General features: G+C 66.9%; 867 protein-coding genes, 10 tRNA genes, 4 pseudogenes and 1 riboswitch (1 of these 882 only partly in view). Of the genes and pseudogenes, 379 read left to right on the top strand and 502 right to left on the bottom strand.

The genetic code is table 11. The annotated features are described in order from the left end of the window. Positions 1–633: the beginning of an AfsR/SARP family transcriptional regulator gene (locus tag ACWZHB_RS25210; RefSeq protein ID WP_427904276.1), read on the bottom strand. The gene continues 2931 nt to the left of window position 1, outside the view; the window shows 633 of its 3564 coding nt (coding positions 1–633); the start codon lies at positions 631–633; the stop codon falls past the left edge of the window. Positions 634–746: 113 nt separating this feature from the next. Between ACWZHB_RS25210 and ACWZHB_RS25215 the strand changes: the two genes are divergently transcribed. Both ACWZHB_RS25215 and ACWZHB_RS25220 read left to right on the top strand, forming a co-directional pair. Next, positions 747–1211, top strand: coding sequence for an SRPBCC family protein (locus ACWZHB_RS25215; protein WP_427904277.1), 465 nt, complete (start codon positions 747–749; stop codon positions 1209–1211). A gap of 70 nt (positions 1212–1281) precedes the next feature. Beyond that, positions 1282–2151 (top strand): 1,4-dihydroxy-2-naphthoate polyprenyltransferase, encoded by an 870-nt coding sequence (locus tag ACWZHB_RS25220; RefSeq protein ID WP_427904278.1) that lies wholly within the window; start codon positions 1282–1284, stop codon positions 2149–2151. A gap of 47 nt (positions 2152–2198) precedes the next feature. On the opposite strand, the gene ACWZHB_RS25225 is transcribed toward ACWZHB_RS25220, so the two are convergent. From ACWZHB_RS25225 to ACWZHB_RS25245, 5 genes are all read right to left on the bottom strand, one after another. Beyond that, positions 2199–2594, bottom strand: a complete 396-nt coding sequence (locus tag ACWZHB_RS25225) for a phage holin family protein (RefSeq protein ID WP_427904279.1) — start codon at positions 2592–2594, stop codon at positions 2199–2201. 55 nt (positions 2595–2649) lie between these two features. Continuing rightward, positions 2650–3231: a Clp protease N-terminal domain-containing protein gene (locus ACWZHB_RS25230; RefSeq protein WP_427904280.1), complete on the bottom strand. Its 582-nt coding sequence runs from the start codon at positions 3229–3231 to the stop codon at positions 2650–2652. Continuing rightward, a complete protein-coding gene (locus tag ACWZHB_RS25235; protein WP_019049431.1) occupies positions 3231–3452 on the bottom strand; it encodes a hypothetical protein in 222 nt (73 codons plus the stop codon). Before ACWZHB_RS25235 ends, ACWZHB_RS25230 begins: the two co-directional genes overlap by 1 nt. Before the next feature lie 93 nt (positions 3453–3545). Beyond that, the gene (cds1, locus tag ACWZHB_RS25240) at positions 3546–4631 is read right to left on the bottom strand and encodes an L-cysteine desulfhydrase Cds1 (RefSeq protein ID WP_427904281.1); all 1086 of its coding nucleotides are present in this window, start codon (positions 4629–4631) and stop codon (positions 3546–3548) included. Continuing rightward, complete coding sequence (locus ACWZHB_RS25245) at positions 4628–4954, bottom strand: DUF4229 domain-containing protein (protein WP_410870875.1); 327 nt, start codon at positions 4952–4954, stop codon at positions 4628–4630. The genes cds1 and ACWZHB_RS25245 overlap by 4 nt, the downstream gene beginning before the upstream one ends. 163 nt (positions 4955–5117) lie before the next feature. Between ACWZHB_RS25245 and ACWZHB_RS25250 the strand changes: the two genes are divergently transcribed. The 3 genes from ACWZHB_RS25250 to ACWZHB_RS25260 all read left to right on the top strand — a co-directional run bounded on the left by ACWZHB_RS25250 (position 5118) and on the right by ACWZHB_RS25260 (position 6363). Next, entirely contained in the window at positions 5118–5327 is a 210-nt protein-coding gene (locus ACWZHB_RS25250; protein WP_056814442.1) for a BldC family transcriptional regulator, read from the top strand. 114 nt (positions 5328–5441) lie between these two features. After that, positions 5442–5633 carry a hypothetical protein gene (locus tag ACWZHB_RS25255; protein ID WP_266293729.1) on the top strand — a complete coding sequence of 64 codons (192 nt, stop codon included), beginning with the start codon at positions 5442–5444 and terminating at the stop codon, positions 5631–5633. A 79-nt stretch (positions 5634–5712) separates the two neighbouring features. Next, positions 5713–6363, top strand: coding sequence for a hypothetical protein (locus tag ACWZHB_RS25260; protein ID WP_427904282.1), 651 nt, complete (start codon positions 5713–5715; stop codon positions 6361–6363). A 346-nt stretch (positions 6364–6709) separates the two neighbouring features. Here the strand turns inward: ACWZHB_RS25260 and ACWZHB_RS25265 are convergent, their stop codons facing one another. From ACWZHB_RS25265 to hemL, 9 genes are all read right to left on the bottom strand, one after another. Beyond that, a complete protein-coding gene (locus ACWZHB_RS25265; RefSeq protein WP_427904283.1) occupies positions 6710–6982 on the bottom strand; it encodes a hypothetical protein in 273 nt (90 codons plus the stop codon). A 35-nt stretch (positions 6983–7017) separates the two neighbouring features. Then, on the bottom strand, positions 7018–7290 hold the full coding sequence (locus ACWZHB_RS25270; RefSeq protein ID WP_427904284.1) for a hypothetical protein: 273 nt from the start codon (positions 7288–7290) through the stop codon (positions 7018–7020). Positions 7291–7396: 106 nt separating this feature from the next. After that, positions 7397–8353, bottom strand: a complete 957-nt coding sequence (ccsB, locus tag ACWZHB_RS25275) for a c-type cytochrome biogenesis protein CcsB (protein WP_427904285.1) — start codon at positions 8351–8353, stop codon at positions 7397–7399. 31 nt (positions 8354–8384) lie between these two features. Then, on the bottom strand, positions 8385–10013 hold the full coding sequence (gene resB / locus ACWZHB_RS25280; protein WP_427904286.1) for a cytochrome c biogenesis protein ResB: 1629 nt from the start codon (positions 10011–10013) through the stop codon (positions 8385–8387). Next, positions 10013–10825: a cytochrome c biogenesis CcdA family protein gene (locus ACWZHB_RS25285; RefSeq protein ID WP_427904287.1), complete on the bottom strand. Its 813-nt coding sequence runs from the start codon at positions 10823–10825 to the stop codon at positions 10013–10015. The genes resB and ACWZHB_RS25285 overlap by 1 nt, the downstream gene beginning before the upstream one ends. Then, the gene (locus ACWZHB_RS25290) at positions 10822–11058 is read right to left on the bottom strand and encodes a hypothetical protein (protein ID WP_427904288.1); all 237 of its coding nucleotides are present in this window, start codon (positions 11056–11058) and stop codon (positions 10822–10824) included. Before ACWZHB_RS25290 ends, ACWZHB_RS25285 begins: the two co-directional genes overlap by 4 nt. Continuing rightward, positions 11055–11696 (bottom strand): TlpA disulfide reductase family protein, encoded by a 642-nt coding sequence (locus ACWZHB_RS25295; RefSeq protein WP_427904289.1) that lies wholly within the window; start codon positions 11694–11696, stop codon positions 11055–11057. Before ACWZHB_RS25295 ends, ACWZHB_RS25290 begins: the two co-directional genes overlap by 4 nt. Next, entirely contained in the window at positions 11693–12310 is a 618-nt protein-coding gene (locus ACWZHB_RS25300; protein WP_427909290.1) for a histidine phosphatase family protein, read from the bottom strand. The genes ACWZHB_RS25295 and ACWZHB_RS25300 overlap by 4 nt, the downstream gene beginning before the upstream one ends. A 119-nt stretch (positions 12311–12429) precedes the next feature. Then, on the bottom strand, positions 12430–13758 hold the full coding sequence (gene hemL / locus ACWZHB_RS25305) for a glutamate-1-semialdehyde 2,1-aminomutase (protein ID WP_427909291.1): 1329 nt from the start codon (positions 13756–13758) through the stop codon (positions 12430–12432). 198 nt (positions 13759–13956) lie between these two features. Here hemL and ACWZHB_RS25310 point away from each other — a divergent pair, with 198 nt between their 5' ends. Then, on the top strand, positions 13957–14343 hold the full coding sequence (locus ACWZHB_RS25310) for a hypothetical protein (protein ID WP_427904290.1): 387 nt from the start codon (positions 13957–13959) through the stop codon (positions 14341–14343). 14 nt (positions 14344–14357) lie between these two features. Here ACWZHB_RS25310 and ACWZHB_RS25315 read toward each other — a convergent pair whose 3' ends face one another. The 5 genes from ACWZHB_RS25315 to ACWZHB_RS25335 form a co-directional block, all read right to left on the bottom strand. After that, the gene (locus ACWZHB_RS25315; RefSeq protein WP_427904291.1) at positions 14358–14585 is read right to left on the bottom strand and encodes a hypothetical protein; all 228 of its coding nucleotides are present in this window, start codon (positions 14583–14585) and stop codon (positions 14358–14360) included. A gap of 76 nt (positions 14586–14661) precedes the next feature. Then, positions 14662–14925: a hypothetical protein gene (locus ACWZHB_RS25320; protein ID WP_427904292.1), complete on the bottom strand. Its 264-nt coding sequence runs from the start codon at positions 14923–14925 to the stop codon at positions 14662–14664. 201 nt (positions 14926–15126) lie between these two features. After that, positions 15127–15639 (bottom strand): hypothetical protein, encoded by a 513-nt coding sequence (locus ACWZHB_RS25325; protein WP_427904293.1) that lies wholly within the window; start codon positions 15637–15639, stop codon positions 15127–15129. After that, a complete protein-coding gene (gene hemB, locus ACWZHB_RS25330; protein ID WP_427904294.1) occupies positions 15636–16613 on the bottom strand; it encodes a porphobilinogen synthase in 978 nt (325 codons plus the stop codon). Before hemB ends, ACWZHB_RS25325 begins: the two co-directional genes overlap by 4 nt. A gap of 42 nt (positions 16614–16655) precedes the next feature. Further along, positions 16656–17834, bottom strand: a complete 1179-nt coding sequence (locus ACWZHB_RS25335) for a serine hydrolase domain-containing protein (RefSeq protein ID WP_427904295.1) — start codon at positions 17832–17834, stop codon at positions 16656–16658. A gap of 255 nt (positions 17835–18089) precedes the next feature. Here ACWZHB_RS25335 and ACWZHB_RS25340 point away from each other — a divergent pair, with 255 nt between their 5' ends. Further along, positions 18090–18368, top strand: a complete 279-nt coding sequence (locus ACWZHB_RS25340; RefSeq protein ID WP_427904296.1) for a hypothetical protein — start codon at positions 18090–18092, stop codon at positions 18366–18368. 56 nt (positions 18369–18424) lie between these two features. Here ACWZHB_RS25340 and ACWZHB_RS25345 read toward each other — a convergent pair whose 3' ends face one another. The 5 genes from ACWZHB_RS25345 to ACWZHB_RS25365 form a co-directional block, all read right to left on the bottom strand. Continuing rightward, the gene (locus ACWZHB_RS25345) at positions 18425–19999 is read right to left on the bottom strand and encodes a bifunctional uroporphyrinogen-III C-methyltransferase/uroporphyrinogen-III synthase (RefSeq protein ID WP_301903744.1); all 1575 of its coding nucleotides are present in this window, start codon (positions 19997–19999) and stop codon (positions 18425–18427) included. Next, the gene (gene hemC / locus ACWZHB_RS25350) at positions 19996–21027 is read right to left on the bottom strand and encodes a hydroxymethylbilane synthase (protein WP_427904297.1); all 1032 of its coding nucleotides are present in this window, start codon (positions 21025–21027) and stop codon (positions 19996–19998) included. The genes ACWZHB_RS25345 and hemC overlap by 4 nt, the downstream gene beginning before the upstream one ends. Next, a complete protein-coding gene (locus tag ACWZHB_RS25355; RefSeq protein WP_427904298.1) occupies positions 21024–22496 on the bottom strand; it encodes a glutamyl-tRNA reductase in 1473 nt (490 codons plus the stop codon). The genes hemC and ACWZHB_RS25355 overlap by 4 nt, the downstream gene beginning before the upstream one ends. Before the next feature lie 76 nt (positions 22497–22572). After that, the gene (locus ACWZHB_RS25360) at positions 22573–23436 is read right to left on the bottom strand and encodes a redox-sensing transcriptional repressor Rex (RefSeq protein WP_427904299.1); all 864 of its coding nucleotides are present in this window, start codon (positions 23434–23436) and stop codon (positions 22573–22575) included. Positions 23437–23641: 205 nt separating this feature from the next. Beyond that, positions 23642–23923 carry a glutaredoxin family protein gene (locus ACWZHB_RS25365; protein ID WP_427904300.1) on the bottom strand — a complete coding sequence of 94 codons (282 nt, stop codon included), beginning with the start codon at positions 23921–23923 and terminating at the stop codon, positions 23642–23644. Positions 23924–24011: 88 nt separating this feature from the next. Between ACWZHB_RS25365 and ACWZHB_RS25370 the strand changes: the two genes are divergently transcribed. Next, positions 24012–25037 carry an HAD family hydrolase gene (locus ACWZHB_RS25370; RefSeq protein ID WP_427904301.1) on the top strand — a complete coding sequence of 342 codons (1026 nt, stop codon included), beginning with the start codon at positions 24012–24014 and terminating at the stop codon, positions 25035–25037. Here ACWZHB_RS25370 and ACWZHB_RS25375 read toward each other — a convergent pair whose 3' ends face one another. From ACWZHB_RS25375 to ACWZHB_RS25415, 9 genes and pseudogenes are all read right to left on the bottom strand, one after another. Next, complete coding sequence (locus ACWZHB_RS25375) at positions 25038–26054, bottom strand: lysophospholipid acyltransferase family protein (protein ID WP_427904302.1); 1017 nt, start codon at positions 26052–26054, stop codon at positions 25038–25040. Further along, positions 26051–27085 carry an NAD-dependent epimerase/dehydratase family protein gene (locus tag ACWZHB_RS25380; protein ID WP_427904303.1) on the bottom strand — a complete coding sequence of 345 codons (1035 nt, stop codon included), beginning with the start codon at positions 27083–27085 and terminating at the stop codon, positions 26051–26053. The genes ACWZHB_RS25375 and ACWZHB_RS25380 overlap by 4 nt, the downstream gene beginning before the upstream one ends. 238 nt (positions 27086–27323) lie before the next feature. Continuing rightward, positions 27324–27425, bottom strand: a complete 102-nt coding sequence (locus ACWZHB_RS25385) for a 30S ribosomal protein bS22 (protein ID WP_003402602.1) — start codon at positions 27423–27425, stop codon at positions 27324–27326. A 188-nt stretch (positions 27426–27613) separates the two neighbouring features. Next, positions 27614–27895 carry a helix-turn-helix domain-containing protein gene (locus ACWZHB_RS25390; RefSeq protein WP_378902047.1) on the bottom strand — a complete coding sequence of 94 codons (282 nt, stop codon included), beginning with the start codon at positions 27893–27895 and terminating at the stop codon, positions 27614–27616. 144 nt (positions 27896–28039) lie between these two features. Then, positions 28040–28858: a pyrroline-5-carboxylate reductase gene (gene proC / locus ACWZHB_RS25395; protein ID WP_427904304.1), complete on the bottom strand. Its 819-nt coding sequence runs from the start codon at positions 28856–28858 to the stop codon at positions 28040–28042. Positions 28859–28886: 28 nt separating this feature from the next. Next, on the bottom strand, positions 28887–29753 hold the full coding sequence (locus ACWZHB_RS25400; protein WP_427904305.1) for a thioesterase family protein: 867 nt from the start codon (positions 29751–29753) through the stop codon (positions 28887–28889). 160 nt (positions 29754–29913) lie between these two features. Continuing rightward, positions 29914–30798 carry a sugar phosphate isomerase/epimerase family protein gene (locus ACWZHB_RS25405; RefSeq protein WP_427904306.1) on the bottom strand — a complete coding sequence of 295 codons (885 nt, stop codon included), beginning with the start codon at positions 30796–30798 and terminating at the stop codon, positions 29914–29916. A 16-nt stretch (positions 30799–30814) separates the two neighbouring features. After that, a pseudogene (locus tag ACWZHB_RS25410) lies at positions 30815–31033 on the bottom strand (hypothetical protein); the annotation flags it as partial. Between the two features lie 2002 nt (positions 31034–33035). Then, positions 33036–34022, bottom strand: a complete 987-nt coding sequence (locus ACWZHB_RS25415; protein ID WP_427904307.1) for a Ppx/GppA phosphatase family protein — start codon at positions 34020–34022, stop codon at positions 33036–33038. A gap of 119 nt (positions 34023–34141) precedes the next feature. Between ACWZHB_RS25415 and ACWZHB_RS25420 the strand changes: the two genes are divergently transcribed. Then, on the top strand, positions 34142–34966 hold the full coding sequence (locus ACWZHB_RS25420; protein WP_427909292.1) for a hypothetical protein: 825 nt from the start codon (positions 34142–34144) through the stop codon (positions 34964–34966). A gap of 70 nt (positions 34967–35036) precedes the next feature. Next, entirely contained in the window at positions 35037–35366 is a 330-nt protein-coding gene (locus ACWZHB_RS25425) for a hypothetical protein (RefSeq protein WP_427904308.1), read from the top strand. Between the two features lie 201 nt (positions 35367–35567). On the opposite strand, the gene ACWZHB_RS25430 is transcribed toward ACWZHB_RS25425, so the two are convergent. From ACWZHB_RS25430 to ACWZHB_RS25440, 3 genes are all read right to left on the bottom strand, one after another. Continuing rightward, positions 35568–36257: a response regulator transcription factor gene (locus ACWZHB_RS25430; RefSeq protein ID WP_056814516.1), complete on the bottom strand. Its 690-nt coding sequence runs from the start codon at positions 36255–36257 to the stop codon at positions 35568–35570. Continuing rightward, positions 36254–37492, bottom strand: a complete 1239-nt coding sequence (locus ACWZHB_RS25435) for a sensor histidine kinase (protein ID WP_427904309.1) — start codon at positions 37490–37492, stop codon at positions 36254–36256. Before ACWZHB_RS25435 ends, ACWZHB_RS25430 begins: the two co-directional genes overlap by 4 nt. A 130-nt stretch (positions 37493–37622) precedes the next feature. Then, positions 37623–38003 carry a winged helix-turn-helix transcriptional regulator gene (locus ACWZHB_RS25440; RefSeq protein ID WP_427904310.1) on the bottom strand — a complete coding sequence of 127 codons (381 nt, stop codon included), beginning with the start codon at positions 38001–38003 and terminating at the stop codon, positions 37623–37625. Positions 38004–38112: 109 nt separating this feature from the next. On the opposite strand from ACWZHB_RS25440, the gene ACWZHB_RS25445 reads away from it, so the two are divergent. Further along, positions 38113–38823: an NADPH-dependent F420 reductase gene (locus tag ACWZHB_RS25445; RefSeq protein WP_427904311.1), complete on the top strand. Its 711-nt coding sequence runs from the start codon at positions 38113–38115 to the stop codon at positions 38821–38823. 103 nt (positions 38824–38926) lie between these two features. Here the strand turns inward: ACWZHB_RS25445 and ACWZHB_RS25450 are convergent, their stop codons facing one another. From ACWZHB_RS25450 to ACWZHB_RS25505, 12 genes and pseudogenes are all read right to left on the bottom strand, one after another. Continuing rightward, positions 38927–39631, bottom strand: a complete 705-nt coding sequence (locus ACWZHB_RS25450; RefSeq protein WP_427904312.1) for a hypothetical protein — start codon at positions 39629–39631, stop codon at positions 38927–38929. Further along, a complete protein-coding gene (locus ACWZHB_RS25455) occupies positions 39628–40983 on the bottom strand; it encodes a hypothetical protein (RefSeq protein WP_427904313.1) in 1356 nt (451 codons plus the stop codon). The genes ACWZHB_RS25450 and ACWZHB_RS25455 overlap by 4 nt, the downstream gene beginning before the upstream one ends. A 2-nt stretch (positions 40984–40985) precedes the next feature. Continuing rightward, positions 40986–41615 carry a DUF3558 domain-containing protein gene (locus tag ACWZHB_RS25460; protein WP_427904314.1) on the bottom strand — a complete coding sequence of 210 codons (630 nt, stop codon included), beginning with the start codon at positions 41613–41615 and terminating at the stop codon, positions 40986–40988. 1 nt (position 41616) lies between these two features. Then, on the bottom strand, positions 41617–41979 hold the full coding sequence (locus tag ACWZHB_RS25465; protein ID WP_427904315.1) for a hypothetical protein: 363 nt from the start codon (positions 41977–41979) through the stop codon (positions 41617–41619). A gap of 936 nt (positions 41980–42915) precedes the next feature. Further along, a complete protein-coding gene (locus ACWZHB_RS25470; RefSeq protein ID WP_427904316.1) occupies positions 42916–43443 on the bottom strand; it encodes a hypothetical protein in 528 nt (175 codons plus the stop codon). Between the two features lie 165 nt (positions 43444–43608). Next, positions 43609–46182, bottom strand: a complete 2574-nt coding sequence (locus tag ACWZHB_RS25475; protein ID WP_427904317.1) for a TPR repeat region-containing protein — start codon at positions 46180–46182, stop codon at positions 43609–43611. Next, complete coding sequence (locus tag ACWZHB_RS25480; RefSeq protein WP_427904318.1) at positions 46182–46502, bottom strand: hypothetical protein; 321 nt, start codon at positions 46500–46502, stop codon at positions 46182–46184. The genes ACWZHB_RS25475 and ACWZHB_RS25480 overlap by 1 nt, the downstream gene beginning before the upstream one ends. A gap of 283 nt (positions 46503–46785) precedes the next feature. Beyond that, positions 46786–46919: pseudogene (locus tag ACWZHB_RS25485) on the bottom strand (IS3-like element ISAar24 family transposase); the annotation flags it as partial. A gap of 101 nt (positions 46920–47020) precedes the next feature. After that, positions 47021–47377, bottom strand: a complete 357-nt coding sequence (locus ACWZHB_RS25490) for a DoxX family protein (RefSeq protein WP_427904319.1) — start codon at positions 47375–47377, stop codon at positions 47021–47023. 135 nt (positions 47378–47512) lie between these two features. Then, positions 47513–48250 carry a phosphoglyceromutase gene (locus ACWZHB_RS25495; RefSeq protein ID WP_427904320.1) on the bottom strand — a complete coding sequence of 246 codons (738 nt, stop codon included), beginning with the start codon at positions 48248–48250 and terminating at the stop codon, positions 47513–47515. A 27-nt stretch (positions 48251–48277) separates the two neighbouring features. Beyond that, a complete protein-coding gene (locus ACWZHB_RS25500) occupies positions 48278–48454 on the bottom strand; it encodes a KOW domain-containing RNA-binding protein (RefSeq protein WP_170112119.1) in 177 nt (58 codons plus the stop codon). A 103-nt stretch (positions 48455–48557) separates the two neighbouring features. Beyond that, positions 48558–49451: an ROK family protein gene (locus ACWZHB_RS25505; RefSeq protein ID WP_427904321.1), complete on the bottom strand. Its 894-nt coding sequence runs from the start codon at positions 49449–49451 to the stop codon at positions 48558–48560. 187 nt (positions 49452–49638) lie between these two features. Between ACWZHB_RS25505 and ACWZHB_RS25510 the strand changes: the two genes are divergently transcribed. After that, positions 49639–50814 (top strand): lipase family protein, encoded by a 1176-nt coding sequence (locus tag ACWZHB_RS25510; protein WP_427904322.1) that lies wholly within the window; start codon positions 49639–49641, stop codon positions 50812–50814. A gap of 50 nt (positions 50815–50864) precedes the next feature. On the opposite strand, the gene ACWZHB_RS25515 is transcribed toward ACWZHB_RS25510, so the two are convergent. The 4 genes from ACWZHB_RS25515 to ACWZHB_RS25530 all read right to left on the bottom strand — a co-directional run bounded on the left by ACWZHB_RS25515 (position 50865) and on the right by ACWZHB_RS25530 (position 55053). Beyond that, a complete protein-coding gene (locus ACWZHB_RS25515; protein WP_427904323.1) occupies positions 50865–51359 on the bottom strand; it encodes a type III secretion system chaperone family protein in 495 nt (164 codons plus the stop codon). Further along, positions 51356–52714 (bottom strand): D-inositol-3-phosphate glycosyltransferase, encoded by a 1359-nt coding sequence (gene mshA, locus ACWZHB_RS25520; RefSeq protein WP_427909293.1) that lies wholly within the window; start codon positions 52712–52714, stop codon positions 51356–51358. The genes ACWZHB_RS25515 and mshA overlap by 4 nt, the downstream gene beginning before the upstream one ends. A gap of 139 nt (positions 52715–52853) precedes the next feature. Further along, positions 52854–53846, bottom strand: a complete 993-nt coding sequence (locus ACWZHB_RS25525; RefSeq protein WP_427909294.1) for an alpha/beta hydrolase — start codon at positions 53844–53846, stop codon at positions 52854–52856. Positions 53847–54234: 388 nt separating this feature from the next. After that, positions 54235–55053 carry an alpha/beta fold hydrolase gene (locus ACWZHB_RS25530; RefSeq protein WP_427904324.1) on the bottom strand — a complete coding sequence of 273 codons (819 nt, stop codon included), beginning with the start codon at positions 55051–55053 and terminating at the stop codon, positions 54235–54237. A gap of 125 nt (positions 55054–55178) precedes the next feature. Between ACWZHB_RS25530 and ACWZHB_RS25535 the strand changes: the two genes are divergently transcribed. Continuing rightward, positions 55179–55913: an SDR family NAD(P)-dependent oxidoreductase gene (locus ACWZHB_RS25535; RefSeq protein ID WP_427904325.1), complete on the top strand. Its 735-nt coding sequence runs from the start codon at positions 55179–55181 to the stop codon at positions 55911–55913. Positions 55914–56258: 345 nt separating this feature from the next. Beyond that, entirely contained in the window at positions 56259–56675 is a 417-nt protein-coding gene (locus ACWZHB_RS25540; protein ID WP_427904326.1) for an MscL family protein, read from the top strand. Between the two features lie 48 nt (positions 56676–56723). Here the strand turns inward: ACWZHB_RS25540 and ACWZHB_RS25545 are convergent, their stop codons facing one another. Both ACWZHB_RS25545 and ACWZHB_RS25550 read right to left on the bottom strand, forming a co-directional pair. After that, positions 56724–58172, bottom strand: a complete 1449-nt coding sequence (locus ACWZHB_RS25545) for a DHA2 family efflux MFS transporter permease subunit (RefSeq protein WP_427904327.1) — start codon at positions 58170–58172, stop codon at positions 56724–56726. Between the two features lie 5 nt (positions 58173–58177). After that, positions 58178–58780 (bottom strand): NADPH-dependent FMN reductase, encoded by a 603-nt coding sequence (locus ACWZHB_RS25550; protein ID WP_427904328.1) that lies wholly within the window; start codon positions 58778–58780, stop codon positions 58178–58180. A 172-nt stretch (positions 58781–58952) separates the two neighbouring features. On the opposite strand from ACWZHB_RS25550, the gene ACWZHB_RS25555 reads away from it, so the two are divergent. Further along, on the top strand, positions 58953–60314 hold the full coding sequence (locus tag ACWZHB_RS25555) for an MFS transporter (protein ID WP_427904329.1): 1362 nt from the start codon (positions 58953–58955) through the stop codon (positions 60312–60314). 84 nt (positions 60315–60398) lie between these two features. Here ACWZHB_RS25555 and ACWZHB_RS25560 read toward each other — a convergent pair whose 3' ends face one another. Next, positions 60399–61589: a L,D-transpeptidase gene (locus tag ACWZHB_RS25560; RefSeq protein WP_427909295.1), complete on the bottom strand. Its 1191-nt coding sequence runs from the start codon at positions 61587–61589 to the stop codon at positions 60399–60401. A gap of 147 nt (positions 61590–61736) precedes the next feature. After that, complete coding sequence (locus ACWZHB_RS25565; RefSeq protein ID WP_427904330.1) at positions 61737–62225, bottom strand: DUF2505 domain-containing protein; 489 nt, start codon at positions 62223–62225, stop codon at positions 61737–61739. Between ACWZHB_RS25565 and ACWZHB_RS25570 the strand changes: the two genes are divergently transcribed. The 3 genes from ACWZHB_RS25570 (at position 62224) to ACWZHB_RS25580 (ending at position 64836) form a co-directional block, all read left to right on the top strand. Continuing rightward, entirely contained in the window at positions 62224–63360 is a 1137-nt protein-coding gene (locus ACWZHB_RS25570) for a UDP-N-acetylmuramate dehydrogenase (protein ID WP_427904331.1), read from the top strand. The genes ACWZHB_RS25565 and ACWZHB_RS25570 overlap by 2 nt on opposite strands. Before the next feature lie 130 nt (positions 63361–63490). Next, positions 63491–64018, top strand: a complete 528-nt coding sequence (locus ACWZHB_RS25575) for a DUF2505 domain-containing protein (RefSeq protein WP_427904332.1) — start codon at positions 63491–63493, stop codon at positions 64016–64018. Between the two features lie 20 nt (positions 64019–64038). Further along, positions 64039–64836: a class I SAM-dependent methyltransferase gene (locus ACWZHB_RS25580; protein ID WP_427904333.1), complete on the top strand. Its 798-nt coding sequence runs from the start codon at positions 64039–64041 to the stop codon at positions 64834–64836. Here the strand turns inward: ACWZHB_RS25580 and ACWZHB_RS25585 are convergent. Beyond that, positions 64822–65430 carry a hypothetical protein gene (locus ACWZHB_RS25585; protein ID WP_427904334.1) on the bottom strand — a complete coding sequence of 203 codons (609 nt, stop codon included), beginning with the start codon at positions 65428–65430 and terminating at the stop codon, positions 64822–64824. The genes ACWZHB_RS25580 and ACWZHB_RS25585 overlap by 15 nt on opposite strands. 106 nt (positions 65431–65536) lie before the next feature. On the opposite strand from ACWZHB_RS25585, the gene ACWZHB_RS25590 reads away from it, so the two are divergent. Further along, on the top strand, positions 65537–66277 hold the full coding sequence (locus ACWZHB_RS25590; protein ID WP_427904335.1) for an LmeA family phospholipid-binding protein: 741 nt from the start codon (positions 65537–65539) through the stop codon (positions 66275–66277). A 26-nt stretch (positions 66278–66303) separates the two neighbouring features. On the opposite strand, the gene deoC is transcribed toward ACWZHB_RS25590, so the two are convergent. Then, positions 66304–66969, bottom strand: a complete 666-nt coding sequence (gene deoC / locus ACWZHB_RS25595; RefSeq protein WP_427904336.1) for a deoxyribose-phosphate aldolase — start codon at positions 66967–66969, stop codon at positions 66304–66306. Positions 66970–67086: 117 nt separating this feature from the next. On the opposite strand from deoC, the gene ACWZHB_RS25600 reads away from it, so the two are divergent. Continuing rightward, on the top strand, positions 67087–67614 hold the full coding sequence (locus ACWZHB_RS25600; protein WP_427909296.1) for a GNAT family N-acetyltransferase: 528 nt from the start codon (positions 67087–67089) through the stop codon (positions 67612–67614). 1 nt (position 67615) lies between these two features. On the opposite strand, the gene purU is transcribed toward ACWZHB_RS25600, so the two are convergent. The 6 genes from purU to ACWZHB_RS25630 form a co-directional block, all read right to left on the bottom strand. Beyond that, positions 67616–68506 carry a formyltetrahydrofolate deformylase gene (gene purU / locus ACWZHB_RS25605; protein WP_427904337.1) on the bottom strand — a complete coding sequence of 297 codons (891 nt, stop codon included), beginning with the start codon at positions 68504–68506 and terminating at the stop codon, positions 67616–67618. Positions 68507–68526: 20 nt separating this feature from the next. Further along, positions 68527–69579 carry an alpha/beta fold hydrolase gene (locus tag ACWZHB_RS25610; RefSeq protein WP_427904338.1) on the bottom strand — a complete coding sequence of 351 codons (1053 nt, stop codon included), beginning with the start codon at positions 69577–69579 and terminating at the stop codon, positions 68527–68529. Positions 69580–69655: 76 nt separating this feature from the next. Further along, entirely contained in the window at positions 69656–69961 is a 306-nt protein-coding gene (locus ACWZHB_RS25615) for a DUF2516 family protein (RefSeq protein WP_427904339.1), read from the bottom strand. A 68-nt stretch (positions 69962–70029) separates the two neighbouring features. Continuing rightward, the gene (locus ACWZHB_RS25620; RefSeq protein WP_427904340.1) at positions 70030–70677 is read right to left on the bottom strand and encodes a heparin-binding hemagglutinin; all 648 of its coding nucleotides are present in this window, start codon (positions 70675–70677) and stop codon (positions 70030–70032) included. Next, positions 70677–71123 carry a helix-turn-helix domain-containing protein gene (locus ACWZHB_RS25625; protein WP_427904341.1) on the bottom strand — a complete coding sequence of 149 codons (447 nt, stop codon included), beginning with the start codon at positions 71121–71123 and terminating at the stop codon, positions 70677–70679. The genes ACWZHB_RS25620 and ACWZHB_RS25625 overlap by 1 nt, the downstream gene beginning before the upstream one ends. A gap of 134 nt (positions 71124–71257) precedes the next feature. After that, entirely contained in the window at positions 71258–72514 is a 1257-nt protein-coding gene (locus ACWZHB_RS25630; protein ID WP_427909297.1) for a DUF445 domain-containing protein, read from the bottom strand. A gap of 310 nt (positions 72515–72824) precedes the next feature. Here ACWZHB_RS25630 and ACWZHB_RS25635 point away from each other — a divergent pair, with 310 nt between their 5' ends. The 4 genes from ACWZHB_RS25635 (at position 72825) to ACWZHB_RS25650 (ending at position 77000) form a co-directional block, all read left to right on the top strand. Continuing rightward, positions 72825–73538, top strand: coding sequence for a TetR/AcrR family transcriptional regulator (locus tag ACWZHB_RS25635; RefSeq protein WP_427909298.1), 714 nt, complete (start codon positions 72825–72827; stop codon positions 73536–73538). 126 nt (positions 73539–73664) lie between these two features. Next, positions 73665–75095, top strand: coding sequence for an ABC1 kinase family protein (locus tag ACWZHB_RS25640; protein ID WP_427904342.1), 1431 nt, complete (start codon positions 73665–73667; stop codon positions 75093–75095). Positions 75096–75117: 22 nt separating this feature from the next. Further along, entirely contained in the window at positions 75118–76362 is a 1245-nt protein-coding gene (locus ACWZHB_RS25645; protein WP_427904343.1) for a saccharopine dehydrogenase family protein, read from the top strand. Continuing rightward, the gene (locus ACWZHB_RS25650; protein WP_427904344.1) at positions 76359–77000 is read left to right on the top strand and encodes a class I SAM-dependent methyltransferase; all 642 of its coding nucleotides are present in this window, start codon (positions 76359–76361) and stop codon (positions 76998–77000) included. The genes ACWZHB_RS25645 and ACWZHB_RS25650 overlap by 4 nt, the downstream gene beginning before the upstream one ends. On the opposite strand, the gene ACWZHB_RS25655 is transcribed toward ACWZHB_RS25650, so the two are convergent. From ACWZHB_RS25655 to ACWZHB_RS25680, 6 genes are all read right to left on the bottom strand, one after another. Continuing rightward, a complete protein-coding gene (locus tag ACWZHB_RS25655; RefSeq protein WP_427904345.1) occupies positions 76987–77553 on the bottom strand; it encodes a vitamin K epoxide reductase family protein in 567 nt (188 codons plus the stop codon). The genes ACWZHB_RS25650 and ACWZHB_RS25655 overlap by 14 nt on opposite strands. Next, positions 77550–78311 carry a DsbA family protein gene (locus ACWZHB_RS25660; protein WP_427904346.1) on the bottom strand — a complete coding sequence of 254 codons (762 nt, stop codon included), beginning with the start codon at positions 78309–78311 and terminating at the stop codon, positions 77550–77552. The genes ACWZHB_RS25655 and ACWZHB_RS25660 overlap by 4 nt, the downstream gene beginning before the upstream one ends. Positions 78312–78394: 83 nt before the next feature. After that, positions 78395–79240 carry a PPK2 family polyphosphate kinase gene (locus tag ACWZHB_RS25665; RefSeq protein ID WP_427904347.1) on the bottom strand — a complete coding sequence of 282 codons (846 nt, stop codon included), beginning with the start codon at positions 79238–79240 and terminating at the stop codon, positions 78395–78397. Positions 79241–79255: 15 nt separating this feature from the next. After that, on the bottom strand, positions 79256–80713 hold the full coding sequence (locus tag ACWZHB_RS25670) for an alanine/glycine:cation symporter family protein (protein WP_427904348.1): 1458 nt from the start codon (positions 80711–80713) through the stop codon (positions 79256–79258). A gap of 164 nt (positions 80714–80877) precedes the next feature. Then, the gene (locus tag ACWZHB_RS25675) at positions 80878–82053 is read right to left on the bottom strand and encodes an AI-2E family transporter (protein WP_427904349.1); all 1176 of its coding nucleotides are present in this window, start codon (positions 82051–82053) and stop codon (positions 80878–80880) included. 58 nt (positions 82054–82111) lie between these two features. After that, positions 82112–83164, bottom strand: a complete 1053-nt coding sequence (locus tag ACWZHB_RS25680; RefSeq protein WP_427904350.1) for an NAD(P)-dependent alcohol dehydrogenase — start codon at positions 83162–83164, stop codon at positions 82112–82114. A 156-nt stretch (positions 83165–83320) separates the two neighbouring features. Between ACWZHB_RS25680 and ACWZHB_RS25685 the strand changes: the two genes are divergently transcribed. Continuing rightward, positions 83321–84391: a S1C family serine protease gene (locus ACWZHB_RS25685; RefSeq protein ID WP_427904351.1), complete on the top strand. Its 1071-nt coding sequence runs from the start codon at positions 83321–83323 to the stop codon at positions 84389–84391. Between the two features lie 195 nt (positions 84392–84586). Here ACWZHB_RS25685 and ACWZHB_RS25690 read toward each other — a convergent pair whose 3' ends face one another. From ACWZHB_RS25690 to aceA, 8 genes are all read right to left on the bottom strand, one after another. After that, a complete protein-coding gene (locus ACWZHB_RS25690; RefSeq protein WP_427904352.1) occupies positions 84587–87685 on the bottom strand; it encodes an ATP-binding protein in 3099 nt (1032 codons plus the stop codon). Next, a complete protein-coding gene (locus tag ACWZHB_RS25695; RefSeq protein ID WP_427904353.1) occupies positions 87682–88275 on the bottom strand; it encodes a hypothetical protein in 594 nt (197 codons plus the stop codon). The genes ACWZHB_RS25690 and ACWZHB_RS25695 overlap by 4 nt, the downstream gene beginning before the upstream one ends. Positions 88276–88303: 28 nt before the next feature. After that, the gene (locus ACWZHB_RS25700; protein ID WP_427904354.1) at positions 88304–89356 is read right to left on the bottom strand and encodes a hypothetical protein; all 1053 of its coding nucleotides are present in this window, start codon (positions 89354–89356) and stop codon (positions 88304–88306) included. A gap of 6 nt (positions 89357–89362) precedes the next feature. Beyond that, positions 89363–89863 carry a DUF4365 domain-containing protein gene (locus ACWZHB_RS25705; RefSeq protein WP_427904355.1) on the bottom strand — a complete coding sequence of 167 codons (501 nt, stop codon included), beginning with the start codon at positions 89861–89863 and terminating at the stop codon, positions 89363–89365. A 218-nt stretch (positions 89864–90081) separates the two neighbouring features. Continuing rightward, positions 90082–90510, bottom strand: coding sequence for a VOC family protein (locus ACWZHB_RS25710; protein ID WP_427904356.1), 429 nt, complete (start codon positions 90508–90510; stop codon positions 90082–90084). Between the two features lie 122 nt (positions 90511–90632). After that, positions 90633–92960 (bottom strand): 5-methyltetrahydropteroyltriglutamate--homocysteine S-methyltransferase, encoded by a 2328-nt coding sequence (metE, locus tag ACWZHB_RS25715; RefSeq protein ID WP_427904357.1) that lies wholly within the window; start codon positions 92958–92960, stop codon positions 90633–90635. 341 nt (positions 92961–93301) lie between these two features. After that, positions 93302–94174: a 3-hydroxybutyryl-CoA dehydrogenase gene (locus tag ACWZHB_RS25720; protein WP_427904358.1), complete on the bottom strand. Its 873-nt coding sequence runs from the start codon at positions 94172–94174 to the stop codon at positions 93302–93304. A 241-nt stretch (positions 94175–94415) separates the two neighbouring features. Further along, complete coding sequence (aceA, locus tag ACWZHB_RS25725; protein WP_067450000.1) at positions 94416–95705, bottom strand: isocitrate lyase; 1290 nt, start codon at positions 95703–95705, stop codon at positions 94416–94418. A gap of 547 nt (positions 95706–96252) precedes the next feature. On the opposite strand from aceA, the gene ACWZHB_RS25730 reads away from it, so the two are divergent. The 3 genes from ACWZHB_RS25730 (at position 96253) to ACWZHB_RS25740 (ending at position 98306) form a co-directional block, all read left to right on the top strand. Next, positions 96253–97392, top strand: coding sequence for an alpha/beta hydrolase family protein (locus ACWZHB_RS25730; protein ID WP_427904359.1), 1140 nt, complete (start codon positions 96253–96255; stop codon positions 97390–97392). Positions 97393–97482: 90 nt separating this feature from the next. Beyond that, positions 97483–97821, top strand: coding sequence for a helix-turn-helix domain-containing protein (locus tag ACWZHB_RS25735; protein WP_427904360.1), 339 nt, complete (start codon positions 97483–97485; stop codon positions 97819–97821). 197 nt (positions 97822–98018) lie between these two features. Then, positions 98019–98306, top strand: a complete 288-nt coding sequence (locus ACWZHB_RS25740) for a hypothetical protein (RefSeq protein ID WP_427904361.1) — start codon at positions 98019–98021, stop codon at positions 98304–98306. Between the two features lie 49 nt (positions 98307–98355). On the opposite strand, the gene puuE is transcribed toward ACWZHB_RS25740, so the two are convergent. The 9 genes from puuE to uraD all read right to left on the bottom strand — a co-directional run bounded on the left by puuE (position 98356) and on the right by uraD (position 109013). Continuing rightward, on the bottom strand, positions 98356–99270 hold the full coding sequence (gene puuE / locus ACWZHB_RS25745; RefSeq protein WP_427904362.1) for an allantoinase PuuE: 915 nt from the start codon (positions 99268–99270) through the stop codon (positions 98356–98358). Further along, positions 99267–100244: an allantoicase gene (alc, locus tag ACWZHB_RS25750; RefSeq protein WP_427904363.1), complete on the bottom strand. Its 978-nt coding sequence runs from the start codon at positions 100242–100244 to the stop codon at positions 99267–99269. Before alc ends, puuE begins: the two co-directional genes overlap by 4 nt. Positions 100245–100388: 144 nt before the next feature. Continuing rightward, positions 100389–101612: a DUF6986 family protein gene (locus ACWZHB_RS25755; protein ID WP_427904364.1), complete on the bottom strand. Its 1224-nt coding sequence runs from the start codon at positions 101610–101612 to the stop codon at positions 100389–100391. Next, positions 101609–104776 (bottom strand): molybdopterin-dependent oxidoreductase, encoded by a 3168-nt coding sequence (locus tag ACWZHB_RS25760; RefSeq protein WP_427904365.1) that lies wholly within the window; start codon positions 104774–104776, stop codon positions 101609–101611. The genes ACWZHB_RS25755 and ACWZHB_RS25760 overlap by 4 nt, the downstream gene beginning before the upstream one ends. A gap of 117 nt (positions 104777–104893) precedes the next feature. Continuing rightward, complete coding sequence (locus tag ACWZHB_RS25765) at positions 104894–105745, bottom strand: FAD binding domain-containing protein (protein WP_427904366.1); 852 nt, start codon at positions 105743–105745, stop codon at positions 104894–104896. Positions 105746–105951: 206 nt separating this feature from the next. Then, on the bottom strand, positions 105952–107316 hold the full coding sequence (locus tag ACWZHB_RS25770; RefSeq protein WP_427904367.1) for an 8-oxoguanine deaminase: 1365 nt from the start codon (positions 107314–107316) through the stop codon (positions 105952–105954). After that, positions 107304–108209, bottom strand: a complete 906-nt coding sequence (gene pucL / locus ACWZHB_RS25775; protein WP_427904368.1) for a factor-independent urate hydroxylase — start codon at positions 108207–108209, stop codon at positions 107304–107306. Before pucL ends, ACWZHB_RS25770 begins: the two co-directional genes overlap by 13 nt. A gap of 1 nt (position 108210) precedes the next feature. Beyond that, complete coding sequence (gene uraH / locus ACWZHB_RS25780) at positions 108211–108528, bottom strand: hydroxyisourate hydrolase (RefSeq protein ID WP_427904369.1); 318 nt, start codon at positions 108526–108528, stop codon at positions 108211–108213. Beyond that, entirely contained in the window at positions 108525–109013 is a 489-nt protein-coding gene (gene uraD / locus ACWZHB_RS25785) for a 2-oxo-4-hydroxy-4-carboxy-5-ureidoimidazoline decarboxylase (protein ID WP_427904370.1), read from the bottom strand. Before uraD ends, uraH begins: the two co-directional genes overlap by 4 nt. A gap of 126 nt (positions 109014–109139) precedes the next feature. Here uraD and ACWZHB_RS25790 point away from each other — a divergent pair, with 126 nt between their 5' ends. Beyond that, complete coding sequence (locus ACWZHB_RS25790) at positions 109140–109736, top strand: nucleotidyltransferase family protein (protein WP_427904371.1); 597 nt, start codon at positions 109140–109142, stop codon at positions 109734–109736. Between the two features lie 15 nt (positions 109737–109751). Next, positions 109752–110771: an XdhC family protein gene (locus ACWZHB_RS25795; protein WP_427904372.1), complete on the top strand. Its 1020-nt coding sequence runs from the start codon at positions 109752–109754 to the stop codon at positions 110769–110771. 12 nt (positions 110772–110783) lie between these two features. Here the strand turns inward: ACWZHB_RS25795 and ACWZHB_RS25800 are convergent, their stop codons facing one another. The 4 genes from ACWZHB_RS25800 to ACWZHB_RS25815 all read right to left on the bottom strand — a co-directional run bounded on the left by ACWZHB_RS25800 (position 110784) and on the right by ACWZHB_RS25815 (position 114484). Beyond that, on the bottom strand, positions 110784–111848 hold the full coding sequence (locus ACWZHB_RS25800; protein WP_427904373.1) for an ABC transporter substrate-binding protein: 1065 nt from the start codon (positions 111846–111848) through the stop codon (positions 110784–110786). 170 nt (positions 111849–112018) lie between these two features. Next, complete coding sequence (locus ACWZHB_RS25805; RefSeq protein WP_427904374.1) at positions 112019–112819, bottom strand: ABC transporter permease; 801 nt, start codon at positions 112817–112819, stop codon at positions 112019–112021. Positions 112820–112859: 40 nt separating this feature from the next. Beyond that, positions 112860–113651: an ABC transporter permease gene (locus ACWZHB_RS25810; RefSeq protein WP_427909299.1), complete on the bottom strand. Its 792-nt coding sequence runs from the start codon at positions 113649–113651 to the stop codon at positions 112860–112862. 38 nt (positions 113652–113689) lie between these two features. Then, on the bottom strand, positions 113690–114484 hold the full coding sequence (locus tag ACWZHB_RS25815) for an ABC transporter ATP-binding protein (protein WP_427904375.1): 795 nt from the start codon (positions 114482–114484) through the stop codon (positions 113690–113692). A 246-nt stretch (positions 114485–114730) separates the two neighbouring features. Between ACWZHB_RS25815 and ACWZHB_RS25820 the strand changes: the two genes are divergently transcribed. Continuing rightward, positions 114731–115747 carry an alpha/beta hydrolase gene (locus tag ACWZHB_RS25820; RefSeq protein ID WP_427904376.1) on the top strand — a complete coding sequence of 339 codons (1017 nt, stop codon included), beginning with the start codon at positions 114731–114733 and terminating at the stop codon, positions 115745–115747. A gap of 53 nt (positions 115748–115800) precedes the next feature. Here the strand turns inward: ACWZHB_RS25820 and ACWZHB_RS25825 are convergent, their stop codons facing one another. The 6 genes from ACWZHB_RS25825 to ACWZHB_RS25850 form a co-directional block, all read right to left on the bottom strand. Next, the gene (locus ACWZHB_RS25825; RefSeq protein ID WP_427904377.1) at positions 115801–116472 is read right to left on the bottom strand and encodes a TetR/AcrR family transcriptional regulator; all 672 of its coding nucleotides are present in this window, start codon (positions 116470–116472) and stop codon (positions 115801–115803) included. A 97-nt stretch (positions 116473–116569) separates the two neighbouring features. Beyond that, positions 116570–116926 carry a DUF3349 domain-containing protein gene (locus tag ACWZHB_RS25830; RefSeq protein ID WP_427904378.1) on the bottom strand — a complete coding sequence of 119 codons (357 nt, stop codon included), beginning with the start codon at positions 116924–116926 and terminating at the stop codon, positions 116570–116572. Positions 116927–116937: 11 nt separating this feature from the next. Next, a complete protein-coding gene (locus ACWZHB_RS25835) occupies positions 116938–117219 on the bottom strand; it encodes a hypothetical protein (protein ID WP_427904379.1) in 282 nt (93 codons plus the stop codon). A gap of 14 nt (positions 117220–117233) precedes the next feature. Further along, positions 117234–118418 (bottom strand): inorganic phosphate transporter, encoded by a 1185-nt coding sequence (locus tag ACWZHB_RS25840; RefSeq protein ID WP_427904380.1) that lies wholly within the window; start codon positions 118416–118418, stop codon positions 117234–117236. A gap of 74 nt (positions 118419–118492) precedes the next feature. Further along, positions 118493–119995 carry an ATP-dependent DNA ligase gene (locus tag ACWZHB_RS25845; protein WP_427904381.1) on the bottom strand — a complete coding sequence of 501 codons (1503 nt, stop codon included), beginning with the start codon at positions 119993–119995 and terminating at the stop codon, positions 118493–118495. Positions 119996–120051: 56 nt separating this feature from the next. Then, positions 120052–120645, bottom strand: a complete 594-nt coding sequence (locus tag ACWZHB_RS25850; protein ID WP_427904382.1) for a helix-turn-helix domain-containing protein — start codon at positions 120643–120645, stop codon at positions 120052–120054. An 86-nt stretch (positions 120646–120731) separates the two neighbouring features. Between ACWZHB_RS25850 and ACWZHB_RS25855 the strand changes: the two genes are divergently transcribed. From ACWZHB_RS25855 to ACWZHB_RS25875, 5 genes are all read left to right on the top strand, one after another. After that, positions 120732–121358: a class I SAM-dependent methyltransferase gene (locus ACWZHB_RS25855; RefSeq protein WP_427904383.1), complete on the top strand. Its 627-nt coding sequence runs from the start codon at positions 120732–120734 to the stop codon at positions 121356–121358. Positions 121359–121387: 29 nt separating this feature from the next. After that, the gene (locus ACWZHB_RS25860; RefSeq protein WP_427904384.1) at positions 121388–122413 is read left to right on the top strand and encodes an alpha/beta fold hydrolase; all 1026 of its coding nucleotides are present in this window, start codon (positions 121388–121390) and stop codon (positions 122411–122413) included. 121 nt (positions 122414–122534) lie between these two features. Further along, entirely contained in the window at positions 122535–123941 is a 1407-nt protein-coding gene (gene ramB, locus ACWZHB_RS25865; RefSeq protein ID WP_427904385.1) for an acetate metabolism transcriptional regulator RamB, read from the top strand. A 69-nt stretch (positions 123942–124010) separates the two neighbouring features. Next, on the top strand, positions 124011–124307 hold the full coding sequence (locus ACWZHB_RS25870) for a helix-turn-helix domain-containing protein (protein ID WP_427904386.1): 297 nt from the start codon (positions 124011–124013) through the stop codon (positions 124305–124307). Continuing rightward, positions 124307–125545, top strand: a complete 1239-nt coding sequence (locus ACWZHB_RS25875; protein ID WP_427904387.1) for a type II toxin-antitoxin system HipA family toxin — start codon at positions 124307–124309, stop codon at positions 125543–125545. The genes ACWZHB_RS25870 and ACWZHB_RS25875 overlap by 1 nt, the downstream gene beginning before the upstream one ends. Positions 125546–125661: 116 nt before the next feature. Here the strand turns inward: ACWZHB_RS25875 and ACWZHB_RS25880 are convergent, their stop codons facing one another. After that, positions 125662–127488: an acyl-CoA dehydrogenase gene (locus ACWZHB_RS25880; protein WP_427904388.1), complete on the bottom strand. Its 1827-nt coding sequence runs from the start codon at positions 127486–127488 to the stop codon at positions 125662–125664. A 337-nt stretch (positions 127489–127825) separates the two neighbouring features. On the opposite strand from ACWZHB_RS25880, the gene urtA reads away from it, so the two are divergent. The 6 genes from urtA to ACWZHB_RS25910 all read left to right on the top strand — a co-directional run bounded on the left by urtA (position 127826) and on the right by ACWZHB_RS25910 (position 133440). Continuing rightward, positions 127826–129076 (top strand): urea ABC transporter substrate-binding protein, encoded by a 1251-nt coding sequence (urtA, locus tag ACWZHB_RS25885; protein WP_427904389.1) that lies wholly within the window; start codon positions 127826–127828, stop codon positions 129074–129076. A 70-nt stretch (positions 129077–129146) separates the two neighbouring features. Continuing rightward, entirely contained in the window at positions 129147–130031 is an 885-nt protein-coding gene (gene urtB / locus ACWZHB_RS25890) for an urea ABC transporter permease subunit UrtB (protein ID WP_427904390.1), read from the top strand. Next, positions 130028–131155, top strand: a complete 1128-nt coding sequence (gene urtC, locus ACWZHB_RS25895; RefSeq protein ID WP_427904391.1) for an urea ABC transporter permease subunit UrtC — start codon at positions 130028–130030, stop codon at positions 131153–131155. Before urtB ends, urtC begins: the two co-directional genes overlap by 4 nt. Continuing rightward, positions 131152–131955 (top strand): urea ABC transporter ATP-binding protein UrtD, encoded by an 804-nt coding sequence (gene urtD / locus ACWZHB_RS25900; protein ID WP_427904392.1) that lies wholly within the window; start codon positions 131152–131154, stop codon positions 131953–131955. Before urtC ends, urtD begins: the two co-directional genes overlap by 4 nt. After that, positions 131948–132640, top strand: a complete 693-nt coding sequence (gene urtE, locus ACWZHB_RS25905; RefSeq protein WP_427904393.1) for an urea ABC transporter ATP-binding subunit UrtE — start codon at positions 131948–131950, stop codon at positions 132638–132640. The genes urtD and urtE overlap by 8 nt, the downstream gene beginning before the upstream one ends. Before the next feature lie 14 nt (positions 132641–132654). Next, positions 132655–133440: a GntR family transcriptional regulator gene (locus tag ACWZHB_RS25910; protein WP_427904394.1), complete on the top strand. Its 786-nt coding sequence runs from the start codon at positions 132655–132657 to the stop codon at positions 133438–133440. Here ACWZHB_RS25910 and ACWZHB_RS25915 read toward each other — a convergent pair whose 3' ends face one another. Further along, complete coding sequence (locus tag ACWZHB_RS25915) at positions 133441–134322, bottom strand: NERD domain-containing protein (protein WP_427904395.1); 882 nt, start codon at positions 134320–134322, stop codon at positions 133441–133443. A 202-nt stretch (positions 134323–134524) separates the two neighbouring features. Between ACWZHB_RS25915 and ACWZHB_RS25920 the strand changes: the two genes are divergently transcribed. Together ACWZHB_RS25920 and ACWZHB_RS25925 are read left to right on the top strand one after the other, a co-directional pair. Continuing rightward, positions 134525–135073, top strand: coding sequence for a carboxymuconolactone decarboxylase family protein (locus ACWZHB_RS25920; protein WP_427904396.1), 549 nt, complete (start codon positions 134525–134527; stop codon positions 135071–135073). Between the two features lie 89 nt (positions 135074–135162). Then, complete coding sequence (locus ACWZHB_RS25925) at positions 135163–135540, top strand: VOC family protein (protein ID WP_427904397.1); 378 nt, start codon at positions 135163–135165, stop codon at positions 135538–135540. On the opposite strand, the gene ACWZHB_RS25930 is transcribed toward ACWZHB_RS25925, so the two are convergent. After that, positions 135541–135864, bottom strand: coding sequence for a DoxX family protein (locus ACWZHB_RS25930; protein ID WP_427909300.1), 324 nt, complete (start codon positions 135862–135864; stop codon positions 135541–135543). 168 nt (positions 135865–136032) lie between these two features. Then, positions 136033–136860 carry an NAD(P)H-binding protein gene (locus tag ACWZHB_RS25935; protein ID WP_427904398.1) on the bottom strand — a complete coding sequence of 276 codons (828 nt, stop codon included), beginning with the start codon at positions 136858–136860 and terminating at the stop codon, positions 136033–136035. A gap of 85 nt (positions 136861–136945) precedes the next feature. On the opposite strand from ACWZHB_RS25935, the gene ACWZHB_RS25940 reads away from it, so the two are divergent. Beyond that, positions 136946–137344, top strand: coding sequence for a winged helix-turn-helix transcriptional regulator (locus ACWZHB_RS25940; RefSeq protein ID WP_427904399.1), 399 nt, complete (start codon positions 136946–136948; stop codon positions 137342–137344). Position 137345: 1 nt separating this feature from the next. Here ACWZHB_RS25940 and ACWZHB_RS25945 read toward each other — a convergent pair whose 3' ends face one another. The 3 genes from ACWZHB_RS25945 to lpdA all read right to left on the bottom strand — a co-directional run bounded on the left by ACWZHB_RS25945 (position 137346) and on the right by lpdA (position 140222). Beyond that, positions 137346–138041 (bottom strand): polysaccharide deacetylase family protein, encoded by a 696-nt coding sequence (locus ACWZHB_RS25945; protein ID WP_427904400.1) that lies wholly within the window; start codon positions 138039–138041, stop codon positions 137346–137348. Positions 138042–138093: 52 nt separating this feature from the next. After that, a complete protein-coding gene (locus tag ACWZHB_RS25950; RefSeq protein ID WP_427904401.1) occupies positions 138094–138507 on the bottom strand; it encodes a L,D-transpeptidase in 414 nt (137 codons plus the stop codon). Between the two features lie 311 nt (positions 138508–138818). Then, the gene (gene lpdA / locus ACWZHB_RS25955; RefSeq protein WP_427904402.1) at positions 138819–140222 is read right to left on the bottom strand and encodes a dihydrolipoyl dehydrogenase; all 1404 of its coding nucleotides are present in this window, start codon (positions 140220–140222) and stop codon (positions 138819–138821) included. A gap of 111 nt (positions 140223–140333) precedes the next feature. On the opposite strand from lpdA, the gene ACWZHB_RS25960 reads away from it, so the two are divergent. Together ACWZHB_RS25960 and ACWZHB_RS25965 are read left to right on the top strand one after the other, a co-directional pair. Next, the gene (locus tag ACWZHB_RS25960; protein ID WP_427904403.1) at positions 140334–141368 is read left to right on the top strand and encodes an AraC family transcriptional regulator; all 1035 of its coding nucleotides are present in this window, start codon (positions 140334–140336) and stop codon (positions 141366–141368) included. Positions 141369–141513: 145 nt separating this feature from the next. Continuing rightward, positions 141514–142542 carry an NADP-dependent oxidoreductase gene (locus tag ACWZHB_RS25965; RefSeq protein ID WP_427904404.1) on the top strand — a complete coding sequence of 343 codons (1029 nt, stop codon included), beginning with the start codon at positions 141514–141516 and terminating at the stop codon, positions 142540–142542. Positions 142543–142576: 34 nt separating this feature from the next. On the opposite strand, the gene ACWZHB_RS25970 is transcribed toward ACWZHB_RS25965, so the two are convergent. Further along, positions 142577–143551: a dipeptidase gene (locus tag ACWZHB_RS25970; RefSeq protein ID WP_427904405.1), complete on the bottom strand. Its 975-nt coding sequence runs from the start codon at positions 143549–143551 to the stop codon at positions 142577–142579. Positions 143552–143688: 137 nt separating this feature from the next. On the opposite strand from ACWZHB_RS25970, the gene ACWZHB_RS25975 reads away from it, so the two are divergent. Together ACWZHB_RS25975 and ACWZHB_RS25980 are read left to right on the top strand one after the other, a co-directional pair. Continuing rightward, positions 143689–144219, top strand: a complete 531-nt coding sequence (locus ACWZHB_RS25975; protein ID WP_427904406.1) for an AMIN-like domain-containing (lipo)protein — start codon at positions 143689–143691, stop codon at positions 144217–144219. 65 nt (positions 144220–144284) lie between these two features. After that, positions 144285–146345, top strand: a complete 2061-nt coding sequence (locus tag ACWZHB_RS25980) for a prolyl oligopeptidase family serine peptidase (RefSeq protein ID WP_427904407.1) — start codon at positions 144285–144287, stop codon at positions 146343–146345. 4 nt (positions 146346–146349) lie between these two features. On the opposite strand, the gene ACWZHB_RS25985 is transcribed toward ACWZHB_RS25980, so the two are convergent. Continuing rightward, positions 146350–147219, bottom strand: a complete 870-nt coding sequence (locus ACWZHB_RS25985; protein ID WP_427904408.1) for an alpha/beta hydrolase family protein — start codon at positions 147217–147219, stop codon at positions 146350–146352. Next, positions 147219–147851 carry a TetR/AcrR family transcriptional regulator gene (locus tag ACWZHB_RS25990; RefSeq protein WP_427904409.1) on the bottom strand — a complete coding sequence of 211 codons (633 nt, stop codon included), beginning with the start codon at positions 147849–147851 and terminating at the stop codon, positions 147219–147221. The genes ACWZHB_RS25985 and ACWZHB_RS25990 overlap by 1 nt, the downstream gene beginning before the upstream one ends. A gap of 532 nt (positions 147852–148383) precedes the next feature. Between ACWZHB_RS25990 and ACWZHB_RS25995 the strand changes: the two genes are divergently transcribed. Then, positions 148384–148836 (top strand): SRPBCC family protein, encoded by a 453-nt coding sequence (locus ACWZHB_RS25995; RefSeq protein ID WP_427904410.1) that lies wholly within the window; start codon positions 148384–148386, stop codon positions 148834–148836. 49 nt (positions 148837–148885) lie between these two features. Here ACWZHB_RS25995 and ACWZHB_RS26000 read toward each other — a convergent pair whose 3' ends face one another. Continuing rightward, a complete protein-coding gene (locus tag ACWZHB_RS26000; protein WP_427904411.1) occupies positions 148886–149335 on the bottom strand; it encodes a MarR family winged helix-turn-helix transcriptional regulator in 450 nt (149 codons plus the stop codon). A 31-nt stretch (positions 149336–149366) separates the two neighbouring features. Between ACWZHB_RS26000 and ACWZHB_RS26005 the strand changes: the two genes are divergently transcribed. After that, complete coding sequence (locus tag ACWZHB_RS26005) at positions 149367–150398, top strand: SMP-30/gluconolactonase/LRE family protein (RefSeq protein WP_427904412.1); 1032 nt, start codon at positions 149367–149369, stop codon at positions 150396–150398. Here the strand turns inward: ACWZHB_RS26005 and ACWZHB_RS26010 are convergent. After that, positions 150385–151161: an alpha/beta fold hydrolase gene (locus ACWZHB_RS26010; RefSeq protein ID WP_427904413.1), complete on the bottom strand. Its 777-nt coding sequence runs from the start codon at positions 151159–151161 to the stop codon at positions 150385–150387. The genes ACWZHB_RS26005 and ACWZHB_RS26010 overlap by 14 nt on opposite strands. 120 nt (positions 151162–151281) lie before the next feature. On the opposite strand from ACWZHB_RS26010, the gene ACWZHB_RS26015 reads away from it, so the two are divergent. Continuing rightward, a complete protein-coding gene (locus ACWZHB_RS26015; RefSeq protein WP_427904414.1) occupies positions 151282–151968 on the top strand; it encodes a ZIP family metal transporter in 687 nt (228 codons plus the stop codon). 106 nt (positions 151969–152074) lie between these two features. Beyond that, on the top strand, positions 152075–152875 hold the full coding sequence (locus ACWZHB_RS26020; RefSeq protein ID WP_427904415.1) for a DUF6585 family protein: 801 nt from the start codon (positions 152075–152077) through the stop codon (positions 152873–152875). 18 nt (positions 152876–152893) lie between these two features. On the opposite strand, the gene ACWZHB_RS26025 is transcribed toward ACWZHB_RS26020, so the two are convergent. The 3 genes from ACWZHB_RS26025 to ACWZHB_RS26035 all read right to left on the bottom strand — a co-directional run bounded on the left by ACWZHB_RS26025 (position 152894) and on the right by ACWZHB_RS26035 (position 155923). Beyond that, entirely contained in the window at positions 152894–153232 is a 339-nt protein-coding gene (locus tag ACWZHB_RS26025; protein WP_427904416.1) for a hypothetical protein, read from the bottom strand. A gap of 80 nt (positions 153233–153312) precedes the next feature. Then, positions 153313–154938, bottom strand: coding sequence for a chaperonin GroEL (gene groL, locus ACWZHB_RS26030; RefSeq protein ID WP_266294031.1), 1626 nt, complete (start codon positions 154936–154938; stop codon positions 153313–153315). Positions 154939–155188: 250 nt separating this feature from the next. After that, positions 155189–155923: a Clp protease N-terminal domain-containing protein gene (locus tag ACWZHB_RS26035; protein WP_427904417.1), complete on the bottom strand. Its 735-nt coding sequence runs from the start codon at positions 155921–155923 to the stop codon at positions 155189–155191. Positions 155924–155995: 72 nt separating this feature from the next. Between ACWZHB_RS26035 and ACWZHB_RS26040 the strand changes: the two genes are divergently transcribed. Then, positions 155996–157237 carry a hypothetical protein gene (locus ACWZHB_RS26040; protein ID WP_427904418.1) on the top strand — a complete coding sequence of 414 codons (1242 nt, stop codon included), beginning with the start codon at positions 155996–155998 and terminating at the stop codon, positions 157235–157237. 94 nt (positions 157238–157331) lie between these two features. On the opposite strand, the gene ACWZHB_RS26045 is transcribed toward ACWZHB_RS26040, so the two are convergent. From ACWZHB_RS26045 to ACWZHB_RS26060, 4 genes are all read right to left on the bottom strand, one after another. Continuing rightward, positions 157332–158414: an NAD(P)/FAD-dependent oxidoreductase gene (locus ACWZHB_RS26045; RefSeq protein ID WP_427904419.1), complete on the bottom strand. Its 1083-nt coding sequence runs from the start codon at positions 158412–158414 to the stop codon at positions 157332–157334. 140 nt (positions 158415–158554) lie between these two features. Beyond that, on the bottom strand, positions 158555–159430 hold the full coding sequence (locus ACWZHB_RS26050; RefSeq protein WP_427904420.1) for an RNA polymerase sigma-70 factor: 876 nt from the start codon (positions 159428–159430) through the stop codon (positions 158555–158557). 129 nt (positions 159431–159559) lie between these two features. After that, the gene (locus ACWZHB_RS26055) at positions 159560–160429 is read right to left on the bottom strand and encodes a CDP-alcohol phosphatidyltransferase family protein (protein ID WP_378916512.1); all 870 of its coding nucleotides are present in this window, start codon (positions 160427–160429) and stop codon (positions 159560–159562) included. Then, entirely contained in the window at positions 160426–161139 is a 714-nt protein-coding gene (locus ACWZHB_RS26060) for a phosphatidylserine decarboxylase (protein WP_427904421.1), read from the bottom strand. The genes ACWZHB_RS26055 and ACWZHB_RS26060 overlap by 4 nt, the downstream gene beginning before the upstream one ends. 262 nt (positions 161140–161401) lie before the next feature. Here ACWZHB_RS26060 and ACWZHB_RS26065 point away from each other — a divergent pair, with 262 nt between their 5' ends. The 5 genes from ACWZHB_RS26065 (at position 161402) to ACWZHB_RS26085 (ending at position 166391) form a co-directional block, all read left to right on the top strand. Continuing rightward, positions 161402–162430: a beta-ketoacyl-ACP synthase III gene (locus ACWZHB_RS26065; protein ID WP_427904422.1), complete on the top strand. Its 1029-nt coding sequence runs from the start codon at positions 161402–161404 to the stop codon at positions 162428–162430. A gap of 190 nt (positions 162431–162620) precedes the next feature. After that, positions 162621–162806 carry a hypothetical protein gene (locus ACWZHB_RS26070; protein ID WP_427904423.1) on the top strand — a complete coding sequence of 62 codons (186 nt, stop codon included), beginning with the start codon at positions 162621–162623 and terminating at the stop codon, positions 162804–162806. A gap of 33 nt (positions 162807–162839) precedes the next feature. Continuing rightward, on the top strand, positions 162840–164507 hold the full coding sequence (locus ACWZHB_RS26075) for an FAD-dependent oxidoreductase (RefSeq protein WP_427904424.1): 1668 nt from the start codon (positions 162840–162842) through the stop codon (positions 164505–164507). Positions 164508–164584: 77 nt separating this feature from the next. Next, positions 164585–166051 (top strand): ATP-binding protein, encoded by a 1467-nt coding sequence (locus ACWZHB_RS26080; RefSeq protein WP_427904425.1) that lies wholly within the window; start codon positions 164585–164587, stop codon positions 166049–166051. After that, positions 166044–166391 carry a UBP-type zinc finger domain-containing protein gene (locus ACWZHB_RS26085; protein WP_427904426.1) on the top strand — a complete coding sequence of 116 codons (348 nt, stop codon included), beginning with the start codon at positions 166044–166046 and terminating at the stop codon, positions 166389–166391. Before ACWZHB_RS26080 ends, ACWZHB_RS26085 begins: the two co-directional genes overlap by 8 nt. Before the next feature lie 7 nt (positions 166392–166398). Here the strand turns inward: ACWZHB_RS26085 and ACWZHB_RS26090 are convergent, their stop codons facing one another. Next, positions 166399–166854 (bottom strand): hypothetical protein, encoded by a 456-nt coding sequence (locus tag ACWZHB_RS26090; protein ID WP_427904427.1) that lies wholly within the window; start codon positions 166852–166854, stop codon positions 166399–166401. A gap of 77 nt (positions 166855–166931) precedes the next feature. On the opposite strand from ACWZHB_RS26090, the gene ACWZHB_RS26095 reads away from it, so the two are divergent. The 9 genes from ACWZHB_RS26095 to ACWZHB_RS26135 all read left to right on the top strand — a co-directional run bounded on the left by ACWZHB_RS26095 (position 166932) and on the right by ACWZHB_RS26135 (position 177391). Then, positions 166932–169157, top strand: coding sequence for an AAA family ATPase (locus ACWZHB_RS26095; RefSeq protein ID WP_427904428.1), 2226 nt, complete (start codon positions 166932–166934; stop codon positions 169155–169157). 79 nt (positions 169158–169236) lie between these two features. Further along, positions 169237–170511, top strand: coding sequence for a hypothetical protein (locus ACWZHB_RS26100; RefSeq protein WP_427904429.1), 1275 nt, complete (start codon positions 169237–169239; stop codon positions 170509–170511). Between the two features lie 114 nt (positions 170512–170625). Then, the gene (locus ACWZHB_RS26105) at positions 170626–173415 is read left to right on the top strand and encodes a Na+/H+ antiporter subunit A (RefSeq protein WP_427904430.1); all 2790 of its coding nucleotides are present in this window, start codon (positions 170626–170628) and stop codon (positions 173413–173415) included. After that, positions 173412–173795 carry a Na(+)/H(+) antiporter subunit C gene (locus ACWZHB_RS26110; RefSeq protein WP_427904431.1) on the top strand — a complete coding sequence of 128 codons (384 nt, stop codon included), beginning with the start codon at positions 173412–173414 and terminating at the stop codon, positions 173793–173795. The genes ACWZHB_RS26105 and ACWZHB_RS26110 overlap by 4 nt, the downstream gene beginning before the upstream one ends. Next, complete coding sequence (locus ACWZHB_RS26115) at positions 173792–175387, top strand: Na+/H+ antiporter subunit D (protein WP_427904432.1); 1596 nt, start codon at positions 173792–173794, stop codon at positions 175385–175387. Before ACWZHB_RS26110 ends, ACWZHB_RS26115 begins: the two co-directional genes overlap by 4 nt. Beyond that, the gene (locus ACWZHB_RS26120) at positions 175384–175929 is read left to right on the top strand and encodes a Na+/H+ antiporter subunit E (RefSeq protein WP_427904433.1); all 546 of its coding nucleotides are present in this window, start codon (positions 175384–175386) and stop codon (positions 175927–175929) included. Before ACWZHB_RS26115 ends, ACWZHB_RS26120 begins: the two co-directional genes overlap by 4 nt. Continuing rightward, the gene (locus ACWZHB_RS26125; protein ID WP_427904434.1) at positions 175926–176186 is read left to right on the top strand and encodes a monovalent cation/H+ antiporter complex subunit F; all 261 of its coding nucleotides are present in this window, start codon (positions 175926–175928) and stop codon (positions 176184–176186) included. Before ACWZHB_RS26120 ends, ACWZHB_RS26125 begins: the two co-directional genes overlap by 4 nt. After that, positions 176183–176485 (top strand): monovalent cation/H(+) antiporter subunit G, encoded by a 303-nt coding sequence (mnhG, locus tag ACWZHB_RS26130; protein ID WP_427904435.1) that lies wholly within the window; start codon positions 176183–176185, stop codon positions 176483–176485. The genes ACWZHB_RS26125 and mnhG overlap by 4 nt, the downstream gene beginning before the upstream one ends. A 681-nt stretch (positions 176486–177166) precedes the next feature. Beyond that, a complete protein-coding gene (locus ACWZHB_RS26135; protein ID WP_427904436.1) occupies positions 177167–177391 on the top strand; it encodes a hypothetical protein in 225 nt (74 codons plus the stop codon). A gap of 529 nt (positions 177392–177920) precedes the next feature. On the opposite strand, the gene ACWZHB_RS26140 is transcribed toward ACWZHB_RS26135, so the two are convergent. From ACWZHB_RS26140 to ACWZHB_RS26175, 8 genes are all read right to left on the bottom strand, one after another. Then, the gene (locus tag ACWZHB_RS26140; protein ID WP_427904437.1) at positions 177921–178304 is read right to left on the bottom strand and encodes a hypothetical protein; all 384 of its coding nucleotides are present in this window, start codon (positions 178302–178304) and stop codon (positions 177921–177923) included. Between the two features lie 59 nt (positions 178305–178363). Continuing rightward, positions 178364–178774 carry a type II toxin-antitoxin system VapC family toxin gene (locus ACWZHB_RS26145; protein WP_427904438.1) on the bottom strand — a complete coding sequence of 137 codons (411 nt, stop codon included), beginning with the start codon at positions 178772–178774 and terminating at the stop codon, positions 178364–178366. Next, on the bottom strand, positions 178771–178995 hold the full coding sequence (locus ACWZHB_RS26150) for a FitA-like ribbon-helix-helix domain-containing protein (protein ID WP_427904439.1): 225 nt from the start codon (positions 178993–178995) through the stop codon (positions 178771–178773). Before ACWZHB_RS26150 ends, ACWZHB_RS26145 begins: the two co-directional genes overlap by 4 nt. A 128-nt stretch (positions 178996–179123) precedes the next feature. Then, positions 179124–180470 (bottom strand): phosphatase PAP2 family protein, encoded by a 1347-nt coding sequence (locus ACWZHB_RS26155; RefSeq protein WP_427904440.1) that lies wholly within the window; start codon positions 180468–180470, stop codon positions 179124–179126. 50 nt (positions 180471–180520) lie between these two features. Beyond that, entirely contained in the window at positions 180521–181663 is a 1143-nt protein-coding gene (locus tag ACWZHB_RS26160) for a glutamate--cysteine ligase (RefSeq protein WP_427904441.1), read from the bottom strand. Between the two features lie 11 nt (positions 181664–181674). Then, a complete protein-coding gene (gene sodC, locus ACWZHB_RS26165) occupies positions 181675–182370 on the bottom strand; it encodes a superoxide dismutase[Cu-Zn] (RefSeq protein WP_427904442.1) in 696 nt (231 codons plus the stop codon). Between the two features lie 89 nt (positions 182371–182459). Then, positions 182460–183011 (bottom strand): LytR C-terminal domain-containing protein, encoded by a 552-nt coding sequence (locus ACWZHB_RS26170; protein ID WP_427904443.1) that lies wholly within the window; start codon positions 183009–183011, stop codon positions 182460–182462. Positions 183012–183053: 42 nt separating this feature from the next. After that, the gene (locus ACWZHB_RS26175) at positions 183054–183380 is read right to left on the bottom strand and encodes a DUF3263 domain-containing protein (RefSeq protein WP_427904444.1); all 327 of its coding nucleotides are present in this window, start codon (positions 183378–183380) and stop codon (positions 183054–183056) included. A gap of 172 nt (positions 183381–183552) precedes the next feature. Between ACWZHB_RS26175 and ACWZHB_RS26180 the strand changes: the two genes are divergently transcribed. From ACWZHB_RS26180 to ACWZHB_RS26220, 9 genes are all read left to right on the top strand, one after another. Continuing rightward, positions 183553–184143, top strand: a complete 591-nt coding sequence (locus ACWZHB_RS26180) for a peptide deformylase (protein WP_427904445.1) — start codon at positions 183553–183555, stop codon at positions 184141–184143. Continuing rightward, positions 184133–185119 carry an N-acetylglutamate synthase, CG3035 family gene (locus tag ACWZHB_RS26185; protein ID WP_427904446.1) on the top strand — a complete coding sequence of 329 codons (987 nt, stop codon included), beginning with the start codon at positions 184133–184135 and terminating at the stop codon, positions 185117–185119. Before ACWZHB_RS26180 ends, ACWZHB_RS26185 begins: the two co-directional genes overlap by 11 nt. A gap of 35 nt (positions 185120–185154) precedes the next feature. Continuing rightward, entirely contained in the window at positions 185155–185964 is an 810-nt protein-coding gene (locus ACWZHB_RS26190; RefSeq protein ID WP_427904447.1) for an exodeoxyribonuclease III, read from the top strand. A gap of 73 nt (positions 185965–186037) precedes the next feature. Continuing rightward, positions 186038–187237, top strand: coding sequence for a homogentisate 1,2-dioxygenase (locus ACWZHB_RS26195; protein WP_427904448.1), 1200 nt, complete (start codon positions 186038–186040; stop codon positions 187235–187237). Further along, entirely contained in the window at positions 187234–188424 is a 1191-nt protein-coding gene (gene fahA, locus ACWZHB_RS26200) for a fumarylacetoacetase (RefSeq protein WP_427904449.1), read from the top strand. Before ACWZHB_RS26195 ends, fahA begins: the two co-directional genes overlap by 4 nt. A gap of 45 nt (positions 188425–188469) precedes the next feature. Beyond that, a complete protein-coding gene (locus ACWZHB_RS26205; RefSeq protein WP_427904450.1) occupies positions 188470–188658 on the top strand; it encodes a hypothetical protein in 189 nt (62 codons plus the stop codon). Positions 188659–188806: 148 nt separating this feature from the next. After that, positions 188807–191068 carry an MMPL family transporter gene (locus ACWZHB_RS26210; protein WP_427904451.1) on the top strand — a complete coding sequence of 754 codons (2262 nt, stop codon included), beginning with the start codon at positions 188807–188809 and terminating at the stop codon, positions 191066–191068. Between the two features lie 192 nt (positions 191069–191260). Continuing rightward, positions 191261–192901 carry a phosphomethylpyrimidine synthase ThiC gene (gene thiC, locus ACWZHB_RS26215; protein ID WP_427904452.1) on the top strand — a complete coding sequence of 547 codons (1641 nt, stop codon included), beginning with the start codon at positions 191261–191263 and terminating at the stop codon, positions 192899–192901. A gap of 94 nt (positions 192902–192995) precedes the next feature. Beyond that, on the top strand, positions 192996–193787 hold the full coding sequence (locus ACWZHB_RS26220) for a thioesterase family protein (protein WP_427904453.1): 792 nt from the start codon (positions 192996–192998) through the stop codon (positions 193785–193787). A gap of 4 nt (positions 193788–193791) precedes the next feature. Here ACWZHB_RS26220 and ACWZHB_RS26225 read toward each other — a convergent pair whose 3' ends face one another. The 9 genes from ACWZHB_RS26225 to ACWZHB_RS26265 all read right to left on the bottom strand — a co-directional run bounded on the left by ACWZHB_RS26225 (position 193792) and on the right by ACWZHB_RS26265 (position 200718). After that, positions 193792–194298, bottom strand: a complete 507-nt coding sequence (locus ACWZHB_RS26225; RefSeq protein ID WP_427904454.1) for an SRPBCC family protein — start codon at positions 194296–194298, stop codon at positions 193792–193794. A 15-nt stretch (positions 194299–194313) separates the two neighbouring features. Beyond that, positions 194314–194643 carry an ArsR/SmtB family transcription factor gene (locus ACWZHB_RS26230; RefSeq protein WP_427904455.1) on the bottom strand — a complete coding sequence of 110 codons (330 nt, stop codon included), beginning with the start codon at positions 194641–194643 and terminating at the stop codon, positions 194314–194316. Continuing rightward, positions 194633–195067, bottom strand: coding sequence for an SRPBCC domain-containing protein (locus tag ACWZHB_RS26235; protein ID WP_427904456.1), 435 nt, complete (start codon positions 195065–195067; stop codon positions 194633–194635). The genes ACWZHB_RS26230 and ACWZHB_RS26235 overlap by 11 nt, the downstream gene beginning before the upstream one ends. 83 nt (positions 195068–195150) lie before the next feature. Next, the gene (locus ACWZHB_RS26240) at positions 195151–196668 is read right to left on the bottom strand and encodes an MFS transporter (RefSeq protein WP_427904457.1); all 1518 of its coding nucleotides are present in this window, start codon (positions 196666–196668) and stop codon (positions 195151–195153) included. Between the two features lie 154 nt (positions 196669–196822). Further along, positions 196823–197818 carry an ABC transporter substrate-binding protein gene (locus ACWZHB_RS26245; RefSeq protein WP_427904458.1) on the bottom strand — a complete coding sequence of 332 codons (996 nt, stop codon included), beginning with the start codon at positions 197816–197818 and terminating at the stop codon, positions 196823–196825. A gap of 76 nt (positions 197819–197894) precedes the next feature. Continuing rightward, on the bottom strand, positions 197895–198641 hold the full coding sequence (locus ACWZHB_RS26250) for an ABC transporter ATP-binding protein (protein ID WP_427904459.1): 747 nt from the start codon (positions 198639–198641) through the stop codon (positions 197895–197897). 91 nt (positions 198642–198732) lie between these two features. After that, the gene (locus ACWZHB_RS26255; protein WP_427904460.1) at positions 198733–199539 is read right to left on the bottom strand and encodes an ABC transporter permease; all 807 of its coding nucleotides are present in this window, start codon (positions 199537–199539) and stop codon (positions 198733–198735) included. 57 nt (positions 199540–199596) lie between these two features. Then, positions 199597–200007 (bottom strand): VOC family protein, encoded by a 411-nt coding sequence (locus tag ACWZHB_RS26260; protein ID WP_427904461.1) that lies wholly within the window; start codon positions 200005–200007, stop codon positions 199597–199599. Between the two features lie 63 nt (positions 200008–200070). Then, positions 200071–200718, bottom strand: a complete 648-nt coding sequence (locus ACWZHB_RS26265; protein ID WP_427904462.1) for a TetR/AcrR family transcriptional regulator — start codon at positions 200716–200718, stop codon at positions 200071–200073. 89 nt (positions 200719–200807) lie between these two features. Here ACWZHB_RS26265 and ACWZHB_RS26270 point away from each other — a divergent pair, with 89 nt between their 5' ends. Then, complete coding sequence (locus ACWZHB_RS26270; RefSeq protein WP_427904463.1) at positions 200808–201944, top strand: epoxide hydrolase family protein; 1137 nt, start codon at positions 200808–200810, stop codon at positions 201942–201944. A 109-nt stretch (positions 201945–202053) separates the two neighbouring features. Here the strand turns inward: ACWZHB_RS26270 and ACWZHB_RS26275 are convergent, their stop codons facing one another. After that, positions 202054–203199 (bottom strand): GTP-binding protein, encoded by a 1146-nt coding sequence (locus tag ACWZHB_RS26275; protein WP_427904464.1) that lies wholly within the window; start codon positions 203197–203199, stop codon positions 202054–202056. A 79-nt stretch (positions 203200–203278) separates the two neighbouring features. Here ACWZHB_RS26275 and thiD point away from each other — a divergent pair, with 79 nt between their 5' ends. Then, entirely contained in the window at positions 203279–204127 is an 849-nt protein-coding gene (gene thiD, locus ACWZHB_RS26280) for a bifunctional hydroxymethylpyrimidine kinase/phosphomethylpyrimidine kinase (protein ID WP_427904465.1), read from the top strand. 114 nt (positions 204128–204241) lie between these two features. Here the strand turns inward: thiD and ACWZHB_RS26285 are convergent, their stop codons facing one another. Next, entirely contained in the window at positions 204242–204967 is a 726-nt protein-coding gene (locus ACWZHB_RS26285) for a TetR/AcrR family transcriptional regulator (protein WP_427904466.1), read from the bottom strand. Between the two features lie 150 nt (positions 204968–205117). Between ACWZHB_RS26285 and ACWZHB_RS26290 the strand changes: the two genes are divergently transcribed. The 3 genes from ACWZHB_RS26290 (at position 205118) to ACWZHB_RS26300 (ending at position 209277) form a co-directional block, all read left to right on the top strand. After that, a complete protein-coding gene (locus ACWZHB_RS26290) occupies positions 205118–205744 on the top strand; it encodes a class I SAM-dependent methyltransferase (RefSeq protein ID WP_427904467.1) in 627 nt (208 codons plus the stop codon). Between the two features lie 69 nt (positions 205745–205813). Then, entirely contained in the window at positions 205814–207169 is a 1356-nt protein-coding gene (locus tag ACWZHB_RS26295; protein ID WP_427904468.1) for a glycosyltransferase, read from the top strand. Further along, a complete protein-coding gene (locus tag ACWZHB_RS26300; protein ID WP_427904469.1) occupies positions 207166–209277 on the top strand; it encodes a glycosyltransferase family 39 protein in 2112 nt (703 codons plus the stop codon). Before ACWZHB_RS26295 ends, ACWZHB_RS26300 begins: the two co-directional genes overlap by 4 nt. A 47-nt stretch (positions 209278–209324) precedes the next feature. On the opposite strand, the gene ACWZHB_RS26305 is transcribed toward ACWZHB_RS26300, so the two are convergent. The 10 genes from ACWZHB_RS26305 to ACWZHB_RS26350 all read right to left on the bottom strand — a co-directional run bounded on the left by ACWZHB_RS26305 (position 209325) and on the right by ACWZHB_RS26350 (position 220381). Beyond that, positions 209325–210104, bottom strand: a complete 780-nt coding sequence (locus ACWZHB_RS26305; RefSeq protein WP_427904470.1) for an SDR family oxidoreductase — start codon at positions 210102–210104, stop codon at positions 209325–209327. A 74-nt stretch (positions 210105–210178) separates the two neighbouring features. Further along, entirely contained in the window at positions 210179–210610 is a 432-nt protein-coding gene (locus ACWZHB_RS26310) for a PIN domain-containing protein (RefSeq protein ID WP_427904471.1), read from the bottom strand. Next, positions 210601–210807 carry a hypothetical protein gene (locus ACWZHB_RS26315; RefSeq protein WP_056814932.1) on the bottom strand — a complete coding sequence of 69 codons (207 nt, stop codon included), beginning with the start codon at positions 210805–210807 and terminating at the stop codon, positions 210601–210603. Before ACWZHB_RS26315 ends, ACWZHB_RS26310 begins: the two co-directional genes overlap by 10 nt. 70 nt (positions 210808–210877) lie before the next feature. Next, on the bottom strand, positions 210878–211492 hold the full coding sequence (locus ACWZHB_RS26320) for a TetR/AcrR family transcriptional regulator (RefSeq protein ID WP_427904472.1): 615 nt from the start codon (positions 211490–211492) through the stop codon (positions 210878–210880). Positions 211493–211496: 4 nt separating this feature from the next. Beyond that, entirely contained in the window at positions 211497–212279 is a 783-nt protein-coding gene (locus ACWZHB_RS26325; RefSeq protein ID WP_427904473.1) for an enoyl-CoA hydratase family protein, read from the bottom strand. A 408-nt stretch (positions 212280–212687) separates the two neighbouring features. Beyond that, positions 212688–213848, bottom strand: a complete 1161-nt coding sequence (locus ACWZHB_RS26330; RefSeq protein WP_427904474.1) for an acyl-CoA dehydrogenase family protein — start codon at positions 213846–213848, stop codon at positions 212688–212690. A 71-nt stretch (positions 213849–213919) separates the two neighbouring features. Beyond that, complete coding sequence (locus ACWZHB_RS26335) at positions 213920–215914, bottom strand: acetyl/propionyl/methylcrotonyl-CoA carboxylase subunit alpha (protein WP_427904475.1); 1995 nt, start codon at positions 215912–215914, stop codon at positions 213920–213922. Positions 215915–215922: 8 nt separating this feature from the next. Further along, complete coding sequence (locus ACWZHB_RS26340; RefSeq protein WP_378922301.1) at positions 215923–217521, bottom strand: acyl-CoA carboxylase subunit beta; 1599 nt, start codon at positions 217519–217521, stop codon at positions 215923–215925. Then, positions 217518–218669: an acyl-CoA dehydrogenase family protein gene (locus ACWZHB_RS26345; protein ID WP_427904476.1), complete on the bottom strand. Its 1152-nt coding sequence runs from the start codon at positions 218667–218669 to the stop codon at positions 217518–217520. The genes ACWZHB_RS26340 and ACWZHB_RS26345 overlap by 4 nt, the downstream gene beginning before the upstream one ends. Beyond that, positions 218666–220381: an acyclic terpene utilization AtuA family protein gene (locus ACWZHB_RS26350; protein ID WP_427904477.1), complete on the bottom strand. Its 1716-nt coding sequence runs from the start codon at positions 220379–220381 to the stop codon at positions 218666–218668. The genes ACWZHB_RS26345 and ACWZHB_RS26350 overlap by 4 nt, the downstream gene beginning before the upstream one ends. An 85-nt stretch (positions 220382–220466) precedes the next feature. On the opposite strand from ACWZHB_RS26350, the gene ACWZHB_RS26355 reads away from it, so the two are divergent. Further along, entirely contained in the window at positions 220467–220610 is a 144-nt protein-coding gene (locus ACWZHB_RS26355; protein WP_427904478.1) for a hypothetical protein, read from the top strand. Positions 220611–220659: 49 nt separating this feature from the next. Then, on the top strand, positions 220660–220998 hold the full coding sequence (locus ACWZHB_RS26360) for a hypothetical protein (protein WP_427904479.1): 339 nt from the start codon (positions 220660–220662) through the stop codon (positions 220996–220998). On the opposite strand, the gene ACWZHB_RS26365 is transcribed toward ACWZHB_RS26360, so the two are convergent. The 6 genes from ACWZHB_RS26365 to thiO form a co-directional block, all read right to left on the bottom strand. Next, a complete protein-coding gene (locus ACWZHB_RS26365) occupies positions 220981–221835 on the bottom strand; it encodes an adenylate/guanylate cyclase domain-containing protein (protein WP_427909301.1) in 855 nt (284 codons plus the stop codon). The genes ACWZHB_RS26360 and ACWZHB_RS26365 overlap by 18 nt on opposite strands. 240 nt (positions 221836–222075) lie before the next feature. Further along, positions 222076–222837, bottom strand: a complete 762-nt coding sequence (locus ACWZHB_RS26370) for an ABC transporter permease (protein ID WP_427904480.1) — start codon at positions 222835–222837, stop codon at positions 222076–222078. Continuing rightward, entirely contained in the window at positions 222837–223772 is a 936-nt protein-coding gene (locus tag ACWZHB_RS26375; protein WP_427904481.1) for an ABC transporter ATP-binding protein, read from the bottom strand. The genes ACWZHB_RS26370 and ACWZHB_RS26375 overlap by 1 nt, the downstream gene beginning before the upstream one ends. Positions 223773–223856: 84 nt before the next feature. Next, positions 223857–224612 (bottom strand): thiazole synthase, encoded by a 756-nt coding sequence (thiG, locus tag ACWZHB_RS26380; RefSeq protein WP_427904482.1) that lies wholly within the window; start codon positions 224610–224612, stop codon positions 223857–223859. Next, on the bottom strand, positions 224605–224820 hold the full coding sequence (gene thiS, locus ACWZHB_RS26385) for a sulfur carrier protein ThiS (protein ID WP_378633691.1): 216 nt from the start codon (positions 224818–224820) through the stop codon (positions 224605–224607). Before thiS ends, thiG begins: the two co-directional genes overlap by 8 nt. Continuing rightward, positions 224817–225887, bottom strand: coding sequence for a glycine oxidase ThiO (thiO, locus tag ACWZHB_RS26390; RefSeq protein ID WP_427904483.1), 1071 nt, complete (start codon positions 225885–225887; stop codon positions 224817–224819). The genes thiS and thiO overlap by 4 nt, the downstream gene beginning before the upstream one ends. A 211-nt stretch (positions 225888–226098) precedes the next feature. On the opposite strand from thiO, the gene thiE reads away from it, so the two are divergent. Next, on the top strand, positions 226099–226797 hold the full coding sequence (gene thiE / locus ACWZHB_RS26395) for a thiamine phosphate synthase (RefSeq protein WP_427904484.1): 699 nt from the start codon (positions 226099–226101) through the stop codon (positions 226795–226797). A gap of 87 nt (positions 226798–226884) precedes the next feature. On the opposite strand, the gene ACWZHB_RS26400 is transcribed toward thiE, so the two are convergent. Next, entirely contained in the window at positions 226885–227523 is a 639-nt protein-coding gene (locus ACWZHB_RS26400) for an NUDIX domain-containing protein (RefSeq protein ID WP_427904485.1), read from the bottom strand. Positions 227524–227651: 128 nt separating this feature from the next. Here ACWZHB_RS26400 and ACWZHB_RS26405 point away from each other — a divergent pair, with 128 nt between their 5' ends. From ACWZHB_RS26405 to ACWZHB_RS26415, 3 genes are all read left to right on the top strand, one after another. Next, on the top strand, positions 227652–229133 hold the full coding sequence (locus tag ACWZHB_RS26405) for a hypothetical protein (protein WP_427904486.1): 1482 nt from the start codon (positions 227652–227654) through the stop codon (positions 229131–229133). Next, positions 229130–230086 carry a glutamate ABC transporter substrate-binding protein gene (locus tag ACWZHB_RS26410; protein WP_427904487.1) on the top strand — a complete coding sequence of 319 codons (957 nt, stop codon included), beginning with the start codon at positions 229130–229132 and terminating at the stop codon, positions 230084–230086. The genes ACWZHB_RS26405 and ACWZHB_RS26410 overlap by 4 nt, the downstream gene beginning before the upstream one ends. Before the next feature lie 686 nt (positions 230087–230772). Then, entirely contained in the window at positions 230773–233016 is a 2244-nt protein-coding gene (locus ACWZHB_RS26415; protein WP_427909302.1) for a serine/threonine-protein kinase, read from the top strand. A 134-nt stretch (positions 233017–233150) separates the two neighbouring features. Here ACWZHB_RS26415 and ACWZHB_RS26420 read toward each other — a convergent pair whose 3' ends face one another. Then, positions 233151–234347 (bottom strand): acetate kinase, encoded by a 1197-nt coding sequence (locus ACWZHB_RS26420; RefSeq protein WP_427904488.1) that lies wholly within the window; start codon positions 234345–234347, stop codon positions 233151–233153. Next, a complete protein-coding gene (gene pta, locus ACWZHB_RS26425) occupies positions 234344–236422 on the bottom strand; it encodes a phosphate acetyltransferase (RefSeq protein WP_427904489.1) in 2079 nt (692 codons plus the stop codon). The genes ACWZHB_RS26420 and pta overlap by 4 nt, the downstream gene beginning before the upstream one ends. A 129-nt stretch (positions 236423–236551) precedes the next feature. On the opposite strand from pta, the gene ACWZHB_RS26430 reads away from it, so the two are divergent. Next, entirely contained in the window at positions 236552–237058 is a 507-nt protein-coding gene (locus tag ACWZHB_RS26430) for a nitroreductase/quinone reductase family protein (protein WP_427904490.1), read from the top strand. 5 nt (positions 237059–237063) lie between these two features. On the opposite strand, the gene ACWZHB_RS26435 is transcribed toward ACWZHB_RS26430, so the two are convergent. After that, positions 237064–237564, bottom strand: a complete 501-nt coding sequence (locus ACWZHB_RS26435; RefSeq protein WP_427904491.1) for a MarR family winged helix-turn-helix transcriptional regulator — start codon at positions 237562–237564, stop codon at positions 237064–237066. A gap of 94 nt (positions 237565–237658) precedes the next feature. Between ACWZHB_RS26435 and ACWZHB_RS26440 the strand changes: the two genes are divergently transcribed. Next, positions 237659–238081: a Rid family hydrolase gene (locus tag ACWZHB_RS26440; protein WP_427904492.1), complete on the top strand. Its 423-nt coding sequence runs from the start codon at positions 237659–237661 to the stop codon at positions 238079–238081. 44 nt (positions 238082–238125) lie between these two features. Here ACWZHB_RS26440 and ACWZHB_RS26445 read toward each other — a convergent pair whose 3' ends face one another. Continuing rightward, positions 238126–239223: an SPFH domain-containing protein gene (locus ACWZHB_RS26445; RefSeq protein WP_427909303.1), complete on the bottom strand. Its 1098-nt coding sequence runs from the start codon at positions 239221–239223 to the stop codon at positions 238126–238128. Positions 239224–239235: 12 nt separating this feature from the next. Beyond that, entirely contained in the window at positions 239236–239454 is a 219-nt protein-coding gene (locus ACWZHB_RS26450) for a hypothetical protein (RefSeq protein WP_427904493.1), read from the bottom strand. 115 nt (positions 239455–239569) lie between these two features. On the opposite strand from ACWZHB_RS26450, the gene ACWZHB_RS26455 reads away from it, so the two are divergent. Both ACWZHB_RS26455 and ACWZHB_RS26460 read left to right on the top strand, forming a co-directional pair. After that, positions 239570–240196, top strand: a complete 627-nt coding sequence (locus tag ACWZHB_RS26455) for a DJ-1/PfpI family protein (RefSeq protein ID WP_427904494.1) — start codon at positions 239570–239572, stop codon at positions 240194–240196. Continuing rightward, positions 240193–240639 (top strand): MarR family winged helix-turn-helix transcriptional regulator, encoded by a 447-nt coding sequence (locus ACWZHB_RS26460; RefSeq protein ID WP_427904495.1) that lies wholly within the window; start codon positions 240193–240195, stop codon positions 240637–240639. Before ACWZHB_RS26455 ends, ACWZHB_RS26460 begins: the two co-directional genes overlap by 4 nt. Before the next feature lie 65 nt (positions 240640–240704). On the opposite strand, the gene ACWZHB_RS26465 is transcribed toward ACWZHB_RS26460, so the two are convergent. From ACWZHB_RS26465 to ACWZHB_RS26480, 4 genes are all read right to left on the bottom strand, one after another. Then, the gene (locus ACWZHB_RS26465) at positions 240705–241253 is read right to left on the bottom strand and encodes a YceI family protein (protein ID WP_427904496.1); all 549 of its coding nucleotides are present in this window, start codon (positions 241251–241253) and stop codon (positions 240705–240707) included. Beyond that, positions 241250–241882: an FMN reductase gene (locus tag ACWZHB_RS26470; protein WP_427904497.1), complete on the bottom strand. Its 633-nt coding sequence runs from the start codon at positions 241880–241882 to the stop codon at positions 241250–241252. The genes ACWZHB_RS26465 and ACWZHB_RS26470 overlap by 4 nt, the downstream gene beginning before the upstream one ends. 43 nt (positions 241883–241925) lie before the next feature. Then, the gene (locus ACWZHB_RS26475; protein ID WP_427904498.1) at positions 241926–243017 is read right to left on the bottom strand and encodes an LLM class flavin-dependent oxidoreductase; all 1092 of its coding nucleotides are present in this window, start codon (positions 243015–243017) and stop codon (positions 241926–241928) included. A 77-nt stretch (positions 243018–243094) separates the two neighbouring features. Further along, complete coding sequence (locus tag ACWZHB_RS26480) at positions 243095–243853, bottom strand: HAD-IIA family hydrolase (RefSeq protein ID WP_427909304.1); 759 nt, start codon at positions 243851–243853, stop codon at positions 243095–243097. Positions 243854–244011: 158 nt separating this feature from the next. Here ACWZHB_RS26480 and fgd point away from each other — a divergent pair, with 158 nt between their 5' ends. From fgd to ACWZHB_RS26495, 3 genes and pseudogenes are all read left to right on the top strand, one after another. Next, entirely contained in the window at positions 244012–245022 is a 1011-nt protein-coding gene (gene fgd, locus ACWZHB_RS26485) for a glucose-6-phosphate dehydrogenase (coenzyme-F420) (RefSeq protein ID WP_427904499.1), read from the top strand. Between the two features lie 104 nt (positions 245023–245126). After that, a pseudogene (locus ACWZHB_RS26490) lies at positions 245127–245276 on the top strand (type II toxin-antitoxin system Phd/YefM family antitoxin); the annotation flags it as partial. Between the two features lie 95 nt (positions 245277–245371). After that, positions 245372–245773: a type II toxin-antitoxin system VapC family toxin gene (locus ACWZHB_RS26495; RefSeq protein WP_427904500.1), complete on the top strand. Its 402-nt coding sequence runs from the start codon at positions 245372–245374 to the stop codon at positions 245771–245773. Positions 245774–245787: 14 nt separating this feature from the next. On the opposite strand, the gene ACWZHB_RS26500 is transcribed toward ACWZHB_RS26495, so the two are convergent. The 3 genes from ACWZHB_RS26500 to ACWZHB_RS26510 form a co-directional block, all read right to left on the bottom strand. Then, on the bottom strand, positions 245788–246996 hold the full coding sequence (locus ACWZHB_RS26500; RefSeq protein ID WP_427904501.1) for an O-succinylhomoserine sulfhydrylase: 1209 nt from the start codon (positions 246994–246996) through the stop codon (positions 245788–245790). Positions 246997–247006: 10 nt separating this feature from the next. Beyond that, positions 247007–247423, bottom strand: coding sequence for a rhodanese-like domain-containing protein (locus ACWZHB_RS26505; RefSeq protein WP_427904502.1), 417 nt, complete (start codon positions 247421–247423; stop codon positions 247007–247009). A 17-nt stretch (positions 247424–247440) separates the two neighbouring features. Next, positions 247441–247560, bottom strand: a riboswitch (SAM riboswitch). Positions 247561–247605: 45 nt separating this feature from the next. Continuing rightward, a complete protein-coding gene (locus ACWZHB_RS26510; protein ID WP_427904503.1) occupies positions 247606–248064 on the bottom strand; it encodes an Rv0361 family membrane protein in 459 nt (152 codons plus the stop codon). Between the two features lie 190 nt (positions 248065–248254). Here ACWZHB_RS26510 and ACWZHB_RS26515 point away from each other — a divergent pair, with 190 nt between their 5' ends. Together ACWZHB_RS26515 and ACWZHB_RS26520 are read left to right on the top strand one after the other, a co-directional pair. Next, positions 248255–249643 (top strand): FAD-dependent oxidoreductase, encoded by a 1389-nt coding sequence (locus ACWZHB_RS26515; protein WP_427904504.1) that lies wholly within the window; start codon positions 248255–248257, stop codon positions 249641–249643. Positions 249644–249679: 36 nt separating this feature from the next. Beyond that, complete coding sequence (locus ACWZHB_RS26520; RefSeq protein ID WP_427904505.1) at positions 249680–250534, top strand: amidohydrolase family protein; 855 nt, start codon at positions 249680–249682, stop codon at positions 250532–250534. Positions 250535–250561: 27 nt separating this feature from the next. Here the strand turns inward: ACWZHB_RS26520 and ACWZHB_RS26525 are convergent, their stop codons facing one another. Next, positions 250562–251044, bottom strand: coding sequence for a DUF456 domain-containing protein (locus ACWZHB_RS26525; RefSeq protein ID WP_427904506.1), 483 nt, complete (start codon positions 251042–251044; stop codon positions 250562–250564). 127 nt (positions 251045–251171) lie between these two features. Here ACWZHB_RS26525 and ACWZHB_RS26530 point away from each other — a divergent pair, with 127 nt between their 5' ends. Together ACWZHB_RS26530 and ACWZHB_RS26535 are read left to right on the top strand one after the other, a co-directional pair. Next, the gene (locus ACWZHB_RS26530) at positions 251172–252269 is read left to right on the top strand and encodes a CaiB/BaiF CoA transferase family protein (RefSeq protein ID WP_427904507.1); all 1098 of its coding nucleotides are present in this window, start codon (positions 251172–251174) and stop codon (positions 252267–252269) included. A gap of 78 nt (positions 252270–252347) precedes the next feature. Then, a complete protein-coding gene (locus ACWZHB_RS26535; protein WP_427904508.1) occupies positions 252348–252719 on the top strand; it encodes a hypothetical protein in 372 nt (123 codons plus the stop codon). On the opposite strand, the gene yczR is transcribed toward ACWZHB_RS26535, so the two are convergent. Continuing rightward, a complete protein-coding gene (gene yczR / locus ACWZHB_RS26540) occupies positions 252706–254205 on the bottom strand; it encodes a MocR-like transcription factor YczR (RefSeq protein WP_427904509.1) in 1500 nt (499 codons plus the stop codon). The two genes, ACWZHB_RS26535 and yczR, sit on opposite strands and share 14 nt — an antisense overlap. 62 nt (positions 254206–254267) lie before the next feature. Between yczR and ACWZHB_RS26545 the strand changes: the two genes are divergently transcribed. The 3 genes from ACWZHB_RS26545 to ACWZHB_RS26555 all read left to right on the top strand — a co-directional run bounded on the left by ACWZHB_RS26545 (position 254268) and on the right by ACWZHB_RS26555 (position 256169). Further along, a complete protein-coding gene (locus ACWZHB_RS26545) occupies positions 254268–254531 on the top strand; it encodes a hypothetical protein (protein ID WP_427904510.1) in 264 nt (87 codons plus the stop codon). A gap of 37 nt (positions 254532–254568) precedes the next feature. Further along, positions 254569–255132 carry a methylated-DNA--[protein]-cysteine S-methyltransferase gene (locus ACWZHB_RS26550; protein ID WP_427904511.1) on the top strand — a complete coding sequence of 188 codons (564 nt, stop codon included), beginning with the start codon at positions 254569–254571 and terminating at the stop codon, positions 255130–255132. A 218-nt stretch (positions 255133–255350) separates the two neighbouring features. Beyond that, positions 255351–256169, top strand: coding sequence for an alpha/beta fold hydrolase (locus ACWZHB_RS26555; protein WP_427904512.1), 819 nt, complete (start codon positions 255351–255353; stop codon positions 256167–256169). A 40-nt stretch (positions 256170–256209) separates the two neighbouring features. On the opposite strand, the gene ACWZHB_RS26560 is transcribed toward ACWZHB_RS26555, so the two are convergent. The 3 genes from ACWZHB_RS26560 to ACWZHB_RS26570 all read right to left on the bottom strand — a co-directional run bounded on the left by ACWZHB_RS26560 (position 256210) and on the right by ACWZHB_RS26570 (position 259432). Continuing rightward, positions 256210–256506, bottom strand: coding sequence for a hypothetical protein (locus tag ACWZHB_RS26560; RefSeq protein WP_427904513.1), 297 nt, complete (start codon positions 256504–256506; stop codon positions 256210–256212). 199 nt (positions 256507–256705) lie between these two features. After that, positions 256706–257692: a hypothetical protein gene (locus tag ACWZHB_RS26565; RefSeq protein WP_427904514.1), complete on the bottom strand. Its 987-nt coding sequence runs from the start codon at positions 257690–257692 to the stop codon at positions 256706–256708. 450 nt (positions 257693–258142) lie between these two features. Further along, positions 258143–259432, bottom strand: coding sequence for an adenylosuccinate synthase (locus ACWZHB_RS26570; RefSeq protein WP_378633609.1), 1290 nt, complete (start codon positions 259430–259432; stop codon positions 258143–258145). 253 nt (positions 259433–259685) lie between these two features. Between ACWZHB_RS26570 and ACWZHB_RS26575 the strand changes: the two genes are divergently transcribed. From ACWZHB_RS26575 to ACWZHB_RS26585, 3 genes are read left to right on the top strand one after another with little or no spacing between them, the layout of a single operon-like run. After that, positions 259686–260315 carry a hypothetical protein gene (locus ACWZHB_RS26575; RefSeq protein ID WP_427904515.1) on the top strand — a complete coding sequence of 210 codons (630 nt, stop codon included), beginning with the start codon at positions 259686–259688 and terminating at the stop codon, positions 260313–260315. Further along, complete coding sequence (locus tag ACWZHB_RS26580) at positions 260312–261100, top strand: site-2 protease family protein (protein WP_427904516.1); 789 nt, start codon at positions 260312–260314, stop codon at positions 261098–261100. The genes ACWZHB_RS26575 and ACWZHB_RS26580 overlap by 4 nt, the downstream gene beginning before the upstream one ends. Positions 261101–261140: 40 nt before the next feature. Beyond that, positions 261141–261995 (top strand): glycosyltransferase family 2 protein, encoded by an 855-nt coding sequence (locus tag ACWZHB_RS26585; RefSeq protein WP_427904517.1) that lies wholly within the window; start codon positions 261141–261143, stop codon positions 261993–261995. A 1-nt stretch (position 261996) separates the two neighbouring features. Here ACWZHB_RS26585 and ACWZHB_RS26590 read toward each other — a convergent pair whose 3' ends face one another. Both ACWZHB_RS26590 and ACWZHB_RS26595 read right to left on the bottom strand, forming a co-directional pair. Next, positions 261997–263163, bottom strand: a complete 1167-nt coding sequence (locus tag ACWZHB_RS26590; protein ID WP_427904518.1) for an FUSC family protein — start codon at positions 263161–263163, stop codon at positions 261997–261999. A gap of 25 nt (positions 263164–263188) precedes the next feature. Then, complete coding sequence (locus tag ACWZHB_RS26595) at positions 263189–263623, bottom strand: DUF3151 domain-containing protein (RefSeq protein ID WP_427904519.1); 435 nt, start codon at positions 263621–263623, stop codon at positions 263189–263191. Positions 263624–264949: 1326 nt separating this feature from the next. On the opposite strand from ACWZHB_RS26595, the gene ACWZHB_RS26600 reads away from it, so the two are divergent. Then, on the top strand, positions 264950–266980 hold the full coding sequence (locus ACWZHB_RS26600) for an Rv0361 family membrane protein (RefSeq protein ID WP_427904520.1): 2031 nt from the start codon (positions 264950–264952) through the stop codon (positions 266978–266980). 98 nt (positions 266981–267078) lie between these two features. Then, the gene (locus tag ACWZHB_RS26605) at positions 267079–268137 is read left to right on the top strand and encodes a fused (3R)-hydroxyacyl-ACP dehydratase subunits HadA/HadB (RefSeq protein WP_427904521.1); all 1059 of its coding nucleotides are present in this window, start codon (positions 267079–267081) and stop codon (positions 268135–268137) included. A gap of 379 nt (positions 268138–268516) precedes the next feature. On the opposite strand, the gene ACWZHB_RS26610 is transcribed toward ACWZHB_RS26605, so the two are convergent. Beyond that, positions 268517–269635 (bottom strand): BTAD domain-containing putative transcriptional regulator, encoded by a 1119-nt coding sequence (locus tag ACWZHB_RS26610; RefSeq protein ID WP_427904522.1) that lies wholly within the window; start codon positions 269633–269635, stop codon positions 268517–268519. A 30-nt stretch (positions 269636–269665) separates the two neighbouring features. Further along, a complete protein-coding gene (gene fbaA, locus ACWZHB_RS26615) occupies positions 269666–270703 on the bottom strand; it encodes a class II fructose-bisphosphate aldolase (RefSeq protein WP_427904523.1) in 1038 nt (345 codons plus the stop codon). A gap of 212 nt (positions 270704–270915) precedes the next feature. Between fbaA and ACWZHB_RS26620 the strand changes: the two genes are divergently transcribed. Both ACWZHB_RS26620 and ACWZHB_RS26625 read left to right on the top strand, forming a co-directional pair. Continuing rightward, complete coding sequence (locus tag ACWZHB_RS26620) at positions 270916–271572, top strand: DedA family protein (RefSeq protein ID WP_427909305.1); 657 nt, start codon at positions 270916–270918, stop codon at positions 271570–271572. 5 nt (positions 271573–271577) lie between these two features. Next, positions 271578–272270 (top strand): DedA family protein, encoded by a 693-nt coding sequence (locus ACWZHB_RS26625; protein WP_427904524.1) that lies wholly within the window; start codon positions 271578–271580, stop codon positions 272268–272270. A 1-nt stretch (position 272271) separates the two neighbouring features. On the opposite strand, the gene ACWZHB_RS26630 is transcribed toward ACWZHB_RS26625, so the two are convergent. From ACWZHB_RS26630 to ACWZHB_RS26640, 3 genes are all read right to left on the bottom strand, one after another. Further along, entirely contained in the window at positions 272272–273363 is a 1092-nt protein-coding gene (locus ACWZHB_RS26630; protein WP_427909306.1) for a glycoside hydrolase family 76 protein, read from the bottom strand. A gap of 131 nt (positions 273364–273494) precedes the next feature. Next, positions 273495–274169: a TrmH family RNA methyltransferase gene (locus ACWZHB_RS26635; RefSeq protein ID WP_427904525.1), complete on the bottom strand. Its 675-nt coding sequence runs from the start codon at positions 274167–274169 to the stop codon at positions 273495–273497. A 13-nt stretch (positions 274170–274182) separates the two neighbouring features. Beyond that, positions 274183–274491 (bottom strand): DUF4190 domain-containing protein, encoded by a 309-nt coding sequence (locus ACWZHB_RS26640; protein WP_427904526.1) that lies wholly within the window; start codon positions 274489–274491, stop codon positions 274183–274185. Positions 274492–274638: 147 nt separating this feature from the next. Between ACWZHB_RS26640 and ACWZHB_RS26645 the strand changes: the two genes are divergently transcribed. After that, positions 274639–275085, top strand: a complete 447-nt coding sequence (locus ACWZHB_RS26645) for a hypothetical protein (RefSeq protein WP_427909307.1) — start codon at positions 274639–274641, stop codon at positions 275083–275085. Positions 275086–275159: 74 nt separating this feature from the next. Here the strand turns inward: ACWZHB_RS26645 and ACWZHB_RS26650 are convergent, their stop codons facing one another. The 8 genes from ACWZHB_RS26650 to clpB all read right to left on the bottom strand — a co-directional run bounded on the left by ACWZHB_RS26650 (position 275160) and on the right by clpB (position 284362). Next, on the bottom strand, positions 275160–276170 hold the full coding sequence (locus ACWZHB_RS26650; protein WP_427904527.1) for an alpha/beta fold hydrolase: 1011 nt from the start codon (positions 276168–276170) through the stop codon (positions 275160–275162). A gap of 189 nt (positions 276171–276359) precedes the next feature. After that, complete coding sequence (locus ACWZHB_RS26655; RefSeq protein ID WP_427904528.1) at positions 276360–277046, bottom strand: lysoplasmalogenase; 687 nt, start codon at positions 277044–277046, stop codon at positions 276360–276362. 1 nt (position 277047) lies between these two features. Further along, the gene (locus ACWZHB_RS26660) at positions 277048–278106 is read right to left on the bottom strand and encodes a beta-ketoacyl-ACP synthase 3 (protein WP_427904529.1); all 1059 of its coding nucleotides are present in this window, start codon (positions 278104–278106) and stop codon (positions 277048–277050) included. 67 nt (positions 278107–278173) lie between these two features. After that, positions 278174–278737: an orotate phosphoribosyltransferase gene (pyrE, locus tag ACWZHB_RS26665; protein ID WP_427904530.1), complete on the bottom strand. Its 564-nt coding sequence runs from the start codon at positions 278735–278737 to the stop codon at positions 278174–278176. A 5-nt stretch (positions 278738–278742) separates the two neighbouring features. Next, entirely contained in the window at positions 278743–279549 is an 807-nt protein-coding gene (locus tag ACWZHB_RS26670; protein ID WP_427904531.1) for an SDR family NAD(P)-dependent oxidoreductase, read from the bottom strand. Positions 279550–279602: 53 nt separating this feature from the next. Then, positions 279603–280826, bottom strand: coding sequence for a type III secretion system chaperone family protein (locus ACWZHB_RS26675; protein WP_427904532.1), 1224 nt, complete (start codon positions 280824–280826; stop codon positions 279603–279605). Between the two features lie 68 nt (positions 280827–280894). Continuing rightward, on the bottom strand, positions 280895–281725 hold the full coding sequence (locus ACWZHB_RS26680) for a DUF5666 domain-containing protein (protein ID WP_427904533.1): 831 nt from the start codon (positions 281723–281725) through the stop codon (positions 280895–280897). 63 nt (positions 281726–281788) lie between these two features. Next, complete coding sequence (clpB, locus tag ACWZHB_RS26685; RefSeq protein WP_427904534.1) at positions 281789–284362, bottom strand: ATP-dependent chaperone ClpB; 2574 nt, start codon at positions 284360–284362, stop codon at positions 281789–281791. A 213-nt stretch (positions 284363–284575) separates the two neighbouring features. Between clpB and ACWZHB_RS26690 the strand changes: the two genes are divergently transcribed. The 4 genes from ACWZHB_RS26690 to ACWZHB_RS26705 all read left to right on the top strand — a co-directional run bounded on the left by ACWZHB_RS26690 (position 284576) and on the right by ACWZHB_RS26705 (position 287153). Beyond that, positions 284576–285565 (top strand): NADP-dependent oxidoreductase, encoded by a 990-nt coding sequence (locus ACWZHB_RS26690; protein ID WP_427904535.1) that lies wholly within the window; start codon positions 284576–284578, stop codon positions 285563–285565. 344 nt (positions 285566–285909) lie between these two features. Continuing rightward, on the top strand, positions 285910–286368 hold the full coding sequence (locus tag ACWZHB_RS26695; RefSeq protein ID WP_427904536.1) for a DUF6882 domain-containing protein: 459 nt from the start codon (positions 285910–285912) through the stop codon (positions 286366–286368). Positions 286369–286495: 127 nt separating this feature from the next. Then, positions 286496–286750, top strand: coding sequence for a type II toxin-antitoxin system Phd/YefM family antitoxin (locus tag ACWZHB_RS26700; RefSeq protein ID WP_427904537.1), 255 nt, complete (start codon positions 286496–286498; stop codon positions 286748–286750). Beyond that, positions 286743–287153, top strand: a complete 411-nt coding sequence (locus ACWZHB_RS26705) for a type II toxin-antitoxin system VapC family toxin (RefSeq protein ID WP_427904538.1) — start codon at positions 286743–286745, stop codon at positions 287151–287153. The genes ACWZHB_RS26700 and ACWZHB_RS26705 overlap by 8 nt, the downstream gene beginning before the upstream one ends. Before the next feature lie 214 nt (positions 287154–287367). On the opposite strand, the gene ACWZHB_RS26710 is transcribed toward ACWZHB_RS26705, so the two are convergent. From ACWZHB_RS26710 to ACWZHB_RS26725, 4 genes are read right to left on the bottom strand one after another with little or no spacing between them, the layout of a single operon-like run. Continuing rightward, on the bottom strand, positions 287368–288126 hold the full coding sequence (locus ACWZHB_RS26710) for an ESX secretion-associated protein EspG (protein WP_427904539.1): 759 nt from the start codon (positions 288124–288126) through the stop codon (positions 287368–287370). Positions 288127–288158: 32 nt separating this feature from the next. Next, positions 288159–289469 (bottom strand): hypothetical protein, encoded by a 1311-nt coding sequence (locus ACWZHB_RS26715; protein ID WP_427904540.1) that lies wholly within the window; start codon positions 289467–289469, stop codon positions 288159–288161. Between the two features lies 1 nt (position 289470). Then, complete coding sequence (locus tag ACWZHB_RS26720; protein ID WP_427904541.1) at positions 289471–289848, bottom strand: hypothetical protein; 378 nt, start codon at positions 289846–289848, stop codon at positions 289471–289473. A 14-nt stretch (positions 289849–289862) separates the two neighbouring features. Continuing rightward, positions 289863–290387 (bottom strand): DUF3558 domain-containing protein, encoded by a 525-nt coding sequence (locus ACWZHB_RS26725; RefSeq protein ID WP_427904542.1) that lies wholly within the window; start codon positions 290385–290387, stop codon positions 289863–289865. An 88-nt stretch (positions 290388–290475) separates the two neighbouring features. Here ACWZHB_RS26725 and ACWZHB_RS26730 point away from each other — a divergent pair, with 88 nt between their 5' ends. Further along, positions 290476–290841 carry a hypothetical protein gene (locus ACWZHB_RS26730; protein WP_427904543.1) on the top strand — a complete coding sequence of 122 codons (366 nt, stop codon included), beginning with the start codon at positions 290476–290478 and terminating at the stop codon, positions 290839–290841. A 7-nt stretch (positions 290842–290848) separates the two neighbouring features. Here ACWZHB_RS26730 and ACWZHB_RS26735 read toward each other — a convergent pair whose 3' ends face one another. Continuing rightward, a complete protein-coding gene (locus tag ACWZHB_RS26735; protein ID WP_427904544.1) occupies positions 290849–291478 on the bottom strand; it encodes a maleylpyruvate isomerase family mycothiol-dependent enzyme in 630 nt (209 codons plus the stop codon). 121 nt (positions 291479–291599) lie between these two features. On the opposite strand from ACWZHB_RS26735, the gene ACWZHB_RS26740 reads away from it, so the two are divergent. Further along, on the top strand, positions 291600–291983 hold the full coding sequence (locus ACWZHB_RS26740) for a MarR family winged helix-turn-helix transcriptional regulator (protein ID WP_427909308.1): 384 nt from the start codon (positions 291600–291602) through the stop codon (positions 291981–291983). A gap of 61 nt (positions 291984–292044) precedes the next feature. On the opposite strand, the gene ACWZHB_RS26745 is transcribed toward ACWZHB_RS26740, so the two are convergent. Next, positions 292045–292623 (bottom strand): DapH/DapD/GlmU-related protein, encoded by a 579-nt coding sequence (locus ACWZHB_RS26745; protein WP_427904545.1) that lies wholly within the window; start codon positions 292621–292623, stop codon positions 292045–292047. A 144-nt stretch (positions 292624–292767) separates the two neighbouring features. Here ACWZHB_RS26745 and ACWZHB_RS26750 point away from each other — a divergent pair, with 144 nt between their 5' ends. From ACWZHB_RS26750 to ACWZHB_RS26775, 6 genes are all read left to right on the top strand, one after another. Then, positions 292768–293049: a hypothetical protein gene (locus tag ACWZHB_RS26750; protein WP_427904546.1), complete on the top strand. Its 282-nt coding sequence runs from the start codon at positions 292768–292770 to the stop codon at positions 293047–293049. A gap of 4 nt (positions 293050–293053) precedes the next feature. Further along, positions 293054–294397 carry a hypothetical protein gene (locus ACWZHB_RS26755; protein WP_427904547.1) on the top strand — a complete coding sequence of 448 codons (1344 nt, stop codon included), beginning with the start codon at positions 293054–293056 and terminating at the stop codon, positions 294395–294397. After that, on the top strand, positions 294394–294879 hold the full coding sequence (locus ACWZHB_RS26760; RefSeq protein ID WP_427904548.1) for a hypothetical protein: 486 nt from the start codon (positions 294394–294396) through the stop codon (positions 294877–294879). The genes ACWZHB_RS26755 and ACWZHB_RS26760 overlap by 4 nt, the downstream gene beginning before the upstream one ends. A 1-nt stretch (position 294880) precedes the next feature. Continuing rightward, entirely contained in the window at positions 294881–295228 is a 348-nt protein-coding gene (locus ACWZHB_RS26765; protein ID WP_427904549.1) for a hypothetical protein, read from the top strand. Between the two features lie 199 nt (positions 295229–295427). Then, complete coding sequence (locus ACWZHB_RS26770; protein WP_427909309.1) at positions 295428–296585, top strand: FAD-binding oxidoreductase; 1158 nt, start codon at positions 295428–295430, stop codon at positions 296583–296585. 19 nt (positions 296586–296604) lie between these two features. Next, positions 296605–297363, top strand: a complete 759-nt coding sequence (locus ACWZHB_RS26775) for an FAD-binding oxidoreductase (RefSeq protein WP_427904550.1) — start codon at positions 296605–296607, stop codon at positions 297361–297363. Positions 297364–297426: 63 nt separating this feature from the next. Here the strand turns inward: ACWZHB_RS26775 and ACWZHB_RS26780 are convergent, their stop codons facing one another. The 5 genes from ACWZHB_RS26780 to dnaK form a co-directional block, all read right to left on the bottom strand. Beyond that, positions 297427–298596 carry a globin domain-containing protein gene (locus tag ACWZHB_RS26780; protein WP_427904551.1) on the bottom strand — a complete coding sequence of 390 codons (1170 nt, stop codon included), beginning with the start codon at positions 298594–298596 and terminating at the stop codon, positions 297427–297429. 613 nt (positions 298597–299209) lie between these two features. Next, positions 299210–299611 carry a heat shock protein transcriptional repressor HspR gene (locus ACWZHB_RS26785; protein ID WP_427904552.1) on the bottom strand — a complete coding sequence of 134 codons (402 nt, stop codon included), beginning with the start codon at positions 299609–299611 and terminating at the stop codon, positions 299210–299212. Between the two features lie 2 nt (positions 299612–299613). Then, a complete protein-coding gene (gene dnaJ, locus ACWZHB_RS26790; protein WP_427904553.1) occupies positions 299614–300810 on the bottom strand; it encodes a molecular chaperone DnaJ in 1197 nt (398 codons plus the stop codon). A gap of 18 nt (positions 300811–300828) precedes the next feature. Further along, positions 300829–301395, bottom strand: coding sequence for a nucleotide exchange factor GrpE (gene grpE / locus ACWZHB_RS26795; RefSeq protein WP_427904554.1), 567 nt, complete (start codon positions 301393–301395; stop codon positions 300829–300831). Beyond that, the gene (dnaK, locus tag ACWZHB_RS26800) at positions 301392–303257 is read right to left on the bottom strand and encodes a molecular chaperone DnaK (protein ID WP_427904555.1); all 1866 of its coding nucleotides are present in this window, start codon (positions 303255–303257) and stop codon (positions 301392–301394) included. The genes grpE and dnaK overlap by 4 nt, the downstream gene beginning before the upstream one ends. Positions 303258–303642: 385 nt before the next feature. Here dnaK and ACWZHB_RS26805 point away from each other — a divergent pair, with 385 nt between their 5' ends. Then, entirely contained in the window at positions 303643–303945 is a 303-nt protein-coding gene (locus ACWZHB_RS26805) for a hypothetical protein (RefSeq protein ID WP_427904556.1), read from the top strand. Between the two features lie 85 nt (positions 303946–304030). Next, positions 304031–304306, top strand: coding sequence for a hypothetical protein (locus ACWZHB_RS26810; RefSeq protein ID WP_427904557.1), 276 nt, complete (start codon positions 304031–304033; stop codon positions 304304–304306). 4 nt (positions 304307–304310) lie between these two features. Here the strand turns inward: ACWZHB_RS26810 and ACWZHB_RS26815 are convergent, their stop codons facing one another. From ACWZHB_RS26815 to ACWZHB_RS26825, 3 genes are read right to left on the bottom strand one after another with little or no spacing between them, the layout of a single operon-like run. Next, positions 304311–305879: a dynamin family protein gene (locus ACWZHB_RS26815; protein ID WP_427904558.1), complete on the bottom strand. Its 1569-nt coding sequence runs from the start codon at positions 305877–305879 to the stop codon at positions 304311–304313. After that, entirely contained in the window at positions 305876–307714 is a 1839-nt protein-coding gene (locus ACWZHB_RS26820) for a dynamin family protein (RefSeq protein ID WP_427904559.1), read from the bottom strand. Before ACWZHB_RS26820 ends, ACWZHB_RS26815 begins: the two co-directional genes overlap by 4 nt. Before the next feature lie 17 nt (positions 307715–307731). Further along, positions 307732–310098, bottom strand: coding sequence for an IniB N-terminal domain-containing protein (locus ACWZHB_RS26825; RefSeq protein ID WP_427904560.1), 2367 nt, complete (start codon positions 310096–310098; stop codon positions 307732–307734). A 289-nt stretch (positions 310099–310387) separates the two neighbouring features. Between ACWZHB_RS26825 and ACWZHB_RS26830 the strand changes: the two genes are divergently transcribed. The 5 genes from ACWZHB_RS26830 to ACWZHB_RS26850 all read left to right on the top strand — a co-directional run bounded on the left by ACWZHB_RS26830 (position 310388) and on the right by ACWZHB_RS26850 (position 318726). Further along, positions 310388–312187 carry an Hsp70 family protein gene (locus ACWZHB_RS26830; RefSeq protein ID WP_427904561.1) on the top strand — a complete coding sequence of 600 codons (1800 nt, stop codon included), beginning with the start codon at positions 310388–310390 and terminating at the stop codon, positions 312185–312187. Further along, entirely contained in the window at positions 312177–314690 is a 2514-nt protein-coding gene (locus ACWZHB_RS26835) for a LuxR C-terminal-related transcriptional regulator (RefSeq protein WP_427904562.1), read from the top strand. The genes ACWZHB_RS26830 and ACWZHB_RS26835 overlap by 11 nt, the downstream gene beginning before the upstream one ends. 47 nt (positions 314691–314737) lie before the next feature. Next, on the top strand, positions 314738–315832 hold the full coding sequence (locus tag ACWZHB_RS26840; RefSeq protein ID WP_427904563.1) for a hypothetical protein: 1095 nt from the start codon (positions 314738–314740) through the stop codon (positions 315830–315832). Positions 315833–315950: 118 nt separating this feature from the next. Next, positions 315951–317312, top strand: a complete 1362-nt coding sequence (locus tag ACWZHB_RS26845; protein WP_427904564.1) for a S1 family peptidase — start codon at positions 315951–315953, stop codon at positions 317310–317312. A 154-nt stretch (positions 317313–317466) separates the two neighbouring features. Further along, positions 317467–318726: a S1 family peptidase gene (locus ACWZHB_RS26850; protein ID WP_427904565.1), complete on the top strand. Its 1260-nt coding sequence runs from the start codon at positions 317467–317469 to the stop codon at positions 318724–318726. Positions 318727–319488: 762 nt separating this feature from the next. Here the strand turns inward: ACWZHB_RS26850 and ACWZHB_RS26855 are convergent. Then, positions 319489–322719, bottom strand: coding sequence for a (Fe-S)-binding protein (locus tag ACWZHB_RS26855; protein ID WP_427904566.1), 3231 nt, complete (start codon positions 322717–322719; stop codon positions 319489–319491). Positions 322720–323176: 457 nt separating this feature from the next. On the opposite strand from ACWZHB_RS26855, the gene ACWZHB_RS26860 reads away from it, so the two are divergent. Beyond that, positions 323177–323863 carry a hypothetical protein gene (locus tag ACWZHB_RS26860; protein WP_427904567.1) on the top strand — a complete coding sequence of 229 codons (687 nt, stop codon included), beginning with the start codon at positions 323177–323179 and terminating at the stop codon, positions 323861–323863. Positions 323864–323955: 92 nt separating this feature from the next. Here the strand turns inward: ACWZHB_RS26860 and ACWZHB_RS26865 are convergent, their stop codons facing one another. Next, entirely contained in the window at positions 323956–324480 is a 525-nt protein-coding gene (locus tag ACWZHB_RS26865; protein ID WP_427904568.1) for a YdcF family protein, read from the bottom strand. A gap of 197 nt (positions 324481–324677) precedes the next feature. Here ACWZHB_RS26865 and ACWZHB_RS26870 point away from each other — a divergent pair, with 197 nt between their 5' ends. Further along, a complete protein-coding gene (locus ACWZHB_RS26870) occupies positions 324678–326000 on the top strand; it encodes a UDP-glucose dehydrogenase family protein (RefSeq protein ID WP_427904569.1) in 1323 nt (440 codons plus the stop codon). Between the two features lie 90 nt (positions 326001–326090). Then, on the top strand, positions 326091–327449 hold the full coding sequence (locus ACWZHB_RS26875; RefSeq protein WP_427904570.1) for an Hsp70 family protein: 1359 nt from the start codon (positions 326091–326093) through the stop codon (positions 327447–327449). 21 nt (positions 327450–327470) lie between these two features. Here ACWZHB_RS26875 and ACWZHB_RS26880 read toward each other — a convergent pair whose 3' ends face one another. The 3 genes from ACWZHB_RS26880 to ACWZHB_RS26890 form a co-directional block, all read right to left on the bottom strand. Beyond that, entirely contained in the window at positions 327471–328742 is a 1272-nt protein-coding gene (locus ACWZHB_RS26880; protein WP_427904571.1) for a YibE/F family protein, read from the bottom strand. 458 nt (positions 328743–329200) lie between these two features. Next, positions 329201–330454 carry a pyridoxal phosphate-dependent aminotransferase gene (locus tag ACWZHB_RS26885; protein WP_427904572.1) on the bottom strand — a complete coding sequence of 418 codons (1254 nt, stop codon included), beginning with the start codon at positions 330452–330454 and terminating at the stop codon, positions 329201–329203. A gap of 147 nt (positions 330455–330601) precedes the next feature. After that, complete coding sequence (locus ACWZHB_RS26890) at positions 330602–331861, bottom strand: helix-turn-helix domain-containing protein (protein WP_427904573.1); 1260 nt, start codon at positions 331859–331861, stop codon at positions 330602–330604. Positions 331862–332064: 203 nt separating this feature from the next. On the opposite strand from ACWZHB_RS26890, the gene ACWZHB_RS26895 reads away from it, so the two are divergent. After that, positions 332065–332574, top strand: coding sequence for a hypothetical protein (locus ACWZHB_RS26895; RefSeq protein WP_427904574.1), 510 nt, complete (start codon positions 332065–332067; stop codon positions 332572–332574). On the opposite strand, the gene dcd is transcribed toward ACWZHB_RS26895, so the two are convergent. Further along, entirely contained in the window at positions 332493–333092 is a 600-nt protein-coding gene (gene dcd / locus ACWZHB_RS26900; RefSeq protein ID WP_067455312.1) for a dCTP deaminase, read from the bottom strand. The two genes, ACWZHB_RS26895 and dcd, sit on opposite strands and share 82 nt — an antisense overlap. A 101-nt stretch (positions 333093–333193) precedes the next feature. Continuing rightward, on the bottom strand, positions 333194–333577 hold the full coding sequence (locus ACWZHB_RS26905) for a hypothetical protein (RefSeq protein ID WP_427904575.1): 384 nt from the start codon (positions 333575–333577) through the stop codon (positions 333194–333196). A gap of 277 nt (positions 333578–333854) precedes the next feature. Between ACWZHB_RS26905 and ACWZHB_RS26910 the strand changes: the two genes are divergently transcribed. Beyond that, a tRNA-Gly gene (locus ACWZHB_RS26910) sits at positions 333855–333925 on the top strand. Positions 333926–333984: 59 nt separating this feature from the next. Here ACWZHB_RS26910 and ACWZHB_RS26915 read toward each other — a convergent pair. The 6 genes from ACWZHB_RS26915 to ACWZHB_RS26940 form a co-directional block, all read right to left on the bottom strand. After that, a complete protein-coding gene (locus tag ACWZHB_RS26915; protein ID WP_427904576.1) occupies positions 333985–334323 on the bottom strand; it encodes a hypothetical protein in 339 nt (112 codons plus the stop codon). Between the two features lie 108 nt (positions 334324–334431). Further along, the gene (locus ACWZHB_RS26920) at positions 334432–334929 is read right to left on the bottom strand and encodes a flavin reductase family protein (protein WP_427904577.1); all 498 of its coding nucleotides are present in this window, start codon (positions 334927–334929) and stop codon (positions 334432–334434) included. Continuing rightward, positions 334922–335449, bottom strand: coding sequence for an NADPH-dependent FMN reductase (locus ACWZHB_RS26925; protein ID WP_427904578.1), 528 nt, complete (start codon positions 335447–335449; stop codon positions 334922–334924). The genes ACWZHB_RS26920 and ACWZHB_RS26925 overlap by 8 nt, the downstream gene beginning before the upstream one ends. Positions 335450–335475: 26 nt before the next feature. Beyond that, positions 335476–336876 (bottom strand): acyl-CoA dehydrogenase family protein, encoded by a 1401-nt coding sequence (locus ACWZHB_RS26930; RefSeq protein WP_427904579.1) that lies wholly within the window; start codon positions 336874–336876, stop codon positions 335476–335478. Next, complete coding sequence (gene sfnG / locus ACWZHB_RS26935; protein ID WP_427904580.1) at positions 336876–337991, bottom strand: dimethylsulfone monooxygenase SfnG; 1116 nt, start codon at positions 337989–337991, stop codon at positions 336876–336878. The genes ACWZHB_RS26930 and sfnG overlap by 1 nt, the downstream gene beginning before the upstream one ends. A gap of 86 nt (positions 337992–338077) precedes the next feature. Beyond that, positions 338078–338395 (bottom strand): hypothetical protein, encoded by a 318-nt coding sequence (locus ACWZHB_RS26940; protein ID WP_427904581.1) that lies wholly within the window; start codon positions 338393–338395, stop codon positions 338078–338080. Between the two features lie 111 nt (positions 338396–338506). Between ACWZHB_RS26940 and ACWZHB_RS26945 the strand changes: the two genes are divergently transcribed. The 3 genes from ACWZHB_RS26945 to ACWZHB_RS26955 all read left to right on the top strand — a co-directional run bounded on the left by ACWZHB_RS26945 (position 338507) and on the right by ACWZHB_RS26955 (position 341225). Further along, positions 338507–339256: a crotonase/enoyl-CoA hydratase family protein gene (locus ACWZHB_RS26945; RefSeq protein WP_427904582.1), complete on the top strand. Its 750-nt coding sequence runs from the start codon at positions 338507–338509 to the stop codon at positions 339254–339256. 168 nt (positions 339257–339424) lie between these two features. Next, positions 339425–340531, top strand: a complete 1107-nt coding sequence (locus tag ACWZHB_RS26950; protein WP_427904583.1) for a DUF4185 domain-containing protein — start codon at positions 339425–339427, stop codon at positions 340529–340531. A gap of 22 nt (positions 340532–340553) precedes the next feature. Further along, positions 340554–341225 carry a class I SAM-dependent methyltransferase gene (locus tag ACWZHB_RS26955; RefSeq protein ID WP_427904584.1) on the top strand — a complete coding sequence of 224 codons (672 nt, stop codon included), beginning with the start codon at positions 340554–340556 and terminating at the stop codon, positions 341223–341225. 38 nt (positions 341226–341263) lie between these two features. On the opposite strand, the gene ACWZHB_RS26960 is transcribed toward ACWZHB_RS26955, so the two are convergent. Further along, complete coding sequence (locus ACWZHB_RS26960) at positions 341264–341866, bottom strand: alpha/beta hydrolase family protein (RefSeq protein WP_427904585.1); 603 nt, start codon at positions 341864–341866, stop codon at positions 341264–341266. Between the two features lie 211 nt (positions 341867–342077). On the opposite strand from ACWZHB_RS26960, the gene ACWZHB_RS26965 reads away from it, so the two are divergent. Together ACWZHB_RS26965 and ACWZHB_RS26970 are read left to right on the top strand one after the other, a co-directional pair. Then, positions 342078–343913 carry an acyl-CoA dehydrogenase gene (locus ACWZHB_RS26965; RefSeq protein WP_427904586.1) on the top strand — a complete coding sequence of 612 codons (1836 nt, stop codon included), beginning with the start codon at positions 342078–342080 and terminating at the stop codon, positions 343911–343913. Positions 343914–344321: 408 nt separating this feature from the next. After that, the gene (locus ACWZHB_RS26970; RefSeq protein WP_427904587.1) at positions 344322–345035 is read left to right on the top strand and encodes a helix-turn-helix domain-containing protein; all 714 of its coding nucleotides are present in this window, start codon (positions 344322–344324) and stop codon (positions 345033–345035) included. 53 nt (positions 345036–345088) lie between these two features. Here the strand turns inward: ACWZHB_RS26970 and ACWZHB_RS26975 are convergent, their stop codons facing one another. The 3 genes from ACWZHB_RS26975 to ACWZHB_RS26985 form a co-directional block, all read right to left on the bottom strand. Further along, positions 345089–345439, bottom strand: a complete 351-nt coding sequence (locus ACWZHB_RS26975) for a hypothetical protein (RefSeq protein ID WP_427904588.1) — start codon at positions 345437–345439, stop codon at positions 345089–345091. Between the two features lie 145 nt (positions 345440–345584). Next, positions 345585–345839 (bottom strand): hypothetical protein, encoded by a 255-nt coding sequence (locus ACWZHB_RS26980; protein WP_427904589.1) that lies wholly within the window; start codon positions 345837–345839, stop codon positions 345585–345587. A gap of 78 nt (positions 345840–345917) precedes the next feature. Further along, positions 345918–346895, bottom strand: a complete 978-nt coding sequence (locus tag ACWZHB_RS26985) for a GlxA family transcriptional regulator (RefSeq protein ID WP_427904590.1) — start codon at positions 346893–346895, stop codon at positions 345918–345920. An 81-nt stretch (positions 346896–346976) separates the two neighbouring features. On the opposite strand from ACWZHB_RS26985, the gene ACWZHB_RS26990 reads away from it, so the two are divergent. Continuing rightward, entirely contained in the window at positions 346977–347558 is a 582-nt protein-coding gene (locus ACWZHB_RS26990; RefSeq protein WP_427904591.1) for an isochorismatase family protein, read from the top strand. 84 nt (positions 347559–347642) lie between these two features. Here ACWZHB_RS26990 and ACWZHB_RS26995 read toward each other — a convergent pair whose 3' ends face one another. From ACWZHB_RS26995 to ACWZHB_RS27005, 3 genes are all read right to left on the bottom strand, one after another. Continuing rightward, entirely contained in the window at positions 347643–348056 is a 414-nt protein-coding gene (locus ACWZHB_RS26995; protein ID WP_427904592.1) for a carbohydrate-binding protein, read from the bottom strand. A gap of 371 nt (positions 348057–348427) precedes the next feature. Continuing rightward, positions 348428–348793, bottom strand: coding sequence for a HepT-like ribonuclease domain-containing protein (locus tag ACWZHB_RS27000; RefSeq protein WP_427904593.1), 366 nt, complete (start codon positions 348791–348793; stop codon positions 348428–348430). Beyond that, positions 348790–349233, bottom strand: a complete 444-nt coding sequence (locus ACWZHB_RS27005; RefSeq protein WP_427904594.1) for a helix-turn-helix domain-containing protein — start codon at positions 349231–349233, stop codon at positions 348790–348792. The genes ACWZHB_RS27000 and ACWZHB_RS27005 overlap by 4 nt, the downstream gene beginning before the upstream one ends. A 573-nt stretch (positions 349234–349806) precedes the next feature. On the opposite strand from ACWZHB_RS27005, the gene ACWZHB_RS27010 reads away from it, so the two are divergent. Continuing rightward, positions 349807–350211: a hypothetical protein gene (locus tag ACWZHB_RS27010; RefSeq protein ID WP_427904595.1), complete on the top strand. Its 405-nt coding sequence runs from the start codon at positions 349807–349809 to the stop codon at positions 350209–350211. A 324-nt stretch (positions 350212–350535) separates the two neighbouring features. On the opposite strand, the gene ACWZHB_RS27015 is transcribed toward ACWZHB_RS27010, so the two are convergent. The 21 genes from ACWZHB_RS27015 to ACWZHB_RS27115 all read right to left on the bottom strand — a co-directional run bounded on the left by ACWZHB_RS27015 (position 350536) and on the right by ACWZHB_RS27115 (position 369955). After that, positions 350536–351183: a hypothetical protein gene (locus ACWZHB_RS27015; protein ID WP_427904596.1), complete on the bottom strand. Its 648-nt coding sequence runs from the start codon at positions 351181–351183 to the stop codon at positions 350536–350538. Between the two features lie 1074 nt (positions 351184–352257). Continuing rightward, positions 352258–352731, bottom strand: coding sequence for a TY-Chap domain-containing protein (locus ACWZHB_RS27020; protein WP_427904597.1), 474 nt, complete (start codon positions 352729–352731; stop codon positions 352258–352260). A gap of 35 nt (positions 352732–352766) precedes the next feature. Then, positions 352767–353213, bottom strand: a complete 447-nt coding sequence (locus ACWZHB_RS27025; protein ID WP_427904598.1) for a DUF6301 family protein — start codon at positions 353211–353213, stop codon at positions 352767–352769. 124 nt (positions 353214–353337) lie between these two features. Further along, positions 353338–353580: a ribonuclease HepT family protein gene (locus tag ACWZHB_RS27030; RefSeq protein ID WP_427904599.1), complete on the bottom strand. Its 243-nt coding sequence runs from the start codon at positions 353578–353580 to the stop codon at positions 353338–353340. Then, positions 353577–354020: a helix-turn-helix domain-containing protein gene (locus tag ACWZHB_RS27035; RefSeq protein ID WP_427904600.1), complete on the bottom strand. Its 444-nt coding sequence runs from the start codon at positions 354018–354020 to the stop codon at positions 353577–353579. Before ACWZHB_RS27035 ends, ACWZHB_RS27030 begins: the two co-directional genes overlap by 4 nt. Before the next feature lie 185 nt (positions 354021–354205). Further along, positions 354206–354613 (bottom strand): hypothetical protein, encoded by a 408-nt coding sequence (locus ACWZHB_RS27040; protein WP_427904601.1) that lies wholly within the window; start codon positions 354611–354613, stop codon positions 354206–354208. Positions 354614–355075: 462 nt separating this feature from the next. After that, the gene (locus tag ACWZHB_RS27045; protein ID WP_427904602.1) at positions 355076–355426 is read right to left on the bottom strand and encodes a hypothetical protein; all 351 of its coding nucleotides are present in this window, start codon (positions 355424–355426) and stop codon (positions 355076–355078) included. Between the two features lie 223 nt (positions 355427–355649). Next, positions 355650–356078: a TY-Chap domain-containing protein gene (locus tag ACWZHB_RS27050; RefSeq protein ID WP_427904603.1), complete on the bottom strand. Its 429-nt coding sequence runs from the start codon at positions 356076–356078 to the stop codon at positions 355650–355652. Continuing rightward, positions 356078–356569 (bottom strand): DUF6301 family protein, encoded by a 492-nt coding sequence (locus tag ACWZHB_RS27055; RefSeq protein ID WP_427904604.1) that lies wholly within the window; start codon positions 356567–356569, stop codon positions 356078–356080. Before ACWZHB_RS27055 ends, ACWZHB_RS27050 begins: the two co-directional genes overlap by 1 nt. 79 nt (positions 356570–356648) lie before the next feature. Next, positions 356649–356912, bottom strand: coding sequence for a hypothetical protein (locus ACWZHB_RS27060; RefSeq protein WP_427904605.1), 264 nt, complete (start codon positions 356910–356912; stop codon positions 356649–356651). A 119-nt stretch (positions 356913–357031) separates the two neighbouring features. Then, a complete protein-coding gene (locus tag ACWZHB_RS27065; protein ID WP_427904606.1) occupies positions 357032–357757 on the bottom strand; it encodes a hypothetical protein in 726 nt (241 codons plus the stop codon). Between the two features lie 64 nt (positions 357758–357821). Beyond that, on the bottom strand, positions 357822–358547 hold the full coding sequence (locus ACWZHB_RS27070) for a hypothetical protein (RefSeq protein ID WP_427904607.1): 726 nt from the start codon (positions 358545–358547) through the stop codon (positions 357822–357824). Positions 358548–358637: 90 nt separating this feature from the next. Further along, the gene (locus ACWZHB_RS27075) at positions 358638–361724 is read right to left on the bottom strand and encodes a hypothetical protein (protein WP_427904608.1); all 3087 of its coding nucleotides are present in this window, start codon (positions 361722–361724) and stop codon (positions 358638–358640) included. A gap of 426 nt (positions 361725–362150) precedes the next feature. Next, positions 362151–363107 (bottom strand): hypothetical protein, encoded by a 957-nt coding sequence (locus tag ACWZHB_RS27080; RefSeq protein ID WP_427904609.1) that lies wholly within the window; start codon positions 363105–363107, stop codon positions 362151–362153. 53 nt (positions 363108–363160) lie between these two features. After that, positions 363161–363511 (bottom strand): phage tail fiber protein, encoded by a 351-nt coding sequence (locus tag ACWZHB_RS27085; protein ID WP_101465256.1) that lies wholly within the window; start codon positions 363509–363511, stop codon positions 363161–363163. A gap of 60 nt (positions 363512–363571) precedes the next feature. Continuing rightward, positions 363572–363907: an LtfC-like domain-containing protein gene (locus tag ACWZHB_RS27090; RefSeq protein WP_427904610.1), complete on the bottom strand. Its 336-nt coding sequence runs from the start codon at positions 363905–363907 to the stop codon at positions 363572–363574. Positions 363908–364131: 224 nt separating this feature from the next. Beyond that, positions 364132–365451: a DUF7257 domain-containing protein gene (locus ACWZHB_RS27095; RefSeq protein WP_427904611.1), complete on the bottom strand. Its 1320-nt coding sequence runs from the start codon at positions 365449–365451 to the stop codon at positions 364132–364134. Positions 365452–365516: 65 nt separating this feature from the next. Continuing rightward, the gene (locus ACWZHB_RS27100; RefSeq protein WP_427904612.1) at positions 365517–365954 is read right to left on the bottom strand and encodes a phage gene 29 protein family protein; all 438 of its coding nucleotides are present in this window, start codon (positions 365952–365954) and stop codon (positions 365517–365519) included. 13 nt (positions 365955–365967) lie between these two features. After that, positions 365968–367647 (bottom strand): Gp37-like protein, encoded by a 1680-nt coding sequence (locus tag ACWZHB_RS27105; protein WP_427904613.1) that lies wholly within the window; start codon positions 367645–367647, stop codon positions 365968–365970. Beyond that, positions 367644–368528: a phage tail protein gene (locus tag ACWZHB_RS27110; RefSeq protein ID WP_427904614.1), complete on the bottom strand. Its 885-nt coding sequence runs from the start codon at positions 368526–368528 to the stop codon at positions 367644–367646. The genes ACWZHB_RS27105 and ACWZHB_RS27110 overlap by 4 nt, the downstream gene beginning before the upstream one ends. A gap of 194 nt (positions 368529–368722) precedes the next feature. Further along, the gene (locus ACWZHB_RS27115) at positions 368723–369955 is read right to left on the bottom strand and encodes a membrane-bound lytic murein transglycosylase EmtA (RefSeq protein WP_427904615.1); all 1233 of its coding nucleotides are present in this window, start codon (positions 369953–369955) and stop codon (positions 368723–368725) included. A gap of 186 nt (positions 369956–370141) precedes the next feature. Here ACWZHB_RS27115 and ACWZHB_RS27120 point away from each other — a divergent pair, with 186 nt between their 5' ends. Beyond that, a complete protein-coding gene (locus ACWZHB_RS27120; RefSeq protein ID WP_427904616.1) occupies positions 370142–370636 on the top strand; it encodes a hypothetical protein in 495 nt (164 codons plus the stop codon). A gap of 40 nt (positions 370637–370676) precedes the next feature. Here the strand turns inward: ACWZHB_RS27120 and ACWZHB_RS27125 are convergent, their stop codons facing one another. The 14 genes from ACWZHB_RS27125 to ACWZHB_RS27190 form a co-directional block, all read right to left on the bottom strand. Next, positions 370677–371066 carry a hypothetical protein gene (locus tag ACWZHB_RS27125; protein WP_427904617.1) on the bottom strand — a complete coding sequence of 130 codons (390 nt, stop codon included), beginning with the start codon at positions 371064–371066 and terminating at the stop codon, positions 370677–370679. Next, on the bottom strand, positions 371063–371509 hold the full coding sequence (locus ACWZHB_RS27130) for a hypothetical protein (RefSeq protein WP_427904618.1): 447 nt from the start codon (positions 371507–371509) through the stop codon (positions 371063–371065). Before ACWZHB_RS27130 ends, ACWZHB_RS27125 begins: the two co-directional genes overlap by 4 nt. Before the next feature lie 38 nt (positions 371510–371547). Further along, positions 371548–371880 (bottom strand): hypothetical protein, encoded by a 333-nt coding sequence (locus ACWZHB_RS27135; RefSeq protein ID WP_427904619.1) that lies wholly within the window; start codon positions 371878–371880, stop codon positions 371548–371550. A gap of 30 nt (positions 371881–371910) precedes the next feature. Beyond that, positions 371911–372069, bottom strand: a complete 159-nt coding sequence (locus tag ACWZHB_RS27140) for a hypothetical protein (protein WP_427904620.1) — start codon at positions 372067–372069, stop codon at positions 371911–371913. A gap of 132 nt (positions 372070–372201) precedes the next feature. Continuing rightward, the gene (locus tag ACWZHB_RS27145) at positions 372202–372864 is read right to left on the bottom strand and encodes a phage tail tube protein (protein ID WP_427904621.1); all 663 of its coding nucleotides are present in this window, start codon (positions 372862–372864) and stop codon (positions 372202–372204) included. A 96-nt stretch (positions 372865–372960) separates the two neighbouring features. Then, positions 372961–373407, bottom strand: a complete 447-nt coding sequence (locus tag ACWZHB_RS27150) for a phage tail termination protein (RefSeq protein WP_427904622.1) — start codon at positions 373405–373407, stop codon at positions 372961–372963. Continuing rightward, positions 373407–373628, bottom strand: coding sequence for a hypothetical protein (locus ACWZHB_RS27155; protein ID WP_427904623.1), 222 nt, complete (start codon positions 373626–373628; stop codon positions 373407–373409). Before ACWZHB_RS27155 ends, ACWZHB_RS27150 begins: the two co-directional genes overlap by 1 nt. A gap of 148 nt (positions 373629–373776) precedes the next feature. Further along, positions 373777–374442: a hypothetical protein gene (locus ACWZHB_RS27160; protein WP_427904624.1), complete on the bottom strand. Its 666-nt coding sequence runs from the start codon at positions 374440–374442 to the stop codon at positions 373777–373779. A 10-nt stretch (positions 374443–374452) separates the two neighbouring features. After that, a complete protein-coding gene (locus ACWZHB_RS27165; RefSeq protein WP_427904625.1) occupies positions 374453–375220 on the bottom strand; it encodes a peptidoglycan recognition protein family protein in 768 nt (255 codons plus the stop codon). 228 nt (positions 375221–375448) lie between these two features. Then, entirely contained in the window at positions 375449–375745 is a 297-nt protein-coding gene (locus ACWZHB_RS27170) for a hypothetical protein (protein WP_427904626.1), read from the bottom strand. Further along, on the bottom strand, positions 375723–375953 hold the full coding sequence (locus ACWZHB_RS27175; protein ID WP_427904627.1) for a hypothetical protein: 231 nt from the start codon (positions 375951–375953) through the stop codon (positions 375723–375725). Before ACWZHB_RS27175 ends, ACWZHB_RS27170 begins: the two co-directional genes overlap by 23 nt. A 32-nt stretch (positions 375954–375985) precedes the next feature. Further along, positions 375986–376753 carry a PE-PPE domain-containing protein gene (locus ACWZHB_RS27180; protein WP_427904628.1) on the bottom strand — a complete coding sequence of 256 codons (768 nt, stop codon included), beginning with the start codon at positions 376751–376753 and terminating at the stop codon, positions 375986–375988. A 277-nt stretch (positions 376754–377030) separates the two neighbouring features. Next, positions 377031–377600, bottom strand: a complete 570-nt coding sequence (locus ACWZHB_RS27185) for an ImmA/IrrE family metallo-endopeptidase (protein WP_427904629.1) — start codon at positions 377598–377600, stop codon at positions 377031–377033. 756 nt (positions 377601–378356) lie between these two features. Continuing rightward, positions 378357–379049 (bottom strand): hypothetical protein, encoded by a 693-nt coding sequence (locus tag ACWZHB_RS27190; RefSeq protein WP_427904630.1) that lies wholly within the window; start codon positions 379047–379049, stop codon positions 378357–378359. A 377-nt stretch (positions 379050–379426) separates the two neighbouring features. Here ACWZHB_RS27190 and ACWZHB_RS27195 point away from each other — a divergent pair, with 377 nt between their 5' ends. Both ACWZHB_RS27195 and ACWZHB_RS27200 read left to right on the top strand, forming a co-directional pair. After that, on the top strand, positions 379427–379822 hold the full coding sequence (locus ACWZHB_RS27195) for a helix-turn-helix domain-containing protein (protein ID WP_427904631.1): 396 nt from the start codon (positions 379427–379429) through the stop codon (positions 379820–379822). A 138-nt stretch (positions 379823–379960) separates the two neighbouring features. Beyond that, positions 379961–381595 carry a HipA domain-containing protein gene (locus ACWZHB_RS27200; RefSeq protein ID WP_427904632.1) on the top strand — a complete coding sequence of 545 codons (1635 nt, stop codon included), beginning with the start codon at positions 379961–379963 and terminating at the stop codon, positions 381593–381595. 39 nt (positions 381596–381634) lie between these two features. Here ACWZHB_RS27200 and ACWZHB_RS27205 read toward each other — a convergent pair whose 3' ends face one another. From ACWZHB_RS27205 to ACWZHB_RS27220, 4 genes are all read right to left on the bottom strand, one after another. After that, entirely contained in the window at positions 381635–382930 is a 1296-nt protein-coding gene (locus ACWZHB_RS27205; RefSeq protein WP_427904633.1) for an acyltransferase family protein, read from the bottom strand. 53 nt (positions 382931–382983) lie between these two features. Then, the gene (locus tag ACWZHB_RS27210; RefSeq protein WP_427904634.1) at positions 382984–384441 is read right to left on the bottom strand and encodes a hypothetical protein; all 1458 of its coding nucleotides are present in this window, start codon (positions 384439–384441) and stop codon (positions 382984–382986) included. A 52-nt stretch (positions 384442–384493) separates the two neighbouring features. Next, positions 384494–386032, bottom strand: coding sequence for a hypothetical protein (locus ACWZHB_RS27215; protein ID WP_427904635.1), 1539 nt, complete (start codon positions 386030–386032; stop codon positions 384494–384496). A 171-nt stretch (positions 386033–386203) separates the two neighbouring features. Continuing rightward, a complete protein-coding gene (locus ACWZHB_RS27220) occupies positions 386204–386584 on the bottom strand; it encodes a hypothetical protein (RefSeq protein WP_427904636.1) in 381 nt (126 codons plus the stop codon). Between the two features lie 123 nt (positions 386585–386707). On the opposite strand from ACWZHB_RS27220, the gene ACWZHB_RS27225 reads away from it, so the two are divergent. After that, positions 386708–386905: a hypothetical protein gene (locus tag ACWZHB_RS27225; RefSeq protein ID WP_427904637.1), complete on the top strand. Its 198-nt coding sequence runs from the start codon at positions 386708–386710 to the stop codon at positions 386903–386905. 140 nt (positions 386906–387045) lie between these two features. Here ACWZHB_RS27225 and ACWZHB_RS27230 read toward each other — a convergent pair whose 3' ends face one another. After that, a complete protein-coding gene (locus ACWZHB_RS27230) occupies positions 387046–387915 on the bottom strand; it encodes a MaoC family dehydratase (protein WP_427904638.1) in 870 nt (289 codons plus the stop codon). Further along, positions 387915–389270 carry a 3-oxoacyl-ACP reductase gene (locus ACWZHB_RS27235; protein ID WP_427904639.1) on the bottom strand — a complete coding sequence of 452 codons (1356 nt, stop codon included), beginning with the start codon at positions 389268–389270 and terminating at the stop codon, positions 387915–387917. The genes ACWZHB_RS27230 and ACWZHB_RS27235 overlap by 1 nt, the downstream gene beginning before the upstream one ends. Positions 389271–389475: 205 nt before the next feature. On the opposite strand from ACWZHB_RS27235, the gene ACWZHB_RS27240 reads away from it, so the two are divergent. After that, a complete protein-coding gene (locus ACWZHB_RS27240; protein ID WP_427904640.1) occupies positions 389476–390813 on the top strand; it encodes an acetyl-CoA C-acetyltransferase in 1338 nt (445 codons plus the stop codon). Between the two features lie 103 nt (positions 390814–390916). Here ACWZHB_RS27240 and ACWZHB_RS27245 read toward each other — a convergent pair whose 3' ends face one another. The 3 genes from ACWZHB_RS27245 to gnd form a co-directional block, all read right to left on the bottom strand. Beyond that, positions 390917–391894, bottom strand: coding sequence for an alpha/beta hydrolase (locus ACWZHB_RS27245; protein WP_427904641.1), 978 nt, complete (start codon positions 391892–391894; stop codon positions 390917–390919). Positions 391895–392001: 107 nt separating this feature from the next. Further along, positions 392002–392700 carry a hypothetical protein gene (locus ACWZHB_RS27250; RefSeq protein ID WP_427904642.1) on the bottom strand — a complete coding sequence of 233 codons (699 nt, stop codon included), beginning with the start codon at positions 392698–392700 and terminating at the stop codon, positions 392002–392004. Positions 392701–392876: 176 nt separating this feature from the next. Further along, entirely contained in the window at positions 392877–393908 is a 1032-nt protein-coding gene (gnd, locus tag ACWZHB_RS27255; RefSeq protein ID WP_427904643.1) for a phosphogluconate dehydrogenase (NAD(+)-dependent, decarboxylating), read from the bottom strand. A 301-nt stretch (positions 393909–394209) separates the two neighbouring features. On the opposite strand from gnd, the gene ACWZHB_RS27260 reads away from it, so the two are divergent. Beyond that, on the top strand, positions 394210–396066 hold the full coding sequence (locus ACWZHB_RS27260) for a VanW family protein (protein WP_427904644.1): 1857 nt from the start codon (positions 394210–394212) through the stop codon (positions 396064–396066). Positions 396067–396126: 60 nt separating this feature from the next. On the opposite strand, the gene ACWZHB_RS27265 is transcribed toward ACWZHB_RS27260, so the two are convergent. The 3 genes from ACWZHB_RS27265 to ACWZHB_RS27275 all read right to left on the bottom strand — a co-directional run bounded on the left by ACWZHB_RS27265 (position 396127) and on the right by ACWZHB_RS27275 (position 399406). Next, complete coding sequence (locus ACWZHB_RS27265) at positions 396127–397428, bottom strand: DUF5685 family protein (protein WP_427904645.1); 1302 nt, start codon at positions 397426–397428, stop codon at positions 396127–396129. 113 nt (positions 397429–397541) lie between these two features. Beyond that, a complete protein-coding gene (locus ACWZHB_RS27270) occupies positions 397542–398141 on the bottom strand; it encodes a TetR/AcrR family transcriptional regulator (protein ID WP_266294419.1) in 600 nt (199 codons plus the stop codon). A gap of 86 nt (positions 398142–398227) precedes the next feature. Then, entirely contained in the window at positions 398228–399406 is a 1179-nt protein-coding gene (locus ACWZHB_RS27275) for a glycoside hydrolase family 3 N-terminal domain-containing protein (protein ID WP_427904646.1), read from the bottom strand. 115 nt (positions 399407–399521) lie between these two features. On the opposite strand from ACWZHB_RS27275, the gene ACWZHB_RS27280 reads away from it, so the two are divergent. From ACWZHB_RS27280 to ACWZHB_RS27295, 4 genes are all read left to right on the top strand, one after another. Next, a complete protein-coding gene (locus ACWZHB_RS27280) occupies positions 399522–399989 on the top strand; it encodes a universal stress protein (protein WP_378920419.1) in 468 nt (155 codons plus the stop codon). Positions 399990–400055: 66 nt separating this feature from the next. Then, on the top strand, positions 400056–401153 hold the full coding sequence (locus ACWZHB_RS27285) for an isochorismate synthase (protein ID WP_427904647.1): 1098 nt from the start codon (positions 400056–400058) through the stop codon (positions 401151–401153). Between the two features lie 66 nt (positions 401154–401219). After that, complete coding sequence (locus tag ACWZHB_RS27290) at positions 401220–401390, top strand: DUF2613 domain-containing protein (protein ID WP_022566695.1); 171 nt, start codon at positions 401220–401222, stop codon at positions 401388–401390. Further along, positions 401371–405846 (top strand): alpha-(1->3)-arabinofuranosyltransferase, encoded by a 4476-nt coding sequence (locus ACWZHB_RS27295; RefSeq protein ID WP_427909310.1) that lies wholly within the window; start codon positions 401371–401373, stop codon positions 405844–405846. The genes ACWZHB_RS27290 and ACWZHB_RS27295 overlap by 20 nt, the downstream gene beginning before the upstream one ends. Before the next feature lie 7 nt (positions 405847–405853). Here the strand turns inward: ACWZHB_RS27295 and ACWZHB_RS27300 are convergent, their stop codons facing one another. After that, on the bottom strand, positions 405854–407035 hold the full coding sequence (locus ACWZHB_RS27300) for an acyltransferase family protein (protein ID WP_427904648.1): 1182 nt from the start codon (positions 407033–407035) through the stop codon (positions 405854–405856). A 146-nt stretch (positions 407036–407181) separates the two neighbouring features. On the opposite strand from ACWZHB_RS27300, the gene ACWZHB_RS27305 reads away from it, so the two are divergent. Next, positions 407182–408372 (top strand): DUF3068 domain-containing protein, encoded by a 1191-nt coding sequence (locus tag ACWZHB_RS27305; protein WP_427904649.1) that lies wholly within the window; start codon positions 407182–407184, stop codon positions 408370–408372. 68 nt (positions 408373–408440) lie between these two features. Here ACWZHB_RS27305 and ACWZHB_RS27310 read toward each other — a convergent pair whose 3' ends face one another. Continuing rightward, positions 408441–409664, bottom strand: a complete 1224-nt coding sequence (locus ACWZHB_RS27310) for a polysaccharide biosynthesis protein (protein WP_427904650.1) — start codon at positions 409662–409664, stop codon at positions 408441–408443. Positions 409665–409957: 293 nt separating this feature from the next. Here ACWZHB_RS27310 and ACWZHB_RS27315 point away from each other — a divergent pair, with 293 nt between their 5' ends. Next, positions 409958–411931, top strand: coding sequence for a hypothetical protein (locus tag ACWZHB_RS27315; RefSeq protein WP_427904651.1), 1974 nt, complete (start codon positions 409958–409960; stop codon positions 411929–411931). On the opposite strand, the gene ACWZHB_RS27320 is transcribed toward ACWZHB_RS27315, so the two are convergent. After that, positions 411900–413066: a glycosyltransferase family 4 protein gene (locus ACWZHB_RS27320; RefSeq protein WP_427904652.1), complete on the bottom strand. Its 1167-nt coding sequence runs from the start codon at positions 413064–413066 to the stop codon at positions 411900–411902. The two genes, ACWZHB_RS27315 and ACWZHB_RS27320, sit on opposite strands and share 32 nt — an antisense overlap. 235 nt (positions 413067–413301) lie before the next feature. Here ACWZHB_RS27320 and ACWZHB_RS27325 point away from each other — a divergent pair, with 235 nt between their 5' ends. After that, entirely contained in the window at positions 413302–414102 is an 801-nt protein-coding gene (locus ACWZHB_RS27325) for a class I SAM-dependent methyltransferase (protein ID WP_427904653.1), read from the top strand. Here the strand turns inward: ACWZHB_RS27325 and ACWZHB_RS27330 are convergent, their stop codons facing one another. Beyond that, positions 414103–414369, bottom strand: a complete 267-nt coding sequence (locus tag ACWZHB_RS27330) for a hypothetical protein (protein ID WP_427904654.1) — start codon at positions 414367–414369, stop codon at positions 414103–414105. 241 nt (positions 414370–414610) lie between these two features. On the opposite strand from ACWZHB_RS27330, the gene ACWZHB_RS27335 reads away from it, so the two are divergent. After that, positions 414611–416059, top strand: coding sequence for an aldehyde dehydrogenase (locus ACWZHB_RS27335; RefSeq protein ID WP_427904655.1), 1449 nt, complete (start codon positions 414611–414613; stop codon positions 416057–416059). Positions 416060–416110: 51 nt separating this feature from the next. Here ACWZHB_RS27335 and ACWZHB_RS27340 read toward each other — a convergent pair whose 3' ends face one another. From ACWZHB_RS27340 to ACWZHB_RS27355, 4 genes are all read right to left on the bottom strand, one after another. After that, positions 416111–416290, bottom strand: coding sequence for a hypothetical protein (locus ACWZHB_RS27340; protein WP_410871358.1), 180 nt, complete (start codon positions 416288–416290; stop codon positions 416111–416113). Between the two features lie 216 nt (positions 416291–416506). Beyond that, positions 416507–418336: a phosphoenolpyruvate carboxykinase (GTP) gene (locus ACWZHB_RS27345; protein ID WP_427904656.1), complete on the bottom strand. Its 1830-nt coding sequence runs from the start codon at positions 418334–418336 to the stop codon at positions 416507–416509. A 251-nt stretch (positions 418337–418587) separates the two neighbouring features. Further along, positions 418588–420171 (bottom strand): hypothetical protein, encoded by a 1584-nt coding sequence (locus ACWZHB_RS27350; RefSeq protein WP_427904657.1) that lies wholly within the window; start codon positions 420169–420171, stop codon positions 418588–418590. Then, a complete protein-coding gene (locus tag ACWZHB_RS27355; RefSeq protein ID WP_427904658.1) occupies positions 420158–421267 on the bottom strand; it encodes a hypothetical protein in 1110 nt (369 codons plus the stop codon). The genes ACWZHB_RS27350 and ACWZHB_RS27355 overlap by 14 nt, the downstream gene beginning before the upstream one ends. A 132-nt stretch (positions 421268–421399) precedes the next feature. On the opposite strand from ACWZHB_RS27355, the gene trmB reads away from it, so the two are divergent. Genes trmB through ACWZHB_RS27370 form a run of 3 tightly spaced genes read left to right on the top strand, consistent with a single transcriptional unit; the run spans position 421400 to position 426924 of the window. Next, the gene (trmB, locus tag ACWZHB_RS27360) at positions 421400–422203 is read left to right on the top strand and encodes a tRNA (guanosine(46)-N7)-methyltransferase TrmB (RefSeq protein WP_427904659.1); all 804 of its coding nucleotides are present in this window, start codon (positions 421400–421402) and stop codon (positions 422201–422203) included. Then, the gene (locus ACWZHB_RS27365; protein WP_427904660.1) at positions 422200–422916 is read left to right on the top strand and encodes an NYN domain-containing protein; all 717 of its coding nucleotides are present in this window, start codon (positions 422200–422202) and stop codon (positions 422914–422916) included. The genes trmB and ACWZHB_RS27365 overlap by 4 nt, the downstream gene beginning before the upstream one ends. Further along, positions 422917–426924 (top strand): MMPL family transporter, encoded by a 4008-nt coding sequence (locus ACWZHB_RS27370; protein WP_427904661.1) that lies wholly within the window; start codon positions 422917–422919, stop codon positions 426922–426924. It begins immediately after the preceding gene. 53 nt (positions 426925–426977) lie between these two features. Here the strand turns inward: ACWZHB_RS27370 and ACWZHB_RS27375 are convergent, their stop codons facing one another. From ACWZHB_RS27375 to ACWZHB_RS27395, 5 genes are all read right to left on the bottom strand, one after another. Then, positions 426978–428612, bottom strand: coding sequence for a DUF2339 domain-containing protein (locus ACWZHB_RS27375; RefSeq protein WP_427904662.1), 1635 nt, complete (start codon positions 428610–428612; stop codon positions 426978–426980). A gap of 538 nt (positions 428613–429150) precedes the next feature. Next, positions 429151–429822 (bottom strand): DUF1707 SHOCT-like domain-containing protein, encoded by a 672-nt coding sequence (locus tag ACWZHB_RS27380; protein ID WP_387216122.1) that lies wholly within the window; start codon positions 429820–429822, stop codon positions 429151–429153. Positions 429823–429884: 62 nt separating this feature from the next. After that, complete coding sequence (locus tag ACWZHB_RS27385) at positions 429885–430535, bottom strand: response regulator (protein ID WP_427904663.1); 651 nt, start codon at positions 430533–430535, stop codon at positions 429885–429887. Between the two features lie 16 nt (positions 430536–430551). After that, on the bottom strand, positions 430552–431730 hold the full coding sequence (gene macS / locus ACWZHB_RS27390; RefSeq protein ID WP_427904664.1) for a MacS family sensor histidine kinase: 1179 nt from the start codon (positions 431728–431730) through the stop codon (positions 430552–430554). Next, a complete protein-coding gene (locus ACWZHB_RS27395; protein ID WP_427904665.1) occupies positions 431711–432952 on the bottom strand; it encodes an AI-2E family transporter in 1242 nt (413 codons plus the stop codon). The genes macS and ACWZHB_RS27395 overlap by 20 nt, the downstream gene beginning before the upstream one ends. Before the next feature lie 39 nt (positions 432953–432991). On the opposite strand from ACWZHB_RS27395, the gene ACWZHB_RS27400 reads away from it, so the two are divergent. Both ACWZHB_RS27400 and ACWZHB_RS27405 read left to right on the top strand, forming a co-directional pair. After that, positions 432992–434545: an adenylate/guanylate cyclase domain-containing protein gene (locus ACWZHB_RS27400; RefSeq protein WP_427904666.1), complete on the top strand. Its 1554-nt coding sequence runs from the start codon at positions 432992–432994 to the stop codon at positions 434543–434545. Between the two features lie 4 nt (positions 434546–434549). Beyond that, positions 434550–435620 (top strand): lysylphosphatidylglycerol synthase transmembrane domain-containing protein, encoded by a 1071-nt coding sequence (locus tag ACWZHB_RS27405; protein ID WP_427904667.1) that lies wholly within the window; start codon positions 434550–434552, stop codon positions 435618–435620. Here ACWZHB_RS27405 and ACWZHB_RS27410 read toward each other — a convergent pair whose 3' ends face one another. Beyond that, the gene (locus ACWZHB_RS27410; protein WP_427904668.1) at positions 435621–435977 is read right to left on the bottom strand and encodes a DUF3054 domain-containing protein; all 357 of its coding nucleotides are present in this window, start codon (positions 435975–435977) and stop codon (positions 435621–435623) included. Between the two features lie 81 nt (positions 435978–436058). Continuing rightward, the gene (locus ACWZHB_RS27415; RefSeq protein ID WP_427904669.1) at positions 436059–437615 is read right to left on the bottom strand and encodes an NTF2-like N-terminal transpeptidase domain-containing protein; all 1557 of its coding nucleotides are present in this window, start codon (positions 437613–437615) and stop codon (positions 436059–436061) included. A gap of 519 nt (positions 437616–438134) precedes the next feature. Between ACWZHB_RS27415 and ACWZHB_RS27420 the strand changes: the two genes are divergently transcribed. Beyond that, complete coding sequence (locus ACWZHB_RS27420) at positions 438135–438689, top strand: hypothetical protein (protein ID WP_427904670.1); 555 nt, start codon at positions 438135–438137, stop codon at positions 438687–438689. Between the two features lie 62 nt (positions 438690–438751). Beyond that, positions 438752–439207, top strand: a complete 456-nt coding sequence (gene aroQ, locus ACWZHB_RS27425) for a type II 3-dehydroquinate dehydratase (protein WP_427904671.1) — start codon at positions 438752–438754, stop codon at positions 439205–439207. A 98-nt stretch (positions 439208–439305) separates the two neighbouring features. Here aroQ and ACWZHB_RS27430 read toward each other — a convergent pair whose 3' ends face one another. Next, positions 439306–439752 carry a nitroreductase/quinone reductase family protein gene (locus ACWZHB_RS27430; protein ID WP_427904672.1) on the bottom strand — a complete coding sequence of 149 codons (447 nt, stop codon included), beginning with the start codon at positions 439750–439752 and terminating at the stop codon, positions 439306–439308. 178 nt (positions 439753–439930) lie between these two features. Between ACWZHB_RS27430 and ACWZHB_RS27435 the strand changes: the two genes are divergently transcribed. Genes ACWZHB_RS27435 through ACWZHB_RS27445 form a run of 3 tightly spaced genes read left to right on the top strand, consistent with a single transcriptional unit; the run spans position 439931 to position 441943 of the window. Continuing rightward, on the top strand, positions 439931–440872 hold the full coding sequence (locus ACWZHB_RS27435; RefSeq protein ID WP_427904673.1) for an ABC transporter ATP-binding protein: 942 nt from the start codon (positions 439931–439933) through the stop codon (positions 440870–440872). After that, positions 440869–441717 (top strand): ABC transporter permease, encoded by an 849-nt coding sequence (locus ACWZHB_RS27440; RefSeq protein ID WP_427904674.1) that lies wholly within the window; start codon positions 440869–440871, stop codon positions 441715–441717. The genes ACWZHB_RS27435 and ACWZHB_RS27440 overlap by 4 nt, the downstream gene beginning before the upstream one ends. Next, positions 441707–441943: a helix-turn-helix transcriptional regulator gene (locus ACWZHB_RS27445; protein WP_067455043.1), complete on the top strand. Its 237-nt coding sequence runs from the start codon at positions 441707–441709 to the stop codon at positions 441941–441943. Before ACWZHB_RS27440 ends, ACWZHB_RS27445 begins: the two co-directional genes overlap by 11 nt. Before the next feature lie 46 nt (positions 441944–441989). Here the strand turns inward: ACWZHB_RS27445 and ACWZHB_RS27450 are convergent, their stop codons facing one another. Next, the gene (locus ACWZHB_RS27450) at positions 441990–442568 is read right to left on the bottom strand and encodes an imine reductase family protein (RefSeq protein WP_427904675.1); all 579 of its coding nucleotides are present in this window, start codon (positions 442566–442568) and stop codon (positions 441990–441992) included. 88 nt (positions 442569–442656) lie between these two features. Then, positions 442657–443538, bottom strand: a complete 882-nt coding sequence (locus ACWZHB_RS27455) for an NAD(P)-dependent oxidoreductase (RefSeq protein ID WP_427904676.1) — start codon at positions 443536–443538, stop codon at positions 442657–442659. 154 nt (positions 443539–443692) lie between these two features. Between ACWZHB_RS27455 and ACWZHB_RS27460 the strand changes: the two genes are divergently transcribed. Then, on the top strand, positions 443693–444070 hold the full coding sequence (locus tag ACWZHB_RS27460) for a winged helix-turn-helix transcriptional regulator (RefSeq protein WP_427904677.1): 378 nt from the start codon (positions 443693–443695) through the stop codon (positions 444068–444070). Between the two features lie 21 nt (positions 444071–444091). Here ACWZHB_RS27460 and ACWZHB_RS27465 read toward each other — a convergent pair whose 3' ends face one another. Beyond that, positions 444092–445216 carry a glycerate kinase gene (locus ACWZHB_RS27465; protein WP_427904678.1) on the bottom strand — a complete coding sequence of 375 codons (1125 nt, stop codon included), beginning with the start codon at positions 445214–445216 and terminating at the stop codon, positions 444092–444094. A 182-nt stretch (positions 445217–445398) separates the two neighbouring features. Between ACWZHB_RS27465 and ACWZHB_RS27470 the strand changes: the two genes are divergently transcribed. Beyond that, complete coding sequence (locus tag ACWZHB_RS27470; protein ID WP_427904679.1) at positions 445399–445710, top strand: GNAT family N-acetyltransferase; 312 nt, start codon at positions 445399–445401, stop codon at positions 445708–445710. Here ACWZHB_RS27470 and ACWZHB_RS27475 read toward each other — a convergent pair. Beyond that, on the bottom strand, positions 445704–446462 hold the full coding sequence (locus ACWZHB_RS27475; RefSeq protein ID WP_427904680.1) for a lysophospholipid acyltransferase family protein: 759 nt from the start codon (positions 446460–446462) through the stop codon (positions 445704–445706). The genes ACWZHB_RS27470 and ACWZHB_RS27475 overlap by 7 nt on opposite strands. Positions 446463–446569: 107 nt before the next feature. On the opposite strand from ACWZHB_RS27475, the gene ACWZHB_RS27480 reads away from it, so the two are divergent. The 3 genes from ACWZHB_RS27480 to ACWZHB_RS27490 all read left to right on the top strand — a co-directional run bounded on the left by ACWZHB_RS27480 (position 446570) and on the right by ACWZHB_RS27490 (position 448480). Continuing rightward, positions 446570–447208 (top strand): YqgE/AlgH family protein, encoded by a 639-nt coding sequence (locus tag ACWZHB_RS27480; protein ID WP_427904681.1) that lies wholly within the window; start codon positions 446570–446572, stop codon positions 447206–447208. A gap of 67 nt (positions 447209–447275) precedes the next feature. Then, entirely contained in the window at positions 447276–447785 is a 510-nt protein-coding gene (locus tag ACWZHB_RS27485) for a sigma-70 family RNA polymerase sigma factor (protein ID WP_427904682.1), read from the top strand. Next, positions 447782–448480, top strand: a complete 699-nt coding sequence (locus ACWZHB_RS27490) for a zf-HC2 domain-containing protein (protein WP_427904683.1) — start codon at positions 447782–447784, stop codon at positions 448478–448480. Before ACWZHB_RS27485 ends, ACWZHB_RS27490 begins: the two co-directional genes overlap by 4 nt. 117 nt (positions 448481–448597) lie before the next feature. Here ACWZHB_RS27490 and ACWZHB_RS27495 read toward each other — a convergent pair whose 3' ends face one another. The 3 genes from ACWZHB_RS27495 to ACWZHB_RS27505 form a co-directional block, all read right to left on the bottom strand. After that, positions 448598–449395: an ABC transporter permease gene (locus ACWZHB_RS27495; RefSeq protein WP_427904684.1), complete on the bottom strand. Its 798-nt coding sequence runs from the start codon at positions 449393–449395 to the stop codon at positions 448598–448600. Then, complete coding sequence (locus ACWZHB_RS27500) at positions 449392–450351, bottom strand: ATP-binding cassette domain-containing protein (protein WP_427909311.1); 960 nt, start codon at positions 450349–450351, stop codon at positions 449392–449394. The genes ACWZHB_RS27495 and ACWZHB_RS27500 overlap by 4 nt, the downstream gene beginning before the upstream one ends. Positions 450352–450466: 115 nt before the next feature. After that, complete coding sequence (locus ACWZHB_RS27505) at positions 450467–450994, bottom strand: EXLDI protein (RefSeq protein WP_427904685.1); 528 nt, start codon at positions 450992–450994, stop codon at positions 450467–450469. Positions 450995–451135: 141 nt separating this feature from the next. Here ACWZHB_RS27505 and ACWZHB_RS27510 point away from each other — a divergent pair, with 141 nt between their 5' ends. From ACWZHB_RS27510 to ACWZHB_RS27525, 4 genes are read left to right on the top strand one after another with little or no spacing between them, the layout of a single operon-like run. Next, positions 451136–452881, top strand: coding sequence for a thiamine pyrophosphate-binding protein (locus ACWZHB_RS27510; protein ID WP_427904686.1), 1746 nt, complete (start codon positions 451136–451138; stop codon positions 452879–452881). Continuing rightward, complete coding sequence (locus ACWZHB_RS27515; RefSeq protein WP_427904687.1) at positions 452878–453537, top strand: SRPBCC family protein; 660 nt, start codon at positions 452878–452880, stop codon at positions 453535–453537. Before ACWZHB_RS27510 ends, ACWZHB_RS27515 begins: the two co-directional genes overlap by 4 nt. A gap of 2 nt (positions 453538–453539) precedes the next feature. After that, positions 453540–454553, top strand: coding sequence for a 3-oxoacyl-ACP synthase III family protein (locus ACWZHB_RS27520; RefSeq protein WP_427909312.1), 1014 nt, complete (start codon positions 453540–453542; stop codon positions 454551–454553). Further along, positions 454550–455578, top strand: coding sequence for an aminotransferase class I/II-fold pyridoxal phosphate-dependent enzyme (locus ACWZHB_RS27525; protein ID WP_427904688.1), 1029 nt, complete (start codon positions 454550–454552; stop codon positions 455576–455578). Before ACWZHB_RS27520 ends, ACWZHB_RS27525 begins: the two co-directional genes overlap by 4 nt. A gap of 90 nt (positions 455579–455668) precedes the next feature. Here the strand turns inward: ACWZHB_RS27525 and ACWZHB_RS27530 are convergent, their stop codons facing one another. The 6 genes from ACWZHB_RS27530 to ACWZHB_RS27555 all read right to left on the bottom strand — a co-directional run bounded on the left by ACWZHB_RS27530 (position 455669) and on the right by ACWZHB_RS27555 (position 457771). Then, a complete protein-coding gene (locus ACWZHB_RS27530) occupies positions 455669–456028 on the bottom strand; it encodes a hypothetical protein (RefSeq protein ID WP_427904689.1) in 360 nt (119 codons plus the stop codon). 66 nt (positions 456029–456094) lie between these two features. Beyond that, positions 456095–456337: a hypothetical protein gene (locus ACWZHB_RS27535; protein WP_427904690.1), complete on the bottom strand. Its 243-nt coding sequence runs from the start codon at positions 456335–456337 to the stop codon at positions 456095–456097. Between the two features lie 186 nt (positions 456338–456523). Further along, complete coding sequence (locus ACWZHB_RS27540) at positions 456524–456703, bottom strand: hypothetical protein (protein WP_427904691.1); 180 nt, start codon at positions 456701–456703, stop codon at positions 456524–456526. Between the two features lie 43 nt (positions 456704–456746). Next, the gene (locus ACWZHB_RS27545; RefSeq protein ID WP_427904692.1) at positions 456747–456905 is read right to left on the bottom strand and encodes a hypothetical protein; all 159 of its coding nucleotides are present in this window, start codon (positions 456903–456905) and stop codon (positions 456747–456749) included. An 87-nt stretch (positions 456906–456992) separates the two neighbouring features. Beyond that, positions 456993–457301 (bottom strand): hypothetical protein, encoded by a 309-nt coding sequence (locus ACWZHB_RS27550; RefSeq protein WP_427904693.1) that lies wholly within the window; start codon positions 457299–457301, stop codon positions 456993–456995. Positions 457302–457363: 62 nt separating this feature from the next. Continuing rightward, positions 457364–457771: an SdpI family protein gene (locus ACWZHB_RS27555; RefSeq protein ID WP_427904694.1), complete on the bottom strand. Its 408-nt coding sequence runs from the start codon at positions 457769–457771 to the stop codon at positions 457364–457366. 202 nt (positions 457772–457973) lie between these two features. Here ACWZHB_RS27555 and leuS point away from each other — a divergent pair, with 202 nt between their 5' ends. Further along, a complete protein-coding gene (gene leuS, locus ACWZHB_RS27560) occupies positions 457974–460814 on the top strand; it encodes a leucine--tRNA ligase (RefSeq protein WP_427904695.1) in 2841 nt (946 codons plus the stop codon). Between the two features lie 116 nt (positions 460815–460930). On the opposite strand, the gene ACWZHB_RS27565 is transcribed toward leuS, so the two are convergent. Together ACWZHB_RS27565 and ACWZHB_RS27570 are read right to left on the bottom strand one after the other, a co-directional pair. Beyond that, positions 460931–461716 carry a polysaccharide deacetylase family protein gene (locus ACWZHB_RS27565; RefSeq protein WP_427909313.1) on the bottom strand — a complete coding sequence of 262 codons (786 nt, stop codon included), beginning with the start codon at positions 461714–461716 and terminating at the stop codon, positions 460931–460933. 228 nt (positions 461717–461944) lie between these two features. Beyond that, complete coding sequence (locus tag ACWZHB_RS27570) at positions 461945–462634, bottom strand: SDR family oxidoreductase (protein ID WP_427904696.1); 690 nt, start codon at positions 462632–462634, stop codon at positions 461945–461947. Positions 462635–462754: 120 nt separating this feature from the next. On the opposite strand from ACWZHB_RS27570, the gene ACWZHB_RS27575 reads away from it, so the two are divergent. Both ACWZHB_RS27575 and ggh read left to right on the top strand, forming a co-directional pair. Then, positions 462755–463294, top strand: a complete 540-nt coding sequence (locus ACWZHB_RS27575; RefSeq protein WP_427904697.1) for a DUF6069 family protein — start codon at positions 462755–462757, stop codon at positions 463292–463294. A gap of 54 nt (positions 463295–463348) precedes the next feature. Next, entirely contained in the window at positions 463349–464689 is a 1341-nt protein-coding gene (gene ggh / locus ACWZHB_RS27580) for a glucosylglycerate hydrolase (RefSeq protein ID WP_427904698.1), read from the top strand. On the opposite strand, the gene ACWZHB_RS27585 is transcribed toward ggh, so the two are convergent. Next, positions 464686–465387 carry a pentapeptide repeat-containing protein gene (locus tag ACWZHB_RS27585; protein WP_427904699.1) on the bottom strand — a complete coding sequence of 234 codons (702 nt, stop codon included), beginning with the start codon at positions 465385–465387 and terminating at the stop codon, positions 464686–464688. The genes ggh and ACWZHB_RS27585 overlap by 4 nt on opposite strands. Before the next feature lie 112 nt (positions 465388–465499). On the opposite strand from ACWZHB_RS27585, the gene ACWZHB_RS27590 reads away from it, so the two are divergent. Then, positions 465500–466234, top strand: coding sequence for a glycoside hydrolase family 25 protein (locus ACWZHB_RS27590; RefSeq protein ID WP_427904700.1), 735 nt, complete (start codon positions 465500–465502; stop codon positions 466232–466234). Positions 466235–466295: 61 nt separating this feature from the next. On the opposite strand, the gene ACWZHB_RS27595 is transcribed toward ACWZHB_RS27590, so the two are convergent. Further along, the gene (locus ACWZHB_RS27595) at positions 466296–468350 is read right to left on the bottom strand and encodes a PhoX family protein (RefSeq protein ID WP_427904701.1); all 2055 of its coding nucleotides are present in this window, start codon (positions 468348–468350) and stop codon (positions 466296–466298) included. 218 nt (positions 468351–468568) lie between these two features. On the opposite strand from ACWZHB_RS27595, the gene ACWZHB_RS27600 reads away from it, so the two are divergent. Together ACWZHB_RS27600 and ACWZHB_RS27605 are read left to right on the top strand one after the other, a co-directional pair. Then, a complete protein-coding gene (locus ACWZHB_RS27600) occupies positions 468569–469672 on the top strand; it encodes an agmatine deiminase family protein (protein WP_427904702.1) in 1104 nt (367 codons plus the stop codon). 60 nt (positions 469673–469732) lie between these two features. Further along, complete coding sequence (locus ACWZHB_RS27605; RefSeq protein ID WP_427904703.1) at positions 469733–470305, top strand: TetR/AcrR family transcriptional regulator; 573 nt, start codon at positions 469733–469735, stop codon at positions 470303–470305. Between the two features lie 28 nt (positions 470306–470333). Here the strand turns inward: ACWZHB_RS27605 and ACWZHB_RS27610 are convergent, their stop codons facing one another. Next, on the bottom strand, positions 470334–471134 hold the full coding sequence (locus tag ACWZHB_RS27610) for a hypothetical protein (RefSeq protein WP_427904704.1): 801 nt from the start codon (positions 471132–471134) through the stop codon (positions 470334–470336). Positions 471135–471265: 131 nt separating this feature from the next. After that, positions 471266–471784 carry a lipoprotein LpqH gene (locus ACWZHB_RS27615; RefSeq protein ID WP_427904705.1) on the bottom strand — a complete coding sequence of 173 codons (519 nt, stop codon included), beginning with the start codon at positions 471782–471784 and terminating at the stop codon, positions 471266–471268. A gap of 192 nt (positions 471785–471976) precedes the next feature. On the opposite strand from ACWZHB_RS27615, the gene ACWZHB_RS27620 reads away from it, so the two are divergent. From ACWZHB_RS27620 to ACWZHB_RS27640, 5 genes are all read left to right on the top strand, one after another. Continuing rightward, positions 471977–473341 carry a hypothetical protein gene (locus ACWZHB_RS27620; protein ID WP_427909314.1) on the top strand — a complete coding sequence of 455 codons (1365 nt, stop codon included), beginning with the start codon at positions 471977–471979 and terminating at the stop codon, positions 473339–473341. Beyond that, positions 473341–474399 (top strand): hypothetical protein, encoded by a 1059-nt coding sequence (locus tag ACWZHB_RS27625; protein WP_427904706.1) that lies wholly within the window; start codon positions 473341–473343, stop codon positions 474397–474399. Before ACWZHB_RS27620 ends, ACWZHB_RS27625 begins: the two co-directional genes overlap by 1 nt. 68 nt (positions 474400–474467) lie before the next feature. Then, a complete protein-coding gene (locus tag ACWZHB_RS27630) occupies positions 474468–475982 on the top strand; it encodes a tetratricopeptide repeat protein (RefSeq protein WP_427904707.1) in 1515 nt (504 codons plus the stop codon). Then, positions 475979–477262, top strand: a complete 1284-nt coding sequence (locus tag ACWZHB_RS27635) for a CHAT domain-containing protein (protein ID WP_427904708.1) — start codon at positions 475979–475981, stop codon at positions 477260–477262. Before ACWZHB_RS27630 ends, ACWZHB_RS27635 begins: the two co-directional genes overlap by 4 nt. Before the next feature lie 115 nt (positions 477263–477377). Beyond that, positions 477378–477677 (top strand): helix-turn-helix domain-containing protein, encoded by a 300-nt coding sequence (locus tag ACWZHB_RS27640; RefSeq protein ID WP_427904709.1) that lies wholly within the window; start codon positions 477378–477380, stop codon positions 477675–477677. Here the strand turns inward: ACWZHB_RS27640 and ACWZHB_RS27645 are convergent, their stop codons facing one another. The 4 genes from ACWZHB_RS27645 to ACWZHB_RS27660 all read right to left on the bottom strand — a co-directional run bounded on the left by ACWZHB_RS27645 (position 477678) and on the right by ACWZHB_RS27660 (position 481594). Then, positions 477678–477974 (bottom strand): hypothetical protein, encoded by a 297-nt coding sequence (locus tag ACWZHB_RS27645; protein ID WP_427904710.1) that lies wholly within the window; start codon positions 477972–477974, stop codon positions 477678–477680. It lies immediately after the preceding gene. Between the two features lie 112 nt (positions 477975–478086). Beyond that, positions 478087–478812: an amino acid ABC transporter ATP-binding protein gene (locus ACWZHB_RS27650; protein ID WP_379296259.1), complete on the bottom strand. Its 726-nt coding sequence runs from the start codon at positions 478810–478812 to the stop codon at positions 478087–478089. A gap of 55 nt (positions 478813–478867) precedes the next feature. Beyond that, positions 478868–480649: an ABC transporter substrate-binding protein/permease gene (locus ACWZHB_RS27655; RefSeq protein ID WP_427904711.1), complete on the bottom strand. Its 1782-nt coding sequence runs from the start codon at positions 480647–480649 to the stop codon at positions 478868–478870. 150 nt (positions 480650–480799) lie between these two features. Then, positions 480800–481594, bottom strand: a complete 795-nt coding sequence (locus tag ACWZHB_RS27660) for an LLM class F420-dependent oxidoreductase (protein WP_427904712.1) — start codon at positions 481592–481594, stop codon at positions 480800–480802. Between the two features lie 135 nt (positions 481595–481729). Here ACWZHB_RS27660 and ACWZHB_RS27665 point away from each other — a divergent pair, with 135 nt between their 5' ends. Then, entirely contained in the window at positions 481730–482809 is a 1080-nt protein-coding gene (locus ACWZHB_RS27665; protein ID WP_427904713.1) for an ABC transporter ATP-binding protein, read from the top strand. Positions 482810–482857: 48 nt separating this feature from the next. Here ACWZHB_RS27665 and ACWZHB_RS27670 read toward each other — a convergent pair whose 3' ends face one another. From ACWZHB_RS27670 to ACWZHB_RS27680, 3 genes are all read right to left on the bottom strand, one after another. Further along, positions 482858–483268, bottom strand: a complete 411-nt coding sequence (locus tag ACWZHB_RS27670; RefSeq protein ID WP_427904714.1) for a DUF3039 domain-containing protein — start codon at positions 483266–483268, stop codon at positions 482858–482860. Next, entirely contained in the window at positions 483153–483560 is a 408-nt protein-coding gene (locus ACWZHB_RS27675; protein WP_427904715.1) for a helix-turn-helix domain-containing protein, read from the bottom strand. The genes ACWZHB_RS27670 and ACWZHB_RS27675 overlap by 116 nt, the downstream gene beginning before the upstream one ends. Before the next feature lie 106 nt (positions 483561–483666). Then, positions 483667–484188 (bottom strand): winged helix-turn-helix transcriptional regulator, encoded by a 522-nt coding sequence (locus ACWZHB_RS27680; RefSeq protein ID WP_427904716.1) that lies wholly within the window; start codon positions 484186–484188, stop codon positions 483667–483669. An 84-nt stretch (positions 484189–484272) separates the two neighbouring features. Between ACWZHB_RS27680 and ACWZHB_RS27685 the strand changes: the two genes are divergently transcribed. Beyond that, entirely contained in the window at positions 484273–485442 is a 1170-nt protein-coding gene (locus ACWZHB_RS27685) for a thiolase family protein (RefSeq protein WP_427904717.1), read from the top strand. A gap of 104 nt (positions 485443–485546) precedes the next feature. Here the strand turns inward: ACWZHB_RS27685 and ACWZHB_RS27690 are convergent, their stop codons facing one another. After that, a complete protein-coding gene (locus tag ACWZHB_RS27690; RefSeq protein ID WP_427904718.1) occupies positions 485547–486812 on the bottom strand; it encodes an MFS transporter in 1266 nt (421 codons plus the stop codon). 39 nt (positions 486813–486851) lie between these two features. Between ACWZHB_RS27690 and ACWZHB_RS27695 the strand changes: the two genes are divergently transcribed. Then, complete coding sequence (locus tag ACWZHB_RS27695) at positions 486852–487223, top strand: MerR family transcriptional regulator (protein WP_427904719.1); 372 nt, start codon at positions 486852–486854, stop codon at positions 487221–487223. A gap of 77 nt (positions 487224–487300) precedes the next feature. Further along, complete coding sequence (locus tag ACWZHB_RS27700) at positions 487301–488302, top strand: o-succinylbenzoate synthase (protein WP_427904720.1); 1002 nt, start codon at positions 487301–487303, stop codon at positions 488300–488302. A gap of 10 nt (positions 488303–488312) precedes the next feature. On the opposite strand, the gene ACWZHB_RS27705 is transcribed toward ACWZHB_RS27700, so the two are convergent. Both ACWZHB_RS27705 and ACWZHB_RS27710 read right to left on the bottom strand, forming a co-directional pair. Next, entirely contained in the window at positions 488313–488843 is a 531-nt protein-coding gene (locus tag ACWZHB_RS27705; protein ID WP_427904721.1) for a TIGR04338 family metallohydrolase, read from the bottom strand. 78 nt (positions 488844–488921) lie between these two features. Beyond that, a complete protein-coding gene (locus ACWZHB_RS27710) occupies positions 488922–489722 on the bottom strand; it encodes a DUF2786 domain-containing protein (RefSeq protein WP_427909315.1) in 801 nt (266 codons plus the stop codon). A gap of 201 nt (positions 489723–489923) precedes the next feature. Here ACWZHB_RS27710 and ACWZHB_RS27715 point away from each other — a divergent pair, with 201 nt between their 5' ends. The 6 genes from ACWZHB_RS27715 to ACWZHB_RS27740 all read left to right on the top strand — a co-directional run bounded on the left by ACWZHB_RS27715 (position 489924) and on the right by ACWZHB_RS27740 (position 496600). Next, positions 489924–491201, top strand: coding sequence for an ABC transporter substrate-binding protein (locus tag ACWZHB_RS27715; protein ID WP_427904722.1), 1278 nt, complete (start codon positions 489924–489926; stop codon positions 491199–491201). A 45-nt stretch (positions 491202–491246) separates the two neighbouring features. Beyond that, positions 491247–492224: a carbohydrate ABC transporter permease gene (locus ACWZHB_RS27720; RefSeq protein ID WP_427904723.1), complete on the top strand. Its 978-nt coding sequence runs from the start codon at positions 491247–491249 to the stop codon at positions 492222–492224. 50 nt (positions 492225–492274) lie between these two features. After that, entirely contained in the window at positions 492275–493123 is an 849-nt protein-coding gene (locus tag ACWZHB_RS27725; protein ID WP_427909316.1) for a carbohydrate ABC transporter permease, read from the top strand. Positions 493124–493220: 97 nt separating this feature from the next. Further along, the gene (locus tag ACWZHB_RS27730; RefSeq protein WP_427904724.1) at positions 493221–495536 is read left to right on the top strand and encodes a transglycosylase domain-containing protein; all 2316 of its coding nucleotides are present in this window, start codon (positions 493221–493223) and stop codon (positions 495534–495536) included. 177 nt (positions 495537–495713) lie between these two features. Beyond that, entirely contained in the window at positions 495714–496169 is a 456-nt protein-coding gene (locus ACWZHB_RS27735) for a GyrI-like domain-containing protein (RefSeq protein ID WP_427904725.1), read from the top strand. Continuing rightward, complete coding sequence (locus ACWZHB_RS27740; protein ID WP_427904726.1) at positions 496169–496600, top strand: GyrI-like domain-containing protein; 432 nt, start codon at positions 496169–496171, stop codon at positions 496598–496600. The genes ACWZHB_RS27735 and ACWZHB_RS27740 overlap by 1 nt, the downstream gene beginning before the upstream one ends. A gap of 59 nt (positions 496601–496659) precedes the next feature. Here the strand turns inward: ACWZHB_RS27740 and ACWZHB_RS27745 are convergent, their stop codons facing one another. Together ACWZHB_RS27745 and ACWZHB_RS27750 are read right to left on the bottom strand one after the other, a co-directional pair. Further along, a complete protein-coding gene (locus ACWZHB_RS27745; RefSeq protein ID WP_358103718.1) occupies positions 496660–497769 on the bottom strand; it encodes an inositol-3-phosphate synthase in 1110 nt (369 codons plus the stop codon). Further along, complete coding sequence (locus ACWZHB_RS27750) at positions 497762–498319, bottom strand: PadR family transcriptional regulator (protein ID WP_379238509.1); 558 nt, start codon at positions 498317–498319, stop codon at positions 497762–497764. The genes ACWZHB_RS27745 and ACWZHB_RS27750 overlap by 8 nt, the downstream gene beginning before the upstream one ends. A gap of 173 nt (positions 498320–498492) precedes the next feature. Here ACWZHB_RS27750 and ACWZHB_RS27755 point away from each other — a divergent pair, with 173 nt between their 5' ends. The 3 genes from ACWZHB_RS27755 to ACWZHB_RS27765 all read left to right on the top strand — a co-directional run bounded on the left by ACWZHB_RS27755 (position 498493) and on the right by ACWZHB_RS27765 (position 503743). Further along, complete coding sequence (locus tag ACWZHB_RS27755; RefSeq protein ID WP_427904727.1) at positions 498493–498909, top strand: DUF5318 domain-containing protein; 417 nt, start codon at positions 498493–498495, stop codon at positions 498907–498909. A gap of 904 nt (positions 498910–499813) precedes the next feature. Then, positions 499814–501982, top strand: coding sequence for a transglycosylase domain-containing protein (locus tag ACWZHB_RS27760; protein WP_427909317.1), 2169 nt, complete (start codon positions 499814–499816; stop codon positions 501980–501982). Positions 501983–502003: 21 nt separating this feature from the next. Continuing rightward, entirely contained in the window at positions 502004–503743 is a 1740-nt protein-coding gene (locus ACWZHB_RS27765) for a glycosyltransferase family 87 protein (RefSeq protein WP_427904728.1), read from the top strand. A 53-nt stretch (positions 503744–503796) separates the two neighbouring features. Here the strand turns inward: ACWZHB_RS27765 and ACWZHB_RS27770 are convergent, their stop codons facing one another. Both ACWZHB_RS27770 and ACWZHB_RS27775 read right to left on the bottom strand, forming a co-directional pair. Further along, positions 503797–505347 carry a TerD family protein gene (locus ACWZHB_RS27770; protein ID WP_427904729.1) on the bottom strand — a complete coding sequence of 517 codons (1551 nt, stop codon included), beginning with the start codon at positions 505345–505347 and terminating at the stop codon, positions 503797–503799. Between the two features lie 52 nt (positions 505348–505399). Then, positions 505400–506779 (bottom strand): TerD family protein, encoded by a 1380-nt coding sequence (locus tag ACWZHB_RS27775; protein ID WP_427904730.1) that lies wholly within the window; start codon positions 506777–506779, stop codon positions 505400–505402. Between the two features lie 185 nt (positions 506780–506964). Between ACWZHB_RS27775 and ACWZHB_RS27780 the strand changes: the two genes are divergently transcribed. From ACWZHB_RS27780 to ACWZHB_RS27790, 3 genes are read left to right on the top strand one after another with little or no spacing between them, the layout of a single operon-like run. Beyond that, complete coding sequence (locus tag ACWZHB_RS27780) at positions 506965–507588, top strand: AIM24 family protein (RefSeq protein ID WP_427904731.1); 624 nt, start codon at positions 506965–506967, stop codon at positions 507586–507588. A gap of 4 nt (positions 507589–507592) precedes the next feature. Beyond that, positions 507593–508294 (top strand): AIM24 family protein, encoded by a 702-nt coding sequence (locus tag ACWZHB_RS27785; RefSeq protein ID WP_378634877.1) that lies wholly within the window; start codon positions 507593–507595, stop codon positions 508292–508294. A gap of 4 nt (positions 508295–508298) precedes the next feature. After that, positions 508299–509063 carry an AIM24 family protein gene (locus ACWZHB_RS27790; protein WP_427904732.1) on the top strand — a complete coding sequence of 255 codons (765 nt, stop codon included), beginning with the start codon at positions 508299–508301 and terminating at the stop codon, positions 509061–509063. Between the two features lie 49 nt (positions 509064–509112). Here ACWZHB_RS27790 and ACWZHB_RS27795 read toward each other — a convergent pair whose 3' ends face one another. The 4 genes from ACWZHB_RS27795 to ACWZHB_RS27810 are packed head-to-tail and all read right to left on the bottom strand — an operon-like array spanning position 509113 to position 514891. Then, the gene (locus ACWZHB_RS27795) at positions 509113–509907 is read right to left on the bottom strand and encodes an HAD family hydrolase (RefSeq protein ID WP_427909318.1); all 795 of its coding nucleotides are present in this window, start codon (positions 509905–509907) and stop codon (positions 509113–509115) included. Positions 509908–509945: 38 nt separating this feature from the next. Continuing rightward, positions 509946–512438 carry a phosphoribosyltransferase gene (locus ACWZHB_RS27800; RefSeq protein WP_427904733.1) on the bottom strand — a complete coding sequence of 831 codons (2493 nt, stop codon included), beginning with the start codon at positions 512436–512438 and terminating at the stop codon, positions 509946–509948. After that, on the bottom strand, positions 512435–513646 hold the full coding sequence (locus tag ACWZHB_RS27805; RefSeq protein ID WP_427904734.1) for an HpcH/HpaI aldolase/citrate lyase family protein: 1212 nt from the start codon (positions 513644–513646) through the stop codon (positions 512435–512437). The genes ACWZHB_RS27800 and ACWZHB_RS27805 overlap by 4 nt, the downstream gene beginning before the upstream one ends. A 33-nt stretch (positions 513647–513679) precedes the next feature. After that, positions 513680–514891, bottom strand: a complete 1212-nt coding sequence (locus ACWZHB_RS27810; RefSeq protein WP_427904735.1) for a hypothetical protein — start codon at positions 514889–514891, stop codon at positions 513680–513682. A gap of 194 nt (positions 514892–515085) precedes the next feature. On the opposite strand from ACWZHB_RS27810, the gene ACWZHB_RS27815 reads away from it, so the two are divergent. Together ACWZHB_RS27815 and ACWZHB_RS27820 are read left to right on the top strand one after the other, a co-directional pair. Continuing rightward, a complete protein-coding gene (locus ACWZHB_RS27815) occupies positions 515086–515661 on the top strand; it encodes a TerD family protein (RefSeq protein WP_056823921.1) in 576 nt (191 codons plus the stop codon). Between the two features lie 69 nt (positions 515662–515730). Beyond that, positions 515731–516840: a DUF475 domain-containing protein gene (locus ACWZHB_RS27820; protein WP_427904736.1), complete on the top strand. Its 1110-nt coding sequence runs from the start codon at positions 515731–515733 to the stop codon at positions 516838–516840. 54 nt (positions 516841–516894) lie between these two features. Here the strand turns inward: ACWZHB_RS27820 and ACWZHB_RS27825 are convergent, their stop codons facing one another. Next, entirely contained in the window at positions 516895–518271 is a 1377-nt protein-coding gene (locus tag ACWZHB_RS27825) for a glycosyltransferase family 87 protein (RefSeq protein WP_427904737.1), read from the bottom strand. 170 nt (positions 518272–518441) lie between these two features. Between ACWZHB_RS27825 and rpsF the strand changes: the two genes are divergently transcribed. The 5 genes from rpsF to ACWZHB_RS27850 all read left to right on the top strand — a co-directional run bounded on the left by rpsF (position 518442) and on the right by ACWZHB_RS27850 (position 523834). Further along, positions 518442–518729, top strand: a complete 288-nt coding sequence (rpsF, locus tag ACWZHB_RS27830) for a 30S ribosomal protein S6 (RefSeq protein ID WP_056823926.1) — start codon at positions 518442–518444, stop codon at positions 518727–518729. 94 nt (positions 518730–518823) lie between these two features. Beyond that, positions 518824–519399, top strand: coding sequence for a single-stranded DNA-binding protein (locus ACWZHB_RS27835; protein WP_427904738.1), 576 nt, complete (start codon positions 518824–518826; stop codon positions 519397–519399). 33 nt (positions 519400–519432) lie between these two features. Beyond that, the gene (rpsR, locus tag ACWZHB_RS27840; RefSeq protein WP_056823934.1) at positions 519433–519684 is read left to right on the top strand and encodes a 30S ribosomal protein S18; all 252 of its coding nucleotides are present in this window, start codon (positions 519433–519435) and stop codon (positions 519682–519684) included. A 17-nt stretch (positions 519685–519701) separates the two neighbouring features. Then, positions 519702–520154 carry a 50S ribosomal protein L9 gene (rplI, locus tag ACWZHB_RS27845; protein ID WP_427904739.1) on the top strand — a complete coding sequence of 151 codons (453 nt, stop codon included), beginning with the start codon at positions 519702–519704 and terminating at the stop codon, positions 520152–520154. 668 nt (positions 520155–520822) lie between these two features. Continuing rightward, complete coding sequence (locus ACWZHB_RS27850) at positions 520823–523834, top strand: replicative DNA helicase (RefSeq protein WP_427909319.1); 3012 nt, start codon at positions 520823–520825, stop codon at positions 523832–523834. Between the two features lie 173 nt (positions 523835–524007). On the opposite strand, the gene ACWZHB_RS27855 is transcribed toward ACWZHB_RS27850, so the two are convergent. The 4 genes from ACWZHB_RS27855 to ACWZHB_RS27870 form a co-directional block, all read right to left on the bottom strand. After that, positions 524008–524703: a hypothetical protein gene (locus tag ACWZHB_RS27855; protein ID WP_427904740.1), complete on the bottom strand. Its 696-nt coding sequence runs from the start codon at positions 524701–524703 to the stop codon at positions 524008–524010. Beyond that, positions 524700–524960: a hypothetical protein gene (locus tag ACWZHB_RS27860; protein ID WP_427904741.1), complete on the bottom strand. Its 261-nt coding sequence runs from the start codon at positions 524958–524960 to the stop codon at positions 524700–524702. Before ACWZHB_RS27860 ends, ACWZHB_RS27855 begins: the two co-directional genes overlap by 4 nt. A 340-nt stretch (positions 524961–525300) precedes the next feature. Further along, positions 525301–526659, bottom strand: coding sequence for an MFS transporter (locus ACWZHB_RS27865; RefSeq protein ID WP_427904742.1), 1359 nt, complete (start codon positions 526657–526659; stop codon positions 525301–525303). A 49-nt stretch (positions 526660–526708) separates the two neighbouring features. Then, positions 526709–527650 carry a quinone oxidoreductase family protein gene (locus tag ACWZHB_RS27870; RefSeq protein ID WP_427904743.1) on the bottom strand — a complete coding sequence of 314 codons (942 nt, stop codon included), beginning with the start codon at positions 527648–527650 and terminating at the stop codon, positions 526709–526711. 84 nt (positions 527651–527734) lie between these two features. Here ACWZHB_RS27870 and ACWZHB_RS27875 point away from each other — a divergent pair, with 84 nt between their 5' ends. After that, positions 527735–528367: a TetR/AcrR family transcriptional regulator gene (locus ACWZHB_RS27875; protein WP_427904744.1), complete on the top strand. Its 633-nt coding sequence runs from the start codon at positions 527735–527737 to the stop codon at positions 528365–528367. 466 nt (positions 528368–528833) lie between these two features. Here ACWZHB_RS27875 and ACWZHB_RS27880 read toward each other — a convergent pair whose 3' ends face one another. After that, positions 528834–529556: a VTT domain-containing protein gene (locus ACWZHB_RS27880; protein ID WP_427904745.1), complete on the bottom strand. Its 723-nt coding sequence runs from the start codon at positions 529554–529556 to the stop codon at positions 528834–528836. Between the two features lie 530 nt (positions 529557–530086). Between ACWZHB_RS27880 and ACWZHB_RS27885 the strand changes: the two genes are divergently transcribed. The 7 genes from ACWZHB_RS27885 (at position 530087) to ACWZHB_RS27915 (ending at position 537148) form a co-directional block, all read left to right on the top strand. Continuing rightward, entirely contained in the window at positions 530087–531451 is a 1365-nt protein-coding gene (locus ACWZHB_RS27885; RefSeq protein ID WP_427909320.1) for a hemolysin family protein, read from the top strand. Next, complete coding sequence (locus ACWZHB_RS27890) at positions 531444–532523, top strand: CNNM domain-containing protein (RefSeq protein WP_427904746.1); 1080 nt, start codon at positions 531444–531446, stop codon at positions 532521–532523. Before ACWZHB_RS27885 ends, ACWZHB_RS27890 begins: the two co-directional genes overlap by 8 nt. A 104-nt stretch (positions 532524–532627) precedes the next feature. Continuing rightward, positions 532628–533026, top strand: a complete 399-nt coding sequence (locus ACWZHB_RS27895; RefSeq protein ID WP_427904747.1) for a helix-turn-helix domain-containing protein — start codon at positions 532628–532630, stop codon at positions 533024–533026. A gap of 134 nt (positions 533027–533160) precedes the next feature. Beyond that, on the top strand, positions 533161–533694 hold the full coding sequence (locus ACWZHB_RS27900; RefSeq protein ID WP_427904748.1) for a hypothetical protein: 534 nt from the start codon (positions 533161–533163) through the stop codon (positions 533692–533694). Positions 533695–533777: 83 nt separating this feature from the next. After that, positions 533778–534155, top strand: a complete 378-nt coding sequence (locus ACWZHB_RS27905) for a hypothetical protein (protein WP_427909321.1) — start codon at positions 533778–533780, stop codon at positions 534153–534155. Then, a complete protein-coding gene (locus ACWZHB_RS27910) occupies positions 534152–535309 on the top strand; it encodes a cation:proton antiporter (RefSeq protein WP_427904749.1) in 1158 nt (385 codons plus the stop codon). The genes ACWZHB_RS27905 and ACWZHB_RS27910 overlap by 4 nt, the downstream gene beginning before the upstream one ends. Before the next feature lie 141 nt (positions 535310–535450). Further along, complete coding sequence (locus tag ACWZHB_RS27915; protein WP_427904750.1) at positions 535451–537148, top strand: cutinase family protein; 1698 nt, start codon at positions 535451–535453, stop codon at positions 537146–537148. A gap of 76 nt (positions 537149–537224) precedes the next feature. Here ACWZHB_RS27915 and ACWZHB_RS27920 read toward each other — a convergent pair whose 3' ends face one another. Together ACWZHB_RS27920 and ACWZHB_RS27925 are read right to left on the bottom strand one after the other, a co-directional pair. Further along, entirely contained in the window at positions 537225–538835 is a 1611-nt protein-coding gene (locus ACWZHB_RS27920; protein ID WP_427904751.1) for an alpha-L-fucosidase, read from the bottom strand. Positions 538836–538939: 104 nt separating this feature from the next. Further along, positions 538940–540118 (bottom strand): MFS transporter, encoded by a 1179-nt coding sequence (locus ACWZHB_RS27925; protein ID WP_427904752.1) that lies wholly within the window; start codon positions 540116–540118, stop codon positions 538940–538942. A gap of 105 nt (positions 540119–540223) precedes the next feature. On the opposite strand from ACWZHB_RS27925, the gene ACWZHB_RS27930 reads away from it, so the two are divergent. From ACWZHB_RS27930 to ACWZHB_RS27950, 5 genes are all read left to right on the top strand, one after another. Then, positions 540224–540673, top strand: a complete 450-nt coding sequence (locus tag ACWZHB_RS27930) for a MarR family winged helix-turn-helix transcriptional regulator (RefSeq protein WP_427904753.1) — start codon at positions 540224–540226, stop codon at positions 540671–540673. A gap of 67 nt (positions 540674–540740) precedes the next feature. Beyond that, positions 540741–541658, top strand: a complete 918-nt coding sequence (locus ACWZHB_RS27935) for a hypothetical protein (protein WP_427904754.1) — start codon at positions 540741–540743, stop codon at positions 541656–541658. Between the two features lie 207 nt (positions 541659–541865). Next, positions 541866–543218 carry a WS/DGAT/MGAT family O-acyltransferase gene (locus ACWZHB_RS27940; protein WP_427904755.1) on the top strand — a complete coding sequence of 451 codons (1353 nt, stop codon included), beginning with the start codon at positions 541866–541868 and terminating at the stop codon, positions 543216–543218. Between the two features lie 109 nt (positions 543219–543327). Next, on the top strand, positions 543328–544446 hold the full coding sequence (locus tag ACWZHB_RS27945; RefSeq protein WP_427904756.1) for an NAD(P)H-dependent flavin oxidoreductase: 1119 nt from the start codon (positions 543328–543330) through the stop codon (positions 544444–544446). A 121-nt stretch (positions 544447–544567) separates the two neighbouring features. Beyond that, complete coding sequence (locus ACWZHB_RS27950) at positions 544568–546004, top strand: threonine/serine exporter family protein (protein ID WP_427904757.1); 1437 nt, start codon at positions 544568–544570, stop codon at positions 546002–546004. Positions 546005–546027: 23 nt separating this feature from the next. Here the strand turns inward: ACWZHB_RS27950 and ACWZHB_RS27955 are convergent, their stop codons facing one another. Then, entirely contained in the window at positions 546028–546801 is a 774-nt protein-coding gene (locus tag ACWZHB_RS27955) for a GntR family transcriptional regulator (protein WP_427904758.1), read from the bottom strand. A 354-nt stretch (positions 546802–547155) separates the two neighbouring features. Next, complete coding sequence (locus tag ACWZHB_RS27960) at positions 547156–549528, bottom strand: lysylphosphatidylglycerol synthase domain-containing protein (protein ID WP_427904759.1); 2373 nt, start codon at positions 549526–549528, stop codon at positions 547156–547158. A 162-nt stretch (positions 549529–549690) separates the two neighbouring features. On the opposite strand from ACWZHB_RS27960, the gene ACWZHB_RS27965 reads away from it, so the two are divergent. Continuing rightward, entirely contained in the window at positions 549691–550617 is a 927-nt protein-coding gene (locus ACWZHB_RS27965) for an NAD-dependent epimerase/dehydratase family protein (protein WP_427904760.1), read from the top strand. A 52-nt stretch (positions 550618–550669) separates the two neighbouring features. Here ACWZHB_RS27965 and ACWZHB_RS27970 read toward each other — a convergent pair whose 3' ends face one another. The 4 genes from ACWZHB_RS27970 to ACWZHB_RS27985 form a co-directional block, all read right to left on the bottom strand. After that, positions 550670–551608: an MBL fold metallo-hydrolase gene (locus ACWZHB_RS27970; protein ID WP_427904761.1), complete on the bottom strand. Its 939-nt coding sequence runs from the start codon at positions 551606–551608 to the stop codon at positions 550670–550672. 152 nt (positions 551609–551760) lie between these two features. Further along, the gene (locus tag ACWZHB_RS27975; RefSeq protein WP_427904762.1) at positions 551761–552153 is read right to left on the bottom strand and encodes an RNA-binding S4 domain-containing protein; all 393 of its coding nucleotides are present in this window, start codon (positions 552151–552153) and stop codon (positions 551761–551763) included. A 2-nt stretch (positions 552154–552155) separates the two neighbouring features. After that, the gene (locus tag ACWZHB_RS27980) at positions 552156–552716 is read right to left on the bottom strand and encodes a C40 family peptidase (RefSeq protein ID WP_427909322.1); all 561 of its coding nucleotides are present in this window, start codon (positions 552714–552716) and stop codon (positions 552156–552158) included. 330 nt (positions 552717–553046) lie between these two features. Next, a complete protein-coding gene (locus ACWZHB_RS27985) occupies positions 553047–553310 on the bottom strand; it encodes a hypothetical protein (protein WP_427904763.1) in 264 nt (87 codons plus the stop codon). Between the two features lie 109 nt (positions 553311–553419). Here ACWZHB_RS27985 and ACWZHB_RS27990 point away from each other — a divergent pair, with 109 nt between their 5' ends. From ACWZHB_RS27990 to ACWZHB_RS28000, 3 genes are all read left to right on the top strand, one after another. After that, the gene (locus ACWZHB_RS27990; protein ID WP_427904764.1) at positions 553420–554601 is read left to right on the top strand and encodes an ATP-binding protein; all 1182 of its coding nucleotides are present in this window, start codon (positions 553420–553422) and stop codon (positions 554599–554601) included. 261 nt (positions 554602–554862) lie between these two features. Further along, positions 554863–555813: an alpha/beta fold hydrolase gene (locus ACWZHB_RS27995; protein WP_427904765.1), complete on the top strand. Its 951-nt coding sequence runs from the start codon at positions 554863–554865 to the stop codon at positions 555811–555813. A 192-nt stretch (positions 555814–556005) separates the two neighbouring features. Next, positions 556006–556296, top strand: coding sequence for a hypothetical protein (locus ACWZHB_RS28000; protein ID WP_266294652.1), 291 nt, complete (start codon positions 556006–556008; stop codon positions 556294–556296). A gap of 69 nt (positions 556297–556365) precedes the next feature. Here the strand turns inward: ACWZHB_RS28000 and ACWZHB_RS28005 are convergent, their stop codons facing one another. Continuing rightward, positions 556366–557544, bottom strand: a complete 1179-nt coding sequence (locus ACWZHB_RS28005; RefSeq protein ID WP_427904766.1) for a thiolase family protein — start codon at positions 557542–557544, stop codon at positions 556366–556368. A 246-nt stretch (positions 557545–557790) separates the two neighbouring features. Here ACWZHB_RS28005 and ACWZHB_RS28010 point away from each other — a divergent pair, with 246 nt between their 5' ends. The 3 genes from ACWZHB_RS28010 to ACWZHB_RS28020 are packed head-to-tail and all read left to right on the top strand — an operon-like array spanning position 557791 to position 561332. Continuing rightward, positions 557791–558630 carry a hypothetical protein gene (locus ACWZHB_RS28010; RefSeq protein WP_427909323.1) on the top strand — a complete coding sequence of 280 codons (840 nt, stop codon included), beginning with the start codon at positions 557791–557793 and terminating at the stop codon, positions 558628–558630. Positions 558631–558660: 30 nt separating this feature from the next. Further along, positions 558661–560583 carry a fumarate reductase/succinate dehydrogenase flavoprotein subunit gene (locus ACWZHB_RS28015; protein WP_427904767.1) on the top strand — a complete coding sequence of 641 codons (1923 nt, stop codon included), beginning with the start codon at positions 558661–558663 and terminating at the stop codon, positions 560581–560583. A 2-nt stretch (positions 560584–560585) separates the two neighbouring features. Next, positions 560586–561332 (top strand): succinate dehydrogenase/fumarate reductase iron-sulfur subunit, encoded by a 747-nt coding sequence (locus ACWZHB_RS28020; RefSeq protein WP_427904768.1) that lies wholly within the window; start codon positions 560586–560588, stop codon positions 561330–561332. A gap of 320 nt (positions 561333–561652) precedes the next feature. Here the strand turns inward: ACWZHB_RS28020 and ACWZHB_RS28025 are convergent, their stop codons facing one another. From ACWZHB_RS28025 to ACWZHB_RS28045, 5 genes are all read right to left on the bottom strand, one after another. Then, on the bottom strand, positions 561653–561862 hold the full coding sequence (locus ACWZHB_RS28025) for a DUF397 domain-containing protein (RefSeq protein WP_427904769.1): 210 nt from the start codon (positions 561860–561862) through the stop codon (positions 561653–561655). Then, positions 561859–562059 (bottom strand): DUF397 domain-containing protein, encoded by a 201-nt coding sequence (locus ACWZHB_RS28030; RefSeq protein WP_379239438.1) that lies wholly within the window; start codon positions 562057–562059, stop codon positions 561859–561861. The genes ACWZHB_RS28025 and ACWZHB_RS28030 overlap by 4 nt, the downstream gene beginning before the upstream one ends. Next, complete coding sequence (locus tag ACWZHB_RS28035; RefSeq protein ID WP_427904770.1) at positions 562056–563156, bottom strand: helix-turn-helix domain-containing protein; 1101 nt, start codon at positions 563154–563156, stop codon at positions 562056–562058. The genes ACWZHB_RS28030 and ACWZHB_RS28035 overlap by 4 nt, the downstream gene beginning before the upstream one ends. Before the next feature lie 217 nt (positions 563157–563373). Continuing rightward, positions 563374–564315, bottom strand: coding sequence for a DNA-3-methyladenine glycosylase family protein (locus tag ACWZHB_RS28040; protein ID WP_427904771.1), 942 nt, complete (start codon positions 564313–564315; stop codon positions 563374–563376). Between the two features lie 27 nt (positions 564316–564342). After that, on the bottom strand, positions 564343–567159 hold the full coding sequence (locus ACWZHB_RS28045; RefSeq protein ID WP_427909324.1) for an FAD-binding and (Fe-S)-binding domain-containing protein: 2817 nt from the start codon (positions 567157–567159) through the stop codon (positions 564343–564345). A gap of 225 nt (positions 567160–567384) precedes the next feature. On the opposite strand from ACWZHB_RS28045, the gene ACWZHB_RS28050 reads away from it, so the two are divergent. Next, complete coding sequence (locus tag ACWZHB_RS28050; RefSeq protein WP_427904772.1) at positions 567385–569268, top strand: ABC transporter ATP-binding protein; 1884 nt, start codon at positions 567385–567387, stop codon at positions 569266–569268. Positions 569269–569352: 84 nt separating this feature from the next. On the opposite strand, the gene ACWZHB_RS28055 is transcribed toward ACWZHB_RS28050, so the two are convergent. Then, positions 569353–570348, bottom strand: a complete 996-nt coding sequence (locus ACWZHB_RS28055) for an acrylyl-CoA reductase family protein (RefSeq protein ID WP_427904773.1) — start codon at positions 570346–570348, stop codon at positions 569353–569355. Between the two features lie 79 nt (positions 570349–570427). Next, positions 570428–571495 carry a DNA polymerase IV gene (locus ACWZHB_RS28060; RefSeq protein WP_427904774.1) on the bottom strand — a complete coding sequence of 356 codons (1068 nt, stop codon included), beginning with the start codon at positions 571493–571495 and terminating at the stop codon, positions 570428–570430. A gap of 104 nt (positions 571496–571599) precedes the next feature. Between ACWZHB_RS28060 and ACWZHB_RS28065 the strand changes: the two are divergent. Then, positions 571600–572007 (top strand): annotated as a pseudogene (locus tag ACWZHB_RS28065) (PaaI family thioesterase); the annotation flags it as partial. Positions 572008–572232: 225 nt separating this feature from the next. On the opposite strand, the gene lon reads toward ACWZHB_RS28065, so the two are convergent. Next, entirely contained in the window at positions 572233–574740 is a 2508-nt protein-coding gene (lon, locus tag ACWZHB_RS28070) for an endopeptidase La (protein WP_427904775.1), read from the bottom strand. Positions 574741–574928: 188 nt separating this feature from the next. Between lon and ACWZHB_RS28075 the strand changes: the two genes are divergently transcribed. After that, on the top strand, positions 574929–575336 hold the full coding sequence (locus tag ACWZHB_RS28075) for a YciI family protein (protein ID WP_427904776.1): 408 nt from the start codon (positions 574929–574931) through the stop codon (positions 575334–575336). Continuing rightward, a complete protein-coding gene (locus tag ACWZHB_RS28080) occupies positions 575333–576472 on the top strand; it encodes an RNA polymerase sigma factor (RefSeq protein WP_427904777.1) in 1140 nt (379 codons plus the stop codon). The genes ACWZHB_RS28075 and ACWZHB_RS28080 overlap by 4 nt, the downstream gene beginning before the upstream one ends. A 97-nt stretch (positions 576473–576569) precedes the next feature. On the opposite strand, the gene ACWZHB_RS28085 is transcribed toward ACWZHB_RS28080, so the two are convergent. The 3 genes from ACWZHB_RS28085 to ACWZHB_RS28095 are packed head-to-tail and all read right to left on the bottom strand — an operon-like array spanning position 576570 to position 578620. Then, entirely contained in the window at positions 576570–577643 is a 1074-nt protein-coding gene (locus ACWZHB_RS28085; RefSeq protein ID WP_427904778.1) for a DUF3068 domain-containing protein, read from the bottom strand. Then, positions 577640–577810, bottom strand: coding sequence for a DUF2613 domain-containing protein (locus ACWZHB_RS28090; protein ID WP_082844323.1), 171 nt, complete (start codon positions 577808–577810; stop codon positions 577640–577642). The genes ACWZHB_RS28085 and ACWZHB_RS28090 overlap by 4 nt, the downstream gene beginning before the upstream one ends. 30 nt (positions 577811–577840) lie before the next feature. Then, positions 577841–578620, bottom strand: a complete 780-nt coding sequence (locus ACWZHB_RS28095; protein WP_427904779.1) for an Rv1157c family protein — start codon at positions 578618–578620, stop codon at positions 577841–577843. An 83-nt stretch (positions 578621–578703) separates the two neighbouring features. On the opposite strand from ACWZHB_RS28095, the gene ACWZHB_RS28100 reads away from it, so the two are divergent. After that, complete coding sequence (locus ACWZHB_RS28100; RefSeq protein ID WP_427904780.1) at positions 578704–579321, top strand: TetR/AcrR family transcriptional regulator; 618 nt, start codon at positions 578704–578706, stop codon at positions 579319–579321. 317 nt (positions 579322–579638) lie between these two features. On the opposite strand, the gene ACWZHB_RS28105 is transcribed toward ACWZHB_RS28100, so the two are convergent. The 3 genes from ACWZHB_RS28105 to ACWZHB_RS28115 form a co-directional block, all read right to left on the bottom strand. Further along, entirely contained in the window at positions 579639–581381 is a 1743-nt protein-coding gene (locus tag ACWZHB_RS28105) for a serine/threonine-protein kinase (RefSeq protein WP_427904781.1), read from the bottom strand. Positions 581382–581566: 185 nt separating this feature from the next. After that, positions 581567–582451: a hypothetical protein gene (locus tag ACWZHB_RS28110; RefSeq protein ID WP_427904782.1), complete on the bottom strand. Its 885-nt coding sequence runs from the start codon at positions 582449–582451 to the stop codon at positions 581567–581569. Between the two features lie 5 nt (positions 582452–582456). Further along, positions 582457–583245 carry a 3-hydroxyacyl-CoA dehydrogenase family protein gene (locus tag ACWZHB_RS28115; protein ID WP_427909325.1) on the bottom strand — a complete coding sequence of 263 codons (789 nt, stop codon included), beginning with the start codon at positions 583243–583245 and terminating at the stop codon, positions 582457–582459. Positions 583246–583524: 279 nt separating this feature from the next. Between ACWZHB_RS28115 and ACWZHB_RS28120 the strand changes: the two genes are divergently transcribed. The 6 genes from ACWZHB_RS28120 to ACWZHB_RS28145 all read left to right on the top strand — a co-directional run bounded on the left by ACWZHB_RS28120 (position 583525) and on the right by ACWZHB_RS28145 (position 589156). Further along, positions 583525–584880, top strand: coding sequence for a hypothetical protein (locus ACWZHB_RS28120; RefSeq protein ID WP_427904783.1), 1356 nt, complete (start codon positions 583525–583527; stop codon positions 584878–584880). A gap of 98 nt (positions 584881–584978) precedes the next feature. Beyond that, positions 584979–585770 (top strand): TIGR03084 family metal-binding protein, encoded by a 792-nt coding sequence (locus ACWZHB_RS28125; RefSeq protein WP_427904784.1) that lies wholly within the window; start codon positions 584979–584981, stop codon positions 585768–585770. A 334-nt stretch (positions 585771–586104) separates the two neighbouring features. Continuing rightward, a complete protein-coding gene (locus ACWZHB_RS28130) occupies positions 586105–586797 on the top strand; it encodes a hypothetical protein (protein ID WP_427904785.1) in 693 nt (230 codons plus the stop codon). Next, positions 586794–588011 (top strand): L-2-hydroxyglutarate oxidase, encoded by a 1218-nt coding sequence (gene lhgO / locus ACWZHB_RS28135; protein ID WP_427904786.1) that lies wholly within the window; start codon positions 586794–586796, stop codon positions 588009–588011. Before ACWZHB_RS28130 ends, lhgO begins: the two co-directional genes overlap by 4 nt. Positions 588012–588081: 70 nt before the next feature. Further along, positions 588082–588561, top strand: a complete 480-nt coding sequence (locus ACWZHB_RS28140) for an SRPBCC family protein (RefSeq protein ID WP_427904787.1) — start codon at positions 588082–588084, stop codon at positions 588559–588561. 10 nt (positions 588562–588571) lie between these two features. Beyond that, positions 588572–589156: a ribonuclease H family protein gene (locus tag ACWZHB_RS28145; protein WP_427904788.1), complete on the top strand. Its 585-nt coding sequence runs from the start codon at positions 588572–588574 to the stop codon at positions 589154–589156. 86 nt (positions 589157–589242) lie between these two features. Here the strand turns inward: ACWZHB_RS28145 and ACWZHB_RS28150 are convergent, their stop codons facing one another. From ACWZHB_RS28150 to ACWZHB_RS28190, 9 genes are all read right to left on the bottom strand, one after another. Continuing rightward, a complete protein-coding gene (locus ACWZHB_RS28150) occupies positions 589243–590010 on the bottom strand; it encodes a hypothetical protein (RefSeq protein WP_427904789.1) in 768 nt (255 codons plus the stop codon). Between the two features lie 127 nt (positions 590011–590137). Continuing rightward, positions 590138–591316: an MlaD family protein gene (locus tag ACWZHB_RS28155; RefSeq protein WP_427904790.1), complete on the bottom strand. Its 1179-nt coding sequence runs from the start codon at positions 591314–591316 to the stop codon at positions 590138–590140. After that, positions 591313–592401, bottom strand: a complete 1089-nt coding sequence (locus ACWZHB_RS28160; protein WP_427904791.1) for an MCE family protein — start codon at positions 592399–592401, stop codon at positions 591313–591315. Before ACWZHB_RS28160 ends, ACWZHB_RS28155 begins: the two co-directional genes overlap by 4 nt. 8 nt (positions 592402–592409) lie before the next feature. Beyond that, positions 592410–593510 carry an MCE family protein gene (locus ACWZHB_RS28165; RefSeq protein ID WP_427904792.1) on the bottom strand — a complete coding sequence of 367 codons (1101 nt, stop codon included), beginning with the start codon at positions 593508–593510 and terminating at the stop codon, positions 592410–592412. Further along, positions 593507–594502, bottom strand: a complete 996-nt coding sequence (locus tag ACWZHB_RS28170; RefSeq protein WP_427904793.1) for an MCE family protein — start codon at positions 594500–594502, stop codon at positions 593507–593509. The genes ACWZHB_RS28165 and ACWZHB_RS28170 overlap by 4 nt, the downstream gene beginning before the upstream one ends. After that, the gene (locus ACWZHB_RS28175; protein WP_427904794.1) at positions 594499–595524 is read right to left on the bottom strand and encodes an MCE family protein; all 1026 of its coding nucleotides are present in this window, start codon (positions 595522–595524) and stop codon (positions 594499–594501) included. Before ACWZHB_RS28175 ends, ACWZHB_RS28170 begins: the two co-directional genes overlap by 4 nt. Continuing rightward, positions 595521–597020, bottom strand: coding sequence for an MlaD family protein (locus ACWZHB_RS28180; protein WP_427904795.1), 1500 nt, complete (start codon positions 597018–597020; stop codon positions 595521–595523). Before ACWZHB_RS28180 ends, ACWZHB_RS28175 begins: the two co-directional genes overlap by 4 nt. A 7-nt stretch (positions 597021–597027) precedes the next feature. Then, on the bottom strand, positions 597028–597891 hold the full coding sequence (locus ACWZHB_RS28185) for an MlaE family ABC transporter permease (protein WP_427904796.1): 864 nt from the start codon (positions 597889–597891) through the stop codon (positions 597028–597030). Between the two features lie 3 nt (positions 597892–597894). Beyond that, positions 597895–598749, bottom strand: a complete 855-nt coding sequence (locus ACWZHB_RS28190) for an MlaE family ABC transporter permease (protein ID WP_427904797.1) — start codon at positions 598747–598749, stop codon at positions 597895–597897. 490 nt (positions 598750–599239) lie between these two features. Between ACWZHB_RS28190 and ACWZHB_RS28195 the strand changes: the two genes are divergently transcribed. Next, positions 599240–599908, top strand: coding sequence for a S1 family peptidase (locus ACWZHB_RS28195; RefSeq protein ID WP_427904798.1), 669 nt, complete (start codon positions 599240–599242; stop codon positions 599906–599908). A 53-nt stretch (positions 599909–599961) separates the two neighbouring features. Here ACWZHB_RS28195 and ACWZHB_RS28200 read toward each other — a convergent pair whose 3' ends face one another. After that, on the bottom strand, positions 599962–601419 hold the full coding sequence (locus tag ACWZHB_RS28200) for an MFS transporter (protein WP_427904799.1): 1458 nt from the start codon (positions 601417–601419) through the stop codon (positions 599962–599964). A gap of 30 nt (positions 601420–601449) precedes the next feature. Beyond that, the gene (gene lppU, locus ACWZHB_RS28205) at positions 601450–602079 is read right to left on the bottom strand and encodes an LppU family putative lipoprotein (protein ID WP_427904800.1); all 630 of its coding nucleotides are present in this window, start codon (positions 602077–602079) and stop codon (positions 601450–601452) included. A 183-nt stretch (positions 602080–602262) separates the two neighbouring features. Between lppU and ACWZHB_RS28210 the strand changes: the two genes are divergently transcribed. The 7 genes from ACWZHB_RS28210 (at position 602263) to ACWZHB_RS28240 (ending at position 610537) form a co-directional block, all read left to right on the top strand. Beyond that, entirely contained in the window at positions 602263–603423 is a 1161-nt protein-coding gene (locus tag ACWZHB_RS28210; RefSeq protein ID WP_427909326.1) for a serine hydrolase domain-containing protein, read from the top strand. Between the two features lie 36 nt (positions 603424–603459). Then, complete coding sequence (locus ACWZHB_RS28215; RefSeq protein ID WP_427904801.1) at positions 603460–604791, top strand: cytochrome P450; 1332 nt, start codon at positions 603460–603462, stop codon at positions 604789–604791. Between the two features lie 319 nt (positions 604792–605110). Then, positions 605111–606001: a L,D-transpeptidase gene (locus tag ACWZHB_RS28220; protein WP_427904802.1), complete on the top strand. Its 891-nt coding sequence runs from the start codon at positions 605111–605113 to the stop codon at positions 605999–606001. A 265-nt stretch (positions 606002–606266) separates the two neighbouring features. Beyond that, positions 606267–607178, top strand: coding sequence for a carbohydrate ABC transporter permease (locus ACWZHB_RS28225; protein WP_427904803.1), 912 nt, complete (start codon positions 606267–606269; stop codon positions 607176–607178). Then, a complete protein-coding gene (locus ACWZHB_RS28230) occupies positions 607175–608041 on the top strand; it encodes a carbohydrate ABC transporter permease (protein WP_427904804.1) in 867 nt (288 codons plus the stop codon). Before ACWZHB_RS28225 ends, ACWZHB_RS28230 begins: the two co-directional genes overlap by 4 nt. 21 nt (positions 608042–608062) lie before the next feature. After that, complete coding sequence (locus ACWZHB_RS28235) at positions 608063–609391, top strand: ABC transporter substrate-binding protein (RefSeq protein WP_427904805.1); 1329 nt, start codon at positions 608063–608065, stop codon at positions 609389–609391. Between the two features lie 69 nt (positions 609392–609460). Then, a complete protein-coding gene (locus tag ACWZHB_RS28240) occupies positions 609461–610537 on the top strand; it encodes an ABC transporter ATP-binding protein (protein ID WP_427904806.1) in 1077 nt (358 codons plus the stop codon). Here the strand turns inward: ACWZHB_RS28240 and ACWZHB_RS28245 are convergent. From ACWZHB_RS28245 to ACWZHB_RS28265, 5 genes are all read right to left on the bottom strand, one after another. Next, positions 610534–611712, bottom strand: a complete 1179-nt coding sequence (locus ACWZHB_RS28245; protein ID WP_427904807.1) for a Fic family protein — start codon at positions 611710–611712, stop codon at positions 610534–610536. The genes ACWZHB_RS28240 and ACWZHB_RS28245 overlap by 4 nt on opposite strands. A 104-nt stretch (positions 611713–611816) precedes the next feature. Beyond that, positions 611817–612569: an MBL fold metallo-hydrolase gene (locus ACWZHB_RS28250; RefSeq protein WP_427904808.1), complete on the bottom strand. Its 753-nt coding sequence runs from the start codon at positions 612567–612569 to the stop codon at positions 611817–611819. A gap of 71 nt (positions 612570–612640) precedes the next feature. Further along, positions 612641–614656 (bottom strand): M13 family metallopeptidase, encoded by a 2016-nt coding sequence (locus tag ACWZHB_RS28255; RefSeq protein WP_427904809.1) that lies wholly within the window; start codon positions 614654–614656, stop codon positions 612641–612643. Between the two features lie 178 nt (positions 614657–614834). Next, entirely contained in the window at positions 614835–615200 is a 366-nt protein-coding gene (locus tag ACWZHB_RS28260) for a DUF397 domain-containing protein (protein ID WP_427904810.1), read from the bottom strand. 10 nt (positions 615201–615210) lie between these two features. Further along, a complete protein-coding gene (locus tag ACWZHB_RS28265; protein WP_427904811.1) occupies positions 615211–616065 on the bottom strand; it encodes a helix-turn-helix domain-containing protein in 855 nt (284 codons plus the stop codon). 221 nt (positions 616066–616286) lie between these two features. Between ACWZHB_RS28265 and ACWZHB_RS28270 the strand changes: the two genes are divergently transcribed. Beyond that, positions 616287–616817, top strand: coding sequence for a hypothetical protein (locus ACWZHB_RS28270; RefSeq protein WP_427904812.1), 531 nt, complete (start codon positions 616287–616289; stop codon positions 616815–616817). A gap of 2 nt (positions 616818–616819) precedes the next feature. Here ACWZHB_RS28270 and ACWZHB_RS28275 read toward each other — a convergent pair whose 3' ends face one another. Beyond that, on the bottom strand, positions 616820–617539 hold the full coding sequence (locus tag ACWZHB_RS28275) for a pirin family protein (protein ID WP_427909327.1): 720 nt from the start codon (positions 617537–617539) through the stop codon (positions 616820–616822). Positions 617540–617739: 200 nt separating this feature from the next. Here ACWZHB_RS28275 and ACWZHB_RS28280 point away from each other — a divergent pair, with 200 nt between their 5' ends. Continuing rightward, on the top strand, positions 617740–619053 hold the full coding sequence (locus ACWZHB_RS28280; RefSeq protein WP_427904813.1) for an MFS transporter: 1314 nt from the start codon (positions 617740–617742) through the stop codon (positions 619051–619053). Here ACWZHB_RS28280 and ACWZHB_RS28285 read toward each other — a convergent pair. Next, positions 619022–619252, bottom strand: coding sequence for a hypothetical protein (locus ACWZHB_RS28285; protein ID WP_427904814.1), 231 nt, complete (start codon positions 619250–619252; stop codon positions 619022–619024). The genes ACWZHB_RS28280 and ACWZHB_RS28285 overlap by 32 nt on opposite strands. 92 nt (positions 619253–619344) lie before the next feature. On the opposite strand from ACWZHB_RS28285, the gene ACWZHB_RS28290 reads away from it, so the two are divergent. Then, positions 619345–620868: a DUF4185 domain-containing protein gene (locus ACWZHB_RS28290; protein ID WP_427904815.1), complete on the top strand. Its 1524-nt coding sequence runs from the start codon at positions 619345–619347 to the stop codon at positions 620866–620868. A 19-nt stretch (positions 620869–620887) separates the two neighbouring features. On the opposite strand, the gene ACWZHB_RS28295 is transcribed toward ACWZHB_RS28290, so the two are convergent. The 7 genes from ACWZHB_RS28295 to ACWZHB_RS28325 all read right to left on the bottom strand — a co-directional run bounded on the left by ACWZHB_RS28295 (position 620888) and on the right by ACWZHB_RS28325 (position 626581). Further along, entirely contained in the window at positions 620888–621745 is an 858-nt protein-coding gene (locus tag ACWZHB_RS28295; protein ID WP_427904816.1) for a 5-oxoprolinase subunit C family protein, read from the bottom strand. Positions 621746–621814: 69 nt separating this feature from the next. Beyond that, positions 621815–622489 (bottom strand): 5-oxoprolinase subunit B family protein, encoded by a 675-nt coding sequence (locus ACWZHB_RS28300; protein ID WP_427904817.1) that lies wholly within the window; start codon positions 622487–622489, stop codon positions 621815–621817. Positions 622490–622504: 15 nt separating this feature from the next. Then, the gene (locus tag ACWZHB_RS28305; protein ID WP_427904818.1) at positions 622505–623254 is read right to left on the bottom strand and encodes a LamB/YcsF family protein; all 750 of its coding nucleotides are present in this window, start codon (positions 623252–623254) and stop codon (positions 622505–622507) included. Positions 623255–623351: 97 nt separating this feature from the next. Next, positions 623352–624608 (bottom strand): sulfate/molybdate ABC transporter ATP-binding protein, encoded by a 1257-nt coding sequence (locus tag ACWZHB_RS28310; protein WP_427904819.1) that lies wholly within the window; start codon positions 624606–624608, stop codon positions 623352–623354. Then, the gene (locus ACWZHB_RS28315) at positions 624605–625429 is read right to left on the bottom strand and encodes an ABC transporter permease (RefSeq protein ID WP_427904820.1); all 825 of its coding nucleotides are present in this window, start codon (positions 625427–625429) and stop codon (positions 624605–624607) included. The genes ACWZHB_RS28310 and ACWZHB_RS28315 overlap by 4 nt, the downstream gene beginning before the upstream one ends. A 13-nt stretch (positions 625430–625442) precedes the next feature. After that, positions 625443–626186, bottom strand: a complete 744-nt coding sequence (modA, locus tag ACWZHB_RS28320) for a molybdate ABC transporter substrate-binding protein (protein ID WP_427904821.1) — start codon at positions 626184–626186, stop codon at positions 625443–625445. Then, positions 626183–626581 (bottom strand): TOBE domain-containing protein, encoded by a 399-nt coding sequence (locus tag ACWZHB_RS28325; protein ID WP_427904822.1) that lies wholly within the window; start codon positions 626579–626581, stop codon positions 626183–626185. The genes modA and ACWZHB_RS28325 overlap by 4 nt, the downstream gene beginning before the upstream one ends. Before the next feature lie 138 nt (positions 626582–626719). Between ACWZHB_RS28325 and ACWZHB_RS28330 the strand changes: the two genes are divergently transcribed. After that, the gene (locus ACWZHB_RS28330) at positions 626720–627535 is read left to right on the top strand and encodes a hypothetical protein (RefSeq protein WP_427904823.1); all 816 of its coding nucleotides are present in this window, start codon (positions 626720–626722) and stop codon (positions 627533–627535) included. Here the strand turns inward: ACWZHB_RS28330 and ACWZHB_RS28335 are convergent, their stop codons facing one another. Beyond that, positions 627536–628999 carry a CCA tRNA nucleotidyltransferase gene (locus ACWZHB_RS28335; RefSeq protein ID WP_427904824.1) on the bottom strand — a complete coding sequence of 488 codons (1464 nt, stop codon included), beginning with the start codon at positions 628997–628999 and terminating at the stop codon, positions 627536–627538. A 273-nt stretch (positions 629000–629272) separates the two neighbouring features. On the opposite strand from ACWZHB_RS28335, the gene ACWZHB_RS28340 reads away from it, so the two are divergent. From ACWZHB_RS28340 to ACWZHB_RS28375, 8 genes are all read left to right on the top strand, one after another. Continuing rightward, complete coding sequence (locus ACWZHB_RS28340; protein ID WP_387221260.1) at positions 629273–629728, top strand: NUDIX hydrolase; 456 nt, start codon at positions 629273–629275, stop codon at positions 629726–629728. Beyond that, positions 629725–632184, top strand: coding sequence for a DUF6049 family protein (locus tag ACWZHB_RS28345; RefSeq protein WP_427904825.1), 2460 nt, complete (start codon positions 629725–629727; stop codon positions 632182–632184). Before ACWZHB_RS28340 ends, ACWZHB_RS28345 begins: the two co-directional genes overlap by 4 nt. A gap of 1478 nt (positions 632185–633662) precedes the next feature. Then, a complete protein-coding gene (locus ACWZHB_RS28350; RefSeq protein ID WP_427909328.1) occupies positions 633663–637283 on the top strand; it encodes a murein biosynthesis integral membrane protein MurJ in 3621 nt (1206 codons plus the stop codon). 335 nt (positions 637284–637618) lie between these two features. Continuing rightward, positions 637619–638176 (top strand): RNA polymerase sigma factor SigM, encoded by a 558-nt coding sequence (sigM, locus tag ACWZHB_RS28355; RefSeq protein ID WP_427909329.1) that lies wholly within the window; start codon positions 637619–637621, stop codon positions 638174–638176. Between the two features lie 96 nt (positions 638177–638272). Further along, positions 638273–639034, top strand: a complete 762-nt coding sequence (locus tag ACWZHB_RS28360) for a hypothetical protein (RefSeq protein ID WP_427904826.1) — start codon at positions 638273–638275, stop codon at positions 639032–639034. Between the two features lie 142 nt (positions 639035–639176). Beyond that, positions 639177–640163: a thioredoxin-disulfide reductase gene (gene trxB / locus ACWZHB_RS28365; RefSeq protein WP_427904827.1), complete on the top strand. Its 987-nt coding sequence runs from the start codon at positions 639177–639179 to the stop codon at positions 640161–640163. A 32-nt stretch (positions 640164–640195) separates the two neighbouring features. Next, a complete protein-coding gene (gene trxA, locus ACWZHB_RS28370) occupies positions 640196–640528 on the top strand; it encodes a thioredoxin (protein WP_378545159.1) in 333 nt (110 codons plus the stop codon). A gap of 132 nt (positions 640529–640660) precedes the next feature. After that, positions 640661–641872, top strand: coding sequence for an N-acetylmuramoyl-L-alanine amidase (locus ACWZHB_RS28375; protein WP_427904828.1), 1212 nt, complete (start codon positions 640661–640663; stop codon positions 641870–641872). 59 nt (positions 641873–641931) lie between these two features. Here ACWZHB_RS28375 and ACWZHB_RS28380 read toward each other — a convergent pair whose 3' ends face one another. From ACWZHB_RS28380 to rpmH, 9 genes are all read right to left on the bottom strand, one after another. Beyond that, positions 641932–642657, bottom strand: a complete 726-nt coding sequence (locus ACWZHB_RS28380) for a GNAT family N-acetyltransferase (RefSeq protein WP_427909330.1) — start codon at positions 642655–642657, stop codon at positions 641932–641934. An 80-nt stretch (positions 642658–642737) separates the two neighbouring features. Further along, complete coding sequence (locus ACWZHB_RS28385) at positions 642738–643775, bottom strand: ParB/RepB/Spo0J family partition protein (RefSeq protein ID WP_427904829.1); 1038 nt, start codon at positions 643773–643775, stop codon at positions 642738–642740. Positions 643776–643808: 33 nt separating this feature from the next. Continuing rightward, on the bottom strand, positions 643809–644804 hold the full coding sequence (locus ACWZHB_RS28390; RefSeq protein WP_427904830.1) for a ParA family protein: 996 nt from the start codon (positions 644802–644804) through the stop codon (positions 643809–643811). Positions 644805–646079: 1275 nt separating this feature from the next. After that, entirely contained in the window at positions 646080–646820 is a 741-nt protein-coding gene (gene rsmG / locus ACWZHB_RS28395) for a 16S rRNA (guanine(527)-N(7))-methyltransferase RsmG (protein ID WP_427904831.1), read from the bottom strand. Positions 646821–646904: 84 nt separating this feature from the next. Further along, a complete protein-coding gene (locus ACWZHB_RS28400; protein WP_056822606.1) occupies positions 646905–647441 on the bottom strand; it encodes a Jag family protein in 537 nt (178 codons plus the stop codon). A gap of 25 nt (positions 647442–647466) precedes the next feature. After that, positions 647467–648546 carry a membrane protein insertase YidC gene (gene yidC / locus ACWZHB_RS28405; RefSeq protein ID WP_427904832.1) on the bottom strand — a complete coding sequence of 360 codons (1080 nt, stop codon included), beginning with the start codon at positions 648544–648546 and terminating at the stop codon, positions 647467–647469. A gap of 4 nt (positions 648547–648550) precedes the next feature. Continuing rightward, the gene (gene yidD / locus ACWZHB_RS28410) at positions 648551–648850 is read right to left on the bottom strand and encodes a membrane protein insertion efficiency factor YidD (RefSeq protein WP_266294807.1); all 300 of its coding nucleotides are present in this window, start codon (positions 648848–648850) and stop codon (positions 648551–648553) included. Further along, on the bottom strand, positions 648847–649266 hold the full coding sequence (gene rnpA, locus ACWZHB_RS28415) for a ribonuclease P protein component (RefSeq protein WP_427904833.1): 420 nt from the start codon (positions 649264–649266) through the stop codon (positions 648847–648849). Before rnpA ends, yidD begins: the two co-directional genes overlap by 4 nt. Before the next feature lie 22 nt (positions 649267–649288). Further along, positions 649289–649432, bottom strand: a complete 144-nt coding sequence (gene rpmH, locus ACWZHB_RS28420) for a 50S ribosomal protein L34 (protein WP_082843828.1) — start codon at positions 649430–649432, stop codon at positions 649289–649291. 673 nt (positions 649433–650105) lie between these two features. Between rpmH and dnaA the strand changes: the two genes are divergently transcribed. The 11 genes from dnaA to ACWZHB_RS28475 all read left to right on the top strand — a co-directional run bounded on the left by dnaA (position 650106) and on the right by ACWZHB_RS28475 (position 663702). Then, positions 650106–652412: a chromosomal replication initiator protein DnaA gene (dnaA, locus tag ACWZHB_RS28425; protein WP_427904834.1), complete on the top strand. Its 2307-nt coding sequence runs from the start codon at positions 650106–650108 to the stop codon at positions 652410–652412. Between the two features lie 786 nt (positions 652413–653198). Continuing rightward, entirely contained in the window at positions 653199–654374 is a 1176-nt protein-coding gene (dnaN, locus tag ACWZHB_RS28430) for a DNA polymerase III subunit beta (protein WP_427904835.1), read from the top strand. Between the two features lie 24 nt (positions 654375–654398). Further along, complete coding sequence (gene recF / locus ACWZHB_RS28435; RefSeq protein WP_427904836.1) at positions 654399–655601, top strand: DNA replication/repair protein RecF; 1203 nt, start codon at positions 654399–654401, stop codon at positions 655599–655601. 132 nt (positions 655602–655733) lie between these two features. Next, positions 655734–656270, top strand: a complete 537-nt coding sequence (locus ACWZHB_RS28440) for a DUF721 family protein (protein WP_427904837.1) — start codon at positions 655734–655736, stop codon at positions 656268–656270. Positions 656271–656723: 453 nt separating this feature from the next. After that, positions 656724–658754, top strand: coding sequence for a DNA topoisomerase (ATP-hydrolyzing) subunit B (gene gyrB / locus ACWZHB_RS28445; protein WP_427909331.1), 2031 nt, complete (start codon positions 656724–656726; stop codon positions 658752–658754). 58 nt (positions 658755–658812) lie between these two features. Then, positions 658813–661320: a DNA gyrase subunit A gene (gyrA, locus tag ACWZHB_RS28450; RefSeq protein ID WP_427904838.1), complete on the top strand. Its 2508-nt coding sequence runs from the start codon at positions 658813–658815 to the stop codon at positions 661318–661320. Positions 661321–661362: 42 nt separating this feature from the next. Continuing rightward, positions 661363–662337, top strand: coding sequence for a DUF3566 domain-containing protein (locus ACWZHB_RS28455; protein ID WP_427904839.1), 975 nt, complete (start codon positions 661363–661365; stop codon positions 662335–662337). Between the two features lie 135 nt (positions 662338–662472). Beyond that, positions 662473–662546 (top strand) — tRNA-Ile (locus ACWZHB_RS28460). A 29-nt stretch (positions 662547–662575) separates the two neighbouring features. After that, positions 662576–662683: a DLW-39 family protein gene (locus tag ACWZHB_RS28465; protein ID WP_211300361.1), complete on the top strand. Its 108-nt coding sequence runs from the start codon at positions 662576–662578 to the stop codon at positions 662681–662683. 32 nt (positions 662684–662715) lie between these two features. Next, positions 662716–662788, top strand: a tRNA-Ala gene (locus ACWZHB_RS28470). 5 nt (positions 662789–662793) lie between these two features. Further along, a complete protein-coding gene (locus ACWZHB_RS28475; RefSeq protein WP_427904840.1) occupies positions 662794–663702 on the top strand; it encodes an acyl-CoA dehydrogenase family protein in 909 nt (302 codons plus the stop codon). On the opposite strand, the gene ACWZHB_RS28480 is transcribed toward ACWZHB_RS28475, so the two are convergent. After that, positions 663703–665292 carry a serine hydrolase gene (locus tag ACWZHB_RS28480; protein ID WP_427904841.1) on the bottom strand — a complete coding sequence of 530 codons (1590 nt, stop codon included), beginning with the start codon at positions 665290–665292 and terminating at the stop codon, positions 663703–663705. It abuts the gene before it with no gap. 604 nt (positions 665293–665896) lie between these two features. Between ACWZHB_RS28480 and ACWZHB_RS28485 the strand changes: the two genes are divergently transcribed. After that, positions 665897–666898, top strand: coding sequence for an ATP-binding cassette domain-containing protein (locus tag ACWZHB_RS28485; protein WP_427904842.1), 1002 nt, complete (start codon positions 665897–665899; stop codon positions 666896–666898). Between the two features lie 5 nt (positions 666899–666903). Continuing rightward, positions 666904–667749 carry an ABC transporter permease gene (locus ACWZHB_RS28490; protein WP_427909332.1) on the top strand — a complete coding sequence of 282 codons (846 nt, stop codon included), beginning with the start codon at positions 666904–666906 and terminating at the stop codon, positions 667747–667749. A 13-nt stretch (positions 667750–667762) separates the two neighbouring features. Here ACWZHB_RS28490 and ACWZHB_RS28495 read toward each other — a convergent pair whose 3' ends face one another. Further along, a complete protein-coding gene (locus ACWZHB_RS28495) occupies positions 667763–667912 on the bottom strand; it encodes a hypothetical protein (RefSeq protein WP_170112099.1) in 150 nt (49 codons plus the stop codon). A gap of 52 nt (positions 667913–667964) precedes the next feature. On the opposite strand from ACWZHB_RS28495, the gene ACWZHB_RS28500 reads away from it, so the two are divergent. Beyond that, on the top strand, positions 667965–668498 hold the full coding sequence (locus ACWZHB_RS28500) for a peptidylprolyl isomerase (protein WP_427904843.1): 534 nt from the start codon (positions 667965–667967) through the stop codon (positions 668496–668498). 104 nt (positions 668499–668602) lie between these two features. Here ACWZHB_RS28500 and ACWZHB_RS28505 read toward each other — a convergent pair whose 3' ends face one another. Next, complete coding sequence (locus ACWZHB_RS28505; RefSeq protein ID WP_427904844.1) at positions 668603–669046, bottom strand: PH domain-containing protein; 444 nt, start codon at positions 669044–669046, stop codon at positions 668603–668605. Between the two features lie 84 nt (positions 669047–669130). Beyond that, positions 669131–669394 carry a cell division protein CrgA gene (crgA, locus tag ACWZHB_RS28510; RefSeq protein ID WP_427909333.1) on the bottom strand — a complete coding sequence of 88 codons (264 nt, stop codon included), beginning with the start codon at positions 669392–669394 and terminating at the stop codon, positions 669131–669133. Positions 669395–669585: 191 nt separating this feature from the next. Here crgA and ACWZHB_RS28515 point away from each other — a divergent pair, with 191 nt between their 5' ends. From ACWZHB_RS28515 to ACWZHB_RS28525, 3 genes are all read left to right on the top strand, one after another. After that, positions 669586–670248, top strand: coding sequence for an aminodeoxychorismate/anthranilate synthase component II (locus ACWZHB_RS28515; RefSeq protein WP_427904845.1), 663 nt, complete (start codon positions 669586–669588; stop codon positions 670246–670248). Then, complete coding sequence (locus ACWZHB_RS28520) at positions 670245–670925, top strand: RibD family protein (protein WP_427904846.1); 681 nt, start codon at positions 670245–670247, stop codon at positions 670923–670925. Before ACWZHB_RS28515 ends, ACWZHB_RS28520 begins: the two co-directional genes overlap by 4 nt. 143 nt (positions 670926–671068) lie before the next feature. After that, positions 671069–671527 carry a deaminase gene (locus ACWZHB_RS28525; RefSeq protein ID WP_427904847.1) on the top strand — a complete coding sequence of 153 codons (459 nt, stop codon included), beginning with the start codon at positions 671069–671071 and terminating at the stop codon, positions 671525–671527. Between the two features lie 7 nt (positions 671528–671534). Here ACWZHB_RS28525 and ACWZHB_RS28530 read toward each other — a convergent pair whose 3' ends face one another. The 8 genes from ACWZHB_RS28530 to ACWZHB_RS28565 form a co-directional block, all read right to left on the bottom strand. Next, positions 671535–671954 carry a CBS domain-containing protein gene (locus ACWZHB_RS28530; protein ID WP_427904848.1) on the bottom strand — a complete coding sequence of 140 codons (420 nt, stop codon included), beginning with the start codon at positions 671952–671954 and terminating at the stop codon, positions 671535–671537. Positions 671955–672053: 99 nt separating this feature from the next. Further along, positions 672054–673955 carry a Stk1 family PASTA domain-containing Ser/Thr kinase gene (gene pknB / locus ACWZHB_RS28535; protein ID WP_427904849.1) on the bottom strand — a complete coding sequence of 634 codons (1902 nt, stop codon included), beginning with the start codon at positions 673953–673955 and terminating at the stop codon, positions 672054–672056. Continuing rightward, positions 673952–675478, bottom strand: coding sequence for a protein kinase domain-containing protein (locus ACWZHB_RS28540; protein WP_427904850.1), 1527 nt, complete (start codon positions 675476–675478; stop codon positions 673952–673954). The genes pknB and ACWZHB_RS28540 overlap by 4 nt, the downstream gene beginning before the upstream one ends. Before the next feature lie 37 nt (positions 675479–675515). Then, complete coding sequence (locus tag ACWZHB_RS28545) at positions 675516–676982, bottom strand: peptidoglycan D,D-transpeptidase FtsI family protein (RefSeq protein WP_427904851.1); 1467 nt, start codon at positions 676980–676982, stop codon at positions 675516–675518. Beyond that, a complete protein-coding gene (locus ACWZHB_RS28550; protein ID WP_427904852.1) occupies positions 676979–678451 on the bottom strand; it encodes an FtsW/RodA/SpoVE family cell cycle protein in 1473 nt (490 codons plus the stop codon). Before ACWZHB_RS28550 ends, ACWZHB_RS28545 begins: the two co-directional genes overlap by 4 nt. Continuing rightward, a complete protein-coding gene (locus ACWZHB_RS28555; RefSeq protein ID WP_427904853.1) occupies positions 678451–679896 on the bottom strand; it encodes a PP2C family protein-serine/threonine phosphatase in 1446 nt (481 codons plus the stop codon). The genes ACWZHB_RS28550 and ACWZHB_RS28555 overlap by 1 nt, the downstream gene beginning before the upstream one ends. Next, positions 679893–680369 carry an FHA domain-containing protein FhaB/FipA gene (locus ACWZHB_RS28560; protein WP_427904854.1) on the bottom strand — a complete coding sequence of 159 codons (477 nt, stop codon included), beginning with the start codon at positions 680367–680369 and terminating at the stop codon, positions 679893–679895. Before ACWZHB_RS28560 ends, ACWZHB_RS28555 begins: the two co-directional genes overlap by 4 nt. A gap of 168 nt (positions 680370–680537) precedes the next feature. Beyond that, entirely contained in the window at positions 680538–681971 is a 1434-nt protein-coding gene (locus tag ACWZHB_RS28565) for a DUF3662 and FHA domain-containing protein (protein ID WP_427904855.1), read from the bottom strand. Between the two features lie 218 nt (positions 681972–682189). Between ACWZHB_RS28565 and ACWZHB_RS28570 the strand changes: the two genes are divergently transcribed. Continuing rightward, positions 682190–682272, top strand: a tRNA-Leu gene (locus tag ACWZHB_RS28570). A 56-nt stretch (positions 682273–682328) separates the two neighbouring features. Here ACWZHB_RS28570 and ACWZHB_RS28575 read toward each other — a convergent pair. Then, positions 682329–682967: a class I SAM-dependent methyltransferase gene (locus ACWZHB_RS28575; protein ID WP_427904856.1), complete on the bottom strand. Its 639-nt coding sequence runs from the start codon at positions 682965–682967 to the stop codon at positions 682329–682331. An 89-nt stretch (positions 682968–683056) separates the two neighbouring features. On the opposite strand from ACWZHB_RS28575, the gene ACWZHB_RS28580 reads away from it, so the two are divergent. Beyond that, entirely contained in the window at positions 683057–684478 is a 1422-nt protein-coding gene (locus ACWZHB_RS28580; protein WP_427909334.1) for a hypothetical protein, read from the top strand. Between the two features lie 801 nt (positions 684479–685279). Here the strand turns inward: ACWZHB_RS28580 and ACWZHB_RS28585 are convergent. After that, positions 685280–686314, bottom strand: coding sequence for a stage II sporulation protein M (locus tag ACWZHB_RS28585; RefSeq protein WP_427904857.1), 1035 nt, complete (start codon positions 686312–686314; stop codon positions 685280–685282). 18 nt (positions 686315–686332) lie between these two features. Here ACWZHB_RS28585 and ACWZHB_RS28590 point away from each other — a divergent pair, with 18 nt between their 5' ends. Next, positions 686333–687079, top strand: a complete 747-nt coding sequence (locus tag ACWZHB_RS28590) for an RDD family protein (RefSeq protein ID WP_427904858.1) — start codon at positions 686333–686335, stop codon at positions 687077–687079. A gap of 180 nt (positions 687080–687259) precedes the next feature. Here the strand turns inward: ACWZHB_RS28590 and ACWZHB_RS28595 are convergent, their stop codons facing one another. The 6 genes from ACWZHB_RS28595 to ACWZHB_RS28620 all read right to left on the bottom strand — a co-directional run bounded on the left by ACWZHB_RS28595 (position 687260) and on the right by ACWZHB_RS28620 (position 694001). Then, positions 687260–688546: a DUF58 domain-containing protein gene (locus tag ACWZHB_RS28595; protein ID WP_427904859.1), complete on the bottom strand. Its 1287-nt coding sequence runs from the start codon at positions 688544–688546 to the stop codon at positions 687260–687262. A gap of 4 nt (positions 688547–688550) precedes the next feature. Continuing rightward, the gene (locus tag ACWZHB_RS28600; protein ID WP_427904860.1) at positions 688551–689546 is read right to left on the bottom strand and encodes an AAA family ATPase; all 996 of its coding nucleotides are present in this window, start codon (positions 689544–689546) and stop codon (positions 688551–688553) included. Beyond that, entirely contained in the window at positions 689543–690568 is a 1026-nt protein-coding gene (locus tag ACWZHB_RS28605; RefSeq protein ID WP_427904861.1) for a DUF4129 domain-containing protein, read from the bottom strand. Before ACWZHB_RS28605 ends, ACWZHB_RS28600 begins: the two co-directional genes overlap by 4 nt. Next, positions 690565–691449, bottom strand: coding sequence for a hypothetical protein (locus tag ACWZHB_RS28610; protein WP_427904862.1), 885 nt, complete (start codon positions 691447–691449; stop codon positions 690565–690567). Before ACWZHB_RS28610 ends, ACWZHB_RS28605 begins: the two co-directional genes overlap by 4 nt. 211 nt (positions 691450–691660) lie before the next feature. Beyond that, positions 691661–693250: an adenylate/guanylate cyclase domain-containing protein gene (locus tag ACWZHB_RS28615; protein ID WP_427904863.1), complete on the bottom strand. Its 1590-nt coding sequence runs from the start codon at positions 693248–693250 to the stop codon at positions 691661–691663. Between the two features lie 205 nt (positions 693251–693455). After that, a complete protein-coding gene (locus ACWZHB_RS28620; RefSeq protein WP_427904864.1) occupies positions 693456–694001 on the bottom strand; it encodes a TetR/AcrR family transcriptional regulator in 546 nt (181 codons plus the stop codon). A gap of 80 nt (positions 694002–694081) precedes the next feature. On the opposite strand from ACWZHB_RS28620, the gene ACWZHB_RS28625 reads away from it, so the two are divergent. Beyond that, positions 694082–695593 (top strand): MFS transporter, encoded by a 1512-nt coding sequence (locus tag ACWZHB_RS28625; protein ID WP_427904865.1) that lies wholly within the window; start codon positions 694082–694084, stop codon positions 695591–695593. A 70-nt stretch (positions 695594–695663) separates the two neighbouring features. On the opposite strand, the gene ACWZHB_RS28630 is transcribed toward ACWZHB_RS28625, so the two are convergent. After that, a complete protein-coding gene (locus ACWZHB_RS28630) occupies positions 695664–697454 on the bottom strand; it encodes a DUF4407 domain-containing protein (protein WP_427904866.1) in 1791 nt (596 codons plus the stop codon). A gap of 928 nt (positions 697455–698382) precedes the next feature. On the opposite strand from ACWZHB_RS28630, the gene gltB reads away from it, so the two are divergent. The 8 genes from gltB to ACWZHB_RS28670 all read left to right on the top strand — a co-directional run bounded on the left by gltB (position 698383) and on the right by ACWZHB_RS28670 (position 709218). Next, on the top strand, positions 698383–703050 hold the full coding sequence (gene gltB / locus ACWZHB_RS28635) for a glutamate synthase large subunit (RefSeq protein ID WP_427904867.1): 4668 nt from the start codon (positions 698383–698385) through the stop codon (positions 703048–703050). Between the two features lie 56 nt (positions 703051–703106). Then, positions 703107–704579 (top strand): glutamate synthase subunit beta, encoded by a 1473-nt coding sequence (locus tag ACWZHB_RS28640; RefSeq protein WP_427904868.1) that lies wholly within the window; start codon positions 703107–703109, stop codon positions 704577–704579. A gap of 256 nt (positions 704580–704835) precedes the next feature. Then, on the top strand, positions 704836–705462 hold the full coding sequence (locus tag ACWZHB_RS28645) for a tetratricopeptide repeat protein (protein ID WP_427904869.1): 627 nt from the start codon (positions 704836–704838) through the stop codon (positions 705460–705462). A 510-nt stretch (positions 705463–705972) separates the two neighbouring features. Then, positions 705973–706320: a hypothetical protein gene (locus ACWZHB_RS28650; RefSeq protein WP_427904870.1), complete on the top strand. Its 348-nt coding sequence runs from the start codon at positions 705973–705975 to the stop codon at positions 706318–706320. Next, positions 706317–707267 (top strand): hypothetical protein, encoded by a 951-nt coding sequence (locus ACWZHB_RS28655; protein WP_427904871.1) that lies wholly within the window; start codon positions 706317–706319, stop codon positions 707265–707267. The genes ACWZHB_RS28650 and ACWZHB_RS28655 overlap by 4 nt, the downstream gene beginning before the upstream one ends. Continuing rightward, complete coding sequence (locus ACWZHB_RS28660) at positions 707264–707725, top strand: roadblock/LC7 domain-containing protein (RefSeq protein WP_427904872.1); 462 nt, start codon at positions 707264–707266, stop codon at positions 707723–707725. The genes ACWZHB_RS28655 and ACWZHB_RS28660 overlap by 4 nt, the downstream gene beginning before the upstream one ends. 10 nt (positions 707726–707735) lie before the next feature. Next, positions 707736–708107, top strand: a complete 372-nt coding sequence (locus ACWZHB_RS28665) for a hypothetical protein (RefSeq protein WP_427904873.1) — start codon at positions 707736–707738, stop codon at positions 708105–708107. Between the two features lie 211 nt (positions 708108–708318). Then, on the top strand, positions 708319–709218 hold the full coding sequence (locus ACWZHB_RS28670; protein WP_427904874.1) for a cutinase family protein: 900 nt from the start codon (positions 708319–708321) through the stop codon (positions 709216–709218). Positions 709219–709281: 63 nt separating this feature from the next. Here the strand turns inward: ACWZHB_RS28670 and ACWZHB_RS28675 are convergent, their stop codons facing one another. From ACWZHB_RS28675 to lysX, 3 genes are all read right to left on the bottom strand, one after another. Next, positions 709282–709902 carry a histidine phosphatase family protein gene (locus ACWZHB_RS28675; RefSeq protein ID WP_427904875.1) on the bottom strand — a complete coding sequence of 207 codons (621 nt, stop codon included), beginning with the start codon at positions 709900–709902 and terminating at the stop codon, positions 709282–709284. A gap of 169 nt (positions 709903–710071) precedes the next feature. After that, entirely contained in the window at positions 710072–710455 is a 384-nt protein-coding gene (locus ACWZHB_RS28680; RefSeq protein ID WP_427904876.1) for a hypothetical protein, read from the bottom strand. 133 nt (positions 710456–710588) lie between these two features. Then, positions 710589–713894, bottom strand: a complete 3306-nt coding sequence (lysX, locus tag ACWZHB_RS28685; protein WP_427904877.1) for a bifunctional lysylphosphatidylglycerol synthetase/lysine--tRNA ligase LysX — start codon at positions 713892–713894, stop codon at positions 710589–710591. A gap of 113 nt (positions 713895–714007) precedes the next feature. Here lysX and ACWZHB_RS28690 point away from each other — a divergent pair, with 113 nt between their 5' ends. Beyond that, positions 714008–714229, top strand: a complete 222-nt coding sequence (locus tag ACWZHB_RS28690; protein ID WP_427904878.1) for an RNA-binding S4 domain-containing protein — start codon at positions 714008–714010, stop codon at positions 714227–714229. Between the two features lie 21 nt (positions 714230–714250). On the opposite strand, the gene rraA is transcribed toward ACWZHB_RS28690, so the two are convergent. The 7 genes from rraA to ACWZHB_RS28725 form a co-directional block, all read right to left on the bottom strand. After that, positions 714251–714739 (bottom strand): ribonuclease E activity regulator RraA, encoded by a 489-nt coding sequence (rraA, locus tag ACWZHB_RS28695; RefSeq protein WP_427904879.1) that lies wholly within the window; start codon positions 714737–714739, stop codon positions 714251–714253. A gap of 13 nt (positions 714740–714752) precedes the next feature. Further along, positions 714753–715208 carry an SRPBCC family protein gene (locus ACWZHB_RS28700; protein WP_427904880.1) on the bottom strand — a complete coding sequence of 152 codons (456 nt, stop codon included), beginning with the start codon at positions 715206–715208 and terminating at the stop codon, positions 714753–714755. 65 nt (positions 715209–715273) lie between these two features. Next, on the bottom strand, positions 715274–716218 hold the full coding sequence (locus ACWZHB_RS28705) for a CopD family protein (RefSeq protein WP_427904881.1): 945 nt from the start codon (positions 716216–716218) through the stop codon (positions 715274–715276). 6 nt (positions 716219–716224) lie between these two features. Then, positions 716225–716740 carry a copper resistance CopC family protein gene (locus ACWZHB_RS28710; protein WP_427909335.1) on the bottom strand — a complete coding sequence of 172 codons (516 nt, stop codon included), beginning with the start codon at positions 716738–716740 and terminating at the stop codon, positions 716225–716227. A 62-nt stretch (positions 716741–716802) separates the two neighbouring features. Next, entirely contained in the window at positions 716803–717456 is a 654-nt protein-coding gene (locus ACWZHB_RS28715; RefSeq protein ID WP_427904882.1) for a YcnI family copper-binding membrane protein, read from the bottom strand. 41 nt (positions 717457–717497) lie between these two features. Beyond that, positions 717498–718070, bottom strand: a complete 573-nt coding sequence (locus ACWZHB_RS28720; RefSeq protein ID WP_427904883.1) for a hypothetical protein — start codon at positions 718068–718070, stop codon at positions 717498–717500. A gap of 8 nt (positions 718071–718078) precedes the next feature. Beyond that, complete coding sequence (locus tag ACWZHB_RS28725; protein WP_427904884.1) at positions 718079–718753, bottom strand: DUF6474 family protein; 675 nt, start codon at positions 718751–718753, stop codon at positions 718079–718081. Positions 718754–718997: 244 nt separating this feature from the next. On the opposite strand from ACWZHB_RS28725, the gene ACWZHB_RS28730 reads away from it, so the two are divergent. The 3 genes from ACWZHB_RS28730 (at position 718998) to ACWZHB_RS28740 (ending at position 723130) form a co-directional block, all read left to right on the top strand. Continuing rightward, positions 718998–720602, top strand: a complete 1605-nt coding sequence (locus tag ACWZHB_RS28730; RefSeq protein WP_427909336.1) for a TM0106 family RecB-like putative nuclease — start codon at positions 718998–719000, stop codon at positions 720600–720602. Between the two features lie 13 nt (positions 720603–720615). Further along, entirely contained in the window at positions 720616–722577 is a 1962-nt protein-coding gene (htpG, locus tag ACWZHB_RS28735; protein ID WP_427904885.1) for a molecular chaperone HtpG, read from the top strand. 103 nt (positions 722578–722680) lie between these two features. Then, positions 722681–723130 (top strand): GNAT family N-acetyltransferase, encoded by a 450-nt coding sequence (locus tag ACWZHB_RS28740; protein WP_427904886.1) that lies wholly within the window; start codon positions 722681–722683, stop codon positions 723128–723130. 98 nt (positions 723131–723228) lie between these two features. Here the strand turns inward: ACWZHB_RS28740 and ACWZHB_RS28745 are convergent, their stop codons facing one another. Further along, the gene (locus tag ACWZHB_RS28745) at positions 723229–723996 is read right to left on the bottom strand and encodes an SDR family NAD(P)-dependent oxidoreductase (RefSeq protein ID WP_427904887.1); all 768 of its coding nucleotides are present in this window, start codon (positions 723994–723996) and stop codon (positions 723229–723231) included. A gap of 149 nt (positions 723997–724145) precedes the next feature. On the opposite strand from ACWZHB_RS28745, the gene ACWZHB_RS28750 reads away from it, so the two are divergent. Both ACWZHB_RS28750 and ACWZHB_RS28755 read left to right on the top strand, forming a co-directional pair. Continuing rightward, positions 724146–725024, top strand: a complete 879-nt coding sequence (locus ACWZHB_RS28750) for an SDR family NAD(P)-dependent oxidoreductase (protein ID WP_427904888.1) — start codon at positions 724146–724148, stop codon at positions 725022–725024. After that, complete coding sequence (locus ACWZHB_RS28755; RefSeq protein ID WP_427904889.1) at positions 725021–725659, top strand: TetR/AcrR family transcriptional regulator; 639 nt, start codon at positions 725021–725023, stop codon at positions 725657–725659. Before ACWZHB_RS28750 ends, ACWZHB_RS28755 begins: the two co-directional genes overlap by 4 nt. Positions 725660–725704: 45 nt before the next feature. Here the strand turns inward: ACWZHB_RS28755 and ACWZHB_RS28760 are convergent, their stop codons facing one another. The 4 genes from ACWZHB_RS28760 to ACWZHB_RS28775 all read right to left on the bottom strand — a co-directional run bounded on the left by ACWZHB_RS28760 (position 725705) and on the right by ACWZHB_RS28775 (position 728934). After that, positions 725705–726409: a TMEM165/GDT1 family protein gene (locus ACWZHB_RS28760; RefSeq protein WP_427904890.1), complete on the bottom strand. Its 705-nt coding sequence runs from the start codon at positions 726407–726409 to the stop codon at positions 725705–725707. Between the two features lie 373 nt (positions 726410–726782). Continuing rightward, complete coding sequence (locus ACWZHB_RS28765; protein ID WP_266294923.1) at positions 726783–727310, bottom strand: peptidase; 528 nt, start codon at positions 727308–727310, stop codon at positions 726783–726785. 153 nt (positions 727311–727463) lie between these two features. After that, entirely contained in the window at positions 727464–728087 is a 624-nt protein-coding gene (locus tag ACWZHB_RS28770) for a superoxide dismutase (protein ID WP_194825332.1), read from the bottom strand. Positions 728088–728322: 235 nt separating this feature from the next. After that, on the bottom strand, positions 728323–728934 hold the full coding sequence (locus tag ACWZHB_RS28775) for a hypothetical protein (RefSeq protein WP_427904891.1): 612 nt from the start codon (positions 728932–728934) through the stop codon (positions 728323–728325). A gap of 335 nt (positions 728935–729269) precedes the next feature. Here ACWZHB_RS28775 and ACWZHB_RS28780 point away from each other — a divergent pair, with 335 nt between their 5' ends. The 4 genes from ACWZHB_RS28780 (at position 729270) to ACWZHB_RS28795 (ending at position 732447) form a co-directional block, all read left to right on the top strand. After that, complete coding sequence (locus ACWZHB_RS28780) at positions 729270–729629, top strand: rhodanese-like domain-containing protein (protein WP_427904892.1); 360 nt, start codon at positions 729270–729272, stop codon at positions 729627–729629. A 29-nt stretch (positions 729630–729658) separates the two neighbouring features. Beyond that, the gene (locus ACWZHB_RS28785; RefSeq protein ID WP_427904893.1) at positions 729659–730699 is read left to right on the top strand and encodes a DUF4328 domain-containing protein; all 1041 of its coding nucleotides are present in this window, start codon (positions 729659–729661) and stop codon (positions 730697–730699) included. After that, on the top strand, positions 730696–731463 hold the full coding sequence (locus ACWZHB_RS28790) for a glycerophosphodiester phosphodiesterase (RefSeq protein ID WP_427904894.1): 768 nt from the start codon (positions 730696–730698) through the stop codon (positions 731461–731463). The genes ACWZHB_RS28785 and ACWZHB_RS28790 overlap by 4 nt, the downstream gene beginning before the upstream one ends. Positions 731464–731526: 63 nt before the next feature. Next, complete coding sequence (locus ACWZHB_RS28795; protein ID WP_427904895.1) at positions 731527–732447, top strand: DUF5926 family protein; 921 nt, start codon at positions 731527–731529, stop codon at positions 732445–732447. Between the two features lie 239 nt (positions 732448–732686). Here ACWZHB_RS28795 and ACWZHB_RS28800 read toward each other — a convergent pair whose 3' ends face one another. The 5 genes from ACWZHB_RS28800 to ACWZHB_RS28820 all read right to left on the bottom strand — a co-directional run bounded on the left by ACWZHB_RS28800 (position 732687) and on the right by ACWZHB_RS28820 (position 737231). Beyond that, on the bottom strand, positions 732687–733235 hold the full coding sequence (locus ACWZHB_RS28800; protein WP_427904896.1) for a ferritin: 549 nt from the start codon (positions 733233–733235) through the stop codon (positions 732687–732689). An 83-nt stretch (positions 733236–733318) separates the two neighbouring features. Continuing rightward, the gene (locus tag ACWZHB_RS28805; protein WP_427904897.1) at positions 733319–733849 is read right to left on the bottom strand and encodes a ferritin; all 531 of its coding nucleotides are present in this window, start codon (positions 733847–733849) and stop codon (positions 733319–733321) included. 10 nt (positions 733850–733859) lie between these two features. After that, positions 733860–735278, bottom strand: coding sequence for an LCP family protein (locus tag ACWZHB_RS28810; protein WP_427909337.1), 1419 nt, complete (start codon positions 735276–735278; stop codon positions 733860–733862). A 224-nt stretch (positions 735279–735502) separates the two neighbouring features. Continuing rightward, positions 735503–736279: a CPBP family intramembrane glutamic endopeptidase gene (locus ACWZHB_RS28815; RefSeq protein ID WP_427904898.1), complete on the bottom strand. Its 777-nt coding sequence runs from the start codon at positions 736277–736279 to the stop codon at positions 735503–735505. Between the two features lie 190 nt (positions 736280–736469). Beyond that, positions 736470–737231 (bottom strand): DUF2470 domain-containing protein, encoded by a 762-nt coding sequence (locus tag ACWZHB_RS28820; RefSeq protein ID WP_266294944.1) that lies wholly within the window; start codon positions 737229–737231, stop codon positions 736470–736472. A 101-nt stretch (positions 737232–737332) separates the two neighbouring features. Between ACWZHB_RS28820 and ACWZHB_RS28825 the strand changes: the two genes are divergently transcribed. The 3 genes from ACWZHB_RS28825 (at position 737333) to ACWZHB_RS28835 (ending at position 739483) form a co-directional block, all read left to right on the top strand. Beyond that, a complete protein-coding gene (locus tag ACWZHB_RS28825; protein ID WP_427904899.1) occupies positions 737333–737758 on the top strand; it encodes a citrate synthase family protein in 426 nt (141 codons plus the stop codon). A 145-nt stretch (positions 737759–737903) separates the two neighbouring features. Next, positions 737904–738818: a prephenate dehydratase gene (pheA, locus tag ACWZHB_RS28830; RefSeq protein WP_427904900.1), complete on the top strand. Its 915-nt coding sequence runs from the start codon at positions 737904–737906 to the stop codon at positions 738816–738818. Beyond that, the gene (locus tag ACWZHB_RS28835; RefSeq protein WP_427904901.1) at positions 738815–739483 is read left to right on the top strand and encodes a histidine phosphatase family protein; all 669 of its coding nucleotides are present in this window, start codon (positions 738815–738817) and stop codon (positions 739481–739483) included. Before pheA ends, ACWZHB_RS28835 begins: the two co-directional genes overlap by 4 nt. A gap of 74 nt (positions 739484–739557) precedes the next feature. Here the strand turns inward: ACWZHB_RS28835 and ACWZHB_RS28840 are convergent, their stop codons facing one another. From ACWZHB_RS28840 to ACWZHB_RS28865, 6 genes are all read right to left on the bottom strand, one after another. Then, positions 739558–740391: an ESX secretion-associated protein EspG gene (locus tag ACWZHB_RS28840; RefSeq protein WP_427904902.1), complete on the bottom strand. Its 834-nt coding sequence runs from the start codon at positions 740389–740391 to the stop codon at positions 739558–739560. Further along, complete coding sequence (locus ACWZHB_RS28845) at positions 740388–741503, bottom strand: PPE family protein (RefSeq protein ID WP_427904903.1); 1116 nt, start codon at positions 741501–741503, stop codon at positions 740388–740390. The genes ACWZHB_RS28840 and ACWZHB_RS28845 overlap by 4 nt, the downstream gene beginning before the upstream one ends. Positions 741504–741548: 45 nt before the next feature. Next, complete coding sequence (locus tag ACWZHB_RS28850; RefSeq protein WP_427904904.1) at positions 741549–741860, bottom strand: PE family protein; 312 nt, start codon at positions 741858–741860, stop codon at positions 741549–741551. A 109-nt stretch (positions 741861–741969) separates the two neighbouring features. Further along, the gene (locus tag ACWZHB_RS28855; protein ID WP_427909338.1) at positions 741970–742308 is read right to left on the bottom strand and encodes a metallopeptidase family protein; all 339 of its coding nucleotides are present in this window, start codon (positions 742306–742308) and stop codon (positions 741970–741972) included. Between the two features lie 14 nt (positions 742309–742322). Beyond that, entirely contained in the window at positions 742323–743405 is a 1083-nt protein-coding gene (locus ACWZHB_RS28860; protein ID WP_427904905.1) for a septum formation family protein, read from the bottom strand. A 36-nt stretch (positions 743406–743441) separates the two neighbouring features. Further along, on the bottom strand, positions 743442–745124 hold the full coding sequence (locus ACWZHB_RS28865) for an aldehyde dehydrogenase family protein (RefSeq protein ID WP_427904906.1): 1683 nt from the start codon (positions 745122–745124) through the stop codon (positions 743442–743444). An 80-nt stretch (positions 745125–745204) separates the two neighbouring features. Between ACWZHB_RS28865 and serS the strand changes: the two genes are divergently transcribed. From serS to ACWZHB_RS28910, 9 genes are all read left to right on the top strand, one after another. Beyond that, the gene (gene serS, locus ACWZHB_RS28870; protein WP_427904907.1) at positions 745205–746461 is read left to right on the top strand and encodes a serine--tRNA ligase; all 1257 of its coding nucleotides are present in this window, start codon (positions 745205–745207) and stop codon (positions 746459–746461) included. 73 nt (positions 746462–746534) lie between these two features. Next, positions 746535–748367 carry a putative bifunctional diguanylate cyclase/phosphodiesterase gene (locus tag ACWZHB_RS28875; RefSeq protein WP_427904908.1) on the top strand — a complete coding sequence of 611 codons (1833 nt, stop codon included), beginning with the start codon at positions 746535–746537 and terminating at the stop codon, positions 748365–748367. A 97-nt stretch (positions 748368–748464) separates the two neighbouring features. Continuing rightward, entirely contained in the window at positions 748465–749769 is a 1305-nt protein-coding gene (locus tag ACWZHB_RS28880) for an MFS transporter (RefSeq protein WP_427904909.1), read from the top strand. Between the two features lie 82 nt (positions 749770–749851). Continuing rightward, on the top strand, positions 749852–751741 hold the full coding sequence (locus tag ACWZHB_RS28885) for a serine/threonine-protein kinase (protein WP_427904910.1): 1890 nt from the start codon (positions 749852–749854) through the stop codon (positions 751739–751741). Positions 751742–751824: 83 nt separating this feature from the next. After that, positions 751825–753006, top strand: a complete 1182-nt coding sequence (locus tag ACWZHB_RS28890) for a DUF7373 family lipoprotein (protein ID WP_427904911.1) — start codon at positions 751825–751827, stop codon at positions 753004–753006. Between the two features lie 5 nt (positions 753007–753011). Next, positions 753012–754877, top strand: a complete 1866-nt coding sequence (locus ACWZHB_RS28895) for a serine/threonine-protein kinase (RefSeq protein WP_427904912.1) — start codon at positions 753012–753014, stop codon at positions 754875–754877. Next, entirely contained in the window at positions 754874–756772 is a 1899-nt protein-coding gene (locus tag ACWZHB_RS28900; RefSeq protein ID WP_427904913.1) for a protein kinase domain-containing protein, read from the top strand. Before ACWZHB_RS28895 ends, ACWZHB_RS28900 begins: the two co-directional genes overlap by 4 nt. A 49-nt stretch (positions 756773–756821) precedes the next feature. Then, positions 756822–757769, top strand: coding sequence for a DMT family transporter (locus ACWZHB_RS28905; RefSeq protein WP_427904914.1), 948 nt, complete (start codon positions 756822–756824; stop codon positions 757767–757769). Positions 757770–757865: 96 nt separating this feature from the next. Continuing rightward, entirely contained in the window at positions 757866–758915 is a 1050-nt protein-coding gene (locus ACWZHB_RS28910) for a Gfo/Idh/MocA family protein (RefSeq protein ID WP_427904915.1), read from the top strand. Between the two features lie 63 nt (positions 758916–758978). On the opposite strand, the gene ACWZHB_RS28915 is transcribed toward ACWZHB_RS28910, so the two are convergent. Together ACWZHB_RS28915 and ACWZHB_RS28920 are read right to left on the bottom strand one after the other, a co-directional pair. Further along, complete coding sequence (locus ACWZHB_RS28915; RefSeq protein WP_427904916.1) at positions 758979–760514, bottom strand: Rieske 2Fe-2S domain-containing protein; 1536 nt, start codon at positions 760512–760514, stop codon at positions 758979–758981. Between the two features lie 102 nt (positions 760515–760616). After that, positions 760617–761507 (bottom strand): hypothetical protein, encoded by an 891-nt coding sequence (locus ACWZHB_RS28920; RefSeq protein ID WP_427904917.1) that lies wholly within the window; start codon positions 761505–761507, stop codon positions 760617–760619. 199 nt (positions 761508–761706) lie between these two features. On the opposite strand from ACWZHB_RS28920, the gene ACWZHB_RS28925 reads away from it, so the two are divergent. Next, a complete protein-coding gene (locus ACWZHB_RS28925; protein WP_427909339.1) occupies positions 761707–762468 on the top strand; it encodes a lysophospholipid acyltransferase family protein in 762 nt (253 codons plus the stop codon). Position 762469: 1 nt separating this feature from the next. Here the strand turns inward: ACWZHB_RS28925 and ACWZHB_RS28930 are convergent, their stop codons facing one another. Beyond that, the gene (locus tag ACWZHB_RS28930; protein ID WP_427904918.1) at positions 762470–763261 is read right to left on the bottom strand and encodes a helix-turn-helix domain-containing protein; all 792 of its coding nucleotides are present in this window, start codon (positions 763259–763261) and stop codon (positions 762470–762472) included. Between the two features lie 85 nt (positions 763262–763346). Here ACWZHB_RS28930 and ACWZHB_RS28935 point away from each other — a divergent pair, with 85 nt between their 5' ends. After that, on the top strand, positions 763347–764216 hold the full coding sequence (locus ACWZHB_RS28935) for an NAD(P)H-binding protein (protein ID WP_427904919.1): 870 nt from the start codon (positions 763347–763349) through the stop codon (positions 764214–764216). A gap of 70 nt (positions 764217–764286) precedes the next feature. Here ACWZHB_RS28935 and ACWZHB_RS28940 read toward each other — a convergent pair whose 3' ends face one another. Further along, a complete protein-coding gene (locus ACWZHB_RS28940) occupies positions 764287–764709 on the bottom strand; it encodes a hypothetical protein (protein WP_427904920.1) in 423 nt (140 codons plus the stop codon). Between the two features lie 228 nt (positions 764710–764937). Here ACWZHB_RS28940 and ACWZHB_RS28945 point away from each other — a divergent pair. Beyond that, positions 764938–765009, top strand: a tRNA-Gly gene (locus ACWZHB_RS28945). Positions 765010–765043: 34 nt separating this feature from the next. On the opposite strand, the gene ACWZHB_RS28950 is transcribed toward ACWZHB_RS28945, so the two are convergent. Then, complete coding sequence (locus ACWZHB_RS28950; protein ID WP_427904921.1) at positions 765044–766474, bottom strand: lipase maturation factor family protein; 1431 nt, start codon at positions 766472–766474, stop codon at positions 765044–765046. A 54-nt stretch (positions 766475–766528) separates the two neighbouring features. Then, positions 766529–767185, bottom strand: a complete 657-nt coding sequence (locus ACWZHB_RS28955; protein ID WP_427904922.1) for a histone deacetylase — start codon at positions 767183–767185, stop codon at positions 766529–766531. 108 nt (positions 767186–767293) lie between these two features. Between ACWZHB_RS28955 and ACWZHB_RS28960 the strand changes: the two genes are divergently transcribed. Then, positions 767294–767899 (top strand): DUF6636 domain-containing protein, encoded by a 606-nt coding sequence (locus ACWZHB_RS28960; protein ID WP_427904923.1) that lies wholly within the window; start codon positions 767294–767296, stop codon positions 767897–767899. A gap of 70 nt (positions 767900–767969) precedes the next feature. On the opposite strand, the gene ACWZHB_RS28965 is transcribed toward ACWZHB_RS28960, so the two are convergent. From ACWZHB_RS28965 to ACWZHB_RS28990, 6 genes are all read right to left on the bottom strand, one after another. Further along, on the bottom strand, positions 767970–770225 hold the full coding sequence (locus ACWZHB_RS28965; protein ID WP_427904924.1) for a heavy metal translocating P-type ATPase: 2256 nt from the start codon (positions 770223–770225) through the stop codon (positions 767970–767972). A 63-nt stretch (positions 770226–770288) separates the two neighbouring features. Further along, a complete protein-coding gene (locus ACWZHB_RS28970; RefSeq protein ID WP_427904925.1) occupies positions 770289–771227 on the bottom strand; it encodes a hypothetical protein in 939 nt (312 codons plus the stop codon). 15 nt (positions 771228–771242) lie between these two features. After that, positions 771243–771446, bottom strand: coding sequence for a heavy-metal-associated domain-containing protein (locus ACWZHB_RS28975; protein ID WP_427904926.1), 204 nt, complete (start codon positions 771444–771446; stop codon positions 771243–771245). Between the two features lie 54 nt (positions 771447–771500). Beyond that, positions 771501–772916, bottom strand: coding sequence for an MFS transporter (locus ACWZHB_RS28980; RefSeq protein WP_427904927.1), 1416 nt, complete (start codon positions 772914–772916; stop codon positions 771501–771503). Positions 772917–773042: 126 nt separating this feature from the next. Next, positions 773043–773726 carry a sterol desaturase family protein gene (locus ACWZHB_RS28985; RefSeq protein ID WP_427904928.1) on the bottom strand — a complete coding sequence of 228 codons (684 nt, stop codon included), beginning with the start codon at positions 773724–773726 and terminating at the stop codon, positions 773043–773045. An 18-nt stretch (positions 773727–773744) separates the two neighbouring features. Next, a complete protein-coding gene (locus ACWZHB_RS28990) occupies positions 773745–774482 on the bottom strand; it encodes a FadR/GntR family transcriptional regulator (protein WP_427904929.1) in 738 nt (245 codons plus the stop codon). A 35-nt stretch (positions 774483–774517) separates the two neighbouring features. On the opposite strand from ACWZHB_RS28990, the gene ACWZHB_RS28995 reads away from it, so the two are divergent. Together ACWZHB_RS28995 and ACWZHB_RS29000 are read left to right on the top strand one after the other, a co-directional pair. Further along, positions 774518–775624 carry a type IV toxin-antitoxin system AbiEi family antitoxin gene (locus ACWZHB_RS28995; protein ID WP_427904930.1) on the top strand — a complete coding sequence of 369 codons (1107 nt, stop codon included), beginning with the start codon at positions 774518–774520 and terminating at the stop codon, positions 775622–775624. Beyond that, the gene (locus tag ACWZHB_RS29000; protein WP_427904931.1) at positions 775590–776429 is read left to right on the top strand and encodes a hypothetical protein; all 840 of its coding nucleotides are present in this window, start codon (positions 775590–775592) and stop codon (positions 776427–776429) included. The genes ACWZHB_RS28995 and ACWZHB_RS29000 overlap by 35 nt, the downstream gene beginning before the upstream one ends. A 75-nt stretch (positions 776430–776504) precedes the next feature. Here the strand turns inward: ACWZHB_RS29000 and ACWZHB_RS29005 are convergent, their stop codons facing one another. From ACWZHB_RS29005 to ACWZHB_RS29030, 6 genes are read right to left on the bottom strand one after another with little or no spacing between them, the layout of a single operon-like run. Beyond that, positions 776505–777146 (bottom strand): hypothetical protein, encoded by a 642-nt coding sequence (locus ACWZHB_RS29005; protein WP_427904932.1) that lies wholly within the window; start codon positions 777144–777146, stop codon positions 776505–776507. Continuing rightward, on the bottom strand, positions 777143–778813 hold the full coding sequence (locus tag ACWZHB_RS29010) for an ABC transporter family substrate-binding protein (RefSeq protein ID WP_427904933.1): 1671 nt from the start codon (positions 778811–778813) through the stop codon (positions 777143–777145). The genes ACWZHB_RS29005 and ACWZHB_RS29010 overlap by 4 nt, the downstream gene beginning before the upstream one ends. Positions 778814–778845: 32 nt before the next feature. Beyond that, on the bottom strand, positions 778846–780522 hold the full coding sequence (locus tag ACWZHB_RS29015) for an ABC transporter family substrate-binding protein (protein WP_427909340.1): 1677 nt from the start codon (positions 780520–780522) through the stop codon (positions 778846–778848). Positions 780523–780556: 34 nt separating this feature from the next. Continuing rightward, positions 780557–782401 carry an ABC transporter ATP-binding protein gene (locus ACWZHB_RS29020; RefSeq protein WP_427904934.1) on the bottom strand — a complete coding sequence of 615 codons (1845 nt, stop codon included), beginning with the start codon at positions 782399–782401 and terminating at the stop codon, positions 780557–780559. After that, positions 782398–783366 carry an ABC transporter permease gene (locus ACWZHB_RS29025; RefSeq protein ID WP_427904935.1) on the bottom strand — a complete coding sequence of 323 codons (969 nt, stop codon included), beginning with the start codon at positions 783364–783366 and terminating at the stop codon, positions 782398–782400. Before ACWZHB_RS29025 ends, ACWZHB_RS29020 begins: the two co-directional genes overlap by 4 nt. Next, entirely contained in the window at positions 783363–784340 is a 978-nt protein-coding gene (locus ACWZHB_RS29030; RefSeq protein WP_427904936.1) for an ABC transporter permease, read from the bottom strand. Before ACWZHB_RS29030 ends, ACWZHB_RS29025 begins: the two co-directional genes overlap by 4 nt. An 86-nt stretch (positions 784341–784426) precedes the next feature. Here ACWZHB_RS29030 and ACWZHB_RS29035 point away from each other — a divergent pair, with 86 nt between their 5' ends. Continuing rightward, complete coding sequence (locus ACWZHB_RS29035; RefSeq protein ID WP_427904937.1) at positions 784427–785254, top strand: HAD family hydrolase; 828 nt, start codon at positions 784427–784429, stop codon at positions 785252–785254. Between the two features lie 74 nt (positions 785255–785328). On the opposite strand, the gene ACWZHB_RS29040 is transcribed toward ACWZHB_RS29035, so the two are convergent. After that, positions 785329–787860: an N-acetylmuramoyl-L-alanine amidase gene (locus ACWZHB_RS29040; protein WP_427904938.1), complete on the bottom strand. Its 2532-nt coding sequence runs from the start codon at positions 787858–787860 to the stop codon at positions 785329–785331. A 216-nt stretch (positions 787861–788076) separates the two neighbouring features. Between ACWZHB_RS29040 and ACWZHB_RS29045 the strand changes: the two genes are divergently transcribed. Beyond that, the gene (locus tag ACWZHB_RS29045) at positions 788077–789603 is read left to right on the top strand and encodes a SpoIID/LytB domain-containing protein (RefSeq protein WP_427904939.1); all 1527 of its coding nucleotides are present in this window, start codon (positions 788077–788079) and stop codon (positions 789601–789603) included. Positions 789604–789641: 38 nt separating this feature from the next. On the opposite strand, the gene ACWZHB_RS29050 is transcribed toward ACWZHB_RS29045, so the two are convergent. After that, positions 789642–790142, bottom strand: a complete 501-nt coding sequence (locus ACWZHB_RS29050; protein WP_427904940.1) for a MarR family winged helix-turn-helix transcriptional regulator — start codon at positions 790140–790142, stop codon at positions 789642–789644. 103 nt (positions 790143–790245) lie between these two features. On the opposite strand from ACWZHB_RS29050, the gene ACWZHB_RS29055 reads away from it, so the two are divergent. The 21 genes from ACWZHB_RS29055 (at position 790246) to ACWZHB_RS29155 (ending at position 819177) form a co-directional block, all read left to right on the top strand. After that, on the top strand, positions 790246–791181 hold the full coding sequence (locus ACWZHB_RS29055; RefSeq protein ID WP_427904941.1) for an EamA family transporter: 936 nt from the start codon (positions 790246–790248) through the stop codon (positions 791179–791181). Between the two features lie 56 nt (positions 791182–791237). Beyond that, entirely contained in the window at positions 791238–791996 is a 759-nt protein-coding gene (locus tag ACWZHB_RS29060) for a MerR family transcriptional regulator (protein ID WP_427904942.1), read from the top strand. A gap of 164 nt (positions 791997–792160) precedes the next feature. After that, complete coding sequence (locus ACWZHB_RS29065) at positions 792161–792565, top strand: hypothetical protein (protein WP_427904943.1); 405 nt, start codon at positions 792161–792163, stop codon at positions 792563–792565. 69 nt (positions 792566–792634) lie between these two features. Beyond that, positions 792635–793180 carry a hypothetical protein gene (locus ACWZHB_RS29070; protein ID WP_427904944.1) on the top strand — a complete coding sequence of 182 codons (546 nt, stop codon included), beginning with the start codon at positions 792635–792637 and terminating at the stop codon, positions 793178–793180. An 85-nt stretch (positions 793181–793265) separates the two neighbouring features. Next, complete coding sequence (locus tag ACWZHB_RS29075; RefSeq protein ID WP_427904945.1) at positions 793266–793904, top strand: hypothetical protein; 639 nt, start codon at positions 793266–793268, stop codon at positions 793902–793904. A gap of 178 nt (positions 793905–794082) precedes the next feature. Beyond that, positions 794083–795321, top strand: a complete 1239-nt coding sequence (glf, locus tag ACWZHB_RS29080) for a UDP-galactopyranose mutase (protein WP_427904946.1) — start codon at positions 794083–794085, stop codon at positions 795319–795321. Beyond that, on the top strand, positions 795318–797240 hold the full coding sequence (locus tag ACWZHB_RS29085) for a glycosyltransferase (protein ID WP_427904947.1): 1923 nt from the start codon (positions 795318–795320) through the stop codon (positions 797238–797240). The genes glf and ACWZHB_RS29085 overlap by 4 nt, the downstream gene beginning before the upstream one ends. A gap of 26 nt (positions 797241–797266) precedes the next feature. After that, positions 797267–797827 (top strand): phosphatase PAP2 family protein, encoded by a 561-nt coding sequence (locus ACWZHB_RS29090; RefSeq protein WP_427909341.1) that lies wholly within the window; start codon positions 797267–797269, stop codon positions 797825–797827. 26 nt (positions 797828–797853) lie between these two features. After that, positions 797854–798786: a decaprenyl-phosphate phosphoribosyltransferase gene (locus ACWZHB_RS29095; RefSeq protein ID WP_427904948.1), complete on the top strand. Its 933-nt coding sequence runs from the start codon at positions 797854–797856 to the stop codon at positions 798784–798786. A 4-nt stretch (positions 798787–798790) separates the two neighbouring features. Beyond that, positions 798791–800686, top strand: a complete 1896-nt coding sequence (gene zomB / locus ACWZHB_RS29100; RefSeq protein WP_427909342.1) for a flagellar motor control protein ZomB — start codon at positions 798791–798793, stop codon at positions 800684–800686. Between the two features lie 221 nt (positions 800687–800907). After that, entirely contained in the window at positions 800908–801978 is a 1071-nt protein-coding gene (locus tag ACWZHB_RS29105) for an alpha/beta hydrolase (RefSeq protein ID WP_427904949.1), read from the top strand. Positions 801979–802281: 303 nt separating this feature from the next. Further along, positions 802282–803343: an alpha/beta hydrolase gene (locus ACWZHB_RS29110; protein WP_427904950.1), complete on the top strand. Its 1062-nt coding sequence runs from the start codon at positions 802282–802284 to the stop codon at positions 803341–803343. 394 nt (positions 803344–803737) lie between these two features. Further along, entirely contained in the window at positions 803738–804742 is a 1005-nt protein-coding gene (locus tag ACWZHB_RS29115) for an alpha/beta hydrolase (protein ID WP_427904951.1), read from the top strand. Positions 804743–804906: 164 nt separating this feature from the next. After that, positions 804907–806739: an alpha/beta hydrolase-fold protein gene (locus ACWZHB_RS29120; protein ID WP_427904952.1), complete on the top strand. Its 1833-nt coding sequence runs from the start codon at positions 804907–804909 to the stop codon at positions 806737–806739. A gap of 110 nt (positions 806740–806849) precedes the next feature. Then, positions 806850–807347, top strand: a complete 498-nt coding sequence (locus ACWZHB_RS29125) for a DUF732 domain-containing protein (RefSeq protein WP_427904953.1) — start codon at positions 806850–806852, stop codon at positions 807345–807347. Then, positions 807341–808333, top strand: coding sequence for a cutinase family protein (locus ACWZHB_RS29130; protein WP_427909343.1), 993 nt, complete (start codon positions 807341–807343; stop codon positions 808331–808333). Before ACWZHB_RS29125 ends, ACWZHB_RS29130 begins: the two co-directional genes overlap by 7 nt. 140 nt (positions 808334–808473) lie before the next feature. Beyond that, entirely contained in the window at positions 808474–809493 is a 1020-nt protein-coding gene (locus ACWZHB_RS29135; protein ID WP_427904954.1) for an LLM class F420-dependent oxidoreductase, read from the top strand. Between the two features lie 181 nt (positions 809494–809674). Then, entirely contained in the window at positions 809675–811585 is a 1911-nt protein-coding gene (fadD32, locus tag ACWZHB_RS29140) for a long-chain-fatty-acid--AMP ligase FadD32 (RefSeq protein ID WP_427904955.1), read from the top strand. Positions 811586–811681: 96 nt separating this feature from the next. Next, positions 811682–816931, top strand: a complete 5250-nt coding sequence (gene pks13, locus ACWZHB_RS29145) for a polyketide synthase Pks13 (protein ID WP_427904956.1) — start codon at positions 811682–811684, stop codon at positions 816929–816931. Between the two features lie 4 nt (positions 816932–816935). Continuing rightward, positions 816936–818480 (top strand): acyl-CoA carboxylase subunit beta, encoded by a 1545-nt coding sequence (locus ACWZHB_RS29150; RefSeq protein WP_427904957.1) that lies wholly within the window; start codon positions 816936–816938, stop codon positions 818478–818480. 124 nt (positions 818481–818604) lie between these two features. Beyond that, positions 818605–819177 carry a Uma2 family endonuclease gene (locus ACWZHB_RS29155; RefSeq protein WP_427904958.1) on the top strand — a complete coding sequence of 191 codons (573 nt, stop codon included), beginning with the start codon at positions 818605–818607 and terminating at the stop codon, positions 819175–819177. A gap of 295 nt (positions 819178–819472) precedes the next feature. Here ACWZHB_RS29155 and ACWZHB_RS29160 read toward each other — a convergent pair whose 3' ends face one another. Then, entirely contained in the window at positions 819473–819967 is a 495-nt protein-coding gene (locus tag ACWZHB_RS29160; RefSeq protein ID WP_427904959.1) for a hypothetical protein, read from the bottom strand. Between the two features lie 379 nt (positions 819968–820346). Here ACWZHB_RS29160 and ACWZHB_RS29165 point away from each other — a divergent pair, with 379 nt between their 5' ends. Both ACWZHB_RS29165 and ACWZHB_RS29170 read left to right on the top strand, forming a co-directional pair. Beyond that, on the top strand, positions 820347–821219 hold the full coding sequence (locus tag ACWZHB_RS29165; RefSeq protein WP_427904960.1) for a hypothetical protein: 873 nt from the start codon (positions 820347–820349) through the stop codon (positions 821217–821219). A gap of 286 nt (positions 821220–821505) precedes the next feature. Continuing rightward, on the top strand, positions 821506–822774 hold the full coding sequence (locus ACWZHB_RS29170) for an ATP-binding protein (RefSeq protein WP_427904961.1): 1269 nt from the start codon (positions 821506–821508) through the stop codon (positions 822772–822774). A gap of 54 nt (positions 822775–822828) precedes the next feature. On the opposite strand, the gene ACWZHB_RS29175 is transcribed toward ACWZHB_RS29170, so the two are convergent. Continuing rightward, positions 822829–823326 carry a peptidylprolyl isomerase gene (locus ACWZHB_RS29175; protein ID WP_427904962.1) on the bottom strand — a complete coding sequence of 166 codons (498 nt, stop codon included), beginning with the start codon at positions 823324–823326 and terminating at the stop codon, positions 822829–822831. Between the two features lie 89 nt (positions 823327–823415). After that, positions 823416–823928 (bottom strand): hypothetical protein, encoded by a 513-nt coding sequence (locus ACWZHB_RS29180; protein WP_427904963.1) that lies wholly within the window; start codon positions 823926–823928, stop codon positions 823416–823418. Between the two features lie 254 nt (positions 823929–824182). Here ACWZHB_RS29180 and ACWZHB_RS29185 point away from each other — a divergent pair, with 254 nt between their 5' ends. Further along, positions 824183–827515, top strand: coding sequence for an arabinosyltransferase domain-containing protein (locus tag ACWZHB_RS29185; RefSeq protein ID WP_427904964.1), 3333 nt, complete (start codon positions 824183–824185; stop codon positions 827513–827515). 203 nt (positions 827516–827718) lie between these two features. Here ACWZHB_RS29185 and ACWZHB_RS29190 read toward each other — a convergent pair whose 3' ends face one another. The 4 genes from ACWZHB_RS29190 to ACWZHB_RS29205 all read right to left on the bottom strand — a co-directional run bounded on the left by ACWZHB_RS29190 (position 827719) and on the right by ACWZHB_RS29205 (position 832638). Then, positions 827719–827880 carry a hypothetical protein gene (locus ACWZHB_RS29190; protein WP_427904965.1) on the bottom strand — a complete coding sequence of 54 codons (162 nt, stop codon included), beginning with the start codon at positions 827878–827880 and terminating at the stop codon, positions 827719–827721. Positions 827881–828042: 162 nt separating this feature from the next. Further along, the gene (locus ACWZHB_RS29195) at positions 828043–831360 is read right to left on the bottom strand and encodes an arabinosyltransferase domain-containing protein (RefSeq protein WP_427904966.1); all 3318 of its coding nucleotides are present in this window, start codon (positions 831358–831360) and stop codon (positions 828043–828045) included. Between the two features lie 40 nt (positions 831361–831400). Beyond that, entirely contained in the window at positions 831401–831913 is a 513-nt protein-coding gene (locus ACWZHB_RS29200; protein WP_427904967.1) for a hypothetical protein, read from the bottom strand. Positions 831914–832104: 191 nt separating this feature from the next. Then, positions 832105–832638, bottom strand: a complete 534-nt coding sequence (locus ACWZHB_RS29205) for a hypothetical protein (RefSeq protein ID WP_427904968.1) — start codon at positions 832636–832638, stop codon at positions 832105–832107. 348 nt (positions 832639–832986) lie between these two features. On the opposite strand from ACWZHB_RS29205, the gene ACWZHB_RS29210 reads away from it, so the two are divergent. Beyond that, on the top strand, positions 832987–833238 hold the full coding sequence (locus tag ACWZHB_RS29210) for an AbrB/MazE/SpoVT family DNA-binding domain-containing protein (RefSeq protein WP_427904969.1): 252 nt from the start codon (positions 832987–832989) through the stop codon (positions 833236–833238). Then, positions 833238–833672: a PIN domain-containing protein gene (locus ACWZHB_RS29215; protein ID WP_427904970.1), complete on the top strand. Its 435-nt coding sequence runs from the start codon at positions 833238–833240 to the stop codon at positions 833670–833672. Before ACWZHB_RS29210 ends, ACWZHB_RS29215 begins: the two co-directional genes overlap by 1 nt. Before the next feature lie 15 nt (positions 833673–833687). On the opposite strand, the gene ACWZHB_RS29220 is transcribed toward ACWZHB_RS29215, so the two are convergent. The 3 genes from ACWZHB_RS29220 to ACWZHB_RS29230 all read right to left on the bottom strand — a co-directional run bounded on the left by ACWZHB_RS29220 (position 833688) and on the right by ACWZHB_RS29230 (position 838004). Next, positions 833688–835697 (bottom strand): arabinofuranosyltransferase, encoded by a 2010-nt coding sequence (locus ACWZHB_RS29220; RefSeq protein ID WP_427904971.1) that lies wholly within the window; start codon positions 835695–835697, stop codon positions 833688–833690. A gap of 115 nt (positions 835698–835812) precedes the next feature. Next, on the bottom strand, positions 835813–836592 hold the full coding sequence (locus ACWZHB_RS29225; protein WP_427904972.1) for a decaprenylphospho-beta-D-erythro-pentofuranosid-2-ulose 2-reductase: 780 nt from the start codon (positions 836590–836592) through the stop codon (positions 835813–835815). After that, positions 836589–838004, bottom strand: coding sequence for an FAD-binding oxidoreductase (locus tag ACWZHB_RS29230; RefSeq protein WP_427909344.1), 1416 nt, complete (start codon positions 838002–838004; stop codon positions 836589–836591). The genes ACWZHB_RS29225 and ACWZHB_RS29230 overlap by 4 nt, the downstream gene beginning before the upstream one ends. A 68-nt stretch (positions 838005–838072) precedes the next feature. Between ACWZHB_RS29230 and ACWZHB_RS29235 the strand changes: the two genes are divergently transcribed. Next, positions 838073–838528, top strand: coding sequence for a GtrA family protein (locus ACWZHB_RS29235; protein ID WP_427904973.1), 456 nt, complete (start codon positions 838073–838075; stop codon positions 838526–838528). A gap of 1 nt (position 838529) precedes the next feature. Here ACWZHB_RS29235 and ACWZHB_RS29240 read toward each other — a convergent pair whose 3' ends face one another. The 3 genes from ACWZHB_RS29240 to ACWZHB_RS29250 all read right to left on the bottom strand — a co-directional run bounded on the left by ACWZHB_RS29240 (position 838530) and on the right by ACWZHB_RS29250 (position 842080). Then, positions 838530–839156, bottom strand: coding sequence for a pyridoxamine 5'-phosphate oxidase family protein (locus tag ACWZHB_RS29240; RefSeq protein ID WP_427904974.1), 627 nt, complete (start codon positions 839154–839156; stop codon positions 838530–838532). A 169-nt stretch (positions 839157–839325) separates the two neighbouring features. Then, a complete protein-coding gene (locus tag ACWZHB_RS29245) occupies positions 839326–841485 on the bottom strand; it encodes a molybdopterin-dependent oxidoreductase (protein WP_427904975.1) in 2160 nt (719 codons plus the stop codon). A gap of 106 nt (positions 841486–841591) precedes the next feature. Next, positions 841592–842080 carry a hypothetical protein gene (locus tag ACWZHB_RS29250; protein ID WP_427904976.1) on the bottom strand — a complete coding sequence of 163 codons (489 nt, stop codon included), beginning with the start codon at positions 842078–842080 and terminating at the stop codon, positions 841592–841594. A 246-nt stretch (positions 842081–842326) separates the two neighbouring features. On the opposite strand from ACWZHB_RS29250, the gene ACWZHB_RS29255 reads away from it, so the two are divergent. Both ACWZHB_RS29255 and ACWZHB_RS29260 read left to right on the top strand, forming a co-directional pair. Beyond that, positions 842327–842902 carry a DUF4282 domain-containing protein gene (locus tag ACWZHB_RS29255; protein ID WP_427904977.1) on the top strand — a complete coding sequence of 192 codons (576 nt, stop codon included), beginning with the start codon at positions 842327–842329 and terminating at the stop codon, positions 842900–842902. A 123-nt stretch (positions 842903–843025) separates the two neighbouring features. Continuing rightward, positions 843026–843871 (top strand): helix-turn-helix domain-containing protein, encoded by an 846-nt coding sequence (locus ACWZHB_RS29260; RefSeq protein ID WP_427904978.1) that lies wholly within the window; start codon positions 843026–843028, stop codon positions 843869–843871. Here the strand turns inward: ACWZHB_RS29260 and ACWZHB_RS29265 are convergent. Further along, complete coding sequence (locus ACWZHB_RS29265; protein ID WP_427904979.1) at positions 843855–844274, bottom strand: MarR family winged helix-turn-helix transcriptional regulator; 420 nt, start codon at positions 844272–844274, stop codon at positions 843855–843857. The two genes, ACWZHB_RS29260 and ACWZHB_RS29265, sit on opposite strands and share 17 nt — an antisense overlap. Positions 844275–844421: 147 nt before the next feature. On the opposite strand from ACWZHB_RS29265, the gene ACWZHB_RS29270 reads away from it, so the two are divergent. Continuing rightward, on the top strand, positions 844422–845897 hold the full coding sequence (locus ACWZHB_RS29270) for an MFS transporter (protein ID WP_427904980.1): 1476 nt from the start codon (positions 844422–844424) through the stop codon (positions 845895–845897). Between the two features lie 60 nt (positions 845898–845957). On the opposite strand, the gene ACWZHB_RS29275 is transcribed toward ACWZHB_RS29270, so the two are convergent. After that, positions 845958–846509 (bottom strand): dTDP-4-dehydrorhamnose 3,5-epimerase family protein, encoded by a 552-nt coding sequence (locus ACWZHB_RS29275; RefSeq protein WP_427904981.1) that lies wholly within the window; start codon positions 846507–846509, stop codon positions 845958–845960. A gap of 6 nt (positions 846510–846515) precedes the next feature. Further along, a complete protein-coding gene (rfbA, locus tag ACWZHB_RS29280; RefSeq protein WP_427904982.1) occupies positions 846516–847388 on the bottom strand; it encodes a glucose-1-phosphate thymidylyltransferase RfbA in 873 nt (290 codons plus the stop codon). Positions 847389–847632: 244 nt separating this feature from the next. On the opposite strand from rfbA, the gene ACWZHB_RS29285 reads away from it, so the two are divergent. Continuing rightward, positions 847633–848676 carry an alpha/beta hydrolase gene (locus ACWZHB_RS29285; RefSeq protein ID WP_427904983.1) on the top strand — a complete coding sequence of 348 codons (1044 nt, stop codon included), beginning with the start codon at positions 847633–847635 and terminating at the stop codon, positions 848674–848676. A gap of 170 nt (positions 848677–848846) precedes the next feature. Here ACWZHB_RS29285 and ACWZHB_RS29290 read toward each other — a convergent pair whose 3' ends face one another. After that, a complete protein-coding gene (locus ACWZHB_RS29290; RefSeq protein WP_427904984.1) occupies positions 848847–849545 on the bottom strand; it encodes a hypothetical protein in 699 nt (232 codons plus the stop codon). A gap of 325 nt (positions 849546–849870) precedes the next feature. On the opposite strand from ACWZHB_RS29290, the gene rfbB reads away from it, so the two are divergent. Further along, positions 849871–850872 (top strand): dTDP-glucose 4,6-dehydratase, encoded by a 1002-nt coding sequence (rfbB, locus tag ACWZHB_RS29295; RefSeq protein ID WP_427904985.1) that lies wholly within the window; start codon positions 849871–849873, stop codon positions 850870–850872. Positions 850873–850893: 21 nt separating this feature from the next. Here rfbB and ACWZHB_RS29300 read toward each other — a convergent pair whose 3' ends face one another. Then, positions 850894–852405, bottom strand: a complete 1512-nt coding sequence (locus ACWZHB_RS29300) for a DUF2142 domain-containing protein (RefSeq protein WP_427904986.1) — start codon at positions 852403–852405, stop codon at positions 850894–850896. Next, the gene (locus ACWZHB_RS29305) at positions 852402–853370 is read right to left on the bottom strand and encodes a glycosyltransferase family 2 protein (RefSeq protein WP_427904987.1); all 969 of its coding nucleotides are present in this window, start codon (positions 853368–853370) and stop codon (positions 852402–852404) included. Before ACWZHB_RS29305 ends, ACWZHB_RS29300 begins: the two co-directional genes overlap by 4 nt. A gap of 205 nt (positions 853371–853575) precedes the next feature. On the opposite strand from ACWZHB_RS29305, the gene ACWZHB_RS29310 reads away from it, so the two are divergent. Beyond that, on the top strand, positions 853576–854124 hold the full coding sequence (locus ACWZHB_RS29310; RefSeq protein ID WP_427904988.1) for a GtrA family protein: 549 nt from the start codon (positions 853576–853578) through the stop codon (positions 854122–854124). 106 nt (positions 854125–854230) lie between these two features. After that, a complete protein-coding gene (locus tag ACWZHB_RS29315) occupies positions 854231–856129 on the top strand; it encodes a glycosyltransferase (RefSeq protein ID WP_427904989.1) in 1899 nt (632 codons plus the stop codon). Between the two features lie 77 nt (positions 856130–856206). Here ACWZHB_RS29315 and rsgA read toward each other — a convergent pair whose 3' ends face one another. The 6 genes from rsgA to ACWZHB_RS29345 form a co-directional block, all read right to left on the bottom strand. Beyond that, a complete protein-coding gene (gene rsgA / locus ACWZHB_RS29320) occupies positions 856207–857238 on the bottom strand; it encodes a ribosome small subunit-dependent GTPase A (RefSeq protein WP_427904990.1) in 1032 nt (343 codons plus the stop codon). Positions 857239–857549: 311 nt separating this feature from the next. Further along, positions 857550–858086 carry a hypothetical protein gene (locus ACWZHB_RS29325; protein WP_427904991.1) on the bottom strand — a complete coding sequence of 179 codons (537 nt, stop codon included), beginning with the start codon at positions 858084–858086 and terminating at the stop codon, positions 857550–857552. A gap of 64 nt (positions 858087–858150) precedes the next feature. Then, on the bottom strand, positions 858151–859059 hold the full coding sequence (gene glfT1 / locus ACWZHB_RS29330) for a galactofuranosyltransferase GlfT1 (protein WP_067456035.1): 909 nt from the start codon (positions 859057–859059) through the stop codon (positions 858151–858153). Positions 859060–859369: 310 nt separating this feature from the next. After that, positions 859370–860212, bottom strand: a complete 843-nt coding sequence (gene wzt, locus ACWZHB_RS29335; protein WP_427904992.1) for a galactan export ABC transporter ATP-binding subunit Wzt/RfbE — start codon at positions 860210–860212, stop codon at positions 859370–859372. Positions 860213–860224: 12 nt separating this feature from the next. Further along, the gene (gene wzm, locus ACWZHB_RS29340; protein ID WP_427909345.1) at positions 860225–861052 is read right to left on the bottom strand and encodes a galactan export ABC transporter permease subunit Wzm/RfbD; all 828 of its coding nucleotides are present in this window, start codon (positions 861050–861052) and stop codon (positions 860225–860227) included. 303 nt (positions 861053–861355) lie between these two features. Next, positions 861356–861919 carry a bacterial proteasome activator family protein gene (locus ACWZHB_RS29345; RefSeq protein WP_427904993.1) on the bottom strand — a complete coding sequence of 188 codons (564 nt, stop codon included), beginning with the start codon at positions 861917–861919 and terminating at the stop codon, positions 861356–861358. 86 nt (positions 861920–862005) lie between these two features. On the opposite strand from ACWZHB_RS29345, the gene ACWZHB_RS29350 reads away from it, so the two are divergent. Then, positions 862006–863208 (top strand): cysteine desulfurase-like protein, encoded by a 1203-nt coding sequence (locus ACWZHB_RS29350; protein ID WP_358185869.1) that lies wholly within the window; start codon positions 862006–862008, stop codon positions 863206–863208. Between the two features lie 12 nt (positions 863209–863220). On the opposite strand, the gene ACWZHB_RS29355 is transcribed toward ACWZHB_RS29350, so the two are convergent. Continuing rightward, positions 863221–864204 (bottom strand): NAD(P)H-quinone oxidoreductase, encoded by a 984-nt coding sequence (locus ACWZHB_RS29355; RefSeq protein ID WP_427904994.1) that lies wholly within the window; start codon positions 864202–864204, stop codon positions 863221–863223. Between the two features lie 153 nt (positions 864205–864357). Between ACWZHB_RS29355 and ACWZHB_RS29360 the strand changes: the two genes are divergently transcribed. After that, positions 864358–864442, top strand: a tRNA-Ser gene (locus ACWZHB_RS29360). Between the two features lie 126 nt (positions 864443–864568). Further along, complete coding sequence (locus ACWZHB_RS29365; RefSeq protein WP_427904995.1) at positions 864569–864844, top strand: DUF6301 family protein; 276 nt, start codon at positions 864569–864571, stop codon at positions 864842–864844. 170 nt (positions 864845–865014) lie between these two features. Here the strand turns inward: ACWZHB_RS29365 and ACWZHB_RS29370 are convergent, their stop codons facing one another. Together ACWZHB_RS29370 and ACWZHB_RS29375 are read right to left on the bottom strand one after the other, a co-directional pair. Next, the gene (locus ACWZHB_RS29370) at positions 865015–865170 is read right to left on the bottom strand and encodes a hypothetical protein (protein WP_427904996.1); all 156 of its coding nucleotides are present in this window, start codon (positions 865168–865170) and stop codon (positions 865015–865017) included. 384 nt (positions 865171–865554) lie between these two features. Next, positions 865555–865956 (bottom strand): winged helix-turn-helix transcriptional regulator, encoded by a 402-nt coding sequence (locus ACWZHB_RS29375; RefSeq protein ID WP_427904997.1) that lies wholly within the window; start codon positions 865954–865956, stop codon positions 865555–865557. Positions 865957–866018: 62 nt separating this feature from the next. Here ACWZHB_RS29375 and ACWZHB_RS29380 point away from each other — a divergent pair, with 62 nt between their 5' ends. Beyond that, the gene (locus ACWZHB_RS29380; protein WP_427904998.1) at positions 866019–866873 is read left to right on the top strand and encodes an NAD(P)H-binding protein; all 855 of its coding nucleotides are present in this window, start codon (positions 866019–866021) and stop codon (positions 866871–866873) included. Here the strand turns inward: ACWZHB_RS29380 and ACWZHB_RS29385 are convergent, their stop codons facing one another. From ACWZHB_RS29385 to hisC, 4 genes are all read right to left on the bottom strand, one after another. Beyond that, entirely contained in the window at positions 866874–867242 is a 369-nt protein-coding gene (locus ACWZHB_RS29385) for a nuclear transport factor 2 family protein (RefSeq protein WP_427904999.1), read from the bottom strand. A 157-nt stretch (positions 867243–867399) separates the two neighbouring features. Then, positions 867400–868185 (bottom strand): DUF2382 domain-containing protein, encoded by a 786-nt coding sequence (locus ACWZHB_RS29390; RefSeq protein ID WP_427905000.1) that lies wholly within the window; start codon positions 868183–868185, stop codon positions 867400–867402. A 173-nt stretch (positions 868186–868358) separates the two neighbouring features. Then, entirely contained in the window at positions 868359–869423 is a 1065-nt protein-coding gene (locus ACWZHB_RS29395) for a nitric oxide synthase oxygenase (protein WP_427909346.1), read from the bottom strand. 327 nt (positions 869424–869750) lie between these two features. Further along, entirely contained in the window at positions 869751–870827 is a 1077-nt protein-coding gene (hisC, locus tag ACWZHB_RS29400; RefSeq protein ID WP_427905001.1) for a histidinol-phosphate transaminase, read from the bottom strand. A gap of 89 nt (positions 870828–870916) precedes the next feature. Here hisC and ACWZHB_RS29405 point away from each other — a divergent pair, with 89 nt between their 5' ends. From ACWZHB_RS29405 to ACWZHB_RS29415, 3 genes are all read left to right on the top strand, one after another. Further along, a complete protein-coding gene (locus tag ACWZHB_RS29405; RefSeq protein ID WP_427905002.1) occupies positions 870917–871633 on the top strand; it encodes a dienelactone hydrolase family protein in 717 nt (238 codons plus the stop codon). 93 nt (positions 871634–871726) lie between these two features. After that, positions 871727–871816 (top strand) — tRNA-Ser (locus ACWZHB_RS29410). Positions 871817–871855: 39 nt separating this feature from the next. After that, positions 871856–871928 (top strand) — tRNA-Arg (locus ACWZHB_RS29415). A 56-nt stretch (positions 871929–871984) separates the two neighbouring features. Here the strand turns inward: ACWZHB_RS29415 and ACWZHB_RS29420 are convergent. Further along, positions 871985–873034: an isopenicillin N synthase family dioxygenase gene (locus tag ACWZHB_RS29420; RefSeq protein WP_427905003.1), complete on the bottom strand. Its 1050-nt coding sequence runs from the start codon at positions 873032–873034 to the stop codon at positions 871985–871987. A gap of 145 nt (positions 873035–873179) precedes the next feature. On the opposite strand from ACWZHB_RS29420, the gene ACWZHB_RS29425 reads away from it, so the two are divergent. Beyond that, the gene (locus ACWZHB_RS29425; RefSeq protein WP_427905004.1) at positions 873180–874358 is read left to right on the top strand and encodes a nitrate ABC transporter substrate-binding protein; all 1179 of its coding nucleotides are present in this window, start codon (positions 873180–873182) and stop codon (positions 874356–874358) included. Positions 874359–874411: 53 nt separating this feature from the next. Here ACWZHB_RS29425 and ACWZHB_RS29430 read toward each other — a convergent pair whose 3' ends face one another. Both ACWZHB_RS29430 and ACWZHB_RS29435 read right to left on the bottom strand, forming a co-directional pair. Then, a complete protein-coding gene (locus ACWZHB_RS29430) occupies positions 874412–875137 on the bottom strand; it encodes a maleylpyruvate isomerase family mycothiol-dependent enzyme (protein ID WP_427905005.1) in 726 nt (241 codons plus the stop codon). Positions 875138–875281: 144 nt separating this feature from the next. Beyond that, positions 875282–875677 carry a Rid family hydrolase gene (locus tag ACWZHB_RS29435; RefSeq protein ID WP_427905006.1) on the bottom strand — a complete coding sequence of 132 codons (396 nt, stop codon included), beginning with the start codon at positions 875675–875677 and terminating at the stop codon, positions 875282–875284. Between the two features lie 85 nt (positions 875678–875762). Here ACWZHB_RS29435 and ACWZHB_RS29440 point away from each other — a divergent pair, with 85 nt between their 5' ends. Further along, entirely contained in the window at positions 875763–877340 is a 1578-nt protein-coding gene (locus ACWZHB_RS29440) for an esterase-like activity of phytase family protein (protein WP_427905007.1), read from the top strand. Here the strand turns inward: ACWZHB_RS29440 and ACWZHB_RS29445 are convergent. Next, entirely contained in the window at positions 877333–878007 is a 675-nt protein-coding gene (locus tag ACWZHB_RS29445) for a DUF998 domain-containing protein (protein WP_427905008.1), read from the bottom strand. The two genes, ACWZHB_RS29440 and ACWZHB_RS29445, sit on opposite strands and share 8 nt — an antisense overlap. 149 nt (positions 878008–878156) lie before the next feature. Here ACWZHB_RS29445 and ACWZHB_RS29450 point away from each other — a divergent pair, with 149 nt between their 5' ends. After that, positions 878157–878285: a hypothetical protein gene (locus ACWZHB_RS29450; protein WP_427905009.1), complete on the top strand. Its 129-nt coding sequence runs from the start codon at positions 878157–878159 to the stop codon at positions 878283–878285. A 28-nt stretch (positions 878286–878313) separates the two neighbouring features. On the opposite strand, the gene ACWZHB_RS29455 is transcribed toward ACWZHB_RS29450, so the two are convergent. Together ACWZHB_RS29455 and ACWZHB_RS29460 are read right to left on the bottom strand one after the other, a co-directional pair. Then, positions 878314–878742 (bottom strand): very short patch repair endonuclease, encoded by a 429-nt coding sequence (locus ACWZHB_RS29455; RefSeq protein WP_427905010.1) that lies wholly within the window; start codon positions 878740–878742, stop codon positions 878314–878316. Further along, positions 878739–879872 (bottom strand): DNA cytosine methyltransferase, encoded by a 1134-nt coding sequence (locus ACWZHB_RS29460; protein WP_427909347.1) that lies wholly within the window; start codon positions 879870–879872, stop codon positions 878739–878741. The genes ACWZHB_RS29455 and ACWZHB_RS29460 overlap by 4 nt, the downstream gene beginning before the upstream one ends. Positions 879873–880262: 390 nt before the next feature. Between ACWZHB_RS29460 and ACWZHB_RS29465 the strand changes: the two genes are divergently transcribed. Genes ACWZHB_RS29465 through ACWZHB_RS29475 form a run of 3 tightly spaced genes read left to right on the top strand, consistent with a single transcriptional unit; the run spans position 880263 to position 884615 of the window. Then, the gene (locus tag ACWZHB_RS29465; RefSeq protein WP_427905011.1) at positions 880263–882092 is read left to right on the top strand and encodes an ABC transporter ATP-binding protein; all 1830 of its coding nucleotides are present in this window, start codon (positions 880263–880265) and stop codon (positions 882090–882092) included. Continuing rightward, positions 882089–883948: an ABC transporter ATP-binding protein gene (locus tag ACWZHB_RS29470; protein ID WP_427905012.1), complete on the top strand. Its 1860-nt coding sequence runs from the start codon at positions 882089–882091 to the stop codon at positions 883946–883948. The genes ACWZHB_RS29465 and ACWZHB_RS29470 overlap by 4 nt, the downstream gene beginning before the upstream one ends. A gap of 49 nt (positions 883949–883997) precedes the next feature. Next, positions 883998–884615 carry a putative glycolipid-binding domain-containing protein gene (locus tag ACWZHB_RS29475; RefSeq protein WP_427905013.1) on the top strand — a complete coding sequence of 206 codons (618 nt, stop codon included), beginning with the start codon at positions 883998–884000 and terminating at the stop codon, positions 884613–884615. A gap of 128 nt (positions 884616–884743) precedes the next feature. Here ACWZHB_RS29475 and ACWZHB_RS29480 read toward each other — a convergent pair whose 3' ends face one another. Then, positions 884744–885691 (bottom strand): prephenate dehydrogenase, encoded by a 948-nt coding sequence (locus tag ACWZHB_RS29480; protein WP_427905014.1) that lies wholly within the window; start codon positions 885689–885691, stop codon positions 884744–884746. A gap of 58 nt (positions 885692–885749) precedes the next feature. On the opposite strand from ACWZHB_RS29480, the gene ACWZHB_RS29485 reads away from it, so the two are divergent. The 3 genes from ACWZHB_RS29485 to ACWZHB_RS29495 all read left to right on the top strand — a co-directional run bounded on the left by ACWZHB_RS29485 (position 885750) and on the right by ACWZHB_RS29495 (position 886887). After that, positions 885750–886289: a tRNA adenosine deaminase-associated protein gene (locus ACWZHB_RS29485; RefSeq protein ID WP_427905015.1), complete on the top strand. Its 540-nt coding sequence runs from the start codon at positions 885750–885752 to the stop codon at positions 886287–886289. 26 nt (positions 886290–886315) lie between these two features. Next, positions 886316–886750 (top strand): nucleoside deaminase, encoded by a 435-nt coding sequence (locus ACWZHB_RS29490; RefSeq protein ID WP_427909348.1) that lies wholly within the window; start codon positions 886316–886318, stop codon positions 886748–886750. 46 nt (positions 886751–886796) lie between these two features. Then, positions 886797–886887, top strand: a tRNA-Ser gene (locus ACWZHB_RS29495). Positions 886888–886903: 16 nt separating this feature from the next. Here the strand turns inward: ACWZHB_RS29495 and ACWZHB_RS29500 are convergent. Next, positions 886904–887872: a helix-turn-helix domain-containing protein gene (locus ACWZHB_RS29500; protein ID WP_427905016.1), complete on the bottom strand. Its 969-nt coding sequence runs from the start codon at positions 887870–887872 to the stop codon at positions 886904–886906. 360 nt (positions 887873–888232) lie between these two features. On the opposite strand from ACWZHB_RS29500, the gene ACWZHB_RS29505 reads away from it, so the two are divergent. Next, on the top strand, positions 888233–888424 hold the full coding sequence (locus ACWZHB_RS29505; RefSeq protein ID WP_427905017.1) for a hypothetical protein: 192 nt from the start codon (positions 888233–888235) through the stop codon (positions 888422–888424). 40 nt (positions 888425–888464) lie between these two features. Here ACWZHB_RS29505 and ACWZHB_RS29510 read toward each other — a convergent pair whose 3' ends face one another. Together ACWZHB_RS29510 and ACWZHB_RS29515 are read right to left on the bottom strand one after the other, a co-directional pair. Further along, positions 888465–890759: an MMPL family transporter gene (locus ACWZHB_RS29510; RefSeq protein WP_427905018.1), complete on the bottom strand. Its 2295-nt coding sequence runs from the start codon at positions 890757–890759 to the stop codon at positions 888465–888467. A gap of 175 nt (positions 890760–890934) precedes the next feature. Then, on the bottom strand, positions 890935–893229 hold the full coding sequence (locus tag ACWZHB_RS29515) for an MMPL family transporter (RefSeq protein ID WP_427905019.1): 2295 nt from the start codon (positions 893227–893229) through the stop codon (positions 890935–890937). Positions 893230–893429: 200 nt separating this feature from the next. Here ACWZHB_RS29515 and ACWZHB_RS29520 point away from each other — a divergent pair, with 200 nt between their 5' ends. From ACWZHB_RS29520 to tgt, 5 genes are all read left to right on the top strand, one after another. Further along, entirely contained in the window at positions 893430–894023 is a 594-nt protein-coding gene (locus ACWZHB_RS29520) for a TetR/AcrR family transcriptional regulator (RefSeq protein WP_427905020.1), read from the top strand. Positions 894024–894032: 9 nt separating this feature from the next. After that, complete coding sequence (locus ACWZHB_RS29525) at positions 894033–894509, top strand: RrF2 family transcriptional regulator (RefSeq protein WP_427905021.1); 477 nt, start codon at positions 894033–894035, stop codon at positions 894507–894509. Between the two features lie 85 nt (positions 894510–894594). Then, complete coding sequence (locus tag ACWZHB_RS29530; protein WP_427905022.1) at positions 894595–896328, top strand: ABC transporter ATP-binding protein; 1734 nt, start codon at positions 894595–894597, stop codon at positions 896326–896328. Continuing rightward, complete coding sequence (locus ACWZHB_RS29535; RefSeq protein ID WP_427905023.1) at positions 896325–898229, top strand: ABC transporter ATP-binding protein; 1905 nt, start codon at positions 896325–896327, stop codon at positions 898227–898229. Before ACWZHB_RS29530 ends, ACWZHB_RS29535 begins: the two co-directional genes overlap by 4 nt. Before the next feature lie 49 nt (positions 898230–898278). After that, the gene (gene tgt / locus ACWZHB_RS29540) at positions 898279–899532 is read left to right on the top strand and encodes a tRNA guanosine(34) transglycosylase Tgt (RefSeq protein WP_427905024.1); all 1254 of its coding nucleotides are present in this window, start codon (positions 898279–898281) and stop codon (positions 899530–899532) included. 37 nt (positions 899533–899569) lie between these two features. Here the strand turns inward: tgt and ACWZHB_RS29545 are convergent, their stop codons facing one another. Continuing rightward, entirely contained in the window at positions 899570–900343 is a 774-nt protein-coding gene (locus tag ACWZHB_RS29545) for a queuosine precursor transporter (RefSeq protein ID WP_427905025.1), read from the bottom strand. 62 nt (positions 900344–900405) lie between these two features. Between ACWZHB_RS29545 and ACWZHB_RS29550 the strand changes: the two genes are divergently transcribed. After that, positions 900406–900990, top strand: coding sequence for a DUF4190 domain-containing protein (locus tag ACWZHB_RS29550; RefSeq protein ID WP_427905026.1), 585 nt, complete (start codon positions 900406–900408; stop codon positions 900988–900990). A gap of 68 nt (positions 900991–901058) precedes the next feature. Here the strand turns inward: ACWZHB_RS29550 and ACWZHB_RS29555 are convergent, their stop codons facing one another. Genes ACWZHB_RS29555 through ACWZHB_RS29565 form a run of 3 tightly spaced genes read right to left on the bottom strand, consistent with a single transcriptional unit; the run spans position 901059 to position 903278 of the window. Continuing rightward, positions 901059–901760, bottom strand: a complete 702-nt coding sequence (locus ACWZHB_RS29555) for an RDD family protein (RefSeq protein ID WP_427905027.1) — start codon at positions 901758–901760, stop codon at positions 901059–901061. A gap of 45 nt (positions 901761–901805) precedes the next feature. Continuing rightward, complete coding sequence (gene gluQRS, locus ACWZHB_RS29560) at positions 901806–902783, bottom strand: tRNA glutamyl-Q(34) synthetase GluQRS (RefSeq protein WP_427905028.1); 978 nt, start codon at positions 902781–902783, stop codon at positions 901806–901808. Between the two features lie 9 nt (positions 902784–902792). Continuing rightward, positions 902793–903278, bottom strand: a complete 486-nt coding sequence (locus tag ACWZHB_RS29565) for a DUF309 domain-containing protein (protein WP_427905029.1) — start codon at positions 903276–903278, stop codon at positions 902793–902795. Between the two features lie 420 nt (positions 903279–903698). Here ACWZHB_RS29565 and ACWZHB_RS29570 point away from each other — a divergent pair, with 420 nt between their 5' ends. Together ACWZHB_RS29570 and ACWZHB_RS29575 are read left to right on the top strand one after the other, a co-directional pair. Continuing rightward, positions 903699–903908 (top strand): DUF397 domain-containing protein, encoded by a 210-nt coding sequence (locus ACWZHB_RS29570; protein WP_378638552.1) that lies wholly within the window; start codon positions 903699–903701, stop codon positions 903906–903908. Positions 903909–904002: 94 nt separating this feature from the next. Further along, the gene (locus ACWZHB_RS29575; protein ID WP_427905030.1) at positions 904003–905427 is read left to right on the top strand and encodes a WS/DGAT/MGAT family O-acyltransferase; all 1425 of its coding nucleotides are present in this window, start codon (positions 904003–904005) and stop codon (positions 905425–905427) included. A 41-nt stretch (positions 905428–905468) separates the two neighbouring features. Here ACWZHB_RS29575 and ACWZHB_RS29580 read toward each other — a convergent pair whose 3' ends face one another. Together ACWZHB_RS29580 and ACWZHB_RS29585 are read right to left on the bottom strand one after the other, a co-directional pair. Beyond that, entirely contained in the window at positions 905469–905951 is a 483-nt protein-coding gene (locus tag ACWZHB_RS29580) for a helix-turn-helix domain-containing protein (protein WP_427905031.1), read from the bottom strand. A 267-nt stretch (positions 905952–906218) separates the two neighbouring features. Continuing rightward, positions 906219–906863, bottom strand: a complete 645-nt coding sequence (locus ACWZHB_RS29585; protein WP_427905032.1) for a helix-turn-helix domain-containing protein — start codon at positions 906861–906863, stop codon at positions 906219–906221. Positions 906864–906992: 129 nt separating this feature from the next. Between ACWZHB_RS29585 and ACWZHB_RS29590 the strand changes: the two genes are divergently transcribed. Then, positions 906993–907124: a hypothetical protein gene (locus ACWZHB_RS29590; protein ID WP_427905033.1), complete on the top strand. Its 132-nt coding sequence runs from the start codon at positions 906993–906995 to the stop codon at positions 907122–907124. 115 nt (positions 907125–907239) lie between these two features. Continuing rightward, positions 907240–908688, top strand: coding sequence for a threonine/serine exporter family protein (locus ACWZHB_RS29595; RefSeq protein WP_427905034.1), 1449 nt, complete (start codon positions 907240–907242; stop codon positions 908686–908688). Between the two features lie 9 nt (positions 908689–908697). On the opposite strand, the gene ACWZHB_RS29600 is transcribed toward ACWZHB_RS29595, so the two are convergent. From ACWZHB_RS29600 to ACWZHB_RS29610, 3 genes are all read right to left on the bottom strand, one after another. Then, positions 908698–909126 carry a DUF5994 family protein gene (locus tag ACWZHB_RS29600; protein ID WP_427905035.1) on the bottom strand — a complete coding sequence of 143 codons (429 nt, stop codon included), beginning with the start codon at positions 909124–909126 and terminating at the stop codon, positions 908698–908700. A gap of 260 nt (positions 909127–909386) precedes the next feature. Continuing rightward, a tRNA-Ser gene (locus ACWZHB_RS29605) sits at positions 909387–909471 on the bottom strand. A 67-nt stretch (positions 909472–909538) separates the two neighbouring features. Next, on the bottom strand, positions 909539–910531 hold the full coding sequence (locus ACWZHB_RS29610; RefSeq protein ID WP_427905036.1) for a hypothetical protein: 993 nt from the start codon (positions 910529–910531) through the stop codon (positions 909539–909541). Positions 910532–910569: the final 38 nt, after the last annotated feature.

Here is a 910569-nt window from a genome sequence, read left to right on the forward strand (position 1 = left end):
CGTGTGGGCGGATTCGTCCAGGGGGTCAGCCGTGGCGGCGGCGCGGGCCAGCGGGATCGCAGCGGTGAAGTCGCGCTGAGTGGTGTGGGCGGTGAGTTCGGTCTGATCGAGATGGCGGCGAAGGTCGTCGGCGGCCGTGCACAGGTCGTCGGCGGGAACGGAATCGGGGAGGTCGGCACCCGGTTCGCCACGCCACAGGGTGCGGGCCGAAGCGATCGTGGCGAGGCTTTCAGCGGTGTTTCCCGCTGCCAGGTGTTCGTCGGCTCGGCGGGCGAGCGCGGCGACCGCCGTGAGGTCGACACTGTCGGCGGGCAAGGTGAGGCGGTAGCCGGCGGGCCCGATCTCCAGCGCCCCCTCCGGCAGCAGTGCCCGCAGTCGCGAGACCTGAGTGTGCAGGGCGTTCATCGGTGCGCGAGGTGGCTGGTCACCCCAGACCTCGTCGATCAGCGATGCTGCGCTGCGAGCCCGGCCGGGATGCACCGCGAGAGCAGTGAGCAGCAACCGGGCGCGGGCACCGGGTAGCGCGATCATGGCGTCGTCGCGGCGGATCGCGATCACGCCGAGCACCCCCACGACAACGCGGGAGAGAGCCTCGGATGGCGACCCTTCGTGGCCGCGGTGCTGTGCAGACATGCCGGATGTCATCGTAGGCGAGCACTACGACGGGTTCCCGGTTCGCGCACCCGGTGACACCACGGTCGATGTGTCCCGCGAATTTGTCCCCACCTCGCTTTAGGCTCACGCACATGGGCAACTTCGAGGTGTCGCGGCGCACCGCCATCGCCGCCGAGCCGGCACGGATCCACGCACTGATCGATAACTTCCACCAGTGGCGGCTGTGGTCGCCGTGGGAAGACGCCGACCCCCAGCTCGTCCGCACCTACACCGGCCCGGAGTCCGGCGTCGGGGCCCGCTACGCCTGGCGTGGCAACCGCAAAGCCGGTGCGGGTGTGATGGAGATCAAAGCCGCCGCCGAACGCGAGATCGGGGTCGAGCTCACCTTCGAGAAGCCGTTCAAAGCCACCAATTTCGTCACCTTCACGCTCGACCCGGTCGCCGGTGGTACCGAGGTCATCTGGAAGATGACCGGCACTCACTCCGGCCTGATGGGCGTGCTGGGCAAGGTGTTCCCGATCGACAACCTCATCGGCAAGGATTTCGACAAAGGCCTGGCCCGGCTCAAGACGATCGCGGAATCCGCCCAGGACTGACGGCGCGGCCCGCGGCGCCGCGAGGGACTCCAGGAGCGCGGGGCGCCGGTGTCGGATTAGGCTTCGATCCATGGCTACAGCAGCGGAATGGATCGAGGGCGCCCGGCCGCGGACGCTGCCCAACGCGATCGCGCCGGTACTCGCGGGTACCGGCGCCGCCGCGTCGCTCGACGGGGCCGTGTGGTGGAAAGCGGCACTCGCGCTCCTGGTTTCGCTGGCACTGATCGTCGGGGTGAATTACGCCAACGACTATTCCGACGGTATTCGCGGCACCGACGACGAGCGGGTCGGCCCGTTGCGGCTGGTCGGCTCGAAGCTGGCCTCCCCCAAGGCGGTTCGCACCGCCGCGGTGCTCAGCCTGGCGATCGGCGCGGTCGCGGGCCTGGTGCTGGCCGTGACCACCGCGTGGTGGCTGGTGCTGATCGGGGCGGTGTGCCTGGCGGGTGCCTGGTTCTATACCGGCGGCAGCAAGCCCTACGGCTACAGCGGTTTCGGCGAGATCGCGGTGTTCGTGTTCTTCGGGTTGATCGCGGTGCTCGGTACCCAGTACGTGCAGGCACTGCGGGTCGACTGGGTCGGCCTGCTGCTCGCGATCGGTGTCGGCGCGTTCTCCAGCGCGGTGCTGGTGGCCAACAACCTGCGTGACATCCCCACCGACACCGAGTCCGGCAAGGTCACGCTCGCGGTGAAACTCGGCGACGCGCGCACCCGCACCCTGCACGTGGTGCTGCTCGCGGCGCCGTTCGTGATCAGCCTCGCGATGATGGCGAGCACGCCATGGGCGTTGGCCGGATTGCTCGCGTTGCCGCTGGCGATCCGGGCCAACGCGCCCGTGCGTACCGGCAAGGGCGGGCTGGAACTGATTCCCGCCCTTCGCGATTCCGGGCTGGCGTTGCTGGCCTGGTCAGTACTGAGCGCGCTGGCCGTCGGACTCGGCTAGTTGTCGCCGTTCACCGAGTCCCAGCACCGTGTGCCCGTCGGCAAGAGCTAGTCGCCGTCCGGTACCAGGATGCCGAGCACCCAGTTGACCAGTGTGATGATCAAGCCGCCCCACAACGCGGCCCAGAAGCCGTCGACGCGAAGGCCGTAGTCGGTGATCTCGGTGATCTTGGCGGTGAGCCACAGCATCGCGGCGTTCACCACCAGCAGGAACAGTCCGAGCGTGAGGATCACGAACGGCAGCGACAGAAGGTTCACGATCGGCTTGATCACGGCGTTGACGGCCGTGAACACGACGGCGACGATGAGCAGGACCAGGGCTTTGCCCCAGTTGCCCCACTCCGATTGCCATTCCGGCGGCACGATGACATCGATCTTGTCGATCCACGCGACCGCAGCCCAGATGGCTATGGCGTTGATGACCAACCGTATTGCTAGTTGCATACACGTAATGCTAGGCCTGGAAACGGGCATTGCGGTGGGTCTGGCGCAGTCGAGTTCACGCGGCGCGGTCGAGCATTCCGTAGACGTCGGTGCGCAGACCCGATACCGCCTCGCGCCCGCCGACGAGATCGGCGGTAGTCGACTCGGCGGCACGCAGGATGCCGAGCAGCAGATGCGCCGACGAGATCTCGCGGTCCTTGCAGTGGATCGCCTCGCGTAGCGCGAGCTCGAGCGACTTCTTCGCCTCGGTGGAGAACGGAATGTGGTCCCAGTTGGCGCCGAGTAGCCGACCGAGCAGGCCGCGCTTGGGTTCCGGTTCGGCGCGATCCCAGGCGCCGGCACCGAAATTCTCGGCGACACTGGCCTGGACGGCGTCGAGGTCGATGCCGATCGAGCGCAGCGCCTCGGCGTCGTCGCCACCCAGCGGGTCCGCCGTCGCCCGCTGAGCCACGGCGGCACGAACGCTGTCGGCCGTGATGTCGCGGGTGGCGAGTACCGCCGCCAAGTCCGGCTCCGCGTTGGCCAGCACGCCGAGCAGCAGGTGCTCCGGGCCGATCCTCGCCGCCCCCAGCTGCTTGGCGTCCTCTTGCGTTGCGACGACCGCCATCCGGGCGTTCTTACTGAATTTCTCGAACATCAGCGGGTCCCACCTTTTCGGTTGTGTTTCTGATGGACCGCTTGCTTGCTCACCTCGAGCGCCTCGGCGATGGCCTGCCACGACCAGCCGTTGGCTCTTGCATTGGCAACCTGGATGGTTTCGAGCCGGTCGGCAAGTCGGCGCAGCGCGAGAACGGCACGCAGCCCGACCGCGGGGTCGGGGTTGCCTGCCGCTGAGGCGAGGGTTGTTGCATCGGTCATGACGTCAATTTTGATTGACGACCGCCACGTTTGTCAACAAAAATTGACATCGCTGAGCGCGAACAGACGAGGAAGGAGGTGCGGAAGAAGTTGTCAGCCGTTCCAGCGGCCGGTGGTGGCGAATTCGCTGAGGATCTCGGTCGGGCCGGTCAGATCCATGTTCTGGGCGGCCACCCAGTCGTCGTCGAAGTACGTGCCCGCGTACCGGTCGCCACCGTCGCACAGCAGCGTGACCACACTGCCGCTACGGCCAGCCGCGACCAGCTCGGCGACAAGATGGAAGGCACCCCAGAGGTTCGTGCCGGTCGAGCCGCCGACGCGACGGCCGAGCGCGGTGCTCGCGTGGCGGGCGGTCGCGATGGAGGCCGCGTCGGGCACCACGATCATGCGATCGACCACCTGGCCGACGAACGACGGTTCCACCCGCGGACGGCCGATTCCCTCGATGCGCGAAGGCATTCCGGTTTCGTAGCCCGCGTCACCGGTCTCGTAGCCGCCGTAGAACGCCGAGTGTTCCGGGTCGACCACGGCCAAGCGCGTCGCATGCCTGCGATAACGGATGTAGCGCCCGATCGTCGCGCTGGTGCCGCCGGTGCCCGCGCCCACCACGATCCACTCCGGTACCGGATGGTTCTCCAGCGACAGCTGTTCGAAGATCGATTCGGCGATGTTGTTGTTGCCGCGCCAGTCGGTGGCCCGCTCGGCGTGGGTGAACTGATCCATGAAATGCCCGCCGGATTCGGCGGCGAGGCGCTTGGCCTCGGTGTACATGTCCGGCGGTCGATCGACGAAATGGCAACGGCCGCCCTGCGCTTCGATCAGCGCGACCTTCTGCGGCGACGTGCTCGCCGGCATCACCGCGACGAAATCCAAGCCGAGCAGCTTGGCGAAATAGGCCTCGCTCACCGCCGTCGAACCCGACGACGCCTCGACCACGGTCGTGCCCTCGGTCACCCAGCCGTTGCAGATCGCGTACAGGAACAGCGACCGCGCCAGCCGGTGCTTGAGGCTGCCGGTGATGTGGGTGGACTCGTCCTTGAGGTAGAGCTGCACCGGCCAGTCGGCGGGCAGCGGATACCGCAGCAGGTGGGTGTCGGCGGAGCGCTGGGTGTCGGCGTCGATCAGCCGGACGGCATTGTCGACCCAGTCACGCGGGGCGCTGCGGTCGAGGTATTTCATGCCGACGTGCTGTCGTCGTCACCCCGCAAGCGGGCCCGCAGCTGCGCCTTGTCCTGGCGGCGGCGCGCGTCGACGACGGCGATGTCCTCGTTCACCTTCACTCGCAACTTCTTGAACAACGTCAGCGAGAGCGGCATCGCGACGATCAACGCGAACAGCGCCGCGACGATGACCGGCACCTCGACACCGATCAACTTGGCGACGCCTACGATCAGCGCGGCGATCACGACGACCAGCCCGAGACGGGCCAGCGTGTAGAGCGCGAGATTGCGTACCAGTCGCTTTCCGGCGCCGGAACCCTGCTGACCTGTTGCTTCACTCACGACTACAGACTAGCCCCGCCCGGATCGCCGCCGATGCGGCCCCGTTCGCGGCTTTTGTCTATTACTTCCCCTTTACCAACAGTAGGTGGTTCGACTAGGTGGGGGTCGCAGTGCGACGATGACGCCACTGATGAGGGAACTGTCGAGAACGGAGAGGTTAGCTATGACTGCGATCACCGTCGGCCTTCAGGACACTCTGCTGACACCAGGCCAAGTGGCCGCCATGTTCCACGTAGATCCCAAGACCGTCACCAGGTGGGCTCATGCCGGCAGACTCGGCTCCCTGCGCACACCGGGCGGACATCGCCGTTTCCGCGAGTCCGAGGTCCTGCAGTTGCTCAGATCACTGACCACCGAGGCAGCGCCCCGCTGACTCACCGGCCGACGCGAGCCCACCGCGGGCTCGCGTTCGCCAAAAATTTCCCTCCCGTTGCGGATGTGCACACGGCGCGGACACGGCTACCCTCGATAGCAGGAGGTGAGCGACGTGACGTACCTGTTGGCACTCATCGCGATCGTGGCCATCGCGGTGTTGTGCTGGAAGGCGTTCGGCCCCGAAATGCCCCGCCCGAATTCCGGCCCGCCCCCGCGCAGACCGGTCCTCGGCCCTGACGACGACCCGGAATTCCTCTGGCGCCTCGGCAAACAACCACGCGACGACTCCGGCCCCACCGAGTGACCTCGCGATGTGTGTCGCCGTGAGCTGACGCACATACCCCCGTTGCGCGTCGAAAGAGCTGGGTAGATAACGTATTCCGGTGATTGATGTGCAGCAGGGTTCTGTCCCGACCACGTGGCGCGCGGCCGACGGCAGCGCCGTGACGTTCACCGAGGCACGGTCGGAGTGGACTCGCGCGGCACACGAAGTGCTGGCCGATACCGCTACCAGGTTCAACAACTTCATCGTCAACACCGAGCTGGCCGAGCTGGTCCAGGAAGAGTCCGGGATCCGGACCGCGGTGAAGTGGCAGCACTGGCTGCCCGTCGTGCTGGACAAGGTCGCCGAGAACTGTCACAAGAACAACGAGCCCCCGCTGAGCGCGCTGTGCGTGCGCAAAAACCAGACGGTCGGCACCGGCTACCGCTACATCCTCGAGCTCGCGGGCCTGCCCATCCCCGACGACCTCGAGATGCACGCCGCCGCGGCCCGCTGGCAGTGCTACCAGCACTACGCCACCGACCTCCCCGCCGACGGCGGCCTCCCCACCCTCCCCCCGAAGGTCGCCGCCATCCGCCAGTCCACCTCCGCGGACCTGGCCACCGCCGAAGCAGCCGAAGCGGCCGTCAAACGCCCCGCCGCCGCCCGCCGCACCGTAGCAGCCATCCCCAAGCCAGAACCGGTCCGCAAACCGGTCTGCCTCAACTGCCACGTAGAACTCCCGGCCAACAAGATCTGCTACTACTGCTGACCACCGATTCGGGATCGTCGGATTTCGGCAACCGGGCCCGCTCGGCAACAACAAAGGCCCGGACGCTCATTCGAGAATCCGGGCCTCACTCGTTCGACCGCGCGAACACACCTGACCTCAGGTCAGACGCACAACGGCATACCCATGGACAGACTGGACCCGTTCATCAGGCATTGCAGCAGAGCACCGGGGAGCGCGGCTGAGCCCGATTGCGGGTCCGCGGACGCCGTGAACGGCGTGGCGGAGCCCATATCCACAGCGACCGGCTCCAGGGATACGGCCGGCGCAGCCGCTGCGATCGCCGTACCCGACACTCCACAGCCAAACGAAATCGCCACGGCCGCAATCACGCCGGACGGGTATCGGAGAAGCACTCGATCACCAACGTCCCGTCGGCCGCTGGAACCAGCGATCCCGGCGCACGGACGACGACCTCCTCGATCCGTCCCGGCGATATCGGCCTGACGGTCACAACCAGGTCGTGCATCGTCGTCTGCACCGCCAGATGCTGATCAAAGCCGGACTCCATGACGCTGTCCACGATGTCGGTCAGATAGCGAAATTCGGGATGTCTGTCCGACATCGCCCGGCATCGACGCGCGATCTCGGTCCACGGCACGTCGTGAAAATCCCCGGTCCACGCACCCAACCTGATCACAACGCGATGTTCTCGGTGGGCACGATGAATCGAACCTGATCGTTGGTCGATACCGACCAATGGAGGCCGACGACAGTGCGGCCACCGCTGAGGTGCTCGGCCACGATCACTTCGATCGGGCACGGCATCGGGAAGGGTGAGTCGGGTTGGAAGTCATCGACGTCCTGCCCCAAGAAGGCCGGCAGCTTGTCGATCACAGAGTGCACGGCGCCGTCCGCATCGACGAACTCGACCTCGACTACGCCTCCGGCGGTGCTGTCATCGTCCACCCACCGGACTGCTGTCCCTTGCATTGTTGGCACGCCGAAACTTTCCTACAGAACGCCGTAGCACGCTCAGCTCGTGACTCGGGTACCGAATCAGAGTCGAGTGTGGTCAGGTCAGGCCGGCGTAGCTGTGCAGACCGCTGATCACCATGTTGATGATGAACAAGTTGAACAACATGGCGACGAAGCCGGCGATGTTGATCCAGGCTGCCTTGGTGTCTCGCCAGCCGGAGGTGGCTCGGGCGTGGAGGTAGGCCGCGTAGAGGACCCAGGCGATGAAGGAGCAGGTTTCTTTGGGGTCCCAGCCCCAGAAGCGGCCCCAGGCGGCTTCGGCCCAGATGGCGCCGAGGATGACGCCTGCGCCGAAGAGGGGGAAGCCGATGATAGTGGTTTTGTAGGCGAGTTGGTCGAGGGTGCGGGCGTCGGGGAGGCGGCGGGCAACGGTGCCGAAGATGTTCGACGACTCTTCGCCCGCGGGCTGGCGCATGCGGAACAGGTAGAGCAGGCTGGCTACGCCGGAGACCAGGAAGACGCCGCTGCCGATGCTGACGATGGTGACGTGGATCGGCAGCCAGAACGAACGCAGGGCGGGGACCACGGGGGCGGCGTCGGCGTAGAGGATCGTGCCTGCCAGGAACATCAGGATCAGCACGGGGACCAGCAGGAACGCCCACATGGCGCGGTAGCGCTGATCGCGCAGGAAGATCAGACCGATCACCACGGCGGCCGCGGTGGCCATGGTGGTGAACTCGTACATGTTGCCCAGCGGGAAGCGATGGGTGGCGAAACCGCGCAGCACGATCGAGGTGATGTGCAGGACCGCGCCTACCGAGAGCACCGAGAACGCCATGTCGCCGAAGCGCTCCGCACGCGATTTTCCGGCGGGGGTCTCGATTCGGCCCGGCAATGACGGGTCGATCGTGGTTCCCTGTTCACGGCCGACGACCGCCTTCGCCCGCGCCGAGGCGTACTGCACGATCAGCAGCACCGTTGCCAGGGTGTAGATGGCAATGGCCGACATGAAGGCGAAGTCGCTATAGCGGGCCAGCGTTTCGTCGATCTGCATCAGGATTCCGTCTCCATGTCGAGTGCGCGGATCACTTCTCCGCTCCCAGCAGCCGTGTCCGCAGTCGATCGAACTCGGCGCCCCAGCCTGCTTGATCGCTCCTGGCCAGACCGCCCATTTCTACTACGGTGCGTCGTTGACCCACGGTACCTGTTGGGTCTTCGACCGGGTACGTCCGGATCCAGATCCGCCGCCGTTTCAGCAACAGCGACACCAGCAGGCCCGCCATCATCGTCAGCGCGCTCACCAGCACCCACTGCTGGGCGGGGTCGTGCGAGACCTGCAGGTTCACGAACTCCTCTGCGCCGTCGAAGGTGACCTTCGTACCGCCGGGCAGTGTGGTCGACTCGCCGGGACGCAGGTTGACCCGCGCTTCCTTGGTCAACCGGCCCTGCTTGATCATCTCCGGGTCCAGCGAGAACAGCGACTGCGAGCGGCCGGTGTCGAGGCCGGTGTTGCCGCGGTAGATGTCGACCGCGACGGCCGGGTCGTCCATCCGGGGGAACGACGAGGTGAGCAGGCTGCCGTGGAACAGCGCGGTCGGCGCGAACAGGCCCTCGATCGCGATCTGGTTCTGTCGACGTTCCTCGTCGGTCGCGTACATGCCACCGGGCGGGTCGATCCGCAACACACCGCTGGACAGGAAGGTCTGCGCGTCGTCGGGCCGCCACTGGATCGTCTCGGTGCGGGTCTGCCCGTTGGGGAAGGTGACGGTGAACGTCGGCGCGAAGCCGTGCCCCTGCAGGTAGACACGGTCACCGGCGACGCGCAACGGATGGTTCACCTGGAGCTCGGTGCTACGCCACGTGTCGGTGCTGAGGTCCGCACCCGCCTGGTATTCGATGTTCGAGTGGAACATCTCGGCTTGGCCGGTGGGCAGGTAGTCGGCCTTGAAATCCTTCACCTTGATGCACAGCGGTGTCATGCCGGTGCCGTCGTTGACGTTGCCCGCGCGGAACGAGTCGTACACCGCGGGCGAGGTCGTGCAGAAGCCCGGACCGTTGTTGGCGATTACGATGACATTGCCCTCGTACCCGAGCAGCTTGCCCAGCGCGATCGCGACCAGCAGCCCCACCAGCGACAGGTGGAACACCAGGTTGCCGAACTCGCGCAGGTAGCCCTTCTCGGCGGACAGCGTCACCTCACCATCGCGCTGACCGGGGCGAATCTGGGTCCGCCACCCACGCAACGACGTCTCAGCGGCCTCGATCACCTCGTCGGGCGTGCGGTCGTCGGTTTCGCTGAAGTGGTGTGGCAACCGGCCGAGGTTGCGCGGCGCTGCCACCGGTGGGGTGCGCAACGCCCGGTAGTGGTCCCAGCAGCGCGGCAGGATGCAGCCGACCAGCGAGATGAACAGCAGCACGTAAATGGCGGTGAACCAGAAACTGCCGAACACGTCGAACAGTTCGAATCGGTCCATCCACGGGCCGAGCGTCGGACGGTCGGCGATGTACTGGTCGACCTTCTGCGCGTTCAAGCTGCGCTGCGGCAGCAGCGCGCCGGGGATGGCGGCGAGAGCGAGCAGGAACAGCAGCACCAGCGCGGTGCGCATGCTCGTCAGGCCGCGCCAGGAATTTCGGACCAGGGCCCAGGCCCGGCCCAGCAGCGACTGCCGGACGGGCGGGGTGGGGGTGGTCGGAGTGGTCAGTGTGTCAGTCATCAGATCGGAAGAGTCACCTCGGAGACGAACCCGTCACGCACCCAGCTGACGAACTGATCCCATGCCCCCGTGACCAGCGCGACGCCGACGGCGACGAGCAGAACACCCCCGATTACCTGAATAGTGCGCGAATTACGCCGCAGCCAGCCGACCCCACGCAACGCACCGGCCGATCCGAAGGCCAGCACGATGAACGGCAGCCCGAGACCGAGGCAGTACGCGACGATCAACGTCACCCCGCGCACGGCGGTGGTGCCCTCGGTACCCGCGGAAACCGCCATCACACCCGACAGCGTCGGCCCCAGACACGGCGTCCAGCCGAGCGCGAACACCCCGCCGAGCAGGGGTGCGCCGAGGATGCTGGTGAGCCTGCGCGGCTCCATCCGCGTGTCGCGCTGCAGGGCGGGGACCAGGCCGATGAACACCAGACCCATCAGGATCGTCACCACGCCGCCGATGCGCTGCAGCAGTTCCCGATTCACATTGAGGGTCTGGATCACGCCGAAAACAGTGGCCGTGGCCAGCACGAACACCACCGTGAACCCGGCGACGAACAGCACGGCGGCACCGGCGACGCGCATCTTCGCACTACGGCGCTGCGCGGTGAGCGTGGCCTGGGTACTGGTGGCAGGCGGTGCCTCGGCACCGACCAGCCCGGCCAGATACGACAGATAGCCGGGGACGAGCGGCACGACACACGGTGAAGCGAACGACACCAGGCCCGCGAGCAGGCAGGCTCCCAGCGCCAGCAACAGCGGACCCGATGCCGCCGTCTGCTGGAAGGAATCCCCGACTGCGGCGAGCGGAATCACTCGTCGTTGCTCGCGTCGATGTCACGCTCTTCGTCGCGCGGCAACGACAGAGTGCGCTCGGTCTCGGCCGGTTCCGCGGGGCCGAAATCGAACAGACCGGCACCGGCGACACTACGCGGGACGGTCGCGATGCCGGCCCAACGGTCATCGACCGTCCAGCCCGCACCCATTCGGCGCGCGCCCTGACGGGGACGACACGCGGTCAGATTTCCTGGACGACGACGGCTGCTCACTGCTTCTCCTCGGCGGCGATGCGCTCGACCACGGGCTGCAGATCTTCTGCAAGTAGCGAGCGAAGGAAGACCGCGGCGACCCGGTGCTGACGATCCAGGATCAACGTGGTCGGAATAACACTGGTGGGAAAGTTTCCGCCGAGAGCGAGCAAGGTCCGCATCGACGGGTCGTAGATGGACGGGTATTCGATCTTGTTGTCCACTACGAAGTCCTGGGCTTTGTCGCGCTGATGGTCACGGACATTGATTCCCAGGAACGCGACGCCTTGATCTCTGGTCGCCGCGAAGACTTTTTCGAGAGCGGGCGACTCGGCGCGGCACGGGCCGCACCACTGTCCCCACAGGTTCACGACCACGATCTGGTTCGGGAAATCGTCGACCGAAACGGTCTTTCCCTCGTTCATCAGATCGGGCCCCGAGAGCGTACCGATCGTTCCGCGGGTGGCGGGCGGATCGTAGTAGATATCCGTTCTACCACCGGGTGAGACGAATTCGAAGGTCCCACCACCGGTGGCAACCGCATCGGTACCCGTCGAACAGCCCGCCGCGGCGGCGATCACCAGCAGGGCGGACAGCACGGCGGTCAGCGCCCGCGGCCGACGGCCACGGGCGGTTCCCGAAGAGGTGAAGCGTGTCATGCGCCGTGTACCGACGGATCCGACGCGCCCGCCGGCTCGGAATAGACGATGTCGACGAGCGTGTCGCCGTGATAGACCAGCGAGGTCAGCGACGCGAGCGAGCACTGCCGGTTGCGCGGGTCGTGCCACAACCGCTGGCCCTGCAGGAATCGGCGCAGCGTCCAGACGGGCAGCTGATGCGAGACCAGCACCACTTCGTGACCGGCGGCTTCGACGCGGGCCTTGTTCACCGCGGCGAGCATGCGATGGGCGATCTGCAGGTACGGCTCGCCCCAGGACGGGGTGAACGGATCGCGCAGCTTCCACCAGTGCCGCGGCTTGCGCAGGGCACCGTCGCCGACGGACACGCGCAGGCCCTCGAAGGTGTTGCCCGCTTCGATCAGGTTCTCGTCGGTGCGCACGATCAGGTCGTGGGCGGCCGCGATCGGCGCCGCGGTCTCCTGGGCGCGCTGCAGCGGGGAGGCGATCACCATCGAGATGTCGTGATCGGCCAGCGAGCGCGCGACCGCACCGGCCTGCGAGCGCCCGGCCACCGAGAGGCTGAAGCCGGGCAGGCGGCCGTAGAGGATGCCGTTCGGGTTGTGTACCTCGCCGTGGCGCAGCACGTGCACGATGGTTTCGACGCTCGACGGGTCGTCGTCGAGGGCGGGCGGCGCGGCGGCGGGGGCAGGATGGGGCGCCTCGTCGCTATCCGCCGGGACTGGGGCGAATTCTGCGTCGGGCTGGTCGGAGCTCACGCTAGGGATCCTTCGGGGGTTGCGGCCGCGGCCGCGAGGGCGGCGGCGGGCAGAGCGGCGGCGATACGGTCGAACGCGTCCTCGTCGAGTGCCGCGGAGACGAACCAAGCCTCGAACGCGCTCGGCGGCGCGTACACGCCCGCGTCGAGCAGGGCGTGGAAGAAGGCGGGGTAACGCCAGGTCTGGCTCGCTTTGGCGGCGGCGTAATCGGTCACCGGGCGCTCGGCGAAGAACACGCTCACCATATTGCCTGCGAACTGGACTTGATGCTCGACACCGGCCTCTGTCAGGGCCTTCGCGAAGAGCGAGCCGAGGCGATCGGCGTTGCGGTCGAGCGCCGCGTACACCTCGGCGTCGGCCGCGCGCAGCGTCGCCAGGCCCGCCGCGACGGCGACGGGATTACCGGACAGGGTGCCCGCCTGATAGACCGGGCCGAGCGGGGCGAGGTTGTTCATGATCTCGGCGCGACCGCCGAACGCGGCGGCGGGCAGGCCACCGCTCATCACCTTGCCGAAGGTGTAGAGATCACCGGCGACGCCTTCGCGGCCGTACCAACCCGAGGCGCTGACCCGGAAACCGGTCATCACCTCGTCCATGATCAGCAGCGCGCCGTTGTCGTGAGCCAGGGTGCGCAGTCCCTCGTTGAAGCCGGGCAGCGGCGCGACCGCGCCCATGTTGCCCGCGGCGGCCTCGGTGATCACGCACGCGACCTGGCCGGGGTGCGCCTCGAAGGCAGCGGCGACGGCGGTGAGGTCGTTGTAGGGCAGCACGATCGTGTCGGCGGCTTGCGCGCCGGTGACGCCGGGCGAGGTCGGCAGGCCGAGCGTCGCGACGCCGGAACCCGCGTCGGCCAGCAGCGCGTCGACGTGACCGTGGTAGCAACCGGAGAATTTGATGATCTTGGAGCGGCCGGTGAAGCCGCGGGCGAGACGGACCGCGCTCATCGTGGCTTCGGTACCGGAGTTCACCAGGCGAACCCGCTCGACGGGATCGACGCGGGCAGCGATGGCCTCGGCGAGCTCGATCTCGGCCTCGGTCGGCGCACCGAACGACAGTCCGCTCGTCGCGGCCTTCTGCACGGCCTCGACGACGGCGGGGTGGGCGTGACCGAGGATCATCGGCCCCCACGAACACACCAGATCGACGTAGTCGTTGCCGTCGGCGTCGATGAGGGTGTAGCCGCTCGCGGAGGTGATGAACCGCGGCGTACCGCCGACCGAATTGAACGCACGAACCGGGGAATTGACGCCACCCGGGATCACGGCGGCCGCCCGCTCGAAGAGCTGGGCCGAAACCGGTACCTGCGTAAGACTCACGGATTCCAGTGTCTCAGTTCGCCTCGGCACGCCGGACGACAGGGTGGAGCACAGTGACCCAGACCGCAGCGACCCACCGACGACACGCCCGACACGCCGCCCCGATTGGCGAAAGATTTCGATCTAGGCCCATTGGCCTGCGACTACGCTCCGGGCGGCTCAGCACCTGAGCCTGGAGTGATTCGGCTATCAGCGGGAGGGTTTTTCATGCGTTTCGGCGTCACCAGCACTGCCCTTGGCACGGGGTTCGTCGCGGCGGGAGTGCTACTCGGCGCGGGTTCGGCCACCGCGTTCGCACCGCAGATCCAGCCCGATCGGATCGGCGCTCAGCTCAGCCACGAGGAGACCGTGGCACTCGGCGCGGGGCCGATTCCGGCGATCACCGCGATGTTCGTGCCCGCTCAGCGGATCGGCGCGGGGCTGCACGCCGATACCGAGCTGTACCGCGACGCCGACGGCGGCATCCGCGCCACCCTGCGTCAGGTGGTGACGGAGGCGGCGGCACATCCCGACGGCACCGTCTCCGTTTTCCTGAACGCGCCCGGCACGCGCGGCGGCCGCGTCGTCGACGTCTACCAGCAGTGGGTTTCCTAGGCGGCTGTGCTGGTCTAGGTGTACATGCAGGGAACTTCGGCCGAGATCGTGTGCAGCTGGCACATGAGGCCGTTGTAGATCGCGCTCGAACCGGTCTCCGGGGCGAAACCGCCACCGGCGGCCGGCTCGGCGACCATCGGGGTGAGCGGCAGGCCGGCAGCGGCCTGAGCGGGTGCCGCGGCCAGAGCGATCGTCGCCACAGCGGCGGCGACGGTACAGATTCCGGCGGTCAGTCTTGTCATCGATTCCTCCTCGAGAGAGCCCGTGGCGCGAGCTCGTGTCCCGAACCCCCACGCGGACATCGGAATTCGGCTTCCCCTAGATCATCGGTTCGATGCCGCGTCGCGCTACAGATCTGGCATAGCTCCTGGCCACGGCATCGATCACCAGTAACCCGCCCACCATCACCAACGCGCAGGCGAGCAACAGCAGCGGCGGCACATAACGCACCGCCGCGAAACCTGGATGCTCCTCGGTGCCCGCGAATTCGGTCGTGCGCCGTGCGGCCCGCCAGCTGACAACCCCGCAGGCCAGGAAAAGCACGGCGAAGCCGAGTTCGACAAGCGCGATCCAGCGTTTCATTCCTGCGATCCTGCCAGGGGCAAGATCGAATCAGCCGACCAGGCTCGGGAGCAGAATCAGCGCGATGAGAGCGAGGGTGAGCACGACCATCAACCCGATGACCAACAGGTCGCGTCGCAGGCTGTGTGGTTGCTCGATCACCACGCGCATCATTGCCTCCGCTCAACCGGTGTGATAATCCTCACCATACACTGCGCAGGGTCACTTCCGGTGGGCCAGGAAGTACTTGGTCGACTCCGGCCGGTAGCTCAGGAACGCGGCGCCGGCGGCCAGCACGCCCTGCACGATCGCTGAGCCACCCGCCACGATCGTCGCGGGGTTCGCGACAGCGGAGAAGCTGAACATGGTGGCGATGGCGCCGAGTCCGAGCCAGATCGCGATGACCGTGAGCACCGTGCGCGCCCAGCTCTTGCCACGGCCGAGCTGATGCGCGATGGCCACGGTGACACCGGCCAGCAGCACGCCGACCAGCGCGGTCACCGCGAAAGCCACCAGCACCATCACATCGACAGTCGACGCAGGGAAGTTCGGATCCGACTTGTGCATCTCGTCGAGGAACTGCTTGCTGAGCTTGTCGCGCTCGCCGGTCATGGTGATGACGCTGGCGAACGTGTAGACGACACCGAGGCCGGCGATTCCCCACCACAGTTGACGAGCGGTGCCGACGTCCTCGGGCATGGGCAGGGTTTCGGGTTTGTTCGGCGGAACGATCACGACAGCCAGTGTGCTGCCTCGGTCGCCCAGTAGGTGAGCACGATGTCCGCGCCTGCCCGCCGGATGCCGATCAGCGACTCCAGAATCGAGGCCCTGCGATCGATCCAGCCACGCTCGGCGGCGGCGGTGATCATCGCGTACTCGCCGGAGATCTGGTAGGCCGCGACGGGGACCGTCGAGCGGTCGGCGACGTCGCGCAGGATGTCGAGGTAGGACATCGCGGGCTTCACCATCACGATGTCGGCGCCCTCGGCGAGATCGAGGTCGAGTTCGCGCAGCGATTCCCGGCGGTTGGCCGGATCCTGCTGGTAGGTGCGCCGATCGCCTTCCAGCGTCGAGCCGACGGCCTCGCGGAACGGGCCGTAGAAGGCCGAGGCGTACTTGGCCGCGTAGGCGAGGATCGCGGTGTCGGTGCGGCCGACGGCGTCGAGTCCGCGCCGGATCGCGCCGACCTGGCCGTCCATCATCCCGCTGGTTCCGAGCAGGTCGGCGCCCGCCTCGGCCTGCGACAGCGCCATCTCCACATAGCGGTGCAGGGTGGCGTCGTTGTCGACCGCGCCGTCGGTGCCGATCACGCCGCAGTGGCCGTGATCGGTGAACTCGTCCAGGCAGGTGTCGGCCATGATGACTGTCGCGTCCCCGACCTCTTCGGCCAGCGCGCGCAGACCACGATTCAGGATCCCGTTCGGATCACTGGCCTGGCTGCCCGTGGGGTCCTTGTCCTCGGGCAGCGGCACCCCGAACAGCATCAGCCCGCCGACCCCGGCGGCCACCGCCTCCGCGGCGGCCTTGCGCAGGGAGTCCAGCGAGTGCTGATACACCCCGGGCATCGAGCTGATCTCCCGCGGCTCGTCGAGCCCGTCGGCCACGAACATCGGCAGCACCAGCTGACGCGGCTGCAGCGTGGTTTCGGCGACGAGTCGACGCAATGCGGGTGTCCTGCGCAACCGCCGTGGGCGGTCGAAAGCGGTCATAGCCCGCAGAATACGCCTGTCCCCCGATGGTCGCCGCAGCGCCTACAGCGGGTCGAATCCACGAGCCAGTTCGCCCAGAATCTGCTCGAAGGTAGCGAAGACGGGTAAGGGACCGGCCTCGCCCCAGGTCTGGTTGGTGAGCAGAATCGCGGTGACGGCGCCGTCGTTGGACCAGATCGAGCCGAGGCCGCCGGCCCAGCCGTAGGCACCCGCGCGTGGACCGTCGGGGTCGTCGCGCAGTTGGACGCCGACGCCGTAGCCCCAGCCCGCGCTGTCGTCGGGGCCAGGTCCGCCGCGGGACAGTTGCTCGGGTGTGAGGTGGTTGGTGGTCATGGTGGTGACGGCTTGTTCGGACAGGATGCGGGTGCCGTCGAGTTCGCCGCCGTTGCGCAGCATGCGGGCGAAGCGGTGGTAGTCGGCGAGGGTGGAGACCAGGCCGTCGCCGCCGCCTTCGAAGGCGGGCGGGTTGCTCCATTGGCCGACCGCCGGGTCGAAAACGGTGCGGGCGCCGTCGATTTCTGCGTAATGCGGGCCGAATCGGGCCAGTTTCTCCGGTGGGACGGCGAAGCCGGTGTCGCTCATGCCGAGTGGGCGCAGGACGCGTTCAGTGAGGAATTCCGAGAGCGGTGTGCCCGCCGCCCTGGCGATCAGAAAGCCGAGGATCGGTGCGCCGACGTGATAGAGCCAGCGTTCACCCGGCTGGAATTGCAGCGGCAGGGTGCCGAGTCGTTCCAGCCAGGTATCCGGGGGCAGCATCTGCGCGGGGGTCGGTGGACCCCAGCCGAGATCGAGTTCGCTCCAGGCCGCATTGAACGGCTTTGGTGCGAAGTCGGCGAAATCCATGCCCCAACCGAGGCGGAAGGTGAGGAGGTCCTCGACGGTGATCGGGCGGTTCGCCGCGACCGTGTCGGTGATCTCGGCGGCTGGGTTCGACAGGACCCGCAAGTCGGCGAGTTCGGGGAGCAGCCGGTCGACCGGTTCGGCCGGGTCGAGGACACCGTCGTCGATCAGGATCGACGCGGCGACCGCGGTGAGCGGTTTGGTCATCGAGGAGATCCGGAAGATCGTGTCGGTGCGCACCGGCGTGCTGCGCGTGCCATCGACGTACCCGACGGCGCCGGTGGCTACGTCGTCGCCGATCGCCACGAGCCAGGCCAGGCCGAGCAGTTCGTCCGCCACGACGTGCGCGCCGAGCCGCTTGTCGATCTCGTCCACCGTCATCACATCTCCTCGGATCGCGTTGGCGCAACTAGACCACAGCGGTCCGACAGCTATCGGCGATTTGCCACCCGCAGCGCTTCGCCGAAGTCGGCGACCGGTCGCGGCGAACCTGTGGATAACATCGAAACCGGTTGGAGCTCAATGGCTTCCGCGCGAGATCGCCGAAACCTGTCGGTGCCTCTCGCTATAATCGAAAGCGTGTTCGAGGGTTCCGACGACCGGGGGCGGAACCCACACGCGACGGGAGGACGCCGAATGAATGCCATTGCCGCCAAGACCACTTTCATCACCGCGCCGTACGTGCCGCTGGAGAAGAAGCGACTGCCCGCGGGCAGACCGCGCCGCTGGTATGTGGCGCACAATCGCCGGCTCAAGGCCATGCGTTTGACCATCGCGCTGCTGGATTCCGGTGTGTACCTGCCCAATCAGGCCACCAACGAGACGATCCGGCGCACCGCGGAGAAGATCGACATCCGCCCGCCCTCGGATGCCACCTGCAGGCTGGTGCGCACGCTGCTGCGCTACAGCCGATGACCCTGATACGCCGAAAGCCCGCCGGTGCGGGCGGGCTTTCGGGGTATCTGCTGAAGCTAGCGGCTGCTGCTGCGGCGGCTCTTCTTACGCGGCGGCGGCAGCAGGCCCTCGGCGCGCAAGCGCGACGCGTGCTCGGCCAGTGCCTCCACCAGCGGACCCACCTGGGCCGACTCGGGCTGCACATCCACGCGCAGACCGAACTCGATCGCGGTCTCGGCGGTCTTCGGGCCGATGCAGGCCACGATGGTGCGAGCGTGCGGCTTGCCCGCGATACCCACGAGGTTGCGGACCGTGGAGGACGAGGTGAACAGGACCGCGTCGAAACCGCCGGTCTTGATCATCTCGCGGGTCTCCGCCGGCGGCGGCGAAGCGCGCACGGTGCGGTAGGCGGTGACGTCGTCGATCTCCCAGCCGCGCTCACGCAGGCCTTCGGCGAGGGTCTCGGTGGCGATGTCGGCGCGGGGCAGCAGCACCCGGTTCACCGGATCGAACACGTCGTCGTAGGGCGGGAAGTCGGCGAGCAGGCCCTCGGAGGACTGTTCGCCACTGGGCACCAGTTCGGGGTTGATGCCGAAGGAGCGCACCTTCTCCGCGGTGGCCTCACCGACGCAGGCGATCTTCACACCGGAGAATGCGCGCGCGTCCAGACCGAACTCGGCGAACTTCTCCCACACCGCGCGCACGGCGTTGGTGGAGGTGAACACCACCCACTGGTAGCGCCCGTCGACCAGGCCCTTCACGGCCCGTTCCATCTGGGCGGGGCTGCGCGGCGGCTCCACCGCGATCGTCGGCACCTCGATCGGGATCGCACCGTGGGTGACGAGCCGCTCGCTCATCTCGCCGGCCTGATCCTTGGTGCGCGGCACAAGCACGGTCCAGCCGTAGAGGGCACGCGATTCCCACCACGACATCTTGGCGCGCTTGTCGACTTCCTTGCCCACCGTCACGACCAGCGGGCCGACCAGCTCGGAGGCGGCGTTGTTCAGCGAGGCCAGCGTGGCCTCGATGGTGCGCTGCTGACGGGTGGTGCCACGCACAGTCACCGCGACCGGCGTCTGCGGCGCCAGGCCGTGTTCCACCAGCGCGCTCGCGGTCTCGGCCAGGTGCCCGGAGGTGGCGTGCAGCACCAGCGGGCCGGGGGCGGCGGCCAGCGCCGACCAGTCGACCTCGCCGCGCACATCGGCTTCGGTGTGCCCGGAGCCGAGCGCGATGCCCGCGTAGCTGGGCACGGCCGAGCCGTTGGGCAGGCCGGGCAGCACCTCGAACACCATGTGCGAGCGGGTGACGGCGTTGACCTCGTTGATCACCGAATCGGTGGTCAGCGGGTCGCCGGTGACGATGCGGACCACGTCGTGACCGTTGCGCGCCTCGGCGATCAGCGTTTTGGCCACCTCGGCGGGTTCGCCGAGGGCGGGCCGCACGTCGACCGGGCTCTCGCCGTTCTCGTCCACCTCGTGGGCGATACCGATCAGGGCGAGCACGCCCTTGTCGACATCGGGGTCGGTGAACGCCAGCATCGCCCGCTCGAGCACCTCACGGGCGCGCACGGTCAGCAGGGCCGGGTCGCCGGGGCCGGATCCGACGAAAAGGATCCGCCCTGGTTGCTTCTTGGTAGCTCGGCTGCTGCTCATCGGTTGTTCTCCATCGGGCTGGAATTAGTGAAGTCGGTGGGCGCCGGTTCGTCTGCGACGCTCAGCAATGCGCGAGCCCCCAGGTCCAGCAGTTCGCGCGCCAGCGTGCGACCGAGTTCGGCCGCGTCTTTCGGCGCGCCGACGATCGAGGCGCGCAAGACGTCGGAGCCGTCGATCGCGGCGGCACAGGCGCGCAGCGAGAGTTCGTCGAAGATTCGGCCGTCCTCGTCGATCGACTCGACGATCTCGGCGAGTGCTCCGATCGGTGCGGTGCAGCCTGCCTCGAGCTCACCGAGCAGCGAACGCTCGGCGAGCACCGCGGCTCTGGTCGCGGCATCGTCCAGACCGGCGAGTACCTCGATCAATTGCGGGTCGTCACTGCGGCATTCGACCGCGAGGGCGCCCTGTGAGGGGGCGGGCAGCATCTGCACCGGTTCGAGCGATTCGGTGATCTCGTCGGTGCGCCCGATCCGGCACAGGCCGGCCCGGGCGATGACGATCGCGTCGAGTTCGCCCTCGCTCACCTTGCGCAGGCGGGAGTCGATATTGCCGCGCAGCGGAAGAATGTCGAGACCGAGCCCGAGTGCGCGCAGCTGCGCGGCGCGGCGCGGCGCGGAGGTGCCGACGCGGGCACCGGCGGGTAGCTCGCCGAGGACCATGCCGTCGCGAGCCACCAGCGCGTCGCGCGGGTCCTCGCGAACCGGGATCGCGGCGATGGTGAAGCGCGGATCCTGCGCGGTGGGGAGGTCTTTATAGGAGTGCACCGCGATGTCGATGCCGCCCGCGGCGAGCTCGTCGCGCAGCGCGGAGGTGAACACCCCGACACCGATCTTCTGCACCGGATCCGATGACAGATCGCCCGGCGTCTTGATGACCACCAGTTCGGCGGGCTGCCCCGCCGCGATCAGCGCATCACGGATGGTGCCCGCCTGTGTCAGCGCGAGCAGGCTGCCGCGCGTGCCGATCCGCCACGGCGCACTGCTGCTGCCTGCGGTCACGGTGTCCTCTTCCTGCACTGTCGTGGTCATGCGGTTTCCTCCTGCGCATGCCCGAGCGGCGCTGCGTGGTTTCGCATGCTGCCTGTGTCGGGTCTTGACTCGGTCAAGCGTGACGGCCCATCGCCGAGGTGGCCTGCGGTGAAGTCGTCGGCCAACGCGGACTCGCCCGCGGCGACCTCCATCGGCGCGGCAACCGCTTGTACCGCACCGGGTTTCAGTTCGAACAGCTCACGCAACGCTTCGGCGTAGCTGTCGCCGCCCGGGGTGGATGCCAACTGCTTCACGCGCACGGTCGGCGCGTGCAGCAGCTTGTCGACGACGCGGCGCACGGTGCGCGCCACCTCGTCGCGGGCCGGGTCGGCCAGGTCGGGCAGCCGCGAATCGAGGCGGAGCAATTCGGCCTCCACCACATCGGCGGCACGCTGACGCAGTGCGGCCACCGTGGGGGTGACCTCCGCCATGCGTTGCCCGGCAAGGTATTTGGCGAGTTCGTCGGCGACGATGACGCGCGCGGCGGCGGTGTCGTCGGCCGCGGCGCCCGCGGCCGGATCGCGCTGCAGCGATTCGATGTCGATCACGGCCACGCCCGGCAGACCTGCCACGGCGTGCTCCACATCGCGGGGCAGGCCCAGATCGCAGAAGACCAGCGGACGCTCGGCGGCGTCGGTGCGAGCTCGCCCGGCGAGCGCGCGGTGGGTGTCGGCCAGGGTCACCACGGACCCGACCGCGCCGGTACAGGTGATCACGACATCGGTGCCGGCCATGGCCTCGGTGAGCCGCGACATCTCGACCGCTTCGGCATCGACACCGTGCATGGTGCGCCCGGTCTCGGCGAGCCGCTGTGCGCGTTCGAGGGTCCGGTTGACGACGATGATGCGCCCGATCCCGGCCCGCGACAGATGCGCCACGGCCAGCCCGCCCATCGCACCGGCACCGACGACGACCGCGGTCCGCCCGGCGAGATCGCCGACGACACCGCGTGCGCGATCCAGCGCCACCGACACCACCGAGGCACCGGCCCGGTCGATCCCGGTCTCCGAATGCACCCGCTTGCCGACCCGCAACCCGTGCTGGGCCAGCTCGTGCAGGGTACGCCCGACCGCCTGCTGACCGTCGGCGCTGGCGTAGGCGCTGCGAATCTGGCTCAGCACCTGCTGCTCGCCGACGACCATCGAGTCGAGGCCGCTCGCGACCGCGAAAAGATGCTCGGCCGCCGCCTCGCTGTAGCGCACGTAGGCGTGCTTGGTGAGATCGCCCAGCGGCAGTCCGGAATGCTTGGTGAGCAGCTCGCTCACCTCGCCGAGTCCGCCGTGGAAGGCGTCGACGACGGCGTAGACCTCGACCCGGTTACAGGTGGAGACGATCATCGCCTCGGACACATGGCTCGACGAGAGCAGCCGATCCACCAGCTTCGGCCGATCGGCCTCACTGATAGCGACCTTCTCGAGCACCGATACCGGGGCGCTCCGATGCGAAATCCCGACCAGCAACACACTCATGACCGCACCTCGCCGATGCTCGGCCGCGTCATGCGCGTCCGCACGCCGTGTCGCTGTTTCGCTCGCTTGCGCTCGCTCATGGCGTGATCACCGATCCCTTGGTGCTTGGCTCCGTTGCCGAGTGGGGCGTGGCCGAATGCGGCGCGGTGCGACGCGTCGGCCTGCCGCGGGCCGGTTCGACCGGTGCGGCGTGGGTGAGGTGGCTTGGGGGCGGCACCCGGCGCGCGATCCGGCCGGAGCCGACTTCCGCGATTTCGGGCAGCGCGGGCGCGTCGTTGCGGGCGGCGTCGAAGGACAGCATCTGCAGTTCCATCGCCAGGTCGACGCGGCGAACCTGGACGTGGGCGGGCGCGCGCAGTTCCAGCGGCGCGAAGCTCAGAATCGACGGCAGGCCGGCCTCGACGAGCCGGTCACACACGTCCTGGGCGGCCTCGTCGGGCACGGCCACCACGGCGATCGTCGGTGTCAGCGCCGGAATCTGGGCGGTCAGCTGCTCGACATCGCGCACGACGAGACCGGCGTACGACTGGCCGATCACCGAGGGATCGTTGTCGAAGATCCCGACCACGGTGAAGCCTCGTACCCCGAATCCGCCGTAACCGACCAGAGCGCGGCCCAGATTGCCCGCGCCGATCAGCACTACCCGATGTCCCTGCGACAGTCCGAGCACATCTTCGATCCTGGTGCGCAACTTGGCTACGTCATAGCCGACACCCCGCACACCGTTGGGTCCGAGGAAGGAAAGATCCTTGCGCAGCTTCGCCGAATTGACACCCGCCGCGACAGCGAGTTCCTCACTCGATACGATGACTACACCCTCGTCGGCCAACCCGGCGAGAACCCGGAGATAGGTAGCAAGACGAGTCACCGTGGCCTGCGGAATGTCCCGCACAAGAGCCTTGCCGGAGACGCCACTCGGCGTCTCGTGCTGCTCTGTCACGTCGTCGGCTCCTCGTTCCGGGCCTGATCGCGGTCCGGATCCTCTGTTCGTTCACCGGTGTGGGTCGCTGCAATTACGAGAGCGCGACCGGTGCCATAGGGGCGGTACAAACCCGGTTACCGCCGCCGCGTGGAGCGGCGGTGCGGATTGCGTGTCACCACCGTAACCGCTTGTGCAGGCGTTCACAAAGTCGGTGAATTCGGCCTCATTTTCCGTCGCGACCAGCGATCCGGCTCAGGTCCGCCCGCAACCGGGGCTCGTCGACGTCGAAATAGCTGTGTTCACGGCCGTTCAACAGGACCACCGGCAGGCGATCGCCGTATTCCGCGCGCAGTTCCGGCTCGCTGACCGCGGCTTCGTCGACGTCGACGGTGGCGACCGGGAGACCGAAATCACCACAGATCGTCTGCAATTGCGCCAGTGCCGTGCTGCACATGCCGCAACCTGCGCGAGTCAACAGGGTCACCGTCGGTGTGGGATTAGTCATGAGCCCTATTTAATCCCCGAGCCCCCAGCGGGTTGTCGGTGCCGCCGGTTACTGTGGACAGGGTTCGCGCGACTAGCGGAGGGTACTGGTGCCGGAACGTTCGAAGGTGACTAGGGCCGGATTCGTCGCAGGGCGATTCGGGGAGTTCCCTGCGCGGTGGCAGCCCAGCCGCCTCGGTCAGGAACTGCAGGAACAGTTCGCACGGCTGCCACGCAGCCCGTTCGGGCCGAGTGAAGAAGAGCTGCGCGCCAACCTGGCCGGTGAGGCCAGCGCCGACGCCGCGCTCGAGCTGCACGACGCCGAGCTCGCCGAACAGGGCACCGACGCGGGCCCCGAGGTTCCTCGCGACCTCACCGCCGCGGCGTTCTTCGATGTCGACAACACTCTCGTGCAGGGTGCCTCGATCGTCCACTTCGCCCGAGGCCTTGCCGCGCGCAAGTACTTCAAGACCTCCGACCTGGTCGACGTCGCCTGGAAGCAGGTGAAGTTCCGGGTCACCGGCAAGGAGAACTCGTCGGACATGGTCTCCGGCCGGGAGAAGGCGCTCAGCTTCATCGCGGGCCGCCCCACCGCCGAACTCGCCGCGCTCGGCGAGGAGATCTACGACGAGATCATCGCCGACAAGATCTGGCCCGGCACCCGCGCACTCGCCCAGATGCATCTCGACGCCGGCCAGCAGGTCTGGCTGGTCACGGCCACTCCGGTCGAGCTGGCCAATGTGATCGCCAAACGCCTCGGCCTGACCGGCGCCCTTGGCACGGTCGCCGAGAGTGTCGACGGCAAGTTCACCGGTCGCCTGGTCGGCGACATCCTGCACGGCCTCGGCAAGGCGCACGCCGTGCGCACGCTGGCCGTGCGCGAAGGCCTCAATCTCAAGCGCTGCACTGCCTACTCCGACAGCCACAACGACGTCCCCATGCTGTCGCTGGTCGGCACAGCGGTCGCCATCAACCCCGACTCCGACCTTCGCGAAGTCGCGAAAAACCGAGGCTGGGAAATCCGCGACTTCCGCACCGGCCGCAAGGCGGCCAAGATCGGCGTCCCCACGGCCCTGGCACTGGGTGCGGCAGGCGGTGCGGTGGCGGCCGTCGTGGCCCGCCACCGCGAGCACTAACTAACCGAGCACCACGTTCCGGCGCTTGGCCAGCAGCTTGTACAGGGTCTGCTGGATGGTCTCGCGGACCTGGTCGGTGACCTCGAACATCGTCATCGGGTCATCGGCCTCCTCCGGCTCGAACGCCGTGGTCGCGATCGGCTCACCGAACTCGATGTACCACTTCGACGGCATCGGCACCGCACCCAACAGCCCCAGATGCGGGAACAGCGGTGTCACCGGGAAGTACGGCAGCCCGAGCAGCCGTGCGAGCGGCTTGATATCGGCCAGCTTCGGATAGATCTCCTCGGAGCCGACGATCGACACCGGAATGATCGGCACCCCGGCCCGCACCGCGGCCGACACGAACCCACCGCGCCCGAACCGCTGCAGCTTGTACCGGTCGGCGTAGTTCTTGCCGACGCCCTTGAATCCTTCGGGGAACACGCCGGCGATGTGCCCGGCGCGCAGCAACCGTTCGGCATCGGGATGGCAGGCCAGCGTGTGCCCGGCCTTACGGGCCAGCGCACCCAGCAGCGGCATCTCGAAGATGAGGTCGGCGGCGAGCAGCCGCAGCGCCCGGTGCTGCGGATGCTTGTCGTGCACGGCCAGTTGCAGCATCAGCCCGTCGATCGGCACGGTGCCCGCGTGATTGGCGACCAGCAGCGCGCCACCGACGGCGGGAATGTTCTCGATACCCGTCACCTCGACGCGGAACCAGTAGTCCGACAGCGGTCGCAGCGCGGGCAGGATGACCGATTCGAGCAGGTGCCGGTCGTAGCCGAACTCGTCGATCTGGTAGTCCCCGGTGAGCCGACGGCGCGCGAATTCCGCGGTCCGTTCGATCTGCTCGCCGACGGCATCGCGCACGATGTCGGTAAGCGATTTCGGCGGCCGCGCAGGCATTCCCGGCCGACGCTCGCTGAGGGAGGTGACCGGCATCGCCTGCGTCGGCTGATCCGGCCATCGCCGGGTCTGCGGTCGCTGTCGGGTCTCGACATTCACGTCGAGACGAATGACTTTCGCTCCCTCGTTCATGTATGCGCTCCTGAACCGGCCCTTATGAGGCCGAGCAGTTTGTGTTCCGCGGCGTCGATCCAAGCCGGATCGAAGACGGGCCGCAACGCTGCGCCCGCGATGAAGTCATCGAATGCCTGGACCGTGGTCCAGCGTGGGGTGAAACCGAGTTCGGTTCGCATACGGGTGGTGTCGAGCCCGCAGCCGAAATAGAAATAGTCGGGTTGTTCGCCACTGAATCCGCGCATGATCGGGCCCATCAGCGAGCGGCCGACCGTGCGGAAGACAAAGAACGGCACCGGGGCAACGATGCGCCCGGCTCGGCGGATCGCCTGCGACATGGCCAGCGCGCCGTCACCGGCGATATTGACCGTGCCACCGTGCGCACGCTGCGCCGCGTGTACGAGCACCGCGACGGCATCCTCCTCGTGCAGCAATTGCAGTCTGGCTTCGCGACCGAGAACGGTCGGGGTGACCGGCGAACGCAGATATTGCACGCCCCGATCGGCCAGACGTGGACCGACGATCGGCGCGAAACGCAGAATCGACGCCGAGATATCGGGCCTGCGCCGCGCCATTCCACGGACCAGCGCCTCGATATCGATCATGTCGCGCGCGAACCAGCCCGCGGGCGGTGTGCGCGCGCCCATTTCCTCGGTGAATTTCGCCGGATCCTTGGCGCTGCAGCCGTACACCGCCGACGACGACCGCACGACCACGCGCCGCACCGACGGCGCCTTGTGACACACGGCGAGCAATTGCATGGTGCCGAGGACATTGAGGTCCTTCATCACCGCGCGACCGCCACCGGCCGGCGGGCGGGTGAGCACGGCCGCGTGCACGACAGTATCGACGTCGTTGCCTTCGACGACCTTGCGGATCAGCGGATTCCTGATATCGGCGCGCACGAACTCGGCACTACCCATTTTGCGGCGGAGCTCACGGCTCGGGGTCACGGTGTCCACCGCGATGACACGTTCGACGCCGGGTTCGGCCGCTAGACGCGCCGCGACATTGCCACCGAAGAAGCGGCTGGCACCAGTGACCAGCACAACCCTCGGCGTGTGTCGTTCCCGTGTGTCGGAACTCGAACCTGACCCCACTCAAAGCCCCCTGCTCGTCGTGTTTCGCGTACCAGAGTAGCCGCATTCGCGCCACTCGCCGTCACGATCTACAAGCTTTTAACACTGGCGACCCGTTCGTGCACAGCGAGATTCACAAACTGGGGCATTTCACAGCAAGGGCCCGTCACCTTCGAAAAGGTGACGGGCCCTTCGCAGGCACGCAGGCTTACTTGCCGAGTTTGCGCCGCTGAACACGCGTGCGGCGAAGCAGCTTGCGGTGCTTCTTCTTCGACATACGCTTGCGGCGCTTCTTGATCACAGAACCCATAGGGTTTCCTCGCGTTCTCTCTACTCGGCATACACACGCGTTGGTCACGTGCGTCGTCTGGCGTCCGCGCCGCCGGGGCAACCGGACACCACGAACGGTGCCACCGGCAGGCGGACACGAACCGATTGTCCATGCTACCGGGACACCGTCGCGGCGACGAAACCGCCCTTGTACCTGGCCGAACTACCTCATCCGGCGTCGAAGTACGACGTCTCCAGGTAGTCGTGCACCGCCTTCGCGTGCACTCGGAACGAGCGTCCGACGCGCACCGCGGGCAGTTCACCCGAGTGCACGAGCCGGTACACCGTCATTTTCGACACCCGCATGAGATCGGCGACTTCGGCGACGGTGAGGAACTGCGTGCCACCGCCGATCACCGTTTGTGGGGTGGCGCCGACCCGTGGCCCGGGCGAACCCGAACCACCGCCCGACGCCGATGGATTACTTGACATTCTGTTCGCAGACATCATGGCACCATTGACCTCCGGCACGCCCGCGCCGCCGGCTTCCCCACCAGCGGAACAGACACGCACGTGCTTCTACGAGCTTAGCGGGACCAGTGGGATTACTGCGACGGGTGTGAGAAATCGGTTTTCAAACCGGGTACCCGATCGTCACTCGTTCGTTGCGCCCTGTTCGGCGGAGCGCTGCTTGGCCGCGTGGAGCGCTTCGGTGAAAGTCGAGCGCAGCGCGCCACGTTCGAGTTCGCGCAGTGCCGCCGCGGTGGTGCCGCCGGGCGAGGTGACCGCGGCCCGCAGATCGGCCGGGCTCTGCCCGGTTTCGTCGAGCATGGCCGCCGATCCGATCATGGTCTGCACGACCAGTTCGCCTGCCACATCCCGGGCCAGACCGAGGCCGACCGCGGCGTCGACCATCGCCTCGACGACGAGGAAGAAGTACGCGGGCCCCGAACCCGACACCGCGGTGACCGCGTCCATCTGCGATTCGGGCACCGTCACCACCTTGCCGACGGCTTCGAGCATCTCGCCGACCTGCTCCAGCTGTTCGGCCTTGGCGTAGCGACCGGGCGACTGCACGCACATACCCTGCCCGACCAGCATCGGCGTGTTCGGCATGACGCGTACGACGGCGAAACCCGCAGGTAGCTTCGCCTCGAGCCGCGCGGTGGAAACCCCGGCGGCCAGGGAGACCAGCACTTGGTCGCCGCTGCTGTCCAGGTCGGCCTTGGACAGGTCGGTGAGGACCGAGTCGACCACACTGGGCTTGACCGCGATGACCACGATGTCGGCACCGACCACCGCGTCGCTGACAGATCCGCTCACCCGCACCTTGAACCGCTCGGCCAGCTGCGCGGCCCGCGGGGCGAGCGGCTCGACGATGACCAAATCCTTCGTCGCCCGGCCGGATTCCAGCAATCCGGCCACCAGCGCCTCACCGATCCGACCGCCACCGACCACCGCAATTCTCGTCATGCGAACAAGGTTAGTGGGGTGGGGCTGCTCAGCGCGCCGCCGGGATCAAGGCCAGTTGGCGACTCTGGGCGACGACGGCACCGGTCGAGTCGATGACCAGGTGGTCCTCGTCGAACATCCGCTCACCGACCTCGCGGGCGGTCGCGATGACGCGCAGCCAGCCGGGCGCGGGGATGCGACGCAGGTAGGTGGTCATCTGGACCGTCGGCGACCAGCCGAAGTGGCCGAGGTTCATCGGCACCGGCGGGCTGATGTCGGCGGCCATCATCGCGAAGGCGGCACGTGCCCTCGGGTCGGATTCGTCACCGTCGAACGGGCGGATCCACAGCCGCAGCCGGGGCGGGCCGGTCTCGCCGCGCAGGAATTCGCCCCATGTGGGGTCGATCACCATGTGGGCACCCTGGCTGACGTGCACGATCTTGCCCATCGGCGAATCGGGGGTGTACTGGAACGCCTGGTCGGTCGGCTCCGCGGCCATGTCGGTGCCGGGTCCGCTCCAGCGCGTCTCCGCGGAATCGAGGTGGCCGAAGGTGAACGCGGTGCGGACGAGGGTGCGACCGTTCTGGATCAGGTCGACGTCGGCCAGGCAGATCTGGCGGCCCTTCTTACGGATGTGCACCGCGTACTCGACCTCACCGGGATCGGGGGCGCCGAGAAAGTCGGTGCTGGCCGCGATGGGCGCCATCCGGGCGAGCGATTCGTCGGCCTCGGTGAGCCAGCGAGTCGCCGCGGCGGCCGTGGCCGCGACCATGGTGCCGCCGTGCACCTTGGGGCCGATGGTCCAGGTGGGGTCGATGATGCCGGCGTAGCGGCCGGTCTCGGCATCGGTGGTGGTGAGCTCGGTCAGGTCGAGGACCTGACTGAACGGCGCGTCGGTCGCGAGTTCTCGCGTCATCGTCACTCCTGGTCGAGGGGCACAGCAATTCGTACAGCGTACAAGCTGGTTGGTGACGCAAGTATTCCGCGCTGGGGTATCGGAGTCACCCAGCCCGGGCTGTGCACATCGGTGACGACGAACGGGGATTCCGGCCGAGGTCGGTTGCCTGCCGTGCCGGTCATGGGAGGTCGGCGTGGTGCGGCCTGGGATCCGGGGTTGCGCCGGTGAGGTGACGGCGTGCGAATTCGAGAGTGCGCGCCAGTTGCGCGGAGCGTTCGGCGGTGGTTCGCGCGTTCTGGGTGTTGATCTCGGCGACCGCGTGGCCGCGGAAACCGGTGTGTACCAGGTGTTCACACAGTTGGGCGCAGGGCTGGGTGCCGTCGCCGGGGACCAGGTGTTCGTCGTGGGCGGCGCCGCGACCGTCGGCCAGGTGCAGGTGGACCAGGCCCTCGCCCATCCGGCGGGCCAGCTCGAGCGCGTCGGCGCCCGCGGTGGCGGTGTGCGAGAGGTCGAGGGTGTAGTGGTCGAAGCCGGTATCGGTCGGATCGTAGGAGGGGCTGAACGCGCTCACCGCACGTCCGGGGCCCGCGCGCCGTTCCAGCCTGCGCACCGCACCGTCGCGGAACAGGGTGTCCGCGCGCATCGGGAACATGTTCTCCACAGCCACTTTCACCGGGTGATGGGCCTCGAGCTCACCGACCTGATCGGCGAAACCCCTGGCGTAGCGGCGCTGCCAGCGAAACGGCGGGTGCACCACCACGGTGTCGGCGCCGAGCGCCTCCGCGGTGCGCACGCTGCGTTCGAGCTTGGCCACCGGGTCGGCGCCCCAGACCCGCTGCGAGATCAGCAGACACGGCGCGTGCACGGCGAGCACCGGCACGCCGTAACGCTTGGCGTAGGACTGCACGGTCGCGATGTCCTGGCTGGCAGGCTCGGCCCAGACCATCAATTCCACACCGTCGTAACCCAATTCGGCGGCGTAGCGGAACGCCGCCTGGGTGTTCTCCGGATACACCGAGGCCGTCGACAGCCCGATCGCGATGTCCGCTCGTGCGTTCCCCACAGCCCACTCCCTGTATTCAGCTGGTACTGAGGAGAAAGGCTAGCGGTCCCAGCGTCACGAAGACGCCTACGACGACGGCGATCACAGTGCTGTAGATGTCGTCGGTGCGGCGCAGGATCCGCACCAGCGCCACCAGACCGAGGATCACGACCGTCGCCAGCGCCAGCGCCACCAACGCCATCGACTCCCACAACGTCTCGAAACCCTTGAACAGCAACATTCCGGCGACTGCCGCACCCGCGCTCTGCGCGCCGAGGATCAGCCACTGGCGGCGGTTGTCGTTGTCGCCACCGCCGCGCGCCATGCTCGACACGCGTGCGGCGCGGCTCGCTACCGACCCGCCCGCCCGATTACCCGACAGCCGGCTCGCGGCCCGCGACTCGGCGATGCTCGCGGCCTTCGACTCCGCCCGGCGCGACACCTTCGACCTGGCCCGGCTGGTCAGCTTCGACGCGGCGGCCTTGGTCGCGGCGCGCCTGCTCGCCCTGGTCGGCTTCGGTTCGTACTCGTCGTCGTAGTCGTCGTCGAAAGCCGCGTCGTCGTAATCGGATTCGGCGTAGTCGGCGTCGGAGTAGTCGTTGTCGACGTAATCGCGGTCGACGTAATCGGACTCGGCGTAGTCGTCGGTGTCCTCGTCGGCGGCGTGGTCGTCGCGATACACGATCTCGGTGTGCGCGTCGGCGTCCGGACCGCGATCAGCCCGCTGCCGCAGCAGATCCCCGGCCACCGACTGCCCGGACACCAGCGGCTGCTCCTGGCTGACCGGCGACCACGCGGCGGTCGGGAAACCACCGCTCTCCGGTGCGGGCGCGGACTTGTCCGGCCGATGCCTGCGCGCCGACCACGACGGCAACCCACCGGACTTCGGCTCACCCCGCCTGCGATCCAGCGAGGGGCGCTGATCCGCACCGCGCGCAGGCGGGGCATCCACGCCCGGCGCGAGGTTGTAGGCCTGCGTCGCCTCGGCATTCGCCGGATACCCGTTGAACCCTGGCGCGGGCTGCCCGTTCACCCCCGGCGCGACCTCGTCACGACTTGGCGCGTTGAATCCTGGCGCGCCGTTACGACCCGCTCCGTTGAAACCTCGCGCGGTCTCGGGGCCCTTCCGCCCGTCGACAGGCTGCCCGTCGAAAGACTCACCAGGCCGCCCGTTGAAGCCTGCTGCGGGCCTGCCGTCGAAAGACTCACCCGGTCGGCCGTTGAAGCCCGGCGCGGGCCGAGGGTCGAAGCCCGATCCGGACTGACTGCCGAAACCGGGACCGATCTCGGGCAGATCGTCCAATCCGCGCGACTGCCCCGGCCGACCCATGAAAGCCTGCGGCGCGTCGATGCCCGCCTCGTACAGGGGCGCGTCGAACGCGGGGCGGCCCGGCGCCGGGCTCGGCTCGGCTGCCTCTTCCGCGGCTTCGGCGGCCCGCCTGCGCGCCGCCCGCCCACCGGTCACCGGCGGCTTCGGCGGCTCGGCATAGGGCGCGGCCTCGGGCTCATCCGGCCGATGCCGCCTGCCCCCGCCGACAGCGGGGAGCGCACCGGAGCCGAACATCTCGGCGATACCGGGATCGACCGGCTGCGCGGGACCGCCGGGAACGCCGAGCCGACCAGGACCACGCCCACCGCGCGCGGCGGTATCGCGTGCCTCGGCACGGAACGGCCCGAACGGATCGGACGACGGTCGCGGCTCGGCGAGACCGAGCGGATCGGGCGCGGAATACCCTGCGTCGGGATCGAATCGGGTGATCGGACCCGACATCGGCGAGAACGCCGGTTCAGCCGGGCCGGGCGGCGGATAAGGCGCGGGCTGGTAACTCGCGGGTGGTTCGTAAGGCGCGGGCTCAGGCGCGTAGCTCGGCGGGGGTACATAGGCGGGCGGCGGTTCCGGCGCGGGCGCGGCATGCGAATTCGGCTTCACGGCCGCGTTCTCACCGGTCAGATCGTTGACCGAGAGCCCGCGTCCACTGCGCCGCCGCCGGCCACCGCCACCGGAGGCCGCGGGCGCGGCCCCCTGCGCGGCGTTACGCGCCAGCAGCTCGGCCACCGATAGCTGCTTGGAATCCTCGCCACTCATACTGCGTCCCTCCGGCACGCTCTACTGCCCCGCGAACTGACGCGAGCCACCGCCTTCGACACAGTCACGCAAGTTACCGCCTCCGGGCGCTGACCGCTCATGCTGCTTCTCTCCGGCATGCTCGGGCGCCCTCCGTGGCCACGCTTCGCTACCGCCTCCGGGCGCTGACCGCTCATGCCGTCTCCACTTCCGCGACTGGTGTCACCGGCGGCACACCGACCGGCCCACCGCCATTGGGCTCGGAGTCCAGTTTGCGCAAGATGAGGCCTTCGCGCAGCGCCCATGGGCAGATTTCGATGCTGTCGAGCGATAACGCCCGCATACTCGCCTCCGCGACCAATGCGCCGGCCACCAATTGCTGGGACCGGTCCGAACTCACGCCTTCCAGCTCCGCGCGATCCGAGGCGGTCATCCGGGAGATGAACGCGATCAGCTGGCGCAGACCGGAGCTGGTCAGTGTACGGCGCACCCGTGGGCCCGCGGCCGAGGGTGCGGCGCCGGTCAGCCGGGCCAGCGAACGGAATGTCTTCGAGGTGCCGACGGCCAGATCGGGTCGGCCCGCGTCGATCATCGTCTTGGACGGCACGACGAGTTCGGCGTCGAGCCAGTCGCGCAGGACCGCGATCTTGCGCTTGCCCGGCGGATCGTCGCGCAGCCACTCCCTGGTGAGCCTGCCCGCACCGAGTTGCAGCGACAGCGCCACATCGGGTTCCTCGTCGCCGCCGTTGGACAGCTCGAGCGAGCCGCCGCCGATGTCGAGGTTGATGATCCGGCCCGCGCTCCAGCCGAACCAGCGGCGCACCGCGAGAAACGTCAGCCTGGCCTCGTCGTCGCCGGAGAGCACCTCGAGATCGACTCCGGTCATGGCCCGCACCCGCGCGAGCACTTCGTCGGAGTTGGTCGCCTCACGCAGCGCCGACGTGGCGAAGGGCATCAGCTCGACGCACTTGGAATTGCGTGCCAGATCAGCGAATTCGAGGATGGTCGCGATCAGCCGCGCCTCACCCTCCTCGGTGATCCGGCCCATCGAATCCATGCTCTCCGACAGCCGCAACGCCGACTTCGACGAACTCATCGGCATCGGGTGTCCACCACGATGCGCGTCCACCACGAGCAGGTGGACGGTATTGCTTCCGACATCGAGAACACCAAGCCGCACACGAATACGGTACTTGGTGATCCGGTACGACAGGCCAGGCGACTGAACTGTTAGCGTCACGAGTTGTGACCGAAGGCGCAGCTGGCACCGCGGAGACCGGGCTCCGACCTGGGAATAAGATCAATCCGGCCCCGGAGGTCGACCTCGATTTCCCACGCGAGTGGATCGAGTTCACCGACCCAGCAAACGACGAGCACCAGATCGTCGCCGATCTGACGTGGCTGCTGTCGCGCTGGACGTGCGTGTTCGGCACGCCTGCCTGCCAAGGCATCATCGCCGACCGCCCCGACGACGGGTGTTGCTCACACGGCGCTTTCCTGTCCGACAAGGACGATCGCAAGCGCCTGTCATCGGCTGTGAAGATGCTCACATCCGACGACTGGCAGAACATGGACGAGGCCACCGACAACGGCAAGGTCGTCAAGAAGGGTTACCTCGAACTAGACGAACTCGAGGACGAACCGGCCCTGCGCACCCGCCGCTTCGAGGGCGCCTGCATCTTCCTCAACCGACCGGGGTTCGCCGCGGGTCCCGGCTGCGCGCTGCACATCATGGCGGTGCGCAAGGGCATCGAACCTCTCGAAGTGAAGCCGGACGTGTGCTGGCAACTGCCGATCCGGCGGACCCAGGACTGGGTGGATCGCCCGGATGGCGTCCAGATTCTGCGCACCGTCGTCACCGAATACGACCGGCGCGGCTGGGGGCCCGGCGGCCTGGATCTGGATTGGTATTGCACCGGCTCCCCCGACGCCCACGTCGGCGCGAAGCCGGTCTGGCAGTCCTACGGCCCGGAACTGCGTGAGCTGCTCGGTGCGCCCGCCTACGACGAACTCGCCCGGCACTGCCGCCGGCGCGAGGGTCTGAGCCTGGTCGCCGTGCATCCGGCCACCGTCGAAGCCGAGCGGATGAACCCCGAATCTCACGGAGCGAATCACTCGGAGTGAAAGCCTCGTGACCACTTGGTTCACCTGTAGGTCGTGCATCTGTCACCGAACTCGGGTTGGATAGCTGTTCATGTCCAAGAAAGCGATCTACGCAGCGACCCTCGCGATCGGCGCGACCCTCTCCATGACCGGCCTGGCCAACGCCGAACCGAACGGTGATCCGGCCGCGTACGCGGACTTCACGGCCGACTTCGTGAACTACACCGACCCGGCCGCGATGGACGCCGCCAAGAACGGCAAATACATCATCATCTCCACGATGGGCACCTCCTCCCCGATCGGCTGCCGCGGCAACGGCACCGATGTGCCGATCTACGACTGCAAGCAGTTCGACGGCGTGGAAGTGGTCTCCCTGAAGAAGATCGAAACCCCCATCGGCACCGCCTGGAGCGTGCTGTAAGCAAGCCCCTCTCCGCCTCTCCGCGACTCTAGGCCAGATCTAGGTGCGGGGGGGGCCGGGTACGCGGCTGGCGGTGACGTTGTTGCCCGAGTTGGCTCGTGCCCGGTGAGTTACCCATGTTCTTGCTAAATCAGGCATTCCGTCTATGAACGAAAAGATCCCGCCGGTGCGCCGGCGGGATCTTTCGTTGTGGGGCTGGTGTCAGGCTTCGAGCTTGTAGCCGAGGCCTCGCACGGTCACCAGGTGTTCCGGCTTGGCCGGGTCTGCTTCGATCTTCGAGCGCAGGCGCTTGACGTGGACGTCGAGGGTCTTCGTGTCGCCTACGTAGTCGGCGCCCCAGACGCGGTCGATCAGCTGGCCGCGGGTCAGTACGCGGCCGGAGTTGCGGAGCAGGTATTCGAGCAGGTCGAACTCCTTGAGCGGCAGGGTGACCTGGCCACCGTTGACGTGCACGGTGTGGCGGTCCACGTCCATCCGCACCGGGCCCGCCTCGAGGACGCCGTTCTCGCTGCCGGAGTCGAGCTCGTCACCGGCGCCGCGGCGCAGCACAGCCCGGATCCGCGCGATCAGCTCGCGGGCCGAGTACGGCTTGGTGACGTAGTCGTCGGCGCCGAGTTCCAGCCCGACGACCTTGTCGATCTCGCTGTCGCGCGCCGTCACCATGATCACCGGCACGCCGCTGCGCGTACGCAACTGCTTGCACACGTCGGTGCCGCTCATCCCGGGCAGCATCAGGTCCAGCAGCACGATATCGGCGCCGGAGCGGTCGAATTCGGCCAGCGCGGACGGGCCGTCGCCGACGACAGTGACGTCGAAGCCTTCCTTGCGAAGCAGGAACGCCAGCGGCTCGGCCAGCGAATCCTCGTCTTCGACGATCAACACACTCGTCATCTGCGTGCCTCCACACCGTTCGTTCGTCCCGCGAGAGTGCGCGGGACGGTGGTTTCTCTCGTGGTGGACTCCGGCGTCTGTTCCGCGTCCTCGTCCCCATCGGCTTCCAGATGGGCGGGGATGCGCAGCGTGAACGTCGAACCGGTGCCCAGTTTGCTCCACAGGGTGATCTCGCCGTTGTGATTGGCCGCCACGTGTTTCACGATGGCCAGGCCGAGCCCGGTGCCGCCGGTCGACCGGGATCGGGCCTTGTCGGAGCGGAAGAACCGCTCGAACACCCGTTCCTGGTCTTCCTTGGCGATTCCGATCCCTCGATCGGTGACCGCCATCGCGACATGATCGCCGCGCAGCGACCGGCTCACCGACACGTGCGAACCCTGTGGTGAATACGCGATCGCATTCTCCACCAGATTCGACAGCGCGGTCACCAGCAACGTTTCGTCACCGAGCACTTCCAGCCCGCTCGGCCGGTCGGTGCTGACGGTGATGCCCGCGGCCTCGGCGGCGGTGCGCGAGCGGTCGACCGCCTGCTGAACCACCGTGTCGACGTCGACCACGGCCAGATCGGGCAGTTTCTCGGCGCCCTGCAATCGCGACAGCGCGATCAGCTCGGTCACCATTTTGCCGAGGCGCCGCGATTCGCCGAGCACGCGCGAGCCGAAGTGGCGCACGGCCTCGGGATCGTCGGCCGATTCCAGCATGGCCTCGGCCAGCAGGCTCATCGCGCCGACCGGCGTCTTGAGTTCGTGGCTGACGTTCGCCACGAAATCGCGCCGCGTGGCTTCCATGCGGGCCTGCTCGGAATCGTCGTCGGCGAACAGCACGACGAAGCTGGTTTCCTCGCGGGAGAGTTTGCGGGCCACGCCACGCACGGCGATCCGGCCGCGGCCGGGTAGCGGGTTCTTGGCGGTGAGGTCGTACTCGGCGGATTCGCCGGTCGCGAGGACCTTCTCCACGGCGGCCCACGCCCGTTCGTCGAGCAACCGGTTGCGGACGAGTCCGAGTTCCTCGGCACGCGGATTCACCAGCACCACGTCGCGGTATTCGTCGACAACGGCGATGCCGGACTCGGACGCGAGCACGATCAGGTCGAGCACCTGCGACATCGTCAGCCCGGTGTCTTCCTGGGTGCGGGCGGCTTGCCTGGCATTGACGAACGGGATCAGCAGGCCCCCGACTGCCAGTCCGACGACAGCCGCGAGGACTGCCAACAGCACTGCCTGCGGAACACTCACAAGATTGATCGTACGAGTGCGGACCGACATAACGTCGGCGGGTCGACGAAGTTTCGCGCAGGTCACAGGCACTTGGCATGGCGTTCTCTTGCCGTTCACCCGGCAGGCACTCTGGCCGTCGCCGGGCGTGTCAGCCGGGGGGCTCGCCGTACATGGCGGCGGTCACAGCGGAGCCGTGCCGGTCGACCCATGCGCCGAGCGCATAAATGGGAACGAGCAGATCGCGGCCCGCTTCGGTGAGTTCGTATTCGACCCGCGGCGGCGCCTCGGCATACCGCCGCCTGCGTACGAGCGTCATCCGCTCCATCCGCCGCAACGTCTGGGTCAACATCTTCTGGCTGATCCCGCCCGCGCCCGCGAGCAGTTCGCTGTGACGTTGCGGACCATCGCGCAGCAGGTACACCACCACCGGCAGCCACGAATTCGCGAACAGATCCACCGCCATCCGCGCGGGACAGTCGGCCTCGTAGGCACCGTAGGGCGGGAACTGCACCGATTCGGCGGTGGTCATGGGTACCAGCGTGCCACCGCCGAAAGGCACCCGCAGGTGCCTTTCGGCCTTTCTAGCGTCGGTGTGGTCGATGCCAACGGGCTCGGCACCTGCAATCACAGGAGTTCTCATGCGAATCGGAATCATCGGTGCGGGCGCGATGGCGGCCGCGTTGGGCGGCGGCTGGGCCGCGGCGGGTCACGAGGTGCGGATCGGCGCCCGCTCGGCCGACTCGGCGCAGGCACTCGCGTCCGAGATCAATGCGATCGGTGGACCTGATGCCGACCGGACGAGCGGATCTCCGGTCGACGTGCGACCTGCGACGATCAGCGCGACGATCGCCTTCGCCGAGGCGGTGCTGTTCGCGGTGCCCGTGAGCGCACTCACCGAACTGCTCACCGCGCACGGCGCCGAGCTGGCCGGAAAGATCGTCATCGACTGCACCAACGCGTTCCTGCCGGACGAGTCGGCACCCGACGGCGTCACCGCGTTTGTTCTGAGCGAGGACGCGGTCGCCGAACGAATCGCTGTGGCAGCGCCGAAAGCCCACGTGGTCAAGGCCTTCAACCTGCTCGCCGCCGAGGTCTGGGCAGGCGCCGACCGCGTCTTCGACGGTGTGCGCCTGGCCGTCCCGATCTGTGGCGACGACGCCACGGCCGTACAGACGGTGGCTCGTCTAGCCGAAGACCTTGCGCTGCAACCGTTCCCCGCGGGCGGCTTGCGCCGAGCCAGATACCTGGAGGCCGCCTCGGTCTTCACCGTCGGTCTATGGTTCGGAGGCCTCGACGCCCGCGCGATGCTGCCCCCGCTGTCGGCGGCCTTCGCGGTCGCGGACGCCTGAGCACGCCGAGCGGTGGCCTCTCTCGCCGAAGACCGTGCACTGCGGCCATTCCCGGAGGCCGGCCTAGTGGACGGGAATCCCGGACGCGGCGGGGTGATCGGACTCAGTCGTCGGGCGAACCGGCGATCGCGATAGCCTCGATCGCATCGATCAGACGTTGCTTGTCCGCTGGTTCGATGTGCAGATCCCGGTACCGTTGGTAGGTGAGATAGCGTCCGTCGTCCGTCACATCGAGCCAAGTCAGATATCGCGCCGGCGTCGGTCGTTCGGCATGCAAACCGACCCTGACCTCGATGCGACCGTAGGCGGCGCGTTCGGCCGCGGTGAGCCGGTGCATGCCGGCGGCGACGGAATCGGCTGGGCGCTGCCAGGATTCGAAGTGCGCGGCCAGCCGGTCGACGTCCTCGACGAGATGTCCCGCGCGTCCGGCGGGCTGCTCGCCGAGGAAGGTGGCGAAAGCCCGTGCCACCATTCGCCCGGCACCCGAGAACACCTCGACACTGTTGTCGTCGTACTGGCGGATCACGACGCCGCGCTCGCCGGACCGCGCGCCGTAAGCCCGCAGCCGGGGACCTGCCTCGTCGAACACCGCCATCGCGGTCTCGGGTCTGGCCGCATGCCGCAGCACTGCGGTCAGGTCCGGGTCGGCGTTGGTGGGCCAGCGCTGCGCCGCGGCCTGTGCGAGCTCCTCGTACCGGTCCTGGGTGGCGGCTGCCGAATACACCGTGAGCGGGAAGGGGTACCGGTCGTCATCGGTCTCCCCCTGCCACACGTGCGCGAACTCGTCGGCGGTGAACGTCCAGCTCACAACGCTCCCGTGGCCGTGCCACCCGTTTGGTCCGCGGGCCGGGTCGCGGGCGCGTCCGCGCCGATCGCTTCGGGCACCGTGGGCTGTTCCGCGCCGAGCAACTCGGGTTGAACACCGCGAAGATAGTCGGGCGCCTGGTGTTCCTGCTCGTCGTCTTTGCCGCCGCCGCGCGCACCCGGCGCACCCATCATGCCCGGGCTCATTCCGCGCCCGGCCGAGGCCGCACCGGAAACACCACCAGCCGTGAGGCTTTGACCAGCACCGGCGAGCGGGCGCCCAGCAACAGGCGCGGCCGCGCCGGGCGTGTTGCCGCCCGGATTCGAACCACCACCGGGCGATCCTGACCCCGGCGAGCCGGACCCTGGCGATCCTGACCCCGGCGAGCCGCCGGACGGGTTGGTGCCCGGCGCGGTCGAGGCAGGAGTCGTCGACGCAGGAGTGGTGCTCGCGGGGTCGGTACCGTCCTGTCCCTGAGAATCGTCGGTGCTGCTGTCCTCGGTATCCGTGCCGGCCGACGTTGTCTCGTCTTCGGTCGTCGTGCCGGGCTGGGTGGTCTCCTCGGCGGTGTCGCCGGAAGTCCCCGCGTCGGTGTTGTTTCCACCGCCGCCGGTGGTGCCACCGTTGTCCGACCCGCCGCCGCCCGTGCCGGTGTCATCGCCCGGCTGGGTCGGTGCGACGAAGGTCGGCACATTCTCGCCCGCGGGACCATAGGTCGGCTTATAGGTCAGGTTCATCGCCGCGATCGCCTCCAGGCGCCGGCTCTCCTTCTCGCGCGCGATCGCCGCCGCCCCATCGGGAACCGCGAGCTCCGTCAGGCTCGTCGGCACCGAGGTGCCCGTGTTCGTCCCCTCGGTCGAGGAGACCGGTGCCGGCACAGCCACTTTCACCGCCTCCGCACCATAGGCCGCGGCCTTCACCCGATGCCCGACCGCGGACAGCACTGTGTACACATCGGTCGCCTCGGTGATGAACCGCCGCCCAGCGGCTTCTCCCGCCGACGCGAACGCACCGTCCAGGCTCGACGACGCGCGCCCCGTCTGCAGCATCAACCCGGTTACCGCACCGGAGATCTCCGTGAACATCGCGACCCACTTGTCGCCGAACTGCTGCATCACACCCGGCTGCATCTGCTGCACGGCGTTGTAGATGTCCTCGTGCGAAAGACCCTCGAAGACTTCCCAACTCCCGCTCTGGATGTAGGCCGGATCGGTTCCCCCGTGGCTGAGCGAGCTCTGCTGCTTCTCGGCACCTGACTGCTGCTGATTCCCGTTGGCCGTCGGTACGAGCGGTACCCCGAATGTTGTCGACAGAATGTCCGTCAGCGGAACTTGCGTTCCTCCCCCGTCCGCCATGGTCAGTTCTCCTTACCGATGGATTTCTCTACTGCCGAGGCGATTTCCATGATGTTGGCGCAGGGGTCGAGGTTCTGGTTCTTGCCGAGACTTTGGACTCGGATCCACATCAGTACCACGCCGACCTTCGTCTCCATCTGCACGTTGCATTCATCCGTGGCTCCAGGCGCACCCTTGCCCCACCCCGCTCGGCGGCCATTGATTGTCGTCGACTCCAGCCAGCTTCCGTTCTTCTGCAGGTTCTCTTCCCACGTGATGTTCCCCGAATCCAGGCCAAGCGCCAGCGTGTTGCCTGGGTTGTCGAAGGTGCACGTCAAGAACGTGTACTCGGCAACAAGGTCTGGCCCCCGTTCCCGAGACTCCGAACGGAAACCCACGGACTCGATATCGGCGGCACCGATCCACGTGCAGGGGTCGAAGACCACCTTCGGACGGCCCGATGACCGGGTGTACTTGTTGTCCTGCGACGGCGGCTGCAACTTCGGATTGGTCAGCGTCGGGCGTGCTGTCTGGGTCTCGGTCACACCCTCCGATGTCGGGGAAGCTGACTTAGCAGCGCCGGGAGTTGAACTACATGACGCGCTTGCCAATGCGACCAGAAGGCAACTCGCGATGGATATTCCAGTTTTCATCTCATGCCTGTCCGCTGATCGAGCTCAACGCCGACGCAGTGAGCTGATCAGCCTCGCCTAGGATTCCCGCAGCCTGAAGGTACCCATCAGCCATACCCCGCGCCGCCGATGCCATCTGTTCGAGTACTTGCACAGCCGACGCCGCCTTGTCCGCGAATCCTTTCTGCAGCTGCAGAGCGGAGTTCAGAGACCCGAACCCATGGATGCTCTGCAGGTGAGCCGCATCCTTGACCCACCCATCACACGTCGCCGCGAACCGCAGATACGCCCCAGCCACCTCCCGCGCGGCATCCGGCTCCATCGTCAACTGCCCCGACGAAGCCGCGTTCCACAGCTGTGCCGCAGCATCCCCACCGATAGCCATTGAGCCCTCCCCCACGTCCGCTCGTCAGCACGCAGTGTAGCGCCCCACCGCACAACCGAGAATCCCCCGGATTCGCGCGGTTGGGTTCGTCCGACAGGTCTCCGCTCGGCCCGATACCTCCACGGCAGACCACGAACTGGGACCAAGCCGCGACCTGCCCGCCGATTCGCACGAAGGATCGCCTGGCCTATTTCCCGGAAGAAAGGGGCTGGGGTGGCTGTTGGATGTACGGGTCAGGTCGGAATGGTTCGCAGGTTTGCCGCGCCATATCGTTGATGATCGACTCGTCGTCAACCACCAGGAATCGGGGAGTATCCGACCTCTCCCCTGCTCCATTCGGCTCCGTTGTCCACGACACAGTGTGCGTCGCAGCAGAGTAGACCATGTGCGGCGCACTTAATTGCAGCTGACCATTGGGTCCCATGCTATAAGCGCCCGGGCTATCATATCTGCACATATCGAATTCCCATTGCGATGACGACACCGCCCTAACGTCGACTACCCGAAACGTTTCACCACCAGTTTCAGCCAGCGTCTTCACAGGCAAGTAGACAGGTTTGTTTTCGGGGCCGACTATCGCGAGGATTTCAGGTGGGATAGTCGGATCAAACTTGGGACGCCATTCGTGGACCAAATCCATTTCCTGGAAGATGACTTCTACAGCCGCTTGCTGTTGCGAACTCAACGGGACAGCAGAATCCCAGATGGTTTCCAGAGGCGGAAACGGAAAAGGCGAACTAGTCACGGACGAGGTAGGAGCCGCCTGCGTAGAATCTGTCGCGGGGTCTGGAGCACATGACGGCGTCATGACCACAGCAATGGGACAAAGTACGACACCAAGCACCTTGGACATAAATCTCATCGAGCCAACTCCCCACCTATGCATCCGACACCGAGTGTCAACGCAAGGCATCCTCGGCGAGCCACCCACATATCCTATTTTCCGGACGAAAGAGGCTGAGGCGGCTGCTGAATGTACGGGTCGGGTAGGAATGGTTCGCATGTTTTACGCGCCATATCATTGCCAATCTGCCGAGAATCAACGACCAGAAATCGGGGAGCATCCGAAATCTCCCCGGCACCATTCGGCTCCGTCGTCATCGACACAGTATGCGTACCAGCCGAGTAGACGATGTGAGGCGTACTCAATTTCAGCTGACCATCGGAGCCCATACTGTACACTCCCGGGGTATCGTACACGCAAACATCGAAATCCCATTGAGTTAACGATATCTCCTTAACCGCAACTACTCGATAGAGTTTGCCACCAGTTTCAGCAAGCGCCTTCCCAGGCAAGAAAGCTGGCTTATTCCCAGGGCTGACGATCGCGAGGATCTCGGACGGGATAGTCGGATCAGATATGGGGATCCATTTACTTACCAAATCAATCTTCTTAATGGCGGTATCTGCCGCCGCCTGCTGCTGCACGCTCAGCGGCGCAGCAGCATCCCAGGTGTACTGCACAGGCGGAAATGGAAAGGGCGAACTAGACGCCGACGTGGCAGTGGGGGCCGCAGGAGGCTCCGTCGCCGGTGTCGTGACGCATGACGAAGTCAGGACCACAGCATTGAGGATAAGTGCTGTACCCAGCACCTTAGGTGTGAGTTTCATTGATATCGCGTTCTCGTCCTATTCTGTTCCAGTTCGGATTACCGAGAGCGATGAGCCACCCAGTCCTGCACCCAATGCCGTTGTCATTCCATGCGTAGTCTGGTAGCTATCGATAATCGATTGCAATCCTTGCGATCCCATGTAGGCACCAAGTTCATGCTGCGAATTCTCCGAACGAGGACCGCTCAGATCCACAGGGCGGCCAGTTTGCGAATCGATCAGACCCGTGTCGAGTTTTCCATGTTCAAACGCAGCGTTCAGGATCGACTGCTGAAACCCACTTACGGCTGATGCATTCATTGCGGTTCCGTTGGGATACTGGACCGTCATCTTCTCGGGATCATCGACATACTGCATAATCATGCCTTCGACAAGGCCTTCGCCGAGCATCGCCGCGGCTTTCTTACCGCCCTCGACGCCAGTGGCAGCACCCAAGCCGTAACTGTCCTGCGTGAGGCCCTTCGTGTAATCCAATCCGACATCGACGCTTCCCATCAGGACCTGGTCGACAAGTTTCGCTGCTGCTTTTTTGTTGTCGTATATTTCCTGTTGGGAATCATTGTGTTGCTGGACAGCGTTCTGGTCTTGAAATGTTAGCGCATTGGCGGCTGCATTCGTTATACGGCCGTCCAATGTTGCAAGCTCGCTGACATGTCGCCCCAGATATTCACTGGGCGGTACTTCGTTTTGCGTGTATGCGCGGTTCAAGAATTCTGATTCATACGCTGACCGCGCGACCTCCAGCGTTAACCTGCCGCCCTCGGATTGGCTCGCCAAATAGAGCAGACGGTTCGCATCGGTCACAGCGATCTGCGCCTCCCCATGGTCAGGCAGGTAAGCCGTTCTAGGGACCAGGTGGTTATCCCATGCCTCGATGTTCGAGCCCATGGCAACCGACAGCCCCCGGGCGAGTTCGGGGTTGTTCACGAACCCCATCTCGATCTTTTTGAACTCCTCCACCTCGATCCCACCCGAGCGATGGCGATCGGGTTTGTCGTCGTCGGGGTCGTCCACCTCCTCGCGGGGAGTGAACACATCGGGCAAGTGGGTGAGGGCCTCACGGGCTTGGAGTGCGTCGGTGGTCAGTTTGCCGTCGGCGCCGACTTCGTGGGATTCGGTGCCGATCCAGCTGATCATCTGGCCGGCGGCGGTTCCGTTGTCGACCCAGTCGTGCTGGAAGATTCCCTGGACGACCTGCGGGTCGTATTTCTCGTAGCTTTGCCCGGGGACGTCCTTGCCGAAGAGTTCTTCGCTGCCGTTGCCTGTCAACAACGCGTAGCTGGCGTCGTTGTTGCGGGTGCCCACGGACAGCAGATCGGCGGCGCTGTGTTCTGTGCGGGACAGCCACTCCGGTTCATTGGGATCACCGGTGTAGTTCTGATATCCGCCGTTGTCGGCGATCCATGCCTGGTTCGCGGCTTGGCGATCGAGCTCGACACCGAATCGTTCGCCGGGAATGTAGGCCTGGTCGGAGGACGCGAGGAACTGCCCGAAACCGCGCATATCCTTCGTGTATTCCTGGACACCGGCCCACCGATCCATGTTCGGCCCGAAAAAGCCCGAGCGGTAGTCGTCAGGCAGATCGGAGGTGTTGCCGTCGGGGCTGTCGTTGAAACCCGGGCGGGTGCCGATGAGTTCGCGGATTTCGGGGTGGAGTTGGTCCCAGCCGCCGCGTTCGGGGATCGCGCCGGCGCTGGCGGGGGTGACGACGTCCTCGTTGGACAGGGTGAGCAACCCGTCGGCGAGGCTCGAGCGAAGTTCGAGGGACTCCGGGGATCCGTTCACCACGAGGCGGTCCGCCAGGTCGATCAGGCCGTCGCGACCGGCCTTGTCATAGAGGTTGCTCAGGTAGTCCATCGTCGACTGCGGGACGGTGACTTCCTGGCCGTCCGCCAGTGCCTGGAGTTGTTCGGGGGTTAGTCCGGCCTGGTTGAGGCGGGCGGTGATCCGAGCGATCTCCTCGTCCGACAATTTGCCGTCGGCGATGGTCTCGCCGTCCTGACGGCCGAGCCCCGCGACATCGACCGTCGTCGCGGTCGGCACGTCCAATCCGTTGCCGAGCTGGTTGCCGCGGACGCGTACCTCGTCCGACGCGGTGTCGAGAGTCGAGATCGTTTGCGCCACCGCGGCCAGCAGGCTCGACTTCGCGGTATCGATCAGACCCTGATGGTGGACGACCCCGTCCTTGACCTTCTGTTTTTGCTCGTCGGTGAAATCGGACTCGGTGTACGGCTTAGCCGACACCTTCCAACTGTCGTCGACGGTCATGCCGACCGGCGACTCTGCATCGTGCTCCGCATCAGCGACGCGGCCGAGCAGCACACCACGCTCGCTGGCCAGTCGCGAGTCGGCGCTACGGAGCACCGTAGCGATATCACGAATTTCCGTGGACAGCCGGCGACCCTGGTCATTCTCCTCGTAGAAGCGGTCGTAGGCGGCCAGATACGCAGCGCCCTGCCAGGTTGTCTCCCGGAAATGAGTCAGCGTGGAACCGAGTTGGGTTTCATAGGCAGTGGTATCGTCTTCGAGCTCCTGAGCCCATTCCGACAGCTTCTCCGGTTTCCACGCCTCGACATCTTTGCGTGTCGCCATCAGCTGACGCTCCCGGTGGCGAAGAAATCCATTTCCTCGAGTCGGTTCTTGAATTGCTGGTCGGTGGTCTGGACGTCATCGGCGCATTGATTGACGATGCCCGCCAGCTTCCGCATCCGCTCGGCGATCCGCAACCACGCACCCTCCGAGTACTCACCTGCCTTCGCGCACGCAGCCCCGATCTCGACACCGGGGAACGACTCACCGACCTTGTCGCCGTTGGTTCGGACATCGATCGTGTCGATCTCCTCCCCCACCGAGGTCACCGTGGTGGCGAGCTTCCTCAATTCGTTTATATCGACCTGCAACACGTGACGCACTCCCCCCTCAGACAAACGAACAAGGAACTGTTCGGCCGATCGACCATATCTGTTCACCTTTACGCTGCGCTACTGACCGTGACCGGCCGAGCTGTCGCCTACCTGCACGCGATCACGTTCGCTTGGCCTATGCGCTGTATGCATGCCGCCGAAGCCATCGGCGCAGCGGGGGAGTGGGACATCGCACCCCGCTGTCGAAACCGGAAGCGGGGCAGCCGTGGCAGCATGATGTTGCAACCCGAACGCGCGGTGACGATCCGGGGCGGCCCAGTCGAAGGGTGGCCATCATCGCGTTATCGAGACCATCGCCAACGGTGCCGAACGAGGGCAGCAGGCCCCGCTGAGCGGATTTTCTCGCCGAAGACAATATGTGAACTGGGTTCCGTGGTCGGCGTGCACGATCCCGCCGGTGTCGGGGCTTACCTGCGCGGACCAGTGCGATCGTGCGTGCGTGGAAGGGCAGGTCAGTCTGCTCGATCCAAATCCAGGGCCCGGTGCGGCGCGAGCGAGCGAGCTCCTCAACTCGCTCGAGCGGCAATGCCGAGACCCAGGGCGACCGCGACCGGCACCAGGTACAGAACCGGGAACGCCACGGTCTTGTACGAACGGGCGCGCAGCACCGTCACCACAGCACCGGCGAAGTACAGGATCAGCCCCACAGCTGCGGCAAACCCGATCATCGGGACGAACGGGCCGACCAGCAGCCCCACCGACCCGAGCGCCTTGGCGATACCAAGCGGCGTCCACCAGGTCCGCGGCACGCCGTATTCCACCAGCGGCTCCACCACGAAGGGTGCGCGGCGCAGCAGTGAGACCGCCGAGAAGCCCACCCACAGTGCGGCGACGACAGTGACGATGACGTAGGCGGTGTTCATGGCGTAACTCCTTCGGCGGCCGCGCGTTTCGCGGTATCTACCGAGGTGACGACACAGCCGTCGCGGGTGTGACATCGCCGCGAAAACACAACGGCCCCACACCCTTCGAAAGGTGTGGGGCCGAAAGCGCCGGAGTTACTTGCCGCCCTGATTGGCGACAGCGGCGGCGCCGGCCGCGGCGGCGGCCGGGTCGAGGTACTCGGCGGCCTTCACCGGACGCATGTTCTCGTCCAGCTCGTAGACCAGCGGAATGCCGGTGGGAATGTTCAGCCCGGAGATGTCCTCGTCGGAGATGCCGTCGAGGTGCTTGACCAGCGCGCGCAGCGAGTTGCCGTGCGCGGCGACCAGCACGGTCTTGCCGGTCAGCAGCTCTTTGGAGATGGTGTCTTCCCAGTACGGAACCATCCGCTTGACGACGTCGAGCAGGCACTCGGTCTTGGGGACCTCGATGCCAGCGTAGCGCGGGTCGCCTTCCTGGCTGTACTCGTTGTCGGGCTGGATCGGCGGCGGCGGGGTGTCGTAGCTGCGACGCCACAGCATGAACTGCTCCTGGCCGTACTGCTCGCGGACCTGTTCCTTGTTCTTGCCCTGCAGATCGCCGTAGTGACGCTCGTTGAGGCGCCAGTCGCGCACGACCGGAATCCAGTGCCGGTCGGCGGTGCCGAGCGCGTTGTCAGCGGTGCTGATCGCGCGGCGCAGCAGCGAGGTGTAGACGACGTCGGGCAGGATGCCTGCCTCTTTCAGCAGTTCACCGGCCCGCTTACCCTCGGCGATGCCCTTGTCGGTGAGTTGGACATCCACCCAGCCGGTGAACAGGTTGAGGGCGTTCCATTCGCTCTCGCCGTGGCGCAGCAGCACGAGGGTGTAGGTCATAAGGGTCATTCTGACATTGCGGTGCTGTCAGGCCCACTCCACCTCGTCGAAGCCGATGACGATCTCGTAGGGACCGCCTTTGACCAGCGCGTCGACCTGTAATCGTGACGCCACCGAGTCGACTTCGCGCACTACGGCGCACACTCCTTGGAACGGACCCTCCGGTATATGGACGACATCGCCCGGCACGTAGTCGGCAGCCACCTCATCGAGGCTACGCCCGGCGGCGCCGCTCCCCACCCGAACGCGCCCGAGCAGCCTTGGACTCTTTCCGCTCCGATCGCGGGACCCAGTGGCCCGCAATCCGCTAATCCGGTGCAGCTTCCACGGCGAGAACTCCCGCCCCGACCAGCGTCGCGCCCTCGTTCAATGTCGACAGTTCCACCGACAACCCCCGAATGAAATCGAGCCGCGCATACCTGGCGACGGCCGCACGCAACGGCCCCCACAGCGGCTCCCCCGAATGCGCGAACCCCCCGCTGATCACCACCCGATCGACATCCAGTAGCGCGGCGGCCGACGAAATTCCCTGCCCCAAGGCATTTCCCGCACGGGCCATCGCCGCCAGCGCGATCGGGTCACCCGCGTGCGCCGCGGCCGCAAGCTCCACACCGCTCTCGCCTGTCCACCCACGCGCACGCGCCCAGCGCACCGACGACATCCCGCTCGCCACCGCCTCCACGCAGCCGAATCCCCCACAGGGACACGCGGTGTCATCGCCGGGCACCACCATGTGGCCGATGTGACCGGCATTCCCCGTGCGCCCCACCACCACTCGCCCATCGGCGATGATCCCGCCGCCGACCCCCGACGACACGGTCAAGGCCAGCCCGTTGTCCACCCCGCGCAACCCACCCATCCGATGCTCGGCCAGCACCAAACACGCGCCGTCGATCGCCAACCGCACCACCGCATCGGGAAACAGCGCCCGCACCGCTTCGACGATCGCGAATCCGTCCCGCCACGCGGCCAGGTTCAACGGCTCGATCACCCCGGCGGGCACATCGACCGGCCCCGCGGATCCGATCCCGACCGCGCGCACCTCGTTGTCACCTGCCACAACGCGCAGCAACTCGCGGCACGCCGCCCATGGATCGCCGACGCCCGCGGCCACCCGGCGCACGCCGTGCAGCCGGTAGTGCCGATCCACAAGCCCCGCAGCAAACTTCGTCGCCCCGATATCGAGCGCAAGTACCGCCATCACTACTCCTGCCTACCGCGCCTACCAGCACCGCAGCGCGCCCATACGCCCCCGATGTGAGTCATCACAACATGTGGCACACGACACTTTGACTACTGGTCGGTACAAATCACAGGTTTTCGTTAGATACTTCTGCACGGGTCGGGTCGTCTCGTTTGGGCAGCACTACTGTTGATGAAGGAAAGCTGTGTCGAAAATCGCTGTATTGGTGTTGAGTCTGCTATCTGTGGGCTTGTTCGCCGCACCCGCGGGGGCGAACCCGCTGTATCCGACGCCTGATCCGGATCCGTTCTTCACCGCACCCGCCGATATCGCCGCGCTGGCACCTGGCGACGTCGTGCGGACCCGCCACATCGACACCTGGATGTACCCGGGCACCGAAGGCCACCAGGTCGCGTTCCGCTCCACCAACTCGGCGGGCAACGCGATCATGGGCATCACCACCGTGCTCATGCCGATCGGCGTGAAGAACCCGCCGCTGGTGTCCTACCAGGCACTGATCAACTCCATCGGCACCCGCTGCAACCCCTCGCAGTCGCTGTTCAACGGCGAGCTGCAGGACGCGCCCGGCGCCATGCTGCCGCTGGCGCGCGGCTGGGCGATCTCGGTGCCCGACTACCTCGGCCCGACGGTGGCCTACGGTGCGGCCAAGCTCAGTGGCATGGTCACCCTCGACAGCGTGCGTGCGGTGCAGAAGGTCGCCGAGCTGGGCGTCGGTAACTCGCCGGTCGCGATCGCAGGCTACTCCGGCGGCGGCATGGCCACCGCGTGGGCGGGCGCGCTGCAGCCCACCTACGCACCGGAGCTGAAGCTCGCGGCCGTGGTGTCCGGCGGTATCCCCGCCGACCTCGAATTGATGGCCGACGCACTGGGTTTCGCGCCGCACCCCGGTTTCGGTCTCGCCTTCGCCGCCGCGATGGGCATCGAGCGTGAGTACCCCGAGCAGGTGCCGGTGTCGGACCAGCTCAACGAAAACGGGCTGTGGTTCCGTGAATTCACCAAGGACGCGTGCCGTCGCTTCCTGCTGTTCCACGGCGCCCTGCGCAACGCCGACCAGATGGCGGCATCCAAGGAGCTGATGGGCAGCCAGGTGGCCCGTGGTGTCCTGCAGGAGAACAGCCTCGTGCACTTCCAGGGCGCGCCGACCGCACCCACCTACATCTGGCAGGGCAAGTACGACATCCTCACCCCGTACGCGCCGGTCGCCGAGACCGTCGCCCGCTGGTGCGGCCAGGGTGCGCCGGTGCAGCTGAACACGGTCGAGATCTCCGAGCACATGACCGCCGCTGTGGCGGGCTTCCCCGATGCCTGGAACTACGTCGAGGCCCGTTTCCGCGGCGAACCGGTCCCGACGAACTGCTGAGCTGAACAATGATGCCGGACAGGAACTTTCCTGTCCGGCATCATTTGTTTTCAGACCTTGTCGGCGTCGTCGATGATGTGCTCGAAGGCGCGCAGGTTCTTCAGTGACTCACCCCGCGAGACCCGCCACTTCCATTCCTTGCGAATGGATTCGGCGAACCCGAGCTCCAGCAGGATGTTGAAGTCGTTGTCGACGGCTTCCAGGATCTGACCGAAGATGCGGTCGAGCTCGTCGGCGGTGACCGACTCCGTGGACATCCGGCCGACCAGGTAGATGTCGCCGACATTGTCGAGGGTGTAGGCCACCGCGTACAGGCGGCGGTTGCGGCGCAGCAGATATTTGTAGACGCCTTCGAAGTTCTCGTCGGGCTTGCGGCAGACGAACGATTCGATGCGAACCCCGTGCTTGCCGACGGTCAGCATCACCGTGGTCTTGAGCTTGCGCTCGCCGGGCAGCACCACGATGAACGTGTCGTCACCGTGGCGGGTGTATTCGATCTCGCGATCGCGCAGCGTGTCGTCGATAACCTGCGAAACGGCGCTCACCTGCGCACTCCCGTCCGGCGCCGCAACAGCGCCCGCGATCTGGCCTGTCTGGTCTCGCCCGCGTGCAGGGCGATCGGACCGCGTTCGCTGCGGAATCCGGCCATCGCGGCAGCGTAGCTGTCGAGCAGGCCGTCGGCGGTGTGCGCCCAGGAGAACCTGCTCGCGTGCTCGACGGCGGCGGCGCCCATCCGGGTGAGGCGGTCGGGATCGTCGAGCAGGGCGGCCAGCGCGTCGGCCCACTCGGGGGTGCGATGTCCCGGCACCAACAGGCCGGATTCGCGATGACGGACCGCGGTGCCAAGTCCGCCGACGTCGGCGGCGAGCACGGGTGTACCGCTGGCCTGCGCCTCGATGGCGACCAGGCCGAAGGATTCGTTGTAGCTGGGCACGGCAACCACGTCGGCCGCGCGATACACCTGCACGAGCTTGTCGGCCGGTTGCGGTGGCAGGAACGTGACGCGCTCGGCGATGCCGAGGTCGGCGGCCAGTTCGATCAGCGCGTCGGGCCTGGCCAGCCCGGTGCCGGAAGGCCCGCCCACGATCAGCACGCGCAACTTGCGGCTCGGATCGCGGCTCAGGAGCTCGGCCGCGGCCCGCACGAGCACATCGGGGGCCTTGAGCGGCTGGATCCGGCCGATGAAGGCGACGAGCTGCTCGTCGGCGCGCAGCCCGAGTTCGGCGCGCGCGGCGAGCTTGTCGCCGGGCCGGTAACGGGTGAGATCGGCGCCGGGGGGCACCACGTCGATGCGGTCGGGCGAGGCGCCGTAGAGGTCGACGAGCTGACGGGCTTCGTCACCGGTGTTCGCCACGAGCCGGTCGGACTCGGCGATCACCTGCTTCTCGCCGATCACCCTGGTCTCGGGTTCGGGGGTATCGCCGTCGGCCAGCGCGGCGTTCTTCACCGCGGCGAGGGTGTGCGCGGTGTGCACCAGCGGCACCCGCCAGCGGTCGCGCGCGAGCCAGCCGACCTGGCCGGACAGCCAGTAGTGCGAATGCACGAGGTCGTAGTGGCCGGGCAGATGCCGCGCTTCCTGGCGCAGAACCTCGGCGGTGAACGGACACAGCTGGGTGGGCAGCTCGTGCTTGTCGAGTCCCTCGAACGGGCCCGCGACCACGTGGCGCACGATCACGCCGGGTCCGGCTTCGGCCACCGGCGGCAGCTCCGAGGAGGTCGCCCGGGTGAAGATCTCCACCTCGGTGCCACGTTTGGCCAGCTCGAGCGCGGTTTGCAGCACGTAGACGTTCATCCCGCCCGCGTCACCGGTGCCGGGCTGCGCCAGCGGCGAGGTGTGCACCGATAGCACCGCGATGCGATGGGGCAATAGATCGGGACGACGCTGGCTCACACCCTCCAGTGTGCACGCCGCGACGCCGCCCCCGAAGCCGCTACCGGGATCGGTGACGGCTGTCACAGCTCGAAAGCGTGTGAGTTCACGTGCTCGTCGCGATCCACCCTGCCCGATCCGACGCCGGAGCGCGAGCGGATTTCGGTCGTCACGCTCGGTTCAGCGCCGCCTCGAACACGGGCCACGATTTGTGCATGTCCTGCTCCCAGTAACCCCAGGAATGGGTGCCGTTGGGGCGCATGTCCACCGTCGCGGGGATGCCGAGCGTCTGCAGCCGATCGCGCAACTGCTGGGTGCACAGATTGGTGACGGCTTCGAGCCCGGCGCCGAACAGCAGCTGCATGGTGAGCTGCACCGGGTCGCCCTTGGCACCGGCGATGTTGTCGTGCGGGCCGGGAATGCCGGTGCCCGACGAGATGTAGACGTCGGTGCCGCGCAACGCTTCCGCGTGCAGGTACGGGTCGTTGGCCGACCACGCGGGATCGGTGGGCGGGCCCCACATATTGGCCGCGTTGCCGAGCCTGCTGCCCACCACGGTCCGCACGATCGCCTGTCCGCGTGGATCACTCGTGCGCACGCACCCGCTGTAGGACCCGATCGCCCGGTACAGCCCCGGCTCGGCGAGCGCGAGCTGGAACACCGAGGTCCCCGCCATCGACAGGCCCGCGATGGCGTTGGCGCCGGTGCCGTCGAACTCCGCATCGATCACGGGCGGTAGCTCTTTGGTGAGGAACGTGGTCCAGCGCTGCTTGCCGAGTACCGGATCGTCGGTGCGCCAGTCGGCGAAGTAGCTGCCTGCCCCGCCGAACGGGATCACCACGTTGACCTGTTTGTCTTTGAAGAACTCGACGACATCGGTGCGATCGAGCCAGTTCCCGTCGCTGCCACCGCCCACCCCGTTGAGCAGATACAGCGTCGGCGCGGGCGCTTCCGGATCCGCGGCCCGCAGCACCCGAACCCGGGTGACGATGTCCATCGCCGGCGAGTACACGCCCATATCGATGGTGCGATCCGGCTCGACCCGCTGATCTTCGATCCGCGCCTGCTCGGGCGCGGCCACCGCGGGCACACCGACAACAGCTCCTGCCACCAACCCCAACATGGCCACCGCGACCCGTGCGCCCACTGCCCGACCAAACATCATCGAACTCCGTTCTCGACGCCGAATCCTCTTCTCCGTCTACGATTCAACGACATTCCAGAACGCTACAGAGGAATTCACCGAAAGTCTGTGACGATTCCCAGAAGATTCTCCGGAATCCTGTTTCCCCAGCTCGAGCTGGTGCTCGTAACCAATCACAGACCGATCACGTCAGCACCGCGAACCAATCACGTCAATGGATCTACCTGCACAGACAGCTCGACCATACCCGCCTTCATGGACACCCGAAAGACGGATATCAAGCGGCAATACCAGACCAATAGGACAGCCGGGTTCCATGCCACGAATTGCGAAAACTCAGCGCAACGAACTTGCGAAAATATTTGCTGGGCCGGAAACCGCGAGGTCACCGACCAGCTGGCAGCCCTCAGTCCAGCGCGTCGATGAACGCGCTGACCTCGGCGACGAAGCGCGGGCGATCCTCGATGAACAGCCCGTGCTGAGCCCCTTCCCAGAAGGAACCGCGGGCGTCGGGGGCATTGTCGAGGATGTACTGACCATTGGCCGCCGGGACCACCGGATCGGCGGTGCCGTGCAGCACCAGGACCGGAACATCCAGGGCGCGAAGGGTTTCGGTGTTGTCGATCGTGCGGTAGAACAGCGCCTTGCGTACCGACGGCGGGGTCGCGAGACTGCCGCCGAACAGCCGCTGGGCATCGGCACCCTTGTCCTCGCCCGGCCCGGTATTGGCATTGCCGAACACCGCGAACGCACGCACCGCCCGCCCGGCGGCCTCGTCGAACACGCCGGGAATCGCCTTCTCCATCGACGGGCCGGGCGCCGCACCGGGGACACCCCGGCCGATATGGGCGGGCGCACCGCAGTAGACGACGCCCGCGACGGCAGCGGTGCCATGGGTGGCGAGGTAGTCGGTGGCGACGATCCCGCCATACGACCAGCCGAGCAGAACAGCGCCCGCGTCGATGCCCTCGGCGGCCAGTACCGCGGCCACATCGCCGGCCCACGCCTTGGGATCGTCATAGCCGGTGCCGGGATCGTCGGAATACCCGTGCCCACGCAGATCGACCGCGATCACCTGATAACGCTCGGCCAGATCATCGGCGGCCGCTCCCCAGCACCGCAGATTCCCCGCCCACCCGTGCAGCAGCACCAGCGGTCGACCGGTACCACCGACCCGGTAGACGATCCTCGTTCCATCGGCACTGACAGCATCACGAATAGCCATACCGACAGGCTAATCGGCGCCGTCGCGAAGCTTTCCTCAGCTCCGCACGGGCCGGCGGTACGCCTGACGTCACGGTGATCGGAGCCATGGCGGCCGTAGATCAGGGGCGAATAGGATCGGTGAACATGAGCACTCGCACCGCTGTCGTCACCGGAGCCAGCTCGGGAATCGGTGAAGCCACCGCCCGGGAACTGGCGAAGCAGGGTTATCACGTCTATGTCGGTGCCCGACGGTTCGACCGTGTGCAGCGCCTCGCCGCCGAGATCGGCGGCACCGCCATCGAGCTCGACGTCACCTCCGAGGAATCGGTGCGCGCGTTCACCGACGCGATCGACCACGTCGACGTGCTGGTCAACAACGCGGGCGGCGCGAAAGGCATGGCCCCGGTCATCGACGCCGACCTCGACGACTGGCGCTGGATGTGGGAAACCAATGTCGTCGGCACCCTGCGCGTCACCAAGGCGCTGCTGCCCAAACTGATCGCCTCCGGCGACGGCCTGATCGTCACCATCACCTCCATCGCCGCCATACACACCTACGACAACGGCTCCGGCTACACCTCCGCCAAGCACGCCCAGGCCGTCGCCCATCGCACCCTGCGCGGCGAACTCCTCGGCCAGCCGGTCCGCCTCACCGAGATCGCCCCTGGTGCCGTGGAAACCGAGTTCTCCCTGGTCCGCTTCGACGGCGACGCCGACCGCGCCGCCAAGGTCTACGAGGGCATCGACCCCCTGTATGCCCAGGACATCGCCGAGATCGTCGGCTTCGTGGCCACCCGCCCACCGCACGTCAACCTCGACACCATCGTCGTCAAACCCCGAGACCAGGCGGGCCCCGGCTCCTTCGCCCGCCGCCTCTGAGTACGCCGGGCCTTCGCGTTGCGCGACCAGGGTTTGGCCACTGCGGCCGCTAAACGTGAAGCTCGACACTCCGGTTGTCTCAGCCTCTCACCCGAGGCTGCGCGGGCTGTCTCGAACTGCGCTGTCAATTGACGGGTGCGCCAGCCCAATTCGACGCGACCGTCTTTCGAGTAGCGGAGTCGGCAACGAGAATTGATACTGGGAGCGAGGCGTTCCGGCGTTGCTACAAATTCGCCACGATCTGCAACCGGTCGTTAACATGGCCGTTTGCCGTTAGCCAGTCCTAGGAGTAGAAGTCCCATGCTCGGTATCAAGTCCGTTTTCAGTGGGTTCAAAGATTTTCTGATGCGCGGGAACGTCATCGACCTCGCGGTCGCTGTCGTCATGGGCACCGCGTTCACCGCGGTGGTCACCTCGTTCAGCAAAGGCCTGATCAATCCGCTGCTCGCGGTGTTCGGCTCGACCAATGAGATGGGCCTCGGTGTCCAGCTGATCGCCGACAAGCCGGCGACGTTCATCGCGCTCGGCCCGATCATCACCGCGTTCATCGACTTCTTCATGGTCGCCGCGGTCCTGTACTTCGTGCTGATGCTGCCGATGAAGTCGCTGAAGAACAAGTTCGGCACCACCAAAGACGCCGAGCCCACCGAGACCGAGCTGCTCATCGAGATCCGCGACCTGCTGGCCAAGCAGCAGGGGCTGACCACCGATCAGACCATCGAGCTGAGCAAGGAACGCGCGAGCGCGTCCGCCGAGGCGTAGTCGCGGCCGACCGGGCCAGTGGACACGATCCACCGGCCCGGCCCCGAATCAGCCGGTAACTCGCCGTCGAGGCAGTAACAGCGCCGGGACCAGTGCCAACGCGATCAAAGCCGGAACGATCAGATAGGTGTGCTGGAACGCCTCGGCCAAGGCTGGGGCGAGGTCGGCGCGCTGCTGCGAGCCCATCGCGTGCAGAGCTTGCAGCCCGCCCGCGACCGGGAGCAGCGCGCCCAGCGTCACCGAGGCCACCGCGGTCCCGATCGCCGTGGACGTGGTGCTGATCATGTTCAGCACCGTCGACCCGGCCGGCTGCTGCTCGCGGCTCAACGGTCTGGTCGCCGTGGTGATCAGCGGCATCATCGTGCCACCGCCACCGGCACCCATCAGCAGCATCGCCGCGCCCATCGCCCAATACGGCGTGTCCGCGTCGAGCTGCACCACGAACAGCCCGAAACCGGTGAGCGCCATCATGATCGACACCGGCAGGTAGCGCCCGGGCGGAACCCGGTCGATCAGCCTGCCGCCCACCTGCATCGCGATCCCGGACGCCAACGCGACCGGGATGCCGAGAGCACCTGCCATCAGCGCTGATTCACCGCGAACTACCTGAAAATACAATGGCAGCAACAGCATCGAGCCGAAGTACCCACTCGCGAACACCGCGAGCAGCACCGCGCAGATGCCGGTCGTCCGATGGCGGAGCACCCGCAGATCCACCAGTGGCGTCGCGGTGGTCAGCGACCGGCGCACGAAGGCCGCGATGAGCCCGGCCCCGACCAGGAGCGGGACCAGCACCGACGGGGTAGCGAAGCCCGCGCTCTCGCCCGCGGCGGAAACTCCGTAGATGACCAGCGCCAGACCCGGCGACATCAGCAGCAGCCCGCGCCAATCGAGTGCGCGCGGCGGTTCCGGTGCGTCGTCGGGCACCACCCGCGAGGCCAGCACCAGCACCAGCACACCCAGCGGCAGATTGATGAAGAACATCCACCGCCACGACAGCTCGTCGACGAAATACCCGCCGATCACCGGCCCGAGCAGCGGGCCGACCAGGATGGCGAGGCCGAGCGTGCTCATCAGCCGACCCAGCCGGTCCGGCCCGGCCGCGCGCAGCAGGATCACCATGGCGACCGGCATCAGCAGCCCGCCGCTCGCACCCTGGATAACACGAAAGGCGATGAGCGACTCGACATTCCACGCGAAGCCGGCCAGGGCGGACCCCAGCGCGAAGGCGGTGATCGCCGCCAGATACAGCCGCTTGGCGCCGAACCGGCCGACCAGCCACGCCGAGGTCGGCACCACGGCACCGAGAGCGAGCGAGTAGCCGGTCACGACCCACTGGATCGTGCCGAGGCCCGCATCGAATTCGTCGGAGAGTTTGTTGATGGCGACGTTCACGATGGTCTGATCGAGCGTCGCCATGATCATGCCGACCACCAGGACCAGCGCGATCCGCATCGGATCGCGTGGGGTGGTGGCGGGTTCGACGGTGGTGATCACGGCCGTCACTTCCCGTACGGCCGGGCGAGACGGGCCGCGCGCAGTGCTTCGCCCCACCAGGTCAGCTGATCCAGCATGACCGCGGCGGCGTCGTCGGCACCATCGGCGGCGGTCAGCTCGCCCTGCTCGTCGAATCGGCCCCACGGATTCGGGAAGGCGACCGAGTCGCGCACGGTGACCGCGTGCAGTTCGGCGAAGACCGGACGCAGGTGTTCGACGGCGCGTAGCCCGCCGGAGATGCCGCCGTAGGAGACGAAACCCACTGGCTTGGCCTGCCATTCGGCGTGATGACTGTCGATCAGGTTCTTCAGCGAGCCAGGGTAGCTGTGGTTGTACTCGGGCGTCACCACCACGAACGCGTCGGCGCGCGAGAGCTTTTCGGTGGCCTGCGCGACCGACGCATGGCTGGTGGGGGCGCCGAACGCCTGCGGCAGTTCGATGTCGGCGGTGTCGACGACGTCGACGGTGATGACGTCGCGCAGTGCGGCCTGCCGGATGAACCAGCCCGCGATCGTCGGGCCGAAGCGCCCCTGTCTGGTGCTGCCGATGACGACCGCGAGCCGCAACGGGCTGTCGGCGGTTCGGACGTGGTCAACCGTGGCGCTCATGACGTTCCCTCTTCGTCGGTGACGGCCCCTCGGCCGCCGCTGCGCTCTACCGTCCTACCTCAACGGTTATTGAGGTCAAGTCGAAAGAAATTTCGGCTCTCCTGGAATACGTCCCGCCATATGCTGGTTATTGCATTCATACGCAGATAAGCAGCCTTGAAAGGGCAGGCACATGACCACCTCACTGTTCGCCCACCGCGACTACCGACTGCTGTTCACCGCCCAGGTCGCGGCCCTGTTCGGCACCGGACTCACCACGGTCGCCCTCGGCCTGCTCGCCTACGAACTGGCAGGCGGCAACGCGGCCATCGTGCTCAGCACCGCGTTGACGCTGAAGATGGTCGCCTACGTGACCATCGCCCCGATCGCGGGCGCGTACGCGGGCAGGCTGCCGCGCAGGCAATTCCTGATGGCGCTCAACGGCATTCGCGGTGCGATCGTGCTCGCTCTGCCCTTCGTCGACCAGATCTGGCAGATCTATGTGCTCATCACGCTGCTACAGATCGCCTCGGCCGCCTACACCCCCACCTACCAGGCGATTCTGCCCGATATCCTCCCCGACGAACGCGACTACACGAAGGCGCTCTCGGCCGCCCAGCTCGCGGCGACCATGGAAACGCTGCTCAGCCCGATGCTGGCGGCGCTGGCCCTGAGCCTGATCAGCTTCCACTGGCTGTTCGTCGGCACCGGCCTCGGCTTCGCCGTCTCGGTCGCCCTGGTGATGGCCGCGCGCATTCCGAACGCGGTGGTCGGCGAGGGCGCCATCAAGGAACGGCTCGCGGCCGGGCTGCGACTGTTCGCGGCGACGCCACGACTGCGTGGGCTGCTCGGGTTGAACCTGGTGGTCGCCGCCGCGGGCTCGGTGGTGATGGTCAACACGGTGAACTACGCGCGAGATGTGCTGGGCGGCGACCAGTCCGGCGTCGCGTTGCTGCTCGCGGCGAACGGCCTCGGCACCATGCTCATCGCCCTCACCCTGCCCAAGATCCTGGACCGCAGCGGCGAACGCCCGGTCATGCTCACCGGCGCGGCGGTGCTGCTCACCGGCCTCACCGCCGCACTCGTCCTGTCCACCCTGCCGACCGGCGACTGGCACTGGCCCGCCGCCCTCACCACCTGGGCAACCATCGGCGCGGGCACCGCACTGATCCTCACCCCCACCGGCCGCGTCCTGCGCCGCTCCGCCCGCGCCGAAGACCGCCCCGCCCTCTTCGCCGCCCAGTTCTCCCTGTCCCACCTCGCCTGGCTGGTCACCTACCCGATCACCGGCTGGCTGGCCACCACCGCGGGCTTCACCACCACCTGGGCCACCCTCGCCGCCATCGCCGCCATCGGCACGGCAGCGGCGGTCCGCTTCTGGCCCCACAACGACCCCACCCGGATCACCCACGTCCACGAACTCGGCGCGGTCGACCCGGCGATCCTGGTCGACGCCATCAAGATCGGCCCCAACCGGTACCAGCACACCCACGACTACGTCATCGACCCCAACCACCCGCACTGGCCGACGAAGGCTGCCCTGGCCTACGCCTGACCCGGCAGAACAACGGACCCGACGATCACCGTCGGGGTCCGTTGCGTGGATGGGTCGTGCGCGACGAGTTGCTGTCGACTCGGACTAGCGCGGCATGGCGACTCCCGCGCCTTCGGACAACGCCGACATCGACTGCCACGTCGACCAGTCGACGGCCCAGTCGTAGATGTCGCCGTCAGCCTGGGACAGCTCGATGGAAGTACCGGTCACCTCGACCGGATCGCCGTAGAGGGCCGTCGGGAAATAGGCCTGGGCGTCGCTGGGCGAGAGGTTGATGCAGCCGTTGGTGACGTTCGAAGAACCCTGCGACGCCAAGGATTCTGGGTTGGCGTGGATGAATTCGCCGTTGTTGGAGATGCGCACGGCCCAGCGTTCGCGAACGTTGGTGTAGTACGGCGGATTCGACATCATGAAGTCCTCGTACTTCTCGGTGACCACGTGCACGCCCGAACGAGTGACATTGCGCGGTTCGTTGCCTTCGCCGTAGGAGACCGCGAAGTCGAAGACCGTGGCACCGTCGCGGACCACCTGCATGCGGTGACTCGGGGCGTTCGCGATGACGATCTGGCTGCGGCCGATGGTGAAGTCGGAGGTGAGATCGGAGTCGCCGTAGGCGCCGCCGCCGAGGTCGACGCCGTACAGCTTGGCGGCGACGTGCACGGTGGTGCCGGGCGTCCAGTAGTTCTTCGGGCGCCAGTGCACGCGCGAGCCACCGTCGTCGGGCAGCCAGGCCCATGACCCTTCGGTGCTCTGATCGGTGGTGACGGTGAGCGCCTTCTCCACCGCCGCCTTGTTCGTGACGGGCCCGACGAACTTCAGGATGATCGGCGCCGCGATGCCGACTTCCTGGCCGTCGCCGATATTGATCGTGGCCGGAATGGTCGACTGCGGGCTGATCGTGGTGAAGGTGCTGTTGATCGGCACCGGCTTCGCATCGGCGCCGATGGCGGTGCCGGTCCAGGTGTAGGCCGCGCCGTAGCCGAGCGGTTCGGAGACCTGGTAGGTCGTGCGATCCGGGCTGAGCTCTCCGGTGATCTGCTTGCCGCTGGCATTGGTGAGCGCGATCTGGTCGATCGTGCCATGGGCGACCGTCACCGAGACGGGGGCGACGGGGTCGACATCGGTGGCGCCGGGCGTGGGCGCGATGGTGACCTGCGCGACCGGGCCGGCCGGCTCCGCACTCTCATCCGACCCGCCGACCGTGCACCCGGTCAGCACGACGAGCACCGCCAGCAAGATCACCGCAACCAGCGACCGCCCGCCCCGAACGCGCATTTCACGCCCCCGCGCCGACAAACCTCGCCGCGCGGTAGCCCGCGCGGGCAACAGACCGGTTACCGAATGTTTGCTCACGCATCGAATGTACGCCGGGCTATCGACCTATACCCCGTGAGAGCGGTCACCAACCATGTCGGTGCGCGACTACTGGCGGTTGAGCCATTCCTCGGTGAAGGTGGCCTCGTTGCCGAGGAGTTCGATCAGGTGCTCCGAGATGGCCGCCTCGATCTTGCCGCCGAAGAGCGGGATCTTCACCTCGATGGTGCCGTTGATGGCGGTGGTCGACCCCGTGCCGCCGTCGGGTGCCATGGTCACCGTGCCGCGGACCACCGCGGGGGCGCCGTCGACGTGGGCTTCGAAGATGCCGCCGGTGCCGGTGTAGGTCTCGGTGCGCGGAATGATCAGGTCACCGGGGCGCACGGCGGTGATGGCGGGCGGAAGCTGATCGGCGGGGATGGACTGCACCATCTGGACACGGACCTGGTCGCCGTCGACGGCGAAGGCGTCGAGCCGGGCCCCTGGGCCGCCGACCTCGGCGATCCGGGCCTTCCAGTACTGCTCGTCGGAGTACGCGGCGCGCACCGCATCGACGGAATGCGTGTAGCCGGCAGTGAACGCCAGAGGTGTAGCCATGCTCGACACGGTACCGTCTGCGGACGTGCGTACAACACGGGTGGTGTCCTCCGATCAGCTGCGTGACCTGCTGGCCGATACCGGCGCGAAGGTCCACGATTCGGTGCGTTTGTCCGAATTGACGACCCTGCGGGTCGGTGGACCCGCGCTGCTCGCCGAATGCACGACCACCGAGGCCCTGGTGGCCACGGTGAAGGCCCTGGATGCGGCCGGTATCGCGGTCCTGCTGGTGGCGGGCGGGTCGAACCTGCTCATCGACGACGCCGGCTTCGACGGCGTGGCCGTGCGGGTCGCCACGACCGGCGTGGAGCTCGGCGCCGACGGTGTCGTAGCCGAGGCGGGCGCGAACTGGGACGAGGTCGTCGCGGCGACCGTCGCGGCCGGATTGGGCGGGCTCGAGTGCCTGTCCGGGATTCCGGGTTCGGCCGGTGCTACGCCGGTACAGAACGTCGGCGCGTACGGCGTCGAGGTCGCGTCGCTGTTGCGCCGGGTGCGGCTGCTCGATCGCAAGACCGGGGACGTGCGCTGGGTCGAACCGGCCGAGCTCGGCTTCGGCTACCGGACCAGTGTGCTCAAGCACAGCGACGACGCCGTGGTCCTCGCGGTCGAATTCGCGGTGGACCCGAGTGGGATGAGCGCACCGCTGCGCTACGGCGAACTCGCGAAGGTGCTCGGCGCGGGCGACGGCGAAACCCGTCCCGTCGCGCAGGTGCGCGCGAAAGTACTGCGCCTGCGAGCGGGCAAGGGTATGGTGCTCGACCCCGCCGATCACGACACCTGGAGTGCCGGTTCGTTCTTCACCAACCCCGTTGTCTCCGATGAACGGCTCCCCCAGGTACTGGCCGCGATCGCCGCGCACGTCGGTGACGACGTGAAGGTGCCCACCTATCCCGCCCTCGACGGCACCAAACTCTCGGCAGGCTGGCTCATCGAACGAGCCGGTTTCGCGAAGGGCTTCCCCGGCGATGAGGCCGCCGCGCGCCTGTCGACCAAACACACCCTGGCCCTGACCAACCGCGGCACCGCGACCGCCACCGACATCGTCGCCCTGGCCCGCACCGTCCGCGCGGGCGTCCAGGAACGATTCGGCGTCACCCTCGAACCCGAGCCGGTTACCGTCGGCCTCACCCTCTAGAACACGCAGATCGTCAGCGCTGACGTCGGCGGCGGTTCGACCTGACCCTCGGTCTCATCGCCTTGGGACCCTCGACAACATCCCCACCTCTTATGCCGGCGCCCAGTTCAACCCCGTAACGTGTCCTGCCATGGCACGCAGACTGGACTACTCCGCCCGCTACCCCCTGCACACCACCGAAGAGTTGTACGCAGCCCTCCAGAGCAGGGACTACTGGGAAGCCCGCGTCGCCGAAATGCGCAAGTACGCGCCCAACAACGAAGTGGTGAGCCTCGACGTCACCGATGACGGCATCGACGTGGTCCTGCACCACACCCTGCCGCGCGAGATGCTGCCCGAGATCGCCCAGACCGTCATGCGCAAAGACATGGTGATCACCCGCAAGGAGAGCTGGGGCCCCTTCGCCCACGACGAGACCGAGGGCAAGTTCTCCGCCTCGATCCCCGCGGGCCCCGGCAGCCTCACGGGCACCATCCGCCTGTTCCCCACCGAGACCGGTGCCACCATGCGCTTCTCCCCCACCGCCAAGGTCTTCATCCCCATGGTCGGTCCGCGGCTCGAGCAGTTGATGCTGGTCAACCTGGTCGACCTGTTCCGCGCCGAGCAGGAGGAAACCCTGCGCTACCTGGACAAGCAGACCGCCGACAAATCGGTCTGACACCCCACCGAGAGTTTCGAGTGGCCCCGAGCCGCAAGGCCCTCCCCCCGGTCGGCACCATCACCCGCGGCACCACCGGCGTCAATCGCCTACGCCGCAGCGATCGCTGGCTCGTCAACGACGAACTCGTCAGCACGACCCTGCGTGAATCCACCACCCCCCTGGTTGTCGACCTCGGCTACGGCGCCGCGCCCTGGACCACCTTCGAGCTGGCCGCTCGCCTGCGCACCGTCCGCCCCGATGTCGAGGTGGTCGGCCTCGAGATCGATCCGGCCCGCGTGGTCGAGCCCCGCGACGGCGTCCGCTTCGCTCGCGGCGGCTTCGAGCTGGCAGGTCTGCGACCGACCCTGGTCCGCGCGTTCAACGTCCTACGCCAGTACCCCGAGGACGCTGTCCCCGACGCGTGGTCCCGGATCCAGGCCAATCTGGCCCCCGACGGCCTGCTCGTGGACGGCACCTGCGATGAACTCGGCCGCCGCTGCGCCTGGGTGCTGATTGACCGTCACCGCCCCCTTTCCCTCACCCTGGCCTGGGATCCCTTCACCGTAGACCGGCCCTCCGACATCGCCGAGCGCCTGCCGAAAGCGTTGATCCACCGCAACATTCCCGGCGAACGCATCCACGCCCTCCTCGCCGCGGCCGACCAGGCCTGGGAACGAACGGCGGCGCTGGCACCGTACGGCCCGCGCATCCGCTGGCGAGAAGCGGCGGAGATGCTGCGCGCCAACGGTTTCCCGCTACGGCCCTACCAGCGAAGAATGCGCGACTGCGTGCTGTCGGTCCCCTGGGATGTCGTCGCCCCGTCACACCCGGCTTAACGCCCGGCGCACCCGCGCCGACGCCCGTGGCGCCAATTGCTGCCCACCCCACCAGATCTCGTCGGTATCGCACCGGTGAATCGCCACCGCGTCGGCCACCACCTCGTCCAGCGCCGACTGCGAGATCTCGGTCTCGGCCAGATCCAGGACGGTCCGCACGGGCGTAGTCACCAGAAACGGCCCGGCCGACTCCACGTCCACCCCGGAGAGCTTGCGTCGCGTCAGCACCAGCCGCGGCGTCACCGGCGGGCGCCCCGCCGACACCGACAGATGCAGAAACCGCGGCTGCAACCGGCCGATCCCATGCAGTTCCGCCGCACTCTGATACGACACCGCCGCCGCGCCGTCGAACCACGCCGCCCACATCGCGTATTCATCCAGCGGCCCCACCCGCCACTGCCCCAGCCGCATCATCCCGACCCCGGCCCTGGTCACCGACCCGTCCCCCAATGCCGCCCTGACCTGGGATTCACAGCCGGTCCGCAACACCTGACGAGTGGTGAAGAAGCCCGCGTGCCGCCCGGCGAGCCGCCGCAGCACCCTCCACCGATGATCCGCTGTCCCCGCCACCCGGCGCATGCCCTCGCCAGTCATGAAGCCCAGGTTACGCCCGGTGCAGTGCGCCAGGTCACATTTTGCTGTGAAGGCTTTCACTCCGTCCTCAGAGCAGACACAGAAAGATCGGGAAGAATCCGATGCCATGACCACGCAGAAGACAACACGCCCCAGGATCGGTCGGCGCCCGCTGGTGATCGCGCTGGCGGTGGTCGCCATCCTGCTGGTCGCGGCCATCGGTGGAACCGAAGCCTATGCCCGGCACAAGATCTCGAACTGCATCAGCGGCGCGTTCGAGCAGGAGATGGGCTCGAGCATCGACGTCGGCTTCGGCCTCCGACCGGTGTTGCTGTCCTATGTGGACGGCAAGGTCGGCTCGCTCACCGTCGACAGTGAGGACAACAAGTTCGGTCCCGCGGTCGGCATGGCGGTGCACGCGAAATTCAACGACATCGAGCTCGTCGACCGCGGTCGCGGGGGCGGCACCATCGGCAGCTCCACCGCCGACGTGACCTGGAACAACGAAGGCATCCGCCAGACCCTCGGCACGATGGTGAGCGGTGTGAGCTCCTCGGCGAGCACCGGCGTGCTGACCCTGGACGTGCTCGGCGGCCTCGCCCAGCTGGAGGTGCAGCCGCTGGTCCGCGACGGCAACATCACGGTGGACACCAAGTCGGCCCAGCTGCTCGGCATCGGCCTGCCCACCGACCTCGTGCAGGGCATCGTCGAAACATTCACGCAGAGCTTGCAGAGCTACCCGCTCGGTCTGCGCGCGCAGGAGGTGAAGGTCACCGATGACGGTGTGACAGTGCACCTCTCGGGCGGCAAGACCTCGCTCGACGCCGCGAGCAACCCGCCCGGTCAGCAGGCCGAGTTCACCTGCTGATCCCGCGCGGCGGCGAAATCCGTTGCCTACTCGGGAAAGCCGTCGAGCACCACGGCGGATTTCGACAGACCGAGCCGGGTAGCACCAGCCTCGATCATCGCCGCGGCGTCCTCGGCGGTGCGGATCCCACCACTGGCCTTCACCCCGAGCCGCCCGCCGACGGTCTCGGCCATCAATCGCACCGCGTGCACGCTCGCCCCGCCCGCGGGATGAAAACCGGTGGAGGTCTTCACGAAATCGGCGCCTGCCCGCTCGGCTGCCCGGCACGCACCGACGATCGCGTCGTCGGTGAGCGCGGCCGATTCGATGATCACCTTGAGCACGGCGCGATCGGCGGTCGCCTCGCGCACGGTGATGATGTCGGCGAGGACGGCATTGAAATCACCGGCCAGCGCGGCACCCACGTCGATCACCATGTCGATCTCGGCGGCGCCCTGGTCGACGGCCAGCCGCGCCTCGGCGCCCTTCACCAGCGAATGATGTTTGCCGGAAGGGAAACCCGCGACGGTCGCCACCACCAGTCCGGGCGCGCGCACGGGCAGCATCGAGGGCGAAAGGCAGATCGCGTAGACCCCGAGCTTGCGTGCCTCGGCGATCAGCGCGTCGACCTCGGCCGGAGTCGCTTCCGGGGCCAGCAGGGTGTGGTCGATCAGGTCGGCCACGGCGGCCCGGGTCAGCGGCGCGGAAGTCATTTCCCGAGCATGGCATACCCGCGGCCGAGTCCAGCGGCGAGGTCGTCGACGTATCCGCCGACATCAGGCCGCGCACATCATTGCGCTCAACTACCCAAATCCTGGACACTTATGCCTGTGCTGATCCGTCGCGAGACCCCAGCGGACGCCGCGGCCATCGCCGCGATCCACCGCGCCGCCTTCGCCCCGCAGTACGCGGGCGACCCGGCCGTCACCGAACCACCCGAATCCGCCCTCGTCGACACGCTACGCACCGACGAGGCCTGGATGCCGACGCTGTCGCTGGTCGCGCTCGAATACGACACCGTCGTCGGGCACATCTGCCTGACCAGGGCCGGGATCGGCCCGTTCCCGGTGCTCGCGCTCGGCCCGCTCGGCGTCGATCCCGAGCATCAGAAGTCCGGCGTCGGCTCGGCGCTGGTCCATGCCGCGCTCGGCGCCGCCGATGCCCTCGACGAATCGGTCGTCGGCCTGGTCGGCGATCCCGATTACTACGCCCGCTTCGGTTTCGTCCCCGGCCCGCGCCTTGGCATCGTGCCCGACGAAGCCGACTGGGCGCCGTACTTCCAGGTGCGCCCGCTCACCGCGTACGACTCCGCAGTCACCGGCGAATTCCGTTACCCCGCACCCTTTTACGACCTCTGAATCACTCGAAGACAACCGTGCGCCGACCGTGCACGAGCACCCGGCCCTCGAGGTGCCAGCGCAGCCCGCGCGCGAGCACGACCCGCTCGATGTCGCGGCCCTGGCGCACCATGTCGCGCACGTCGTCGGCGTGATCGACCCGGATCACGTCCTGCTCGATGATGGGCCCCGCGTCCAGCTCGGCGGTGACGTAATGGCAGGTCGCCCCGATCAGCTTCACCCCGCGCGCGTACGCCTGGTGATAGGGCCGCGCGCCGACGAACGAGGGCAGGAAGCTGTGGTGGATATTGATCGCGCGCCCGGCCCAGTACTCGCACAGCTGCGCGGGCAGCACCTGCATGAAACGGGCGAGCACCACCGCGTGCGGATCGTGGGCGTCGACGAGTTCGCGCACCTGCTCGAAGGCCGGACCACGCTCGGCCGGATCCTTCGGGAACGGCACGTAGTGGAACTTGATCCCGTGCGCCTCGGTCATCCCCGCCAGATCGGGATGGTTGCCGATCACGGCCTCGATGGTGGCGGGCAGCTCACCGGCCTGCGCGCGTCCGAGCAGGTCGTGTAGGCAGTGCCCGTCCTTGCTGACCAGCAGCACCACCCGTCGCGGCGAACCGGAATCGTGGACCTGCCAGTCGGTTTCGGGACCGAACTCGGCGGCCACGTCGGCGAAGCGCCCGCGCAACTCGTCGATCGAGAACGGCACCGTCGAGGCCTTCACGGCCTGCCGGGTGAAGAACCAGCCGATGTCACCGTCGGAGTGGTACCCGGCCTCGGAGATCGAGCCACCGAACTCGGCGATGAACGAGGAGATCCGGGCGATGATGCCCGGCCGGTCCGGGCACCCGAGGGTGAGCACGAATCGGCGGTCGTCCGAGGTCACAGCGGTAGAACTCATCCGCCGATTCTCGCAGGCGGTCAGGCCAGGGCGCGCACGGGCTCGCGGACAGCGGCGAGCACCTCAGCCACTTCGGCATTGAACAGGTCGAAGCGTTCGACATTGCCCAGATGCCCGGTCGGCAGCACCTTGAACCCGGCCAGGGTGCCTGCTTCACGCAGCAGCGCGGCCAGGCGCTCGGCGTGCAGCACCGGGGTCATGTCGTCGCGGTCGCCGGCGAGCACGGTGGTGGGGACCGAGAAATTCTTCGCGTCATCGCCCAGGTGCAGGCCGGTGAGCAGGAATCCGTAGCGCGAGCGCGTCATCATCGGGCAGCCACGCACCACCGAGAGCGCGTAGTCCAGCTTCTCGCGCGAGGTATCGAGGGTCATCACCTGACGGGCGAAGATCCAGCGCACCGGCTTGATCGGCGGCATGACCACCGGGGTGCCGAGGATGAGCTTGCCGAGCCAGTCCGGTGTCGGCATCGACCGGCCGCGGAGAATCCGCAACGGCACATTGAGGCCGGGAACCATGGTCGACACCTCGACCAGCGAGTGCGCGCCGGTATTGGTGAGGATCACCGCGGCGGCCTGCTCGGCGACCCGCTCGGGGTAGCGACCGGCCCAGGCGATCAGCGTCATCCCGCCCATGCTGTGCCCGGCGAGCACCGCACGCTGACCCGGCAGCAGGACGGCGTCGAGTACGTCGCACAGGTCGTCGGCGAGCAGATTCGTGCTCGGCTTGGCGTACCCGTTGGTGCTCTCGCCGTGGCCGCGCTGGTCGTAGGCGACCACGCGGTACTCGCCGGCGAAGGCGTTGATCTGGGCGTTCCAGTATTCGAGGGAACAGGTCCAGCCGTGCGCGAACACGATGACGGGCGCGTCGACCGGGCCGTAGGCGTGCACCCGAAGGCGGGCGCCGTCGGCGGTGACCACCGGGATCACGTCGTGTGGCATCCGCGGCGGATCGAAGGCCGCGATCCCGTGCGAGCGGGTCCGCAGGTCGGCCCGGTGGGCCGCCAGCACGGTCTTGACCACGGTGGACGCCTGATCGACCAGGTTCACCAGAGCCGTCGGCAACGTTGCGCGCATCGGCACACTCCTTCGTGTTACTGCTAGATACAGTAACACTGCGTACCACGCACCCGCGAGCCCTTCGACGAGCTATTTACCAGCGCGGGCCGCGCTGCACCTCGTCGACCTTCGGCCGCACGTCGGCCAGATACACACCGGTCGCGACGATGCCGATGATCGCGATGAATCCCAGCCCACCCGCCCCGAGCAGCAGGAACACCAGCGCGCCGCCGAGAATGGCCAACCAGATCGGCTTGCTCAACTTGTCGACCGCGGTGAAGGCATCCGAACGCTGCCGGATCGCGTGAATGAGCGCGAACACCGTCGCACCGAGGGCGCAGACCCACAGGACCAGCAGAATCAGCGAGGTCAACCCATTCACAATGTTCACGCCTCCCATCATACGAACAGCGGCCCCGCACACACAGGGTGTACGGGGCCGCTGTCAGCGGTGATGCGCGAAGGCTGTCAGACCTTCTTCGGCGCGGCTGCCTTCTTCGCCGGAGCCTTCTTGGCCGGAGCGGCCTTCTTGGCGGCCGGAGCCTTGGCCGGAGTGGTCTCGTCGGTGACGGCGACGACCTCGGCCTCGACAACAGCCTCGACCTTGTCGGCCACAGCCTCGGCCTCGGCCTTGCCACGGCCCAGCAGGTCGTTGACCTTGGTCAGGGCATCCTCGGCGCGAGCCGAGGCATCCTTGTAAAGGGTCTCGACGCGGCCGATCTGCTCGTCGACGGCCTGGTTGGCACGCAGCCGGTCGACGGTCTCCTCGCCGCGCACGGCGAGATCGGCGTAGATGTCGAGCGCCTGGCGGTAGTACTGCTCGGCCAGCTTGCGCAGCTCTTCGGGGGTGAACTTCTCGCGCAGCTCGGCGAGGTCCTCCGGCAGCTCCGACGGCAGGCCGGAGATGCGGTCACGCAGGGTGTCGAACTGGGCCTGCACGTCGGCGGGCACGTTCGCGATGCGCTCGCGGGCCTCTTCGACGCGGGCCTTGGCATCGGTGGCGACAACGCGGCCACGGACGTCGGCGACAACGTCGTTCACGGCGGCGTAGATGGCGTCACCGGCGCCGACGGTGGCGAACAGCGGCTTGGACACAGTGGCGGTCTTCTCGGTCATCAGTCTTCATTCTCCTGGTGTGGCGGAGTGTCAGTTGTCGTGAGCGAAACGTCACTGTCTCGCTCGGTCCCCCCTGAGCCGGTCTCTTCCCCGTTTTCCCGGCGAAACGACTCATAGATTTCCAGCAACACCTGTTTCTGCCGCTCGGATACCGAGGTATCGGCGAGCAGGGCGTCACGGACCGGGCTGTGCGGACGCTGTTCCAGAAATCCTGCCCGCACATACAACACCTCCGAGGAAACCCGCAGTGCCTTGGCGATCTGCGCGAGTACTTCGGCGGAGGGATTACGTAATCCGCGTTCGATTTGGCTCAGGTACGGATTACTCACCCCCGCCAGAGCGGCGAGCTGACGCAGGGACACCTGCGCGCCTTCGCGCTGTGCCCTGATGAAACCTCCGATATCTTGAGCCGCGTGCGCTACACGACTCTCGGGTTGGTCTGTCATCGCTCACCTTCTGGCGTTGTAAGGCCAATACTAGAACAGGGTGCTAACTATTGCAAGCACTACAGTTAGCACTTGGTCGGCTAACCGTCACTCAACCCCGCTGACCAGCTGTGTTCAGCCCAGCTGACACCTACTCAGTGGAACAGCAGCTGCGAGATCGTGTAGATGGCAAGGCCGGCGAGCGAGCCGACGACCGTGCCGTTGATCCTGATGAACTGCAGATCCCGGCCGACCTGCAATTCGATCTTCCGGCTCGCCTCGTCGGCGTCCCAGCGCGCGACCGTCTCGGTCACCAGTGTCGTGATCTCCGCGGAGTAGTTTCCGACCAGATAGCGAGCACCGCGGTCGATCCACCCGTCCACTTTGCCACGCATCGCCGGATCGTCACGCAGTCGCTCACCGAGCTGTTGCACATTCTCGGCCACCTTGCGACGAAGCGTGGAATCCGGATCATCGGCCGACTCCAAGATCAACCGTTTCGCCGCCCGCCAGGTGGCCTCGGCCATTCCGGTGATCTGCTCGCGGCCCATGATCTCGGCCTTCACCTTCTCCGCCTTGGCGATCATCGCGTCGTCGTGCTGCAGGTCCTCGGCGAAATCCTGCAGAAAGCGATCGGCCGCCCGGCGCAATTCATGATCGGGATCGGAGCGCACCTTCCAGGTGAACTCGACGAGTTCCCGATAAATTCGCTCGGAAAGCAACGTGTTGACGAATTTCGGCGCCCACTGCGGCGCATCGCGCACCACGATCCGGTCGATCGTGTCCTGCGAACCGAGCGCCCACTGATGCGCGCGCTCGGCCAGCAGATCGATCAGCGGCCGCTGCCGGTTGTCGGCGATCAGTTCCGAGAGCACCCGCCCCAGCGGCGGCCCCCACAGCGGCTCGGCGATCCGTTTGACGATGGTGTTGTCGATGATCTCCTCGACGTCCTCGTCGCGCAGGGTGTTCACCACCGCGGTGAGGATCGTCGCGCTCTCCTGCGCCACCCGGGCCGCGTGCCCCGGATCGGCCATCCAGCGGCCGACGCGCAGCGAGATCTGCGCCGCGTCGAGGCGGGCCGAGACCACGTCGGGGGCGAGGAAGTTGGTGCCGACGAAGGCGCCGAGGCTCTCGCCGAGCTGGTCCTTCTTCTTGCGGATGATCGCGGTGTGCGGGATCGGCAGCCCCAGCGGGTGCTTGAACAGCGCGGTGACCGCGAACCAGTCGGCCAGCGCGCCGACCATGCCCGCCTCCGAGGCCGCGCGCACATAGCCCACCCACTCGCCGCCGCCGCCGCGCGATTCGAGCCAGCGGCACAGCAGGTAGATCACACTGGCCACCACCAGGAAACCGGTCGCCAGCGCCTTCATCTTGAACAGGTCGCGTTTCTTGCCCGCCTCGTCGGTCAGCATCGCGAAGCCGGCGGCCTGCGTGGCGGTCTCGGTGCGCGGCGTGAGAACCGCCGTGTTGCCGGGAGATTTCTCCATAGCCCCCATTCTGCTGTGCGCGCGGCGAGTGTGCCGCCGCCAACCCCGCGTGGCGCCGCCCACGACACGGTGAACCGCCTGGTTTGGCGTACGCGCGGGTACCCAGCGAAGTGTGGTAAATGCCCCAACGTGGGCCAAAGGAGCGCCACCCCACACCGGCGCGCCTAAGCTGTTGTGCAGAGACGCCAACATCGATCACAAGGGGGCTGTTCTGTCCACCGAAGACCTTGTCGAGATCGGCGAGCAGTCGAGCCGAGCACCTGTGCGCGGCGGCGGCCAGGCCGACGGCCGCAAACGTCGGTGGCGACAGCACAAGATCGACCGCCGCGAAGAACTGGTCGACGGCACCCTCAACGCCATCCGCGCCCGCGGCAGCCAGGCGGGCATGGACGAGATCGCCACCGAGATCGGCGTGTCCAAGACCGTCCTGTACCGCTACTTCGCGGACAAGAACGACCTGGTCCACGCCACCATGCAGCGCTTCATCGAAACCACGTTGCTGCCCCGGGTCTACGGCGCGATCAGCCTCGATGCCGACGAGTACCAGCTCGTGCGCGCCGCGATGACCGAATACGTCGGCACCGTCGACGACGACCCCGAGGTCTACCGCTTCATCATGAGCAATTCCGCGGGCGACAAGTCCTCGCTCGCGGAGTTCGAGCGGCTCTTCGCCGAGGTGGTCACCACAGTGCTGGTCGACCGGGCCGGCGACAAGGGCGTGCGCACCGACGGCGCGATGTTGTGGTCCTACGTGCTGGTCGGCGGCATCCAGCTGGCCACGCACTGGTGGACGACGACCGAGAAGGCCATGCCCCGCCAGGACGTCATCGACTACCTGACGATGATGGCGTGGAGCGCGCTCGAGGGCATCGTGCGCGCCGGCGGCTCACCGGCGTACTTCACCGCCCAGCCGCACCTCTTCCCCGAAGTCCCCACGCAGCTGCCCTGACCGGCACTTTCATCCACTAGCGGGAGCCGGGCTCGACAACGCCGCACGGTTGGCTACGCTGAACCCGGGCGGGACGCTGTGGCTTGTGTCACCGCCGTGCGCGTCGGCACCAACGGAGGTATCTCGATGGCGAAGAACGTGCCGACTTCCCGGCTTGCCCGCGGGACGAAGCTGGGGGCGGTCGCGGCGGGGTCGGTTATCCGCTCGAAGAAGACCAGGCTATCGATGCGCGGCCGTTCGGAGGCGGTCCGCGCGCGGATGGCCGAGGAGTCGATGATCCGCACCACCGAACAGGTGGTCATGGTGCTCGGCACCATGAAGGGCGTGGCCATGAAGCTGGGCCAGATGATGTCGGTGCTGGATCTGGATCTGGTGCCGGAGAACCATCGCGAGCGTTTCCAGCAGCGCCTCGCGGTCTTGCGCGATGCGGCGCCGACGGTGTCGTTCGAGTCCATGCGCGCGGTGATCGAGCAGGATTTCGGTGCCCCGCTGGCGGAGATCTTCGCCGAATTCGATGCGGAGCCGATCGCCGCCGCCTCGATCGGCCAGGTCTACCGGGCCACCCTGCACGACGGTCGCGCTGTCGCGGTGAAGGTTCAGTACCCCGGCGTCGACGCCGCGGTGCGCGCGGATCTGAAGAACCTCACCATGTTCCGCCGGGTGCTGGCCTCGGCGATGCCGTGGATCACCCCCGCGGTGCTCGACGAGCTCAAACTCAATATGGAGAGCGAGCTCGACTACCAGGCCGAAGCCGCCACCCAGGCCGAGATCGCGCACCTGTACCGCGAACACCCGTTCATCGTGGTGCCCTCCTCGGTGCCGGAGCTCTCGACCACCCGCGTGCTGGTCAGCGAGTTCATCGACGGCGACGGCTTCGACGCGATCCGGAAAATGCCTACCGCGACACGTGATCGGGTCGGCGAGATCATCTACCGCTTCTATGTCGGCTCGCTGTTCAGCTTCAACGAGTTCTGTGGCGACCCGCATCCGGGCAATGTGCTGCTCGCCAGGGACGGCCGGGTCGCCTTCCTCGACTTCGGGCTGTTCAACCGGATGGACCCCAAGCTGGTCGGATTCGAAATCCAGTGCCTGCGCGCGGCCGCGGAGGATCGCGCGGAAGACCTGCGGCAGTTGATGATCGATCGCGGCGTGATCGACTCACCCGAGGAGATCGGCGCCGAGGAATGCCTCGAATACGTGCTCGCCGCCTCGGAATGGTGTCTGGTCGACGAGGAACTCACCATCACCCCCGAACTGGCCAGCGGCGCGTTCCTGCTCGCCGTCGACCCGAGGGCCAGCGAGTTCACCGGCATGAAGCAGCAGAACCTGCCGCCGGAACACCTGTTCTCCCGCCGCGCCGACTTCCTCACCTTCGGCATGCTCGGGCAGCTCGACAGCACCAACAACTGGCATTCGATCGCCAGGGAATGGCTCTACGGCGATCCGCCGGTCACCGAACTCGGCCTGGCCCACCGTGATTGGCTCGCCACCCATCCACCGAAGCCGGTGAAGAAGACTCGCGCCCGCAAGGCGAGCGCACCAGCCACCAAGCCCTGATCATCTTTTCGAAAGGCGCGTCATGCCGCAGCACCGCGAGTTCGACCTGATCCTGTTCGGCGCAACAGGTTTCGTCGGCAAGCTCACCGCTGAATACCTGCTCACCGCGGCCCCGGCCGACGCCAGGATCGCCCTGGCCGGTCGCTCGGCGAGCAAGCTCGCCGCCACCCGCGACGAGCTCGGTCCGGCCGCCGCGACATGGGAACTCGTCGTCGCCGATTCCAGCGATCCCGCCTCGCTTGCCGCGCTGGCCGAGCGCACCAAGGTCGTGGTCACCACCGTCGGCCCGTACCTGCGCTACGGCATGCCGCTGGTCGGCGCGTGCGCCGCGGCGGGCACCCACTACGCCGACCTCACCGGCGAGCCGCTGTTCATTCACGACGCCATCGAGAAGTACGAGCAGACCGCGGTCGACTCGGGCGCCAAGATCGTGAATTCCTGTGGCTACGACTCGATTCCGTCGGATCTGAGCGTGTACGAGATCTACCGCGCCACCCTCGCCGACGACACCGGCGAGCTAGAGGACACCACCCTGGTCGCCTACCTCAAGGGCGGCATGAGCGGCGGCACCATCGATTCCGGGCGCGCCATGATGGAGGACATCGCGGCCGACTCCGCGCGCGGCAAGATCCTGGCCCACCCGTACTCGCTGAGCCCGGACCGCAGCATGGAACCCGATGTCGGCCGCCAGTCCGATCAGGCGCTGGCCCGCGCCGACAGCATCGACCCCAGCCTGGACGGCTGGGTCACCACGTTCGTGATGGCCTCGCACAACACCAAGGTCGTGCGCCGCACCAACGGCCTGCTCGGCTGGGCCTACGGCAAGCAGTTCCGCTACCGCGAGGTGATGAACGCGGGCACCTCGGCCGCCGCACCACTGGTCGCCGCGGGTATCGCGGGCGGCCTCGTGGCCGGCATGGCCTCGGGCGCAGTCCTTTCGAGGGTTTCGCTCGGCCGCAAGCTGCTCGACCGGATCCTGCCGAAGCCCGGCACCGGCCCCGACGAGAAGGCCCGCCGCAGTGGGTGGTTCACCATGAAGACCTTCGCGCGCACCAGCTCCGGTGCCAAGTACCAGGCCACCTTCTCCGGCACCGGCGACCCCGGCTACCAGGCCACCGCCGTGCTGCTCGGCCAGAGCGGCCTGAGCCTGGCCTTCGACACCCTGCCCGAGCGCGCCGGCGTGCTCACCCCCGCGTCCGCGATGGGCGAGGCGCTCACCGAGCGGCTGCGCGCGGCGGGCATGACCATCGAGGTCGCGCGACTGTGAATCTCGCCCGCAAGACGATGAACGCCCCGGCGCTGGCGGCGGTGTACGAGCACGCGTGGCGACCCACGCTGTTCTACCTCGCCAGCGGCCGGACCACCGGCACCGACCGCCGCGACGCGGTCGACACCCTGCGCCTGAGCGGCCCCATGAAGGTGCTCGACTTGGCATGCGGCCCAGGCAATTTCACCCGTTACCTCAGCGAGTATCTGACCAAGGGCGGCTTCGTCACCGGCCTGGACTACTCGGCGCCGATGCTGGCCAAGGCCGCAAACGACAACGCGAGCCCCCGCGTCGGCTACGTCCGCGGCGACGCCCGCATCCTGCCCTTCGCCGACGGAACCTTCGACGCCGTCTGCTGTTTCGGCGCTCTCTACCTGATCCCCGATCCGCTGGTCGCCACCCGCGAGATGATCCGCGTCCTCGCCCCCGGCGGCCGCATCGCGATCAGCACCAGCTACGCCGAGGACAATCTCTTCGGCTCGGCGAGCAGCCTTGCCGCGAGCCTGAGCGGCCTTCGCCTGTTCGACCGCGACACCTTCCCGAAGCTGTTCGCCAGGGCGGGCCTGACCGAAATCGACCAGCGGGTCCACCGTTTCATGCAGTACGTGGACGCCACCAAGCCGCTCACACCAAGCTGAGCCAGTAGTCCTGGAACTTCAGGAACACCAGCAGCAGCACCACCGCGTAGAACACCACGACCAGGGTCCAGCGCCATTCGGCGAGGATCCCCATCACCCCGCGCGAGCGGCCCCACACCTCCTGCGTGGTCACCGCGAACAGCACCGGCACCGCCACCCACACCACCATGCAGTACGGGCACAGCGCGTTGATCCGGTACAGGCTCTGGAAGATCAGCCAGCACAGCCCGGCGATGCCGAGCACGGTGCCGAGCCACAGCCCGCCCCAGATCCAGCGCGGGAACCCGACACCGACCACCGACAGCACAGCGAGGGTCACCACCACCGAGAACCCGACGACGCCGATCAGCGGGTTGGGGAAACCGAAGACCGCGGCCTGGTCGGTCTTCATGATCGACCCACACGACAGCACCGAGTTGATGCTGCACGAGGTGACGTAGTCCGGGTCGACGAACAGTTTGAACCGTTCGACGGTGAGCGTGAACGACGCCAGCCAGCCCGCCAGCCCGGCGATCAGCAGCAGCCAGGCCGAGCGGGCGGGGGCGGTGATCACTTCGCCGCGTCAGCGATCACGGCGGCGAGGCCGTTCTCGGTGAAGATCGCGTCGGACTGGTTCAGCTGGCCGTTGATGAACACCGACGGCGTCGACTCCACGCCGCTCTGCAGCGTGGTCTGGGTGACCTGCTGGATGTAGTCGTTGTACGGCTTGTCGTTGATGCAGGTCGCCACGGCGGGATCGGTGTAGCCGACGTCGGTGGCGATCTGGATGAGCTCGTCGTTGCTGAGGCCGGCACCGCCCTCGGCGGGCTGCTTTTCGAACATGGTCTGCAGCCAGGACTGGTACTTCGTCGTATCGGACTTGGCCACGCAGAACGACGCGTTGGCCGCGCGCGAGGAGTACTGGTTGGTGGAGGCCTTGTCGAGGAACGAGATGATCTGGTACTCGACGGAGGCGGTGCCATCGGCGGCGGCCTTGGCCAGCGCTTCCCCGTTGGCGGCCTCGAACTTCTGGCAGGCCGGGCACTGCAGGTCGGCGACGACGCGCACCTTGACCTTGGCGTCGGGATTGCCGATCACGACCGTGCCGGTATCGGTGACCGCCCCGCCCGTCGCGGGCAGCTGTGCCGCCGACGTGGTCGCCGCTTCGGTGTCTTTATCGGACTGCTTCACCGCGATACCGACGCCGATGGCCGCGACCAGCGCGACCAGCACCGCGGCGACGCCGACCTGGATCGCGATCTTGCGCTTCTTGTCGGCCGCCTCTGCCGCCGCCAGCGGATTCTTGCCCGAGGGCCTGTTGCCCGTGCTCACCGTCGTCACACGCCTTTCGCTAGTTGGCTCCCCACCACCGAACATCATGCGGGCCGAACCTGAGAGTTTCCGCAAAGCTCGATTCAGGACTCGTCGAGTCGGCGAAGCTGCTCGGCGATATCGAAGTCGGCGGGTGGCCAGTCCAATTTCAGCTGGGCGAGCGCGGCGATCAGCAACTCGGTGATCGCCAGGCGCGCGTACCACTTGTGGTCCGACGGCAGCACGTACCAGGGCGCGTAGTCGGTGTTGGTGCGGTCGAGAACGGCCTGGTAGGCCTTCTGATATTCGGGCCAGTAGGCGCGTTCGGTGATGTCGGAGGGGTTGAATTTCCAGTACTTGTCCGGGCGTTCCAGCCGTTCGCGCAGCCGGCGTTTCTGTTCGTCGAGGGAGACGAACATGGCCACCTTCACAATGGTGGTGCCCGCGTCGGCGGCCTCCTTCTCGAAGGTGTTGATCTGGTCGTAGCGCTGTTCCCACTCCGCCTGCGGCACGAGGTCGTGCACCCGCACCACCAGCACGTCCTCGTACTGGGAGCGGTCGAACACGCCGATCTGACCGTGCGCGGGCAGTTTGTTGCGAATCCGCCACAGGAAGTCGTGTTGGGACTCCAGCTCGGTCGGCACGCCGAAGGACGCGTGGTCGACGCCCTGCGGGTCGACCGAGCCGATGACGTGCCGCACGATTCCGCCCTTGCCCGCGGTGTCCATGCCCTGCAGGATCAGCAGCACACTGCGCTGGCCGCCGGTGCGACCGTGCGCGAACAGCTTCTCCTGCAACACCGAAAGCACCGTCGCCCGTTCGGCGAGCAGCTGCTTGCCCAGACGCTTGTCGCCGGCGAATCCCGGCGTGCTCGAGGTGTCCAGATCGGCGACGCGCAGACCGTCGGCGCGCAGTGCGACATCAGCCGGCTCGGTCCATTGTTTCGCCATTTCCCATGCCTACCACTAGTGAGTGGGTTTACCGGGCAAGCTCGACGCAATCGTTGCCTGCCAGCACTGCACACCCGCCGGGTCGGCGATGTCGGCGCTGTGCAGATAGACGGGGTCTTTGCCCGCGGCGCGCTGGGCGCGGTAGTCGGCGAGCAGACGGAACGCGACGGCGCCGAGCGGGATGATCGCGGCCAGGTTGACCAGCGCCATCACGCCCATGAACACATCGGCCAGGTTCCAGATCAGGCTCACCGAGCCCAGCGCGCCGCCGAAAACGGCCACCAGCACCAACACTCGAAAGACCGTGAGCACCTGGGGGCGGGTGGTGATGAACTCGATGTTGGAGCGACCGTAGTAGAAATTGCCGATCATCGAGCTGAACGCGAGCATGAACACCACCGCCGTGAGTACATGGCCAGCCCAGGTGCCGAGTGATGTCTGCAGCGCGTTCTGGGTGAGGTCGGCGCTGCGTCGCTCGGACAGGTCGGGGTCGCTGGTCAGGATGATGAACGCGGTGATCGAGCAGATCAGCAGGGTGTCGAAGTAGACGCCGAGCGACTGCACCAGCCCCTGTTTCACCGGATGTGAGACATCCGCGGCCGCAGCGGCATTCGGAGCCGAGCCCAGACCGGCCTCGTTGGAGAACATGCCGCGCCGGATCCCCTGCGTGATGGCGACACCGATGCCACCGCCGACCACCTCGCGCAGCCCGAACGCCCCGCCGACGATATCGGCGAACACGCGCGGCAGATCGTCGATGTTCAACGCGACCACCGCGATGCCGAGCACCAGGTACGCCAAGGCCATCACCGGGACGAGCACCTCGGTGATGTGGCTGATCCGGCGCACCCCGCCAAAGATCACCAGCCCGAGCAGGACCACCAAACCGAGCCCGATCAGCGGGGCATACCAGCCACCGTCGAGCTCCGCGAGCGAGACGCGGCTGGTGGCCACGATGGTGTTGGCCTGCACGGCGTTGAACACGAACCCGAAGGTCACGGTGATGATCACCGCGAACGCCAACCCCTGCCACCGACGGCGCAGCCCGTGCTCCATGTAGTAGGCGGGACCGCCGCGAAAGGTCCCCGGCTCGCTCTCGCGCCGCTTGTAGAGCTGAGCGAGCGTGGATTCCACGAATGCCGACGCGGCACCGACCGTGGCCATCGCCCACATCCAGAACACCGCCCCCGGCCCACCGACACTGATCGCGGTCGCGACCCCCGCGATATTGCCGGTCCCCACCCGCGCCGCCGCGGAAATACTGAACGCCCCGAACGCCGACACCGATTTCTTCCCGTCGGCCGCCGTCGGCCCCTTCTCCGTGACCACCCGGAACATTTCGGGCAGCATCCGCACCTGCACCACACCACTGCGCACGGTGAAGTACAGCCCGGCGACGAGGACGAGCGGAATCAGCAGCCAGTTCCAGAAAGCATCATTGACATCGACGATCACCGAGTTCAGGGTGTCCATCCGCCGAACGCTACCGCCGCACCGCACGCCAACCCCTCAACCCACGTCCGATGTCGCCACGGGGCATCTACGCCATCGTGGAACCGTGCGCACCGAAACCTTGCCCGCCGCGCAGGCCCGACCGACTCGACGAGGTGGTGCGCTTCTACGTCGCCATGAGTTGTCTATTCGTCGGTGGATGCGGCTTCGGGCTTCTTGCGCTTCTTTTTCTTCGGCGGTGGCGCGTCGGCCTCTTCGGTGACTTCGTAACGCCGCACATACGCGCCCGCGAAACCCTGCAGCGTGGCGGTGACCGGGATCGCGAGGAGCGCACCTGTCGGGCCGAGTAGTGCGGCGCCCGCGATCACCGCCCCGAAGGCCACCGCCGGGTGCATATCCAGGGTGGTCGCGGTGATGCGCGGCTGGAGGACGTAGTTCTCGAACTGCTGATAGGCGATGATGAACAGCAGGATCCACAGCGCGGTGATCGGGTCGTGCACCAGCGCCACCAGCACCGGCAGCGCACCCGCCATATAGGTGCCGACAGTCGGAATGAACTGCGAGACAACGCCGACCCACAACGCCAAGGCGAACGCCGATGGCACATCGAGCACCCGCAACGCGACGTAGTGCGCGACCGCCGAGCACAGCGCGAGCAACGCCCGCGAATAGATGTAGCCACCGGTCTTCTCGACCGCGATGTCCCAGGCCCGCAACACATGCTTCTGCTGTTTCGGCGGCAGCAACGAACACACCCAGGACCGGAAACGCGGACCGTCGGCGGCGAAGTAGAACGTGAACAGCAGCACCCCGAGCAGCTGGAACAGCGCGCCGATCGCGACAGTGCCGATGCCCCAGACGTTTCCAGCCAATCCGACCAGATACTTCTCGATCGTGGAACTCCACTCCGAGGCGTACTTGGTCAGATCATCGCCCGAAATATCTTGGTGGAAGGTCGAATTGACCCAGTCGACGAGATCCTGGACATAGTCGGGGGCGTTCTTCACCAGCATGGTCACCTGGTTGACGAGCAACGCGCCCAATGTCCACACGAACGCAACGATCAGTACCAGCACCACCAGGAACACCGCACCGGTGCCCGCCCCACGCCGAACACCGCGCGCCGCAAGCCAATTCACCGCGGGCTCGATCGCGAACGCCAGGAAGATCGATACCATCAGCACGGTCAGCAGACCCTGCATCTTGCCCAGCACCCAGAACGCCGTGATCAGCCCGGCTACCGCGAGCACCGCGTACAGCAGCGCGCGCGGCAGCCAGCGCGGCGGGGTTCGCACCGACCAGTAGGCGGGCAGGTCGGCGGACTGTGCGGCGGGTTCAGCGGATTCGTCCTCGGCAACCACGAATGTCACGCTACCCAGGACGCGCGCCCACAGCCCGTCGGCGCGCGTACCGCGAGAATCACACCGTGGCGGTGTCGATCACGAATCGATACTGGACGTCGCTGGCGACAACCCGGTCGTAGGCGGAGTCGATCTCGTCGGCGGAGATCAGTTCGATCTCCGCGCCGATCCCGTGCGCGGCGCAGAAGTTCAGCATCTCCTGGGTCTGGGCGAGGCCACCGATCATCGAACCGGCCAGCGACCGGCGGAAACCGGCGAGGTGGCGCCCGGTGACGCTCATCGGGTGCTCCGGCAGGCCCAGGATGACGAGCGTGCCGTCGAGGGCGAGCAGGCGCAGGTAGTTGTCGATCGGCAGGTCGGCCGAGACGGTGTTGATGATCAGGTCGAACTGGCCGCGCAGCTGGCGGAAGGTTTCCTTCTCGCTGGTGGCGTAGTAGTGGTCGGCCCCCATGCGCAGGCCGTCGTCGCGCTTGCGCAGCGACTGGCTCAGCACGGTGACCTCCGCGCCCAGCGCCGAGGCGATCTTCACACCGACGTGCCCCAGCCCGCCCATCCCGATGATCGCGACCTTCTTGCCCGGCCCCGCGTTCCAGTGCTTGAGCGGCGAATACAGCGTGATGCCCGCGCACAGCAGCGGCGCGGCGACATCGAGGCCGATGCCTTCTGGGATCGCGACGACGAAGCTCTCGTCGACCACGATCTGGGTGGAATAGCCGCCCATCGTGTACCCGCCGGGCTGCGCGGTTTCGGGCACCGGGGAGTTGTAGGTCCAGGTGGCGCCGCCGGTGCAGTACTGCTCCTCGCCCGCCAGACACGGCACGCACTTGCCGCAGGAGTTCACCAGGCAGCCGACGCCGACCCGGTCGCCCACCTGGTACTTGCGCACCGACGAGCCGACCGCGGCGACAATGCCCGCGATCTCGTGACCGGGCACGCACGGGTATTTCGCGCCACCCCACTCGTCGCGCGCGGTGTGGATATCGGAGTGGCAGATGCCGGCGTATTTGATGTCGATCAGCACATCGTCGGCACCGACCTCGCGACGTTCGATGGTGACCTTCTCGAAAGCCCCGTCGGGGGATGGCTTGGCGTAGGCGGCTGCGGTGCTCATGGCTACATGCCTACAGCCGCATGCGTGCTTTGCCAAGTCCGCGCACCGACGCCTGCGTCGCACAGGTCCCTGGAACGACCGCGTCCATTTCGAGACCAGCGGACGCGGAAAACGGGTGACAATGGATTGGTCGGCTCGCGAGAGAGGACATGTGCTGTGAAGCGTGTCGGACGAGTGCTGGTGACGATGGTGGTAGCGATGCTGGGGGTGTGCGCGTTTCTCGGGTATCGCGGGGAGTTCGCCCTGGTCGAGCCGGAATTCGTGGCGCAAGCACAGGCGCCCGTCCTGGTGCCGCTCGATCCCGCGCTCGTCGCCGGGCAGATGGAGTCGGTGCTGGTCAATATCGATGTCGACGCGGCCGGTTTCGGGATCGGGGCGGCCGGGTCGGGGATCGTGCTCACCGCCGACGGGCAGATTCTGACCAGCCATCACGTGATCAAAGGGGCCGAGGCGCTGAGCGTCACCGATATCGCCAACGGGTCCGTCTACGAGGCCACCGTCCTCGGCTACGACTCCGGCGCCGATATCGCGCTGCTGTCGTTGGGCGGCGCCGAGGATCTGCCGACCGCACGCCTCGGCACCTCCGCTGACCTGCGCATCAGCCAGGATGTGCTGGCCATCGGCGATGCGGGCGGTGACGGTGGCGAGCCGACCTCGGTCGCCGGCCCGATCACCGATCTGGACGCGACGATCGTCGCCATGAACTCCGCCGACCTCACCCGCAAAGCGCTCAACGGCATGGTGGAGATCGCCGCGCCCGTGATGGGCGGCCAGTCCGGCGGTGCACTGGCCGACGCGTCAGGGGCGGTCGTCGGGGTGATCACAGCGGCATCCGGCGATAACGCCAGGGCCGAAGGCCGACCGGCCAACGGCTACGCCGTCCCGATCGACACCGCCATGCGCATCGTCGCCCAGATCCGCTCGGGCACCCCCACCGATACTGTCCACATCGGCCCCACGGCCACCCTCGGCGTCCAGGTCATCGACGCCCGCCCCGCCGGCGCCCAGGTGAGCTGGGCCTTCTACGGCCAACCCGCCCGCGAAGCGGGCATCAACATCGGCGACGTGATCACCGCGGTCAACGGCACCTCGATCACCACCGCGAAGGCCCTGAGCGCGGCCATCAGCATCCGCAAACCCGCCGACCCCGTCCGCCTCGACGTCACCTCACCGAACGGCACCACCCGAACCGTCGACGTGGTGTTGGCCCGAGGAACCCCCAACTGACCGATTGACCCGGATCACTGACTCCGCGGCAGCGGATGCGCGGCGGCGAGTTCGTCGAGCACCGTCCGCGGGATCGCGGGATCGATCTCGCCGTGCACGGCGCCCGAGCCATGATCCGGCGCCCATGGCGGCAGATGGGCCCTGGGCGCCTCCCCCGGACTGTCGTCGACATGACTGGTGAATTCGAGGTGGTAGCTAGCTCTGGTCGCGCCTCGCGCGTTCGAGTACTTCGGCCTCAGTGGGCGGACTGGCCGGATGGTGGCTCAAGCACAGCGGGGTGGCGAGTTTGCGGAACGCTCGCCCTTCGGTGGCGCCGTAGAACTGGCCGGTCTTCAGGCGGCCGATATCGTCGACGTTTCCACCCCAGGTGGCGGCGATACTCTTGGCTGCCTGGATCTGGACCGCCGTGCCCAGCTTGCCGAAGAACTGTATCGCCGTGTTGCCGACCACCTTGTTGTCCAACCCTTTCGGCGCCTGCGTGGCATAGGCGATCCCCAGTCCGTACTTTCGTGCCTGCGCCGCGAGCATCAGCGTGCTCGCCGTGGCCGGAGTGCTCTTGCCCGACGGCGCGAGCATTTGCGCCTCGTCGAGCACAAGGAGCGCACCCAGTGGCCGGTCGCCCGCAGGATTTGTCTTGAAGTAGGTGAACAAGGCCACCTGTAGCTGACTGACGAAGGTGGCGCGCTGATCAGGGTCGGGCAGCCCGATGCAACTGACCACCGAGACTCGGGCCTTCTTGCCGGGCGCGGGCGTCAGCAGTGCGCCGGGATCGAGGGGTTCACCATCGCCACCGAACAGCGGGTCATTGATCATGGAAACCGTGAGCCCGTCCGACATCTCGGCCGCGATCCGCGCTGCGTTGCGCACGCGACTCACGCCGTCGGGCAGGTCGGCGAGCAGGGCGATCAGCCCCGGCAGTTTGGTCTCCCCCGACCGAGCGAAATGAGTGAGCGCCTCCAACAGGACCGCGCGCGCCTGCGCCGCCTTCGTCCGTGCGATGCCGGAACGCGCGAGCAGATCACCCGCGGCCACTTCCACGGCGGTCCGCAGTTCATCCGGGTCGTCGAGCACCGCGCCGAAGTCCGGAAGCGGATTGAGGATGAGGGGTCGGCCGACTTGGCGGCGTGGGGTCCACACCACCACATCGGTCTCGGCCAGGTACCGCTCGGCCTTCTCGGCATCGCCCGGCCGCCACGCCGACGGAACCTCCTGCCACGCATCGCCGAGCCTGGAAAGATCATTGTTGACATCGAGAACGATCACCGAAACTCCGTGCAGCGCGACCTCTTCCACCAGCCTCCGTAGCAGCACCGTCTTGCCGGAGCCGCTGCTGGCGAACAAGACGAGATGCTTCCGCAGCAATTCCAGCGGTATGACGAATTCACTCTGGTCGGTAAGCCCACGACCGAGTGTGATCGTCGATCCAGCGGATTCGACCACAGCGCGGGTTGCTGGTCCGATCTCGGAGTGACTGCCGCCGTCGGTCGCGTCCGAAGCTGGGTGCGCAGGGACCGATTCGGGCAGATCACTGAACACCCGGCGAAACAACTGAGTCTGTCCAGCAGGCGCGCGCTCCACCAGCCAACCGTCGAAGCCCGGCCTCGCCTCGGCCAGCATCTGCTGCAACGCGGTGAAGGTTCGGAGATCATCCTGCGAGATGGGCAGCGTGCTGCCATCCGCCGACGCCAGATCAGTCAGCATCGCAGCGGTTTTGGGGCCCTTCGAGAACGGGATATTGCGCAGGATGGTCAGGTGGCGGTTGCCCTCGGACTCTTCGATGCCGGATTCGATAACCGCCGAACGCATCCGGGACTGCACAGCCAGGTGATGGGTGTGCCCGATCGCCCGGAAGCTCCAGTGTTCTTGCTCTTCGAGAATCGGGTCGACCGTGCGAAGCAGGCGTGCGTGCAGTGCGCGGCCCGTAGCGGTCGCCGGGTCGATGCTCAGGTCGTCGCGATCACGTTGCTCGAGGACGAAGCACTGGAGGGCGGCCTTGAGCAGGGCGGCCATGACCTCGTCCTCGTTGGCCGGGTCCAACGGCATCGTGGAATCCGCGGCATCGCGCAATGCCGCGAAACGGCTGTCGAACCCAAGCAGATCCCCCTGCGGCACCGGCACATTCGCCTCAGCACCACCGCCGAGATCGGCGAAGTCGCCGAGTTCGCGAATCTCTCCCCGATCCAGGCAGTCGCGCACGTGCTCGGCGACGAGTTGCAGCAATCTGCGCGGGGTGTAGCTGGTCACCTCGGCGGCTTCGAAGGCGCCGACAGCGATCGGCCACGTCGGGTATGGCGGCGTGAAGTCGACCTCGTCGTACTGGACCGCCAGATGCCCCGCGACAACGGCTGCCGCTACCGGGGCGCCGGGTAGCGCAGTGGCCAAGAAGCGCTCGGTGAATCGGTCCGCGGATGAGGCCAACCCCTGTGCCTTCAGGTAATCCCAGGTGGTGGGAATACACGCGGCGATGATGATCGTGCGCACCGTCTCTTCGCGCAGCTTCATCAAGCTGTCCGCAAGGTTCGCCGCCTTCGCCCCGCCCCGGTTCGCCGAATCCGCCATCACGGCGTCGATCTGGTCGAGCGCGATCACCACCGGACCCGCCGCGCCGAACAATCGGATCAGATCCTGAAAGATCAACTGCGAATCGCGGTTTCCGCTGCGAAAGCCCCACTCCCTGGCGACCTCGGCGTCCAGGGGGTCACGCAGAATGAGGTAGCTGTCGCCCAGATCGCGCAAGGGTCCGCCGGCTCGGAACAGCACCAGTGCCCGCAGCGTGTCTTGGCATTGGTAAGCCAGCTGCGGTTCCGGACCAGCCAGATCGGTCAGAAACTGATCGATGTCTGTCGGCTTCGGCCGCATCGGCCCGGCGATCCGCGCGGTGCGTTCGCGATCGTAGCCTGCCCGCCCGGCGAGGAAGACCAGCAATCGGCGCAGCTGCCCGCCATCGGCGTCGATCAACCGGTTCATCACCCCGTGGACGGCCCCGTCCCAGAACGATTTTCCGTCGATCAGCTTCGGCATGAAGAAGAAGCCGCCCACCGCCGGGTCCTGGACGTACTGCCGTATCCAGCCGAGCAAATGGGTCTTCCCGACCCCGGGGTCGCCGTTGAGAATGAACCCGGTCGGCGACATCTCCGGCCGATCCTTCGCGAGACCGATCGCCCTGGCAAGCTCCGCCGACGCAGCGCGGTGCAGCTCCTCGACGTGATAGCTCTGCGGCCGCCAGATCGAATCCGGGCCGAGTGCGGTGCTGAACTGCACCCGCGCGAGCGCGCGATATTCCAGCTCGTTCACCGCACCGCCTCGACGGTCAGCAGATGACGAGGGGTACCGCCAAGCACGATCGCCGCCGCGTGATCGGCATCGGTCAATGTCTTGCGGTCGGCTTCCGCCCGTACGTGCACGCCGTCGCGATCGGCGAGCCGCGTCATCGCGTCCGAGAAGTCGGCAGGCGGGATGTGCGCCAACCTGTTACGCAGGTCGGCGAGCCGGATCTGATCCGGTTTGCCCTTGGTGAGCTCGGTGTATTTCCGGATGATCTGGCCCGCCACATCGGGCTCGAAGATATCGGTGAGTATTTGTCCTGAGGTCTCGAGATGCCGGTGCAGCCCGGCGAGCACCGCGTACAGGGCCCCGCCGTAGGACCCCGATTTCTCCGGACGTGGGCGGGTGAGCTCGGCAGTGCACCACTGGGCCCCCTGCTCGGTGAGCTCGTGCACGAGTGCGCGACCGACCTTCACGCTGTCGACCAGGCCCAGCTTGTTGAGCCGAAGTCGCGGTTTGCCGTCGAGCGTCACCCCGGCCACCGCGAACAATTCCGCGTTGGTGAGTTCGCGTGCCTCTGCCAACAGCGTCAGCAGCACAGCAAGTTCTCGTGGACTCATCTGATCCGACAAAGTTCGATCCGTTCTCTCACGATCCGTCGCCGTCGATGACGGTGAATCCGTTTTCGGAAATCTGTAGGTCACGTCTGCCGTCGAAGATTCCGGTGGCCCGGACCCTGCTTCGCGACCTGTGCGCCACCAGAGCTTTCACGTATTCCTCGGGTGTACGAAGGCGCACCGTCACACGTCGTTGCCTCCCGGTGCTGGTCGCGTCGACGAAGAGCACACCCCGCACAGTCGCCTTCGGTCCGCCGTCGTTGTCCACCCCGACCACGACCCCTTCGATCACGGCGGGCTGTTCGGCGCCGGGCACCGATTCGGTCGGTAGTGGCGATGACGCGATGGTGCCCACGTCGAGCAGCCGTGGCAGTCGGGCGATCTCGGTGCTGGAGAATTCGATGACGACACCCGGCCGTGGAACTTGACGTGACCAGTGGAAACTGAGCTCGAATCGCATCGGGTCGCGCTCTGCCGAGCCGAGCGCGCTGAACATCTCGACGGTGTCGGACCACATCTCGGCACCCATGCCGAACCCGCGACCGTCCGTGGCCTCCCGCATGGTCGCGGCGACGTCGAGCAACCGGACCGCCGCACGGCGACTGAGTCTCGAACCCGGCCCGGCGAGAACGAGATCGAACCCGAAGACATCCCGACGCGGCAGCAATATCGTGCTGTTGAGCAGTTCGGCAACGGCATGCTCACGCATGGTCGCGATCCTGATCTCACTGCCCGCCACCTGGTCCGCGCAGATGACGAGCAAGGACCGTAGCGCCGTCAACGCAGCGGTGCCCGCCTCGACCGAGACCTCGGTGGCGGCGTCGCCCGCGCGATACCCGACAATGTCGACGCCGCCGGAAACAATGTCACGCACAACGATTTCGGTGGATCGTTGCTCGGAGTCCGCGACACACCGCACCAGCGCCCGCATTCGTGCGCCGTAGTCGACGACCTCGCCGTCGGGCACCAGCACGTCGAACTCACCGTGTGACCAGACCTGGCCATTGCGCCACTGCGTCTGGGGCGTCCACCCTTGTGCCTGCAGGTACTCGATGACCTCATCGAGCCGGGGCGTCGCGACCATCGGGCACTACCGCGGCGATCCGGCGACGAGCGCGGCGAGAGCCTCGACGTCGAGCACATTGCTGACCGGAATCGATACCGACACCTTGCGTTTGGGATTGTCGACAGCGAATCGCGCCCGGTCACGCAGTGAGAGAAAGTATCCCGTGTGCCGAAGCATCAACCCGCCGGTGATCGAATCGGTGAACAGGTCAGCGATGGCGGGCACGTGAATGGCGAAAAGATAGCGTGGAACGGCGAAATCGGCGCCGGCGAGCTGATTGAACTGGGTATGGCTGAGCCCGCCGAAAATCAGCTGTCCCTGGCGGTACTTCGGACGCGACACGGTCTTGATCTGCACTTCGATCTGCGGAGAGTGCCCGTACTTCGTCCGCCCCGGTTGCTTGATGGTCAGGTCGACCCCGTCGACATCGAGGTCGTCCGTCGACCAGACGAGCCCGGCCGCGGAGGCGAGCACCCGAATGTAATCGTGCCCGAACTTCCCTTGGTGGTGATGCGAATCGAGCACCGCGCCCCTCCTGACCTGACGGTACCGCCGCGAACTGTAGTCGCTGCCGTCGAGATCCGCTGAGGTTCAGGCAATTTCATGTTTACCGCGCGCGATCTTGGGTAAGCCCGTCGCTGCGTGCGGAACTCACCGAAGCGCAGGCACACGCCCGCCGCGGCCGAGCTCACCGCAGGCGGCCAAGCCACGATCCGCGCCTGACAGCGGTACGCTCAGTGGGCTCAGGCGCCGAAATCGGGGATGGTGATCGAACCATCCGCGGCCAGTGGGAAACCCGGGTTGTGCGCTACCTCCCAGGGATAACCGTCCGGATCGAGGAAGACACCGGAGCGAAAGCCGAGGGGGTTGGTGGTCGCGGGCTTGGTGATCGTGGCGCCCGCTGCCTGCGCCGCCGCCAGCAGTTCCTCGACCTCGGCGTCGGACCGGACGTTGTGTGCCAGGGTGATCCCGCCGAATCCGGCGCCATCGTCGGGCAGACCGGAATCCGCGGCGAGCTTGTCCCGGCCCCACAACACCAGGCCGAGCCCACCCGCTTGAAAGAAGACCGTCTCCTCGATCTCCTGGCCACGCCAGCCGAGGGCTTCGTAGAAGGCGCGGGCGCGCGCCAGATCGGCGACACCCAGGGTGATCAGGCTGATTCGCTGTTCCATTCAGCCACGGTAGAGCCCGACCGGGCCGAACACGGCGATGTGGGGCGTGTCGTCGCGCTCACGCGTGCATATGGGCTCAACGAACAGGCGCACCGATTCCGGTGCGCCTGTTCGTTATTCAGTTATTCCGAGCCGGTCGCCGCTGCGGCTTGCGCGGCCAGCGCGCGCCTGCGCACCCGGCGAGCAGCGGCCACCATGTTGCGCAACGACGGCTCCAGCTGCCAGTAGTGGCGCGTCTTGAGTCCACCGTCGGGGTTGGCCCACAACCGTTGTGGCGTCACGGCATTCGCGGCCTGGGTGAGCAGCTCGTCGAATTCGTCGATGTCAGGGATGCGGGCCGAGCGGCTCTCGTACACGCCGGGGCCGACGCCGTGGGTGAGGCCGTGACCCGAGGACAGGTCCTCGGTGAGGGCTTCGATGACCCATTCGATCGAGCGGGTCGCCACGATCGCGGTGACGTCGGCGTCGAGCTGATCGATCGCGTCGACCACCTCGGTGCGGCCGGAATAGCCGATGTGCGTGTGGATCTGGGTGTCGGGGCGCACGCCGGAGGTGGCCAGCTTGAAGGCGCCGACCGCCCAGCGCAGGTACTCCTCGCGTCCGGCCGGACGGGCAGGGAGCAGCTCGCGGATGGCGGGTTCGTCCACCTGGATGATCGCGATGCCCGCCTTCTCCAGGTCCACCACTTCGTCCCGAATGGCAAGTGCCACTTGGTCGGCCGTCTCGTAGAGCGGCTGATCCTGGCGGACGAACGAGCGCGCCAGCATGGTGACCGGCCCGGTGACCATGCCCTTGACCGGCTTGTCGGTCAGCGACTGCGCGTAGGTGGTCCACTCCACCGACATCGGCGCCGGCCGCGCCACATCGCCGTAGACGATCGGCGGTCGCACACACCGGGACCCGTACACCTGCACCCAGCCGAAACGGGTGGTGGCGAAACCGTCGAGCTGCTCGGCGAAGAACTGGATCATGTCGTTGCGCTCGTGCTCACCGTGCACGAACACGTCGAGGCCGATGTCTTCCTGGAGCCGGATCGTGGCCTCGATCTCGGCCTCGACCTGCTTGCGGTAGTCGTCGTCGGACAGTCGCCCGGAAGCCACCTCGTGACGAGCCTGCCGGAGCTTGCCGCTCTGCGGGAACGAGCCCAAAGTGGTGGCGGGCACCAGCGGCAGGTTCAGCCGCTCCTGCTGCGCCGCCGCGCGCACGTCATAGGGCGCCCGTTCGCGCATCTCGGGCGTCACCGCGTACACCCGCTGACGCACCGCGTGCTTCTGCTTGAAATGCACCTCGGTCGGCCGCTTGCGCCAGTTCTCCGACGGCCCCTCGGTGAGCGCCTTGGCGAGCGAGACGACCTCGCCCACCTTCTGTTTCGCGAAGGCGAGCCGGTCGGCGACATTGCCCTCGATGTCGTACTCGGCGAGCACGTCGTAGGGCACGTGCAGCAGCGTGGTGCCGGTCGACACCACCAGATCCGGGCACACCTCGGCGATCGAGTTCAGGTAGTTCAGCGTGACGACCCGGTCGGCCCGCCACACATTCTGACCGCTGATCACACCGGCGTAGATCCGCTTACGCTTGATCCCCGGGATCGCCGCCAGTTCCTCTGGCTGCATCCGGTACGAGGCCAGATCGAGCCCGATCGCCTCGACATTGCTCGCGGCCAGAATCCGCAGCGCCTCACCGAAATCGCCGTACTGCCCGGTGACCAGGATGCGCGGACGCAGCGGCGCCTTCGCCAGCTGGTGGTAGGCCTTCTCGAACGCGGCCAGCTCGGCGGGCGTGCGCTCACCGGTGAAGCAGGGTTCGTCGAGCTGCACGCAGGTCGACCCGCGCTTGGCGAGGATCTCGAACAGCTCTTCGTAGAACGGCAGCAGCTGGTCGAGCAGAGTCAACGTGTCGAACTCGGCCTCGCCCGGCACATGCCCGGCCTTCGACAGCAGCAGCAGCGACACCGGTCCGAGGACCACCGGACGCAGCTCGATCCCGCGCTCGGCCGCCCGGTCCCACTCGTCGAGCAGGGCCTCGGGATGCAGCGAGAACGTGGTGTCGGCGTCGAGTTCGGGCTGGCGGTAGTGGTAGTTGGTGCCGAAGAAACGCACCAGCTCGAGCGGCGGGGTGTCCGGGTTGCCGCGCGCCATCAGGAAGTAGAAGTCGAGCGGGTCGAGCCCGTCGGCGAATTGCTTGAACCGCGACGGCACCGCACCGAACAGCAGCGCGTTGTCGAGGATGTGGTCGTAGAAGGAGAACGTGTTGCCCGGCACCTGCGAGAGTCCGGTCGCGGCCAGCTCGTTGAACTGACGCTCCTGGACATCGCGACCTACCGTGAGCAGTTCCTCACGTTCGAGCGATCCGCGCCAGTACGACTCGAGCGCACGCTTGAGCTCTCGGTGCGGACCGATCCTCGGGTATCCGAGAACGCTCGACCCGAATCCATCGGTGACATTGACCATGACCGCCGATACTCCCTTTCGATCACACGCTGCGCTCGAGACATAGCACCGGGCACGCGAGCGCGTCCGGCTACAGCAGCTTAAGCCGCAAGAACGCCCCCGCGCCGCTCCCCCCGCAAACCCCGAGCACCTGAGCGCCTCGTGTAAGTCTTTTTAGGGGGCCCGCCCTGATCTGGACTGACCGGAGGGTGCGACGAAGGAGTACCCGTAGGGAGGGAAGATCAGGGGCCCGAAGGGCCCCGCTCGAGCGCGCCAGCGCTCCAATAAACACAGCCACCAAACGACCCCGAGCGGGTGGTCCTGATGCGTCCCTACCGAACAACCCGAATAAAGGCCGTCCCCTACTTGCCGTACTGGTAGAACCCGGCTCCGGTCTTCTTACCGAGCAGCCCGGCTTCGACCATGCGCATCAACAGCGGCGGCGCGGAGTACAGCGGCTCCTTGAACTCGGAGTACATCGAGTCCGCGATCGACTTCACCGTGTCGAGGCCGACCAGGTCGGTCAGCGCCAGCGGGCCCATCGGGTGCGCACAGCCGAGCACCATCGCCTTGTCGACGTCGTCCTTGGTGGCGAAGCCCGACTCGACCATCCGGATCGCCGAGAGCAGATACGGCACCAGCAGCGCGTTGACGACGAAACCGGAGCGGTCGGCCGAGCGCACGATCTGCTTGCCGAGGATCTCGGCGGCGAACTGCTCGGCGCGCTTGGCGACCGGCTCGCTCGTCTTCAAGGTGGTGACCAGCTCGACCAGCGGCAGCACCGGCACCGGGTTGAAGAAGTGCAGACCGACCACCCGCTCGGGGTTCGCGGTGGCGACGGCGATCTTCATGATCGGGATCGAGGAGGTGTTGGAGGCGAGCACGGCGTTGGGGTCGGTGACGACCTTGTCCAGCTCGGCGAAGATGGCCGTCTTGACCTCTTCGTTCTCGACAACGGCCTCGACCACCAGCTGACGGTCGGCGAAGTCGCTGAGATCGGAGGTGAAGCGCAGCCGCCATGCGGCCTGCTCACGCTCGCGCTCAGTGATCTTGCCACTGCTCACGCCACGATCCAGCGAACGCAGGATGCGTGCGCGACCCGCAGCGGCGAGTTCACGGGTGGCCTCGTAGACGAGGACGTCGACGTGCGCGCGTGCGCACACCTCCGCGATGCCCGCGCCCATCTGTCCGGCGCCGATGATGCCAACGCGCTGAATCTTCTCGCTGCTGCTCACGTCCCGCTCCTGTATCTATTAGCGGCTGGCGCCGCGGATTTCGGCCCTGTAACCCCGCCTCTTCCCTCCCTCCGGGCACTCCTTCGTCGCACCCTCCGGTCAGTCCAGAGGCGGGGGCGGGCCGAAATCTTTCAGATTTCGGCCCACAGTATAGGGATGCCCTCCCCTGTCGGGGCTGATCGACAGGGGAGGGCGTACACCCCTACCTGCGTAGAGGAAATCCGTTGCTAGTCAAAGCAACTCAGTGGAACTGACCTTCTTCGGTGGAACCCTTCAGGGCAGCCGTCGAAGTGTTCGGGTCCACGGTGGTGGCGATGGTGTCGAAGTAGCCGGCACCGACCTCACGCTGGTGCTTGATGGCGGTGAAGCCACGCTCGGCAGCAGCCTTGAACTCGCGCTCCTGCAGGTCGACGAACGCGGTCATGCCCTCGCGAGCGTAGCCGTGCGCCAGGTCGAACATGCCGTAGTTGAGCGAGTGGAAGCCCGCCAGGGTGATGAACTGGAACTTGAAGCCCATCGCGCCGAGCTCACGCTGGAACTTCGCGATGGTCGCGTCGTCCAGGTGCGCCTTCCAGTTGAACGAAGGCGAGCAGTTGTAGGCCAGCAGCTGGTCCGGGAACTCGCTGCGAACCGACTCGGCGAACTTGCGCGCGACCTCGAGATCCGGGATACCGGTCTCCATCCAGATGAGGTCGGCGAAGGGGGCGTAGGCCTTGGCACGCGCGATGCAGGGCTCGATGCCGTTCTTCACACCGAAGAAGCCCTCGGCGGTACGGGTGCCGTCCAGGAACTCACGGTCGCGCTCGTCCACATCGGAGGTGATGAGGGTGGCGGCCTCGGCGTCGGTGCGGGCGATGATCACCGACGGCACGTCGGCGACATCAGCAGCGAGCCGGGCAGACGTAAGAGTGCGGATGTGCTGCTGGGTGGGGATCAGCACCTTGCCACCGAGGTGGCCGCACTTCTTCTCCGAAGCCAGCTGGTCTTCCCAGTGCACACCGGCGGCGCCGGCCACGATCATGGCCTTCTGCAGCTCGTAGGCGTTCAGGGCGCCACCGAAGCCGGCCTCGGCGTCGGCCACGATCGGGGCCAGCCAGTTCTTGACCGACTCGTCGCCCTCGACCTTGGAGATCTCGTCGGCGCGCGACAGGGCGTTGTTGATGCGACGCACGACCGCGGGAACCGAGTTCGCCGGGTACAGCGACTGGTCCGGGTAGGTGTGGCCGGACAGGTTGGCGTCACCGGCGACCTGCCAACCGGACAGGTAGATGGCCTTCAGGCCGGCGCGAACCTGCTGCACGGCCTGGTTGCCGGTGAGGGCGCCCAGCGAGTTGATGTAGTCCTCGTTGTTCACGAGGTCCCACAGGATCTCCGAACCGCGACGGGCGAGGGTGTGCTCCTCGACGACGTTGCCCTGCAGCTTGGAAACCTGCTCGGCGGAGTAGGTGCGGGTGAGGCCCTTCCAACGCGGGTTGGTGTCCCAATCCTGCTGGATTTCCGCTGCGGTCTTCGGGGTGCCGGGGAGAGACATCTCTTGACTCCACTTCCTCGTGTGGTCGGTGCTCCACGCAGTCGGCGTGCGAATCAACCGGCGGCTGAACGCTTTCGGTTGCACATCTCGTACTGCTGGAGCAATTTGCAGGCTTGCTAGGACTTACTAGGGCCCAAGGGGTGTACTTCCAAACAATGACACACCTGGAAATGGCCGTCTACCTGTTGGTTGTGTGAATCTCAGCTAGTTTTGCCGACGCGTTTGCTAACTTTGCGAAATTAGCGGGCTAATTGCAAGTACTCGCCCTACCGATGGGTAGGGCTGACCAGGAGTTTTAGCATAACGCTCGTACTGTTAGCGATCATGACCACCTCCCTCGTCGACACACCCGAGCCTCGCACTCTGTGAGGGCTCTCACACACCACGCCGGACACGATTGGTGTGCGTGTCGTCACTCGATTCGGTCACGGCGCGGGTATCGCCCCCTTCGCCCCCAGAAGTGGGTGCACAGCGTGGCATGCGCAACACTCATCCACTGAGACGACGGACGCTCGGAACCGGGCGCGCATCACGAAAGAGTGGGTCCATGAGAATTTCGAGGATCGCGGCGGTATCGCTGACCCTGTTGGCGGCGACCCTGAGCCTGGTTCCGGTGGCGAGCGCACAACCGACCACGGCGGGCACCCCCATCGGCGTCGAGTCACTGTCCGCCGCGGCGACCCTGCCCGGTTCGGCCCGCGCCGAGCGCCTGCTCTACCGCTCGACCACTGCGGGCGATCAGCCGACCACCACCAGCGCGGCCGTGTACTTCCCGGCCGGCGAGGCACCCGAGGGCGGCTGGCCGGTGATCGCGTGGGCGCACGGCACCGTCGGCCTCGGCGACGACTGTGCTTACAGCGTGGCCGGACCCGCCGCGGTCGAGCGGGACTGGGCCTATCTCGGTACCTGGCTGAAGCAGGGCTACGCGATCGTCGCCGCCGATTACGCGGGCCTCGGCGGACCCGGCGAACATCCCTACCTCAACGGCATCGCCGAAGCACACAACGTGGTCGACGCGGTGAAGGCCGCCACCGAGCAGTACTCGTCCCTGTCGAACAAGTGGGCCGTGGTCGGCCAGTCCCAGGGCGGCGGCGCCGCGGTGTTCACCGCCCGCTACGCCACCGAATTCGGCGGCCCCGCACTCGATTACCGAGGCGCGGTGTCCACCGGCGTCCCCGCCTACATCGAAGACGTGATCAGCCTCGCGGGCCCCGGCGTGCCCCCGGTCGCCCTGAGCTCGCACCTCACCGCCTACGTCCTCTACATCCTCAGCGGCCTGCGCACCACCTACCCCGACCTCGACATCGACGGCCTGCTCACCGACACCGGCCGCACCTGGCTGGCCCGCTCCCAAACCGCCTGCATCGGCCCCCTCGGCGACGACCTGGCCGCTGAAAAGCCCTCCATCGGCAGCCTTTTCGCCCGCCCCCTCGCCTCCCTCCCCAACGCGCACGCCCTCCTCTCCCACTACATGGGCCTGCCCGAATCCGGCTTCGACCGCCCCCTCTTCCTCGGCCAAGGCCTCCTCGACACCGACGTGGTAACCCCCGAAACCCTCCGCTACTTCGCAGTCCTGAAAGCCACCAACCAACCCGCCACCCCCCACACCTACCCCACCGACCACGACGGCACCGTCAACGCCTCCCTAGTCGACTCCCTCCCCTTCGTCAGCGCACTGTTCGCCTGACAAAGACAGGGTTGCGCCCCATAACATATTCATTATATTTGCAATATGTCGAGCTTTGGCGGCGCAGCGAGGACGGGAAGGAGAAGCGCGATGACGAACCCAGCCGATGACATGAAGTGGCCGTCCTATGACGGTGTCGAGCAGTTGCTTACCGAACTCGATTTGAATGACGAGGATCTGGACCGCGCGAATCAGATCACCGAGGACCATGTACGAGCGTGGCACCTTGCTCAAGTTCGCACCGACCAAGACCGGTCACAGACCGAACTGGCGGCAGCGATGGGAGTAAGCCAGCCGCGAGTCAGCGCACTCGAACGCGGCGAACTCGACGTCGTGACACTCTCGACCCTTCGCGCCTACGTCCGTGCCTTAGGCGGGAAATTGAACATCATCGCCGACTTCGGCGACCGCGAATACCGCCTGTCCTGAACAACGATGCTTACGGCGAGAAGCACGGCTGCGAACACGCGGACCAAGTGTTGGCCGAGGACGCAAATCGGGGTTCGGTGCGGGGAAGCGGCAGGGATGGTTACGGCACCTCCGACGTGGCGCGTTACCCGCAATTCAGAGCCTTGCCGTGAGATCGATAGAGCCACATCATCTTCCGCCCCAGTACAGTCGCGTGCGTGAGAATTGTCAGATCCGCCGTACTGGCCGCTTTTGTGTTGCTGCTCGCGCCTGCGTTCGCGCACGCCGACCCGCCGCCGATCTTCACCCAGGAAGAGCAGTGCGACACCACGCGTGCGCTGGTCGACAACGTCCGCGCGAGCAAGCCCGACGCGACGCCGGAGGAGATCGCTGACGTGTTCGTCACCTACATGGACTCGATGGGCGCGTACAACCGCGTTCCCCAGGCCAAGGAATCGGATCGCCAGGTCACGCTGACCAATATCGAACGGTGCGGCTTGGCCTAGGGGTTGAGCGGACGTCGACCCCGTGGGTAGCGGGGTCGACGTTTCGCCGTCAGTTGCCGAGCAGGCCCGCCGGGTGGACTTTGCGCCAGTGTTCGGCGATGTCGATGCGGCGGGTTATCCACACCTTGTCGTGGGATTGGACGTGGTCGAGGAAGCGTTCGAGGCCGACGGTGCGGGCGGGGCGGCCCGCTATTCGGCAGTGCAGGCCGATGGAGAGCATTTTGGGGGCGCCTTCGGAGCCTTCTCGGTAGAGGAGGTCGAAGGCGTCGCGCAGGTGGGCGTAGAACTCGTCGCCGTTGGCGAAGCCCGCGGGGGACGCGAAGCGCATGTCGTTGGTGTCGAGGGTGTAGGGGACGACCAGGTGGTTGTGGCCGTTGACCTCGGTCCAGTAGGGCAGGTCGTCGGCGTAGGAGTCGGAGTCGTAGGCGAAACCGCCGTGTTCGACGACCAATTCGCGGGTGCGGGGTGAGTCGCGGCCGGTGTACCAGCCCAGCGGCGCCGCACCGGTGAGTTCGGTGAGGATGCGCACGGCCTCGGCCATGTCGGCGCGTTCGACATCGGCGTCGACGAGTTGGTAGGACTGCCACCGCAGGCCGTGACTGGCGATCTCGTAGCCGAGTTCCGAAAATGCCGCTACCGCTTCGGGATTGCGCTCCATGGCGCGCGCGACCGCGAACACGGTGAGCGGCAGACCACGCCGTTCGAAGGCGCGCAGCACCCGCCACAGCCCGGCGCGGGAACCGTACTCGTAGAGCGATTCCATGCTCATGTGCCGGTTCGGGAAGGCCTCGGCGGGCGTCATCTCGGAGAGGAAGGTCTCCGAGTGCGCCGAACCGTCGAGGACGTTGTTCTCCCCGCCCTCTTCGTAATTCAGCACGAACTGCACCGCGATGCGCGCACCGCCGGGCCATTGCGGGTCGGGCGGCGTCGGGCCGTACCCGACGAAATCACGTGCTCCTGTCACGCGCTCAACTCCCCGTAGAGGCGCAGCCGGGCGAGGCCGCCGTCGGGATAGATATCCAGGCGCACCTCCACGACCGAAGCGGCCGCAGGCTGGAGCGCGAACCGGTGGCGGGTGTCGGGCAGCAGGTCGGTGCGGGGCAGGAGTTCGACTTCTGTTCCGTCACTGGTGAATCCGGTGAGCGAGGCCGAGCCGGGGCTGTTACCGAGGAAACAGGAGGTGTCGATCTCGGCCAGGCGAATCGCACCGGGGCCCGCGAGTTTGATTCGCACCCAGTCGTTTCCGTCGTCGCGGCGGCGCGCGGTCTCCCAGCCGTCGCCCATTTCCCTGGCCAGACCGGGATAGAGCAGCTGGTTGGGTGAGCTGTAGAACCGATTGGAGCAGTCGAGCACGAGGGCCCCGTTCTCCAGCGCGGCGAGGTCGAGCGGGCCGAGGCCGAGCACCGCGGTGTCGGGGCGACCTTCGCCGTGCACCCGAAGACGGGCAACGCCACCATCGGGATGCATGGTGAGTTTCACATGGGTCCAGCGGTTTTCGTCGTCCACGACGAAGGGATTGCGGCTGTCACCGCCCACCTTCACACGGTCGAGCAGGGTCACCCAGTCGGTGCGGGCGGCGATTTCCTCGGCAGGCGGGTAGCCCTCGATCGCGAGCGCCGACAGCGACACCTCGGGCGGATAGTTGCCCTTGAACCAGGCGGTGTCCACCACGACACCACGGATCACGCCGGGTACACCGAGCCGGACAACGGCCGAATCGTCACCGGGCTTGCCGCGATGCCTGCGGGTCTCCCAGCCGTCGTAGACCTGCCCCTTGTGGCCGAACGTCGCCGGCTGATATTCCGACGGACCCGGGCTGACCAGGTTCTCCTTCTCCGCGAAGAATTCGTCGTTCGCCCAGATCACCGAACCGCCGAGGGTGCGGACGGCCAGATCCGGGAGCAGGGTGAAATCGTCGGTGCCGTTGGATCGGCTCACGGGTGCCTCCTGAGTCGGGTGCCCGCGACCGAAGCCGGGCGGGGCACCTCGTCTGAAAATATTGCGCCGGGTGCGCGACACTGCGCTCTCATCGACTGTGCGGCGCCTCCTCCGACATTACCGGTATACCGCTATGTGGGTGCTTCACGTCGGGCGTACTCGCCGAGCGGCGAGGTCGAGCAGAACGTCGCTGGTCAGGCCCGGTGCGGTCGCGAGAAGCTCAGCCTCGGTGTAGGCACCTGCCCGCAGGCCGCGCAGCACGGTGCTCGCCAAGGCTTCGGCGGTCGCCGGCTCGTCCAGCACGCCCCCGCCGCGCCGTTCCAGATAGGCGGTCAGCCGAGGCACCGCCACCTGGGACGCGCTGCGGAAGAAGTCGTAAGTGGCAAGCCAGCGGGTGATCAGGTGGCCGGGGTGCATGTCCCAGCCCTGGTAGTAGCCACGGCGCAGGGCACGCTCGACCAGCCGATGATGGTTGGCCATCGCACCTTCTGGATCGGCATCCGGCACGATCTGGGTCGAACCGTCACAGATCCACACGCCCGTCTGCGCGGCGGCGACCTGCATCACCGACTTGGCGAAGTCGGCGGCGGGATGGTCGAGGGCCTGATCGGTGGCCGCGATACCGCAGGCGGCGGTGTAGTCGTAGGTGCCGAAATGCAGTGCGCTGCAGCGTCCGTCGGCCAGGTGAATCATCTTCGCGATCGGTGCGGTGCCGTCGGGCGCGATGATCGCCTGCGGGCTCTCGATCTGCAGTTCGAAACGCAGGGAACGTTCCGGCAGGCCGTGGCCGCGCTCGAGTCCGGTGCACAGGTCGACGATCGCAGGCACCTGCTCCGCGGCACGGATTTTCGGCACGGTGAACACGAAGCCGGGCAGCGCGCCACCCGCGCCGTCTAGGACCAATTCGAGGGTCCGCAGCGCGCGGCGACGTTCGTTCGCGGCCAGTCCCTTGGTTCTCACGCCGAATGATGCTGGCGCACCCGGCTTTTCGGCCCACGCCGCCAGCGCCTCGCCCGCCACCTTCGCCGCCGCGTCCTCTTCCTCGTCAGTACGGAAACCGTAACCGTCTTCGAAGTCGATGCGCATGTCCTGCACCGGCTGATCGGTGAGTTGGCGGCGGACGGCCTGCAGCGAATCGGTGACGTCGAGGCCGACGAGGAAGTCGGCGTGCCGATGCAGCAGCTCCAACGCGGCGGCGCCCCACTCGGCGGGGGTCTGCGCGGACGCGCGATCGGCCGGGACGTAGGCGGTGTGCACGGGTTGCACCCGGTCGCCCGCGCCGGGGTAGCGCACGCGTAGGTCGGCGTCGACGGAGTCGAGAACAGCATCGATTCGGGCCCGAATGTGTTCGGGGATACGGGTACTCACCCGGCGGTTCCTTCCTGGATGGCACGCCACACACGGTCGGCGGTCATCGGTAATCGGTCCGGCCGGACACCGATGGCGTCGCGGACCGCGTTCGCCAAGGCCGGGGCCACCGGGTTGTACGGGGACTCACTCATCGATTTGGCACCCAGCGGGCCCAGTTCGTCACTGGTTTCGGCGAAATAGACCTCGGTGCGTGGCAGATCGGCGAACTGCGGGACGTGATAGTGGCGCAGCGTCCTGGTGGTCACCACACCATTGTCCGAACGCATGTCCTCGTAGAGCGCGGTGCCGATCGCCTGGGCCACACCGCCTTCCACCTGGCCGCGCAGCTGCACCGGGTTGAGCACCGTGCCCGCGTCGGCGACCTGGATCGACTGCAGGATCCGCACCACGCCGGTCGACGGCTGGACCGCCACCCGGAACGCGTGCACATTGAAACTCACCGAGCGCGGCGTGCCCGCGTGGGTGCCGTGGGCGATGAGGTCGCCGTCGGCCAGCAGCTGCGCGGCGGTGATCAGCTCGTCGCCGCAGCGCACGCCGCCCGCTTCGAGTAGGCAGTCGCGCTCTGGATGACCGCTCACTTTCGCCGCCCTGGCCAGCAGCATCGCGTGCAGTTCGAGCGCCGCCGCGTAGGAAGCCTTGCCCGCGACCATGGTGCCGGTGGAGCCGAACGCGCCCGTGTCGTGGCCGACGACGTCGGTGTCGGACTGCCGGACGACGATCCGCTCGGCGGCGGTGGCCAGTGCCGTTGCCGCTAACTGGGCATGGACCGTGGTGGTGCCGTTACCGAATTCCGCTGTGCCGACGCCGATTTCGTAGCGTCCGTCACGTAGCAAGCTCGCCGTGGCATCGGCATGATGGCCGCGCGGCGGGACGGTCGCGATCATCGCCACAGCCATTCCCTCACCCACCTGCCAGTCCGGACCGGGTGCGGCGACACCGTTGCCGCGGCGCAGTGCCCGCTGGGCGGTGTCGAGGCATTGGTCGAGGCCGTAGCTGCCGAAAGTCAGGTCGGACTCGTCGATTTCGGCGCCGGTGAACCGGTCGCCCGGGATCACCACATTGCGGCGGCGGAACTCGAAGGGGTCCATGCCGAGTTCGCGGGCGAGTTCGTCGATCGCCGACTCGACGCCGAAGATCACCTGGCCGAGCCCGTAACCACGGAACGCGCCGGACGGAATGTTGTTGGTGTACACCGCTTGTGCGTCGACCCGCTTGTTCGGGCAGCGGTAGACGGCCACCGATTCGCCGACCGAATGGAACATCACGCCTGCACTGTGGTTGCCGTAGGCGCCCGCGTCGGCGAGGACGTCCACCGAGAGGGCGGTCAGGATGCCCGCCGCGTCGGCTGCGGCGGTGACCGCGACGCGCATCGGGTGACGGCAAGTGGCGGAGGTGAATTCATCTGTGCGGGTGAACTCGTATTGCACGGGGTGCCCGGTGCGCAGGACGGCCAGTGCGATCAGGTCCTCGGCCAGCATCTCCTGCTTCGCACCGAACCCGCCGCCGACGCGAGCCGCGAACACCCGCACGCGATCTCGATCCAGCCCGAATACGTGACAGAGTTCGTCGCGCACCAGGAAGGGCACCTGCGTGCTCGACCGGACGACGAGCCTGCCCGCGTCGTCGAGCCAGCCGATCCCACCGTGGGTTTCCAGGTGCACGTGCTGCACGCGAGGCGAATTCCAGACGCCGCTCACCACCTTCGCGGCCGCTGCGACCCCCGCCTCGAAATCGCCCACGCCACCGTGGATCTCGGCGATCAGATTGCGCTGGGCATCGGCGATCCGTGCCGAGTCCGGCTTGTCGGCATGCAGTCGCGGTGCGCCGTCGGCCAAGGCGGCCTCGGGGTCGAATACCGCGGACAGTACCTCGTACTCGACTCGAAGCGCACGCACTCCGGCACGTGCGGCGGCCAAGGTATCCCCCACTACCGCGGCCACACGCTGCCCCACGAATCGGACCGTTCGATCGAGCACGAAGGTGTCGTCGGGATCGTCCTCGCGCAGTTCGTGGCGCGCCGTGGAGAACGCGGTTCGCGGTCCATCCACATGTGTCAACACCACCCGCACACCCGGAACAGCCTGCGCCGCGGCCACATCGATGGACACGATCCGCGCGTGCGCGTGCGGACTGGCCGACACGGCAAGATGCCAGGGTGCCACCGGCGGCATCCGGTCCCCGGCCCCCGGCACCACATCCATCGTGAACGCCTCCCCACCCCGCACAATCCGTGCCCCAGCGGGCGCCGCAACCCCGTCGCCGATCTGCCCCGCCCGATACTTCCGCCGCATCACGCCACCGACCCGCGCTTGCGCCCCCAACACGGCAGATACCGCGACCGCGGGCCCCTCCTCGGCCGACACCGTGGTGACCTCACCAGCCAACCGACCCGGGTGGCCGTGTGTCACATAGGACTCGACAGCAGGTCCCGCCGCACCGAACGACTCATCGGATCGCGCCACCTCATCGTTTCCCGGCCGGACGTCTCCCCGAGCGGACTGAGCGTCATCGGTGTGCGAAGAAGCCGGCGGAGGTTCAGTGCCCGGCTGCTTCGCGACTTTTTCGGTAACGCCGCGCGTGACTGACGAACTATCGTCGGATCGGTCGGCGGTCACCTCGCCGAACCCGGACGCCGCCTGCGCGACACAGGTCTGCGGCGACAAGTCGGCCTCGTCATCTGTGCACAGTGCTGCACAGGGTGTGGACAAAGAGTCGGCGATAGCGCGATAACCCGTGCAGCGGCACAGGTTTCCCTTCAGCAGTTCGGCGCGTTCGGCATCGGCGACTGCCTGAGCAGGCAAGTTGTCCACAGCTGTGTCGGGCCGGGCGGCGGCCAGACCCGATGCTGTCACCACCATTCCGGCGGTGCAGAAACCGCATTGAAAGCCGGCGTTCTCGACGAAGCCGCGCTGCACCGGGTTCGGGGCGCCCGGATCGCCGAGGCCCGCGGCGGTCGTCACCGCGCGGTCGGCGGCGCGGTGGGCCGGGATCAGGCAGGAGTGGACGGGTTCGCCGTCGAGCAGTACCGAGCAGGCACCGCAGTCGCCGGAGTCGCAGCCCTTCTTGACCGCGAGCTCGCCGTGTTCGCGCAGCAGCGTGCGCAGGCACTGGCCGGGGCGCGCGGTCACCTCGACCGCGCGGCCGTCGATATCGAGTCTCATGAACCACCTCCTTGTGCCGTGGTCAGCACGATTCGGCCGCGCAGGCCGCCTTCGGCCGGTCGGATGTGTGCGTCGGCGGCAACACCTGGATCGGGTGCTCGCCGGAACCCGCTGAACTCACGACGCCTCCCTGAGTTCGGCGGCGACCTCGGCCGCCAGCAGCCCGGTCACGTGCTGACGCCAGTCCGGCGCGCCGTGCGGGTCGTCGAACCACACGTCGGCATCCAGTTCGGCCAGTGCGTCGGTGAGATCCAATTGCGATGGGACGGCATCGAAGTCGAGGACGATCGGGCGAACGGTGGCGGCGGTGATGGTGATCGCGCACCGTTCGCCGACATCGCGCCTGCCCATCACCACCGATCCAGAACGACCGAGTGGGGCCAAAGCGATCTTGCGAAAGCTGGTGTGCGCCAGCAGACTCGAGGTGGGGACCAGGAACGAGCGCACGACCGCGCCCGTGGCCAGCAAGTTCTCGCCCGGCCCGGTGACGAAGTCACGCAAAGCTATTCGACGTTCGCCGCCGCCGCGTGGCCAGATCACCGCCGTCGCGTCCAAGGCGACGAGCGCGCCGAGTACCGCACCGGCGGGCAGTGACAGACAGACATTCCCGCCGACGGTGGCCGTGCGCCAGATCTTGTGCGAGGCGAGCAGGGCGCGGCAGGACTGGGCGAACAGCGTCGTGCCCGGCCACTCCGGTCGCAACATCGGGGTACCGAGTTCACGGCCCGGCCTCGCACCGGCGAATTCCGCGAGGGTGCAGGTCGCGGCGATCTCCAGACCCTGCGCGGACGCGGTCAACGGTGTCCAGCCGAGGGTGGTGATGTCGACCAGCCGGTCGAGGTGATCGTGTGGTTCGGAGAACAGGAAGGTGCCGCCCGCCAGCACCGCGCTCCCCGCTCCGACCTGCGCCAGATCGGCGCGTTCGCGGGCGAGGACAACCTCGGAAACAGTATCCAGATCCACGTTCACCTCGCTAACCTCACCGGCCACAGTAGGGGCCGGGAGTTGCCACGATGTTGCACGAAACCCGCGCCAGATTGCGCCGCGGTTAACCCGGTGTACGCCATCCAGTGTGCGCCGGTTCCGGCAAACCCGCAGTTCAGCACGCCGCCGACGACCCGCGACGGCAGCCGGCTCCGGCCCGCCCGCCGCATGACCCACCGAGGCCCGCGAGATCACCCACCGGCCAGCAGCGTTGCCTGCGCTTGGGCGACATCGGCACCCACTGACGCCTCGTCCACCGTCAGCACCACATCGTCGCGAACAACCTCACGCCCGTTCACCACCAGCGCGGCCAGCGGCGGGGCCGACCCGAGGATCAGCGCGACGACAGGATCCTCGATACCGGCGTGAGCGGGTGTATCCAGCCGCCACAGCGCCAGGTCCGCCAGCTTGCCGGGCTCGATCGACCCGATCTCCGCGGCCCGCCCGAGCACCCGCGCTCCACCCATGGTCGCCAGCTCCAGCGCCGTGCGCACCGTCATCGCCCGCGGACCGCCGACCGCCCGCGCGTACAGCAACGCGTTGCGCGGTTCCTCGATCATCGAACTCGACTCGTTGCTCGCCGCGCCGTCGACCCCGAGGCCGACGGGCACACCGGCCGCCACCAGGTCGGCGGTCCGCGCGATTCCGGCGCCCAACCGGCCGTTGGAGGTGGGGCAGTGCGCGATCCCGGTCCCGGTGCGAGCCATCGCCGCGATCGCCGGATCGTCGAGGTGCACGGCATGGGCGTACCAGACGTCGTCACCCAGCCAGCCGAGCTGTTCCATGTACTCGGCGGGCGTGCAGCCGAATTTGTCCTGGCAGAAGTCCTGCTCATCGAGGGTTTCGGCGAGGTGGGTGTGCAGCCGGACCCCGGTGGAACGGGCCAGTGCCGCGGACTCGCGCATGAGGTCGGCGGTCACCGAGAACGGCGAGCAGGGGGCCAGCGCGACCCGCACCATCGCGTCGAAGGACGGGTCGTGCCAGTCCTCGATGGCCGAGGAGCTAGCGGCGAGAATGTCGTCGATGGACTCCACCACAGAGTCCGGCGGCAGCCCGCCCTTGCTCTGCCCGAGATCCATCGACCCGCGCGCCGGATGGAACCGGAGCCCCACTTCGGCCGCCGCCCCGATCTCCGCCGCGAGCAGATCGCCGCCACCGCGCGGGAACACGTAATGGTGATCCGACGACGTCGTGCACCCACTGCGCGCCAGCGAAACCAGCGCGCCGGTGGCCGCGGTCCGCACCGATTTCTCGTCGATCCGCGCCCACACCGGATACAACGTGGTCAGCCACTCGAACAGCGTGTTGTCGGCGGCCAGCCCGCGGGTGATCCACTGGTACAGGTGGTGGTGGGTGTTGACCAGACCTGGCGTGAGCACGCAGCCGCGCCCGTCGATCCGCGCGACCTCCGGACCGACCTCCGGCGGCGCACCCTCGCCCACAGCCTCGATCTTGTTGCCACGCACTGTGACCCAGCCTCGGCGGTACTCGGTGCCCGCCGCGTCGACGGTCACCACCGCGCATCCGTAGATCAGCAGATCACTCACGGCTGCCACGCAATCCCCGCATCGGCAGCATCCGCACGTGCCAGGGTGGCGTGGATCGAGCCGTACGGCCGGTCGGCCGCCCAGAACACCTCACCCTTGTTCTCGATCTCGAACCGCGCCAGGTCGTAGTCGAAGTGATGTTTGTTCGGCGCCGACAACCGGATCTCGGCCAACATCGGAAAGCGTTCCAGCGCAGCCGTTCCCATCGCGTACAGCGTCTGCTGCAACGCCTTGGAATACGTGGTCGCGAACAGCTCGAGCAGGGTCGCGCGAATTCCGGCGTACACCTCGTCCCAGTCGAATCCGCTGGTCTCGGCGAACCGCCACTGGACCACCAGTGAACTGGCCAGCACCCGATCGTGGGTCGGCGCGAGCGTTGTGTACTCGTCGGTGAGGAAGTCCGCGAACTCCGAGCCGGTGGACTTGAGCAGCACCAGATCCTTGATCCCGCCGATCACCCACCGCTGCTGCTGCGCACCCTTACCCGCCACGGTCACCGCGGCCGTACGCACCTCGGGGCCCTGGCGCACCCAGGTGTGATCATGTTCGGCACCATCGACCGAAACCCGCTGCCAGCCGTAGGAGTCCACGTCGATGCGCGCACTCGACACCGGATCGACCGAATCGACGAAATGCTTCCCCAGCGCGATCGCGTAGTCCTCGATGGTGTCGAGTCCGGGCTTCTTCGAGTACACGAAGGCCATGTGCTTCTGGGTATCGGTGGGCAGGACGTGACGCTGGTCACCATCGGTATATGCCGCCTCGAAATCGCCGCGTAGGGCGGTCGAGACGTTCACGTCGCGAATCTCGTGGCGCGCGTTCTCTTTGTAGAAACGCACAACCCGATTCTCGGACTTGCCATATCGGTTGTCGGTCAACACGATCGGACCACTCAGTGCCATCTCAGCTCCCTCGGTAGGTGGAATAGGCGAACGGCGACAGCAGCAGCGGCACATGCAGATGCGGCTGCTCACCCACCGTGAACGCGACGCAGACCTCCGGATAGAAGGTCTCGGTGCCCTGCGCCGCGAAGTAGCTGCCGGTATCGAAGTACAGCTGGTAATCACCCGGATTCAGCCCGGCCGCGAGCTCTTTCACCCGGCCGTCGGCGTCGGTGAGGGCCTCGGTGAGCCGCTGCTCACCGCGCACCAGCCACACCGCGACACCCGCGGCGGGCACCCCGCGCACGGCATCGAGGACGTGCGTACTCACACTCGTCATGGCGCCACCAGTCCCGCCAGGCGCAGCCGGTTGATCTTCGCCAATTCTGTTCGCATGACCTGCCTTTCCGTCGACGGATCGTTGTCCAGCCGCGCCCGCAGGATCGCGAGCAATTCCTCGCCGCCGCGACCTGCGGCGCAGACCAGGTAGATATGGCCGAATTTCGCCTCGTAGGCGCGATTGCCCTCGGCCAGCGCGGAGCGCACGTCCTCGCCGACCCCGGACTGCTCGCGCGCGGACTTCGCCGAGATCGTGCGGTCGCCGATCCGCGGGTGACCGGCCAGCGCCTCGTCGATCTCGGCGTCGTCGAGTGCGGCCGATCCCGCATCGGCCGCCGCCAGCAACGATTCCACGGTGGGATAGGGACGCGCGGCCGCGATCGCCCGCGCCCAGCGTGGCGCCGAGCAACAACCGAGCAGTGCCTCTTCGGCCATCGTCGCAGGTAGATCGTTGAAACCCGCGAGGCTCAACCCTTCGCTCGTCATCGATCCAGCATCGCGCGATCCCCGCCGAGCCGCCACCGATGTGCAATCCATCACGTCGGCGTGTCGTCGTCGCTGCGCTCCCCTGCCGTAATCGACCGGCAACATTGGCTCATTACCTTCGCGAACATGCCCCCAGTCGACCGTTCCGCGCACGCCTCGTGCACGGGCATCGTCCTCGCGGCGGGTGCGGGCACGCGATACGGCAAACCCAAGGCACTCGCCGAAAACGGCGCCTGGTTGCGCTCGGCGATCACCGCGCTGCGCGACGGTGGTTGCGATCCGGTGATCGTCGCGCTCGGCGCGACCGGACCCGATCCGGCCCCCCTCGGTCTGCCCGACGGCACCGAATGGCGGTGGGTTGCCGACTGGGCGACCGGACTCGCCGCGACGGTGCGCGCGGGCTTGCGCGCGGCCACCGAGACGGGCACCCGTTACGTGGCGTTTCTGCCTGTCGACATCCCCGATATCGGGCCCGATGTCGTCGCCAGAGTGCTCGCCGCCGCGCGTTCGAGCCAGAGCGGACTTGCCCGTGCTGTGTTTCACAACACACCTGGACACCCCGTTGTGATCGAGAACAAGCACTGGGAAGCCATATCGGCCAGCGCCTCGGGTGATTCCGGAGCCGGTTCCTATTTGGGCGGTCGACAGGATATGGTGTGCGTCACGTGCGACGACTTGGCGACAGGGACCGATCGCGATTTCCCGGAAGTCGGCGCACGATGATCGGAGTTTTGAGATATGCGCGATATCGTCGATGACCTTCTGCGAGTGTGGCATTCGGGCCGTACGGGCGGCCTCGCCACCGTGGTCCGTACCATCGGCACCAATTCCCTGCCGATCGGCTCCTCGATGCTCGTCACCCCCAACGGTGGCGTCTTCGGATCCATCGCCTCCGGCCGGCTGGAAGAGACCGTCTACGAGGCGGCACTGGAAGCCGGTCGCACCGGTGTCCGGCAACTGCGTCGCTACAGCATGCTCACCGGGCTGGAATCGAGCGCCGACGACGGCACGCTCGTCGACATCTTCGTAGAGCCGTTCTCCTGCCGCGATTTTCCCGAATTCCCCACCATCGCCGCTGATATCCAGGCCCATCGCCGGGTCACCGTGTTCACCGTGGTGTGGAATCAGGATCCCGATGTGATCGGCCAGCATCTGGTCACCGATCGCAAGCACGCGACCGAGCTCGTCGCACTGCCCGAGTCGGATCTGTTCGTCGCCTCGTACTGCCCGCCGCCGCGTCTGATCATCTTCGGCGCCAACGCCTATGCGGCCACCCTCGTGGCGCAGGCGCGGATGATCGGCTACCGGGTGAGCATCTGCGACTCGCGCCCCGAGTTCGCCGACCCGGCGTCGTTCCCCGGTGCCGAAGTGGTCGTCGACTGGCCGCATCGCTACCTCAACACCCTCGCGGCCGCGGGCGAGGTGGACACCACTACCGCGATCGTGGTGCTGGCCAACGAACCGCGCTTCGAGATCCCGCTGCTCACCGTCGCCCTACGACTACCCGAGCTCGGGTACCTCGCCGCCCTCGGCACCCCCGCCGACCAGGCCCGCCGCCTCGACGATCTGCGCGCAGGCGGCTTCGACGAGCCCACCCTGGCCCGCGTGCACGTGCCCGCCGGGCTGGAAGCGGGCCCGCGTACCCCCGCCGAAACGGCCGTCTTCATCACCGCCGATTTCCTCGCTTCCCGTGCGGGCCTTCGCCTGGCCGCGCAACGCGACTACGCCTCCAGGCCCTCGGTGGGGATGGCGATCTAGTCCGGCCAGGTACTACTTCAGACCCGGGTTCTCGGCGTAGATCTCACGAATCACCGACATGTCGAAGAGCTGGTCGGCCTCGATGTCGATCTTGGCGGTCTTCAGCGCGGCGATGTTCTGCGCGATCAGCGCGTCGGACATCGTCAGCAGGCCGTCGGTCTTGGTCGAGGCCGAGACCACCAGGTCGTTCTGCGCGGTGGCTTCCTTCGTCTGCTCGGCCAGGTCGAGTTTCAGGTCCTTGCCGTAGACCTCGACGGCCAGGCGCGCGGACTCGGCGGGCGCGGCGACAGCGTCCTTCCAGCCCTTGATCTGGGCGGTCAGGAAGGCCTTGAGCTTGTCGCGCTCGTTGTCGATCGTGTGCTGGCTGACGGTCATCGTCTCCGCGACCAGCGGCAGGCCGAAGTCGGCGAACAGGAAGTGGTCGTTGGCGAAGCCCTTGGCGGCCAGGGTGATCGGCTCGTTCGTCACGTAGCTCACCCAACCGTCGACCTCACCGTTGGCGAGCGGGGTCGGATCGAACTGCGCGGGCACCACCGTCACCTCGCCGGGGTTGATGCCGTTGGCGGCCAGCAGCGCGCTGAAGATGAGCTGATTCGTGTCCTGCACACCGATCTTGCGGCCCTTCATGTCCGCGGGCGACTTGATCGGCTTACCCGCCGCGCTGACGATCGCGAACGGGTTCTTCTGATAGGTCGCGCCGACGATCTTGGCGGGCAGCCCTTCCAGCACGGCGGGCGCGGTGGTCTGCGGCGCGGAAAGGCCGAGCCAGATCTTGCCGGTATCGAGACCTGCTTCCACCGACGTCGACGCCGCACCACCCGCGACGAGATCTACCGCACCGAATCCCGCATCCTTGAAATAGCCTTTCGAATCGGCGAAATACTCGCCCGCGAATTCGATGTTCTTGATCCAGGACAACTGGACAGCGACCTTGCCGAATTTCGAGCCGTCGTCGGTCGAACCGTTCGAGGAAGTGGCCGAACTACCACCGCAGGCGGCGAGCAGACCGGCGCCGCCGAGCGCGGCGCCGGTCAGTGCGGAAAAGCGGAGAAGGGAACGACGGTCGATACTGTTCATACGCAGAATGTAGATTCGATGCGTTTCGTTCTCTTTGCGGCTGTGTTTATTGGCGGCTGGTGCCGCGGTTCTCGGCGCTGAACTCCACCTCTTCCCTCCCTACGGGCACTCCTTCGTCGCACCCTCCGGTCAGTCCATCGGCGGAGGCGCGCCGAGAACGGTTCGTAGTATTACGATCCCGCGCTCGGCCCGAATCGCGCGAGCACCAGGTTTTCGATGACGCCGACAATCGCGTACAGCAGCACCGAGACCACCGTGACCACCACGATCGAGGCCCACAGCCGGTTGTACTGGAACATCGGGATGGCCCGCACCAGGCTCGCGCCCAAACCTGTTCCACTGCCGAGCCATTCACCCAGCAGCGCACCGATCAACGCACCCGGCACCGAGACCCTGGCCGCGGCGAACACCGACGGCAGCGCGGCGGGCACCGCGACCATCCGCAGCCGCGTCCAGCGCGACCCACCGTAGGCCGTCACCAATTCCATTGCCTGCCTGGGCGCTTCGCGTAAGCCGGTCATGATCATCACCAGGGCGGGGAAGAACACGACGATCGCCGTCAGCACCGTCACCCCCGCCGTGCCACGACCGAAGATCAGCACGACGATCGGGCTCAGCGCCACCAGCGGCACCGAGCGCAACAGCATCGCGACCGGCATAAAGGTCTGCTGCACAGCCGAATACAGCACGAACAGCGCGGCGACACCGAGCGCGCCGACCATCCCGACCACGAAGCCGGATGCCGCGTCGCCCAGGGTGATCGCGAGGTCGTCGAAGATCGCCCGCCGTGCGGTCGGCGCACCCGATGAGGTCACCAGATAGGCCCAGACATCCGACGGTGTCTTGCCCACCCGCGGCCCGATCTGCGGGAACAGGCGAAGAAACAGCGTCCAGACCGCCAGTAGCAGGACCAACGAGGTGGCCAGCGGCAACAGGAAGCGGCCGATCCTCCGCAGGACAGTGGCGGTCACCGGCGGACCCCTTCTGGTACAGGCGCTGAAATGGCTTGTGTCATCGCCCCTCCTGCGCGGTTGTCCACGGCGTGATCAATCGGGCCGCTGCGGCCACCAACACGTAGCCGAGCCCGGCCAGCGCGGCGGCGGCGATGGCCATGCCCCAGGTGCGCGGCACGTTGTAGGCGGTCTGCGCCGCGGTGAGCGCGACCCCGATACCGCTGTCGACACCACCCAGGTACTCGCCGATGATCGCGCCGAGCACCGCCGATGGCGCGGCGATCTTCAAGGCGGCGAACGTATTCGGCAGCGCGGCAATGGATTGGACCCGAAACAGCTGCTGCCAGCGACCGCCGCCGTAGGCGCGCACCAGATCCAGGCTCGCCGGATCAGCCGAACGCAATCCGCTCACCGCGCCGACCATCGTGGTGAAGAAGCAGTACATCGCGGCCAGGAACACCGTGGGTGTGCGTCCGCCGAACACCACCAGGATGATCGGGCCGAGCGCCACCAGCGGCGTGCAGTAGCTCAGGATGGCCAGCTGGGTGGCGAGCGGTTCGATCCGCGGCACCAGCATGATCAGCGCCGCGATCCCGATGGCCAGCACGTTCCCCCACAGGAAACCCTGCAAGGCCCCGATCGCGGTGACCTGGAAGTTCGGCCCGTAGAGGCCCCACCCGTCCGACCACATGGTCGACAGCACCCGCCACGGTGTGGGAATCGTCCCGCCCGCGGTTCCGGCCGCGGCAAGTGCCCACCACAGCGCGATCAAGGCGACGACACCGAACGTCCCGGCGATCCGCCCGTCCCCGAACCACGTCGGGATGCGCTGTGCTGCTGCCGTATTCACGGCAGTGGTCGCGGGCAGACCGTCGGTACGCTGCTCGCTCACGCGACCCCGCCCCGCCCGAAAAGCAACTCCGACAGGTAATCACAGAGCTTGTGGAATTCCGGCGTGCGCATCATCTCAGGGGTGCGCGGACGCGGCAGATCGATCTCCACCAATTCCAGCACCCGCCCCGGTCGCGGGCTCATCACCGCGACCACATCGGAGAGGAACACGGCCTCACCGATCCCATGGGTGACCATCAGGGTGGTGGCGGGCCGCTCGGTCCAGATGCGCAGCAGTTCCAGGTTCAGCCGCTGCCGCGTCATGTCGTCGAGCGCGCCGAACGGTTCGTCGAGCAACAGCACCGACGGCTGCACCACCAGCGCGCGTGCGATCGAAACCCGTTGGCGCATACCGCCGGACAACTGCGCGGGCTTGGCCTTCTCGAATCCCTCGAGACCGACCAGCGCGATCAGTTCGGCGATCCGGTCCGGTTCGGCGGGCAACCCGGCCACCTGCAGTGGCAGCCGGATGTTGGACTCCACGCTGCGCCACGGCAGCAGCGCCGAATCCTGGAACGCGATACCCAGCTGATGTCGGCCGCGCAATTGTTCCGGAGACAGGCCGTTGATCCGCGCGGTGCCCGCACTCGGTTCGTCGAGGCCGGCCAGAATCCGCAGCACCGTCGATTTACCGCAACCGGACGGTCCGAGCAAGGACAGGAATGCACCGTGCGAAGTCCGTAAATCGACCGAGTCCAGCGCGTCGACGGTGTTGCGGCCCACCGTGAAGGTCTTGCTCAACCCACTGATCTCGATCCCGGTGGTCACGCTACCGGGGATTTCCTTACCCATGCTCGTCACCATAAGAGTGGCCGGTTGCGGCGGCATTTCCGAATCGGAGCCCAGATTGCGGGCTCGTAAATCGTGCTCGAGGTCACGATAAATGTGAACCGGTAACGATTCGGTCATGTGAGAGGACATAGAGTGTCGGAGGATCTGACAGCCCCGAGACGCTCGAGCGCCTATGCTCTCGACCGACCAGGGGAAGCACTGCGATGACGTGCCCGACAGGGCACGTGGACTGGAACCGACTGTTCGATGAAGCTCTCTGCACTACGTACCGTGGCCGCGCTGCGCACCACCGCCGTGGCACTGACCGCCGCGTTGTCGGTGGCCGTTGTCGCCGGTGGCGCCGCATCCGCCGAACCCGAGAAGCCCTCGGCCGTGTCGTCGATCGTCAAAGACGGACGCGTGTGGCATCTGAAGGTGTACTCGGCCGCGATGAAGAAGGACATCACGATCGACGTGCAGCGTCCCGTCGACGAGTCCAAGCCCGCCCCCAACTTCTTCATGCTCAACGGCCTCGACGGCGGTGAGGGCACCGCCAGCTGGAACGCGCAGACCCAGGCGCTGGACTTCCTCGCCGACAAGCAGGTCAATGTGATCCAGCCGATCGGTGGTCGCGGCAGCTACTACACCGACTGGAAGCAGGAAGACCCGAAGCTGGGTCTGAACAAGTGGACCACCTTCTTCACCCAGGAGCTCCCGCCGCTGCTCGACAGCGCGCTCAACTCGACCGGCCGCAACGCGCTGGCCGGGCTGTCCACCTCCGGCACCTCGGTGCTGCAGCTGGCCGAGGCCAAGCCGGGTCTGTTCAAGTCCGTCGCCGCCTACAGTGGCTGCGCGCAGATCGCCGACCCGATGGGCAAGCAGGCCGTCAAGTTCTCGACGGAGACCTGGGCGGGCGGCAAGACCGTCAACATGTACGGCCCGGACAACGATCCGGCCTGGGTCGAGAACGACCCGGTGATCAACGCCGAGAAGCTGCGCGGCACCAACCTCTACATCTCCAGCGGTAGCGGTATGCCGACCAACGCCGACGTGGCCTACTACCTCAACGGCGCGCCCGGCCCGATGGGCGTGATCAACCTCGGTCTCGGCATCGGCATCGAAGCGGCGACCAACGCCTGCAGCCAGAACCTGAAGGCCAAGCTGGACTCGCTGGGTATCCCGGCGACCTACCAGTTCACCCCGATGGGCACCCACTACTGGCCGTACTGGGAGCAGGCGCTGCACGACTCGTGGCCGCTGCTCGCCGAGGGCATGGGTATCTGATTCTCCACTGAAAAACGGGAGGCGTCCGAATTCGGATGCCTCCCGTTTTCGCGTCAGCTAGGCGCGACCGCGGTGCGCACGGTGAGCCCCGAGCGGATGAAATAGGCGATCTCGTCGCAGATCTCGTCGACCGAGATCGCGTCACCGGGAACGGTGGCGTGCACCATCTCCTGGGCGAGCGAATTCACCGCGCCGATCACCGCGAGGCCGAACAGATGCAGGCTGCGCGATTCCGCCTCGCCGCGTTCGGCGGCCCGTTGCGCTTCGCGGGTGAGCAGCGCTGAAATCGACCGCCGCTGCGCGCGCCGCCACTCCTCCACCACCGGACTCACCCCGACGACCTCGACATAGAACACCCGCGCGGCCCGCCGATCCCGGCAGGTCACCGCGAGAAACGCACGGAAGCTCTCGACGACGCGCACCACCAGCGGCTGTTCACTGGTGAGTTCCAATGCCTCGTCGAGGCGGCGCAGCGCGGCCGCGTTCAACCGATCGACGAGCGCGATCAACAATGCCTCGCGGCTACCGATGTCTTCGTAGAAACTACGGGTCGACACATTCGCGGTCGAACACAGTCGCTCGATCGAGGTCGACGAATATCCCTGGGTGCCGAATAGTTCCAGCGCCGCGTCGGTCAACCTGTTGCGGCGTAGCGCTACTCGCTGCTGGCGCGACAATCCACCGTAACTACGACCACTATCGGTTTCTTCCGCACGCCGAACCACGGATGCATGCTAGCGCGCGATCGCCTGTCAGCCAGGCGATTCGCCATTGTCGCGGTGAATTGCGCTGGTGCAGCGGAATTGTCGAAGCGTCGACCGATCAATTCTGTTCGGTAGTGGGTTCACTGTCGTCGAGCGGTTCGGCCAACGGCCAGCCACCGGCCGCCAGATGCGAAGCGACGCGCGAGACATCGTCGGGCGCGGGCTGCTCCTTCGCGAAATCGGCGATGGCAGCGGCGATATCGGCCTCGCTGATCTTCTCGCCCGGACGGCTGGCCTCCACCAGCCGCTCCCCGATCACGACCACTTCGTAATCGGTGAGGTGGCGGTGCAGCACCGCGAACAAGGCGACGTAGTCCGACTGCGGAATGCCCTGCGGATACCCGGCGCGCAACCAGCCGAGCACCCGCGAGAGCAGGTTGCCGCGGACCGAGGGGCTGGGGTTCGGATCGGTCATGGCGTCCTCACTCATGATTGGCCGAACAGGTGGATGCCGAACTGGTGGGCGATGAAAGCCTTGGCGGTGAACAGGATTCCGGTGATCACCACGACGACGATCAGGGTCACGCAGATCAGCGCTCCCGCCAGCGCGGGATAGTTGCGGTGGACGCGGCCCTGCTCGTCGACGGTCTCGGCATTTGCCCACCACCGCACCGCGAAGGCGAAGACCGCGGGGACGCCGGCGCCGAAGATCAGCGCGGCGAGCACCACTTCCCACAGTGAACTCAGATTGGTGATCACGGTCTGCACTTTTCGCTCCCCCTCTACCCGGCGTGATTCTGGTCGATCGGCGGCTGCGCCGAAGTGGGTGGCTTGCCTTCCGGCCACTCGTTCACATTGTGCGTGCCGACCGGATCCCGGCGCGATCGCAGATACATCCCGAGCGCGCCGGCGATCAGGATGCCGAACACCACGAGGACACCAGGGAGCCCGCCGATGAGATGTGCCAGTGCCCAGCAGATCGCACCGACGATGCCCGCCATCGGCAGCGTCAGCAGCCAGGCGACAGCCATCCGGCCCATCACCCGCCAGCGCACCTCCGCGCCCTTGCCGATGCCGGTACCGAGGATCGCGCCGGTGGCGGTCTGCGTGGTCGAGAGCGGCAGGCCGAAGTGCGCCGAAGTGAGAATGATTGCGGCCGACGTCGATTCGGCGGCCAGACCCTGCGGCGATTCGATCTCGACCAGGCCCTTGCCGAGGGTCCGGATGATCCGCCAGCCGCCGAGATAGGTACCGAGGGCGATCGCGACCGCACAGGAAGCCATCACCCACAGCGGCATGTGGTCGTCCTGACCCAGCGAGCCGTAGGCGACCAGCGCGAGGAAGATGACGCCCATCGTCTTCTGCGCGTCGTTGGTGCCGTGCGCCAGCGACACCAACGAGGCCGAGCCGATCTGACCCCAGCGGAAACCCTCGTCGGTCTTCGCCTGGTCCACGCCGTGGGTGATCCGGTACACCAGGAACGTGCCGATCGCCGCCACCACGGCCGCGATCACCGGCGCGAGGATGGCGGGCAGCACGATCTTGATCAGCACGCCGTCCGAACCCGAAGCCCAGATCACGCCGTTCCAGCCGAGCGCGGCGATCGTCGCGCCGATCAACCCGCCGAACAGCGCGTGTGAGGAACTCGACGGCAGGCCGAGCAGCCAGGTGAACAGGTTCCACAGGATGCCGCCGACCAAACCGGCGAAGACGATGACGAGGAGATCCTGCCCGCTCACTTCGTTCAACTGCACGATGCCCTTGGCCACCGTCGCCGCCACCGACACCGACAGAAACGCACCGATCAGGTTCAGCACGCCCGAGAGCGCCACCGCCGTCTTCGGCTTCAGCGCACCGGTGGCGATCGAGGTCGCCATGGCGTTGGCCGTGTCGTGGAATCCGTTCGTGAAGTCGAATGCGAGAGCTGTGACGATGACGATCAGCAGGACCATTAGTTCGGCGCTCACCGGAACAGTGTGTCGTATGCTGCCGCCGGATTGCCAAACTGTTGCGGGTAAGTCGCCGTTTACCGGGGCTGACCTCAGCCGAGTGCGCGCACCGCGTCGATGGTGTCGGCCTGCGCCGGTTCCTTGTCCGGCCGATACCGGACAACTCGGGCGAACCGCAGCGCCACCCCGCCCGGATATCGGGTACTGGTCTGGACGCCGTCGAGCGCGATCTCGACGACGAGTCGCGGGCGCAGGTACACGGTCGGACCGTCGCGGTGAGTTTCGTGGCGCGGGAATTCCTCGGTCTGCCAGCGGAGCAGTTCGTCGGTCAGGCCCTTGAAGGTCTTGCCGACCATCACCGGCTCGCCGGTCGCCGGATCAACGGCTGCCAGATGCAGATTCGACAGGAAACCGGTGCGGCGGCCGTAGCCCCATTCGGCGCCGATCACCAGCAGGTCGAGGGTGTGCGCGGGTTTGATCTTCTGCCAGGCCTTGCCGCGCCTGCCCGCGGCGTACGGGGCGTCGAGTGCCTTCACCATCACGCCTTCGTTGCCGACGGCGAGCGCGTCGTCGTAGCAGTCGGCGGCGGCCTCGGGGGTCGGTGCGATGAGCGCGGGGATGCTGTGGTCGCCCGCGACCTGTTCCAGGGCGGTGCGGCGCACGCGCAGCGGTTCGTCGATGAGGTCGGTGCCGTCGAGGTGCAGGCAGTCGAAGAAGTACGGGTGCAGCCGGCGCGGGTCGCCGATGGTGGCGAAGCGGCTCATTGTTTCCTGGAACGGGCGGGGGCGGCCCGCGTCGGTGAGCGCGAGGGTTTCACCGTCGAGGACAACGGTGGCGCAGTCGAGGGTCTTGACGAGGTCGACGAGTTCGGGGACGCCGGCGGTGATGTCGCGCAGGGTTCTGGTGAAGACCCAGACCTGGTCGCCGTCGCGGTGCACCTGGATGCGGGCGCCGTCGAGTTTGTGCTCGACGCTGATGTCGGAGCCGAGTTCGGCCAGTGCCTCGTCCAGCGAGCCGCCGGGTGAGGCCAGCATCGGCGCGACGGGGCGGCCCACTTCGAGGCGGAACGCCGACAGTGCTGCTTCGCCGCCCGCGAGCGCGGCGATCGCGGTGGCCGGGAGTTGGCCAGAGAGCATGTGGGCGCGGCGCACGACCTCGACGGGGATGCCGGTGGACTGGGCAAGCGCTTCGACGACGATCGCGGTGAGCGCGCCCTGGCGGAGTTCGCCGGTGAGCAGGCGGATCAGGAAGGACTGTTCTTCCGCGGTCGCGGCCGTGAAGAGCGCGGTCAGCAATTCGCGACGCCGGGTGGTCGATCCTGGGCCGCTCAGTCCGGTGAGCTGCGTGAAGACGTCGTCCACCGCCGCGACCACGAGGCGCGCCTCGTCGCTCGGCGAGGTGTCGAGCCCCGCCACCGTGCGCCAACCCGCCCCGATCCGGCCCTGCATCAGCTCACCGGACAACCACGCCACCACAATGCCGATCTCGTCCGGGCCCGCGGCACCGAAGAGCTCGGCCAGCGCGGCGATCTTCGCCTTGCGCGACCGAGTCGCCCGCACGGTCTCCGAGGCCGTGACGACATCGCTGAACAGCACCTGACGACACTATCGCGAGGGTGTGACACAGCTGGTGACGGACAGACGGTCACATATCAATGGCCCTTTGACCCAGGTACGTCGGCGCGCACGTGCGCACGCATCCCTTGCACGCCGAACAGGATAAGTAGTTCGACCGCACCGCCGTCGGCACTGCCGAGCCAGTGTGGCAAGGATGTGTCGAACTCGGCGGCCTCACCGGGCGGCAAGGTCAGGTCGCGCTCGCCGAGCACCAGCCGCAGGCGCCCGTTGAGCACGTACAGCCATTCGAAACCGTCATGTGTCTGCGGTGTCGGTTCGAGCGGTTCCGGCACCGCGGGAATGATCATCTTGAACGCCTGCACCCCACCCGGCCGTCGCGACAGCGGCACGAAGATCAGCCCGAACCGCCGGATCGGCTTCAGGTGGATTCGCGGGTCGCCGGTGCGCGGGGCACCGACGAGATCGTCCAGCGGAACGTCGTAGGTGCGCGCGAGCGGCAGCAGCAACTCCAGCGTCGCCCGGCGCTGCCCGCTCTCCAGTCGAGACAGGGTGCTCTCCGATACCCCCGTGCGCGCCGACAGGTCGGCGAGCGTGATGCCGCGGTCGCGACGCAGCGCACGCAGCCGCGGGCCGACCAGGTCGAGCACGTCTTCTGATTCACGATCCATGAGTTGATCTTGCCGGAACAGCAAGATTGCGTGCCAGATCGTCCTGGGTCCGGAAACACTGAGGTATCCCGATCAAAGGAGTCTTGATGAGCGCCACCGATGCGGTCACCTTCTGGAACGGCGTCTACGAAGGCCGTTCGGCAGCAACCGACCCGCGGCCGAACGACCGTCTCACCGAGGTGGTCTCGGATCTGTCACCCGCGGACGCATTGGATCTCGGATGCGGTGACAGCGGCGACACGCTCTGGCTCGCCGAGCGGGGTTGGCACGTCACCGCCGTCGACATCTCGGCCGTGGCGATCGCGCGGCTCACCGCCCTCACCAACTCACGCGGCCTGGGTACCCACGTCACCGCCAAGCAGCACGACCTGCGGAAGTCCTTCCCGCAGGGCCGATTCGACCTGATCTCCGCCCACTATCTACACACCCCCTTCGACCTGGATCGGTCGACCGTCCTGCGCGGGGCCGCGCACGCGCTGCGTCCGGGCGGGCGACTGCTGATCGTCGACCACGGCTCGACCGCGCCATGGTCGTGGAATCAGGACCCTGACCTGCGCTACCCGAGCCCGCGGGAAGTCGCGGCGGATATTGATCCAGATCCGGCGACGTGGCTCGTCGAGCGGGCCGACGCACCCCGCCGGATCGCGACGGGACCGGATGGGCGCACCGCCGAGGTCACCGACCACGTCCTACTGATCCGCCGCACCGTCTGATCCGCCTGACTCCCCCAGGACAGGAACCCATGATCACCGCAACCCGGCCGTCGCCGCACCGCTTCCACCGCTCCGCACGCGCGATGGCGACCGCCACGCTCGCGCTCCTGCTCACGGTCGGCACCGCGGGGTGCTCCACGCCGACCCCCGCCGTTCCCCCGTACGCCGTTGCCACCCACAACGACCCGGAGTTCGACAAAACCTTCCGCCACGAGTTCGCCGATATCGACGGGGTCCGGATGCACTACGTGACCGGCGGCAGCGGCACGCCGGTGGTGCTGATCCACGGTTGGCCACAGACCTGGTTCGGCTGGTGGCCGATCATGCCGGACCTGGCCGAGAAGCACACCGTTTACGCCATCGACCTGCCCGGGCTCGGCGACAGCACCGGCGCACCGAGCGGCTACGACAAAGCCACCATGGCCCGGTACGTGCACACCCTGATCGCCGATCGGCTCGGGGTGCGTGACGCCCGCATCGTCGGGCACGATTTCGGCGCCGCGGTGGCATTCCACTACGCCACCCAGTTCCCCGCCGACACCGCGCGCCTCGGCTACCTCGACCTGCCACTCCCCGGACCCGCGATCGATGCGCCCACCTACCGTTCGATGAGCTGGCATATCGCCTTCCACTCCCAGCGGCGGGTCCCCGAGGCTGTCGTCGACGACGACGTCCGCGAGTACCTGGCGCTGTTCTATCCCCAGGTCTCCTTCGGCGGATCGGCCTTCGGTGGCACGTCGGACCGCTCCCCGTTCACCGATGCCGAAATCGATGAGTACGCACGGACTTACAGCCAACCCGAGAAAATGGCAGGCGGCTTCGAGCTCTACCGAGCCCTCGACCAGGACGTCCGCGATGCCGTGGCAGCAACACCGACCCAGGTGCCCACGCTGCTGATGACCGCCCAGGGGCAGCTCGACCCGGTACGGGCGACCGCGGCCCCACGGATGACCAACATCGTGCGGGCAGTGGACGTGCCGAACGCAGGACACTGGCTCGTCGAGGAGAACCCGCGGTTCGTCACGGCGGAACTGCTGAACTTCCTCGACGGATGATCCCCAGGGCGTGGCCCTACGTTGTCGAGCGCCCCGGTCGTGATCCGCAGCGGTCACAACGCTGCGCACCGTTGTTAACAAAGGGTTGGCACGCCTGCGAAAGCAGCTCTAAACTGGACATATGGCCAAGACCTACGTCGGAGCGCGGCTGCGCCAGCTGCGCACCGAGCGTGGGCTGAGCCAGGTCGCGCTCGCGCAGAAACTGGAGATCTCGGCCAGTTATCTGAACCAGATCGAACACGACGTGCGACCGCTCACCGTGCCGGTGCTCACGCGCATCAACGAGGTCTTCGGCGTCGACCCCACCTTCTTCTCCGCCCAGGACGACACCCGCCTCATCGCCGAGCTGTCCGAAGTGGTGATGGACGCCGAGCTCGGTATCGAGGCCGATACCCAGCAGATCGCCGACATGGTCTCCGCGCATCCGTCGATGGCGCGCGCCCTGGTGGCCATGCACAACCGCTACCGCAACACCAGCGCGCAGCTTGCCGCCGCCACCGAGGACCGGTTCGCCGACGGTGCGGGCAGCGCCGCGATCAGCAAGCCGCACGAGGAAGTGCGCGACTACTTCTACCAGCGGCAGAACTACATTCACGAATTGGACACCGCCGCAGAAGATCTCACCGCGCGTATCCGATTCCACGGCGGCGAGGTGAGCACCGAGATCGTGCGTCTGCTGCGCGCGCACGGCGTGCGGATCAGCGAGCGCATCGACCTCGGCGAGGGCGTGCTGCACCACTACGACCCCGAGACCAAACAGCTCGAGATCTCCCCGCACCTGTCCGGCGGGCAGCGCACTTTCAAACTGGCCGCCGAACTCGCCTATCTCGAATGTGGCCCACTACTCGAAAAGCTGGTCGACGAAGGCAATTTCGCGTCCGAATCCTCGTACAAACTCGCGATGCTCGGTCTGGCGAACTATTTCGCCGCCGCAATCGTCTTGCCCTACACGCATTTTCACGAGGTAGCCGAGAACTTCCGGTACGACATCGAGCGCCTGTCAGCCCACTTCTCGCAGAGTTTCGAAACCATCTGTCACCGCCTGTCGACCCTGCAACGGCCCACCCTGCGCGGCGTCCCCTTCTCCTTCGTCCGCGTCGACCGCGCCGGAAATATGTCGAAACGCCAGTCCGCCACCGGTTTCCACTTCTCCGCCAGCGGCGGCACCTGCCCCCTCTGGAACGTCTACGAGACCTTCGCCTACCCCGGCAAGATCATGACTCAGATCGCCCAGATGCCCGACGGCCGCAAATACCTCTGGATCGCCCGCACCGTCGAACGCCGCGCCACCCGCTACGGCCAACCCGGCAAAACCTTCGCCATCGGCCTCGGCTGCGAACTCCGCCACGCGGGCCGCGTGGTCTACGCCGACGGCATCGACCTCGGCGAGGCCAACGCCACCCCCATCGGCGCGGGCTGCCGAGTCTGCGTCCGCTCCAACTGCCCCCAACGCGCCTTCCCACCCCTCGGCAAGGCCCTCGACATCAGCGAACACCGGAGCTCGGTCTCGCCGTACCTCATCAAGTAGCTCAATGGAGCGTATCTGGTCCGTAAGACCCTATAGTGGTTCATATACGCGCCATTAGCAGGAGGGGCAGTGAAGCGACGAACCCCCGCGCGGGTCACTCGAGCGGCACGCGACATCGGCGAACACCTGGTCGCGTGGCGAAAACTTCTCGGCCTCACCGCCGAGCAAGTCTCCGAACGGGCAGGCGTCGCCAGATCCACCTACCGGCGCCTCGAACAGGGCGAACTGGGGGTCTCGATGGAAACCTATCTGAACGTGCTGCGAGCACTGGGACAACTCGACAACGTTGTCACAGCCATTGATCCGTACGAGACCGACCTCGGCCGCGCCCGCGCTGATCAGCAACTCCCGAAGCGAGTGCGCTGATGCCTGACGAGCTGATCGTCTCCGTCGACATCAACGGCCGGACTATCCCGGCAGGCACTGCCTATTTCACCCACCGAGGCAGCCTTGCCACCTCATTTCAGTACAACGCCGACTATCTTCGGACGCCCGGGGCCTACGAACTAGACCCCGCTCTTCCTCTGTATCAAGGACAGCACCACGTGTCCGGTCTGCCCGGTGCGTTCGCTGACTGCGCACCTGACCGCTGGGGGCAAAACCTCGTCAAGAGGCGCCGCCAGGTACTGGATCAGACGAACAAGTCGATGCCCCGCGCGCTCACACCCGTCGACTACTTGGTCGGAGTCAGCGATCTCACCCGTCAGGGCGCGCTCCGCTTTGCCGAGCCCGATACCGGCGAGTTCCTGGATCCTGACCCGGCGGTCCCGAAGTTGATCGAATTGCCCTCGCTACTCAGGGCTTCCGATCACCTCGCCCGAGATGATGCTGACTTCAGCGACCTGAAGTTGCTGCTTGCCGCCGGAACCGCAACATTGGGTGGTGCCCGCCCAAAAGCGTCGGTTCGTGACGAGGACCGGCTGTGTATCGCCAAGTTTCCACATCACGCCGATTCCTGGGATGTCATGGCCTGGGAGAAAACCGCTCTTGACCTCGCTGAGGCTGCGGGCATCGCGACCCCCGCTCGCGCTCTGCGCCGGATCGACGGCCGAGGAGTGCTCATCCTCGACCGATTCGATCGCGCGCACGGACAGCGAATCGGCTACATCAGCGCCATGACCATGCTGCAAGCGCGCGACGGACAAGGTCATGACTATCTCGACCTCGCCGAGGCGCTCCCCGAGCACAGCGCACAGACGAACTCAGACCTGCGCGCCCTGTGGCGTCGAATCGCCTTCAGCGTCGCCATCCACAACACCGACGACCACCTCCGCAATCACGGTTTCCTCCATCACCCAGGCGGATGGCAACTAGCACCGATCTTCGACGTGAACCCCAACCCTGAGATCACAGAACATCGGACAACCTCCATCGCTGGAGTGACCGCACGCGCCGATGAACTCGAGGCATTGATGGCGGCGGCAGATGCCTTCGGCCTGACGTCGAACGACGCGACAGCCGCCCTCAGTGAAGTGCTCGCCGCAACCGCAACCTGGGCACAGACCTCCGCCGCCAATGGAATCTCGACCGCTGAGCGCACCCGTTTCGCGCCTGCCTTCGAGGGATTACGCCCAGCGATGGAAACGGCCGTCCGTCACATCTGAAGCGATTACTTGCCTGTCGGCGCTTTCCCCAGACAGTGCACGCGCCCCTCCATGGCAAGGCCCTCGAGATCAGCGAACACCGGAGCTCGGTCTCGCCGTACCTCATCAAATAACTCTCAGAAGGCTTCCTCCGGGACGGCCATGATGTCGTTGTCGATGGCGGCGAGGATGTTCTTGGTAGCGGTGAGTTCGGGGAGGACGTTCTTGGCGAAGAAGCTCGCCGCGGCGACTTTGCCCTGGTAGAAGGGGCGTTCCCGCGGTGCGGCGTCGGAGGCTGTGGCGGCGGCGATGTCGGCCTGGACCAGCAGGCGCCAGGCGATGAGGAGATCGCCGACCGCCATCAGGAAGCGGACCGAGCCGAGGCCGACCTTGTAGAGCTCGGTCGGCTCGGTGCGGGCCGCCATGGCGTAGCCGGTGAGGGTGGCGGCCATGGCGCCGACGTCGGCTTGGGCGGTGCGCAGCAAGGCGCGCTCGGTGGCGAAACGGCCGGTGTCGTTGTCCAGGTACTCGCTGATCTGCGCGTTCACGTGGGCCAGGGCGACACCGCGATCGCGAATGATCTTGCGGAAGAAGAAGTCCTGCGCCTGGATCGCCGTGGTGCCCTCGTAGAGCGAGTCGATCTTGGCGTCGCGGATGTACTGCTCGATCGGATAGTCCCGCAGATAGCCGGAGCCACCGAAAGTCTGCAGCGACTCGGTCAGCAACTGGTACGCGCGCTCGGATCCCACGCCCTTGACGATCGGCAACAGCAGATCGTTCACGCGGTGCGCGGTCTCCGGATCTGCACCGGATACCAGCTGCGCGACCTCCGCGTTCTGATGCGCGGCGGTGTACAGATACACCGCGCGCAGCCCCTCCGCGTAGGCCTTCTGCATGGCCAGCGACCGGCGCACATCGGGGTGATGGGTGATGGTGACGCGCGGCGCCGCCTTGTCGGCGATCTGCGTCAGATCCGCGCCCTGCACGCGTGTCTTGGCGTACTCGAGTGCGTTCAGATACCCGGTCGACAACGTCCCGGACGACTTCACACCCACCGTCATCCGCGCGTTCTCGATCACCTCGAACATCTGGGCGATGCCGTTGTGCACATCGCCGACCAGCCAGCCCTTGGCGGGCACCGCGGTGCCGCCGAAGGTCAGCTCGCAGGTCGGCGACGACTTGAGCCCCATCTTGTGCTCGACCCCGGTCACATACACCCCGTTGCGGTCGCCCAGTTCCAGCGTCTCGGGATCGAAGAGGAACTTCGGCACGTAGAACAGCGACAGCCCCTTGGTGCCGGGGCCGGCGCCCTCCGGCCGAGCGAGCACAAGGTGGAAGATGTTCTCCGCCGTATCACCCACGTCACCGCCGGAAATGAACCGTTTCACCCCGTCGATGTGCCACGACCCGTCGGGCTGCGGCACAGCCTTGGTACGCCCCGCGCCGACATCGGACCCGGCGTCGGGCTCGGTGAGCACCATGGTGGCCTGCCACCCGCGCTCGACCCCGCCCCGCGCCCAGCGCCGCTGGTCTTCGTTGCCGACCCCGTAGAGCACCGAGCCCATCGGCGGGCCCATGTTGTAGAAGCTGGCCGCCGGGTTGGCACAGATGATGAGCTCGTTGACAGCCCACATCAGCACATTCGGGGCGGCGGTACCATCCATGCCCGCCGGCATGCCGAGGCGGTACCAGCCCGCCTCGCGCACCATGCGCACCGTCTTGCGCAGTGGTTCGGGCACGGTGATGTCGTTGGTATCGGGCTGGAAGACCACGGGCTCCCGGTCGGCCTCGGCGAACGAGTCCGCGATCGGGCCCTCGGCCAGGTGTTTCACCTCGTCGAGGAGCTGGCGAACCGTATCGGAGTCCAGGTCGCCGTAGGCGCCGGAGTCGAGAAGTTTGTCCAGGTTCAGCACCTCGAACAGATTGAACTCGATGTCACGCACGTTCGCCTTGTAGTGCCCCATCGGGCCCTCCTCGACTGACCGCACACGGCCGGATTGCCGCGTGGCTCGGCTGCTCGACGTCGTACTGATCGAGCCTGCCGCACCTGCGCGCTCCTACGCAACCGTAGGTACGCCGATCCTCCGGTAGTCCCGCGGCGAACAATTCACACGGACGAAACAGACGAAACGGGCACGTGATCGGGAGACATTCGGGTGCAACAAGTTCCATCTACTGTCTCGAATCACGAATACAGCAGCTGTATACAACTCGGTGTACATCCAGTCGCCGGGGAGCAGCGGTGGTGTTCGTTGTGGCGCGTATGGCGCCACCGTTGCACCTGATGAGGAGAACCGCCCCATGTCTGAATCCCGTTTGGTCAAGGCACTTGTCGTGCCTGCCGCGGTGGCCGTCGCCGGCCTGCTGCTCACCGGCTGTGGTGCGCGCGACGACGCGTCGACCGGCTCGACCGCCGCCTCCTGCGTCGACACCAGCAAGGACACCATCAAGGTGGGCTCGCTGCACTCGCTGTCGGGCACCATGGCCATTTCCGAAGTCACCGTGGCCAATTCGACCAAGCTGGCGGTCGACCAGATCAACGCGGCGGGCGGTGTGCTCGGCAAGAAGATCGAGATCGTCCTCGAGGACGGCGCCTCCGACCCGAAGACCTTCGCCGAGAAGGCCGAGAAGCTGATCAGCTCCGACTGTGTCGCTTCGGTTTTCGGCGGCTGGACCTCGTCGAGCCGTAAGGCCATGAAGCCCAAGTTCGAGAACCTGAACTCGCTGCTCTACTACCCCGTGCAGTACGAGGGCCTGGAAGACTCCAAGAACATCTTCTACACCGGCGCCACCACCAACCAGCAGATCATCCCCGCGCTGGACTACCTGAAGCAGAAGGGCATCACGTCCCTCTACCTGGTCGGCTCCGACTACGTCTTCCCGCAGACCGCCAACCGCGAGATCAAGGCCTACGCCGCGGCCAACGGCATCGAGATCAAGGGCGAGGACTACACCCCGCTCGGCTCCACCGATTTCTCCACCATCGTCAACAAGGTGCGCGCCGCCAAGGCGGGCGCGGTGTTCAACACCCTCAACGGCGACTCCAACGTCGCCTTCTTCCGCGAGTACGCCAACGCGGGCCTGAAAGCCGCTGAGATGCCGGTGGTTTCGGTGTCGATCGCCGAGGAGGAGGTCGCGGGCATCGGCCCGCAGATCATCGCGGGCCAGCTGACCGCCTGGAACTACTACCAGACCGTCGACTCCCCGGCGAACAAGAAGTTCGTCGCCGACTACAAGGCGGCCTTCGGCGCCGACAAGCCGACCTCGGACCCGATGGAAGCCGCCTACGCCTCGGTCTACCTGTGGAAGAACACCGTCGAGAAGGCGAAGTCGTTCGCGGTGGCCGACATTCAGGCCGCGGCCGACGGCGTGAGCTTCGACGCCCCGGAGGGCACTGTCACCATCGACGGCTCCAACCACCACATCACCAAGACCGCCCGCATCGGTGAGATCCGCCCCGACGGCCTGATCTACACCGTCTGGGATTCCGGCAAGGCCATCACCCCCGACCCGTACCTGAAGTCCTACGAGTGGGCCAAGGGCCTCAAGTAAGTAGCCCGACAGAGGTGGGACGCGCACCGCGCGCGTCCCACCTCGCCCCATCTCCAAGGAGTCCACTGCAATGGACGTGCTGATCAGTCAGCTCTTCACCGGGCTGAGTCTGGGATCCATTCTTCTGCTCGCCGCGCTCGGCCTCTCCCTGACCTTCGGTCAGATGGGCGTCATCAATATGGCGCACGGCGAATTCATCATGGCCGGTTGCTACACCACTTACGTTGTGCAACAAGTCTTCTCCTCGGCCGGCGTGTCACTGGCCGTATCCCTGCTGATGGGCTTCCTCATCGGCGGCCTGCTCGGTGCCGCCCTGGAGATGGGGCTGATCCGCTACATGTACGACCGGCCGCTCGACACATTGCTCGTCACCTTCGGTGTCGGGCTCGTGCTGCAGCAGGCCGCGCGTGACATCTTCGGCGCGCCCGCCAAGAACGTGCTGGTGCCCGAATGGCTCAGTGGTGGAATCACTATCGCGGGCGCGGTGGTTCCCAAGACCCGCATCTTCATCCTGGTCCTGGCGATCGTCGCGGTGACCACGCTGGCCGCCGTGCTCAAGACCACCCCGATGGGCCGGCGGATTCGCGCCGTCGTGCAGAATCGCGGGCTTGCCGAAACCAGCGGCATCTCCAGCAGATTCACCGATATCAGCACGTTCTTCATCGGCTCCGGCCTGGCCGGTGTCGCCGGGGTGGCGCTCACCCTGATCGGTTCGACGAGTCCCACCATCGGCCAGAGCTATCTGATCGACGCGTTCCTGGTGGTGGTGATCGGTGGCCTCGGCCAGATCAAGGGCACGGTGATCGCGGCGTTCGCGCTCGGCCTGCTCAACTCGTTCATCGAATACTCCACCACCGCGTCCATCGCGAAGGTGATCGTGTTCGTGCTGATCGTCATCTTCCTGCAGGTCCGCCCGCAGGGCCTGTTCACCGTGCGGACGAGGAGCCTGGCATGACCGCACTCACCGAACGTCTGCGCGCCTACCCGCGACTGACGCCGCTGGCCGGTTTCGCGGTCGCCGCGATTGTTCTCTTCGCTGTCGCCCCGGCGGTCCTGAGCGACTTCCGCCTGAACCTGCTCGCCAAATTCCTCTGCTTCGCCATCGTGGCGGCCGGCATCGGATTGGCTTGGGGCCGTGGCGGAATGCTCACCCTCGGCCAGGGCGTGTTCTTCGGCATCGGCGCCTACATCATGGCCATGCACATGCAGCTCGCCGACGCCGCCCGCCTCGGCAACGACGTCCCGGAGTTCATGGAGATCTCCGGCATCAGCGAACTCCCCGGCTTCTGGCAGCCGTTCAGTTCCGCGCCGGTCGCCATCCTCGGCATCCTGGTGCTACCCGCGCTGGTCGCGGCCGTGCTCGGTTACGGCGTGTTCAAGCGTCGCGTGCGCGGTGCCTACTTCGCCATCCTGAGCCAGGCGCTGGCGGCGGCGCTGGCGATCCTGCTCACCGGACAGCAGGCCATCGGCGGCTTCACCGGGCTCTCGGACTTCCGCGCCTTCTTCGGCTTCAAGCTGTCCGACCCGGCCAACCGGCAGATGCTGTTCTTCATCGCGTCCGGCACCTTGCTCGTGGTGGTGGCGCTGATCCGTCAGCTCAACCGCAGCCGCTACGGCGAACTGCTGGTGGCGGTGCGTGACGCGGAGGAGCGCGTGCGCTTCCTCGGCTACGACCCGGCCAATATCAAGATCGTCGCGTACGTCGTGGCGGCCTTCCTCGCCGGTATCGCGGGTGCGTTGTTCACCCCGATCGTCGGCATCATCTCCCCCGCCGACATCGGTGTCATCCCGTCGATCGCCTTCCTGATCGGCGTCGCCATCGGTGGCCGCACCACGCTGCTCGGGCCGATTCTCGGCGCGATCGGGGTGGCCTGGGCGCAGACCTCGCTGTCGGAGTCGTTCCCGTCGGGCTGGACCTACATGCAGGGTGTGCTGTTCATCGTGGTCGTCGGGTTCATCCCCGCCGGTCTGGCCGGGCTGTGGCCGATGCTGAAGGGCTGGCTAGACAGTCGCAAGAAGCTGCCACCCGCACCGGAAGAACCAGCGGTCGTCACCGAGGAGAAGGTGCAAGCGCGATGACACACGAACCCAAAGCGGGCGGCAACGCCGGCATGGACAGCGACTACCTCGAAATCCGTGGCCTCTCAGTCAGTTTCGACGGTTTCAAGGCGGTCACCGACGTCGATCTCACGGTGCTGCAGGGTGACCTGCGGTTCCTGATCGGCCCGAACGGCGCGGGCAAGACCACATTGATCGACGCCATCACCGGCCTGGTCCCGGCCACCGGCTCCGCGCAGAAGTCGGGCACCGAACTGCTCGGCAAGAAGGTGCACCAGATCGCGCGCCTCGGCGTCGGGCGCACCTTCCAGACGGCCAGTGTGTTCGAACAGCTCACCGTGCTGCAGAACCTGGATATCGCCGCGGGCGCCGGGCGATCGGCGCTGTCGCTGTTGCGTACCCGCAAGTCGGTACTGCCGAGCATCGAAGAGGCCTTGGCGACAACCGGTCTCACCGCACTGCGTGACAAGCCGGCCGGAATCCTCGCGCACGGGCAGAAGCAGTGGCTCGAGATCGGCATGCTGCTCGTGCAGAACGCGTCGGTGCTGCTGCTCGACGAGCCGGTCGCGGGCATGAGCGCCGAGGAGCGGGAGGAGACCGGAAACCTGTTGCGCCGCATCGGTGGTGATCGCGTGGTGATCGTCGTCGAGCACGACATGGACTTCATGCGATCCTTCGCCACCTCGGTCACCGTGCTCGCGGGCGGCAAGGTACTCAGCGAGGGCAGCGTCGAACAGGTCCAGGCCGATCCGAAGGTGCAGGAGGTCTATCTCGGCACCGCGAATCTCGCTGCGACAGACAAGGAATCGGCCGATGCTTGAACTACACGAGATCCATTCGGGATACGGGCGCACCGAGGTGATCCACGGCATCAGCCTCACCGTGCCCGACGACAGCGTGGTCGCCATCATGGGCCACAACGGCGCGGGCAAGACCACCCTGCTGCGTGCCGCCGTCGGCCTGCTGCCCACCAAGTCGGGCACCATCACCTTCGACGGCGAGAAGATCACCAAACTCTCACCCTCGCAACGGGTCAAGCGCGGCATCGGCTACGTGCCGCAGGGCCAGCAGAGCTTCGGGCAGCTCACCACCGCCGAGAACCTGCAGGTGGTGGCGGACGGACGCAAGCGCGGTAAGGCCCTGATCGACGAGTCGCTCGATCTGTTCCCCGCGCTGAAGGACCTGCTCACCCGTAAGGCGGGCCTGCTCTCGGGCGGTCAACGTCAGCAGCTGGCCATCGCGCGGGCACTGATCACCGAGCCGAAGCTGCTCATCCTCGACGAACCGACCGAGGGCATCCAGCCGTCGGTGGTCGCCGAAATCGAGCGCACCATCATCGAATTGACGCAGCGCGGCGGCTTGAGCGTGCTGCTGGTGGAGCAGCACATCGGCTTCGCGCTACAGGCCGCGCAGCGGTACTACGTGGTGCATTCGGGGCATCTCGGCTCGACCGGGGCGGGCGGGGCAGGTGCGGAGTCCGCGGTCCGCGCGGCGATGACCATCTGAACGTCGCCGGACACATGGCAGACAGGGGCTCGGGCACCGGGTCGGGTGCGGGCGCGGCGTCCGCCGAGGTCAGCGGTTCGAGTGCGGCCGGAGCTACGAAGCGGGTGCCGCTCGCCGCGCGCGTCTACGACGAACTGCGGCACGACCTCGCCACCGGGGAGCTGGCGCCGACCGAACGGTTACGCGCCGAACGGCTGGCCGAGCGCTACGGCGTCTCGCGCACTCCGGTGCGCGAGGCGCTGGCCCGGCTGCAGGCCGATGGTCTCGTTGTGCGCCATGGCGACGGGCTCTACCTCTATCGCCCACGTCTGAACGAGCTCGATGAGCTCTACGAGCTACGAATTGTGCTGGAATCGCGCGGTTTTCAACGGATCGTCGCGGGCGGTTCGGTTCAGGTGCACATTCCGGCCGAGCACGATCAGCCCACCGTGCGCGCCGAGCTGGCCCGCTGGCTCGAATACCGCGACACCCCACCCGAACCCGGACCCGATCTCGTCGCCGCCGACGAACAGTTCCACACCGAACTGCTCAGGGCGGCAGGCAATTCCGCGCTCGCCGAGGCGCTGGCGGCGGTCTACCTGCGGGTTCGCCCGGTGCGCACCATGGACGTGCCCACCGCCGAACGGGTCGCGGCCATGACGGCCGATCACATCACCATCGCCGAACAGGTGCTGGCCGGTGACGACGAACAGGCCCTGCGCACCCTCACCGCCCACATCGATTCCTCCCGCGCCCACGTTCGAGTTCGGGCCGAGCAGGCGATCGCCTTCACCAAACTCGGTCGCGCCGTGCGGGATTGATCAACAGTCCTGCTGGAACGGCCAGCACTCGGTCTTGCGCGGAGTCGCCGAGGTGGGCGCCCGGGTCGTCGAGGTCTGCGAGGTATCCGACATCGGACGCGGATTGGGCGAGTCCTGGAACAGCGCCACACCGACCACCACGAAGACGACGAGAATGCCGAGCAGCGCGGCAGCGAACAGTGCGATGCCCGCGAGCTTTCCCTGGCGCGACGGATCAGGCGGCGGGGCGGGCTCGCTGAACCTGCGCACCTGCGGCACCACCGGCGTCGGCGCGGGCCGATTGCTGTCGAAACCCTCCTCGGCCAGCTCGGCCCGCGAGGGCACCTCGGTCGTCCCGAGCGTCGTACAGGTGTTGAGCACCCGCTCGATCGTCCATTCGCGTGGCCCGGCCGAGAACCCTTCGAGGTAAACCCGCAGTTCGTGCGCGTCGACTGTGTTCGCGACCAGCACATCGAGGCCCGGTCGCAGCGCGGTACGCGCGGGCCGCACGACCACGCCCCGATACGGGACCAGCACCACCGCACCGGACACATGCCTGCTGTCCTGCAACGCCTGTTCGAGCGCGACCCGCACCGCGTGCACCCCGTGCTCGACCCGGTCGGTGAGCCCGTTCGACGGCTCTTCCGCTAAATCCAGCGGGCTGTCGCTGATCATCCAGCCGCCGTCGGCGGTGGCGGTGAGCAGCCCGCTCTGCCGTCGACGGAAGCCTTTGACCTCGAGCACCGTGATCCCGCGCGGTGTCACGAGCACCGCTCCGAGCCGCCGGTCACCCACCCGGCAATCGATCAGCGCGAGCCCCGTACTCGGATAGGCGCGCAGGCAATCCACGAGCTCGCGCTCGGCGCCGGTGAGCTCGGCACCCGGTCTGATCCGAACCAGCATGTGCGATGTTCCCCTACCAGGCTTGCGACTTCACACCGCCGCTGCGCGCTGCGGTACCCACCGATCATGACGCGCAACTGTTCCGAAAACCACTGGAAACCAAAGAAAACCGGCAAGACCCTCGAGGCGGCCCACCACGGCCATACCGGCGAGTACGCTCCGATTCTGGCCGACGATGTTCGAGAAGACAGGTGGATCAGAAATGGATTCAGCGCCACTACCACGCGTTTCGCCCGGCCGGTTCGGTGAACTCGGGCCGATCAACTGGGTTGTCTGGCAAGTACTTTCCCGCGCGTCGGGCACCGAGGACGCGCACCTATTCAGCACCCTCGGCCGCACGGGCGGGCTCTTCCGCGGCTGGCTGCATTTCTCCGGCAAGCTCATGCCGGGTGGCAGGTTGCCGCGGGCCGAGGCCGAATTGGCGATCCTGCGGGTCGCGCGGCTGCGCGAGTGCGACTACGAGGCCGATCATCATCGTCGGCTGGGGCGCAAGGCGGGGCTGTCGGCCGTCGAGATCGAGCGGGTGGCCGCCGGCCCCGAGGCCGAGGGCTGGACGCCGCGCCAGCGGGCCCTGCTGAGGGTCGTCGATCAGCTGGTGACCAGCCGCGATGTGGACGACGCGGCGTGGGCCGCACTGGCTGAACACTACGACGAGCGGGTGCTGATCGAGATCGTGCTGCTGATCAACCAGTACGAGGGGCTGGCGTCGACCATCACGACCCTGCGCGTCCAACGCGACGCGTTCAAATGATGTGACCCAGGTCATATGGCGGCACGCCGAAAGGGCGCCCAGAGTAAAGGCGTACAAAGTACGGAGTTAGCCGCCACCGAGGAGGACCCTTGCAGATCACCGCTTCCGCCGTCTCGCTCAATGTCACCGACCCGCGGGCCTCGGCTCAGTTCCTGATCGAGCACCTCGGCTTCGCCGAGAAGATGGCCGCCGACGGCTTCGTCGCGCTGACCCGGGCCGACGCGGGCATGGACGTCATCTACCTGCGCACCGGCCTCGGTTCGTTCAAGCCCGCCCGGATCGCGGGCAGCGCAGGCGACGGGCTGCTGATCGTCTTCGTCGTCGACGACATCGACGGCGAATACGACCGGCTGCGCACCGCGGGCGTCCCGATCGAAACGCCGATCGAAACCGAGGAATGGGGCGAGCGCTACTTCCAGATGACCGACCCCAACGGGGTCGTCATCCAGCTCGTCCAGTGGGTGTGATCAGCGGCGCGCGACCCGCAACGCGGCCACGATCATCGGGATCTGGAGCGGCAACCGCGCCAGCACGCCTGCCTTGAAAGCCTTGGGCGCCTTAGGATTACCGACCACGTCCACCGTCATCTGGACATTGGCCGGGAAGACGCCGATGAACAGCGCCACCGCCAGCCACCCACCGAGCCGCCGGGTCCGCGGCACGGCCAGCGCGGTCGCCACCCCGAGCTCGGCGACCCCGGACGCGTAGGTGTAGGTCCGCGGGTCGCCGGGCAGCTGCGGCGGCACGATCTTGTCGAACGGCTTCGGCGCTACGAAGTGCAGGGTGCCCATCACGAACAGCAGTCCACTCAGCCAAGAGTGCGCCTTTCCGCCTCTCCTGGTATTCAAGCCAGACCGCGGCGCGGGGCTAAGTGACGTTGGCGGGTGGAGGTCGCTCATCTGGTCAGGTTAGCCCGCGCCCGGTGAGTTGCCCATGTACTGCCGCCACCAGGGCGACGACTACTGCGCGAATACCGTGGCGGCGGAGGTCGCGGGGCGGCCGAGAAGCTTGGTGAGGTCGCCGGTGACCACCTCGAGCCAGCCCTCACCGATGCGGGCGTCGGCGTCGGCCAGGGACGCGGCAACCTGATCGTCGAGTCCTGCCGCACGCAGGGCCGCCGCGTAGCCGTCGGGGGCCAGGTTTTCGTAGCGCACCGACTCACCGACCGCCGCGGCGAGATCCGCGCCGGTCAGCGCCTCGTCACCGCCCAATTCGTAGACGCGACCCTCGTGTCCGTCGCTGGTCAGCACGCGTGCGGCGGCCTCGGCGTAATCGGCTCGGGCCGCACCAGAGACCCGGCCATCGCCCATCGCGCCGTGGAGGACACCGGCCTGCGCCGCGTGCGCGACGGAACCGCCGTAGTTCTCCCAGTACCAGCTGTTGCGCAGCAGTACCGTCGGCACCGAGGCAGTCGCCAGCACCTCTTCGGTGCCGCGATGCTCGGCGGCCAGCGCCATCGGATTGCGGTCGGCGCGCGGGATGCTGGTGTAGGCCAGCAGTTCGACACCGGCACGCTCGGCGGCGCGAATCACGTTGGTGTGCTGGTCAATTCGCTTGCCGAATTCATTGCCCGAGATCAGCAACACGCGGTCGACACCGGCCAGGGCGGCGTCGAGGGCGGCCGGATCGTCGTAGGACGCCTGTCGCACGTCGGCACCGCGCGCGGCCAGGTCGGCCACCTTCCGCGGATCGCGGACGATCGCGACCGGCCGCTCCCCCGCGTCGAGCAGTGCCGCCACGACCAACCTGCCGAGCTGTCCACTTGCCGCTGTCACTGCCACGGTCATCGCTGCCTCCAATTTTTGATGCACTAACTATTAGTAAGCACTATGCCTTCAGTGGGTGCTTGCGTCAAGTGGGTACGATGGGGGCATGCTCGAGACGCCGGACGACGACCCCACGCTGGAAGCCGACGTCTTCGCGCGCAATTGCGCTTCCCGCCCCGTCCTGCAGAACATCGCCGGCCGCTGGGGCGTGCTCGCCCTGGTCGCGCTACTCGACGGCCCGGTCCGCTTCAGCGCGCTGCGCCGCCGGGTCGACGGCGTGAGCGAGCGCATGCTGTCGCAAACCCTGCAGGCTCTCGAGCGCGACGGCATGGTGCATCGCGAGGTGCTGGAAGCGATCCCACCCCGCGTCGAATACACCCTCACAACACTGGGTGCCGAGGTCGCGGAGCAGCTGAGAGCGCTGGTCGTGGTCCTGGAATCCAATATGGACACCGTCCGCGCCGCGCAGGAGAACTATCACCGCGCCGGGGGCGTGCCGGATTGACTCAGCGCGCGAGAAGCTCTGAGACAGTGACGAATCGGTAGCCCCGCGCACGCAATCCGCTGACGATCTCGGGCACCGCCGCAGCCGACTCGTCGCCGTGCATGACGTGCAGCAGGATGATCGAGCCCGGCCGGGTCTGGGCGAGGGTGTCGGCGACGATCGCCTCGCGGGACGCACCACCCGCGGAATCCGGCTCGACATCCCAGGTCACCGTGGTGCGATCGTGGTCGGCCAGATAGTGCGGCAGCGACCACAGCTTCTTGCCGTAGGGCGGGCGAAAGGTGATGGGCCCCTGATACCCGGCGCGACGGATCTCGGCGTCGGTCCGTTCGACCTCGTCGCGCACGGTATCGCCGGAGACCAGCACCATGCGCCGGTGTGAATAGGTGTGATTACCGATCTCGTGACCCGCACCCACGATCGCCGCACCGTATTCGGGATGCGCGGTGAGGTTGTCGCCGACCAGGTAGAAGGTCGCGGGGACCTGCGATTGCGCCAGCATCCGCAATACTTGCGGCGTCCGCGCGGTCGGGCCGTCGTCGAAGGTCAACGCGACGACCTTCTCGTCGGTCTCGACCCGATCCACCAGCCGCCCCGCCACCTGATACGTCCGTGAATTCATCACCACGTACAGACCGGCCGCTACCGCCATCACCACGACGATGCCGACGACCGCACCGATCAACCACTTGCGCATGAGCAGACGGTAACTCACCGGGCCGGCTCGACCCGGTGAGTTGTCGGCGTACTTAGACGATCACCTGGGTGATGTCGCCCGGCTTCAGGTAGTCGAAGAAGCGGTGGGCGCCGTCTTCGGTCATGCGCACACAACCGTGTGATTTCGAATCGATCGGACCCACGTGAAATGCCATGTCACCGTTGAAGAAGGTGGCCCAGCGCATCGGCGCATCGTGCATCGTGCTCCAGTGGAATTCCCGCTTGAAGGAAATCCTGGTCACCGCGGGCGGCGTTTCGTATCCGCCCATGCCGTGCGAGATCGGCGTCGGTCCGAAGATCACCCGGCCGTTGTCGACCAGCCACGCCTCGTTCGTCGACAGCCGCAGGCACGCCCTGGCTTCGACAACGGGGCATGGAGATGCGGTGGGAACGATGGAGGTGACACCGGGAATGTCCGGTCCACCGGGGAAAAGGGGTTCAGCCACAGCCGGCGTCACCGTACCGAGTCCGGCTACAGCCACCGCGGCCATAGCCGCAATCCGAGCTGCCCAACCGAAAATGCTCATCGCGTTTCAGACCCTCTCAACCGTGCCCGCCACCGCGAGTCAACCCGGGTGAGGGGACCATCTCATGGAACATAAACATGTCGAACACGAGCGTGGAACAACAAACCTGGAGGTGTTGTCGATCATCGTGGTACAGACCCCGATTCACCAAATCAACGCCCGGAAAAATACCGAATAGAAACCAAAAGGCCGGGCCCGCGAACGCGTACCCGGCCTTTTCAGCTGATTTCTCAGAAGTTGATCATGTGCCCCGCGAGGCCGTGGATCGCTTCCTGCACCGCTTCGCTCAGCGTCGGGTGCGTGTGCACATTGCGGGCCACCTCGTTGACGGTGAGGTCCCACTTCTGGGCGAGGGTGAGCTCCGGGAGCAGCTCGGAGACGTCGGGGCCGATCAGGTGCCCGCCGAGGAGTTCGCCGTGCGCGCCGTCGGCGATCAGCTTCACGAAGCCGGTCGGGTCGCCGAGGCCGTGTGCCTTGCCGTTGGCCTGGAACGGGAAGGTCGCGACCTTCACGTCGTAGCCCTCGTCGCGGGCCTGCTGCTCGGTGAGACCGAAGCTGGCGACCTGCGGCTGGCAGAAGGTGGCGCGCGGCATCATCCGGTAGTCACCGAGGGTCATCGTCTCGGCGCCGCCGATGGTCTCGGCCGCGACCACGCCCTGCGCCTCCGCCACGTGGGCGAGCTGCAGCTTGGCGGTGACGTCACCGATCGCGTAGATGTGCGCCACGTTGGTGCGCATGTAGTCGTCGATCTCGATCGCGCCACGGTCGGTGAGCGCGACGCCGGTGGTCTCCAGGCCGTAGCCTTCCACCCGCGGCGCGAAGCCGACGGCCTGCAGCACCTTGTCGACGGTGACGGTCTCGATCGAGCCGGACTTGTTGTCCTTGATCTGGACGGTGACCTTGGAGCCGTCGTCGTCGATCGACTGCACGGCCGCACCGGTGGTGATGGTGACGCCGAGCTTCTTGTACTGCTTGGTGATCTCCTTGGAGACGTCGGCGTCCTCGTTGGGCAGCGCGCGGTCGAGGAACTCCACGATCCGCACGTCGACGCCGTAGTTCTTGAGGACGTAGGCGAACTCCATGCCGATCGCGCCCGCGCCGACGATCAGGATCGAGCCGGGTAGGTCGCGGGTGAGGATCTGCTCCTCGTAAGTGACCACGTTCTCGGAGAGCTGGGTGCCCGGCAGCAGCTTGGTGGTGGTGCCGGTGGCGATGATGACATTGTCGAACGTGACCGTCTCGCTGCCACCCTTGGTGAGGGCGACATCGATCGAGTTCGGGCCGGTGAAGGTACCGAGGCCGTCGAACTCGTCGATCTTGTTCTTCTTCATCAGGAAGTGCACGCCCTTGACCCGACCGTCGGCCACCTTGCGGCTGCGATCGAAGGCGGCACCGAAGTCGAAGCTGACCTCACCGGAGATGCCGAAGGTCTTGGCTTCCTTCTGGAAGATATGGGCCAGCTCGGCGTTGCGCAGCAGTGCCTTGGACGGGATGCAGCCCACGTTCAGGCACACGCCACCCCAGTATTTCTGCTCGACAATCGCTGTTCGCAGGCCGAGTTGAGCGGCACGGATCGCGGCGACATATCCGCCGGGACCAGCGCCGAGAACGACGACATCGTAGTGGGAAGTCACGTCACCGAGCCTAACTCTGTTTCGGAGAGTTCACCCACCCGTCCCCCACATAGGTGAGATGAGCCCGCGACGGGCCGCCTCGGCACCGGGCCTCGCAGTAAGGTCGGGGAGGTGAGCGGTGCTGGGTCGGCGGACGGAATCGGCAGTCGGCTCGACGGCACGGTGTCGACGCACCTGGTGCGGCTACTGGTCCAGGCCGCCAGGCACGCTGGGGCCGCCGAGGAGCAGTTGACGCGGATCCCCGGCACCGACGAGGTGGTGTTGCGCGGCGAGCTGAACCGGATTCCGATGAGTTCACTGCTGCGGCTGTGGGAGTTGATCGCGCACGCGCGGCCGGTCGGGGCGGGGGCCGCGGTGGCCGCCGCCGCGCCGCTCGGCACGCTGAACACCTGGGACTACCTGGTGACAGGCGGTGCGACACTGCGGGATTCACTGCATGCCGCCCTGCCGTATCACCGCCTGGTCACCGCGGCCACCGAAGGTTTCGAGCTGTCCGGCGAGGGCGATCTCACCATCGGCTATCGCACCTCGGCAGGCGATCCCGCGGTGGCGTCGGTGGTCAACGAGTACGTGATGGCCTACTACCTGCGCCGGGCCCGCGAGGCGACCGGCCGTCCCCTCGTTCCGACCCGGGTGAGTTTCGGTCACCACGCACCGGCGGACCGCGCCGATCTGTCCGCCGTATTCGGTACGGACAGCATCGAATTCGAGGCGGATGCCGACTCGATCACCTTCCACGCCGACGACGCCGACGCCCCGCTCCCCCGCGCCGACCCGATGCTCGCCGACCTGATGCGCAGCCACGCCGGCCTGGTCCTCTCGTCCTCGCGCACCATCACCGACCCCCTCGATGCCTTTCGCATCGCCCTCGCCGCCGCCCTCGACGCCGCCGACCCGACCCTCCCGCGAGTCGCGAGAGCACTGGCGATGAGCCAGCGCACCCTCCAGCGCCATCTCGCCGAACACGGCACCACCTGGCGCGACGAACTCGACCTACTCCGCTACGAACGCGCGAGAACCCTGCTGGACCAAGGACTTACCAGAAGCGTGATCGCCCAGCGCCTCGCCTTCACTGACGACCGCGCCCTCCGCAAGGCCTTCCACCGATGGACCGGCGAAACATCAGCCGCTCACCCAGCTCGCTGACCCACCCCGCTGGCGGCAGCCCCGCAACACGTGGCGCGAACGGACCGGGTGGTGGCGCGCGCGGACCTCGATAGGGCCGATCGCGCGCCATAACGTAGTCATCACCGGCGAGAAACACCGGCTGACCTCGAAAGAAGGCTCGATCATGTCGAACACGGCCACCCGCGCACTGCCCACCTTCACCCGCGAGATCCACCTCGCCGCCCGCCCGAACGGCGCACCGGTCGCCGGCGATTTCGCCCTGGTGCAGCGGGAGCTGCCGGAGCTCACCGAGGGCCAGATCCTGGTCCGCAACACCTGGATGTCGGTCGACCCGTACATGCGTGGCCGGATGGACGACAAGGAGTCCTACATCGCGCCGTTCGAACTCGGTGCGGCCCTCGATGGTTCGGCGGTCGGCGAGGTGATCGCGTCCCGCTCGGCCGACATCGCGGTCGGGGCAACGGTTTCGCACTTCGCCGGCTGGCGCGAACACGCCATCGTCGCCGCGGCCACCGCCACGCCGATCGATCCGGAACTCGCTGCACCGCAGCACTTCCTGAGTGTGCTCGGCACCACGGGACTCACCGCCTACGCCGCGCTCACCGATGTCGCCGAGGTGGCGCCCGGTGACACCGTCTTCATCTCGGCGGCCGCGGGAGCGGTCGGCAGCGTGGCGGGCCAGATCGCGAAGGCGCTGGGCGCGAAGCGGGTCATCGGTTCGGCCGGCGGTCCCGTCAAGGCCCGGAAGTTGCTGGCTGAGTTCGGTTTCGACGCGTCGATCGATTACCGCGCCGGCGATCTCGGTGGACAGCTCGCGGCGGCGGCGCCCGAGGGGGTGGATGTCTACCTCGACAGTGTCGGCGGCGAACACCTGAAGGTCGCTATCGAGGCACTCAACCAGCACGGCCGCATCGCCCTGGTCGGCGCGATCAGCGGCTACAACGGCGCCTCCGCCCAGCAGACCCCCGACCTGTATCTCGCCGCGACGAAGGAGGCCAGCCTGCGCGGCATGCTGGTGACCAGCTACTTCCCGATCTTCGGCGAGTACATCGCCAAGGCCGCGGGCTGGCTCGCCGACGGCACCCTGCACACCACCGAAACCGTCTACGAGGGCCTCGACCAGGCCCCCGCCGCCTTCCTCGGCGTCCTCACCGGCGCCAACACCGGCAAGATGCTCGTCCACCTCGCCTGAAACGTGGTGGCCTGGTGATCAGCCGGGCAGCGCGTCAGGCGCGCCAGACCTGGCTTGCTACCCGGGCGAAGTTGCCGCCGAAGACGGCCTCGCGCTCGGCGGCGGTGAATCCTCGGTCGGCGAGGAGGTCGTCCAGGCCGGGTACCTCGGATTCGCCGAGGAGGTCCTCGGGTGGGGTCCGCTGGAGTGGGCCCCACTTCGTGTAGGAATCGGAGAACGCGCCGGGGTTGTCGCGGATCTCGTCGTTGAATTCCTGACCGTCGAACGAGTAGTCCGACCCGATTCCGATGTGGTCGATACCCACCAGGTCGACGCCGTATCGGATCTGGTCGGCCATCGCCGCGACCCGCTCGGCTCGCGCGGCGGGCGCGTTGCGGCCGAGGAAGATGCCGACGCCGTTGATGCCGATCACCCCGCCGGTGGCGGCACAGGCCAGCGCTTGCTCATCGGTGATATTGCGCGGGTGTTCGCACAGCGCGGCGAAATTGGAGTGGCTGTAGATCATCGGGACCGAGGTGTGGGTGGCGATGTCGAGGCCGGTGCGGCGGGAGCAGTGCGAGCCGTCGGCGAACATGCCGACCGCATTGAGCTTGCGCACCAGGTCTTTTCCGTAGCCGGTCAGCCCGGTGTCATCGGTGTCGAGGCAACCGCAGCCGGCCGGGTTCGCATGGTTGTAGGTGGGCAGCAGCGAACGCACACCGAGGTCGTAGAACAGTTCCACAGTGTCGAGATCGCCGTCGAGTGGCCTGGAATCCTCGAGATCGAAGGCCAGCGAGATCACCTCGGGTGCGCCGATATCGCCCACCCGGTCGACCAGCCGGAACCGCGGATCGGCCCCCGCCTCGTCCCGGAACCGGTGCAGCAGGGCCAGCGAATCGTCCTTGGTCTGCGCCGAGTACCCGACGTTCACCGACAGATACGACCCAAGCGGGTACCGAGCCAGTTCGGCGACGCGCGCCGTGTGCCGCAACGGCAGACAACAGTGCTGCTCCCACAGGAACACATCCACCTCCGGTTGATTCGTGACCTGCGATCCTACGTTTCGCGGCGCATTCGACACCGGACCGACGCTAACGCGAAGTCTGATTCATTCGATATATCGGTACTTCTCCGCTAGCCCAAGGCCCTGATCAAAGGCGGTGCGACATGCGTCGCTTCCTCGTCCTCCTCGCCACCCTCGCCGCTTGTGTCGGCCTCTCGACGCTGCCCGCGGCCGCCACTCCGTCTTACTGCGGGCTCGTCTGGGGTTCGCAGGACAAGTCGAATCCGAAGTACTCCCCGGCCACCCTCACCGCCGTGCGGGCGGGCAGGCACGAGTGCTTCGATCGCATGGTCGTCGACCTGGCGGGCCCGTCGGCGGGCTACCTGGTGCGCTATGTCGACACCGTCACCGAGGACGGCTCCGGCGCCCCCGTCCCCCTGCGCGGTGGCGCGTTCCTCCAGGTGACAGTCAACGCGCCCGCTTACGACGACGCGGGCAACATGACCTACCGCCCCGCCGACCGCACCGAACTCGCGAACGTCAACGGCTATCAAACGTTGCGCCAGCTCGCCTGGGCGGTCTCGTTCGAAGGCCAGTCCACGATCGGTCTCGGCGTGCGCGCCCGCCTGCCGTTCCGCGTGAGCACCCTCGACAACCCGACCCGCGTGGTCGTCGACGTCGCTCACTACTGGTGACCCGGCGGTAGTCCACAGCGCGCCCGACAGGCGAAGACAATTCTCACATCGGCAACAATGTGGGGATGAGCGGCGTTGAAGAGAACGTGACCGATCCCTATCTCTGGCTCGAGGACGTAACCGACGAGGGCGCGCTGGACTGGGCGCGCGCCCGCAACGAGGTGGTCGGGCAGCGGTTCGCGGCGACCGACCGATTCGCCGATCTGGAGCGTCGCATGCTCGCGATGCTCGACGACGACACCAAGATCGCCTACCCCGGCAGGCGCGGGCCGTGGCTGTACAACTTCTGGCGCGACGCGCAGCATCAGCGCGGGTTGTGGCGGCGGACCACGTTCGAGTCCTACGCCACCGGTGACCCCGAGTGGGATGTGCTGATCGATGTGGACGCGCTGGCCGAGGCCGACAGCGAGAACTGGGTGTGGGCGGGCGCCGCGGTGCTGCGGCCCTCGCAGGAACGCGCCATCATCCACCTGTCGCGCGGCGGTGCCGACGCCACTGTCGAGCGCGAATTCGACATGACCACAAGGACATTCGTCGAACCGGTGGACGGCGGATTCTTCGTGCCGGAGGCGAAGTCGCGGATCAGCTGGATCGACGCCGACACCGTCTATGTCGGCACCGATTTCGGACCGGGCTCGCTCACCGATTCCGGGTACCCGCGCATCGCCAAGCGCTGGCGGCGCGGCACCGAATTGTCCGCTGCCGAAACGGTGTACGAAGGCAAGGCCAGCGATGTCTCGATCGGCGTCGGGTACGACCGCCACCCCGGGTACGAGCGGCACTACCTGACCCGTTCGACCGACTTCTTCAACAGTGAGGTGTCGCTGCTCGACAACGGTGAGTGGCGCCTGATCGAAACGCCGACCGACGCGGACGTCGACTGGTATCGCGACTGGCTGCTGGTGCGCTTGAAGACCGAGTGGACACCGAGCGATACCACCTTCCCGCCCGGCAGCCTGCTCGTCACCGATCTGAACGACTTCCTCGCTGGTGCGAGGGAATTCGAGGCGCTGTTCACCCCCGACGCGCACACTTCACTCGATGGCTGGGGATGGACCGAGAATCACCTGATCCTGTCCACGCTGCAGGACGTGCAGACCGGCTTCCGGGTGCTCACCCCCGGCCCGGACGGCTGGACTACCAGCGAACTCACCGACGTCCCCGCCATGTCGTCCACCTCGGTGACCAATCTCGACCCGCTCGAGGGCGGCGACGAATTCATGCTCACCACAACCGGTTTCACCACCCCCACCACACTGCTGAGCAGCGCGATCGGCGAACCGGCGGTGACGTTGCGGCAGGCGCCGAGCTACTTCGACGCCACCGGCATCGAGACAGAGCAGTTCTTCGCCACGTCTGATGACGGAACCGCGGTGCCCTACTTCGTGATTCGGCATCGAGAACGTCGCGGCACGCCCGGCCCGACGATCATGAACGGCTACGGCGGCTTCGAAATCTCCAAGACCCCCGGCTATCTGGGCGGCACCGGCATGGCGTGGCTCGAGCGCGGCGGCACCTATGTGGTGACCAACATCCGCGGCGGCGGCGAGTACGGCCCCGAATGGCACACCGCCGCACTGAAAGAGCACCGGCACCGCGCCTACGAGGATTTCGCCGCCATCGCGCGCGACCTCGTGACCCGCGGCATCACCACCCCAGACCGGCTCGGCGCGATCGGCGGCAGCAACGGCGGCCTGCTGATGGGCGTGATGCTCACCCGCTACCCGGAGCTGTTCGGCGCCATCGTCTGCCAGGTGCCGCTGCTGGATATGAAGCGCTACCACCTGCTGCTGGCCGGTGCGTCGTGGGTCGCCGAGTACGGCGACCCGGACAAGCCTGAGGAATGGGCCTACATCAGCGAGTACTCGCCGTATCAGAACACCGATACCGGCAAGCAGTACCCGCCGATCCTGCTCGCCACCTCCACCCGCGACGACCGGGTTCATCCCGGCCATGCGCGAAAGATGGCCGCGCTGCTGGAGTCTCAGGATCGCACCGTCTGGTACTACGAGAACATCGAGGGTGGTCACGGCGGTGCCGCCGACAACAAACAGTCGGCGTACCTGTCCGCGCTGGTCTACGAGTTCTTCATCCAGATGCTGATCGAGGGCCGCCGCTCGGCCTGAGCCGTCAGCGGTCGCGCAACCACAGCCGCACCGCGTCGACCGTGGAGTCCGGATTGGTGATCCAGCCGTTGTGCCCCAGGGCCTCCGGCTGGAACCACCGGTCGATCTGGGCACCGGGCAGTTTGCTCAGCAGATGGTCGGCAGAGGTCTGCGGTGCCAGGTCGTCACCGGCGATCGTGATCGACAACACCGGGAACTTCAGCCGCGACATCCGCTCGTCGTAGTCGATATCGGCTCCGACGGGCACGAAGCGCCCGGTGCGGGCAAGCCTGGCCCAATCCGACATGAGCACCTTGGACTGTCTGCCGTACGCGCGCTTGCCGAGTAGGTCCCCCGGCCAGAATCCGGCCAGGCTCGACGCCACCGCCACCGCCGCGGTGCCGACCAGCATGCCGGGCCCGAGCACGCCGCGATACCCACGGAAATACGGTGTGCCGGAAGCGACCAGGATCAGGCCGCCGAGCCTGCCACGCACCCTGGCCGCGTACATCGCCGCCAGCTGGCCGCCCATGCTGTGACCGAGCAGGTACGGGGTGCTGGCGGGGAATCGGGTGCGCACCGCGGCCAGCATCGCGGGGAAGTCCACCGAGACCAATTCGTGGTAGCCGTAGGTACTTTCGCCATCGGGTCGGTGGGTGCTCTCGCCCTGACCGCGAAGTTCGCCGATGGCGACGTCGAATCCGCAGGCGGCCAGCCGGTGGGCGAAGTACTCGTAGAACTCACCGGGCACCGCGAGGCCGGGCACGATGACCACGACCGCGCGCGGTGCGTCGGGGGTGACCGGATGCCGGTGGGCGCCGGTGGCCGGGATGAGGCGCACCGGCAGGGTGCTGCCGTCGGGTACTTGGATCTCGACGATCTCGACCCGCGCCATCAAGCCCCGACCGCGCCAAGGATCACCCGGCTCAGCACCTTGATCACCTCGTCGAGGGGCGGGCGCGGATCGCTGCCGCTCCAGCCGTCGACGACATAGTTCACCGCGCCGATGACCGCGAGCACCCGCAATTCGTAGTCGCCGGCGGGGATTTCGCCGTGCATTGCCGCGTCCTCGGCGGCGCTGGCCAGCAGCGATCCCCAGACACGTCGCAATTCGAGGCGGAACTTCTCGACCTTGGGTCCGGCGCCGACCACTTCGACCAGTGCCACCCGCGCCTTACGCGGATCGTTGCCGATCGACTCGACGTAAGCCCGCACGGCCGCGTCGATCTGCTCGAGCACGGTCGCCTCGGACTTGTCCTCGAGCGCGGTGGCCACCGCTTCGCGCGAATGTCGGTCGATCTGCTCGTACAGCTCCAGCAGCAAGGATTCACGGCCGGTGAACTCCTCGTAGAACTGCCGTGACGATAGTCCGGCGTCCTTGCAGATGGCCCCGACCGAGCTGTTGGCGTACCCGTCGCGCGCGAAGACCGTCAGGCCTGACTCCAGAAAACGCGCACGCCGCTGGCGTTGCCGGTCCTCTACGGGTTGCCCGGCATACATTCGTCCCGTATTCGCATCCTGTGACATTGTCGCTGACAATACCGAAGGGCCTGATCCCCTCGTCATGGATCAGGCCCTTCGGGTGCCCATTCGGCCAACCGCGCGTTAGCCGAAAGTTGGCTATTGTCGGCTCAGTTGCCCGAGCCCTGTACCGAACCGGTGCTGAGCGAGCTGGTGAGCAGGCCGAGCAGCAGCGTCAGAAGATTGCTGTCCGCACTGCCACTGCTGTTTTCGGTGATGTTGTAAAGCATGTGTCACTCCAAGTCGATGTTTTGTGACTTCGTTGTCACCGGCCATTTGCCGTCTCGGACGATACCGACCGCCAATGTGAAGCGTGGGTGTTTTAAAGGAATTTTCTAGAATTTTTTGGCATTGAGCACAAGACCCGAGAAGTTCGGTCTCGACGGGGCCAACCCACCCGGCACGACCGATATGTGAAACGCGAGTGTACCGATGTGTGGCACCCGATTCGGGGAAATCCGACCACGGGTGGACGTCGGGCGATGTCATGGTCCCTATGCTGTGCGTGACCGTCTGTCACGCGTACCCGGAGGCACCGTTGCCGAACACTCTCGAAGCCAGTATCGACATCGCCGCATCGCCGGAAAAGGTCTGGACGGTGCTGTCCGACCTGCGCCGCATGCCCGAGTTCAGCCCGACGACGGTGAAGATGGTCGCGGTCGGTGGCGTCCGCGACGGCGCGTTCACCGTCAACGTCAACAAGGTCGGCTGGAAAATCTACCCGACCACCTCGCGGATCGTGCGCTTCGAGCCGAACAAGGCGTTCGCTTTCCGGATGAACGAGAACCGCACGGTCTGGACCTACGAGCTCGAGCCGACTGCTACCGGCACCCGCGTCGTCGAGACCCGCACCGTCGACGCCAAGGGCCTGCCCGGCTGGCTGCAGAAGACGATCAAGGTCGCCATGGGTGGCGAACAGCAGTTCGAGGCCGACCTGATCTCGGGAATGCAGCAGACACTGAACAAGGTGAAGGTCGCCGCCGAGCGCTGACCCCGATCGCCGCCTGAGCCCGCCGGAACTTCCCGGCGGGCTCTTTTCGTCACGGCAGGTTGTCGCGGATCTCGTCGAGGGCCCGCGCGCTGCGCGTGAGTAGCTCCTGCATCGATGCCAGTTCGGCCTCGGTGAATCGATCGGCCACGGCGCGCTCCACCGCGATCGCGCGGGTGTCGGCATCGGCCATCACCGAGCGTCCCGCCTCGGTCAGGCGGGTTTCCAGCACGTTCTTGTGCCACTCGTGCGGGGTTCGGTCCACCAAGCCGCGCTCCTGCAGGTTGGTCAGGACAGTGTTCATCGTCGGCGGGGTGACGCCGGCCAGGCGAGCCAGAGCCGCGGCCGAGATGCCGGGATTCTCCGCGAGGTGCATCAGCGCGCTGTACTGCGCGACGGTCAGTCCGGCCGGTTTCAGCGCGGCCGTCTTTGTCGCGATCAGGGCTTGCTCGGCGCGCTTGATATACGTGCCGAGTCTCTCGGCGGCGGACATGGACGTCATGGGTTGCATGGTATCCGCCCATCACTTCGTAATGCCCTTGACGATCATAACGACTCTAATTTACATTACTGCCTATTGCTTGATGTTTGGCATTACATCACTGAGAGGCTTCATCATGCTGCGAACCATCGCTGTCGCCACCGCCTGCCTTGCCATGACCGCATGCGGGACCTCGCCCGCCGTACCCACGCTGAGCACCGCTTACGAGCTGCCTGGCAACGCCGTGTACCCCGAGGGCATCGCCTTGGACGCGCGTAACGGTGACACCTACGTCGGGTCGTTCGCGGACGGAACGGTGTATCGGGCGGGTGCCGACGCCTCGCGCGCCGAGGTCTTCCTGCCCGCGGGCGCAGACGGCAGGAAGACGGCGAACGGCGTGAAGGTCGATCGCAGCGGTCGGCTGTGGGTAATCGATTCCGGTGTGGGCGTGAGTGTTTACGACACCGGGTCACGCGCATTGCTCGCGAAGTTCGATGTGCCCGGTGACGCGCCACGATTCGTCAACGATCTCGATTTCGGGCCGGATGGGTCCGCCTACCTGACCGACAGCATGCGCAATGTCGTCTACCGGGCGATCATCGGTGCCGACAGTGACGAATTGACCGTCGCCTACGACCTGACCGCCACGCTCGGGTCGCGCGACCCGAAGGTGTTCGAGCTCAACGGAATCGTCGCCGACCCGGCCGGAGAATATCTGCTCGTCGTCGCCATGTCAGCGGCCGAGCTGTACCGCATCGACCTGACCGGCGGCCCGGAATCGATCCGCAAGGTAGCGCTGACCGGCGGCGATGCACGCCATGGCGACGGGTTGGATCTGCGCGGGGACACCCTGTGGATAGTTCACAACCTGGACAACACCATCAGCCGCTGGACCCTCGCCGACAATGGCGCCACCGCCACCCGTACCGGCGAATTCCACGATCCGGCGCTGAATGTTCCTACCACGATGGTGCATTCGGGCGAGAAGGCGCTGATCGTGTCCTCGCAGTTCGACAAGGGCGGGCCGCTGGGGGCGCAGGGCACACCGGGGACGTTCGTGGTTTCGGCCGTCAGTGGGATCTGATGAATTCGCCCAGGACGGAGACGAATTCGTCCGGTTGCTCGACCTGGGGCGAATGGCCCGCGTGTTCGACGAGGTGGGTGACGGCACCCGCCGCGGCGTAGCGGGCGAGGGTTTCGGTGCTGTCGTAGAGATTGTCGTAGCGGCCGTGGATGGCGAGAACCGGCTGTTCCAGGGCTTGTACGCGGGAATCGAGAGGTCCCGCGGCGAAGTCGTCGACCCGGGCGCCCACCGCGTAGGCGAGTCCGGCGGGCAGGGCTGCGCGGAAGTCGCGGACCAGCGCGTCGGCCAAGCCCGGCGCCGAGTCGTAGCGGAACCGCCGGGCGAAGGACGGGCGGCTCCCCAGCCGAATCACGGTTCCGGGTGTCCACCGTTGCGCCAATCGGACCGACCACGGGCGGACAACCCATTTCGCGATGGCCGGGATCCTGGCAGCCTGGTAGTCCGGCGCTTGGCCGACGACCACGACGCGGGCAACACGATTCGAGGTAGCCGCGAGTTCCAGGGCGATCTCGGCGCCGAAGGAATGCCCGACCACCGTCACGTCGGTGAGGTCGAGGTCGTTCAGGAGCGCGATGAGCGGGGCCGTACGCGCCACCGCGCTGAAGTCGTCGTCGACGCCGAGTTTCTGCATATCGATCCGGATCACGCGAAAGTCGGCGACCATCCGCTCGGCGACAGCCGCGAACCAGTCGACCGACCCCGGAATGCCGTGGAGGAACACGACCGCCGGTGCGGTGGGCTCGCCTTCGTCCAGAAACAACACGTCAACCACCCTAGTCGGCGCCGCCACGAGCCTTCGGCAGTCGTTCTCGGGTGGCGCCCGATCGGACACGGGCGAGCAGCGTTCACCGTCCTCAGCAGGACAGCCGAATAGGCTCCGTTCATGTCAACCGCCCTGCTCTACGGACTCGGCACCGCGGTGCCGCTGCTGATCGGCGTGGCGGTGGGGCTGCGGTGGACGCTGCCGAAGGCCGTGCTCGCCGCGATGATGGCGTTCGGCGCGGGCACGATGATCGCGGCGATATCGGAGGAGCTGTTCGCACCCGCCTTCCATCGCGACGGCGCACTGATCGCGGGCAGCGCGCTGTTCGCAGGCGCTGGGGTTTACGTTGTCGCCAATCACCTCATCGAGAACAAGCTCGGGCCTGCCGCGATCGGCTGGGCGTTGCTGCTGGGGACCGTGCTCGACGGCGTGCCGGAGAACCTCGCGCTGGGCGTAACCCTCAGCGGTGGCGGCGGATTCGTGTTGCTCGTCGCGATCGCGGCGGGCAATGTGCCCGAAGCGCTCAGCGGGGCGGTACTCATGCGCGAGCAGCACGGGTTCGAGGCGGGCCGAACCTTCGCGCTGTGGGCGGTGACGGCCGCGGCGCTCGTCGCAGTGACGGTGCTGGGCAACGGTTTCGCCGATTCCGTGTCACCGACCGCGATCAGCGCGGTCCAAGCCTTCGCGGGCGGCGCGACGATCGCGGTGCTGGCCGACTCGCTCATCCCCGAGGCCTACCGCGAAGGCGGCTGGTGGGTCGGGATGGCCACTGCGGCGGGATTCTTCGTCGCTTTTGCCATCGGCTGAACCATTCGGCCCGGTCGCGGCCAGAATTTCCGTACCGTACCGGTGGCAATATTCCGCTGGTTCGCATACGCTTCGCCGCGGATGAAGACGCCTCATGGAGGGACGAGTGATCACTCCGAACAGGCCGGAGGACGTAGCCGAAGGTAGGCACGCGGTGCCATTGACCCAACTGATACACCTGATGGCGGAGTATCAGCACCTCGGCGCGCACCGTGACACCTTTCTGGCCACTCCCGCCGACGACACCTTCGTACGCGGCTGCGGCATCGTCGCGGGCTGTATCGCCACCATCGGCGTGATCGTCGCCGCGGTCGGCGGATGGCAGGGCGGTGTGGCACTGCTCGTGATCGCGGCCGCGCCCGTCCTGCTCGCACTGCGCCGCGGCGTGATCAACCGGCAGAACCGCGCCGCCCGCATCGATCTGTTCGACCACGGCGTCACCGTCTACCGCTCGGGTCAGCGGGTGGCCGGATTCCGTTGGGACAGTACCGAAGTGCGTCAGCACGAGATCCCCTTCCACGACACCACCCCCGTCGCCTACCTGCTGGAACTGTCCGGCCCCGGCGGCGTGGAAGCGACCGTCGACGAAGAGGGCTTCGCCCGCGCCCGCGAATGGGCTCGCGCCATCCAATCCGCCGTCACCGCAACCCAACTCCCCGCCGCGGTAGCCGCCATCGACAACGGCGAAACAGTCCCCTTCGGCGACCTAGCCCTCTCCCTCGAGGCCCTCACCTTCCGTGGCGAGGCCCTCCCCTGGGAAGACATCCAGCTCATCGACGCCCGCAGCGGCCACATCCGCATCAAACTCTCCGGCGTCTGGATGTCACTGGCCCCCGTCAGCACCATCCCCAACTTCTACATCTTCAACGAGCTGGCGGAGCGCCTGCGGTTGACCCCGGTCGGCTGACCTCGCGCGCAGGTCGATCTATTCGCTCGGGTAGTCCTTCTTGGCCAAGTCACGTATGGCAGAACAACCTATCCACAACATCACCGCACCGATGATGACCCGCACCGAGTCAAGGACATTGTTGATCATCTTCACGTCCGCGTAGTTGGCGCCGGACTTCGACATCGCGCACGAGTTATCGCCTGGGGCCATGTCATAGCTGGTGAAATCCAGGACGAGGGGGCTCCAGTCGTGACAGGTGACCGTGCCGTCGGCCAGATCGAGCAGACCCGACAGAATCACCCAGCCGCAAATTATCCCCATCAGTACACAGAACAACCAGTACTTGCGGACCGTGTGGACGATCGCCACGTTCACTCCCCTATTTCATGCCGAAGGCCGGTCCACCGTGTGGTGGACCGGCCTTCGTGACTTGCGTAGAACTGCTGATCAGGAGATCAGAAGTCCATGCCGCCCATGCCGCCGGTGGGGTCGCCCGCGGGGGCGGACTTCTCCGGCTTGTCGGCGACAACGGCCTCGGTGGTGAGGAAGAGCGCGGCGATGGAGGCCGCGTTCTGCAGGGCCGAGCGGGTGACCTTGACCGGGTCGGCAACGCCGGCGGCCAGCAGGTTCTCGTAGACACCGGTGTCGGCGTTCAGGCCTTCGCCCTCGGGGAGGTTGGAGACCTTCTCGGCCACGACGCCGGGCTCGAGGCCCGCGTTGAAGGCGATCTGCTTGAGCGGAGCCGACAGCGCGACGCGCACGATGTTGACACCGGTCGCCTCGTCAGCGGTCAGACCGCTGAAGCCGTCGAGCGCGGGGGCGGCCTGCAGCAGCGCGACGCCACCACCGGCAACGATGCCCTCTTCGACGGCGGCCTTGGCGTTGCGCACGGCATCTTCGATGCGGTGCTTGCGCTCCTTGAGCTCGACCTCGGTAGCGGCACCGGCCTTGATCACCGCGACGCCGCCGGCCAGCTTGGCCAGACGTTCCTGCAGCTTCTCACGGTCGTAGTCCGAGTCAGAGGACTCGATCTCGGCGCGGATCTGCGCCACGCGGCCCTTGATGGCCTCCGCGTCGCCGGCACCCTCGACGATGGTGGTCTCGTCCTTGGTGATGACGACCTTGCGCGCGGTGCCGAGCAGCTCGATACCGGCGGTCTCCAGGGAAAGGCCGACCTCTTCGCTGATGACCTCGCCACCGGTGAGGATGGCGATATCGGCCAGCTGGGCCTTGCGACGGTCACCGAAGCCGGGCGCCTTGACGGCGACAGACTTGAAGGTGCCACGGATCTTGTTCACGACCAGGGTCGACAGGGCTTCGCCCTCGACGTCCTCGGCGATGATCAGCAGCGGCTTGCCGGCCTGGATGACCTTCTCCAGCAGCGGCAGCAGGTCCTTGACCGTCGAGATCTTGGACGAGACGAGCAGGATGTACGGATCCTCGAGGACCGCTTCCTGACGCTCGGGGTCGGTCACGAAGTAACCGGAGATGTAGCCCTTGTCGAAGCGCATGCCCTCGGTGAGCTCCAGCTGGAGCCCGAAGGTGTTGCTCTCCTCGACGGTGATGACACCTTCCTTGCCGACCTTGTCCATCGCCTCGGCGATGAGCTGGCCGATGGCCGGGTCGCCCGCGGAGATACCAGCGGTAGCAGCGATCTGCTCCTTGGTGTCGATCTCCTTGGCGGTGTCGAGCAGCTTGGCGGTGACGGCCTCGACGGCCTTCTCGATGCCACGCTTCAGGCCGAGCGGGTTCGCGCCGGCCGCGACGTTGCGCAGACCTTCACGCACGAGCGCCTGGGCGAGCACGGTGGCGGTGGTCGTACCGTCGCCCGCGACGTCGTCCGTCTTCTTGGCGACTTCCTTGACCAGCTCGGCGCCGATCTTCTCGTACGGGTCCTCGAGGTCGATCTCCTTGGCGATGGAAACACCATCGTTGGTGATCGTGGGGGCGCCCCACTTCTTCTCGAGCACGACGTTGCGACCCTTCGGGCCCAGCGTCACCTTGACAGCGTCGGCGAGGGCGTTCAGACCCCGCTCGAGACCGCGACGGGCCTCTTCGTCGTACGCAATTGTCTTGGCCATTGCGTTGAGATCCTCCACATGTCTATGGCTGACACACGAGACGACCACAGGTTGGATCGCCCCAAAGTACGCTGGCCAGGAGGTGCCCGCGACGGACGACCGAGGGTGTCGATGGAACCCGATCTCACCGTCCCGACCTGGCACTCAACAGTCACGAGTGCCAAGCCATTTTTAGCACTCGGGTGGCGAGAGTGCAAGGTCGCGCCCGGCGCGCAGGACATACCGGGCGCGACCGCCGCTCATGCCGGCTCTACACCGAGTCGTCCTGCACCGACGCCAGGAACTGATTCAGCAGCTCGACGAGCTCGGCCTCGACGACGGCCTTGTCAAGGCCCAGACCGCTGAGTACGCCCGTGCCGTTCTCCTGTTCCAGCAGAGCCAGCAGGATGTGCTCGGTACCGATGTAGTTGTGGCCGAGCCGCAGCGCCTCGCGAAAGGTGAGCTCGAGTACCTTTTTCGTGTCACCGTCGAACGGAATGAGGGCGGGCACCTCACCGTCGGCGGCGGGCAGCGAGGCGGTCGCGGCATCGCGCACCGCGTCCAGCGCGACACCCCGCGCGACGATCTCCTTGGCCGCCAGACCTTCCGGCTGGCCGATCAGTCCGAGAATCAGATGCCCGAGCGCGATCTGACCACTCCCCGAGGCGCGGGCGGCTTCCTGCGAACCGACGACGACCTGCCTGGCCCGGTCGGTGAACTTGGCGAAACCGGCCTGGGGGTCCATGGCGGCCGTGTCGCTCGGACCCTTCGGCACGAATCGTTTCTGCACGGCCTGCTTGCTGACGCCCATGCTGGCGCCGATGTCGGTCCAGGAGGCGCCGGAGCGGCGGGCCTGGTCGACGAAGTGTCCGATCAGGTGGTCGGCGGTCTCGCCGAGGTGATTGGCGGCGACCACCGCGTCGGAGAGTTGGTCGAGGACATTGTCGGGGCGGGCCTTCTTGATGCCGTCGATGAGGTCGTCGAGGCGAAAGTTCGGAGTGCTCATGCGTCAACCATAGGTTGACGATGCAAGATCGTCAACGATTGGTTGACGGCAAATTCCTGGCAGAGTGGCGCCATGGGGAGTATTCGGCGCTGGGCGCCGCGCGTGGTGGGGATCGTCGTGACGCTGGCGTGCCTGGTCGGCGCCGGACGACTGCTGTGGCCGCAACCGGGACTCGACGAACAGCCAGGGTCGACAGAGCGGCAATTGGCCTTCGTGCGGGAAGCGCTCGACGAGGGATCGGATACGGCTGCGCAAGAACTGTTTCCGGAGGGCTACGTCTTTTCGAACGTGCTCTACGGTCTCGCCTGGGTGCAGGCCGCGCACACCGATTCCGGGCTGCGCGCCGCGGCGCTCCGCGAATCACGGTGGGCGCTGGCACGATTGGAGTCCGACGAGGGCAAGGCGATTTTCAGCCCTGCGCTGCGGCCCACGTTCGGGGTGTTCTTCGCGGGTTGGACCAACTGGCTGCGCGCAGCGATCTTGTCGCTCGACGACACCGATACCGCGGAGGTGCGGCGGTTCGCCACGCACAGTTCGGAGATCGCGCAGGCGTTCGCGGCCGCGGAAACGCCCTTTCTCCAGGCCTATCCGGGCCAGGCGTGGCCGGTCGATTCCACCGTCGCCATCGCGTCGCTTCGCCTGCACGACAAGCTGTTCGGAGCGGACTACACGGCGGTGATCGATCGCTGGCTGGAGCAGGCGAAATCCCGCCTCGACCCCGCCACCGGGCTACTTCCGCACCAGGTTGCACCGTCGGACGGATCGCTGATGACCGGCGCAAGAGCGACCTCGCAGACCGCCATCCACCGGTTCCTCCCCGAGATCGATCCGGCGTTCGCGACGAGTCAGTACTCGCGCTACCGCGACCAGTTCCTCGCCTATCCAGGCGGTTTCGGCCCTGCCCTGCGCGAGTACCCGAAGGGTGTCGACGGGAGTGGCGATGTCGACTCGGGTCCGCTGGTCGCCGGTATCAGCCTTTCGGCCACGGTTGTCGCCCAAGGCGCCGCCCGCGTGCACGGTGATCGCGATCTGGCGTCCGCAATCGGCGCGGAAGGCGAACTGCTCGGGCTGCCGGTCAGCCTGCCCGGCTCCAAGCGGTACGCCTTCGGACTCCTGCCGATCGGGGACGCGTTCGTGGTGTGGTCGTCGACGGCGCGACCGCTGACCGAGCCGACGACGGTGCTCGAGCAGGATCTGCGCTGGTGGTGGCGGCTGCCGTGGCTCGGCATGCTCATCCTGATCGCGATCGCACCCTGGGTGTGGACGTTGGTCGGCCTCGCTCGACCCCGGCGGCGTGAAACCGTCACCGGATGACGCCGACCCGGCGTAATCGTGCAAAACGCGGTCCGCCAGTCGGTATGCCGATTCCGCGAGACCCGATCGCACGATGACGCCGGGTCCGATCGGCCTATCGCAGCCCCACCGTGAAGGCAGTGCCGCGCACGATCAGTTCTTTCACGACCGCACCGACACGACCGGTCAGCACCGTGTTCGTCGGGGTGTCGTCGGCCTTGACAACCTGGAAGACCGCATCCCGACGGCCGAGGCTGATGCACTGTGCCACGTAGCGGCCGTTCATCGGCTCGGGTTCGCGACCGCGTGCCCTGGCCGCGATCGCGCCGACCACGTATTGCCCGGCGGGAATGGCTGTCGCGCAAGCCATCCGCAGCGCCCGGCCGTCCACGCCCACCATCAACGCGGCGTCGCCGATGGCATAGACATCGGGGTGCGACACCGAGCGCAAGGTGTCATCGGTGCGGATACGGCCGTCGGCGGCGACCTCGAGGCCCGCCCGACGAGCCAGATCGGGGACGGTGAAACCGGTGGCCCAGACGGTGGTCGCAGCGGGCACCAGCGTGCCGTCGGCGAGCCGGACAGCATCGGGCAGAACCTCGACAACCTTGACGCCGGAACGGATTTCGACGCCGAGCCGGGTGAGCGCGGCGCGGATCAACTGGTGCGCGCGCGGCGAGAGCCAGGCACCGGGATCTTCGGAGCCGAGCAGGCTGATCCGCGAATCCGGATGTGACTCAGCGAGTTCGGTGGCCAGCTCGATGCCGGTTGGGCCCGATCCGACGATGACGATCTGACCCGAAAGCTCCGTCGTATCCTCGGCGGTGGCGACGAACTTCGCGTGCTCGGCCGCACCGGGCACGGCGCGGCGGTCGGCCTGGCTACCGAGCGCGTAGACGAGGGTGTCGTAGTGCAGCGTCCACTCACCGTCGACGGCGACGAGCTTGCGGTCCGGATCCAGGTCGGTGACCCGCGCCTGGATGAACTCGATGCCCTTGCGCCCCAGCGACTTCTGCAGGTCGAGGCGCTTGACCGACTGGCCTGCGGCGGCCTGGTGCAGACGCACCCGCTGCACGAATTCGGCGCGGGCGTCCACGACGGTGATCTGGGTGTCGCGAGTCTTCTTCGCGAGGGCGCGGGCCGCGGTGAGTCCCGCGTACCCGGCGCCGAGGACAACGATCCGATGCTGACCGGTCATGGTGTGGCTCCTTCTCTCGAAATGCCTACACACACCAGACCGATCAGCCCCCGAGTTCCTGACAGGTTCTAGAAGTGATCTGGATCACACCACTCCGCACGGCCGAGCCAGGTGCCTGACCGGGCGAATCGGCGCGGCTCTCACGCCGTCACGGCGGTCAACTTGACCGGGTTCACGACCGTGCGAACTGCCGCGATCGCACCCGCCTCGTCGAAGTCGAAGACCAGCACGCCGGTCGTGACCTCGTCCTGGACGAGGATCAGACCCACGTCACCGTTGATCTCGGCGAACTCGAACCGCGAGGTGGGAGTGAGGAAGCGGCGCAGCTTGGACAGGTAGCGCGCGACCACGTCGCCGCCGACCACCGGGACCTTGGCCGCGACCACCCGGCCGCCACCGTCGGCCACCGACACCACGTCATCGGCGAGCAGTTCGCGCAGTCCGTCCACATCGCCGGTCGACGCCGCCTGCAGAAACTTCTCGATCATCGTGCGCGCGTGCTCGGCCGACACCACGAAGCGCTGTTTGCCGGTCCGCACCCGCTGCCCGGCCCGATGGAAGATCTGCTGGGTGTTGGCCACGGTGAGCTCGAGCATCTCCGCGATCTCGGCATGCGAGTAACCGAATGCCTCACGCAGCACGAACACCGCGCGCTCGATCGGGCTGAGCCGTTCCATCGCGGTGAGCACGGCCAGCGACACCGACTCACGTTCCTCGACGGTCCCCAGCGGACCGAGCGCACCACCCCCGGTCGGCACCGGCTCCGGCAGCCACTGCCCGACATAGGTCTCACGCCTTGCCCGTGCCGAAACAAGCTGTGTACGACACAGATTCACGGTGACGGTCGTCAACCACGCCTCGGAATTAGCGATCTCCCCACGATCGGCGAGCGCCCACCGCAGATAGACCTCCTGGACGGCGTCCTCGGCCTCACTCGCCGCCCCGAACATGCGGTATGCGAGCGAGAACAGCCGCGGCCGATGCTCCAGAAACTCGGCGACGCCGTCGGATTCCACCCTGTACCCCTTCGCGCAGCTTCAGTGCCATAGACGGTACCGCCGCGGCCCCGACCATTTGCCGTGATGTGGGCGCCGTCTCGCGAGGCAGCGGCCGGGTCGGCAAGAACCGGTCAGCTCGGCGAGGGCCTAGTCGTCGTTGCGCGGACGACGCAACCGCAGCCGCGCGGAACCACGGATCGCCGGTCGACGAATAGCGGGCATCCGCCGCTGCGCCCGCCGCTGCGCCCGCCGCTCAGCCGGCTTGTGCTGCCAGGTCTCCGGCCGCGCGGCCACCCAGCGCGCCGACCGCCAGGCGAACGGAATGTGCGCCAGGTACAACGCCACCAAGATCAGCAGCAGCACGATCGGATAGGTCACCAGCAGCGCGGCGGCCAGCGCGGTCAGCACCAGCAGACCCGCCGCGGCCTGCGGTGCCACCGACACCGACTTCATCGCCAGCGTCGGGATGGTGCTCACACACAGCAGCGCGGCGAAGACCGTCCACGCGGCGACGAAGGCGAAACCGTCCCACCAGCCGTCGCCGAACTGCACCTTCAACGCGATCGGCACCAGCGCGATCAACGCACCGGCGGGCGCTGGCACGCCGACGAAGTATTCGCGCGCCCAGTTCGGGCGGGAATCGTCATCGAGCAGGGTGTTGAAGCGCGCCAGGCGCAGGACCAGGCTCACCGCGAACAACAGCGCCACGATCCAGCCCGCGCTGTAGCCGTCGAGCAGGGTCACGTAGATGACCAGCGCGGGCGCGACACCGAAGGAGATCGCGTCCGACAGCGAATCGAGTTCGGCGCCCATCTTGGAGGTGGCGTCGAGCATGCGCGCGAGCCTGCCGTCGAGGGTGTCGAGCACGGCGGCCGCGCCGACCATCGCCAAGGAGATACCGAGCTCGCCGTCGAGTCCGAACTTCACCGCCGACAGGCCCGCACACAGCGCGAGGATCGTGACGACGCTCGGCAGCAGCCGTACCGAGCGGGGACGCTTACGAGCCTGTTCGATCATCCCAGCACAGCCAGGACGGTTTCGGCCCCGATCGTGCGCTGCCCGGGGGCAACCAGTAGTTCGGTGCCGACCGGGAAGTACGTATCGACACGGGATCCGAACCGGATCAGGCCGTAGGTGTCACCGATGGTGAGCAGGTCGCCGACGCGGGCATCGCAGACGATGCGCCGGGCCAGCAGCCCGGCGATCTGCACCACGACGACCTGCTTACCGTCGGCGGTGTCGATGACCATGCTGTTGCGCTCGTTGGCGTCGGAGGCCTCCGGCAGATCGGCCGAGAGGAATTTGCCGGGCTGATGCAGCACCTCGCGCACGGTTCCGGACACCGGAACGCGCTGCACGTGCACATCGAGCACCGACAGGAAGATGCTGACGCGCGGCAACGGCTGATCGCCGAGCCCGAGCTCGGCGGGCGGCACCGCGGTGTCGACCAATGCCACTTCACCGTCGGCGGGCGCGACCACGATGCCCGCCCGGTTCGGCGGCACGCGGTGCGGATGCCGGAAGAAGGCGGCGCAGGCGGCGGCCGAGGCCAAACCGGCCCGGCGCACCCATTTATTGCGTCCGCCGATGACCGCCACCGCCAACGGCACCGCGACGAACGGCAGTCCGGCGGGATGTAGCGGGGGTACAGCGGCCCGCACCAAGTCGACGACATGTCCGACGCCGGTGGTATCGGGCGTGCCGGGCGGGGTGGGGCGGCGTGCCACGGGCTCCCTCTTTCGTGTGATGACTACGAGCGATCACACCTTACGGGAATCCCGGGGCAAGCACCCGTGGCCGTTGGCCGCCCGCCCTCTTGTGACAATCGGCACTCGGATCGCGGCCGGGCGCGCTAATATGAGGATGCCTCATGTCTCAGCGTTCACATGCTGTCTACGCGCGGGTCACGGGCGATGAGGGACAGATTTCGATGCTTCGGGTACACCCAGCGGTGCTGCCGCAGGTTGACAGGTACATAGGAGACACACAATGGCTGCTCGAATCGCCCAGACGACGGGTGCTGAGCACACCGCGATCCTCGGATTGGGTGTCTACCGCCCCGTCCGGGTGGTCACCAACGACGAGGTCGCAGGGCCGATCGACTCCAGCGACGAGTGGATCCGCACCCGCTCGGGCATCAACACCAGACGCTTCGCCTCGGCCGAGGAAACCATCCAGTTCATGAGCGTCGCCGCCGCGCGCGACGCGATCGCCGCCGCGGGCGTGCAGGTGGATCAGATCGACTGCGTCATCGTGGCGACGTCGACGAACCTGGTCCTCACCCCGTCCGTCGGTCCGCGCATCGCCACCGAGCTCGGCATGACCGGCTCGGCCGCCTTCGACATCTCGGCGGGCTGCGCGGGGTTCTGTCACGCCGTGGGGATGGCATCGGACCTGGTCCGCGCGGGCACCTCGAACCACGTGCTGGTGGTCGGCGTCGAGAAGCTCACCGAGACCATCGATTTCACCGACCGTTCGACGGCGTTCCTCTTCGCCGACGGCGCGGGCGCGGTAGTCGTCGGCCCGTCGGCCGAGCAGGGCATCGGCCCGACCGTCTGGGGTTCGGACGGTACCCAGCACCACGCCATCCGCCAGTCCAAGGACTGGGCGGAGTTCTTCGCCGAGATCGAGGAGAAGGGCACCGACGCGGTGCGCCCCTACCTCACGATGGAGGGCACCGCGGTGTTCCGCTGGGCCGCGCACTCGCTGGAGAAGGTCTGCCGCGACGCGATCGACCGCGCCGGCCTGACCACCGACGACCTCGACGCGATGATCCCGCACCAGGCCAACGGCCGGATCATCGAGATCATGGCCAGGGTGCTCGAGCTGCCGGAACACTGCGCGCTCGCCAACGACATCGAGGATTCCGGCAACACCTCGGCAGCATCGGTGCCGCTCGCCATGGAGGCGCTGCTGCGCAAGGGCGAATCGAAGCCGGGTGACACCGCGCTGCTGATCGCCTTCGGCGCCGGACTGTCCTACGCGGCACAGGTTGTCACCATGCCCGCCTGGAAATAGCCGCTCAGCAAATCTCACAAAACCGGGGTGGCCTGCGACGGAGCAGGCCGCCGAACGGTTGGCTCGCCGTGTCCACCTTGTCCCGCTTGCACCAACTCGGACATGCTGGCAAACTTCTCGCTACCGACGTTTGCTGATCTACGCAGCTCAGCCTCCAGCGTTCCCGTCGTCAAACCCGAGGTGATCGGCCGTGAAACTGCGCTCACTCCTGCCACGCAGGCACATCAACGAGGTCCCGCTCCTACCGAGCATCGGACCCGACGGCTCGCTCCCGAGTGTGTTCGTGCCGCGGGGGACTCGACTCAAACGCGAGGAACGCCTCGAACGCCTGCTCACTCCCAGTGAGCTCGACCTGGTCCTGCACCACCAGCTCTGACGGCTACCGCACAGCAGGGGGATACTCGATCGGGTGAGCACTCCCTCGGTAACCAAACCGGCCATTTTGAGCGTTGACGACGATCCCGGCGTTTCCCGCGCGGTCGTGCGCGATCTGCGCCGCCGCTACGGCGCCGACTACCGGATTCTGCGGGCCGAATCGGGGCAGCAGGCGCTGGAGGCGCTGCGGGAGATGAAGCTGCGCGGCCAGCCGGTGGCGGTACTGATCGCCGACTACCGGATGCCCGGCATGGACGGGATCGAATTCCTCGAGCAGGCGATGGATCTGCACCCCTACGCGCGGCGGGTACTGCTCACCGCCTACGCCGATACCGACGCGGCGATCGACGCGATCAATGTCATCGATCTCGATCACTATCTACTCAAGCCGTGGGACCCGCCGGAGGAGAAGCTGTACCCGGTGATCGACGGGTTGCTCGAGGTGTGGCGCAGTGCCGAGCAGCGGCCGGTGTACGAGACCAAGGTGGTCGGCGACCGGTGGTCGCCGCGGTCTTCGCAGGTGCGAGAGTTCTTGGCGCGCAATCAGTTGCCGTATCGGTGGTATCCGGTCGACGAGCCGGAGGGGACCCGGTTGCTGGAGGCGGCGGGGGCCGATCCGCTGACCTGTCCGGTGGTGATCACGGCCGGTGGTACGGCGCTGATTCAGCCGACCGACAGCGAGCTGGCCGAAAATGTCGGGCTCACGGTCGAACCGAGTGGGGATTTCTACGATCTGATCGTGGTCGGTGGCGGGCCTGCCGGGCTCGGTGCGGCGGTTTACGGCGCGTCGGAGGGGTTGCGCACCGTGTTGGTGGAGCGCACTGCCACCGGCGGGCAGGCGGGGCAGAGTTCGCGGATCGAGAACTATCTCGGATTCCCGGATGGGGTGTCGGGGTCGCAGCTGGCGGATCGGGCGCGCAGGCAGGCGGCGAAGTTCGGTGCGGAGATCATCACTACACGCGATGTGGTCGCGCTAGAGGTCAACGGTTCGGCGCGCACGGTGCGGTTCGCCGATGGCGGAAAGCTGTGCGCGCATACGGTTCTGATCGCCACGGGGGTAGACTATCGACGTCATCCGGCCACGGGTGTGGACGAATTCACCGGGCGCGGTGTGTATTACGGGTCGGCGATGACCGAGGCGGCCGAGTGCGCCGAGCAGGAGGTCTATATCGTCGGCGGGGCTAATTCCGCCGGTCAGGCCGCGGTGTTCTTGTCGCGCAACGCTCGTCGCGTGCATCTGGTGGTTCGGGGCGACTCGCTGGAGCGGTCGATGTCGCACTATCTCGTTCAGCAGATCGCGGGGATCCCGAACATCGTCGTGCACACCGAGACCGAGGTGGTCGGCGTCGACGGCGACACTCACCTGGAACGGATCATCCTGCGCGACAACAGCTCCGGCACCGAGGACAAAGTCGACGCCCAACGACTGTTCCTGTTCATCGGCGCCGCGCCGCAGACCGGCTGGCTCGACGGCGTCGTCACCCGCGACGCCGCCGGATACGTGCTGGCCGGACCGGACCTGATGATCGACGGCGCCCGGCCACCCGGCTGGGAACTACCGCGACCACCGCAACACCTGGAGACCAGCGTCCCCGGCGTGTTCGTCGCGGGCGATGTACACGCCGAGTCCGCCAAGCGGGTCGCCTCGGCGGTCGGCGAGGGCGCGATGGCGGTCATGCTCGTCCACCGGTACCTGGCATGAGAGGTCAGCGGCCGGAGGCGGTAGCGGAGCGTACTCACGCAGGCCGCCCGATCATGCCCAGACAGACCGCCTAGGAGGTGAGTTCCTTGATCTGCGATCCCGAAGAACTGCGCACGCTGTTCCTGTTCGAGAAGCTCGACGAATCCCAGCTCGCCGAGCTGTGTGTCATCGGGCGCATCGAGTACGTCGACCCGGGCCCGGTGTACCGCGAGGGCGATCCCGCCACCTGCTTCTACGTGCTGATCGACGGCGAGGTGCGGCTGACAAAACTGTCCGGCGGAGTGGAGATCGAGACCAACCGCACCGACCATCGCGGGGTATACGCGGGCGCCTGGATGGCCTATCTCGGCGACCGCGCGAAGCAGGACTACAACGGCTCGATGTACGTGCTGCGCCGCTCCCGGTTCCTGGTCATGGACGCGGGCGATTTCGCCAGGATCATGCACGAGTGGTTCCCGATGGCCGTGCACCTGCTCGAGGGCGCGTTCTTCGGTGGGCAGAAGTCGAGCCAGCGGATCGCCGAACGGGAACGGTTGCTCGCCCTCGGTTCGCTGTCTGCCGGACTCACCCACGAGCTCAACAACCCCGCCGCCGCCGCGGTGCGCGCCACCTCCGGTCTGCGCGAACGCGTCGCCGGGATGCGGCACAAGCTGAAGATGATGGCCGAAGGCAAGTTCCCCGCCGACGCGCTGGTCAAGCTCGTCGAGATGCAGGAACAGGCCGCCGACCAGGTCGCCAAGGCACCCGACCTCAGCCCGTTGGAAGCGGCCGATCGCGAGGACGCGCTGGCCGACTGGTTCGAAGAGCGCGGCGTCGCCGACGGCTGGAATCTGGCACCTACCTTCGTGCAGGCGGGCCTGGACACCGACTGGCTCGAGGGCGTGCACGCGACCCTGGAAGCCTGCAAGGCGCCGGTGTTCGAGGGTGCCGTGCGCTGGCTGAACTACACCATCGAGACCGAGTTGCTGATGAACGAGATCTTCGACTCGACCACCCGCATCTCCACCCTCGTCGGCGCGGCCAAACAGTATTCGCAGATGGACCGCGCGCCGTATCAGGTCGTCGACCTGCACGAGCTGCTCGATTCCACGCTGGTGATGCTCAACCGCAAACTCGGTGACGGCGTCGACGTGGTGAAGGACTACGACCGCAGCCTGCCGCCGATTCCCTGCTTCGCCGCCGAACTCAACCAGGTGTGGACCAACCTGATCGACAACGCCGTCTACGCGATGGGCGGCGAGGGCACCTTGACGATCCGCACCTTCAAGGAAAACGACTGCGCCGCAATCGAAATCGGAGACACCGGGCCCGGCATTCCCGACGGGACGCGCAGCCGCATCTTCGAACCGTTCTTCACCACCAAACCGGTCGGCGACGGCACCGGCCTCGGCCTCGACATCTCGTTCCGGATCGTGACGAACAAGCACAACGGTGACATCCGGGTCGAATCAGAGCCGGGCAACACGCGGTTCATCGTCCGCCTGCCGTTACACCCGGCGGCGGAGGATGGGGGCACACCTACTACAGGAGGTCAGGATGGCTGAAGCCGGAATCGATCCGAGCGTGCCGCCGAGTGGCGCCGGTTGTGTCGAGTGCGACGCGAGCGACGGCTGGTGGGTACACCTGCGCCGGTGCGCCGAATGCGGTCACATCGGCTGCTGCGACAGCTCCCCCAGCAAGCACGCGACGAAACATTTCGAGGCCACCGCGCACCCGTTCATGCAGAGCTACGAACCGGGCGAGGACTGGTTCTACAACTTCGCCAGCGGCGAGATGTACAGCGACGGTCCCGAGCTCGCCGCGCCGACCAGCCACCCGGCCGACCAGACCGTCCCCGGCCCGGCCGCCCGGGTACCCGCGAACTGGCAATCACTGCTCGGCTGAGCGGACCCTACGGCTTCATCCCGCCGGCATCGGCGACCGGCTTGTCGCCGTTGCTCGGCACGAGGCAGACCAGTTTCGCCGTGCTGAGCGCCACGTTGGGGCTGCCCTCGAACGGTCCGCCGGGATGGGCCGCGAGGATCTGCTCGATCGCCTTCTTCTCGCCGTCGGCGTCCAGTGTCTTGAACTGCGCGCAGGTGATATCGGCGGACGTGGGCGTCGAGGTGGAGGCGGCGGCTGTGGTGGTGGCGGGCGCGCTCGTGCTGGAGGTCGGCGTGCCCTTGCGCAGCCCGCTCGCATCGGCGGCGTCGTCGGACCCGCACCCGACCACAGTCAGGATCAGTGCCCCGGCGGCCAGAACGGCGAGGGAGATTCGGTTCATCTGCTGCTTTCCCCGGTAGATCGCGGCGCCGGCACCTCCGGCGCGTCCGGTGCAGCGTACCGACTGGCGGCGATTGTTCGTCATGTCAGCCAGAATGGGCTTCTGACCTTGCGGTCTGCCTATCGATTCCTGATCGCGCGCAGAAGCGGCAGAATGGGGCGGTGGCTGAACTTTCGCTCACCGCCCGGCTCAACCCCTCCGCCGCCGATGCCCGCCGCGGGGTGGTGCGCCTGCACCCCGAGACGCTCACCGCGCTCGGTCTGCGCGAATGGGACGGCATCGCGCTGATCGGCGCGCGCCGGACCGCCGCGGTGGTGGCGAAGGCGCCCGCGGACAGTCCGCCGGGGGTGGCCCTGCTCGATGACGTGACGCTGTCGAATGTGGGGTTGCGGGAGAACGCGGCGGTGACCGTCGCCCCGGTGACGGTCTTCGGCGCCAAGCAGATCTCGCTGAGCGGCTCGGCGCACGCGATGGCCAGTATTCCGGCGGTCACCCTGCGCCAGGCGCTGCTCGGCAAAGTGGTGACCGTGGGTGACACGGTGTCGCTGCTGCCGCGCGATCTCGGACCCGACATCAGTTCCTCGGCGGCCACCCAGGCGCTCTCGCGCGCCTTCGGTATCGCCTGGACCACCGAACTGCTCACCGTCACGGCCATCGAGCCGATGCCGGGACCGGTGAGCGTGCAACCGAATTCGGCCGCCGGTTGGGGCGCGGGCGCGGCCGCGATCCTGCACGCGGTGGCCCGCGACGCGCCGCAAACTTCGTCAGGACAGGTTTCCGGGTCGGATCAGACCGAATCTGTCGCCGTGCACGTGAGTTCGGGAAACGTACCGATCCAGGTCGAGGACCTGGCCGGAGTGCAGAGCCAGGCGGGCAAGCTGGCCGAATGGCTGAGTCTGGCGCTCAACGAACCCGAGTTGCTCAAAACACTCGGCGCACCAGCGCACCTGGGTGTGCTCATCACCGGTCCGGCCGGGGTCGGCAAAGCAACTTTCGCGAAAGCTGTTGCCGCACCGCGCCGGATCGTCGAACTCGACGGTCCGAGCGTCGGCGCGACCGAGAGCGGCACCCGGCTGCGTGAGGTCGCCGAGGCGGTCGCCGATGTCGCCACCGGACAGGGCGGCGTGCTGCTGATCACCGATATCGACGCCCTGCTGCCCGCCGAGGCCGAACCGGTCGCCACCCTCATCCTCGACCAGCTGCGGGCCGCGGTGCGCGCGCCGTGTGTCGCCCTGCTGGCCACCACCGCCCACCCCACCCAGGTGGATTCGCGTCTGCGGGCACCGGACCTGTGCGACCGCGAGCTGGCCTTGCCGCTGCCGACGGCCGCGATTCGCCGGGCACTACTGGAACAGCTACTGCGCAAGGTACCCGCGGGCAAGCTCGATCTCGATGTGGTCGCCTCGCGCACACCAGGTTTCGTTGTCGCCGACCTGACCGCGCTGTGCCGGGAAGCGGCCGTGCGCGCGGCGGGCCGGGCCAGCCGCGAACACACCGAACCCGAGCTCGCCCAGGACGACCTGATCGGCGCACTCGAGGTGATCCGGCCCCTGTCCCGTTCGGGGACAGAGGAATTGGCGATCGGCTCGCTCGACCTCGACGACGTCGGCGACATGGTCGAGACCAAACAGGCACTCACCGAAACGGTGCTGTGGCCGCTGCGCCACCCCGACTCGTTCGCCCGCCTCGGCATCGAACCGCCCCGCGGCGTCCTGCTCTACGGCCCACCCGGCTGCGGCAAGACCTTCCTCGTCCGAGCACTGGCAGGCACCGGCCAGCTCAGCGTGCATGCGGTGAAAGGCGCTGAGCTGATGGACAAGTGGGTCGGCTCCTCCGAACGCGCGGTACGCGAACTCTTCCAGCGGGCTCGCGATTCGGCGCCGTCGCTGATCTTCCTCGACGAGGTCGACGCCCTCGCCCCGCGCCGCGGCCAGAGCAGCGACTCCGGGGTGTCGGACCGGGTGGTCGCCGCGCTGCTCACCGAGCTCGACGGAGTCGAACCGCTGCGCGACGTGGTGGTGGTCGGCGCGACCAACCGCCCCGAATTGATCGACCCCGCGCTGTTGCGACCGGGCCGCCTCGATCGCCTGGTCTTCGTCCCGCCGCCGGACGGCCCCGCCCGGCTCGAGATCCTGCGCACCGCGGGCCGCTCGGTACCGCTCGCCGATGACGTCGATCTAGCCGCCCTGGCCGAGGATCTCGACGGCTACTCGGCCGCCGACTGCGCCGCCCTGCTCCGCGAGGCCGCGCTCTCGGCCCTGCGCCGCGATATGGCCGCCGCCGACGTCACCGCCGGGGACGTGGCAGGAGCCCGCGCCACCGTGCGCCCCTCCCTCGATCCCGCGCAGGTCGAATCGCTGCGCCGCTACGCCGAGAGCAGGGCGTGATCGCCGCCGGAACTCGCCGCCTTTCGATCCGGTCACGACATCCCAGGTGGGAGGGGTAGTCGCCGGTATCGTCGGGACGGTGCCCAAGATCGGTGATGGTCTTGACGTGGTCACGGCGTTCGCCGGGGCCGCGGCCGCGGGGATGTCGCTGTTCCTGCCGTTCAGCTACGGTGACGGGTCGTCGATGGATTCGCCGTATCGTGTCACCAGCCTGATCAACAGTGTGCCGCGCGCGGCGGCACTCGGTCTCATCGTCGCTGTCGTCGTCGCCGTGCTGGCCAGGCCGATCAACCGGCCGGGGCTGATCTGGCTCACCGCGACGGGCGGGGCGACGGCCTTGGCGATCAACTACTACATCGGCGAGGCGATGACCTCCGCGGATGTTCTCACCACCCAGAACTACATCGACTCCCTGTTCGGCGGCGTGCTGTTCGGCGCGCTGTGCGTCTGCGCGTGGCGAACACGCTGGTCCGCGGTCGGTTTCGGCCTCGGGATCCTCGTCGTGTTCGTCTATGGCGAAGTCGTCGCGGTGTTCACCTCGAACGCCTCCGCGACGGCGGACAAGGCCGTGCACACCCCGTTCTGGCTGGTCGGCGCCGCGGTCGTGCTGCTGGCGGTGAACACCCTGCGCCACCAGCACGGCATCATGCTGCCCGCCATCCCGCGCATGGCCGCGGATCTGCCGATCTCCCCGATCATCGCCACCACTGTGCTGTCGCTGTCGCTGTTGATCGCCACCGAATGGCTCGGCCGCGAATTCGACGGACGACGCAGCAATTTCTGGCAGATCGTTATCGCCGTGATCGTCACGCTCATCGCGGCACTCGTGGCCGCGCTGCTGCTGCCCGGCCGCGACGGCACCGGCGTGCTGCTCGCCGTGAGCTTGGCCGCGGCAGCCGATTCACTCGGTGACGCATCGACGCTCGGCTGGCATCTCGTTGTCGTTCTCGTCGTCGGCGTGATCGCCATCCTGGCCGGTCTGCGCTGGGCGACGCCGTGGGGCGTGCTGCTCGGTGTCGCCGCGATCTGCGCGTTCGCCGCGTTCGCCGAACATCTTCCGTTGTCGTTCGCGTGGTCGGCCGGGGTGGTGTTGCTGTCCGGTGTGGCCGGTTACGCCATCGGCTCGACCCGGGTCACCTACCTGCCGAGCGCGATGCTCGGGCTCGGCGCGCTGTTCCTGCCGTCGATCCTGTGGTCGATCCCCACCGAGCAGCGGCACTGGCCGACCGGCAGCGCCGCGGTCGCGGAGCGGGTGCCGGGTCAGGTCGCGCTGGCCATCACTCTCGGGTCCGCGGCCGGACTCGCGGTGCTGTTCCAACTCCGGCCCGCCACGTCCCGAACAGCACAGCCATAGCCGCACCGCGCGCGACATGGCCGACGCGACAACCTCGGTGCCGCCGAACATCGCGCTCGCGCCCGTAGGATCGGGGCGCGCTACTCGACCGCTACCTACCCGACGGAGGGGGAGTTGTTAGCCGTTCTGCTCGTTCACGCACTGGCCGCCCTCCTGGCCCCGCTGTGTGTACGAGTGCTGGGCCGCAACGCTTTCTATCTGCTGGCGCTGGTCCCGCTCGGCAGCCTCGGCTGGGTGTTCGCGCACTGGGGCGACACCGTGCGCACGCAAGTGCGATGGGCGCCGCAGATTTCGATGGACATCGATCTGCGGTTCGATTCCCTCGCCGCGGTGATGTGCACGCTGGTGCTCGGCGTCGGCGCGTTGATCCTGGCCTACTGCGGCCGCTACTTCGAGCGTGACGAGGCCAGGCTCGGGGTGTTCGCGGCCGAGCTGACCGGGTTCACCGGTGCCATGTTCGGGCTCGTCACCAGCGATAACATGCTGCTGCTCTACGTGTTCTGGGAAATCACGACGGTGCTGTCGTTCCTGCTCGTCGGTCACTACGCCGAGCGTTCGGTCAGTCGCAGGGCCGCGATCCAGGCGCTGCTGGTGACGGGCGCGGGCGGGCTGGCGATGCTGGTCGGAATCGTGATTCTCGGGCTGCGTTACGAGAGTTTCCTGCTCTCGGATGTCCTCGCGGCGAGTTCGGTCCCGACTGGGACCGCGGTATCGGTCGGGGTCGGCCTGGTACTACTCGGGGCGATCAGCAAATCCGCGATCGTGCCGCTGCACTTCTGGTTGCCCGGTGCGATGGCGGCGCCCACGCCGGTGAGTGCCTACCTGCATGCCGCCGCGATGGTGAAAGCCGGTGTCTACCTGGTGGCCCGGCTGGCGCCCGCACTCGCGCAGACGCCCCCGTGGCATCTCATGCTGCTGCCGCTCGGTATCGCCACGATGCTGCTCGCGGGGTGGCGGGCGATCCAGGTGCACGATCTGAAGCTGGTGCTGGCGTTCGGGACCGTCAGCCAGTTGGGTCTGATGATCACCATGGTGGGCATCGGCACGCCCGACGCGGCGCTGGCCGGGCTGTGCCTGCTGGTGGCGCACGGGCTGTTCAAGGCGTGTCTGTTCATGGTGGTCGGCATCATCGATCACGGCGCGGGTACCAGGGATCTGCGCCGGTTGTCCGGGCTCGGTCAGCGTGCGCCGGTGCTGTGCGCGATCGCGGTACTCGCGACGCTGAGCATGGCCGGACTGCCGCCACTGCTCGGGTTCGTCGGCAAGGAATCCGCGCTCGGCGCGCTGTGGTCGGCCGAGGTGCTGAGCACGCCGGTGCGGTTCGCCCTGCTGGCGGGGGTCACGGTCGGTTCGGCGTTCACCGTCGCCTACAGCATCCGATTCGTCTGGGGCGCTTTCGGAATCACCGCGAACCCCGAGCGCGCGGTCACCTGGCACGCACCCGGCCCCTTGCTGCTCGGCCCGCCCGCGGTGCTCGCGGTGGCCGGTCTGGCCGGCGGTCTGACCACCCCGGCCGTCGATCGCTGGCTGAGCCCCTACGCCGAGACACTGCCCGGCGTTCTCGACACCCATCTCGCCCTCTGGCACAGCTTCACCGGGCCGCTCGCGCTGACGGTGGTCATCGTCGCGGCCGGTGTCGCGCTGTTCCTGATCCGCGGCCGGATCGGCGAACCCGCGCACCCACGTCTCGGCAACGCCGACCGCAACTACGACGCGGCCCTGCGCGCGATGGATCGACTGTCGTTGCGTATCACCGGAACTGTGCAGTCCGGCTCGCTGCCCGCCAGCCAGGCCACCATCCTCTGCACGCTGATCGTGTTGCCCGCGATCCTGCTCGCGGTCGGCACCCGCACGGGAGTGCGGCTGCGACTGTGGGATTCGCCGTTGCAGGCCGCGATCGGCGCGATCATGATCGCGATGGCGTTGGCCGCCACCGTGTTGCGCAACAGGTTGGCCAGCGTGCTCGTCGTCGGGGTGACGGGCTACGGCTGCGGTGTGATCTTCGCGCTGCACGGTGCCCCCGACCTGGCGCTGACCCAATTCCTTGTCGAGACACTGACTTTGGTCGTGTTCGTGCTCGTCCTGCGCGCGTTTCCCGCGGAGATCGCCGAAAGCCAGGGCACGGCCTTCAAATTCCGCCGGGCCCTGCTGGCCACCGCGGTCGGCATCACCGTCCCCGTCATCGCCGCGTTCGCCGTCGCCGCCCGGCACGGCAACCCGATCTGGCACGCCATCCCGGACGCGGCCTACCGGATCGGTGGCGGCAAGAACGCGGTCAATGTCCTGCTGGTCGACATCCGCGCCTGGGACACCCTCGGCGAGATCTCGGTGCTCGTCGTCGCCGCGACCGGCGTCGCGTCGCTGGTTTTCCGCAGCCGCCGCTTCGGCAGCGCACCCCGCGCCGTCGATTCACCGAACTACGACCCCGACGCGGTGAGCTGGCTGCCCGCCGCCCGCCTCCTCGACCGGCGCGACCGCTCGATGGTCCTGCAGATCACCACCCGCCTGGTCTTTCCGACCATCATGGTGCTGTCGGTGTACTTCTTCTTCTCCGGCCACAACGCACCCGGCGGTGGCTTCGCGGGTGGCCTCGTCGCGGGGTTGGCGCTGACCCTGCGCTACTTGGCGGGCGGCCGCTACGAACTGGGCGAAGCACTCCCGGTCGACGCCGGGCACCTGCTCGGCGCCGGCCTCACCCTCGCCGCGGGCACCGCGACTGCTTCACTCCTGTTCGGCGCGCCCCCGCTGTCCTCCGCGATCATCGAGGTGACGCTGCCGCTGCTCGGCCACATCAAACTGGTCACCGCCCTCTTCTTCGACCTCGGCGTCTATCTGGTGATCGTGGGGCTGGTGCTGGACGTGCTGCGCAGCCTCGGCGCCCGCCTGGACAAGGAATTGTTATGAGCGCCAACCTGATTCTGCTGATCACCATCGGCGTGCTCACCGCGTGCGGCGTCTACCTGCTGCTCGAGCGGGTGGTGTCGAAGATGCTGCTCGGGATGATCCTGCTCGGCAACGCGGTGAATCTGCTGATCCTCACCATGGGCGGCGCGGACGGCGAACCACCGATCCTCGGCAGCCCCGACACCTCCCCCGACGGCATGGCCGACCCGCTCGCGCAGGCCATGGTGCTCACCGCGATCGTGATCACCATGGGGGTGGCCGCTTTCGTCCTCGCGCTGGCCTATCGCGCCTACATGCTGACCACCACCGAAGACGTGAGCAAGGACCCCGAGGACGCCCAGGTCGCCGCGGGCCGCGAACGGGAGGATCCCGAACAGTGACCCTGTCCCCGGATCTGCTCCCCGCCGTCGCCGCGCTGCCGGTGCTGGTTCCGCTGCTCGCCGCCGCGGCCACGCTGGTGTTCGGCCGGCGCCCGCGCCTGCAGGCGATGATCACGCTGACCGCGCTGTCGACGGTGCTGGTGATCAGCGGGCTGCTGCTGTACCTCGCCGACCGCGACGGCACCACCGCCGTGCAGGTGGGCGGCTGGCCGACCCCCATCGGCATCACCCTCGTCGTCGACCGGCTCAGCGCCGCCATGCTGCTGGTCTCGGCCTTCGTGCTGCTCGTGGTGTCGATTTACGGTGCGGGACAGAATATTTCCGACGGCGACGAACTCCAGCCGACCTCGATCTACCGCCCCACCTACCTGATCCTGACCGCGGGCGTCTCGACCGCGTTCCTGGCCGGTGACCTGTTCAACCTGTTCGTCGGCTTCGAAATCCTGCTCGTCGCCTCGTTCGTGCTGCTCACCGTGGGCGCCACCGAGGAACGGATCCGCACCGGCATCGCCTATGTGATGGTGTCGATGGTGTCGTCGCTGATCTTCCTGATCGGCATCGCCCTCACCTACGCGGCAACGGGCACCCTGAACCTCGCGCAGCTCGCCGGGCGCCTGGAAGCGACACCCAGCGGCGTGCGTACCGCCTGCTACGCGGTGCTGCTGGTGGCGTTCGGGATCAAGGCGGCGGTGTTCCCGCTGTCGAGCTGGCTGCCCGACTCCTACCCCACCGCGCCCGCACCGGTGACCGCGGTGTTCGCGGGCCTGCTCACCAAAGTCGGTGTGTACGCGATCATCCGCACGCACACGCTCTGGTTCCCCGACGGCGCGTTCGACGACATCCTGCTGGTCTGCGGCCTGGCGACGATGATCGTCGGCATCCTTGGCGCGATCGCGCAGAACGATATCCGGCGACTGCTCTCGTTCACGCTGGTCAGCCACATCGGTTACATGGTGTTCGGCATCGGCCTCGCCACCACCGCCGGGCTGACCGGCGCGGTGTTCTACGTGGCCCACCACATTCTGGTGCAGACCGCACTGTTTCTCGCTGTCGGATTGATCGAACGGCAGGCCGGGTCGGTGTCGTTGCGCCGGATCGGCGGGCTGGCGACCGCGAGTCCGCTACTGGGCGTGTTGTTCCTGGTCCCCGCTTTGAATCTCGGTGGCATTCCACCCTTTTCGGGTTTCATCGGCAAGGTCGCACTACTGGAGGCCGGCGCCGCCGAGGGCAGCGTGCTGGCCTGGGTGCTGGTCGGTGGTTCGGTGGTCACGAGCCTGCTCACGCTGTACGCGGTGGCGCGAGTGTGGAGCAAGGCGTTCTGGCGACCGCGCGAAGAGGCACCCGAAGGCCATCTCACCGCGGCGAATCTGCCGACGCTGGTAGAGGATTCGACCGATGTGAACTACGAGGACCGCACCGATCCCGGCCGGATGCCCGTGCTGATGGTGCTGGCCACCATCGGGCTGGTCAGCGCCGGACTCGCGCTCACCGTGTTCGCCGGGCCGATCCTCGGCATCGCCGAACGCGCCGCCGCCGACCTCGACGACCCGTCGGTCTACATCGACTCGGTACTCGGACCGGAGCAGCGATGAGCCGACTGGTCACCCGCGACAATGTTCTTCGGCTCAGCGTGCTGATCTGGCTCACGGCCGTGTGGGTCGCGCTCTGGGGCGATCTGAGCGTGGCCAACACCCTCGCCGGCGTGGTGGTCGCGCTGATCGTGGTCTTCGCGCTGCCACTGCCGCTGGTCCCGGTGGCCGGGCGCTTCCATCCGCTGTCGTTTCTCGAATTGATCGCCGCGAGTATCTATTACGCGCTCGAATCGAGTCTGCAGGTGGCCTGGTTCGCCCTCCGGCCCAGCGGCCCGCCGGTCTCGGGCGTGCTGCGCGTGCACCTGGGCATCCAGTCCGATCTGGTGCTGGTGATGTGCGCCGACCTGCTCAACCTGATCCCCGGCACCATGGTCCTCGAACTCGACCGCGCCCGCTGCGTGGTCTATGTGCACGTGCTCGATGTGGGCAGCGACGGATCGGTCGTGAAGTTCTACCGCACCACCCGGCGCCTGGAACGCCTGATGATCAACGCCTTCGAACGCCCCAGCGAACGGCGCCGGCCCACGGAGGTACAACCATGACCGTTGTCGCCGTCATCGCCGCTGTGCTGCTCACAGCCGCCGCGGTGATCACCAGCTACCGCGTCCTCGCAGGCCCGAGCACTCTCGATCGCGTCGTCGGCATCGATTCGCTGATGGCCATCGCCGCGTCCGGGCTCGCGGTGTGGGCCGCCTACAGCAACGACACCACGGTGATCCCGGCGATCGTGGCGCTCGCGCTGGTCGGTTTCCTCGGCTCGGCCGCGGTCACCCGATTCCGGGTCAGTGATGACCGGTGAGCGTCTGGGAATGGGTGTCGGCGATCCTGATCCTGACCGGCTGCGCACTCGCGTTCACGGCATCGATCGGCATCGTCCGTTTCCCCGACACTCTCACCCGCATGCACGCGGCCACCAAACCACAGGTGGTCGGCCTCATGCTGGTCCTCGTCGGCACCGGCATCGACATCCGCGACGACATCAATGTCTGGATGCTCGTCCTCACCGGCCTGTTCACGATCATCACGGCCCCCGTCATCGCCCACCTCATCGGCCGCACCGCCTACCGCGAACAACGCCACCGTGATGGACTGTTCTGAGAACGCATCGGCATTCTGCCGCTATCGCGGCTGGATTCGGCGTCGGAGTTCGGAAGCGATTGCGTCTGCGTCGGCAGGCAAAATCACTGTGTCAGTACCGGTCTCGTTGACAGTGATCAGGTAACGGCCAGACGCACGATTACCAGGAGCGATGTCGACCCAGCTGATGTAGGTCGGTTCGGTCGACCGTGGATGATCAATTCGGAACGCGCCTTCGGCCGATCGCGGCAGGCGCAGGAACGCACGCATCCGTTCCTCCACCGACGATCGCCCGTCTGCGGCAACACGCCACGAGGTCGGTGCGGATTCACCTCTGATTCGCGGGGTGTAGCCGACCATCTGCTAAGCTCCGCCAGCGGTAGCCGCAGGTAGTGTGAGCGAGAAGTAGCGCAGCAGATCGCCGCGAGGAACCGAGGCCAGCCGTACGTCTGCCCCGAAATCTGGGTCAGGTGAGGATGTTTGGGTCGCGATGACGTTACGCCCGGTATGTTGCTGTACGGCTCCCTCGCAACCCTTTTCGCACTCTGGCTCCCGCTTTTCAAGACAGGGAGTTACCGCAAAGCGCCGTCCCATTCGCTGTGGGAATTGCGCGAAGTCGGCGCCCCCGGCTTGCCTCTACTCGTCCTCGGCGCGACCCTGTTGGTTGTCGCAGGAGTTCTCCTTCACCTCACACTCTTACCCGTGATTCCGAGCGTGTGGGTGCAGTGCCTCGCAGTCGCCGAAACGCTCGGCACCCTGATGGCGTTATCCATCGGGCTCACGCTGACTCTTCCCGACGCCGATGACCTCGAGTTTCGCCCCGGGTTGGTCGTCCTCGTAGTTGGCCTCACCTTAACCATCGTCGGTGCGTGGAGGCTACCGAACTTCGCTGCTCGCCAAACTGAGCCGTCCAAGAACGCGAGTTGAGGCACAGTTGCCTGTTTGCTGATCCATAACCCGAGGTGTAGCGTCGCTCACAGAGATCGGCCCCCGGGAGCGCTACCAACGCTCACCGAGGGCCTGGGTACGAAACAGCCTTACCTGTTCGCACCGTAGGGGAAACCCTACCTGCACCTCCTCGGAGTGCCCCAATGCCGAGGTCGTCGTCCTGATGCCAGGAGTTTCAATTCTCCCGTGCGCGGACCGCGAACAACCGTTTCGCTTCCCAAGGCCCTGGGCCCTTCGCGGTCGTTACCGACGAGCCCGACCGGGGAGATTCCAACCCATCAAACAGCCGTCTGCGAGTACCACCGTCGTACGCCTCGCACGTACGCACCGTGACGGCCGGGAGTGCACACCTTCGCCACGGTCCAACCAGCCACGCGCCCATCGGACGCGCGGCCAGAAGTGTTGGCCGAGGACGCAAATCGGGGTTCGGTGCGGGGAAGCGGGCAGGGATGGTTACGACACCGGCACCCTTGGGTGCTCGAATCGGTTCAATTCAGCCCGCAGGTCATCATGACCGAAGCAGCCGGATTCCCTCCTTGCCGCATCGCCCGAAGCAGTACTGGCACTCCATGTCGGTCGGATCATCAATCGCGACAACCGACTTCAAGTCGTAGGCCCGGTCCTTAACGCCTCGAACCTTGCCGCACAGCGTGCGGTAGGTGCCGTCGGCGGCGATCTCGCGCACATAGTGGGCGCGCGTCCCAGTTTTGGTTCGGACCCAATTACCTACCTGTACACCGGAATTAACCTCAGCATCGGAGGAGGAGACGACGACGGGCCCGGATTTGGCGGTCCAGCGTTGTTCCTCGCGCTGACGCCGTTGGGCGGCACGTTTGCGACGGTCGGGCGAAAGCTCTACGCCCATCGGAGTACCAGTGGGGTTCGTGTGCACGTCCCGAAGATACCGCTGACGTACGACATCCCGCCCGAGCCCAGTGCGGTGACCTCGGTTTACATTTCCCAGGGGTCCAGTACAACCAGTTCGATGCCGACGAAATCCTTGACGTTTCGTGTCGCCAAGGTCGCTCCCGCTGCCAAGCAGATCGCCGCGATCTGTGCGTCGCCCTGACTGATCGGGCGACCCTGTCGACGACGTTCGGCGACGATCTGCCCATACGTTCGCGCGGCTCGCGCGTCGTAATCGGTGATGTCGCCGAAGAACTCGTTGAACAGCTCGTCAGCCACGCTCGCCAGCCCCGACTTGCGCCGGCCATCCGGCAAGTTCTCGATACCGACCCACAGCTCGCCGACGGTGATGGCGGTAGTTCCCACGTCCGGATTGGCTTCCAACCATTCGATCACCCGCACATCAGGCTCTGGACGGAACAGCTCGCACACCACATTCGTATCGGCGATGATCACAGATCGATTCCCCGCGCCTCCTCGGAGCGGTCGGGTAGCTCGAGGTCGGCGGCAAATGGCCGCGTCCGTTCATAGACCTCGCGCAGCAAGCGCCGCGGACGAACGGCCGCCGACAGAATCTCGCGGGCCTCGGCCTCCATGCTGTGGCCGTGGGCCGCGGCTCGGCGCCGTAGCCGCGCTTTCACGTCGTCATCGAGATCCCGAATGGTTATGCTGGCCATGCAATCAATGCTATCAGCGATTGCACGGGCCAGGCTTGGCTAGACGTCGCCTGAACTTCTCGAGATTCGGGACTGCACCTCATCGGCCGCACGGCCTACCGCGAACAACGCCACCGTGATGGGTTGTTCTAGGCGGCCGCGATCCGTTCGATAGCAGGTTCCGGGGCGGTGGCGAACCAGGTGTTGTGGAAGGCGATCGCGACCGCGGCCAGCAGCCCGATGACGATCGCGCCCGCGGCCACCGGGTACTCGGCCATCGGTACAGCCAGGTACCGGTAGGACAAGAGCAGCCCGGCGAACACCGCGGCACCGAAGCCCACCAGCCGGATCCGGAAGGCACCCCAGCCCCGCTCGGGAGCGCGCAACGCCGACTCGACGGTCAGGCACAGCACCGCGCCCGCCACCAGGTCCACGCCGTAGTGATACCCGAAACCCAGGGTCGCGGTGACCGTGGCGGCCAGCCAGAAGGCGCCGCCCCAGCGCATCCAGATCGGCGCACGGGATCCGTCGATATCGCGGCGGGTGTGGATGAACAGCGACAGCGCCCACGCGGTGTGCATCGAGGGCATGCAGTTGCGCGGCGTGAACTCGTCGAACGGCAGCGCCGACGGATTGGTGTCGATCGGCGGCAGCGCGGCGGGCCAGAAGTTGCCCACCTCGAAGCCGTGCCCGTCGGCCCCGAACGCGAACATCGGCCCCACCACCGGGAACAGCACATAGAACAGCGGCCCGACCAGCCCGAGTACCAGGAACGTGCGCACCAGATAGTGACTCGGCCACTGCCCGGTCGTCACCACCTTGCGCAGCTGCCACACCGCCACCGCGATCGCCGCCACCGGCAATTCGATGTAGACCCAGTGCAGCACCGCGTACACCTCGGGCCCGAGCACATCGAGCACCCGCCCGAGCACCCACGACGGATCACCGAGCGCGTGATCGGCGAGCAAGGCGTATTCGTCGAGCACCGCGGGCCGGGCCGCCGAGGTCAGGTGCAACCACACGTCACCGACCTTGGTGGCCAGCACCAGCAGCGCACCGAGCGCGACGGCCTTCAACGCGTCAGTGCGTTCACGACCCCGCCATCGCACTGCCGCGATGACCGCCAGCGCGGCCAGCACGATCGTGGGCCCGTTGCCGACCGTGAACGGATTACCGTCGATGAGCCGCAGCGCCACCCACACCGCGTCGATCCCGATCGCGACGGCCAGCGCGATCACCCGCCTGCGCGCGGAGATCCCGACCAGCGCGAGCACCAGCCCCGCCCACGGCACCGACATCGACTTGGGCGTGCCGACGAAGTCGCGGGCCAGGCTGGCCAGCGGCCCGTCGAAACCCATGATCCACGCCATGACCTGCAGTCCGATGAGCAAGGCGAGCACCGCGGCCACCGCGATAACGGCGAGTATCCGTGGTTCGCGCAGACGGGAACCGAGAGTGGCACCCCCCGCCACAGTGCGTGGTTCTTCGACAAGCATCCGACCATCGTAAACGGCGGGTTAACGACGCCCCAGTGCGCAGCTGAACGCTACTGATCGAGCTCGCGGACCAGCGCGTCGACGACCGCGACCATGTCGCCCTGGGTCTGCGCGGCGACCCGGCGTTGCCGCTGGTAGGAGGCACCGTGGCGAGGAATCTCGGCCACCGCGGCCAGCTCGTCGGCGCAGCCGAGACGCTTCGCGATCGGCTCGAGCCGGGTGAGCAGGTCGGTCAGATCGTCGGTGACCAAACGCTCATTGCTGGCGTCGTCGACGATGATGATCGCGTCGAGCCCGTAGCGCGCGGCCCGCCATTTGTTCTCCTGCACATGCCACGGCGGCAGCGTAGGTAGCTGCTCCCCGTTCTCGAGGCGCTGGTCGAGGTCGACGATCAGACAGTGGATCAGCGCGGCCACCGAGGCGAGTTCGGCGCGACTGGACAGCCCGTCACACACCCGCACCTCGATGGTGCCCCACTTGGGGGCGGGCCTGATGTCCCAGTGCATGCCGCCGAGTTGGTCGAACACACCGGTCTTCACCTGGTCGTGCACGAAACCCTCGAACTGACGCCAGTTCTCGAACTGGAACGGCAGCCCCGCGGTCGGCAACTGCTGGAACATCAGCGCGCGATTGCTCGCGTAACCGGTGTCGTCGCCGGACCACATCGGCGAGGACGCCGACAGCGCGAGCAGATGCGGATACGAGAGCAGCAACGAGTTCAGGATCGGAAAGACCTTGTCCCGGTGCGAAACTCCCACATGCACGTGCACACCCCAGATGAGCATCTGGCGGCCCCACCACTGGGTGCGCTCGATCAGTTCGTCGTAATGCGGTGAGCGCGTGAGCTGTTGGGCCGACCATGCCGCGAAGGGGTGGGTGCCCGCGCAGAACAGGTCGACACCGAGCGGGTCGGCCGCGCGCCGCACCGCGTTCATGGTGCCGCGCAGGTCTTCCACCGCGCCACCGACCGTGTCGTGCACGCCGGTCACCAATTCGACTGTGTTGCGGAGCAATTCCTTGGTGACCTGCGGGGTGCCATCGTAGGCGCGCAGGTCACCGACCGCGTCGAAGACCGCCGAGGCGGTGTTGGACAGATCGCGCGTCACCTTGTCGACGAGCGCGATCTCCCATTCGATGCCGATGGTCGGCCGGGGCGAGCCGCGAAACGGAACCGACTGGAATGCCCCGGCCATGACGTGACTCGCTAACCGACCACGCCGCACGCCACCCGGGCACCCGCATCGCCGGTGGCCAGGGTGGTCTCGTCCGGGCCGGTGCCACCCTCACGCGTGTAGCGCGGCGGGATGTTGCCGAAGTTGTCGGCGCCGCCGTGGATGATCAGGGCCTTGCCCTTGATGTTGTCGAGGGTGACGGTGTCGGTCCGGGTGACCAGCTTCGCGGAGCCGTCGGCGCCGACCTGCAGCGAGGTGAGGTCACCGCTGGCGGGGTGCGCGGTGGCGCCGCCGACCTGCAGATGTCCACCGGCCGAGGCGAAATCGCCCTCACAGGTGCCGTTCTGGTGGAAGTGCAGGCCGTGGAAGCCGGGGGTGAGACCGCGCGCCTCGACGGTGACGACCAGGTGGCTACCTTCGGCCACGATGGTCGCGGTGCCGACCTCGGCGCCCGCGCCGTTCTTCAGCGAGGTCTTCAGGCCGTCTGCCACGCCACCCTGCTCTTCGCCGTGGCCGGGGGCCGCGGTGGCCGACGGTGCGGCGTGACCGCCACCGTGTTCACCGGTTTCGCCGCCGGGAGCCGCCGAGCTGGTCCACACCGGCGGCGTAGTGCCCTTGACGTCACTCGACTCCTGGCTGTTGGTGCAGGCTGCGAGCCCGAACGCGGCGACCGCGAGCACCGGGGTCACAATGCGCCAGGACGGGCGACGAGTTGTCGACGTGGCCATCAGGAGACTCCTTATCGGACTGGGGCTATACCGCTCAAGATGATGCCACAGCGGCGACACGACCTACGGCACCGCGTGCCGCGCCCGGTTCAGCGACCGGTCAGGACGACGACGACACCCGGCGAGGTGTCCCCCGACTTGGGTGCCACCGTGCCGCCGACCTGCTCGGCGATCTCGGTGGCCGCGGCCTTGTCGCCCGCGCCGCCGCCGTAGTACACGGTGGTGGTGGTCAGGTTCGCGCCGCTGTAGTTGCCGGTGCTCACATTGGTCCAGCCCGCCGCGCCCAGCTCACTGGCGGTGCGCGCGGCCAGTCCGGCGACCAGGCTGTTGTTCAGTACCTTCACCGACACAGCTTGATCCGTGCCACTCGCCGCGGGCGAGGAGGTGGTGGTCGTCGGCGCGACGGAGGTCGTGGTGGTCGCGGCAGCCGCGCTGGTGGTCGTCGGCGCCTTCGTGGTGGCAGGCGCCTGCGCGACCGCGCTGGAGGTGGTGGTCTCGGTCTGCTCCGATTCCGAAGCCTGGGCATCGGAATTCGACAGCGACATCGCACCCAGACCGGCGAAGACAATGGCCAGCGCGATCAACACCATCGCCAGCGCGCGCAACGGCGGGCCGCCGGGGGTGGGGTTCGGGTTGCTCACCCGCTCAACCCTAGTCGCAACGGTGGGTGTGTGGCCGTCATGTCAGACCTGGAAACCGAGTTTGCGGGCGGCACGCGACTTCTGCCTGCTCGCCCGCAGCCTGCGCAGCCGCTTGACCAGCATCGGGTCGGCGGCCAGCGCGGCGTCGGAGTCGACGATCGCGTTGAGGACCTGGTAGTACCTGGTGGCCGACATGGCGAAGAGTTCGCGGATCGCGTCTTCCTTGGCGCCCGCGTATTTCCACCATTTGCGTTCGAAATCGAGGATGTCGAGCTCGCGGCGGCTCAGGCCGGTGCTCTCGTCGGCCGCCGAATCCTGTTCGCCCGCAGTGGGGCCATCGGAGATGTGCCGAGCTGCTGCGCCGTCCATCTTGCTCCCTCGCCGAGTATCACGAGATGGGTAGATACCGTCGTCATTCAACCACGGGTTCCCCCGAACCCTCGACCCATGTCACGGCGTGTTGACTCCAAGCCAGTAGGGGTGTCCCGGCCCACAGGGGTCCGCCGATCATCCGCCCGGCCCAGCGGCGATAATGGCGACCATGGCAATTCTCCCGATCGTGATCGTCGGTGACCCCGTTCTCCACACCCCCACCGCGAAGGTGACGGAGACCCCCGCGGAGCTGGCCGAGCTGATCGCGGATATGTACGACACGCTCGAAGAGTCCAAGGGTGTCGGCCTCGCGGCCAATCAGGTGGGCGTCGGCAAGCGGCTGTTCGTCTACGACTGCCCCGACTTCGACGCCACCGGCAATCCGATTCGGCGCAAGGGTGTCGTCGTGAACCCGGTGCTGGAGACCTCGGCGATCCCCGAGACCATGCCCGACCCCGATGACGACGAGGAAGGCTGCCTGTCGGTGCCCGGCGAGCAGTTCCCGACCGGTCGCGCGGACTGGGCGAAGGTCACCGGGACCGACGAGAACGGCGAGCCCGTCGAACTCGAGGGCACCGACTTCTTCGCGCGCATGCTGCAGCACGAGGTCGGTCACCTCGACGGCTTCCTCTACGTCGACGTGCTGATCGGCCGCAACGCCCGCGCCGCCAAGAAGGCGATCAAGCGAAACGGCTGGGGCACACCGGGTTTGAGCTGGATCCCCGGCACCGTTCCAGACCCCTTCGGCCATGACGACTGAGTCAAGGCGGCCGAGAACCATGATCCCCCTCGGCCGCCGGGTGGTGATGCGGTATCAACTGCCCGCGGGTTATCCACAGCCGCTCACCGATGTGATCGGCGAACTGGTGTCACTGACGCCGCCGTCGGTGCGGACCGCCGAGGGTGAGCTGGTCTCGGTGTCCGCCGATCGCGTTGTCGCGCTGAAAGCACTGGGGCCGAGGCCCATTCGGACCAAGGAGATCCGGTCGCTGGAGACCGCGGCGGCGATGGCCTGGCCGGGCAGCGCGCACCTGTGGATCGACGGCTGGCTGGTGCGGGCGGGCAACGGCTACACCGGACGGGCGAATTCGGCTGTGCCGCTGGGTGAGTCGGGTGTGCCCGCGGTGTTGTCGATCGACACCATGCACAAGATCGCCGACTGGTACACGAGTCAGGGATTGCCGTTGCTGCTGCAACTGCCCGACCGGCTCGCGCCCGTGCCACCGACCTGGAACACCTGGAGCGAGACCGTGGTCCTCGGCCTCGACATCGCGAATTTCGTGCTGCCGCAAGGACCGTCGATGGTACGGATCACCGACCAGCCCGAGGAAGGCTGGCTCAGGACCCACCGCTACCGCGGCGAGATCCCCGTCGACCCGACCGTGCGCGAACCGGATTTCGCGGTGCTCACCTCGGTCCTGGACGGCACCCTCGGCTTCGCCTCGCTCGGCCTGCCCGAACCCCTGGCCATCGGCCGCGGCGCGGTGACCACCGCACCCGACGGCCGGCGCTGGGTCGGCCTCACCTGCGTGGCCGTCGCGACCGCGCACCGCCGCAACGGACTCGGCGCGCTGCTGTGCGCCGAACTGATCCGCTGGGGCGCCGAGCAGGGCGCGAGCCACGCCTACGTTCAGGTAGAGGTAGGCAACGCGGGCGCCCTCGCCCTCTACCGCGACCTCGGCTTCATCGAACATCACGCCTACCGCTACGCCGCCCCGCAGAGTCAGAGTCATTAGCGGCTGGCGCCACCCCATCGAAAGGACCGCCGACCGTGCGCCTCGCCACGTGGAACGTCAACTCGATCCGCTCCCGCGTCGATCGGGCGATTGCCTTTCTGGACCGCCACGACATCGATGTGCTGGCGTTGCAGGAGACCAAGTGCCGTGATGATCAGTTCCCCTTCGAGCAGTTCGAGGCCGCGGGGTACGAGGTGGCGCACGTGGGGCTCAATCAGTGGAACGGCGTCGCGATCGTGTCGCGGGTCGGGCTCACCGATGTCGAGCTCGCGTTCCCCGATCAGCCCGGCTTCGACAAGGACGCGGGCGATTCGCTGATCGAATCGCCGGTGGTCGAGGCGCGCGCGCTCGGCGCGACCTGCGGTGGGGTGCGGGTGTGGAGCCTCTATGTCCCCAACGGCCGCGCGCTCGCCGACCCGCACTACACCTACAAACTGAACTGGCTCTCGACCCTGCACGCGAAGGCGGCGGGCTGGCTGACCGAGGACCCCGAGGCGAAGATCGCACTGGTCGGCGACTGGAATATCGCCCCCACCGACGACGATGTCTGGGCGCCGGAACTGTTCATCGGCAAGACCCACACCTCCGCGCCCGAGCGCGCCGCCTTCCAGGCCATGCTCGATCTCGGCTTCCGCGACGTGATGCGCCCGTTCGCCCCCGGCCCCGGCGTCTACACCTACTGGGACTACACGCAGCTGCGTTTCCCCCGCAAGGAGGGCATGCGCATCGACTTCATCCTCGCCTCCCCCGCCCTCGCCGATCAGATCAAGGACGCGTCGGTGGACCGCGAGGAACGCAAAGGCAAGGGCGCCAGCGATCATGCTCCGGTGATCGCCGAATTCTGACGGATTTTCCACGCGTTCTCGGTTACGTTGGAGGGAGAAATTTCAGCCTGCAACGAAGCGGGAGGTGCCGTCGATGTTCTACCGCCGGGTTGGTGCGGTGCCGCCGAAGCGGCATACCCAGCATCGGGATGAGTTCGGCAGCCTCTATTACGAGGAGTTGATGGGCGAGGAGGGGTTCTCCGGAGACTCCTCGCTGCTGTATCACCGCGCCCTGCCGCCCGCGATCGTCGACGCGACCGTCTGGGACCTGCCAGACCAGACGTTGACGCCGAATCATCCACTGCACCACCGTCATCTGCGGCTGCCGCTGCTGTTCCCCGGCGATACGGCCAGCACGACCGACCCAGTGACCGGGCGCAGACTGCTGCTGGCGAATGCCGATGTACGGATCTCGTACGTGGTCGCCAAGGGCGCGTCCCCGCTGTACCGCAATGCCATCGGCGACGAACTGGTGTATGTGGAATCCGGTGCGGCCGTGGTGGAAAGCGTGTTCGGGGTCCTGCCGGTGCGCCAAGGCGATCAGGTCCTCATGCCGCGCGCGACGACCCACCGCTGGCTGCCGATGGGCGAGGAACCGTTGCGCGCGTACGTGATCGAGGCGTCTAGCCACATCACCCCACCCAAGCGCTACCTGTCGAAATTCGGTCAGCTACTGGAGAATTCGCCGTACTGCGAGCGAGATCTGCACGGACCACTCGACTTGCTGCTCGTCGAGGACACCGACGTGGAGGTGCTGGTCAAGCATCGCGCGGGCAACGAGGTGATCGGCACCAGGATGACGTATGCGACGCATCCGTTCGATGTCGTCGGCTGGGATGGCTGCCTGTACCCGTACACCTTCAATATCGCCGATTTCGAACCGCTGACCGGCCGCGTACACCAGCCACCGCCGGTGCATCAGGCCTTCGAGGCCACCAATTTCGTGATCTGCAATTTCGTGCCGCGCAAGGTGGACTATCACCCGCTGTCGATTCCGGTGCCGTACTACCACTCCAATGTGGATTCCGACGAGATCATGTTCTATTGCGGCGGAAACTATGAGGCGCGCAAGGGTTCCGGCATCACTCAGGGTTCGGTGTCGGTGCATCCGGGCGGTTACGCGCACGGCCCACAACCGGGCGCCTACGAACGCAGTATCGGGGCGGAGTTCTTCGACGAACTGGCGGTGATGGTGGATACGTTCCGGCCGCTGCAACTCGGCGAAGGGGCGCTGGCCTGCGAAGACCCCGCTTATGCGTGGACTTGGTCGGGTCGCGGGCCAGGGCTCGGATGAGCGTGCTGCGCGTGGAGGTGCCCGCCGACTCCCTGTTCGGGCCGGAGAACATGCCCTACGGCGTTTTCGCACCACCCGACGGTGAACTCCGGGTCGGTTGCCGGTTGAGTGACATGGTGCTCGATCTGGCTGCGCTGCTGGATGATCCGGTGTTCGCACGGCCCGACCTGAACGCCTTTCTCGCGCAGGGTTCCAGCCGCTGGCACGAGGTCCGCGAGAGATTGCGCGCACTCGCCGACACCGCGCTGCCGGTCGATACCGTGTATCCCGTGTCTTCGGTGCGAATGGCATTGCCGGTGCGGATCGGCGATTACGTCGACTTCTACGCCAGCATCGACCACGCCACCAATCTCGGCAGGCTCTTCCGGCCGGACAGTGAACCGCTGCTACCGAATTGGCGGCACCTACCGGTGGGCTATCACGGCAGGGCGGGCACCGTCGTCGTGTCGGATACGCCGATCATCCGGCCGCGCGGCCAGCGCCGAACAGCCTCCGGCACACCTGATTTCGGTCCGTCCGCGCGCCTGGACATCGAGGCCGAATTGGGCTTCGTCGTCGGAACCGGCTCCACCCTCGGCGCACCGGTCACCGTCGACGAATTCACCGAGCATGTCTTCGGCGTCGCCCTGGTCAACGACTGGTCGGCGCGAGATATCCAAGCCTGGGAGTACCAACCACTCGGCCCGTTCCTCGGCAAATCGTTCGCCACCTCGATCTCGGCCTGGATCACCCCGTTGGCCGCGCTGACCGAGGCCCGGGTACCGCTTCCGGTACAGGACCCCGAACCGCTCCCCTACCTGCGCGGCACCGACGACTTCGGCCTTGACATCGACCTCGCGGTCGCCTGGAACGGCGAGGTCGTCACGCACCCGCCCTACTCACGCATGTACTGGTCCCCCGCCCAGATGCTGGCCCACCTCACCGCCAACGGCGCCTCGATCCGCCCGGGCGACCTCTACGCCTCCGGCACGATTTCCGGCCCCGAGCCGTCACAACGCGGCTCGTTCATCGAATTGTCCTGGAGTGGCTCCGAATCCATCACCATCGGCGCCGACTCACGCACCTTCCTGGCCGACGCGGATGAGGTGACGATCACAGCCACCGCCCCCGGCACGGCCGGAAGACGGATCGGCCTCGGCCAGGTCAGCGGGCGAATCCTGCCCGCGCACAACACTTCACGCCCCTAGAACTCCGGTCTGCCGGTGTCCACCACCGCGACCTACGTTGACCACATGAAATCTCTTGTCGCCACCGCGGCCGGTCTCGCTGTCATCGGCCTCGTTCAGCTTCCACTGGCCGCGCCCGCCGCCGCCGAGTGCGGGCCGTACCCGGTCCCCTGCGCACCCAGCTCGGCGGAACAGGTTCCCTATCACCTCAGCCTGCTGGTGGCCGCGCTCTTCAACGGGTCGTCCGCGGGTTAACCACAGCGGGTCGCCGGTAGCGTCCACCCAGGGGCGGAGATGATACTCGCCATTCCTCCGCCCCGAGGGGGTATCGGGAGCAATTGAGCACGGGATACGGTGACGGTTCGACCGTTTCCGAGCAGTTCCCGACAAAGAGGGCCCGACGATGTTGACGAGAATCGCCCACACCGCCGTTGCCCGACCACGGTGGGTGGTCGCGGTCGCGCTGTTGCTGATGATCCTGAGTGGCACGATCGGCGCAACCGTACACTCGCACATGAAATCGGGCGGATTCGTCACTGAAGATCTCGATTCGGTGCAGGCCAGCCAATACCTGAGCGAGCACTTCCCCGGCAGTGAGCCCAATTACGTCCTGACGATCTCCGCCGAGGGCGTGGCCGATTCCGCGGACGCCCGCGCGGCCGCCGACCATGCGCTCGCCGTCCTCGACAGCCATCCCGAGATCGTCAGCGGCGTGCAGTCGTATTGGACGGCGCGCCCCGATCTCAAACAGGCGATGCTCAGCAAGGATCGCAAGCACGCGCTGATCCTGGCCAGCATCGAGGGCGACGACGCCGAACTGCCCGTTCGGGCGGCGATGCTGAGCGAAGAACTGCAGGTGGAGAGCGGTCCGGTCACGGTCAAGGCCGGTGGGCTCGCCGCCTCCTTCGCCGATATCAACACCCAGATCAGCAAGGATCTGATCATCGCCGAGGCGATCGCGATCCCGATCACCGGTCTGCTGCTGGCCCTGGTGTTCGGCAGTCTGATGGCCGCCGCGCTCCCGATCGCGATCGGGCTGTTCGCCATCGCGGCGTCACTGGGCATTCTGCGCGTACTGACCTCACTCACCGACGTGTCGATCTTCGCGCTGAACATGACCACCGCACTCGGACTCGCGCTGGCGATCGACTACAGCCTGTTCATCGTGAGCCGATATCGCGAAGAGTTGACCGCGGGCGCTACGCCGACGAAAGCGGTGACCCGCGCGATCCAGACCGCCGGTCGCACGGTCGTGTACTCGGCACTGGTTGTCGCACTCTCGCTGTCGGCGCTGCTGGTGTTCCCGCAGTACTTCTTCAAGTCGTTCGCCTATGCGGGCATCGCCGTGGTCGCCGCCGCCGCGGCCGCCGCGGTGATCGTGCTGCCCGCGCTGCTCATCCTGGTCGGCGATCGCATCGACGCGGGCGACCTGCGGGCGCCGATGCGACGGCTGTTCCGGCTGGCACCTCGCACGGAAAAGGAACCGCGCCAGACATTTTGGTATCGCCTCGTCATCGCGGTGATGAAGCGGCCGATGTCGATCGCGCTGGCCACCACCGCGTTCCTGCTGTTGCTCGGCTCGCCGTTCCTCGGTGTCCAGTTCGGCTATCCCGACGACCGGGCGCTGCCCACCGATGTCGCCAGTCGCGAGGTGGGCGACATCCTGCGCACCGACTTCGACGCCGACCTCGCCTCGAGCGCGACCATCGTGCTGCCCGAATTCCGTGGCAGCGCAGCAGAACTCGACACCTATGCCCGCGACCTGTCCAAGGTGCCCGACGTACCCGCAGTCCTCAGCAGCGCGGCGGTGTACCGCAACGGGATGCGAGTGGCTGCCGGCGTACCCGAGATGACGGACGCGCGGCACGGTGCGTACCTGTCGGTCGGCACCGCCCTCGACCCCTACTCCGACGCGGGCGGGGCCCAACTCGACGCCCTGCGCGCCGTCCCCGCGCCGTCGAAGGCCCTGATCACCGGCCCGGCCGCACTCAACCAGGACTCGGTCGACGCGATCACCGGCAAACTGCCACTGGCGGGCGCGCTGATCGCGCTCACCACGCTGGTGCTGCTGTTCCTGTTCACCGGCAGCGTGGTGCTGCCGATCAAGGCGCTGATCCTCAATATCCTGTCGCTGGCGGCGACCTTCGGCGCGATGGTGTGGATCTTCCAGGAAGGCCACCTGTCGGAACTGCTCGGCTTCACCGCCACCGGCACCCTCAACCTGGCCATGCCCATCCTCATGTTCAGCCTGGCCTTCGGCGCGTCGATGGACTATGAGGTCTTCCTGCTCTCGCGCATCCGCGAGGAATGGCTGGCCGGGCCGAAGACCACCGAGGGCAATACCCAGGCCGTCGCGATGGGGGTGGCCAGGACCGGGCGCATTTTCACCGCCGCGGCGTTGCTGATGAGCATCGTGTTCCTCGGCGTCGCCACCTCCGGTGTGTCGATGATGAAACTGTTCGGTCTCGGCTGCGCGCTCGCGGTGATCAGCGACGCGACGGTCATCCGCGGCCTGCTCGCACCGGCACTCATGCGAATGATGGGCACCTGGAACTGGTGGGCGCCGAAGCCACTGGTGGTGCTGCACAGCAAGTTCGGATTGGCCGAGTCCGACGACACTGCGGCGCCGGTTGAACGGCAGCTGACCGAAACCGGCACTCGTTAGCGGACAACCAGCTCGACGCCTAGACTTCGAACAGCCACGCACGCCCCGACCTCGAGGAGGGGCTCGCGGCAGCGCTCGAACAAGCACGGGGGCTCGCACCAGCGGGCTGAGAGGACGGCTAGCCCAATCGGGCGTCAGGGCCGTCGACCGTATGAACCTGACCGGGTAATGCCGGCGTAGGGAGGAACACGCATGGGCTCGAACACGTCTTCTGACAGGACGGTCGATACCGTCACCACCGGTCCGATCCAGGGCAGCGTCAAGCACTATCAGCAGGTAGACGACCTGCGCATCCCCGTTCGCCGGATCAATCTCACCAACGGCGATCATTTCGATGTCTTCGATACTTCGGGGCCGTACACCGACGGCAACGCGGTGATCGACCTCGAGGCCGGGCTGCCGAAACTGCGTGACGAATGGGAAAAGCCCACCGTCGACGGCCCGCGCACCCAGCTGCACTGGGCTCGTGAGGGCATCATCACCCCCGAGATGCGGTTCATCGCCGCCCGTGAAGGCGTCTCGCCCGAGCTGGTGCGTGACGAGGTCGCGCTCGGTCGCGCGGTGATTCCGGCCAACCACAATCACCCGGAGCTGGAGCCGACGATCATCGGCAAGAAGTTCCTGGTCAAGATCAATGCCAATATCGGCAACTCGGCGGTGTCGTCGTCGATCGCCGAGGAAGTCGAGAAGATGGTGTGGGCCGCGCGCTGGGGCGCCGACACCATCATGGACCTGTCCACCGGCAAGAACATCCACGAGACCCGCGAGTGGATCCTGCGCAATTCGCCGGTCCCGATCGGCACCGTGCCGATCTACCAGGCCCTCGAGAAGGTGAACGGTGATCCCACCAAGCTCACCTGGGAGATGTACCGCGACACCGTGATCGAGCAGTGCGAGCAGGGTGTCGACTACATGACCGTGCACGCGGGCGTGCTGCTTCGCTATATCCCGCTCACCGCCAAGCGCGTCACCGGCATCGTCTCGCGCGGCGGATCCATCATGGCGGCTTGGTGTTTGGCGCATCACCAGGAATCGTTCCTGTACACGCACTTCCGTGAACTCTGCGAGATCCTGGCGCGCTACGACGTCACCTTCTCCCTCGGTGACGGCCTGCGTCCGGGCTCCATCGCCGACGCCAACGACGAAGCCCAGTTCGCCGAGCTGCGCACCCTCGGCGAGCTCACCAAGATCGCGAAATCCTATGGCGTGCAGGTGATGATCGAAGGTCCCGGCCACGTGCCGATGCACAAGATCGTCGAGAACGTCCGCCTCGAGGAAGAGCTGTGCGAAGAGGCACCGTTCTACACCCTCGGCCCGCTGGCCACCGATATCGCGCCCGCCTACGACCACATCACCTCGGCCATCGGCGCCGCGATCATCGCCCAGGCGGGTACCGCGATGCTCTGCTACGTCACCCCCAAGGAGCACCTCGGCCTGCCCAACCGCGACGACGTCAAGGTCGGCGTGATCACCTACAAGATCGCCGCCCACGCCGCCGACCTCGCCAAGGGCCACCCGCATGCCCAGGACCGCGACAACGAATTGTCCAAGGCCCGTTTCGAATTCCGCTGGCACGACCAGTTCGCGCTCTCGCTCGATCCCGACACCGCCCGGGAGTACCACGACGAGACCATGCCTGCCGAGCCCGCCAAGACCGCCCACTTCTGCTCGATGTGCGGTCCGAAGTTCTGCTCGATGCGTATCTCCGCCGATGTGCGCGAGTACGCGGAGAAGCAGGGGCTGACCGATGTGGCCGCCATCGAGGCGGGCATGGCGGAGAAGTCCGCCGAGTTCGCCGACCACGGCAGCCAGGTCTACCTGCCCATCGTCTGATCCGCCGCTGCCCGCCCGGTCACGACCGGGCGGGCAGTCGCGAGCGGCACCGCGGCTTGTTCCGGGTCGGCGGTGCTGCGGTAGCGTCGGCGATATGGCCGATGCGTTCTATCTCCCCGACCCGTCGGACCCGAATCGGTTCGTTTCCACCGAACTGACACGGGGCCCGTGGTCACCCGACGCGCAGCACGCGGGACCCCCGTCGGCGCTGCTCGGCCACGTGATCGAGCGTTGCGAGCCGCGGCCGGGATTCCAGGTCGGGCGGGTCGCCGTCGAGATTCTCGGGCCGGTGCCGCTGGCTCCGCTCACCGCGCAGGCGAAGGTGGTGCGATCGGGGCGCAGTGTCGAACTGATCGAGGCGACCCTGTCGTCGGAGCGTGGCCCGGTGATGCGGGCGAACGCGTGGCGGCTCAAGCTCGCCGAGCCCGCCCTCGATCTGCCGGCCGAGTTCCTGCCGACAGGCACGAGGCCGCTACCCACCACGACCGAGCCGTCGCCGTTCCCGACCGATCACGAGGTGGGATTCCACACCGGCATCGAATATCGCTTCGCTACCGGGTCTTTCGATGAGCCGGGCCCCGCGGTCTGCTGGATCCGGTTGAAGTACCCGATCGTCGCGGGCACCACTGCGAGCCCGCTCGAGCGCGCTCTCGCGGCCGCCGATTCCGGCAATGGTGTGAGTGCCGTCCTCGACTGGTCGAAGTACCTGTTCATCAATACCGATCTAACCGTCACGCTGCATCGTCAGCCGGTCGGCGAATGGGTGTGCCTCGACGCGGTCACCCATCCGCAACCGCACGGCATCGGTCTCGCCGAATCCGCGCTCTTCGACGAGACCGGGCCCCTGGGTCGCAGCACCCAGACGCTGCTGCTGGCACCGCGCTAGCGACTCAGGGGCGCGACTTCACCAGGTCGGTGTTGCCGTGCTCGAGCAGTTCGGAATCGAAGGTGCTGTCGGTGTGGAACGGGTCACCGGTGCCGGTGGTGATCAGCTCGTGCAGGCTCTTGGTGATGTAGCCGCCCCAGGCATTGGCACACACCTCGTAACATTCGTCGGCCGGGCGCAAACCCACATGGGTGAAACGGATCTCGGTGCCGCCGTCGCGTTCGACGATGTCGAAAACCACGTCGGTGTCCTCCCATTCGGCGGTGTCGTCGATGAAGGATATGTAAGTGTCGGTGACGTGCCAGACCAGGCGCTTGCCGGGAATCGACTCGGTGGTGGTCATGGTGCAGCGGTGCGCGCCGGGGACCTCGAACCGGTAGCTGTCGCCGACGGTGCCCGAAGTGCCTTCGATCGTCTCGTTCCACCAGCCGCGCACATTGTTGATCGCCGCGAACGCTTCCCCTGGGGTCGAGTCGACGGTGGTGCTCGCGGTGAAGTTCTTGTCGCTCATTGCTTTTCCTTCGGTTCAGCCGTCCAGATGTCGCCGGAGGGCGTCGAACGGCCCGTCCCAGTCACGGGCCATGGCGGCCAGAAACTGCTGGGCCACTTGCATGGGGGCGGAGTCGAGGCGGTAGCGCACTCGGCGCCGCTCCCCCGGTTCCGCGATCACCAGACCCGCGTCTGCCAGCAGGACAAGGTGTTTGGCGATCGCCTGCCGGGTGATGGGCAGGCGATCGGCAAGGTCTGTCGCGGTGGCGGGCCCGTCGGCGGCGAGGGCGGCCAGCACCGCTCGTCTGCTCGGATCCGCCAGCGCGACGAAGACCCGTTCGGCGGTCTCCTCTAACTCAGGCCGCATCGAGGTACTCGACCAGCTCACCCAGTTCGCTCTTCCAGCCACCGACATTGCCCTCGAACGCCTCCTTGTAGGCATCGTCGGACAGCTGCGCGAACCCGGTCTCGACGACGGTCAGCCGTGTCCCAGCACCGACCGGCTCGAGCGTGAACTCCACGTAGGTTCGTCGCGGGTCATCGTCGGGCAATCCATAGATCGGCCAGGTGTAGCCGAACACGGTCGCCTCCTCCACCCGCTCGACCCGCATGTTCGCGACGTGCCCGCCCTCGTTCCACGTCATCCGCGCCGCACCCCCGGGTCGCAGATCGATAGTGGCGGTATTTCCGAACCAGCTCCCGAGCCCCTCGGCCGTTGTCAGTGCCGCCCATACCTTCTGCGGCGGGTGCGCGAGCTCGACAGTCCGCACGATCTGATCAGGGAATCCCATGACGCCTCCTCTATATAGCAACCGATTGGTTGCTACTCACAATATTGCAACCTTCGGGTTGCGTCAAGGGTGGACCCGCAGGTTCAGTGGCCGCCGGTGACGCGGAAGCCCTTGGGGACGAGCCAGACGGTGACGACGGTGACGACGGCTACCACCGCGGCGGAGATGTAGGACGTGGTGGTGAGGGCGACGTCGAAGGCATGGGTCGAGGCTTGGGCCAGCTGGGTGTGGGCCGGTTCGGGCAGGTCGGCGGCTACCTCGGCGGCGCCACCGATCGAACCGCTCGCCTGGTCGAGGCGGTCGGCGGGCACGGGTAGATCTGTCATGTGCTGGCTGAATATTCTGGCGTGCAGGCTGCCGAGCAGGGCGACGCCGAAACCGACGCCGACCTCGTAGTTGGTCTCCTCCACCGCGCCCGCTTGGCCGGCACGGTCGGCGGGGACGGCGCCCACGAGGACGGCTGCCGCCGCGGTGACAGCCATGCCGTCGCCGAGGCCGAAGGACACCAGGACCAGCGCGACCACCGGATAGGTGGTGGGTTCCGGACTCACCGCCAGGAGCAGGAAGCCGAGGGCGACCGCGCCGAGACCGACGCCGAGCACCGCGCGGACACCGATCTTCTCCATCAGTATCGGTGTCAGTAGCGAGGCAGTGAGGAGAGTGAGCGCGGCGGGCAACATCCGGATACCCGCCTGCGAAGGGCTGTAGCCGTGGACATATTGGAGCCACAGCGAGATCAGGAACATGGCCGCGCCGATCGCCATCATGGCAAGCAGGGTCGCGACGGCGGCCGCGGTGAACGCGCCGTTGCGGAACAGGCGCACGTCCAGCAGCGGGTCGGTGGCGGTGAGCTGGCGACGGGTGAACCAGGCCAGTGCGGCGATGCCGATGATCAGGATCACCCAGTCCACCACGCTCGCTTCACCTTTCGCGAGGTGCTTGATTCCCCAGGCCAGGCAGACGATGCCCGCGACCGAGAGCGCGGCGGCGAACCAGTCGAGGTTGCCCGCCTGTGGCGCACGGTATTCCGGCAGCACCCACAGCCCGACCACGACCGTCACGAGCACCACCGGCACATTGAGCCAGAACGCGGACGCCCACCCGAAATGCTCGACGAGGAACCCGCCGACGATAGGTCCGACAGTGGCACCGACCCCCGCGACCGCGGCCCAGATCCCGATGGCCATGGTGCGTTCGCGCGCGTCGATGAAGATATTGCGGATCAGCGACAGCGTCGACGGCATCACCATCGCCCCGCCGATCCCGAGCAGCACCCGCCCACCGATCAGCTGGGCCGCGCTCCCCGCCGTAGCCGCGACCACCGAAGCGATACCGAACAGCACGAAACCGCTGATGAACAACAGTTTTCGCCCCACCCGATCCCCGAGCGCACCGGTGGTGATGAGCAGCCCGCCGAGTACGAGCCCGTAGATGTCGATGATCCACAGCTGTTCCAGCGGCCCGACCTGCAGATCCTCGATCAGCGACGGCAACGCCACATTGAGGATGGTGGCATCCATCGCCACCAGCAACAGACTCGCGCACAGCACGCCGAGCATGACCCACCTGATCGCGCCGTACGTCTGCGTCGTCTCACCCACCACGCCACCTCACCCGATCCCTGGTCACCTCCGGTATCCGGATCAGTAGCACGCGATCCACCGCTCAACCTACCCAACACCGGGCCCGCCACCCGGCAACCCCGATCCGTCGCCGTCGCGTCAACGCCCCGGCCCGGGTACCCCCGATCCCCCTCTACCCTTTGTCGAACCGAGTATCGACAAAGGACTCGAAGTCGACCTTCCCCGGAATAGCCTTGGCCTCGGTGAACGCGTCCGCGATCTCCTGTTCCGAGGCAATGACCTGATCGGACAGCGTGATCGGCTCCTTGATCGAGCGGGTCCAGGTGGTGCGGGAGGCATCCACGCTGATCTGGGTCAGTTCGGCGTACTTGGTCGACCAGGTGTCCAGATTGTCCGAGGACCATTTCGTCGCCGCGGCATAGCGCTGGAAGAAGTCGGCCAGCGCAGCCGATTTGCCCGCGTCGGCGACGGTTTTGTTGCCCGCGACCCAGAAGTTGTAGCCGTTGGCGGCCTGGTCGGCGGTGGCGATCGACTTGGCGCCGGACTCCTTTTCGGCGATGGCGGTGTAGGGATCCCAGGTGGCCCAGGCGTCGACGTCACCGCGGGTGAGCGCGGTGTAGCCATCGCCGGGGGCGAGGTAGACCGGCTCGATATCGCTCAGCGACAGACCCGCCTTCTGCAGTTGCAGGAGCAGGTTCGCGTTGGCCGAACTGCCCTTGTAGACAGCGACCTTCTTGCCTTTGAGCGCTGCGACGGAACCGATCGCCGAGTCCTTGCCGACCAGGATCGCGTCGCCTTTACCGGTCGCCGAAAGCGCACCGACGATCTTGATATCGGCGTCGGCCGCCGCACCGAAGATCACCGGGGTATTACCCGTTTGAGCGATGTCGATGCCCCCCGCGCTCGCCGCTTCGACCAGCGGCAGACCGGCGGTGAAGGTCGAGAATTCGATCTTGTAGGGCAAGTTCTCCAATTGGCCCGACGCCTTCAGCAACACCTCGATCGAAATCGCCTTCTGGTCACCGACTTTCAGCGTAACGGTGCTGAGGTCGACCGGCCCCGACGGCGCGGCCTCGGTCGCCACGTCGTCGCCGCAGGCGCTCAAGGAGAGCGCGGCGACGACGGCGAATGCCAGACCGGTCAGACGGGACTTCGGAGTGCGTTTCACGGGAACAACTTTCGTGCGTGGGAGACAACAGAGTTCCGTCGCGCAGTGCGCGACGCGTCTTCGACGGCTGGTGGTGTCAGTGCGTCACACCGAGTAGCGCGAGCAGCCGGGTCGCATACTCGGCGACTTCGGGTGCGGCGGCGGTGCGTGGGCGTGCCAGGTCGATGCGCACATCGGCGGCGATGCGACCCTCGTCGAGTACCAGCACTCGGTCGGCTAGCGTGATCGCTTCCAGCACATCGTGAGTCACGAGCAGAACGCCGAATTCGCGCTGGGCGTGCAAGCCGAGCAGGAGCTCGTGCATGGTCAGGCGGGTCAAGGCGTCGAGGGCGCCGAACGGTTCGTCGAGCAGCAACAGGGTCGGCTCGGCCACCAATGCCCGTGCCAGCGCGGCACGTTGGGCCTCACCGCCCGACAGCGTCAGCGGCCAGGCATCGGCGCGACCGGCGAGGCCGACCTCGGCGAGCAGCTCACGCGCGGCCTGCTCGTCGGCACGCCGATTGCGCGGTTTCGGCCTGCCGAGCGCGACATTGCGCACCACCGGCTGCCACGGAATCAACCGCGGTTCCTGAAAGACGATCGTCGGCCTGCCGTCGACGGAAACCGCACCGCGAGTGGGAGTATCGAGCCCGGCGAGGATCCGCAACAGCGTGGACTTACCCGATCCGCTGCGTCCGACCAGTGCGACGATCTCGCCGACGCCGATCTCGAGATCGATCCTGTCTAGCACGCTACGTTCACCGAATCGCTTGCTGAGACCGGTGATTCGAGCGGCGGCCGCACGCGAGCCGATGGGGGCGACAGTGGTGGCGGCAGCGGTCATGAGGTGAACCTCGCAATCGAACGGCGGCGGGTAGCTGGCCGGCCGGCCATCGGGACGGGGTGGGTCCTCGAGCCGGCGGAAGTAACGGACATCAGTGGTGCACCGCCGGGCGCCAGCGCAGGGCGCGACGTTCGAGCAGCCGCACGAGCGAGTCGGTGAGCAGGCCAAGGAGGCTGTAGACCATCAGGCCGAAGACGACGATGTCGGTGCGCAGGAATTCGCGGGCATTGTTGACGACGAAGCCGAGACCCGCACTGGCATTGATCTGTTCGGCCACGATGAGCGAGAGCCAGGCGATGCCGAGGCTCTGCCGGGCGCCGACCAGGATCTGCGGCAGGGCGCCGGGGATGATCAGCAGGCGCAGACGTTCGCCGAGGCCGAGGCGCAGGGCGCTGCCGAGTTCGAGCAGTTTCGGGTCGAGTTGGCGGATGCCCGAGAAGGTGTTGAGGTACAGCGGGAAGAACACGCCGAGCGCGATCAGGTAGACCTTGGGTTCCTCGCCGATGCCGAACCAGATGATGAACAGCGGAATCAGACCGAACAGCGGGATGGTGCGGATCATCTGCAGCGGCGGGTCGACCGCGTACTCACCGATCTTGCTCAGACCGGCGAGAACGCCGAGCACCAACGCGAGCACCGCGCCGAGCGCGAAGCCGTACAGCGCGCGCTGGCCGGAAACCAGCAGTGCCTCGGTGAGCTGGCCGGACCGATAGGTCTCGAGTCCCGCGTCGAGAACCGCGGACGGCGCGGGCAGCTTCTTGGGCGGAATCCACCCGCTGGTGCTGCCCACTTGCCAGACGAGCAACAACGCGATCGGCGAGAGCGCACGCAGGAACCCCGGGCGGCGGTACAGCGGAACCCGTCGCTCGTCGGTTTCGGTGAACTTCTCCAACAGCATGCGAGCATGGTGCCCGCCCAGCGGCCCGTGCCGACAGGGTTCAAATCAGCTCGAGGGTTACTCCGCCCGGCTCGAGATCTGCTGGACACCCCAGCTGTTGCCGTCGGGATCGCTGAAGAAGACGAAGCCCACATTGTCGAGCGGATGCGGGACCGGCCGCGGATTCTTGCCGAGCTCCTGCACCTCGGTGACCTCGACCCCACGCGCCACGAGTTCGGCATGTGCCTGCTTGATGTCCGGGACGACGAGCTGCAGGCCCTTCAGCGATCCGGGCGGCATGTGCGGAACCGCCCCCTTGCCGATGACGATCGAGCAGCCCGATCCCGGCGGGGTGAGCTGCACGATCCGCACGTCGTCGGAGATCACCGTGTCGTGGTCGACGGTGAAGCCGAGCTGGCCGGCATAGAAATCCTTGGCCCGGTCGATATCGGAAACCGGCACGATCACAACTTCCAGGGTCCAGTTCACTACGCGCCTCCGCGTGGTAGTCACCGATGTTGCGCCAAGTCTGCCAGCCGCACACCACCACGGTCAGGACTTGCGTTCCCAACGCCAAGCGAACTCGCCCGCAGCAGGGCGCGGGCCTGGGAGCTCGCCCTCTGCGGTCAGCCCGTCCACCATCAATGCGAGCATTCGCTGGCGCAGCTCAGCTGTCCGCACCGGGTCGGGCATAGTGATGGCCGAGCAGGCCTCGAGGATCAGCCCGAGGTCGAGTGCGTCGACATCAGCACGTAGGCGGCCACTCGCATGGGCCCGGCGGACCAGCTCCTCGCCGACCTGGCCGGAGTGCACCACGTCGGGCAGCATCGACTCATCCGGAGTGAAGGTCCCCGCCAGCCGCACGGTCAGCGAGTGCACATCAGCCTCGACAACCCGCTCCAGAAACGTCACGAACCCCCGCCACCCATCCGACTCCGCCAGCGCCGCATCGCCTTCCGCGTTGAACCGCCGCAGCCCTTCGTGACACAGCGTGCGCAGCAACACCTCCTTGCTCGGATAACGCCGATAGAGCGCACTGATCCCCACCCCCGCTCGTTCGGCGACAGCGGCGATCGGCGCGTTCGGATCATCGAGGAACACCGCACGCGCGGCATCGAGGATCAGTCCGTCGTTGCGCGCGGCCTGCGCCTTACGACCGGGCAACCGGGGCTGATCTGCGGTTTCGTTCTGCTTCGCCATGAATATCAGCCTACCACTTGAAACGGAATGCTCCGTTCTGTTACGTTTGAAACAGAACGAAACATTCCGTTTCAATTTGAGGAGTCGACATGGCCACCATCACCCCCTTCCAGATCGAAGTTCCGCAGGCCCGCCTCGACGAACTCGCCGACCGCCTGCGCAACGCCCTGTACCCGGACGAACTGCCCGGCGTCGGCGACGCCTACGGCGTGCCCGCCGGCCGGGTGCGAACCCTCGCCAAGTACTGGCTGGAGGAGTTCGATTGGCGCGCACTGGAATCCGAGCTCAACGCCTACCCGCAGTTCACCACCGAGATCGACGGTGAGGACATCCACTTCCTGCATATCCGCTCCTCGCGCCCCGACGCGACGCCGGTGATCCTCACCCACGGCTGGCCCGGTTCGATCCTCGAATACCTCGACGTGATCGCCCCGCTCACCGAGCCGGAATCGGCCGATCAGCCGGCCTTCCACCTGGTCATCCCGTCGCTGCCCGGTTTCGGCTTCTCCGGGCCCACCCGCAGCACCGGCTGGAACCGCTACCGCACCGCCCGCGCCTGGGCCGAACTGATGTCGCGCCTCGGCTACCAGCGCTACGGCGCCATCGGCAACGACGGTGGGTCGATGGTCTCCCCCGAGATCGGCCGCATTGTGCCCGAGAACGTGATCGGCGTGCACGTCACCCAGCTGTTCTCGTTCCCGTCCGGCGACCCGGCCGAGTTCGAGGGCCTCTCCGAGGCGGATATGGCCGCGCTGCAACACCTTCAGTGGTTCCACGAGAACAAGATGGCCTTCAATACCCTGCACAGCCAGCAGCCGCAGACCCTGGCCTACGCGCTCGCCGACTCCCCGGTGGGCCTGCTCGGCTGGAACGCGCAGCTGTTCGGCGAATCGCTCGACGCGCAGTTCGTGATCGCGAACGTGGCGCTGTACTGGCTCACCGGGACGGCCGGTTCGTCGCTGCGCTTCTACTACGAGGACGCGCACGCAGGCGAGCAGCCGACCGAGCCGACCACGGTCCCGACCGCGCTGGCCATGTTCGCGGGCGACTTCCAGTCCATCCGCCGGTTCGCCGAGCGCGATCACCGCCAGATCGTGCGCTGGAATTCCTACGACACCAGCACGGGCGAGGGTGGCGCGAACGACGCGGCCGGGCACTATGCCGCGCACGAGGCACCCGAGGTGCTGGTCGGCGACATCCGTGCGTTCTTCGCCGGACTCGCCTGACGCGGCGAGGTCCAGGTGCCGCGGCCCACGCTCCCCTCATCGGTGCGTGGGTCGCGGCCCCTTCGAATCATGCACCAGCGCAGTGTGATACGCGCAGCAAAGATGCCAATCAGTGATGCTCGTGCAGGTCAGCCCAGGCCGGGAACGGATCGGGGTAGCCGGTCCACGCCCCCACGCCCGCCGCGAACTCCGCATCGGTGAGCAGGGCGGCCTCGAGCTCGCGCCGGACGCCGGGCGCGTCGAGGCGCACCCCGATGAACACGAGCTCTTGCCCGGCAGGCACTTCCAGTTCCGACCACCACGCCCCCGGCTCGAAGGTGATATTCGGACCGGCCTGCGACCAGATCGCCGCCAGCTCGGGACGACTCGCGATCCAGCAGAATCCCTTGCTGCGCAACATTCCCCGCATCCCGGCCAGCACGTCGGCGAGGCGCTGCGGATGGAACGGCCGGTCGGCGATGAAGGTGAGGCTACTGATCCCGTATTCCTCGGTTTCGGGCGTGTGCCCGCCGGTCAATTCCGCTGCCCAGCCGTCCGATTCGGCAGCGACTTCCGGGTTGTAGCGGCCGGTGGCGAGCACCTCGGACAGGTCGACAACGCCCTTCTCGGTGCGCAGCACATGGGCGCGAGGATTGAGCCTGCGCACGGTCGCCTCGACGGTGGCCGCGGCGTTCGCGCTGACCAGGTCGGTTTTGTTGATCAGCAGCACATCGGCGAACTCCACCTGGTCGACCAGCAGATCCGCGATCGAGCGCGCGTCACCCTCGCCCGCTTCGAGATCGCGATCGGCGAGTGCCTGTCCACGAACCAGTTCGGCCAGGAAGGTCGAGGCGTCGACGACGGTGACCATGGTGTCGAGCCGGGCGATGTCGCCGAGGCTGAACCCGTCGTCGAACTCCCAGTCGAAGGTGGCGGCCACCGGCATCGGTTCGGAGATGCCGGTCGACTCGATCACCAGCTGGTCGAAGCGGCCCTCGCGCGCCAGCCGCGCGACGGCCTCGATCAGGTCCTCGCGCAGGGTGCAGCAGATGCAGCCGTTGGTGAGCTCGACCAGCTTTTCCTCGGTGCGGTCGAGGTGCCCCTGGCCCGCGACCAGCGCCGCGTCGATATTGACCTCGCTCATGTCGTTGACGATCACCGCGACCCGGCGGCCGTCGCGGTTGGCGAGGATGTGGTTGAGCAGCGTGGTCTTGCCCGCGCCGAGGAAGCCGGACAGGACGGCGACGGGCAGCGATGGTGTCGGGGAGTTGGTCACGAGAGTTAATGATAATGGTTTTCATTTGCGATGGATAGGTGGGGTCCCCCCGCGGCAGCGGCGGTCGTAGGGTTGGGGCGTGAAGATGTTGCCGCTGACCCCCGATGGCCAGACCCCCGTTCGCGCGCTCACCATCGCGGGCACCGACTCCGGCGGCGGCGCGGGCATCCAGGCCGATTCGCGCACGATGGCGCTGTGTGGCGTGCACGCGTGCGTGGCGGTGGCCGCGGTGACCGTGCAGAACACGGTGGGCGTCAGTGGTTTTCACGAGATTCCGGCGCAGGTCGTGGCCGACCAGGTGCGGGTGGTCGTTCGCGATATCGGCATCGGCGCGGCCAAGACCGGCATGCTCGCCTCCACCGCGATCATCGAGGCGGTCGCGGGGGTCTGCCGTGAGCTCGGGATCGGGCGCGGCGGCACCATCCCCCTTGTGGTCGATCCGGTCGCGGCCTCCATGCACGGAGACCCCCTGCTGCACGCGGAAGCCCTTGAAGCAGTGCGCAATACGCTGATCCCGCTCGCTACCGTCGTCACTCCGAACCTCGACGAGGTGCGCCTGATCACCGGCATCGAGGTGGTCGACGACGCCACCGCGCGCAAGGCCGCCGAGGCATTGCACGGGCTGGGTGCGCAGTGGGCGATCGTGAAGGGCGGGCACCTGCGCGCGTCGGAGGTCAGCACCGATCTGCTCTACGACGGCGACACCTTCCGCGAATACACCGCGCCGCGCATCGCCACCGGCAACGACCACGGCGGCGGCGACACCCTCGCGGCGGCGATCGCCAGCGCGCTCGCCAACGGCTACCCGGTGCCCGACGCGGTCGAGTTCGCGAAGGAGTGGACCTACCGCTGCCTGGCCGCCTCGTACGATCTAGGCGCAGGTCACGGCCCTGTCTCACCTCTCTGGAGACTGCGTACCGACGTCTAGCGTGGCGTCGCGAACTTGTCGGTGCCCAGGTTCATACTGAACTCATCGCACCCACCGTCGACCCCAACGACGTGATCGACGAGAACAACGGAGTTCGTGCCGGGCGCGGTGGATTCAGTCGAGACCGAAAGCGATGCGCAAAGGGCTCGATGTGTCGATCTTGACCCCGTTGAAGCGGGCATGTGCCTGTGCCAAAGCCGAGATGCTCTCGGCCAGATAGTCGACGAAGCGCTCGACCGGCATCGCCGATACCTCGCGTTGATTCGCGCCGAGCCACCAGTCCGTGGCCGAGGCGACCGCACCGAAAATCGAATAGTTCACCAATTCGATCCCGGCCACGTCGATCGATTCCGTCGGCAGCAGATCCGCGAAGAATTCCGCTGCGCGCCTTGCGGATTGACGGGCCGCCACCAGGGCTCGTTCGGTTTCCTTGGCCTGCTGGCTGAAATGGCTGTGCAGCATGAACCGGAAGACATTCGGGTGCGCCGACACCACCGCCACATATTCGGCGGCCGCGGTGTGGACGAGTTCGGCGATCGAATCGTCGGTGAGATTCACACTGGTGAGCACCCGCTCCCAGAGCATGTCGCGCACCCGATCGACGATCGCGTTGTAGAGGTCGGACTTGTCCTCGAAATGGCGATACAGCTTCGGCTTGGCCGCGCCCGCTTCCTTGGCGATATCGCCCATGCTCACATCGGGGCCCAGCTGATCGAGCGCCCGGAAAGCCGCGTCGACGAACTCGATGCGCACCTGCACGCGATGCTCGCGCCAGCGTTCGGTCCGCGCGTCGACACGACGGCGCGGCGCCTCGTCCGTCTTGGGGTAACCGCGCGTCACGTCAGTAATACTAGGACGGGCCACGTCGCGGGATACGCACCCTCCCGAGACCGGGAATACAATTGCCGAAACGGCAAATTTTCTGGCGGATTAAGAAGGTGCCGATGCACTATCGGATGAACATTTCACCCGGACTGACCAGGAGCATCGATGACCGAGACCGTGGCGAACGCCGAAGAGTTCTGGGAAGACTTCTACCGCGAGCGCGAGCAGATCTGGACCGGCAACCCGAACCCCCTCCTGGTGCGAGAGGTCGCCGAGCTGGCCCCGGGGACGGCTCTCGATCTGGGCTGCGGCGAGGGCGCCGACGCGATCTGGTTGGCGAAGCGCGGCTGGCAGGTCACCGCGGCGGACATCTCCGAGACCGCGATGGAGCGCGGTGCGCAGCGGGCCGCCGAGGCGGGCGTGACGATCACCTGGGAGCGCCACGACCTGCAGGCGAGTTTCCCCGCTGGCAGCTTCGACCTGGTGTCCGCGCAGTTCCTGCACTCGCCGGTGGAGCGCCCGGACGAGCGGGCGGGGATTCTGCGCAGCGCGGCGGCCGCCGTCGCACCGGGTGGGGTGCTGGTGATCGGCGCGCACGCGGCCGCGCCGAGCTGGGCGTCCAGCGAGATGCACGCCCATGTGTTCCCGACCATCGAGCAGGTTCTCGAGCAGCTCGAGCTCGGACCCGAGTGGCAGGTGGAGACCGCCGAACTGGTCCACACCCCCTCGACCAGCCCCGATGGCGTGGCCGGCGAGCGCGCCGACAGCGTGCTGCGCGTACGTCGCGGCTGAGCACGATCCCCAGCAACCTCCCAGCTCGGTCCCAGCTCGGTGGCAGCGCGGCCATCGAGTCTGGGTGGCATGACTCAGACCGAGGCCGAGCAGAAGGCCATGCAGAGCAGCCGCGCGCCGGTGCTCGACGTAGTGATACCCGTGTACAACGAAGAGGTCGATCTCGGCCTGTGCGTGCGTAGGTTGCACGCCTATCTGCGCGCCGGATTCCCCTTCACCGCCCGCATCACCATCGCCGACAACGCCAGCACCGACGCCACCCTCGCGGTGGCCGAGCTGCTGGCGGCCGAACTCGACGGCGTCGCGGTGTTGCACCTGGACGCCAAAGGGCGTGGGCGGGCCTTGCGCACCGCGTGGGAGAGCTCGGATGCGGCGGTGGTCGCGTACATGGACGTCGATCTGTCGACCGATCTGAACGCGCTGCTGCCGCTGGTCGCGCCGCTGGTGTCCGGGCATTCCGATCTCGCGATCGGCACCAGACTCGACGCGTCGTCGCGAGTGGTGCGCGGACCCAAGCGTGAAATCATCTCCCGCTGCTACAACTTGCTGTTGAAAACCACACTGCGGGCCGGCTTTTCGGATGCGCAATGCGGATTCAAGGCCGTGCGAACCGAGGTCGCTCGTGAGCTGCTGCCGCTGGTACGCGATGGCGAATGGTTCTTCGATACCGAGCTGCTGGTGCTGGCCGAGCGGGCGGGTCTGCGGATTCACGAGGTGCCCGTCGACTGGATCGACGATCCCGACAGCCGGGTCGACATCATCGATACCGCGCGTAAGGATCTGCGCGGGATCTGGCGGTTGACCAGGGCATTGACCACCGGCGCTCTCCCGATGGACGAGTTGCGGGCCGCCGTCGGGCGTGAACCGCTGATCGCCGGGGTGCCGCTCGGGATGGTCGGGCAGTTGGTGCGATTCGCGATCGTGGGGGTGACCTCGACGCTCGCCTATATCGCGCTGTATCTGCTGTTGCAGCCGCTGGTCGGCAGCCAGGGCGCCAATCTGGTGTCGCTGCTGGTGACGGCGGTGGGCAATACGGCGGCCAACCGGGCCTTCACCTTCGGTGTCCGCGGACGCGGGGACGCGATCTCGCACCAGTTCCAAGGATTGGCCATCTTCGCGTTCGGGCTCGCGATCACCAGCGGTTCGCTGTTCGCCCTGCATCGCTGGGCTCCCGACGTACCTGTGGCGGTGGAACTCACGGTGCTGATCACCGCCAATCTCGTTGCGACACTTGCCCGTTTTGTTGGGCTGCGCTGGGTGTTCCGGAATGCCGAACTCGGTAGCGCGTCAGGTATGCGAGATGGTCAAGGCTCGGATTGCGGAACCAGCTCCGAGCGGACCGTGAGCATTGCCCGCGTTCCCGGGACTGCCACCCACGCAACGGCTCCAGCAGCGCGCCTTGGCACTTCGGAGGTGCGTCGATGACCGCGACAGTCGCCCCCGCATCGCGCACCGACCTCGCGCACATCGAGCCGACCCGAAACCGTTGGGAGCGTCCGGCTTTAGCGGCGCTGCTACTCGGCACACTGGTTTGCTACCTCGTCAACCTGAGCGCCAACGGCTGGGCGAATGACTTCTATGCCGCTGCGGTACAAGCGGGTTCGCAATCATGGGAGGCGTTCTTCTTCGGCTCCTCCGATGCCGCGAACTCGATCACCGTGGACAAGCCGCCCGCTTCGCTGTGGGTGATGGAACTGTCGGTGCGGCTGTTCGGGCTCAACAGCTGGAGCATGCTGGTGCCGCAGGTGCTGCTCGGCGTGGCGAGTGTCGCGCTGTTGTGGGCGACGGTGCGCAGGTCGTTCGGGCCCGCCGCGGGGTTGATCGCGGGAACGGTGCTGGCGGTGACTCCTGTCGCGGTGCTGATGTTTCGGTTCAACAATCCGGATGCGCTGCTCGTCTTGCTGATGACAGCGGCCGCCTGGGCGATGACGCGTGCGGTCACGGACGGGCGGTGGCGCTGGTTGCTGCTCACCGGCGGGTTCATCGGATTCGGGTTCCTGGCCAAGCAGTTGCAGGTGCTGTTGGTTGTGCCGCCGTTGGCGCTGATGTATCTGCTCGCCGGGCCCCCGAAGCTCGGCAAGCGGGTCGCGCAGTTGTTCGCCGCCGGTGCGGCGATGGTGGTGGCGGCGGGCTGGTGGTTGTTGGCGGTGGAGCTGTGGCCTGCGGATTCGCGACCGTGGATCGGTGGGTCGCAGAACAATTCGATCATCGAGCTCACCCTCGGATACAACGGGCTCGGGCGGCTGAACGGCAACGAGACCGGCAGTGTCGGGCCCGGTGGCGAGCTGCCCGCGGGCGGGAACGGGATGTGGGGCAGCACCGGGATCGCCCGGATGTTCGATGCCGCGCAGGGCGGTCAGATCGCCTGGTTGATTCCGGCCGCACTGGTCGCGCTGGTGGCCGGGCTCGTGTTGCGCGGGCGCGCACCGCGTACCGATCGCCGGCGGGCCGCGCTGATCCTGTGGGGCGGTTGGCTTCTCGTCACCGGGCTCGTCTTCAGCTTCATGGCGGGGATCTTCCACCAGTACTACACGGTGGCGCTCGCGCCTGCTGTCGCGGCGCTGGTCGGGATCGGGTCCGTGCAGATCTGGAGTTCGCGCGACCGGTTGTGGGTGCGGTGCGCAGGCGCTGTGGCCATCGCACTCACCACGGCGACCGCGTGGATGTTGTTGTCGCGCAGCGCTTCCTTCCAGCCATGGTTGCGATGGGCGATTCTGGCTGTCGGTGTGATCGCCACAGTGGCCTTCCTGTTCCCGCTCGCGCGCACGCAATCGGTGATCGTCGCGCTCGCCGCCGCGTTCATCGGGCTGGCCGGGCCGATCGCCTACTCCGCCGACACCCTCGCCTCCGCGCACTCCGGTTCGATCCCGTCGGCTGGACCGAGTTCTGGTGGGATGCGCGGAATGGGTGGACCCGGAATGCGTCCCGGTGGGGACGATGGCAGACCCGGTGCCGACGGATCCACCACCACTGGTGCGGGAAACGGCGCGCCATCGACCGGCGGTACGCCCCCGGACGGCACCCAGACCGGCATGCCGTCGGACGGTGCCGCTGCGGGCATCCCCTCGGACGGTGGCGTGCCAGGGCAAGATGGCGCGGCGGCGGGCGGTTCGGCACAGGGTGCGGGCGGCTCGAACGCTGGTGCGCAGCGCAGGGGTGGCGCGGGTGGATTGCTGGGCGGGTCACGTCCGAGCGATCAGATCGTCACCCTGCTCGAGTCGAACGGCACCGACTACACCTGGGTCGCGGCGGCGGTCGGTTCCAACAGCGCCGCCGGGTATCAGCTCGCCACCGAGTTGCCAGTGATGCCGATCGGCGGTTTCAACGGCAGCGACCCGTCGCCCACCCTCGAACAGTTCAAGCAGTACGTGGCCGACGGAAAGATCCACTACTTCGTCGGCGGTGGCCGGGGTGGGCCCGGCGGGAACAGTGCGTCGACCAGCTCGGCGATCACCGCCTGGGTGACGGCGAACTACACCGCGACGACAGTCGACGGAGTAACCCTCTACGACCTCACCCAACCGAAGTCGTAGCGTCTAGACCTAAGGCTGGGTCCGGCATCGGCCGCGTCGGAGCAGCGTTATCGGGCGGCGGGTGCCGTGGCGGCGATCCACTCGGCGAAGGACGGACCGGCCAGGGTGGCGTGCGGGGACGGCAGGAGGGTGCCGTTTTCGAATTGCTCACGGTCGGGGTTGGCGGAGTCGGAGGTTTCGATGATCCCCAGCGCGTCACCGCGGGCCTCGACCAAGACAGCGGCCGCACCGGCCATGGTCTCCGGCCGCGGGCCTGCGATCTCGGGGAACGGAATATCCTCGGCGCCAATCGGATTCGTGGCGAGGTCGACCAGTGCCTCGGCGACAGTTCGAGCGGCGACCAGCTGGGTGCGCATGCCAGGGACGTAGGCGACAGCGTCCTGCGTGCCCCACCCGACCATCACCTCGACGAGTTCGTGGAACTGCGCCGCACGCAGAATCCGCACCGGTAGTGCACCTTTGAGCAGTTCCTGCTCGTGGGCGAGCTTGGCGGCGTTGTACCCGGCGAGCGAACCGTCGATCCCGATGATGGACACCACCACCAGCCGCTCGACCCCGGCCCGCTGGCCCGCCGCATGCAGATTGCGCGCGGTAGCGGTGAAGAACTCGGTCGCCACCTGCTGATCGGCCGAAGGCGTACTGGACGCGTCGATGACGATGTCGACCCCGGTCAACGCCTCGTCGAGACCCACGCCGGTCTCGATGTCGACACCGTTGGCCCGCGAGAAGGCGACGACGTCATGTCCACGCTCGGCCAGCACATCCACCACATGCCGACCCAGCCGCCCGGTCGCCCCTGCCACCGCGATCTTCTTCTGCTCCACCATGATCGACTCCTCCATTGCTTCTTCCGCGTTCACAGAGTCGACGAAGTAGGCGACCGGGGTGTGACATCACCTGGTCAGGACGTCTCGAGACTCCCCCGAGGCGCGACCCAGCGGTGATTGAGGTCCACCACCGACGCCACTGTTTCGAAATCGGAGTCGTAGTGGAACAGGACGAGGCGATGTTCGATCGCCAGCACCGAAGCGAGCAGGTCATGGATGCCGACCGCGCGGTGGCGGCTCGACCGCGCCAGTTCGCGTTGAATCGTGAAAGCGCTGTGCCAGTGTTCGTCATTGGTGGGCAAGTACTCGTAGGCTGCGCGGCGCCGAAAACGAATCTGTTCGTATTCGGCCGGGCTCCGGGCGCTGTAGAGCGCCTCGGAATCGAGCGGTGCGCAGGTGGCGACCAATCCGGCCTCGAGCAGCGGCCCGAGTGCGGCCCCCACGTCCGGATGGCGCATTCGAGCGGCCGCGCTGGTGTCGATGAGATACCGCGCCGTTATCGCCATACGTCGTCGCGCCGATCCTTGTCGGCCATTTCGGCCATCCCGCCGTTGACCAACCATTCGACTTCGCTGGCGCGCGCGTGCGCCACCACAGCCGAGTTCAGCGCGGCGCGAACGGTATCGGAGACCCCGGCTGTACCGAGCGCGTCCTGCGCGGACTCGAGTAGCTCGTCGTCGATCTCGATCAGGCGTTTGGTCATCGCACAGTCCCTCGATATATATTCCCCCATGTCCGAACTATATACCCCGAAACTACCAGGTCACAAGGGGTCAGTGGGGCAGATTCAGGGCGGTGTGGAGGGTGGCGGCCCATTGGTCGACGATGAGTTTGCGGCGGGCGGAGTCGTCGGTGAGGACGTCGGCGAGGCCGAGACCGCGGGCCAGGTCGAGGGTGGCCTGGACGAGGTGGTGGGTGACCGGATCGGAGTCGTCGACGCCGAGGGCTTCGATGGCGCGGCGGTGGGAGATGCGGCCGAAGCGGGCCTCGAGGGGCAGGATGCGTTCGCGCAGGGCCGGGTCGGCGGCCGCGTGGGTCCAGACCTGGAGGGCGGCTTTGAAGAACGGGGTGGTGTAGGACTCGACGAGCGCGGAGACGACGGCGCGCGTGCGGCCCTCACCCTGGGCGACCGCGTTCACCGTTTCGGCTTCGGCCTTGGCCTGGTCCATCCGGAACTCGAACATGAACTCGAGCGCGGCGGTGATCAGATCCTCGCGGGTGGGGAAATGGTGCTGGGCGGCGCCGCGCGACACCCCGGCCCGCTCGGCGACCACCGACACGGTGGCGGCTGCCCAGCCGGTTTCGGCCAGGCAGTCGATGGTCGCCTCCAGCAGCCGCTGCCGGGTGGCCCGGCTGCGGTCCTGCTTGGGTTCGTGGGGTGTCGCCATCGGACTATTGTGCCCAGCTGGGCGGACGCTTCTGGAAGAAGGCCGTCATGCCCTCGATCACCTCGGGCGTGCCGAAGAAGCTCGCCGACCGCTTGGCCAGTGCTTCGGCCTCGGCGTCGAACGTCGCCAGCAGCGCCGCGTTGACCAGTTTCTTGGACTCCGCCAACCCCTGCGGCGACCCCTTGCGCAGCTCGCCACTCAGGCGTTTCACCTCGGCGGCGGCATCCTGCGCGGCCACGGTGACCAGGCCGATCTCCTGCGCGGTCGCGGCATCGAACTTCTCGCCGGTCAGGAAGTAGCGGCTAGCGGCCCGCTGGTCCATCCGCGGCACCAGCGTGAGCGAGATCATGAACGGCGCCATCCCGATCCGCACCTCGGTGAGCGCGAAACTACTACCCGGCCCCGCGACAACGAGATCACAGGCCCCGATGATCCCCATGCCACCGGCGCGGACATTGCCGTCGATCTGCGCGATCACCGGCTTGGGCGAGGCGAGGATGCCGCGCAGCACGTCGATCATCACGCGGGTGCGCTCATCGGCGGCCACGGCCGGATCGGCGGTACTCGCCTCCTTGAGGTCCGCGCCCGCACAGAAAGTGTCGCCGGTGTGGGCGAGCACGATGCCACGCACAGCGGGATCGGATGCCGCCGCATCGAACCCGGCGAGCAGCTCACGAACAAGCCTGGACGAGAGCGCATTACGGTTGTGCGGCGAGTCGAAGGTCAGCGTGGCGAACCCGTCAACAACCTCATACCGCACATAAGGACTATCAGCCGATCCGTCCATCAAAGCCTCCTACTAGTTCCCAATTCCGCCATGACCGCACTCCCCCACCACACCGCCCACCCAGCCTGTCCCGTCTCCCACAACCCACCCCGCCAGGCCGTACACCCAGCCTGCCCCCCGTCTTCCACAACCCACCCAACCCAGCCACCACACTCCCGACCACCACACCGTGCACACCGGCCTGTCGCCGTCTTCCACAACCCACCCAATCCAGCCACCGCACTCCCGACCCTTAGGGAGGGACGGCCACGAAGTGGCCGGTCGCGGCCGGGTCGCCGGTTAGGCGCCGTTGCGTAGGCGACGAAGGAGCAAGCAACGGTGCCTAACCGGCGGCCCCTCGGGGCCGCGACTCGAGCGCGCCAGCGCTCCAATAAACACAGCCCCAAACCTCCCTGGGACTACCGAACATCAGTAAGACCTAGGCAACCCCAACGAATGCTGCGAAACAAAGTTCAAAATCATCTCCCGACTCACCGGCGCAATCCGCATGATCCGCGCCGCCTGAAGCATCGCCGACAGCCCGACCTCACGAGTCAGCCCCGAACCACCATGCGTCTGAATCGACTGGTCAAGCGCCTTGATACTGGCCTCAGCGGCAGCGTACTTGGCCATATTGGCAGCCTCAGCAGCACCGAACTCATCGCCCGTGTCATAAAGCGTCGCAGCCTTCTGCATCATCAGCTTGGCCAGCTCCAGCTCGATCTTGATCTGCGCCAATGGATGCGAAATACCCTGGTGCGCACCGATCGGCGTCTTCCACACCGTCCGCTCCTTGGCGTATTCCACCGCACGGTCGATCGCGTAACGGCCAAGGCCGATCGCCATGGCCGAGCCCATGATCCGCTCGGGGTTCAGCCCGGCGAACAGCTGCGCCAGCGCCGCATCCTCCGAGCCGACCAGGGCATCGGCGGGCAGGCGCACATCGTCGAAGAACAGCGTGAACTGGTTGTCCGGCTCGATGACATCCATCTCCTGGACGTTCTTCACCAGGCCGGGCGCGTCCACCGGCACGATGAACAGCGCGGGCTTGAGCTTGCCGGTCTTGTGATCCTCGGTCCGCGAAACCACCAGGATCGCCTCGGCCTGATCGACACCGGAGATGAAGATCTTGCGGCCGTTGAGGATCCAGTCGCCGCCGTCGCGGCGGGCGGTGGTGGTGATCTGGTGCGAGTTGGAGCCCGCGTCGGGCTCGGTGATCGCGAAGACCATCTTCGAGGTGCCGTCGGCGAGCTTGGGCAGCCAGTTCTGCTTCTGCGCGTCGGTGCCGTACTTGGTGATGATGGTGCCGCAGATGGCCGGGGAGACGACCATCAACAGCAGGCCCGCGCCCTGCGCCGAGAGCTCTTCCTGCACCAGCGCCAGCTCGTACATGCCCGCGCCACCGCCGCCGAACTCCTCGGGCAGGTTCACGCCGAGGAAGCCGAGCTTGCCCGCCTCGTCCCACAGTTCGGTGAGCGGCTCGTTCTTGCGCGAGAGCGGCAGCACGTAGTCGCGGTAGTTGTACTTCGACGCGAGCGACGCGACCGCCGCCCGCAGCGCGGTCTGCTCTTCGGTTTCGATGAAGCTCATGCTGAACCCTTCTGTCCTGACCCGGAGCCCTCCGTGGTCACGCTTCGCTACCGCCTCCGGGCTTGACCGGATCAGGACGGCTCCTGCTCTTCTTCCTCGACGACGGCGAGGACGGTTCCGACCTCGACCTGCTGGCCGACGGTCACGTTGAGTGCACTGAGAACGCCGGTGGCCGGTGCGGCGATGGTGTGTTCCATCTTCATCGCCTCCAGCCACAGGATCGGCTGACCCTGCTTGACGTGGTCACCTTCCGCGGCACCGAGGCGGATCACGCTGCCGGGCATCGGCGCGAGCAGCGAACCCGCCGCCACCTGCTCCGACGGATCGGTGAAGCGCGGCAGCCTGCGCACGGCCACCGGGCCGAGCGGGGAGTCGATCGCGACGAGGTCGTCGTAACGAGCGATCTCGAATTGCCTACGCACCGAGCCACGTTCGCCCGGAACACCGAGGACGACACGATCGGGCGCCACCGAGATCAGCTCGAGGCCGTCGTGGCCCTCGACCGCGATGCCGGTGCGGGTGAAGCGGTAGCGCACCTCGTGCGTGCCGGTGGTGCGGCTCTCGTAGGACTTGGTCTGCGGCTCCGAAGCCAGGTTGCGCCAGCCGCTCGGGGTGAGTCCGGCCAGGCGCGAGGTGCTGCGATTGGCGGCTGAATCGGCAAGTGCCGCAGCCACGATCGACAATGCCTCATCGGCCTCCGAGACCAGCGGTGCCGAGAGCACAGCCAGGTCGTGGGTGGCGAAGAAGGCGGTGTCGGTGTCACCGGCGAGGAACGCCGGGTGGCGCAGCACGCGCACGAGCAGGTCGCGGTTGGTGACGAGGCCGTGGATCTTGGCGCGCTGCAATGCGGTGGCGAGCAGATGCGCTGCCTCCGCACGGGTTTCGGCGTAGGAGATCACCTTGGCGAGCATCGGGTCGTAGTGCACACCGACCAGCGAGCCGTCGACGACACCGGTGTCCAGGCGCACGCCGGCCTGCTCGAGAACCGTGAATTCCCCAGCGGTGAACGGGATCTCGATCTTGTGCACCGGACCGCTCTGCGGCTGCCAGTCGTGGGCGGGGTCCTCGGCGTAGAGGCGAACCTCGATCGAGTGACCACGCTGGGCGGGCAGCGTCGCGGGCAGCGGCAGACCCGACGCCACCTGCAACTGCAGGCGGACCAGGTCGAGGCCGGTGGTCTGCTCGGTGACCGGATGTTCCACCTGCAGACGGGTATTCATCTCCAGGAAGAAGAAGTCGCCCTTCTCGTCAGCCAGGAACTCAACGGTGCCCGCGCCTTCGTAACCGATCGCCTCGGCAGCAAGACGCGCCGCCTCGAACAGCCGATCCCGCATGCCGTCGATCTTCTCGACCAGCGGCGATGGCGCCTCTTCGACGACCTTCTGATGACGTCGCTGGATCGAGCACTCACGCTCGCCCACGGCCCAGGTCTTGCCGAAAGTGTCCGACATGACCTGCACTTCGATGTGCCTGCCGGTCTCGAGGTAGCGCTCACAGAACACCGTCGGATCGCCGAAGGCCGACTCGGCCTCGCGCTGCGCGCCGGCGATCTGATCCCGCAATTCGGCCAGATCCCGCACCACGCGCATGCCGCGACCACCACCACCGGCGGACGCCTTGATCAGCACAGGCAGGTGCGCGTCGGTGACCTCGGCCGGATCCAGCTCGGCGAGAACGGGGACACCGGCGGCGTCCATCATCTTCTTGGACTCGACCTTGGAGCCCATCTGCTCGATGGCCGCCACCGGCGGGCCGATCCACACCAGACCCGCGTCGAGCACGGAGCGCGCGAACTCGGCGTTCTCGGACAGGAATCCGTAGCCGGGGTGGATCGCATCGGCACCGGCCGACAGCGCGGCCTCGATGATCAGCTCACCACGCAGGTAGGTCTCCGCGGGAGTGTTGCCGGGCAGCCTGATAGCGGCGTCGGCCTCGGACACGTGCGGCGACGCGGCGTCAGCGTCGGAGTAGACCGCGGTGGTGCCGATACCCATCCGACGGCAGGTGGCGAACACGCGGCGAGCGATCTCACCACGATTGGCAACAAGAACATTACTAATGGCCACAGCGCATCTCACATTCGGAAGACGCCGAAGCCCTCGGCGCCCTTGATCGGGGCTGTGTGAATGGCCGACAGAGCCATTCCCAGCACGGTGCGGGTGTCGCGGGGGTCGATGATGCCGTCGTCGAACAGCCTGCCCGACAGGAACATCGGCATGGCCTCGGCCTCGATCTGCGCCTCGACCATCGCGGCGAGACCGGCGGCGGCCTCCTCGTCGAACGGCAGGCCCTTGGACTCGGCCGCGCCGCGCTGCACGATGGTGAGCACACCGCCCAGCTGCGCCCCACCCATGACGGCGGATTTCGCGCTCGGCCAGGCGAACAGGAAACGCGGGTTGAACGCGCGCCCGCACATGCCGTAGTGCCCGGCACCGTAGGAGGCGCCGACCAGCAGCGAGATGTGCGGCACCGTGGAGTTGGCGACCGCGTTGATCATCATCGCGCCGTGCTTGATGATGCCGCCGTGCTCGTACTCCTTGCCGACCATGTAGCCGGTGGTGTTGTGCAGGAACAACAGTGGCGTGTTCTTCTTGTTGGCCAGCTGGATGAACTGGGTGGCCTTCTGCGATTCCTCGGAGAACAGCACGCCGCGCGCGTTGGCGAGGATGCCGATCGGGTAGCCGTTGATCTCGGCCCAGCCGGTGACCAGGCTGGAACCGTAGAGCGGCTTGAACTCGTCGAAGTCGGAACCGTCGACCACGCGGGCGATGACCTCGCGCGGATCGAACGGGATCTTCAGGTCCGAGGGCACGATGCCGAGCAGTTCCTCGGGATCGTAGATCGGCGAGATCACCTCGGCGCGCGGCTCGGGACCCTGCTTCTTCCAGTTCAGGCGACGAACGATATTGCGGCCGAGGCGGATCGCGTCCTGCTCGTCGGCGGCCATGTAGTCGGCCAGACCCGAAGTGCGGGCGTGCATCTCGGCGCCGCCGAGGGTCTCGTCGTCGGAGTCCTCACCGGTGGCCATCTTCACCAGCGGCGGGCCCGCCAGGAAGACCTTCGCGGCTTCCTTGACCATCACCACGTAGTCGGACATGCCGGGGATGTAGGCGCCGCCCGCGGTGGAGTTGCCGAAAACCAAAGAGATGGTGGGGATTCCGGCCGCGGAGGCTTGGGTGAGGTCGCGGAACATCGCGCCGCCCGGGATGAAGACTTCCTTCTGCGTCGGCAAGTCCGCGCCGCCGGACTCGACCAGCGAGATCACCGGCAGCCGGTTCTCCCGGACGATGTCGTTGATGCGCAGCGTCTTGCGCAGCGTCCACGGGTTCGATGTGCCGCCGCGCACCGTCGGATCGGGCGCGACGATCATGCACTCGACACCCTCGACGAGGCCGATACCGGCGATCGTCGACGCGCCGACGTGAAAATCACTGCCCCACGCGGCAAGTGGGCACAGTTCGAGGAACGGCGAGTCCTCGTCGAGCAGCAGTTCGATGCGCTCACGGGCCGTGAGCTTGCCGCGCTTGTGGTGCCGGGCCACTTTCTCGGGGCCGCCACCGGCGATGGCCTTGGCGAACTCCGCCTCGACCTCGGTGAGCTTGGTCGACATCGCCTCGGCGGCCGCGGTGTACTCGGGCGAGGCGGTGTCGATGATGGAACGGAAGGTCGTCACGACTGGTACCCCAATACTTTCGACGCCAGCATGGTCAGGATCTCGTTGGTACCGCCGCCGATGCCGATGATGCGCACATCGCGGTAGATGCGCTCGACCTCGGCCTCGCGCATGTAGCCCATCCCGCCGTGCAACTGCACGGCCTGGTTGGCCACCCATTCGGCCGTCTCGACGGCGTTGTTCTTGGCGAAGCAGACCTGGGCGATCAGGTTCTCCTCACCGGCGACGTAGCGTTCGACCAGCGCTCGCGTGTAGGTGCGCGAAATGTCCACGCGCTGAGCCATATCCGTCAGCGTCATCTGCACCTTCTGGCGGCTGATCAGCGGACGGCCGAAGGTCTCGCGATCACGGCACCACTGCACGGTGAGATCGAGCGCGCGCTGGGCCAGCGAATACGCCTGCACCGCGAGGCCGACCCGCTCGCTGACGAACGCGGCGGCGATCTGCGCGAAGCCGCTGTTCTCGGCGCCCACCAGATTCGACGCGGGCACCCGCACATCCACATACGACAGCTCGGCGGTGTCGGAGGCCAGCCAGCCCATCTTCTCCAGCTTGCGGCTGACGGTGAAGCCGGGAGTGTCCTTCGGCACCAGGATCAGCGAAACACCCGCCGCGCCAGGGCCGCCCGTGCGCACCGCGGTGACGACGAAGTCTGCGCGACAGCCCGAGGTGATGAACGTCTTGGCGCCGTTGATGATGAAGTCCTCGCCATCACGCACCGCGGTGGTGGTGAGGTGGCCGACATCGGAACCGCCGCCGGGTTCGGTGATGGCCAGCGAACCGATCAGGTCACCGGCCAGTGTCGGCTTGGCCCACTGGTCGATCTGAGCCTGGTTGCCCGAGGCGATCATGTGCGGCAACGCGATGCCGCAGGTCAGCAGCGAGGCCCACAGCCCACCGGACGCGCCGGCGACATGGAACTCCTCGCCCACGATCACCGAGTCGATGGCATTACCGCCCTCGCCGCCCGCCGATTCCGGGTACTCGATACCGAGCAGGCCGAGTTCGCCCGCTTTCTTGTGCAGCTCGCGCGGCAGCTCGCCCGCGCGCTCCCACGAGTCGAGGTCGGGCAGGATCTCCCGCTCGACGAACCCACGCACGGTGGCGCGCAGCTCTTTTCGCTCCGGTGTTTCCCAAACAGACGTCATGCGAGCAGCTCCGTCGGCATATCGATGTGGCGGGAGCGCAGCCATTCGCCGAGCCCCTTGGCCTGCGGGTCGAAACGCGCCTGGTAGGCGACGCCCTTGCCGAGCAGGCCGGAAATGATGAAGTTGACCGCGCGCAGGTTCGGCAGCACGTGGCGGGTGACGGTCAGTTCGGCCGTCTCGGGGAGGAGTTCTCGCAGCTTTTCGACGGTGAGGGTGTGCACGAGCCAGCGCCACTGGTCGTCGGTGCGCACCCACACGCCGATATTGGCGTCACCGCCCTTGTCGCCGCTGCGGGCGAGCGCGATCGTGCCGAGCGGGACTCGACGGGTTTCGGCAGGCGGCAGTGGTGCGGGGAGTTCCGGTTCGGGAACAGGCTCGAGGACAACGGTTTCCGTGGCAGGGGCGATATCGATACGGGAGCCGTCCGCCAGCACCGCGACATGCGGCACCTCGTGCGCATCGACGAAGCCGGGGGTGAAGACACCGTAGGGCGAACCGTTTCCGGGCAGTGCGGTGAAGCTGGCTCCCGGGTAGCTGGCCAGCGCCAATTCCACGGCGACACTGGAGAACCCGCGGCCGACCTTGTTCGGGTCGGGATCGCGCACCACACAGCGCAGCATCGCGCTGGCCTGCTCCTCCGTCTCGGCGTCGGGGCGGTCGAGGCGGGCCAGCGTCCAGGTGAGTTCGGCGGGCTTGTCCGGCAGCCAGGATTCCAGCTGTCGCCGCGCCAGATCGGCTTTGGCCTCGATGTCGAGGCCGGTGAGGATGAACGACATCTCGTTGCGGAAGCCGCCGAGGGTGTTCAGCGAGACCTTGAGCTGCGGCGGCGGGGCCTCACCGGTGACGCCGCTGATCAGTACCCGGTCCTTGCCCTGCTGGCTCAGCGCGATGCTGTCCAGGCGGGTGGTGACGTCGGGTCCGGCGTAGCGCGCGCTCTGGATCTCGTACATGAGCTGGGCTTCGACGGTGTCGACGGTGACCGCGCCGCCGGTGCCGTCGTGCTTGGTGATCACGCAGGACCCGTCGCGACGGATCTCGGCGATCGGGAAACCGGGGCGGCCGATGTCGCCGAGTTCGGTGAAGAAGGCGAAGTTGCCGCCGGTGGCCTGGGTGCTGCACTCGATCACATGGCCCGCGACCACCGCACCGGCGAGTGCGTCGTAATCGGTTCGGGCCCAACCGAAGTGGGCCGCCGCGGGACCCACGATCACGGAGGCGTCGGTGACCCGGCCCGTGACTACGATGTCGGCGCCGGAGTTCAAGCACTCGACGATCCCCCACGCGCCGAGATAGGCGTTCGCGGTGAGTGGCTGGCCGAGGTCGAGCTCGGCGGCGCGCGCCACCAGGTCGTCGCCTTCGACGTGGGCGATCTTGGCATCGAGCCCGAGTTCGGCGGCGACCTTGCGCAGCTGCTCGGCCAACCCGGCCGGATTCAGGCCGCCGGCATTGGTGACGATCTGGACGTTCTTCTCGAGCGCGAGCCCGAGACAGTCCTTGATCTGCTTGACGAAGGTCTTGGCATAGCCGAGGCTCGGATCCTTCATCCGGTCGCGACCCAGGATCAACATGGTGAGTTCGGCGAGGTAGTCGCCGGTCAGCACGTCGAGCTGGCCACCCTCCAGCATCTCGCGCATAGCGCTGAGCCGGTCACCGTAGAACCCGGAACAATTCCCGATCCGGATCAGGTCCGGGTCAGCGGAGAGAGCACTCATGGCACCCAGGATCGCAGCGCTTCAGAAAAAAAGCAAGCACGCGTGCTTGTTAATCGCGAACAATTCACCAGGCAAGATGGAGCCCATGCTGTCCGTCCTCCTCTTCGCCCTCGCCGGATTCCTGCTCGGCGGCGCGTACACGACCTGGAAGAACAATCGCGCGATGGCGATCGGTCTGATCGTCACCGCTGTCCTCGCGGCCGTCGGTGCCGTGCTCTGGCTCGAGTAGCAAGGGTTTCGCAAGATCAGGGCAAGGCGAAAGCTGTTGGCTTGCCGACATGTTCACTTGGTATGTCGGCCTGCTCGCAGTCAGCGGCCTCGCGATGATCATCATGGCCAACATCGACAACGGCCGCGGTGAGCTCTCGCGTGCCCTCAACGCCGTGTTCGGCGTCGTCTTCCTCGGCTACGCGGGCTACCTGGCGTTCGTCTTCGACGGCGGCAGCTACCTGATCTTCTTCTCCGCGTTCATCCTGCCGGTGCTGATGATCATCGACTTCGTGCGCTCGACGAACTGGCAGGCGCTGACCGACAAGCCGACCCCGACGCAGAAGGCCTTCCGCGAGTATTGGAAGGAACAGGATCGGCTGGCGAAGAACTCAGCTCGTCGTGTGTAGTTTGAAGATCCTGACGTCTTCTGGCACACCGTTCAGTGGTGCGGCCCAGAAGTTGCGCTTGTAAGGTTTTGCGATAACGCCCAGCTCATCGAGGGTTTCCGGGCGCAGCGCGGCCAAGGTGGTGCTGGAAATCATCGTGTTGCCGTTGCCGCCTGCCTCCATCATCCGGGCGGCGATATTGACGTCGACGCCGAGCCAGTCGCCACCGATCTCGCGGGGGGAACCAGTGTGCAGGCCGACTCGCATGCGCGGGGTATGACCTTCGATCTCGACTCCGGCGAGATTGCGCCGCGCCGCCAGCGCGGCGCGCACGGCCCGGTCGGGCGAGGAGAACACCGCCATCAGGCCGTCGCCCATGCGCTTGACCACCTGACCGCCACGCTCGACGATCGGCGGCTCGATGGCCTTGGCGACCTTGCGCAGCAGCTCCAGCGTGCGCTCGTCGCCCACCGACAGCGACCAGCTCGAGAACCCGACCAGATCGGTGAACACGATGGTCACCTCCGCGGTGCCACGTCCACGGCCGATCCGCTCCAGCCCGGCCTGCCACACCTGCAGCGCGCCGAAACCGATTTCCCTGGCCGCGGTCGGGGCGCCACCGACGATCTTGTCCGCCGCCCTCGCCACAGCGCGCGCACCGCCGGGACCCGTCACCGACAGCGGATCGCCGAACGCGGGGTCACCGGGTAACTGTTGACGTGCCTTGCGCAGCGCGCCGATCACGTCGGCCCGGCGGTTGGCGGCCTGCAACTTCGAGGAGATCTGGGGGCGCTTCCTACCTGCACGCGCACCGGGGTCGGATTCGGCGGATGCACTCACGATCGGCTCCAACGGGATGGACACGTCCGCGGCGGCATCGCGCCGCGGATTCACCCCGCCAGAAGGCGTTTCACTCACGCTCAAAAGGTTATCTCACCCGACAACGACCGCCGGTCCGCTGCTGGTGTGCAGCGGACCGGCGGTCCTACCTTCGAGCTACCGGGCAGCGGAAGCTCGAAGGTCGGGTCGCGCGACCTCCCGACAAGGTCGCGGCCCTCGCGACCCGGGCCATTACGAGGGCGGGCCCGGGTTGGATTGTCAGGCGTCGCGGCGGTTGACCAGCACGAGCGCGCCGGCGAACACGATTCCCACGAAGACGCCGAAGTAGATCAGGCTGCCCCACACGCCCCAGTGCCAGTCGCCTGTCACGGGTTGGTCGCTCAGGAAGCGGTTGATGTTGGCGAAGGGGAGGAACGGGGTTACCGTGCGGCCGAAGCTGCCGAACGCACCGAGCAGGGTCTCGATCAGCAGTGGCCACAGGATCAGCAGCGAGATCGCGGCGGCCGACTGACGCACCAGCACACCGACCCCGACGGCCAGCATCACGCACAGGATGGCGTAGATCGGCAGGCCGTAGATGGCGCGCCAGTTGCCGTCGAGCACCAGGCCCGGCGCGTTGTCACCCGAGATCGCCTTCGCCACGACGAACGCGATCAGTCCGAGGACACCGGTGAGCACGGCCGAATAGGCACCGACCAGCGCGGTCTTGGACAGGATGACCTTGGACCGGTTCGGCACCGCGAGGAAACTCGACCGGATGACGCCGAAGCGGTATTCGCTGGTCACCGACAACGCGGCCATGATCATCAAGACCGTCACACCGAAACCGGTGATACCGGAGACAGCCGCGCTCGGGGTGAGCGGCGGCGGGCCCTCGCCCGGATTACCCGTCGAGTCGGCATTGAGGACCAGTGCCATCAGCACGGCGAATCCGATGCCGAGCACGACCACGGCCACCGAGCACCACCAGGGTGAACGGGTGGAGGTGAGTTTGATTCGTTCCGCTGCGAGCACGCCCATCAGAGCGCACCTCCCATCGCCTGGTGGTCGAAGCTTTCACCGTGGTACTCCACGGCGCCGCCGGTCATCCGCATGAACGCTTCCTCCAGGGAGGCCTGCTGCGGTGCCAACTCGTAGAGCGTGACGTTGTTGGAGCCCGCCACCTTGCCGACCTCGTCGGAGGTGACACCCGCGACGATCAGCGCGGCGTCGCCCTCTTCCTTCACGGTCATGCCGTGCGAGGTGAGCAGGCTGCGCAGCTGATCCAGTTGTGGGCTGCGCACGCGCACCGACTGCTCGGAGGCGCGGTCGATGAACTCCTTGGTGGAGCCGTCGAACATCAGCTGACCACGGCCGATCACGATGAGCTGCTCGGCGGTCTGGGCCATCTCCGAGAGCAGGTGGCTCGAGACGAGCACCGTGCGACCCTCGGCGGCCAGGCGCTGCATGAACCGGCGGATCCACAGGATGCCCTCCGGGTCGAGGCCGTTGACCGGCTCGTCGAAAAGCAGCACCTTGGGGTCACCGAGCAGCGCGCCCGCCAGGCCGAGGCGCTGCGACATGCCGAGCGAGAACCCGCCCGCGTTCTTGTTCGCCACCTCGGACAGGCCGACGAGGCGCAGTACCTCTTCGACCCGCGACTTCGGGATGTCGTTGGAGGCGGCCAGCCACTCCAGATGGGCACGCGCCGAACGGTTCGGATGCACCCACTTGGCGTCGAGCAGCGCACCGACCTGCGTGAGCGGGCGCTCCAATTCGGGGTAGTGCTTGCCGTCGATGAGCGCACTGCCCGCCGTCGGCTTGTCCAATCCGAGGATCATCCGCATGGTCGTCGATTTACCGGCACCGTTGGGTCCGAGGAACCCGGTCACCAGTCCTGGTCGGACGGTGAACGTGAGGTCCTGCACCGCGACGGTCTGGCCGAATTGCTTCGTCAGGCCCTTCAGCTCGATCATGAGCCCAGCTTGCCTGAAGATCCCCGTTTCGCGCGTCGCCGGAAAGTAGCGAGTCGGGTCATCCTCGAGGATGACCTTCGACCCTTAGCGGGATGGGGAAGAAGCCTGAGCCCAGAAGCGCTTGGGAATGCGGCCCGCTTGTCTGGCCAGGTAACCGGCCGTGACGGCGGCGGACATGGCCGATGCCATGAGTTCGGGTTCTCGTGCCCTGGTCACGGCGGTGGCGAGGAGCACTGCCGAGCAGCCGAGCTCCATGGCGAGGGCGGCGTCGCTGGCGGTGCCGATGCCCGCGTCGAGGATGACGGGGACGCCCGCGGCCGCGACGATCATCTCGATGTTGTGCGGGTTGCCGATGCCCAAGCCGGTGCCGATCGGGGAACCGAGCGGCATGACGGCGGCGCAGCCTGCTTCTTCGAGCCGACGGGCGAGGACGGGGTCGTCGGTGGTGTACGGCAGGACCACGAAACCGTCGTCGACCAGCTTTTCGGCGGCGTCGAGGAGTTCGAAGGGATCGGGTAGCAGGGTGCGGTCGTCGGCGACCACCTCGAGCTTCACCCAGTTGGTGTCGAGGGCCTCGCGCGCGAGTTGGGCGGTGAGTACCGCTTCGGCGGCGGTGCGACAGCCCGCGGTGTTGGGCAGCAGGGTGATGTCGAGGCGTTTGAGGAGGTCGAGGACGCCGGTGCCGCCCGCGGCGTCGACGCGGCGCATGGCGACCGTGGTGAGCTCGGTACCCGACGCGATCAGGGCCTGTTCGAGGACGGCGAGGTTCTCCGCGCCGCCGGTGCCCATGATCAGGCGCGAATCGAACTCCTTGTCGGCGATCCGCAGCGGCTCAGCCACCCTGCACCGCCGTGAGCACCTCGATGGTCCAGCCGCGGCCGACCGGTTCGTCCCAGCGGGATTTCGAGAAGACCGCGCCGTCGACCGCCAAGGCCACACCCTGGCAGGGCAATTCGAGCTTCGTCAGGAGTTCGCGGACGCTGAGCGGCTCGGGGAACTCGTGGTCGACACCGTTGACGGTGACGCCGATCGGGATGGTCGAGGTCATCGAACTCCTCCTTGCGACAGTGCTGAAAAGCGATGGGGTGAGGCGATTTCGGCGATACGGAGGGTCGCGCCGTCGAGCAGGGCCTGCACGACCGTGGCGGTGAGCGCGAGGGTGAGCATGCCGTTGCGGCCGTGACCGGTGGCGGCGATGACCCGGTCGTCGAGGTGGCCGAGCAGCGGGAGATTGTCGGGAGTTCCCGGTCTCGAACCCGCATTCGCTTCGGCCAGTTCGTATTCGGCGATGCCGGGCAGGATGGTCTCGGCATCGGCGATCAGGTCGCGGACGCCGCCGACAGTGACGGTGGTATCGAAGCCTGCTTCGTATTGTGTTGCGCCGACGACGATTCCGTCCTCACGAGGGACGAGGTAAACCTGTCTGCCGTGCACGCGGGCGCGGATCACCCTGGTCGGCGGCGGGCTGACACCGGGCCTGCGCCGCAATCGGAGGATCTCACCCTTCACCGGACGCACCGCGAGACCGGGCCAGAGCTCGGCCGAGCGGGCGCCCGCCGCGAGAACGATCCGGTCATGAGGTAGATCATCCAGTGCGACAACAGCTTCGGTGCGAATCTCGATCCCCGCGCAAGCTCGCTGGAGCGCCCGCAGCACACGGCGGTTGTCGATGGCGGGTTCGGTTTTCGCGTACAGGCCCGCTCGGACGGTTCGCGCGAGTGCGGGTTCCAGCGCACGGACTCCCTCACGATCGAGCACTGGCAGGTCATGACCGAAATCCGCCAGCCACTCGGAGACGGTGCGGAGGTCGGTCGCGTCGGCGCCGTCGAGCGCGACGGTCAACGTCTCATCGGCCACGAACATCGACTCGCCCGAGATCTCCCGCAAGCGCTCGGCGAAGGCAGGCCACTCGGCGAGCGCGGCAGCGCCGAAGACGAGCACGCGATCCTCACCGGGCCAGCCCTCCGACAGTGGCGCGAGCATTCCGCCTGCCACATAGGAGGCGCCACGCGCGGGCTCCGGATCGAAGACGGTGACCGTCCAACCGGCCTCCGCGGCCCGCCATGCGACAGCGAGTCCGACGGCGCCGCCGCCAACGACCGCCAGAGTTCGCATCACGTTCCTACCTGTCTGTCTCTCTCGCGGCTGGCGCCGCGGGTTTTCGGCCTGTTCCCTCGATCTTCCCTCCCTCCGGGCACTCCTTCGTCGCACCCTCCACTCAGTCCAGATCAAGGCGGCCGAAAACCATACTTCCGCGCAGCTCGTCGCCCCGGGCTTCACGCCGCGGCGTTCGCACTTCAACGGTAGCGCGACTACCGTCAGGACCGTGCAGCCCTCCCATCCGAACCGTTCCGTCCCGCCCCGGGAGCGCCTGTCGAGTGCGCTGCTGTATCTGTGCACCGATGCGCGCCGGGAGAAGGGCGATCTGGCCAGATTCGTCGACGCCGCGCTCGCCGGTGGCGTCGATATCGTGCAGCTCAGGGACAAGGGGTCGCCGGGTGAGGCCGAATTCGGTGCGCTGGAGGCGAAGGCCGAGCTGGGCGCGCTCGCCGAGATCAAGGCCGCGACCCGCAGGCACGGTGCCTTGCTCGCGGTGAACGATCGCGCCGATATCGCGCTGGCCGCCGGTGCGGACGTGCTGCACCTGGGCCAGGGTGATCTGCCGCCCGCGTACGCACGACGCGTCGTCGGCCCGGACGTGGTGATCGGCCGCTCCACCCACAACCGCAACCAGGCCGGCCTGGCCGCGATCGACGGCCACCTCGACTACTTCTGCACCGGCCCCGTCTGGACCACCCCGACCAAGCCAGGCAGGCAGGCCGCAGGTGTCGACTTCCTCCGCTCGACCGCCGACGCGCACCCGACGCTGCCCTGGTTCGCGATCGGCGGAGTCGACGCGCAGCGTCTCCCGGAGGTCCTCGCGGCCGGTGCGCGCCGCGTTGTGGTCGTGCGCGCGATCACCGAAGCCGCCGATCCCGAGGCCGCCGCGCGGGAGCTCAAGCAGGCCCTGCTCGCCGCGAACTGAGTCAGCTCGGCCAGCGGCGGTCGGACCTGTGCATCGGCGGCCTCGACAGGGGCTCGGTCGAGTGACGGGGAACAGCGCCGACAGCGCTCAGGTCAGGATGTCTGCTCGGGTGAGGGTGGGGCCGTCGAGAGCTGCCGCGTCGAGGACGATCTCGATGCCCGGTCCGTCGACCCTCGCGTGCAACCAGAAAAACCCATGGCCGGGCAGTTCGATGGTGCGGGGTAGTGCGTCGGCGAGCTCGCGGTCGGCCTCGAATCGCACGCGCAACGGCACCGCGCGCAGCTCGATCCAGGCGGTCGCGAAGCCGGGGTGCAACGGCAGGTCGGCGACCTCGTCTTCGGGAACCCACGCCAGTTCGGCGCTTTCCTGGTTGGCGACCGTCGGCAGCGGTTTGTCCGCGTCGGCGATGACGGTGATGTAGGTCCAGCCGCTCGGGGCAGTCATGGTCAGTCGCTCGGCGCGGACCCGGAGGTCGTCACCGGTGATGCCCGCTTCCTCTTCGGCCTCGCGGACGGCTGCGTGCTCGGGTGACTCGTGCGAATCGCGCGCCCCACCCGGCAACGCCCAGGTACCACCCTGATGACTCCACGGCGCCCGGTGTTGCAACAGCACCGCCGACCCGCCGCCGGGCAGCGGTGCGCGCAGCAGCAGTCCCGCCGCACCGTACTTTCCCCAGTGCTTGATCCCGTCGGTGCTCTTGTACCAGCCGTCTCCGTCGCCGCGCATCCCATACTCTTTCCTGCGAGCAGCCGAACAGCAACCGCGTCGGGGGTGTGTGAGGGGCTGCGCTACCCGTACGCCCACAATAAACTCCGGAACAGTTGATGTGCACGGACAGCGCTGGGAGGTGAACGATGGACGAACCGGGGAATCGCAATGCCTCGACAGAGGTGGCGGCCGTCCGTGTTCGCCCATCATCGCAGGCCAAGACGGGTGCGAAGCATTCCGAGGCGGCCGACGCGGCGCCGGTGACACCGCGCTGGGCGCCACTGCGCCGACCGGCCGCACCCGTCGACCGGCCGCCCGCCCCCGACGTCAGGGCGTTGCGCGCGCAGTTCCAACCCGCCCGATTGCGCACTTTCGCGCAGTCCTCGCCGGGTCGGCTGGTCGCCGCCGGACTGGTTCTGATGGTGCTGTGCGTGACCGCGGGCGCGGTGACTTCGACGACCGTCAGTGAGCGCCAGCAAGCTCTCGGCATCCTGCTCGACGACACCGAACCCGACGCGCATTCGGCCAACCACCTCTACACCTCGCTCTCGATCGCCGACGCCGCCGCGGGCACTGCGTTCATCGCGGGCGGACTCGAGCCCCAAGCGGTGCGCGACCGATACACCCAGGCCATCGGCGAAGCGGCCGCCGAGCTGGTGACCCAGGCCGGGCACATCTCCGACGAAGAGGCGGCCGACCCGTCAGGCGCCGATCGCCGCCTGCGCACCGGCATCGCGACCGGGCTGCCCGTGTACAGCGGTCTGATCGAGACGGCGCGGGTGAACAATCGCAACGGCTATCCCGTCGGCGCGGCGTATCTGAGCGAGGCCTCGCATCAGATGCAGACCAGCCTGCTGCCGATGGCCGAGGAGCTCGAGGACCATCGCTTCGACGCGGTGACCGCCGCCCAGCACCGGCACGTGCAACCACCGTGGACGGCGATCGTGCTGCTGGTGGTGGCCCTCGGCGCGCTGATCTGGGTACAGGTGGAGCTGGCGCGGCGCTCGCGGCGGTTCTTCAATATGGGCCTGCTGCTCGGCACCGGCGCGCTGGCGTTGACCCTGCTGTGGACGGTGGCGGCGGGTTCGGTCTCCGCGGTGGCGATGATTCGCTGCCGGGACGAGGGCGCGGTGCCGTCGGCACGGTTGGCCGAGAGCCGAATCCTGGTGCAGCAAGCCAGATCAGCGGAAATGGTGAAGCTGGTTCGCCGCGACGCGACCGGCGACTACGACCGCACCTTCGACACGAATGCCGCCCGGCTCACCGAACTACTCGCCGGCTATCCCGAGAACGCGCCTGCCCGCGACGAAGTGGCGCACGCGCAGGCGGCGCTGACCCGCTGGCAGTCCGCCCACGAGCGGATGAACGACACACTCGAGCGGGGCGATTTCATGGGCGCGGCCACTGTCGCCACCGGCCCGAGCGCCGCCGATTCGGCCGCCCAGGTCGACGCGCTCGACCGCGCGCTGGACAAGGCGGGTGCGCAGACACGAGATACCTTGCGGGAAAAGGTTTCCCGCGCGATCGATGTGCTGTCGTTCCTCGCGCCCGGCGCGTTCGTGCTCGGGATCATCGCGGCGGCGTGCGTCGCGCTCGGATTGTGGCCGCGACTGCGGGAGTACCGGTGAGGCGCCGACGCGTCCTCGCGGCGCTGATGCTGGTCGGGCTGCTGGCTAGCTGTTCCGACAGCACACCCGCGCCCGGCGAGCGCGGCGTCTATTCCGAACCGCCGTTGCCCGCCAAGGCGATTCCGATCGGCACCGACACCCCCGTGCCAGCCACCGGTGGCGAGCAATGCGGCGATCCGACCGCCAGCCTGCGGCCGAGCACCGCCGCGGGCCCGACGATCAACGCGATTCGCGCGCGCGGCCGATTGGTAGTCGGTCTCGACGCGGGCAGCAACCTGTTCAGCTTCCGCGATCCACTCTCCGGTCGCATTGTCGGCTTCGACGCCGACATCGCCCGCGAGATCGCCCGCGACCTGCTCGGCAATCCCGATTTGATCGAATACCGCAGTCTCGCTTCGGAAGAGCGCGAGCGCGCGCTGCAAGATCACACCGTCGACCTGATCGCCAAGACGATGACGATCACCTGCGAGCGACGTCAGCGGGTGGCGTTCTCCACGGTGTACCTGCGCGCGGATCAGCGGGTGCTCGCGGTGAAGGACTCGGGCATCAACGGCCTCGCCGATCTGGCGGGCAAGCGAGTGTGCGTCGTCCGCGGCACCACGTCGCTCGACCACATCCGCCGCGACCAACCGGCCGCCACGATTCTGACGGTGCCGACCTGGGCCGATTGCCTGGTGGTCCTGCAGCAACGACAGGTCGACGCGGTGAGTACCGACGACTCGATCCTGGCAGGCCTGGCCGCCCAGGACCCGTACACCGAGGTGGTCGGGGGCAGCATCAGCGCCGAGCCGTACGGGATCGGCATTCCCAAAGGCGACGACGACCTGGTGCGTTTCGTCAACTCCACCCTGGACCGCATCCGCAACGACGGCACCTGGACCCGCATCCACCGCCGCTGGCTCGCGACCCTCGGCGAGACGCCGAGCCCGCCCGCACCGAAGTACCAGGACTGACGGCCATGAGTACGAACCCGGCTGATGAACAGCCAGAGCAACGCGATTCAGCCCCGGACGATCAGGCAGACACCGGATCGCCTCGCCCAGCGCGGCATGAATTGGACCGCGACCCGGCGCGCACCGCACAGCCCGCGCACGGCCAGACACCGCATGACTCGGATCACGACCCGGCGCGCACCGAATCGACGCACCCCGCCCCGGCGCCGGACGACGTGGAACGGCGCCAGCCCACCCAGCTGACCCAACGTCATCGTCCGGGCACGCTGCCCGGCGGGTGGACGCTGCCCGGCGACGACGAGACGCGGCCGCTGCCCAAGATCACCGCCGAGGCAGCCGCGGAGTTCGCCCGCAACCAGGCGAGCAGCCGCGACCAGACCCCGGCGACCGATGCGACCTCGCGCACCGAGGAATCCGGCGCCGTCCAGCGATCGGGCCAAGTTGCTGCCCACTCGGGAACGCCTGCGGATGACCAGCTCGCGACGCAGCGGGCGAGCCGCCAAGCGCCCGGTCCTGACGAGTCCGCGGCGTATGCGCCGACCGAAGCGGCACAGCGCACCTCCGAGGCACCGTCGTCGGCCGAGGAGCGGTCCCCTCAAACCGAGCCCTATGCGGCGACCGAGGCCGCGCTACGGCCCAAGGAAACCGCGCCTTACGCGGCGACCGAAGCGGCACAACGGGTTCCGATGAACGCACCGCACGCGGCGACCGAGGCGGCCCAGCGCGCCGAACCGCTCGGCACATCTTCCGGATCCTGGCCGTCGGCGCCGGAGACCGGCGTGAGTACCTCACGGTCAGGACGCAGTGTGCGGACGGCACGGTCACGCCCGACGCGCAGGCTCGGGGCCGGGCTGGTGCCGATTCCGACGGTCACGCCGGCCGATCCGCGCGACGCGGTACTGATCGATCCGATGGTGTCGGAGGGGCGGCGGTTCTGCTGGCGCTGCGGCAATCCGGTCGGCCGGTCGACACCGGCGCGGGCCGCGTCTACCAGTGGCGAATGCGAAACCTGCGGCGCTGCCTACGATTTCCGGCCCTCACTGCACGAAGGCGACATGGTCGCCGGGCAGTACGAGATCCAGGGTTGCATCGCGCACGGTGGGCTCGGCTGGATCTACCTGGCCATCGACCGCAATGTGAGCGATCGATGGGTGGTACTCAAGGGGCTGCTGCACGCGGGCGACGCCGAAGCGCAGGCCGTGGCGGTGGCCGAGCGGCAGTTCCTGGCCGAGGTGGCGCACCCGAGCATCGTCAAGATCCACAACTTCGTCGAGCACACCGCGGGCGACGGGTCCATCGGCTACATCGTGATGGAGTACGTGGGCGGCCATTCGCTGCGTGACATTCTCGACGCCAGGCCACCTGGCGAGCGGATGCCCCTGGCTGAGGCCATCGCGTATGTGCTGGAGATCCTGCCCGCGCTGGAGCATCTGCATTCGATCGGCCTCACCTACAACGACCTCAAGCCCGACAATGTGATGGTCACCGAGGACCAGGTGAAGCTGATCGACCTCGGCGCGGTCGCCACCATCGATGCCTACGGAAACCTGTACGGCACCAAAGGTTTCCAAGCCCCCGAGATCGCCCGCACCGGCCCGACCCCCGCCTCCGACGTCTACACCGTCGGCCGCACCCTCGCCGCGCTCACACTGGCCCTGCCCAGCGAACACGGCCGCTACCTCGACGGCATCCCCGATCCGGCCGACGAACCGCTGCTGGCCCGCTACGAGTTCTTCCACCGTTTCCTGCTCACCGCCACCGATCCCGATCCGGCCCAGCGGTTCCCGTCGGCGCGCGCGATGTCGGCACAGCTGGCCGGTGTGCTGCGCGAGATCCTCGCCTACGACACCGATACCGAACATCCACAGCTGTCCACCGTGTTCAGTCCACAGCGCACCAGCTTCGGCACCGAGGAGCTGATCAGCCAAACCGACGCCTACCTCGACGGCGTCGGGCGCTCCCCACTGCTCGATTCCCGTGATGTCGTTGCCGCACTGCCGATTCCGCTGATCGACCCCGCCGACCCGTCGGCGCCGCTGCTGGCCGCGACCACCAACCCGGAGCCGGAGCGGGTGCTGGAGGCGCTGCACGATTCCCGCGAGCGGGCCGAGGCCGACCCCGACAACGCACCCGAAACCCTCGCGGGTGAACTGCTCTTCGCCGAGGCGCGGGCCCGGCTGGAGCTCGGCGAGTCGGCCGCGGTGCTGCACATGCTCGACCGGGTGCCCAGCGACTCCGACTGGCGCACCGACTGGTTCACCGGTCAGGCGTATCTGCTCGAGCTCGACTACGAGGCCGCCTTCGCGTCGTTCGAGCGGGTGCTGCGGGTGCTGCCGGGCGAGATCGCCCCCAAGCTGGCGCTCGCCGCCACCGCGGAACTCATTCTGCAACACTGGGATTCCGAGGCACCCGAGCAGTGGCGCAGCTTCGCCGAACGCTATTACGACACCGTGTGGCGCACCGACCGGGCCGTCGTGAGCGCCGCGTTCGGCCTCGCCCGACAACTGGCAGTGGCGGGACGAGTCGGCGAAGCGGTACACGCGCTCGACGACGTCCCCGCCGCGTCGCGCCACTTCACCACCGCCCAGACCACGGCGATCCTGTTGCTGCTCACCAGCTCTCCCGTCACCGAACTCGACGAACAGATCCTGCGACTGGCCGCCTCGCGCGCCCAGTCCATTCCCGTCGGCGAGCACCGAGCCACTCTGATGCGCACCCTGGTCCAGGGCACCGCGTTGGCCTGGCTGCAAGCCGGGAACACACCGAAACGCAAGGACGCCAAGCTGTTCGGCCGCACCTTCACCGAACGCGACCTGCGCGACGGAACCGAATCCGGCCTCCGCTCCCTGGCCCACAACGCACCTGGACGCGCCCACCGCTATGCCCTGGTAGACCTCGCCAACTCCCTACGCCCCAAATCCTGGTTCTGAAGCTGTATCTATTGCGGCTGGCGCCGCGGGTTTTCGGCCTATATAACCTTGATCTTCCCTCCCTACGGGCACTCCTTCGTCGCACCCTCCGGTCAGTCCAGATCAAGGCGGCCGAAAACCCAGGACAGCAGAACTCAGGTGGTGGCCAGCTTGTGGGCAGCCCGGGCGATGGCAAGTTCCTCGTTGGTCGGCACCACCAGCACCGTCACCGGGGCGGAGTCCGGGGAGATGCGGCGGACGCCGGGGGTTCTGGTCTCGTTGCGGGCCGGGTCGATCTCGATGCCCAGATTCCGCAGCCCCGCCAGCGCGTCGGCCCGCACGGCCGGACTGTTCTCCCCCACGCCCGCGGTGAAGATGATCGTGTCGACGGTGCCAAGTTCCACCAGGTAGGCGCCCAGGTAGCGGCGCAGGCGGTGGATGTAGACGTCGTAGGCGAGCTTGGCCTGCGCGTCGCCACCATCGATGAGCTGCTGCAATTCGCGGAAGTCGTTGACCCCACTCATGCCCTTGAGGCCGGAACTACGGTTGAGCAGCTGCTCGACCTGGCTCACGTCCAGTTCGGACGCCCGCATGAGATACGGCGTGACACCGGGGTCGAGATCGCCCGGCCTCGTCCCCATCACGAGACCTTCCAGCGGGGTCATGCCCATGGTGGTGTCGATCGCGATACCGCCCTGGATCGACGATGCTGACGCACCGTTGCCGAGGTGGAAGACGATCTGGTTCAGCTCCTCGGTCGGCCTGCCCAGGTACTGCGCGGCCTTCTCCGACACGTACTGATGCGAGGTGCCATGGAAGCCGTACTTGCGAATGCCGTGGGCGGCAGCGAGTTTCGCGTCGATCGCGTAGGTCTTGGCCGCGGCGGGCATGGTGTGGAAGAAGGCCGTGTCGAAGACCGCGACCTCGGGGATGCCGGGCAGCAGCTCGCGCGTGGATTCGATGCCGACCACGTTCGCCGGATTGTGCAGCGGCGCGAGCACCGACAGCTTGTCGATCGTCTGCAGCACCTCGTCGGTGATCATGGTCGGTTCCCAGAACACCTCGCCGCCGTGCACCACCCGGTGCCCGACCGCGCCGATACCGATCGAGGTCAGGTCGAGTCCGGTCTGGCGGAACATCTCGACCGCCCGCAGCAGGCCGGCCTTGTGGTCCGGGATCGCCCCGTCGTATTCGAGTTTCGCGGGACCTGCCTCATGCACGATTCGGCCGCCGTGCGTCTCGCCGATCTTCTCGACCAGCCCCGAGGCGAGGACGTCGCCCGAGACAGCGTGCAGCAGTTGATATTTGATCGACGAGGAGCCGCTGTTCAGCACCAGCACGAGGTCGCTCACTTGGCATCTCCCTGCGCCTGAATCGCGGTGATCGCCACCGTATTGACGATGTCGGCGACCAGCGCGCCGCGCGAAAGATCGTTCACCGGCTTGCGCAAACCCTGCAGCACCGGACCGATCGCGACGGCACCAGCACTGCGCTGCACCGCCTTGTAGGTGTTGTTGCCGGTATTGAGATCGGGGAAGACGAACACCGTTGCCTTGCCCGCTACTTCGGAATCGGGCAGCTTGGCACTGGCGACGGAGGGCTCGATCGCCGCGTCGTATTGGATCGGTCCCTCCACCGGCAGTTCCGGTGCCCGCTCACGTACCAGTTCGGTGGCCGCGCGGACCTTGTCGACATCGGCGCCGGTACCCGACGCACCGGTCGAGTACGACAGCATCGCCACCCGCGGATCGATCCCGAACCGGGCCGCCGTGCCCGCCGAGGACACCGCGATATCGGCCAGCTGCTCCGAGGTCGGATCGGGGACCACCGCGCAATCACCATAGGCGAGCACACGATCGGCCAGGCACATCAGGAAAACACTCGACACGGTGGAGACGCCGGGCACCGTCTTGATGATCTCGAACGAGGGCCGGATCGTGTGCGCGGTGGTGTGCGCGGCACCGGAGACCATGCCGTCGGCGATCCCCTTGTAGACCATCATGGTGCCGAAATATGAGATATCGGCCATGGTTTCGCGCGCGCGCTCGAGCGTCATGCCCTTGTGCTTGCGCAGTTCGGTGTACTCGGCGGCGAATTCGTCGAGGTAGCCGGAGGTGCGTGGGTCGAGCACCTGGGCGGCCGCGATGTCGACACCGAGTTCGGCGGCACGCGCCCGGATCGAGGTCTCGTCGCCGAGGATGGTGAGGTCGGCGATCTTGCGTTGCAGCACCCGTCCGGCGGCGCGCAGGATGCGGTCGTCGTCGCCTTCGGGCAGCACGATGCGCTTGCGATCGGCGCGCGCGCGTTCGATCAGCCGGTACTCGAACATCTGCGGTGTCACGACGGCCGAGGACGGAACCTGCACGCGCCGAAGCAGTTCCGGCGCGTCGACCCGCTGTTCCATCAGCGCGAGCGCGGTGTCGACCTTGCGCGGGCTGCCCGCCCACATCCGGCCGCGGGTGCCGTGCACGGCGCTGGCGGTGTCGTAGGTGCCGAGTTCGGTGGCGAGGATCGGCAGCTTGGGGTGCAGGCCCGCCATCAGCCGCGCGATCGCCGGATGCGGGCGCAGGCCGCCGTTCATGATCACACCTGCCAGCGACGGGAAACCCTCTGCCTCATGGGCATTCACCAAGCTGAGCAGCACATCGGAGCGGTCACCCGGGGCGATCACCACCACGCCGTCGGAGAGTCGCTCCAGGATGTGTTCGGCGGTCATGCCGCCGACCATGATGCGTAACGCCTCACGTTGCAGCAATTCCGGGTCACCACTGTAGATTTCGCCGTCGATCGCCTCGCAGAGTTCACCCATGGTCGGCGCCATCAGCAGCGGAACCTCGGGCAGCGTCCAGGACGGGACCTCGAAACTCGCCAGCGCGGTGGCTATTTCGTCGAGCTCGTCGGGCGCGCAGCGATTGGCCACGATCGCGACCAGGTGGGCGTGCTCGGCGGTGAGCTCGGCGGTACACAGCTCGACCAGCTGCTTGACCTCGCCGGGCGTGCGTTCCGCGCCACGAACCACCAGCAATACCGGCGCGCCCAGGTTCACCGCGATGCGGGCGTTGAAGCGCAGTTCGCTCGGGCTGGCGACGTCGGTGTAGTCGCTGCCGACGATCACCACCGCGTCGCACGCCTTGGCGACGTCGTGGAAACGCATCACGATGTCGCTGATCGCGGCGGTGGGGTCGCGGTGCACGTCCTCGTAGGTGACGCCGACGGCCTGCTCATAGCTGATATCGGCGGTGCTGTGCTCGAGCAGTAGCTCGAGGATGTAATCGGGTTCGTCGGTGGAGCGGGTGATCGGCCGGAACACGCCGACACGTGCGGTGGTGGCGCACAGCATGCCGAGAACGCCAAGCGCCACCGTAGATTTTCCGGTGTCACCCTCGGGTGAGGCGATGTACACGGTGGACGGGGCTTGTTCGACCATGCTCGCGAGCTTAGTGAATTATCGGCGACTCAGGGGTTCGGTGTGGCCCGATCAGTCGCGTTATAGTCCCGCCGCAAAGACACTCAGTCCCCGGATCGGGGTGCGATCTGTCGGGTTATAGTCCGCCCCATGACATCGCAGTTCCCGGATCGGCAGTGGGGTTCGCGCACCAATCCCCTGTCCCGCGCAGCCAACCGTTCCGCCGCGACCAAGCCCGGCTCCTGGCTGATTCGCACGATCACCCCGCTCGACCGGGCTCTGCTCGAACGCACCGATGCCAAGTACACCGTGCTCGGCCCGATCGGCGCACCCGTGATCCTGCTCACCACCACCGGACGCAAGTCCGGCGTCGCCCGCACCCAGCCGCTGCTCTACGTCCACGACGGCGACACCCTCTACGTGGTCGGCTCCAACTTCGGCCAGCAGCACCACCCGGCCTGGACCGGCAACCTGCTCGCCGACCCGGCCGCCACCGTCGCCATCGCAGGCGAACGCATCCCGGTCACCGCCAGCCTGGTTCCCGACGCGGACAAGGACGCGATCTTCGCCCGTTTCATCGACATCACCGGTGCCTACGCCGCCTACCGTGACCGCACCACCCGCAACCTGCGCATGTTCGGCTTGCGCCGGGCGTAGAAGGCTCAGGCCAGATCGGCGGGGCGGACACGGAGCTTCGCGGCGATCCGGGCCAGCGCTCGGCCGTCGGCGGCGCTCACCTGATCGAGGAAGGCCTCGCGGACGGCGCGTACGTGGGTCGGGGCCGCCGCCACGACCACCGCGTACCCGGAGTCGGTGAGCGAGGCGACCGTGTACCGCCCGTCGTCGGGGTCGGGCGCGCGGGTCACCCAGCCGCGCTGCTCGAAGCGCTTGACGACGTTCGAGAGCCGCGACAGCGAACCGTTCGCCAGAAAGGCCAACTCGCTCATCCGAATTCGGCGCTCGGGAGCCTCGGACAGATGGCTGAGCACGAGGTAGTCGAAGAGCGTCAGCCCGGCCTCGGCTTGCAGCGGCCCCTCCAACCGGCCCGGCAGCAGCAGAATAAGCGAGACCAGCCCGGTCCAGGCTTCTTTCTCTTCCGCGTTCAGCCATGCAGGCGCCGTCTCGGTGTTCGCACCGTCGGATCCTGGGGTCGCCGCAGTCATCGGGTAATCATAGCGAGCCCTATTGAGTTCACCCTTGAAGTGATTCCGTGCTAGTTTGACTTCATACGTGAAGTCAAACGAAAGGTTCACACCGATGAGCACTGCCACCTTCACCAGCACCCCCGGATACGGCCAGAAGCTCTTCGACCTGCTCCACTACCGACAGGCAGTCCGCGTCGGCGACCGGGTCGACATCTCGGGCCAGGGCGGCTGGAACGACGACATCGCCTTCCCCGAGTCCCTCGAGGAAGAAATCGTCCAGGCCTTCGAGAACGTCGAACGGACTCTCGCGACCGTGGGCGCGACCTGGACCGACGTCATCGCTGTCGACAGCTACCACATCCCCACGGCCGACGACACGATCGGCGAGGAGCAGACCCGCGTCATGGCCGAGCAGTTCCGCCGGCGGATGGGCGACCGAGCACCGATCTGGACCCAAATCGGCGTCGCCGCCCTCGGCGCACCCGGTATGCGCGTCGAGATCCGCGTAACCGCGCTGGTGAACCAGCAGAGCTGACCGAGTCGGGTGGACGACCTCGGCCGGACCACCCGACTCGCGTTTCAGAGCTTCTCGTTCTCGCCGTTCGACAAGGCCTTCTGCAGGGAATTGAAGACCGTCAGACCCTGGCCGACCATGCCGTTGAGCAATTCGCCGACGCCGTCGGGGCCGTTGAGGACGGTGAGGTTGGCGCCGGCCAGGCCATGGGAAGCCTGCTTGACGATTTCGGGAAGTTGCTCGATCAGCATCTGATCCAACGCGATTCGGTTGTTGGACGCCGCCGCTTCGGCCTGGATGCGGGTGCGGTCGGCTTCGGCCACCGCCAGGATGCGGACGCGTTCCGCTTCCGCCTCAGCGGGTTTCACCACTTCGGCCTGGAGCTGCTGCTCGCGGAGTTCGGCGTTCTTGCGAGCCTGCTCGGCCTGAGCCTGCAGGACCGCCTGCCGGGCGATGGCATCGGCGAGCGGGCCCGCCTGTGCCGCTTCGGCATTGGCCTTGTCGATATCGCGCTGGTACTCGGCCTTGAGGATCGAGGTCTCGCGCTCGTACTCGGCGCGACGGCGCAGCGATTCCTGTTCGGCTTCGGCGGAGCGCTGGGCGGCTTGCGCCTGGGCGATCTGGGCGTCGCGCTGCACGGCCGCGTTGTGCGGTGCGGCAAGGGCGTTGATGTAGCCGAGGTTGCCGTCGTCGATGGACTGGATCTGGAACGAGTCGACCCACAGGCCGATATTGCTCATCTCCACCTTGGAGGCGATGAGTACCTCGTCGGCCAGCTTCTGGCGTTCGCGGATGATCTCCTCGACGGTCATCGAGCCGATGATCGAGCGCAGGTGGCCGGAGAAGATGCGGCCCGTCAGCACCGACATCTCCTGCTCCTGCTCGGACAGGAAGCGCTGTGCGGCGTTGACGATCGACTGGGTGTCGTTGGCGACCTTGAACGCGATCACCGCACGCACATCGAGCTGGATGGCCTGCTTGGTGACGCAGCGCTCGCGGATCTCGGATTCGAACATGGCCAGCGAGAGGTAGCGGACCTTCCGGAACAGCGGCACCACCCAGGTGCCGCGCCCGATGACCACCTTGAACGGGGTGTCATCCTTGGTCTTGGCGCCGCTGACCAGCATCGCTTCGTCGGGATCGGGAACGTGATAGCCCAGCATCATGGGGCCCTTTCATTCAGCGGGGAGTGGAATCCAGGTGACCACGTCGACGAGCCGCCCCGGATGAACCGCGACGATCAACACAGTGGTCCAGGCGGCGATCGGCTCGTCGGCTCGGGCGAGGTAGAGCTCGGTACCCCCACGAATCGAGACCAGCACCTCACCCAGCGCGCCGGCCGCGCGGATCGGCGACGTGATGACGCCGGTCATACCGTGCACGGAGTCGGTCATCGAGGGTGAACCTCCTTGTCTCGCACCGGATGCCGTCAGCGTACGGAGCACCGGCTATAAGCGGGTAGCAAAATTCTTATTGACAGCATCCTGTCAAATATGACAACATACTGTCATGCCTACGAAAACCGTTCACGTAGCCGTTTACGACACCCTCGCCGACTGGGAGGTCGGTGCCGCCACCGCGCATATCGCCAACGGCGCATGGCATCGCGAGCCGGGAACGTTCGAGGTCAAAACGGTCGGCCTCACCAGCGATCCGATCACCACGATCGGCCGGATGCGCATCATCCCCGATATGACACTCGCCGATCTCGACCCCGCCGACAGCGCCATGCTGATCCTGCCCGGCGCCGATCTGTGGGACGGCGATGATCTGAATCCGTTCGCGGACAAGGCGAAACAGTTCGTCGATGCGGGCGTACCGGTAGCGGGCATCTGCGGCGCCACTTTCGGCCTCGCCAAGGCGGGCCTGCTCGACGACCGCGCGCACACCAGCAATGTCGCCGAATACCTGGTCTACAGCGGCTATTCGGGCGCCGAACACTACGTCGAAGCACCCGCTGTCACCGACAGTGATGTGATCACCGCGGATTCGATGTCCCCCTTCGAATTCGCCCGCGAGATCTTCGCCCGCCTCGGTCTCTACGAACCGCACGTTCTCGAAGCCTGGTACAAACTGTTCGCGCAGAAGGATCCCGCCGGCTACGCGGTGCTGGCCGAATACGAAGCCGCCGAATGACCGTCGACGAACAAGCTCTCTTCTCCACCGCGGCGATCACCTCGTTCCGCCTCAACGGCCAATTCCTCTCCATCGCCGAGGAATTGGCCGCTCCGGCAGGCCTCACCGCCGCGCGCTGGCAGGTACTCGGCGCCGTACTCACCGAACCGCTGCCGGTCGCGGGCATCGCCCGCGCGATGGGCATCACCCGCCAGAGCGTGCAGCGCATCGCGGACCTGCTGGTCGGCGACGGATTGTGCGAATACCGTCCGAACCCGGCGCATCGTCGCGCCAAGCTGGTCGCCGCGACGAAGTCGGGTCTCGCGGCAGTGCACCGCATCAACCCGCAGCATGCGGACATCGCGCAACGCCTCGCCGAGGAACTCGGCCCCGCCGAGCTCGCGGCCGCCGTCGCCACACTGACCAGGCTCGCCGCCGCGCTCGACGTGATCACCGCCGAATAACCGGTCGAACAGCACAACGCCCCCACCACCGCGAGGGGTGATGAGGGCGTGGAGTCGGTGCGGGGTCAGCTCTGGAGCACGGCCTCGATCTCGAGGGTGAGGGTGATCTTGTCGCCGATCACGGCGCCGCCGTCGGGCAGCGGCATGTCGATGTCGAGGCCGAAGTCGCGGCGCGAGACCACGGTCTTGGCTTCGAAGCCGGCGACGGGGCCGTTGCCCATGCCCGGACTGACGCCGACGAACTCGACCTCGAGGGTGACCGGCTTGGTGTTGCCGCGCACGGTGAACTCGCCGTCGACGACGAAATCGGTGCCCTCGCCGCGGAAACCGGTGGACTTGAAGGTCATCACGGGGAACTCTTCGGCGTGGAAGAAGTCGGCGGTGCGCAGGTGGCCGTCGCGCTGGGCGTTGTCGGTGGTGAGGGAGTCGACGCGGATCTCGGCCTGCGCGGTGGCGGTGCCGTCCTCGGCGATCACGAGGGCGCCGTCGAAGTCGGTGAAGCGGCCGCGAACCTTGCTCACCATCAGGTGGCGTACGGCGAAGCCGACGGTGGAGTGGGTGGGGTCGATGGCCCAGGTGCCTGCGGTGAGTCCCTTGGCGATGGCGGTGGTCATGAATGTGCTCCTTGTGGGTGATTCGCTGCGAGAAGGTCTTCGAACGGGGTTGTGTCGATGTAGGGGTCGGTGGGTCGGGGTGCGGATTTGCCGAGCAGCAGCGCGCTGAATTCGGCTGCGGCGCGGTCGATTCGGTTGTTCAGCGCCTGGTCGGCGCCGTTGGCGCCCCAATCGGTCGACGCCGCGTAGACCGCGGTGGGGACGACGATCGAGCGCAGGTAGGCGAACAGCGGGCGCACCGCGTGCTCGAGTGCCAGCGAGTGGCGTTCGGTACCGCCGGTCGCGCCGGTGAGTACCGGCAGGCCTGCCAGCGAATCCGGTTCCAGCACATCGAAGAACGTCTTGAACAGGCCGCTGTAGGACGCGCTGAAGATCGGCGTGACGGCGATCAGACCGTCGGCGGTGACGACCTTGTCGATCGCCGCCCGCAGCGATGGCGCCGGGAACCCGGTGAGCAGGTTGTCGGCGAGATCGCGAGCGTGATCGCGCAGATCGACGAAGTCCACTTCGACCTCGGTGCCTTTCGCGCGCAGTTCGCGTGCGGTCGCGGCGGCCAGCCGATCGGCCAGTAGCCGCGTCGACGAAGGCTGCGAAAGCCCTGCCGACACCACCGCGATACGGGTTGTCATGCGATCACCTCCGTTGTGCCTGCCATCGAGTCGGATGCCGATGTCACGCGCTCACCTCCGCCACGGTCTTGGCGGCGAGTAGCGAGGCGTGCGTCGGGGCGTCCGGCACATGCGCCGGGCGCCGGGCAGCGAACTCTTTGCGCAACACCGGAATTACTTCCTCACCGAGCAGGTCTAGCTGCTCGAGCACCGTCTTCAGCGGGAGCCCGGCATGGTCGACCAGGAACAGCTGACGCTGGTAGTCGCCGAAGTTCTCACGGAAGGTGAGCGTCTTCTCGATGACCTGCTCCGGGCTGCCAACGGTGAGCGGGGTCTGCTCGGTGAAATCCTCCAGCGACGGACCGTGTCCGTAGACGGGCGCGTTGTCGAAGTAGGGGCGGAATTCGCGGACCGCGTCCTGAGAGTTTTTGCGCAGGAACACTTGTCCACCGAGGCCGACGATGGCCTGGTCGGCACTGCCGTGGCCGTAGTGCTCGTAGCGGCGGCGGTACAGGTCGATCAGTCGCTGGAAGTGGTCGGTGGGCCAGAAGATGTGGTTGGCGAAGAAGCCGTCACCGTAGTACGCGGCCTGCTCGGCGATCTCCGGGCTGCGGATCGACCCATGCCAGACGAACGGCGGCACGTCGTCGAGTGGACGCGGCGTCGAGGTGAACGACTGCAGCGGCGTACGGAACTTGCCTTCCCAGTTCACGACGTCCTCACGCCAGAGCCGATTCAACAGAGCGTAGTTCTCGATGGCCAGGGGGATGCCGTCGCGGATGTCCTTGCCGAACCACGGGTAGACCGGGCCGGTGTTGCCGCGACCGAGCATCAGGTCGACCCGGCCGTCAGCCAGGTGCTGCAGCATCGCGAAGTCCTCGGCGATCTTCACCGGGTCGTTCGTGGTGATCAGCGTGGTCGAAGTGGACAGCATGATCTTGTCGGTGCGGCCGGCGATATAGCCGAGCATCGTGGTCGGCGACGACGGGACGAAGGGGCGATTGTGGTGCTCGCCCATCGCGAACACGTCCAGACCCACCTCCTCCGCCTTCTGCGCGATCGCGACCATCGCCTTGATCCGCTCGGCCTCGGTGGGGGTGCGGCCGGTGGTGGGATCGGTGGTCACATCGCCGACGCTGAAGATTCCGAACTGCACGGGCCCTCCTTTGGTTGCCATGGCAACTATAACCACGGAGGGCGGAAACCTATTCCGATGAGACGCAGGTCACATAGCTACGCGGCGAACGGGTGACGGGTGCGGCCGACGAGATCCGCGACCGAGCCGACCACGGCGGTCGGACGGAAGGGGTAGGCCTCCACCGAGGCTTTCGACGAGATACCGGACGTCACCAGCACGGTCCGCATGCCCGCTTCCAGCCCGGCGATCACGTCGGTGTCCATCCGGTCGCCGATCATCACCGTCGACTGGGAGTGCGCGCCGATGCGGCGCAGGGCCGAGCGCATCATCAGCGGATTCGGCTTGCCGACGTAGTACGGATCCTTGCCGGTCGCCCGGGTGATGAGGGCCGCGACCGAGCCGGTGGCGGGCAGGACACCGTCGCGGGAGGGGCCGGTGGCGTCGGGATTCGTGGCGATGAACTTGGCACCCTTGTCCACCAGCCGGATCGCGGTGGTGATCGCCTCGAAGGAGTACGTGCGGGTTTCGCCGAGGACCACGTAATCGGGATCGCTATCGGTGAGCACATAGCCGATCTCGTGCAGCGCGGTGGTGAGGCCGGATTCGCCGACCACATACGCGGTGCCGTTGGGGCGCTGGTCGTCGAGGAAGGTCGCCGTGGCCAGCGCCGAGGTCCAGATCGACTCCTCGGGGATGTCGAGTCCGGTGTGGCGCAGGCGGGCCTGCAGGTCGCGCGGGGTGCGAATCGAGTTGTTGGTCAGCACGAGGAACGGGATCTCGTTCGCGCGCAGTTCGGCCAGGAACTCGTCGGCGCCGGGGATCAGCTGATCCTCGTGCACCAGGACGCCGTCCATGTCGGTGAGATACGACAGGATCTGCTCATCTTTCGCGGTCACCAGTTAATTGTCCGCTAAAACCCGGCGTGATGGGTGACGAAATGGCATGGGCGCGGAGGACGGCCCGCGCGCTAGTGTCGTGTGGCAGGGGTCAGCGGACGACAGGAGTGGCTGGAATGGTTGAGCTCAAGCTCGGGTACAAGGCATCGGCAGAGCAGTTCGGGCCGCGAGAGCTGGTCGAACTCGGCGTCGCCGCCGAGCAGCACGGTCTCGACAGCGCGACCGTGAGCGACCACTTCCAGCCGTGGCGCCACGACGGCGGCCACGCGCCGTTCTCGCTGGCCTGGCTGGCGGCCGTCGGCGAGCGCACCGACCGCATCCAGCTCGGCACCTCCGTGCTCACCCCCACCTTCCGCTACAACCCCGCGGTGATCGCACAGGCCTTCGCCACCATGGGCTGCCTGTACCCGGGCCGGGTGATGCTCGGTGTCGGCACCGGCGAGGCGCTCAACGAGATCGCCACCGGCTACAAGGGCGAATGGCCCGATTTCAAGGAGCGTTTCGCTCGCCTGCGTGAAGCGGTGAAGATGATGCGCGAACTGTGGACCGGCGATCGCGTCGATTTCGACGGCGATTACTACCACACCGTCGGCGCCTCCATCTATGACGTTCCCAAGGGCGGAATCCCCGTCTACATCGCCGCAGGCGGCCCCGTTGTCGCCCGGTACGCGGGCCGCGCGGGCGACGGATTCATCTGCACCTCCGGCAAGGGCATGGACCTCTACACCGAGAAGCTGCTGCCCGCCGTCGCCGAGGGCGCCGCGAAGGCCGAACGCGATGTCGCCGAGATCGACAAGATGATCGAGATCAAGATCTCCTACGACACCGATCCCGAACTGGCACTACAGAACACCCGCTTCTGGGCTCCCCTGTCCTTGACCCCCGAACAGAAGCACGACATCACCGACCCGATCGAAATGGAGAAGGCCGCCGACGCCCTCCCGATCGAACAGGTCGCCAAGCGCTGGATCGTCGCCAGCGACCCCGACGAAGCCGTCGCCAAGATCAAGCCTTACCTCGATGCAGGCCTCAACCACCTCGTCTTCCACGCCCCCGGCCACGACCAGCTGCGCTTCCTCGACCTCTTCAAGCGAGACCTGGCCCCCCGCCTCCGCGCCCTGGGCTGATCTCACGAGTGTCCTGGGAAGGATCGGCCCCCGTCCGCCGCATGCTTCGGCATGCGGCGCGGGACCGTAGACAATAGTAGATAATTTTCGGCTAGACTGATTTCATGAAGTCGATCAGTGTCGGCGAACTCCGCCAGAATCCGTCCGCCATGGTTGCGGACGTCGAGTCGGGCGAGGTCTATGAGTTGACGCGGCACAACCATCGGGTCGGCTACATCGTTCCCGCGGTCTCGTCGACGCAGATCATTCGACGCGCGGTCGATGGTGGAGCGCGTACCAGCACGATTGCCCGGCATGAACTCCGAACCGCTGCGTCTATCGACGAACTCCTCGAGTCCGAGAAGGGCGAGTGGTGAGGGCGTACTACCTCGACACCTCGGTAGCCATCCGGATCATGCTGGGGCATTCCATCGAAGCCGCGCGATGGTTCGACAATGCCACCGCAAACAAAGAGTGCCGGATTGTTTCTTCGCGACTGTTGCGCACCGAGATCACTCGCGTCCTTCGCAGAGAAGGCCTACCCGTACTCGACCGAGGTCAGATCATCGACCACATCGACATCATTCCGATCGATCACGCTGTTCTGAACGAAGCCGAAGCGATCATCTCGCACATCCGGACACTCGATGCGATTCACCTGGCGTCTGCGCTGCGCAGCGGCTTGGAAGATCTGACGGTGGTGACCCACGACAAGAACATGGCCACGGTCGCGGAACACCTCGGATTCGCGGTCTTCGACCCGGTCCAGTAGATGGCTACGAGAAGCTAGCTCAGGGCGTGGTCGAGGTCGCCGAGGAGGTCTTCGAGGTCTTCGAGGCCTACCGAGATGCGAACTACCCCGTCGGACAAGCCGATTGACGCGCGTCCCTCCGGGCCCATGGCTCGGTGGGTGGTGGTGGCGGGGTGGGTGATCATGGTCTTGGCGTCGCCGAGGTTGTTGGAGATGTCGATGATGCGCAGGCGGTTCAAAACCTCGAAGGCTCGCTTCTTGCCGTCGTCGCCGTTGAGGGCGAAGGTGACGACTGTGCCGCCGCCGGTCATCTGCTCTTTGGCCAGTGCGTGTTGTGGATGTGATTCCAGGAAGGGGTATTTCACCCAGTCGACCGCGTTCTTGGTCTCCAGGAATTCGGCCACTCGCAGGGCCGACTCGGTGGAGTGGCGCACGCGCAACGGCATGGTTTCCAGGCCCTTGAGCAAGGTCCAGGCGTTGAAGGGGCTCAGTGCCGGGCCCGTGTGGCGCATCAGGGTTTTGACGGGGCCGTCGATGTAGTCCTGTGCGCCGAGGATGGCGCCGCCGAGGACGCGGCCCTGGCCGTCGATGTGTTTGGTGCCGGAGTAGACCACCACGTCGGCGCCGAGTTCGAAACCGCGCTGGAGCAGGGGGGTGGCGAAGACGTTGTCCAGCACCACCTTCGCGCCCGCGGCATGGGCAAGCTCGGTGACCTTGCGGACATCGACGAGAGTCTGCATCGGGTTGGCGGGGGTCTCGAAGAAGACGGCCTGGGTGGAGACCGACAGCGCCTGCTCCCACTGGTCGAGGTCGTCACCGTCGACGAAGACGGTTTCGATGCCCCATCGCGGGAGGATCTCGTTGCAGACCACGAAACAGGATCCGAACAGGCTGCGGGCGGCGACGAGACGGTCGCCCGCCTTCAGCAGGGCACCGAGCGCGGTGAACACCGCCGACATGCCGGACGCGGTCGCGAAGGCGGCTTCGGCGCCGTCGAGCAGGCGGATGCGCTCCTCGAACATCGCCACGGTCGGGTTGCCGAACCGGGAGTAGACGAAGTGCTCGACGTCGCCGGTGAACGCGGCCTCGGCGGCTTCGGCGCTCTCGTAGACGAAACCCGAGGTCAGGTACAGCGCCTCGGAGGTCTCGTCGAAGCCGGAACGGCGCAGGCCGCCACGCACGCCGAGCGTGCCGGGACCGACGCCCTCGGGCAGTGGCTTGTCGAACGAACCACCCGTGATCATGCTTTTCTCCTTAAGCCTGACGCCACGGCAGGCCGACAGCGCGCCAACCGGTGCTGCCGCGCTGACCGAACGCGTCGGGACCACCTTCGAAACCGTCGAGCACGTTGTAGGACGGTGCCACGCCCGCCGCCGTCGCCAGGTTCGCCGCGTGCGCGGAGCGCTGGCCGGAGCGACACAGGAACACGACCGGTGCGTCGTCCGGGCGACCGGCGAGTGCCTTCTCGAGCTGCACGCCGAACGCGGGGTTGCGGGTGCCGGTGCCGTCGACCCATTCGATGAAATGGGCCGGGCGTTCGATGGAGCTGGTGTCGGGAATGCCGATGTGTGCCCACTCGCCTTCGGTGCGCACGTCGACCAGCACGGCGCCGGGGTGCTCGGTGAGCAGCTCCCACGCCTTCTCAGGGGTGATGTCGCCGGCGTAAGTCATGTCGATCCTCCTGCGTGAATCCGCTCTTGCCGTGCCGGAAATCCCCGAACACACGGCCAGGTCGTCACCCGGAGCACCCCACCGCGGAGGAGGGTTGCCGACCAGCGAGCCGGGGCTTGATGCTGGCACTCATGACCTTGCGATCTGAGATTGCCTCGGCACCGGTCATCGTGTCAAACGATTCAGAAGGTGCACACCAGCCACGCGCTGTCCACGCGGGTCAGTTTCCAGTTGCTCGCCGCCGGGTTCCCGTTCACCACGAGCGCGGCGTCGATTTTGGCGCGGTCGCCGTTCACGGTGGCGTTCTCGAAACCCTTGCCGTCGATCGTGACAACCGATTTCGGGCCGCCGAGCTGTTCGCCGAGGCCGGAGGACTCTTCGCTGAAGCCGGGGCAGGCCACGCCCGCCGGCGGACGGAGCTCGCTGCGCGAGCGCGCGTCGATATAGTTGGTGACGGCGGCCGCGAGACGGTCGGCCTCTGTGACATTTTTCTCAGCGGGTGAGAGCAGTCCGCCCGCCACGATGCCGATGAGCACGATGATCGCGATCACCGCGGCCGCGACGAACGGGACGATGGAACGCTTGTCGGTCTGATCCACCACTACGGGCTGGTCGTCCGAGCCTGTTTGCTCCTCGTTCATGTTGTAATCCTGACAGACCCGCGCGAGCAGCTACACCGCGCGCCGGGTGGCCGCGACGCCGCAGCTAGAATCGCCTTGATCGGGGCCTGCTATGGCCTGGGGTATCAGCTGCCAGTAAGCGGATGTCCGACTTAGCCTAAGCTAAGTTGACGCCGTCAAATCAGTTCTCGACCAAAGGGTGCGCGTAAAGATGACCGAACAGAGTGCAGCGACTCGCCCACTTCGCATTGCGATCGTGGGTGCGGGACCGGCCGGTATCTACGCCGCCGACGCGTTGATGAAGTCCGATGCCGACGTGAGCATCGACCTCTACGAGCGCATGCCCGCGCCCTTCGGCCTGATCCGCTACGGCGTCGCCCCCGACCACCCGCGCATCAAGGGCATCATCACCGCCCTGCACAAGGTCCTCGACAAAGACCAGGTCCGCCTGCTCGGAAACATCGACTACGGCACCGACATCACCCTCGACGACCTGCGCCAGTTCTACGACGCCGTCATCTTCTCCACCGGCGCCAACGCCGACCGCGCCCTCGCGATCCCCGGCATCGACCTCGACGGCTCCTACGGCGCCGCCGACTTCGTGTCCTGGTACGACGGCCACCCCGACGTCCCGCGTTCCTGGCCCCTCGAGGCCGAGAAAGTCGCCGTCCTCGGCGTCGGCAACGTCGCCCTCGACGTCGCGCGCGTGCTCGCCAAGACCGGCGACGAGCTGCTGGCGACCGAGATCCCGCCGAACGTCTACGAAGGACTGAAGAACAACAAGGCCCTCGAGGTCCACGTCTTCGGACGTCGCGGCCCCGCCCAGGCCAAGTTCACGCCTTTGGAACTACGCGAACTCGATCACTCGCCGACCATCGAGGTCATCGTCAACCCCGAAGACATCGACTACGACGAAGGCTCCGAAGCCGCGCGCCGCAACTCCAAGCAGGTCGACATGGTCGCCAACACCTTGGAGCAGTGGGCCATCCGCGACCACGGCGACCGCCCGCACAAACTGTTCCTGCACTTCTTCGAATCGCCCTCGGAGATCCTCGGCGAAGACGGCAAGGTCGTCGGTTTGAAGACCGAACGCACCCAGCTCGACGGCACCGGCAACGTCAAGGGCACCGGCAACTTCACCGACTGGGACATCCAGGCCGTGTACCGCGCCGTCGGCTACCTCTCGCAGAACGTCACCCAGCTGCCGTTCGACGATCAGGCGGGCACGGTGCCCAACGAGGCCGGTCGCGTGATCTCCGACGACACCGCCGAAGGCAACGCCCGCTTCATGCCCGCCACCTACGTGACCGGCTGGATCAAGCGCGGCCCGGTCGGCCTCATCGGCCACACCAAGGGCGACGCCAACGAGACCATCGCCTGCCTTCTCGACGACGCCAAGGCCTTCGCCCCCGCGCCGAAGCCCGAGCTGGACGCCGTGACCGAGTTCCTCGAGGGCAAGGGCATCCCGTTCACCACCTGGGCCGGCTGGTACCGCCTCGACGCCCACGAGCGCGCCCTCGGCGAGCCCGAAGGCCGTGAGCGCGTGAAGGTCGTGGAGCGCGAGGACATGCTGCGCGCCTCCGAGCCGAACAAGGCCTGAGCTGCCGCCGCTCCCGAGATAGGGCATTCTGTACAGGTGTTCGATGCCCACGTCCACATCATCGATCCGCGGTTTCCGCTGATCGAGAACGAAGGCTATCTCCCCGAGCCCTACGTGATCGGTGACTATCGAAAGCGCATGGGGCACTTCGATGTTCGCGGCGGTGCTGTCGTCAGCGCGTCTTTCCAAGGCGTTGATCAGACATATCTGAAGGCAGCACTGTCCGCGCTCGGTCCCGACTGGGTCGGCGTGACCCGGCTCGACCTCGATGCAGGAGACGACGAGATCCTGGAGCTGGACCAGGCCGGTGTGCGGGCCCTGCGGTTCAATCTCAAGCGCGCGGCCGCCGATATCACCGAGATGACGTTGCAGGCCCTGCGCGCCTATGAGCTGGCGGGCTGGCACGTCGAGCTCTACATCGACGGGCAGATGCTGGCCTCGCTGCAACCGGTGATCTCGAAGCTGCCCGCGCTCTCGATCGACCACCTCGGCATGTCCCAGGAGGGACTGCCGTACCTGCTGGACCTGGTCGACCGCGGCGCGCGGGTGAAGGCAACGGGTTTCGGCCGGGTCGAGATGGATGTGGCCGAGACGCTGCGGCGCATCCACACGGTCAATCCGGGTGCGCTGATGTTCGGCAGCGATCTGCCGGGCACACGCGCCGGTCGGCCGTTCGAGGACCGCGATGTGGACCTGATCTCCCAGGTGGTCGGCTCGGATATGCACGCGGTGCTCGAGGACAACGCCCGCGAGTTCTACCGATTGCCCGCGGTGCACCGCCCGGAGCCGACGCCGCCGCGCCGCACCGATAATCCGACCATCCCGATTCCGCGCAACCTGCTCCCCGGCGCGGACGACCACACCCGCCCGCTGCCGATCATCGAGAAATAAGCTGTTCTCGGCCGCGGCGCCACATACTCAGCTGATAATCACGCCGGTGAGCCACACGCCGGCCGCGATCAGCGCGCCGAACAGCTCGACCAGCATCGACAGGCCGACGCCCTTGAGCGCGTGTACCGTCGCGGGCCACGCCAGGTCGTTGGTCTTCAAGCGGTACAGCTCGGCCAGGTAGACACCGAGCACGAAGCCGATGAACAGGCCGACGATCGGGATCACGAAGAAGCCGACGACGCCGAGCACCGCACCGGCCAGCAACGCACGGTTCGACACCCCGGCCTCGCGCATCCGCTTACCCGGCCAGGTGTACTTCACGACGCCGGAGAGGACCAGCGCCACTGTCGCGATCGCCAGGACCGTCCAGGCCGTCGCGCCGCCGGTCATGAACGCCCACACCGCGATTGCCGCGAAAACGAGGATCACCCCCGGCAGGATCGGTACGATCACGCCGACGATGCCGACCAGAATGACGAGGCCGACAACGACCTCACCCCACACGCTCACTACCGGTCCTCCCGTTGCCGCGCCGAGTCGCGCTCGTGCGAATTCTCGCCCATGCTCTACCCGAGCCGCCACCCCAGCGCTATTGTCGGAGTGTCAATACCGTTCGACGACGAACTGAGGTCACCGCGTGAGCACGGAGTCCACCGCCAAGCAGGGGCCCCTTGCGGGCATCAAGGTCATCGAGTTGGCAGGCATCGGGCCAGGTCCGCACGCCGCGCTGCTGCTGGCTGACCTCGGCGCCGACGTGGTGCGCGTACAGCGCGCCAACCAGCTGCCCGGCTTCATGGAACGCCCGCAGTGGCGTGGGCGCACCATCGTCGAGGCGAATCTGAAAGACCCCGCCGACGTAGCCAAGATCCTCGACCTGGTCGAGAAGGCCGATGTGCTGCTGGAAGGCTTCCGTCCCGGCGTCACCGAGCGGATGGGCCTGGGCCCCGACGATGTGCTGGCCCGCAATCCCCGCCTGGTCTACGGCCGGATGACCGGCTGGGGCCAGCACGGCCCGCTCGCCGATCGCGCGGGACACGACATCAACTACATCTCGCTGACCGGTGTGCTCAATGCCATCGGCCGCAAGGGCGAGCGGCCGGTACCGCCGCTGAACATGGTCGGTGACTTCGGCGGTGGCTCGATGTTCCTGGTGTTCGGCGTGCTCGCCGCGCTGGTGGAGCGGCAGAGTTCCGGCAAGGGCCAGGTGGTCGACGCCGCGATGATCGATGGGGCACTTGCCCTTTCGCACATGATCTGGGGCATGCGCGGGGTCGGTCTGTGGTCCGATGAGCGCGGCACCAACCTGCTCGACACCGGCATGGCGTTCTACGACACCTACGAGACCTCCGACGGCAAGTACATGGCCGTCGGCGCGATCGAGCCGCAGTTCTACGCCGAACTGCTGGCCGGATTGGAGATCGATCCGGAAGGTCTGCCGATGCAGATCGATCCGAACGGTCAGGAGCAGCTGCGCAAGCTGTTCACCGACAAGTTCCTGACCAAGACCCGCGACGAGTGGGCCGCGATCTTCGACGGCACCGACGCCTGCACCACGCCCGTGCTGACCTTCACCGAGGCCACCGAGAACCCGCATATCGTGGCCCGTACCGGCCTGATCGAGATCGACGGCGTGGTCCAGCACGCGCCGGCGCCGCGCTTCTCGCGTACGCCCGGCGGCACACCCACTCCCCCGCCGAACGTCGCGACACCGATCGAAACGGTCTGGGCTGACTGATTTGCCGGCCTGTCGTCGGTAAAGTTTTCGACTATCGACGACAGGCCGAGGATCCGAACCGTCAGGACGCCACCGAAGGTGCTCGCCGCCCTCATCGCGGTCACCACCTTCGGCACGGCGGTGCTGTGCTTCATCCTGGCCGAAGGATTGTTCGACAATCGCGAAGGTCAGATCGCCGAATCACATTGCCGCAGTACGGCACCGGTGCCCGTGATGGTGAGCGTGCTGAACGGGCTCGCGGCCGGGCTCCTGCTGGCCGCCGCCGTCTCGCTGCTCTGTTTGCTGGTGCTGCTGTTCCGCTATCCGTCCGAACGTGGCGCTGTCGCGGTGCCGTTGACCGCGGTGGGGTTGGTGGCATCGGTGCTGTTCATGTTCGGGGTGGGGTACGAAACCGTCCGTCCCGAACCGGCATCCGTCGCGCCCGACCCGTGCGCGTTCAGTAGCAGGTGAGCGGCTGAAGCGGGTCGGCGGCGCGTGGGGTGAGTGCGTCGTAGGCCGCGGCGATGGATTTGACGGCGATACGCAGCTCGGCCTCGGGGTGGGTGTAGGGCAGCCGGATGAACCGTTCGAACGCTCCCTGGACACCGAAACGTGGTCCGGCGGCGAGCAATACGCCGTGATTGGGTGCGGTGGCGGCGAGTGCGGTGGAGACCGGGCTGGGAAGCTGGGCCCACACCGACATGCCGCCGGCGCCGACTGTTATGTGCCAGCCGGGGAGCTCTTCGGCGACGGCGTCGAGCAGGGCGGTGCGCTGGGTGCGCAGCTGTTCGCGGCGGCGTTCGAGGATGGGTTCGGCGTTTTCGAGCAAGTGCACCGTGGCGAGCTGGTCCATCACGGGCGTGCCGAGGTCGACGGTGGAGCGTATTCCGAGCAGCTTGGTGATCAATGGCTGATTGGTACGGATCCAGCCGACCCGCAGGCCACCCCAGAACGACTTCGACGCCGAGCCGATGGTGACGATCTCGGAGCCCTTCGCGAACGCGGCGACCGGCGGGGGCATCGCGCCATCCGACAGGCCGAGTTCGCTCATCGACTCGTCGACGACGACGGTCATCCTGGTGTCGCGCGCGATGGCGGCCAGTTCGGCGCGGCCTTCCGCGTTGAGGAGCAGACCGGTCGGGTTGTTGAAGTCGGGGACCAGGTAGGCCAGGGTGGCCGCGGTTTGCCTCGCGGTGCTGCGCAGGCCTTCGAGATCCCAACCGGCGTCGGGGAATTCGGGTCGCAGTGGAATCGGGATGGGCCGGGCGCCGACATCGCGGATGGCTTCGATGGCGTTCGGATAGGAGGGGTGCTCGATCAGGACGCGCGCGCCGGGTGAGGCCAGCACGTTGAGAAGCAGCCGAAGTCCGTGTTGCGCACCGAGAGTCACCAGGATCTGTTCCGGTTCCGTCGGCAGGCCGCGCGCGGTGTAGCGGCGGGCCAGCGCTTCGCGCAGCGCGAGGATACCGACCGGGTCCATGCCATGTGTGCCGAGGTAGGACGGGATACCTTGCAGTGCAATGGAATACGCGTCGTGAAGTTCGGGCGACGCCGGCATCGCGGCGTAGGTCATGTCGATGGTCGGCAGTTCCGGCTGCGCCATCAGCGCCATGATGCCGCGGCTGGGCTTGGCGCCGTCGTGCTGGATCGCGGGTGGCAGCGCGACGGTGCTGCGGGAGCCCTGGCGGCTGATCAAGTAGCCGTGTTCGCGCAGCAGTGCGTACGTGGAGGTGATGGTGGTGCGGCTGACGCCGAGGGTGCCCGCCAGATCGCGCTCGCTGGGCAGCGCGACGCCGAGTGGGGCGCGACCGTCATGGATCAGCAGCCGGATGGCCTCGGCCAGGGCCAGATAGGCGGGGCGGTGCGGGCGGCGTTCGGCATCGCCGCCGGTTTCGGGGTCGCGCCACCGGCCGAGGTCGCGAGCCAAGCCTGCCGCGCCGATCACTCTTGTCGCCATAAAGTCCAGTATTCCCTAAGTGGATATTTCTAGGCAAGGCCAGTGGGGAGATTCTTACTGACATGACCACTTTCCTTGCCCTCGCCGTTGCCGTTGCCTTCGGGTTGGCGGTCTACCACTTTTCCCCGAAGAAGGGGGAGCTGCCGTTCTGGCCGTTCCAATATCTGCCGCATGACCGGGCATTCGGCACCTATGATGAGCAGCGGCTGTATCGAGAACTGGACGCGATGCGAGCCCACGATGTCGATGACAATGCAGTCCAGTTATCTGCAACTGGCCTTAAAGAGGACCCTACCGACACGCAGCCGGGGTCGCTCGCCGCGTGAGCGTGTCTTTGTCGGTGGGTCGGCGCACACTGTGATCATGAGTGACTCGACGCAGACCGAGACGGTGGTCTCGGCACTGTTCGACACCGCTATCGGGCTGTGCGCTATCGCCTGGCACGGTGACGCCGTTGTCCGGTTCCAGTTACCCGAGGCCAGCGAAGAGGAGACGCTCGCGCGGATCACCCGGCCGTTCGGCGGGGCTCCGGTGCCGGAGAGCGCACCGGGGCCCGTGATCGTCGAGGCGATCGCGGGAATTCGCGCCCATCTCGATGGCGCGCTCGACGCGTTGCGCTGGATCGAGGTCGACCTGCACGGGGTGCCGGAGTTCCATCGCGCTGTCTATGCGGTGACGCGCGAGATCGACCCAGGCCACACCCTCAGCTACGGCGATATCGCCAGTCGCCTCGGCGCTCCCGGTTCCGCGCAGGCTGTCGGACAAGCGTTGGGGCGCAACCCTGTTCCGCTCATCATCCCGTGCCATCGGGTGCTCGCCGCCGATCACGCGCTGCACGGATTCTCGGCGCCGGGCGGGATCGGGACCAAGGCGCGGCTGTTGGAGATCGAACGGACGCCGGGATTCGGCGAACCGATGTTGTTCTAGCCCGCCTCTCCGCGACTTTCGGCCAGACCTGGGCTAGAGGGAACTTGCGTCGGCGGCCAGACTTGGACGGGGCTCAGTCAGCCCCTGCCTGGGAAGTTACCCATGTGCTCGCGAAATCACTTGTCGAGTTCGAGGAAGGCGCGAAACCCACGCGGACCTGCGGTCGAGGTGATCGCGTACCGTCGAGCGCGGCGGCCCGTTATCGAGAGGAATTCCCCATGCAGACTGTGACGTCGGCCGACGGCACCACGATCGCCTACGACCGGATCGGCGAGGGGACCGCGGGGACCGTCGTTCTGATCGGTGGGGCGTTCAGTTACCGCGCGTTCCCGACGATGGTCGAGCTCGCGCAGACGCTGGCCGACGACTACGGGCTGACGGTGCTGAACTACGACCGGCGCGGACGCGGGGACAGTGCCGACTCCCCCGGCGTGTACGACGTGGCCAATGAGATCGCCGATATCGCGGCGCTGGTCGAGGCCGCGGGTGGGAAGGCCGCGCTGTTCGGCTGGTCCTCCGGTGCCGCGCTCGCGCTGCTGGCGGCGCAATCGGTGCCCGGTGTCACCGAGGTGGTGGCCTTCGAGCCGCCGTTCGTGGTCGACACGAAAGGCCATGTGCCGCCGAAGGATCTGGAGGCCAAGCTGCACCCGATGATCGCGGCGGGCGATCGCGGGAAGACCGTGCGGTACTACATGACCAAGGCGATGGGGATGCCGTTGCTGATGGTGGCGGCGATGCGGGTGACACCGTTCTGGAAAACGCTGGCGGCAACGTCGAATTCGACCGCGCACGACTGGGCCGTGATGAAGCCGTACATGCAGGGGAAGAAGCTGAATCCGGCCGATTGGCGGGGTGTCGAGGTTCCGGTGCTCGTGCTCGCGGGCGACCGGACCGCACCGCTGCTCATCAAGGGCTCGAAGGCCGCCGCCGAGGTGCTGCCGAACGCGAAGTTCGCCGAACTCCACGGCGTGAGCCACAACCCGAAGATCTCGATCCTCGCCCCCGCTGTCGGCGAATTCCTCACCCGCACAACATAATCAGCTAGCTGTGTGACAGCCGAGATCGAGTTCGGTCAGCTCACGGCGGCGGCGGGTGGTCGCGGAAGAACTGGCACGGTTCTCCGGTGAGATAGCCGTCCAGGCAGGCGAAGTAGACCTGAACACAGCTGTTGCTGGTGCAACCGACGGTGTACAGCATCCCGCGAATACGCTCGTTGCGCTGTTGCGTCGGGGCGAGGGTCTGCGCGGGCGGCACCACCGACTTGACCGGGGCGGCGGTGGTCGGCGGCGGCGGTGCATCGGGTGCGGCGCACCCGGACAGAACCGCCGATGCAAGCAACGCCGCCACGGCGAACCCGCCACGTACCGCCACCATCCACCTCCGTCCGAGACCCGTTTCGACGCTACTCGCCACACAGGTGATTGCCGAGTGCACCCTGGCGCATGGCGATCGTGCAATTGCCCGATCACGCAAGTTCGCGCCGCACCGGGTAGACCGAACGCCCGGCCCTGCCAGAATTCCGACAGGACCGGGCGCTGCGCGACGGATCAGATCGACCGTCGCGGCGAAGATGTCAGTCCTCGCAGGGGCAGTCGGGCAGCTGCGGGCCCGCGGGCAGCGGGAGCTGCGGGAGCTGGACCTGCGGCAGCTCCGGGAGCTGGGGGCAGGGCATGTCGGCGAGCTGGTCGTCGACCAGTGCCTCGAGCTGTTCGGCGGGGTTGGTCGGTGCGCCTTGGTGGGCACCGCCGGGGAAGGCCGTCGCGCCGACGACGCTACCGATGACACCGCCACCGACCGCACCGACAGTCGCAGCGGGGATGCCGAGGACCGCGGCACCCGCGGCCGCACCGACGCCTGCTCCGATCAACGCACCGGCACCAGTGGCACCCGCTGTCGCCGCGGCAGTGGCTCCGAGAACGGCGAGCGAGCCCACGCCGCCGGTCGGCACCGCCGCAGCGGCCGCGAGGATCGCACCGGCGGTGCCGGTCGTGACCGCGCCGACCACGAATCCAGCACCTGCGCCGACAGCCGCACCGGCGAGGCCACCACCAACCGCGCCGACAGTCGCCGCGGGCACGCCGACGACCGTGGCACCGATCAGCGCGCCGCCGACCGTCGCCGCGGCGATCTTGTCCGAGCGGCTGGGGTCGATGCCGACCGAGCGGCCCTGGGTAGCGATGGCGGCCTCGATGTTCGCGGCCGTGCCGTTGACGTCGCCGAGAATGTCGTCCGGGACATCGTCGGGGACGGGGGAAGTGAAGTCGCCGATGCGCAGCGTCCGCTCGGGCGGGGCGATCGGCGCGACGGGCTCGACCGGCTCGGGCAGGTGGAGTTCCTCGACAACGATCGGCGGGGCCGGAGTGGTGTACTCCGGGACCGGACGCGTCTGTTCAGGCTTCAGGTAACCGAGAGTGTCCGGCCCGTCGAACTCGGCCAGATCCGAGCGACCACCGTCGTCGGCAGGCTGCTCGGTGGTGACACCCGGCTGCACCGGCGGCTGGGTGACACCCGGCTGCGGCACCGCGATAGCCACACCAGCGCAAGCAACGGCCAACGCCATCGGCAGGACCCCGACAACCGGGCGAGAGATCCGCCGCACCGTCGAGGAGTTCACATTTACAGACCGACGGATCACGCCGACACCCACTAACAAGTTCAAGGAAAGCGACACGTCCCCGCGCGCCGCCCGCGAACGATAACGTTTGCCAGCCGGATGCTACAAATCGATAGCGATAAGACATCACCCCCCGCGCACAGCCTGGACCAGCACCAAGTCCACGATGCCCCGAACTCCCAACCCCACCGCGCCACCCCAGGTCCACGATGACCCACCCCAGCCACACCGCCCACGCCGAAGTCCGCAGCCCTACCGCGCTCCCAGCCACACCGGCCACCCCGAAGCCCGCAGCCCTACCCGAGCTCTGCCATACCAACCCGCCCTGGCGCTACCAAACAAGAAAGGCCCGGCGCCACAACCGGCACCGGACCTCCCCACTACTTCAGCCGCACATCAAGCAAGCACATCATGCCGAACGATCGTCTGATCACGCCCCGGCCCCACACCGATGCACGAAATCCGCGCACCCGAAAGCTCTTCCAGCCGAAGCACATACGCCTGCGCGTTGGCGGGCAACTCCTCGAACGTGCGAGCGTGCGAGATGTCCTCCCACCACCCCGGCAGCTCCTCGTAGATCGGCTTGGCGTGATGGAACTCGGTCTGCGTCGTCGGCATCTGCTCGACCCGCTTACCGTCGATCTCGTACGCCACGCAGATCGGCACAGTGTCCAGCCCGGACAGCACATCCAGCTTGGTGAGGAAGTAGTCGGTAACCCCGTTGACCCGAGTGGCGTACCGGCTGATCACCGCATCGAACCACCCACAACGACGCGCACGACCGGTGGTGACACCGACCTCGCCACCGTTCTTGGCCAGGAACTCACCGAAGTTGTCGAACAGCTCAGTCGGGAACGGACCCGAACCGACGCGGGTGGTGTAGCACTTGAGAATGCCGAGCACCGTGTCGATCTTGTTCGGCCCGATACCCGAACCCACCGCGGCCCCACCCGCGGTCGGGTTGGACGAGGTGACGAACGGATAGGTGCCGTGGTCGACGTCGAGCAGCGTGCCCTGCGAACCTTCCAGCAGCACCGTGTCGCCCCGCTCGAGCGCCAGGTTCAGTTCGAGCCGGGTGTCGGAGATGCGGTGCTTGAACGATTCGGCCTGCTCGAGCACCTCGTCGACAACCTGCTGCGGGTCGAGCGCGCGGCGGTTGTAGATCTTGACCAGTACCTGATTCTTGAATTCCAGGGCGGCTTCGACCTTCTGGGTGAGGATCTTCTCGTCGAGCACGTCGGCGACGCGGACGCCGACGCGAGCGACCTTGTCCTGGTAGCAAGGGCCGATACCGCGACCGGTGGTGCCGATCTTGCGGTTGCCGAGGAAGCGTTCGGTGACCTTATCGATGGCCACGTGGTACGGCATGATCAGGTGCGCGTCAGCGGAGAGCAGCAGGCCGGAGGTATCGACTCCGCGCTCTTCCAGACCGGCGAGTTCGTCGAGCAGCACGCCCGGGTCGACGACGACACCGTTGCCGATGACGTTCTTCACACCGGGGGTGAGGATGCCGGACGGAATCAGGTGCAGCGCGAACTTGTCACCGTTGGGCAGCACCACCGTGTGGCCGGCGTTGTTGCCGCCCTGGTATCGGACCACCCACTGCAACCGCTCGCCTAGCAGGTCTGTAGCTTTGCCCTTACCCTCGTCGCCCCATTGGGCACCGATGAGGACGATTGCCGGCATTTCGGAGTCTCCTACAGATCGACGGCAGCGCGTGCAGCACTGCAGCTACCTGCCGTAGACGCTGCGCGTCTATCACTGAGGCGGTGGCCGGAGACACAGTCTAGCCGACGCCTGATCGGGTCCTGTCGGAGCGCCCCGACCCCGGCCTACCGGCACTGCCCTGATCGGTTACGGTTACCAGTCGGCAGTGAGTTTGCGTGACCGAGGAGGGTGTAGGCACGGTTTGAGTACCCACGTTCTCCGATGCGGTGACATGCCGGTCCCGATCGCACTCTCCTCGTTACCCAACACCCAGACCGGGCGTGTCCCCGATGTCGCGGTGATCGACGAACTACTTCCGGTGCTGGCCGCCGACAGCCTGCCGCGCCTGATCGTGCTCGGCGCCGACGCCTCGCTCGCCGCCGTGCTCACCCATTTGATGCGTACCGAGCGGCTGCACGTCGAAGTCGGTTTCGTGCCGGTCGACGCGACCTACGCCTCGCGGGTCTATCAGACCGGCACCGGTAACGGCGCCGCGAAGCGCGCGGTGGCGGGCCGGGCGATCGAGACGCCGCTGATCCGCGACGACACCGGCACCGTGCTGGTCGGCCGCGCGAGCATCACCGGCGTCGACGGCGCGAAACTCGAGGGCGAAGCCTACGTCGACGACACGCTGCTGTTCAGCGGCAAGGTCACCACGATGCTGATCTCGCCGACGATGACCATGCCCGGTGTCCGCGCGCGAGTACGCAAAGGCCTGCGCAAGCGCACCTGGGTGTCCGGTCGCGCCGCCCAGCTCGGCACCCCGCGGGCCGTGGTCACCCGCGACGGGATCACCGCCGAACGCACGGTTCCCCGATCAACCTTCTATCGATTCGAACAACCCTGGTTACTGGTGCGATGACTTACTCCTTCCCCTCGGATCGGCGGTCCGGGCACAGCGCGGTCCGGCCGAGCCCGGTCTTCCTGCTGATCGTGCTGATCGCCGTGGGCGGCGGTGCAATCGCCTGGGACGCCGATATCGATTCGGTGCGCGCCAAGGTCGGCGTTTTCCTGCTCGTGGTGTTCGGCTGGATCATCAGTTTGTGCCTGCACGAGTTCTCGCACGCCTATGTGGCGTGGCGGGCGGGCGATCACGAGGTGGAGGTGCGTGGGTATCTCACGCTGAATCCGCTGAAATACAGCCACCCGGTGCTCTCGATCGTGCTGCCGCTGGTATTCATCGCGCTCGGCGGAATCGGGCTGCCCGGTGGCGCGGTATATGTGGATACGACGCGATTCAAATCGAGTGTGCAGCGATTGGTGAGCGCGGTCGGGCCCGCGTCGAACGCGTTGTGCGCGGTGGTGCTGCTGATCGTGATCCGGGCTTTCGGATCGGTCCAGGAGCACCCGGCGTTCTGGTGCGGGCTCAGTTTTCTGGCGTTTCTGCAGATCACGGCGTTTCTGCTGAATGCTCTTCCGGTACCGGGTCTGGACGGCTACGGGGTCATCGAGCCGTCGCTGAGCTACCAGACGCGGCGCTCGCTCGATCAGATCAAGCCCTACGGCATGTTGATTCTGTTCGCTGTCATCTTTTTCACCCCGCTGAGTCAGGTGTTCTTCAACGGGGTTTACGCATTGTTCGAACTCTCCGGGGTACCTGAGGTGTGGGCCGCCTATGGTGGCCAGTTGACCCGTTTCTGGCGTTGATAGCCTCGGGTCATAATCGACCCTGGAACGGAAATTGCGTATGAGCTCCACCGGATCGTCCGCTGTCCTGTCCGTCATCATTCCGGCACTCGACGAAGCAGCGGGCATCACCGCGTGCCTCGAGTGCCTTGTCGGGCAGGACACGATCGATGAGATCGTCGTTGTCGACAACGGCAGCACCGACAACACCCGCGAGATCGTCGCCGAACTCGCCACCCGCTATCCCAAGATCGAGCTGATCTCCGAGCCGCAACCCGGCGTCGCGTTCGCTCGCAACACCGGCTTCGACAAAGCTCGTGGCGACTATCTCGGCCGTATCGACGCCGACACCCTCGTCTCCCCCGAATGGGGCGCCACGGTGCGCGCCCACCTCGACGCCTACCCGGACACCATGGCGGTGACCGGGATCAGCACCTATCACGACTCCCCGATCGGCATCTTCCTCGCCGCCGCGATCAGCGGGCAGGAACGGCTCGGGATGATCAAGACCCAGCCCGTCGGCAATGTGCACGGCGCCAACATGGCGATCCGGCGCTCGGCGTGGGAGCAGGTGCGTTCGGCCACCACGACCCGTCGCGACCTACACGAGGACCTCGACCTGGCGCTGTGCCTGTCGAAGGCGAAGCTGCGGATCGATCAGCTGCCTGTCTTGCGGGCCGAGATCTCCGCGCGCCGTCGCAAGACCCCGCCGGACGTGTGGTGGAAGTACCAGTTGCGCGGGCTGCAGACCATCGCCAACCAGGGCTATGCGATCGTCCCGTTCCATCGCGCGGTGATCACCGGCGCGTGGATCATGCACACCTCGCAGTGGCCGATCTACCGGGCGTGGGATTTCGACCGCAAGCGTTTCTCGCTGCGACCGGGGCGCCCGCGCGTTTCACCGGTCGGCGACTGAGTCATTCCTCCGGCGTCACATACGGATTGGGCACGGTGGGTGGGAGCAGCGCGATCGCCGAGATGCGCTGCATCCCACACACCACCATCAGATCCACCACGATCGAGCGGATCTGCGCGAACACCACGTGCGCCGAGAGTCCCGCTCCGACAACGAGTTCGGGGCGTGCGCCCTTGGCGACACTGCGCACCGACTTGAGGGCCTCGGCCTGATCGGGTTGCTCGCCGGGGTCGGCCAGCATCATCTTGCGGACCACGTCGGTGGCGTGGCCCAGCTGATCGACCAGGTCGATCAGGCGCGGATCGAGGACCTCGTCGTCGCGGACCAGGGTGAGCGAACGGCGAAGCAGCACACGGGTATTGCGGACGGCGTTGTCGAGTGGGTCGGCCGCGTTGTGGATGCGTTCCAAGCGTTTTCGGGAATTCCAGTACAGCGGTGAGATGCGACTGATCTCGCGGCCGCCGGCGAGTGCATCGCGTAAGGCATCGATCTGGGGCTGAGTGTCGCGCACCGCCGAGAGCGAGTCGGAGACCTTGGTCGAGTTCTGTTCGAGCAGGCCCTCCGCGCAGGTGATCATCGATTTACTCATCACCGACAGCACGTCGGCGGCGTGTTCGCGGGCACGGCGGACCGGGTGCAGCGGGATCAGCGCGACCATCAGGACGCCGACGAGTCCGCCGATCAAGGCGTCGATCATGCGGTTGGGGCCCGCGCCGGGCGCCTGATTCAAGGTCGAGACCAGCACGGCCGAACCCGCTGCCTGGATGGTCATGAGCGCGCCGCTGCCGAGGAAGACCGACACCGCCATGGCGCCGCCGACCACCAGGGCCACCTGCCAGACACCGGTCCCGACCTGGGCGATGAACAGGTCGCCGATGCCGATGCCGACCGCGACACCCACCACCAGTTCCACCGACCGGCGTACCCGCGCACCGAACGAGACACCGATGGAGACCACCGCGGCGGTCGGCGCGAAGAACGGTTCGATGTGGCCGACGAGGTTGTGGGCGATGAACCAGGCCAGTGCGGCGCCGAGGGCGCACTGGATGATCGGGATCGCCGAGAGACGCAAGCGCTCGACCGAAGCCCGGTACCGGCCGACGGTGCTGACCTTGGCGGCCGCGACTACCGGCGTGGCAACGGCGACAAACGGCTTGTGCTCGCTCACCTACGTCTCGGCCCCGACCGCTGACTCAGTCCAGGCCGAGTTCGTTCGCCGCGCGCGGATCGCAATCCTCGAGCAGATCGAGACAGCGCGCGTATTCCTCGGTTTCGCCGATCGTCTTCGCGGCACTCGCCAGCGCGCCGACGCTGCGCAGGAAGCCCTGGTTGGGTTCGTGGCTCCACGGCACAGGGCCGAAACCCTTCCAGCCGTTGCGGCGCAGCAGGTCGAGACCGCGGTGGTAGCCGGTGCGGGCGAAGGCGTACGCGGCGACGGTGTCGTGGTTCACCTCGCCGCCCGCGCGCTGCAGCGCGGCCTCTGCCAGCTGGGCCCATGCGATCGATGCGGCCGGGTGCTGCGCGGCGACCTCGACCGGGTCGGTGCCCGCGGCAATGGCGTCTTCGGCGTCGATCAGTTCTGGGAGGAGGACCGGCTGCGGTCCGAGCAAGTCACCGAAGGAGGTCATGGGTTCATTGTGCACCGAGGGTCCGACAGGCGCCGACCGGCCCGCCGCAGCACTCCACCGGACGCCGCCCTCAGACCTGTCTTCGCCGTTCGCGCCGGTGCCTGCCGGGTGTGCCTCCGCCTTCGCTCGGACCATGCGCATCAGACTTGGGGCCGCTTCGGGTCAGTGCCTATTAGGCTGAGCGCAGAGTGCAGAGTTCGAGCCTGAGCGAGGGGTACAGAGGTGTCCGACCCGACCGACGAGAACAACCCGGCAGCAGAGTCTGCCGGTACCGGCGCGCCCGGCCAGCGTGACGATTCGTCCGCGTCCCCTCCCGGCGCACCGGAGTCGGTCACCCAGCCGGACCGCGCGACGAGGCCGCCTGCGGGTTCCGATCAGACGGTGGTGATCCGGCGAGGGGATCTGCCGGGTAATGCCGTCGGTGGACGCCCCGGCACCGCACCGGGCCAAGGGCAGGGTCCCGCCCGGCCTGGCAATGCCCCTGCGGGACAACAGCCTTCGGGTCGGGGATCGCAGCCGTCGTGGGGGCGGCCAGGGTTCACGCCCGGTGCGGCGCGACCGGGCAGTGGCCCCGGTGCGGGACAACCCGGCAACCCCGCCGGCGCGCAACCTCCAGGTGGACCGGGCAATCAGCTTGGCGCACAACAGCATTCGAACCAGGGCGGGCAGCGGCCGACCGGTCCGGGCGGTGCGCAGGGTTCACCACAGAGCAATGGGCCACAGGCCGGGCGCGGACCGCTGGGTTCGCAGCAGGCAGGTGGGCCCCCAGCCGGACGCGGACCGAGCGGCGGACCGGGTTCGCAGCAGGCAGGTGGGCCCCCAGCCGGACGCGGGCCAGGTGGTGGACCGGGCTCGCCGCAGGGCAGTGGGCCGCAGGCCGGGCGCGGACCGAGCAGCGGGCCAGCTTCGCAGCAGGGCGGTGGGCCTCGGGTCGGGGGCGGGCCAGGTGGTGGACCGGGCTCGCCGCAGGGCAGTGGGTCGCAGGCCGGGCGCGGACCGAGCGGCGGGCCGGGGTCGGAGCAGGGTGGTGGGCCTCGGGTCGGGGGCGGATCTGTCGGCGCGCCCGGCGCTCGGCAACCGGGTGGGCCAGGCAATGGGAGTGATGGAGCGCGGCCTGCTGGGCCCGGCGGATCGCCTGCCAGCCGGCAAGCGAATGCCCCTACGGGTCCGGGAGGGCGACCAGCGGAGCAGGATTCGGCGGGAGGCGCCTCGCCGTTGGCCGGGTTGTCGAAGGGGTTGCCGGGCGGTCGACCGGACGACTCGAAAGCACCGCCTCGTGACGAGCGGGGTGCCGATCTCGCCGGACCCGATGCGGCGACAACCGCGATGCCGATTCCCGGACGAGACGCGGCTGCGGAACGCGACGGTTCGGCGGATGACCGCACGGTGAAAATGGGTGGCGCGCAGGCGAAGTCGACTCAAGCCGATGTGCCGACTCACGGGATGACCAGGGCTGAACTCGCAAGGTTGTCGGATGCGGAGTCGGATACGACATCCGCACCGGACGCGACCGCACGTGGTGCGGTTGCCGGTGCGGCTGCGGCCGGTGCGGTTGCCGGTGCTGCCGCCGCGGCGGGTGCCACGGCATCGGGCAGCGGATCCGACGAGGCGCCGGATTCGCAGGGCTCGACTCCGAATGCCGATGGCCGCTCTGGTACCCGTCCGCAGGACGACGACAGCTTCACGCGAACCCCCGACGATGCTGCGGCCGAAGCTGATTCGGCTGCCACCACAGGACAGAGCGGCGATCCGGCCGTGGCTACCGATACGGCACAGCAGTCGGGCTCGGCCGCAAGGCCCGGTGCCGCGGGGTCCAACGACGCAGGGTCCCTGGGCGCAGGGTCCGGTGACGCAAGATCCGATGTCTCGAAATCCAGTGCCACAGCAGACGATGGCGCAAAGTCCACTGCCAAGCCGACCGGTGGCACGGCAGCCGACAGCACGGCCAGCGGCACGGCAGCCAGTGGCGCGACAGCCGGAAGCGCGGCAGCCAGTGGCACGGCAGCCGGAAGCGCGGCAGCCAGTGGCACGGCAGCCGGAAGCGCGACAGCCAGTGGCACGGCAGCCGGTCGCACGGCCAGCGGCACGGCAGCAGGTGCCGCGGCAGCCGGAAGCGCGACAGCCGGCAGCACGGCCAGCGGCACGGCAGCTAGTGCGGCGGAAGCCGGAAGCGCGGCGGCCGATGCTGTTGCGGGAGAAGGTGTCTCGCGGGGCGGCAAGTCGGCTGACGTCGACGCCACCGAGAAGTTCCAGACCGGTGGGGCGAAGGGTGTGGGCCCTGCTTCCGAGGACCAGACCGTGGCGATGCGGGTGGTGAGTTCGGCGGATGCGCCGACCACTGCGATGCCGGTGCAGCGGCCGAAGAACACGGGGCCGGGTGGGACCGATCGGGTGGTGCCGCCTGCGGGTGGGCGGCCCGCGATGACGCCGCCGCCGAATACGCCGCGTGGACCTGCCGGACCTCGGCAGGCCGGCCAGCCCGGCCCCGGCCAGCAAGGCCCTACCGCGCCCGGCCAGCACCCCGCAGGCCCAAGCCAGCAAGGCCCGGCCGGTCCCGGCCAGCACCCCGCAGGGCCGGGGCAGCAGGGCAGCGCGGGTCCCCGCCAACATCCCGCAGACCAGGGTCAGCAGGGCCCCACCGCCGCCGGCCAGCACCCCGCAGGCCCGGGTCAGCAGGGCATCGCGGGTGCCGGTCAACACGGACCAGCGGGGCTCGGACAGCAAGGAGCCGCGCGCGGTCCGCAGGGCTCAGGTCAGCAAGGGCCTGGCGCGCCACTACGGAAGGAGGGGTCGGCGCCTTCGCCCGCGGATATTCAGCCGACTCGGCCCGCGCAGCAGTTGTCCGAGGGGCCGCGGCAGGTGGCGCCGCCGCAGCGGATCGGAGCCCAGCAGGGCGAGACTGCCGGGGAGCCGGGGGCCCAGCGGTCCAAGAAGTGGCTGTTGGCCGCGGGCGGCGCCGCGGTGCTGGTCGTTGCCTTGATCGCGTCGGTAGTGGCGTTGATGGGCGGTGCGGACGATTCGCCCGAGGGCCAGGTGAAGGCGGTGATCGGTGATTACACCGACGCGCTGCGCAGCGGTGACCTGGAGGACCTGCGAACAAGCACGTGTGGCGAGCTGCACGCGTTCTATCAGGGCATCACCCCCGAACAGTTCAAGGGCGTGCACGAGGTCTCCACCGAGCGCGGTTCCATCCCGGTGGTCGACAGCGTCGACGCGGTGCGGATCACCGGCGACACCGCACTGGCCCAGGCCACGGTGTACACCTCCGCGGATCCGTCGAAGCGGACCGCGCGGACGTTCGACCTGCAGCGCACCGATGGCAGCTGGAAGGTGTGTGACCCCGCGGGAACCCCGTAGGAGGTCCTCGACCCGTCATACCGGGCAGTTCTGCCTGGTATGACGGGTCACACATAACTGGTGATCCAGATGGGTAAACAAGTAAAGTTTTCCGGATCATGAGCAGGGAACAGACAGTGGTGCAGCCGGACATCGATGCTGTGGTCCCGGATGCGACGCTGGTCGGTCAGCGCTTCGCCTTCCGCGATCACTACGAAGTCGGCCGCGAGAAGATCCGGGAATTCGCCAGGGCGGTGCAGAATCTGCACCCCGCCCATCAGCAGGAAGTCGACGCGCGCAAGCTCGGCTACGACGGGGTGATCGCCCCGCCGACCTTCGCCTCGGTGATCGGCATGACCGCCACCCGCGCCCTGCTCGACGGCGTACTCACCGAGTACGACCTGTCGCAGGTACTGCAGACCGACCAGGTTTTCGAGCTGTTCCACCCGATGCTGGCGGGCGACCGGATCAGCACCGAGATCGAGATCGAGTCGATCCGCCAGTTCGGCGACAACGACTTCATCAACGTCGGCTTCAAGCTGCGCAACCAGCACGACCAGGTCGCCGTGCAGGGCACCACCACCATCGTGGCCCGCCGCGGTGTCGAGGTGGACCCCAATATCGTCGAGGCCGTCGAGAACATCAGCATGCACCCGCGCCCCGGCACCATCGCCGACGTCGGCGCCGGCGACCAGCTGATCCGCCACACCGGCCCCGCCCCCGCACTCGCCCCGCGCGAAACCGTCGCGGTCAACACCACCCCCGAATTCGACACCCTGGCCAAGGGCACTCAACTCCCGCCCGCCACCGCCCGCCTCACCCGCGGCGACCTGGCCAACTACGCGGGCGTCTCCGGCGACCCCAACCCCATCCACTTCAGCGACCGCGCCGCCGAACTGGCCGGCCTGCCCACCGTGGTCGCCCACGGCCTGCTCACCATGGGCCTGGCCGCCCAGTACCTCACCGACTGGCTGGGCGACCCGACCGCCATCGAGAAACTGAGCGTCCGCTTCTCGGGATTCGTTCCGGTCCCGCCCGCCGAAGCAGGTGTCATCGAGTTCTCCGGCAAGATCAAGTCCGTCGACCCCGACCGCCGCGCGGCAACCGTCCTGCTGAGCGGAGTCTCCGAGGGCCGCAAACTCTTCGGCCGAGCCGCAGCCGAAATCCGCCTGACCTAACAGCCACCCGCACACCAGCCGGTCCCGGCCTTCACACCCACGGCGCACACCCGGCCGGTGCACAGCGTCCCTGGTCGACACCGCCGCCCTGCGCCTGGTCGCCGACGTTTGCGAAGCCACCGCGGTGATGCAACCCTGCGCACGCTGTCGGTCCCCGTCTTCAACAACCCACCCAACCCAACCACCGCACTCCCGACCCCTAGGGAGGGACGGCCACGAAGTGGCCGGTCCGCGGCCGGGTCGCCGGTTAGCCGCCGGGGCGTACGCGACGAAGGAGCAAGCCCCGGTGGCTAACCGGCGGCCCCTCGGGGCCGCGGACACGCGCGCGCCAGCGCGCCAATAAACACAGCCAGCGCGTCCCGGACTACCAAACCCCGGTCTACTTCACCGCGATAAACACCAAAACAGTTCCACCGATACGAATTACGTCCCCATCGGCCAGCAACGCCCCATTGTCGATCGGCACCTCGTTGACGTAAACCCCGTTGGCCGAGTGCAAATCCTTGATCAGCAACCCAGCCCGGCTGGGCATGATGTGCGCGTGATACCGACTGGCCTTCGGATCATCGAGCACCAGTTCGTTGTCCGTCATCCGACCGATCCTGATGCCCCCGTGCGGAATCGGCAGCGTACGCCCATCAGCGAACCGCAGATTCCCGTTCCGGATCGACTGCGGAACCTCGGTGACCGTCTCGGTCATCGCCGCAGCCACCTGATCAGATCGCCTGGCCGCCAACACATTCAACGGCTCCTGCCGCAGCACCTGCCGCTCCAGCTCGATCAGCGCCGCACCGGGATCGATCCCCAGCTCCTCGGCCAGCACCCCACGCACCCGCCGGCAAGCCTCCAACGCATCCGCCTGCCGCCCGGACAGATACAGCGCGGTGATCAACTGCCCCCACAGCGGCTCACGCAGCGGATGCTCGTTGGTCATCGACACCAACTCGCCGATCACCGAAGACGCTCGCCCACAGGCGATTTCAGCATCGACCCGCGCGGAGACAGCGAGCAACCGCTCCTCGTTCATGGCAGTGGCGAACCCGTCGGCGAACTGCAGGCCTGCCAGGTCGGCCAGTGCCCGCCCGGTCCATTCCTTCAGCGCCGCACCGAAGAGATTGGCCGCACCGGGATGGTCGCCCACGTCCAGACAGCGCGAACCCGCTTCGCGCGCACTCTCGAACCGGCCGAGATCGCAAGCGGTATCCGGGATTTCGAGCCGATACCCCGCGCCCTCGGTACGCAGCACCTGCGCCGAATCGATCCCAGCGTTGCGCATCGCCTTGCGGATGTTCGACACGAACACCTGCAGGCTGGCGGCGTAGGAATCCGGTGGGTCCTCGTTCCAGACCATCTCGGCGAGCACAGCAGAAGACACCGCGCGCCGCCGGTTGACGGTGAGCGCGGCAAGGAGAGCGCGCGGCTTGGGCCCGCCGACCGCTACCGGCTCACCGCCGACGAGCAGTCGAACGGGCCCGAGCACACGGACATCAAGACTCATGAGCTCGGGCCCCGTAGGTTGGTGCGAAAATCAGGAACCGCTGACGGAGCGACCGGCCGACTTCAGGTCGTTGCAGGCCTCGGTGACGCGCTCGGCCATCGAGGTCTCGGCCTTCTTCAGGTAGCTGCGCGGGTCGTAGACCTTCTTGTTGCCGACCTCACCGTCGATCTTCAGCACACCGTCGTAATTGCCGAACATGTGACCGGCGATCGGGCGGGTGAACGCGTACTGGGTGTCGGTGTCGACGTTCATCTTCACCACGCCGTAGCGCAGCGAGTCCTCGATCTCGGACTTCAGCGAGCCCGAACCACCGTGGAAGACGAAGTCGAACGGCTGCGCACCGGTCTCGAGGCCCAGCTTCGCGGCCGCGACGCGCTGACCCTCGGCCAGCACCTCCGGCTTGAGGACCACGTTGCCCGGCTTGTACACACCGTGCACGTTGCCGAAGGTGGCGGCGAGCAGGTACTTGCCGTTCTCGCCCGCGCCGAGCGCCTCGATGGTCTTCTCGAAGTCCTCGGGCGAGGTGTAGAGCTTGTCGTTGATCTCGGCCTCGACGCCGTCTTCCTCGCCGCCGACAACACCGATCTCGACCTCGAGGATGATGTTGGCCGACTGACAGGCCTTCAGCAGTTCCTTGGCGATCTCGAGGTTCTCGTCGATCGGGATGGCCGAGCCGTCCCACATGTGCGACTGGAACAGCGGGTTCAGGCCGTTGTTCACGCGCTCCTGCGAGATCGCGATCAGCGGACGCACGTAGGTGTCCAGCTTGTCCTTGGGGCAGTGATCGGTGTGCAGCGCGATCGTCACGTCGTACTTCGCGGCGACGACGTGCGCGAACTCGGCCAGTGCCACCGCACCGGTGACCATGTCCTTCACGCCGAGGCCCGAGCCGAACTCGGCGCCACCGGTGGAGAACTGGATGATGCCGTCACTGCCCGCGTCGGCGAAGCCCTTGATGGCGGCGTTGATCGTCTCCGACGACGTGCAGTTGATAGCCGGGAACGCGAACGAGTGCGCCTTGGCCCGGCCGAGCATCTCGGCGTAGACCTCCGGGGTCGCGATAGGCACAGCAGTGACCTCCGTCTTGTGGGGAGCAAAAACCAATTCTGTCAGGCCACACCCTAAATCAGGAAGGCGAACGAGGAATTACCCGGTGGGGCGAGGTTCACCCGCAGGGCACTCATGTCACAGATCGGACCGGTACTGTGGGGGCCGTGACTTTGCTGGCGGTATCCGATGCGGTAACGAACAACCTTGCGTTGACCCAGTTGCTGGACCCGATGTATCTACTCCAGGAAACCTGGCTCAAGAACGCGGTTCTGCCCGCCATCCTGGCGATCGTGTTCATCGAGACGGGTCTGCTGTTCCCGTTGCTGCCGGGTGACTCACTGCTGTTCACCGGCGGCATGCTGGCGGCGCAGGAGAACCCGGTGGTCTCGATCTGGTGGCTCGTGCCGTTGGTGATCCTCACAGCCTTCGCCGGCGACCAGTGTGCGTATTGGATCGGCCGCAAGATCGGTCCGGCCATCTTCAAGAAGGAAGACAGCCGGTTCTTCAAGAAGCACTACGTCACCGAGACGCACGAGTTCTTCGAGAAGCACGGCCCCAAGACCATCATCCTGGCCAGGTTCGTGCCGATCGTGCGCACGTTCATGCCGGTGCTGGCGGGTGTGTCGCAGATGAGCTACCGCAAGTATGTGGCGTTCGACATCGTCGGCGCGGTGCTCTGGGGTGGCGGCGTCACGGTCATCGGCTACTTCCTCGGCAATGTGCCGTTCATCCGCGACCACGTCGAAGCGATCTTCCTGCTGATCGTGTTCGTCTCGATCCTGCCCGCGATCATCACGGTCGGTAAGAAGATGCTCGAGCGTCGCAACGCACCGGCCGCGCCGGCGCAGAGCGGCGAGCTGGCGGCTTCGACGAACGAGACCCACTGATCCCAGTGACCGCAGTACCGTCGACCCTCGCAGTGGGCAGCTTCGAACCGCTGATCTCGGCAGGCCCCGCTGTGGTCTGGTCGGTGGTCCTGGTTTTCGTCTTTCTCGAATGCGCGTTCATCATCGGGCTGTTCCTGCCCGGTGACTCGATGCTGATCACCGCGGGCATCGTGCTGGCCTCGCACGCCAATGGTGAAGCGCAGGTCTGGGCGTTGTCGGTGGGCACGATGCTCGCCGCGATCGCGGGTAATCAGGTGGGGTATGTCGTCGGGGCGCGCACCGGGCATCGCCTGGTCGCGCGTAAGAACGGCCGGTATATCAACACCAGGAATCTGGCCAAGGTCACCGATCTGCTCGAACGGCACGGGTTCCTCGCGGTGCTGGTGGCCCGGTGGATTCCGTGGGTGCGCACACTGTGCCCGATGGTGGCGGGCGCGGCCGGGATGGATCATCGGCGCTACACCGTGGCCAGCACGCTCGGCGCGATCATCTGGGCGCCGGTGCTGTTGTTGATCGGGTATTACGCGGGCGAGTTCCTCGAGCAAGTGCCGTGGCTGATGCCCGCCGTGATCGGCACGCTGATCGTCGGTCTGGTCATCGGCACCGTCCTCGGCATCCGGCATTACCGCCAGGAGATGGCGAAGCCGATCGAAGACTACGATCTCGAGCCGAGCATCGCGGTCGAGTCCGAGCGCTGAGCTACAGTCCGGCGGCGGTCACCTGGTAGGCCGCTTCCATCAGCATCCAGCCCGATAACTGCACCGATAAATCGCGTTCCGGCACGGCCGAGGCCGTCACCGAACCGCCTGCGGTGAACTTGCCCGCGCCCGCCGTACCGCCGGGCAGTCTGGCCGGTTTGCTCCAGTCGAACCCGAACAGCGGCTCGCCTTCGAACTCGAGTCGATTGGCCCAGGCAGCGGTCGCCGAGGCCTTGACGATGGCCGCGGCGGTGCGCCGGTCGGTCTCGGCCTGCCTGCCCGCACCGGGCAGCATCAGGGCGACCACCGCGAGGTAGCGCGCCAGCACGCCGTTGAACAGGCCGCCGTCACCGCCGCCACCACCGTTGATCACCAGCCGGGTGGTCAGGTGTTCTTCCACCGCGGCCAGCAGTCTGCTGACCCGTTCGATGTGGCGTTCGTCGTCGTCGGTGTGCACGGCAAGCTCGGCTTCCAGACCGAGTACGACGCCCTGGCAGTAGCTGAAAACGGGACGTTCGATCTCGCCGGAGGGTAGGTGGATGCCGTCGAGGATCAGGCCGGATTCGGGGTCACGCAGGGTCGCGTCGATCCAGTCGGCCATCTCTCGCGCGCGCTCCACCCGGCCGAGGCGCAGGAGTGCGATGCCGGCGGGGCCGTTGGCGGGGGCGTTGAAGAAGTCCGATTTGATCCGCCACGGAATGCCGCCGCCGACCTCGGGCGCCCACGCGCCGTAGAGCTTCTGCTCGAGGGCGAGCAGACCGGTGCGGGCCGAGGTGAGTTCCTGGGTGCGCTCGGCGCGTTCCAGGGCGATGGCCAGCCAGGCCATGTCGTCGTAGTAGCGGTTGGTCCAGCCGGTGATGTTGCGCAGCCGGATGCCGCGCGCGATCGCGCCGATGCGCCTGCGCCGGGCGGGGGTGGGGACGCGATTGGCGGCGTCGACCGCGACGTCGAGCAGGTGCGCCTGCCACCAGTAGTGCCACCCCGCGAAGGCCCGTTCGCGGCGGGTGGCGGGCCAGCCGACAACACCCAATTCGGTTCCGGGACAACCCCACAGCGTCCGCAGGTGCCGCGAGATGATCGCGGACTCGGCCATATCGGCACGCTCGGACCACAGCGCCGGAGTGGGCACGGATCCGGCGCGATCAGAGGGCTGGGGGCGCCGGCCGCTGCGCGAGGTCATGGCTCCATGGTGCCAGGTGGCACCGACATTCCGTGCCCGTTCCGTTACCAGGCAGCCGACAGATCGGCGTGTTGGCGGATCCAGGCGTGCATCGCGATGCCCGCGGCGACGCCCGCGTTGATACTGCGGGTAGAGCCGAACTGGGCTATCGAAACAGTCAGGGCTGCTGCGTCTTTCGCGTCGTCGCTGACGCCGGGCCCCTCCTGGCCGAACAGCAGCAGGCAGTTACGTGGCAGGTCCGCTGTTTCCAGTGGGACCGCGCCGGGCACGTTGTCGACGGCGACCACCGTCAAACCCTCGCGGGCGGCGAATTCACGCAGTTCAGCCAGGTCGGCATGATGGACGAGATGCTGGTAGCGGTCGGTGACCATGGCGCCGCGGCGGTTCCAGCGCCGCTTGCCGACGATGTGCACGGCGGCGGCGGCGAAGGCGTTGGCGGTGCGGACGACGGTGCCGATGTTGGCGTCGTGGCCGAAGTTCTCGATGGCCACGTGGAAGGGGAAGCGGCGGGCGTCGATGTCGGCGACAATCGCCTCGCGGGTCCAGTAGCGGTAGGCGTCGACGACGTTGCGGCGGTCACCCTCGGCCAGCAGGACGGGGTCGTAGCGGGCGTCGGTGGGGACCGGGGTGTCGTATTCCTGCGCCCACGGACCGAGGCCGTGCGGGTGCTCGCCCCACTCGGTCGGGCCCGCGACCTCTGGTTCATTCACCCGGGCCATGCTAGGCGGGAGGTCAGTAGCGCGCGGACTCGGCTTCCGCGCTGATGATCATGAGCGCGATACCGCCGATCATGGCGAGGAGCATGATTCCCAGCAGCGCCGTGCCGACAATACCCATGACATGACCCGCGGATGCTTGGGAGCGGCCGCCGATCTGCCCGCCTGCGGCGTCGATCTCGGCGAGTACTTTGCGGCCCTTGATCCAGGCGAACGGGGCGCAGAAACCGCAGAAGGCGAGGCCGAGGCAGCCCAGGATCAGAACTGTGGTGGCCTGGGGGTGCTCGGGCGGGCGCTGGTAATAGCCCTGCGGCGGATAGTTCATGGGCGAATCGTAGACGGGCCGGTCGCAGCGGCGCCGAACGCGCGGGCGTGGGCGCCACTCGGTGCAGGTCAGCCCGTTTCGCACATCGAAGAAGTCGCGCGGGTGCGCCTATTCTGGAGTAATCGCTTCTCTTGGGTGGTGACGGCGATGGATCATGGTCGGGTTTTGCAGGCGCTGGCGGGCGTCGTGGCGGGGTATCTGATCGCGCTCGCGGTGTGGTTGGCATGGCTGGCGCCGCACGCGGAGCCCGGTACACAGCCGTATCAGGTGATGATCATGGTCGGGTTGTTCGGCACGGCCTGCGGGATCGCGCTGACGTGGGCTTCGATGCCGACGCGGGCGGACCGGCGGTTACGCAAGCACGGGCTCGAGGGGTGGGCGCGCATCGATGGGGTGCATCCGTTGAGCCGGACCGATCACTCTAGTGAGTTGACCGAGTTCGATGTGGAGCTCACGGTGCCGGGGGCCGCGAGTTATCACGGGACGATCGTGGTGGATGTGATGCCGGTGCACAAGCCGAAAATGATTGTCGGAGAGACTGTTCCGATTCGCGTTGATCCGCAGGACCGGGATCGGATCATCCTTGACCTGTGAACACGGGCCCACCCGGATGCGACTGCGCGGGTGCGGCGGCTCCCACGATCAGCCCGCGGGCCTAGGACCAGGCGCTAGGCGGGTGCGGAACCGACCGTCTGCGGGGAGGCGGGCCGAACCGCTTGCACCGGTGCGGCTGTCGGCGTGGGTTCGTTCGACGGCGCGGGTGACGGGAGCCCGACTATCGGGCGGCCGCGGCGGAGCGTTCGTTGCCAGCGCAGTGGGTCGAAGACGGCCGGGTCGGTCTCCTCGATGAAGGAGCGGATCAGTGTCACGAAGCGGTCGGGGTCGAAGTGGTGCGGGAAATGGCCTGCGCCCGCGAAGATTTCGATCCGGCTGCCGGGGAAGGCGCGGTGGGCGCGATCGGCGTGCCCCGACGGGATGACGGTGTCGCGGGTGCCGCCGATGACCAACGTCGGGAGGTGGGCGGCGAGGTAGCCGCGGTCGAGCATGGTGATGGTTTGACCGCGGCGGTCGGCGGCGGCGCGGATGGTGCGCAGGAAGGCATTGCGGGCGCCGGAGTCGGCGAGATGGCCGTAGAGGCGGAGCACGTATTCGGCGTCGGGACCGAGGCCGAGTCCACCGAGTGCGGTGACCACCGGAACAGCAGCGGTCACCGCGGTGCGGACCGGCCAGCTGGTGATCGCCATCAGCGCCGGCCCCGCGCCCGCCAGCGTCGCGAGCCGGAACGCGGGATGCACACCCGCGCCCATCCCCGCCGGGCACACCAGCGCGATCCGCTCCACCTTCTCCGGGAACTGGTAGGCGAACTGCATCGCGACTCCACCACCGAGCGAGTGCCCGACGACGCTGATCCGCTCGATACCGAGGATGCTGAGCAGATCGCGCATGCCGTTGGCATAGGCCGCCACGGCGTAGTCGCCGCGCGGTTTGTCCGATTCACCATGACCGAGCAGGTCGGGCGCGATCACGGTGTAATGCTCGGCGAGCGCGTCGAACACGGGCGCCCACGTGCCCGAACTATCGGTGATGCCGTGGATGAGCAGCAGCGGCGGACCCGTGCCAGCTATCCGGAACGCCCGGCGATACCCGTGCACCTCGATGAACTGCGTTTCCCCGCTCATCTACGAATCGTGCGCGCGAGGTGTTGCGCCTTGACAACACCGAAGTTAGGGCCGTGTGACGTGGCGTACTGTTCCGCCTCCCCGCGATTTTGGCCAGACCCAGGCCCGGGTTACGGAGCGTTGGCGCCTTGCGATCGCGATCGAGTCGGGTTGGCTCGTACCCGACGAGTTACCCATGTACCCGCGAAATCAGTGGTCGCGGTCTTGGAAAGGCTCCGTGAGCAGGTACTGTGCCGCGGCGTAGGTCGCCAGGATGATGCCTTCGGTGATTCGGCGGGTGCGGTCGTCTCGGGCGAAGAGGCGGCGCAGGACGATCAGGCCGTCCGAGATCGTGAACAGCAAGGCGCCGACGCCGTAGCGGCTGCGGGGATCCGCGTTCGGAATGTTCAGGCCCGCAATGTTTTTCGCGTCCGGTGCGAGGGCTGGGTCCGAGGCGAGGGTTGCCGCGGTGCCCAGTGTCGCGCCGTAGGCGGTGAGCGGGAGTGCGAGGTTCGGGGCTTTGGCGCGGAGCAGACCCGCCGCGCCTGCCCAGGCCACCACTCGGGGAAGGGCGATCTCGGGGCGGGGGCGGGCGCCGCGTTTCCACCACAGGATGGAGTAGCCCGTTTGCATCACCGCGAAGGATGACGCGCCCGCGATGAGGCGGCGGTCGTTGTCGGGGTCGAGCAGTAGCACGTCGCCGACCGTGGCCGCGGCCAGCGAGCCGAGCAGCAGTCGACGTTCGTCCGGCGCGAGGTCACCGCTGCTCACCGTGTCGGCGGCCAGCAGTGGCATCAGCAGTGGCTTGGCGACCCATTGCAGGCGGTCGCGGCCGGTGACGGCACCGAACACGGTGACCGCCGCAGCCCCCAGATAAGCGGCGCGCAGCCTTCGCATGTCAGAAACTCGGTTCCTTCGGGGCGGGCGGCAGGGTGACAACCTGGCCCGCGTAACTCAGACCCGCGCCGAAGCCGAGCAGCAGCGCGAGCTGACCGCCCTTCGCCTTGCCGGTGACCAGCATTTCCTCGATCGCCAGTGGTACCGAGGCGGCGGACGTGTTGCCGGTGTTCTCGATGTCGTTGGCGATCGGGACGCCCTCGGCCAGGCCGAGGTTCTTCTTCATCAGCTCGTTGATCCGGGCGTTGGCCTGGTGCGGGACGAACACCTCGATGTCCTCTTTGGCCACGCCGGAGCTCTCGAGCGCCGCCGAGAGCGCGCGCGGCAGCGTGACCGCGGCCCACCGGAAGACCTTCGGGCCCTCCATGTGCAGCGACATCCGGCCGACGGCCTCGACCGCCGGGTCGGTGCCCTGCAGGGCCTGCGCCTTGTTCATGTACTCCAGGAAATCGACGTCCTGGGCGATGGCTTCGGCGTTCTCGCCGTCGCTGCCCCAGACCGTCGGCGAGATGCCGTTGTCGTCAGCCGGACCGACGACCACAGCGCCCGCGCCGTCACCGAAGATCATCGCGGTGCCACGGTCGGTGGGGTCGAGGCCGACGGTCATCGTCTCGGCGCCGATCACCAGCACGTAGTCGAACGAACCGGCGCGGATCAGGTCGGCCGCGACACCGAGCCCGTAGCAGAAGCCACCGCAGCCGGAGGTGAGGTCGAAGGCGGCGACGCCGTTGAGGCCCAGGTCGAAGGCCACCGACGGGGCACCGTGCGGGGTGAGCTTGAGCCAGCTCGACGTGCACAGAACGACCGCGCCGATCTTGGATCGATCGATCGGGGTGTTGTTCAGCGCGCGCTCACCGGCGGCCGCGGCGATCGACCGGATCGTCTCGTCGCCACTGATCCACCGGCGGTTGTGGATACCGGTGCGCTCGAAGATCCAGTCGGGCGTCGAGTCGAGGGTCTCGCACACTTCGGCATTGCTGACGATGCGTTGCGGGCGGTAGGCACCGATCCCGAGCATCGCAACGTTGTCGCGACCTTTGTTTACTGCAATGCTCACCACAGGTGACTCACACGTCCTTCAGACTTTCCGGACAGACCACGTCGTCGTCCGGTTCGGCGTTGTCAGGCTAGCTCAGGGCAAGATCGTCGAGCCCGAGGATCGACCGATACTCCAGTCCCTCCTCGGCGATTACCTGGTCAGCACCGGTTTCCCGGTCGACAACGGTGGCAACGCCGACCACGATGGCGCCTGCGTCGCGCAGTGCTCGTACCGCGGTGAGCGGCGAGTTACCGGTGGTGGTGGTGTCTTCGACGACGAGCACCCGCTTGCCGACGATGTTGGGGCCCTCGATCTGGCGCTGCATGCCGTGCGCCTTGGCCGCCTTGCGGACCACGAACGCGTCGATCGGGCGGCCCGGCGCGTGCATCACGGCCATCGCGACCGGATCGGCGCCCATGGTGAGCCCACCGACGGCGTCGAAGTCCCAGTCGGCGACCAGCTCGCGCAACAGCGAACCGATCAGCGGGGCCGCCTGGTGGTGCAGGGTCGCCCGGCGCAGGTCGACGTAGTAGTCGGCTTCCTTGCCCGAGGACAGCGTCACCTTGCCGTGCACGACCGCGAGCTCGCGCACGAGGGCGGCCAGCTGGTCGCGATCGGCCTTCGTGAGCGACTGACGTGCTTGGTCGATCATCTGAGTCATGTCCTTCCGCGTGCGTTGAAGAGTCCGCGATTGATGCGGGCCACCAGGGAGCGCGGGACGAACCCCGCCACCGCGGTGAGCACCTTGTACTGCACGCCGGGCACGCTGATCACCCGGCCGGAGTCCAGATCCCGCAGGCACCCGTCGACGACCTGATCGACGTCGAGCCACAGGCGCTCGGGCAGCGAACTCATCTCGATGCCCGCGCGCTGATGGAACTCGGTGTGCACGAATCCGGGGCACAACGCTTGGATGCGGACACCGGTGCCCACCAATCCTCCCGCTAAACCCTCCGAGAAGGATACGACGTAGGCCTTGGAGGCCGAGTAGGTCGACCCCCGTCCGGAGAGCAATCCGGCCACACTCGCCACATTCACGATCGAGCCCGCGCCCGCCGCGACCATCGACGGCAGCGCCGCCCTGGTGAGCTGCAGGACCGAGGTGACGTTGACGTCGAGCTGGGCTTGCAGCTGCGCGGGCTCGAGCGTCCAGAACTCGCCCGAATGCGCGAAACCCGCGTTGTTGACGAGGAATTCGATGCCACGGGCCGCTCGGGCGGCGACGCGGGCGCGGTCGTCGGGATCGGCCAGATCGGCGACGAGGACCTCGGCCGAGGTGGCGAAACGGCGGGCCAATTCGTCGGCGAGTTCGCGTAGTCGCTCTTCGTTCCTGGCCACGAGGACCAGGTCGTAGCCGAGAGCGGCGAGGCGGTGGGCGAAGCCCTGCCCGATGCCGGACGTCGGTCCGGTGATCATCGCGACGGGGCGGTGTGCGCCGGGCAGGCGCAGGGGACTATCAGACATCGCTGGTCGATTCCGGTCGACGGGGTGCCGCGACGACTACCGCGACAGGTGGATCATTTCGGTACGGGACCCTGGTACGGGCGGAAACCGGGGTGGAACGGTCCACCCGGCTGACTCGATTCCGCATCGTCGAGCGGGGGCTCGGTGCGGGGACGCGGTTCGGGCACGACGGCCAGCGAGGGGCGCTTCGGCGGTTCGCCGAGGGGGCGGCGGCCGGGGGCGGGCTGGTCTTCGAACTCAGGGTCGTCGAGGTCGGGGTCGTAGTCGGCGGGCAGCGCCGGGGCGCGGCCGCCGATCGGAGCGCGATCGTCGGCACCGCGACCGTAGGGCTCGTCGTATTCGGGCACGCGCGCCGCGCCGCCACGGGTGGCGTAGGGATCGTCGTCTTCGGGCAGACGCGCCGCGGCCCCACGTGGCACGTAAGGCTCGTCGTCTCCGGCGAAGCGAGCGCCACGGCCGCTGTCGAGTTCGTTGTCTTCGCCGAAGCGGGGCTCGTCGGCATCGAGTTCGTCGGGGCCGGGGAAGCGGGCACGGCCACGCTCTTCGGCATCGGCGAATTCATCACGGCCAGAGGCGAATTCGCGGGCGTCGTCCTCTTCGTCGTACTCGGGGCGGAAGCCGGGCGCGAGATTGGCACTCGATCGAGGGCGAGTGAACTCGTTCGGCTCGGCCACCGGGGGCAGCACGTGCAGCAGGCCTGACAACCGGAGCACCACGTCGATCGCGGTCTCCCAATCCTTGGATCCGCTACCGACGGGAAGCATGCCGAGGGTCCAATTGCCCTCGCTCCACAGCATCTGCACGGTGTCGGACAGCGACTCGATGAAGCCGACCATCCGCTGGTCTACGGCGTGGCGGGCGATCTCCGGATCGGTGGCGAACACGACCCGGTCGCCGATGGCGCCGAGCAGTTCCAGATCGTGGTCCTTGGGCGGCGATGCGGTCTTGAGCCGCATGTCTACGTCGATCTCGGAGCCGATCTGGCGGCGCACGGCCACCAGCGTCGCCGCGTCTTCCAGGTCGAAGAGCACGAACTTCTCGCCCTTGCGAATGCCGGACACCACGTCGACCGCCGAGAGGTAGCCGAGCTTTGCCAGCGCGCCACGACGCCACGTCGAGGCGAGCGCAGGCTCCACCGACACGTAGGTGTAGCCCTGGGACTTCGCCCACACCTGTCTCGCGTGTCCGGTGCGCTGGCGCTGGACCCGATCGAAATACAACAGGACGACCGCACCCACGAGTGCGATCGCTGCTAACCCGAACCACATAGCCGTCATCGTCGCCTAGCCTATCCAGCCGTCGCCGTGATTGCCCGGTAGCACCGGGGATTGGACGCGCGGGTCGCTCATCGGGGGCCGCCCGGCAACGCCGTACTGATGATGATCTTGGCGTGGATCGACCCGTCTGGGTTCTTGTCGCCCTGCACCATAACCATGTCGCCCACGGGAAGCTCGCTCGCCTTCGTGCTGGTCAGCGAGATCACCTGGGTGGCATCGTCGATCAGCACCCGAACATCGGAGCCGCCGAGGGTGCTCATGGTGATCTCGGTGCCGGTATTGGCGGTGATGCTGCCCATTGTGGCGCCGAGATCTTCGCCGCCGCCCAAGCCGGGCAGGCCGGGCAGGCCGCTCGCACTCGGCGGCGCGCCTGGAGTGGTCTGTTTCATCGTCGGCGGGACGAGAAGCTGACTCGTCGTCGGCGGCGATGCGGTGTTGTCCTCCGAAGAATTGCCACTCAGCACGAGACCGGCCAGCACGCCACCGACCGCGATCAGCGCCAGCACGCCGAGGCCAAGTGCGATCCACAAACCGGTGTGCCGTTTGGGCGGTTCCTCCTGGTCACCATCCTGCGGACGCGGCGGGTAACCAGGCGGCTGCTGCCCCTGGTCATAACCCGGCGGCGGATAGCCCTGGTCGTAACCCGGCGGCGCGGCCTGATACCCATGGCCGTAGCCGGGTGGCGCCTGGTGAGGTGGGGGTTGCGGTGCGGGATAGCCACTTTCGTAGGCGCCCCAGGCCTCGTCGTGCGGCGGCAACGCCTGCGTCGGATTCGAGGGCTGCCCCCACTCGTCGAACGAGTTGCCGCCGTACGGCGTGGTCGACTCGGGGCCCGACGAACCCAGCCGTTCGGTCGGCGCGTCGTCCGGGCGCTGCCACGGATCCTTGGGGTTCGTCATGGGCTCCAGGGTAGGACAGGCCGGTGCGTTTGGGAGGTCCCTACGCACCGGCCTGTGGATAAATCACGAGCTGTGGATAACTTCGCGTTCGACGACGAGCTTGTCGGTGGCGTCGTCGACACTCACCTTCACCGTGTCACCGTCGGCGACCGAACCGGAGAGGAGTTCCTTGGCCAGGCTGTCGCCGATGGCCTGTTGGATCAACCTGCGTAGCGGTCGCGCGCCGTAGGCCGGGTCGTAGCCGCGCACGGCGAGCCACTGCTTGGCTTCGTCGGTGACATCGAGGGTCAGACGGCGCTGGGAGAGCCGTTTCTGCAGCTGACGCAGGTTGATGTCGACGATCGACTCCAGCTGCTTGGCGTCGAGCGCGTGGAACATCACGACGTCGTCGAGCCGGTTGATGAACTCCGGTTTGAACGCGCGCCGCACCGCCTCCATCACCTGATCGCGGTCGCCACCGGCGCCGAGATTGGAGGTGAGAATGAGGATGGTGTTGCGGAAGTCGACCGTGCGACCCTGGCTGTCGGTGAGCCTGCCTTCGTCGAGAACTTGCAACAAAATGTCGAAGACGTCCGGGTGTGCCTTCTCGATCTCGTCGAACAACACCACCGAATACGGCCGCCTTCGCACCGCTTCGGTGAGCTGACCGCCCTGGTCGTAGCCGACATATCCGGGCGGCGCGCCGACGAGCCGGGCCACCGAGTGCTTCTCGCTGTATTCGCTCATGTCGATGCGCACCATGGCGCGTTCATCGGCGAATAGGAAGTCGGCCAGCGATTTCGCCAGCTCCGTCTTACCGACGCCGGTCGGGCCGACGAACAGGAACGATCCGGTCGGGCGGTTCGGGTCGGCGACACCGGCGCGCGCCCTGCGCACCGCGTCGGAGACGGCCTGCACCGCTTCCTCCTGCCCGACGACGCGTCCGGCGACCTCGGTTTCCATCCGCAGCAGCTTGGCGGTCTCGCCTTCGAGCATGCGCCCGACCGGCACCCCGGTCCACGCCGAAACCACGTCGGCGATGTCGTCGGGAGTGACCTCCTCGTTGAGCATCACCTCGCCGTCGGCCGCCGCGTCACTGGCCTGTTCGGCTGCGGCAATCTCCTTCTCCAGCGCGGGGATTCGGCCGTGCATCAGCTCGGCGGCCTTTTCGAGTTCACCGTCGCGGGCGGCGCGCTCGGACTCCCCACGCAGCCCTTCGAGCTGCTCTTTCAGCGCGCGCACCGAGTCGATCGCGCTCTTCTCGTTCTGCCAGCGGGTGGTGAGCTGGCCGAGCTTCTCGCGGTCGTCGGCGAGTTCGGAGCGCAGCTTTTCCAGGCGCTGCTTCGAAGCGGCGTCGGTTTCCTTCTCGAGCGCGAGCTCCTCGATCTCGAGACGGCGCACCGCGCGCTCCACCTCGTCGATCTCGACCGGACGCGAGTCGATCTCCATGCGCAACCGCGACGCCGATTCGTCGATCAGGTCGATCGCCTTGTCGGGCAGGAAACGCGAGGTGATGTAGCGGTCCGACAACGTCGCGGCCGCCACCAGCGCGGAGTCGGTGATCCGCACGCCGTGGTGCACCTCGTAGCGCTCCTTGATGCCGCGCAGGATGCCGATGGTGTCGGCCACCGACGGCTCGCCGACCAGCACCTGCTGGAATCGCCGCTCGAGCGCCGCGTCCTTCTCGATGTACTTGCGGTACTCGTCGAGGGTGGTCGCGCCGACCAGACGCAGCTCGCCGCGGGCCAGCAGCGGTTTGATCATGTTGCCCGCGTCCATCGCCGAATCGCCGGTGCCGCCCGCGCCGACGATGGTGTGCAGCTCGTCGATGAAGGTGATGATCTCGCCCGCGCTGTTCTTGATGTCGTCGAGCACGGCCTTGAGCCGCTCCTCGAATTCACCGCGATACTTCGCGCCCGCCACCATGGCGCCGAGGTCGAGGGAGACAACCTTCTTGTTGCGCAACGATTCCGGCACGTCGCCTTCGATGATGCGGCGCGCGAGACCTTCGACGATGGCGGTCTTGCCGACACCGGGTTCGCCGATGAGCACCGGGTTGTTCTTGGTGCGCCTGCTCAGCACTTGCACCACGCGACGAATCTCGGTGTCGCGCCCGATGACCGGGTCGAGTTTGCCCGCGCGGGCCAGGTCGGTGAGGTCGGTGGAGTACTTCTCGAGCGCCTGGTAGCTGGCTTCCGGGTCGGCGCTGGTCACCCGGCCGCTGCCGCGGACCGCGGTGAACGCGTCGCGCAGGGCCTCCGGGGTGGCGCTGTGCTTGCGCAGCAACTGGGCGACATCCGAATCACCTTCGGCCAGCCCGACCAGCAGGTTTTCGGTAGAGACGAACTCGTCGCCGAGCTCGGTGGCGAGCCGCTGGGCAGCGGTCATCGCGGCCAGTACTTCGCGGCCGAGTTGTGGTGTGGTGGTGGCGCCGGTAGCGCGCGGCAGCCGGTCGACGAGGGCGCCCGCTTCCCGTTCGACTGTCGCCGGGTCGACTCCGATGGCCTTGAGCAGCGGCGCGGCGATGCCATCGGTTTGATCCAGCAACGCCACCAGCAAATGTGCCGGACGGATCTCCGGATTGCCCGCCGCCGCGGCGGCCTGAAGGGCGGCGTTGAAGGCCGCCTGCGTCTTGGTGGTGGGATTGAACGAGTCCACGAATCTCCTTGTATGTGTCCGGTATCGACTTGTTCAACGTTCGAAAAGTTGAGTCTGTTCCGCTCAACTTCAAAAATTTTGCCCCGACTTCGGATCCGGGTTCACGCTACGCCGCGACACCACCGAAGACGACCAATCACCGCATGTCGGACGGCTATCCGCCTAGGATTACGGTGCCCGGCTCCACCCGAAGATGCGAGGAGTTCACCCCCTATGCGCGCGATCGTGGTTCAGAAGTTCGGCGCCACTCCCGAGCTTGCCGATGTGCCGGTGCCCGAGGCCGGTCCGGGTGAGGTTCAGGTGGCGCTCGACGCGGCCGGGGTCAACCCGTTCGACCTGAAAATGGCGGACGGTCTGCTGAAGGGCAAGATGCCCACCGACTTCCCGATGATCCTCGGCGTCGACGGCGCGGGCACCGTCTCGGCGATCGGCTCCGGCGTCACCAGGTTCAGGGTGGGCGACAAGGTGGTCGGCAAATTCCTGACCGCGCCCGCGGGCCACGGTAGTTGGGCGCAGTACGCCACGGTCCCCGAGGACGCGACCCTCGTCCCGATCCCCGACGGCGTCACCAGCGTGGCCGCCGCCGCCCTCCCGATCGCCGGCGTGACAGCCCAGGACCTTGTCGACGCGGCCGATATCCAACCCGACCAGACGGTCCTGATCGTCGGTGCCACCGGCGGCGTCGGCTCCTTCCTCGTCCAACTCGCCAATATCGCGGGCGCCCACGTGATCGCGACCGCCCGCGGCGATGCCACCGACCAGGTTGCCCGTCTCGGCGCCGCCGAAACTGTCGACTACACCCAGGTCCGCCCCGCCGACCCGAATGTCGTCGACCCGGACCCGGCCACCCGTCAGGACACGAGCGTCACCGACGCGGTCCGCTTCACCCACCCCGACGGGATCGACGTGCTGTTCGACTTGATCAGCGCAGCAGGCGATTTCGCCTCACACGCCACCCTGGTCCGCAGCGGTGGACACGCCTACTCGACGACGTGGGCAGCCGACGAAGCCACGCTCCGCGATCGCGACATCATTGGCGGCAACTTCGAATCCAAAGGTCGCTCACCGGAATTGAGCCGATTGCTGTCTCGCGTCGCCGCGGGCGATGTGGTTGTTCCGGTGCAGATGACAGTGCCGCTCGAGGCCGCTCCCGCCGTGCTCGGCCAGGGCGGCGCGCGCGGAAAGACCGTCCTCGCCATCTGATTCGGCACAGCGAAACGGGACCGGTCGCCGGTGGGTTCGGCCAACACAATTGGCCCCACGCCTGATTCGGCGTGTGGCAGCGTTGGACCTGGGCGAAGGTGCGCACTCCCGAACCGACCAGGTGCGTACGTGCGAGGCGTACGACGCTCGCAGGAGGCTGGGTGTCAGGGTTGTCTGTCCCTCGGTCGGGCTCTCCGATAACGACCGACAGGAGCGGCCAGGAGCCCAGGTCACGACACAGGTAGCCCGTCGCCAGGGCGTACTTCCACCCCCTGAAACGACGAAAGCCCGACGCGGGATGCGCCGAACCGTTGCATGTAGAATTTCATCCCACGGTGCGAACAGTGTGTACCTGTTTCGCACCCAGGCCGTTCGGTGAGTTGGCGCTCGCCGGGCAGCTCGCCGATGTAGCCGGCGATCGTGGGTGGAGCTGCGATCTGACGGCCGGGCGGTTCACTTTGACCGGCGACCAGCCGATCGAGTGCGAGCGGATGCACCTGCTCGGGTCGGCCGCGCCGGGGCCACAGTCCTGGTTGTGGTCGTGGGGTAACCCGGCCGGGTATCCGAATTCGCTCACCGGGCTCGCACAGACTGTCCGCGACTTCGGAATACGTTATGGGATAAGCGAACTCGCCGATGCGGAGGTGCCGTTCGGTGCCCTACCCGGCTCGCTTGACCGGGCCAGGCGCGGTGACCGCTGCGCGCATGCTGACCCGGGACGACCGCAGCCGGATCACCGCGGCTCGGACCGGGTGAACCGGCAACCAATTCTGGTAACCAGCGAATCCGACTCGGCCACATGATGATTCAACCCCACGCACTACATCTACACGTTGGAGCCGGTGGTGTAGCCTGCGCCGGGCACTGCCTCAGGGGAGTGCCGTTACACGTACGGTAGCCACGTATAGCACCAGTCGCTATCATGGGGATATGACCAGGACGATCACTCAGGCCGAGCTTCGTAACGGCAGCGCGGGCGTGATGGACGCGCTCGAAGCGGGCGACAACTTCATCATCACCAGGAACGGGAACCCGGTTGGGGAGCTGCGTCCGATTCGGGTGCAGCGAAATGTGGCGACCTCTGATCTCAAGGAGCGACTCGCGCGCTTCGCTGGAGCTGGGGACGCAGCGTCTGAGCGGGCTGAGATCGATGCGGCGTTCGGCGAGGACCGCCTCGATGACTGAGCAGCGGCACCCGGTGGGGTTGCTCGATACCTGCGTTCTCATCGATCTCGCCACCATCGACGATGCGCAGCTTCCGGCGTACTCGAGGATCAGCACGATCACCCTGGCCGAATTGGGCATCGGCATCGCACTCGCCCAGTCGCCTCAGGTACTGGCCCTTCGCACCGAACGGCTGCTCGAGGTCGAGCACAGTTTCGACGCGCTGAACTTCTGTTCGTCGTCTGCCCGGCGATTCACGACGATGGCCAAACTGGTTGTCGCCGAAGGCCGGAACCCGAAGCCACGTAAGTGCGATCTGATGATCGCGGCCATCGCGTCGGTCAACGACCTCCCGCTCTATACCCGCAACCCCGACGACTTCAAGGGGCTTGACCCAGTCCTCACCCTGGTGCCGGTTCCGTAAAGTAACCATCCGTGGTCATCCCGGACCAGTTCCGCAACTCGAGAACAACGACGGTATCGCACACCAAGTTCTTGTTCGCCTTATCCCCCTTCGACCTCACAACAGCAGTGTTTGTTCGCAACCACTCGAATGGTCTAGTGCTGCAGCAGAATTCGACTGTCCTGACCGTCACTCGCGACCCGCTGAACCAGCACCTGGCTATGGCGCTGGTGGCTCAGCGCGGGAGGTAGGTGCCGGTGCGGGCCTTGGTGGCTGTGGTGGTGAGGATTGTGGTGAGGGTGGACTGGATTCGGGTGGGGGTGGTGGGTTTGGCGATGAAAGTGGTTTCGCCGTAGAAGACGTAGCGGCCGTCGCCGGGGATGTCGTGGAGCTGGAAGTCGTCGCGGCCTTCGGTGTGGCGGTTGTCGACGCTGGCGTGGGCGTAGACGCCGATGTGGGTGAGGGTGGTGGTGGGTTTGGCGAGGAAGGATTCGAGTTGTTCTCGGGGGGTGGGGTTCCAGCGGTCGCGGACGTGGGGGCGGGGGGCGGCGAGTTCTGCTGCGGTGACGCGGATTTCGCGGCCTTTGCCGGGGGCGACCTTCGGGAGGGTGGAGAGGACTGCGGGCGCCAGGGCTTCGGGGTCGAAGAGGTGGAGGGTGACGTCGCCGGGGTTGGTGTCGTCGCCGGGAGCTTGGACGGCGAGGGAGGCGTAGGTGTCGCGGGTGCCGCCATGGGCTCGGATCGTTTTGACGCCCTTGGACGCGCCCGCCACCTCGACGCGGGCGTGCGGGGCGAGCAGGGCGGCCATGGCGCGGTCGAGATCGCTGTCGAATTCGGCCATCAGGTTCTCGGCGGCCTTGCTGCGCAGGCGCAGGATCTCGGCGTGGGTTTCGACATCGGTGTGGCGGTGATGGAGGGGGTACGGGAGAACGTCGCGACCCGCGGCCTCCCACAGGGTACGGAAATCTAGAGCGGTGAGATGCCAGGTACGCACGCGAGATCTACTCTGTTCCATCAGGATTCGGATCAGTCGGCGCCGATGACGGGCGGGACTGTTTTGGGTAAGTCGTCCAGACCGGTGAGTTCGTCACCGTGTTCCTGAGTGAGGAGGTAGTCGGGGATTCCCTTGGTGGATTCGTCGTCTTTGCCGCTACCCTTGCCCGCACCGGGGCTCATCATGCCGGGCATGCCGGAGCGGCCTGCCGCGCCGGAACCCGCGCCGGTTCCGCGGCCCGCGGCAGCGCCCCCGGAGGTCGGGCTTCCGGGAACAGCACCGCCGGGAGAGCCGGCGCCCGGCGTGCCCGATCCGGGGGATCCGCCGCCGGGAGAGCCCCCGCCACTTGGTGAACCGGATGGGGAGCCGGAACCGGGGGTGGTCGCGCTCGGGGTGGTCGAGGCTGGGGTCGTCGAGGCCGGGTCTGTCGACTCAGGGGTCGTCGACTCGGGCGTGGAGTCGTCTGCCGAGTCGTCGGTGTCGGTGTCGGTGTCGGTGTCGTCCTCGGTGGTCGACGCCGGGGTGGTGGTCGGCGTCGTCGTGGGCTGGGTGGTTGGCTGCGTTGCCGAACTCTGCGTAGTGGGCTGGGTTGTACCGCCGGTGATTTCGGGTTGTCCGCCGCCGTTTTCGATGGTCTTCGGGATGGGGATCACCGGAACCCTGTCGTCGGACTCGTAAATGACTGGGGCATAGACAGTTTGGAGGATACGGACGGCTTCGACGCGCGCATTCTCTTGTGCGACATCGTCATCGCGCCACCCGCGACCGGTGAGGAAGGCGCCGACGTTGTCGAGTCCGCTGCGGTGCTCGGGGGCGTGTGGGACGAGGCGCTTGGTCGGTTCGAGACCGGTGCGGAGTTCGTCCAGTTTGGTGCTGGTGAGGGCAGCGGCGGTGCTGACCTTCTTGCCCGTGGTGTCATATGCCGCAACGGTTTGCGCTGCTGCGTTCGCGGCGGAGCCTGCCCAGACGTCGGGGGACATACCGCGGGCGATCTGTTTGCGGAACTCGTCGAGGGAGGTGGTGTTGCGGGTGGAGATTTCTTTCCACGCGCCGATCAGGCCGTTGACCGCTTCGAGATCGATCTTGTCGACCTTTTCGCGCAGTTCCGCAACGGTTCCGGGAAAGGCGTCGTTCTTCGCCACCAGGGCGGGGCGGTACTCGCCATCGAAGCCGAGGTCGCCGGCCTTTCGTCGGTTGCCGTCGCGCTGAGCGTTGTACTGGTTCTGGATGTCAGCGATCTCCGAGCTGTCGAGTTCGCCGTCGTCACCGGAGAACGGGGACATGACGAAGTTGCGGAGGTTGCCGAGAAGGTCGATGCCGCCGATGCTCTGCATGCCGGTCATGTCAGCTCACCTGCCCGGTGACGTAGTCGAGGGCGTTGGCGTTTTCGATGTCTTTGCCTGCGATGCGTTTGAAGGAGATGGAGAAAACCTCGCGCAGCTGTTGCACAGCCTCGATGTCTTTCCTCACCACGACATCGATCGAGTTCTGGTCGCCGGTCGCCTGAAGGAGGAACTTCTTCTCGAGATCCTTGCCGATCTGGAAATCGCCGAACCCGGTGACGCTTTGGACTCGACGGGTGACAACCAGGATCTCTTGCAGGTCGGCAAGTCGGTCGTCGCACGCCTTGAACATGTGGAAAGCCGCAGCTTCGTCGTTCAGATAGACCTCGCCCGCCTTGGCCTGCGCAAGCAAAGAACTGTATGCCGTGTTTTCACTCATGAACCCTCCCCGGTTCAGTTCGGAAAGATTGGAACAAGCACTTCGCCCACGCGCTCGAGGTACGTGCAGGGGTCGTCCAGCCCCGTCTTCAGCGCCGAGTTGAAAATCTGCAACTGGACGACGCCCTGACTCGCCGGGAAGAGCACGTCGCACCCGAGATCCTTCGACGCGCCTGTGACCTTGAACTCGCGCCCTGTACGGCCCGCGATGGTCACGTCCCGGAAGTCGACGTTGCCAGGCTTCTGCTCGAACTCATCCACAGGCTTGTTCGTCGTGTAGACGGTGATCGAGTAGTCGGGTCCGCCCCATCCACAGATCTCCCACCCCGACTGCGTAACCCCCGCAACACCCTTCTCCTCCGTCGCCGGATCCACCCCCGCCTCCGTCAACGCAGCATCGGGAATCTCCGTACACGGGTTCCACAGAACCGGCTTGGCTGTGGTCGTCGTCTCCTTCGACCGCGACTCCCCCGAGTCACAACCCACCAACCCGACAACCGCCAAACCGGCAATCACCAACGCCGTACCTGCGCGTTTCATCCCCACCCCTTCCGGCCGAGCACTGCCTTGACCAGGCACATTAGCACGACGAAACGGCTCGAACCGGAGCCGCGTAGGTTGTCTGACCATGAGCGAACTTCGACTTTCGGCGCCGTTCGACGGGCGTGATCCCGAGGGCAAACCGGTGGTGAACCGGTCGGCGGTGGACTCCGATATCCAGGATCGGGTGCTGGCCTACCTCGAGCACGCGCCGGTGATTCTGAGTGCCCGCAGCCGCGATGCCGACGAGTTCGACCCCGCCCAGCGGGAGGTGCCGTTGAACTTCCACACCGACGGCGTGTTCGTCTGGCCGGGCGCGGTTCCGTACTACCTGCGCAAGTACGGACTGCCGCCGGAGCAGGCGCTGGTCCAGCACATCGTCGGCAAGGGGTTCGAGATCGGGGAGGTCGACGAGCAGGCTCGGCAGGCGGCGGTGCAGAAGGTGGTGGGCTGAGCCGGGCTCAGCGCAGGCTGCGTGCGAGCGCTTCCATGCCGGGGCCGCGTAGGTTCGGGAGGGCTGCCGGTCTGCCGGTCATCACGAGCAGCAGCTCGAGGATGGGGCCGTGGACCGGAGTGCCCGCGCCCGTCGACCATTCGATGTCGTCGGCGGCGAGGTGCAGGCCGCGGAGACGGCGCTTTGCCCAGAAGGGCCAGCCCATCGTCCAGACCCGTTGTGCGGCAACGGCTGCCGCGCGCGGGGTGACTTCGATGGTGCGGTCGAGTGGGCGGGCGATGTCCTGGGCATGGACGATGACGTCGTAGAAGATGTTGCGGTAGTTGGTCACCGCGGGCAATGTGCGCGATGCCGCGTGCGCGCGAATCTCCCCTGCCAGGTCGGGGCGGATCGAATAACGCACCGCGGCATCGTGATTCATTCGGTGGAAGCGGCCACCCGCCCGGATTCCCATCCAGGCCATCGCGGCGGGGCCGGGCGGCTGGGGGGCCATGGCCAGGTGCGCGGCGACATCGCGCACTCGCCAGCCCGCACACAGCGACGGTGCGCCCCATTCGGCCGGGGCGAGGTCGTCGAGTAGGTCGGCGACGGCGCGGCGCTGCTGTTCGATGACCTGCCACTGCTGTTCGCGATCCATGATCGACCTCCGAAATTAGTCAGCCTCTCTGACCAATATAGTCAGATACACTGACCGAAACAAGGAGGTAGGCGTGGACGAATTGAACCTGGGGGTGCTCCTGTTCGTCCCGTATCGGGAGATGGAGCGCCGGGTGTTCGCCGCGCTCACCGCCGGTGGTCATGCCGAACTCACCCCGGCCAAAGCTCGCCTGGTCGCCCGGATCGGTCCCGACGGCACGCGTCTCACCGACCTCGCCGCCCAGGCCCAGGTCACCAAACAAACCGCGAGCACCCTCGCCGACCAACTGGTGCGCGCCGGCTACCTCGAGCGCGTCGCCGACCCCACCGACGGCCGCGCACGTCTTCTTCGCCTCACCCCCATCGGGCGCTCGGCCGCCGACCTCGCCAACCGCACGGCCGACGAAGTCCAGTCCGAATGGATCTCCCACCTGGGAAGACGCTCCGCTGCCGAGCTGCGCAAGACGCTCACCACCCTCCGCGACATCACCGACCCCTACGTGTGAGGACGGCCGACGGGTTCGAAGGAGTCCCGCAGTTCAGCCGGCAACGAACCCGAACATCGCGCTACCAGCTTCGATGCACAGTCGCCTTGGAACCGGTCACCAAGCTGTTCGCCGGGACGTCGTCGGCGACGACCGCACCCGCGGCGATCACCGCGTCACGGCCGATACTGACGCCGGGCAGGATCATCGCGCCCGCGCCGATCCACACGTTCTCGGCGATGTCGATCGGTGCGCCGGTGAGAAATCGGCGCCGTTCCTCCGGGTCAACGGGGTGGCCCATGGTGATGAAAGTGGCTTTCGGGCCGACCATCACGCCACGGCCCAACCGGATTCCGGCGTAGTCGAGGAATGTGCAGCCCTGGTTGATGAACACCTGTTCGGCGATGTCGAGATTCAGGCCGTGGTCGGTGTAGAAGGGCGGGTAGACAGTGAGCCCCGCCGGGAGTGGGCGGCCGAGGATTTCTTCGAGCAGTGCCGCCTTGCCGGTCTCGTCGTCGAAAGGCAGCATGTTGAGCCGGGAGGTCAACGCGCTGACCTGCAGCACCCGCTCGTGCATCGCCTTGAACTCGGCTCCGAGCACCCGCTCGCCACGAGCGAGAAGTTCGGGATCGTGGATCAACATGAAATTGTCGCTCGCCATCGGACGATTCTCACACCCTCGCCAGATAAGAGAAACTACGGTATGTACGGGCGGCTCGATCGACGGAAGTTAGTGCTGCGCAAGGAATCTCGATCGGGTAGGGTCGCGCGCAGGCGAGGTTCGACAGCTGCGACGGGGAGACCCATGGTTGAGATTCTGCAGGTAGACGCGACTGCGCTGCGGGAGCTGGGCAAGACATTGACGGGGCAGGCCGATCTCATCACCGGCATCACATTGAATGTCGCCGTCACTATGCCGGGATCGCCCGTCCACAGCGTCACCACGGCCATCGACGAGAACGCGGAAGCAGCATTTCACGCGATGGGAGACCGCATCGGGCAGATGGCTCGGGTAGCCGGTTCCGGCGCGAAAACATACGAAGAAGTCGACCAGGCATTCGGGGAACAGTTCCGGAAGCTGGCCTGAGTCGATGGCGGCGACGATCAGTCATGTGCGCGGCTGCCAGCCAGCGACCATGGTGACCTTCGGCACGGCCCTCACCACGGGTACCAGCGAATTCACCAAACAGGTCGGCAATATGGCCTCCGCTGTCGACAGAACCGTGACCGGATGGAAGGGCGTCGCGAGCGCGGCGGCGTCGGCAGGTTCGGTTTCGCAGAAATTGATCGGCACCCGAATCGACGAAGTGGTCACCTCCGTCGCGGAGTACTACAAGACCTTCGGGACCCGACTGGACGGGACGCGCACATCGGTACTCGACATCGCCGACAATGCCGCGCCCGCGGCGGGCATGAAGGTCGCCGACGACGGCACCGTCACGCCGCCGAAATATCCGGCGACCGAGGGCACGCTGATGAGCTTCATCATGCAGACGAAACTCAATGGTCAGGCGGCTTTTTTCCAGGCCCAACTGACGGGGTTGCTCAAAGACTTCGGCGACGTCGAGCAGCATGCCGCCACCGCGATCGAACTCGGCGCCGACGCGCTGCAGACGCTCAAAGACAAACCCACCGCGTCCATACCGGATCTGCCCTCGTTGACCACCTCCCCGGACGGCCGATACCGGATCGGCGACCCGAAGAGGCCGGGCCTCAAGCACGACGACACCTTCGTCTACAACTCGAAGGACGCCAACTTCCAGGACTGGCTCAACAAGCAGAAGTGGCAGGCCAAACTGCTCGGCGGCGAGTACATCAAGTCCGAATTGGACGATGCCACCGCGTTGTACCGCCACTACTGGGACAACAACGGCGAGAAGATCGCCTTCGACTACGACGAGGCCTACAAGGAAGACCCGACCGTTCGTAGCAATGTCGATACCGAGGTCGCCAACATGGCTGCCGCCGCGGACTATTTCGCGCGAACGGGCAACAAGAACTTCAAACTCACCGGTGATCCCACAACCGGTGGCACGAGTACCGAGAATTGGGAGAAGACGATCGGCGGGTACCAGCAATGGAGCCACGCCAACGCCCGCGTCGAAGGAAATCGGGTGGTCATGGATGTCACCGTGGAAGCGGAGGACTACTACAACTTCGACAACGGCAAGAACGATATCGCCACCGGCGCCCCGGATTCGGACAACGGCCGATTCACCGAGATAGGCTGGGCGAAACCGTTCGAATCGCACGGCAGCGTCACCCGGACGGTGTCCTGGGAACTCGGGCAGCCACCGTCGAGCGGGGTGACGGCCGAATCGTCGAGCCCGGACCGCAACCCGGGTCGCGAGGACCGCTCCGACGGCCGCAACGACGGCGACAGCGGCCGCATGCCCGACAACGATCGCAGCACCGGAGAGGGCCGCCCGAAGTGAGAACACCGCAGCGCGTCACCGCGACACTGGCGATTCCGCTCGCGGCGCTGGCCGTGTTCGGCTGTTCCACCGCACCTTCCGATTCGAATTCGCAGGAAAGGACGAGCAGCGTGTCCAACGAACTGCGCCGCGACCCGGAGCCGATGCAGAAGTACTTCCCGATCATCGGCAAGCCGGTCGAGGTGTTCTGGCTGGGCAGGAACAACGCGGGCGGTGCGCCCGGCCCGACCACCTACTGGGTCGAGGCGGTCGTCGAACTCGAACCGGACACGGCCGCCGCACTGCGCACCGGACTCGTCGCGCCCGCGCAGCCACCGGAACTGCCGGATGTGTTGCGCACCGAGGTACCCGCCGGCTCGTACGTCACCGGCCCCCAGTTCGACACCGCGCTCGGCGGCAGTGCCGAATGGAACGGCACCGCGACCGGATACCTGCACACCGAGAAACCGATCCTGGTCTTCACCGCAACGTCCGGCGGCTGAGATGGCGAGTCGGCACGACGAGCTCGGCCTCAAAGTCCAGCGGGCCCAGCACGCGCTGGAGAAGATCCGTGGCATCGGCACGGTCGACGGCGTGACCGTCGAGATCGATGCCGAAAGCCAGCTGGTCGCGGTGAGCGGCCCGCACGGCGGGAAGATCCTCGCGGCGTATCGCCTCGCGGTACTGGAGATGCAACCCCGGGTCACCGCCGCGATGCGCGAACTCGCGGCGGATCCCCGGGTGGAATCGACGATGGCGTTCATCGCGGCCGATGCCGGCGCGATCGAGTTCGAGCGGCCCGAACCCAGCGACGAGGAAGACGAAGCCAGCATCTTCGAACGAGGCTGGTAGCTCCGAACAAGATCACCGCCGCGTATCGATCGTGGGGAGAACGCACTGATCCGGAGTCGAGGGTTTACGATCCGTGCTGCTGGGTAACGGCGTGACGAGCATCCCTGCACCCAGATGACGGTTTCGGGGGATACTGGTGATGGCCGCGTCTCAGGCGGGGCCACTTTGCAGCAATTGTAGAGAAACGGAGCTTGACGACGTGGATGCGCGTTCGCTTGCGCTGGTCCGCGCCGATTTCCGCGGGGTGTCGGAGACACCTGGTGGTCCCGAGCGGCTGATCAGCGCTTTCTACGGTCACCTGTTCGCACAGGACCCGAGGTTGCGTGAGCTGTTTCCGCCTGCCATGGACATGCAGGCCAAGCGGATCACGACGGCGGTGCAGTTCGTGCTCGAGCATCTCGAGGACTTCGAGCGGGCGCAACGCTTCCTCGAGCAACTGGCCCGCGACCATCGCAAATATGGGGTCGAAGCCGACCACTACGACCTGGCCGGACGCGCGCTGCTCGCGGCGCTGCGCACCTACCACGGCAACCGCTGGACCAGGGAACTCGACGAGGGCTGGCGCGACATCACGCTGCTGATCTCGGCGTCGATGGCGATCGGCGCGAACGAGGACACCTCGCAGCCGTACTGGGACGCGACCGTGGTGGGTCATCGGCGGGTGCTCGAGGATCTCGCGATCGTGCGGCTGCAGGCCGACGGGCCGATTCCGTTCAAGGCCGGGCAGTATGTGCCGGTCATGGTGCCGCAGCGGCCGAACATGTGGCGCTACTTCTCCCCCGCCATCCCCGCGAACCCCTATGGCGAGATCGAATTCCATGTGCGGCGGATCAGCGGTGGCTGGGTGAGTCCGGCGATCGTCAACGACACCAAGGTCGGCGATCGATGGAAGATCGCCGGGCCGCTGGGTGGTTTGCAGGTGGATCGGGAGTCGGGGCGCGATGTGCTGATGATCGGCTCCGGCACGGGGATCGCGCCGTTGCGGGCGCAGCTGATCGAGATGAGTCAGCGGGGGATCAATCCGCGCGTGCACTTCTTCACCGGTGGGCGGTATCCGGGCGACCTCTACGACGTGGACAACATGTGGCAGCTCTCGCAGTCCAATCCCTGGCTGACCGTGGTGCCGGTGAGCGAGGAACACACCAATCCCTGGTGGTACCCACAGGATTCGGGCGAGACGCCGATGGGCATGCCGCGGCGATTGGTCGGTAACCTGGGAGCGGTGGTGACCAGCTTCGGGGCGTGGTCGGACCGGCAGATCCAGATCGCGGGATCGCCGTCGATGATCGCCAATACCCGTTACGCGCTTCTGCGAGCCGGTACACCGAGCGAGATCATCGCTGCCGATCCTGTCTGACACTTCGCGAAAGAGGCTGATGAGCAACGCGTTTCCTGATCCCGCATGGACGGCGACCGTGGTCGGCCATCACCGTTTGCGCCACGATCTCGCCGTGATCCGGCTGATCGGGGACTTCGTGCCGTTCGAGGCCGGGGGTTCGGTGGAAGTGGAAGTGCCGCAGCATCCCGGGGTGCGGCGGCGGTTCTCCCCCGCGCTGCCGCCCTCGCTGGACGGAAAACTCGAGTTCCATGTGCGGACGGTGCCCGGTGGGTGGTGTTCGAGTTCTATCGTCACCGACACCAAACCCGGTGATCAGTGGCGAATCAATGCTCCCCATGGGGTTTTCGCGGTGGATCCGGATGCCGTCGAGTTGGTGATGATCGCCGGCGGTACCGGACTGGCGCCGATGCGCGCCCAGATCCTTGACCTGGCCCGCCGCGATACCCCGCCACGCACCTACCTGTTCTTCGGTGGGCGCTCGCCGCGCGACCTCTACGCCAACGACATGCTGTTCCTGCTGGCGGGCGAATTGCCTTGGCTCTCGGTCATTCCGGTGGTCGAGAGTCCGGAAGATCCCGCGGTGCGCGATGAATGGTTCGAGCAGACCCGTTCGGACGTGGGCTTCGGCCTCGAGGAAATGCTGCACGGCACCCTGGCCGACGTGGCCGCCGCGCACGGCCCTTTCACCAAACACCAAGTCCTGGTCTGCGGTTCCCCGGCGATGGTCCGCACCACCGTCGACCGCCTGATCGAATCAGGAACTCCCCCGACGAACATCATCTCCGAAGGCGCCTGAGACCGCGCACCGCACAAGTCCGGCGAGTCCCCTGGAGTCGATGCTCGACTGGTCGGCTGACTCTCAGAACAAGGGGTCGTGGCGGATCGACTGGGCTTGGGTGCCTGCGGCCATGAGGCGGAACTTGGTGGTTTGGACCATGGAGGGGGAGCCTACGATTTGGACGTCGCGGTCCGACCAGGGGCCGTAGCTGGCTACTACCTTGCCGATTTGGCCGGTCATGCGGGGCTCGAGGCCTGGCAGGTCGGCGTGGGGTTCCCCGGAATCGTAGTACCACCAGGGGTTTTCGTCGCTTTCGGTGACGGGGGTGACGGTGAGCCATTTGTTGGCGATGGCGAGGTGGCTCAGGACCTGCAGGTCGTAGAGGTCGCAGGGGTGGTGGCCGCCGACGAAGAGGTGGACCTTCGGGTTGACGCGGCGCTGGGCCATCGCCATGATCTGGGCGCGCAGGGGGGCGATGCCGGTGCCGCAGCCGACCATCAGCATCTTGCGCTTGGTGTTGCGTGGCACGCCGAGGCCGCCGAGGGGGGAACCGAGTCGCCACTGGTCGCCGACCGCGGTGTGCGCGACCATGGCGGGGCTCACCCAGCCGCCGAGCACGCCGCGCACGTGGAACTCGATCTCGCCCTGGGGATTGGACGGGTTCGCGGGCGAGAGATAGCGCCACATCCGGGGGCGCGACGGGATCTCGACGCTGATGTACTGGCCCGCGGCGTACTGCATCGGCTGATCGAGCTGCACGCGCACGACAGACAGGTTGCGCAGCACCTCGCGGTGTTCGACGACGGTGCCGGTCCAGGCGGCGGGTGTGGTCTCCTTGTCGGCGGCGCTGATCATCGCGCCGCTGATGGTGGCCAGGCCCTCGTCCCAGGCGTTGGCTACCTCGTCGGTCCACATCTCGGTGCCCGCGAACTCGCGCAGCGCCGTCTTCAGCGAATTGGCCACGGCCACATAGTGGGCCGGTTGTACCCCGTACTTGCGATGGTCGCGCCCGAGCTGCGCCAGGAACGGCAGCAGCTTGTCGGGCTCTTCGAGGCGGTCGAGGGCGTACGAGATCGCCTGGACCAGTCGGTCGCGCTGGGCATCCATGGCAGCCGGGAAGTAGTCGCGGACACCGGGATAGTCCGTGAAGAGGATCGAGTAGAACGCCCTCGACAGCTTCTCTGATCCACCTTCTTCCGCAGCAACCGCCTTGAACGTAGTACGGATCAAAGCGACAGTCCGCGAATCCATATGTGTCACTACCTCGTTTCGCCATCGAACGCTAGCCGCGCCGGCGAGTGACGGGCTGGGAGGACACTCGTCAGCAGCCGATGCGAGAAGTCTAGGCGAGGTTTGCCAGCTTAGGAATCGTACTCTTAAACATCACGCATGTAATTCTAGAAATACCAGGCGGTTCCTAGTAATTTCCCTTGAAAACATACCTCAGGACCGTTAACCAGGGGTGAACGGCCGCCCACGAATCGTCAAAGTACCCCGCATATCAGGCAATTGGTGACCAATGGCCCTGGTAGAGCGACCCTTCCGCTACGTCGGCACCACGCGGCCATCCGACGCGCCGGGCCATGACACGCGGGGTGGCTACACCGGAGTGGCTGGTCAGCAATGGCGAAATGTCTTCCGATTGATCCGAATTCAGCATCCAGACAGCAAACTTTTGGACGTCCACAGTGATGAATCCGCACCTCAGCGCATCGCAACGCTACTTGTGGTCACCAAGATCACGAATAAGTGAGTTGCTGGAGAGTGACTGGCGGGTCGCCCGGGGTTGACCGGAACGACCGAACCCCCGGCTCGTCATCCACCGCAGCGGATTTCGAACCGGGGGCTCGTCGAACGAAAACGCTCAGCGCCGATGCCGTGGCTGCCACACCACGAGCGCGGTACTGCGTGCGGGCGGCGACAGATCGGGCCGATAGCCCGCCCGCAACCGCTCCATCTCCGCACTCATCTCCTCGACGCGCTGCTGCAACGCCTCCACCTGGTTGGTGAGTTCGATGATGCGCTTGATGCCGGCGAGATTGACGCCCTCGTCCTGCGACAGGCGCTGCACCTCGCGCAGCACCTCGACATCGCGGGCCGAATAACGGCGTCCGCCACCCGAGGTCCGTTGCGGGGTGACCAAACCCAGCCGGTCGTAGGTACGCAGCGTTTGCGCGTGCATCCCCGCCAGTTGAGCCGCCACCGAGATCATGAAGAACTCGGCGCGCGAGGCGGCACCCGAAACAGACTTCGGATCATCGGACATCATCAAGCACCCGCCCATCCTGCCCGCGGTTCGAACCCACTGGTCTTCTCCGCCTCCTGATAGCGCTTGAGCGCATCGGTGGCGTCGGAGTCGAGCGATTGCGGTACCGCGACCTTCACCGTGACCAGCAGGTCACCGGCGCCGCCCGCGGCGCCGCGCTTGGGAACACCACGACCCCGCACCCGCAGGATACGCCCGTCGGCGGTGCCCGGAGGCACCTTCACGCCGACCCGGCCGTCCAGCGTCGGCACGGAAACTGTTGTCCCCAGCACCAGTTCGCTGTAGCTCACCGGGAGCACCAGGGTGAGGTCGTCGCCTTGACGGCCGAAGACCTTGTCCTGGCTGACGTGCACGGTGACATACAGATCGCCCGAAGGCGCACCGCGCAGACCCGCCTCGCCCTGACCGGCCAAGCGGATCTTCTGACCATCGCTGACGCCCGGTGGGATCCGGACGGTGATGGTGCGGGTGCGGTTCTGGATGCCGCTGCCCGAGCAGTCGGTGCACGGGTCGTCGATGATCGACCCGGTGCCGCGGCAGTCGTCACAGGGCTCGCTGAAACCGAACGCGCCCTGATTACGGCTGACCACGCCCGCACCGTTGCAGTGCGGGCACACGCGCGGGCTGGTGCCCGGCTTGGCACCGCTGCCGTGACAGGTGGTGCACGGCGACGGACTCGTCATCCGCAGCGGAACGGTGACGCCCTGGGCGGCCTCGCGGAAACCCAGGGTCGTCTCGGTCTCCACATCGGAGCCGCGCCGCGGACGAGCCGCCGCCCGGCCACCGCCGCCACCCCGGTTGAACAGCCCGCCAAGCAGATCGCCGAGCCCGCCGTCGCCGGGAGCGCCTGCGCCACCGGCCTGACCGAAGATGTCACCGATGTTGAAGTCCTGCGAAAAGCCGCCACCCGCACCGGGATTGAATCCACCGCCACCGTAGGCCCGGCCGCCACCGCCACCGCCGGCGAACATGCGGCGGGTGTCGTCGTACTCCTTGCGCTTGGCCGGATCCGACAGCACGGCGTTGGCCTCGCTGACGGCCTTGAACCGCTCCTCGGCCTTGGTGTCACCCGGGTTGGAGTCCGGGTGCAGGTCGCGGGCGAGCTTGCGGTAGGCCTTCTTGATCTCGTCCTGCGAGGCGCCGGAGGAGACACCCAGCTCCTTGTAGAAGTCCTTTTCGATCCACTCCCGTTGGCTCACCGGGCATCTCCTCCTTTCTTATTTCTCGTTCGCGTCGGCATCCGCGTCCGATGCCTCCGCGTCGGTTACCCCGACCAACGCGTGCCGAAGCACCCGGTCGCCGAACCTATAGCCCTTGCGCATGACGATGCCGATCACCGGGTCGGCGCCCGAGCCCTCGTGCTGCACTGCCTCGTGCAGCGTGGGGTCGAACGGGTCACCGGTGGCACCGAATTCGACGAGACCCTGCTTGGTGAGCGCGGTCTCGAGCTTGTCGGCGACGGACTTCAGCGGGCCGGTCTCGAGGTCGCCGTGCGCCCTCGCCCGATCCAGATCGTCCAGCACCGCGAGCAATTCGGTGACCACCGAGGCCTTGGCGGCGTCGATGTTGGCCTGCCGGTCACGCTCGACGCGGCGGCGGTAGTTCGCGTATTCCGCGGTCAACCGCTGCAGGTCGGCCGTGCGCTCGGCCAGCTCGTCGTGCTCCGGCTCGACAACTTCGGCGTCGAGGGCGGAGTCCGCCGGGGCGGCCTCCGCGTTCTCGTCCGCAGTGTCGTCCAGGATTTCCTCGACCAACTCCTGCTCCGAGGAGTTCGCCTCGGTCACTTCTTGTCCGTGTCGACCGGCTCGTCCACGACCTCCGCGTCGACGACCTGATCGTCATCGGCCTGGGTGGGGCCCGAGCCGTTGCCGGACTGCGCGTCGGCGGCGGCGCTGGCCTCGTAGATCGCCTGGCCGAGGGCCTGCGACTCGGTGGCCAGCTTCTCCACGGCCGACTTCACCGCGGAGATGTCGGTGCCTTCCAGGGCCGACTTGGCCTCGGCGACCGCGGTTTCCACCTTCGCCAGCTGCTCGGCGGAGACCTGTGCGCCACCCTCGCTGGACTTCTGCTCGTTGATGAACTTCTCGGTCTGGTGCACCAGCGACTCGGCCTGGTTGCGGGTCTCGGCCTCCTCACGGCGCGCCTTGTCGTCGGCGGCATGCGCCTCGGCGTCGGCGACCATGCGGTCGATCTCCTCCTTGGACAGACCGGAGCCGTCCTGGATCTTGATCTTGTTTTCCTTGCCGGTGCCCTTGTCCTTCGCGGTGACGTGCACGATGCCGTTGGCGTCGATGTCGAAGGTGACCTCGATCTGCGGCACGCCACGCGGGGCGGGCGGCAGGCCGGTGAGCTCGAAGGAGCCGAGCAGCTTGTTGTGCGAGGCGATCTCGCGCTCACCCTGGAACACCTGGATCTGTACCGAAGGCTGGTTGTCGTCAGCGGTGGTGAAGGTTTCCGAGCGCTTGGTGGGGATGGTGGTGTTGCGCTCGATGAGCTTGGTCATCACGCCGCCCTTGGTCTCGATGCCCAGCGACAGCGGGGTGACATCGAGCAGCAGGACGTCCTTGACCTCGCCCTTGAGCACGCCGGCCTGCAGCGCGGCGCCGACGGCGACGACCTCGTCCGGGTTCACGCCCTTGTTGGGCTCACGGCCGCCGGTCAGTTCCTTGACCAGGTCGGACACGGCGGGCATCCGGGTGGAGCCACCGACGAGCACGACGTGGTCGATATCGGCCACGTTCAGGCCCGAGTCCTTGATCACGGACTGGAACGGCGCGCGGGTGCGATCCAGCAGATCAGAGGTGATCTTCTGGAACTCCGAGCGGGTGAGCTGCTCGTCGAGGAACAGCGGGTTCTTGTCCGCGTCGACGGTGATGTAGGGCAGGTTGATCGAGGTGGACTGGCCCGAGGACAGTTCGATCTTGGCCTTCTCGGCAGCCTCACGCAGACGCTGCATGGCCATCTTGTCCTTGGTCAGGTCGATGCCAGAGGACGCCTTGAACTTGTCGACCAGCCAGGACACGACGCGCTCGTCCCAGTCGTCGCCACCGAGGTGGTTGTCACCGGAGGTCGCGCGGACCTCGACGACGCCCTCGCCGATTTCCAGCAGCGAGACGTCGAAGGTGCCGCCACCGAGGTCGAAGACCAGGATGGTCTGCTCTTTGTCGCCCTTGTCCAGGCCGTACGCGAGCGCGGCCGCGGTGGGCTCGTTGACGATGCGCAGCACGTTGAGACCGGCGATCTGGCCGGCTTCCTTGGTGGCCTGACGCTGGGCGTCTTCGAAGTAGGCCGGGACGGTGATCACGGCGTCGGTGATCTCTTCGCCCAGGTAGGCCTCGGCATCGCGCTTCAGCTTCATCAGCGTGCGCGCGGAGATCTCCTGCGGCGTGTACTTCTTGTCGTCGATCTCGACGTTCCAGTCGGTGCCGATGTGGCGCTTGACCGAGCGGATGGTGCGGTCGACGTTGGTGACCGCCTGGTTCTTCGCGGGCTGACCGACGAGAACCTCGCCGTTCTTCGCGAAGGCGACGATCGAGGGGGTGGTGCGCGAGCCTTCCGAGTTCGCGACGACGACCGGCTCGCCGCCTTCGAGCACGGCGACGACGGAGTTCGTGGTCCCGAGGTCGATTCCGACCGCACGAGCCATAGTGGTTTCCTCCTGTTTGACGTTCGGTTATTGCAACGCTGAGCGCAGTGGGCTCAATCTTGCCTGCGAGATCCACCGTGAGTCAACCCGAAGTTGAGTCTGGTCCGCTCATGTTGTTGATCTGCACAACCAGCAGCTGCGGCGATTCATTCCCGCCACCGAAAAAATTTCCCGACCCCGGAGCCATTCTTGCCATGGGTGCGCTCAACTGCAGCCCCCGATGCGCGATCGTGACGGTCCGGAGACCTACCGCGGATTCCTCGCTCTTCCGAAAGACGCGAAGCTGGAACAGCGCGTGCTCGATGATGAGCGGGAAAGCGTCACAGTATGAAACAGGTAGGGACACAAGGGCTACCGCGCGCCCCTGCACTCTGGAAGGAAACGCATGTACACAGTTGATTTGCTTGCCGTCGGTCGTGGTCGCGAGGTTGTCGATGCCGCGCTCGCCTATGTCGGTGGGCTCGGATTTCGTGTCCTCGGGTCGACTGCCGACGAGGAGGCGCTGGCGGTGCTCGGGCGCGAGCGGGTTCGTCTGCTGGTGATCGGAGGCGGGGTCGAGGCCGAGTCCAGGAAGGTGTTGACGGCTGCTGCCCAGGAGCACGGCGCCACCGTGATCCAGGCGGAGCGGGCTGGGCGCGGAATCGAGCAGTACCTCGCGGAGGAGGTTGTGCCGACACTGGCCGAGTGATCAGCCGTTCCGCGCTCGGGTGCCCTGAATATTCGGGGCACCGATAGGGGTGCGAACAAGTCCGGTCGGGCACTAGTTTCGGGGTATGCGTGCATCGAGGGGCAAGGTTCAGTGGCAGCGGGCGCTCGGCGGGGTGGCTGTGGTCGCCGCCCTGGCCGGAGGTGGGATGGTGGCGTCCGCCGGGAGCGCCGTGGCCGACAGCGGCGTTGCCATCGCTGATGATGGGTGCACGTTCTCGTCGGTCGGTGGGTCGTGCAGCGATCCTGGGCCGGTCGGGCACGCGTTGATCGCGATTCGGGAGTTCGCGAAGAGCCTGGGGTACGGGACCGGAAGTTCGTCGGGGACCGCCTACTTCATCTGACCGGCTAGCTGGTCCGCGGCTGCGGGAGTTCGGCCAGAATTCCCTCGGCGCTGCGGGCCGCGGCACGGCACGCGGTGGCGGTCGCTCGGTCGGCCAGTGGATGGGTCGCTCGGCCGCGCCAGGTACGGACAGCAGCGAAAGCCGTGGCGCGCAGGGAATCCGGGTCGGACTCCGCGGGCAGGCCGAGGCGCAGATGCGCCGCCACGCCGACACCGCCGAGAATGCGGTGCAGGTCGGCGAGTACCGGTGGCGGCAAAGGTAATTCGTCGGTGCGCAGGCGGCCGAGCAGTCGGAGTTCGGTGAAACCGTGCACGTCTGCGAGCCGGGCACGCACGCGAGGGCGCAGGCGATCGGCTTCGGTACCGGGGTAGGCGGCCAGGATCCGGTCCAGCGTGCTCAGCGCCGAATGGGCCTTCAATTCCTCAGCGCGCTGGCCGAATTGAACTTCCAAGACCGAGCGGAGTTCCTCGATGCCGCTACGGGCCGCCAATTCCGCCGCCAGCGCGGAAGAATCGCGGGCACCGAGCCGAATCAGCATGGTGGCCATGCGAATACCGAACAGGCCGAAGCGATCCGCCAGCTGCGCACGCAGCTCCGGGGCGACCGGCAACGCGATGTCGGCGCGGGCGAATCGGTCCGCCGAGAGCAACGCGATCCCGAGGTCCTCCGCGGGCACCGTGGACAGCGCCTCGAAAGCCGCGAACTCCGGCTGTCGCAGAGTCGCCGCGGCGAAGGCGAGCAGGCCGGCCACCGGAATCACCGCCTGGCACAGGCCGGTTCGTTCCAGCTCATCCGCGAATCGAGCGGCGACGTCGCGGGCCGAATGCAGCGCATCGATGCGACCGGAGCCGATCTCGTCGGCGCGCGACACCACCCCGATCACGCCGAGCGGGCCCGCACCACCGGCGCCCGCACCGATCTGCTCGAGAAAACGCACGTCGGCGGCATCGAGGCGGCGCAACAGGTACACGACGGCGTCGGCGCCGGACACCGACAGCGGCTCGGCTCGCGAATCGTCCTCGACCTCGGCGGGAGTGAGCAGTCGTGCGGTGCGCAGCGACACCTCACGCGACAGCGATGACGTGCCAGGGGTGTCGATGATCGTGGTCTGCGACAACGCGGCCGACGGCCAGCCGACCTCGAGATGGTCCACCTCGCGGGGACCGCGGGCATCCCAGCGCAGACCGTTCAGGTCGAAGGTCAGACCGTGCGCGCCGCTGCCGCGGCGCACGATCACATTCGCGCGCGATCCGTCGACCGCGTGCGCGGTGACCGTGGGGGTAGCGGCGTCGCGGTACCAGGTGACGACGCGGGTGCACTCGGTGGCGTCGGTCGGGGCGACAGCCTGGCCGACCAGCGCGTTCAGCAACGTCGACTTGCCCGCCTTGATCGAACCGGCCAGCGCGACCCGCAGCGGCTCGCGCAAGCGGTATTCGCACTCGGCCAGCAGCATGCGCGCGTACTCGTCGCGCCCGAACGAACGCGCCGCCGCGCCGATCAGCTCGTGCGCTTCGGCCAGGATCCTCGATGTGGTCCGGCCGCCGGGCGCGGCGGTGTCGAAACGGTGGGTCACCCAGATACCGTACCGTCGGCCCGTCTCAGTTCGACCTGCATCGATTCCGCGTAACGGCGCAGCTCGGCGACCGCGTGTAGTTGGCGTTCCAGCACGACGGTGCGCTCGGCGCGATGGGTCGCGGCCATCGCCGCCGCCTCCTGCGCGGCCCGCAGGGAAGCATCGATCGAACGCAGACTGCGCTCGGCCACCCCGGCGAAGTGGTCGCGCAGCGCACGGTGGATGCGGTGCAGCCGGTCCTTGGTGTCCTTGGCGGCCTGGAACGCTACGTCGTCGAGGAACCGGCGCACCTCACCGTTGGCCTCGATGCGGCGGCGCGCCAGGCGGGCGGACTTGTCGTCGCGATAGGCCTTGCCGCCGACGATCAGGCCTGCGCCGAGCGAGATCGGATTCAGCATGGCCAGGCCGGCGAAGGTCGTGGCAAGGCCGATCATCAGCACGCCGCCGTAGGAACCGCGCATACCGACCAGCACCTTGCTCGTGAAGCCGATATCGGGCTCGAGATCGGCCAAGGAACCCGAGCTGACCAGGCCGCTCTCATCGTCCATCCCGGCGTGCACCTCCGGCAGATCGACCGCGCCGACCTCGGCGAAATGGCCCGCGATCCGTTCGGCCAGCAGTTCGGCTCGGTGGTGGGTCAGCAGGAGGTTGTCGCCGAGGGCGGTGTCGACGGAGCCGGTCAGCCATTCCGTGATCGCGCCCCAATGCCTGCTCGGGTCGTTCTCGTCGATCCATTCCTGGCCCGTGCGGGCGATGCCGCGCAGCCGATCGCGCAGGTCGTGGTCCACGTCGCCGACGAGGTCGGTGATGCCGTCGGTGAGGGTCTGCTGCCAGCTCGCGGTGCGCCGCTGCAACTCCTCGGCGGCCGCGCGCGCCGACTGCAACTCGTTGACCGCTGCCGCGCCACCGGCCGGATCGCGCAGCGCGACCAGCTCGCTGCCCAGCGCCAACGCCAGATGCTCTGCCGCCGAATGCAATTCGCGGGCTACCGCCTGCCGCGTGACCGCCTGATCGCGGGCGACGACCCGATCGCGCAGGAAACCGAACAGCACGCCGAAACCGGACTCCAGGCCCAGTTCCGCGTCCTGCAAGCGCAGGGCGTGCGCACGGAGCAGCGCCGAAACCGGCATCAGGGCGACATCGGTTTCCGCGCGCGTGAGATGGGCTCGGTCGGCCTCCAGCACCTGACGCCAGTGCGGGTAGAGGTCGGTCTTGGTGAGCAGAACGGCGACCGCGGGACACATTTCGCGGATCTGCCGGACGAAGGTGAGTTCGGGCTCGGTGAGCTCGGTGGAGGCATCGGAGAGCACGAGAACGGCGTCGGCGGCCGCGGCGAGGCTGAGTACACCTGCGGCGCAAGCACTTCCGTGTCCGCCGACGCCAGGGGTATCGATCAGGACGATGCCGTCGGCCAGCAGCTGACTGGGGAGCTCGGCCTCGATCCGCACGACCTGTCTGCCCTGGGCCAGTGGCGTGCGGGTATCGACGGCGCCGATCTCGTCGAACGGGATCTCGACCCGTGATTCGTCGGTGCCCGGCGCGGTGAGCACCAGGTACGCCCGCTGCTGCGCACCGTAGGACAGCTGCATGGGCAACACGGTGGTCGCGTCGTCGCCGACCCGGCATACATCCACGCCGAGTAGTGCGTTCACGAACCTGCTCTTGCCCTGACCGAGCTGACCGGTGACGACGATCCGGTGCCGCGGGTCGCGCACCCGCACTGCCACCTTCTCCAGGCGTCCGACCAGGTCGTCACGGCCCGCGGCGTGGGCCGCCGCGACGGTGTCGGACAACACCGTCGCCAGCGGCACCGCGGTCGGTGCGAGAACAGTCATCCCTTCGCCCGTTTCGCTCAGTGGAACAGTCCGTCGGTGTGCACGTCGGCGCCGGTGTCGGTGACGGTGCTCGATTCACCGAACAGCGAGGTCTCGGCACCACCGAGGGTGGAACCGTGCAGGCCAGAGCCGAATGCGCTCGATACGTCGACGCCGGACCAGGTGTCGGCAGCGGTGGTGACCGCGCCCTGGGTCGTCGCGCCGACGGTGCCGGAAGCGTCGACCTGGGTGGTCGAGGTCGAGGTGGTCTGGCCCGAGAGGCCGCCGACCGCGGCGGCGCCGCTCTGCGCTGTGCCGTCGACGGCGGAGGCGAAGCCGCCTGTCACCTGCGTGCCGCCCGTGATCGCACCCGACAGTCCCGTGTCGCCGAGTCCGGTCTCGAGGCCGGTTCCGGTTTCGGCACCGCCGGTCGCGGAAGCTGTCAGGCCGGTCTCCATGGCACCGGTCAACCCGGTCTGCGCACCGCCGGCAACGGAACCGGCGAGTCCGGCGCCCGCGTCAACGGCGCCGTTCAGGCCCGCGTTGGCACCGCCGGCCAGATCGGCGGCGCCGTTCACTCCTGCCTGCGCACCCGAGGTGAGCGAGCCGGTCACGTCGGTGCCGACCGTCGTCGCGGCGTCGAGGCCGCCCTGCAGACCGGTGGTCAGCCCGATACCCGACGTGGTGGACAGCGCTGATTCCAATCCGGTCGTGATCTGTCCGGAGCTGCCGCCGGTGAGCAATCCGTCGACCCCGAACCCCGTCCCCGCCCCACCCGTGAAGCCGCCGGTCAGATCGGTACCCGCCGACGCTGCGCCACCCAACCCGGTTTCGAGACCGGTACCCAGGTCCGCGCCCGCGCCGACCACACCGTCGAGACCGGTGATCGCCGACGTGGTGGCGGCCGCGCCCAGCCCGCCCGCGGCCTGCGCGCCCACGGTGGCTGCGGCGCCGAGACCACCGGCTGCCTGCGCGCCCGCGTTGGCGACCGCACCGAGACCACCGCCGACACCGGCACCGAGACCTCCCGCGGCCGTGGTCGCACCGCTCAGACCGGCATCGAGGCCACCGCCGAGACCAGCGGCCACATCGACCGCGCCAGCCAAGTCGGCGGCGATATCGCCACCCGCGGCCAACGCGCCGTCGAGACCAGCGCCCGCGCCGACCGCACTGGACAGTGCGCCACCGAGACCGGCACCGGCCGCACCGGTCACCTCGCCACCAAGACCGGCACCCACCGCACTGTCGAGACCAGCGGCAAGATCCGCGCCCGCGCCTGCCGCGCCCGTGAGGACACCGCCCAGACCCACACCCGCACCAGCCGCAGCATCCAGTCCGGTCTCGAGTTCGCCACCCGCGCCGACCGCGCCGGTGAGCGCCTCACCGAGACCGGCGCCCGCGCCGACCGTACCGGCCAAGCTGCCGCCGAGGCCGGCGGCAAGGTCCGCCCCCGCGCCGACCGCACCCGACAGGGCACCGTCGAGACCGGCACCGATTCCACCGGCCACCGTGGTGTGAAGCCCCGCGCCGAGATCCGCGCCGGCACCGGCCGCGCCATTCAGTGCACCACCAAGACCAGCCGCAAGGTCGCCACTCACGTCGACCGCACCGCCCAGGGCAGCACCGAGACCACCGGCCAGGTCACCACCAACACCGACCGCACCGTTCACAGCACCACCAAGACCAGCAGCCAGATCGCCACCCACACCGACCGCACCGTTCACAGCACCACCGACACCAGCAGCCAAGTCACCACCAACACCGACCGCACCGTTCAACGCACCGCCGAGACCAGCAGCCAGGTCACCACCAACACCCACCGCGCCGTTCAACGCACCGCCGAGACCAGCAGCCAAATCACCACCAACACCCACCGCACCGTTCAACGCACCGCCGAGGTTCGCACCGAGGTCGAGGGCGCTGTCGATCGCGCCGTTCAGGCCGAGGCCCGCGCCGAGTGCGCCGGTCACATCGGCGCCGAGGTCCGCGTTCACGTCGACGTTCGCGCCGGTCACGGCGTCGAGTGCGACATCGAGACCGGCGCCGACCTGGGCGGCGGCGTCGGCGACGACCGAGGCTACAGCGCCGAGGCCGACGTCGAGACCGAGGTCGAGTTCAGCATCGGCGGCCGCGGCCGCCGTGACAGCGGCGGCGGCGGTGGCCGTGCCCGCCATGGCCGCGCTCGTGCTCGCCGCGGCGCCGGCAGCTACGATCGCCTGCAGCTGGGAGCCGCCGCTGACCAGCGCGGATTCCGCCACCATCGGGGCGACGGCGGAAATGTCCTCCGGGGTCACCACCAGGCCTGCCTCCGCCAGCGCGAAGCACGGGTTGGCGCAGTAACTGGCCGCGGCGTCCGGGTCGCGCAGCAGATTGAGGATGAACTCCAGAATCGCGTTCGGTGTCATCGAGATCAGCTCCTCCAGATCATGGGCGATGCCCGATCTGTTTGTCGTTGGAATGTCTTTCACGCTAGGCGGGTCCGTCGTTACAGATAACGGGGCGAATACCTAGTCCCGCCGGACGTGCCCCATTAGGGGCCGACCACCGATTAGGGGAATTTCCCCGTACCTGCCCCAGCACAGGTAACAGCTGCCCCCTAGCAACCGACAGATCGAGTGGGACGCTGCCATCGGCGATCTCGCTGCACACAAGCGTTTACCGGCCCACCGGAAGTCTTGCGAACGGGGTTGTCCAATGACAGAGCGTCTGGCGCTCGGCATCACTGTCGGAGCGGTGAATTCGGCCGCCGCGGCCACGACAGCCGACGGGACCGGTGCCACCGTTCTCACCCACCGCAGCGCACTGATGTTCGGCGCCGACGGATCGGTGAGTTTCGCCGACACCACGCGCCACCATCGCGGAGTTGTCGTCGACGACTACGTGGCCAGGGTCGGCGATCCGGTGGATCTGCTGGCAGAAGACGGTTCCGCCCACGACGCAGCCGATTTGGTCGCAGCCGCGACCTGCGCGCTGATCGCCGAACTCGCCGGCGTCGCCGCCGAATCCACCGACGCGCCGACCACCGTCGCGTGCTATCCGGCATGGTGGCCGGAGCACGCGGTCGAGGCCGCCAGGTCCGCGCTCGTGCGCTCGGGCCTGGCCGAAGTGACGCTGGTGCCCGAACCGCTGGCCGCGGTGCGCAGATACGAGATCGAGCACGGACAGCTCGAAGACGGCGCGCTGGTCGTGTACGACCTCGGCGCGAGCGGATCGACCGTGTCCGTCCTGCGCACCGGCGAGCAGGCCGGCCTGCTCGGCACCCCGGCGCACAGCACCGCGATCGCCGGTTCCGAATTCGATCTACTGACCATGCGCTACGTGCTGGCAAATGTTCTGAACGGAAACGATATCGATCCATTCGATCCCGTTGTCGAAGAAGAATTGTCGGCATTGCGAGACCGCTGCAGAATTGCGAAAGAAGACCTCTCCAGAATTACCGCGACGACGATTCCGGTCGGCATTCTCAACCCCTCGGTCCACACCGAACAGGTCCGGTTGACCCGCGGCGAACTCGAAGATCTGCTTCGTCCGGCCCTGCTCGACTCGATGAGCCTGATCCAGGACGCGGTGCGCCGCGCCGAACTCACCCTCGGCGATGTCGGCCGGGTGCTGCTCACCGGTGGCGGCGGCGCGATTCCCCTGGTCGCCGAGCTGATCTCGACCGAATTCGGCCTGCCGGTGATCGCCTGCGCCGACCCGGCGACCTGCGCCGCACGCGGCGCGGCCGAGATCGCCCTCGACGTCGCCGCGATCAGCGTGCCCACCGAGGCCATCCCGATCGTGCCGGTGGCACCGGCACCGGCGGGGGTGGCACCGGCCATCGAAGGACTCACGCTGCCACCGTCCGAGCCGGTACGAACCAAGATGTTCACAGCCAAACGCTCGGCGATCATCGCGGCGGCGGCCGTCACCATGGCCGCCCTCGCCACCGGCACCCTCGCGCTCGGTGGCGCCCCCCAATTCTCACCCACCGGACCCGCCGAGACCACCGTCGCCCCACCGGTCCCCGGCGCCCCCGCGGCGACCAGCGCGGGCGGCGCGGCCGGAACAGCGAATGCCACGAACTCCGTGGTCACCGACCCGGCCAAGCCGGGCGCGGTCGGCACAACAGCGCCATCGGGTGCGATCCCGGTCGGCACGACCGACGCCGGGGCTCCTGGCGGCACGCCCACTGCGGGGACTCCGGCACCCGCAGGCGCACCCACCGTGGGAGCACCCGCCGACGGAACACCGGCGACCGCGGGCAGGCCGGGCCCCGCTGAGCAGCAACCCGCGCAGGCGCCGCCCGCCGGGCAGTCCCCGGCCCCCGCCCCGGCTCCGGCGCCCGCCCCCGCACCAGCTCCGGCCCCCGCTCCTGCGCCTACCCGGCCGCAGGTCCCCACCATCAAGGTCGATCCCGGCGGCCTGCTCGACGACGTGGGCGGCGCGGTCGGCGAGACCCTCGAATCGGGTACGCAACTGCCCGGCAAGGTCCTCGGAGGAAATGGTGGCTGAGATCGCCCACGACACCTTCCCGCATGCCCGAACCGTCTTCCGCGATCTCGACACCGCCGACCAGCAGACCGTGCTGGTCTTGATCCGCGGCCGGGCCGGGACCGGAAAAACGTTCCTGCTCGACGCCGTTCGCGCATACCTGCGTCGCCGCGGCATACCGGTCGTCGAATCCGCGGCCGACGACGTCCAGAACGGGGTTCCCGACCGGGCGGTGCTCGTCGCCGACAATGTCCACAGCTACAGCGACGCCGAGCTTCGCGCGCTCTGCGAGGCCATCGAAACCGGGCAACGCTCCGTCGTGCTGACCACCCAGCCCCGGCCACACGATCCCCAGCTGCGCGCGCTGGCCGACGCGGTGGCGCGCAACGGCCGCACGCTGGAGCTACGCGCACTGGGAAGTGCCCACATCTCCTCGTTCGCCAAGGAACTCGGCGTGGCCGTGTCCCAGCCACTCGCGTCGCGTATCCATCAGCTGACGGCGGGAATCCCCGGCGGGGTCGTCGCGGCGTTGAAGGGCGCCCATGCCGCTTCGCTGCAGACCTGCGAGGCAGCGGTGGACGAAGCCGTCACCGTCTGGACGCGGACGCTGCTGGAAGCGGTCGATCCCGCGTTGCTCGAAACGCTGGTCGTCGCGGCGACCGGAACCGGATTGGATGCCACGGAACTCACCGAGGTGCTCGGTGTCGACACCGCCACCGCCCACGACCTGATCGACCGTGCCAGGTCGGGCGCCCTGGTCACCGATGCCGACCTGCTCCTCGCGCCCGCCGTCGGTCCGCTGCGGACGCTGCTCGGCGATCGTCGCTATGTCGATGTGCAGCGCAGGCTGCTCACCGCCCGCCTCGACGCCGGTCTGCTGCGCGATCGCACCGCGCTGATCCTGGCCGAGTCCGGCGTCGTCGATGCCCGGCTCGCCGAGTTCCTCTGTCGCACAGCCGAGAAGTCCGACGAGGCGACCCGCTGCTACGCGGCGGCGGCCGCGGCGGGTGCGCCGGTGGAGTCGATCGCGCTGCGCTGGGCCGAGGCCGCCGCGCACGCGGGCGACACCGACACCGCGCTACGCCTGGCCGAGCCGCTGCTGACCGCCGAGAACGTCGCGCGCCCCGATCTCGTCGCCGCGGTGCGCATCTGCGCCAGCGTGCTCGTCCGCCGCGGACTGGTGAGCCGGGCGGCCGGACTGTACAACTGGCTCGGACCCGACCGCATCGGTGCCGACTGGGCGCCCGCGGCCATCGTCCTCACCCTGGCCGGTGAACAGGCAGGCGCCGCGCGCATGTCCGAATCAGCACAGCGCTGGCCGCCGACCGAGGCCGACGCGGGCGCTCGGCTGATCGCGAGCGCGCTCGACGAATCGCTCGACCCGCACGGAACCGGCACGGCCGCGGCGATTTCCGCCCTGATCCAGGCGGGCAACACCGACACCGGCGAAGATCGCTATCTGCCCTGCTCCGCGGTCTCGATCGCCACGCTGCTCTGCCTCGGCAGCGGCGAGCCCCGCCGCGCCGGTGACGCGCTGCGCCGGGCGGCGGGCATGGGCGGCGGCAGGCAGCTTGCGGTGCTGACTGCCTGGACCGCGCTGCTCGGCGGCGACGAACGCCGCGCCGCGAGCACCCTCGCCGAGATCGACATCCCCGCCCTCGCGCCCCGCGATCAACTCCTCGCCCATGCCCTGACCGTGGGACTTGCGCGGCGCGGCGGCGATCACGCCGCCCTGGCGCACGCGTGGCAAGCGGCCTGCCCGCTGTTCGACGAGCTGGAAGCCGACCTGTTGAGCCTGTTGCCGATCGGCGAACTGTGGCTGGCCGGCATCCGGTTGGGAGACGCGCGCCGGATCGAACCGCTCGTCGAAGCCGCCATGGCGCTGGTCCGCAAACTGGGCCGCGCACCCGCCTGGGCCAATTCCTTCCACTGGTACGCGGTGCAGGCCGCGCTGGCCGACGAGTCGCCCCGCGCGCTGCTGCCCCACGCCCACGCGCTGAAGACGGCGGCGGAAGCGGGTGACCGGCAGGCCACCGTGCTGGCCGACGCCGGGCGCACCTGGGTCCTCGTGCTGCGTGGGCAAGTGGCCGCGGCCGATGTGCAGGCCGCGGTCTCGGCACTGGCCGAGCTCGGGCTCACCTGGGACGCCGCCCGCCTGGCCAGCGAGGCCGCCCTCGCGGCAAGCGACTCGACCACCGCCACCGCCCTGCTCAAACTCGCGCGTTCGGTGCGCGCCCAATCCCAGCCGGTCGAGCCGCTGCGACCGAGCGCACAACCGCAGCCGCCCGCAGCCGGTCCCATGCCCCTGACCGGCGAGTCCGGCGCGCTCAGCGATCGCGAGCGCGAAGTCGCCGAGCTGGTTCTGCTCGGTCTGACCTATCGGGAGATCGGCGCACGGCTGTACATTTCCGCGAAAACCGTGGAGCATCACGTCGCGCGAATCCGACGTCGAATAGGCGCGCGCTCACGATCGGAATTACTGTCAATGCTGCGCGCGATGGGACACGGCCAACTGCTGGTGTGACTCGCGTGGACGATGTCGACGCCGAGTTTGAGGGGTGTTTGTCGCCAATGGCCACTGGGGTCGGCCTGCGTATCGCCGATGATGAGTGCATCGCCGCGGTGGTCACCGAGGACGGCACGGTTCAGGTGATCGAACGTGCTTCTGTCCTGCACATGTCCGACGAGGGCGACGCCGCTCTCGGCGGACCCGCGCCCTCCGGGCATGCTCACTCGATCGCCGGTTTCGTGCGGGCGATCGGCGATCCGGCCGGCGTGGATGTCGACGGCGGCGAGGCATACCGCGCCGAGGACCTCCTCGCGACGGCCATGTTCTGCCTGATCGATCTCACCACCGAGCACCTCAGCGGTCCGGCCGAGTTCTACGCGACGCATCCCGCGGGTTGGTCGACCGAGGTGGTGCGCGGTGTGCGCGAGGCGCTGGACTATCTGGGCTTGAAGTCGGTGGCGCTGCTCGGCGAGGACGAGCTGCCCCAGCCCACCGACGGCGCCGATCCGGGCAAGACGTTCGCCACCGCCGCCGCCGAGGCCGCGCTGGTCGCGGTGCTGGCGACGCCGGCGGGCGCGACTCCGCCCGATCCGATCGTCACCGAGAACGCGACGTCCGCCACCGATGTGATGCCCGCGCTGCCGACACCCGTGGTGACCGCGCAGGCGTACTCCGCGGCGATGCCGGTCTCGCCCCTGCCGACCAAGGCGATGGCACCGGTCGCGCCGAGCGCCGAGCCCACCGTGGTGCCCCCCGCACCCGCCCGCAACAAAACCCCACTGCTGATCGCCGGCGCCGCACTCATCGGCCTGCTGCTCGGCGGTATCGCGGTCTCGGCCCTGCTCCGCGATCCCGAAACCGTCCCGCCGCCCACCATTTCCGATGCCCGCCCGGAAACGCTGACCACCACCCCGGCACCCGCGCCGCCGCCCCCGCCGGTCGTCGAGGAGACCACACCCCCGCCGGTCACCACCACCGAGCCGGAACCGGAACCGGAGCCCACCACCGAGGCACCCCCGACGACCACCCCGGAGCCGACCACCACGGCACCGCCGACCACGCCGAGCCCGACCACCACTACCCGCCCACGGTCGCCCTTCGGTACCTACCCGCCGGGCTATCTCCCCGCACCCCTGACGATCCCGGGTCAACGCTGAAACCAGCAGCACGACCGTAACCGCGCCAGCTGGGCGAGCGTGCCTTAGAGTGATGCGCTGACCGACATGATCGCCGCCGGCGGTGTTCTCGGTCACTGGTTGTCGACGAAGGGATTTCATGCGCAAGTTGGTGGCGCGTCGCGCCGCGGTCAAGGCAGCCTCCGCCGGGTTCGCCGCGACCGTTCTTCTCGCACCCCTGCTCGGATCCGGTATCGCGTCGTCGGAACCTGCTGCGCCACTACAACTCTCGGCCGATGCGTTACCCGGTGCGTTGGTGACCGCGCTCGAGCGCGATCTGGGGATGTCGCCGGCCGAGTACCTCGATCGTGCCGCGCGCGCCCAGCAGTTGCGCGACTACGCGACCGACTTCCGCGCCGCCAACCCCGACACCTTCGCCGGTGCCTGGCTCACTCCCGAGGGCAAGGCCGTCGTCGCCACCACCGATGCCGAGGCGGGCAAACTCGTCACCGCCGCCGGCTACCAGACCCACCTCGCGCCGATCTCGGCCGGTGGACTGGAAGGCGCGCTGGTGCAACTGAGTCAGTGGATCGCCAGCTTGCCGCCCGCGATCTCCGCGCCGATCAGCTCGGTCGCGATCGACGTGCTCAACAGCCAGCTGGTGCTCAACGTGGCCAACACGCCCACCGGCCACATGCTCAACCTGCCGACCCTGATCGCCACCATCAAGGTGGTGCTGCAGCCCGGCGGCGGCGGTCCGGTGGAGTACAAGCCGATGGGCGGCGACACCTACATCACCGCGACCAAGGACCTGCACGACGCGGGCCTGCGCGGCGTCGACGTGTGCTCGTTCGGTTTCAACAGCACCGACGCCGCGGGCAACGCGCTCAATATCTCCGCGGGCCACTGCAATCCGAATGTCGACAACGGCGGCCCGGCCTCGGTCTACGTGCCGAACGTGCGCGACATCCCCAACAGTCCTGAGGTCGGCTCGTTCGCCCGCGCTGTCCTCGGCGGACCCGCCTCGCTCGACTACTCGGTGATCAAGCTCAACGAACGCGCGGTGAACGCGGGCATGAACCAGCCGCGCGTGCGCGGCGCCGAGGGCACCACCCTGACGCTCACCGGCACCGCCGAACCCGTCACCGGCGCGCCGGTCTGCAAGACCGGCCAGTCCTCCACCTTCACCTGTGGTTTCGTCTCGGCCGACCACGTGGAGACCCAGCTGTTCACCGAAGAGGGCGTCAGCAAGACGATCCGCGGCTTCGCCAGCACCGCCTGCACGCTCGGCGGCGACAGCGGCGGCGCGATCGTCTCCGGCACGCTCGCCCTCGGCATCACCAGCGGCTCGAATGCCTCGGCCGCGCCCAACTGCACCGAGGCCAACACGCAGCTGGCCCCGTACGGCGGCACCGCGTCCCTCGGCATCCCGATCCGGGCGATCCTGGCCGACATCGAGGCCTCCTCCGACGGCGGTGTCGGCACCGGAATCATGGTGCGCACCAAGACCAACGCGGGCTGAGCGGGGACAAACCACCGACCGGACCGGGTGAGCGAAATCTCTTGCCCGGTCCGAGTAGGCATAAGTCGCTCGAGCCCATATAGTTCGGACCATGCTCCTGCCACGTATGGGTCGTACCCCGTCCGCGCGAAGCTCGAGAAGAGCTCGGAAATCGTTGATCGCCGCTTCGGCGGCGTTTCTGCTGTTCGGCCCCACGATGGCGGTTGCCGACGCGCAGCCCGCGCCCGCAGATCTGCCCGCTCAGCTCATCGAAGCGGTCACTCGCGATCTGAAGATCTCCCCCGACGAGTACCTGCGCCGCGCCGATGTGGCCCAGCAGGTCGCCGCGTTCTCCACCACCGCGCAGCGCCAGTTCCCGCAGGTCTTCGCCGGTTCCTGGCTGAGCGACCAGGGCAACGCCGTGGTGGCGCTGTCGCAGGGTCCCGGCGTCGACGAGGCCCGCGCGGCCGCCCAGTCGGCCGGTTTCGAGGTCCGCAACGTCGCCAAGAGCCAGTCCACCCTGCGTGGCGAGAAGACCGCGTTCGAGAACTGGCTCGCCGCCGCACCGCCGGAGGTCTCCGCCCTGGTGCGTGGTGTCGTCGTCGACACCGTGAACAACTCGATCGCGGTCCGCGTGCAGCAGGCCGGGCTCCCGCTACCCAGCTTCATCGATCCGTCCCGCGTCATCGTCACCGCCCCGCCGGTGGCAGGCGAGCGAGTCGACCTGGCCGCCACCCCCGTCGCCGGTGACGGCAACGGCGCGCTGGCAGGCGGCGACGGCTACGCCTCGGTGATCGGCCGCAGCTCGCTGCGCTGCTCGCTCGGCTTCAACGGCACCGACCGCTCGGGCAACGTCGTCAATATCTCGGCGGGCCACTGCAACCCCGAGATCGAGTCGGCCGGCACCGGCACCGCCGCCGCCATCTACGAGATCGTCGGCGACAAGGCGGGCGCCCAGCTCGGCACCTTCCAGAAGTCGGTGCTCGGCGAGCAGGACTACTCGATCATCCGCGTCAACGACAACGCGCGCGCCCGCTTCGAGAACAACCTGGTCCGCATCCCCGGCCAGGCCCCCATCGCCGTCGACGGCGTGGCCACCCCCGTGGTCGGCGCTCCCGTGTGCAAGTCCGGTGCCCGCACCGGCTTCAGCTGTGGCGTGATCAACGGCGTCGACCAGACCGTCCAGGTCGGCGACCGCCAGCTCACCCAGAGCTTCTCGGCCAACATCTGCGCCCTCCCCGGCGACTCCGGCGGCGCCATCGTCACCGGCCGCCTCGCCCTCGGCATCTCCAGCGCCTCCTCGGTCGCGGACTTCCCCATCTGCGAGATCCCGAACATCATCGGCGCCATCACCGGCGACACTCCCCAGCTCTTCGCCCAGCCCCTGAGCGTGGTCCTGTCGGACAACCCCGGCTTGTCGGTCCGCACCAACTGATCAACACCATGTAGGCACAGAGCAGCCCCGAAAAGGCCGGTAGCGATCGCGCTACCGGCCTTTTCGGCATCTCACACCCTTTTTCCCCACCACACCCCCGAAGACCCGCAGCGCTACCGGACTCCCGACCACACCGTGCACCCCGAAGACCCGCAGCGCTACCGGACTTCCGGCGACACCGTGCACCCCGAAGACCGCAGCCCTACCGGACTTCCGGCGACACCGTGCACCCCGAAGACCGCAGCCCTACCGGACTTCCGGCGACACCGTGCACCCCGAAGACCGCAGCCCTACCGGACTTCCGGCGACACCGTGCACCCCGAAGACCGCAGCCCTACCGGACTCCCAACCACACCGTGCACCCCGAAGACCGCAGCCCTACCGGACTCCCGACCACACCGTGCACCCCAGCCTGTCCCCGTCTTCCACAACCCTCCCAACCCAGCCACCGCACTCCCGACCCTTAGGGAGGGACGGCCACGAAGTGGCCGGTCGCGGCCGGGTCGCCGGTTAGGCGCCGTTGCGTAGGCGACGAAGGAGCAAGCAACGGCGCCTAACCGGCGGCCCCTCAGGGCCGCGACTCGAGCGCGCCAGCGCTCCAATAAACACAGCGTCAAACCTGCCTGGGACTACCGAACAAGGGTCCACAGAACCATCCACACCCCCATGACCCCCCACCAACACCGTTGTCACCCGAGCACATACGCAGAAACAAGTGAGGCGCGGATTCCGGAGAATCCGCGCCTCACTGGGTGTCAGTCGTCAGCTCTTACGACCCGGAGACTTCGCACCGGACTTGAACCCGAGACCACCCGGCTTAGCGGTCGGCGGCGCCACAGTTGTGCCGTTGCCATTGCTGGCCTCGGCCTGGGTGGCCGGTTCCGCCACGGGCGCTTCCGGTTCGGCCGCGGGGGCTTCCGGTTCGGCCGGAGCCGGGGATTCCGCCGGGGCAGCGGGAGCCGCAGCTGCAGCGGGAGCCGCAGCGGTGCCGGGAGCCTTCGGCCCGGGCCGCTTCAGACCCGACTTCATGGCCAGACCCTTGGCAGGCACCGACGGCTTAGCTTCAGCGGGAGCCGAAGCCTCCGGGGTCGCGGTGGCTTCGGCCGCCGGAGCTGCCGGTGCCGCGGGCGCTGCAGCCGTAGAGCCGGGAGCCTTGGCGGCCGGTCGCTTCAGACCGGACTTCATAGCCAGACCCTTGGCAGGCACCGACGGCTTGGCTTCAGCAGGGGCTTCGGCAGCTGCCGCGGAAGTCGCGGGAGCTGCCTCAGCCGGAGCTGCGGCGGGGGCCTTGGCACCGGGGGCCTTGATGCCGCCCTTCATACCGAGGCCGCCAGGAGCCTTCGCTCCGCCTTTCATACCCAGCCCCTTGACCGGAGCCGCGGGGGCTGCGGTTTCGGTAGCCGGGGCCGCTTCGGCCGCAGGCGCCTTCGCACCGGGAGCCTTCGCGCCACCCTTCATGCCCAGACCACCGCCAGGAGCTTTGGCTCCACCCTTCATGCCAAGACCCTTGGCGGGCGCGGCTGCTTCGGCCGCAGGGGCAGCTTCGGCCTTCGCGCCGGGCGCCTTGGCAGCGCCCTTCATGCCGAGACCGCCACCGGGTGCCTTCGCGGCGCCCTTCATGCCCAGACCGCCACCGGGGGCCTTCGCGGCCCCCTTCATGCCGAGGCCACCACCAGCGGGGGCAGCCTTCGGAGCGGCTTCGGTGGCAACCTCGGCGACCACCGGTTCCGGCTCGGGCTCAGGCTCAGGTTCGGCCTTCGGCTCCTGGACGACGAGCAGATTGGCCGACAGTGCGGCGGAATCGATGCGAGTGATCGAATCCAGCATCAGCTGCGAGACGTCGACGACCTCGACACCCTCACCCTGACCCTGTTCCTGCCGCGCGGTCACACCGTCGTTGAGCATGACGCGGCAGAACGGGCAACCGGTCGCGATCTTGGTCGGATTCGTCGACAACGCCTCGTCGACCCGATCGACGTTGATGCGCTTGCCGAGCTGCTCTTCCATCCACATGCGAGCGCCACCGGCACCACAGCACATGGAACGTTCGCCGTGCCGGGGCATTTCGACCAGGGTCGAGCCCGAGGCTTCCATCAGCTCACGCGGTGCGTTGTAGATCTTGTTGTGCCGACCCAGGTAGCAGGGGTCGTGGTAGGTGATCTGCTGCGAGACCTGCGAGACCGGGACCAGCTGCTTCTGGCGCACGAGACGGTTCAGCAGCTGGGTGTGGTGCACGACCTCGTAGTTGCCACCGACCTGCGGGTACTCGTTGTTGAGCGCGTTGAAGCAGTGCGCACAGGTGACGACGATCTTCTTCTTCGACTGCTCGACACCCTCGAACACCGAGTTGATGACCTCGATGTTCTGCAGTGCCAGCTGCTGGAACAGGAACTCGTTACCCGCACGGCGAGCGGAGTCACCGGTGCAGGTTTCCTCGGCGCCGAGCACCATGAACTTGGTACCCGCGGTCGCGAGCAGCTCGGCTACGGCCTTGGTGGTCTTCTTCGCACGGTCCTCGTAGGCACCGGCGCAACCGACCCAGAACAGGTACTCGTAGCCGTCGAAGCTGTCGGCGTCCTTACCGAAGACCGGGATGTCGAAGTCGACTTCCTTGATCCAGTTCAGGCGGTCCTTGGAGTTCTGACCCCACGGGTTGCCCTTGTTCTCCAGGTTCTTGAACAGACCAGCCAGCTCGGACGGGAACTCCGACTCGATCAGCACCTGGTAGCGGCGCATGTCGATGATGTGGTCGACGTGCTCGATATCGACCGGGCACTGCTCGACGCACGCACCACAGGTGGTGCAGCTCCACAGCACTTCGGGGTCGATGATGCCGTGGACATCCTCGCCACCGACCAGCGGACGATCGGCCTCGGCGCGGGCGGCCTCGGGGATCTTGGCCAGTGCGGCCTCGTCGGGCTTGCCATCGGCGTCGACCAGGCCGATCTCGTCGCCTCCGGCGTCCTTGCGGCCACCGGCCAGCAGGTACGGGGCGGCGGCGTAACCGTGGTCGCGCAGCGACATGATCAGCAGCTTCGGCGAGAGCGGCTTACCGGTGTTCCAGGCGGGGCACTGCGACTGGCAGCGACCGCACTCGGTGCAGGTGGTGAAGTCGAGCCAGCCCTTCCAGGAGAAGTCCTCCATGCGGCCCGCACCGAGATTGTCGACATCGGGGTCGACGTTCTCCATGTCGAGAACCTTGCCGTCCGACATCATCGGCTTGGCCGCGCCGAGCGCGACGCTGCCGTCGGCCTCGCGCTTGAAGTAGATGTTGAAGAAGGCCGAGAAGCGGTGCCAGGCGACGCCCCAGGTGATGTTGCGGCCGACCAGGTACAGGAAGGCCATGCCCGACATCAGCTTGACGAACGCGAAGATCGACACCATGGTCGGGCTCGCGGGCAGCAGCTTCGCGATCTGCATCGTGAAGAAGTCGGTCGAGAGGTGGCCGTTCCCGTAGGTCGCGATCTTGCCTGCCTTGACCATGATCATGCCGAGGCCCTCGAGCAGGACGATCGTCTCGATCACATAGGCGGGGGCCATCTTGGAGCCGCTGAACCGCGACAGGCGTTCGGGGATCCGCGGGTGGTTCAGCTGACGGATGATGATCAGCGTGCCGATACCGACCACGGTGCCGATGCCGAGGATCTCGTCGACCAGGTGGTAGATCGCCAAGTTGCCGATGATCGGCCAGTGGAACGAACCGTCGAAGGTCTGGCCGTAGGCCTCGAACCACAGGATCGCACCCAGGATGAAGCCGGTCATGACCAGCCAGTGCGCCCAGCCGACAGTGCGGAACTTGTTCATCCGCGTGTGGGCCGCGACCTCGACGAACATGTTCTTGAACCGTGGGAAGAACGGTCGCCAACGATCGGGAGCTGACTGGCCGATGGTGATGGCCTTGCCGATGTTCCATGCGCCGCCGATAAACGACGCCCAACAGAACAGGCTGAGCACAGCTCCAATCGTGCCCAACGTGATAGTCAGGGCATTCATGTCGCGACCTTTCTTTCGAGGCAACACGAGGGTCTGAGCGAGGAGACCTCACTCGATTGCTCGTATCGTAACTGCCACTAAGTTACCGGCCAGTAACTACTGCTGTCCACCGTAGTATCGGCATTTGCGCTCTGACCTTGTTTACTGGGACTTGACCTGCGGTTTGCCTGTGAGCAATATCACAAAAGTGTTTGCTGCGGGGTTCCCGTAGCACCTGCTGAACACCGTAAACCGTCCGTGAACTGCGATGAAGCTAAGGTCAGGCTTACTAGGCCCCCCGAAATTCGGTGTGGCCACGGAGGATTCGGTCCATTAGGCTCCAGCTGTTCTGCATGCTGTGCCGGTCTTCACACTGCTCGGGGAGAAGTAGGGGACATCTCATAGGGATGCCCTGCTTGACGAGTCTCGCGTGTCGCTCGATCGCACGCCGCACCACAACCTGATGAATGGAACCTGAATGAACTTCCGTAGGACCACTGCGGCTGCTGCACTGGTTATCGGGGCGATGACCGTGGCCATGGGCACCGCTCATGCCGAAGAGGCGCCGCAGGACATCAAGTACTCGGTCAAGCTGGTCGACAAGACTGTTGTCGCCACCGTGAAGAACGGCACCTTCTCGATTGTCGAGCAGGATGGCGAGACCCCCGAAGCTCCCAAGACCAAGGTCGCCGAGATCAAGGACACCAGCGGCGCGGTCGTGATCGCCCTGCCGATCGCCTTCTCGATCGGCGGCGCGGAGATCCCGACCAAGTCCGAGGTCGTCAAGGACTCCACCGTTCTGGAGCTCACCCCGGAGAAGCCGACGGGCGTGAACATCGGCCAGCAGGTTGTCAGCCCGAAGCCGGTCCTGAAGGACATCGCGTCGGCGCAGGAGAACCAGAAGGCGATCAACGACTTCTCCAGCAAGTTCAGCATCGGCACCGCCATCGGCACGTTCGTCGGCACCGCGGTCGGCGCGCTGATCGGTTGCGTCGTCACCATCCCCGTCGGTTGCATCCCGGGTCTGACCGTCGGTGCCGCTGTCGGCGGCATCGTGGGCATGATCGCCATCGGTGGCCCGACCATGGCCGTCACCGGCTGGGAGCTGCTGCAGGTGCTGCAGGCTCCGGACGGCACCACCGTGTGGGCTGACAAGCCGAAGTAAATCGCCACAAGGGCTCAGGCCCCAACGGTTTCTCATGCGTGCGGCCCTGCCCCTTTTCGGAGCGGGGCCGCACTCGTTCGACGGCGACCCGATCAGCAGTCGGCGAACCAAGCCTTCACGAAACCTGCCGACTGATAGGCGTAGTCCCACGCCCAGCGCGCGGGCGACAGCTGGGGTTCGGGGTCGACGAACAGCAACTCACCGCCCCAGCATTTCCCGAGGATGTACCGGGCGCGGGAGACGTGCGGGGTGAAGGTGACCACGATGACGCGGTCCCAATCACCACCGAGCCGACCCAGCTCCCGCCCCTCACCGAGAGTCGTGCGGGGCGATGGATCGAAGCAGATGACCTCGAAGCTGTAGCCCCCGTGGCAGATCCGATTCACCATCGGGCTGCGCTCGTAGGGGTTGGAGACTAGCACCCGCGGCGCGTACCCTTGCGCCGCCAATCGCAGCCCGAGCTGTTCACGCCCGTCGTGGGCACCCCCGAGGACCAGGATCGCATCCGCCACCTGCGCCGTGTCCGTGCGCGGCCGCACGTAGACCGGCCACAGCGCGACCGCCGCGATCAACACCACGACCAGCAACCCACCCGTGGCGAACATGATCCGGCGCATCCCCGAATGCTAGTGAGGCCCGCCGGAAATGCAGGCCGACGATCCGAACCGTGCACCGTCCACCGAACACATCACCGCAGGTAGAGCACCTACCCGACAACCACCCCACCGCACGTTTCCCCCTGTACACCAGATGTTGCGTCCCCTCTTGCCTCGCTGACGCGGCGTAGCCACGCGCACCGCTTACCAACAGGAGTATGCGATGCACAGTCTTCGGAACGGGGTACCTCGGAGCCACGCATGCAGCGTGTATGGCCGAGTTGGGACACGACGTGGTCGGGGTGGACGTCGATCCCGGCAAGGTGGCCAAACTGGCCGACGGTGTGGTGCCGTTCTACGAACCGGGGCTCGAGGAAGTGCTGCAACGCAACCTCGCCGCCGGCCGCCTGCGGTTCACCACGGACTACGAGGACGCCGCGGCCCATGCCGATGTCCACTTCCTCGGCGTCGGCACACCGCAGAAGAAGGGCGAATACGGCGCCGACCTGAAATACGTGCACGCCGTGGTGGATACGCTCGCCCCGATGCTGGAACGCCCGGCGGTGATCGTCGGCAAGTCCACCGTGCCGGTGGGAACCGCCGCGGCCCTTGGTATCCGGGCTCGCGAGCAGGCGAAGGTCGAGGTCGAGGTCGCCTGGAACCCGGAGTTCCTGCGCGAGGGCTTCGCCGTCCAGGACACCCTGCGCCCCGACCGCCTCGTTCTCGGCCTCGACCACGCTCGCGAACGCAGCGCCTGGGTGGAGCAGACCATCCGGGAGATCTACGCCGACCTCCTCGCCGCCGAGATCCCGTTCCTGCTCACCGACCTGGCCACCGCCGAATTGGTGAAGGTCTCGGCGAATGCCTTTCTGGCGACGAAGATCTCGTTCATCAACGCCGTCTCGGAGGTGTGCGAGGCCACCGGCGCCGACGTGACCATGCTGGCCGACGCGCTCGGCTACGACGCCCGGATCGGCCGCCGATTCCTCAATGCCGGTCTGGGTTTCGGCGGTGGCTGCTTACCCAAGGACATCCGCGCCTTCATGGCCCGCTCGGGGGAACTCGGCGCCGATCACGCCGTGGCGTTCCTGCGTGAGGTCGACAACATCAACATGCGCCGCCGCACCAAGGTCGTCGACATGGCCGCCCGCGCCTGCGGCGGTTCCCTGCTCGGCGCGAACGTGGCGGTGCTCGGCGCGGCCTTCAAGCCCGAATCCGACGATGTTCGCGATTCACCCGCGCTGAATGTGGCGGGGATGATCCAGCTGCACGGCGCCGTCGTCACCGTGTACGACCCCAAGGCAGTGGAGAATTCGCGCCGCGTGTTCCCCACCTTGAACTACGCCACCTCGGTCTCGGAGGCCTGTGATCGCGCCGATGTGGTGCTGGTCCTTACCGAGTGGAACGAATTCACCGCCTTGACTCCGGCCGACCTCGCCCCGGTGGTACGGTCCCGTTCGATCATCGACGGTCGCAACTGCTTGGACAGCGCAACCTGGCGTGCGGCCGGGTGGGTATACGCCGGACTCGGCACCCCGTAGAGTAACGATCCAAGCGGGGGCTGGGCGGATTTCGGTCCGCATTATCGCAGTCCTTCGCATGTCGTGCAGCACGGACGAGATGGGCAGCGGATGAGTTCGGTTCTGGGAATATCGGTGGGGGCCGGGACGGTGCGCCTCGCGCGTCCGCAGCACGGTGGCCCGCACGGTTCCGTTCCGCCGTATTCGTTCGAGGTGCAATCGATCTCGATGCCGGAACAGCAGGCCGAGGAGTCCGCCGCCGACGCGATCGCCGCCACCCTGGCCTCGTCGCCGGAGATCGCCGCCACCACCATCACGTTCCGTAGCGAGCCGCAGGCCAGGGCGGTGCGCGCCGCGATGGCACGACGCCAGCTCACGAACTACCAGCTCATCCCCGAAGCCGTTGCCGCCGTGCACTTCGCCCATGCCACCAGCGATATGCGTGAGGTGTCCACCCTGGCCGTCTACGACCTGGGCAGTTCGGGTCTCACGGTGAGCGTGATCAACGCCCGCACCAGCGATGTGTACCAGTGCGAGCGGATCAGCGATATCAGCGGCGACTACCTGGATTCGCTGATCCGGGAGCAGCAGATCGCCTCGGGCCGGATCGCGCATCCGGCCGACCCGGCGGGCTTGGCCGCGCTCGACGCGCTGTGCCGGGCCGCCAAGGAGCAGCTGTCGAACAGCAACGCGGTGGCGTTACCCAGCGAACAGGGCCTTGTCCTGCTCACGCAGGAGAATTTCGAATCGCTGATGATGCTGGCGATCGAGTCGTCGGCCCGGATGACCCGCGATGTGATCATCCGCGCGCAGCATCCGGTGCAGGCGGTGCTGGTGCTCGGTGGTGGCGCCCGGATTCCGCTGATCGCGCGCGTACTGGAGCGCACGATCGGTGTGCCGGTGATCGTGCCCGCCGAACCGGAGACGGCGTTGGCCCGCGGTGCGGCGCTGCTGGCCCGGCCCGCGCAGATCCAGCAGGCGCCGGTCGCCGCGGCACCGGTCCCGATGGGCGAACACGACGACGTGACCCCCGCCTGGCTCACCGCGCCCGCCCGCGGCCGCCGCCCGCTCAGCGCGCTCACCAACCGCTCCCATTCCCGCCGCGAACTGAACGTGGCGGTGCTGACGGTGAGTTCGCTGGTGGTCCTCGCCGCGATCGGGCTCGGCCTCGGCTACGGCCCCGAGGTGCTCGAGCGCGGTTCGTCGAGCGACGGTTCGCAAGCCGTCCCCGCGACCACCCCGCCCCGGCCGAGCGCGATCGGCCCGACCACGGCCCCCGCCGCGACCACCGAGGCCCAACACGAAACGGTCGCCGCGCCCCCGGCCAACCCGCGCCGAGCCGAGGAAACCACCGCCGCGCCCCCCGCACCGGGCCCCAACACCTTCACCGTGGTGCCCGGCCTCCCCCCGGTAGTCCTGCCGACCCTCCCGCCGGTAGTACTGCCAGGCTTCCCGCCGGCCGGCCAGTAACCGCCGACGTCCGAACAGGTTTCAGTTCCGAGCGTGCCGTGCCCGCGCAGGTGCCACCGCGGCAGGCTTCGAACCGAACGGTCGCGCCAGCATCACCGCGATCGCCGTGGTCAACGGCACCGACAGCGCCAGCGCGATACCACCCACCGCCGATCGCGTGATCTCGATGGCGACCGCGTCCCCGGTGAGCACATCGGTGATCGATCGCCCCGCCACACTGAACAGCAGCAGAAGCGGCAGCGCCCCACCGGCATAGGCGAGCACGAGCGTGTAGACCGTACTGGCGATGTGGTCGCGCCCGACCCGCATGGCCGCGGTGAAGATCTCACGTCGCGTGGCGCCCTCATCGAGCGCGGCGAGTTCGAAGGCCGCCGAAGCCTGCGTGATGGTCACGTCGTTGAGCACACCGAGCGAGCCGATGATGAATCCCGCCAGCAGCAATCCGGTGATGCTGACGTGCTGAATGTAGGTCGCCACGTTGGTGTTCTGCTCTTCGGACAAGCCGGTGAGATGGGTGACCTCGATCGCCAGCCACGACAGCACCGCCGCCACCACCATCGACGCGAGCGTCCCGAGCAACGCCGAACTGGTCCGCAGATTCACCCCGTGCGCTAGGTAGAGCACCACGTAGAGGATCAGCGCCCCTGAGACCAGCGCCACCGGGATCGCCGCCTTCCCGTCGAGCAGCGCGGGCAACAGGAACATCACCACCACCCCGAAGGCGAAGCACAACCCCACCAGCGCCCGGAATCCCCGCCACCGCGCGACGACACAGATCACCACCACGAAGGCCAGCACGATCAACAGCAACGGCAGTCCGCGCGAGTAGTCCTCGAACCCGTACAGGGTGATGCCCGCCGGGTCGGCGGCCCGCACCATCCGGATGTCGTCACCCGCGCGCAGATCGGGCTGTCCTGGGCCCGGCGCGATTTCGAACAGTGTCTTCTTGCCCTCGTCGGGCCCCGATCGAATATCGATGATGCTGCGCTGACACGTGTAGGCGGCGGTCCTCGGCGGCTCCGGTGTCTGCGCGAACGCCTTGCCCATCGACGGACTCCCACACGGCCCGACGTCCTGCATGACCACGGTCCCGGCTTCGGTCTGCACCGCCCCGCCGGACATGGTCTGCATCGGCAACGGAATCTCGACGTGCTGGGCACTCGGCCACAGAATCACCGTCGCGACCAGCACCACCGCCCCGATGATCCCCAACAGCCCGACAACGACCTTGGCGGCCGTGTCACTGATGGCGATAGGCCCGGAATGGTCGTGATGGTGATGATGCTCGCTCACGGCCCGAAGCTTAAAGGAACCAGCCCGCCACTCCGCGAATCCAGGCCAGGCTCTGGCGCGTGGGTCCCTGCCATGGCGGGCGGCGGCATGTTCGTGCGTGGCCTGGTGCCACACAAAAAAACCTCCCCGGGTCCAAGTCAGACCTGGACCCGGGGAGGCGGGTTTGTGGGCGGCGGAGAGCAGGGGGGTGTCTCCGCCGCCGGAGGCAGGCGCCCAGGGGGGTAGGCGCGCGTACCTGAGGCTCTCGGTTGTCCAGGGGGGGTAGACAACCGGGCCAGGGCGCCGAAGCGCCGAGGTCTACTGTACACAAAAGATGGACTTTTGCACTAGTAGATCTTCAAAACATCCAACATTCCGAACTCGCAGTCTGTTTTACCTGCCATACCAGGATGGCCATCCTGCCCAGAGCCCAGAAACGCACTGGTCAGAGCCGTGACAGGTGAGCTATCTCTGTAACTCTACTGCCGGTAACCGGCGAGGAAATTGCCGAACCGTTCGATCGCCACGGCCAGATCCCGCGCCCACGGCAACGTCACGATCCGCAGATGGTCGTTCGCGGGCCAGTTGAACCCGGTCCCCTGCACCATCAGGATCTTCTCCTGCAGCAGCAGATCGAGCACGAGCTTCCCGTCGTCGTGGATCTCGTGCACATTCGGATCCAATCGAGGGAACGCGTACAGCGCGCCACGCGGCTTCACACACGACACACCAGGGATCATGTTGAGCCGCTCCCACGCCACGTCGCGCTGCTCGAGCAGCCGCCCGCCGGGCAGGATCAGATCCTCGATGCTCTGATGCCCGCCGAGCGCCACCTGGATGGCGTGCTGCGCGGGCACGTTCGGGCACAACCGCGACGACGCGAGCAGGTCGATGCCCTCCAGGAAGCCCGCCGCGTGTTCCTTCGGCCCGGTGATCGCGAGCCAGCCCGCGCGGTACCCGGCCACCCGGTACGCCTTCGACAGGCCGTTGAACGTCAGGCACAGCAGGTCGGGGGCGAGCGAGGCCAGCGAGATGTGCTTGGCGTCGTCGTAGAGGATCTTGTCGTAGATCTCGTCGGCCAGCAGCAGCAACCGATGCTTGCGCGCCAGGTCGACGATCTGCTGCAACACCTCCGCCGAGTACACCGCACCCGTCGGATTGTTCGGGTTGATCACCAGCAAGGCCTTGGTCTTGTCGGTGATCTTCGATTCGATATCGGCGATATCGGGCTGCCAGCCGTTCTCCTCGTCGCACAGGTAGTGCACCGGGGTACCGCCGGCCAGGCTGGTCATGGCTGTCCACAGCGGGTAGTCGGGGGCCGGGATCAGCACCTCGTCGCCGTTGTCGAGCAGGGCCTGCATGGTGACGGTGATCAGCTCGGACACGCCGTTGCCGAGGTAGACGTCGTCCACATCGAGCTCGGGGAACCCGGGAACCAGCTCGTACCTGGTGACGATGGCGCGCCGGGCGGACAGGATCCCCTTCGACTCGGAATACCCCTGGGCATACGGCAGCGCGGCGATGATGTCGCGCATGATCACATCGGGCGCCTCGAACCCGAACGGGGCCGGGTTGCCGATGTTCAGCTTGAGAATGCGGTGGCCCTCGGCCTCCAGACGTGCTGCCTGCGCGTGAACCGGCCCACGGATCTCGTAGACCACGTTCTGCAGTTTGGTCGACTGCTCGAGAACGCGCGGGGGCAGGTGCGGATGTTGAGGACTCACGGTCCCCATGGTGCCACTGTCCGCAAGCCGATTTATCGCCTGGCCCACCGGTAGGTAGTTATCGCAACGCCTGGTCACGCACGAACATGGGCGACTCGTCGGGAACGAGCTGACGCGATGCCCGCCCCCGCCGCCGGTCGCCGACGCATGCCGCGCCTAGGTCCGGCTGGCAGTCCCGGGGAGGGGGAACTGGACGCAGAACTCCTCGATTCGCTCATCGAGGCCTCGCGCTTCGACGGCGTCGCGATACGTCGGGGCGGCGATGCGGCGGCGCAGGCCCACGAGGCGTTCGCTCAGTTGGGCGATGCGTTTGTCCTCGGGGAGGTCGAGGACCGGGCGGAGGGCGTCGGCGGCGCCGTCGATGCTGCCGTTGATGAGGTGGGCGGCCGCGTTGTCGACGCGGGCCAGCGATTCGGCGCCGTAGGAACGTTGCAGCGGCGGGCCGCTCGAGTAGAGGGTGATGGCGCGTTCGGTGGCGGCGAGTGCCTGTTCGGCGCGGCCGAGCTGGATGCAGGTGGCGCCCGCGTAGTAGGCGGCCTTGGGGGGGCCGAAACCGAACACCCCGCCGATCTCGTCGTGCAGTTCGTCGCGGCGGTCACCGGCCGCCACTTCGGCCGCGCGCAGGCACCGGTCGGTCTCGACGTCGCTGCCGAGCCGCGCCCACACCCTGGCCTCGATGTTGAGCAGCCGCACCCGGCCGAGTCCCGGCCCCGCGAATTCCTGCCCGCTGCGCGCTAATTGGACGGCGTTGCGCGGCCGGTCGGACCAGTTCTCGATCAGCGCGTGCATGCCGCGCGTCCACGCGCGTAATCCGTTGTGCCCGCTCAGTTCCGCGTAAGCCCAAGCGGCCCTGATCTGTTCGCCCGCGGCATCGAGATAGCCGAGGTCGGTACTCGCGTTGGCCAGCAGCCCCGACAACGTCCCTGCCAGCAGGTATAGGTGGCTGGTGTCGACGGGCTTCTGCTGCCCGTCGAGTAGTCGATACACCCGCCTGCGCACCCGCAGCATCTCCACCATCATGGGTGCCGGTGCGGCATGGACGTATTCGTTGGCGATACGCCGGACGTCGGCGTCGAGCTGGGCCAACGTCGTTGCCCCCACATTGGTGCCCTCCGCGGCGGCCGCGTGTTCGCTGGCCTCGTGCGCAGCCGCCATAATCAACTCCCTCTCCGACAACACCTCGGGCACAGCACCTTTGACAGTTCCCGCATCGACGAACGCGAGCAGGTCGGCATCACCCGCGGGCGCCAGCAGGGTCGAGAATCGCGCGCGCACAACGTCATCGGAACGGGCCAGTGACGTATCGAGCGCGGCCTGGTTCACCGGACGCGGGCGAACCCGCACCCCGCCCGCCTCCCACTTCGACACCAGCCGTTCGTGCACACCGAGGTGAGCCGCGAACTCCCGGATGCTCATTCGTTTGGCATCGCGAAGAGCTCTGGCCTCTCTCCCTGTCCACTCCCCGACCACGGCGTCACCTCATCCGACGGACAACTCCCCTCCAGAGTACGAGCGTCACAGTGAGACACACCACAACTTGGCGGAATCGGTTGCCAGAGGCAGTGAAAGGGCGGTGCGGGGCAGTGGTCACGCGCGCTCGCGTGCGCGATTCTGGAAGCGTGGAAGCCAGAACTGTCGACGACTGGGTGCGGTGTTACCAGCGTGAATTCCGGCTACCCGTCCGCGAGCGCGGCGGCTTTGTGATGCTGCCGATCACCGACCGGCTCTGCGTGGTGCACCTTCCGACCACGCGCGCCGAGAAGGTGCTCACGGCGCTGCGCGAGCAACGCTGTGAGGGTCCGGTGCTGGCACGTCAGATCCGCTGGAGCGTGCTCGCCGTACCCGACGCCAGGCCCTCCGAGGAAGAGGCCGCCGAGCTCGCGGGGCTCGATATCGATATCCCCGGCACCGGCAGCGCCGTGATGCTGCCTACGAACCTGGGCCGCTGGAGTCGCGAGGGCTGTCACTGGGTGCGCCCACCGTCCGGCGGTGGCGACACCCTGCCCGCGCTGTCGCTGGTGCTGAGTATCGCGGTGGCGTCAGGCCCTCAGCGAGTCTCGACCGCGCTCAGCGAATCGGGCGAGAGGGGAAAGTTGAGGTACGACCGCGACGGCGTCGGCCCCCGCTGACCCTGATACTTCGACCCGGCCTTGGCGCTGCCGTACGGGTGCTCGGCCGGACTCGACAGCCGGATCAGGCACAGCTGCCCGATCTTCATCCCCGGCCACAGCGTGATCGGCAGATTCGCCACATTCGACAGTTCCAGGGTGATGTGCCCGCTGAACCCCGGGTCGATGAACCCCGCCGTCGAATGCGTGAGCAGCCCGAGCCGCCCCAGACTCGATTTGCCCTCCAGCCGCCCCGCCAGATCGTCGGGCAGCGAGCACACCTCGAGCGTCGACCCGAGCACGAACTCCCCCGGATGCAACACGAACGGCTCACCAGGCTTCGGCTCGACCAGGCTGGTCAGCTCGTCCTGCTGCTGCGCCGGATCGATATGGGTATAGCGACTGTTGTCGAACACCCGGAACAGCCCGTCGAGGCGCACGTCGATGCTCGACGGCTGAACCATCGACTCGAGCATCGGTTCGACACCGAGCCGCCCGGCGGCGATCTCGGCCCTGATGTCACGATCGGAGAGCAGCACCGGCCCAGTGTAGGCAGCTGACACCCCAGGTAGGGCGACCCCCTACCCTCGAGCACACACCGATCCGTCCGCTGGAGCCGAACACACCTCGCCGCCTCGGGCTACTCGGTCGGCGGCACTGCGCCGGTCTCCGTCGCCGGCACCGGCGTCCCCATCTCGGCGGTCTCGGTCGTGTTCGGGCTGTCGCCGCCACCGTGGTTCGGATTGGTGCAGATGGTGCCCTCACACGGCACCCAGCTCCCGTCCCCATTCGGATTCGACATCATGTTCGGCCCAGGCGCGGGTGCCGTTGTGCTCATGTGCTGGTGTCCCGGCTCCCCGTGCCCTTCGTCCTGCCCCACCGTGGTGGTGGTGGTCGGCTGCACGGTGGTCGTACTGGACGTGGTCTTCGACGTGGTCTCGGTCCCGGACCCGGAATCATCCGAACAACCGGCCCCCAGCACCCCCAGCGCCGCGATCACCGAAACGAACAGAACCCGCCTCATTCAGTCAGCCCTTCGTCATCCCGGCCATCGACCCGATCCCACCGAGCCGAACTTCGAACCGGAGAACTAGTTGCGCCGCACGAACACGGCATGGCCGGATCCCGCACGACGAACGCTGACGAAAAATGTGCGAAACCCGCTGCCCGCACTCTAGATCGCCGCACCGACAACCACCGCCGAAACTCGCCCGACCGCCCGGCTACCAGCGCGAACCCGGCAACACTTGCATCGCACGGCACGAGTTCTGATAGAGTCGCGACAGCGCCAGCGGCGCAGTGCCGATGTAGTTCAATGGTAGAACTTCTGCTTCCCAAGCAGATGGCGCGGGTTCGATTCCCGTCATCGGCTCAACGACAAAACCCCCAGGTCATCCTGGGGGTTTTGTTTTTCTGTCGGCCTCGCCCGCGTCAATAGGTGGTGAACACCCAGGAGCCGTCACAGCCCCAGGCGGTGTTCAGCGCGGAATCGAAGTACCACGTGCCACGGGGCGGGGTTCGCACCACCCAGCCATCGTCGGAGGCAATCGCCTGGTCGTCCACTGTCAATATCGTGGTGGTGAAAGGGGCCACCTCCCACCATTCGTCCTGGAATGCATTCTCCAGGTGGATGACAACAGTGTCGGGAAGCTGGTTCGCGACTGTCAGGCACGCATTCGAGTCCGGGCTTGCATGGGCAGGTGCGGACACCAGAAACGTTGCGGCGACTGCGATACACACCGCACCTACACGACCGACGAATGAACTCATCAGGATCTCCCCCGTTCACTGGAGTGGACAGACAGATGCTGTCCCCGGTGACAGATTTATCGAGATCCCTTGGCGAAATCTGGTGAAACGCTTGGTGTTACGTAGCACTCAGCCCGCGTGCAAGGTGCGGAACTTGCTGCCGTGGAAGACCAGCGGGTCGATGTCCTCGCGGGCGGCGACGCGGTTCACGCGCAGGATCACTACTAGATGGTCGCCGGCGCTGACCTGCGTTTCCGGCACCCCTTCGATCCAGGCCGTCGCGCCGTCGATGAACACCGCTTCGCCGGTTCCGCGATGCAGCGCGGTTTCCCGGAAACGGTCGCCGTTGCGGGCGCCGAGGGCCTTGGCCGCGGCCTGCTGGTCGGTGCCGAGCAGGCTCAGGCCGAGGTGGCCGGCGCTTGCCAGTTTCGGCCAGGTCGATGACGAGTTCTGGACGCAGAACGAGACGAGCGGGGGGTCGAGGGAGACGGGAACGAAGGTACTCACCGCCAAACCTTGTGGGATGCCGTCGATTTCGGCGCACACGGCTACGACACCGCTGGGGAAGTTGGCGAAGGCGCGGCGTAGACCGTTGCCGTCTGCGGGAAAGTCCAAGAGCTCATGCATGATTCGTTCCCTCCACCGGCGCTACGGCCGGGTCTGTCAGTGCCGCGACGACGGGCGCCCATCGCCGCGCGTATTCCTCGATAACGCCGTCTTCGCCGAATGTCTTGTCGGACAGATAGAGCCCGGGCAGCGCGGCGGTGCCACCGATTTCCACCAGGACGGGCTTGAGCAGCAGGTCTGGCGCGAGGGCGTGGGCCGGGCCCGCGCCGAGCATCACCGGCACGGTCAACACACCGGCAAGCCCGGTACCGCCGTCGAACTGTTCGAGGAATAGTTTCAGCAGACCGGTGTAGGTGGCCTTGAAGGTCGGGCTGACGAATACGACGAGCTCGGACGCCGCGACCGTGCGTGCCGCCGCAGTCACCGCCGGGTCACCCCAGCCGAGCAGGCCGGGCCCGAGGGTGACCAGGTCGATCACCGCGGGCTCGGTGTCGGGGCGCAGCGCCCGTGCGACCAGCACGGCAGCGGCGAGGGTGCGCGATGCGGGTTTCGGGTTTCCGACGACGACCGTCACTGTCATGGAATGTCCTTGTCTCGCTCGGTGATTCAGATAACGCCGTGCAGCGGCGGCGGTCGGTTGTGCAGGACGGCCCGCCCGATGTGCTGGTATTTCCAGCGAACCGGGTCGTGCAGCGTGTGGGTGCGCGCGTTGCGCCAGAAGTGGTCGAGCCGATGTTCGGCCGCGGCGCTACGAGTGCCCCCCACTTCGAATATCGCCGCGGACACCTCGTTCGCAGCACGGTCAGCAAGGATCTTCGCCGTCGCAACCGCGATCGACGCCCGCGCGCCATCGCCATCGAGGGATCCCGCCGGATGCGACTCGTTCGTCGGCGCCGACCGAACCGCCGCATCCACCGCCGCACCCGCGACGATCAGCGTCGATTCAGCAGCCGCCACGGCAACAGCCAATTCCCCGAACCGCTGCACGACCAGCGGATCGTCAGCCGCGTGCGCAACCTCGGCCTCGAACCACGCCCGACTGCGCGTCCGCACGAACTCGGCAGCCGCCCCCAGCGCACCGCGCGCGATCCCGGCATCGATCGCCGCATGCAGCAGCTGCGCGAACGCCCCGTACCCGGTCGGCGCGTTGACCGCCGCCGCCCGAGCGACCAACTGCTCACGCCCGACCGCCACCCCGTCGAACTCGACAGTCCCACTTCCAGTTGTCCGTTGCCCCAGGGCATCCCAGTCGTCAACGATCCGCACACCCGGATCCAGCGCTGGCACGAAGGCCACATACTCACCAGGCGCTAGCCCCGAAATACCCTGCGGATCATCAAGTCTGGTCAACACCGCAAGCAGATCAGCGAACAACGAACCCGTGCAATAGAACTTCGTCCCCTCGACCACAAACCGCCGGGCGCCGACGCCCGCACTCGTGGCATCGATCCGCCACTCGCCGCCGCGCCCTCGCTCGCCGACGCCGGCACCTGGTCCGTCGACTCCCGGCGCGCCCAGCCCGAGGCCGATGCCATTGCGCTGCACATCGGCCTCGGGCACATCCGCGCCCGCACCATCGACCGGCCGCAGCACCGTGGAGATCTCAGCCACCGTCGCCCCACCACGCTCGGACTGCGCGTTGGCGATCCGCGCACCCGCCAGCACCTTGCCGAAATACTCCTGCCGCTGCGCCCGAGTTCCCGCCAGCCGCAACAGGTTCAGGTACACGAAGTGACTGTGCGGCACCTGCGCGATATTCGGATCAGCCGCGGCCAGGATCCGCACCACCTCGGCGACCACACTCGGCGGCAGATCGGCCCCGCCGAACTCGGCGGGCACCGTGATCGCGAGCAACCCACTGGCCGAGAGTTGATCCAGCTCTTCGTGCGGCAGCCGACGCGAGAAATCACGCTCGGCGGCACCCGCGGCGAACACCTCGGCCAACTCACCAGCGATCCGCACCGCCTGACCCGCCGTGGTAATCCGCTCGGCGGTCACCACCGTCATCAGCGCCCCGCCGCGACCGGCGTCGCGGCGGCCTCCAGCTCACGGACCAGCGGCAGCACCTTCGCGCCGAAGTACTCGACCTCTTCCTGGAAGTGCAGGAACCCGGCCAGGATCAGGTCGACGCCGAGCGCCCGGTAGGCCACGATCCGCTCGGCTATCTGCTCGGGCGTGCCGATCAGCCCGGTCCGGAATCCGTCGTTGTACTGCACAAGATCCTCGAACGTGGAGTCCGCCCACATGCCCTTGCGATCACCGGTGGACGCACCCGCCTGCTGCACCGCGTCGCGGAACCCTTGCACCGCAGGTTTGTTCGCCTTCTCGACGATCTCGCGCAGGGTGTCGCGCGCTTCCTTCTCGGTATCGCGGGCGATGATGAACCCATTGAGCCCGAACTTCACCTCGCGGTCGTTGTCCCTGGCAACAGCACGCAGATCGTCCAATTGCTCTGTGACGCCGTCGAAGTCCTTGCCGTTGGAGAAGTACCAGTCGGCATGGCGGCCACCGTTGCGCCGGGCCGCCGTGGAGTTACCACCTTGGAACAGTTCAGGATTCGGCCGTTCAGGGGAGTTGAGTGGCTTCGGCTTCAAGGTGAAGTCGCGGATCCGGTAGAAGTCGCCGCCGTAGTTCACCGCGTCCTCGGTCCAGATCTTGCGGATCACCTCGAGGAACTCGGCGCTGCGCCGGTATCGCTCGTCGTGTTCGAGCCACGGCTCGCCCAGCGCCTTGAACTCACCGGCGAACCACCCCGACACCACATTGATCGCGAACCGGCCCCCGGACAGATGGTCGGCCGTCGCGCCGAATTTGGCCAGCACCGCCGGGTGCCACAGCCCCGGATGCACCGCGGCGATCACCTTGAGCCGCTCGGTGGCGGCGAGCAGCGCGAGACTGAAGGAGGTCGACTCGTGCTGGAACTCGGCGCCGTAGGAAGCGGTGTAGCGCACCTGGGTGAGCGCGTAGTCGAAACCATTGCGCTCCGCGGTCTGGGCGAGCTTGCGGTTGTAGTCGAAATCCCAGCTGGTGCGCTGCTCGATATCGCTGGTCACCAGCCCGCCACTGACATTGGGCACCCAGTAGGCGAACGAGACCTGGTCGGCGATCTTCTCCGTGGTCACGGCGGTTCCTCCTCGTCGTCGGCCTCTCCAGTGCAACACCGGCAGCCGACCCCGACGAGGGTTTGAATCGGCGCGATCGATACGCGTCAGCTCCCCAGACGCACGCAATCGGCCGCGATCTTCGACTGCGCCGCGCCCACCTTGGCCGAGTCGTCCTCGCTGAGCAGCTTCGCCGGATCGTCGGACTGCGCGTTCGACACCATCACCCGCAGCCCGTCCTGCGACATCCCAGAGTCGAGGAAGACCTGCGCCGCGCAGTCGGCCAGCGCCGGGTTCTTCAACCCCTTGTCCTGCAACGACTTCGACAGCTCGGCCTGAGTGACCGCAGGTGCTTCGTCGCCACTGCCGCAAGCCGACAGCACGGGCAGTGCGAGCAGTGCCGCGGCAATCAGACAGATCCGCATTCGGTGAGTCCTCTCGATACCTCGCGCGCCCAGACGACGCGCGTTCGGATCATGCCGCACCCTCGTCCGCATGGCCACCCACTCAAACTGACTCACGAGTAAGATAGGGACATGGGAGACCACATCACCGTCCGCTTCGACAACGACCGCGCCTACGTCGAGTTGAACAGGCCCGGCAAACACAACGGGCTCACCTTGGAAATGCTCCGCGATCTCGTGGAGGCCGCCCGAAAAGTGGCCGACCACAAGACAACCCGCGCCGTCATCATCACCGGCAACGGCCCGAGTTTCAGTAGCGGACTCGACATCGCAGCCGCCACCCGCAATCCGGTGGCTATCGTCAAAGAATTCCTGCCGCGTCCTTTACGCGGCACCAATACCTTCCAGGAAGCCTGCTGGGCCTGGCGCCGCCTCGACGTCCCGGTGATCGCCGCGATCCATGGCCGTTGCTTCGGCGGCGGCCTCCAGATCGCCCTCGCCGCCGACTTCCGGATCGCCACCCCCACCGCCGAATTCTCGGTAATGGAAGCCGCCCACGGCCTGATTCCCGATATGACAGGCCCCGCCACATTGTCACAGCTCATCGGCATCGACCAGGCCATGCTGCTGGCGATGACCGCCGACGCGATCGACACCGATTACGCCCTCCGGATCGGCCTGATCACCGACGTCGCCGACGACCCGGTGAAGGCCGCCCACGCCCTCGCCGACCGCATCACCGCCCGCGACCGCAACGCGGTGGCCGCCGCCAAGCACCTGTTCGACCGGTCGTGGCAACGCAATTCGCGCGCCACCTTCACCGCCGAGCGCTTGGCCCAACTCCCATTGCTGCTGCGCAAAGCCATGGGTAGTAGCGACTGACAAGCAATCGACCTGGGAATTCATGCCGACTACCGAAGGGATGTACCCCACATCACTGTTAGCGGCTGTTAGCATCGCTTCGATTCGCTGACCAGTCGAAGAGTGGTACGTGACGGCAAGCCTCGAAACGTGCCCCGCTTTCGGCGTGACCCGGAGGCTGCATCACCTGTGAACAAGACCGGATCCATCCTGCTGTCCGCCCTCGCAGGTACTACGGCCTTGCTGGTGAGCGCCGCGCCTCCCGCCGTCGCGAACCCCAACGCCATCAACCCGATTCCCGTTCTCAACGGCACCCACGGCCTGCCCGTGCTGCACGGGCGCACCCAGGCGGTGTTCCAGGTAACGGGCATGGCCAGCCCGAACAACACCCAGAACTACAACGTCCTCGGTACCGATCTCGGCATCATGTGGGACAACGGGCGCGGCGAGATGCTCACCGCCTTCGGCGACACCGCGGGCCTCGGCTTCCCGAACCTGCTCGCGGGCAGCACCTGGGCGTGGCGCTCCAACATCCTGGTCCGCAGCCACGATAAGAACCCGGCCGACGGGATCATGTTCGACGGTGTCGTCCGCGATGTCATCGGCCAGGCGCGCGACCTGATCCCCAGCCCCAAGATCCCGTTCCTGGAGATCAGCCGCATCCCCACCGCGGGCATCTCGGCCAACGGCGTGCAGTACATGTCACTGATGTCGGTGAAGACCTGGGACGCGCCCGGCGAGTGGACCACCAGTTTCTCCGGCCTGGCCGCCTCGGCCGACAACGGCGAGACCTGGGCCGATCTCGGCCACACCCGCCGCCCCGACGAGGGCGGCAACGCCAACTTCCAGATGAACAGCTTCGTGAAGGACGGCGGCTTCGTCTACGAATACGGCACCCGCGCCGGCCGCAACAACGAGGCGTTCATCGCCCGCGTCCCCGAAGCTCAGATCGAGAACCTCGCCGCCTACGAGTACTGGGACGGCGGTGAGTGGAAGCTCAACGACGTGAACGCGGCGGCCCCCATCATGGGCGGTGTCGGCGAGCTCTCGGTGATGTTCAACGAGCACCTCGGCCAGTTCATCTCCCTCACCACCGACCCGTTCAACTCCGTGGTGATGCGCCGCGCGCCCTCCCCCGAGGGCCCGTGGAGCGGTCCCGAGGTGCTGATCGATGCCCGCGAACTCCCCACCGCCTACGCGCCGTCGATCTTCCCCTACCAAACCGGCCGCGACCTCTACTTCATGACGACCATCCACACCCAGTACAACGTCGTATTGATGCGCACCACGCTGTAGGCGGGGCCCCTACACTCGAGTCATGGATGCGGCGGATTGGGACGCGCGCTATGCGCGCAGTGAATTGGTGTGGGGCGCACCGCCGAACAGCACCGTTGTCGAACATGTCTACGGCCTTGACCGCAGAATTCCGCTGCTCCCCGACGAATCCGGGGTAACCCCGCCCCTCCCCCGCGCCCTCGACCTGGCCTGCGGCGAAGGCCGCCACGCACTCTGGCTGGCCACCCACGGCTGGCAGGTGACAGCCGTCGACTTCTCCCAGGTCGGTATCGACAAGGGCCGCACTGTCGCCGCGCGCCTGTCGCGATCGGTCCGTTCCCGCGTCGACTGGCGAACAGGCGACATCACCGACCTCGAAGCCGCCGACATCACCGGCCCCTTCGAATTGATCCTGATGGTCTTCGTCCACCTCCCCGCCGACGAGCGCCGCACCCTGCTGCACCACCTGTCGGGCATGCTCACCCCCGGCGGCAAGCTCCTGATCCTCGGCCATGCCACCCGCAACGTCACCGACGGCTACGGCGGCCCCCAGGAACCGGAGATCCTCTTCTCCCCCGAAGACCTCAGCGCCGACCTGGCCCGCGACGACGTCACCGTCGCCCTCGCCCACGAGGTCTTCCGCCCCACCGAGGGCCCCGACGCCATCGACTCCCTGCTCATCGCCGAGCGCCCACGCCCCGAACCCACCGACTGATCAAGATCAACAGGCTGCTTCTCGGGCGATGCCTGGGTTTAGTGATCAACCGCCCAGCGGGCGAACCAGGGGGTCACGGTCGCCTCGATGACGTCGAATCCGGTGCGGAACGAGTGCGCCTGCTTGGGGATGACCCGGACTTCGGCGGCGTCAGCGGCATCGGGCACCCCGAACGGGTCGCTGCCCCCGTTGATCACCACCACCTCGATGTCCCCGGGCGCAAGCAACTCATCGCGCCTGCTCTTCTCGGGCTTGCCCGGCGGATGCAACGGGAACGACAGCGCGATCACACCCCGCGCCCCGACCTCCACCGCCGTCCGGCACGCCACCCGCGCCCCGTTGCTTCGACCCCCCTGAACGATCGGCACCCCGGGAAACCGCGCCCGCAACGCCGCCACGAGCTCGAGCCAGGCCTCGTCCTGTTTCTCCGCGTTCCCCGGCGCCCGCCGCCCGGCAACCCGATACGGCTGCACCACCCGGGCTACCGCACCACCGGCTGCGACGGCCGAATCACGCACGGCCAGAATATCTTTCGCATCGACGCCGCCACCGGCCCCGTGTGTGATCACCAGCAGGAATGCCGGATCACCCACCTCGTCGAGCTCGATCTCGGCGGGTCCCGCGGTCGTCTCGATGCGCACACCTCACGGTAGCCCCGCCGTCGCCGCGACCAGGCATTTCACGGCCGCGCGTGTTTTTCGCATCACATTGCCGCCCACCCCTTTGCCGAAGCCATTACCCACCGGTAATATGGTCAATAAGTTACCCGCGAGTAGCATGCGGAAAACCGGCGACGGGCGGGAACGGCACACCACCGACCGCACCAGAACTCAATGGAGAGTGAGTACTCACATGGGCCACTACAAGGCAAACGTTCGCGACCTCGAGTTCAACCTCTTCGAGGTCCTCGGCATCGACAAGGTGCTCGACGCAGGCGCCTTCGGCGACCTGGACACCGACACGGTCAAGGAAATGCTCTCCGAGGTCCGCCGCCTGGCCGAGGGCCCGCTGGCCGACTCGTTCGCCGACGCCGACCGCAACCCGCCCGTGTTCGACCCGAACACCCACACCGTGAAGCTCCCCGAGGCCTTCAAGAAGTCCTACAAGGCGCTCGAAGACGGCGAGTGGGCCAAGGTTCCGCTGAACGAGGAGCTGGGTGGCCTCGCCGCCCCGTCCGCCGTCGCATGGGCCCTGTCGGAGATGGTGCTCGGCGCCAACCCGCCCATCCAGATGTACGCCGCGGGCGCCGGCTTCGCCCAGGTGTTCTTCAACAACGGCACCGAAGAGCAGAAGAAGTGGGCGGCCAAGATCGCAGACCGCAACTGGGGCGCCACCATGGTGCTGACCGAGCCGGACGCCGGTTCCGACGTCGGCGCCGGTCGCACCAAGGCGATCAAGCAGGAAGACGGCACCTGGCACATCGAGGGTGTGAAGCGCTTCATCACCTCGGCCGACTCCGACGACATGTTCGAGAACATCATGCACCTGGTGCTGGCTCGCCCCGAGGGCGCCGGACCGGGCACCAAGGGCCTGTCGCTGTTCTACGTCCCGAAGACCCACTTCGACTTCGACACCGAGACCTACGGCGACCGTAACGGCGTGTTCGTCACCAACGTCGAGCACAAGATGGGCATCAAGGCCTCCACCACCTGTGAGGTCACCTTCGGCGGCCACGGTGTGCCCGCCAAGGGCTGGCTGGTCGGCGAGGTGCACAACGGCATCGCGCAGATGTTCGACGTCATCGAGAACGCTCGCATGATGGTGGGCACCAAGGCCATCGCGACCCTGTCGACCGGTTACCTGAACGCGCTGGAGTACGCCAAGACCCGCGTCCAGGGTGCCGACCTGACCCAGATGACCGACAAGGCCGCGCCCCGCGTGACCATCACCCACCACCCGGACGTGCGTCGTTCGCTGGCCACCCAGAAGGCGTACGCCGAGGGCCTGCGCGCGATCTACCTCTACACCGCCGCGCACCAGAACCCGGAAATCGCCGAGGTCGTCTCGGGTGCTGACAAGGACGTCGCGTTCCGCGTGAACGACCTGCTGCTCCCGATCGTCAAGGGTGTCGGCTCCGAGCGCGCCTACCAGTACCTGACCGATTCGCTGCAGACCTTCGGAGGCTCGGGCTTCCTGCAGGACTACCCGATCGAGCAGTACATCCGCGACGCGAAGATCGACTCGCTCTACGAGGGCACCACCGCCATCCAGGCGCAGGACTTCTTCTTCCGCAAGATCGCGCGTGACCGTGGCGTCGCCCTGGCCCACGTCGCCGGTCAGATCCAGAAGTTCCTGGAGTCCGACTCCGCCAACGAGCGCCTCAAGGGCGAGCGCAAGCTGCTCGCCACCGCGCTCGAGGACGTGCAGACCATGGCCGCCACCCTGACCGGCCACCTGATGGGCGCCCAGGAGCAGCCGACCGAGCTGTACAAGGTCGGCCTGGGTTCGGTGCGTTTCCTGATGGCCGTCGGCGACCTGTTCATCGGCTGGATGCTGCTGAACCAGGCCGAGATCGCGCTGGCCGCGCTCGACAACGGCGCCACCGGCCCCGACGTCGCCTTCTACACCGGCAAGGTCGCCTCGGCGCAGTTCTTCGCCCGCAACGTCCTGCCCGAGCTGACCGCCACCCGCGCGATCCTCGCCAACCTGGACAACGACATCATGGACCTGGACGAAGCCGCCTTCTGAGGTTGTTTCTCACCTGATCCACGCTGAACGGGCCGGAGCATTCAGCTCCGGCCCGTTTTGTCTCCCGTGTGGGAGGTGTGTCGCGCAATCCCTAGCCGGCGGAGCCGCTGGAGAGTGCTGCGAGCGTCGTGAGGAAGTACATCAGGCCATCCATGAAAAAATCTCCTTCGAAGTGGGTCGGCCATTCCTATCACGGAATGCTTACGGACAACCTTGACGAGATGAACGCCGAGCGAACATGCCCGCTCAGTCCACTTGCGACGCGGTGAGCACCCGGCCCAGCGCGCTGACGCGCTCGGCTGTCATGCCGCTGAACAGCTTCTTCAGGCGCTGGTTTCCCGTCATCCGGCTCCCCACCCGGCGTACCCTGGGATTTACCGTCGGTCGGGGTGAGGCTCGGGGGTTGGGATGGTTCAAAGCACTGCGCTCAGTGTGTATTTGCGGGAACGGCGGCTGGCCGCGGGGCTCGCGCGGACCGAGCTCGCCATCCGCACCCAGCTCGCGCCACTACTCATCAGCCAGATCGAATCCGGGGCACTCGTCCCGAATCCCGCGATGCTGCAACGACTTTTCGACAGCCTCGACGTGCCGGTGTGGTACCGCAAACACATCCTGATCCTCGGCCTGTGCGCCGTAGAATCCGGCACCGCCCCCAGCACCCCCTCGGCCGAAGACCTCGCCGACCTGGCCAGCCTCACCCACCCCGCCTGCCTCGCCCGCTTCCCCACCATGGACATGCTCGCCGCGAACGCCGACTACCAGCGCCTTTTCCCCGGCCTCGGCGCCGGCGTGAACATGCTCGAGTGGATGTTCCTCAACCCCGTGGCGAAGAAGGTCTACCTCGACTGGCACACCGAAGCCCAACTCCTGGTTCATGCGTTTCGCATGCTCGCCCCGCTGGCCCCCGCCCAGCGCGTCTCCGCGATCACCGAACAGTGCTGCGAGTCCCCCGACTGGGATCCGGTGTGGACCAGCGAGGTTCGCCCCCAAGACATCGCCCGCCGCCACCTGCGCCTACGCGAACGCAGCACCGGCCTCGAACGCCGCATGACGCTGCGCATCTACGACCCCGCCTTCCCCAGCCGCCCATGGTGGCTCTACCGCCTGATCCCCGCCAGGTGAACGCGGCAGGGCCCCCGTCGCCGCAGCAACAGGGGCCCGCGATTCGCCAGGAGTTACTCGGCGGGAGTCTCGCCCGAGCCGGACGTCAGCAGGGCCAGCAGCGCGGCAAGGTCAAGGCCCTCGAGCGACCCGGTCGCCGGTTCATCGGCCACCGGCTCGGCTTCGGCGGAACCACTGGTCAGCAGCACGAGCAGCGCCGACAGATCCAGCCCTTCGAGCGAACCGGCAGCGGGCTCCTCCTCGGCGACGTTGGCCGGCTCCTCCGCCGTCCCGCTGCCCAGCCCGGCCAGGATCGAGTCCGCCGACCCGGTGCTCGGCTCCTCCGCGAACGCCGCACCGGCGCCGAGCACCGAAATACTCGCAGCCGCCGCCATAGCCACACCGAAGACACGAATCTTGCTCATTGTGAACCCCTCATACTTCAGATTTGCCGCGGATTTCCGCCGCACAAGATGTCTAACAGCGAAACAACCCCCGGCGGCAGCCCAATGAAAGGGGGGCAAGACAGACCAACGAAGATATCTGAGCACTACCGCCACCTTCACTGAACTACTCCGCCACCCGAAAGACGTGGTGGAGAAGGCCGGCGACGGCATCGTCCGGATCACCCGCCGCGACGCCGAGGATCTGATCCTGATGCGGGCGGGCCACCTCGACCGTCAAGACGCGGGCATCGCACTGGCCAGCCGGCTGCCCTGTTGTCGAGCGGCCATGCCCCTCATTCAGGCCGCCGAGCCGCTGACCAACAGCTGCAGCAGGCCGGTCATTCCCCACAGCATCGTCGTTGCCGACCCGGTCGGCCATTCCTCCGCGATACCCATTCCCGAAACCCCCTGTTGCTCATACCATCACCGGCAATGTCCCGACCAGGATCATAATGAGTTACCCGATCCGGAAGCGGCGGCGGTACTCGTTCGGGGTGGTGTCGAGCTGGCGACGGAAAGCACGTGCGAGGGTATCGATGGTATTGAAACCGCAAGCGGTAGCAATCTTTTGGAGCGTTTCGTCGCTCGATTCGAGCCGATGTCGCGCCACCTCCACCCGCGCGGACTCGATGTAGGCCGCGGGCGTCATCCCGAGTTCGGTGCGAAAGATGCGGGTGAGCTGGCGATCGCTCACATGAACCTGCGCGGCCAGGTCGGTCACCGTGAGCGGGCTCGCGATATTGCGCGAAATGTACTGCCGCAGATCCTCGATCCGCCGGGTGGTCGACACCGGCTCGAGCGAAACACTGAACTGACTCTGCCCGCTCGGCCTTTTCAGATACATCACCAGCTGGCGAGCAACCCGCAAGGCCAGTTCGTCCCCGAAATCGTCGGCCACCAACGCGAGCGTGAGATCCAGACAAGCCGTGAGTCCCGCACCGGTCCAGACGTTTTCGTCGCGAATGTAGATCGGGTCAGCGTCGACGACAACCTCCGGATGCTCGGCAGCCAACTGCTGCGCCGTCGACCAATGCGTGGTCGCCCGTTTCCCATCGAGCAGCCCCGCCGCCGCCAGAATATGCGCACCGACACACACCGAAGCCACCCGCCGAGCCCCGTCGGCCAACCGCGCCACCGCCGCGACCACCCCCGGATCGACGACAGCACTGACCCGCCGCCGGCTGTCCGTCTCCACCGCTCCCGGCACCACCACCGTGTCCACTCGCCCCACCTCGGCGAACGTCACGTCCGGCAGGATCCGAACCCCCGCCGACGTGGTCACCGGATCCATCGACTCCGCCGCCAGCACCACCTGATACCCCGTCGGCTCCGCCATCTCCCGCTGCAACAGCGAGAAGACTTCGGGCGGCCCCGTGACATCCAGCAGGTCGACACCGTCGAACAGCACGATCACGATCAGCCGCTCAGTCGTCACCACAGAATCTCCCGTCACGATGTCTGAATCTGCAGGTTACATGACATTGCCGACACCCCGACCTGCGAATACCGTGAAATCATGACCTCGACAACGCTGCGCGAACTCAACGGCTTCGACCAGACCCCCGCCACCCTCACCAATTCCACCCTCGTCCTGATCGACTACCAGAACACCTACACCCAGGGCGTCATGGAACTGACCGGCTGGGAACCGGCCCTCGAAGCAGCCGCCGAACTCCTGGCCGCGGCCCGCGCCGCAGGCACCCCCGTCATCCACGTCATCAACGACGGCGGCAAAGACACCCCCTACGACATCACCGCCGAAATCGGCCAGATCCACCCCAAGGTAGCCCCCGCCGCCGACGAATCCGTCGTCGTGAAAAAGGCCCCCAATTCCTTCGTCGGCACCAACCTCCCCGAACTGGTCGACGCCGCAGGCAACACCAACCTCATCATCGCCGGCTTCATGACCCACATGTGCGTCACCTTCACCACCGAAGGCGCCTTCCTCCGAGGCAACACCCCCACCGTGGTCGCCAACGCCTGCGCCACCCGCCCCCTGGGCAAAGTCCCCGCAGACCAACTCCACGACAGTGCCCTAGCCACCATCACCGACCTCTACGGCATCGTCGTCGACAATCCCGCCGACCTCACCGATTAGCCTTCGCCGAGGCGTCTTCAGCCGATATGACGAATCGGCCCGCACTCCGATCAGGAGTACGGGCCGATTGATTACAGACAGTCGTCAGAGCCGCTGCCAGAGCGCCGGAGTATTCGGCGGAGTCCAGTTGGGTGCGTAGGCAGTGTGCGCCTGACGACACTGGTACTTCGCTCCCTCGTAAGTGACGACATCGCCGACCTTATAGGTGCCGTTCAACTGCCAAGCCGGCATGACGGGCGCCGCGTCCATCACCGTGACGGTGATCTGAATCGGCGTGTTGGTCTGCGTAGAACTCATGCAACCTTCCGCCACGAGCGTGTGTACGCCGGTTGTCGTCGGAGTCCATTGCGCGACAGCCACATTGTTGACATCCGCCGGGGTCAGAGTCGCAGTGGCGACGTCGCCGTTGTCGATCACAGCGACAGTCGACCGAAAATCACACTGAATGGTGATCGTGTAGGTGGTGTTCACATAGTGCTCGGTGCCAGAAACCGTCATGGTGATGGGGTTTGCCTGCGCGGACGTTGCCGTCAGCGCCGCAGCCGATGCCCGATGACGCCGACGCTGATGCGTCGCAGGTGTGATGTCTTCAAGTTGCTATCCCTATGCTCACACAGCGGTGGACCAATTCCGTCCCCGGTCGGCCACTGACGCGCGGCCAACTGCGAAGTATCACACACAGATGCGCGACTGGACGGTGGAAGCTGTTGTAGCCCAACATCTTTCGCAATGCTGCCGACATCACATCATCGGATGCCAGCCGAGCGCCACGCAGACCGCGAGCCGGAACACTCCCCATCCGGCCCGAGGCGAGATCTCACCGGATGCCATCCGGTAGAGCACCGTGCCGACGAAGCGGACCTTGCCGATCAGCCCTCGGCGGTTTCCAGGTCGGCGAGAAGCTGGCGCACGAGTGCCGCCTTGCCGGGCAATCTGTTCGCGAGAAGGTTCCAGAGAATCGTGTGGTCGACAACGTCGTAGTTGTGTGCGACCAGATTCCGCGTCGCCTTCACCCCGCGCCAAGAAACCTCGGGGTGCGAAGCGACGAATTCCGCGGGCAGGCGGGCTACCGATTCGCCGAGCCGGTGCAGCACCGCCTCGGCGGCCAGCCTGGTGATCTCATCAGAGTCGTAGGCGGCTTTACCGCCGCTGACGATGCGTGCCGCCATCTCACTGAAGGCAAGGAAGTCCTGCAGGCTCTTGACGGTCCGCTCACCGGCATCACGGCCGCTCACAGCGGCTTTGCCTCATCCCGAATGGGGTGCGGCCCGGGCGGTAGCCCACCTTCGGACACCAGGTCGACATGCAGACCGGTGAGCTCCTCCAAGTCGAGCATCAACTCGGCCATATCGAGCAGGTCGGCATCGGCATCGAACCGGACAAGCAGGTCGATGTCGCTACCCGAGACGTCGTCGCCCCGCGACACCGACCCGAAAACCCGCACTCGATTTGCCTTGTGCCGCAGCGCAAGCGCGATGATCTGATCTCGATGCGCGGCAACGACACCGGACGGGCGGGGCTTGGCAACCTCGCGCAGCCGCGCCATCATCGCCGCCGACGGCCGACGGCTACCACTCTCGTAGGCGGCGATATTGGGCTGCGCCACCCCGGAGCGCTGAGCCAGCTCAGCCTGGGTGAGGCCAGCAGCCAGGCGCAGCTCACGCACGGTTTCCATACCCCGATCATATCGGAAGATATCAACCTCGCCGAGCCGTCGTCGCCAGGAGCGCGGAAACGACAAAACGGCCCGCACCCCTTCAGGAGTGCGGGCCGAGCACCGGGTTTGACGATGTCGACGGTGCTGTTCATTGTCGACAGTCGGCGTTCCCCGCGGACTGTCGACCGTTGCGGTCTGCGGACGGGGGATCGGTTTCACCTGCGGTGGATCCGCGCCGGCTGCCGCGATCACGGCAGCTTGGACGCCTTGTGACCCGTCGATAATCGACAGCAGCAGATACGTGTCGAGGGTGTATCCATCCAGAGTCAATGACTCTTCGACTCGGGATCATGGTCGGATTTCGTGCGCGCATCACTGTCTGCGTGCCGCAGTTAGCCCATGGAACCGGACCGGGGCGGCGCGGACGATCGCTCAACTGAATCATCAGCATCACAACGAAAATGGCTGGCAGCAAGGAAGGTTCACAGCAAACGTGATAAGCCCCACAATCGATCGGCGTTGCCGCGTGGGCACGGCCGAACCGGCTTAAGCTTCGTATGCTCTCAAGGCCGAACTGCTCTGGGAGACAACATGTTTGATTGCTATCTCTCTGGGAGTTCGAGAAAATTGAAGAAGTTTATTGCCGCGACCTGTCTTGCGATCGCGGCAACAGCGGCGTTCGCCAGTACTGCACACGCCGCGCCGGCACCCGGATTCGATCCCAGCACAGTCACTACCAGCCCGGTGCAGGCTGCACCGATCGCGCTGACGCCCGAGCAACGGGCCTACTGCCAGAACATCACCACAAACGGCCTGATCGGCATGGGCCTTGGCGCCATTGGCGGGTTTGTCGCCGGTTCGGCTATCGGAGCATTTCCCGGTGCGATCATCGGCGGGGTGGTCGGTGGCAGTACCGGCAGCAGTGCTCCGATGCCGGACGCGGATGCCAGCGGTCAGCCGCCGGTCGTCAAGTGCTTCTCCGGCGGGGCGTTCTGATCGACCGCTAGCACGGGACTAGCCGGCGACCGGTTTGAAGATGTCGACGATGCTGTTCATCGTGGACAGGCGCCGCTCCTCGCGGACTACGTCCATTGCTGTCTCTCGGGCGGCCCCGTGACATCCAGCAGGTCGACACCGTCGAACAGCACGATCACGATCAGCCGCTCAGTCGTCACCGAACCGAACATACGCACACGATTTGTGTTGTGCCGCAGCGACAGAACGACAAAACGGCCCGCACCCCTGTTCAGGAGTGCGGGCCGAGCACTGGGGTTCCAGTGCGCACCAGTTCCGTCGCGAGACTGTCGAGATGCCGATCTGTCAGACCCGGTTCGGCGGGAAGCCGCTACCGAACTGGAACAAATCGCGATAGATCCAGAAGATCTCCGAGTCCGCCGCGAAAAACGCAGTGGCGCCGGCCATCCCGGACTCACTGACCTCATCGCGCGGCGGCTCACCGGGGCTGCCGGTTGCTTGATCGGGCAACACGCCCCGCCGGATCAGATAGGTCTCCTCGCCTGCCAGCGCATTGCTCGGAACCTCCCAGTACGTGTTGTAGACAACGACGTCAGAAGTAGGTTCAGAGCCCGGCGGCAAGCCGATCACCACACCACCGAGCACACGTCGCGCCTGAACCGGCCGAGCCTGCCGAGGCACCCGAATGGTCGTCCACTCAGGATTAGAATTCACTGCGATACGAACAAGTTTCGACATTTGTTCGATTCCCTTCTTTGAATGAGGCAGCCTGATTCGGCTACCGATTGCCGATCGCGGGGGAATGAGGTAATCAGCGATGTCGATGAGTGCCGCACGGCTCGGGTGCAGCGCGAGCAGACGCCGGATGGACTCGGGTTCGGCCGGTCTTGTGACCGAATAGCGCTCAGACAGAAAGGGGAGCCCACCATCCTGGTCGGGGTTCCCGAGTTCGATCCGCGAAAAGCTCTGGCTAACCTTTTTGGAAACTACCATCTTTCGACACAGCCGATCGCGAGAGAATTCAACGTATATGTGCACCGTATGAAAGAACGAAGGTTCCTTGTACGAGGTGAAGCGGATTGACTGGTCGGCTGGAGCCGTAATGAGTGGGCCCGAAATCCGTAGTGATGGTCAGAGCGCAGTCGATGTTCTACGTCCACCTTTGCGCCAGGCCGAGCCGGACAATTCGCTTGGCCGCCCGGAGTCTTCGCCGAGGTCGACCGGAATCGACAGGCGGTGCCACTGAGAGCCCGGTAGCATCCAGCAGGTAGGTACAGCGCGCTGAGATCAAGGACAAATGAGACCAATCACGCACCACCAGGTCAGATCCATGGTCATAGCCATGTCGACCGTCTGCATCGTCGGCACGACCAGTGGGTGCGGCATTCTGAGTCCTCAACTCGACGACCTTCCACAGAACCTCACCCTGACGGGTTGGTATGAAGGAAAAGTGACGGTCGGCGAAAACGTCCATAGAGCAACCGACGAATACCCCGGTAGCACAATGACACGATGCGCTGAGTACACAAATGAACCTGGGTGGCTCTCGGAGCCATACCCGACCTCGCACAGATTCGCAGCGGCGATCGTCATGACGATCGAAAACAAGAAGCAAACGCTTCTGATCGACGTGAACCGAGAGCTTGAAGCCTACCGAAATCCGGGTACAACATCCGAACTTGGAGGCGGGTCAAGCGCAATGCTGATAACCCCGCCGGCCGGCCGTGGCCGGACAGGTCGGGGCCGACAAACCGGCAGGCCCCTTAACATAATTGTGTTCAACCATTCTAGAAACGCGGGACATATCGACACCTGGGTAAGCCGATTCGCCGAACCCCCGGTGGATCGTGAACCACGGCGCGACGAAGAAATTGTCCATATTGTCGGCGAATGGAGATGCGGCTAGCTATTTGCCAATTCCCACTGCAGTGCAAGTACCTTGAGTCGCGGAACAATGTCTTCGTCATCCGATGCATTAATATTGACTGTCGCGAGAGTCCCCGATCCATTGCGCCCGCTTGCCAGCGGCCCGCCTGCGCGGCTGGGGTGGCCGGGGCGGTCAGAGGATTAGTTGGATGCAGAGGGCGACGCACCGCCCATGCTCGCGTCGATCAGGGCACTCACCGGAAATTCCTTGTCCGAGTCTTCGATCCAAGACTTGATCTCGAACTCGGTGGGCCCCGCAACTCCGAGACCCTGCCGCAATGCCAAGACTACTTGTTCGGCCACATTTTCATATACGCGGTAGCGAACCGGCCAATCGAGGAGCAAGTGCCAATTTTCCGAGAGGCCGCGCACGGGTGGGCGCCAACCTTGTTCCCGTAATTCCTTCCGTGACCGATCAGACATCTGAAAATCAGCGCCGAGCTCGTCATCATGAACAATCTCGCACCACAGTTCGGGTGTGGCGACAAAGAAGCGAGCGTAGCGTCCACCAGAAGATTTGATAACCACGTAAGCCTTGGCCGGCATACTCGACAACGTCAATGCTAGCGCCGCCGAGAAATTCTGCCAATCTGCATCCAATGGTGTTGCGTTCATCTATTTCTCCATTGCCCGAATCGTGAACTGTACTTTTAACATTTTGGATTCGCCAGCTCAAGAGCGATCGAACGCGTCGAGGACCGCAAATTGATCGAAACTCCCAAATAGTCCCACCCGATTGCTGCTTGAACTCCAGGGTCCTTTCGCGTGGGCACACCCAGAACAGCTTCAAGTGCGCCACCGAGATCTACAAAAGAGTCAACGACCAGTTGCCGGCACTGCACCCACGGTACCGACCGGTCGACAATATCGGTAACATACAGTGAGATATCGGAGAACGTTCGCTTTCGCATAAAGGTGCGTGCTTCGGGACGCATGACATCCAAATTTGTCAGGAAAGTAATACCATTATCTCCAGACCAAGTAACTTCCCACCCTGCAACTTCACCGAACCGGCGTAAGTCATCAATATCTCCAGTCCACTCGAATTCTTTGGCTAGCCTTGCAACTCGGACTGCGCCTTCAGCGTCGACCTGCATGGAATGGACCCCTCTGGGTTGTCATCGGATAGTAGAAGCATAGGTCAGGTTGGACATTACTTCCCGACCGAGGGTGTTCTCGCTGCTCGTTGGCTGAACCGCACGGTTTACGACGACCGACTGATCAGCAGGTTGCGCCCGATCCCGCAGGAAAGAAAGCCTCGGGGTGCGAAGCGACGAATTCCCCGGGCAGGCGGGCTACCGATTCGCCGAGCCGGTGCAGCACCGCCTCGGCGGCCAGCCTGGTGATCTCATCAGAGTCGTAGGCGGCTTTACCGCCGCTGACGATGCGTGCCGCCATCTCACTGAAGGCAAGGAAGTCCTGCAGGCTCTTGACGGTCCGCTCACCGGCATCACGGCCGCTCACAGCGGCTTTGCCTCATCCCGAATGGGGTGCGGCCCTGGCAGTAGCCCACCTTCGGACACCAGGTCGACATGCAGACCGGTGAGCTCCTCCAAGTCGAGCATCAACTCGGCCATATCGAGCAGGTCGGCATCGGCATCGAACCGGACAAGCAGGTCGATGTCGCTACCCGAGACGTCGTCGCCCCGCGACACCGACCCGAAAACCCGCACTCGATTTGCCTTGTGCCGCAGCGCAAGCGCGATGATCTGATCTCGATGCGCGGCAACGACACCGGACGGGCGGGGCTTGGCAACCTCGCGCAGCCGCGCCATCATCGCCGCCGACGGCCGACGGCTACCACTCTCGTAGGCGGCAATATTGGGCTGCGCCACCCCGGAGCGCTGAGCCAGCTCAGCCTGGGTAAGACCAGCAGCCAGACGCAGCTCACGCACGGTTTCCATGCCTCGAACATATCGGACGGTATCAACCTCGCGGTCCGCCTTGGACGACATCCGCGGAAACGACGAAACGGCCCGCACCCCTTCAGGAGTGCGGGCCGAGCACCGGGGGTCCGCCGATCGATCATCAGGCGATTCGCCAGCTCACCTCGCCCGCCGGATAGCAGGGGGCGAGCAATAGCCTTCGATTAAGCAGCTGGCGCATCGTTGGGCACTGCGAAGCCGCCCCAGTCGACAATCTCGTAGCTGTCGCCGACCTGCTCGAGTTCCCACACCAGCAGGCCCCTGACCGTCCTAGAGCCCCAAAAGGACCGGCCCACTTGACGCGTCCCCCGTCGCGCCCCGTCAGCGGATATCACGGTCACGGTGTAATAGTTCGCATACTGAAGAACCTGATTGAACTGAATCTCGACCTGCACGCACTCTACGCCGCTATAGACGACGGGAACGCTGAGATCGAGCAGGTAACGGATGCCGGTCTCGGCAACTTCAACCAGCCGCGCATACCTGAACGGTGTCGGCATGTGCTTCACCAACAATTCCTCGCCGGCGGCGAGGCTGATCTCACGGGTAATAGTCATTTCATTTCCTTCCATATTACATATGATATTTACTTCCAAAGACCCGTCAGCGCGCGAGGTGCGCGTCTGCCGAAAACTACGGCGAATCGTCTCGACAACACCGAGCAGGCGCACAATTCACTGCTGGTCAGGTCAGCGGGCAGTCTCATATGGCCGAGACAAGACCGATGTTCTGGAAAGGCTCGGCGCGGTGGCCTGGGTCGAACGAAGGAAGGTTGCCTGTGGCTCGGTCGCCAGCGAGCAGCCGTCGTAGATGATCTTGCCGACGGGATCCACCGCGGTGTTGGTGTCACCTGGTGATATCCCATCAGCTGACAGTCGAGGTATCGGACGATCGGACCTGTTCCCCACATGGTCCAGTCGTAGGAATGCGTCAGCGGTGAGGCGTTGACGAACGCGGGAAAGGAATTCGGAATGATCTTGTTGCCGACCGCCTGAAAGACCAGCGCTGTGTCGCCGCAGCTTTCGAACACCACATTACCGGCGACCCACTCGCAAATCGATTATCCGGTGGTACTTGGAACGAAGCTCGAAGCGCACCCTTTGGGCGAGAAAGCGCCAGGAGCCCTCGGCGATACTGTTGCGACCCAGCTTGATCATGGCCGATATCGTGGTCTCGGTGGTGTCGCACAGGATCCACGAGCCACCATGGAGGTAGATGCTGCCGCCCATCCGGAAGTCGAGCATCGTGCCGGTACTCCACTCGAACTCGCAGTCGCGAAAGGCATAGTTGAGGAATTGCGCCTGCTGTGCCGGGTAGGGGGCGAATCCGGAACGGACTCCGGCATCACCCCAGTTGGCACCATCGACGTAGACCCCGTCGAACACCTGCTCGGAGTTCAGGTTCGAGTTGGTATCAAGTTTAGTCCCGCATAGTGGTGTAGCGCACGGTGATTGAGCTCAACGCTTCGACGATCACGTGTGAGAACCGCGATTATCTCGGGGTAGTCGCTGTGCCAGCGCCAACGACACGCGCCCGAATCTGCAGGTCATACCCTCATCTCACGACTCTGACGACGCACGGGGACACCCTCGACGCTGATCCATGGATTCACTCCAGCGCGCTGGTATCGAAGTCCCCACCCCCAAAATTCACCCAGGACTCAACCGATAATTCGCTGGCCTCAGCGACTTCTAAGACGTCGCGTAAAGCCGAAACCGCGCGATCAGCCATCTCCTCGAAGTCCCGATACAGTGCCGGCCAGCTGATCTCTCGGTACCAGTTCGGCCATGAGTCCTCGGATGGCGCAGCCCAACCATCAGCTACCAATCGTGCAGCGTCCTCCCACGAAATCTCATAACTATCCTCCACCACGGCACCGTCCACAATTTCGGCATGAATCACTTCGCCCATAACAGTGAACTGAGCAAATCGGTTCCCACTGGCTTTAATAACCAGGCATCCATCGGCGGGCATACGCGCCAACGTCAAAGCTAGCGCAGCCTGGAAGCTAGGCCAGTCTGCATTATCACGCACCATCAGCACTCCTCATTCACCGAGTGATCGAGCTCAGCTCGGTACATCGGATCTACAAAATGCAGGAAGATGCTGTCTTCGTCTAGACGGAGTTCAACGATGGCTGAGGCTAGGTCCCATCTGACGAAACCGTCAGATCCCGCTCGGGTTCGGGTTGGCAGACCTAACGTCGACACAATTCCAGTAGTCAGTGCGGAAAAATGGTCGTACACCTGGCGCACGAAATCCGATTCGTCACTACTTGATAGGTCAGAGAGAAATACAATAACCTGCTCGGCCCGACCATCTCGCTCCCTCCAACGTGCTTCTGGACGAGCCAGGTCAAGATCGGTAGTAATTACGGCACCGAGAGCAGTATGCTCGGCGACCCGCCAATTTTGCACTCTGCAGAACCGATCGAGATCCGTACCGAACCACGTCCAGTCAAAACCGGCAGCTACCCGGACCTTTTCTACGACCTTTTCAACACCAGCAAGCATTTCTTCAGACTCCACATTGAGGGTGCGATACGGCGCAACGACTATCAAATATAAGCACGGCAGTGCCAGATGGCACACTCACCTCAGCAGTTGGTCAAAGCAGCTCGTATCGAGCAGAAACACCCTCTTTGCCGAGTTTCGAAGTGACCGTGTCCAGCATTTCCCGAACCAGCTGCGGCGGTTCACTCACACTGAACAGCACAATATCGACCCCGTTGTCCCCCGCCACCCCCGCCTTCTTCGCCATCCGGCGCACCTCACCCGACCGCACAGCCCCGAGATACGCGTTCAGCTTCCGCCGGAAATCCTCGATCAGCTCCGCATCCGCACCCGGACCATAATCACGATCCTCGGTCATCGCCAATATCAGTCGACCATTCGCCCCGACAGCGACCTGATCGATCCGCCCGACCTCACATACCGTCATTCCAACTCCAATTGTTCAGCGCCCGTTCTTCAACAGGTTGATCGAAATGCTCAGGCCGACCGAGTAGCGGCATATTCTGGGAAACGAACACCTATGGCGGCATCGAACGCCGCGACCCGCTCCGCCGAATCCCAATCATGAAACTGGTCACGGCCACGATACCAATCCATCAACGACACCACATCCTGAACACGACCCGCCAACAACGCCAAAATCACCACATCGCGAAGGCGCTCAGGTGCAGGGTTCAACTGATCGATAGCACCCAATGCAGGCTCCCGAGCACGGGTCAGCAGGTCATTGATCGTCGACACCTGCCCGAACCAGTCCCGAACTTCACCACGGACATAATCCATGAATTCAGCAACACTGGTGTCGATATCAGCTTCCACCGCGACCCAGATCTTCGCCCTCGAAACATTCTGCGGATAGCGAAAATCTCCGAACGACACAAAATCAATGCGGGATGGCTCAAGACTTCCGGCGGCGCTTTCCAACGCATCAATAGGCAGCTCGGCGCGGATCTGCCTGACCACGTCCGACATCAAATACGCCCATCCGAAGAGGCCGATGCACCCGTCCCGATCGAGCGTCAGGGAAGCCATGACGGCTTGGCGCACACCCAGCAAACCGTCGATATCAGCAGCAAACCACGCATGCCGCCACCGCGGATATCGCTTCCCCGGCTGAGCTTCTCCGTGTCTGTCCAACGCCTCGCACTGCGTGAAACCCTCCACAGCCAGGGCCTCACCCAACTTGGCGATAGTCGATTTCATCAACCGATCCGACCCAGCCGAACCCATCATGTTCTCCTCTCGAATACTCAGCTGATCGAGAGGCTCAGGCCAACCGAGCGGCAGCATATTCCGGGAAACGAACACCTATCGCGGCATCGAACGCCGCGACCCGCTCCGCCGAATCCCAATCATGAAACTGGTCACGGTCACGATACCAATCCATCAACGACACCACATCCTGAACACGACCCGCCAGCAACGCCAAAATGACCACAGCACGCAACCGCTCCGGATTAGGGTTGGACCGGTCCAACGCGGACAACCTCGGCTCTCGAGCCCGAGCCAGCAGGTCCGTGATCGTCGACATCTGCCCGAACCAGTCCCGGACATCACCGCGAACATAATCCATGAACTCAACGACACTGTTGTCGATATCAGCCTCGGTCGCCACCCAACTCTTCGCCCTCGAAACATTCTGCGGATAACGAAAAATTCCAAACGTAACAGAGTCTACCGGGGCGGGTACCGAACCGTCGGCGGCGCTTTCCAACGCATCAATAGGCAATTCGGCACGGACCTGCCCGACCACGCCCGACATCACATACGCCCACCCGAAGACACTGACACAGCTGTCCCGATCGAGCTTCAGCGAAGCCATGATGGCTTGGCGCACACCCGGCAAGCCTTCGATATCAGCAGCGAACCACGCGTGCCGCCACCGAGGATATCGCTTCCCAGGCTGTGCCTCTCCGTTTCTGTCCAACGCCTCGCACTGCACGAAACCGTCGGCAGCTAGTGCTTCACCCAGCTTGGCGATAATCGACTTCATCAACCGATCCGACCCAGCGCCACCCACAATGATCTCCTCTCGATACCGCATCTGACACAATCATGACACGGGCCTGGTGGCCTTCTGCCGTCACCGCCCCAGCATGGTCAGCTCACTGAGCTCCTCCCCGCGCGATACCGCCCCACCATTTGGCTGAGTCATGGCAATCTGTACGGTCAACGATTGATCGACTCGCCTACCCATTCGATTGCGCTGCCCCGCCTGCGTGAGGTCGGCGATTGCCGTATTCACAGGGGCTGTTACATTCGGGACGACGGGTGCCACCTCTGCATCCGAGATGAATCCCAACGACCGCATAGCGTCACCCGGAACCATCGGAGGCCCGCCCAATAAGGTGGCGGCGCGCTGAGCGAAGTCGTCCACAGCGGAAGCCAACGCGTTTTGTGCGGCGGTGGGGCTGGGTGTCAACGCCTGTACTGCGAGCAGCGCATCGCTTCGTGCTTGAAAGTACAGGTACGCGGCAGGATTATTGGCCAGCGCTGCCCGGCGTGCAGCTTCGGCATTCAATTCAGCATAGGCAGGCAGCGATTGGTTCCAGTTGCCATCCGCTCTCAATAGGTCGGTCGGCCATGGTTCATTCGCAGCCTGCCACACCAGATCATCGGTAGCCTGCCACCCATTGTTCCACCGAATCGTTGTCACGCCATCGACCTGAATCTGCGATGGGTCAAGTTCTCTTTGCCTAATGAGGCCCCGAAGCTCGGCGTTCTGGATGTCGTCGATGAGGAGTTGCTGCCCTCCCTGCCGGTATGCTTCGTATCCCTCGAGCTGCCCGCGCGTGTAGGCACCGTCACCCCATTTGGATTCGACGAAACTGACTTTGCCATCTTTGACGACGATGAAGTCGGGTTCGAAATATCTACCCGGTCTGTTCGGGATCGGGATTCTGGCATCTGCTCCTTCAGCGATTATGACGTAACCGTCCGCCTCGAGTTTCGTTCGGGTGAGTCGTTCACCAATTCGTCCGCCGATCGCCCCGACGTTGCCCGTATCACCCAGGCCTGCGGTGTTCCAGGGGCTCGGCCGACCCGCCGGTGTCGGTGTCATACCGAAACGCTGGGTGTCGTCGAGCTCGGTGGCACGTTCCAACGCCTTCATCTCCGCCGCTGACGGTCGCGGATCAGGCGCCAGAGTCATGGGATTCTTGCCCCCGGGCAGGTCCGCCTCGCCTGCGAAACGGCCTCCCGGGTTATGGATCTTGCCGTTGTCATCTATCCACTGACCCGGCTTCAACAAGCCCTTCCAGTGATCCGATGCGGCGATCACCGCACGGATTTGGTCATCGGTAAGACCCTGCCCGCCCAACCTGGCGATGATCTCCGATTCACGCATCCCTGCCTGCTGATACAACTCATCGACCTGCAGTACGAGATCTCCGTCGGAACCGCGTGCCGGCGCCTTTGGGGTACCACCCGCCGCTGTACCTCCGCCATGCTGACCGGGCCCCCGCTGGGGAATATTCGCACCCGGTCTCGGTCTCGTGGGGAAGATGCTGAGGCCGTCGATAGTCGGCCCGTCGATACCGGCCGGATCGACGCGCGAATCCCAAGGATTCGTTGCACCAGGCCGCGGTGCACCCGATTGCGTCCCGGCGGGATACTCGGGAGAGTGGCGCGGCGTGGTAGTCAACGGAGTGTGCGGCGCCACTGCCTCACCGGCAGTTCCACCAGATCTCGGTACCGTTCCCAGGCCAGCGCGTCGACCTGCCTCGATAGCAGCTTCGGCCGTACCCAAGCCCGTCACGCCTTCGGCAGCAGCTAGCCGTTCAAGCAGAATCGCGGCTTCGATTTCTGCCCCAGCAGCCGCCCACGCCTTACCGGCGAACCGTAGTACCGGAAACGGAATGATAACGAGCCCCAGCCCGAGAGCACCGTTCCTGATCTTGCCCCAGTCGCCTTCGGTAACGCCGTCGTACACCTGCACGGATGAATCCACTGCCGCCGCTGGCAATCCCAGGGTGAACATATTCGTCGCACCCCACAAGGCCTTTCCGTAATTGTCTTCCTGTAGGCCCGTGACGAGATTTTCAGCATGGTCCAGGACCATCGCATCGACGAGGCCACCGACAACATTGCGCGCGTCGTTGAAATCGAATTTATGGGGATTCAATACCGAGTTCGGAATGTAGGTGGTCCGCGGATCGGTGGGATACAGGCTGCCGTATTTGTTGGACTCGAGTTCTGTCGCACGCGCGGGATCGACACCGATACCGTGGGCGTTGAGCCGATCGCGTGCCGCGAGGGCGTTCGCGTTGAGCTGCTGCAATGCCCGTTCACGGGTGTAGCCGACGCCCATGAGTTCCCGAATCCGGGCTTCGCGGACCTCATCGGATGCACCACCGTAGGCTGACCCGTATTGCAGATGTGCTGCCTTTTGATCCTCGTCTTGTTGCTGAGCCGAGTACCGATTCGATGAATTCGCCAACCGGTCGAGCGCTGCTGCCCGCTTCTGCGAGCTCAATTCGTCCAGCTCACCGACTGTCGCCGACATGGCCAGATCGCCCAGGATGTCCACCGCGGAGTAGTCCCTGCTCGGGGTGAACATATCTCCACTGGGTCCTACGATCGAACCGGGAACGTAATGCGAGTTCAACCGGTTCAGCGCACCATAGTAATCCCCGACCACCGGTGCCGTTCGGGCAGCGACGACGAGTGCGATATCGCGGTCACGCTGTTCCAAGGAGTAGTTTTCGTCCGTGCCGATGGCACCAGCCATCAATGCCGGTAGCACGAAATGTTGCGGCTTGGCTGAAGTGCCCGATGGGTCTTTTACCCACTCCTCGCCGGGAAGACGTACCGACGGTGTATCCGAATACAGCCCATTGCCGACATCGGTTCGCTCCTGGTCGACCTGCATTCCACTCGGCAAAGTCACTGTTTCGCCGGACTCGAGCTTCTCGGATTGATTGACCAGCGAAACCACATCCAGCAAGCCACCAACCTCGGCCGACTGCTCGGGAACCGGGGCGTCACCGGCCAACGCATTCAAGACAGGATTGCCGGTAGGCCCGTTTTCCGCCGCCCCGGTCGCACGCTCAGCAGCGTTCGCCGACGATTGCGCGGAAACCACCGGTGCCGACGACTTGGGCGGTTCAGAAGTCTTCTTCTCGTCCTCGTCGTCATCGAAGACGCCCTTGACTTTGTCCCACAAACTCATAACCACTCCAGAAAAAGGAAGAACGCCTCGAAAAGATCGACGAAACAGAGGAAACCCTCGGACCACGGAATCTTCCGGGCCAGAAAAACTACAAATGCCGGTTCACCTTCGAAAAGGGGCGAACGCGGCACTCGTAGCCGACGAGCGACCGCACCGCAACTACCGGCTATACGGGTGCGCGGATGATCCGACCCGGGTCGCGGCCCCCGTCCCGCACCGTCGCCTCGTGCGAGGACCATCCCTGCAGCGTGAACCCTCACCGGTATCGCCCCTGAGGGACCGAAAAAACGACAAGTGCCGCGTTCAACCCGAAAGTCGAACGCGGCACTCGACACCGCGGTAGCACCCGCACAGTGCAGGTCACATGACAGCCGTGACGTCTACGAGGAGCGTTGTGCCTACCCTGGTTTCAGCGGTGCACCGTGATTACGGTGCGCGGACGATCCGGATCTGAGTCGCGGTCCCATCACGAACCGTCGCACCATGAGTGGACCAACCCTGAAGGGTCACCCGATCACCCGAGTCGACCCGCACAGTGGCGCTCGCGGTCATCGTTCCCGTCCACCCGGTCTTCTCAGCACCAGTGGCGATCACGACACCGTTGACCAGCAGTCGCACAGCCTGGCGAGGACCACCGAAACCGCTGTAGATCGCATACGGAATGCTCGCCGACACAAAGATGTTGAGCGCGGTCCCCTGAGCGATCAGCGCATTGCCACTGACCGTCGAACCCGGGAAGGCGGCAGTATCGGCGTACCAACCCGTGATATCGGACCAACTTCCGCCGAGTGCCTGGTCACCGCCCTTGCTCATGCCCGAGGGCTTGAACGGCGGTGCAACTGCCATCGAGAACGTGCCCGTACCACTGGCGGCCATCGGGATCGGACCGATACGTGTGGTCGCGCATACGCCGGTCGTGCCGAACCCCGCGGACGCAGAGAGATTCGGAACGACTTCGGCTGACAGGACTGCCTTGGAGGTGAACACCGCACCACGGCTCGCCGTGCGACTGCCTGCGGCGAATGCCGCTGAAACTACGACCCGGCCGCCGGCGCCCACAGACACTCGTGCGGTTGCGGTCCCGGTGTCACCGAGCACGGGCGAGATCCATTGCGACAACGGCCATGCGACCGCGCGCAATTCTCCCTCTGCTCCCGCTACCGCCCTGGCGGTAGCCAAGGGCCGAAGGATCGCAGATTTCACCTCGTTGCCCGTGAAGGTGGCATAGACGAACGGCGGAACCTCCGGAATTCGGGTTCCGTCGATCATGGTGCTGGGTGATCGCGGTGCGTCGGCGACCATCGTCGGCGCGCCGGGGATGGCCATGACCGCAGTCGGCGGCGTCGGCAGACTTGCTGTGAGCACCTGCGTGGGTGCCGTCATAGCGGCCTCCGATTTGGTTGTGAGTGAATATTTTTCGACACCGAGGTGCCGATTCAGCTCATGGCGAAGGTGGGGGTGATGAGCAGCGTGCCCTGCGCACCGAGGGTGGTGGAGGCGATGGCGACCTTGTCGATGAAGGTGCCGCCGGTCGGCGCGCTCCACAGGCCGGCGTGGGTGTAGGTGCCTGCGGGCAGGTTCACGGTCACCTGGCTGCCGGAGATCTGGCCGTTGGCCGGCGCGCTCCACGTGGTCGCGACGCGTGCGTAGGCCGGCGAACCGCCGGAAGCCTCGTTCGAACCGTTGGTGCCCGGGTCAGCGATGTGGACGGAAACGTAGACGGTGGAGGCGATGTTGGCGTAGGCGGCGCACAGCGCGTTCTTGGTGGAGGTAACTGCAATAGCCATGGAAGTACTCCTCGAGAGTTGTTGTTGTGGAGAGAATGTCGCTGTCCGGCGGCTGAGAAATCAGTGGCGGATAACGGAGCCGACGTACCACGCGTAGGTGGTGACCGGGGAGGTCAGATAGGTGACCAACATCGTGTAACGCGAGTTGGTGGGAATGGCGTCACACGTGACGGCCGGAACGGCCCATTTGGCCGCGGTATTGGTGACGGTGGCCGCCCAGGTACCGATCGTCGCCCCACCAGGAGCAGTGATCACAATGGAGACCGTTGTCCCGTTGGGAAATACGGCGCCGCCGGAGGGCTCGATGGTTTGCACGAAGCTGGCACCGGTGGTGAGCTTGAGCGGTTCGACTTTCGGCTGGTATCCGAGATATCCGGGATCGAGTGCTGTTGTCATAGGTTTCCTCTGCTGTGTTCGGCCTCGTCCATGAATTCGTGGCGAGGGACGGTTCGAGGGACACGGCCGCTCTGGACCGCTTCGATCACGCCGCGCAGCACAGCGAGCGCCGCCCGGAACAGTCCGGTGGCGTGGTCCAATTTCTGAATGAGTGCGACCTACACGGCCACGACTCGGCGAGTCACGATGGTGACCCGGAGACTTGTCTTCCGGTGGTCACACACTCACGAATAGGAGCACAGCGTGCCGTCGAAATAGGTGTCGTGGCCCAACGGATCACCCTTCATATTGTTGGCGAACGGGGTGTAATAGCCTGGTCCCCACACGCTTCCAGCTGCGGCGAACACGACGAATGTTGCCGACGAGTGCAGGACTGCGTCGCCTCCGGTCGCCCCACCGTTGCGGGCAAGTTTCCACTGCCCCTCCGGACTCGACGCAGTCCACAGAGAGACGTTGTAGTTGTACGCCGAACCGCAAGGGCTGGCCCAGAACGAGCTGACGGTCATCACATACCAGCCGGGCTTGACGATCTGGATCGTGCCGGACGGAAGGTCGATGATGTTGACGTTGCTCGCTTGGCGCGCAGTATCGAAAGCAGCACCGAATTTGTTGGACCCCGCGCTCATCGGCGCGCCCGCGGTGTTCTGGCGACAGAGCGACCAACCCGTCCCGACAACCGCCGGGGGTGTGGTGTCGGCAGCGGCGAAAGAATCGATATCGAAACCGAACGACAATTCCTTGGAACCGTCCCAGGCATCAGTGACATTGCAAGCGCTGAAGAAGCCGACCCACCGGTTGTTGGCGCCTACTGGCGAACTTACCGTGGCGTCACGGTACGTCAGTTTGCTGATGCCGTTGACCAGTACCTCATAGGAAGGTCCGGTAGCGGTGACAGTTACCGTGTCGCCGACGCTCAGAGCCAGCCCAGTCTTCTCTGCCCACGTCGTGATGACCATTTCGCCGTTGCTGAATGTGGCGCGTTGGAGCAGGATCCTCGCGGTTCCGACCTGCACGATGACGAACGTCGACATGTCCACAGCCGACCGGAGCAGAAGCCCGCTTCCGGTGAATACACCGGCTTGGTTCGGTCGCCCGAGCACCATCGACACCGACTGGTCGTCGGTCATGAGGGGGGTCTTGCGCAACGCGAGATCTGCACCGGTACTGGTGTTCCCGCTCTTGGAAATACCGGCCTGATCGTCAACGACGACCATATCCGCGACGGTACCCGCACCAGCCAACCATTTGGCGACTGTCCATTTGGTGTCATCCCATGACTGGAAGTTGTCTGTTGCCGAGGCACCGCCGACTTGTTCCTGGGTTTGTTTGGTCTGCAGGTCCGAGATCGCCGAAGCGTTCGCCGTCGAAGTAGTCTGCGCCGAATCCGCCGAGGACTTCGCCGATGAAGCCCCAGCTCGGGCCTCACCCGCGGCGTTGATCGCTTCGTTGTTCGCCGCGTTCATGTTCGCGCCGATCGCTTCGACCCCGGCAAAGGACCCCATGACGCTGGACAGTATCGTCGCGCGCGCCGACTCCCATGTCACCTTTTGGATGTTGCGAATCGACCCCCCGGTATAGGAGCCAGAAGGTACTGACCTATCCGGACTGGTCATCGATCCGCCTCAGCCGACGTCGGTTGCACAGCACCGATTTTCGCGTGATTGAGGTCGAGATCGCGAGGATCTACCAGGTGCTTGAGTTCGCCGGAATCGCGGAGCTGTTCCACCAAGTGAGCACGCTCTTCCGGTGTCAGGTCGGTGACGTCGGGCGCGGAGCTTTCCGGCGGGCGCGGGGCGCCCTTCTCCGCCCACTGGCCCGCGCCGTTGAGCCAATGGGTGACGCCGCGAGCGGGCGGGTGGTATTCCTTGGTCTGCTCAGCGGCATAGTGCCGAAAGCCGAGATCCCACAGGTGTTTCGACCACTGCCGAAGCACATCGGGATGGACCAGCAGCGGCGAGTTCTGCGGCCCGGGAAGACCCACGAGCGCCCACACGAACGCTTCATGGGGGTCATCGGGATTGCACTGCTCGAGCGAAGGGATGGACATGTTCTCTCCGGATCTACATCTGAACGGCGAGCGCATGGATGTCGTCGACGATGTCGGCGACCACGCGCATGGATTTGGCGAAGGGCATGTCGCTGTCGCGATCCGAGCCCACAGTGACCTGCCAGGCCGGGCTCGCGGTCCGCGACCAGGCCAGTTCGAGTTCGGTGACCTGGTCGACGTAGATCGAGCCCTCCGGCATCCCCTTGACGGTGGAACCCACACGGTCACCGAGGAAGAAGTGGCCGAGGCCCTGATCGCCGATCAGGTACGGCTCGCCGTTGGCGACGATGAATTTGTGGGTGAAGTGCTGGCGGGTCTTCCACATACCCTCACCGAGGGTGAGCAGCGAGCCGAGGGTGTAGGCCCGGTCCGAGCTGTTCTCGAAATGCTCGTGGTAGTGCGACCAACCCGCGTTCAGCGCTCGTTTGGGTGAGCGGTGTCGCTGCCATGCCAGCAGCGTGTCCGACAACAACGACGTCGCGATCGTGTTCGCCACCGCGGTAGCGGCATTCACCGCGCCACCGGCGATCGAACCACCGAGGGGAATTTCGCTCAGCGCGCCGGCGATGAGGAAGCCCACGACCTGGATCGCCGAGGAGATCGCCTCGTTCACACCGGGCATCGAGTGACCACCGGTGAGCACCTGCACCGCCGAGGCTGGGTTGACCACGAACTGCGAGGTCTGGATGCCGGAGTTCTCGTTCTGCCGGTAGACCACCCATGGGTTCGACGGGAGCGTGCCCATCCAGCCCGGATTCTTGTACAGCTCGGGCACATTTTGATCCGGCAGCACATCAGGGCTGTAATCGAGCCAGGAATTGTCGAACACCTGCTTGGTGCGCTCCAGACCGTCCCACATATCGCCACCGGTACTGGTACCGGTCCAGAACCCGGACTTGTCGACGATGTCGACGACCAAACACCCGTGACGGACCACAGCGCCGGGCCACGGTGGCGGATCACCGGTGAGCCAGCGCCGGGTCACGACCGCCAGCTGGGCGGTTTCGAGGGTGCCCGCGGACGCTTCATGGAAGTTCTGGAAGCGGGAACCGAAGATCGTCCACAGCGACGTATCCTCATGGAACGCGGTGGGTTTCACCACCACGCCCCACCTCGACTGATCGAGGGTGCCCCATTCGCTGGGATCCAGCGGATCGTCGGGCAGCGTCCACAGGCCGCCTTCCAAGCGAAGCAGGTTCAGATGCAACGCCGTCTTGAGGGTCCACACGCTGGGCCCGGCGAGCAGGAACTGTCGCGGAAACTGCACATGCTCGGGAAGAAACGGGTTCGACCAGCAGTAGATGTGCTTGAGATCCTGGTAGGAGTGCATGAACAGCAACTCCACGGTCGTCACACCCTGGGCGTCGGTCTTGATGACGGCCTTCTCGAGCCGTCCGTCCCACCGCGCACCGTCTTTATCGACGGTGATGTGCACATTCTTCTTCACGCGGCCGTTGATATCGACCGCCCATTTCGCCAGGTAGTAGTCGTAGGGCAGCACCAACACGCCCGTGCCGGCCTGGTTGAGAATCCACCGGAAATCAGCGCTGATCTCCGCCCCACATGTCCCGCGCAGGTTCCAGTCGCCATCCCACAATCTGATCAGCGGTCGCGCGAACCGCCGCTGTTTGCGAGTGGTCTTGGTAGCCTGCGCATCCGCGTAGATCGCGGGCAGATCCAGCAGGCCCGTCACTGCAGCCCCCACGGACGCGACCAGTTACGCGGCTGCACGACCATGACCGCGGTGCCGGTCGGGGCGCCGCTGACCGAAACCGGCACCGTGGTGGCGGGAGTGTAGGGCGGGACGGGGTACAGGAAGCTGACACCGTTCATCAATGCCCAGATCTGGGAGCCGTCCTTGGCGACGATCATCTCTTCCATCGGGTCGGTATCGACCGTCAGATCCTTACCCGTCGCGGCGTGCGGCAAGGTGATCACGCGGGCAAGGTCGCGTTCGTCGGCGCCCCAGGAGAAGTCGGGCAGCGTCCACTTGCCCGGCGCCGCGCACACCCACTTCAACCACATCGGCTGATCAGTCGGGTTAGCGATCGTGATAGTGCCGGACTGGCTCCTGCCCTCACCGGTGGTGTCGGTCGTCGAGGTCCAGGTGCCGGTCACATCCGACTCGACCCACCACGGATTTCCCGCGGTACACGTCATGACGACCTTGCCCATCGACTTCAGATGCGGATCCTTGTCCGGCTTGAAGTCCGGCTGCTCCGACATCCGGAGCTTCAACGACCGCGTCCCGAAATCAGTCGTGATCGTCAACGTGGAGTCACGGTCGTAGGCCCACGCCTTACGCCACGCCGAATCCACCGCCTCCCACGAACCACCCGCGGCTTGAAACACGTTGACCGCGAACACAACATCGCGCTTGTTCGTCCGGTAACCACCGAACGACGAGCCGGCCTGAAACGCCGACTGATTCCAGATCGTCGTCACCGGCGCGTCGTACAAACCGGTCGGCGACGTAGCCAACTCCACACCCTCACGACCACTACCCTGACCAGCGATCGTCCATTGCGAACCATCGACTCCGGTCACCGTGATCATCGCAGCATTAGACGCCACAGATTCACCTCATTCTTTGCACGGGCCTCGCCGAGCATTAGGGTTTATCCCTATTGCTCCGGGCACTTTGAATTTCCGATGCGCCCGATCGAGCCGACATCGAAATAATTTAACGGACGGTCGACCTGAGGTCACTTCCGCGATTCATCCGCCGAGGTCACCGCGACAAGCGGGAAAGGACGACGGCTGCCAGATCAGTTGGCGTTCATTAGTTCCCATTGCTGTGCGAGAACTTTGAGTCTCGCGACGACGTCATCCTGGCTCGACATCGAAATATTAACCGTCGCAGGCTGACCTGATGGAGCACTCGGTGCGTAACCGCGGCCGCTGCTGGGCTGCGCGGACCGCTGCTCCATCATTTTCTGCAAGAAGAAGGGGTCCGCATTCAATGCCTGTAGGAACGGACGGTTAACCGTCGTCGACCGCGCATTCATGACGAACTCGCCGTCCGAAAGATAGGCCGGGATCTTGTCACCGATCGAGGAACCTGGCCCTTGCACGTTTCCGCCTCCCGAGAATCCGGCTACATGCCGGACAGCGCTGGCAAAATCAGCAACACGTGGTTGTATGTACTCGGTAATCGAGCCGGCTGACTGACCGATATATTCGAAGAACCCGCTCACCGGAAGGGTTCTGGCAATAGTACCGTTACCTCGACCATCACCGTTTCCTGAAATCGGAGGAATCAATTCACCCGTATTCAGGTCAACCAATGGGCCATTCTCTGGAGGTGCCAGGTCAGGATTTGGAACCCACGGAGTCATACCAGGATCGACAACGTCGTGCCAGGTGAACATCTTGGCCATGATCCGCTCGGCCCTACCGAAACTCCCTTGCGACATACCCGCGTACCGGGTCGCCTTGCCGCCCAGTTCCGCGTTCGCTACATAGTCGCCGAAAAATCCTTCTGCATTGTAGCCAGCGGCCAGAACTGCATTCAGGCTGTATTCCGACTTCATGCTCGGAGGGATTTTTTCAGACCAGCGCTTCTTGATCAGCGCGAGGTTGTATGCCGCGGCATACACCGCAAGCGTCTGATCGTTTGCAAGATCCGACCATTCCCTGTTAGCAAATACAGCGGGATACTCAGCCTTCACACGATTGAACGTATCCTCTTTCATGTTTGTCAACCCTAGCGAGTTGGACTGCCCGCCATCGACGAGCTCACGAAATGGAGACGTATTCCTACGGACCCAATCTTTCAGCTCCCCCTGATGACCATCCCAAGTTAGGTTCGCGTCAGCACCCTCATTGAGCACAATTGCCATTACAAGGCGAGGATCGACGCCTGCGGCACCACCAGCCCTGACAGAATCCAGCGCCCACTGCGCTACTTTAGGATCAACATCCTCAGGCGTGCCATGGACATCCGGATTCCAATTGAACTTCGGCGGAGGACTATTCCATGTATTCGTATAGTCGGTCATTTATGAATTTCCTTCTGGAATGCAGACATCCCGGCTATCGCCGTCACAAATCCAATTTCTGCACGGCGGGGCCGAGCGATGACGTAGCGGACGAGATCGACACGCAGGTCGCAGCGGCTATAGTGCAAGCACCGAGATTCGTCTCCGTGCGATGTGACCCTGTGAGGAAAAATGAATTCTGGTCAAGTGGGCAGTTCTCGACGCCGGTGGCCATGGCTTGCGGCCATTGCAGCGATCTCAGCGGTCAGCGTCGGCAGCTTTGCTACCTGGGCGGCGCTCCGTAATCCGGCGGAACGCCACCTGAACGAGGTCAGCGTCGCTGGCTACACCAGAGTGACGCAGGTAAGCGACAAGAGCGGCGCCGGTCCATGGGCCGAAGCTATGTTCATCGGACCGCCTGTCGACGACGTGCGCAGCCTCGTTGCTGCCCCCGGGCTCTCGCTCGGCCCCGCTCCGATTCCTCTTGTTGACGAGTCGGAGAAATCTGCGCAAACTGCCGGGACGTTGTACCGATCCACGTGGGAGGGGTACGGCAATACAGCGGATGATTGCCGTCTATCGGTTTACCGAGGCATAGACAACGCCTATGACGAGTCGAAGTTGACCAAGGCTCAGGTCGCAGACGCCAACGACGGCTCCATTTTCGTGCTGCGGGTGCATGTCACCTGCGGCAGCGGGTAAATCGATCCCGGTCCCCGAACACTCAGACGCGAAACTTTGATCAGCTCACAAAGACTGATGCGTGTAGGCCAGCGGGAATCGCTGAGCCGGTTCCGTTTTGATGCATCCGCACATCGAGGACGTCACCGGCGCGCAGCACGGGTTGCGAGGTGAGCGGAACGGTAACCGGGATCTCTGCCGCCAAGTTCGTTCCCGCGATCAGCGTGAGACTCGCAAAGATCTGCAGCACAACACCATTGCGGAGCTGCCGGACAGAGATGGTCGCATTGTCGGTCGCGGCTCCAACGATCGTTGCGTAGCCCGGCGGTGCGACGAGCTGGACGTCGGTGACGGTGTCGCCGCTGTAGAAGGCTGAGGAATACACCCCGGCCAAGGTGGTGGTATCGGCTCCTCCGGCGGCTTGCGCCGGCAGAGTTGCGGAGTAGATCATTCGTCCTCCCAGGTGGATGCGGTGAACTCGTCGATCAGGTTTTGCATCGACTCGTCTCGTTGGGCGTCGCGGACGATGTCCACCGCGGTGACCGGGCGGGGCATCGGCGAAACCCGGGGCGGGTCTCCGCCGGCTGCGGCGATGACTGCGGCCTGCACGCCTTGGAGTGCGTCGATGACCGAGAGCAATAGGTAGCTGTCGATCGTGTAGCCCTCTGGCGAGGGCCCCGTGGGCTCGGACTTGTCCTCGTACAAATCGAGCTTGTCCTCGGCTTGTTCGGCGGCGAGCATCTGTTCGGCGAGTTCTTGGTCCATCGCCAGCGCAGATCGGTATTGCGAGCCGTGCGGCAGCCTGTCTTTGAAGGCCCAGATGGTCCGCCAGTCGCGCGTGCGGATTGTGTTGGGCCCGAAGCAGTCCCGGATGTCGATGCCGCGCTCGAGCAAGTCGTAGTCGAGCGCGGCACCGAAACGTTCCCAGAACTCTACGAGCCCTGCGATCCCCCCGGCAGCTCCGAGGAGCCCTGGCCGAAGAGGTGCGCGTAGAGGTCTTTCTGGAAGGCGAACCACTCGTCGAGCGGCCGATCAGCGAACAGGTTCTCGACGGCTTCGTACTGGTCGCCCAGCACGATCGCCATCTGTTCGTCATCGCTGGCAGTCCGGCGCAGGGCCAGGACCTGGCTCCGGGTGACCGGTGCGATCGCGATGCTGTCGGTCAGGCGGTAAGGCGCGCGTCGGCGCGGGGCGAGCTCTTGCTGCAGCTCGTGGAAACGGCCGCCGACCTTGTCCTGGTCGGCCGCTTCGGGTGTGGGTGCCATGATGTTGCTTCTCCGGGTGGTGTTGTGCGACTAGGACTTCGAGGTACGCCGCTGCGTCGCCTTGTCGACGGCCTTTTCGGCGTGGCCGAGCTTGAAGACCGCGTTGACGTATTCGGATGCGGTGGAAACGATGTACTCGTCGACGCCGTCGGTCATGGTGACGGGGTACTCGGTGGGGATGGCGGACACGGTGGACCCGCTTTCTTCTCCGGCAAGAATGGATAGGGAATGTGTGGGGCGTGCCATGACCGGAGACACATGACACGCCCCACGCCCGAGTCAGGACTCGGGAGTTCAAGATGCCTTCACGGCCGGGGCGGATTACACCGCGTTGGGGATACCGGTCTGGGCCAGGATCTTCTTCCAGCCCGAGCCGCCGAAGCCGTGAGCGATGGCGTAGCCGGCGGTATCGTCCTTGAACGCGACCATGGTCAGCTTCTGGGCGAGAACCTCGGTCGGGTTCCACTGCTCGCCGCCGTACTTGCTGACCGCGACCTTCGGCAGCACCTTGTAGACGTAGATCGGGCTGGCGTCGTTGCCGTCCTTACCGATGATGATCGCCGAGTAGTAGGTGATCTCTTCCGATGCAGGCTGGGCGAAGAACACTTCGCCGGAGGCGGCGTTGGCCTTGATCGCCGTCAGGGCCGTACCGGTGGCGAGGTTCAGGGTCAGCGCGGTGGTCTGCTGCGGCTGGAACTCGATGGTGGTGATGTCGCTGGTCACGTCGTTGCGGACCGGCTGCAGCTCACCGTAGGACTCGATCGGAGCCGCGGTGATACCGCGAGCGAAGGCCACGCCGGTCTTCTTGTCGATCAGACCGACTGGCTGGTAGGCAGCCGGAAGGGTCTGCAGAGCACCCGACGCATCGGTCAGCGCCGCCGGCGCCGCGGTGTAGTGGGGTGCGATGAAAATGGCCGCGTCGAGCGGCTTGAGCAGCAGCGATCGCTGCGCGTTCTTCAGCGCGGTGAGGTTGGTGGCAGGCATGTGTCTCCATTCGAGCGCCCGCGAGTGCGGGTCGCGGTTTAGAAGCCGGTACCGACTGGCACCGACGAAAAGCCCAGGGCAAGGCAGATGTTCGGCCTACTGGCGGCGGGCTTCGACAGTGAAGGCAATCTCGACCATCTGATTGAGCGGGTCGAGGTCAGGCACCTCCGACAGACCGCGGCTACGTCGCAGGATCGGCGGATGGAACTTCGGCTCCTCGGCCACGATCTCCTCGGTGTAGTCGACGAGGACTCCATTGACGTGGCTCGCCGGCGCGTTCAACAGTGCGGTGCGGATCTGCACCGAAAGCTGTTGCGCCTGAGCACGGCTGGTACCGAAGGCCACCACACTGACCTTGGCCTTGTAGGTGATGGCGTTGATATCGAGCGTTCCGCCGGTGGTCCGCACCCAGATCAAGGGCAGTTCGGACTGCAGGTCCGCCGACGTCGCGGGCAACGTGGTGACGGAGGTGGCGATCGGGGTGAACAGGTCGACCATGAACTGCTCGAAATCGGGGAACTCCCCCGGCGTGGGGTAAGTCATTACGTCGCTTCCGGCGCCGGGCCGACTGCCACCTCAGCCTCGAGGGATCCCGCGGGGGCTTCCGGTACCGGGATGGCGTCGGCAACCGTCATCGCAACCCCCTGAGCCAGATTGGCCAGCACGTTGATATCGGACCTCAAGGTCGCCAGCCGACTGACCAAGGCCTGAAGTTCGGTAATGATCTGTTCGGCGAGACCACTGGGATCATCGGAACTTGGCACGATATTCTCCAAATGTTTGGTTCACGGGTAGAACTACAGTCCGAGCAGCGGCAGCAGCAGTGGCAGGACCACGCTGAGCAGTTCGAGGACATAGACAACGGTGTTGAGCACTTTCATCACCCCCCTTCACTCTTCGAGCACAGACGTGTCAGCGCACGTGGCTCAGATACGTGGAAAGTCGGTCGCGCAACGGATCATTGGTGAGCTTCGGCGCGGTGAATTGGGGATTGATGACGTTGATGGTCGTGCTCCGGTCGATCTCCGGGCCCACACGCTGTTCGAGAGAACGTATTCGAGGCTGAATCGCCCTCGGAGCGGTCTGGCGCAGGTCGTTCGATGCCGACGACAGGGTCTGCACAACCGTGCTTACTGTGCTGTTCAACGCGGTGGCAGCACCGGTGACTGCAGCGCTCACGGGTCCGGTTACGGCTCCCGATAGCTCGGAGATCGCAGCTTCACCACCGGCTGCCTCGATCTCGTTGCGCGTACCTTTGTAAATGTTGTACCAGTTGTTCCATTGCAGGAATGGAAATAGTGAACCAACCGGAGCGGTAGCGAGGAATCCGCCGGCATCGGTCGGTCCATGTTCTTCTTCTACCTCACCACCCGACGCATAAGCCTTCGTCTTGAACACTGCCTTACCCAGCGCCTGCCCAGCGCTGCTGGCCATTGTCGACCATTGAAGGAACGGCGCTAGGCGACCTGGGCGGGAAACCGATAGTGCGCCATCGTCATAGCCGGGGCGCCGGCCCTCCGATTCTCCGTCGGCGAAGCGCACGAACTGCGCATCATCTCGTACATCTTCGAAAGACATTGTCGACCATTCATTCGAGTGGGGATTCGAGGGCCTTCAGGCGGTCCAGCACGTCGGCCAGGGCGTCGACCACGGTCATGCCGTCGAGCTGTTCCCAGCCCGCGAACATGCCGGCATCACGCTGCTGGCTACCGCACAGCTGCTCGCGGATGTCCTTGACATCAGTCCCGATCGGGCCGCAGAACGCGGTGATGAAATCCTGGATCTGGGTGACTTCGGCTGCGCTCATCGGAGCGTCCTTTCCGTCGATGAATGCCTGTACGTCGCGACGGAACTCGTCCATGTCGATACCGGCGGGGTCGATTTTTCCTTCGTGGGAGTACTCGCGATGGGCCACGCAGTCCTCGGCGTCGGCGCCGATTCTGGCGAGAATCGCCGCGCAGCCTCGCTTGTAAGCGTCGAGTTGTGCTGGGGTCCAGTCAGTTCCGTCGCCGCGCGACACGGCTTCGATGCCGATCACGTGGTAGTTGGCGTTGTCGGTGGGCCAGCCGGGCCAGGAGCCGCGGCCCGCGTGCCAGCAGACACCGGCGGCGATCACGCGGAAGGTACCGTCGCGTTCCAGGACGAGCTGGGCGAGGGGGCCGGGGAGGTCGGCACGGCCGTCTTGGACGATGCGCCAGTCGTTGCGGCCGCCGCCCGCGGTGTGGTGGCAGAGCACGCCGCGGATGTCACGGAAGTCGCCGTGGCCTCGATCGCGCCAGCCTTCGTGTTCGATGACGTCCAGCCCGGCGTCGCGCAGCACGTCGGCCAGCCATACCGGGTCTCCTGTCCAAGCCATGGGTGTCTCCTTGTGTGAGTGAAGGTTTGCGGTCCCGCCCTCGCAGACGAGGGGAAGCGCCGAGGGCGGGACCTTCACTCCTGACGCAGCGGCGGCGTCTACGACCGCAGACCACCTGCGGGAGACGGGCGCGTCAGGAGCGCGGCATGCGGCGGGCTCGAAACCCGCACCGTGTCGAGTGTTCTCCGGGGGCCGACCGCATGCAGTTCGGGAACGGCGGGGACGCCGTCAGATTTCTTCTTGGAGGGTGGCGGGGATCTTGTAATCCGCCACCGGGGGCTCCATGCCTGGGACGTGCAGGCGCAGGAAGCCGAGCAGTTCGTCGATGTGTCGCTGCAGTGCGCGGATCAGACGGATCGCATCGCGGAATCGGAGGTGATCGTCGGCGGCCTGCTCCTCGAGCGCGACCACTCGCTCACGCAACTTGGCGACTTCGCGGGCCTGCCACGCTGTCACCGCGCCGATCACGGTGGCGAGGGCCATGCCGGTAGCCTGCACCAGTTCAGGGCTTAACCACGTTGCCATCCCGATCACCTGCCGATCCGCTCACGGGGGTAACAGCTGGCCTGATGAGTGCGCCGGCGATCACCGGTGTGGCCAAACCGTAAAGGGTGAGCAGTGTTTCGACCCACGCCGAATCGATTTGGCGACCGAGAACATAGGCGAGGACACCCGTGGCAGCGACGAGGACCGACCGAACCAGCGCGGGTTCTGGAGCATTGCTGATTCTCATAATGTGTTCCTTCCCACATACTTTCGCGGGTCTCAGATGCGCCCTTCGGCGACATCGCGATTCAGCGCCTGGGCTAGTGCGCGGGAGTGCCCATAGCGGACGTAATCACTGGTGTGCCTGCCGTCGAAGAGGTAGCCGCGGGCATACGCGACAGCGCCGGCCCAGTGGCGCCAGTTCGATGGAGACCACCAGCGCTGCAATTGGTTTCGAGTCGCGGTGTCGAGCATTCGCTGTGCCCATCGGATCGCCGAGTTCGCACTGGCGAAGCTGAAGAAAGCGCTCAGATCCGCGATAGTTCGCAACGGATTGCCCGCGGGCAGGGCGGTGATGGGGTCGCCGGGCACTGCGGCCCAGTAGGCGGGAATGCCGTCGATCGGCCGCTCGCCGACCACGCCGTAGCCGCCGGGATCGGTGTCGCCGAGATACTCACCTGCCGGTCGACGCGGATCGGCGATCAGCGCGCAGGCGATCACCTCACGACCCGGATGCTCGCCGCGACCGATCTCGGCCGCGAGGTCACCGGCTACCGCGGCACCTTGCGAATACCCAGCCAGTACAACACGATTCGGTGAGCGGTCGATAGCCGCCAGCATCGCCCTTTTGCCTTCGGCGACGCTCTCTGCGTAGCTCACGTGCGAGCCGTAGTCGGCCGGGTACGGAACCATTCGAGGGGTGAACATCGACTTGTTCAGCGCGTCGACGAAGGCGCCGGTGACGCCGTCGCCGCCGGGGTTCCAGGTGCCGCCGACCACAAGTACATCGATGGTGCGCGACGTTCCTTTCGGAGACCACAGTGACATGTTGCTACCTCTCGGGGGGGCATCGGGTTGGAGGTCCCGCTCCGGACGAGTGCTCATCTGGAGCGGGACCGATTCGCCCCTGCGCTGCGACAACGTCTTTCGACCGCAGCGTGCTGCGGGAGACGGCGCATCAGGGGCGGGCATGCGGCGGGCTCTGAACCCGCTGGTGATGTTGAGTTTGTCCGGGGGCCTACCGCATGAGTTCGACGTCAGCTACAAGCGCCAATGACAAAGCCCCCGTACCGTTTTCACGGAACGAGGGCTCAGATGGACTTGGCTATCGGTGGTGTCGGCCGGGGGCGAGCTGGCGCAGGATATCCCCCGAGCTGGACGTCGGCCACAGACAGAGGTAGGGGTATTCGGAGGGCATACCGGGCAGCCAACCGAGGCGATTCAGCAGGTGGACCGGGATCACCGCGAATTCTTCGTTCGCCAGGTGTTCCAGCCGCCAGCCGAGCAGGAATTCGGTGACACCGAGGAGCGCCGCGACATCGGTGAGGTTGTCGCCGACCTCCAATGCGTCACGCAGGTCGGCGATGGGAATGAGCCGTTGTGCGACAACATGATGAACCTGCTTCTCGATCCGGCCGCGCCACCGCTCGCCGTCGAGCGCTGCTGCCAGTTCGCGCGATTCGGCCATCTCGATGTGCGCGACGGCGTGTGCGATGACTTCGTTTCGCACATGACCTGACAGGTCCGCTTGGATAAGGATCGCACGGTCGGCTACCGACCAATACGACACGAAGTCGAAAACTACGGCCGAATCGACCCGGATTCCAAGGCTGAACGCCAATTCTTGGGCATTGAACCCATTGCGCTGCACCGCGATATCTGGTCGATCTGACATCGCGGCATCCGACTCACCTTCGTCACCCATAGCAATACACAACTCTCACAACTCGGAACTGACCACGACCCGTCGCATCATCACCACCCCGACGGTGTCAGATGCTGTGCGTCACGTCACCGAGAAGTGTTTTGCGTCACAATGATCGGCGGCCGGAGAGTACGCCAGCGATTCACCACACCGGCGACGACCTCGAGATCCGCTACGCAGATGTCGGAGATGTCGACATGGCCGGCATGAGCCCTTCTACCTGGCAGCGAGTCATTCACACCGTGGAGGGACCCACCGCCCGCGCGATCTGACCGGGATTCGGTCGGCTTACCCGAGTCGTCGGGAATGAATGCATCGAATGCACCTGACACAGGAAGAACCTCACCCAGCAGCCGAAATGTGGAGACTCTCGGTCGAGAGCACGTGCCCATTCTAGCGTTGACGTGAGCTGAGCCCCGATCGGGATCCGCGGGAGGGCGGGACAGCTTGTATCCAATCGCATTGCCCTTAGACGCTTTTGGGCATGCGAAATCCCGCTGGCACTAGTTTGCGGCATCGGCCACATGATGTCAACCCCCAATCCAAGACGGAACGAAATCGCTGGTCCAGGTAGGTATTTCGAACTGGGCACATACTGCGCTCCCTCGAATCCGCTATGGGCCCAAGCGCTTTTGGCGCGAACAGTCCGGCGAGCAGAATCCCTGCGCCAACGCCAGCGGGGCGCCGGCAACAATCTGCCGACGCCCCGCTGGGTCACTCTGTTCGCTATGCATCTTTCCTGTGCTGTCGCGCTGGGAGAGCCCGGTGCGCGTCCAAAACCTCACCGACAAGGAATAATTCGGGCCAGCCGGCCGACCAAGGGCCCGGCACCGGCGTGATCAGCCCCGCCTTGCGCAGTGTGCGCACCCGACGGGCTGTCAGATTGCCGAAGGTGTCACCCAGCTGTTCCGCGAGCTTGCCGATGCCGGCGGCATTGAGGCGGACCGCCCTGGCTTGCAGGACAAGGTCCGCGTCGGCGGCGGCGACCTCGGCCGGCGGGCACACCACCGTCTCCGCCGCCTCGATCGCCGCGCCGATCTCGGCCGCCGCGGTCTCCACGCCTTCGGTCATCGCCAGCGCAATGATGTTGCGTTGCAACCACTCCGCCATTCCACTGATGCTCGTCGCGCCACCGTAGGTGACATCGCGCTGTTCGCACACCAACCGAACCCACGCCCCCAAGACCGACTGGAGATGGTCAGCAGCACGAGCAGCGGCCGGGTTGAACGGCAGTCGCTGCTCCCGCGCACCGTTGCGGGTGCGGTAGTCCACCGTGCCGAATCGTGTCTGACGCGTTCGCGCGTCGAGTAGGTCCTCGGCCAGATCGGGGACGTCGCCCAGCATCCGGGCAAGGTCCCGCGCTTCCTCGCGATCCAGGTACAGGTGAGCATCATCGACCCACCTGTCCAATGGGGTCACGCCGCATGAATCCTCCCGCATGCGGTTCGACGCCGTGACGGCATCGTCTGTGCCCATGTACGTACTCCTTCAGTCGATAACGGGCCGGAGCCCCGGTCGTCCCCTGCTACGCGGCCGAATCGGTGCGTGCTCGGGACGGTGTCGCGGAGTGACTCCTACTGGGACCCACAATCGAACACTCGTTGTATGCAACGTTGTCGAAGCGCGCCTGTCAAGCCGAGCGATCAGATCCGCATACCCAATTACCAGTTCGCACAAACAAACTCACTCGATCCTGTTAGCATCAACAAGCCGAGGCGGCGTTCACTTCGCAAGTTCGCAGCTGGCCGCTGCATGCACTTAATGCATCAGTGCAAACAATCTGCTACCCTCGATGCATGGTGAGACAACGGAGCGCGGTGGTCCCTCCCGAGGTCAGCGCCACCCTGCGGCTTGCTCGCAAGGAGCGCGAGATGTCGATGGACCGTGCCGCGAAAGCAGCACGAATCAGCACGAGCCTGTGGACGCAGGTCGAGAACGGAACCCAGTACAAACGCGGCCAGAAGGTCCAGGCCAGCACCACGGCCGAGACCTTGCAGGCGATGGCCGAGGCGGTCGGGCTCGACGCCGAGCCACTGCTGGCGCAGACGGGTCTGGATCCGGTCGAGCCGGAGCCGACTCGACCCCAGCCGGCCGAGGGGATCGTCGACCTCTCCGGGTTGTCCGAAGGGGATCTGCGGATTGTCGCCGCGTACGTCAACGGGCTTAGAGCAGCTAGGCATGTCTCCCAGTAGCTTCAGCCACTCGACCACATTGTGCCCCCTTGTAAGCACGCGAGTCGAACCCCGGCGGCAGTACAGCGGCTATCAATAGCCAACAGCTATGCTGTGCGGGTCAAGGCAGGTCAGACAGCCGAAACTCGGGGGCTTGTTGTGCAATACATTCGCACATACCAGGAGGCGGAGCGCAACGCGGCCGCTCGCATGCAGGAATTGGGATTCGTCGATGCTGAGGTAACCGCCGCCGGCGCGGATGGCGGCGTTGATATCCGCGCGACAACCGCACTGGCACAGGTTAAGTGGCGCGGAGCGGCAGTCTCTCGAAACGAGGTTCAGAAGCTCTTCGGTGCACGTGGTAGCGCCTTCTACAAACGCCTCCTCTTCTTTGCCGCGTCTGAGTATTCGATGCACGCTATCGCCTACGCCGACGAACACCGGATTGCGCTCTTCATCTACGAGCCGAATGGCGCGCTCGTCCCCCGCAATCACACGGCCGCTGAACTGACCTCAGCTCGACGCTCTCTGACCACGAACCCTCGATCAGCGAGCGGAATCTCGACTGCGTGCAACGCCGCAGCTCACCCCAACGCCAACCTCCGAGAACTGAAAAGGATCCGTAGCGGCGACATTTACAAGGCAGGGCATCTAGCTGCTGTGATTGCGAGAACAGACGATGGTGGCACCGAATTCCGGTATACCCCTGAGTATCTCCAATGTCCCAAAGATCCGATCGCCTCCACGCTGCCAGTCGGCAACGCACCGGTGCATGTACCCAGGGGCTCAGTGCCAACCTTCTTCGCAGGTTTGCTGCCAGAAGGTCACCGGTTGGCGCTACTTCGACGGGCAGTCGAGACAAGCGCCGAAGACGAACTCAGCATCCTTCTCGCAGTTGGCGCCGACATGCCGGGCGACATCCAGGTCTTCCCAACCGGCTGCGCCCCCGTCGATGTTCCAAGCCTGATGGAGTGCACGGCGATTGGCCAGGCGGCCTTCGACCGATGTGTCGAAGTGGTTGATCCACATTCGATCCCAGGTGTCCAGAACAAGGCGAGTGCGTCGATGATCAGTACGCCGATCGTCGCGGGATTCGGACGATTCATCCTGAAGCTGTCGCAGTCGGGATACCCACACCTGATAGAGAACGAGGCCGCGCATCTGGCCGCAGCCCGGACGCTGAAGTTGGCAGTCACCGATTCGGATCTCGTGCACGACAGGTCCGGACAGCCGGGGCTACTCGTCCGCCGCTTCGACCGCGTCCTCGATGGAGACACGTGGCGTCGTCTCGCGTTCGAAGATGCCACCCAGGTTCTCGGGTTGCCACCCTCAGCGAAGTACAACGTCGATTCGGTCCAAGTCGTCGAAGCACTCGCCGGCACGGTCCGCGCACCGCTGCTCGCCGCCCGAAATCTGTACTTGCAGTTCCTATTCGCATGGTTGACCGGCAACGGCGACCTACATGGCAAGAACATCGGGGTACTTCAGGACAGCCTGGGACGTTGGGCTATCGCGCCGATTTACGACATTCCATGCACCCTGGTCTACGACGACGACTCGATGGCGCTGCCGATCGTCGGGCGAACGAAGAATCTACGCGCAAAGCACTGGGCCGAATTCGCCGCAGAAATCGGGCTACCCACCAAAGCCGCGAAGTCGGCGCAACAACTCGCACTCCGCGCCGCATCGACAGTCGATCTCGATCAGCTCCGGTTCACCGGTTCACCGTTGAACAGAACTCGACGTGAACTCCGGCTTCGCCGAGGAGAATTGGAGCATACGCTCGACTCGTGAGGACAGGAGCGACTCATTGCACGGACGTCCGCTGGTGGGTCAGCCGACCGGGGATGCCGCTGGTCGTGCGCGGGCGTCCATCTTGGCCATCACGCGATGGCCCAGTGCGAGGGCGGGTTTCTCGATCTTGTTGTAAGACAAGGTGGCCAGGGCGATCGAGATGATGATCCATGTGCACCAGGTGAGCCAGGGTGCGGGACTGCCGATCAGCGAGGTCGGCCATTTGGGTACTGCGTTGATGACGAAACCGTGTACCAGATACAGCGAGAAGCTGATTCGGCCCAGGAACAGCAGTGGGCGCGGAAAAGAACGTCGGAGCAGTAGCAGCGCCCCCGCGAACACCAGATAGGCCCCGATCACGGGAATATTCACCGTCACATCGGGCAATGCGTCTCCGGTTCTGCGCAGGAGTGGAGATCCGAGCAGTTCGAGGCCGGCGATCAAGCAGACGGCGAGCCCGAACACCCCCCAACCGAGCCAGGCCGAGGTCTCGCCCGCTGTCATCCGGTACAGCACGGTGCCGACGAACATCGTCGCAAAAATCGTCACCGCGTACGCCGAGGGGACAGGCTGGTTCAACACCAGCGGAACAACGATCGCGGAAATCAGTACCGCTGCGGCAGCCGCGCGTTTGGTAGCGGCCCGCCATGCGAAGAACGCCGCGACAACAACTGTTACACCCACAACTATCAGACGAGTACGAAGGTTCGCCTCGCCGCCGCTGAGCATCGCGACCGGCAGCAGCACGCCGGCCAAGGGAATCGAACCGATCGCGAAGAGCGCCACCGGCACCGATCGGCGGTTGCACCCGCCGATGAAAAGTAGTGACACGAACGCGTAGAAGGCCAATTCGAAGGCGAGTGTCCACGCGACGACAAGCATCTGTGAGTCGGATCCGCCGATAAAGTAGTGCGCCATCGTGGCATTCGTGGCGAGGTCCAAGGCAGGCTCTTGCAGAAAGCCAGGAGGCCCGCCGTACATGCCCGCAATGTGCAGGAAGACCGCCGCGATCAGGCATACCCAGAACAGGGGGTACAGCCGGAAGAATCGGCCTACCCAGAACGCACCCAACGACCGTCCCCGCTCCATCGACGCGGGGATGATGAAGCCGCTCGCGATGAAGAAGACGAAGACCCCGAACACCCCGCTGTCGAAGTAGCCGATCGAGAACCGGGCGTAGGCTGGCCACAGTTCAGACGAGCAATGCTCGATCACCACGGCCGAAGCGGCGATACCTCGGAGTGCGTCCAGAAACTCGAACCGGCCGCCACGAGTCCGGGCTTTGCCTTCGACTGGATCAGTCGAAACAGGCACCACATCAACAGCTTTAGTCATACCGCACCATCACATCGTCGAACAGGTCATCAATCGTTTGCCGGCAGGATCTATCAGTCCGCCACTGTCACCCAACTCTGCGTTCTGCCCGACGATTGGCCGACCTCGCCGATGACCTGCCCGACCGGCGCACCGGCATCCTTTCTCACCAGCGCGAAGTGTGCACCGGTAGTCAATTCCTCTGCGGTGCAGACCAACTTGTCTGTCACCAGTAGCTCCATCCGCTTGGCATCATCGGCGCAAACCCGAAGGCCGGCGCGCGCCCCGCCCAGCACGAGAGGAACAACTTCGGCCCAAGCTTCGTGCGGTCGGCGTTCCAAGACGATCGGCCGATCTCCGGCCACATCGACCATCGCATCCAAAGCTGCTGGGATACCGACCAATTCGTGGCGCTGATTGGCCAGCGAGTGGGTCATCGCAACCACCACGATCCCGGCGACGAGCAGGCCGACGCCCGCGTATTTCAGTTGGTCGAGCCGCTGGGTGAGACCTATCAGCAGGAGGAAGAACATGAACAGCGGAACGGCGTACGAGAAGTAGCCGATATAGGCCTCGTTGATCTGATCGATGCCGATCATCGCGTAGACCACCATCAGCGCCACCGACGCCGCGCACAAGGCCACGCCGCGCTGCAAAAACCTCTGTCCGCGCGCCACCAATGTGACGAGGACGAACAGCGCGACGAGAATGACCAAACCGAGTCCTCGGTTCGGCCCCCAGAACTGCACCGTGTACGACACCGCGGTCCACGGCATGTGAATGCCGTGGCCACCGCCATAGCCGACGTACTTCGGAAGTTCACCGGGGAAATTCACGATCGTATTGAGCAGGATCGGGAAGGCGAACACAGCAACGACCGCGCCGAACCACCACCAATCCTTCTCGGCGACATCCAGTTTCCATCGTCGGACAACGAGGTAGAGCGCTGCGCCACCCAGCAATGTCACGAAGAACAAGAACTCGGCGTGGCCATGGATGAGCAGTCCGCCGGTGAGCGCCGCGATCCAGAGGTGTCCGGTCCGCCCGGCCAGTACCGAGGACACCGCAACCAGAAAGGCCAGGAACACACCGAAATACACGTAGGGCATCGCGGGCTGGCTGAGCAGTTCGCGGTACGCCGTCACGAACAACAAGCTCGCACCGCCGAGCCCGGCGATAAGCGACCAGGACGGGTACCAGCTGTAGACGATGCCGAGTACCAGGGCCACCATCGTGGCGTTGAAGAGCAGGATGGCGATCGCCTGACCGTTCCACGGTGACGGCACCAGATTCAGCACATCGTAGAAGAGCCATTCGCCGAACGCATCCACATAGATGAGCGCGGGCCCAGGGTGATGAAATCCGACCCTGGAATAGTTGCCGACAAGGAGCTCGAAATCCTTCGCCGCGAGCACCTGGATCGACACGGTCGCACCGTCGCCTTCCTCGAACACCACTCGGGTGAACAGGTCACGACTGCTGGTCAGCAGAGCGGAGGCGTACGCGACCCAAGCCACGAGAAACACTCGCATGGGCCCGAACCGCCCACCACTCGTCCGTGTTCTCTCATCAGTTTTCGTCGTGTCAGTCAACCGCGGTCACCCAGACATGCTGGCTGCCGTTCGCCGGGCCCATCTCGCCGACCACATGCCCAGCGGGGGCACCGGCTTCCTTCCACCACACCACGAAACGGACCCCGCGGGCCAATTCCTCCGGGGTGCAGACAAATTCGGTAGTCACCAGCAGTTCCATCTTGTTGCGATCGTCGGCGCACACCCGACTACCATCACGTACTCCGGCCAGCACGAGTGCGGTCACGTCGGCCCACGCCTTGTGCGGTCGGCGCTCCAGAACAATCGGCCGATCGCCGGCTACCCGCTCCATCGCCTGCAACGAAGCGGGAATGCCGAGGACCTCGTTGCGCCGATTGGCCAGCGAGTGTGTCATCGCGGCGACCACGATCCCGACAACGAGCAGCCCGACACCGGCGAACTTCAGCCACTCGGTCCGCTGGGTGAGACCGATCAGTGCAAGCATGCACATGAACAGCGGCACCGCATACGAGAAGTACCCGATGTAGGCCTGATCGATTTGATCGATGCCGATCATCGCGTAGACCACCATCAGCGCCACCGACGCCGCACAAAACGCCAGGCCGCTGTTCAGGAACTTTTGGCGGCGCGCCACTCGCACCACGAGGATGAAAAGCGCGACGCAGATGACATAGCCGAGCAGGCGGCTCGGCCCCCAGAACTGCATTGCGTACGACACTGCGGTCCACGGCATGTGGATCCCGTGCCCACCGCCATAGCCGACGTACTTCGGAAGTTCACCGGGGAAATTCACGATCGTATTGAGCAGGATCGGGAAGGCGAACACAGCAACGACCGCGCCGAACAGCCACCAGTCCTTCTTGGCGATCTCCAGTTTCCATCGCCACACGACCAGGTACAGCGCCACCCCGCCCAGAGCCGGCACGAAGAACACGAACGCCGCGTTTCCGTGAAAAAGCAATCCGCCGGCCAGCGCCGCGATCCACAGGTGTCCGGTCCGCCCGGCCACTACCGAGGACACCGCGACCAAAAAGACCAGGAAAATCGCGAAATAGACATAGGGAAACCAGATCCCGCTGATCAGGTCGCGATACACCGTCACGAACAAAAGGCTCGCACCGCCCAGCCCGGCCATGAGCGTCCACGACGGATACCAGCTGTAGACGACGTTCAGTGCCAGAGCCATCATCGCGGCGTTGAGCAGCAGAATGGCGATCGCCTGACCGTTCCACGGGGTCGGCACCCACTGCAGCACATCGTGGAAAAGCCACTCACCGAACGCCTGCACATAGATCAACGCTGGTCCGGGGTGATGAAAACCGATCCGGGAGTAGTGTCCGATGAGAAGGTCGAAATCCTTCGCGGCGATCACCTGGATCGAGAAGGCCGCTGCGTCCTCGTGCTCGTACAGCATTCGGGTGAACAGATCACGGCTGCTGGTCAACAGAGCCGTGGCATAGGCGAGCCACGCCACGATGAATACTGCGAGTCCCCCCGGCTGAAACGTGGTGCGTACTTCTTCTTCGACCCGTACCACCGGATCGACAATTACCTGATCAGATTTCGTCACACCACACCGCAAATAGTTCGAACAGGGCCTACCAACCCATAGCCGGCGATCTTAGTGCCAGCTGGGCAACACTGAGCAACGGGAGTCGATGGCCATCGTGGGCAATGCCCTCAGCGACCGAAACGACGAGTGCCCCGCTCGTCAGCAGGGCACTCGTCGTCAGGTGGTAGGTCAGGCAGCCGGGGCCGGGGTCTCCACCGGCTCCTCTTCGGCCGCTGCCGAACCGCTGGTCAGGGCCTTCAGAATCGTGGCCAGGCTGTCGGCCGAACCGGTGGTGGCGTCATCGCCGGTCGCGGGGTCGGTCTCGTCAGCGATATCGTCGCCGGTTGCGGGGTCTGCCGGGTCTTCGGCCGCTGCCGAACCGCTGGTCAGGGCCTTCAGGATGGCGGCCAGGCTACCGGCCGAGCCGGTGGTGGCGTCGTCGCCGGTCGCGGGGTCGGTGGTCGCGGGCGGCGGGGTGGTCTCTTCAGTGGCGGACGCGATGCCCGTGCCGAACATTGCCATCCCGGCGGCGATGACGATGCCGAAGCTGAGCGTGCGAATCTTCTTCATGAAGTGAAACCCCTCGGTATTAACCATGATTATCGGCCTTGTTGCCGACTGAAAGTTTCTAACACGCGTTACAGACACCTCCCTAGCCCGAAATATTCGGGGCGCCCGCATCGCTGTTGCTGCATGATTGCTGAGGCGGTGAAATGCGGCGGAATTCGTTTCTGGAGTGTCATCTCGATGATTCGCCGATTGTCGCACGGAGCGGAAGGTGCCGGCTCGACCAAGATCATTACCGCTGGACAATCGATCAATCGCACGCGCCGCGCGGACCTGCGCCGCGACAAACGGCCGAGGTCGTGCGGCCTGCTTGCGCCGAACTGAACTGAGTACCCAGTTACCGTTCGGCTTAGACCATGATAGATCTCACTCACAGAACCTGTAACAGATTGCCCTCGAATTCGATCGCGGCAAAACAAAAGGGCCGCACACCCCCTGGAGTGTGCGGCCCTGTCGGTGGGGACTCAGCGCAAAGTCGCGGTGAGGTGTGGGTAGCCCTTTTTCGGGTGCAGGATGGAGAGGTCCCAGCCGGATCCGGCCTGCTCGGCGTAGATGTTCACCGAGGACGGCAGGAAGATCGGCTTACCGAATTTGACCGCGTAGGTGGTCTTTTCGGGGACACGGCCCTCGATGGTGCTGAGGATCGCGGCTGCCGACCACATGCCGTGGGCGATGGTCTGGGGGAAACCCATTGCCTTGGCGCCGATTCCGGAGACGTGGATCGGGTTGCGGTCGCCCGACGCGGCGGCGTAGCGGTTGATCATTTTCTGATCGACACGCTGCACGCGCAGCGGGGGCGGGGGGACCTCGTCGGCGGGGGGTGCCGATTTCGGGCCGCCCGACAGCGACGTGCGCTGCTGGTGCAGGAACGTGGTCACCTGACGCCAGACGAGTTCGCGGCCGACGCGGATCTCCGTGATCGCGTCCACCAGAAGGCCTTTCGGGTGTTCACGGAGATTCTCGATGTGGGCCGAGAAGTCGAGGGGCTCGGCGACCGAGATCTCGCGGGTGCGTTCGATGACGTTCTCGAAATGCACCGCACCGACCGCGCTGAACGGGAAATCCCGTGCGACAACGAGTTCCATCATCAGCGGGAACGCGAGGATGAAGGGGTACGTCAGCGGCAGAGTATCGCTGAAACGCAGGCCGGTGGCGTGGCAGTAGTCGGCCAGGTGGTCGGGGTCGACCCGCACACCTTCGACGACTACCCGGCGATCGGGCAGGGTCGGCTTGCGACCCGACAGCGCGGCGGGCAACGGGATGGCGCCCAGCGCCGCCTTGGCGTACAGGCCGCCGTTGCGGGGAACCTCGGTGAGGGTGATCGTCTGAGTCATCAGGCGCCGATCAGGCTCTGACCGCACACGCGAACCACGTTGCCGCTCACCGCGTTCGACGCGGGGCTCGCGAAGTAGGCGATGGTCTCGGCGACGTCGACGGTCTGGCCACCCTGCAGCAGCGAACTCATCAGGCGACCGGCCTCACGGGTGCCGACGGGGATGGCGGCGGTCATGGCGGTCTCGATGAAGCCGGGTGCCACCGCGTTGATGGTGATGCCCTTCTCGGCCAGCAGCGGTGCCTCGGCGTCGACCATGCCGATGACACCGGCCTTGGAGGCGCCGTAGTTGGTCTGGCCGCGGTTGCCCGCGATGCCCGCGATGGAGGACACATCGATCACGCGGCCGCCTTCCTTGAGCACACCCTTGGCGACGAGGCCGGAGGTGATGCGGTGCGGGGCAGCGAGATTGACGTTGATCACCGAGTTCCAGCGGCCCTCGTCCATGTTGGCGAGCAGCTTGTCGCGGGTGATGCCCGCGTTGTGGACGACGATGTCGATGCCACCGAAACGCTCGGTGGCGAAGTCGGCCAGACGCTCGGCGGCGTCGGGCGCGGTGACGTCGAGGGCCAGCGCGGTGGCGCCGATCTTGTTCGCGGTGTCGGACAGCGCCTCGCCCGCGGCGGGGATGTCGGCGACGATCACGGTGGCGCCGTCACGGGCGAACACCTCGGCGATGGTGGCGCCGATACCGCGCGCGGCACCGGTCACGACGGCGACCTTGCCCGCGAGCGGCTTGTCCCACGAGGCCGGGGCGACCGAATCGGCGGAACCGACCCGGATGACCTGGCCGTCGACGAAGGCCGACTTGCCCGACAGCAGGAAGCGCAGGGTCGACTCGAGACCCGTTGCGGCAGCATCGGATTCGGGGTGCACGTAGACGAGCTGGCCGGTGGCGCCGCGCAGCAGCTCCTTGGCGACCGAGCGGGTGAAGCCCTCGAGCGCGCGCTGGGCGATCTGCGCGTCGACCGACCCGACCAGTTCGGGGGTGGTGCCGAGCACGACGACACGGCCCGACGGCGCGAGGTTGCGCATGGCGGGCTGGAAGAATTCGAACAGCTGCGCGAGCTTGTCGATCGAGTCGATGCCGGTGGCGTCGAAGACCAGCGCGCCGTACTTGGTGCCCGAGTCGAGCGAGTCCGCGACGGTGTAATCCGACAGCAACGCGCGGACCGGCTCGGCCAGGCGGCCCTTGCCACCGAGCAGCACCGGGCCGGGCAGCGCGGGCTCGCCGGCCTTGTAGCGGCGCAGTTGCGCCGGCTGCGGGAGGCCCAGCTTGCTCGCGAGGAACGCGCCGGGGGCGGAGTGGATGAAAGATCCGTAGAGGTTCGGTGCACCCTTGCTCTTGGCTGCCACTGTTCCTACCTTCTCTGTGCTCGACGAGTGTGTGACCGTGCTCCGCCCAGTGTCCCCCGTGTGAGCGCACACTTGCGGGTACGGTGTCGACAACGAACTTACTCCGGAGTAAGTTTAATGTAAACCGATACGACGCCGCGACCGCACGGGGGCCCATTCCACCGGCCGGCGTTACCCGGAACCGACGAGACCATGGAGAACTCGAGTGACTAGCAAAGCCCGCTCGGCGACGGCCAAGGCCGCAGCTAAGCCTGCCAAGGCCGCGAAGACCCAGCACCCGGTCGCCATCGTTGGCGGCAATCGCATTCCGTTCGCGCGCTCCGACAAGGCCTACGCGAAGGCGTCCAACCAGGACATGTTCACCGCCGCGCTCGACGGGCTGATCAGCCGGTTCGGCCTGCAGGGCGAGCGCCTCGGCATGGTCGTCGGTGGCGCTGTGCTCAAGAAGGTCGGCGAGCACAGCCTGATCCGTGAGAGCGTGCTCGGCTCGAAGCTCTCGCCCTACACCCCGGCCCACGACCTGCAGCTCGCCTGCGGCACCGGCCTGCAGTCGATCGTCACCGTCGGTGACGCGATCGCGCTCGGGCGCATCGAGTCCGGCATCGGCGGCGGCGCCGACACCACCTCCGACGCGCCGATCGGCGTGAGCGAGGACATGCGCGAGTGGATGCTCACCGCCAACCGCGCCAGGACCAACAAGGACAAGCTCAAGCTGGTCGGCCAGCTGCGTCCCTCGATGCTTGGCATCGAGATCCCGCGCAATGCCGAGCCGCGCACCGGGCTGTCGATGGGCGAACACGCCGCCATCACCGCCAAGGAGTTCGGGGTCGCCCGCGAGGCGCAGGACGAGCTGGCCTACCTCTCGCACAAGAACATGGCCGCCGCCTACGACCGTGGCTTCTTCGACGATCTGATCACGCCGTTCCTCGGCCTGACCCGCGACGACAACCTGCGTCCCGGCTCGACCGTGGAGAAGCTGTCGACCCTGAAGCCGGTGTTCGGCGTCAAGGCGGGCGGCGCCACCATGACCGCGGGCAACTCGACCCCGCTCACCGACGGCGCGTCCGCGGTGCTGCTGTCCACCGACGAGTGGGCGGCCGAGCGCAACCTCCCGGTGCTGGCCCACCTGGTGGATTCCGAGGTCGCCGCGGTGGACTACATCCACGGCCCCGACGGCCTGCTGATGGCGCCCACCTACGCGGTCGCGCGCCTGCTGGCCCGCAACGGCCTGACCCTGCAGGACTTCGACTACTACGAGATCCACGAGGCCTTCGCCTCCGTGGTGCTGGCCACTCTGGCCGCGTGGGAGTCCGACGCCTACTGCAAGGAGCGCCTCGGCCTCGACGGCGCGCTCGGCTCGATCGACCGCAGCAAGCTCAACGTCAACGGCTCCTCGCTCGCCGCGGGCCACCCGTTCGCCGCGACCGGCGGGCGGATCGTCGCCTCGACCGCGAAGACGCTGGCGGAGAAGGGATCCGGCCGCGCGCTGGTCTCCATCTGCGCCGCGGGCGGGCAGGGCGTGGTGGCGATCATCGAGCGCTAGCTCGCACTGATCACACAGCGACGGCGGGTGGTTTCTCCGGAAACCACCCGCCGTTCGTCGTCTGAGCTCAGCGGCACATCGGGTTCGGCTGCGCGGATCGCAGTCAGCTCGCGTCGATAGCGGCGGCGATCAGCGGCCAGGAGTTGTGGAGGTCTTGTTCCCAGTACCGCCAGGTGTGGGTACCTGCGGGGCGAAACTCGGTGTGGGCGGGGATGTTCAGTTCCGCCAGCCGTGCGGCGAGGCGCTGGGTGCAGTGGTTGGCGGCGGCTTCGATGGCGCCGCCGAGGAGGATCTGGTCGGTCATGCCGATGACCTTTCCTGGCGTCGCTCCGGGCGGCAGGGTTTCGGCGACGCCGGGGAGTCCGTTCGCACTGGACAGGTAGATCGCCTTGCCGCGCAGGCGTTCCGCGTTGAGGTAGGCGTCGTTCGCACGCCAGGCGGGGTCGCCGGGTGGGCCCCACATATTGGCCGGATCGGCGCCGCCGCGGGCGAGGACCAGGTCGATGGCGACGCGGCCCATCGGGTCATCGACCGAGGCGCAGCCGCTGTAGGCGCCGACGGCACGGTAGCGGTTGGGCGCGGCGATGGCCAGGTTGAGCACCGCGGTGGCCGACATCGACAGGCCGGCAATGGCATTCACGCCGGTGGTACGCAAGGTGGTGTCGATGATCGGCGGGAGTTCCTCGGTGAGGAAGGTCTGCCATTTGTTGCGGCCGAGCTTGGGATCGTCGCGCTGCCAGTCGGTGTAGTAGGAGAAGGCGCCCGCCGCGGGCGTGACGACGTTGACGTTCTTGTCGGCGAAGAACTGCACGATATCGGTCTGGTTGTACCAGTTCGCGATATCCTCGCCGCCGCCCGCGCCGTTGAGCAGATACAGCGTCGGCCGTGGCGCGCTGGTGTCATGCGGCGTGATGACCTGCAGCGGGATCACCCGGTCCATCGACGCGGAGTACACGTGCAGCGTCTGCTGTCGCTGGCCGGGCCGTTCGATCCGATCCAGGCGCGATCCGTCCGCACCGGCGGTTCCGACGGCGACGATCGACAGCGCGATGACAGCGAGCGCGATCAGCACGGTCCGCATACAGGTGAACACGATTCCTCACAGGGTTCGAAACAAGGTGCGCCACAAGGAGAATGGAACGCCGGGACGGCAGCGCGAGACCGTCCCGGCGACCAAGTGCTGGGAGATCAGCTACCGATCAGATCGCCCAGCACGTCGGAGATGATGTCGCTCAGCGAGCCGGTGGAGCTCAGCTGGCCATCATCGGAACCGAGCCCGTTGTCGCCGAGGCTGCCGATCACGGTCTCGCCCGCGTTGGCGCTACGCGCGGTGAAACAGGCGGTGAGGCCGGGCATTTCGTTGCTGACGCCCACGGTGCCCGCGACGCCGACGCCACCGCTGGTGACCATCTGGCCCACCTTGATGCCGCTCGGCACGGGGTAGGTGATGGTCAGGGTGACCGGGTTGCCGGAGTTGACGAACCAGCCGGTGCTGGTGACCTTCCAGCCGCCCGCGTTGGGTTCGGCGGTGACGTCCTCGGTGACCTGGCCGCCGATCGCGTGGTAGGCGGTGATGGTGGTCTTGGTGGGTGCGCCGAAGCCGACGGGCGGGAAGTCGGTGATGGTGTTGACGTACGGGTTGCCGATGCCGGTGGTCCCGACGATCACCTTGTAGGTGACCGAGGTGCCGACGCCGATCTGCTCGGCGCTGGCGATCTTGTCGTAGACGTGGGTGACACCGACGGTGCTCCAGTCCTGTTTGGTGTCGTGGCTGCTCACCGCGCAGCCGGCGGCAGCGGCGACGCCGGAACCGAAGCCGACACCGATACCGGCGACGACCAGGGCAGTAGTGGCGATGCCCGCGGCGATACGCGAAGTCCGGAACATGATTTCCTCCAAGGCTGACCCCCTTCGGGCCACAACGTAACGGCCCTACTGGACGCTTGTCCTAGGAACAGGAACGCGTTCTCATTTTTGTGGAACATTCACATTCCAAATTGCGCCGGAAATGCGGCGGCCGGCCTTCCTACGTGCGGAAAGACCGGTTGCAGGTGTCAAGGGGGCTATATCTGCGGCAGCTCGTTGTGGCCGCCGAACGCCTTCCTCATGGCTGAGAGCATTTTGTCGGCGTAGAGGGCCTGGCCTCGGGAGGAGAAGCGCTGGTAGAGGGCAGCGGAGAGCACCGGGACCGGGACGGCGGTGTCGATGGCGGCGTCGATCGTCCAGCGACCCTCGCCGGAGTCGGAGACGCGGCCACCGTAGGAATCCAGGTCGGGGTCGGCGACCAGGGCCGATGCGGTGAGATCGAGGAGCCAGGAGGCCACGACCGAGCCGCGGCGCCACACCTCGGTGATGGCCGGGATGTCCAGGTCGTACATGTAGTACTCGGGGTGCTCCATCGGCGTCTCCTCGGCGGAGTGCTCACCGTGCAGATACGCCGAGCCCGCGTTGGCGTGCTTCAGGATGTTGAGACCCTCGGCGTAGGCGCCCATAGCGCCGTATTCGATGCCGTTGTGCACCATCTTCACGAAGTGGCCCGCACCGTGCGGACCGCACAGCAGATAGCCCTTCTCGGCCTGCGACGGCTCACCGGTGCGGCCGGGGGTGCGCGGGGCAGACTCATAACCGGGGGCGATGGTCGCCAGCAGCGGCTCGAGGTAGTCGACCTGGGCCTGGTTGCCACCGATCATCAGGCAGTAGCCGCGCTGCAGACCGAACACGCCACCCGAGGTGCCGATGTCGAGGTAGTGAATACCCTTGGGCTCCAATGCCTTCGCGCGCTTGATGTCCTCGTGGTAGCGGCTGTTGCCGCCGTCGATGATGATGTCGCCCGGCTCGAGCAGCTCGGCGACGTCCTCGATCACCTTGCCGGTGGCGCCGGCGGGGATCATCACCCACACCACGCGGGGCGCCTCGAGCCTGCCGATGAACTCGGCCAGGTCGGTCGTGCCGCTGAATTTGTCACCCAGCTCGGCTTCCAGCTCGGGAATCAGCCCTTGGTGGCGTTCGTACCCGACGGCGGAGTGCCCGTCACGCACGATGCGGCGCACGATATTGGCGCCCATCCGGCCGAGGCCGATCATTCCCAGCTGCATCAGTTCTCCTCGTAGTCCGGTCGTGGTGTCGAGTCTCACCCTGATTGTCTCGCGAGGTGGGCAGCCGTCGCGGGGCGGCGCCACCGGGTTCACCGAAATTCTTCCGAATGGGCTGTAACGCCCCGCTCGGGGGCCCGATAAACAGATCGGCTCCGTGTAGTTGCCAGACCCCCGACCCGGCAACTACACGGAGCCTTTCTGTTGCCGACAGCCGGTTGCCGAGCTGCCGAGCGCGCCGATGCGCGTTACCCTCGGGCCGGACCCCGCAAACATTCGGGGCCAACCTAACGGAAGGACCTCCGTGCCCAGCGAGTCGACCGCCGGACAACCGGCCGACCGAAGGGGCGAGGTCGGATTACGCAAGTTGCTCGAATCAAATCGCACTTTCGATCCGGACACCACCGCCCTGACCCAGCCCCTCAGCACTGTGACCCGCGACCGCTGGTCGCCCACTCCCGGCCCGGCACCACAGCCGCCGGCCCCGCCCGCCAACCAGCAGCTGGTCAAGCGGATCGGGATCGCGGTCGGCGCCGTGCTGGCCGTCGGTACCGCCGCCTACCTGGCCGACCTCGCGTTGAGCTCGGGTGAGGTGGCGCGTGGCGTCGTCGTCGCCGGGGTCGACATCGGCGGGATGGATCAGGCCGAGGCCGACGCCCTGCTGCACTCCGAGCTCGGACCCAAGGCCGAACGACCGCTACCCGTGCGGATCGGCGACGTGCAGGCCAGCCTGGTGCCCGCCGCCGCAGGCCTGTCGGTGGACTACGACCGCACCTGGGACGCCGTCGGCAGCCAGCCGTTGAACCCGGTGAGCCGACTGCTCTCGCTGTTCGGCACCCGCGAGGTACCGGTCTCGAGCACGGTTGACACCGCCGCCCTCGACGCACAGCTCGAGAGTTTCCGCGCCCACGACAATCCGACCGTCGAGGGCACGGTGCGGTTCGAGAACGGCAGGCCCGTCGCGGTCGCGCCGGTACCGGGCCGAGTGCTCGACACCGAGGCCGCGCGCGCCACCATCACCGACCGCTGGGCCGCGAGCAGCCAACTGGACCTGCCCGTGGTGGCCGCGCCGGTCGCCGTACGTACCGATGCGGTGCAGGCGGCGTTGCGCGATATCGCGACCCCAGCGGTGGCGTCACCGATCGTCCTGGCCGGCAAGGACATTCAGGTCGCGCTGACGCCCGATCAGATCGCCGACGTGCTCGGGTTCGTGCCCGACGGCAACGGCGGGCTGGCACCGCAGATCAACAATGACGCCGTCATCGCCTTGCTCGCACCGCAATTGGCGCCGTCCGAGGTAGAACCCAAGGACGCCACCTTCACGGCAGGCGCCGGTAAGCCCACCGTGGTGCCTTCCGTGGTCGGTGAGAAGGTCGACTGGCCCAAGACGCTGGAGAAGCTGCCCGCCCTGCTCACGGCGCCGGGCCCGCGCACCAGCCCGGTGGTGTATCAGCGCATCGAGCCCAAGCTCACCACCGAGGCCGCGAACGCGCTCGGGGTCAACGAGATGATCGGCCAGTTCACCACCGGTGGCTTCAGCGGGCCCTCCGGAGTGAACATCCGCACGGTCGCCGCGAAGGTCGACGGAGCGGTGATCAAGCCGGGAGATACGTTCTCGCTCAACGAGTTCACCGGTCCGCGCACCGCCGCGGAAGGTTATGTCGAGTCCGGCATCATCGACAAGGGCAGGCCGAGTACCGCGGTCGGCGGCGGCATCAGCCAGTTCGCCACCACGCTCTACAACGCGGCCTACTTCGCCGGGATGGAAGACGGCGGGCACACCGAGCACAGCTACTACATCTCGCGCTACCCGGCCGCGCGCGAGGCGACCGTGTTCGACGGTGCGATCGATCTGGCGTTCCGCAATACCGCCACGACCGGTGTCTACATTCAGACCGTGGCCACCGGATCCGAGATCACCGTGCGGTTGTGGGGCACCAAAACCGTGAACGTGGAATCGATTACGGGCGAGAAGTCGAAGCCGACCGAGCCCAATGAGGTAGTGCTGCCCAAGGGTAAGGACTGCATCGCCTCCGAGGGTGCGCCCGGCTTCACCATCTCCGACACCAGGGTGATCACCGACGCCAAGTCCGGTGCGCAGGTGTCGCGGCATACCCGGACCGTGAAGTACGACCCGATCCCGGTCGTCAAGTGCGAGTAGGGATTCGACGGTAAGAGGCTCGCGCGGTCGGCGATTTCGCCACCGCGCGAGCCTTTTTCGTCAGCAGCTGCAATCGCAACCGCAGCTGTCGCAACCGCAACCGCTGCAGCAACCGTCCTCGCCGCAGCAACCACCGCAGCACTCACCGCAATCGCAGCAACTACCGCAATCGCAGCGCTTGGCCCAGGCATCCTTTTTCTCGCCGGTACACGGGCTGGTGTGGTCGAAACAGCAGGCCAGGCCGGTGCAATAGATGCCCATGACCACACCGAGCGTCTCGAGCGGACCTGGCCGGTTCGGTCGCTGTCCGGGCGGGGACGGGAATTCGTACGGCGAACGCTGTTGCGCCGTAGCGGAAGTGCGGCAGACGTGGCCGACCGCGATACCCAGACCCTTGCCGAGGTTTCGCAGCAGACTCGCCAGCGGATCGAGCAGCGCCCAGCGCACGGTCGGCAGCTGGTCGAGTTCGGCCTCGGCCGCGACCTGCCGAATGCGGGACTCGCTCTCGCGCAACAGATCATAGGCGCGGGGCATGTCGGTGCCGGTGGCCTCCAGCGGATTGAAACGGCCGCGTGCTCGGTCGCGCTCGAGGTCTTCGATGGCGTCGGCCAGATGGGCGATACGACCGACATGGCGTCCGATCTCCTGCAGGGCCGCAACGTTTTCCGGTCGACCGGCCAGCGTCGCGGTGTGACCGAAGAGAGTGGCGGCACAGAGCTGCGTCGGCCCGGTGAGTTCATCGAGAGTGATCACTTCGACCATCGACGGCGACAAATCCTGCCGTGCCCCCAGTGAATCGGACGCATCGATCGCAGCCGGAGGTGTCGGATCGGACGCACCAACGGCGGCCGAGACTGCGCGCAGTTCGGTCGACGACCGCGCCGCGCGCGCTTCCACAGCGCCCTGTGTGGCGATCGCCGCGAGCAACGGTGCTACATCGAGGCCGATCTGTGCGGCCTGCTGCTGCGCCCGTGCCGCCCAGGTGCCCGAAACCTTGCGCATCGGTCGGCGGGCGAAGGCGGAGGCGTCACCGTCCTCGACATGATCGCCAATCTTGGCCGCCCCCAGCAACAGTGACGCCGTGGCAGCCAGCTGCACCCCCGGCGCGTTCGCCGCGACCACCGAAGCGCGCTTCATCCCACGCAGCGGACACGGACCGGCGGTCGTACGCGCACCGGCCCCCGCCTGTGCCTCGGTGAGCACGCTGAGCACGATCGCATCGGTATTCGTCGCGGCACGGGCCAACTGGCCGTGCCCGTCACGCAGACCCAGACACAGCCCACACATATGTGCTTGCCACTGCCCCGGATCGATGCCGTATTTCGCCGCACCGTGCGCACACGGCTTCAACACACCGAACACTGATACCCCGTCTGCTGTAACGCCTGTCGAGCTCAGGCGCACATGGCCTGAGCGAAAGGCGCTCCGAACGCCTGACCCTGCACCCTCGCAGCCAGACGAGACGACCGCAACCGCTACTCGGCCTTCTTTCGACCGGCCAGACCGCGCCAGGCGAGATCGTCGAGCAGGTCGACGGCCTCCGCCACTTCGATCCGGCCGCTCGCGACCCGGTCGGCGATGGCCTCGCCCGCGCCGATCACCGCCGCGGCGACAACCTCGAAATTGGTTCCCGGGTCGGCGTTCTTGGCGCTGGATTCCAGCAGTTTCGCGGTGAGTTCGATGACGCGCTCACGGGCGTTGTCGATTTCGGAGGCGAAGGTTTGCTGCCCGATCGCCTGGCGGTAGAGGACCTGCCAGGACTGCCGATTGCGGTCGACGAAATCGAGGAAACCCTCGAGCGCGGTGCGGACCTGCTCGTGCGGGGTCAGCTGCGGGTTGCCCGCGGGCGCGACGGCCTCGATGAAACGTAAGCCCTCGCGCTGGATGCAGGCGCGGAACAGCTCGTCCTTGGAGCCGTAGTACAGGTAGAGCATGGGTTTGGAGATCTTCGCCTCGGCGGCGATGGCATCCATCGACGTGTCGTGGAAGCCCTTGCGCGCGAACACCTCGACGGCGGCATCGAGCATCTGCTGCTCACGAACCGCCCGGGGAAGTCGCTTGGTCCCGCCTGCCATCCACTCTCCTACCGCAGGGTGAACCACCTATCTTACTCCAAGGTAAGTTCACCCGCGCTCATTTGCCGCACAGTCGCCGGGAGCGATCAGCAGCCCAGCGCTACGCCCTTGTAGCGCGCCATCCGCAGCACGGAAGCGTCGACCCGGTCGGCGGGCAGTTTGCCACTAGCCACCGACTGTTCCAAACGGTCGAGCACCTGGGGCACCGCATCGGTGCTGATCCACAGGGCATTGTCGGCGCCGGCGACGAGGGTGGCCTCGACCGCGTCGGCGATGGACATGCGGGCGGTGATGGCGGCCATGCCGCTGAGATCGTCGGTGAAGATCGGGCCGTTGAACGGCGGGGCACCGTAGCCCTTGCCCTCACGCAGCAGCGACATCGCGGCCGGGCTGATGCTGGCGGGCACGTCGGGCTCGGTGAGGCCGGGGACGTCGAGGTGGCCGACCATCACCGCCGCGCCGGAGTTCACCAGGTCGCGGAACGGCACCAGGTCGGTGTTCTGCATCTGGTCGATCGGCGGGGTGGTGACGGCACCGGTGTGCGAGTCGCCGGAGCCGGAGCCGTGGCCGGGGAAGTGCTTGATGACCGAGCCGAGGCCCACTTCGTTGGACGCGCGAATGTAGGCGCCGGCGAATTCGGAGACGACCTTCGGGTCGTCGCTGAAGGAGCGATCACCGATCACGCTGTCGGCGGGCTGGCCGCTCACATCGACATCGGGCGCGAAATCGACGGTGATGCCGACATCCTTGAGCGCCTGCGACCTGGTCAGCGTGAATTGGTAGAACTGCTCGGGAGTCTGGGTCTGCGCGATCTCGCGGGCCGACGGCGCGGTGCCGATCACGTTCTTGGCGCGCGAGACACGCCCGCCCTCCTCGTCGATGGTCACCATCAGCGGCACCTTGGCCTGTGCCTTCACCGCGTCGAGGGCGGTCTTGTCCAGCAGGCTCGGATCGGTCCAGCTGCCGACGAAGATGCCGCCGACCTGCTCGGAACTCACCACATTCGACGCGTCCGCCGAACCGGTGATGCCGACCGTCAGCAGCTGGGCGAGCTTCTCGCGCTGGGAGAGTTTCGCGAGATAGTCCGCGCCGCAATCGTTCTGGACCGGCGTAGCCGATGGTGGCGCACCCGACTCGCCGGGAGCAGCCGAAGACGGGACCCCCGAGCTACTCGCCGCGGGCGTCGTCTCGGTCGACGACCCTCCCGAACAGGCGGTGGCAACGGCGGCGAGGACTGCGAACACGACCACAGGCGATTTCCGCATGCGCTCCACGGTAGCCCGCTCCCGGCGCGAACCCCACTACCGGAGTTCGGATTGATATACCCCTGACGGGGGTAACCTGAGGGAAAAGCCGCTCCGACCAGCGCAGGAGGTCGTCATGGCATGCGATCGGATGCTCATCGCCTACGACGGTTCCGAACACGCCAAACGAGCCATCGAGTACGCCGGGCGGTTCCTGACCGCCGAACGCGCGATTCTGCTCACCGCATGGGAACCGATGGTGCGCCAGGCCGCGCGCATCTCGGGGCTCGCCGGGGTGATGCAGCCGGACTGGGTGCCCGACGAGGAGGTGGAGGACATCGCCTACTCCGACGCCCGCAAGATCAACGCGGAGGGCGTGCACCTGGCGAAACTGGCCGGGATCGACGCCGAACCGCGCACCGCCGAGTGCACAACCACGATCTGGAACGCCATCGTGGACTGCGCCGATGAGCTCGATGTCGACATCATCGTCGCCGGTACGCGCGGGTCGACGGGGTTGCGGGCGCTGTTGCACAGCAGTGTGGCCGAGGCCGTGCTCAAGCACGGGCATCGGCCGGTCTTCCTGGTTCCACCCGAGCAGTAGCTCGACTGAGAGTTCGGTCGCTCCGCGGGTTCGGATCGCCGGCGGCGGCGTTATGGTCGAAGCACCATGAACGGATTCCTGCTCGCTCGACCCGACGCGGTGTTGCGCACGTCAGGGGTGCGCGCGAGCTATTCCGATCCGCGGCAGGCGGTCGAGGCGCTGCGTCAGACGACGGCCCCGAAGTTGATCGTCGGCGCGCTCCCGTTCGATCCCCGCGAGGCGGCCGCGCTCTGGCAGCCCGAGAGCGTGCTGCACACCGCGGGACCTTGGCGGCCCGCCGCGCTGCCGGAGTTGCCGGGCGTGCGGGTGGTAGCCGAGATGCCAAGTGCGGCAGAACATGTGGCCAGGGTGACGAAGCTGGTCGAGCAACTCGGTGACCCCGCGAACGACCTGCGCAAGGTGGTGGCCGCCCGATCGATAGTGCTCGAGGCCGACGCCCCGCTCGACCTCGATGTGCTGGCCGGACACCTGCTGACCAGGCATCCGAATGCATCCGTGTACGCGGTCGACCTGTCCGCGGCGGGGCGCGCGGGCGAGACGCTCGTCGGCGCGACGCCCGAAGTACTGGTCGCGCGGCACGGCGATCGGGTGAGCTTGCGTCCGCTGGCCGGCACGCTCCCCCGTCTCGCCGATCCCGCGGACGACGCGGCACAGGCGCGAGAACTGTTGTCCAGCACCAAGAATCATGCCGAACACGCATATGTGATCGACTGGATCCGCGAGCAGCTGACACCTGTCTGCGCGGAGCTGCGCATCCCCGACGCGCCCGAACTCCTCAGCACCGAACAGGTCTGGCACCTGGCCACGCCCATCCACGGCGTGCTGCGCGACCCGTCGACCACGGCCCTCGACCTCGCGCTCCGGCTGCACCCCACCCCCGCCGTCAACGGCACCCCGTTCGCCGCCGCACTCGACGCCATCGCCACCGACGAACCGTGGCGCGGGTTCTACGGCGGCGCGGTGGGCTGGTGTGGCGACGACGGCGACGGTGAATGGGTCGTGGCGATCCGCGGCGGCGAACTGTCGGCCGATCGGCGCGTCCTGCGAGCCAGTGCGGGTGGCGGGATCGTGGCGGCCTCCGATCCGCGGGCCGAGCTGGCCGAAACGACGGCCAAACTTCGCACCTTGCTCGGCGCCCTGCGTTGCGCGCTGCCCAACGACTGACCGAGGCCCGTACACCTGCTAGGTTGGCCCAGATAGGCCCCGACGTCGAGCGTATTGGAGTGCGCGATGAAGTTTGCTGTTCCGGCTGTTGCCAGCGCGGTCGGCGGCGCCCTGCTGAGCGCGATCGCCGTCTTCGCGATCACGGCAGCGGTGCAGCAGAACACGGCACCTTCGATCGACCGCAGCGGTGACAAAGACTCCTCGCTGCTCAACGCCCCTGAATACGGCAGCCGCTGAGGGAGGCGCCCGCGCGTCGCGCCCCGCATCGGGGCAACCGGACAAGGCGCCACTGAGTTGGCGCTGGCTCGTCGGCTCGGTAGTAGCCGCCTTCGTACTGACCTTCGCGCAGGCGCCCGGCCTCACCGTCGCCGACACCAAGTACGACCTCGCCGAGAACCCACTGGGGTTCCTCGCGCGGGCGTCGCATCTGTGGAACAGCCAGGCCACCATGGGCCAGGTCCAGAATCAGGCCTACGGCTACTTCTTCCCGCACGGCGCCTTCTTCTCCGCGGGCCACATTCTGCACCTGCCCGCGTGGGTCACCCAGCGCGTCTGGTGGGCGCTGCTGCTGCTCGCCGGGTTCTGGGGAATCGTCAAGCTGTGCGAAACGCTCGGCATCGGCTCGCGCGGGTCACGTGTCATCGCGGGCATCGCGTTCGCCTTGTCGCCGCGGGTGCTCACGACGCTCGGCTCGATCTCCTCGGAAACGCTGCCGATGATGCTGGCGCCGTGGGTTCTGCTCGCGCCTGCCGCACTCGGTGTGGCGATAAAGGGGCGCGTGGCTCGGGCTGGGTCGGACGACATAGATCGGACAGCCGACAGCGGAACCTCAGGCACGGCGGAGGTTCGCGACCCGGCCGGTGACGGGGCAGATCGTACGACGGCCGCGGATCAACAGAGCCGGGTCGCGTTTCGAGGTGGCCCACTCTCACCGGCCGGGAGTGCGCTAGCACTGGCGTTGATGGGGTCGGTGAACGCGGTCGCGACCGTGGCGGCGTTCCTGCCCGCCGCGCTGTGGTGGGCTTCCTACCGGCCGAATCGGCAGTGGTGGCGGTTTACCCGGGCGTGGATTCCGCTGCTGGTCCTTGCCACTTTCTGGTGGGTCGTGCCGCTGCTGTTGCTCGGGAAGGTGAGCCCGCCGTTCCTCGACTTCATCGAGTCGTCGGGGGTGACGACGCAGTGGGCCGCGTTGAGCGAGGTGCTGCGCGGGACCGACAGCTGGACGCCGTTCGTTTCGCCGGAGCGGATCGCCGGTGCGGTGCTGGTGACCCAGCCTGCCGCGGTGCTGGCGACCGGCTTGCTCGCGGCGGCGGGGATGGCCGGGCTCGCGCGGTCGTCGATTCCGTATCGGGGCCGGTTCGCGTTGATCCTGTGCGTGGGGCTGGCGGGGATCTGCGCGGGCTATGTCGGGACGCTCGGTGGGCCGTTCGCCGAATCGGTGCGGATCTTCCTCGACTCCGGCGGTGCGCCGCTGCGTAATGTGCACAAGCTCGAACCGCTGATCCGGCTGCCGCTGGTGGTTGGCCTTGCGCATCTGCTCGGTCGCGTCGCGCTGCCTGCCTCGGTGCCGATGCCGGTGTGGCGCAGCTCTTTCGCCCATCCCGAGCGTGATCGGGTCGTCGCGGTCGCCGCGCTGGTTCTGGCCGCGCTCACCCTCGCGACCTCACTGGCGTGGACCGGTCGACTCGCCCCGCGCGGTGCCTACGACCGGGTGCCCGCCTACTGGACCGACACCGCCGACTGGCTGGCCGCCAATGCCGCCGACACCCGCGCGCTGGTCGTGCCCGGCGCGCCGTTCGGCAGTCAGATCTGGGGGCTCACCCGCGACGAACCGCTGCAAGCGTTGGCGAAAACGCCGTGGGCCGTGCGTGATTCGGTGCCGCTGAATCCGCCGGGCACGATTCGCGCGATGGATTCGGTGCAGCGGCTGATCGCCGATGGCAGACCGTCGACCGGTCTCGCCGCCACCCTGGCCGACCAGGGCATCGGAATCCTGGTGTTGCGCAACGACTTGGATCCCGAGACCTCGCGCTCGACCCGGCCGATGCTGGCGCACCGCGCGATCGAAGGGTCGCCGGGGCTGACCAAGGTGACCTCGTTCGGGGCGCCCATCGGGCCGCGCGCGGCTGATGCGGGGCTGGTCGTCGACAACGATCTGCTGCCCGCCTATCCGGCGGTCGAGATCTACCGCGTCGACGTGCCACCGCCCGGCACACCCGTCGACGTGCGCAGCGGCACCGGCGCGCCACCCGGATTCCCCGGCGCTTACACCGTCCCGCTGGACTCGACGCCGGTTGTCCAAGGGGGGCCCGAAGTTCTCGAACGGGTGCGCCGAGATGGCGAGAACCCCACGGCGCCAGTGCTTCTCGAAGCCGATGCGCGGCGGGCCGGATTACCGCCGCGGCCCACACTGCTGACCGACACCCCGATGGATCGCGAGTCCGACTTCGGCCGGGTCGACAATCACAACTCCGCGGTCCGCGCCGCCGACGACGCGCGTCGCACCCACAATCTCGTCCCCGACTACCCGGTCGACGGCGCCGAACTCGTCCAGGGCGAATGGTCGGGGGCGAAGGTCACCGCGTCCAGCTCCGCCGCCGACGCCACCCAGATCGGCGGGGCGGCGCCCGGAAGTTCGACCGCGGCCGCCGTCGACGGTGACCCGAGTACCGCATGGATCAGCAACGGGTCGGAATCCGCTCTCGGGCAATGGATCCGGCTCGATCTCGACAAGCCGATCGCCAGCGGCTCGCTGCTGTTCACCACGACCGCGGCGGCGCTGGGCGACCCGGTGAAGTGGGTCGAGGTCCGCACCTCGCGCGGGACGGTGTCGGCCCGGATCACCGAACCCGGCGAACCCGTGTCCGTCGCGCTGCCCGCGGGCAAGTCCGACTGGGTGATGATCAGTGCCGCGCGCACCGAAACCGGTACGCGTGGTGGGCAATTCGGGATCAGCGAGCTCACCCTCGACGACTACTCCAACCGCGAAGCGCCGGTGCGTGTTGACATCCGGCACCGGGTGGTGCTGCCGGATCCCGCCCCGGGCACGATTGTCAACGGGTGGGATCTCGGACAGGAATTCCCCGGGCGCGGTAACTGTTTCGACGGTCCCGACCGCGTGCACTGCAGCAAGGGGCTCGGGCTGCCCGCCGAGGAGCCCGGCATCTTCGGGCGCACGCTCGCGGTGCCGGAACCGCTCACCGTCGGCACCGACCTCACCGTGCGCACCCGGCCAGGGCCCGCGCTGGAGGCCTTGCTCACCGACCCGACCCGGCCGGTTGCCCGTGGTCAGGCCGACGTCGCCGACCTGCGCGGCGCTGCCTTCGCCGCCACCGACGGCGATCCGAAGACCACGTGGACCGCACCCGAGTCCACCGTGCGTGAACCCGCTGGCGGCAAACCCACACTGGTGCTGGAACTTCCGGAACCGACTCTGGTGACCGGGCTCGACATCACCACCGCGCTCGGCGGCTTACCCGCGACGGCCACCTCCGTCGCGGTGAACATGGGCAACGGACCGCAGATCCGCGAGCTGCCCGAACGTGAGCACGGCGAACCGGCCCGAATCTCGCTGTACCCCACCGAAACCGACCGCATCGAGATCAGCATCCAGAGCTGGAACGAGGTGCTCGACCGCACCGCGCTCGGCTTCGTCCTCAGCCAGCCCGCGGGCCTGGCCGAAGTCGAAGTGCTCGGCCCCGACTACCCGGCGCACGCCCCCGGCGACCGGCTCATCACCATCGGCTGCGACGCGGGCCCGGTGATCGCCATCGGCGGACGCGCCGTGCACACCACGATCACCGCCACCGCCGACGAACTCCGCTCGGGCGCACCGGTTTCCGCGCAACCGTGCCCCGAAGACGCCGCCGACATCGAACTCCTCCCCGGCCACCCCGACCTCACCGTCGCCCCCACCGAACTCTTCACCGTCGACCGCATCCGCCTCCCCCGCACCGACCCCTACCCGGGCGCACCGCAGAGCCAGCCCAGCGCAACCGCACCCGGTGACGCCGCCGAATCCAGAGAGGCCCCGGCGACAACACCGACCAACTCCGCCGAATCACCCGAAGCCCCGGCGACGACACCAGCCGATACCGCGCCCGAGCCCGCAAATCCGGCGCCGGGCACTCAACTGCTGGTCCTGCCGCTGAGCACCAACGTCGGCTGGCAGGCGCACACCGCCGACGGGCGGGAACTCGCACCTCTCGTCGTCGACGGTTGGCAGCAGGCGTGGCTGATTCCGCCCGGGACCAGCGGCGAGATCACGGTGTCGTTCCCGGCCGACCGCTGGTACCGGCTGGCGATCTTCGGCGGACTGTTGCTGCTGATTCCCCTTGTGCTGCTCGCGATTCCCCGGCGACGCCCGCTGGTAGACACCGGGCCCGCACCGGTCACCTGGGGTGTCCGCTGGGTCGCGGCGGTCGGGCTGACCGGCGTGATCGCTGTCATCTCCGGACCGTTCGGCGCGGCGTTCACGCTGATCGCGTTGGGCTGCGGCTATTTCCGGCCCGCGATGACAGCGCGGACCCTGCCGTGGCTCGCGGGCCTCGGGACGCTGATCTCGGCGGCGGCCCTGTCGACCGGGACCTGGCGCTCGGGCACGGAGTACATGGGCGGCTCGCTCATGGCACAGGCGCCGGCCGTCATCGCGGTCGTCGCCGTCGGAGTAGCGGCGCTGCCACGCCGCCGTTGACCACGACTCAGCGCACCGACGAGATCGATTCCGACCCGCGTTCGACGCGCGCGGTGACCCGCCGATCCCAGCGCGCGGCCCAGCTGCGGGCCGGTTCCTCGATCAGGGCGAAGCTCGCGGCCGCGAGTGGGAGGGTCAGCGCGGTGGTCAGGATGATCACGTAGAGGAAGTGCCCGTTGAAGGGGACGATGCCGAAGACCGGGAAGACCACGGTGAGCACCACCAGGTGCCACAGGAAGATCCCGTAGGACCAGCGCCCGAGGATCGCGGCGGTTCTCGATTCCAGCCAGCGGTTGGTGGCGCCGGGCCGGCGGATCACCAGGGGGGCGAGCAGGCCGAAGCCGATGATCATGCCGAGCACCATCTTCATCGCGTACTGCCACGGTTGGGCGCGTTCGAGGCCGGCCGGGCCGCCGAATTCGGTCGCCGAGAGCAGGAACGCCGCCAGTGCCAGCGCCCACATCAACGGCTGATTCGACAGCAGGCGGGCCCATCGCACGTCCGGTCGCACCAGGTAGATCAGTTCCGCGAGAATCATGCCCGCCGCGAACCAGGGCAGGTAGCCGGGCAGCCAGTTGTCGGCGTGGATCGCGTCGGGCGTCGGGACGGGCCACAGATTCCACGTCAGAGACACCGCGACCAGCCCGCACAGCACCGGCACCCGCCACCGGGCCGCGGAACCGCGCAGTCGCACGACCAGCCATGCCAGCAGCGGCAACACCAGGTAGAAGGCCATCTCCACCGAAAGGCTCCACATCTGGGTGAGCCCATCGGTCAAGGTCAGCGGCACGAACACCTGCAGCAGAAACAGATTCGACACCCACACCCGCAGGTTCGCCGAATGCGCCGCGCCGGGCAGCAACACCAGCACGAACACCACGACCACCCAGTACGCGGGCATCACCCTGGCCACCCGGTGCAGCAGGTAGCGCGAGGTCCTCGGCGCGCGGCCGAGTCCGTGCGCGGCGGCCGCGTGCGGACGCCACAGCAGGAAACCCGACAGCGCGAAGAAGATCGCGACCGCCATATCGAAGCGTTCCAGGAGCGGGCCGAGGACCGGTGTCCGGCTCGTTCCGGTCTGGAACGCGACGTGGGTGACCAGCACACCGAGCGCCGCCATACCGCGCATCCCTTCGAGGGCGGGAATGAAGGTGCGCGGTGGCGGAACGGGGGCGGTGGCGGTCGTCATCGAGGTCCAGTCTGCCGTGTCGGCGATTTCCACGGCACAGCACCGCACCTTCGGGGCCTGGGCTGTTAGTGTCGGGGCTCACGAGCGCCTGTGGTGCAATACCAGACCAGTGGGCCATCCGTGTCCGAACGACGAGGAGAGTTTGCATGGCACTGAGTGCCGGTACCAGAAGAACGGTCGCCTGCGTGCTCGTGGGTCTGGGCGCGGCATTACTCGTCGCCGCGCTGATGATCCCCACCTACACGGTGAGCAAAGTCGCCAAGACTCCACTCGACCTCGAGATCACCACGATCGCGGAGAATCAGCCGGGCGAGGACAGCCTCGTGCTCGACTCCAAGTCGCTGACCTCCGGTGACGGTGCCGCCGTGGTCAACAAGGATGTGCCGCTGGTCTCCCAGCGTTTCGTCACCGTCGAGGAGCCCTCCGACGCCGACGAGATGACGCTGCAGGCCGGTCAGACGCTGCGGCGCACCGACGTGCAGGGCGACACCGGCCTGCTCACCGCCGCCATCGACCGCGTCACCATCTCGCGCACCACCGGCATGCCGGTCGACACCGACCCCAACGGGTCGATCGCGGTGACCGTGAACAAGGAAGGCAGCGTCATGGAGCCGGTGCAGCACACCGGCATCGGCTACCGCTTCCCGATCGGCACCGAGAAGAAGACCTACCCGTACTTCGACATCAACGTGCGTAAGTCCTTCGACGCGAACTTCATCGAAGAGACCGAGATCAACAGCATGAAGGTGTACCGGTTCCAGATGACCGCGCCGGTCTCCAGCACCTGGGACGTCGTGCAGTCGCCGACCAACCGGCTCACGCTGCCCGCCGCCAAGTGGGGCGTGGAGGGTGGCGACACCCCCGTCACCATGACGCGCTACTACACCAACGTGCGTGACCTGTGGGTCGAGCCGCAGACCGGCACCGTGATCAAGGGTGGGGAGTCGATCCACCTGTTCTACGCGCGTTCCGGGGACAAGCCCGAGGTGACCGCGCTGAAGTCGCACCTGGTGTTCGACGAGGCGACTGTCGAGTCGCAGATCGCGATCGCGAAGGAGAACACCGACAAGCTCTCGCTGTTCGGGCGTGTGGTGCCGATCGTGTTCGGCGTGCTCGGCGTGTTGGCGTTGCTGGCCGGGTTGTTCCTCGGACTCCGCGGAGGGAGCGCGCCGGCTCATGCGACTCCTCGGGGGTCGCGTCCGACGCCCGCGCCGTCGGCTGCGCCTGATGACACCGCGGCTACTCGGTGGGATGGGGACGACGCGCCGACTACGCAGTTCCCTCGTGGCGACTATGACGCTCCTACCGAGCAGATCGATATCGACAAGCGTCAATAGACGCACACGCTTCACGACAGCCCCGGTCTTCGGCCGGGGCTGTCGTGTTTTCCGGGCAGGCCGAGGTTTCAGTGCGGGACGGGGGCGGGGTGGGTCCGGGCTGCGCGCAGGACTACGGCGGCGACGATTGTGGTGGTGACCGCGGCTACGGAGACGGCTGTGGTGATCAGCGATTCGATGGTGCGGGCGAAGATGAGCATCAGGGTGATCTCGATGGCAAGGCCGATCCAGGTGACAGCGGCCAGGGCGGTGCGTTCGACGGCGATCGCTGACAGCAGAGCGCCCTGCAGAACCGCCAGGATCGCGCCGTGCAGCGCGAACAGCCACAGCATGCCCTGAATAGGGGCGTAGTCGGCACCGGCGAACAGGGGCGCGAGGGGGGCCGCCAGCGCGGCGCCGAGCACCGCGACCACGCCGATCACCGAGAGCACCGAAAGGGCGTCGCGGATCGCGCGAGCCGAATGGGTGGGCTGGGCCATCCGGGGATACAGCACGACGCCGACTGCTTGGGGTAGCCAGAACGCGATCTTGGTGGCGATGGTGCCCAGTGAATAGCGGCTCGCGTCGACCTCGTCCAGGACGATGCGGACCACGATCAGGTCGACCGAGGACAGCGCCATCAGCGCGGCTTGCACCTGGACGGCACGCAACACCGGCAGCACACCGACGGACTCGGCACGCTCGCGCGGCGCCGCACGGCCTTCCTCCTGCGTCAGGTCTGGCCTGGACGTCGATCGGAGCGCGGGTTCGTGCGTGCCCGCAGATTGATCCGTGGCTTGCGATCGGGCTATCCGACCGGCGATGAGCGCGGCACCGACGATGCCCGCCGCACCAGCCCACAACGCACCGGCCGCACCGCCGCCGAGGGCGAGCGCGAGCAGCGCAGGTGCCACCCGCGCCGTGCCCGCCATCGCGAGCACGGTGGCGAGCGCACGGAAGTGGTTGTCACCCTGCAGGATTCCCTGCTCGCCCGAGAGGATCACCAGCGCGGGTGCCGCACCGAGCGCGGCGGCCGCGGCCCACACGCCGACGTTCAGCACCCCGGCCACGACCGGAATCAGCACCACCGCGACCGCGGCGACCAACGCGGCGCACCGCCACATCATCGCCCGCACCGCCCGCGAGGACGCGCCGCGCACCACCTCCCTGGCGACCACGTTCTGCATGGCAAGGGCAGGGACGGCGCACAACAACTGCACCGCGAGCAAGCTCGCGAACTCGCTGTATCCCTCGACCCCCAACCAGCTCGCCGCCAGCAATTGCAGCAGGTAGCCGGCGACGTTGGCGGTCATCGCGCCAGCCGTGACCCAGGTCAGATCGGCAACGACAGGGGGGCGACGGACTGAGGACACGCCTCATCGTCGCACCTCACTGTGTTCGCCATCACGCCTACCCCGAAAATGTGAGTCCGCACGGACTCACCTCGAGCGGCTCCGCCGCGCGCAACGCCGCGACCACTGGCGTCATCGCCCGATCGGCGGGCTGCCGATCAGTTTTCTGACCGGATTCGCGCGAAGCGGGCGATTACGCCGGCGCAGGGGCTGTTCGACCCTGATGATGACAGAACGTAAGGTCCACTGACGTGATGAGTAGTGGGCGGGCAAGGGCCTTGGTGGCCGGATACTGCGCGCTTCTCACGGCGATCATCGTCGGTCCACTCGCCGGGTCGGGCTACCTGCTGCTGCGCGACGCGGTGAGCACCCCGCGCTCGTACCCCACCGATTCAGCGCTCGGCCTCGGCGCCGCCGCCCCGCGGGCCGTCCCCCAGGACGCGCTACTCGCCGCGCTCTCCCCGGTCGTCGACGGCGGAATTCTCGTGAAGGCGATCCTCATCGTCGCGCTGTGGTCGGCCGGGTACGGCGCGGCAGCGCTCGCCCGACGCTTCGTTTGCGCCGCCACCGGCGCGCAATTGGTCGCCGCGACCCTCGCACTGTGGAATCCCTTTGTCGCGGAACGCCTTCTGCAAGGACATTGGAGCCTGCTCGCCGGTTACGCTGCCCTCCCCTGGGTCGCCCTCGCCGCCACGCGCATCCGAACAGCAACCAACGACGCACACAGCGCGCACCCACCCCGTGGCACCGGCACTGTCGGCAGCTCGCGGGCATCCGAGCGCACCGACTCTGCCGAGCCGTCGAAGGCATTCGAGCGCACCGACTCCGCCGACGAGGCGGTCGCGGCCCGGCGCTTCGGGTTGGCTTGCCGCAGTGGATCTCTCGGTGGTTGGGCCGCCCTGACGGCGAGCTTCGCCGCGGCCGGGTTGACCCCGACCGGTTCGCTGCTGGCCGCTGTCATCGGGCTGGCGCTGATCGGGCGACGGGCATTTCTCCCCGCCGTCGTGCTCTGGATCGCGACCTGCGCGCCCTGGCTGACCGCGACCGCGCTCGGATCGGGGGCCGAACCGTCGGACCCGGCCGGGGTATCAGCGTTCGCGGCACGGGCCGAGCCGTGGCTCGGCACGCTCGGCAGCCTCGCCGGGCTGGGCGGGATCTGGAACGGTGAGGCCGTACCCGCGAGCCGTACGACCCCACTCGCCCTGGTCGGCACCGTATTACTGCTCGCCATCGTCGCCTGCGGAGTGCGCGCGGTGTGGGCGCTGGGGCGTGACGGGCGAGCGTTGCTGGTGATCGCGGCGGTGGCGATCGTGCTGCCCGCCCTCGGCGCGACCAGCTGGGGGCTGGCCGCCGGGGAATGGTTGGTGGTGCACGTTCCCGGCGCCGGATTGCTCCGGGATACGCAGAAATACGTGGCATTGGCGATGCCCGCGTACGCGCTGTGCGCGGCCGCCGCGTGCCGAACCGTCACCGAAGCGGCCCGCCGAATATCGGCGCACGACGCGAAGAATCCAGGTGTTGCCGACGAGCGCCAGTCTGTTCACGCTACTCAGACCGGATTTCGTGCCGCCGCAATCCTTTTCGTTCTTCTGCTCACCCTCCCGCTGGCCGACCTCGCCTGGGGAGTCGGCGGCGCCATGCGTCCCGTCCACTACCCCGCCGGCTGGCAGCAGGTCGTCGACCACATCGATGGTCCCGGCGATATCGCCGTTCTTCCCGCCGGGATGTTCCGCCGATTCCCTTACAGCGGAGCAGTTCCCGTCCTCGACCCCGCTCCCCGCATCCTCCCCAGCGACGTCCTGCAAACCGGCGAACTCCGAGTCCGCGGCTACGCGGTGGCCGGCGAGGGCAACCGCGCCCGCACAGTCGAGCAAGCACTGCTCGAAGGCGCCCCGGCCAGCGATCTAGCAGCTCTCGGCGTCGGCTGGATCCTGATCGAGCGCACCACCCCCGGGCCCCTCGGCAGCTCCGAAAACACCCTCGCCACAGCCGAATTGACGTTCCAGGACAAGGACCTGGCCCTGTACCGGATTTCCTCCCCCGCGCTTCTCGACACCGCCACCCCGTCCCAGCGCCGAGTCTCCGCCGCGGCCCACCTCCTCTGGGCGATCCTGCTCCTCACCGGACTGATCGCCGCGGCACTGCGCCCGGACCGCACGGGCAGGCGGATCGAGCGGCAGCCGGTAACCGAGTCGGCTAGACCCGGGCCGGGGAGACCAATCCGCTGACGTTGCGCCCGCGGGCGGCCGCCGCGAGGACTTCGTAAACACCGGCGCCGGTCTGTTCCCAGGAGAACTCGCCTGCTCGGGCGCGGGCCTTTTCGCCCATGACCAGCCGGGTCTCGGGGTCGGCGAGGAGCTCGGCGGCGGCGGCGGCGAGGGCGGGAGCGTCGTCGACGAGCAGGCCGGTGACGCCGTCGACGATGGAGTCGGTAAGGCCTCGGGAGCTGCGGTAACCGATCGTGGGGACGCCGTGCTGAGCGGCTTCGATGACGGCCAGGCCCCAGCCTTCCTTGCGCGAGGGCATCACGTGGACCCAGGCGGTCGAGAGGATCTCGTGTTTGCGGCGTTCGTCGACGTGGCCGTGGAAGGTGACAGCCTCGGCGATGCCGAGTGCGGCGGCGCAGTCGCGCAGGTTGGGCGCCCACCAGCCGTCGCCGATGACGTCGAGGTGCACGTCGGGGAAGCGTTCGCGCAGGTGGGCGACGGCGGTGAGCGCGTCTTCGATCTGCTTGTGCGGTACCAGCCGCGAGAGGACCGCGATGCGGGGATGGGTGGCGCGGGTAGCGTCGGCGCCGGGGACGACCTCGTCCGGGACCGGTTCGGCGCCGTTGCGGACCACCGCGATGCGCTCACGGTCCACACCGAGCACCGACAGCTCCTCGGCCGAGGGCAGCGAGACGGTGAGGTACTGATTGTCGCGGTGCACGCGCGGGGACAGCGTGGATTCGATCCACCAGCCGATCCGCCCGACCAGGCGACCGGCCACCGGCCACTGCTCGCGGTGCCCGTGATGAACCAGCACCACCGAGGGCACGCCCGTGGCGGTGGCGAAGAAGGGAATGCCGTTCTGGGTGTCGATCACGACATCGGGACGCAGGCCCTTCAGTGGGCCGAAACCGAGCCGACCGGCCACGATGGCGGCCAGCGCGCGGGGATACACGGTAAAGCGCCCACCCGCGCGACTGATGTCGATCCCGTCGATCCGCTCGCGCTTCGGCGCACCGGGATACCCGGCCGTCCGTAGGGTGACCTTGATGCCACGCGCGGCCAGCTGCGCGCCGACCTGCTCCAGATACCGCTCGCTGCCGCCACCCTGTGGGTGCCCGGTGTCACGCCAGCAGAGTAGGAGGACTTCACGCACGGTCGGGTCTCGCAATCGGTTCGGTGGCAGACAAACGTCGGCCCCCACCCTAGCGGGTGTGCTCCACGCAACACGCTCGTATCGCCAGCCCCCGCCCAGATCGCGCGATGACACCCCGGAGGCCGACCGATCACGCCCGCTTCCGGACGTGGAGACCCTCGCTTATCGCTGGTACCGGGCTCCAACTCACCCCACACCTCACGGACCGGAACGGGCTCCCAATAAACTCCTGCCCGTGTCGACCGCCACCCAGCCGAGAACCGAGCAGCCCGTCGCGCGCCGTGACCGATCCAGGTTCGCGCGCCGCGCCACCCTGCGCCGCTCGCTGCGCCTGCTCACGAGCTTCCGCTTCGAGCAGACCGACCCGGCGCGCTTCTACGGCGGCATCGCCACCGACAGCGCCGAGCTGATCAGCGACTTCTACGCCGACATCACCGGTCGCGACCTCACCGGCACCGTGGTGCTCGACGTCGGCGGCGGACCCGGCTACTTCGCCGACGAGTTCACCGCGGTTGGCGCGCGCTATGTGTCGGTGGAGCCGGACCCGTCGGAGATGCACGCGGCCGGGCTGCGGGTGTCGGGCTCGGTGCGCGGATCGGGGATGGCATTGCCGTTCCGCGACAACGCCTTCGACGTCTGCTTCTCCTCAAATGTCGCCGAGCACGTGCCGCAGCCGTGGCTGATGGCGGACGAGATGGTGCGGGTGACCAAGCCCGGCGGCCTCATCGTGTACTCGTACACGGTGTGGCACGGGCCCTTCGGTGGTCACGAGACCGGCCTCTGGCATTACGTCGGTGGCGAGTTCGCGGCCCGCCGGTACCGGCGCAAGCACGGACACGAACCGAAGAACAGGTTCGGCCGATCACTGTTCGCGGTGACGGCAGCTGACGGGTTGCGCTGGGCGGCAACGACTTCAGCCGACGTGCGGACCATTTTCCCGCGCTACCACCCGCGGTGGGCCTGGTGGCTCGTCCGAGTTCCGGTGATCCGAGAGCTACTGGTCAGCAACTTGGTAGTGGTGGCGACCAAGGACTGATCAGGCCAGCCAGCTCAAGCGCCGCGACCTCCGAATCGGCTCGGGTAACACCCTGACCCACGGCGATTCCTGAATCGCCAGGCCAACGGTCTCCAGCGTGGTCAGGCCGACCTGATCGGCCAGCGCGCCGACCATCGCAACCGCCTCAGCGGCCTGGATGGCGGCAGTCGCCTGCTCGATCGTGAGTGTGCGGCCCGGCAGGAATGAGACAACCCATCCGCCGCTACCCACACTTTTCGCTTGATGGTCGGTCTGGTCGCTGGTCATCAACGATCGGCCGATCACTTGCACAGCCATGCGTCGGTCTCCCCAATTCGCTGTTAATGTCCGATGAATCGAGCGAGCTGATCAGTAGCTAAAGCATCCACCTTTCACCAGCGGAACGCAATAGTGCGTTTCCCCGAAAAGCGAACCGACAGGTTGGAATTCACAATCTTCACAGTCGTTGCGCCGCAGCGAATTAGAACAGGTTGCAGACAATTCGCCCGCAAAACTGTAACGTGTTCTTATGCACTACGACAGTCTGTTCATCGGCGGGAAGTGGACCACCCCGGCCGGTAGTGACCGCATTTCGGTGGTCTCCCCTGCAACGGAGGAGACCGTCGGCAGCGTGCCGGCGGTAACGAACGCCGATGTCGACGCGGCGGTCGCCGCCGCGCGCGACGCGTTCGACAGCGGGCCGTGGCCATCGACGCCGCCACTGGAACGAGCGGAGGTACTCGGCAAGGTCGCCCGGCTGATCGAGCAGCGTTCGCCGGAATTGCTCGCCGCGCTCACCGCGGAGATGGGTGCGCCGACGTTAGCGGCCTTGACACTCAACCAGATTCCGGCCGTCGCGGCGTTGGACGCGATCGTCGAACTCGCGAAGACGTTCGCCTGGAACGAGACTCGAGTCGGCCTGTTCGGAACCTCGCGTGTGTCACGGGAACCGCGCGGTGTGGTTGCCGCGATCACCGCCTGGAATGTCCCGTTGTTCCTCGCCGCGAACAAGCTCGGACCCGCGTTGCTGGCCGGCTGCACCGTGGTACTCAAGCCATCGCCGCTGACTCCGTTGACCGCGAACATTCTCGCCGACATCTTCACCGAGGCGGGCCTGCCCGACGGCGTGCTCTCGGTGCTGCCCGCCGAAGCCGAGGCCAGTGAGTACCTCGCGGGCCACCCCGGCGTCGACAAGGTGACCTTCACCGGCAGCACCCCGGTCGGCCGGAAGCTGGCCGCGCTGGCCGGTGAGCAGCTCAAGACGGTGTCGCTGGAGCTCGGCGGCAAGTCGGCCGCGATCGTGCTGCCCGATGTCGACCTGGCCGCGAGCATTCCGGTGCTCGCGTTCTCCGGGCTGATGAACAGCGGTCAGGGGTGCGTCGCGCAGACGCGAATTCTCGCGCCGCGCAGTCGCTATGACGAGATCGTCGACGCCCTGGTCGCGCACGTGAAGACCATGCAGACCGGTGACCCGACCGATCCCGCGACCCAGCTCGGCCCGCTGATCAGCGAAAAGCAGCGCGACCGGGTGGAGAGCTACATCGCCAAGGGCAAGGCAGAGGGTGCTCGGCTCGTGCTCGGCGGCGGCAGGCCCGATGGCGTGGAGCGCGGCTGGTTCGTGGAGCCGACGATCTTCGCCGACGTCGACAATTCGAGCACCATCGCCCAGGAGGAGATCTTCGGTCCGGTGCTCTCGGTGATCCCGTACGAGACCGAGGACGAGGCCATCGCGATCGCCAACGACTCGGACTACGGGCTCGCCGGTTCGGTGTGGACCACCGATATCGAGCACGGCGCCGAGGTCGCGGCCCGGATCCGCACCGGTACCTTCGCGATCAACTGGTACGCCTTCGACCCGACCGCACCGTTCGGCGGCTACAAGAACTCCGGCATCGGCCGCGAGAACGGCCCCGAAGGCCTCGACGCCTTCTGCGAGCAGAAGTCCGTCCTGATGCCGATGGGCTGGACCGCCGAGTAGTCCGAGAATGCGCACGCACACCAACGCGTGCGCATCACTCTGCCGGACTTCCTAATTCTCCGGCATCAGTACCCGGAGGACAGGCTGCGCGGCTACCTCACCCCGGGCAGGTAGGTCGACGACCTCGACCCGCCAGCCCGGGGGCAGCACCCGCTCCAACCGCCCAGCCACTCGCTGCAGGGGCGTGCTCGAATAGGTGTCGGACTCGAATCCGGTCACCAGATCGGTCATGCGTCAAACCACCTCTCAGCGTTCTCGTGGCGGTGCAGGAGTCTCGCGGGGGTTCAGCTCGAGAGGAAATATAGGCGACAGTTGCGCCGACGCCACCAGCGACTCTCTGACATCGACAGATGTACCCATAAAGAGACCGCGGAAATCGTCCGACGAACTGGGAGCACAAAAAAACCGCCCGTACCGAGAGGTACGGGCGGTTCTGTGTTCGGGGGATCAGCCCAGGCGCTCCTTGAGTGCCTCGAACTCGTCACGCACGCCCGAAGGCAGCTTGTCGCCGACGAACTCGAACCATTCCTCGATCGACGGGATCTCCTTGCGCCACTCGTCGGCGTTCACCGCGAGCGCCTCGTCGACGTCGGCGGCGACCACGTCGAGGCCGTCCAGGTCGAGATCGGCAGCCGAGGGCACGTTGCCGACCGCGGTGGCCGTGGCGCCCGAGCGGCCTTCGATGCGGCCGACGATCCACTCCAGCACGCGGGAGTTCTCACCGAATCCGGGCCACAGGAAGCGGCCGTCGTCGCCACGACGGAACCAGTTGACGTAGAAGATCTTCGGCAGCTTGTTCGCGTCGGCGTTCTTGCCGAGGTCGATCCAGTGGTTGAGGTAGTCGCCCACGTGGTAGCCGAGGAACGGCAGCATCGCCATCGGGTCGCGACGGACGGTGCCGACCTTGCCCTCGGCGGCGGCGGTCTGCTCCGAGCCCATGGTGGCGCCCATGAACACGCCGTGCTCCCAGCCGAACGACTCGGTCACCAGCGGAACAGTGGTCTTGCGGCGACCGCCGAACAGGATGGCCGAGATCGGCACGCCCTGCGGGTCGTCCCACTCCGGCGCCAGGGTGGGGCACTGCGACATCGGGGTGCAGTAGCGCGAGTTCGGGTGCGCGGCGTGGCCCTCGGACTCGGGGGTCCAGTCGTTGCCCTTCCAGTCGATCAGGTGCTGCGGGTCGCCTTCGAGACCCTCCCACCACACATCGTTGTCGTCGGTCTGGGCGACGTTGGTGTAGACGGTGTTGCCCGCGTCGATGGTGGCCATCGCGTTGGGGTTGGAGCTGTGGTTGGTGCCCGGCGCGACGCCGAAGAAACCGAACTCCGGGTTCACGGCGTAGAGCTGGCCGTCCTTGCCGAAACGCATCCAGGCGATGTCGTCGCCCAGGGTCTCCGCGCGCCAGCCCGGGATGGTCGGCTGGATCATCGCGAGGTTGGTCTTGCCACAGGCGCTCGGGAACGCGGCGGCGATGTAGTAGTTCTTGTTCTCGGGCGAGATCAGCTTGAGGATCAGCATGTGCTCGGCCAGCCAGCCCTCGTCGTGGGCCATCGCCGAGGCGATGCGCAGCGAGTAGCACTTCTTGCCGAGCAGCGCGTTGCCGCCGTAGCCCGAACCGAAGGACCAGATCTCGCGGTCCTCGGGGAAGTGGGTGATGTACTTGGTGTCGCTGCACGGCCACGGCACGTCGGCCTGGCCCTCGGCGAGCGGCGCGCCCACGGAGTGCAGCGCCTTCACGAACGGACGATCGGTGCCCAGCTTCTCCAGGGCGGCGGCGCCCATGCGGGTCATCACGCGCATCGAGACGACCACGTACTCGGAGTCGGTGATCTCCACGCCCAGCTTGGGGTCCTCGGCGCCGAGCGGGCCCATGCAGAACGGCACCACGTACATGGTGCGGCCCTTCATCGAGCCGCGGTACAGCTCGGTCATGGTGGCGCGCATCTCGGCGGGGTCGACCCAGTTGTTGGTCGGGCCGGCGTCGGCCTCGGTCTTGGAACAGATGTAGGTGCGCGATTCGACGCGGGCCACATCGGAGGGATCGGACAGCGCGAGGAAGGAGTTCGGCTTCTTCTTCTCGTCGAGCTGCTTGAAGGTGCCCGCCTCGACCAGCTGCGTGGTCAGGCGATCCCATTCCGCGTCGGAGCCGTCGGCCCAGACCACGCGGTCGGGGGTGGTGAGCTCTGCGACTTCCTGTACCCAGGCGAGCAGTTCACTGTGCTCGGTCGGCGCCTTGCCGTCGGATCCACGAAGACCAGGAATGGTCGCTGAGGTCATGAAAACTCTCCTGAGATGGGCGGTTGTTCGATCCATCGATCGCCACCATGGGCGGGTAAGGCGTCCGCCGAGACCAACCGTCGCACAACCCCGAGAGACGGCTGAGAAAAGGCCGTACACGGACGATGGCCGCGCATCGACTGGCAAGAGCGGACGCCCAGGTTCCTGCCTCCAGGTTAACGCGATATGACGACCGATACGGCATCGGGCTCCCTAACGGGTACCCATAGGTGTATCAGTCAATCCCGCGCTCACAGTTGATCGAGTGTGGCGATGTCGCGCTCGCACGCGGTCAGCTGCGCGGGGCGCTCCGCGACGAGCCTGCGCGCGAGCGCGTCGAGCTCGGTGACACGCCTGTCGACGGCGATCGCGCGGGCGGTCGATTCGCGCACCACGTGCTCGGCCAGCTCGGCCTCGATGTCAACCAGCACCGCCGCGACACGCTGCTCGAGCTGGGCTTTGATGTTCACCAACGCTTCGGAGACCCACTGCGACATGTGGTTGCGCTCGGCGAGCTGGCCGCGGGCGCGCACCACCCAGGCGGCCGCGCCCGCGCCGAGCAGCAGCGTCACCGGGACGCTCGCCACATCGAGTGTCGGCACCAGCGACAGCGGCGCCACGATCAGCCTGCCGAGGCCGACACCGGCCGACGCGCCGAGGGCGATCATGAGGTGATCTTCGACACCACGGTGCCGCTTGCCGGGATCTGGACCGACCCGGGGCGCCGGATCGCGCCGGCGGGCGGTCGGTGCGGCGGTGCCGATGCGGCGGGCGGCTTCGATGACTCGATCGTCGATCACGGCGTCGACCGAGGCCGAGAGTTCACCGGCCGCCTGCTGGAGTCGCTGGGGATAGGCGCGTAGCTCGGCGCGGTCGCAGCGGTCGAGTTCGGCGCGGGAACGGGTGTGCAGCGCGCGCACCATCGAGCCGAGTTCGGCGGTCAGGTCGACGCGGGCGAGCTGGACCTGGCTGCGCACGGCGGCCAGCCCGGCCTGACGGCCGCCGTCGCGCTCGGCGGCCAGGCCGATGCGTTCCTCCCGGATCCGGGCGGTGTCAGTGCCGGAGCGCAGGGCGGTGATCTGCTCGTCGATTCGCGCCCTGGTGTCGGCGAGGACCCGGGTGCGCACGGCGGTGCGGCGCTGAGCGCCGTCGGCCGGTCCCTTCGCGGTGGCGGCGGCGAGGGTGGCGTGCAGTCCGGCGACGCCGGAGCGGTCGAGCAGGGCGGAGTCGTCGGCGGCGCGGGCCGCGGCGGACATGCGGGCCGAGACGGCGACGATGTCGAGGTCGGTGATGCCGCGGGCGGCGAGCAGTTCGAGGTTGCGATCGCGGGTCGCGCGCCAGTCCTGATAGGCGTGAAAGCCGTTCATGGCGAGCAGGATTCGCCGGTCGGCGGCGCGCAGGCGATCGATCAGGGCGAACATGTCCGCGCCGAGGACACTGCCCGCGTCGAAGAGGATGAGCGCCGCGGCGGGTTCGGTACCCGAGGTGGGATCGGCCAGGTCGATATGGGGTTCGAAGCGCGCGAGTTCGGTGCGGAGCAGGGTGGTGTTGGCGTCGTCGGGGGCATAGAAGTCGACAGTGGTGCCATGGCCCGCACCGGCCATCGCCCGCAGCAGTGCGGCGCCCTGGGGATTCCACCGTTCGATCACCGCGTCTACCGCAGGCGAGAGCGCGTTCGGATCGTCGATCGGCGAACGACCGGACGCGGCGCCCGGATCGTCAGCTCTGTCGCCCTGCTCCTCGTCGGCCGTACCGTGATCCGCCGAGGTGCTCGGATCGCCGGTGCCTCGCGCGTCGGCGGCCGAACCTGGATCGGGGGCCTCAGAGTCCGGCACTGGACATCCGCTCCCAGGCTCTGACATAGCCGTTGTGGACGCGAAGGGCAGCGCGGCGGGCGGCGGGGGGCATATCGCTGGACACCACGGCACGCCAGCGGGTGGCGCGGGCGAGTGCCTCGTCGGCGTCGGCGGGCGAGGGTGACGGGTAGCCGGCGGCCAGGTGCGAGACCTGCGGGCAGGCCAAGCCGGCGCACAGTCCGGCCCAGAGCGCTTCGTCACCGGCGAGGTAGTGCTCGATCTGTTCGCGGGCGCGCCCACCGTCGCCGGGGACCGCGCGGGCCGCCAGCCGGATCAGCTGGTCGAGCAGTTCGCCGCCGCGTACCGCTTCCACCTGCTCGTACCGGCGGTGGACCAGCTTGTGCAACGGGTCGATCCCGCTCGCGGAGTGCAGGATCTGGATGAGTGCCGACGCGGGCAGGTCGGGATCGGCGCGCAAGGCCGACAGCGCGCAATCAACGCCGTAGAGATCCCAATTGGCGATCAGGCGCCTGCGCGCGTCCTGGTCGGAACCGCTGCCGATGAACAGATCGGCCGCCAGCACCGAGGGCACATCGGGGCCGACGGCGAGCCTGCGCAGATCGCTCAGATCGTCGGCGCTCACCGCTCCCGCCCTGGTCCGGGCGGCGACAGACGCGACGATCGGCACGATCGGCAGGCCGATTTCCTGCGCGTGCCGCTGCGCCGCGGCCACGGCCTCACCCCAGCGCGCGCCGACCGCGTCGGCCTTGTTGAGCACGACAAGACCGCGACCCTTCGGCACGGTGGCGAGCAGGCGATAGTCGGCGGCCTGCGGCGCACCGGCCAGCACATAGATGACCAGATCACCGTCGAGAACCGGATCGGGCGACTCGGGCTGATCGACCGGCGAGGTCTCGTGCGCGGACAACAACGCGAGCGCGGCGAGCACGGTGGTCCGCCCACTGAGCGCACGCCCGGTGATCTGGATGCGCAGCGGACGTCGACGCCGCGCGGCCGCCGCGGCGAGCTGTTCGGCGATCGCCGGATCACCGCCCCGACCTGCACCGAGGCGCGAGATCAGCTCGTCGAGCTGGTCCGCGGGCCGTGTCTGTGCGAATTCGGTGGCTGTCGACATTCTGCACACCCCCTTTTCGGAGGGCATTCTGTCAGATCCGCGCCGAGCGGGGGCTCGGCGAACCCACTGCGCGACCTGGCAGATCGGCGGTCCCCGAACTCGCCTGTGGCGTAGCTCCACGCATGCTGGACAATGGACGACGTGAACGACGCCGCCAACCACGCCGAGCCGACCAGCCACAAGCTGTCGGAGATGCCCGACGACGCCGGCAGGCGCTCACTCACCGGCTCCCGGCTGTACCCGCGCGTCACGAGTTTCCGCACTCGCCGCGGCGCGCTGACGCCGAACCAGCAGGCCTCCTGGGACAAGACGTGGCCGGTGATCGGGCGCAATGTGTCCAACGATCCGGTCGACGCCGACGCCTGGTTCGGGCGCGAGGCGCCGCTGGTCATCGAGATCGGCACCGGCACCGGCACCGCGACGGCCGCCATGGCCAAGGCCGAACCGCACCTGAACCTGATCGGCATCGAGGTGTACCAGCCGGGTCTGGCCCAGCTGGTTCAGCAGATCGAGCGCGACGAGATCGACAACATCCGGTTGCTGCGCGGCGACGCCGTCGACGTACTCGAGAACATGGTTGCCCCGGAGTCGCTGATCGGCGTTCGGGTGTTCTTCCCCGACCCGTGGCCCAAGGCCCGCCACCACAAGCGCAGGCTGCTGCAGGCGCCGACATTCGCGCTGATCGCCAGCAGACTCAAGCCCGGCGGTGTGCTGCACGTGGCGACCGACCACGCGGATTACGCGGAGCATATTCTCGAAGTAGGCTCCAAGGAACCGCTGTTCACCGGCCTGAACGACACCACCGGCGGCGACAGCGCCGCCAACCGCACTACCGCGCCGATCGGTTTCGAACGGCCCGTCACCAAGTTCGAGGGCAAAGGCCTGCGTGCCGGTAGCGCCATCAACGAGTTCATATGGGGGAAGATCGACAGATGAGCGTGAGTGAGATCGCCCCCGAGATGCCGGTGCCCGCCCAGGCAGGCCCCGGTTCCGAGGCGTTGAGCGGTTCCGATGTTCGACGTGTGCTGTTGGTCTGGGACGCGCCGAACCTCGATATGGGGCTCGGCGCCATCCTCGGAGGACGTCCCACCGCCGCTTATCGCCCCCGTTTCGACGCGCTCGGCCGCTGGTTGCTGGCCCGCACCGCCGAGATCTCGGTCGCCTCGAAGGGGCGCATCGAGGCCGAGGCCACCGTCTTCACCAATATCGCGCCCGGCACCGCCGACGTGGTCCGCCCCTGGGTGGAAGCGCTGCGCAACGTCGGTTTCGCGGTGTTCGCCAAGCCCAAGATCGACGAAGACTCCGATGTCGACGCCGATATGCTCGCCCACATCGCGACCCGTCAGCGCGACGGCGGTTTAGCCGGAATCATGGTCGCCTCGGCCGATGGTCAAGCCTTCCGTGAACCACTGGAAGCCATCGCGGCCAAGGGAATCCCAGCTCAGGTACTCGGATTTCGTGAGCACGCGAGTTGGGCGGTCACTTCGGATACCCTCGGGTTCGTCGACCTCGAGGACATCCCTGGAGTATTCCGGGAACCGCTACCGCGGGTGAGTCTCGAGTCGCTGCCCGACGAGGGTGCTTGGCTGCAGCCTTTCCGGCCGCTGTCGGCGCTACTCACTTCTCGCCCTGGTCAAGGAGTCGCTTAAGTGTTCACCCGCTGGGGCGATCTGGTATATCGGTTCCGCTTCGCCGTCATCGTGGTTGTCGGTGGGGCGATGTTGGCGTTGGGTGCGTACGGCATGGGGCTCGGGCCCCGGCTGAGCCAGAGTGGCTGGTTCGATCCTGGCTCGGAGTCGGTGCAGGGCGCGCAGATCGCGGACGGGTCTTACGGCCGCGACCACCAGGCCGACGTCATCGTCATGTACAACGCCCCCGAGGGCAAAACGATCGATGACCCGGAGTTCTCGAAGAAGGTCGTCGACAGCCTGAGTACCGCCGTCACCGAACACCCCGATCAGATCGGCAAGATCAACGGCACCTATTGGAAGGTGGGCGACGCGCCCGCCGTGCCGTCGGCGTTCGGGTCGAAGGACAAGAAACACGCGTTCGCCTCGATCGCCATCGCCGGTGACAACGACACCGTCATGATGGCCAACTACCGCGCCGTGGCGGACGCCTTCTACATCCCCGGCGTCGACGTCGAGGTCTCGGGCCTGCAAGCCATCGCGGTCACCCTGACCGACACCCTCGACCACGACTCCAAGCGAATGGAAGTAATCGCCTTCCCCGCCGTGGCGATCCTGCTGTTCTTCATCTTCGGTGGCATCGTCGCGGCCGCGTTGCCGCTGATCATCGGTGGTCTGACGATCCTCGGCGCCACCGGCATCGTGATGGCGCTGACCAATTTCACCGAGGTCAACTTCTTCGTCACCGGTGTCGTCTCGATGATCGGTCTCGGCCTGGCGATCGACTACGGGCTGTTCATCGTCAGCCGTTTCCGCGAGGAGCTGGCCGAGGGTTACAGCACCAGAGCCGCCGTCCGGCGGTCGGTCATGACCGCTGGACGAACAGTGGTGTTCTCCGCGACGATGATCATCGCCAGCGTCGGCGGCATTCTGATCTTCCCGCAGGGCTTCCTGCGGTCGGTCGCGTACGGCACCATCGCGGCGGTCTCCCTTGCGGCGCTGACCGCCGTCACGATTCTGCCCGCGATGCTGGCCATCCTCGGTCCGCGCGTGGACATGCTCGGCCTCAAGCGGTTCCGCAAGACCAAGACCGCGGAGCAGGTCGAGAACGGTTTCTGGGGCAACCTGACCCGGTGGGTCATGCGGCACCCGCTCAAGATCGCCATCCCGATCACCATCGGCCTGCTGCTGCTGATCATCCCGGTCAAGGATCTGGCGTTCGGCGGCATCAACGAGAAGTACCTCCCACCGGACGACCCCGCTCGTTCCGCGCTCGAGCACTTCTACGAGGTCTTCCCGATGAAGAAGACCGACCCGATCCAGCTGGTCTTCGTCTCGGACAACACCAACGCGATCGGCAAGGTCTGGAAGGAAGCCAATCAAGCTCCCGGGCTGGTGAGCCCGTTCGAAGTGCCGGTCAAGTCGCCGACCAACTCCCAGGTGTTCCGTACCTCGGCACCCATGGTCGATCCGACCAACAACGCCGAGCCGACGATCGACTACCTGCGCTCGATCGAAATACCCGACGGCGTCACGATGTACGTCACCGGTCAGCCCACCCTGATGGCCGACAGCATCGACACGCTGATGGAACTGATGCCGTGGATGATCTTGCTCGTCTTGGTCACCACCACGATCCTGATGTTCCTGACATTCGGTTCGCTGGTACTGCCGATCAAGGCCGCCTTGATGAGCGCGCTCGGCCTCGGCGCGACCCTCGGCATCCTCACGTGGATCTTCGTCGACGGCAACGGCGCCACACTCCTGAACTTCACGCCACAGCCGATCAGCGCGCCGGTCTTGATGCTGATCATCGCGATCATCTACGGCCTGTCGACCGACTACGAGGTCTTCCTGCTCTCCCGCATGGTGGAGGCCCGCGCCCAAGGTGCGTCCACCACCGAGGCCGTGCGAATAGGCACCGCCCAAACCGGGCGAATCATCACCGCCGCCGCGCTGATCCTGCTCGTGGTGACCGGCGCGTTCGCGTTCTCCGACATGGTGATGATGCAGTACATCGCCTACGGCATGATCGCGGCGCTGCTCATCGACGCCACCATCCTGCGCATGCTGCTTGTCCCGGCGATCATGAAGTTGCTCGGCGACGACTGCTGGTGGGCGCCGAAGTGGATGAAGCGGATCCAGGAGAAGATCGGCCTCGGCGAACCCATCCTCGACGACGAGCGCCCTGGCAACAGCGACGCGGTCGACCTGGTGAAGACCACCCCGATCACCGACCCGCCGACCATGCAGATGACGGCGGTCCCCGACTCCAAGCTGGCCCGCACCCCGCGCAGGCCGCGTACGGTCGCCGAGATCGAGGCCGAGGCGCCGACTCAGCGCATCGACAAGATCACCGATGCCGAGGCCGCCGAGCCCGCTCGGCCGCGCTTGCCGATGTCGCCCGATCCGACGCGTCCCCGCGCCTCGATGCTGTCTTCGGGTGAGCCGACGCGCGAGTTGCCGGTGGTGAAGCCGGGCACGCCGGCGAAATCCGAGCAGGGGGATGGCGCGAAGCCGACGGAATCCGGACTCGACCTGCCGAACCACGTGTCCGGCGAGCCGACCCAGGTGCTGCCGATCGTCAAGCCGGGCACCCCGAATCCGGCTCAGGGACAAAACGATTCGACCTCGGATAGCTCCACGGACGAAGACCGTGGCTATTCGGGACCGAGCTTCGGCACCCCGCCCATACCGCTCACCGATCTCGGCGATCCCGAAACCGGGCCCGGCGGCGCCACTCGCCCCACCAGCGAGCTCGGACACACGGGCAGCACTGCCGACGCGCCGAGCATCAGCTCGCCGTTCGGCGACACCGGACCGAGCTTCGGTCACGATTCGCGCTTCGGCCCCGCAGGCACCACCGCGCCAGAAGGCGGTGGCACCGAAACCCCCAGTGGCCCTTCGATTTCCCACCCCGACCCGGTCGACAACGGGTCCGGGCTCGATCTGCCCGGCATCGTCACCGGTGTTCCGCCGCGTGGCTCCGGGCGCGTGCAGCCGCCCTCGGGGTACACGCCGGGAGTGATCGGCGAGACGCCGCCGGTGCCGCGAATTTCGACGCCGAACGAGACCGGCGATGGCGCCGGATTCGGTACGCCCACAGTGGATTCGCGGCCGAGCATCGTTCCCCCGGCCCGGCCGAACACGGCGACCCCGCCGCGCGGGATCGTCCCGCCGCAGCCTCCGCGGATCGTCAACACCCCGCCGACGCCGCGCGAGGCCCCGCCGAGCGCCGTGCCACCAGCACCTCACGACACCCCGCCGAGTGCCACGCCACCGGCACCACACGAGGCCCCGTCGAGCGGAACCTTCAACGGGTTCAGCCCGGTGACCGCGTCGAACCTCCGGCCGGTCACGCCCGACACCCCCGCACCGGACTCGAGCATGCCCGGACAGGTCGACGGCGCTGTGCGCGAAACGGATTCGAACCCGCGGGGCTCCGAGGCACCGCGCCCTGACTTCTCGGCAACGCCCGGCTCGCATCGTGCCGAGTCGCACCCGGGTACCGCGGCGCGCGCGGAGACCGAACCCGAATCACCTCTTCCCTCCCCGGGCGTTTTCGGTACCTCGGTGCCGGTCGAACCGCAGCCGAGCGCTCCGTGGAACAACGGCATGACCGGCCCCGGCACGCCGCGCGGTTTCAATCCGCCCGATCAGGACAGCGGACCACGGTTCTCGCCGGTCACGCCGTCCTCGTCGGCGGGTGACCTCGACGAGGAGGCGACGGCCGACCAGGCCGATACCCCCGGTCGATGGCAGGCGCCGTCCGGCTTCACCGCCGTCCCGACGCCCGCCGCGTCGCCGGCGGAACCGTCCGACGAGGTGACCGCACCCGCTGCTGAAACCGATTCCACGGCAACGGAATCCGCTGAACCGCAGGCGGACACCCGCAATGAGATCGAGAACTGGATGGCTCAGCTGCGCTCGTCTCGCCGGGGCACCGGCGTGGACGAGGGTCGCCATAGCGGTGGCGAGGGTCGGACCGTGAGTGTGAACGAGCTGCTGCGTCGGCGCGAGGACGACTGAGGTCGCTCCGTGAGAGCGCTGGGGCGGGGCCTTCGGGCCCCGCCCCGTTCTGTTTACTGACCCTGGCGCGCCGGGGAAGAGTCCGCGAAGGCGCGGGCGTAGCGGGTTCCGGTGAGAAGCAACAGGATTCCGACTGCCAGGAAGGCTGCTACCCGGACCAGCCCGGAGAGGGTGGCCAGGTCGAACAGGAACAGTTTCGCGAGTGCGGCCGCGGCTACCAGGAGGCCGGAGACCAGGCAGACCTTCGCGACCACGGGTGAAGTGGCGAGTCGGCGCAACCCGTAGAACAGTGCGGCGGTGGCGGCCACCATCCACACGATGGTCGCCACGCTGTGGCCGACGATGAAACCGTCCGCGCCGCCGAGGGATACGCCGAGCGACACCGCGGCGACCAGCACGTAGTACAGCCCGGCGATAATCACCGCGATCCACACTCCGGTGACGAGTGCTGGATCGTCGCACCGCGGCAACCGTGGCACGGTCCACGCCACCATCGCCGCCACCCCCGATCCCGCAACTGCCGCCATCGCCGTCGCGACATCGAGATCCTGCTCCGCAAGCCGTTGCAGCGCAAGCGTTTCCGGCGTAGCGATCGCCAGCATCACGAGCCCGCCCAGCAGCGCGAACGCGACACCGAGCCCAGCAGCGACCCGTGTGCGGCTCACGGCGGCAACCCCGAAGAACGCGAGACCGGCAACGAAAAGCGCGGTCGGCATCAGTCGAGGGTGACCGCCCGTCGCGACGGCGCACGTCTGCAGCAACGCGACCGCACCGGTCAACGCGGCCACCAACGCCGTGTGCCGGGCGATCCCCAGCCGCCCGACATCCCGAGCAACATCAAGCCGGGGACCCATGACCGTTTCCGAGCCGGAAGCCGCCGCACCAGCGCCGGCAGGAATCAACCCGGTAGCGGCGAGGCCGAGCAGGACTGTGGCGATGACCGCGGTGATCGACACGCTCACCACCCGGTCGAACAGCGCCGCGGCGGCGAGCACCGGGAGGACGGTGAGGGCGATCGTGATGCTGGCGGTGATGTCGCCCGGCCTGCGGCGCACCGCGAGCAGCGCACCGACCAGTCCGACCACCGCACCGGCGATCGCCGCGATCAGCAGCCCTTGCCTGTGCTCCACCTCCGTGCCGGAGATCGCTGCTTCGATCCCACTGAGCGCCACCATCCCCAGCACCGCGAGCACCACCGGCAAGGTGCGCGCCACGTGCAGTACCGGCCAGTCCCTGCGCAGCTGCACCGGAACCCCCGCCGCCTGCAACACCACCAAGAACCCGAGCAACATCAATTCGGTGGTCAACGCGGGCGACAACACCGCGGCCCCCAACACCACCCCCACCGCCAACGGCTGCGACTGCCACCGCACCGCGACCCCCACCCCGACCAGCGCCACCACCAGCGCCACGGCAAGCCCGACTCCGCCGGGCACCCATCGGTAATACCCGGTTACCGCAACAACATCCAGATACAGCCCGGCAATACCAGTGGCCACCAACGCAATTCCACCGACACGACCACCGGGCCGCGTGAACACCCGCCAGCCGAGGCCGACCAGTACGGCGGAAAACACCGCGCCAGCGATGACTCTCGCTACCGGACCGAAGAACCCCGCCTGCGCGGCCAACACCAACAGCATCAGCACGCCGACCAAGGTCACCCCGACGCCGGCCACGGCAAGCACCCGGGAAATCACTCCTTCGCGCTGCCACCACGGCACCCGCACCGGCCCTGGTTGCCCGCCGCGGGCTGCCCACGTGGGAACACCCTGCCCGGTCGACCTCGCCCAACCGGTCGGCCCTCCTGCCTGTCCGTACGGTGCAAAACCACCACCGCGCGGCCCGGCCGGACCGCCCCCAGGCGGCGCAGCAGGTCCCCCATACGGTCCAACCCAGTTCGCGGGAACCCCGAACGGCGCGGCACCGCCACCATGCGGCCCCACCGGAGCAGCCCAGTTCGCTGGCGCCCCGGTCGACCCGCCCGCACGCGACGCTTCCGCTCGCAACTGCGCAGACAGCACATCCAGGTCGCCGCCCAGCTGACTCAGGTGTGCGCCGAGCGCGGTGAACTCTCCGGACAGCCGGGCAACCAGCGCGGGATCGATGGCAGTACTCATAACTCCATAGTCGACCCGTGCGGATCGCCGTACATGAGTAAAAACCCCTGCGGGCGCGCTGTTCCTACGCGAAAAGCGCCTTTCGTATGTCCGCAGAGCCCAGGGTTCACGAACCCAGGAATCGCCTCCACTGAACCATCAGCGGGTATTTCGCGGTCACCGATCCGAACCGGATGCGACCGTGCACGACAAGATGCAACGGCCCGATCGGCGGGCCGGTGCGAACCTTGTTGTTGGCCGAGGATCCCACCAGATCGAGGCCGTTGAGGTCGACAGTGGCGGCCGCGGGGACGAGCAACGTGAGACTCGTGCAGTAGTCATCGACCTGGATCTCGACGATCTGCGTCTGCATCACGGCCTCGGTGAAGTCCAAGGTCACGCCCGACATCAGGTTGTTGAGATGCAACACCGGCGGCACCTGCCACGGCCCACGCCGGTGGACCCCCGACAACCGGCTACGAATCGCGCTCGGATTGGACCCACCGGCAGGCACCGGAACATGGCGTGGCCGCGGCATCGCGGCGGGCTGCGGTGTGCCCGCCACCCGCATTCCGGGCAGGTCGACGAGCACAGCGTTGAGTTCACCGCGAGTCTTCGCGGCCAGCGCCGTATCCATCCGCTCGGTGAACTCGCCGAGCGAGAGCATGCCGAGCCCGACGGCACGCTGCAGCAACTGCCCGACATGCTCCCGCTCGGCGTCGGAAACACGCAGCTCACGGTCACCGACGGGACCAGCCGTCGCGGCACCGGGTACGAAAAGGGATTCAGGACCGCCCATGCCATCGAGGGTAGCCAGCGAAACCGTCCCGGCGCATCAGGGCAAACCCCCATTCAAGACAACTATTCGAGCCCCTGCTCGATGGCGTAGCGGGTGAGCTCTACCCGATTCGCCAGCTGCAACTTGCGTAGCGTCGCCTGTACATGGTTCTCCACCGTCCGATGCGAGAGATTCAACCGAGTAGCGATCTGCTTGGCCGACAACCCCTTGGCCACCATCCGCAGAACCTCGGTCTCCCGCTCGGTCAACGACGGCCGGTGCGGCTGATCGGCGGCCGCGGGCGCGGTGGCCATCCGCCGATACTCCCCGAGCACCAACCCGGCCAATCCGGGCGTGAACACCGGCTGACCTGCGGCAGTGGCGCGAACGGCATCGATCAACTCGGCCGCCGACGCACTCTTCACCAGATACCCGCTTGCCCCCGCCTTGATCGCGTCGAGCACATCGTCGCGCTCGGCCGAAGCCGACAGCACCAGCACTCGGCTATGCGGCGAAACCCGCAGCACCTCCGCCGTCGCCGCGGCCCCGTTCCCATCGGTGAGCTGCATGTCCATCAACACCACGTCCGGCTGCACGGCCGCGGCACGCCGAGACGCTGTCCCCACGCCGTCAGCGGTGGCCAACACCTCGAACCCGGCCTCGGCGAGATCGCGCGAAACGCCCTCACGCCACATCGGATGGTCGTCGACCACCATCACCGTAATGACCGGCATCGCCCAGCTCCTCTTCTCAGCGCGCCGACTGGCGCGGAATCCGGAATTCCCACTCGGTACCGAGGTCCTCCCCCTCGGTGAGCAACTCCGCGGTCCCACCGAGCGCCTCGATCCGCCCGATGATCGACCGCGAAACACCCATCCTCCCTTCGGCAGCGGCTGCCTCCAGTCGTCCCGCCTCGATGCCGACACCGTCGTCGCGCACACTCACCACCACTGCGTCGACGGTATCTTCCAGCAGCACATACGCTTTCGCATCGGGCCCGGCATGCAGTGCGACATTCGACAGCGCGGTGGTCACCGCCGCGGCGATCTCGTGCGCCACCAGCTGCCCGACCGGCACCGGATCGCCCGGCGTAGCCACCGACACCGTGGTCGTGGCCCGCGAAGTCAGCAGCGGCCGCAGATCCACTTCCCCCGAACCGGAGTCCGGCTGTTGCGCCTGCTCGGACAACAGCACCCGCAACGCCACCTCCTGCTCCCCTGCTCGCTGCGCGAGTTCGGTTGCGGGCCCGCCGATCTCACCACCGCGCCGCTTGATGTAGGCGAGCACCTGCAACACTCCGTCGTGCACCTCACGGGCCAACCGCTCCCGTTCCTGCGCGGCGGCCGTGATCCGCAATGCCCGCTCGAGCTGCCCCTGTGCCCGCCTGGCGGTATTGGCCGCCAACCCGAGCGCCAACCCCACCGAAACGAGCACGGGCGCGGTGGCATCCCCCCACACGTCCTGTCCCCACTGATCGCGCACCGTCACCACCACAGCCGCCATGGCAAGTCCCGCGACAACTCCCGCGACCGGTCCGCGCAGGATCGCCATCGAGATCACCGAGTTCGCGATCCACAACGTCGTCGGCAGCGTCTGATGCCCGTGATACCAATCGTAGTCCGCGACAAGCCTGGTCGAGGCGATCAGCGCCACCGTCACCACCTGGTCGCCGAACACCACCCAGCCGCGAATCTTCCCGGTCGCCTCGGGGAAGTACCACTGCGACAGCAGCAGCGCCGAACTCCCCGACCAGATCGCCATCACCGCGATCAGCACCCAACTCAGCCGCGGATGCTCGTAATACGGCGCCGACGCGATCTGCTGCCCGATCGCGTACAGCAGCGTGACCAGCCGAAACGCCTGCGCAGCCCGCCACAGCGGCGCGGTGGCGGCATCGGCCGAGCTCAACTCAGCTGTGTGGGTCCGCATCGCCGGACTCTTCTTCTTCCTTGCGCAGCCGCTTCGCCACGTCGAAGCGGCCCGGTGGCTCCGGTTTGTCGGGCTCGGCGGTGAACCGTTTTCGCTCCTCGGCGCCGACCAGCTCACCGAAGGCCTCCGCTGGACTGTCGGCGAGCAGATATCGAATCGCGGTGTTGCCCACCGCGATCAACGGCACGGCGAGCAGCGCGCCCGCGATCCCACCGACGACCAACCCGGCGGTGATCGCCAGCACCACGGCCAGCGGATGGATGCTCACGGCCCGGCCGAGCAGCAGTGGCTGCAGCACATGGCCTTCCAGCTGCATCACCGCGACGATGATGCCGAGCACGATCAGCGCGGTCACCAATCCCTTGGTGACCAGCGCGATGAACACCGCGACGAACCCGGCGAAGAACGCGCCGATGATCGGGATGAAGGCGCTGATGAACACCAGCGAAGCCAGCGGCAAGGCAAGCGGCACATGCAGAATCGCCAGCCCGGCTCCTATACCGATCGCGTCCACCGCCGCGACCACCACGGTGGCGCGCACGAATCCGACCAGCGTCCCGAAGCCCAGTTCACCTGCGGTACGGACCTTTTCGCGGTGCGCTGTGGGGATGATCCGGGTGATGAAGTTCCAGATCTGATCCCCGCCGTAGAGGAAGAAGATGAGGATGAACAGGATCAGGAACGCACCGGTGAGGATGTGGCCGATGGCGGTGGCGGTGGTCAGCGCGCCGCTGGTCAGGCTCTCGCGGTTGTCCTGGATGGTGCGCACGATGGTGTCGCCCGCGTTGCGGATCTGCTGGTCGCTCAGATGCGGCGGGCCGTTGATCAACCAGTCCTGCACCTTGTGCACGCTGTTGGTGACCTCATTGGACAACCCCGGCACACCGTCGACGAACTGCTCGACGACAAACGTCAACACCCCCGCGAGCAGCCCGATCGACCCCAGCAGCGCCACGAACACGCCGAGCGAGCGCGGAATCCCCACCCGCTGCATCCAATCGACCAGCGGCGCGAGCAGTGCGGCGGCGAGCAGCGCGATAGCCAGCGGGATCACCACCGTGGCGAACTTCTGGACCAGCATCCCCACCGCGAGCAACGCGCCGAAGATGATCAGCAACCGCCAACTCCATGCCGCGGCTTTGCGAACAAGGGGGTGAACTGCCTCGGCGTCCGAGCGCCATGGCGTTGACGCGGTCCCGGAATCTACCTTCTGGTCGGTCACTCGAGAGAGCCTATCGGTCCGAACGCTAGATTGGTGGTCGTGTCGGCGCCTCTGGAAGCGGTCAAACAGACCATGCGAACGCGCTGGCCGCTGTACCTGACGTCTGTGCTGCTGGCCAACGCCTTCGGCGCGGTACTGGTGTGGGCCTTCATCCAATACGGCCTGCCGGTTCCCGAGGGCGATCCGGGTGGGGTGCGCCAGACCGGTCTGCTCGCGCCGCTGCTCGTTTTCGGGATCGCGGCGGTACTCAGTATCTGCGCCGCCGCGCTCATGCTGCGGCCGGTGATGCGCTGGCAGATGCGTGGCGGGCCACCGAGCAGACGTGAGCAGATGGCGGCGCTGCACGTGCCGCTGCGGCAGTCGATCGTGCACCTGGTGCTGTGGATCATCGGTGGCGGGATCCTGGCCGCGATGATCATCGCCGAATCGCCCGAGCTGGCAGGCGCGGTGATCGTCACCGAGTGTATGGCCGCCACCATCGTGTTCGGCTTCACCTACATGCTTGGCGAACGCATCCTGCGCCCGGTCGCCGCGGAGGCGCTGACCGAGGGCACCTTCGACCACACCCTGACCCCCGGCGTCGGCACCCGGATGGCGATGACCTGGGGCATGGGCACGTTCGCGCCGACCATCGCGATCGTGCTGCTGTGCGTCACCCAGATCTCCTCGGACGTGAAGTTCTCGGCGAAGTCCCTCGCCATCTCGATCCTGCTGCTGTGTGGCGTGGTGATCCTGCAGGCGCTGGCGCTGTCGATGCTGACCGGTTCGTCGATCTCCGACCCGGTGCGCCAGTTGTCCCAAGCCATCAACAGGGTGCAGGCCGGCTCGCGTGACGTTCAGGTGGAGGTCTACGACGGCAGCGAGATCGGGCTGTTGCAGGTGGGCTTCAACCGGATGATGGACGAGGCGGCCAAGCGGCGCAAGCTGCAGGAACTGTTCGGTCAGCACGTCGGCGAGGACGTGGCGCAGCGAGCATTGGACTACGGCACCGAACTCGGCGGTGAGACGCGTTTCGTGGCGGTGCTGTTCGTCGACATGGTCGGTTCGACCGCCGCTGCCGCCGAACGTCCGCCGACCGAGGTCGTCAGCCTGCTCAACGAGTTCTTCCGGGTGGTGGTCGATGTGATCGACAGCCACCACGGTTTCGTCAACAAATTCGTCGGCGACGCGGCGCTCGCCATCTTCGGCGCCCCGCTCGACCGCCCCGACGCGCCGAGCGCCGCACTCGCCGCGGCCCGTGATCTGCGCGAGGCGCTGCGCGAGGTGACCAGCCTCGACATCGGCATCGGCGTCTCGGCCGGCCTGGCGGTCGCCGGAAACATCGGTGCCGCAAATCGTTTCGAATACACCGTGATCGGCGACCCCGTCAACGAGGCCTCGCGACTCACCGAATTGGCCAAAGATCATCCCGGCCGCGTTCTCGCTTCGGGCAGCGCGCTCTACTTCGCCGACGAAAGCGAGCAAGAACATTGGGTAACCGGAGACGAGGTCCAATTGCGCGGCAGACGCAGAAAAACCCGCCTGGCCTGGCCGAAGTCCGCGATCGCCGCGCCGCACACCGACGAGGAAGAACAGGTCAGTTCGCTAGGCTGAGACCGTGACGGCCGACGGCGACCTAGCAGGCGTACCGGCCGAGCGCCGCCGCCGCTTCCGGTGGGTCAAGTGGGTGCTCGGCGCGGTGATCCTCGCGCTGCTCGTCGGCGAAGGCGTGTACCTGTGGCCCCGCCTGCACGAATCCTGGCGCACACTCACCGAGATCCACTGGGGTTGGCTGATCGGCTGCATCGTCCTGCAGGCCCTGTCGATGAGCGGATTCGGCGGCGTGCAGCGGCAGCTACTGCACGCGGGCGGGGTGGACGTCAGCCAGGTGAAATCGGAATCGGTGGTCTACGGCGCGACCGCGATGTCGCTGACGCTGCCCGCGGGCCAGGTCTTCTCCACCGCCTTCACCTACCGCCAGACCCGGCGTTGGGGCGCGAGCCCGATCGTCGCCTCCTGGCAGCTGGTCTTCTCCGGCGTGGTCGCCGCGGCCGGGCTGGCGATACTCGGTATCACCGGTGCCGCGCTGGTCGGGCAGGGGATCGGGTTCAAATTCATCGTCTCACTGGTCGTGCTCGCCCTGGTGCTGTTCGTCGGCAACTACCTCGCCCGCCATCCGGGCACGCTGGAGGCGATCCTGCGGCGGGTGCTCGCGCTGGTCAACCGGCTGCGCAAGAAACCGGCCGATCACGGCATCGCCAAGCTGGCCGAGATCAGGTCGCAGCTCGAGTCGGTCGATCTGGGGAAGAAGGACGCCGCGCTCGTCGGGGTGTGGGCGCTGCTGCACCGGTTCGCCGATGTGGCGTGTCTCGGCGCCGCCTGTTACGCGGTCGGCGCCGATCCGAAGTTGTCCGGGCTGCTCATCGCGTTCGCGGCGGGTAAGGCGGTGGGGTCGATCCCGTTCGCGCCGGGCGGCATCGTCTACGTGGACGCGACGCTGATCTACGGCCTCACCGCGGGCGCTGGGCTGCCCGCCGCGCAGGCGGTCGCGGCCGCGTTCGTCTACCGGCTGGTCAGCTTCATCCTGGTCGCCGTCGTCGGCTGGATCGTCTTCGCGTTCCTGTTCCGCACCCCGCAGGCCGACGACGAGGAATACGAGCAGGAATTCAAGCAGCAGCGCCGAATCTGATCACCGCAGTGCGCGAATGGCCGCTCGCCAGCCGAGCAGGAACAGCGCGAGCACGCAGGCCGCGACGATCATGAAACTCAGTGCGACGCCCTGCCCGCTGATGGCGCGCAACACCATCCCGCCGACGAGGGTGCTCGCCCAGATCAGGATTCCGGTGGGCCACAACGCGGTTGCGTCGAACCGCGTATTCCGGGCGAGGTAGCTCGCCAAGACCCAGCCGAGGATCAATCCCGCCCCGAAGGGCCACACCGTTTTCAGCAGACCGGCGATGACAGCCTCGTCATGACTGCGCCTACCGATCGCACAGAAGACGATCACCAGGAGAGCATCGATACCGAACGGCGCGTATCTCTTCACGGACGTAGCGTAACCGTTGTTGATCTAGATCGAGACCGGGTCGATATCCACTGACCAGTGTGCGTGCATCGAAACCGGGCCTCACGGCTCCGGCGTGGCCAGGGATTTCAGCAAGACGGCCGCGAGTCGTGACGTGGCGTCACCACTGTCGACGTCGGCGATGTGCACCGCGAAGACCAGATCGCCCATCGTCGCCAGCAGCCAACCGTCCGTCCCGCCCGTCGCGGCGAACGCGGTGATATCGCGGAACCCGCGCAGCGCAGCGGTTTCCGGCTTGCCGATGCCCTCGTGCATCATGGCGCGCAACCGGTCGACCGCGGGCTGGGGCAGCGCGGGGACCGGGGTATCGGTGGTGCCCGGCTTGCCCGCCTCGATCATCGGCGGCGCCACCGAGCCACGCGAGATCGCCGCGGCGGCGATCGCCATTCCGAAGGGGCTGACCTGCACCGCATCGGATCCCGCACCCTGACGCACCTGCTCGGTGCTGCGGCCGGGCGCGCTGATCCGCCCGGTCACCTCGTCGAGCCCGGCCACCTTGAAGTCGACGCCGACGCCGAGCGCGGTGGCCGCCTCGGCCGCTTCCTGCACTGTCACGTCCTGCGGCGGCTTGTTCTTGGTCGCGGCGGCGACCGCGCGGAAGAGCTCCATCGTGCCGCCCGCCGGGAACAGTCCGGTGAAGGCGATCGGGCCCTTCTCGGTGGCGTAGGAATTCTGCGCGACCGCGACGACCGCGCCGGTCGAGGGCTGCATGGCCACGACCGTGGCCGGTGTCCCCGCGCTCACCACCGCGTCCTCGGCGGCACGCTGTAAGCGCTGATCCATCGTCGCGGCGATATCCGGACCAGCGGGCCCCTGATACCCGGCCACCTGGTTGACGAACCGGCCGTCGGCCTCGAAGATCTGCACACCCCAGCCCGCGGTCGCCTCGAGGCTGTCCTGCCATACCTCGCGCAGCGCGTCGAGCATCGGCGAGCGGGTGCGCCGGTCGGCCGAGATCAGCTTCGGCTGCTTCTCCATCACCACGCCCGGCACCTTGGCCATCCGCGGTTCCAGGATCGCGAAATCCCCGTCGCGCAGGTTCACCGCGACGATCGGCTTGCCCTGCGAGCCCGCCAACTGCTGCATCAGCGATGGTCCGGTGATCAGCGGCGCGACCGGTTCGATGGCGTCGGCGAGGGCATTGGTGGTGCCGACGAGATCGCCGGTGCGACTCGGGTCGATCTTGATCACGTTGAGTGTCTGCTCGGTCATCAGCGTGTCGCCCGGCAGGTCGACGACCTTCGGCGGCGGCTTGGCGGTCGTGCGCACGAGCTTGACGGTGCGGTTGTTCTCCAACTGCGGCATCACCACTGCGGGCTCCCAGGTGATCCGCCAGCCGATCGCGAGCTTGCGGACGGTGCCCTGCAGGGTGTAGTTCCAGTCCTTCTTCTCACCGAAGTTCCAGGCGACGTCCATGCTGAAGATCGCCGACTGCTTGTCGAGGTCGATGACCTGCGAGGCCTCGTAGTCGACAGTGCCCGTCTGCAGGCCCTCGAACATTTGCTTCATGGTTGCCGAAGCGGCGGCGGGGTACGAGGTCAGGTCGGCGGCTTTGCTGTAGTCCTGATCGTCGAGGAGGTCGGTGAACTTCTGAACCACCGTCTCCGACTCGCTCGTGTTCCCACCCGCTCCACATGAGCACAACGCCATGGCGAGGGTCGCAACCCCCGCAATCGCCATTGCGCCCCGGACGCGAAAGCGGCGGGATCCCCACACATCCATATCGCCCACTCTTCACTCTTGCCACTCCGGTAACAAATCCACCGTACCGGAAGTTGACCCGTCTCCAATGCCCCGGTAAGTCGGGACCAGGCCCGACCTCGACACCTCGATTGTGCCGGAAATCTCGCCCCGATGAGGACAGGATTTCCAACCTCGCCCAGTAAGCGGCAACAACTGCTGTGTCAACCGTACCGACAGCCTCGCCGGGTCGTGCGGATCTCGCAATTGTCCGGCGATTCAACGCGAGGGTACCCAGGCCACCGACCGCCAACCCCCGCGGTACCCGCCTCGCGAGGCGAGAAGAAACCGTTCACGCAGAGCGGAATCCGCAGCTCGTATATCGGCGTAATCTTGTAATCAACGCAACGAGCGCAACAGAGATAGCAGGTGATTCCCATGCGGAACGACCGACGCGAACGCGGATTCGGCCGACCCGGCGGCTGGCAGCAAGCCGACCTTCCCGATCCCGCCGACGCCCCCGACTGGTTCGCCGGACGATTGCCCGCCGACTGGTTCACCGGTCCGGTGGAGATCGAGATCGACCGCGACGAGATCGTCGTGGTCGGCGACCTCCCCGTCGCAGGCGACGCGAGTACCGCCACCAAGGAGGGAACCCTCGCCCGCTTCCGCGAGTCGACCCGCCCGGCCCGCATGCAGATCGCCGACGAGGCCCAGCGCCGTTACGGCCGCAGCGTCGCCTGGGGCGTGCGAGTAGACGGCCACCGGACCGTGTTCACCCACCTGGCCGTCCCCGTCATGACCCGCCTGCGCCAACCCGAACGCCAGGTCCTCGACACCCTCATCGACGCCGGCGTAGCCCGCTCCCGCGCCGACGCCCTCGCCTGGACCGTCAAACTCGCCGGAAAACACGCCGAAACCTGGCTGGCCGAACTCCGCGAGGCCATGCGCAAAGTCGACGACCTGCGCTCAGAAGGCCCGACGGGTCTGTAATCACCAGCGGGGCCCGAAGGGACCCGCCTCGAGCGCGCCAGCGCTCCAATAGGATGGCCTGCATGGAAACCGTGCAGGCCACTGGTCCGATTCTCGTCGTCAACGGACCGAACCTGAACATGCTCGGCACCCGTCAGCCCGAGATCTACGGCGCCGACACCCTCGATGATGTCGTGGCGCTGTGCGAGAAAACCGCCGCCCGCTTCGGCCGCACTGTGGTCGCCTTCCAGTCCAATCACGAAGGCGCGCTGATCGATCGGATCCAGCAGGCCCGCGGCGAGGTATCGGCCATCGTCATCAATCCGGGCGGCCTCACCCACACCTCGGTCGCGCTGCGCGACGCCCTGGTGATTCCCGAGGTACCGATCGTGGAGGTGCACATCAGCAATGTGCACGCGCGCGAGGAGTTCCGGCACCATTCCTACGTCTCCCCGATCGCGACCGCGGTGATCGCCGGCCTCGGCATCCAGGGCTATGCCGCCGCGATCGAATTCTGTGCCGCCGCTCCGCGAATCTAGACCGGACTCAGCTCCGGGCGATCCGGGGACGCGGCCGACGGTTCACCGGCGAGAGGGTCAGCCCGTGCCCAGGGAGAGTTACCGTTGTTCTCGCATGATCACGCGAGACGGAAAACCGGGAAACCCGGGGCGATTCGGGCGAGCTCGCCATCGGTCGCGTCCTTGGTGACGCCTTCGAAGAACTTACCGACCTCCCAGCCCCACTTCTCCAGGTACAGCCGCAGCAGCGGGACCTTGTCAGCGTCGGGAACCTCGGTGGCCGTGAAGGATTCGACCTTGCGGCCCAATCGCAGTTCGCCGTCGCCTGCCACGCGCAGGTTGCGCACCCACTGCACGTGCCCGCGCGGCGCGACCAGGTAGCGCTCGCCGTCGGCGGCAGTCAGCACGTTCACCATGGTCGTGCGCCATTCACCGCTCTTGCGGCCGCGCACGGCGAGCAGCCGCGAACCCATGATGCTGATCCCGAACTCGGGAAGCAGGTTAGCGATCTTGTTGACGATCGGATCGATGCCGGTCGGGGGCAGGTGGCGGGTCGCGTTGTCCATGTCGATCTCCTAAAACCGTGAGCACTGCTCTCTGTTGTGTACAAGCATGCGCGTGCCATCGCGCAAAGTCAAGAGCAGTGCTCACAGTTCTCGAATGTCCAATTTCGGCGAAGCATTGCCGCGATGATATGTAGTACGTATGCTACATATCATCGAAGGTCGATGACTGGGAGGACTCATGACTTCGAACAACAACGGTGCGCCAGATGTCGTTCTCGATGTCGCGCAATTACGCATGCGCTACGACGAGACAGACGTCCTGCACGACGTGACATTCCAAGCCAGGCGCGGGGAAGTGCTCGTCATGCTCGGGCCCAACGGTGCGGGCAAGACCACCACGATCGAGATCCTCGAGGGGTTCCGCAGGAGGTCGGCCGGCCAGGTCGACGTGCTGGGGGCCGATCCCGAACACGGTGACGAACTCTGGCGCGCCCGCATCGGCGTGGTGCTCCAATCCTGGCGAGACCACGCCAAATGGCGAGTGGCCGAACTACTTCGGCATCTCGGTACCTACTACGCCCCGTATTCCACCGCCCGAGTGCAACGGCCATGGGATACCGGCGAACTCATCGATCTGGTCGGACTCACCGACCAAGCCGACGCCAAGATCTCCACCCTCTCGGGCGGTCAACGCCGCCGGCTGGACGTGGCGATCGGCATCGTCGGCCGACCCGAACTGCTGTTCATGGACGAACCGACCGCCGGTTTCGACCCGGCCGCGCGCCGCGACTTCCACGACCTGGTGCACCGCTTGGCCGACCTCGACGACACCACCGTCCTGCTCACGACCCACGACCTGGACGAAGCCGAGAAGCTCGCCGACCGCATCCTGATCCTGGCGGGTGGCCGCATCATCGCCGACGGTTCCCCGGAGGAGCTCAGCGCCGCCACCGCAGGCGAGGCCGAAGTGCGCTGGACCCGCGACGGTCAGCGTTTCGTCCACACGACCACCGAGTCGACCAAGTACGTCCACGAACTGTTCAAGCAGCACGGTGAATTGATCGAGGATCTCGAGGTGCAGCGCGCCTCGCTGGAGGACACCTATATGGCGCTGGTCCGCCGTTTCGAATCCGACGCGGCCGCCGAGCCGGTCCGGTCTCTGCAGGAGGTCACGCGATGAATCCCACACTCGTTGCCGTCAGGGGCGGCCTGACGGCTATGTGGATCGAACTGCGGCAGCTGTACACCAACGGCACGAGCCTGATGGGCCAGTTCCTCACTCCCGCACTGTTTCTGGTCGCGATCTTATTCCTGCGCGATCGGACCTACCAGGACACCGCACTGTCGCTCGGCGAACTCGCGGTGCCCGGCCTGCTCGGTAGCATCATCGCGTTCAACGGCTTGTACGGCATCGCCGAGGTCCTCGCGCTCGACCGCGAGGACGGAACCCTGTTGCGCGCCAAGACAATTCCGAACGGCATCCTCGGCTACTTCATCGGCAAGGTCGGCACGACCGCGGGCGCGGTACTCGTCCAGCTGGTGGTGGTGCTGACCATCGGTGCCGTGATCGTCGGTGGCTTGTCGGCGCCCGGCGGCGCGATGATCACGCTCGTCTGGGTGATCGTGCTCGGCCTGCTCGCCACGCTGCCGATCGGCGCCATCCTGGGTGGGTTGATCGTAGGCGCCCGCGACATCTTCCTGCTGACTCTGCCCCTGATGGGCCTGATCGCCATCTCCGGGATTTGGTACCCGGTCACCGCCCTGCCCGGCTGGTTGCAGGGTCTGGCCCAACTCTTCCCGATGTACTGGCTGGGCCTCGGCATGCGCTCGGCGCTGCTGCCCGCCGAGGCAGCGGCCATCGAGATCGACGGGTCGTGGCGGCACCTCGAGACCGCCGCCGTACTCGGCGTATGGTCGATCGTCGGGTTGCTGCTCGCGCCGATCGTGCTGCGGCGAGCGGCCCGCCATGAGTCGGGATCCAGCGTGGCCGTCCGCCGCGAGAAAGCGATGCAGCGTGCCTTCTGAGGTCATCTACAACCGCATCGCGATGCTGCGTGCCGAGCGCGGCATCTCGCGGCGAGACCTAGCCGAAGCCCTCGGCGTGCACTACCAAACCGTCGGCTACCTCGAGCGCGGCGAATACAGCCCGAGCCTGCACCTCGCCCTGCGCCTCGCGGCCTATTTCGAAGTAGCGGTGGAAGTGGTGTTCTCCACCGAGCCGTTCCCGAGACTGGGCGCCGAGACCGCGTGAACACCCGAAACCGTTCGGCAGCACTGTGCCGAACGGTTTCGACGTGTTATCCGCGAAGTACCTGGAACGTCGATGCCCGCCTGCCGATGGCACGCTCCCAGTACGACGAAACAGACTCGGCCAGAGCGGTATCCACGCCGGCCGCCGCGCTGGTGGCCACCACATGTCGCGCACCGGCCCCCATCATCCGCAGGTAACCGGGATCGGCCAGCCCCCCGGCCTCGGCCATCCCCGCCCACGCGGCGTACAGGTCGCCGACACTGCCGAGTGAGCGCTGGGCGAAGGGCAGGAACCGGGCGATCTCGGAGCCGGACCGGTCGATGATCGCCAGCGCCTGTTCGTAGCCGAGCAGTAAAGGCAGGAACAGGGCGAGCATCGCCTGGTAGTACACCTGGGCCGCGCCGTCGTCGGCACCCAGATATTCCGCTGCCGCCAAGGGCCGCAACAACTCTCGTTGCGACTCGAAGACCGCCGCCGGTCCGCTGTAGAAGATGTAGGCCGACGGGCCTGCCAGCTCTTCCGGCTGAGCCATCACCCCACCGGCGAGAAACTCACCACCCCGAGCCCGGACGAACGCCGCGCCCGCTCTGGTTCGCTGCGGCGAATCCGAGGACAGGTTGACCACGACCTTGCCGGTCAGCTTCGCGCGATCTGCCTGCCCATCGAGCCGAGGCCGATGACGGTCACCGCGTTCGCTCGGCTCGATGGCGCCATCAGGACGCCTCGCCGCGCATCAACGCGAAGGTCGAGACCGCCGTGCCCGCGGCCTCGCTGGCGACCAGTGCCTTGCGCCAGTACGACTGCGCCAGGTGCGAGAACCCGGCGTCGACGCCGACTTCCTCACTGGCATCGATGATGTGCTGGGCGCCCGCGTCCATCATCTTCAGGCTCGCCACGTCGGCCCAGCCACCGTTCAGGTTCGCCACCGAGAACTGTTCCATGAAGTACGGGAAGGCCTCGCTGGCGCGCACCGCGAACGGGACGAACTGGGCGATGTCGTGGCCCGACTTCGCGATCACGGCGGTCGCCTGGTCGAAGGCGAGCAGCCACGGGTGGAAGATCGTCAGCAGTGCCTGGTAGAAGACCTGGGCGAGGCCGTCGTCGGCGCCGAGGTACTCCTGCGGGCTCAGCGGGCGCAGGAGTTCGGCGTGCGCGTCGAACACGGGCTTCGGGCCGCTGTAGAAGATGTAGGACGCGGGATGGGCGATATTGTCGCCCGCCGACATCACCCCGCCGGAGAAGAATTCGGCGCCGCGCTCGCGGACCCACTCGGCGCCTGCCCGCGCCTTCTCCGGTGAATCGGAGGACAGGTTGGCGATCACCTTGCCGGGCAGGTGGTCGATCGCCTGGCCGAGGACGTCGTACATGGCGTCGTAGTGGGTGAGGCTGAGGACGGCGACCTCGTTGGCGTCGAGTGCCTCGGCGACGGTGCCGGCGCGCTTGGCACCCAGCGCCACCATCGCGTCGACCTTGGCGGTGCTGCGATTCCACACCGTCACCTCGACGCCGGCCTCGAGGAAGGCCTTGACCATGGACTGGCCCATCGGGCCGAGGCCGAGGACGGAAACGGAACGGGGAGCGGTCTGCTCGGACATGGTGTGGCCCTTCGGTTCTCGATATTGCTTCGATACTGGTTGGTTCGGCGCCGCTTTCCATGGTGGTCGGCGCGGGTATCGTCGGGAAGACCGAACGTTGTGGTGTGGTTGCTTACCTAGAGGTTCGAAAAACGGTCAGAAGGGTGTGGCGACGATGAGTAGTGACGCAGATCACGATGTGTGCGGTATGAGCCTGGCCATCGACGTCGTCGGCGGTAAATGGAAGCTGCATCTGATGTGGGTGCTCGGCGATGGGCCGCAGCGATTCGGCCAGATCCGGCGACTGCTCGACGGCGTGAGCGAGAAGGTGCTCGCCGAGAACCTGCGTCATCTGGAGAGCACCGGCGTGGTGCACCGCGAGATCTTCCCCGAGATCCCCCCGCGCGTGGAGTACTCGCTCACGCCGCTGGGCGAAACGCTGCGCCTGGCCCTGGAGCCGCTCGAGAGCTGGGGCAATACGCACCGCTCGGAACTGGCCACCGTCAGCCGCCCACAAATCCCAGCGCAGGCCGGCACGCGAGTCGCACTGTGATTTCGGCGGTCGCGGTTCTGACTACAAGTGCTCCAGGGCGATTCGCTCGCCGATCCGTTCGAGCAGGGCGGCCGCGGCGCTGATCGAACGCGCGGGATCCGGCTCCAGGTCACTGAGCGGATAGCACGCGGCGAACCCGGCGGCCCGGATCTCGCCGGGCGACAACAGAGTTCGGCCGACCGCCGCGATCACCGGCACCCTCGCCCGCTTCGCCGCCGCCGCGACCCCGACGGGTGCCTTGCCGTGCATGCTCTGGTGATCCAGCGAGCCCTCACCGGTGACAACCAGCGTGGCCTCGTCGACCAGCTTCGCGAATTCCAGCAGTTCGAGCACCACATCGATTCCGCTGCGCACCTGCGCCCCCAGCACCGCCAGCACACCGAACCCGGTACCGCCCGCGGCCCCCGCGCCACTGATCTCGGCATACCCGGTGCCCAGCACCGCGGCCCAATTGGTAAGTCCTGCCTCCAGTTTCGCCATCTGCCGAGCAGTGGCCCCCTTCTGCGGCGCGTACACAGCCACCGCGCCCGCGGGACCGAGCAACGGATTGTCCACATCGCAGGCAAGGGTGAACAGCGCCGTCGTCACCGCCGGGTGCAAGCCGGCGCGGTCCACCGAGACAACCCGCTCGAGCATCGCGGCTACATCGACGTCGCCGTCCAGCTCCTGTCCGTCCCGGTCCAGCAACCGCAAACCGAGCGCCCGCAACATCCCCGCGCCACCATCGGTCGACGCACTCCCGCCGAGCCCCAACACGATCTCGCGCGCCCCGGCGTCGAGCGCGTGCCCGATCACCACGCCGAGCCCGAACGTGCTCGCCCGCAACGGATCGAGCCGCCCACCGGGCAACTTCACCACCCCGACAGCAGCCGCCAACTCCACCACCGCGGTATCTCCGCGCATCGCGTACACCGCCGTCGAAGCCTCCCCGGTGGGTCCTGGCGCTGCCACCTCGACCCGTTTCCACCCTGCCGCGGCGAAGGCGTCGACCATTCCGTCGCCACCATCGGCCACCGGCACACACCGCACCCGCGCCCCCGGCGCCCGCCGAGCGATCCCCCTACCCAATGCCGCGGCCACCTCGGGCGCCGAGAGCGAACCTTTGAACTTGTCGGGGGCGAGCACGACAAGAGGTCGCCGAGTCATCTGTTCCACTGTCCGCCTCTCCACCTGTTCCGCCTCTCCGCGAATTCAGCGTGCCATTTCCGAGCACGACCGATGGTTCTCGGTCTTGCGGCGGGTGCGCAGCGGCTCGGAGGTGGTCCGGGAGTCACCCATGTTCTCATCTGCTCAGTGGGTTGTCCTCCCCTACACGGTAGCGTCGACATATGGCGACCGAGGTCCGCAACAACACCGCGCTCGAGCGGTTCGAACTCACCACCGACGCTCACCCCGCCGGCTACATCGAATACCAGGACACCGGCGATGAACGCGCCCTCGTCCACACCGAGATCTACCCCCGATTCGAAGGCCGTGGATTGGCGAATGTCCTGGTGCGGGCAGCACTCGACGCCAGCCGCGACGAAGGCTACAGCGTCCTGCCGATGTGCCCGGTGGTCCTGCATTTCATCACCACTCACCCCGACTACATCGCCTACGTTCCGCAACGAGCCAGGGAATTGTTCGGCCTACCTCAGTAGTGCGCGACGGCCCCGTCGACAGCCAGTTGCAGCTCTTCTTTGACGAGCCTGGCGATGTCGGCGGGCCGCTGCGGCAGTTCGAGAACCGGCGCCCGGAAGTAGGCGATCCCCGAGACGACCTCGGCCGCCGTCGGTTCGACACCAGGCTCGTAGGTCCCGTAGTTCATCCCGATCGCGATCATCGCGGGCGCCGCGTCCAGCTTGGCCGCACGAAACGCGATATGCCCGATCCCGCTACCGACGGCCTGCACTGTGCTGTGATCTACCTCATTGCACGTCCCCTCGGGGAAGATCGCGAGGTGATCACCGGCGGCCAACCGCTGCGCGCAGACGTCCATCATCCGCTGACCTGCGGCATTGACCGCCCGAATCCCGTGGTCCTTGCCGCGGAACACCGGGATCCCGCCCATCATGTCCACTTTGCGCCGCTGCTCGGGATCGAGAAAGAGCTCGTCCTTGGCCAGCACTCGCACCCGCCCGATCTTCGACCGCAGCGGCGAGCGCCACGCCGTCGCCGCGACCGTGTACGGATCGCTGGTCGACAGATGGTTGATCGCGTAGATCACCGGCCGCCCACTCCGGATCAGCGCTTTCACCTGCTGTTTCGCGCCCTCGGCGAAGGTCACGCGCGGCCGGAACCGCCGGGCCAGCACCGCGTAGGAGGCCAGCGCCTTCCACCGGTTCTGCTGATGGCGCAGGTAGTAGTCGTACACGGCGTCGTTGTCGTCGAGTAGGACCTCGGGCGTGTGCATAGCGCGACCCTACCGGGCGATCCCCGGAGCCCGCGCGGGAGCAAAATTCCGGTTTCGATCCGCTCCGCGGGGAGCGCACACCGCCGATCCAATGCGATGATGGCTCGGTGGCAGGCGGAGACGATCCCGACGAGCGCCGGACTCGCGACGGGCACGGCGACGATCGGCGGCGCGGTCAGCCCGCGCTGAACGTTCGCGCGGGCAACCTGCTGGTGTCCGCGATAGACCTGGTGGAACCTACTTTCCGGCGCACCGTCGTCTATGTGATCGAGCACAACGACGCAGGCAGCCTCGGCGTGGTGCTGAACCGGCCCAGCGAGACCCCGGTCGTTGATGTGTTGCCCGCCTGGGCGGATCTGGCCGCGACGCCGACGGATCTCTACATCGGCGGCCCGGTCAAACGTGATGCGGCGCTGTGTCTGGCGGTGCTGCGCGCGGGGGTCGATATCTCCGAGATCCGCGGCCTGCGCCGGGTCGACGGCCGGGTGGTGCTGGTCGATCTGGACGCCGACCCCGCCGAGATCGGTCCGCTCGTCGAGCAGATCCGGATCTTCGCCGGATACGCGGGCTGGTCGATGGGCCAGCTCGACGGGGAACTCGACAACGACGACTGGATCGTGGTGTCGGCGCTGCCGTCGGACCCGATCGCCACCGACCGCCACGATCTGTGGGCCGCGGTGTTGCGTCGTCAGCCGTTGCCGCTTGCCCTGCTGGCGACACACCCGATTGAACTCGAACGCAACTGATCCCGTTACTCCTTCACACGAGCAGGAGTGACCCATGAATTACGACGAGCAGTGACCAGGGCCGCCGATGAACGACGGTCGCGACGAATTGATGCGCGCGCTCTACGCCGAGCACGCACCAGCACTATGGCGTTTCACCCTCGGTTTGGTGCGCGATCCCGGCCGCGCCGAGGACATCGTGCAGGAGACATTGCTGCGCGCCTGGCAACGTCCCGCCGTGCTGGAACAGACCGAAACCTCGCCGCGCGCATGGTTGTTCACCGTGGCCCGTAATCTCGCGGTCGACGAATATCGCAGTGCCAGGCACCGTCGCGAGTTCGGTACCGACACCCCGCCGGAGCAGGTGAGCCCCGACCAATCCGAACGCGCACTCGACGGCTGGCTGGTCGCCGACGCGCTGAGCACGCTGAGCCCGGATCATCGCGAGGTGATCGTGCGGGCCTACTATCGCGGACTCGGCATGGCCCAGATCGCCGACGAACTGGACATCCCACCGGGGACGGTGAAATCGCGCCTGCACTACGGCATGCGCGCCATGCGACTGGCATTACAGGAGATGGGGGTGACGAACCGATGACCGACCTCGCCGACGAGTACAGCACCTGGGACGCTGCCTACGTCCTCGGTTCGCTGGGTGCCGCCGAGCGGCGCGAATACGAGACGCATCTGCTGACTTGCCCGCAGTGCCAGCAGGCCGTCGCCGAACTGTCCGGGATGCCGGGCATGCTCGCCCTGGTCGACCGCGATATCGCGCTGTCGATGATCGAATCGCCCGAGCCGGTCGCGCCGCAGGTCCCTGACCTGATTCCGGCGTTGGCCGCGGCCGCCGAACGGCGCAGGAAGCGGCGGCGCTGGGTGGGTGTCGGGAGCGCGGTGGCGGCCGCTGCGGCCGCGGTGGCGATCGCGATCCCGGTGACGATGACCGTGGCCCGCTCGGAGACGCCGACCGAGCAGATCGTCGCGGAGCAGCAGATGCAGGCCGTGGAGCAGACCCCGGTGAGCGCGGAAGTGAAACTGGTCCGCGACGGTGATCGCACGCGCCTGGTGATGACCTGCCGCTACGCGCCGAGTTCCTACGGTTCCGGCTATACCCGCACGTACGGTCTGGTCGTGACCGCGGGTGAGCAGCGGTTCGAACTCGACCAGTGGCCCGCGGGCCCCGGCACCGAGCTGACGGTGGATCGCACCATCGACGCACCGCCGGAGTCGATCAGCAAGGTGGAGATCACCTCTGTCGATTCCGGTCGGCCCATCTTGGTCGCCCAGGTCTGACCGCAGAACGGTCCCGGATCGCAATCCGGGACCGTTCAACAGATTCAGCGAGAACATGGGTAACTCACCGGGTACGGGCCAAGCTCACACGTTATCGACCGGCGGCCGCCTGCCTGGCTAGCTGCCCGCTCGAGACCGGCTGTAATTCGCGGAGAGGCGGGCTGACCAGAGGAAGCCGCCGCCCGCGATCACGGCGCACCAGGCCAGCGAGACCCAGCCGTTGATGCCGATCTCCGTGCCCATCAGCAGGCCGCGCAGCGTCTCGGTGATGGGGGTGAAGGGCTGGTACTCGGCGAACTGACGCATACCCACCGGCATCGTGTCGGTGGCCACCAGACCGCTGCCGAGGAAGGGCAGCAGCACGATGGGAAACGGTGCGTTGCTGGCACTTTCGGGAGTGGGCGAGAGCAGGCCGAGCGCGATGGCGAGCCAGGTGAAGGCGAAGGTCACCAGTGCGAGCAGCCCGAACGCACCGACCCACTCGACGACGTTCGCGTTCGGCCGGAAGCCGACCAGCATCGCGACGGCGGTCATCGCGACAACACCCGCCATCGCCTGGATAAGTGCTCCGAGCACATGCCCGGTGAGCACCGACGACTGCGAGATCGCCATCACCCGAAAGCGATTCACGATGCCCTTACTCGCGTCGGTGGCGATCGAGACCGCGACCGACACCGTGAGATACGCGGGCAACAGCAACATCATGCCGGGTGCCAGATAGTCGATATAGCTGCCGCCAGAGGACTTTTCGAGCGCCCCGCCGAAGACGTACTTGAACACGAGCATCAGCACGATCGGCATGATGATGATGCTGAACGTCATGCTGGGGTAACGCTTGACGTGAATCATGTTGCGCCGCAACATCGTCATCGTGTCGGCGAAGGCGTAGGACTTGGACTTGGTCATAGTGGTCATCGCAGTGACTCCTGCTCGGTGGTGGCGCGGCCGGTAAGGGTGAGGAAGACGTCGTCGAGATTGGACGTGTGGACGGAAATACCGCCCGCTTCGATGTTTTCGGCGTCGAGCAGGTCGAGCACGGCGCGCAGTGACCGCACGCCGCCGTCGCTCGGCACGGCGAGGGTCAGCCCGTCGGTGCCCTCGACCACCTTCGCCGTCGGGCCGAACGCACGCTGGGCGGCGGCCACGTCGGGCTGATCGGTGAAGTCGATGCGGATGTGACCACCGGGGATCAGCCGCTTCAGCTCTGCCGCAGTGCCTTCCGCGACGATGCGGCCGTTGTCGAGTACCGCGATGCGGTCGGCCAGGTGGTCGGCCTCCTCGAGATACTGGGTGGTGAGGAAGACGGTGACGCCGAGGTCGTCGACCAGGCCGCGGATGATCTCCCAGATGGAGCGGCGGCTGCGCGGATCGAGGCCGGTGGTCGGTTCGTCGAGGAAGATCACCCGCGGATCGCCGACCAGCGTCATCGCCAGATCGAGCCTGCGGGTCATGCCACCGGAGTAGGTGCTCGCCGGCTTGTCGGCGGCTTCGACCAGGTCGAAGCGGGCCAGCAATTCGTCTGCCAGACTGCGGGTTTCGCGGCGCGGTAGATGGTTCAGGTCACCCATCATGTGCAGGTTCTCCCGGCCGGTCAGCAGCTCGTCGACCGCGGCGAACTGCCCGGTGACGCCGATCAGCTCGCGCACCCCGCCTCGATCGTTCGCCACGTCGTGGCCACCCACCGTGCACTGCCCACCGTCGGCGGCGATCAGCGTGGTGAGGATCTGCACGGTGGTGGTCTTGCCCGCGCCGTTGGGGCCGAGCAGGGAGAACACCGTGCCCTCGGCGACGGTGATGTCGATGCCGTCGAGAACTGTTTTGTCGCCGTAGGCCTTGTGGAGACCGCGTGCGGTGATGGCCGAGTTGACCATGATCGTCCCTTTCCAGAGAATTGCATTCATTGCTGCGAATATGTGCATGAGTTATCGACACAGCCCCCAGGGGCTGCGGTTGGTGTGTGCGGTGTGTGGTTGTCGGCGCGAGGAGTTAGATGTCGAGTTCCTCGATCTGCGGGTGCGCGGTGATGTCTTCGACCTTGCGATAGAGCTTGTCGGGCACGCGATCCTTCAGGGCTTTCAGGTCGTCGAGGATCTCGTACTCGTAGTCACCCCAGTCCCACGGCCGGTCACCGATGCCGAACATGCGGCGCCAGTATTTCCAGTCCTTGAGGTCGCCCGCGGCGTCGCCGGTCGGGTATTCCGACCACAACGCCGAGTGCGTGTGGAGCACGAGCTTGCCCTTGCGGCTGCGATACACCTGCTGGTGCAGCACTCGCTTGTCGCCGACATCGCGCCATTCGGCCAGCAGCGCGCCCTGGAAACGCACCTGCCGGACCCCGTCGCGACCCACCTGCAGGACGACCTCCTCGAAGCCGGCCGCACGGCCTTCCTCCAGCTCGATGAGCCTGCGCAGCGCGCTGACCACGGTGCTGGAGAGGTTTCCGCCGACCAGCTCCTGAGCCCGCTGGAACACGGGGAGATCATCGTCGGCTACGTAGATCGTCTTGTTGGGCATGAACTCACTATACGTATATGTGTACGTACACACAAGGGCTAGTTTTCGCCCACCCTCTGAACTCCCCCTCGGCGCGCCTCGTAGTCCCCGATAGACGCGGTGAACAACGGCGTCACATCTTGTCGCGCAGAAGGAGGGCCGATGCCGGACAGAGTCGTGGACTACCTGGTACGAACGGTAGCCGACCGGGGAATCGCCCAGATCTTCGGCGTCGACGGCGCCAATATCGAGGACCTGTACGACGCGATCTTCGATGCGGGCGGATTTCCCGCCGGGATCGTCGCCAAGCACGAGTTCTCGGCGGCGACGATGGCCGACGGGTACGCGCGCAGCACGGGCGGAATGGGTGTCGTCGCGGCTACTTCGGGTGGTGGGGCCATGAATCTTGTTGCCGGCCTTGCCGAGTCGTTCACCTCGCGGGTGCCGGTGCTGGCTTTGGTCGGACAGCCGCCGACCGGTCTGCAAGGACTCGGTGCCTTCCAGGATTCGAGCGGGCTGGCCGAATCCATCGACGCGGCAGCGCTGTTCGCCACGATCAGCAGGTACTGCGCGCGCGTGAGCGACCCCGCCGAGCTGCCCGCGCAGCTCGCGGCGGCGATCGCCGCCGCGGAAAGTGGCGGTCCCGCCGTTTTGCTTATTCCGAAAGATGTTCAGCAGCAGGTGATGCCGGTACACGACGAGACCGGCGGACGGTTCGCCACGGATCCACTGCCCGCCGCGGTGGTTTCCAGGGCAGGCTCGCCGGTTCCCGAGGAAGCCGAGCTCGCACGAACGGCAACACCCGGAGTCTCCACGCTCACCATCGCATCCGAACTCGCCGCCGCCCGGCGCGTCGGCAAGGTAGTGATCATCGCCGGTGATCAGGTCGCTCGCGACGATGCTCGCGCCGAACTCACCGCACTGGTCGCCGCGCTCGACGCCTCGATCGGCGTGGCTCCCGACGCCAAGGACGTGTACTCCAATACGGGCCCCGGCTACTGCGGTGTCGCGGGCAGCATGGGTCATGCCGAACTGGTCGAGAACCTCGCGGAGGCGAGCGCATGCCTGCTCGTCGGCACGCGCCTTCCGGTCACCACCCGCGCCGGCCTCGACAACGCCCTCGCCGACCTGCCGGTGCTGAGCGTCGGCGCCCTACCGCCGTACCCGGCGGCGACCCATGCCACCAGCACAGATCTGACCGCGACCATCAGCGCCCTGCTGGCGGGCATCGGTGCGGGGCCGACGACGAGCGCGGGCGCCACCGAGCTCACCCCGATGACGGTCCCCGCGGCCGAGGGTCCGGGTCTGCGCTATCGCACCGTCGTCGAGGCGATCCAGCGCGCGCTGCCCGCTGGCGCCGACATTTTCGCCGATGCGGGTAACACCGGCGCCTCGGTGGTGCATTACCTACGGGTACCCGAGCGCGGACGTTTCACGGTCGCGCTCGGGATGGGCGGCATGGGTTACGCCTTCGGCGCGGGTATCGGTTCCGCGTTCGCCCGCCGTGCCGCACCCGACGGCCCGCACCGGACCGTCGTCATCGCGGGCGACGGCTCGTTCTTCATGCACGGCATGGAGATTCACACCGCGATCGAACACGACCTGCCCATCACCTTCGTGGTGTTCAACAACAACGCACACGCGATGTGCGTCACCCGGGAACAGCTCTACTACCGAGATCGATACAGCTTCAACCGTTTTCAGCCGTCGCATCTGGGAGCGGGCATCGGCGCCATGTTCCCCGGGCTGTCCGCCCACACCGTTTCCGACCCCGACCGGCTGTTCGAGACCTTGGCCGACAGCTTCGCCACCCCCGGCCCTTCGTTTCTCGAAATCCTGTGCGACCCAGATGAAGTCCCGCCTTTTCTGCCCTTCTTGTCGACCCTCGAATCCAGGAGCACCCCGTGACCACCAGCGCCCTGCCAGCCCTGTCCGACATCCCCGATGAGGTGGTGCCCGGCGTCATCCGGATCGAGAATTCCGACCGGGAGACCACCACGCCGATCATCATGGACATGCTGCGGTCGGTGTATCCGCACGACCAGATCTTCGGCGACTACTGCCCCGTGCAGACCTACATCGCCGCACCGCCACGCGAGGTCTTCGCGTACCTGGCCGATACCCGCTCGCTCGAGGAATGGACCTACAGCCTGCGCGGATTCGTCGAAACCGACGAGCCCGGCCTGTGGCTGTCCTACGACCGCCTCGGTGACGCGACCAAGTGTTTCACCCGCACCGTCACCCATGCCGACGCGATGACCGTCGACTATCACTGCGCGTGGGACCAGTCCGAGCATCTGTGGATGATCTATCTGATGCGGGTGATCGATGCGCAGGTGGTGTTCAACAAGCCCGGTTCGGTGGTGACGTGGGTCAACTGCAAACACCCCTTCTACGACGAGAACGGTTATCCCGAAACAGCACCGCCGAAGCGCCCCGTCTGGGTCGGCGATTTCTGGGAGATGTTCTCCGCCGGACACCAGCTCGAGCTCGACAACCTCAAAGCCATTTGTGAATACCGCGCGGTCAACGGGCTGCCGATCAAGCCGGAGTGGATGCAGTGAATATGCCGCAGGTGAGTCTGGTCGACGTCGCGAGCTATCTGCCCGGCGACCCCGTCCCGACCGACTACTTCACCCAGTTCTCCCGTTCGGAGCGGATGGCCAAGAACGTGATGTTCCGTTCGCCGGCCGGCCGCCACCACATCGGCCGCGACGAAACCGCCGTCGACATGGCCGAGCAGGCCTTCGCCGTCCTGCGCGAACGGCACGGCGCCGACCTGGCGTCCGAGATCGATATCATCATCACCCACACCCAGCTGCCCGACAATCCGGTGCTCGGAGCGGGCCCGGAACTGGCTCGCCGGCTGGGCGCGCATCCCTCGCAGGTGCTCGACGTGCACAACAGTGGGTGCGCGGCGTTCGTCCAGATGATGTCGTTGGCCCGGATGATGATGGCCACCAGCGATGCGAGAACCGCGCTGATCGTCGCCGCGCAGAATTGCGCGGGACCGGTGTTCACCCAGCCCGATATCCGGAAATTGGCGCAGGCGCCGGTGCCAGGGGACGGGTGCGGAATCGGGCTGCTGCGCAAGGATGATTCGGGACCGATTCTCGAGATCGAAACCCGCACCTATCCCGAATTCGCCGGTGACATGGACTTTTCCACGAATGGCACGCGCAAGTACTGGGAGCCGGGCGAGGGTCAGGGTTGTGTGAGTTTCTCCGAATCGAAGATCACCAAGGTCTTCGCACGCGGTAATCGGCTGGTGCCCGAGGTGGCGCTGGAGGTGTGCGAGCGGATCGGGGTGAAGAGCAGCGATATCGACACCTTCGTCACCAATCAGCCGAACCGGCTGTTCCTGCGCAACTGGCACGACGCGCTGGAGCTGCCCGCGGAACGTCATCCCGATACGTTCGATCAGTGCGGAAACCTGTTCGCCGCAGGCATTCCCGTGACGCTCGATGTGGAGAACCGGGCAGGCCGGTTGCGCAACGGGTCGGTGGTGTTGCTGTCCGCGTTCGCGCACGCGGGCGATTTCGCCGGCGCGGCGGCCATTCGCTGGGGCGCCGCGCGATGAGTCTGCAACTGGTGGAACCGACTATCCCCTCCCGCCGGTTCCGCACCACCGCGACACCCCAGCTGTTCGATCTCAGCCTCAGCGAGAATCCGTTTCCACCACTGCCTTCCGTTCTCACCGCGGTGAATACCGCACTGACCCAGGCCAATCGGTATCCGGAATTCCTTCCGGAAGAACTGCCGCGGGTGATCGCCGGCCAGCTGGCGGTCTCACCCGACGATGTGGTGGTCGGCGCCGGGGCTACCGGTGTCGCGATGCAGGTGCTGCGGGCTCTCGGTGACGGTGAACTGCTCACCGGCACACCGACGTTCGACGGGTACCCGATCATGGCGGAGATGGCCGGAATGGTGCTCGTCCCGGTCCCGCTCGACGCCGGTGGCAATCAGGATCTGACCGCCATGCGCCGCTCGGTGAACCGGCGCACCGCCCTGGTCGTGCTGTGCCGACCCCACAATCCAACCGGCACCGTCATCGACGCCGCTGCCGTCCGATCCTTCCTCGCCGCGATCCCGAACCGCGTGCCGGTGCTCCTCGACGAGGCCTACGTCGAATTCCTCGACCCGGCAGATCGACTCGACATCCACACCCTCCTGCGCCGCCACCCGAACCTGCTGATCCTGCGGACGTTCTCGAAGGCTTACGGCCTGGCCGGCCTACGCATCGGCTACTGCGTCGGCCGGGGAAAGCTGATCGAACGAATCCGCCACCAGCAGTTGCCCTTCGGCATCCCCACCACCTCGGTCGCGGCGGTCCGCGCCGCCTACGCCGCCACCACCGAACTCCACGACCGCGTCGCCTACATCAACCACGAACGGGAACTCCTCCGAATGACACTGCGCACCTGCGGAATCGACGTCCCCCGCAGCCACGCGAACTTCCTCTACCTCCCCGGACCCGGCGTAGCCACCGCCCTGCGCCGTGCCGGAATCAAAGCGAAGGCCTACCCCGACGGCAGCGCCCGCATCACCGTCGGCGACCCCGCCGCGGCCGCCGCCGTCCACACCGCCCTCATCGACCTGCGGTGATCACTTCGGCAACCGAAGCCTGACCCGGTACTCACCGGGTCCCCCCCGACCGGGACCTGGACCCTCCACCAGGTCCCGGTCATCCGCGGCTCAGTCCCCACCACCACCGCCACCGCAACTGCTTCCCCCACCACAGCTGCTGCTACTGCCGCCGCCGCAACTGCTGCCGCTGCTGGATCCGGAGTCGCTGCTCGCTGACCAACCGCTACCGCTCGACCAGCTGCTGTCAGTGGAGCCCCAACTGGTCGAGCCCGAGCGCCGTGCCCGCATTTGCGTGCGCGCCTGATGTTGGTTCGCGGCACGTTGGGCCCGCCTGCCGGCCCTGGCCGGCGTATCGGTTGCCCTGATGATCGCCACGAGGATCAGCACCGGCGCTCCGATGAGCACTACGACGAATACCATGAGGACGACGAGTGAGAGCACTGCGGCGAGCACGTCGATGAAGTTCACGGGGCCCCTCCTACCTGGTTCGGTATGTCGAGACCGACCGTAACCGCGAGTCCTTGCAATCGGCTTTCAGCCGACCAGCGGCCAGAACGCCGGGTCAGCCGCCCCCGCCGCCACCGCCGCCTCCACCACAGCCGCCTCCGCCGCCACCGCCGCAGCTGCTTCCGCCGCCACAACTGCTGCCGCTTCCGCTACCGCCGTCGCCGGAGCCATAGGTGCCCGCGGCAGCAGCCCCACCCGCGGCCCAACCTCGATTGCGGCGACCGCCTGCGCGCGTAGGTCGCTGCCCGGAGGCGCGGCTGAGCTGGACACAGCCGGCCGCGATGAAGCCCATCGAGATCAAGATGATCGGCACGCCGAGTAACGGTTCGAAAGCTCCGGCGAACAATCCGCCGAAGAACAGTGCGAGCCCTAGCCCCAATACCTTCATGATTCCCCCAATTCAGTCGTTACTACGGTGTACCCGAACACTTTCGGTACAAAACGAGTCGTAATCGCTCACCGACGCGCTCGGCGCGCCGCCGCGGCCTGCCGTTCGTTCTTGGCTTCCGGTGTGGCACTGAGCATTACGAGCCCGAACAGCACCATCGCGATCGCGGTCGCCAGTAGGACCGCTCCCGTTCCACCCCCGAGCAACAGCCCGACTACGGCGACAATGAACGCCAAGACAAAGATCATGGTTTCTCCCCGAACTGTTTACTGTTCCGGCCCGGCAACCACGTCAGCAGATCCGCGCGCGCCTTTCCGGTCGCCCGGCCGGATCGGACAGCTGCTGAACAATCGCCAGGATGACCATGACGGGCACCGCCACGATTCCCACCACGCCGAGCACGCCGACGAGAAGCGAGAGAATCGTTGTGACCACATCGCTGATACTCATGAACCCCTCCTACCTGTACCGGTATGACGAGGCCGACCGTAACCGCGCGTTCTTGTAATCCCCTTGTGGCTCAGTCGCAGTCAGCGACTAATCGCCACCGCCGCCACCACCGCAGCCGCCACCACCGTGCCCGCTGCTGTTGCCCCCGCCGCTGCCACCGTGATGCTGCCCGCCGCCGTCACCGAACCAGGCAACCCCCGCCGCGGACGACCCCGCACCAGCGGCCCACCATCGCTTCGATTTCCGCGAACCACCGGGATCACGGAAAACAAGAACGAGGCCGCTCGCGAGGAGCACCGCCGCCACGACGAGCATGACAATCCCCGCGACCGCCGAATAGCCGGTAGTGATCGCGCCGATCAATGCGAGCACGAGCCCCGCCCCGACAACCTTCATGATGCCCCCCGATCAAGGTCCTGCCTCCTGTTTTACCGGAACGCAGGACCCGCCGCCAGGGGTTAGTTCGCGGGGGCGCAGGTGTCGCGGAGGGAGCAGCCGCCGCAGGAGGAGCCGCAGCCGCCGACGGGGGCCGGGGGGAGGAGAGGTTCGACTGCTCGGGCGGCCGCGTTGGCGCCTGCGCCGAGGGTGAAGACGGCGATCACGGCGACCAGGGCGGCTACGCCGAGGCCCGCGAAACCACCGGATACCAGCACGACCAGGCCGCCGGCGAACAGGAGAGCGCCCGCGCCCACGGAGGTGGGGGCGGCGATGCGGTTCGCGATGCGGAAATTGTCGTCGCCGTGCAGGGCGGCTTCGGTGGTGACACCGAGGAAGCGGTTGCGGGGCAGTTTGCCGAGCAGTCCGAGCACGCCGGTCACGATGGCGACCGCGGCCAGCGCGAACAACAGGAGAGCGACGACGACCATTCATGCAGGCTAGCGCACCCGTAAAGACCCGAAATCAGGGCTCCCCGCCGAGGTGACCGGCCACACATCCACCGGTGGGTATTGCCCGGGCCGCGCGAGACCAGGCGGCACGTTCTCGGCCCTTGGGAAATCACCTCGCACCGACGTTCTACGCTGTTAGACGATGTTTACCGGGGATCGGCGAGAACAAGAAGGCAGGACCGTGCAGGACACTCGTGCAACCGAGACTGACGTACCTCAGCACCGGTACAACGCCGAGCTGGCTGGGCGGATCGAACGCCGCTGGCAGCAGAACTGGACCGAGCGCGGCACCTTCAACGCGCCCAACCCGGTCGGGCCGCTCGCCGGCGAGACGCCGCCCGACAAGCTGTTCATCCAGGACATGTTCCCGTTCCCCTCGGGCGCGGGCCTGCACGTCGGCCACCCCCTCGGCTATATCGCCACCGACGTCTTCGGTCGCTACCACCGCATGCGTGGCCGCAATGTGCTGCACGCGCTGGGCTACGACGCCTTCGGCCTGCCCGCCGAGCAGTACGCCGTGCAGACCGGCGCGCACCCGCGGGTGACCACCGAGGCCAACATCGCGACGATGCAGCGTCAGCTGGACCGGCTGGGCCTCGGCCACGACCCGCGCCGTTCGTTCGCCACCACCGATCCCGAGTACTACCGGTGGACGCAGTGGATCTTCCTGCGCATCTACAACGCCTGGTACGACCAGGAGGCCGGACACGCGCGCCCCATCGCGGAGCTGGAAGAGCAGTTCGCCACCGGCGCACGCCCGGTTCCCGCCGGCGACTGGAACACCATGTCCGCCGCCGAGCGTGGTGCGCTGATCGACTCGTATCGCCTGGTGTACCAGTCGGATTCGATCGTCAACTGGTGCCCGGGTCTGGGCACGGTGCTGTCGAACGAAGAGGTCACCGCCGACGGCCGCAGCGAGCGCGGGAACTTCCCCGTGTTCCGTAAGCGCATGTGGCAGTGGATGATGCGGATCACCTCCTACTCCGACCGCCTGGTCGACGACCTGGACACGCTGGACTGGCCGGACAACGTGAAGTCCATGCAGCGCAACTGGATCGGGCGCTCGCGTGGCGCGCAGGTGCGGTTCGACGCCGACGGCGAGACCATCGAGGTGTTCACCACTCGCCCCGACACCCTGTTCGGCGCAACGTATGTCGTGCTGGCCCCCGAGCACGAGCTGGTCGACAAGCTGACCGCCGACGCCTGGCCGGCCGACACCGACGCCCGCTGGACCAACGACAGCGCCACCCCCGCGGAAGCCATTGCCGCATACCGCAAGTCGATCGCGGCGAAGTCGGATCTGGAACGTCAGGAGAACAAGGAGAAGACCGGCGTCTTCCTCGGCTCCTACGCCACCAACCCGGCCGACGGCTCGCAGGTACCGATCTTCATCGCCGACTACGTGCTGAGCGGCTACGGCACCGGCGCCATCATGGCGGTGCCCGGCCACGACAGCCGCGACTGGGACTTCGCGACCGCGCTGAACCTGCCGATCATCGAGGTGATCGACGGCGGGAACGTCGCCGAAGCGGTCCACTCCGGCGAGGGCAAGCTGGTGAATTCCGGCTTCCTGAACGGGCTTTCGGTCGACGAGGCCAAGGCGACGATGATCGGCCACCTCGAAGCCGAGGGCCACGGCACCGGCACCGTGCAGTACAAGCTGCGCGACTGGCTGTTCGCGCGCCAGCGATACTGGGGCGAACCGTTCCCGATCGTCTACGACGCCGACGGCGTGGCGCACGCGCTGCCGGAATCCATGCTGCCCGTGGAACTTCCGGAGATGGAAGACTTCGCGCCGGTCACCTTCGACGCCGACGACGCCGATTCCGAGCCGTCCCCGCCGCTGGCCAAGGCCACCGACTGGGTGAACGTCGAGCTGGACCTGGGTGACGGGCCCAAGCAGTACCGCCGCGACACCAATGTCATGCCCAACTGGGCCGGCTCGTCGTGGTACCAGCTGCGCTACGCCGACCCAACCAACGCCGAGACGTTCTGCGCCGAGGAGAACGAGAAGTACTGGCTCGGCCCACGCACGGCTGAGCACGGCCCGAACGATCCGGGCGGTGTCGACCTGTACGTCGGTGGCGTCGAGCACGCGGTGCTGCACCTGCTGTACGCGCGGTTCTGGCAGAAAGTGCTCTTCGACCTGGGCGATGTGTCGGGCAACGAGCCCTACCGCCGCCTGTACAACCAGGGCTACGTGCAGGGTTACGCCTACACCGACTCCCGTGGCGCGTACGTGCCCGCGGCCGAGGTCGTCGAGCGTGACGCGAAGTTCTTCTGGACCGGTGCCGACGGCGTCGAGATCGAGGTCTCCCAGGAGTACGGCAAGATCGGCAAGTCGCTGAAGAACGCCATCTCGCCCGACGAGATGTGCGACCTCTACGGCGCCGACACCTTCCGGTTCTACGAGATGTCGATGGGTCCGCTGGACACCTCGCGCCCGTGGGCGACCAAGGATGTCGTGGGCGCGCACCGCTTCCTGCAGCGCGTCTGGCGCCTGGTCGTCGACGAGGAAACCGGCACGGTGAAGGCCACCGACGCCGCGCCCTCGGACGAGACCCTGCGCCTGGTGCACCGCACCATCGCCGGCGTCGACGAGGACCTGGCCGCCCTGCGCGACAACACCGCGGGCGCCAAGCTGATCGAGCTGACCAACCACCTGACCAAGAACTACGCCACCGGCGCCCCCCGCGCCGCGGTGGAACCCCTGGTCCTGATGCTCGCGCCGCTGGCCCCGCACATCGCCGAGGAACTGTGGGAACGCCTCGGCCACACCACATCCCTGGCCCACGGACCCTTCCCCGCTGCCGATCCCGCGCTGCTGGTGGCGGACTCGGTGGAGTACCCGATTCAGGTGAAAGGCAAGGTCCGTAGCCGAATCCAGGTTCCGGCCGACGCCGACCCCGCCTCGATCGAGGCCGCCGCGCTGGCCGACGAGAAGGTCATCGCCCTGCTCGACGGTCAAGCACCCCGCAAGATCATCGTGGTGCCAGGCAAGATGGTCAACATCGTGCTGTAGCCGCCTCCCCGGGCCTTTTGGCCAGACCCGGGGACGGGGAGAGTCAGGGACGCGGCAAGCTTTGTGAGGTGGGCAGGTTAGCTCGTGCTCGGTGAGTTACCCATGTTCTCGCGAGATCAGCTGCGTACTTCCAGGACGTCGTTCAGCGTGACCAGCGACAGATTGCGCTCGCGGATGATGTCGACGAGCTGCCCGTAGCAGTGGGTGACCGGGGGAAAGTTGGCGTGGCCGATGACGATCGACTGGGCGGCGAAGTACTTGTGGGCGCACTCGATCAAGTACTCCTCGGTGATGAGGCCCGAATCGGAGAGGGAGCCGTACCACATGGTGGGGACGGTGTAGCCGAGGTCGGCGGCGATCTGGTCCACGCCCGCATTGTGGTATCCGAACGGTGGGCGGTAGTACGGGGTGCCGTCGACACCGAAATTGTTGCGCAAGAAGGTCTTTGTGCGGCTGAGCTGGTCGGCTACCTGGGTGGCGCTGATCTTGGTCAGGGCGGCGTGGTCCCAGGTGTGGTTGCCGAGCTGGATCTGACCCGAGTCCACCAGCGGGCGCAGCGCGTCGCGGTGGATGGTCCAGGATTCGTAGTAGCCGGTGACGAAGAAGGTGAAGCGGGCGCCGGTGTCCTTGGCCCATTTCACGTAGGCGCCGACGACTTCGGGGCTGGCGCCGTCATCGACGGTCAGCGCCATCGACAGACCTTGGCCCGGGAGGGCGGTGATGGGTTTCGGGGGAATGATCGACTTCGGGCCGCCCGGCGGGGGCGGGAGCAGTGGCTGCGCGGGCGCTGGTGGCGGAACGGGAATCGCGCCGCCGGCGGAACCGGCTTCGACGGTCTCACCCTCGGCGGTCGCGCAGCCGGTCAACGCCACGGCGGTGCCGGCGGCCAACAGCGCCAGCATTGCACGTCTATCCACTTCGCGAACCCCTACTCGGACAGGGTGCCACCCGGCCATGTGACCAGGTCAGCACACATCAGCGGGAAAGTACCCGGCGCATCCTTCGAGCAGGCGAACGCTCGGGCACATCCGCGCGAACAGCCTCGACCCCCTGGTGCCCGTCCGCGCGCATCGCGACAATACCCTGTGCGCCGTGCGTGGGTGATGGCATAACGCGACCGAATCGCGCGATCAGGCCGGGCGCAGGACGATTTCGGTCGGATGGCAATCACGCGCAGTGTCGACGGCGTTGCGGACCGCCGTTGCCACGGTCTCGGCAGTGAGGAATTCCGACGGCCGATACTCACGGCCTTCGTCGGCGACGATCGCGCGCTGCATATCGGTATCGATGCGACCGGGAAACAGCGAGGTCACTCGCAGAGCGGGCTCCTCCAGACGCAGCGCGTCGGCGAACGCGCGGAGCCCGAATTTGCTCGCCGCGTAGGAACCCCAGCCGGGATTCGCACGCAGCCCAGCACCCGAATTGACCAGCACCACATGCCCGTTCGCGGCGCGCAGCGCGGGCAGCAGTACTCTCGTCAGCTCGGCGACCGCGATCAGATTGACCTCGAGGGTTTCGCGCCACTGTTCGACCGAGGACTCGGCGACCGTGCCGAGGTCGGCGACGCCCGCGTTGTGGACGAGGACGTCGAGCCGCTCGAGCCGCTCGGCGGCCGCTGCGACGGCGGGGTAATCGGTCAGCGGCACCGGCCAGCCGGTAGCGGCGGGAAGTTCGGCGAGAATCGGCGTCAGCGCTTCGGCGGAACGGGCACCGAGCAGCAGGTCGTGGGTCGGCGCGAGTTCACGGGCGATCGCGGCGCCGAGTCCGCGGCTGGCGCCGGTGATGAGGGCGGTCGGGGCGGGCGTACTGGTCACCGTCATGGGTTCACGCTAAACCGCCGGGGGCGATCAGCCACACGGGCGTGACAACGGGGTAGGGAGATCTCGACACCGTGGCCGTTTCCACGCGCGGATGTGGGCACCGACTAGTACCGTCGGACTATGACCGATCCTCGGTACAACAACTACGGACCAGCGGACCCGCAGCACCCCCAGTACCAGGGGCAGCCTCAGTACGGCCAGCCCCAATATCCCCAGGATGATCCCGAACCCAAGGTCAATGTGGGCAAGCTGTGGGCTGGCGGCATCGGCACGGCCGTCGTGGCCGCCTTGCTGGTGGTCGTCGCGATCATGCTGATCCGCGGGGTGCTCGGCATCGCGATCCTCTCGCCGGAAGGCGCGGGCGCCTACGGCACCGTCTCCACCACCTCCTACGCCATCGCGGCCGCGGGCGCCGCGCTGCTGGCCACCGCACTGCTGATGGTGCTGCTGCTGGCCATGCCGAGCCCGCTCACCTTCTTCACCTGGATCTGCCTGCTCCTCACCGCCGTCGCGGTGATTCTGCCGTTCACGCTGGTCGCCGACCTTGATGCGAAGATCGCGACCGCGGCGGTCAACCTGCTGGTGGGGCTGTGCATCACCACCATGCTCAGCTCGGTGGGTTCGGCGGCGCAGAACGGGCCGCGTCAAGCGGGGTACTGATCGTCACAGGGCTGCCGAGGTGCCATAGCGCCTGCACCGCCGCAGAATAGGGAGATGACCGACCCCGGTTTCACCTCGACGCAGCTCGCGGCGCGCGCCGCCTACCTTCTGCGCGGCAACGACCTGGGCACGATGACCAGCGCCGCACCCCGCCTCTACCCGCACATGTGGAGCTGGGACGCGGCGTTCGTCGCGGTTGGCCTGGCACCGCTGAGTGTGGAGCGGGCGGTGGTCGAACTCGACACGCTGTTGTCGGCGCAGTGGAAGAACGGGATGATCCCGCACATCGTCTTCGCCAACGGGGTGGACGGGTATTTCCCCGGCCCGGCACGCTGGGAATGTCGCAAGCTGGCCGCCAACGCGCCCGAGGGGCCCGACACCTCCGGCATCACCCAACCGCCGGTACACGCGATCGCCGTGCAGCGCATCCTCGACCATTCCCGCAGGCACGGCCGCTCCACCCGCGCGGTCGCCGAGGAGTTCCTGAACCGTCGCTGGCCGGATCTGGTGCGCTGGCACCGCTGGCTCGCGCATGCCCGCGACCCCAAGGAAACCGGGCGGATCACGCTGTATCACGGCTGGGAATCCGGGATGGACAACTCACCGCGCTGGGACCGGGCGTATGCCAATGTTGTTCCAGGAACGGACCTTCCGCCGTATCGCCGCGCCGACACCTCGATCATCTCCGACCCCTCGCAGCGGCCGAGCGACCGTGAGTACGACCGCTACCTCTGGCTGGTCGAGCAGATGCGACGCGCGAACTACGACGATTTCCAGCTCACCTCGGTGATGAGTTTCGCCGTGGAGGACGTGTTCGTCTCGGCGATCTTCGCGCTGGCCTGCGAGGTACTGGCCGACATCGGCGAGGAGTACAAACAACCGCACGCCGACGTCCGCGAACTGCACGGCTGGGCCGACCGTTTCCGCACGGGCGTGGTCGCCACCGCCGACGAACGCACCGGTGCCGCAAGGGATTACGACGTACGCCTGCAACGCTGGATCAGCACCGAAACCCTCGCCATGTTCGCGCCGCTGATCTCGGGCGGCCTGCCCCGCCACGCCGAACGCGCCCTTCTCAACACCTTCGAAGGCCCACGCTTCTGCGGCCACCCCGACCTCCGCTACGCCCTGCCCCCGTCGACCTCGCCCGTTTCCAAGGACTTCCGCCCCCGCGAATACTGGCGCGGCCCCGTCTGGCCGGTCATGAGCTGGCTGTTCTCCTGGGCCTTCGCCCGCCGAGGCTGGGCCGAGCGCTCCTACATGCTGCGCGCCGAGGGTCTGCGCCAGGCCAGCGACGGCAGCTTCGCCGAGTACTACGAGCCGTTCACCGGCGCGCCGCTGGGCAGCATGCAGCAATCCTGGACTGCCGCTTCGGTTCTCGACTGGCTGGGCTAGTTCTCGCTGAGAGCGGCGTGCCATTCGACGGTGATGCCGAGTTCGCGCGCCAGAGTTGACGCGAGTCCCTCCGGGTCGCCGCCGTTGATGGTGGCGCCGCGCAGCGCGGTGATGCCGTAGATGCCCGTGAGGTCGCAGTCTTCGAAGCGCAGGTTCTGCTGGATGCGCGCGCCGGTGAAGCGGGCGCCGACGAGGTTGCAGCGTTCGAAGCGGACGTTGCGGAACTCGGTGCCCTGGAAGTCGGCTTGACGGAGGTCGCAGTCGCGGAAAACGACGGTGCGCAGGCGAGATTGCGCGAAGGAGGACAGGTCGGCGCGCGTGGAGTCGATCAGTACGTCGCGGAGAACGCCTGCGGTCCAGGACAATCCGGTGAGGCGGCCGTGCTCGAGCAGAGACTCGATCATCGTGGAATCGTCGGCCTGGACGTTGGCCAGATCGCAGACCCGCAGCGTGGACTCGGCAACGGTGCTGTGCCGCAGGGTGCTCGGGAATCGGACGCTGTCGAACAGGCAGGCCTCGGCGCTCATGCCGGAGACGTGCCGCTCGGCGAAATCCGCGTCACGATATTCGACGTCGGTCACACTCAGTTCGTCGATCGGGTCGTCACCGGGCGCGGCCGCAGGCCGCAATTCGCCCAGCTTCGCCACGGCGGGTTCGAACCGCACCTCACGCTTGCGCGCCACTTGCACTCCCGTCATCCGATGTCCGCACCAACATACGGGCACCAGCCGACAGGCTTTCGGTAACTATTCCCAGACACACACCAACACCACTGGTCACACCGGCAACAGGCCACTACGGTCGACGCCCATGGACACCAAGCGCTGGAGTTCGAGAGTCCGTGGTTGCGTCGTGCTCGTCGCCGTGGCCTGCGCTCTACCCGCCACCGCGCAGGCCGAGCCAAGCGGGCCGGATGTGTCGTCCTGGCAGCATGTGGACGGCCGGATGATCGACTGGCACGCGGTACGCGCGGCCGGGCATCAGTTCGCGATGGTGAAGGCCACCGAGGGCCTGCACTACGTCAACCCGTTCTTCGTGCAGGACAGCATCCTGATGCGAACCGCCGGGGTGGCGCGCGGGACGTACCACTTCGCGCGACCCGAGCTGCCGCCGGAACCGCAGGCGGCGATGTACGCGGCGACGGTTCTCGGCCAGAACGGTCCCCTCGACCTGCCCCCGGTCCTCGATCTGGAAGCCGCGGGTGGCCTGGCCCCCGCCGCCCTCATCGACTGGACCCACCGCTACCTCAACGCCCTGCGAACCCTCACCGGCCGCACGCCGATCATCTACACGTACCCGAACTTCTGGAAGACCGCGATGGCCGATACCAGCGAGTTCACCAGATACCCACTCTGGATCGCCGACTACAGCGGCAACGACCACCCCGAAATCCCCGGCAACTGGCCCACCTGGACCTTCTGGCAAACCACCGACCGCGGCGCCGTCCCCGGCATCCACGGCGGCACCGACGTCAACCGCTTCAACGCCACCCACACCGATTTCGCCCGCTTCGCCAACATGTCAGGCCTGTTCGGCAGCAGCTGAAAATGCCGAAACCGCTACTCGCCCAGCCGAGTAGCGGTTTCGTCAGCGGATCGGGGTCCGGCTATACGCCGATTCGTCCGCCGTTCTTCTTCCAGACCACCGCGACCGAGGGGCGGGGTTGGGCGGTGCCGCCGTCGGGCCAGTTCGACAGGGGCTTGTCGGGGGTGGCGTCGTCACCCTCGCCGGGGTGCTGCACGCAGACGATCACCTGCTTCTCGGTGACGATCGGGCCGCAGGTCTCGCCGCCGCGCGGGACGGTGAGGAACTGCTTGGTCTCGCCGCGGTTGGGGCCGTCGAGGACCACCGAGAACAGGCCGTCGTTGGACTTCAGCGCGTTGCCGTCGGTGGAGATCCACAGGTTGCCGTACGGGTCGAAGGCCAGGTTGTCCGGGCAGGAGATCGGGCTGACCTTGGTCTTGTCGAAGCCGCTGAAGTAGGTGTCGGCGGTGGTGGGGTCGCCGCAGACCAGCAGCAGCGACCAGGTGAAGTCGGTGCCGGTGTGGTTGTCGGTGAGCTCGAGCACCTGGCCGTTCTTGTTCAGCTTGCGCGGGTTGGCCTCGTCCACACCGGGCTTGCCGTCGGCGGCGCGGTTGGAGTTGTTGGTCAGCGCGACGTAGACCTTGCCGGTCTTCGGGTTGGTCTCGAAGTCCTCGGGGCGGTCCATCTTGGTGGCGCCGACCTTGTCGCCTGCCTGGCGGGTGAACACCGCGACCTCTTCGGCGGACATGCCCTCGACCAGGGACTTCCCCTTGCCGTCGGCGCCGGTCTCGAGCAGCGGGATCCACTGGCCCTTGCCGGTGAAGCCGCCGTTGGGAACCTTGCCGGAGCCATCGATCTCGGCAGCGTGGTCGCCGGTGAGCTTGGCGACGTAGAGGGTGCCCTCGTCGAGGATGGTCATGTTGTGACGCATGGCCGAAGCGCCGACGCCCGACTGCACCTTCTTGGTGGAAACGAACTTGTACATGTAGTCGAAGCGCTCGTCGTCACCGCTGTAGGCCACGACGCTGCCGTCGCCGGTGACGTGGATGGTGGCGGCCTCATGCTTGAAGCGGCCGAGCGAGGTGTGCTTGACGGGCGCCGAGGTGGCGTCCCACGGGTTGACCTCGACGACGTAGCCGAAGCGGTTGACCTCGTTGGGCTCGGCGGCGATGTCGAAGCGCGGGTCGAGAGTTTCCCACTTGCGCTCGGAAGCGGTGCCCTCGACGCCGTAGCGCTTCAGGCGGGCCGCGGCGGCCGGTTCGGTGACGCTCGCGGCGTTGCCGAAGTACTGGTTGAAGTTCTCTTCACCCGAAAGCACCGTGCCCCAAGGGGTTACACCACCCGAACAGTTGTTCAAGGTGCCGAGCACCTTGGTGCCGGTGGGGTCGGCCTTGGTCTTGAGCAGCGCGCTGCCCGCGGCCGGACCCTTCACCTCGAACTCGGTGGTCGCGGTGATGCGGCGGTTGTACTTGCCGAACGCGGGCTTCAGCTTGCCCGAGCCGGACTCACCGTGCACCTCGACGACGCTGAGGCCGTGCGAGGCCAGCGCGATGTCGAACTGCTCGCGGGTCGGCGCGTCCTTGTTGTAGCCGCGGAACATCATCGGCTCGGTGCTGTACTCGTGGCTCACGACCAGCAGGTACTTGTCGGCTTGGCCCTCGATCGGCAGCAGGCCGGCGAAGTCGCAGTTGTAGCCGAACTGCTTGGCGGCAGCGGCGGGGGTCTGCTTGTCGAAGTCGAACGCGGGCGCGCCTTCGATCACGGCGTCGCCCCAGCGGATCAGCACCGACTGCTCGTAGCCCTCCGGGATGACCACAGCGTCTTCCTTGTTCGGCGCGACGGCGGTGAAGCCGGTGCCGGTGCCGGGCGAGCCGGTGGGGCTCGAGCCGGTGTCGGAGCTGTCGTCGCCGCAGGCGGCCAGCGCGCTCACCGCGCCGACGCCGAGTACGACGGCGGCGCCGCCCTTGATCAGACCACGACGGTTGAGCCGGGCGACGATGTCACCGAAGTACTCACCGTCGGAGGTGTTGGGCACCTCGTGGAAGCAGGCGTTGCCGCACTTGTATTCACAGGTCAGGGCGGCGCGTGCCGACTGGCCGTCGTGCTTGACGAACAGGGCGAGCGGTTTCGGACTCACGGTGACTCCTGAGTAGAACGGACTTCCGGCACCGTAAGCAGCCCAAGCGAGCCAGTGGGAACGCATAGATGAACGGACGACCAAAACTCGGCGCGCCAAGGTCGTCCGACCGTGGCGACCACGCCTTTCACCTTGACTGAATTTTTAGTCAGGACTACATTCGGACCTACGCGCCGCGAGTGTCGCCGGCGCATCCGACAAGGACACAGGAGCAATTCATGCGGCGACGCATATTCGTCCAGACGTCGATGGCCGCGTTGAGCAGCATGCTGATCGGTTGTCGAGAGGCGAGTCCGTCGGGCAACGACGACGACGGCAGACAGTGGTCGATGCCCGACGAGGGCACACCGCACGCGCGGACCTGGATGGCGTTCGGCGCCGCCGAACGGATCTGGGGCGCCGACCTCGTGCCGGAAGTACAGCGCAATCTGGCCGCCATCGCCACCACGATCGCCCGGTTCGAACCGGTGTCGATGCTGGTTCGGCCTATGGAAATGGACCTGGCCAGGAGTCTGATCGGCGGTGCGAACGTCGAGCTGATCGCCGCCGAGATCGACGACCTGTGGATCCGCGACACCGGCCCGGTATTCGTCACCGGACCCGACGGGCGGGCCGGCGTCGACTTCAACTTCAACGGCTGGGGCGACAAACAGGAGCATCGCCGTGACGCCGAGGTCGCCCGTTTGGTCACCGACCGCGCCGGAGTGGAGCGCCTGGAGACCGATCTGGTGCTCGAAGGTGGTGGCATCGAGGTCGACGGCGAGGGCACCGCGCTGATCACCGAGAGCTGCGTGCTCAACAACAACCGCAACCCGGGCTGGAAGAAGAAGGACGTCGAGGAGGAACTGGCGTATCTGCTCGGCATCGAGAAGGTGATCTGGCTGCCCGGCATCGCGGGCAAGGACATCACCGACGGGCACACCGACTTCTACGCCCGATTCGCCGGGCCCGGTGTGGTCGTCGCGGGGCTGGACAACGACCCCGACTCCTTCGATTACGACGTCACCCGCCGTCACCTCGACATCTTGCGCCAGGCCACCGACGTGCACGGCCGCCGCCTGCGGGTGGAGGTCCTCGAAGGTCCGTCCACTGTCCGCGAGACTTTCGCCGACGACGACTTCGCCGCCGGCTACATCAACTTCTATGTCTGCAACGGCGCGGTCATCGCACCGGAGTTCGGCGATCTCGGCGCCGACGCGGCCAGCCGGGGCACGTTGCAACGGCTCTTTCCCGACCGGGAGATCGTCCAGCTCAATATCGACGGCATCGCCGCCGGTGGCGGTGGGATCCACTGCGCCACCCAGCAGCAACCGGCCGCCTAGCCCGCCCGCGGCAGGGCTGGACACCCGCCCAGTCCTACCCTTCTCTTACTGTGGGGACCCGTGTCAGAGCGTCGAAACCAGATCCTCGAAGCAGCCGTGCGCGTCATCGCCCAGGACGGCATCCGCGGCCTGCGCGTGGACAAACTCGCCACGGCGGCGGGAGTATCCACCGCTCTCATCTACTACCACTTCAAGGATCGAACCGGCGTTCTCGATGCGGCGCTCGAGTACATCAACCACCGTGCTCAGCGCTACACCGAGCACGGTCTCGACACCGCGCAGCCCCGTGACCGCATCGAGAACACACTGCTGCTCGAACTCCAGCAGACCGACGAGGTCCGCGAAACCAGCATCGCCTGGGGTGAGCTCCGCGCCAGCGCGGTGTTCAACACTCACCTGCGCGAACCCCTCGCCGGATCCACGCACGCCTGGAACACCGACATCGAAACCCTCATCCGGGATGGCCAGCTCACCGGCAGCCTCTCGGCCGAAATCGACGCGGCCGCTGCCGCCGAACGCCTCACCACCCTCGTCGAAGGGCTCAGCGAGCGTTGGCACAGCGGGTCGGTGAGCCTCGACCGCGCCCGCGCGCTGCTCACCGGGGCCGTCGCGGTCGAGCTCGATCGGCCGTAACACGAGGCGCGTACGAAGGAAGTTGTCATCAGGCATTGACCGGGAGGGCGATCACCACCTCCTGCTCGTTGCCGGGCAGGTAGTGCACTGCCACGATCCGGCCGACCTGCACCGCGCCGACCGCCGTCGGGGGCAGGTACTTCTCGGCACGGGTCTCGAAGGTGGTGCCGTCGGGGCGGGTGACCACCAGGCCGAGCGCGATCTCGGTGTACCCGCCACGGATGCGACCGGGGACGTCGAGGCTGCGCACCACCGCCTGGGCCGCGATGCCGCGCTCGGCGATGTCGAGCTTGCCACGGGTGGTGATGCCCTTACGGATGAGCGATTCGTTCATCGCGCGCTGGGCGGCGCCGTTGTCGCCGGAGCGGTCGACCTCGACCTTGTCGGTGCGGCCCGGCAGGTACCGGACCGGCAGGACCACGCCCGGCTGCAGCAGGGCCAGTTCGGTGAGCGCAACGATCATCTTGGCGTGCGAATCGAAGACCTTTCCATCGGACCCCTCGACCCGGAAAGCAATCTTGACCTGCGGTTGGTCGTTCACCGAGACGCCGGTCTGCCGGAACGAGGTGATGGTGCCGATACCGACGGCGGCGTCGCGGAACTCGCTGCTGTTGCGGCCGGTGAAGGCTTCGAGGATGCCGTCGCCGGTGAAGGCGAAGACGATGGGGACGATGGTGAGCGCGATGATCGGCAGGGCCATCTGGGGGCCGACCCAGCCGAGCATCGCGCCGGTGTATTCGTCGGGGGTGTAGGTGAGGCCGTAGTAGAGGTAGTAGCCGATGGCGAAGATCCCGAACGCGACCGCGGCCGCACGCAGCTTGGATTTCATGATGTCTCCCTGTTCATTTGCGGCTGGTGCCGCGGTTCTCGGCGCTTGACTCCGCCTCTTCCCTCCCTCCGGGCAGTCCAGAGGCGGAGGCGCGCCGAGAACTGTGGTGTCCGACCGGGTCGCGGGTGAGGTCAGGCGCCGACGATGGTGGCGCAGGCGAAGGTGACGTCGAACTTGACCGTCGACGGGCCTGCCAGCGGGTTGGTCATATCGGCGCTGATGCCCTCACCGGTGATGCGGTAGGTGTTGCCGTCCTTGGCCAGCTTCGCGGAACCGCCGGGTGCGCCCTGGCCGTAGCCGACCGCGTAGGGCAGGCCGTTGGCGCCACCCTGGCTCCCACCGATGGCGACGGCCTGGACCGTGTCGCCTTCGACCGTCGCGCTGACCGACAGGCTGCCGTAGGTGGCGTTGGCCGTGTCGGTGAGCGCCAGGGCGAGGGTGCCTGCCTGCTTAGCGCAGGTGGTGTCGAACTTCGCGGCGACTTCCTTGCCGTCCACACTGGCGGTGGACTTGCCCGCGGCCGGGGCCGGAGCCGCCGATCCGGGGGTGCTGGTCGGGGAGGTGGTGCTCGCGTCGTCGCTGCAACCGGTGACGAACAGCGCGGTGGCGGCGGCGGAAGCGGCGAGGACGGCGATCAGCTTGGTGTTCATGGTGGTTCCGTTTCTCTCGGTGTGACCGGGTTGGTAACCCGTTGAGAGAAAGGTAGAAATCGTTCGCCGCCTACCGATCCCAACTTTGGTGTTATCGGCGGCTGGCGCCGCAGTTCTCGGCTACCCGCCGAGAACTGCACGAACAGCCGCCACGTATCCAGCTAACCTGGTCGAATGCGGAGACCGCGCGCCATGGTGCTCGATGAGGTGTGGCGGGGGCTCGACGGTGTCGAGGCGTTGAGCGGGGCCGATGGTGGGCCGCTGCGGCGGACGGTGAAGTTGATTCTGGATCCGCTGGTGCTGCGGCCGGTGCAGCATCCAGGGTTGGCCGCGAGCGTGCTCGATGAGGACGCGATCGCGTTGCTCACCGCGCTCGTGCACGCGCGCTCCGATGCGCTGCGGGCGTGTGCGGCATGGTTTGTCGTCATGAAGCAGGTGCGCCGGGCGCTGCGGATCACCGAGGGGAACGCGCAGGATCTGTACTTCCAGCGGTGCTTCGAGTTGGCGATCCGGTGGGGCGCGCCTGCGGGTGACGGACCAGCGCGGGCCGAGGAGACCTTGCGCGAAGTCCACGAGAGCACGGGCGGGCGAACCACGGCCGCACTGAAAAGCTATGTGACCGAACCACATCGGGCCGTCGAGCTGGCCGAACTGCTGGCTGTCGCCTGGGCGCGAAGGCCCCTCGCGCTCTATGGCGCTCGGGATCTGGCGGCCGAACTGACCGAGTTCCTCGAAGCTTGCACGCTGGCCCGCGAAGGGGACCCGGCGGATGCCGGGCCGCTGTTCGACGACCTCGTCGACAACCGTGCGGGCACCCATCGCGGGATCGCCCTGTGGCTGGAGCATCCGGCCGACGGTGCCGACGACCTGGGACTCACCACGCATTCGAGCCCCCGGCGACCCGAACTCGGCGCGTCCGCGTCGACCTCGAATCTCGGCCTGCCGTTCGACCGGACCGTCTACGAGCGGGTGTTCACGGTGTTGCAGGGCAGTCTCGATCGGACCGACCTGCCCGGGATTCCGGAACTGGTGACCCGGGAGATCTCGCGCAGTTGTTCGCCGTGGGGGCTGCTCGATGAATCGTTGCGGGTCGCCGCTGCCGCGGGTTGTGAACTGGCGCTTGGTCTCTCACCGATCGCGGCGGCAGGCACCCGGGCGGCGTCCGCGAATCCGATCGAAGCTCGAGGCGACGCCCCACGGAATGCGGAGGTGGTGCCACCCACCGCGACGTCCCGTGCGCACGAGGTGGTCAACAGCCGGTGGCGGCGAGAAGGGTATGTGCTGCAGGCGCGGCGGTATGCGGTTCATGTGGTCGACGGGGTAGGTCCGCTGGCGACGGTGGCAGCCGAGTTGCGCACACCGTGGCGGCCGTATCTGCGCAGGTTGTGGGTGCGATTGCACGGGCGGGATGTGCGGGAGATGCCGGTGTACGAGCCGGGTGAGCTCTGGGATCTACTCGATGGTGTCGCCCGGTCGGTGAGGCTGGACCATCGCACGCGGATCAAACAGGCGCTGACCGCCGACGCCGCGACCGTGGTGGAAGCGAGGGCCGGCTGATGACTGTCGTCCATCTTCGCCATGCGGACCCGGGCCTGCTCGTCATCGCTCCCGACGGGGCGCCACTGGTCACCGATGCCGCGCCAGGGCTCGATGCGCTGGTGCTCGAAGTCGCAGGGGGACACCTGACTTGGAGCCTGTTCGACAGCGGGGTGGTACCCGCCGCGGTGCTCGATGATGTCGACGCGGCACAGGATTGGGTGTGGGCGGTGTACGGCGAGGAAGTCGCCGTGGCCGTCGCGGACTACGATCCCCGAGCACTGACAGCCTCGCCCGCGCAGCCGGAGACGGTGGCGAACATGCGCCGACTTGCCTACGCGCACTGGGCAAGCCGGTGGTGGCCCGCGTCGACTGTCGACGGGATTCCCGCCCTGGACCCGCGCCTGCTGCTCGAGGAAATCGAGGTGCTCACCGAGCAGTGCGAGATGATGTTCGGCAGCGATGACTTCGGTCCTCTCGAACGTGGACTCGAAAGCGAGTCCGTATCACGTGTTCGCGCAGTGGATTACGCGTTGGCGGCCGGTGGTACGGATGCAGCCGACGGGCTGATCGTCGCGCGGGGTAGCGGTCATTGGGACTGGCGGCGTTGCCCGCCCGGCCTGCTCGACGCGGGCGAGAACGCGGTGTCGTGGCAGGTGACGCGGGCGGGTGGGGTGTCGACGGTGCGGGTCAGTGTGGTCGCCGCGCCAGATTGCCGGCGCGCTGTCCCCGAACATCTTCGGCCCCTCGCGCGCGTGCGTTCGGTCCGAGCGCAGCCTCCTGCGGCCACCGAGCAAGGGCAGTCGGCCGGGCACGATCGCGCGGAACCATCGGTCGACGTGCAGATCCCCTTGCACCTGCGGGGGGACGCCTGGACGGGGGCGGCCGAGATTGCCCTTCGCACTGAGACATCGCTTGACATAACAGTTTTCGTTCCAGGTTTCGGACCGGCCGACCCCGTGGAGGAGGCGGTTGTTCGAGACCGAATTCGGCGGTTCGCCCGCCTTCGCCTCAGCGATCCCACCGGCCGTCCACTGACCGCTGAATCGACCGCGGCCGAAGCAGACGAGGACTTCTGATGACCTCGACGCGAATTTCGGCCGGCCATGCGAAGAACGCGCACCTGGCGCAGATCGGAGCCGGATAGATGGCAGCCACCGGAAGAACGTCCGACCAGGACGACACCCAGCTCACCGCGGGGTATGCGGCGTATCAGCGTGGCGATGTCGTGGCGGCGTTGGAGATTTTCGAGCAGGCGGCCGACGGTGCGGCACCCCGACTGCGCAGTGCGGCGTTGATCAACGCCGCGAGTATGGCCGACGAGCTCGGCGATCACCGGCGGTCGGTGGTGCTGTTCCGGACGGCACTCGCTGAAATGCCCGAGGACGCCGCCCATCAGCGACCTGCGGCGCTGGTGAATTTGTCGCAGGCCTTCCAGCACCTGGGCGAGTTCGACGCCGCGCAGGATGTGCTCGAGGAAGCGCGCGCGCTGCTCGCCGACAGTACCGATCAGGGGTTGTTGCGGGTGGCGTGTCTGTTGTCGCTGACAGCGGTGGCGTTGCACAGGCAGCAGTGGGCCCGCGCCGGTGAGCTGGCGGGCGAATCTCTCGGTGTGACAGAACGTTTCGCGCCGGAGATGGCCGGCCATCCGTTGATGAACCTGGCCGCCTGCTCGTTCGAGACCGGGCGCTGGGAACTGGCCATCGACTTCGCGCGACAGGGGGTGGCCGCTTTCGCCGCGGCGGGCGCGGCGGCCTCGGTCGCCGAGTCACAGCAGAATCTGGCCACCATGCTGGTGCGTGCGGGTCGCTTCGACGAGGCAGAGGAGCCGTTGCGGGCCAGCCAGGAATTCTTCGAAGCCGGTGAGCTGGGCCATTGGTCCGGGATCGGGTCCAAGACACTGGGCTTCCTCGCCGAACGTCGGAACGACTTCGCTACGGCACGTGCGCATTACGAGCGAGCACTGGATCGCTTCGACTCCACCGGCGCGGTGGTGGACGCGGCGGACGTTCGACTGCGCCTCGCCACCGTCGCCAGTGCGGAAGGCGATCTCGCCGCCGCCGAGGAACTGCTCGACGCGTCGTTCTCGGTCTACGCCGCCCACGGACTCGGGATGCACTGCGCCCAACTCGACTACTGGCACGCCGAACTCCTCCACACCGCGATCGAGCAAGCGGCACAACCGGATCCGGAACTGCTCACCCGCGCGGTCGCCCTGTCGATACCGGCGGCACTCGCCATCGACGCCGTTCGCCACACCCTCCCCAACGGCAACCAGCGAGCGCACTGGCACCGCGCCGTCGCCGAACCGGCGATGCGCGTCGCGTTCCGATGTGCCGGTCTGTCCGGCAACGGCCAACTGGTGAGCGATCTGATCGAGACACAGTGCGCTGGAACCACTCTCGACTCCACCGCGTACACCGATGAGGCCGCGCCGGTCCTCGAATTCCAGCTGTTCGACCCCGTGCCCGCCGAGCAGATCACCACACCGGCCCTGCAACTCGGCGCCGCACTCGCCGACGTCGCCGCCACCGCGGGTATCCCCGTCGCACCACCACCCCGGCTGGACGACGACGGACGTATCGTCTTGGCGAACTTCATCTCCTACGCCGAGCAGCGCTACGGCCGCCCCGTCCGCGATACCAGGGTGATCGCGCTATGAAGGTGCCTGCCGCACAGCCAACGCCAACCGAATTCAACAATGCGCCCACCGCATTCATCCGGCTGGCCGACGCCGGCGACGTCTATATGTCGTGGCGGTGGGCCGACGACGCGTTGGCGCGTGGCGTGGCGGTGCTGCCCCGCGACCAGGTGCGCGAGACGCTGCGACTGCTGACCGAAGCGGTGCCCGATCCGGCACGACCCGACGATCTGCGGCGGGTCATGACCGCGGGCGCGTTGGTCGATCCCGAGGCGGAAAGGGCACTGGCGCAGGCGTTGTCACGCACCCTGCTGCCCTATGGGCTCGCAGTGCAGCTGTACGAACTGTCGCAGCGTGGGATTCGACCGCATCTGCGGATTCAGCCTTCGCCGCGGCTGGCGCAGGTTCCGTGGGAGATCATCGCTCCTGATCCCCAGCTCCGACTGCTCGACATCGCCGAGGTGAGCCTGCTCGCGCCCGTGTCGGTGGTGCACGCGCCGGAGCGAATCGCGCGGCGCTGGACAGATACTCGCGATCTGCCCGTGGTCGCGGTGCTCGATCCACGCGTCCCCGGATTTCGCGCGGACTCAGAACTCGGCTCGGTGCTCGGCCGACCCGGCACGGAAACCCTTGTCACCCAGCACTTCAGCCGCTATCGCGATCGACTGGTCCCGCGTGTCGACGATCCAGTGGAGCTGTTCCGTCGCGCCGACACCGACCGCGCCTGGCTTTCCGATGTCCTCCGGGCAGGTGCCAGCCGACTCGTCTATGTCGGCCATGTCACCGCCCCCGCACCGAAATCCGGTCTGAGCGAACACGCTGAGCTGCACCTCAGCTGCACCGCCGACACCCTCGGCTTCGCGACGACGAACCGCACCCACCGCCCCCTCTCCGCGAAGGACCTCCTGCTCGGCACCCACTCCCTCGACCCGTCCCCCACCCCCGGCCGGGCCCTGTGGCCGATGCCGAGCCGCGTAGCCCTCATCGCCTGCGAAAGCGGTGGCGACCTGCGCTTCACCGAAGCCCTCGGCCTCACCACCGCGGCCCTCTCGGCGGGCGCCGAACTGGTCACCGCCACCCGCTGGCCGCTACCCACCGACCACGCCTTCCACACCCTCACCCCCACCACGACCTACCCGCTGCAATCCGCCATCTGCGCTGTAGACACCGCCCACGATTCACCCACACCCATCCCCACCCTGCTGACCTGGCAAAGGTCTCGACTGGCCGCCTGGCGTGCAGCGCCGATGCCCGAGAACTCACCTCTACTGTGGGCCGCCTTCGCCACCGTCACCGACTGACCGGCGCACGGCTATTCGGGAAGTCCCAAGCCCGCCGCCAGTTGCAGAACGGCCGTCGTGGTTGTCGAGTTGGCGGTATGGACGAACAACACACCGTAGAGGAGGTACGAGAGTCGTGAGTGAACGGACAAGTTGGTCGGAAAAGCGCTCGGCGATCCTGGGGCGGCCTGGCGCCGGTGCGGCTTACGACGCGGCGCGGCTCCGGTTCGAGCTCGGCGCGGCAGTGCGGAATCGACGTGAGGAACTCGGTCTCACACAGGCGGAGTTGGCCTCACGCGCCGGACTTCGCCAGCCGGCGGTGGCTCGATTCGAAGCGGGCGGCACCATGCCGACGATTCCACTGCTCGAGCGCCTCGCTACGGCACTCGAGCTGCGTCTGCGGGTGGAATTCGAGCCAGGTCGGGCCGCCGGTTAGTCAGTGATCGTCGTAGTGGTCCGCGTGGGCGGCGTGGCGGTGACCGTCATGGATGTAGTCGACGTGGTCGCCGTGCGGGACGGAGACGTGGCCGCAGCCGGGGCCGTGCTGGTGGGTGTGGGCGGTGTGCTCGACGTGTGCTGAGGTCTCGCACTCGTCGAAGTGGCCCTCGTGTTCGCGGTGCAGGTGCCCGTCGTGGACGTAATCGACGTGGTCCTCGTGCGGAACCGCGACGTGGCCGCAGGTGGGGCCATGGACATGGGTGTGCTGCGGGTGTTCGGCATGCGTTGTGGTCATCGGCTCTCTCTTTCCGGTTTCCCGGAACTCGGTCCGGTACTGAACGAATGGAGCTCCAAGCACTTCCGACATTAGCAGTTGCGCATGCGTTGCTGTGAGGCCCCTTACCTGGTCAGAGGACCTGATCGAGGAAGCGGCGCAGGCGCGGGGTTTGCGCGTCGTCGAACAGGGCATCGGGGGTGCCGGTCTCCACGACGACGCCCTGATCCATGAACACGACGCTGTCGGAGACCTCGCGGGCGAAGCCCATCTCGTGGGTCACCACGATCATCGACATGCCGCCCGAGGCGAGGTCGGCCATCAGCGCGAGCACACCCTTGACCAGCTCCGGATCCAGCGCGGAGGTGGCCTCGTCGAAGAACATCAGCTCCGGTTTCATGGCCAGCGCGCGGGCGATGGCCACGCGCTGCTGCTGGCCGCCCGACAGCGAAGCGGGCCTGGCGTCGGCCTTGTCGGCCAGGCCGACGATCTCGAGTTGTTCGATCGCCAGCGCACGAGCTTCGTCGGCGGACAATCCGCGCAGCTTGCGGGGGCCGAGGACGATGTTGTCGGCGACGGTCTTGTGCGGGAACAGGTTGAACTGCTGGAAGACCATGCCGATGCGCTGGCGCAGCTTGTCGGGGTTGTCTTTGAGGACCGACTTGCCATCGAGGAGCACGTCACCGGAATCGGGTTCGTGTAGGCGGTTGAGCACGCGCAGCAGGGTCGATTTGCCCGAGCCGGACGGGCCGATGACGGTGGTGGCGTGGCCTGCCTCGACGTGGATGTCGACACCGCGCAGGATGTGGTTGTTGCCGAGCGTCAGCTCGAGCCCGGTGCCGGTCAACGATGCACTCATGCCCGCACCTCGCTGACGCTCGGTTCCGCCATGACCGCATAGGTCAGCCGCTCGCTCATGCGCCTCGCCCTTCTGTGATGACTGCCTGCTCGATCGGGTCGGCGGGGGTGGGTTTGCCGGTGCGCATGCGCTGGTCGATGTAGTTGACCAGGTGGGTGAGCGGGATGGTGAGCACCAGATACATCAGACCCGCCGCGACCAGCGGGGACAGGTTGCCGGTCTGGGCGTTGAGGTCGCGCCCGACCGCGAACAGCTCACGCTGGGAAGCCAGCAGGCCGAGGAAGTAGATCAGCGACGAGTCCTTGATCAGCGCGATGAACTGGTTCATCAGGGCGGGCAGCACCCGGCGCACACCCTGCGGGATCACCACCAGCGTCATCGACTGCCGGTACCCGAAACCGATGGCACGCGCGGCCTCGAGCTGACCCGGCTCCACCGACTGGATACCGGAGCGGAAGATCTCGCCGATGTAGGCCGACGAGAGCAGGGCCAGTGCCACCGCGCCGAGCCAGTACGGGTTACCGCCGGTGATATTGCGGACCACCGGCCCGATGCCGAGACCGATCAGCAGGATGATCACAACGGCGGGCAGGCCGCGGAAGATGTCGGTGTAGACGCGGGCGGGCCAGCGCAGCCAGCGGGTGCGGGAAATGCCCATCACCGCGAGCAGCATGCCGATCACGGTGCCGAGGACACCCGAAACCAGTGCCAGGATCAGGGTATTCGGCAGGCCGGTCTTGATCAGATCGGGAAAGGCCTTGCTGTACAACGACCAGTCGAAAAAGGTGTCCTTCAACTGCTGCAAGGTCGACTTCTGCGCGACCTGTTCGGTCTCGGGCGCCTTCTCCGCCGCCATCGCCGCGAAGTCCGGAAGTTGGGGTGTGGGTGCGGCTTTCGAGCCGGGCTTCCAGCCGGGCGGGAGTTCGCGGGGCACCCAGTCGGCGTATAGGCGCGCGTAGGTGCCGTCGGCGATCACCGCGTCGAGACCGGAGTTGAGCGCGTCGATCAGCGGCTGGTTGCTCTTGGCCACCGCGTAGCCGACGAAGTTGTCGAGGCTGAAGGTGTTCTGCGAGACCACGATTCCGTCGCCGGGCTTGATCGCACCCTCGGCTTGAGCCGACGGCGCGACCCAGGCGTCGACCTGACCGGACTTCAGATTCGCGTAGGCGGTGTTGTAGTCGGGGAACTTCACCGGGTCCAGCTTCAGCTGGTTCACCACGAACTCGTCCTGCACGGTGCCCTGCACCACCGCGATGCGCGAGCCCTGGTTCAGGTCGCCGAAGCCCTGCACCGCGCTGCCCTGCGGGACGACCAGGGAGAAGTAGCCGAAGTCGTAGCCGTTGGTGAAGCCGACCAGTTCGCGGCGCGCGTCGGTGGTGGTGATGTTGGACGAGCCGACATCGAAGCGCTTGCCCGACACCTGGGCGAGCAGGCCGGCGAACTCGGTGCCCGAGAACTCCACGCGCAGACCGAGTTTCGCGCCGATCGCGGCGAGAAGTTCGTTGTCGAAGCCGGTGAAGGCGCCCTGGCCGTTCACACAGATGCTCGGCGGGGCGTCGGAAAGAGTGCCGACGCTCAGGGTGCCGGGGTTGAGCAGGCCGAGCTTCGCGGTGTCGATCGTGTCGACCGGTGCCGTTGTCGCCGTGGTGTAGCGGTCGGCACCCGCGGTCTCACCGGCGGCCAGGTTGGTCGGTGCGGCGGCGGCAGCTGACGGGCCCGGTGGGGAACAGAGATCGCGTGCGGTGCTGCTGTCGGAGCCACCACCGCATCCGGTCGCCGCGACGCCGACGAGGAGCAAGAGGGCGGCGATCCGCGCCTTCGTTCGTACACCTGCCATGGCGATAAACCCTAGCCGCAACCTTGCACAGCGAGGGATACGCACCGCGGTCCATCATCTGGCGCCTACCGCAGTCATCCGTCTTCGCTATGACCGCAGAGTTGGGCAACAGCCCGAGCCCAGGACGGATCGTTCTCGTCCAGGCAGGACCTATGCGAGCCCCTCGAGCAGTGCCGGGTTCACATCATCGCGCCATTCGATGGCTCGGTACACCTCGGTGAGGTCGTAGTCGGGGCCGGAGACGCCGACGGTGAACAGGGTGACACCTGCGTCGTGCAGTGCCTTCGCGTCGTCGCGCCCCTGCCACTGCACCGAACGTTCGATCCGCGACTCGTCGGTGCCGACGGCCGCCGCGTGCTCGGCCAGCACCTTGTTCTTGTGCGCCAGCGTCGACACATCGGCGAAGGAGTGCCAGATGTCGGCGTACTCGGCGACCAGGCGCAGCGTCTTGCGCTCGCCACCGCCGCCGATGAGAAGCGGGATCGCCCGCACCGGCGGGGGGTTCAGCTTCGCCAGCCGGGCCGTGAGGCGAGACATGTTGTCCTTCAACAAGTTCAGCCTGCTACCCGGCGTTCCGAACTCGTAGCCGTACTCGTCGTAGTCACGCTCGAACCAGCCCCCGCCGATGCCGAGAATCAGCCTGCCGCCACTGATGTTGTCGACCGTGCGCGCCATATCGGCCAGCAGATCGGGATTGCGGTAGCCACCACCGGTCACCAACGCACCGAGCTCGACCCGCTCGGTCTGCTCCGCCCACGCCCCGAGCATCGTCCAACATTCGAAATGCGCACCCTCGGGATCACCGGTCAGCGGAAAGAAGTGATCCCAATTGAAAATGATGTCGACCCCGGCATCCTCGGCCCGCAACACCGCATCGCGGATGAGCCCGTAATCAGGCGCGTGCTGAGGCTGAAGCTGAACTCCGATACGGACCGGACGATTCATACCGCTGGCTCCTAAGGGCTCGCCGATTCTCCGCGACCGAGGCTACCCGGAGCCCACGAGGGCCGCTACGATCCCAGCGACCCACTACTCGGATCGTCCGGCACGTTCCTGCCGGGATGGGATGTTGATCTACGCATGGCTACCGTTACTTTCGACCGCGCTACCCGGCTGTATCCCGGGGCCACCAAGCCCGCGGTCGACGCGTTGAATCTCGAGATCGCCGATGGCGAATTCCTGGTACTCGTCGGGCCGTCGGGGTGTGGCAAATCGACCTCGCTGCGGATGCTGGCCGGGCTCGAGGAGGTCAACGGTGGGTGTATCCGGATCGGCGACAAGGACGTGACGAACGCCGAGCCCAAGGATCGCGATATCGCGATGGTGTTCCAGAACTACGCGCTGTATCCGCACATGTCGGTCGCGGAGAACATGGGGTTCGCGCTGAAGCTGGCCAAGGTGTCCAAGGCCGAGCGGGACGAGCGGGTGCTCGAGGCGGCCAAGCTGCTCGACCTCGAGCAGTACCTGGACCGCAAGCCGAAGGCGCTGTCGGGCGGTCAGCGGCAGCGGGTGGCGATGGGGCGCGCGATCGTGCGGCAGCCGCGGGTGTTCCTGATGGACGAGCCGCTGTCGAACCTCGACGCCAAGCTGCGCGTGCAGACCCGCACCCAGATCGCACAGCTGCAACGGCGGCTCGGGACCACCACGGTCTACGTCACGCACGACCAGGTCGAGGCGATGACGATGGGCGACCGGGTCGCGGTCCTCAAGGACGGCCTGCTCCAGCAGTGCGCCTCCCCGCGCGACCTCTACCGCGATCCGGCGAATATGTTCGTCGCCGGGTTCATGGGTTCGCCCGCGATGAACCTCTTCACGCTGCCGGTCGACGACGGAGCCGTCACCATCGGCGGATATCCGGTGCGAGTGCCGCGCGCGGTGGCCGACGCCGGTGAGGGTTCCGTGGTACTCGGCATTCGTCCCGAGCATCTCGAGGTGGGCGACGGCGGCCTCGAAATGGAGGTCGACGTGGTGGAAGAGCTCGGCTCCGACGCCTACGTCTACGGCCGCGCCCTCTCCGCAGGCACCAGCGGCCAAACCGGGGAAACCATTGTGGCGCGCGTGGATTGGCGCAACCCGCCCTCCAAGGGCGAGCGTCTGCGGCTGACCGCCGACCCCGAACACGTGTACTTCTTCAGCGTCGACGGCCGACGCCTGCGCTGATTCGGATGCCGCAGGCGCCTTGTTCGCACCGAGTCGCCTGCGGCACACCTACTTCGGGAGCGCTGCGAACCTGTTCGAGCATTCCGGACAGGTGGGCAGGCGCTGATGATCCTGCATCGGAACGAAGAAGACTCCGCACAGTGCGCGCGTCGCATTTCCTTGTACGGCCGCTGCGGCGAGATGTTCCGAATGCACGAAGTGGCTGACAGCCCCGAGCTCAGGAGCAAGCAGCTCGCCGCGATTCGCCGCTGCACGAAGTTGCACGACCCGGCGGCGCGCGAACCCGACCTCGGCAACCGTCGAAAACGACCACTCGAACCGAACCATCTTGTCAGAGCCAGAATTACAGCTCGGCGGCCAGCTCTGCGATGGCATCGCGGCGGGTTCCGTCGATCTTCGCGAAGCGTTCGGCAAGCTCTCCGCGATCACGATCGCGGGCTCGCTGGAAAGCCATGACATCGGCGACGCGGACCCGGCGGTCGCGACCGACTCGGAAAGAGGGAAGCGCTCCGGAGTCGAGCAGTTTGTACAAGTGGGTACGGCTCATTCCGATGCGGGTCGCGACCTGGGCGGGCGTCAGAACATCGTCGGCGCGGAACATGGCGACGTCGACACCGGAGTGCACGCTTGTCGTCACAGCCCGCAGCAGTTCACGCAGCTCAGACGGGCCGAGCTCAGTGACCAACTGCTCGAGTTTTGCCAGCTGATCGGCGGGCACCGCCGTCGCATCTACCTCATGAATGGCAACCACAACGCCCCCTTTTCTTCACACAACAGACGGCATACATGCCATACATGTCACAGATGACGCTACGGTCGAGAGCTGACAATGTCAACACTGATTGCGCCGACACGAATCACGGCCGCCCACGAGCAGCTTTACGGTCGCGCAGGTAGTCCTCATTGACACGGACGGCTAGCCGTTCGAGCGGGATTTCGGTGCCGTCGGAGGTGCGGAGGTCAGCGCGGACGGGGGCGCCGGTCTCGGCGTCTACTCGAAGCAAGGGCGGTGGGCCGGGTTGGAGGTAGGTGTCGCCCCATTGCCAGAGGGCCACGACGGCGGGGAGTAGGTCTCTGCCCATTTGGGTGAGGGCGTATTCGTGGCGGGTGCGTTTGCCTTCTTCCTGGTAAGGGCGTTTTTCCAGGAGGCCGGCGGTGGTGAGTTTGCGGAGTTGGGCCGCTGCGGCGGCGTCGGTGATGCCTACTCGGCGGGCGAAGCCGTCGAAGCGGCGGGTGCCGTAGTAGGCCTCGCGCAGGATGAGCATCGCGGAGCGGGTGCCGATGAGGTCCATGGCTCTGGCGATGGAGCAGCCTTCCGTGTCCCATTTGCTGAGATCGGCCAGGGGTCCTTCCATCACTGCTGCCATGGGAGACATCATAGCCAATCTGACTTGAGCTGACGATAGTTAGGGTTTATGCTGACTATCGTCAGCTAGAGCCAGTGGTGTCGAAAGAGGACTTCCATGCGAGACGCGGTCATCGTCGAAGCGGTACGCACGCCGATCGGGCGGGGCAAGCCGAACGGCGCACTTCACGACGTTCATCCTGTTGATCTGCTGGCGCACAGCCTGCGGGCAGTCGTCGAACGCAGCGGGATCGACCCGGTGCTGATAGACGATGTGATCGGCGGGATCGTCACCCAGGTCGGGGAGCAAGCGGCGAATATGACTCGGCGGGCCGCCCTGGCCGCCGGGTATCCGGAATCCGTGCCCGCCACGACGGTGGATCGGCAGTGCGGTAGTAGTCAGCAGGCGATTCATTTCGCGGCACAAGGGGTTATCGCGGGGGCCTATGACATTGTGGTGGCCGCCGGGGTGGAATCCATGGGGCGAGTACCCATGGGCGCCAACCTGATCGGCGCCAGCGATCTGTCCGGAATCGCCTTCGCGGAGCGATATCCCGATGATCTTGTCCCGCAGGGAATCAGCGCCGAGCTCATTGCCGCGAAGTGGGGGCTGACCCGCACTCAGCTCGACGAGTTCGCACTCGGAAGTCACGAAAAGGCCGCTCGGGCAACCAAAGACGGGCTCTTCGCGAATGAACTCGCGCCGATCAACGGGCTGAGCTCGGATGAGGGAATCAGGGTCGGCAGCACGATCGATACCCTCGCGAAACTGAAGCCTGCCTATTACGACCCCGCGATGGCCGCTCGGTTCCCGCAGATCGGCTGGGAGATCACCGCCGCCTCGGCCAGCCAGGTCAGCGACGGGAGTTCCGCGGTGCTGATCATGTCCAGCGAACGTGCCCAGCAATTGGGGCTGCGGCCGTTGGCTCGGCTGCACAGCTTCTCCGTCGCGGGCGACGATCCATTGCTGATGCTCACGGCGGTTATCCCGGCCACCGAGAAGGTGCTGCGGCGGGCCGGTCTGGGCATTTCCGACATCGACCTGTTCGAGATCAACGAGGCGTTCTCGCCGGTTGTGCTGGCGTGGGCGCAGGAGACCGGCGTGGAGATGAGCCGGGTCAACGTCAACGGCGGGGCGATCGCGCTCGGGCATCCACTCGGCGCGTCCGGGGCGCGGTTGATGACGACGCTGGTGCACGCGATGCAGCAGCGTGGGGCGCGCTACGGATTGCAGACCATGTGCGAAGCGGGTGGCCTCGCCAACGCCACCATCATCGAACGGCTGTGAACCGAAACGGTGGCGCTCACCGCGAGCGCCACCGTCCGGCTCGACCCCGCAGACTGTCCGTGTGCCGGTGGTGCGCGCCCGCTTGACACGGACGAGCGCTGGTGTCACGCGTCCGGTTTGGAGGCGGTCTCGCGTTCGAATGTGCGGCTGGTGAATCCGTGTCGACGTGCGCCGATGACGATAGCGAGCGTCGGGAGCAGGAGCGCGAGTGTGATCCAGCTCAGGGAGGCGGATCCCAGTACGTTGAGGGTGATACCGCCGATGACCCCGCCTGCGGCGATCCCGATGTTCCAGCATGTGGTGAGGAGTGCTTGTGCGACGTCGCCCGCTGGGCCGGCGGCGTCAGCGATCGCGGTTTGCAGCAGGGTTGAGGCGCCGCCGAACGCGAGCCCCCACAGGGCTGCACTGGCGTACACGAGAGCAGGGGTGCCAGAGAAGACGCTCAGGACGAGAGCCGCTGTGGCCAGGAGCGCGCAGGCCGAGATCATGAGCATGCGCAGGTGTCGGTCGATGAGCACGCCGGTGAGCCAGATACTCACGAGCGACACCAGACCGAAGGTAAGCAGCACCGAATCGACCTGACCCGCCATGCCGAGCGGGGCCAGGAACGGGGCGATATAGGTGAAGAGAATGTTGTGAGCTAACACGAACGTCAACGTCACGACGAGGATCGGGGCGACTCCGGGTGTGCGGAACGCATGGACCAGCGGCAGTCGTGCGCCCTTGGATTGGCCAGGGAAGTCCGGAACGGTGGCAATCACCCATACGATCAGTGCGAGAGTCACCAGTGTGATGATCCCGAAAGCGAATCGCCATTCGACGACCTTGGCGAGGAACGCAGCTGCGGGGACCCCGACGGACAGCGCAACGGTTCCGCCCGCCATCGCGATGGCCATGGCTTTGCCGCGCTGGTGCGCGGGAACCATCCGTCGGGCGTAACCGGCAAGGAGCGCCCAGAGCATGCCGCCGACGATGCCGCCGAGGAACCGGGCGGTCAGGGTGAGTGCGAAACTGTCGGAGAAGGCGGTGATCGTGTTGGCGACCGCGAACCCGGAAATCGCGAACAGCAGCAGGCGCTTGCGTCGCCAGCCGATCGTTGCTCTCGTGAGAGGAACCGCCGCGAGAATCGCCCCGATCGCGAAGACCGTCACGCTCTGCCCGGCAGCGGCCTCGCTCACTCCCAGGTCGCGGCTCATCTGCGACAGCATCCCGGCGGGCATCGTCTCCGTCAGGAGCGTGATGAACCCCGTGGCAGCCAGAGCCAGCAGACCTGCGAGCGGGAACCGTGCATCAGCGGCGGAAGGGGATGGTGATGTAACCGTTCGTGTCATGCCCCTATCATCAATGTGTGACATTGATGTGAGGGTCAAGCCGGCTGCATCGCAGCCCAGACACGAAAAGGTGTGGGGATGAAGATCGGTGAGCTCTCCCAGCGCACGGACACGCCGGTGCGGATGCTCCGCTACTACGAGGAACAGGAGCTGATCCACTCCGAACGGCTCCCCAACGGGTACCGGAGCTACGAGGACTACGTTGTCGACCGGGTGTGGCAAGTCCGGGGCCTACTCGATGCCGGCCTGCCAACACGGATCATCAAGCAGATCCTTCCCTGCCTGGACAGTTCGCGGGCGATACACCTGCCATACGTCACCCCAGACATGATCGCGACACTCGAACACCAACGCGACCGCATGGCAGAGAAGATCGAATGCCTCACGAAAAACCACCGAGCCATCAACGACTACCTCGACGCCGTGAGCCACGAAATCCGAGCTTCCTGACCGCCTCTCACTTCAATATCAACGCACGCACATGCCGCCGGGCGGGGCAACTCCGAGCCACAGAAATCACTCAGGCCATGGCCGGTATATCCGCGACCTCTACGATCGAACGCGTGAGCGCCGACCTGTTTGTTTATGCGATTCCGCTGCGGACGCGGTTTCGAGGGATCACTGTGCGCGAGGGGATGTTGATTCGAGGGGAATTGGGATGGGGGGAGTTCTGCGCGTTTCCCGAGTATGACGACCGGGAAGCGGTGGGATGGTTGGCTACCGCAGTCGAACAGGTGACGGTGGGGTGGCCGGCGCCGGTGCGGGATCGAATTCCGGTGAATTGCACCGTGCCCGCGGTAGATCCGGCGCGGGCCGGCCGGATCGTGCGGGAATCCGGTTGCGCGACAGCCAAAGTGAAGGTGGCAGACCACGCTGATTCCTTGGCCGAGGATGTGGCGCGCGTGGCGGCCGTGCGGGAGGCGATCGGGAAGTCCGGGGCGGTTCGAGTCGATGCGAACGCGATGTGGGACGTTGCGACCGCAGTACGGAATATCGGTGAGATCGACAGGGCTGCCGGGGGTTTGGAATACGTAGAACAGCCGTGCCGGACGATCGAGGAATTAGCTGAAGTGCGGCGACGGGTTTCGGTGCCGATCGCGGCCGACGAGTCGATTCGACGAGCCGATGACCCGATGCGGGTAGCGGTGGCCGGCGCCGCCGACGTGGCGGTGCTGAAGTGCACGCCGCTGGGCGGGGTGCGTCGAGCATTGGCGGTGGCCGGCGCGGCCGGGCTGCCGACGGTGGTCTCGTCGGCGCTCGAGACCAGCGTCGGTCTGGCCGCGCAACTGGCGTTGGCGGGCGCGCTGCCTGATCTGGAATTCGCCTGCGGTCTGGGAACTCTCGCACTGTTCGAAGGTGATCTCGTCGCAGACTCGCTACTACCCACGGATGGCTGGCTGCCGGTCCCGACCGCGCCGCCTGAGCCCGACCCGACGCTGCTCGACAAGTACCGACACCCCGACCCCGAGCGAGTCGACTGGTGGCTGCGGCGATACGAGCGAGTCAGTGCACTGCTCGGGAGCAGCTGAGCGGCGAACCCTAGCCGAACCGAACGCCGCACCCGGCAAAGGTCGCCCGGATCAACAATGCGGCCTCCGGACCGATCACGCCATCGACCAATTCGACGTACCGAGTGCAGAATTCGGGTCCGTGCGGGGCTTCCACGGAATCCGGCGACAAATGATGGGCGAGTTCGTGGAGAACGACGAGTTCGCGCAGTGCCCAGGCAGTGGAACCGGTGTGGAGCGGAACGGCCAGCACAGCGGCCGCCGTCTCGTAGTGCGCCGCGGCCGCGCCCGCACGCGCACGGACCCGAACCGCCACGGCGGCCCGCTCCCATTGCGCACGAACCCAATTCAGCGCCAGCACCTTGTCGACATAGCTCTGCACCGATTCCACCGAAGCGAACCGTCGCTCCACCGGCAAGGTCAACTGCGAGCCGTACACCTCCACCGTCCGATGCCCGAACTCGTCGGCCCGGTCGAATGCCCCGCGCACCAACTGCTCCCCGTCGTAAACCTTGGCGCGTTGGCTATCGCGCTGGGTATTGCCCGAATCACGGTGCGGCACGGCTCGCCCTGTCGGATATCACCCACGACACCCCAGCTGATCTGATCGGGCAGGTCACGATTCGCCGCCTGCGCGCTCTCATCGGCCGGTGATCTTTCCGCGAGCGGCCGGCAGCTCAGGCGAGGTACCCAAGCGAGCGTTTCGGCCCGCTCGGTCTCCCGCCCGGCGGGCCGCGGCGGAGTGCCCGGTGGAGGCTTGGGGGCCGCGCCAGGTTCCGCGGGCCTCGGAGGTGGCCGTGTAGAAGTCGGTCAACGCGACCTCTTTGTCGCGCAGGGCAAGAGCGGTTCCCGTCGACTCGACGGCCGATTCCTCGGCGACGACTTCAGCTTTCACCTCGGCCAGCCGCGCACCGATCCGCGCGCCGAAGGCCATCTGGAAGTTCAGCCGCGCCGTAACCCCCGCCACCGGAACCTCCACCTTGCGCCGAACCGTACGGCCGAGGCGCTTCTCGGTGACCACCTTCACGACCGTGGCCTCGCGATAGGCGCCGGATTTGATGTAGTGGTCCGACGCCCGGACCATCTGGATCAGCAGGCTCGCGTAGAGCGCTTCGCAGGTGTCGATGTCGGCGGCGAAGCCGTAGGCGTAGACCTGGGCGGAGCTGCGGGCGACATCGCAGCGAACATCGTTGGCCGTGGCGATCGCCACGAACAACTGGACATAGGTGCGCAGCCCTTTTCGACCGGGCTCGCCGATCGGGATGATCCGCTGCACCGGCGCCGACCTGCGCTCACGCGCGGCCACATGCGAGCGCGCCACCGCGAGATCGATCGAGGATTTCGTCGCCAGCCGCTGGGCCGCGGCGAGGAACGCTTCGGCCTCGTGCGCGTTGTCGGTGGACTCGGCCTTGCGCAGCAAACCACCGATGCGAGTGAGCATCCGATCGGGCGTCGACGGCGGTGGACTGGTCACGCAGTCGAGGGTAGGGCACGGCACCGACACCGAAATCCCAAGGGAACTGACCGAAAAGTAAGCCGATGAGCAGGACGATCGGACGCGAAGACCGCGCACCATGTATGTTGCCTGTTGCACCGCAGCAAGGTGTGCTGCTGCTCACGTCTTGACCCTGGAGTGTCTGCGATGGCCTTGAAGTTTGTCCCCAGAGCGACGATGGCTGCTGCCTCGATCGCGCTGCTCACCGCAACGTTCGCCAGTGGTTGCTCCAGTGACGACGGTGGCAACGCGCTCGACCAGAACCTGACGGGCCGCGGCCCGATCACCTACGTCGAAGGTAAGGACACCACCGAGACCGGTGTGGTCAAACAACTCATCGACCGCTGGAACGCCGCGCACCCGAACGAGCAGGTGACGTTCAAGGAGCAGTCGGCCGACGCCACCCAGCAGCACGACGACCTCGCCGAGCACTTCCGCGCGAAGCAGGACGGCTACGACGTGGTCGCCCTCGACGTGCCGAACACCGCCGAGTTCGCGGCCAAGGGCTGGATCCAGCCGCTCGAGGACACCTTCGCGATCGACACCGCGCCGCTGCTCGCGCCGACCGTGGCCAGCGCCACCTACAACGGCAAGCTGTACGCGGCCCCGCGCAACACCAACGGTGGCCTGCTGTACTACCGCAAGGACCTGGTGCCCAACCCGCCCAAGACCTGGACCGAGATGCTCGGCCAGTGCCAGGTGGCGCGCGAGAACAACATCGGCTGCTACGCCGGTCAGCTGGCCCCCTACGAGGGCCTGACCGTGAACACCTCCGAGGTCATCAACGCCTTCGGTGGCAGCTTCGTCGGCGCCGACGGCAAGACCCCCACCGTGAACAGCCCGGAGTCGAAGGCCGGCCTGAAGGTCCTCGTCGACGCCTACAAGAACGGTGACATCCCCAAGGAAGCCATCACCTTCAAGGAAGGTGAGAGCGCGAGCGCGTTCGAGACTGGCAAGCTGCTGTTCCTGCGTAACTGGCCCTACCTCTACGCCCAGGCCTCCGCCGACGGCTCCGCGGTGAAGGACAAGTTCGGTGTCGCCCCGCTGCCGGGCAACACCGGCGTCGGTGCTTCCACCCTCGGTGGTTACAACGCCGCGATCAGCGCGTTCTCCAAGAACAAGGCCACTGCCGCGGACTTCGTTCGCTACCTGATCAGCGAAGAGGCACAGCAGATCATCGCCTCGGGCTCGCTGCCCTCGGTGCGCTCCTCGCTCTACGACGACCCGGCCCTGATCGCGAAGATGCCGTACCTGCCCGCGCTGAAGGAGTCCATCGCCAGCGCCGTGCCGCGTCCGGTGACCCCGTTCTATCCCGCGGTGTCGAAGGCCATCCAGGACAACGCTTATGCTGCACTGACCGGTGCCAAGTCCGTCGACGACGCCGTCGCGGGCATGCAAAAGGGCATCGAGACCGCCGGTTCGTAGCGGTACGCGCAGCGGACCCGACCAGACCGTAGGAGAGTAGTAACGGTGTCGGATCCTTCGGGAGCCAAGCAGCGCGGGCTAGCGCTGCACCTGCGACAATCCGGCAAGGCGTGGCTGTTCGTCACGCCCGTGCTCGTCGCACTGGCCGTGGTCATCGGCTATCCGGTGGTCGAGGCGATCGTCATGTCCTTCTCGAAGGACTCCGGCATCGACCCGGCCACCGGGATGTTCGTCGAGGGCGGCGGCGCCGGCTTCAGCAACTACACGCACTGGCTGATGCAGCAGTGCGGGTCGCTGATGGGCACGGTGTCGTGCCCCACCGGCACGCTGGGCTCGCAGTTCTGGTCGGCGGTCGGGATCACCCTGTTCTTCACCGTGATCACGGTGACGCTCGAGGCCCTGCTCGGGCTCGGCATGGCCATGGTGATGGGCAAGACCTTCCGCGGCCGGGCGCTGTTGCGCGCCGCCGTGCTGATCCCATGGGCGATTCCCACCGCTGTCACAGCGCGGCTGTGGGAGTTCATGTTCCAGTACGACGGCGTCGTGAACCGGGTGCTCGGCACGCAGATCCTGTGGACCTCGGATGTGTGGGCGTCGCGGTTCGCGGTGATCGCGGCCGACGTGTGGAAGACCACGCCGTTCATGGCGCTGCTGATTCTGGCTGGGCTGCAAGTGATTCCGGCCGACGTGTACGAGGCCGCCAAGGTCGACGGCGCGTCGGCCTGGCAGCGGTTCGTGAACATCACGCTGCCGCTGCTCAAGCCCGCGCTGCTCGTAGCGGTGCTCTTCCGCACGATGGACGCGCTGCGCATGTACGACCTGCCCGCGATCATGACGCTGGGCAACCCGTCGACCAACACGCTGTCGATCCTGGTGGTCGAGCAGGTGCGCCAAGGTCCCAACAGCGCCGCGGCGCTGTCGGTGATCACCTTCCTGCTCGTCTTCGCGATCGCGTTCGTTCTGGTGAAGGTGCTCGGCGCCAACGCTGTTCGCACGCAGGAAGAACAGCGGAAGGCGAACTGATGAGCATCTCGATGACGAAAGAACCTGGCGCCGAAGCGAATCCGGTGCCGATGCAGCCGGTGTCGTGGCGCAAGCGGATCGGCACGGTGCGCCTCTACCTCGGTGTCGCCATCGTGCTGGTGTGGGGGCTCGGGCCGTTCTACTGGATGGCCGTGGTGGCGTTCCGCGACCCGGCCCACACCTTCGACAGCACCCCGTGGCCCACCCACGTGACGCTGGAGAACTTCCGCAACGCCTTCGACACCAGCCGCGGCAACGACTTCGGCAAAGCGCTGCTCAACAGTGTGATCATCGGTTCGGCGACCACCGCTGTCGCGCTGATCCTCGGTGTACTCGCGGCCTACGCGCTGGCCCGGATGACCTTCGCGGGCAAGTACCTGATCTCGGGGCTGATCCTGTCGGCGTCGATGTTCCCGGCCGTGGTGCTGGTGACGCCGCTGTTCCAACTGTTCACCGATATCGGCTGGATCGGCCAGTACCAGGCGATGATCATCCCGAACATCTCCTTCGTCCTGCCGATGACGGTCTACATCCTGGCCTCGTTCTTCGCCGAACTGCCGTGGGAGCTCGAAGAGGCCGCGCGCATCGACGGCGCGAGCAAGTTCCAGGCCTTCCGGTTGATCATGCTGCCGCTGGCCGCGCCCGCGGTGTTCACCACCGCGATCCTGGCGTTCATCGCCTCGATCAACGAGTACCTGCTTGCCCGCTTGCTGTCGGGCGACGACACCAAGCCGGTGACGGTCGCGATCGCGAGTTTCTCGGGCAACGACCCGCTGGTGCAGCCGTACGCGGCGATCATGGCGGCGGGCGTGATCGTCACCGTGCCGCTGGTGATCATGGTGCTGATCTTCCAGCGTCGCATCATCTCCGGTCTCACCGCGGGCGGCGTCAAGAGCTGACCTGCCGGGTTCTGGCGCCACCGCCGGGTAGAGTCGCCTGCACCGATATCGACGTCGGTGCAGGTGAGTTCTTCTGCTCGCTCCGAAAGGAGATGGTGTGGCCTCCCAGCGCGGGCGCGGGCGTTCCGATGGGGACGTCCCGTATACCTCGATAGCCGGGTTCCGCGATCCGCTGGCGAGCGAAGGCAAACCGGCCAAAGGTGCGGCCCGACGGGCACAGGCGGCGCGACTCGCCGCCACCGACGGACCACCGGACAAGGGAGCGGCGCGGCGGGAACAGGCCGCGCGGCTGGGCACAGAGGAGCGGGAACGTCAGCCGCGCACCAGGGGCCAGCGCATCCGGCGGTTGCTGCTCGCGCTCTTCGTGATCTTCGTGTGTGTGCCCGCGCTGCTGTTCGTCGCGGTGTACTGGAGTTCGGAGATCCCCGAACCGGCCGAGGTCGCGGTCGAGCAGCCGGCCACCGTGCTGGCCGCCGACGGCACCACCGTACTGACGAAATTCATTCCGCCACAGGGCAATCGGATCCCCATCCCACTCACCGATGTGCCGTATCCGGTGCGCGACGCCGTGCTGGCCGCCGAAGACCGCACCTTCTATACCAACGCCGGCTACTCGACCAGTGGCTTCCTGCGCGCCGCCCGCGACAATGTGACCGGTCAGGACAACGCGGGCGGCGGCTCGACGATCACCCAGCAGTACGTGAAGAATGCCTTCCTCAGCTCCGAACGCACCGTCACGCGCAAGATGCGGGAGTTGGTCATCGCGGCGAAGATGGCGCGGCAGTGGAGCAAAGACGAGATCCTGGCCGCCTACCTCAACACCATCTACTACGGCCGCGGCGCGTACGGGATCGCGGCCGCCGCGAAGGCCTATTTCGACAAGCCGGTGCCCGAGCTCACCCTCGCCGAGGGCGCGGTGCTGGCGGCGGTGATCCGCTCCCCCTCGGTGCTCGATCCGGAGAACCATCTCGACCAGCTGCGGGCCCGCTGGCAGTACGTGCTCGACGGCATGGTCGAGATGAACGTGCTCGCGCCCGGCGACCGTGACGCGACGGTGTTCCCGCCGATCATCCCGCTCGACGATGTGCCCGCCGAAGGCGTCGCACTCGGACCCGAGGGCCATATCCGCACCCAGGTGCTGCGCGAGCTGCGCGCGGCGGGCCTCGACGACGCCGACATCAATACGGGCGCACTGCAGATCACCACCACCATCGACGCCGCGGCGCAGGCGGGCGCGGTCGACTCGGTGCGTGAGCGGTTCTCCTGGCAGCCACCGGAACTGCGCTCGGCGGTGGTGTCGATCGATCCGCGCAGCGGGGCGGTGCGCGCCTACTACGGCGGGGAAGACGGCACCGGCTTCGATTTCGCGCAGGCGCCGCTCCAAACAGGTTCCGCGTTCAAGGTTTTCGCGCTCGTCGCGGCGCAACGCCAGGGCATTCCGGTGACGCGGGCGATGGACAGCTCGCCGATCACCGACCGCGGCACCGAGATCACCAATGTCGAGGGTGACTCGTGCGGGCGCTGCTCGCTCGCCGAGGCGCTCAAACGCTCGCTCAACACCAGCTTCTACCGGCTCACGATGACGATGGCCGACGGCCCGCGCTCGGTCGCCGAGGCCGCGCACCTGGCAGGCATCCCCGAGTACATTCCCGGCGTCGACGGCATCAGCCTCACGGAGCCGGACGGGTACCCGCTCAACGGGATCGTGCTCGGGCAGTATCTGGTTCGCCCCCTCGATATGGCGTCGGCGTATGCGACGCTGGCCGCCTCCGGGGTCTATCACCAGCCGTACTTCGTGCAGAAGGTGAGCACCGGCGACGGGCGGGTGCTGCTCGACCGCAGCTGGGAAACCGCGACGGGCAAACGACATTCAGAGCCCGAGCAGCGGATCTCCGCCGAGATCGCCGATGCGACTACGTCGGCGATGCTGCCGATCGCCAACTACTCCAACGGCCACGGGCTCGCCGACGGCAGGCAGTCGGCGAGCAAGACCGGAACCACCCAGCTCGGCGAGACCAAGGACAACAAGGACGCGTGGATGGTCGGGTACACGCCTTCGCTGTCGACCGCGGTGTGGGTGGGCACCGAGAACCCACAGCCGCTGCGCAACGGCCGGGGAGGGGCCATCTGGGGATCGGGACTGCCCGCCGACATCTGGAAGCAGGCGATGGACGCCGCGCTGGCGGGGACCCCGGTCGAAACATTCGAGGTGCCAGCGCTGCCGAGCCCGCAGCTGGTGCCGACGCCCGGTACCGAGACCGCGCCGAGGCCGGGCGGCGGCTTCGATATCTTCGGCCCGCCGACGAACTCGCCGCGCCCCGCGCCGCCGCCGTTGATCGTGATCCCGCCCGCGCCGACGCCCGCGGTGCCCGGCGAATTGTTCCCCGGACTCGGTGGCGAGGGGCCGAGATAGATCACGAGTTGGCGCAGCCGCACCCGGCTACCCTAGGGACATGGCAACATCGTTGCCCAGAGCGCGAACCGCCCGACCAGGGGTCGAATGATCCCGGCGCGGAACCTGTCGGACCGATACGGGAGGATGTGCGGTCGGTACCGACATGCGACGACACTAGACATAGGGGCTACGCAGGTGGATTTCAATGTCGTTGACCGTCCCGAGACGCTGATCGCGGGCACGGTGCTCCGCAGCCCGGCGCTCGCCGTCGAGGGGCCGCGCCGCGCCAAGGTGGTCGAGGCGTGGGCGCACCTGCGGGCGAGGACGTTACCGGGGCCGGTCGCGACGGGCTATGTCGATTTCGCGCCGGAGATCAATTCCTACCTGACTCACATCGTCGGATACGAGTGCAAGACTCTCGCCGACCTGCAGGTGGGCGATGTTCTCGGCCGGATTCCGGCGGGCCGCTACGCGCGCTTCGTCGCCAGCGGCGACAACCTCGGCGACACCATCGTCGGGCTGTGGCGCCAGGTGTGGGACGCGGAGGCAGCGGGTGAATTCGTGCGCGCCTATACCGGCGACTGCGAGCAGTATCCCGACGAGCGCACGGTCGAGATCTTCGTTTCGCTGACCGAGGAGAAGGACAGCTGATGGCCGTGGATTTCGAAATCGTCACCCTCGACGACGGGCTGATCGCGGGCCTCACCGTGCCGTTGGCCGGGCGTGAGGTGACCGCGCGCGATCTTGATCTGGTGAATTTCACCTGGGATCGCTATCTGTCGCGAGAAAAGTCCGTGCCGCGCGCGGCGGCCTATATCGGCCAGAACGATCATGCGGTGGCCGTGCTCGGCTACGAGGTCGCCGGACTGGACGACATCGACGAAGGCGACGTGCTCACCCGCATCCCCGCGGGGCGCTACGCCAAGTTCGTGGTCTCGGACAAGCCCTACGATCTGCTGCGCACCGCGTGGGCGCAGGTGATCAAGGCCGAGAACGCGGGCACCATCACCCGCTCGCACACGGCGGAGCTGGAGCGCTACACCGGTCCGACTTCGGTCGAGGTGTACGTCTCGCTGGACTGAGACCCGAAAAAGCCGGTGCGCACGAAAGTTCGTGTGCACCGGCTTTTTTCGTTCAGTGATTAATCGGCACCGATGATGAACGCCTCGAGCTGAGTGCGCGCGACATCGTCGGCGATCTGCACGGGCGGGGACTTCATCAGGTAAGCCGAAGCCGGGATGACCGGTCCGCCGATGCCGCGGTCCTTGGCGATCTTCGCCGCGCGAACGGCGTCGATGATGATGCCGGCCGAGTTCGGCGAATCCCACACCTCGAGCTTGTACTCCAGGTTCAGCGGGGCGTCACCGAACGCACGACCCTCGAGCCGCACGTAGGCCCACTTGCGGTCGTCGAGCCACTCCACATAGTCCGAGGGACCGATGTGGACGTTGCGGTCGTGGACCTTGCCCGCGAGCGCGCCGGTGAGGTTCGACGTGACGGCCTGGGTCTTGGAGACCTTCTTCGACTCCAGACGCTCCCGCTCGAGCATGTTCTTGAAGTCCATGTTGCCGCCGACATTGAGCTGGTAGGTGCGATCGAGCACCACGCCGCGGTCTTCGAACAGCTTGGCCATCACGCGGTGGGTGATGGTCGCGCCGACCTGCGACTTGATGTCGTCGCCGACGATCGGGACACCGGCGTCGACGAACTTCTGCGCCCAGACCGGGTCGGAGGCGATGAAGACCGGCAGCGCGTTGACGAACGCGACATTCGCGTCGATCGCGCACTGCGCGTAGAACTTGTCGGCCTCTTCGGAACCGACGGGCAGGTACGAGACCAGCACGTCGACCTTGGCATCCTTGAGCGCCTTGACCACGTCGACCGCGGGCGCCTCGGACTGCTCGATGGTCTCGGCGTAGTACTTGCCGATGCCGTCGAGGGTCGGGCCACGCAGGACCGTCACATCGGTCGGCGGCACGTCGGAGATCTTGATGGTGTTGTTCTCGCTGGCGAAGATGGCCTCGGCCAGGTCGAAGCCGACCTTCTTGGCGTCGACATCGAACGCGGCCACGAACTTCACGTCGCGAACGTGGTAGCTACCGAACTTGACGTGCATGAGGCCGGGAACGACCTGGTTCTCGTCGGCGTCCTTGTAGTACTGCACGCCCTGCACGAGCGACGATGCGCAGTTGCCCACACCGACGATCGCGACGCGGACTTCGCCGGATCCAACCTTGTTGACATCACTCATGGCCGCTCTTTCCCTCTTTCTGTGGTGCCGCCTTCGTCGATTGCTCCGCCGCAATCAACTCGTTGAGCCAGCGCACTTCGCGCTCGCTTGATTCCAATCCGAGCTGGTGGAGCTGCTTGGTGTAGCGATCGAGTGACCCGCTGGCCTTCTTGATCGCTTCTCGCAGACCCTCTCGTCGCTCCTCGACCTGGCGTCGCCTGCCCTCCAGGATCCGCATTCTCGCCTCGGCGGGAGTGCGGCTGAAGAAGGCCAGGTGAACGCCGAAACCGTCATCGGTGTAGTTCTGCGGACCGGTGTCGGCGAGGAGTTCGGAGAACCGTTCCCGCCCGACCGGCGTGAGCCGGTAGACGCGGCGCGCACGGCGCGCGATCGCGCCCTCGGGGAGCTCCTCGGCGATCAACCCGTCGGCCTGCATTCTGCGCAGCGTCGGGTAGAGCGAACCGTAGGAGAAGGCCCGGAACGCTCCGAGCAGGCCCGTCAGCCGCTTGCGCAGCTCGTAACCGTGCATGGGCGCGTCGAGGAGCAGGCCGAGAATCGCCAATTCGAGCACTGCCGACCTCACTCCCTGACTATGACGGCCGAACAGGCCGTGCGAACCTAACCGTGGATGCGACTTCCAACTATATCGGGCCGATATAACAACGCACAACGCAATGACGCAGATCACTCCGTCATCTCTTGTGCCATGGGCGTGCCTATCCGAACCCCGCTACTCTGGTGATCGTGCGAATTCAGCGGCAGGTGGTGGACTATGCGCTCCGGCGCAGGTCGCTGCTGGCCGATGTCTACGCGGGGCGGGTCGGCGTCGCCGAGGTGTGCGACGCGAATCCCTATCTGCTCCGGGCCGCGAAGTTCCACGGCCGGGGCAGTGAGGCGACCTGCCCGATCTGCCGAAAAGAGCAGCTGACGTTGGTTTCGTGGGTGTTCGGTGATGGGCTCGGCCAAGCGGCCGGGTCGGCGCGAACGCCCGAGGAACTGATCCGGATGGCAGAGTCGAACGAAGAATTCTCGGTGCATGTCGTCGAGGTATGTCGCTCGTGCAGCTGGAACCATCTGGTGCAGTCGTATGTACTCGGCACGGCCCCCGCGCCGGCTCGGCGACGAACGAGTTCGCGAGCCCGGCGCTCTGCTGTCGAGTGATGGCTGCCGAGTGATGGGCAGCCGACTCGAGTGATGGTGGCCACCGCGTGATGCGCCACTGTTCGGGGTGCACCCTTTCCGCGCCGGTACTCCGGCGCGGATGTTGTGTGCCCGAACCTTACAAGTTATGGAGATCTGGTCAGTGAGTTCGCCCTACGAATCCTCCCCCCACGGCGATGATCCGCGCGGCGGCCGCCCGGCTCGTGGTGCACAACCGGGTCTCCCCCCACAGTCGGGTGATCGGCCCGGCGGTCCGCCGCCGCGGCTGCCGGGACCCAACGGTCCCCGCCCGCAGGGTGGTCCCGTGCAGGGTGGGCGTCCGCAGGGTGGTCCGGTGCCTGGTGGACGTGGTCCGCAGGGGCCGCCGCCCGGTCGTCAGCAGGGCCCGCCGCCAGGTGGGATGCCGCCGCGTCGACCTGGTCCGCCGCCGCAGCGTCCCGGTGGGCCGGTTCCGCAGGGTGGTCCCGGCCAGGGCAGGCCGCCGCAGGGTCGGCCCGCGCAGCCGGGTCGACCGGTTCCGCCCCCGGCCAACGCCACCCAGAAACTCCCGCGTCCCGGCGCTCCCGAGGAGCCGACAGTGCGTTCGGGTGACCGGACCGTGCGCGGTGCGGGCGACGACATGGCACGCGCGAACCGCGCTGGTGGCGCCGCCGCTGCCGCGCGCGCCGGTGCGGGCCGCCGCCCCGGTGGGCCGACCAGCGGTGAGCGACGCGCCACCGCGGCAGGCGGCCCTGCCTCGGGCGAACGTCGCGCGCTCGCCGGTGATCGCCGCGCGGGCGGCACACCCCCGCCGACCGGTCCGCGCAACCGCCGCGATGGTGGCGGGGGCGACGACGGCTCGGGTAGTGATGGTGCGGTGAAGAAATCGCCGTGGCGGATCGTTCGCCGGACGCTCTACGTCTTGATGGCGCTGGCCATCGTCGTGCCGAGCGCGGTGTTCCTGGTCGCCTATACGGCGGTGTCGGTGCCGAAGCCGGGCGATCTGGAGACCAACCAGGTCGCCACGATCCTCGCCGCCGACGGCACGACCGAGATCAGCAAGGTGGTTCCGCCGCAGGGCAACCGCACCGAGGTCTCGATCGACCAGATCCCGCCGCACGTGCGCAATGCCGTGATCGCCGCCGAGGACCGCGACTTCTACACCAACCCCGGCTTCTCGGTCTCGGGCTTCGCCCGCGCCGCCCGCGACAACATCCTCGGCAAGGAAAGCGCCGGTGGTGGTTCCACGATCACCCAGCAGTACGTGAAGAACGCGCTGGTCGGTGACGAACGGTCGATGACGCGCAAGATGCACGAATTGGTGATCTCGGCCAAGATGGCGCGCCAGTGGAGCAAGGAAGACATCCTCGCCGCCTACCTGAACACGATCTACTTCGGTCGTGGCGCGTACGGCATCGACGCCGCGGCCAAGTCCTACTTCGGCAAGCCGGTGCAGGAGCTGACCGTGGCCGAGGGCGCTGTCCTCGCCGCGACCATCCAGCTGCCCTCGATGCTGGATCCGGAGAAGAACCCCACCGGCGCCAAGACGCGCTGGGAGTACGTGCTCGACGGCATGGTCGCGGAGAACAACCTGCCCGCGACCGAACGTCAGGGCATGCAGTACCCGCAGGTGGTGTCGCTGGACTCGCTCGGCGACAAGAACAACGACGAGGGCCCGTCCGGCCTGGTGAAGAACCAGGTGCTGCAGGAGCTCTCGACCGCGGGCATCAGCGAGCAGCAGCTCAACACCGAGGGCCTGCAGATCACCACCACGATCGATCCGAAGGCGCAGGACGCCGCGATCAAGGCCGCGCAGGGCAAGCTCGAGGGTGAACCCGAGAACCTGCGCACCGCGGTGGTTTCCGTCGACCCGCGCACCGGTGCGGTGCGCGCCTACTACGGCGGCAGCGACGGCCAGGGCTACGACTTCGCCAATGCCGGTCTGCCGACCGGTTCTTCGTTCAAGGCGATCGGCCTTGCCGCGAATCTCGAACAGGGCGTTCCGCTTTCGCAGCTCTACGACAGCTCGCCGATCACCGTCAACGGCATCAAGATCGGCAACGTCGAAGGCGAAGGCTGCGGCATGTGCACCATCGCCGAGGCGCTCAAGCGCTCACTGAACACCAGCTTCTACCGCATGCAGCTGGACATGCAGAACGGTCCGCAGAAGATCGCCGATATGGGCCACAAGCTCGGTATCGCCAAGGAACTGCCCGGCATCGGCGAAACGCTCACCGAGCCCGGCGGCGTCGGCCCCAACAACGGCATCGTGCTCGGCCAGTACCAGTCCCGCCCGCTCGACATGGCCTCGGCCTACGCCACGCTGGCGGCGTCGGGTGTCTATCACGCGCCGCATTTCGTGCAGCGGGTCGTGACCGCCAAGGGTGAGGTGCTGCTCGATCGCGGCGAGCCCGCCGGTGAGCAGCGAGTGAGCGCGGCCGTGGCCGACAACGTCACCGCGGCGATGAAGCCGATCGCGGCCTACTCGCGCAATCACAACCTGGCCGGTGGCCGGGAGTCCGCCGCCAAGACCGGTACCCACCAGCTCGGTGACACCGGTAACAACCGCGACGCCTGGATGGTCGGTTACACCCCGTCGCTGTCGACCGCGGTGTGGGTCGGTACCGAGCAGGGCGAACCGCTCAAGAACTACGGCGGCGGCAGCATCTACGGTTCCGGACTGCCTTCCGACATCTGGAAGTCGGCGATGGACGGCGCGCTGTCGGGCACGTCGAACGAGTCGTTCCCCAAGCCTTCCCCGATCAAGGGCCAGGCCGGTGTGCCGGAATGGTCGGCGCCCTACACCGCGCCGTCCACCAGCAATCCGGCGATCGTGCCGCCGGTGATCGTGCCCTCGCAGGTCGAGATCCTGCCCGGCATCCGGATTCCGGTGCCCGGGGTGCAGCAGCCCGCGGTGCCGCAGTCGCAGTCGACGCCCGAGACCGGTGCGGGCCCGCTGCCCGGCCAGCCGACGGCGGGGCCGGAGGGCTCGCCGACCACGCCGGCTACCCGGCCGGGCAACGGCAACGGTCAGGGCGGCGGCAACGACGACGAAAGCAGCGGCGCGGGAGCCACGCCGACCCGATCCCGGTAACCACCGGTAGCCTCGGATGTCGTGACCGATCAGCAACTCGCGGACCAGCCGGCGTCGAGTGGTACCCGGCCGGACCGCGAGGCGCAGTACGTGGCGCCCGCCCGGCTGGCACCCGACCTGCGCTCGATCGATGCGCGAGACCGGCCGAGCCGTAACGACTCGCTCACCGCGCAGCTGTCCACCGTGGTCGGCGGCCCGGTCGGCGATCACGCGCTGATCGGGCGCGTGCGGTTCTGGACGCCGCTGCGGGTGCTGTTCGCCTTCACGGTGATCTTCCTGGCGCTGGGCTGGTCGGCCAAGGCAGGCTGCATCCAGCAGACCAGCGACGGTGACGGCGGGCTGACGCTCGACTGGAACAACGGGCGTCAGTACGTGGCCATGTGCTACTCCGACACCGTGCCGCTCTACGGCGCCGAACGGCTCAACGAGGGTGCGTTCCCGTACAAGAAATCCTGGACCGAGAGCACGCCCGACGGCGGCACCGAGACCAGATACATGGAGTATCCGGTGCTTTCGGGGCTCTACCAGTACGCGGCGATGCAGATCGGCAATGTGTGGGATCACCTGCCGGTGCCCGGCGCGATGTCGGTGGTGGTGTATTTCAACGTTGTCGCACTGGGTCTTTCGGTCGGCTGGCTGATCACCGTCTGGGCGTCGTCGCGATTAGCCGGACGACGGGTCTGGGATGTGGCGCTGATCGCGTTGTCGCCCTTGGTGATCGTGCACATCTTCACCAATTTCGATGCTCTCGCAACGGCTTTCGCGGCGACCGGGCTGCTGGCATGGGCGCGGCGCAAACCTGTTCTGGCAGGCGTCCTCCTTGGACTCGGCGGGGCGGCGAAGCTGTATCCGCTGTTGCTGCTCGGGCCGATCGTGGTGCTGTGCTTACGGATCGATCCGATGCAGCGTCAGCCTGCCGCGCGGGCGGGCTTGCGCTTGCGTGATGTCGACAGTCTCGACTCCGCACGTACCTGGTTGCGGGAAACCCCCGCCAGGACCCATCTGTTCGCCTTGCGCCCGCTCGGCGCGGCCACCCTCACCGTGCTCGCCGCAGCCGGAACCTGGGCAGCGGTGAACCTGCCGATCGCCGCGCTGTACCCGGAGGGCTGGCGCGAGTTCTTCCGCCTCAACACCACCCGGCACGCCGATCCCGATTCGATCTACAACGTGATCACCTCGTTCACCGGCTGGCAAGGCTTCGACGGGGCGATCGGCCACGGCCAGCCACCGACCATCCTGAACACCGTCTCGCTGCTGGCCTTCGTCGCCGCCTGCGCGGGCATCGCCTACCTCGCGCTCACCGCACCACGGCGCCCACGCCTGACCCAGCTGTGCTTCCTCGTCGTCGCGGCCTTCCTGCTGACGAACAAGGTGTGGAGCCCGCAGTATTCGCTGTGGCTGGTGCCGCTGGCGGTCCTCGCATTACCGCACCGGCGAATCCTGTTGGCGTGGATGACGATCGACGCACTCGTCTGGGTGCCACGCATGTACTACTACCTCGGCGAGGACAACAAGGGCCTACCCGAACAGTGGTTCACCGGCACCGTCGTCCTGCGCGACCTCGCCGTCCTCGGCCTGTGCGCCCTGATCGTCTACGAAATCCTGCGCCCCCAGAACGACGTAGTCCGCCGAGACTTCGTCGACGACCCAGCAGGCGGCGTCCTCGACCGAGCCCTCGACCCACTACTCCCCTGGCTCCCCGAGTTCCTGCGCCCGAAACAGGCCACGATCAGCGCGCGACCGGTATCGGTACTGAACTGACGGAACAGGTGCGATGACGGGTTCCCCAGTGGGAGTTCGTCATCGGCGTGGCCCTACATTCGCAAGTAGCGCGCCTGGAGTTCGGGTTCGGCGGGGAGCATGTCGAGGTCGAGTTCCCAGGCGTTGCCGGTCCAGGGGTCGAACAGGGGGGTGCCGGGCATTGTGGGGAGGTGGCGGCAGGACTGGGCGAGGAGATCTACCGGTCCGTCGCCGAATTCGCCGTTGCTGCCGACGATGACCAGGGACAGGCCGATCAGGTCGCCGCGGACCATCAGTTGGCCGAGGCGGACTACGTCGCTGCCCTGGTAGCCGTGGGGGAAGTCGGCGGCGACGAGGATGCGGTGTTCGGCCGGGGGGACGGCTTGTCCACTGTTGTAAGCGATTTCGGCCAGTTCAGCGGCGTGGGCCAGTTCGGCCAGGCGGGCGGAGATGTCGCCGTGGTCGGCGATCACCGGGCCGGCCAGGAGTGGGGCGAGGGGGGTGGCGAGGGTGCGCAGGCCGCCGGTGAGGTCGATCAGGTCGACCTTGGTCGGCTTGTCGGGGATCGCGGCGACGAGGCGGGCCACCAGGGCGCCGATCACGCGTGCGGCCGCGGCGGTGGATTCGGTGTCGACCCACAGTGGCCGATTCAGTGGCACCGGAACGCAATACGGCACGCGCAGGCCGCCGCGGTCGAGTGCGTAGAGCTCGCCGAGGCGGATGCCGTCGCTGGGGGCGGCACGGGTGGTCCAGGCGGGAGCCAGCCAGGAGGCCAGTGCGGCGGGCATGGCGGCGTCGGCTTCGGCGATCTCGTGGGCGAGTTGGTCACTGTCACGGCGGTGGTTGGCGTCGGCGACGGCGGCGAGGTCGTCGTGACGGCGCTGGGCGGCGGTGCGGGCCGCGTCGGCGGCGGGGGTGTTGCGGGTCGCCGGATTCGAAACAGCTTCGGAGAGTTCCTGATCCAGGCGTTTGGTCGCGTAGTCGCGGGCCGAGACGAGCGCGGCGGCCGAGCGGGCGGCGTCTTCGAAGATCATCCACATTCGCTGCAGGCCGTGGTCGACCTCGAGCGGAATGCCGGATGCGGGAACGGGTCTCGCGACCGTCTCGGTGGGGGCGGTCGGCGGTGCGAGTGGTGCGGGCTGCCATGCCTGCGCGGGTGCGGGCTCGGGGGCGGTCACTCCGTGCGCGGTCAGCAATTGCGCCGAGCCGCCGGCGTACCCCTGACCGAGCGCCCGCAACTTCCACCCGCCACCACGCCGGTACACCTCGAGGCAGATCAGCGCACTCTCACCCGCGGTCGGCGCGATGACGAATTCAGCGGCGGGACTGCCGTTTTCGTACAGCGACGCCGTGACCGCACCGAGAGTCTGCCCGCCCGCGACGAACAACAGCACCGCATGCGCGTCGGCCCTGATCTGCGAAAGCGTCAGATCCACTGCCACACCGGCGAAGCGCACGCCGGGTGCCGAGGGCCGCGACGCGCACACATGATCGTGCACGTCGCGAACCCGCAGATCCTCGCCGACCACCAGCGCCCCGAACTCGACGGTGCCGGTGGTCTGCGCGGTGAAGCGCACGGAATCAGCGCTCAGAGCAGTGTTCTGCCCCGCTTTCAGGTGAATCACGGTATCTGCCTGCTCTGTCGCGATCTGGTGTGTCTCGGTCAACCCTCTTGGATCAATTGCCGCCGAGGAATCGGCCCAGCTGCGGCACGGCTTCGCCGGGATGCTTGGCGTTGAAGCCCTCGCCGAGCGCCTGCATCTTCCAGTCGCCGCCGACGCGGTACACCTTCGCCATCGCCATCGCGGTGAACGGCATGCCGCCCGCGAGGGTGTAGCGCGCCAGCTCACCGTTGGTGGTGCCGTCGATCAGGCGGCTGAACGCGTTCTGCACCTGCTCGAAGGAGTGGCCCTTGTACGAGGTGACGATGAACAGCAGCGTGGTGATGTGCGCGGGGATCCTGGTCAGGTCGACGAGGATCATCTCGTCGTCGCCCTCGCCCTCGCCGGTGAGGTTGTCACCCTGGTGGCGCACCGAACCGTCCTTCGACGACAGCTGGCCGTAGTAGGCCACGTCGACGAGATTCTGGTCGGCGAACAGGCAGACCGAGGCGTCGAGGTCGATATCGACCGTGCGATTGCCGAACATGCCGCGCGTGCGCACCGGATCCCAGCCGAGGCCCATCTTCACGAAGGTCAGCGCGGCGCCGCCCTCCTTGCGCAGCGTGACCCGCTGGCCCTTCTGCAGGCTGACCGGGCGATCCTTGCTCAAGCTGATCTCGCCGGGCGGCTGCTGCGGCGCGCCCTGCGCGGGCGGCGGGTAACCACCACCGGGGGGCGGCGGGTAACCACCGGGCGGCTGCTGAGCCGGACCGGGCGGCGGCGGGTAGCCACCGCCGGGCGGGGCGTAGGCGGGCGCGGGCTGCTGCGGGTAGCTGGGCGCGGACTGCGCCGGGTACGCGGGCGGAGCCTGCTGCGGCGGGGGCGGCGGGGGCGCCTGCTGCGGCGCGGCCTGCTGCGGCGCGGCCTGCTGCGGCGCGGCCTGGGCGGGCGAATCATCCACCTGCACACCGTGATCGGTGACCAGCGCGGCGAAACCGCCCGCGTAGCCCTGGCCGACCGCGCGCACCTTCCAGCTGCCCTGACGGCGGTACAGCTCGAGCGCGATCACGATCGACTCGGCGTTCAGACCGTCGATCTGGTAGCTGAACAGCTGGTTGCCCGACGCGTCGGAGACCAGCGCGGTGGGCGGGGCGAAGCGGCCGAAATTGCTGGTCGCGTCGTCGAGGGTGATCACCGCGCGGATCTGATCGATGTCGGCGGGCACCGCGGACAGCGAAACAGCAAGCGAGGCAGGCTGACCCGCGGGCCCGGGGCGTAGATCGACGCCCGGTCCACTCGGCTGGTTGTAGAAGACGAAATCAGCGTCGGTGCGGACCTTGCCCTGCTCGGTGACGAGCAGTGCGGACAGGTCGGCCGGTGCGGTGACCTGGAGCGAGATCACCACGTCACTGACGGCCAGCGGGCCGTTCTGGCCCTTGGCGAGTGTTGCAGACAAGTTCGACCCTTCGCTTGTCGTCGGTTGGGTTGTTCCACAGCAGTGCTTGTCACTCTACGAGAAACCGGGCGTACGCGTCCGTGCTCTGTGGCCCGGGCGTACTTTCCCCTGATCGGTTAGGGTGACGTCGCAGTCGGAACAGGCGGTTTGACCGCTTTCGCAGAGGGGACGGGCACACACCTGTCATGGCGCAATTGTTCGAACAATCGAAGAAAGTGATCGAGGCGCAGCTCGCGGGGACGAGTATCCGCGCGATCTCGGGCTCGATGGTGGCCTACGAAGGCAATGTGCAGTTCAAATCGGCCGGGTTCGGCGGCGGCGAGGGCGTGCTCAACGGCCTCAAGCGCCGCGCCACCGGCGAGAAACTGTCACTGATGGAGTGCAACGGCAACGGGCGAGTGTTCCTGGCGGTGAACGGACAGAACGTCACCGTGGTGAACCTGAACAACGAGACGTTGCAGGTCGAGTCGCAGCAGCTGCTGGCCTTCGCGGGGAATCTGCGCACCGATGTGCGGTTCGCCGGGGTCGGCGGGATGTCGTCGGGTGCCGGGCTGTTCACCACAACGGTCAGTGGGCAGGGCCAGGTGGCGCTGCTGTCGGCCGGTGGGCCGCTGATCCATCTCGAGGTTTCGCCGCAGTATCCGCTGATCGTGGATCCCGATGCTTTCGTCGCCTCGCGCGGCAACCTCAACCAGTCGTTCATCACCGATGTTTCCTGGCGGACGATGGTCGGACAGGATGCGGGCGAGGCGTTCTCGTTGCGGTTCGAGGGCCAGGGCGTCGTGTTGATTCAGCCGGCGGAACGGTAGAGGGATGTTCGAGAAGGTCAACAGCAAGGTCGTCAAGGTCAATGTCGGACAGGCTGGCGGCGTCGTCGCCCGCTCCGGCGCGATGTTGTTCTACACGGGCCAGGTGGCGTTCGCGCCGCACCAGATTCCCGGCGCTGGTCAAGGCATGGGCGGCGGCGGTTTGATGCGGATGGCCGGGCAGATGATGGCCGGTGAGCACGAGCGGACCATGCTCGCGCAGGGCAACGGTGAGGTCCACTACGGATTCGCCGGGCTCGAGGTGCACGTGGTGCAGATGCAGCCGGGCGCGGTGTTGCGGGCCGAGGCTTCACGGCTGCTCGCGCAGTCGGCCGGTTTGCAGGCTTCGGTGGTGTCGGTCGCCAGTTCGGGCGGTAGCGGTGGTGGCGGCGGCGGTCTGATGGGCGCGCTGCGCGGTGCCGCCGCGGGTGTCGCGACCGGGCAGGGCATGTTCACCACCCAGCTCAGCGGACAGGGTTCGGCGGTGCTGCTCGCGCACGGCGGATTCCTGGAACTGCAAGTGGGCGGGCCGAATCCGATCGTTGTCGACCCGCAGGCGTTCGTCGCCGCGTACGGCAATGTGCAGACCGAACTGAAATCCGCGATGAGCTGGCGCGACGCGGTGGGTCGCGGCGCGGGCGAGGCGATGCAATTGCATTGCCACGGACAGGGTGTGGTGTACGTGCAGGCCTCCGAAGAGAAGTTGTGAACCGATGAGCGAACTCCTCTCACCGAGCAATCTCGGTGCCAGCGACAACATTCCGGGCAACAGCTACGCCTACTGCATCGACCTGACCGGTCCGTGGTTCATGCGCAAGGGCGCGATGATCGCCTACTACGGGCAGATCGAGTTCCAGATGCTCACACACGGGCTGCAGGGCGGCATGATGCACATGGTGAGCAGCCAGTTCTCGGCGCCGCTGTTCGCCGGCGACTACGTGGTGGCGCAGGGTCACGGCAAGCTGATCATCGGCGACCGCGGGTACGACATCAATTCCTACGATCTCGAGGAAGGCAACCTCACCATCCGTGGTGCGAATCTGCTGGCCTTCGAGCCGGGTCTGGCGTTGAAGCAGTCGATCGTGCCCGGATTCCTCACGCTGATCGGGACCGGCAAGTTCCTCGCCTCGTCCAATGGTCCGGTGATGTTCGCCGAACCGCCGCTGCGCGTCGACCCCGAATCCCTGGTCGGATGGGCTGACTGCCCATCACCAAGTCACCACTACGACCAGGGCTGGATCGGCAGCTTCCTCGCGGCGGGTGCGGCCAGGATGGGCGCCAACTCGGGCGAGGAACGGCAGTTCGACTTCACCGGTGCGGGGACCGTGCTGATCCAGTCGACCGAGAAGATCATGAGCGACAACGCGCTGGTGCGCACGATCGAGGGACAGCTGCAAAGTGGTGTCACGGTCGGTGGGTTGCAGCGGATTCAAGGTGTGATCGCCCAGCAGTTGGCTGGTCAGCAGCAGCACTACTGAGTTACAGCGAAACCCGGGCGCCGTTGTAGCGCCCGGGTTTCCGGCTGTTCTAGGCCGGAACTGCGGTGCGCTGCGCCGCGGCGTGGAACCACTCGAGGATTTCCTCGCCTGCCAGGATTCCGGTCGCCGCGGTGACGGTCAGGTTGGGTGCGGTGAAATTCAGTTCTTCCAGCTCGCCGTGGCGTGGGCGGATCGCGGCGTCGGCCGCCTTCAGCATTTCCGCATCCAGCGCACCATCGCCGGCCGTGAAAAGTGTTGCCCCGCTGGTCAATTCGCCGGCCTCGACCAGCCGCTTGCGTACTTCGGCGACAGCGAGACTCTTGCAGACGGCGTCGGGCATCGTGTAGATCTTGCGACCCTGCTGAGAGGCGGACCAGCCGTTGGCGCGACACCAGGTGTCCCATTCGGCGAGGAAACCGGCGGGGACCGCGTCGGGTCGGACCACCAGGTAGCAGAACAGTTCGTCGGCCTCGCGGTACTTGGTGACCCAGGAATCGTCTATGCGGGAGCGTAATTCGGCGCCTACGTCGGCGAGGGTGGATCCGGAGGCATTGACCTGGTCGTCGATGGCGACGCGCCAGGCAGGGTCAGGGATGCCGTCGACGAGGATGTTGCCGCCGTTGCTGGTGATCGCGTAGCGCCAGGGGGCGCCCGGCAGGGTGATGCGCTGGAACTGTTCGATCGTGCGGGTAGTCGTGGGGATCACCGGGGCGATCGCGGCGAGCTCGCGCAGGGCGGTGATGGCGGTGCTGGTCATGTAGGAGAGGGGTTCGCCCTCGTAGTACTCGACGCATTCCTTCGCGACGGCTTCGGCACCACCGAAGCCGTTGCGGGAGAAGATCATCGTGCGATCGAGATCGGTCGCGAAGAGGGACTCGGCGGTCACCGGGGTAACTCCTTGATCAGGCCCATGCAGGAATAGGCCAGGTCGGGGACCACTTCCACCGGGACGTTGCGCGCCGCGGCGAGCAGGCGGATGTGGGCGTGCTCCGGTGCGTCTGCCTCGCGGACCAGCACCCGCCACGGTACCCGGCGCAACAGCACGCGGGTGGTCTCGCCGACGCCGGGCTTCACGTAATTGACTGTGCTGATGTCGTACTCGGCACGGACCTTCTCCACCGAGGCCCACCCGGACCAGTCCGGGGTGCGATCGGAATCCTGGATCGCGGCGACGGCGGCAGGCACCTGGTCGCTGATCGCGCCGAAAGCCGCTGTGACGGTGTTGATCAGCTGGTTCGAGACATCGGCGCCGATGAGGTCGCGGTAGAACTTGGCGCCGTGGAACTCGCCGGGGCCGATCAGGGTTTCGTTGAGAACCGTGCGCGAGACCAAGCCGGAGACAGTCGAATTCAGGCAGGCCGAGGCGATGAGGAAGTCGTCGCGGGTGCCGTAGGTGCGCACGCAATTGGCGGGGTCGGCCAGGACTACGAGCTCGTCGTTGAACCGGGCGCCACCGGCCGCGTGATAGGCATCGAGGGCGGCGGTGAGTTCGTGGGTGATCGCGCCCTTGCCGGTCCAGCCGTCGACGAAGACGATCGAGGCCGGATCGTGGTGGCGGGCGAGGTAGTCCAGCGCCACAGCGTCGATGCCGCGATCACGCACGATCGAGACCGCGTAATGCGGCACGACCAGTGGTTCGCGGCCGATACCGCTGACGAGCCACCGGCGCATGAGCACTCCGACGGGGGTGCCCGCCCTGGCCAGCGAGACCAGCACAACATTCTCACCGCGTTCGGCGACAACGAGTTCGGCCACGGTCGCCACCGCCAGCGCCAGTCGCTCAGCGCTGTCGGCGAGCACACGATCGAAGAGCTCGCGGTATTCGGCGTCGGGCTGGAACTCCACCGGCAGTGACTCGGCGTAATGGGCCACACCGGCTTGGATGCGCCGTTCACGTTCGGTCACATCGGCTTCCAGATCGGCGTCGGAGAGATCCTTCAGCAGCCACGAAACATCCTCGGGCGCATAGGAACCGAATTCGGGTCCGTGCAGGGCCGAGGGCAGCGGACGAGCACGTGGCGCCGGCGCGGCTACCTGCTCGGCGGTCCGGCCCGCATGCAGCGCACGGGGATTCGCGCCGGGGAGGACCGCGATCAAGACGTCGGCACCCGATGCGGTGAGGACGTCGACCAGTCCGCCGGGGGCGACCAGCTCCGGGGTGTCGGCGGGGGGATCGATGACGACCAGCAGGACCGGGTCCGCGTCGGGCCACTGGGCGTTGTAGAGGTAGCGCTGGGCGGTGGGGTCGGGTTCCGGGGCGGTGAAGCGGAAGCCACGGCGGAGGGGGTAGCCGGGTTCGTCGAGGACGTATGCCGGTGAGCGGGTGGTCGTTTGGAAGCGGGTGGGGGTCCCCGCGTCGGCCAGGTCGGCGGCCAGGCGCAGAGGGAGGTACATGAGTTCTTCGTGACCGATGACGATGACCGGGCGGCCGGCGAACTCGGCCTCGAGGCGGGCGTTCACCTCGTCGGCAATGGATTTCACCGCGACATCGAAAGCCGCGTTGTCCGAGCGCAGGGTGCCGTGGCGGCCGCCTTCGGGAACATCCGCAGGCCACGACAATTCGACGCGGCCGTACGAACCCGGCTGGGCTGCCACCGGATTCAGCTGCGGATCGGGCAAGTTCGTGACGGTTTCGATCAGTTCGGCGGGCAATTCGGTGCGACCGGAGGCCAGGCAGACCGTGTCGATGCGCGCGCCGAGTTCGGCTGCGGCAGCTTCGAATTTGATCCGATCGGCGGGGGTGCGCATGTCCACCAGCGAGGCCAGGACGTAATGCGAGCGCGGCGCGAAGGCATGCAGGGCGCGGACCGCGTCGATGGCGGTGTCACCGGTGGAGATCTCGTCGTCGACCAGCACCAGCGGCAGATCGTTGGCGAAGATCGCGGCGGGCGCGGGCTGGAGCAGATGCGAGGTGGCGTGCGAGTGGCCTTCTTCGAAACCGGTCAGCGTGGTGGCTCGCGGCTCGTGCCTGCGAGTGGAGTGCAGGTAGCAGCCCGCGTCGATTCGCGCGGCCACACAGTGACCCAAACCGGTAGCGGTCTCGGCGAATCCGAGCACCACAGCTTCCCGAGCACCCAGCACCTCACGCACCAGATCAGCCAGGCGGTTACCGGCACCGATCACAATGCGCGGATCGGTCGGCAGGTGCTTGCCCAACACCGTGGACACCAGCAGATGCGCCCGGCGCGGATTGCGGCGCAGACCCGGCTGCACCAGCGCGCCGATCGACAGCTCACCCGTGGCCACACTTTCGGCGGACAGCGCTACGAACCCATCGTCAGCCCGCACGTCCTCGGCCGAGCACGCGACGAACGACTCACCGTGATGCAGCTCGATACCGAGATGGACTGTCGCCCAAGGCCGTACGGCACTCATTCGGCGATCATCGCTGTCAGCAAGTCCACGAAAGACACTCCCTTGTTCGCGACCCCGAACGCACGGGCCCGAACCATCGTCTGGCGGGCCCAACTGCGGTGTGGGCGCATCTCGTTCATCTTGTTGCGGTATTCCGAGGCCGCGACGCCACCGACATCGGCGGACATGATGTCGAGCGCGTCGGCGTACTCCTCGTGGGTCACCACCTGCATCGCGTGCACGACGGGCACATGCGAGGGGTGGATCACCGTCTTGCCCTGGATGCCGTTGGCGCGGTCGAGGGTGATCTCGCGCAGCAGGCCGTCGAGGTCACGGCTCACCAGGTACTGGCGAAACTTCACCGCGTCGGATTCCTCGAACGGCGCGCTGCGCAGCTGCGGCCGGAACATCCGCTCGTGATCGGCGAAGTACTCCCAGACCGGACCGGTGATGATGAAGCCGGTGCCGTCGACGCGCCCGAGGTAGTTGACGATGTCGGCGATCACGTCGGCGACCACCCGCACGTCGTAGATCGTGAGGTCGCGGTCGCGGCGAATGCCGAAGGTCGAGCACATGTCGGTGGCGCCGATGCGCACGGCCAGCAGCTGTTCACGATGCTCGGCGAGCAGTTCGGCGATGCGCGAGAGCTGCTCGTCGCGGGTCTGGCGGTGCACCAGCTTCGCCGATTCGAGCACCGGCATCGCGTAGACGGGGCGGCCGAGGGTGCGGTTCGCGTCGTCGAGGGCGGCCAGGTAGGCGGGTCCGCTCACGGCGTCGAACTTGGGGAACACGAAGCCGGTGAGCACATCGGCACCCGGCCCGAGCGCCGAGACCAGCTCGCCGACCGACGCCGCGTCGCGCACCCGGATGAACAGCATCGGGTTCGCGTCTTCGCTGCGGGCCAGCAGGTCGAGGGTGTCGACCGCATGCTGTTTGGCGGCCTCCACCTGGTGATCGGCGACGGCGTCCTCGAGGTCGATCACCATCGAGCACACCCCGCGCGCGGCCCGTCGGCGGATCGTCGCGGTGAGGTCGGGGCGGGTCGCGGGCACATACAGGGTCGCGCCGAGCGCGGTCGCCAACAGCTCCCGGTCGTCGTGGCCCCGGATCGGATCCGGTTCGACCAGGAACAACTCCCGTCTGCGCGGGCCCTGCAACTGCTGGAAATGGCGCAGCGGTACCTGCTTACGCAAGCAAACTTCCGGTGCGATGGCGTAGCCCGCGGTCATTCCCCCCACCTCATCTGTCGGCCCATGTCATTTCTACTTGTCGGAAACGTGTTTTCTGATGCGCTCGACCACTCCGGCGATGAACTCTGCGACGGTCCGCAGCTCCGTAACATACGCCCAATAGTCTGGATGACGACCCGTCAGTCCAGCTGTAATGCGATCGAGGCGTTCTACTTGTGCATCGAGAACCGAGCCCCACTCGGCGACCAGACCTCGGTCGACCGCGAGCATCTGCGCGTCCCGCAGCCGGAATCGTACGGTGCGCGCCTGAGCTTCGGGGTCGCTACGTACCTCTCGTAACAATTCGAGACGCCGGGTGACGGCGTCGACCAACTGTTCGGCCTCGGCGAGGTACTCGCGTGCGCTGGCGGTCAAGTCAAGGGCGGTCTCCGGATTCCGATCGGCTGCCGCGACGCGCGCGCCGACCAGCGCTTCGTCGGCGGCGTCCATGCCACGACGGCTTTCCCGCTCATTGTTGGTCAAGTCCGCCGAACTCGCAGCGCTGAACTCGCGCAACAGCGCGGAGTAAGCCGGTCCGAGCGCGCCGGCGCGATTACGCACAGCCGCCAGCCTCGTGGTCACCGAGGCGATCGCGTTGGCGGCCGCCGAGGCACGAGAAGGCGCCTGCGCCAACGCATTCGATAGTTCAGCCGTCGCCTGCTGTACCTGTGCCGCGGCCTCGCGCGCACCCGCCACCGCCGTACCGGGATCGGTCGAGGAGGCTGTGAGCAGAGCCTCATCCAGCCTCCTTACACCGCCTTCGACAGAGGGGTATTTCGTGAACCCGGACGACGCGGCCGCGGCCAGCACCTGCTCGGCCTCGGCACGCACATGGGTCAGCAGTTGCGGCACCGACGCCCGCACGGTCGCGGCTTCGGCGAGGCCGTTGCGGTGCGCGTTGTAGAACTCGTCGACCCCGCGTGCGGCGTCGTTCAGCTGCCGCACCAGCACGTCGGCCCTGGCCGGGCCGTCGGCGATCGGGGTGCCCGCGGCCTCGGCGGCGTCGAGCTCATCGGTGAAACTCAGATACGCGCCCGCCGCGGCGTAGCACCGCGCCCGCACCGGCTCCCAGACAGCGCCGATCCGGCGCTCGGGAAAGACCTGCTCACTGGCCAACACACCCGCCTCCGCCGCCGACTGCCTGCGATCCATATCCAGGAAGGCCGCCGACGTCGTGGCCCGCGCCCCGCTGATCCACTCATGATCGGCCCCGGACCTGAACCATCCGCGTCTGCGAGGTGTCACCGGCACGTCCCCTTTCCGAACCGCGCATACGGTTCGCCCACTCACTGCCGTCGATGGTAGGAGATTCACCCCGTTAACCTGGGCTGCAGACGGTTCCTACGCAAGATCCGCGAAACCTATTACTGTCGTAGCGGTACCCGGCGATTCGGACATGCTGGGAAACGACACACCGGACTAACCGAAGGGATTCCCGCATGGGTGTCAGTCTGTCCAAGGGCGGCAACGTTTCGCTGACCAAAGAGGCCCCGAACTTGACCGCGGTCTCGGTCGGCCTCGGCTGGGACGTGCGCACCACCACCGGCACCGACTTCGACCTCGACGCGAGCGCCATCGCGACCGGCGCCGACAAGAAGGTCGTCTCCGACAAGCACTTCGTCTTCTTCAACAATCTGAAGTCGCCCGAAGGCGCCATCGAGCACGCAGGCGACAACACCACCGGTGAGGGCGAAGGCGACGACGAGGTCATCAACGTCGACCTGGCCAACACCCCGCCGACGATCGAGAGCATCTTCTTCCCGGTATCGATCTACGATGCCGAGACCCGCTCGCAGTCGTTCGGCCAGGTGCGCAACGCCTACATCCGCGTGGTCGATCGGGCCAACGGCACCGAGCTCGCCCGCTACGACCTGTCCGAGGACGCTTCGACCGAGACCGCCATGGTCTTCGGCGAGCTGTACCGCAACGGTGCAGAATGGAAGTTCCGCGCTGTCGGTCAGGGCTACGCCTCCGGCCTGTCCGGTATCGCTCGCGACTACGGCGTCAACGTCTAGTCATCATCGCGAACAGGGGGCTCGACACATCGGGCCCCCTGTTCGTGCGAAACAGAAAGGTCCCTCCGCGTGATAACGCGCATCTTCGGCCTGTCCATCGCCATCACGGTGGTCTCGCTGGTCGTGGCCTACCTCTACGGCGGCTTGACCGCTCTCGCACTGTGCGCCATCCTCGGCATTCTCGAGGTGTCGCTGTCGTTCGACAACGCCGTCATCAACGCCACCGTCCTGGAACGGATGAGCGAGTTCTGGCAGCGGATCTTCCTGACTATCGGCGTGCTGATCGCCGTGTTCGGTATGCGTCTGGTGTTCCCGCTCGCCATCGTGTGGGTCACCGCCGGACTGAACCCCGTCGAGGCCTTCGATCTGGCCCTCAACCCGCCGGCGAACGACGCTCCCACCTTCGCTGACGGCAGCCCCAGCTACGAGACCCTGCTCACCGACGCGCACCCGCAGATCGCGGCGTTCGGTGGCATGTTCCTGGCGCTGCTGTTCCTGAACTTCATCTTCGAGGAACGCGAGCACACCTGGCTGAGCTGGATCGAGAAGCCGCTGGCCAAAGCGGGCAAGCTCGACATGCTCTCGGTGGTCGTGTCCGGTACCGGTCTGGTGCTGGTCGCGGAGTTCCTCGCCGACGCCGACGATCGTTCGACCGTGCTGGTCGCCGGTCTGCTCGGCATGATCGTCTACATCCTGGTCGACGGACTCGGTTCGATGTTCCACACCGAGGAGTTCGAAGAGGGACCGCAGGGTGGCCCGTCCACGCTGGTCAAGGCGACCGGTAAGGCCGCCTTCTTCCTGTTCCTTTACCTGGAAGTGCTCGACGCCTCGTTCTCCTTCGACGGTGTGATCGGCGCGTTCGCGATCACCTCCGACCCGATCATCATCGCGCTCGGCCTCGGCCTGATCGGTGCGATGTTCGTCCGGTCGATCACGGTGTACCTGGTTCGCCAGGGCACGCTGTCGGATTACGTGTACCTCGAGCACGGCGCCCACTGGGCGATCGGCGCGCTGGCGACGATCCTGCTGATCTCGATCGGCGTGCACGTCAACGAGCTCATCACTGGTCTCGTCGGCGTGGCGTTCATCGGCGCGGCGCTCATCTCCAGTGTCCTGCGCAACCGCAAGGCCGAGCCTGACGCAGTGGAAGACGCCAAGGAATCCACTCCGGTCAGCTGATCGGCGAACCACAACGGCGGCGAGTCCCTTTCCGGGATCCGCCGCCGTTGTCGTTTACGCGGGTTGCAGTCGGCGTCCCGGTTCGGTGCTCGGTACGACACACGGACCGCGCATTCTCGCTCGCAGGAAGACGAAGAACAGGGTGATCAACAGAGCGGTGCGCAGCCACACGCCGAACTGGACGATCCCTTCCATCAGCTCGACGCCTTCGCCCTCACCCAGCGCGGCGAAGTACCGGAACACCCCGACGCCCACCGCCGCGTCGGCCACCAGATACGCCGCGACCAGCGACCACGGCACCTCCAGCAACACCAGGAACGGAATTATCCACAGGGTGTACTGGGGCGAATGCACCTTGTGGAAAAGCATGAACGCGGCCAGCATCGCCCCGCTCACGCCCACCCACGGGTACGCCGAATTCGGGGTCCAGCGCCGCCAGCCAAGCCACATGGCCAGCGCGAACCCGCCGAAGATCAACGCGGGCGAGGCGATCGAGACCGCGTCGTGCCAGGTCTGCGTCGTTTCCGCCGCGCGACCGAAGATCAGCTGGTGACCCCAGTACCAGATCGAGTTGGTGGTGATGTCGGCCTGGCGCAACTGCTGGAAGGTGATCGAGGCGCGCCAGCCTTCCGGCCCGGCCAGCATGAACGGCAGGTTCACCGCCAAGACCGTGCCCATCGCGGCGAGCAGGGTCTGCGCGGCACCCGCCACATCGAGCTCGCCGATCCGGCGCCGACCGCGCGGGGCGCCCTCGGTGAGCACATAGATCGCGAGCGGGAGCACGAAGATTCCCGGATAGAGCTTGAGACAGAAGCCCAGCGCGAGCAGTACCGCGGCGATGATTCCGCGAGTTCGCACAGACAGGCCGGTCAGCATCGTCATCACGTAGACCGCCGCCACCGCCGTACAGACCACCGGCAGTTCCCAGTTGTGGAATGCGTAGAACACCAGCGGCGGGCCGATCGCCCAGAGCAGCGCCGCCGGGCCCGCGATCCGGGCCAGCATCCAGGCGGTGAGCAGGGCGAACGGCGCGAGCAGCAGCGCCGAGTGCCACAGGAAGTCGGCGTCGTTGTCCACCCCGATGGCACCTGCCCACATCAGCACGCCGCTGAGCACGGGATACTCCACCGCGCCGCCGGTCAGCGCGCCGTCTTCGGTGATCGCGCCGTCGACATACGGGAACACGTGGTTGTCGATATCGCGGCCGAGCCAGAGGAATTGGATGTCGGAGTAGCAGACCTGCGAGTCCTTGCGCTCCTCGAAGACCAGGCTGCGCCCGGATTCGTCGATCGCGCCGCCCGCGCACCTGGCCTTGTTGGCGTAGGCCAGCGCGAGGGTGAGTCCGCACAGCACCATCACCAGGATGCTCATGGTCGCAGCCCACGTCGCGCCGCGTTGAACTGCGCGCTGCCGCGGGCCGACTGTGGTCATGCCGACCACATTAAGCGGCGGTTCCACGATCGTCGGCGCACACCCGCGGCGGGCATCGATTTCGCTGGTCACCACCCGCTCATGTAGCCTTGGCGGGTTGCTGACGCAACGAACCCTCCTGCCATGGAGAGTCCATGGCCGTTTCCTAGTCCACAGGAGGTGATTGGTCCGTGCGTCAATATGAAGTAATGGTCATCCTCGACCCGAGCCTGGACGAGCGCATCGTCGGGCAGTCCCTGGATACCCTGCTCACGGTCGTCAAGACCGAGGGCGGCAACGTCGACAAGGTCGACATCTGGGGCCGCCGCCGGCTCGCCTACGAAATCGCCAAGCAGGCCGAAGGCATCTACGCGATCGTCAACCTGACCGCGACCCCGGCCACCGTGAGCGAACTCGACCGCCAGCTGGGCCTGAACGAGACGGTGCTGCGCACCAAGGTTCTGCGCAACGACAAGTAGTCCGCACCCTTCTCACCATTTGTGTCAGAGCTTGGCTTTAGGCTCGAGCGCAAATCCCGAGATTGCGGACTGCACCCCGAGCAGGAGGAACCCCATGGCAGGCGACACGGTCATAACCGTCATCGGAAACTTGACGGCAGACCCGGAGCTTCGTTTCACGCCCGCAGGTGCGGCGGTGGCTAATTTCACCGTCGCGTCGACTCCCCGTGTGTTCGATCGCAATTCGAACGAGTGGAAAGACGGCGAGGCGCTGTTCCTGCGCTGCAACATCTGGCGTGAGGCAGCGGAGAACGTCGCCGAAAGTCTGACCCGAGGCGCTCGCGTCATCGTGAGCGGTCGGCTCAAGCAGCGCTCCTACGAAACCCGCGAGGGTGAGAAGCGCACTGTGGTCGAGCTCGAGGTCGACGAAGTCGGTCCCTCGCTGCGTTACGCGACGGCGAAGGTCTCCAAGGCCGGTCGCGGTGGCGGAGGCGGCGGTGGCGGCTTCAGTGGTGGTGGTTCCGGCAATGCCGGTGGTGGATCTAGCGCAGGCGGCTACAACGCCAACAATGGCGGCGGACGTCCGGCCGCTGGCAGCAATGCCGGTGGCGACGACGATCCGTGGGGTAGCGCGCCCGCGGCCGGCTCCTTCGGGGGCGGCGGCCGCATGGATGACGAACCGCCGTTCTGATCGAACGGCACTCATAGTACGGAGAGAAAAACCATGCCTAAAGCGCCCGCGCGCGAAAAGGTACTGAAGAAGAAGGCCTGTGCTTTCTGCAAGGAAGCAAAGTCCGGAATCGTCAATATCGATTACAAGGACACCACGCTGCTGCGTAAGTACGTCAGCGATCGCGGCAAGATCCGCGCTCGCCGCGTCACCGGCAACTGCGTGCAGCACCAGCGTGACATCGCTGTCGCCGTCAAGAACTCGCGTGAGGTGGCTCTGCTTCCTTACGTGTCGACCGCTCGCTGAGAAAGGGAGTCACACAGATGAAGCTCATCCTCACCGCTGATGTCGACAACCTCGGCGCCCCCGGCGACCTTGTCGAGGTCAAGGACGGCTACGGCCGTAACTTCCTGCTGCCCCGCGGTCTGGCCATCCAGGCCACCCGTGGCGCCCAGAAGCAGGTCGACGGAATCCGTCGCGCCCAGGACGCCCGCAAGGTGCGCGACCTGGATCACGCCAACGAGCTGAAGCAGGCCATCGAGGGCCTCGCCGAGGTCAAGCTGGCCGTGAAGACCGCCGACAGCGGCAAGCTGTTCGGTTCGGTCACCACCACCGACGTGGCTTCGGCCATCAAGGCGGCCGGTGGCCCCGTGGTGGACAAGCGCAGCATCGAGCTGCCGAAGTCGCACATCAAGGCGACCGGTAAGCACGGCATCGTGGTGCACCTGCACCCCGATGTGGCTGCGAAGTTCAACCTCGAGGTTGCTGCGAACTGAGTTCGCCGGAAACCACCCCTGTGCGTGCATAGGGGTGGTTTCTGCTTGCCTTTTTCAGGCCGATTTTGCGATAACTGATCGGTAGCCGATGTCGTGGCATGCACGGATGGTGTTGCGCGGCTCATGGTCGGTAATCGCTTGACCACCGGTTATTCAGCCTGTGGATGACTGGTGAAACCGACCGGCAGATTTGTGACTCCCGTCATAGCCTGCACCATCACTGTTTACCCAACACGCCCGGCTGTTCACCTTGACCGACACGCCGAAACTTCTTTCATCCACAGGGCCGAAGTTTGGTAAATCGGGGTCTAGCAGGGTGTTTAATCGCGCTGACCTGGGTTTTCCCCATGTTTTCCACAGGTGGTGCACAACAACAGGTGAACTACCCCCAAGTTATCCACAGTTGTGTGCACATGTCGGGTTGGCGAGTCCCGAAAACGTCGCCTAGGTTCGTCGCATTGCCCTGCGAGCGGCCCCGGGAATCACGCAGGCAACCGATTGCTGACATCCGTGTCGGTGTCCGGGAGTACAACGAGAACATCGATGTGTAACCCCCGGTTCTGCGGGCAGAGAGGACTCCCCTGGTGACAACCACCGGTGACCGCGCGCAAACCGAGTTCACGCCTGAACCCCCCGGCGAGGACTTCGGTCGTCAGCCCCCGCACGACATGGCCGCTGAGCAGTCGGTCCTCGGCGGCATGCTGCTGAGCAAGGACGCCATCGCCGACGTGATCGAGGTGCTGCGCCCCGGCGACTTCTACCGTCCCGCGCACCAGGCCGTCTACGACACCATCCTCGACCTCTACAGCCGCGGCGAACCCGCCGACCCCGTCACCGTCTCCGCCGGTCTCGACCGCCGCGGCGAACTCAAGCGCATCGGCGGCCCGCCCTACCTGGTCACCCTCACCCAGACCGTCCCCACCGCGGCCAACGCCGGCTTCTACGCCGAGATCGTCGCGGAAAAGGCCATCCTGCGCCGCCTGGTCGAAGCGGGCACCCGCATCGTCCAGTTCGGCTACGCCGGCGCCGACGGCCAGGACGTGGCCGAGGTGGTCGACCGCGCCCAGGCCGAAATCTACGAAGTCACCGAACGCCGCACCACCGAGGACTTCACCCCGCTGGAAGAACTCCTCCAGCCCACCATGGACGAAATCGACTCCATCGCCTCCCGAGGCGGCATCTCCCTCGGCGTCCCCACCGGCTTCACCGAACTCGACGAGCTCACCAACGGGTTGCACCCGGGGCAGATGATCATCGTCGCGGCGCGACCTGGTGTCGGTAAGGCGCTGGCACTGGATACTCCCCTGCCGACGCCTGGCGGTTGGACCACGATGGGCGAGGTTCGTGTCGGTGACGAGCTCCTCGGGGCCGACGGCAGGCCGACCAGGGTGCTCGCAGCCACCGAGGAGATGACCGACCGGCCTTGCTACGAGGTCGAGTTCTCCGACGGCACCGTCATCACCGCCGACGAAGAACACTTGTGGACCACACTCGCCCCCACCTTGGCACCGCATCCGGTTGTCCGGACCACCGGCGAGATCGCACACAGCCTGCGCACGCCGCGGGACAACTTCGCCCACATGGTGCCCAGATCCGCTCGGTCGGCGGCACGCCAGATCGTTGACGTCCGCAAGGTCGACCCCGTGCTCGTCCGCTGCGTCGAGGTCGACAACGCCGACCACATGTACCTAGCGGGTCGCACGATGGTGCCCACGCACAACTCGACACTCGGCATGGACTTCATGCGCAGCTGCTCGATCAAGCACGGCATGGCCAGCGTCATCTTCTCGCTCGAAATGAGCCGCACCGAGATCGTGATGCGTCTGCTCTCTGCCGAAGCAAAGATCAAGCTCGGCGATATGCGGTCCGGGCGGATGAGCGATGATGACTGGACCAAGCTGGCTCGCCGGATGAGTGAGATCAGTGAGGCGCCGCTGTTCGTCGATGATTCACCGAACTTGACGATGATGGAGATTCGGGCGAAGGCTCGGCGGCTCAAGCAGCGCCATGACCTGAAACTCGTTGTGGTGGACTACCTCCAGCTGATGAGCTCGGGCAAAAAGGTCGAATCGCGCCAGCAGGAAGTCTCGGAATTCTCACGTCACCTCAAGCTGCTCGCCAAGGAACTCGAAGTTCCCGTGATCGCGATCTCGCAGCTGAACCGTGGTCCGGAACAGCGAACCGACAAGCGTCCCATGGTGTCCGACCTTCGTGAATCGGGTTGCATGCCCGCGTCGACGCGAATCCTGCGTGCAGACAACGGTGCCGAGGTCACCCTGGGAGAGCTGATCGACAGTGGCGAGCAGCCACTCGTCTGGTCACTCGACGAGCGGATGCGGATGGTGGCCCGCCCGATGGTGAAGGTGTTCCCGAGCGGACACAAGGAAGTCTTCAAGCTGAAGCTCGCCTCCGGCCGCGAGGTCGAAGCCACCGGCAACCACCCCTTCCTGACTGTCGACGGCTGGATCGCCCTCGACAAGCTCGCTGTCGGCGACCGCCTGGCGACGCCACGACTCGTCCCGGAACCCGTGCACACCACGCGACTGCCTGAAGCCGAGATCGTGATGCTCGCGCACATGATCGGCGACGGCTCGTGCGTGAAACGCCAACCGATCCGCTACGCGAGCGTCGACGAGCAAAATCTCGCCGCCGTCACGACCGCCGCCGAGCACTTCGGTATCAGCGCGGTCCGCGACGAGTACCCCGCCGCCCGCGTCACCACCCTGCGCCTGCGCGCGCCGTACCGGCTTACCCACGGCAAGCGCAACCCGATCGCCGCCTGGCTGGACACCCTTGGCTTGTTCGGCCTTCGTAGCTACGAAAAGTTCGTCCCCGAGCCAATTTTCGCGCTGCCCAACGACCAGATCGCACTGTTCCTGCGTCACCTATGGGCAACCGACGGGTCCGTGCGATGGGACGCGAAGGGCCGCCAAGCCCGCGTGTACTACGCCTCGACCAGCCGTCGCCTTGTCGATGATGTGAACCAATTGCTATTGCGCCTCGGTGTGCACGGCCGCATCAAGACAGTCCGTAAAGCCAATTACCGAGACTGCTACCACCTGACAATCGACGGCGGCGAGAACCAGACGACCTTCCTGCGTGACGTCGGCGTGCACGGCGCACGCGGCAAGTCCGCCGAGGCCGCCCTCGCAGAGCTGGCCCCGATGGCTCGCAACACGAACGTCGACACTGTGCCCGCCGAAGTCTGGAACCGCGTCCGCACGCTACTGGCAGACAAGGAAATGACGCACCGAGAGTTTTCCGCCGCCATGGGTTCGCGCTTCTGCGGCAGCACCATGTGGAAGCACTCCCCCAGTCGTTCACGCCTGGCCCGAGTCGCGACCGTCCTCGACAATGCCGACATCGACATGCTCGCCACCAACGATGTCTTCTGGGACAAGATCGTCGATATCACCAGCCTCGGCGAGCAAGACGTCTACGACGGAACTGTCCCAGGCACACATAACTTTGTGGCACAAGGTATTTCGGCCCACAACAGCCTGGAGCAGGACGCCGACATGGTCATCTTGCTCCACCGCCCCGATGCGATCGAACGAGACGACCCCCGAGGCGGCGAGGCCGACCTCATCGTCGGCAAGCACCGTAACGGCCCGACCGCCACGATCACCGTTGCGCACCAACTGCATTTGAGCCGCTTCGTGGATATGGCCCGCGGCTGACACAACGCTGGGCCTGTAGATTGGTCCGCGTGGCTCGTCGGTATCGTTTCGCCGCGCCGTCGGGGATGTCCCCGAAATCCCTTGGGAGGACATGGCCGTCGGCGACATCGCAGGGATCCTGCTCCGTGGCGAACGTTTCGATGGCGACTCGGACAGAAGCACTTCTCTGGTATCTACTGGTCGGCCACCGTGCCCTCCACAGGATGGGCAGCTCCACAGAACATTAGGACATAAAAACTATCAAAACCAGCTGCAAGCGACTGCGCGAGCGCAGATGCGCTACTTGCCACATCAGCGCCCTGCTCGGGCGAAGGAGTCCCGGCGAAGCTCCGGTTCAACCGGACATGCAGGGTGGCATTCGCTATGCGGAAGTCAACTTCGCCGCTGGCACTCTTCTCTGCAATCTCCTTGAATGAGTACGCATCATCGCCAAGATTCTGGATGACTGTTGCCGTCGGGACATGCTGGTTACGGTAGGTCACAAAGTTTCGCTTCGCTTCTTCCACGGGGTCGCTGGCACCCCATTCGTCAGCCTGGTTCACGCGTACTGAGATAAAAATTGTGTTGGAACGTAGACTTGTTCCATCAGCTGCATTTATCTCGGACGTGCCGGCGGTGTAGGCACCGTAGCAGGTCAATGTTTTGGAGAAATCCTGTTCCGGCAATTCGCTCTTGAATTGAATTCCGGAGTCGAAGAGATCCCCGGCAAAACTCGAAATGGAGTCCTTGGCGGCCTCATAAATTTTGGCGCAGTCAGCAGGCGGCGTGCTGTACTGCGCAACGTCAGATTCCGTGGTCCCACAGCTCGCGAGGGTCAGGCAAGACGCTGTAGCTACCGCGGATACCCACATGCTGTTTCTTACATTCATGACGGCACCCCCCAGCCTGGACCAGTCGGATTACGGGGCTGCCATCCCGGAACACTCAACGCGGCTGGAGCGATCGCCGCAGGGACTTCCACCTGATTGATCTGGGTGATGATATCGTCGATCTTGCCGCCGGAATCGATCATATATTTGCTGAGATCATCCATCAGGGTTTTGGTTCCGCTCATAAACGTGGCGACGCATTCCAACGCCGCACTCTGGTAACTGTCGGTACCACCCGCCCCGCCAGTGAAAATCACGATTGTAATGTCCTCGAGTCGCCATTAATGACGCCCCGCTATGACATCGGCCGCTCTAAGCGCCGTGACGCCTGCGAAAATCTCCATTTAACCCCCGTTGGTACGGCCGCGTCGATCAAGCGGGCCAGAACGACCCTAGCCCGAATCGGCTGTCAACGCATCCCTGCGATCGTCTCGCAGCGCACGGGGAAGCAGGCTTTCCGGTGACCACCCGGTACCTGTCCTGCGTCAACGCAAAGTATCTGAGAAGATATGAAACCAGATCTGAGGATCTACAAGTTCATCGAGCTGTACCGATACCAGATGCCAGCTGACCGACGAGGCGCCGACAAATCTGACCTCATGGCTCTTTTGCCGGGACCCGCTCGTGTTTGACAACCGATTCGTCAGTGGCGCCAGCACCTGGGCGAGTGGGGTCGAACCGGTAGCGGTAGGTGATCGGGATGACGATCATGATCAAGATCGCCGCGAAGATGACCATGGTGCCGCCGCCGGAGACAGCGATCGTGGTGCCCACCAGTGCCGCGGTGATGCCGTGAGAGAAGTCGCCGAGGCGTTGACCGCCCGCGACTGCGACAGTGAACAATCCCTGCAGTCGACCGCGGATATCGTCGGTGGCGATCTGCTGAATCATGGTGGAGCGGAAGATCACCGAGATCAGGTCGCCGACTCCGGCGATCGCCAGGAAGAAGATCGCGAGAACGAGCCCGCCGCTGCCGAGAAGAGCGCTCAGACCGAATCCGGTGATGCCCAGACCCCAGATGACGACGCCGACCACAACCGCGACACCGTGCCTGCGCACCCTCGGCACCCATCCGGAGAAGACACCGCCGAGCACCGATCCGATCGCCATCGCCGCGAACAACAAGCCGACGATCAACTCACCGTCAGCCGCACCCGCGGCGAAACTCTTCTCGGTCATCTCCGGGAACAGCGCACGCGGCAGACCAGCGACCATCGCGACCAGGTCGATCACGAACATCGCCATGATCAGGCGATGCGACGAGACATACACCAACCCGAACCAGATCTCGCGCACGCCGGACCGGGTCACGTTGCCGCTGGGTGGCAACGCGGGCAGTCGGTAGGCAGCCCACACCGCGACCAGCATCGCGGCCGAATCCAGCAGGTAGGCCAGCGCCGACCCGCCGAAGGCGATGGTCACGCCGGCCAGCACGCTACCGACGATGCCGCCGATCTGAATGACCGTCATCTCGAGGGTATTGGCGGCCGCGATGTGCTGCGCGGGCAGAATACGCGGGAAAATCGCATTGCGGGTCGACTGGTTGATCGCGATACATGCCTGCTGCAACACGAGAATCCCAAACAGCAGCCAGATGTTGTTCAGATGCAGAAAGGCCTGAGTGAACAGCAGACTGGTGGCAAGGAGCATCCCGAATGAACTGCCCACCAGAAGTTTCCGTCGGTCGACAACATCGGCTAACGCTCCGCCCCACAACCCGAAGATGACCAGGGGCGCCAGCGTGAACACGCCGACGAGGCCGACGTAGGCCGACGATCCCGTCATCGCGTACACCTGTAGGGGTACCGCGATCACTGTCAGCTGTGCACCGGAGATCGACACGACCCCGCTGAGCCACAGTCGCCGGAACGCCGGATACGCCAACGGTCTGCGATCGATCAGCACACCGCTACGACGCTCGGGCGACTGCGACTCGTCACCGGATTCCCCGACCATCACATCGCCGCGTGATCGGTGGTCATCCGCTGCCGTGCCGCCAGGCGGCTCATGGAACAAGCACCATCTTGTGCCGCACGGTGGCCGACCGTTCCCAAGCGGCAGCTACGTCGGCCAGCGGGACCAGCTCGTAGTCGACGATCAGATCCCTGCGGTCGACCCATTCGATCAACTGCCGGTAGGCGCGCATCATCGCTTCCGGTCCGTGGTGTACCGGCATGAATCCGGTGACCGAAGCGCCGAGTGAGCGCAGGAGTTGTGCGGGCAACGCCACTGTCGCACCCGCGCGATCACCTACTTGCACAAGGCGCACACCAGGATTGCCCGCCGCGATGGCGGCCCGGGCAGGTTCACCCCACGTGTAGTCCACGATGACGTCCACGCCGCCCGAGGCTTCACGGATGGCAGCGCAGAGCTGCTCAACCGAAAGTTTGTCGGTCGCGATCGTCGCCGAAGCTCCGAGCGCGATGGTGGCTTCCAGTGCGCTTTTGTCGCGGCCGACCACGGTAATGGTGCCCGCGCCGAGCAGCCGTGCGGCTTGGATCGCGAGCCTGCCGACGACACCGCTTCCGCCGAGCAGCACGACGTTGTCGCCCGGCTGCACCCGTGCGGTGTCGGTGAGTGGCATCAGTGCCGCCATCCCGCTGTTGCCGAGGCAGGCCGCGACGGGGAAGTCGACGCTGTCGGGGATGGGGATCGTGAATCCGGCAGGGACGACTGTGCTTTCGGCCATCGACCCGAAGGGAGTGATCGGCCTGCCGAAGTAGACACGCTGGTTGTCAGTGGTCACTCCAGCCCCTTCGATGCCGGTGACGACCGGGAACCTCGTGGGACTCAGATAGTGCTTGCCGGCGGCGGTGAACCGGTCGATCGAGTTGATCGTGGCCGCGCGGACCTCGATCAGTACGCCATCGGGATAGGTGCTTGGTTTTGGAGCGTCGAAATTCCCGAATTCCGGTGCGCCGTACCTGTGCAGTACCGCAGCTTTCATGAGCCCACCCTCAAAGCTGTAGTGAATCGATATTCAGTGAACTATGATTCATGACGATACCCTCCCCGTTGAGACTGTCAAGGAGTGATCGACATCGACGCAACCGCCGGCCGGCCGACGCACCGGCAGCGCCAAGCCGCCCAGACGAACGCCGATCTGAAGGCCGCGGCGCGGGTCGTTTTCGCACGTCAGGGCTATCTGAACACCAAGATCACCGACATCACTGCCGAGGCAGGTCGTGCAGCAGGGTCGTTCTACAACCACTTCCAGAGCAAGGAGGAGGTCCTCGCAGCTCTCGCTGTCGACATCGGCGAGGCCGCCGACATCATCGCAAACGACCCGCCGCACTCGGTCACGGAGTCCAGCGTGATGCCGATCCACGAGTCCACCCGCAACCACCTCACGGTCTTCTGGCACACCTACGCCGCCAACCGCGACGTCTTCGCCGCGATCGAACAGGCCGCACTAGCGAATTCGGCGTTCGCCCAGCAGATGCGAGCCTTCCGCGCCGAACAGTTCCGACCCTGGATCGCGTGGCTCACCGAGCTGGCCGCCCGCGGCGCCCGGCTCCCCGCGGGTCCCGCCGCCACCGCCGCGATGATCGCGGCCACCGCCGAAACGATGATCCAGACCTGGGACTCCGATCCGCAGACCGGCATCGACAATCTGACCGAGTTCATCGCTGCCGGTCTCAGCGCGGATCTTGATCAGCGCTGATCCGACAGGTCGCCGATCCACTACCTTTCACAATCCCTGCCGACACGGGTTGCGCCACTAGCGATTTCGGCGTCAACCTCCGGCCAGCCGCGTGCTCTCACAGCCGAAAGCAGCGGGGCGCCGAGGACGACAGCGCCGCCGCGGCCACGATGATCACGGCCGCCGCGCGCGGTCTGGCCGATGCGCTGTCGATCGAGTCAGAGCCTGTCGAGTCCGATGTGCTGAATGATGTTCTACGACCGGTGATTCAATCGTGTTCACAGGACGCTGCCGCCATTTTCGACCAGCAGTTCTGAGTCGCGGTAAGAGGATGGATCTGCCGAGCGAGGAGGATATGACCGCGGACCGTCGTGAGGAGTATGACGACGTGGTGGAGCAGCATCGGATCGAGTCCGGCGCCTAGTCGTCACCGCGTAGACCTGGTCCGGGCCTAGGTACTGTCGTAGTCACCTTGCTGCGTGACCGATCAAGCGCGGGCAGGTTCGGTGGAATCGGCGGTGTCTTCGACGGGAGCGGTTCGCTTGCCACCGATGACGCGCTTAGCGACTTCGATGACGATGGGCAGGACGGAGACCGCCACGATGAGTAGAAAGATGAGATCGATGTTGTCGCGGACCATCTTGATCTGGCCGAGCAGGTACCCCAGGTAAGTGACACCGGAGCCCCACAACACGCCACCGATGATGTTGTAGATCGCGAAGGTTCGGTACCGCATACCGGCAGCGCCCGCGACGACCGGCGCGAAGGTCCGCACGATCGGAACGAAGCGGGCCAGCACAATGGTGATCGGCCCGTGTTTGACGAAGAAGGCATGCGATTCGTCGATATAGCTCTTCTTGAAGAACCGGGCGTCGTTGCTCTTGAACAACGCGGTGCCGCCGCGGGCACCGATCACGTACCCGACCTGGTCGCCGAGGATCGCGGCGATCGGGACCAGCACCAGCAGGACACCGATCGGCGCGAACGGCGCGATCTCGGTTGACTTCGACGCCGCGATCAACCCCGCGGTGAACAGCAGCGAGTCGCCGGGCAACAACGGAAACAGGAGCCCCGACTCGACGAACACCACGACGAGCAGGCCCAGCAGCATCCAGGTGCCGAACGAGTTGAGCAGGTTCACCGGATCCAGAAAGCCTGGAAGCAATGCCAGATCCGTGGTCACTGAACTGGCCATGGTCTGCAACGTCATTGTGGGCTACCTACCTGAACTCGGGGCGATCGCAGGACATGGTGGAGCTGGTTCGAGTGCGCCGCCGACGTGGCGGCCAGTCGCTCGGTGCGGCTCCTCACTCACGACGGTAACACGTGCCACTGTATGGTTCCCCGCCGCAAGAAGGCACCGGTCGACGCCACCCGCCCTACTGCGTCCCGTTCGCGTGCGCCATCGCGAGACTAGCCATGCCTGGTGCACCTTTGCCTGAGCGTGTACGAACCGCCGGAGATCGCCGACCATCCAATATTCTGTCGGCAGGTCTCAGCGATCTGGCAACGGATTGTCGAACGAAAAGCTTTGGAAGAGAGGGCTTTCAGAAGACCGGGGTGTGGGCGCCTGCGATGACCGCGAGAACAGCCGGCGGGATCGTAGGGGCTGCGATGGGCCGTCAACCCTACAGTGCTACGTGTTAGTGTGGCTCGCATGCCTGAAGGTGACAGTGACGACGAAGGTCCGAGTCAGTTGCTCCGCAGAGCGGCGCGGGAATGCGGTGGCAGGGTGTGGGTGTGCTGACCGCGTTGAGTGTCCTTCTCGGAGTAGCAGTAGTTCTGTTGATCACCGCGTTGACCGGGTATTTCGTAGCCCAGGAATTCGCGTATATGGCGGTGGACCGCTCCCGGCTGGCGGCGCAGGCCGAAGCCGGTGACGCAGCGGCCGGCCGCGCGTTGTCGGTGACCCGGCGAACCTCGTTCATGCTCTCGGGCGCCCAGTTGGGTATCACCGTGACCGGACTGCTGGTCGGCTATGTAGCCGAACCGCTGATCGGGCGGGGGCTAGGGGAACTGTTCGGCGGCATCGGAATCCCGACCGCGGTCGGTATCGGTGTCGGCACGGTTCTCGCGATTGTGTTCTCGACTGTGGTGCAGATGTTGTTCGGTGAGTTGTTCCCGAAGAACCTCGCCATCGCTCGCCCCGAGCCCGTCGCCCGCTGGCTCGCCCGCTCGACGACCGCCTATCTGCGCGTATTCGGATGGCTGATCTGGCTTTTCGACCAATCATCGAACGTGTTGTTGCGCGCGTTGCGCATCGAACCGGTCCACGATGTGGAGCATTCGGCCACACCACGCGACCTCGAACACATCGTCGCCGCGTCACGTGATGCGGGTGAACTGCCCCGCGAGTTGTCCACGTTGCTGGACCGCATTCTCGATTTCCCTTCCGCCACAGCCGAACACGCGATGATTCCCCGCGCCCAGGTCGACCTCGTTCACGCCGACGTTCCGGTCGCCGAGGTGATTGCCCGGATGAGTACCGGGCATACGCGGTATCCGGTGGTCGGTAGTTCCAGCGACGACCTGCTCGGCGTCATCGAATTGCACGACCTGCTCGGCGATGACCCGACCGGAATCGCGGGAGACCACATGCGGCCTGCGGTCTTGGTCCCGGAATCGTTGGCATTGCCCGACGTCGTCGCCCGCCTCAGCGAGACTCGGCAGGAGATGGCGTTGGTCGTCGACGAATACGGCGGTTTCGCCGGGATCGTGACGGTCGAGGACATCGCCGAAGAACTCGTCGGTGAGATCGCCGACGAACACGACTCGGGCACGACCCCGGAAATCATTGCCGAAGACGGTGGTTGGCTCGTTCCGGGAACTGTGCACCTCGACGAGGTCGAGCGGGTGATCGGTGTCGACCTGCCCACCGGCGACTATGAAACCATCGCGGGCCTGGTGATCAACACCTATGGGGGTCTGCCCGAAGCAGGTGCCCGCGTCGACATCGTGGTGCCGCGCAGTGGCGCCGACTACCTCACCGAGCGGCCGGGTCCGGCTCGGACGGTGCTCGCGGAAGTCAGGGCGGTCGGGAAACATGTGCCGTCGTCGGTGTGGTTGACCGTGCGTACCGAACAGGCAGGGGACGCCGGTGAGTAACCCGTGGGTGGTCGTCGCTGTCACGATCGTATTGATCGCGGCCAGCGCGTTCTTCGTCGCTGTCGAGTTCGCGTTGATCGCGGCACGCAAGCATCGTTTGGAGGACGCGGCGCCGACAAGCCGGGCGGCGCGGGCGGCGTTGCGTAGTTCCGCGGAGTTGCCGGTGCTGCTCGCAGGATCTCAGCTCGGGATCACGGTGTGCACGCTGGCGTTGGGTGCGGTTACCAAACCGGCTGTGCACCATTGGATCACCCCGCTCATCGAGCATCTGGGCGCGCCGCTGTGGGTTGCCGATGCCGCCGGGTTCGTGCTCGCGTTGATCGTGGTGACGTTTCTGCATCTGGTGGTCGGTGAGATGGCGCCCAAGTCGTGGGCGATCGCACATCCGGAGAGATCAGCCACCATGCTGGCTATTCCGATGCGAGCGTTCATGACGGTGACGCGACCACTGCTCACCGCGTTGAACCACGCCGCGAACTGGTGTCTGCGCAAGGTGGGCGTTACCCCCGTCGACGAGGTCGACGCCGGTCAGGATTCGGCTGCGCTGCGGCATCTGGTCGAGCACTCCGCGACCGTGGGTACTCTCGACGAGCGGTACCACGGAAACCTCACCAGCGCACTGGAACTCGAGCAGCTCACCGTCGGCGATATCGTCGCACCGAACCCGGGTCCGAGCGCTGTCGCACCCAATGCCGACGTCGGTGAAATCCAGACAGTTTCGCGCGATACCGGTCACCTGCGGCTGCTGGTACGCACCGGTGACGATGTCGTGGGCGTGGTCCATGTCCGCGACAGCCTTGCCGCACCGGCGCAGTCCACAGCTGCGGATCTCTTGCGACCGGTCCTGCGGTTCGACACCAGCGTCCCGGTCTATGAGGCGCTGCGCGTGATGCGCGAAACCCGCAACCATCTCGCCCTGGTCGCCGCCCCGGATTCCGGGGTCGCGATCGTCGGGCTGGTCACGATCACCGACGTCCTGCAGCGGCTGCTCCCGGCCGCCGCGGGCAGCGATCCGATCAACTCGGTGCCACCACGCCGGCAGGGTGGTGGCACCACCACCGCGAGTACATAGCAGCAGCGGGAACGGAGCACGCCAGTGCTGCTGTGGTCGAGCGCAGCAGCTACGCTGATGGGCGCCCTGACCAGGTGAACGGCAGTTGAGGAGGAGGCGCCGAAATGACAGAAGCGCCGATCCGTATCGGTGAGCTGGCCAGTCGTGCCGAGGTATCGACGCGCACAGTCGACTACTACACCAGCCTCGGACTGCTGTCCCCCGCCGAACGAACCTCCGGGAACTTCCGGCTCTACTCACCAGCGGATGCCGAGCGGATCCAGCTCATCAAAAGCCTTGAAATGCAAGGTATCTCGCTCGAGGAGATCGCAGCGGCGCTCACCAACCATCCCGCGGATGTCGGCCCGATCCTCGAACGTATCGACGGCGATCTGAAATCCTTACAAGCCGTCGTCGAAACCGCACCCGCGGCGATGCAAGGATTGCTCGGCGTCATCGCCACCCGGGTCCACACGCTCATCTACATCGCACTCCAGATCCCCCCGGACATCCCCATCCTCTGAGCCCGACCTCGATGAGAATTCGTCGGAACAGAACTCACTGACCGAGCGGGGGCTGACGTTCGGCCGCGTCCGGGCCGATAGGCTCGGGCGAGGACCCGGCTGTGTCGCCGGAGCGGAGACAGATCGGAATCAGGGTGGGGAAAAGACCGGGGGTGCTGTACAACCCGATGGTGTTCGTGTACTGGGCGGTGTCGGTGATCGGCGCCGCGTTGTACGTCTCGTGGACGTTGCGTGTGGCGACCTTTGTCGCGCCCTCCTTGACCGACGAATCCGTGGGGTATGTCTTCGGCGTGCTGGGTGGGCTGTTGTTCGCGTTGATCACCTGGCCGTTCGTACTGATGTTGGTGTGGTGGGGCCGGCGGGCGTATTTGCGGAAGGTCGCTGTGCCGGTGCGCGCGACGGTCACCGAGGCCGGACATCGGGTGACGCACTCGTCCAATAACCCGTTCGCCACGCATCGGGTGCGTCTGAAGGTGATGTTCACGCATCCGGGCACCGGGGTGGAGCATTGGATGAAGAAGGAATACGCGATGTTCGAGTTCCGGCGATCCACCGCGAAAGAGCTGCTGCATCGGTTCCCGGAAGGCGCCGAATTGCCGATGTTGGTGCGCGGACGCGCCGCGGGGTTCGATCTGGCGTTGCGGCCACAGTGGGTCGACCTCTGGTGAATGCCCGCTGACCAGCCGACACTCAGAACGACCTCCCGGGAAATCGGTTGCGCGCGGCGGATGATGGGGCGATGGCTGAGCAGATCCTGCAGGTGAAGTGGAAGTCCGCGCCGGAAGATCATGACTATCCGGCGGCCGCTGATTATCTCGATCTGCTGGGCGACAAAACGGTGGTCGACGCGATCGTGGCCGAGCTCAGGGCCGCGCCGGTGGTGGTCAAGAAGGCGAAAGACATTCTGCGGGCTTCCCAGCTCGAAGCCCTTACCCCGGATAACCCGCATGTGCGCAAAGACCTGCTCAAGGTGAACGAGGGGAAGAAGCTCTCGCCGATTCTGTTGGTGCGGGGCGACTGCCGTAAGAACGTGCCGATGCTGATCGCCGATGGTTATCACCGCGTGTGCGCGCTGTACTGGGCCGACGAGAACGTCGAGATTCCGGCCAAGATCGCCGCGATGCCATGACGTTCGCGACCCTGGCGCTGGTGGTCGCGCTCGGGTTGATCGGGCCGCTGCTGGCTTTGCCGAAACAGTTGTATCTGCCGGTGTTGCTCGGCGAGCTGGTGGCGGGAATCATCTTCGGCACCACCGGTTTTCGCATCCTCGATCCCGCCGACCCGATCTTCGTGTTCCTCGCCGACATGGGTTTCGCGCTGGTGATGTTCGCCGCGGGGACGCATGTGCCGGTGCGTGATCCGCGGGTTCGCGGCGCGCTCGGCACCGGTGCGGCGCGGGCCGTGCTGGTCGGGGTGGTCGCGGCGGTGGCGGGCTGGGCGGTGGCGCAGGCGTTCGATCTCGGGAACGCGGCCGTGTACGCGGTGCTGATGGCGTCGTCGTCGGCGGCGATGGCGTTGCCGATGATCGACTCGATGCGATTGAGCGGGCCACCGGTGCTCGCGCTCACCGCGCAGGTGGCCATCGCCGACACCGCCTGCATCGTCGCCCTGCCGCTGGTGATCGATCCGGCGAACGCGGCCAGGGCGGCGATCGGCGCGGTGGTCGTGGCACTGTGCGCCGGCGTGATGTTCTTCGTCCTGCGCTATCTACAGAAGACAGGTGCGCAGCGGCAGGTGCACGAGGTGTCCGAGGAGCGGAAGTTCACGCTCGAGCTGCGGGTGAGTTTGGTGCTGGTGTTCGCGCTGTGCGGGGTGGCGAGCTCGATGCACGTGTCGATCATGCTCGGCGGGTTCGCGGCGGGGCTGGCGGTGGCGGGGGTCGGTGAGCCGCGGCGGGTGGCCAAGCAGGTGTTCGCGATCAGTGATGGGCTGCTCGCTCCGCTGTTCTTCGTCTGGCTCGGCGCCCGGCTCGATCTCCGGGAGCTCGGCGAGCATCCGCGGTTCATCTTGCTCGGGCTGGCGCTCGGCTTCGGCGCGGTGGGGGTGCATTGTGTGGCGCGCGTGCTCGGGCAGCCGGTGGCCTACGGTGCGCTGGCCGCCGCCCAGATCGGGGTGCCGGTCGCGGCCGTGACCGTCGGCAGTCAGCTGGGGGTGCTCGTGCCGGGTGAGGGCTCGGCGATCATGTTGGCGACGTTGTGCACGATCGCGGTGGCGACATTGGCGGCCGGGCGGCTCGCGGCGAAAGCGCCCACTCGGCCCGCTGATCAACCCGGCGCTCGATAGCGATGCCGCATCACCCCAGAAGTGGGGGCGAGGGTTCCTGTTCGCGGTAGTAACGATCTTGCTGGTGGGCACGACATTGTTCGTGACATGCGGCCCGTCGGGGGGCCTGCCCACCTGTAGGTCATTCGAACGGGATCACATATGAATCTGCGTGAGTTTCTTGCGAAACATCGCATCGCTTCGGCTGTTGCCGCGCCTGCGGCGTTGGGGGTTGCGGCGATTGTCGCCGCGTCGTTCGCGGTGACGTCACAGCCCGAGTCGCCCTCGTACACCCTGACGACCTCGGTGACCGAGTGCCGCGAGATGGTGACCATCTCGGTGGCAGGGCGCAACGACACCCCGGTCGAAGGCACGACGGCGATGCTGCTCGACGCCAACGGCAATCCGCTGCCCGCCGCGCTGTCGGGCGATCACAGCAGCGTGTGGGTCGATCCGGTGGTGAACGCACCCCGCGACGACCTCGCCGAGGGTGAGTACGCCGCGGTGTACATCGCCTACCCGGCCGATATGGGTACCTATGAGGACGCGGTCAACGCGGGAGTGGCGAACACCCAGCAGGTGATGCGCGAGATCTCGGCGGCCTGCCCGGACACCAAGTTCTCCATCGTGGGCTACAGCGAGGGCGCCGATGTGGTGCGTCGCGTGGCCGAGGGCATCGGCAACGACAACCCCGCCGACGGCTACGCGACGGTGAACCCGGACGATGTGCTGGGCGTGGTGATGTTCGCCGACCCAGGTCGAAAGGCCGGTGACGGCACCTTCCTCGGCGCCCAGGACCCCAACCGCCCGGACAACTTCGACCAGAACTACTCCAACGGCGGCAAGCCGATCTCGGGTCAGGGCATCACCACGGGCACCGATTTCGGCGCGCTCAACGGCAAGATCGCCTCGTTCTGTTCCGAAGGCGACCTCACCTGCGCGGCGCCGGAGAACATCTCGCTGCTGCAGCTGGCCGCGAATGTCGGTCGCCAGATCAACATCGACGAGCTGGAACGCGCCGACCTCGGGCGCAACGGCGTCGCGGGCATCACACCGGCGATGGGCCAGGACATGGCCTTCACGCTGGGCCGGATCGCGATGGCCGCGTTCGCCGATATCGGGTCGAACCCGAACTGGATGGCCAGCGACGAGACCTTCCTCGACGTGCTGCTGAAGGTCTCCGACCCGGACTACAAGCCGGGCCAGACCGCCGCGCCGGTCAACGCCGACGCGATCGCCGCGGAGCAGGTCTCCGGGCTGGCGTACCTGCCGCAGAAGATCTTCAACGAGATCGTCGGGCTGATCGTGACGAACCAGAACACGATCCCGGTGCTGATGAACGATCCGTACCAGCTCACCCTCGGCCCGAACGGCACCGGTCACCACTTCGACTACTGGCGTGACTCCGATGCCGCCAACGGCAAGCCGCTGACCTCGGCGGAGTACGCGGCGGCCTGGCTGACCAGCCTGGCCAAGCAGGCGCAGGCCGGCGAGACCGTCGATACCAAGGCCGCGCCGGATGACGCCGCGGTGACGGCCGCACTGGCGGCTCCGACCAAGCCCGCGACGACGACCACCGCGCCGCCGACCACGTCGAAGAAGTCGACCACGACCAGCGCCAAGTCGACCACCACGTCGAAGGCACCCACCACGACCCCGTCCACCACGGTGGTCCCGCCGACCACCACGCCGGAGCCGGCAACCAACCAGGCGGTCGCCCCCGCGCCGACCACCACGGTCGAACCGACCACGACCGTGGCGCCGACCACCACGGTCGCGCCGACCACCACCGTGGCTCCCACCACGACGGTCGCGCCGACCACCACTGTTGCCCCGACGACCACCCCGTCGGCCAACTAGTCACCAACCGCGAAATCCCCGGTGAGGCAACCGCCCCGCCGGGGATTCGCGCTATATCCGGCTCCCGCGGTGGGCGCTACGCCGCTCCGGTGATCTTGATGACCGGCGCGTACCGTCCGTCGAACGGTGCGCTGATCACGGTCTCCCCGGCACCTGATTCGACCGTGAAGGCGCCGGAAGAACCCAGCAGCGACCCCGTACCTCGCAGCTCGACAGCTTTCACGGTGATCGGAGCGCTGGGACGCCCGAGCACCGTGAGGTAGAGATCGGTGCCGCGGCGGGTGAACAGGACTCGGGTGCCGTCCTGGGTGACAGCCGAGGACATCCGCCACGGCCGCGTACCGTCGACAGCCTCACGATTCATCGTCAACCACGAACCCACCGACTCGATCCGATTCCGCTGCGGGACAACGATTTCTCCCGCACCACCACTCGGCCCGACATTGAGCAGGAACGTCCCGTTGTTGGCGGCCGCCTGCATCAGGTCACCGAGCAGACTTTCCACCGATGCGTAGTCGGCGTCGGTTTCCTGCCGGTTGTAGCCGAAGGAACCGCCGATCCCGCGGTCCTGCTGCCAGAACTTCTCCTGGATCGTGTCGTATCCCTCGTACTCGGGCGTGCGAAAGTCGCTGTGCGGCACCGATGGTGGCCTACTGGCCTGGTCTGCCACACCGGGCTGGTCGATGACCGCTTTCATGAAGAGGTCGAAACCGCCGCGCAACGGGGCCGCGCCCATGACCTGGCGGGTGTACGAAGCGGTGGTCCAGCGGTCGTCGACCACGCCTTCGGGCACCGTGTTGTAGTAATCGGCGAACAGTGCGTTGAGTCGCTGCTGCCCGGTGGGCCAGGCGATGTCGTTCCAGAGGATGTCGGGCCGGTAGCGCTGAATCAGTTCGCGCACTTGGGCTTCCGCGTAATCGGCGTAGTCGCGTCCGTACGGCAGGTAGGCGTAGTCGCCGAGGGTGTAGACCGGCGCGGGCTGGAAGGTCCAGTCGACGCCACCGGAGTAATAGAGCCCGAACTTCATGCCACGAGCGCGAACGGCGGCGGCCAGTTCACCGACGAGGTCGCGCTCGGAATGGAAGTCTGGTGCGTGCGGATTGGGCACACTCGATGGCCACAGGCTGTATCCGTCAGCGTATTTGGCGGTGAACACCACATAGGAGGCGCCGGCCGCGCGGAATTGGTCGGCCCAGGCCCGCGGGTTCCAGTCGGCGAGTTCGGTTTCGAAGCGGTCGGCGATATCGGCATAGGTGGCGTCGCCGTAGGTTTCGCGGTGGAAGGCGGCCGCCGGCGAGCCGGGGTCCTTGATCTGGTTGGCGTAGTCCTCGGCATAAGGACCGCGGGTCATGGCGTGGTCGTAGTCGTCCTGGAGCATCTGCACGAAGGTGCGGCCCTTGGGCGCGAAACCCGGGACGGAATAGGGACCCCAGTGCACCATGATCCCGAAGGCGGCGTCCTGGAACCAGGTGGGCAGCGGATGGCTACGAAGTGAGTCGAGATCGGCGGTGTAGGGACCGGTGGTTGTCATCACGGCCTCGGCGTCATCGGTCCGCGTCCACCACCAGGTCCCGATCCCGAAGATCGCCCCCGCGAGCAGCACCGCCGTCACCCCGACCACCACGCCGCGAATCACCCACCGGCCGATCCGACGCGGCAGCGAGGTGGACGGCCTGTGGGTCCGCATACCTCCACGGTAGGCCCGTGCCCGCCCGGCAACCGCTGCCGCGCCGAGAACCGCACGCGAAGTGCGCGATTACGCCGCTCGTCGGCCGGGCGAGCCGTCTGAATCTAGACCGCGACAGGTTCCGGTACGGCAGGCTCGAGAGCGCGCTCGCCGCGCGTAGCCGCGATCAGCACCACCAGACCGGTCACCGCGAATCCCATGCCGACCCACAGCGGCGACACCCAGCCGAACCCGGCGCTGATCGCGAGTCCGGACAGCCACACGCCGAGGAAATTGCCGACGTTGAAGGCCGCGATGTTGGCCGACGACGCGAGAGTCGGTGCGGTACCGGCATTGTCGAGCACCCGCATCTGCAGGCCCGGGGTCGCGCCGAACCCGAAGAAGCCCATGGCGGGCAGGAGCAGCAGCGCCGCGATCTTGTAGTCGGCGAGCAGCGCGAACGCCGCCAGGGAGAGCGCGAGGGCGAGCGTCAGGGCGAGCAGGGTGCGGGTGAGGGCGCGGTCGGCCCAGCGGCCGCCGAGCAGATTGCCGAAGAACAGGCCGACGCCGAACAGCACCAGCAGCCAGGGCACCATGGCTTCGGAGAAGCCGGTGACGCGGGTGAGCAGCGGCTCGATGTACATGAACGCGCCGAACATGCCACCGAACACCAGCACGGTCATCATCAGCGAGTACCAGACCTGGGTGTTGCGGAAGACCGACAGCTCGGCCCGCAGGTTCGGGCGTTCGCGGGCGGCCGGCGCGTCGGGGACCAGCGCGGTGATGCCTGCCAGCGCGGCCAGCCCGACGACGGTGATCACCACGAACGTGGCCCGCCAGCCCCACTGCTGGCCGATGAAGGTCCCGAGCGGAACGCCGAGCACATTCGCGATGGTGAGCCCGCCGAACATGATCGAAATCGCGCCGGCCTTCTTCTCCGGCGCGACGAGCGAGGACGCGAGCACGGCCCCGATGCCGAAGAACGCACCGTGCGCGAGCGCCGCGAGCACCCGCCCGCCGAGCAGCGCGGCATAGCCGGGAGCCAGCGCCGAGGCCGCGTTGCCGACGGTGAACAGCACCATGAGCAGCTGCAACGCACGCTTGGGCGGCCAGCGGTTGACGAGCGGAGTCAGGGCGAGCGCACCGACGACGACGGCCAGGGCGTACCCGGAGATCAGGTAGCCGGCGGTGGGCACGGAGACGCCGAGGTCGGCAGCCACCGGGGAGAGCAGTCCCGCGATGACGAATTCGGTGAGTCCAATGCCGAAGCCCCCGAGCGCGAGAGCGATGAGACCGAGTGGCATGTGAGCGCTTCTTCCTTCAGAGGCCGATTACCCGCGTGTGCAACTAACGCTATCCGACGTTAATTGCACACGCGCTATATTGCAACCGCCAGCTATACTCGTCACATGGGTATTGCTGATGACGCCGTCGAGGTGCGGGCGACCGGCTGGCGCACCCTGGCCGCGCTGCACGGGCACATCGAGACCGCGCTCGAACGCGAACTGGTGCGCGCACACGAACTGTCGATCGTCGAGTTCACCGTGCTCGACGCGCTGGCCCGCCAGGACGGTTGGCACATGCGGATCTCCCAGCTGGCCCGCGCCGCCGCACTGTCGGCGAGCGCGACCACCCGACTGGTCAATCGACTCGAAGACCGCGCCTTCCTGGTGCGCGTTTTGTGCGCCGACGATCGCCGCGGCATCTACACCGAGCTCACCGACACCGGCCGCGCCGCCTACGAGACGGCGAAACCGACCCACGATCGAGCCCTCGAAAAAGCGCTCGCCGACGCCGAACAGATCCCGGAACTGGCACCACTCGTCGGTTTTCTGCACCGGGTTCCGGCCCCGAGCTGACACGCGACATCGATACCAACGCGCCGATCATGGTGACTGTTGCGGACACCGGTGCAATGATCGCTGGGTGACTCAGTGGCTCCCACTCCTCGGCTCGCTCCCCGTCGCCGGCGCAGTTCTGGTCGGCGTCATCGCCAACAACCGAACCCACCGTGAAGGAATCGCGGCCGCGGACGAGCGCGGCAGGCAGGCTCTCGACGCCGCGCAGCGCAATGTCGAGCTGTCGAATATGGTGGGCGACCAGCGCGATCACGAGGCGTGGCGCCGCGAGGCGGTGCTCGCCGCGGTCGCCTCGATCCTGGAGACCTCGGCCTCGGTGCGCGCCGATCTCACCACCTGCGGTGAATGGGATCTGGTCACCGCCGACGAGATCGACAGCGTCAGCGCGCAGATCCACAAGGTCATCTGGGATCGCCCCGGCGGCATGCTGACTCGCCTGCGGGTGGTGGCGCATCGCCGGATTCCCAACAAGTGCGAAGACCTGCTTCGCACGCTCACGGCCGCCCAGCACATCACGATGCAGCGGCTGAAGCTGCACATCGACGTGGAGGCCACCGTCGAGGAGCTGGAGGAGATGGCGTCGCTGTGGCAGAAGGCGATGCGCCACGCGGCCGAGCAGGAGCGGGCGCTGGTCGAGACGACGCGGATCGAACTCGGGATCGAGATCGCCTCGAAAGGCGTCGGTGTAGATCCTGTTCCGGTGCCGCAGCCGATGGTGGCCGAAACTCGTTCGGAAGAAGTCGAATTCGAGGAAGTCACCTCCGAACCTGTTCAGGCCCAGGAGTCGGCCGAACCTCAGCAGTCCACCGAGCCGCAGCAAGTGGCCCAGCAGCAGCCGTCAGCCGAGCCCCAGCAGTCCGCTCAGACCCAGCAGTCCGCCGAGCCGCAGCAGTCCGCCGAGGTGCAGCACGTGAACGAGGCACCGCAGGAAGACGATCCGCGCGACGCCGTCGACCCGCGCGAAGCCCAGACCGTCAAAGTCTGACCGCAGCACGAAGAACAGGCCGCCGTGTCTGATCGACGCGAACATCCGGCGAACACCATGACGTGGGTCATGGTCCGACCGTTCATGTGACGCGGCCCGCGACAGGCGGGTAACTTGGGAATACGGCACGCAGGGGTGCCGTACCCGACAGCGTGGTCGATCCATCGAAAACACTCACGATCCACTCTCGTCAGGGGGCGATCTGTCATGGATCTCATCGCGCCGTTGGATGCGCTGTTCTTGCTCGCCGAATCTCGTGAACACCCGATGCACGTGGGCTCACTGCAGTTGTTCGAACCGCCGGAAGACGCCGGCCCCGAATACCTGCGCGAGTTCCGCGACACCTTGTTGGCCGACAAGACCGTTCGGCCCACCTTCAGCAAGCGACCCGCCACCTGGCTGGGCGCACCGCAGATGGCCTGGACCCAGGACGACGACGTCGACCTGGACTATCACGTCCAGCGCAGCGCCCTGCCCGGACCGGGCAATCTCGGCCAGCTGCTCGACCACGCGTCGACCCTGCACAGCGCGTTGCTCGACCGGCACCGCCCGATGTGGGAGCTGCATTTCGTCGAGGGCATGGCCGACGGCCGTTTCGCCCTCTATTCGAAGATGCATCACGCCCTGGTCGACGGCGTCTCGGCCCAGCGCCTCATGCGCCGCACGCTGACCACCGACCCCTTCTCGACCGAGCTGATGCGGCCGTGGAATCTGCCGCGCAAACTCGGCCCGGCACGCCCCGGCAAGTCCCGGCTCGGCGGGCTGATCGACACCGTCACCTCGGCACGTACGTCGACCACCGCACTGATCAAGGCGGCCCGCACCGGCCTGCTGCAGCAGCAGCTCACCCTGCCGTTCGAGGCCCCGCGCACGCCGTTCAACGTGCCGATCGGTGGTGCCCGCAAGTGCGCGGTGCGCAGCTGGTCGATGGATCGGATCAAGCAGGTGAAGAAGGCGACGGGCGCCACCGTCAACGATGTGGTGCTGGCGATGTCGGCGGGGGCGCTGCGGGCTTATCTGCTGGAGCACAACGCTTTACCGGACAAGCCGATGATCGCGCTGGTGCCGATGTCGTTGCGCGAGGAAGACGATGTCGACACCCAGGGTGTGAAAATCGCCGCGCTGCTGTGCAACCTGGGTACCGATGTCGCCGATCCGCTGGAACGCCTTCGAGTGGTGAGTGATTCGACGCGCCGGAACAAAGAGGTGTACCGCTCGCTCACGCCGACGCAGACCCTCGCCATGGCCGGGGTGATGCTGAGTCCGATGGCGGCGATGCTGCTGCCGGGATTCGCCACGGTGGCGACGCCGCCGTTCAATATCGTCATCTCGAATGTGCCCGGTGCGCGGGAGCCGCTGTACTGGAACGGCTCGCGCCTCGATGCCACCTATCCGCTGTCTATCCCGCTCGACGGGCAGGCGGTGAACATCACGCTCACCTCCAGTGGCGACAGCCTCGATTTCGGGCTGGTCGGCTGCCGCCGCACACTGCCCGACCTGCATCGACTGCTCGATCACCTCGAGGATTCGCTGGCCGCGCTGGAGGACGCCGCCTTGTAGAAATTGGACGGCAATCTCGTCCAGGATTGATCTCGGCAGGCCTGGACGAACTGCCGTACAAGTTTCCTCTGAGCATTTTCGATCAAACTAGAACGTGTTACAGTTCGGTATGCGTACCGAATTCTGCGAACAGCTCGGCATCGAGTTCCCCATCTTCGCCTTCACCCACTGCCGCGATGTCGTGGCGGCAGTGAGCAACGCGGGCGGATTGGGGGTACTCGGCGCGGTCGGCTTCACCGCCGAACAGCTCGAGGTGGAGCTGGCCTGGCTCGACGAACACGTCACCGGGATCTACGGCGTCGACCTGGTGATCCCGTCGAAATACGAGGGCAAGGGCGTAGACGGGCTCACCCCCGAACAGCTGGAAAAGCAACTGGCGCAGATGGTTCCGCAGGGCCATCGCGACTTCGCCCAGCAGATCCTCACCGACCACAACGTGCCGGCGCTGCCCGACGGTGAGCACCACAACGAGCTGCTCGGCTGGACCGCCACCACCGCGGGCCCGCAGGTCGACGTGATCCTGAACCACCCCAAAGCCAAGCTCGTCGCCAACGCGCTCGGTACCCCACCCGAGGATGTCGTCAAGCGCATCCAGGATTCCGGCCGGGTGATCGGCGCGCTGTGCGGTTCGGTCAAGCACGCGATGAACCACAAGGCGGCGGGCCTGGACTTCGTGGTGTGCCAGGGCACCGAGGGTGGCGGGCACTGCGGCGAGGTGTCCTCGCTGGTGCTGTGGCCGCAGGTGATCGACGCGATCGGCGATACGCCGGTGCTGGCCGCCGGTGGTATCGGCAACGGCGCGCAGGTCGCGGCCGCGCTGGCGATGGGCGCGGCGGGCGCGTGGACCGGCTCGCTGTGGCTCACCGTCGAGGAGGCCAATGTGCCGCCCGCCCAGATGGACACCTACCTCGAGGCGACCAGCCACGACACCATCCGCTCGCGGTCCTGGACCGGCAAGCCGTGCCGCATGCTGCGCAACGACTGGACCGACGCCTGGGAGTCCACCGAGACCCCCGACCCGCTGCCGATGCCGCTGCAGATGATGGTGGCCCTCGACGGCGTCAAGCGCGGACACCGCTACCCGGAGGCCGCCAAGGACGTGAACTTCAACCCGGTCGGCCAGGTGGTCGGCATGATGAACAAGGTCGAACGCAGCGCCGACGTGGTCAACCGTCTGGTCGAGGAGTACGTCACCGCCTCCGACCGCCTCACCAAGCTCAACAGCTGAGCTGGTTGCTCGGTCCATTTGATTGTGCGGAGGAGCCACTACACTCGGCGTATCTGACCTGCGGGGCGGTGTACAACACACCGTCCCGCGGCATTGCCCAACGGTTGCGGACGGCGGTGACATGGCTTCGGAGGAACGCGCGAGCAAGACCTGGCGGGTCACCAGGTACCGAGTCACCCACGCCATCGCCAAGATGCGCGCGGAGTACGGCAAGAGTCCGCCCCGGTCCACCGAGCACACACCGCCCGTCGACCCGCCGGTACCCGCCGATCTGCTGAATCTGCTGTGCCGGCTCGGGGTGGCGCTGGTCGGCGCCGGCGAGACGTCCGCGCGGGTGCAGACCCTGCTCGACAAGCTGTCGAGGCGCTACGGCACCGACAATATCCACTTCATGGTGCTGCCCACCGCCGTGTTCGTCCGGGTCCGCACCGACAACACCTCCTTTATCGACATGCTCGACGCGCGTGTCGGCACCCTGCCACTGGACCAGATCGACGGCCTCTACCGGCTCATCGACCGGATCGAGCAGGATGCGCCGCCGCCGAGCCAGGCGTCCGACGACCTCGACACAATCCTGACCCAGAAACCCGGCAGTCCGCCGTGGCTGATCCTGCTCGGACAGGTCGTGCTGACCGTCGGCATCGGCATGATGCTCAACCCGGGCGCGCGGGCGCTGGTCGGCTATGTGGTGCTCGGTCTGGTCGTCGGCGCCCTCACCCAGCTCGCCGACAAGGTGAAGCTGCTGTCGATGGCGTTGCCGGTGGTCGCCTCGGCGGTGGTGGCGCTGCTGGCGTACGGCTTTCCCGGAGCGCTCGCCGGTGGGCAGCCGCAGCAATTGCTGATTCCCGCGGTCGCGACGCTGCTACCCGGCGCGATGCTCACCAACGGCACCATCGAACTGGCGACCGGGTCGATGGTGGCCGGTGCCAGCCGGGTCGTCTACGGCATCAACATGCTGTTCCTGCTCGCGCTGGGTTCCTATGTGGGGATCAGTCTGCTCGGGCCGCTGTCCGACCCACCGGTGAGTAGTGCCCAATTGGGTTGGTGGGCACCGATACTCGGGGTGCTGCTGATCGGGTACGGGCATTCATGGCGGTCGAGCGCGCCGCAGAACACGGTGGGCTGGCTGCTGCTGGTCCTCTACATCACCTTCGCGGCCCAGCTGTTCGGCAAGCATGTGTCCGGCCCGCTGACGGGCGCGTTCTTCGGTGGCATCGTCGCCGTGAACGCGGCGTATCTGATCCAGGGCCGCAAACACGCGCCGCCGACGCAGGTGGCGTTCCTGCCCGCGTTCTGGATGCTGGTGCCCGGCGGCATCAGCCTCACCGGGATCTCCGACCTGGTCACACACTCCCTCTCGGGGGTGGCGAGCGGCGGGCTCGAGGTGCTGGTATCGGCACTGCTCTCAGTGATGTCGATCGCGCTGGGTGTGATGGTCGGATCGGGCCTCGCGACCGCGCACACTCCGCGGGTCAGCACGATCATCGACACGGTGGTGCCACGTCATCTGCCGTGGCACCATGCGACGCGCGCCGAGAAATCCGACTCAGACAGCTAGCCGGTTCTGGCCGCTGGTCAGTTTCAGATGGCAGAGCTGAGTGGCACGGTGTGGATGGGCGTCTCGCCGACGAGTTGACCGAAGCGCGCGATCACCTTCTCGTGGTACAGCGCGAACAGATCCCCGAACAGCGCTAGCTGGGCCTCGCTCGGCGCGGATTCGGCGTCCCACACCGCGAGCAACGCCCGCCAGACGAGCACGTGCAGATCGGGCGCGACGGCGAAGTAGGCGTCGACCGCCTCCGGCACCTCGACGACCATATCGGCGATCGAATTCAGTACCGCGCGTTGCATACTCATCTCGAGCACGCCGAGCAGCTTGCGTACCAGTGCGATCTCGGCGGCGATGATGCGCGCGTGATCGGGCACGGCGTCGCGGGCCATCGCCTCGAGTTCGTCGACGGCGGCGGCGAGCTCGGCCGAGTCGAGTACCTTCTCCCCCGCGGTGTAGGCGAGCAGCGCCTCGCCGACGATGCCGCGCTCCACCTCGACGATGTCGGTGAACATCTCGGCGGCGACAGCGGGCGCGGTGATCGAGAACCGGAACAGGTGCCGGTAGACGTCCATGCCGCCCTCGACCCGGACATCGCGGATGGTGAAGCCCTTGCCCCGCCTGGCCTCGACGAATCCGTAGGACTCGAGTCTGCCCAGGATGAGCTGGGCGGTGGCGCGGTTCATCCCGAACTCGTCGGCGACCTGGCGTACCGATGGCATCAGCTCGCCGGGCCGGTACTCGCCGGTGGCTACCCGGCGTGCCAACTCATCGGCGACGTCGGCGACCACCGTCCGGGATCCCATCGAAACAACACCTCTCGGTCATGAACCGGCTACGTCCCAGACAGTTTAGGTGGTGGGGCCGACACCCGCACGCACCAGCGGTGCTGTGGGCCGGTTCACGTCACACAGCCGTTCACTGCCTGGAACCGACCGAACAGCCTCTTCGGCAAGTAATCGGCAATTCAGCGGACGCCGAGGCACGCCCGAGGTCGACCGGCGGAAATCCCCGAGAAGCCCGCGCATCTGGATCAGACAGCATTGCGCGACACCGTGATTGAATACGCACGCAACGGGGCAGCTAAACATCTTGGGGAAAATGGTGAGAACCGCCCGGCTCGCCGCGAGCGCGGTCGCCGTGATCGCGGTGCGCGCGAGCTAGATCATGTCCTTCTTGTCCAGCCAGCGCATGACGGGCCAGCCCAAACCGACGGGGATCCAGCAGGTCAGGACGCGGTAGAGCAGTACCGCGGGGACCGCGATCTCGGCCGGGACGCCGAAGGCCGCGAGACCACCGATCAGCGCCGCTTCGACCGCGCCGACGCCACCGGGTGTCGGCGCGGCCGAAGCCAGCGTGCCGCCGATCATCGTGACGATGGTGACGGCCACGAAATCCGTTCCGCCACCGAAGGCTTCGACACTCGTCCACAACGCCAGCGCCTGCCCGAGCGTGATCGCGCCGCAGCCGCCGACGATCACCAGGAATCGCTTCGGGTCCTTGGCGAGGTCGACGAGTTCGCCAAGCACTTCCGTGACCTGCGGGCGGATCGAATGATTCACCCAGCGCCGCAACGTCGGCACGAACATGAACGCGCCGATCAGTCCGACGCCGACACCGGCGATCAGGTACAGCACGGTCGCGTCGGGCACGATGTGTGCCAGGTTGGTCGACGTGCCCGCCACCACGCTGAACACCACGAGCAGCACCAGGTGGGTGAGCACCTGCATCGACTGCTGCATCGCCACCGCGGCCGTCGCGCGCAGCGTCGACATGCCCGCCTTCTGCAGGAACCGCACGCTCAGCGCCAGCCCGCCGACACCGGCGGGGGTGGTCGTCGCCACGAAGGTGTTGGCCAGCTGCTCCACCACCAGGTAGCGCATCCTGATCAGCCCGTCCGCGCAGGCGCCGAGCGCGGCGGCGGCACCGATGTAGGTGAGCCCCGAGACCGCGAGGCCGGCCAGCGCCCACCACCAGTTGATCGTGCGCAGCTGACTGAAGAACGTCGGCACCTGGCTGATGAACGGATAGGCCACATAGACGAGCGCGACCAGCAGGACGAGCTGGATGATCTGGTTGCGGGAGAAGCGGGTGATCTGCTCGGACTGGATGCGGTCGTGGCCGGTCTGCCTGCGCACCTCCTCGCGGGCGGTGGCCATCACTTTCGTCCACTGCGGCACCGACTTTCGAATGCCGATCGACATGGCCGATTTCGTCAGCCGCCGGGCCGCGTGGGCGACGACGTCCTCGCCGAGCACCTCGATCGCGGCCGAGACTGCCTCGTGTTTGCCGTAGAGCGAGGTGGTGGTCACCAGCAGCTGGGCGATATCGGTCTGGCACTGTGCCTCGGCGGTCCCGAATTCAGCGGCCGCGAAACCACCGAACAGCGTGTCGCCCTGACTGACTCGCACGAAGCCGGGTTGCAGATCGCCAAGGCTGATCTGGTTCTCGTGCAGGCGATGCAGCGACCGCCACACCCCCGGCAGCACCTGCGCCGACAGCGTGGCGATCGGCGTGCCGCGAGGCATGGTGTGCGCGTACAGCATCCAGCCGCGACTCAGGCCCGCCACCGCGACCTGGTGGCTGTCGGCCATACCGAGGTCCCCGATCGCGATGCCGAGCAGCGCTCGATGTTCCACCGCCCGGTGCATCGATCCGTGCAGCGGCGCGGTTTCGCTGGAGCGGAACGTGATCCAGCGCCACACCTGCCGGATCGCGCCGAAGCTGCGCTGGTTCTTGCCGTACAGCTCGACGACGATCTCGTCTTCGGGCCCGTCGACCTCGGTGGCGAGCAGCAGCGGTCCGCGTCCGGCCGGGCGATCGACCCGGAAAGCATGCACCGTGTAGCCGCGCCCCGCGAGCACCCGGACCGCGGCGTCGAGCGGCACCTCGAGCGCGGGCGTGCCGACCAGCCAGACGATCACCGCACCGACGAGCCAGCCGACCACCAGGCCGAGCATCGCCCGCGCGGGCACCACCGAGCTCACCGCCAGGTGAATCGGTGCGAACATCAGCAGCAGGAACCACATCCAGCGCCGTGTCCGCGTCGGCAACCACGGACTCGACACGGTGAGCATGGCCGCGAGCATCGCGATCCAGCGTGGGTCGTCGAGGAATTGCGACAGGAAGGTGTCGAACCGGTCCGGGACCGGCAGGTGCCATTTCGGGGTGGAGATGCCGGTGCCGGTGATCGACAGGGCCAGCACGGCGAGCAGGCCCGCCGCCCCGTACCCGAACAGCAGTTTCCACTGCCTGCGCAGCACGAGTTCGATGAAGATGGCGAACGGCAGTGCCAGGATGAGCAATCCGTAGATCAGATAGACCATGGTCGACTGGTCCTGGCTGAGGAAGTCGACGATATTGGCGACCGAACGTTCCAGCGCCAGCCACTCCGGTCGGGTGATCAGCGAGCCCGCGATCACGATGGCAACGCCCAGCGCCGCCAGCACCACCCGGACGATGTCACTGGTACGCCGGATCAGCGGTTGCAGGAGTTTCCCCGTGACCGGGATATCCCGACCGTCGACTCGCATGAGCCGCACGATACACACCGACACGCCGCAGACCCGCCGTGACATCACCCAACCGGCACGGTCGTTCCCGCGTGCGGTGAAGCCGATCACAGGCCGTCACAAACACCGGCGTCACCCCGTCCAGGAAGTAGGGAAACACCCACTCAGCCGGAAGGAACGATCATGCAGGTTCTGCTCGCAGGCGCCACCGGCGCCATCGGCCGCCCTCTGATCCGCGCGTTGACCGCGAACGGGCACGCGGTCTCGGCGCTCGTCCGCGATCCGAGCGCGCACCCGCTCGTCCGCGAACTCGGTGCCGTGCCGATCACGGCCGATGTACTCGACCGCGACGGGCTGCTGCGCGCGGTGGAGGGCACTCGCGCCGACGCCGTGATCCACCAGGCCACCGCCCTGCGCAATGCGAAGGTGCAGCGCCGGATTCCGGCCGACGATCCGACCAGCTTGCTGCGCACGGTCGGCACGGCCAACCTGCTCGATGCCGCGGAGCGGGTGGGTGCAGGGCGATTCGTCACGCAGTCGCTGATCCTCGGCTACGGGTACCACGATCACGGTGACCGGCTCATCACCGAACGCGATCGGTTCGGCGTGTACGACGGTGGGGTGGCCGACGAGGTGGTGCGCGCGTGCGTCACCGGCGAGAGCCAGGCGTTCGAGGCACCCGGGGTCGAGGCCATCGCGATGCGGTACGGGCTCTTCTACGGGCCAGGCGCGTTCAGCGATCTGTTCGCGGACATGATGCGTAAGCACAGTCCGGTCGGGCCGCTCGGTTCCGGTGGCGTCAATACCTGGGTCCATGTCGATGACGCGGCCGCCGCGACCGTCGCCGCGCTGGAACGCGGCATACCCGGCCGCGCCTACAACATCGCCGACGACAACCCGATCACCTGGCGGGAGTTCTTCACCGAGGTGGCGCGCAGCCAGCACACGCCGCGTCCGATTCGCTTGCCGGCGTGGATGATTCGACTGGCCGTTCCCTATATCGGTGCGCTCATGTCGGACACCTCGATACGGATCTCGAGTCAGCTCGCGCACGATGAATTAGGTTGGCGTCCACAGTATTCCAGCGTTTCCGCGGGGCTCGCCGCCTAGCGGGTCGACGCGATCGGAGCCACGGCGGAGCTCGAGGATGCCGTACGCCGGTTCAGTGCGCCCTGGCCACGACGGCGGCGCGGTCGTGGCCGGGGATCACTTCGATCTCGGCGGGCAGGGCATGCAGGCGGTGGATCGTCTCGAAGGCCTTGTCGCGGTCGGCGTCGACGAATTCGCCGGGGATCGGGGCCTTTTCGCGTAGGAGGTCGATTTGCAGGGTGCTCCAGACCGCGTCGCCGGCGAGCAGCACCCGGGAGCCGTCGTCGACCGCGAGGAGAACGCCGACACTGCCGGGCGTATGACCGGCCAGGTCGACGATCAGCACGGAGCCGTCGCCGAAGAGATCGTGACTGCGGTCGAAGGTGAGAACCGGCGGGCCGTCGAGTTCGTAGAGGTCGAAGGCACGTCCGCGCAGGGGACCGCGGGCGACGCCGAGCGGGACGTGCGAACCGCCCATCGCCCAGTGGTATTCGACGGCGGGCACCCGGATCGGAACCAAGCCGGGCAGCTCGTACAGGCCGGAGACGTGATCCCAGTGCAGATGGGTCGGCAGCACGAAGTCGATGTCGTTGCCGGTGAGGTCGTGGGCGGCCAGCACCTCGGTCAGCGGGTGCACCGGATCGTCGGGAGCCACCAGCTGCGATACCAGGAACGGCAGTTCGGGCAGCACCCGCTCGTGCACGCCCGCGCAGATCGCCGGGTCGACGAGGAAGGTGGCGTCGGGGTGGCGGATCAGGAAGCTCGACATGGTCAGCTGCGTTGACCGCAGCGTGCGCACGCCCTCGGCGACGATCGCGGTCGGCGCGCACAGATCCGCCTGCACGAGCGCGGTCAGCCCGACCGTGTTGTGCGCGGGCGGAACAGCAGCGGACTCGAGCCCGTCGAGGAAAATCTTGTTCGCCCCGCGCGGCCAGAGCAGCCGCGGGCCCGTCGCGGCAACAGCGACACAGCAGGCGAGAACAGTCGATAACATAGTCGTGCGCTCACCCATACCTGTCACCGTAGGCGATCCCCCACACCCCGACCACCGGACCAGGTCGAGCCACTCGACTGCAGACTCCGCTCGCGCTAACGCATGACAACATCCGGCGACCTTCCGGCTATCGGCCCGACAGCGGGCGCTGGCGTCGGTCTACGGTGGGCTCAGTCGGTGCGGCCCATCAGCCGATCCGTCTCACGCCGTTCACGTTTTGTGGGCCGACCGGCGCCACGCTCCCGTTGCGGCAGCGTCGCTAGAACTTCCTTCGGCGGCGGTGGTGGGCTGCGGTCGATCAGACACTGGGCGGCGACCGGTGGGCCGACCCGCTTGTGGATGATCCGTTCGACCACCACGATGCGCTCGATACCCGCATGCCGGACCCTGATCTCGTCACCGGGGCGAACGGTCAGCGCCGGTTTCGCGGTCACCCCATTAACGCGCACATGCCCGGCGCGACAGGCTTCTGCCGCGGCCGAGCGTGTTTTGAACAGGCGCACTGCCCAGGTCCAGGCGTCTACCCGGGCCTGGGTTTCGGAGCGCTGCTGCGCGGGGGCCACCCCTAGACGATACGGCGAGCCGTGACGACGTCGTCGGCGGAGAGGTGGGTGTAGGACACCGGGGTGCCCGACTGCACGGCATTGAGGAGCTGGCCGTTGCCCGCGTAGATACCGACGTGGCCGCCACCGTTGGTGATGACGATGTCACCGGCCTGCAGGTTGTCGAACGAGACCGGAGCGCCGACGTGCGACTGCTCGAAGCTGGTGCGCGGCAGTTCGACACCGGCCTGGCGGTATGCCCACTGCACGAGGCCGGAGCAGTCGAAGCTCTGCGGGCCCGCGGCACCCCAGTTGTACTGGGCGCCGACCTTGCCACGAGCGGCGTCGAGAGCGACGTTGCCCGCAGTCTGCTGCTGCTGGAACGGGTTTTCGATGTTCACGCTCGGGAGCTGCGGTGCGGCCTGGCCCTGAGGGGCGACCATCGCCTGCAGCTGCTTCTCCATCTGCTGCGCCGGCTGCTCGAGCTCTGGCGGCAGATCGAAGTTACCGAGACCGGGAATGTTGATCGTGGCGGCCTGCGACAGCGCGGGCATCGCACCGGTTGTAGCGGCCACCGCGCCCAGGACAAGGGCACCCTTGACGGAATTCGGCAGTCGAGAATCCCGCTGCAAGCTGTGTTTACCCACCGAGACGAGTCTCCGATCTTGCTACTCTCCCGCCGATTCGTCGCGAATCGCTTGGCGACAACGACTATTCGGCGGTGACCCAGTGGCGCCGCTTCTCTGACGAACCGACAGACTCCACTAAGTCACGAGAAGATTACGGCCTGTGATGAGCGCTGTCCAGCGAAGCACGCAAGTTGTTTTCCGCCAACGGGAAAAGCCCAGAACAGAAGCCACGGCACCGGCGTGTCGGCGCGAGTAACGAATTCATCGTCACTGTCGCGCGATGCGTTACCGATCGCGCAGCGCGCGCTCGAGTTCGTCGATGCGCGTCCGGGCGTCGGCCAGGTCGACCTCCAGCCTGCCAAGCATGATCAACAGTGGTCCGAGCGCCAGGTCGGCGAGCGCCTCAGGGGGCAGGTCGCCATAGCCCTGCTCGAACGTCGCCTCGAGCGTCGCCAGCAGTCCGCGCCGGACCGAGTCGGCCAGATACGCCCCCGGCGGCAGCGGCCACGCGGCGACCATTTCGGCGGTGGACCTCGGTTGCTCGGACATCACCCTCCTTCTCGGATTCACGGACACCTCTCGTGTTCGCTAGCAGTATCTAGGACGCAGCGCAGAGTTACCGAGATTCTCCCGTGCACACGCGCTACGGTTATCCGGCATGGACCCCGTGCGCAATCCGTATGCACCCGGCGCCGGCCAGCGTCCGCCCGAATTGGCCGGTCGTGGCAAACAACTCGCGGCGTTCGACATCGTGCTCGAGCGCATCGCCCGCGGCCGCCCGGAACGCAGCGTGATGCTCACCGGCCTGCGTGGCGTCGGAAAGACCGTGCTGCTCAACCAGCTTCGCTCGGCCGCCATCTCACGCGGCTGGGGCACCGGCAAGATCGAGGCGCGACCCGACCAGGATCTGCGCAGACCGCTGTCCTCGGCACTGCACATGGCGGTGCGCGGGATCGCGATGAACGCGCGCAATGCCGAGCAGGTCGACGATTTCCTCGGCATTCTCAAGGCCTTCGCCCTGCGCGCCACCGCGGACAAGGGAATGCGCGAACGCTGGCAGCCCGGCATCGACGTACCGGCGGTGACCGGCCGTGCCGATTCCGGCGATATCGAGATCGACCTGATCGAACTGTTCAAAGAGGCCGCGGCCCTCGCCTCCGACATCGGTGTCGGCATAGCCGTCTTCATCGACGAAATGCAAGACCTCGGGCCCGCTGACGTGTCCGCGATCTGCGGGGCCTGCCACGAGCTGAGCCAGGACGGCGCGCCGCTGATCGTCGTCGGGGCGGGCCTACCTCACCTCCCCGCAGTCCTTTCGGCCTCGAAAAGCTACTCCGAGCGACTGTTCAGCTATCACCGCATCGATCGCCTCGACCGCGAGTCGGCCGACCTCGCCCTCATCGCGCCCGCCGAACGCGAGGACGTGAAGTTCACCGAGACCGCGCTCGACTCGCTCTACCAAAGAGCCGACGGCTACCCGTATTTCGTGCAGGCCTATGGCAAAGCGGCCTGGGATCAGGCGCCCGACAGCCCGATCACCGCCGAAGATGTGGCCGTGGCCGCACCCGCGGCGGAAGAGGAACTCGCGGTCGGATTCTTCGGCTCCCGCTATGAACGCGCCACCCCCGCCGAACGCGAGTACATGCGCGCCATGGCCGACTTGGCCGGTGACGATGCTCCGGTCGCGACGGCGGCGGTGGCTGCCGAGCTCGGCCGAAAGCCCGCGTCGGTGTCACCCGCGCGCGACGGGCTGATCAAGAAGGGGCTCATCTACTCGGCCGAACGCGGCACGATCGGCTTCACCGTTCCCCACTTCGGCCGCTATCTCCGGAGCGTATGAGTTTCTTCTGGTTTCTATGACATCCACTAGAGAGCGAAAGAAAAACCTGAAGAGCCCACTCGACCAATATCTACATAGTTCTATTCAATTCGCTAGATATTCGAAGATTGTGGTGAGTAACGGTGTGAGCCTGCCCGGGATCAGTTGCGCATCGGGTGGATAACGCGAGGGTTGAGCAGTTAACGCGCTGGAAACCTTCTCCGAAAAGCCCAGCAGGGACGCGTCGTTCAGATGCGTCCCGCCGGACCGGAGGAGGCCGCTATGTCGAAGACCTTCCCTATCACCGACAGCGACGGTCGCCGCTGCACAGTCGTCGCCGACGACGGTGTACCGATCGCGGTCCGCAGCTTCGGCGCCACCGACGCGGCGCTGACCGTCGTCTTCGTCCACGGCCACTGCCTGCACACCGAATATTGGTCCTTCCTGCGCGAACACCTCCTGCGGGACTGGGACGCAGGCACCCGGATGGTCTTCTACGACCACCGCGGCCACGGCGAATCCGGGCACGCGCACCACGGCACCTACACGATCGACCAGCTCGCCACCGATCTCGACGCGGTGCTGCGCGCGGTCGCGCCGACCGGACCGGTGGTGCTGGTCGGTCATTCGATGGGCGCGATGGTGGTGCTGGCCTACGCCCGCCTCTACCCGGCGGCCATCGGTCAGCGGGTCGCGGGGATCGGCCTGATCGCCGGCGCCGCCGGCGGTATCACCGAGGTCGGTCTCGGCAGGCTGCTCAACCGGCACGCGGTGGCCTCGCTGCAACACGCCGTCGTGCACGCGCCCCGGGTGATGCAGGCGTCGAAGCGTCTCTCGCGCTGGATCTTCGGGCCGCTGATCCGCGAGGCGAGCACGGGCACCCGGCGGGTGAATCCACGGGTGGCGGCCATCGCCACCGCGGTGCTGAACGAGACCGCGCTGCTCACCATGTCCGGCTTCCTGAGCTCGCTGCTCGACTTCGACGAGGCGCTCACGCTGCCCCACTTCGGCGATCTGCCCGCCCTGGTCCTGGCGGGTTCGGCCGATCTCATGATGCCGTTCGCGCACTCGGTGGTACTCGCCTCGCAGCTGGCGGGCGCCGAGTTGGTGCGGATCGAGGGCGCGGGTCACAGCGTGGTCCTCGAGCGCGCGGAGGAAGTGGCGCACTCGCTCACCGAGCTGGTCGACCGGGCAAGTACCGGCGTTCGGGCCCGTTACGCCGTCGCGGGGTGAGTCGAACAGTTACCCGATGGCAATCGCAGTGATCCCCCACAACTCCGGGCGTAAACCGAAAAGATCCGTTATTGTGGTGGAGATCACGTTGTGTGGTGAGTCACACGGCTCGGTGCAGTGCGGCCCGGGACTCTTCGGGCGTACCCGTGATCCGGCGAGTCGGTATGCCCGCCATATACCCAGGAGGTAACGATGACACGCAGCGATATCGCGGAACTGCGCTACGCGGTCGGCCAACTCCGGCAATCGATCGGCGCACTGCGCTCCAACTACGGCGACGCGGCCACCATCCGCCGCCTGGAGAACGACCTGGAGCGGCTCGTCATCGACGCCGAGGATTTCGAGCACGAGCCGCCGCCGGAACTGGCCGTTCCGCGCAGGTCCGAGCCGATCTACGTCCCCGACAGCAAGTCGGACGAAGCGGCATGGATGGGCGCGCAGGACGAAGGGTTGGGGTTCCACTCCCGGCCGCGCACGAAGTAAAGCCTGATCACCGGCGCGACGGCCCTGCTACCAGGGTCGTCGCGCCGACCCTCCTGCGCCGCATCGGGGTCACCCCGCCCGATGTCGGCCAAGTCTGCGTGTTCGGGAGCCGTGAAAGCGGGCGCCACGCGGGACTTCAGCGGGCTCGTCGACCTCGGCGGATTCGAACAACGCCGCGATCCCGTGATCGTGGCCGAGCGCGATGGCCTCGAGTCCGTAGCGGCCGCCGGTGCGGCCGAGTTCGTGCAGCATCGTCGTCATGATGCGCAGGCCGGTGGCACCGACCGGATGGCCGAGCGCGATATCCGAGCCGTTCACGTTCAGGCGGTCCAAGGGGTCGAGTTCCCATTCGGTGGCCAAGGCGAGCACCTCCACCGCGTAACCCTCGTTGATCTCGAGCAAGTCGATCTCATCCAGCGAACACCCGGTACGGCCGAGCAGTTTCGACACCGCGGGCGCCGCACCGAGACCGGGGCCCTCGTTGTCACATCCCGCGGCGGCCCACCCCGCGAGGAAAGCCATCGGGGTCAATCCCAGCTCACCGAGGCGATCCTCGGCCACGACCAGGCACGCGGACGCCCCGAGCCGATGCGAACTCATGTTCCCGGCCGTCACCACTCCGTCGGCGAGCAGCGGGCGCAAGCCGGCCAGCGTGTGCGTCGAGAGATCATCGCGAACACCTTCGTCGCGGGTGATCTGGTGATCGCCGTACCCGGCGGCCACCCCGACCACCTCGGCCGCGAACGCACCCTGCCGCCAAGCGCGGGCCGCCTTGCGATGACTGGCGACCGCGAACTCGTCGGCGGCATTGCGGTCGATCCCGTAGTAGTGCGCGAGCCGCTCGGCATTGTGCAGCCCAGCGGTCCCACCGAGCAGCCCGGACTGTGTCGACGCGCATTCCACTCCGCCCGCGACCACCACGTCGGCGGCACCGGTCTGCACCATCATCGCCGCGGTGATCACCGCCTGCAGGCCGCTGCCACCGTGTTTGTCAGTGACGAAACCTGGCACCGCGAAAGGTAATCCGGCGCCGCGGGCGGCGAGCGAACCCACCGCGGGGACATCGGAGAGGCCACCGTCGATGCAGGCCATGGCCACATCGGCGATGCGTAGCGGGTCGATCCCCGAGCGTTCGATCACGGCCGACAACACCGTGGTCGCGAGCCATTCGGCGGGCATACCCGACAGCGCACCACCCTCGACGCCACTGGGCGTGCGGACGGGTGCCACGATCGCGGCTCTTCTCATTGCGCGTCACGCTCCTCTCCCCGGCGGGGGAATACCTGTCACAGGGCACCACAGGTTTGTTGCACAGGTATGACAGCCCGTCACGGCCGTCACGGCTGTGATCGAGATCACCGACGTGTGCGGCAACCGAGTGCGTGAGACCCACGACGAGCGGCGTGAACACAGGCGTATGGTGCTCCACATCACAATCCATCGCGGTGGGGAATGATCACTGCCGCAGACCCGAAGATCAGCGAGGCATCCACCGTGAGTGCCGCACCGACCGCCTCCCCCGCATCGCACTCGGCGGGGACCGGCGTCTTCAGCAGAACGCGTGCCCGTATTTCCGCACGCACCCTCCGCACCGACCGCTGGTGGCTACCACCACTGTTCACCGCGCTCGGGCTCGCCGCGTTCATCATCTACGCGACGATCAGATCCTTTGTGCGGACGGCCTATTGGGTACCCGAGTTCCACTATCTGACCCCGTTCTATTCGCCGTGTCTGAGCGACTCGTGCGCGCCGGGGTCGGCGCACTTCGGTACCCCGTTCCCCGAGCTGCCGATCTGGATCCCGCTGGGGTTCGTGGTGCTGCCGTTCCTGCTCGGCTTCCGGCTGACCTGCTACTACTACCGCAAGGCCTACTACCGCTCGGTGTGGTTCTCCCCGCCCGCCTGCGCGGTAGCCGAGCCACACGCGCGCTACACCGGTGAGTCGCGGCTGCCGTTGATCATCCAGAACGCGCACCGCTACTTCTTCTACGTGGCGCTGGTGGTGTCGCTGGTCAATACCTACGACGCGATCACCGCGTTCCACGGCAGCAGTGGTGGTTTCGGTTTCGGCCTCGGCAACATAGTGCTGCTGGTCAACGTGATCCTGCTGTGGGCCTACACCCTGTCGTGTCACTCGTGCAGGCACATCGCGGGCGGACGGCTCAAGAACTTCTCCGCCCACCCGGTGCGGTACTGGTACTGGACCCAGATCTCCAAGCTCAACACCCGCCACATGGCGCTGGCCTGGACCACGCTCGGCACCCTCGTGCTCACCGACTTCTACGTGATGTTGGTTGCGAGCGACACCATTTCGGACCTGCGGTTCGTCAACTGATCCGCGACAACGCGAGGAGCTTGAATTTCAATGCCAGACGTGGAACGGCACGACTACGACGTCGTGGTGATCGGGGCGGGCGGCGCGGGTCTGCGAGCCGTGATCGAGGCACGCGAACAAGGGCTTTCGGTGGCGGTGGTGTGTAAGTCGTTGTTCGGCAAGGCGCATACCGTGATGGCCGAGGGCGGCTGCGCGGCGTCGATGGGCAATGCCAACGACAAGGACAACTGGCAGACGCACTTCAGAGACACGATGCGCGGCGGCAAGTTCCTCAACAACTGGCGCATGGCCGAACTGCATGCCCAGGAGGCGGCCGATCGGGTGTGGGAGCTGGAAACCTATGGGGCGCTGTTCGATCGGACGGCCGACGGCCGGATCAGCCAGCGCAACTTCGGCGGCCACACCTATCCCCGCCTCGCCCACGTCGGCGACCGGACCGGCCTGGAACTGATCCGCACGATGCAGCAGAAGATCGTCTCGCTGCAGCAGGAGGACTACGCGGAGACCGGCGATTACGAGGCCAGGATCAAGGTCTTCGCCGAGTGCACGATCACCGAATTGCTCACCGAGGCGGGCGCGATCGCGGGCGCGTTCGGGTACTGGCGCGAATCCGGTGGCTTCATCCTGTTCAAGGCGCCCGCCGTGGTGTTGGCCACCGGCGGAATCGGCAAGTCCTACAAGGTGACATCGAACTCGTGGGAGTACACGGGCGACGGCCACGCGCTGGCGATTCGCTCCGGCGCGACGCTGATCAATATGGAGTTCCTGCAGTTCCACCCCACCGGCATGGTCTGGCCGCCGAGTGTGAAGGGCATTCTCGTCACCGAGGGTGTGCGCGGCGACGGTGGTGTGCTGAAGAACTCCGAGGGTAAGCGGTTCATGTTCGACTACATCCCGCCGGTGTTCAAGGGCCAATACGCCGAGACCGAGGAAGAAGCCGATCAGTGGCTGCGCGACAACGATTCCGCGCGCCGCACCCCCGACCTACTCCCCCGCGACGAGGTCGCACGGGCGATCAACGAGGAGGTGAAGGCGGGCCGCGGCACCGAGCACGGCGGCGTATTCCTCGACATCGCCTCGCGCATGCCCGCCGAGGAGATCGTGCGCAGGCTGCCGTCGATGCACCATCAGTTCAAGGAACTGGCCGACGTCGACATCACGGCCGAGCCGATGGAAGTAGGGCCCACCTGCCACTACGTGATGGGCGGGATCGAGGTGAATCCCGATACCGGCGCGGCGGTGGTGCCCGGATTGTTCGCCGCCGGTGAGTGTTCCGGCGGTATGCACGGTTCGAACCGGCTCGGCGGCAACTCGCTGTCGGACCTGCTGGTATTCGGCCGCAGGGCCGGGCTCGGCGCTTCGGCGTACGTCCAGCAGCTCACCGACAAGCCGACACCCGCCGAGGCCGATATCGACGACGCGGTGAAAACCGCACTGGCGCCATTCGATTCGGCCGTAGACGGTGCGGGCGAGAACCCCTACACCCTGCACTCCGAACTCCAGCAGACGATGAACGACCTGGTCGGCATCATCCGCAAGGAGCACGAGGTGCGCGCGGCGATCGACAAGCTGAACGAATTGCGCGCCCGCTATGCCAACGTGACGGTAGCGGGCAAGCGGCCCTTCAACCCCGGCTGGCACCTGGCCCTCGACCTGGCCAACATGCTGCTGGTCAGCGAATGTGTCGCCCAGGCAGCGCTTTTGCGGACCGAGAGCCGCGGCGGCCACACCCGCGACGATCACCCCGGCATGAATCCGGACTGGCGCAACAAGTTGCTGGTCTGCGCGGCCGTCGCCGGATCGCGCGCGCAGATCCCGGACGTCACCGTGACCCCCGCCGATCAGACACCGATGCGCGAAGACCTACTCGCCCTGTTCGAATTCGGCGAGCTCGAAAAGTACTACACCGAGCAAGAATTGGCTGCGCACCCGGCAGCCGAGGGAAAGGCGTAACCATGGGATACGACGCCCGGTTCCGGGTCTGGCGCGGCGACATCGACGGCGGCAGTCTCGAGGACTACACGGTGGCGGTGAACGAGGGCGAGGTGGTGCTCGACATCATCCATCGCCTGCAGGCCACCCAAACCCCCGACCTCGCGGTGCGCTGGAATTGCAAAGCGGGCAAGTGTGGTTCGTGCTCGGCGGAGGTGAACGGGCGCCCGCGGTTGCTGTGTATGACGCGGATGTCGACGTTCACGGCGGACGAGGTCATCACCGTCACCCCGATGCGCACGTTCCCGATCATCAAGGATCTCGTCACCGACGTCTCGTTCAACTACGAGAAGGCAAGGGAGATACCGTCGTTCACACCACCGGCCGGTCTCGCGCCGGGCGACTACCGGATGAAGCAGATCGACGTGGAACGCTCGCAGGAGTTCCGCAAGTGCATCGAGTGCTTCCTGTGCCAGGACACCTGCCATGTGGTGCGTGATCACGAGGAGAACAAGCCCTCCTTCGCGGGCCCGCGCTACCTGATGCGCATCGCGGAGTTGGAGATGCATCCCCTGGACACGCGCGATCGACGCGAAATGGCCCAGGAGGAAGCAGGTTTGAGCTATTGCAATATCACCAAGTGCTGCACCGACGTGTGCCCCGAGCACATCAAGATCACTGACAACGCGCTGATTCCGCTGAAGGAACGGGTCGTGGATCGCAAATACGACCCGATTGTCTGGCTCGGCAATAAATTGTTCAGGCGATAGGAACTGTTGACGCTGCGGGGTACGAAACCCCGCAGCGTCCGCCGCCTACAAGACAGCGACAGTCCCCACAGCGACTAATCCGACCAGTAATCCGATGAACAGCGCCGACAGGAATGAGCCGGTGAGTACGTAGATTCCGATCGCCGATACCGCGAACAGCAGTATCACGATCAGGCGCTCCACCCCATCCTCAGGCGCTAGCCTCCGGTACCGGGGTGGCATCTTCTTCAACCCTCGGTCCATATACCTGGGCTACCCGACCCTGCCCGCACCAAACCTCGGCCTATGCCGAATATCTATCGTTCTGTGATCTAGCGTGATCAAGGACGATCGAACTCGCCGTCGTGCACACCCGCGGTGAACGCGGTCCATTCACTCGGGGTGAAGATCAGCACCGGACCGTCGGGATTCTTGCTGTCGCGCAGGGCGACGTACCCCTGCGCCAGCATGGCGACCTCCACGCTGCCGTCCTCGGTACCCGCGCGCAGCCAGGTAGCGCCGGTGGTGTCGATGTCGCGCTTGGTGTTCACGCGAACACGCCGGTGTCGATGCCGCGGGTGAAGGCATCCCAGCTGGCGCCGTCGAAGACCAGCGCCGGGCCCGCGGGGTTCTTGCTGTCACGCACGCCGACCTGCCCACCGAACAGGAAGGCAACTTCGACGCAATCCTTGCCCGCACCACTGCGGGTGCTCTTGAACCAGTGTGCGTCGACGAGATCGAAACTCATGCCACATACTCCTTCGCGACCTGCCGCAGCAGGTATCTACTCGGTTGGATATCCAGCGCATGACGCTGGAGGCATTCGTGAGCCAGGTCGTACCTTCGAACATCCGCGCGTCGTTCCAGGTAGAGGTCGCCGGTAAAGCCTTCGGCGTACACCACCGGTGGTTCGACCGGTTGCCCCTTACTGTCGGTGCCGAACTCGAGAACCGTGAAAGGTCCGGTAGAGACTCCGAGCGGAACACCGGCGGCAAACGGCAGGATGCGCACTGCCACATTACTTCGCGTACTCGCGTCGGCGAGATGTCGCAACTGCGCAGCCATCACCTTTGCATCACCGACGATCGTGCGCAATACCGATTCGTGCAGCACCACGTCGATCTCGGCGGGCGAATGCTTGCGGTTGATCAGCGCCTGGCGTTGCAGCCGCAGCGCGACGCGGCGATCGAGCTCGTCGACCGAATCCTGGGGAAAGCCCAGATGATTCAGTGCCCGTGCGTATTCCGCGGTCTGCAACAGGCCGGGAACCAGCTCGGACTGATAGGCGCGCAGCCGGTGCGCCGAAGCCTCCAAACCCACATAGATATCGAAATTTTCGGGTATCAGATCGCCGTAGGCGTGCCACCAACTCTTCACAGCGGCCTGCTGCGCGAGACCGGTGAAGCCCTCGGCGAGATCGTCGGGAATCCCGTAGATCCGGCACAGTTCGTGGATGTCGATGGTCCGGATGCGATCGGCCTGACCCTTTTCCAGGCGCTGCAGGGTGCTGGCGCCCCACTCCATCAGCCGGGCCGCCTCGGCGATGGTGAGCCCGGCCTGGGTGCGCCAATCGCGCAGATAGCGCCCGAGTTGGCGGCGCGGCAGGGTCGAGGAGACACCTGTCTGCCCTTCTGTTCCGTTAGATGCGTTCGCTGCCACAGCCCCACTCCTTCTGTGTCGCACACCCGCCACCCCGCGCCGAGCCCCACTGCGAGGGTGGATTTCGTCCACTGTGGGGAATCCTGCACTCCCGCTTGGATGTTGTGCTGGGAATTCGCGGTAAATCTCGCCGAACGGGCGTGTACTCACCGTTAGCGGGGGGTTTGCGTGCTGTGCTGGTTCCATGCAATTGAGCGAAGTGAACATGCGCGTCGCCACAGCACTGCTGAGTTGCTCTACCGATCCGGGCCCGATGGAGCCCGAACAAGCTCATGCCGCAATGCAATTGCACCTCGACTGCACGGTCGAGGAGTGTCGGGTGCGCAGACGGGCGCGTAACACCCTCGTCGAAGCGGGCCGCTGCGTCTTGGATGCGCGCGCGACGCGTTAGTGGTGGCACGCCTCAGTGGTGGCGATGGTCGGTGATCGGATCGCGCGGGCCGAACTTCGGTTTGCGCGCCTGTCCGCTCAGCCCGAGCAGCCGCACCGCCCGGTAGCGGTGGGGTTGTAGCGGTCGCAGGTATTCGATCATCGCGTCGTCGTCGATCGGGTGGCCGAGCAGGCTCCAGCCGACCACGGCGGCGAGGTGGTAGTCGCCGACCGAGAGCGCGTCGGCGTCACCGAAGGCGCGTTGCGCGGTCTCGGCCACCGTCCATACGCCGATACCCGGCAGGCTGCGCAGACGTCGCGCCGCCTCGGCCGGGTCGAGCGTTGCCGTGCGTTCGATCGAATCGGCGACCCTGGCCGCGCGCACGATGGTCTGTGCGCGCTGCGGGCCGACATTGGCTCGGTGGTATTTCCACGACGGGATGAGCCGCCAGGTCTCGGCGTCCGGCGCCACCATCAGGCCGGTCGGTGCCGGACCGGGAGCCTTCGTGCCGAACTCGCGGACCAGGGTGCGCCAGGCCGCGAACGACGACTTGGTGTGCACCTTCTGTTCGAGGACGGCCGGGATCAGCGACTCCATCACCCGGCCGGTTTTCAGCATGCGCAGGCCAGGGACCGTGCGGTGGGCTTCTTTGAGCTTGGGATGTTCGGGGGCGAAGTCGTCGAGGTTCTCCTCGAGGCAGAGCATGGTCTCGAGGCCGGCCAGGAATTCCTCGGCACCGGGGCCCCAGGCGCGCGCGGTGGCGCCGTCGCGGCCGTCCTGGGTCAGGCGGTAGGTGACCACGCCGGTGGGCAGTCGCGAGGCGTGCCAGTGGGCACCGTCGGGGGTGACGTGGTGGCAGGGGTCGCCGCCACCCCGACGCAGGGGCGACACGGTGATGCCGACGTCGAAGGGCCTGCTCGACCGGACAGTTCTGGACAGACCGGCCAGGTCCTGAGCCAGGGTCTGGTCACGCATCCGACCATTGTGCGCCTGTGACCGGCGTCAACCGATGGGCGGTCCGGTCGAACTGTCGAGCAGGTACCTGGCCAGATGTCGGCCACGGACGCCGGCCAGCTGGTCGGCTTGGGTGCGGCAGGAGAACCCGTCGGCCAGGAACACGGCGTTCGGTGGGGCGCTTCTCAGCGCGGGGAGCAGGGCGTTTTCCGCTACTGCGACCGAGACGTCGTAGTGGCCGCGTTGCATGCCGAAGTTGCCTGCCAGGCCGCAGCAGCCTGCCAGTTCCTCGACCGTGACGCCCATCGCGGCGAGGATCCGGCGTTCGGCATCGAAGCCACCTACGGCGTGCTGGTGACAGTGCGGCTGGACCACGACGGTGTCGTGCGGTCGACGGGGTGGCTGCCAGGCGGGGTGCTCGAGCAGGAACTCGGCGAGGGTGCGGATCGAGGCGGCGACCCGGTGTGCCCGTGGGTCGCCGGGCAGTAGTTCGGGGAGGTCGGCGCGGAGGGTGGCGGTGCAAGAGGGTTCGAGGCCGATGATCGGGCCGCCTGCCGCCGCGTGTTCGGCCAGGGCGTCGAGGGTGGCGCGCAGGCGGTTGCGGGCGCCGTCGAGTTGGCCGGTGCTGATCCAGGTGAGGCCGCAGCAGACGCGAGCCTTCGGGAGGGTGACGCGGTAGCCGAGCTGTTCGATGAGTTGTCTGGCGGCCAGCGCGTTCTCGGGGTCGAACGTCTCGGTGAAGGTGTCGATCCACAGCATCACTTCGCCTGCGGGCAGATCGCTGGCCGATGCCGGTGTGCGCTCGGCGGACACGTGGTCGCCGTCGCGGCCCCGCACTTTCGCTTTCTCATCGGTCCAGATCCGGCGCAGCGGTTCGGGGGCGAGCCGCGGTGCCACGCGCCTCGGGTCGATTCCGGCCAGACGCATGCCGGTTCGACGGAGGCGGGGGCGGGCGGCCAAGGCGTTGGCCAGGCGGGGGAAGTGCCGGGCGATCGCCAGCCAGCGTGGGAGTTGGCCGAGGACATAGTGATCCAGTGGGCGGAGGCGGCCCTGGTAGCGGCGGTAGAGCGCCTCGGATTTGTAGGTGGCCATGTCGACGCCCGCGGGGCAGTCGGAGGCGCAGGCTTTGCAGGACAGGCAGAGGTCAAGGGATTGCTCGACTGCTGGTGCGCGCCAGTCGAGTTCGCCGCGGACGACCTCCTGGAGGACTCGCGCGCGGGCTCGCGTGGTGTCCTTCTCGTCGGCGGTGGCCAGGTACGAGGGGCACATGAAGCCGCCGGTCAAGTGAGTGTCCGCACGGCACTTACCGATTCCTACACATCTGTGCACAGCTGTGGATAAATCGCCGGCGTCTGCGGACAAGGCGAAACCTCGCGACGGGACGGGTGCGAGACCGGCTACGCGCAGGTCGGCGTCGACGGGGTTCGGGGCGACGAGGACGCCGGGGTTCAGGATGTTGTCGGGATCGAACAGAGTTTTGAAGCCGACGAAAGCCGCACGGGCGGCCGGTGAGTACATGACTTCGAGTAGTTCGGATCTGGCACGGCCGTCGCCGTGTTCGCCCGAGAGCGAGCCGCCGTGGCGCACAACGAGTTCGGCGGCATCGAACAGGAAGGTGCGAAATCGCCGGGGTGCGTCGGTGATCGGGAAGTCGAGGCGGACGTGGATGCAGCCGTCGCCGAGGTGGCCGTACAACAGGCCGCTCACGTCGTATTCCGCGGTGAGCGTAGCGAATTCGCGGAGGTAGGACCCGAGATTCTCCGGGGGGACAGCGGCATCCTCCCAACCGGGCCACGCCGGCTTCCCATCGGGAGTTCGACCGGCCAGACCGGCACCATCGGCGCGGATACGCCAGAGTGCCGCTGTCGCACTCGGATCGGTGACGATCCGGTGGTCATCGGCAGCGCTGGCCGCGCACAGTCGTTGGGCCACCGACAGCGCCTCGGCCGGGGTCGCTCCCGCGGTTTCGACGAACAGCCAGCCGCGCCCACGCGGCAACTCGGGCACCGTTCCCCGATGTGCCCGGACGACGTCGACCAGGCCGGCATCGATGCCCTCCACCGCGATCGGCGCGCAGCCCACCACCGCCGCGATATCGTCTGCGGCCGAGGCGATATCGGGGTAGCCGAGCACGGTGAGCACCGTCGCGGCGGGAACCGGCGTGAGCGCGATATCCGCTTCCAGGAGTAGTCCACAGGTTCCTTCGGAACCGACGAACGCCTTCGCAGCGGACAAACCACGTTCCGGCAGCAGGTGTTCCAGACCGTAGCCGGACGCCTGTCGATCGAAGCGCCCGAGTTCGGTGCGCAGGACAGCCAGATTGGCCGTGGTGAACTTCGCCAGGCCGGGCACCGCGGTCAGGTCGGCACCGAGCGTTCGCCGCTCCCCCGCGCCGTCGAGAATGCGCAGCTCACGCACGGTATCGGCGGTGCGCCCCCAGGCCAGCGCATGCGGTCCACACGCGTTGTTGCCGATCATCCCGCCCAGCGTGCAGCGATCCTGCGTCGACGGATCCGGCCCGAACCGCAGCCCGTCGGGGCGGAGCCTTCGTTGCAGCTCCGACAGCACGACCCCTGGCTGCACTGTCGCCGTTCGCGCCTCGACATCGACCGCGCGCACCGCCGTCATGTGCCTGCTGAAGTCCAGCACGATGCCAGGCCCGATGGCATTGCCCGCGACCGAGGTTCCGCCGCCGCGAGCGGTGACCGGCAGCCCGTTCTCGCGCGCGAAGGTCATCGCGGCGGCGACGTCGTCCTCGGCGCGGGGAAACACCACCATGGCGGGTCGGACGCGGTAGTTGGAGGCGTCGGCGGAGTACTCGACGCGCCTGCGGACCGACGCGTCGACTTGGCAGTCGATCCGCATGCGCAGGGCCTCGGCCAGCAATTCGGCGCTCCGGTCGTCGTCCACGAAACCAGCCTATGCGCGTCGACGCGACCGGCCGACTTGCCTGGCGAGGCGATGCGGGAGCCCGATTTCGCTGAGCGCGGAATCCGCGGCGCCCAGAAAGTATTTGCGGTCAACCTTTGTTGAGGTTTTAGTGTCGGTGGGCAGGAGTTCAATGGGTGGGGAGCCTCGAGGAGAGTGGCAGTGAGTATCGAATCAGTGGCATACAGCCAGATGTACCGGCAGGCGAACGCGCCGCAGGAGCAGCGCCCGTTCAGCATGGTGACGGCGCAGCGGATTGTGCGGTTCGCTACGCATCATCGGCGGCGGATCGGCGGGTTCCTACTGCTCAGCGTGCTCGCGGCGGTGCTCGGCGTGGCGACGCCGGTGCTGGCCGGACGGGTCGTGAACGGGATCGTCGACGGTGCGGCCCCGCGCACGGTGGCGCTGCTCGCGCTCGCCATCGCGGGCCTGGCCATCCTCGACGCGGCCCTCGGCATCGCTATCCGGTGGCTCTCGGCCCGGATCGGCGAGGGTCTGATCCTCGATCTGCGCACCGCCGTGTTCGATCACGTGCAGAAGATGCCCGTCGCGTTCTTCACCCGAACCCGCACCGGCGCGCTGGTGAGCCGGCTCAACAGCGACGTCATCGGCGCGCAGCGCGCGTTCAGCGACACCCTCTCCGGCGTGATCACCAACCTCGTCACCCTGCTGCTCACGCTCGCCGTGATGCTCAGCATCTCCTGGCAGATCACCCTGCTGGCGCTGGTACTGCTGCCCGTCTTCGTCATCCCGGCCCGGCGCGCGGGCAACAAACTCGCCGCCATGCAGCGCGAAGCCGCCCAGCTCAACGCCGCGATGAGCACCCAGATGACCGAGCGCTTCTCCGCGCCGGGCGCCACCCTGGTGAAGCTGTTCGGCAGGCCGAAGCAGGAGTCGTCGGAGTTCGCGGTGCGCGCCACCCGTGTGCGTGACATCGGCGTGCGCACGGCCATGCTGCAGACCACCTTCGTCACCTCGCTCACGCTGGTCTCCGCGCTCGCACTCGCGCTGGTCTACGGTCTCGGCGGCTGGTACGCGCTGAAGGGCAGCCTCGACGCGGGCTCGGTGGTCGCGCTCTCGCTGCTGCTCACCCGCCTGTACACCCCGCTCACCGCACTGGCCAGCGCCCGGCTCGAGATCATGTCGGCGCTGGTGAGTTTCGAGCGCGTCTTCGAGGTGCTCGATCTGAAGCCGCTGATCGAGGACGCCCCGCACGCCACCCCGGTGCCCGACGGCCCCGTCGCGGTGGAACTGGACGCGGTGAACTTCGGTTACCCGTCGGCCGACAAGGTCTCGCTCGCTTCGCTGGAAGACGTGGCGACGCTGGACAGCCGTGGCGGTGTCGAGGTGCTGCACGAGGTGTCGTTGCGGGCCGAGCCCGGTCAGCTCATCGCGCTCGTCGGTTCGTCCGGCGCGGGTAAATCGACCATCGCCCAACTGGTTTCGCGGCTCTACGATGTCGACTCCGGCGCTGTCCGGCTCAACGGTTCCGACGTGCGGGACCTGACCACCGAATCCATTCAGCGCACCGTCGGCCTCGTCACCCAGGACGGCCACCTCTTCCACGACACCATCCGCGCGAACCTGCTGCTCGCACGCCCGGAAGCCACCGAAGCCGAACTGTGGGACGCTCTCGGCCGCGCTCGCCTCGGCGACCTGGTCGACACCCTCACCGACGGCCTCGACACCGTGGTCGGCGAACGCGGCTACCGCCTCTCCGGCGGCGAACGCCAACGCCTCACCATCGCCCGCCTGCTCCTCAAGCAGCCCAGGGTGGTCATCCTCGACGAGGCAACCGCCTCCCTCGACTCCACCTCCGAAGCCGCCGTTCAGGCCGCGCTCGCCGAAGCCCTCACCGGCCGCACCGCCCTGGTCATCGCCCACCGCCTGTCCACCATCCGCGCCGCCGACCAGATCCTGGTCCTCGAGGAAGGCCGCATCATCGAACGCGGCACCCACGCCACCCTCCTCAACGCGGATGGCCGCTACGCCGAGCTCTACCGAACCCAGTTCGCCGACGACCCCGTCATCCCGGCCGCCGTCTGAGCGAAACGCACCCGGCCGGGTCCGGCACACCCAGTGTCCGGACCCGGCCGCCGAACGCCTGCTCCATGGTGAGGCAGGTGCGGCTCAGAACTCGTTGGCGACGCCGATCACGGTGCGGCCGGAATGGGTGCCGTCCTTGATCGACTGGAGAACGCTGCCGACCGCGGTGATCGAGGTGAAGGACTCGATCGATGAGAGGTGTTGAGGGCGAAGCTGTTTGCCGAGGGCCGCCCACAGGGCGCGGCGCTTCTCGATCGGGAGTTGGACCGAGTCGATGCCGAGCAGGCTGACGCCGCGCAGGATGAAGGGGAGCACGGTGGTGGGGAGTTCGGCGCCGCCGGTGAGGCCGCTGGCGGCTACCGCGCCGCCGTAGCCGATCGAGCTCAGGACGTGGGCGAGCGAGGCGCCGCCGACGCTGTCCACCGCGGCGGCCCAGTTGGCCTTGTTGAGCGGGCGCGGCTTGGCATCGGGGTCGAGGGGGAGGCGGCCGATCACCTCGTTGGCGCCGAGTTCGGCGAGCAGGTCGTTCGCGTCGGTCTTGCCGGTGGAGGCGATCACCTCGAAACCGAGGCCGGAGAGGATGTCGATGGCGACGGTGCCGACACCGCCGGTCGCGCCGGTGACCAGGACGGCGCCGTCATCGGGGGTCAGGCCGTGGTCGAGCAGGGCCTGCACGCTCATGGCGGCGGTGAAGCCCGCGGTGCCGATCGTGGCGGCGTCGCGGGTGTCGAGGCCGTCGAGTCTCACCACCCATTCGGCGGGCACCCTGGTGTATTCGGCGAAGCCGCCGTTGCGGGAAACGCCCAGCTCGTAGCCGTGTGCGATGACCTGGTCGCCGGGGGCGAAGTCGTCGACCTCCGAGGCGATCACCTCGCCGGTGAGGTCGATGCCGGGCACGATCGGGTAGTTGCGCACCACTCCGCCGCGCGGCGTGATCGCCAGCAGGTCTTTGTAATTCGCACTCGAGTAATGGATCTTGATCGTCACCTCGCCCGCGCCGAGGAAATCATCCCCGACAGTTTCACGAGCGAGCACGATCCCGCCGTCAGCTTCCCTGGCCACCATCGCTGAGAACTCCATGCCCTGAGCATACGAGTCACCCCACCCTCCACAACCCCTACGCACAGTCGCGAGCCGGGACCGCGCGCTGTTGGGCCGGTCAGGGTGGGAGGAGTTCCAGGCGGACGCCGAGGAGGCGGACGGGGCGGTCCAGGTCGAAGCGGGCGATGATCGCCAGGGCCGTGTCGGTGATAGTGGCGATGTCGTCGGTGGGGGAGGGGAGTTTTTGCTGTTTGCTGCGGGTGTAGAAGGTTTTGGTGCGGACGGTGACCGCGACCCGGGTGCTGATTCGGTGGTGTTCGCGCATTTCCCCGGCGACTTCGGTGGCGAGGCGGGCGACCTCGCGGCGGATCTCGTCGGGGTCGGTGAGGTCGTGCGGGAAGGTTTCGGATTTACTGCGGCCCACCGGGATTCGCGGGGTGGTCGAGAGTTCGGTGTCGCCTTTGCCGTGGCCGAGGACCCACAGGTAGGGGCCGGTGCTCGGGCCGAATTCGGCGGCAAGGCGTGCGCGGTCGGCGGCCATGAGGTCGGCGACCGTGGTGATGTCTAGATCGGCCATGCGCTTGGCGATGCGGGCGCCGACGCCCCAGAGCGCGTCGGTGGGGCGGTGGCCCATGAGTTCGGTCCAGTTGGCGGCGGTGAGTTCGAAGATGCCGGTGGCGGCGCCGGGGTCATGTTCGGGTTCGGCGGAGGTCTTGCCGGTGGATTTGGCGAAGCCGGTGGCGAGCTTCGCGGTGAGCTTGTTGTCGCCGATGCCGACCGCGCAGGTGAGGCCGAGTTCGATGATCGCGGTGCGGATTTCGGCGGCGAGCTGCCATGGGTCGCCGTCGGTGGCGACGAAGGCCTCGTCCATCCCCCACACCTCGACCGCGCCCGCCACCCGGCCGAGCGTCGCCATGATCTCCTCGGAGGCCACCTCGTACGCCGCCATGTCGACCGGCAGGAAAACGCCATCGGGACACTTGCGCTGCGCCATCTTCAACGCCATCCCCGCACGCACGCCATAGGCACGCGCGGGGTAAGAAGCGCAGGTCACGACCTTGCGAGGCTGTGCGGGATCACCTTCGCCGCCGACGATGACCGGCTGCCCGCGCAGCTCGGGGCGACGCCGGAATTCCACCGCCGCCTGGAACTGGTCGAGATCCACATGCAGGAGCCACCGAGGCACTGTTCCGTCATACCCCATGGCACCGACAATCCGGCGTAACCGGGCGTGGCAATATCCGTAGCGCGCCAACCGATCACGACTGAGCTCGAAGAACGGAACACCCGATGCCGACCGAAGCCACCACCCTCGACCTCGACCTGGCGCGCCAGGTACTCGCCGCGCAACCGTTCGCCCGTCTGGTCGGCACCGAGCTCACCGAATTCGGCGATGGGGCAGCCACTCTTGTCATCGACATTCAGCCCGAGCACGGCCAGCAGTTCGGGTTCGTGCACGGCGGGGTGCTCGCCTACGCCGCCGACAACGCCCTCACCTTCGCCGCGGGCACCGTCCTCGGCCCCAATGTCCTCACCGGCGGCTTCACCATCACCTACCTGCGCCCAGCCCAGGGCGAGCGCCTGCGCGTGCACGCCACCGTCCTCGGCGCCACCCGCCGCCAAGCCGTCACCCACTGCGACGTCTACGCCGAAACCGAGGGCGAGGAACCCATCCTCTGCGCGGTCGCCCAGGGCACCACCCGCCGCGTCGAAAAGGACCTCGCCCCCTCGGCCGAGGAAGACACCGAATTCGACGACGATGCCGAATTCGACGACGACCAGGACAACTACGACACCGACCAGCTGACGGTGGTCACCGTCAACGGCCCGGAACTCCCGCCGACAGTCAGCCGGTAAACGGAACTGTCAAGGCACGGCCAACGGGCCGTGCGCGATGTGCACACGGCCCGTTGCCGGTTGGGATCAGGCGCTGACGGCGAAAGGCTTGCTTTCGGCGGCGGGTTCGGCGATCGGTTCGATGGCGTAGGCCAGGATGTCTGCCACGTCGGCGACGGGGCGGACATTCAGGGCGGCCAGGACCTCGGCGGGGACTTCGTCGAGGTCCGGTTCATTGCGGGCCGGGATGAAGACGGTCTTCAGGCCGGCTCGCTGGGCGGCGAGGAGCTTTTGTTTCACGCCGCCGATGGGCAGCACGCTGCCGTTGAGGGTGACCTCGCCGGTCATGCCGACATCGCCGCGGACCGGGCGGCCCAGCGCCAGGGAGACCAGGGCGGTGACCATGGTGACGCCTGCCGATGGGCCGTCCTTGGGAACTGCGCCCGCGGGGAAGTGGATGTGGATGTTGCGGTCGAGGACCTTGGGTTCGATGCCGATTTCCTCCAGGTGCGAGCGCACGTAGGTGAGGGCGATCTGGGCCGACTCCTTCATGACGTCGCCGAGTTGGCCGGTGAGCGTGAGGGAACGCTCGCCCTCGGCGCCGTTGGCCTCGATGTAGAGCACGTCACCGCCCGCACCGGTTACCGCGAGACCCGTGGCCACGCCGGGGACCGAGGTGCGTTCCATCGAGTCCGGGGTGAAACGGGGGCGGCCGAGGTAGTCGGTGAGGTTGTCGATGTCGACTGTCAAGCTCGTCACCTGACCGGCCGGTTGTGGGCCGGATTCGATGTCGATGACGTTGTCGTACCCGAGTTCCGGGTCGTAGCCGAGCACCGCGCCCTCACCGAGCGAGCCCTTGTCGACCAGCGCGGTGTCCTTGTCGAGCGCAGCGTTGCCGAGCCCAGCGTCCGCGCCGACGCGTGCGTCGCCCGTCACCAGGCGAGTTGCCGCCTTGCGCAAGGCTTTTGCCACCAGCCGCTCCATCTGACGAACCCCGGCCTCGCGGGTGTAGTTCGCCGCGACCTCACGCAATGCCGCGTCGGTGATCGAAACCTCTTCCGCGGTCAGCGCATTGCGCTCCAGCTGACGGGGGACCAGGAAGTCGCGAGCGATGGCGACCTTGTCGGCTTCGGTGTAGCCGTCGACGGTGATGAGCTCCATGCGGTCCAGCAGGGGACCGGGGATGGTGTCCATGACGTTGGCGGTGGCGATGAACAGGACGTTGGACAGGTCGAGGTCGAGGTCGAGGTAGTGGTCGCGGAAGGTGTGGTTCTGCGCGGGGTCAAGGACCTCGAGCAGGGCCGCGGCCGGATCACCACGGAAGTCCGACCCGACCTTGTCGATCTCGTCCAGCAGGACAACGGGATTCATCGAACCCGCCTCCTTCACCGCACGCACGATCCGGCCGGGCAGCGCGCCGACGTAGGTGCGGCGGTGGCCACGGATCTCGGCCTCGTCGCGCACGCCGCCAAGGGCGACGCGAACGAACTTGCGGCCCAGGGCCTTCGCGACCGACTCACCCAGCGAGGTCTTGCCGACACCGGGCGGACCGACCAGCACGAGCACCGCGCCGGACCCACGTCCGCCGACGACCTCGAGACCACGCGCGGCCCGCCTCGAACGCACCGCCAGGTACTCGACCATCCGGTCCTTGACCTCTTCCAGACCGTGGTGGTCGGCGTCGAGCACCGCGCGAGCGGCCGAAACATCGGTGCTGTCTTCGGTTTTCACCGTCCAGGGCAGTTCGAGCACAGTGTCGAGCCAGGTGCGGATCCAGCCGGATTCCGGGCTCTGGTCGCTGGCGCGCTCCAACCGGCCGACCTCGCGCAACGCCTCGGCGCGCACGTTCTCGGGCAGGTCGGCGTTCTCCACGCGGGCGCGGTAGTCATCGGCGCCGTCGGGTTCGTCCTCGCCGAGCTCCTTGCGGATGGCGTTGAGCTGCTGGCGCAGCAGGAACTCGCGCTGGCTCTTCTCCATGCCGTCGCGGACGTCTTCGGAGATCTTGTCGGTGACCTCCACCTCGGCGATGTGGTCTTTGATCCAAGCGATCTGCTTGGTCAGCCGCACGGTGACATCGGGAGTCTCGAGCAGCTCGCGCTTCTGATCGTCGGACAGGTACGGCGCGTAGCCCGCGGTGTCGGCAATGGCCTCCACGTCGTCGAGCTGGTTGACGATGTCGATGATCTGCCAGGCCTCGCGCCGCTGCAGCACGGCGACGACCAGCTTCTTGTACTCGGCGGCGAGCGCGGTGGTGTGCTCGTCGGGCTCGACGGCCTCGACGAGTTCGGCCTCCACCCATAGCGCGGCACCCGGCCCGGTGACCCCGTGCCCGATCCGCGCGCGGCGCTCGGCCTTCAACACGGCCGCGGGCGCGCCACCGCGCATCCGGCCGACCTGTTCGATGGTGGCGACGACGCCGTAGGAGGCGTACCCCTCGTCGAGGCGCGGCGCGACCAGCACCGAGCCGGTTTTGGCCGCCTGCGCGGCATCGATGGCGGCCTGCGCGGATTCGTCCAATTCGATGGGCACGACCATGCCCGGCAGCACGATCGGATCGGTCAGGAACAGCACCGGCAGGTTCTGAGCTGAAGTCATGTCGACCCTTCCAAAGTTGAGCTTTGCTGACTCAACATGGACCCCCGGTGGTTTGTTCCTGCAGGTGGCGTCGTTCACTCACGGCGAAAATAATCGATCGAAATTCTTTTGCCGTGGATGTCGAGAACGCGTGGGTGGCTCCGTCCCAGGGGTACAACCCACGAAGGACACGAACCGAGGAGAACATCATGGCCAAGTACCTGCTGCTCAAGCACTACCGTGGCGCGCCCGCGTCGGTCAACGACGCGCCGATGGATCAGTGGACGCCGGACGAGGTGTCCGCGCATGTGCGGTACATGACGGATTTCGCCGATCGCCTGCGCTCGACCGGCGAGTTCGTCGACGGTCAGGCGCTGTCCACCCAGGGCACGTGGGTCCGCTCGGATGGCGAGGGTCGCCCGCCGATCACCGATGGGCCGTTCGCGGAGACCAAGGACCTGATCGCCGGCTGGATGGTCATCGACGTCGAGACCTACGACCGGGCGCTCGAACTGGCCGGGGAGCTGTCGGCGGCACCGGGCGCAGGTGGGAAGCCGGTGCAGGAATGGCTCGAACTGCGGCCGTTCTACACGGAGTTGCCCACGGTGACCGAATGAACGAGGCGCTGCTGCGCGAGCTGGTCCCCGCGGTGATCGCAATCCTGGTCCGCCGCGGGGCCGAGTTCGCCGCGGCCGAGGACGCGGTACAGGAGGCGTTGATCCGGGCGCTGGAAAGCTGGCCCGACGATCCACCGCGCGATGCGAAGGGCTGGCTCGTCGCCGTCGCCTGGCGAAAGTTCCTCGACGCGGCGCGCGCCGAAACATCTAGGCGGGGAAGGGAATTCGCGGTCGATGCCGAGCCCGAAGCCGGGCCGGTGCCCGCTACCGACGACACGCTGTGGCTGTATTTCCTGTGCGCGCACCCTTCGCTGTCGCCCGGCTCGGCCGTCGCGTTGACCTTGCGCGCGGTCGGCGGTCTGACAACGCGGCAGATCGCGACGGCCTACCTCGTGCCGGAATCGACTATGGCGCAACGGATCAGCCGAGCCAAGAAGCGCATCACCGGCTTGCCGCTAGACCGGCCAAGCGACCCGGCCACCGTGCTGCGCGTGCTCTACCTCGTCTTCAACGAGGGCTACAGCGGCGACCTCGACCTGGCGGCCGAAGCCATCCGGCTCACCCGCCAGCTCGCCGCCGCCACCGGCGAACCCGAGGCCTTGGGACTGCTCGCGCTGATGCTGCTGCACCACGCCCGCCGCGCCGCACGCACCGAGGGCGGGCGCCTGGTGACACTGGCCGATCAGGACCGATCCCGGTGGGACACAACCCTGATCGCCGAAGGGGTGATGATTCTGCAGGCAGCGCTGGCCCGTGACCGACTCGGCGAATACCAAGCCCAAGCCGCGATCGCCGCCCTGCACGCCGACGCCCCGAGCACCGCCGAAACGGACTGGGTACAGATCGTGGAGTGGTACGACGAGCTGCTCGCCCGCACCGACAGCCCGGTAGTCCGCCTCAATCGCGCGGTCGCGGTAGGCGAGGCCGACGGACCCCGCGCCGGACTCGCCGCCCTGGCCGAACTCGACCCGGAACTGCCGCGCCACACCGCGGTTCGCGCCTACCTGCTCGAACGCGCGGGCGAGCTCGAGCAGGCCGCCACCCTCTACGCCGAGGCATCCCGCACGGCCACCACCGTGCCGGAGCGAGACCACCTCACCCGCGAAGCAGCCCGGGTGCGCCTACTCCTGTCCTGAACCGAAACGACCTCGGCCTCCCCGGGTTGAGGGCCGGGGAGGCCGAGGTGGTGGAAGGGCGTCCCGGGTTGAGGACCGGGAGGCCGAGGTGGTGGCCTTACAGGTTCGAGGAACGAATCCGCTCGGTCGGGGGATCGAACGGGCGGCCCGAGGTGGAGCCGGCGCTCAGGAATCCGAGGACCGCGCCGCCGATGAGGAACAGGGCGGCGAGGATGCCGAGGATGATCGGCAGGGTCTTGCCGAACAGGTCGAGCTTGTCCAAGCTCTCCTGGGTGACGGCCATCTGGGCGTCGATCGTCTCTTCGTCGAAGACGAGGTGCGACTTCAGGATGTTGACGTCCACCTGCTCGGCGCTACGGCCGTAGTACATGTGCAGGCTCTCGCCACCCTTGAGGACCGCGCCGGTCCTCGGCTCCACCCACACGTCGCGGGTGTTGGTGTAGAAGCGGGTCATGGTGACCGGCTCGGTGCCCTCGAGGCCCCACTTGGCGGCGGGCAGCGCGAGCTTGTGGGACGGGTGCTGGACGACGTCCCACATGTTCGTCACCGGGATGGTCTGCCGGAAGTGGTAGACCGGCACGCCGTTGATCTCCGACTCCTCGATGAAATCGATGTCGTAGGTGGCGCGGGCGTTGAGGTCGAAGTACGGGTACGACTTCTTCTCGGTGCCGATCGGGAAGCGGTACTGCAGACCGCGACGCTGCTGCTCGGTGGGGATCGCGGCACCCGACTTGGGGTCCTGAGCCACGGCGATCGAACCGTTGGGCGAGGCGTCGATCGGCGCGCCGGTGACGCGGTCGAGGGTGACGCGGTCGACCGAGGCGGTGAGCAGGCCGTCCTTGGGGTCCTGGTCGTCACGACGCAGGGTCTGGCCGGCCTGGACGGTCATCTCGTCGGCGCCCGAGGGCTCCTCGACCGTCAGGAAGCGCTGGGAAACGAGCGGCACGTTGGTGTTCACCTTGGCAGCGCCCTCGGTCGCGGTGAGCGACTTCGCGTCCAGCACCAGGCTTTCCTCGCCGGGCACGCTCTTGGCGATCGTGGTGATGCGCAGGTCGAGCGGGGTCTTGGCGACCTTGCCGACCGTGTAGGTGGGGATCATGATCGAGGCGGCGAGCAGCAGCGCGCCGAGGCCGACGAGGATGCAGGCGATGAGCCTGCGCACGTTGCTCATCGCGAGCCGTACTGCACGTTGCCCAGCAGCGACGAGCCCGGGTCACCGGACTCCTCGGGCGCCGGGATCGAATTCTGTTGCGCGCCCGCGGTGATGCCGAGAACGGCAATCACCCCGATGACCGCGCCGGCCAGGCCGCTGACCAGGCCGGGGACGACAAACTTCATAGATCGAACTCCAATTGCGTGGTGCGAGACTCAGCCGACGGAGAAGAACCCGAGGGTCGGGGCGAACGAGCAGGTGCGGTCACCATCGGCGGTGGCCGTGGTGAGCGAGCCGGTGATCACGGCGGCGACCCGGCCGGGGCCGGTGTCGGCGATGGCGGACAGGGTGGCCGGACCATCGGGGTTGATACCCGCCGCGGTGGTGAGCGGCTGGGTGCCGGTGCGACGGTTGTCGAGGTTGACCCACTGCACCGTCATCGGTGGATTCTGTACGGCGGTAGCGCTTTTCGTGCCGAGCGCGGTGAAAACGAAGCCGGTCTGGCCCGCGGCCGGTCCGGGCGGCGGCAGCTGCGCCGGGCCGGGGACGGCCAGCGCGGTGCCGACGGAATCCGAGGTCGGGCCGATGCAGCCCTTGCCGATGGTCGGGTAGAGGAACTGCGCGATGCGCGGACCGTCCGAAGGCGGCAGGTCGGGACCGCCGCCGCCACTGCCGTCGAGGAAGGTGATGACCCTTTCGAGGGTGGCCTTGACCTGCGCGGGGATGCCGGGCGTGGCCAGCAGCACGCGCGCCTGAGCCAGGATCGCGGCCTGTCCACCGTCGGCGATGGGGCCGGGGGCGGAGATGGCGCCTACGATCGTCGGTGCCAGCGCAGCGAGCGTCCCCGAGGGAACGTTCTCGGCGATGGCAGGGACACTCGGCTGTGTCGCGGCGGACTGCGGGGCAGCCATCGTTGGCGTGGGTGCCACGAGTGCCGCACCCGCCGCTAGTACGAGGGCGGACAATGCGGTCCGCGATGCTCGGGTGCTCAGCACTGGTCGGCCGTCCTTTGTTCGGTGGATAGATGAAGCGACCCGGAAAGGTCAGTGTTATCCCGGGTTTCAGATACTTTGGAGAGGTGACTACAGCGGACAGGCGGTATGGGGGTCGTACGGTCGTCGCGCGTAAAGCCGAACGGCGACTGCGATTCCTGGAAGCAGCGACGCGAATCTTCGCCGAACGTGGATACGCCACGTGCTCGCTCGCCGAGGTGTGCGCGGCGGCGGGCCTGTCCAAGCGGCAGTTCTACGAGGAGTTCGAGACCCGCGAAGACGTGCTGCTCGCGGCCTACGACCGAATCCAGGACGACGCGGCGGCCGCGGTGGGCACCGCGCTGGTAGCGCTCGGCTCGACCGATCCACAGCTCGCGCTGCGGGCCGGTTTCGGCGCGTACCTGGAGTCGCTCGGCTCTGACCCGTATCGCGCGCAGGTGGCGCTGATCGAGGTGGTCGGGGTGAGCGATCGGATGGAGAACCATCGCCGGACCCGCAGACATGCCTGGTCGGCGCTGATCGAGGGCGCGCTGAGCCAGGTGGGCGTGCGGTTGCGTGGCGACGCCGAGCTGACCACCGCGTTGATCACCGGGGCGGTCACGGGTGTGGCGCACGAGTGGTTGCTGCGCGAGACGCGCCCACCCGTCGACGAGCTGGTCGATCTGCTCACCGGCGCGGCGCTGGCGCTGGTCACGTTCGACTGACATCCGGGCAGCCGTCGGGACGGTGGCAACTTCGCTCACCTGCCGCCTGCTCAATCGACTCCCTTTCCAGACATTGTGAGACCGACTGGCTTCACAGTGTGGGCGAGAGTTTGACATATTAGTGACCCAGATCGCAACGGCAGAGTTTGCGAGACCGACGCTACCTGCGGGTATGAACTCGCGGCGGTTCCCGTCTGCGGCGTGACATCGCGTTTCACGTAGAGGTTTGCTACTGGACAAACGACCGGGTGCGCTCGCGCCGAGGCACCCGCGGGCTATCCGGCGGCAACCTGTTCCAGTTCGGTGGGAGTGCATCGTCAGCCTTTGCGCAGGGTGCCGGCGATGGTGCCGCCGAAGAAGCTGGGGGTTTCGTAGGCGAGGGTGCCGTCGGGTCGCAGGGTGGCCGTCGACGGCTTGCCCTGATCGGCGCAGCCGGGGCCGCTGGTGAGTCTGGCGCGGAAGGTCAGCCGGTCGGCAGTGGCGGCGGTGAGGGTCTCCGCGCGTTCGCACCGCTCGCGGGCGAGGGTGCCGGTGTTGGCGGCCACGGCGAGTTCCTGGCCTACCGCGCCTTCGGCGATGGTGAGTTCGATGTCGAATTGGACGAGACCGTCGGCGGCGCGGCCCGTCCAGCTGCCGACGAAGGCGGCCGGGACGGTGTTCGCGCCCGATGCGGTGTCGGTCGATGTGGGCTCGGTGGGATCCGTGACGGTCGGATCAGCGGCGTCGGTGGTCGGTCCGATGGAGATGCGCATTCCGCCGGTGGACTCGGCGTTCAGCTGGGTGCCGATCAGATAGGCGCCGCCCCCGACAGCCAGCGCGACTGTGACCCCCGCGGCGATCAGCAGGGTGCGGGTGCGCCGCGGTGCGGTGGTGCGTGGCGGCGTGGGCGTGGCGGCGTGGTTGTGCGGTGCTACAAGGGGCGGCGGGGTGAATTCGCTGCTCCGCGCACTGGAATTCGATCCGGCGTAGGTGGCAGCTCGCTCGGATGTCCGGGATGGATCGGTCGTGAATCCGCTGTGTTGTCTATAAGGAGTCGGCGAGGTGACGTTCGGCATGGACGAGCCGGTCGGAAAGCTCTGCGGCGGGCTCGCGGTGGGCAGGTTCGGAGCTGAGGTCGCGGTCGACCAGCCCGGTGCGGCGGTCGCGGTGGTGCCCGGATGCGGTGGGTCGGCGGGGCCTGAATCCAAGTCGAGCAGACGGACGGCGGCAGCGCTGATGTGTCCTATTACTTGTGGCGGTAGCCAACCGGCGCGTTCGGGGGCGCCGATGCCGGCCAGTTCCGAAAGGACTTGTTGTGGTGTCGGTCTGGCGGCGGGATCCTTGGCGAGACAGGACTCGACCAACGGCCGCAGCGACGCGGGGAGTCCGTCGAGGCGCGGTTCCTCGTAGACGATGCGCCAGAGCATCTGCATGACCTCGGCGGTACCGAAGGGGCCATGGCCCGAGGCAGCGAAGACAAGGACGCCGCCGAGGGCGAAGACATCACATGCGGGACTGAGGGTTTCGCCGCTCACCTGCTCGGGGCACATGAAACCCGGTGAGCCGAGGAACTTCCCGGTCGTGGTGAGGGCGGAATCCGCGATCACCCTGGCGATCCCGAAATCGATCACCTTGGGCCCGTCGATCGCGAGCATCACATTCGACGGCTTCAGATCACGGTGCACGATGCCCGGCGCGTGCACTGCGACGAGCGCTTCGGCGAGCCCGCGCGCCAACGCCACCAGCGAGGGCTCGGCGAACGGCCCGAATTCGGTCACCGCGTCGGTCAACGAGATCCCGGCGACGTACCCGGTGGCCAGCCACGGCGCCTCGGCATCGACATCGGCGTCGAGCACCGGTGCGGTGAAAGCACCGCCGACGCTCTGCGCGGCCGCGACTTCGCGACGGAACCTCGCGCGGAATTCACGATCGATCAGATCAGGACGGATCACCTTCACCGCGACGGTGCGGCCACCCGGATTCCGCCCCAGATACACCTTGCCCATGCCACCCGCACCGAGCACACCCAGCAGGCGGTAATCGCCGATCCGCCGAGGATCGTTCGGGCCTAGCGGTTGCATAGCGGGGTGGTTCCTCCGAACACGAGCTGCGTGTTGTGCGGCTGGCGCCGCGGTTCTCGGCGCTTGACTCCACCTCGAGAACAACATCACACGACCCGGCCACTGTAGCTTTCCCCGCCTGACGGCGCGCGTTCTCGGACGACGTGATCAAGGCACCACCCGCGGCCCTGCTACGGGTGCCCTCGTTACAGGTCGGCCAGCGCGATGCCGGTGAGCGGGCTACCGATCCGGACGAGGTCGGTATCGATGCCGGTCCCGACATCGACCTGGCGGATCGTGCCACCCAGATCGCTCACATAGAAGCGGGAATCGAAACCGGTCACCCCGATCGCCTCGTGGTACCCGGTGGACAGGATCGCCGGGGTGCCCACCTCCGGTTGGACCTCGGCTGTGTACAGGGCGTTGCCGTGGGGGGCGGCGCCGCGGTCGGTCCAGATGAGATCACCGACGTGGAGTTCGATGTCGATCGGCTCGGGCAGGTTTTCCCAGAGCAGTTCGATGTCGGTGCGGGCAGCGGGGTCGGCACCGGGAGGCAGATCCAACGGGGCGCGGAAGATCCGGCCGTCACCGGCCTTGGCCGCGCCCTTCTGGGTCCAGTACAGCAGGCGGCGGTCGAGGTCGAGGCAGACGCCGACGCACCAGTCGCGCTCGATGGCACTGTCGTCGCCGGTTACCACGAGGGCATGGAGGTCGTCACCGTTGAGATCGCAGGTGAGGACCTGCATGCCCTCGCGATCACACCAATACAGCCTGCCCCCTTCGAAATCGGCGGCGAGCTGTTTGCCGGTGGTGAAGGCGCCGATCGCGACGATCGTGGTGCGGTTGCCGCCGTCGAGGTCGACGCGTTCGATGGAACCGTTGCGGGAGAAGAACTCCGGCTCGACGCCCGGCACGGGGCGTGCGTCGGGTGTGCCCATGTTGGTCCAGTAGATATGGCCGCGCAGCTTGTCGACGACGACACCGTCGGGAACTCGGCCGAGGCCGTCGACCACCGTGCGCACCTGCTTGCCGTCGAGCGAAACAGCGTGCATCACACCGGCTTTGATGTCCAACGCCACTATTTCGGTCATGTGCCCTACTTCGGCTTCGGGTAGTCGTTGTAGAAACCCTCGCCGGTCTTCGCCCCGAGCTTGCCCGCGTCGACATACTTCTTCAGCAGTTCGACCGGGCCCTTCGGCAGATTCGGGTTCTCCTGCTCGTAATGCTGCTCGATATCGAGCACCACATCCAGACCCACCTGGTCCATCATCCGGAACGGGCCGGCCTTGGTGCCGAAATTCTGCATGAACATCGCGTCGATGTCCTCCGGAACCGACACACCCTCGTAGACGACCTCGAGCGACTCGCGTTTGATGGCGGCCCAGATGCGGTTGAAGATGAAGCCCGTCGACTCCTTGCGCACGAGAAACGGGTGTACGCCGTACTCCGGGAAGGTCTTCAGGACGAAGTCGAGGACGTCCTGGGAGGTGTTCCCGTCCGACATCACGTCGAGCACCGTCGACTGCGGTGGCATGTAGAAGTGGGTGTTGAGCATCCGGTCGTTGGTCCGCAAGCCCTCGGTGAACAACCGGCTCGCATACGACGACGAGTTCGAGGCGACGATCGCGTCGGCTTCGGCATCGGCGTCGAGCTGTGCGAAGACCTTCTTCTTCAGGTCCAGAATCTCCGGCACCGCTTCGACCACCAGCCACGCGCCCTTCACACCGATCGCCTGATCGGGCACATATTCCGCGGTCCCCACCTTGCCGTTCGGCACCGTGGCAGCCACCTCGGGCAACTGTTTCTCCACGAACGTCACGGCCGCGTTGCCGACCTCACCGTCGGGATCGATGATGCGCACTTCACCGCCCCTGGTGGCGAACATCAGGGCAATCCGTCTGCCCAGCGTCCCACCCCCGATCACGGCGACCGGACGCTCGAAATGATTCTGCGGAACACTGCTCACGGCGACTCCCTTTGCACAGGCGGCGGGAAGAACTCGGTGACCAAATCGACAGCCATGCCAGCCTAGCGCCGAGGGCCGGCAACCCGGTCGCCGGACGCACCCGAATCGGTGGACACCCCGTCACGACCGGTGCTTATGTGGTTGCCTTATCCTCACGTCAGCACATTTTTTCGCGCGTCAGCACTAGGGGGCTCCTCGATGACCACACTGGCCTCCGGACTCTTCATCGACTGGGAAGATCTGACGGGGCAGTCGAAGTTTGTGGTCGAGCTGATCAGTTTTCCGATTTTCAGTGCGCTCGCGGGATGGCTCACCAACTGGACCGGCGTGCTGATGCTGTTCTGGCCGCTGTATTTCAAGGGCTTCCGGGTACCGATGCTGCATGTGCTGTACCCGTATCTGCCACGGCGGGTGCAGGTGCTGCCGACGTTTTCCGGGGATGGGCGCAAGCTGGGCTTTCAGGGGTTCATCCCGGCGCGCTCGGAGAAGATGGCCAGCATCTGCGTGGACAAGGCGCTGATGCGGATCGGCAGTCCGCGCGACTTCATCCACGAACTCGACCTCGACGGGATCGGCGATTATCTCGCCGAGCGGGCGCGCGACGAAGTGGCGCCGATCGTCGACGAGATCATGAACCGGGAGAACCCCGACCTGTGGCGTTCGCTGCCGCGACCGGTGAAACAGGCCATCTACCAGCGGGTGGACCGGCAGTTGCCCGCCTTGTGCCGGCGCGCGTTCGAGAGCCTGGGCGACACCATCGACCAGCTGCTCGATGTGAAGAACTTCGTGATCAGGTACCTCGAGCAGAACCCGGCCATCCTCAAGGACCTGACCACCACCATCGCCGCGCCGGAGCTCAAGTTCATGGCGCGGATCGGGCTGCTCGGTGCGCCGTTCGGGCTCGTTCTCGCTCTCTACCTGCATATTCACTCGAGCATTCCCTACTGGGGGGCGATTCCGGCCTGGGTGATCGTGCTGTTCGCCTCGGCCATGATCGGGGTGACGGTGAACGTGATCGCGATCAAGATGGTGTTCGAACCCGGCGACCCGCAGCCGCGCTACAAGTACCTGTGGCGCCAGGCGCTGCTGGCCAAACGTCAGCCGCAGGCCGCCACCGACCTCGCGCACATCCTGGCCTACCAGGTGCTGACCGTGGAGAACCTGTCCAACGAGCTGCTGGAAGGGCCGAACGGGGACAAGACCCGCCAGCTCATCGAGCGGGTGGTGTCGGAGGAGATCCACAAGCAGCTCGGCGCTACCGCCTTCATGGTGCGGGCCGCGCTGGGCAAGCGCCAGTTCGAGAATCTGGCGGTCTCCGGCGCCGGTGCCGGGCTGATCTCGGCGCGCACGATGATCTCCGACGAGCAGTTCGTGCTGGAACAGGCGAAGAAGATCGACGACTTCGCCGCGCGCAAGCTACGGACACTGACGCCCGGCGAGTTCATGGAGATGTTCTACGCGTCGGTCGAACAGGACGCGTGGTTGCTGTACCTGCACGGCGGCGCGCTCGGCATCGGCGTCGGTGCGCTGCACCTGTTGACCTTCGGCTGGTAATAACAAGCACGCGTGCTTGCATTTTTCGATGGTCGCTGCGACTCTTGGTGACGACGGCGCACCGGTACCGGGTCGCGCCATGATCGGCAAGGGATTCCATGGCTGACCTCGCAGCGCTGCTCGACGATTTCGCCGCCGAATGCGCGGATCTCGAAAACCTGGTCGCACCGCTGACCCCCGAGCAGTGGCAGACGCCCACACCCGCCCCCCACTGGGACATCGCCACCCAGATCGCCCACCTGACCTGGACCGACGAGGTTTCGGTGATCGCCGCGACCGATGCCGATGCCTTCGCCGCGTTCGTCGCCGAAGCCGCGCCGCGGGTGCTGACCGTCGTCGACGAAGGTGCCGAGGAAATCGCCGAGACCCCGCCCGCCGACCTGCTGGTTCGCTGGCGGGCAGGTCGCGAACGGCTGATCGCCGCGCTGGCCGCCGTCCCCGCGGGCACCAAACTGCCCTGGTTCGGCCCGCCGATGAGCGCCGCGTCGATGATCTCGGCCAGGATCATGGAAACCTGGGCGCACGGCCAGGACGTCGCCGACGCGCTCGGCGTGACCCGCGTCCCCACAACCCGCCTGCGCACCGTGGCCCACATCAGCGTCCGCACCAGGAACTTCGCCTACATGGTGAACGGCGAATCGGGCCCGGCAGAGGAATTCCGGGTAGAACTCACCGCCCCCGACGGCACGCTCTGGACCTGGGGCCCCGAAGACGCCCCCCAGCGCGTCACCGGCCCCGCGGTCGACTTCTGCCTGATCACCACCCAGCGCCGACACCGCGCCGACACCGCCCTACGCACCGAGGGCCCCGACGCCGACCACTGGCTAGGCATCGCCCAAGCCTTCGCGGGCCCCCCTGGACAAGGCCGCGAACCCGGCCAGTTCACCTGACCAGGCCCCGAACAGGCGAGCGCCCTTCCCTGAGCGCCATTCGTGCCGACTGCCCCGGACATCATTGGCCGGGGGTAGACCTGCCGTGGCAGTCGTGAATGACGCTCGCCTGCCCCCTACAGGTACCCCTTACCCGGTGTGAGAAACACTTACCCACCCGAAAACACACTCCGACTAGGAGTGATACGGCATCGTTTCGGATGTGGCTCTGATCTCAGCGGTGTGAGGCGCCCCGCGTGCGCGGTACTCGGTACCGTGGGTATCAGCACGTGGCTTTCAACGATGCGGGCCCGTTCGTCTGGGTATACCCACACCCGCAGGAGGGAACCGCATCGTGACCGCACATCGACCTGGCCAGATCGTGCGCCTGTCCGCGATCGTCTGCTCCGGCGCTGCCAGCCTCTGCCTCACCGTGGCCGCGGGCGCCTACATCGTCAATCACATGCCGGAACTCGCGCCGCCGCCCGCGCAGGACTACGCGGGACCGGCCGCGCCGCCGAATCCCGGCCACCACCGGCCCTTTTCGATCGAGGACTCCGCACCACGCGGGAGCGTCGAGCTGGCCATGTCCTTCGGGGCGCCGACGCTGTCCACCGAACGGTCGGAGGTCGCCGCGACGCGCACGCCGATCACCGCGCTGCAGTCCGGTGTCGGTGCGCGACCTGGCAATTCGCCGCTGGCCGGACGGGTCGGGATCGGCGGCACGTATGTCGGCGCGCAAGTGCAGCCCGCCCGTAGTGACACCGTCGCGTTCACCGTGGACACCAACCTGGTGACGGTGGCGGCGAAATACCTCGGCCTGGCGCCTGATCCGGCCGCAGTCACCGCACTGCACACCGAGTTCGACTCGCGCCGTGGGGAATTGGTGTTCGTGCTGTCGGACCCCGCGCTCGGTAGCCACACGCTACGGGTGGAGCGAGTCGAAACACCGGCAGCCACGGAGCCCACGGTGACCGAGCCCGCCGCCGATCAAGCCGAGGCGCCGCGGTCGCCGACCGAGGAAGTGCCGACTACCGTCGGCGTGTGACTTCTCGCGGCACCTCGAGCGGTGCGTACGACTTCTGCGTGGTCGGCGGCGGCATCGTCGGCGTGGCCACCGCGCACCGGCTGCTGACCGCGTATCCCGATGCCACCCTCGTGCTCATCGAGAAGGAGTCCACGCTCGGCGCGCATCAGACCGGGCACAACAGCGGCGTCATCCACTCCGGGATCTACTACCCTCCGGACAGTTTGAAGGCGCGACTGTGCCGGGCCGGCGCGCAGTGGACCAAGGAATTCGCCGCGGCCCATGACATTCCGTTCCGTGAATGCGGAAAGTTGCTGGTCGCCACCGATTCCGCCGAACACGCGCGGATGCTCGCGCTGTACGAGCGCTCGATCGCCAACGGGGTGGAGGTCGAGGCGATCGATGCGGCCGAATTGCATCGGCGCGAACCCCGGATCACCGGTGTCGGAGCGCTTTTCGTACCCGCTACCGGCATCATCGACTACCCGAAGATCACTGCCGTATTGGCCGCGCAGATCCGGGCGATGGGCGGGGAGATCCGGCTCGACACCCAGGTCGACGCGATCACCGAAAATGTCTCAGCTGTCACGGTTTCGGGTCCGCGCGGTGCCGTCACCGCGAGCACGCTGATTGTCTGCGCGGGTTTGCAGGCCGACCGGATGGCTCGAAAGGCCGGGATCGACACCGACTTTCGCATCGTGCCGTTCCGCGGCGAGTACTACCGGCTCCCCGCCGAGCGGTCGGATCTGGTGCGCACGCTGATCTATCCGGTGCCCGACCCCGCGCTGCCGTTTCTCGGCGTCCACCTGAGCCCCACCATCGACGGCGAACTCACTGTCGGTCCGAACGCGGTGCTCGGGCTGTCGAGAGAGGGTTACCGCAAGGGCAGCGTGAACCGGCGCGACGCCATCGACGTGCTGAGCTTCGCCGGCGTGCGCCGGGTGGCCCGCGAGCACCTCACCACCGGCGTCCGCGAGCTCCGCAATTCGGTGTTCAAGCGCGGCTACCTCGCGCAATGCCGCAAGTACTGCCCCGAACTCACCACCGCCGATCTGCTCCCGTACCGCGCGGGTATCAGAGCGCAGGCGGTGCTCCGGGACGGCACGCTGGTGCACGACTTTCTCATCGAACGCACGCCGCGCTCGATCCATGTGCTCAACGCGCCTTCTCCGGCCGCCACCTCGGCGATGCCGATCGCGGAATACCTCGTCGAACAACTCTATTCCGCCAAATAAACAGGAGATTTGTAGTACTTTTAGGTCCTGTACGCATGGGCGATAAACCCATCCGGAGCAGGGAGGGCCGATGGGCCACATCAGGTTTGCGTGTGACGTCGGCGCACCGGTCGACGCCGCTTTCGCCTATGCCGAGGATTTCCGGCACGGACCGCGGTGGATGTTCGGCGTCACCGATGTCGCGTCGCTCGGCGAACCGGATCAGGGGCTGGGCGCCGCGTTCGCGGTGAAAGTCCGGTTGTTCGGGGTGATTCCGCTGCGCACGTCGGTGGAAATCACCGAATATCGGCGCAATGCGGTGATCGGGTATACCCTGCGTGGGCGGATATACGGAACCGTTACCCTGCGATTCGATCCACTCGGCTACGAACGGTCGGTGCTGACCTCCGAAGCCGACTATCCACCACCACGCGGCATGTTCGCCCGCCTGTGCCACCGACTCGGCCTCGCTGACGCGGCCGCGAGATCGGCACTGCGCCGAACGGAATCGCGGTTGCGAAGGGAGATAGAGGCATTCCACGGTACCGATCTTGTCGGCCGCATCGCCTAGGGTGGCGGTCATGATCATCGTGAGCACCGACGGGTCCTGCCTGCGCAATCCCGGCGGTGCCATCGGCTGGGCCTGGGTGAATCATGCCGGTCCCGCCGACAGTGGTGGCGCGGCCAGCGGCACCAACCAGATCGCCGAACTCCGCGGCGTGCTGGAGGCCATCCTCGCCCACCCCGGCGCCGAACCGATGCTCATCGAGAGCGACTCCCAGTACGCCATCAAGTGCGCCTCGGAATGGATCACCAGCTGGCGCCGCAACGGCTGGCGCACCTCCACCGGCGGCGCGGTGAAGAACGTCGAGATCATCAAGCAGATCGACCGCGCCATCACCGGTCGCGAAGGACCGGTGCGCTTCCGCTGGGTACGCGGCCATGTGGGCAACTATTTCAACGAACAGGCCGACAAATTGGCAGGCGAGGCGGCCAGGGCGGTCCGTGAGAACCCGGATCTCAGCCGCGAGCCCGCGCCCGTCGTGCCGGAACCAGCGAGGCTCCAGCGCCGGGAACCCGCGGCACCCGCCCCCATGAACACGGTCTCCACAGGGAAGTCGGTCGCATCCGATGCGCCAGTGGCAGGGACTCTCACCCTGTTCTAGGCGCGGTGCGACCGGAGTGGGACCGCACAACGAAACGCCGCGGGCGATGAATCTGCCCGCGGCGTTTCGGTTGTTGTCCTACCGGATCAGTTCCCCGGTGTCGGAGCAGGCGCCGGAGCCGGAGCCGGAGCGGGCACCGCCTCACCGGGCGCGGGCGCGGTCCCACCGGCAGCGCCGCCACCACCGTTCTTGAGCAGCGGCGAGTCCAGCTTGCTGACCAGCCACTTGTCACCGGAACGCTCGAGGCTCATCTCGATCGCGAACATCATCCGGTCGGGCTCGGTCTGGGTGAAGTTGGTGCGGTACTGGGTCATGGTGACCATGGCCTTGACGTCGTCGGTGCTGCCCGACATGTACGCGCACTGTACGTCTTCGCCGGTCGACTTGACCTGGGCCTGCACCATGGCGCCCTTGAGCGCCTCGCTGGCATCGCTGAACTCCTTGAGGTAGTCGCCGGTGGCGCCCGCCTTCATCGACGCGATGTAACCGTCGAGATCCTTGGAGTAGTCGTAGTTGGCCAGGATGGCGCCGTAATCACAGGCTGCCTTGGTCGACTCGGCGATGGCGTCGAGCTTCTCGGCCTTGTCGCTGTTCTGCAGGAAGAACACCACACCCGCGGTGATCGCGCCGACCGCGACCACACCGGCCACACCCGCGGCGATCCAGCCCGTCGAGCTCGATGCCGCGCTCGGGGCGGCCGGCGCCGGCGCCTCGCTCACGGTCTGTGCCTTGACAGTCGGCTGATCGACCTCGGGAGTCGCCGCCGCACCCTTCACGGTGTCGTCGGCCTTGGCCAGATCGGGCTTGTCTGCCGCGGCAGCATCGGACTTGCTCTGGGCATCGTCGCTGGTCATCGAATCAATCCTGCTCTTTCCCGGCGCACATATCGCACCGATTTCCGGTGTGTGGCCCGTGAGCCGGGCCACACGTCTCCCCGCGAGTATGCCCGGTCAAGCTGTGAACAGCCTGGCCGGGCAGCACTCACTTCGCGGGAATGGGCGTCCGTTCCCTCGGGTCGACGCCGGGTGGCATCTGGGCGCCGTTGTTGGGCACGTTCGGGCGCGGGGCGTTGGCCGAACCACGGATCTGCAGGTCGGCGCTCGGGTTGGTGCAGTAGTTCCACTTCGGAATACTGCCGTCCTGGACCTCTTCGTTGCGCCGGTACTCGGTGTCGTAGTTACACGTCGGACGCGGCCAGATGTCGATGATGGTGTGGAATTCACCCTCGTGCGCCGGAGCGCCGATCGCACCGAGACCCAGCGCCAGCGACGGGAACAGCACCCGCATGGCCGGCGTACGCAGCTGCGCCGCCTTGGTGATGGCCACGAAGTTGGCCGCCAGCGAGCTGATCGGATCGGCCGTCTTGTCCAGCACCGCGCCGAGCGACTCGAACTGACCCGGCGCGTTGTCGAGCACGCCCTGCAGCTCGGCATTGGCATTGTTGAACTGCGTGAGCAGCGCACCCGAATTCTGGGTGAGCGTCTGCAGATCGGGCTGGGCGTGCGAGGTGGTCTCGGCGATCACCCGCAGGTTGGCGATGAGATTCACCGTCTGCGGGAGCAGGTTGTCCAGACCCGCGACCACCAGGCTGACGCCGTTGATGAGGCCGCGCAGCTGATCGGGACCGGCGCCGAGCGCGATGTCGAGCTCGTCGAGGATCACGTCGAACTGCTGCGGATTCACCTGGGCGATCAGCGCGCTCGTGTCGTCGAGCACGGCCCACACCGGAACCGGTGTCTGGATCTGCTCCGGGCTGAACTTGATCACCGCGCCGTCGCTGAGGAACGGGCCGACATCGCTCTTCGGGCGGAAGTCGATGTACTGCTCGCCCGCCGCCGACAGGGCAGCGACCTGGATCATGGTGTCGACCGGGATCTTGAAGTCCTTGTCGATCCGGGTCTTGGCGGCGATCGCCTCGCCGTCGTTGATCAGTTCGATCGAGGTGACCTTGCCGATCCGGAAACCGCGCATGGTCACGTCGTTGCCCGGCTGCAGACCGCCGGAGCGGTCCAGGTTGACGGTGACGTCGTACTCGGAGCGCAGCGGATTCACCCGCATCACGTTGATCAGCAGGTAGGTCCCACCGAGGATGAGCACGACCACCAGTGCGCAGTTCGCCAGCAGGATCTTGCTGCTCGCGAACTTTTTCAGTCTGCTCATCGGTGGCCTCCCACTCGGCCCTGAACGACCTGCAGCACCTGGATGAAGCTGCCGACGAAATCGTTCACGTCTTTCATGTCCCAGAGCTTGCTGTTCGCCGGGTCGGTCAGCAGGCCGACATCGAGGTTGGTCAGCGTCGCGTACGGCGCCAGACTCTTGCCCTTCATCGTCTGGTTGGCACCGGGACGGATCGCGTGCAGTTGATCCATCACGTAACCGAAGTCGTCGCCGGTCGCGGCCAGCGCGTTCATCAGGTTGTCGAGATTGGTGAGCAGTTCGGACAGCTGGTCACCGGTGGTGTTGGAGTAGTCACCGATCGCGCCGGTGGCGGTGGCCAGCTTGGCGAGCAGATCGCCGATCGCCCGGTTGTTCTCGGCGATCGCGCCGATGGCCTGGGGCAGCGTGTCGGCCACCTGGCCGAGCTGACCCTTGTTGGCCTCGATGGTGTTGGCGAGGGTGTTGAACTCCGTGAGCACCGAGTCGACCTTGGTGCTGTTGGCGTTCAATTCGCCGATCACGCCGGTCATCTCGTAGATCAGATGCCCCAGCTCACCGCCGTGCCCGTTGAGGATCGAGCCGAGTTCGGTGCCGAGCCTGCTCAGGCTGGCGACACCACCACCGTTGAACAGCATCGACACCGACACCAGCAGCTCTTCCACGGTGGCGCCCGCCGACGTGGCTTCCAGGGTGAACGTGTCGCCCTCGACCATGTCGCCCGCGCCCGACGCGTTCTTCGGCTGGCTCAGCGAGATGAAGACGTCACCGAGGGGAGTGGCCTGGCGCAACTCCGCGGTACTGCCCTTGGGCAGCTTGAAGTCGGTGTTGATCTCCATGTCGACTTCGGCCTGGAAGTTCTTGGTCTTGATCGACGACACGACGCCGACATCGGAACCACCGACCTTCACCTTGGCCTGGTCGGGCAGGTTCAGCGCGTTCTCGAACTTCGCGTGGAGCGTGTAGGTCTCACCGCCGGTGCCCGGCTTGGGCAGCGGCAGATCCTCCACGGTGAAACCACAGCCGGTGGTGATGGCGACCGTGGCCAGTGCGGCCGCGGACAACATCGCGCGGCGGGCCTTCGTTGTCATACGTAGGGTCATTTCGTCAGTCCGAGCAGTGCGGCGGTGAGCCCGTAGTCGGGGCCGAAATCCTGAGCGTTTCCGCTGCGGCAACCCTCGGAGCGCATCTGGATCCGTTCGCAGAACACGCTGACGATCTCGCCCGAGAGCGTGGTACCGATCAGCGCCTGCAGGCGGACGAAGCCCTTTTCCTTGTTGATGGCTCCGTCGATGTTCTGCATGAGCAGCGGAACCACGTCCACGATCTCGACCATCGCGCCCGAGTTGGCGCGCAGCTGGTTGGTGACGTTGGTCAGGCCCGCCAGCGAGGCGGCCAGTTCGTCCTGGTGCCCGGCGAAGGTCGTCGAGGTGTTGTTCAGGAACTGGTTGAGCTGGTCGAGGGTGGCCTGCAGGCCGGGCGCCTGTTCGGCGAGCAGCCCCGACATGGCGGTCATCCGGTCGCTGAAGTCGCGCACCGACTGATCGTTGTCGGCCAGCATCGTCGTGAGCTCGTTGAGCTTGATGATGATGTTGGAGATGGCGTCCTTGTTGTCGACACCGACCTTCAGCGCGCCGGAGAGCGCGTCGAGGGTTTCCCTGATCTTCTGGCCGTTGCCGTTGAGCACCGGGTAGAGCACCCGGCCCGACAGCGGGCCGAGACCCTCCTGACCGGGTTCGGGCTTCAGCGCGGCGGCGAACTGGTCGATGGTCTTGATCATCGTGTCGAGTTCGACCGGCGTCCTGGTGCGCGCCTTGGGCAGGTGATCGCCGGACTTCAGCGTCTCACCGCCGGTGAAGGGCGGGCTCACCTCGATGTGCCGGTCGGTGACGATCGAGGGCGAGATGATCGCGGCGATCGCGTCTTTCGGGATCTTCACGCCCGCGTCGATGGTCATGTGGACCTCGACGTAGGTGCCCTTCGGCACGATCTTGTCGACCTTGCCCACCGCCAGGCCGAGGACCATGATCTCGTTGCCCTCGTACATGCCCGCGATGTTCTCGAAGTCGGCGGTGATCTTGGTCGAGCGGCCGAGCGCGTCGTCGAACTGGCTGGGCAGCAGCGAGCAGCTGCCGAGGGCCAGCGCGGTGGCGGTGATCATCATCGTCCGCGCGATGCGGAGCTTGTTGGTCAGTTTCATCCTTGGCACCCCTGGATCACCTGAACGAAGCACAGCCAGTTGTCGGGGAACACCCACGGCAGTGCGACCGAACCGTAGTTACCGTTGCCGAGCGCGTTGTTGAAGTAGCGCGCCGTCGGCTGACCGATCTGCAGCAGCTTGTCGAGATTGTCCTTGTTCTTCTGCAGGCCCTCGGCCATGGTGTTGAGCTGGGCGATCGTGCCGCCGAACTGGTCACCGTTCTCGGCGCCGATCTCCTCCAGCTGGCGGGTCAGCGTGGCGACATTGTCGAGCAGCTGACGCAGCAGGTTCTGCCGTTCCATCACCCGGTTGGCGATGGCCTCGCCCTGGGTGATCACGAGCAGGATCGAGTTGCGGTTGTCGGCGAGCAGCTGGGTGACCCGGTTGAGGTCCTTGATCAGGCTGTCCACCTCACCCTTGCGCTGGTCGACCACCTTGGCGACCGCGCCGACGCTGTCGAGCGCCTGGGCGACCAGCTCCGGCGAATCACCGAGCTGGGAGTTGATGGTGTTGAGCGAGGCGGCGAGCTTCTTGGTGTCGAGCGCCTCGAACTTCGGCGTACCGACCTGCACCACATCGGCGATGTTGTACGGAACGTCGGTGTTGGAGCGCGGGATCGTGTCGTTCTTCAGCCCCGATCCGTCGCCGGGCTGCAGGTCGACATAACGCGCGCCGAGCAGGGTCGCCATCTTGATCGCGGCGTGCGCGTCGGGACCGAGCTTCAGCGAGCTGTCCACATCGAGGGTGACCACCACGTGATCGCCCTCGATCTTGGCGCCGGAAACCGTGCCGACCTGCACACCCGAGACCGCGACCTTGTCGCCGGTCTTGATGCCCGCGGCCTGCACGAATTCCGCGTCGATGGACTGCTTTCCGAGTCCGATGAACTGGAAGATGCTCGAACCGACCAGCAGCAGCACGATGCACAGGCCACCGACCACACCCAGCCAGAAGTTGCGGTTACCGACGAACGCTGACTTGATCTTGCTCATCTGCACACCTCGGAATGGCCGTTGCCACCGATCTGGCTGAACAGGCCGCGCGGGAAGAGAACCCCGTACAGCGAGATGTCCAGGCCACACAGGTAGGCGTTGGCGTGGGTACCCTCCGACGTCATCCGGCCGAGGTCGGCGAGCATCGAGGGCATGTCGATCGCGACCTGGTCGAGCTTGGCGCCGTTGGCCAGCAGCAGGTTCAGTGCCGCGGTGGAGGAGTTCTGGGCCATCGCCAGCTTGGGCTGGATCTTGGTCATCATCCCGACCAGCGCGGTCGTCGAATCGGCGAGCGTGGCCGTGGAAGCCTGCAGCGACTGACCCTGGTCGTAGAGTCCGCCGATCAACGCCCGGGTCTGGGTAACCAGGGTCTCCAATTCATCCCCTCGCTTTGCCAACCCGGCCATCACCCCGGACAGGTTGGTGATCACGTCGGACAAGATCGCGTCGCGACGCTGGAAATCGGTGGCCAGCTGGGCGGCCTGAATGATGAAGGCCGACAACGACACTCCGTCACCCTGCAGCGCCTGGATCAAGGTCTCCGACATCGCGTTGACCTCGGCGGGCTCGAGCGCCTGGAACAGCGGCTGGAAACCGTTGAGCAGGGCCGAGATATCGAACGAGGGCTCGGTGCGATCGAGCGGAATGGTGGCACCGCTCTTGAGCGCCTCCGGGCTCGGCGTGCTGCCCGGAGTCAGCGCGACGTAGCGCTGGCCGATCAGGTTCTGGTACCTGACCAGCGCCTTGGTGTCGTTGAACAGGGTCTGGTCGCTCTGCACGATGAACGACACCTTGGCGTCGTTCTTGCCGTCGAGCTCGATTTTCTCGACCTTGCCGACGCGCACGCCGGCCATCCGGACATCGTCGCCGGGCCGCAGCCCGAGGACATCGGTGAAGATCGCGGTGTACTTGCGGGTGTCACCGTCGACCGTGCGGGCGAGTGTGTTCCACACGACCACGGTGACGAGCAGTGAGACGATCGCGAAGATACTGAACCCGATCAGCGGCTTGCGGATACTCATGCGCCACCCCCGTTTTCGGACACTTGCAGGGTTCCGCCCTTCAAAATCGGACCGAGCAGCAGATATTCGGACGCGTTCGGCTTGCGACCGAGCAGCTGAGTCATCGCCGCGTCACCGGTGTAGGAGATCGGCGTCGCGGCGGGCGTTGTCGCCGGAGCGGGCGCCGCGGCCGGTGCGGCCGCCGGAGCGGGCGCGCCACCCAGCACACCGGGCAGGCCCGGAATCTGGATCGGCGGAACGATGCCCTCGAGTGGCGTGCCCTGGAACGGCTTGATCTCGGTGCCGCCCGCGGTCTGCATCGGCGCGACACCGGGACTGGTCAGGCCCGGAATGTCGGGCATACCCGGGAGCGATACCAGCGGCGGCAGGCCGGCCGCGGAGTCGAGCTTGCGCGGACGCAGGTTGTCCGGAATCGGCGGCAGGGAAACCTCGGCCGGTGCGGTGAAGCAGCTCGGGCCGAGCAGGTCGCCGTAGCGCGGGCAGTCGGCGACGGTGTTGGGCCGGTAGGGCGTCAGCGTGAGGCCGGCGTTCCACACCATCTGCTTGCCGCTCGGGCCACCGTGGAAGGTGGTGTTGAGCTGAGCCAGCGAGGGACCGAAGACCCGGAACAACTCGGTGATCGAGGCGGGCTCGGCGGCCAGCGCACCGAGGGTGGCGTTCATGCCGACCGTAACTTCCTTACCCACATCGGGATTCGTGGCGAACAGGTCGTTCACCCGATCCGTGGTGGCGCTAGCACCGGCCAGCAGCGCGATCAGCTGTTCACGCTTGGTGGCGATGGTGTTCGCGGTCTGCACCGAGGAGCCGAGCACATCGAGCAGTTCCGGGGCCGACTGGTTGAGCGCGTGCGCGGAGTTGGAGAAGTTGTCCAGCATCCCGCCCACGTTCGGGCCCGCGTCGGCGACCGTGGTGAGCCAGTGGTCGAGGCGCTGGATGGTCGAGCCTGGGACCCGGCCGCTGCCGTCGAGTGCCTGGGTGAGCGTGCCGAGCACGCGACCGAGCTGCACCGGATCGACCTCGTTGAGGATGTCGCGCACCGTGGTGAGCGTGTCCTGCAGCGCGATCGTGCCCTGGCTGCGGTCCTCGGGGATCTGCGATCCCTCTTTCAGGTGCTGGCTGTTCGCGCCGTTGTAGACCAGCTCCACGGAGGTGACCGCGAAGAGGTTGGACGGCACGACGCGTGCGGTGACGGTGTTCGGAATGCCGTCGGCGAACTCGGGCTTGAGCTCGATGTTCACCTTCTGCTCGGCGCTCTTGCCGATCTCGACGTTCTTCACCACGCCGACGAGCACGCCGCGGAACTTCACATCGGCATCGGAGGGCAGGCCGTCACCGGTGGTCGACAGGTTCGCGACCACGTTGACCTTGGGGACGAAGTAGCCCTGGTAGCGGGCCGTGAGGAAAGCCAGGATTACGCCGAAGACGATCAAACCGGCAGTACCGGCCACGTACAACTGCTTCATGGTGGGACCGCGCCCACTGGGATCGATGATCATCGCGCGCTTACCCCGAGATCCTGATGCCGGGGTTGATGCCCCAGATCGCCAATGTCATGAGGAGGTCGGCGAACACGACCAGGATGATGCACATCTTGATCGCGCGACCGGCCGCCACGCCGACGCCTTCGGGACCACCCGAGGCGAAGAAGCCGTAGTAGCACTGGATGAACGTCGTGATCATGACGAAGATGATCACCTTGAGCAGGGAGTAGAGCACGTCCGTCGGCACCAGGAATTGGAAGAAGTAATGCGAGTAGGTGCCCGCCGCGGTACCGCCGATCAACTGCACGGTGACCGAGCAGGCCAGGTATGCCGTGGTCAGACCGACTGCGTACAGCGGCACGATCGCCATCACCGCGGCCATCATCCTGGTGCTGACCAGATAGGGCAGCGGGCGGATGGCCACCGACTCGAGCGCGTCGATCTCCTCGGAGATGCGCATGGCGCCCAGCTGTGCGGTGAACCGGCAGCCCGCCTGGGCCGCAAAGGCCAATGCCGCCAGCAGCGGGCCGAGTTCGCGAGTGGTCGCGAAGGCCGAGATCGCGCCGGTGATGGGGCTCAGACCCAGCAGGTTCAGTGAGGTATGGCCCTGAATGGCCACGGTCATCCCGCCGAAGGCGCTGATGATCAGGATGACGCCGATGGTGCCACCACCGACGACGATATTGCCGTTACCCCAGGTGACGTCGGAGAGCAGTCGCCAGATCTCCTTCGGGTACTGCTTGAAGGCCAGCGGAATGGAGCCGACCGAACGCAGGAAGAAGAAGACCTGATGGCCGAGGCGGGCAAGCAGGTCGCCGGGCGCCTTGCTCGCTTTCTGCAGCGACCGGATCGGCCGCAGTAGCGGAGGTACGTAAGTAGATGACATGGCTCAGACCACCTGTGGGGGGAATACGGCGGAGTAGATCTGGGTGATCGCCACGTTGACACCGAGCAGCATGACGGTGGAGCTGACCACCGCGGAGTTCACCGCGTTGGCGACACCACCGGGACCGCCGCGAGCGTTCAGGCCGCAGTCGCAGGCGATGATGGAGGCGATCAGACCGAACAGCACCGACTTCAACAGCGCCACCGCGAGGTCGCGGGTGACCGCGAACGAGGCGAAGGTGCTCATGTAGGAGCCGGGCGTACCGCCCTGGGCGAAGATGTTGAACATGTAGCCGGTCAGGAAGCCGACGAAGACGACGAACCCGCAGAGCAGGAAGCTGACCAGCATCGCGGCGCCGAGGCGGGGAGCCACCAGGCGGCGCAGCGGGTCGACACCCATGACCTTCATCGCGTCGATCTCTTCACGGATGGTGCGCGAGCCGAGGTCGGCGCAGATGGCCGAACCGACGGCGCCCGCGATCATCAGCGCGGTGACCAGTGGGGCGCCCTGCTGAATGATGCCGAGGCCGTTGGCCGCGCCGATGAACGAGGTCGCACCGACCTGGCCCGCGACCGCGCCGACCTGGATCGAGACGATCACCGCGATCGGAATGGCGACCAACAACGTCGGCGCCGCGGCGACACTCGCCATGAACGCGGACTGCCGAACGAACTCGTCGAAAGGAAAGCGCCGACGGAAGATCGCGACGAACAACTCCGTGATCGCTTCGATACCCATCGTGATCTGTCGACCGAAGGTTTCCAGCGACTTCTTCGGGTGGTCGTCCCAAAGGCCCTTCGTCCAGTCGACAGCCTCGCTGACTCGTGAACGTGTGGGCGGACTCTCGGTCGACTGCACTGCATAACCCCTCTCGACGTCGGACCCTCAACGCCCCGACGACTTGTTTGCTTGACGCACCTTACTACGGAGTAGCGCAGAACACATCACCGACATGTGAGCGCTGTCATAGATAGAGGTCACTGTCCGAAACGGCTATGAGACACGTCATCCCGGACCTTACAACGCACAATTGTCGGCGTTCCGTGGATTACGCATGTAGCTGTTTCCCACATGGTTTCCCAGTACCGGCGGTCGCGCTCGAGGAATTTCGCGGAACTTTGTCATTCATAACGAATCCCTCGCCGAATTATCTGAACAAATCACGTGTGAAACATTAACGACGCGCCGGGACACGATTTTCGATAGAGGATCGCTATCATCTTCGACCGCCGCGTCGGACCGGATTCGGCCAGCAACCGCACCGGTCCGGGGGCGCGCCCGGGACCGAATACAGGCACGATAGACAGACCGTATTGATATCGTGCGAACTTCCGACATCTGGAGGGACATGTTCAGCAAACTCGCCAAGGTGGCCAACGCCGCCTTCGCCGTCGCGCTCGGTGCGGCTCTGCTCGGCACCGGCGCGGCCACCGCGCAAGCAGGCCCCCCGGTGATCGGCGGCGGCTCCGGCATCGTGATCGACAACGCGTTCGAGTGCACCGTCACCACGGTCGGGCACGATGGGGCAGGCAGGCTGGTCGGGCTCACCGCGGGTCACTGCGGTGACGCGGGCGCGACGGTCAGCGCGGAGGTGGACCGGGGCTACGGCGAGATCGGCCGATTCGCGTACAGCAACAATGAACTCGACTACGCGGTCATCGAGTTCACGCCGGGCCGGATCACCCCGGTCAACCGGATCGGCAATGTGAGCATCACCGGTGTCGGCGGGCCCGCGCAGTTCCCGACGATCGTCTGTAAGGAAGGCCGGACCACCGGCAACACCTGCGGCATCACCTGGGGCGACGTTTTCCAGACCAATACCGAGACCTGGTCGCAGATGTGCGTGGTCGAGGGCGATTCCGGCGCGCCGGTCGTCGTCGGGTCGACGCTGGTCGGCATGGTGAACGCCTACCTGGCCATGGCCTGCATCGGGCCCGAGGTCGGCACGAACATGAACTCGATCATGGACGACGTCAACGCCCGCGGCGGCGTCGGTGCGGGTTTCCACCCGATCTAGGTCCCTTCTCGTCGGGGGTGTCGAGCGGGTCGCGTGGTTGTCCACGCGGCCCGCTATTTGGTTGTGGCCTGTGGGATCGTCGGGGCGAGCGCCGGTCCGTCGGCGCCTGCGCAGTGCGGCAGGCAGTCGACGCGCTCGGGCTCGGGAGTCTGGCGGGGCACGCGCAGCAGGACCGCGGCGATGCCCGCACCGAGCAGAAGGAGCACCGCGCACCAGCGCATCGCGGTGTCGAAACCGGCCGCGAAGGCGACCGGATCGCTGAACGCGCCCGACAGCCCGGCCAATCCCGGCAGCGCCGCCACGGCCAACAGCTGCGCTGTGCGCGCTACGGCGTTGTTCACTCCCGACGCGATGCCCGCCTCGCCCTCCCGGACCGCGCCGAGCACCGCGCCGGTCAACGGCGCGACCATCACCGACAGCCCCAATCCGAAGACGAACACGCCCGGCAACACATCGGTGAGATAGTCCGCGTCCGCCCCGATCCGCTGCAGCGCGAACACCCCGCCCGCGGCCAGCAGCGGGCCGATCGTCATCGGAATCCGTGGCCCGTGCCGCTGCGCCCACCGCCCCGCGGGCGCCGAGAGCACCAGCATCAGCAGGGTGACGGGCAGACCCGCGGCGCCCGAAGCCATCGGCGAGTACCCGGCGACCAGCTGCAATTGCAGGACCAGCAGGAAGAAGACGCCACCGAGCGCGGCATACACGAGCAATGTCACCAGGTTCGCGGCCGTGAACACCCGCGACCGGAACAGCGACGGCGGTACCAGCGGATTCGGGCTGCGCAGTTCCACCAGCGCGAAACACACCAGCGCGCCGAACCCGATGGCCACCAGCACGACCCGCGCATCGATGAGTCCCAGGGTGAGCGCACCGAGCGCGAACGCGACGATCACCGCGCCGGGCACGTCGATCCGCGCCGGCGCTTGCGGATCACGGCTCTCCGGCACGTGTTTCATCGCGACGACGGCGACCAGCAACGCGAGTGGCACATTGAGCAGGAAGATCGCCCGCCAGCCGACCAGATCGATCAGCCCACCCCCCAGCAGCGGCCCGAACGCACCGGCCACGCCACCGAGCCCGGACCACAGTCCGATCGCGCTGCCCTGATCGCGCCGATCCAGCGAGGCCGAGATCAGCGCCAGACTCCCCGGCGTGAGCAGCGCGCCCGCCACACCCTGCAGCAACCGCGCGACGACCAGCATCTCGATGTTCACCGCGAGCGCGCACAACAGCGAGGTGATCGCGAATCCGATGATGCCCCAGACGAATACGCGACGACGGCCGAGGCGGTCGCCGAGCGAACCGCCGAGCAGGATGAACGAGGCGAGGGTGAGCGTGTAGCCGTTGACGGTCCACTGCAGGCCCGCGACATCGGTGTGCAGCGACTCGCCGATGCGTGGCAGCGCCACGGAAACGACGGTAGCGTCCAGCGACGCCATCGACGAGCCGAGGATGGTGGCGAGCAGGATCCAGCGACCCGTCGCCGACTTCAGCCGAACCGTCTCGGTCACGACTCCAAGTTAGCCGCCGTGCCTGCCTGGTTACAGGCTTTCCACGCAGACGACCATCTTGCGCTCGGCGTATTTGAAGCCGGAGTCGGCGGCGTCGGGGCAGTCGTCGACGCTGTCGGAACTCTTGTTGATCGTGATCACCTTGACCGGTTCGGTCCCGCCCTCGGTGCACTCGATGCGCTTCGGCTCGTCGCCGCCCACGTCGATGCAGCCGCCGACGACCCAGTCGATGTCGAGGCACAGCGCGCCGGTCTCGACGCCGTTGAGCGTCTCGGCGTAGAAGTTGTCGCGGTCGCCGACACAGCCGCTGCTGGTCTTGGCCTTGGCGATGACCTTGTAGTTCGACGACCGGCTACCGCACGCGGCCTTCTCGATAGTCGCGTCGTTGACCGTGCCGCCGAGCGACACGCAGTCACCGATATTGGCCTGGAAGTCGGTCTTGCCGCCCTTGCTCGAGGTCGGCGCGGGCTTGCTGGTGGTGGGTTTGCCGGTGGTCTTGCCCGGCTTGGTGGTCGGCGTCGCGCCACTCGTCGCGGGGACGACGTCGATCGCAGGCTGGGCGTAGCCATCGATGGTGCCTCCACAACCGGTCGAGACGAACGCGGTCACGGTGATGGCGATCGCGCCGACGAGCCGGCCGATGGGCAAATCTGCAAACACACATTGTGAATACACCACTCGAGGCACCCGCGTCGACTCCAGCCCGGCGGGTCCGCGCCTGCGATACGCTCGGTATTCCGGTCGCCACGTGCGGCGCAGGGCCCCCGATCACGGATCAGGAGGTGAGGCGTGAGCAGTACCCCATTACCGGGACCGGTCGGTGATTTCGCGGCGCCACGGCAGATGGTGGTCGATCCGCGCTTCATCCGGCTCGCCGATCATTTCTTCGGGATGTTCTCCCAGCCGAGTCGCGGCGGCGGTGCGCTGGCTATCTATCTGGACGGCGCACCGGTGGTCGATATCTGGGCGGGCTGGGCGGCCAAGGATCAGCGCTGGACCGGCGAGAACATCGCGCTCACCTTCTCCACCGGCAAGGGCGTCGCCGCCACCGTGCTGCATCGGGTGGCCGAGCGGGGGCTGATCGATTACGACGAGCCGGTGGCCACCTACTGGCCCGAGTTCGGGTCGCACGGCAAGGACGACATCACCGTGCGCGACGTGCTGTCGCACCGCGCGGGTCTGCACCGGGTGCGTGGGCTCGTGCCAGGTCGCGAGGGCATTCTCGACTACGGGGCGGTTGTGCGCGCGCTCGCCGAGAGCCCCGCCGACCCGCGCCGTATCCGAAGTTCCGGCTATCACGCGATCACCTTCGGCTGGCTGGTCGCCGAGATCGTGCAGCGGGTGACCGGCGACCCGTTCACCGAGGTACTGCGCCGAGAAGTGGCGCGGCCCTTGGGAATCGACGAGTTCTGGTTCCAGGTACCGCCGGGCGAACGGCATCGGATCGCGAAGATCTTTCCGCATCTGGCGCCACCGGGGATTCGCTGGAACACCGCGTCGTCGGTGCTGTCGTGGGTGCGGCCCGCGCGCGGGCTGGCCGAGGCGGGCATGCCGGAGAGTTTCGACGAGCTGGTCCGCGACCCGCGCGTGCACGATGCGGTGATGCCCGGCTGGAACGGCGTGTTCTCGGCGCGGGCGCTGGCCAGAATGTACGGCGCGCTCGCCAACGGTGGCCAGGTCGGCGACGTGCGGTTCCTGCGTCCGGAAACCATCGAGACGATCAACCGCACCCAGCAGACCAGCAGCCGCGACTACGTCCTCGGCCTACCGCTCCGGTTCACCCTCGGCTACCACCGCCCGGTCCTGATGACCAAGCAGCAACCACGAAACGCGTTCGGCCACTACGGGGTTGGTGGGTCGGGCGCCTACGCCGATCCCGATCTCGGAATGTCGATCGCGTTCGTCACCAATCGGCTGGGTGGTGCCGTCACCGCACTCGGCGACGCCCGCCTGGCCAAACTGGCAGCGATGGCGCAGGGCACGGCGCGCACGCTGCGAGGGTGACCGAACCCGCACCGGAGGTGGGCCGTAGTAATAGGCATGAGTTCGCCGAGCCCCGCCGCTCCACGCTGGTCGCTGCTGCACGGCTTGGCTGCCGGCCGGGATTTCGCGGGCTACCTGCGCCGACGGGCCGCGCGTAGTGATCCGTTCGCGGTCGGGTTCCCCGGGTTTCCCGAGGTGCTGTTCACCGGAACAGCCGAGGGCGCGCGCGAACTGTTCCGGGCGCCCGCCGCCTCGCTCGAGCCGCCGCTACCCAATCCGATCGAGCCGATGGTCGGTGCCGCGTCGCTGATCCTCAGTTCCGGAACGCGGCATCGCACGGATCGCGCGCTGCTTGCCCCCGCGCTGCACGGTGCGCGGGTGCGGCCGCTGGGGGAGGTGATCCGGAATGCGACGCTGCGCGAAATACACTGCGGTACAGCCGGTCCCTGGCAGCTCGGCACCCGCATCGATGCGCTCGAGGCCACCCGCGCCATCACCTTGCGGGTCATTCTCGCCGCGGTGTTCGGTCCTGGTTCCGATCGGGCCGCCGAATATGACGGTGTGGTCGCCGATTTCCTCGCCGCGTTCACCACGCCGCTCATGGTGGCACCGGTATTACGCCGTGGCATAGGCGGTTTCGGGCCGTGGGAGCGCTTCACCGCGGCACGCGAACGGCTGGACACCCTGCTCCTGGCCGACATCGCCGAGCGGCGCCGCACCGGTCCGGCCGACGGCGACCTGCTCGACCTGCTGCTCGCCACCCGCTACGACGACGGCACCGCCCTCACCGACACCGAACTCTGCGAACAACTACGCACCCTGCTCGCCGCCGGCCACGAAACCACCGCGACCACCCTCACCTGGGCGCTCTACCACCTGCACCGCGAACCCGGCCTGCTCACCCGCCTGCTCGCCGAACTACCCGCCGCGGGCGACGACCCCGCCGAACAGGCCCGTCTTCCGCTCCTCGACGCCGTCTGCCAGGAGACCCTGCGACTGCACCCGCCGGTGCCGATCGTGTTGCGCACCCTGACAGCGCCGTTGCGCTGGCGCGGGTTCGACGTGGCGGCGGGCGCCACCATCGGCCTTGCCGTCGGCGTACTGCACAGCCAGCCGTCGACCTGGCCCGCACCACACCTCTTCCATCCGGACCGATTCCTCGACCGCAAGGTGAGCCAGTTCGAGTTCGCGCCGTTCGGCGGTGGTCACCGGCGCTGCATCGGAGCGACGCTGGCCGACTACGAACTGCGGATCGTGCTGGCTACGCTGCTGACCGAGGTCCGGTTGACCCTCGAACCCGCGCTGGCGCTCGGCAGACGACCGCGCGCCGTGCCGCGCAATCTCGCGACCGCGCCGGATCGGGCGATCCACTTCACACGGACGGGGTGATCTGCCTCACTCGACGTTTGGGACTCACACGGATGTGTTTCCCGGCTGTTCATCCGCACCGCGATCGACTCGCCGCTGTGAGCGTGGCGTTTGACGAAAGGCACTGAATCACAGCGCGTTATGTGACTCACGGCACATAGTTGCGGCTCTGTTATCACCGCGCAACGCGGCTGGCACCAAGACGGCCGGTACGGGTAGTAATGGAAGGTCAGGGTCGGGGAATCGTTACCTCGCAGAGACCCGTCGCGGCCTCTGCGGTCAATGAGAACAAGCGTCACTGAGTAGATCTCGCGCCGCCGCATGCGGAACGAGAGATGGAATGGACGAGAAACCTATGCACTACGAGGCAAATATGCGGCAATCGCACTGGCTCCGCCGGGGCCTGCTGCTGTCGGCGGCGATCGCAGCGACCGGCGCACTGGTCGCCGTGCCCGCGCAGGCTCAGCCGACTCTGCCGGGCTTCGGCGCCGGTTCCAGCCAGCCCGCGGTGAACGAGCCCGCGCAGCAGGCGCCCTTCGCGCCGCCGAACATCAACATCGCCGACGGCGAAACCGTCGGCGTCGCGCAGCCGATCGCCATCACTTTCCAGGAGCCGGTCGAGGACCGCGCGGCCGCCGAGCGGGCCATCAAGGTCACCTCGAGCGCCAACGCGCCGGGCCACTTCTACTGGACCTCCAGCAAGCAGGTCCGCTGGAAGCCCACCGAGTTCTGGCCGGCCAACACCGACGTGACCGTGGTCGCGGGCGGCACCACCAGCTCGTTCCGCATCGGTGACGCGTTCGTCGCCACCGTCGACGACGCCACCAAGATGATCGTCGTGACGGTCAACGGTGAGGTCGTCCGGGAGATGCCGACCTCGCTCGGCAAGCCCGGCTACGAGACTCCCAACGGCACCTACATCGTGGGTGAGCGGCTCGAGAAGATGACGATGGACTCGTCGACCTACGGCGTGCCGGTCACCGATCCCGAGGGCTACAAGCTCGAGGTCGAATACGCCACCCGCCTGTCCAACAGCGGCATCTTCGTGCACGCCGCCCCGTGGTCGGTCGGCCAGCAGGGTTACTCCAATGCCAGCCACGGCTGCCTCAATGTGAGCACCGAGGACGGAAAGTGGTTCCTGGAGAACACCCGTCGCGGCGATGCGGTGATCATCACCGGCACCCAGGGCGGAACCCTCAGTGCGGGCGACGGTCTCGGCGACTGGAACTAACGCACTGAGCTCATCCGCCTCTCCGCGTATTCTGGCCAGACTCAGGTGGGTTGGTTGTCGGCGACGCGGCCGACAGTCGGGTGACTGCGGAGTCAGCCGGTTCCCGGTGAGTTACCCATGTACTCACTGAACGAGGGCCGAACAATACGATCAAACGGGTCGTGTTGTTCGGCCCTCTGTTGTAATCGGTTCTGTGCGTCCGATGTTCAGAAAATCGGCGGGCAGGGTTAACCAACGGTTCGCCATGCGCCGTAAAGCTGCCGCGGTGCGAAAGAGTCCAGAGCGGGTACTCCCCGGGAGAAGCCGTCCGTGGCAGGACTACGCGCTGTTCGTAGTACTCGTGGTGCCCAACCTGGCACTGCTCGGCCTGTTCGTTTACCGGCCGCTAGCCGATAACATCCGGCTGTCGTTCACCGACTGGAATATCGCTGAGCCGGTGGCGAATTCGGTGGGGTTCGACAACTACATCGAATGGTGGCAGCGCGACGACTCATGGAAGGTCGTCAGCAATACGGTGATCTTCACCGTGGCGGCCGTCGTGGTCAGTATGGCGCTCGGTCTGGCGCTGGCCATGCTGCTCGATCGAAAGCTGTTCGGGCGCAATGTTGTTCGATCGGCCATTTTCGCCCCGTTCGTGATTTCGGGCGCGGCGATCGGTGTGGCTTTTCAATTCATCTTCGATCCGAGTTTCGGTCTGGTACAAGATGTTCTGCACCGGATCGGCGTCGACAATGTGCCCGATTTCTATCAGGACCCGCAGTGGGCCCTGTTCATGGTGACGATCACCTACATCTGGAAGAACCTCGGCTATGCCTTCGTGATCTATCTGGCCGCGCTGCAGGGTGTGCGCGCCGAATTGCTCGAAGCGGCCGAAATGGACGGTGCGAGCAGCTGGACCAGATTCACGAAAGTCCTTCTGCCCCAGCTACGTCCGACTACCTTCTTCCTGTCGATCACCGTGTTGCTCAACTCCCTGCAGGTCTTCGACATCATCAATGTGATGACCCGCGGCGGCCCGCTCGGCAACGGCACGACCACGATGGTGTTCCAGGTGTACGAGGAGTCGTTCCGCAATTTCCGGGCCGGCTACGGCGCCACCGTGGCCACGATCATGTTCGTGGTGCTGCTGGTGGTCACGTTGATCCAGGTGCGCGTGATGGATCGAGGCGAACGATGAAACACATAGGCCCGCAGACCCTTTCGTACCAGCGCCGTGAACGCGCGGTCACCCTGCTCGGCTACGCGGCGATGGTGTGCGTGCTGATCATCGTCGGGGTCCCGCTGTTCTGGATCCTGATCACCTCGCTCAAAGACCGCTCCGACATCTACACCCAGCCCGCGGTCTACTGGCCGAGCACCTGGCGTCCGGAGAACTACAGCCATGCCACCACCACGGTGCCGTTCTGGACGTTCCTGCGGAACTCGATCATCGTCACCGGCATCGTGTCGGTGGTGAAGTTCGCGCTCGGTGTGTTCAGCGCGTACGGCCTGGTGTTCCTGCGCTTTCCCGGCAAGAACATCGTGTTCCTGGTGATCATCGCGGCGCTGATGGTGCCCAACCAGATCACCGTGATCTCCAACTACGCGTTCATCGCCCAGCTCGGGTGGCGAAACACCTTCCAGGGCATCATCATTCCGCTCTGCGGCGTCGCCTTCGGCACCTTCCTGATGCGCAATCACTTCCTGTCGCTGCCCGGCGAGGTGATCGAGGCGGCACGGATGGACGGCGCCAACTGGTGGCGGCTGCTCACCCGCGTTGTCCTGCCCATGTCGGGGCCGACGATGGTGGCGTTCGCGGTGGTGACGCTGGTCAACGAGTGGAACGAGTACCTCTGGCCGTTCCTGATGGCCGACTCCGCCGATGTCGCGACGCTGCCGGTCGGCCTGACCCTGCTGCAGAACACCGAGAACCCCAGCGTCACCAACTGGGGGCCGGTGATGGCGGGCACCGTGCTCACGATGCTGCCGATTCTCATCGTCTTCCTTGCCCTGCAACGTCACATGATCAAAGGCCTCACCTCCGGTGCGGTCAAGGGTTAAATCTCGAACAGGAGTTCGCCAGTGTCCAACTCACGATTCCCGGCGCTGAGTCGCCGTGGCTTCATCGGCCTGACCGGCGGCGTCGCCGCGGCCGCAGCCCTTGCCGCATGCGCGGGCACCGGCGGCGGATCCGGTGATTCCGGTGACGCCAACACCATCACCTTCTGGTCCAACCACCCCGGCACCTCCAAGGAGCTGGAGCTGGAGCTGATCAACCGCTTCCAGGCGAAAAACCCTGATCTGAAAGTGAACCTGGTCGACGCGGGCAAGAACTACGAGGAGGTGGCGCAGAAGTTCAACGCGGCGCTCACCGGCGGAGAGCTGCCCGATGTTGTTGTGCTGTCGGATGTCTGGTGGTTCAACTACGCGCTGAGCAAGGCGATCGAGCCGCTCGACGGGCATTTCGGCGCCGCGGGTGTGCAGCTGGGCGATTACGTCGACTCGCTCGCCGCCGACTACCTGTTCGACGGCAAGCACTACGCGCTGCCCTATGCCCGCTCGACCCCGCTGTTCTACTACAACAAGGACGTCTGGGCCAAGGCCGGTCTGCCGGATCGCGGCCCGAACTCCTGGCAGGAATTCGACGAGTGGGGCCCCAAGCTGCAGTCGGTCGTCGGCGGCGACAAGTTCGCCCACGCGTGGGGCGACGCCAAGAACTACCTCGGCTGGACCTTCCAGGGCCCGAACTGGACCTTCGGTGGCGCGTACTCCGATCAGTGGAAGCTGAAGTTCACCGATCCCGGCTCGATCGCGGCTGCCACCTACCTGCGTGACTCGATCAACGTCAAGAAGTACGCCGCCATCCGCCCGCAGATCGCGGTCGATTTCGGCACCGGCGTGGCCGCCTCGACCATCGCCTCCACCGGCGACCTCAAGGGCATCAAGAAGAACGCCGACGGCAAGTTCGAGGTCGGCACGGCCTTCCTGCCGCATCCGAACGGGCCAGGCGTCACCACCGGCGGCGCCGGTCTGGCCATCCCGTCGCGGATCTCGGACGCGCGAAAGGTGAACGCGCTGAAGTTCATCGAGTTCATCACCAACGGTGCGAACACCGCGTACTTCTCGCAGAACACGGGCTACATGCCGGTGCGCAAGTCGGCGGTCACCGACCCGAGCGAGGTCGACTTCCTGGCGAAGAACCCGAACTCCAAGGTCGCCATCGACCAGCTGGCCGTGACGAAGTCGCAGGATTACGCGCGCGTGTTCGTGCCAGGCGCCGACCAGATCATCGGCACCGGCTACGAGCAGATCGGCCTCCAGAACGCCGATCCCGCAACGGTCCTCGCGAAGGTCGCCGCCGACGTGCAGGCGATCATCGACCGGCAGATCACGCCCAAGCTGCCCAAGTAGTTCCCCGTGGGCCGGTGGTTCGTCGTGACCACCGGCCCGTTTTCGCTTTCCCTCCTAGGAGAATTCGCCATGGCGACAGTGCAGTTCGACGGTGTGACCCACCGCTACCCCGGCGCCGACGCCCCCGCCGTCGACGCACTCGATCTCGACATCGCCGATGGTGAGTTCCTGGTGCTGGTCGGGCCGTCCGGCTGCGGCAAGTCGACGAGTCTGCGAATGCTGGCCGGGCTGGAATCCGTTGCGGCCGGGACGATTCGGATCGGCGAGCGCGATGTCACCGACCTGCCGCCGCGCGCTCGCGATGTGGCGATGGTATTCCAGAGTTACGCGCTGTATCCGAACATGACCGTGGCCGAGAACATGGGGTTCGCGCTGCGCAATGCGGGAATGTCGAAGTCCGACACGCTGGTTCGCGTGAAGGAGGCCGCGGCGATGCTAGAGCTGGAGCCCCTGCTCGACCGCAAACCCGCGAAGCTTTCCGGTGGTCAGCGTCAGCGCGTCGCCATGGGCCGCGCCATCGTGCGCAGGCCACAGGTGTTCTGCATGGACGAGCCGCTGTCCAACCTGGACGCGAAACTCCGGGTGAGCACCCGCTCCCAGATCGCCGCGCTGCAGCAGCGTCTCGGCACGACCACGGTGTATGTCACCCACGACCAGGTCGAGGCGATGACGATGGGTCACCGTGTCGCTGTTCTCCGTGACGGCACGCTGCAGCAGATCGCCTCTCCACGTGAGCTTTACGACAACCCGCTGAATACCTTCGTCGCCGGGTTCATCGGCTCGCCGGGCATGAACCTACTCGAGGCACCCGTGGTCGATGGCGAGGCTGTGCTGGACGGCCTGCGAATCCCGCTGCCCCGCAGTGTTTCCGGGGCCCGTGTCGTTCTCGGTATCCGGCCTGAATCGTGGGAAGTCACCACCGACCCCGCCGGGATCACCGTCGTCGCCGAACTGCTCGAGGAACTCGGCGCCGAATCGTTCGTCTACACCCACGGCGCGGGCACCGACTGGTCCACCCGCTCCGGCAAAATCGTGGTCCGAGTGGACCGCCGGTTCCAGACCACGCTCGGCGAAACCTTGCACCTGCGGCCCAAGCCCGAGGAGATCTTCTTCTTCGACGCAGGCACCGAACTGCGCCTGCGCTAGGACAGACCCGCCGCGGTGCGGCGGCCGATCGCGGCGTTGAGGGCGCCGAGTTCGGCGAGGATGTCGGTCGCGGCCCAGATGCGGTTTCGTTTGGAGTCGGAGACGACTTCGAGGATGCCCGCGTCGGTGAGGCGATCCAGGGCTCGGTAGGTGGCCGAGTCCGTGGTCGTGGTGATGGCGTTGGCTTGGGCGATCGTGAGGATCGGATGCTCGAGCAGGTTCGCCAGTAGTGCCTCGTCGGCGGAGCCGGCGCGCGGGCGGGCCCGGTCGCGCCAGCCGTCGGGGAGCGCGGTGAGTGCGCGGGCCGAGTCGATCGCGGCCTCGCTGGCGTACACCGCGGCGAGAGCCAGGTACACGACGAATTCCTCGGCGGCGCCGGTGCGGTAGGCGGCCAGTTGGGCGAAGTAGCGCGAGGTGTCGGCGAGCATGACCGAGGAGAACGGGACGGTCACCCGGTCGGTCAGGCCGCGCCGGCGCAGGATGGCGGTTACCAGGGCGCGACCGATCCGGCCGTTGCCACTGACGAACGGGTGGATCGATACGAACTGCGCGTGCGCGAGCGCGGCCTGCACGAGGATCGGCAGGTCGCCGCGCGCGACGAAGGCCAGCAGGTCGGCCACCAGCTCGGGCACCAGTTCTGGTGGGGGCGGCACATACAGCGCGTTGAGTGGCGTGTAGTCGCTGCCGCCGATCCAGGTTTGGACGGTGCGGAAGCGCCCGGCCTTCTCCCACTCCGGGGCGATCAGCACCCGATGAGCGCTGAGCAGGCTCGCCTCGGTGATCTGGCCGTGCTCGGCGGTGTCGACCAGGCCGGTCAGCGCCCGCACCGCGGCCACCTGCGACGCGGCTTCGGGACGAGCCGTCGCGCCACCGAAGGCTTTGCTGAATGCTCGCCAGCCCGCGTCGATGTGCTCGATTCGCGACGACGCGACCGCCTCGCTGCGCAGCAGGAACTCGCGCAGGGGAGCCAGCCCGCCATGGCCGGCTTCGAGATGGGTCACCGCGATCGCCGCGGCCTCGCTGGCCGATGTCGTTCGCCTGGTAGCGAAATCGAGCCGAGCGATGTGCGGGGGGATCGACACAGCGACCTGCTCGGGCATGGGACCCACTCGCGAACCGCGCCCGCCGCGCGCCGTCCATGGTCGCTGTTCGACGTGGTGCGCCGGCCAATTCATCAGTTCTAGCAATACTTTCGCTCTTGGAAACGCCACTAACTTGCGAATTGCTCGCGTTTTTCGGTTGCAACGAGAGTAACCAGCTCACTACTCCCGCGGGACGATCAAGTGAGACTGGTGGTCGCGTGGGTCCGCGCCAGGTCGACGGCTCGGCCGATCCCCTCGGCGAAGGGGACACCGTGGCCGGGGAGGACCAGATCGGCAGAGAGTGATTCGAGGGCGCGCAGGGCCAGCACTGTATCGGGAGTCGAGTGGTTGAAGAACTTGGGGAGTACCTGGGGCCCATGGTATTTCGAGGTGGGGTGGGCGGTAACCAAAGTGTCGCCAGTGGCCACCGCACCCGCGTTAGGGAAATGGAAGGCGGAGTGTCCTGAGGTGTGTCCAGGGGTGGGGATCGGGACCGGACGGCCGGGGAGATCCAGGGGGCCTTCGGTCGGGAAGGGCTGGATGTGGGGGACCGGGTTCTTACGGAGGCCGCCGGCGCGGGTGATGCGCAGGGCCCAACCACAGGTCGAGATGTCGGTGAGGCGTTTGACGACATCGAGGGGCGTGGCCGACTCGTGGACCTCACCCTTGGCGTGGGCCACCTCGAGCGGGCTGGTGTAGGCGGGGATGCCGTACTTCGCCTGGAGGTGGTTGAGGGCGCCGACGTGGTCCAGGTGGGCGTGGGTCAGCAGGACCGCTCGGATGTCTTCGGGGCGGTGGCCGAGGGCTTCGATGGTCGCCTCGAGCAGGCCGGCGTCGCCGTACCAGCCCGCGTCGATCAGCGTCAGGTCACGGCCTTCGCGGAGCAGGACCATGTTCACATCTGTGCCTGCGATGGTGAAGACATCGTCGGCTACCTGCTGATAACGCACTGGTAGAACCCCTTCTCGAGCAACGGGTTCCGACCCTACCGGCGATCGTCTCGCCGGCAGGGTCGAGCACGTCACCAGATCGTCACGCGCTCCGCGGGATCGAGGTACAGCGCGTCGGCGGGGGTCACGTCGAAAGCCTCGTAGAAGCTGTCGATATTGCGGATCACCGCGTTGCAGCGGAACTCCGGCGGGGAGTGCGGGTCGACGGCGAGGCGGCGGATGGCTTCTTCCTGTCGAGCCTTGGTGCGCCACACCTGGGCCCAGCCGTAGAAGACACGCTGCAGCCCGGTGAGGCCGTCGATGACCGGCGCCTCCTTGCCGTCGAGCGAGATCTTGTACGCGGCGAGGGCAATCGAGAGGCCGCCCAGGTCGCCGATGTTCTCGCCGATGGTGAACTCGCCGTTCACGGTGTGCTCGTCGGCCAGGTCGGCGGGGGAGAGCACGTTGTACTGGTCGATCAGAGCCTTGGTGCGCTTGCCGAATTCGGCGCGGTCCTCGTCGGTCCACCAGTCCTGCATATTGCCGTCGCCGTCGTACTTGGCGCCCTGGTCGTCGAAACCGTGGCCGATCTCGTGGCCGATCACGGCGCCGATCCCGCCGTAGTTGGCGGCGTCGTCGGCGTTCATGTCGAAGAACGGCGGCTGCAGGATCGCGGCGGGGAACACGATCTCGTTCATGCCGGGGTTGTAGTAGGCGTTCACGGTCTGCGGGGTCATGAACCACTCGCCCCGATCGACCTCGCCACCCAGTTTGCCCAGGTCACGGTCGTGGTCGGCGGCGTAGCCACGGCGGTAGTTGCCGACCAGATCGGTCGCGTCGATCTCGACCGCGGAGTAGTCGCGCCAGGTGTCCGGGTAGCCGATCTTGGGGGTGAACTTCTCCAGCTTGGTCAGCGCGGCCGCGCGAGTGTCGGGGCCCATCCACTCGAGGTCGGCGATATTGCGCCGGTAGGCCTCCTGCAGATTGGCCACCAGCTCGACCATCCGCGCCTTGGCCTGCGGCGGAAAGTGCCGGGCCACATACAGTTTGCCCACCGCTTCGCCGAGCAGTTCCTGCACCAGCGACACGCCACGCTTCCAGCGCTCGCGGTTCTCCTTCGCGCCGGTGAGGGTGCGACCGTAGAAGTCGAAGTACTCCTCGACGATCTCGTCGGTGAGGAAACCGGCGCGCGCGTGCAGTACCTGCCACGCCGCCCACGCCTGCCAATCAGCCTGCGGCACCTCGGCCCATGCGGTGGCGAAGGCCCGCAGGTAATCGGGCTGACGCACCACGAGCTCGGCGAACAGATCCTTGCCGTCGCGGTCGAGACCGGTCGCGACGCCGTCCACCCAAGCGGCCCAATCGAATTCCGGGTTCTCGGCGACCAGATCAGCGAAAGTGGTGAGGTTGTAGCTCTTCTCGGCATCACGACGCCGCACCACATCCCAGTGACCCGCGGCGAGTGTGCGTTCCAGCTCGAATACGCGCTTGGCGGCATCGGCCGGGTCGGCGGGCAGCAGTCCGTCCAGCGACGCGTCAGCGGCGGCGATGGTGAACATCTTGGTGATGTGCGCGATATAGGCGTCGCGGATCCCCGCGAATTCCTCGGAGCGGTAGTAGGACTCGTCGGGCAGCCCGATGCCCGCCTGGGTCGCGTGCACGAGGTAGCGGGTGGAGTTCTTGTCGTCGGTATCGACGTAGTAGGCGAGCGTGCCGCGAACGCCGGTGCGCTGCAAACGACCGAGCAGAGCGGCGAACGCGCTCGGATCGCTCACCTCGGCGATCTCGCGCAGTTCGGCGGCGATGGGGGTGAACCCGGCCGCCGCGACCACATCGGTGGCCATGAAGCTCGAGAACAGATCGCCGATCTTGCGCGCATCGGCATCATCGGCCGCGCCGGACGCGCTATCGGTGATGATCGCCTGCACGTCGAGCTCGGCCTGGTCGTAGAGCGTGCGAAACGCACCGTCCACGGCGCGATCAGCCGGGATCTCATACCCGGCCAACCACTGCCCGTTGACATGCGCGAACAAATCGTCCTGCACCCGCACATCCTGATCACGGAAGGACAGATCAATACCGGAGGGGCTGCTCAGATCCGAAGTCACGCGCTCCAGTATGCCGTGTCATCGGCGGCTGGTGCCGCTGGTTCTCGGCGCTTGACTCCGGCTCTTCCCTCCCTCCGGGTACTCCTTCGTCGCACCCTCCGCTCAGTCCAGAGCCGGAGGCGCGCCGAGAACCGGGCGGCTGGCGCCGCCATTCGTGCGCGACGCTAGACGCGGCTGTCTAGACGCGGGCGAACTCGTCGTCTCGGGCGCCGGCTACGAAGGCTTGCCATTCGGGGGCGGTGAAGTGGAGAAGGACGTCTTCGTGGCGGAGGGTGGTCGAGCCGTCGGGGGAGGTGTGGGCCACGAGGGTGGGGTGGCGGCGGGTGGTGCGCACACAGTGCAGGAAGTCTGTCCACAGGGCGGTGTCGACGGTGATGATGGGCTCGTCCAAGCCGGTGTTCATCGGGTTGCGGCGGAATTTGCTGTCTCGTATCTGGACAGCGTCTCCATCGAAACGAACCTCGACACATTGGTTGCCGTTATTGGAGCGTGACGAGGTGAACCAGCCGTGTTCGGCCGGGCTGCGGCGAGCGGTGGTGGACATACCTCGAATCTTACACGCTCGCATACTCCCTGATCAGGGTGAGAGATTCGGTGCGAGAAAGGGATTGCTCGCGGGCACGGACGTAGGCGAAGCCTAGATCGCGGACCTGTTCGGCATCGTCGACATGGCCGCCGAACACCGCGCTCTCCGCCCAGGCGAAGGTAGGTAGCTGGTCGCTTGCGAAGTCGAGCAGATGGAAGCTGGAACCGCCGAGGACGGCACCTTCGGGGGCGCTGAACGGGATGACGCGCACGTCGACGGTGTCGAGCTCGCGCACCAGCGTCACCAGGTGCCGCAACTGCTCGCGCAGCACCGCACTGCCACCGGTCTGCTGACGCAGCGTCGCCTCGCCGAGCACCGCGGTGAGTTCGAGCGGATCGGGTTCGCGCAGCCGGCGCTGCCGACGCAGTCGTATCGCGACTAATTGGTCAACTTGGACCGGTCGGATCATCACATCGGCGCTGATCAGAGCCCGTGCGTAGGCCTCGGTCTGCAACAACCCGGGCACGATCATGCTGTCGTAGCTGCGGATACTCTGCGCGCCCGCCTCCATCCCGTACAGCCGCTGCAGCTCGGGGCCGATCAGCGCCGAGGACGCCGTCGTCCACCAGCCGCGCTGCTTGCTCGCCTCGAGCAGGGCCAGCAGTTCGTTGCGTTCGTCGGGCGTCACATCCAGAACGTCGAGAACCGGTTCGATCGTGGTGCGGGTGAGCACCCGCCTGCCCTTCTCGACGTGCGACCAGTTGGCGGGGGTGAACCCGACCCGACGGGCGAAACCGGCCGAATCGAATCCGCGCTGCTCACGGAGCTCGCGCAGCCGGAGCACGAGTTCCCACCGCGCGACGGTCGGCGAAACGGGAGCCATGGGCGAATATCGTACGCCGATCGACACGCCAGCTACTGACTATTGTCAGCCCGGTTGTGCGGCTATAGGCTGTGCAGAACGGTCTTTTTCTCGCACGTCCTGCCGTTATGAAAAAGTTTCCCGCGCCACCCGGTCGTGATGCTCCACCTCCCACCGAGATTCGCCCCGATCGAGCGAACTCACAGCTACATCGAACCACCGTCGACAGAGACGAGGTCATGATGAGCACGTTGCGCACTGATGAGGACAAGGGCGGGTATACGGCCGCCGAGGAATACTCGGCCACCCAGGACGCTCTGGCGCGCTGTCGCCAGTACCGCAAGCACCATGGCCTCTACGGCGTCGTCGACGCGGCGCTGGGTCGGATCGTGCTCGAGATCGGCTCGGTCGGCGCGGTGGTGATGCCGTCGACGCTGGGCGAACGGGTCCGCGGGATGCTCGTCACGCGCGGTCTGCGCTGCGGGCCGATCATCGCCCATCCGCGTTCCGGTCGCTGGACTTTCCTCACCGGCCCGATCGACAACTCCTACCTCGACACCGAGCTGTTCGCCGAGCTGTTCCGGGTGTGCGCCTCGGTGGCCTTGCCCGGCAGTGATGTCGTGCTCCCGTCGCCTGCCGACGAGCGCAGCGGCTATCGCACCTGGATGCAGGCCCCCGACGGCGATTTCCGGCCCGATTTCGCGCAGATCGTCGCCGCTACCAGGACCAATGCCAAATCGGCGACCTTGACGCGGCAGCCGGGTTCGGCCTGAGTTCACCCGCCGCCGAGGCGCGCGTGCATCTCCCAGACGAGCACCTCGGCGTCGCCGTGCGGACGGATCAGCTGGCCGCCGGAGCGTGTCAGCCGGATCGCGTCGCCCTGGGACATGGTGCCGAGACCTTCGACGTCGATCTCCCCGCGCGCGACGAAAACATGCAGGTAGGGGGCATCAGGGAGGGTGACGCCTGGACTGTCGGCAGGCATCCTGGCGACGTGCATCGCGGCGTGCGAGGAATTGATCGCGATGGCGGTGCGATCGCGATAGCGGGGTAGGCCCGACGCGACCGTCACCAGATCGCCGCGCGCGAGTTCGTCATCGATCTCGAGCTGCTGATAGCCGGGGTCGACGCCGGGCTCGTCGGGGACAACCCACATCTGGACGAAATGCACGGGGTCGTCGTGCGATCGGCCGTCCAGGCGCCACGAATCGTTCTTCTCCGAGTGCTGGATGCCGGTGCCCGCGCTCATCCGCTGGGCCAGCCCCGGATAGATGACACCGTTGTGCCCGAGCGAATCCTGATGCACCAGGCTGCCGCCGAGTACCCAGGTGACGATCTCCATGTCCCGATGCGGATGGGTGTCGAAACCCTCGCCGGGCAGCACCACGTCCTCGTTGTTCACCAGCAACAGCCCGTGATGGGTGTTGTCGGGGTCGTAGTGCTCACCGAAGGAGAACGAATGCTTGGAGTCGAGCCACGGGATCCGCGTCTTCATCCGGTCGCCACCGCGGTGTAGTTCGATCCGCGGCGGTGTCGTCGATGTGGGCGTCACCATTCAATTCTGGCACCAATTGTGAGAGTGCACCGCTCACGGGTGTGCGTGGTAGGGACGGCGGTTCGCTGTGGCACTAGGGTCATGGCGTGTCGACTCATCCCTCTGACAGCTCGAATGCGGCGGATGAGCAGCCGATCTCGATGCGACATCTCCTGCGCGACGGCCGCGGGATCGTTCGCCAGAACCCGCGCATGCCGCGCCTGGCGGTGCTGCGTCTGGCGGCGCAGTTCGGTGACGGGATGTTCCAGGCGGCACTGTCGGGCGCGATTCTGTTCAACCCGGAACGCGAGACCGATCCGCTGGCCATCGCCGCGGGTTTCGCGGTGCTGCTGCTGCCGTATTCGGTGCTCGGACCGTACGCGGGCGCGCTGCTGGACCGATGGGATCGGCGCAATGTGCTGCTGGTCGCGAGTGTGGCGCGGGCGGTGCTGATCGGTGTCGCCGCGATCGGGTTGTTCGTCGGCATCGGGGAGACACCACTGCTGGTGCTGGCCTTGGCGACCGTGGGAATCAGCAGGTTCGTGCTGGCCGGGGTGTCGGCGGCGCTGCCGCGAGTACTTGAACAGCGCTGGCTGGTGCCGATGAATTCGGTGCTGGCGACGGTGGCCTCGGTGTGCGCGGGAGTCGGTGCGGCGGCGTCGGTGGCGGTGATCGCGCTGATCGGCGCGGGTGACGCGGCCTCGGCGGTCGCGGTGGCACTGTCGGGCATCGGTTCGCTGGTCGGCGCCGTGCTCGCCTGCGGATTCCGCCGGCATGTGCTCGGGCCCGATAGCGGGTCGGCGGGCACCGAGAGCACCGTGCACGCCATCGCCACCGGCCTGCGCACCGGCGCGAACGCCGTGTGGAACTCGGCGCAGGTGACGACGGCGATGATCGGCATCGGCGCCCATCGCATCGTGTTCGGGATGAACACGCTGATCATGGTGCTGGTGCTGCGCCAACCCGCCGACGGCGCCGAGATGAGCGGCGGGCTGGTCGGCTTCGGGGTGGTGATCATGGTCATCGCGGCGGGCATGCTGGTGGCCGCGATCGGCGCACCGATCCTGATTCCGCGCCTCGGCAGGCCGCGCACCGTGTTGCTCGGTCTCACCACGGCGCTGCTCGTGGAGCTCACGCTGGTCACCCCGATCACGCTGGCCACCGGCTCGGCGACCGACAACGCGCACCGGCTGTTGCTGATCGGGGCGTTCGGGCTCGGCCTCGCCGGTCAGACGATCAAGCTGACCGGCGACGCGAGCATGCAGATCGACATCGACGACGATCAGCGCGGGCAGGTATTCGCCCTGCAGGACACGGTTTTCAACATCTCCTTCGTGTTGGCGATCGCGGTGACCGCGCTGGTGATCCCGGCCGACGGACGGTCCATCGGGGTGGTGCTGGCCGGTGCCGGTGTCTACGCGCTCGGCATCGTGGCCATCGCGCTCAATTCCCGTCGAGCCAAGGTGGCGTGCTGAGGGCGGGCGGTTCGGCCAGGACCGTTCGGTGATCGACGGTGGCCAGGGGGATATCGGGTAGTAGGGCATCGTGATCGATGCCGGTGTCGTAGTCGATCCATAGCGAGTCGAGCAGGCTCGTGTCGGCCAGTTCGTCGTGGCTCGACCAGTGGTGCACGACCGCGTCGCCAATTCCGAAGACGTACTCGATTTCGTTCACATCTGTTTGGACGCACGGCAACCGCGATCGGTTCCGGTAAGTTCACACAAGATCACAGGTGTTCCTCGCCGACACCGATTCGAGGGAGCCAGATGCGCGCAAGACCGGTATCGCACGGAACGGCCGCCGTGGGTGTGGCGCTTTCGGCCATCCTCGCTGTTCCCGCGCAGGCGGGTCCGCTGCCGTGGCTGCCGCCGCCGGTAAATATCTGCGGGGAAACAGGATTCGACCCGGTCAACCGGCTGCCCGATCCGGCCGCACCGCCCGCGCCGATCCTGCCGCCGAGCATCGATATCCCGGTCTGGGTGCCGCAGCTGACGCCGGTGCCGATTCCCGATCCGCCGCACGACCAGACGCGCGTCGCGCAGGTGCCGCTGCCCTCGGACCCGTGCCGCAATCCGTGTCCGGAGGTCAGGGACACGCCGGAACCCGAACCCGAAAGTACCGACGAGACAACCTCGACCGGTTCGGCTGTCGCGTTGCCGCGAATCAGGATCAACCCGGAGATCGAGCCCATTCCGATCCCGGTACCGGGCGGCGAGGGCGAGCCCGCCCAGCAAGCGCCCACTCCGGTGGTCCGGCCGATCGAGCGCGGCCCGCTCGGGGCGCCCGTCGTGCCGGCGAAAGTGGAGTCCGTGCGCCTGGTCGAACAGGTGACCGGGCACGGATCCGCCAACCGGACCGATATGCGCTGGCAGGTCGACGGCACCGACCTCGGGCTGTTCTGGGAAACCGAACCGGGCAAGGTCGCCATGGTTTTCGGTGACACCTTCGGCGAGGGCTGGGCCTACGGCGGCGCGGGCGCCGACACCGCCGACTGGCGGTCGAATGTGCTCGCCTACAGCTCCGACAAGGACCTGAGCGACGGGATCACCATCGACACGATGGTGCAGGACAGCGCCTGCCACGCCGCCGAACTCCTCGGCAGCCGCAAGATCAAGAACTGGGAGACCACCACGATCCCCACCTCGGGATTCGCGCTCGGGAAAAGGCAGTTCCTGAGCTACATGTCGGTGAACCACTGGTCGAAGATCCCCGGCATGTGGCTGACGAACTACGGCGGCCTGGCCTACTCCGACGACGGCGGCCAGACCTGGACCAAAGATCAGCATGCCCGCTGGGAGAACATGTTCGGGCTCGGGCGGTTCCAGGTGGCGGCGATGGTGCCGCACGGCGACTACGTCTACATGTTCGGCACGCCCAACGGCCGGATCGGTGTGATCGGGCTGGCCAGGGTGCGCAAGGACGACGTGCTCAACAAGACCGCCTACCAGTACTGGGTGGATGGCAATTGGGCTCCCGCGGCGGAGAACTCGGCGACGCCACTCGTGCACGGCACGGCCAGTGAGCTGTCGGTGCGGTTCGACCAGGAGAGCGGGCAGTGGCAGATGGTCTACCTCGACTCGGCCGCGAGCCAGATCGTGTTGCGGACCGCGGGTCAGCCGCAGGGTGCGTGGACTTCCGCGGTGCCGCTGGTCTCCACCGAGATGTATCCGAAGGCGTACGGCGGGTTCATCCATCCCTGGTCGACCGCGCAGGATCTGTACTTCACGATGTCGGCGTGGGACAGCTACAACGTGTATCTCATGCACGCGCGATTGAATCCGCCGCGCTGAGTCACGGCCACGATGTGTGTCAGGGCGCGACCACGAACTGCAGGGTGTCTCCTGGACGAGCCTGCGCGACGCGGTCGACATCGGCATCGAGGACGACCGCGATCACCGGATAACCGCCCGTGATCGGGTGATCGGCCAGGAAAACGACCGGCTGACCGCTCGGTGGCACCTGCACCGACCCCAACGCGACCCCCTCCGAGGGCAATTCGCGCGCGATCGAACGCACCAGCGGTGGTCCGTCCGCGCGGTCGAGGCGCGCACCGACGCGGTCCGTGTCGGCCGAAACAGTCCAGGAGCCGCGGAACAGCTGATCCGGATCGGTGAACCAGTCGGCGCGCGGACCCGGACACGCCCGCACCCTGAGTACCTCCGGCGGCGGTGGAATCGGTGCGAATTCCACTGTCGGCAGGGTGCGCGGTGGGGGACCGACGGGGACCTGCATGCCGACTGCCAGCGGGTCGGGGCCGATGCCGGAGAGCGTGTCGCGGCTGCGCGAACCCAGCACCTTGGCCACATCGATGCCGCCGCGGACCGCCACGTAGCTGCGCAGACCCGAGCTCGCCAGGCCGAGCCGCAGCACCTGACCCTCGTCGAGTTCGAGCACGCTCGCGTGTCCGACCGGGGTGCCGTCGACGGTGGCGGGGGCGGGGGCACCGGTGACCGCGACAGTGAGGTGAGCGTCGGCGCGCAGGGCCAGGCCGCCGAGCAGTACTTCGATGGCGGCGAAGTTCTCCGGATTGCCGACCAGCCGGTTCGCCAGCCGCAGTGACCCGCGGTCGGCCGCGCCCGCCTGGCCGACGCCGGAATCGAACCAGCCCTGCCTGCCCAGGTCCTGCACCGTCGCGAGCGGCCCCACCCGCTCGATGAAGATCAGCATGCGATCTCTCCCCGATTCGCTGTCGAGGCGGCGCGTCGTTGAGCAGCCCTTGATTTTCCGCCGAAGCAGCTATTCCTCGGAAACGACGAACCTGATCGCCGAACCCGCCCGCACCAGTGCGGGTGGATCGCGGTCCACCGCCCACATGCGCAGATCGGTGCTGCCGATCAATTGCCATCCGCCCGGTGTACCGCGTGGGTACACCGCCGAATATCCGCCTGCCAGCGCCACCGCGCCCGCCGGGATGGCGGTGCGGGCATGGGTGCGGCGCGGCACCGTGAGCCTGCCGTCGGGCGAGGTGAGGTAGCCGAAACCGGGCGCGAAACCGACGAAAGCGCAACGCCAGACGGTGCCGGTGTGCGCCGCGATCACCTCGGGGATCGACAGGTCGAGCAGCCCGGCCACCTCGGGCAGATCGGCACCGTCGTAGCGAACGGGAATGGTCACGACAGGCTCGTCATCGGGCACTGTTCCACGGGAAACATCCGGCGAATCCGCTTGCGGTGGCTCGTGATCCAGCCGGTCGAGCAGCGCGACGAGTTCACGTCGGACCTGCACGCCATAGCTCACCGAATGCATGGTGACCAGCACGGTTTCCGCCGCGGGCAGCACATCCTCGACACCGGCGATCGCGTGCACGCGCAGCGCCGAGGCCAGGCGCTGCACCGGGCGCGGGTCGTCGAGGGTGATGAGCATGGCGCGGTCACCCGCGGGTCGGATCCGCGCGTTCCAATCGATGTCCATCCTGCCTCCCACCCCTCAGCTGAACGGCTCCACCGGTATCCCGGCTTCGTCGAGCGCCCCCCGAATCCGGCGAGCCATCTCGACTGCCGCCGGCGAATCGCCGTGGACACACACGCTGGCCACGGACACGGCGACCGTACCGGGACCGTCTACGGTACGCGCGGTCCCTGACATCGCAAGAGATGTCGCCTGCGCCACGGCGGCGTCGGGCGACAGCACCGCCCCGGCAACTCCGCGCGGGGCCAGCGAACCTGTTGCAGTGTAGGCCCGGTCGGCGAATCCCTCACCGACGAAACGCACGCGCTGCGCGGCCCGTTCCAATTCTGTACCCGCCGGACCGAGCAGCGCCAGACCCGGTTCGGCCTCGGCCACCGCGGCGAGCAGCGCCTCGGCGAGCAGACGATCGCGGGCCGCCGCGTGATAGAGCGCGCCGTGCGGTTTCACATAGCGCACGCGATCGCCCGCGGCTCTGGCGAAAGCTTGCAGTGCGCCGATTTGATAGAGCACCTCGTCGCGGAGATCGGCGGGAGCGATGGCGATATCGCGGCGACCGAAGCCGACCAGATCGCGATAGCCGACGTGCGCGCCGATTCGCACGCCCTTGGCCACCGCGAGTTCGCAGGTGCGGCGCATGATGGCCGGGTCGCCGGCATGGAAACCGCACGCGATGTTCGCGCTGGTCACGATGTCGAGCATGGCGGCATCGTCGCCCATCCGCCACGGGCCGAAGCCTTCGCCCAGATCACTGTTCAGGTCCAGCGGCATGCGATGCCCTCCGGTGTTCGCGGGTCACTCGCCGGGTAGATACCCCGGCAATTCGAGCATGAACGCACAGATCCATACCGTTATCACCGGGGCGTGTTCAACAGGCGTACACGCGGACCTCGGTGGCTTTGACCGCGAAGTAGACCTGTGCGCCGATGGTGAGATGGAGTTGGGCGACGGCGGCGGGGGTCAGGTCGGCGCACAGCCCTGGTGCCTGCGCTGCGTCACCGCGAACCCGGACGATGCCGCCGCGGTCGGTGATCTCGGTGATGTCGACGGTGAACACATTGCGTGGACTGCCGCCGGGTCTGGTGCGGAACACCGACACCGCCGCCGGTGCGAACACCGCCGCGGCGCGGACGCCGGGGACGAAATCGCCGACGACGCAGCCATCGACGCCGAGGTCGTCGACGAGCACGGTCCCGAAAGTCGGGGCCGGATCGCCGGGGTGAGTCCGCGATACCGGCGGTTCGTCGGCGGTATCGCCTGGATGGTCCGCAGACTCCCGTTGTAGGGGTGTGGCGGAGGTGGCGCCGATGAGCCGGCCCCCATCCGCAGCAGGGCCTGGCAGGAGCGCTGACTCGACGCCGGTGCCGCGCAGCAGGTTGAGGCCGGCGATGCGGGCGGCGAACGGGTTGCGTGGGTGCGACATCACTGCGGCGACGGGCCCGGATTCGACTATGCGGCCCGCCTCCACGACGACGAGTCGGTCGGCGAGGGTGATGGCGTCGATGATGTCGTGCGTGACAAGGACGGCGCAGCGGGGATGGTCGCGGCCGGGTTCGTCGCGCAGGACCCGGCGGAGCAGGGTTCGCATCGCCGGGGCGACATCGACGTCGAGGGCGGACATGGGTTCGTCGAGAAGCAGCAGGTCGGGGTCGACGGCGAGGGCGCGTGCGAGGGCGACGCGCTGAGCTTGGCCACCGGACAGAGCGCCGGGGTGGCGGTCGGCGAATTCCCCTGCGTCGACCGCCGCCAGCCAGTCTTCGGCGATCTTCCGGGCAGTTCGGGTGCTCGCGCCCGCGCTGCGTGGGCCGAAGGCGACGTTGTCGCGCACGCTGAGGTGGGGGAACAGGAGGGGATCCTGGGCGAGGAGGGAGACTCCGCGCCGATGTGGGGGTAGCGCGATGCCTTCGGCCGTGTCGGTGAGCGTGCGATCGCCGAGCCGGACATGGCCCGCGTCGGGGACGATCAGCCCGGCGACGACCTGCAGGAGGCTGGATTTGCCCGCGCCGTTGGGGCCGAGCACGGCGAGGACCTCGCCCGGAGCGACTTCGATCCGCACGTCGAGATCGCGGGCGGCGATCCGCGCGGACACCGAAAGACCGGTCGGGCGCGGCGAATCTCCGGTCACTTCACGCCGCCGATCGTGGCGCCGCTGCGCAGCTGGGTGCCGGGGATCGGGCTGGTGCGGCGGTAGGCGAGCAGGACGATCAGGACGGCGACGATGATCAGGACCACCGACAGGGCGACCGCCGCGTCGGGATCGGCCTCGCGCTGGAGGTAGATCTCCAGCGGCAGGGTGCGGGTGCGGCCTTGGAGGCTGCCGGCGAAGGTGAGGGTGGCGCCGAATTCGCCGAGGGCGCGGGCGAAGGCGAGGACCGCTCCGGAGATCAGCGCCGGCCGCAGCAGCGGCAGGGTGATCCGCCACCAGACGGTGCTCGGGCCCGCGCCGAGCGTTGCCGCGATCTGCTCGTATCGACTACCCGCCGTACGCAATGCACCTTCGAGAGTCAGCACCAGAAAGGGCAGCGCCACAAAGGTTTGCGCCAGCACGACAGCGGTGGTGCTGAACGCGATCTGAATCCCCGCGGCTTCCAGGTGTTCGCCGAGAAGCCCACGCCGGCCGAAGGTATAGAGCAGCGCGATACCACCGACGACGGGCGGTAATACCAAGGGCAGCAACACAAGTGCCCGCAACACCGGCAACGCACGCCATCGCGCCCGCGCCAGCACCGCCGCCATCGGCACCCCGAACACCAGGCACAACACCGTGCTCGCGGTAGCGGTTCGCATGCTCAACCACAGCGCGTCCCGTGATGCTTCGGTACTGACCAGCTCGACGAACCGCCCCCACTCGACCCCCCACGCCAACGCCGCCAGCGGCAGCACCACCAGTGCGAACCCCACACCAGCGGGCACCGGTAACCAGCGAGGCAGCCCCGCGCTCGTCACGCGCCGGGCCCGATCACGGCGCACCGAAACCGGCTGCCGCCAGAGCCGCTCGGCCGGTGGGACCGGTCACCAGCTCGGTGAACTTCTGCGCCGTCGTAGCCTGCTTCGAATCCGCCACCACCGCGATCGGATAGGCGTTCACCGCTGCCGAGGCCTCGGGAACCGCGACGGCGCTCACCTTCGCACCCGCACCGGCCGCGTCGGTGACATAGACGAAGCCCGCGTCGGCCTGGCCCGAGGTGACCTTGGTGAGCACGTCGGCTACCGAAGACTCCTCGCTCACGGGATGCAGGGTGACGGCCGCGGCGTCGGCGACCTTTTTCGTCGCCCGGCCGCACGGAACCTGCGGAGCGCAGACGACCAGGGTGGCGTCGGCAAGGTCGTCGATTCCGTTGATGCCCTTGGGATTTCCCGGTGCGGTGACGATCGTGAGGACGTTCGTGGCGAAAGTGGCTGGTGCCGCTGTGATTCGACCGCCCTGCACCACCTTGTCCATCGTCGGCTGGTCGGCGGCGGCGAAGACATCAGCGGGAGCGCCTGCTTGGAGTTGTGCGGCGAGGTCGGACGAACCCGCGAACGAGAACTGCACGTCCACACCGGGATTCGCGGTCTCGAAGTCCTTCTCCAGCTCGGTGAAGACACTCTTCAACGACGCCGCCGCGAACACCGTCAGCGTGGATTGCGCCGAATCACCGCTCCCGCAACCACTCACGGTGAGCACGACCAGCACAGCACCCGCTGCCACCCGGCGGATCATTCGGCGGCCTTCTCGATCACCACGGTGGTCGCCTTGACGCTCGCCAGCGCGACGCTGCCCGGCTCCAGCCCCAGCTCGCGCACCGATTCGCTGCTCATCAGGGAGACCACCGTGAAAGGACCGCATTGCATCTCCACCTGTGCCATCACCGTGTCGGTCACCACGCGGGTGACCAGGCCGGGGAACCGGTTGCGTGCCGAGCTGGCACTTCCCACCTGGGTGTGTGGCGTGCGCGCCTGGTCGACGGCGTGTTCGGCCAGCTCCCGGCCGTCCAGCACCAAGCGGCCCGCGGCGTCCTTGGTCGCCGTCAGCGTGCCCGTGTCGATCCAGCGACGCACCGTATCGTCGCTGACGCCGAGCAGGTCGGCCGCTTCCTTGATTCGCAGTTTCACCACCAGAACAGGATAGGTCCGCAGATTCGGACATAACAAGAAAACATCTCCGCACTTTCGGAATCAAACGGTCGTGACATTCCATAATCGGGTCACACTTCGTGGCTACCGGCGACGCGGCCAAGTACGCTCGGAGCCATCATGGCCACGTATTTCGATCCGAAGTCCTGGTCACTGGCGGGCGCTGTCGATATGGGCAAACGTCTGCTCGACCCATCATGGATCGACCAGTGGCTCGGCTTCACCACGTCCTGGGCCGATCCCGTCGCCGACCTGGGTTCCGGCACCGTCACCGCGCTCATGCCCGATGTGCTGATGACCGTGCTCAGCGAGGGCATCCTCAGCCGTTTCGGCGGCCAGGAGATCAACGCCACGCTGCTCGGACACGACCTCACCGCCACCCTCGACACCTTCAAGCTGCGCAGACGCGGCGCTCACTTCCAGAGCAAGACGGTGCTGTCGAACCTGGTCTGGGACTCGCACCCCTTCGACACGGTCACCGTGGTCGCGCACGGCGTGCGGCTGATTCCCGGCGTGCCGACCAAGGTCCGGGTCCAGCAGCTCGATATCGAGGGCTCCCTCGGCATCAGCGCGATGGCAGAGTGGGTGGACGCCCAGAACCTGGACTGGCGGGTGCGGCTCGACGACCGCGGACAGATCGTCGCGACGCATCGCACGCGCAAGATGCGGGCGGTCATCGACGGGCAGGTCTACGACAACCTGCTCACCCTCGACATCCGCAAGGCCAGTTGGTACGGCATCCGGCTGCCCAAACGCGTCGTGCCGGCGCCCGCGCTGCTGCTCGACGATCTGCCCAACCGGGCCAGCATCTCATACGCGCACCGGCGCGGTGACGTGGTGAAGTTCCGGCTCGAACTCCCCGAGACCACCGGCTCGTTCGACCTGACCCAGATCCGCGACGCCATCATCGCGGGGACAACACTGATCGTCTTCTGATCAGGACTGGGTCTTCCACCATTCCTGAAGGGCCGCTTCGGCTTCTTCCCGCGTCATCGGGCCGCGGTCGAGACGCAGATCCTTCAGGAACTTCCACGCCTTGCCCACCTGCGGGCCCGGCGGCAGCCCGAGCAATTCCATGATCGCGTTGCCGTCCAGATCCGGCCGCACCCGCGCCAGATCCTCCTGCTCGCGCAGCGCCGCGATCCGCTCCTCCAGCTCGTCGTAGGTCGAGCGCAGCGCCGCCGCTCGGCGCTTGTTGCGCGTGGTGCAGTCGGCGCGCACGAGCTTGTGCAGGCGATCGAGCAGGTCGTCGGCGTCGGTGACGTACCGGCGCACCGCCGAATCCGTCCACTGCCCCTTGCCGTACCCGTGGAAGCGCAGGTGCAGAAACACCAGGCGCGCAACCTCTTCGGTGAACGCCTTCGGGTACTTCAGCGCCCGCATCCGCTTGCGCACCATCTTCGCGCCGACCACCTCGTGATGGTGGAAGCTCACCCCGCCCGCGGGTTCGTTGCGCTTGGTGTCGGGCTTGCCGATGTCGTGGAGCAGCGCCGCCCAGCGCAACACCAGGTCGGGGTCGCCTTCCTCCTGGTCGATCGCCTGCTGCAGCACGGTCAGCGAATGCTGATACACGTCCTTGTGCTGGTGGTGCTCGTCGATCTCGAGCTTCATCGCGGGCACCTCGGGCAGCACGCGCTGCGCCAGACCGGTGTCGCACATCAGGTTGATGCCGTCGATCGGGTGGTCGGCGCCGATCAGCTTGTCGAGTTCGGCGCGTACTCGCTCGGCGGTGATCCGGTCGATCTGATCGGCCATCTCGATGATCGCCGCACGCACCCGCGGCGCCACCTCGAACCCCAGCTGCGCCACGAAACGTGCGGCCCGCAGCATCCGCAGCGGATCGTCGTCGAACGAATCCTGCGGCGTCGCAGGGGTATCAAGCACGCCGTCGAGCAGCGCGTCGATCCCGTTGAGCGGATCCACGAATTCCAGCGAGCCGTCGGCGGCGATCTTCACCGCCATCGCGTTCACCGTGAAATCGCGGCGCACCAGGTCACCGTCGAGGCTGTCACCGAAGGTGACCTCGGGATTGCGCGAGACCCGGTCATAGGTATCGGCACGGAAAGTCGTGATCTCGAGCTGCTGATCATCCTTGGCCGCACTGACGGTCCCGAAAGCCAAGCCGCCGGTATCCCACAGATGGTCGGCCCACCCGCGCATCAACTCCTGCACAACCTCCGGCCGCGCATCGGTCGTGAAATCCAGGTCGTTCCCGAGCCGCCCGAGCACCGCGTCCCGCACGCTGCCCCCGACCAGATAAAGACTGTGCCCCCGCTCGGCGAACATCGCCCCCAACGGCGCCAGCACATCATTGAGCTGCCCCAACGTCACCGCCGCCCCCGCCAGCAGGCGAGCACGACGATCCGCCACAGCATCAGGAACAACATCCGGGGAAACCACACAGGCACTTTACCGACCCCGTCGAATCGATTCCCCACAGTCCGCCACCGACCGCACCCGTCCCCCTCTTCCACAACCCACCCAACCCAGCCACCCCGTGCACCCCGGCCTGTCTCCGTCTTCGACAACCCACCCAGCCCCGCACCCTCGACCGCGCCCGCACTCAATCTGCACAGCTAAGCTGGGCGGGTGTCTCCTCCGGCCGATCGCGCGAACAGTCGACGCCGCCAGCCGCGGCGGCGTGGTTCGGCGAACAATGCCGGTAAACCGCGCATGCGCACCGTCCGGGAAACCTCCGCGGGCGGGCTGGTCGTAGAAGGCCTCGACGGTCCGAAAGACCAGCGCACGGCCGCCCTGATCGGACGCACCGACAGAAGAGGCCGCCTGCTGTGGTCGCTGCCCAAAGGGCATATCGAAGAGGGCGAGACCTCCGAGCAGACCGCGATCCGCGAAGTCGCCGAGGAGACCGGTATCGACGGTGAGGTGGTCGCCGAACTCGGCAGTATCGATTACTGGTTCGTCACCGAGGGCAGACGGGTACACAAGACCGTGCACCATTTCCTGCTGCGGTGTCTGGGCGGTGAGCTGTCCGACGCCGACGTCGAAGTCACCCAGGTTGCGTGGGTTCCGTTGAGCGAGTTGGATTCCCGATTGGCCTACGCCGACGAACGGCGGCTGGCCGAAGTAGCGAATCGATTGATCGACCGGATGGAGACCGGCAAGCGATGACGGGTGGACTGTTCCGGCTGATCACGGCGGTCCTGACCATCTTGGGTTCGATGACGCTGCTGCCCGCGGTCGCGCACGCTCAAACGGACGAGTCGGGAACACCGAAGTTTCTCAAGCTGACCCTGGACGCGGTGGCGCCGGGCACGGTCACCACCGGCAGCGACCCGAAACTGACCGTCTCGGGCACGGTCACCAATATCGGTGACCGGGTCGTCGACGATGTGAGCGTGCGGATCCAGCGGGCGGCCGCGGTGGAGGCGCCGAGCGGATTGCGCAGTTCGCTGCGCCTGGACCAGGTGAACTACGAGGTCACGGGCCCGTTCCAGGATGTCGCGCCGCAGTTGAGTCCCGGTCAGCGCAAACAGTTCTCGGTGAGTATCGCGTTGCGCGCGGGCTCGGAGGCATCGCTTGGGCTCACCGATCCCGGGGTGTATCCGCTGCTGCTCAACGTCAACGGCGAACCCGCCTACGGCACCCAGGCCAGGCTCGACGACGCGCGCTTCCTGCTTCCCGTGCTCGGGCTGCCCGGTACCGACGAGACGAACCCGCCGGTGGCCACACCGCCGGAAGCATCGCCGGTCGCGACCACGATGATCTGGCCGCTGGCCGACCGGCCGCGCATGGTCGCGGGCAAGCCCGGCTCGGTGAACGGTCAGGCCGAACTGCTCGACGACGAACTGGCGGCCTCGGTCGGCAAGGGCGGCCGCCTCGAACAGCTGGTCGCGGCGCTGGAATCGGTGGTGCCCGCGCCGGGCAAAGACAAAGGTGTGGCCGGATCGGTGTGTATCGCCATCGATCCCGACCTCGTCTCGACCGTGCAGACCATGACGCGGGGCTATCGGGTGCTGGCGAGTCCGTCGGATCCGAGCGGCGCGACCAGGGAGGGGACCGGGGCCGCGAACGCGCAGGCCTGGCTCGACCGGTTGCGCGCGCTGGCCGGGTCGATGTGCACGGTCGCCCTGCCGTTCGCGCAGGTCGACATGTCGGCGCTGGCCGCGGTGAACGATCCGGAACTGTCGGCGCGGGCCCTGATCGCACCCGCCGATGTAGTGGACTCGATCCTCGGTACGCAGTCGTTGCGCGGGGTGAGCCTGCCCGATGCGGGCAGCATCGACGATCCGGCGGGCAGGCTGTTGCGCGAGCACGGGTACGGGACGGCGGTGCTGGCCGGATCGGCGGTGTCGGGTGACGGGTCGCCCGCCGATACCGACAACGCGCTCACCACCGCGCCGACCACGCTCGCGCCCGATGTCGTCGTGGGTGGGGAGCAGGCGGTGCCCGATGTCGTGCGGGTGCCGGGCGTGAGTGTCGAACCGCCCGCCGGTGCCGCCGCGGGGACCGATCCCGCGCTGCGCGTGACCACCTTCGACATCTGGTCGGCGACCGCGCTGGCCGCGGTCGGTTCGAACCCGCCGACGCCGTCGTTCACGCCGTCGAAGGTGCGGTTCGACGTCACCAACGACTCGCGCGCGGCCCGATTGCAGGACGCGCTCGGCGCGATGGCGTGGGGTGCGCTCAATCCGTCGCCGGACCGGCCGCGCTCGCAACTGCTGATGCCGCCGCAGCAATGGGGGGCCAGCCGGGAGGAGGGCATCGCGCTGCTCAAGCAGGTCGAACTGCTCACCCGTAACAACCTCGCGAGCCCGCGCGCGTTCGCCGACCTCGTCACCCAGGCGCCCGACCCGCAACCGTTCGCGCTGGAATATCTGCCGCGCGCCGCCCAGGACGCCGCGCCGGAACGGTTCATCGAGCCGGTCCACGCCCAGGGCGCCCGCGTGACCGAGTTGATGCGCGCACTGGTCGAGCTGCCCGAATCCGAGCTCACCCCGCACGCTTTCCTGACCCCGGCGCGCGAGGACCTGCTGCGCGCGCTGAGCCTGTCCGACCGCAGGGCCGACAACGACACCCTGGCCGACCTGCACGCCCAGCGCCGCATCGATCAGGCGACCCGCGAACTGGACACGATGTTCGCCTCGGTCTCGGTGCTGCCGCCGGGCGGGGTGTACACGCTCGCCTCCGAGCAGAGCCCGTTGTTGCTGGTAGCGCGCAATGAACTGCCCGTCGCGATCCGGGTGATGTTCCGGATCGAAGCACCCGCAGAGACGAACATCACCGATATCGGCGAACAGCTGCTTCCGCCATCCGGTACCCGGTCGTTCCAGATCCCGACCGAGGTGAGCGACAGCCGTAAGCTGGTGATTCCGATCGCCCTTACCACTCCGGACGGGATAGCGCTAGGCGACGCGACGTCGGTCTCCGTGCGCTCGAACGCCTACGGTCAGGCGCTGGCCATAATTACCGGATGTGCCGCGATACTGCTGTTGCTGCTGGCCGGGCGCCGACTGCTGCGCCGGTTCCGCGGCCAACCCGACCCCGCCGACGAAGGGTTCGCCCCGGAGACGGTCGAACGGGCGGGTCGATTGCGGCGCGCGCGTCAGAAGCTGCGAGGGCAGTGAACGCCCGCGCCTGACGCGCGGTCAGGGCACCATGACAGACAAGGACGAGAGTGGCACCGGTGAGCGAAACGCTCACCGCAAGGCGACGAGATTCGCGGGTTACGCCGGGTACAGGAGGCATGATGGGCGACGATGATTCCGCTCATCGGCGTGACCACGACGACGACCCGACCCTGCGCCGGGCTGCCCCCAGCGCGCCGTGGGAACGCGGGATGACGGCCGGACAGGACGCCGATCGCGACGAGGTGGACCGGCGTACTGGTGCGCCCGGCCACCGCCCCGACTTCGCCGCCCCCCGCGACAGCCGTCCGCCCGTCCGGCCCGGTGATCCGGGATTCGATCCGCAGGCGATGCCCCGCCATCCTGGTGCGGGACAGTCCGGCGCACCGCGTCATCCGGGGGAGCGACCCGAACCTCGGCCCGACATACCGGGACAGTCCGGCTACCGCCCCGCCGAACAGACCGGATACCGGCCGGGTTCCGCCGACCCGAGCGCACCTCAACCGCCCGCCGCTCACCGCGACCCGCGCCCGCCCATGCCGCCGGGTCGATCGGCCTATCGCCCCGAACCGCCGCCGGCTGGCTACCGTCCCGGACCGGATCAGATCGGCACGCCCCAACCGCCCGTGGGACCCCGCTCAGGACCGGGCCGACCAGGGCCGCCCACCGGTCGTCCGGATCAGCGTTCCGCGGATCCGCACCGCCCGCCGCACGGCGAGCGGCCCGGGCAGGTCCCGAACCCGCGCCAACAGCCACCCGGCCCGGCTAACCGCTCGGGTGAGTTCCCGCAGCAGCAACGTCCCGGCGGCGGGCAGGCACCGCGCCCCGGCGTCAGCGGCCCGGCCGGGCGTCCCGGCGAGCCACCACGCCCGCCGGCACCCGGCCCCGACCGCCGCCCCACACCTCCACCGCAACGCCGTGCGCCTGGTCCCGCCGGGCGCTCGGGCGAATTCCCGCAGCAACAGCGCCCCGGACCGGACGGATTCCCCCCGCGCCGGACCGGCCCGAACCCCTCCGGCGAATTCCCCCAGCAACAGCGCCCGGGACCAGACGGATACGCCGCGCGGCGGACCGGGCCGAGTCCCTCCGGCGAATTCCCCCAGCAACAGCGCCCCGGACCGGACGGATACGCCCCGCGCCGGACCGGTCCGAACCCCTCGGGCGAGTTCCCGCAGCAACGCCCGGCCCCGCCGCGTGGTGGGCAGTCCGGGGCTATTCCGAGGCAGGATCGGCCCGATCAGCCCGGCGGACGTAGGCAAGCTCCGCCGGAGCAGGGGCGGCCGGTGCCACCGCGCGCGAGCTTTCCCGGGATGCCCGCCGCGGATCCCGCGCGAGACGGTCGTCAGGCTGGTGCCGGATTCGGTGAGCGTGGCCGGGCCGCGAGTGGTTCTGTCGGCGATCGGTCGGAGCGGACTCAGGTCATCGCCCGGCCGAAGAAGGTGGCGGCCGAGCCTGCCGAAAAAGCGGGCGTCGCCCCGATGAGTGCCAATGCGAGGCTGCTCAAGGACTCGGGTTCGATCGCGGTCGCGACGCTGATCAGCCGGATCACCGGATTCGCCAAGCAGCTGTTGTTGCTGACGGTGCTCGGCCCGGCCATCGCGAGTGCGTTCATCTCGGCGAACCTGATCCCGAACATGATCGCCGAGCTCGTCCTCGGCGCCGTGCTGACTGCCATCGTGGTGCCGACCTTGATCCGCGCCGAGCAGGAGGACGCCGACAACGGTGCCGCGTTCGTGCGCAGATTGGTGACAGCGGCCTTCACCGTGCTGTTCGTCGCCACTGTGCTGACTTTGGCGGCCACCCCGATCCTGGCCGGTCACGTGCTCGTCTCGTCCGACGGCAAGGTGAACACGGACCTGACCGTCGCGCTGACCTACCTACTGGCACCCGCGCTCCTCTTCTACGGAATGTCGGCACTGTTCACCGCGATCCTCAACACCAGGCAGGCATTCAAGCCGGGTGCGTGGGCCCCCGTGATGAACAATGTGGTCGCCTTGACGGTGCTGGCGGTCTACGCGCTGACGCCCGGCGAGATCACCCTCGATCCGGTGCGGATGAGCGATCCGAAACTGCTGGTTCTCGGCCTCGGTATCACCGCGGGCGTGGCGACCCAGGCACTCTGTCTGCTGCCCGCGATCCGCAGGCACGGGATCAACTTGCGTCCCCTGTGGGGAGTCGACGCGCGCCTCAAGCAGTTCGGCAGGATGGGCATCGCGATCATCTTGTACGTGCTGATCAGCCAGATCGGCTTGGTGGTCGCGAACAACATCGCCTCCAAGGCCGACGAGGCGGGCCCCGCGATCTTCGCGAACGCATGGGCCCTGTTGCAGCTGCCCTACGGCGTCATCGGGGTAACCCTGCTCACCGCGATCATGCCCAGACTCAGCCGCAGCGCCGCCGACGACGACACACCCGCAGTGGTCGACGACCTGTCCGTAGCCACCCGGCTCACGATGATCGCGATGCTCCCGATCGTCACCTTCATGACCCTCGCGGGCCCCGAGATCGGCCAGGCGCTCTACGGCTACGCACGATTCTCCGGCGATGCCGAGCGACTCGGCGACGCAGTGAGCTGGTCGGCGTTCTCGCTCATCCCGTACTCGCTCGTACTCATCCATTTGCGGGTGTTCTACGCGCGCGAGCAGGCGTGGACGCCCACCTGGATCATCCTCGGCATCACGACGATCAAGATCCTGATCTCGGCACTGGCACCGGTCATCGCCCGCGACAGCGATGACGTGGTGATCGTGCTCGGTGTCGCCACCGGCCTCGGCTTCACCGCTGGCGCGGTGATCGGCGGCGTGCTGCTGCACCGCAGTCTCGGCGACTTGCGCATGGTCAATGTCGGCCGAACTGTGACCAGAGTGTTGCTCGCCTCGATCGCGGGCGGCGCGGTGATGCTGATCGTCGACACGGTGACCGGGCTCGACCGCGTCTCCGGTGGCGCGGGCTCGCTGCTGCGCGTCGTCATCGATGCGCTGGTCATGTTCTCGGTGACGTTCGGACTCATGCGTCTGGCCGGAATTCCCGAGGTCGTCGCCATCACGGTCGCCATCTCGCGCAAGCTCGGCATCACCCCGCCCGCGCCGGATCTCGGACTCGACGACACCCCGGCGGACGACATCTACGCGACCACCGTCCTCCGCCGTCCCGATACCTACGGATTCCCCGCGTACGGGCAGTCTTTGGACACCCAGACCATGGTGCTTCCCGTCATTCGACCGGGCGCTGTTGACAGCACCGGTAAAGCACAGTTCCCGTACGCTGTTCCGCAGACCGACACGGGTTTTCAGGCCGAAGGAGGACCGAGGGTGAGCGATGACGCGGTGGGCGGCGTCCCAGCCGCTGATTCTGCGGCGCGCGCGGCAGCAGGAATGTCCACCGAGGTCGGGCCCGATGCTCCGAACTCGACGGGGTCCGAGCAGGCCGACGCGCCAGACGAACGCGACACGCACGACCAAGACACGCGTTCGGCCATGCCGCCGCACGATCCGACCTACGACACCGGCATGTTGCCGATCCCGCCGCAGGTGGCCCCGAGCGCCGCGGCCAACCGCGCGCAGCGTGGCCCCAAGCTCATGCCGGGCGCGTCTGTCGCCGGTGGCCGCTACCGGCTGCTGGCCGGTCACGGCGGGGCGCGTGGGCTGAAGTTCTGGCAGGCACTCGATATCAAGCTCGATCGCGAGGTCGCGCTGACCTTCGTCGACGCCGATCAGAGCGCAGGCGAGAACTCCGGGCACGACGGCCCGCAGGCGGTGCTCTCACGCACACTGCGGCTTGGCCGGATCAATTCGCCCGGTCTGGCCAGGGTGCTCGACGTGGTCCGCGGCAGCTCCGGCGGCATCGTCGTCGCCGAGTGGACGCCCGGCCGTTCGCTGCGCGAGATGGCCGAGACCGTGCCGTCGCCGATCGGCGCGGCCAGGGCCATCAGGGCGCTCGCCTCGGCGGCCGAACTCGCCCATCGTGGTGGCGGGTCGCTGTCGATCGATCATCCCGATCGGATCCGGATCAGTGCCTCCGGCGACGCCGTCCTCGCGTTCCCCGGCACGCTCGGCGATTCCGACGCGCAAGGCGACGTCCGTGGCCTCGGCGCGATGCTCTACGCCCTGATCACCGCGCGCTGGCCGATTCGGGTCGGCGGCGTCACCGGCGCGGCGGCCACCATCGGCGGTCTGCGACTGGCCGATTTCGGGCCCGACGGCACGCCGGTGGAACCGCGGCAGATCCGGCCGGAGGTGCCGTTCGAGATCTCGGCGGTCGCGGTTCGCTCGCTGGAATCCAACAAGGGCGTACGCACCGCCGCCACCGTGCAGCACGTGCTCGAGCAGGCCTCGGTCGTCGACCAGAAGACCGATTTCATTCCGGTCTTACGACTGGGTCAGCGGGCTGTCGCCCCCGGTGCCGATTCACTCGCCGACCCGGAACTGCTGGCCGCCGAGCGGGAACGCTCCAAGCGGATGTTGTGGATCATGGTCGGCCTCGGCGTGCTCGCGGCGCTGGTGGTCGGCGTGCTGATCTGGTGGATGGTCAGCATCTTCGCGCCCGGCGCCTCGGATAAGCCGCTGGACCAGCAGATCAATATCGGCCTCACTTCGAGCGTGGCACCGCCGCCGGCGGCAAGCGCACCGCCCGCGGCCGAATCCGCGGCACCGCCGACGAGTGTGCCGGTGCCGGTCACCGGTGCCGCGGTGTTCTCCCCGGAGGGCACCCCCGACGGTGCCGCGGCGGCGGGCGCGGTGCTCGACAACAACGCCTCGACACTGTGGCGCACCGATCAGTACTTCCAGCAGTTCCCCGCCCTCAAGAAGGGCGTGGGGCTGCTGGCCACGCTGCCGACACCGGCGAAGCTCACCAATGTGTCGATCACCTCACCCAGCGCTGGCAGCACCGTCGAGATCCGCACCTCGCCCACCGAGGCCCCCACCCTCGACCAGACCCAGCTGATCGGTTCGGCCAAGCTCGGTGACGGGGTCACCGATATCGCCGTGCAGACCGATCAAGCCGCTCGTTTCGTGCTCGTATGGATCACCGGACTGGCGAATTCGGGCGGTCAGTTCCAGACCGCGATCGCCGACGTCCGCTTCGACGCCGCGCCGTAATCGGGCCGCCCGCGTCCCCTCCCGCCTCCGCGATCTGTGCAGGTGGTCGATCATTTCCGGGCTCATCGCCGATCTTCATCGAACCGCGGTCCGGTTGGTGCGTAATTGTTATCGACGATATGATCGCCCCGCGCTCTCGGTTGAGAGTTACCCAGGATTTGTCGACGTCGATCCTGGACGCCGCGTAGTAGTCGCAGGTGATGGATCGGCCTTGTTTCGCCGACTTGAAGTCGCCGTAACGAGCGCTGTCCAAGGGGTCAGTTTTGTCGCCGGAAGTCAACGAGCACGTCCGCGGTGTACCGCCGCGACAGGACGCGGCCTGCGTCCGCTCGTTCCTGGAGAACGGTAGCGACAAGCAACTGCTGGCCGCCCACGTGCGCGGAGAACCGCACGTCTTCGCCGAACTGCTGCGCAGGCACTCCGACCATCTCTGGCAGACCGCGCTACGAACCTCCTATAACCGCGAGGACGCCGCCGACTGCCTGCAGGACGCGCTGTTCTCGGCCCACCGCACCGCCGACACCTTCCGCGCCGAATCCGAGGTGCGCAGCTGGCTGCACGCCATCGTGGTCAATGCCTGCCTCGACCGGATCCGCCGCAACAAGACCCGCCGCGCCATCTCGGTCCTGCCCGACACCATGCCCGAAGCGATCGACCCGCACGATGCCTTCGCTCACTACGAACTGTCCACCGTCGTGAGCGAGGCGCTGTTCACCCTCCCTGACGAACAGCGCTTGGCCCTGGTCATGACCGAGATGGAAGGCCGCAGCGTCGCCGAAACCGCCGCTGCGCTCGGCGTGGCGCCGGGCACGATCAAGAGCCGATGCGCCCGAGCGCGCGTACGTTTGCAAGAACGTTTGGAATTTTTCCGGGATCCAGGGAACCGGATGTAGTCGGGATGCGTCATTAACAGTGACGAACAAGTCAGCGATGTAAATCCTGCGATCCGATATCGACAGAACAGGGGAGGTGCGAGGGTGTCTCGATCCGTGCCGCAGCCTCCGTTCCCGTCGGAACTGCTGGCCGATCTGCATGCCGACAACCTCGCGCCGGAATTGTGCGAGCAACTGTGGCCCGTGGTCCGCACCGACGTAGACGCGCTGCACTACCTGAACAAGCTCGACGAGGTGAACACCCACCTCCGCACGCTCGCCACCGACGAGCGGGTCATGCACCGCATGCCCGACGACGTGGCCGACCGCATGTTCCGTTTCGTCGCCGATCTCGACGCGGGGGAGGGGCCGACCGAACGCATCACGCCGCGGTCGATCCCAGCGGCCGAACCGGTCGCCGACGACGGTCCGACCGTCCGGGTCACGCCGATCTCGCTGGACCGCTACCGATCACGGAAGCGGATGGGGTTGCTCGCCGCGGCGGCCGCGGCCGTGGCGGTCCTGGCAGGCGCCGGTGCGGTGTTCAGCACCCTCGACACCACCGAGGGCACCCCCACCGCCGCCCCGTACACCGAACCGGCGGCCGCCGACGAACTCACCACCGCCGCCGCACTGCGCGCGCTGGGCAAACGCGACGTGGTCGGCCCACTGGCCGACGAGGCCGCGCTCACCCGCTGTGTGCAAGCGAACGGAATCGACCGCACGGTCCTCGGCGCGACGAACATCACCTTCCGGGGGTCCGATGCCGTTCTGGTCCTTGTCCAGGGCGCCAAGGCACCGACTATCACTGCGCTGGTCGTGGGCACCGGCTGCACCACGGGTATCCCAGAACAGCTGACTCTGCGCGACATCGGTTGATTCCGTAAGGCTCTCAAGAGGTAAAACCGGGCCCAGGGGGAGAGACACATCAGGATTGCCCTGCCCAGAGCGCCGTGGGAACAACACCGTTTAGGCTGTTGTTGACCGACACGTCCCCAGATTGCTTTTTCGGAAGGGCCCCATGAGCACGCCAGTTCGCGACCTGATCATCGTCGGCTCAGGCCCCGCCGGCTACACGGCGGCCGTCTACGCCGCCCGCGCGGAGCTTTCGCCGCTGGTCTTCGAGGGCACCCAGTTCGGTGGCGCCCTGATGACCACCACCGAGGTGGAGAACTTCCCCGGTTTCCGCGACGGCATCATGGGCCCTGACCTCATGGAGCAGATGCGCGACCAGGCCAAGCGTTTCGGCGCCGAGCTGCGCACCGAGGACGTCGACGCGATCGACCTGTCCGGCCCCGTGAAGAAGGTCACCGTCGGTGACGAGACCTTCGAGGCCTATGCCGTGATCCTCGCGATGGGTTCGGCCGCGCGCTACCTGAACGTGCCGGGCGAGCAGGAGCTGCTCGGTCGCGGCGTGAGTGCCTGCGCCACCTGCGACGGCTTCTTCTTCAAGGGCCAGGACATCGTCGTGGTCGGCGGCGGCGACTCCGCCATGGAGGAAGCGACCTTCCTCACCAAGTTCGCCGCGAGCGTCACCATCGTGCACCGTCGCGAGGAGTTCCGTGCCTCGCGGATCATGCTCGAGCGCGCCAAGGCCAACGAGAAGATCAAGTTCCGGCTCAACGCCGAGGTCGTGAAGGTCAACGGCGAGAAGAGCGTCACCAGCCTCACCCTGCGCGACACCCGCACCGGCGAGGAGTCCGAGCTCGACGCGACCGGGCTGTTCGTCGCCGTCGGCCACGACCCGCGCAGCGAACTCGTCAAGGGCCAGGTCGCTCTCGACGGCGAAGGCTATGTGCTGGTGACCAATCCGGGCACCGCCACCGACGTGGCAGGCGTGTTCGCCGTGGGCGACCTCGTCGACCACACCTACCGGCAGGCGATCACCGCTGCGGGCACCGGCTGCCGCGCCGCGATCGACGCCGAACGCTGGCTCGCCGAGCAGGGCGACATCACCGCCAACACGCTCGACCACGCCGACGGCCCGGCCGCCGTGCGCACCAACTGATTTCGAGTTCCACCCCTGTCGAGGAGACACCCATGGCCGACAGCGCCAACACCATCACCGTCACCGACCAGTCCTTCGCCGACGACGTCCTGCTCAGCGAAAAGCCGGTGCTCGTCGACTTCTGGGCCGACTGGTGCGGCCCGTGCAAGATGGTCGCCCCCGTGCTCGAGGAGATCGCGGGCACCCACGCCGACAAGCTGACCATCGCCAAGCTCGACACCGAGGCCAACCCCGGCACCGCCCGCGACTACCAGATCCTGTCGCTGCCGACCATGATCTTGTTCCAGGGTGGCAAGCCGGTGAAGCAGATCGTCGGCGCCAAGGGCAAGGCGGCGCTGCTGCGCGAGCTCGACGGCCTCATCTAACCCAGCGCATCCGACAAAAGCGCCTCCTACCGGCCGACGCGCCGTAGGATGCCTGGACCCGGGATTCCCGCAAAGCGCCCCGGGTCTGCGACAATCGACGGACGCTCCGGCCGAAGGAAAGGGCTCTCACGCATGCACCGACTTCGTCACGGCGATTCAGGACCAGCCGTCGCAGAGGTTCGGAGCACCCTCGCAAGCCTCGGTCTCCTGCATCTCCCACACGTCGAATCCACGGACGGATCGGAGTATTGGAAAGATACCGAGGCGGTGTTCGATCGGCCCCTCGATTCGGCGATCCGCGCGTTCCAGCAGCAGCGCGGTCTGCTCGTCGACGGGGTGGTCGGTCCGGCCACCTATCGTGCGCTGAAGGAAGCCTCCTACCGGCTGGGTGCTCGTACGTTGATCTACCAGTTGTCGGCGCCGCTCTACGGTGACGACGTGGCCACCCTGCAGCGCAAGCTGCAGGACCTCGGCTTCTACGTGTACCGGGTGGACGGGCATTTCGGCCCGCACACCCATGACGGGCTCAGCGCGTTCCAGCGCGAGATCGGCCTGTCCGCCGACGGTATCTGCGGACCCGACACCTTGCGCTCGCTGGATCTGCTCGGCGCGCGCGTCACCGGTGGCAACCCGCACCGCATCGCCGAGGAAGAAGTGGTGCACCGGGCGGGCCCGCAGCTCACCGGCAAGCGGATTGTCATCGATCCCGGATTCGGCGGCATCGACAAGGGTTTCGCGGTGCCCACCGAATTCGGCGACGAGTACGAGTCGGAGATCCTCTGGGATCTGGCTTCTCGGCTCGAAGGCCGAATGGCCGCGACCGGCATGGAGACCTTCCTGTCCCGGCCGTGGGGCGCCAATCCCACCGATGTCGAACGCGCCGAAACCTCCAACGCCTTCGACGCTGATCTGATGATCTCGCTGCGCTGCGCGACGAGTGACAATCCGTCCGCGAAGGGCGTGGCCAGCTTCTACTGGGGCAACTCACACGGTTCGGTGTCGATGATCGGCCAGGTGCTCGCCGGCTACATCCAGCGCGAAGTGGTGGCCCGAACTTCGGTGCAGGACTGCCGGACTCACCAGCGCACCTGGGACCTGTTGCGGCTGACCAAGATGCCGACCGTCCAGGTGGACCTCGGCTATCTCACCAACGACTACGACGCCTCGGTTCTCACCAACCCGCGCATGCGCGACGTGATCGCCGAAGCGATTCTCGTCTCGGTGAAGCGGCTGTACCTGCTCGGCCAGGACGACCAGCCCACCGGCACCTACACCTTCGCCGAACTGCTCGCCGAAGAACTGGCCGCCGCCGACGCGGGCAACGTTTCGTCCCCGCGCGTGTAGTTCCCTCAAAGACCAACGGCCCCGCGAATGTTCGCGGGGCCGTTCTTTGTTGTCCGGTGTTACTGCACGCCGACGCGCGTGGGCGGTTCCATCGAGGCAGCGGCCAGAAGCTGGTCGAGTGCGCGCTCGACGTCTTCCTTCCAGCCGTGATCGGAGTCGAGCTCCAGGCGCAGGCGGGGGAAGCGGTGATGCGGGGCCACCACTTCGAACCCGACCTCGGCGAGGAAATCGGCGTCGATCATGCAGGTTTCGGGAGTGCACCTCGTCGCCGACGACGGATCGCGCAGTGGTGCCGCGATCCGTTCCATCAGCCGCATCGACGATCCGAATCCGCGATCGGCCACCGAACTCGACGGTGGACCGTTGCGAATGCCGAACGCCTCCAGTGCGCGCACGCCACGACGCACCAGATCGCCCACCACGGCCTGAACCAGGTGATGGGCTACATCGGCCTCGTCATACGGGAATTCGGCCTGCAGCGTGGTCAGCAGGACCGCGTCCGGGCTTACGGGGGAGGTGGGGAACAACGACGATCGCGGCACGGCACTCGGGGGCGAGTACAGCGCGCAGCCCGCGAGATTGTTGTCCACGTGGGCCACCTGCCCGCACGAACCCCACTCGAGCATCACCGTCGAGAGCCAGGCTTCCTTTTCGAAGACCGGATCGCTGAAGGCGTGCGAGTCAGCGGCGACGGCCGGGTCGAGCTCCCAGAACACACACCGCCGGGTGTGCGCCGGGAGCTGACCCAGCCCGTCGAGAGTCAAAGCCGTGACGCTGGTCGACACCGCTCTGTTCAGCCTCCAGCTGTCGGATTCATCCACGCTCACGCCACATCACTATCCACAGTACGTGCCGCCTCTTTCAGTCACAGTGACGTTTCGGGGCCGACTTGCTCCATCAGCGCCACGATGCGCTCGAGATCTTCGACCGAACCGAACTCGACAACGATCTTGCCCTTGTTCTTCCCGAGGCTGACCGTGACTCGGGTGTCGTAAGACCCCGACAGTCGCTCGGCGACATCTTGCAGACCTGGCATATGGATCGGTTTGCGTTTCGGCGCCGGGGGAGTGGTCGTCGCGGGGTTGCGGTTCGCGAGCTGCACCGCTTCCTCGGTAGACCGAACAGACATTCCCTCACGGACGATCCGGGCAGCCAATTCTTCCTGTGCGTCCACGCCGGCATCCAAGCCGAGCAGCGCCCTGGCATGTCCGGCCGAGAGCACCCCGGCGGCCACCCGACGCTGCACCGGAATCGGCAGCTTCAGCAAACGAATCATATTCGTCACCACCGGTCGCGAGCGACCGATTCGCGAAGCCAATTCCTCATGGGTGACGTCGAATTCCTCGAGCAGCTGCTGGTAGGCCGCCGCCTCTTCGAGGGGGTTCAGCTGCACGCGGTGGATGTTCTCCAGCAGCGCGTCGCGCAGCATCGAGCCGTCGTCGGTGTCGCGGATGATCGCCGGAATCGTGGCGAGTCCGGCCTCCTGGCAGGCGCGCCAACGGCGCTCGCCCATGACCAACTGGAACTTGTCGACGCCCGGTTCGGTGCGACGCACGACGATCGGCTGCATGAGCCCGAACTCGCGAATCGAGTGCACCAGCTCGGCCAGTGCTTCTTCCTCGAAGACCTGGCGGGGCTGCTTCGGGTTCGGCTCGATCTGGTCTGCCGGGATCTCGCGGTACACCGCGTCGCCGGGGGAGACCAGCTCGGCTTCGGGCTCGGGCTCCGGCTCCGGCTCGGCATCCGGAACCCGATGCAGGAATGCCTCGGCCGGTTGCGGGCCGATCGGATTGATCCCGATCACGCTCGCCGCAGCACTGCTCAAGCCCGGCGCCACGGCCGGACCCGTCGGGATCAATGCGGCCAACCCGCGACCGAGACCGCCCTTTTTCGCCTGACTCATCGGCTACCGATCCCTTCCTCGTTCCAACTCACGCTACGACGCGTCTTGCTTCAGCTGCGCACGACTGGCCAGCTCGCGTCCCGCATCCATGTAGCTCATCGCACCACGCGAGCCTGGATCGTAATCGAGCACGGTCATCCCGTAGCCCGGCGCCTCCGAGACCTTCACGCTGCGCGGGATCATCGACTTGAGCACCACGTCGCCGAAGTGGTTGCGTACTTCCTCGGCCACCTGGTCGGCCAGCTTGGTGCGGCCGTCGTACATCGTCAGCAGGACGGTGGACACGTGCAGCTCCGGGTTGAGGTGCGCTTGCACCAGCCCGATATTGCGCAGCAGCTGACCCACGCCCTCCAGCGCGTAGTACTCGCACTGGATCGGGATCAGCACTTCCTTGGCCGCCACGAGCGCGTTGACCGTGAGCAGGCCGAGCGAGGGCGGGCAGTCGATCAGTACGTAGTCGATGTCGAAGCCGACCATGCCCGCCTCGCGGATCGCGGTCTTCAATCGCCCTTCCCGGGCGACCATCGAGACCAGCTCGATCTCCGCGCCGGCCAGGTCGATCGTGGCCGGGACACAGAGTAGGCGCTCGCTGTGCGGGCTCACCTGGATCGCATCTTTGACCGTCACTTCACCGATCAGCAGTTCGTAGCTGGACGGCACACCCGAGTTGTGCGCGACGCCCAGCGCCGTACTCGCGTTCCCCTGCGGATCCAGATCGACCACAAGGACCGTCATTCCCTGGTGCGCTAGCGCCGCAGCGAGATTGACCGTCGTAGTTGTCTTGCCGACGCCGCCCTTCTGGTTGGCGATGGTGATGATCCGTTGCTCGCGGGGTTTCGGCACAGTGACCTTTCCTGGATGCAGAATCTGGCTGGCGCGTTGCGCTTCCGCCGCGATCGGGGTCTCGGCCGGAGAGATATGCCCGAAAGGAGTATTCCCGAACGTCTCCGCGTCGAAGCTGCTGGAATCCAGCATCCCCGGGACCCGCGACGTTGTTTCCCGTGAAACATTCGCCGGACCGCTCGACATAGATTGCTCCTAACCCGAGAAACTTCAGATCACGTATCCCCGACGAGCGTCGGCGCCGTGTCGTCACAAACAAACTGCGTCGGTGGAGAACTCGAAGACCCGAGGAGCGAACTCACTCCCACCGACTCTGACAGCTTGCCAGCCCCAAGACACTTAGGAAAGCTGAATCGCGGCTCGCCGAGTAAGACACACCAAAGACCGCCGAATTAACACCCACCGCCGATGTTTCACGGGAAACAGTCCCACCCCCTGAGCCTTCCGCACCCCAGGCCCGACACCCCACCGCCCAACCGAGCCAGCACATAACCCCCGCGCCAACCACCCACGAACGCGCCACCAAGCAGACCCCAACCCCGCCCACCCCGAGCGCACTCGCACCTCCAAACCCCACCCCCAATCACACCGCGCAACCCATGCAGTAGCTCCCACACCACCACCCACCGCGCAGCTCCCACACCGACAACGCTGAGCGAACCCCAGCCCGTCCGCCCGCATCTCCAAATCCCACGGTGCACACCCAGCCTGCCCGCATCTCCAAATCCCCACGGCGCACAACCGAGCCCGTCCGCATTTCTGAATACCCGCGGCCCACACCGAGCCAGTCCGCATCTCTAAATCTTCACCGCTCGCACCGAGCCAGTCCAGATATCCAGAACCCACCGCTCACACCCAGCCGGTCCACATCTCTAGAACCACGGCGCACACCCAGCCAGTCCGCATCTTCAACACCCCCCGCCGCACACCCAGCCTGTCCCCGTCTTCAACACCCCCACGCCGCACACCCAGCCTGTCCCCGTCTTCAACAACCCACCCACCCCAACCACCGCACTCCCGACCCCTAGGGAGGGACGGCCACGAAGTGGCCGGTCCGCGGCCGGGTCGCCGGTTAGCCGCCGGGGCGTACGCGACGAAGGAGCAAGCCCCGGTGGCTAACCGGCGGCCCCTCAGGGCCGCGGACACGCGCGCGCCAGCGCGCCAAAAATACAGCCAGCGCGTCCCGGACTACCAAACCCCAAATCTCAACACCCCCGCACACCACCACCCCCGCCACCACAAAACAACCACCCCCCGTTCCACGTGAAACACTCCCACCCCAAAACGCGACCGCCAGCGGAGTGGTCACAACGCACACGCACACCACTAACGCGCCACCCCGCCACACCTAACGAATTTCACACCGCCCAAACCCCATACAACAACCCTCACCCCAATTCGTCACGTTACGAAAACCCTTCGAACGCACCCACCCTCAAACCAACCCAAAGAAAACCAAACTCACCGACGCTTCCGAGCCTTCTTCTCCACCCCAGCAGCCTTACGCTCACTCCGCCGACTAGGACGCTCAGCCCGGGGGAGCAGCTCAGCACTGATCACCAAAGTAGGAACCTCCACAACCCCAGCACCACACCCCACAACCCGAAGATCCGTAGCCCCATCACGAATCAACTCAGCACCATCCCGCTCGAGCTCCTCAGCCGCACTCGTCCCCTTGAGCGCCAGCATCCGACCATGATCACGGAGGAGCGGCAGAGACCAGTGCGCAAGCTTGGCAAGAGGAGCGACCGCCCGCGAAGTAACAACATCAGCACCGCCCGCTTCCTTGATCACCCCCGACTGCTCGGCACGACCGCGAACCACCGTGACATCCAGCCCGGCTTCCTCGATGAACTCACTCAAGAAAATCGTCCGCCGCAGCAACGGCTCCACGAGGGTGATCCGAAGATCGGGCCGAGCGATCGCCAGCGGGATTCCAGGAAGACCGGCACCGCTCCCGATATCGACCACCGAAGCGCCTTCGTCGATCAACTCGCCGATGACAGCACAGTTGAGAATGTGACGCTCCCACAACCGGGGAACCTCACGCGGTCCGATGAGACCGCGTTCCACGCCGGCCGTCGCCAACGCAGCGCAGTACCGGCGAGCGATGTCCAAGCGGTCGCCGAACACGCGGGCAGCGGCGGCGGGCGGTTCCAGCTCGTCGGACGGCGCGCTCAGTTCTCGTTCCACGTGAAACATCCTTCTCCGTTGATGGCAATGAAAAAGCCCCCGGTCCGAGACCGGAGGCCTAATCACATGTTCGTGGTTACGGCGGAAGTCAGCCTACTCGGGCACTACCACCACGTGACGATTCGGCTCGACGCCTTCGCTCTCGCTCGCCACACCCTCGATATCGGCGACCGCGTCGTGCACGATCTTCCGCTCGAACGGAGTCATCGCCGACAGCGCCTCGGGCGCGCCCGACTCCAGCACCCGCTTCGCGGCGGCGACACCGATCTCGCTCAGATCGGTCCGGCGCTGTGCACGCCAACCGGCCACATCGAGCATCAGCCGGCTACGCACGCCGGTCGCCTGCTGCACGGCCAACCGGGTGAGCTCCTGCAGCGCGTCGAGCACTTCACCGTTGCGCCCGACGAGCTTGGTCAGATCGCGGCCGCCATCGATGCTCACGATGGCGCGGTCGCCCTCGACATCGAGGTCGATATCGCCATCGAAGTCGAGCACGTCGAGTAGCTGCTCGAGGTAGTCGCCCGCGATCTCGCCCTCTTCGATCAACGCTTCTTCGGCGTCGTTCACGACGTCAACAGCAGTCGTCGCCACAGTGGCGTCCCCTCCGTCGGTCTCGGTCTCAACAGTCATTGGATTCCCTCTATCCGATCGCGTCTCAGCGCTTACGCTTCTGGTTCGCACGGCCACGGTTACCCGGCCGCTGCTGCCCGCCGGGCCTACGCTTGCCGCCGCCCTGCTTGGCCGACTGTTTGGGGGTGGTGCCGTTGGTCGCCGCGGTGCCGTTCGCCGAGGACTCGTCATCGGCCGGGGCATCCTGTTTCTTGCGGACGTCGACGGGTTTGACACCGGGCTTAGGCGCGTTCTGCGCCCGCAGCTCGAGCTTCTTCTGCTTGCGCTCTTCGTCTTCCTTTTCCATCCGGCCGAACACCAGGTGCTGCTGTCCGTAGGTCCAGATGTTGTTGGCCACCCAGTAGAGCAGGATGCCGATCATCAGGAAGGGGCCACCGACCATCACGCCGAGCGGGAAGACCCACAGCGACAGCTTGTTCATGATGGCGGCCTGCGGGTTGGCCGCGGCTTCGGGTGTCTGCCGCTGGACCGAGGCGCGGGCGTTGAAGTGGGTCGCCAGACCGGCGATGATCATCAGCGGAACCGCCACCATCGCGATGTTCAGCTTGGTCGGCGTGCCGCCCCAATCGGCGAACGCCTGCATCTCGCTGGCGGGCGCGGTGATGAAGGACGCGATCGGCGCACCGAAGATGCGGGCGCTCAGGAACGACTGGACATCGGTCGCGCTGAAGATGTAGTTCGGGGTGTGCGCGTTGTCGTACGCGCTCATACCCAACTGACCCCAGCCGTGGCCGGTGCGGTTGAACGAACGCAGCACATGGAACAGACCGAGGAAGACCGGCACCTGCACAAGGACCGGCAGGCAACCCATGAGCGGGTTGAAGCCGTGCTCCTTCTGGAGCTTCTGCATCTCCTTCGCCATGGTCTCGCGGTCGTTCTTGTACTTCTTCTGCAGCTCCTTGATCTGGGGCTGCAGCTCCTGCATCTGCTTGGTGGTGCGCACCTGCTTCACGAACGGCTTGTACAGCACAAGCCGCAGCGTGAAGACCAGGAACACCACGGCGAGGCTCCACGTGAGCCCGCTGTCTGCTCCGAACACAAAGCCGAAGGCTTTGTGCCAGAACCACAGAATTGCGGATACCGGCCAATAGATGATGTCGAGCACGGCTCTAGGTACTCCCGTCGTTCGTATCGCCGATCAGCGCGGGCGATGACTTTGTGCAGGCTTTCGACCCGCGCTCAGGCACGGGATCCCACCCTCCAGGGTGCCAGGGCGCGCATTTCGCGAGCCGCACGACCGTCAGTGCCGATCCGACGACCAGCCCGCGGGTACGCAAGGCAGTCACCGCGTACTCACTGCAGGTGGGGGTGAACCGGCAGATCGGCATCCGGGTGGGGGAGACGTAGGTCCGGTAGAGCTCGATCAGCGCGATCAGGGCTTTAGCGGGTAAGCGGGTGAGCGTCCTCATCGCCGTTCACCGGCCGGGGTGCGACCGAGCGCGAGCTCCGGTTCCCCGCGCAAGCCGAGCTTGCGCAGGCCGGTGCGCAGCTGGCGCAGCAACTCGGCGGAATCAGCGGTGGCGGCGCCGGGCAGCGCCCGGATCACGACATCGGTACCGACAGGCAATTCGTCGACCACCTGGGCGCACATATGACGCAGGCGGCGGGCCACCCGGTGGCGAACCACCGCGTTACCCACCGCCTTGCTGACAATCAGTCCGAACCGCGGACCGCCTACGCGGACCAGGGAATCGCCGTCGGCGACATCGTCGTACCCGTGCGTGAGCGCGTGTACGACGAGATCTCGCCTCCCGATTCGCTGACCGCGGCGCACCGTGCGGGAGAATTCGGCACGGTGGTGCAACCGATACGGCTCAGGCAACACCCGAGCGTCCGACTACGCGCGATCAGGCAGTCAGTTCGGTACGGCCCTTGCGGCGACGCGCCGCAACGATGGCGCGACCCGCACGGGTACGCATCCGGAGACGGAAGCCGTGGACGCGCGCCCGACGACGGTTGTTCGGCTGGAACGTCCGCTTGCCCTTGGCCACGGTCAACACTCCTGTAGTAAGTGGGCACCATTCGGCGCCCGAAGTCTGTACAAATGATTTGTCTGCGCTGCGGACCGCGGTCTACGCACAGATTGCCTTGGCGATCGGTGTGCAGCAGACAGCCGCCAACCGCGCCAAGGGGTGACTGTACGAGGGTACTTACCCCGAAGGGACGGGTCAAACTCGGCCCCCACGTACCTGTCACCGGCACGAGCTCCAGGTTACCGGACCCCCGAATCGGCCGTGGACGCGGCGCCGTTCGCGTGGCGCATCGAGCCCGACCAGGCACGACACGCCCGGGCCGCAGTGACGCATGCAGGCACTTTTCGTGAGTTCTTCCACACCCCTGGCGTTGCGTGGCGCGGCCAGCTAGCCTCTGTAGCCGGGGGATTGCTGAAGAACCGCTGGTCCAGCCCCATTCACTGCCACACGCTGGCAGAATTCCTTTATCCCCAGGTTTGTCCACATCTGTGGATAATTATGTGGACAGACGGCCGCAGTGGCATATTCGTAGGGCCGTCGGTGCCCGCGCCGCAGTCCGGAATCGCCGGACCTCGAGCGTTCGAACCAGCTTCGGTTGTACGCAGGATCACTGGATAACACCTGTTCGCGGGTGGTTTCCGGCGTGCGCCGGGCCGTGGGCCCCAACTAACCGGTCCGGGGAGGACGCTGTATGGACGACGAGCAGAACGTACTGGCCACGGTGTGGCCAGAGGTGGTTGCCGAGCTCACCACCGGCTCTGCCGACGGCGCCATCCCCGCGGTGAGTCGCGCACAGCAGGCCTGGTTGAAGCTGGTGAAGCCGCTTACCGTCGCGCAGGGTTTCGCGTTGCTGTCGGTTCCGTCCTCGCTGGCACAGGAGGCGATCGAGCGTGATCTGCGCGAGCCGATCCTGCGATCGCTCGGCCGCCGCCTGGGTCCCCAGGTGGAAGGACTCGGAGTGCGCATCGCCGCGCCGAGCCCGGCCGCGGGGGAGCGGGCCGGTAGTTCGCCTCGGCACGCCAGGATGACGAGCAGGCCGGAGCGTCCGCGCGAGCAGGTGCGCCCGCCCGCCGGTTATCCCGGGCCCGATTTCAGCGTTCCCGATTATGCCGCGCGCGGTGAGTACGGCAGGCCGCGTTACGGCGCAGGCGAGTATCCGGGCCAGGGCGGGGAGTACGGCAACGACTATCCGGCCAACGGCGAGTACCCGAACAGCTACGGCGGCCGTGAGTACCCCGTGCAGGGCGGCGAGTACGGCGAGCGCAACGACTACGCCGGGCACCGCGACTACCAGGCCGAACCGGAGTACCAACAGAACCCGTCGGAGTTCAGCCAGTCCGGCGAATACAAGCAGGCGCCTGCCGAGTACGGCCAGCCCGCCGAGTACAAGCAAGCCCCCGCCGAGTACAGCCAGCAGCCGGAGTATCAGCAGGCGCCGTCGGAATACGGTCAGCAGCCGGAGTACCAGCAGGCACCCTCCGAGTACGGCCAGCCCGCGGAATACGGCCAGCAGACCGAATACAAACAGGCACCGTCGGAGTACCAGGGCGAGCGCAACGATTTCCCCGGTACCGATTTCGAGCCGACCGCGGCTTACCCGGTGGCCGACTACGCAGGCGGCGAGTTCGGCGGCCGCGGTGAGTTCCGTGGCGGTCGCCCGGACCAGCGGGTCCCCGAGACCGCACCGCCCGCCCGCCGTGAGCAGGCAGCTTCACCGCGCCGCGACCACTCCGGGCAGGAGTCGCTGTTCACGCCGGACCCGGCGCCGCAGCGTGCGCCGAACCGTGGCAGGCCGGCCGAGGAGCCCGCCGCGGCGCGGGCCGAGGAGCCGAGCGCCGAGGGTCAGGACACGCCGTTCCCCGGCCAGCCCGGTGCCCAGCCGGTCGACGACGAGCCGGTGGTCAGCAATCGCAACAACTGGCCGACCTATTTCAACAAGTCGCCCGAGGCGCCGCCGCAGTCCTCCTCGTCGGCCAGTCTCAATGCCAAGTACACGTTCGAGACCTTCGTCATCGGCGCGTCCAACCGGTTCGCGCATGCCGCCGCGGTGGCCATCGCGGAGGCACCTGCGCGGGCGTACAACCCACTGTTCGTCTGGGGCGCTTCAGGATTGGGCAAAACCCACCTGCTGCACGCGGCGGGCCACTACGCACAGCGCCTGTTCCCCGGCATGCGGGTGAAGTACGTCTCCACCGAGGAATTCACCAACGACTTCATCAACAGCCTGCGCGACGACCGCAAGGTCGCGTTCAAGCGCCGCTACCGCGAGACCGACATCCTGCTGGTGGACGACATCCAGTTCATCGAGGGCAAGGAAGGCATCCAGGAGGAGTTCTTCCACACCTTCAACACCCTGCACAACGCGAACAAGCAGATCGTGGTGTCCTCGGATCGCCCGCCCAAGCAGCTGGCCACCCTGGAGGAACGGCTGCGGACCCGCTTCGAGTGGGGCCTGATCACCGATGTACAGCCGCCTGAGCTGGAGACGCGCATCGCGATCCTGCGGAAGAAGGCGCGGATGGACCGGCTCGATGTGCCCCACGATGTGCTCGAGCTGATCGCGAGCCGGGTGGAGCGCAATATCCGCGAGCTGGAGGGCGCGCTGATCCGGGTGACGGCGTTCGCCTCGCTCAACGGTCAGCCGCTCGACCTCTCGCTGGCCGAGGTGGTGCTGCGCGACCTGATGCCCGATACGGCGGCGCTGGAGATCAACGCGGCGACGATCATGGCCGTCACCGCCGAGTACTTCAACACCACGCTCGAGGAGCTGACCGGGCCCGGCAAGGCCCGTCCGCTGGCGCAGGCCCGCCAGATCGCCATGTACCTGTGCCGTGAGCTCACCGATCTGTCGCTGCCCAAGATCGGCCAGGCGTTCGGTCGCGACCACACCACGGTGATGTACGCGGAGAAAAAGGTGCGCAAGGAGATGACCGAGCGCCGTCGCGTCTACGACCAGGTCCAAGAACTCACAGCCCGAATCAAACAGCGCTCCCGCTGATTTCATCCCCAACCCGGAACACCGCCCTGACCTGGGGCGGTGTTCTTTTTTGCCCTGTGGATTCCTCGAGGAATTCCTGTGGACTCCTCGAGGAATCCACACCTTTGTGCACCGGTCGGTGCACAGGGTGTTGGGCGAGCCTGTGCAGCGTTCGTGCACAGGCAGTTGTCCACATCATCCACAGGACGCTCCGCTAACACCTGTGCACTAGCGGTGACCTGCGACAGCGCCGAATCGGGCCTGTGGATTCCTCGAGGAGTCCCTGTGGAGTCCTCGAGGAATCCCCACCGTTACCACCAGGCTGCCCCGACGTGTGAACAACTGGGTGAATCCGGTGGAACAACTCGAGGACAACTCGAGGATGGAATGGGGACAACTTCGCGCCTCCACAGCCACCGCCGATTCATCCTCGAGTCACCCCAAGTCCATCCCCATCCCACCAAGCGGTCTGACCTGCGGATTCGGCCGAAATCCACAGATTCCACAGTGCCTACTACTACTTCAGTTCTCCTTCTAGAGAGAACTCTTTTAAAACAGGGTGTGTGGAAACTCGGTTGGGGAGGCTCGAGTCAGGCGGTCGTTCACTCACAGGCAGGCAAGGAGAAGCGGGGTGGATCGACAAGGCGGAAACGACCGGGAGGGTCGATGCGGAGTTCGCGCATCGCACGGGTACCGTTTGCTTGTCGGTTGGTTGTGCGAGACTCAGTGCGCGGCCGACACAGCAGTTCAACTCCGCTGACACACCCCCGCACACGGATTCGAAACTCGGAGAGGACAAATCGGGCGATGGAGCTTGCGAGCATGAAGTTTCGGGTCGCCCGAGAGGACTTCGCCGAATCGGTGGCCTGGGTGGCGCGCAGTCTCCCGTCCCGGCCTCCGGTGCCTGTTCTCGGCGGTGTGCTGCTGGTGGCCGACGAGAACGGCCTGACGGTCTCCGGGTTCGACTACGAGGTCTCCGCGCAGATGCGCGTCGCGGCCGAGGTCGCCGGTCCCGGCCAGGTGCTGGTCTCAGGCCGCCTGCTCGCCGACATCACCAAGTCGCTGTCGAACAAGCCGGTCGACGTCTCCGTCGACGGCACCCGCGTGCTCATCGCCTGTGGCAGCGCGAAGTTCTCCCTGCCGACCATGCCGGTCGAGGACTATCCCCAGCTGCCCGAGGTGCCGCAGCAAACCGGTGAGGTCACCGTCGACGTGTTCGCCGAGGCGGTCGGCCAGGTCGCCGTCGCCGCCGGCCGTGACGACACCCTGCCGATGCTCACCGGCATCCGCGTCGAGATCGAGGGCAACGACGTGGTGCTGGCCGCCACCGACCGCTTCCGCCTCGCCGTGCGCCACCTGCAGTGGAACCCGACCCGCTCCGACATCGAGACCGCGGTGCTGATCCCCGCGCGCACGCTGTCCGAGGCCGCCAAGACCCTCGGTGCCGCCGAGGCGCCCGTGCAGCTGTCGCTGGGCAGCGGTGGCGGCGCCGACGGCCTGCTCGGCATCGTCAACGGTGGTCGGCGCACCACCACCCGCTTGCTCGACGCGGAATTCCCCAAGTTCCGCCAGTTGCTCCCCAAGGAACACACTTCGATCGCCACCCTGCCCGTCGCGGTGCTCTCGGAGGCGATCAAGCGCGTCGCCCTGGTGGCCGAGCGCGGTGCCCAGGTGCGGCTCGAGTTCTCCACAGACGGCGTGCTGCTGTCGGCGGGTGGGGACGACGCGGGCCGGGCCGAGGAATGGCTGGAAGCCGATTTCCGCGGCGAACCCCTCACCATCGCGTTCAACCCCGGCTACCTGACCGAGGGGCTGGCCGCGCTGCACACCGACCGGGTCACCTTCGGGTTCACCACCCCCAGCCGCCCCGCGGTGCTGCTGCCCGCCTCCGACGAGGAGCCGAAGGTGCTCGAGTCCGGCGCGTTCGCGGCCTTGGAGAGCCAGTACATCTACCTGTTGATGCCGGTCCGGCTGCCCGGCTGAGCTGGCAGGGGCGGCTAGGCCTACATGTTCATCCGTGAGCTGTCGGTCCGTGATTTCCGTTCGTGGGAACACGCCGACCTCGAGTTGTCCCCAGGGCGCACGGTGCTGTTGGGGGCGAACGGCAACGGCAAGACCAATCTGCTCGAGGCGGTCGGCTATCTCGCGACGCTCGGCTCACATCGGGTCTCCGCCGACGCGCCGCTGATCCGGCTGGGTGCCACCCAGGCCAGGATCGGCGCCACGGTGGTGAACACCGGCCGGGAACTGCGGGTGGATGTGGAGCTCAAGGCGGGTGCCGCCAATCGCGCGCAGATCAATCGCTCGCCGGTGCGCCGTTCCCGCGAAATCCTGGGGATTCTGCAGACCGTGCTGTTCGCGCCGGAGGATCTGGCGCTGGTGCGTGGCGATCCGGGGGAGCGGCGGCGGTTCCTCGACGAGTTGTCCACAGCTCGGTTGCCCAGGCTCGCCGGGGTGCGCGCGGACTACGACAAGGTACTGCGGCAACGTTCTGCCCTGTTGAAAACCGCTGGGCGCCAATCGCGTTCGCGTGCCGATCTGGGCACCCTCGACGTGTGGGACGGCCATCTCGCCGACCACGCGGCGGTGCTGCTCGCCGAACGGTTACGCCTGGTCCACGACCTGTATCCCCATCTGTCCCAGGCATATCGGTCGATCGCGCCCGAATCACGTCCCGCGGCAATCACTTACCGCTCGGGGTACCTGCCACCGGAACTACTCGATCCGGCCAGGGCTCCCGAACCAGGTGATCCACAACTGCTGCACGAGATCATGCTGCGCGAGCTGGCCGCCGCCAGGAACCGGGAGCTCGATCGCGGGGTCTGTCTGGTCGGCCCGCATCGCGACGATCTGGAATTGCTGCTCGGCAGCGCGCCCGCGAAGGGCTTCGCCAGTCACGGGGAGTCCTGGTCGTTCGCCCTCGCGCTGCGGCTGGCCTCGTTCGAGTTGTTGCGCGGCGAGGGCTCCGAACCGGTGCTGCTGCTCGACGACGTGTTCGCCGAACTCGACCGCCGCCGCCGCGCCGCGCTCGCGGAGGTGGCCGCAGGCGCCGAACAGGTGTTGATCACAGCCGCGGTGGCCGAGGATGTGCCGTCGGAACTGGCCGCCGAACCATTGCGTGTGCACACGACCGGCGAGGCGGACCGGCGAACCTCACAGATCGTCACCGATGTCGTCGAAAACACCGAAGATATGCACAGTTCGCGATAGTTATCCCCAGCCCCTGTGGAAAACCCGCAACATGCTGGACATATGCCAGATCGGTGCTCGACGACCCCGTCGGCACCCCGGCGTAGACTCCACCCACACTCGGCCACTCCCCACACCGGAAGGCGGAAACCCGTGCCCGAAGATCCCGCACCGGAGCTGCGCGGCATCGATCTGGCCCGCCGTGCGCTGGAAGAGGCACGCGCCGCGGCCAAGGCGAGTGGCAAGTCCGTCGGGCAGGGCAGGGCCTCGCCGGTACGCAAATTGCGGGCCGGTGGCAGGCGCCGCAGCGGGTGGTCCGGCTCGGGTCCCGATGCCCGTGATCCCCAGCTGCTCGGCGCGCTCAGCGGCACGCTGGCGAAGAGTCGTGGCTGGTCAGGCAAGGTAGCCGAGGGCACGGTGTTCGGCAGCTGGCCCCGCGTGGTCGGCGAGGACATCGCCTCCCACGCCACCCCGGTGACCCTGGAGAACGGTGTGCTCAAGATCGCTGCCGAGTCCACCGCATGGGCCACCCAGCTGCGGATGTTGCAGAGCCAGATCCTGGCCAAGATCAATGCCGCGGTCGGGCAGGGCGTGGTCACCTCGCTGCGCATCACCGGCCCCGCCGCGCCGAGCTGGCGCAAGGGCGATCGCCACATCAAGGGCCGTGGGCCGCGCGATACCTACGGGTAGCCGCGCGGTGACCGGGGCGAGATCCGTTGCGCCCACGCCGCTCTCGAGCCCCGAAGTTGTGGACATGTACACAGGGCCTGTGGATAACTTCGAAGGCGACGACTGATCGCGCAAGTACATGGGTAACTCACCGGGACCGGGCCATCCAAGCCACCGAGACAGTCTGGCCGCCAGTGCAGATCTCCCCGCGCCTAAATCTGGCCATAGAGACACGGAGAGGCGGAAAGGCCGGAAAACTCCCGCAGTCGGACGATTTCTTGCATTCACGGGGAAGCCAGGGGTGTCGTAGGTGCACTGTAAGTTGGGCTTACCAGTAGGATGGTGACGTAACCAGCGGCGAACCTTCGGCGCGTGCTGTGCAGTCCGTGATATCTGATGGCTCTTCGCAGAGTCGTGCGCGTGCTGCCCAGGTCGCTGCGCCAGGGATCAGCAAGTAAGGAGAGCTACCGAGAAGTGGCTGCCAACGACTCCAACGCATCGGGCAAATCAGGCTACGATGCCTCCTCCATCACGGTCCTCGAAGGCCTCGAGGCGGTGCGTAAGCGCCCTGGCATGTACATCGGTTCCACCGGTGAACGCGGTCTGCACCACCTCATCTGGGAGGTTGTGGACAACTCGGTCGACGAGGCGATGGCGGGCCACGCCAGCAAGGTCGAGGTGACTCTGCTCGCCGACGGCGGCGTCGAGGTGATCGACGACGGTCGCGGCATCCCGGTCGGAATGCACGCTCAGGGCGTGCCGACGATCGAGGTCGTCATGACCCAGCTGCACGCCGGCGGCAAGTTCGACTCCGATTCCTACGCGGTCTCGGGTGGTCTGCACGGTGTCGGTATCTCGGTGGTGAACGCCCTCTCGACCAAGGTCGAGGTCGAGGTCGACACCGACGGCTACCACTGGCACCAGACCTACAAAGACGCCAAGCCCGGCAAGCTGGTGCAGGGCGAGCCGACCAAGTCCACCGGCACCACGGTGCGGTTCTGGGCCGACCCCGACATCTTCGAGACCACGAACTACAACTTCGAGACCGTCGCGCGGCGCCTGCAGGAAATGGCCTTCCTGAACAAGGGCCTGACCATCAAGTTCACCGACGAGCGGGTCGCCGAGGGCGAGGTCATCGACGACGTGGTGAGTGAGGTCGCCGAGGCGCCCAAGGACGCCGAGGTGGTCGCCGCGGAAGCGGTCGAGCACAAGGTGAAGACCCGCACCTACCACTACCCGGGCGGCCTGGTGGACTTCGTCCGCCACATCAACCGCACCAAGTCGGCCATCCACAACTCGGTCGTCGGCTACACGGTCAAGGGCACCGGCCACGAGCTCGAGGTCGCGATGCAGTGGAACTCGGGCTACTCCGAGTCGGTCCACACCTTCGCCAACACGATCAACACCCACGAGGGCGGCACCCACGAAGAGGGCTTCCGCGCGGCGCTCACCACGGTGGTCAACAAGTACGCCAAGGAGAAGAAGCTCCTCAAGGAGAAGGACGGCAACCTCACCGGTGACGACATCCGCGAGGGCCTGGCCGCCATCGTGAGCGTCAAGGTCGGCGAGCCGCAGTTCGAGGGCCAGACCAAGACCAAGCTCGGCAACACCGAGGTCAAGTCGTTCGTGCAGCGTGCCTGCAACGAGCACCTGCAGCACTGGTTCGAGGCCAACCCGGCCGACGCGAAGACCATCGTGCAGAAGGCGGTGTCCTCGGCGCAGGCCCGGATGGCCGCCCGTAAGGCGCGCGAGCTGGTCCGCCGCAAGTCGGCGACCGACCTGGGCGGGCTGCCGGGCAAGCTGGCCGACTGCCGGTCCAAGGATCCGCACAAGTGCGAGATCTACATCGTCGAGGGTGACTCCGCCGGTGGTTCGGCCAAGTCCGGCCGCGACTCGATGTACCAGGCGATCCTGCCGCTGCGCGGAAAGATCATCAACGTCGAGAAGGCCCGTATCGACCGTGTCCTCAAGAACAACGAGGTCCAGTCGATCATCACCGCGTTCGGCACCGGGATCCACGACGAGTTCGATATCGCCAAGCTGCGCTACAACAAGATCATCCTGATGGCCGACGCCGACGTGGACGGTCAGCACATCGCGACGCTGCTGCTCACGCTGCTGTTCCGCTTCATGCGTCCACTGGTCGAGCACGGTCACGTGTACTTGGCCCAGCCGCCGCTGTACAAGCTCAAGTGGATGCGTTCCGATCCCGAGTTCGCCTACTCCGACCGTGAGCGCGACGCGCTGGTCGAGGCCGGGCTTGCCGCGGGCAAGAAGATCAACAAGGACGACGGGATCCAGCGCTACAAGGGTCTGGGCGAGATGAACGCCAAGGAGCTGTGGGAGACCACGATGGACCCCTCGGTGCGGGTGCTTCGTCAGGTGACGCTGGACGACGCGGCCGCGGCCGACGAGCTGTTCTCCGTGCTGATGGGTGAGGACGTGGAAGCACGTCGCAGCTTCATCACCCGCAATGCCAAGGACGTCCGTTTCCTCGATGTGTAAGCGGCGCTGCGCCTGACGGGCGCGCCCGCTCGCATATCGGCCCCTCGAAGGAGATTTGATGACTGAGACCACGCTGCCACCGTCCGGCGGTGCGGGCGACCGGACCGAACCGGTCGACATCCAGACCGAAATGCAGAACAGCTACATCGATTACGCGATGAGCGTGATCGTGGGCCGTGCGCTGCCCGACGTGCGCGACGGCCTCAAGCCGGTGCACCGTCGCGTGCTCTACGCGATGTACGACAACGGCTACCGCCCGGACCGCGGCTATGTGAAGTCCGCGCGCCCGGTCGCCGAGACCATGGGTAACTACCACCCGCACGGCGACTCGTCGATCTACGACACCCTCGTGCGAATGGCCCAGCCGTGGTCGCTGCGCTATCCGCTGGTCGACGGCCAGGGCAACTTCGGTTCCCGCGGCAACGACGGCGCGGCCGCCATGCGCTACACCGAGTGCCGTCTGACGCCGCTGGCCATGGAAATGCTGCGCGATATCGACTCCGAGACGGTCGATTTCGTCCCGAACTACGACGGTCGCTCGCAGGAGCCGACCGTGCTGCCCGCCCGCGTGCCCGCGCTGTTGATGAACGGCTCCAACGGCATCGCGGTCGGCATGGCGACCAACATCCCGCCGCACAACCTCAACGAGCTGGCCGAGGCCATCTACTGGGCGCTGGAGAACTACGAGGCCGACGAGGAATCCACCCTCGCCGCCTGCATGGAACGGGTCAAGGGCCCCGACTTCCCGACGCACGGCCTGATCGTCGGCAGTCAGGGCATTCACGACGCCTACACCACTGGTCGCGGTTCGATCCGCATGCGCGGTGTGGTGGAGATCGAGGAAGACGCGCGTGGTCGCACCACGATCGTCATCACCGAACTGCCGTACCAGGTCAACACCGACAACTTCGTCAACTCCATCGCCGAGCAGGTGAAGGACGCGAAGATCGCGGGTATCTCCGATATCCACGACGAGTCCTCCGACCGTGTCGGCATGCGCATCGTGGTCACGGTCAAGCGTGACGCGGTCGCCAAGGTGGTGCTGAACAACCTCTACAAGCACACCCAGCTGCAGACCAGCTTCGGCGCGAACATGCTCTCGATCGTCGACGGCGTCCCGCGCACGCTGCGGCTGGATCAGATGATTCGCTACTACGTGAATCACCAGCTCGAGGTCATCGTGCGGCGCACCCGCTACCTGCTGCGCAAGGCCGAGGAGCGGGCCCACATCCTGCGCGGCCTGGTCAAGGCCCTCGACATGCTCGACCAGGTCATCGCGTTGATCCGCGGCGCGGCGAACACCGACACCGCGCGCACCGGCCTGATGCAGCTGCTCGACATCGACGAGATCCAGTCGACCGCCATCCTCGACATGCAGCTGCGTCGGCTGTCGGCGCTGGAGCGTCAGCGCATCATCGACGATCTGGCCAAGATCGAGATCGAGATCGCCGACTACAAGGACATTCTCGAAAAGCCCGAGCGTCAGCGCGCGATCGTGCGCGACGAGCTGGCCGAGATCGTCGAGAAGTACGGCGACGACCGCCGGACCAGGATCATCGCCGCCGACGGTGACGTCGCCGACGAGGACCTGATCGCGCGCGAGGACGTGGTGGTCACGATCACCGAGACCGGCTACGCCAAGCGCACCAAGACCGACCTCTACCGCTCGCAGAAGCGCGGCGGCAAGGGCGTGATGGGCGCGGGCCTCAAGCAGGACGACATCGTCAAGCACTTCTTCGTCTCGTCCACCCACGACTGGCTGCTGTTCTTCACCAACAAGGGCCGCGTCTACCGGGCCAAAGCCTACGAACTGCCCGAGGCCAACCGGACCGCGCGTGGTCAGCACGTGGCCAACCTGCTCGCGTTCCAGCCGGACGAGAAGATCGCCCAGATCATCCAGCTCAAGACCTACGAGGACGCGCCGTACCTGGTGCTCGCGACACGCGCGGGTTTGGTGAAGAAGTCGAAACTCACCGATTTCGACTCCAACCGCTCCGGCGGCATCGTCGCGGTGAACCTGCGCGACGACGACGAATTGGTCGGTGCGGTGCTGTGCTCGTCCGACGATGACCTGCTCCTGGTCTCGGCGCACGGCCAGTCGATCCGCTTCGCGGCGACCGATGAGGCGCTGCGTCCGATGGGTCGCGCCACCTCCGGCGTGCAGGGCATGCGCTTCAACACCGACGACGAGCTGCTCTCGCTCAACGTGGTGCGTCTGGAGACATATCTGCTGGTCGCGACGGCCGGCGGGTACGCGAAGCGGACCGCGATCGAGGAGTACACCGCGCAGGGTCGTGGCGGAAAAGGCGTATTGACAATCCAATACGATCCGAAGCGTGGCAGCCTGGTGGGTGCGCTCATCGTCGACGACGAGGACGAGTTGTACGCGATCACTTCCAGTGGTGGCGTCATCCGCACCGCAGCCAAGCAGGTTCGTAAGGCCGGACGCCAGACAAAGGGCGTGCGATTGATGAACCTCGCGGATGGCGATACCTTGCTAGCGATCGCGCGCAACGCCGACGAGCCCGATCCCGATCAGCTCCTCGGCGACGTGGCTTCGGAGTAATACACCAAATAGCGGCGGCAACGAACGGATCTGAGGATTCCATTGACCACACCGAATCAGTCGAACGACGATCGGAACCAGACCAACGGCGTCACCGAGCGGATCGCCACGTCTCCGATCCCGCCGCGACCGATCCCGCGCCAGGGCGGTCCGGCCGAGGGCGCGGCGCCGGAATCCGGTGCGGCCGGTGCCGATTCGCACGACGGTAAGGGCAGTAAATCCTCGCCCTACCAGGACGGGTGGGCGCAGCTGCCGCAGCGTGAACCGCAGTCGAACCTGTATCGGCCCGGCGAATCGCCGAGTCAGGGACGGCCCTCGTCCGGCGGCCAGTCCTCGGGCGGGCTCAAGGGCAGCGGCGCGTCCAACGCCAGGACCACCGCGGACCTGGCGGCCAAGGCGGCCCGCAAGGAAGCGGCGATGGTGAAGTCCGTCGGTATCGACGGGCCAACCCGCTCCATCGCGCGTCCGGAACTGGTCAAGGACATGCCCGATCTGTCCGACGTGCGCCACCCGGCACCCGAGGCGCCGGTGGCCCCTCCTGGGCTGCCGATGGCGCCGCAGCCCCAGCACAACATGGGGCCGAGCGCGCGGGCGGCCGCCGCGGCGGGCACGGTCTCGCCCGCGGCGCCGGTGGCGATCGCGGCCGCCGCGTCGGGTGAGCCGCTACGCGCGACGGTGCAGATCCGCCGGATCGACCCATGGTCGACCCTGAAGATCACGCTGGTGATCAGCGTGGCGCTGTTCTTCGTGTGGATGCTGGCCGTCGGCCTGCTCTACATCGTGCTGGCCGGCATGGGCGTCTGGGACAACCTGGACAACTCGCTTGGCGAGATGCTGAACCAGGAGGGCAGCTCGTCGAGCCTGATCGACGCGGGCACGGTGTTCGGCTACGCGGGCGTGATCGGCCTGATCAACGTGGTGCTGTTCACCGCGCTGGCCACGGTCGGCGTGTTCATCTACAACCAGTGCTGCGATCTGGTCGGTGGCATCCAGATAACCCTGGCCGATCCCGACTAGAAGTGCGTTTTTCCCGACGGCCGGTCAGCCCTTCGAAAAAGGGTCTGACCGGCCGTTTTGGTTATCGGTAGCCAGGTAAGGTAACCTCGTTTCTCGTTGCGGTTCACTGCTCGAGCAGGGGATCGAAATGAGTTCGGGCCTATAGCTCAGGCGGTTAGAGCGCTTCGCTGATAACGAAGAGGTCGGAGGTTCAAGTCCTCCTAGGCCCACTCCCGAACAGCACAGTAGGGTGGGAATCATGAAGATTGTCCTCATGGTCGGTGTTGTGATCGCCGTTCTCATCGGTGTCAGCAAATTCCGCAAGCGCGACGACGCAGACCTCTGGCGCGAGGTCACCACCCGCTGACTTCGGGTTGCCAACTGGTCAGTGGCCAGTAAGGGGCCTTAGCTCAATTGGCAGAGCACTGCCTTTGCAAGGCAGGGGTTAGGGGTTCGATTCCCCTAGGCTCCACATCTGTGAATGCGATGTATTCCTCGGTCTTCGATTTTCTCCTCACCGCCGCACCCGCCGACTCCGTTTCGGCTGATTTCGCGGCGGACTGGGCCCGCCACCGCGCACGATCACGCGATTTCGCGAGTTCGCTCGACCGGGCCGCGATCGCCGGATTCGACAGTGCCGGAACCGGTCCCGCGTTTCTCGGTGGCTATCAGGAAGCGCTTCACGCGCTGGTGCCCTCGCTCGATCCCGCCGAACTCGCCGCTATGTGCGCGACCGAGGGTGCCGGTGCGCGGCCGTCGACGATGGCCACCGTCGTGAACGAAGCCGGCGTCGTCGACGGGACCAAATCCTTCGCCACCCTCGGGACGTTCGCCGATCGCTTCCTGGTGATCGCCCGATCCGGTACCCAGCCCGATGGCAGGGCGATACTGCGCGCAGTGCTGGTTCCCGCCGGTGCGTCCGCCGCGGTGACGCCGCTGCCCGCGCTGCCGTTCGCGCCGGAGATCCCGCACGCCACCGTGACCTTCGACGCCGCGCCGGGTGAACTGCTGCCCGGTGACGGCTACACCGATTTCCTGAAGCCGTTCCGGACGATCGAGGACCTGCATGTGGTGGCCGCTGTGCTGGGTCAGCTCGTTCGGGTTGCCCGGCTAGCGCAGTGGCCCGCGGAGCCCGTAGAACAGCTGCTGGCGCTGTTTGCGGCGGTCCGTGGAGTCGGTGCCGAGGATCCTGGCTCGCCGGGTGTGCATATCGCGCTCGGTGGCGTCTTCGATCGGCTGACGGCGCTGCGTACCGAGCTGGACCCGCTGTGGACACCGGTGGATCCGGGGGTCAGGGAGCGCTGGGAGCGGGACGCGCCGTTGCTCGGGGTCGCGGGGAAGGTCAGGGCCGCGCGGTTGGCGACGGCGTGGCGCACGGTGGCCTGATCACCGTGATCCGGTTCTGGTGAACGTGCCGAGGCCGCTCTCGTCGAAGTAGTCGATGGTCAGCGTGCCGTCGGCGAACCGCGCGGACGAGACGCTGCCGGGCGGGGCGTTCTCTCCGCTCAGGTCGAAGGCGAAGGTGTCGCCGTCCCAGTGCCGGAGTTGATAGGTCCGCTGCTCGGGCCCGATGGTCAGCCGCAGGCCGGTGTCCGTCGCGACGATCGTCGCAGGTCCCCAATAGGCGCTGTCGTAGGTGCCCTCGTAGGCCGGTAGTGGTTGCGCGGGAGCCGGATTCGCCGGGGCGGGCCGGCCCGACAGGTCGCCTTCCGGATCGTTGACGGTGGCGAACGCGTCGCGGTACAGGCCGCGCCAGTCCTCGCGGATCTCGCCGAACTGCACGAGATCGCCGAACTCGGCGGTCAGGGTTTCCGGGATGCCGAGCGGTGCCGCGTTCGTCAGCGCGACGATGGCCACGTCGGCGGACGGGATCACCAGGAAGGTGGTGGCCGCGCCGAGGGTGAACGCGCCGGAGTGGCTGTTGGCGGTGCGGCCCGCCGAGGAGACCGACACGTTGAAGCCGTACCCGTAGCTGCCCGCTCGCGCGGCGGGAGTGCTCGGCGGCGCCGAGACGATCTGGGGGGTGACGGCGGGGAGCAGGGCCTCGGGTGGGGCGATGGTCGTCGGGCCCGCTGTGCCGTCGCCGAGCAGCATCGTCAGCCAGCGGGCCATGTCGTTCACCGACGAACTCGCGCCGCCGGCGGGGGACTGGGGGTCGGGGTCGCGCACGTAGCGGGCCACCCATTCGCCGTCGATGTTCACATGTCCCACAGCGTGATTCGGGTGCGCTCGGAAGTCGTCGAAGCGAGAGCTGGTGTCGCGCATGCCGAGCGGTGCGTAGAGGGCGTCGTCGGAGAGTCGCGCCCAGTCCTTTCCGGCCGCCGCGGCCACCGATTCGGCGCCTGCCGTGAGCCCGAAGTTGGTGTAGTGGTAGGTGATCCGGAACGGGTCGAGGGGTTCGAGGCGCAGCTTGTCGAAGATCGCGGCCTGGTCGTAGCCGAGGTCTTCGAGCCGGTCGCCCGCGTGGTCGGGCAGGCCGCTGCGGTGCGCGAACAGATCGCCCACGGTGAGCTGGGCGGTGGTGTCGGGGTCGGCCAGCGCGAACGAGGGGAGATGCGCGACGACCGGGGTCGTCCACTCGATCGTGTCAGCGCCGACCTGGTTGGCCACGACGGTCGCGGCGAGCGACTTCGACACCGAGGCCAGCTGGAAGACGGTGTCGGCGTCCACCTTGTCCGGCGCGCCCGCCTCGCGAACACCGAAACCCTTGGCGTACACGGTTTTTCCACCGTGTACGACCGCGACAGCCATGCCGGGGATACGGCTGGATTCCATCAGCGAGGCTGCCAGTTCGTCGAGCCGTCCGACGGCTTTGCCGACCGCGTCGGCGGGCAGGGCGACACCGGCGACCTGATTCGGGGGGACCTCGGCGGTGGTCGTCGTGGCGGTGTGCTGGTCGTCGGTGGAACCGGAACAACCGACCAGGATCGTCAACGATAAGACGACCCCGGCGATCGCACCGCGACCAGGCACCATGGGCCGACGATAGCCCTGGTTGCCGGGTGATCGCCCGACCGTGGCCGGACTGTGACGCTCGGCGTAGCGGTGCGCGTCAGGCGATCTGCCGAGCTGCGACCTTGCCGGAAAATGGGGAGCGGGCCTCGGCGAAGGGGGGGAGTTAGCCGAGGCCCGCGTAGGGTCGGCCCGGGGGGGAGGGGCCGACCTGAACGATCCTACGCGATACGCGCGGAATTCGTGTACGCGCACCGGGCGAGTTTGCGAGATTATTCGGCCGTTGGCGGGGGTGTCGGAGGTGGCCCGGGGTGTGATGCGGGCCGGTTGCGCGCCTCCGGCGCTTGTCAGTTGTTCGACGACGCACGGAATTGGCTGGTACGCAACGTTTTACGGCGAATCGCCGGTGAACATGTTCTCGTCTCGCGGGTGGCGACCGGCATGGGAAAAGGTGCTCTTGTTCGTGTCGGGAGACAGAAAATCAGTCCGATTCGCCGCGTGTCGCAACGCCTCGGCATGTCGAACAAATCTGTACATCTGATGGGGCCCGGCCGTAATGGGGATGCGACTTGTCAGTGGGTAGGGCAATACTGGGCACAGCATCGCCAACCTCGACTTCAGGAGAATCATGCCCGACGCAATCGTCGCCGAGGGTCTGGTCAAACGGTATGGGCAGCTCGTCGCCCTGGACGGACTCGACCTTTCCGTGCCGGAAGGTACCGTCACCGCGCTTCTCGGCCCGAACGGCGCCGGAAAGACCACGACCGTCCGCGTTCTCACCACCCTGCTCATCCCCGACGAGGGCACCGCCACCGTCGCGGGCATCGACGTGCTCACCCAACCGCAGGCCCTGCGCTCACGCATCGGCGCCTCCGGCCAGTATTCCGCGGTCGACGAGTACCTCACCGGCTTCGAGAATCTCGAAATGGTCGGCAGGCTCTACCACCTCGGCACCCAGCGCAGTAAGGAGCGGGCTCGCGAACTGCTCGACCGCTTCCGGCTCAGCGACGCCGCCGACCGGCCGGTGAAGGGCTACTCCGGCGGCATGCGCAGGCGTCTCGACCTGGCCGGCGCGCTGGTGGCCAACCCGCCGGTGTTGTTCCTCGACGAGCCGACCACCGGTCTCGACCCGCGCGCCCGGCTCGACCTGTGGGACGTCATCGAGGAACTGGTCGCGGGCGGCACCACGCTGCTGCTCACCACCCAGTACATGGAAGAGGCCGACCGCCTCGCCGATTCCATCGCGGTGATCGACCACGGCAAGGTGATCGCGCGCGGCACCGCCGACGAACTCAAGGCGCTGGTCGGTGGCGACCGGATCGAACTCACCGTCGGTGCGGTCGACCAACTGGCCGTCGCCCAACAGGTGCTCGGCGGGCTCGCCGATGGCGAGATCCACCTCGAACCCGGCCTGCGCAAGCTCACGGTCCCGGTGGCCGACGGGTCGGCGGACCTGGTCACCGCCATCGGCAGGCTCACCGAGCACAAGGTGACCATCAACGATGTGGCCCTGCGTCGGCCCTCGCTCGACGACGTCTTCCTGACTCTCACCGGGCACGAGGCCGAAGAAATCGTCAACGGTGAGCCCGAGTCGCAGACCGTGGGCGCCGCGGAAGGAAAGAACCGATGAGCGCCATGCTCGACAAAGCCGTTGTGTCACATCCGAGCCTCGGCGAACGCCTCTCGATGGTGGTGAGCGACAGCATCACCATCGCCAAACGCAATGTCATCAAGATCAAGCGCGTGCCCGACGTGCTGATCTTCACCACCATGTCGCCGATCATGTTCGTGCTGCTGTTCGCCTATGTCTTCGGCTCGGCGATCAGCGTTCCGGGGCTGGAAGGCGGGTACCGCGAATTCCTGATCGCGGGCATCTTCGCCCAGACCGTCGTGTTCGGCGCCACCTTCACCGGCGCGGGCCTGGCCGAAGACATGCAGAAGGGCATCATCGACCGATTCCGGTCGCTGCCGATGGCGCCGTCCGCGGTGCTGGTCGGGCGCACGATCAGCGATGTGGTGATCAATATCGTCAGCCTGGTGGTGATGTCGCTGACCGGTTTGGTCGTCGGCTGGCGGATCCGCGGGTCGTTCCTCGACGCGGTACTGGCGTATGCGCTGATGCTGCTGTTCGCCTACGCGCTGTCGTGGATGATGGCGGTGGTCGGCCTGATCGTGCGGGCGCCGGAGGTGTTCAACAACGCCAGCTTCATGGTGATCTTCCCGCTGACGTTCCTGTCCAACGCCTTCGTGCCGCTCGACAACATGCCGACTCCGCTTCGGGTCTTCGCCGAATTGAACCCGGTCTCGGCGCTCACCCAGGCGGTGCGTGACCTGTTCGGCAACGTCAATCCGATGGCGCCGCCGTCGCAGGCCTGGCCGATGGAGCATCCGGTGGCGACATCGCTGATGTGGATCGTGGTGATCCTGATCGTGTTCGTGCCGCTGGCTCAGATCCAGTACAAGAAGTCGGTCAGCCGCTGAGGAACAGCCGGAACTAGTGCGCCGAGCCGTTGCGGGAATACCCGAGACGCGGCGGCTCGGCGGCCGGTTCGGGCAGTTGTGGACGCTTGGCGCGGGCCAGGTAAGCCAGGGCGCCCGCCCCGGCGAGCGCGATCGATGCGAGCAGCGGATTACGAAGCTTCATTCGACCACTGTGGCACAAACAGATTCGGCGTGCCGCGTGGCACCATAACTGCGTGACCTCACCCAACCAGACGGCCGTGGCGACTCTGCACACCAACCACGGCGATATCAGGATCGCGCTCTTCGGCAACCACGCTCCGAAGACGGTGCGCAATTTCGTCGGTCTCGCCGACGGCACCGCGCCGTACTCCACCGTCAATGCCGGCGGTACGGACAGTGGCCCGTTCTACGACGGCGCCGTCTTCCACCGGATCATCCCGGGGTTCATGATCCAGGGCGGCGATCCGACGGGCACCGGCCGTGGTGGGCCGGGCTTCGAGTTCGCCGATGAGTTCCACCCGGATCTGCGCTTCGACCGCGGCTATCTGCTCGCGATGGCCAATGCGGGCGCGGGCACCGAGACCAATGGTTCGCAGTTCTTCATCACGGTCGGCGCGCAGCCGCACCTCAACCGCAAGCACTCGATCTTCGGCGAGGTGGTCGACCCCGATTCGCGCAAGGTGGTCGACGCGATCGCCTCGGTGAAGACCGATCGCAACGATCGTCCGACCGACCCGGTCATCATCTCGGGCGTCAGCATCGACTGATCGCAGTCATAAAGAACTCCCCGTCGCAGATCATCGCGGCGGGGAGTTTCTTTGCTTCACGTGAAACAACGTCAGTCGGAGGTCGGTGTTCTCGGCGCCGGCCGCTAGGTCACCGAGGCGAAACCGTTCACCACGAGGGCGTCGTAGACGTCGTGGGGGTTGGTGCCGAGGTCCCAGCGGCCGAAGATCAGTAGGCGCTCGGTGTCGTCGTGCTGGACGTCGATCTCGAGCATCGCGGTTTTGCGGCCGATGCGGCGGTAGGAGACCATCCGGATCCGATCGATCCGGTCGAGGGGGTATTCCTGTGGGCCGGTGAGGGTGCCGACCACCAGGCGCGGCTCTGAACCGGGAACCATGGTGAGGCGGGGGCGCTGCCGGAGGCCGAGCGCGGACATGGCGAGCACCGCGACGGCGGCGATGCCGACGAGCAGCCTGCTCGGCCCGTCCTGGGCGAGGATCGCGAGCACCACCAGCAGGATTCCGCCGCCGGTGACGGCGAGCAGGCCTGCGACAGGGGTCGACCACGAGACGGGTTGTGCGTCGTTCACGCGGTAGTTCGCCCCTCTATCCTCGAGTTGTGCACAGGGTTATCCACAGGTGTGCATGAATAACACGCGTGTAATCCGTGGCGATCAGCGCCAGCGCATGGTCATGACCAGGCCGACGACCATCAGGCCGAACCCGATCAGGAAGTTCCACGCGTTCAGGTCGTTCATGAAGCCGATGTGCTCTGCGGCCAGGTAATACACGATCAGCCACACCAGACCGGCGAGCATGAAGCCCAGCATGATCGCGACGTACCAGACCGGCGACGGCCCCGCTTTCACCTTCACCGCGGTGCGGTTGGCGGGGCTGGGGGTGTAGTCGGCCTTCTTGCGGACCTTGGACTTGGGCATGACGTCCTCGAATTCGGAGTACAGGTATGTCCAGGCTATCCCACCAGGCTGTGTCATCGGCGGCTGGCGCCGCTGTTCTCGGCGCTTAACTCCGCCTCTTCCCTCCCTCCGGGCACTCCTTCGTCGCACCCTCCACTCAGTCCAGAGGCGGAGGCGCGCCGAGAACGTGGGTCGCCACGTACCCTCGACGCATGCGTGTATTGGTCGTCGACAACTACGACAGCTTCGTGTTCAACCTGGTGCAGTACCTCGGCCAGCTTGGTGCCGACGTCGTGGTCTGGCGCAATGACGATCCCCGCCTCGACGATCTCGACACTCTGCTCACCATCGGTGACGAGGGCGGCACCTTCGACGGCGTGTTGGTGAGCCCCGGTCCCGGTAGCCCCGACCGCGCGGGCGCGAGCATCCCGCTGGTGCACGCGGCCGCGAAGCACACCGTTCCGCTGCTCGGTGTGTGCCTCGGGCATCAGGCGATCGGCGAGGCGTTCGGCGGCACCGTCGACCGGGCGCCCGAACTGCTGCACGGCAAGACCAGCGAGGTGTTCCACCTGGGGTCCGGCGTCCTGGCCGGCCTGCCCGATCCCTTCACCGCGACCCGCTACCACTCGCTGACGGTTCTCCCGGAGACCATCCCCGAGGAACTGGTCGTCGTCGGACACACCGAGAGCGGCATCGTGATGGCGATGCGGCACCGCACGCTGCCCATCCACGGCGTGCAGTTCCACCCCGAGTCCGTGCTCACCCAGGGCGGCCACCGGATGCTGGCCAACTGGCTTGAGGTCTGCGGCGAACGTCCGTCCGAGGCACTCGTTTCCGCGCTCGAGGCGGAGGTCGCCGCGCTGGTGACGAAATGAGAGTTCTGCTCTCTGTCGCGGCGAGTCTCGACGGCTACATCGATGACGCGAGTGCGCGGCGGCTGCTGCTGTCCAACGCCGCCGACTTCGATCGGGTCGACCAGATTCGCGCCGAATCGGACGCCATCCTGATCGGGGCGCAAACCCTGCGCTCCGACAATCCGCGGTTGCTGGTGAACAGTGCCGAGCGCCGGGCCGCGCGGGTGGCGGCGGGCAAGCCGGAGTATCCGGTGAAGGTGACTGTCACCGATTCCGGTGAGCTCGATCCGGAGCTGCGCTTCTGGCACACCGGCGGCGACAAACTCGTCTACACCTCCGACGCGGGCGCCGCGAAGCTGGGCGACCGGCTGGACGGACTCGCCGAGGTGATCAGCCTCGGCGAGCGACTCGTGCTCGGCGCCCTCGTCGACGATCTCCGCGCACGAGATATCCACAGGCTCATGGTCGAAGGCGGCACCGGTATGCACACCGGTTTCCTCGCGGCCGACCTGGTCGACGAGATCCGCTTGGCGATCGCCCCGATCCTGGTCGGCGATCCGGCGGCTCCGCGCTTCGTGGGACCGGCCGAGTTCCCCGGCGGCGCCGCGCGCAGGCTGCACCTGGCGGGTGTGGAACAACTTGGGGATGTCGCTGTGCTGAACTACCTGGTCAGCCCTGATCCCCACCCCCACAACTAACTGGTACTGCGAACAACTTCACCGCACTGACCTGGGAAAATTCCGCTGTCCACAGTTCGCGGACAACTTTGCTCCACACCTGAAAATGACCGATTCCACATCACGCCGGAGTTGTGGATAACTTGCAGACCACAGGGGACACGATGAGCCACGACGATGCCGACCACCGGTTCATGCACAGGGCGATCGAACTCGCCAGGAACTGTCCCCCCAGCGATACCGCCTACTCGGTGGGCGCCGTGATCGTCGCCGACGGTGTGGAAATCGCGACCGGTTTCTCCCGCGAAACCGACGAGAAAGTGCATGCCGAAGAGTCCGCGCTGAACAAGCTCGACCCCGCCGACCCCCGCCTGACCAGCGCAACGATCTACAGCACCCTCGAACCGTGCTCCACCCGCGCCACCGCTACCCGGCTGCCGTGCACCGATCGGATCCTGGCCGCGGGCATCCCCACCGTGGTCATCGCCTGGCGCGAGCCGAGCCTGTTCGTCGCCGCCTGCGAGGGTGTGGACAAACTCCGTACCAACGGCGTACGCGTGGTGGAGCTCACCGACCTGGCCACCGAGGCCATGTCGATGAACGCCCACCTCGATCTGGGCTAGCGCTGGGTCATGGCCTGCCGTAGATGGCGGTCACGAATTCGCCGAGCTGATTGTCGTCGAGGTGCCGCGCCAGGTCGGCCTCGCTGATCATCCCGACCAGGCGCTTGTTCTCGATCACCGGCATCCGCTTCACCCGGTGCGATTCCATCTGGTCGAGCACGTCTTCCACATCGGCGTCCGCGCTGACCCACCGCGGGGTCGCCTCACAGAGTTCCGCCGCCGTGGTCAGATCCGGAGACAAGCCGAGCGCGACGCACTTCACCACGATGTCGCGGTCGGTGATGATGCCGCACATGCGCTCGTCGTCATCGGCGACGACGAGCGAGCCGACACCGAGATCGGCCATCGCTGTCGCCGCGGTCGCGACGGTGTCACCTCGGGTGATCCACTGCGCACCGGGCTTCATGATGTCCCTGGCTGTGGTCATAAGGGGCTACCTCCTCGTTCAGCAGAGCTGGATGGGATGAGCAGCCTTATTCTGCGCCCGCCTGGCCGCGGCGGGCGCTTTCGCCATCCAATCGAGACCTCACCGCGGAATCGGCGAGGCTCCGACGTGCAGCACGATATTGCCGTTGAACGTCACTGCCGAACCGGCCGCCGGACTCTGCCCGACGACCTTGCCCGAGGCATTGCCGTCGAGAGTGATCACCGTGGTCTGGCTGAGCTGGCCGGTCCATCCCTCGCTGCGCAGCCTTTCCTGGGCCTGCACCGGCGTAAGCCCGGTCAGATCGGGGACGGTGATCCGGTCACCGGCGGAGACATGGACCGTGATGGTCGAGCCCTTCTCCGCGTTGCTGCCGCCTGCCGGGTTGGTGGCGAGCACCTGGCCCTTCGGCAGCGCGGACTTCATCTCCTTGATATCGACCGTGAAACCGGCGGAGTCGACCAGATTGGGCTGGGCGACAGAGATGTCCTGGCCGACCACGCTCGGCACGCGAACCTCTTCCGGCCCGTCGCCGATGGTGAGGACGACCGGCCGATCGATGTCGACCCGCACACCCGCGCTCGGGTCCTGCGCGATCACCTTGTCGGTGTCGGCCGTGCTCGACGGCTTGCGCGCCACATTCGGATCCAGTTGCAGCCCGATCGAATTCAGCTCCCGCTCGGCGTCGGCCCGCGTCATCCCGATCAGCCGAGGCAGTTGCACCTGCGTCGGCCCGGTCGAGATCTGCAACGTCACGGTGCTGCCCTCGTCGATGCGCGAACCGCCCAGCGGTTGGGTCGCGATCACATTGCCCGCCGCCACTTTGCCATCCGGCTTCTGCTGCACGGCCACGAAGAAACCGGCCTGCTGCAGCTCGCTCTGCGCCTGCTGGGCGGGCTTGCCCGACAGGTCGGGAACGGCCACCTGATCGGCCTTGCTCCCCGGCCCGACCAGCACCCAGAACAGCCCGAACGCCACGGCCAGCGCGGCCGCGACGCCGAGCGCGATCAGGCCGGTGCGGTTGCGTTCCTCACCGGCGGGTCCGACCACGGGGTGCTCGGAGGTGTCGTCGCGGCGGTCGTGAAAGCTGCGCGGGCCTGGATCGTCGTCGTAGTCGTAATCGCCGCGGTCTTCGTCGTTCATCACCATCGGCGCGCTCGGCTTCTGCCCGCCGAGCACCCGGATCAGGTCGGCCCGCATCTCCGCGGCCGTCTGGTACCGGTTGGCCGGGTTCTTGGCCATCGCCTTGAGGATCACCGAATCGAGCTCGCGTGGCACGCCGGGATTGACCGACGACGGTAGCGGCGGGTCTTCCTTCACGTGCTGGTAGGCGACCGCGACCGGCGAGTCACCGGTGAACGGCGGCTGCCCGGTGAGAATTTCGAACAGCACACAGCCGACGGAATAGACATCCGAACGCGCGTCGACAGTCTCGCCGCGCGCCTGTTCGGGCGAGAGGTACTGCGCGGTGCCGATCACCGCGGCGGTCTGGGTCATCGGGTTGGCGCTGTCGGCGATCGCCCGCGCGATGCCGAAGTCCATCACCTTCACCGCACCGGCGCGGTTGATCATGATGTTGGCCGGCTTCATATCGCGGTGCACGATCCCGGCCTTGTGGCTGAAATCGAGCGCGGCGCACACATCGGCCACGACTTCCATCGCCTTGCGCGGCGCCAGCGGCCCCTTGCCGCGCACGATGTCGCGCAGGGTGTCGCCCTCGACGTACTCCATCACGATGTAGGGCAGCGGGCCGCCGTCGACGGTGGCCTCGCCGGTGTCGTACACGGCCACGATGGCCGGGTGGTTCAGCGCGGCCGCGTTCTGGGCTTCGCGCTTGAACCGCAGGTAGAACGTGGGATCGCGGGCAAGATCGGCCCGCAAAACCTTGATCGCCACGTCGCGCGACAGCCGCACGTCGCGGGCGCGGTGCACCTCCGACATGCCGCCGAACCCGATGATCTCGCCAAGCTCGTACCGCGAGGAGAGATTCTTCGGGGTCGTCATGGTTGTCCTATGGTCGGGCCTACGGCCGTGTCGCTGTCGGGGAACGGCAGGTCGAAGGTGGGCAGCCGGGGGCGGCCGACGGTGGTGGTTCCCCCGGCGGGCGCCGTGGTGGTCGGCTCCGGCTTGGTCGTTTTCGGCGTCGTCGTCGGCTTGGTCTTGGTCGTGGTGGTCGGCGGCACCGTGGTGGTGGTAGTCGGCGGCTCGGTGGTGGTAGTCGGCGGCTCGGTGGTGGTCGTCGGGCGCTGCGTGGTGGTCGTCGGTTCCTCGGAGATCACCGGCGGCGGCGGGACGGGCTGGGTGGTGGTGACCGGCGGGGGCAGCGGCTTGGTGGTCTGCACCGTGGTGGTCGTGGTGGTCGAACCCCGGTTCGGTTCACCGCCGAACAGCACCCACAGCACGATGCCGCCGAGCGCCAGTGCGCCGACGCCGAGCGCGATCAGCCACTTCTGATTGTTCTTGGAGTTGCTCGCCGGAACCGGCGCCGGCGCGGCAGCCTGGGTGGCCGGACCGCTGTAACCGCCGGTCGGCGGGCCGCCGGGCTGATGGCCGAAGCGCATGGTCGCGCCCTCGTAGTCCGCCGCGGCGGCGGCCGCTGCGGCCGCCGCGGGCAGCACCACGGTCGGTCCGGGCGGCAGGACCCGGGTCGCGCCGGTCATCGACGACCCGGTGGCGCCGCCGGGAAGCGGTGGCATGTGCCCGGCGCGCACGGCGGCGACGGCATCGGCGAACTCGCCACCGCTGCTGTAGCGCTGCAGCGGATCCTTGGCCATCGTGATGGCGATCAGCTCGTGCACGTTCGCGGGCAGGTCGTCGGGCATCGGCGGCGGCGCGTCGCGCACGTGCTTCATCGCGACGGTGATCGCACCCTCGCCGGTGAACGGACGGACGCCTGCCAGTGCTTCGTAGCCGACGATGCCGAGCGCGTACACATCCGATGCCGCGGTGGCGTCCTCGCCGACGGCCTGTTCGGGGGCGATGTACTGGGCGGTGCCCATCACCATGCCGGTCTTGGTCACCGGCGAGGCGTCGACCGCCTTGGCGATGCCGAAGTCGGTGATCTTCACCTGACCGGTCGGCGTGACCAGGATGTTGCCCGGCTTCACGTCACGGTGCACCACGCCGGCCGCGTGCGCGACCTCGAGGGCTCGCCCGGTCTGCTCCAGCATGTCGAGACCCTGGATGACCGAGAGCCTGCCCATCCGGTTGAGCACCGCGTTGAGCGGCTCGCCCTGCACGAGCTCCATCACCAGGTACGCGGTCTCGCCGCCCGACGGGTCGGCGGTCTCGCCGTAGTCGTAGATGCCCGCGATCCCGGGGGCGTTGAGTTGCGCGGTGGTGCGCGCTTCGACCCGGAACCGGGCACGGAAGGTCGGGTCGGCGGAGAACTCGGTCTTGAGGACCTTGACCGCCACCCGGCGATCGAGCCGGGTGTCCATCGCCTCCCAGACCTGACCCATCCCGCCCGTGGCGATGAGCCGCTGCAGGCGGTAGCGGTCGGCGATCAAAGCACCGTTGTTCAGCATCGGGGCCCCCGTGTTGTCACTCGCACACTCATTTCGTTCAGCCCCCTGCCAGGCCCGCGTCCAGCACCGACCTGGCGATCGGTGCCGCCACCGAACCACCGGTGGCCGCCAGCGCCCGATCGCCGCCGTTCTCGACGATCACCGCGATGGCGATCTTCGGGTTCTGCGCGGGCGCGAAGGCCATATACCAGGCGTGTGGCGGGGTGTTACGGGGATTACTGCCGTGTTCGGCGGTTCCGGTCTTGGACGCGATCTGGTACGGCGAGCGTCCACCGCCCGCGGTGTTGGCTTCCGAGGCGACCATCAGATCCTTCAATGTCGACGCTACCTGCGGCGTCACGGCCTGTCCGACGCTGACCGGGTCGGACTTGCTGAGTTCGGACAGATCGGGCGCCTGGGTCTGGTCGACCAGATACGGCTGCATCCTGGTACCACCGTTGGCGATGGTCGAGGCGACCACCGCGATGTCGAGCGGGGTCACCGACACATCGCGCTGACCGATGCTCGACTGGCCGAGGGCGGCGTTGTCCGGGATCGGTCCGACGGTCGACTCGGCCACCGGGATCGGCACCCCGCGGTGCGGTCCGATTCCGAAGGCCGCGGCCTCGTCCTTGAGCTTGGCCGCGCCGACCTTCACGCCGAGTTCGACGAACGCGGTATTGCACGACCGCCGGAACGCCTCGTAGAGGCTGGCCGTCGGCTGGTCACCACAGGTGCTGCCGTTGTAGTTCTCCAGCGTGGTGCTGGTGCCGGGCAGGGTGATGTTGGGCGCCGCGGTGAACTGGTCGTTCGGTCCGGCGACACCGTTGGACAGCGCGGCCGCGGTGACGATGGTCTTGAACGTCGAGCCCGGCGGGTAGGTCTGCGAGACAGCGCGATTGAGCATCGGCTGGGTCTCGTCGGTGCTCAACCGCTCCCAGGCCGCCCGCCCCGCCGCGCCGTCGTGGCCCGACAGCTCGTTGGGGTCGTAACTCGGCGTGGAGACCATGGTCAGGATCTTGCCGGTGCTCGGCTCGATCGCCACGACGGCGCCGGTGTAGCCCTTCGACGTCATCTGCTCGTAGGCGACCTGCTGCATCATCGGATTCAGCGTGGTGAGCACGTTCGCACCGCGCGGATCGCGTCCGGAGAACATGTCGATGAGGCGTCGGCCGAACAGACTCGAGTCATTGCCCGACAGCAGCGGATCCTCGGCCAGCTCGAGCCCGGTCTTGCCGTACTGCATCGAGTAGAAGCCGGTGGCAGGTGCGTAAGCGGGTGGGTTTGACGGATATTCGCGCAGGTACTTGTACCGGTCGTCGGTCGCGACGGAGCCGGCGAGCACGGTGCCGCCCGCGGAGATCTGACCGCGCTGGCGCGAGTACTCGTCGAGCAGCACCCGCGAATTGCGCGGATCGCTGCGCAGGTCGTCGGCCTTGACCACCTGCAGGTAGGTCGCGTTCACGAGCAACGCCACCACCATCACCATGACGGCGACGGCGACGCGACGCAGAGGCGTGTTCATTCGCTCACCCTGCCTTCCGGCCTGCGCACCAGTTCCGTGGCCGCGTCGGCGATCGGGGCGGGCGCGCGCTTACGGGTCGGTGCCGGTGCGCGGGCCGCATCGGAGATCTTGATCAACAGCCCGAGCAGCGCGTAGTTCGCCAGCAGCGACGAACCGCCGTAGGAGATGAACGGCGTGGTCAGACCGGTGAGTGGAATCAGTTTGGTGACACCGCCGACGACCACGAAGATCTGGATCGCGATGGTGAAGGACAGACCGGCCGCGAGCAGCTTGCCGAAGCTGTCACGCACCGCCAGCGCGGTGCGCAGCCCGCGGACGATGAAGATCAGGAACAGCATCAGCACCGCGGTGAGCCCGATCAGGCCCAGTTCCTCGCCGATGGTGGTGACGATGAAGTCGGTCTTGGCGAAGGGCACCTGCTGGGGCCGTCCGCTGCCGAGGCCGGTGCCCGCGAGCCCGCCGGTGGCGAAACCGAACATCGACTGCGAGATCTGGTAACCGGTGTTGTGGTAGTCGTCGAACGGGTGCAGCCAGGTGTCGACGCGCACGCGCACGTGCCCGAACAGTTGATAGGCGAACACGAAGCCGAGCGCGAGCAGCCCGCCACCGATGATCAGCCAGCCCACCCGCTCGGTGGCGATGTAGATCATCACCAGCACCGTGCCGAAGATGAGCAGTGAAGTGCCGAGGTCCTTTTCGAGCACGAGCACGCCGATGCAGACGATCCACACGATCAGGACCGGGCCCATATCGCGCGGTCGCGGCCACTCCATGCCGAGGAAGTGCTTGCCCGCCGCGGTGAACAGGTCACGCTTGGCCACCAGCACGCCCGCGAAGAAGATGATGAGCAGGATCTTCGCGAATTCACCCGGCTGCATGCTGAATCCGGGCAGCCGGATCCAGATCTTGGCGCCGTTGACTTCGGAGAACCGGCTCGGCAACAGTGCCGGAATCGCCAGCGCGACAAGGCCGACCAGGCCTAGTGTGTAGGTGTAGCGCGCCAGCGTGCGGTAATCCCGCAAGACGATGAGCAGGCTGATGAACACCACGATGCCGAGGCCGGTCCACATGATCTGCTGGTTGGCGTCGGGGGAGGGGACCGATGTCGCGTCGTATGCGGCTTTCTGCGCTTCCGCGAGGTCGAGCCGGTGGATCAGTACCAGGCCCAATCCGTTGAGCAGCGCCACAATCGGTAGTAGGAGTGGGTCGGCGAACGGCGCGAATCGGCGCACCGCGAGATGCGCGATCCCGAACAGCGCGAGGAACGCCAAGCCGTACTTGGCGATGTCGGTGGTGATCGACTGTTCCTGGCTCGCCTCGACGATGACCAAAGACACCGTCGTGATGCCCGCCGCACCCGCCAGCAGCAGCAACTCCTGGTTGCGTCGCGTCGACGGCGGTGGCGCCGGCGCGAATCCGCCAGGGGGACTGGGGAACGCCCCGGCCGACGGCGGTGGCGGTGCGGACATCAGTCCGTCACCCGGCAGTTCTCCCCTGAGATCTGCGGGGTTGTCGGCGCAACGGTCGTGGTGGTCGGTGCCGGGGTGGTGGTCGGTGTCGCGGGCTGATCAGGGCCGGGAGTCGGTGCACCGGGGGGCAGCTGGGTCTGCTCGGGCGGCAGCACGCCGGGCTGCGGCACCGATTCCTTCTTCGGGCACACCGGCAGGAGTTCGTTCTGCGCCAGCACCTTCATGCTGCCGCGCGCCTTGTCCAGCGAATCCGGCGGCAGGCCTTTGCTCACCTGGTCGCGCCCGGTCTGCTTCAGATCGCTGACCATCAGGGTCTTGCAACCGCTCGGCGCGGACTTGCCGACTTCGAGCAGCGTGAGCTCGCCTTTGTTGTTCACACAACCCGACAGCTCCACATCGTGGATGGAGTAGCCGAGGATCGAACCGGGCAGGCCGCGCATCACGACCACCTTGTCGTTGTCGGCGCCCACGTAGTAGTTGCTGCGAATCATCTTGTAGCCCACCACGAGTCCGACGGCGACCGCGCCGATCAACGCCAGCGACAGCAACAGCCAGCGCAGCTTGTGCGACTTGGTTTCCACTGGCGGCGGCGCGGCGGCGGCGCGGCGCGGTTGCGCGCGCGGCGGACGCATGGCGGCGGCGCGCCCTGCGGCGGTGTTCGGCGGCGGGGCGTCTTCCTCCTCCTCGGTGGAGGCGGCGCCCGCGAGGATCGGGTGGCTCTGGCCGTAGTCGAGGTCGATCACATCGGCGACCACGACGGTCACGTTGTCGGGACCGCCTGAGCGCAAAGCCAATTCGATGAGCCGGTCGGCGCACTCGTCGGTATTGCCCTCGCGCATGGTGTTGCCGATGGTCTCGTCGCTGACCACGTCCGAGAGTCCGTCGGAGCACAGCAGATAACGATCACCGGCGCGGGCCTCGCGCATGATCAGCGTCGGCTCGATCTCGTTGCCGGTGAGGGCACGCATGATCAGCGAACGCTGCGGATGGGTGTGCGCCTGCTCCGGAGTGATCCGGCCCTCGTCGACCAGCGACTGCACGAACGTGTCGTCGCGGGTGATCTGGGTGAGTTCGCCGTCGCGTAACAGGTAGGCGCGCGAGTCGCCGATGTGGACCATGCCGAGCTTGCGGCCCGCGAACAGGATGGCGGTGAGCGTGGTGCCCATGCCGTCGAGTTCGGGTTCGGCCTCGACGTGGTCGGCGATGGCGGCGTTGCCGGAATGCGTGGCGTGGTCGAGCTTTCCGAGGATGTCGTCGCCGGGCTCGTCGTCGTCGAGATGCGCCAACGCGGCGATCATCAACTGGGAAGCCACTTCTCCGGCGGCATGGCCACCCATGCCGTCGGCCAGCGCTAACAGGCGTGCGCCCGCGTAGACCGAATCTTCGTTGTTGCCCCGGACGAGTCCGCGGTCGCTTCGCGCGGTGTAGCGCAGAACAAGAGTCACGATCGCAGCTCGATCACTGTTTTGCCGACTCGCACCGGAGTGCCGAGCGGAACACGGACGGCGGTGGTGACTTTCGCGCGGTCGAGATAAGTGCCATTGGTGGAACCGAGGTCTTCCACGTACCAGTCGTCACCACGCTGAGACAGTCGCGCGTGCCTGGTCGAGGCGTAGTCGTCGGTGAGTACCAGCGTCGAATCGTCGGCGCGTCCGATGAGAACCGGTTGCGTGCCGAGGGTGATCCGAGTGCCGGCGAGTGAACCATGAGTCACCACTAGATACTTGGCGCCCTTCTGGCTTCGGCTGAAGGAGGGCAGACCGATGGACCCGCGTGCACCGCGAGTTGCCCTCGGCTGAATCCGTATGCCGGATGCCGCGTAGATATCGCTGCGCAAGGTCCGCAGAACGGCCCAGACGAACAACCAGAGCAGCAGCAGGAACCCCGCGCGGGTCAATTGCAGGATCAATCCCTGCACGGCGTTCCACCTCCTGTTCGCCCGGGTACGTCGGTACGGCAGGTGCGGGGCGAACCACCCCCACCAGCGTGCTGGCTTGCGGGCCCCGAGGTCGGGACCGTGCGTGTAATGGCAGCATCATAGAGCCGACAGCGTCGACTCGTGACGTGCACCGCGCAGCTTACGGGATCAGACGATCCGGATCAGGATCTCGGAATGTCCGGCCCGGATGACGTCGCCATCGGCGAGCTGCCAATCCTGCACGGGGGACCCGTTGACGAGGGTCCCGTTGGTGGAACCGAGGTCGGAGAGCATGGCCGTCTGGCCGTCCCAGCGCACCTCGATATGGCGACGCGACACACCCGTGTCGGGTAACCGGAAGTGGGCGTCCTGGCCGCGGCCGAGGATGTTGGACCCCTCGCGCAGCGCGTAGGTACGGCCGCTGCCGTCGTCGAGCTGCAGCGTGGCCGAGTAGCTCGACTGGGCGGCGCCGTAGCCCGCGCCCTGCTGCTGGCCGTAACCCTGCTGGCCGTAGCCCGCGGCGGCGGGCTGGGCGTAACCGCCCTGCTCCTCCTGGCCGTAGGCGGGCTCGGCGTAACCGGGCTGCGCGCCGTAGCCCTGCTGGCCGTAGCCCTGCTGCTGCGGTTCGGCGTAGCCCTGCTGGCCGTAGCCGCCCTGCTGGTCGTAGCCGGGGTCGGCGTAGCCCTGCTGGCCGTAGCCACCCTGCTGGCCGTAGCCCTGCTGCTGGGGTTCGGCGTAGCCCTGCTGGCCGTAGCCGCCCTGCTGGTCGTAGCCGGGCTCGGCGTAACCGGGCTGGGCGCCCTGGCCGCCGTAGCCGCCCTGCTGGCTGTAGGCCTGCTGGCCGTAGCCGCCCTGCTGGTCGTAGCCCTGCTCGCCGTACGCGGGCTGGGCGCCGTAGCCACCCTGCTGGCCGTAGCCCTGCTGGGCGGGCGCGGCGGGGTCGTAGCCGTTCTGGTATTCGCCACCCTGCTGGCCGTACGCGGCGTCGCCGTATCCGGGCTGCGCCTCGGGCGCGCCGTAGCCGCCACCGCGGCCGTAATCGTCGGCCGGGTAGGAAGCCCCTGGCGCACCGGCGGGCGGCGGTGCATACCCGCGGTTGCGTGGATCGGACTCCGCGGGCTCTCGGCCGGGCTCGTAGCCTGAGTTATGCGTCATGGGGCCAGCTCCTGGTTGCGGGTGTGCGGGTCGTTGTGGCGGTCCGGGGCGAGGTGGGGCCGTCCCACGACCGGCGTCGGGGTCGACGCGGCCGCTCGCTCTGAACATTCCGGTGTGCAGCGTAGGTGATGCCTCGAACGCCACGTGAACTTCGCCGTAGGTCTGCCAGCCCTGCTCGCGGATGTAATCCTGCAGATGTTTGGCGAACGCTTTGGTTGTCAGGTCGTGATCGGCGTCGAGCTTGCCGTGATCGGTTTCGTTGATCGTGATCACGTAACTGTTCGGCGCGAGGCGGTGCCCGCCCTCCAGATCCTGGATCTGATCTGCGGCTTCTTGCTGCAGCGCGGCCTCCACCTCCTGGGGAACCACACTGCCGCCGAACACCCGCGCGAACACGTCACCGACAGCGCCCTGCAAGCGACGCTCGAATCTCGACACGATGCCCATCACAGCCCTCCCTTCGGTGCGCGTGTCCGCCCTTCTCGACCGCTAGTTACGGCGTGTCCGGACGCGACCACGTTCCTTGCATGATATCCACGATCCTCTACCTGGGTAACTCCCGGCGGCGCCCCCCGGTTCCCGGCCCGGCTTTCACCGCATCGCCGCAGGTCAGGGAATCGATTTTATTTTCGCCCGCGGGGCATGTTAGATTTTTCCAGTCGCTCGGGCGAGTGGCGGAATGGCAGACGCGCTGGCTTCAGGTGCCAGTGTCCGTAAGGACGTGGGGGTTCAAGTCCCCCTTCGCCCACAAGACTAAAGGCTCGATCCTTCTGGATCGGGCCTTCAGTCGTTTCGGGGGTGGTATCAGGCCTTGCGCGCGATCAGCAGGTGGTGCGGGATCGGCGGATTCGCCAGGGTGCGCTGCTCCACAGTCAGTCCGGCGGAGCTCAGCGCCGCCACTACCTCGGCAACCGGACGCAGGGTGAAGCCGTAAGGGGTGAACGGCATTTTCGCCATGGCCTCGGGGTCGCCGATGCCGACCACAGCGACGCCACCTGGCCGCAGGACGCGGGCGAGTTCGGCGCAGGCGGCCGGGAGATCGGCGAGGAAGTAGATGGTGTTGACCGTGATCGCCGCGTGCAGGCTCGCGTCGGGCACGGGGATCGCGGTGAGGGTGCCGTCGGCGAGAGCGAGGCGGCCGTGCGCGACCGCCCCCGCGAAACGGCCGTGCGCGCGGGCGAGCATGTCGGGGGAGGGTTCGATGCCGTGCACCACGCCCTCGGCGCCGACACGGGCCAGCAGCAACTCCAGGCCGATCCCACCGCCGAAACCGATATCGGCGACCCGCGCTGCGGCGGTCGGCGCCGCGGCGTCGACGGCGGCCGCGATGGCACGCTTGTTCCCGCGATTGAGGACCGACGCCACGCCCTTGCCGAGCACACCGTGCGGATTGCCGAGCTGCCCGGCGATTGTCGTGAGCAGACGATCTCTGACCCCGGTCATGGGGCCATCGTAGGCCGCGTTTTCGGGCCGCCGGTCCCGCAGGGTGATCCGAATACTTCTCTCCGGCCCGGAATTCGGGTTCGATACAGATCGTGTCGTCTGTATCTCGCCGCTTCCTCGCCCGCGCCGCCGTCCTCACCCTCGTCTCGGCGAGCGCCTGGTCGGTTCCGGCGTCGGCCGCGCCGCCGGTGACCGGTCCGCTCGCGGCCAACCCTTTCCTCGGTCCGCTCGGAACGGCGACGATGCACGGGGATGCCGGATCGTCGGATGTGACGCCGCTGGCCGGGCCCGCCGCCGGGGCCGGGGTCACGGTGTATCCGCTCGGGGCTGCTTGCCCGACGCTGCTCGAGGGCGCGGACGGACTGGTAGTCGGGTTGTGCACCGCCATCGCGGGTCAGACGCCGACGGTGTTTCTGTTCGATACGGCCGCGCCGGGGCCGGTCGGTGGGGCGCTCGCTTCGCTGCCGTTGACCAAGGGGAGCTTGCTCGGCGGGGTCTACGCCTTTCTCGACAACGAGGATCGACTGGTGGTCGTCGACGGTGCGCGGCGGCTGTTGCGGGTCGCGCATGTTCGGGGTGACGACGGCGCGTGGCGGTTGACGGCGACCGTGCAGTCGGATCTGAGTGGCGTGATTCCCCAGGGCGACAACGTCACCGGGCTGGTCCCCGACTGGTCGGGCAATGTGTGGTTCGCGACGGGACACGGTGTCGTCGGGTTCGTCGGACGCGATGGTGGCGTGGGGACGGTGCGGCTGCCGTCCGGGGAGTCGGTGGCCAACAGCATCTCGTCGGCACCCAATGGTGGTGTGGCCGTGGCGAGTACGCACGCCCTGTACGAACTGCGTGCGAAAAACAGTGAGCCGGAGATCCTTTGGCGGGCCGCCTACGATCGCGGCGCCGCACGCAAACCGGGTCAGCTCAGCTGGGGTACCGGCTCGACGCCGACATACTTCGGTCCCGTGCGCGGCGACGAATATCTCGCCATCGTCGACAATGCCGACGATCAGGTGCGACTCATCGTGGCGCGGTCCGGTTCGGGTGAGCAGGTCTGCTCCATTCCGGTCCCCGTCGGCGGTAGTGAGAATTCGCCGATCGCGATCGGTTCGTCGATCTTCGTCGCGAGCACCTACGGCTATCCGTATCCCACCGTTCCCGAGGGCGCGGGCCCGGCTGTGCCGGCGAACGCGCCGTTTCACGGCGGTCTGAGCCGGGTCGACCTCACCGCCGACGGATGTGTCCCGGTGTGGGACAGCCGAGTTCGCAGCGCGGCGGTCCCGCGGCTGTCGCTCGCCGACGGCGGCATCCACACCCTGCGGCGTGTCGGGCCCGATTCGGCAACCCCCCTCGACGGATTCGACTACGTCGTTGTCGACCCGGAAACCGGTGCCGTGCGCACCTCCACACACCTGCCGGGAACCGTCGCGGAGGATCCGCTGCAGATGGCCGCGCTCATCACCCGAGGCGGCGCGCTCTGGCAGGGAACGGTGACGGGGATCGTCCGAATCGGCTGAGACCGCCGCGTCCGGCAGCGTCCGGCCTTTCGCACCTCGAGCCGACCTCGTGCCTGTTTCGGCTGGTGGCGGCCATCGCCGCGCGGCGGCATCGATGCTGTCCTCTGCATGACTGGATAGTCCCGATACTCGCAGGTGAGGCGAAGGTCACACTGCCCGTGCACCCTTGTATTCCGGGTGTTCTTCCGCCGATTTCTGGTTGTTCGGCGGCCCGTTCGCAACCGGTCATTCGACCAGTTAGAGCCAATGAATTCGGTGTTTCAGTGCGATTGCTGGGCGTGTGTCTAGTTTGCAGGCTAGTTAACAAACTTGAGGTTTCTTTTCTCGTTTCAAGTAGTCGGCAACCGTAATTCCGTTGCCGAAACCCCAGGTGACAGCTATGAGGAGGGGTTGGTATGTGCCGAGGCAACCTTGCTCAATATTCGCGCGCGAACGTTGTCGAAGGTGCGTGACTCGTTATCGAAGGTTTGCTCGGGGTGAATTCTCGGTGCCGCCGGCCATGCGGTGCGGGTGACGCCAGAAGTTTGCTGCGGGTGTGAAAAACGGTGCGTCCACAGCCCTTTGCAGGTTCGCAATTCCTACCCCGGACCTGCGCGTTGGGGGTTGCGTGACCATAACGATTGTGTACAGTTGACGGTAACGCTGGCCGCAGTTCGAGCCCGACTCGCTGCGGCCAGCGGAACTCAAATGGGGGAGTTCGTCACCGTCTCTTAACCTTCCGTAGCTGCCGATTGCCCGGCGCGTCCCGTGGCCGGTGTGCTCGGAGTTGTCGGCTGCACAGATGCACGCACAGATGCGAGCTCACGCCCGGTCGAGCACCTTCGCCGGCGCCATCAGCCACCGATCGGCCGGATCCGCCGCCGAGACCGGTACCACTGCCTCCGCGTCCTGTTCCTCGGCCACCCGCCTGCCGATCCCGAAGACGTAGTACAGGAACAGCGCCTCGGCCACGAACCCCAGCGCGATCCGCACCGGGACCGGCAGTGGGCTCGGCGTCACGAAACCCTCCAGCAGGCCACACACCAGCAGCACGCACACCAGCCCGAGCGCCACCGTGGCGGTCGCACGCCCCTGCCTGGCCATCGCGGCCGCCCTGCTGCGCCGTCCCGGGTCCACCAGCGTCCAGCCGAGTTTCAACCCCACCCCGCCCGCGACGAACAGTGCGGTGAGCTCCAGCGTGCCGTGCGGCAGGATGAAGCCGAAGAACGAATCCAGCCGCCCCACGTCGGCCATCAATCCACCGGTTATCCCCAGATTCAGCGCGTTCATGAACAATGCGTACACAGCCGGCAGGATCAGCACACCGGTGAACAACGCGATCGCCGACACCAGCGAGTTGTGGGTCCAGACCTTGGCGGCGAAGGCCTCGTTGGGGTGCTCGGAGTAGTACGTTTCGAACGAACCCCCAGGTCCGGTGATGTCGGACAGATCACCCGCTGGTATCCCCAGCGCATCGCGCGCCGCGGCCGAACGATCCACAAGCACGCCGATCACGCCCGCGACGGCCAGAAAGATCGCAGTTGTCCCCAACCACCACGGCCAGGCTCTGTACACAGCCGCGGGAAAGTGCCGGGTGAAGAACCGGCCGACCTCGCGCCACGGCTGCGACCTGGCCGCCAGCACCCGGCCACGGGCCCGCGCCAGCAGCGCGCTGAGCCGGTCGACGAGCTCCGGATCGGGGTGGTGCCCCTGCAATCTCGCCAGCTGCTGCGAGCTGGACCGGTACAACCGGACCAGTTCGTCGGCATCGGCACCGGACAACTTGCGCTGGCGAACCAGCTGATCGAGCCGATACCAAGACCGTTGACTCGCCCAGCTGTAGGCATCGGTGTCCATATCGGGAATGCTAGCCACATGGCTGAATTCACCACCGGCGAAGCGGTAGCGCTCGAGCTCCCCATCGCGCGCATCCCCAGCCGTGCGGGCGCTTTTCTGCTCGACCTGATGCTCCAGCTCGCGCTCGCCGCGACGCTGGAATATGTCTTGATGCTGGTGCTGATCGTCACCGACGCCGACTCCGCCTGGTTCTCGGTGACGGCGGTCGTCACGCTGGTGGTTGTGCTGATCGCCTACCCGGTGGTCAGTGAAACCGTCTCGCGCGGGCGGTCACTGGGCAAGCTGGCCTTCGGCTTGCGCGTCGTGCGCGCCGATGCCGGGCCGATCGACTTCCGGCACGCGCTCACCCGTGGCCTCGCGGGTGCGATTGTGGATTTCTGGATGCTCGGTGCGTTCGGCGCGGTCGCCGTGGTCACGTCGCTGTGTTCGCGCGAGGGCAAGCGAGTGGGCGATGTGCTCGCCGGAACCGTAGTTGTGCACACCCGGCAGGCCATGCCGATGCCGTCGCTGGCCGTCGCGCCGCCGTGGTTGGCCGGGTGGTCGGCGCAGCTGGATCCGAGCGGGATCTCCGACGAATTGGCCGCCGCGGCACGGCGCTACCTGACCCGGCTGCCGACGCTCACGCCGCCCACACAGCACTATCTCGGCACCGAACTCGTCGAGGCGATGTGCGCTGCGCTGCGCTGTCCGGCGCCCGTCGGCTACCCGCCGTATCACGTGCTCGGCGCGATTCTCGCTCGGCGACAGCAGCTTTCGCGGGTGTAATCCCCAGCTTGTGGATGAAACAGCCTGTGCACGAATCAGGTTGTGCGCGAACCCACCTGTGCACAAACCATCCTGTGGATGAATCTGTTGGCGAGTCGGTGGATGAACTGTGAGTACCGGTAGAAACTCCGGTTATCCACAACCAGGTGCGGTTGTGCACAATTCGCGATGTCCATAGATTCAGAGCGAGCCGGACTGCTTCAGTTCGAGGTACTCGTCGGCCAGTGCCTCGGGCAGCTGATCGGGGGCAGCCGCCACCACGGCCACACCGCGCCGCCGCAGTGATTCCTGCACGAGCGCGCGTTCGGCCAGCACGGTTTCGGCGGCCGCCGCGGTGTAGACCTGCGAACGATCGCTCGCCGCCGCGGCGATATCGGGGTCGGTGACCGAGACGATCAGCACCCGATGACGTTGCGTGAGTGTGGGTAGCGCGGGCAGCAGGTGCTCGGTGACAGTCGGCCCGTCGAGACTGGTGAACCATACGATCAACGCCCGCCTGCGCACCCGGGAGATCACGGTGCGGACCAGTCCGTCGGTATCGGTGTCCACCAGCTGTGGAGTAACCCCCGCGAGGGTGTGCATAAGTTTGAGCGGCAGCTGATTGCCGCCGACACCACTCACTTCCGCACGCACTCGCCGGTCGTAGGCCATCAGGTCGACCGTGTCGCCCGCGGCCGCGGCCAGCCCACCCAGCAGCAACGCCGCTTCGATCGAACTGTCGAGCCGCGTCCCCTCGCCGACCCGGCCCGCACTCGCCCGCCCGGTGTCGAGGACCATCAGCATGTGCCGGTTGCGTTCGGGCCGCCAGGTCCGCACCAGCACGTCGTTGGCGCGCGCGGTGGCCCGCCAATCGATACTGCGCACGTCATCGCCTGCCACGTACTCGCGGAACGAATCGAATTCGGTGCCCTGCCCGCGCGTGTTGGCGACATTGCGGCCCTCGAGGTGATGCAGCCGTCTCACCTTCGAACGCAGCAGTCGCTCACTGCGAAACGCGGGCAGCGCGCGCACTCTGGCGGGCACGTCGACCCGGCTCTGGCGTCCCGCCAGACCCAGTGGTCCGAGCAGCCGCACCGTCACCGGACCCGCGACCCGATCGCCGCGATAGGTGGGAGTCAGCTTGGTGCGCAAGCGGATTCGCGTGTGTGGCGCCAGATCCAGGTGCTGGTCGCGTAGTTCGGGACGCGCGCTGTCGGGCCAGGCGTCCCACAGCAGTCCGCGCACGGTGGCGGCGCCCGTGTTGGTGACCACCAACTCCACCTCGGTGGCGCGGCCGAGCCGCACCACCGTCAACGGATCGCGGGTCAGCGACAGCGAATCCGCCCGCGCGGTCAGCGCGATATCGACCAGCAGCAGCGCCACCAGCAACGCGGACGCGCCGAGCACCCCTACCCACGTCGGGACCACGAACATCACCACCGCCGCCGCGGCCGTGGCGAGCAGCGCGAACCGGCCTGTGACCACCACGTCGCTAGACCGGAACCGGCACCGAGACCAGCAAGGACGAGAGCACGCCCTCGGTGCTCACCCCGTCCAGCTCGGCCTCCGGCCGCAACTGCAGGCGATGCCGAAGTACCGCCATCGCCACAGTTTTCACGTCGTCCGGCGTTACGTACGGGCGGCCGTTGAGCCAGGCGAAGGCGCGGGCGGCGGCCAGCAGCGCGGTCGCACCGCGAGTGGACGCGCCGTGCGCGACGGCGGGGGAGGAGCGGGTGGCGCGGCACAGGTCGACGATGTAGGCCAGCACCTCCGGGCTCACCGCCACCTCGCCCACCGCGGCGCGCGCGGCCGCGATGTGCTCGGGGCCCGCGACCGGGCGCAGGCCCGCGGCGCCGAGATCGCGGGGGTCGAAGCCGCCCGCGTGCCGCTGCAGGATGCGGAACTCGTCGTCGCGGTCGGGCAGCCGGATGTCGACCTTGAACAGGAACCGGTCGAGCTGGGCCTCGGGCAGCGGATAGGTGCCCTCCTGCTCGATCGGGTTCTGGGTGGCGACCACCACGAACGGTTCGGGCAGTGGACGCGGCTGCCCGTCTACCGAAACCTGGCGCTCCTCCATCGATTCCAGCAGTGAGGACTGGGTTTTCGGTGGGGTGCGGTTGATTTCGTCGGCCAGCAGCAAGTTGGTGAAGACCGGGCCCTTGCGGAAGGTGAATTCGGCCGAATGCGGGTCGTAGATCTGCGATCCGGTGACATCGCCCGGCATCAGGTCCGGGGTGAACTGCACGCGCGCGTGCTCGAGTGCCAGCGAGGTGGCCAGCGCGCGCACCAGCAGCGTCTTGGCCACGCCGGGAACACCTTCCAGCAGCACGTGGCCGCGGCACAACAGTGCCAGCACCAGATACAGCACGGCCTGGTCGTTGCCGACCACCGCTTTGCCGATCTCGGTGCGCAGCGCGGCCAGCGCCGCCGCGGCGTCCTGCGCGCTCGGTGTCTCGCGCAGAACGGTGTCCTTGGAAATGTTTGTCATCCGAGCTCCGTCTCGATCCATTCGAGGTGTGCGGCAACGTAATTGAGGGTGGTCTCGTCCGGTACGTCACCGAACAGGACAGTGCCGATCTGCTGGGTGGGTACGCCGAGCCGGCTCGCCACGGTGTCGACGAGTTGATCGTCGGTCCGCTCGCCGCCCAGCCGCCGCTTGATCCGGCGCAGCGTCGCGGCGCGCAAGATCCGCGCCACGTGGGCCACGTCGCCGGAGCGGCGATACAACCCCGCCTGGCCCGCGAGCAGTTCGTTCGCGGGTACTTCGACCGGGCGTGGCTCGCCGACCAGCGCGCCACGCCTGCGCGCCCGCCACCAGATCAGCGCGACGAAGGCGAGCAGGAATTGCAGGCCGCCGAACGCCAGCCAGCCCGGTAGGCGGGTGAAGATCGAATCCTTACCGCTACCGAAATCGAGGTCGCTGTCGTCGCGTGGTTTCTCGGGCGGGTCCGGCGGGTTGGGGAGGTCGGGGGTATCGGGCGCGGTGGGGGCGCCGCACGACTGCATGGTGGCGTAGAGCAGCAGGGCGATGGCGAGTCCGGCGGCGAGCGCTGCCCAGAACCGCGGGCTCCGCAAGAATCCCGGCAGTGGGGGAAGTGACCTGCGCTGCTTGGGTTCCCGCTCGACGACCTCGATCTCGACCGGGTCGAGCACGGGTGGTGGGGCGGATTCGGAATACCGGTCGGCGTATTCGAGTCGGCGGTACTCGTCCTCGGTGGCAGTGCGTCCGCCATAGACGACTTCGTCGAAACTCCGTGCCGCCGGGTGCAATTCGGTGGATTGTTCCAGCGGCAGTGCGGTGGTCGCGTCGTCGGCGGTCTCCTGCGCCGTGCGCGAGCGGCGCACCGGCAAGCTACCGTCCTGCTCGAGTCCGCGCAGCACCGCGCGGAAGCGTTCGCGCAGCGCACGGTCGTAATCGCGGCGGCCGGCGGCATTCTCGGCGGCGGCGCGGTGTTCGGCGGCGGCTCCGAGCCGGGGCCGCGGTGGGACGCCGTCAGGGAATTCGGTCACCGGCGATCACCGGGGATTCGGATGTCCATGCCCTCGCGGACACACCGCCGACTGATGTAATTGAGGGCGCGGCTGGTCGCCTCGACGATCTCACTCACCGTCACCACCAGCAGGAACCCGCCGACGAGCATCGTGATGACGGCCCAGCGATGGGTGCCGGAGAAGTCGGAGAGAAAGAACGGAATGCCGAACGCGGGCACCGCGAGTACCGCGAAGATGCATCGCTGAGTGAGCCACAGCCCCGCGGTCGACCAGACCGCACCCTCCATCAGCATCTTCGAACGAGCGACGCCCGCGCCGAAACCCGCGTGCTCGGCAACGATCACCGGCTCGGTCACGAACCGCCGCGCCCGCACCTGCGAGAGCCAGATCAGCGCAAGCGGATAGGTGATCACCAGGATGCTCCCGAGCAACAGCACTCCGATCCCGGTGAGCGTGAACATGATCTGCGCGACCACCAGCGGCGCTGCCCGCCTTGCCACGGCCCGCAACCCGTCGAGCACGCCGTACCGAACCCCGTGGAAGTCGGCGAGCGCGATGGCCACGGTGGCGCCGCGCAGCACGAGGCGCACCACCCAGACGCACGTCGCGGTAGCCAGGATCGCGGCCAATGCCGTGCCCGCGTCGGATCCGTCGGTGAGATGGGAAACCAGGCCGGTCACCCCGAGCGAAATGAGCACACCGATCACCAGCGCACTACCGCCGAGCACCGCGAAGGCCCGAATATGGGCCTGGATCAGGGCGAACGGCTCATCGAGCAATTCGCGAAAACGCAAGGGACGGATCGGCACCGTAGGCGGCATCGCAGTCACCGGCGCAGGTACCAGCGCCGGATCGATTCCCGCCCCAACGGCGCCGACCGCATCAACGGCAGGACGCACGGCCCGAGTGTAGTCAATCCCGACCGCCCCGCCTGGTATGTCTTACCCGGAGGTGCCCGCCCCGATCTGGACTGAGTGGAGGGTGCGACGAAGGAGTACCCGGAGGGAGGGAAGATCGGGGGCCCGAAGGGCCCCGACTCGAGCGCGTCAGCGCTCCAATAGACACAGCAAGGTCCAGCCCCCCGGGCCCGGTTTTACCCGTTGTCGTCCCCTACCGAACCTCGGCAGACCCAACTACCTCGGACACCTTCGGCAACGCGACCTGTGTCGGCTTCAACCGCCCACGCAACGTGACAGTCTCCCCGAGCACCCAATGCGCAGATTCCGAATCATCCGCAGCCGCAAGAGTGGTAGCCGAGCTGAGCAACCGCTCGTCGTGCTGCTTGGACAGCTCGCAGAGTCGCGCAGCCTCGTTCACAGCATCACCGATCACCGTGAACTCGTACCGATTGTGCGTGCCCACATTCCCCGCGACCACCCGCCCGGCCGCCACCCCGATCCCCGCGTCGAGGTCGGAGGCATCCCGCAACCTGCGCTGGATCGCCCGCCCACACGACAGCGCCGAACCAGCCAGATCATCGAGCGGAGCAGGCGTTCCGAACACCGCCAGCGCCGCATCCCCCTCGAACTTGTTCAGCAGCCCACCGTGGCGCTCCACCTCATCGACGACAATGTCGAAGAACCGGTTCAGGATCCCGACGATCTCGGGCGCGGGCAGCGTGGCCGCCATCGTGGTCGACCCGATGATGTCGATGAACAGCGCCGCCGCCTCGGTCTCGGTGCCACCGAGCACCGGCTGGGAGGCGATCGCCGCCATCGCCACGTCGTGACCGACATGCTTGCCGAACAGGTCCTCGATCATCGCCCGCTCGCGCAGCCCGAGCACCATCCGGTTGAACCCGCTCTGGAGTTCGCCCAGCTCGGTGCCGTCGTAGAGGGCGATCTCGGCGTCGAGGTCACCGTTCTCGACGCGGCGCAGCGCCTGCCGCACACCTTTGATCGGTGCCACCGTCGCCGCGACGACCTGGGCCATCAGGATCAACCCGAACAGCAGGGCCGAGCCGCCGAGGCTGAGCATGCACACCGCCAGCCTGGCCTTGCTCACCGCCGGATCGGCCAGCGCCCACACCGCCACCGTCATCGTCAGCGCTACCGGCACCCCGACGCCGACGAACCACGACAGCATGGTCCGGCCGAACACGCCGATGCCGCGGCGGCGGTGTGGGTCGGCCGCCAGCACGCGCGCGGTCACCGGGCGCAGCGCGAATTCGATGATCAGATAGCTGTTGGCGCACACGACGATCGCGGCCGCGCCGATCGCGAGGAAGACCTTGGGGATCAGCGCGGGCTCCAGCACGCCGTAGACCACGGTGAGCACGGTCAATGTCAGCGTCCACAGGATGGCCTGCTGCAGCACCATCCAGCGCGGCGCCGACACCGTCACCTGCTGTTCGGCCGGCGTCGGCACGTGTTCGGGATCGGTGGCCCAGCGCATCGACCGCACCCCGGCCACCGTGCCCCACACGGCGCCGCCCGCCAGCGCGAGCCCCGCGCACAATGGCGTGAAAACGCTGTTCACCAGCAGTAATTGCCGGGTGAACACCGTCGGTCCCGGCAGCACGAAGCCTGCCAGCACCACCACCATCGCGATGCCGATCAGATTGGCGATGAGCAGCGGAACGGTGAGCAACAACTGCACCCGAACGCGCCGGACCGTCGACTTCTCGTCGACTGGTCCGAGCAGCGGCGAGCCCCACGGCGCTGATCTCGCCGCGCGTGCCGGTCCCTCGCGGTTGATCACCACCGAACTGTAAACCGGAGGATCCCGAATCGGCCATAGAGTTGCGCAGGTCACTGTGCGAGTCGGGTGGCTATACCAACAGGTCGTACTGGTTTTTGTGACCATCCACCGGTCGGTGGGCCGTGGCGGTGTCCACATTCGTATTCGGTGTACAAGTGTCCACTCAGTGCTGAGATGGCGAGTCGTCTCGGGTGCGCTCGCGGCGTCAGCGTTGCAGCAACCGATCGACGACGGCGCGGTAGCGGGCGGGTTCGAGCTGCGGCAGGCCGAGCAGGGCGCGCAGATATACCCCGTCGCCGACCAGGCGGATGGTGTCGGCGCGGACTGGGTCGGCCACCTCGGTGTCGAGGTTCTCCGACCAGGCCGCCATCACAGCGTCGAGCGCGCGCTGCACCTCATCGGGTTCGTTGCCCGCCGAGGCGTCGATGGTGCGCATGGTCGCCAGCAGTGAGCGGTAGAGGGCGAGTTCGACGGCGTCTTCCGGCGCGGTCGGGTCGGGTGTCTGCAGGTACCACTCGGCGATCGACGTTCCGCTCGCGCTTGCCTCGTCGAGCTGGTCGCGAGCGCGGTCGCCGAGCCGCTGCACCAGTCCGACGAGCAGCGCGTCTTTGCTTTTGAAGTGATAGAGCAGCCCACCCTTGGACACGCCCGCCGCCGCGGCGACATTGTCGAGGGTCATCTGGGCGGTGCCGCGTTCGAGCAGCAGGGTTTCCAGGGCGTCGAGGATGCGGTCGCGGGTGCCGGGGCTCACGCCGATCACTGTACCGTCTGGACGGTTTCTCTGTTACTGTACCGTCTGGACGGTTTACCAACCCGAAAGTCGAGAAACCGATGAACACCCCCACCGTGCTGACCCCACCGCGCGCCACCCCGCGTGAATGGGCCGGACTCGGCGTCCTCGCCCTTGCCCTGCTGCTGCTCGCCGTCGACGCGACCGTGCTCGACCTGGCCGTGCCCGCGATCAGCGCCGACCTCGCGCCGAGCACGCCACAACTGCTCTGGATCATCGACGTGTACTCGTTCGTGCTCGCCGGTCTGCTGGTCGTGATGGGCAATCTCGGCGACCGGATCGGCAGGCGCAGGCTGCTGCTGATCGGCGCCGTCGGCTTCGGCGTCGCCTCGGCCATGGCCGCGTGGGCGGTCTCGCCGGAGATGCTGATCGCGGCGCGCGTGTTGCAGGGCGTCGCCGGTGCCACGCTGATGCCGGCCACGCTGGGGCTGATCCGCTCGATGTTCCAGGACGCGCGTCAGCGCACCATCGCGATCGGCGTGTGGAGCGCGATGGCCGGCGGTGGCGCCGCGGCCGGTCCGCTGGTCGGCGGCTGGCTGCTCGAGCACTTCTGGTGGGGCTCGGTGTTTTTGGTGAACCTGCCGGTCATGCTGGTGCTGCTGGCGCTCGCGCCGCTGCTCATCCCCGAATCACGTGACCCGAACCCGGGCCGATTCGACGCGCTCAGCGCGCTGCTGTCCATGCTCGCGCTGGTCCCGGTGGTCTACGCGGTGAAGGAGACCGCGGCACACGGCCCGACGGTGGGCGCGCTGCTCATCGGCCTGGTCGGTGTGGTCTCGGCTGTGCTGTTCGTGCGCAGGCAGCGTCGCCTGACCGATCCGATGCTCGATCTGCGGCTGTTCGAGTTGCCGAGGTTCCGGGTGGCGGTGTTCACCAACCTGCTCGCGGTGTTCGCCCTGGCAGGCGTGCTGTTCTTCGGATCGCAGTATCTGCAGCTGGTGCTCGGGCGCTCACCGTTGGAGGCGGGTCTGTTGATGCTGCCCGGGCTCGTGGCGAGCGTGTTCGGCTCGCTGGCGGCGGCCTTTCTCGTGCGGCGCTGGCGCGCGGCGGTGGTCCTGGCCGGTGCGCTGGTGGTCACGGCCATCGGCACGGCGGCCTTCCTCGCCGTCGACGCTGTGCGCGGGGCCGATGCGTTCGTGCTCGGTTTCGTCGGCATCGGGCTCGGCGCGGGCGTGGCGATGACGGTGGCCGCCGATCTGGTCGTCGGATCGGCACCGGCGGAGCGTGCCGGTGCGGCCGCGGCGATCTCGGAAACCGCTTACGAGACGGGTCTCGCGCTAGGTGTCGCGTTGCTCGGCAGCACGGTGATGGCGATCTTCCGGCGCGGGCTGGATCTGTCCTTGCTGCCCGAGGACATGGTGGCAACCGCCTCGGGCTCACTGAGCGGCGCCGTCGAGGTGGCTGGTGATCTACCCACCGCAGTGGCCGAGGAGTTCCTGTCGTCGGCGAACCAAGCGTTCGTCAGCGGCATCCACCTGACAGTGGTGGGCATCGTCGCGGTCCTGTTGTTCGCCGCATACAGCGCCCTGCGCGCGAAGACAACGCCGAGCTGACCGGCCTCGGCACACCCGACCGGGGCAACACAGCCCCGGTCGGGTGACCCCGGTCTACCCGTCGCAGTCACTACCGAGCAGGCGGCAACTGCCGACGACTACCCGGCAGCTCATTCGCATTACCGCCCGCAATCTCCCCATACCCCTCCGCGTCCGGCAGACCATTCCCCTGCCCCGCGGGCAACGCGGTGTAGTTCGGCGCCGACTGATACTGACGCGGATCCGGGTGGAACCGACTCGATGGCGCATCGACCACATTCGACGCGATCTGCTGCGCGTACGGCTGCTGCGGGTAGGCGCCGGGCGGCAGGAACCCCTGCGCGGGCTGACCCTGCACCTGATATCCCGCCGGAACCTGCTGCTGCGCCGCGGAATCCTGAGTGTCGACGGTGACCTTGCGGGTGCGCCGCAGCGTGAAGGTCACCTCTTCGACCTCCTCGAACGCCTGTCGCGCGGTACGCATCGGATGGGTGGCCGAGTCGAAGGCGTTGGCGACGAAGGCGGGGACCAGCGGGCGGATCCAGCGGGCGGCGGTGTCGGTAAACGGCACCGTTCCGATGATCGGCAATTCCAAACCGCCACCACTGGTGGGTGCGGGCGCTGGCGGCTGCTGGGTGGCGGGGACGAGGTTCCCGGCGGTTCCGGCGGGCAGCGCGTGCTTGGCGTATCCGGCGGGCAGCTGCGATGTCACGTTCGGCTCCAGAGACACGGAGTCGTCCTTTCGATGCGGCTCGGCGAAACCGAGCTCGAAACCGCCGATCGCGGCGATGATCCTGGTGCGCTGACGTTCTCGGTCGATCACGGTATCGGCTTCGATGGCCAGTTGCGCGGCGGTGAGCTCGTGTTCGGCGCGCAACGCGGCCGTCTCGGTGCGGACCTCGGCGCGTTTCACGGCGATGGCGGCGTCGGCTTCGCGCTGGGCGCGGTCGGCCATGTCGGCGGCGTCGACCCGGCGGTCGAGCGAGGTTTCCCCGCGCCACCAGCGCAGCAACAGCGGCAGCAGGGCCAACGCGACCCCGGCGAGAAGAATGAGCAAGCGCAGCGCGGCGCCACCCGCGTGCGAGCCGGTGTAGCTGTTCATGGCCAGCCAGCGGGCACCGAGTCCACGGTCGCCCTCGGCGACAGCGGTGATCCTGGCGGCGGCCAACGCGGCCGACTCGGTGCGAACCCGCTGGTCGAGGCCCTCGATGCGGCCCTGCGCGGTGGCGAGCTGCTTGCGGGCGTCGTCGAGCATGTCGTTGGCGGTCTGGGTTTCCGGACCGCGTCCCGGTACCCCGGTGATCCTGGTCTGCGGGCATTCGGGAGTGGGGTTGTACTCGCACCGGGCGATCACCAGTGCCCGGTCGATATCGGCCTGCGACTTGGCGATGCTCAGGTCGAGCGCGCCGCGGTCGGCGGTCGCCAGATCGAACGAGGTGCGCGCGGCCACCACCGCGGGGGCGTTCTCGGCGCTCACCTGGGCCCGCACATCCAGCTCCCGGTCGACGGTCCCGCCGAGCAGCACGGTGGCGGCGAGTTCGGCGACGAAGACCCCCGCCAGCACGCCGACCCCGATCCGGGCCGCGATGCCGAACCGATCGTCGTCGGCACCGGGACGAGCGGTGGCCAGGGCTCGCCCGAGTGCCCCTGCGGCCCCCACGATGACCAGCGCGAACAGCGCCGCGCCGAACCCACCGACATCGGCGGCAAGCAGGGCGGACAGACACACCAGACCGGCGATCACCGCGAACAGCGATACCGCGGCACCGGTGACGAGATAGCGGCCCTGTTCATGGCTGAGAGCCAGGTCGGCACCCGTTTCGGGATCCCGGCGCCGAGGCGAGGCGAGGCCTCCGCCGAGCCAGGTGAGTAAGCCGGTCATGAATTCTCCCCGGGTCGTGCGCTCCACTGGGCATGGCGAAACTGGTAGGTAGGGCGAAACTGGCATTGATTCGTTGTGCCAGCGTGACAGGCCCGGCGCCGACACACCGAGTGCCGAGGTGGTGCTTGTGGTCAGCCTCACAATCCAGGTGACCAGGTATCGCGTGGGCGGCGATATTTCCGGGCCGACCTCGGCGTGTCGTGCGCGGCGAGCCGGGCCGCATCGCCATCGATGCCCGATTTGTGTCGAACAACACTGCCAGAAGTTAGCCAGCGATGTGCTGTGGCACACATAACGCTATACAGACCGTACGGTCGGCTGACTGGCGTGCTCGTGGGGACCCGTGTCGGGAATATCTCACCGCCCACACCCCCGGTTAGCGGAGGCGGGAGGTTTGACCAGGGCAATCTCAGGGAAATCTGCTGCGGTGCAGGTGAGTTCAGCTTTCGGCCCCGTGCCGATGGCTCATCGGAGTCTGTTCGTCGACAGTGTTCACGCAGGTAGACGTGGGTTGTCCGGGATCGATCCGGTCCCCGGTCTGCTTTACACTGGACGACGCGCGCGACGATGCAAGCGGCCGTTACAAACCCCAGCTAGACGGGTTACTTAGCACAACCTTAGTTGGTTGGGTCTGCGGTCTGACTTATCGTTTGCTCTTACGCCGAACGCACCCATGTTCGGCCAACCACCTGTTCGAGGTCCGGTGAAACCGGGCCAAGAGTAGCGGGTGAAACCCCGCGCAGAGGTAAGGGAGAAGTAAGCATCCCGTTACCTCTGAGCACCCCAACTACGTCAACGCCGCAAACCACCACCGTCGCTGGTTTCGGATCGTACGGACGCAGTCTTGACGGAGGCGAAACGACGAAGGGCCCACGCTCAGCTTGCTGGGTGGCCGACATCGACAGCCGACTTTCTTGAAGGCAGAGGCATGACGCAACTTCCTGGCCACAGGTCACCCGGAGTCACCGGGCTCTACGATCCGGCTTTCGAGCACGACGCTTGCGGCGTCGCGTTCGTAGCCGACATGCATGGACGACGCAGTCGAGACATCGTCGACAAGGCCATCACGGCCCTCCTGAACCTGGAGCACCGCGGTGCTGCGGGTGCCGAGCCGAACTCCGGCGACGGCGCGGGCGTCCTGATCCAGCTCCCGGACAAGTTCTTCCGCGCGATCATCGCCGAAAGTGCCGCTCCCTTCGAGTTGCCGCCGGAGGGCTCCTACGCCTCCGGTATCGCCTTCCTGCCGCAGGCCCGTCGCGAAGCCGCGCGTGCCGCCTACGGCGTCGAGAAGATCGTCACCGAAGAGGGCCTGGCCGTGCTCGGCTGGCGCGAGGTGCCGATCGACGAGTCCTCGCTCGGCGCGCTGGCCCGCGACGCCATGCCGACGTTCCGGCAGATCTTCATCGGTTCGCCGAAGAACTCCGACGAGGAGCTGTCGGGCATGGACCTGGAGCGCCGCGCCTACGTGATCCGCAAGCGGATCGAGCACGAGCTCGGCAAGTCCGGCCCCGGTGAGGGCACCGTCGGCAAGGAATCGGTGTACTTCCCGAGCCTGTCCGGCCAGACCTTCATCTACAAGGGCATGTTCACCACGCCCCAGCTGCGTGCGTTCTACCTGGACCTGCAGGACGAGCGCGTCGAGTCGGCCATCGGCATCGTGCACTCGCGCTTCTCCACCAACACCTTCCCCTCGTGGCCGCTGGCGCACCCGTTCCGCCGGGTGGCCCACAACGGTGAGATCAACACCGTCACCGGTAACGAGAACTGGATGCGCGCCCGTGAGGCGCTGCTGCGCAGCGACGTGTTCGGCAAGGACGAGGCGGGCAAGGACCGGCTGCAGAAGATCTTCCCGGTCTGCACCCCCGGCGCCTCCGACACCGCGCGCTTCGACGAGGTGCTCGAACTGCTGCACCTCGGCGGTCGCGAACTGCACCACGCCATCATGATGATGATCCCCGAGGCGTGGGAGCGTAACGAGAACCTCGACCCCGAGCGGCGCGCGTTCTACGAGTACCACTCGATGCTGATGGAGCCGTGGGACGGCCCGGCGGCGGTGTGCTTCTCCGACGGCACCAAGATCGGCGCCGTGCTCGACCGCAACGGTCTGCGCCCCGGTCGCATCTGGGTCACCGAGGACGGTCTCGTCGTGCTGGCCTCCGAGGTCGGCGTGCTCGACATCGACCCCGCCACCGTGGTCCAGAAGATCCGCCTGCAGCCGGGCAAGATGTTCCTGGTCGACACCGAGCAGGGCCGCATCGTCACCGACGAAGAGGTCAAGTCGGAGCTGGCCGCGGCGCAGCCGTACCAGCAGTGGCTCGACGAGGGCGTCAGCCGCATGGCCGACCTGCCCGACCGCCCGCACGTGCACATGTCGCACGACCGCGTGCTGATCCGTCAGCAGATCTTCGGTTACACCACCGAGGACCTGAACCTGCTGATCACGCCGATGGCCAAGACCGGCGGCGAGGCACTGGGCTCGATGGGTACCGATACGCCGATCGCGGTGCTGTCGAACCGGTCGCGTCTGCTGTTCGACTACTTCTCGCAGCTGTTCGCGCAGGTCACCAACCCGCCGCTCGACGCCATCCGCGAGAAGGTCGTCACCAGCCTCAAGCGCAACATCGGCCCCGAGGCCGACCTGCTGCACCCCGGCCCCGACTCCTGTCGCCAGATCGCGCTCGAACAGCCGATCCTGGACAACGACGAGCTGGGCAAGCTCGTCCACATCAACGACGACGGCAGCCAGCCGGGCCTGCGCTCGGTGGTCGTGCGTGGTCTGTACCCGGTCGCCGAGGGCGGCGAGGGTCTGCGCAAGGCACTCGCGGCCATCAACACCCAGGTCTCGGCCGCCATCGACGGTGGCGCGCGCATCATCGTGCTCTCGGACCGCGAGTCGAACGAGAAGCTGGCGCCGATCCCGTCGCTGCTGCTCACCTCCTCGGTGCACCACCACCTGGTGCGCGAGCGGACCCGCACCATGGTCGGCCTGGTCGTTGAGGCCGGTGACGCCCGCGAGGTGCACCACATGGCCCTGCTGATCGGTTTCGGCGCCGCCGCGATCAACCCGTACATGGCCTTCGAGACCATCGAGGACATGCTCGAGCGCGGCTCGCTGCAGATGCCCGGCTCGACCGGCGACCACACCGCCGACTTCCGCAAGGCCGTCGCGAACTACTGCACCGCGGGCAGCAACGGCGTGCTCAAGGTGATGTCGAAGATGGGCATCTCCACCCTCGCCTCCTACAACGGCGCCCAGCTGTACCAGGTCATCGGCCTCGGTCAGGACCTGGTCGACGAGTACTTCACCGGCCTGCGCTCCCCGCTGGGCGGCATCGGCCTCGACGAGATCGCCGAAGAGGTGGCCGTGCGCCACCGCGTCGCGTTCCTGGAGAACCGCAACGAGCGCGCGCACCGCGAGCTCGAGGTCGGCGGCGAGTACCAGTGGCGTCGTGAGGGCGAGTACCACCTGTTCAACCCGGACACGGTGTTCAAGCTGCAGCACGCGACCCGCACCGGCCAGTACTCGATCTTCAAGGAGTACACCAAGCTGGTCGACGATCAGTCCGAGCGCCTTGCCGCGCTGCGTGGCCTGTTCAAGTTCAAGTCGAACCAGCGCGCCTCGATCTCCATCGACGAGGTCGAGCCCGCCAGCGAGATCGTGAAGCGTTTCTCGACCGGTGCGATGAGCTACGGCTCCATCTCCGCCGAAGCGCACGAGACCCTCGCGATCGCGATGAACCGCATCGGTGCCCGCTCCAACTCCGGTGAGGGCGGCGAGAGCCCCGCTCGCTTCGAGGTCGAGGACAACGGCGACTGGCGCCGGTCGGCGATCAAGCAGGTCGCGTCGGGCCGCTTCGGCGTCACCGCGCACTACCTGACCAACGCCACCGACATCCAGATCAAGATGGCCCAGGGCGCCAAGCCGGGCGAGGGCGGCCAGCTGCCCGCGCACAAGGTGTACCCGTGGGTCGCCGAGGTGCGGCACTCCACGCCGGGTGTGGGTCTCATTTCCCCGCCGCCGCACCACGACATCTACTCGATCGAGGATCTGGCGCAGCTGATCCACGACCTGAAGAACGCGAACCCGCAGGCTCGGATTCACGTGAAACTTGTCGCGGAGCCGGGTGTCGGCACCGTCGCCACCGGTGTGTCCAAGGCACACGCCGACGTGGTGCTCATCTCCGGCCACGACGGCGGCACCGGCGCTTCGCCGTTGACCTCGCTCAAGCACGCCGGTGGTCCCTGGGAGCTCGGCCTGGCCGAGACCCAGCAGACGCTGCTGCTCAACGGTCTGCGTGACCGCATCGTGGTCCAGGTCGACGGTCAGATGAAGACCGGTCGCGACGTGATGATCGCCGCCCTGCTCGGCGCAGAGGAGTTCGGTTTCGCGACCGCGCCCCTGGTGGTCTCGGGTTGCGTCATGATGCGCGTGTGTCACCTCGACACCTGCCCGGTCGGCATCGCCACCCAGAACCCCGTTCTGCGCGAGCGCTTCACCGGCAAGCCGGAATTCGTCGAGAACTTCATGATGTTCATCGCCGAGGAGGTGCGTGAGCTGCTCGCCGAGCTGGGCTTCCGCACCCTCGACGAGGCCGTCGGCCGGGTCGACCTGCTCGACACCGCCAAGGCCAAGCAGCACTTCAAGGCCGCCAAGCTGGACCTGTCGCCGATTCTGGACATGCCGGAGACGGCGTTCATGAACCAGAACACCCGCTGCACCGGCACCCAGGACCACGGTCTGGACAAGGCGCTGGACAACGAGCTGATCGCGCAGAGCGCCCCCGCGCTCGAGCGTGGCCAGGCGGTGAAGATCGACACCAAGATCACCAACGTGAACCGCACGGTCGGCACCATGCTCGGCCACGAGGTGACCAAGCTCTACGGTGGCGCGGGCCTGCCCGACGACACCATCGACATCACCTTCACCGGTTCGGCGGGCAACAGCTTCGGCGCGTTCGTCCCGGCCGGCATCACGCTGCGGGTCTTCGGCGACGCCAACGACTACGTCGGCAAGGGTCTGTCGGGTGGCCACATCGTGGTCCGCCCGTCGGCTACCGCGCCGGAAGCCTTTGTCGCCGAAGACAACATCATCGCGGGCAACGTGATCATGTTCGGCGCCACCAGCGGTCGCATCCTGATCAACGGTGTCGCGGGCGAGCGCTTCGGTGTGCGCAACTCCGGTGCCACCGCGGTCGTCGAGGGTGTGGGCGACCACGCGCTCGAGTACATGACCGGTGGCCGCGTGGTCATCCTCGGTGAGACCGGCCGCAACCTCGGTGCCGGAATGTCGGGCGGTGTCGCCTACTTCTACGACCCCGAGGGCAAGCTGCCCGGCCGGGTCAACCCGGATCAGGTCGACGCGATCGAGCAGCTCTCCGGTGACGACTTCACCTGGCTGCGCGACATCATCGCCACCCACCGTGACGAAACGGGATCGGCTGTGGCCGAACGCATCCTGAGCGATTGGTCCCAGCAGGTGAACCACTTCGTGAAGGTCATGCCCCGCGAATACAAGAAGGTTCTACTCGCGATCTCCGAGGCCGAAAAGGCCGGCAAGGATGTCGATACCGCGATCATGGAGGCGGCTCGTGGTTAGTCAAGGAGTTCTAAAGATGATGTCGACACCGCACAGTGATTCTTCGGGGGCGGCACGTGGCTGACCCACAGGGATTTTTGAAGCACACCTCGAGGGAAACCCCGGCCCGTCGCCCGGTCGAGCTGCGTCTGCTCGACTGGAAAGAGGTCTACGAGGAGAAGAAGTTCTCCCAGGACACCTTGAAGACCCAGGCCAGCCGCTGCATGGACTGCGGAATTCCCTTCTGCCACCAGGGCTGTCCGCTCGGGAACCTGATTCCCGAATGGAACGACCTGGTCTACAAGGGCGCGTGGCGCGAAGGCATCGACCGCCTGCACGCCACCAACAACTTCCCGGAGTTCACCGGCCGCCTGTGCCCGGCTCCGTGTGAGGCGTCCTGCGTGCTCGGCATCAACCAGGAGCCGGTCACGATCAAGCAGGTCGAGGTCGAGCTCATCGAGAACGCCTTCGACGAGGGCTGGGTCACCCCGGTGTACCCGACCCGTCTCACCGGCAAGAAGATCGCCGTCGTCGGCTCGGGTCCGGCCGGTCTGGCCGCCGCCCAGCAGCTGACTCGCGCCGGTCACACCGTGACCGTGTTCGAGCGTGACGACCGCATCGGCGGCCTGATGCGCTACGGCATCCCGGAATTCAAGATGGAGAAGTCGGTCATCGACCGTCGTCTGGCCCAGATGGAAGCCGAAGGCACCATTTTCAAGGCTGGCGTCAACGTGGGTGTCGACATCACCGCCGAGCAGCTGCGTGAGCGTTTCGACGCGATCGTGCTCGCCGGTGGCGCCACCATCGCCCGCGACCTGCCGATCCCCGGCCGCGAGCTCGACGGCATCCACCAGGCGATGGAGTTCCTGCCGCTGTCCAACCGGGTGCAGCTCGGTGACGACATCGCCGACTCCGACGGCCTGCCGCCGATCCACGCCAAGGGCAAGAAGGTCATCATCATCGGCGGTGGCGACACCGGCGCCGACTGCCTCGGTACCTCGCACCGCCACGGCGCCGAGTCGGTCCACCAGTTCGAGATCATGCCGCGTCCCCCCGAGGAGCGCGCGGGCTCGACCCCGTGGCCGACCTACCCCCTGATGTACCGGGTCGCCTCGGCACACGAAGAGGGCGGCGAACGTCTGTTCTCGGTGAACACCGAGCGTTTCGTCGGCAAGGACGGCAAGGTCACCGGTCTCGACGCGCACGAGGTCAAGATGGCCAACGGGCGCTTCGAAAAGGTCGAAGGCACCGACTTCACCCTCGAAGCCGACCTGGTCCTGCTGGCCATGGGCTTCGTCGGCCCCCAGAAGCCGGGTCTGCTCACCGATCTCGGCGTCGGCTACGACGGTCGCGGCAACGTCCAGCGCGACAAGAGCTGGGCCACCAACATCCCCGGCGTCTTCGTCGCCGGTGACATGGGTCGCGGCCAGTCGCTCATCGTCTGGGCCATCGCCGAGGGCCGCGCCGCCGCGTCGGCCGTCGACAAGTACCTCGAGGGCGAGACCGCGCTCCCCGCGCCGATCCCCCCGACGGCTGTCGCCCAGCGCTGACCGCTGAAGCACCAAGACGCCCGCAGGCTTTCGAGCCTGCGGGCGTTCTTTTTTGTCATTCCCCCCACACGAGGTGGTTACGGTGGCGGATCCGTACGCGTTGCCGGATACCTGCGGGTTTGCGGGGAATGTGCGTAGGGGGTGAACGGGGAAGGGGTGCAAGGGGTTCGGTAGGTCGGCAAACGACGTGGCCGATCTACGGTGCAGCACATAGACTTTCCGTGTCGAGGTGTACGGGAAGATCCGAGGGGGAGCTGTGCCGTTGCCGCCGGAAGCGTTGGCGAACCTGCGCCGCGCCGCAGAGCGTGGTGACGGTACCGCCATGCACAATCTCGCCCACTTCTACCATGACCACAGCGATTTCGAGGCCGCCGAGCACTGGTTCCGGCGCGCCGCCGCCGCGGGGCATACGCGCTCGATGAACAACCTGGCTGTGCTGCTCGATCAGTTCGGTGAACTCGACGAGGCCGAATCCTGGTACCGCCGTGCGGCCGCCGCGGGCAATGCCAACGCCATGTTCAATCTGGCCACCATGCTCTACCAGTGCGGTGACCGCCGCGACGCCGAAACCTGGTACCACCACGCCGCGATGGCAGGCCACGTCGACGCGATGTACAACCTCGCCCGCCTCTTCGAGGATCATCACCGCCTCGACGACGCCGAGGCCTGGTACGGCGAGGCCGCCGACCACGGCGACATCGACGCCGTCAACAACCTGGGCATCCTGCTGCGCCGCCGCGGCGCCACCACCGAGGCCCGCCGCTGCTTCCGCCGCGCCGCCGACCTCGGCCACCCGCGTGCCATGGCAAACCTGGCCGCCCTCCTGGAATCCCTAGGCGCCCACCGCGAAGCGGAAACCTGGTACCGCCGCGCCGCCGGCTGACCGACCCGCCGAACCTCTCTGCGGGCCACGTTCCCCGGAAAGACGCATGTCGCCACCCGTGCACACAGCCTGGGCCGGGTATCCCTGGGATGTCTCTACCCAAAGGGGCCCGCCCCGATCTGGACTGACCGGAGGGTGCGACGAAGGAGTACCCGGAGGGAGGGAAGATCGGGGCCACCAGGGGCCCCGCTCGAGCGCGCCAGCGCTCCAAACACACTGCGAGGTCTGCGAAGTAGGTGGATTCGATATTCGCGCGAAGATCGCTGGCGGGTGAAACAGGCGAGTGATCACCGGTTATAGCGGGACGTAGCGAACGAGCGTCGAAGTTACCCAAAAGTAGTGATACCGAGTGGTTTTCCAGCAACCATCAGCAAACATATTGTGCGGCAGCAATTTTCCGGCGTTCGAGATGCGAAGAATAGCGGGGAGGTATAGCGTCTCTTTTCGTTCGATAGTCGATAGCGGTTCGGGGGCGCGGTGAATTCTCTTGATGGGTGTTTGAAACGCATCATGGATATCCCCGGGGCGCGCAGTGTGACGCTGGTGGACGGGGCGAGCGGCTTGGCTGTCGCCAGTGCGGGCGAGCACAAGGGCATCGACGAGCACGAGGACGCGGCGGGGACCACGGATGTGGTGCGGGCGGCACTCCGATGCCAGGCGCTGGGGAGCGCCGACGACGACCTCACCGAGATCGTGGTGTGCCGGACCAGCGGATTTCACCTCCTACAACTGGTCGACGGCGATTTCGACGGCCGGCTGTTCGTGCACGTCGTCTTCGACAGCGGGACAGGCAATCTCGGGATGGCGCGCTACCAACTCCGGTCGGCATTGGCAGAATTGACGGGCGGGGGCAGATGAGTGCCGCGCTCGCCGATACCTTGCATCGGCTCGGCGAAGAGGGCTCGACCGGCGTATTGCGCGCCGGTGACGGTGAATTCCACTTGGTCCGAGGCACTATCGCGTCGGTCGGCTGCCGGCGCACCATCGGACTCGACCGGCTGGTGGTCGAAGCGGGTGTAGCAACGGCGGAGGATTGGCGTCGCGCGGGCGCGGGCGACCCGGGTGAGCTGCTGGATCAACCGCAACTGGAAACCCTCGCACTGCTGTCGGTTTTCGACGCTGCCTACTTTTTGCTGACCTCCCCGCCGGGTGAGCCGGAATTCCGCCCCGCGCCCGAACATTGGCTGGCCCCGGTCTGCCACATCGCCCCTCGCGCGCTTGTTCACGAATGCGAACGCCGCACCGGCAACGAGCACGGACCGTGGTCGGCCGACCTCGTCACCACGGTCCCGGTGGTGCCCGCGCGCCGCATCAAGCGAAACCAGGTGGTACTCACCGGAAGTCAGGCCGAGATCCTCGCCGCCGCCGACACCCGCCGCAGCATCGCCGACATCGCCCGCGACCTGGGCCGCACCACCTACGGCTGCCTCGTCGCCGTGTGCGAGCTCACCGCGGCAGGCTTGCTGGAGCCGCCGGAACCCGTCATCGCGGCGGAACCCGTCATCGCGGCAGAACCCGCGCAGCGTGCCGGTCGACATCTCGCGCTCGCACCGGAACCGCAAGGCGAGACCCCCACACACGTGCCCGCGCTACCGCGACGGATCCCGTCCGGTAACGCGGGACCGGCCGGTTCCCATCGCCGGGGATCGGGCGAACAACCGGGCAGGCACGCGATCGACGAGGAAGCGACCGCGACCGCCCACTACCGCGGAACCCACGCCAGCGCCTACGAACCCGACCGCTGGCAACAGGTGGACCGCGAAACACTCATCCGGCTCAGGGCGGCGTTGGAGGAGCTTGCGTGACCGTGCGGAAGAAGCTGCTCGGTGAATGGAGGGGAAGGTTGACCAAGCCGGCGATGACCGCGCCCGAACCGAGGGCGGCGCAACACTATCCGGAGGTGCTGGCCGAGCTGAAGGCGTTGCGCGAGCGACTACCTCAGCTCATCGGCTCGCTCGTGGCGTCCAGCGACGGACTGCTCATCGAACACGACCTCCCCCCACAGATCGAACCCGCGGGCATGGCCGCGCTGTCGGCCGCGCAGTTGTCGTTGTCGTATCGACTGGCGAACACCGCGCACGGCGGCGGGTTCAGCGAGGTCGTCGTGCACGGCACCGAGGGGCAGGTGGTGATCTACGCCGCCGGTTACACCTCGCTGACCGTGCTCGCGGGACCCGAAGTGAATGTCGGTCGGCTCCACCTGGAGTCGCGACCGGTAGCTCGTGCCATCGCCGAACAGCTGGCGGCGGCGCACAACGATTGAAAGGCACAACATGTCGAATATGGATCTGGCTCTCAAGGACATGATGGTGATCGACGGCGCGGTCGGCGCCGCGATCGTCGACTACAGCAGTGGCATGGCGCTCGGGATGCTCAGCAGCACCAAAGCACTGGACCTGCAGGTCGCCGCGGCGGGCAACACCGAGGTGGTGCGGGCGAAGATGCGCACCATCGAGCAGCTCGGCCTCAACGAGGAGATCGAGGACATCCTGATCACACTGGGCTCGCAGTATCACCTGATCCGCCCGATGACGGGCCGCAAGTCCAAGGGGCTGTTCCTGTACCTGGCGCTCGATCGCGGCCGGGCCAATCTGGCGCTGGCGCGGCACAAGCTCAAGGGCATCGAAGAAGACCTGGAGGTGTGAGTTTCGCGAACGGGGGGTGTGTCGGCGGTGACGCGCCGCCGACATCCCAGCTCTCCAGTGCGCGGATGCTGTGCGACCAGTCACCGGATCGAGAGGTCATGTGGCACGGGACGGCTCGGACGCCTATTGTGATTCGCGGCGAGGTCTGGGGCCACAACGTCAGTATTCGGGGTTGCTCTCCTAACGACGAGCAAGGGTGAACTGGAGCGGTATGCAGTTGAAGAAGGTTGTCGCGGCTCTGGGAGCGTCCGCGGCGATGATGTCCGGAATTGTTGTCGGCAGCTCGAGCGCCAGCGCGGCGCCCGCCTGCCCGAGTCTGTATGTGGTCGCCATTCCCGGCACCTGGGAAACCGGCCACGAGAAGACCCCTGGCCCCGGCATGCTCGCCGGTGTCACCAGGGGCCTACCGAGCAACACCGACGTCGACTACGTCACCTATGCCGCCACCGCGTTCCCCTGGGAGGGCGATGTCTACGGCAATTCCAAGAAGCAGGCGGTCGACGCCGCCCGCGGACTGATCAGCGAAAAGCTGGCCTCCTGCGGTAACACCAAGGCCGCGCTCGTCGGCTACAGCCAGGGTGCCGACGCCGCAGGCGATCTCGCGGCCGAGATCGGCACCGGCATCAGCCCGATCCCGCAGGACCGGGTCGCCGCCGTCGGCCTCATCTCCGATCCGCGCCGTTCGCCGACCGATATCCAGGTCGGGCCGTATGCGCCTGGCGCGGGTGCCGGTGGTGCCCGTCCGGGCGGGTTCGGTTGGTTGAGCGACCGCACGCGCACGATCTGCGCTGTCGACGATCTGTACTGCGCTACCGCCACCGACGACTTCGTGACGCGGTTCGCGGGCTTCCTCGCGCAGAGCTCGGATGCGAATCCGGCCAATCTCTGGCGCTACCAGCTCGAGGCAGGCGCGATTGTGAACGACCTGATGTCGTTCGGTGGGATCCCGACGCTGGGGGCGCAGCTGACGGACGCGGCCAACCAGAAGCGGGCCAAGGACCTGGAGCAGTTCTACCGGTCGCAGGCGCACACGCTGTACGGGAGTTACTCGGTGGGTGGCGGGCAGACGGCCATCACCTGGATGCACAACTGGATCGCTCAGCAGGCCTGAGTAGCTGTGTGAAGGGCCCGGTATCGCTTCGGCGGTGCCGGGTTCCTTTGTGTCCGGGCCGGTTCAGGGCGTGGTCCGGGACAGAGCCCGGGGCAACAGGGTCCAGACGTGGGCGTTCTCGTTGATGGTGGCGGCCGTGCGGGTGCCGGTGCGGGAGTAGAGGATGCGGGTGATCGAGCAGTAGTCGATCGGGAAGGTGAGGGGACGGGAAAGGCCGAGGATGTCCGCTAGGAGGACGTTGATGACGCCGCCGTGGGCGAAGGCGACGACTGTGTCGGTGGGAGCTGTTGTGGCCACGAGGTTTTCGATGGCGGTCAGTACTCGCTGAGTGAAGGCGGGGCCGTCGATTTCGAGCGGGAGGTGGCCTGCTTTGATGCGGGCGTAGGCCTCGGCGAAATCGGTTTTCGCATCCTCGATGGGGATGTAGGCGGGCAGGTCGCGGTCGTATTCGGCGAGGTCGTCGACGATGTCGATCGGTAGGTCGCGGGCGGTCGCGGTGGGGAGCGCGGTGTCGCGGGCGCGGCGCTGGGGGCTGCTGACGATGCGGGTGATGTCGTGGGGCGCGAGCGCGGCGGGGACGCGGTCGGCTTGGCTCCGGCCGATGTCGGTGAGGCCGGGGTCGGCGGCGGTGGTGTCGCCGACAACGCGTTCGGGCTGGGCGTGACGCACGAGTATCAACTGCACGTCCAACACTCTGCCCTATCCGCCGGCGACTACGGCTCGGGGTCGATCTCCTCGTAGCCGAAACGTCCACACCCGGTCGCGAAAGGCCCCTCGGCGAACAGATGTTCGTTCGAGGACTCGCGGGATGCCTCGTCATCGACCGGGTATCGCCGCGAGTCCTCCGCTCAGGTCAGGGCTGGCCGTAGGGCGGCTGTCCACCCTGCGGGCCGTACGGCGGCTGCCCACCCTGCGGGCCGTACGGCGGCTGCCCACCCTGCGGGCCGTACGGCGGCTGCCCACCCTGCGGACCGTTGAACGGCGGCTGCCCACCGTTGTACGGCGGCTGGTCGTTCTTCTTCTTGTTCTTGAGCAGGTAGATCCCGCCCACGATCAGCACCACGACGATCAGGCAGCAGATGCCGCCGATGATCAAGCCGGAGTTGTTCTTCTTTTTCTTCTTCGCCGCGAGTTCGGTCACGGTGTTGACAGCGTCCGAACTCGCCAGGGTGTCGAAGCTGCTGGTGAACAAGTGCGGATCGACGAGAGCGGCCGTGGTCAGCAAGTCCAGATACATAAAGTCCCATCCCGATGTGTTGGTGGCCCGGCATCCTCCCGGTGCCGGAACTCCGAGAGTAACGGTGGTTTCGCCACACAGAGCAGTAGTTGATCGCGAACGCGTCGCGACCCGTTTACACCTGTACCCGTTTTCATCGCGGTTTCACCAACGGGAACGGCAGCGTCTCGCGGATGCTGCGTCCGGTGATCAACATGACCACCCGATCCACGCCCATGCCGAGCCCGCCGGTGGGCGGCATCGCGTGTTCGAGCGCGGCCAGGAAGTCCTCGTCGAGTTCCATCGCCTCCGGATCGCCGCCCGCCGCGAGCATCGACTGTTCGGTGAGTCGGCGCCGCTGTTCCACCGGATCGGTGAGTTCGCTGTAGGCGGTACCCAATTCGACGCCCCAGGCCACCAGGTCCCAGCGTTCGGCCACCCCCTCGATGCTGCGGTGCGAGCGGGTGAGGGGGGAGACCGAGGTGGGGAAGTCGAGGTAGAAGGTGGGGTAGGTGGTCTGTGCTTCCACCAGGTGCTCATACATTTCCAGCACCACTTGCCCTGCGTCCCAACCGTGTTGGTAGGCCACGCCCGCCTCGTCGCACAGTTCGCGCAGCCGGTCCAGCTCGGTGCGCGCGGTGATCTCGGTGCCGATCGCTTCCGAGACCGCGCCGTGCACGGTTTTCACCCGCCACTCGCCGGAGATGTCGACCGTCTCGAAGCCGTTCGCGGTGGGTCGCAGTGCCACCTCGGCGCCGTTGGCCGCCATCGCCGCGTGCTGGATCAGCCGACGGCACAGGTGCATCATCTGCAGGTAATCGCTGTGCGCCTCATAGGCTTCCAGGATCGTGAACTCGGGATTGTGGCTGAAGTCGACACCTTCGTTGCGGAAGGTCCGGCCGAGCTCGAACACCTTCTCCATGCCACCCACGCACAGCCGTTTCAGGTACAGCTCGGGCGCGATGCGCAGGTACAGGTCGAGGTCGTAGGCGTTGATGTGGGTACGGAACGGGGTCGCGTTGGCGCCGCCGTGTACCTGCTGCAGGATCGGCGTCTCCACCTCGAAAAAGCCCCAGGCGTGCAGCGAATCGCGCAGCGAATGCAGTACCGCGCTGCGCTTGGCCATCACCTCGCGGGTCTCGGGGTTGATCGCCATGTCCACATAGCGCTGCCGGACCTTGGCCTCCTGATCGGCCAGCCCACGCCACTTGTCGGGCAGCGGATGCAGGCACTTGCCGTTCATCCGCCAGTCCTGCGCGAGCAGCGAGAGCTCACCGTTGCGGCTGGTGCCGAGCTGCCCGCTCACCTCGATGAGATCGCCGAGGTCGAAGAATTCGGTGAACTCGTTGCTGCGATCGGCGCCGACCCGTTCGCGGTCGATCAGCAGCTGGATCTCGCCGGACCAATCGCGCACCAGCACGAAGATCACGCCGCCGTAATCGCGAATGCGCAAGAGCCGACCCGCGATTCGCACCGTGGTGCCCTTGGGGCAGCGTCTGGCCTCGGCGATGTCGTGGGTCGGTGGGTAGGCGACGGGGTAGGCGTCGATGCCCGCCGCGGTGAGCCGGTCGAGTTTGTCCAGGCGCACCCGCACCTGCTCCGGCCTGCGCGGACCCTGCTCGGCGTCGGTGCCCTCCGGCGCGTCCGGCGCGCTGCCGTCGGGGTGCAGGCCGGTGATCGTGGCGGGGACGGCGGTCTCGGTGCCGGTGTGGACGGCCGCGTCGGGGGCCTTGCCGAGGCGCGGCAGGAACCCTTCGGCGAGCCCGCTCGCCGTGGCGACCCGTGGCAGCTGCCTGCGTTCCTCGAACAGGAAGAACCGTGGCACCCAGCGCGGGTGGTACTTCACATTCGACCGGTACAGCGCCTCGAGCTGCCACCAGCGCGAGAAGAAAAGCAGCACACCGCGCCAGGCCCGCAGGATCGGTCCGGCGCCGATCCGGCCGCCCTCCTCGAACACCGAACGGAACACCGCGAAGTTCAGCGACACCTTGGTGATGCCGTACTGGTCCGAGGTGAGGGCGAGCTGCGAGATCATCAGCTCCATCACGCCGTTCGGGCTCCGCGGGTCGCGGCGCATCAATTCCAGTGAGACTCCGGTGCGGCCCCACGGGACGAGCGAGAGCATGGCGTGCACGCGGTCGTCGTGATCGATGGCCTCGACCAGCAGACAGTCACCGTCGAGCGGGTCGCCGAGGCGGCCGAGCGCCATCGAGAAACCGCGCTCGGTCTCGGTGTCGCGCCAGGCGTCCGCGCGGGCGACGATCTCGGCGAACTCGGCGGCGGGGATGTCGTGGTGCCTGCGCACCCGCACGCCGAGACCGTTCTTGCGCAGCCGGTTCGCGGCCTGGCGCACCTGTTTCATCTCCGGGCCTGCCAGCGAGAACGTGCGGGTGTCGAGGATGGCCTCGTCACCGAGTCGCAGCGCCGACAGACCCGCCTGGCGATAGGCGGTGGCGCCGAGTTCGCTCGCACCCATCACCGCGGGCTGCCAGCCGAACCGGTCGGCCTGCTCGAGCCAGGCCTGAATCGCCTGCGGCCAGCCCTGTTTCGGGCCGATCGGATCGCCACTGGCCAGGCACACACCCAACTCGACCCGATAGGTGATGGCGGCCTTGCCGTTCGGCGCGAACACCACCGCCTTGTCGCGGCGGGTCGCGAAGTAGCCGAGCGAGTCCTCCACGTCGCTGCTCGCCAGCAGCCCGCGGATGGCGGATTCGTCGAGGCCGGTCATCGCGTTGTCGGCGCGTTGCGAGCGCAGCAGCACCACCACCGCTGCCAGCAGCGCGAGCGCGCCGAACAGGCCGAGCAGGAAGTTCACCCAGGCTCGCGGGTGCCCGTCGAAATGCTCGTTGTTCACCAGCACGGCCGCGGTGACCCGATACACCGACCACAGCGGACGCTGCACGCCCGCGGGCAGCGAACCGGGGAACAGTTCGACGAGCCCCCAGCCGACCAGGCAGCCGAGGGCGAGCCCGGACACCAGTACACCCAGCGCCTTCCACAGCGCCCCTGGCCGAACCCGGGTGTAGAACTCCTTGCGCGCGGCAAGCAGTATCCCGATCACCACCACGTGCACGATGAAGGCGACCAGCGCGTCCACATCGTCATCGGCGAAGAAGTCCAGGATGTTCGCCACCGCGTACAGCAGCAGATACACGACCAGCAGCCACCAGGCGATCCGCTTGCGGGCCGCGGTCGCCCCGGCGAGCAGGCCGACGACCAAGGCCCACACGAGGCTGGTGTCGGGGGCGTCGAAGTAGTAGGTGTCGACATAATGCCGTGGCACCTGCGTGAGAATCCGGAGACTGGGCGAGAGACTCCACAAGAACAACAGCACCGCGAACCCGCCGAGCATCAATCCGGCGATGTGCGGTACCTCGGACAACTTGCCGTGCGCGCGATGAGGCACCGGCGTGCGGTCCTCGACGATGGGGTGCTGCTCGGCCTGCGTGGAAGTCACCGATCCAGTGTGCGTCCATCCGGGCCCGATCCGGGTGGGAGTCGCTGCGGCGTGTTCGTCACCGGCCGGGGCCGGTTGCGACCGGTTTCTCGCGGTGGAGTAAGTATTAGCGCATGTCGGAACCAGTTGATGTGCCGATCGATGACGTTGTCATCCGGCTCGGGCAATTCCTGAAACTGGCCAACCTGATCGATTCGGGTTCCGAGGCCAAGACCGTGATCGCGCAGGGTTTGGTGCGCGTCAACGATGAAGTGGAGTTACGTCGGGGGAGGCAGCTCGAGATCGGCGATGTCGTTCTGCTCGCCGGGAACAAGGTACGGGTGTCCGCGGGCTGACCCTCGGACACCCGCGTCGCCTCAGTCCTCGGCGCGAACGACCACGCCGTCGGAGTCGCTGTAGAGCATTTCGCCGGGGACGAAGGTGATGCCGCCGAATTCGACAGGGACGTCCTGTTCGCCGGTGCCGGTTTGGGTGCTCTTGCGGGGGTTGGTGCCAAGGGCCTTCACGCCGATTTCGAGGGTCCGCAGGATGGCGGAGTCGCGGACGGCGCCGTTGACGATGACGCCGGCCCAGCCGTTGTCCACGCCGCGGCCTGCGATGATGTCGCCCACGAGGGCGGTGTGGACGCTCGCGCCGCCGTCTACGACCAGCACCTTGCCGTCGCCGGGGGTGCTCAGGGTCTGCTTGACCAGCAGGTTGTCCTGGAAGCAGCGGATCGTGGTGATCCGGCCCGCGAATTCGGCGCGGCCGCCGAACTGGATGAACTGCGTATCGCAGCTACGGATCTCGGGGCCGATCTCGTCGGCCAGATCGGCGGTGGCCACAACATTCGCTGATTCGGTCATGGTCGATATTGTGTCAGGCCTGATCGGCATGTGACTTTTCGATCTCGCGAACGAGCGAGTCGGTGGTGTGCTGGACGGCGATCTTCACGAACGGCTCGATGGTCTTGCTCAGCACCTTGCCCGCGATGCCGCCGCCGACGGAGAAATTGATATCCGCGTCCACCGTGCACGCGATCTCACCCTTGGGGATGAAATTGAAGGTCGCGACGATCTCGATGCCCTTGATCGACTTGGTGGCGATCAACCGGCCCTCTTCCCAGCCGACGACCTCGATACGCGAGGTCAGCGAGGCGGGGCCGAGCTTCATCTTCCCGTCGAACTTCGCGCCGAGACCGTCGGTCTGCGCGGTGACAGGGGTGAAGGATTCGATGCCGTACCAGAACTTCGGCAGATTGCGGTAGTCGTTGACGAACGCGAACGCTGCTTCGGCGGGCGCGGCGCAATCTTCGGCGATCCTCACTTCGGTCATGCCGATCACTGTAATCGGTACCCATTCGGTGAAATGGCGCTCGACGCCGAACGTGACCGAGACGACTAAGCGGTGACTGCCAAGGTCGCTGCCAGGCCGAACGCTACTGCCATTCCCAGCACTTCGATTGTCGCGTTACGCAGGGAGATCTCGGCGGTGACGCGGTGGTCGGCGGCTTTGCGGACCCAGGTTCGGCGCCACCACCAGCCGAGGGCGACCAGGGCGCACAGGATGGTGAGCTTGGCCAGCAGGATTCGTCCGTAGCCCGTGGTCAGTAACGGGGTGATGCCGTCGAGTCGTACCAAGCCGTTGATCAGGCCGGTGACCGCGACAACGGCGACCAGTGGAGCCGCGATCGTCGAATAGCGGGGGAGGGTGGCGGCCCATTCGCCGCGGGTGCGCAGGGTGAGGACCATGGCGAGGAGCAGGCCCAGCCAGCAGGCGGCGGCCAGTGCGTGGATCGCGGCCAGGACCGAGCCGAGCATCTGCTGGGACATGTGCCCGGTGATCGGGCGCAGCGAGAGCGCGACCGCGGCGAAGACCAGGACCAGGTCGGCCGATGCGGTGTCGGGGCGGCGGAAGGACATGGCCGCGTAGCAGGCGATCGCGCCGGTGCAGAACAGGATCGCGATGCCGATCTGGCCGCCACTGAGCCGGCCGAGGAAAGTGGTGAAGTCGCTCGCGTCGAGCTGGGTCACGGGGACGCCGACGATTTCAGCGGCCTCGCAGACGAGCACGGTGAATTCGGCGGCGAACCAGACCCCGGCGAGGGCGGCCAGTGGGCGCCAGGTGATCGTGAGGCGGTCGTTGAGCCGGGGCAGCGCGGCCAGACCGAGCACGACCGCGCCCGCACCGTCGGCGAGTACGCGCGCGAACGCCACCAATGCGAACCCGCCGGTGTGGCGCAGTATCCAGGCCAGCACCACCCCGGCCAGCGCCGCGACGACGACCGGCACCAGGACTCGCCACTGCTTGCGCGCAGCACGGGGTGCCCGGCGACCGGTCGTCATCGTCGACTACTTCTTGCGACCGGACCGGCCGCCGAGCAACGCCACCGCGAGACCGGCACCGAACAGCACTACGCCGCCGGCGACGAACACCCACACGGGCACCCCACCGTCGCCGCCGTCGTCGGTCTTGTCCTCACCCGGACGTGCGCCGGGGGTGCCGGTGCCTGCCTTGCTGAGCGTGAAAGTCCTTGTCCCGCTGACGGGATGACCGTCGGCCGAGGTGACCCGGAACGCGATCGTGTACTCGCCGACCGGCCCGAGCTCACCCACTTCCACACTGACACTTCGTCCTTCGACGAGCGCCTTGCCCTTGGACCACAACTTGCCGTCCGGCCCGACCACGGTCAGCGACGGAAAGTTCTGCTGCAGTTCCTCATTGAAGGTGACACTGGCCCGCGCCGGTCCGGCCTCGACCGTCGAGCCGTTCTCGGGAACGCTGCTCACCGCACCCGAATGCGCGCTCGCCGTACCCGCCGCCGCGAAAGCGCAGGCGAACAGCACAGCCAGTAAGGCGACCAGCATCTTTCTCGGCGTGCGCCGCCGCACCGGGTTATCCACGGCAGCAACGTGGTTCGCACCGCCCGTCATGAGGACTTCCTGGAGCGCACGACGATGCCGAGGCCCAGCGCGGCGGCGAAAAGTCCGAGCGCGAGGCCCGCGCCACCCAGCCAACGGGCGACATTGTCCGGTTGTGCCTCGGCGGATTCGGCTGAAGCGACGTGGTGGTCGCCGCCCTCGGCACCGCCGTTCGCGGTCAGGGTGAGCGAAGGCGCTGGGTGCTCCGGCTCGGCGCCGCCGGTGCTCGGCTGGTCCCAGGCCACGACCTTGCCATCGCTATAGGTCTGCTGCGCGGGGAAGTTCACGGTGTCCTGGGTTGGCAGCGGCCCGATCGAGAGCACGAACCGCTGGAACTGGCCCGGCCCGACGCCCGGATTACCGGGCGCGGCGGTCCACACCACGGCGAGCGATTCGCCCTTGTCATTGCGTTCGACAGTCGAGGTCCAACCCGGCATCGGCTCGGTCCGAACACTTTTCAGATTCGGCACGGTGACGCGCAATGCGGTGGTGGACGCGGTGTCGGATTCGGTCGGCACCTTGAAGGTGGCGACGGTGTATTTGCCCTGGGCGGCGCCCGGCGCCTCGACGCTGACGTGCGCGGCCGCGGAGCCGCAGGCGGCGAGCACCAAACCGGCTGCGAGAGCAGCGGTTGCGGTGGAACGAGTGATGAAGTTGTGCATGGAATGCCTTGTCGTCCGAAGAATTCTGATGTCGTCGTGAATCAGGCGAACAGCGGCGGCGCGCGCGGACATCGCGCACCCTTCGGACGAGCGGTTCGCGCGAAAGTGGCTGTGGCGGACCAGCGCACAGCGCGCGGTGCGATCACCGGCGTCGGTGAGCCGAGCACCGCCCGAAGCACGCTCGACGCAACGAGATACAGCCGCTCGGCGACCGAGATCAGTGCGGCACAGGCAAATGCCGCACCCAGGTGCGCCGCGATCATCGGCCAACTCGGCAGATGCAGCAGACCGCCGTGATGGTCTAGTGATGTCGACAGCGCGAAGTGCCCGGCCCACTGCCCCGCGAGCAATGCCGAGGCTGTTCGCGCGGCCGAGGGGGCGCTCCCGCGTGCTAGCGCGCCGTCGCGCGGATCACCAGGCAACCGTCGCCCTGCGGCCGGTTTCGCTGATCCGCCGATGACACCGGCAGCTAGCGAAACCAGCAGCAGCAGTGCGATTTCCGCCGACCGTGGCACCGCGCCACCGCCGATCCCGTGCGCGGCGACGGCCAGCCCGCCCACGAGTACGCCGCAGCCACCACCGCGCAAGCGGGAGGCGAACTGCGGCGTGGTCACGAGCAGGATCAGCGAACGCCGAGGCGGGCGAGCACGTCGTTCTCGAGCACGGCCAGCTCGGCCGAGATCGACGCGTGCACAGCCTTGCGACGCGCGGCGGGCATCTGCTCGGCCGTGCGCACCGCCACGTTCAGATCGGCCATGCGCGAGCGCGCCGCGGCGACGAACTTCTCGGTGTCGGCATCGCCTGCCTTGTCGGCGGCGATCTTGTCGAGGGCTTCCTCGGTATTGGTGATGCGGGCCTGCAGCCGCGCACCGTGCCCGCTGAACTCGCTCAGCTGGTCCATGCCGATACCGAGCTGCTGCGCCTTGCGCGCGTCGAGTTGTCCGCGCACCATCGTCGCGCCGCGATAGGCCAGCGGGGCCAGCACCGGGATCAGGACCCGGGCCACCCCGATGTACTTGCGGATCTGACTCGCGCTGAACAGCTCGCGATCAGCCTTGGCCGCGGCCTTCTGCGCGGCCTTCTCCTCGGCCTGCAGGGTCGCGATCTGCGCCTTGGCGACCTTGTCGGCCGTGCGGGCCTGTGCCTTGGCCGTGCGCCGGTTCACGCGCTCACCGGCCTTGGCCGCCTTGCGCTCGTTCTTGGCGCCCAGCTTCGCCTCGACCGCGGCTTTGTGCTTGAGCGCTTTCGCCTCAGCGCGTCGGCTCGGCCGCCGCTTCCGCTTGCTGAACAACCCCATGAGATCAGGCCCTCCGTCATGCTCGCCAAGTCATGAGGCAGCACCGCCTCCGAAGCGGCCTGCCGTTATTACCTAGCGTAGTGGGAAGGGGGTAGCGATTGGGCATTGTGTCGGGGGTAAGGCCCATACTGCTTGCGTGCGTGCAGCCGAGGACGACTTCGACGGCGGGCCGGTGCGTAGCCCGGTCCCCGCTTCCGCTGCGCCCGGTCGCGGCGCCGACGGTGGGGGCACCCGCGCCGCCTTCCTGGACGCGCGCTCGCTGATCGGGTGCCGACATCGCCTTCGCCTCGACGCCGAGAATCCGGGCATCCTCGCCGAGGTTCGCGAGGATTCGGGCGTACAGCAGCGTCGCGACGCGGCCACCGCCCATCGCATCAAGATCCGCGACGAACTGGTCGCGGCCGCCCCCGGCGACTGGGTGGTGATCGATCCGGAGCTGCGCGGCGCGGCCAAGGCCGCGGCGACGATGGCCGCCATCGAGGCGGGCGCCCCGCGCATCTGGGGCGGACTGCTGCCGCAGGAGGCCGACACCGGTCGACGCGGCGGTGTCGAATTCCTGCTGCGCGACGCCGACCGCGGCGGCTATATCCCGATCATCGTGGTCAACCACAAGGTCACCGACCCGCGCAAGCCCGACCCGGCCGATTTCCACCCGATGACCTCGGACCTGTTCCGCTGGCAGCCCCGGCGCGACAAGCATGTGAAACTGCGTCCGCAGCCGCGCGACCAGCAGCGCCTCGCTCACCTGTACCGGATGTTGCAGCGCTACGGCATGGCCAGCCCGGCCCTGAGCGGCGGGGCGATCGGACTGGTCGCCGACCGCATCCTGGTGCACGACCTGACGAGCGTGCTGGCCGATTACGACCAGCGCTACGCCGACCGGATCGCGGTGGTGCGCGGCGAACTGCCCACCCAGCCGTCGAAGGTGCCCGAGTGCAGGCAGTGCCCGTGGTGGGTGCGCGGTCCTGACGCGCAGCAGTCAGACACAGCTGAGCCCAGCTGTGAGGCGACGCTGGCGCAGATGCGGGATGTGAGCCTGGTGGCACCGGGCTCACGCGCCGACGTGCTGCGCCTGCACGGCATCGAAACCGTCGACGAACTGGCCGCCTGGGAGGGCGAGGACCCCGACGACTGGCAGCACGGCCCGTTCGCCGAAACTGTGGTCACCGCCCGCGCCTGGATCGACGGCGCTCCGCTGGTGCGCCGGTTCGAGCAGGTCAGCGTACGTCGCGCGGATGTGGAGATCGACGTCGACCTGGAGAGCTATCAGGAGGACGGCGCCTACCTGTGGGGCACCCTGCTCGACGACGTCTACCGCCCGTTCGTCACCTGGGATCCGCTGCCCACCGAGGACGAGGGCCGCTCGTTCGGCGAGTTCTGGACCTGGCTGATGGAACGTCGCGCCGAAGCCCACGCCGCGGGCAAAACCTTTGCGGCCTACTGCTATTCGCGCACCGCCGAGGACAAGTGGCTCTACGAGTCGGCCCGCCGGTTCGCCGGCCGCCCCGGCGTCCCGACCCACGAGGAAGTCCGCGCTTTCGTCGACTCGAAAGAATGGGTCGACATGTTCCAGGCCGTCACCGAGCAGTTCATCTGCCCGAACGGCAAGGGCCTCAAGAAGATCGCCCCCGTCGCCGGATTCGGCTGGCGTGATCCGGAAGCCGGTGGCGAGGCGTCGATGGGCTGGTACCGCCGCGCGGTCGGCTACGACGACGACATCGACCTGTCCCAGCGCACCCGCCTGTTCGTCTACAACGAAGACGATGTCCGCGCCACCCAGGTGCTGCGCGATTGGATGTCGAAGCGGGCTGTAGCCGAGGTGCCCTCACTGGCGGATTTCGGGCGGTAATACCATCGGGGGCGTGACTGAGCAGCACGTCGAAACCCTCGAGTTCCAGGCCGAAACCCACCAGCTCCTCGAGCTGATGATCCACTCGGTCTACTCCAACAAAGACACCTTCCTGCGAGAGCTGATCTCGAACGCTTCCGACGCACTCGACAAGCTCAAGCTTGCCGCCTACCAGGACAAAGACCTGGCCGCCGACACCTCCGACCTGCACATCGAGCTGGAGGTCGACCAGGACAAGCGTGTCCTGACCGTCCGCGACAACGGCATCGGCATGTCCCGCGCCGAAGTGATCGACCTGATCGGCACCCTCGCCAAATCCGGCACCGCCGACCTGCGCCGCAAGCTGACCGAGGCCAAGTCCGACGCCGCCGCCGAGGAGCTGATCGGCCAGTTCGGCATCGGCTTCTACTCCACCTTCATGGTCGCCGACCGGGTCGTCCTCACCACCCGCAAGGCGGACGAGGCCGAAGGCACCCGCTGGAGCGCCGCCGCGGGGAGCTCGACCTATGAGATCGACACCGTCGCCGACGCACCGCAGGGCACGTCGGTGACCCTCGAGCTCAAGCCGGCCGACGAAGACGATCACCTCTTCGATTACACGCAGGAATGGAAGCTGCGCGAGATCGTCCGCAAGTACTCCGACTTCATCGCCTGGCCGATCCGGATGCAGGTCGAGCGCACGGTGACCGAGGGGGAGGGCGAGGACAAGGTCGACAAGACCATCGTCGAGGACCAGATCCTCAACTCGCAGAAGGCGTTGTGGACGCGGCCGCGCGGCGAGGTGACCGACGAGGAGTACAAGGAGTTCTACCACCACGTCAGCCACGCCTGGGACGAGCCGCTCGAGATCATCCCGATGAAGGCCGAAGGCACCTTCGAATACCAAGCGCTGCTGTTCATCCCGTCGATCGCGCCGTTCGACCTGTTCACCCGTGAGCACAAGCGCGGTGTGCAGCTCTACGTGCGTCGCGTATTCATCATGGACAACTGCGAAGAGCTGATGCCGGAGTACCTGCGCTTCGTCAAGGGCGTGGTCGACGCGCAGGACCTCTCGCTCAATGTCTCGCGCGAGATCCTGCAGCAGGACCGCCAGATCCAGATGATCCGCAAGCGCCTGGTGAAGAAGGTGCTGTCCACGGTCAAGGACATGCAGGGCGCCGAGGATCAGACCAGGTACCAGACGTTCTGGGCCCAGTTCGGCCGAGTCCTCAAGGAGGGCTTGCTCTCCGACACCGACAACCGCGAAACCCTGCTCACCGTCTCGTCTTTCGCGTCCACCGCGTCGGAGTCCGAGCTCACCACGCTCGCCCAGTACGTGGAGCGGATGAAGGACGGCCAGGAGTCGATCTACTACATGACCGGCGAAAGCCGTGCGCAGGTGGAGAATTCGCCGCACCTGGAGGCCTTCACGGCCAAGGGGCGCGAGGTGCTGATCCTCACCGATCCGGTCGACGAGATGTGGGTCGGTTCGGTTCCGGAATTCCAGGGCAAGACGTTCCAGTCCATCGCCAAGGGCGAGGTCGACCTGGAAACCGAGGACGAGAAGAAGGAAACCGAAGCCCTGCGCGAACAGCAGGACAAGGACTTCGGCGACCTGCTGGGCTGGCTGGGTGGCACTCTCGGCGACGTCGCCAAGGAAGTCCGCCTCACCAACCGCCTCACCACCTCACCCGCCTGCCTGGTCGGCGACGTCTACGACTTCACCCCGATGCTCGAGCGCATGTACCGCGCCTCGGGCCAGGCCCTGCCGGAGTCCAAGCGCATCCTCGAGCTCAACCCGACCCACCCCCTGGTGACGGGTCTGCGCGACGCCTACGACGCCCGCAAGTCCGATGCCGACGAAGGCAAGGTTCCCGAGCTCGCCGAAACCGCCGAGCTGCTCTACGGCACAGCGGTTCTCGCCGAGGGCGGCGAACTCAAGGATCCCGCCCGCTTCGCCCAGCTCCTCACCGAGCGCCTGACCCGCACGGTCTGAGCTAGAAGTTCCAGAGACTGCCCGCTGCCGATTCCGGCAGCGGGCAGTTTTGTTCACCAGCAATTCTGGTGCTGACAACTCACATCAGGTCCACCATTGAGTGATGGTGGGGCACAAGATTCGTCGGGCGAGACCCGACGACTACGACAAGATCATCGGCGTAGTCGACAACTGGTGGGGCAGGGCCGCGGTCCACAACCTCCCACGCATGTTCCTCGACCACTTCCACCGGACCAGCCTGATCGCCTCCGACGACAACGGAATCTCCGGTTTCCTGGTGGGTTTCGGCTCGCCGTCCGACCCCTACACCGCCTATATCCACTTCGTCGCCGTCCGCCCGGATGCCCGTAAAGCCGGCCTGGGCAGAACCCTCTACGAAGCGTTCTTCACCATCGCCCGCTCCGACAACCGCACCACCGTCACCGCCATAACTTCCCCCGCCAACTACACCTCGATCGACTTCCACCGCAGCCTCGGCTTCACCGTCACCGGCCCCATCCCCAACTACAACGGCCCAGGCAGATCCCTGATCACCTTCACCCGGCCCGTGTAGCCAGCCGGTCTCCTCGGGGTGAGCAGTATGCGGGTGTGCCCCACGAAAGGCGAACGGCGCCCCGCTCGGTGAGCGAGGCGCCGTTGAACAGCCGACCTCTAGCGCGGGGCCATGCGCAGGGCGCCGTCCATGCGAATGGTCTCGCCGTTGAGGTAGTCGTGCGACGCGATGTACTCCACGAGCTGGGCGTACTCGTCGGGGCGGCCGAGGCGGGAGGGGAACGGGACGCCTGCTTCGAGGCCGGCGCGGTATTCGGGGGTGACGCCGGCCAGCATCGGGGTGTCGATGATGCCGGGGGCGATGGTGTTGACGCGGATGCCGAACTGGGCGAGGTCACGGGCCGCAGGCACGGTCATGCCGTGGACACCACCCTTGGACGCGGAGTAGGCGATCTGGCCGATCTGGCCTTCGAAGGCCGCGACCGAGGCGGTGTTGACGACCACGCCACGCTGGCCGAACTCGTCGACCGGCTCGGTCTTGGCGATGGCATCGGCGGCCAGGCGCATCACGTTGAACGTGCCGAGCAGGTTCACGGTGATGACGGTGCGGAACAGCTCCAGATCGTGCGGGCCGTTCTTGGACAGGATGCGCCCCGCCCAGCCGACACCGGCACAGTTGACCACGATGCGCAGCGGCGCCGGGCCCTCGGTGACCTGGGCGATCGCGGCGGCGACCTCGTCGCCACTGGTCACGTCGGCCGCGATCAGGGTGACGCCGGCGGGGACGTTGTCGCCCGCGCGCTCGATGGACGCGGGAACGTCAAGTCCGAAGACTGTGGCGCCCGCATCGGCCAGGCGCTTGGCGGTGGCGGCACCGAGGCCGGAGGCCCCTCCGGTGACAATGGCGGCGGAACCCGAAATCTCCACGACGGTCCAATCTGTAGGTGATACGCGGCTTATTGTGCCGCTTGCCAACAAGGCACCCTAACCCGTCGCCGGTGTGCTCTGGAACACCCATCCGGAGGTGTGCGGAAATCGTCGTGAACACCGGTGTTTACCGGTGGTAGCGTGCCGTCATGAGATCGTTCGCCGGTCCTTCGGTGGCCGGACGTAAGGTCCTGATCACCGGGGCCGCTCGCGGGATCGGTGCCGCGCTCGCTCGTAGGTTGGCCGCCCGCGGGGCCCATGTCGCGCTGCTCGGGCTGGAACCCGAACTGCTGGCCGAGGTGGCCGCCGAATGCGGTGATGTGCCGTGGCGGTATTGCGATGTGGCCGATCGGGGACAGGTCGAACGGGTGGTCGAGGCGTTGGTCGGCGAACTCGGCGGGCTCGATGTGCTGGTGGCCAACGCGGGGGTCGCCAAGCAGATGGCGATGATCGGCGGGGATCTGTCGGTGCTAGAGGAGACCCTCGCGGTGAACGTGCTCGGGGTCGCGTACACAGTGTCGGCGGCGGGGGCGCATCTTTCGCATCCGGGTGGGTATGTGCTGATGATGTCGTCGATCTCCACAGCCGTGCAGCTGCCGCTCGGCGGGGCTTACAGCGCCTCGGCGGCGGCGGTGGCCTCGCTCGGCGCCACGCTGCGCGCGGAACTGCGCTCGACCGGAGCCAAGGTGGGCGTCAGCTATTTCGCCGGCATCGACACCGACATGACGGTGCGCGGATTCGGTACGGCCGCCGCGCACACCGTGCTGGGGGACACCAGCCTGACCGGGATCTCACCGATCGGACCCGCGGTCGAAGCGCTGGAACGAGCCATCGCGCGACGACGCAAGACCGTTGTCTCGCCGTGGTGGGTCGCGTTGGTGCGGCCGTTCCGGCTGCTCGCTCAACTGGTCGTGCAACGGGTGCAGGGCGACCGCCTGGCCCGCGCCATCGACATCGCCCGCACCGAGGACGTCCCGTTCACCACCGATCAGCCCGCCCGACCCCGCAGAATGGAACGGCAAGCATGAGCGATTCGACCCTGCGGCAGCAACTTCCGCGTGGACGGCACCATCTCTCGCGCGAAGAAGTCGTCGCCTCGCAACGGGAACGCATTCTCGTCGCGATGGGTGAGGCGATGACCGTCGGCGGCTACGTCGGCACGCCGGTCGCGGCCGTTCTCAAGCGGGCCGGGGTTTCACGGGAAACCTTCTACGAGCTGTTCCGCTCCAAGGAGGACTGCTTCAACGCGGCCTTCGACCGGGTGTCGAGCGTGCTGGCCGAAAAGCTCCAGACCGTGATCGCCGAGTGCGCCGACACCGACGCGCTCACCAGAATGGACCGCATCCTCACCGTCTACTTCGACCATATGATCGACGACCCCGCCTCGGCCCGCCTGTTCCTGGTGGAGGTCTACGCGGTCGGCCCGTCGGCCATCGAGGCGCGAATGGCCTTGCAGCATCGTTTCGTCGAGGTGGTGGCCGCCATGCTCGGCGCCGAATCCGACGACCAGCGCTTCGCCTGCGCGACCCTGGCCGCCGCCATCGGCGCCATGGTCACCGGCCGCATCGCCGCCGACGACCCGGAAAGCCTGCGCGGCATCAAAGACCAGCTGATCGCGCTGGCCAGCCGCTCAGGCACCCTCTACGGCAACGCCTTCGCCTAGCTTTTCCGGCTGAGCCCCGAAACTGGATGGCCCACCTTCGCGAATTCAGCTCGCGATGTCGGTGAGCTCGGTGCGCACGGCGGACTGCCTGCGCTTGCGCCACACCAGGACGCCGACGCCGAGCACCGCAGGGGCGATCAGGGCGGTCGCCACCGAACCCCAACCACCCAGCGAGGGCACGAAGGCGTCGAGGACGGTCTTGCCCGCGAAGAACAGGAACAGCAGGCCGGAGGCGATGGCGATGCCACGTTCGGGCAGGTGCTTGCCCGCGATCTTGCCGACCAGGATCGCCAGGGCGCCCGCGGCGACCATGCCGGCGACCGAGCCGATCCACACGGCCAGCCAGTTGTTGCTGGAGGCGAGGGCGGCGGCGGCGAACATGGTGCGGTCGCCGAGTTCGGCGAGGGTGAACGCGGAGATGACGACGAGGAAGGCGTTGCGGGTACTCGGCGGCTCGGGAGCTTGTTCGGCATTGTTATCGCTGGTCAGCGCGTCGCGCAGGGTCCAGAGGCCGACTACCAGCAGGGTGAGTGCGGTGACGACGGCGATGGCGTTCGCGGGCAGGGCGGTGCCGAGGAAATGGCCGACGCCCGCGGCGATGAGGTTCACGGCGACGCTGGCCACGCTGATGCCGGCCAGGACCACCCACCAGCGGTAGCGAAGCGAGAAGGTCAGCGCCATGAGTTGCGATTTGTCGCCGAGTTCGGCGAGGAAGAGCACGCCGAAGCTCAATACGATCGTGGCGATCATGAAGTCAGCTCCCAGGAAATACTCCGGCCTGTGGCTGAGAGACCGTGCTTTCGAATGTCGCAAGCCGCCTTCAGCCACACCGGTCGACGGATCGGTTCGTGGCCGAAGGTCTCGCCCACCGGTGGTTACCGGTTCACGCAGCCGGACCGCGCCGTACGGCGGCGATCAGTATGTCGACTGCGCGATTGCGGGCTACTCCCCTTCGCTGTTTCCCACTGTAGCCCGGTAGCTCCCGGTATGCCAAGTCCTGGTAATCCAAATCGCAATGGGCACAATAAGTTTGGGTGTGCGGTGGTGATTGTTGGGTTTCCCTGATTTCAGCACCACGCAGACCCGTTGCCGAGCATTCGCCGGACCGTCGTCGACGAAATACTCAGGCGGCCAGCAGCATTGCTAGCACGGCAGTATCGGGATCGCTGATCAGATCCATCCCGACGCGGCTCACCAGCGAGGTGATCGTGCCGTCGAGTTCGGCCTCGGCCCACGCCGCGCGATGTTCCAGGCCGAGGTGTGGTACGCCGGGCAGCAGCACGCAGCCCGAGGCCGCGCCCGCGCATTCGGGCAGTGAGGGGCGCGTCTCCGACGGCGGATGCAGCATCAGCAGCGCGGGCGGGGTGTGCGCGGCGAACCGGCCGGGTTCGATCGCCTCGTCCCCGAGCACCGGCCCCTCCGCCATCACCAGCCCCACCGTGCCCGGTTCCGGGTCGTCGGGCAGCTCCTCGCGCACCCCGAACACCGTGGTGGTCACCAGCAGGCCCGGCATCGACGCCACCCGCACGGCCAGCACCAGCACCTGTGCCCATTCCTTGGTGGTGTCCGGCCACCGCCCCGACACCACGAACCCGCTCAGTCGTCCACGTGCCTGAAATGGCGTGATCCCGATCGGACCCTGTGTATTCATGATGGCCTCCCGAACTACCGGGGGCGACTATGCCCGTACCACAGGAATAGCCCTATACCCATCTGGCACACAAGTACCAATGAGTGCTAATCGGGCAAAACGACAACGGGCCCGCACGCGAAAATCGCATGCGGGCCCGTTGAAAGGCTTAACTCACCCGAAGATGAGGCCCTTGCCCTGGCCGACGGCCCGGGCGAAGCGGTCCTGCACGTCAGCCCAGTTGACGACGTTCCAGAACGCGGTCACGTAATCGGCCTTGACGTTCTTGTACTGCAGGTAGAAGGCGTGCTCCCACATGTCGACCTGCAGCAGCGGGATGATGCCGGTCGGCACGTTGGCCTGCTGGTCGTACAGCTGGAAGGTCAGCAGCTTCTGGCCGAGGGTGTCGTAACCCAGGACGGCCCAGCCGGAGCCCTGCAGGCCGTTCGCGGCAGCGGTGAACTGCGCGCGGAACTTGTCGAACGAGCCGAACTGGTCGGCGATGGCCGCGGCCAGGTCGCCGTCCGGCTGGTCGCCACCGTTGGGGGAGAGGTTCTTCCACCACACCGAGTGGTTGTAGTGGCCACCGAGGTGGAAGGCCAGGTTCTTCTCCAGCAGGAGAATGGCAGCCAGGTCGCCGGACTCACGGGCTTCCTCGAGCTGCTCGAGTGCCTTGTTCGCGCCTGCGACGTAGGCGGCGTGGTGCTTGGTGTAGTGGATCTCGTTGATCTCACCGGAGATGTGCGGCTCCAGTGCGCCGAAGTCGTAATCCAGTTCTGGCAGCGTGTAGACGGCCACGATGTCCCTTTCCGTGTGTCGGGCTGTGCGCGCCCAGTTCGGACGACAACACCAACCATCATTCGTACACCCGCCCCGTGCAACCCGCGCACCTTGCCCCCGCATTCCCTGTAGGTCTCGCCCGAAGGGGCCCGCCCTGATCTGGACTGAGTGGAGGGTGCGACGAAGGAGTGCCCGGAGGGAGGGAAGATCAGGGGCCCGAAGGGCCCCGCTCGAGCGCGCCAGCGCTCCAAAACTACAGCGGCGGTGCGATGTCGGCCTTGCTGGCCCGCGCGTCTCCGGTGGCGTGCGCGTCCCACCAGCGCTGCCCACCCTCGATGAACTCGTTCATCGGAATCTCGCGCCCCGCGGTGTCGGTGACCGAGATCTTGTCGAACCACACGCGCACATCGAGTTCGCGCGGGTCGATGCCCTCCTCCTGGGAGAACTCGATGACGTGGGCGGCGATGCGCTGATCGAGCACAGTGTCGAAGCTGAGCAACTCGCTCCACAGCGTCCAGCCACTGTCGTCGAGATCGATGAACTCCCACCCGTGCAGCCCGCCGCCGCCGAAGCTCTCGATGGCCTCGTCGAGCTGGTCGAGGCTCAGCGGGAGCACGCGGGCGTCGACGTCGTCCCAGCGCTGGATGCGCAGGGAGGCCGCGACGCGGGTGACTCCGGTAAAGGTGAGCAGAACTTTCGCGTCGATCGGCGCGGGTCCATCCGTGGGTAACGTCAGCACCTCGAGAGCGAGTTGCAGCCGTCCCGCCGCGGCATCCACTTCTACCCCTAGACACGTGGATTCGGACAAAGCGGTATTCAAGCCGTTGATGTCGAAACTGTCGAGTAGCCCCCTGCTCACGTTCATGCGCCCAGGCTACCGATCTGGCCGCCCAGATCCCAGGATTTAAGATTTTCTCTAGTGTTCTCGTTTTTATGGAACCGAATCGGTCCCGCTTGCGTCCAAGTAGATGTCGGGACAAACACGCTCCACGAATCCCGACGTCAGCGGCGAACGACCGCTCCGGGATGACATGGAGGGGAGTCCCGGATCGGTCGTTCCCGGCTGGTTCCACCCGGCTGTCGGCGTCGTCGGCAGCCGGTTCCCGTTGACTGTGTGCTGACCGATAGCTGAGGCCCGCGCGACACCTCGTCCTCGCACAGGCTCGCCCGGCGATGCGCGTGGCATGGCAGGATCGAGGCGTGACGAGCTCCGATGTCCCCACCGTGCCGGTGGGTGCGGTACCCGCCGCGTTCGACGACGCGGACCCGGCGCCGGGCGCGCAGCTGCTCGACGTGCGCGAACCCGACGAATGGAACCTCGGGCACGCGCCGGGCGCGATCCACATCCCGATGGTCGACGTGCCCGCCCGCCTCGACGAGCTCGATATCGACGCCGAGCTCTACATCGTGTGCAGGCAGGGTGGCCGGTCCATCGAGGTCGTCCGGTATCTGGCCCACATCGGGTACGAAGCGGTCAACGTCGCGGGGGGCATGGTGGCCTGGCAGCAGACCGGCCGCCCGGTGGTCGCCGACGGCGACCACGAAGCCAAGATCTACTAGTCCGGAAGCGGGGTGCGCGGGTGAGTTCGGTGGTGCAACCATGTGCACGCTGTGGTGCGCGGTGGGCCGTGCAGGGCGCGCCGATGCACTGGTGCCCGCGCTGCCGAGGGGTGCTGCTCTCGCCCGGCAAGGTCGACGCGCCGCCCGCCCAGCGCAACTACCGCTGGGTCGCGCGCCGACCCGACCATCGCACCCGTAAGGCGGGCGCGACCACCCCGGCCCCCCTCGGGCCCACTCCGCGCTACACCGAGACCCCGCGCTGGGGTCTGCTCGATCCGCCGCCGTCGGCGTCCCCCGCGCCGGAGCGCCCGCTGCGCGGCCTCGCCGCCCGCCGCGACCGGCTGCTGGTCGCCACCACGATCGCGTTCCTGCTCGCCGGCCTCGCCGAATACGGCCGCTACCTGATCCTGTTGCAGAACCGCGCCCGGCTCATCCCCGGCTGGCTGCTGTCGATCTCCGACGCGACGGTGCTGGTGTTCGGCGTCATCGCGCCGATCTGTGCGCTGGTGGCGGCCGTATCGCTGGTCGCCTGGCTGATCGAAGCGCGCACGATCGTGTTCACGGCCTACGGCAAGCGCGATCCGCGCAGGCGGTGGTCGCTGATCGCGGGCTGCCTTGTGCCGGGCGTGAATCTGATCTGGCCGGGCGTTTTCCTCATCGAACTACTCGGCGGCGACCCTGATCCGCGTTCGCGGCGGGCGGTGCGGATCTGGTGGGCCGCTTGGGTGTTCAGCGGACTGCTGTTGCTCGCGGCGACGCTGTGGCGCGACGCGTCGACCCTGCAGGCCGAGGCCGACGGCGTCTCGTTCACCGGTTTCACCAACCTGTGCGCGGCCGGCTTCGCGGTGCTCACGCTGTGGATGGTGCGCACGCTGGAAGGCCGTGACCTGCGTGGCGAGGTCAGGTCGGCGCATCGCTGGGTGATGGCGGCCGATCCCGCCGAGGTCGTTATCGCGCCGGTCGAGCCGGGCGCCGTCGCGGTGCGCGACAACGCCGGGCACGATGAGGTCGAACGCGCGGATTCTGTCCGGACAGGCGAGAATACGCAGGAGGAGGTCGTGGCCAAGTGAGCCAGAGCAATCGCCCACCCTTCGTGGTGGCGCATCGCGGCGCGTCCGCGGCGAAGCCCGAGCACACCCTCGCCGCGTACGAGCTAGCCCTGCAGGAGGGCGCCGACGGTGTCGAATGCGACGTCCGGCTCACCCGCGACGGTCACCTGGTCTGCGTGCACGATCGCACCGTCGACCGCACCGCCGATGCCACCGGGCTGGTCAGCGAACTCACGCTGGACGAGTTGCGCGACATGAACTTCGGCACCGAGGAACAGCCACAGGGCGTGCTCGCGCTCAGTGATCTGATCGGCCTGGTCCTCGACTGGCGCACCCGCCCGACCAAGCTGTTCATCGAGACCAAGCACCCGGTGCGCTACGGCGCCCTGGTGGAGAACAAGGTGCTCGCCGAACTCCAGCGTTTCGGCATCGCCACGCCCGCGTCGGCCGACCATTCCCGTGCGGTGGTGATGTCGTTCGCCGCGACCGCGGTCTGGCGGATCCGCCGTGCCGCGCCGCTGCTGCCGACGGTGCTGCTGGGCGAATCGTCGCGATTCCTCGGCGGGGGCGCGGCCACCACGGTCGGCGCGACGGCGGTGGGCCCGTCGGTGAAAACCCTGCGCGAGCATCCCGAACTGGTCGACAAGGCCGCCGCGGCGGGCCGGGCCACCTACTGCTGGACCGTTGACGATCCCGAAGACGTGACGTTGTGCGCCGACCTCGGCGTCAGCTGGGTCGCGACCAACCACCCCGGTCGCACCAAAGCTCTACTCGCCGGAGTCTGACCGGACGCGGCCTGGGCAGGGGGCGCGGTGAGCGAATCCGCTGCTCGGCCATAAACTCCACCCGTGGGTAAAAGCAAGCGGAACAGTCCGAAGCCCGACAGTAATCGGGCTCAGCGTCTCGCGCAGCGGCGTGCGGCGCAGGAGCAGGCATCCGCGGCCGTGTCACGGCCGTTCGAGGGGCTTGCCGCCGAATGTGATCTGGTGGCGCTGCGGGAGTTCGTGCCGTCGGCGACCGCGACCTTGAAGCTCGCGTCCGGTGTGGCCGCGCAGCGTGAGGTCACCCTGGCGACGGTGCTACCCGGTGCGGTGGCCGCGCTGGTGCGCGCGGGCGACGAGCCGGTCGGCTTCGTCGGCACGCAGATGCAGTTCCGCGGCGAGGACCCGTCGGCCGATATCGCGGCGGCGATCCTGTGGACCCAGTCGGCCGAGGCAGGCGAGTCGCTGAACTCCGCCGACGCCGTCGACGGTGGTCCGCGCCTGGCCGACGTGATCGATCCCGGTGCCGACCTCGAGCTCACCGTGCACCAGGACTTCGACTGGTGGGTGCCCGAGGGTGTCACGCCGGATCCGCAGGTGGCGGCGACGATCGAGCAGGCCAAGCAGGCCATCATGCCGTCGGCGCGGCTGGACCTCGGCCCGGATTCCGTCGGCGCGGCCTGGTGGGTCGACGCGGGCGAGAAGGCGCACGTGCGCTGGGTGCGTCCCGAGGACGAGGACGCGCTGATGCTGGCGCTGGCTCGCGTGCACGCCACCGGTGGCCTGCACCTGGGCGAGGGTTCGCGGTTCGCTGGTTCGTTCCGCACGCACGGCCTGCTGGTGCCGGTGTTCGATCTCGATCCCGAGCGGCATCCGGCCGAATGGGAAGCTCCCGCACGGGAGTTCGGTGCCCGCCTGGCCGAAGCGCTGGCGTCGGACGCGCCGATGACCACCGAAGAGCGCCGTTCGCGCGATGGTCTGCGTTCGCGTCAGGTCACCCTGCGCTGAACTTAATGAAACATGTCTCTTTCACAGATCTGGTCGGCTAGGTTCACAGCTCAGCCGACCAATCGGTGATGACGAAAGTAAGAGGCATCGTGGAATTTCTAGGATCTATCGCCGGTCTCGCCCAGATCTTGATCGGCACCGTGCTGGCCAACACCGGCTCGGGTGGCTCCGGCTCCGGCTGGTAAACGCGCAGAAAGGATTCGGCTCGCTGCCGCGAGCCGAATCCTTCCGCGTTCGAACTAGACGCTGCCGCCGGCGACCGAGGGTGCGCCGGAGGCGTCCTTCGGGGTGCTCAGCTCACGCCACATGAACGCCTCCAGGTCGAACAGGTTCGACCCGGCGCGATCGGCGATATTGAGCAGCGTGGTCATGTGCGCCACTTCCTCGACCTGCTCCTTCAGGAACCACTGCATGAACTGCTCGCCGAGGTAATCGCCCTCTTCACGGGCGGTGCTGGCCAGCTGGACGATCTGATCGGTGACCGTCTTCTCCTGGGCCAGCGCCAGTTCGATCGGCTCACGGGCGGTCTCGAACTTCGACTTCGCCGCATCGATGCCCGAGATCTCCACGGAGATGTCGCGGTCGACGAAATACTGCACGATCATCATCGCGTGATTTCGCTCTTCCACCGACTGGGCGTAGAAGCGCTTGGCGAGCTGCGGCAAGTCGTTGTTGTCGAACCACACCGCGATCGCGATGTACTGGTGCTCGGCGTTGAACTCATGCCGGATCTGGTCTTGGAGCAGAGTGTGGAACTTGCTACGCGGGGCTTCCGGATGAATCGACATGACGGCAACATTAATGCTGGTCATAGGGGGTTGTCATCCAAGTGCAGCCTTATTGAGGACAGTATTCCCTAACCAAGTATTTCCTAACTCGCGCCTGCCATTCGGGGTGCGGTGGTATCGACGCGCACCGTGCCGCGCAGTTCACGACGGATGAATTCCTCGACGTCGAACAGGTTGTCCTGACGATCGAGCACGGTCAGCAGGGTGGTCATTCCCGCGACATCGTCGACCTGTTCGCCGAGGAACCATTGCATGAATTGTTCGCCGAGGAAATCATTTGTCTCACGCGCGGCCGCGGCGAGACCACTGATCTGCCCGGTGGTGACCCGTTCCCGGTCGAGCAGAAAGGCGATCGCGGCGCGTGGGGAATCGAATTCCGAGCGCACTTCGTCGAGCCGGCCGATCGAGATCGGCACATCGCGGTCGAGCAGGTACTGCACCATGCGCATGGCGTGTCCATGATTGGCCGTCGAGCGCGCGTAGGTCTGCGCGGCCAGCTCGGGTAAGTCCTGCGCGTCGAAATAGACGGCGGCGGCAAGATATTGATGGGCCGCGGTCAGACCCGCTCTGACCTGGTCACGAAGCATTTCGGCGAACGACAGGTTCTCGGACATGCCATCGACGTTACCGCGTGAGCAGCTCCTCCGGAATCTGCTGATCGGTCGCGAGCGCCTCGAAGAAACCAGAGGCCTTCGCCTTGTCCCAGAGCAACACGTTGCCCACGTCGGTGTCGTCGAATCCGCCGATCGGCACGCTGGTGGTGACGGTGTCACCGCGCATCGCCCAGCCGAGTGCGGCCAGGTTCCAGATGTGGTCACCGTCGTCGACCTTCAGCGACCCCGCGACCCCGGTTGCCATGGGCCACAGGGCGAACGGATTCGCGAGGGTGCCCGCGCCCGTCGCCTTCTTCAGCAGCGCGGCCATGAACATCCGCTGGCGGTTCATCCGGTCGACATCGGCGGTCGGGGTCGCGCGGGTGCGCACGAATCCGAGGGCCTGCGGGCCGGACAGTTTCTGACAGCCCGCGGCCAGGTCGAGCCCGGCCAGCGGGTCGACGATCGGCTCGTCCAGGCACATCTCGATCCCGCCGATCGCGTCGACCACGCTCGCGAAACCACCGAACCCGATCTGGGCGTAATGATCGATCCGCACGCCCGTTGCGACCTCCACCGTCTGGACCAGCAACGGCGCGCCGCCCAGCGCGAACGACGCGTTGAGCTTGTCCTTGCCATGGCCGGGAATGCTCACGTAGGAGTCGCGCGGCAGGCTGACCATCGTGGTCGGGCCGGAGGACGGGATGTGCACCATCATGATCGTGTCGGTGCGCTCGGGTCCGGTGTCGCCGCCGGTCGCGAGTTCCTGTTCCTGCTCGGTCGAGAGGTCACCGCGACCGTCGGAGCCGACCAGCAGCCAGTTGGTGCCGGGGGTATTGCTCACGCGGTCGCTGTAGGACGGGAGCGCGGTGATGCGGGTCAACGAGTTGTCCAGGTGCACGACCGCGGCGATCAGACCGGCGATCAACAGCACGACGATCACCATGAACCACCGGAACGGATGACGTCTGCGCCTGCGTTTCGGTGGCTGCGCCTGTCTGCCGCCGGGCGGCGGGGGCGTGCGGCGCGGCGGGAGACCGTCGTGATGGGGGACCGGACGTTGCGTCGGGGCGTGCCGGACCTGGTCGCGACGGGGAACCGGCTGTTCACGGCGTGGGGGTTGTTGGCGCCGGGGTTCGACCCGCTCGTGTGGCATCTGCGAATACGCCAGCGGCTGGTCGCCGGAGTTGCCGCGGTGCAGCACCTGGGTGGGTTCGACGTGCGAGGCACCGCGCCGAGGCGCCGGGTTGTAGCGGACAGTCGGCCCGTCCTCGGGATTCTGGCGCCGATCGTGGCCAGGCGGCCGGCCATAGCGCGGATCCGGGGGCATCGCGCGACCCTGCGGCGGCACAGGACGACCTTGTGGGGGCACGGCGGGACCGCCTGGGCGGCCGGAGGTCGGCGGCACCCGGCGTCTACGGGGGTCCTCGCGGGGGTCGTCGCCGTTCATCACCGTCAAACTCTACTGATCGTCGGGGGCGCGGGCGGGTTCTGCGCGCGCGGTCACTACTGGGATACCCCGCGCGAGGGTCACTGTTATCGCGAAACGCGGTGATGTGGTGAAACTCGCCGCGACACGCCGTCCACATCAGTGACCGGGCGCGCCGGTACGACGCTGGAAACCCCGGTTGACCGGCGGCCTGCCCACGCCGCTGACCATGTCCGGAGTAGCGATCACGGCAACCAGCCGACGCGCCCCCGCAGCACGTTGTAGCCGAGGTAGGCGACCGCGTCGATCGTCGCGTGGGCCAGGATCAGCGGCCACAGCCGGTTGGTGCGCTGCCAATAGCGCCCGAAGATCAGACCCATCACCAGATTGCCCAGCCCGCCGCCGATCCCCTGGTACAGGTGGTAACTGCCGCGCAACAGCGCCGACGCGGCCAGCGACGAGTTCTCCGACCAGCCGAGCCTGCGCAGCCGGGTGAGCAGATAGCCGACCACCAGCACTTCCTCGGCGACGGAATTCGCACACGCCGACAGGATCAGCACCGGCAGCCGCCACCAGTGCTCCGACAGCGAACTCGGCACAATCGTCACGCTCACGCCCATCGCGTGCGCCACCAGATACAGCGCGAGTCCCGGCAACCCGATCACCGCCGCCAGCACCAGCCCCGCCACGATATCGCCGCGCCTGATCCGCGCCAGCCCGATCAGGCGCGGCCCGATTCCACTGCGCCACAACAGATAGAGCCCCAGCGCCGCCCACGCCATCAGCCGCGTCACCCCGACGAGCTGGAACAGCAGATCCAGGAACGAGTTGTTCGACCGCGACGCGTTCAACGCCACCGTCCGTCCCCCGACCCCACCCGGCGACAACGCCGAGTCGAGCAGCGACAGACCGGCGCTGATCCCACTCAACCCGAAGGTCACGAGCAGCACGACCGCGATCTCGACCCGCAGCCCGAACCTGTCCCGCTCACTCAGCGGGGCCTCCGGAGAATCGACACGCATGCCGCGCAGTGTAAGCACTCGATCGTGTCAGCCCGCCCTGTCGACACCCGTGCACCCAGCCTGGGCCGGGTAACCCTGGGATGTCCCTACCCAAAGGGCCGCCAGGGCCCCGCTCGAGCGCGCCAGCGCTCCAAGCACACAGCTACCAGTACCGCACTGTCAGTCCCGATCCATGCTCCAAGAGCGCAGATCAAATGCGACGCAAACCGTTCAAGAACGGGCAACCGGCCAGGACACGAACCGCCCGGCTCAGCGATTCGATGTCATCGGCAGGGGTGGGGAAGGGTAGCCGGACGTCGTGATCGCCGTCGTTGCTCTCGACCCGCAGCGTGAGCCCATAGCGGTCGATGGCGAGCGGATGCACCAGCCCGCCGCGCAACCGAGTCGGCAGGTGGCGCGCCAGCTGGGCGACGACATCGGCGTGATCCTCGGACATGTGTTGCAGCCAGGCGCTTTCCAGCTCGCAGAACGGGTCGGCCGTGGCGGCGCGCAGATCGGCGTGATCGACGGACTCGGCACCCGCGGTGTCGGCCAGCACCGCCGAATTCACCACGATCCGCAGCAGCGTCACCCCGTGGCCGACATCGAGCAGCCCCGGATGCGGGTACTCCTTGGCGATTTCGACGGCGAGCGCGCGCTGTGCCTGCTCCGGTACCTGTCGCACCCATCCGCGCAACCACACCAGCGCCCGCACCGGCTCGCGCAGCGGCAGCGGCGCGTGATCGGTGAGCTCCAGCACCGCCGAGGTCTCGTTGGCCGTGGCGGCCAGCGCGGCCGCGAGCGAGGATCCGGGCACCGCGATCACCGCATCGCCGCAACGGCGCAGGTGATGCAGCGTGGTGGGAACCGGATCGATCCCGGGGAGCGCGAGCACCGCCGTCTCGGCATGAGCGCACGCACTGCGTACCCGCTCGGCGGTGGTCGGCGCGAGGATCGTGGTGGGGCTCGACATGACAACCTCCGCGAACGTTTGATTAGGTAAACCTAAGCTAAGTTACAAACGCTCGCCACGCAAGAGGACACCCCGAAGAATCGAGCCGATACGGTGGACCGATGACGCACGACGACCACGGCGACGACCATTCCGCCCCCGCCGCCGAACCCGTCCTGCTGAACCTGTCGGCCCCCGCCCGCCGCAGCCTGGTAGCCGACCTGGTCCGCCCCGCGGGCAGTTCCCCCACCCCCGTCGATGTCGACATCCCCGACCCCGACCTGACCGCCTTCCTGGCCGGCATAGCCCACGCCGACCACGGCTTCACCGCCAGCACTACCAGCGGCCCCCGCGCCCTCGCAGTAGTCGCAGGCACCGTGGCGGCCCTCTGCGGCGAAGACATCCCCACCGCCCTCACCACCCCCGACCTCGCCTTCCTGAAATCACTGAAGCCCGCCGCCATCGAGGCCACCCGCACCGTCCTGCTGGCCATAGAAACCCCCAACGAACAGGCAATCACCGAAGCCCTACGCGTACTGGATCGCTAACCCCACAGCCTGGGCCGGGTAACCCCCTGTACGCAACCCCGAACCACCAAACCCCGATATGTCCCTGCCACACATCCCGCCACCGCGTCACATACCGAACCTTCGAGTCCGAAACCCAGCCGACGCCAGCCGCTAAAGTTGCAATGTGCCGTCTATTGCGTATTTCGGACCATCCGGAACCTTCACCGAGATGGCTCTGGCGAAGTTCGAGAACTCGGGTGCCTTCGACGCCCCGGTGGAGCGCGTCGCCGCGCCGAGCCAAGGCGCGGCGCTGGACCTGATTCGCACCGGCCACGTCGACGGCGCGGTCGTGCCGATCGAGAGCTCGGTGGAGGGCTCGATCCCGGCAACCCTAGACTCCCTCGCCATCGGCCCCCGCCTGCAGATCATGGCCGAAACCGAGCTCGAGGTGACCTTCACGATCGTGGCGCGACCCGGCACCTCGCTGGCCGAGGTCCGCACGCTGGCCGCGTATCCGGTGGCGGCGGCGCAGGTCAGGGAGTGGGTGGCACGAAACATGCCCGATGCGCGTCCCTTCACCTCGGCGTCCAACGCCGCCGCCGCCGAAGACGTGGCCGCCGGGACAGCCGACGCCGCTGTCTCGACCACCCTGGCAGGCGAACGACTCGGCCTGGCCACCCTGGCCGACGGCGTGGCCGACCACGACCAGGCCATCACCCGCTTCGTCCTGGTCACCCGGCCGGGCGTCGCCCCGCATGTCACCGGTGCCGACCGCACCTCCGTCGTGCTCGAACTGCCCAACGAGCCCGGATCGCTGATGCGCGCGTTCGCCGAATTCGCCACGCGCGGGGTCGATCTCACCCGCATCGAGTCGCGCCCGACCCGAACGGGCATGGGCACCTATCGGTTCTACCTCGACTGTGTCGGTCACATCGATGACCCGGCCGTCGCCGAAACATTGAAAGCCTTGCACCGCACCGTCCAGATCCGATTCCTCGGATCATGGCCCGCGACAGCGGCTCTCGGCTCGCCACCGCCGTCGGACGAACCTGCGGCAGAATGGTTGACGCAATTGCGAAAGGGGGTCGCGGACCTATGACTACCCGCGCGAAACTGATTCTGGTGCGACACGGCGAGACCGAGGGCAATGTCGCGAAGATCCTCGACACCGCGCTGCCCGGCCTGCCACTGACCGAACGTGGTGTGGCACAGGCGAAAACATTCGGCGCCGGCCTGGAGCGCGCACCCCAGGTGCTGGTCTCGTCGGACGCGCTACGCGCCCGCCAGACTGCGAGCCACATCGAAGAGGCCACCGGCACAAAGGCATACGTGCTCGATGGCCTCTACGAGGTGCAGGTCGGCGACCTGCACGGCCGCTCCGACAAGGAAGCACACGACCTCTTCCAGCAGATCTACCGCGGCTGGCATCTCGGCGAACTCGACGTCCACGCCCCCGGCGGCGAATCCGGCCACGAGGTACTTGCCCGCATCCTGCCCGTCCTCGAAGGCCTGCGCGAGGAGTTCCTGACCGACGACGCCGACGGTGACGTGGTGGTCGTCAACCACGGTGCGGCAATGCGACTCATCGGCAAGGCGCTGGCCGGGGTGGCGCCCCCGTTCACCACGAACAACCACCTCGACAACACCGAAACCATCGAACTGCTCCCGACCGAGGACGGCGGCTGGGAATGCCTACGCTGGGGCAAATTCACCCCACCCTTCACCATCAAGGCAGACCCATCCGCAGACGACCCGATGGGCTGAACGCTTCGGCTGCGCCTACGGTTCGCGGCTGGTGGTGGGGGCGTTTGGTTGGGGCGGTTGCGGGTGGGCCGGGCTTACGCCTTAGTGGCTGCCTCGGTAGGGAATTCGGTGCGGATTGGTAGGGACTCGATGAGGTCGGCTACCGCGGTGCGTAGGCGGGCGTTGGTGCCGCTGGCGATGGACGACCACTTCACCCCGTCGTCGGCGACGCTGGCGGTGATGATGAATCGACCTGCGCGCGTGTTGAATACGGCGATGTGGTTGTCCTGGATGTCGCGGGTGCCGTCACCGTAGGCCACGCCGACGATCTCGGCGTAGGAGTGGATCTCCACCAGCGCCGAGGCCAGTGCCTGTGCGTCGGTGGCCGGATTGCCCACCTTGCTCAGGCGCTTCGCGGTAGCGGCCGCGTCACCGGTGTCGCCGAAGATCGGCGCCAATTGTTCGGTGGGAGCGTTCATTCCGTACAGCTCGAGCGCTTCGACCGGCCCGAGTGCCTGCAGCACCGCACCGGGCAGGTCGAGACCCGCGTCGTCGATGACGTAGGACTCCGGCCCGCGCAGGGCGACGACCGCGCGGTCGTCGCCCTGCGCCAGACAGAATCGGTTGACCTGGCCTGCCACCACCCAGCGCAGCGCGATGATCCACTGCGGCCGGTAGAGCACCCGCAGCCGTTCGGCGAGCTCGGGTGCCACCACCTGGCCGAACAGCAGTTCGCGTTCGGCCAGGGCGGCCTCTGCCACGTTCATGGCGGCGTCGTGCGCGGTGACGTTGTCATAGCGGCCCATGGCGTCGAGCACCACGGGCATCTCGTCGAATTCCAGTTTCTCCAGGAGGAACTGCATGTCGTCGAGCGAGAGCACGACGGCGCCGAGCAGCGAACCTCCGCTGCCCGAGCCGAGAACCGTCACTTGGCCGATCCGGTGAGGTCGGCGCCGATCACACCTTCGGCCGCGTAACGACCGTCGGTGAACTCGTCGGAGCGCACGTAGTCGATGCCATCGTGCTCGTCGTCTTCCTCGCCCTTCTGCCGGTTGCCCATCAGCGGGTTGGCGCCGGTGCCGGTGTTGCGCACGGGTGCGGTATCGGCGCGGTTGACGACCGCCTCCGACACCGGCGCGCTCGCCGCCGCGTTCGCGGCGGGCGCGCCCCAGCCCTCTGGCAGCTTCAGCGAACCCGCGCTGACGCCACCGAGACTGGCCGAGGTTGTGGCCATGCCACCGACAGCGGCACCGGCGACACCGATACCCGCCATAGCGGGGGCGACGGCAGCGGTACTCGCGGGTGCGGTGGCCGCCGAGATCGCGGACGCGCCGATCTGACCGACCGTGCTGACACCGCTGGTGAGCACGCCACCGGCGGTGTTGGCCGCTTGGGTGGCCGCGCTGATCACGCCGGGGTTGGACACGAAGGCCTGCGCCGCTGCGACCGCGGTCTGCAGCGGATCGCCACCACCGAAGTCGCCCGACGCCGAACCCGCGCCGCTGGCGATCGGCGGCGGCATGGTGAACTCGCTGGGGACGGCGACGGTGGCCGAAGTGGCGGCCTCGTAGGTCTCCATCACCAGGGCGGCGCGGATGTCCATGGCGTGGCGCGCGACTTCGGCGACCTCGAAGGCGCCGGAGACGACACCGGGCGGGTTGGCCGAAGCGGCCACCGCGGCGTTGGTGCCGATGATCTCGGGCAGGCTCGGCATCGCGATCGAGGCGACGGTGTAGGCGGTGGCGTTGGCCGCGCACTTGCCGCTGATCGCCGCGGCCGCGATGCCCTGCTGGCTGGCCCAGCCCGCGAACGGGGCAAGACGGGCGAGCGCGGCGATACCGTTGACGCCCTGGAGGCCGACACCGACCTCCGCGATCACGCGCGTGATGGTGAAGGCGGCGTCGCCCCACGCGGCGGCCAGCGTGCCCCACGACGTGGCGGCGGCGCTGATCGGGATCGCGTGTGCGCCCGCGTTGAGCGTGGTGGAGTTCATTTCGGCCATACGAGGCAGCCAGAAAACCCCGGTGATCCCTGCGGTCATGCTTGTTTCTCCCCTGAGTAAATGATCGTCGACAGGATCGGGCGACTACACCTGGATGGCGTTGATCGTCGCCGCCCGGACCACGTCTTCCCCGATGTTCGTGGCCAGCTGTGAGCGCAGCGTCGCGGCGGCGTGATGCAGCTCGAGGATCGCCTGGGCGACCGATCCGTCGTGCTTGCCCGCCGCGGTGTTGAAGTGGGTCGCCGCGAGCAGCGACACCTCTTCGGCGCCGGAGGGCAGCACATGCGTGGTCGGCCCGGCGAGCCCGGCCGCGATGGCGAGGCGCTCGGCGAGCAGATCCAGCTCCGCGGATGCGGCGAGGACGATTTCAGGTGCGATGAGAACGTGTCCAACCATGACCCGACTCCTTCTGGTGGCGGCTATCGGGAACCACGAGAATTCCCCCTACGAGTACTAGGACGCGAGAGCGGGTCATTCGGTTCCATCGATTCCCCACCCAGTTTCGCTATCCCCATCCCAGCTCATGCAACCGGTCGTCGTCAATCCCGAAATGGTGTGCTATTTCATGGATCACGGTGATCGCGACTTCCTCGACCACCTCGTCGTCGGTGTTGCAGATGTCGAGAATAGCGTCTCGGTAGATCGTGATGGTATCCGGCAACGATCCAGCGTAGTAGCTGTCGCGCTCGGTCAGGGCGATCCCGTGGTACAGCCCCAGCAGCGACGGTTCCTCGTCGTTCCGGGGCTCTACCAGCACCACAACATTGTCTATGGCACCCGACAGTTCCGCCGGAATCTGGTCGAGGGCATCGCTCACCAGCTCTTCGAAACGCCGCTCCGGCATCCGCTCGGACAACGTCACCTCGGCTGGGGCTGCGGCGGCAGCGGCGCGGCGCCCGGCAGCGGGGCCGGCGTGGAGCGTCCGGAGTTCGGCGGGGGCACCGGAGCCTGTCCGTCGATCAGGATCTCGCCGCGGGCCGAGCCGACGATGGGCGCGAAACCCTCACGGTCGGCGCCTTTTCCGAGCCAGCAGTCCAGTTTGTGGCTGCCCGCGAGCCAGCTGGCGGGCTCCAGATAGTCGAAGAACAGGGTCAGCGTCTTGTTGCGGATCGCGTCCGGGCTGCCGAGGTAGTCGCCGGAGAGCCGGTTGCATTCGGCTTCGACGAACTTGTCCTGCTCGGCTTCCGACGGCGGTCCACCGCTGAAGTTGGTGGCGAGGTCGACGGTGCCGACGATCTCCACCGAGTGCGGCTGGGCGCAGTCGACCGGGTCGGTGGGCAGGTTCTGATTGATGCCGAGGCAGGTGCCGGTGGCGTGCACCTTCGACTGATCGCTCTCGGCCAGCGAGCCGGTGGTGGCCGGGCTGGCGGTGGTGGCCGCCACCTGGACACCGCAGCGCAGGGTCCGGTCGCCGTGCTGCCAACCGGCCGGGCTCGGCGACATCACATTCACCATGAACTTGCCGCGCGGATCGAACCGCCCGCCCAGGTACTTCTGCACGGCGGTGACGCAGTGCTCGTCGCGCAACTCGGTCATCCGCAGCGAATCGGGGTGGCGGGTGCCCTCGGCGAACTCGCGCCCCGGATAGGCGCTGAGGTCGATGACACCCGCCACCTCGAACAGGTGCTTGTCGCCGCAGCCCACCTTCACCAGGTCGCTGCGGTCGGGCTTGGACCAGGTCAGGCAGTCGCCCTGCGCGGCGCTGCTGAACTCCTTGTCCCGCACCACCGGTTCGGCACCGGGCTGATGCGCTTCCACCTTGTCGGTGTCGAAGCCGGTCACGGCCATGGTGACCATGGCCGCGATGATCGCCCCGAAGGCGCCTATCAGCAGCCCCCAACGCAGTTTCGTCGCGGACAGGTGCAGGGCGCCGCCACGGCTGGGCGCGGCACGGTCTTCGGCTCGATTGCCCTCGGCTTGGTTGCTCTGCTTCTTCGACATCGACGACGAGTGTATTTGCCGTTGCGGACTCTCGGGTCAGCCCCGCAGAGCTGACACGAAGATGCCGGGTACGCGGCGCAGCTTGCCGTCGCCGTAGAAATCGGTCAGCTTGCGGCCGGTGGCGGTGCCGGTCTTGTTCGAGACGAACCACGGCGGCTTCGGGGTGAGGGCGAACTCTCCGCGCAGGATCGAGCGCGGCGCGGGCCGGAACGGACCGCGGACCACCGTGCGTTCGACGTCGTCGAGGAGGAAGGCGTTGTGTACGACGCCGACGCCGCTCTGGATGTCGTCGAGGGTGTGGCCGGGGTAGGCACCCCAGCTGGCGCGCGGCGTGAGGAACGCGAGCCCGGTCCAGGCATTGAGGGCGACGGTGCCGTAGCGCAGGTCCTCGATCGCGGTGTCGAGTTTCGCGCCGAGCTCGGTGATGGTCGCCGGGTCGGCGATGATGTTGGCGCCCAGGGTGCCCATCAGTTCGTCATTGGCGAAATCGACCGCGTTGCTGAGGAATTCGGCCCCGGCGCCCGGCAGTTCGACCACACCGAGGACGGGGGAGAAGTACTCGGTGCGCAGCAGGGGAGTGTCCGTCGCCGGCAGGTTCTCGACGAGCAACCGGCCGTTGGCGCGAGCGGCGTCGGGGTAGCTCTCCAGCGCGCCGGCGACCCGGTTGTCGCTGCCCGGGTAGTAGGCGGTGCGCGCTGGCGCGGTGTCGATCGCGGCGCGCAGTTCGGTGAGGAACTGCGCCTTGAGCGGCCAGTCGGCGGCGAGCACCACCGTCTGCGCGGCGACGCAGTTGTAGCCACCGTTGTGCAGGCGCTGGGTGGCCACGTGCTCGGCCTGGAACTTCAGATCGGCGGCCGACCAGTCACCGGGAATCACGATGCACGGCGCCACACCGCCGAGTTCGCTGGTGATCGGCTTGTCCAGGATGGGCTCGCCGGTCTTGTCGGCACCCGGACCCCAGACGATCGCGTCGTGGGTGGGCGCGCCGCCGGTCATGTGCACGTGCGCGACCAGCGGATGGTTCACCAGGTAGCCGCCCTCGGGGGCCCCACCGGTGAGGATGCGTACCACACCGAGCTCGATGAACGGCGCGAAGATCGCCTGGAACACCGGCAGCAGCGGATCGGTGATCGGATTGAGCTTGAGCGCGACGACGCGGTTGTTGGCGTAGAGCTCGTAGAGGGTGTCCAGCGGCGCGATCGACATGATGTTGCCCGCGCCGAGCACCGCGCCGACCCCGTTGGTCGCGGCGGGTTCGAGCTGGGCGAGCCCCGCTTTGCGCCGCGCGGTCGCGGCGTCGACACCGGGCTTGAGCCACACATCGGCACTGAACCCGCTCAGCAACAGCTTGTCGTAGAAGCCGTGCGGCAGCGCGGGCACGGCCACCCGGCCGCCGGGCGCGGTGGTGAGTTCGACACCGTCGAGCGGGCTGGTGCCCTGCTCGAGCGCGGCCATCGACTCGCTCAGCGCCGCCGCGCCCGCGAGCATCGTCATCGGGCCCGACATCCACTCCTCGCCGAGCAGCGGGCTGTCGACGTCGAGCTTCTTGATGGTGCGGGCAGCGGCGACCCAAGCCTCGGCGTCGCGGGCGGTCAGCGCGTGCAGTTCGTCGAGCAGTTCGCGGCGGCGACGCAGGTCTGTCGCGGCCCAGGTCTTTTCCCCTTGGGTGAGATCGGCGAGCGCGGTATCGATGACAGCGGTGTCGAAAGAGGTACTCACACCGCAACTATGCCCCTGTGCTGCCCGATTGGCATAGGCCGAAAGATTGAGAGTTGCGTAAACAACTAGGCTTGATTCCCATGATCGACCTCCGATTCCTGCGCGAGAACCCGGAAGCCGTCCGCGCCTCGCAGCGGACCCGCGGTGAGGACCCCGCACTCGTCGACGCCCTGCTCGAGGCCGACGCCGCGCGCCGGGCCGCTGTGGCCACCGCCGACAACCTGCGCGCCGAGCACAAGGCCATGGGCAAGGTGATCGGTAAGGCGAGCAAAGAGGAGCGCCCCGCGCTGCTGGCCGCCGCCACCGACATGTCCGCCAAGGTCAAAGAGGCCGAGCTCGCTCAGCACGCCGCCGATGCCGACTTGGACGCCGCGCAGCGCGCGATCTCCAACGTCGTGCAGGACGGCGCGCCCGCGGGCGGCGAGGACGACTACATCGTGCTCGAAACCGTCGGCACCCCACCGGTTTTCGACTTCGAGCCGAAGGATCACCTCGAGCTCGGTGAGTCGCTGCAGCTGATCGACATGGAGCGCGGCGCGAAGGTGTCGGGCTCGCGGTTCTACTTCATGACCGGCTACGGCGCGCTGCTGCAGCTGGGTCTGCTGCAGCTGGCGGCACAGAAGGCCGTCGCCAACGGCTTCACCATGATGATCCCGCCGGTGCTCGTGCGCCCGGAGATCATGGCGGGCACGGGCTTCCTCGGCCAGCACGCGGCCGAGGTCTACCACCTCGAAGACGACGACCTCTACCTCGTCGGTACCTCGGAGGTGCCGCTGGCCGGCTACCACTCCGACGAGATCCTCGACCTGAGCGCGGGCCCGAAGCGGTACGCGGGCTGGTCGTCGTGCTTCCGCCGCGAGGCCGGTAGCTACGGCAAGGACACCCGCGGCATCATCCGCGTGCACCAGTTCGACAAGGTCGAGATGTTCGTCTACACCACCCCTGAGCAGGCCGATGCCGAGCATCAGCGGCTGCTGGCGTGGGAGCGCGAGATGCTCGCCGCGATCGAGGTGCCCTACCGGGTGATCGACGTGGCCGGTGGCGATCTGGGTAGCTCGGCGGCGCGCAAGTTCGACTGCGAGGCGTGGGTGCCCACCCAGCAGACCTACCGCGAACTCTCCTCCACCTCGAACTGCACCACCTTCCAGGCGCGCAGGCTGTCGGTGCGCTATCGCGACGAGAACGGCAAGGCGCAGGTCGCGGCCACGCTGAACGGCACGCTGGCCACCACGCGCTGGATCGTGGCGATCCTGGAGAACCATCAGCAGGCCGACGGTTCGGTGCGCGTGCCCGCGGCGCTGGTCCCGTTCGTGGGCACCGATATCTTGAAGCCGTAAGCTAGGAGTTTGCCAGCGGTCCATTTGTGGATGTGGCAAACAACCTGACCGATCAACATCTAGGCTGGTGCTCGTGCGAGGAATCGGGGCGCGCGGCGATACCCGAACCCGGGTGCGGGCGGCATCGGCGTTGGCGACGGCGAAGGTTATGGCCAGGACAACGGGGGCGTTCTACGTCCTCGGCGGTGTCCTCGGCCTGATGATCACTGCCGTCGCACCGGGCGACGACGGCAATCGCGTCGTTGTCGGTACCGCGGCGGCGATCTCGGTGCTGCTCGGGCTCACGCTGCTCGCGTGGGGTCCGCGTATGCCGCACGCCCTGCATCACGCCTACCTCGCCACCGCGGCGGTGCTCGTCGCGATCGCGGTCTACGACTTCCCCAACCTGGTCGGCGCCATCACCCTTGCCTCGTTCTTCGTGTTCGTCGCCTGCGACGCGGCCCTGTTCTTCGCGTGGTCCCAAGCCGCCGCGCACATCGGTTTCGCGATGGTGCTGTGCCTGCTGGTGTTGCCCGCTCGCGGGTTGCCGTGGTGGTCCGGGCTGATCCCGGCCGGTGTCACCTTCGGCGCGGGCGTGGTGGTCGGCATCCTCACCCGGATGGCGTCGGAAGCCGATATCGACGTGCTCACCGGCCTGCTCAACCGCCGCGGTTTCGAGAAGCAGCTCAATCCCGCGATCGATGCGGCCGGTCGCGGCGGGCAGGGCATGGCCCTGGTCCTCGTCGACCTCGACCGCTTCCAGAAGATCAACGACCACCTCGGTCACCGCGCGGGCGACGCCGTCCTGCAGCGCGTCGCCGATACCTGGCTGGACCTGCTCGCCCCCGGCCAGGTGCTGGCCCGGTTCGGCGGCGACGTGTTCGCGCTGCTGTTGCCCGGGACCACCGAGCAGGCCGCGATCCTGCTCACCGAACAACTGCGTGCCGCGGTGACCATGGGCTGTTCGGCCGGTGTCACCTCCTGGCAGCCGGGCGAATCCGGTTCGCTGCTGGTCAGCCGCGCCGATGTGGGCCTCTACCGGGCCAAGCAGGCGGGCCGCAATCGCACGGTGCTCGAATCCTCGCGTCAGCTCCCCTTAGCCGTGGAACTGCGCGAGGCCATCGACCGCGGTGCGCTCGACGTGCACTACCAGCCGATCGTCAGCCTCACCGAGGACGGCGGCCAGGCGGTCGGCGTCGAGGCGCTGCTGCGCTGGTCGTCGAGCGCGCAACCCGAGGTCACCACCGAGGGCCTGATCCGAGTCGCCGAGGAATACGACCTCATCTCCGACCTCGACGAGCTGGTCCTGCGCCGCGCCTGCGCCGACGCGGCTCGCCTGCAGGAGAGCTTCGCGTCGCTGAACCTCACCCTCAATGTGAACGTCTCCGGCCTCGAGCTGGCCGAGACCGAGTACGCCGAGCGGGTCGCGACCATCCTGTCCGATACCGGCTGGCCCGCAGACCAGCTCGTCCTCGAGGTGACCGAGAGCGAACTCGCCGCCGAATCCCAGACCGCGATCACCAACCTGCACACCCTGCGCGACCGTGGCGTGCGCATCGCCATCGACGACTTCGGCACCGGCTACTCCTCGCTGAGCCGCCTGGCCACCATCCCCAGCGACATCCTCAAGGTCGACCAGTCCTTCGTCGCCGCCATCCGCTCCGATTCCCCCGCCCCGCCGCTGCTCAGCGTCATCGCCGCGCTGAGTAAGTCCCTCGACCTGCAGGTCATCGCCGAGGGTGTGGAAACCGAATACCAGGCCGCCGTCCTCACCGAACTCGGCTTCGCCCTGGCCCAGGGCTACCACTACAGCGACTCGCATCCGGTCTCGGAACTCATCAACGACCTCAACGACGGCCGTCCGCTGGTGAGCACCACCGACGAGGACGATTCCCTCGCCGCCAACGGCTGGATCCCGCTCGGATAATCGCTTGACCCGCCCGGTCGCGGCGCGAACGATAGACCCCATGCGAATGCTCTTCTACGGCTGTTGACCTTCCCCGCTCCGACAGGCGGTGGCCTGGGTGCGACGTGATCGGGTTCGCGACCTCACCGCGCGTGCGGTCCTGTTCAAGGGCACGCGCGACCTGCTGCCGATCTACGCGCTCTACGGGGTGCTGTTCGCCGATCACGGGCTGAGTACGGCGCAGATCTCGCTGTTGCTGGCGATCTGGTCGGTGACCGCGTTCCTGCTCGAGGTGCCATCGGGCGCGTGGGCCGACACGGTGTCCCGTCGCCGCCTGCTCGTGCTGAGCTCGCTGTTGCAGACCGCGTGTTTCGCCCTCTGGATGCTGGCGCCCTCGTTTACCGGGTTCGCGCTCGGCTTCCTCGTCTGGGGTATCGCGGGCGCGCTGGAATCGGGGACTTTCGAGGCGTTGATCTACGACGAGCTGGTCGCGCAGCGTGAGCCGTCCGCCTACGCGCGCATCATGGGATGGGCACGCGCCGCCCAGGAGAGCACCGTACTCGTGGCGATCCTCGCCGCCGCACCACTGTTCGCCATCGGTGGCTACGCGCTGGTCGGCTGGGTCAGCGTCGGTGTCGGTCTCCTGCACACCCTGACCGCCCTGGCTCTGCCCAGTGCGCCGGTCGCCATCTCCGCCACCGCCGTCGACGATCTCGAAGACGAATCTCCACCCGAACCACTCGGTCCACACATCAACCCGGGGTCGGCATCAGTCGTTGTGGCACAGTCCAATTCGAACGCCACGACCTCGTCGCGATACCTCTCGATGCTCAAGACCGGGCTCTCCGAAGCATTTCGCGTCCGCAGGGTCCGCCGGGGCGTTCTACTCGGCGCCCTCCTCTACGGCGTCACCGCCTTCGACGAGTACTTCGGCCTACTCGCGGTCTCCGGCGGCGCTTCGACCAGCACCTCGGCACTGCTGGTCGGCGTCACCGTCGCGGGCTCGCTGATCGGCTCGCTGCTGGCGGGCCGCACCGAATCCCTCTCATCCCGCGTTCTCGCCGTAGCCCTGTTCCTGGCCGGAATCCTTTTCATCACAGGCGCGTCGGCCGTAGGGGCCGCCGCGGGCCAGGCCTGGATCTGGATCGGATTCGTCGGCATCGGCGTCGCTTACGGCATCGACTTCAACGTCGAAGTAGTCGCGGGGGCACGCCTCCAGGACGCCATCGAAGGACCGGCTCGGGCCACCGTGACCTCGGTCTCCGGCTTGCTCTCCGAGATCGTCGCCCTCGGTGTCTTCGCGTTCGTACCCGCCGCGACCCGATACCTGTCGATCTCCACCACCATCGCGCTGCTCGGTACGGTCCTACTCGCGGCCGCCCTGCTGACCCCGACCTGGATGCCGCCGAGGTCCCGCCGGTAGCGGTCCGGTGTTAGATTCTGGACGCACGGTGGGTGAGCGGTACCCCTGCCGCGTCGAGCGTTATCGGGGGAGTTGGACGACAGTGATCACAGCGCTATCCAGCGATGACCCGAATACGGTGTCGCGCTATCGAATTCTCGGATTGCTTGGTGCGGGCGGAATGGGGCGAGTGCTGCTCGGCCTCGGCCCGGACGGTCGCTTCGTCGCGATCAAGCAGATCCATTCGAGACTGCTCGACGACGGCGACTACCGGTCCCGTTTTCATCGCGAGGTCGCCATCTCGACGCGTGTCTCCGGAGCATTCACCGCCGCCGTGGTGGATTTCGACACCACGGGCGAAATCCCCTGGCTGGCCTCGGTATTCATTGCCGGCGTGCCCCTCGATACCGCGGTTGGGCAGTACGGCGCGCTTCCTGTCGCGAGCGTCCGAACCCTGGCCTCTGGGCTCGCTTCGGCGTTGCATTCGATTCACACGACTGGCCTCATACACCGAGACCTCAAGCCCGCCAACGTCATTCTCGCGAAAGACGGTCCTCGGGTGATCGATTTCGGCATCGCTCGTGGCACGGAATCGGAGGAGTCACTCACCGAGGTGGGCAGCGTTCTGGGTTCTCCGGCGTATATGTCGCCCGAGCAAGCGGGCGCCGGCGCCATCACTGCCGCCAGCGATATCTTCTCCCTCGGTTCGCTGCTCTACATGGCGGCGACCGGTATGAGCCCCTTCGCCGCGGCTTCGGCGCCGGTCACCCTGTTCAATATCGTCCACACCGAGCCCGACCTCGCACCGGTTCCCGAGCAACTCCGCGAACTCATCGCAGGCTGTCTGCGCAAAGACCCACGCGAGCGTCCGACCGCCGCTCAGATCTTGGACTACCTGGGCATTCTCGCCATCCAGGGCAACCCATGGCCCGCGCCGATACACCAGGACATCGCGGCACAGACCGCACGGATGCGGGAGCTGACGGCCGATCCCGAGCGCACCCAGATCATTCTGGGCGCACCGCCACATCGTCTGGTGCCGCCCGACCAGCCGAAACGCCGCCGCGGACGCTTGCTCGGCGTGGCCTGTGCGGTGGTGATCGTGATAGTCGCTGCCACTGCGGCCGTGGCACTGCTGCGCGGCAACACACCCGCACCACCGAATGCGGCAGGCCCCGCAGCGGTCATGCCCACACTGGCGCAACTGCGTGGAGTCGACGCCTGTGCGTGGTTGCGCCAAGCGCTCGGACCGACTCTGCCGCAATCGGTCGCGACAGGTGTTCGCCGCGAAACCGATTCGTGGAGATGGACGACGACATCGTCATGGGGGTGTGACGGCAGCTCGGGGACCGGTCGGATGATCGTCGAGATAGGCGGTGCTCTCATGGGCTTCGCGTCGACGCAGCGCGAGGTCGGACAACTCGATCTTCTCCGACGCGGTCGTGACTGTGCGTTCGCCGTCGCGGGCAGCGAGCAGGCATCGTGGGGGATCAGTGTCGATATCGGTCTGGCGGTCGACTGCGCGCTGGCCGAGTACGCCATCGATCGCCTGGTCGCGGCGTTGCCATCGCTTGTTGTCGATCCCGCGATCGCACGCTCGCTGGCGTCGATCGACCCGTGTGACCTCGTCACCGAAGAGGAGATCAGGGCTGCTGGTTCATCGGGGCCGGGTGTGCCGACGGCGCACAGCTGTTCGTGGGGCGGGGATGGCCGAGTCCGGGTGGATGTCGGTCGGCCGGATGATCTCGACTCCGGCACGATTTTGGCCATCAACGCCGTCGACATCGGCGAAGGCACACTGGTCTACAACGCGGACTTCAACCTGGGCCGTGATGATAGAGGCTGTTCCAGCACCTACCGGTTCCGCGCAGTCGACGCGAGTCGCCACGAGACGGTCACTGTGCGGGTAGTCGGTTCCTCACTCGCTGTCCGTCGGTGTCCGGCAGGCGAGGCGATCGTTGCGGGGTTGGTAACCAGGCTGCCGCAGCGGTAGCAGTCTCCAGCGCGGGATGCTAACTTTCGCAATAGGTTTGACACGAACGGTCAGGTTCGATGGCTGGTTCGAGGGGGAATATCGTGCGGTTCAGGTCGCACCGCATCGTGGTGCTGTCACTCATCGTGGTCACCGTGCTTGTCGGGTGTGGTGATGCACCCACCCGGCCGGATCACGGCAGTTACTCGACGGACCCTGTTGCGGCCGACTATGACGCAAGGCCGAGCAGAGGCCGCGGAATCCTGGTGGAGTCGCTGCGACTGGGTGAGCGGGTGAGCTTCGCCGACCGGATCGACCCCGACCTCACCTGGACGCGTGGTGGTGGGGTGCTGGGCGATCACCGAGGCCTGGTCCCCGGAATGAACATTCTCTCCGGTGCACAGAGCGATGCAGCGGGCAATCACGGCGTACTTGCCTCGTTCGGCGCGATCGCAGGCAACGGTCAATCGGGCGGTGCGGGCGAGAAGCACCTCTCGATTTCACTGCTGGCCTTTTCGAGTGCGGATGTCGCACGAACAGCCGCAGCGGACATGGCCCGCGCGGACTTCGAGCAGGGCACCGACAACGTCCCGATCATCCTTCCGGATTACCCTGCGGCGCTGAGCCATTGGCGGCCGTCGGTGCCGACCGTCGGCAGCTGGCTGACGTGGCAGAACCTGGTTGTCCGCGTTTATGCCCAAGTTCTCGAACCACGCGCCGAGCTCCTGGTCGACATCTTGACCAAGGCCTACCGGACCCAACTCGCCGACCTCGAAGGATTCGTGCCGACCGCCGAGGCGGATCTGCCGAATCTGCGCATCGACCCGGACAAGCTGCTCACCCGAATTGTGCAGACCGGCGAACCACAACTCGATGGTCAAACCGGAGCCGACACTTTCGCGGTCTATAGTCCGCGCGCGTTCGCGTTGCTGTCGGACCGCCCGTCCGCAATCCTGGCGTCCCTGCGCGCCGCCTCGGTGTCGCAGATCGCGGTGGCACACAACAAATATCTGCGTCGCACGGCCAGTGCCGAGGCCGCGGCAGCGGAAGCAGGCCGACTGGCCAGGGAAGGTGAAGGCGACTACGCCGCGATACCCGGTATCGCCTCCCTGCCGACAATTTCCTGTTGGCAGGCGAAACTACCGGACGAGCGCAATGTCGGAGTGAACCGGTTCAGATGCATTGTCTCTCGCGGCGTTGATGTGGTCGTCGTGCTCAGCTACTTGGAAGCTGACGTCCGGCACCTGGCCGCGGCTCAATACGCGCTCCTCGCTCAGGATCGGTGACGCCCGTGCAACCACGTGATCGGAAAGACCCCGAGGTACTCGGTCGGTATCGCATCCTCGCGGTGATCGGCAGCGGCGGGATGGGGCGGGTGTTCCTCGGTCAGGCACCCGACGGCCGACTCGTCGCGGTGAAGCAGGTCAACGCCGATGCGACCGACGACGCGGAGTTCCGGGCCAGGTTCGAAAGAGAAGTCCTCGCCACCGGCAAAGTGACGGGCGCATACACCGCCGGCGTCGTTGGTCATGACGTCACCACCGAAAAGCCTTGGCTGGCTTCGGAATACATCCCTGGTCCGTCGCTGCAGGAGGTGGTGAACGACTTCGGGCGACTCACCCCGAGCGGACTCAAACTGCTGGCTATCGGGCTGGCGATGGCTCTGCTCGAGATCCATCGCACAGGTTTGGTACACCGTGACCTGAAACCGAGCAACGTGTTGCTCACCAACGAGGGCCCACGACTCATCGACTTCGGCATCGCGCGTGCCCTCGATGACGACATCAGCTTGACCGCCACCGGCGCGGTGATCGGGTCACCGGCCTACATGTCACCGGAGCAGGCCGAATGTCGCACGCTGACGCCGGCATCCGACGTGTTCTCGGCGGGTGCGGTCCTCGCGATGGCCGCGACCGGGGTCAGTCCGTTCGCGGCGGGGTCGACCCCACAGACGCTGTACAACGTGCTCTACGTCGAGCCTGATACCAGCGCGGTGCCACAGCCGATTCGCGGCATCGTCGATGCCTGTCTGGCCAAGGATCCGGCAGGCCGCCCGACCCCGGACGAGTTGCTGGCGGCAGCGCAACAGCTCGAGGTCGAGCCGGTGTGGCCGGTGCGAGTGCGCCGACGGGTGGCCGAGTACGAGCGGGATGCGATTGCCTGGGCTTCGGGCAGTACCGTGCCGTCGCCCGAGGCGCCGCGGAAACCTCAGGGCGACCACCGCTCGAGGGGGATTCGGGCCGTTGCGGCCGCCGCGATGGTGTCGGTGGCGATATTGATCGGTTCGATGCTGGTCGGCATCGGTGTGCGGGGGAACGCGGTGGCGATGGCGGATCCGCCACTCGCGCTCACTGAGCGGGAGTCGATGCTGCTCGACATGTGCGCGCTGTTGGGCCCCGACGTGCTTGGCGACCTCGGAACCTACCGGTCGGCCCCGAAAGTGATCAACGAGAGCTATTGCTCGGTGGGGATAACCGATCCCGCCGGACAGCGGCTGAGTCTCGAACTGTCCATCGGGTACGGCTGGGCGTACGACACCGCGTCACCGATGGGGAGCACGATCGCGTGGCTGCCGGTCCAAGGAAACCGTAGGGAGGGCGCGTCGTGCGACCGCTTCGTCGAGACGCAGATCGGGCTGCGGATGCCGCTGAACATGCAGGCGTCGGGCCTTACCGACAGTTGTCCGCTGGCGGAGCGCGCGCTGGCGGCGGTCATCCGCCGACTCTCGATCAACCCGCCATTGCGAAAGGTCGCTGACGGATCCATTCAGCTGTTGAACGCCTGCCGGATCATGGACCATGACCTGAACCTCCGGATTGTCGGTGATCCCGCGAAGAAATACCCCACCGGAAGCAGTAGTTGCTGGGTCACCGGAGCCAACGGAGAATTCCATCTCGACTTCCGCGAAGATACTCGAAATGACAACACGACGCCGTTCACCAGCTTCCGCGAGCTGACCACCCTCGACGGCTGGGCAGGCACCATCTCCGACCGTGACGGTTGGTGCGAGTACACGCTCACGATCCGGCCGACACGTGACGAACTGGCCGAGATGGTCCGCGGCACTTACATCCCTTACGACAAAACAGCTACCGGCGGCTGTGACCGTCTACGAACTCTCCTAACCCCCATCCTCGCGAAGTTGCCGAAACCATGACCGAGCCGTCGCCGACCGATCCGACCCAGTTGGGCCGCTACCGAGTGCTCGGCCCGCTCGATCCGCAGCCGAACTTCCGGCTGCTGCTGGCCGCCGCGCCGGACGATTCGCTGCGGGTGGTCGAGCAGTCGTTGCCGCGCTTGCTCGAGTTGCCCGAGCTGCGGCCGCGGCTGCGGCACGGCGCCGTGGCGGCGATGCGCGTCAGCGGTCAGGGCAACGCGACCGTGCTCGACGTCGACGCCGACGATGAATTGCCTTGGTTGGCACGCACATTCGTGCCGTCTGTACGACTGGATCGTGCGGTCGGAGAATTCGGACCGCTCCCGGTCGAAGCCGTGCGTGCGCTGGCGGCGGCACTCGCCTTCGCGCTGCGAGGGGTGCACGCGGCCGGGCTCGTTCATCAGCGGGTGCGACCCGACACCGTGGGGCTGACCGAGGACGGCATCGAGCTGGCCGGAATCGATGTCCTCGCAGGCGATCCCACCACCCTGCTGGCACCGCCGGACTATCTGTCGCCCGAACAGTCCGTGCACGGTGCGCTGACTGCCGCGTCGGACATCTTCTCGCTCGGATCGGTGCTCGCTTACGCCGCGGGCGGTGTCGCGCCGTTCGCGGCCCCGTCGATCCCGTACACGCTGTTCAATATCGCGCAACGCGACCCCGATCTGTCCGCGGTCCCCGAACCACTGCGCGAACTGATCGCCGCGTGTCTGCGCAGAGACCCGCGCGCCCGGCCCTCGCCCGCGCAGATCATCGCTTACGTCGGCGCGCGCCGCCAGGCCTGGCCGTCGGCCATCGTGGACGAGATCGACCGGGCCGAACGGGCGGCGGCCGCATTGCTCGCAGCTGCCGCCCCCGCGTTCGCCGAACCCGTGAGTTCGGCTCAGGCCGGTTCCGTGTTCGAAGCGGTGGCCGGGTTCGGTCGCGATCGGTGGGCGAGCCTGCGCGGTCGAGTCGGTGGTTCCTCGGTACGGACTCGTCGGGTGGTCGCGGTGGCGATCGTCACCGCCGTGGTCGTGTCGGCAACATTGTGGTTGTCGAGGACGGCCGACCCGGTCGGCGCGGCGCAACCGACCGCCCTCTCGGCGGCGCAGCTGCGCCAAGTCGATTCCTGTGCCTGGCTGCGGTCGGCGCTGGGCGACAGCGTCGCATGGCGAGAAGGGCCGAGTCGCACCGAATCGTGGCGGTTCGAGGTCCAGAAGAACTGGAGTTGCTACGCGGATGAGCAACAACAGGTCTACGGCGACGGAATTCGGCTGAGCCTCGGGGTCGCCCTGACCGAGGTTCCACCCAACCACAAGCTGATCGAGGGAATCACGGTGCGCGAAGGAGATGCCGAATACTGTCGGCGTGCCATCGCGAGTTCCGACAGCGGCGGCAGAACCGGAATTCTGATCGAGTTCGACATCGGGCTCGCCGAGAAGCAAGGGTGCGCCGTCGCGGATCACGTGGTCGCGCAGCTCGCTCGGACTCTCCATACCGCACCGCGCAGGCCGGACGCCGCGATCTCGCTCGCGTCGGTCGACCCGTGCGCGATCTTGGACCGTGCCGAGACGTCGGCGGCGGTCCCTCGATTGACCCCGGAACCGTCCACCCCGGAAGACATGCACATCTGCGAGTGGTACGGCAGTGCGCGGGTGACATTGCAAGTGGTGCGGACGTCCTTCGTGCCGGTGGGTTCGGTCACGGTCGACGGCCTGACGCTGCTCACTGGAAAGGAATCGTCTGGTTCCGCGCTGGGGTGTTCGCGGATCTATCGACACCGAACGATCGACGAAAAGACCTATGAAGCAATGGAGCTGGTGATCCAGGGCCCACATGTCGACCGTGACTCGATCTGCCGGACAGTGGAATCGCTGATTGTGAAGGCGGTGCGGCGACTGCCCGAGGCGTGACACACAACCGGGCCGCGGTAGCTGGCATGCTCGTATCGGCATGCGGGACATGGATCGGGGTGAGGAGCGGGCGATCGGGCGTCGTGGTCTCGGGCTGGTATTCGGGTTCTGCATCGGAGCGGGTGTCGCGGTGCAGGGGCGGATCAACGGCGCGCTCGGGGCGCGGTTGGCGGATGGGATCGCGGCGGCGACCATCAGTTTCGGTACGGGACTCATCGCACTGCTGATCGCCTTCGCCTTCAGCTCAGCGCTTCGAGCGGGTGTCACCAAGGTGCGCACCGCGATGTCGGAGGGCAGGTTGCCGGCGTGGCAATTGCTCGGCGGCTTGTGCGGCGCGTTCTTCGTCGCCGCGCAGGGCCTCACCATCGCCGCGATCGGCGTCACCGCTTTCACCGTCGCGGTGGTGGCGGGCCAACTTCTCAGCAGCCTCATGGTCGATCGCCTCGGCCTCGCCCCGAACGGCCGAACCCCGATCACTGCCTTGCGTATCGGCGCCGCCGCCCTCGGCATCACCGGGGTCGTCCTCTCGGCCGGCGGCAGTTCAGCACCGACCACCGTGACAACCGGGGTGCCCGATGCGCTACTCATCGTCCTGCCCGCCCTCGCGGGCATCGGCCTGGCCTGGCAACAAGCGGTCAACGGCCGGGTAGGCGCCACCGGTGGCCCCTTCACCGCCACCCTGATCAACTTCGCCGTAGGCCTGACCGCCCTGCTCCTGCTCGACCTCTACACCCTGTCCACCACCGGGCTCCCCACCGAATTTCCCACCGACCTCTGGCTCTACACCGGCGGCCTGATCGGCGTAGCTTTCATCGCCCTGGCCGCCGTCACGGTCGGTATGACCGGCGTTCTCCTGCTCGGCCTCACCTCGGTCGCGGGCCAACTGGTCGCCGCCGTGCTGCTCGATACCGTGGACGGAAGGCTCTCGGCCACTGCGGTGTTCAGCTGTGTGATCGTGCTCTGTGCGGTGGTTGTGGCGAGCCGGTCCGGGCATTAGATCTCGCGCAGCGCGTCCATGGACCCGCCCGGCTGATTCGGCTGCCGGTACGCTGTGAATCGCATCGGACGAGCTCGGTTACGCGGGAGGCCAGCCATGGACGAACTCGCAGTTGCGGTAGTCGGATACGGCCTGGCCGGGTCGGTGTTCCACGCGCCGCTCATCGCCGCTGATCCGCGGATGCGGGTCGCCGCCGTGGTGACGTCATCCGAGGAGCGGGCCGCGCAGGCGCGAGCCGAGCATCCCGGGGTGCGGGTGTGGGCGTCCGCGCAGGAGATGTTCGTCGAGGACGAGGATGTCGATCTCGCGGTGATCGCGACACCCAATCGCTCGCACGCGCCGCTGGCATTGCAGGCGCTGGCCGCCGGGTTGCCCGTGGTGGTCGACAAGCCGTTCGCGGTGACGGCAGCCGATGCCGAGGAAGTGGTCGAGGCGGCCGCGCGGGCCGACCTCCCGCTGAGTGTTTTCCAGAATCGACGCTGGGACAACGACTTTCTGACCGTGCGTGCGCTGATGGAGGCCGGTGAGCTGGGCGAGGTCCGCCGGTTCGAGTCCAGGTTCGAGCGGTGGCGGCCGGTCCCGAAGGGTGGTTGGCGCGAAGTCGGCGATGCCGAGGACGGCGCGGGCATTCTGTTCGATCTCGGCAGTCACCTCGTGGACCAGGCGCTGACCCTGTTCGGCCCGGTCACCGAGGTCTACGCCGAACTCGACCGCCGCCGCCCCGAGGTCAAAGCCGACGACGACGCCTTCATCGCCCTCACCCACGCCAACGGCACCCGGTCCCAACTGTGGATGAGTGCTGTCGCGCCGCAACTGGGTCCGCGGCTGCGCGTCCTCGGCGCCACCAACGGCTACACCGTCTCCGGCCTCGACCCCCAGGAAGACGAACTACGCGCGGGCCGCCGCCCCGGCGACGGAAAGCCATGGGGCACAGTCTCACCCGACAAATGGGGCACCTTCGGCGCAGGCGAGGACCTCCGCACGATCCCCACCCTCCCCGGCGACTACCCTGCCTTCTACGCCGGAATGGCCGCCGCCCTCCTCGACGGAGCCCCGGTCCCCGTCGACCCCCGCGACGCCGTGGAAACCCTGCGCATCCTCGAATACGCCCGCCACGTAGCAGAACCCGCGGATCTCACTTCCTGACGACCGGCACCGCCCGTTGCACGTTCGGCCCGGTCGACTACTGCCCCGGTGCGATGTTCTGGTTCAGAGCTTGCGGGAGCGCAGCTCGTGGCCCTTGGAGGTCTTGCAGCGGCCCGATTCCAGGTCCCACTGCCAGCCGTGCAGGTTGCAGGTGAGGTTGTTGCCTTCCACCACACCGAATTTGGAGAGATCGGCCTTGAGGTGGGGGCAGCGGCGCTGGACTTCCCAGCCGTCGAGTTCGGTGACGGCGGAGTCGTCGTGCGCCTCGGAGAACCAGCCGTCGGCGTAGGCGATCCGCTCGTCGGTGAGGCACTTGAAGAAGGTGTAGAGGAATTCGTTGTAGCCGCCGATGCGCCACGCCTGGAAGCGGGTGGACAGGAAGATCGTGTTCACCCAGTCGGGCTCGTTGTCGCGCAGCACGGTGCGCACCAGCTCCGGGGCGATGCGGAAGCCGTAGCGGTAGCGGCCTTCGCCTTCGAGTGGTGCGCGCACGGTGCGGTGCGGGAAGTCCAGGACGATGGTCTCCTCGCCGATCACCAGGCCGACGGGGTAGCCGATGCCGTCGCTGATCAGCGCGCTCTGCTTCATGATCGGTTCGAACAGCTCACGCAGCGGCTCGAGCAGCGAACCCTCGCCGGTCTCCCACGTCGCCTTCTCCGCGGCCAGCACCGGCGCGAAACGCTGCGCCATCTCCGCGATGTAGGCGGCCTTGTCGCCGTAGATGCGATCCGGGTCGAACGGGTGCGCGAGGTCGAGCTCCTTGCCGCGCACATCGGCGACCGAGCCGGGGATCATCAGGATCCCGCCCTCGTTGCCGTGGATGTTCATCTGCTCGAGGAACACGATCTGATCAGGGAAGATGTTGCCTTCGTCGCCGCGATCGTCGTTGAGGTAGCGCAGCTCGGCGTCGAGGAACACCGGCGGACCGGCCGAGGGCACCACCCAGGTCGCGCCGACCTGCTCGATGTAGGAGCGCGCGCGATCCATGCCACGCTGACGCTTCTGCTTGCCGAAGTTGGCCTTGGTCCGCGCCGGGATGTCGTACACCGCCGGGTACCAGATCGCGCCCGAGTACTGCAGCAGGTGGATGTCGATATCGCCGAACGCGTCGTGGATGACGTCCATGTCCACCGGCCGGGCGTCGTTCATGTTGAAACAGGTGGTCCCACCGTCGGAGACGAGAATGCCGGAGTCACCGATCGGGCCGTCGGCGGGCGCGCGCAGCGCCACGATCATGAAGTCGAACGAACCCTTTGGCCCGGTGATCGTGTGCTTGACCGAGTCCTCGGACTCGAAGAACTTGGTGAAGCCCAGCGCCTCGAGCTCACGGCGCAGGTCGAGCACCGGGTAGTCGGGCAGCAGGACGGTCGCGTCCTTGTTCACGTACTTCGCCAGGTGCGCGGCGTCGAAGTGATCGCGGTGCAGGTGCGAGACGTAGAGGTAGTCGACATCGCCGAGGGACTCCCAGTCGAGCTGGGAGTTGTCCGGGAACGGGAACCACGACGCGAAGTACGCGGGGTTCACCCAGGGATCGCACAGGATCGTGCCGGCCTCGGTTCGGATGTGGAAGCCGGCATGTCCGACGCTGGTGATCTGCACGAGCTGTTTCCTCCTACCAGGATCTGATTCGCCGGATCAATGGCGAGTGACCGCCAAAGGGCCCCCTGACTGCTTCGGCGTACCAGCCAACCAGGGTAGTGGCTAAATCGTTACGTCACCGATGCAATAGCCCTCAGCGGTCGCGACAACCGTGAAAGTGCGCGTCCGCGTGCCCCCCGCAGAGGTGGTCACGGGGACGTGAACTGCCAGGTAGTCGCCACGAACCTGCTCGGATCGTAGCTCGTCTTCGGCGTAGGAGGTGACATTGCCTACTTTGCCCGAGTCGCCTGTCAAGGGGGCTGCTACAGGGTTGCCGGTGCCCTCCGGGTCCCAGGTGGCGGGCGAGGCCTTGCAGGTCAGTGGATGGTCTGCTTCGATGTCTGCCGCGTCGAGGGGTTTGCCGGTGGCGCGGGCGAGGTATCGACGCACCGTATGGCGCGCATCGGCGTCGTCGTAACCGGGCTCGACACCCGCCGCGGACACCCGTCCACACGCGTAACCGGACGCGACGGATTCGCGGTCGACGGTGACGGTCACGGTTCGGTTACGCCAGGTCACGGTGTCGGCGGTCGCGGTGCCCGGTGCGGTGAGGGCGGCCAGTACCGACTGCGGGTCGGCGTACATCTCGGCGACGGTGGCAGGCGGGATGGTCCAGCACTTGTCCTGGAGTTCTTTCACCGTGCCGGTCTGCAGGTCGGCGGCCCAGCGGCGAACGGCGGTGACGGCGTCGGCATGGCCGGCGACCGCGCCGACCTGCGGTGCGTCGGCGGGCAGTGGGCTGTTCGGCGCCGGTTCGCCGGGGGCGATGGCCTGGGTCGCCGTGGTCGACGGCGCGGCCGCCGTGGTCGACGCGGTAGTGGTTGCCTCGACCGGATCGCCCGGGATACCCGACACCGAGTCACACCCGGTGACGAGGGCCGCGACGGCGAGTCCGGCGACCAGCGCGTAGGCGCGGCGAGTAGTGGTGATCGGGGGCAACTGAGCGCGTTCCACTTCGACGTTCCTCAATTCCTAGGTCGTGGCCCCGCGTGCGATGCGGGCGGTGACTGTCGGGGCGAGCGGACTCGCCGGGTGTAGACCGGTGTGCGCGAAGCGGATTGGCTGCGCGGGTGAACGCCGCGATTCTACGGTGACCGCCCCCACCGAATGCACCCCTGCCGACGAGGAGATCTACGACTACGCTTGCGTAATTGTGGAACCCCTCTACTTCTCGATCATCGGCGTGGCCCGAACCCTGTTCTTCCTCGAAGGTCTGAAGTTCACCGTCAAGGGGGCGGAGAACATCCCCGCCACCGGTGGCGCCGTGCTGGCGGTCAACCACACCGGCTACATGGACTTCACCTACGCGGGACTGCCGGTGCGCACCCCTCGTCGCTACATCAGGTTCATGGCCAAGCAGGAGGTGTTCGACAACAACATCTCCGGCCCGATCATGCGCGGTCTCAAGCACATCCCGGTCGACCGCACCGCGGGCGCCGACTCGTACAAATCAGCGGTGAAATACCTGCGCGACGGCGAACTCGTCGGCGTGTACCCCGAGGCCACGATCAGCCGCAGCTTCGAGATCAAGGAATTCAAGTCCGGCGCCGCCCGGATGGCGCTGGAAGCCGGTGTCCCGATCATCCCGATCACCATCTGGGGCGCCCAGCGCGTCTGGACCAAGGGCTTCCCCAAGCGCCTCGGCCGCACCAACACCCCCATCTCGATCGCCGTCGGCACCCCCATCCAGCCCTACGAGCCCGTCGCCGACCTCACCGCGCAGCTCCGCTCCACCATGCAGGAAATGCTCGCCGACCTGCAAAAATCCTACGAACACGAGCCCGGCGCGTACTGGGTCCCGAAACGGCTCGGTGGCAGTGCCCCGTCCCTGGAGGAGGCAACCGCGCTCGACGAAGCCGAAGCGGCCGAACGTTTCGCCCGTAAGGCCGAGAAAACGCAGGAGACCGAGAGCTGATTCAGCGCGGGATCCGGCAGCGGGTCGGTGCCGGGAGCTTGCCGCGAAGGTAGGCGGCGGGCGGCACGCCCATGAGGGTGCGGAAGTCGGCGGTGAGGTGGGACTGGTCGTAGTAGCCGGTGCTCGCCGCGAGGTGCGACCACGGGGTGTCGCCCGCATAGGCGAGCACGCGGCGCAGGCGCTGGATGCGGGCGAAGTGCTTGGGGGACAGGCCTATTCCGTCGGCGAACAGATTGCGAAGCTGGCGCTCGCTGACAGCGAGGCGCGCGGTGAGCTCGGGGAGCGCGGGCGCGTTGTCGGCGGTGAGCGCCGAGATCGCCTCGCGCAGCACGATCCGGTGCGCCCGAGCGGTCTCCGACTCCGAGACATTGTGCGGCAGCAGCTCTTCCAGGTGGGCGATCGCCATGCCGGTTGGCAGGCTCGTCAGTTCTGTCGCGAAACTGCCGAGGGGGCCGGGTAATTCGTCGAGGCGAACGACCCGGTCGGTGAGTTCGCCCGCGGTGACGCCGAGCAGCTGCCGGGTCACGCCCGGTTCCAGCCGCAGCCGCACGCATCCGGCCGGTTCCGCCGGCCTCGAGTACGACGCCTTCGTCTGCGCGCCGACCACGAAGGCGTCACCGCGACCGGACTTCTCCGTGCGCAGCACGACCGTGGTCGTCGCGACGGGTGGATGCGCGAACGGCTGAGCGAGGTCGTCGAACACGGGCGTGCTGGTGAGTTCGGTGAGCCAGGGGCGCAACGAATCCGGTGTCGTCACCAGGGTCTCGATCTGCGCCGAGGTCAGATACCGCACCCACTCGACAGTAGGCGTCGCGGGCCGGGATGTCCGTGCCGATTTCTCCTATCTTCGCAGGCAGCCCAGCGGCCAGGCTCAGCACATGATCCTGATCACCGGTGCGACAGGCACCATCGGAAGCGACATCGTTCGACAACTGGTAGCCGAGGGCGTCGCCGTCCGGGCCGCGACCCGCCACCCGGAGCGGGCCGAGTTCCCCGCCGGGGTCGAGGTGGTTCGGGTCGACTACCGCGACCCGGCGACCTTCGCGCCCGCCATGACGGATGTCGAGGCCGCGTTCCTCGTCGGGATACCCGGCCCCGACGGCACCGGCACCGATGCCGAATTGGTCGCCGCGGCGCGTGCGGCCGGCGTGCGGCGGGTGGTGAAGCTGTCCGCCGTCGGCACCGGCGACCCACTTCTCGGCGTGCCGGGTTCCTGGCACGTGCCCGGTGAACAGGCCGTCCGCGACTCCGGCCTGGAGTGGACGATCCTGCGCCCCAACACTTTCGCGTCGAACACCTTCAGCTGGATCGAGCCGCTCGGTAACGGTCACCCTGTCCCGAACCTCACCGGCGACGGCAAGCAGGCCGTGGTCGATCCGCGCGATGTCTCGGCGGTCGCCGCGGTGGCGCTGCGCTCGAGCGACCACCACGGTCACACCTTCACGCTGACCGGCCCCGAGCTCCAAACCAGCCGTGACCAGGCGGCCGTCCTCGCCGAGATCCTCGGCCGCCCGATCGCTGTCACCGATATCGCCGAAGCCGACGCCCGCGCCTTCATAGTCGCCGCGGGCCTGCCGCCCGCCTTCGTCGAGGGCTCACTGATCGGTCAGGCCTTCATCCGCGGCGGTCACAACGAGCTGATCACCGACGACATCGCCCGCGTCCTCGGCCGCCCACCCCGCGGCTACGCCACCTGGGCCGCCGACCATCGCGACGCCTTCGGCCCCGTCGGCGCGCTGCCCGCCTGACCGGGGCTCGACCGCATGACCGGTCGGCGGGGTGGGTCCGGCGCGTGGCGGCGAACCGGACCCCGCCGGCTCAGTTCATCGTCAGCAGCCACGATCCATTGCAACCCTTTTGCCTGTTCATACTGCGGTCGTAGACCCAGTCGAACCTGATCGGCGGGTTCGTCCGCACATTCCAGTTCCCGGACGGGGAGGTCACCAGCTTGCCCTTGTGCACCAGCACACCGATCTGATCGTGGTTGAACTGCCACTTCCCACCACTGGCGGGGTAGTTCAACCGCAACGTCACCCGCCCGCCGGTGTGGTTCTGCACCACCAGGCACGACCCCGGATCGGTACGGCTGACCGCGTACTCCCCGAACCCCTCGTCCTCCACGTTCTCCCCGTTGTCGGTGGCCTCCACCTGATCGGCGAAGTCGGCCTGCGCGGGCCCGGCCCCCAGCACGGTCATCGCCGTCAACGCAACGCCCGCCGCGATCATCCCCAGAGTCTTCATACCGTCTCTCCCATGATTCCCGCGGCTTCAGCCGCCCTGCGAAAAACCCTCCCCCGCAGCCTTTTCCGCATCCTTGTGACCTGCTTAACGGTGCCGGCTCGCGCCGGATCTCACCGCCGCCGCCGGTCGCGGGTGAGCCCGGATTTCGTAGTTCGGGGGGTTTCGCGCTAGAGTTCCTTCTCGCACGACGAAGTCACCGGCGGTCGCCGGTTCGGCTTCGGAAGGCACGCGGATGTGGCGCAGTGGTAGCGCATCACCTTGCCAAGGTGAGGGTCGCGAGTTCGAATCTCGTCATCCGCTCAACGAAAAGCCCGGCCATCGTGCCGGGCTTTTCTCATTGCCTGCGCCGTTCGAGGCGTTCGTGACTCAGCGGCGGCAGGAACTCGCCGATCAGGGTCCGGCGCCACCAGATCCGCTCGCGGAACAGCTCGGCGGGCGTACTGAAGTGGTATTCGTACAGCCGGGCGCGTAGGTAGTGCGGCGGTGCGTCGGGGAAGGGGCAGTGCCGCAGCAGGCGCAGGGTGTCGGGGTCATTGTCGAGCAGCCGGATGACCAGCGGCAATGCCCATGATCGCGCGTAGGCGGGGGAGAGCGCGGCGAACCACATCAGCCAGTCCAGCCGCAGGTGATACGGCGCCCACTGGCGGGGGCGATACCGCGGGTCACCCGGCTTGCCCTTGAACTCGTATTCGCGCCACACGGTCTCCGGCCCGAGGTGTGTGGCGTCGGTGCCCTCGAGGACGATCTCCTCGCGGACCCGCGTGATACTGCCGAACGCGCCATAGGTGTTGACCAGGTGCAACGGGTCGAACGAGGCATTCATCGCCTGCCGCGCGGACAGCAGGTTGCGCACCGGCCAGTAGCTCAGGACAACCACCATCGCGACGAAGGCGATGACCGCCCCGAGGAACCACGAGGGCGGCTCGGCGACCTGCGGCGCGTCCGGCAGCACCGGATACGCGCTGACGGCGGTCGTCGCCAGGAGCAGGGTCACCCAGTTCAGCCAGGCGAAATTGCCCGAGAGCACCAGCCACAACTGCGTGACGATGATGATGCCCGCCGCCACGCTCGCCACCGGCTGCGGCGCGAACAGCCCGAACGGCACGATCAGCTGGGCGACATGATTGGCGGCGACCTCCACCCGGTGCAGCGGCCTTGGCAGATGGTGGAAGAACCAGCTCAGCGGACCGGGCATGGGCTGGGTCTCGTGGTGGTAATACAGGCAGGTCAGGTCGCGCCAGCATCGATCGCCCCGCATCTTGATCAGCCCGGCCCCGAATTCCACCCGGAACAGCAGCCAGCGCGCGGCCAGCAGCACGAGCAGCGGCGGCTCGACCGTGTCGTTGCCGAGGAAGATCGCCAGGAAGCCGGCCTCGAGCAGCAACGATTCCCAGCCGAACGAGTACCAGGCCTGCCCGACATTGACGATCGACAGGTACAGCACCCACAGCGCGAACCACAGCGCCATCGCCGCCCACAGCGGCACCAGATCGGCGGCGCCCAGCGCGACAGCCACCGCGAGCACCACGCCGAACCAGGCGATACCGGCGTAGAACCGATCGGAATAGTGCAGGTGGAACAGGCTCGGTGACCGGCGGAACGGGGCCCGGGCCAGGTATCGCGGGATGGGCAGCATCCCGCGCGCACCGAGCAGTGCGCGGAACTGCAGCGCCGCCGCCAGGAACGCGAGGGCGTAGATCACCGCCAGGCCACGCTGGAAGATCAGCCTGCCCTGCCAGTACTCCGGTGCCGTGAACCACTCCATCCGTGTGCTCCCGTCCCGCAACGAAGGGGTACCCGCGATCGGTCCGGCGAAAATCTAGGGTGGCGCGAGTCCGGTGCCACCGAGCAGTGCGCCCCGCAGATCGGCTTCGTGCCAATGCTCGGCGATCCCCGGCCGCACGCGCAGGTACTCGACGACGCGATCCATGCTCCAGCCGTGGGATTCGCGCAGGCCGGTGCCGATCATCGTCAGATATCGCGCCGAAGGACGTTGCAGCGCGACAGTTTCCGGATCCCAGGGCGAAGTGAAGGTGAGAACGGGGATCCCGTCGCGCGTACCCGCGTGCACCACCGTTTCGTACCGCCCCGGCCCGAGCCGCACCGAACCTTCAGCGAGGACCGGCGCGGGATCGAAGTCCGCGGTCGGTGTTCGATACATCTCCTGCGCCAGCAGATCACCGAATTGACCGACGGTCAGCAGATACCCCCGCGCCGCCACACCGATCGGCCAATCTGCGGGCGGACGTGGGGCATAGAACCCGACCCCACCCGTCCAGACCGGGCTCTGCCAGGCGAAATACAGGCTCCCAGGCAGGTCGATCGCCGTCACCGCGGCCGGTGCGGACCGATCACGGAACCCCGGGTAGGTGTGGTCGGTCCCGGGTGGAGTGCCGCCCTCGCGGTAGTAGTCGAACCGCTCGGCGTGCAGGTTGGAGCCGTACGCGGCGTACCAGACGTGCTGAGCGGGGGTCACGGCCTCACCTCGGGTCGGTCACAGTCGGTGCGTGCGGGAAACGGATTCACGCCTGCTTTCGATTCTTCCTTCGAACGGGTCGGGAGGATTTCGAGGGGAGAAAAGATCATGAGATCAGCGATCGTGGTGGCCGCGCTGGTGGCGCTGGCGGGGGGACTCGCCGCCTGTGACAGTGACCAGGGATCGGCCGCGCAACCCGCCGTGACCCAACCCGCGGGCTCGTCCGCACCCACGGCCGAGGCCGAACCGACTGTCGGCCCCGACGTCACGGTAGCCCCCGGCCCGACCGGCCTGCCCTCCCGCGACGACGCCACCGTCGACGCCCGCGACTACCAGCAGCGCGACAACTTCTACTTCCAATCACCCACCGGCAACATCATGTGCGGCATTCTGGTCGACGCCCCGTTCGGCGTCGGTTGCCAGCTCTCGCACGCCGATGTCATTCCGCCACAACTTCCCAACTGTTCCGACGCCCCCGACCGGAAGGTCGCCGTGCACGCCGCAGGCGGCAAGTCGGAGTTCCTCTGCACCAGCCAGGGCATCTTCATCGGCGAACCGGTCGACGGCACCAACAAGGGCGGCGGCGCGACCCTGCACTACGGCGACACGCTCGTCGCCCGCGGTGTCGCCTGCACCTCCACCGAGCAGGGCGTCCGCTGCGACGCCGCGGGCCACGGCTTCTTCATCGCGGCCGACCAGCAGTACCTGTTCTGATTCCGATCACCTGGGCGACCGGAAAGAGGCGAGGTCCGGATCGCTACGGACCTCGCCTCTTGGTGTCGGCCTACTGCGCGGTCGACTTGAACCGGCGCAGGCGCAGGCTGTTGCTCACCACGAAGACCGAGCTGAACGCCATCGCGGCACCGGCCAGCATCGGGTTGAGCAGGCCCGCCATGGCCAGCGGGATCGCGGCCACGTTGTAGGCGAACGCCCAGAACAGGTTGCCCTTGATCGTGGCCAGGGTGCGCCGCGACAGGCGGATCGCGTCGGCGGCGGCGCGCAAGTCACCGCGGACGAGGGTGAGGTCGCTGGCCTCGATGGCGACGTCGGTGCCGGTGCCCATCGACAGGCCGAGGTCGGCCTGGGCCAGGGCGGCCGCGTCGTTGACGCCGTCACCGACCATGGCGACGACCTTGCCCTCGGCCTGCAGCCGCTTGACGGTCTCGACCTTGTCCTGCGGCAGCACCTCGGCGATGACCTCGTCGATGCCGACCTCGTCGCCGATGGTGCGGGCCGCGCGGGCATTGTCACCGGTGAGCAGGATCGGTGTCAGGCCGAGCTCGCGGAACTGCGCGATGGCCTGCGCCGACGTCGGTTTCACGGCATCGGCGACAACCAGCACGCCGCGCGCCTTACCGTCCCAGCCGATCGCGACCCCGGTCTTACCTGCCGATTCCGCTTCCGCCAGTGCGGTTTCCAGCTTCTCGTCGAGCGGCTGCGACCAGTCGGCCAGCAGTCGTGCCCGGCCGACGATCACCGCGTGCCCGTCGACCACGCCCTGCACGCCGAGGCCCTCGACATTGGCGAAGCCCTCCACCGAGGCCAGTGTGCCGAACTCGTCGCGTGCGCCCTTGGCGATCGCCTGTGCGATCGGGTGCTCCGACGAATCCTCCAGCGCACCAGCGAGTTCCAGCACCTTGTCACTCAGTTCGCCGTCGGCGGGGATCACGTCGAGCAGCGTCATCTTGCCGGTGGTGACGGTGCCGGTCTTGTCCAGCACGATGGTGTCGACCTTGCGGGTCGATTCCAGCACCTCGGGTCCCTTGATCAGGATGCCGAGCTGTGCGCCGCGTCCGGTGCCGACCATCAGCGCGGTCGGGGTGGCAAGGCCGAGGGCGCAGGGGCAGGCGATGATCAGCACCGCCACGCCTGCGGTGAAGGCCGCCGCGATGGAACCGCCTGTGCCGAGCCAGAATCCGAGCGTGGCGACGGCGAGCGCGATGACGATCGGGACGAAGATGCCGGAGATCTTGTCGGCCAGCCGCTGTGCCTGCGCCTTACCGGTCTGCGCGTCCTCGACGAGCTGTGCCATCTGGGCGAGTTGGGTGTCGGCGCCGATTCTGGTGGCACGCACGACGAGTCGGCCGCCGACATTCACGGTGGCGCCGGTGACGCCGTCGTCGACGCCGACCTCCACCGGCACGGACTCGCCGGTCAGCATGGACGCGTCGACCGCCGACGTGCCCTCGGTGATCACACCGTCGGTGGCGATCTTCTCGCCCGGCCGCACGATGAACTCATCACCGACGACCAACTGCTCCACCGGAATTCGCGTCTCGACCCCACCGCGCAGCACGGCGACATCCTTGGCGCCCATCTCGAGCAACGCCTTCAGCGCCGCGCCCGCGCGGCGCTTGGACCGTGCTTCGAAGTAGCGTCCGGCCAGGATGAACGTGGTCACACCCGCCGCGGCTTCGAGGTAGATGTTGCCGGAGCCGTCCATCCTGGCGACGGTGAATTCGAACGGGTGCGTCATCCCCGGCGTGCCCGCCGTGCCCCAGAACAGGGCATACAGCGACCAGCCGAGCGCGGCGAGCGTGCCCATCGACACCAGCGTGTCCATGGTGGCGGTGCCGTGCTTGAGGTTGGTCCACGCTGCCTTGTGGAAGGGCAGCGCGCCCCAGACCACGACCGGCGCGGCCAACGTGAGCGAGAGCCACTGCCAGTTGGTGAACTGCAGTGCGGGGATCATCGCCATGGCGATCACCGGGACGGTGAGGACCAGCGAGACCAGCAGGCGGGTGCGCAGCGTCGCGGTGGGGTCAGCTTCGGCGGCGGGCTCGTCGGTGGTCTCCGGCTTCTTCGGCGCGGGGAGTGCCGCGGTGTAGCCGGCTTGCTCGACGGTGGAGATCAGTTCCTCGGGGGAGACGTCACCGGTGAAGTCGACGCGTGCCTTCTCGGTCGCGTAGTTGACCGTGGCGGTGACCCCGTCGAGCTTGTTGAGCTTCTTCTCGATCCGGTTCGCGCAGGAAGCGCACGTCATGCCACCGATCACCAGTTCTACCTGGCCGGTGCCCGGTGGGTGTGTCACGGTGGTCATGGGGTGCTCCTTCGTTCCTGATAGCAATTCTTGCGCCAGAGATAGCGGGTGAAAAGGGTGGGGTCAGTGGCCGTGGCCGGGGGTGCCGTGGTCGGCGGGTGTGCTGGTTGGGGCGGGGTTGCCTGCGCCGGTGGCGTTCGGCGTGGCGACGTTCACGGTGAACTCGGCGGTGCGGACCACGCCCTGGTGCTGGAAGTCCAGGAACAGGCGGTAGTCGCCGGTGCTCGGTGCGTTCACCACGAAGTCGATGCCGGGGCCGGCGGGGGTGACCCCGTCGCCCGGTGTCCCCTCCGGGTGAACATGCAGGTAGGCGAGGTCGGCGGCACGGAGTGCGACCAGGTGACCATAGGCGCCGAGGTAGGGCTGGAGGTCGGTGACCGGTGCGCCGTTGCGGCTGACCGAGAGCGTCACCTGCGATGCCGTGCCCGGGGTGACCGTGCCGTTCAGCGCGACCGTGTACTCGCCGACCTGGGCGGTGGTGGCGGGGGCAGGGAGCGCCTGCACGTCGTAGTTGCCCGCGACCCGCAGATCGGCGCCGAGTGTCAGGTTCGACCCGCCCTCGGGGGTGAAGTCGGCATAGACCCGGTAGTCACCGCCCCGGCTGAGGTTCAGCGGAACGGTCCAGGTCCCGGCCGGATCGAGCACCGGGTGGACGTGCTGGAAGCCCGCCATGTCGCGGCGGACCACGATCAGGTGCAGGTCCTTGTCGTGGCTGTTCACGTACTTCGTGACCGGTGCGCCGTTCGCGTCGAGGATGCGAAAGCTGGTCGGCGATTGTGGGCTGGTGGTGGTGTTCGGCTTGTCCAGGGCGAGCGTGTAGCCCTGATCCGTGGCGAGCAGCCCGCCGGGTAGATCGGCGGACGGTGCCGCCGTGGTCGAGTGTTCGCCGTGCCCGGCCGGTTCGGAGGGTTCCGGACCGACCAGGGCGCCGGCCGCCAGAGCGATCCCGAAGACCGCCGCGAGGCCGAGGGTGAATCCGGCGAACTTGCCTGTTGCGTTCATCGGGATGCTCCGCTTTCAGTCTGCGAGTTGGAAGCCGGCCGCGGTGACGGCGTCGGCGAGGGCGGTGCGTTCGGGTTCGGTGCCTTCGATGGTCACCGAACCGTCGGCCAGGTCGACGTCGACACCGGTGACGCCGGGCAGGGCGCCGACCTTGTCGCGGACCTTGTTGACACAGCAACCGCAGGTCATGCCGTTGACGGTGACGGTGGTGGTGCTCATGGAACTCTCCTCGTTTCGCTCTTGATTATTACCATACCCCCCTAGGGTACTTTGTCAAACAGTCGCGTCGGCTTTGTCCGCCGCCGGGGTGCGCATGACCGCGGCGGTGATACCCGCACCGGCCAGTGCCAGTACCCCGGCCCCGAGGAAGGCCGCGGAGTAGCCGTCGGTCAGCGCCGAGGCGTCGCCGAGCTTCCCCGCGCCGAACGCGGCAGCCACCGCCGTCATCGCGGCAAGGCCGAGCGCGGAACCCACCTGGTAGCTCACGTTGACGATGCCCGAGGCGAGCCCGCCTTCCTCGGGTCGCGCCGCCGAGATGGCGGTGCCGAGCGAGGGGATGAACGCCAGCGACATACCCCCCGCGGCTATCAGCGAGGCGGGCAGCACGTCGACCCAGAAGTTGCCGGTCGGCCGCACCAGCGACATGACCCCGAGCCCGAGGCCGAGCACGATCAGGCCGGTGACGATCATCGGCTTGGCACCGAACCGCTGCATCGCCTTCGGGGCGAGCACCACCATGCCGAGCATGATCAGCGTGGTCATCGGCAGCAGTGCCGCACCCGAGGGGAACGCGCTGTACCCGAGCACCTGCTGCAGATGCAGGTTGAGGAAGAACCACATCGGCACCCACGCGGCGGCCAGCGCGAACTGCGCGAAGTTGGCAGCGGCGAGGTTCGGTGCGCGGAAGATGCTCAGCCGCATGAGCGGCTCGTTGCGCCGGGACTGGATGGCGACGAAGCCGGCCAGCAGTGCGGCGGCCAGGGCCAGCACACCCAAGGTCTCACCCGACGCCCAACCGACCTCCGGTGCCTGCACGATCGCGTACACCGCGGCCGCCAAACCGGCTGTCACAGTGACGGATCCGGCGATATCGATGGATCCCTTCCTGGCCGGTGCGGCGGGCATCAGCAGTGGCACGGCGATCAGCGCGAGCACCGCGATCGGAATGTTGATGTAGAAGACCCAGGGCCAGCTGATGTATTCGGTGATCACGCCACCGAGGAACACGCCTGCGGTACCACCCGCGGGTGCGGCCGCGCCATATACGGCGAGCGCCTTGGTGAGTTCCTTCGGTGAGCCGCCGAACAGCATCATCAGCAGGGTGAGCGCGGAAGGTGCGATCAGCGCCGCGCCACCGCCTTGGATCGCCCGCCCCGCCAGCTCGACGCCGACATTGCCCGCGGCACCGGCGATGACGGAGCCGATGCCCAGTACCACCCACCCCGCGGCGAATACCCGGCGAGCGCCGAGCAGGTCGGAGAGCCTGCCACCGAGCAGCAGCAGGCCGCCGAAGGCAACCACGTAGGCGTTGAACACCCACGTCAGATTCCCCGGCGTGAACCCGAGCTCGGCCTGCATCTTCGGCAGCGCGATCCCGATGATCGAAGTGTCCATGATGACCATGAACTGCGCGGCGGCGATCACCGCCAGCGCCCACCACTTCCGGGTGGATTGCGATTGCGTAGTCACGACTTTCGTCCTTTCGAGCGGAATGCATCTCGTGTGCTCGGTACCATACCCCCCTAGGGTATTAACTTGTCAAGCAAAAACCCGGCTCGCGTGACGATGCGAGCCGGGTCGGAGTGCTGCCCGGAACTAGTCGGCGTGAAGGTTGCGCGCCGTGGGGGAGGTCGGAGTCGTGGCGGGGTCCGGGGCGGTGCCGAGTACGCGGTCGGCGGTGCCGGAGGTGGTCACGGTGAACCAGTAGTGCTCGTTCTTGTAGTGGTGATGGCGGTGGTTGCGCCAAATAGCCCGGTACAGCGCATGTTGGGGCTTGTAGTCGGTGTGAATCAGGTAGTGGGTCCACTCGTAGAGCAGGCCGAGTGTGGTGATGGTCAGCAGGAAGGTGAGTCCGAGGCCTGTGCGAGGGAAGGCAAGTAGGGCGATCGCGACCAGGGCGACGATGGTGAGCAACAGCGACTTCGGCGGAATGAAGATCAGTGGGATGTCACGGGGGTCGACGTGGTGCTCGCGGTGTTTGCGGGCCAGCTCGCTGTCGATGGTCAGGGGTCCGAGATGCCTTGGTCGCCAGTGCAACACGGTGACGTGGATGATCCACTCGATGAGCGGGAACATGGCCGCGATCACCACCGGGACCATGGCGTCGGTGAGCTGCCAATCACCGACCGCGAATCGGGCTGCCAGCGTGGCGACGAATACCGTGGCGATCATCCACGGAGACGGATGCCGAAGGAATTCGTGCGCCGCCGCGCGCAACGTCAAGCTGCGGCGGACCGTGCGGGCGGAGTGCGACGTCGTTGTCGGACGGTCATTCATCATGGTGTTTCCTCGGGTGGATCATGCCCCGTCGAGGGCGGAGATGAGGGCGGTGGTCGCCGGCTCGAGCAGTGCTCGGGCGGTGTCGGCGGCCCGTTCCGGCTCGCCCGCGGCGATCGCGGCGGCCAGGTCTCGATAGGCGTCGGCGTTGCCCACCTCGGCGGACATGATCGGCGCCAGCGCGGCCAATGCGGGTTCATAGGCGGCGCGCAGCATGGAATACATCAGCCGAAAGGCGATCGAATCGGCGAGATCGAGGATGTGGTCCCAGAATTCGAGCGCTATCCGCTGCTGGAGCAGTGGATCCGATTCGGCGGCAAGCGAATCGGCGGATTCGCCCAGCAGCGCCAATTCGCCCTCGATCCGCGGCTCGACGGCCCCCCGCGATCGAACCCGCGCGGCGGCGAGCTCGGCGATCTTCGGCCCGTTGTGCAACCGCGCCTCGAGAATGCTGCGAGCCACCGCCGGATCGATGGAATCCCCCCGGAGCAACAGTCGCGGCAGCACCTCCAGCCCAGCGCTGCGCCGATAATCGAGCACAGTCGTCGCCTCGCCTTGCCGCACGGCAACCAGCCCCGCCGCCGCCAACCGCTGCAACGCCTCCCGTACCGCGGGCCGTGATACCCCCAACGCCTCGGCCAACTGCCGCTCACTCGGCAACGTGCTGCCCACCGCCAACTCCCCACCCAGCACCTCGGCGGCGATCTGCTCGAACACATCACCGGAAACCGACCGCTTCACCACAGGAGTCCACGCCATACCCCCATCGTGCCGCGAATAGGTCAGGAGGTCAAGTGGTCATACCAGTCGCCGAGGGCTATCGTATGCTTGCGCATCCCGTCTCGAACGTTCATTATCTACTCATGTTCACCTTGAATGAACGTCAAGGAATGATGAACATCCTTGACGCGGCGATGAGCCATCTCGATGCCCGTGGAATTTCCTTCGAGACATTGGAGACCACTGAGCGGCCTGGCTCCGGTTCCGATCTGATCGCGCGCCTCGATGCGGGCTCGCGCGGTGATCGAACGTATGCCGTTGAAATCCGCGGACGAATCACCAGCTCGGTCGCTCGTGCGCTGCCGTCGACCGAGCTACCACTGCTCCTGGTAGCACCACATATTTCGCGTGAGGCGGCAGAAGTTCTGCAGCGCCGCGAAATCGACTTTGTAGACACGGTCGGCAACATGACCCTTGCCTGGCCATCGCTGTATGTGTGCGTCGTAGGCAATTCGGGACGCTCCACGGCGAGACCAGCGTCCGCACGCGCTCCACGAGCATTCAGCCCAGCAGGTGCGAAGGTGCTGTTCACGCTGCTCAGCTGGAGCGATGCGATCAACATGCCCTTGCGCTATATTGCCGAGCGCAGTGGGACGTCTCTCGGAACCGCACAGATCGTCATGAGCGAGCTGGAACGCAGTGGCTATGTGGCGTCGGTCGGTGAACGACGGCAGCTTCTAAATGGGCGCGAGCTACTTGACCGCTGGACAGAGGCATTTTCCACTGCTGTCGTGCCACGGATCAGCATGGCGGATTTCGCCGACAACTCCAATGCCTGGTGGTTGGAAGCGATGTCTGCCCTTCTTGTCGAGAGGGCGCAATTAGGAGGTGAAGCGGCGGGCTCGCAACTGGATTCCGAGCTCCGCTCGACGACAGGCATCCTCTATGTGGACGTCCTGCCCCGAGCGCTCGCCGCCGAGCGTCGGTGGCATCGTGCCGGTGACGAACCGAATGTGATTATTCGACAGCGGTTTTGGAGGCCGACTGAGCCACTTGATCCGCTGGTGCCGAGCACGTTGATCTTTGCCGACATGTGGGCATCTGGCGATTCGCGTCAACGCGCTCATGCTGAAAGGATCAGAAAAGGTGACCCTCGACTTGTCGAGATCGACAGATCTTGAGATCAACCTGGCTGCAACAGTCCTTCGAGAATTGGACGCTGTCGCAAGCCGGACCGGAGTCGACTTCCTGGTTGTCGGCGCTACTGCACGGAACATGTTGGCGCACAGCATTACCGGTGCGACTCCCGAACGAGCAACCCATGACGTGGATATCGCCGTCGGCGTTGCAGACTGGGACGAAGTGTGGCAACTCGGTTCGATGTTCGGCGCCCAAGATCGGCATTCGCATCGGATCGCCATCGGTGGCATTCCCGTCGATATCATCCCCTGTGGTGCGATCGAAGCCGCTGACCGGACTGTCGCTTGGCCGGGTGATTTCACGATGAACACGCTGGGATTCCGTGAAGCTTTCGGCTCTGCGGAGACAGTCTTGCTCCCTGGTCAACTCGTGGTCCGAATCCCTTCGATCGCCGCGCAGGTGCTTTTGAAACTGGTCGCGTGGTTCGACCGGCACTGGACCAGTACGAAGGATGCGGTCGACCTGCGGACGATGCTCGAATGGAGTGACACGGCGCAGCTCCTCGAGGAGTTGTACGAGAGCCATTTCGGCTTAGTCGAGATGTATGACTACGACACTGCGCTAGCAGGCGCCCACAGGATTGGCAACGCTATCGCGGCCCTCCTCGGTGTACCTGAACTAGCCCAGGTCAGAGCGATGGTTCAGGATCCTCCGCTGCAGGTCCGTCTTGCTCGGGACATGCGTGGAGTCTTCGATCGGTCGCACGAGCGACTCATCGCGCTGACCAGAGGGATCGGCGAGCGCGAACCGCGGTTGTCGACGGACTCCGGCACGTCGGACCGATGACTCGAGTTCATTCTAGTTCGCTGTTCATTCGGAATGAACGCATCACAGGAATAGTCACGAGGTAGAAAGACGAGGTCAGCTGGGGTCGGACCCGCGGATGGCGGAAAGCCAGGTGAAGGCCGCGGCGGCGACCGTGGTGGCGGCGACGAACGCGCCGAGTCCACCGCTCATGACATAGACCCAGAGCAGGCCGACGAGCGGAGCGCCGATCGCCGGCTGGACGTCGAGGATCAGCCTGCGGGCGATCCCGAACACGGGTGGATCGGTGGGCCGCGAGGGATTGTCGACGAGCTTGCCCGTCGGCTCGGTGGTGCGGACACGACCCGAGGGATAAAAGCGCGCATCCCCATGATGGATAGCTCGCCCGGTCAATTCCAGGTCGGTTGGAGTGAGCGCCGACAGCACCGGCTCATAGAAAACCGGCTGCCACACCATCCGATCCCCACTGCTTATCTCCAGCCACGACCGACTGACCAGCCGATACTGCTGCCGAACCCGCCTACCACGCACTGTCCCCGTCGCAACCAACCCTGACGGAAACACCCCGAACGCAAGCCCCAATTGATAAGCGGTGTAAGCGAGTACAGCGAGACCGACCACCGCGAGCGCACTCACCTGATCGAGATCCGCAAACGGCACCCACCCGGCGATGACCGCGAGGGTGCCGCTCGTGACGAGCAGCGGATAGACGAGTGCGCGCGCCGGGCCGGAACTCACTTCAGGAAGCCGACCTTGGTGTAGTCGGCCGAGGCGAGGCCGAAGGCGCCGTAGTTGGCGAGGTCTGCCCGCGCCGCGTACGTACCCGAAGCCTGTTGCAGCGGAATCGAATAGCCTTCGGCGAAGATCATCTGGTCGCATTGATTCGCCAGCTCGCGCGCCTTGTCCGGGTCGAGTTCGGCGATGGTGCGCTCGATCAGGGCGTTGAGTTCCGGTGAGCCGATCCGAGCCTTGTTGGACTGCAGGTTGTTCGGGTCATAGGCGTAGATCTGCGGCAACGCGCCCAAGGGGAGATAGCTACCGCCCCACGTGAATTGTGCGAGTTCGAAGTTGCCCGGATCGATCACATCTTTGAAAAGGCCACTGCCCGGGATGGTCTGGATGTTCAGCTTCACCCCGATCTGGGCCAGATTCTGCTGCACGATCTGCGCGGTCTGGACCCAACCGTCCTGCTGGTACATCACGTCGCGGAGTTCGAGACGGCGGCCGTCCTTCTCGCGCACGTCGCCGTTGAGCTTCCATCCGAGGTCGTCGAGCATCTTCGCCGCGGCGGTTGGGTCGAAGGAGATGGGTCCCGAATTGTCCTGGTACCCCTTTTGCCCCTGCATGAAGATGTGGTTGTTGAGGGGCTTCGGATCCTCGACGACGCCATTCTGGGCGGCGTTGACAATGCCCTGCCGGTCGATCGCCTTGGAGATCGCGATCCGCACCTGCGGATCTTCGAGCAGCGAACCCGGCGCGCCGTTGAACGTGATGTGTGACCAGCTTGGTTCCGGCGTGCGCCGCAGCTCTACGCCCGCTGCCTGCTTCGCGCCGGTGACATTTTCGATGCCCGACATGTAGGCGATGTCGAGTTCGTTGTTCTGGATCGCGGGCAGCCACGCCGAACTGTCGAGCACGCTGAAAGTGATGGTGTCGAGTTTGGGCGTCGCACCCCACCAGGCCGGATTGCGGGTCAGCGTGATTCGGTTCTGTCCACGATCGAGCGTGCCGATCTGGAACGGGCCCGCGCTCACGGCGAGCCCATTGCGATCACGGTCGTTGAACGCAGCGGCGGACTCGGTGGCGGCCTTCGGATAGAGCGGGCTGAACTGCCCCTGCCATTCGGCATAGGGCTGGGAGAAGGTGACGATCGCCTGCCGGTCGTCGACACCACGCTCGACCTTCTCCACCCGCTCGAAACCGCTGGTCGACGACATCAGATAAGCGGTGTCGCGCCCGCTCAGCGCCGCCGCCTGCGATCGCATGTCCTCCCAGGTGATCGGCGTCCCGTCGGTCCACACAGCCTTCGGATTGATCGTGTAGGTCACCTGCTGCGGGTTGTCGCCGGTGAGCTGGATATCGGTGTAATAGTCGTGGTTGATCGACAGCTCACCGGCGGCATTGCTGGTGTACGCCACCGGCAGCATCGGCTCGATCACATCGCCGGTGCTGTCAGTACCGCCGTCGACGTGCAGATAGTTGAACGATTCCGGGAACGAACTCAACACCAGCCGCAGATTGCCGCCATCGCGCAGATCCGCCACATCATGAGCGTTGATGTCATTGGTGCTGCCGATGGTCGCGGTGCCTGGTGTGACGCCGTTATCAGAGGAGCAGCCCGACAGAATCAGGCCGACTGCCACGCACGGAACTGCGAACTTGGTACCTAGCGCGCGAATTCGCACAGTGGTCCTTCCTTTCCGCGCGTGGCGGAGGTCTACTTCACGAAGCCGATCTTGGTGTAGTCGTAGGTTGCCAATCCAGGCGAGCCGATGTTGGCGAGCGTGGTGCGGGCGCCGACGCTGCCGTCGGACTGCATCAGGGGCAGGGAGTGGCCCTCCTCGAAGACCTTGCGGTCGACCTGGTTCGCGAGCTCGATGGACTTCGCGGGGTCCAGTTCGGTGAGGGTTTGTTCGATGAGGGCGTTGAGTTCGGGGGAGCCGATGCGGCCGTAGTTGCCCTGGAGGTCGTTGGGGTCGTAGTAGTAGATCTGGCGGATGCTGCTCAGGGGGAAGGGGTCGCCCTGGTAGATGTACTGGGCGGCGTCGAAGTCGCCGGGCTGGATGACGTCGGTGAAAAGGCCCGCGGCGGGCTTGGTGTCGATGTTCAGCTGGACGCCGATGGCAGCCAGGTTCTGCTGGATGATCTGGGCTACCTGGACCCAGGTGGGGTCGTTGTACATGACGTCGCGGATCACCAGCTTGCGGCCGTCCTTCTCGCGCACCGCGCCGTTGAGTTTCCAGCCGAGCGCGTCGAGTTGCGCGGCGGCGGCGGTGGGGTCGAAGCCGAGACTGTTGTCCTGGTAGCCCTTTTGGCCCTGGAGGAAGACGTGGTTGTTCAGCGGCTTCGGGTCTTCGACCAGCCCGTTCTGCAAGGCGTTCACGATGCCGACGCGGTCGATCGCCTTCGAAATCGCCACGCGCACCCCTTCTTCGGCCAGAATCGAGCCGGGCGCGCCGTTGAAGGTGATGTGGCGCCAGCGATTACCGGGAGCGCGCCGCACGACGAGACCTTCGGTGCCGCGCACGGTTTTCACGTCGTCGATGGTGGTCAGGCGAATGAGGTCGATTTCGTTGTTCTGTAGTGCCTGAACCCATGACTCGTGGCCGAGCACGCTGTATGTGATGGTGTCGAGTACTGGTTTGTCGCCCCACCATTTAGGGTTGCGGCCCAGGGTGATTCGACCCTGACCGCGGTCGGTGTCGCTGACGATGAACGGCCCGGCGGTGAGCGTGATCGCATCGGTGAGGCTGGTGTTGAAAGCCTCCGGCGTGCTGGTCACCGACTTCGGGTAGAGGGCGGAGTTGCCGGAGAACTGGCCGCGCCAGTCGGCGTAGGGCTTGCTGAAGGTGAGGACGGCCTGCTGGTCGTCGACGCCGCGCTCCACCTTGTCGACGAATTCGAAACCGTTGGTGATCGCGATCAGGTAGCTCTTGTCGCGCCCGCTCAGCGCGTGCGCTTGCGCGGCGAGGTCCTCCCAGGTGATCGGCGAACCATCCGACCAGACCGCTTTCGGGTTGATCGAATACGTCACCTGCATCGGGTCGGTGCCGGTCAGCTGGATATCGGTGAAGAAATCGGTGTTGATGCTGAGCTGGCCCGCCGCGTCGATGTCGAAGGAACGCGGCATCATCGTCCACACGATCTCGCCGATCTCACCGTTGTTGCCGTCGTTGGACAGGATGTTCCAGTTGGCGGGGTAGTCGGTGGTGGCCAGGCGCAGGTTGCCACCCTCGCGAAGCTGCTCGCGTGGGGTGGGGTTCACATCACTGGTGCTGCCGATCGCATCGCTGAGACCGCTGGCCGACTCCCCGCCGCCCCCACAACCGGCCACGATCATCCCCGCTGCCACTACCACAGCGGCACAGCGCAATCGGGCTCCGCGTGCGTGCATGCGTCGGGTTCTCATGGCACCTCCTGCTCGGCTCCTACCCGCTGACAACGGGTTCCGGTACGGCCGCGATGAGCGAACGTGTGTATTCGTGCTGAGGATCGGCGAAAATCCGCTCGGCCGGACCGGATTCGACGATCTTGCCCTGCAGCATCACCGCGATGTCGTGGGCGAGATTGCGCACCACCGACAGGTCGTGGGAGACGAACAGATAGGACAGTCCCCGCTCGGCCTGCAGATCACGCAACAGGTTGAGCACGCCGGCCTGGATCGACACGTCCAACGACGAAACGGGCTCGTCGAGGACAAGCAGCTGGGTGTCGAGGGCCAGCGCGCGGGCGATGCTGATGCGCTGCTTCTGTCCACCGGAGAAATCCGACGGGTAGCGATCGGCGTGCTCGGGCCGCAATCCGACCTGCCGCAACAACTCCGGTACGCGCCGATTGACCTCTTCGCGAGACCGGCCGTCGATGCGCAGTGGCTCGGCGAGGACGTCGAAGATCGGCAGGCGCGGGTCGAGGGAGGAGCTGGGGTCCTGGAAGACGATCTGCATCTTGCGCCGGATCTCGCGGGTGCGCGCCTTGGTGAGGGTGGCGACATCGTTGCCGAGCACCTCGATGCTGCCCGACTGCGGCCGCGCCAGGTCCATGATCTGCGACAGCGTGGTCGACTTGCCCGAACCGGATTCGCCGACCAGCGCGAGGGTGCGGCCCGCGCGCACCGAGAAGCTGATGCCGTCGACCGCGCGGACCTCGCCGGTGCGCCGCCGCAGCAGCACACCGGAGGTGAGCGGGAAGGTCTTCACCAGGTCGGTGACGCGCAGGACCACGTCGTCGTCGGTGCGGTCGGGGCGCGCCGGGGCGGGGATCTCCTCGCGGTAGGCCTCGAAGAGCTGGTGCGTGCCGACCTCGGCGGTGCGAATGCAGGCCACCGCGTGACCGGGGCTCACCTTCTCCAGCGGAGGTTCGGCGGCGGTGCAGTCGCCGATCGAGACCGGGCAGCGTGGCGCGAACGAGCAACCCGGCGGCAGGGCGTGCATGGCCGGTGGCGCACCGAGGATCGGGATCAGCGGCGTGCGCGGTGGGCCGTCCATGCGCGGAATCGAACCGAGCAGGCCGACGGTGTACGGCATCCGTGGCGCCGCGAAAAGCTCGGTGACAGGCGCTGTTTCGACAATTCTGCCCGCGTACATCACTGCGACGCGGTCGGCGACGGTCGCCGCGATCCCCATGTCGTGGGTGATCATGATGACGCCGGCGCCGGTGATATCCCTGGCTTTCCGCAGCAGGTCGAGGATCTGGGCCTGCACCGTCACGTCGAGCGCGGTGGTCGGTTCGTCGCAGATGATCAGGGCGGGATCGTTGGCGATGGCCATGGCGATCACCACGCGCTGGCGCATGCCGCCGGAGAACTCGTGCGGGAACGCCCTGGAACGGGCCATGGCATCGGTGATGCCGACGAGTTCGAGCAGCTCGATCGCCCGGTCGCCCGCGTCCTTTCGGCTCATCTTGCCGTGTGCGAGCAGGGCTTCCGCGATCTGATCACCGACCCGATACACCGGCGTCAGCGCGGAGAGCGGATCCTGGAAGACCATGCTGATCGAGGAACCACGCAGCTTCGACAGCTGTTTGTCGCCGAGTCCGAGCAGTTCGCGACCGCGCAGGCGCACCGATCCCTGCACCCGCGCCTGGTCGGGCAGCAGGCCGATCACCGCGAGCGAGGACACCGACTTGCCGGAACCGGACTCGCCGACGATGGCCAGCACCTCGCCGTCGGCGACGGTGTAGTTCACCCCGCGCACGGCCTCGACGCGGCCTTCCTCGCCGGGGAACGAAACCCGCAGGTCGGTGACTTCGAGCAGGGGCGCGGTCGACGCGGTCATCGCTTCTCGGCTTTCTTCAACTCCACCTTCGCCTGGTCCTTGTGCTCGGCGACCTCCTTGCGGGCTCTGCGCGCGCCACGGGCACCGGGGTCGAAGGCGTCGCGCAGGCCGTCGCCGACCAGGTTGGCGCACAACACGATCGTGATCAGCAGGCCACCGGCGAACAGGAACAACCACGGGTAGGTGAGCGCCGATTTGGTGCCGGCCGCGATCAGCGAACCCAGCGACACATCCGGCGGCTGCACGCCGAAACCCAGGAAGCTCAAACCGGTTTCGGCGCTGATCGCCGCGCCGACCGCGAGGGTGGTGTCGATGATCAGGATCGAGGCGATGTTCGGGATGATGTGGCTGATGATGACCGTGCGGGTAGGCGCGCCCATATACCGTGCGGCGCGGACGAATTCGCGCTCACGCAGGCTCAGCGTGAGGCCGCGGATGATGCGGGCGGCGATCATCCACCCGAACACGCTCAGCAGCACGATCAGGATCACGATCGAACCGGAACCCTTGGTGCGCGGAGCGAACAGCGCGATGATCATGAAGGCGGGGACCACGAGCAGCAGGTCGACCAGCCACATGATGGCGCGGTCGGTCCAGCCGCCGAGCAGCCCGGCCACCGCACCCGCTGTCGCGGCGATGATGCTGGAGAAGAACGCCACGCAGAAGCCGATGATCAGCGACTTCTGCAGTCCGCGCATGGTCTGGGCGAGGACGTCCTGGCCGATCTGGGTGGTGCCGAAGGGGTGCTCGGGACTCGGCGGTTTCATCAGCGCCTTGTAGTCCATCTGCTGGTAGTCCCACGGCAGCAGCGGCGGCAACGCGAAGCTGGCCACGAGCAGCAGCAACAGGATCGCCGCGCCGACCACGGCGGGCTTGTTGCGCAGGAACCGGCGCCACACCAGTTTGCGCCGCCCGGCGGCGGCCGCCTCGGGGGCGCCGACGACGATGAGTTCGGTTTCGGTCATGAGACGCGCACCCTCGGGTCGAGCAGGGCGAGCACGACATCGGAGAGCAGCCCCGACACCAGCACCACCAGTCCGGCGAACGCGGTCACCGTCACCACCACGTAGAGGTCCTGGGCATTGATCGAATCGATGAGCCATTCACCCACGCCGTGCCAGCCGAAGATCTTCTCCACGAAGGTGGCGCCGGTGATCAGCCCGCCGAGGCTGTAGGCGAACAGGGTGGCCATCGGGATCAGCGCGGTGCGCAGGCCGTGTTTGTAGAGCGCCCGATTACGGGTCAGGCCTTTGGCTCTGGCGGTTCGGATGAAATCGCTGTGCAGCACGTCGAGCATGGCGTTGCGCTGGTAGCGGCTGTATCCCGCCATGGCGCCGAGTGCCAGCGCCAAGGTGGGCAGCACCAAATGTTGTGCACGGTCGACCATTTGGTTCCAGAATCCGGTGATCTGGGTGGCCGAGGTCTCACCGGTGTAGAGGAAGATCTGCGAACCGGTCATCGTATTGATCTGCAGCGCACCGTATTTCAGCAGCGTCGCCAGCAAGAAGATCGGTGTCGAAATGATCAGCAGCGACAGCACCGTCGAGAAATAGTCACTGAACCTGTACTGCCTGATCGCGCCCGCGGCACCGATCAGCACGCCGAGCACCGTCCCGATGATCGACCCGAGAATCAGCAGCCGCAGACTCACCGCCACCCGCCTGCCCAGTTCCTCGCTCACCGGCTGCCCCGCCAGGGTGGTCCCGAAATCCCCTTGCACGACGCCGCCGAGCCAGGTGAGATAGCGCTGTGGGATCGGCTCGTCGAGATGCAACTGTTCGGCCTTGGCGTCGATCACCGACTGCGGCGGGCGCGGATTTCGCTGCTCGAGGCTCTCGAGCGGGTTGAACGTGAGCGAGGCGAGGCTGAACGTCAGAAACGATGCCAGCAGAAGGAGCACAACGTAGTTGAGTGTGCGTCGCAACAGGAAGCCGGTCATCAGTCCCCTCTGGATCGGGTAATCAGGCCCTGATCATAGGGACACTCCGGCGTCCCCGCGTGGCGACGTGCGGCAGGATAGATGGGATGACGCACCTGCACCCGAAACCGCGGCTGGTGGCCAGCGACGTCGACGGCACGCTGATCGACGACTCCGACAAGATCTCGGCCCGCACCAAGGCCGCCGTCGGGGCCCTCGTCGCCGACGGCGCCACCTTCGTGCTCGCCACCGGCCGCCCGCCGCGCTGGATCGAACCGGTCGTCAGCGAACTCGGGTACGCACCGCTCGCGATCTGCGGAAACGGCGCGGTCGTCTACGACAGCGCCACCGATCGGGTGCTGTCGAGCCACACGCTCGACGTCGAGACACTGAGCTGGTTGGCCGAGGTCGCCGAACGCGCGTTACCCGGCTGTGGGCTGGCCACCGAGCGAGTCGGCGCCAGCGCACACGACGCCGTGACCCAGCAGTTCGTCAGCTCGCCCACCTACGAACACGCCTGGCTCAACCCCGACGACACCGTCGTCTCGCACGCCGAGGTGATCGACTCGCCCGCGATCAAGATGCTTGTCCGCCTCAGCTCGGCCCGCAGCTCCGACATGCGCGCCGCCCTTGCCCCGCTCATCGGCGACCGCGCCGAGATCACCTACTCCACCGAGAGCGGCTTGATCGAATTGGCGGTCCCCCAGGTGACAAAGGCATCCGGCCTGGCCGAGGTGGCCCGCCGTATCGGCGTCGAGAACTCGTCGATCGTGGCCTTCGGCGACATGCCCAACGATGTGCCGATGCTGGCGATGGCCGGGCACGGCGTCGCGATGGGCAATGCGCACCCCGAGGCTCGGGCGGCGGCCGACGAGGTGACGGGCAGCAATATCGACGACGGAGTGGCGATGGTCCTCGAGCGCTGGTGGCGTTAGTCCTCGCCAGAATTAAAACGGCCGGTGCCCCTCGCTCGGAGGGTGCACCGGCCGTTCTTCGCCGTGACCGGGGGTCAGCCGATCGGGGCGGGTTCGGTGCCCGGCGGGTCAGCCGGGATCTGTTCGACGGGAGCCTGTTCGATCGGTGCGGGTTCGGCGGGCGTTGCCTGCGGATCAGCGGGTGCACGCGGTTCGGCAGGGGCCGGAACCGCGAGTCCGAGGGTCGGTGCCTGGTCCGGCTTCGGCTGACCGTTCATTTCCTGCTTGTAGGTCTCGTCGTAGGTCTTCCAGAACGTCGTGACGATGCCCGTGAGCTCGTTGAGCACCAGCGAACCGTGCTGGAAATCAGTGCGAAGACCATTCGGCACCGAGTAGGAACTGCCGGTCGGCAAGCCGAGCACACCCGAGTCGGCGCCAAGGCTCAGGTACCGGTCGAGAATCGCGCCGACCACCTCGAACACCTCACCGCCCTCGCCCGAGTAGACGAATCCATTGGCGAACTTCGCGTACTGCCGCCCCTGCGCACCCGAGATCAGGTCCGACTGCGGCGCGCCGAGCGGACCGTCGACGCCACCCTTGGCCACCCAGTACTTGGCGATCGCGTTGTCACCGGAAAGGCCGAGGAACTTGTCGACCATCGCGCCCAGCTCGGCCATATTGCCCTGCGGGGCACGGGCCTGCTGACTCGGCGGACGATTCACCGTCGGCGGTGAGGTATAGGTGCCGGAATTGCCCGCCGCGATCCCGCGGATGCGGTCCATCAGCGCGTAGGCGGCGTCGCCGGGGCAGTCGGTGTTGCCGACGTCGCGGTGCGCGAACACCACCGGCAGGTCGACCGCCTCGTCCTGTGCGTACGGGGTGAACTCGGTGCCCTCGGAGTACATCGTGGTCTCGCCCTGGGGATCGAGCCCGGCGAGCTTGGCCCGCCAGCCGATGAACTTGCCGATCGCGTTGATCGCCTCGTTGCTCGGCTCCTCGGTCTCGTAGTTGCCCATCAGCGCCACACCAGCGGTGTTCTCGTTGAAACCGCCCGCGTGCGCGCCCTGGACCGCGCGATCGAGGCCACCGTAGCGGCCCTCGAAAATCTGGCCGTACTGGTCGACCATCGCGTTGTAGCCGACGTCGCACCAGCCGAGCGTCTCGGCGTGATAGGCGTAGATCGCGCGGACGATGCCCGCCGATTCGGAGCGGCTGTAGTCGTTGCGACCGGCCGTGTGGTGCACGGTGATGCCGCCGACGCCGTCGTCGTAGGTGGGTTCCTCGCAACGGATCGACTCGTCGGCACCCCACTGCGCGCGGGTGATGACCTTGGGTCCGCCGCCGGGTAGTGCCGCGGCGACGTCGTTGAGCGCGGCATCGATCGCGGCGCGGCCCGGATTGATCAACACAGCCTTGAGCGCGGCCTCGGTGAGGTGTGCCGGGTCGTGGTCGGGGCCCGCGGCGGGCTTGCGGGTGACCAGCATCTGCACCGCGGTGGTCTCGCCGACGTAGATCGGCTCGGTGCCGGTGGGTGCGTCGGCCGGGGTCTGATCGGTGGCCCTGGTGTCGATCGGATCGGCGTCGTACCAGGGACCCCAGTTGCCGTCCTGCTGGCGGGCCCGGAGCTTGGTGGTGGTGTTCGCCAGATCGCGCGCGGTGACGGCGACCATGCTGAACGGGGTTTCCTGGGTGAGTTCCTTGACCTGCGCGCCCACCTGGTCGATGACGTCGGCGCCGACCGCGCCCGGGGAGAGGGCGGGCGTGTCGGGCGTGGTGCCGGGTTCGAGGTTCTCCGGGTCAGCGATGAATTTCGCACCGGCAGAACTACTTCGGGAGACCGGAGCACCGGCAGGTGCGGCCGCTGCGGGCGGCGGGGCGGCCGGTGCTGGTGCGGCTGATGTCGGCGCGGCCGGAGCTGGAGCTGGGGCCACCTGAGCGGGAGAAGGAGCGGCGGGAGCCGCTGGCGCCTGCTCTCCTGGGGCAGGTGCGCCCTGGGCCGGAGCTGCGTGCGCTGGGGCAGGTGCTCCCGGGGCGGGAGCTGCTTGAGCTGGGGCGGGTGCACCCGGGGCGGGAGTTGCTTGAGCTGGGGCCGGAGCGGGGGCCGGAGCTGCCTGCGCGGGGGCCGGAGCGGCCGGAGCAGTGGTTTGCGCTCGGGGCACGGCGGGGGGCGCGGTCGGGACCGCTGTGCTCGGGACCGGGGGACGCGCCGGTGGTGCGGCGGCTCCGGGGGCGGGAGTCGCGGCGCCCGGCGTCGCCTGCTGAGTCGGTGTCGGCTGCGGTTTCGTCGGCAGTTGCGGCAGCGGGATCTCGGTGGGCAGCGCCACGCCCGGCGGAACCGGCAGTCCAGGGGGGACCGGGATCGAGCTCGGCAGCTGCAGCATGCGCAGATCCGAGAGATGCAGGTCGGGCAGATCGAGGCCGGTCAGCTCACGCAGCGGGACCGTGATGTCGGGAACCCCGTTCAGCGCCACTTCGGCCATCTGCGCAGGCACGGCCGCGACCTGGGAATCGTTCGCGCTGCGGTAATCGGTCGAGTCGCTGAGGGCGAACGCACCGACCGGTGCGGCGACAACGAGGGTCGTGACCACCGGGAGCACGTAGGAACGTTTCGGCTTTCGGTATCGCACGTGCGACTCCTATCAGGGTCGAGCTCGTGTTTTCCGCGCATGTGATGCTTGCTTCCTCTAACCTCACGCATCACACTAGTTAACATACGTCACACATCTCAACCTCAACTCGAGGCTTAAGTGATTGCTCGAATGTAGCCCTCGGATCCCGCTCGGCGACGACGACATGCCGACGCGAGCTCCGCCGGTCGAACCGCGAAACCGTGGGAGCGCAGTATGAGAGCGGACACCTTGATCAACCGCAGTACCCGCCGCGGTACCCGTCGCCGAGCCGTGCCGATCATCCGGACAGCGCCGCTGCCGGTGCTGGTCAGCGGCACTGTGCTGGCGTTGACCGGGGCGATCGGGCTGTGGCAGATCCTGCCGGGCCAGATCACCCCCACCGTCGGCGCGGGACACGGTCGCGGCATGAGCCAGGTAGGCGCCTTCGACAACGCGCGAGCGGGCTGGTCGGCCGAGGAGATTCTCGGGCACTACTACCCGGGAGCTGAACTCGGGCAAATCGGGCCGACAACGATCGGTGTCCGCCTGCAGGCGCAGGACGACGCCACTCTCGACACCTTCGCCGCCGCCGGTGCTCAGGTCGCCGGTCGCACGATCGGCCCCGGCGACGCGGCCCACCTCACGCCCCTGCCCGACGGTGGCGCGAATGTGGTGGTGACCGCGGGCTGTGACGGCGAAGTGCTGTGGCAGGCCGCGACCGACGATCCCTTCGTCTACCCGGTCGGCGCGGGCGCGGGCAGGCCGGCCGACGAACACCTGACCCTCTGTGGTGGCACCGCCTATCGCGGCGCGCTCGGTGTGGCACTCGAGGGCGAGTCCTATCGCACCGTCAACGAGGTGGATCTCGACGACTATCTCGCCGGCGTGCTCCCCGCGGAAATGCAGGCCAACTGGGCCGACCAGGGTGCCTTCGAAGCGCTACGCGCCCAAGCGATCGCGGCCCGCTCCTACGCGCTGGCCGAGAACAGATACGCCTACGCGCAGACCTGCGACACCACCGACTGCCAGGCCTATCCCGGCACGGTGAAAGAGGATTCACGCTCCACGGAAGCCGTCGCCGCCACCACCGGCACCGTGCTGCTGCGCGACGGGCAGATCCTGCGCTCGGAGTACTCGGCGGCTCCGGATGGTGGTCGGCCCGCCGACATCCAGACCTTCGAGGTCGGACCGGCACCGAGCGAACTCGTCGAAACCGCGCCTGCCCCAGTGGTTCCCGCCATTCCAGCAGAGCCGGATCTGACCATCGAGGCGCTCGCGGGTGAGTCGGTGATCGACACCGAATACCGGCGCATCGGCGGACCGAACAGTTCCGTGGGTGAGCCGATCGGTCCGGAAATGCTGCTGCCGCAACGGGCGGGTACGTATCGGATGTACACCAACGGTGTGATCGTGGCGACCAAGACACTCGGCGCGCAGGTCGTCGACTTCTCCACGCTGCTCCAGCTCGTTCCGGACGCGGGCGATCAGTTGCCCTCGTCCGCCTCCGGCCGTCCCAAACTGAAGGCGCCAGAAGGTGATGTGCCCCAGGTCGTTTCGCCGGGTGATCCACAGGGTCTGCAGATTCCCTCTGATGCCGAGATCAGGGGCGAACCCGTCCATGGCCCGGCGAACCCCGCCGCGACGCCGGGGGCGCACGCCGAGTACGGCCCGGCGAACCCCGCCGCGACGACGCCGGGGGCGCACGCCGAGTACGGGCCGGTGCCCCCCGGTGCGGCACCTGGCGTGTACGACGGCGAGTGACTGGCGAAATCGCCCACAACGCCTCCGGAACGGATCCTTCAGTCGAGCTTCGTGTCATCCAGGCCGATGGCCAGCGTACGCAGCAGGTCGGCGAGCTGCTCGCGGTCCGTGGCGCCGAGCGAGGCGAGCAGGCGCTGCTCGTTGTCCACGTGCAGCGGGAGCAGCCGGTCGACCAGTTCGCGGCCCTCGGCGGTGAGCTGGACGAAGACCGAGCGGCGATCGTCGGCGGAGGGAACGCGCCGGACCAGGTTCTTCGCGGCCAGCCGGTCGATCCGGTTGGTGATGGCGCCCGAGGTGACCATGGCCGCGCGGTTGAGCGCGCCTGCGGTGAGGCCGGTCTCGCCGCCGGAGCGACGCAGCGTGGCGAGCACGTCGAACTCCCAGAATTCCAGGCCGTGACCAGCGAAGAAGCGTTTCAGGTCCTGTTCGAGGACGCGCGCGAGGCGGGTGATCCGGCCGACGATCGCCATCGGTGACACGTCGACATCCGGGCGCTCGATGTTCCAGTGCTCGGTGATCAGGTCGACGGCATCGCGCATCGCATTTCCCTCTCGGTTAAAAGTCTTAATGTTCATCTACTTGACGCGAAGATACCGCATCCGGTAGATATTTCAATGTTGAGATTATCAATCAGGAGTGAACATGACGACCGCAACCCGCCCGGCCGGCTACGCGGGCACCCTCGCGCTCACCGCACTCACCCCGATCGTGTGGGGTTCCACCTACGCCGTCACCACCGAGTTCCTGCCGCCCGACCGGCCGCTGTTCACCGCGCTCATGCGCGCGCTCCCCGCTGGATTGCTGCTGCTCGCGTTCACCAGGGTGCTGCCGCACGGGCAGTGGCTGGGTCGAGCCGCGGTGCTCGGCGTGCTCAATATCGGTGCGTTCTTCCCGCTCCTGTTCCTTGCCGCGTATCGGTTGCCGGGAGGTGTCGCCGGGGTGCTCGGCGCGGTCGCGCCGATGTTCGCGCTCGGATTCGCCGCCGTGCTGCTGGCCGAGACGCCGACGAGGCGAAAGGTGATCGCGGGCGTCGTCGGCGTCGTCGGGGTCTCGCTGGTCGTGCTCCGTGGCACCGTCGAACTCGACCTGATCGGGGTGATCGCCGGGCTCGCCGGTGCGGCGTCGATGGGGGTGGGAACGGTGCTCACGAAGAAATGGGGACGCCCCGAGGGTGTCGGCCCGCTGGCGATGACCGGTTGGCAGCTCACCGCGGGCGGGCTGTTCATCGCACCGCTCGCCCTGGTGATCGAAGGCGCGCCGCCCGCGCTCGACGGCGAAGCCATCGGCGGCTACCTGTACCTCGGCATCATCGGCACCGCGCTGGCCTACTGGCTGTGGGTTCGCGGGATCTCGCGTGTACCGGCGACTTCGGTGTCCTTCCTCGGCCTGCTGAGTCCGGTGTCGGCCGCGGTGATCGGCTGGATCGCGCTGGGCCAGGCGCTCACCGCGCTGCAGATCGTCGGCCTCGGCGTCGCGCTCGCAGGCACCGTGCTCGGCCAGATCCCGGCGCGGGCGCAGGCCGCGCCGGTGAACGGTCCGATCTCCGCCGCTCCGGCACGACTTACCGTGCACGCTTGACCTTGACGTAGCGTCAACTTGCAGAGTGGAGATACCGACGAGAAGGGGAGCAGGTCATGGTGGGTGAATGGTCCATCCAGGACCTCGCGAAGGCCGCGGGAACCACCAGTCGTACGTTGCGCCACTACGGCCAGCTCGGGCTGTTGGAGCCGAGCCGGATCGGCGCCAACGGCTACCGCTACTACGACCAGACCTCTCTTGTTCGACTGCAGCGAATTCTGCTGCTGCGCGAACTCGGCCTCGGACTCCCCGTGATCGCCGAGGTCCTCGCCGGTGAACAGGACACCGCCGGTGCGCTGCGCACCCACCTGGAACTGCTTCGACAGCTTCAGGATCGGGTGGCACGGCAGATCGAATCGGTGTCGACCACATTGCGCAAGACGGAAAGAGGTGAACCGCTCATGGCCGCAGAGGTTTTCGACGGTTTCGACCACACCCAGTACAAGGACGAAGTCACCGAGCGCTGGGGCAAGGACGCGTACGAGAGTGGTGATCGCTGGTGGCGATCGCTGTCCGACGACGAGAAGAAGGGCTTCCAGCAGACCCAGCTCGACATCGCCACCGACTTCGGAAAGGCGTTCACCGCAGGGCTTCCCGTGGAAGGCGATGTTGTCCAGGCGATCGTCGCCCGGCACCGCGCCTGGCTCGGTGTCGGCACGCAGGGCAAGCCAGTGTCGAACGAATACTTGCTCGGACTCGGCGAGATGTACGTCGCCGACCCGCGCTTCCGGAAGAACTACGACGTGCACGGCGAAGGCGTCGCCGAGTACATCCTCGAAGCCTTCCGGGCTTACGCCGCGGCTCATCCCGCCTGAACGGTTGGTGTGCGCGCGGCCGGGTGATGAGGTTGTCGGCGGTGTGGCCATCGAGTCACCGCTGGTTCGATTCCGGGAAGAACGCCCAGGTCGCACCGTCGAACACCCCGCATCCGCCGGTTCCGCCGTATAACTGACGGCGACGTCGACAAGTAGCGGGGACAGTGGTGGAACAGGTGCGGCCGGAGCGGCCTTCGCGCGCGCTGATCGCGGGCTGGCTCGGGGTGCTGGTCGGCGCGGCGGGGGTCTTCGTCGGCACGGCGACCGCTGTATTGCGGGCGGCCGGACGCGAGATCGACCTCGATTACGTGGGTGCGGGGATCGTCGGCGGGCTGGGGGTGATGTATCTGCTCGGGGCGGTGCTGCTCTTGCGGCGGCGGATGCTCGGCAGGCGGGTGCTGATCACCATGACGTCGGTGATGGCGGTGGCGACTTTGCTGGTCATCGTGCTGAACGGGGCAAGTCACGGATGGCGGTTCGGGCCACTGGATGCGTGGTTGGTGCTCAACGCCGTGATCCTCGCGCTCAGTTTGAGTGAGCCGACACGGCGCTGGACCCTTACGCGGTAGGTCACCGTCGGCTCGACGCGCAGGTGCTCGAACTCGGTACGCCGCGGTCGATGACGCTACGGTCGGGGGATGGTCGTGCTGGAGACGAAGTCGAAGAGCGGTGAGGTGGCGGCGATCGTCGCGGTGTGCCTCGCGGGGATCGCCGCGCTGGCGAACCTGGTGGGGGCCGTGGTTCTCGTGCGGTCGTTTCTGCGCGATCCGGGTAAGCTGGACGACTCGCTGACGCTGTTCACCACACTCGGCGCGCTGGTGTCGGTGTTCGCGTTCGCTTACGGTGGCGTGCTTTTGGCGCGCCGGGACGAGACCGGGCGATGGGTGATCGCGGTCGCCGCGGCCGCACAGCTCGTGCTCGGGATAGTCGGCTTGCTCGCCACGCTCGTGAACTACGACTCCGGGTACGGGATCCACTGGTTCGCCGACGAACCCGTTGTTCGTTCGATTCTGATCGGCCTCGGTGGGGTACCCGGTGCCGTGACGGCGATCGTGAATCACAGTTGGGCAGCGGCACTTTCGGGCGCGGTACTCGGTGGGCTCGTGTTGGTGCCCACCGCGCTGCCGTGGACCTCGGCCTACACGCTCGCTCGCCCGGACGACGTTGTCGGACCGACCGTATAGTTTCAGCAGGTCAGCATCGTCGCGTAGACGAGGCCGGACACGAGATAGCGGCTACAGACTCAGCTCGCCACGAGGGGGAACACACATGGGGTATCCGTACGGCCCACAGCAGGGGCAAGACCCGTACGCGGGGCAGGGGTACGCGCAGCCCGGCTACGGAGCCGATCCCTACGCCCAGCCGTACGGCGCGCCTCAATACGGCTACGGCGCACCGGCTTACGGTGCCGCACCGTACCCGGGCTACGGTCAGCCCCGACCCGGCGGCGGAACCGCCATCACCGCCGCGCTGGCCGCACTGCTGCTGTCGTTGATCTCCCTCGGCGGTCTCGGCCTCGGCTTGGCGTTTCTGCTGGGCACCGACGCCACGAGTGCGAGTGACGAAGCGGGCCGCGAGGAAGTACTGATCGCTCTCGCGATCGGCTCGGCACCGGCCCTGCTGTTGCTGCTCGGCTCCATCATGTTGTTCCGGCGCAAGGCCGCGGGCCGGGTGCTCCTCATCCTCCTCACTACGATCAGCCTGATCGGCCTCGGCCTGTCGGCGGCAGCGGCGATCGTGGAGAACCGCGCGGAAACCGGCTTCGAGACCACTCCGGCGACACTTGTCGGTCTGGCCATGGTCGGCGCGATCCCCCTCCTGATCCTCGTCATGGCAGCCGCGCCATCGACCGGCCGCTGGATTCGCGCCGGCCGCCCGGGCGCCCATCAGCCGTACCCGCAGTACTGAGATGAGTCATCCACACGGGCCTCGCCCGAATGGCGCGATGGAAGGGGTACCGAGCGCTCGCCTCGGGATATAGCGCTGAACTTGCCTACCGCTAGGGCGGGTCGCAATCGGCCCAGGTCGCGGGCTGGTTGGTGACTCCACCGGGACAATTTGCGGTCTTCCGATACGCTGGGCACCCGTGACCGCCGCATCGCCTGAGGGTAACTCCGTCAACGCAGATTCCAATGCACCGGCAAACCAGTACGACCTGATCGTGGTCGGCTCCGGTTTCTTCGGGCTGACCGTCGCCGAGCGGGCGGCGAACGTGCTGGGCAAGCGGGTGCTGGTGCTCGACCGCCGCTATCACCTGGGTGGCAACGCCTACTCGGAGCCCGAACCGGAGACCGGTATCGAGATCCACAAGTACGGCGCGCACCTGTTCCACACGTCGAACAAGAAGGTCTGGGACTACGTCACCCAGTTCACCGAGTTCACCGGGTACCAGCACCGGGTGTTCGGCCTGCACAAGGGCCAGGCGTACCCGCTGCCGATGGGTCTCGGCATGATCTCGCAGTTCTTCGGCCGCTACTTCACGCCGGAAGAGGCCCGCCAGCTCATCGCCGAGCAGGCCGCGGAGGTCGAATCGGCCGACGCGCAGAACCTCGAGGAGAAGGCGATCTCGCTGATCGGCCGCCCGCTCTACGAGGCGTTCATCCGCGACTACACCGCAAAGCAGTGGCAGACCGACCCGAAGGAACTGCCCGCGGGCAACATCACTCGCCTGCCCGTGCGCTACACCTTCGACAACCGCTACTTCAACGACACCTACGAAGGCCTTCCCAAGCAGGGCTACACGAAGTGGCTGGAGAATATGGCCGCGTCCGACCTCATCGAGGTGCGGGTGAACACCGACTGGTTCGACGTGCGCGACGAGATCGTCGCCGCCAACCCGGACGCCCCGGTCGTCTACACCGGCCCGCTGGACCACTACTTCGACTACGCCGAAGGCGAATTGGGCTGGCGCACCATCGATTTCGAGACCGAGGTGCTCGAACAGGGTGACTACCAGGGCACCAGCGTCATGAACTACAACGACGCCGACGTCCCCTTCACCCGCATCATCGAGCCGCGCCACTTCCACCCCGAGCGCGACTACCCGACCGACAAGACGGTCATCATGCGCGAGTTCTCCCGCGCCGCGAAGACCGGCGACGAGCCGTATTACCCGATCAACACCCCCGACGACCGCGCCAAGCTGCTGGCCTATCGCGAGCGGGCGAAGAAGGAAACCGCCGAGAAGAAGGTCCTGTTCGGCGGTCGTCTCGGCACCTACCAGTACCTGGACATGCACATGGCGATCGGTTCGGCACTGACCATGTTCGAGAACGTGCTGCGTCCGCATCTGGAATCCGGTGCGCCGCTGGTGGATGAGGCATGACCAAAGCCATGCTCGAAGACGTGACCACCGAAACTCGCGCCATCTCGCTGCTGCAGCGGGTCATCCTGCCGCGGCCGGGTGAGCCCCTCGACGTGCGGACCCTCTACCTGGAGGAGTCCACCACCAACGCCCGTCGCGCGCACGCCACCAGCCGCACCGCGCTGTCGATCGGCGCGGAGTCGGAGGTGTCGTTCTGCACCTACTTCAACGCGCTGCCCGCCAGCTACTGGCGTCGGTGGAGCGTGCTGAAGTCGGTGGTGCTTCGCCTGGAACTGGCCGGGCACGGTCGCGCCGACGTCTACCGGTCCAAGGCCGACGGTTCGCGAATTCACGTGCAGGGCAAGGAATTCGCCGTCGAACAGGGCGCGGAATCGGTGGTCGTGGAGTTCGAGACCGATCTGGGCCCGTTCGAGGACGGTGGCTGGATCTGGTTCGACATCACCACCGACACCGCCGTCACGCTGCTGGCAGGCGGTTGGTACGCACCGCAGCAGGCGTCCGGCACGGGCTCGATCGCGGTCGGCATGCCGACGTTCAACCGGCCCACCGACCTGGTCAAGACGCTCGGCGCGCTGGGCTCGGATCCGTTGGTGCTCGACAACATCGCCGCCGTGATCGTCGCGGACCAGGGCAACCGCAAGGTCGTCGACGAGCCCGGTTTCACCGAAGCCGCCGCGACCCTCGGCGATCGGCTCACGATCTGCGATCAGCCCAACCTCGGTGGTTCCGGCGGATACAGCCGGGTCATGTACGAGGCGCTGAAGACCGACGCCGAGTACATCGTCTACATGGACGACGACATCGAGATCGAGCCCGACTCGATCCTGCGCGCCCTCGCGTTCTCCCGGTTCGCGAAGTCGCCGCTGCTGGTCGGCGGGCAGATGCTGAACCTGCAGGAGCGTTCGCACCTGCACAGCATGGGCGAGGTGGTCGACCGCTCGATCTTCATGTGGTCCTCGGCGCCGAATGTCGAATACGACCACGACTTCTCGAAGTACCCGCTCAAGGATCGCGACAACTCCAAGCTGCTGCACCGGCGCATCGACGTCGATTTCAACGGCTGGTGGACCTGCGTGATCCCGCGTCAGGTCGCCGAGCAGATCGGGCAGCCGCTGCCGCTGTTCCTCAAGTGGGACGACGTCGAGTACGGCCTGCGCGCCCGCGATGCCGGCTACCCGACCGTCACACTGCCGGGTGCGGCCGTCTGGCACATGGCCTGGTCCGACAAGGACGACGCCATCGACTGGCAGGCGTACTTCCACCTCCGCAACCGCCTGGTGGTCGCCTCCCTGCACCTGCCCGGCGACGGCAAGCCGATGATCGTCAACACGATCAAGGCCACGCTGAAACACCTGCTCTGCCTTGAATACTCGACGGTCGCCATCCAGAACGAGGCGATCCGCGACTTCCTGGCAGGTCCGGAAGGCCTGTTCGACCTGCTCCCCACCGCACTTGGCAAGATCCACGGCATGCGCAAGGAGTTCCCGGACGCGGTCGTCGTGCCCTCGTCCACCGAACTGCCGCTGGCCAACCGCCACGGCGTCGGCGCGGTCGGCGAACCAGCCAACCCGATCGCGAAGGTGGCCCGCCTGGCCAAGGGTGTGGTGCACAACTTCCGCAAGGCCGACCCGGCCGCCTACGAGACGCCGCAGCTCAACGTGCCGACCCTCGACGCGCGCTGGTACTTGCTCTCGCAGGTCGACGGTGTCACCGTTACCACCGCCGACGGCCGCGGCGTCGTCTACCGCAAGCGCGACCCGCGCCAGGCCCGCGACCTGCTCAAGGAAGCGATGCGCCTGCGCAAGGAACTCACCGCCCGCTTCCCGGAGCTGCAGCAGCGCTACCGGGCCGCGCACGCCGAGCTCACCAGCACGGCGGCGTGGGAGAAGACCTTCGGCCTGAACGGAACAGAGAAGTGACCAACACCGAAGTGCCCGAAGTGGAAATGGCCGAGGAAGGCTGCTGCGGCGGCTGCGATTGCAGCGGCGACTACGTAGAGGTCCCGGTCGAGGTCGCCATCCTCAACGCCGTGCAGGGCACCATCGGCACCAACCCGGCCGTCGTCTCCGCCGCGCGCGGCATGTCGCACTTCGGCGAGCACGCGCTCGGCTGGGTCGGCATCGCCGCCGCGGGCTGGCTGGTCGACAAGCCGCGCCGCCGTCAGTGGGCCGGTGTCGCGGTCGGTGCCGTCGGTGCGCACGCCGCGTCGATCGTGATCAAGCGGATCGTCCGGCGCCCGCGCCCCAACGATCCGTCGGTGCAGGTCAACGTGTCGACACCGAGCAAGTTGAGCTTCCCGTCCTCGCACGCCACCTCCACCACGGCGGCGGCGGTGTTGCTCGGACGCCTCACCGGGCTACCCTTGCCAGCGGTGATCGTCCCACCGATGCTCCTTTCCCGGGTTGTCCTCGGTGTGCATTACCCTTCTGACGTGATCGCCGGTTCCGCTTTGGGGGCCGCGTCGGCTGCTGCCGTGCTAGCCGCTGAGAAGAGACTCCGACAGTGACCGCAACTGAAAGAACTTTGGCCCAGATGAGCGAAGAACCGTCCGCCGCCGTCCTCGACGAGGGTGCTGTGAAGGGCCCGCCGAAGACGCTGCTCGGTGGCGTCATCAAGGCCATGCGCCCACGTCAGTGGGTCAAGAACGTCCTCGTGCTCGCCGCACCGCTCGCGGTCGGACCGGAAGCGGTCGGTGACGCGGGCGTTCTCGTGAACGTCGCGATCGCCTTCATCGTGTTCTGCATGGCGGCCTCCGGCATCTACCTGGTCAACGACTCACTCGATGTCGACGCCGACCGGGCCCATCCGACCAAGCGCTTCCGGCCGATCGCGGCGGGCGTCGTTCCTGTCAACCTGGCTTACGCGCTGGCAGCCGTGCTGCTGGTCGGCTCGATCTCCGCGTCGTTCCTCGCGTCCTGGCATCTGGCCGTGGTGATGGCGATCTACATCGGCATCCAGCTCGCCTACTGCCTCGGCCTCAAGCACCAGGCCGTGCTCGATATCTGCATCGTGTCCTCCGGCTTCCTGCTGCGCGCCGTCGCGGGTGGCGCGGCGGCCGACATCGCGCTGTCGCAGTGGTTCCTGCTGGTCATGGCGTTCGGTTCGCTGTTCATGGCGGCGGGCAAGCGCTACGCGGAACTGGCGATCGCGCTGGAGACCGGCGCGAAGATCCGCAAGTCCCTCGAGTACTACACGCCGACCTACCTGCGCTTCATCTGGACCCTCGCGGCCACCGCCGTCGTGATCTTCTACGGCCTGTGGGCGTTCGAGCAGGCCGAGCTACGCGACACCCAGTGGTACTCGATCTCGATGGTCCCGCTTACCATCGCAATCCTGCGTTACGCGGTCGACGTCGATGGTGGCGCGGCCGGTGAACCCGAAGAGATCGCGTTGGGGGACCGCATCCTGCAGTTCCTCGCTATTGCCTGGATCGGAGCGGTAGGTGTCGCTGTCTATCTCACCTGACGAGATGTTGGTAGCGGAGCAGGATTCAACCGAAGACGAGCAGCTACGCGACGACGAGTCGCCGCGTAGCGACGCGCGTTCCTCGGTGCTGTCCCGCGCCATCTTCGTCGGTGGGGTGGTCATTACCGCCGCGCTGTTCACGTTCGGTGCGTGGCAGCGGCGCTGGATCGCCGACGACGGCCTGATCGTGCTGCGCACGATCCGCAACCTGCTCGCGGGCAACGGCCCGGTCTTCAACGTCGACGAGCGCGTCGAGGCCAACACCAGTACCGCGTGGACCTATGTGGTCTGGTTCTTCTCCTGGCTCACGCAGGCCCGCCTCGAGTACGTGGTGCTCGGGGTAGCGCTGGTGGTCTCGGTGCTCGCGGTGGTGTTCGCGATGCTCGGCACCGCGCGGCTGTGGGGTGGAACCAGCGGTCAGCTGCTGATTCCGGCCGGTGTGCTGGTCTACATCGCACTGCCGCCCGCGCGCGATTACGCCACCTCCGGCCTGGAGAGCGGCCTGGTGATCTGCTGGGTCGGGCTGCTGTGGTGGCTGATGATCCGCTGGAGTCAGGCCGCCGTCGTGCGCGTGCCCTCGCTGTTGGGGCTCGTTTTCCTGGCCGGTCTCGCGCCGCTGGTCCGTCCCGAGGCCACGCTGATCGGCGTGCTCGCGCTCGGGATGATCTTCCTGGCCCCGATGCCGCAGTTCCGGTTCGGGCCGATCGTGCTGCGTGCGCTGATCGTGTTCGTCGCCGGGATCGTGCCGGTGGGGTACCAGATCTGGCGGATGGGCTACTACGGCCTGCCGTACCCGAACACCGCGGTCGCCAAGGACGCGGGCGGTGCCAAGTGGGGGCAGGGCGCCATCTACCTGTGGGACCTGGTCGGGCCGTACTACCTGTGGATTCCGCTGCTCGTGCTGCTGATCGCCGGTGTGATCGCCGGTGTCGCGCGTGGGTTCGCGCTGCCGAAGTTGACCGTGGCCGGTCTGCGCGCGTGGCTGCGTTCGCCGAGCGCGGTGGTTGTGATGGTGCTCGGCAGCGGTCTGCTGCTCACCGTGTACGCCGTGCGCGTCGGCGGTGACTTCATGCACGGGCGCATGCTGCTCACGCAGCTGTTCCTGCTGCTGTTGCCGGTGGCTGTCGTCCCGATCCCGACACGGTGGCGCAAGTCCGACTGGTCGGTCGCGGCGCTGCTGATCGCGCTGCTCGGCACCGCGGGCTGGTCGCTGTACGCGTCGAACACGACCGCGATCACCACCGGCACCAAGATCCGCTCCTCCGGCATCGTCGACGAGCGCATCTACTACGTGCTCAACACCGGCAAGGACCACCCGATCCTGGCCGAGGACTACCTCGACTACCCGCGCATGCGGGCCATGGTCAGCGACATCGCCGCCAACCCCAAGGGCGGCCTGCTGCTGAACTCGCCCGCGTTCACGTTCTGGTACCTCGACCCGCCGCCGGAGCCGATCCCCGCTGAGGGCTCGGGGCACACGGTCTACTTCCTGAACCTGGGCATGACGAGCATGAACGTGCCACTGGACGTGCGTGTGATCGACCCGATGGGCCTGGCCTACCCGCTGGCCGCGCATTCGGACCGGCTCGCCGACGGCCGCATCGGCCACGACAAGAGCCTGCTGCCCGACTGGGTGGTAGCCGACTCGGGCATGGTCGACATCCACCCCTGGATGCCCTGGTACATGGACGAGCAATGGGTCACCCAGGCGCGCACGGCCATGTCGTGCCCGCAGACCCAGGCGCTGATGGTCTCCGTCCGCGATCCGCTGACCTTCGATCGGTTCAAGCACAACTTCCGCAACGCCCTGGCGTTCTCGAAGTACCGGATCGACCGGATCCCCAAGTACGAAATCCAGCGCTGCGGCCTCGTCGATCCGTTCCCCGAGCCGCCCCGATAAGGCCGGTGCTGGTACCCATCGACCTATGACCTACACCGGCTGGCCAGGGTTTATTTAGTGGTGTTCGCCGCTAAATCACTTTTCGGTAACGCCAAGCTATGGATGTAGCGATATGGTCACTGGAGGAACGGCCCGTCGGCGCACTGGTGTGCCGGTAATCAGTCGGCGGTCATTGCAACCGCGGTTCCGCGCGAACCGCACGAGGAAAGGCCCATAACAGAATGCGTGGCGGACGTCTCAGAGCCCGGGGAGCCGGCTGGCTCAAACGATCGGTGCTTCTCTCCCTGGCTGTAGTGCTGCCGATCGGCGCGGCGGTGGCTGGTCCCACCGGTACCGCGACGGCGGCCTTCGATCCCACAGCTTTCGACTTCTGGGTCGACTCGGAGATGGGCCCGATCAAGTCGCGGATCTTCCGCGCGGCCGATGGCAACACCAATCGGGTCGTGTACGCGCTCGACGGCATGCGCGCCGGCGACGACCTCAGCGGCTGGGAGAAAGACACCAATGTCGCCCGCGCCCTGATGGACGCCAACATCAACGTCGTGATGCCGGTCGGCGGCCAGTCCAGCTTCTACGCCGACTGGAACGCGCCGAGCAGCTTCTTCGGCCTCGACGCCGGTTCGGGTGGTAGCTCCACCGGTTCGGCCGCCACCGGTTCGTCGATGACCGGTTCGTCGGTCGCGCCCACCCAGGTGGCAGGCAAGAAGAACACCTACAAGTGGGAAACCTTCCTCACGAGCCACCTGCGCAACGCGCTGTCGGCACGGCTGGGTTTCAACCCCAACAACAACGGCGTGTTCGGCCTGTCGATGGGTGGCTCCGCCGCCCTGACGCTGGCCGCCTACCACCCCGATCAGTTCAGCTTCGCGGGCTCGTTCTCCGGGTACCTGAACATCTCGGCGCCCGGTATGCGTGAGGCGATGCGTGTCGCGATGGTCTCGGCCGGCGCGTTCAACATCGACGCGATGGCGCCGCCGTGGGGCCAGCAGTGGTTCCACATGGATCCGTTCGTGTTCGCCCCGCGCCTGGTCGCCAACGGCACCCGTATCTGGGTCTCCGCGGCCAGTGGTATCCCCGGTGCGGGCGATGTGTCCAACCCGATGGAGATCGTCCAGGGTGTCCCGCTGGAACTGCTCGCGATGGTGAACAGCCGCGCGTTCCAGGTCCGCATGGCCACTCTCGGCGGCGGCAACGCCCACTTCGACTTCCCGATCACCGGCGTGCACAACTGGCGCAACTGGGAAACCGAAGTCAACCGCATGATCCCGGACCTGTCCGCGAACATCGGTTAGTCACACCCGCTAGACCCCGAAAAACCGTCCGGTGCCTCGTCAGCACCGGGCGGTTTTTCTCGTTCTTGTCACGATCCGAGCGACACACGGTGACGAATCATGGGCGACAGATCACCCGGAGTTGTGCTTCGGGTCACTTTCCAGCAACATGTAGACCATTCGTCACCGATTTATACACAGTGAGCATGCGTCGAGGTTGAATCGTCCGTTTTGCCCTGGATTGGTTCCGCGCGACGTCCGATGAGGGATCCGACTGCGTAGCTCGGGATTTGCGCGTTCGGTCTGCGAGAAAGGTCTAGTCGAATGCGAACACTGCGCCGCAAGCGTGGGCCCGTGAAGACCGCAGCCCCTGGTTCGTGGGCTCGGCGATGGGCCGCGGGCGTATCGATGGCTCTACTGCTTCCGATCGCCACGGCCGTTTCCGGCGGTGTCGCTCCCGCCTCGGCCGGATTCAACGGCAATGCCTTCGACTTCTGGGTCGACTCCGGGATGGGCCCGATCAAATCGCGCGTGCTACGCGCCGCCGACGGCAACACCAACCGCGTCGTCTACGTTCTCGACGGCATGCGCGCGCCGGAGAACCTGAACGGCTGGGAGATCGAAACCGATGTCCCCAACGCGCTCGCCGCGGCCAATATCAACGTGGTCATGCCGGTCGGCGGTATGTCCAGCTTCTACGCCGACTGGAACTCGCCGAGTGAATTCTTCGGCATTCCCGGCAACGGTGTGCCCGCCTCCGGTTCCGGCGCGGGCAACGCGCTGTCCGGCGGGCCTGGCAAGAGCTACCGCTACCAGTGGGAATCGTTCCTCACCGGCGACCTGCGCAACGCGCTGGCCGACCGTCTCGGCTTCAATCGCTTCCGCAACGGCGTGTTCGGCCTGTCGATGGGCGGCTCGGCCGCGCTGACGCTGGCCGCCTACCATCCGGACCAGTTCTCCTTCGCCGGTGCGTATTCGGGTTACCTGAACATCTCGGCACCCGGCATGCGCGAGGCCATCCGGCTCGCGATGCTCGACGCGGGCGGCTACAACGTGGACTCCATGGCACCGCCGTGGGGCCCACAGTGGCTGCGGATGGATCCATTCGTGTTCGCCCCCAATCTGGTAGGCAACAACACCCGGCTGTGGATAGCGGCGGGCTCAGGCTTGCCGACCAGTACCGACGGCCCGAACATGGGCACCGTCAACGGGATGGCACTGGAAGCCTTGGCACTGGCCAACACCAAGGCATTCGAAGTCAGGATGGCGACTCTCGGCGCCCGTAACGTCACCTACTCTTTCCCGGCCTTCGGCATCCACGCCTGGAACAACTGGAATGACGAAGCACTGCGGATGATCCCGGATTTGTCCAACAACATCGGGTGAACATCACTAACCGGCACCGCAACATTTGCGGTGCCGGTTCTGTCTGTCCAGACAACCGAAGCGACTGGACAATTCGCGCCCGAGCCGACTACGCCACCTGCATAACCCAGCGACCACGGATTTTCGGCCGCCTCGGATCCGAGGGGCGAGACGGAACGCCGCAGGCGCAGTATCGCCCCTCGGATTCGAGGCCCACAGGGCCGAAAATCCCGCGGCGCCAGCCGCCAATATCCCTGCCCTTGCGGTTAATTCGTGGGTCGAATATCCTCCAGCGAGCGTAAGTGTGACCAGATCGTTGTTTCATCCGTCTGATCGACCGGGCTGTCGGGGCCGTGTCGAGTGGGCGGCCGACGCGTCTGGCATGCCATAACAGCAGAAAGAGAGCGGAATTCACATGCGTTTCGGCAAGGCCGTCGCGCCGGCATCTCGTGGTTGGCGTAATCGAATTCTAGCTGTCGGCGCTGCAGCCCTCGTGCTGCCGATCGCCGCGGGAGCGGCCCCGACCGCGTTCGCCGCACCGTCGGTGTCGGCACCCGTGTTGCGCGCGCCGGCCGGTGGCTATGAAGAACTCATGGTGCCGTCGAAGATGGGCCCGGTGAAGGTCCAGGTGCAGTGGGCGAAGAACGGTGGCAACGCCGCGCTCTACCTGCTCGACGGCCTGCGGGCCCGTGACGACCGCAACGCCTGGTCGTTCGAGACCAACGCGATGCAGCAGTTCAGCAACGACAACGTCACCCTGGTGATGCCCGTCGGTGGCCAGTCCAGCTGGTACGCCGACTGGACCGCCGCCAGCAACACCAACGGCCAGAAGACCACCTACAAGTGGGAGTCCTTCCTGACCGAAGAGCTCCCGGCCTTCCTCGAGGGCTACGGCGTGTCCCGCAAGAACAACGCGGTGCTCGGCCTGTCGATGTCGGGTCCGGCCGCGCTGCGTCTCGCCGCGCTGAACCGCGATCAGTTCAAGCACGCGTCCTCGCTCTCGGGTCCGCTGAACTGGGGCGCCCCCGGCATGCGTGAGGCCATCCGCGTGATGATGCTCGACGCCGGCCGTTTCAACGTCGACGCCATGGCCGCTCCGTGGAGCTCGGCGTGGCTGCGGATGGACCCGATGGTGTTCGCGCCCGAGCTGCGCGGCCTGCCGATGTTCATCTCCTCGGCCAACGGCCTGCCTGCCCAGCACGACAAGCCGGCTGGTCTCGGCGGCGTCTACAACACCGGTAACGCGATGGCCATCGAGGCCATCTCGTTCGTGAGCACGCTGGCGTTCCAGCGTCGCCTCAACTCCCTCGGCATCAATGCCGTCTACGACGTCGGTGCCTCCGGTACCCACTCGTGGAAGTACTGGGAAGACGAGCTGTGGAAGGCGCGTCCGCACATCCTGAATGCACTGGGCGCCTAGTAGTTTCCGCTCAGCAACAACCTGAAGACCGGCTCACCCCCAGGGTGGGCCGGTCTTTTTGCTGCACTCGACCATCGCGTGTCATCCCCAGTTATCGCTGGTTACTGCGGTACAACCGACGGTGATGCTGTGTCCCAATTCCGGGATGAGGAGGGTCGCGTGTGATGAAACATCGTGTCTCGGTACATCGTGCTTCGGCCACGATGCGGCGGATCCTCGGAATCGCGGTCATGGCGGCGGCCCTGCTCGCACCGGCTGTCACCGTTCCCGCGCAGGCGCAGCCCGGTGTGTCGGCCGTGCAGCGGGTGGACTGGCTCTCGGATCGGCGGGTGGCGCTGTGGGTGTACTCGGCCGCCATGAAGACCCCGATCCAGGTGCAGATGCTGTTGGCGCGGGACTGGAACGCGCGCCCCGACGCGAAGTTCCCGATGATGCTCATGCTCGACGGCCTGCGCGCGCAGGACGACGAGAACGGCTGGACCAAAGACGCTGACGCCGAGGGCTTCTACGCCGACAAGAACGTCAACGTGGTGCTGCCCGTCGGCGGCCAGTCGAGCTGGTACTCGGATTGGCTCGCGCCCGACAACGGCATCAACTACAAGTGGGAGACGTTCCTGACCAAGGAGCTCCCGCCGATCCTAGAGCGTGACTGGCGAACCACGGATGTGCGTGGCGTACAAGGACTTTCGATGGGCGGCACGGCGGCGATGAATCTCGCGGGCCGCAATCCGGGCCTGATGAGATACGTGGCCTCCTACTCGGGCCTGCTCACCACCACGACACTCGGGATGCCGCAGGCGATCACCTTCGCCAACAAGGACGCCGGCGGTTTCGACGCGGGCGCGATGTGGGGTCCGCCCGGCAGCCCCGAGTGGGAGGCGCACGATCCCTATCTGCTGGCCGACAAGCTCGAAGGCGTCAGCATGTACGTCTCCAGCGGCAGCGGCCTGGCCGGTTCGCACGATCAGCTCGGTGAAGTGCCGCTGATGAGCGAGAACTGGGCGGGCACCGGCCTGGAGATCCTGTCGCGGCTGTCGACCCAGAATTTCGTCGCCAAGCTGGAGAAGCTGGCGATCCCGGTACAGGCGAACTACCGCCCGGCGGGCACCCACACGTGGCCGTACTGGGATTTCGAGATGCGTCAGTCGTGGTCGCAGGCGGCCGCGGCGCTCGGCACCGATCCCGGCGGGGCTACCTGCGCCCTCGGCGGGGCGATCGCCGGCGTCGCGCAGGCGGCGAACTGGCTGGGCAACTGCGTGACCGCGGAGTACCCCGCTGGCACCGGAACGGTGCAGGACTTCCTGAACGGCCGGGTGTTCCATTCGGCCGCGACGGGCACGCACCCGGTGGGCGGGCGGATCGGTGGCACCTACGCCGGAATCGGCGGCGCGTCGTCGCCGCTCGGCCTGCCCAACGGTGACGATCACGGCCTGCCCGACGGGCGCGGCCGCATGCAGACCTTCGAAGGCGGCTCGATCTACTGGACGCCGCAGACCGGCGCGCAGGTGATGCGCGGCGCGTTCCTCGAGGAGTGGGGCAAGCAGGGTTACGAGGGCGGGCCCGCCGGCTACCCGGTGGCGGCCGAAGCGCCGACACCCAGCCGTGACGGCTCGGTGCAGGCCTTCGAACACGGCCCGATGTTCTACAGCCCGGCCACCGGCGCGCATCGGGTACAGGGCTTCGTCCTGGACAAGTACAGCCAGCTCGGCTTCGAGAACAGCCCGCTCGGGTTCCCGGTCGCCGAGGAGGCGCCGCTGAAGGATCTCGGGCGCTACAGCCGGTTCGAGGGCGGCAACATCTACTGGAGTCCGCTCTCGGGTGCCTGGTCGGTGCGCAACGGCGCGCTCGCCGATGCCTGGGGCGCGCAGGGGTTCGAGAACGGCAGGCTCGGCTACCCGGTGAGCGACGAGTTCACGGTTCCCGGCGGAATCCAGCAGAACTTTCAGACCGGGTTCATCGTGGTGCGAGACGGCAAATCCGAAGTTCACGGGGTGTGAGCCCGGGCTGAGAACTCTCTGAGCTTCGCCGCGCGGTGCCCGGCAGCGCCGATTGTCCGGCTAGCCTGGTCTGCGACCGCTTCCCTGACGAACGATCGAGGAACATCTTCATGCATCGGATCCCTGGCAAGGTAGCCGGATCGGTCGCGGCGCTCGCTGCCGTCGCGCTGTTGTCCGCCTGTGGTGGCAACGACTCGACCGCGTCGCAGACGCCCACATTGTCGACCAGCGCCGCCGCGAAGTCGACGACGACGCCGCCGGTGGTCATCGAGCCGCCGGCCGAGGCCCCGTCGAGCACCGAGACCAGCGCGCCGAGCGAGGCGCCGACGCCCATCCCGGAGACCAGCACGGCTGCCCCCGCGACCGGCAAGGACAAGGCGTTCCTGGATGAACTGTCCAAGAACGGCATCACCCCGGGCGACCAGACGACCGCGCTGACCACCGCCACCTACATCTGCTCCACGAAGGGCTCCGGCGCCAGTGACGCCGATGTGGCCACCTTCGTCGCCGCGATGGCGGGCACCGACCCGGCCTTCGACGCGTCGAAGATGGATGTCAACAAGGCAGCACAGATCTACATCGCTGCCGCGAACTCGACCTACTGCTAGTGACGCCCCGACCGACGCGACGTTCCCGCAGGTTCTGGCCTGCGGGGTGTTTCACCGTGCTGGCGCTGCTCGTGCTGGCGATCATCGTCATCGTGCTGCTCTGGTACCTGCTCGCGGGCCGGTTGAAGGAGCCGGGGCCAACACCGCCCGGCCCGCCGCCGCCCACGTCGCAGTCGGCGGAGTGTCCCGATGTGATGCTGCTCTCGATCCCGGGCACCTGGGAGTCGTCGAGCACCGACGATCCGTACAACCCGCAGGCGAACCCGATCTCGTTGATGCTCAGCGTGTCCGGGCCCTTGCGCGCGCAGTTCCCGGACAGCCGGCTCGAGGTGTACACGGTCCCGTATGTGGCCCAGTTCTCGAACCCGATCGCGATCCCGCCGGACGGCCAGGCTTCCTACAACAACAGCCGCACCGAGGGCACCGCGCGCGCGACCGACGTGCTGGCCCAGCGCCACAAGGAATGCCCGTTGACGAACTTCGTCATCGCGGGCTTCTCGCAGGGTGCCGTGATCGCCGGTGACGTCGCCGCCCAGATCGGCGCGGGCAACGGCCCGATCCCGGAGGCCAATGTGCTCGGCGTGACGGTGATCGCCGACGGCCGCCGCACTGCCACCGGCCCTGGTCAGCCCACCGAGATCGGCGATCCGCCGCCGACGGGCGAGGGCGCGGAGGTGGCGCTCAAGGGTGTCAATGTGCCTGGCATCAGCATGACCGGCCCGCGCCCCGGCGGCTTCGGCACGCTGGCGCCGAAGGTGAACTCCATCTGCGCGCCCGGCGACATGATCTGTGACGCGCCGCGCCAGGCCCTCAATCCGGTCAACGCGCTGGGCAGTCTGGCCGCGCTGATCCGCTCCGCGGGCAATCCCGTGCACGCGCTGTACGCCTCGAACACGGTGGACGGCAACGGCACAACGGCCACCCAGTGGACGGTCAACTGGGCCGCGGAGCTCATCGAGAACGCACCGCATCCGCCGCATTCCTGACGGAGTTGTCACAGTCACAGTGGGGGCGTGATTGGCGCTGATCATGCCTCGCTGTGACATCCGCACGCCGGATCGCTCGCACGCTGTAAAGTGCGCTGGGAATTGCGCCCGAGTACACACCAGCCAGGAGCGAAGAGTTCATGACCGAAGCTGCCGCACCCGTCGGTGAATTGACCGCGCTGGGTACGCCGCTGCGTCCGTTCCGCTTCGGAGCGGCCGGAGAGGGCAACAAGCAAGAGGGTGGCGCGCGCAAGTTCGTTCAGACGGCGCAGGAAGCCGAAGAGATGGGGTACGACACCTTCTTCGTGCCTGATCACCTGGGCGATCAGGTCGGCCCGATCGCCGCGCTGGGCGCACTCACCCAAGCCACCTCCAAGATCCGTCTCGGCACTTCGGTGCTGGCCAACGGGTTACGTCACCCCGTCGTGGTCGCCAAGGAGCTGGCCACCCTCGATGTCCTGTCCAAGGGACGGCTCGAGGTCGGCGTCGGTGCGGGCTGGATCAAGGAAGAGTTCGACAACGCGGGTATCGCGTTCGAACGTCCCGGCATCCGGCTGGAGAAGCTCGACGAGTCGCTGACCATCCTGGACACGCTGCTGCGCGGCCAGGAGTGCAATTTCGAGGGCAAGCACTATCAGGTGCGTGGCATCAAGGGCACCCCGCGTCCGCGGCAGGGCCCGCGCCCGCCGCTGTGTACCGGTGGCGGCGGTCCGAAGATGCTTGCGCTGGCGGCCAAGCACGCCGACATCGTCTCGGTCGTGCCGCAGACCACCAAGAACGGCAAGGGCCTGCTCTCGGGCATCACGCTCGAGAAGACGATCGAGAAGGTCAACATCGTCAAGGCCGCTGCCGGTGACCGGTTCGCCGACATCGAACTGAACTGGGCCATCACCGCCATCGTCATTACCGACGACCGCGAGAAGACCGCCGAGATGGCGCTCAACGCGATCAAACGGGGCCTGCATCCCGACCTCGAAGTCGACGTCGAACTGACCGTCGAGGAGATCCTGAGCTCGCCTTACATCGCGATCGGCACGTTCGAGGAGATCGCCGAACAGGTCAAGCGTGTGCGGCAACTCACTTCGATGTCGTATGTGGGCATCTTCCCCACCCAGATGGACGCTTTCGCGCCTGTCATTCCGCTGCTGCGGGAGGACTGAGCGGGGGTTCTCTGTAACATGACTCTGGTTTGAGAACATCTAGCCGATAGCGGTCACCGCGCAGACCGCTCGAAAATCCGCAGGCTGTCGACGCACGTTCGTGTGAGCTCGATGTCCGGTGGCGATATAGCGAGTCGAGGCCGCAGAGCTTGTCATCGCGTCCTCGCAAGGAGAAGAAGGAATGGAAGAGACTTTCGACGACTACCTGGACGAAACCGGGAATATTGTCATTCCCGAGGGTCGGACCCTGGTCGATCACGTCGAGAAGCACACCCGTAACGATGCGAATACGCTCGCGTACCGCTACATCGACTACTCGCGGGAACGCGACGGCGAGGTGCACGAGCTGACCTGGCAGGAGTTCGGCGTACGGCTGCGCGCGGTGGCCGCTCGCCTGCAACAGGTGACCAACCCGGGCGACCGGGTCGCGATCCTCGCGCCGCAGGGCCTGGATTACGTGATCTCCTTCTTCGCGGCGATCTACGCGGGCACCATCTCGGTGCCGCTGTTCGATCCCGACGAGCCGGGCCACACCGACCGCCTGCACGCCGTGCTAGGCGACTGCGAGCCGTCGGCGATCCTCACCGCGACCTCCTCGGCCGCCGGTGTGCGTCAGTTCTTCCGCTCGCTGCCCGCCGCGCAGCGCCCGCGCATCATCGCCGTCGACGCCATCCCGGACACTCTCGGTGATTCCTGGGTGCGCCCCGACACCGCGATCGACGACATCGCCTACCTGCAGTACACCTCGGGTTCCACCCGGGTACCCGCGGGCGTGGAGATCACCCACCGCGCGGTCGGCACCAACCTGCTGCAGATGATCAAGTCGCTGAACATGAACGAGAACTCGCGCGGTGTCACCTGGCTCCCGCTGTTCCACGACATGGGCCTGCTCACGGTGATCCTGCCCGCGGTCGGCGGCAAGTTCATCACGATCATGTCGCCGAGTGCGTTCGTGCGTCGACCCTCGCGCTGGATCAACGAGCTGGCCGCCGTCTCCGACGGTGCCGGTACGTTCGCGGCCGCGCCGAACTTCGCGTTCGAGCACGCCGCCGCGCGTGGTGTGCCCAAGGCGGGCGAGTCGCTGGATCTGTCGAACGTGATCGGCCTGATCAACGGGTCAGAGCCGGTGACGGTCTCCTCGATGAAGAAGTTCAACGAGGCGTTCGCGCCGTTCGGCCTGCCCAAGACCGCGATCAAGCCCTGCTACGGCATGGCCGAGGCCACGCTGTTCGTCTCGGCCACCCGCGCCGAGGACGAGGCCAAGTACGTCTACGTCGACCGCAACGAGCTCAACGCCGGCCGCATGGTGCGCGTGGAGCAGTCCGACGACACCGCCATCGCGCAGGTGTCGTGTGGTTATGTCGGGCTCTCGCAGTGGGCCGTGATCGTCGATCCGGAGTCCGCTGACACCGCTGAGGGGCGCGAGCTGCCAGACGGTCAGGTCGGCGAGATCTGGCTGCACGGCAACAACATGGGCATCGGTTACTGGGGTCGCCCCGCCGAGTCGGCCAAGGCGTTCCGCAACAAGGTCACCGAGCCGGTCGAAGGTGGGCACGCCGACGGCACCGATCCCGACGCCGACTGGATGCGCACCGGCGACTTCGGCGTGTACTTCGAAGGTGAGCTCTACATCACCGGTCGGGTCAAGGACCTGGTGATCGTCGATGGCCGCAACCACTACCCGCAGGACCTGGAGTACTCCGCACAGGAGGCCTCCAAGGCGCTGCGCCCCGGTTTCGTCGCGGCCTTCGCGGTGCCTGCCAACCAGCTGCCCGCCGAGGTCTTCGCCGCCGACAGCCACTCCGGCCTGAAGTTCGACGTCGACGACGCGTCCGAGCAACTGGTGGTCGTGGCCGAACGCGGTCCCGGCGCCGGTAAGGCCGATCCAGGGCCGATCGCCGACGCGGTGCGTGCCGCGGTCTCGATGCGCCACGGCGTGACCGCTCGTGACATCCTGCTGGTGCCGGCGGGTTCCATCCCGCGTACGTCCAGCGGCAAGATCGCCCGGCGTGCCTGCAAGGCCGCCTACCTCGAGGGAACGCTGCGCGGTGGTTACACCCAGCAGGCTTTCCCCGATGCACCGGAAGAGTAATTGGCTCGACACGGAGACGACGCCCGGCATGCGCCCGCATGCCGGGCGTGGAGTTCCACGGCGCGCCCTGCACACCTACAGGTAGCTTGAGGACTGATGGCTGACAACGATGGCGCCCAGAATGATGACCGTGCGATGAACCCTTCCGGTGACAACGCGACCCCTCCGACGAGCGGTGAGCTTTCGGTAGCCGAGCTGCGCGAATGGTTGCGCCGCTGGGTCGCTGACGCGACCGGGCAGTCTGTCGATGCGATCACTGTCGACCGGCCGATGGAGGAGTTCGGGCTCGCTTCGCGCGATGCGCTCGCGCTGGGTGGTGACATCGAGGACCTCACCGGTGTGGTGCTCACGCCGACGGTGGTCTACCAGCATCCGACGATCGCCTCGCTGGCCGAGGTCATCGTGCACGGTGAGCCGGAGCCCGAGCCCGAGGACTCCTCGGAGTACACCGCCGCGTTCGCGCCGTCCGAGGCGCATGACGTCGCGGTGGTCGGCCTGTCCACGCGTCTGCCGGGTGCGGGTAGCACTCCCGAGTCGACCTGGGAGTTCATCATCGGCCGCGGTGACGCGATCCGTGAGCTGCCCGAAGGTCGCTGGTCGGAGTTCCTGACCGATCCGTCCGTGTCCGAGACCATCGACCGGGCCAACACCCTCGGCGGCTACCTGGACCAGGACGTCATCAAGGGTTTCGACGCCGAATTCTTCGCGATGTCGCCGATCGAGGTCGAGCAGGTCGACCCGCAGCAGCGGCTGATGATGGAGCTCACCTGGGAGGCGCTCGAGCACGCGCGCATCCCGGCCAGCGACCTCAAGGGCGGCCAGGTCGGCGTGTTCGTCGGCTCGTCCACCAACGATTTCCAGATGATCGCCTCCCTCGGTCTCGGCGACACCGACCCCGACGCGCCTGCTTCGTCGCGCGGATACGCGCTGCTCGGCGGCTCGACCGGCATCATCGCCAACCGCGTCTCCTACTTCTACGACTTCCGTGGCCCGTCGATCACCGTCGACACCGCCTGCTCGTCGACCATCGTGGCCGTGCACCAGGCCGTGCGCGCGCTCCGTAGCGGCGAGGCCGAGGTGGCGCTGGCCGGTGGCGTGAACATGATCCTGGCCCCCGTGATCACTCTCGGTTTCGACCAGAACGGCGCCGTCGCCAAGGACGGGCACATCAAGGCGTTCTCGTCTGATGCCGACGGCATGGTTCGCTCCGAAGGCGCGGGCATGATCGTGCTCAAGCGCCTGGCCGACGCCGAGCGTGACGGCGACAACATCATGGGCGTCATCAAGGGTTCCGCGGTGAACTCCGACGGCCGCTCCAACGGCCTGTTCGCGCCCAACCCCGACGCACAGGCCGACGTCCTGCGCGCCGCCTATCGCGACGCGGGCATCGTTCCCAACACCGTCGACTACATCGAGGCCCACGGCACCGGCACCCCGATCGGCGACCCGATCGAAGCCGAGGCGCTGGCCCGCGTGATCGGCCGTGGCCGCGATGCGGACAAGCCCGCCCTGCTCGGTTCGGCCAAGACCAACTTCGGCCACCTCGAGTCCGGCGCGGGCGTGCCAGCTCTCGCGAAGGTGCTGATGTCGTTCCAGCACAACGTGATTCCGCCGAGCATCAACTACGCGGGCCCGAGCCCGTACATCCCGTTCGAGCAGGCCAACCTCAAGGTTGTCGACGAGGCCACGGAGTACCCGCGCTACAGCGGCGTCGCGACCGTCGGCATCTCCGGCTTCGGCTTCGGTGGCACCAACGCGCACATGGTGCTGCAGGAGTACGTGCCCACGGCCACGGTTGTCGAGAACGTGACCGCTGAGCAGGTCGCCGCCGAGGAGATCGAGGGCGAGGAGACCACCGATGTGGTCGCCGAGGCCATCGCGATCACCGAGGCCGCTGTCGAGCCGGTGGAACCGGTCGTCGAATGGGACGGCGAGCGCGAGGAACCGCTGCCCGTGATCCTCGCCGTGTCGGCCTACCTGCCCTCGCGTCGCAAGCGCGCCGCCGCCGACCTGGCCGACTGGCTCGAAGGCGCGGGCAAGGACGTGCCGCTGGCCGATGTCGCCCGCTCGCTGGCCAAGCGCAGCCACCAGCGTTCGCGCGGTGTGGTGCTGGCCAAGACGCACGAAGAGGCTGTCACCGGTCTGCGCGCCATCGCCGAGGGTAAGCCCGGCGCCGGTGTGTTCACCGCTGATTCGCCCGCGTCCAACGGCCCGGTCTGGGTGTTCGCCGGTTTCGGTTCGCAGCACCGCAAGATGGCCAAGCAGCTCTACGGCGAGAACTCGATCTTCCGCACGACCGTCGACGAGGTCGACGAGCTGGTGCAGGACGAGGCCGGGTACTCGATCCGCGAGATGATCCTCGACGACGAGCAGGACTACGACGTCGGCACCTGCCAGGTCGGCATCTTCACCATCCAGCTCGGCCTTGCCGCCGTGCTGCGCGCCCACGGCGCGGAACCCACTGCGGTAGTTGGTCATTCGATGGGTGAGGTGGCCGGCTCCTACATCGCCGGTGGCCTGTCGATCGAAGACGCGGTGCGCGTGATCTGCGCCCGTTCGCGCCTGATGGGCGAGGGCGAGCAGATGCTCACCGACGACGAAGTGCGCAATATGGCACTGGTCGAACTCAGCGCCCACGATGTGGCGCTACTGCTGCCGAAGTACCCCGACGTGGAGTGCGCGGTGTACGCCGCGCCGACCAACACCGTGATCGGCGGCCCCCGTGAGCAGGTGGAGCAGATCGTCGCCGAGGTCGAGGCGATGGGCAAGTTCGCCCGCATCCTCCCCACCCGCGGCGCGGGCCACACCTCCCAGATGGACCCGCTGCTCGGCGAACTCGCCGCCGAACTGGCGGGCATCGAGCCGACCTCGCTGAAGACCGGCCTGTACTCCACGGTGCACGAGGGCCTGTTCTTCAAGCCCGGTTCCGAGCCGATCCACGACGAGCCCTACTGGGTGAAGAACATGCGCCACAGCGTGTGGTTCACCAACGCCATCAAGGCCGCCGTCGACTCCGGCCACACCACGTTCCTGGAGCTGGCGCCCAATTCCGTTGCGCTGATGCAGGTTCTGGGCACCACGTTCGCCGCGGGTGTGCACGACGCGCAGCTCATCCCGACGCTCAAGCGCAAGGAAGACGAGTCCGCCGGTGTGATCGGCGCGCTCGCTCAGCTCTACGTGCACGGCCACGCCGTGAACCTGAGTTCGCTGCTGCCCGAAGGTGATTACGCCGATGTGCCGCGAACCGCGTTCGTGCGCAAGGAGTACTGGCCCAAGGTCTCGATGTCCTCGGGCGGCGGGAACACTCGCGTGCCCGGCGCGCACGTCGCCATGCCGGACGGCCGCCACGCCTGGGAGGTTCAGGCCTCCTCGGTGAGCGACCTGGCCGCGTTGGTGAAAGCCGCTGCAGCACAGGTTCTTTCGGACGTCGCGGTTTCTGTTTCACATCCACATGCAGCCCTGCCTACCTCAGGCACGTTGACCACCACGTTGACCCCGCACCTCGGTGGTGCGTCGGTCCAGGTGCACGCGAAGTCCGGCGCCGGGTTCACCCTGCTGTTCGACGCGGTCGTCACCTCCGGTGCCGCCCTCCCCGAACCGGTTGCCGCCCTTGCGGTTCCAGCCGCCGAAGCCGAGCCGACCGCCGCCGAGATCGCCATCGCCACCGGTGACCGCTGGAGCCCCGACAGCGGCGAGACCATCGAGCAGCGGCTGTGCGTCATCGTCGCCGAATCCATGGGCTACGCCGTCGAGGACCTCCCGATGGAGATCCCGCTGATGGAGCTCGGCCTCGATTCGCTGATGGCCATGCGCATCAAGAACCGCGTCGAATACGAATTCGACATCCCGCAGCTGCAGATCTCCGCGGTGCGCGACGCCAGCCTCAACGAGGTCTCGAAGGTGCTGCGCTACGCGATCGAACATCGCGACGAGGTCGCGGCGATGGCGGAGAAGCAGGCTGCCGCCAAGGCCGCGGGTGAAGATGTCGAGCTGGGTGTCGACGCCAACTTCGTCGAGGCGGCTCGGGCCGCGATCGCCGCGGGGGAGGATCCGCTGGCGGTGGCGAAGAAGGCAGAAGCCGAGCTGTCGTCGGAAGCTGCTGTTGCCGAACAGGTTTCGGATGCGGTGCCGACTGATGCGAGTGCTCCGACCGCTGCGGTCGCCGAAGCCGCAGCTGCCGCCGAGGTGGCTACGCCTGCCGCCGAAGCGGTTTCGGAGCCGGCTGTCGACATCGACTACTTCGCCGATGCCGCCGGTGACGAGGACAACGTTCCGCCACGTGACGCGGCCGAACGCCTGGCCTACGCCACCTGGGCCGTTGTCACCGGAACTTCGCCCGGCGGTGTCTACAACACCTTGCCGATCCTCGAGGAGGACGTCGCAGAGAAGATGGCGGCCCGCCTCACCGAGCGGGTCAAGGCCGAGGTCACCGTCGACGACGTGCTCGATTGCGAGTCGATCGAACAGCTCGCCGAGATCGTGCGCAATCTGCAGGACAGTGGCGCCGACGTCGATGGCTTCGTCCGTCCGCTGCGGGCGCGTGCCGAGGGCTCGGACGCCGTGCCGGTCTTCGTGTTCCATCCCTCGGGTGGCAACACCCTCGTGTACGAGCCGCTGCTGAAGCGTCTCGGTGCGGACACTCCGATGTACGGATTCGAGCGGGTCGAGGGCGATATCGAGGAACGTGCTCGCCAGTACCTGCCCGAACTGCGCAAGCTCCAGGGCAACGGTCCGTACGTGCTGTACGGCTGGTCGCTCGGCGCGGTGCTGTCGCTGCAGGTCGCTCAGCTCCTTCGCGAAGAAGGCGCCGACGTGCGCGTGGTCGGTCTGATCGACCTGGCGCTTCCGGTCAACGGCGAGGACAACAGCCCCGAGGAGCGGGTGCGCCGCATTCAGCGCTACCAGCAGTTCGCCAAGACCACCTACGGCGTCGAGGGCGAATTGCCTGACGAGCAGCTGCAGGAACTCGCCCAGGCAAACGACGAGGAGCAGTACGACATCGTCGCCAGCCTGGTGAAGCTGACCGGCGCGAAGATCCCCGGCGGTGTGCTCGAACACCAGCGCACCTCGTGGATCGAGAGCCGTCACCTGGCGAAGGCGAAGCCGACCCAATACGACGGCGACGCGGTGCTCTACCTGGCCGATCGCTACCACGACGGCATGATCCAGCTCGAGCCGCGTTTCGCGGATCGCAAGCCCAACGGTGGTTGGGACGAGTACATTCCGAACCTCGAAGTGGTCCGCATCCCCGGCGACCACCTGCAGATTGTCGACGAACCGCGGATCGGCCAGATCGGTGCCGACCTCGCCGCCAAACTGGCCGCGATTTCCGCAAAGGGAGAATAAGTAAGTGAGCACGACCGCCGAAAAGCTTGCCGATCTACACGAGCGGCTCGAGCTCGCCAAGGAACCCGCGGGCGAGAAAGGTATCGCCAAGCGGGCGCAGAAGGGCATCCCCAGCGCCCGCGACCGGATCAACCAGCTGCTCGATCCCGGTACCTTCGTCGAGATCGGCGCCCTGGTGCGCAAGCCCGGCGACGCGAACGCCCTCTACGGTGACGGTGTCGTCATCGGCCACGGCAAGGTCGAAGGCCGTCCGGTGGCGGTGTTCTCCCATGATCAGACCGTCTACGGCGGTTCGGTCGGTGAGGCGTTCGGGCGCAAGCTGTGCGGCTTGATGCAGTACGCGTCGAAGGTCGGCATTCCGCTGGTCGGCATCAACGATTCCGGTGGCGCGCGCGTGCAGGAGGCGATCAGCTCGCTCGCCTGGTACGCCTGGATGGCCACCAACCTCGAGCCGCTGTCGGGCATGGTTCCGCTGGTGTCGGTGATCCTCGGTAACTGCGCCGGTGGCGCCGTGTACGAGCCGATCTGCACCGATGTGGTGGTCGCGACCGAGTCCGCGCACATGTTCGTCACCGGCCCGAAGATCATCAAAGAGGTCACCGGCGAGGACGTGAGCCTCGAGGAGCTCGGTGGCGCGCGCACGCAGGCCCAGTACGGCAACATCCACCACGTCGCCAAGGATGAGGAGGCGGCCTTCACCTGGGTGCGCGAGTACCTGGGCTACATGCCGAGCAGCTGCCAGGAACTGCCGCCGGTGGTGAACCCCGGTCTCGAGCCGGAGATCACCGACTCCGACCGCGAGCTGAACACGTTCATGCCCGACTCCGACAATGCCGGCTACGACATGTACGACATCCTGCTGCGCATCTTCGACGACGGTGAGTTCAAGGAGATCAGCGCCGACACCGGCCAGAACATCATCACCGGTTACGCCCGCATCGACGGCCGCACCGTCGGCGTCGTCGCCAACCAGCCATTGGCCGCGGCGGGCGCCCTCGATGCCCGCGCCTCCGACAAGGCCTCGCACTTCGTGCGCCTGTGCGACGCCTTCGAGATCCCGCTGGTCTTCGTCGTCGACACCCCCGGCTTCCTCCCCGGCGTCGAACAGGAAAAGGTCGGCGTCATCAAGCGCGGCGGCCGCTTCCTCTTCTCCTACGTCGAGGCCTCGGTCCCCAAGATCACCCTGGTGGTCCGTAAGTCCTACGGCGGCGGCTACGCGGTGATGGGCTCCAAGCAACTCGGCGCCGACATCAACCTCGCCTGGCCCACCGCCCGCATCGCCGTCATGGGCGCCGAAGGCGCGGTCAGCCTGCTGGGCGCCGCCCAGATCGCCGCCGCCCCCGAAGACCAGCGCGCCGCCATCCGCCAGAACCTGATCAACTTCTACAACGAGAACGTGGCAACCCCCTGGATCGCCGCCGAACGAGGCTTCATCGACGCCATCATCGAACCGGCCACCACCCGCCTCGAACTCCGCCGAGCCCTGAAGTTGCTGCAGGACAAGAAGATCCAGCGCAACCCGCGCAAGCACCACGTCTTGCCGCTGTAATCGAAACCCCGAACGGGCCGCCACGGAATCCCTCCGAGGCGGCCCGTTCGGCATCTGTGTCGGTGCATGCCTCATTGCCCCAGTGGTAGTTACAAACTGCATCCCACCTGGGTATCGTTGTGCCATGACCGCAGCGCCTGAGCCGCTCATGACGACCGGGGAGTTCGAAGAACTCGCTCGGGTTGCCGGTCGCGTCTCGGAGGGTGTTCGACTGGAGTACGTCGAGGGGAATCTGGGGGCGAAAACAGTGCCAGACGGGGACCATGGCTGCGTGATCGAGTGGCTGATGCGCGACCTAATTGTGCTTCGGCCCGAATTGTGGCTGTTCCCGAACCGCGGATTGCAGGTTGACTCCTATCGCACCGGCAGGGCGCGTCCAGACGCAGCGTTGGCACCCACCGGTGTCTTTGCGGGGGAGTCGGAATGGGCCGACCCGACTCCAGTTCTGATGGTGGTCGAGGTGACTTCCCGCGACCACGACACCGGCCGTCGCGAAAAGTCCCGCGCTTACGCCCGAACTGGTATCCCGGTCTACCTCTTGATCGACCGCGAAAAAGGCTCCGTCGTGGTGCGCAGCAATCCGGTCAACGGCGAATACGAGCGAATCCTGATCCAGCCTTTCGGCGCCGAAGTCTCCATTCCTGACCCCGTAGGTATCACCCTCGACACCGAGCCCCTGAAGGCCTGGGTGTCCTGAGGTCAGCAGCATCATGGCTGTCACCTGGCTCCTCAGCGGATCGGTCGAACTCGTTGCGCCCTGAACACCGGAATCCCTTCCGATGCAGCCCATTTTGCGTGTTCGGGATTCAGATCTTTCCGAGATCGATCTCCAACGGGAAGGGTGCGGCTACGTTGACCACACCTGTGAACCTCTCGCCAGTTCGGTAGGACCCGGTCGCAGGGTCGAGGATGGAGGTGTAGATCAGCGGGGCGCCGCTAGCCGTTTGCTCTACCCGCCAATAGAAGGCAATGCCTGCCTTCGCGTACTCCTGTTACCGCCGGTAGTTCGGGGGCGCGTTGTATCCGGCCTGCGGTTGATTCTGGGCGTGCGGCGGATAAGCGGGTGCACCGTATCCGGGAGCTCCCTGCGGCCACTGGCCTTGGGCTTGCGGCGATCCATATGGTGCGCCGGCCGGCCACTGGCCATTGGGTGCGGGGATCGGTCCACCAACGGGCGGGAAACCCTGCGGTGCGGCGGGTGTGCGACGGGCCCGGCGGGATCGGATATTGCTCCGCAGCCAGAACGCGGAGCCGACGCTCATGATCGCGCCGCCGCCGATCAGCATCCACCCGGTGCGCTTGTTCTGAGCTTCTTGACCGGCGGCGTCGCGCTCCACCGATGAGCCCTTGCTGGTCGTCACGCAGGTCTCGCCCGCGGACATACTCTTGCCACCGCATTCGGCACCGCTGTTGAGTGTGGCGATTCCGCCGAAAACGAGAACGGCGCCGAGCACCACGCCGAAGGCCGAGTAGAGAAGGTCTTTCACGTATTCCCCCAAGAACTTTGATGAGTCAAGACACCGTACCGCGTGCCCCGTGGCAGGCAAATCGACGTATCCCAGCGTGACGTGGTTGCCCGCACCGAACCCCGATATGCGTCCTCGGCCAACACAATTGGCCCTACGCTGCTTCGACTTTGTCGCGGACGAGAGTGACGGTTTTGACGCTGCTGCTCCGGACGTAGGTAACCTATCGTGTGGACGGTGCCTGGACCATCGAATAGTGGTCGGAGCTCGCGGAACTCGGCATAGACGCATGCCGGCTTTCTGATTTGCCGCCCTTTGTTGTCCTCGGAACCGGCCATCGGACCGCGATTTCGATCGGTCGTAATACACTGGGCGCTTATGGCGAGTAGTGGGGGTGGCTGTGGGGCAGAAGGAGATTCGGTTCTCGGAACGGTTTCGATCCTGGTGTGCACTTCATGACCTGAAGGTCCACGACGGATCAGCGGGGTCCGGCGACGCTTATGTCGCGCGTCCTCGGTATGGCACGTGGGAGGTCCGGCCGGGAGCTGGCGGAATGACGCAGGTTGGTCACCTCAACCGTGCGGACGAGGTGACTGTGTGGTTCGAGGTCGCCGCGGGGGATGATCTGGAACGGGTGTTGTACTACCTGATCGGGGAGGAGTTCCGGTTCCAGCGACTCGACTGCCGGGCAATCGAGTTTCCGCGTCTAGCCAAGGGCTGGACAGAGGATTCGGACCGGAAGCTGGTAGATCCTGCAGGTGTTATGCGCTACCACCCTCACGCCTCCGGCGCTCAGCATCCGAAGGCGTTGTCGCACATCCTTCAGGTGAGCCCCCGGCAGGTGGCGAAATCGTACGACAGCCCGTCTGGTCAGCCGTTGCGGCGCATAGTTTCCGGCTACACAGCGTGGCGAAGAGTGGCAGTGGCGATACTTGCCGGAGTCGCGGCGTTCATCGCCTGGGCGGCCGGGGTCGGGGACACCGCGCTGACCGTGATGTTGTTCGCGCTGACCGCCCCGCCGCTGATCGCGGGCCTGGTCGTACAAGCGTTCGGGGTCATCCTCAACGCGGCAGACAGCAACGCGATGCTGCGCGGTCGGGCTCTGTTCCCGGTCGCCGCCGGTATCGGCTTCGCCGGGATCGTGGCTGAAGTCGGCGCCGTCTGGTTGGCCTCCCAATCGGACGCGCCGACCTGGTATTACCCCCTCGCGGCGGCGGGTATCGCGCTTGCCGCCGCGGCGGTCATGTATGGAATCGGCATTCTGTTCGACTGATCGAGGAGCCGGCTGACGCCTGTCGGCGGCCTGGGCACCACCGAAGGAGGCCGCATTGGCCCTAGCGGGGCAACAAGTGCGTGCACGTAGCTTCCGGCAGGTGGTCAACATGTCCAGCGGCAAGTGGTCCACTGGTAGTGCGTCAGATGGTCTGCCACTCTGCGGCAGGTGGTTAGCCAAGCCTTCGGCAGATGGTTAGCCACCGTGGCGGCAGATGGTAAATTGAACGCGACCTTGTAGTTGTGTATCCGCAGAAAAACGGCCTACGAGATGGGTTCATGTCCAGATGACATCACGCATTCCGCACTCGCCTCTCGGTCGCATCGTTGCCCGTCGAGCCGGGCGGGCAATCGAGGAGGCATTGTCTGACACACGTGTTGTTCTGGTCAACGGCGCTCGGCAGAGCGGCAAGTCCACGTTGGTTGCCGAACTCGGTCGATCACTCGGCGCCAGGTGGCTCAGCCTCGACGATCCACAGACGCGTCAGGCGGCCGAGTTCGATCTGTCGGGCTTTGTGCGGCAGGCTCGCCCGCTGATCATCGACGAGGTGCAGCGTGTCCCTGATCTGCTGTTGTCCATCAAGGCGGCTGTCGATGAGGATGGGCGACCGGGCCACTTCCTCCTGACTGGATCGGCGCGGGTCATGGGACTTCGTTCGGTCCCCGACGCACTTCCGGGCCGGATGGAAACGATCGAGCTGTGGCCGTTATCGCAAGGCGAGATCGATGGTGGCACAGACTCATTCGTTGACCGCGCATTCAGTGAAGAAGGTCTTCTTGGCGTTTACCATCAATCAAGTGAGTCGCGTGCCGACTATATGGAGAGGCTGTCGCGCGGCGGGTTTCCAGAAGCCGTAGCGCGGACCGGGAAGCGGCGAGCACGGTTCTTCTCTTCCTATATCGGTGACTTGATCAACCGCGATGTCATGCAGCTCGCCGAGGTACAGCGTGCGCCGGAGATGCGAGCGCTGGTCAAGCTGCTTGCGGCCCGTTCAGGTCAGCTGCTGCAGCTGCGCACGATCGGCACCGAACTCGGGTTGTCACATCAGACCGTTCAACGGTATGTAGGCCTGCTAGAGGAAGTCTTTGTCGTCAAGCGGATTCCGCCGTGGTCGCGCAATCTGACGACTCGTGCTGTCGCGACGCCGAAAGTAATGATGGTGGACTCGGGTATCGCAGCCTATCAGTGCGGAATGTCCATCCAAACGCTGAGCAAGCCTGGTCCTCACGCGGGCGGTTTACTCGAGAATTTCGTTGTTTCAGAGATTGCCCGCCAGCTCAGCTGGTCTGAGGAAGATGTCGAAATGTTCCATCTCCGAACCCGAGATCAGGTCGAGGTCGACTTAGTCCTCGAGAACCGACGCGGCCAGGTCGTCGCAATCGAGGTGAAGGCGGCCGATACGGTCTCGGGCGACGATTTCCGTGGGCTGCGTTATCTCCAAGACCGACTCGGTGACGACCTGCTCGCAGGCGTCGTCCTCTACACGGGGACACAGACGCTGCCCTTCGGCCCGAAGTTTCGCGCAATGCCGATCGCCGCACTCTGGGAGATCTGAATCGGGCCGTCACCGATGAATACGGTGACGGCCCGGAGTGCTGCGTCGAAAAGATTAAGCGACAGAGGCGGATTCGATGATGACGTCGTCGACGGGGACGTCCTGGTGGGGGCCCGCGCTGCCGGTGGAGACGGCGGCGATCTTGTCGACAACCTCGGTGCCGTCGGTGACCTTGCCGAAGACGGCGTAGCCCCAACCCTGGCCCTGGGGGGCGGTGTGGTTGAGGAAGGCGTTGTCGGAGATGTTGATGAAGAACTGGGCGGTGGCCGAGTGCGGGTCGTTGGTGCGGGCCATCGCGACGGTGTACTTGTCGTTCTTCAGGCCGTTGGTGGCCTCGTTCTGGATCGGCGCCTGGGTCGGCTTCTGCTTGAGGCCGGGCTCGAAGCCGCCGCCCTGCACCATGAAACCGGGGATGACGCGATGGAACACGGTGCCGGCGTAATGGCCCGAGTTCACGTAGTTGACGAAGTTGGCGACCGTGTTCGGCGCGGCCTGGTCGTCCAACTCGAGCACGATCGGTCCGTAATTGGTTTCGAGATTCACCTTGGTCATGGAGTCGAGTCTAGGGCGAACTGCTGAGCATCCCTACAGCTGCTCGACGCTCGGAGTGGCATCAACCGCTGAACTACTGGTGATAGGGCTCAGCTCGCAAGGGCCGAAAGTTGTCCCGTCTCACCGCCGAGCAAACGTCGAGCGCGCACCAAGTGATCTGCGGCTGCGATGATTCGGTCGTAGCGAGTAGTGGTGTCGGGGATTCCATAGTGCTCGGCGAACCAGCGTGCGACTTCTGTCCACGAGTACAGCGCGTACCCGTCGCCGCTCATCGGCGCGGGAAAGCCGCCGGGGCCGCGGTCTCCATTTGCGAGACGGCGAACGCTCTCATAGGTTCGCGTGGTTCTCGCCGCGATCGTTTTGAGTGTTACCAGGTTCTCGGTCCGTATGCCGACCACGGCGAAACCGCTGGCCTCGGCCTGGCCGACAGCGCTGATGATCGCCGATGCCAGGGAGTCGTCATCGCGGTGCATGTGCAGTACGGGGGAGATGCGCGGGCCGAATTCGGGAGTCGAGTCGTCGAGTCCCGCGTCGAAGAGCGCGTCGAGTTCGTTTTCGGTGGGGGTGTGATCGAGCACGAGCGTGAATTCATGGCGACTCATGGCGACTCCTTTCAATCGGTGTGCCCACGTGCGAACCGGCGGATGGCGTCTGCGTTGTCCTCGGGCACGCGAGGGGTCGACCAGATGGCAATCGTGAGCTCTGAGAGAGCTGTGTTGATCGCCTTTTCGGATGCCGCCCCCTACTGACCATGTGGTGTGACTATGCACCAGTGTTGCATAGTCACACCAGCGATAGTATTCGGCTCGGCGTGCGACCCCTCACAAGTACCGAGGGACCGATAGCATGTCGAACCGTGCCAGACGCCGCAACAGCTGTTCTCACCAAGCCTCCTGCCGAACCGGTGGCCTCCGCGAAGGATTTCCGGATCGCGCGATGGATCGCGATCGTCGCCGGGATTCTCGGTGCCCTGTTCGCGGTCGCGACGCCGTTTTTGCCGGTCACCCAGACGACCGCGCAACTGAACTGGCCGCAGAACGGCTCGCTCGGAAACTTGCAGGCGCCGCTGATGTCGCAGGTGCCGATCGATCTGAACGTGACGATCCCGTGTAGCGCCGTGTCGACGCTGCCCGAGCAGGGCGGCATGCTGCTGGCCACCGCGCCCGCGCAGGGCGATCGCGCGGCCTTGGAGGCGCTGTTCGTGCGCGTCTCCGATACCGCGGTCGATGTGGTCGACCGCAATGCGGTGGTCGCGTCGGCGGAGCGGTCGGCGATGGACGGCTGTTCGGCGATCGTGATCTCCTCCGATCAGAACCGCACGAGCGCGGAGTTCGTGGGGCTGACCAAGCAGATCGAGCGGCCGATCGCCGGTCAGCCGGGTGCGATGGAAACCGTGCAGGTGCCTGTGCAGGGGCAGCTCGCCGGTGACCTGCGCCCGCAGATCGTGGGCGTGTTCACCGATCTCAAAGGTGAGGTGCCGCAGGGACTTTCGCTGACTTCGACGATCGACACCCGTTTCTCGTCGAGTCCGTCGCTGATCAAGCTGGTCGCGATCATCGCGGCCGTGCTGTGCACCCTGCTTGCGCTCGGCGCGCTGGCCCGCCTCGACGGCAGTGACGGCCGCGGGCACCGCCGCTTCCTGCCGCGCAACTGGCTCGAGCCGACCTGGGCCGACGGTGCGGTGATCGGCACGCTGCTGGTCTGGCATTTCGTCGGCGCCAACACCTCCGATGACGGCTACATCCTGTCGATGGTGCGGGTGGCCCCCGACGCGGGTTATATGGCCAACTACTTCCGCTGGTACGGCGTCCCCGAGGCCCCGTTCGGCTGGTACTACTACGTGATCCAGGTGTTCGCCGAGATCTCGACGGCCAGCCCGTGGGTGCGTGTCCCGGCGCTGATCTGCGCGATCCTGTGCTGGATGGTGATCAGCCGCGAGGTGGTCCCACGCCTGGGCAACGCGGTGAAGCGCTCGCAGGTGGCGCTGTGGACCGGCGGACTGGTGTTCCTGGCGTTCTGGCTGCCGTTCGACAACGGCCTGCGCTCTGAGCCGATCGTCGCCCTCGGCGCGCTGCTCACCTGGGTTTCCATCGAACGCGCCATCGCCACCGGCCGCCTGCTGCCCGCGGGTATCGCGGTGCTGATCGCGGCCTTCACCCTCGCCGCCGCGCCCACCGGCTTGATGTGCATCGCCGCGCTGCTGGCCGGAATCCGGCCGCTGGTGCGGATCATCGTGCGCCGCCATCGCGAGTTCGGCACGGTCGCGCTGCTGGCACCGATCGCCTCGGCGGGCATGCTCGTGCTCACGGTCGTCTACGGCGACCAGACCTTCGCGGGTATCCAGGAAGCCAACCGGGTGCGGCAGGCCACCGGCCCGAACCTGGCCTGGTACGAGGACTACCTGCGCTACTACTACATGTTCGTCGAGACCGTCGACGGCTCGCTGGCTCGCCGTTTCGCCTTCCTGGTGATGCTGCTGTGCCTGTTCACCACGCTGCTGGTGCTGCTGCGCCGCCGTCAGGTGCCGGGGATCGCGTCGGGTCCGACCTGGCGGCTGATGGGGATCGTCTTCGGCACGATCTTCTTCATGATGTTCAACCCCACCAAGTGGACCCACCACTTCGGTGCGTACGCGGGCATCGCGGGTGGGCTCGCGGCGGTGACGGCGGTGGCGGTCTCGCAGAGCGCGCTGCGTTCACGCAAGAACCGGGCGATCTTCCTGGCCGGACTGCTGTTCGTGCTGGCGCTGTCGTTCTCGGGCATCAACGGCTACTGGTACGTGTCCAGCTACGGCGTTCCGTGGTTCGACAAGACCATCTCGGTGAGCGGCATCAACTCCAACACCGTGATGCTGATCCTGTTCGGCGTGGCCTTGGCCATGGTCGGCTGGTACGCGCTGCGCGAGGATTACGTGAAGCCGGTGCCGTCGGCGAAGACCAAGCGCGGCAACCGGATTCGCAAGTTCGCCGCCATCCCGCTGACCATCGTGGTCGGTCTGATGGTGTTGTTCGAAGTGCTCTCGCTGGTCAAGGGCGCGACCCAGCAGTACCCCGGCTACTCGCTCGGCCGCTCCAACATCGACGCGCTGAGCAACAACTCCTGTGGCCTGGCCAACGACGTGCTGGTCGAACCCGACCCGAACGGCGGCAGGCTCGACCCGATCGTCGACCCGGCGCGTCCGTTCACCAACCCGGATGACCCGCTGGCGGGCACCGGCTCGGTGGGCTTCACGCCCAACGGCGTGCCGGGCGACCTGTCGGCCGACGCGGTCGAGGTGAAGCCGGGCACCGGTAACACCAGCAACCAGTCGGTCGGCGCGGCCTTCGCCGAAGGCGAGAGCGCGGGCACCGGCGGTGGCGAGGGCGCACTCGGCGTCAACGGCTCCACCGTGGCGTTGCCGTTCGGCCTCGATCCCGCCCAGACCCCGATTCTCGGCTCCTACCAGGAGGGCATGCAGCAGCCCGCCCACCTGGAATCGGCCTGGTACGGGCTGCCCGCCCGCTCGGACGACTCGCCGCTGGTGGTGATCAGCGCGGCCGGTCGCATCGCCTCCAAGGACGACTCCGGCTCCGACAAGTACGGCCAGGCGCTGTTCGTCGAGTACGGCACCCGCAACCCCGATGGCAGCGTCACCACGCTCGGCGCCTACCAGCCGCGCGATATCGGCCCTGCCCCGTCGTGGCGCAACCTGCGCGTACCGCTGGCCGACCTCCCGGCCGAGGTGAACGCGGTGCGGGTGATGGTCAACGACCCGATCCTGATCGGCGACCAGTGGCTGGCGTTCACCCCGCCGCGCGTGCCCAAGCTGCAGACCCTCGACACCTTCATCGGCCGTGACCAGCCGGTGCTGCTGGACTGGGCCGTCGGCCTGCAGTTCCCGTGCCAGCGTCCGTTCGCGCACAAGAACGGCGTGGCCGAGGTGCCGAACTACCGGATCCTGCCGGACCGTCCGCTGGCGATCTCGTCGACCGACACCTGGCAGGCGCAGGAGTTCGGTGGTCCGCTCGGCATGACGCAGATGCTGGCGGCCCGGGTCACCATCCCGACCTACCTGAAGGACGACTGGGCCCGCGACTGGGGTTCGCTGGAACGCTACGACCAGTACATGGACGCGACGCCGGCCAAGCTCGAGACCGGCACCGCACCGCGTAACGGCTTCTGGACCCCGGGGCCCCTGCGAGTCTTCTAGCCCTGGAAGTCTTCTTCTAGCCCTGTAAGTCTGTAGTTCTCGGCCGCCTCGATCTGGACTGACCGAAGGGTGCGACGAAGGAGTACCCGTAGGGAGGGAAGATCGAGGCCCACAGGGCCGAGAATTCGCGGCGCCAGCCGCCAAAATAAAAGGCGCGGACCACTTAGTGTGGTCCGCGCCTTTTTGGCCGTATGTGGCAGGAGTCAGACGTTGAGCATGCGACGGTTCAGGTCGCGGCGTAATACCTCTTGTGAAGGCAGTCTTTCCAGTACCCGCATTACGGCCGGTCGTAGTTCTTGCATCTCGTCGTTGCTGAGCAACTCGACGAGATCTCGTAGATCCATGTCATCGAAGGCTCCTGTCATACCCACCAGCGTACGTGTTCAAACGTGCAGGCACAGGACCTTTACGCTGTCATTTACAGCTGTTTCATCTAATCGAAACCCTAACGGGCACTGAGTGTTTCGTGAGAGACACGCGCCAGTGCCTGGTCACTGCCCTTACGCTGCCAGTGTCTGCCACTCGCATCACTGCGCCCGAATTGCCGGTTCCTTGGCGCGTCCTGACTGATCGATCACAGTCACCCCGATCTTCGCGGGCGGTGCGGGCTGGTACGGCGTGAACCGCTCCAGCGAGCCCCAGTCGCGACCGAGATCATGATCGAGATAGGTGGGCACAGTCTCTGCCTTCAGTAGCAGATTTGTCCACCCGAGCGGGCCGCCGCCGATGTCGTCCTGCCAGGCGTTGGACGCGTCGGAGCCGACCCGATCGGGCAGGATCCGCCACCGCGGGGCCTCCGCGACGCCGTCGTGGTGCTCGAACGGGCGCTGGCAGGGAAACGCGAGGCCGACGTGCCAGTCGAGCAGCACCGGGTCTTCCCGGCCGACGACCGAGTCGAGGGTGGCCAGTTTCGGCAGCCGCGGCGGCGTGACCGCGAGCCACTGCTTGCCGGTGATGTCGTTGTCGGCGGCGACCAGGCGCACCGCGTTCACACCGGCGGGCAGCTGATCGATCGGCACGCGCAGGTTGCGCCACGACGGCGACGGCCCGATATCCATCGGTGCGACCGAGCCGGTCACCTCGACGGAACCGTCGGCGGCGCGGGTGCCGTATTCCAGGCGCAGTTCCTGGCCGTAGTGCACGACGCCGTCGGTGTCGACGTAGCGGATCCGCCCGGCCGCGGTGACAACGAGAGCCTGATAGGCGGAATCGGCGCGCACGCTGTCGCTGAGGTCGACGCGATACCACTGCGAGGTCAGCTTCGCCTGCTGCTGCACGCCGTCCTGGAACGAGCCGAGGACCGGCGTGCGGGCGGGGTCGAGGCCGAACGGGAGGGCCACGGTGCTGCCGTTGATGCCGGGTTCGGCGCTGGTGCCGCCGCCCGTGCCCGCGCCGGTGGTCTTGGTGGTCTTGTTGGCGGAATCCTTGTCGACCGAGTTGGCGCCGCCGACCACGGTTTCGTCGGCGTCGGCGGTGAGGTCGTCGGCCACGCCGTCCGGGGTGAAGCCGGTGGATTCGGCGTTCAAGCCGTCGGCGGGGGTGCCGGTGTAGGGGGTGAGCAGGGAGTCGGCCGTATTCGATTCCACCAGCACGTCATTGGCCATGCCGCACGTATTGCCTTGCAGCGAATTGAAATTCGATTTCGCGATGGAGTACGCGGGGTACTGGGTGATCGCGCCCTTGGCCATCGACGCCACCTCGAACAGCACGAGCAAGGCCGCCGCGATGGTGAGCGGCATGGTGGCGAATCGATCGAAACGACCTGTGTCCCTTGGCGTTCGGTAGGGGGCACGCAGGTGGAAATACAGCGCGACGAGCAAGGCGAGGATGCTGAGTCCGAGGAACAGCGTCGACACGCCCTTGCCCGCCACCATCGGCGCCTTGTCCCAGAACGGGACGCCGAAGCTGGAGACGTACCACCAGCCGTTCGAGCCGGTGAAGGTCATCGCGAGCAGGAACAGGACGGCCGAGGCGAACAGCGCTCGATTGCGCGGTGCCTTGATTCCGTTGGTGCCCACCGCGACCGCGGCCAGCGCCGCCAGCGAACCCGCCAAGCCCGCGTAGACGCCGAAGTGGTGGGTCCACTTGGTCGGCGTCCACATCATCAGCAGGAGCGCGGCGAAGACGATGCCGAGGATGCGCACGGACGGGCCGCGTGAGGTGCCGGGGATGCGGCCCTTGCGCAGCACCTGCAGGATGCAGACGAGCAGGCACAGCAGCATTACCAGAACGCCGAAACGGCGGGCCAGTGAGCCGTCGGGGGAGAGCATGAACAGCGAGTCCCAGCGGGTGCGTTCGTCGAACCAGGCGACGTTCGGGCCGACCAGCGTGCGGACCCGGGTGGCCTCCATGACGGTGGCCAGTGTCTGGTCGGCGAAGACGATGATGAGCACCAGCGTGCCCGCCGCGATGCCGGGGGCCAGCAGGGCGACGTAGCGGAAGATCTTGGTGCCCAGCGAAAGTCGCTTGCCGGGATCGTCGGCTGTGACGCGCTCGTCGGCGGCGATCGGGCGCGGTCGCAGACCCTGTGCGCGTTTGATGATGACCTGCATGACCGGTCGCGTGCCCGCGATCAGGGCGGCGATGCAGATCAGGCCGGTCGGCCCTGCCGCCAGCGAGAACGCGGCCACGAGGATCGCCAAGGCGGCCGGCAGCAGGCGTGCGGTGGCGATGGCGCGTTCGATCAGGCACCAGGTGAGCAGAGCGCCCGCCGCGATCAGCGGTTCGGGGCGAAGGCCGTTGTCGTAGGGGAGCCAGAAGGCGAGGAACACCAGGCCCGCCGTCCACAGCGCCACCTTGTCGCGGCGCACGCGAGCACCCAGGCGGGGCAGCACTTCTCGGCTGATCACCGCCCAGCAGACCAAGCCGGCGGCGAGCGCGGGCAGGCGCATCCACGGGCTGGCGTCGGAGATCTTCGTCATCCAGGCGAGCACTTCGTAGGACCAGCCGAACGGTGCCTCGGGCACGCCGAACCAGCGGTAGTAGTTCGCCATGTAGCCCGACGGGCCCGACGCGCGCGCCATATTGAGGATGTAGCCGTCGTCGGAGGTGTTGGCGCCGATCACGTGCCAGCCGAGCAGCGTCCCGACCACCACCACGTCGGCCGGGGTGATCCGCCACCAGTGCCGGGGCAGGAAGCGGCGGGCCCGGCGGCCGTCGGCGGTGTCGAGCAGGTGCAGGGCGATCAGCGCGAGGAGGGTGAACACCCCGGCGCCGATCATCGCGGCCAGTTTCAGCGTGGTCGGCGTGGAGGTGAAGCGGGAGTCGATATCGGCGTGCAGCCGGGCGCCGGTGAGGGCCGCCGCGTCTAGGTCGGTGTAGACGCCCACGATCTGCGGGCGCTTGTCGACGGTGACGGTGTTGCGGAACGGGGTGCCGTCCTGTCGCGCCGCGCCGACGAACTCGACCGTCGTCGCCTCGATGGTCGAGACGATGCTGATCCGCTCGCACCCGCCGATCTCCGCGATCGGCGCCGACAGCATCGGCACATCACGGGCCTGCACCCCCACCACGCCGTCGCGCACGGTGACGCTCAGCCCGCGGTCGGTTTTGCCGGAGGCGGCCGGAATCGTCGTCAACAGGGTGGTCGTGGCCGGGTTCTCCGCGCCAGGACCGGGCAGCCCACTCAGCATCGTGCACGGCAGCTGCGCGTCGAGCCGCTGCGGCACATAGGACACCAGCGGCGCTTCGACGCTGGTCGCGCCCGCTTGCGGCCAGTCCAGGCTCGCGCGGTCCTGGCGCACCGGCAACAGCGGTGTGAGCAGGGCGAGCACGAACCCGAGCAGCCCGCAGACGAGGGCGATCAGGCGGTATCGGGTGAACGCACGTTCAGATCGGTCCGGCACGGGGGTTGATGCTATCCATCGAACCTGTGCGCGAGTGTGCCTAGCCGGTTTTGCGCGCGGCCCATTCGAGCTGGGATCGGGCCCAGTCGGGGATCTCGGCGTCGGGTCGCGGGAACGCCGCGAATTCGGCGGCGAGATCGTCGGCCGTGATCTCCGGCATCCAGTCCGCGACGGCGACGGTGGAGTAGTTGGTCTTGTAGCGGGTGGGGCCCGCGATGAAGATCTCCGCGCTGAGCCAGGCGCCGACGTCCGGGTTGTAGGACATCCGCTTGTGATCGGTGAGGTATTCGAGCACCTCGATGGGCGGCATCAGGTTGGTGACCGTGCCATCACGCTCTTTGATCTGCACCCCGGCGACGACCTGCTCGCCGACCTGCAGCGACCACAGCAGGGCGAATTTCTGCCCGGGCGAGAGCATGGCGATGGTGGTGTCGATGACGAACCGCTCGATCGCGCCGAGCGACTCGAGCTGTTCTCGCGGTTCCGGTTCACGACCCAGGATTTGCTGTCGTGCCAATAAAAGGTCGATCCGCTCCGGTCGGCTGAGCGTCATAGCTATACCTCTGCATCCGTACCGATCAGCACTACCAAAAACTGATTTCGGTCGGCCGAAATTTCAACATTTCGCAGCGTACCCGCCCCGCGACACCGACCGCGCGGTTTGGTGACTCTGACCGACATATTGTGGTCTATCGCTCGTCCGCACACCAGTGGCTACCGGGTGTCGATCGACACAGGTTCTGGTTACGCCGCGGCCGCGCGCAGGGCGAACCAGCCGTCACGCGGGTCGGCGAAGCCGTGATAAACGAGCGGAATGCGCTGGTCGATCCCGAAATGCCGGTAGACGGCCTCCATCGCCTGGCGGACCGAATGCGCCTGGAAATCATCGATGCGACGCACGCCGATGCGTCGTTCGGGCAGCATCTCCAGCCGGGTCAGCTCGGCCGGATCGTCCACGTCGAGCCCCCACGGTTCGTCGATGAGGTGGTCGTGCAGCACCTCCCGCGCGTGCGGATCGTGGCGTGGCCCCGAGAACGCGACCTGCTGGGCGCGTGCGAGCCCACGGGTGTCCAGCGGTGTGCGCACGGCTTGGATCAGGTCGATCAGCTCGGTGTCGGGGGTCGGCGCGGGTATTCGTCCGGCGACCGGCGCCTGTTCGAGCAGATGCATCATCTGCCCGCCGAGGACCAGCGGTTCGGGCACCAGGAAAACACTGATGCTCGGGCAGGAACAGTTCAGGCCGGTGAGGCACACCCTCGTGTGCAACGGATCGGACATACGTCCTCCTCCGGTAGCGGGTCGCCGGGACCCGTGACGTGCAGGATCTGCTTCCAACGCCAGCCGCCGTGCGGGTTTTCAACCGCAGGCGGAGACCATGCCGCACCCGTCAGTGTAGTGCTGTCGAGTGGGATGAACACCCGGTTCCGGGACACGATTCGCCCGGCCGATTCGGTGTAGCGGCGGGCCGGGTGCGCAGATGCGCGTCCGGTTCGCGTGAGCCGGTCGTGGCGGGGCCGATCTCTGCGGCATGGTCGCGTCGCGGCCTAGGCGATAGCCGCCATTACCTCGGCCGGACCACGGCTTGACCGCGCTATCCTTACTTGGACGACTAGGTAAGGAGAGCAGATGGACGCGCTGGCTCGTCTGACATCCAAGGGGCAGCTCACAGTCCCCAAGGCAGTACGCGAAGCGTTGGAATTGCATACCGGCGACAACGTTCATTTCCGAGTCGAGGGCAACGTCGTTGTGCTCGCCAAAACACCCGACTTGCTCGACCTGGCCGGTAGCGTGCCGGTTCCGCCGCAGGTGCGTGGTCGCTCCTGGGAGGAAATCCAAGAAGCCGCCTGGACGCAGCAGTGGCGGGAGGATCAGGAGTAGTGACTGTCTACCTGGATACCAACATCCTGGTTCGGCACTTCACGCAGGATCCGCCGGAGATGGGAAGGCGCGCGACCGCCATGCTCGGGCAGTCCGAGGACTTCTATCTGCCGGACTTGATCGTGGCCGAAACGGTATACGTGCTGCAGAGCGTCTACCGAGTGCCGAGGCCCGAGGTGGCCGCATTGACGCGGGCGATCATCGGCTCCCGCAACATCTTTACCGACGACCCCGCCGTACTGATCAGGGCCGTCGATGTATACGAGCATCACCGGCTGTCGTTCGCTGATGCTTACCTTGTCGCTCTCGCTGAGGCTGACCCCGGTTCATCGATCGGGTCGTTCGACAAGGGGATCGGCAAGGTGGGGACTGTACGACGCGTCGAGCCAGGCGAAGACGGGACCTTTCCTTCAGCTACCGGGGGTGGCTCCTGATCGACGCGTCAGCTGTCAGCGGCGGACGGTGATCAGGGTGAAGGGGCCGAATTCTGTGGCGGTGAAGGCGGGGTCTGTGAAGAGGGACTTCGGGAAAGCGACTGTGTAGCGCTTGACGTTGGGGTCGTTGGGGTAGACGTCCTCGGCCAGGCGGAGGGTGTAGTTGTCGCCGTCGTTGCGGAACAGGAAGGCGTCGGGGGCGCGCCATGGGGACTTCGCGAGGGCTTCGACGAGGGCGGGGGAGTCGGGGAGTTCGCTCCAGTCGGCGATGGTGGCGGCGCGGGCCTTGAAGTCGGACAGGGGGTTCGCGTAGTGCGAGGTGAGTGCCTGGAAGCCCCAGTAGGGGTAGAAGGCCAGGAAGGTGGTGTCGGCGGTGAGGACCACGGATTCGTCTCGGGGACGGCCGGTTTGGGCCAGCAGGGCCGCGTCGATCTCGCGGTAGTAGGAGACGGCGGAGGGTTTGCGCTGGTCGGCGCGTTCGCCGTTGCCGTCGGTGTCGGTGTAGGCGGTGTCGATTTCGTGGGTGAGCACGGTGGGGATCGTCTGGGCGAAAGCCATCGCGCCGAGGACGGCGATCGCGGCGGCCGCGGTTCGCAGCGGGGCTGGTTCGTTCAAGGCCTGGTAGATGGCGGTGGCGCCCTCGACGAAGCCGAAAACGCCTGCGGCAGCGAGCAAAGCGAGCAGGACCGGCTCCAGGCGGAAGGACAGCAGAGTGGTGCCCGCGGCGGTCGCCAGCATCGACAGCAGCGTCCACAGATAGATCGACACGACACCGATCCCCAATGCCTGTGCGCGCCTTGATGACCCGGCCCGCACCACGAGCCACAGCACGCCGATCAGGCACAGGGCGCCGCGCAGCGAGAATTCCAGCATCGGAAACGCCAGTTGCGCACCGGATTCCGGTAGATAGTGGAAGGCGCTGCCGGAGGGCAGCGTCGCGCCGGACAGCTGCTTCAGCAGATACGGCGTCCACACCACAAGTGCGAGCACGATCGCGATTGCGCCGATCGCCGCGAGCTTCGTGAGCGGCACAACCGCCGCACGCCACGCAGGCCGACTCGCGGGCAATGCGGCCGCGCCGGCCGATCCCTCGGCTGCATCGGTCGATCCGGTGGCTGATCGGCGCGCTACCGCGCGGGCGCTGCGGTCTGCCCGTCGTCCCGCGGCCCGCTGTGCGGAAACAGCGAGACCGGCTGCCACGATCCCCATGATCACGACGGTGAACGCCGCGATCGCGAGATACAACGTGTAGAAACATGCCGCGACACCGAGGAACACGCCGGTCCCGAGCGCCGCGCCCCAACCACCGCTACGCCGATGCAACGCGCCCCAAGCCAGCACCAGCACCGGCGGAATGAACACCACGAGCACCGCGCCGTAGGCCTCGGGCGAGGCATAAGCCACCGTCATCGCCGTCACCGCGGCGGCAGCCCCGACAGCCATATCGGCCCGCACCAACTGCATCCACAACACCAACGCCACCGCGGCGGCAATGGCGAGCAGCCCGATCGCGTACGGCTTGAACACTTCCCAGCCGTCCATCCCGAGCACGTTCCCCACGCGCCCGCCGATCCAGAACCACCCGGCCGGGTAGAACGGCGGCAGATCCACATAGGTCATGTCGCGCAGCGCGGCGCTGTCGGTGAGGCGCGTCAGATACTCGGTCCGGAATTCCTGATCCACCGAGACACCGAACAGATACAGCTTCGTCGCTGCCAGTGGCATGCCGAGCGTGACCGTGACAAAACTCGAAATCCCCACCCAGGAAAGCAGTTTCGCCACCACCGGCCGCTTCCGCAGCCGAATCAGCAGCACCGCGACCACCAGCAGCGCGAGCGAGACGACCTGCCCGACCGTGGTCAACGCGCGAGTCACATTGGAGGAGTTGAACGCAGGCCACTGCACCGCCGAGAACGCGAACAGCCCAACCACGGCGACGACCAGCGCCACCCCCGCGGCGGCCGCCCCTTCACCGATTCCTGCCCGAACCCGGCGCCCCACCCGCACCTCGTCATTGGTCGTCATCGGCGCGCAATCCTCCGGCTCCACTGTGCTCCACGGTCCGGGCCAGCCTAGTGGAGCCACAAAGCAGAACTGCCGCACCATCCGGGGATGATGCGGCAGTCCGGAACGCAGTCGATCAGATCGGGAGCTTGCGGAAGATCGGGCGCGGCACGTGGCGCAGGGCCGACATCAGGAAGCGGGCCTCGCCCGGCGCCCAGACGATCTCGGTGCCCTTCTCCGACGCGGTGACGGCGAGCTTGGCGACGTCTTCCGGGTCGACGGTGAGCGGGGCTTCCTTGGAGCCGGTGGCTTCCCAGTGCGCCTTGGTCGCCGAGGTACGGACCTGCATCGGCCGGATCACGGTGACGCGCGGGCCGTAGGGGCGCAGCGCCTCGCCGAGGCCGAGGAAGAAGCCGTCGAGGCCGGCCTTGGTGGAGCCGTAGACGAAGTTGGAGCGGCGAACACGCTCACCGGCCACCGAGGACATCACGATGAACCGGCCGTGGCCCTGTGCCTTGAACTTGTCGCCCACCAGCACGCCCACCGACACACCGGCGGTGTAGTTGATGCCGACGGTCATGACCGCCTTGCGCTGGTTCTGCCACAGCTCCTCGGCATCGCCGAGCACGCCGAACGCCACGATCGCGACGTCCACATCACCGGCGGCGAACGCGGAGTCGACGACCTTCGGGTGCGACTCGGTGTCGAGCGCGTCGAAGTCGATGACGTCGACCTGGGTCGCACCGGCGGCCTTCACCTGGGTGACGGCGTTCTCGAGCAGGGGATCGCCGGGCAGGTTCGCCAGGATCACTCGTGCCGGGCTCTTGGCCAGGTACTCGGCGACGATCGCGAGACCGATCTCGGAGGTGCCACCGAAGAGCAGGATGGTCTGCGGGTTGCCAACTGCGTTGATCACTGGAGCTCCAGCCTCCTGGCCATATCGGACATGAACACGCCATTCGGGTCGACGCTGCGGCGGACCTTGATCCACTCGTCGATCCGTGGGTACATCTTGTGGAAGGCCTCGGCGGAGGTGCGCGAGTCCTTCGCGGTGTAGAGCCGTCCGCCGAACTCCATCACGCGCCGGTCGAGGTCGGTGACGAGCTCGTTGAGGCCCTGCTTGATCGGGAAGTCCACGCAGATGTTCCAACCCGGCATCGGGAAGCTCAGCGGCGCCTGGTTACCGGGACCGAACAGCTTGAACACATTCAGCGCCGAGTAGTGCCCGGAAGCCTGAATGTCGATGATGATCCGCTTGAACTCCTCGACGGCCTCGGTCGGCACCACGAACTGGTACTGCAGGAAGCCGTTGGAGCCGTAGCCACGGTTCCACTCCGAGATCATGTCGAGCGGGTGGTAGAACTGCGTCAGGTTCTGCACCTTGCCGGTGTAGTTCCCGCCCATCGCGTAGTACGCCTCACCGACGGCCGACAGCGTCAGCTTGTTCATGGTGAAGTTCGGGAAGATATCCGGCACCGTCATCAGGTGGGGCGCGTCGAACGCGAGCGGCTTCTTCTGCAGCTTCTTCGGCAGTTCGTCGAGCTTGGCGAGGCGGCCTCGGGTGATCGTGCTGCGGCCGAGCTTGGGCAGCGGGCTGATCACGTCGAACCACGCGCTCGAGTAGGTGTAGTTCGCTTCGCTGCCGTCGCTGTGCGCGGCGATCGTCTCGTCCAGCGTCGAGGTCTTGACCCCGTCGTTGAGGAAGTACGCGGTCTCCGTGGGCGCCATCTCGATGGTCGCGCGCAGGATGATGCCGGTCAGCCCGTTGCCACCGACAGTCGCCCAGAACAGCTCGGCATCGGCGGTCGGCGAGATCGTGCGCACCGAACCGTCGGCGGTGAGCAGGTCGATCGAGCGGACGTGATTGCCGAAGCTGCCTTCGCTGTGATGGTTCTTGCCGTGGATATCGGAGGCGATGGCGCCGCCGATCGTCACCTGGCGGGTGCCGGGTAGGACCGGAACCCAGAGGCCGAACGGCAGCGCGGCCTTCATCAGCTGGTCCAGGCTCACGCCGCCGTCCACCTCGACCATGCGCGAATCGCGGTCGATGCGGTGGATGCGGTTGAGCGCCGGCATATCGATGACGAGCCCGCCCGCGTTCTGAGCGTGATCACCGTACGAGCGGCCGAGGCCACGCGCGATCACGCCGCGTCGCAGATGCGCCGGCTTGGAGTCGTTGTCCTGCGCGACCATGCCCACGGCCTTGGCGATCAACTCGGGATCGCTGGTCGAGAGCACTTCGGCGGAGGTGGGTGCGGTGCGACCCCAGCCGGTGAGCTTGCGGGTGCGCGTGGGGAGCGCGAACGCAGCGTCGGCGGTGGTCGAAATCTTCTCAGACATCGGCTTAGAGGCTACATGCATGGCACGACACGGCGCTGGTCTCGTACTCTTCTCACGTGCAAGCCCAACCGCATCTGCCGCTGCCCGCCGAAATTCCCCTGGTCGACGAGCCCGGCGGGACCGATGTCGACCTCAAGACGCAGATCGTGCGGTTCACCCTGACCGGTGGTTTGTCGGCGATCGTCGACTATGGGCTCTACAGCCTGCTACTGAACCTGATCGGGTGGCCGGTCGGTGTGGCGAAGGCGATCGGCTTCGTCGCGGGCACGACGACGGCGTACCTGATCAACCGGCGCTGGACGTTCAAGGCCGCACCGAGCAGGGCCAGGTTCTTCGCGGTGGTCGCGCTCTACGCGGTGACCTTCGCGGTGCAGTGGGGTATCAATCAGGCGCTGTTCTTCTCGCTGCCCGAGGAATGGTGGCGGCAGCCCCTGGCGTTCGTGATCGCCCAGGGCACCGCAACCGTCATCAACTTCATCGTGCAGCGAGTGGTGATCTTCAAGATCAAGTAGGTCAGCTTGCCTCGGCGATGGCCGGAGCCCGTTTGCCCGCTTTGACCCCGAAGTAGTCGCCGCCCTTGGCCCGCACGTTGTCGGTGCCCCATTCGCGCTGGTCACGCGCGACGGGCACCATCTGCGGAATGTGCTTGCGGCAGTGGATATAGGCCTCTTCGACATCGACGACCACCCACACCTGCGAGGTCTTTCCCCGCTCGGCCGCGGGCAGGTCGGTGACGGTCTCGCGCAGCTCGCTGTCGGCGACCATCCGGGCTTTCCCGTTGATGTGCAGGCCGATGAGGTCGCGAACGAAGTCGATCATCAGGATTCCCACGTGCGGGTTCTCGAGCAGATTGCCCAGACTGGCCATCACCCCGTTACCTCGATATTCGGGGTACGCAATCGTGCGATCGTCGATCACGTGCAGGAACCCGGGGGTCCCCGCCCGGAAGCTGGAGTCACATTCGCCGTGGGAATCGGAGGTGGCGATGAAGGCCATGTCCATCCTGGCGACGAAATCCACCATCGTGGGGTTCAGATAGTCGATCACCTGGTCGTCGTAGAAGCGCTCGGCCCTTTCTGAGGTGCCCAACGTGTCCTGTAGCTCGTGTTCTCCGTCGCTGCCGACGAATTTTTCGGGCATCGGGCCCCCTCTGCTAGCCGTACCGGTTGATGCGGGCTTCTAGCTGAAACCCCCGCTGTGACCGCAATCTCAGCTCAGTCTAGGGGACTCTCACCAGCAGTGGGGCGTGTCCATTGTTGCGAATGGGATGAAAGGCGAGTTTGCGCAACGGTTTCCAGGTCAGGACTGATCAGGCTGGAACTACCGTCACCGGCACTCCGTTGAAGACAGCCGTCCCCGAGACCGCGTCGACCACCGAATGATCGGTCAGCACATTGGCATTCACCCCGGCATGCGCCAGCGCGACCGACTGGGTGGTGCTCGCGCTGTGGCCCCAGCCGTGCGGCAGGCTCACCACGCCGGGCATGATCGTCGGCGTCAGCTCGACCGGCACTGTCAACGACCCTGCCGCCGAGGTGATCTCGGCCTGTTCGCCGAGGCCGAGGCGGGTCGCGTCGTCGGGGTGGACCTGCAGCGTGCAGCGATTGGAGCCGCCGACAAGGCCCGCGATGTTGTGCATCCAGCTGTTGTTGGAGCGCAGCTGACGTCGCCCGATCAGCACCATCGCGGGTGCGGTACTGCCCAGACCGGCGCGCAGGCGTGTCACATCCGCGAGCAGTTGCGGCGGTGCCAGTTCGACCCGCTTCGACGCGGTGCGCAAAACGCCGGGCAGCCGAGGCCGCAGCGGGCCGAGGTCGAGGCCGTGCGGGTTGTCCAGGAGCGTCTTCAGGCTCAGTTCGCCGCCGTTCCACGCGCCGTACGGGCCGAGCTTGAGCATCAGATCGAGGCGCTGCTCGGTGGTGTTCGCGCCGGTCAGCTCGTCGCGCCGCTCGCTCATGTCCGCTTTGTGGAGGGTGCCCGCGATGACCAGTTCGTCGACCATCTCGAGCGGGCTCGCCGCGCCCGTCCCGGCGTGCGGCTGACCGCTCACCGCGGCCGCCAGCCGGGCCACCACGGCCGATTCCGACGGCCGCTCGCCCAGCTCGACCAGCGGCGGCGAGTAGCGCGCGTAGTTGCGCACCGCGAACTGCAGCAGGGCGAAATCGAAGTGCGGTGACTGCACCGAGCGCGGTGGCGGCAGGATCACGTTCGCGTGCCGGGTGGTCTCGTTGACGTACCGATCCACACTGACCATGAAGTCCAGCCCCGCCAGACCCTGGTCAAGCCGTGCGCCGCTCGGCGCCGAGAGCACGGGATTGCCCGCGACCGTCACCAGTGCCCTGATCTGCCCCTCACCCGGCGTTTCGATCTCGTCGGCGAGGGTGGCGACAGGCAGTTCGCCCATCGCCTCTGGCAGTTCACGGACCCGACTGGTCCATCGGCCGAGCCGGAACGGCCTGCTGCGCTGCACCACGCCCGCCGCGGCGGCGGCGAACATGGCGCCGCCGGGGGAGTCGAGGTTGCCGGTGAGGGTGTTCACGGCGTCGACCAGCCACTGGGTGAGCGTGCCGAACTCGGCGGTGCAGGTACCGATCCGCGCGTACACCGCAGACGTGGGCGCAGCGGCGAGTTCACGAGCGAGAGTGCGGATGGTGTCGGCGGGGATGCCGGTGCGCTCGGCCACGATCTCGGGCGGGAAATCGAGGGCGGCCGCGCGCAGTTCGTCGAGCCCGGCGACGTCGACGCGCACGTCCGTCAAACCCTCGTCGAACAGCGTGTGCACGACCCCGAACAGCAGATACGCGTCCGAACCCGGCCGGATGTAGAGATGCTGGTCGGCGAGCGCGGCCGTTCTGGTCTCGCGCGGATCGACGACGACCAGCTTGCCCCCGCGCGCCCGCAACGCCTTCAACCGGCCGGGAAAATCGGGCGCCGTACACAGCGACCCGTTCGACTCGAGTGGGTTGGCGCCGAGCATCAGCAGGTAGTCGGTGCGGTCGAGGTCGGGGACCGGCACGGTCAGCGGGTCGCCGAACATGAGCCCGGCGGCGACCTGCTTGGGCATCTGATCGGCCGAACTCGCGGTGTAGACGTGCCGGGTGCTCAACGCGCGGATCAAGACCGGCAGGTAGAGCGCGCCCGCGACGGTGTGTGCGTTGGGATTGCCGAGATAGACGGCCGACGAGCCACGGGGAATCTCGGCGAACGCGGCCGCGATCAGGTCGAACGCCTCGTCCCAGCTCGCCGCGCGGAACCCGTCGCCCTCGCGGACCAGCGGCGTGGTGACCAGGTCGGGGTCCTCGTCGAGCTTGCCGAAGCTGGCGCCCTTCGGGCACAGGAAGCCCTTGCTGAACGGGTCGTCGCGATCACCGCGCACCGACAACACCCGATCGGCGTCGTCGAGGGTGACGGTGAGACCGCAGACGGCCTCACACAGCGGACAGGTTCGGAGCAACGAACGCGGAGCCATCTCTCATGCTTAGCGCAGGTGGGCAGGCGATGGCGCCAAACGCCGAAAACCCGCGAGCTGCGACGTCGGGGAGGCGTCGCGGCCGCGGGTTCGCGGAAGGTTCAGCTCAGCTGGCGAGCGTCAGCTTGCGCGTGCGGGTCTGCTTGCGGGCCATGGCCGAGCGCACGGCCGCACCGAGGGCGACGACCGGCGGGATCCAGCGAGCCTCGGTGGGAGCGACGCCCCAGGACGCCGAGCCCGCGGCCAGCTGGGTCGGCGGCAGCGGGATGCCGGCACCGTCGGTGTGCACGATGACGCCGGCCTCGCGCATGGCCTCGATCGCCATGGCCGCCTTGCGGACACCGGTGACCAGGTGGATCTCGCGACGCTCGGCGCCCGGGATCTCGATCACGGGGCCGGACAGGTTGTTGGCGCGCAGGAAACGACGGACCTCGCCGGCGATCTCACCGGTGATCTCGATGGCCGAGACCTCGTCGTCGGTGATCAAGCAGAGGCCGTTGGTGGTTTCGGCAACCGTCCATCCACGCGCGGCGTACTCCTGCGCGGCGGCACCTTTGTCGGCGGCCGTAGTGGTGGTCGGAAACGTCGTGCGCACTGTGTTCTCCATTCCCCGAAGAGCTCTGTTCCTGCGTTCATGGGCCCGATGATCTGTCCTCATGGGCCCCGAAGTGCTGTCGCTGCTGCGTTCATGGGCGTATCGGCTGGAGGTGGCCGACTCGTTACGCCGTTACCGAAAAATGTTCGAGAGTGTTTCCTTCGTCTCAGTCCGGTAACCTTCGCTATCGCAAGTAAGGAGTCGCCCAGGTTGGCGGCAGGGCTGAAAACGGGCAGGATTCGGGCTATGACCGAAGCGCCTGGCCCCGCTGAGCCCCACGATGAGGATGGCGAGGAATTCGACGCCGAATCACGGTGGCTCTCTTGGAAAGAGGCCGACGGCAAGCAGCCCGGTGCGGTCTCCCCGCACCCCGACCTGGCACGCGACGCCGGGTTCGAAGAGCCGTTCCGCAGTACCGGTTCCGCCAAGGAGTGGGCCGCCGAAGCCGCCCGTTCGCTGCTGGACGTGCAGTTTCGCAGGCCCGCGACCAGGACATTGCTGCCGCTGGCCTACGTTTTGGGCGTCGCGTCCTTCGGCATCGGCCTACCGATCGCCTTCACGGTGCTGATGTGGAAAACCTCCGCTGTGCTCGGGGTGTTCGCGGCGCTGGTGGCGGTTCCGCTGGGGCTTACCATCGCGGCTTCGGTGCGGTTGATGCTCGAATTCGCCGACAACGCCGCGCGGTTGGCCGGCCGGGTCGAACACATCAGTCACCTGGCCGATGGCCTGTTCCAGGCGCTGTCCGATGTCGCCGAGCCGGTGAGTCAGCTCTCCGAAGACGTTCGCGCGGTGCAGTTCTGGCGGTTCCGGAAGAAAAAATAGGTCTTGCGCGGTGTCCGATTCATTGTGAAACAATCCGTACGCAGATCCGACGATATGTCGGCTGCGTAGGGCGGTCTCCGAAAGTTCTGTCCGGAGACCGGAGTTCGGATACAGGGGGGAAGTATGGCTTCACCGCAGGGCGTCACCGGTTCGACCATGCCGCGCAGGCAGTTGGGCAGGCACTTACGTGACCTGCGCAATCGTGCGCGGATGACAACGAGAACCGCGGCGGCGCAACTGGAGTGGTCGGAAGCGAAGATCTGGCGGATCGAAACGGGGCAGACGTCGTTGCGCAGCCTCGACGTCGAAGCCATGTGCAAGGTGTACGGCGCGCCGGCCGATCTGGTCGAACCGCTGGCCGCCTTGGCTCGCGAAACCAAAGCCAGGGGTTGGTGGACGAGCTACGGCGACGTGATCGCGGAGGGATTCGAGGTCTACATCGGCCTCGAGGAAGCCGCCTCGGGCCTTTCCGTCTACGAAGACGGCCTGATCCCGCCGCTGTTGCAGACCGCGGACTACGCGAAAGCGCTGCTCGAGCAGACGATTCCGGAGCTGACCGAGCCGGAGCTGGAACGCAGGCTGCGGGTACTCGCCGCACGGCAGGCCCTGATCACCAGGGCCGACGCGCCGTTGCGGTTGGACGTGGTGCTGGCCGAGCCGGTGCTCACCCGCCGCATCGGTGACGACCGCGTGCGGGCAGGCCAGCTCGCGCGATTACGGGAGCTGGCCGAGCGTGAAACGGTGCGCGTCCAGGTGGTTCCGGCCGATTCGGGCTATCACGCCGGGCTCGAGTCGGGACGTTTCGTGATCCTCGACTTCGGGGTCGACGATTCGGTGGATCGACCGGAGCCGCCGGTGGTCTACGTCGAAACCTTCGCGGGCAGTACCTATCTCGACAAGCCGGCCGAATACGACCGTTATCGTCGCGCGTTCACCGATATCGCGGTGGCGGCTACGGACACGCTGTAGGGCTGTCCCACGAACCGGCGAGCACCGAGCGGTGGGTGGGCAGGGCCCGGTCGTAGACCTGCCTGCCCTTGTCGGTGAGCCGGACGAAGATGGCGCGGCGGTCGAGATCGCACATGCTGCGTTCGACAAGGCCGTCGCGTTCCAGCCTGGCCACAGCGCGCGACAGCGCGCTCTGGCTCAGGTAGATGTCGTTGGCCAGCTCCGTCATGCGGTACTTCTGACAGTCCGCGTCGACCAGCCGGTCCAGCGTCTCGAATTCGCTGAGGCCGATCTCGTGGTCCTTTTGGAGCGCCTTCTCCAGCGCGCAACTCACGGCGGCATGCCTACCGAGCAGTTCGCGCCACTGACCAACCAGCTCGGGGGGCGCCTCATTGCGCCGAGCTGAGGTGATGGCCGGATTCATGGCCGGAGAGAGCTCGGGGCGTGCTTCGCATCGCCCAGCTGATAGGCCGGTGGGTTCAACATGGGCCCATCTTAGAGGTCCGAGCATGTTCATGCAATGGCATTTTATGTGTTGGCAATTAATGCGTGCGCATGTAATGTCCCCCGCATGACTTCGACAGCTTCGCTATCGGCCGCAGATCAGGCGACCGATCCCACCCGGTGGCCCGCCCGGCTCTGGGGCTTGCTGATCACCCTGTGCATCGTCCTGTTCCTCGACGGCCTCGACGTCTCGATGATCGGTGTCGCCCTGCCGTCCATCGGCGCCGAACTCGACCTCGAGACCTCCACCCTGCAGTGGCTTGTCAGCGGCTACATCCTCGGCTACGGCGGCCTGCTGCTGCTTGGCGGACGCACCGCCGACCTGCTCGGCCGCCGCAAGGTCTTCCTCATCGCCCTGGCGGTATTCGCCGTCGCCTCGCTCATCGGGGGCCTGGTGAGCGACCCCGCCCTGCTGATCGCCACCCGCTTCATCAAGGGCCTGGCCGCCGCGTTCACCGCGCCGACCGGTCTGTCGATCATCACCACCACCTTCGCCGAAGGAAAGGCGCGCAACAAGGCGTTGTCGATCTACACCGTCTTCGGTGCGGGCGGCTACTCCATGGGCCTGCTGTTCGGCGGCCTGATGACCGGCGTCGGCTGGCGCTGGACCTTCCTGCTGCCCGTCCCGATCGCCATCGCCGCCCTGATCGCCGCGTTCGCGCTGATTCCCAAGGACGGTAAGGCCGAAGAAGGCGGACACGATCTACTTGGTGCGCTGCTGTCCACCGCGGGCATGTTGCTGCTGGTCTACACCGTGGTCACCGCACCGGAAGTCGGCTGGGCCTCGGCACGCACCATCGGTTCGTTCCTCGCCGTGATCGCCCTGTTCGCCGCGTTCGTGATCACCGAGAAGCGGGTGAAGCACCCGCTGGTACGCCTGGGCATCCTGCGCAAGCCCACGCTGCTGCGGGCCAGCCTGGCCATCGTCGCGGTCGCCGGTTCGTACTTCTCCTGGCAGTTCATCGTGACCCTGTACATGCAGGACACCCTGGAATGGTCGGCGCTGAAGCTGGCGATGGCCCTGCTGCCGGTCGGCATCATGGTCGTCGGGTCGGCGTTCTTCTCCGAGAAGCTGATCGACCGTTTCGGCACCGGACCGGTCATCGCGGTCACCCTGAGTGTGATGGCCATCGGCTACCTGTTGTTCCTGCGCCTGGACACCGCGCCCGACTACTGGACCATGCTGCTGCCCGCCATCCTGCTGATCGGCATCGGCTGGGTCGGTTTCCCGGCCATCAATGTGCAGGCCACCAGCGGCATCGAAGACGACGAGCAGGGTCTCGCGGCCGGCGTGCTGCAGACCTCCATGCAGGTCGGCGCGGCCATCGTGCTCGCGGTGACCACCGCCATCGTCACCTCCGGTGGACACGGGACCACCGCCACTCCGCAGGAGATGCTCGATACCTACCGGCCGGGTCTGGAGTTCGCGGCGGGCGTCACGATCGTGGGTGCGCTGCTCGCGCTGACGGTCTTCCTGCCCCGGTTCCGCAAGCAGGTCGTCGACGCACCGGTCGTCGAAGACAAGGTGCTCGAACCAGCCTGATCGTCGAACACCGAACGGCACCACCTTTCGCGGGTGGTGCCGTTCGGCGTTTCACGTGAATCAGTCGGAGAACTTCGGTGCCGCTTCGTCTTTCGCCGAGCGGACGTAGGTGAGCGGGCGGCCGTCGCGGCCCTCGGCCGGCCATTCGATGGCGAGGCGCGGATCGAAAGCGTCCAGGTCCCTGTCGAATTCAGGGGAGTACTCGAGCGAGCACAGATAGGTCACCGTCGAGCGGTTCTCCAGCGAGAGGATGGCGTGGCCGAGGCCTTCGGACAGGAACACCGAGCGGCGGGTGACGTCATCGAGCAGCACGCTGTCCCACCGCCCGAAGGTCGGTGAGGCGGGCCGCAGGTCGACCACCACGTCCAGGAACGCGCCGCGCACACAGGTCACATACTTGGCCTGACCGGGCGGATCGTCGGTGTAGTGGATCCCGCGCAGGACCCCGGCCGCCGAGACCGAGGTGTTCACCTGGTGCAGTTCGAACGGGCGCCCGGTGGCCTTCTCGAACTCCGAGGCCTTGAACGACTCGCAGAACATGCCGCGGTCGTCGCCGAGTAGTCGTGGCGTCACCACCCAGGCGCCGGGGATCGCCAGTTCACGAAACTCCATGCGCTTCTACCAGTCTTTTCCGCGGTCGATCAGGTCGAGTAGGTAGCGGCCGTAGCCCGAACGCACCATCGGTTCGGCGAGCTTGCACAGCTGCTCGTCGGAGATCAGGCCGCGCCGCCACGCCACTTCCTCCGGCACGCCGATCTTGAGGCCCTGCCGTTCTTCGATCGTGCGCACGTAGTTGGCGGCGTCGAGCAGGGAGTCGAAGGTGCCGGTGTCGAGCCAGGCGGTGCCGCGGGCCAGCACGTCGACGCTGAGCCTGCCCTGTTCGAGGTAGGCGCGGTTGATGTCGGTGATCTCGTACTCCCCGCGCGCCGACGGCTTCAGCTCGCGGGCGATCTCCACCACGTCGTTGTCGTAGAAGTAGAGGCCGGGGATGGCGTAGTTGGAGCGCGGGACCTTCGGCTTCTCCTCGATGGAGACCGCGCGGCCCTGATCGAACTCCACCACGCCGTAGGCGGTCGGGTCCTTCACCCAGTAGGCGAACACCGCGCCGCCGTCGATGTCGTGGAAGCGTTCCAGGCTGGCGCCGAGGCCGGGCCCGTGGAAGATGTTGTCGCCGAGGACCAGCGCCGCCGGTTCGGTGCCGATGTGAGCGGCCCCGAGGACGAAGGCGCTCGCGAGACCGTCGGGTTCGGGCTGCACCACATAGCTGATCGCGACGCCGAACTGGCTGCCGTCGCCGAGCAGGCGCGAAAACGCATCGGCGTCCTCCGGCGTGGTGATCACCAGAATGTCGTCGATCCCTGCCAGCATGAGAGTGGACAGCGGGTAGTAGACCATGGGTTTGTCGTAGACCGGGACGAGCTGCTTGCTCACCCCGCGCGTGATCGGGTGCAACCGTGAACCGGTGCCGCCCGCCAAGATGATTCCGCGCATAGGTGGCAAGTCTGCCAGTTCCGTCCGCCCCGGAGTCGGGGAGGTTCCGACACGTCGACGAATTGGTCACGAACGTTTCGTGACCGGGTGTGTCGGGCGATAACTGAGACAGACGCGGCGTTCATCTGATTATGTGAGCGTCGATGTGTGAAACATCACTGTGTTAGATGTCAGCGCCGACATCCGCTCCGGGGGTTCACGCCTGGTCAGGGGTCGACGCGCCAGCTGTAAAGGTAGGTGCGCGATGGTAGCCACAAAGATCACCGGCGTGATGGGTGGGCTCGCGCCCGTGGCCCCGATCGGCACCGTGAGTACGCCGGAGCCGGGCATCATCGTCAACTCCGGCCGGACCAGCACCTCCTCGCGCGTGCTGATGGGCGCCTGCCTCGGCCTGATCGGACCGCTGCTGCGCACTGTGCCCATCAATCGGGCCACCATTCCGGTCGGCGCCGTCGCGATCGACCTGCTCTCGCGGCTGCGGCCCGAACCGCACGGCATCGAGCGCGAGCAGATCCAGCTCGCGGACTTCAAGATGGAAATGGTGCGGCCCGCGGGCGGCTCACGCGCGCTGCGCCACGGTGCGGTGCTCTATATGCACGGTGGCGGATTCGCGGTGTGCGGGTTGCAGACGCACCGCGCGATCGTGGCCGGACTGGCCAGGCGCACCGGACTGCCCGTCCTCAATGTCGAATATCGGCAGCTGCCCGGCTCGATCGATGCCTCGATCGACGACTGTGTGCTCGCCTACCGCTGGCTGTTGCGCCACGGTGCCGATCCGGCGCGCATCGTGTTCGCCGGTGACTCGGCCGGTGGGTTCCTGACCTTCGCGACCGCGATCCGCGCTCGCGAGATCGGCCTGCCGCTGCCTGCCGCACTCGTCGGCCTCAGTCCGCTGCTCGATCTGGACTACCGGGCCAAAGAGGGGTACGTCAACGTCAACCGGGACGCCTACATTCCGCTGAAGGGCCTCGAGGCGGTCGTCCACCTCGGCGCCGAACACGCGGGTCCGCTCGACCCGGCGCTGTCGCCGGTCAACGCCGATCTGGCCGGGATGCCACCGGTGCTGCTCATCGCCGCCGAGGACGAGCTGCTGCGCTACGACTGTGAACTGATGGCACACCGGCTCACCGCCGCGGGCGTGCCCAACACCCTCGAACTGTGGCGCGGGCAGGTGCACGCGTTCATGAGCATCCTGCCGAGCATGCCGGAGAGCCGTTCGGCGCTGGGGCGGGTGGCGAAGTTCGTTCGGGGCGCGGTGGAACCGGCCCAGCGTGCTCGGACGGCCTAGACCACTGAACCGGCTCGGACGGTCCTGATCGCGATCGGCCGGACGAGCCGACTCGGGTCGGGGGGCCTGCGGTGCCGTAGGCCCCTGGCCCTTGGTGGTGGAAACGCAGAAGCGGCCCCCGCTCGGATTTCTCCGGGCAGGGGCCGCTTTCCTTCTGTCCTACGGCGAAATTACTTGGCCGGAGGGGTGAAGGGCTGGTTGATCGTGGTGAAGTACTGGATCGCAGCACCGATCGCGAACGGAGCGGTCACGAAGATCTGAGCGGCGATGGCACCGAGAGCACTGAAGGCGGTGGCACCGACGACGCAGCCGGCGACGAAGCCGGGGACGGCACCGAGGAGCGGAACGAGGAGGCCGGTGGGCACGGCGAGGGTGGCGCCGCCGACGATGCAACCGACAGCCGCGCCGCCGAGGCCACCGACGAGGGTGCCGATGGTGGCGCCCATCGAGATGGTGGAGGTCATACGCGACCAGGCGGCCTGCTCACGCTCGTACTCGGTCTTCCAGGGAGCCTTGTCCTCGTACGGCAGCGCGACAGGCTTGTAGGTCGCCTTGTCGATCGCCAATTCCGGGGTCAGGGTGGCGGTGTTGCCCGCGATGTTCACCGCGACGGGGAACTCGAACTCGTCGATGCGCACGGTCGTCGGAACGCCGGCGACGGTGGTGCCGTTGGCGGCCTTGATCTTGAAGACACCGTCTTCTTCGACCAGCGAACCGGCGTCCGTCGTGACGATGGCGGAACCGTTGACGACCTCACCGGTCGCGTTGATCACGTCGGCAGCGGGCGCCTCAGCGTTGACGGTGCCGGCGGTGACGCCCATAGCGGCGATCAGCAGCGCCGAAGTGGCGGCGAATTTCCTCATCAGCATTTTTGTTGAACCTCAAAGTTGGAGCGTGCGGAGGGGACTGGTAGATCAAAAGCTCCCGCAGCTAACCAGAGGTGAACCTGCTGTGACTGTTAGTTCAAGTTTTGTTCACCATTGATACTCCGATGCCGGTGCGCTGATAGAAACCTGAGCGTTGACCGGGGTTTTTCTCAGGAAAACAGACCCTGAGTCTTAACCTACGCACGGGTATCGTGACGGAGATCACAGTGTAAATAGCCGTCGGGTCACAGGTAAGAGACGTTCCAGCAACGCATAACGGTGACACTTCCGTCCCGAAGGCCGCCGGAATACCCGTATCGTTGACCGAGTGCGAGTGCTCGTAACCGGCGGGGCCGGGTTCATCGGTGCAAATTTCGTCCAGCAGACCGTGGCCACGCGCCCGGATGTCCAAGTGACCGTGCTCGACGCACTCACTTACGCGGGCAACCGAGCGTCGCTGGATCCGGTAGCGGATCGGATCGAATTCGTGCACGGCGATATCGCCGATCTCGATCTGGTCGACAATCTGGTCAGCGGCGTGGACGCCGTCGTGCATTTCGCGGCCGAATCCCACAACGACAACTCCCTGGCCGAGCCGTGGCCGTTCGTGCAGACCAATATCGTCGGCACCTACTCGCTGCTGCAGGCGGTACGCCGCCACGATGTGCGCTACCACCACGTCTCCACCGACGAGGTGTACGGCGATCTCACCCCGGACGAGCCGGGTTTCACCGAGTCCACCGCCTACAACCCGTCGAGCCCCTATTCGGCGACCAAAGCGGGTAGCGACATGCTGGTTCGCGCCTGGACCAGGTCGTTCGGTGTCCGCGCGACCCTGTCGAACTGCTCCAACAATTACGGCCCGTACCAGCACGTGGAGAAGTTCATCCCCCGCCAGATCACCAATCTGATCGACGGTGTGCGCCCGCGCCTGTACGGCGCCGGTCATCAGGTGCGCGACTGGATCCACGTCGAGGACCACAACCGCGCGGTCTGGGACATCCTCGAGCGCGGCCGCACCGGCCAGACCTATCTCATCGGCGCGCAGGGCGAACTCGACAACCTCAGCGTGGTCCGGCTCATTCTGCGAGCCTTCGATCGCGAGCCGACGGACTTCGATCATGTGACCGACCGCCCCGGCCACGACCAGCGCTACGCCATCGACGCGAGCCTGCTGCGCGAGGAGCTGGGCTGGTCGCCGCGCTACGCCGACTTCCGCGCCGGCCTGGCCGACACCGTCGCCTGGTACCGCGACAACGAGGATTGGTGGCGGCCGAAAAAGGCCGATACCGAACGCGCCTACGCGGCCGCGGGTGAAAAGACGCTGTAATCCCCACCGTCGTCTGGGGAATTATCCCCAGACGACGGTGTAATACGTTGCGGCAGTAGCGACAAGCGCGAAAGTCGACGCACAGGCCACGGTGATCGCGGTGCCACGGGTCGGAATCACGCCCGCGGAATTCGTGAGTCGCAGCGGCACCACGCGAGCCAGCACGGCCAGCCCCATGATTGCCAGCGGCACGAAATACCGGCCCTGCACACCGTCGATGAGATAGAAATCGACCGGCGTGAACGACATGTACAGCGTCACATAGATCATCGCCACACTCGCGAGCACCGTGAGCGCCACGATCAGCGTGCGACGGAAAGTGGCTGTGGCAGTACTCATTCGATCGATGATGCCGAAACTCACCGCGAAGGCGAGCAGGCACGCCAGCATCGAAATCGCGGGCACATCCACATACGCGAATCCGAGTTCACCGAAGAACTGGTTGAACCAGCGATGGTCGCGCAGCGCGATACTCTCGCCGAAGGTGTGCACGAATTGCACCGGGTCGGTGAGGATTCCCTTCAGCTGATCGCCGGGACGCACCTGACCCCACTGGTGCGGCGGGCGCATCAGACCCATGCCGTCGCCGGTGGGTGCGGCGATCTTCGTCCAGGCGAGGAAAAGCGCACCGCCCGTCACCGCGAATGCCCACGGGACGAATTTCAGTTTCCCGGTGAATCCGAGCCGGTCGGCGGGGACAACCACAACGAGCATCGCCAGCAGTACATAGGTCGGTTTACTCAGCGGCAGCGCGATCGTCGCGGCGAGCAGCGCGGCGGTTTCCATGCGATGCAATCGATCACCGACGAACAGCGCCTTCAGCAGCAGCGCCGACACCATGATGGCGAGCGCGTTGGTGAGCGTGTCCGCGGTGACGGTGCCCGCCTGGAACAGCGCGATCGGCAGCACCGCGACGGTGAACACCAGCCACTGCGAACGCCGCTCGCGCAGCGCGTAGAGCCCGAATCCGACGACCGCCAGATAGGCGACCAGCCCGGCGAAACGGGTCAGCAGATACATGCCGCCCACATTGAGTCCGAGCGCTTCACCCAGCCGGATGCCGATGGCCGCTGGCACATACGGCACCGGCGAGTACGCGGCGGTGTTGGTGAACCACATCTGCCGCGTCGCCGAGGAGATCTCGGCCGCGCCGAGCCGGTCGTAGGCGCCGGGGTCGGCCACCATCGCGTCGGGCTCTTCGGGGTTGTCGTTGTAGTCCTTGAACGCGTAGCCCATCAGCGCGTCGACACTGACCGGGATCTGCCCGCCGTAGGCCACCCCGCGATCGTCGACGATGCGCTGCGGGAACACGCCACCGTGCGCGACCTGGTAGGCGCGGCCGAACTGGGTGATCTCGTCATGACCCCAGAAAGCAGGCGTGAGCACCGCGAACACGGCACCGAACACGGTCGCGACCAGCGCGAAAGCCACCGTCGCCGCACCGAAACGCTGGGTCAGCCCACGAACCGGGTTCTTGCGCGCGGGGGTCTTCTCGATCTCGACAGTCTTCTCGGGCTCGACGGAAGTGGTCACCGACGCTCTCCGGCCGCGACGTCCTCGCTCACCCCGGCGGCCGCATAACGCAGGTAGACAAGCCGTGCCGTCTCGTGGCGCGAGCGGCGGATGCCGTCCAGGATCAGGCCCGCGGTCCAGGCCAGGCTGCCGAGCAGCAGCAGCGTGAAGGCCAGGAACAGCGTCGGGAACCGCGCCACCTGGTGGGTGTTGTAGAAATCGATCACGATCGGCACGGTCAGGATGACCGAGACCAGCCAGGCGATGGTGCCGAACAGGCCGTAGAACGCGACGGGGCGTTCGTGGCGGGCCAGGCCGAGGATCAGCGCGAGGATCTTGGTGCCGTCGCGGTAGGTGCGCAGCTTGGACTCGCTGCCCGCGGGGCGGTCACGGAAACCGACCGACACCGAGGTCTGCGGCACGCGCAGGTGCAGCGAATGCACGGTCAGCTCGGTCTCGATCTCGAATTCGCGCGACACGGCCGGGAAGCTCTTCACGAACCGGCGCGAGAACACCCGGAAGCCGCTCAGCATGTCTTCGACGTTCTCGCCGAACACCTTGCCGACCACGCCGTTGAGCACCTTGTTGCCGGTCTCGTGGCCGCTGCGGTAGGCGCTGGCGTCGGCGTCGTCCTGCTTGCGCACGCCGAGAATGTGGTCGTAGGGGCCCTCGAGCAGCGTCTTGATCATCAGCGGGGCGGCCGACGCCTCGTAGGTGTCGTCGCCGTCGATCATCAGATAGACGTCGGCGTCGATATCGGCGAAGGCGCGGCGCACCACGTTGCCCTTGCCCTTGGTGTTCTCGTAGCGCACGATCGCCCCGGCCTCGCGGGCGCGTTCGGCGGTGCGGTCGGTGCTCAGGTTGTCGTAGACGTAGACGACGATCCCCGGCACGGCGGCCTTGAGGTCGGCGACGACCTTGGCGACCGCGGCCTCTTCATTGTGGCAGGGGACCACGGCGGCAATGCGAAGCTCGGTGGAGTCCACCTGGGTCAATCCTCGGTGTTAGGCAGCAAGTGGGACACCGGGAGGCTACAGGATTGTTGCCGGGCTGGCGCCCGGGTGTCTGCGGCCCTGAGGGGCCGCCGGTTAGCCACCGTTGCTTGCTCCTTCGTCGCCTACGCAACGGCGGCTAACCGGCGACCCGGCCGCGGACCGGCCACTGCGTGGCCGACCCTCCCTAGGGGTCGGGGTGGTGGTTGGCTACCGTCAGGGCGTGTCGCAATCAGCTGAACCGCCTGCTGTTCCCTTCGTGTCCAGGGTAGCGGCGGGCTTGCGGCAAGGTGCGGCGTTCCTCGTGGTCGGCGCGATCGGTTTTCTCGTCGATGCCGGGACCTACAACCTGCTGGTGTTCTGGGGCGGCGGCATCGGCTTCTCCGAAGGTGTGCTCTATCACTCTCCGTTGCTCGCCAAGATCATCGCGATCGTGGTGGCGACGGTGGTCACCTACTTCGGAAACAAGTGGTGGACCTACGCCCACAAGAAATCCGACAGCCCGGGCCGGGAATACCTTTTGTACGCGATCGTCAATGTGGTGGCGATCCTCCTGCAACTCGGCTGCCTCGGCTTTTCCCGCTATGTGCTGGATCTGTCATCGCCGCTGGCCGACAACATCGCCGCCACCGTTATCGGCCAGACCATGGCGGTCGTATTCCGCTATTGGGCCTACGGAAAATTCGTTTTCACCGGCTCATCGGCAAGCGATGAGCAACACGCGCGGGGTGCGGCATCACCTCACTGACGACGCGAGGGTGCCGCGCGATTGATATCCTCGCCCCGCCCGCCGCGCCTTTCTTTACGTGCCTGTCTGCGCCGGCGCAGTCGATACCGAGAATTTCGAGGACTTCATGGAGCAGTCGGCTACCAAAGCCGTGACCGAATCGAACGATCGGCGCGAGGCCGCGCCCGCATCGCTGCGGGGTGAACACTCAGCGCCCGAGCGGCTCGTGCTGGCACGAGGCATCTTCACCGGGCCGTCGGCGCGGGTGAGCGATGACCTCTACGCGGTCGTCAAGGGGGGTGCCGCGGTCCGTGAGCGGCACTCGCTGCGCCTGCCCAAGGGCGCGACCGCGCACACCAACACCTACTTCGGCCGCCTCGCCGCCAGCTACTGGCAGCGCTGGACGACCGTCACCGAGGTATCGGTCGGCGCACTGCTGACGATCGGCGGCAAGGCGAACGTGCGCCTGGTCGCGTCCGATATCGCCGGGCATCGCCGGATCATCGCGTCGCTGGTGGCCACGAGCAGCGGGCGTGTCTCGCTGAGCGCGCCGCTGGATCAGTACGTCGACGGTGGCGCGCTGTGGCTCGAGTTCGATGCCGTCGGGGGCGAACTCGAGATCACCGAGCTGGCGTGGACGGCCGCCGCGCCGGAGACGGTGCGCCCGGTCGCGATCGCGATCTGCACCTTCAACCGGGCCGAGGACTGCGCGCACACCGTCGCCGCGCTGGCCTCGGACGCGACCGTGCTGGCCGCGATCGACGCGGTGTACGTGGTCGACCAGGGCACCGACCTGGTCGAGGACCGGCCGCTGTTCCAGCAGGTCCGGCCCGATTTCGGCGACAAGCTGCGCTACATCCGCCAGCCCAACCTCGGTGGCGCCGGCGGCTTCACGCGTGGCCTGTACGAGGTGTCGGCGGCCAACGAGCACGCCGACGTCATCCTGATGGACGATGACATCCTCTGCGAGCCCGAGACCGTCCTGCGCCTGCAGGCCTTCGCCAACCTCACGGTCGAACCGACCCTGGTCGGCGCGCAGATGCTGTTCCTGCTCAACCCCGACTTCCTCAATGTCGGTGCGGAGGAGGTGCACCTGCACGAGCTCAAGCACGGCCAGAAGGTGCCCAAGGCGCTGCGCAACACCTCCATGCTCAAGAAGAACCAGGAGCGCCGGGTCGACGCCGGCTACAACGCCTGGTGGACCTGCCTGATCCCGGCGGAGGTCGTGAAGAAGATCGGCCTTCCGGTCCCGATCTTCTTCCAGTGGGACGATGTCGAGTACGGCATCCGCGCGCGCGAGCACGGTTTCGTCACCGTCACGCTCCCCAACGCGGCCGTGTGGCATGCCGACTTCTACTGGAAGGACTACGACGACTGGGCGCGCTACTTCTCCACCCGTAACTCGCTCATCGTCGGCGCCCTGCACACCGATCTCGACGGCAAGGCGATCACGCGCGAGTTCTTCCGCTACATCGCCGAGCACCTCGTCGGCATGCAGTACGGCCTCGTGCACACCACGCTGCAGGGCATCGAGGACTTCATGAAGGGCCCGAAGGCGTTGCGCGACGGCGGTATCGACGCCCTCGCCGCCGCCCGCTCGTCGCGCAACGACTACCCCGAAACCATCAAGCACCCCGCGGCCACCCCGCCGGTCAACTCCGCCGACATCTCGGTGCGCCGGGCCAGCGGCGAGCCGAGCCGCGTCACCCTGGTCCTGATCAAGCGCGCGATCACTCAGTGGACCGGCCGCACCCAGCCCGGCCTCATCGGCGTCACCCGCGAAGACGCCCACTGGTGGCACGTCGGCCTGTTCGACCATGTGGTGGTCACCGATGCCTCCCAGTCCGGCGTACGTGTGCGTCGCCGGGACAAGGCCCGCGCCCGCGCCCTGCTGATCCGCGCCTACCGCACCCTGCGCAAGCTCCGCAAGGAACTGCCCGCGCTGCAGGCCGAGTACCGCGCCGCGGTCCCCGAACTCACCAGCCGCGAGAACTGGGCCCGCCTCTACGGCATCGACCCCAGCTGATCCCCACGCCGATCGCCGCGCCGGACCTCTCCGACGCGGCGATTGGCCATCGGCTCAGCCAGGGCGGTTGTCCGGGATCAGCGGCGGCCGCGTTCGCGGTACTGCTTGCGGTGTTGTTTCGTGATGTCGCGCCAGACACGTTCGCGTTCGGCGGCCAGGCGCTTGTCGGTGCGGGCAGCCATCCACTCGTTCTCTCTGGCCAGCTTGCGGTAGCTGGTCAGCCTGCGTTCGGTGATGGTGCCGTCGGCCAGGGCGGACCGGACCGCGCAGCCGGGTTCGGACTCGTGCGCGCAGTCGGCGAAACGGCAATCAGCGGCGAGGGATTCGATGTCGCTGAAGGTCTTGCCGATGCCGTCGGCGGCGTCGTAGAGGCCGATGCCGCGCAGGCCGGGGGTGTCGATGAGGGTGCCGCCGCCGGGGAGCGGGCGCAGTTCGCGATGCACGGTGGTGTGCCGTCCCTTGCCGTCCACCGCGCGAACCGCGTTGGTGGCGAACACTTCCGCGCCGAGCAGTGCGTTGGCCAGGGTGGACTTCCCCGCACCGGAGGGGCCGATCAAAGCCACGGTGCCGCTGAGGACGGCGGTGAGGACATCCAGACCGACACCGGCGGCAGCGCTCACCGCCACCACCGTCGCACCGGGTGCGACGGCACGGACCTCGTCGAGCGGAAGATAGTCCGCCGCATCGGCTTTGGTGAGCACGACCACCGGCTGGGCATTGCTCTCCCAAGCCAGCGCGAGCATTCGCTCGATCCGCCCCAGATCCACGTCGCCGTCGGCGGCACTGCAGATGAGCACGGTATCCACATTGGTGGCCAGCACCTGGGCCACCGAGCGCCCGGATACCGACGATCGCATGATCGCCGAGCGTCGTGGGAGCAGTTGCCGCACAGTGCCTTCGGCATCGAGCCCGACCCAGTCGCCGGTACACAGTCCGGTGATGTCGCGCGGGCAGGCGGCTCTGGCAGGGCCACGCGGCGTGACCACATCGCATTCGCTGCGATCCATTCGAACGATGCGAGCAGGCGTGAGATCGCCGAGGAGCGGCAGATATTCAGCAGCTACGGCTTCGGTCCAGCCGTAAGGGACGAGCAGGTCGTAGTCGACCATGATGGGGAATCCTTCGTCGGGTGCCGAACCCGAACGACGGGTTCAGCGAGTAGAGGTGATGTCCGGAGCAACCTGGGCAGACGCACAATCGCGCCGCCCGGCCACGGCAATCCACACGTGTGTACTCACGGACATCCACCTCCTCTCCAACGTTCGAACACCAACTCTGCCCCACCCAGGCAGCACCCGGCAACCTATTTTCCGCACGCCACTCGACCTGTCATCCCACAGTCGAATTCGCGCCGTCGTGGGCCTGCGGGTTTCGCGTATGCCGCGCCGATGAGAGCGCGGCGCTCGGTGCGAGGTGGCGACTACGGCACGAAGACCTCGGTGGACTGGGGGATGTTGGGACGATCCGTGCGGACCGTGACCTGGACCCGCCCGGGGCCGGTGTTGGCGATCATGTCCTGGACCGGGTAGGTGCTGGTGCTGGTGGCCGGGATGAAGCGGGTCACCGACCCGGTGGCGCCGCTGTCCAGGTTCTTCCAGTCGACGACAACGTTCACATCGCACGCCAGCACGGTGGGTGCCCAGTTGCCGAGGGGGGAGAAGCCCTGCGAGACGCGCAGGGCGATGCTGTGGGTGGCGCCGGGCGCGACGCTCGGGGAATTGAGCGGTCCGTCGAACGCGGTGCCCGCCACGTTCAGGATGCCGACGCAGACGCCGTTGCCCAGCGTCGCCACCGGCGCGGTCCTGACTTCGTTCATCACGCAGGAGCGCGGGCCCACGTTGGACCAGCCGAGCTGGCAGGTGTCGTCCGCCGTGGCGGTGCCGGGTGCGGCGAGACAGAGCGCGGCGCCGGCGAGCACGGTCGCCGCGGCGGATGCGAAACTCTTTGCGAAGGTCACGTTTCGCATCGTAAGACCGAACGGCCGATTGCTGCCAGAGGGAACTACCCCCTATTTTCGGGGGCTAGTCCGGTTTGCCGAAGTGCTCGTTGCGGCCCAGGGAGCGCAGCCGGAACCATTCCTTGAGCCCGGCCGGGTCGCGGCGGGTCACCAGGAAGAACCAGGAGAAGCGAATCCACTCCTGCGGCAACAGCTTCCGCATACCGGGCTGCGACATCAGGTAGCCGCGGTTGCGGTAGGTGAAGTAGCGCTTCACCGGGTCGTCCGGGTACTGGGTGTGCATCCGCCCGCCCAGGATCGGCTTGAATTCCTCGGCGCCGTTGGGATGCAGGTACGCGGTCTGCAGGCAGGTACCGAACGGCAGGCCGGAGCGGACCAGGCGGCGATGCACCTCCACCTCGTCGCCACGCACGAACAGTCGCAGGTCGGGCACGCCGATCAGATCGACGGCCTTCGCCGAGATCAGCGCACCGTTGAACAGCGACGCGATACCGGGCAGGAAGTCCTCGTCACCGAGTTCCGACCGCAGCCGCCGCCACACCACACCACGGCGCAGCGGGAAGGCGAGGCGATCCGGTTCGTCGATATCGCAGACCACCGGCGATACCTCGACCAGGTTGTGCCTGCGCGCGCAATCGATCAGTGTCGCGAGCACTTCGGGCCCGTCGGGGCGGCCGTCGTCATCGGCCAGCCACACCCAATCGGCACCCTGGGTGAGCGCGTGCAACATGCCGAGCGCGAAACCGCCCGCGCCGCCGAGATTGTGACGCGAGCCCAGGTAAGTGGCCTCGATCGGCTGCTGGGCGACCAGCTCGGCCACCGCGTCCTCGTTGGCGTTGTCGACGACGATCAGATGGTCGACCGGACGCGTCTGCGAGGCAAGTACTTTCAGCGACTCGGCGAGCAGCTCACGGCGCTTGTGCGTGACGACCACCGCGATGATCCGCGCGGTCGGGCCGGTCTCGGTCGTGATGTCGGCAGGTTCGGCGCCCGCGGGCAGTTCCGCGTCATCGGGCAGCGCAACGACATCTACGTCACCGGGCACCGTCGAATCCGCAGCGCCTTCGGACGCGGAGCGGCCGGTCACCGCGCCTGCCACGGGCAGCACGGCGGCGGGTTCGACGCGCGCGGGGGTGGTCGCCTCGAGGCGGTCGGTCATGCTGAACCCACCCGGCACGGCAGCCGGGGCAGCCTCGTCACGTTGACCGCTCATGCTGCCACACCGCGCATGCTCGGACGGCCTACGTGGTAACGCTGCGCTGCCGCCTCCGGCCGTTGACCGCTCATGCGTTGTTCTGCTCCAGCTTCTTCTCGCCCGTCGCGCCGTCGGCGCCCTCGGTTTCCAGCTCACGCAGCACCTGTGCCACGTGATTACCCGCCTCGGGCCCTTCATACGCTCGCACAACGTCCTCGATTCCGCCTTGTTCGCGGATCTGACCGTGGTCGATCCACATTGCGGTATCGCAGAGCTGGGCGAGGAATTCGTTGGAGTGACTGGCGAACACCAGGATGCCCGAGCGCGCCACCAGCGACTGCAGCCGCGTGCGCGCCTTCTTCATGAACTCCGCGTCGACCGCGCCGATGCCCTCGTCGAGCAGCAGGATCTCGGGGTCGATCGAGGTGACCACGCCCATCGCCAGCCGCACCCGCATGCCGGTGGAATAGGTGCGCAGCGGCATCGACAGGTATTCGCCGAGCTCGGTGAAGTCGGCGATCTCGTCGATCTTGGCCATCATCTGCTTGCGGGTCTGTCCGAGGAACAGGCCGCGGATGATGATGTTCTCGTAACCGGAGATCTCCGGATCCATGCCGACGCCGAGGTCGAACACCGGTGCCACCCGGCCGCGGATGCGGGCACTGCCGCGCGAGGGTTCGTAGATGCCCGAGAGCAGGCGCAGCAACGTCGACTTACCCGCGCCGTTGTGGCCGACCAGGCCCACCCGGTCGCCTTCCTTGAGCGACAGGTTGATGTCGCGCAGCGCCTCGACCACCACCACGTCGGAGCTGTTACGCCCGATCGCGCCGCCCGCCTTGCCGAGGAACGCCTTCTTCAGCGACCGCGATTTGGCGTCGAAGATGGGGAACTCGACCCATGCCTCATGGGTTTCGATACTCACACGGCTCATCGAGAACTGCTCCTAAACCCAGTACGGGACGCGGGCACGGTACTGCTTGAGCGCCAGGATCGCCACGGCCCATCCGACCACGGTGATCGCGACGACGACCGCCCAGTGATGCCATTCCGAGGGTTCACCGAGCAGCGGAGCGCGCACGATCTCCAGGTAGTGGTAGGTGGGGATGATCTCGAGCAGCTTGGCCCGATCGCCTGCGCCGCCGACCGAGTTCTCCAGCGCCTTCGTCGACCACATCACCGGGGTCAGGACGAACAGCATCAGCGTCATCGAGCCGAGGATCGGGGCGATGTCGCGGTAGCGGGTGGCGAAGATGCCGAAGACGATGGTCACCCACATGGCATTGAGGAACAGCAGCAGAATCGCGGGTATCACCAGCAGAATCGAGAAGTTCAGATCACGCCAGATCGAGAACGCCACCACCAGCACCGCGTAGATCGCGGCATTGTGGATGAAGAACAAGAACTGACGCCAGACCAGGCGATACACGTGCACGCTCAGCGCCGAGGGCAACTGCTTGATCAGTCCCTCGTTCGCGATGAACACATCGGAGCCCTCGAGAATCGAGGCTTGGATGACGTTCCACACGATCAAACCGACGGTCACATACGGCAGGTATTCACTGATCGGCTGGTCGAGCAGCGTCGAATACAGCAGCCCCATCGCCAGCGCCTGCAAACCGGTCGCGATGGTGATCCAGAACGGACCGAGCACCGACCGGCGGTAGCGCTGCTTGATGTCCTGCCAGCCCAGCGATAGCCATAGCTCGCGCTGGTGCAGGCCGTCGCGCATGTCCTTGAACGCCCGCCCGAACGTCTGCGAATCCGACACCATCGGTGTCTTCACGAGCAGAGGCGCGTCGGTGGTGTCCTCGGCCTCGGCGACTTCGGCCAGTTCGGCGTCGGTAGGAGTGTCTTCGGATTGCACGGGGCTCTCTTCAGTACGCGCGTCACTCAGTTCAGAGTCGGGACGGGCGGCAGCGCTGGGCACGGTCCCCGACCTTACAGTGTCGTCTCCCGGCAGGCGCCGGGTGTTCGAGCGGCGCGACACCGGCGTAAGCGTGCGATTCGAGCCCGCGCAGTCAGAAAACTGACTGGCAGCGGGCCGATTGCGCGATCACGCCAGTCCGAACGGCCCTCAGAGGTACTGACCGCCGCCCACATGCCCACCGGCCTTCGTCTCGGCGGCATGGATCCCGGGCGGGAGCGCACCCTGGCGCATCTGCTCGAGCTGGGCGCGCGCGGCCATCTGCTGGGCGAACAGCGCGGTCTGGATACCGTGGAACAGGCCCTCCAACCAGCCGACGAGCTGAGCCTGGGCGATGCGCAGTTCCGCGTCCGAGGGCACCGAGTCGTCGGTGAAGGGCAGGGTGAGGCGTTCGAGTTCCTCGCGCAGTTCCGGCGCAAGGCCCTGTTCGAGCTCGCGGACCGAGGACTTGTGGATCTCCTTGAGCCGCGAGCGGCTGGCATCGTCGAGGGGAGCGGCGCGCACCTCTTCGAGCAGCTGCTTGATCATGGTGCCGATCCGCATCACCTTGGCAGGCTGCTCGACCATGTCGGTCAGCGACTCGCCTGACTCGCTCGCCTGCTTCTCATCGTCGGGCACGACCTGACCGGTTACGGCGTCGGCGGGCACGGTCAGTGGACGGCCGTCGGGACCGATCACGACGATGGATTCGGGGACATCCTCCGAGTGCGTCATGTCCCCATCATTGCGTGTGTGTCGGCTTCGCGCTAAAACCCCCACGCGGTTACACCGACAGGCCCCCTGCCCTTAAAGTGGCCACCATGACTTATGACGTCGCGAGGGTTCGGGGCCTGATACCGTCCCTGGGCGACGGCTGGATCCATCTGGACCCGCAGGCGGGGATGCTGGTTCCCGATTCGGTATCGCGCGCCGTCTCAACGGGTTTCCGTACCTCCTCGTTCTCCCATATCGGCCGCCACGGTGCGGCATCGCGCAGCGGCGCGATCCTCGATGCCGCCAGGGAAGCGGTCGCCGATCTGGTCGGCGGAGATCCGGCCGGCGTCGTGCTCGGGCCCGATCGCGCGGTGCTGCTGGCCTGGTTGGCCGAATCGCTGAGCTCACGCCTCGGTCTCGGTACCGGCATCGTGCTCTCCCGCCTTGACGACGAGGCCAACGTCGCCCCGTGGCTACGCATCGCCAACCGCTACGGCGCGCACGTGCGCTGGGCCGAGGTGGAGATCGAGACCTGCGAGATGCCGTCATGGCAGTTCGAGGAGCTGATCGGCCCTACCGCGCGCCTGGTCGCGCTCACCGCGGCATCCCCGATCGTGGGGTCGGCGCCCGGCGTCCGGGTGGCCGCCGATCGTGTGCACGACGTGGGTGGACTGCTGGTGGCCGACGCGTTCGGCGCGGCACCGTACGCGCTGATCGACATCGACGAACTCAACGCCGACGTGGTCGCGCTGAGCGCACCGTCGTGGGGTGGCCCGCAGGTGGGCGCGCTCGTCTTCCGCGACCCCGCGTTCCTCGACCGCATCCCGTCGATGTCGTTGAACCCCTATGCCAAGGGTGCTGAACGCCTCGAAGTGGGCGGGCATCAGTACGCGCTGCTGGCCGGGCTCACCGAATCCATCGACTTCCTCGCCGGCCTCGACGAACGCGCCACCGGCACCCGCCGCGAGCGGCTCGAGATGTCGATCACCTCGCTGCAGGACTACCACGACCAGCTCTTCGATCACCTCATGCAGGTGCTGGAGAAGGTCGACAACCTCACCGTGATCGGCCGCGCCTCCACCCGCATCCCCACGGTCAGTTTCACGATGGCCGGGATGCAGGCGGAGAAGGTGGCGGCCAAGCTGGCCGATGCCAGGATCGGCACGGTCAGCGGGGTGCACGGTGGTAGCCGACTGCTCGACGCGCTCGGTGTGAACGACGAGGGTGGGGCCGTCACGATCGGTCTGGCGCCCTATACGACCCGCTACGAGATCGACCAGCTCGGCCGCGCCCTCAGCGCCCTGGAGTAAACCGCGCCTGCTCTACTCCCGGACCCGCAGGATCACCTTGCCGAAGGTCTGCGATTCGTCGAGCATCTCGTGCGCGCGGGCCGCCTCGGTGATCGGCAACTCCGCGGAGATCACCGGCACGATCTCGCCCGCGACTATCCGCGGCCACAGGTGTGCGCGGACCGCCGCGATGATCTCGGCCTTGCTCCCCGTCCCCGACCGTGGTCGGCTGCGCACGTTGGTCGCCTGGACTGTGCCCCATTTACGCAGCAGCGCAGCGATATTCAGTGTCCCGCTGACACCGCCTTGCATCCCGATCACCACCAGCTGCCCGAACGGTGCGAGCCCTTCCACATTCCGTTCCAGGTACTTCGCGCCCATATTGTCGAGAATCACGTCGGCTCCACCCTGGTCCGCGACCACCGCGACGAAGTCCTCGGTCCGGTAGTTGATCAGAATCTCCGCCCCCAGCTCGGCGCACTTGGCCAGCTTCTCGTCCGACCCGGCCGTCACCGCCACGCGCGCCCCGAGCGCCCGTGCCACCTGGATCGCGTGCGTCCCGATCCCACCGCCCCCACCATGAATCAACACCAGCTGTCCCGACCGCAAACCCGCCGTCATCACCAGGTTCGACCACACCGTGGCCGCGACCTCCGGCAACCCCGCGGCGGCGACATCGTCCATCCCCGCCGGAATCGGCAACAGCTGCGTGGCAGGCACCGCCACCAACTGCGCGTACCCACCCCCGGCCAGCAGCGCGCACACTCGATCGCCGACCTGCCAGTCCGTCACCCCCGCCCCCAACTGCACAATCGTCCCCGAACACTCCAACCCGAGAATCGAACTGGCATCGGCAGGCGGCGGATAGAACCCCATCCGCTGCATCACATCAGCCCGATTGACCCCCGCCGCAACAACTTCCACCAACACCTCACCCGGCCCCGGCTCCGGATCGACCGCCACGGTCCACTCCATGACCTCCGGCCCACCGAACCCGTTCAGCGCAATCGCATCCATGGGGCCAATCCTGCACCCGCACGCCGCCCGCCACCAGAACCGACCGGCCATGTCGCCGCGATCCGGCGCGCACGAGGATCCGCCCCCCGATCCGAGGCCTGATCAGAATCCAGGAGAGGCGCGCCGACCGGATCGGTTACGATCTCCTCCTAGGGAGACGTGGCAGAGCGGCCGAATGCACTCGCCTTGAAAGCGAGCATGGGTAACACCATCGGGGGTTCAAATCCCTCCGTCTCCGCAAAGGACCAGCAGGTCAGCCGGTCGACTTGCGGCGTGGCCGAGTTCGAATCGCAACGCTGGCAGCCGGATTCGATTGGACCTGGTACATCGACAAGGATCTGCAGCGGTTCTGCGATGCCGCCGGATGGTCGACACCGGGTCCATCAAATGGCGCTACGTATCCAATCGCGATCAGCAGAAGTCGGGTTCCGGAAGCGCAGAGTTCGGTGATCGTTTGACCGACGCTCTGGGCGCGCCGACCCGACGCGAACCGGGCGAGGCCGGAGCCCTGCTATGGGACCGCCACCGCGTCTGGATCAGGCTCAACGTCGGTTGGCGCGACATTCGTCTCCATCTCGTCAGCGAGGAGTGGCAGGCAACCGGCGACGGCGCGGCGAAACACGATGCGGGTCATTGGTGACAGTCACGAGTGACTACACGACCCAAGGCGCGGCAAAACCGCGCCCGATGAATTGCTGAACGAAGCCGCCCTGCGCCGGCGTGTGAGTGTCCTGCACGACAACGGCCCCGCCTGCAACCGAAGGATGGCGGGGCCGTGCTTGTCAGTTCAGTCGATCAGCGGCTACCTGATCAAGACCGCCCGCGCTTCAACTCCTCCTCGATAGCGAGATCAGGCTCGTTGTTGTCGTCCTCGACCTCGTGGTAATCCAGGTCGTTGAAGTCATCACTAGGAGGGGTGATCTGGAACTTTCTGCTGTTCGGGTCCCACTCGTTGCCACTCGACATATCAGCAGCTCCTGCCACTAGTAGTGGTGCACATGTTGTGTGAAGCCCATCACTCGTGAGGGTATCGGCGGGCCCCTGACCTGGTCAAGATCACCGAATTTGACACCAATCCGCCGGCTATTGACCCTCGGCGTCGTTGACCGTGTCCAGCGCGGCTAGATGCTGTTCCCACATCGCGGCAGTGACTGGCTTCCGAGGCCGGGGGTGTCACGCAGTTGTCACAACTCGCGCATACGACCCCGGACACGACGAAACCCCACGGAAGCATCTGTAGGGGTACGGACGTCAGTAGACGCCGGAAGGACGGCCACCAGTCGACTTGCAAGCGAGCATGGGTAACCATCGGGGGTTCAAATCCCTCCGTCTCCGCAAAGGGCCCGCTGGTCAGTCGGCGGGCATACCCCGTGGCCGGGTTCGGAAGGTCTCGATCTCCTCGGCTCGGGTGTTCACCCACTCCAAGAGGCCGTGCAGTACTTCGGCCGCCTCGTGCCCCGTCGGCGTCAGTGCGTAGGAAACCTGTGGCGGCACAGTGGGTTCGACGGTGCGCTCGGCCAGGCCGTATTCGGTGAAGGTGCGCAGGTTCTGCGACAGCATCTTCTCGCTGATGCTGCCGATTCGGTCGCGCAGGACGTGGTATCGCATCGGGCCGTCGAGGAGCGCGGCCAGGATCAGCACGCCCCAGCGGCTGGTGACCTTGCCGAGAATCGTGTGGGCCGGGCAGTTCTTGTCGAATACGTCACGTACCTCGGGTGTCGGCCGGGCGCTGTCCGGGACTCCTACCGCCATGCCATGAGCTTACCGATCGGTATGGCCTTTCTAGAAGTAAGTCCCCTTCGTACGGTTGGCCCATGGTGGATATCAGCAGGGTTCTGGTGATCGGGGCGACCGGTCATGTCGGTGGTCAGGTCGTGACGCAGCTCGCGGCGGGCGGTAGGCAGGTGCGGGCGTTGGCTCGCGATCCGCGGGCGGCATCGCTACCGCCGGATGTCGAAGTGGTGCAGGGAGATCTGACCGTCCCCGAGACATTGGAGCGGGCACTGGACGGTGTCGACGCGGTCTATCTGACCTGGCCGATGCTGTCGGCGCAGATCGCGGAGTCGGTCGTTGCCCGCGTCGCCGAACACGCGCACCGGATCGTCCTGCTCTCGTCCGCCGCGGTCCGCGATGACCTGGGCGAACAAGACCACCCGATCGGCCGGGCACATGCCGTCATCGAACAGCCGATCACCGAGTCCGCGCTGGAATGGACCTTCCTCCGACCCGGTGGTTTCGCCACGAACACGGTCGAATGGGCACCGCAGATCCGCGCAGGCGACGTGGTGCGCGGCGCGTACGGATCCGCCTCGATGGCCCTGCTGCACGAGGCGGATATCGCCGCGGTCGCCGTGCGCGCGCTGACCACCGACGGGCACGCGGGGGCGCGTTATATCCTCACCGGGCCCGCGCCGCTGAGCCGCGTCGAACAGGTCGAAGCCATCGGCGCCGCGCTCGGGCGCCGCCTGGTCTGGGCGGAGATCAGCCCCGAAGCCGCTGTGGAGCACATGGATTGGCTCCCACCCGACATGGCCCGGGTGGTGCTGAGCGGGTTGGCCGGCCTCGTCGACGCACCCGGCACCGTGACCTCGACAGTGCACGAGGTCACCGGGTCACCGGCCCGCGACTATCGCCGATGGGCCGCCGACCACGTCGCCGACTTCGCCTGACTACCCTTCGTCCCACGCCTGGATCGACGTCTGGTCGACGATGCGGCCGTCGCGCAGATCGGCCATCGAGTGGGAAAGGACCCGGGTGCCGTCGGGGTAGCGGCAGGATTCCACGAAGGCGATGTGGTCGCCGTCGATCAGGACACTGTCGAGGGAGTGGGTCATCTCCCTGGCGCAGACATCGTCGAACATGGCACTGATCGCCGAGCGGCCGTGCATCACCCGGGGATGACTCGGTTGGTCGCGGTGATCGACCATGCGTATCTCGGCATCGTCGTTGTAGAGCGACAGCAGTGTTGCGGCATCGCGGCTTTCGATGCCACGGCGCAGTGCGTCGGCATCGAATCCCGAACTGGATGCGGTGCTCATCGGGGGCTCCCTCGCTCGTCGAAACGAGCCGGACCAGGGCGATTCGGCCCGTATCGAGAACCCTACGCTCGCCGATGGGCGTGCGTAACCCGTCGGACCTCCAGCCGCCCACCGGGCTGGTGGGCGGCTGGTTCGACTGATCGAATGTCGCGCGCGGTTATGGCGCCTTGGGGCGGCGGTCGTCGACGCCCTCGGTTTCCACGCGTTCCTTGCGGACGGTCTCGGAGACTGTCTTCTCGTCGGCGACCTCATCGACCGCCAGCCGGACCCGTTCCACCGGGACGGTTTCCTTCTGGACGTGCACCTGGTCGGCGTGCAGGGTGACCTCGCGGTCCTCCTCGCCGATGGTCGTGCGCCCGCTGCGGTCGGTGATCGGCTCGCGTTCGACGTGCACTTCCTCGTGCGTCACGGGCACCTTGATCGTCTGCTCCTCGCTGACCACGGACTTGTGCAGCCGTGCGGTGCCGACTTCCTCGCTCTCGGTGTCGACGCGCAACTGCTCCTCCGAGCGCACCATCGAGTCGTCGCTATGGCGCGCGGGTGCCGCCTGCGGGGCGGCGTAGCCCGGCGTCATCGGAGTGTCGGTTCCGGGTCGAATGTTCGGGCGCCCCTGGGCATTCCAGCCGGGCGACCGGGGATCGACGTGATAGTGCCGGAACAGTTCCTGCTCGGATTCCGCGCTGATCCGGGAGCCGTCGTGGTACGGCGCCGTCTTCACCAGTTCCTTGTCCACGTGCAGTTGCAACGAGTCGTCGCCGGCCTGTTGCTGGGCGCCGGCCAGCGGAACCAGCGAGTCGTGGCTGAAGAAGCCGGTCGACACGGCGGCCCAGGTCGGCGAACCGGTCTGGTTGTCGAGGTAGATCTGCTTGATCTTGCCGATCTTGTCGCCGCGCTCGTCATAGGCGGTGGCGCCGATCAGCGATTCCAGGGTTGATTTGGTCATGATGATTCCCTCCTACCTGGTGCGGAGGCCGATCGAGCGAGATGTGCGGCCCGTCGTCGGCTCCGCTGGGTTGTTGGGTGATCAGTCGTCGGTCCGTAGCGCCCGGCACAGCCCGGCGTAGCTACATGACAGCAAATACCCGGTCCGAAACAAGTCAAACAGCCCGCCGTCGATCAGTCGCGACGGACGAAATTGGGTCGAATATCCAGGTCGGGCGCATCGTAGTAGCGGTGGAAGGTCGGTGTCAGCCCGGACGAGATGGGTGGATTGACCCAGCTCCAATCGGTCGGGCAGGCCCGTCCGGCGGCCTCCTCGCGCTGGACGTGATCGCAGAACTGCTTGGCCACGGTGTGATGGTCGACCATGTGCACACCCGCCGTTCGAAAGCTGTGTAGCACAGCGTGATTGAGCTCGATCAGGGCCTTGTCCCGCCACAGTGTCCGCACCGATGACGTGTCGAGTCCCATCATGTCGGCGATCAGCGGCAGCATGTTGTAGCGATCGGTGTCGCTGAGATTGCGCGCGCCGATCTCGGTGCCGACGTACCAGCCGTTGAAGGGCGCGAAGGGGTAGCAAACCCCGCCCACGTCCAGATCCATGTTCGAAACAGCGGGCAGCGCATGCCATTTCAGGCCGAGCGCGGCGAACCACGGGTAGTCGGGATGGATCAGGTCGACCTCGCGGACCAGCTCGCGCGGCACGTCGAAGAACTGCACGTCCTCGGTGGGCGTGCTGATCAGCACCGGGAGCACGTCGAACGGTGTTCGCGCCCCGCGCCAGCCCAGCTCCAGCGCCTGCTCGGTGGCCGCGATATTGGCCGGATCGCCGGTGACGGTGCCGTCGCCGTTGCGGTAGCCGGCGTAGCGGATCAGCTGCGAACTCTCGATCCGGTACTCGCCGCCACCGGGTCCGCGCGCCGGGCCGACCGTGATCATCGACTGAATCGCGCCGCCGTTGGTGGCCAGGCGCAGATGCTGCCAGCACACCTCGGAAAGTTCCCGCGCAGAAGTAACTCGGCGGGCGTCGAGCAGCTTCAGCGATCGCCAATGTTTGCGGCCGACGCAGCGAGCATGGTTGCGCCACGCCAGTTTCGCGCCGATCAGAATCTCCTCGGCGGTCTGGCGATAGGTGCCGGTATCGCGCAATTCGGCGAGCGCGCCGAGGCGACGCTGCACCGGCAGGTGCCCGAGTTCGGGGTAGCGGAAGAACTCGTCGCACTCGCGTAAACGTCGGTCCAGATCGAGTGCGGACGGCCGGGCTACCTCGATGTCAGCCGCCGAAGTGATTGCGGGGGTGGATTTTTCGCAGACGGCGGGGCGAGAGCCTTGGTTCACGATACATCTCCGGTCGGGCAGCGGGGTGCGGGGCCGTGCGGGCGCACCCGGGATGCGGGACGATTGCCCGCCGAGAACGCACTCACTCGACCGGTGACGCGCGCCGACCGGGTAATCGGTCGACCCGACATCAGCTTCGAGCCAGCCTACGACCGGTGTGCTGGCAGTGTGCTCGAATTCGCGGTAATCCCATGGCAACCCCACGTCAAGGGAGGCTGACGGTGCGCCCAGCTAACGGAATCGGGCCGCCGTTTCGGGTGCCGTGGCGAAGCCGAGGAACTGCTCGTTCTCGTGCGGATCACCGACCGTCACCCGCACGCCGTCGCCCGCGAACGGCCGAACCAGCACGCCAGCAACGGCACTCGCCTCGGCGAACTCGATACTGCGCTCGCCCAACGGCAACCACACGAAATTGGCCTCGCTCGACGGCACCTCGTAGCCCGCGGCCAGCAGTGCGTCGCGCATCCGATCCCGTTGCGCCACCAGCACATCGGTGCGATCGAGCAGTTCGCCGCGCGCCTGCAGCGAGGCGATGGCGGCGGCTTGGGCGACCCGGTTCACGCTGAACGGGATGTGCACCTTCAGCAGTGCGGCGATCACGTCGGGATCGCCCACCGCGTAGCCGACGCGCAATCCGGCCAGGCCATACGCCTTCGAGAAGGTGCGCAGCACAACCACATTCGGCCTCGTGCGCCCGAGCTCGACGCCGTCGGGGCAAGTCTCGGGAGTCAGCCGCATGTACTCGTAGTAGGCCTCGTCGAGCACGACGAGTACCCGCGCGGGCACGCGATCGAGGAACCGTTCCAGCTCGGCGCGCCCGTGCGCGGTGCTGCTCGGGTTGTTGGGGTTGCAGACGAAGATCAGCTTGGTGCGCTCGGTGACCGCGTCGGCCATCGCCTCCAGATCGTGCAGGTGATCCGCGGTCAGCGGCACTGTCACCGCGGTGGCATTGCCGACCTGGGTGACGATCGGATACGCCTCGAACGAGCGCCAGGCGAACACCACTTCGTCGGTGGGAGCGTCGCAGGTGATCTGCACGAGTTCCTGGCACAGCGCCACGCTGCCGCAGCCGACCGCGACATTCGCGACGGTGACGCCGAGGAACTCGGCCAGCGCGGTCCGCAGCTCGCTGACCTGATTGTCCGGATAGCGGTTGGCCTGCTCCGCGGATTCCGCGATCGCCTTGGCCGCGCTCGGCAACGGACCGAAGGTTGTCTCGTTGGACGCGAGCTTCACCGCACCGGGGTGGTTACGGCCGGGAACGTAGGCCGGGATGCTGGCGAGGTCGGGGCGGATATGCGCGGTCACGCCTCCACCCTACGATGATCGGCCGTCGTGACATGCGGCGCGGCCTGCTAGGCCTACCCAAGTCCAGTTCTGCCGCCTACGCTGGGTTTATGTCGGGCACTTATGATGATGTCGCCCCCTTGCGTTCGACGGATGCCGACACGGACGTAGCCGTGCGACGCACTGCCGTGCCCATCACGGTGGTCGAGCCCGAACGGGTGGCTCGCGGCGGCATCGTTGTCCTGCACGAATCCCGCGATTTCTCGCCCCAGCTGCTCGACCTGATGCGGGCGCTGTCGCTCGAGGGCTGGATCGTGATCGCGCCGCACCTGTTCGACCGCATCGCCGACGCGCAGGTCCACGAGGTGTTCGGCGACGAACTCTTCGACGACTTCGACGCCGGTTTCGACTGGCTCACCGCCCGCGGCGTCTTCCCCGACACCATCGGCGTCCTCGGCTTCGACAGCGCCGGCACCGCCGCCTTCCTCGTCGCGGCTACCCGCCCGATCGGCGCCGCGGTGAGCGTGTCCGCCCCCGGCATCACCGACCCACTGCCCGACCAGAACGCCGCCCTGGTCGACGTCGCCGCCGACCTCCAAGCTCCCTGGCTCGGCCTCTTCGGCGCCGACGACCCGGCCACCCCGCCCGAGGCGGTCGAGCGCCTGCGCGAGGCCACGGCGAAGGCGAATGTGGCCAGTCTCACCATCACCTATCCCGGCCTGAGCCACCGCGCCGACCGCCCCGACCCCGACGACGATGCGGCAGCGGCTATTCGCATCGACTCCCAGACCCGTATCTACGACTGGTTCGACAGCAACTTACGCTGATTGACCAGGCGTTTTGGACTACTACCCACGCTCGTGTAATCTTCATTCCCGGCGGTTCGACAAGGACCGGTGCCCTCGAAAGAGAAGGCTCCAGGAGGCGTGCCAGAGCGGCCGAATGGGACTCACTGCTAATGAGTTGTCCCTTCACGGGGACCGGAGGTTCAAATCCTCTCGCCTCCGCCACACCCAGTTCGCTGGGTACAACTGAAGATGCACGACCATGCGCCCGTAGCTCAACGGATAGAGCACTTGACTACGGATCAAGAGGTTAGGGGTTCGAATCCCTTCGGGCGCACCGAGATCGACCCCGTATCAGGTGATACGGGGTCGATTTTTGTGTGTCGGGTCGGGTCATTCCGGGTTGGTCGATGCCAGGACTCTGGCGGTTTCGCGGGCGGTCGGGGGTGGGGTGGCTATGCCTTTGAGGCCGGCGACCTTCGCGTTGATGTTGTCGGCGACGGTGATCGGGGGGTAGCCCTGTTCGCCGGGGGCGAGGGTGCCGGGGAGGGGTTGTATCACGGCGTCGTGGTTGCCGTCGAAGAAGAAGGCGGCTGAGCGGCGGCGGCGGATGTGGCCGTCGACGATCGGTGGGTCGACGCGGTGGAGGGTGGACATCCAGCGGTCGTTGGTCCAGCGGGCCATCGCGTCGCCGAGGTTGATGAGCAGGGCGCCTTCGGCGGGCTGCACATCGTGCCAGTGGCCGTCTTTGTCGAGCACTTGCAAGCCGGGGACGCGGTCGGCCCACAGGATGGTCAGGATGCCGAAGTCGGTGTGCGCGCCCATGCCGGTCATGTCGCCGTCGAGGCGCAGTTCGCCCTCGGGTAGGGCGTAGTTGTTCATCTTCAGCGCGTCGATGGAATGGTCGGTGAGCGAGTCGAAGTAGTCGGCGGGCAGGTGCAGGGCTGTGGTGAAGGCGCGCAGCAGGATTCGGGACAGCCGCTGTGCGTGGGCGAAGTAGGTCTCGATCGCCGGACGGAAGCGCACGGCGGCATCGGGCCAGTTGTTCGCGGCATAGGACGAGGCGGGCAGGTCGAGGCCGGGAAAGTCGGCGGACTGGGTGCCGACGATGAAGGCCTCGTAGAAGTCGTTCATCTGATTGGCCGCGGGGAGGCCGAGACTCAGACTCAGCGATTCCGAACGTGGCGGCGAGTAGCCACGGTTCTCCGAGGTCGATCGGCGGTAGCGCTTCTTGATCACCAGCGGCAGCGCGAAGAACTCGTCGAGCGCGGCGGTGAGTCCGGTGATCACCTCGCCGGGGATGGCGTGGCCGACGATCTGCATGAAGCCGACCTCGCGGCAGGCGGTGTCGATCTCGGCGGCGACGGCGGTGCGCGCGGCCTCGTCGGAGTCGGTCAGGAACGGCGTGATGTCGATGGTGGGGACGGTGAACGTGGGCGTCATCTCTTCACGGTCCATTGCATGTATTGCCCCCGCATCACGGAATCGAAGTAAGAACAGACATGTAGTGAACACGTAACGGCCACGAAACCGGTGGGACGTTGCATGTAGACGTCGCGCAGAACGCCGCGACGGCGAGGAGATCGACATGCACAACCACCGACACCGCAGGCGCGCCGCTACTTCGGGAGCAGTGCTGTTGGCGGCACTACTCGCCGTGGCGGGTTGCGGCTCCGATACCGCGGACCAGGGTGGCGCGGCCGTCGCGCTCGAACCCGCGGCTCCCGCACAGACCTTGCGCGGCGTGTGCCCGGATACGGTCACCATCCAGCTGCAATGGCAGCCGCAGTCCGACCAGGGTGGGTTGTTCCAGCTGCTCGGGCCCGGCTACCGCGTGGACGAGGAGACCAAGTCGGTCGAGGGGCCGCTGGTCGCGGGCGGTAAGGACACCGGTGTGCGGCTGCAGCTGCGAGCGGGTGGGCCCGCGATCGGGTTCCAGTCCGTCCCGTCGCGCATGTATGTCGACGACACGGTCACTCTCGGCGTGGTGCACGGTGAACAGGTGATCGCGGCGAGTGCCGCCAAGTCGGTCGTCGCGGTCACGCCGTTGCTGAAATACAGTCCCTCCATTCTGATGTGGGATCCGGTGAGCCATCCGGACTGGCGTTCGATCGCCGATATCGGCCGCTCCAATTCGCCCGTTGTGGTGTCGAAGGAGCAGATCTTCCCGCAGTGGCTGGTGGCCAAGGGGCTGTTGAAGCAGTCGCAGATCGATACCGGATACGACGGCGCCCCAGCTCGTTTCGTCGCCGACCCCACAATCGCCCAGCAGGGCTTCGCCAGCGCGGAACCGTATGTCTACGAGCACGAGGCCCGCGCCTGGAACAAGCCGGTCGCCTACGACCTGATCAAGAACGCCGGCTTCGACACCTACGCCTCGAATCTCACCGCGCGCGCCGACAAGCTCGACGGACTGGCGTCGTGCCTGGCCAAGTTGGTGCCGATCGTGCAGCAGTCCGGCGCTGACTTCGCCGCAGCACCGGCCGACACCAATGCCAAGGTCGTCGACATCGTTTCCCGCACACCGGCATTCACCCCCTACCCCGCGGGTGAGGCGGAGTTCGCCTCGAAGCAGCTCGTCGAGCTCGGCCTGTTGGCCAATGAGGCCGACGGCTCCTTCGGCACCTACGAGCAGGCTCGCGCCCAGCGCAACCTGGACGACCTGAGGCCGATCCTGGTCGCGGGCGGTGCGGCGATCCCGCCCGCGCTGACCGCGGGCGATATCTTCACCAACCGCTTCACCGATCCGAAAATCAGCATTCGCTGACCGTCTGGAGCCTCCGAACTGTGCTGGGTCGGAGGTTCTTTCGTCGCAGTGGGCTACTTCCAGGCCGGTAGCGGCGGGAGAGGGCCGGTGAGGTCGCTACCGGAGGTGCGGCCGACGAGCCATCCCAACAGGGCCCAGGCGGGGCCGAGGATGGTGTGGTGGGGGCGGCCAGGGCCGACGGTGGCGATGAAATCGGTGTCGGTGGACTGGATGTCGAAGGTGGGGGTGGCTTCGGGGCGGAGTTTGGCGGAGAGGTCGGTGATGGTTTCGGGGAGCAGCCGGGCGACGAAGGGCGCGGGCCAGTCGGCGGGGGTGTAGCCGATGCCGAGGTCCACGTGGTGGATTTCGGTCTCGCGCAGGCGCATCCAGGGGATGTGATCGGCGGTGACGGTGCCGCCCTGGCGGTTGCGGACCTCGGCCTGCCAGTCGGCGGCGGGCATGGTGGTGGCGACGGCCTGCCAGCGGTGTGCCGTGGCGGTGAAGTCGGCGTGCTGCACGGTGAGCGGGCGGGGCGCGCCGGCCTCGATATCGGCATCGCGGACTTCGACGCTCGGATACTGCGGCATCTCGATGCCGGTGCGTGCCCACAGCAGCAGGTTCAGCAGGCTGTCGGCGTTGCGCGACAGGTGGGCCAGCACGTGACCGCGGGTCCATCCCGGTAACAGGGATGGTTCGGTCAAGGCAGCGTCGGTGAGCGTGCCGATCGCGGTATCGACGCGCGCGGTGGAGGCGGCGACCTGATCGAGCAGGTCGGTGGGGGTTGCCGTTTCGCTGGTCACGGATTCGAGAGTAGTGCTCCGCCGCCGGCGCACAGGCGAGAACGACGGCGTCGACATTGCCCTGTGGATAACTCTGAGCCTGTGGATAACTGGGCATAAATCGACTGTCGACGCCGGCGCGCCTCCGTCTGGCCGTGTGACGATTCAGTCGGCGATGATCGCGTCTGCCTCGATCTCCACCAGCAGATCAGCGGCGATCAACGCGGTGACCTCGTACATCGAGGCCGCGGGGCGGATCGTGCCGAATACCTCGGCGTGAGCAGCCGCGACCTCGGGCCAGCGGGCGATATCGGTGACGAACATGCGCGTGCGAACCACATCGCGCAGGCTCGCACCGGCTTGTTCGAGCGCAGTGGCGATGCGAGCCAAGACCTCCCTGGTCTGGGCGCCGATGTCGTCGCCGCCGACAGCACCGCCGCCGGTGACAGCCGCGGTGGTGCCACTGACGACGACCTGGTTGCCGACCCGCACCGCCCGCGAATACCCGACGACATCTTCGAAATCGGAGGCTGAGGAAATGTTCACCCGAGTTGTGGTCATGATTGCCAGAATGGTCCACCGAGCGATGGAGGACAATTCATTTGCCGGTCGTCTCGTAGTCGGGTCGCGGCGGTATGCATGGCAGGTGAACGCACGTCCAGGTCTACGCCTCTTTCCGCTCACCGCCGCGCTGTGCGCTGCCGCCGTTGTGGCGGGCTGCTCGCCGGATCCCGATGCCGGCTTCGCCGCGGGCAAGGACACGCCGCTGGTGATCTCGCTCGACGATCTGGTCGCCAAGGCGGGTACCAGCGCGGTGCTCGGGGTCAGCCTCGAGCCCGAGCACGGCAATGTCACCCGGCGCGCCGACGGTGCCTACGTCTACACCCCGAGCGCCGGGTACACCGGTCTCGACCAGTTCACCGTGACCACCACCGACGCGGTTCGCCTCTACACCACCGACATTCCGGTGCTCGGCGAGTTCGGTGGCACCACGGTGCAGGGCAGTGGATTCGGCTCGGCCTGGACCTCGGTGCCCGGCAGCACCGACGAGTTCTACGGACTCACCGACCGCGGCCCGAACGTCGACGGGCCGGCCAAGAATGAAAAGCTCTCGCCGACACCGAGTTTCGTGCCCAAAATCGGCCGGTTCAAGTTGGTCGACAACCAGGCCGTGCTGCAGTCGAGCATCGAGCTGCGCAGTAAGTCGGGCGCACCGTTCAACGGCCAGGTCGACATCTCGGCCAGCACCGGCGAGACCATCAAGGACCTGCAGGGCAATGTCCTCCCGCCCACCGATCACGGCCTCGATCCCGAGGGCCTGGTGGCACTGCCCGACGGCACCTTCTGGGTCTCCGACGAATACGGCCCGTTCCTGGTGCATTTCGACGCCAACGGCACCGAGATCGAGCGGCTCGCGCCCGGCAGCGGCCTGCCGAAGGAGATCGCGCTGCGCACCCCCAACCAGGGCATGGAGGGGCTGACCATCACCCCGGACGGCAGCACCCTGGTCGGCATGGTCCAGAGCGCGCTCAACACCCCCGGCCTGAGCGGCTCGGCCAAGGAGGTGCCGTTCGCGCGCATCGTGACCGTCGACCTGAAGACCAAGGCTCAGAAGGAATTCCTGTACCCGCTGGAGAACCCGAAGCAATCCAAAGTCGCGGTCTCGGAGATCACCGCGCTGAGCGCCACGACCTTCCTGGTCGACGAGCGAGACGGCAACCTCGCGCCCAAGTCGGACAAGAAGATCTGGACCATCGACATCGCGGGCGCGACCGATGTCGGCCCGCAGTCAGCGGTGCCCGGCGCGACCTATGACGCCGAGAAGGGCGGCCTGCTGATCGACGGTAAGCCGCTGGAGACGCTGATCGGGGTCACCCCGACCGCCGACGCTGTCGCCACGCTGACCAAGGCGGGCGTCACCCCGGTTGCGAAGAAGAGCAATCTCGACCTGTCCGCGCTGGTCGCCGCGCTCGACGAGAAGGGCCGCTTCTTCGGCCACGACAAGATCGAAGGCATCGCCACCCTCGATGGCGGCAAGACCATCTACATCGCCAACGACAGCGACTTCGGTCTGGCCGCCAGTCAGGGCGAGCAGCCGCCGTTCGGCCTGAAGCCCAAGACGCTGCCCAACGGCGTGCAAGACACCGGTGAGGTGCTCGCGGTCGACACCACCAAGCTGCCCGCGAAGCTCGACGGCTACACGGTGAAGATCACCGTCAAGTAGTCCACTCGCGTCCCTCGATGAGCACCGCGGTGGCCAGGGCGAGCATCCACAGCGACATGGCGCCGACCTGGATGCGCTGGGCGACGCCGAGTGCGTAGGAGCCGGAGAGGTTGTCGGCGACCATCATCCAGATGGTCGCCGCCGACCCGACGACAAGAACGGCGACGCCGAACTCGCGCAGGATCCGCCAGCGGTGGTAGCGGAAGGCGGCGGCACTGAAGGCGAATGCCGCCACCGCGATCGAGGTGACGGCCAGTGTGCTCGTCAGCGCGTGTGGTTGGTGTAGCTGGGGGAACAGTCCGCCGCCGCACGCGTCGGAGCCAGGGGCGCAATCGCTCAGTGGGAAGAGCGTGTCGGCGATCGTGGCCGCGCCGAAGCACAGCAGGGCGATCCAGCCGATCGTGGTCAGCCGACGGCGCCGGAAAACCACCAGTCCGCCCAGGGCCGCCGGAATCAGCAACAGGCCGACGAGCTTGTCGGCGGTGCCGAACACCGCGCGGTAGGGCTTGCCCTCGGCGTCGAGTTCGCTGAGGAAATCGTTGACCGGGTCGGTGTCGACCGGCAGCGCGAATTCCAGCAGCCAGGACGAATAACACAGGCCGGCGATGGCGATCGCGAGGGCGATCAGCACCGAGTAGCCCCGGGTGTGCCGTGCGAATTCGGTCACACCGACCATTGTGCGTGTCGGTCACGACCGGCCGGATCAGGCGCGTCGAGAGCGCGGACGTGGTTTCATCACATCAGACGCACAGGCACACACAGGTTGCTGTCAGGTTCGCCGTGCAGGGTGGTTGGTAATCAACGGAGAGGTCCTCGATGAGCTACGTGATCGCGCTGGCAAGTTTCGCCACGATCCTCGCGCTGGCCGTGTCCGGCTTCGTCGCGGCGGATGCGTCGCGCGCACGGGTGCGGGTTCGCGCCGAGCACGCTCCGCGCCGTCGCTGAACAAGCGCCGTAGCTGAACAACCACAGATCAACTGGGTTTGGCGCGCGCCACCAGCGCCGTGATCTGCTCGGCCGCCGCGTGCGGATCCTCGTGCTCCCACACCCGAACTACCTGCCAGCCCGCCGCCGTCAACGCCGCGTCGGTAGCCCGATCGCGGGCCACATTGGCTGCCAGCTTCTCGGCCCACCACTGCGCGTTGTTCTTCGGATCGGTCGCGTGATCAGGGCATCGATGCCAGAAACAACCGTCGACGTAGACGGCGATGCGCAGCCGCGGAAACACCACATCCGCGCGTCGGCGCTGGCCTTTGATGGGCGGTCGATCGACGAAATAGCGCAGGCCCGCGCGGTGTAGTTCGCGGCGAAGGGCCAGCTCGGGATTGGTGTTCACGCGTCGCTGTTTGGACATCCGCGCGCTCGTCGCCGAGTCGGTCACGAGCCTGCCCGCCGCGCTCATGCCGCCCAGCCGCCCATTCGGTCGAGGTGGTCGCGCACGTCGTCGAGGAATCCGGGCGGGAAGCGCAGGTTTCCCATCTCGGTGCGACGCAGGAACCCGGCCGTCGCGCGCGGGGAGAGCAGGCGAGGTTCGGTGAGGAAGTTCTTCAGGTCCTCGTAGGGTTCGTGGACCGGCCAGGTCGACAGGGGAACGCGGTGCACCACGCCGGCGTGACCCCACGCGGCGCTCGGCCACGGTTGGCCTGCGGCGATCGGCTCGCCCAGGGTGAGCGGGTCCGAGGGCGCGGCCAAGCGTTCGCCGACCCAGTTCGCCATCCGGACACTCACCGCGTTGCCCACCAGTTTCCATCGATGACCGTGGCGCACGCCCGCGACATCGAGGGCGGGGGCGGTCCAGTCGGCGTCAAACCCCTGTAATCGCTCACCGTCGACGATGCCCGGCGTCACGATCTCGCCTGCGGGCAGCCGCACCGCGGGCGGACTGGCGATGCCGAGACCGGAACCACCCTTGAGGGTCGGCACCGCGTTCACCGCCCAGCCGAGCCCGCGCACGCCCTCGGTCCAGTAGAAGCCGCAGGGGTCGCGGTCCGGGTCGCCGTAGTCGAGGGGACCGGCGTCGTCGCCGAACAGCACCGGGCGGGGGTCCTCCGTGCGCGAAGCCAGCATCAGCACGCGCTGCCGCCGCTGCGGCAAGCCGAAGGCGCGCCCGTCGACCACGCGGTACGCCCAGCTGTAGCCGAGTTCCTCCAGCGCGGCGGTGATGTGGCGCATGGCCGCACCGCGGCCGAGCTGCAGCATGAACGGAACGTTCTCGATCAACAACCATCGCGGCCCACGCTGCCTGCGAACCAGCCGGAACACCTCGTCCACCAGGCCCGATCGACGGCCGGTGATGCCCGCGGTGCGCCCGGCCTGTGAGAGGTCCTGGCAGGGAAAACCGGCCGCGACCAGCTCGGTGCCCGAGGGGAGCGACCGCAAGCGGGTGATGTCGCCGTGCAGGTCGGTGTCGGGGAATCGGGCCGCGAGCACGCCCTGAGCGCCGGGGTCGATCTCGCACAGCAACTCCGAAGACCAACCATGCCTGCTCAGACCGAGTTCGAGCCCGCCGATCCCGGCGAACAACCCGACCATCCGCATGAAGGACCCCTGTGTCTTTGGAGCGCCGACGCGCTCGAGTTCGCGGCCCTGATCGGCCCGCTGCTCAGCGCTGTCGATAGCTCACGCCTGCGCCGCATTGTATCGGGCGGTCGAACCGCGGCCAGGCCGCGAGTCCGGCCGATATCGGGGCCGCTCCGGTGGTGGGGCGCGCGGGTGCGACAGGGCGCGGCGCAAGGCCGATCGAGCGGACCTGCCTGTCCGAGCCGATGGTGGCCGGGCGGCTTCGTGGCCGGAAAATCGGTGGCCGGGGGTGGGGGTGCTCTGGGACTCTTGATGGGCCGAACTTGTCGGACCCTGGTGCGAACATCACCGTGCGTCCGTTTCCGGAAAACCAACCAGCCGACCGGGCATCAAGGGGGAGTTTTGTCTGTCACATCAGAGCTGGCGGCCGCCGAATCGGAGGCCGACAGATCGGCGCGGCCCGCGCCGCGGCCGAGTGGGGGAATGCGGTCGCTGCGGCGATTCCTGCCCTTTCTCCGGCCGTACCGAGTGCCGCTGCTGCTGGCGAACGTGCTGGCGATCGTCACCTCGAGCACAGCGATCGCGATCCCGCTGGTCATCGCGCGGGTGGTGGACGGGCCGATCGCGCGGCGGGATTTCGTCGGTCTGCTGGCGCCGGTCGCGCTGATCTTTCTGCTCGGCTCGCTCGAGTCCTTCGGGATGTGGGGCAGGCGCTGGCTGGTGTCCAAGCCGTCGACGATGTTCGAAATCACGATGCGCGCCAAGCTCTTCACGCGACTGCAGGCACTCTCGATCGGCCGCCACGATGGCTGGCAGTCGGGTCAGCTGCTCTCGCGCGCCATCGATGATCTGTCGGTGATGCGGCGGTTCGTCGCGTTCGCCGGCCCGTTCCTGATCGTCAACAGCGTGATCATGCCCACCGGGCTGATCGTGTTGTTCGCGATGAATTGGCAAGTGGGACTGATGTTCACGGTGACATCGCTGCCGTTGACGCTGTTCTGCGCCCGCTTCGTCCGCAGATTCGAGGTGGCCTCGCGGCGCTCACAGGACCAGTCCGGCGACCTGGCCACCATCGCCCAGGAGTCCGCGCAGGGCGTGCGGGTGCTCAAGGCGCTGGGCCGTGGCCGGTTCTTCGGTGCGCGATTCACTGCCCTGTCCCGGGAACTGCAGCGCACCGAAATGGTGAAGGTGCGCCTCGACGCCACGCTGTGGGCGGCGTTGGTCACCTTGCCGACCGTGTCGATCGCGGTGTCGCTCGGCGTGGGTGGTTACTCGGTGGTGCACGGGTCGATGACGATGGGCACGCTCGTCGCGAGCATCACGCTGGCCACGTTTCTGCAGTGGCCGATCATCTGGCTCGGGTTCCTGTTGTCGGAGTTGTTCGAGGCGCGCACCGCGGCCGATCGCTTCTGGGAGATCATCGACACTCCACTCGACATCACCGACCCACCGCACCCGGCCGAACTCCCGGCCGCGCTGCACGGGGAGCTGGTCATCGACCGGGTCCGCTTCGCCTATCCGCGATCCGATGACGGTCCGGAAAACACCGTGCTGGAAGAGATCTCGCTGCGGATCCGACCGGGGGAGACGGTCGCGCTCGTCGGGGCGACGGGCAGCGGCAAGACCGCGCTACTCGAGCTGATTCCCCGGCTCTACGACGTCAGCGGCGGCACCATCACCATCGACGGTGTCGATATCGCCACCCTGCGGCTGGCCGAGTTGCGCCGGGTGGTGACGGTGGCCTTCGAGGAACCGGTGCTGTTCTCCGCGAGCGTGCGGGAGAACGTCGCACTGGGCGACGCGCGCGCCACCGACGCCGATGTGCGGCAGGCGCTCGATATCGCTCAGGCGGGCGAATTCGTCGACGCGCTGCCGTGGGGGCTCGACACCCGCATCGGCGAGCAGGGCATGAGTCTGTCCGGCGGACAGCGTCAGCGTCTGGCCCTGGCCAGGGCCGTGCTCACCGGCGACACCGAAGCGCGCGGCCGGATCATGGTCCTCGACGATCCGCTCTCCGCGCTGGATGTGGAAACCGAAGAGCGCGTGCAGGATCGGCTGCGCGCTGTCCTGTCCGGGGCGACCACACTGTTGGTCGCGCACCGGCCGTCCACCGCGGCGCTGGCCGATCGTGTCGCCCTGCTCGCCGACGGGCGCATCGTCGCCGAGGGCACTCACGAGAAATTGCTGCGGACGAGCAGCCACTACCGCGAACTGATGGGAGGTGAAGCATGAGCACCGAGACTGTGACGCCGGCAAAGGCGGTACCGGAGGAGAAGTCCGATCTGGCGGCCGACTGGCGCGGCATCGCCAAAGAGGACGACACCGTCACCGGCACCGGAAATCTGGTGCTTGCCGGGCGATCTCGGCGATTGCTCATCGACCTGGTGCGGCCATACCGCAAACAGGCGATCCTCACCTTCATCCTGATCCTGGTAGACAACGCCGCCAAGGTCTCGCTGCCGCTGTTCATCGCCTATGGGCTCGACCACGGCATAAACGAAGGCCGCCAAGGTAATTGGACGCCGATGATCGCGACGGTAGCCGGTTTCGTCGCGGTGACGTTGTTGTCGGGACTCACCACGTTCGCCTTCCTCCGCGCGTCCGGGTCGCTGAGTCAGCGCGTGCTGTTCGACTTGCGGGTGCGTGCGTTCCGGCACACACAGCGGTTGAGCGTGTCGTTTCACGAGAAGTACACCTCGGGCAAGGTCGTCACACGACTCACCAGCGATATCGAAGCCCTGCAGGAGCTGCTCGAAGGGGCGCTGAATCAGGCACTGAGCGCGGTGATCTCGGTCGTGACCATCGCGGCGCTGCTGATCTGGCTGGATCCGCTGCTCGCCTCGATCGTGCTGATCGGGTTCGTGCCGCTGGTGCTGGTCACCCGGTGGGCGCAGCGGCGTCAGCGGGCCGGGTACCGGCGTACGCGCGGTGCGATCTCGCGGGTGGTCGTGCAGTTCGTCGAATCGATGAGCGGCATGCGCGCGGTGCAGGCGTTCCGTCGCGAACACCGCAACCAGGAGGTGCTCGGCGTCGAGGACTCGACGTACCAGCAGGCGACGACCACCGCGGTCCGTGGCATGGGCGACTACGTCGGGCTGTCCAATTTCATCGGCAAGCTCACCACGGTGATCGTGCTGCTGGTCGGCGCCTGGCAGGTGATGGAGGGCAACCTCGCGATCGGTGTGCTCGCCGCGTACCTGCTCTACCTCGACCAGTTCTACGGTCCGCTCGACGAACTCGCGCAGGTGTTCAACTCCTACCAGTCCGCGGCGGCGGCGCTGGAGAAGATCTCCGGTGTGCTCGAGGAGGAACCGGCCGTCGCCGAACCCGAACACCCGGTCGCCCTCGAGCGGGCGACCGGTGCGGTGCGGATGGACAAGGTCTGGTTCGGCTACAACGACACCTCGGTGCTGCCGGAATTCGATCTTGAGATCCCTGCCGGACAGGTGGTGGCGCTGGTCGGTGCCACCGGCGCGGGCAAGTCGACCTTGGCGAAACTGCTCACCCGGTTCTACGACCCGAGCGGTGGCGTCATCACGCTCGACAAGGTGGACCTGCGCGACCTGGTCGATGCCGAGCTGCGCAGGCATGTCGTGATGATCACGCAGGAGGCCTACCTGTTCTCCGGCACCATCGCCGACAACATCCGGCTCGGCAGGCCCGACGCGACCGACGCCGAGGTCGCCGCGGCCGCGCGTGCGGTGGGTTTGGACGCGTTCGTCGGCGGACTCCCCGACGGGTATGCCACCGACGTGCGGACTCGCGGTGGCAGGCTGTCGGCGGGGCAGCGTCAGCTGGTGGCGTTCGCGCGGGTGTTCCTGGCCGATCCGGCGGTGATCGTCCTCGACGAGGCCACCTCCAGCCTGGATATCCCCGGTGAGCGGCTGGTTCAGCACGCGCTGGAAACGCTGCTGCGCGACCGCACGGCCGTGATCATCGCGCACCGGCTGTCCACCGTGGCCATTGCCGACCGGGTGCTGGTGCTCGACGGTGGCCGGATCGTGGAAGACGGCGCACCGGCCGAGCTGATCGCGGGCCAGGGGCGCTTCGCCGGATTGCACGCCGCCTGGCGGGATTCGCTGGTGTGATGCAGCGGTGTTGTACAGCGCTGGGGCTGGTGTCGCTTACCGTAGAGAGGTGACGACCCCAGCCCCGGGCCCGGCCGACGGCCCCACCGAGATCAGACCGGCCTCCCGGTGGCCTGCGGTGCTCACCTGGCGTGCCCACGACAACAGCCGGATGGAGTCGGTGCGGGTGACGGTGAACGGCAATCGGATCAGGGCCGCCGGCCGGATGATCGGCTGTGCCGGCGACGAGCACCCGGCATTCAGCGCGTCGTACGACCTGGTCACCGACGAAGCGGGCGCTACCAGGCGGCTGTCGCTGCGCACCACCACCGCGGCCGGTGAACGCCATGCCTCGATCTCGCGCGACGAGGAGAACTACTGGCTCGTCGACGCGGGCGGTACCCACGTGCGCTCCACCTTCGGCGGCGCCCTCGACGTCGACGTGGTGCTGAGCCCGTTCTTCAACACCCTGCCGATTCGCCGCTTCAGCCTCCAGCACGCCGTCGGTGACGTCCAGGTTCCGGTCGTCTACGTGCGACTACCCGACCTGCTGGTGCAGGAAGCCGAGCTCACCTACTCGAGCGCGGCCGACGGCATCAATGTTTTGTCCCCGGTCTCGAGCGCCACTCTGACGGTCGACCCGGAAGGTTTCGTCCTCGACTATCCGGGATTGGCCGAACGCGCCTGACCTGCGTGCTCGCCCGCATCGCTGCGGAGTCGCGGAGCCATCGTTGCCTGCCACCTCACGCCTGAGAGGGATGACATGGCCGTGCCAAGCGACGAGGCTGGTGGGATGAAAACGCAAGACGCCGGCACTCAGAGTGCGCGGAGTACTCCACCGTCGCGACCCGCGCGATGTAGTTCGCCGAGCCAGCCGTCGGTACCGGGCGTGATGCCGGTGATGTCCCAGGTCGCGCGGTTGTCGTAGGCGGTACGGCCGCGGTAACCCGCCTCGACGAGTTGGCCGAGATCGCCGTCCGAACGCAGGCAATCGCGGGCAGTGACGAGGGTCTCGATCGCCTCGTCGAGCACCCGTTCCAGCGCGCTCGCGTTCGGTTCGCAGATGGCGCGAACGAGATCGGGCGCGGTGCCCGCGACGCGGGTTCCGTCGCGGAACGAACCCGCTGCCAGGCCGAGCGCCAGCTTTCCGCCCGCGGCACCCGAGGCTGCCAGCGCTTCGGCCAGCACATGCGGCAGATGCGAGATCCGCGCGACGGCCTGATCGTGTTCGCCGGCGAGCACCGGAACCACCACCGACCCGCAATCCAACGCGAGTCGCACCACCCGCGACCACGGTCGCACTCCGGTGCCCTCGTCGACGCCCACGGCCCACACCGCATTACGGAAAAGTGTGGAATCTGTTGCAGCCCAACCAGATTCGGCCGTCCCGGTCATCGGATGCCCACCCACGTACAAGGCCTCGAGTCCATGCTTGCGCACCGCGTCGAGCACCGGCCCCTTCACGCTCACCACATCGGTCAGCGGGCAGCCGGGCGCTATCGCGGCGATGTCGGCGAGCAGGTGTTCGACCGCGGGCATCGGCACCGCGATCACCAGCAGCGCGTCCACCTCGGCGGCCCGGCGCAACACCGCGGACAGGTCGCCCGACACATCGAATCCGTCCAGACGCGCCGCGGAAACTCCGGATTCGGAGCGGTTGTACCCGAACGCCGCGTACCCCGACGCGACGGCGGCGCGCAGCAATGAACCGCCGATCAGGCCGGTCCCGAGGACGCAAACAGCCCCACGCTGGTCGATATTCATCCGAACAGATTGGCACACGAGTTCATCATTAGGGGTGGGACAGACTACCGTTTGGTCCATGGCAGCACAGCGCTCGGGCACGAACAGGGCGACGTCGGATGACGACTTCGACGTCGAAGGGTTCGCAGTGGCCGTGGTCCGCGAAGAAGGCACGTGGCGGGTCAGCCCGCTGAGCTCGGATGCGTTGCACGATCTCTCGGCCGCCGAGACCGAACTGAAGGCTTTGCGCAGCTCAGGTGCGGTGTTCGGCCTGATCGACGTCGACGACGAGTTCTTCATCGTCTTGCGGCCGGCGCCGAGCGGCACCCGCCTGCTCGTCTCCGACGCCACCGCGGCGATCGACTACGACATCGCCGCCGACGTGCTCGACGCGCTCAATGTCGAGATCCCCGACATCGACCCCGACGACCTCGACGACGTCGAACCGTGGGAAGAGGGCGACCTCGGCGTCCTGGCCGACCTCGGCCTCCCCGAACCGGTCCTCAGCGTGATCATCGCCGAAACCGACCTCTACCCCGACGAGCAGCTGGGCATGATCGCCCAGCGCCTCGGTTTCGCCGACGAATTCGCCGCGGTGCTGGACAAATTGCCCAGGTGACCGTCGAAGCGGTGTCCGATCAGGACATGATGCGCGCCGCGATAGCGGCCGCAGCCGACGCCGACCCGCGCGATGTGCCGGTCGGCGCCGTCGTCTTCGACGCGCAGGGCCGCGAACTGGCCCGCGCCACCAATGCCAGGGAAGCCCTCGGCGACCCCACCGCCCACGCCGAAGTGCTCGCCCTGCGCGCAGCCGCGGCAGTGCGCGGTGACGGCTGGCGTCTCGAAGGCGCGACCCTGGCTGTCACCCTCGAACCGTGCACCATGTGCGCGGGCGCGCTGGTGCTGGCTCGCGTCGGCAAGGTCGTCTTCGGTGCTTGGGAACCCAAAACCGGTGCCGTCGGCTCCCTCTGGGACGTGGTCCGCGACCGCCGCCTCAACCACCGTCCCGAAGTCCGCGGCGGCATTCTCGAACAGGACTGCGCGGCACTGCTCGACACCTTCTTCAAAAACCAACGCTGACCAGCCGATTTAACAATCCCCCACCCATTCCGGTACCGTAGTCGGCGGTGGCGTGTCCGAGCGGCCTAAGGAGCACGCCTCGAAAGCGTGTGAGGGGTAACCCCCCTCCGAGGGTTCAAATCCCTCCGCCACCGCCACGAGCCCCTCACTTGTTCACGCAGGTGGGGGGCTTTTTCTTGTCTGGAAAGAGCGGCGGTAGGACGACGGTGAGGTGCGGACTGCCCGGGTGAAGTGGTGGCGGAAGGTGACCGGGGTGGCGAAACCTGATGCGGTGGCGATCTCCTCGATCGGGGCGTCGCCGGTTTCGAGCATGGCCAGGGCGGCTTGGATGCGTTGGGCGATCAGCCATTTGCTCGGCGTCACGCCGGTTTCGCGGACGAAATGGCGTAGGTAGGTGCGCGGTGACAGGCCCGCGACTCTGGCCAGGTCGGGGATGCCGATCGGGTCGGCGAGGTGTTCGAGGGCCCAGGAGAGACTGCGGGCGATGGGGGCGTCTAGGGGCTCGGGTGGCATGGGGGATTCGATGTATTGGGCTTGGCCGCCGGCGCGATGGGGCTGGATGACGAGGCGGCGGGCGACCGCGTTGGCGACGGCGGAGCCGAGGTCGTTGCGGACCAGGTGAAGTGCGAGGTCGAGGCCGGCGGCGCAGCCGGCGCTGGTCAGGATGTCGCCCTCGTCGGTGTAGAGGGGTTCGGGGTCGACCTCGACCAAGGGGTAGCGCTCGCGCAGCAGGTCGGCGTAGCGCCAGTGGGTGGTGGCTCGGCGGCCGTCGAGTAGACCCGCGGCGGCGAGCGCGAAGGCGCCCGAGCAGATCGACACGATCCGGGAGCCGTTGCGGTGTGCCGAGCGAAGCGCGTCGATCAGCTCCGGCGAGGTCTGCGCGCGCGGGTCGGCGACGCTCGGGACGACGACCGTATCGGCGGCGGCGAATTCCGCGAGACCGTACGGGCTGGTCATGGTGGCGCCACCGATCACCCGGATCGGGTCGGGCGTTTCGGTGCAGATCTTCAGCTCGTACCACGGCTCGTCGATATCGGGCCAGGTCAGGCCGAAGACTTCGATCACGATGCCGGTTTCGAACGCCGTCATCCCGTCGTATGCCAGCACGGAGACAGAACTCATGTCTAAATCTTAGCGATAGTCGTCATCTATGCCACTTCTCCCGGTGACGCGGAAGTCAGACCATGGAGATATGTTGAAGCAGCTGAAGGACTTCGCCATCGGAATCCACACCGCCAACGCGATCAGGCACGGCATCCGCCCGCCTGCCGCGGCTCGGCCGGAAAGCCGGAAGCCACAGTGCGGGAGAGCGCGGACCACCCGGTAGCGGCACGATCTGTCGTCGGGTATTCACCTCGTCCGACCTGCGGTGTATTCCTCGCGTAATAGACTGGGTTACACCGAATCCGGGAAGGAACGATGATTATGCGCGGGCGACAGCCGCCACCCGCGAAGTCCGGGATCGGGCTCGGGGGAAAACTTATGGTTCTGGTCGTGCTCGGCTGGATCGCCGTCGGGTTGCTCGCTGCTGGTCAGCGGCACCACTTCGCTCACCTGCCCAAACAATGCGCGGAATGGGCGACCATCGCGGTCACCGCCGCGGCGGGGCCCGCGAACTACATCGGGCTCAATCCGCGCGTCACCGAATGTCAAGTGCCGCAGCCGAGTCAGTAGCGAAATGGCCGGGGAACCAGAGCTCCCCGGCCATCGCTGCTCAGCCTTGCGGTAGTGGCGCGTCGACCTTCCGTTGTTCGGCCTGGACCTCGCGCAGCCGCGAGCCCTCGATGTCGATATCGGGGACGATGCGCTCGAGCCACTTCGGCATCCACCACGCCCATTTGCCCAGCAGCACAAGCAAAGCGGGAATGAGCACCATCCGGACGACGAACGCGTCCAAGGCCACGCCTGCCGCCAGCGCGAAGCCCATCGACTTGGCTGTGACATCGGATTCCAGCAGGAACGAACCGAACACCGAGATCATGATGATCGCCGCCGAGGTCACCACGCGCGCACCGTGGTGATAGCCCTTGATCACCGCCTCGGTGGGATCGGCGCCGTGCACGTACTCCTCGCGCATGCGGGTCACCAGGAACACCTGATAGTCCATCGCCAGGCCGAACACCAAGCCGATCAACATGATCGGCAGGAAGCTGACCAGCGGATGGGGATCCTGGATCAGCCCGAACTTGCCCTCCTGGAAGATCAGCACGGTCGCACCGAAGGTCGCGGCCATCGACAACAGGAAGCCCAGCGCCGCGGTGAGCGGAACCAGAATCGAGCGGAACACCAGGATCAGCAGGATGAATGCCGCACCGGCCACGATAGCCATGTACGGGACGATCTTGCTGAGCAGCACGTGGTCGATATCGGCGTAGATCGCGGTGGTTCCGGTGATGCCGTAGGACATCTTGTACTGCTCGTTCAGATCGGATTCGGCATCGCGCGCCGACTCGACCAGGTCCTTGGTCGACTGGGCGTTGGGGCCGGTCTTGGGGATGCCGTTGATCAGCGCGCCCGCACCGTCCTCGCTCATCTGCGGATCGGTGACCAGCTCCATGTCGGGATAGGACTGCAGCTTCGCGCGCAAGGCGTCGAGCGCCGCCGGACGCTGGTCGGCCGGGGTTTCGCTGAGGTCTACGGCCACCTGGAGCACGCCGTTGCTGCCCTCGCCGAAACCCTCGGTGCGCAGGTCATAGGCCTTACGAACGGTCGTCGACTTGGGCAGGCTGTCCTCGCCGGGCAGCCCGAGGTTCAGGTTCAGCGCCGGTGCGGCGAGCAGGCCGAGCACCACGATGGCCAGGAGCATCGTGATCGCGGGGAACTTGGCGATCACCCTGGCCACGCGGGTGCCGTTGGTGACGACACTGTCGTCCTCGGGATCGTGCTGGGCGATCAGCGGCAGCTTCGGCTTGAACAGTGCCTTGCCGAATGCACCGAGCAGCGCCGGCATCAGCGTGATGGCGGTGAGCACGGCGAACGCGGCCGCGATGGCGCCACCCAGACCCATGAACGTCAGGAACCTGACCCCGACGATGCTCAGCCCGACCAGCGCGATGATGACGGTGAGCCCGGCGAACACCACCGCCGAACCCGCCGTGCCCAGCGCGGTACCGGCCGCTTCCTCGGCGGAATCCTGTACCGCCAGTTCGTGTTTGTACCGCGAGACGATGAACAGCGCGTAGTCGATCGAGAGCGCGATGCCGATCATCGAGGCCAGGAAGGTGGTGAAGCTCGGCACCGACAGCACCGAGGTCGACAGGAAAATCAGCGAAGTCGCCGCGCCGAGCCCGACGATCGCGGTGATGATCGGCACGAACGCGGCCACGATCGCGCCGAACGCCACGATCATCACCACCAGTGCCACGGCCATACCGATCATTTCGGATTTGCCGCTCGGCATCTCCTGTTCCATCGCGATGGTGCCGCTGATCTCGACCGTCAGCCCGGCCGCGCGCGCGGAATCGCCCGCGTTGTAGGCGGCCTCGCGTTCGGTGGCGGTGATGTCGGCGAAGTCGGTGATCGTGAACGGGACGCTGAAGAACGCGACGGTGTCGGGTTCGGTCTTGTTCAGCACGTTCAGTGGTGCGCCACTGCAGGTGGACGGATCGGGTTGCCCGGTGAGGCAGCCCATTTCCTCGGTGGCGGTGATCGGATTCTCGATCGGCTTCGCGTGGTCGACGATGTCGAGTTGCTCCAGGTTGGCGATCAGCCCGTCGAGCGCGGCCCGGTTGGCCGGGTCGGTGAGCTTCTGGCCCGCGGGCGCCCCGACGACGTAGGTGCCGGTCACCGCGTCGAAAGCGAAGGCCTCCGACATGCCGGGGAAGTGCTTGTCGAGGATTTCGGTGGCCCGTTCCGACGGCAGGTTCGGCATGGAGAAGTCGTCGGTCATCGGCTTCTGCAGCGAGGAACCCAGTCCCGCGAGCACCATGAAGAACAGCAACCAGACGGGCAGCACAATCCATTTGCGGCGAAAGGCCAGCTTGCCCCACCGGTAGAGATAGATGGACACGGTTCTTCTCCTCGTGGATCGGTGCAGAGCGCGGATCGGAGGTGTAGCCGGTCGAACTAGCCCTGAGTCTGCTGCCCAGCAACCTCGATATCAAGCACCGTTCCAGCGCGGATGCCGAAACAACACGGCCCCGCAATCCGGTAGCGGATTGCGGGGCCGTGCGGTTTTGTCAGGGTCAGCCGACCGAAACCGGGTGCTTCACCGTGACGGCGCTCTCGGCGCGCAGCTCCTCGAGCTTGGCACCTTCGACGTCGATATCGGGCACGATGCGCTCGAGCCACTTCGGCATCCACCACGCCCACTTGCCCATGATCACCAGCAGCGCGGGGACCACGACCATGCGGACGATGAACGCGTCGATCGCCACACCGGCGGCCAGCGCGAAACCGAACGACTTCGCGGTGACGTCGGTTTCCATGATGAAGGAACCGAACACCGAGATCATGATGATCGCGGCCGAGGTCACCACGCGGGCACCGTGGTGGTACCCGGAGACCATCGCGTCCTTGGGTGATTTACCGTGCACGAATTCCTCGCGCATGCGGGTCACCAGGAACACCTGATAGTCCATCGCCAGGCCGAACACCAAGCCGATCAACATGATCGGCAGGAAGCTGACCAGCGGTTGCGGATCCGAGATCAGGCCGAACGCGCCCTCCTGGAAGATCAGCACCGTCGCACCGAAGGTGGCCGCCATCGACAACAGGAAGCCCAGCGCCGCGGTGAGCGGAACCAGAATCGAGCGGAACACCAGGATCAGCAGGATGAACGCGGCACCGGCCACGATCGCCAGGTACGGCACGATCTTGCTGAGCAGGACGTGGTCGACATCGGCGTAGATGGCGGTGGTGCCGGTGATGCCGTATGCCATACCGTACTGCGCGTTCAGATCCGCTTCCGCGCCACGCGCTTCGGCGACCAGATCCTTGGTGTCCTGGTTGTTCGGGCCCGACTTCGGGACACCGTTGAGCATGGCGCCCTGCTTGTCCTCGCTCCACTGCGGCTCGGTGACGTAATCCATGCCGTCGTAGGAGTCGAGCTTGTCGCGCAGTGCGGTGACCGCGGCCTCACGCTGGCCCTCCGGCGTCGCACTCAGGTCGGCGACGACCATCAGCACGCCGTTGCTGCCTTCACCGAAACCTTCGGTCCGCAGGTCGTAGGCCTTACGGATGGTGGAGGTCTTCGGCATGCTGTCGTCACCGGGCAGGCCGAGGTTCAGGCCGGCGGCGGGTGCGGCGAGCGCGCCCAGCACGACCACCGACAGGACCAACGCGACCCACGGCGCCTTGGCGATCAGCTTGGCGAAGCGCTGGCCGTTGGTGACCGAGGTTTCGTCCTCGGGGTCGTGCTGTGCCACGAGCGGGAGCTTCGGCTTGAACAGGTACTTGCCGAAGGCGCCCATCAGCGCGGGCATCAGGGTGACCGCGGTGAGCACGGCGAACGCGGCGGCGATGGCGCCACCGAGACCCATGAAGGTCAGGAACTCCACGCCGACGATGCCGAGCGCGCCGAGCGCGATGATGACGGTGAGACCGGCGAACACCACGGCCGAACCGGCGGTGCCGAGCGCGGTACCGGCGGCTTCCTCGGCCGAATCACGCACGGCCAGTTCGTGTTTGTACCGGGAGACGATGAACAGCGCGTAGTCGATCGAGAGCGCGATACCGATCATCGAGGCCAGGAAGGTGGTGAAGCTCGGCACTTCCATCACCGAGGTACCCAGCATGATCACCGAGGTCGCGGCACCGAGGCCGACGATCGCGGTGACGATCGGCACGACCGCGGCGACGATGGCGCCGAAGGCCACCACCATCACGATCAGCGCGACCGCCATGCCGATCAGTTCGGACTTGCCGCTCGGCTGTTCCTGCTTCATCGCGATCGAGCCGCTGAGCTCGACGGTGAGACCCGCGTTGCGGGCTTCGGCGCCGACCTCGAAGGCGGCGTCGCGCTCGGCGTCGGTCACGTCGGTGACGGCCTTGATGGTGAACGGGACGCTGAGCACGCCGACGGTGCCGGGTGCGGTCTCGCTCAGCACATTGAGCGGGGCCGACGAGCACTTCGACGGATCGGCGTTGTCGAGGCAGCCCATCTTGTCGGTGAGCTCGATCGGGCTCATCAGCGGCTTCTCGTGATCGACGATGTCGAGTTCGCCGAGCTTGGCGATGAACGCGTCGATCGCGGCGCGGTTGGCCGGGTCGGTCAGCTTCTGACCCGCCGGCGCGCCGATCACGTAGGTGCCGGACACGGCGTCGAACTTGAACTGTTCGGACATGCCGGGGAAGTGCTTGTCGAGGATCTCGTTGGCGCGGGCCGACGGGAGCGAGGGCATGCTGAAGTCGTTGCTCATCGGCTTGGCCAGTGTGGCGCCGAGGCCGCCGAGCAGCACGAACAGCAGTAGCCAGACCGGCAACACGATCCATTTACGGCGGAAAGCGAACTTTCCCCATCGGTACAGGTATACGGACACGCGGGTGCTCCTAGCGCGAAGAACGGGTGGGGGCATGGCTCGTAGACAGCACTCGCGGGCCACCCCTGCGGGACCCGCCTCCACAACATCGTTTTCTGCCTACCGTGCGGTAGGTAGACTACCTAGTGGATAAGTGGAGGAGCAACCTCAATTTTGGGGGCGCCGGATCCGTCACACCGAATCATGGGAGGATTGCCGCCATGCCCGCCCGAGACATCGCCGACGCCGTCACCGCAGGTGGAGGCACTAAACAGGCGATCCGCGACGCCGCGGTTCAGCTTTTCGCCGCCAAAGGTTTCGAGCAGACGAGCCTGCGCGAGGTGGCGGATGTGGTGGGAATCACGAAGGCTTCGCTCTACTACCACTACGCCTCGAAGCTCGATCTGCTCCTCGCGATCATCGACCCGATCATCGATCACATGCGCGACATCGTCGAGGACATCGAGGCCGTCCCCTACGACGACGAGGGTATCCGTGCGGTCCTGCGCACCTATCTGCGCGGCATGATCCGCCACCGCGACGCGGGCGCGCTCTGCGTGCGCGATACGGCGGCCATCGTCAACGCGATCGCCGACCGCTACCCCGATCTGATGGAACCCACCCGTGAGCTGCGGCTGTGGCTGGCCGGGCCCGACCCGTCCCAGGCTTCGATGCTGCGTGCCTCCGCGGCCATCGAGGTGCTCGGGGTGGCGCTGTTGTCGTCGGAACTGGCACCGGGCGCCACCGACGAGCTCGTCGAGAAGACCCTTCTGGACGCGGCCACCTGTGTGCTCACCGCATGCGGCACCGCGTAAGTTCGAACCGTGCATATCACCGCCAGAGTCGATTTCGCGGTGCGAACGCTGCTCGAGCTCGCCGCGGCCGACGGAGTCGTCAAGTCCGAGGCCATCGCCGCCGCCGCGCAGATCCCGCCGAAGGTGCTCGAGACGGTACTGGCCGAGCTGCGTCGCGCCGAGCTCGTCCTGAGCAGGCGCGGGCCCGACGGCGGGTATCGCCTCGGTCGGCCCGCGACGGAGATCTCGGTGGCCGATGTGATCCGCGCGGTGGAATCGCCGCTGGCGTCGGTGCGCGGGCAGCGGCCGGAGGACGTGCGTTATCCCGGTGCGGCGGAACCGTTGCAGCAGGTGTGGATCGCGCTGCGGGTCAATATCCGCGCGGTGCTGGAGAACGTCTCGATCGCCGACATCGCTGCCGACCGACTGCCCGGTTTCATCGGCGAATTGGTCGCTGACCCGGGCGCATGGGCACGGCGCGAACCGCGCACACCTGCCGGAACCTAGAGTTATCCACAGGCGCGGAGTTATCCACAGGGTGGGTAAAAGTGCGGGGCGTCGGTGACCAGCGCGGGGTAGCCTTCGATCCATCATGTTGATCACCCTGCTGAGGACATACCTCGCCCCCTACCGGCCCCAATTGGCGGCGGTGCTCGTCCTACAGCTGATCTCGGTCATCGCGATGCTGTACCTGCCCAGCCTCAATGCCGACCTGATCGACGACGGTGTCACCAAGGGCGACATCGGATTCATCTGGACCACCGGTCTGTGGATGCTCGCCGTGAGCTGCGTGCAGATCGTGGCCTCGGCGGCCTCGGTGTACTTCGGCGCGCAGGCGGCGATGGGCGCGGGTCGGGATATGCGCGGTGGCGTGCTGCACCGGGTGGAGACGTTCTCGGCCAGGGAGGTCGGGATGTTCGGCGCGCCCTCGCTGATCACCCGCTCCACCAACGACATCCAGCAGGTCCAGCTGCTCATCGTGATGTCGGTGACGATCCTGGTGATGGCCCCGATCATGTGTATCGGTGGCGTCATCATGGCGCTGCGCGAAGACCTCGGGCTGTCGTGGTTGCTGTTGATCGCGGTGCCCGCGCTGGCCATTGCGATGGGCACGATCGTGGCCAGGATGGTGCCGGGCTTCCGGCAGATGCAGGAACGCATCGACGGGGTCAACCGGGTGCTGCGTGAGCAGATCACCGGCATCAGGGTGGTGCGCGCGTTCGTTCGTGAGCGTCAGGAGATCTGGCGTTTCGGGATGGCCAACACCGCACTCACCGACGCCTCGCTGCGGGTCGGCAAGCTCATGGCGTTGATGTTCCCGACGGTGATGTTGATCAGCAATCTGACCGCGGTCGGGGTGATCTGGTTCGGCGGGCACCACGTGGACAACGGCACGATGCAGATCGGCTCGCTCACCGCCATGCTGTCCTACGTCATGCAGATCCTGATGGCAGTCATGATGGCCTCGTTCCTGGCGATGATGGCCCCGCGTGCGGCCGTCTCCGCCGATCGGATCGGGGCGGTGCTCGAGACCGAGTCGTCGGTCCGTCCGCCGCGGCTGCCGCAGTCGTTCAAGGGCGACCCGGCCACCGTCGATATGCAGTTCGCGGAGTTCGCGTTCCCCGGTGCGGAGAAGCCGGTGCTGCGCGGCATTCGCTTCGAGGCAACGCCGGGCACCACCACTGCCATCGTCGGTTCGACAGGTTCGGGCAAGACCACGCTGATCAACCTGATCCCACGCCTGATCGACGTCACCGACGGCGCGGTCTACGTCGGCGGCACCGACGTGCGTCACCTCGACCTCGAGTTGCTGCGCGGTGGAATCGGATTGGTGCCGCAGAAGGCGTACCTGTTCTCCGGCACCATCGCGACCAATCTGCGCTACGGCAAGCCCGATGCCACCGACGACGAACTCTGGCACGCGCTCGAGGTCGCCCAGGCGGCCGATTTCGTGCGTGAGATGCCGCAGGGTCTCGACACTCCGGTGGCCCAGGGCGGCACCACGGTGTCGGGTGGTCAGCGGCAGCGGCTGTGTATCGCCCGCGCGCTGGTGCGCAAGCCACGCATCTTCCTGTTCGACGATTCGTTCTCCGCACTCGATGTCGCCACCGACGCCCGGCTGCGCGCCGCGCTGAAGCCCGAGACCGCCGACGCGTCGGTGATCATCGTGGCCCAGCGGATTCAGACCATTCGCGACGCCGACCAGATCGTCGTCCTCGAAGACGGTGCGATGGCGGGCATCGGCACCCATGACCACTTGATGCAGCGCTGCTCGGAGTATCGCGAGATCGTCGAGTCCCAGCTGAGCGTGGAGGAAGCCCGATGAGGCCAGGCGCACCCGTTCCCGGAGCACCGGGCACGAAGGCCAAGTCGTTCAAGCCGTCGCTGAAGCGACTGGTGAGCAGGCTGGCTCCCGAGAAGTTCACGGTCGGTGTGATCGTCGCGTTGGTGATCACCTCCGTCGTGCTCAATACGCTGGGCCCGTACCTGCTCGGCAAGGCGACGAACCTGGTGTTCGACGGCTTCGTCGGTAAACAGCTCGCGCCCGGTCTCACCAAGGACGAGACCGTCGAGCTGCTGCGCAGGCAGGGCGAGACCACCCGCGCCGACATGCTCTCGGCGATGGATGTGATCCCCGGTACCGGCATCGACTTCGACGCCGTCGGCCGCGTGCTGATGCTCGTGCTCGCCCTGTACGTGGCCGCCTCGGTTTTCGGCTGGCTGCAGGGTTACCTGCTCAATATCGCCATCAACCGGACCGTGAAGCGACTGCGCGACGAGGTGGAGCAGAAGCTGCACCGCTTGCCGCTGCGCTACTTCGACACCGCGCCCCGTGGCGACGTGCTCAGCCGCGTCACCAACGACGTCGACAATGTCTCGCAGAGCCTGCAGCAGACGATGAGCCAGCTGCTGGTCTCGCTGTTCACCGTGGTCGGCATCCTGATCATGATGTTCTGGATCTCGCCGCTGCTGGCGCTGATCGCGCTGCTCACCGTGCCCGCCGCGATCGTGGTCACCGCGCAGATCGCCAAGCGATCCAAGCCGCACTTCGTCAACCAGTGGAAGTTCACCGGCGAGGTGAACTCCTCGGTGGAAGAGGCCTACACCGGTCACGAGATCATCACTGCGTTCGGTCGCGGCCGCGAGGTCGGCGAGGAGTTCGACAAGCGCAACCACAAGCTCTACGACGCGAGCTTCAAGGCGCAGTTCATCTCCGGCCTGATCATGCCGGCCATCATGTTCCTCGGGAACGTGAACTTCGTGTTCATCGCGTTGGTCGGCGGGCTGCGGGTGGCCACCGGCAACCTGTCGCTCGGCGAGGTGCAGGCGTTCATCCAGTACTCGCGTCAGTTCAGTCAGCCGCTCACCCAGATCGGCGCGATGGCGAATCTGCTGCAGTCCGGTGTCGCCTCGGCGGAGCGGATCTTCGAGATCCTCGACGCCGAGGAACAGAGCCCCGATCCGATCGTGGAGATCGCGCGTCCGGTGGATCGCGGGCGGGTGGAGTTCGAGGCGGTGTCCTTCGGCTACGACCCGGAAACCCCGGTCATCGAGCGGCTCTCGCTGGTCGCCGACCCCGGTCATGTGGTCGCGATCGTCGGCCCGACCGGCGCGGGTAAGACCACACTGGTGAATCTGCTGATGCGCTTCTACGAACTCGACGCGGGCACCATCGCGATCGACGACGTCGACATCACCACGATCACCCGCGACCACCTGCGCTCGCGGATCGGCATGGTGCTGCAGGACACCTGGCTGTTCAAGGGCACCATCCGCGAGAACATCGCCTACGGCAACCCGACGGCATCGGAAGCCGATATCCAGGCCGCGGCCAGGGCGGCCTACGTCGACCGGTTCGTGCACTCGCTGCCCAACGGCTACGACACGATCATCGACGAAGAGGGTGGCGGGGTGAGCGCGGGTGAGAAGCAGCTGATCACGATCGCCCGCGCGTTCCTGGCCAAGCCGTCGATCCTGATCCTGGACGAGGCGACCAGCTCGGTCGACACCCGGACCGAGTCGCTGGTCCAGCACGCCACCGCAGCGCTGCGTCGCGATCGCACCAGTTTCGTGATCGCCCATCGGCTTTCGACGATTCGGGACGCGGACCTGATCGTGGTGATGGACAAGGGACGCATCGTCGAACACGGCACGCACGAGCGGCTGCTCGCCGAGCGCGGACCGTACTACGACCTGTACAACGCCCAGTTCGCGGCGGCTCAGTAATACAACGCCCAGTTCAGACGCACCATCGTGGCCCTGGCACGATGGTGCGGTGGCCGATAGTAGCGAGTTCTCCTTCGAAGTAGGCACCCGTCTCGACGGGGGTCGGCATGGCCGGACCGGGGTGATCTCGACCCCGCACGGCGAGATCGCCACGCCCGCTTTCATTCCGGTGGGGACCAAGGCTTCGGTGAAGGCAGTGCTGCCAGAGACGATGGCAGAGATCGGGGCACAGGCGCTGCTGGCCAACGCCTACCACCTGTACTTGCAGCCCGGCGCCGACGTGGTCGACGAGGCGGGCGGGCTCGGGAAGTTCATGAACTGGCCGGGGCCCACCTTCACCGACAGTGGCGGGTTCCAGGTGATGTCGCTGGGGGTCGGGTTCAAGAAGGTCCTTGCCATGGAGGCCGTGGATATCCGGTCCGATCAGGTGATCGCGGCGGGCAAGGAGCGGCTGGCCACCGTAGACGACGACGGGGTCACCTTCCGTTCGCACCTGGATGGTTCGAAGCACCGTTTCACGCCCGAGGTGTCGATGGGGATCCAGCACGAACTCGGCGCCGACATCATGTTCGCCTTCGACGAGTTGACCACGTTGATGAATACCCGTGGCTATCAAGAGAAGTCACTGCAGCGTACGCACGAGTGGGCGCAGCGGTGCATCGACGAACACGAACGACTCACCGCGGTGCGCAGTCATCGGCCGTATCAGGCGTTGTTCGCGGTGATCCAGGGTGCGCAGTACGAAGATCTGCGGCGCAAGGCTTGTCGTGAGCTGGAGTCGATCCGGGGGAGTGGTGGTACGGAATTCGACGGGTACGGGATCGGCGGGGCGCTCGAGAAGCACAATCTCGGGACGATCGTGGGGTGGTGTTGTGATGAGCTGCCCGAGGCGAAGCCGCGCCACATGCTGGGGATCAGTGAGCCGGAGGACATGTTCACGGCGATCGAGAACGGGGCGGACACGTTCGACTGTGTGAATCCGTCTCGGGTGGCGCGGAATGCGGCGATCTATGTCGACGAGGGGCGGTTCAACATCAACACCGCTCGGTTTCGGCGGGACTTCACGCCGATCGATGAGACGTGCGACTGCTACACCTGCGCCCACTACACCCGTGCCTACCTGCATCACCTGTTCAAGGCCAAGGAGATGTTGTCGGCGACGTTGTGCACGATTCACAACGAGCGCTTCACGATTCGGCTCGTCGACCGGATCAGGGCCAGCATCGAGGGTGGGTACTTCGACGAGTTCAAGAAGGAATTTCTCGGCCAGTGGCGGGGCCGGATCAAGGTGCCGGGGGAGTAGGCGGCGGATCTCGCCCGATCCGCCGCCTCGCCGCGAACTAATCGTGGAGTGCGTCGGCCTTGGCCGGGGCGTAGGTGGGTTCGGTTTTCTTGAGGATGGCGATTACGCGGTAGGTGATCGGCATGACGAGCACCTCGCAGAGGGTCTTCCACAGGAAGCCGACGATGACGTAGTTGATGAACGATTGCCAGGTGTTGATGCCGATGGCGGTGGCGGCGATCGAGCAGAAGATGAGGGTGTCGGCGAACTCGCCTACGACGGTGGAGCCGATCAAGCGGGCCCACAGGTGCTTTTCCTTGGTGCGTTCCTTGATCAGCACCAGGGTGGCCGAGTTCAGGAGCTGGCCGACGAAGTAGCCTGCGAGGCCTGCGAGCACCAGTTGGGGGGTGGTGCCGAGGACGGTGCGGAAGGCTTCCTGGTTTTCGTAGAAGCCGGCGGGCGGGAGCTGGATGGCCACGTAGAAGCAACCGACGGTCAACAGCAGCGCGGCGAAACCGGTGTAGATGGCGTGGCGGGTGGCGCGGAAGCCGTAGACCTCGCTGAGCACGTCGCCGAGGATGTAGGCCAGCGGGAACAGGAAGAAGGCGCCGTCGGTCGCGATCGGCAGGATCTGGATCGGGCCGAGCATCACCGAGCTGTCGGTGAAGAACTCCACACCCTTGGTGGCGCAGATATTGGAGATGATCAGCGTCGCGGTGAAGAGAGCGACGATTACCGGATAGAACCCCCGCGCAACCTGGGCGAATGCCGCATGTTCCGGCGCGGGGTGCCCAGATTGGGCAGGTTTGTCGAGCGAGTTCGTATCAGTCACAGCCACTATTCTCCCAAGGAAGCGATGCCTCACAGTGGGCGGTTGTGGAATACGCTGTCGTTATGACGAATCCCGGCGATTCCGACGAGTGGTGGAAGCAATACGGCGGCTCTGGCGTGTCGCCGGAGTCCGGCGCGCCGGGTTCGGTGCCGCAGCATCCCACCGCCCAGCCGTCGCAGCCTTCCAATTACCCGTCGTCGCCGCAGTATCCCCAGCAACCGGCGCCGCCTCCCTCGCAGCCGCAGTACCCGCAGCAGCCACCGTCGCAGCCGCAGTACCAGCAGCCGAGCCAGCCGCAGTATCCGCAGCAGCCGCCGGTTTACGGGCAGCCGCCCGCCTACGGCGCGTATCCGGCCGCGGGTGCCTACCAGCCGTACGGGCAGCAGTACCCGCAGCCGCAGGGCACCAACGGTCTCGCGATCGGCGCGCTCGTCGCCTCGCTGGTCGGGCTGTGCACCTGCGTCGGCTCGATCGTCGGCATCATCCTCGGGGTGATGGCGCTGAATCAGATCAAGGAACGCGGAGGCGAGGGCAAGGGCATGGCCCAGGCCGGCATCTGGATCGGCGTCCTCGCGATCGTGGGCTGGGTTCTCTACGTCGTCTTCATCGTCATAGTCGGCATCAGCGCCGACTCATCGACCTACTGACCTGAACAACGAACAGGGGCGCTTCCGGAATCCGGAAGCGCCCCTGTTGTTTTCGTCAGGTACGGGAATCAGCCCTTGACGACCTGCGTGCCGCCGGCGAACTTGTCGTGCCAGCCCTGCTTGTTCGGGTCCTGCGAGATGGTGACCATGATGTAGATGGTCAGGCCGAGCGTGATCAGCGAGCCGAGGCACGGGATCGCGCCGACCACCACGAACAGGTTGCGCTTGAGCGACTGCTCCGGCGTCAGCGCCGGTGCGCCGCCGGGCGCGAGCACCCGCAGGCCGAGGATCTTCTTGCCCAGCGTCTGGCCCTGCTGCGTGACCTCCATGGCCACGAAGTAGCCGTAGGCAGCCAGCGAGATGAGCGCTCCGCCGACGATCTGGAAGCCGTTGCCGCTGCCGAGAATGAGCGCGACCACGATCGAGAGCGGGATGCCGACGATCAGCTGATCGATGATTCGCGCACCGATCCGGATCCCCAGATCGGCAGGCTGCACGCCGCCGAAGGGCTGCTGCTGACCGTACTGGCCCTGCTGCGGGTAGCCCTGCTGCTGACCGTACGGGTCCTGCCCGTAGGCCGGCTGCTGCTGGCCGTAGGGATCCGGCTGGCCGTAACCGGGCTGGGGTGCGCCACCGTGTCCGGGCTGGCCGTACGGCTGCTGCTGTCCGTAGCCCGGCTGCGGCTGCTGCTGGCCGTAGGGGTCCTGGCCGTAGCCGCCGGGCTGACCGCCCTGCGGGTACTGGTTGGGGTCGTAACCACCGCTGGTCATATTCTCAGTCCTCGTTTTGATCTTCTAGATCGGTCGATGCGTACGTTACGGACATCCCTCTGGTCGGAACAACCCGATAGGCTCGAGTATCCACGGTTTCTCAGGGATGCGGGCGGGGTCGAAAACTTCGCGTAGCTCGGCAGTCGTCCGTGCGGAATACCCGAGTGAATCCGCGATCGCCGCCACCACGTCCTCGGGCGTGTTCCCCAAGGCGCGCTGATCCGAAAGGCTCACGGCCCCATCACGTTTTGCCAGCCGCTTGCCCTCCTGATTGAGCACGAGCGGTACATGGGCGTAGGTCGGCACGGCGAGTCCGAGCAGGTGCGCCAGATAGGCCTGGCGTGGGGTGGACGCCAGCAGATCGTCACCGCGAACTACCTGGTCAACGCCTTGTGCGGCATCGTCGACCACGACGGTGAGGTTATAGGCGGGAATACCGTCGCCGCGGCGCAGCACCAAATCGTCGACGGCGCCCCGATATCGGCCGTGCAGTAGATCGGTGAACTCGTATTCGGTCACGTCGGCACGCAAACGCACTGCGCCGACGCGACCTTCGGCTCGCCGGGCGGCGCGGTCGGCCTCGCTCAGGTCACGACAGGTGCCGGGGTAGGCGCCCATCGGCCCGTGTGGGGCGGTGGCAGCCTGCTGGATTTCTCTTCTGGTGCAGAAACATTCATAGGTGCGCCCAGCGGCGGTCAATTGCGCGACCGCGGCCGCGTAGCGCGACAGCCGTTCGGATTGGTAGACCACGGGGCCGTCCCAGTCGATGCCGATCGCGGCGAGGTCGTCGAGCTGTCGTTGCGCGGCACCGGGGCGGACGCGGTCGAGGTCGTCGACGCGAAGCAGGAACTTCCGGCCCGAAGTTCGCGCGAACAGCCAGGCCAGCACTGCCGTACGCAGATTCCCCACATGCAGTTCGCCCGACGGGCTGGGGGCGTACCGCCCCGCTCCGCCGCGCGAGCCGTCACCGGTCGCGCCGGAGCTCGCAGGCGCGCCGTGGCTGGTCGGCGGACTCGTCGGCACCCCTGGATTCTAGGCGGGTGTCCGGCACAGTCGCGTGCGCAGCCGCTCCTCGGTGACGGGCTCACCGGTATCGAGCGCGTCGAGCAGCTCCTGTGCGTGCGCGATCAGCCCGGCCAGGTCCACATCGTGGTGCTGGGCATTCGCCGGATAGGACCCGAGCCGCTCACTCGCGCGGCGCAGCAGCGTACCTGCGCCCTTGGCGTTGCCACGCTGGATGTGGGTGAGGCCGACGGCGTATTGGGCCAACCCCTGCCAGAGCATCCGTTCGGCAACCGGTCCGTTCTTCCATGCTGCCTCCAATACCTCGTGGGCATTGAATGCCAATCCGTCGTCCAGCAGTTGCTGAGCGAAGGTGAGAGTTTGCTGGGGTCCGAGCTCGAGGTCGTCGGGAATTCGGGCGACTCCGGCACTGCCGGGCGGCAGCGGTCGGCCGAGTCGGTCGCGGGGGCGGTCGTTACGGGCACGACCTGCGGTGTCACGGTCACGGGAGATCATTCCCCCATGATCCACGCCTACCCCCGATGGTGCTCATGTGGCAGATGTGGCACTTGAGAAATTGACGTATCACGGACTAATCACATGGAGGTAAATCAAGATGTGTCAACCGGATCGGGAATGGGTAAGCGGGCTGGCAATGCCCCCGCAAACGTGAAGCTTCGCAAGCTTGGCAAAACGATATGGGAAAGCAAATTCTCTTCCGCAACATTGCGGAAGACCTGCTAGTGTTTCTTCCGCGGGGGCAGCCCCCGGAGGCAGAAACGCCTCGATGCGCTGGTTCGTGCCGGTCGGTTGCGCGCGCCGTGTGGCAGTGCCTTGTGTGCCACGAAGTAACTCATCGGTCGCGCCGGATTTCGACAATGTTCAACGATTCCAGGAGTTATCCCCCTTCTCGATGAACCAAAGGAGACAAGTGCCGTGGAAGTTGATGTGACCGACGCTGTGTGGCGGAAGAGCACCTACAGCGGACCCGATGGGAACTGCGTCGAAGTGGCCTTTCTCGCCGGCGGCGATATCGCCGTTCGCGACACCAAGGACCGCGGCCGCGGACCCGTGCTGGCCTTCGGTCCAGGGCAGTGGCGAGCGTTCCTCGCCGATGTCACCGCGGGAGAGTTCGCGCGCGGCTGAGCCGCGAGATGCATCTCGAATGGGCAATACCGGCCCCGAGTCGAGCGGACTCGGGGCCTTCTCAGGACCTCGGCGGCTTGGCTATCGTGACCGGATGACCACGATGGCCGCGCGTGACGCGACGATGTACTGGCTGTCACGACGCACCGCCAATGATGTGTTCCTGCTCTACTCTTTCGCTGAAACCGATACCGCGACAGACGACCTCCGCGCTTTCGTCGCCGCGCGTGCCGCGCGCATTCCGGATCTGCGGATCCGGTTACAGGACATACCGGGCAATCTCGGCTATCCGCGGTGGGTTCCGGCCGAATTCGCGTCCCAGCAATTCGTGCACCACCAGCCGGACGGCATGTCCTGGCGGGAACTGCTCGCGGATCTGGGCGAACTCCTGGGAACCGGTGTCGTCGCGACCGAGTTCCCCTGGCGCGTTCACGTTTTCCGGGCCGTCCGCGCCGCACCGCGGTCCGTGGATCCCGTTGTCGTAGTGGTGCTGCAACTGTCACACGCGCTGGCCGACGGCACCCGCGCCGCCGCCATCGCGCGAGCGCTCTTCGGTGCCGATGACGCTGTTGTCCACAGCACACTTGTTGTGCCTGTGGATAACTCGGCATATCACCCGGTCGGACCTGCACAGATCTTCACACAGCCTGTGGATTCCTGTGGACAACCCTGTGGATGGATTGCTCGATGGGTAGATCCGAGAGTGCTTGGAGTACTGCGTCTTCCCTGGCAGCTCGCCACGACGGTATGGCGCGGGCGGGCCGCGTACCTGGCGCAGCGTGAACTGGCGGACCGGACCGCCGCGGGTGAGGTGCCCGCGGCCGCAACCGGATTCGCGCCCTGTGTGCTGAACCCCGCGACCAGTGTCGACGGCCACCACGTACGCATGCTGGTCGTCGATGCAGGCAGCCTGCGCGTACCGGGCATAACCGTCACTGTTGTTGCGCTGACGGCGATCTCGTCAGCACTGTCCGACTACCTCGCCGAGCGCGGAGAGCGACCGGACCGGCTGGGAACGGCACTCCCGATGGCACTTCCCGCGCCGAGCGCCGCCCGCAACAACTACCGCGGGCTGTCCATCGACCTGCATATCAACGAACCCGACCTGCGCATCCGCGCGAATCTCATCGCCGACGAACTCGCGGCCCGCCGGACGCGAGCGCTGAATCCGCTGCTTTCCGCGCAGGGTCGAGTCGGCGAGGTGGTGCCGTCCTTCCTCGCGATCCGCGATGTCGAACGTGCCGACCTGGACACCGTTCCCGCCGCGCTCGACGGCAACACCGTCGTCTCCAGCGTCTACCGAGGCCCGGCCGATCTCGCCTTCGCCGGCGCGCCGGTCCTGTTCACCGGCGGCTTTCCGGCTCTCGGCACCGTCATGCATCTGACCCATGGGGTGCACGGAATCGGTGAAACCATCACGCTCTCAGTGCATTCCGATGCGCTGGTCGTAGCGGATCCCGACCGTTACCTGGTGCTGCTCACCGAGTCGCTCGCTGCCGTTGTGGCGGCGCACCGCTGATCGTTATCCGCAGGCGGATATCGCACCGCGCGCCGCCGATTTCACCGAATCCGGGTGGGGCCGAGTTCGTTTCCCGGTCGATTCAGCTCGGCTCCCACCGCGAGTAGTGCCGACCGCAGAGCTGTCGCCGGATCGGTTCCGGTGGCTTCGCCTTCGATCACGCCGTCGATCCGGAACGGGCAGAAGTACCCGGTTCCGCTGTCTCCCTGGTGCGGTCGCCCGATCTCGATGAGCGGACCGGCGGGCTGCGCGGCGGCGATCGCCGTCACGAGAGCGGCATCGGCCGCCCGCGGATCTCGTCGGCGAGTGACCGGAAGCGCGGGCGCCGACTGTGCGTGCACTCGCTCGTACCAGGCGATTACCTCGAAAGATGCCGCACGCGTGCCAGTTTCGTAATGGCCCAGCGCGGCCCGGCTGTACGGAACGCGAGTGGCCAGCGCGGCCAGCGACAACCCCGCCTCTTCTCGCAGTCGCCGCAACCGAGCTCCGACAACGCCGTTCCCCTGCTCGCCCCGACTGGACATGGACCCATCGTAGAGAACTGTAGACGTTTGTAGACGCTTTTTGCTGTCCAAAAGGTCTTGGCGGCGACCATACTTTTTCGTGGCGGCTCAGCCACCACCATACCGCGCCACTCGTGCAGGCACTGACTCGTTCGGAGGGGAACCGATGGAGATGTATCTGTGGATTGCTCTGGGGCTGTTCGTGTTCGGGGGGCTGAGCCGCTACCTACTACTCACCCCGCCCGCCGAACGCGGGCGCCCGAGCGTCGCCGAGATCCGGCGGCGGCTTCAGGCCGAGCGCGAAGGACCCGGCCACGACTCGACGCTGCCGTCGGTGCGCAACATCTCCGCCAGCAGCTTCTCGGCGTCGGACTTCTCCCGCGCCAGGACGCTCCAACCGCGCACCAGACCGTCGGGGCCCGACTTCGTCGTCCACGAGCCGACCGCATGAGCACCTTGGGGATGCAGCGAGTAGTAGATCGTGCCGACCGGGAACGCGATATCCATGCCACGCATCCAGCCGGTGAGCGCCTCGCCCTCCCATACGCGCATCTCACCACGCACCTGGTTGACCGGATCGGCAACGGGCACAGCCGGTTCGGCGGCCGAGTCGAGCATCAGATGGTCGCCCTCGTGCCGGATGGTCACCGCCGCTACCTCGACCTCGTCCGGGTGATTCGCCGGTTTCTGCCAGGCTGCCCACCAGCGTCCGGCCAGGTCGACGCGGTTGTCCACGATGCCGGCCAGCTCCGCCAGCGAGACCTGCAACGCGTCGGCCAACCGCACCGCGACAGGCAGCGTCGGCGACTGCTCTTCGGACTCGTACCTGGTGATCTGGCGCGAGCTCACCCCGATCGCGGTGGCCAGCGCGGGCTGCGAGAGCCCGAGCAGCCTGCGCCGCTCCTGGATCACCTTCCCCGTCCCGGTGTTCATACAGTCATCGCCTCCATTGCCTGCCCCTCCCGTCACACCCTGCTGGACACATCCGCACCAGACCCGCCGACATCGCGCGCCGCGATCCGCCTGCACGAAGAGCACTGGCGCGCCGCGCATGCCGACTGTGTGGCCGATTCTTCCATTTCTTCGCTCCAGCAGGCCCGTTTCGTGCTGACTCAGCACAACGGATGCGGTCCACGCTGCTTACAGCACCTGGCGGCGACGGCCTACAGCACCGGATTGATCGACGACATCTGAGCCTACGGCGCACCTGTGAGCCTCGCCACGCGCTCCTCGCCGCATCCGCCACCGACACGTTGACGAACTGATTGCGAGTCGGCGAAGGCGCTGCGATCCCCATTACCGTCGAGGTATGAGTGCGGACCCCCTGGCGGAAGGCGACGGCGCCACGATCCTCGAGCGCCCAGGTCTGCGCCGGTGGTGGCGATTGCGCAGACCGTTCCTGCTGCCGTCGCAGCGGGCCACGGCCGACAACATCGTCGCCGCGCCCACCCCGCTGCAACCGATCGACCTCGCCGACGACGCCGAGGTATCTCAGGTACTCGACCTGGCGGTGCGGGTGGGTGAGGTCGTGCTCTCGGCCGGTACCGGTGTCGGTGACACCTCCGCGCAGGTTCGCTTCATCGCCTCGACCTACGGCCTGAACAGCTGCGATATCGACGTCACCTTCGACGCCATCCGTATCACGGCCGACCGCGGGCCACGGCTGCCACCGGCCAGCGATATGCGCGTGGTGAAGTACCGCTCGCTCGACTTCACCCGGTTGGCCGCGGTCGACCGGTTGACCCGGCGCATCCGCAGCCAGATCGTCCCCGTCGACCAGGCGCACGCCGCCCTCGACGAGCTGATCTCATCGCGGCACCCCTATCCGCGCTGGGTGTCGACGGCGGGCTGGTCGCTGCTGGCGGCGGCCATCGCGGTGCTGCTCGGTGGTGGGTTCGTGCTGGCCGCGATCAGCTTCGCGACCACCGCCGTGATCGATGTGGTGAACCGATTCCTGCATCAGCTCGGTCTGCCGCTGTTCTTTCAGCACATGATCGGTGGTGTCATCGCCACCGTCCCGGCCATCGCACTCGCCTCGGTCAGCGACCACTGGCGTTCGGATGCCGCGCTGATCGTTGCCGCGGGCATCACGGTGCTGCTGTCTGGTCAGCAGCTGGTGGGTTCGGTGCAGGACGCCATCACCGGCGCGCCGATCACCGCGGCCGCCCGCATGCTCGAAGTGGTGATGATGACCGGCGGCATCGTCGCCGGTATCGGTCTGGCACTGCGAATTTCGACGATGATGGGCATCGCGGTACCGGAGATCGCGGCCGGCGCGGGCCGCGACACCGAGTATCTGTGGATCAAACTGATCGCCGGTGCCGTCGCCGCGATCGCCTTCGCGATGGCCTGTTACGCCGAGCGGCGCGCGCTGTTCGCGGCGGGGCTCAGTGGTGCGGGCGGCACCATGGCTTACCTCGGCGCGCAGGACATCGGCTTCGGGCCGGTGGTGTCCGCGGGCTTAGCGGCCACCGTGATCGGTCTCGCCGGTGGTCTGATGGCACGTCGCGCGCTCACGCCGCCCCTGGTCGTCGCGGCGGCGGGAATCACGCCGCTGCTGCCGGGTCTGAAGGTGTATCGCGGGCTGTATGCCCTGCTCGAGGACGAAACGCTGCTCGGGTTCGGGCAGATCCTCGGTGCGTTCGGTGTCGGCTGCGCGCTGGCGGCGGGCGTCATCCTGGGTGAATGGTTCGACCGCTTGCTGAGTCGCCGCGGTGCGCCGCGTGACTTCGATCCGACCTACACCAGCGACCGATGAACTAGAGGCTCAGATCTGCACGAGGGTGCGAGGCCCGTCGGCCGCCGTGTCGGCGGGCGCTGGGTCCTGGATGCGCGGTTTGCCCGCTGCCCACCGCATCTGGCTGCGGGCCGCCGGCGCCTCGGTGGCGGCCGGGATGACCAGCAGCGCGAGCGCGGCGCCGTTGCTGCCGACCACGTGCATGATGCGCGCGGCCTGGTCGTTGTGGGCTGTGCCGGTATCGGATTCACTGGCGGTCCAGTCGAATCCGAGCCTGGCCAGCTTGCCGATCCGCGGTCCGACCGCGGTCACCAACTGGTGCAGCTCGGTCATCGGCTGGTCGGTTCGTGGCCACCAGGCGCCGTCGATCGGCCCGGTGGTGGCTTTGTGGTCACGCAGCATCAGCCGGATCGGCCCGGACGCGTCGCGCCCGATGCTCGTTTCAGGTGCTGTATTCACTTCGTTTTACTTTCTGATTTCTTGCGATCGACGCCTTCGGGCATCGACCGGCGCGATCCGAACTGCGGACCGGCGCGAAGGCTGGGTACCCACTTGACTGTGTCGGCACGCACATTCGTATTGGGTGCGGCGACGACGGTATGTGGGTGTGGTGGGGGTCTCCCGCACCATCGGGGCTCACTCTACGGAAGCCCACTGACAGATCCACCGATTAAACGAACAGGGCCCCGACCGGCGAACCGATCAGGGCCCTGCTGTTGCGGAGGATAGGGGATTTGAACCCCTGAGGGCGTTAACCCAACCCGCGTTCCAGGCGAGCGCCATAGGCCACTAGGCGAATCCTCCGTGGAGCAGCATAGCGGGTCGCAGGGGTGCGATGCCAAACCGGCCCCCGGCGACCCGGTCTGACCTGCTACTTCTTCAGAGCGGCCATGGCCTTGCGGACCTGGGCTTCGGCGGCGGCCGACATCTCGGCACGGTCGTAGCTGCCCATCGTGGACACCTCGATCTCCACCTTCACCGACACGTTGCTGTCGATCGCCGCGACGATGTAGGTGTAGTCGTTGGGGATCGAGCCGTAGATCTGTTGCTCGCTGGCGTAGTAGGCCTCGGTGCCGAGGCCGCTCACCGGGCCGTTCTCGTGTCCCTTGCCGGTGGTGCTGGTGTCGGAGCTCTTCCAGCGGGCGTAGTCGGACTCGGTGCCGGTATCGGATTTGAACTCGACCCGCAGCGACAGACTGGCCTCGTCGGCGTTGCGGCCGGAGTCCTTGTTCTTGGCGTCGCAGTTGTAGGAGCCGCCGCCGATGTACTCGTAGGGTTCGCGCTCGGTGTGGGTGGTCGTCTCACGGGTGGTCGACCACTGGTTCAGCACGGACAGGTCGACCAGATCGCAGGCGTTCTTCCCCTTCTGGAACTCGTAGTCGCCCGCCCACTTGTCGGAGTCGGGGCCGAGTGAGTCGGTGGCCTTGTTCACCGCGAAGACGATGCCGCTGATCACCAGGACGGCGACGATCGCGATCGAACCGAGCACCCACCACAGGGTCTTGTTGCCCGAGGAGGGCGGCCGCGGCGGTGCGCCCCACTGCGGCTGCGGAGCCTGATATCCGCCCGCTTGCGGCTGCGCGAACTGCTGGGGCGGTGGGAACTGCTGCTGGGCGAACGGCTGCTGGTTCGCGCCGCTCTGATACGTCGGCGGCGCGGTGTAGGGGTTGGCGCCGCTCTGGTACGGCGTGGCCGCGGGCGGTGCCGTGTACGGACCCGGCGCGCCGATATTGCCGCGCAGCACCGTCGGGTCGGCTTGCGCGGGGCTTTGACCCGCGCCTTCGCCGGGGCGTTCCCACCATGCGACGGTAGGGTCGGACGGCGGCACGCCGTCGCCGGGTGGTTGCTGATTCGGGCCGGTCACGATCGGGCCCCCCTCTGTGTCATGGGGAACCGGAACCC

The sequence above is a fragment of the Nocardia sp. FBN12 genome (assembly GCF_054031145.1).

What these genes read in the sequence shown, in the direction of transcription:
- ACWZHB_RS25215 (WP_427904277.1), top strand. Translation starts at nt 747, where the DNA reads ATGGGCAACTTCGAGGTGTCGCGGCGCACCGCCATCGCCGCCGAGCCG.
- ACWZHB_RS25220 (WP_427904278.1), top strand. Translation starts at nt 1,282, where the DNA reads ATGGCTACAGCAGCGGAATGGATCGAGGGCGCCCGGCCGCGGACGCTG.
- ACWZHB_RS25225 (WP_427904279.1), bottom strand. Translation starts at nt 2,594, where the DNA reads ATGCAACTAGCAATACGGTTGGTCATCAACGCCATAGCCATCTGGGCT.
- ACWZHB_RS25230 (WP_427904280.1), bottom strand. Translation starts at nt 3,231, where the DNA reads ATGTTCGAGAAATTCAGTAAGAACGCCCGGATGGCGGTCGTCGCAACG.
- ACWZHB_RS25235 (WP_019049431.1), bottom strand. Translation starts at nt 3,452, where the DNA reads ATGACCGATGCAACAACCCTCGCCTCAGCGGCAGGCAACCCCGACCCC.
- cds1 (WP_427904281.1), bottom strand. Translation starts at nt 4,631, where the DNA reads ATGAAATACCTCGACCGCAGCGCCCCGCGTGACTGGGTCGACAATGCC.
- ACWZHB_RS25250 (WP_056814442.1), top strand. Translation starts at nt 5,118, where the DNA reads ATGACTGCGATCACCGTCGGCCTTCAGGACACTCTGCTGACACCAGGC.
- ccsB (WP_427904285.1), bottom strand. Translation starts at nt 8,353, where the DNA reads ATGCAGATCGACGAAACGCTGGCCCGCTATAGCGACTTCGCCTTCATG.
- resB (WP_427904286.1), bottom strand. Translation starts at nt 10,013, where the DNA reads ATGACTGACACACTGACCACTCCGACCACCCCCACCCCGCCCGTCCGG.
- ACWZHB_RS25295 (WP_427904289.1), bottom strand. Translation starts at nt 11,696, where the DNA reads ATGACACGCTTCACCTCTTCGGGAACCGCCCGTGGCCGTCGGCCGCGG.
- ACWZHB_RS25310 (WP_427904290.1), top strand. Translation starts at nt 13,957, where the DNA reads ATGCGTTTCGGCGTCACCAGCACTGCCCTTGGCACGGGGTTCGTCGCG.
- ACWZHB_RS25315 (WP_427904291.1), bottom strand. Translation starts at nt 14,585, where the DNA reads ATGACAAGACTGACCGCCGGAATCTGTACCGTCGCCGCCGCTGTGGCG.
- ACWZHB_RS25320 (WP_427904292.1), bottom strand. Translation starts at nt 14,925, where the DNA reads ATGAAACGCTGGATCGCGCTTGTCGAACTCGGCTTCGCCGTGCTTTTC.
- hemB (WP_427904294.1), bottom strand. Translation starts at nt 16,613, where the DNA reads ATGACCGCTTTCGACCGCCCACGGCGGTTGCGCAGGACACCCGCATTG.
- ACWZHB_RS25335 (WP_427904295.1), bottom strand. Translation starts at nt 17,834, where the DNA reads ATGACGGTGGACGAGATCGACAAGCGGCTCGGCGCGCACGTCGTGGCG.
- ACWZHB_RS25340 (WP_427904296.1), top strand. Translation starts at nt 18,090, where the DNA reads ATGAATGCCATTGCCGCCAAGACCACTTTCATCACCGCGCCGTACGTG.
- ACWZHB_RS25345 (WP_301903744.1), bottom strand. Translation starts at nt 19,999, where the DNA reads ATGAGCAGCAGCCGAGCTACCAAGAAGCAACCAGGGCGGATCCTTTTC.
- hemC (WP_427904297.1), bottom strand. Translation starts at nt 21,027, where the DNA reads ATGACCACGACAGTGCAGGAAGAGGACACCGTGACCGCAGGCAGCAGC.
- ACWZHB_RS25355 (WP_427904298.1), bottom strand. Translation starts at nt 22,496, where the DNA reads ATGAGTGTGTTGCTGGTCGGGATTTCGCATCGGAGCGCCCCGGTATCG.
- ACWZHB_RS25365 (WP_427904300.1), bottom strand. Translation starts at nt 23,923, where the DNA reads ATGACTAATCCCACACCGACGGTGACCCTGTTGACTCGCGCAGGTTGC.
- ACWZHB_RS25375 (WP_427904302.1), bottom strand. Translation starts at nt 26,054, where the DNA reads ATGAACGAGGGAGCGAAAGTCATTCGTCTCGACGTGAATGTCGAGACC.
- ACWZHB_RS25385 (WP_003402602.1), bottom strand. Translation starts at nt 27,425, where the DNA reads ATGGGTTCTGTGATCAAGAAGCGCCGCAAGCGTATGTCGAAGAAGAAG.
- ACWZHB_RS25390 (WP_378902047.1), bottom strand. Translation starts at nt 27,895, where the DNA reads ATGATGTCTGCGAACAGAATGTCAAGTAATCCATCGGCGTCGGGCGGT.
- proC (WP_427904304.1), bottom strand. Translation starts at nt 28,858, where the DNA reads ATGACGAGAATTGCGGTGGTCGGTGGCGGTCGGATCGGTGAGGCGCTG.
- ACWZHB_RS25400 (WP_427904305.1), bottom strand. Translation starts at nt 29,753, where the DNA reads ATGACGCGAGAACTCGCGACCGACGCGCCGTTCAGTCAGGTCCTCGAC.
- ACWZHB_RS25425 (WP_427904308.1), top strand. Translation starts at nt 35,037, where the DNA reads ATGTCCAAGAAAGCGATCTACGCAGCGACCCTCGCGATCGGCGCGACC.
- ACWZHB_RS25430 (WP_056814516.1), bottom strand. Translation starts at nt 36,257, where the DNA reads ATGACGAGTGTGTTGATCGTCGAAGACGAGGATTCGCTGGCCGAGCCG.
- ACWZHB_RS25440 (WP_427904310.1), bottom strand. Translation starts at nt 38,003, where the DNA reads ATGACCACCGCCGAATCGGTGCAGTTCCCGCCCTACGGTGCCTACGAG.
- ACWZHB_RS25445 (WP_427904311.1), top strand. Translation starts at nt 38,113, where the DNA reads ATGCGAATCGGAATCATCGGTGCGGGCGCGATGGCGGCCGCGTTGGGC.
- ACWZHB_RS25455 (WP_427904313.1), bottom strand. Translation starts at nt 40,983, where the DNA reads ATGGCGGACGGGGGAGGAACGCAAGTTCCGCTGACGGACATTCTGTCG.
- ACWZHB_RS25460 (WP_427904314.1), bottom strand. Translation starts at nt 41,615, where the DNA reads ATGAAAACTGGAATATCCATCGCGAGTTGCCTTCTGGTCGCATTGGCA.
- ACWZHB_RS25465 (WP_427904315.1), bottom strand. Translation starts at nt 41,979, where the DNA reads ATGGCTATCGGTGGGGATGCTGCGGCACAGCTGTGGAACGCGGCTTCG.
- ACWZHB_RS25475 (WP_427904317.1), bottom strand. Translation starts at nt 46,182, where the DNA reads ATGGCGACACGCAAAGATGTCGAGGCGTGGAAACCGGAGAAGCTGTCG.
- ACWZHB_RS25490 (WP_427904319.1), bottom strand. Translation starts at nt 47,377, where the DNA reads ATGAACACCGCCTACGTCATCGTCACTGTCGTCGCCGCACTGTGGGTG.
- ACWZHB_RS25495 (WP_427904320.1), bottom strand. Translation starts at nt 48,250, where the DNA reads ATGACCTACACCCTCGTGCTGCTGCGCCACGGCGAGAGCGAATGGAAC.
- ACWZHB_RS25505 (WP_427904321.1), bottom strand. Translation starts at nt 49,451, where the DNA reads ATGGCGGTACTTGCGCTCGATATCGGGGCGACGAAGTTTGCTGCGGGG.
- ACWZHB_RS25525 (WP_427909294.1), bottom strand. Translation starts at nt 53,846, where the DNA reads ATGTTTGGTCGGGCAGTGGGCGCACGGGTCGCGGTGGCCATGTTGGGG.
- ACWZHB_RS25530 (WP_427904324.1), bottom strand. Translation starts at nt 55,053, where the DNA reads ATGGCTATTCGTGATGCTGTCAGTGCCGATGGAACGAGGATCGTCTAC.
- ACWZHB_RS25535 (WP_427904325.1), top strand. Translation starts at nt 55,179, where the DNA reads ATGAGCACTCGCACCGCTGTCGTCACCGGAGCCAGCTCGGGAATCGGT.
- ACWZHB_RS25540 (WP_427904326.1), top strand. Translation starts at nt 56,259, where the DNA reads ATGCGCGGGAACGTCATCGACCTCGCGGTCGCTGTCGTCATGGGCACC.
- ACWZHB_RS25550 (WP_427904328.1), bottom strand. Translation starts at nt 58,780, where the DNA reads ATGAGCGCCACGGTTGACCACGTCCGAACCGCCGACAGCCCGTTGCGG.
- ACWZHB_RS25555 (WP_427904329.1), top strand. Translation starts at nt 58,953, where the DNA reads ATGACCACCTCACTGTTCGCCCACCGCGACTACCGACTGCTGTTCACC.
- ACWZHB_RS25560 (WP_427909295.1), bottom strand. Translation starts at nt 61,589, where the DNA reads ATGCGCGTTCGGGGCGGGCGGTCGCTGGTTGCGGTGATCTTGCTGGCG.
- ACWZHB_RS25570 (WP_427904331.1), top strand. Translation starts at nt 62,224, where the DNA reads ATGCTCGACACGGTACCGTCTGCGGACGTGCGTACAACACGGGTGGTG.
- ACWZHB_RS25565 (WP_427904330.1), bottom strand. Translation starts at nt 62,225, where the DNA reads ATGGCTACACCTCTGGCGTTCACTGCCGGCTACACGCATTCCGTCGAT.
- ACWZHB_RS25575 (WP_427904332.1), top strand. Translation starts at nt 63,491, where the DNA reads ATGGCACGCAGACTGGACTACTCCGCCCGCTACCCCCTGCACACCACC.
- ACWZHB_RS25585 (WP_427904334.1), bottom strand. Translation starts at nt 65,430, where the DNA reads ATGACTGGCGAGGGCATGCGCCGGGTGGCGGGGACAGCGGATCATCGG.
- ACWZHB_RS25590 (WP_427904335.1), top strand. Translation starts at nt 65,537, where the DNA reads ATGACCACGCAGAAGACAACACGCCCCAGGATCGGTCGGCGCCCGCTG.
- deoC (WP_427904336.1), bottom strand. Translation starts at nt 66,969, where the DNA reads ATGACTTCCGCGCCGCTGACCCGGGCCGCCGTGGCCGACCTGATCGAC.
- purU (WP_427904337.1), bottom strand. Translation starts at nt 68,506, where the DNA reads ATGAGTTCTACCGCTGTGACCTCGGACGACCGCCGATTCGTGCTCACC.
- ACWZHB_RS25610 (WP_427904338.1), bottom strand. Translation starts at nt 69,579, where the DNA reads ATGCGCGCAACGTTGCCGACGGCTCTGGTGAACCTGGTCGATCAGGCG.
- ACWZHB_RS25615 (WP_427904339.1), bottom strand. Translation starts at nt 69,961, where the DNA reads ATGGGAGGCGTGAACATTGTGAATGGGTTGACCTCGCTGATTCTGCTG.
- ACWZHB_RS25620 (WP_427904340.1), bottom strand. Translation starts at nt 70,677, where the DNA reads ATGACCGAGAAGACCGCCACTGTGTCCAAGCCGCTGTTCGCCACCGTC.
- ACWZHB_RS25625 (WP_427904341.1), bottom strand. Translation starts at nt 71,123, where the DNA reads ATGACAGACCAACCCGAGAGTCGTGTAGCGCACGCGGCTCAAGATATC.
- ACWZHB_RS25630 (WP_427909297.1), bottom strand. Translation starts at nt 72,514, where the DNA reads ATGCTGACCGACGAGGCGGGCAAGAAACGCGACCTGTTCAAGATGAAG.
- ACWZHB_RS25640 (WP_427904342.1), top strand. Translation starts at nt 73,665, where the DNA reads ATGGCGAAGAACGTGCCGACTTCCCGGCTTGCCCGCGGGACGAAGCTG.
- ACWZHB_RS25645 (WP_427904343.1), top strand. Translation starts at nt 75,118, where the DNA reads ATGCCGCAGCACCGCGAGTTCGACCTGATCCTGTTCGGCGCAACAGGT.
- ACWZHB_RS25665 (WP_427904347.1), bottom strand. Translation starts at nt 79,240, where the DNA reads ATGGCGAAACAATGGACCGAGCCGGCTGATGTCGCACTGCGCGCCGAC.
- ACWZHB_RS25670 (WP_427904348.1), bottom strand. Translation starts at nt 80,713, where the DNA reads ATGGACACCCTGAACTCGGTGATCGTCGATGTCAATGATGCTTTCTGG.
- ACWZHB_RS25680 (WP_427904350.1), bottom strand. Translation starts at nt 83,164, where the DNA reads ATGAGCACCGCAGCCGCCTACGCCAAGCCATCCCCCGACGGGGCTTTC.
- ACWZHB_RS25695 (WP_427904353.1), bottom strand. Translation starts at nt 88,275, where the DNA reads ATGAGTCCACGAGAACTTGCTGTGCTGCTGACGCTGTTGGCAGAGGCA.
- ACWZHB_RS25700 (WP_427904354.1), bottom strand. Translation starts at nt 89,356, where the DNA reads ATGGTCGCGACGCCCCGGCTCGATGAGGTCATCGAGTACCTGCAGGCA.
- ACWZHB_RS25710 (WP_427904356.1), bottom strand. Translation starts at nt 90,510, where the DNA reads ATGGAACAGCGAATCAGCCTGATCACCCTGGGTGTCGCCGATCTGGCG.
- metE (WP_427904357.1), bottom strand. Translation starts at nt 92,960, where the DNA reads ATGGTCAATGTCACCGATGGATTCGGGTCGAGCGTTCTCGGATACCCG.
- aceA (WP_067450000.1), bottom strand. Translation starts at nt 95,705, where the DNA reads ATGTCTCTCCCCGGCACCCCGAAGACCGCAGCGGAAATCCAGCAGGAT.
- ACWZHB_RS25730 (WP_427904359.1), top strand. Translation starts at nt 96,253, where the DNA reads ATGAGAATTTCGAGGATCGCGGCGGTATCGCTGACCCTGTTGGCGGCG.
- ACWZHB_RS25735 (WP_427904360.1), top strand. Translation starts at nt 97,483, where the DNA reads ATGACGAACCCAGCCGATGACATGAAGTGGCCGTCCTATGACGGTGTC.
- ACWZHB_RS25760 (WP_427904365.1), bottom strand. Translation starts at nt 104,776, where the DNA reads ATGAGACTCGATATCGACGGCCGCGCGGTCGAGGTGACCGCGCGCCCC.
- pucL (WP_427904368.1), bottom strand. Translation starts at nt 108,209, where the DNA reads ATGGCACTGAGTGGTCCGATCGTGTTGACCGACAACCGATATGGCAAG.
- uraH (WP_427904369.1), bottom strand. Translation starts at nt 108,528, where the DNA reads ATGACGAGTGTGAGTACGCACGTCCTCGATGCCGTGCGCGGGGTGCCC.
- uraD (WP_427904370.1), bottom strand. Translation starts at nt 109,013, where the DNA reads ATGACGAGCGAAGGGTTGAGCCTCGCGGGTTTCAACGATCTACCTGCG.
- ACWZHB_RS25790 (WP_427904371.1), top strand. Translation starts at nt 109,140, where the DNA reads ATGCCCCCAGTCGACCGTTCCGCGCACGCCTCGTGCACGGGCATCGTC.
- ACWZHB_RS25795 (WP_427904372.1), top strand. Translation starts at nt 109,752, where the DNA reads ATGCGCGATATCGTCGATGACCTTCTGCGAGTGTGGCATTCGGGCCGT.
- ACWZHB_RS25800 (WP_427904373.1), bottom strand. Translation starts at nt 111,848, where the DNA reads ATGAACAGTATCGACCGTCGTTCCCTTCTCCGCTTTTCCGCACTGACC.
- ACWZHB_RS25815 (WP_427904375.1), bottom strand. Translation starts at nt 114,484, where the DNA reads ATGGGTAAGGAAATCCCCGGTAGCGTGACCACCGGGATCGAGATCAGT.
- ACWZHB_RS25820 (WP_427904376.1), top strand. Translation starts at nt 114,731, where the DNA reads ATGAAGCTCTCTGCACTACGTACCGTGGCCGCGCTGCGCACCACCGCC.
- ACWZHB_RS25830 (WP_427904378.1), bottom strand. Translation starts at nt 116,926, where the DNA reads ATGACCGATCCGAACCCCAGCCCCTCGGTCCGCGGCAACCTGCTCTCG.
- ACWZHB_RS25850 (WP_427904382.1), bottom strand. Translation starts at nt 120,645, where the DNA reads ATGGATCGTGAATCAGAAGACGTGCTCGACCTGGTCGGCCCGCGGCTG.
- ACWZHB_RS25855 (WP_427904383.1), top strand. Translation starts at nt 120,732, where the DNA reads ATGAGCGCCACCGATGCGGTCACCTTCTGGAACGGCGTCTACGAAGGC.
- ACWZHB_RS25860 (WP_427904384.1), top strand. Translation starts at nt 121,388, where the DNA reads ATGATCACCGCAACCCGGCCGTCGCCGCACCGCTTCCACCGCTCCGCA.
- ramB (WP_427904385.1), top strand. Translation starts at nt 122,535, where the DNA reads ATGGCCAAGACCTACGTCGGAGCGCGGCTGCGCCAGCTGCGCACCGAG.
- ACWZHB_RS25875 (WP_427904387.1), top strand. Translation starts at nt 124,307, where the DNA reads ATGCCTGACGAGCTGATCGTCTCCGTCGACATCAACGGCCGGACTATC.
- ACWZHB_RS25880 (WP_427904388.1), bottom strand. Translation starts at nt 127,488, where the DNA reads ATGGGGCACTACAAGGCGAACGTGCGTGACATCGAGTTCAATCTGTTC.
- urtA (WP_427904389.1), top strand. Translation starts at nt 127,826, where the DNA reads ATGTCTGAATCCCGTTTGGTCAAGGCACTTGTCGTGCCTGCCGCGGTG.
- urtB (WP_427904390.1), top strand. Translation starts at nt 129,147, where the DNA reads ATGGACGTGCTGATCAGTCAGCTCTTCACCGGGCTGAGTCTGGGATCC.
- urtC (WP_427904391.1), top strand. Translation starts at nt 130,028, where the DNA reads ATGACCGCACTCACCGAACGTCTGCGCGCCTACCCGCGACTGACGCCG.
- urtD (WP_427904392.1), top strand. Translation starts at nt 131,152, where the DNA reads ATGACACACGAACCCAAAGCGGGCGGCAACGCCGGCATGGACAGCGAC.
- urtE (WP_427904393.1), top strand. Translation starts at nt 131,948, where the DNA reads ATGCTTGAACTACACGAGATCCATTCGGGATACGGGCGCACCGAGGTG.
- ACWZHB_RS25910 (WP_427904394.1), top strand. Translation starts at nt 132,655, where the DNA reads ATGGCAGACAGGGGCTCGGGCACCGGGTCGGGTGCGGGCGCGGCGTCC.
- ACWZHB_RS25915 (WP_427904395.1), bottom strand. Translation starts at nt 134,322, where the DNA reads ATGCTGGTTCGGATCAGACCGGGTGCCGAGCTCACCGGCGCCGAGCGC.
- ACWZHB_RS25920 (WP_427904396.1), top strand. Translation starts at nt 134,525, where the DNA reads ATGGATTCAGCGCCACTACCACGCGTTTCGCCCGGCCGGTTCGGTGAA.
- ACWZHB_RS25930 (WP_427909300.1), bottom strand. Translation starts at nt 135,864, where the DNA reads ATGGGCACCCTGCACTTCGTAGCGCCGAAGCCGTTCGACAAGATCGTG.
- ACWZHB_RS25935 (WP_427904398.1), bottom strand. Translation starts at nt 136,860, where the DNA reads ATGACCGTGGCAGTGACAGCGGCAAGTGGACAGCTCGGCAGGTTGGTC.
- ACWZHB_RS25940 (WP_427904399.1), top strand. Translation starts at nt 136,946, where the DNA reads ATGCTCGAGACGCCGGACGACGACCCCACGCTGGAAGCCGACGTCTTC.
- ACWZHB_RS25945 (WP_427904400.1), bottom strand. Translation starts at nt 138,041, where the DNA reads ATGCGCAAGTGGTTGATCGGTGCGGTCGTCGGCATCGTCGTGGTGATG.
- ACWZHB_RS25965 (WP_427904404.1), top strand. Translation starts at nt 141,514, where the DNA reads ATGTCGAACACGGCCACCCGCGCACTGCCCACCTTCACCCGCGAGATC.
- ACWZHB_RS25975 (WP_427904406.1), top strand. Translation starts at nt 143,689, where the DNA reads ATGCGTCGCTTCCTCGTCCTCCTCGCCACCCTCGCCGCTTGTGTCGGC.
- ACWZHB_RS25980 (WP_427904407.1), top strand. Translation starts at nt 144,285, where the DNA reads ATGAGCGGCGTTGAAGAGAACGTGACCGATCCCTATCTCTGGCTCGAG.
- ACWZHB_RS25985 (WP_427904408.1), bottom strand. Translation starts at nt 147,219, where the DNA reads ATGGCGCGGGTCGAGATCGTCGAGATCCAAGTACCCGACGGCAGCACC.
- ACWZHB_RS25990 (WP_427904409.1), bottom strand. Translation starts at nt 147,851, where the DNA reads ATGTCACAGGATGCGAATACGGGACGAATGTATGCCGGGCAACCCGTA.
- ACWZHB_RS26000 (WP_427904411.1), bottom strand. Translation starts at nt 149,335, where the DNA reads ATGACGTCCATGTCCGCCGCCGAGAGACTCGGCACGTATATCAAGCGC.
- ACWZHB_RS26005 (WP_427904412.1), top strand. Translation starts at nt 149,367, where the DNA reads ATGCCCTTGACGATCATAACGACTCTAATTTACATTACTGCCTATTGC.
- ACWZHB_RS26015 (WP_427904414.1), top strand. Translation starts at nt 151,282, where the DNA reads ATGTCAACCGCCCTGCTCTACGGACTCGGCACCGCGGTGCCGCTGCTG.
- groL (WP_266294031.1), bottom strand. Translation starts at nt 154,938, where the DNA reads ATGGCCAAGACAATTGCGTACGACGAAGAGGCCCGTCGCGGTCTCGAG.
- ACWZHB_RS26035 (WP_427904417.1), bottom strand. Translation starts at nt 155,923, where the DNA reads ATGAGCACTCCGAACTTTCGCCTCGACGACCTCATCGACGGCATCAAG.
- ACWZHB_RS26040 (WP_427904418.1), top strand. Translation starts at nt 155,996, where the DNA reads ATGGGGAGTATTCGGCGCTGGGCGCCGCGCGTGGTGGGGATCGTCGTG.
- ACWZHB_RS26045 (WP_427904419.1), bottom strand. Translation starts at nt 158,414, where the DNA reads ATGACCGGTCAGCATCGGATCGTTGTCCTCGGCGCCGGGTACGCGGGA.
- ACWZHB_RS26055 (WP_378916512.1), bottom strand. Translation starts at nt 160,429, where the DNA reads ATGATCGAACAGGCTCGTAAGCGTCCCCGCTCGGTACGGCTGCTGCCG.
- ACWZHB_RS26065 (WP_427904422.1), top strand. Translation starts at nt 161,402, where the DNA reads ATGGCTGCTCGAATCGCCCAGACGACGGGTGCTGAGCACACCGCGATC.
- ACWZHB_RS26085 (WP_427904426.1), top strand. Translation starts at nt 166,044, where the DNA reads ATGGCTGAAGCCGGAATCGATCCGAGCGTGCCGCCGAGTGGCGCCGGT.
- ACWZHB_RS26090 (WP_427904427.1), bottom strand. Translation starts at nt 166,854, where the DNA reads ATGACGAACAATCGCCGCCAGTCGGTACGCTGCACCGGACGCGCCGGA.
- ACWZHB_RS26110 (WP_427904431.1), top strand. Translation starts at nt 173,412, where the DNA reads ATGAGCGCCAACCTGATTCTGCTGATCACCATCGGCGTGCTCACCGCG.
- ACWZHB_RS26120 (WP_427904433.1), top strand. Translation starts at nt 175,384, where the DNA reads ATGAGCCGACTGGTCACCCGCGACAATGTTCTTCGGCTCAGCGTGCTG.
- ACWZHB_RS26125 (WP_427904434.1), top strand. Translation starts at nt 175,926, where the DNA reads ATGACCGTTGTCGCCGTCATCGCCGCTGTGCTGCTCACAGCCGCCGCG.
- ACWZHB_RS26150 (WP_427904439.1), bottom strand. Translation starts at nt 178,995, where the DNA reads ATGGCCAGCATAACCATTCGGGATCTCGATGACGACGTGAAAGCGCGG.
- ACWZHB_RS26155 (WP_427904440.1), bottom strand. Translation starts at nt 180,470, where the DNA reads ATGCTTGTCGAAGAACCACGCACTGTGGCGGGGGGTGCCACTCTCGGT.
- ACWZHB_RS26160 (WP_427904441.1), bottom strand. Translation starts at nt 181,663, where the DNA reads ATGGCCGGGGCATTCCAGTCGGTTCCGTTTCGCGGCTCGCCCCGGCCG.
- sodC (WP_427904442.1), bottom strand. Translation starts at nt 182,370, where the DNA reads ATGGCCACGTCGACAACTCGTCGCCCGTCCTGGCGCATTGTGACCCCG.
- ACWZHB_RS26175 (WP_427904444.1), bottom strand. Translation starts at nt 183,380, where the DNA reads ATGGACGGCGCAGCAGCTCGGCACATCTCCGATGGCCCCACTGCGGGC.
- ACWZHB_RS26180 (WP_427904445.1), top strand. Translation starts at nt 183,553, where the DNA reads ATGGCAATTCTCCCGATCGTGATCGTCGGTGACCCCGTTCTCCACACC.
- ACWZHB_RS26185 (WP_427904446.1), top strand. Translation starts at nt 184,133, where the DNA reads ATGACGACTGAGTCAAGGCGGCCGAGAACCATGATCCCCCTCGGCCGC.
- ACWZHB_RS26195 (WP_427904448.1), top strand. Translation starts at nt 186,038, where the DNA reads ATGTTCTACCGCCGGGTTGGTGCGGTGCCGCCGAAGCGGCATACCCAG.
- fahA (WP_427904449.1), top strand. Translation starts at nt 187,234, where the DNA reads ATGAGCGTGCTGCGCGTGGAGGTGCCCGCCGACTCCCTGTTCGGGCCG.
- ACWZHB_RS26205 (WP_427904450.1), top strand. Translation starts at nt 188,470, where the DNA reads ATGAAATCTCTTGTCGCCACCGCGGCCGGTCTCGCTGTCATCGGCCTC.
- ACWZHB_RS26210 (WP_427904451.1), top strand. Translation starts at nt 188,807, where the DNA reads ATGTTGACGAGAATCGCCCACACCGCCGTTGCCCGACCACGGTGGGTG.
- thiC (WP_427904452.1), top strand. Translation starts at nt 191,261, where the DNA reads ATGGGCTCGAACACGTCTTCTGACAGGACGGTCGATACCGTCACCACC.
- ACWZHB_RS26220 (WP_427904453.1), top strand. Translation starts at nt 192,996, where the DNA reads ATGGCCGATGCGTTCTATCTCCCCGACCCGTCGGACCCGAATCGGTTC.
- ACWZHB_RS26225 (WP_427904454.1), bottom strand. Translation starts at nt 194,298, where the DNA reads ATGAGCGACAAGAACTTCACCGCGAGCACCACCGTCGACTCGACCCCA.
- ACWZHB_RS26230 (WP_427904455.1), bottom strand. Translation starts at nt 194,643, where the DNA reads ATGCGGCCTGAGTTAGAGGAGACCGCCGAACGGGTCTTCGTCGCGCTG.
- ACWZHB_RS26235 (WP_427904456.1), bottom strand. Translation starts at nt 195,067, where the DNA reads ATGGGATTCCCTGATCAGATCGTGCGGACTGTCGAGCTCGCGCACCCG.
- ACWZHB_RS26250 (WP_427904459.1), bottom strand. Translation starts at nt 198,641, where the DNA reads ATGACCGCTGCCGCCACCACTGTCGCCCCCATCGGCTCGCGTGCGGCC.
- ACWZHB_RS26255 (WP_427904460.1), bottom strand. Translation starts at nt 199,539, where the DNA reads ATGCTGTTGGAGAAGTTCACCGAAACCGACGAGCGACGGGTTCCGCTG.
- ACWZHB_RS26265 (WP_427904462.1), bottom strand. Translation starts at nt 200,718, where the DNA reads ATGGCGAAGCAGAACGAAACCGCAGATCAGCCCCGGTTGCCCGGTCGT.
- ACWZHB_RS26270 (WP_427904463.1), top strand. Translation starts at nt 200,808, where the DNA reads ATGGCCACCATCACCCCCTTCCAGATCGAAGTTCCGCAGGCCCGCCTC.
- ACWZHB_RS26290 (WP_427904467.1), top strand. Translation starts at nt 205,118, where the DNA reads ATGACCGAGACCGTGGCGAACGCCGAAGAGTTCTGGGAAGACTTCTAC.
- ACWZHB_RS26295 (WP_427904468.1), top strand. Translation starts at nt 205,814, where the DNA reads ATGACTCAGACCGAGGCCGAGCAGAAGGCCATGCAGAGCAGCCGCGCG.
- ACWZHB_RS26300 (WP_427904469.1), top strand. Translation starts at nt 207,166, where the DNA reads ATGACCGCGACAGTCGCCCCCGCATCGCGCACCGACCTCGCGCACATC.
- ACWZHB_RS26305 (WP_427904470.1), bottom strand. Translation starts at nt 210,104, where the DNA reads ATGGTGGAGCAGAAGAAGATCGCGGTGGCAGGGGCGACCGGGCGGCTG.
- ACWZHB_RS26310 (WP_427904471.1), bottom strand. Translation starts at nt 210,610, where the DNA reads ATGGCGATAACGGCGCGGTATCTCATCGACACCAGCGCGGCCGCTCGA.
- ACWZHB_RS26315 (WP_056814932.1), bottom strand. Translation starts at nt 210,807, where the DNA reads ATGACCAAACGCCTGATCGAGATCGACGACGAGCTACTCGAGTCCGCG.
- ACWZHB_RS26320 (WP_427904472.1), bottom strand. Translation starts at nt 211,492, where the DNA reads ATGGCGACACCCCACGAACCCAAGCAGGACCGCAGCCGGGCCACCCGG.
- ACWZHB_RS26325 (WP_427904473.1), bottom strand. Translation starts at nt 212,279, where the DNA reads ATGGACGGATCGGCTGATAGTCCTTATGTGCGGTATGAGGTTGTTGAC.
- ACWZHB_RS26330 (WP_427904474.1), bottom strand. Translation starts at nt 213,848, where the DNA reads ATGAGCTTCATCGAAACCGAAGAGCAGACCGCGCTGCGGGCGGCGGTC.
- ACWZHB_RS26345 (WP_427904476.1), bottom strand. Translation starts at nt 218,669, where the DNA reads ATGACGTCTGTTTGGGAAACACCGGAGCGAAAAGAGCTGCGCGCCACC.
- ACWZHB_RS26350 (WP_427904477.1), bottom strand. Translation starts at nt 220,381, where the DNA reads ATGAGTGCTCTCTCCGCTGACCCGGACCTGATCCGGATCGGGAATTGT.
- ACWZHB_RS26355 (WP_427904478.1), top strand. Translation starts at nt 220,467, where the DNA reads ATGCTGTCCGTCCTCCTCTTCGCCCTCGCCGGATTCCTGCTCGGCGGC.
- ACWZHB_RS26360 (WP_427904479.1), top strand. Translation starts at nt 220,660, where the DNA reads ATGTTCACTTGGTATGTCGGCCTGCTCGCAGTCAGCGGCCTCGCGATG.
- ACWZHB_RS26370 (WP_427904480.1), bottom strand. Translation starts at nt 222,837, where the DNA reads ATGGGCGTGCTCGCAGCGGAACGAATCAAACTCACCTCCACCCGTTCA.
- ACWZHB_RS26375 (WP_427904481.1), bottom strand. Translation starts at nt 223,772, where the DNA reads ATGATCGAGCTGAAGGGCCTGACGAAGCAATTCGGCCAGACCGTCGCG.
- thiS (WP_378633691.1), bottom strand. Translation starts at nt 224,820, where the DNA reads ATGACCTCGACCATCCCGATCGGCGTCACCGTCAACGGTGTCGACCAC.
- thiO (WP_427904483.1), bottom strand. Translation starts at nt 225,887, where the DNA reads ATGCGAACTCTGGCGGTCGTTGGCGGCGGCGCCGTCGGACTCGCTGTC.
- ACWZHB_RS26400 (WP_427904485.1), bottom strand. Translation starts at nt 227,523, where the DNA reads ATGCGCGGCGACGGAGACGGCTGGTACAAGAGCACCGACGGGATCAAG.
- ACWZHB_RS26405 (WP_427904486.1), top strand. Translation starts at nt 227,652, where the DNA reads ATGGACGAACCGGGGAATCGCAATGCCTCGACAGAGGTGGCGGCCGTC.
- ACWZHB_RS26415 (WP_427909302.1), top strand. Translation starts at nt 230,773, where the DNA reads ATGAACGCACCGCACGCGGCGACCGAGGCGGCCCAGCGCGCCGAACCG.
- pta (WP_427904489.1), bottom strand. Translation starts at nt 236,422, where the DNA reads ATGGTCGAACAAGCCCCGTCCACCGTGTACATCGCCTCACCCGAGGGT.
- ACWZHB_RS26430 (WP_427904490.1), top strand. Translation starts at nt 236,552, where the DNA reads ATGACATCGCAGTTCCCGGATCGGCAGTGGGGTTCGCGCACCAATCCC.
- ACWZHB_RS26435 (WP_427904491.1), bottom strand. Translation starts at nt 237,564, where the DNA reads ATGACTGCGGCGACCCCAGGATCCGACGGTGCGAACACCGAGACGGCG.
- ACWZHB_RS26440 (WP_427904492.1), top strand. Translation starts at nt 237,659, where the DNA reads ATGAGCACTGCCACCTTCACCAGCACCCCCGGATACGGCCAGAAGCTC.
- ACWZHB_RS26445 (WP_427909303.1), bottom strand. Translation starts at nt 239,223, where the DNA reads ATGCTGGGCTATCACGTTCCCGATCCCGACGAAGCGATGCTGGTCAGC.
- ACWZHB_RS26450 (WP_427904493.1), bottom strand. Translation starts at nt 239,454, where the DNA reads ATGACCGACTCCGTGCACGGTATGACCGGCGTCATCACGTCGCCGATC.
- ACWZHB_RS26455 (WP_427904494.1), top strand. Translation starts at nt 239,570, where the DNA reads ATGCCTACGAAAACCGTTCACGTAGCCGTTTACGACACCCTCGCCGAC.
- ACWZHB_RS26460 (WP_427904495.1), top strand. Translation starts at nt 240,193, where the DNA reads ATGACCGTCGACGAACAAGCTCTCTTCTCCACCGCGGCGATCACCTCG.
- ACWZHB_RS26465 (WP_427904496.1), bottom strand. Translation starts at nt 241,253, where the DNA reads ATGACCACCGCCATCGCCAAGGGACTCACCGCAGGCACCTGGGCCATC.
- ACWZHB_RS26470 (WP_427904497.1), bottom strand. Translation starts at nt 241,882, where the DNA reads ATGACAACCCGTATCGCGGTGGTGTCGGCAGGGCTTTCGCAGCCTTCG.
- ACWZHB_RS26480 (WP_427909304.1), bottom strand. Translation starts at nt 243,853, where the DNA reads ATGGACGGCGTCCTGGTGCACGAGGATCAGCTGATCCCCGGCGCCGAC.
- fgd (WP_427904499.1), top strand. Translation starts at nt 244,012, where the DNA reads ATGGTTGAGCTCAAGCTCGGGTACAAGGCATCGGCAGAGCAGTTCGGG.
- ACWZHB_RS26500 (WP_427904501.1), bottom strand. Translation starts at nt 246,996, where the DNA reads ATGATCACGGGTGGTTCGTTCGACAAGCCACTGCCCGAGGGCGTCGGT.
- ACWZHB_RS26505 (WP_427904502.1), bottom strand. Translation starts at nt 247,423, where the DNA reads ATGACTTACGCCGGCGACATCACCCCTGAGAAGGCGTGGGAGCTGCTC.
- ACWZHB_RS26510 (WP_427904503.1), bottom strand. Translation starts at nt 248,064, where the DNA reads ATGAACGAGGAGCAAACAGGCTCGGACGACCAGCCCGTAGTGGTGGAT.
- ACWZHB_RS26515 (WP_427904504.1), top strand. Translation starts at nt 248,255, where the DNA reads ATGACCGAACAGAGTGCAGCGACTCGCCCACTTCGCATTGCGATCGTG.
- yczR (WP_427904509.1), bottom strand. Translation starts at nt 254,205, where the DNA reads ATGGCGACAAGAGTGATCGGCGCGGCAGGCTTGGCTCGCGACCTCGGC.
- ACWZHB_RS26545 (WP_427904510.1), top strand. Translation starts at nt 254,268, where the DNA reads ATGACCACTTTCCTTGCCCTCGCCGTTGCCGTTGCCTTCGGGTTGGCG.
- ACWZHB_RS26550 (WP_427904511.1), top strand. Translation starts at nt 254,569, where the DNA reads ATGAGTGACTCGACGCAGACCGAGACGGTGGTCTCGGCACTGTTCGAC.
- ACWZHB_RS26555 (WP_427904512.1), top strand. Translation starts at nt 255,351, where the DNA reads ATGCAGACTGTGACGTCGGCCGACGGCACCACGATCGCCTACGACCGG.
- ACWZHB_RS26560 (WP_427904513.1), bottom strand. Translation starts at nt 256,506, where the DNA reads ATGGTGGCGGTACGTGGCGGGTTCGCCGTGGCGGCGTTGCTTGCATCG.
- ACWZHB_RS26565 (WP_427904514.1), bottom strand. Translation starts at nt 257,692, where the DNA reads ATGGCGTTGGCCGTTGCTTGCGCTGGTGTGGCTATCGCGGTGCCGCAG.
- ACWZHB_RS26570 (WP_378633609.1), bottom strand. Translation starts at nt 259,432, where the DNA reads ATGCCGGCAATCGTCCTCATCGGTGCCCAATGGGGCGACGAGGGTAAG.
- ACWZHB_RS26575 (WP_427904515.1), top strand. Translation starts at nt 259,686, where the DNA reads ATGCCGGTCCCGATCGCACTCTCCTCGTTACCCAACACCCAGACCGGG.
- ACWZHB_RS26580 (WP_427904516.1), top strand. Translation starts at nt 260,312, where the DNA reads ATGACTTACTCCTTCCCCTCGGATCGGCGGTCCGGGCACAGCGCGGTC.
- ACWZHB_RS26585 (WP_427904517.1), top strand. Translation starts at nt 261,141, where the DNA reads ATGAGCTCCACCGGATCGTCCGCTGTCCTGTCCGTCATCATTCCGGCA.
- ACWZHB_RS26595 (WP_427904519.1), bottom strand. Translation starts at nt 263,623, where the DNA reads ATGACCTCCTTCGGTGACTTGCTCGGACCGCAGCCGGTCCTCCTCCCA.
- ACWZHB_RS26600 (WP_427904520.1), top strand. Translation starts at nt 264,950, where the DNA reads ATGCCGATTCCCGGACGAGACGCGGCTGCGGAACGCGACGGTTCGGCG.
- ACWZHB_RS26605 (WP_427904521.1), top strand. Translation starts at nt 267,079, where the DNA reads ATGAGCAGGGAACAGACAGTGGTGCAGCCGGACATCGATGCTGTGGTC.
- ACWZHB_RS26610 (WP_427904522.1), bottom strand. Translation starts at nt 269,635, where the DNA reads ATGAGTCTTGATGTCCGTGTGCTCGGGCCCGTTCGACTGCTCGTCGGC.
- ACWZHB_RS26620 (WP_427909305.1), top strand. Translation starts at nt 270,916, where the DNA reads ATGTATCTACTCCAGGAAACCTGGCTCAAGAACGCGGTTCTGCCCGCC.
- ACWZHB_RS26630 (WP_427909306.1), bottom strand. Translation starts at nt 273,363, where the DNA reads ATGGCCGAGTCCGCGATCATCTCGCGGCACCTGCGGACGCTGTGGGGT.
- ACWZHB_RS26635 (WP_427904525.1), bottom strand. Translation starts at nt 274,169, where the DNA reads ATGGCCCGGGTGAATGAACCAGAGGTCGCGGGCCCGACCGAGTGGGGC.
- ACWZHB_RS26640 (WP_427904526.1), bottom strand. Translation starts at nt 274,491, where the DNA reads ATGAACTATCCGCCGCAGGGCTATTACCAGCGCCCGCCCGAGCACCCC.
- ACWZHB_RS26645 (WP_427909307.1), top strand. Translation starts at nt 274,639, where the DNA reads ATGGATCATGGTCGGGTTTTGCAGGCGCTGGCGGGCGTCGTGGCGGGG.
- ACWZHB_RS26650 (WP_427904527.1), bottom strand. Translation starts at nt 276,170, where the DNA reads ATGAGCGGGGAAACGCAGTTCATCGAGGTGCACGGGTATCGCCGGGCG.
- ACWZHB_RS26655 (WP_427904528.1), bottom strand. Translation starts at nt 277,046, where the DNA reads ATGCGAAGGCTGCGCGCCGCTTATCTGGGGGCTGCGGCGGTCACCGTG.
- pyrE (WP_427904530.1), bottom strand. Translation starts at nt 278,737, where the DNA reads ATGATCGACCAAGCACGTCAGTCGCTCACGAAGGCCGATCGCGACCAG.
- ACWZHB_RS26670 (WP_427904531.1), bottom strand. Translation starts at nt 279,549, where the DNA reads ATGTCTGATAGTCCCCTGCGCCTGCCCGGCGCACACCGCCCCGTCGCG.
- ACWZHB_RS26675 (WP_427904532.1), bottom strand. Translation starts at nt 280,826, where the DNA reads ATGACGGCTATGTGGTTCGGGTTAGCAGCGATCGCACTCGTGGGTGCG.
- ACWZHB_RS26680 (WP_427904533.1), bottom strand. Translation starts at nt 281,725, where the DNA reads ATGACGAACCCCAAGGATCCGTGGCAGCGCCCGGACGACGCGCCGACC.
- ACWZHB_RS26690 (WP_427904535.1), top strand. Translation starts at nt 284,576, where the DNA reads ATGCGCGCGATCGTGGTTCAGAAGTTCGGCGCCACTCCCGAGCTTGCC.
- ACWZHB_RS26700 (WP_427904537.1), top strand. Translation starts at nt 286,496, where the DNA reads ATGACCAGGACGATCACTCAGGCCGAGCTTCGTAACGGCAGCGCGGGC.
- ACWZHB_RS26705 (WP_427904538.1), top strand. Translation starts at nt 286,743, where the DNA reads ATGACTGAGCAGCGGCACCCGGTGGGGTTGCTCGATACCTGCGTTCTC.
- ACWZHB_RS26715 (WP_427904540.1), bottom strand. Translation starts at nt 289,469, where the DNA reads ATGACCGGCATGCAGAGCATCGGCGGCATCGACCTTCTCGGCAACCTC.
- ACWZHB_RS26720 (WP_427904541.1), bottom strand. Translation starts at nt 289,848, where the DNA reads ATGAGTGAAAACACGGCATACAGTTCTTTGCTTGCGCAGGCCAAGGCG.
- ACWZHB_RS26725 (WP_427904542.1), bottom strand. Translation starts at nt 290,387, where the DNA reads ATGAAACGCGCAGGTACGGCGTTGGTGATTGCCGGTTTGGCGGTTGTC.
- ACWZHB_RS26730 (WP_427904543.1), top strand. Translation starts at nt 290,476, where the DNA reads ATGAGCGAACTTCGACTTTCGGCGCCGTTCGACGGGCGTGATCCCGAG.
- ACWZHB_RS26735 (WP_427904544.1), bottom strand. Translation starts at nt 291,478, where the DNA reads ATGGATCGCGAACAGCAGTGGCAGGTCATCGAACAGCAGCGCCGCGCC.
- ACWZHB_RS26740 (WP_427909308.1), top strand. Translation starts at nt 291,600, where the DNA reads ATGGAGCGCCGGGTGTTCGCCGCGCTCACCGCCGGTGGTCATGCCGAA.
- ACWZHB_RS26745 (WP_427904545.1), bottom strand. Translation starts at nt 292,623, where the DNA reads ATGGCGAGCGACAATTTCATGTTGATCCACGATCCCGAACTTCTCGCT.
- ACWZHB_RS26750 (WP_427904546.1), top strand. Translation starts at nt 292,768, where the DNA reads ATGGTTGAGATTCTGCAGGTAGACGCGACTGCGCTGCGGGAGCTGGGC.
- ACWZHB_RS26755 (WP_427904547.1), top strand. Translation starts at nt 293,054, where the DNA reads ATGGCGGCGACGATCAGTCATGTGCGCGGCTGCCAGCCAGCGACCATG.
- ACWZHB_RS26765 (WP_427904549.1), top strand. Translation starts at nt 294,881, where the DNA reads ATGGCGAGTCGGCACGACGAGCTCGGCCTCAAAGTCCAGCGGGCCCAG.
- ACWZHB_RS26775 (WP_427904550.1), top strand. Translation starts at nt 296,605, where the DNA reads ATGAGCAACGCGTTTCCTGATCCCGCATGGACGGCGACCGTGGTCGGC.
- ACWZHB_RS26780 (WP_427904551.1), bottom strand. Translation starts at nt 298,596, where the DNA reads ATGGATTCGCGGACTGTCGCTTTGATCCGTACTACGTTCAAGGCGGTT.
- ACWZHB_RS26785 (WP_427904552.1), bottom strand. Translation starts at nt 299,611, where the DNA reads ATGTCCGATGATCCGAAGTCTGTTTCGGGTGCCGCCTCGCGCGCCGAG.
- dnaK (WP_427904555.1), bottom strand. Translation starts at nt 303,257, where the DNA reads ATGGCTCGTGCGGTCGGAATCGACCTCGGGACCACGAACTCCGTCGTC.
- ACWZHB_RS26805 (WP_427904556.1), top strand. Translation starts at nt 303,643, where the DNA reads ATGTACACAGTTGATTTGCTTGCCGTCGGTCGTGGTCGCGAGGTTGTC.
- ACWZHB_RS26810 (WP_427904557.1), top strand. Translation starts at nt 304,031, where the DNA reads ATGCGTGCATCGAGGGGCAAGGTTCAGTGGCAGCGGGCGCTCGGCGGG.
- ACWZHB_RS26820 (WP_427904559.1), bottom strand. Translation starts at nt 307,714, where the DNA reads ATGACTGTTCTCGCACCGACCGCGGTGCCGCTGGCGACGGTGTTGTCC.
- ACWZHB_RS26825 (WP_427904560.1), bottom strand. Translation starts at nt 310,098, where the DNA reads ATGACACCGAACGCGATTCTGGAGTTCATCCTCAATCTGCTGCGCGAC.
- ACWZHB_RS26830 (WP_427904561.1), top strand. Translation starts at nt 310,388, where the DNA reads ATGACAGAGCGTCTGGCGCTCGGCATCACTGTCGGAGCGGTGAATTCG.
- ACWZHB_RS26835 (WP_427904562.1), top strand. Translation starts at nt 312,177, where the DNA reads ATGGTGGCTGAGATCGCCCACGACACCTTCCCGCATGCCCGAACCGTC.
- ACWZHB_RS26840 (WP_427904563.1), top strand. Translation starts at nt 314,738, where the DNA reads ATGGCCACTGGGGTCGGCCTGCGTATCGCCGATGATGAGTGCATCGCC.
- ACWZHB_RS26845 (WP_427904564.1), top strand. Translation starts at nt 315,951, where the DNA reads ATGCGCAAGTTGGTGGCGCGTCGCGCCGCGGTCAAGGCAGCCTCCGCC.
- ACWZHB_RS26855 (WP_427904566.1), bottom strand. Translation starts at nt 322,719, where the DNA reads ATGAATGCCCTGACTATCACGTTGGGCACGATTGGAGCTGTGCTCAGC.
- ACWZHB_RS26860 (WP_427904567.1), top strand. Translation starts at nt 323,177, where the DNA reads ATGAACTTCCGTAGGACCACTGCGGCTGCTGCACTGGTTATCGGGGCG.
- ACWZHB_RS26865 (WP_427904568.1), bottom strand. Translation starts at nt 324,480, where the DNA reads ATGCGCCGGATCATGTTCGCCACGGGTGGGTTGCTGGTCGTGGTGTTG.
- ACWZHB_RS26870 (WP_427904569.1), top strand. Translation starts at nt 324,678, where the DNA reads ATGCGATGCACAGTCTTCGGAACGGGGTACCTCGGAGCCACGCATGCA.
- ACWZHB_RS26875 (WP_427904570.1), top strand. Translation starts at nt 326,091, where the DNA reads ATGAGTTCGGTTCTGGGAATATCGGTGGGGGCCGGGACGGTGCGCCTC.
- ACWZHB_RS26885 (WP_427904572.1), bottom strand. Translation starts at nt 330,454, where the DNA reads ATGGGGACCGTGAGTCCTCAACATCCGCACCTGCCCCCGCGCGTTCTC.
- ACWZHB_RS26890 (WP_427904573.1), bottom strand. Translation starts at nt 331,861, where the DNA reads ATGAGCATCCGGGAGTTCGCGGCTCACCTCGGTGTGCACGAACGGCTG.
- ACWZHB_RS26905 (WP_427904575.1), bottom strand. Translation starts at nt 333,577, where the DNA reads ATGAGGCGGGTTCTGTTCGTTTCGGTGATCGCGGCGCTGGGGGTGCTG.
- ACWZHB_RS26915 (WP_427904576.1), bottom strand. Translation starts at nt 334,323, where the DNA reads ATGAGTTCATTCGTCGGTCGTGTAGGTGCGGTGTGTATCGCAGTCGCC.
- ACWZHB_RS26920 (WP_427904577.1), bottom strand. Translation starts at nt 334,929, where the DNA reads ATGCATGAGCTCTTGGACTTTCCCGCAGACGGCAACGGTCTACGCCGC.
- ACWZHB_RS26925 (WP_427904578.1), bottom strand. Translation starts at nt 335,449, where the DNA reads ATGACAGTGACGGTCGTCGTCGGAAACCCGAAACCCGCATCGCGCACC.
- ACWZHB_RS26930 (WP_427904579.1), bottom strand. Translation starts at nt 336,876, where the DNA reads ATGACGGTGGTGACCGCCGAGCGGATTACCACGGCGGGTCAGGCGGTG.
- ACWZHB_RS26940 (WP_427904581.1), bottom strand. Translation starts at nt 338,395, where the DNA reads ATGCGGATCTGTCTGATTGCCGCGGCACTGCTCGCACTGCCCGTGCTG.
- ACWZHB_RS26945 (WP_427904582.1), top strand. Translation starts at nt 338,507, where the DNA reads ATGGGAGACCACATCACCGTCCGCTTCGACAACGACCGCGCCTACGTC.
- ACWZHB_RS26955 (WP_427904584.1), top strand. Translation starts at nt 340,554, where the DNA reads ATGGATGCGGCGGATTGGGACGCGCGCTATGCGCGCAGTGAATTGGTG.
- ACWZHB_RS26965 (WP_427904586.1), top strand. Translation starts at nt 342,078, where the DNA reads ATGGGCCACTACAAGGCAAACGTTCGCGACCTCGAGTTCAACCTCTTC.
- ACWZHB_RS26970 (WP_427904587.1), top strand. Translation starts at nt 344,322, where the DNA reads ATGGTTCAAAGCACTGCGCTCAGTGTGTATTTGCGGGAACGGCGGCTG.
- ACWZHB_RS26975 (WP_427904588.1), bottom strand. Translation starts at nt 345,439, where the DNA reads ATGAGCAAGATTCGTGTCTTCGGTGTGGCTATGGCGGCGGCTGCGAGT.
- ACWZHB_RS26980 (WP_427904589.1), bottom strand. Translation starts at nt 345,839, where the DNA reads ATGGCCGACCGGGTCGGCAACGACGATGCTGTGGGGAATGACCGGCCT.
- ACWZHB_RS26990 (WP_427904591.1), top strand. Translation starts at nt 346,977, where the DNA reads ATGACCTCGACAACGCTGCGCGAACTCAACGGCTTCGACCAGACCCCC.
- ACWZHB_RS26995 (WP_427904592.1), bottom strand. Translation starts at nt 348,056, where the DNA reads ATGACGGTTTCTGGCACCGAGCACTATGTGAACACCACCTACACGATC.
- ACWZHB_RS27005 (WP_427904594.1), bottom strand. Translation starts at nt 349,233, where the DNA reads ATGGAAACCGTGCGTGAGCTGCGCCTGGCTGCTGGCCTCACCCAGGCT.
- ACWZHB_RS27010 (WP_427904595.1), top strand. Translation starts at nt 349,807, where the DNA reads ATGTTTGATTGCTATCTCTCTGGGAGTTCGAGAAAATTGAAGAAGTTT.
- ACWZHB_RS27015 (WP_427904596.1), bottom strand. Translation starts at nt 351,183, where the DNA reads ATGGTAGTTTCCAAAAAGGTTAGCCAGAGCTTTTCGCGGATCGAACTC.
- ACWZHB_RS27020 (WP_427904597.1), bottom strand. Translation starts at nt 352,731, where the DNA reads ATGAACGCAACACCATTGGATGCAGATTGGCAGAATTTCTCGGCGGCG.
- ACWZHB_RS27025 (WP_427904598.1), bottom strand. Translation starts at nt 353,213, where the DNA reads ATGCAGGTCGACGCTGAAGGCGCAGTCCGAGTTGCAAGGCTAGCCAAA.
- ACWZHB_RS27035 (WP_427904600.1), bottom strand. Translation starts at nt 354,020, where the DNA reads ATGGAAACCGTGCGTGAGCTGCGTCTGGCTGCTGGTCTTACCCAGGCT.
- ACWZHB_RS27040 (WP_427904601.1), bottom strand. Translation starts at nt 354,613, where the DNA reads ATGGAAGGAAATGAAATGACTATTACCCGTGAGATCAGCCTCGCCGCC.
- ACWZHB_RS27050 (WP_427904603.1), bottom strand. Translation starts at nt 356,078, where the DNA reads ATGGTGCGTGATAATGCAGACTGGCCTAGCTTCCAGGCTGCGCTAGCT.
- ACWZHB_RS27060 (WP_427904605.1), bottom strand. Translation starts at nt 356,912, where the DNA reads ATGACCGAGGATCGTGATTATGGTCCGGGTGCGGATGCGGAGCTGATC.
- ACWZHB_RS27065 (WP_427904606.1), bottom strand. Translation starts at nt 357,757, where the DNA reads ATGAAATCGACTATCGCCAAGTTGGGTGAGGCCCTGGCTGTGGAGGGT.
- ACWZHB_RS27070 (WP_427904607.1), bottom strand. Translation starts at nt 358,547, where the DNA reads ATGAAGTCGATTATCGCCAAGCTGGGTGAAGCACTAGCTGCCGACGGT.
- ACWZHB_RS27075 (WP_427904608.1), bottom strand. Translation starts at nt 361,724, where the DNA reads ATGAGTTTGTGGGACAAAGTCAAGGGCGTCTTCGATGACGACGAGGAC.
- ACWZHB_RS27080 (WP_427904609.1), bottom strand. Translation starts at nt 363,107, where the DNA reads ATGACGGCACCCACGCAGGTGCTCACAGCAAGTCTGCCGACGCCGCCG.
- ACWZHB_RS27085 (WP_101465256.1), bottom strand. Translation starts at nt 363,511, where the DNA reads ATGGCTATTGCAGTTACCTCCACCAAGAACGCGCTGTGCGCCGCCTAC.
- ACWZHB_RS27090 (WP_427904610.1), bottom strand. Translation starts at nt 363,907, where the DNA reads ATGACAACAGCACTCGATCCCGGATATCTCGGATACCAGCCGAAAGTC.
- ACWZHB_RS27100 (WP_427904612.1), bottom strand. Translation starts at nt 365,954, where the DNA reads ATGTCCATCCCTTCGCTCGAGCAGTGCAATCCCGATGACCCCCATGAA.
- ACWZHB_RS27115 (WP_427904615.1), bottom strand. Translation starts at nt 369,955, where the DNA reads ATGACCGACTATACGAATACATGGAATAGTCCTCCGCCGAAGTTCAAT.
- ACWZHB_RS27125 (WP_427904617.1), bottom strand. Translation starts at nt 371,066, where the DNA reads ATGATCTACTCCGCAACTCTGCCGGCGCAAGCCGCCGGAGGAGCCGAT.
- ACWZHB_RS27135 (WP_427904619.1), bottom strand. Translation starts at nt 371,880, where the DNA reads ATGGCACCCACACCCGAAGCGGCCGACCAGGACAAGGTCGGCGGCCGT.
- ACWZHB_RS27145 (WP_427904621.1), bottom strand. Translation starts at nt 372,864, where the DNA reads ATGCCTGCCACCAACCTCACCGCGCTGAAGAACGCGCAGCGATCGCTG.
- ACWZHB_RS27150 (WP_427904622.1), bottom strand. Translation starts at nt 373,407, where the DNA reads ATGACTTACCCCACGCCGGGGGAGTTCCCCGATTTCGAGCAGTTCATG.
- ACWZHB_RS27160 (WP_427904624.1), bottom strand. Translation starts at nt 374,442, where the DNA reads ATGTCTTTCGAAGATGTACGAGATGATGCGCAGTTCGTGCGCTTCGCC.
- ACWZHB_RS27165 (WP_427904625.1), bottom strand. Translation starts at nt 375,220, where the DNA reads ATGGCTTGGACAGGAGACCCGGTATGGCTGGCCGACGTGCTGCGCGAC.
- ACWZHB_RS27170 (WP_427904626.1), bottom strand. Translation starts at nt 375,745, where the DNA reads ATGGCAACGTGGTTAAGCCCTGAACTGGTGCAGGCTACCGGCATGGCC.
- ACWZHB_RS27175 (WP_427904627.1), bottom strand. Translation starts at nt 375,953, where the DNA reads ATGAGAATCAGCAATGCTCCAGAACCCGCGCTGGTTCGGTCGGTCCTC.
- ACWZHB_RS27180 (WP_427904628.1), bottom strand. Translation starts at nt 376,753, where the DNA reads ATGTCACTGTGGTCTCCGAAAGGAACGTCGCGCACCATCGATGTACTT.
- ACWZHB_RS27185 (WP_427904629.1), bottom strand. Translation starts at nt 377,600, where the DNA reads ATGTCAGATCGACCAGATATCGCGGTGCAGCGCAATGGGTTCAATGCC.
- ACWZHB_RS27195 (WP_427904631.1), top strand. Translation starts at nt 379,427, where the DNA reads ATGGTGAGACAACGGAGCGCGGTGGTCCCTCCCGAGGTCAGCGCCACC.
- ACWZHB_RS27205 (WP_427904633.1), bottom strand. Translation starts at nt 382,930, where the DNA reads ATGACTAAAGCTGTTGATGTGGTGCCTGTTTCGACTGATCCAGTCGAA.
- ACWZHB_RS27210 (WP_427904634.1), bottom strand. Translation starts at nt 384,441, where the DNA reads ATGCGAGTGTTTCTCGTGGCTTGGGTCGCGTACGCCTCCGCTCTGCTG.
- ACWZHB_RS27220 (WP_427904636.1), bottom strand. Translation starts at nt 386,584, where the DNA reads ATGAAGAAGATTCGCACGCTCAGCTTCGGCATCGTCATCGCCGCCGGG.
- ACWZHB_RS27225 (WP_427904637.1), top strand. Translation starts at nt 386,708, where the DNA reads ATGATTGCTGAGGCGGTGAAATGCGGCGGAATTCGTTTCTGGAGTGTC.
- ACWZHB_RS27230 (WP_427904638.1), bottom strand. Translation starts at nt 387,915, where the DNA reads ATGACTCAGACGATCACCCTCACCGAGGTTCCCCGCAACGGCGGCCTG.
- ACWZHB_RS27245 (WP_427904641.1), bottom strand. Translation starts at nt 391,894, where the DNA reads ATGCGGACCGTGCTGATCGCGCTCGCTGTCATCGCGCTGTCGATCGTC.
- ACWZHB_RS27250 (WP_427904642.1), bottom strand. Translation starts at nt 392,700, where the DNA reads ATGTTCCGGACTTCGCGTATCGCCGCGGGCATCGCCACTACTGCCCTG.
- gnd (WP_427904643.1), bottom strand. Translation starts at nt 393,908, where the DNA reads ATGCAGCTGGGAATGATCGGCCTCGGCCGGATGGGCGCCAATATCGTG.
- ACWZHB_RS27270 (WP_266294419.1), bottom strand. Translation starts at nt 398,141, where the DNA reads ATGGCAGGCGGGACCAAGCGACTTCCCCGGGCGGTTCGTGAGCAGCAG.
- ACWZHB_RS27275 (WP_427904646.1), bottom strand. Translation starts at nt 399,406, where the DNA reads ATGCGGAAATCGCCTGTGGTCGTGTTCGCAGTCCTCGCCGCCGTTGCC.
- ACWZHB_RS27280 (WP_378920419.1), top strand. Translation starts at nt 399,522, where the DNA reads ATGGCATGCGATCGGATGCTCATCGCCTACGACGGTTCCGAACACGCC.
- ACWZHB_RS27285 (WP_427904647.1), top strand. Translation starts at nt 400,056, where the DNA reads ATGAACGGATTCCTGCTCGCTCGACCCGACGCGGTGTTGCGCACGTCA.
- ACWZHB_RS27290 (WP_022566695.1), top strand. Translation starts at nt 401,220, where the DNA reads ATGAAGTTTGCTGTTCCGGCTGTTGCCAGCGCGGTCGGCGGCGCCCTG.
- ACWZHB_RS27300 (WP_427904648.1), bottom strand. Translation starts at nt 407,035, where the DNA reads ATGACGACCGCCACCGCCCCCGTTCCGCCACCGCGCACCTTCATTCCC.
- ACWZHB_RS27305 (WP_427904649.1), top strand. Translation starts at nt 407,182, where the DNA reads ATGGCACTGAGTGCCGGTACCAGAAGAACGGTCGCCTGCGTGCTCGTG.
- ACWZHB_RS27310 (WP_427904650.1), bottom strand. Translation starts at nt 409,664, where the DNA reads ATGACCGCCAACGTCGCCGGCTACCTGCTGCAATTGCTGGCGGCGAGC.
- ACWZHB_RS27315 (WP_427904651.1), top strand. Translation starts at nt 409,958, where the DNA reads ATGAGTAGTGGGCGGGCAAGGGCCTTGGTGGCCGGATACTGCGCGCTT.
- ACWZHB_RS27330 (WP_427904654.1), bottom strand. Translation starts at nt 414,369, where the DNA reads ATGACCAGCGACCAGACCGACCATCAAGCGAAAAGTGTGGGTAGCGGC.
- ACWZHB_RS27335 (WP_427904655.1), top strand. Translation starts at nt 414,611, where the DNA reads ATGCACTACGACAGTCTGTTCATCGGCGGGAAGTGGACCACCCCGGCC.
- ACWZHB_RS27340 (WP_410871358.1), bottom strand. Translation starts at nt 416,290, where the DNA reads ATGACCGATCTGGTGACCGGATTCGAGTCCGACACCTATTCGAGCACG.
- ACWZHB_RS27345 (WP_427904656.1), bottom strand. Translation starts at nt 418,336, where the DNA reads ATGACCTCAGCGACCATTCCTGGTCTTCGTGGATCCGACGGCAAGGCG.
- ACWZHB_RS27355 (WP_427904658.1), bottom strand. Translation starts at nt 421,267, where the DNA reads ATGTCGACAGCCACCGAATTCGCACAGACACGGCCCGCGGACCAGCTC.
- trmB (WP_427904659.1), top strand. Translation starts at nt 421,400, where the DNA reads ATGGACGACGTGAACGACGCCGCCAACCACGCCGAGCCGACCAGCCAC.
- ACWZHB_RS27365 (WP_427904660.1), top strand. Translation starts at nt 422,200, where the DNA reads ATGAGCGTGAGTGAGATCGCCCCCGAGATGCCGGTGCCCGCCCAGGCA.
- ACWZHB_RS27380 (WP_387216122.1), bottom strand. Translation starts at nt 429,822, where the DNA reads ATGGGCGGTCCTGAATCCCTTTTCGTACCCGGTGCCGCGACGGCTGGT.
- ACWZHB_RS27385 (WP_427904663.1), bottom strand. Translation starts at nt 430,535, where the DNA reads ATGCCGGTCATTACGGTGATGGTGGTCGACGACCATCCGATGTGGCGT.
- macS (WP_427904664.1), bottom strand. Translation starts at nt 431,730, where the DNA reads ATGCGGACCCACACAGCTGAGTTGAGCTCGGCCGATGCCGCCACCGCG.
- ACWZHB_RS27420 (WP_427904670.1), top strand. Translation starts at nt 438,135, where the DNA reads ATGCGGAACGACCGACGCGAACGCGGATTCGGCCGACCCGGCGGCTGG.
- aroQ (WP_427904671.1), top strand. Translation starts at nt 438,752, where the DNA reads ATGGAAACCGTGCAGGCCACTGGTCCGATTCTCGTCGTCAACGGACCG.
- ACWZHB_RS27430 (WP_427904672.1), bottom strand. Translation starts at nt 439,752, where the DNA reads ATGGACAACGCGACCCGCCACCTGCCCCCGACCGGCATCGATCCGATC.
- ACWZHB_RS27435 (WP_427904673.1), top strand. Translation starts at nt 439,931, where the DNA reads ATGACTTCGAACAACAACGGTGCGCCAGATGTCGTTCTCGATGTCGCG.
- ACWZHB_RS27440 (WP_427904674.1), top strand. Translation starts at nt 440,869, where the DNA reads ATGAATCCCACACTCGTTGCCGTCAGGGGCGGCCTGACGGCTATGTGG.
- ACWZHB_RS27455 (WP_427904676.1), bottom strand. Translation starts at nt 443,538, where the DNA reads ATGTCCGAGCAGACCGCTCCCCGTTCCGTTTCCGTCCTCGGCCTCGGC.
- ACWZHB_RS27460 (WP_427904677.1), top strand. Translation starts at nt 443,693, where the DNA reads ATGAGTAGTGACGCAGATCACGATGTGTGCGGTATGAGCCTGGCCATC.
- ACWZHB_RS27465 (WP_427904678.1), bottom strand. Translation starts at nt 445,216, where the DNA reads ATGACTCGGCGACCTCTTGTCGTGCTCGCCCCCGACAAGTTCAAAGGT.
- ACWZHB_RS27470 (WP_427904679.1), top strand. Translation starts at nt 445,399, where the DNA reads ATGGCGACCGAGGTCCGCAACAACACCGCGCTCGAGCGGTTCGAACTC.
- ACWZHB_RS27475 (WP_427904680.1), bottom strand. Translation starts at nt 446,462, where the DNA reads ATGCACACGCCCGAGGTCCTACTCGACGACAACGACGCCGTGTACGAC.
- ACWZHB_RS27485 (WP_427904682.1), top strand. Translation starts at nt 447,276, where the DNA reads ATGAACGACGGTCGCGACGAATTGATGCGCGCGCTCTACGCCGAGCAC.
- ACWZHB_RS27490 (WP_427904683.1), top strand. Translation starts at nt 447,782, where the DNA reads ATGACCGACCTCGCCGACGAGTACAGCACCTGGGACGCTGCCTACGTC.
- ACWZHB_RS27495 (WP_427904684.1), bottom strand. Translation starts at nt 449,395, where the DNA reads ATGACCACTATGACCAAGTCCAAGTCCTACGCCTTCGCCGACACGATG.
- ACWZHB_RS27500 (WP_427909311.1), bottom strand. Translation starts at nt 450,351, where the DNA reads ATGGTCAACTCGGCCATCACCGCACGCGGTCTCCACAAGGCCTACGGC.
- ACWZHB_RS27505 (WP_427904685.1), bottom strand. Translation starts at nt 450,994, where the DNA reads ATGCCCAACAAGACGATCTACGTAGCCGACGATGATCTCCCCGTGTTC.
- ACWZHB_RS27510 (WP_427904686.1), top strand. Translation starts at nt 451,136, where the DNA reads ATGCCGGACAGAGTCGTGGACTACCTGGTACGAACGGTAGCCGACCGG.
- ACWZHB_RS27520 (WP_427909312.1), top strand. Translation starts at nt 453,540, where the DNA reads ATGCCGCAGGTGAGTCTGGTCGACGTCGCGAGCTATCTGCCCGGCGAC.
- ACWZHB_RS27525 (WP_427904688.1), top strand. Translation starts at nt 454,550, where the DNA reads ATGAGTCTGCAACTGGTGGAACCGACTATCCCCTCCCGCCGGTTCCGC.
- ACWZHB_RS27540 (WP_427904691.1), bottom strand. Translation starts at nt 456,703, where the DNA reads ATGATCTTTGTCTTGGCGTTCATTGTCGCCGTAGTCGGGCTGTTGCTC.
- ACWZHB_RS27545 (WP_427904692.1), bottom strand. Translation starts at nt 456,905, where the DNA reads ATGAGTATCAGCGATGTGGTCACAACGATTCTCTCGCTTCTCGTCGGC.
- ACWZHB_RS27550 (WP_427904693.1), bottom strand. Translation starts at nt 457,301, where the DNA reads ATGAAGGTTGTCGGGGCGGGGCTCGTGCTCGCATTGATCGGCGCGATC.
- ACWZHB_RS27555 (WP_427904694.1), bottom strand. Translation starts at nt 457,771, where the DNA reads ATGGTCGTCGTCGCTCTCCTGTTGTTCGCGCTGGCCGCGGTCGCCATC.
- ACWZHB_RS27565 (WP_427909313.1), bottom strand. Translation starts at nt 461,716, where the DNA reads ATGCTGGCGCTGTTGGCCGCCGGCACCGCCGTGGCGTTGACCGGCTGC.
- ACWZHB_RS27570 (WP_427904696.1), bottom strand. Translation starts at nt 462,634, where the DNA reads ATGACGGTGACCAGTACGCCCGCCCCGACCGCCCTCATCACCGGCGCC.
- ACWZHB_RS27575 (WP_427904697.1), top strand. Translation starts at nt 462,755, where the DNA reads ATGACCGATCCTCGGTACAACAACTACGGACCAGCGGACCCGCAGCAC.
- ggh (WP_427904698.1), top strand. Translation starts at nt 463,349, where the DNA reads ATGACCGACCCCGGTTTCACCTCGACGCAGCTCGCGGCGCGCGCCGCC.
- ACWZHB_RS27585 (WP_427904699.1), bottom strand. Translation starts at nt 465,387, where the DNA reads ATGACGGGAGTGCAAGTGGCGCGCAAGCGTGAGGTGCGGTTCGAACCC.
- ACWZHB_RS27590 (WP_427904700.1), top strand. Translation starts at nt 465,500, where the DNA reads ATGGACACCAAGCGCTGGAGTTCGAGAGTCCGTGGTTGCGTCGTGCTC.
- ACWZHB_RS27600 (WP_427904702.1), top strand. Translation starts at nt 468,569, where the DNA reads ATGCGGCGACGCATATTCGTCCAGACGTCGATGGCCGCGTTGAGCAGC.
- ACWZHB_RS27610 (WP_427904704.1), bottom strand. Translation starts at nt 471,134, where the DNA reads ATGAAATCCAAGCTGCGTGCGGCCGCGGTCGCGTTCGGGATCTTCGCC.
- ACWZHB_RS27615 (WP_427904705.1), bottom strand. Translation starts at nt 471,784, where the DNA reads ATGAACACCAAGCTGATCGCCGTCCTCGCCGCTTCCGCCGCCGCCACC.
- ACWZHB_RS27620 (WP_427909314.1), top strand. Translation starts at nt 471,977, where the DNA reads ATGGTGCTCGATGAGGTGTGGCGGGGGCTCGACGGTGTCGAGGCGTTG.
- ACWZHB_RS27625 (WP_427904706.1), top strand. Translation starts at nt 473,341, where the DNA reads ATGACTGTCGTCCATCTTCGCCATGCGGACCCGGGCCTGCTCGTCATC.
- ACWZHB_RS27630 (WP_427904707.1), top strand. Translation starts at nt 474,468, where the DNA reads ATGGCAGCCACCGGAAGAACGTCCGACCAGGACGACACCCAGCTCACC.
- ACWZHB_RS27635 (WP_427904708.1), top strand. Translation starts at nt 475,979, where the DNA reads ATGAAGGTGCCTGCCGCACAGCCAACGCCAACCGAATTCAACAATGCG.
- ACWZHB_RS27645 (WP_427904710.1), bottom strand. Translation starts at nt 477,974, where the DNA reads ATGACCACAACGCATGCCGAACACCCGCAGCACACCCATGTCCATGGC.
- ACWZHB_RS27650 (WP_379296259.1), bottom strand. Translation starts at nt 478,812, where the DNA reads ATGAGTGCATCGTTGACCGGCACCGGGCTCGAGCTGACGCTCGGCAAC.
- ACWZHB_RS27655 (WP_427904711.1), bottom strand. Translation starts at nt 480,649, where the DNA reads ATGGCAGGTGTACGAACGAAGGCGCGGATCGCCGCCCTCTTGCTCCTC.
- ACWZHB_RS27660 (WP_427904712.1), bottom strand. Translation starts at nt 481,594, where the DNA reads ATGAATCGTCCGGTCCGTATCGGAGTTCAGCTTCAGCCTCAGCACGCG.
- ACWZHB_RS27665 (WP_427904713.1), top strand. Translation starts at nt 481,730, where the DNA reads ATGGCTACCGTTACTTTCGACCGCGCTACCCGGCTGTATCCCGGGGCC.
- ACWZHB_RS27670 (WP_427904714.1), bottom strand. Translation starts at nt 483,268, where the DNA reads ATGTCATGGCTTTCCAGCGAGCCCGCGATCGTGATCGCGGAGAGCTTG.
- ACWZHB_RS27680 (WP_427904716.1), bottom strand. Translation starts at nt 484,188, where the DNA reads ATGATGTCTCCCATGGCAGCAGTGATGGAAGGACCCCTGGCCGATCTC.
- ACWZHB_RS27685 (WP_427904717.1), top strand. Translation starts at nt 484,273, where the DNA reads ATGCGAGACGCGGTCATCGTCGAAGCGGTACGCACGCCGATCGGGCGG.
- ACWZHB_RS27695 (WP_427904719.1), top strand. Translation starts at nt 486,852, where the DNA reads ATGAAGATCGGTGAGCTCTCCCAGCGCACGGACACGCCGGTGCGGATG.
- ACWZHB_RS27700 (WP_427904720.1), top strand. Translation starts at nt 487,301, where the DNA reads ATGGCCGGTATATCCGCGACCTCTACGATCGAACGCGTGAGCGCCGAC.
- ACWZHB_RS27710 (WP_427909315.1), bottom strand. Translation starts at nt 489,722, where the DNA reads ATGCTCACTCGCATCGGTGGTTTGCTGCGCAAGGCCGAGTCCACCGAC.
- ACWZHB_RS27715 (WP_427904722.1), top strand. Translation starts at nt 489,924, where the DNA reads ATGGCCTTGAAGTTTGTCCCCAGAGCGACGATGGCTGCTGCCTCGATC.
- ACWZHB_RS27725 (WP_427909316.1), top strand. Translation starts at nt 492,275, where the DNA reads ATGCAGCCGGTGTCGTGGCGCAAGCGGATCGGCACGGTGCGCCTCTAC.
- ACWZHB_RS27740 (WP_427904726.1), top strand. Translation starts at nt 496,169, where the DNA reads ATGGCCGTGGATTTCGAAATCGTCACCCTCGACGACGGGCTGATCGCG.
- ACWZHB_RS27745 (WP_358103718.1), bottom strand. Translation starts at nt 497,769, where the DNA reads ATGAGTGATGTCAACAAGGTTGGATCCGGCGAAGTCCGCGTCGCGATC.
- ACWZHB_RS27760 (WP_427909317.1), top strand. Translation starts at nt 499,814, where the DNA reads ATGGCGCTGGCCATCGTCGTGCCGAGCGCGGTGTTCCTGGTCGCCTAT.
- ACWZHB_RS27780 (WP_427904731.1), top strand. Translation starts at nt 506,965, where the DNA reads ATGGCGCAATTGTTCGAACAATCGAAGAAAGTGATCGAGGCGCAGCTC.
- ACWZHB_RS27785 (WP_378634877.1), top strand. Translation starts at nt 507,593, where the DNA reads ATGTTCGAGAAGGTCAACAGCAAGGTCGTCAAGGTCAATGTCGGACAG.
- ACWZHB_RS27790 (WP_427904732.1), top strand. Translation starts at nt 508,299, where the DNA reads ATGAGCGAACTCCTCTCACCGAGCAATCTCGGTGCCAGCGACAACATT.
- ACWZHB_RS27795 (WP_427909318.1), bottom strand. Translation starts at nt 509,907, where the DNA reads ATGATCTTCTCCCGCAACGGCTTCGGTGGTGCCGAAGCCGTCGCGAAG.
- ACWZHB_RS27800 (WP_427904733.1), bottom strand. Translation starts at nt 512,438, where the DNA reads ATGAGTGCCGTACGGCCTTGGGCGACAGTCCATCTCGGTATCGAGCTG.
- ACWZHB_RS27805 (WP_427904734.1), bottom strand. Translation starts at nt 513,646, where the DNA reads ATGACCGCGGGCTACGCCATCGCACCGGAAGTTTGCTTGCGTAAGCAG.
- ACWZHB_RS27815 (WP_056823921.1), top strand. Translation starts at nt 515,086, where the DNA reads ATGGGTGTCAGTCTGTCCAAGGGCGGCAACGTTTCGCTGACCAAAGAG.
- ACWZHB_RS27825 (WP_427904737.1), bottom strand. Translation starts at nt 518,271, where the DNA reads ATGACCACAGTCGGCCCGCGGCAGCGCGCAGTTCAACGCGGCGCGACG.
- ACWZHB_RS27835 (WP_427904738.1), top strand. Translation starts at nt 518,824, where the DNA reads ATGGCAGGCGACACGGTCATAACCGTCATCGGAAACTTGACGGCAGAC.
- rpsR (WP_056823934.1), top strand. Translation starts at nt 519,433, where the DNA reads ATGCCTAAAGCGCCCGCGCGCGAAAAGGTACTGAAGAAGAAGGCCTGT.
- rplI (WP_427904739.1), top strand. Translation starts at nt 519,702, where the DNA reads ATGAAGCTCATCCTCACCGCTGATGTCGACAACCTCGGCGCCCCCGGC.
- ACWZHB_RS27850 (WP_427909319.1), top strand. Translation starts at nt 520,823, where the DNA reads ATGGCCGCTGAGCAGTCGGTCCTCGGCGGCATGCTGCTGAGCAAGGAC.
- ACWZHB_RS27855 (WP_427904740.1), bottom strand. Translation starts at nt 524,703, where the DNA reads ATGAATGTAAGAAACAGCATGTGGGTATCCGCGGTAGCTACAGCGTCT.
- ACWZHB_RS27865 (WP_427904742.1), bottom strand. Translation starts at nt 526,659, where the DNA reads ATGGTCGGGGAATCCGGTGACGAGTCGCAGTCGCCCGAGCGTCGTAGC.
- ACWZHB_RS27870 (WP_427904743.1), bottom strand. Translation starts at nt 527,650, where the DNA reads ATGAAAGCTGCGGTACTGCACAGGTACGGCGCACCGGAATTCGGGAAT.
- ACWZHB_RS27880 (WP_427904745.1), bottom strand. Translation starts at nt 529,556, where the DNA reads ATGACGTTGCAGACCATGGCCAGTTCAGTGACCACGGATCTGGCATTG.
- ACWZHB_RS27895 (WP_427904747.1), top strand. Translation starts at nt 532,628, where the DNA reads ATGACAGAAGCGCCGATCCGTATCGGTGAGCTGGCCAGTCGTGCCGAG.
- ACWZHB_RS27910 (WP_427904749.1), top strand. Translation starts at nt 534,152, where the DNA reads ATGACGTTCGCGACCCTGGCGCTGGTGGTCGCGCTCGGGTTGATCGGG.
- ACWZHB_RS27915 (WP_427904750.1), top strand. Translation starts at nt 535,451, where the DNA reads ATGAATCTGCGTGAGTTTCTTGCGAAACATCGCATCGCTTCGGCTGTT.
- ACWZHB_RS27920 (WP_427904751.1), bottom strand. Translation starts at nt 538,835, where the DNA reads ATGCGGACCCACAGGCCGTCCACCTCGCTGCCGCGTCGGATCGGCCGG.
- ACWZHB_RS27925 (WP_427904752.1), bottom strand. Translation starts at nt 540,118, where the DNA reads ATGCCACTCGGTCTCATCGCTCTCGCGCTCGGGGGCTTCGGCATTGGA.
- ACWZHB_RS27930 (WP_427904753.1), top strand. Translation starts at nt 540,224, where the DNA reads ATGGGTATTGCTGATGACGCCGTCGAGGTGCGGGCGACCGGCTGGCGC.
- ACWZHB_RS27940 (WP_427904755.1), top strand. Translation starts at nt 541,866, where the DNA reads ATGGATCTCATCGCGCCGTTGGATGCGCTGTTCTTGCTCGCCGAATCT.
- ACWZHB_RS27945 (WP_427904756.1), top strand. Translation starts at nt 543,328, where the DNA reads ATGCGTACCGAATTCTGCGAACAGCTCGGCATCGAGTTCCCCATCTTC.
- ACWZHB_RS27950 (WP_427904757.1), top strand. Translation starts at nt 544,568, where the DNA reads ATGGCTTCGGAGGAACGCGCGAGCAAGACCTGGCGGGTCACCAGGTAC.
- ACWZHB_RS27955 (WP_427904758.1), bottom strand. Translation starts at nt 546,801, where the DNA reads ATGGGATCCCGGACGGTGGTCGCCGACGTCGCCGATGAGTTGGCACGC.
- ACWZHB_RS27960 (WP_427904759.1), bottom strand. Translation starts at nt 549,528, where the DNA reads ATGCGAGTCGACGGTCGGGATATCCCGGTCACGGGGAAACTCCTGCAA.
- ACWZHB_RS27965 (WP_427904760.1), top strand. Translation starts at nt 549,691, where the DNA reads ATGCAGGTTCTGCTCGCAGGCGCCACCGGCGCCATCGGCCGCCCTCTG.
- ACWZHB_RS27970 (WP_427904761.1), bottom strand. Translation starts at nt 551,608, where the DNA reads ATGGGTGAGCGCACGACTATGTTATCGACTGTTCTCGCCTGCTGTGTC.
- ACWZHB_RS27985 (WP_427904763.1), bottom strand. Translation starts at nt 553,310, where the DNA reads ATGTCCGAGCAACCGAGGTCCACCGCCGAAATGGTCGCCGCGTGGCCG.
- ACWZHB_RS27990 (WP_427904764.1), top strand. Translation starts at nt 553,420, where the DNA reads ATGGACCCCGTGCGCAATCCGTATGCACCCGGCGCCGGCCAGCGTCCG.
- ACWZHB_RS27995 (WP_427904765.1), top strand. Translation starts at nt 554,863, where the DNA reads ATGTCGAAGACCTTCCCTATCACCGACAGCGACGGTCGCCGCTGCACA.
- ACWZHB_RS28000 (WP_266294652.1), top strand. Translation starts at nt 556,006, where the DNA reads ATGACACGCAGCGATATCGCGGAACTGCGCTACGCGGTCGGCCAACTC.
- ACWZHB_RS28005 (WP_427904766.1), bottom strand. Translation starts at nt 557,544, where the DNA reads ATGAGAAGAGCCGCGATCGTGGCACCCGTCCGCACGCCCAGTGGCGTC.
- ACWZHB_RS28015 (WP_427904767.1), top strand. Translation starts at nt 558,661, where the DNA reads ATGCCAGACGTGGAACGGCACGACTACGACGTCGTGGTGATCGGGGCG.
- ACWZHB_RS28020 (WP_427904768.1), top strand. Translation starts at nt 560,586, where the DNA reads ATGGGATACGACGCCCGGTTCCGGGTCTGGCGCGGCGACATCGACGGC.
- ACWZHB_RS28030 (WP_379239438.1), bottom strand. Translation starts at nt 562,059, where the DNA reads ATGAGTTTCGATCTCGTCGACGCACACTGGTTCAAGAGCACCCGCAGT.
- ACWZHB_RS28035 (WP_427904770.1), bottom strand. Translation starts at nt 563,156, where the DNA reads ATGGAACCAGCACAGCACGCAAACCCCCCGCTAACGGTGAGTACACGC.
- ACWZHB_RS28040 (WP_427904771.1), bottom strand. Translation starts at nt 564,315, where the DNA reads ATGCGTGACCAGACCCTGGCTCAGGACCTGGCCGGTCTGTCCAGAACT.
- ACWZHB_RS28045 (WP_427909324.1), bottom strand. Translation starts at nt 567,159, where the DNA reads ATGCGGATCGACTGCCAAGTCGACGCGTCGGTCCGCAGGCGCGTCGAG.
- ACWZHB_RS28055 (WP_427904773.1), bottom strand. Translation starts at nt 570,348, where the DNA reads ATGGAGTTCTCAGCGATGGTGGCCAGGGAAGCTGACGGCGGGATCGTG.
- lon (WP_427904775.1), bottom strand. Translation starts at nt 574,740, where the DNA reads ATGACTTCAGCTCAGAACCTGCCGGTGCTGTTCCTGACCGATCCGATC.
- ACWZHB_RS28075 (WP_427904776.1), top strand. Translation starts at nt 574,929, where the DNA reads ATGGCCAAGTACCTGCTGCTCAAGCACTACCGTGGCGCGCCCGCGTCG.
- ACWZHB_RS28080 (WP_427904777.1), top strand. Translation starts at nt 575,333, where the DNA reads ATGAACGAGGCGCTGCTGCGCGAGCTGGTCCCCGCGGTGATCGCAATC.
- ACWZHB_RS28085 (WP_427904778.1), bottom strand. Translation starts at nt 577,643, where the DNA reads ATGAGCAACGTGCGCAGGCTCATCGCCTGCATCCTCGTCGGCCTCGGC.
- ACWZHB_RS28090 (WP_082844323.1), bottom strand. Translation starts at nt 577,810, where the DNA reads ATGAAGTTTGTCGTCCCCGGCCTGGTCAGCGGCCTGGCCGGCGCGGTC.
- ACWZHB_RS28105 (WP_427904781.1), bottom strand. Translation starts at nt 581,381, where the DNA reads ATGCAACCGCTAGGCCCGAACGATCCTCGGCGGATCGGCGATTACCGC.
- ACWZHB_RS28110 (WP_427904782.1), bottom strand. Translation starts at nt 582,451, where the DNA reads ATGACCGAAATAGTGGCGTTGGACATCAAAGCCGGTGTGATGCACGCT.
- ACWZHB_RS28115 (WP_427909325.1), bottom strand. Translation starts at nt 583,245, where the DNA reads ATGTTCGCCACCAGGGGCGGTGAAGTGCGCATCATCGATCCCGACGGT.
- ACWZHB_RS28120 (WP_427904783.1), top strand. Translation starts at nt 583,525, where the DNA reads ATGACCACACTGGCCTCCGGACTCTTCATCGACTGGGAAGATCTGACG.
- ACWZHB_RS28125 (WP_427904784.1), top strand. Translation starts at nt 584,979, where the DNA reads ATGGCTGACCTCGCAGCGCTGCTCGACGATTTCGCCGCCGAATGCGCG.
- ACWZHB_RS28140 (WP_427904787.1), top strand. Translation starts at nt 588,082, where the DNA reads ATGGGCCACATCAGGTTTGCGTGTGACGTCGGCGCACCGGTCGACGCC.
- ACWZHB_RS28145 (WP_427904788.1), top strand. Translation starts at nt 588,572, where the DNA reads ATGATCATCGTGAGCACCGACGGGTCCTGCCTGCGCAATCCCGGCGGT.
- ACWZHB_RS28150 (WP_427904789.1), bottom strand. Translation starts at nt 590,010, where the DNA reads ATGACCAGCGACGATGCCCAGAGCAAGTCCGATGCTGCCGCGGCAGAC.
- ACWZHB_RS28155 (WP_427904790.1), bottom strand. Translation starts at nt 591,316, where the DNA reads ATGAGCAGACTGAAAAAGTTCGCGAGCAGCAAGATCCTGCTGGCGAAC.
- ACWZHB_RS28160 (WP_427904791.1), bottom strand. Translation starts at nt 592,401, where the DNA reads ATGACAACGAAGGCCCGCCGCGCGATGTTGTCCGCGGCCGCACTGGCC.
- ACWZHB_RS28165 (WP_427904792.1), bottom strand. Translation starts at nt 593,510, where the DNA reads ATGAAACTGACCAACAAGCTCCGCATCGCGCGGACGATGATGATCACC.
- ACWZHB_RS28170 (WP_427904793.1), bottom strand. Translation starts at nt 594,502, where the DNA reads ATGAGCAAGATCAAGTCAGCGTTCGTCGGTAACCGCAACTTCTGGCTG.
- ACWZHB_RS28175 (WP_427904794.1), bottom strand. Translation starts at nt 595,524, where the DNA reads ATGAGTATCCGCAAGCCGCTGATCGGGTTCAGTATCTTCGCGATCGTC.
- ACWZHB_RS28180 (WP_427904795.1), bottom strand. Translation starts at nt 597,020, where the DNA reads ATGATCATCGATCCCAGTGGGCGCGGTCCCACCATGAAGCAGTTGTAC.
- ACWZHB_RS28185 (WP_427904796.1), bottom strand. Translation starts at nt 597,891, where the DNA reads ATGTCATCTACTTACGTACCTCCGCTACTGCGGCCGATCCGGTCGCTG.
- ACWZHB_RS28195 (WP_427904798.1), top strand. Translation starts at nt 599,240, where the DNA reads ATGTTCAGCAAACTCGCCAAGGTGGCCAACGCCGCCTTCGCCGTCGCG.
- ACWZHB_RS28210 (WP_427909326.1), top strand. Translation starts at nt 602,263, where the DNA reads ATGGTGGTCGATCCGCGCTTCATCCGGCTCGCCGATCATTTCTTCGGG.
- ACWZHB_RS28215 (WP_427904801.1), top strand. Translation starts at nt 603,460, where the DNA reads ATGAGTTCGCCGAGCCCCGCCGCTCCACGCTGGTCGCTGCTGCACGGC.
- ACWZHB_RS28220 (WP_427904802.1), top strand. Translation starts at nt 605,111, where the DNA reads ATGGACGAGAAACCTATGCACTACGAGGCAAATATGCGGCAATCGCAC.
- ACWZHB_RS28230 (WP_427904804.1), top strand. Translation starts at nt 607,175, where the DNA reads ATGAAACACATAGGCCCGCAGACCCTTTCGTACCAGCGCCGTGAACGC.
- ACWZHB_RS28240 (WP_427904806.1), top strand. Translation starts at nt 609,461, where the DNA reads ATGGCGACAGTGCAGTTCGACGGTGTGACCCACCGCTACCCCGGCGCC.
- ACWZHB_RS28245 (WP_427904807.1), bottom strand. Translation starts at nt 611,712, where the DNA reads ATGAATTGGCCGGCGCACCACGTCGAACAGCGACCATGGACGGCGCGC.
- ACWZHB_RS28260 (WP_427904810.1), bottom strand. Translation starts at nt 615,200, where the DNA reads ATGTCCACCACCGCTCGCCGCAGCCCGGCCGAACACGGCTGGTTCACC.
- ACWZHB_RS28265 (WP_427904811.1), bottom strand. Translation starts at nt 616,065, where the DNA reads ATGGCTCCCGTTTCGCCGACCGTCGCGCGGTGGGAACTCGTGCTCCGG.
- ACWZHB_RS28270 (WP_427904812.1), top strand. Translation starts at nt 616,287, where the DNA reads ATGAGCACGTTGCGCACTGATGAGGACAAGGGCGGGTATACGGCCGCC.
- ACWZHB_RS28275 (WP_427909327.1), bottom strand. Translation starts at nt 617,539, where the DNA reads ATGAAGACGCGGATCCCGTGGCTCGACTCCAAGCATTCGTTCTCCTTC.
- ACWZHB_RS28280 (WP_427904813.1), top strand. Translation starts at nt 617,740, where the DNA reads ATGCGACATCTCCTGCGCGACGGCCGCGGGATCGTTCGCCAGAACCCG.
- ACWZHB_RS28290 (WP_427904815.1), top strand. Translation starts at nt 619,345, where the DNA reads ATGCGCGCAAGACCGGTATCGCACGGAACGGCCGCCGTGGGTGTGGCG.
- ACWZHB_RS28295 (WP_427904816.1), bottom strand. Translation starts at nt 621,745, where the DNA reads ATGCTGATCTTCATCGAGCGGGTGGGGCCGCTCGCGACGGTGCAGGAC.
- ACWZHB_RS28300 (WP_427904817.1), bottom strand. Translation starts at nt 622,489, where the DNA reads ATGGACATCGATTGGAACGCGCGGATCCGACCCGCGGGTGACCGCGCC.
- ACWZHB_RS28305 (WP_427904818.1), bottom strand. Translation starts at nt 623,254, where the DNA reads ATGCCGCTGGACCTGAACAGTGATCTGGGCGAAGGCTTCGGCCCGTGG.
- modA (WP_427904821.1), bottom strand. Translation starts at nt 626,186, where the DNA reads ATGATCCGCCGGGTGGCAGCGGGTGCTGTGCTGGTCGTGCTCACCGTG.
- ACWZHB_RS28330 (WP_427904823.1), top strand. Translation starts at nt 626,720, where the DNA reads ATGGCCACGTATTTCGATCCGAAGTCCTGGTCACTGGCGGGCGCTGTC.
- ACWZHB_RS28340 (WP_387221260.1), top strand. Translation starts at nt 629,273, where the DNA reads ATGCGCACCGTCCGGGAAACCTCCGCGGGCGGGCTGGTCGTAGAAGGC.
- ACWZHB_RS28345 (WP_427904825.1), top strand. Translation starts at nt 629,725, where the DNA reads ATGACGGGTGGACTGTTCCGGCTGATCACGGCGGTCCTGACCATCTTG.
- ACWZHB_RS28350 (WP_427909328.1), top strand. Translation starts at nt 633,663, where the DNA reads ATGAGTGCCAATGCGAGGCTGCTCAAGGACTCGGGTTCGATCGCGGTC.
- trxB (WP_427904827.1), top strand. Translation starts at nt 639,177, where the DNA reads ATGAGCACGCCAGTTCGCGACCTGATCATCGTCGGCTCAGGCCCCGCC.
- trxA (WP_378545159.1), top strand. Translation starts at nt 640,196, where the DNA reads ATGGCCGACAGCGCCAACACCATCACCGTCACCGACCAGTCCTTCGCC.
- ACWZHB_RS28375 (WP_427904828.1), top strand. Translation starts at nt 640,661, where the DNA reads ATGCACCGACTTCGTCACGGCGATTCAGGACCAGCCGTCGCAGAGGTT.
- ACWZHB_RS28385 (WP_427904829.1), bottom strand. Translation starts at nt 643,775, where the DNA reads ATGAGTCAGGCGAAAAAGGGCGGTCTCGGTCGCGGGTTGGCCGCATTG.
- ACWZHB_RS28390 (WP_427904830.1), bottom strand. Translation starts at nt 644,804, where the DNA reads ATGTCGAGCGGTCCGGCGAATGTTTCACGGGAAACAACGTCGCGGGTC.
- rsmG (WP_427904831.1), bottom strand. Translation starts at nt 646,820, where the DNA reads ATGTTTCACGTGGAACGAGAACTGAGCGCGCCGTCCGACGAGCTGGAA.
- ACWZHB_RS28400 (WP_056822606.1), bottom strand. Translation starts at nt 647,441, where the DNA reads ATGACTGTTGAGACCGAGACCGACGGAGGGGACGCCACTGTGGCGACG.
- yidD (WP_266294807.1), bottom strand. Translation starts at nt 648,850, where the DNA reads ATGAGGACGCTCACCCGCTTACCCGCTAAAGCCCTGATCGCGCTGATC.
- dnaA (WP_427904834.1), top strand. Translation starts at nt 650,106, where the DNA reads ATGGACGACGAGCAGAACGTACTGGCCACGGTGTGGCCAGAGGTGGTT.
- dnaN (WP_427904835.1), top strand. Translation starts at nt 653,199, where the DNA reads ATGGAGCTTGCGAGCATGAAGTTTCGGGTCGCCCGAGAGGACTTCGCC.
- recF (WP_427904836.1), top strand. Translation starts at nt 654,399, where the DNA reads ATGTTCATCCGTGAGCTGTCGGTCCGTGATTTCCGTTCGTGGGAACAC.
- gyrA (WP_427904838.1), top strand. Translation starts at nt 658,813, where the DNA reads ATGACTGAGACCACGCTGCCACCGTCCGGCGGTGCGGGCGACCGGACC.
- ACWZHB_RS28465 (WP_211300361.1), top strand. Translation starts at nt 662,576, where the DNA reads ATGAAGATTGTCCTCATGGTCGGTGTTGTGATCGCCGTTCTCATCGGT.
- ACWZHB_RS28480 (WP_427904841.1), bottom strand. Translation starts at nt 665,292, where the DNA reads ATGGTGCCTGGTCGCGGTGCGATCGCCGGGGTCGTCTTATCGTTGACG.
- ACWZHB_RS28485 (WP_427904842.1), top strand. Translation starts at nt 665,897, where the DNA reads ATGCCCGACGCAATCGTCGCCGAGGGTCTGGTCAAACGGTATGGGCAG.
- ACWZHB_RS28490 (WP_427909332.1), top strand. Translation starts at nt 666,904, where the DNA reads ATGCTCGACAAAGCCGTTGTGTCACATCCGAGCCTCGGCGAACGCCTC.
- ACWZHB_RS28495 (WP_170112099.1), bottom strand. Translation starts at nt 667,912, where the DNA reads ATGAAGCTTCGTAATCCGCTGCTCGCATCGATCGCGCTCGCCGGGGCG.
- crgA (WP_427909333.1), bottom strand. Translation starts at nt 669,394, where the DNA reads ATGCCCAAGTCCAAGGTCCGCAAGAAGGCCGACTACACCCCCAGCCCC.
- ACWZHB_RS28515 (WP_427904845.1), top strand. Translation starts at nt 669,586, where the DNA reads ATGCGTGTATTGGTCGTCGACAACTACGACAGCTTCGTGTTCAACCTG.
- ACWZHB_RS28520 (WP_427904846.1), top strand. Translation starts at nt 670,245, where the DNA reads ATGAGAGTTCTGCTCTCTGTCGCGGCGAGTCTCGACGGCTACATCGAT.
- ACWZHB_RS28525 (WP_427904847.1), top strand. Translation starts at nt 671,069, where the DNA reads ATGAGCCACGACGATGCCGACCACCGGTTCATGCACAGGGCGATCGAA.
- ACWZHB_RS28530 (WP_427904848.1), bottom strand. Translation starts at nt 671,954, where the DNA reads ATGACCACAGCCAGGGACATCATGAAGCCCGGTGCGCAGTGGATCACC.
- pknB (WP_427904849.1), bottom strand. Translation starts at nt 673,955, where the DNA reads ATGACGACCCCGAAGAATCTCTCCTCGCGGTACGAGCTTGGCGAGATC.
- ACWZHB_RS28540 (WP_427904850.1), bottom strand. Translation starts at nt 675,478, where the DNA reads ATGCTGAACAACGGTGCTTTGATCGCCGACCGCTACCGCCTGCAGCGG.
- ACWZHB_RS28545 (WP_427904851.1), bottom strand. Translation starts at nt 676,982, where the DNA reads ATGAACACGCCTCTGCGTCGCGTCGCCGTCGCCGTCATGGTGATGGTG.
- ACWZHB_RS28550 (WP_427904852.1), bottom strand. Translation starts at nt 678,451, where the DNA reads ATGTCCGCACCGCCACCGCCGTCGGCCGGGGCGTTCCCCAGTCCCCCT.
- ACWZHB_RS28565 (WP_427904855.1), bottom strand. Translation starts at nt 681,971, where the DNA reads ATGGGCATCGTGTCGAGATTCGAGCGTCGCTTGCAGGGCGCTGTCGGT.
- ACWZHB_RS28575 (WP_427904856.1), bottom strand. Translation starts at nt 682,967, where the DNA reads ATGACCGGGGTCAGAGATCGTCTGCTCACGACAATCGCCGGGCAGCTC.
- ACWZHB_RS28585 (WP_427904857.1), bottom strand. Translation starts at nt 686,314, where the DNA reads ATGGACACCGATGCCTACAGCTGGGCGAGTCAACGGTCTTGGTATCGG.
- ACWZHB_RS28590 (WP_427904858.1), top strand. Translation starts at nt 686,333, where the DNA reads ATGGCTGAATTCACCACCGGCGAAGCGGTAGCGCTCGAGCTCCCCATC.
- ACWZHB_RS28600 (WP_427904860.1), bottom strand. Translation starts at nt 689,546, where the DNA reads ATGACAAACATTTCCAAGGACACCGTTCTGCGCGAGACACCGAGCGCG.
- ACWZHB_RS28625 (WP_427904865.1), top strand. Translation starts at nt 694,082, where the DNA reads ATGAACACCCCCACCGTGCTGACCCCACCGCGCGCCACCCCGCGTGAA.
- ACWZHB_RS28630 (WP_427904866.1), bottom strand. Translation starts at nt 697,454, where the DNA reads ATGACCGGCTTACTCACCTGGCTCGGCGGAGGCCTCGCCTCGCCTCGG.
- gltB (WP_427904867.1), top strand. Translation starts at nt 698,383, where the DNA reads ATGACGCAACTTCCTGGCCACAGGTCACCCGGAGTCACCGGGCTCTAC.
- ACWZHB_RS28650 (WP_427904870.1), top strand. Translation starts at nt 705,973, where the DNA reads ATGGATATCCCCGGGGCGCGCAGTGTGACGCTGGTGGACGGGGCGAGC.
- ACWZHB_RS28655 (WP_427904871.1), top strand. Translation starts at nt 706,317, where the DNA reads ATGAGTGCCGCGCTCGCCGATACCTTGCATCGGCTCGGCGAAGAGGGC.
- ACWZHB_RS28665 (WP_427904873.1), top strand. Translation starts at nt 707,736, where the DNA reads ATGTCGAATATGGATCTGGCTCTCAAGGACATGATGGTGATCGACGGC.
- ACWZHB_RS28670 (WP_427904874.1), top strand. Translation starts at nt 708,319, where the DNA reads ATGCAGTTGAAGAAGGTTGTCGCGGCTCTGGGAGCGTCCGCGGCGATG.
- ACWZHB_RS28680 (WP_427904876.1), bottom strand. Translation starts at nt 710,455, where the DNA reads ATGTATCTGGACTTGCTGACCACGGCCGCTCTCGTCGATCCGCACTTG.
- ACWZHB_RS28690 (WP_427904878.1), top strand. Translation starts at nt 714,008, where the DNA reads ATGTCGGAACCAGTTGATGTGCCGATCGATGACGTTGTCATCCGGCTC.
- rraA (WP_427904879.1), bottom strand. Translation starts at nt 714,739, where the DNA reads ATGACCGAATCAGCGAATGTTGTGGCCACCGCCGATCTGGCCGACGAG.
- ACWZHB_RS28700 (WP_427904880.1), bottom strand. Translation starts at nt 715,208, where the DNA reads ATGACCGAAGTGAGGATCGCCGAAGATTGCGCCGCGCCCGCCGAAGCA.
- ACWZHB_RS28705 (WP_427904881.1), bottom strand. Translation starts at nt 716,218, where the DNA reads ATGACGACCGGTCGCCGGGCACCCCGTGCTGCGCGCAAGCAGTGGCGA.
- ACWZHB_RS28710 (WP_427909335.1), bottom strand. Translation starts at nt 716,740, where the DNA reads ATGCTGGTCGCCTTACTGGCTGTGCTGTTCGCCTGCGCTTTCGCGGCG.
- ACWZHB_RS28715 (WP_427904882.1), bottom strand. Translation starts at nt 717,456, where the DNA reads ATGCACAACTTCATCACTCGTTCCACCGCAACCGCTGCTCTCGCAGCC.
- ACWZHB_RS28725 (WP_427904884.1), bottom strand. Translation starts at nt 718,753, where the DNA reads ATGGGGTTGTTCAGCAAGCGGAAGCGGCGGCCGAGCCGACGCGCTGAG.
- ACWZHB_RS28740 (WP_427904886.1), top strand. Translation starts at nt 722,681, where the DNA reads ATGGTGGGGCACAAGATTCGTCGGGCGAGACCCGACGACTACGACAAG.
- ACWZHB_RS28750 (WP_427904888.1), top strand. Translation starts at nt 724,146, where the DNA reads ATGAGATCGTTCGCCGGTCCTTCGGTGGCCGGACGTAAGGTCCTGATC.
- ACWZHB_RS28755 (WP_427904889.1), top strand. Translation starts at nt 725,021, where the DNA reads ATGAGCGATTCGACCCTGCGGCAGCAACTTCCGCGTGGACGGCACCAT.
- ACWZHB_RS28760 (WP_427904890.1), bottom strand. Translation starts at nt 726,409, where the DNA reads ATGATCGCCACGATCGTATTGAGCTTCGGCGTGCTCTTCCTCGCCGAA.
- ACWZHB_RS28765 (WP_266294923.1), bottom strand. Translation starts at nt 727,310, where the DNA reads ATGAATACACAGGGTCCGATCGGGATCACGCCATTTCAGGCACGTGGA.
- ACWZHB_RS28775 (WP_427904891.1), bottom strand. Translation starts at nt 728,934, where the DNA reads ATGAACGTGAGCAGGGGGCTACTCGACAGTTTCGACATCAACGGCTTG.
- ACWZHB_RS28800 (WP_427904896.1), bottom strand. Translation starts at nt 733,235, where the DNA reads ATGTCGATTCATCCGGAAGCCCCGCGTAGCAAGTTCCACACTCTGCTC.
- ACWZHB_RS28805 (WP_427904897.1), bottom strand. Translation starts at nt 733,849, where the DNA reads ATGTCCGAGAACCTGTCGTTCGCCGAAATGCTTCGTGACCAGGTCAGA.
- ACWZHB_RS28810 (WP_427909337.1), bottom strand. Translation starts at nt 735,278, where the DNA reads ATGAACGGCGACGACCCCCGCGAGGACCCCCGTAGACGCCGGGTGCCG.
- ACWZHB_RS28815 (WP_427904898.1), bottom strand. Translation starts at nt 736,279, where the DNA reads ATGCGTGTCGATTCTCCGGAGGCCCCGCTGAGTGAGCGGGACAGGTTC.
- ACWZHB_RS28820 (WP_266294944.1), bottom strand. Translation starts at nt 737,231, where the DNA reads ATGTCGAGCCCCACCACGATCCTCGCGCCGACCACCGCCGAGCGGGTA.
- ACWZHB_RS28825 (WP_427904899.1), top strand. Translation starts at nt 737,333, where the DNA reads ATGACGCACGACGACCACGGCGACGACCATTCCGCCCCCGCCGCCGAA.
- ACWZHB_RS28835 (WP_427904901.1), top strand. Translation starts at nt 738,815, where the DNA reads ATGACTACCCGCGCGAAACTGATTCTGGTGCGACACGGCGAGACCGAG.
- ACWZHB_RS28845 (WP_427904903.1), bottom strand. Translation starts at nt 741,503, where the DNA reads ATGACCGCAGGGATCACCGGGGTTTTCTGGCTGCCTCGTATGGCCGAA.
- ACWZHB_RS28850 (WP_427904904.1), bottom strand. Translation starts at nt 741,860, where the DNA reads ATGGTTGGACACGTTCTCATCGCACCTGAAATCGTCCTCGCCGCATCC.
- ACWZHB_RS28855 (WP_427909338.1), bottom strand. Translation starts at nt 742,308, where the DNA reads ATGCCGGAGCGGCGTTTCGAAGAGCTGGTGAGCGATGCCCTCGACCAG.
- ACWZHB_RS28860 (WP_427904905.1), bottom strand. Translation starts at nt 743,405, where the DNA reads ATGTCGAAGAAGCAGAGCAACCAAGCCGAGGGCAATCGAGCCGAAGAC.
- serS (WP_427904907.1), top strand. Translation starts at nt 745,205, where the DNA reads ATGATCGACCTCCGATTCCTGCGCGAGAACCCGGAAGCCGTCCGCGCC.
- ACWZHB_RS28900 (WP_427904913.1), top strand. Translation starts at nt 754,874, where the DNA reads ATGACCGAGCCGTCGCCGACCGATCCGACCCAGTTGGGCCGCTACCGA.
- ACWZHB_RS28905 (WP_427904914.1), top strand. Translation starts at nt 756,822, where the DNA reads ATGGATCGGGGTGAGGAGCGGGCGATCGGGCGTCGTGGTCTCGGGCTG.
- ACWZHB_RS28910 (WP_427904915.1), top strand. Translation starts at nt 757,866, where the DNA reads ATGGACGAACTCGCAGTTGCGGTAGTCGGATACGGCCTGGCCGGGTCG.
- ACWZHB_RS28935 (WP_427904919.1), top strand. Translation starts at nt 763,347, where the DNA reads ATGATCCTGATCACCGGTGCGACAGGCACCATCGGAAGCGACATCGTT.
- ACWZHB_RS28940 (WP_427904920.1), bottom strand. Translation starts at nt 764,709, where the DNA reads ATGAAGACTCTGGGGATGATCGCGGCGGGCGTTGCGTTGACGGCGATG.
- ACWZHB_RS28950 (WP_427904921.1), bottom strand. Translation starts at nt 766,474, where the DNA reads ATGGAGTGGTTCACGGCACCGGAGTACTGGCAGGGCAGGCTGATCTTC.
- ACWZHB_RS28960 (WP_427904923.1), top strand. Translation starts at nt 767,294, where the DNA reads ATGAGATCAGCGATCGTGGTGGCCGCGCTGGTGGCGCTGGCGGGGGGA.
- ACWZHB_RS28965 (WP_427904924.1), bottom strand. Translation starts at nt 770,225, where the DNA reads ATGACCACCGTGACACACCCACCGGGCACCGGCCAGGTAGAACTGGTG.
- ACWZHB_RS28970 (WP_427904925.1), bottom strand. Translation starts at nt 771,227, where the DNA reads ATGAACGCAACAGGCAAGTTCGCCGGATTCACCCTCGGCCTCGCGGCG.
- ACWZHB_RS28975 (WP_427904926.1), bottom strand. Translation starts at nt 771,446, where the DNA reads ATGAGCACCACCACCGTCACCGTCAACGGCATGACCTGCGGTTGCTGT.
- ACWZHB_RS28985 (WP_427904928.1), bottom strand. Translation starts at nt 773,726, where the DNA reads ATGATGAATGACCGTCCGACAACGACGTCGCACTCCGCCCGCACGGTC.
- ACWZHB_RS28990 (WP_427904929.1), bottom strand. Translation starts at nt 774,482, where the DNA reads ATGGCGTGGACTCCTGTGGTGAAGCGGTCGGTTTCCGGTGATGTGTTC.
- ACWZHB_RS29015 (WP_427909340.1), bottom strand. Translation starts at nt 780,522, where the DNA reads ATGCACGCACGCGGAGCCCGATTGCGCTGTGCCGCTGTGGTAGTGGCA.
- ACWZHB_RS29020 (WP_427904934.1), bottom strand. Translation starts at nt 782,401, where the DNA reads ATGACCGCGTCGACCGCGCCCCTGCTCGAAGTCACCGACCTGCGGGTT.
- ACWZHB_RS29025 (WP_427904935.1), bottom strand. Translation starts at nt 783,366, where the DNA reads ATGACCGAAACCGAACTCATCGTCGTCGGCGCCCCCGAGGCGGCCGCC.
- ACWZHB_RS29030 (WP_427904936.1), bottom strand. Translation starts at nt 784,340, where the DNA reads ATGACCGGCTTCCTGTTGCGACGCACACTCAACTACGTTGTGCTCCTT.
- ACWZHB_RS29035 (WP_427904937.1), top strand. Translation starts at nt 784,427, where the DNA reads ATGACGCACCTGCACCCGAAACCGCGGCTGGTGGCCAGCGACGTCGAC.
- ACWZHB_RS29045 (WP_427904939.1), top strand. Translation starts at nt 788,077, where the DNA reads ATGAGAGCGGACACCTTGATCAACCGCAGTACCCGCCGCGGTACCCGT.
- ACWZHB_RS29050 (WP_427904940.1), bottom strand. Translation starts at nt 790,142, where the DNA reads ATGCGCGATGCCGTCGACCTGATCACCGAGCACTGGAACATCGAGCGC.
- ACWZHB_RS29055 (WP_427904941.1), top strand. Translation starts at nt 790,246, where the DNA reads ATGACGACCGCAACCCGCCCGGCCGGCTACGCGGGCACCCTCGCGCTC.
- ACWZHB_RS29060 (WP_427904942.1), top strand. Translation starts at nt 791,238, where the DNA reads ATGGTGGGTGAATGGTCCATCCAGGACCTCGCGAAGGCCGCGGGAACC.
- ACWZHB_RS29070 (WP_427904944.1), top strand. Translation starts at nt 792,635, where the DNA reads ATGGTCGTGCTGGAGACGAAGTCGAAGAGCGGTGAGGTGGCGGCGATC.
- ACWZHB_RS29075 (WP_427904945.1), top strand. Translation starts at nt 793,266, where the DNA reads ATGGGGTATCCGTACGGCCCACAGCAGGGGCAAGACCCGTACGCGGGG.
- ACWZHB_RS29085 (WP_427904947.1), top strand. Translation starts at nt 795,318, where the DNA reads ATGACCAAAGCCATGCTCGAAGACGTGACCACCGAAACTCGCGCCATC.
- ACWZHB_RS29090 (WP_427909341.1), top strand. Translation starts at nt 797,267, where the DNA reads ATGGCCGAGGAAGGCTGCTGCGGCGGCTGCGATTGCAGCGGCGACTAC.
- ACWZHB_RS29095 (WP_427904948.1), top strand. Translation starts at nt 797,854, where the DNA reads ATGAGCGAAGAACCGTCCGCCGCCGTCCTCGACGAGGGTGCTGTGAAG.
- zomB (WP_427909342.1), top strand. Translation starts at nt 798,791, where the DNA reads ATGTTGGTAGCGGAGCAGGATTCAACCGAAGACGAGCAGCTACGCGAC.
- ACWZHB_RS29105 (WP_427904949.1), top strand. Translation starts at nt 800,908, where the DNA reads ATGCGTGGCGGACGTCTCAGAGCCCGGGGAGCCGGCTGGCTCAAACGA.
- ACWZHB_RS29110 (WP_427904950.1), top strand. Translation starts at nt 802,282, where the DNA reads ATGCGAACACTGCGCCGCAAGCGTGGGCCCGTGAAGACCGCAGCCCCT.
- ACWZHB_RS29115 (WP_427904951.1), top strand. Translation starts at nt 803,738, where the DNA reads ATGCGTTTCGGCAAGGCCGTCGCGCCGGCATCTCGTGGTTGGCGTAAT.
- ACWZHB_RS29120 (WP_427904952.1), top strand. Translation starts at nt 804,907, where the DNA reads ATGAAACATCGTGTCTCGGTACATCGTGCTTCGGCCACGATGCGGCGG.
- ACWZHB_RS29125 (WP_427904953.1), top strand. Translation starts at nt 806,850, where the DNA reads ATGCATCGGATCCCTGGCAAGGTAGCCGGATCGGTCGCGGCGCTCGCT.
- ACWZHB_RS29135 (WP_427904954.1), top strand. Translation starts at nt 808,474, where the DNA reads ATGACCGAAGCTGCCGCACCCGTCGGTGAATTGACCGCGCTGGGTACG.
- fadD32 (WP_427904955.1), top strand. Translation starts at nt 809,675, where the DNA reads ATGGAAGAGACTTTCGACGACTACCTGGACGAAACCGGGAATATTGTC.
- pks13 (WP_427904956.1), top strand. Translation starts at nt 811,682, where the DNA reads ATGGCTGACAACGATGGCGCCCAGAATGATGACCGTGCGATGAACCCT.
- ACWZHB_RS29155 (WP_427904958.1), top strand. Translation starts at nt 818,605, where the DNA reads ATGACCGCAGCGCCTGAGCCGCTCATGACGACCGGGGAGTTCGAAGAA.
- ACWZHB_RS29170 (WP_427904961.1), top strand. Translation starts at nt 821,506, where the DNA reads ATGACATCACGCATTCCGCACTCGCCTCTCGGTCGCATCGTTGCCCGT.
- ACWZHB_RS29175 (WP_427904962.1), bottom strand. Translation starts at nt 823,326, where the DNA reads ATGACCAAGGTGAATCTCGAAACCAATTACGGACCGATCGTGCTCGAG.
- ACWZHB_RS29180 (WP_427904963.1), bottom strand. Translation starts at nt 823,928, where the DNA reads ATGAGTCGCCATGAATTCACGCTCGTGCTCGATCACACCCCCACCGAA.
- ACWZHB_RS29190 (WP_427904965.1), bottom strand. Translation starts at nt 827,880, where the DNA reads ATGACAGGAGCCTTCGATGACATGGATCTACGAGATCTCGTCGAGTTG.
- ACWZHB_RS29200 (WP_427904967.1), bottom strand. Translation starts at nt 831,913, where the DNA reads ATGACGCTCAGCCGACCGGAGCGGATCGACCTTTTATTGGCACGACAG.
- ACWZHB_RS29205 (WP_427904968.1), bottom strand. Translation starts at nt 832,638, where the DNA reads ATGTCCGATCCGTTGCACACGAGGGTGTGCCTCACCGGCCTGAACTGT.
- ACWZHB_RS29210 (WP_427904969.1), top strand. Translation starts at nt 832,987, where the DNA reads ATGGACGCGCTGGCTCGTCTGACATCCAAGGGGCAGCTCACAGTCCCC.
- ACWZHB_RS29220 (WP_427904971.1), bottom strand. Translation starts at nt 835,697, where the DNA reads ATGACGACCAATGACGAGGTGCGGGTGGGGCGCCGGGTTCGGGCAGGA.
- ACWZHB_RS29240 (WP_427904974.1), bottom strand. Translation starts at nt 839,156, where the DNA reads ATGCCCGAAAAATTCGTCGGCAGCGACGGAGAACACGAGCTACAGGAC.
- ACWZHB_RS29245 (WP_427904975.1), bottom strand. Translation starts at nt 841,485, where the DNA reads ATGGCTCCGCGTTCGTTGCTCCGAACCTGTCCGCTGTGTGAGGCCGTC.
- ACWZHB_RS29255 (WP_427904977.1), top strand. Translation starts at nt 842,327, where the DNA reads ATGACCGAAGCGCCTGGCCCCGCTGAGCCCCACGATGAGGATGGCGAG.
- ACWZHB_RS29260 (WP_427904978.1), top strand. Translation starts at nt 843,026, where the DNA reads ATGGCTTCACCGCAGGGCGTCACCGGTTCGACCATGCCGCGCAGGCAG.
- ACWZHB_RS29265 (WP_427904979.1), bottom strand. Translation starts at nt 844,274, where the DNA reads ATGAATCCGGCCATCACCTCAGCTCGGCGCAATGAGGCGCCCCCCGAG.
- ACWZHB_RS29270 (WP_427904980.1), top strand. Translation starts at nt 844,422, where the DNA reads ATGACTTCGACAGCTTCGCTATCGGCCGCAGATCAGGCGACCGATCCC.
- ACWZHB_RS29275 (WP_427904981.1), bottom strand. Translation starts at nt 846,509, where the DNA reads ATGGAGTTTCGTGAACTGGCGATCCCCGGCGCCTGGGTGGTGACGCCA.
- rfbA (WP_427904982.1), bottom strand. Translation starts at nt 847,388, where the DNA reads ATGCGCGGAATCATCTTGGCGGGCGGCACCGGTTCACGGTTGCACCCG.
- ACWZHB_RS29285 (WP_427904983.1), top strand. Translation starts at nt 847,633, where the DNA reads ATGGTAGCCACAAAGATCACCGGCGTGATGGGTGGGCTCGCGCCCGTG.
- ACWZHB_RS29290 (WP_427904984.1), bottom strand. Translation starts at nt 849,545, where the DNA reads ATGCTGATGAGGAAATTCGCCGCCACTTCGGCGCTGCTGATCGCCGCT.
- ACWZHB_RS29315 (WP_427904989.1), top strand. Translation starts at nt 854,231, where the DNA reads ATGGAGCAGTCGGCTACCAAAGCCGTGACCGAATCGAACGATCGGCGC.
- rsgA (WP_427904990.1), bottom strand. Translation starts at nt 857,238, where the DNA reads ATGGTCGACTACGACCTGCTCGTCCCTTACGGCTGGACCGAAGCCGTA.
- wzt (WP_427904992.1), bottom strand. Translation starts at nt 860,212, where the DNA reads ATGAGCCGTGTGAGTATCGAAACCCATGAGGCATGGGTCGAGTTCCCC.
- wzm (WP_427909345.1), bottom strand. Translation starts at nt 861,052, where the DNA reads ATGGTGTCGGATTCGCAGACGTTCGGGCGGGCGTTCAAGGACATGCGC.
- ACWZHB_RS29345 (WP_427904993.1), bottom strand. Translation starts at nt 861,919, where the DNA reads ATGACGCACTCGGAGGATGTCCCCGAATCCATCGTCGTGATCGGTCCC.
- ACWZHB_RS29350 (WP_358185869.1), top strand. Translation starts at nt 862,006, where the DNA reads ATGACTTATGACGTCGCGAGGGTTCGGGGCCTGATACCGTCCCTGGGC.
- ACWZHB_RS29355 (WP_427904994.1), bottom strand. Translation starts at nt 864,204, where the DNA reads ATGGATGCGATTGCGCTGAACGGGTTCGGTGGGCCGGAGGTCATGGAG.
- ACWZHB_RS29365 (WP_427904995.1), top strand. Translation starts at nt 864,569, where the DNA reads ATGGTCGACACCGGGTCCATCAAATGGCGCTACGTATCCAATCGCGAT.
- ACWZHB_RS29370 (WP_427904996.1), bottom strand. Translation starts at nt 865,170, where the DNA reads ATGTCGAGTGGCAACGAGTGGGACCCGAACAGCAGAAAGTTCCAGATC.
- ACWZHB_RS29375 (WP_427904997.1), bottom strand. Translation starts at nt 865,956, where the DNA reads ATGGCGGTAGGAGTCCCGGACAGCGCCCGGCCGACACCCGAGGTACGT.
- ACWZHB_RS29380 (WP_427904998.1), top strand. Translation starts at nt 866,019, where the DNA reads ATGGTGGATATCAGCAGGGTTCTGGTGATCGGGGCGACCGGTCATGTC.
- ACWZHB_RS29385 (WP_427904999.1), bottom strand. Translation starts at nt 867,242, where the DNA reads ATGAGCACCGCATCCAGTTCGGGATTCGATGCCGACGCACTGCGCCGT.
- ACWZHB_RS29390 (WP_427905000.1), bottom strand. Translation starts at nt 868,185, where the DNA reads ATGACCAAATCAACCCTGGAATCGCTGATCGGCGCCACCGCCTATGAC.
- ACWZHB_RS29405 (WP_427905002.1), top strand. Translation starts at nt 870,917, where the DNA reads ATGTCGGGCACTTATGATGATGTCGCCCCCTTGCGTTCGACGGATGCC.
- ACWZHB_RS29420 (WP_427905003.1), bottom strand. Translation starts at nt 873,034, where the DNA reads ATGACGCCCACGTTCACCGTCCCCACCATCGACATCACGCCGTTCCTG.
- ACWZHB_RS29425 (WP_427905004.1), top strand. Translation starts at nt 873,180, where the DNA reads ATGCACAACCACCGACACCGCAGGCGCGCCGCTACTTCGGGAGCAGTG.
- ACWZHB_RS29435 (WP_427905006.1), bottom strand. Translation starts at nt 875,677, where the DNA reads ATGACCACAACTCGGGTGAACATTTCCTCAGCCTCCGATTTCGAAGAT.
- ACWZHB_RS29450 (WP_427905009.1), top strand. Translation starts at nt 878,157, where the DNA reads ATGAGCTACGTGATCGCGCTGGCAAGTTTCGCCACGATCCTCGCGCTG.
- ACWZHB_RS29455 (WP_427905010.1), bottom strand. Translation starts at nt 878,742, where the DNA reads ATGAGCGCGGCGGGCAGGCTCGTGACCGACTCGGCGACGAGCGCGCGG.
- ACWZHB_RS29460 (WP_427909347.1), bottom strand. Translation starts at nt 879,872, where the DNA reads ATGGTCGGGTTGTTCGCCGGGATCGGCGGGCTCGAACTCGGTCTGAGC.
- ACWZHB_RS29470 (WP_427905012.1), top strand. Translation starts at nt 882,089, where the DNA reads ATGAGCACCGAGACTGTGACGCCGGCAAAGGCGGTACCGGAGGAGAAG.
- ACWZHB_RS29480 (WP_427905014.1), bottom strand. Translation starts at nt 885,691, where the DNA reads ATGAATATCGACCAGCGTGGGGCTGTTTGCGTCCTCGGGACCGGCCTG.
- ACWZHB_RS29485 (WP_427905015.1), top strand. Translation starts at nt 885,750, where the DNA reads ATGGCAGCACAGCGCTCGGGCACGAACAGGGCGACGTCGGATGACGAC.
- ACWZHB_RS29490 (WP_427909348.1), top strand. Translation starts at nt 886,316, where the DNA reads ATGATGCGCGCCGCGATAGCGGCCGCAGCCGACGCCGACCCGCGCGAT.
- ACWZHB_RS29500 (WP_427905016.1), bottom strand. Translation starts at nt 887,872, where the DNA reads ATGAGTTCTGTCTCCGTGCTGGCATACGACGGGATGACGGCGTTCGAA.
- ACWZHB_RS29505 (WP_427905017.1), top strand. Translation starts at nt 888,233, where the DNA reads ATGGTTCTGGTCGTGCTCGGCTGGATCGCCGTCGGGTTGCTCGCTGCT.
- ACWZHB_RS29520 (WP_427905020.1), top strand. Translation starts at nt 893,430, where the DNA reads ATGCCCGCCCGAGACATCGCCGACGCCGTCACCGCAGGTGGAGGCACT.
- ACWZHB_RS29530 (WP_427905022.1), top strand. Translation starts at nt 894,595, where the DNA reads ATGTTGATCACCCTGCTGAGGACATACCTCGCCCCCTACCGGCCCCAA.
- ACWZHB_RS29535 (WP_427905023.1), top strand. Translation starts at nt 896,325, where the DNA reads ATGAGGCCAGGCGCACCCGTTCCCGGAGCACCGGGCACGAAGGCCAAG.
- ACWZHB_RS29550 (WP_427905026.1), top strand. Translation starts at nt 900,406, where the DNA reads ATGACGAATCCCGGCGATTCCGACGAGTGGTGGAAGCAATACGGCGGC.
- ACWZHB_RS29555 (WP_427905027.1), bottom strand. Translation starts at nt 901,760, where the DNA reads ATGACCAGCGGTGGTTACGACCCCAACCAGTACCCGCAGGGCGGTCAG.
- ACWZHB_RS29565 (WP_427905029.1), bottom strand. Translation starts at nt 903,278, where the DNA reads ATGATCTCCCGTGACCGTGACACCGCAGGTCGTGCCCGTAACGACCGC.
- ACWZHB_RS29575 (WP_427905030.1), top strand. Translation starts at nt 904,003, where the DNA reads ATGACCACGATGGCCGCGCGTGACGCGACGATGTACTGGCTGTCACGA.
- ACWZHB_RS29580 (WP_427905031.1), bottom strand. Translation starts at nt 905,951, where the DNA reads ATGTCCAGTCGGGGCGAGCAGGGGAACGGCGTTGTCGGAGCTCGGTTG.
- ACWZHB_RS29585 (WP_427905032.1), bottom strand. Translation starts at nt 906,863, where the DNA reads ATGAACACCGGGACGGGGAAGGTGATCCAGGAGCGGCGCAGGCTGCTC.
- ACWZHB_RS29595 (WP_427905034.1), top strand. Translation starts at nt 907,240, where the DNA reads ATGAGTGCGGACCCCCTGGCGGAAGGCGACGGCGCCACGATCCTCGAG.